The sequence below is a fragment of the Pseudomonas silesiensis genome, from assembly GCF_001661075.1.
Taxonomy (GTDB): domain Bacteria; phylum Pseudomonadota; class Gammaproteobacteria; order Pseudomonadales; family Pseudomonadaceae; genus Aquipseudomonas; species Aquipseudomonas silesiensis.
The window spans coordinates 1,632,501-2,544,739 of the sequence record NZ_CP014870.1; the positions used below are offsets into that span (position 1 = coordinate 1,632,501).

Consider the following 912,239-nt stretch of genomic DNA (forward strand, 5'->3'; position numbering starts at 1 on the left):
GGTGAAGTCGTAACAAGGTAGCCGTAGGGGAACCTGCGGCTGGATCACCTCCTTAATCGACGACATCAGCTGCTCCATAAGTTCCCACACGAATTGCTTGATTCATTGAAGAAGACGATTTAAAGCAGCCCGAAATTGGGTCTGTAGCTCAGTTGGTTAGAGCGCACCCCTGATAAGGGTGAGGTCGGCAGTTCGAATCTGCCCAGACCCACCAATTTTGTTGTGTGGGAAACGCCTGTAGAAATATGGGGCCATAGCTCAGCTGGGAGAGCGCCTGCCTTGCACGCAGGAGGTCAACGGTTCGATCCCGTTTGGCTCCACCACTACTGCTTCTGTTTGTTGAAAGCTTAAAATGAGCATTTCCTTCGCATGAAGGCTAAATGTTGATTTCTAGTCTTTGATTAGATCGTTCTTTAAAAATTTGGGTATGTGATAGAAAGATAGACTGAACAACACTTTCACTGGTGTTGGATCAGGCTAAGGTAAAATTTGTGAGTAGCTCTTAATTGAGCAATGCATGCGAATTTTCGGCGAATGTCGTCTTCACAGTATAACCAGATTGCTTGGGGTTATATGGTCAAGTGAAGAAGCGCATACGGTGGATGCCTTGGCAGTCAGAGGCGATGAAAGACGTGGTAGCCTGCGAAAAGCTTCGGGGAGTCGGCAAACAGACTTTGATCCGGAGATGTCTGAATGGGGGAACCCACCTAACATAAGTTAGGTATCTTAAGCTGAATACATAGGCTTAAGAAGCGAACCAGGGGAACTGAAACATCTAAGTACCCTGAGGAAAAGAAATCAACCGAGATTCCCTTAGTAGTGGCGAGCGAACGGGGACTAGCCCTTAAGTGGCTTTGAGATTAGCGGAACGCTCTGGAAAGTGCGGCCATAGTGGGTGATAGCCCTGTACGCGAAAATCTCTTAGTCATGAAATCGAGTAGGACGGAGCACGAGAAACTTTGTCTGAATATGGGGGGACCATCCTCCAAGGCTAAATACTACTGACTGACCGATAGTGAACTAGTACCGTGAGGGAAAGGCGAAAAGAACCCCGGAGAGGGGAGTGAAATAGATCCTGAAACCGTATGCGTACAAGCAGTGGGAGCCTACTTTGTTAGGTGACTGCGTACCTTTTGTATAATGGGTCAGCGACTTATTTTCAGTGGCGAGCTTAACCGAATAGGGGAGGCGTAGCGAAAGCGAGTCTTAATAGGGCGTCTAGTCGCTGGGAATAGACCCGAAACCGGGCGATCTATCCATGGGCAGGTTGAAGGTTGGGTAACACTAACTGGAGGACCGAACCGACTACCGTTGAAAAGTTAGCGGATGACCTGTGGATCGGAGTGAAAGGCTAATCAAGCTCGGAGATAGCTGGTTCTCCTCGAAAGCTATTTAGGTAGCGCCTCATGTATCACTGTAGGGGGTAGAGCACTGTTTCGGCTAGGGGGTCATCCCGACTTACCAAACCGATGCAAACTCCGAATACCTACAAGTGCCGAGCATGGGAGACACACGGCGGGTGCTAACGTCCGTCGTGAAAAGGGAAACAACCCAGACCGTCAGCTAAGGTCCCAAAGTTATGGTTAAGTGGGAAACGATGTGGGAAGGCTTAGACAGCTAGGAGGTTGGCTTAGAAGCAGCCACCCTTTAAAGAAAGCGTAATAGCTCACTAGTCGAGTCGGCCTGCGCGGAAGATGTAACGGGGCTCAAACCATACACCGAAGCTACGGGTATCACTTAGGTGATGCGGTAGAGGAGCGTTCTGTAAGCCTGTGAAGGTGAGTTGAGAAGCTTGCTGGAGGTATCAGAAGTGCGAATGCTGACATGAGTAACGACAATGGGTGTGAAAAACACCCACGCCGAAAGACCAAGGTTTCCTGCGCAACGTTAATCGACGCAGGGTTAGTCGGTCCCTAAGGCGAGGCTGAAAAGCGTAGTCGATGGAAAACAGGTTAATATTCCTGTACTTCTGGTTATTGCGATGGAGGGACGGAGAAGGCTAGGCCAGCTTGGCGTTGGTTGTCCAAGTTTAAGGTGGTAGGCTGGAATCTTAGGTAAATCCGGGATTCTAAGGCCGAGAGCTGATGACGAGTGTTCTTTTAGAACACGAAGTGGTTGATGCCATGCTTCCAAGAAAAGCTTCTAAGCTTCAGGTAACCAGGAACCGTACCCCAAACCGACACAGGTGGTTGGGTAGAGAATACCAAGGCGCTTGAGAGAACTCGGGTGAAGGAACTAGGCAAAATGGCACCGTAACTTCGGGAGAAGGTGCGCCGGTGAGGGTGAAGCATTTACTGCGTAAGCCCATGCCGGTCGAAGATACCAGGCCGCTGCGACTGTTTATTAAAAACACAGCACTCTGCAAACACGAAAGTGGACGTATAGGGTGTGACGCCTGCCCGGTGCCGGAAGGTTAATTGATGGGGTTAGCTAACGCGAAGCTCTTGATCGAAGCCCCGGTAAACGGCGGCCGTAACTATAACGGTCCTAAGGTAGCGAAATTCCTTGTCGGGTAAGTTCCGACCTGCACGAATGGCGTAACGATGGCGGCGCTGTCTCCACCCGAGACTCAGTGAAATTGAAATCGCTGTGAAGATGCAGTGTATCCGCGGCTAGACGGAAAGACCCCGTGAACCTTTACTATAGCTTTGCACTGGACTTTGAATTTGCTTGTGTAGGATAGGTGGGAGGCTTTGAAGCGTGGACGCCAGTTCGCGTGGAGCCAACCTTGAAATACCACCCTGGCAACTTTGAGGTTCTAACTCAGGTCCGTTATCCGGATCGAGGACAGTGTATGGTGGGTAGTTTGACTGGGGCGGTCTCCTCCTAAAGAGTAACGGAGGAGTACGAAGGTGCGCTCAGACCGGTCGGAAATCGGTCGTAGAGTATAAAGGCAAAAGCGCGCTTGACTGCGAGACAGACACGTCGAGCAGGTACGAAAGTAGGTCTTAGTGATCCGGTGGTTCTGTATGGAAGGGCCATCGCTCAACGGATAAAAGGTACTCCGGGGATAACAGGCTGATACCGCCCAAGAGTTCATATCGACGGCGGTGTTTGGCACCTCGATGTCGGCTCATCACATCCTGGGGCTGAAGCCGGTCCCAAGGGTATGGCTGTTCGCCATTTAAAGTGGTACGCGAGCTGGGTTTAGAACGTCGTGAGACAGTTCGGTCCCTATCTGCCGTGGACGTTTGAGATTTGAGAGGGGCTGCTCCTAGTACGAGAGGACCGGAGTGGACGAACCTCTGGTGTTCCGGTTGTCACGCCAGTGGCATTGCCGGGTAGCTATGTTCGGAATAGATAACCGCTGAAAGCATCTAAGCGGGAAACTAGCCTCAAGATGAGATCTCACTGGGACCTTGAGTCCCCTGAAGGGCCGTCGAAGACTACGACGTTGATAGGTTGGGTGTGTAAGCGCTGTGAGGCGTTGAGCTAACCAATACTAATTGCCCGTGAGGCTTGACCATATAACACCCAAGCAATTTGCTTGCTCGTAAGAGCACCAGATTGCGGTGTGTGAAGACGCAATGAACCGAAAGTTCGCCAGCAACACACAAATCTATTACATACCCAATTTGCTGAAGCGAGGCCATCAGGTCACGACTCAGTACCCGAATTTCTTGACGACCATAGAGCATTGGAACCACCTGATCCCATCCCGAACTCAGCAGTGAAACGATGCATCGCCGATGGTAGTGTGGGGTTTCCCCATGTGAGAGTAGGTCATCGTCAAGATTAAATTCCGAAACCCCTATCTGCGTATGCAGGTAGGGGTTTTGTTTTTGTCCGCTGTTTGTAGGATGCTGCACACATGCCCGAGCCGATACCGATCAAGGACCACGAGCAGGAAACGCGCCTGGTCAACAAGCGACTGATGGCCTGCGCCTTGTTAGTCGCCGCCATTACCTGCGCCTTGGTCGTGCGCCTGTACGTCCTGCAGGTACTCGAATTCGACTACAACTCGACGATCTCCGAAAACAACCGCGTGCACGTACTGCCGATCACCCCCTCCAGAGGGCTGATCTACGATCGCAACGGCGTGGTCCTGGCAGACAACCGCCCCAGCTTCAACCTCACCATCACTCGCGAACGGGCCTCCGATATCAAAGGGGAGCTGGACGAAGTGGTCAACCTCCTGCATTTGCCCGCCGAAGACCGAACCCTGTTCGACAAGGCCATGAAGCAGGCCCGCCATCCGTTCGTTCCCGTCACGCTGTTCTACGAACTCAGCGAAGAACAGATCGCGGTACTGGCCGTGAACGAGTTCCGTCTGCCAGGGATCGACGTCGAGCCGCAGTTCGTTCGTCACTACCCGATGGGCGCGCACTTCGCCCATTCGATCGGCTATGTCGGCCGTATCAACGAGAAAGAATCCAAAGTCCTGGACTCGGTGGAATACCGCGGCACCCAGTCCATCGGCAAGACCGGCATAGAGAAATTCTACGAGTCGCAATTGCACGGCCACGTCGGTTACGAAGAAGTCGAAACCAACGCCCAGGGCCGGGTGCTGCGCGTGCTCAAGCACACCGATCCGATCCCCGGCAAAAACATCGTCCTGAGCCTCGACGTCAAACTCCAGGAAGCCGCCGAGGCAGCGTTGGGTGATCGTCGCGGTTCAGTGGTCGCGCTCGACCCGTCGACCGGCGACGTGTTGGCCATGGTCAGCAAGCCAAGCTTCGACCCGAATTTGTTTGTGACGGGCATCAGCTTCAAGGAATACGCGGCGCTGCACGATTCCATCGACCGGCCGCTGTTCAACCGCGTGCTGCGCGGCCTCTATGCCCCCGGCTCGACCATCAAGCCGGAAGTGGCGATCGCCGGTCTCGATGCCGGTGTGGTCACCCCGCAGACCCGCGTCTACGATCCGGGTTATTACCAGTTGCCGGACTTCGATCACAAATACCGCAACTGGAACCACAGCGGCGATGGCTGGGTGGACATGGACGCGGCGATCATGCGCTCCAACGACACCTACTTCTATGACCTGGCCCACAAGCTGGGCATCGATCGCCTGCACGACTACATGGCCATGTTCGGCCTGGGCGAGAAGGTCTCGCTGGACATGTTCGAAGAGTCTGCCGGGCTGATGCCTTCCCAGGCCTGGAAGCGCGCCACACGTCGACAACCCTGGTTCCCCGGCGAAACGGTGATCCTCGGCATCGGCCAGGGCTACATGCAGGTCACGCCACTGCAACTGGCCCAGGCCACTGCGTTGATCGCCAACAAGGGCGTCTGGAACCGGCCGCACCTGGCCATGACGGTGGATGGCATCGCCCCGGTGGATGAGCATCCGATGCCGAACATCCTGCTCAAGGACCCCCGTGACTGGGAGCAGGTCAACCACGGCATGCAGATGGTGATGCACGACGCGCGCGGGATTGCCCGGGCGGCAGCGGCGGGCGCGCAATACCGCATCGCCGGCAAGAGTGGCACTGCGCAGGTGGTGGCGATCAAGCAGGGCGAGCGCTACAACCGCGCGAAAACCCTGGAACGTAACCGCGATAACGCCTTGTTCGTCGGCTTCGCGCCGGCCGAGCATCCAAAGATCGTCATCTCGGTGATGATCGAAAACGGCGAGGCCGGTGGTCGCGTTGCCGGTCCCGTGGTGCGGCAGATCATGGACGCCTGGCTGCTCGATCAGGACGGTCACCTGAAGCCGCAATACGCCACGCCGAGCAAAAAGCCCGGCGACCCGCACGTCTGAATGATAGTTGAGACACAAGCGCCATAAGGCACTTGCCATCGCCCTGACGTTAACGTAAAGATTGCGCCAGGGCGCTGAACTTGAAGATGCGCAAAGCGGACCGCTCCGGAGCGCTTGATGACGCTGATAAAAACCACTCCACCCAAGCTGCACCGCGAAGCCCGGCTGGCCCGGGAAAAACTCCATCTCGAGGGCGAAGTCCCGGATGGAGTGTTGCGGGCGGAAATCGATGCCTCGTGGCGACGCAGCCTCAGCCACGGTGTGCATTTCAATGCCAAGCACGAACTGGCGCTGGGGTCGGGCGCGAGTCTCGACGTGCTGTTGGCGAGCAACCGCCTGCTGATCGACGCCGCGTTGCCGGCGATCGATTACCTGGCCGAGCGCCAGGGCAAGGAAGGGCTGATCATCCTCGCCAACTCCGATGCCACCATCCTGGCCGTCGAAGGGCGCGCCGATCGCCTCAAGGGCAGCGGCCTGCAAGACATCACCCTCGGCGCCTGCTGGAGCGAAGCCGTCCGCGGCACCAATGCCCTGGGCACCGCGCTGGTGGAAGCCCGGCCAACAATGATCGATTGCGGCGAACATTACCTCGATCGCCTGAGCGATTTCTCCTGCACTTCGGTGCCGATCCATTGCCCCCAAGGGGACATCCTCGGCGTGCTCGACCTGACCCGCGAAGGCCCGCTCGGCCGGGTCCATGACAGCACCGCGCTGCTGGCCATGGCCGTCAGCCAGATCGAAAGCCGCATCTTCAACTCAAGCTATCCGGACGAAATCGTCCTGGCATTCCACAGCCGTCGGCAATACCTCGAATCCCCCTGGCAAGGCCTGCTGGCGGTGAGCCTTGGCGGGCAGATTCTCGCGGTCAGTGCCCAGGCCTGCCAGTTGCTGCGTGCCGAACGTTCGGTGCTGGTCGGTCGACGCTGCGAAGAGTTTCTGGGCGTCGACGGCTTGCAATTGCTATCGCGCCTGCACCAGGGCGGGGTCGGCAGTCTGCAGACCGCCAAAGGCGAATTCTTCTACAAGACCCTGCGCGCGCCGCAGCGCTCGATCAACGTCAGCACGCCCCCGCGCACCACCGCCAAGACCGCCAAACCGCAACCGGACCTCGAATCCCTGGCCGGCAGTAACGTCCGTTATGCCCGGGCCTTGCGCATGGCCCGCCAGGGCCTGGCGAATGAACTGCCGGTGTTGCTGCTGGGCGAAACCGGTACCGGCAAGGAAGTCATTGCCCGTGCCTTGCACATGGCCGGCACCCGCTGCGATAAACCCTTCGTCGCGGTGAACTGCGCGGCGATCCCCGAAGGCCTGATCGAGTCCGAACTGTTTGGCTACCGTGAAGGCGCGTTCACCGGCTCCCGGCGTGGCGGCATGATCGGGCGTCTGCAACAGGCCCACGGCGGCACCTTGTTCCTCGACGAAATCGGCGACATGCCATTGGCCCTGCAAGCACGTCTGTTGCGCGTGCTACAGGACCGCAAAGTCGCCCCGCTGGGGGCTGGCGAAGAGCAAGACATCGACGTCGCACTGATCTGCGCCACCCACCGCGACCTCAAGCGCCTTGTGGAAGAAAAGCACTTCCGTGAAGATCTGTTCTACCGGGTCAACGGCATCAGCGTGATGCTTCCTGCCCTGCGCGAACGCGACGACTTCAGCGGCCTGGTCGCGCGCTTGCTGACCAAACTCGACGCGCCGACGGTGCTTCTGCATGACGACCTGAACCGCTTGCTCGGCGCCTATCACTGGCCGGGCAACATCCGCCAGCTGGAGATGGTCCTGCGCACCGCGTTGGCCATGCGTGAACCGGGCGATATGGTGCTTACCCTCGATCACTTGCCCGACAGCATGCTCGACGAGCTGACCGCCACCGAACGCCCTCAGTCGGGGAGCATTCGCGAAAATGAACTGGAGCTGATTCGCCAGTCCCTGGACACTCATCAAGGCAACGTCTCGGCCGCCGCCGACGCCCTGGGCATCAGCCGCGCGACCCTGTATCGCAAGCTCAAACAGTTGCGCTCGTGATGCAGCGCCTGATCGTTCGGCTGATCGACAGCCAGAACCCCGCAGCGCTGCAAGCGGCGTTGCGCTGGCTCTACAGCTTTGTGCGCCCCCATCGGCTGGCGATTGCCGGGCTGCTCGGCCTGTCGGCCTGTGCCTCGGCGCTGGTGCTGGTGCAACCCTGGCTGACCAAGTTGCTGATCGACGATGGCCTGTTGGCGCGCAACTTTCCCATGCTGGTGCTGATCGCCGGGCTGATGATCGTGGCCGGGCTACTCGGCACGCTGCTGTCGGGCATCAATCGATACCTGCACACGCGGCTGTCCGGGCGAATACTGTTTGCCCTGCGCGACGATCTTTATCGGCATTTGCAAACCCTGTCGCCGAACTTCTACGGCCAGCGCCGCATCGGTGACCTGATGTCCCGCCTCGATGGCGACGTCGCGGAGATCCAGCGCTTTGCCGTGGACTCGCTGTTTTCGGCGGTGTCGAGCGTGATCGGCCTGGTGGTCGCGGTGGCGATGCTGGTGACCCTGTCGTGGGAACTCTCGTTGCTGGCACTGGTGCTGATTCCTCTGGACGTGCTCTGGCTGCGCTGGATGCGGCGCAAGGTCGAACGGGATGTGCGGCAGTTGCGCGAGCGCTCTGCGGACATGTCCTCGTTCATGGTCGAGACCTTGCCGGTGATGAAATTCATCCAGTCCGCCGGTCAGCAGCAGCGTGAAGCGCGACGGCTGGAAACCCTGGGCCAGGGCTATATGAGCCAATTGCTGCGACTGCAAGTCACCGAGTTTTTCACTCAGGCGGTGCCGGGCACCCTGACTTCATTGTCGCGAGCCTGTGCGTTTTTGATTGGCGGCTACTGGGTGGTGCAGGGGACCTGGCAACTGGGGGCGCTGATCGCGTTTTCCACCTACCTGGGCATGGCGGTGGGCCCGGTGCAGAGTCTGCTGGGCCTGTATGTCGCGATTCAACGGATGACCGTCAGCCTCGGGCGGGTCATGGAGTTGCGCGGTGAAGAGCCGACGGTGCTGACACCCGTTACGCCACAGCCGATGCCGAGCTCCGGCGAGCTGCGTTTCGACGACGTGCACTTCAGCCATCCTGGTCGCCCCTCGACCTTGCGCGGCATCGATGCGCGTATCCCCTATGGCTTGAAAGTCGCCCTGAGCGGTGGCTCCGGGGTCGGTAAATCGACCCTGATCGACCTGCTGCAACGGCATCACGATCCGCAATCGGGCCGGGTGTTGCTGGGGGAGGTCGACTTGCGGGAACTGGACCTGTTCCAGCTGCGGCGGCGAATTGCCGTGGTCAGTCAGGACATCGTGCTATTTCGCGGCAGCCTCGCCGACAACCTGGCCTACGCCGTACCGGATGCCAGTCGCGAAGCGATCGCCGAAGTGGCGCGGCTGGCGCAACTCGACAGCCTGATCGCATCCTTGCCCGAAGGCCTCGACAGTCCATTGGGCGAGCGCGGCCAACAATTGTCCGGCGGGCAGAAACAACGTATCGCCATTGCCCGGGCGTTGTTGCAGGATCCGCTGATCCTGGTGCTGGACGAGGCCACCTCGGCGGTGGATGAAGCCACCGAGCGTGAAGTGATCGAGGCCATCGACCGTCTGTTTGCCGGTCGTACGCGCATCCTGATCAGCCATCGCCCCTCGACCCTGGCCGATGCCGACCTGCGCTTTGAATTGCTTGACGGCGTACTGACGTCGAAAACGGTGCTGCATGAAACCTGAGTTGCGCATTGGCGTGGTGGACAGTGGGCACTCGGCGGCGCAGCGGGTGCAGGTGGTCGCCGGACGGCGATTCTCGTTACTTGAGGACGGCCTGGCGGAAAGTGACCTGCGCGACGATCCGCTCGGCCACGGCAGCGCCGTGATCGAGGCCATCGGTCGGCGGGCGCCGGCGGCGGTGTTTTGCGTGGCCCAGGTGTTCGACCAGCGGGGTGTCACCAGCGCCTTGCAGATCGCCTCGGCCATTGATTGGCTGGTGGCGCAGGACGTGCGCCTGATCAATCTCAGCCTGGGCCTGCGCCAGGATCGCAGCCTGTTGCGCGAAGCCTGCGCCGCGGCGGTGGCGCGGGGCATTCTGCTGTGTGCGTCCAGTCCGGCCCAAGGCGAGGGGGTGTTCCCGGCGAATTATCCACAGGTGCTGCGGGTCACCGGCGATGCGCGGTGCGCCGAGTCGGAATGGTCGTGGCTCGACAGCGCCCAGGCGGATTTTGCGGCCTGTGTGCATGGGACGTATCCGGGGCAGTCCGGCGCCAGCCTGGGGTGTGCAGCCTTGAGCGGGCACATTGCCAGTTTTTTGGTGGCGCATCCCGAAGCGAACAACCCTCAGGTCATCGAATGGTTGCGCGAAAACGCCCGATATCGCGGCCCTGAACGGCGAAGCGGCCCATGACGGCGATTGTCATTCTCGGCGCCGGCCCGGCGGGAGCGGCCGTTGCGCTGGGGCTGCGGCGGCTCGGTTATCCGGTAACACTGGTCAGCGAGTGGCGCCGCTTTGCCGCGCTGGAAGGCGTGTCCGTGCGGGTGCTCGAGGCATTGCGGGGGGCGGGGCTCAATCAGGCGTTGGCGGATGCGGCCATGCCTTCCCAGCGCCAGGTGTCGTGGAACGGCCAGCAGCATGCGCAAAACATCGAATATCTGGTGGATCGCCCGAGCTTTGATCGAGGCTTGCGCGAGGACCTGCGCCTGGCGGGTGTCGAACTCATCGAGGCCCGGGTGTTGACGGTGCACCCGTCGTCGGCGGGACATCGGATCGAGCTCGAAGGGCGTCCGACGTTGCTGGCGGATTTTCTGGTGGAGGCCCGGGGCCGTCAGGCGCCCGCGCTTGGCAAAGGCCTGCGCGGGCCGGAGACGGTCAGCCTGCTCAATCGCTGGCAAGGCGCACCCGGCACCACCGCCAGCGCGGTGGAAAGTCTGGAGGACGGCTGGGCCTGGATGGCGCGGCGGGCCGACGGCCAGTGCTACTGGCAATGGACGGTTGACGTCGCCAGCGCCGGGTTGCCAGGCAAGGCGCAACTGCTCGATTACTGTCGTCAGCGGCGCCAGGCTTCGGCGTTGGCTCGGGCGTTTTTTGCGGCGGGGCCCGAGAACGATCTACAGCTGCATGCCCGCAGCAGCACGGCGATTCTGAGCCCACAGGTTTGTGACGCTCACTGGATTCGCGTCGGTGATGCGGCAATGGCGGTGGATCCACTGTCTGGCAACGGGATTTTTCAGTCGCTGTCGTCGGCGTTACAGGCGCCGACGGTGATCAACACGCTGTTGCGAAAACCTGAACGAGCGGCGCTGGCGCAACGATTTCATCAGCAGCGGGTCGAGCAATTGTTTTTGCGATTTGCGCGAATCGGGCGCGATTTTTATGCGGATGAGCAGCGTTGGTCCGGGCGACCGTTCTGGCAGGCGCGGCGACAGTGGCCGGATACCGTGGTCGCTCATGCCGAGGCGGATTTTCAAGCGCTGAGGATCGAGCGCGCGCCGGTACTCAGGGATGGCTTTGTCGATGAGGCCGAGGTGGTGATCACAGCCGATCAGCCATTGGGCATCTGGCATGTGCAAGGGATCGAGTTGGCGCCATTGGTGCGGCGGTTGCGAACAGAGCCGGCGGAGCAGGCGTTGGCGGGGTTGACGGCGGACCAGGGGCGGGTGGTACGCAGTTGGTTGCTGGCTCAGGGATTCAAACCCTGACCTTTGCATGCGCATTGGAGGCGTCACGTCCTGGACTGCCTGTAAAGGGTGAACGATCCGGGCCAGGCAGAAACATCGAACCCGGCACCGCCACGACTGTCTGCTCCCTATATCATCGAATTCTTCGTACAAGGAGACGCTCGCATGCCCGAAGCATTGACCCTCAACCAACGTATCGTCCTGGCATCGCGCCCGACAGGCGCGCCGACGCCGGAAAATTTCCGCCTGGAAAGGCAAGCGCTGCCGGACCTGGCCGACGGTCAGGTGCTGCTCAAGACCCTTTATCTGTCGCTGGACCCCTACATGCGCGGGCGCATGAGTGATGCGCCATCCTACGCCGCACCTGTGGAAATCGGCGAAGTGATGACCGGTGGGGCCGTCAGCCGGGTCGAGCACTCGCTGAATCCGAAATTCCACGCAGGTGATCTGGTGGTCGGCGCCACCGGCTGGCAGAGCCACAGCATCAGCGACGGTCGTAACATCATGCCGGTACCTTCCGGGCTGCCGAGTCCGTCGATGGCGCTGGGTGTGCTGGGCATGCCGGGTATGACCGCTTACATGGGCCTGATGGACATCGGCCAGCCCAAGGCCGGCGAAACCCTGGTGGTCGCGGCGGCATCCGGTGCGGTGGGATCGGTGGTTGGCCAGGTGGCGAAGATCAAAGGCCTGCGCGTGGTCGGCGTGGCCGGCGGTGAGAAAAAGTGCCGTTATGTGGTTGACGAACTGGGCTTCGATGCCTGTATCGATCACAAGAGCGCCCGTTTCGCCGAGGAGCTGGCCAACGCCTGCCCCGACGGCATCGACATCTACTACGAGAACGTCGGCGGCAAGGTGTTCGATGCGGTATTGCCGCTGCTCAACCCCAAGGCGCGGATTCCGCTCTGCGGCCTGATTGCTTCGTACAACGCTCACGAGGCACCCACCGGCCCGGATCAACTGCCGCTACTGCAGCGCACCGTGCTGACCAAACGGGTGCGGATTCAGGGCTTCATCGTGTTCGACGATTACGGCGACCGTCAGCCGGAGTTCGTCAGTGCCATGGCGCCCTGGGTGCGCGACGGCAAGGTGAAATTCCGCGAGGATGTGGTCGATGGCCTGGAGAATGCGCCCGAGGCCTTCATCGGTCTGCTGGAAGGGCGCAACTTCGGCAAACTGGTGGTTCGGGTCGCGCAGGCCGAGTAATTGACCCTGCCATTTGACGCTGCTATTTGACGCTCAAGGGGAGGCGCGGGTATAAACCGCGTCTCGTTGTTTTGTCGGACTTTTCCCCATGAGCTTCAGCCCACTGATTCGCCAACTGATCGATGCCCTGCGAATTTTGCCCGGTGTCGGTCAGAAAACTGCCCAACGCATGGCGTTGCAGCTGCTCGAGCGGGATCGCAGCGGTGGCTCGCGCCTGGCCCTGGCACTGAGCCAGGCCATGGAAGGCGTTGGCCACTGCCGGCTGTGCCGCACGCTGACTGAAGACGATCTGTGCCCGCAATGCGCCGATACCCGTCGCGACGACACCTTGCTCTGCGTGGTGGAAGGACCGATGGATGTCTATGCAGTGGAACAGACGGGCTTTCGTGGGCGCTACTTCGTGCTCAAGGGCCACCTGTCGCCTCTCGACGGCCTGGGCCCGGAAGCCATCGGTATTCCGCAACTGCTGGCGCGAATTGAAGAAGCGGGCACGTTCACTGAGGTTATCCTCGCCACCAACCCGACGGTTGAAGGTGAAGCCACGGCGCACTACATCGCCCAGTTGCTCAGCAACAAGGGCCTGATCGCCTCGCGCATCGCCCATGGCGTGCCCTTGGGGGGCGAGCTGGAACTGGTCGATGGCGGGACGTTGGCGCATTCGTTTGCGGGGCGTAAGCCCATTACTCTGTAGCGTTCGCACGGACGCCTTCGCGGGCAAGCCCGCTCCCACAGAGTCCATTGGTGTACGCAAAATCTGCGAACACCCTTGATCCCTGTGGGAGCGGGCTTGCTCGCGAAGGCGTCGGCGCAGGCAACGCGCTACTTATCGTCCAGCGCAAACTGCGTCAGGCAAAAAGTAGGAATCCCCATATCTTCCAGCCGCTGCGACCCACCCAGCTCCGGCAGATCAATAATCGCTGCCGCCTCATGCACCCGCGCACCCATGCGCCGAATCAGGTTCGCCGCCGCAATCAGCGTACCGCCAGTGGCAATCAGGTCATCGAACATCACCACCGCATCGCCTTCACACAGGCTGTCGGCGTGGACCTCGAGGAAGGCTTCGCCGTATTCGGTCGCATACCCCTCGGCCAGCACGTCGGCGGGCAGCTTGCCTTGCTTGCGGAACAACACCAGCGGCTTGTTCAACTGATAGGCCAGCACCGAACCGATCAGGAAGCCACGGGCGTCCATCGCCCCGATGTGGGTGAAATCCGCTTCGACATAACGGTGGGCGAAGCTGTCCATCACCAGGCGCAGGGCCGTGGGTGACTGGAACAACGGGGTGATGTCGCGAAAGATCACGCCTGGCTTGGGGAAGTCGATCACGGGGCGGATCAGGGATTTGATGTCGAAAGAATCGAAGGCCATTGTCGGAGAATCCTGGCAGGCTGCAAACATCGCAGTATAACGGCGGCTGAGCCCTTTCGCTCAGCCGCAAATGTCACCGTCAGCCTTCGAGCGAGCCGCCGGCCAAGGCGCACAGCTGGATCGGGTCGAGGATATGAATTTCCTTGCCTTCGGCGGCGATCAGTTCGTTTTGCTGAAAGCGCGTGAACACCCGGGAAACGGTTTCCACCGCCAGCCCCAGATAGTTGCCGATTTCGTTGCGCGACATGCTCAGGCGGAACTGATTGGCCGAAAAACCCCGGGCGCGAAAGCGTGCCGAGAGGTTGACCAGGAACGTCGCGATACGCTCATCGGCGGTTTTCTTCGACAACAGCAACATCATTTGCTGATCGTCACGGATCTCGCGGCTCATGACGCGCATCAATTGTCGGCGCAGTTGCGGCAGTTGCAGCGCCAGCTCGTCGAGGCGCTCGAACGGAATTTCACAGACCGAGGTGGTTTCCAGCGCTTGCGCCGAGACCGGGTGTTTTTCGGTGTCCATGCCCGACAAGCCGACCAGTTCACTCGGCAAATGGAAACCGGTGAGCTGCTCTTCGCCGCCATCGCTCAGGCTGAAGGTCTTCAAGGCGCCGGCGCGAACTGCATAAACGGAATCGAATGTGTCGCCCTGACGGAACAGGAACTCGCCCTTTTTCAGCGGGCGGCCACGTTTGACGATTTCGTCCAGCGCCTCCATGTCTTCCAGATTCAGAGAAAGTGGCAGGCAGAGGGGGGCCAGGCTGCAATCCTTGCAATGGGCCTGGCTTTGAGCGCGCAGTTTTACTGGCTCGGACATTTCTTCAATCCTTGTGGGAAAAAACACACATAAGCCGTAAGGGTAACTCACGGGAGGACATTCAAGCCAGCGCCTGGCGATTTTGTCGCAGCGTTTAAATTACCCGTGAAAATCGCTGGCGATTCTGCTCGCCCAGATAGGCGTCGAACACCATGCACACTGAACGCACCAGCAACCGCCCCGCGGGCAGCACGCTGATTTTTTCGTTATCGATTTCGATCAGGCCATCACCGGCCATTATCTGCAGTTGGGGCCACAGATCGGCAAAGTAACCTTGAAAGTCGATATTGAAGTCGTGTTCGATCCTGGCGAATTCCAGGCTGAAGTGGCAAATCAATTGCTGGATGACGGCCCGACGCAGGCGATCGTCGGCGTTGCACAGCAGACCGCGATTGGTGGCCGGTTGCACGCAGGCCAGCGCGTTCTGATACTGATTCAGGTCGCTGCTGTTCTGGCAGTACAGGTCGCCGATCTGGCTGATGGCCGAAACGCCGAGGCCGATCAGGTCGCAGTGACCGTGGGTGGTGTAGCCCTGGAAATTGCGTTGCAGGGTCGATTCTTCCTGGGCTATCGCCAGTTCATCGTCGGGGAGCGCGAAGTGATCCATGCCGATGTAGCGGTAACCGGCGGCGGTCAGTTGTTGGATAGTGCCCTGCAGCATCTCCAGTTTCTGCGCCGGTGTCGGCAGTTCGTCGCTGTTGATGCGACGCTGGGGCATGAAGCGTTCCGGCAGGTGGGCATAGTTGAACACCGAGAGCCGGTCGGGTTGCAGCGCGATGACTTCGTCGACCGTGCGCGCGAAGTTCTCGGGTGTCTGTCTCGGCAATCCATAGATGAGGTCAATGTTGATCGAGCGAAATTGCAGGGTGCGGGCGGCGTCGATCACCGCGCGGGTCTGTTCCAGGCTTTGCAAGCGATTCACCGCCCGTTGCACCGCCGGATCGAGGTCCTGCAGGCCGATGCTGACACGATTGAACCCCAGCTCACGCAACAGGCCCATGGTCGACCAATCGGCTTCGCGAGGGTCGATCTCGATGCCGTAGTCGCCGGAATCATCGTCCAGCAAGTTGAAGCTTTTGCGCAACCGGGCCATCAACTGGCGCAGTTCGTCGTGACTGAGAAAAGTCGGCGTGCCACCACCGAAATGCAGCTGCTCGACTTTCTGCGCCGGGTCCAGGTGGCAGGCGATCAGCTGGATTTCCTGTTCCAGACGCTGCAAATAAGGCAGGGCCCGGCCGCGGTCCTTGGTGATGACTTTGTTACAGGCGCAGTAGTAGCAAATGTTCGCGCAGAAGGGCACATGCACATAGAGCGACAACGGACGCTGGGCCTTGCGGCTGTCACGCAGGGCATGGAACAGGTCGAAGCTGCCGACATGACCGTCGAACTGCAGGGCGGTGGGATAGGAGGTGTAGCGCGGTCCCGCCAGGTCATAGCGGCGGATCAGATCGGTGTCCCAACGAATGGCGTCGAGCATCATGCGGGCATTCCCCCGGATAGGCTGGCTGTGGTGGCGAGTCTAGGGGCGGCGGAGTGGGGGCATCTTGATTTGTATCAAAGGTAGAGATCTGTGGTGTCAGTGAGGGCCTCTTCGCGGGCAAGCCCGCTCCCACAGGATTTTGGATTGCCTCAGTTCTGTGTTCCAAACAAAGATCCTGTGGGAGCGGGCTTGCCCGCGATGGGGCCACCGCCGATCTAATGCCCCATGAGCCAATGCTGATGCGGCCCAGGCAAGGTCCAGATACCAAACAGCATCACCAGCAACCCACCGGCCACACGTACGCTGCGCTTGCGCAACAACGCTGTGACCCGCTCGGCCGCCAGCCCCGTGGCCAGCAGCACCGGCCAGGTGCCCAGCCCGAACGCGAGCATCAGCAGTGCACTGTCCAGCGCATTGCCCTGACTCGCCGACCACAGCAGCGTGCTGTAGACCAGACCGCAGGGCAGCCAGCCCCAGAGCGCGCCCAGCAGCAATGCGCGGGGCAGGCTCGACACCGGCAGCAATTTGTTGGCAACCGGCTGGATGTGCCGCCACAAGCCGCGACCGAGGCTTTCGATGCGGGTCAGGCCGCTCCACCACCCGGCCAGGTACAGGCCCATGGCGATCAGCAATAACCCGGCGATGACGCGCATGAACATCGCGGCCGGGCTGTTGGCCACCGCCCAGCCGGCCAGTCCGATCAGCAGGCCGGCGGCGGCATAGCTGAGAATTCGTCCCAGGTTATAGGCCAGCAGCAACCGAAAGCGTCGGCTGCGCTGCTCCTGGGGAATCGCCAGGGTCAGCGCGCCCATCAAGCCGCCGCACATCCCCAGGCAATGACCACCACCGAGCAGGCCAAGAATCACCGCAGACACCAGCAGGGGCGCCAACTCAAGCATGCGGAGGCGCCTTGTCGTCCGGTTTGGCCGGATGGCCGCCGGCCTCGTCGACCGCCGCCTGGTGATTGGGGTCCTGATCGTCGAACAGGATGCTGTGGGCCGGGCCGTCCAGATCGTCGTACTGACCGCTGTCGACCGCCCAGAAGAAAATGTAGATCGCAATGGCCACGATCAGCAGCGCGGCCGGGATCATCACGTAGAGAGCTGGCATGGGTCACTCCATGCCCGCGCGGCTCAGGCCGGCAGCGGGCGGGTTTGTGGCGTGGCGCTGGCGGCGGGCGCGCTCGGCAGGCGAGTCAGGCGCAGGGCGTTCAGCACCACGGTCAACGAACTGATGGACATGCCGACCGCGGCCCATACCGGGGTGATCCAGCCGAGGGCGGCGAAGGGCAACATGAGGCCATTGTACAGCCCGGCCCACAGCAGGTTCTCGATGATTACCCGACGGGTGCGCCGGGCCAGGCTGAAAGCTTGCACCAGTGCATCGAGCCGGTTGGACAGCAACACCGCATCGGCACTGGTCTTGGCCAGGTCCGTCGCCGACCCCATCGCCACGCTGATGTCGGCGGCGGCCAGCACCGGCACGTCGTTGACCCCGTCACCGAGCATCAACACCTTGCGACCTTCCTTGTGCAGTTGTTGCAAGACCTGCAATTTATCGTCCGGACGCAAACCGCCACGGGCTTCGTCGATGCCCAGTTCAGCCGCGACGCTGGCCACCATCGGCGAACTGTCGCCGGACAGCAGCAACGTGCGCCAGCCCCGGGCCTTGCACGCGGCGAGCAGCGCGGGGGCGTCGCTGCGCAAACGGTCGTCGAGGACAAACCATGCCAGCGGCCCCTGGTGGTTGCCGAGCAGCAACCATTGGCCGGCTTCGTCCGGCATGGCGGGCACGGCGGCACCACTGAGTTCGCAGACAAATCCCGGTTGGCCGATACGCAAACGTTGTTCACCGACCATTCCCTGGAGGCCGAGGCCCGGCGTACTGTGGACTTCTTCAGCGGCCAGCGGCGCCCGGCCGAAAGCGCGGGCGATCGGGTGTTCGGAACGGTTTTCCAGGGCGGCGGCGAGGCTCAGGCATTCATCGCTGTCGAGCGCGCCGAGCGGGCGGATCGAGCGCAGCGCCAGGCGGCCTTCTGTGAGGGTGCCGGTCTTGTCGAAAATCACCGTGTCGATCTGGTTCAGGCCTTCCAGCACATGACCGCGCGTCAGCAACAGGCCAAGTCTATGCAGCGTTCCGGTGGCGGCGGTGAGGGCGGTCGGCGTGGCCAGGGACAAGGCGCAAGGGCAAGTCGCAACCAGCATCGCCAGCACGATCCAGAACGCCCGTGACGAATCCAGTTCCCACCACACCAGACCGATGACGGCCGCGGCAATCAGCGACAGCAGCAGGAACCACTGCGCGGCGCGGTCGGCAATTTCCGCCAGGCGCGGCTTTTCGGCCTGGGCACGGTCCAGCAGGCGGACGATGGCGGACAATCGGGTGTCCTGGCCGAGGGCCAGCACTTGCACGGTCAATGCGCCCTCGACGTTCAGGGTGCCAGCGGTGACCGCATCGCCCGGCAGCCGTGACTGCGGCAGGTATTCTCCGGTGAGCAGGGATTCGTCGATGCTCGACTGGCCGTCGAGGATTTTGCCATCCGCCGGGAGGATCGCACCGGGATGCACCAGCACCTGATCGCCCACGCGCAATTCGCTGAGCAGGATGCGCTCGCTCTGGCCGTCAGCACTCAGGCGCAGGCAAGATGCGGGCAACAGATTGACCAGCTGCGCGGTGGCAGCGGCGGTACGTTCCCGGGCGCGGCGTTCCAGGTAGCGTCCGGCCAGCAGGAACAGCGCGAACATGCCGACGGCATCGAAGTACAGTTCGCCGACCCCGGTGATCGAGGTCCAGATCCCGGCGATGTAGGCGCTGCCGATCGCCAGCGATACCGAAACGTCCATGGTCAGGTGCCGGGTGCGCAGGTCGCGCAGGGCGCCCTTGAAGAAGGGCGCGCAACTGTAGAACACGATCGGCGTGGTGAGGAACAGTGCGACCCAGCGCAGGATGGTGTGCAGCTCGGGGCTGAGGTCGATATTGAATTCCGGCCAGGTGGCCATGGTCGCCATCATCGCCTGGAACCACAGCAGGCCGGCGACCCCGAGCTGGCGCAGGGCCAGGCGGTTTTCACTGGCCAGTTGTTCGCTGGCACGGTCGGCTTGATAAGGGTGTGCGGCGTAACCGATGTGGCGCAATTCGCTCAGTACCCGGCTCAGCGGCAATTGCCCGTCGGCCCAGCGTACGTGCAGGCGATGATTGGACAGGTTCAGGCGCGCTTCGGCCACCGCCGGCAAGCCACGCAGGTGTTTCTCGATCAGCCAGCCGCAGGCGGCGCAGCTGATGCCTTCCATCAATAACGTGGTTTCGGCGAGCTCGCCTTCGTGGCGAACGAAGGGTTTCTGCACGTCGGCGCGGTCGTACAACGCCAGCTCGTCCACCAGTTGCACGGGCAAGGCTTCGGGGTTGGCCGAGGCTTCGCTGCGATGCTGGTAATAGCTTTCAAGGCCCCCGGCGACAATCGCCTCGGCCACGGCCTGGCAACCCGGGCAACAGAACTCGCGGGTTTCACCGAGGACGGCAGCGGTGAAGCGGCTGCCGGCCGGGACGGGCAGGGCGCAGTGGTAGCAGGGGAGTGGCGTGGTGGTCATGGAATTATCACTAGTACCGCAGATCTCTATCGTTGGATAGGGCCTCTTCGCGGGCAAGCCCGCTCCCACATTTGATCGGTGTCGTACACAACATTTGTGTCCACCGCAGATCCACTGTGGGAGCGGGCTTGCCCGCGAATGCGCAAAGCGCAGGTTTTTACTTCTTCAGGTCTTCCGCGCCCTGCAGCGGCTCGTCACCCAGCAGCAGATCCTTGTCATGACTGACCTGTTCTTCCTCGAACATGCGCCAGGTTTTCCCATCCTGCACACCCAGCAACTCCACGAAGCGGCGGCCGTCGACCTTGTCGCTCACCTGGCCGATGTAGCGGCCCTGTTCGGTTTCGCTGCGGGCGAGGGTGATCTTGCGATCCTTCTCCGGCTGGGTCGGCGAGATCAGGTTCAGCTCCAGGGTGTCCGGTGCGCTGTTGCCGTCCAGGCGTACATCGACTTCGCCGGTCACGCCATCCAGGTGGACGCTGGCGCGCAACAGCAGGGTCTGGGCCAGCAGTTCACGGTCCAGCGAACGGTTGATGCCCTTGCCGGCCTCGTAGTAGTTATCGTTGACCAGGTTGTCCGGGTTGTTCACCGCGATGGTCACCATGGACAAGGTCAGCGCTACCGAGCAGGCGAGGATGGCGATGATGATCCACGGCCAAAGGTGCTTGTACCAGGGACTTGTGGCATTTGCTGCGGGCATGGTCACTTCTCTCAACGAATTTGTGGGCCGATGAACCGGCTCTTGGCTTCAACGTGGATGCTGGCGTCATCGGCGTCCTTGAGGATGAACTTCACCTCGTTGGTACTCGACGGCAGTTGTTCCGGTGCGCTGGACAACTCCACCGGCTGGCTGAAAATCTCCCCGGCGGCGACTTTGATTTCACGCTTGCCTTGCAGCTTGAGGTCCGGCAGGCCAGAGGCTTCCAGCAGGTAGGTGTGGTCGCGCTGGTCCTTGTTCATGATCTTCAGGCTGTAGACGTTTTCGATCCGGCCTTCGGCGTTCTCGCGGTACAGCACCCGATCCTTGCTGACATCGAAGCCGACCAGCGAACGCATGAAGAACGCGGTCACCAGCAAGGCGATCATCGCCAGCAGCACCGTGGCATAGCCGATCAGGCGGGGACGCAGTTTATTGGTTTTTTGCCCGGACAGGTTGTGCTCGGTGGTGTAGCTGATCAGGCCCCGGGGATAATCCATCTTGTCCATGATGCTGTCGCAGGCATCGATGCAGGCTGCACAGCCAATGCATTCGACCTGCAGGCCATCGCGGATATCGATACCGGTCGGGCAGACCTGGACGCACATGGTGCAGTCGATGCAATCGCCCAGGCCCATGGCTTTGTAGTCGACGCCTTTCTTGCGCGGGCCACGGGATTCGCCACGGCGCGGGTCGTAGGAAACGATCAGGGTGTCCTTGTCGAACATCACGCTCTGGAAGCGTGCGTACGGGCACATGTAGATGCACACCTGTTCACGCAGCCAGCCGGCGTTGCCATAGGTGGCGAGGGTGAAGAAACCGACCCAGAAGTAGGACCAGCCATCGGCTGCGCCAGTGAAGAAGTCGATGGTCAATTCGCGGATCGGCGAGAAGTAGCCGACGAAGGTCATGCCCGTCACGAAGCCGATCAACAGCCACATTGCGTGTTTGCTGAACTTGCGCAGGAACTTGTTGGCGCTCATCGGCGCCTTGTCGAGCTTGATGCGCTGGTTGCGGTCGCCTTCGGTAACCTTCTCGCACCACATGAAAATCCAGGTCCAGACACTCTGCGGGCAGGTATAGCCACACCAGACCCGTCCGGCATATACGGTGATGAAAAACAGGCCGAAGGCGCTGACGATCAGAATCCCCGAGAGCAGGATGAAGTCCTGGGGCCAGAAGGTCGCACCAAAAATGAAGAACTTGCGCTCCGGCAGGTTCCACCAGACGGCCTGGTGGCCACCCCAATTGAGCCAGACCGTACCGAAATACAGCAGGAACAGCCCGGCACCGCCCATCATCCGCAGGTTGCGGAACAGCCCGGTGAAGGCGCGGGTGTAGATCTTTTCCCGAGAGGCGTAGAGGTCGACGGTGCTGTTGGTGTTTTTGGCAGGCGGGGTAACGTCGTGTACCGGAATCTGGTTGCTCATCATTGCATCCCACGGCAGTGGAAAAATGCCCCGGTCAGTACATGCCGACCGCGGTCAAAAAGGGTGTAGCAGTGGCGCAATGATACGCCTGTCGCTCTGGGTCAAGGGTGCGACCTTTGGTCGCGTTGGGGGAAGGGCGAGGATGGTGTAGCAGATGTAACAAATCATGATCCAGATCAATTGACTATAGACGATCCATGAAACACCTCTCCCGAGATGCTGCCTGGATCGCAGAGACTCTTTGACGCTGCAAAGCGTCAGAGCACCATTCCTCCTCCCAGGCTATCCAGCCCGCTTTCTCTTTTTCTATCGACAGCTTCGACGGATTCGACAGCGTCGACAGTTTCAGTGGCGGGTTTTGTGTTTTCGCTGCCAGGGGGCGTACCGTCAACATCGTCGTCAGCGTAAATGAAATCCTCGTAGGATTGCCCACAGTCGTGATCAGACTCTCGCATATAGTTCTTCCTTGAAATATATCTTCGAATGGTGGCCCTCACGTTTTGCTTGTCAGGGTGAAAAGAGAAGCTACAGCTCGCTGAAATTCGCGTCTATCGAGCATTCGTCTCAAATCATTAATGCCTCGAAATGCAAACGGCCCCGCCAACTCTCATTGGCGGGGCCGTTCTTTTACATCAAACGTTACTGGGCATCTTCCGCCGGAGCCTTCTCACCGTGAGACAGGCTGTAGACGTAAGCGGCCAGCAGGTGGACCTTGTCGTTGCCTTGCAGCTGTTCTTGCGCAGGCATCTGGCCCTGACGGCCGTAACGGATGGTCTGCTGCAGCTGAGCGAAGCTCGAGCCGTAGATGAACGCACCCGGGTGGGTCAGGTCAGGGGCGCCCATGGCCGGGGTCCCTTTGCCTGCCGGACCGTGGCAGGCCACGCAGTTGGCGGCGAACAGTTTCTGCCCGGCAACCGGGTCGGCCTTGGTGCCTTCCGGCAGTTTGCGGCCATCGAGGTTGGTCAGCACGAACGCGGCCACGTCGGCCACGCCTTGCTCGCCAATCACTTCGGACCAGGCCGGCATCACGGCGTGACGACCGCCCATGATGGTGGTCTTGATGGTTTCCGCTTCGCCGCCCCAGCGCCAGTCGGCGTCGGTCAGGTTAGGGAAGCCATAGGCGCCCTTGGCGTCGGAACCGTGGCAGACCGAGCAGTTGGAGGCGAACAGGCGGCCACCCATCTTCAGGGCTTGCGGGTCCTTGGCCACTTCTTCGATAGGCATGGACGAGAACTTGGCGAAGATCGGGCCGAACCTGGCGTCCGACTTGGCCATTTCCTTTTCCCACTCGTGAACGCCGGTCCAGCCGGTCTGGCCGTTGGCGAACGCGGTCTGCTTCTCGTTATCCAGGTAGTTGTAACCCGGCAGCAGGCCTTTCCAGTTGCCCAGGCCCGGATACAGCACCAGATACCCCAGGGCGAAGATGATGGTGCCCACGAACAGCATGAACCACCATTTTGGCAGCGGATTGTCGTACTCCTCGATCCCGTCGAAGGAGTGGCCAACCGTTTCTTCGGTGGCTTCGCTGCGCTGGCCCTTGCGGGTCGACAGCAGCAGCCAGGTCAGGGCGAAGATGGTGCCGAGACTGAGGACTGTGACGTACAGACTCCAGAACGTAGTCATTCTTTGTTACTCCTAGAAGCTTGCTCGACGTGCTTGATGGCTTCGGGATCATCCGCGAAAGGCAGCAAGGTCGCGTCTTCAAACTCCGACTTGCGCTTGGGGCTGAATACCCACAACGCCAGACCGATGAAGGCCACCATCACGACAACGGTGCCCAGGCCACGAATCATCCCGATATCCATCTAAATCACCGTTTGCTTTTGATGATGGTGCCCAGGCCTTGCAGATAGGCCACCAGCGCGTCCATTTCGGTTTTGCCCTTCACGGCATCCTGTGCACCGGCGATGTCTTCGTCGGTGTAAGGGACGCCGAGCGTGCGCAAGACTTCCATTTTCTTGGCGGTGTCTTTGCCGTCGAGCTTGTTTTCCACGAGGAACGGGTAGGCCGGCATTTTCGACTCGGGCACTACGTTGCGCGGGTTGTACAAATGCGCACGCTGCCAGTCATCGGAGTAACGACCGCCGACACGGGCCAGGTCCGGACCGGTACGCTTGGAACCCCACAGGAACGGGTGGTCCCAGACGCTTTCACCGGCGACCGAGTAGTGGCCGTAACGTTCGGTTTCAGCACGGAACGGGCGGATCATCTGCGAGTGGCAGCCGACACAACCGTTGGCGATGTAGATGTCGCGACCTTCCAGTTCAAGGGCGGTACGGGGCTTCATGCCTTCGACCGGCTTGTTGGTGACGTCCTGGAAAAACAGCGGAACGATCTGTGTCAGGCCGCCGATGCTGACGGCGATAACCATGAAGAAGGCCAGCAGGCCAATATTCTTCTCGACTGCTTCATGCTTCATCAGTGAGCTCCAACTACAGCAATCTGTTCAGCAGCTTTGGCTTCAACCGGGTTCGAGGCACGTACGGTACGCCATACGTTGTAGGCCATGAACAGCATGCCGCTGGCAAAGAACGCACCGCCCAGGGCGCGAACGATGAAACCGGGGTGGCTGGCTTGCAGCGCTTCGACGAACGAGTAGGTGAGGGTGCCGTCGTCGTTGATTGCACGCCACATCAGGCCCTGGGTGATGCCGTTGACCCACATCGAAGCGATGTACAGCACGGTACCGATGGTCGCGAGCCAGAAGTGGGCGTTGATCAAGCCGATGCTGTGCATCTGCGCGCGACCGAACAGTTTCGGGATCATGTGGTAGATCGCGCCGATCGAGATCATGGCTACCCAACCAAGAGCGCCGGCGTGTACGTGGCCGATGGTCCAGTCGGTGTAGTGCGACAGCGAGTTGACGGTCTTGATGGCCATCATCGGGCCTTCGAAGGTCGACATGCCGTAGAACGCCAGCGATACCACGAGGAAGCGCAGGATCGGGTCGGTGCGCAGCTTATGCCAGGCGCCCGAGAGGGTCATCATGCCGTTGATCATGCCGCCCCAGCTGGGTGCCAGCAGGATGATCGACATGGCCATGCCCAGGGACTGAGCCCAGTCCGGCAATGCGGTGTAGTGCAGGTGGTGCGGACCGGCCCAGATGTACAAGGTGATCAGCGCCCAGAAGTGCACGATCGACAGGCGATAGGAGTAGATCGGACGCTCGGCCTGCTTCGGAACGAAGTAGTACATCATCCCCAGGAAGCCGGTGGTCAGGAAGAAACCGACCGCGTTGTGACCGTACCACCACTGGATCATCGCATCCGTCGCACCCGAATAGGCCGAGTAGGACTTGAAGAAGCTGACCGGCAGCGACGCGTGGTTGACGATGTGCAGCATCGCCGTCACGACGATGAAGGCACCGTAGAACCAGTTACCCACGTAGATATGCTTGGTATTGCGCTTGGTGATGGTGCCGAAGAACACCAGACCGTAGGTGACCCAGACAATGGCCAGCAGAATAGCCAGGGGCCATTCCAGTTCCGCGTATTCCTTGGTGGTGGTGTAACCCAGCGGCAAGGTAATGATCGCGCCGACGATCACCGCCTGCCATCCCCAGAAGGTGAAGGCGGCGAGGCTGTCGGAAATCAGTCGCGTTTGGCAGGTTCGCTGCACGACGTAATAAGAAGTGGCAAACAGTGCACAACCACCGAAGGCGAAAATCACCAGGTTGGTGTGCAACGGGCGCAGGCGTCCAAAGCTCGTCCATGGCAGACCGAAGTTCAACTCCGGCCAGACCAGTTGCGAGGCGATGAAGACACCGAGCCCCATGCCAAGGATCCCCCAGACCACCGTCATGATGGCGAACTGGCGGACTACCTTATAGTTATAAGCAGTCGGACTGATTGCTGTGCTCATTCTAAGGTTCCACGGTTTGGGTGTTTTATTAGGAGTAAAAATCGGCCGCAAGTATGTAGAAAGCGGGGGGTCATTGCAACGCGCCATGACCAGGGTCAATGCTTTCAAAAGCTGATTCTGCGGCCTTTCCATGCGCCACGTAAGGACAAAATTGCCCCCGGACAAAATACCCCTGTACAGGAATGGGATGAGGGGATCAGGTCAGTTGTAACGGGGCGTGTTCAAAATGACGATGCGGCGGCTGATGGCATTTGGCACGACAGCCGGTATCTACCAGCCTTTGCGGCCTGTCATCGAGCAAATTCGTCGAACACATCGGGTAAGGTCGACCTGGAGCCGGCTTATGCCAGTCCGCATCGGGGGAAGCTTAGACCCGAATCCGGGGAACCGAAAGGAGGACTTAGGGAGGGTGCGACAATGGGTCGCAAAGGGGGCAGGGAACTGCCGCATCCGGGAGAATGCGGCAGTGTCGGGTTCAAGAATTATTCGCTTTTGCCTTTAGCCTGCAAACGCTCTGTATTCAGTCCGTGTGACAGGCTGTACACATAGGCCGCCAGCAATTGCACTTTATCGTTGCCAAGCAGCTCGTTCTGCGCGGGCATATGCCCCTGGCGGCCATGACGAATCGTTTGTCCAAGCTGTGCCAGGCTGGTGCCATAGATGTACCCGGCCGGCTGCGTCAGATTAGGCGCACCCATGGCTTCAGTGCCCTGGCCCTTTGCCCCGTGACAGGCGACACAGGTCGTGTTGAAAGCTTGCTGCCCGGCTTGCAGGTCGAACGTGCTGTCGTCCGGCAAAGGCAGGCCCGCCAGATCATGACGCACATAAGCCGCAACGTTCTTCACGCCGGCTTCACCGAGGATTTCACCCCAGGCTGGCATCGCCGCCATGCGCCCGCCCAGGATGGTGGTCTTGATCGTCTGGGCATCGCCACCCCAGCGCCAGTGACTGTCGGCCAGGTTGGGGAAGCCGAAAGCGCCCTTGGCATCCGAGCCGTGGCACACCGCGCAATTGGAGGCGAACAAGCGACCGCCCATGGTCAGTGCTTGCGGATCGTTGGCCACGTCTTCCACGGGCATTGCCGCAAATTTGGCGAAGATCGGCCCGAACTTCGCCTCGGCCTTGTTCATCTCCTTTTCCCACTCGTGGACGCCAGTCCAGCCGTTCTCATAACCGGGGAGGATGCCTTTCCAGTTGCCCAGGCCCGGGTACAGCACCAGATAACCCACGGCGAACACCAGCGTGCCGGCGAACAGCATGAACCACCACTGCGGCAGCGGGTTGTCATACTCCTCGATGCCGTCGAAGCTGTGGCCCATGGTCTGGTCGACGCTGCCCTTGGTTTCGCCCTTGCGGGTGCCGATCAGCAGCCAGGTCAGGCCGATCAGGCTGCCGATGGTCAGTACGCAAATCCACGTACTCCAGAAGGTGGTCATGGCCGGGTACTCCTTGTTTCAGGTTCTTGGGTGGCGTCGTCGGGTAGCGGTTCATCGGCGAACGGTAGCAAGCGCGCTTCGGCGAACTCCGGATTGCGTTTGCTGTTGAACACCCACAGCGTCAGGCCGACGAAGGCCACAAACACCACGACCGTGCCTAGGCCGCGGATCATTCCACTGCTCAATTCGCTCACTATTTCAAAGGGCATGGCCATGGCTTACCTCTTGCTCTTGATGGATGTGCCAAGCACTTGCAGGTAAGCGACCAATGCGTCCATCTCGGTCTTGCCTTTGAGCGAGGCCACTGAGCCGGCGATGTCGTCGTCGCTGTAGGGCACGCCGAGGGTGCGCATCGCCTTGATCTTGCTTTCGGTGTGGCTGCTGTCGAGTGGATTGGCCACCAGCCACGGATACCCGGGCATTTTCGATTCGGGCACCACGTTGCGCGGGTTGTACAAGTGCGCGCGGTGCCAGTCCTCGGAATAGCGACCGCCGACCCGGGCCAGGTCCGGACCGGTACGTTTCGAACCCCACAGGAACGGGTGATCCCAGACGCTTTCACCGGCGACCGAATAGTGACCGTAACGCTCGGTCTCGGCGCGGAACGGCCGGATCATCTGCGAGTGGCAACCGACGCAGCCTTCGCGGATGTAAATGTCGCGACCTTCCAGTTGCAGCGCGGTATAGGGCTTCATGCCTTCCACCGGTTTATTGGTGACGTCCTGGAAGAACAGCGGGACGATCTGGGTCAGGCCGCCAATGCTCACGGCCAGCACCATCAGCAACATCAGCAAGCCGACGTTTTTCTCGATTGTTTCGTGTTTCATGGCGGCCTCCTCAGGCGATCTGCGCGGCAGCGGCGGCTTCGGCAGGCTGCGAAGCCCGTACGGTGCGCCAGGTGTTGTAGGCCATCAGCAGCATGCCGCTGAAGAAAATCGCACCGCCTACCAGGCGCACGACGAAGCCTGGGTGGCTTGCCACCAGGGTCTCGACGAAGGAGTAGGTCAGCGTGCCGTCTTCATTGATGGCGCGCCACATCAGGCCCTGGGCGATGCCGTTGACCCACATCGAGGCGATGTAGAGCACGGTGCCGATGGTGGCGAGCCAGAAGTGCGCGTTGATCAGGCCGATGCTGTGCATCTGCGTGCGGCCGAAGATTTTCGGGATCATGTGGTACAGCGCGCCGATCGAAATCATCGCCACCCAGCCGAGGGCGCCGGCGTGCACGTGGCCGATGGTCCAGTCGGTGTAGTGGGAGAGGGCGTTCACCGTTTTGATCGCCATCATCGGCCCTTCGAAGGTCGACATGCCGTAGAACGCCAGCGACACCACGAGGAAACGCAGGATCGGGTCGCTGCGCAACTTATGCCAGGCACCCGAGAGGGTCATCATGCCGTTGATCATGCCGCCCCAGCTCGGTGCCAGCAGGATCAGCGACATCACCATGCCCAGCGACTGCGCCCAGTCCGGCAGCGCGGTGTAGTGCAAGTGGTGGGGGCCGGCCCAGATGTACAGGGTGATCAGCGCCCAGAAGTGCACGATCGACAGGCGATAGGAGTACACCGGACGCTCGGCTTGTTTCGGCACGAAGTAATACATCATCCCGAGGAAGCCGGCGGTGAGGAAAAAGCCTACGGCGTTGTGCCCGTACCACCACTGCACCATGGCATCGGTGGCACCGGCGTAGACCGAGTAGGACTTGGTGAAACTCACCGGCAGTTCAACGTTGTTGACGATGTGCAGAATCGCCACGGTGATGATGAATGCGCCGAAGAACCAGTTGCCGACATAAATGTGCCGGGTCTTGCGTTGCATGATCGTGCCGAAGAACACCACGGCGTACGCGACCCAGACGATGGTGATCAGGATGTCGATCGGCCATTCGAGTTCGGCGTATTCCTTGGAACTGGTGTAACCCAGCGGCAGGCTGATGGCCGCCAGGAGAATCACCAGCTGCCAGCCCCAGAAGCAGAACGCGGCGATTTTCGGGGCGAACAGCTGTGTCTGGCAGGTGCGCTGCACCGAATAGAACGAACTGGCAAACAGGGCGCAACCGCCAAAGGCGAAGATCACCGCGTTGGTGTGCAGCGGGCGCAACCGGCCGAAACTGGTCCATGGCAGATCGAAGTTGAGTTCGGGCCATACCAATTGGGCTGCGAGAAAAACCCCGAGGCCCATGCCGACGATGCCCCACACCACCGTCATAATGGCGAATTGGCGGACCACCTTGTAGTTGTAGGCGGTACTGATAGAAGTGTTCATGGTTCCCCATCCACGGTTCAGCCGAAGTGCCGGCGTATGCGCAAGGCAACGCTCACTTCGCCTGGAGTTATAGGCAGACTAAAAGCGAGGCAAGCATGGACAAAGAGCACAAGGCCAGTATTGACGGGGATCAATGGGCGCAGTGTGTGCGCGACCACGGCTGGCTGTGGAATGAGGCTGCCGCAAAGGGGTCCACCGAGCCTGTGACGCTGATTCTCGCCCATGGCGCCGGTGCGCCGATGGACAGTGTCTGGATGGACGACATCGCCGCACGCCTTGCTGCGCATGGCGTCAACGTGCTGCGCTTCGAGTTTCCCTATATGGCGCAGCGACGCCTTGATGGTGGCAAACGTCCACCGAACCCGGCACCCAGACTGTTGGAGTGCTGGCGTGAGGTCTATGCCGTGGTGCGACGCCATGTCGCTGGGCGTCTGGCCATCGGCGGCAAGTCCATGGGCGGGCGCATGGCCAGTCTACTGGCGGATGAACTGGGGGCGGATGCGCTGGTGTGTCTGGGGTATCCGTTTTATGCGGTCGGCAAACCGCAAAAGCCGCGGGTCGAGCATTTGGCCGGATTGAAGACCCGGACGCTGATTGTTCAGGGGGAGCGGGATGCGCTGGGCAATCGCGAGGCGGTTGAGGCTTACACTTTGGCGCCGGGTATCGAGGTGTTCTGGCTGGTGGCGGGGGATCATGATTTGAAGCCGTTGAAGGCTTCGGGGTTTACCCATGAACAGCATTTGGCGGCAGCGGCGGGCAAGGTTGCTGCGTTTCTTGTGTGAGGTTTCGCTGCCGCTCGGGCGCCTTATCGTCGAAACCCCGTCCTCGCCCTGCACCTATCCCCTTGTAGGAGCGAGCTCGCTCGCGATGGTCGTTAACGATTATGCGTTTGTTCAGGAAGAACGCGTTATCGTTAACGACCATCGCGAGCAAGCTCGCTCCCACAGGGGGACAGGGGGTGAGCCGCTGGCTAGACCTTATCCAGCTTCTTCTCTTGAGCCGTCACCTGCTGGCACAGTTCGATCATCTGCTCGCGCATCCAGCGGTTGGCCGGGTCCTGGTCGGTGCTTTCGTGCCAGTAGAGGTGGGTTTCCACCGGCGGCACGTCATTGACCGGCAAGTTCACCGAGTACAAGTCATGGCGGCGGGCGAAGCGCTCCGGCACGGTCATCACCATGTCCGTCTGCTGCAACACTTGCGAGGCCATCAGGTAATGCTGGGAGCGCAGGGCGATCTTGCGCTGGATGCCCATCTTGCCCAGTGCCAGATCAACATGACCCAGGCCGCTGCGACGGCTGGAGATATGGATGTGGGTCAGGGAGAGGTAGTCATCGAGGGTGAATTTTTCCTTGCCGGCCAGCGGATGCCCCTTGCGCATGGCGCACACGTAGCGGTCTTCCATCAGCTTGACGTGGCGCACCTGCGGGTCGGTGTTGAGCGGCGCGTCGACGGCGAAGTCGAGGCGCCCGGCCGCCAGTTCCTTGGTGGTTTCGCGGCGCTTGGACAGGAAGCTCTCGATGATCACCGTGGGTGCCAGGCGACGCAGGCGCTGGAACAGCGCTGGCAGGATCACCGCTTCGGTGAGGTCGGTCATGCTGATGCGATAGGTCTTGACCGCCTGCAGCGGATTGAAGATGCGGCTTTCCTGCACCGAGACCCTCAGCAGGGACAGGGCGTTGCGTACCGGGCCGATGATGTTCTGGGCCATCGGCGTCGGGACCATGCCCTGGGCGGTGCGCACGAACAACGGATCGTTGAAGGTCTCGCGCAGACGGGCCAGCGCGTTGGATACCGCCGGCTGGGTGATCCCGACTATCTGCCCGGCCCGTGTCAGATTGGCTTCGGTGTAGATCGCGTCAAAGACGATGAAAAGATTGAGATCGACCTTGCTCAGATTCATTGCGCTGCACTCTTGTTATAGGGGCTGGTGTTATATCGGCTGGCGTTATGTGGGGTTGGGTGGCCTTGACGATCAGTCGATCATATATCGGTGATGAATGTTAATACACGCCGAGAATAGGCTAGGTAAATTTTAGTAGCTGTTCTAGCATCGATTGCATGACTTGAACAACTCATCAAAACCCCCTGTCAAAAGGTAGAGCTGCCCATGGATTTCGCTTATTCGCCCAAGGTGCAAGAACTGCGTGAGCGCGTGACCGCGTTCATGGACACCTACGTTTATCCGGCCGAAACCGTATTCGAGCGCCAGGTCGCCGAGGGCGATCGCTGGCAGCCGACGGCAATCATGGAGGAGCTCAAACTCAAGGCCAAGGCTGAAGGGCTGTGGAATTTGTTTCTTCCCGAGTCCGAACTCGGCGCCGGCCTGAGTAACCTGGAGTACGCGCCGCTGGCGGAAATCATGGGCCGTTCGCTGTTGGGACCGGAACCGTTCAACTGCTCCGCGCCGGACACCGGCAACATGGAAGTGCTGGTGCGTTATGCCAATGAAGAGCAGAAGCAACGCTGGCTCGAACCCTTGTTGCGCGGCGATATTCGATCGGCGTTTGCCATGACCGAACCGGACGTGGCGTCCTCCGACGCCACCAACATGGCTGCCCGCGCCGTGCGCGATGGCGACGAGTGGGTGATCAATGGCAAGAAATGGTGGACCTCGGGTGCCTGCGATCCGCGCTGCAAGATCCTGATCTTCATGGGCCTGAGCAATCCGGACGCACCGCGCCATGCCCAGCACTCGATGATTCTGGTGCCGGTGGATGCCCCTGGGGTGAAAATCGTGCGGCCGCTACCCGTGTTCGGTTACGACGATGCGCCTCACGGTCATGCCGAAGTGCTGTTTGAAAATGTCCGGGTGCCGTACGAAAACGTCCTGTTGGGTGAAGGACGCGGCTTCGAAATCGCCCAGGGTCGCCTTGGCCCTGGCCGGATTCACCACTGCATGCGTTCGATCGGCATGGCCGAGCGCGCGCTGGAGCTGATGTGCAAGCGCGCGGTGAACCGTACAGCGTTTGGCAAGCCCCTGGCACGTCTTGGCGGTAACATCGACAAGATCGCCGACTCGCGGATGGAGATCGACATGGCGCGCCTGCTGACATTGAAGGCTGCGTACATGATGGACACTGTCGGCAATAAAATTGCGAAAAGCGAAATCGCACAGATCAAGGTGGTGGCGCCGAACGTGGCGTTGCGGGTGATCGATCGGGCGATCCAGATCCATGGCGGAGCCGGGGTGTCCAACGATTTTCCGCTGGCCTACATGTATGCGATGCAACGCACCCTGCGCCTGGCCGATGGCCCGGACGAAGTGCACCGCGCGGCGATCGGCAAGTTCGAGATCGGCAAGTACGTCCGGTAGGAGCAAGGCGGCGATACCTCAGTCGACCGTTGGCAGCCCATAGAACGCCCGCGCACACGCCGTACTGTGGGCCGCCAGCTCTTCCTCGCTTTCCCCTCGATGCAGCGCCACTTCGCGCAACACTTCGGTGAGGTACGCAGGTTCGTTGCGCCCGTTTTTCGGCTTGGGCCGCAGACTGCGCGGTAACAGGTACGGCGCATCGCTCTCCAGCATCAACCGCCCGCGCTTGATTTCCTTTACCAACGGATGCAGGTGGGTGCCCCGGCGCTCGTCGCAAATCCAGCCGGTGATGCCGATGTGCAAATCCAGATCCAGATAGCTGAACAGGGCCTTTTTTTCGCCGGTGAAGCAATGCACCACCGCCGCGGGCAACTGATCACGGTAGTCACGCAGGATCTCCAGCAAACGCTGGCTGGCATCGCGCTCGTGGAGGAACACCGGCATTTGCAGCTCGACCGCCATCGCCAAGTGCTCTTCGAGGACTTTTTCCTGCTGTGGGCGCGGCGAAAAATCGCGATTGAAATCCAGTCCGCATTCACCCACGGCCACCACATTCGGCTCCTTGAGCAAACTGCGCAGTTGGCGGTCGCTGTCGGCGTTCCAGTCGCTGGCCGAGTGAGGATGAATACCGGCGGTGGCGAACAGGCGTTGCGCCGTTTCATCCAGCTGGCGGCACAGCTCCAGTGCCTGTTCGCTGCCCTCGACACTGGTACCGGTGAGCACCAATTGGCAGACCCCGGCAGCGTAGGCACGGTCGAGTACCGCCTGATGCTTGTCGGCAAAACAAGGGTTGGTCAGGTTGACGCCGATATCGATGAGTTGCATGGTGCTACCTCGGACCAAAGGCCGGAAAGCATATCAGAGCTGCAAATTTATAAGAAAAACCAAGAACTACAACGGGTTATTACTGTCTTTTGAGGCCGAGAGACAGGTCCGGCTGGCCAATGTGCCATCACTGTGCCGGTTTTCGGCACCTTGTCAGCGCTCAGTGCGCTCTGTTTCTGTCGCTCGATCTCATCAAAACGATCGGCCCGGTATTCTTCGCGGAGAGCGGATGATTCGTCCCTCGGTTTTGCTACTGCTGTGTTGTTCGTTGCTGCTGCCGATGCCCGCGGATGCGCGCCTGGCCGGGCCGCTGCAAGCCGTGCCGGCAGCCAAGGTCCGCGATCTGGCGGACATCCGCAGCAGCCGGGTGCTCAGAGTGCTGGTCAATCAGAGCCGCAATAGCTCCGGCGAAGTCCAGGGCCAGTCCATCGGCGTCGAATACCATCGCCTGCGCGCCTTCGAGCAATACCTCAACGGTCACGCCCGAGACGGGCAGGAAATCACCCTCAAGATCATTCCCAAGGCCAAGGATCAACTACTCGGAGCGCTGCAGCGCGGCGAAGGGGATCTGGTGGCGCCCGGGGAACTGCTCGACCTGAGACCCGGCTACGCCGTCAGCACCAGTGCGCCGGTTTCGAGCAACGTACCGTTGCTGCTGGTCGGTATCAAGGGCGAGCGACGCTACACCCGTGTTGAGCAACTCTCGGGCAAAACCCTGGCGCTGCCCACCGGCAGTGCCGCCGGCGATGCGGTCAGCCAGATCAATCAAAAGCTGGCGTTGCGCAAACTGGCGCCGGTGAAGATCGAGTGGGTCGATCCGAGCCTGGCGGTCGAGGATGTGCTGGAGATGGTCCAGGGCGGGATTTTTCACCTGACCATCGTCGAGCAACCGATTGCCGAGCGCTGGGGCAAGATCCTGCCCAAGTTGCGATTTGATCGGCAGGTGCTCATCAGCGAGCCGGGCGAAGAGTTCTGGTTCGTGCGCCGCGATGCTTCGATGTTGCGCGCGAGCATCGACCGCTTCCTGGTCGGCTACAAGAAACCGTCGGACCAGGACGTCGCGTTCCTGCGAACCTATCGACGCTCGTATCGAGTGCATTATCCCTTGGCCAAGGCCAATCGACAGCGCCTGGAAAAACTTCGACCGGTGCTGCAGAAACACGCTGAAGCCCAGGGCATGGACTGGCTGAACCTGGCGGCGCTGGCGTTCAAGGAGTCGTCCCTGCAACCCAATGCCCGCAGCGGCAGCGGCCCCACCGGCCTGATGCAGATCACCCCCTCCGCGGCCCAGCGGGTAGGGGTCGACAATATTCAGAACCTCGATGCCAATGTGCAGGCCGGGGCCAAGTACCTGGCCTTGATCCGTCGCAAGTTCTTTTCCAGCCCCAAACTCAACGAACGTGAGCGCATGGCGTTTGTGCTGGCGGCCTACAACATGGGACCGGAGCGCGTGCAAGGCATGCGTGCCGAGGCGCGTCGCCGGGGCTTGAATCCCAATCAGTGGTTCTTCCAGGTGGAACGCATCGCCATGGAGCAGGTGGGAATGGGCGCCGTCAGCTATGTTAATAGCGTGAACAAGTATTACCTGGCGTTCGATCGGGAACGGGAGTCGTTGGAGCCCGGGGGGCAGAAGGTTGTCTCGCGTAAATGATCGAATAAACTGATTGTTATGGCGGATTTATTGCGCTTTTAACATGATATTTACTGATTAATATAGCGGCCAAGCCAACACTCAACTCCAGAATGGATGACACAGCATGAGCACACTGATCAACAAGGTACTGTTTACCCGCGCCGGCTATGGCTTGACTGTCCTGCGGATTTTCGTCGGCATCATCTTCGCGGCCCACGGTGCGCAGAAACTGTTCGGCGCGTTCGGTGGTTATGGTCTGGCGGGCACGGCGCAGTACATGGAGAGCATCGGCCTGACCCCAGGCTACGTGATGGCGACGCTGGCGGGTGGGACCGAGTTCTTTGGCGGCCTGGCATTGATCATTGGCTTGCTGGCACGCCCGGCTGCACTGGGGCTGACCTTTCTTTCGCTGGTGGCGATTTTCACTGTGCATATCGGCAATGGGCTGTTCATGGCCAACAACGGGTATGAATTTGCCTTGGCGTTGTTGGGTGGCAGTATTGCGGTGTTGATTGAGGGTGCGGGCAAGCTGTCGGTTGATCGGGCCATTGCTGGTTGATAGAAGGCGGCCTGGTAGCCGACCGGGGGGTTTGATGGTGTACATATCCGTTGCTGCGGTAACGGCTACTTAGGGTTTCGCCCTTACGGCGAGGCACTTTTTTCAAACGCCAAAAAAGTACCCAAAAAGGCTCGCCCCGGCGTCCGGCCCCTCGCTAAGGCTCGGCGTTCCTTCGCTCCGGTATTCATCCGGGGACACAGCCCGCAGGTTGGCTTCGCGACGACCTACATGCAGCGTGTTCGACTGCGTCGAACGGCGCTGCGCGCCACTCCCCGGATGAACACCTCCACTCAGCCTCCCGATATAGGGGCGGGTGGATCAAGATCAAGCGCTGCAGGCGAGCTAACGCTCGGCCTGATGAGTGGTGAAGGGCGCTGGTGTACACCGATCCATTGTAGGAGCTGGCTTGCCAGCGAAGGCGGCCTGCCAGCCAACCAATCTCTCTCGGATGTACACTGACCCACTGTAGGAGGGGCCGAAGGCTGCGATCTCTTGATCTTGATCTTGGCCGCCTGACAGCGACCTGTTTCTGCGGATGTACCCGGTCCAATTGTGGGAGCGGGCTTGCTCGCGAAGGCGGACTGACATTCGGCACCGATGTCGACTGATCCGCCGTCTTCGCTGCGGTGCGGCGATCCGACAAGCCAACCACTTTCCCCATTGCGCAGCCGTTTTTTGTTGCGCGTCATTCTTGACACCATCCGGTCAGCTTCTCTAGGATGCTGCTCATGCGCCGATTTAAACAGCTACTTGCGGGGCGCCAGGTGACTCATCCAGTTGCCGACAGAAGCTTGCAGCAAGCTTCGAAATACCGCTAAAGCGCTGGTTCGGTGTTGCCTCTCACCTGCCATGCAGACTTTTTGAGGCTGAGACACGACACGATGAATGCACTAAGCCCCGTTATACGCCCCGCGCCGATCACGGCCCATCTGACCCAGCGCAATCCAAAAATCCTGCTTGGCGGCAAACATCAACCAACGCTCCTGCGCTATCTCGATGGCTGGCCACGTCGCACCGGCGGACCTGCAGCCTTCCTGATCCAGTTTGTCGAAGACGGCGAGTCCCTGGCCCGATTTGCCAGCGACAGCTTTGATCTGGCGGTGATTCAATCGCCCAGCGTTGAAGACGCCCCCGAAGTGATCAGGCAACTGGTCCGTGTTGCCCGGCAAGGGCTGATCACCCGCCGCTGAGGTTCAGCGCGCTGCGACTCAGGGATAGTCGATCGCCACGATATACACACACTGCTCGCCGGTAGGCGTCTGGACCCGAACTTCCGCGTCCAGGGCCTTGCCGATCAGCGCGCGGGCCAGCGGTGAGTCGATGCTGATCAACCCCAGCTTCAAATCAAGCTCATCCGGCCCGACGATGCGATAGCGCGATTCTTTGCCAGCCTCGTCTTCAATGGTGACCCAGGCGCCAAAATAAACCTTGTTCGGGTCGCTCGGCTTCTCGCTGACTACCTTGAGCGCTTCCAGCCGCTTGGTGAGAAAGCGCACGCGACTGTCGATCTCGCGCAGCATCTTCTTGCCATAGGTGTACTCGGCGTTCTCCGAGCGATCGCCCTGGGCCGCGGCCTCGCTGACCGACTGCGTGACCTGCGGGCGGCGCACATGCCAGAGCTCATGGAACTCGGCCCGCATCCGCGCTTCACCCTCGGGGGTGATCAGCGCGGTGCCAGCGGTGCGGGGAGGGCGATAACGGCTCATGGCAACTTCTTGTGGTGGAGAGGGCTTGAGTCTATCAACCCTCGCGCAAGACTGTCAGGGGGCTGGCGTTCAAGGCGCGACGAGTCCCGAAGACACCGGCGCCACCGATCAGCACGGCGCCGATCAGCGGCAGCACCAGCAACCACGGATGCGGCTGCCAGGGCAGGTCGAAGGCGTAGCGGTAAAGCACCAGGCTCACCAGTTCCGAACCCAATGCCGCCAACAAGCCGCTGACCGCGCCAAGCAGACCGAACTCGATGCGTCGGGCCTTGACCAGCAACTGTCGCTCCGCCCCCAGCGCTCGCAGCAAGGCACCCTGGCGAATGCGTTCATCCAGCGTCGCTTGCAGGCCGGAGAACAACACCGCCATGCCCGCCGCCAACACGAACAACAGCACGTATTCCACCGCCAGGGTGACCTGGGCGAGGATGCTGCGCAACTGCGCGAGCAAGGCCTCGACTTGCAGAATCGTCACCGCCGGGAAGGATCGGGACAGGTCGACGATCTGCTGATCATGACCGGCCGCCAGGTAGAAACTGGTCAGGTAGGTCGCAGGCAAGTCCTTCAACGTGCCAGGCTGGAAGATCATGAAGAAGTTCGGCTGGAAGTTGTCCCAGTTGATGTCTCGCAGGCTGGTGACTTTCGCTTCGCGATTCATCCCGCCGACGGTAAACACCATGTGATCGCCGAGCTTGAGCTTCAGGCTCTCGGCGACCTTGCCTTCCACCGATACGCCGGGAATCTCGTCCGGCGCCTGTTCGGGCCACCAGTTGCCGGCGGTGAGCGTGTTGCCCGCCGGCAGGTCCGCCGCCCAGGTCAGGCTCAGGTCGCGCTGGATCGCCCGGTCACCGGCTGAGTCCTTGCTGACGATTTCCTGCACCGGCTCGCCATTGATGCTGATCAGTCGCCCCGGCACCACCGGGTACAACGGCGCCGATTGTGCCGACAGTTCGATCAACCGATCGGTGAAGGCCTGCTTGTCCGCCGGCAGAATGTTCAGTGCGAAATAGTTCGGTGCGTTTTTCGGCAGCTGGTTCTGCCAGGTGTCCAGCAACTCGCCACGCAACAGGGCGATCAATGCCATGGACAGCAGAATCAGACCGAAGGCCAGGGCTTGACCCGCGGCCGCCAGGGGATGGCGCAACAACTGGCCCAACCCGAGCCGCCACGGCAAGGACGCTCGCGCGAGCATTCGGCGCAGGCTCTTGAGCAGTAGCAACAGCAAGCCGCCCAGCACCAGCGCGGCGATCACGCCTCCGCCGAGCAGGGCGAAGGTCAGCAGCAGGTCCAGGCTCAGGCGCCACATGATCAGGCCTAGGGCACCCAATGCCGCGCCATAGATCATCCAGGTGCTGGTGGGAATCGGCAGCATGTCACGACGCAACACCCGCAAGGGTGGCACCCGACCCAGTGCAGCCAGTGGCGGCAAGGCAAAACCGGCCAGCGCCACCAGTCCGGTGCCAATTCCGGCGATGCCCGGCAACAGGCCGCCTGGGGGTACATCGGTCGGCACCAGATCATGCAACAAGGCGAACAGGCCGAGCTGTGCCAGCCAGCCGATAAAGGCGCCGCTGATACTCGCGAGCAGTCCGAGCACCGTCAGCTGCAAACTGAACAGCACCATGGTTTCCCGACGGGATAGCCCCAGGCAACGCAACAAGGCGCTGGCGTCGAATCGGCGGGTTGCGAAGCGTGTCGCCGACAACGCCACCGCCACTCCGGCCAGCAGCACCGCCACCAGACTGGCCATGTTCAGGTAACGTTCGGCCTTGCCCAGGGCGCCACCGATCTGCCGATTGCCATCGCGGGCATCCTGTATGCGCTGGTTGGGGGCCAGCCCGGGCTTGATCAGTTGTCGATAGGTTTCCAGGGCCTCGGCTGTGCCGCGCCAGAGTTCGCGATAGCTGACCCGGCTGCCGGGTTGCACCACGCCGGTCGCCGCGAGGTCGCCGAGGTTGATCAGCACCCGTGGCGTGAGGCTGTAGAAATTGCCGGCACGGTCGGGCTCGTAGGTCAGCACGCGTGCCAGTTTCAGGGTTTTCATGCCGACGTCGATGCTGTCGCCGATCTTCAGGTCCAGCGCGGTCAGCAGTCGCCCCTCGACCCAGGCTTCGCCGGGTTTCGGGCCGCCACCGGATACCTCCGCGGCGAAGGGCGCGGGGGTGCTTTTCAGCTCGCCCCGCAGCGGATAGACGTCATCGGCGGCCTTGATACTGGACAGCTGGATGCCGCTGTCGGTGGCGATGACGCTGGAAAACTCCACCACTTGCGCGTGTTCCAGGCCCAACTCCACGCCACTGCTGATCTGTTCGGGGCGCGCCGGCGAGCTGCCTTCGAGCAGCAGATCGGCGCCGAGAAATTCCGTGGCGCGCAGCATCATGGCGCCGTTCAGGCGGGCACCGAAGTAGCCGATGGCGGTACTCGACGCCACGGCCACCAGCAAGGCGAAGAACAACACCCGCAGTTCACCGGCGCGGGCGTCGCGCAGCAGTTGGCGGATGGCGAGGCTGAACAGGCGCAACAGCGGCAGGCGTGCCATCAAGGCTCCAGAGGGGCGACCAGCAGGCCGGCTTCAAGGCGGATCAGGCGCCGGCAGCGATGTGCCAGGCGTTCGTCGTGGGTCACCAGCACCAGGGTCGTACCGCTTTCCTGGTTGAGTTCGAACAGCAGGTCGCTGATGCGTTCGCCGGTGTGGCTGTCGAGGTTGCCGGTGGGTTCGTCGGCGAACAACACATCCGGTTCGGCGGCAAAGGCGCGGGCGATGGCCACGCGCTGCTGTTCCCCGCCGGAGAGCTGGCGCGGCGAGTGGCTCAGGCGTTGGCCAAGGCCGACCCGTTGCAGCAATTCGGTGGCGCGCTCACGGGCGTCTTTGCGACCGTCGAGTTCCAGCGGCAGCATGACGTTCTCCAGAGCGTTGAGACTGTCGAGCAACTGGAAGGATTGAAAAACAAAACCGACATGTTCGGCGCGGATGCGGGCGCGCTGGTCTTCATCGAGTTGGCTCAGGCCTTGCCCCGCCAGGGTGACTTCTCCGCTGCTCGGCAGGTCGAGGCCCGCCAACAGGCCGAGGAGGGTGGATTTGCCGGAACCGGAGGCGCCGACGATGGCCAGGCTGTCGCCCTTGTTCAGTTCCAGGCTGAGTTCGTGCAGGATAGTCAGTTCACCTTCCGCGCTGGATACCACTTTGCTGAGGTTCTTCGCGGTGAGAATGCTTGCGCCCATGGAGAATCCGATGCGAGTGTGGTTTTTGAGTGCCGGCCTGGCCTTGATGTGCATGGCCCAGAACGCAGCGGCGGGTACAGTCCTGATCGTTGGCGATAGTATCAGCGCCGGTTTCGGCCTGGATACCCGTTTGGGGTGGGTGTCGCTGCTCGAGCAACGGCTCAAGCGCGAAGGTTTCGACGATAAGGTGATCAATGCGTCCATCAGCGGCGACACCAGTGCCGGAGGCCAGGCGCGCCTGCCGGCGCTGCTTGCAGAGCATAAGCCGGAACTGGTGATCCTCGAGTTGGGCGGCAATGACGGGCTGCGTGGAATGCCCCCAGCTAATTTGCAACAAAACCTTGCGTCGATGATTGACAGCTCCAGGGACAGTGGCGCCAAGGTGCTGTTGCTCGGCATGCAATTGCCACCCAACTACGGTGAGCGTTACACCAAGGCCTTCGCCGAGGTTTACACCAAGGTGGCCGATGAGAAGAAAATCCCGCTGGTACCGTTTTTTCTCGACGGCGTGGGCGGTCATCCGGACTTGATGCAGGCCGACGGCTTGCACCCGGCCGCAGGGGCGCAGGACAAGTTGCTGGAAAATGTCTGGCCGACACTGAAACCGCTGCTTTGACGCTTTTCTAGCGGTCGCGTTTCGGCTAAGGTGGCGCCCCCGATTTGGAGCCCCCGATGCCGCGTCCCGCCTGGTCACTTTTTGCCTACCAACTGATCGAGCCTGACGAACAGCTGGATCTGTTTGCCTGCCAGGAAGTGCGGGTGCATCTGGTGACCCGTCAGCTGGAACTGGGTGGCTCGGCCGACCGCACCTTGTGCGGCAGCCTACTGCCGGCGCAGCCACGCTGGTCGAGCGTCGACCGTCGGGTGTTCCAGGACCAGCGCCTGTGCTCGCTGTGCCGGGCCATCCTGGAATCGCAGAAACGCGGCACATCACCGATCTGGCCGGAATTGCGCTTCGAGCTCTAGGGCCCTGTGGCAAGTCCGACAACTGCCTTGCATCGCCTGTAACAGTCGCGCCTCCCCGAAATAACGGGCGCCAGTGTACAATCCGGTTTTTATACCCTTGTCGATCATGCGAAGGATTTTCCGGATGTTGCCGCGTTTTCCTGCCGTCACCCGCTGCCTGACCCTTGCCGCCCTGTGCGTCGCGGGTCCGGTTGCAGCATTGGAGCTGCCCCTGCCACCGCCCGGTGAAGACATCGTCGGCCAGGTGCAAGTGATCAAGGCCAAGTACGAAGACACCTTCGCCGACCTTGGTACCACCTACGATCTGGGCTATTCGGAAATGGTCGCGGCCAACCCGGGGGTCGATCCATGGTTGCCGGGCGCCGGCACCGAGATCGTGCTGCCGACACGCTTCATCCTGCCCCCGGGCCCGCGTGAAGGCATCGTCATCAACCTGGCCGAATACCGCCTGTATTACTACCCGAAAGGCCGGGACGTGGTTTATACCTTCCCGCTGGGTATCGGCCGTGAAGGCTGGGGCTCGCCGATTGCCCACACCAGCATCATCGCCAAGACGCCGAACCCGACCTGGACGCCTCCAGCGTCGATCAAGGCCGAGCACGCCGCCGATGGCGATCCCTTGCCGAACGTGGTGCCGGCCGGTCCGGACAACCCGCTGGGGCCGTTCAAGTTCACCCTGGGCACCCCGGGCTACCTGATCCATGGTTCGAACAAGAAGTTCGGCATCGGCATGCGCACCAGCCATGGCTGCTTCCGCATGTTCAACAACAACGTGCTGGAAATGGCCGACATGGTGCCGGTCGGCACATCGGTACGCATCATCAGCGATCCGTACAAATTCGGTGTCAGTGGCGGCAAGGTTTACCTGGAAGCGCACACGCCACTGGACGACCAGGGCAACCCGTCGGTGGTGGACAAGCACACCGGAGTGATCAATGCGATGCTCAAGCGTGAGGACATCACCAACAACCTGCGCATGAACTGGGATGTGGTCCGCGACGTGGTGGCTGCCGAAGACGGCCTGCCGGTGGAAATCGGCGTGCCGGATGCGTCGGTGCCGATGGTGACGAGTACACCGATCGACCCACTGCAGTAAGGCTTGAAACGAACCCGCCGACGCGCTGACCGCGTCGGCGGTTTTTTTTGCCTGCACGAAACAGCGGGCAAAAAAAAGCCGACCCATGAATGGATCGGCTTGATAACAATCCCGAAGGACTATTACTTGCGGCTAGCTTTTTCCAGCATGCGCAGAGCACGCTCGTTAGCTTCGTCAGCAGTCTGTTGTGCTTTTTGAGCAGCAGCCAGAGCTTCATCAGCTTTGCGGTAAGCTTCGTCTGCACGAGCCTGGGAGCGAGCTGCTGCGTCTTCAGTAGCAGTCAGACGTGCTTCGGTTTCTTTCGATACACTGCTGCAACCGGTAGCCAGAACTGCGGCCAGCGCCAGAGCAGAGAATTTCAGAACGTTGTTCATCGTGTTCCCCTTCAAGGACTTTCTAGTAAGTAGCTGTCTCCTCAGAGTGAGGAAATGGCCGGCGTACATACTACCCATTACTTCTAGTAAGTAAACTGACGTGTAGCAAGAAGCAAAAAAAATTGTAGGCGTTGATTCTTTTTCGAGCAACTTTTAACTGCATTGTTTAAAAAATATCCAGCTACGAGGCCCGAAGTGAGCGAGCCCAAGGAAAAATGTTCCTCGTGCTCACCGCTGTTTTACCGGTCTTGGCCAAAGTCTGTCTATATGGATTCGTCTACACTTTTGTTCAGCATGTGTGCGGCACCTCTCATATCTTTCCTAGTTGAGGTGACTTTAACGAGGGGCGTTCGTCTAAAGTCTCAATATCCGGCAATGTTCGGGCACCGACCTGGTGGAACACCCGGTCGAGCCATCCTGCGCAGCCCGGAGCAGCACCCGCCGACCGGCGTGATGACGAGCGTACCTTGAGCATTTTTGCCAATGGTGCCTACTATTTGTTCGTGCCCGGTTGCGCGAGATCGTGCAGCTCTTCTCGATGTCCATTCAGGCACGGGGTGGCGTAGATGTTCCTTCGCCGGAAAAACATCGGTAAGGTAGGGGTCAGAATCCAAGACCCGCGAGGAGTAGTGATGAGCGAGGCGTTGTCCATCCACCATGACCAGGCTGGTCATCAATTCGAGACCACCGTGGACGGTCATCGTGCCTACCTGACCTATATGGATCTGGGGAAACAGACCCTGGATATTTATCGTACGTTCGTACCCAACGCGTTGCGTGGGCAGGGCATTGCTGCGGCATTGACCGAGCAGGCACTGCAATACGCCGAGGAGATGGGCTATACCGTGATTCCGTCGTGCTCCTACGTGGAGCGCTACATGGAGCGTCATCAGCGGCATGCGGCCAAGCTGGACCAGTAAAACGAGCGCATAAAAAAACGCCGGGCTCAGCCCGGCGTTTTTTTGTCTGGCGGTTTTTTCCGCAGAAGCGATCAGGTGCGAGCGCGTTTCGGCAGCACATCCTTGAGCTTGGCATGCATGCTGCGCAAGGTGGTTTCGGTGGCGGTCCAGTCGATGCAGGCATCGGTGATCGACACGCCGTATTGCAGGTCGGCGAGGTCTTTAGGGATCGCCTGGCAGCCCCAGTTCAGATGGCTTTCGACCATCAGCCCGATGATCGACTGGTTGCCTTCGAGGATCTGGTTGGCGACGTTTTCCATCACCAGCGGTTGCAGGGCCGGGTCCTTGTTGGAGTTGGCGTGGCTGCAGTCGACCATGATGTTCGGCTTGATCTTCGCCTTGTTCAGCGCCTGCTCGCAGAGCGCAACACTGACCGAGTCGTAGTTTGGCTTGCCGTTGCCACCGCGCAACACCACGTGACCGTAGGCGTTACCCTTGGTGGTGACGATCGACACGCCACCTTCCTGGTTGATGCCCAGGAAGCGGTGGGGGCTGGAAACCGATTGCAGGGCGTTGATCGCCACGGTCAGGCCACCATCGGTACCGTTCTTGAAACCGACAGCCGAGGACAGGCCGGAAGCCATTTCACGGTGAGTCTGGGATTCGGTGGTACGTGCGCCAATGGCCGACCAGCTGATCAGGTCCTGCAGGTACTGCGGGGAGATCGGGTCAAGGGCTTCGGTCGCGGTCGGCAGGCCCATTTCGGCCAGATCCAGCAGCAACTGGCGACCGATGTGCAAGCCGTCCTGAATCTTGAAGGAGTCGTCCAGGTACGGGTCGTTGATCAAGCCTTTCCAGCCGACGGTGGTGCGTGGCTTCTCGAAATACACGCGCATGACCAGATACAAGGTATCGGACACTTCGGCCGCGAGTGCCTTCAGGCGTTCGGCGTATTCGTGGGCCGCCTTGATGTCGTGGATCGAGCAGGGCCCGATGACGACAAACAGGCGGTGATCGGTGCCATCCAGGATGTTGCGAATGACTTCGCGACCCTTGGTGACGGTGCGCAGGGCAGCGTCGCTCAGAGGGATATCACGCTTGAGCTGGTCAGGAGTGATCAGCGTCTCGTTGGAGGCGACGTTTAGGTCGTTGATCGGTAAATCAGCCATCGTTTACTCGTCAGGTCACGGGTGCCGGCCGCCAGCGAACCCGCGCGGCGGAGCACAGCAAATTAAGCGCGTCGGGGAGCGGAACCTTAGCGCGTTACACCGTGGCTCGACAATGGGCAGACAGCGGTTTGCGGCGACAATCCGGCGGGAATCCCGCCGAAAACGCTCGCTAATCCGGAACTGGCTGTGCAAATGCCCGGCGAACCGTGTCGTGGGAGAACTCGTCGGCATGCTCCTGGACCCATTCCAGGGCCAGTGCCTGGTTGTCGTGCAAGTCGCTGTGGCTGTCATGCATGCGGCAGTAGCGTTCGATCTGACACACCTGTTCACCCATCCGCGCAGTAAATAGCGTCTGCTCGTCCACGAACGCAATGCCCACCAGATAGCCATGCTTTCGTCGCAGGCACCAGGCCACATAGCCCAGGTAGCGCAAGTCCGGGTTCACGCTCGGCATGCGCACTTGCAGCGCCGTCCCGTGGCGCCACGCTCGGTGGTAATTGCAAGCCATGCCCCCGAGGCTGATAGAGTGCAGCTGTTGCCGCGAAATGCACTCAGGTGTGAGCAACGTCAATTCAACGGGTACATCGTCAGGATGAGGAAGAAAACGTCCCATGAGCACGGACTCCATGTGTCGGCCATCTGACATCGTTCCCACCAGTATAGTGGTCGAATTGGAACTGACGGATTTCGACGCCGACCAACGGCTGCTGGCGATGGGCGGTATTTCACTGCTGATTTTCACCAGTGTCGGATGCGCCGGTTGCCGTTTTGCCCGTGAGCGATTGCCGCGCTTCGACCTGGAGGTGGATCGGCTGTGCTGGATCGATGCCGGGAACAATGGCGGGCTGGTCGAGCGTTATCAGGTTTTTCATTTGCCGGCGCTGTTTGTCGTGCGCGACGGCGAGTTTTTCGGGGGGCTTGAATCGCGCCTGACGGCTACCGGACTTAATGAGGCGGTGGAGCGGGCGCTGGGTCGAACGGCAGAGGAGTTGCCGTGATGAGTGCAGTTGCCAGGCCGCACGTCTTGTATCGCAGCTTGAGATTTATCGATCGACGTAGCGCTTGAGTCGATCGACCAAAGGGGAAGGGGCATGGCCAAGACTATCGATGACAAACTGGTGCTGGCGATTTCCTCGCGAGCGCTGTTCGACCTGAGCGAAAGCCACAAGGTCTACCTGTCGAGCGGCGTTGAAGCCTATCGCCAGTATCAGATCGAACATGAAGACGAAATCCTCGAGCCCGGCGATGCATTCCCGCTGGTGCAGAAACTCCTCAACCTCAATGCCCATCTGGGGCGCGCCCGGGTCGAGGTGATCCTGGTGTCGCGCAACAGTGCCGACACCGGCCTGCGGGTGTTCAATTCGATCCATCACTATGGCCTGGCGATTTCCCGGGCGGCATTTGTCGGTGGGCGCAGCCCTTATCCTTACCTCAAGGCCTTTGGCTGCGACCTGTTTCTCTCGACCCATGCCGAAGACGTGCGCAGTGCGCTGGAGGCCGGGTTCGCCGCGGCGACCATTTTGTCCGGCGGCGCCAGTCGTGCCGCCAGCGATGAATTGCGGATTGCCTTCGACGGTGACGCGGTGCTGTTTTCCGACGAATCGGAGCGTGTCTATCAGGCCGGTGGCCTGGAAGCCTTTCAGGCCAGCGAACGTGAAGCGGCTCGCGAGCCTCTGCGCGGCGGTCCCTTCAAAGGCTTCCTGGCCGCCCTCAACCTGTTGCAGCGCGAGTTCCCCGACGACGCCTGTCCGATTCGTACGGCCCTGGTGACCGCGCGTTCGGCACCGGCCCATGAACGGGTGATCCGCACCTTGCGCGAATGGGACATTCGCCTGGACGAGTCGTTGTTCCTCGGTGGCCTGACCAAGTCGGCCTTTCTCGAAGCCTTTGCCGCCGACGTGTTTTTCGACGATCAGGCTGGCCACTGCGAACTGGCGAGGGAGGTGGTTGCCACCGGTCATGTGCCCCATGGCATAAGCAACGAGCAAAAGGTTTAAGCCGTTGCTTCAAGGTGTTGCACGGCACGTCGAACTCGCCAAGGCACTGCTAAGCTGAATCAATCTGCGCCATGTTGGCACTCGAGGAGGTCATATGATTCATTCGATGCTATATGCCACTGACCTCGGCCTGTACGCACCTTTGGTGATGCAGCATGCCTTGGCGCTGGCGAAAACATTCAACGCCGACCTCTACGTGGTTCACGCTGTCGAGCCAATGGGGTTGTTCGCCGAGTCGGTGCTTCAGAGTTACCTCGATGAGCAGGCGCTGAACGAGTTTCACAGCCAGGGCATGAATACGGTGATTGCCAATATCGAGCGGCGGGTACTCGACAGCTTTCGTGAAGAACTGGGGGAGGACGGTGAGCAGGACCTGGAACGGATCAAGGCGGTGCGGGTGCTGCAGGGCGATCCGTCGCAGGTGATTCTCGACCAGGCGCAGAAACTCTCCGTGGATTTGTTGATCGTAGGTAGTCATAGCCATGGAGCTGGCGCGGAAACGCCGTTGGGCAGGACCGCGGCGCGGGTCCTGCAATTATCCCGGGTGCCGGTCTATCTGGTGCCGCGGGTAGAGCGTCGGCGCCAGGAACGCTAGAACACGAATAATGGCCATTTGACAAAAAGTTCTAGATTTATTCTTCAAACCATTAATATAGTTATATACCGTCGCTGATGCCCGTGGCGTCTACCTGCTTTGAGGGATTGATATGAAGCTTCAACAACTGCGCTACATCTGGGAAGTGGCGCACCACGACCTCAACGTTTCCGCTACAGCCCAAAGTCTCTACACCTCGCAGCCGGGCATCAGCAAGCAGATCCGTCTATTGGAAGACGAGCTGGGCGTCGAGGTCTTCGCTCGCAGCGGCAAGCACCTGACCCGGGTCACACCGGCCGGCGAGCGCATCATCACAACCGCCGGCGAGATCCTGCGCAAGGTTGAAAGCATCAAGCAGATCGCCCAGGAATTCTCCAACGAGAAGAAGGGCACCCTGTCGATCGCCACCACCCACACCCAGGCACGTTATGCATTGCCGCCGGTGATCAGCAATTTCATCAAGCAATACCCGGACGTTGCCTTGCACATGCATCAGGGTTCGCCGATGCAGATCGCCGAAATGGCCGCTGACGGCACCGTGGATTTTGCCATCGCCACCGAAGCGCTCGAGCTGTTCGGCGACCTGGTGATGATGCCGTGCTATCGCTGGAACCGTTGCGTGGTCGTGCCCCACGGCCACCCGCTGACCAAGCTGTCGAAGCTGACCCTCGAAGCATTGGCTGAATACCCGATCGTGACGTACGTGTTCGGGTTTACCGGTCGTTCAAAGCTCGACGAAGCCTTCAGCCATCGCGGCCTGACGCCGAAAGTGGTATTCACCGCGGCCGACGCCGACGTGATCAAGACCTACGTGCGCCTGGGCCTGGGCGTGGGCATCGTGGCGAAGATGGCGGTCGATACCAAGCTCGACAGTGACCTGGTGGTGCTCGATGCCAGCGAACTGTTCGAATCGAGCATCACCAAGATCGGTTTCCGACGCGGCACCTTCCTGCGTGGCTTCATGTGCGACTTCATCGAGAAATTCGCCCCGCACCTGACCCGCGAAGTCATGGCCAAGGCCATTCAGTGCCACAACAAGCAGGAACTGGAAGAATTGTTCGACGGGGTCGAACTGCCGGTCCATTGATGCCCTTCAGATCACCTCGGTGACAGCAAATTGTTGCCGGGTGCCCGCCACCAGAATCTCCACCTCGTCCCCGTCGAACTTGCCCAGCAGGCTTTTGCCCAGTGGCGAGCGCGGGGTGATGACGGTGATCAATTGCCCCACCAGATCGATCTTCAAGCCGGCCGCGTCAGGGGCCAGGAACAGCCATTGCTCGCGACCCTTCTCGTCCTCCAGGCCGAGCAGGGCGCCGACTTCGATGCCGCGCTGGTTGTCGTAAGGACGCAGGGTCAGGTTCTGACACAGCGTCAGTGACTGTCTGATTTCTTCTACCCGTTTAGCCTGGCCGGCCGCCAGGTAAGACGCCTCCAGGCCCAGGGTGTCGTACTTGTTTTCGGCGATGTTTTCTTCGTGGGTCGCGGTTTCGTAAGCGGTTTGCGCGGCACGCTCGGCGATGTCGAGATCGATCCGCAGTTTGTCGAGAATCAGTTGGTGAACGGTTTGCTTATTCATGGTCAGTCGCAAAATTGCATGACATTGGCCCGGCTTTTTTCGCTGGGGGCGGTGCGGTCCTGTTGCAGCCAGAACTGGCATTTCGGATTGGCCAGATTGCGCTGGCTGCCGCGGGCCTGATCCAGCCGTTGCTGTTGCTCGTTGCGGCGCAGGTTCTCTTCGTATTGGTCGAACAACGGACTTTGAAGGGGAATATCCGGCACGGGTTGCGCCACCATCGGCGGTTTGGCCAGTTGCTCGACCGCTGCTGCGACGGGCGCCAGTTGCTCGCTGAACAACAGGCGAGAGGCGAGCCAGGCGGTCAGCGCGATAGCAATGAAGCCCAGCCACAGCCCGAAAGCAATGCTGGCACTCAGTTGCACAGCGCTGAGCTGGATCGGCAACGGCCGGCGCGGGTCGGAACGGTAGGACATGGCTGCCTCCTGGCGGGTGATCGCGGGCAAGGGGCGATTGTCGCATGAAGATTAATCGCCGGCGGGTCTTCTGTACGGGGTAATTTATGCGGACAATCGGCGCCTTTGCCAACGGGAGCCTGCAATGCCTGAACTGAACACCCGCTGGGATATTTTTTGCACCGTGGTCGACAACTTCGGCGACATCGGGGTGACCTGGCGCCTGGCCCGCCAACTGGTGGCCGAACATTCGCTGAAGGTACGTTTGTGGATTGACGATCTACACGCCTTCGAACGCTTGTGCCCCGATATCGACATTGAGGCTTCGCAGCAGTGGCAGCAGGGCGTCGAGGTTTGTAAGTGGCCAACAGACTGGCCACCCACCGAAGCCGCCGATGTGGTGATCGCCGCGTTTGCCTGTCAATTGCCGAGTGCCTACATGGACGCCATGGCCGAGCGGGAAAAACCGCCGCTCTGGATGAATCTCGACTACCTGAGTGCCGAGGACTGGATCGTTGGCTGCCATGGCCTGCCGTCGGTGAAGTACAAACACGTGCAGAAATATTTTTTCTTTCCCGGGTTCCAAGAGGGCACCGGTGGCTTGCTGCGTGAAAAAGGATTGCTGGAGCGGCGTTGGCAGTTTCAGCAAAGTCCCCAGGCTCAGCGCGAATTCCTGCAAGGCCTTGGGATTGATCGCGCCGAAGACGCGCTGCTGATCTCGCTGTTTGCCTATGAAAATAGCGGCCTGGCGAGCTGGCTCGAGACGATGGCCAGTGATTCGACACCCACGCATCTGCTGGTGCCCGAAGGGCGGATTCTCGCCGATCTCGAACGCTGGCTGGGGGTGGACGGGCTGGCGGCTGGCGCCGTGCATGTGCGCGACGCCTTGACCGTGCAAATCCTGCCGTTCGTCCGGCAGGACCAGTATGACCTGCTGCTGTGGAGTTGCGATTTCAATGCCGTGCGCGGCGAAGATTCCTTTGTCCGTGCCCAATGGGCGGCGCGGCCGCTGCTCTGGCACATCTATCAGCAGGAAGAAGATGTCCACCTGGACAAGCTCGACGCTTTCCTCGAACGCTACGTGCAAGGCCTTACGCCAGCCGCCAGCGAGGCGATCAGCGGTCTCTGGCGGGCGTGGAACGCGGGTGAGACAATGGGCGATCACTGGCAATCGACCCGCAAACATTGGCCCGAACTGCAAAAACATGCCGATGCGTGGTGTCTGGAACAGGCCTTGCAGGCTGATCTTGCCGCGGCGCTGGTACAGTTTTATGTAAATTGGATATGATACGCGGCCTAGATTTTTGTAAATCCCATCCAAATTCGGATATTCGCAATGAAAACTGGTAAAGAACTGAAACCCGGGACCGTGATCCGTCTCGAAAACGATCCTTGGCTGGTTCAGAAAGCTGAATTCACCAAGTCCGGTCGTAACAGCGCGATCATGAAGACCAAGCTGAAAAACCTGCTGACCGGTTACAAGACCGAGATCGTTTACAGCGCCGACGACAAACTGGACGACGTAATCCTCGACCGCAAAGAAGCGACCCTGTCCTTCATCAGCGGCGACACCTACACGTTCATGGACACCACCGACTACACCATGTACGAGCTGAACGCTGAAGACATCGAAGCCGTTCTGCCTTTCGTTGAAGAAGGCATGACCGACGTCTGCGAAGCGATCTTCTTCGAAGAGCGTCTGGTTTCCGTAGAACTGCCGACCACCATCGTGCGTCAGGTCGACTACACCGAAGGCTCCGCTCGCGGCGACACTTCCGGCAAGGTGATGAAGCCTGCCAAACTGAAGAACGGTACCGAACTGTCGGTAGCTGACTTCATCGAAATCGGCGACATGATCGAGATCGATACCCGCGAAGGCGGTTCCTATAAAGGCCGTGCCAAATAAGCACCGCTTCAGGAACGAAAAAGCCCGACCGTTGAGTCGGGCTTTTTTGTGGCTGCCAGAAACACACGTCCCCCTGTAGAAGCGAGCGGGCGGCGATCCGACTTGCCCGCGAAGGCGCAGTGTCATTCGACATTAATGTCGAGTTTCCCTGTCAGGGCCGACTGCGTAGGATGCACGGACTGACGTGAGGGGAATGGGCAAGTGATCGAGTTTTTGACGTATCTGGTGTTTGGCGCTGCCCTGGGGACCCTCGGTGGATTGTTCGGCATCGGCGGCGGTCTGGTTGCGATCCCGCTGCTGGGCGTGCTGTTCGGTCTCGATCAACAGATAGCCCAGGGCACGGCGCTGGTGATGGTGGTGCCGAATGTCATGCTGGCGCTGTGGCGTTATCACCAGCGCAACCGTATCGAGATGCGCCATGCCTTGCCGCTGGCTTCGATGGGCTTCTGTTTCGCCTGGATCGGTTCGATCTGGGCAGTGGGCATTGATGCGCAAACCATGCGTCTCGCTTTTGTCGCTTTCCTGATTGCCCTGACGGCCTACAACATCGTGCGAATGTTCACCACCCCCACGCCGCCTTCTACGCAGATGAAACATTCGCCACGGTGGCTGGGTGTGCTCGGTGCCGCGTCGGGCAGCATCGGCGGACTGTTTGGCGTGGGCGGGGCGGTGGTGGCGACGCCGGTGCTGACCAGCGTCTTTGGCACCAGCCAGGTGGTTGCGCAGGGGCTGTCACTGGCCCTGGCATTGCCCAGTACCGGCGTCACCCTGGTGACTTACGCGGTGCACCGAGAGGTCGACTGGACGATCGGCGTGCCCTTGGCAGTCGGCGGACTGATGAGCATCAGTTGGGGCGTGAAGGTCGCCCACGCCTTGCCGGAGCGGCTGTTGCGCGGGCTGTTCTGCGGTTTCCTGGTGCTGTGCGCGGTGATGCTCGCCTTTAAAGTTTGAAGCCTTCGACAATGTGCTCGGCCAGGCACTCGGTGATCGGCGACGGGTTGTGCAGGTTGCGCAGCAGCATGATGCTCGCCTCAGGCAGCACCGGTAAGTCCTCGGCGTCCCCCAGGATACGCATGTCGGGTGTAATCAGGCTTTCCAGTTGCGCGGTAATGGCCAGGCCCGCGCTGACCACCGCCATGATCGCCGACAGGCTGGAGCTGTTGTAGGCGACGCGGTAATCGCGGCCCATGGCGTCCAGCGCATTGCAGGCCCACAGCCTGCAGAAACAGTCGCTGTTGAACATCGCCAGCGGCAACGGCGTCTGCTCATGAACGTTGTAGCACTGCGCTTCGGCCCAGACGAAACGCTCCTTGCGCAGCAACTGGCCGATCTCGTTGCCCGGTTCCCGGGTGACGATGGACAAGTCCAGGTCCTGGCGCAGCAGCAGCTGTTTTGATGATTCGCAATGCACCTCGATCTGGATCAGCGGATAGGACTGGGCAAATCGCCGCAGGATCCCCGGCAGAAAACGCATGACGTAATCGTCCGGGGTGCCTATGCGTACCGTGCCGACCATGTGCGGTTCGCGCAAGGTATTGAACACCTCGCTGTGCAGCTTGAGGATGCGCCGGGCGTAACCCAGCAGCACCTGGCCTTCAGCCGTCAGCCGCACCTGCCGTCCATCGCGCTGGAACAGCTGGCGCTGCAGCACGTCCTCTTCCAGTCGCTTCATCTGCATGCTCACGGCGGACTGGGTGCGGTTGACCTGCTCGCCGGCGCGGGTAAAGCCGCCCTGGTCGGCGATGGCGACAAAGGTGCGCAGCACATCAGTGTCGATACTCGGGTAGGCGGACATTCATCAATCTCCGAGATGTATTGCATCAGAAACATTCGTTGGATTGATCTTAGCCCCGGCGCGACACTTGAGCCATCCAAACGGAGGGCAACACGATGAAAGGTCAAAAAGGTTTTATCTCGGTTGAAAAACACTCCATCCACCTGGTGACCGACCTGCTGCACAAGATCAATCGCTGGTACGAACTGCACCGCGAACGTGAAATGTTGGCGGGTATGAGCGATGAAGCGCTGAAGGATATCGGCCTGACCCGCGCGGACGTCGCGCAGGAAGCCGAACGGCACTTCTGGCAAGACCCGCTGAGCAATGGCAAATAAGCTGAACGCTTTGGGGGACATCCCCGGTCACAACCCCATGATGGCGGCGCAAGCCCCTGAAATGGGGTTCGTGGCGACCCGAAACAGATCGTCATAGACATTCGCTGGAGCCTGCCTGACACCTGACCAAGACTGCTGCCTCGACGCTTAGGAGCATCATCATGGAACGATCGATTATTGCAGGGCGCAGCACGTTACAGGCATTCGGCCATGGATTGGGCAGGGTCGGCCTGCCGCTCTCCAGGGCAACGGCACAACTGAGGCGCTGGCGACAATTGAGCAGGGATCGCGCTGAACTGGCGCGCTTGAGTGATGCCTGTCTGCGGGATATCGGCTTGAGTCGGGCTGACGTCATGTTGGAGTCGTCCCGGCCGTTCTGGGACGATCCGCTCAAGCGATGAAGCGGCAGCGCTGGCGTTTTATGCGCAGGTCGCTAAGGTGGAGGGAGACCTCGCCATGAGCTGTTGAATGTCCACTTCCTCGAGCTTTTCCTTGAAACAGGCCAGGCGCCTGGCGCTGACTGCCCAAGGTTTCACCGGGCGTCAGTCGCCAACGCCGGTCAAGTCGGCCCGGATCAATCGATTGATCGAGCGTCTGGGGTCGGTGCAGATCGACTCGGTCAACGCGTTGGTGCGCTCGCACTACCTGCCGCTGTTTTCCCGCCTCGGCCAATACACTCATGATTTGCTCGACAAGGCGGCCTGGGGTGAGGGTCGGCAGCGCACGCTGTTCGAATATTGGGGGCATGAAGCCTCGCTGCTGCCGTTGTCGATGTACCCGCTGATGCGCTGGCGCATGCTGCGCGCGAGCCGTGGCGAGGACATCTATCAGCAACTGGCGCGTTTCGGCCGCGAGCAGCAGGACACGGTACGCCGGGTGCTGGCCTCGGTTCAGGCGCTTGGCGCACTGGGGGCCGGGAGCCTGTCGACGCGTCAGGAGCGGGCAGGGCCCTGGTGGGACTGGAGCGCGGAAAAGCATGCACTGGAATGGTTGTTCGCCACCGGTGAGGTGACCGTGGCCGGCCGGCGGGGGTTCGAGCGGCTGTATGATTTGCCGGAACGGGTGATTCCTTCGGCGATTCTCCAGCAGCCTCTGCTGTCGGAAGCCGAGGCGCAGCGGGGTTTGTTGCTGCACGCCGCCACAGCATTAGGCGTAGGTACGGAAAAAGACCTGCGCGACTATTTTCGCCTGGGGCCGGCAGACAGTCGACCGCGGCTGGCGGAGTTGGTCGAGTCCGGTGACTTGATGGTCTGCGAAGTTCAGGGCTGGCGGCAACCGGCGTTCTGCCTGCCCGCGCCAAAGGTGCCGCGCAAGGTCGAGACCAGCGCGCTGCTGTCACCCTTCGACTCGCTGATCTGGGAGCGTAGCCGCACCGAGCGGCTGTTCGATTTTCGCTACCGGCTGGAGATTTATACGCCGCAACACAAGCGTGTCTATGGCTATTACGTGTTGCCGTTCTTGCACAACGAGCGGATAGCCGCACGGGTGGACCTGCGCGCCGAGCGAGCGCTGGGCAGGCTGGCGGTGCACGCCGTGCATGAGGAAGAGCCGGGGCTGGATGAGGAGGGGATGCTGGCGTTGGCGGTCAACCTGCGGCGCATGGCGGATTGGTTGGGGTTGGAGCGGGTTCAGTTGAATTGTCCGCGGGTGAGTGCGGCGCGGTTGCGGGTGGCATTGGCTCAGTTCGATGGTGATTGAACCGACGCCTTCGCGGGCAAGCCTCGCTCCTACGGGGTTTGTGTCGCCCACATTGCCGATGGACGACACAAATCCCGTAGGAGCGAGGCTTGCCCGCGAAGGCAGCGACGCGATTTAACGCCGAACCTGCTTCAGGGTCTCGGCAATCAAAAACGCCAATTCCAGCGATTGATCGGCATTCATCCGCGGGTCGCAATGGGTGTGATACCGATCCGACAGCCCATCCTCGGTAATCGGCCGTGCCCCGCCGATGCACTCGGTCACATTCTGCCCGGTCATCTCGATGTGAATCCCGCCGGCATAACTGCCCTGCGCTTCGTGTACCTGGAAGAACTGCTTCACTTCGCCAAGAATCTGCGCAAAATCGCGGGTCTTGTAGCCGCTGCTGGCCTTGATAGTGTTGCCGTGCATCGGGTCGCAACTCCAGAGCACCTGCTTGCCTTCGCGCTGCACTGCCTGGATCAGCTGCGGCAAATGATCGCCGACCTTGTTCGCGCCCATCCGCGCAATCAGATTCAGGCGTCCCGGGTCGTTGTCCGGGTTGAGCACGTCGATCAGGCGGATCAGGTCGTCAGGGTGCATGCTTGGGCCGACCTTGACCCCGATCGGATTGTTCACCCCGCGCAGGAACTCGACATGAGCACCATCGAGCTGACGGGTGCGATCGCCGATCCACAGCATGTGCGCCGAGCAATCGTAGTAATCATTGGTCAGGCTGTCGCGACGGACGAAGGCCTCTTCATAGTTCAGCAGCAACGCTTCGTGGGCCGTGAAGAAACTGGTTTCGCGCAATTGCGGCGAACTGTCCATGCCACAGGCGCGCATGAACGCCAGGGTTTCATCGATGCGATCGGCCAGGTGGCTGTACTTTTCCGCCAGCGCCGAATTGGCGATAAAGTCCAGGTTCCACTTGTGCACCTGGTGCAGGTCGGCAAAGCCGCCCTGGGCAAAGGCGCGCAGCAGGTTCAGGGTCGCGGTGGACTGGTGGTAGGACTGCAGCAGGCGCTCCGGGTCCGGCACGCGGCTTTTTTCGTCGAAACCGATGCCGTTGACGATGTCGCCACGGTAGGCGGGCAGGGTCACGCCATCGATGGTTTCATCATTGGCCGACCGCGGTTTGGCGAACTGCCCGGCCATGCGCCCGACCTTGACCACCGGGACACCGGCGGCAAAGGTCATGACGATCGCCATTTGCAGCAGCACCTTGAAGGTGTCGCGGATTTTCGCGGCGGAGAACTCGGCGAAGCTTTCGGCGCAGTCGCCGCCCTGCAACAGAAACGCGCGACCCTGGGTCACTTCGGCAAACTGACGGCGCAACTCCCGGGCTTCACCGGCAAACACCAGCGGCGGATAGCTGGCCAGGGTTTGCTCGACGTGCTGCAAATGTGCGGCGTCGGGGTAACGGGGTTGTTGCTGGATCGGCAGGGCGCGCCAGCTGTCAGGGCTCCAGGATTGGCTCATCACGGTCTCTAGTGTTTTACGCTCGGACTGACATGTTATCAGCAATTAGTGCGTGACCTGTTCCCGTCGCTTCGCGGACAATCGCCCCTTTGCCGCGCCCCGCCGCGGTTTCAATGGGTTGCCTGCCGGGCGACGATCGGAGACGAAATGACTGAGGAGCGCGTCGAGCATCTGCTCGCCGAGGTACAGGATGAATTTGGCGTGATTCGCGTGCTGGAAGTGGCCGATTACCGTTTTCTCGAGTTCGGTGATGCCATCGAGCAAAGCTGTGTGTTCACCGCCGACCCCAGCTGGCTCGAATACGATTACACCCGCGCGATGCTGATTGGCGCGTTGTGCCACGAGCAGCCAGAAAGCGCGCTGTTCCTCGGTCTCGGGGCTGGCACCCTGACCCAGGCCTGCCTCAAGTTCCTGCCGCTGGAAGACGTCGAAGCCATCGAACTGCGCCCCGACGTGCCGCGTCTGGCCATCGAATACCTTGGGCTGGATGACGATCCGCGCCTGTATATCCGTGTCGGCGATGCGCTGGAGTTGCTGGATACGGCGGAGCCGGCGGACCTGATTTTCGTCGATCTCTATACCGATCTCGGGCCGGGTGTCGGGCATCTGGCGTGGAATTTCCTGGAAAACTGTCAAAAACGCCTGAACCCGGGTGGCTGGTTGGTGATCAATCAGTGGGCCACCGACGATGGCAAACCGTTGGGCGCCGCATTGTTTCGCGGGCTCTATCACCGGCATTACTGGGAACTGCCGGTGAAAGAGGGCAATGTGATTCTGCTGGTGCCTTCGGAGCTGGATCAGGCGCTGGACATGGACGGCTTGATCGCCCGCGCCGAAGAGTTGGCGCCGCGGTTGGGGTATTCGTTGCAGTCGTTGATCAAGGCCATCCGTCCCGCAACCTGAGTTGTCTGTAAGGGCCCCATCGCGGGCAAGCCCGCTCCCACAGGTTATGTGTTGAAGCTGCAATCTTTGGTTTCACACAAACCCTGTGGGAGCGGGCTTGCCCGCGATGGGGCCCTCGAAGCCAGCACGAAACTAAACCCCTTTGAAGATGCCGGGCCGCTTTTCGACCATCGACCGCACACCTTCTTTGGCATCCTCACTGGCCAACAACTTCTTCACCAACGCCGGCAACCCCTGGGCCGCCGCCGTTTCCCCTTCATAACGCGCCTGCCGCGCCGACATCAACGTCGCCTGAACCCCAAGCGGCGCCTGCCGGGCGATCCGCTCGGCCAGCTCCAGTGCCCGCGGCAGCAAATCCTCGCTGGCCATGATTTCCTGCACCAACCCCAGATGCAAGGCGTCATGGGCGTCAAATTCATCGCCGGTCAGCAGCCAGCGCATGGCATTGCCCCAGCCCGCGACTTGATGCAGGCGCAAGGTCGCGCCGCCGAACGGGAAAATCCCGCGCTGCACTTCTTTTTGGGCGAATCGGGTGTTGCTCGCACACAGGTTGATATCAGCGGCCAGCATCAGCTCGATACCGATGGTCAGGCAATAGCCTTGCGCGGCGACGATCACCGGTTTGCTCACCCTGGGCCCGGCGAATACCCCCCACGGGTCACAGCCGCCTGGCGGTGCCTGCCAGCCTTCGGCCAGGGCCGCGCTGGCATCGATCAGATCGAGCCCGGCGGTGAAATGCTCGCCATGGCCGAACACCACCGCCACCCGTGCCGCGCTGTCGGCCTCGAATTCGCCGTAGGCCAGGCTCAATTCATTGAGCAGGTCGAGATCGAAGGCATTGCGCTTGGCCACCCGATCCAGACCGAGCAACAGGACATGACCGCGGCGTTCACGGGTGACACGACTGCGGCCGGGCTGATTCATGGGGTATTTCCTCGGGCGGGAAGGGGTTGTCGGACTGCCGGTCTGCGCCGCCGCGGTGAACCGTTTTAGCGCAATCCCCAGCAGGGCCGGGGCCTTTGAAAAATAGACCCTTGCACGATTATCCGCAAAGCCTGTGACACAACGGTGTATACGTCAGATTTCCGACAAATAATGCTCCCTTTTTGGCCGATTTCCGGTATAGTGCGCGCCGGCCTTTAACCGGGCCGCGTTTAGGTAGCGCAATTCCCCGAAGCCAGCTTCGGCTGCATGTCCGCACAGCGGACTCTCCCTTGACGAATCTTTTTCATTCATTCGTTTTCGCAAATCCCCGCCGACAAAGCAGCCAGGGCGACTCTTGAGTCTTACACGGCATGCGCAGCTTTGGAGCATGGGTCTTTGCGGATGCACTTAGAGGCAGACCCATGACCCAGGAAACCGGCGGCTTCGCCGCTTTTAATCTTAATCCGAATATCCTTGCAGCCGTCATCGCGACTGGCTACGAAGAGCCTTCGGCTATTCAGCAGCAATCGATCCCGATCATCATGGCCGGCCAAGACATGATTGGCCAGGCGCAAACCGGTACCGGTAAAACCGCCGCGTTCGCCCTGCCTATCCTGCACTGCATCGATCCTGCCAAGCGCGAGCCGCAAGCCCTGATCCTGGCGCCAACCCGTGAGTTGGCGCTGCAAGTAGCAACCGCTTTCGAAACCTACGCCAAGCAAATGCCGGGCGTTACCGTTGTGGCCGTTTACGGCGGCGCCCCTATGGGTCCACAACTGAAAGCAATCCGTAATGGCGCACAGATCGTTGTCGCCACGCCGGGCCGTCTGTGCGACCACCTGCGTCGCGACGAAAAAGTATTGTCGACCGTGAACCACCTGGTTCTCGACGAAGCTGACGAAATGCTCAAGCTGGGCTTCATGGACGACCTGGAAGTCATCTTCAAGGCCTTGCCAGCAACCCGTCAGACCGTATTGTTCTCGGCCACCCTGCCGCAGTCGATCCGTGCCATTGCCGAACGCCATCTGCGCGATCCGCAACACGTGAAGATCCAGACCAAGACTCAGACCGTTACCGCGATCGAACAGGCTCACCTGTTGGTTCACGCTGACCAGAAGACCTCGGCTGTATTGAGCCTGCTGGAAGTGGAAGATTTCGACGCCCTGATCATGTTCGTGCGCACCAAGCAAGCGACCCTGGACCTGGCCAGCGCCCTGGAAGCCAAAGGCTACAAAGCCGCTGCGCTGAACGGTGACATTGCCCAGAACCAGCGTGAGCGCGTGATCGAATCCCTCAAGGATGGCCGTCTGGACATCGTTGTGGCGACCGACGTTGCCGCTCGTGGCCTGGACGTTCCGCGCATCACTCACGTGTTCAACGTTGACATGCCGTACGATCCAGAGTCCTACGTTCACCGTATCGGCCGTACCGGCCGTGCCGGTCGCGAAGGTCGTGCACTGCTGCTGGTGACGCCACGTGAGCGCCGCATGCTGCAAGTGATCGAGCGTGTAACCGGTCAGAAGGTTGCCGAAGTTCGCCTGCCGGACGCCCAGGCCGTTCTCGATGCCCGCATCAAGAAACTGACCAACAGCCTGTCGCCGCTGGTGGCCGATGCCGAATCGACCCACGGTGATCTGCTGGATCGCCTGACTGCCGACATCGGTTGCACCCCGCGTGCACTGGCCGCTGCTCTGTTGCGCAAGGCAACCAATGCTCAAGCGTTGACCCTGGCCGCAATCGAGAAAGAACGTCCACTGGTGCCGAACAACGCACCCCGTGGCGATCGTCCAGAGCGCACCGGTGATCGTCCGGACCGTGGTGATCGTGAGCGTCGTGCTCCGGTTCCATTGGCCGAAGGTCGTGCCCGTTGCCGTACCGCGCTGGGCGCGCGTGACGGTATCGCGGCCAAGAACCTGCTGGGCGCCATCCTCAACGAAGGCGGCCTGGCCCGCGAAGCGATCGGTCGCATCCAGGTGCGTGACAGCTTCAGCCTCGTCGAGCTGCCGGAAGATGGTCTGGAGCGTCTGCTGACCAAGCTGAAGGACACTCGCGTTGCCGGCAAGCAGTTGAAGCTGCGTCGCTATCGCGAAGATTGATCCGCTCTCGGGCTGATTGATCGAACATAAAAAATCCCCGACTGGTTCGGGGATTTTTTTATGCCCGGGTTTTGACTCAGGGCTTGGCGTTGCCGTAGAGATAGTCCGTGGCCAATGACGCCAGCGTCCGCACGCCCACGACCAGCGCCGCCTCATCCACGAAGAACCCCGGATTATGATTCGGCGCCGCCTTGCTCATGTCCTGGTCCTTGGGCGTGATCCCCAAAAATACGAACAATCCAGGTGCCTCCTTGGCGTAGAAGGAAAAGTCTTCGGCGCCACCCACCAAAGGCCCCTGCACCACGTCGTCCTTGGCCGCCCAGCGCAAGGTCGGCAGCATTTTCTCGGTCAGCGCCGGGTCATTGATCGTCGGGTCATACTTCTCGATGATCGTCACTTCAGCCTTGGCACCGCCGCTTTCGGCGATTTTCTCCACGGTCTGGCGCACGTCGGCGTGCAGCTTCTGGCGGATCCCGTAGTCATAGGAGCGGATGGTGCCGCTCATGTCCACGGACTCGGGGATGATGTTGTAGCGGGTGCCGCCGTTGATCGTGCCGATGCTGACCACCGACGGATACGACGAGATGTCGGTACGGCGGCTGACCACGGTTTGCAGGCCGACGATGGTCTGCGCACCGACAGTGATCGGGTCGATGCCGTCCCACGGGCGTCCGGCGTGGGTCTGCTTGCCGAGAATCTTGATGCGCAGGTCATCGGAGCTGGCCAGGTTCGGGCCTGCGCGATAGGCGATCCGGCCTGCGGGAACGCCGGCCCAGACGTGCAGGCCAAACACCGCGTCCGGTTTCGGCGACTTCATCACGCCTTCTTCGATCATCATTTTTGCGCCCCAGGTGTTTTTACCGTCGGGGATGAAATCGCTCGGGCCTTCTTCTGCCGGCTGGAAATAGAACACCACCGTGCCGGGCAAGGTGTCGCGCATGCCGGTGAGGATTTTCGCCGCGCTCAGCAGGATCGCGGTGTGCGCGTCGTGGCCGCAAGCGTGCATCACGTCGACTTCTTTGCCGAGGTAGGTGCCCTTGGCTTTCGAGGCGAAAGGCAGGTCCGAGACTTCCTTGACCGGCAGCGCATCCATGTCGGCGCGCAACGCGACGGTCGGGCCGGGCAGGGCGCCTTTGAGGATGGCTACCACGCCAGTGCGGGCGACGCCGGTTTTCACCTCCAGGCCCATGGCCCGCAGTTGTTTGGCGACCAATTCCGAGGTGCGCTTTTCGGTGTTGCCCAGTTCCGGGTGGGCGTGGAGGTCGCGGCGGGTTTCCAGCAGCTCGGGCTCCAGGGCCTTGGCCTGCTCGGCAATGTGCGTGCGCGCGCCTTCCAGTGTATCGGCGCCGGCGTGGCCGGCCAGTGCGCCGAACAGGGTCAGCATGCAAGTTTGGGCAATGCGGGTCAGTTGCATGGGTAATCTCCATGATTGTTGTTTTTCTGGCTTCAGTGCCTATGACTCGATAACCGCTCTCAAGTGCTATTCCTGAACCTGGCCGCCACCGGCCGTGATCACTTGCACGCTCATGCGTGGCGTTGCCAGATCGAGCCCGGCCTCATCCAGATGGCGCTTGAGGGACAGGTTGAACGCCCGGGAAACCTCCCACTGCTTGATCGGTGCGGTCTTGAAGCGGGCGCGCAGGATCGCGTTGCCCGACTCGAAGCTCTCGACGCCCTGGATCTCCAGGGGCGACCATATATTGCGCCGTTGCAGCGGATCGTTGCGCATCTTCTGCCCGACGTCGCGCATCAGTTTGATCGCGTTATCGATGTCCATGTTGGACGGCACCGCCACCCGGAAGATCGCGTAGCCGAACTCCCGGGAGTAGTTCTTGATGCTTTTGATTTCGCTGAACGGAATGGTGTGGACGATGCCGTCGATGTCCCGCAGGCGCACGGTGCGGATGGTCAGGCCTTCGACGGTGCCCAGGTGGCCGCCGACGTCCACGTAGTCGTCGATGGCCAGGGAGTCTTCGATGATGATGAACAGCCCGGTGATCAGGTCGGCGACCAGCGACTGGGCACCGAAACCGATGGCCAGGCCGATCACCCCGGCACCGGCCAGCAGCGGTGTGACGTTCATGCCCATGTTGGCCAGGGCGACGATCAGCGCGATGATGAAAATGGCCACGAACAGCACGTTGCGGATCAGCGGCATCATCGTCTGCGCGCGGGCATTGGCCAGGCCTTTGCGCGAGCGGGTGAGGGCGTGGTGCACGGCGGTGTCGCTGAGAATCCAGATCAGCCAGGCAAAAATCAGCGTGCCGCCGAGGCTGAACAGTTTGACGCTGATTTCATGGCCTTCGCCCTCAGTGAAGGCGATGAACGACAGCCCCCAGACCCGCAGGCCGAGCTCGATGAATACCAGCCACACCAGCAGATGGGCGAGGGTGTAGAAGAAGCTTTTCAGGCGATCGGAGTACAGCGCATGACGCTTGGCGCTGCGCTGGGGCTTGAGGGAATGGCGGCGCACCAGCCCGTTGATGACCATGCACAACACCAGCAGCACGGTGCAGATCAGCGACTGACGCAATGCCGTGCTGGTGTCGCCGGCCGAGACGAACGTGGCGAACAGGGAGATGGCGACCAGCACCAGCGCCGGCACGTACCAGAAGGTGCCGAGAATATCGATGGTGTCGCTCAGGGCGCGTCGGGTCAGGCGTCGGGACAGCGGTTGGTTGCGGATCAGATGAGCGATCGGGCGGCGGAACCGCAGGATGAACAAGCCGGTGGACAGCGCCGCCAGCACGTTGGCGATCGTCGCGGCGGTATGCGCCAGGTGAGTGCCGAGGCTGGCGACCAGTCGCGGGTCACTCAGGGCTTCACCGAAGGCGGCGAAGCTGCCGATCAGCCACAGCGGCCGAAAGGCCTGATGGCGCAGGATGTACAAGGCGCGGTGGCGGTGCGGGCCGTCGAGCACGGAAAACGCGATCACGCAGATCGCCGAGAAACAAGTACCGACCACCAGCGCATAGGCCAGCACCATGGCCAGGCTTTTGCCCAGCGACGAGGGCAGCGCGTAGCTCATGTACACCGTGATCACCAAGGCAATCAGCCACGGCCCGAGTTTGCGCAGGGCAAAGCGCAGCATGTCCAGGGCCCTGGGGTGTTGCGGCAGTTCTTCGGTCAGGCCGAAGCGCATCCGCACCCGGTGCCCGAGCCAGATCAGCGCGGCGGCCAGCAGGCTCCAGATCATCAGGATCATGGCGAAGGCAAAGATGATCGGCAGCCATTCATTGGCCGGCAACAGCAGCGCCGCCAGTTCATCCTCGGCCAGTTCGAACTCTTGGGTCCAGCGCGTGAGCGGACTGTCGGCGCCGGAGAACTGTTTTTCGAAGTTGGCCAGGGTGCCGCCGATCAGGCCCAGAACGCCTTCTTCAGTAGCGGGCTGGGCTTTGAGGGTAGCATCGCGCAGCTTTTTCAGGTCGGTCAGCAACTGGGTCCGTTGCTGATCGTTCTCCAGCGACTTGATGACTTCGTCCAGGGACTGGCCCAGGGGTTCTTGCGCCTCGGGCTGGGCTTTCGCCGAGCCGCCGAGCAAGCCCGGCAAGCCGACCGCCTGGGCAGGGACCAGCGGCAGCAGCGTCATCAGGCAGACGAGTAAAAGGGAAGGCAGAGCAAAAAGACGAGCGAACACTAGGCGGTCAACCTCGGATGAGCGGATCGACCGAGTGTACGAGCCCGTCAAAATCAATGCGAGCCGGGTGAGGATTTATTCGTTGAGTTTGGCGAGGATCTTGAACACCACGGTGGCGAGGATCGTCAGCATGCCGATCCACATCGCGAACACGCCGAGGTTCTTGTCGCGGAAATTGAAGCCGATTGCCAGCATGATCATCCCGGCAAGAATCGGGATCAGCATGGCGTGGAACGAAGACATCGTGATCATGGGCGACGGCCTTGTCGGGAAGGATGATTGAAGTCTAGGTGGCTTTTCAACTGTAGGAGCGAGCTTGCTCCTGCAGGTTTACGCAAATCCCTGTAGGAGCGAGCTTGCTCGCGATGGACGTGAACGATAACGCTTGAAACCTGACACCCCGTGGCGCTCTCAGGTTCTTCGTCGGAACACCGCCCGGAGCAAGCTCGCTCCTACAAGGGTCATGGGCGGTTACGGCAACTCGCGGCAGGCGTAGAACGCGCCCAGCACCTTGACCAGGTGCGCCAGGTCATGGCTGCCGCACAGCTCGCGGATCGAGTGCATGGCGAACGTCGGCAAGCCGATGTCGACGGTGCGCACGCCCAGGTGGCTGGCGGTGATCGGGCCGATGGTCGAGCCGCAGCCCATGTCGCTGCGCACCACGAAGCTCTGCACCGGCACTTCTTCGGCCATGCACAAGTGGCGGAAGAACCCGGCGGTTTCGCTGTTGGTGGCGTAGCGCTGGTTGCTGTTGACCTTGATCACCGGGCCGGCATTGAGTTTCGGGCCGTGGTTGGCGTCGTGCTTGTCGGCGTAGTTGGGGTGCACGCCGTGGGCATTGTCGGCCGAGACCAGCAGGGATTTCTGAATGGTCCGTACGAATTCATCACCCTCGGGCAACAGGCGACGCAGGGTTTGCTCGAGCATCGGGCCATCGGCACCGCAAGCGGAGCTGGAGCCCACTTCTTCGTGATCATTGCACACCAGCACGCAGGTTTCGTCGGTCTCGGTCGTCAGCAAGGCTTGCAGGCCGGCGTAGCATGACAGCAGGTTGTCCAGGCGCGCACCGGCGATGAAGTCGCCATGCAGGCCAATGATCGCGGCGCTCTGGGTGTCGTAGAAGCTCAGCTCGTAATCCAGCACCACGTCGGCGTTCAGCCCGTGTTCCCGGGCAAGCTGGTCGGTGAGCACGGCGCGGAAGTCGACCCGTTCGTCACCGGCAAATTGCGCGAGGATCGGTGGCAGCTCGGTCTGGGCGTTGATGGCCCAACCCATATTGGCTTCGCGATTGAGGTGAATGGCCAGGTTCGGGATCGTGGCGATCGGAGCCTTGAAGTCGACCAGCTGACTCTCGACCTTGCCGTCGCGGCGAAAGGTCACGCGACCGGCCAGCGACAGATCGCGATCGAACCACGGCGCCAGCAGTGCGCCGCCATACACTTCCACGCCCAGTTGCCAGAAGCCCTGGCGTTGCAGTTCCGGCTGGGGCTTGACCCGCAGGCATGGGCTGTCGGTGTGGGCGCCGACCAGGCGAATCCCGCCGTGCAGCGGCGAGTGACGGCCCATCTTGATCGCAACGATCGAAGAGTCGTTACGGGTGACGTAGTAACGCCCATGGGCTTCGGTGGTCCAGGGCTCGCGCTCGTCCAGGCGTTGGAAGCCGGCCGCTTCCAGGCGTTGAACAAGGCTGGCGGTGGCATGAAAGGGGGTAGGGGAGGCCTTGAGGAAGTCGATCAGGCCTTGGTTCAACTCTTCGCGCATAAATAGCTCCAGACAGCAGTGGAGCCAGTTTAACGTATTGGTCGGGGGCTTTGGGCATGACGTGAACCGCTCACGTCAGCTCGCCGCCTCGAGCCGATTTATCAGGTACTTCATGATGATCCGCTCATCCTCGGGCTTTTCCGGCCGGGGCAGTTGCGCAGGCCAGCCCTGCTTCGTCTCCAGCAGCTTTTTCTGACGGCTGCGGTCCCAACGAAGAACCTCCCGCGAGGCACTTTCCCACCACTCGTGGCGGCAAGCCGTGTAGTACGGGTGATCGGGTGCCGCGCTGCCGTACAGCAGATCGCGCCCGACCTTTCTCAGCGGGCCGCGCTGGTGGCGCAACTTCCATTTTATTTTCAGCCGCTGCCAGGCCGAAGGAAAGGGTTTCGCCCGCGGTACACCACGGCACAGTTCGACCAGGTTCTGACTGAATGCCTCGCCATGCCGAGTGAAGAAAAGCGCCTGCATCGCGTGGAAAAAGCGTTTATCGGCAAAGTAGTGATAGATGTGCTTTTTGGTTTCACGTACAGGTTTGCCGTGCAGGGCGAACGACAGGGCGATCTGCTCGATGGTGTGAATGTCGAAGCCGTCGCGGGTCCATTCGTCGATGGACTGGATGGACGCTTCAAACATCGCCGTGTCGTGATCAGTCACGCCGCACACGCCGCTGTTGAATAGCTTGAAACCGTTATCCGCGGTGACGCCCCGGGCGCGCAGGCAACCGCCGAGCTTCCTGTAGTCGGGGCGTTCGTGGACGTTTTTCCAGTGGTATTCGAACCGGTCCATCAGGTAGTGCCCCGGTTCAATCCGATCAAGGATCTGCATCGGGTCGCGCAGGAACAAGGTGTCGGTGTCGATGAACAAGGTCTTTTGCGCCAGCGTCAGCCCATAGGCAATCGCGCAGGCCTTGCGGCGATGGTGGTAGCCGTTTGCGCCTTGCCACAGGGTCAGGGTTTCCTGGGTCAGGGTGACGGTTTCCACTGGCCAGCCGGCATAGTCCTGCGGACGATCCGTGAGGATTCTGATGCTCGGCAACTTGCCGTTCCTGGCGTGGGACAGCGCGGTCAAAATGCTGAACTTGGCTTCCCGCCGATACACCTCATGGTCGCCGTAGATCAGGTAAAGCAACTGGTGTCGGGTTTTTTCGACGGGTATCGCCAGGAAATCGGTACAACTCATCCGGATAACTATCCTTTCTCTGAAGCGGTGTGCTTAAAACGGTGCCGGGCATTCGAAGCGCAAGCGTTCGCCGGTTTGCGGATGGGTGAAGCTGAGCATGCTGGCGTGCAGGCACAGGCGCGGCCAGGCGGCCAGGGCCTGTTCATGCGCATAGAGCCCGTCACCCAACAGCGGATGACCGATGGACAGCATGTGCACGCGCAGTTGATGGGAGCGGCCGGTGATCGGTGTCAGTTCGACGCGGCACCAGTCGCCGCAACGTTCCAGCACGCGCCAGAAGGTCAGGGCATGCTTGCCGAACTCATGGTCCACCACGTGGCGTGGTTTGGTCGGCGGGTCGTAACGCAGGGGCAGATCGATGCTGCCGCTGTCGAGTGCCGGTTGGCCCCAGCACAATGCGGTGTAGGCTTTTTCGGTTTCGCGGTCGTGAAATTGCCGAGACAGCTCGCGATGAGTGTCCGGATCACGGGCCAGCAGAATAATGCCGGACGTTTCCCAATCCAGTCGATGGACGATTCGCGCTTCCGGGTAGCCGTTTTCTTGCAGGCGGGTAATCAGGCAGTCCTTGTTGTCGTCGGCCCGGCCAGGGACGGAAAGCAGCAGGGTCGGTTTATCCACCACCAATACGGCGGCGTCCTGATGGATGATGCGGATGTTGGACAGCGGCATTAAAACAGCCTCGTAACAAACGCCAACGGCGGCTCAGACCCCTTGGCACCCCGTAGGAGCGAAGCTTGCTCGCGAAAGCATCACCTCGGTCTATCAGGTAGACCGGGTTGCCGGCTTCGCGAGCAAGCTTCGCTCCTACGGAATGCGGGAAAGTCTGAGCCGCCGTGGCTCCTTTCGGATCGACTCAGCGATCCGGCAGGGTGATATTGAGTTCCAGGATCGAGCAGCTGCCCTGGTTTTCCAGAGCGACGTGCACGTCATCGGACCCGATATTGACGTACTTGCGGATCACTTCCACCAGTTCCTTCTGCAAGGCTGGCAAGTAATCCGGCGTACTGCGCTGGCCGCGTTCATGCGCCACGATGATCTGTAGACGCTCTTTCGCTACCGAGGCGGTACTTGGCTTCTTGTTGGCACGAAAGAAGTCAAAAATGTTCATTTACCTACCTCCAAACAAGCGCTCGAAGAATCCCTTCTTCGTGACATCGAGGAAGCGATGTTCCACGGTTTTACCCAGCAGGCGATCGACCGCATCGCTGTACGCCTGGCCGGCGTCGCTCTGATCGTCGAGAATCACCGGCACGCCGGAGTTGGAAGCCTTGAGTACCGCCTGGGATTCCGGAATGACACCCAGCAGGGCGACCGCCAGGATTTCCTTGACGTCTTCGACGCCGAGCATTTCGCCGTCACTGACCCGTTGTGGGTTGTAACGGGTCAACAACAAGTGTTCCTTGATCGGCTCTTCGCCGTTTTCAGCGCGTCGCGACTTGCTGGCCAGCAGGCCAAGCATGCGGTCCGAGTCACGTACCGAGGACACTTCCGGGTTGGTCACGATGATCGCTTCATCGGCGAAATACATCGCCAGGTGAGCACCTTTCTCGATGCCGGCCGGGGAATCGCAGACGACGAATTCGAAGTCTGCCTTGAGCGCCATCAGGACTTTTTCCACGCCTTCGACAGTCAGCGCGTCTTTGTCGCGGGTCTGACTGGCGGCCAGGACGTAGAGGTTCTCAAGGCGCTTGTCCTTGATCAGGGCTTGCTGCAGGTTGGCTTCGCCGTTCACCACGTTGACGAAGTCATACACCACGCGACGCTCGCAACCCATGATCAGGTCGAGGTTACGCAGGCCGACGTCGAAGTCGACGATGACTGTTTTGTGACCACGCAGAGCGAGGCCGGTACCGATAGCGGCGCTGGTGGTGGTCTTACCCACACCACCCTTGCCGGATGTAACCACGAGAATCTTGGCCAAGGTGTTTCACCCCTAAGGAAAAAGGACATTTAGCCCCTGAAAAACATCTCTTGAAAAACTACTGCAGTCGGACAGCCTTGGCTGGAATCCGGTTCAGAGCGGCACTTACTTGCGGTAAACACTACTTGTAGCCTTTTTCCTACTTCGTTTGAGCCGTTTTCGCTGCGTTTTAGAGATGCTTGGAAAATGCGGCAGTATCCGTTAAAGCCGAATGATGTTCAACACATCGCCCGACAGGCTGACCTGCACGCCCGATCCCCACAAAGGGTCGCGACGCAGATCCTCCGAAACTTTGTAGTGACCTGCAATGGAGACTAGTTCAGCGCTCATCTGCTGGCAGAAAATCCTGGCTTTGGTGTCGCCTTTGACCCCGGCCAATACACGACCACGCATCGGGCCGTATACATGGATGTTCCCATCGGCGAGAAGTTCCGCCCCGGGACTGACCGACGAGACCACTACCAGATCGCAACCCTGGGCATAAATCTGCTGGCCACCGCGTACGGGCGACGTGATGATCTTGGTCGGCTTGATCGTTGGCTCCGGCGGTTTTTCCGGTTTTTTCTTTACCTCGCCTTCGTGCGGGTCCAGCGCACGTTCCCGGGCACCGGACGGTGGCAGCACCGGGAGGTCGACCGCGATGGCGGCGGCGATGTCCTCGATTCGGCTGGCGCGGATCGCCAGGGTGCGCAGGCCGTGCTGGCGGCAAATGCGCATCAGGCCTGGCAGATCGACGGCGCCTTCGTGGGGCGGCAGTTTGTCCAGGGCCAGCACCAACGGCGCGTTACTGAAGAAGTTGGGCGCCTGGGCCACCTTGGCGGCCAGTTGCCGATCGAGGTTCTCGAGGTCGTTACGGGCCAGTTCCAGCACCGTGATGGCAAGCATGCTGCCCTTCAACTGGAACACGGGATCTTGGTCTAGCGGATCGATTTTGCTCATGTCGGCATACAACGGCTTGTCACTAAAAGTGCCGAGACTTATAACGAGAACGCCCGCGGGCCGCAAGCCGGGTCGAACGATGTAGAATGCGCGGCCACTGTCTTGACGGAAGCTTTAATGGATCGTCCGCGTTTTCGAACAGCATTTATTTCTCCGCGTTTCTGGCCGCTGTGGTGCGGGCTGGGGCTGTTGTGGCTGATTGTCCAGTTGCCGTACCCGGCATTGCTGGCAATCGGTCGCGCCCTGGGTGCATTGATGTATCGAGTGGCCGGCGACAGACGGCGCATTGCCAAGCGCAATCTGGAGCTGTGTTTCCCAGAAAAAACCGCCGCCGAGCGCAAGCGCCTGCTCAAGGATAACTTCGCCTCCACCGGCATCGCCTTCTTCGAGATGGCCATGAGCTGGTGGTGGTCGCGGGAACGCCTGGCGAAACTGGCCCATGTCGAAGGGCTGGAGCACTTGCAAAAGGCCCAGCGCGAAGGCAAGGGCGTGATCCTGATGGCCGTGCATTTCACCACGCTGGAAATCGGCGCGGCGTTGCTCGGCCAGCAACACACCATCGACGGCATGTACCGCGAGCACAAGAATCCGTTGTTCGACTATATCCAGCGTCGTGGTCGCGAGCGGCACAACCTCGACTCGCTGGCGGTGGAGCGCGACGACGTGCGGGGCATGCTCAAACTGCTGCGGGCCGGCCGGGCCATCTGGTACGCACCGGACCAGGACTACGGCGCCAAACAAAGTATCTTCGTGCCGCTGTTCGGCATTCAGGCCGCGACCGTCACCGCCACCAGCAAGTTTGCCCGGCTGGGCAAGTCGCTGGTGGTGCCGTTCACCCAGGAGCGCCTGGCGGACGGCAGCGGTTATCGACTGGTGATCCATGCGCCGCTCGAGGGTTTCCCCGGCGAGAGCGAAGAAGCCGATTGCATTCGCATCAATCAGTGGGTCGAAGGCGTGTTGCGCGAATGTCCGCAGCAATACCTGTGGGCCCATCGCCGCTTCAAGAGCCGACCGCCGGGCGAGCCCAAGCTGTACGCGAAACGCGGTTGATCGACCCCTGTAGGAGCAGCCGGTCGACGCTCGATTGCTCGCGAAAAACTTGAGAGCACCGCGGGGTGTCAGGCTGCGAACGTCATCGTTGACGACCTTCGCGAGCAAGCTCGCTCCTACAGGTATTGTATTAGGCAGGATTGGAGCAATGACATCCGATCCAGCACGATGGAGATTGCCATGAGTCCTGCTGAACCGGTCACAGGCTTGATTCTTTCCGGTGGCGGGGCCCGGGCGGCCTATCAGGTCGGTGTGCTGGCGGCGATTGCCGAACTGCTGCCGGTGGGTGCCAGCAATCCGTTTCCGGTAATCGTCGGCACGTCGGCCGGGGCGATCAACGCGGTCAGCCTGGCCAGTGGGGCGATGGATTTTCGCGGCGCCATCGAAGCGCTTACCGCGTTCTGGCAGGGCTTTCGCAGTCACCTGGTATTGCGCAGTGACTGGCCCGGTGTGATCCATCAGGCCAGCCGTTTTGTCAGTCACAACCTGATGGGCATCGGCGCCCAGGTTCCGGTGGCCCTGCTCAACAGTTCTCCGCTGCGCGGGTTGCTTAACGACAAATTGAACATGACCGGGATTGACCAAGCCATTGCGCAGAAGCAGCTGCAGGCAGTGGCGGTGACCGCGTTCGGTTACGAGTCCGGTCAGGCCGTCACGTTTTATCAGGGCGGCGGCACCATCGACGCCTGGTTGCGCCATCGACGAATCGGCGTGCCGACCCAATTGACGGTCGAACATCTGCTGGCGAGTTCCGCCATTCCCTTGCTCTTCGCTCCGGTAAAAATCGGCGAAGAGTATTTCGGCGATGGCGCGGTACGCCAGTCGGCACCGATCAGCCCGGCCCTGCACCTGGGTGCCAGCCGGGTGCTGGTGGTGGGCGTCAGCGGCAACCCCCGCGGTGTCGACCCGCAGCAGCCGCTGCAACGCGCCTACACCGGTCAGCAGCCGACCCTGGCGCAGATTGGCGGGCACATGCTCAACAGCACGTTCATCGACAGTCTGGAAAGCGACATCGAGTTGCTGCAGCGTCTGAATCAGTTCGGTCATCTGTTGCCCGACGGCACACCGACCCGTGCGCTCGGCGTGGCGCCGGTGGAGGTGCTGGTGATTTCACCGAGCCAGCCGATCGATGAAATTGCCGCGCGCCATCGCCAGGAATTGCCGGCGGCACTGCGCCTGTTTCTGCGCGGGCCGGGGGCGACCAAGACCAGCGGGGCGGGGGTGTTGAGTTATCTGCTGTTCGAGGCGGGGTATTGCAGCGAGTTGATTGAACTGGGGCGGCGGGATGCGTTGGCCAAGCGGGGTGAGTTGTCCCGGTTTCTCGGGTTGGCGGAATCTGTGGTTCCCGCTTGAAATCGGCAGTGCGGCCATCGTCGGAACGCCGCCCGGAGCAAGCCCGCTCCCACAGGTGTTGTGTCGTTCGCCAATCAGGTGAACGACTCAAAACCCTGTGGGAGCGGGCTTGCCCGCGATGGCGTCCTCACTAACGCCACTGAATCAGAAGTGGAGCTTCACCAAAAAGCTCGTGGTGCTCTGATCGGTCTTGAACACCTGGCTATCCTTGATCCCATACTTATCCGACCAATAGTCATACTCCACACCCACATACAACTGCTTCTCACCAAAATTCAGCGCCTTGCCCAAGTCATATTTAACCTGCGGGTTGAAGTGCAGGTTGGCGTGGTAGTCGCCTTTGGAATTCGAGTCGTTATCCACCACCCAGTCCATGAAACCATCGATCAGGATGTTCGAATCGCCGACCGGAATGGTGTAGGACCACACCGGCGTGATCTGCCAGACGTTGTCGCCCGCACGGCTGCCTTCGGTGTGGCGCTGATAGAAGTTCAGCTGGAAGTAATCGAAGCCCGGGATGGCCAGGTCGAAACCCGGACCGATCAGGTACGACTCGGTATCGCCTTCACCGAACTCGTAGGTCATGGCCAGCAGGACGTCTTTGATCGGGCCGAATTCGATTTTCTGGTCGAGGACCTTGCCCAGGGAAATGCGCGGCTGGAACTCACCGTAATAGGTGTTCGGGCCGGCGTTGAAGTCTTTTTCACCGTTGTAGAAGATCTTGTCGACGAAGAAAAAGTTATCCCCATAGGTCCAGGCGTCGGCATGTTCGAAGGTGACGGTCTGCTGGATGCGCGGGTTGACCTGGAAGTCCTTGCCATACAGATAGGTCAGGCTGTTGTTCTGCCATTGCAGCAGGTCGGCGGCCATGGCCTGGCCACCGGCCAGCAAGGATCCCGCGAGCATCAGGCTAGTGCACGTACGTTTCATTCGGTTGCTCCCAAAAAGTTGGTGTTCCACGTTATTTTTCTAAGGTCGGCGCTCTGGTTTGGCGCCTTTTTCTTTAACTGTAAAAATTCATCCAATCGGTCAGCTTCGGTGCTGTTGCACAGCGCTGGGCCAAGGCGTTCGACAAGCAAAAAAACTCCCGCTCGGCTGTTCGAGAACAGTCGATTGAGAGGGGGGGTGGAATGCCTTGATACCGTCCAGAGCCGGGATAAGTTGGCTTTCTGGTCAGGAATTAAATCCGGGCTTTTTTTTAAAGCGGATTCGGGCGGCGGCGGAGAATACTGACTCCTTGGCCAGGTCTCAAGTGCCCCGCAACAGCGCACCGATGACAGGACGGGGGCACGGTTGCGGGTCATCTTAAAAGTGCACCTTCACCAGCAGGCTGGTGGTGTTCTCATTGGTGTCGAAGTTGCCGTTGTTTTCGATGCCGTATTTGTCTTTCCAATAGCTGTATTCGACGCCGACGTACACCTGTTTCTCCCGCCAGCCCATGGCCTTGCCCAGGTCGTACTTGATCTGCGGGTTGAAGTGCAGGTTGGCGTGATAAGTGCCATGTGAGTTCTGGTCGTTATCCACGACCCAGTCGATGTAGCCGTCGATCAACAGGTTCGAGTTGCCCAATGGCAGGGAGTAGGACCAGGCCGGCGTGATCTGCCAGACATCGTCGCCGGGACGCGAGCCTTCGGTCTGGCGATAGTAGAAGTTCAAGGTGAAAAAGTTGAAGCCCGGTACCGCGAGGTCGAAACCGGGGCCGATCAGATAGGCCTCGGTGTCGTCTTCGCCATTCTCGTAGGTCATGGCCAGCAACACGTCCTTGATCGGGCCGAATTCGACGCGGCGGTCAAGGATTTTGCCGAAGGAGAGGCGCGGACTGAACTCGCCGTAATAGGCGTGAACGCCTTTGTTTCGATCCTTCTCGCCGTTGTAATACGTGCTGTCGACGAACAGGAAATTGTCGCCGTACTTCCAGCGGTCGGCATGCTCGAACGTCACCGTTTGCTGGATCGACGGATTGACCGCGAAGTCCTTGCCATACAGGTAGCTCAGGCTGTTGGTTTGCCACAGCAGTAAATCGCCGGCCATGGCCTGACTGGCGACCAGAAGACCGCCGCACAACACCATGTTTGTCTGTGTCCGAATCATCTGTTGCTCCCTCTTGTTTTTATTGTTTGAGGCGCAGGCAGCCACTGACCTCTGTAGGAGCTGGCGTGCCAGCGAAGAGGCCGCAACTTTCACCATCTATGTTGTCTGACACACCGCCTTCGCCGGCAAGCCGGCTCCCACAGGGGGGGGCGGCGTTACCGGGTCAATGCGGGTGCGCGTGGCAATCGTTGATGGCCGCGCGTTCGGCGCCGCCGAGGATGTTGAACAGCAGGTTCAGCGCCAGCGCACTCAAGGTCGCCATCGCGATGCCGCTGTGGGTAATCGGGCTCATCCACAACGGCAGGTGCGCGAAGAATTCCGGGCGCACCACCGGGATCAACCCCATGCCGATGCTGACCGCCACCAGCAACTGGTTGCGACGGTCACCGATGTCGGCTTCCTGAAGAATCTTGATGCCGGTGGCGGCGACCATGCCGAACATCGCGATGGCTGCACCGCCCAATACCGCCGGTGGAATCGACGCCACCAGGAAGGCCGCTTTCGGCAGCAGGCTCAGCACCACCAGCAAACCGCCGGCAACGATCGTCACCGAGCGGCAACGCACGCCCGTCATCTGCACCAGGCCGATATTCTGGGCGAAGGAGGAGTGGGTGAAGGTGTTGAAGAACCCGGCGAAGAACGAGGCGCCGGCATCGCAGAGCAAACCGCGACGCAGCATACGCGGGCAGACTTCCTGGCCGGTGATCTTGCCCAGCGCAAGGAACATCCCGGTGGACTCGACGAAGATGATCACCACCACCAGGCACATGGAAAGAATCGGCGCGAGCTCGAACTTCGGCATGCCGAAATGCAGGGGGGTGACGATTTGCAGCCACGGCGCCTGGGCCATGCCGCTGAGGTCGACCATGCCGATCAAGCCGCAGATCACGTAGCCCAGGCACATGCCGATCAGCACGGAAATGTTGACCCAGAAACCGCGCATGAAGCGATGAACCAGCAGAATGGTGGCCAGCACCAGGGCGGCGATGGCGAGGTAAATCGGCGAGCCGAATTGTGCGGCGCCAGCGCCGCCACCGGCCCAGTTCACCGCCACGGGGAACAGCGACAAACCGATCGAGGTAATGACCGTGCCGGTCACCAGCGGCGGGAAGAAGCGGACGACCTTGGACATGAACGGCGCGATGAGCATGCCGAAGAACCCGGCGGCGATGGTCGCGCCGAAGATCCCCTGCATGCCGATGCCCGGCATGCCGGCCATCGCCACCATGCTGCCGACAGCCGCGAAACTGGCGCCCATCATCACCGGCATGCGGATGCCCATTGGGCCGATGCCCAGCGATTGGACGATGGTGGCGATCCCGGCGACCAGCAGGTCGGCGTTGATCAGGAAGGCGATTTCTTCACGACTCAGGCCAGCGGCCTGTCCGATGATCAGCGGCACGGCGATGGCTCCGCCGTACATCAGCAAGACGTGTTGCAGGCCGACCAGGATCAGTTGCAAAAGGGGCAAACGCTGAATGGCGGGTGCGTCGGGGATGCGGGCTTCGGATAGCTCGGACATGCAACACCTCGGATCTTTTTTATTCTTGTGATTATTTGCAACAGGTAGACCGCGTTGCGGCCGTTCGCGGGCAAGCCTCGCTCCTACAGGGACACTGCATATCCGTAGGAGCGAGGCTTGCCCGCGAAGCTTTCAGCGATTATTGAGTCGGAGCACCCTGCACAATCCACGCACCAATCAGGTCACGTTCCTGCTGGGTCATCTGGGTGATGTTGCCCAGCGGCATGATCTGACTGGTGACGGCTTGCGCCTGGATCCGCGCAGCGTTCTGACGGATCTGCTCGGGGGTATCGAACATCACGCCCGCCGGTGCCGCACTGAACAGCGGGCTGGTCGGTTTGGCCGAATGACAGACCGTGCAGCGTTCCTGAATCACGTTGTGCACCTTGTCAAAGCCAGGACCTGCGTTGGACGCTTGCGCCGGTGCGGTGGCAGGCGCTTCTGCGGGTTTTGCTTCTGCCGGTTTCAAACCACCGCCCACTGCTGTTTCCGGCAGAGGCTGGTATTGGATCTTCGCTGGGGCGTTGGCCACTTCAGGCGCGCTGGACATCGGCTTCGGACCGGACACATAAGCCAGGCAAATCATGCCCACCGCTGCCACGGGCAGGGTCCAGGCATATTTGTGGCTGTCGTGACGGGTGTTGAAGTAGTGACGCACCAACACCGCCAGCACCGCGATCCCGGCCAGGATCAGCCAGTTGTACTGGCTGCCATAGGTGCTCGGGAAGTGGTTGCTGATCATGATGAACAGCACCGGCAAGGTGAAGTAGTTGTTGTGACGCGAACGCAGCAGGCCTTTGGCCGGCAGCGCCGGATCGGGCGTGCGGTTCTCGGCGATCGCCGCCACCAGTGCCCGTTGCGCCGGCATGATGATGCGGAACACGTTGCCGACCATGATGGTGCCGATGATCGCGCCGACGTGCAGGTAGGCACCACGACCGCTGAACACCTTGCTGAAGCCGTAGGCGGCGCCAATGATCAGCACGAACAGGATGAAACCGAGCAGGGCAGGGCGTTTACCCAGGGCCGAGTCGCAGAGGAAGGAGTAGACGAACCAGCCGACGAACAACGAACCGATGCCCAGCAGAACACCTTCAGGGCCGGTCAGGCTGCTGCCCGGAGCGAGCAGGTACAGGGTCGGGTTGGAGTAGAACACCACGCACAGCAGCGCGATCCCCGACAGCCAGGTGAAGTAGGCTTCCCATTTGAACCAGTGCAGGTTGTCCGGCATGGTGGGTGGGGCCAGCTTGTATTTTTCCAGGTGATAGATACCGCCGCCATGGATCGCCCACAAATCGCCGGCCAGGCCGCTTTTCGGGTTGACCCGGTTGAGGTTGTTCTCCAGCCAGACGAAATAGAACGACGCACCGATCCAGGCCACGCCAGTAATCATGTGAACCCAGCGCACGCTCAGGTTCAGCCATTCCAACAGATGTGCTTCCACAGTCTTTACCTCTCGCCTGTCACTCTGTTGTCGAGTGATCAGACCTTCTCTTATTGGTGGGGGGCAAGGATCAAACGCTCATCCTCTTTGAAAAAATGCTCATCGCAGTTATTGCCTGTGCCACTGCGATCAACCACCAGGAAGTCATCCCGCTTTTCGATCGTCAGCACCGGGTGGTGCCAGACGCCGCGATGGTAATTAATGCCCTGCCTGCCGTTGGTGACGAAGGCGCGGACCAAGCCTGATACAGGTTCATCGCCAAGTGGCGCGACCACGATCAGAAAAGGGTTGCCGAGCAGCGGAATGAAAGCCTGGCTGCCCAGCGGGTGACGCTCCAGCATGCAGACGGTCAGCGGCATGTCCTGCACGTCGGCGCGGAAGATGCTGATGATCGCGTTGTCCTCTGGCGTGGCGGTTTCCACCGTCGCCAGTTTGTGAAAGCGCATCGTCGAACCGTTGTTGATCATGAAGTGATCGCTGCCGTCGGTTTCGATCACGTCACCGAAAGGGGCGAAGGCTTCTTTGGTCAGCGGTTCAATCGTCAATGTGCGCATGCTGGTCTTCTTTTCCGAATTCAATGTTGTTTGTTCTGGCGTCTTCGCGGGCAAGCCTCGCTCCTACGGTCGGTGATACCTGTAGGAGCGAGGCTTGCCCGCGAGCGGCGCGCTTATTTAGCGACCTTACCCAATACGCGCAGGCGGCTCACACCACCATCCGGGAATACATTCAGGCGGATGTGGGTGATCGGCCCCAGTGCCTTGATCTGCTCGGCGAAGGTGTGTTCGGCGTGCATTTCCAGTTTCTGCGCCGGCAGCAGTTCGCGCCAGAACAGCGATTGGGTTTCGATCTGGCTGTCGGTGCCGCCCTTGACGAACGCGCCTTGGATCGAGCAGGTGTCCGGGTAGTTGCCCTTGAAGTGCAGGGTGTCGACGATGACTTTCTCGATCTCGCCGGCATGCCCCAGCGCGACGATCACCCAGTCATTGCCAGGGGTACGGCGACGTGCGGTTTCCCAGCCGTCGCCCATGTTGATGCCGCGGCCCGGGTTGAGGATGTTGCTCATGCGGCCGAAGTGTTCGTCGGAGCAGGCGAGGGCGCGGCCACCGTTGAGGGCTGCAGCCAGGTCGACTTGCTCGTTGTCGCCGACAGCGGACCAGTCGCGGAACGGAATGCCGTACACACGCAGACGGGCCACGCCGCCATCCGGGTAGATGTTGAAACGCAGGTGGCTGAAGGCCTGGTCGTTGCTGATTTCGTGGTAGTGGTGGCTGTTGCCCTGCAACTCGACCGCGGGCAGCACTTCAGTCCACTGGGTGTTGTCGTCCGGCTCGCCCGAAGCGAGGAAGCAGGCTTCCAGTGAGGCCGATGGCGGGAAGTTGCCGGTGAAGAATGAAGTGTCGATGTCCACGCCTTTGATCGAGCCCGGTACGCCCAGGCGGATCACTGCGCTGTCGTAACCTTCGAAGCGCTTGCGGCGCGACTCCCAGCCGTCCATCCACTTGCCGTTGTCATCGAACACGCCCTCCTTCCACACGGCCGGGGTCGGCTGGAACAGACGGTTTGCATCAGCGAACCAGTCATCGGTGACCGAGATGATCTTGGTGCCCAGGCGGGCGTCGGCCAGGTTGACGAACTTCTCGAAAGGTACGGCGTAAGCTTTCATTCTTCTTGTCTGCCTTTAATAAGTTGGCTTGGGATGCTTGCAGGGCCCGGGGCGTCATTTGCGTTCATCAACGTCGGGCCAGGCTTGCTATAGGGTCAGTAATCGGAACAGGGCGATCTTGTTGATCTCCGCCAGCGCGCATTTGAACTCGGTGTCGACCGGGTTGTGGATGCGCGTTTCGAACGCTGCGAGGATCTGATGCCGGTTGCTGCCTTTTACCGCCATGATGAAGGGAAACTTGAACTTGGCTTTGTAGGCTTCGTTCAGCTCGGTGAAGCGAGAAAACTCTTCGGCCGTGCATTGGTGAATACCCGCGCCAGACTGTTCTTCAGTGCTGGCCGCGGTCAGCTGGCCCTGGACGGCCGCACGGCCTGCCAGGTCCGGGTGAGCGTTGATCAGTGCCAGCTGACTGGCGTGATCGGCGCTCAACAGGATGTCGCTCATGCGCTGGTGCAGGGTTTCGATCTCATCGATCGAAGCGTCCTGGCCCAGGTCGAAGGCCTTCTCGGCCACCCATGGCGAATGTTCGTAGATGTCGGCGAAAGCAGCGACAAAGGCGTCGCGGCTCAGGGTCGAGGGCTTCAGGGTTTGGAACTGGCTCATTTCGCGGCCCCTTGATACGGGTGGGTTTCATGCCAGTGGCGAGCGATGTCGACGCGCCGGCTGAACCACACCTGTTCATGACTTTTAGCGTATTCGATAAAACGCTTGAGCGCGGCCAGGCGCGCCGGACGGCCGATCAGACGGCAGTGCAGGCCGATCGACAGCATTTTCGGTGCTTCGGCGCCTTCGGCGTACAGCACGTCGAACGCATCTTTCAGGTACTCGAAGAAATCGTCGCCCTTGTTGAAACCCTGGACCTGGGTGAAGCGCATGTCATTGGTGTCCAGGGTGTACGGGATCACCAGGTGCGGTTTGCCGGTCGGGTTGTTCGGTTCCCAGTAGGGCAGGTCGTCGTCGTAGGTGTCGCAGTCGTAGAGGAAACCGCCTTCTTCCATCACCAGTCGACGGGTATTGGGCCCGGTGCGGCCGGTGTACCAGCCCAGTGGCCGCTCGCCAGTGATTTCGGTGAGCACGCGGATCGCCTCGAGCATGTGCTCGCGTTCCTGGGCTTCGTCCATGTACTGGTAGTCGATCCAGCGATAGCCGTGGCTGCAGATCTCGTGGCCGGCATCGACCATGGCACGGATCACATCCGGGTGGCGCTGCGCGGCCATGGCCACGGCGAAGATGGTCAGCGGGATGTCGAATTCCTTGAACAGTTTCAAAATCCGCCAGACGCCGGCACGGCTGCCATACTCGTACAGGGATTCCATGCTCATGTTGCGAGCGCCTTGCAGGGGCTGCGCCGAGACCATTTCCGACAGGAAGGCTTCGGATTCCTTGTCGCCGTGCAGGATATTGCGCTCGCCACCTTCCTCGTAATTGAGCACGAAGGACAGGGCGATACGGGCGTTGCCCGGCCAGTGTGGGTGAGGAGGGTTACTGCCGTAACCGATCAGGTCGCGTGGATAGTCAGCGCTCACTGCAGTCTTCCTTCTTGTTCGTGTTGACAGGTTGTGTGACAGCCCTGGTGTTGGGGTGACAGGCTGGTGTCACAGCGATGGACTGATTGTATACAACTTTATGTCCATATTGTAAGCCTGTTTTTTCGCATTTTTCGCTAACGGTCATCCTGGCTCCTTCCAGCAAGAAACTAGCAAGAAACCTGCCTGATCGGTCAGCTAATGGATAGGAGGTCCTTTTGATTCATGGTGCGCGGACTAATTCGTCGGGAATCCCCGGATGGCGGGGGTGGCGGGAAAAATGTCGTTTTTATTGTGTACAATTTTTTTGAAAAGTGTCTTAATCAATCCCTCGCCGCAGCGTTTCGTGCTCCGAACCGGTGCGGTCTCCTTTTCAACTGACTTCGGGAGGCGCGAGGCCTGACTGCCCTGGGCGGCCAGGCGCGCAGAATCAATGGGACGTTTGACTACACACGTTTTGGACGCTGCACACGGTTGCCCGGGCAGCTCGATCAAGGTCGAGCTGTACCGCGTTGAAGGCTCGCAGCTGGAACTGGTCGCCAGCGCGATTACCAACAGCGATGGCCGTGTCGATGCACCGCTGCTGCAAGGCGATGACTACCGCTCCGGGGTCTATCAGGTTCAGTTTCATGCGGGCGATTACTACCGCGCCCGTGGCGTGCAGCTTCCGGAGCCGGCGTTTCTGGATGTAGTGGTGCTGCGGTTTGGCATCTCTGCCGAGCAGGATCACTACCATGTGCCGCTGCTGATCTCGCCCTACAGCTATTCCACGTACCGCGGCAGCTGATCCCCAAGCAGCTGCCTCAACCTGGAAGCGACTGCGCATATAGCTTCTTTGGTCTTTCGCCCGCTCACACTGCGGGCTTTTTTTTGCCACGCAAGGCGCAGGGGGTGTCGTTCTCACGGGGATCCATGAGAACGTCAAGCGGGCCTGCCAGCCTTCACAGGCAAGGGGCGCCGGGGACGCGGCGTCAACTTTCCCTGACAATGAAGAGGGTGGTTTGATCTGGGCCCCTTGGTTGAGTGCCGCCCAGCAAGTAGATGACTTTGTCCAGGTCAAGATGCCTGGCCAGTTCCTGCCACTGCGTTTCGCCAATTCTGGCCCTGTACGCCGGATCGCTCAGTTCGGAGCCGGGCACAACGGGGCGTTTCATGTTTCCCAGGAGTGAAGTGGCGGGGAACCTCAACACGAATACAGCATCAAGACCTTCCCGGTGAAACAGCAACGCGTCCTCGCTGAGCAGGCGTGTCGTACGATTCACGCTATAGCCGTTATCTTCCAAAACAGTGCTGAACAGGCTTCGAAGACTGGTGCCGGGCGCATTCGCCAAATAATCACCCCATGCTTGAGGGATACGTGCTGGATCAAAGTCGAGTCGCTGCAATGCAGCCGATGGCGTGGGCAGTGAAATGATGGCGTCGGTGCCGCTGAGGGTCGTGGGCAGCACTGGGAGCATCATCAACGGGTCGGCCAACTCTCGACGGGGCGCATCGACGCTGGTTCTATCTACCCAGTGGTGAAATGTCCGACCCATCAGCGCGAGCCCATGCGCGTCGATGGCTGCGAACTGACTGGATTGATCGAACACTGCTCTTGCGACCGTGCTTGCTGAATGATCCGACAAATACCTGAAGGTGCTGCCGACGTATTGCGACAGGGACATTTCAAACGGAAGGCGTTTTTCCACAACCTTCCACTGGTCATCCTTTTTAATGACCCATTTTGGTTGAAGCGATGGATTGTCCAACAGCATCCGTTCGAAAGCGTCATATCGCGCCGGCGAGAATCCCGGATGTTCCAGATAGACCAGACGAGTCTCTGGCTGCATGACTTGAGGCACAATGGGATAGTGAAGCCCGTCTATTTCTATGGATTGACCTGATTGAGGCTGAGTGCTTTTCCCCCAGTTTCTCCACTGGCCGTAGGAAAGATCCAGCGCGATCGATTCATTCGAAAGAAGGTCGTCGGCAATGATGTCTGTATCGGCGGAGCGGCTGCTTTCTTCATCCGGGTGCGGACGTTTGCTCGGGCCGGGAGCAGCCTCACCAGGCTCGGCGACAGTCTTTATTACAGGTCGCCAAAGTTTCGTTCCGGGAATCCGTTCGAGCAGTGCACCGGACGGGATCAACTCACTGAGAGAACTCACCTGATAGTGGCCGTCTCCGTTCTTGCGAACCAGGACGGTGCCTTCTTGCATATCGACATAGGATCTTTTGTGCTTGTCGTAACGGATTCCATCCTCGGAGCTTTCCGCTTTTGTCAGCAGGCTGGCAAGGTGTGGAGGAACGAATGTGGGCGGTGATGGCCTCCCGGCTACAGCACCCGCCTGAGCTTGGGTATTTGCACCAAGTCCTACCGAGAGCCAGTAAGGAAGTTCGATGCGCCAAAGCGTTTGACCTTCGACTTTCGTCAGAAACGGGCCTGGCACACCTGATGCGTCGGGCAAGGGAACCTGGTACCTGGGCACGACCAGCACATGGCCTTCTTCTCCAAGGTTGGCGTAGGTCTTGCCGTCCGAACTTGCGAAAAGCCCGGTATCGTTTCCGATGGGACGCAACAGATGAGTCTGATCCGCAGGCCAGGTAATCGATCTGAGGTAGGCTCCCACCGAACTGGGCCCTGTGCCCGGTATATCGCTCACCAGGACGGATGGCTGATGAGTGCCTGCGCCTGGCGAAACAGCTGATAAATGCGTGCCCGTTGCCATATCGGCGCCTTGCACATGCGTGCCAGGGATACCGATATTGAACAGGTCTGCGAGGGTCGAGTTATCCGCCGTCGCCGGTCTTGCAGGGGTAGAGGGCAGACCGGTGGAATTGGAACCAGGAACTATTTTGGGGGGCTTGGCCATTGATTTCACTCTGAAGAAGTACTGATTTAACGCTTTGACCCTGGCAAACAGGCCAAAGAGCGACGTGGTCAGCATTGCAAGTCGTGTAATCGCACGATGCTTGCTTCTGAAAGTGAATGTTGATGAAGTAAGTTCACTGGCGTGCGGTATATATGTCTAGCTGCGATTAAATTGATATGAGGCCCTCCTGAGTGATTCGGATCAGGAGGGCTGCAGGGCAGGGGGAACTGGAGTTACGGATACAATAAGTGTCAGTGGCTACTGAGCAAGGAAGCGGCCCCCGCACCGCCGAACAACCCGGCACTGATCCGGTTGAACCAGCTTTGCCCCTTGCCGCTGCGCAGATACCGCGCCGCGCCCTGTGCCCCCAGTCCATAAGCCAGCTTGCACAGCAGATCCAGTACGGTCCAGGTTGCAATCATCACCAGCAACTGCGGCAGGAACGGCTGCTCGGCACTCAAGAACTGCGGCAGGAACGCGGCGAAGAAGAGGATGTCTTTCGGATTGCTGGCACCTAACATAAACGCGCGCCCGAACAGCGCACGGAAACGCGGCACGGGTGCAGCCTGGGGAACTTCCGCGCCCACCGAGGGCAGGCGCGATTGCTGCCAGCTCTGCCAGGCAAGGTAGAACAGGTACAGCGCGCCGACGATCTTCAGGGCGCTGAACAGCTGTTCCGAGGCGAGCAACAACGCACCCAGGCCCAGCGCCGAAGCACTGAGCAAGCAGATCGACGCCAGCACGCCCCCCAGGAACGCCGGGTACGAACGGCGCAAACCGTAATTCAGACTGTTGCTGATCATCAGCAAAGACAGTGGCCCCGGGATCAGGATTACCACCAGCGCAGCGCCGCTGAACAGCAGCCAGGTTTCCAGACTCATCACTTTCCTCCATTTGCACAAAAGCCTCACCCGACGGGGTGAGGCTGGTTCAATGCGTTTGCCCTTTACAAGAAAACGAACTTGGCGATGAAGATCGCGCAGAGCACCCACAGACTGATGGAAATTTCCTTGTGCTTACCGGTACAGGCTTTCAGTACCACATAGGTGATAAAACCCAGCGCGATGCCGTCGGCGACCGAGAAGGTCAAAGGCATCATGATGGCGGTCACGATCGCCGGAATGCTGTCGGTCGCCTCGTCCCATTCGATGTGCGCCATGCCGCCCATCATCAACATGGCCACATAGATCAGGGCACCGGCGGTGGCATAAGCGGGGATCATGCCCGCCAACGGGGCGAAAAACATGGCTGCAATAAATAACACACCTACGGTCACGGCGGTAAGACCAGTCCGACCACCTGCCGCTACACCCGCGGCACTTTCCACGTAGCTGGTAACGGGTGGAACACCCACCACCGCACCGAATACGCTGGAAGCACTGTCGGCTTTCAGGGCGCGGGAGAGGTTTTCGATCTTGCCGTCGGCGTTCACCAGGCCGGCGCGCTGGGCCACGCCCATCAAGGTGCCGGCGGTATCGAACATGTGCACGAACAGGAACGCCAGCACCACGCTGATCATGCTGATGTTAAACACGCCGGCGACGTCCATGGCCATCCAGGTCGGTGCCAGGCTCGGCGGGGCCGACATGATGCCCTCGTAGTGCACCAGCCCAAGGCCCCAACCGGCCAGGGTCACGGTGATGATGCTGATGAGGATCGCGCCGAACACCTTGTGGTAGCTGAGCACGGCAATCATCAGGAAGCAGATGGCAGCCAGCAACGGACCGGGTTCGCGCAGGGAGCCGAGCTTGATCAGGGTGGCCGGGCTGTCAACGACAATGCCGGCGGTTTTCAGACCGATCAGCCCCAAAAACAAGCCCACACCGGCGCCCATGGCATAGCGCAAGCTCACCGGGATGCTGTTGAGCAGCCATTCGCGAATCCGCGAAAAGGTCAGGAACATGAACAGCACGCCGGAAACGAACACCGCGCCAAGGGCGGTTTCCCAGTTGTAGCCCATGGTGCCGACCACGGTGTAAGTGAAGAATGCGTTCAGGCCCATCCCCGGCGCCAGGCCGACCGGCCAGTTGGCGTACAGGCCCATCAACAGGCAGCCCAGCGCCGCGGCGATACAGGTGGCGACGAACGCCGCCCCGTGATCGATCCCGGCATCGGCCATGATGTTGGGGTTGACGAAGATTATGTAGGCCATGGTAATGAAGGTCGTCAGACCGGCGATCAGCTCGGTCTTCACCGTGGTGCCATGCAAGCTGAGTTTGAAGATGCGCTCCAGCCAGCCATTGCGTATCGGCGGCGAGAGTTCCAGGGTCGGGGCTTCGGATTTGCGGCTTTCCACAGCGAGTACTCCTCAAGAGTTTTATTGTTATTTCCAGGGCAGGACCCATGAGGGTGGCAGCGGCCCTTTGAGGTGCTTGCAAAATTGTTGACCGTCTGGTCAAGATCTCGCACGAAGTGGATTATGCTTTTGTATACAAATAATGCAAATAATGTTTTTGATTTTGTAGACGAAAAGTTTGGTGATTGGGATATATGGCCGTTCGGCAGGGTTCGCCGGCAAGCCGGTGTCGCTCCTACAGGATGTTCGTGGGGGGAAGGAGATTTTGGGCGGCGGGGCGTCAGGTTCAGGCGGCGAGCGCGGCCTGAGGGGAGGGCAGAAGCGAATAAACCGGCGCATGGGCCGGTTTATTTTTGTTTGGAATGTGTGGTGGCTACTCGGGCCTCATCGCGGGCAAGCCCGCTCCCACAGGTTTTGTGAGCGCCGCAAATTACTGTGGGAGCGAGCTTGCTCGCGATGAGGCCAGTCAACTCACCGCAAAACCATCAGGCAGCAGCGAAACGCTTATCCAGATAATCAATAATCACCTTGGACTCATACATCCAGGTGGTCTGCCCATTCTCTTCAATACGCAGGCACGGCACCTTGATCTTGCCGCCTTGCTCCAGCAGCGCCCGGCGATCCTGTTCGTTGTTCTTCGCGTCGCGCAACGCCACCGGCACATTCAGGCGGCGCAAGGTGCGGCGGGTTTTCACGCAGAACGGGCAGGCATGGAACTGATACAGGGTCAGGCCCTTGGCGGCCGAGTTGACCTTGGCCTGAACCTCCGCCGGGCGTTGTTTCTTGCCGGGACGGGTGATGAAGTCGATGAAAATGATCAGTTGGCCAAGGCCGACACGAAGCGCTTTTACGAACACGGGATAAGCCTCACAGGGCGAACGGAAGGCGCGCAGCTTACCTGATTTTTCGCAGGCGAAAAAAAACCAGCGATGAACGCCGGTTTTCTTCGTGTCGCAAATTACTTGATCAGGCTGAGAAACTCGCTGCGGGTCGCCGCGTTTTCACGGAACTCACCGAGCATCACCGAGGTGATCATCGTCGAATTCTGCTTCTCCACACCGCGCATCATCATGCACATGTGCTTGGCCTCGATCACCACGGCAACGCCGATGGCGCCGGTGACTTCCTGGACCGCATCGGCGATCTGGCGGCTGAGGTTTTCCTGGATCTGCAGGCGGCGAGCGTACATATCGACGATCCGCGCGACTTTCGACAGCCCCAGCACCTTGCCGCTCGGGATGTAGGCGACGTGGGCCTTGCCGATGAACGGCAGCAGGTGGTGTTCGCACAACGAGTAGAGCTCGATGTCCTTGACCAGCACCATTTCGCTGTTGTCGGAGCTGAACAAGGCACCGTTGGTGACCTCTTCCAGTGTCTGTTCATAACCGCGGCAGAGGTACTGCATGGCTTTGGCGGCACGTTTTGGCGTGTCGAGCAGGCCCTCGCGGGAGGCGTCCTCGCCCAATTGGCCGAGAATCTCGGTGTAATTCTGTTCCAGGGACATGAAACTACCTGTGGGATTTTTACGCAAAGACCAAGGGTACGGTGGCGGACACGGCGCTGCAAGCACGAAGCGACAGCCTCACTCGTCGCGACCTTCCATCATGGTCCGTTTGAGCATCACATAAACCGCTCCGGCACCGCCATGTCTGGGCTGGCACGAGGTGAAGCCGAGTACCTGGGAATGCTGGCGCAGCCAGGTGTTGACGTGGCTTTTGATCATCGGGCGCTTGCCGTCCAGGCGCACGGCCTTGCCGTGGGTGACGCGCACGCAGCGGATTTCGAATTTGGTCGCTTCGGCGAGGAAGGCCCAGAGGGTTTCCCGGGCCTTTTCGACATTCATGCCGTGCAGGTCGAGGCTGCCTTCGAACGGAATCTGGCCGACCTTGAGCTTGCGCATCTGGCTTTCCTGCACCCCATCGCGCGCCCACATCAGCTCGTCTTCCGGGCCAACGTCGATCACGAACTGATCGGACAGCCCGTCGACCGTGGTGGCATCGGTGCGCACAGTCGCGGCCTGACGCAGCTTGGCGATCTGCGCGCGGTCAGCTTTGGGTTTGCCGGTTTCGGCGCGATCGTGCTTGATCGGCTTGACGCCTTGGATCGCGCTTTTGAACAGGGAAAAATCGTCGTCTTGCATGTCAGCCTCCGCGAAGGGCGGCCAGTTTACCCAACTCGGGACGAATGGGGCGCGACAAAACGCCTGCGGGTTCGGCTCAGTCGTGTTTTTTCATCAGGTGCGGAGCGATGTTCAGCTCCCGCGACTGGCGCGCACGTCGACGGCAACGGCGCCACAGCCACACGCCGAGGTACAGCACGAACAGGCCGACCGCCAGAATGATGGCCGAGCCCAGCGGGCTGGCATTCAATTCGCCGAGTGCCGGTGGGCGGCCCAGCAGGCTGGCCGCACCGGCCATCGCCAACAGCACGCCACAGGTCGCCAGCAAGGCAGCAAAAGCTGCGCCGAAGCGAAAACGCCAGTTGCTCCGGCCTTTGGGCCGCAAGCGGCGAGCGTCAAAACCATCGGATAACTTCATTCCGACCTTCCTCAATGGGTATCGGCCCTTCGACCGGGAGTTGACCGGGATGTTCCTGAGGCTAAGACAATTACAGCACACCAGAGGCATTTGCGGATGAGCGGCGGCATGCACCGCTCATCGAGCGTCGATCAAATCAGCTCGCGGGTCACGGCGAGGGTGGCGAAGTTGTCCGCCATGATCGCCATTTCGGTTTGCTGCACGTGCTCGGCACTCAGGACGCCACCTTTGTACGGCAGGTCGCGAGTGGCACAGGCATCTTCCACCAGGGTACAGCGAAAGCCCAGGTTCTTGGCGGCGCGCACGGTGGTGCTGACGCTGGAATGGCTCATGAAACCGCAGACGATCAAATCCAGCGAGCCGAGATTTTGCAGGTGTTCCAGCAGTTTGGTGCCGTGAAACGCACTCGGCAGCAATTTGCCGATGATGGTTTCGTCACGCAGCGGTTCGAGCCCCGGAATGAACTCGCCGCGCTCGCCTTGTGGATCGAACAGCCCACCGACGGTGCCAAGGTGATGCACATGCACGATCGGCCGACCGGCTGCGCGGGCAGCGGCCACCAGTTGCTTGATGTTCGCGACGGCAGCATCCATGCCGATCAGGGCCAGCGGACCACTGAGGTATTCTTTCTGGGCATCGATGATGACAACGGTCGCATTGCTCAGATTGGCTGCAGCGTAACCGCGGCCGCTGAGTTGAAACATCGTTTTTGGAACGGACATTCTGGGGCTCCTTCGGATGGGGCTTTTGCGACATTGTCCTCTGGCTGAGCGCTTCTGTGAATCGCTACTATCGCAGGTGCCGTCGTTGCTGGCTCGCAGCCTTGTCAAGATGTCTGTTTTGTTCAATAGCCGAGCTAAAAAACAGAATAGTCCTACAAGTGCTCCGGTGCTTTTCCTGCGTCGTCGTGGCGCGGTTTGGCTGTTAGAATCGCCAGTCGTTTTTTCTGGAGTCTGCCGCCGTGATCACTTCCCGCCTTCGTACCCTGCGCGACCATATCCGTTGGGCCGTCAGTCGCTTCCATGGGGAGGATCTGTTTTTTGGCCATGGGACCGATAATGCCTGGGACGAAGCCCGGCAACTGGTGCTGGGTGCCTTGCACCTGCCATGGGAAATGGCCGACAGCTACCTTGACTGCAGTCTGGAAGACGATGAACTGGTCAGGGTGCAGCGCTTGCTCAAGCGGCGCATCGAAGAACGCATTCCGACCGCGTACCTGTTGGGTGAAGCCTGGTTCTGTGGCATGTCATTCATCGTCGATGAGCGCGTGCTGATCCCGCGTTCGCCGATTGGCGAGCTGATCGAAAAACGCTTCGAACCCTGGCTGGGCAGCGAGCCTGCGCGGATCCTCGACCTGTGCACCGGTTCCGGCTGCATCGGTATTGCCTGTGCCTATGAATTTCAGAAGGCCGAAGTGGTGTTGGCCGATCTCTCGTTCGAAGCACTGGAGGTGGCTAACCAGAATATCGAGCGCCACGGTGTCGACGAACGGGTGTACACGGTGCAGGGCGATGGTTTCGATGGTTTGCCGGGTCAGCGTTTCGACCTGATCGTGTCGAACCCGCCTTATGTCGATGCCGAAGACTTTGCCGACATGCCGGACGAATACCAGCACGAACCGGAACTGGGCCTGGCCTGTGGTGACGATGGTTTGAACCTGGTACGGCGCATGCTCGCCGAAGCGGCGGATCACCTGACCGAGAAAGGCTTGCTGATCGTCGAAGTGGGCAACAGCCAGGTTCACGTCGAGGCGCTGTACCCGGAAGTCGACTTCGCCTGGCTCGATTTCGAGCGCGGCGGGCATGGGGTGTTCATGTTGACGGCGGAGCAGTGCCGGGATCATCAGGCACTGTTCGCGTCCCGCGTCTGACCCTGTAGGAGCGAGCTTGCTCGCGATGGATTCAAAAGCGCCGCGTTTAATCAGTAAACACGCGTAATCGTTGACGTCCATTGCGGGCAAGCCTCGCTCCTACAGGTTTTGCGTGTGCTGCATCATTTGGTTACGACACAAAACCTGTAGGAGCGAGGCGTGCCCGCGAAGGCCGCGCCTCGGTCTCAAGCCCTCACCGCTGCGTAGCAATCCAGATCAACAACCCCGCCTGAAACACCGCAAACGCCACCAGGCAAGTAATGGTAAACCGCAGCCCGGCGTCTTCGCGCCTGTACTGGCTGACCCGTTCCTCGTGCTGCTTGAGCTTCACTTCCTGCTCGGCCAGCTTCTGCTCGGCCTGTTGCAGCATCTGCGCCGCTTCGATGATGTCCACCCGTTGCACTTTCTCGGCGTTCCAGTCCCCCAGCAGATCGCCGACCCGCACCTCTTTGACGCTGCCCTTCAAATGCTGGGCGTCGGCGTAGACCACATCGAAACCCTGCATCCGCAGAAAATGATCGCGGCGCAGACGGGTGTCTTCATTCAACGCATCTTTGTTATTCAGGTCGGTGCCGTCGACGGTGTAGCCGGGCCAGCGCTGCTTCGCCCAGTTGATGCCTTGAGCCGCCAAGAAGCGGCCGAGACCGCGGTTCATCGGCTCGATCTGCAAGCCACTGTCCGGGCCGAAATGCACACGTTGGGTGCCGTGATCGACCCACACGTCCAGATGATTCTGTTCCTTGTGCACGCGCTGGCCGGGCAGGGTGATGCTCATGCGCATCAGGCTGTGTTCCTTGCCAAGGCGATGCGCGTAACCGAATTCGACAAAGCGCAGCGGACGGGCACCGGTCGTGCGGTCGGTTTGCAGCGGCGCCAGGCGCAGCAACCGGCGATGCTCGACGTGGACGTCCGCCCACGGCAGCTCGACCACTGGCGCAGCCTCTGTTTCAGCGGTGGTGTCGGGTGAAGCCGGGGTATCGGTCATAACGGCGAGATCCTGTCCAAGCCCTGCCTGGCGCCAGCGATAGCGCTGGCGCCAAGGGTTTATCGGCCGTTTTGGTCAGGACTGGAGGGCAAACATTGCTTAGCGGGTGCGAAGCCCGTCAATAAATCCGATGATCCGCGCGCCCAGCTCGGCCGCCAGCGGCAATTGCGGATCCCTATAGGACGCCAATTGCCGTTTCACGTCGTTGGGCACGATGCGCATGACATGGTTCATGCCCTCGATCAGTGCCAGTTCCGCGTCCGGCTTGGCAGCCTTGAGCAGCCGCGCGTCATTGACGCCGACCTGGATATCGTTGCTGCCCTGGATGATCAGCGCCGGCATCTTCAGTTTGCCGAAGGCCGCCGCCGGATCCTGGCGGAACAGCGAAATCAGGTACGGCTGCACGCTCGGACGGAAAATCACCTGCAGTTGCGGCGGCACGTTGTCGTCGGTGCGGCCGGCCTTGAGGCTGTCGAGCAGCTCATTGCTGCGCAGCATCAGGGGCGGCGGCAAGCGATTGCTCAGTTGCTGGCGCAACACCTGGTCGACCGGCCGCGCGCTGCCGGACAGGGAAATCACCGCGGCGGCATCCAGGCTCGGTGCCGCGAGGGTGGCGATCAGGGCGCCCTCGCTATGGCCGAGCAGGATCAGCGGGCCAAAGCGCGAGTCGGCTTTCAACTTCCGGCCCCAGGCCTCGGCGTCGGCCACATAGGCTTCCACCGACAGGTTGCGTTCGTCCGGGGTCGCCGCCAGGCTCGCCGCCACGCCGCGCTTGTCGTAACGCACGCTGGCGATGTTGTGTTTGGCCAGGACCCAGGCCAGACGCTTGAGGCTGTCATTGCGTCCGCCCTCGGGATTGTTGCCGTCGCGATCCGTCGGGCCGGAGCCGGAAATGATCAGCACGACCGGCACGGGTTGCTCGGATTTTGGCAGCAGCAACGAGCCGAAAAGCTCGCCGGTACCGGTATCCAGAGTGATCGGTCGTTGCAGGACAGTGGCCTGTACAAAGCCGGTAAACAGGGTAAGGCTCAAGGCTAGAACTCGCAGCATCATCACGCCATCATGAACAAGGTGCCGGTTGGACTCGCGAGCACCCGTAAGGTTCGAGGATGAACTACTTGGGTAGCCTGCGTATACTGGCGCGCATTACGTATTCAGGTTCGATTTCACGGAGCGTCCCGCATGTCCGGCAATACCTACGGCAAGCTGTTCACTGTCACCACCGCTGGCGAAAGCCATGGGCCGGCGTTGGTCGCCATTGTCGACGGCTGCCCGCCGGGGCTGGAGATCTCCCTCGACGATTTGCAGCGCGACCTCGATCGCCGCAAACCCGGCACCAGCCGCCATACCACTCAGCGCCAGGAAGCCGACGAAGTCGAGATCCTGTCCGGCGTGTTCGAAGGTCGCACCACCGGTTGCGCCATCGGCCTGTTGATCCGCAATACCGACCAGAAGTCCAAGGACTACTCGGCGATCAAGGACCTGTTCCGCCCGGCCCATGCCGACTACACCTATCACCACAAATACGGCGAGCGCGATTACCGCGGCGGCGGTCGCAGCTCGGCGCGGGAAACCGCAATGCGCGTGGCGGCCGGCGCTATCGCCAAGAAATACCTGGCCACCCAGGGCATCGTCATTCGCGGCTACATGAGTCAGCTGGGCCCGATCGAGATCCCGTTCAAGACCTGGGATTCGGTGGAAGAGAACGCCTTCTTCAGCCCCGACCCGGACAAAGTGCCGGAGCTGGAAGCCTATATGGACCAGTTGCGCCGCGACCAGGATTCGGTGGGTGCGAAGATCACCGTGGTCGCCGAGGGCGTGATGCCAGGGCTGGGCGAGCCGATTTTCGACCGTCTCGATGCCGAACTGGCCCATGCGCTGATGAGCATCAATGCGGTCAAGGGCGTGGAAATCGGCGCCGGTTTCGCCAGCGTTGCCCAACGCGGCACCGAACACCGCGATGAAATGACCCCGCAAGGTTTCCTCAGCAACAATGCCGGCGGCATTCTGGGCGGGATTTCCTCCGGTCAGCCGATCGTCGCGCACCTGGCACTGAAGCCGACCTCGAGCATCACCACGCCGGGCCGTTCCATCGACATCCACGGCAACCCGGTGGACGTCATCACCAAGGGCCGTCACGACCCCTGCGTCGGCATCCGCGCCACGCCGATTGCCGAAGCGATGATGGCCATCGTGCTGATGGATCACCTGCTGCGTCATCGCGGGCAGAACGCCAATGTGCGGGTGAGCACCCCGGTGCTGGGTCAGCTTTAATGGCTGATCTCAAAGCCGCTGCAGTCTGACGACGGTGGCGGCGCTCCCGTACTGGCGGCTCTCCAGTTTCTATCTGTTCTATTTCGCCTTGCTCGGTTCGACGGCGCCGTTCCTGGCGCTGTACTTCGATCACCTGGGTTTTTCCAGCGCACGCATCGGCGAGCTGGTGGCGATCCCGATGTTGATGCGCTGCGTGGCACCGAACATCTGGGGCTGGCTCGGTGACTACACCGGCCAGCGCCTGGCCATCGTGCGCTTCGGCGCGGTCTGCACCTTGCTGACGTTTTCCTTGATCTTCGTCAGCAAGTCCTACGCCTGGCTGGCGATGGTCATGGCTTTGCACGCCTTCTTCTGGCACGCGGTGCTGCCGCAGTTCGAAGTCATCACCCTGGCGCATTTGAAGGGACAGACGTCCCGCTACAGCCAGATCCGGTTGTGGGGTTCCATCGGCTTCATCATCACCGTGGTTGCGCTGGGCCGGCTGTTCGAATGGCTCAGCCTCGACATCTATCCGGTGGCGCTGCTGCTGATCCTGGCCGGGATCGTGGTCAGCAGCCTGTGGGTGCCGAACGCACAACCGCTTCAAGGGGAGCGATTGGCGGGGGACGGTTTTCTCCAGCAATTACGCAGCCCCGGGGTGTTGGCGTTTTACGCGTGCGTGGCACTGATGCAACTGAGCCACGGGCCGTATTACACCTTCCTGACCTTGCACCTCGAGCGACTCGGTTACAGCCGTGGCTTGATCGGCATGCTCTGGGCTGTCGGCGTGGTGGCTGAAGTCCTGATGTTCCTGGCCATGAGCAAGATCCTCGCGCGCTTCTCGGTGCGACGGGTGCTGCTGGCGAGTTTCCTGCTGGCGGCGCTGCGTTGGTTGCTGCTTGGTTCCTTCGCCGAGTACCTGTGGGTATTGCTGTTCGCCCAGGTCTTGCACGCGGCCACCTTCGGCAGCTTCCACGCGGCAGCCATCCAGTTCGTGCAACGCAGTTTCGGCGCACGCCAGCAAGGGCAGGGGCAGGCGTTGTACGCGGCGCTGGCCGGCACCGGCGGCGCACTGGGGGCTTTGTACGCAGGCTATAGCTGGAACGCCCTCGGGGCCACATTGACCTTTAGTATTGCCAGTCTCGCCGCGTTCGCGGCAGCCGTTATGATTGCCACATGCATGCAAGAGGACAGGCCATGAGCCTGTCCTGTGAACAACCGAGGAAGTCACCATGAGCAGCCTGTCCGTTTACCCTGTCAGCAGTCCGGAACTGCCGAACAAGGTGCTGACCCACTTCGACGATATCGCGTCGACCCTGGCCGAGCAGGGGGTGCGCTTTGACCGCTGGCAAGCTGCGACGAAACTCCAGCCCGGCGCCAGCCCGGAAGACATCATCGGCGCGTACCAGGCGCCGATCGACGCGCTGATGACCGAACAGGGGTATATCAACGTTGATGTGGTCAGCCAGACCAGCGATCACCCGCAAACGGCCGAGCTTCTCAAGGAGTACCGCGGTGATGAAGACGTCGTGCGGTTTTTCGTTGCCGGTCGTGGCTTGTTCAGCCTGCATATCGGCGATTACGTCTACGCGGTGCTTTGCGAGAAAAACGACCTGATCTCGATCCCGGCCGGCACCCCCCACTGGTTCGATATGGGTGAACATCCGCATTTCGTCGCGATTTGTCTGTTCAATCAAGCGGAAGGCGGGAAGACCGATTTCACCGGCGAGAACATTGCCAGCCGTTTTGCACGGCTTGAGGATTGAGCACCGCCTTTGCGCGGCTTGAAGATTGGAGCACCGCCCTGATTGAACACCGCCTTTGCGCTGCTTGAGGATTGGAGCACCGCCCTTATTGAACACCGCCTTTGCGCTGCTTGAGGATTGGAGCACCGCCCTGTAGGAGCGAGGCTTGCCCGCGAAGGCGGCCTCAAGCCCTGCACCGCCCTGTAGGAGCGAGGCTTGCCCGCGAAGGCGGCCTCAAGCCTTGCACCGCCCATGAAGACGCCTTCGCCGGCAAGCCTGGCTCCTACGACGGCCTGTGTGTTTACAGCCCGCAGACGGTTTACGCCGAATGATAAGTCGGCAGAGCAAACCGTTGCTGGCTTTGCAACATGGAGATCTGCGGCAGTTCGCTGGCCTGTTCCGCGAGGTCGCGGCGGATCGCGCTGATCACCCACGACAGCTGATCGCCAGCATGCAATTGCTGGTAGGAAATCGAGCGTTTGAACACTTTACCTTCGGTGCTGCGCAAGGTCAGCAGGATGCCACCGTCAGGACGAGGCTGGGTGGTCACTTCGAAGTTGGAGAACAGGGACGAAAATTTTTCTTGAATCAGGCTCATGTCTATCGGCTCCGTTAGCACTTGATTGGCAAGCATGGAGAGGTAGCTGCAGCCTTTGTGCCAGTCTTTGTGTTTTTAAAAATCATTATAAATCAATGGCTTAGTTACATTGCATTTTTAGCCTTTCGTGCAATCTGCATGAACGGCCGTCGTGCATCCTGCATTTTGCGTGGTCGTCGCCGTTTCAATGGAACCAATTGCCTGGCGCAGGCTCGTCCTTTCTCGTGCAGCGGATCGTGGATACAAAACATTTCAAAAACCGCGTGTACAGCCCGGGAAGCGCTGACGTATTTTCGGCCTTGATCAAACGCCGCCCGACAATAAAAAACATCGAACGGGAGCCTGCATGAGCACGCCGCACGACACGATTACCTGGGGCATGATGCTCCGCAAGCTGCCTTCCATTGCCAAAGCCATCCCCAGGGTGGTGAAAGGCATGAAAGCTGCCAACGTCAAGGACCCGACCCAAGCCTGTGGCCTGGGCTGGAGTTTCGAGCAGGCGACCTTGCGCAATCCGGATGGCCCGGCATTGCTGCAGGGCGAAGTGGCGCTGACTTATGCACAGGTCAACCAATGGGCGAATCGCATCGCCCATCACCTGATCGCCCAAGGCATCCGCAAGGGCGATGGGGTGGCGGTGTTTATCGAGAACCGCCCGGAACTGCTGGTGACGATCCTGGCGGTGGCCAAGGTCGGCGCGATCAGCGCCTTGCTCAATACGTCGCAAACCCGCGACACCCTGGTCCACAGCCTGAACCTGGTGGCGCCCGCGGCAATCATTGTCGGCGAGGAACTGGTTCCGGCGTTTTCGGCGGTGCGCGAACGGGTGTCGATCACGCCGGCGCGCACCTGGTTTGTCGCCGATCAAGGCACCTATACCCATCCGGGCATTGCGCCCGACGGCTTCATCAACCTGATGGCGGCCAGCGTCGATGCGTGCAGTGACAACCCCGCCAGCAGCCAGCAGGTTTTTTTCGACGACCCCTGTTTCTACATCTACACCTCGGGCACCACCGGATTGCCCAAGGCCGGGGTCTTCAAGCACGGTCGCTGGATGCGCAGTTCCGCCAGCTTCGGCATGATCGCGCTGGATATGCGCCCCGAGGACGTCGTCTATTGCACCTTGCCGCTCTATCACGCCACCGGACTTTGCGTGTGCTGGGGTTCGGCGATCAGTGGCGCCTCGGGCTTTGCGATCCGCCGCAAGTTCAGCGCCAGCCAGTTCTGGAACGACGTGCGCCAGTACCGCGCGACCACCCTCGGCTACGTCGGGGAATTGTGCCGCTACCTGGTGGACCAACCGCCCGCTGTCGACGACAACCAGCACAGCGTGACGAAGATGATCGGCAACGGCCTGCGCCCCGGTGCGTGGCGCGAATTCAAGACGCGATTCGGGGTAAGGCATATTTGCGAGCTGTACGCCGCCAGTGACGGCAACATCGGCTTCACCAACGTGCTGAACTTCGACAACACCGTGGGTTTCTCCCTGATGTCATGGGAACTGGCGGCATACGACCACGACACCGGGTTGCCGACTCGCAACGCCAAAGGCTTCATGCGCAAGGTGGCCAAAGGCGAGCAGGGCCTGTTGCTGGCGAAGATCGACGACAAGGCACCGCTGGATGGCTACACCGATCCGCAGAAGACTGCAAAGGTCGTGCTCCAGGATGTATTCGAGAAAGGCGACCGTTACTTCAACACCGGCGACCTGATGCGCAACATCGGCTTCGGCCACGCCCAATTCGTCGATCGCCTGGGTGACACCTATCGCTGGAAGGGTGAAAACGTCTCGACCACCGAGGTCGAGAACATCCTCCTGCAGCATCCGAACATCTGCGAAGCCGTGGCTTATGGCGTGGAAATCCGCAACACCAACGGCCGCGCCGGGATGGCTGCGATCACCCCCGCCGAATCCCTGGCGACCCTGGATTTCAGCGAGCTGCTGGCCTTCGCCCGGGAGCAGATGCCGGCCTATGCCGTGCCCTTGTTCCTGCGGGTCAAAGTGAAAATGGAGACCACCGGGACCTTCAAATACCAGAAGACCCGGCTCAAGGATGAAGCCTTCGACCCCGGCAGAACCGGTGACGATCCGATTTACGCCTGGCTGCCGGGGACAGGGACCTACGTGCAGGTCACCGAGCAGTTGCTTGGGGAGATCCATGACGGCAAGTACCGTTATTGAATGTGGCTATGGCCGTCCATGAGAAAAAACAAGTGACAGCTTCGGGGCTCATCGGGAAACTGTCGGCTTTGCGAATAACCGAAAGTGGAGTCCCCGATGTCAGACCAAAGCCGCCAGATGACCCCCGAAGAAGCCGCTGAATTTGCCGAACAGGTATTCAACAAGGCGCGCGAGGGCGATGCGGCCATGATGGCTGCGCTGCTGACCAAGGGCCTGCCGCCGAACCTGCGTAACCACAAGGGCGATACCTTGTTGATGCTGGCCGCTTACCACGGACATGTGGAGACGGTAAAAGTCCTGCTCGAGCACAAGGCCGACCCGGAAATCCGCAACGACAACGGCCAGAGCCCGATTGCCGGCGCGGCGTTCAAGGGGGACCTGGCGACGGTCACGGCGTTGGTCGAAGGCGGCGCGCAGGTTGAAGGTTCGTCCTTTGACGGGCGTACGGCGCTGATGATGGCGGCGATGTTCAATCGCGTCGAAATCGTCGACTACCTGATCGGCAAGGGCGCCGATCCGAAGGCCAAGGACGCCAATGGCGTCACCGCGCTGGATGCGGCCAAGACCATGGGCGCGGTGGATACCACGGCGCAGCTGGAGAAATTGCTGGGCTGATACCCGTGTGGGTAACGACCTGACTTTGCTTCCCTGAAAAGTCAGGTCTTCAATACACCCACACCTCAACCCGCCGATTCCTGATCCGCCCCTCGTCCGCGCTATTGGCCGCCACCGGCATCTCGGCGCCAAAGCCGCGAACCTCGCGCAGCACCACACCGCTTTTCACCAGCTCCCGGCGCACCGCCATGGCGCGCAGTTTCGACAGCAGATCGGCCCGCGCCGGATCACTCTTGGCGTCGCCAAACCCCACCAGCGTCACCTGCCGGTGGGTCTTGTCCTGCTGCCTTATATAGTCGAGCACCCTTGAGAGATCCTGTCGGGCCTTGTTGTCCAGGGTCGCACTGCCTTCTTCAAATCGAAAATTGACCGACAGCCGCTGGGCATGGCGGCTGAGCGCCTGATAACCCTCGGGCATCAGCGCATTGGGCGTGACGGCCATGGCCTGGACGGTCTGGGCGACAAACCCGTTGGCGGCGACAATGGCCTGGCCCTGGCGGCCTTGGGCGAAGGCGACCAACGCGTGGGCCCAGGGATTGTTGCCGGTGGGGGGCAGGTAAAAGAACAGTCGACGGGACAGTGGATAGTCTTCCGTGGCGATCAGGCGGTCGAGCGGCAGCATGGCCTGGGATTGGCCGTCGGCGATGGCCACGGCTTTGGCCTGGCGCACGTAGGGCAGGCCGATGACGCCGATGCCCTGGGGATCCAGGCTCACCGCGTCGGATAATTGCTCGCTGGATTCGAAACGCTTCGCAGTGCGGCTCAGTGTTTTCCCACGACCGGCGAGGACCAGTTCGTTGAACGTGTCATGCGTGCCCGAGTGGTCATCCCGCGCATACAGATGAATCGGCCCACCGCGACCGCCGACTGCTTCCCAGGTGCTGGCCTCGCCGCTGAAAATCTGCGCCAGTTGTTCGGTATCGAGTTGATTCAACGGGTTTTGCGGATGAAGAATGATCGCCAGGCCATCGATGGCGATCACCTGCTCGGCGCCGGGTTGTTTCAGATCGCCCAGGGATTGCAGGACTCGCCGTTCGCTGTCCTTGATCGGGCGCGAGGACGCGGCGAGATCGGTGGTGGCGGTTCTCAGGGCGGTGAAGCCGGTGCTGGACCCGTGGGCCGCGATGTCCACCACCACTCGACGCCCTTGCACGGTTTCGCCGACCACCCGCAGTTCGTTGGCGGTGTCCCGGGCTTCGCGGTGAACCTTGAGCAGACCCTGCTCGCGCATCAAGCCTTCGACCAGTGCCGGGCCCAGTGCGGCGCCAATCGTATTGGAACCCTGGATGCGCAGCACCGGACCCTGTTCGGGTGTCGGTAGATCACCGGCCGACACCGCCAGCGGCAGGCTCGCGCAGAGCACCCACAGGAACAACACGCGCAGCGTCATGCCGGCACCTTATAAGATCAGGAAAGTACCGGGAGAATAAGACAGGCAGGTGACCGAAAGATGACAGATCAATAGCTCGTCTAACGCGTAGAATTGCGCTCTGAAGCAAATCTGAGGTTGCAGTGGTGGATTTACAGCGGGGCTTCGTCCTGACCCGGCATTGGCGCGACACACCGGCCGGTACGGAAGTTGAATTCTGGTTGGCGACCGATACCGGTCCACAGCGCATCCGCCTGCCTTGGCAGCCCTCGGTGGCGTTCATCCCGCAAGCTCAACGCGAGCAGGCCGAGGCGCTGTTGCAGGGTGAAAAAAACCTCGAACTGCGACCGCTGGCCCTGCAGGATTTCGAGCATCGTCCGGTGCTCGGCCTGTATTGCCAGCAGCATGGGCAACTGATGCGCCTGGAAACCGCGCTGCGCAAGGCCGGTGTCGATATGTTCGAAGCTGACGTACGTCCGCCGGAGCGCTACATGATGGAGCGCTTCATCACGGCGCCGGTGGTCTTTGGCGGCACGCCCGGTGCCGAAGGCCTGCTGCTGGACGCGCAGATGAAACCCGACCCGGACTACCGACCCACGCTCCGGCTGGTGTCCCTGGACATCGAAACCACCGCCCGGGGCGAGTTGTATTCCATCGCCCTGGAAGGCTGCGGCGAGCGTCAGGTCTATATGCTGGGCCCGCCCAACGGTGACCCCGGCGAGGTGGATTTCCAGCTTGAATACTGTGACTCGCGCACCCTGCTGCTGAAAAAACTCAATGAATGGTTCGCCCGCCATGATCCCGACGCGATCATCGGCTGGAACGTCGTGCAGTTCGACCTGCGCGTACTGCACGAGCACGCCCGGCGCCTGGCGGTGCCATTGAAACTGGGGCGTGGCGGCGAGGAAATGCAGTGGCGCGAACACGGCAGCCGCAACCATTACTTCGCCTCGGCCGCCGGACGATTGATCATCGACGGCATCGAGTCCCTGCGCTCGGCGACCTGGAGCTTCCCCTCGTTCAGCCTGGAAAACGTCGCGCAAACCCTGCTCGGCGAGGGCAAGGCGATCGACAACCCTTACCAGCGCATGGACGAAATCAACCGCATGTTCGCCGAGGACAAACCCGCCCTGGCCCGGTACAACCTCAAGGACTGCGAACTAGTGACGCGGATATTCGCCAAGACCGAGTTGCTGACCTTCCTCCTGGAACGGGCCAGCGTCACCGGTTTGCCGGCGGACCGCAGCGGTGGTTCGGTGGCGGCTTTCACCCACCTGTACATGCCGCTGATGCACCGCCAGGGGTTCGTCGCGCCCAATCTCGGCAGCAAGCCCGCGCAAGCCAGCCCCGGCGGATTTGTCATGGACTCGCAACCGGGGCTGTATGAATCGGTGCTGGTGCTGGACTACAAAAGCCTCTACCCGTCGATCATCCGCACCTTCCTCATCGACCCGGTGGGGCTGATCGAGGGCCTCAAGCATCCCGCAGACAGCGAATCGGTGCCGGGCTTTCGCGGCGCGCGTTTTTCCAGGAACCGGCATTGCCTGCCGGCGATCGTCGCCCGCGTCGCCGAAGGCCGGGAAACCGCCAAGCGCGAGCACAACGCGCCGCTGTCCCAGGCCTTGAAGATCATCATGAACGCCTTCTACGGCGTGCTCGGCTCCAGTGGCTGCCGCTTCTTCGATACGCGCCTGGCGTCGTCCATCACCCTGCGCGGTCACGAAATCATGCTGCGCACCCGCCAGTTGATCGAAGCCCAGGGCCACACGGTGATCTACGGCGACACCGACTCGACCTTCGTCTGGCTGCGTCGCGCCCACGGCCAGCAGGAAGCGGCGCAGATCGGCCACGCCCTGGTGGACCACGTCAACCAGTGGTGGCGCGAACATGTGCGGCAGGAATATGGCCTGGAAAGTGCCCTGGAGCTGCAGTTCGAAACCCACTACAAGCGCTTCCTGATGCCGACCATCCGCGGCGCGGAGGAGGGCAGCAAGAAACGCTATGCCGGGCTGGTGACCCGCGCCGACGGCAGCGATGAAATGGTCTACAAGGGCCTGGAAACCGTGCGCACCGACTGGTCGCCGCTGGCCCGGCAATTCCAGCAGGAGCTGTACCTGCGCATCTTCAATCGCCGGCCTTATCAGGATTACGTGCGCGACTACGTGCGCAAGACCCTGGCCGGCGAGTTCGATGACCGGCTGATCTACCGCAAGCGCCTGCGCCGCACCCTCGACGACTACCAACGCAACGTGCCGCCCCATGTCCGCGCGGCGCGGATCGCCGACGACTACAACGACCGTCAGGGCCGGCCGCGGCAGTACCAGAACGGGGGCTGGATCAGCTACGTGATCACTGTCGCCGGGCCCGAGCCGCTGGAGATCCGCAGCGCACCCATCGATTACGACCACTACGTCAGCCGGCAATTGCAACCGGTGGCGGATGCGATCCTGCCCTTCGTCGACGATGACTTCTCAACCTTGATCGGTGGTCAATTAGGCCTGTTTTGAGTCCATCAACGTCAACGTCCAGGCGTCAGGAATGCCGTGAAAATACTGATCCAGTGCCTGGCTGAAGAGAGAGTCTTCGGCATCGACCTGGGCGAACAGTGTCATTGAGGAGTGAAACTTGAGCTCGTCGGGATGGCCGAAAATCGCCGCAATCGGGCGCTGCTTGATGTCCAGGACCAGTTGAGTGCAGGTACGCAGTCGAGTGCTCAGCACGGGGTGCTCGAGGAAAGCCACGGCTTCTGCTGTGGATCGAATCGCGAAGTGACGGGACTTCTCACTGTCGCCAAGTCCGGTGAATTGCGGAAAGATGAACCACATCCAGTGGCTGCGCTTGTGGCCATCACTGAGCTCATCCTGAACCTGGTCGAACACCGGGTCCTGCGCCTGAATGAAGCGTTTGAGGTCGAACCTGTCGAGTGGATCGGTGCTTCTCATGCGCAAACCCTCTGACAAAACCGCGATGGCTCAGACCATGGCCAACCGTTGCTTTCGTTGTGGCGCGTGAAACGCATGGTCCAGCGCCTCCAGATCCCCGGCTTCAAGCTGCAATCGCGCGGCTTGCGCATTCAATTGCACGTGTTCGGGGCTGACCGCCTTGGGGATGGCGATCACACCGTCCTGCCGCAGAATCCATGCCAGCGCGACCTGGGCCGGCGTCGCGTCGTGACGGGCGGCAACGTGCATGAGCGCCGGGTGGGCCAGCATCTCCCCACCCTGGCCGATTGGACAGTAGGCCATGACTGGCAGGCGATGCTGCTGGCACCAGGGCAGCAGATCGAATTCTATGCCGCGTTCTTCCAGATTGTAGAGCACCTGGTTAGTGGCGCAGGCCGGCGCGGACAATTCGTGCAGGTCATCCAGGTCGAAATTGGACACGCCCCAGCGGCCGATCTTGCCGGCTTCGCGCAGGCGCTCGAACGCTGCGACGGTTTCCTCCAGGGGATACTGGCCACGCCAGTGCAACAGGTACACATCAATGTAGTCGGTACCCAGCCGTTGCAGACTGCGCTCGCACGCCTGGGGGATGCCGTCGCGGCTGGCGTTGTGCGGGTACACCTTGCTGACCAGAAACACCTGGTCGCGCCTGCCCGCGATGGCTTCACCCACCACTTGCTCGGCACCGCCTTCGCCGTACATTTCAGCGGTGTCGATCAGGGTCATGCCCAACTCGATACCCTGGCGCAACGCCGCCACCTCCTGGCTGCGCCGTGAAGGATCCTCCCCCATGCGCCAGGTGCCCTGGCCGATGACCGGTACGTTGATGCCTGCCAGATCAAGGGTGCGCATGCACATCTCCTTTTTTCGATCGATGGGTACTCTTCGGTTGGCAGCACAATACCCCAGTGGTTCCATCCAAAACCCAAATATCCGGTCACACCGCCGCCCCCTGTAGGAGCTAGCTTGCTAGCGAAAAACGTAAACGATAACGCGCCCTGTCAGAAAAAACGCCTTCAACATGGGCGCCACCCAACCCTGCAATCTCTTGCTCCACCCAGCACTTACAGACCACCGGTACTGCACTTTTCCCCGTTTCCCGGTTCTATCCCATGGCCAGCCTGCGGCGATCCCCACCGCAAGCCCATGTCCAAGTTCAAACACCCATGGTTCGAGTGTTACCCCTCATCACGATGCACACCCGCCGTTACAGCCTGCTGCTGGCCTGTTTGTCGACGCTCTGCTTCACCGGATGCACCCAGCAACAGGGCGGCGACATCATCGACCAGTTCCGCCAAGGCAAACCCCAGGAATTCCTCCAGACCAGTGTCGACCGCATGGCCACCCTGGCGATGCGCGACAACCTCGACAGTCTCTACTTGCTCATGAGCAAGCTCTACCTGCGCAACCCCGAGGAGTTGAAAAAGTCCGGCTTCCTCGACGCCCGCACCGCCGGGCAGCAAGTGCGCATGGCCATCGAAATGCAACAGCCGCTGCCGACCCTGGGCGGCAAAAAAGACCTGGCGGCCCTGAGCTTCGCCATGAGCCCGGAATTCCTCGGCGACCGGGTCGGCGCCTTCATCTACGCCATCGGCAGCATGCTGGTCACCGCCCACGGCAATCGTCTCGAGTTCTACATGACCGATGCGATCAACCCGACCTTCGTCAACAACGCCGCGCGCAACATCGAGAAAGCCACCTGGATCCTCAGCCAGCGGCAGACCAAGCAGGGCGAGCCCTTGCTGTTTTCCAACGAGATCTCGGAGGAGGGCAGCAACCTGAGTTTTGCCGTGGAATTCGGCAAGATCGTCGCGCGCCTTGACCTGCTGACGCAGATGCTCGATGAGCGCTACCGGCGGATCGGCCTGAATTACGCCCAGAGCCTGCTGTTCCTCAATTTCCTGCCCGTGCAATAAATCTGGCGACCTGCACCCGATCCCACAAACGCCTCATCCCCCTGTAGGAGCGAGCTTGCTCCGGGCGGCGTTCCGACGATGGACGTCAACGATAACGCGTCCTTTCAGGGTGCACGCGCTGTCCTTGCGTTTTTCGCGAGCGAGCTCGCTCCTACATACGATGGACGTCAACGGTAACGCGCTACTCCTGAATGAACGCATATCCCTTCAGACCTACCCCGCGGTGTGCGGCGATCCGGAGAAGGGGATAAGCGTACTAAGGCATAACGATAGACCGCATCGATATAACTGGTTATAAGAAAAATCGCTATGCTGCGGACCAGTTTTCTAATGCGATTTTTGTGGGCGTGTTAATGGAATTCGTTAACTTCGGGTTGGTGGTCGCGGGTTTGGTGGTGGGTTTCATCGTCGGCATGACCGGCGTGGGCGGCGGCTCATTGATGACGCCGATCCTGCTGTGGTTCGGCGTCAATCCGGCGACGGCGGTGGGCACGGATCTCCTGTACGCCGCCATCACCAAATCCAGCGGCGTTCTGGTTCATAAAAAGAACAACAACATCGACTGGTCAATCACCGGCTGGCTGACCCTCGGCAGTGTGCCGGCGGTGCTGATGACGTTGTGGTTCCTGAGCACCCTGCAGACATCCCCCGATGCCATGAACGCCGTGATCAAACAGGCCTTGGGCTTTGTCCTGTTTGCCACCGCGCTGGCGATTTTCTTCAAGAAACGCTTGCTCGATTTCGCCCACAAACGCGCGGGCGGCAACTACAACCCCAGTGGCCCACGCCTGAACGGGCTGACCGTGCTGACTGGCCTGGTGCTCGGCACCATGGTCGCCCTGACCTCCATCGGTGCTGGCGCCCTGGGAACCGTGGCCCTGTTCATTCTTTATCCAATGCTGCCAACCCGCCGCCTGGTGGGCACGGAAATCGCCCACGCCGTACCCCTGACCCTGGTCGCCGGCCTCGGTCACGCGAGCATGGGCAACATGGATTGGCACGTACTGGGCTACTTGCTGGTCGGTTCGCTGCCGGGCATTTACCTGGGCAGTCACCTGACTGGCCGCATCTCCGACGAAATGTTGCGTCCTTGCCTGGCCACGATGCTGGCGCTGATCGGCTACAAACTGGCGTTCTGATCTGCGCCGCAGGGCTCAATCACTCACGGGTGAAAATCTCCAGCAGGTGCCCGTCCGGGTCATCGAAGTAGACCCGCCGGCCACCACCGTAGTCATTGATTTCGTCCAGTCGCTGCTTGCCGGGATCAGCCCACCAGGGTTGCTTTCGCGCTTGCAGACGGGCGAAGGCCGCATCGAACTCATCGTCCCCAAGCAAAAACGCATAGTGCTGAGAGGCGATCGGCGGGTCGTTGTTATAGAAATCCAGCGACACGCCGTTGTCGAGCTTGACGACCAGCATCGGCCCGAAGGGCTCGGGGCCGGGCAGACCGAGGATGTCTGTGAGGTAATTGGCCGAGGTCTGCTTGTCACGGCACCAGACGATGGTGTGGTTCAGCTGAGCGCTCATGGCAGGGGGCCTCCTTCAATCTCTACCATGAGTTAAGCACTGTTGCTTTAAACCTTCGACGTATCGCGTGCCATCACTGTGACCTCGAGCCCGTCGTCGTCCAGTTGCTCCACGATCTCCCAGCCCAGTCTGGCGTAAAGCGACTGGGCCGAGTCGGTGTATAGAAAGAGCCTGGGGATTGAGAGTGCCGCCGCCTCCTCGACGATACGCGACACCAGCCCGGAGGCGATGCCCCGACCACGATGCTCGGCCTTGACGTAAACGCCTGCCAGCCAGGGAGTCAGTTCGGGCCGTGATTCCAGATCGCTCTCGATCAGCAGGGCTCCGCCGAGCAGTTGCGTACCATCAAGGGCGACCAGGACGGTGGGCACAGCACCTTTGCCGCATGCAGCACGCATACGTTCGGTTCTTGCCTGGAGGGTATCGCCGGGTTTGAATTGACCCCATTCCTTGAAATTCAGCTCGGCCAACTCCGGGATCAGAGCGGGGTGGTTGCAGAGGTAATCGATTTCCATGTTGAATTGAAGCTCCTTTGCCTTGCGCGGACGATTCAGTCGTCGCGATGGTGAACCACAATAAAGCGCCCAGAACAGCGGATCAAATCCACGTTCGATCCTCATTGGTCTGTTGCGCAATGACTGCCCTGACCTAAGCTTGGGGCAGGGCGAAACATAATTGCGAAGCGTCCCCGGAACGAACGCCGCGATGCGCAATCATTAGAGCGTGGATATCAAAAGGAGATGCGCATGCTCATCAGGTCATTGACCCTGGCTACCCTGCTGGCTTTCGCCGGCACCTTGTTCGCCGCCGATGGCGACTCACCGCTGGACATGGACAAGGGCAGGGCCCGGCCGCTGATCGTCATCGCTCCGAGTACGGTCGATCCCACATGGGTCAGCTTGAAAAAGGCACTGGATGACCCGGCCAACCGCAAGGGTTTCGACGATCGCAACATGGTCCTGTACAGCGTGCTCAATCTGATGGGCCAGCGCGAAGGCAAAGACCTGGGGCCACAAGACACGGCGGCATTGATCCGGTCGCTCAAATTGGGCGCCGGTCCGAAGACCAAGGTGATTCTGGTCGGCAAGGATGGCGAGAAGAAACTGGAGCAGTCGGATGCGGTCGACCTGCAGGCGATTTTCAAAACCATCGACGAATTGCCGGCGACAGAGAAAGAAGCCACGGCACCGACGCCACCGCCGGTGACCGAACCCGTCCCGGCCAAGGGTGCCAAGGCGACAAAACCGGCCAAACCAACCAAGCCCGCCAAGCCGCCAGAAATGCCGGACGATTGATTTCGCGCAGAATCTTTATGGCAAATGAATTCCCTGTGGGAGCGAGCCTGCCCGCGAAAGCGGCGTATCAGTCAGCATCGATGTTGAAGGTTCAATTGCCTTCGCGGGCAAATCGAATCGTCGCAACGCCGCTCCTACGGTTGGGCCAGAAAATTGCTGATTACGTTGACCAGGACAGGTGAAAAAGGCTGCAGACATTGCGCTGCATCCGGTGTTTTCAGATCCTCCAGGAGCAAACCCAGGAGCAGTTCATCTTCAAACTGCAAATCTTCGGGATGCACGCTATGGCTATAAATCAGCGCATCGACCAACTGTTTGCGTGCACCGACAAGGCCTCGATTGCTTTCTTCGGTATGACCCAGATTCAATGCCTCGATTGAAACCCTAGCCCGTTCAGTACAACCGGTTACCAGACCGGACAAGTAGAACTTGAGTTCGGTTTCGCATTCAGCCATCAACGGCGTCAGTGGCAACAGCCGTGTACCTCGACCATGACCGCATTGATTGGGGCGCTGGCAACTGGCGACGATGTTGAAGAAATCCAAAGTCCGATTCGGTGCACGATCCTGAGATTCAAGATGTTCGTTATGGGCTTCATCAATCGTGATGGACTGACAGCAATACGCACATAAACCGTATTGTTCCGAGATACACGATGAACGAATGGACCGGCTCTCTTCCCGAGGTAGGTCCCGGTAACGTAGCGCGTTGTTGGAGCGTTTCCAGCGAGTCAGCGATTGCGGCTCCATGCCTTTATCGATCTTACGCACGGCGCAACTCCAGCTTGCGGATCAACAATGCAGCCTTCGCCAGCTCCAGGTGACCTTCTGGAAGCTCAAGTGAAAGCTCGGAAAAAAGCTTCTTCGCGGCGTCCAGATCACCGTCCTGCAATCGCTCCAGCAATCGATTCAATCGTTGCTGCACGTCGCTGTTGCGAATATCGGTGTCCATGACTTCCAATAGAACCTGATTGGCATCCAGCCCATAAAGGCCATTGCGTTCCTGTAGTTCCCCGTCATCCAGCACGTACACCAACACATCTTTTGCGTCGCTGATGACCAGCGGCGAATGGGTTGTCAGCACAAATTGGCAATTGGGAAAGGTCTCGGTCAACTGCCGAATCAAGCTGCGCTGCCATTTGGGGTGCAGGTGCAAATCGACTTCGTCAATCAGCACGATGCCGTCACCCATTAGTGGATTGTCCAAAGGCTGGTTCATCATCGCTAATCGGCGAGCGATGTCGCCGACTAACGCCATCATCGACTTTTCACCCTGCGAGAGCTGGGAGACATTGAGGGTCACGCCGTCCTTGTCGATGGCCATGTGCAGGCGCGGTTTACGCTGTACCCGCAGGTTGCTGAAACCCGGCATGAACGCTGCGATAGCAGAGCGAACCGCCGTCAGCTGACGATCACGGGATGAGGCCTTCAACTGGAAAAGGGTTTTCCAGATGTCGCTGTCGTTGCCAAATTTTTCAGAAATCTCGGCCAGCGCGGTATCGGATACGCCGGTTTCATTTTCGCTGTCTTCGCGTTCGCGAAACCATTCAAAGAAACGGCGGAAATCCACGCCACGATTCAATGAGTTGTCGTAGCCGTCCAGTTGGTCGAATGTATGTTTGGTTCTGATTTTTAGGGGGATTTCCAGAACCGAGCGTTCAACCGGATAGTAGGCGATCAATGGGAGCGAAGCTTTATCATCTGCGGTTAGTTCGTTGCGATAGTGATCCGCAAGGAGACTGACATCGCCTAAGGAACTATGAATATGAGCCTTTCGCCCTTGTCTGCCGCGAGCAATGCCCCACGTAAACAGAGCATCCTCAGGATTTGCATCGGAACGACTTGAGCGTGCATGTGACTCGTCTACTACGCCAATCAAAATTAATGCAGACGAAGCGCCGTTCCGAATGTCCTCTTCCGCAAGATAATTGCCATTGCCTTTCTCGGTACGAATCCTGGCAACCAACCAGCTCAACGAGGTGGCCAGTGACTTCAAAAGGGTGGTTTTACCGGCGCCGTTATTCCCCACCAGCACCGTCACGTTTGAGGGGTGTTTGGCCGTGGGGGCCAATTGAATGTCCAATTCGGTGAATCGACCGACATCCGTGACCTTGAATCTGTTGATTTCCATTACAACGCCCTTTGGCGGTCAGTCAGGTTGCAGGTTTTAGCGCGCATTATGTCATTCCCGGCCACGGATTGATCCGCTGCCGTTTCGGAGCCGAGGACGACCATTAGATACAGCGGTTTCGGCTGTATCACAACGATCATAAGTAAAAAGATATTTGTAACGTACGCCGCAAAATGAGCGTAGGCAAAAGCCTTCACCTGCTTCGGAGATTTCCTGCAAAACGTGGCGGTGTTGGTGAACTGGTGCTCTGGGAACCGTGCCGATAACCTTGTTCCGCCGCTGCAAAATCAGTGGTCGGATGTGGAAGTCCGGTGATTACCGAGATCGCATGTGCGCCTGTAAACACATGTTGGCGTTTTTTATGCCAACATTGTTGCTTATGGCGGCTGTGCGCAGGAGCACTCTTGAGTGCACTGGGTTTCTTCTCGGTTCCCCGGACTTCCACACCTGCGTACAGCTGCCACCCTCCCGTGGAAGTGAGTTCGGCAGTTTCCATAAATTACCGAGGCTTTTCACTTATGAAGAAAGTTAGTCCCAATCCTCCCGAAACCTCATCCGATTCCGATCCCCTCGACCCCGTTCCACTTTCCAGCATCACCGAACCCGCCATCAGCGCTCGTCTGCGTAACCCCAACCATGCCGACCCGGTCAGCCACATCTTCACCATCGTCCCCGGTGTCGACACGGCAACCCTGCTATGCCACGCCTGCGAAACCCTCGCGTCGCTGAACGTCCTCGTCACGGACCTGGCCTGCAAACTGGAAAGCTCCAACCGCAACGTGGCGCTGTCGATTCAGCAGTTGGCCGTCGTGGGCGAGCTACTGGTGAACCGGGCACTGGACAATATCGATCCACCCGAAGGCGCGCCGGCTGTTTAGTCAGCAGGCGCACCAATGAAAATGGGCGACCTCAAGGGGCGCCCATTTCTATTGACCACAGGACCCAGGCCACCCATGCATGCTCAGCGCCGAATGAACTGCCCACTGCGCGCCTCAGTGCTTTGGCCCTGAATATAAGACAACACCCCGTTGACCCAAACCGCTTCAATGCCTTGCGGTGGCAGCGTCGGTTGGTCGAACGTGGCGCGATCGCGGATATCCCCGGCGTCGAATAGCACGAGGTCGGCGCATGCCCCCACCTCGAGCCGCCCGCGATCACGCAGGCCGAACCGTTCAGCCGGCAGCCCGGTCATTTTGCGCACGGCTTCCTCCAGCGGGAACAGACCCTGATCACGGCTGTAATGGCCGAGCACGCGAGGAAAAGTACCCCACAGTCTGGGATGTGGACGCGGGTCGTTGGGCAAGCCGTCCGAGCCTATCATGGTGTGCGGGTAAGCCAGGATGCGCGACACATCGGCTTCATCCATTTCGTGATAAATCGCACCCCCCGGTTCCAGCCGGCGCGCGGCGTCGACTTGTGACAGGTTCCAGAGCGCGGCAATGTCCTTGAGGTTTTTTCCGGCCATTTCCGGATGCGGCGTAGACCAGGTGATCTGGATCCTGAAGCCTTCGTCGACGATGCGCGGATCGATGGTGGTCGAACTGGCGGCATAGGGATAGCAATCACAACCCACCGGATGCTGCTGCCGGGCATTGTCGATCCGGCCGATGATCGCCTCGCTGCGCCCCCAGTTCCCGCGCCCGGCGCATTTGAGGTGCGAGATGATCACGGGCACGCCTGCATGACGACCAATGTCGATGGCCTCGTCTATGGCTTCGATGATTTCGTCGTCTTCGGAGCGAATATGACTCACGTAGATCCCGCCGACGTCTTGCAAAATGGCCGCCAGGAAATCGACTTCCGTGGTGGGGGCTTGCAATGCGTTGCGGTAGGCCAGTCCTGTGCTCAATCCCAAGGCGCCTTGTTCCAGCGCCGCCTTGAGATCTTCACGCATGGCCTCAAGCTCATGGGTCGTTGCCGGACGATCGAACTGCTGCATGTGGTTGGCGCGCAATGCGGTATGACCCACCAGCGCCGCAACATTCACCGCCGGTCGAACCGCTTCGATGGCCGCTACATAGGCCGAGAAACTCGGGTATTTGAAATCGGCGGCCTCGCCGAGGAGGTTCATCGGGTCCGGTGGCTCACCGCGAAGGCGTACGCCGGCCGCGCTGATGCCGCAGTTGCCGACGATCACCGTGGTCACGCCCTGGCTGATTTTCGGCAGCATGGCCGGCTGCTTGAGTAGCGCCAGGTCATCATGGGTGTGGACGTCGATGAAACCCGGGCTGAGGATTTTGCCGCGCGCATCGATCACGTTGCGCGCGTCCTGCTCAGGGAAGCTGCCAATCCCGTGGATCCTGCCATCCACCACCGCGACATCCCCGACAAAGGGCGGTGCGCCGGTGCCATCGATCAGTGTGGCGTTGCGGATCAGGGTGTCGATGACTGTCATGCAAGTTGCTCCAGCTGGCCGGGGCTCAATCGCCATAGATGTTGTAATCGAAATATTTCTTCTCGACCTGCTGGTAGGTCCCGTCGGCGCGCAGGGCCTTGATCGCGGTATTGAACCGTTGTGCGAGTTCAGTGTTGCCCTTGCTTACCGCGATGCCGGTGCCTTCACCAAAGTACTCCTTGTTGCGCAGCTCCGGCCCGACGAAGGCGAAACCCTGGCCCTGCGGCGTCTTCAGGAAGCCCTCTTGCAGCGGAGCGGCATTGGCGATGGTGCCGTCGAGTCGGTCGGACTGCATGTCCAGGTAGATTTCCGATTGGGAACCGTAGCGAACAATCTCGGTACCCAGCGGTTGCAGCTTGTCGGTGGCGTAGCGATCCTGGGAGGTGCCGCGCTGCACACCGATGCGTTTGCCCTTGAGCTGGTTGAAATCGTCATCGACTGACGTACCGGCCTTCATCACCAGTCTTGCCGGGCTCGCATAGTATTTGTCGGTGAACATGACCGAACGCTTGCGCTCCTCGGTGATTAGCATCGAGGAAATCACCGCATCGATTTTGCGCACCTTCAACGAAGGGATCAGGCCATCGAACTCCTGTTCGACCCAGACGCATTTCGTCTGCATTTGCGCGCACAAAGCATTGCCGATGTCGTAGTCGAACCCGCCGATACTGCCGTCGGAGGTCTTGAAGGCGAACGGTGGATAGGCGGCTTCGATGCCGATGCGCAGCGGTTTGTCTTCCGCCAGAGCACTGGTGACACACACTGCCAATGCGAGGCCCAGGCACAGTGTTTTTTTCATTGTTGAACTCCTGATTCACAAAGGGGTAGGTCGTCAGTGAAGCGATTGGATGTATTTGTCTATAGTGGACATATTTGTCTATTATCGTCAATAACGTCGCACCAATGAAAATGGGCGACCTCAAGGGGTCGCCCATTTTGATGCCTGCCACAGATCGGGGGGGGGGGTTACTGGCTAAGTGCGCTCAAAACTGTATGCGCCACTTTCACCCGCTCAGCATTCGGATAGTTTTTGTTGGCCAGGATCACGATGCCGATATCTTTCGAGGGCACATACGCGACATAGGCACCGAAGCCGCCCGTTGAGCCGGTTTTATTGACCAGCACAACGTCCGGTAGAGGTTGCAGCGGGTTCAGCAACTGGACTTCGTGAGCGTCCATCGTCATCTGCGTCGAGTTGCCGTCGAGCAACTGATCAAGCGTGACCGGATAGCCGTAGAGTTCCCAGCCCAATCCCTGGGTCATGTCACCGACTTTGTAATAACCCGTGTGCGTGGTGGCGATGGCCCGTTGCAGCGGTGCTTCAAGCCCTGCCGGGTTCATGTTTACCTGAACATAGCGAAGCAGGTCCGCCGCGCTGGTTTTCACCCCATACGCCTCCGAATCCAGCGCCCCGGGCCCGACCCGCACCGGCTTGTTTCCCTTGTCGTACCCCTGGGCATAAAGCCCCATCTGGTCCTGCGGTACCTTGAGGAAGGTGTGCTTCAACCCGAGTTTCGGCAGCAGGGTTTTTTCCATCACCTCATCGAACGGCGCGCCCATGCTTTCGGCCGCCAGATAGCCAAACAGCCCCAGGCTTGGGTTCGAATATTGCCGATGGCTGCCAGCGGTGTAGGTCGGTTTCCACTGTTTGAAATAGCCGAGCATCTTGTCCGGCGAATCGGCCTCATCGGGGAATTGCAGTGGCAGTCCACCGGCTGAGTAGGTGCCCAGTTGCAATACGCTGATGTCATCGAACGCACTGCCGCGCAGCGCTGGCAGGACGTTGCTGGCCTTGTCTGACAGGGACAGTTTGCCTGTCGCCTGGGCATAGGCGGCGAGGGTGGCAGTGAAGGTCTTGCTCACCGAACCGATCTCGAACAGGGTGTTTTCGGTGACGGCGTTGCCGTTTTCCTTCGAGGCCACGCCGTAGTTAAAGTAATGCGCCTGGCCGTTGACGGTGATCGCGACCGCGACGCCGGGGATCTGATGTTGCTGCATGACCGGTTCGATGGCGGTGTTGACGATGGATTCGATATTGTCGTCAGCTGCGCAGTGACCGGCGCCGAGGAAAAGTACGAAAGCACTGTAGGACGCGAATTTTTTCAGGTTGTATTCAGGCATGACGGAGCCACTTTCCATGAGTTTCCAAAGATATTAACCGCTTCTCTCCCAGCGGTTTTTGAATCCGGGCCGCAGGCGCCCGATGATCGCCATCAAGCGATCGATCTCTCGCGGCGATAGGTTGCAGGTCGGTTCATCGAACGCGGGCTCGCATAGACTGAAAATGCGGAGTATCAGGTGACCCGAACATTCAGCGCATGTCTCGACACTCCATGACAACCACAGGCCAATCGATGACCGTGCAGTACCACGGGGATGCCATTCATGCGCCGACGCGGATGCCCCTCGACGAAGGCGAATTCGCCCAAGTGCAATGGGCAGGTCGCCTTGTCGCCCAACACTGCAGGGATTTTTCCGTTAATACGGTGCGTACCCGACAGTTGGCAGGACACGACCGTGCCACCGCTGCTGGTGGAATCGCCCAGACAGATGGGATGGGTCATGGTTATCGCGCCGGCATGCGAAATCGGAAGGGGTCGATGCCGTGGGTCTGCTGGTTTTTCGCTTTGCGGGCTTCATCGGGCGGGCGGATCATTTGTACCGTGGTGCTGCCATCCTTGCCGGAGTACACCACTGCGCTGACACCGCCCTCCAGGTAGCTGGCAATCGTGGCGAGGTTGATTTCGACCAGGGCGCCACTGACGCCGGTATTGCCCAGGCGCCGACCGATGTCGTAGCCCTCGTCGACATTGCCCAACTCGATGCCGGTGCCGTCGGTGTTGAGGCTGTGCAGCGCGTTCGTCAGGGCGATTTCGCCATTGATGTTATCAGTGCTGTCGTAGAATACGCGCACTGGTTTGTCGCCTTCGGGCAGGGTTTCCAAGGCTTGTTGCCAGCCTGCTTGAAGGGCTTTTGCCTGTAACGCGGGGTTAAGCAGCTTGCCGCTTTCGTCATGCATCGGGACTTTGATAGGGCGGTGCAGATAGCCCAGAATGGGCGCCCTGTCGAATTCCTGGACTTGATGATTGGCCCAGCGTACCGGGAGCCATGGGGACGGTTCGAAGTGGCCGGGGCCTCGGTTGCTCAGGGTTTGCCAGAGGGTTGGGAGTTGGGATTGCCAGTAGGTGGAGGACATGGTGGTGATGGGACGAACATAACCGTTCTTACCTTTGGCACGCTCACCCTCTTTATACCAATTTAGAAATGCATCGTCACGACTCCAGTATAACGCCCATAATTTGCCCATATCGGTGTTTGTGTTTTGGTTGTCTTCCGAGATATTGGTGGCGAACGGACGGATATAGCTGTCAACGCGATCGGAACGGGTAACCAGCAGCCCCGTCATACTTTCGAATATCGTTGGTACGGCGTGGACATTCTGAAGACCTGGAGTGCCGGCCCTGCGATAGCCGTTTCGAGTGACGTCACCATCGCGACTTACGATCAATGCCTGCGGCACTTTTGGATTGTCATCAAAAAACTGAAACAGGCGCTCAATCATGTTCTGCGCGTGAGTGGTGTTGTCTGCGTATTGCCAAAGGAACAGGGTGACACCCAGAGTCGCGGCATTGCGACCACTGAGAATAGTATTTGGCGCACCCGCATCTTCAGGTTGCTTGGGAGGCGCAATCGCAAACACCGGTATTGGCCAGTAGGCCACTGAATCGCTGGCCGAATGCTTGAATGCAACGCGTATATTGATACTCCGGGTGATCTCTCGGTAGCTCAATGAAGCGTCGTAGTCCTTAGGGTTCTGCGAATAGATCGAGGTGAAATTGCTATTTTTATTATTTATTTCTCGCCAAATTGAAGATTGATGCCAATCATCAATGGCAAGCCCTACACCTCGTATTTCCAGCGCATAGGTACGCTCACGGGTGGTAATTTGCTCGTTTACGTCAGCGATGACTTTCGTTTTGTACTCCGCAAGTTCTGCCTTTTCATACGCTACCGCCTTGGCAAACCAGTGGCCGCTGTAGGTCAGCACCAACGCCCCAAAAATACTCGCGATTCCCCAGCGCATAACAGTACCCATTTCCTTTGGTTTCAAATCTTCAGCGGGTGTTATGTAAATGACCAACATCTGCAGCGCATAAGGCGGGTGCGGTTGTTCGGCGTTGATGTTGCGCTCCAGGCCTTTCTGGATCGGTGCTCGCGAGGCCACCGCCGCGGCTGATTAACCACCGGGGCAACGCGGTCCCCTTTGAAAGCCAAAAACAGCCCGCATCAACCTACCCGCACATTCGGCGCATGACTCGACACTCCATGACAACCACAAGCTAATCGATGACCGTGCAGGACCACGGGTATGCCATTCATGCGCCGACGCGGATGCCCCTCGACGAAGGCGAATTCGCCCAAGTGCAATGGGCAGGTCGCCTTGTCGCCCAACACTGCAGGGATTTTTCCGTTAATACGGTGCGTACCCGAAAGTTGGCAGGACACGACCGTGCCGCCGCTGCTGGTGGAATCGCCCAGGCAGATGGGATGGGTCATGGTTATCGCCCCGGCATGCGAAATCGGAAGGGATCGATGCCATGGGTCTGCTGGTTTTTCGCTTTGCGGGCTTCGTCAGGCGGGCGGATCATTTGTACCGTGGTGCTGCCATCCTTGCCGGAGTACACCACTGCGCTGACACCACCCTCCAGGTAGCTGGCAATCGTGGCGAGGTTGATTTCGACCAGTGCGCCACTGACGCCGGTATTGCCCAGGCGCCGACCGATGTCGTAGCCCTCGTCGACATTGCCCAATTCGATGCCGGTGCCGTCGGTGTTGAGGCCGTGCAGCGCGTGGGTGAGGGCGATTTCGCCATTGATGTTGTCAGTGCTGTCGTAGAACACGCGCACTGGTTTGTCACCGTCAGGCAAGGTTTCCAAAGCTTGTTGCCAGCCCGCTTGCAAGGCCTTGGCCTGGAGTGCAGGCTTGAGCAATTTGCGGTTTTCGTCGTGCATCGGGACTTTGATCGGGCGGTGCAAGTAACCCAGGATCGGTGCCCTGTCGAACTCCTGGACTTGATGGTTGGCCCAGCGAACCGGGAGCCATGGGGAGGGTTCGAAGTGGCCCGGGCCTCGGTTGCTCAGGGTTTGCCAGAGGGTGGGGAGTTGGGATTGCCAGTAGGTGGAGGACATGGTGCCGGGACCAGTCGGATTCTTGATTCCTTCGGCACGTTTGGCGTCTTCATATACATGTCTGAACAGCGGTGAATGCTTCCAATAAAAAGCCCACAACTTACCCATGTCGGTATTCTTGTTTTGGTTGTCTTCGGATTCCTTGGTGGCAAACGGACGGATATAACGGTCTACACGATCTGAACGCGTGACCAGCAGGCCAGTCACGCTGGTGTACACCGTCGGTACGACCTGAACGGACTGCAACCCTGGTGTGCCCGCTACTCGATAGCCATTTCGAGTGATGTCACCGTCCTCGCTCACGATCAATGCCTGCGGCACCATGGGATTGTCATCGAAGAATTGGAATAATCGTTCAACCATGCTTTGGGCATGGGTGGTGTTGTCCGCGTCTTGCCACAGGAACAGTGTGACTCCCAAGGTGGCGGCGTTGCGTCCGTCCAGAATGTTTGCGGCGGCCCCCGTATCTTCAGGCTGTTTTGGCGGTGCAATCGCGAACACCGGGATCGGCCAATAGGCGACCGAGTCGCTGGCCGAATTTGTGAATGCAACTCGAACATTAATATCGTAGGTAATGCCTCGCGAGGTCACTGAGGCGTCGTAATCCTTGGGATCTTGCGAATATATAGATGTAAAATTGTTGTTTGTTTTTTTGATTTCTCGCCATATCGAAGATTGATGCCAATCATCCACTGCCAGCCCTACTCCCCGTATTTCCACCGAATAGGTGCGCTCACGCGTGGCAGTTTGCTCGGCTGAGTCAGCGGTGACTATAGTTCTGTAGGCTGAGAGTTGTTCCTTTTCATAGACTACCTGCTTGGCAAACCAATGCCCGCTGTAGGCCAATACCAAGCCACTCAAAACACTCACGACTCCCCAGCGCATAAAAGTACCCATTTCCTTTGGTTTCAGATCTTCAGCTGGCGTTATGTAAATGACGAACAGCAAAAAACCCAACAAAACGGCTATCAGTATCGTTATTCCCCAGAGGTAGCCTTTCAGGTTAGGTCGCTGTGACTTGTTCTGTTGACGATCCCTCATTGGCCTGTTCCTATTTCCAGGTTGCCGGAGATCAGGTTCGGCGGCGTCAACGACACCAGATCGGTGGAAGGGAATGTGCCTTCTTGGTAATACAAATAGCAGGCCTTCACCAACGTCCGTGTCTGCGCAGTCAGGCGCGACCATCCCTTCATCTTTTCAACCTCATAGAAGTATCTTTTTTTGTCCATTTTCCAATCCGCAATCGCCACCAACACCTCACGCATCACCGGATCATCCAGACACTTCGCCTGCCCAATCGCAATATCCATCGCCGTCACCCAACGATGGTTTTCCGGACTGCGCAATACCGCGGAGTGATAGCTGTTTTCACTCAACTCATCAGGGTCGACGTCCATGCGGGCACGGATTTCGTTGGGCGTTTCCTCGCGTTCGTAGCGGTAGTGATCTTTGGTTTCGAGCAACGCAATACCGGACACTGCTGTGCGGCGGAAAGCGTGGGTCTGGTCGTCCGGTTCTTTGCCCTGGTTCCAGCGGGCGCGTACGACTTCCACGTCGATTCGATCGGAAAGGTTCTGCACAAATACCCATTTGAAGGTCGCGCTGGGGTTGCCCAAAGCGGCGTTTTGCGAGACCGCGTCGGCGCGGTCCTTTCCTGATTTGTGAGTTGAACCGGTCACGGCTTCGCCGCCGAACATCTGTGGCGCATGAGGCGGGTGCAGTTGTTCGGCATTGATGTTGCGTGCCTCGCCTTGGCGGATCGGTGCTTGCGAAGCCATCGCTGCCGCTGACCAGCCACCGGGATAGCGGGGTTCCCCCTTGACTCGGGTGAAGTCCGGTTGCGGAACCTTGCCAACGAGCACGGGCTCGCCGTCGCGCTGGCGCTTGGTCCACAGGCGTTGATAGAAACGCATGGATTGCAACGCGGTCATGGCCGGCTCGCCATTGCGCAGCACATCCGGTACACCGTATGTCCCGATGCCTTGCACATCATCCAGCGCTACGGTGGTGTCGTCCGGGCAGAAGTACAGATAAACCTTGCCGCGATTGTCGCGCTCGGGAAATACCACGGTTTTCCCCTCAGGCCCCAAACGTTGCCCCTGTTCAGGTGACCATCGCGGGCCGGTACGACCGCCATATCCCGGTACGCCACAACGCGCGGCGCTCAGGGGCGGTTGCGCATGGGGTGATTGGGTGATCTGCTGCACAAGGTTAATTAGCACTTGCAGCGTCTTGGAATCTTTCGGCGTCGTACCTGGCAGCACCGAATAGGGCGAGGCCACCATGATTACGCAGTCGGCGCAGCGCTCGCCCCGATCCACCAGCATAGCTTGAGCGAGCAAGGTGATCAGCGTGCCCTGGCTGTGCCCCATGATGGTGATGGTTTCATCAGGTGAGACGCGGCGGATCTCACTGACCAGCATCGCCAACCGGGTCGCGGCCAGCACGAAATAACGCCGGTTCGGTCCCTTACCCATGTACAGGGGGTTAGGCATCGTGGGTTGGACCAGATGGCGCACCCATTTGGCAAAGCCCTCTTCGTACATCTCCAGCAGGTTGTTGGTGGCGTTGGCAAAAAAACCGCCGCCTTTGGCGAAATGACGATCAAGGCGATTGCCAAATTTGTCTTGAAATTGATCTCGCAGCCTGGCTGGATCGCCATTTTCATCGCGCATTATCTCGCCGGGTTCGGCCCTGTAACCCCAGTAAAAAGGGATGAACAGACTGCGGACTTCAGAGGAATCCGAATCGCGTTGATAAAGGTAGGTATCGGGATCGTCGAGTAGTTGCCTTTCCTGATCTTTCCACGCTTCCCTAGGCGTACTGTTAGCCTGATTGTACTTGGCCCCATACCGCCCAGCCCTAAGATCCGGCCGATCCAACCGCTCATTCACCCCCTGACACAACCCCGTCTCCACCGACTCATACGCCGCCCCCGGATCATTAACGCCATGCAGGAAAATCACCACTCCAGGCAGGTCGCCTGGGACTTCCAGCTTGCGCTCGGTGGTGCAGTTCGGAATCAAGCGGAAGATGCTCTGTGCCACGGTGTGAAAGCTCGACTCGCTCATTGATTCTCTCCCTCCGGGCCGTTTTTTCGCTCGGCATTAACCCGGCCCTGATGCATCACCTCTCGCTCCACCCTCTGCGTCAAACCTGTTGCATCCGTAAGCCCCTGCACCACGCTGCCATCTCCCAGCTCGATCTGATACGCGTGGTCTGCTGCCATTCGGGGGCTATCATCGGCGTGTCCCGGATAGTGAAAGGCCAGGCGTTGCGCCGCTGGATCACGGCTGAAGGAAGGGATGGAAACGCTGTCGGTTTTCGGCCCGACCCAGTCATGGTCGCTGGCATGCACCATGACCTTGTCCTGGGTGCCAATCTCGATGCCGCCACCAATCTTGATGTAGCTGCCGTCGTCGGCCACCAAACGAATGGTGGGGGCGGTGACGACGACTTCACCTTCGGTGGCCGACAGGTGCAGGTTCTTTTGCGCATTGAGCGCAATGTCATTCTCCTGGGCTTGCACGAGCACCTTGCCCCGATTGGCGATGGCGCTGATGCCTTCATCTTGCGCAAACGCCGAAATCCCCTGGCCCGCGTTCAATCGCATGGCCGCACCGCTGGTCAATTGCAGGTGGTCCTGAGCCGTTGTGTCGTGGTTCTCACCGGCGTAGTGCACTTGTGATCGCGGTGTTGCGCTGGCGATGCCAGCCTCGGCCGTCATGGCGAGCAGCGGGTCGCCCGAACTGTTGCTCTCGGGTGCAGGCCATTGAGTCAACGACTGGCGCAGCGTGTCGATGCCTTGGCTGTCGACCCGTTGGCTACCACGGGCGGCGGCGGTCTGGCCGAGCGACTGGAACAGTTCGCCGCACTCGCTCAGCAGCTTGAGCAATTCTTCGCGGTCCAACTGCGAACCCTGCGCGCCATGACGGGCATAGGTGGTCAATAACATGCCTTGGGCCGCTCGAAGCGCGATGGCCGCGTCGGTGCGCAGTTCGGCGCCATTGCCACGGGGCCGGGCTTGTCCATCGGTTCTGGGCGTGGTGAGTTTGCCCAGATTGAGCGCGGTGGCGTGATGGGTCGTGCCCAGGCGGGCGCGCAATGCGCCGGGAGTATCGTCGAAGAGTAACTCGTTGAAGCCGTTACCCTTGTGTTCCCGGGTCTGGATGCCCGAGAGCGTTCGATTGCCCGGTAAACCCGTGGCGTTACTGAAGCGCGGCGGTAAATGGTCAGCGTTATAGAGCACCGAAGTGACCAGGGGACGGTCGATATCGCCGCCGAGGAAAGTCACCAGGACTTCCTGGCCGATGCGCGGCAAAAACTGATGACCGAAACCGGCGCCCGCACTGGGCATGGCAACCCTTAGCCAGGTGGTGCCGGGTGCAGGATCTTGCCCGCGCTGCCAGTGAAAGCGTACTTGTACCCGCGCCAGCGCATCAGTGAAAACTTCCTCTCCTTCAGGACCCACCACGATGGCGGTGAGCGGCCCCGAAATCGTCGGGCGAGGAGTGCTGATCGCAGGGCGATACGGAATTTTATGGCGCACGCACACGAAGCTATTATTGTAGCCCGCCGGCTGATTCGACAGGTAGTTGTTACTGCCTAGGTGTTCGACGCTCAGCAACAGGAAATGGCGATCTGCAATAGGGTCACGGTCATGATCGAAGTGCTGGGTCAACTCGAAGGTGTAACCCGGCAGCATGGCGCGACAGTTGCTGCTGCCCCGAAACGTCTTGCCCTGTACTTCCATGGCCTCCAGTCGATGACGCACCAGCGTCTCGCCATCCGCGGGAACCGCGTGGCTGTAATGGCCGGGAAAGTCGTAGATTTCGTAAGGCGGGACCTCGCCCTGGACGTTGATGCTGGGCATGCTGACCGGCAGTGGATTTCGCGGTTGCCTGTAGTCGAATGTCTGGATGGCCATACGCCCGGACTGCAAGACCCGGTTGCTGCTCCATTGCGTGATGGCATCGGCTGTCTCGGTGACCGAAGCGCTGTGGTAGCGGATCTTCGGTTGCTGCGGTAACGGCTCGAGGTTGCGGGAATGGTCGGTGATGATCAGTTGATGACCTTCCTTCGAGTGATCGAAGTAGAAGAACAGTCCTTCACCTTCCAGCAGGCGCAAGACGAAATCCAGATCGCTTTCGCGGTACTGCGTGATGTAGCTGTGGGTCTTGAGCGCCTGGTCCAGACGGAACTCGAAACTGGGCAGCGCCTCAGAGTGGGCAAACACCGTGCGAATGATGTCTTCGATGGTTTGCTCTTGGAATATCCGTGAGTCATAGCGTCGCGACAACATCCACAGCCAGGGACTTAATGTCGCGCTATAACGCGCCAGCCCACCGTCACTGCCTTGCAGGCTGAAACGGCTGATGTAGCCATGAATATAGCGGGCCCCACCGGTCGCCAGTTCAATGGCCAGCAACGCGGGTTGTCCTATCAGCGACTTGAGTTCCAGCTGCGCATCCTGACTGATCAGCGACAACTCGAAACTGAACAGGGTCGACAATCCTTCAGTCCCGGAAAATCGCTCCAGTAGCAGTTCATGCTCACCCCTGGCTGGGGTAGTCAGTGTGATCAAGCGCCGGTTCTGTGGCGCAAATAGTGTTGTTAGTTCCATTAACAAGTGTCCTACGGCATAAGCAACCGGTGTCGATCCATGAGTGGTGCACGTTGAGCTCACGGCGAAATACAAACACGGGAATTAAGACGCTTATGAAATAGCTTGTATGTAGGACGCTTCCTTTTTTAACAAACTGAGCAGCGAGGGCGATTGATACATCGCTGCCGCGAGCCGTCGCACACAGGGGATAGGCAGCAAACACAGCGTTCCGGGTGACGCAAGTCAACGGTGGGAGCCTGCTCGCGAAAGTAGCCGCGACCGGCTTCCGGCGGATCGCGGATCACCGTCCGTCTACCCGATAGCACCTCGTTCACGGCGTTGTTTCCAACCAGTACGGCCCAGATTTGCTGGACCTCACCTGTGAGGTGCGTCATGGCTAACGAATCAACGTTCCAGGGTGGAACACCCAATACCGACCCCACCAGGCCCATGCCCGGTACCGATGAGACAAACATGGATCAGGATGCACCGCCCGGCATGGACCCGACCCGGGACCCAACCGGCGCGGACGCTGATCGACCGGAAGACTGGATGGACCCGACAGCGGATGAGGACGTGCCACCGGCGGATGAGCCTACTCCGCTTTCCGATGACAGGCGATAAACAGAACCCGGCCAGTGTGCCGGGTTTTTTGTTTCCGGCAGTTTCACCGCGTCATCGTTCATCGCTGGCAAGCCATCACAAGTTTCGGGTTGATCCAAATGGTGTGCTCGACACAAATCCTGTGGGAGCTGGCTTGCCAGCGAAGGCGCCAGACGCATCACCGCCAATAAACGATCAGATACGCGCCCCCTGAATCACCACCACCCGCCGCTCCAGATTCAACGCCAGCACACTGATCAGCACAATCGCCGACCCCATGAACACCATCAACGTGGGCTGCTCTGCCAACGCAAAAGAAGCAATCCCCATGGCAGTGGGTGGAATCAGGTACAGCGTCATCGTCGCCCGGCTCAAATCCACATGCGCCAGCACATACGCCCAGGCCAGGTACGCCAGGGCGCTCGGAAACACGCCCAGTCCGATCACCGCCATTTGCACATCGACCGGCGCTGCGGCCACCTTGCTTGCCAGACCCGGTAGATAAACCAACAGCAACAGCGTCCCGAACCAAACCGTGTAACACACCAGGGTCAACCCGTCGTAGCGCCGGGCATGCTGTTTCTGCAGCGCAAAGTAAAAGCTCCAGGACAGCGCCGCCAGCAGAATCAGCCCGCCGTGGCCGTTTATGCCGCCCAGTCCGTGATCGCCAGCCACCACTATCACCACGCCAAGTAAACCCAGGACAACACAGCCCCAGCGCCAGGCCGTCACCCGGTCCTTGAACACGAAGCGCGCCAGCAGCGTGCTGAACAGGGGCGTTGATTGCGCCAGCACACTGGACGCTCCGGCGCTGACACCCTGCTGGCCGAAATTCAACGCCACGTGGTGCAGGCTGACCGCAAAGAAACCCAGGGCCAGCAGCAGCGGCAGATCGCCAAGGCTCGGCAGGCGGATACCGCGGATCAGGGCGACGACGCCCATGAATACCGAGGCCAGCAGAAACCGCAGCAACGCCAGATGGCCCGGATCATAGGCTTGCAAACCGATATGAATCCCGGTCGGGGAATAGCCCCAGCAAGCGACGACGAACGCCATCGCCAGCACGATCTTGATGGGGGAGGGGGAGACGGCGGTGAACGCTTGCATGGTCGGATACCTGTGGGCCTGTGCACCGAGTATCGGAATTCGAACCGTTCACCACAACTGACTTATACTGCGTTAATTGTTCACTTTGGGTGATGTATGGAGCTGGCGCAGATTCGTATGTTCAAGACCGTCGCCGACGTCGGCAGCATTGCCCGCGCCGCCGAGTTGTTGCATTGCGTGCCGTCGAATATCACGGCACGGATCAAGGCGCTGGAGGCGGAGCTGGGGGTTGCGCTGTTCCTGCGCGAGGGCAGGGGGTTGCGAATCAGCCCGGCGGGGCAGACCTTTCTCGCCTACGCCGCGAAGATGCTTGCCCTCGCGGCTGAGGCCAAGCGGGCGCTCGATCCCGCCGCGGAGCCGTCCGGTCCCTTGCGCATCGGCGCCATCGAGTCCTCGGCCACGGGGCGCTTGCCGCGCTTGCTGGCCAAGTTCCACAAGCGGTTCCCCAAGGTGGCGCTGGAACTGACCACGGGCCCCTGGAGCCAGCTGCTCGATGACACTTTCAACCACCGGCTCGACGGCGCCATAGTCGCGGTGGATGTCGAACGCTCGCAACTCAAGCGCACGCCGATGTACCGCGAGGAGCTGCTGCTGATTGCCTCGACGTCCCTGGGGCCGGTGCGTGATATCGCCGATTTGCAAGACAAGACCGTGTTCATGTGGCCACAGGGCTGCCCCTATCGGGCGGCGCTGGAGCATTGGTTGTTGCGCCAGGGGCAGGCGTTGCCGATTGTCAGCCTGGCCAGTTACGGCGCGATCGTCGGCTGCGTCAGCGCCGGGGCCGGTGTGGCGCTGGTGCCGAAAGGGGTTTTCGACCAATTCGCCAAGGGGGCCGGCTGCGCGGGCTATGAATTCCCCGACCTGACCGCCATCGACAACCTGTTCTACTGGCATGAAAACGCCGGGGTTCACCCGGCGCGAGAGGCGTTTGTGGCGATGTTGCGCGAGGAGTTCGCTTGACCTCCCACAGGGATGTGTGCGTTTTGATGATTACATCGTACTCACATCCCGCATCAATAACCCGAACCGCAACTCCACCGCATCCGGAATCGGCACATACACCGTATGCCCATCCCCCGGCGCCACGTCGATCGGTTCGCCCCTGATGTTCTGCAGCTGATGCAGATCGAAGTGGAAGTTGCCCTTGGGCGTCATCAGTTCCATGTGATCACCCAGGCCGAACCGGTTCTTCACCTTGACTTCGGCCAGCCGGTCGCGCCGCTCGCCGGTCAATTCGCCGACAAACTGTTGCCGTTCCGACACCGAACTGCCGTGCTGGTAGTTCTGATATTCGTCATGCACATGCCGTCGCAAAAAACCTTCGGTGTAGCCGCGTTGCGCGAGGGATTCCAGATCCGTCATCAGGCTGCGGTCGAATGCGCGACCGGCCACCGCATCGTCGATGGCCCGGCGATACACCTGGGTGGTCCGCGCGCAATAGAAATGGGATTTGGTCCGGCCTTCGATTTTCAGCGAATGCACGCCCATCCGGGTCAGGCGCTCGACATGCTGCACGGCGCGCAAGTCCTTGGCGTTCATGATGTAGGTGCCGTGCTCGTCCTCGAAGGCCGGCATCAGTTCGTCCGGTCGATTGGCTTCCTGCAGCAGGAACACCTGATCGGTCGGGGCGCCGATGCCCAGGGTCGGTTCAGGCTGGAAGCTCTGGACGATCTCGCCAAGTTGATTTTCCGTGGCCGGCTGTGCCGAATATTTCCAGCGACAGGCATTGGTGCAACTGCCCTGATTGGCGTCGCGCCTGTTCATGTAGCCGGACAGCAGGCAACGGCCGGAGTAGGCCATGCACAGCGCGCCATGGACAAACACCTCCAGCTCCATGGCCGGGACCTGCTCGCGGATTTCGGCGATTTCTTCCAAGGATAGTTCCCGGGACAGGATGATCCGGCTCAAGCCTTGTTGCTGCCAGAACTCGACACTCGCCCAGTTCACCGTATTGGCCTGCACCGACAGATGGATCGGCATCTGCGGGAAATGTCGGCGTACCAGCATGATCAGACCCGGATCGGACATGATCAGCGCGTCCGGCGCCATGGCGATCACCGGTTGCAGATCCGTGAGAAAGGTTTTCAGCTTGGCGTTGTGCGGGGCGATGTTCACCACCACATAAAAGCGCTTGCCCTGGGCCTGGGCCTCGCGAATGCCGAGGGCCAGGTTGGCGTGATCGAATTCGTTGTTGCGCACCCGCAGGCTGTAGCGCGGCTGGCCGGCGTACACCGCGTCGGCGCCGTAGGCGAAGGCATACCGCATGTTTTTCAGGGTGCCGGCGGGGGCGAGCAGTTCAGGGGGTACAAGGTTCATTGAGGTGTCGATCGCAAAAGTCGACGAGGGTAATCGGCTTGCCCGCGGGTTTCATTGATCTGGATCTATGCTTGATGAACAAACGGATGGCACTCGCGCGAACCGTGGCGGACTAAGCATCAGGATGGCTCTTGAGTGTAAGAGCAGGCACCCTTGCGGACTGACATGGATCGGACATGAACGAAGAGAAACTGCAAAACAAGTCACTGGTGATCCTGTTGGGACTGGTCACCGCCGCGTTCATCTGGATTTTGCTGCCGTTCTACGGTGCGGTGTTCTGGGCTGTGATCCTCGGCATCCTCTTCGCCCCCCTGCAGCGCCGCCTGCAAGCGAAGTTCGGCTGGCAACGCAACCTGACGTCGCTGCTCACCTTGGGCATCTGCCTGGTGATCGCGATTCTGCCGGTGATCATCCTTGGCTTTCTGCTGGTCCAGGAAGGGGCCTCGGTTTACCAGAGAATAGAAAGTGGCGAACTGGATATCGCCGGGTATGTGACACATTTCAAACACAGCCTGCCGCCGTACTTCCAGCACTTGCTCGATCGGTTCGGGGTCGGTGAATTGGACGGTCTGCGAGAGAAAATCATCAAGAGTGCGGTGACAGGCAATGAGTTTATCGCCACCCAGGCCTTCAGTTTCGGTCAGGGCACGTTCGATTTTCTGGTGAGCTTTTTCATCATGCTCTACCTGCTGTTCTTTTTTTTGCGCGACGGCGCCGAACTGGCACGTAAAGTTCGTTCTGCCGTACCGCTGCAGGAGCACCAGAAACGGCGTTTGCAACTCAAGTTCAACCGCGTGGTGCGGGCGACAGTCAAAGGCAACCTGCTGGTGGCAATTACGCAGGGTGCACTGGGTGGTTTGATTTTCTGGTTCCTGGGTATTCCGAGCGCATTGCTGTGGGCGGTGCTGATGGCGTTTCTATCGCTGTTGCCGGCGGTGGGGGCGGGGATCGTCTGGGCGCCGGTGGCGGCGTTTTTCCTGTTTGCCGGAGCGATCTGGAAGGGTGTGGTGCTGGTGTTGTTCGGGATTTTTGTGATCGGCCTGGTGGATAACGTGCTGCGCCCCATTCTGGTGGGCAAGGACACGAAGATGCCGGATTACCTGATTCTGATCTCGACCCTTGGCGGCCTGGCGATCTTCGGCTTGAATGGCTTTGTCATCGGGCCGCTGATCGCCGCGCTGTTCATGTCGAGCTGGGGCATCTTCATCGAAACCAAGCCGCGGGTGCAGTTGCCTTAAGCGCTGAGTTGCCCCTGGCCGATGCGTTGCGACAGTGCCAGGGCGTCCGGCAACGAGGTCAGTGGGCCACTGATCGCTTCGCCGTCCTGCACCAGGTACCAGCAGGCGAGCAAGCCAAGCGCTCTGAGCGGTGCGGGAACGGCGCTGCCGATAACGGACATGATCTGAACCTGTGACATAAGTACCTCCATCAATCTGTGGAGTTACCTTACGGACCCGATGGCGGAACGGACAATCAACGCTTTCGATAGTGGTCATTGACGCCAATGAGTCTTGGCTTCAGTCGACCACCAGATCCAGCATATGGACCACTTCCTGCTCGTTGAGCAGGCCTTTGCGCACCAGGTTTTCCGCCAGCAGCGAGAGGAACTTGGCGCTGCGATGGCCTTCCAGGTGCTTGAGTTCGGTCAGTGCGTTGTACACCTTGCTGGAAGTGCACAAGCCGACGATGCGGTGCGGGTTTTGCGTGGGCATGAGGTCGTCCTTGTTATTATCAACCTGTTGTTTTTGGACAGATTCAGCGTGTGAACCTGACATGAATATGACCGTTTTCCCCAAGCGGGGGGAAGGGTGGCGAGTCAATCTTGCCAACTTGCACCGCAAACACTGTCCCGACAGCGACCTTGAGGCGATTTATCCAGACCTGTACCGACAAACGGCCACGAAAAAGGCCTGTAGGAGCAAGCTCGTTCCTGCATTACCAGCGGCCATAACCATGGGGAGGGCCGTAGTAGCCGCGCGGTGGGTAGTAACCACGGGGCGGGCCGTAGTAAACCGGTGGCGGGGCATAGTAGACCGGTTGCTGAATGTAGACCGGTGCCGGCTGGTAATAAACCGGAGGCGGTTGTTGCACGTACACCGGTTGCGGCTGCACGTAAACCGGCTGCTGCACATAAACCGGCCGGTTGCTGTTGATGATGGCCGAACCGACGATGGCCGAGCCGACGATCGCACCGAATACCGCCGGACCCTGCCAACCGTGGCCGTGGCCGCCGCCTGCCTCTGCCTGCCCTGTGATAGCAAAAGCACCGATCAGCAAGGCCACTATGGGGATTTTACGGATCATGATAATTCCTCGGCTCTTCGACCCGGCGCCTGGCTCTGCGATAGACCCAGGGATTGTCGCGGGGATACTTCTAAGACAGCGTTTTTTTGTAAATCAGCACAGCTTTTGGGTAAATTTTGTGTAAGGTCTGTACGGCTTTTTACCGTCGTGCGCTGTCACCGGCAGGTACGCGAATATGATCGATCAGACCGGGTGGAATGGCTAATCCCGTCCATCCGATAGTGCCATCGAAGGAGATTCACATGCAGATGAACCCCAACAAAGACACCCAGCTGTGCATGTCCCTCTCAGGGCGCCCTGGAAACTTTGGCTTGCGATTTCACAATCATCTGTACGAACAACTGGGCCTGAATTTTTATTACAAGGCCTTTAGCAGTCAGGACCTGCCCGGTGCCATCGCGGGCATTCGCGCCCTGGGGATTCGTGGCTGCGGCGTGTCGATGCCGTTCAAGGAGGCCTGCATCGAGCTGGTCGATGAGCTGGACGCATCGGCCGCGGCCATTCAATCGATCAACACCATCGTCAACAGCAATGGTCATCTCAAGGCCTACAACACCGACTACATCGCCATCGCCCAGTTGCTGGAAACCCACCAGGTGCCCACGGCGTCGACCTTCGCCCTGCGCGGCAGCGGTGGCATGGCCAAGGCCGTGGCCAGCGCCTTGCGTGATGGCGGCTACACGAAGGGTCTGATCGTCGCCCGTAACGAACGCGCCGGACGTACCCTGGCCGAGTCGCTGGGCTTTGAATGGCAGGCTGAACTCGGCGCGCAGCGTCCGCAAATGCTGATCAATGTCACGCCGATCGGCATGACCGGCGGGCCGGAAGCCGATCAACTGGCGTTCGACGCTGACGCCATTGCCGCCGCCGAGACGGTCTTCGATGTGGTGGCGATTCCTTCGGAAACACCGCTGATCGTGCGCGCTCGCGCTGAAGGCAAGCGGGTGATCACCGGGCTGGAGGTGATTGCGATCCAGGCGCTGGAGCAGTTTGTGCTTTACACCGGTGTGCGGCCGACGGTTGAGCAGTTTCAGAAAGCGGTGGAGTTTGCCCGCAGCTGAGCCTTCAATTCATCTCGTTGGCTGTGCCGGCCTCATCGCGAGCAAGCCCGCTCCCACAGGGATCAGCGTCGTCCATACCTTCAGTCATCGACGCATAACCCTGTGGGAGCGGGCTTGCCCGCGAAGAGGGCGGCACATTCAACGTCGATGTGACTGACAGACCGCTTTGCCGAGCCGGCTTCGCACCCACAATTTGATCTTCGTTCTCAGGCTACTCGAGGCGTGCCAGACGCTCTTCGAGTGCGGCGATCCGTGCCTCCAGCTCTTCGATTCGCTCGACAGACACACCGCCGGCAGCACCACGCTCCACCGGATTGCTCCGCGCCGCCAGAATCACCTCGATATCCGCCGGATCCCCCAGCGCATGCATGTAGCGATCTTCACGCTGCCCCGCCTGGCGCGGAATCAACAGCGCCAGACCGCGGGCGATCAACCGTTCCAGCTGATGCACCACCTGCTCGGTGTCTTCGAATTCATGCATGCGGCCGCTGCGGGTCAGCAGTTCATTGACCGTTTGCGGGCCGCGCAAAAACAGCAAGCCGCTCAGGATGACCTGGGCCGGCACCAGTTCCAGCGCCTTGTCGACCCGGTGCTCCCAGCGATCGGCCCGGCTGCCCATCACCAGCCGGGTAAAACCGCGGCCTTCAAGGGCGCGCAGGCTCTGGCCGACCTGGCCCTGGGTAAGGTTCATCACCGGTTCGCGGCTGGTTTTCTGGTTGCAGGCGATCACCAGGGCATTGAGGGTCAGCGGATAGGTTTCCGGGCTGGTGGCCTGTTTCTCGATCAGCGAACCCAGAATGCGGATTTCCGTGCTGCTGAGGCGCGGCTCGTCGATAGTGGTTTCTTGCTCAGTGCTCATCGCGCTTTCCCTATGCAGTCGAAGCATGCAGTCGAAGGCGCCTAGCGTAATCCTTGCTGGATAAAAGACAAGTCGCAGGAGCGTCGCGCATGGCTATAATCGGCCCACATTTACCTCCTGTCACAACATGAGACTGCCATGACCATTTCCCTGTACGACGCTTCCGTTCCAGTATTCAAGCAAATGCTCAACGCCCTGAGCGATGTGCTGAACAAGGCCGAAGCCCACGCCACCGCGAAAAACATCGATCCGAACGCGTTGCTGCAAGCCCGCCTGTACCCGGACATGTTCCCGCTGGTACGCCAGGTGCAGATCGCCGTTGATTTCGCCAAGGGTGTTTCCTCGCGCCTGGCCGAGATCGAAGTGCCGAAGTACGACGACACCGAAACCACCTTCGCCGAACTGCAAGCGCTGATCGCCAAGGTCCTGGCCTACATCGGCGAGATCAAGCCTGAGCAGATCGCCGGCAAGGAAGGCATCGAGATCGTCACCCGTCCGGGCACGCCTAAAGAGAAGCGTTTCACCGGCCAGGCTTACCTGCTGAGCTACGGTCTGCCGCAATTCTTCTTCCACGTCACCACCACCTACGCCTTGTTGCGTCATAACGGTGTGGAAGTGGGCAAGCGCGATTACATGGGCGCGTTCTAAACCCCCCCGAATACAAAAAAGCCCCCGCAGCCTTAAGCTGCGGGGGCTTTTTAATAGGTGCGCATTATTCAGCTTCACCTCAGATCCTGTGGGAGCGAGCTTGCTCGCGATGGCGGACTGTCAGCCAACATCAATGTTGAATGTCCTGTCCCCATCGCGAGCAAGCTCGCTCCCACAGGGGATAGGGGGGTTACGCCAACCGCTGGGCCTTCTCTTCTTCACCCAGGCATGCAGCAGCGGTAAACAGCACATCCGTAGACGAGTTCAGCGCCGTTTCCGCCGAATCCTGCAACACCCCGATGATGAAACCGACCGCCACCACCTGCATCGCGATTTCACTCGGGATGCCAAACAAACTGCACGCCAGTGGAATCAGCAGCAACGACCCCCCGGCCACGCCCGAAGCGCCACAGGCACAGATCGCCGCGACCACGCTGAGCAGAATGGCCGTCGGAATATCGACTGCAATACCCAGGGTATGCACGGCCGCCAGGGTCAGTACGGTAATGGTGATCGCCGCGCCAGCCATGTTGATGGTGGCGCCCAGCGGGATCGAGACCGAGTACGTGTCTTCATGCAGGCCCAGGCGCTTGCTCAACTCCAGATTGACCGGAATGTTCGCCGCCGAACTGCGAGTGAAAAACGCGGTGATCCCGCTTTCCCGCAGGCACATCAGCACCAGCGGATAAGGGTTGCGACGCAGTTTCCAGAACACGATCATCGGGTTCATCACCAGTGCCACGAACAGCATGCAGCCCAGCAGCACGGCCAGCAGATGCATGTAGCCGAGCAAGGCGCCGAAACCGGACGTCGCGAGGGTCGAGGCCACCAGGCCAAAAATCCCCAGCGGTGCAAAACGAATCACCAGGCGCACGATCAGGGTCACGCCGTTGGACAAATCGCCGAGCACCTCGCGGGTGGTGTCACCGGCATGGCGAATGGCAACGCCCATGCCGATCGCCCAGGCCAGGATGCCGATGAAGTTGGCGTTCATCAGGGCGCTGACCGGGTTATCGACCACGCTCAGCAACAGGCTTTGCAGCACTTCACTGATGCCACCCGGGGCGGTCACCGCGACGTCGTGAGTGGCGAGCACCAGACTTGAAGGGAACATCATGCTGGCAACGACCGCGACCACCGCGGCGGCGAAGGTGCCCAGCAGATACAAAAACAGAATCGGCCGGATGTGGGTTTCCTGACCGTGCTTATGGTTGGCGATCGACGCCATGACCAGCACGAACACCAGGATCGGTGCGACGGCTTTCAGGGCCGAGACGAAGACTTTGCCGATGAACGCGGTGGACTTGGCCACTTCAGGCGCGACCAGCGCGAGGACAATCCCGGCGATCAGGCCGATGATGATTTGCGTGACCAGGCTCAAGCGTTTCAAACGATAGACTAGCGAAGGGGATGAAGCGGTCATAAAACGACATCTCTGATTTTATTAGGTGCGCGATAGCGCGACATCAATGCCAATCGATGGCCGATGAACAGGTATCGCAGGGCGCGGACTTTATCACAGCGTCGTCCCGATCCTTCAGACCTGTGACGATCTGCCACCCGCGTGTTAAACGAGAAAGGCAGGTTCGTGCAACCGCGCGCGGAATCACTCTGTTAAGATGGCCCATCCTCATTTTCATGTTCTGCCAGCGGGCCTTCGGGCTGTCGCTGGTGTCGTCGTTTTCTGGAGTTCTGCATGCTGTTGCCCATCCTTCTGTTGTCCGCCGCCGGTTTCACGGTGCTGACCACGGAATTCGTCATCGTCGGCCTGTTGCCGGCCATCGCCCGCGACCTTGAGGTCAGCATCCCCCAGGCGGGTTTGCTGGTGACCCTGTTCGCCTTTACCGTCGCCGCCTTCGGACCCTTCCTGACCGCGTACTTCGCCAGGTTCGAGCGACGCAAGCTGTTCATTTCGGTGCTGATCATGTTCGGCCTGGCGAACACCCTGGCGGCGTTCGCCCCGAACATCTGGGTGATGGCCATCGCCCGCCTGATTCCGGCGCTCGGGCTGCCGGTGTTCTGGGCCCTGGCCAGCGAGACGGCGGTGGACATCGTCGGCCCGGACTTCGCCGGTCGCGCCATCTCCAAGATCGGTTTCGGCATTGTCTGCGCCACGGTGTTCGGCATTCCGGTGGGCACGCTGATTTCCGATGCGTTCGGTTGGCGCAGTGCCTTCGGCATCCTGGCGGTGATCGCCTTTGCCAAGGCGCTGCTGCTGTTCATCTACCTGCCGTCAACCAACCTGCATCAGCACCAGGTGAGTTTTCGCTCCCAGTTCAAGATTCTGCGCAGCCCGCTGATGATCGGCCATGTGCTGCTGTCGATCCTGGTGTTCAGCGGCATGTTCACCGCTTACACCTACCTGGCGGACATCCTTGAGCGCCTGGCCGGTTTCAACGGCACGGTGGTCGGCTGGTGCCTGATGGGCTTCGGCGCGGTGGGGCTGATCGGCAACTCCCTGGGCGGCCGTGCGGTGGATCGTCACCCGCTGATCGCGTCGGTGACCTTCTGCGCGTTCATGATTGCCGGCATGGTGGCGTTGGTGCCGAACATTCACTCGCCGCTGGGCCTGGCGGCGGCGATGGGGATCTGGGGCGTGACCCAGGCGGCCTTGTTCCTGGTCAGCCATGTGCGCTTGATGAAGGCGGCACCCGAGGCGCCGGCCTTTGCCGCGTCGCTGAACATTGCCGGGGCCAACCTCGGGATCGGCCTGGGCGCCATGGTCGGTGGCCGGGTGATCGACAGCGTGGGCCTGCAAGGCCTGGGTTTTGCCGCGGCCGCTTTTATCCTGGTCTCGATCCTGCTGGCCATGGCGCTGATGACCTTCAAACCCCGGGAAGTCTGCGCCTGAGGCTTCACAGCGCGGTGAACAGTTCGCGCCTCGCACCTTCGGTAATGGCGACAATGCCGGGGTGCTTGACCTTGCGTTCAACGGAAATGGCGTAGAACGACTCGGTGACCGCATTGGTCTGGCCGATGGATTGCACGCCACACTGGCGTTTGACCTCGTCGGCAATCACGCTCGGACCGATGAAAATCCCGCTGCCGGATTGACCGAAGGCTTGCATCAAGGCGCTGTCGTCGAACTCGCCGACGATGCGTGGCTGGATCTGCTGTTCGGCAAACCAGCGTTGCAAACGACTGCGCACTACGGTTTCCGGCCCGGGAATCAGCAGGGGGGCGCCGTGCAGGCTGCGGGGAAAATCCTGGCCGTACTGCGCCGCCAGTGAAGGGGTGGCAAAGAAGCTGATTCCGCATTCACCGAGTTTCTGGCTGTAGCCCTTGATGTCCAGGTGCGAGGGCATCGGGCTGTCGGAGATCACCAGGTCCAGGCGCTGGATCGCCAGGTCGGCGAGCAAACGTTCAAGCTTGTCTTCGCGACAGGTGATGCGCAGCGGTTCGCTCAACTCCATGGTCGGCGCGATCAGTCGATAGACGATGGATTTGGGCACCACGTCCGCCACGCCGACCCGAAACAGAATCTGCTGCTCGTTGGGCTGCGCCCGCAGCATCAATTCCAGTTCACCGCCCAGCTGGAACATCTGCTCGGCGTAAGGCAGGGTCTGCCGTCCGGCCTCCGTCAGCTCAAGCTGGCGCCCAACCCGGCGAAACAACTCGATGCCATAGGTTTGCTCGAGCAGGGAGATCTGCCCGCTGATGGTCTGCGGGGTCAGGTTCAACTGCTCACAGGCGCGCACGATGCTGCCGGTCTTGGCCACCACCCAGAAGTAATGCAGCTGTCGGTAATTCAACATTCTGTTTATTTCCCCTAATCACACAACCCCCCGTAGGAGCGAGGCTTGCCCGCGAAGAACGATAACGCGGTCTTTCAGGACAACCGCGTTATCGTTCTTCGCGGGCAAGCCTCGCTCCTACAAGTACAACCCACACACACACACACACACACATTTATTCGGTATTGCGTTTCTGGATTCGTAAAAACCGAAGTATAGCAGCCAAAAATACGAATTTTCCTGAAGTGTTCATCTCCCTAGAATGCCCCGCTATCGACGAGAGGCCTTTTCGGCTCTGTCTGTTCTATCGAGGAAACATCATGAAGCTTAAAACCACGGCGTTGCTGATCACGTCTTTACTGGTACTGGCCGGTTGCGACCAGGCCGAGAAAAGCGCTCAACAACTGATGGGCAAGGCTGCCGAAAGCGCGAAACAAGCGATCGACGACACCCACAAAGCCGCCGAACAAGCGATAAGCGACGCCACCGGCGGCCTGATCAGCAAAAAAGAACCATCGGCCGAAGACAAGCGCAAAACCGAGTCTTCGTCCCAGGAAATCTAAACCGCCTCAAACGAGTCAGGACTGACCCATGGAATACCTTTTAGAACTTGCTGCAAGCCCCACCGCCTGGGTCGCCCTGGCCACGTTGATCGTGATGGAAATCGTGCTCGGCATCGATAACCTTATCTTCATCTCGATCCTGACCAACAAACTGCCCGAGCAGCATCGGCAGAAGGCGCGGCGCATCGGTATCGGCATGGCGTTGATCCTGCGACTGGGGCTGTTGAGCACCATCGCGTTCATCGTCCAGTTGACCGAGCCGGTGATCGATATTCTCGGCCACGCGTTCTCTTGGAAAGACATGATCCTGGTCGCCGGTGGCCTGTTCCTGTTGTGGAAGGCGACCACCGAAATCCATCACAGCATGGACCCGGCGCCAGAGGATCCGAAATCGGCAACCTCCACCGTGACCCTGGGCTTTGCTGCGGCGATCGGTCAGATCCTGATGCTGGACATGGTGTTCTCCATCGACAGCATCATCACCGCTGTCGGCATGACCGAGCATTTGCCGATCATGATCATTGCGGTGGTGGTGTCGGTACTGGTGATGTTGCTGGCGGCTGACCCGTTGGCTAAGTTCATCAACGACAATCCGACCGTGGTGATGCTGGCGTTGGGCTTCTTGATCATGATCGGCATGACCCTGATCGCCGAAGGCTTCGGCGCCCACGTACCGAAAGGCTATGTCTACGCGGCAATGGCGTTCTCGGCCACGATCGAGGGCCTGAACATGATGTCCCGACGGGCGAAGCAGAGGAAGGTTGCCGCTCAAGCGTAACCTGCACTGAACGAAACGGCCGCCCGGACTCGCAAGAATCCGGGCGGCCGTTTTTGTTTGCAGGACCCAAAAGCGCCAATCAGTGCGCGGTCGCGTGGTGGTTGGCCGGTTTGTCGGGGGCTGTCGGCGATGCCGGTTGCACGGGAGCGTGGTGATGCCGGCGGGTAATGCGCAGGACGCCCCACAACATGGCAGTAGCCACCGCCAGCCAACCGGCTACCAGCATTATTATGGTCATTGTCAGGCTCATCAGTGCCTCCTCCTTGCCCCTGTCGCGGGCGTACACTCTCTGCAAATGACAGTTTAGCCGCTACCTTGTTTCAGACTATTGACCAAAGGTCGGCTGGCTTCAACGAGTTTGCTCTATCGAACGCAATCAACTGCCGCTGAAGGCTATACCGCTGCGGTCTGGCGTCCTATGATCGTCGGCCAAGCCGGGAGCACGTACGCCTGGCGTCTGAACAAGTGAGCGAAGATGGTGCGGGTATTTTCTCGAATTCTTTCGGTGGCAGTGCTGATTGGCAGTGTGGCGGGTCTGGCGGGGTGTGCGGGAAGCGTTGCACCTGAAATCAAGCGGCTGCCGGAGCGGGTCGAACTCAGCGGTACCTTCTACCGTGGGCAGGACAATCAGAGCGGGCCCCAGGTCCTGGCCAGCCTGTTGTCCCAGCAGGGCATCGTGATCACCCCGGGGCTGCTCGACAAGCCCCTGCAATTGCCGGGTGCCGAAGCCCGTTTGCAGCAGAACATGCTGAACCTCGCCCGCGAATACGGCATGGTGGTCTATCCCCTGGACGCCAACCTGCCTGCGCTGTTGGCCCAGGTCGCGGCCGGAAATCCTGTGATGGTGCGCTTCACCGAAGGCTCGGCGTTCTGGGCGGGACCGCGTTACGCCATTCTCGCCGGCTACAACCGTGACAAACAGACCGTGCTGCTGCGGGCCGGGATGAACCGGCGGACGCTGATGAGCTTCAGTTCATTCGAGTCGGCGTTCAAGGACGCCGGGGGATGGGCGGTGCTGATCCAGAAACCGGACCAGCTTCCGGCCAACGTCGATCAGCAGCGCTGGCTGAAGGCGGCCGGCGATCTGGCCCAGGCAGGTCAGGAGCAGGCGGCTGCCCGGGCGAAGAGGGCGTTGTCCGCGCAGTAGTGTTCCGTTCGTCATCTGCAGGGCACTGTCACCTGCAATTGGCCTCTCAGGTATAAGGACCCGGAATTTTTTCCGGGTCAGTCCTTATAGTTCAGGACATACCCAGGAGGCGCCGATGGCACATTCCAATACCCCCGATGGCCCACACTCGTCCGAGCATTCATCCGGCGATGAGCTGGGCTTCGACCCCGACTCGCCGGACCTCGCCGATCCCCAGGTCGATCCCATCGGACCGGCCAAGGCCCCCAGGGACGTGAAGCCGGGCGATGACGACAAGGCGCCGGCGAAGCCTTATGACCCTCTCGCCAACCTGAAACCCTGACCCCAAGTGAGGTGCGTATGTCTACCGATTCGAGTTTCAACGACAAACGTCCGGACAGCGTCCCAACCACCCCCGAAGCGGACACCGATCCGGTGATGGATCCGAATAGCCCGCTGAGGGATCCGTTGGCCAGGCCGTTGGTGACTCCAACCGAGCATCAGGGTCACAGAGACCCGAGCAAGGGCGATGGCATCCCGGACGACGACCAGATGCCGCTGCCGAATGATTAACCGTCAACTAACGATAACGCGCTTATCCTGAATAAACGCATGACCTGTAGGAGCGAGCTTGCTCGCGATGGTTTCAAGGGCAACGCGTTTATTCAGGATAAACGCGTTATCGTTGACGTCCATCGCGAGCAAGCTCGCTCCTACAGAAGAAGGACGCGGGCAAGCGCGGCTTTCGTCCTACTTCGACGCCTCCACCACACCACTTTGCCGGCTCTTGAGATCCTTGTCGGATTTGTACTGCAGCGCCACCGACGGCACATCAGCACCCCTGCCGGTCTCGACCCAGCTGCGAATACGGCTGGCATCGGCAAAGTGGGTGTATTTACCGTAGGCATCGAGAATGACCAGCGCCATCTGGCGGTTACCCATGTGGGTGACCAGCACCAGGCAATGGCCGGCGGCGTTGGTGAAACCGGTTTTCGTCAGTTTGATGTCCCAGTTCGGCTTCCTGACCAAATGGTCGGTGTTACGAAAACCCAGGCTGTAGTTGGGTTTACGGAACGAGACGGTCTTTTCCTTGGTGGTGCTCAATTCGGTCAGCAACGGATACTTGTGTGCGGCCACCAGTAGCTTGCTCAAGTCGCGGGCGGTGGACACGTTACGTGGGGACAGGCCCGTCGGCTCGACGAAATGGGTGCTGGTCATGCCCAGCGCCCGGGCCTTGGCGTTCATCGCAGCAATAAACGCGACATAGCCGCCCCGATAATGATGGGCGAGGCTCGCGGCCGCGCGGTTCTCCGAGGACATCAGGGCAATCAGCAGCATTTCCCGACGTGGCAATTCGCTCTTGAGCTTGACCCGGGAAAACACACCTTTCATTTCCGGCGTGTCGCTGATGTTGATGGAAAGGTATTCGTCCATGTTCTGCCGGGCTTCGACCACAATCAGACCGGTCATCAATTTGGTGACGGAAGCGATCGGTACCACCACGTCAGGATTGGTGGCATAGATGATCTTGTTGGTCTGCATATCCATCAGCAAGGCGCTGCCGGACGCGATCTTCAGTTGTTTCGTATCGCGGGGGGCCGAGGTGGTGTCGGCAGCGATGGCAATTGGCGTGATGAAAGCCCCTGTAACAGCAAAAAACAGGCTCAGGATGGAAAGACGGATTTTCACGCTGGCAGACTCATGAAGTGTTGATAAGCCGTTATGTAACGGGCTGTTTCGTAAAAAGCGCGACATTCTGGAGTATGGCTGAATAACTGTCGATGGTTGTTCAAGGATGGGGTCAAAGTCCTTGGAAACATGAAAAAAAAGCTAATTTCCGGCGGGTGGTCGAGCTATTGACTGATGGCCAAAAGAACCCTGGCGTTGGGCGCAATTACTGTTCACTTCAGGAGATGGCTGGCGGCCGGATGGATTTCTTTTGGAGGGGGCATTTCTTCTGTCAGGCAATTGCTTGATGAGCGGTGTAAAGCGCAGAGATACGCCGACCCCCTGTAGGAGCGAGCTTGCTCCTACAGGGGGATCAGGTGATCAGGGGGATCGAAGACGGTTGAAATGGAAGGGGCGGCGGTCAGGGCGCCTTCGCCGGCAAGCCGGCTCCTGCATTTGAATTGCATGCGGACCAGAGAGCCAGGTCGGCCAGTAGGCCGCCCAGGCTTTACCGCAATCAACCGTGCAGCGTTTCCGCCGCATACAACGTATTTTCCAACAGGCAAGCACGGGTCATCGGCCCAACGCCACCCGGAACCGGCGTAATCCAGCCAGCGCGGGGCAGGGCGGTGTCGTAGGTCACGTCACCCACCAGCTTGCCGTCTGCCTGGCGGTTGATGCCGACGTCGATCACGATCGCGCCTTCCTTGATCCACTCGCCCTTCACCAGCCCCGGCTTGCCAGCCGCCACCACGACCAGGTCGGCACGACCGACATGGCCCGCCAGGTCCTTGGTGAAGCGGTGGGTGACGGTCACGGTGCAGCCGGCCAGCAACAATTCCATCGCCATCGGGCGGCCGACAATATTGGAGGCGCCGACAATCACCGCGTCCATCCCGTAAAGATCGGCACCGGTGCTTTCCAGCAGCGTCATGATGCCTTTAGGAGTGCACGGACGAAGCAGAGGAATACGCTGGGCCAGGCGGCCGACGTTATAAGGGTGGAAACCGTCGACGTCCTTGTCCGGCCGAATGCGTTCCAGCAACCGGGAGGCGTCCAGGTGTTCAGGTAAAGGAAGCTGCAGCAGAACGCCGTCGATTGCCGGGTCGTCGTTCAGGCGATCGATCAGATCGGTCAGCGCTTCTTGAGTGGTTTCAGCAGGCAGGTCATAGGCTTGGGATAGAAAGCCGACCTCTTCACAGTCTTTACGCTTGTGCGAGACATAAACCTGAGAGGCAGGATCGCTGCCGACCAGGATCACCGCGAGGCCGGGCGTGCGCAGGCCTTGCTGGCGACGCTCGGTGACGCGTTTGGCGATCTGCTGGCGCAGGCTGGCGGCGATCGATTTGCCGTCGATTAGTTGTGCAGTCATTGCGCGTGATTAACCATCGAGAGGTGAAAAAAAGAGAGCGCATTCTCGCATGTCAGGAGGTGAGGGCAAAGGCGCTTGGTCTGCAAATTCCCCTAACCCCTTTAATTAAATGAATTTTTTTTAAAAAAGAGTTGACGACCTTCAGGGTCACCTATAACATTCGTCGCACTTGTCGGGCACAGCCTAGCACTGGTTAAGAAGGTTGAGCGGAGTTGATGTTTGATTCGGCGAGACTGAAAGCACTTAGTTTGTAATCGTCCAAGAATACAGATTAATAAGGCGCCCGTAGCTCAGCTGGATAGAGCATCCGCCTTCTAAGCGGATGGTCGCAGGTTCGAGTCCTGCCGGGTGCGCCATTAGGCAGCTTTGGCACAAGTAACGCAACATGGCAATATGGTGGGCGTAGCTCAGTTGGTAGAGCACGGGATTGTGACTCCCGTTGTCGAGGGTTCGATCCCCTTCGTCCACCCCATATTTAGAAAGGCGCCAGATTAACAGTCTGGCGCCTTTGCTTTAAAAGCTTGATACGCGGATGTGGTGGAATTGGTAGACACACTGGATTTAGGTTCCAGCGCCGCAAGGTGTGAGAGTTCGAGTCTCTCCGTCCGCACCATACAAGTCGCTATTTAATAGCAGAAAACGGCGCAGCACCTGAAAAGGGCTGCGCCGTTTTTGTTTTAAAGGTCGCAATTTTCAAGGCAACCGCGGGTTCCGGGTTGAGAGGGCAGGTCGTCTCGTCGCATTTTTGTTTCTCGATGATGCCGATTCGCCCGCTGTCAGGGGGACATGGCCGCTCCTTCCTATATATAGAAGGACTGCTGCAGAGCCTTGGCCTGATTGACCGTATTTGCTAACAGGGCGAGGCATAACCGTTTGTCCCCGCCTATAAATTGCCTGCTGCTTTTTTACCCGTTTTCAGTAGGGTGACTTCTTGAGTTTGACCCACTAGAATGCATGCCCTTGATTCTGGGGTCGGAAACGGCCGGCTAACGTCTGTGCAACGAGGAATATCCATGCAAGTTTCTGTTGAAAATACTTCTGCTCTTGAGCGCCGCATGAGCATCACCGTGCCGGCTGAGCGCATCGAGACTCAGGTCAACAAGCGTCTGCAGCAGACTGCCCAAAAGGCCAAGATCGCTGGTTTCCGTCCAGGCAAAGTGCCAATGAGCGAAATCAAGCGTCGTTTCGGTGCCGATGCGCGCCAGGAAGCGGTAGGCGACGTGATCCAGTCTTCGTTCTACGAAGCGGTCGTCGAGCAAAAGCTGAACCCGGCCGGCGCGCCGTCGATCGAGCCTAAATCGATCGAAGCGGGCAAGGACCTGGAATACGTCGCGGTTTTCGAAGTGTTCCCTGAGTTCACCGTTGCCGGTTTCGAAGGTATCGCTGTCGAGCGCCTGAGCGCTGACGTGGCCGATGCCGACCTGGACAAAATGCTGGACGTGCTGCGCAAGCAGAACACCCGTTTTGAAGTGGCCGATCGCGCTGCCCAGAACGAAGACCAGCTGAACATCGATTTCGTCGGCAAGGTCGACGGTGAAGTGTTCGCTGGCGGTTCCGCCAAGGGCACTCAGCTGGTGCTGGGTTCCGGCCGCATGATCCCTGGCTTCGAAGACGGTCTGGTTGGCGCTAAAGCCGGCGAAGAGCGCGTTCTGAACCTGACCTTCCCCGAGGACTATCAGAACCTCGAGCTGGCTGGCAAAGCCGCTGAGTTCACCGTGACCGTGAACACTGTTTCCGAGCCGAAACTGCCAGAACTGAACGAAGAGTTCTTCGCTCAATTCGGCATCAAGGAAACCGGCCTGGAAGGCTTCCGCACCGAAGTTCGCAAGAACATGGAGCGCGAGCTGCGTCAGGCGATCAAGTCCAAGGTCAAGAACCAGGTCATGGACGGTCTGCTGGAGACCAACCCGATCGAAGTGCCAAAGGCGCTGCTGTCCAACGAAGTCGACCGTCTGCGCGTGCAGGCTGTTCAACAGTTCGGCGGCAACATCAAGCCTGACCAACTGCCGGCCGAGCTGTTCGAAGAACAAGCCAAGCGCCGCGTAGTCCTGGGCCTGATCGTGGCTGAAGTGGTCAAGCAATTCGACCTCAAGCCTGACGACGCCCGCGTTCGCGAAATGATCCAGGAAATGGCTTCGGCCTACCAGGAGCCAGAGCAGGTTGTGTCCTGGTACTACAAGAACGACCAGCAGCTGAACGAAGTCCGTTCGGTTGTGCTGGAAGAACAAGTTGTGGATACTGTTCTGCAGAAAGCTAGCGTGACCGATAAATCGGTCTCTTACGAAGAAGCGGTCAAGCCGGTAGAAGCTCCACAAGCCGACTGATTGATTTTGCGTTAGAAGTACACACCATAAGCCAGCTCTCGAGCTGGCTTATGCGTATTCAAGACAAAACTATTTGGGAGCGACTGCAGAGCATGTTCCGTAATTCTTATATTCAGCAGAACTCTGATATCCAGGCCGCAGGCGGCCTGGTCCCGATGGTTGTCGAGCAGTCTGCTCGTGGCGAGCGCGCCTACGACATCTACTCGCGCCTCCTCAAGGAGCGAGTGATCTTTCTGGTGGGGCCGGTAGAGGACTACATGGCCAACCTGATCTGTGCGCAGCTGCTGTTCCTTGAAGCGGAAAACCCGGACAAGGACATCCATCTCTACATCAACTCCCCGGGCGGTTCGGTGACGGCGGGCATGTCGATCTACGACACCATGCAGTTCATCAAGCCGAACGTGTCGACCACCTGTATCGGTCAGGCGTGCAGCATGGGCGCGTTTTTGCTGACGGCCGGTGCCGCCGGCAAGCGTTACTGCCTGCCGAACTCGCGCGTGATGATTCACCAGCCACTGGGCGGTTTCCAGGGCCAGGCGTCGGACATCGAAATCCATGCCAAGGAAATCCTCTTCATTCGTGAGCGTCTCAACACGCTGATGGCCAAGCACAGTGGACACACGCTTGAAGAAATCGAGCGCGACACCAACCGCGACAACTTCATGAGTGCAGAAGCCGCCCGTGAATACGGGTTGATCGATCAAGTGATCGACCAGCGCCCCGCTTAATAAGCAGCTCAAAATAAGGTCGGTCGGCTTGTCTGACCACCCGCGGGCTTGAAAAAGCCCGCAATAGCCTTCATCTTGTGTTGCAAGCCTATCGGATTTGGATCGAACGAATGACTGACACCCGCAACGGCGAGGACAACGGCAAATTGCTCTATTGCTCCTTCTGCGGCAAAAGCCAGCATGAAGTGCGCAAATTGATTGCCGGCCCCTCGGTCTTCATTTGCGACGAATGCGTCGACCTGTGCAATGACATCATCCGTGAGGAGGTGCAGGAAGCCCAGGCCGAGAGCAGCGCGCATAAATTGCCTTCGCCTAAAGAAATCAGCGGCATCCTTGATCAGTACGTGATTGGTCAGGAGCGTGCGAAAAAGGTTCTGGCCGTAGCGGTGTACAACCACTACAAGCGCTTGAACCAGCGTGACAAGAAGAATGACGACGTCGAACTCGGCAAAAGCAACATCTTGCTGATCGGCCCGACAGGCTCGGGTAAAACCCTGCTTGCCGAAACCCTGGCCCGCTTGCTGAACGTTCCGTTCACCATCGCCGACGCAACCACCCTCACCGAGGCGGGTTACGTGGGTGAAGATGTCGAGAACATCATTCAGAAGCTGCTGCAGAAGTGCGATTACGACGTGGAAAAAGCCCAGATGGGCATTGTCTACATCGATGAGATCGACAAGATCTCGCGCAAGTCTGACAACCCGTCGATCACCCGGGACGTTTCCGGTGAAGGCGTGCAGCAGGCCCTGCTCAAGTTGATCGAAGGCACGGTCGCTTCCGTTCCGCCCCAAGGCGGTCGCAAGCATCCGCAGCAGGAATTCCTTCAGGTCGACACCCGTAACATCCTGTTCATCTGCGGTGGTGCGTTCTCCGGTCTGGAAAAGGTTATTCAAAACCGTTCCACCAAGGGCGGCATCGGTTTCAACGCAGAAGTGCGCAGCAAGGAAGAAGGCAAGAAAGTCGGTGAATCCCTGCGTGAAGTCGAGCCTGACGATCTGGTCAAGTTCGGTCTGATCCCGGAGTTCGTCGGTCGTCTGCCGGTCCTGGCCACGCTGGACGAGCTTGATGAAGCTGCGCTGATGCAGATTCTCACCGAGCCGAAAAATGCGCTGACCAAGCAGTATGCCAAGCTGTTCGAGATGGAAGGCGTAGACCTGGAATTCCGCGCCGACGCGCTGAAATCGGTCGCCAAACGTGCCCTGGAACGCAAGACCGGTGCCCGTGGACTGCGTTCGATCCTCGAAGGCGTCCTGCTCGACACCATGTACGAAATCCCCTCGCAGTCCGAGGTGAGTAAAGTGGTGATCGACGAAAGCGTCATAGAAGGCAAGTCCAAGCCACTGTATATCTACGAAAACAGTGAGCCGGCTGCCAAGGCAGCGCCAGACGCCTAAGCGTCACGCCGCCGTAACAAAGAAGGGGCCTTCGGGCCCCTTTGCTATTGTGGCCAGGCCATAATCTTTTAAGCCGCTCTTTTATCTGCTTGTTTTTTTCCAAACCAGCCCCCATCTTGGTTTCAAGCTTACTTCCATCTGTTTACGGCCTTATGGCCGCCGTAGAGGCGAAATCATGAAGACGACCATCGAATTGCCTCTCCTGCCATTGCGTGATGTTGTGGTTTATCCGCACATGGTTATCCCGCTGTTCGTGGGGCGCGAGAAATCCATCGAAGCCCTCGAGGCAGCGATGACCGGCGACAAGCAGATCCTTCTGCTGGCTCAGAGAAACCCTGCTGACGACGATCCCGGTGAAGATGCGCTTTATCGCGTAGGTACGATTGCGACCGTCCTGCAGCTGCTCAAGCTGCCTGACGGCACGGTCAAGGTTCTGGTCGAAGGTGAGCAGCGGGGCGCCGTGGAGCGCTTCAGCGAAGTGGACGGCCACTGCCGCGCCGAAGTCTCGCTGATCGACGAAACCGAGGCGCCCGAGCGCGAGTCGGAAGTGTTTGTCCGCAGCCTGCTGGCGCAGTTCGAACAATATGTGCAGTTGGGCAAGAAAGTCCCGGCTGAAGTCCTGTCGTCGCTCAACAGCATCGACGAGCCAGGCCGCCTGGTCGACACCATGGCCGCGCACATGGCCCTGAAGATCGAGCAGAAGCAGGAAATCCTCGAAATCATCGATTTGTCGGCCCGGGTCGAGCACGTCCTGGCGCTGCTGGATGCCGAGATCGACCTGCTGCAAGTCGAAAAACGCATTCGCGGTCGCGTCAAGAAACAAATGGAGCGCAGCCAGCGTGAGTACTACCTGAATGAGCAGATGAAGGCCATTCAGAAAGAGCTCGGCGACAGCGAGGAAGGCCACAATGAAATCGAAGAGCTGAAAAAGCGCATCGATGCCGCCGGTCTGCCGAAAGATGCCTTGGCCAAGGCCCAGGGCGAGCTGAACAAGCTGAAACAAATGTCGCCAATGTCCGCCGAAGCGACCGTGGTCCGGTCGTACATCGACTGGCTGGTCCAGGTGCCGTGGAAGGCCCAGAGCAAGGTGCGTCTGGACCTGGCCCGGGCCGAAGACATTCTCGACGCCGACCACTACGGCCTGGAAGAAGTCAAAGAGCGGATCCTCGAATACCTCGCCGTGCAAAAGCGCGTGAAGAAGATTCGCGGCCCGGTGTTGTGCCTGGTCGGCCCTCCAGGCGTGGGTAAAACCTCGCTGGCGGAATCGATTGCCCACGCCACCAACCGCAAATTCGTGCGCATGGCCCTCGGCGGTGTGCGCGATGAAGCGGAAATTCGTGGTCATCGCCGGACTTATATCGGTTCGATGCCAGGAAGATTGATTCAAAAGATGACGAAGGTAGGGGTGCGCAACCCGCTGTTCCTGCTCGACGAAATCGACAAGATGGGCAGCGACATGCGTGGCGATCCGGCCTCGGCGTTGCTGGAAGTGCTCGATCCCGAGCAGAACCACAACTTCAACGATCACTATCTGGAAGTCGACTACGACCTGTCCGATGTGATGTTCCTGTGCACCTCCAACTCCATGAACATTCCGCCGGCGCTGCTGGACCGGATGGAAGTGATTCGTCTGCCGGGTTACACCGAAGACGAGAAGATCAACATCGCCGTCAAATACCTTTCGCCCAAGCAGATCACCGCCAACGGCTTGAAGAAAGGCGAGCTGGAATTCGACGCCGAAGCGATCCGCGACATCATCCGCTACTACACCCGCGAAGCCGGTGTACGTGGGCTGGAGCGCCAGATTGCCAAGGTCTGCCGCAAGGCGGTCAAAGAGCACGCGCTGGAAAAACGCTTCTCGGTGAAGGTCACGGCCGACATGCTCGAGCATTTCCTCGGCGTGCGTAAATTCCGTTACGGCCTGGCCGAATCCCAGGACCAGATCGGTCAAGTCACCGGCCTGGCGTGGACTCAGGTGGGCGGCGAATTGCTGACCATCGAAGCCGCTGTCGTTCCCGGCAAGGGCCAGTTGATCAAGACCGGTTCCCTGGGTGACGTGATGGTCGAATCGATCACCGCAGCCCTGACCGTGGTGCGCAGCCGCGCGAAAAGCCTGGGCATCCCCCTGGACTTCCACGAGAAGCGCGACACCCACATCCATATGCCGGAAGGGGCGACCCCGAAGGATGGCCCTAGCGCCGGTGTAGGCATGTGCACGGCCCTGGTGTCGGCATTGACCGGGATCCCGGTACGCGCGGACGTCGCCATGACCGGCGAAATCACCCTGCGTGGCCAGGTGCTGGCAATTGGCGGTCTGAAGGAAAAACTGCTCGCGGCTCACCGTGGTGGTATCAAGACGGTGATCATTCCTGAAGAGAACGTACGCGATCTGAAGGAAATTCCGGACAATATCAAAGCAGATCTTCAGATTAAACCGGTTAAATGGATTGACGAGGTCCTGCAAATTGCGCTGCAATACGCGCCGGAGCCCTTACCTGATGTGGCTCCGGAGATTGTTGCAAAGGATGAAAAACGCGAGTCTGACTCTAAGGAAAGAATTAGCACGCATTAGTACGTATTTGCCTGGGGGGCGTGTTGACGCTTTTTAGGGCCCTTGTTATAAAGCGGCTCTTAAGTGTCTGCAGGCCATTCAGCACTCGTTTTTTTGCTTTCACCAAAAAACTTAGAATCATACTCAAATAGATATAAGGGGACTTAGAGTGAACAAGTCGGAACTGATTGATGCTATCGCTGCATCCGCTGATATCCCGAAAGCTGCTGCTGGCCGTGCGCTGGACGCTGTAATCGAATCCGTCACTGGCGCTCTCAAGGCTGGCGACTCTGTTGTTCTGGTAGGTTTCGGTACGTTCTCCGTCACCGATCGTCCAGCTCGCATTGGTCGTAACCCGCAGACCGGTAAGACGCTGGAAATCGCAGCCGCCAAAAAACCAGGTTTCAAAGCCGGCAAAGCACTGAAAGAAGCTGTCAACTAAGTTCGATTCAGGTTTTTGCCTATCCGGGTCGGGGTCATGCCTGACCTGGCAGCGGAGCGGTGGTCCAGTCGGCAAGTCGCCGTACCGAGACACCGAGGGTCGCACGTTCGAGCCCTCGATCCGCTCCGCCAGTTACGAGAAGGCGCATCCTCGGATGCGCCTTTCTTCTATCCGGATTCTACCCACGCTCCACGGTTGCCTAATTTTGAAGTTCAACCGTTTCTGGGGGACGCATGCTGCAGAATATCAGGGACAATTCACAAGGCTGGATTGCCAAGACCATCATCGGGATCATCGTTGTACTGATGGCGTTCACCGGTGTCGAAGCCATTTTCCAGGCCACGACCAACAGTCAGAACGCGGCCAAGGTCAATGGTGAAGAAATCAGTCAGGGCGAGCTGAGCCAGGCGGTCGATATGCAACGCCGTCAGCTCATGCAACAGCTGGGCAAGGACTTCGATGCTTCCTTGCTCGACGAAAAAATGTTGCGCGAATCGGCCCTCAAAGGCTTGATCGATCGCAAGCTGCTGCTCCAGGGCGCAGAAAAATCCGATTTCGCTTTTTCCGAAGCAGCGTTGGACCAAGTGATCCTGCAAACGCCTGAATTCCAGGTGGACGGTGCGTTCAGCGCCGAGCGTTTCGACCAGGTCATCCGTCAACTCGGTTACAGCCGCCTGCAATTCCGCCAGATGCTGGCTCAGGAAATGCTGATCGGTCAGCTGCGCGCCGGCCTGGCGGGCAGCGGTTTCGTCACCGACGCACAGGTGCTGGCCTTCGCCCGTCTGGAAAAACAGACCCGCGATTTCGCCTCCCTGAACGTCAAGGCCGACCCGGCGGCTGTGAAGCTGACCGACGAAGAAGTCAAAGCCTACTACGACGAGCACGCCAAGGAATTCATGACGCCGGATCAGGTGGTCATCGATTACCTCGAGTTGAAGAAGTCGTCCTTCTTCGATCAGGTCAGCGTCAAGGACGAAGACCTGCAAACGGCGTATCAGAAAGAAACCGCGAACCTGTCCGAACAGCGTCGGGCTGCGCACATTCTGATCGAAGTGAACGACAAGGTGACCGAGGCGCAAGCCAAGGCCAGGATCGAAGAGGTCCAGGCACGTCTGGCCAAGGGCGAGCAGTTCGAGGCACTGGCCAAGGAATTCTCCCAGGACCCGGGTTCGGCCAATAACGGCGGTGACCTCGGTTTCGCAGGTCCTGGCGTCTACGATCCAGCCTTCGAAACAGCGCTGTATGCGTTGGCCAAGGATCAGGTCTCGGAGCCGGTTCGCACCGACTTCGGTTTCCACCTGATCAAGCTGCTGGGCGTCGAAGCGCCGCAGGTTCCAACGTTCGCCAGCCTGAAAGACAAGCTGACCCGCGAGCTGAAAACCCAACAGGTCGAACAGCGTTTCGTCGAGGCCACCAAGCAACTGGAAGACTCGGCGTTCGAGTCCTCCGACCTGGCTCAGCCGGCGCAAGACTTGAAGCTGACCGTGCACACGTCCAAGCCGTTCGGCCGTGAAGGCGGCGAAGGTGTGGCGGCCAACCGCGCCGTGATCACCGCTGCATTCAGTCCTGAAGTGCTGGATGAGGGTGCCAACAGCACCGCCATCGAACTCGATCCGGAAACCGTGATCGTGCTGCGCGCCAAGGAGCACCTGAAACCGGCGCAACTGCCGATTGAAAGCGTGTCTGCCGCGATCCGCGGGCAATTGACCAAGGAGCACGCCAGCGCTGCCGCCAAGACCAAGGCCGATGAGTTGATCGTCAGCCTGCGCGAGGGCAAGACCCCAGCGGACCAGGCAATCGATGGCCAGAACTGGACAGTCACCACCGCCGCCACTCGCACCCAGGAAGGCATCGACCCGACTGTGCTGCAAGCGCTGTTCCGCATGCCAAAACCGGCCGCGAAGGACAAACCGACCTTCAACAGCGTGACCCTGGCCGATGGCAGCCTGGTGATCGTGCGTCTCAATGCCGTGAACGAAGCAGTGGCACCGACCGACGAAGAGAAGGCCCAGTACCGTCGCTTCCTCGCCTCGCGCATTGGCCAGCAAGACTTTGCGGCTTACCGCAAGCAGCTGGAAGCCGAAGCGGACATCGAGCGGTTCTGATGCCTGCTTGAGCTCTGCGCAACACAAAGACCCCGGCCCAAAAGGCCGGGGTTTTTTTTCCCCTGCCATCGGGAATCCGCAATCCCGCGCGACTTTCCTGGATATAAACGGTCAGTAGTCGTGTAACCGTTTTAAGACACCAATCGGTGCGACGCTAAGCATCGATCTGTTGCACAATAAGCCCCAGACCGTTTCTTCAGGATGTTCAATGTCTAAATCAATTCCCATGCATGTCGTCGGGCTGGCTCTGGTATTGGCCGCCGCTGCCGGCTGCTCGTCGGAGAAGACCGCCATTTATGAGCATGAGAACTTCGATGACTCCGGTACCTTTTCCCGCAATTACCCGGTGACCGATGCGCAGAGCTGCGAGGCCGCCCGTCGGGCGTTGCTCAGCCAAGGCTACATCATCACCAGCAGCGACCCGAAACTGGTCAGCGGCCACAAGAGCTTCCAGCAGACCGGCGATACCCATATGGAGATCAGCTTCAGCGTGGTCTGCGCCGATGACGGCACCGAGGGGCACCATGCGACCATGTTCGCCAACGCCCTGCAGGACCGCTATGCGCTGAAGAAGACCAACAACTCCGCCAGCCTTGGCGTCGGTGTGTTGGGCTCGGTATCGATGCCGATCGGCTCGTCAGACGACTCGATGGTCAAGGTCGCCAGCGAAACCGTGTCCTCGGCCAAGTTCTACGAGCGTTTCTTCACCCTGGTCGAGTTGTTCCTGCCACCGGAAGCGAAGAAGGCTGCACACATCAAGGAAAAGCCGAAAACCGACCTGGGCATGCCTGAAGCCAAGGCCGCACCGGCTCAATTGGTGCCGACGCCGGCACCGGCAGCAGAACCTGCGCCTGCACCGGCTCAGGACCCGGTAGAGCAACCTGCGCCGGCACCGGCTGCCTCGGAGCCGATGGCCCCGCCGCCAGAAACTGCACCGATTACCCCGGCCGACAACAGCGAACCGGCAACATCCACCGAAACGGGCACCGCTCCGGCGGACTCCAGTTTGCCACCCCCGACCGAGCCGATTTCGGCCATGCCGGTCACCGCCCAGTAAGCATGTGACGGGATCGGGTCAGACGGCACCGATCCCGCAATTGGCTTCATCATTGACTCGCGTCAACCCCGGTCACAGTTCTGCGGCCGGTACCGAAAAAAATCTGTGATAAATCCCCGATCGCCTGCTACGTTTTATCAAGTAGCCGCGTAGTGTCTTGCCTGCGTCATTTTTCTTTCACGTGGGCACTTTATGCTCAATGCGCAGGTCACTTATTCAGGCATTTTTTTAAACAAACCGTGGGGGATCAAAAATGGACGAATATCAAGAAGAACTGCTCGAGTATCAGGCGTTCGAACTCGACCCGCTGGAACCTGCCGAAGACGCCACCGAACTGTAGGCGTCAGGCGGATTGGCGATGGCTGCGGCGAAACTCGCCGGGGGTCTGGCCATTCCAGCGTTTAAAGGCCCGTTGAAAGGCTTCGGCAGAGGCAAAACCTAGCAGGTAGGCGATTTCTCCGAACGCCAGTTCGGTATCGCGGATGTAGGTCATGGCCAAGTCGCGGCGGGTGTCGTTGAGGATCGCGCGAAACTGCGTGCCTTCCTCGGCCAGTTTGCGACGCAAGGTCCAGGTCGGCAGCTTCAGGCGTGCCGCCACTTCTTCCAGGTCGGGCTCCCGGCCACCATTGAGCAATGGCCCCAGCAACTGAGTGATGCGTTCACGCAGGCTGCGGGTGCGTGTCAATTGCTCCAGTTCCCGTTCGCACAGTTGCAGCAAGTGCCGCCAGGTGCTCGGGCAGTGCAGCGGATTGCGCTGAGCGAGACTGGCCAGGCTCAGGCGCAGTTGATTGTGTTCGGCACCGAACTGGATCGCACAGTCGCCCAGCACGGCATAGGCCTCACGGTAATCAGGCGCCGGGAACTCGATCTCGATGCGTTCGGCACGCAGCGGGGCAGGGCTGACGCTGGACAGTTGCTGCAACCAGCCGGCGATGATCGAATCCACCACGAAGCGGTTATAGGCGTTGTAAGGGCTGATGGAATAAAAGCGCAGCCAGGCGCCCTGGGCGTCCTCATGAAAGCTTGATTGCCCGCGATAGTTGGAGCCGTACAAGGCTTCGAAACGAATCAGGCAGCGCGCCGCTTCTCGCACCGTTGGCGCCTGGGCCGCGGTCACTCCAGCCAGGCCGGCCTGGCTCAGGCGACTGAGCTGGCCCATGCGCAAACCCAACGCCGGGTCGCCGGTCAGTTGAATGGCACTGTGGCCCAGGCGCATGTAGCGCGGGATCGAGAGCCGGGCACCGGCTTCACTCAGGCGCGCCGCATCGAGACCGTACTGCTCAAGTAGCGGTTGAGGATCTGCATCGTGACTGCGCACCGCATCGGCCAGGCTGTGCACGAAGCCCACCGACAGATCGCCCAGCCGCATGGGCAAGGGTTTCATGGGTTATAACCACAGGTTCAGCAAACGCGCGCCACGGGCATTGCCGTCGGCAAAATGCTGGCCGTTGCTGCTGAGAAAGCTTTGCCCGGCGCTGCCCTGATCCCAGAACTGTCCGCGCAGGAACACGCTCATGCCGGCGATCGCCTGGCTGCTGGGCGGTTGAGCGGTCAGGGTCAAGTGATGCCAGGCCTGGCCTTCGCTGAGTTCTTCGGCCTTGAGGCTGACGGAGCCGGGCGTCGACAACCCCTTGTAGCCGCGCCACGGTTTATCCCAGGTGCCGCGTCCGGTCACGAAGGCCGGCACCGCGACGAACTTCGCGCCCTGGGCGTCAAGCTTGCGGTAGGCGTCCGGGTACCAGCTGTCGCTGCCGATCAGCACCCCCAGGCGTCCGGCCGGGGTGTCGACGACGCTGGGCGTGCGCTCGCCATTGGCGGCGATGACCTCATGCTCATCGAACACCGGGTGCATCTGGCGCTGGGGCTGGCCGATCGGCAGACCATCGCGGCCAAACACCACGCTGCTGTTATACAGCGCACCGCCGCCGATTTTCAGCCTGCCGTCGATGATGCTGGGTTCGGGCAACACGATGGAGCCCGCCACCAGGGTCACCTGGAATTCTTTGGCCAGGCCACCGAACAAGGCCTGGTAATCCTTGGCCATGCCTTTGGCTTTCATCCGCAGGTGAGCGTCGTCCAGGCGACTGTCGCCTTGGGCTCCAATCAGGGCGCGGATAAACTTCAAGGGATTGCTCGCCGCCAGCCAGTTCATGGCTTCCTTGAGGGTGGTGGCCTGGTACAGCTCATCTTTCTCGCCGCTGACCATCAGCCAGGTGCCGATGTGTTCCGGCAGCACGACGATGGTTTTTTCATTCAGCAGGCCTTGGTCCCGGGCCTTCTGCAGATAGGCCGCGAGCTTGCGGTGCAGGCGCTCGGAGCTTTGGTAGTCGGAGGGGAACAGTTCGGGCTGAATGCCCAGCAGGTTACCGCGATCGGCAGGGGTGCCTTGATCGACGGCGAGATCGATGCGCAGGTCCGACAGGTAGTGACCCACCGGACGGTCAGCGGCCCACATCGCGTAGGTCGTCAGGGCGGCAATCAATGCCATGGAAAAAGTCAGGTACAGAAGTTTGCGCATGGAAAACAGTCAACAGCCGTGTGCAGGATTCGCTGACTAGGGTAGGGCCCATGCCCGCGCTTGCCAAGGGGCGCTGCGCATTTGGATCAATAAGTTGTCAGTTACGGTCATTGAGCGACCGGTGGCGTGCTCATAGTCTGTGGCACATGACAGAGGGGTGCCAAAGAGCACCCTCACTTTTTCCGTGATCGCTCGTTGTGGAGTTACCGATGGCCGCCGCTCATTACCCGCACCTGTTGGCCCCGCTGGACCTGGGTTTTACCACGTTGCGCAACCGCACCCTGATGGGCTCGATGCACACGGGTCTTGAGGAGAAGCCCGGCGGTTTCGAACGCATGGCCGCGTACTTCGCCGAGCGTGCCCGGGGTGGTGTGGGCTTGATGGTCACCGGCGGTATCGGTCCGAATGACGAGGGCGGGGTGTATTCCGGTGCGGCCAAGCTGACCACCGAGGAAGAAGCGCTCAAACACCGGATCGTGACCCGTGCGGTGCACGAGGCGGGCGGCAAGATCTGCATGCAGATCCTGCACGCCGGTCGTTATGCCTATAGCCCGAAACAGGTCGCGCCGAGTGCGATCCAGGCGCCGATCAACCCGTTCAAGCCCAAGGAACTGGACGAGGAGGGCATCGAGAAACAGATCAGCGATTTCGTCACCTGTTCGACCCTGGCACAAACCGCCGAGTACGACGGCGTCGAGATCATGGGCTCGGAAGGTTATTTCATTAACCAGTTCCTCGCCGCCCACACCAACCACCGCACCGACCGTTGGGGCGGCAGCTACGAAAACCGCATGCGCCTGCCGGTCGAGATCGTGCGCCGGGTGCGCGAAGCGGTCGGCCCGAACTTCATCATTATCTTCCGCCTGTCGATGCTCGACCTGGTGGAAGGCGGCAGCAGCTGGGAAGAAATCGTGCAATTGGCCCAGGCCATCGAGCAGGCGGGCGCGACCATCATCAACACCGGCATCGGCTGGCACGAGGCGCGAATCCCGACCATCGCCACCAAGGTGCCGCGCGGTGCGTTCAGCAAAGTCACGGCCAAGCTGCGCGGCTCGGTGAGCATTCCGCTGATCACCACCAACCGCATCAACACCCCGGAAGTCGCCGAGCAGATTCTGGCCGAAGGCGATGCCGACATGGTCTCCATGGCGCGCCCCTTCCTCGCCGACCCGGACTTCGTCAACAAGGCCGCCGCCGGCCGTGCCGATGAAATCAACACCTGCATCGGCTGCAATCAGGCCTGCCTCGATCACACCTTCGGCGGCAAGTTAACCAGCTGCCTGGTGAACCCGCGGGCCTGCCACGAGACCGAGCTGAATTACCTGCCGGTGCAGCAGATCAAGAAAATCGCCGTGGTCGGTGCCGGCCCCGCCGGGTTGTCCGCGGCGACCGTGGCCGCCGAACGTGGCCATCAGGTGACGCTGTTCGATTCGGCCAGTGAAATCGGTGGCCAGTTCAACATCGCCAAGCGAGTGCCGGGCAAGGAAGAGTTCTTCGAAACCCTGCGCTATTTCAATCGCAAGCTGCAGACCACGAATGTCGAGGTGTGCCTGAACACCCGGGTCGATGTGGCGCAGTTGCTGGCAGGCGGCTACGACGAGATCATCCTCGCCACCGGCATCGCCCCGCGGACCCCGGCGATTCCGGGCGTGGAGCACGTCAAGGTGCTGAGCTACCTGGACGTGATCCTCGAGCGCAAACCGGTGGGCAAGCGTGTCGCGGTGATCGGCGCTGGGGGGATCGGTTTCGACGTGTCGGAGTTTCTGGTGCACCAGGGCGTGGCCACCAGCCAGGACCGTGAAGCGTTCTGGAAGGAGTGGGGCATCGATACCCACCTTCAAGCCCGCGGCGGTGTGGCCGGCATCCAGGCCGAGCCCCATGCCCCGGCCCGTGACGTGTTCCTGCTGCAACGCAAGAAATCCAAGGTCGGCGACGGCTTGGGCAAGACGACGGGCTGGATTCACCGCACCGGTTTGAAAAACAAACAGGTGCAGATGCTCAACAGCGTCGAATACCTGAAGATCGACGACCAGGGCCTGCACATCCGCGTCGGCGAAACCGGCGAACCGCAAGTGCTGCCGGTGGATAACATCGTGATCTGCGCCGGGCAGGATCCGTTGCGTGAATTGCATGATGGTCTGGTGGCGGCGGGGCAGAACGTGCATTTGATTGGCGGCGCGGATGTGGCGGCTGAGCTGGATGCGAAGCGGGCGATTAATCAGGGGTCGCGGTTGGCGGCGCAGTTATAACAGCAGGTCCAACGTGCCAATGCCAATCGCGGGCAAGCCCGCGATGGCGTCCTCAAGGCTGCTAATATGCCGGCTCTTCACCCAGAGCCGGCATCAATGCTTCTCCCTTCCAGTATCTGGCTCCCCCGAGCCCCCCTCGAACACCTAAACCTCGACTGGCTAACCCAGGCCCACATCGAAGTCGCCATCCTGCGCCTGGACCAGATCGACCCGCTGATCAGCGGCAACAAATGGTTCAAGTTCACCGAACACCTCAAGGCCGCTGACCTCGCCGGGGCCAAGGGCATCATCAGCCTCGGCGGCGCCCACTCCAATCACCTGCATGCCCTGGCCGCTGCCGGCAAACGCTTCGGTTTCCCCACGGTCGGTCTGCTGCGCGGCCATCCGCAAGACACCCCCACGGTGCAGGACCTGCAGGCGTTCGGTATGGCGTTGCACTGGTTGGGTTATGGCGGTTATCGCGCGCGGCACGAACCCGGTTTCTGGCAGCCATGGCAGGCACGGTATCCCGATCTGCAGCCGGTGCCGGAAGGTGGCGGCGGGTTGCCGGGAGCCACGGGGTGCATGCCGCTGAAAACCATGGTCAGCGAGCAGTTGAACGCTCTGGGCTGGAACGACTACCACGGTTGGTGGCTGGCCTGCGGCACGGGCACGACGTTGGCCGGCCTGGTGCTGGCCGAGGCGGGTGAGCATCCGGTTTATGGCGCGTTGGCGGTACCCGACGATCATGGTGTGGCGCAGCAGGTGCAGAGGATTGTGCAGGAAGCGGGGTTGGTCGGCGCCACCTATGAACTGATCGACGCCAGCCGTGGCGGCTTCGCCAAAGTCGATCCGCTGCTACTCGAATTCATTGAACGTAGCGAACAGGCCAGCGGCATTCCCCTCGAACCGCTGTACACCGGCAAGGCGCTGCTGGCGCTCAAGCAGCAGGTCGAGGCAGGCAGATTTGCCCGGGGCACGCGCCTGATCTTCATCCACACCGGCGGCTTACAGGGCCGCCGGGGGTTCACGTCACAGCACGGATAGACACCGCACCCCCTGTAGGAGCGAGGCTTGCCCGCGAAGGCGGTGTGTCAGACAACAATCACGTGACTGACACACCGCCTTCGCGGGCAAGCCTCGCTCCTACAGGGGGTGCGTGGTGATCAGCTGGATTGTGGCATTTCACCTTTGGCCAGACGCTGGTTGATGTCGGCGATCACTTGCGGCAAGTCGGTGATGGTGTCGATCATGTAGTGCGGGCGCGAGCCTTCGAACATCCCGTGGATACGCTTGCGTTCGCTGGCCAGCTTGTCGCTGCCGAGGGCGCGATAACCTTCGTAGTCCAGGCCCAGGGCGTTGCCCGAGCAGATCAGCGCGACGGTCCACATGCCGGCGCGACGGCCTTCGAGAATGCCCGGCACCGTGTCGTCGATCTTCACGCAGGCCGCGACATCATCGATCCCGAGGGCGATCACATTGGCCAGGGCCTGGGCTGGCCATGGGCGGCCGTTGGGGACTTCGTCGGTGGCGACCACGTGATCGGCCACGTAACCGTTGGTGGCGGCCAGTTCCACCACCTTGTCCATGACCTGCTTGGGGTAGCCGGAGCAGGAGCCGATCTTGATGCCTTGCTGGCGCAGGTTGGCGATGGTGTCCAGGGCGCCGGGAATCAGCGCCGAGTGCTCGGCGATTTTCTCGATCTGCAGGGGCATGAAGCGTTTGTAGATAGCGGTGACGTCATCATCGGTCGGCGTGCGGCCGAACACGGCGCGATAACGCTCGGCCACTGGCGGCTGATCGCACAGGGTCCGGATGTGGTCCCACTTGCCCATGCCCATCGGCCCGCGGGCTTCTTCGATGGAGACCTGAACGTCGAACTCGGCGAAGGCCTCGACGAAAATCTGGGTGGGGGCGAAGGAGCCGAAATCGACCACGGTGCCGGCCCAGTCGAGGATGGCGGCCTGGAGTTTGGTTGGGTTTGTGTAGTTCATGGTGATCAGATCCTGTGAGAACGAGATATTTGGGAGTTCGATGTACCTGTGGGAGCGAGCTTGCTCCGGGCGGCGTTCCGACGATAGCGGTCTTTCATTCAACATTGATGTCGACTGATCGGGCCTCATCGCGAGCAAGCTCGCTCCCACAGGGAAGTGCGGTGTTGCTTAGATTTCGAGCACTTCCATCTCGCGCAGTACCTCGGCGACCGCCGCTACCGCCGCGTGCATCTCGGCCTGGTTGACGTGGCCGATGCAGCCGACGCGGAAGGTTTCGACCTGGGTCAATTTGCCGGGGTACAGAATGAAACCCTTGGCCTTGACCCGTTCGTAGAATTCCTTGAACTGATAGCGCGGGTCTTTCGGCGCGTGGAAGGTGACGATGATCGGCGCCTGGATCGCGGCGGGCAGGAAGCTGCGCAGCCCTAGTGCGGCCATGTCCTCGAGCAATACCTGGCAGTTGTTGGCGTAGCGCTGATGCCGGGCCGGCAACCCCCCTTCTTCGTTGTATTGCAGCAGGGCTTCGTGCAGCGCGGCGACCACGTGGGTCGGCGGGGTGAAGCGCCACTGGCCGGTCTTGGCCATGTAGCTGTGCTGGTCGAACAAGTCCATCGCCAGGGAGTGCGAGTTGCCGGCGGCACTGGCCAGGGCTTCCTTGCGAGCGAAGACGAAGCCCATGCCCGGCACGCCTTCCAGGCATTTGCCCGACGCGGCGATGAGCGCGTCGAACGGCACCTGTTGCGCATCGATCGGCAGCGCGCCAAAGGAGCTCATGGCGTCGATGATCAGGCGTTTGCCGTGTTGGGCGATGACATGCGCAATCTCCGGCAGCGGGTTGAGGATGCCGGTGCTGGTTTCGCAGTGAATCAGTGCGATGTGGGTGATGGCGGGGTCGGCGTGCAGCAGGCGGTCGACGTCGGCGGCGGTCGTCGGTTCGTCCTCGGCAGTTTCAAAGGTGCTGAAGGAGCGGCCGAGCACTTCGCAGATTTTCGCCAGGCGTTTGCCGTAGGCGCCGTTGATCAACACCAGGACTTTGCCGTCCCGGGGCACCAGGGTGCCGATCGCCGCTTCGACCGCGAAGGTGCCGCTGCCTTGCAGGGGGACGCAGTGGTGGCTGGCGCCGCCGTTGATGATCGCCAGCAGTTGTTCGCAGAGGCTGGCGGTCAGTTGATTGAAGCGGTCATCCCATGAACCCCAATCGACCATCATCGCCTGGCGGGTGCGGGCCGAAGTCGTCAACGGGCCGGGGGTGAGCAGGATAGGTTCGGCAGTACTCATTCTCGTGTCCTCGCAATCGATGGGATGAAGCTACGGGGCCTAAATTGCAATTTGCCGAGCTATCAATCAAATTGTTTGTTGTTATGCCAGCCATCAGTGAGAGTTATTCATGAACCTGTTCCAGCTCCGCGCATTCGATGCCGTCGCCCGCGAAGGCAGCTTCACCCGGGCCGCCGCGCGGCTGTTCATCAGTCAGCCGGCGGTCACCGGGCACATCAAGGCGCTGGAGGAGCACTACCAGATCACCTTGTTGCGTCGCACCGCGCGACGGGTGGAGTTGACGGAGGAGGGCACCAAGCTGGCGGCGATCACCCGGGCCATGTTCGGCCTGGCGGAAGAAGCCCAGGTGATGCTCGAAGCCAACCGGCAGTTGCTCACCGGGCGCCTGGAAGTGGCGGCGGACGGGCCGCACATGGTCATGCCGATGCTGGCCAGCCTGCGTACGCGTTATCCGGGGATTACCGTGAACCTGCGGCTGGGCAATGCCCAGGAAACCCTGGCGGCGTTGCTCTCGGAACATGCCGATGTGGCGGTCCTGACCGAGGTCGCGCCGCGCAAGGGCTTGCACCTGCAGGCTCTGAACGAATCACGGATCTGCGCGCTGGTGCCTGCCGGTCACCCTTGGGCGCAGCAGCTCAGGGGCGTGCAGCTCAAGGTGCTGGACCAGGTGATCATGGTGTTGCGTGAGCCGAGTTCGATTACCCGGCGTACGTTCGATGAGGCTTGCGCCCAGGCGAAGGTCAATCCACGGGTGTTGCTGGAGCTGGACAGTCGTGAAGCGGTGACCGAAGCCGTGGCGGCGGAACTGGGTGTGGGGGTGGTGTCGTCGGTGGAAGTCAGCCATGACCCGCGGGTGGTGGCGGTGCCGATTATCGGCGAGGGGTTGGTGAATCGGCACATGATGGGGTGCATGGAGCGGCGGCGGGATTTGCGCTTGATCCAGGCGTTTTTCGAGTTGGCACCCATTAGATAAACCGCGGTGTCTGCATCGCGGGCAAGCCTCGCTCCTACAGGATCCAGGGTGGCCGCAGATCCTGTGCACGACGCAAAACCTGTAGGAGCGAGGCTTGCCCGCGAAGAGGCCGGGCCTGCCTACACCAGACTCCCACGCACCATCTCCAGAAACGTCGCCACCACCCGCCGCGAACTCTGCTCGCGCAAGCACACCAATGTCTCGGTCAATCGCCGTGTGCAATCGGTAATCGGCAGCGCGCACACCCGCGAATCCGCGCCGAACTCGGCAGCCGATACCACCCCGACGCCAATCCCCACCACCACCGCCTCGCGCGCCGCTTCCCGGCCTTCGACCTGGATCGCCGGGCGGATGCGAAACCCTGCCCGAGCCATTTCCTCCTCCAGGGTCTGGCGCGTCACCGAGCCGATTTCCCGCAGCACCAACGGCGTGTCATCCAGGTCCGCCAGGCAGATGGACTCGCGGTCAGCCCACGGATGACTACGTGAAACGAACGCCACCATCGGGTCATTGCGCAGCGGCAACGAGATCAGCCGCTCGTCGCTGACATCCCGTCCCAACAACGCCAGGTCGGCCTGATAGTTGAACAGGCGAAACAGCGATTCATCGGTATTGCCCGTCTCGATCTTCACGCTGATGCCGGGGTAGCGCTCGCAGAAACGGGCGATCTGGGGCAGCACATGCACCGGCGCATCCACCGCCAGAATCAGGCTGCCGGTCTGCAGCGCCTGGGAGGCCTGCAGCAACTCCTGGGCCTCGGCCTCGATGACAAACAAGCGCTGAGTGACACTCAACAGTCGCTCACCCAGATCGGTCAGGCGCACCGAGCGCTTGTTGCGATGGAACAGCAACACCCCAAAGCGCTCTTCGAGTTTGCGCACTTGGTCGGAAATCGCCGGTTGCGTGAGAAATAGCCGCTCGGCGGCACGGGTGAAGCTTCCGTGAACGGCCACAGCGTGGAAGGCTTTGAGCTGGGCGTGGGAAACCGACATCGAAACCTCCAGTAACAAGCTGAGCTTGTATTGGAAATACGATAAATCGATTTCACTTATTAATCAGTAATTGTTTTTATCGACCTCAGCCCGGTGACTGGTCAGTCGAACAGCTCCGTGGCCATGAGCCTGTGCGTGGGATTGCAGGACTCATCTGACCGGTATCGCCAGAGGGACGCAGCGATATCGCAGTGCTCAACAATAAAAATACAGGCGTTTTCTTTCAATTCTGCCGGCACACTCACACCCTGAGGTCAGAACCACAATGAACAACCCTATCGGCACTATAAAACGTTGGCGCGTGCAAATCTTCGCGATCACCTGGCTCGCTTACGCTGCGTTCTATTTCACCCGTAAAGCCTTTTCCGTGGCCAAACTGGGGATCGCCGAAGACCCCGGCTTCACCCTCGACAAAATGGCCATGGCCAACCTCGACGCCCTCTACCTGGCCGCATACGCCATCGGCCAATTCACCTGGGGCATCCTCGCCGACCGCTTTGGTCCAAGGGTCGTGGTGCTGGGTGGCTTGGTGATTTCCGCCGCCGCGGCACTGGTGATGGGCAGCTTCGCCACCTTGCCGATCTTCGCCACCTGCATGTTGATCCAGGGTCTGGCGCAGTCCACGGGATGGTCGGGGTTGTGCAAGAACATCGGCAGCTTTTTCCCCGCCGAGCAGCGCGGGCGGGTGCTGGGGCTGTGGAGCTCCTGCTACGCCTTCGGCGGCCTGGTGGCCTCGCCGTTCGCCGGCTGGTGGGCCTACACGCTGATTGGTACCTGGCACGCGGCGTTCTTTTCCAGCGCGGCGGTGGTCGGCCTGGTGGCGTTGCTGTTCTTCATTTTCCAGCGCAACAAACCCGAGGACGTCGGCCTGCCGGCGGTGGAGCCCGAGCCCGAATTGACCGCCGACGAGGCTTGCGCGCAAAGCAGGATCAGCGTTCTGGAACCGCTACGGGAAATCCTGCGCAACCGCACGGTGCTGGTGTTGGGGCTGGCCTACTTTCTGCTGAAACCGGCGCGCTATGCGATCCTGCTCTGGGGGCCGGTGATCGTCTTCGAGCAGATGCCCTCGGTGGGCAAGGTCGGCGCGGCGATCATTCCGACCGCGTTCGAACTGGCCGGGTTGCTCGGGCCGATCCTGCTGGGCCTGGCCTCGGACAAACTGTTCGGCGCCCGGCGCATGCCGGCCTGCGTGATCAGTCTACTCGCACTGACCGTGTCCCTGGCGCTGTTCATGGGCGCCTTGCACACCGGTAGTGTGATGCTGGTGGTCGCCCTGTTATTCGTCATGGGCCTGACCTTGTACGGACCGGACTCCATGATCAGCGGCGCGGCCGCCATCGATTTCGGCACCGCCAAGGCGGGCGCGACGGCCGCCGGATTCGTCAACGGCTGCGGCTCGGTCGGGGCGATTCTCGGTGGGTTGCTGCCGGGCTACTTCGATTCCGTGACCGTATTCATTGTATTCGCCGGCTGCGCGATGTTCTCCGCGCTGGTGTTGATCCCGCACTGGAACAGCCGCCCGGTTGTCCTGATGGCCGAAAGCGTAACCGTGCCAAATCGGCCGCTGAGCGTAAAACCCCTGCGTACATAAGGATTGTTCCATGAGACCTTTCTGGCTGAAATCAGGGCGTGAGGTCCGAGCGATTCACCAGCCAGTCAAGCAGCAAGCGGGCGTCGTTGCGTGGTTCACGGCGGCGGGCAGGTTCAGGCGCGTGGACCTGACCCAGGCCGACACACAGCACCGGCCGATCCGGATCGCTGTCGAGAAAACTGATGAACACCTCGCTGCCGGCCTTTGGCAGTCTGCCGGGATCGATCCAGCCGTGGGGCGTTGTCACGGCGAGCGGCAGCCAGAGGCCGACGGATTCCTCCGGATCGGCCTGCGTCGTTGGCCACAGCCTGACCTGGATCCGGCCGCGATCGTCCAGTTCGGGCGGTTGCCCGGTCGGGCCCAGTACTTGGGCTGGTTGATAGCCCGGAATGCCGGGCCTGGGGTGTTTGAACGCCGGGCGAAATTCCGTTGACCAGGGAATGGCGCTGAATTGATTGCTATACATCAGGGCGCCGTCGTTGCCGGCCGCGTTCGACGGCGGTCGCCCCTGGTGGCGGGTCTCGGTGAGCAGCCATTGATCGTTGAAACAGGCGAGCGGATGCTCCGTCACCTGGACGATCCGCGCGCTGTGCAAGGCACCTTGATTGCTGTGGCCATGGATCTGCTGCTGCAGGCATCGCAGGCGCTGCAACTGTCGGCGGCTGCGTTGATCCTCCCCGGCATCAGGCCTGGCCATCCTCGGCGATGGCTTGCCGAAGGCATGGTTGGCCGCGCCATCGCCGGTATCCGGCGCGCCACGGTTGCCGGCATCCCTTGACGGATGCGAGGGCAGGGCGTCGTGGCGCTGATACAACTCACGGATCGCCGGCCGCGCAGTGTCCAGCGGGGCGTCCGCCTGGAAAGGCGTCAGCAGCGGCTCCTGGGGAAAGCTCAGGCTGTCGTCGGCCAACACCAGCACATGCCCCTCACGCTGATGTTCGAAGTGATAGTGAATGCCTTCTTCCTCGCACAGGCGTTGCAGCAACGCCAGGTCGCTCTCCTCGTACTGAATGCAGAACGGCCGCAGGGGATAGTGCCCGCTCGCCAGCTCCAGGCGATAGCTGTCAGCGGGCAGATCATGTTCCTCCAGGAGCTGGCACAGGATCATCGGCACGCTGAGGTCATGGAACACCCGGCGGCGGCAATTGCGATCCAGTGCCTGCAGGTAGGGCACCATCACCATGGTGTAACCGACCCGGTGCGCGCCGCGGTATTCGCGACTGACGCTGTGGAGGATGCCGTGAAAGCCCTGGCCATGCCCCAGGCTGAGAAACAGCGGCTGCTGCAACAACTGGTCGAAGGGCATGGCCGGCGGCAAGCCGATCACCTCGACCTCGAATCGATAGGGCTGGTTGAGGGCTTCATGTCCGCTGAACTGCACCACCAGAAAACTCAAATCGTCCTCGAGCAGTGTCAGGGTGAAGGGGCTTTCGTTGTCGTTGAGCATCGAATGCGCTTCCGCCATGGAATACAGGCGCAGAGGGTACGAAACCACGACCCCTCTTAGTCACCGCAAATCGACGATTCAGAAACGCCCTACAACCAGCGGTGAAGATGTCGATTCATGGCGCCATCGAAGCGGTGGATTTTTTGGTCGATTGCCAACTTTAGGCCGTATAAACTTGCGCAAAGCGTCGGCCAATAGATGTCTCGGCGCCACAGATAAGAGAGTGAGTAATGGGCGCACAGTGGAAGGTTAAACACAAAGAAGCGGCATCCAACGCCAAGGGCAAGATCTTCGGCAAACTGGTGAAAGAAATCACCATTGCCGCGCGTAACGGTGCCGATGTGGCGACCAATGCGCACCTGCGACTGGTGGTCGAGCAGGCGAAAAAGGCGTCGATGCCCCGGGAAACCCTGGAGCGTGCGATCAAGAAAGGTTCGGGCCAGCTGGGCGAAACCGTGCAATACCATCGCGTGACCTACGAAGGGTTCGCCCCGCACCAGGTGCCGCTGATCGTTGAATGCGTGACCGACAACATCAACCGCACCGTCGCTGAAATCCGCGTCGCCTTCCGCAAGGGCCAGCTTGGCGCTTCCGGTTCGGTGGCCTGGGACTTCAACCACGTCGGCATGATCGAGGCGTCCCCGGACAGCCCGGACGCCGATCCGGAAATGGCCGCCATCGAAGCCGGCGCCCAGGATTTCGAGCCGGGTGAAGACGGCGCGACCCTGTTCCTGACCGAGCCTGCGGACCTGGACGCGGTTCAGAAAGCACTGCCGGAACAAGGCTTCACCGTGTTGTCGGCCAAGCTGGGCTACCAGCCGAAGAACCCGGTCAGCGGCCTGAGCGACGAGCAGATGGCCGAAGTCGAGGCGTTCCTCGAAGGCCTGGACAACCATGACGATGTGCAGGATATGTTTGTCGGGTTGGCGGGTTAAACATCAAAAAATCGCAGCCAGCGACAACTCCTACAGGTGTTCACCGAACCCTGTAGGAGCGAGCTTGCTCGCGAAGGACTAAAGAGCGCCGCGTTCAACAGGAACGGCGCGTTTAGCCAGTAAACACGTGTCATCGTTAACGACCATCGTCGGAACGCCGCCCGCAATCACACCGAAAAATACAGATCAGTCCACACCCCTCAGTTCCACCAACTGCCCCGACCGACTCCGCGTTCGCGTCACCAGCTTTTCAACTCCCGCACAATCTCGTCGAACCCAGGTCGCGCCAGCACCTGCGGCTCACAGCAACGCCGCTGCAAATCCCCCAACCGCCCACGCCCCTCATCACTCAACCCGGACTCGATCCGCACCAGCAATTCCCCCAGCAGAATGCCGAACGCCCGCACCTCGATCCGTTGCAATGCACGGCTTTCAACGGTGTCCGCAGTGGCATGAAACGACGCCGCACCAAAATCCCCCAACAGCGAGCCACCTTGCTCATCCCACAGAATATTGTGGCCATACAGGTCACCGTGAGTGATGCCCTGGCGGTGCAGATGTTCCGCCGCCGACGCGATCCCGCTGGCGATCCGCAACGCCACACCCGCGCTGAACCGGGTATCGCTGGCGTAGACGTCCCGGCTGCAGGATTCCAGGCTCGGCAGTCCGGCCAGGTTGCGGTAGACCGGATCGATCAGCTCCATCACCAGCCCGGCCCGCGCTTGCGGATGCCCGACGATCCGCCCTTCGATCCGGATCAGGTTGGGGTGCAGACCTGCGGTGATACAGGCGTTCATCTCATGCAACGGCGAGCCATCGCTGGTCATTTCGCCTTTGTAGAGCTTGACCGCGACCTGGGTCGCGGGTTGGCCCGACCGTTCCCGAGTGGCGCGATGAATCACCCCCGAAGCGCCTTCGCCCAGTTGCTGCTCCAGGCGCAGTGCCGACCAGGGGATGCTCTCGACCGATTCAAGGGCGGCCGCATCGGCTTCGGTCTCCAGCGGGTTACCGGCGTAGGCCAACCAGGCCAGGCTCGGCAGGGTCAGCAACCACTCGGGCAGTTCGGTCAGCCGGTTGGCGGCGATGCGGATCAGCTCGAGTCGATGACACTGACGCAGGCTGTCGGGCAAACGCTGCAAGCGATTGCCGGCCAGCATCAGTTTCTGCAGGTGCGGGCGTTCACCCAACTCCGTCGGCAGTTCGCTGATGTGGTTATCGGTCAGGATCAGCCAACGCAACAGCGGTGGCAGCGCGGCACCTGGCACTGTTGCGATGCGATTGGCCTTGAAGCCGACCATGGTCAGCGCGGCACATTGACCGAGGCAGGCGGGGAGTTCGGTGAACCGGTTGTCCGAGCAGAACAGCACCCGCAAACGGCGGAGCCGGTGCAAGTCGTCCGGCAGCCGGGTCAAGGCGTTGCCGCTGAGGTTGAGCACCTCCAGGGTGTCCGCCAGATCGAAGATCTCCCGGGGAAACTCCGTCAGGCCACAGGCAAGATCGAGGCGGGTGATGCCTGACAGTTGGCCGGCGCGCAATTGGGCAAGGGTGTCCATGAACAGATTCGCTATTGATCGAGGGGGAGGGCGCGGTGCCCTGGGAATGGGCGACATGATAACGGCAAAGGTGTGGTGACTGTCAGGCCGCCATCGCTGCGGTGCGGCGATCCGACAAGCCCGCTTGTATGCTAGGACTTGAAGGGAGGAGAAGGGACAAAGCCCGATTCTGACTGTTGACGCAGTACAGATCCGTGGGAGATTTCGCCCCTCCTCCTTTCACTCAAGCGCCGATAAAGAATGCATCAGGCTAAGACCGACGATAGGAACAAGCCTGCGCCCCTGGGTGAGCCCTTCAAGTGTTCAAAACCATATCTCGGGGGAATTTCAATGGCAATGCCAGTTTCTGTCCTGATGCCAATCGTTGGCGTCGATGTCGCCAAGAATGAGTTGGTGATCTTTCAAGCTGAGCTGGATCTGCTTGAGACGATTCCCAACAACAAGACGGCGATCAAGCAATGGCTGAAGGGCTTGCCAGGGGCTGTCGAAGTCGCCATTGAGTCCACCAATATCTATCACTTAGAGTTTGCCGATCTGGCCCATGAGGCCGGCTGCACGATCTACATGGTGGATGGCTATGAGCTGAGCCATTACCGCAAAGGCGTGAAAATTCGTGCGAAGACCGATGCGCTGGATGCCAAATTGCTCGCTCGCTACCTGAAGAACGAACACGAAGAGTTGCATCCATGGATCCCGCCTTCCCCCCTGTATCGCAGGCTTTTGAGTCTTTTTCGCCGTCGTTCTGCATTGGTTCAGGCCCGAGTTGGCTTGGTGCAAAGCTGGTCGAATGAACCGCTCCTCAAAACAGCCTTTGCCGCGCAAGTAGCATCAATGCAGAAGCTTGAGGTGCTGGTTGAAAAGATGATCAATGATCACTTGAAAGAGGCTGGCTTACTCGCTCAGTTAAAGCGCTGCATGAAAGTTGAAGGGATCGGATTTCTGACGGGCGCTCGCCTGATCGCGGCATTTCAACGAGGCGACTTCAGAAACGCGGACGCATTCATCGCTTTTCTAGGAATGGATTTGCGAGTCTCGAAATCAGGACAGAAAGACGGTCGAAGGAGCTTGACCAAACGTGGAGATCCCGAGGCACGCCGACTTCTGCACAACGCGGCCATGTCGGCCAGCCGTACGTCAACCTGGAACGGGTTTTACCAGGAGCAAAGGGATCGAGGATTCAGTACCACGCAAGCGCTGGTGATACTGGCTCGCAAACTCGCTCGAATCGTATTCGCCCTGCTGAAAGGGCAGAGCGAATACCAACCGAAAGCAGGTTGAGGCTTCCCCTCAACCATAGAATCTCCCACAGTGATGGGAGGTGGCACACAGATAGGTGAACGACGACGCCCACTGTGGGAGCGGGCTTGCCCGCGAAGAGGCCGGCAGCCACACCGCAAAACACTGATCAGCCCACCCCCCTGACTTCCACCAACTGCCCCAACCGGCTCCGCGTCCGCGCCAGGTCAATCGCATCGCCCCCCAGGCTTTCCCGCAACGACCGCTGTCCCAGCAGCACCAGATGCTTGTCCTGATCGTACAAAACATCGACCAGATTGATAAACCGCTGCTGGGCCGCAATTGAACACTCAGCCAGACTGGGCAGTTCATCGATGACCCAGTGATCGAATCGCCGGCACAGCTCCAGGTAATCCATGACCGCCGTGGGGTGGTCGCACAGGTCGCCAAAGGTAAAACCAATGATTCGCCCTTCACAGTATCGGGCCGGCAGATGCCGTGTGCCGACGGGCAGCGCGATGGCCGGAGCGTCCGGCTCGGGCAGGTTCAAGGCCTGGCGTTGCGCCAGCGTGGCCGGCCAGACGTAATGGCCCTGGGTAAACAGTTGCTGGGCGTGGGTTCGCGCCTGACTTCGATAGTCGTGCGGGCCGCCGACCTCCATGACCTGCATCCGCGCGTTGATCAGGTCGATCACCGGTTTGAAGCGCGCATGGTACAGCGGGTTGGGCAGCAAGCCCTCGGGTGGGTAATTGGAGGTGACCATCAGCAGGATGCCCCGGCGGAACAGCGCCTTGAACAGCCGCGCGATGAGCATCGCATCGCCGATGTCGTGAACGTGAAATTCGTCGAAACACAGCACCCGGCAGTCGAGCAACAGCTCATCGAGCGTGGCCGCCAGGGCATCGGGCTGATCGCGATGACTGAACATGCCTTGATGCAGTTGCGCAAAGAACTGATGGAAGTGCAGACGCTGTTTTTCCGCGATCGGCAGGGCCTGGAAAAACCCGTCGAGCAACCAGCTCTTGCCGCGCCCCACAGCACCATGCAGGTACAGCCCGGGCAGGGTGTGCGCCGAGGAACCGAGCAACGTCGTGGCGTGCTGCGCCATGCAGTCGATCACCCGCTGCTGGCTGTGGCTGAGGGTGTAGCCCTGGGCATGCGCCTTGTGGTGAAAGTAGTCGTGGATGACGCGACCGTTCGCGGTTCCGCCGGCAGGCGATGCCTTGCCAAAGAAGCGGCGCAGCGCAGGCCAGCCTGGTTTGAGTCGCGAACGGTTGGGCGGTCGAACGGCCACTGTAATGTCACCCCGTAATGGTCAGGCCAGCTCCCAGAGTTGATGGGGGCGGGCCACAATTTTTGTGCTCGACACACATCCCTTTGTGGGGGCGAGACCGGCTTGCCGGCGAAGTGGCCGGTACATTCAACAAATCGGTCGGCAGTTCTCCTGTAGCAGCTGGCGGAGCCTGCGATCTTTTGATTGTTGGCAATTCGAGTGACCCTCGAAAAATCCGGATCAAAAGAGCGCAGCCTGCGCCAGCTCCTACAGGGACGGTGTCTACCGCTCGATACTGCGATTCCACCGCGCATTCCACGCCGGACGCTGTTCGTTGACCTGATCCCAATCGATCGCAATGGCGGTCGTCAGGTACTGCTTCATGGCCTCGACCTGACCCCGGGTCTTGTCGGTGGTCGGCGTGTTCGGGTTGGACGGAATCTGGTCGCCGTCTTCAAGCGCGGCGGCTTGTGCCTCGGGCGTCAACAGGAACGCTGCAAGCTTCTGCGCCAGTTCCGGCTGGGTGTTATTGGCGATCGCGCATTCGGCGACGTTGAGCACCACCGCGCCTTCCTTGGGTTGCGCATATTCCACCGGCATGCCCTTGAGTTTCAGCGCGGTGACCTGGGTCGGCGTCAGCGGGAACAGCGCCGCTTCGTCGGTCTGGAGCATTTCGGAAATCTTCGCCGAACTTGGAATGTATTCCAGCACGTTGCGCCCGACGGTATTGGGCCAGGCCTTGAAGCCCGGTTCGACGTCGGTTTCGCTGCCGCCCTGGATCCGGTTGAACATCAGGAAGCCATGCAAGCCGAAGGTCGACGACGCCATCGATTGGAATACCAGTTTGTCCTTGAAGCGCGGGTCGGCCATGTCCATCCACGAGGTCGGCGCGTTCCAGCCTTTTTCCTTGAACAACCGCGTGTTGTAGGCCAGCCCGGTAACGCCGAGGCTGACCGCCACGGCCTGCTCCTTGATGCGGCCCTTGGCCGGGATCTGTGCCAGGGTCGGGCTGTCCTCGAGTTTGTCGCACAGGCCCATGGCGATGGCGCGGTACATGATGCCATCGTCGAGGAACATCACGTGCATCTGCGGGTTGCCTTTGCTGGCCTGGACCTTGGCCAGAATATCGGCGGATGTCCCGGGCACGATCACCACTTTGACGTTGTTGGCTTTCTCGAAAACCGGCAGCACCTTGTCGGCGTAAAGCCGCTCCATGGTCCCGCCGTTCATGCCCAGGTAAAGCGTCGGTTCGGCCTGGGCCTGACTGACCGTGAGCAGGGCGCTCATGCAGGACAAACCGAGCAGTGCAGTGCGTTTGAGGTTATTCATTGGCGCGACCTTCCTCTATCAAGCTACGGAGATGGAGTGAAACCGGGTGATGGAAAACGCATCCAGCGACGACTTCGACGCGCCGCTGCAGATGATCTCGGCGAGCGCCTGGCCCACCGCGGGCCCGATCTGGAAGCCCGCACCGGCAAAGCCGAACGCGTGCAACAAACCGGGTTGAGTGCCACTGTGGCCGATCACCGGTTGGCGATCGGGCAGGTAACCTTCAGTGCCGCTCCAGGTGCGAATCGCCTGGGCGCCTTCAAGAAAGGGGTAAAGCTCGACGGCCTGGCGCAGGATCTCGATCACCGCGTTCTGGCCCGGTCGGGCGCGGGCGTGGTCGAGGGCAAAACCCTGGCCGCCGCCCAACACGCAATTGCCCCGCGCGACCTGACGGGCATAGATGCCGCCACCCTCGACCCCGGTGCTGGCATTCATCACCAGCGGCAGCGGCTCGGTGACCAGCATCGCCGGGTGACCCGCCTGCATCGGTACCGCCTCACCGAATTGTTCGGCCAGGCTGCCGGCCCACGCGCCGGCGCAGTTCAGCAGCCAGGGCGCCTGCAGTTCGAGACCGGTGGCGGTGCGGATGCGAAAGCGCCGACCGTCGTGCTCTACGCCAGACACCGCGCATTGTTCAAGGACCTGCGCGCCATGCTGGCGCGCCGCCCGGGCAAACGCCGGGGAAACCAGGCGCGGGTTGGCATGACCGTCATCCGGGCAAAACGAGGCGCCGACAGCCACCTCGCCGACCCACGGAAAACGGGCGTGCAGTTGATCGCGGTCGAGCAGCTGCAAGTCGAGGCCGAAGCCCTGGCTGCTGGCGGCATAGTCGTGCAAGGCCTGCAGGTCGTTGAGGCTGCGGGCCAGTTTCAAGTGGCCGCTGCGTTGATACTCACCGTCGATGCCGATCAGTTGCGGCAGCCGTCCCCATATCTCGTGGGCCCGTTGCGACAGCGGCAGTTGCGACAGCGGCCGACCCTGACGCCGCACGCCGCCGTAGTTCACTCCGCTGGAATGCGAACCGCAAAAATCCCGTTCCAGCAGGGCGACACGACGGCCCGCCTGACTGAGAAAGAGTGCGGCGGAAGCACCGACGATACCGCCACCAATGATCAGCGCATCGACCTCGATCATGATTCCAGCTCCAGGCCGAACGGCAGCGGCTTGATCGGCGCCTGCGCGCGTAATCGGCCGATATCCGGCAGCGCACGCCGGCTCTCACAGGCGATGATTTCCGCGGCGGCGGTGCCACACATGCGGCCCTGGCAGCGGCCCATACCGACCCGGCAGTGCGCCTTGACCCGGTTGATTTCCCAATGCCCTTCGCGCACCACTTCACGGATATCACCGGCGCACACTTCTTCGCAGCGACAAATCATCACGTCATCGGCGACCTCCGCCGCCCAGTGCTCGGGAAACGTGAACGCTCGCTCCAGGCCCTGACGAAAATCACCGATGCGCCTGAGGGCATGTTCCAGTTCAGCGGCCCGCTGGGGCGGGATCAGGTAGCCGATGTCTTCGAGCAAGGCGAGTGCGGCTCGTTCGCCCGCCATTTCCGCCGCGTCGGCGCCCATGATGCCGACGCCGTCACCGGCCAGGTACACCTGGGCGACACTGCTGCGCCCGGCGCTGTCACGCTGGGGCAGCCAGGCGCGATTGAGCGGGTTCCAGGCGAACTCGCAACCAAGCAGATCGGCCAGTTGGGTTTCGCTGCGCAGGCCATGGGCGAAGGCGACGGCGTCGCAATCCAGCGAATGTTCGCCTTTGGCGTCGGACCATTTAAGTGCCTGCACGCGGTGTTCGCCCTCGATGTGTTGCAAGGTGGCGCCCTGATGCACCGGGATGCCATGGGCGGTCAGCCAGGCGCGGTAGTAGATGCCTTTGGCCAGCGTCGACGGTTGCGCCAGCAGGCCCGGCAGGGCACGGGCCTGGGCGCTGAAGGGTGAACTGTCGAGCACCGCGACCACCTTGGCGCCGGCCTTGGCGTATTGATACGCCACCAGGTACAACAACGGGCCGCTGCCGGCGAACACCACCCGTTCACCGATGGCGCAACCCTGGTACTTCAGGGCAATCTGCGCTGCGCCGAGGCTGTACACCCCGGGCAAGGTCCAGCCCGGCACCGGCAGGATCCGGTCGGTGGCACCGGTAGCGACGATGACGCGGGAAAACTCAACCCGCGCAGCCCGGCCTTCATGCAAAGTATCGAGCGCACCGTCCTCGGCGTTCCACACCAGGGTGTCGGGCCGGTAATCGAGCTGCTGGCGCAGCGCATCGATGGTCTGATGCAACGCACTGGCCTTGCGCGCTTCGAAGCCATACAGCTTGACCGGCGAACGCTTGAAATTCACCGGCTGCCGCCGATAAATCTGCCCGCCACCGCGCGCGGCTTCATCCAGCAGCACCGGGCAAACCCCATGGGCCACCAGCGTCTGCGCCGCACGAATCCCGGCCGGCCCGGCACCGACTATGACGACGGCGTTCATACCCACCTCGGCTGTGTTTTCTTGCGGGCCCCATCGCGGGCAAGCCCGCTCCCACATTGGATTAGGGATGACCCCGGTTTTTGTGCACGACACGGAACCCCTGTGGGAGCTGGCTTGTCGGATCGCCGCACCGCAGCGAAAGCGGCCTCCCAGTCGAAACAGACGTTGACTGACCCACCGCCTTCGCTGCGGTGCGGCGATCCGACAAGCCAGCTCCTACAGGGGATACGGTTTCTGCTGGTAGAAAATGTGTTCATAGGGATCGCCCTGGTTCACGGCAAACCTGCTGCCCGGCTTCAAGCAACGTCGAACACGCACGCACCCTTCGGCCATCGCCCAGGCGCACCCAACAGTCCTGGCACGCCCCCATCAGGCAAAAGCCGGCCCGGGGCTCGGCGCTGAAATCGCTGCCGCGCAGGTGCTCGCTGCAGGTCAGCACGGCGGTCAGCACGGTGTCGCCGAGCAGGCCACTGGCCGGTGCGCCGTCGAGGGTAAAGTCCAGGGCCGGGCGGTCGCCTTCGGCCAGTCGTTTCAGCAGAGCCATGGCGCCCTCATTGTTTACCCACCAGGACCCGATCCAGGCCATACACCCGATCGAGCAAAATCATGGTCAACGCAGTCAGCGCGATCACCAGGGCCGACACCGCCGCCATCATCGGATCGATGGATTCGGTGGCGTACACATACATCCGCACCGGCAGGGTTTGCGTGGCCGGCGAGGTGACGAAGATCGACAGGGTGACTTCGTCGAAGCTGTTGATAAACGCCAGCAACCAGCCACCGGCGACCCCCGGCAGAATCATCGGCAAAGTGATTTGCCGAAACAGCGTGAAGCGTCCGGCCCCCAGGGATTGCGCGGCGTGTTCGGCGCTGCGATCCAGGCCGATGGCCGACGCCAGCACCAATCTCAACACGTACGGCGTGATCACCAGCACATGGGCGAAGATCAGCCAGGCGAAGCTGCCGTTGACACCCATCAGGGCAAACAGGCGCAGCAACGCCACCCCCAGCACCAGGTGCGGAATGATGATCGGCGACAGGAACAGACCGTTTAAAAAGTCCCGTCCGGGGAACTCGAAGCGAGTGATCGCCAGCGCCGCCGGCACCGCAATCAGCGTCGCCAGCGTGGCGGCGCTGAAGGCCAGGATCAGGCTGTTGTAGAACGCATCGACAAAGTCGGCGCGCTCGAACACCGCGCGAAACCAGCGCAGGGAAAACTCGGTGGTCGGCAGGCTCAGGGTGTTTTCCGGGGTAAAGGCAACGAGGCACACCACCACCAGCGGCGCCAGCATGAACAGCACCACCAGGGCATGGAACAGCAGGGCGAAAGGACCGTTCTTGGACATGACGAGTTACCCCAATGATTTCTTGTAGCGGCCTTCGATCATCCGGTTCCACGACAGCATGATCAGCAGGTTGAGCAACAGCAGCGCCACCGCGATGGCTGCACCCATCGGCCAGTTGAGTTCCGACAGGTACTGGTCGTAGATCAACGTGGCGACCATCTTCAGCCGGCGTCCGCCGAGCAATCCGGGAATCGCGAATGAGCTGGCCGCCAGACCGAACACGATCAAGGTGCCGGAAAGCACGCCGGGCATGATCTGTGGCAGCACCACTTTGCGGATTACCGTCAGTTGGCTGGCACCGAGGGACAGCGCGGCCTGCTCGGCGGCCGGGTCAAGTTTCTGCAGCGAGGTCCAGACCGGAATGATCATGAACGGCAGCATCACGTGGACCAGCGCGATCACCACTGCGAACGGCGTGTAGAGCAACTTCATCGGCGAGCCACCGAAGGCTTGCAACGTCTGGTTGACCAGGCCGTCGGCACCGAGCAGCAGGCTCCAGCCAAAGGCGCGCACCACCACCGAAATCAGCAGCGGGGTGAGGATCAGGATAAGGAAGATCGAGCGCCACGGTGCGCCCATGCGGCTGAGGATGTAGGCCTCGGGCACGCCGATCACCACGCACAGCAGGGTGGTCAGGGCACTGATCCAGAACGTGCGCAGGAAGATTTCGTAGAAGTACGAGTCGCCCAGCAGGCTGCTGTAGTGGTCGAGGGTGTAGGCGTCACCGTCGATCCCCGAGCTGTAGTCAAAGACGTTGAACGACAGCACCAAAGTCAACAGTAGCGGGATCACCAGCAGGCCGAGGTACAAGGCCAGGGCCGGTGTCGATAGCCAATAACCCTGGCGTCCCTGGCGAATGGCGGTCAGCGTACTCATGCCGGCACCTCGTCGACACTCAGCACCCGCAACAACGCCGCGTCCCAGTCGAGGCCGACCGGCGTGCCCTCGTTCATCGGTGCCGAGCCGTCGTTGCGGCGCACCACGCAGAGTTCGCCGAGGGTCGTCGATACGCCGTACAACCATTGGCTGCCGAGAAAGAAACGGCTAACGATCTGCCCTTGCAGGCGGCCCTGGCCTTTTTCCCGCAGATCGATTTTTTCCGGGCGCAGGCTCAGCGTCAGCTCGCCATCGCCGCGGTTGCAGACTTGAACCACGCCGGTGCTGTCCCGTTCACCCGGCAACAGGTTGGCCTTGCCGACGAAGCCGGAAATGAACTCGGTGCGCGGGTGTTCATAAAGGGTGTAGGGCGCGTCGATCTGGGTGATGCGCCCGGCCTGCATCACCACCACCCGGTCGCTGATGGACAGCGCTTCGGACTGATCGTGGGTGACCATCAGCGTGGTGATCCCGACCTCGCGCTGGATGCGGCGGATCTCGAATTGCATCTCTTCGCGCAGGTTGGCGTCCAGGTTGGACAACGGCTCATCGAGCAGCAGCACCGGCGGCTCGATCACCAGGGCGCGGGCCAGGGCCACACGCTGGCGCTGGCCACCGGACAATTCCCGTGGATAACGCTCGGCGTGCTGGTTCAGCCGCACCAGTTTCAGCACCCGATCCACCCGTTGCTGCAGCTCGGAGTTGGCGACTTTGCGCATGCGCAGGCCGAAGGCGACGTTGTCCTTGACCGTCATGTGCGGGAACAGTGCGTAACTCTGGAACACCACCCCCAGACCCCGGCTGGCGGGTTTGGCATGGGTGATGTCGCGACCGTCCAGCACGATGCGTCCACTGGTGACTTCGACGAAGCCGGCGATCATTTGCAAGGTCGTGGTCTTGCCGCAGCCGGAGGGGCCGAGCAGCGAGACGAACTCGCCTTTCTCGACCGAGAGGTGGGTGGCGACGACGGCGTCGATCTCACCGTAACGTTTGCCGAGTCCTTCAAGTTGCACAAAAGCCATGACTGCGCTCCACCTGAGATTGTTATGCGTCGCCCGAAGGCGCGCTTTTTTGTATGGGCAGATACGAAAAGGTGTTGCTGGGTGCGTTGGCGCTCGACGGGTGTCGGCTGCCGCTGTTGTTCGAATCGCCCCTGTATGGACGCAGAGTAGGACGAAGACTAGGATGGGCTCAATGGCCTATTTCACTGAAGCGATGACTATTTTCAGTTTCATTCGGTGAGCAAATAAATACTCGAGAAAACACATGTCAGATTTCATTGAGCGGAATGAAAGTAAAAATGAAGTCGGCGTCGGCGCGGTGTCTCGCCTGTTTGCCGTGCTGCGCAGCCTGGGCGACACGGTCGAGGGCGGGGAGCGGGTCACGCAACTGGCCCAGCGCGTGGGATTGTCACAACCGACCACGCACCGTTTGCTGCGCAGCCTGATGGAGGAGGGCATGGTCGAGCAGGACGCGCGCAGCAAGCGTTATCGCCTGAGCCTGGAGTTTTTCGCCCTGGCCGCCCGTGCCGGCAACACCGGTAACCTGCGCGAACTGGTGCGTCCGGCATTGCTGCGGTTGTCGGCGTCCCTGGGTGATTCCTTGTTTTTGCTGGCGCGCAGCGGCTTCGATGCGATCTGCCTGGATCGCAGTGAAGGGCCGTTTCCGATCCGCACCTTTACCGGTGACATCGGCGGGCGGGTGGCGCTCGGGGTGGGGCAGGGCAGCCTGGCGATCCTGGCGTTCCTGCCGGAAGAGGAACGCGACACGGTGATTCACTACAACCTGCCGCGGCTCAAGGATTTCCACCTGTATGACGAGGTGTTCCTGCGCGCCGAAGTGGAGAACGTGCGCAAGCTCGGTTACGCCGGGCGCAACACCGGCGTGTTGCAAGGCATGGCCGGGGTCGCCGTGCCGATTCTCGACCGCGAAGGCCGGGCCGTCGCGGCATTGAGCGTGGCCACGGTCAGTGATCGCCTGGGCCCGGATCGCTTGCCCACGGTGGTGGACATGCTCAAGCGCGAAGCAGCGCTGATCGGACCGCGAATCAACCCCTTCGACCCGCTGCTGCGCCGGCCCTCGCAAGTGTTCGGACAGGGCTGAGCCCGGTCCACAATCCACCACATACCCTGTGGGAGGTGACCACACTTTTTGTGCCCGGCGCAGATCCCCTGTGGGAGCGAGCTTGCTCGCGATAGCGGTGGATCAGTCACCATCAATGTTGGATGTACCACCGCCATCGCGGGCAAGCCCGCTCCCACAGTGATAGGGGTTGGCCATAATTGTTGTGCTCGGCGCAGATCCTTTTGTGGGGGTCAGAATTGCACGGTCTGCCTGAGCATCTGCGCCGCCGGCGTATCGCTCGGGCTGACCATCGCATAGTTATACCCACCCCCCGACCAATACTCCGCCTGCAGCTCGCCATCGCTGCGACTGCCTCGAGGCAGCAAGAAGTTTTTCGGCCCCGGTGGCCGCACGTAAAAGCTGATCTTGTGCCCGCCCCGATCCTCATACACCACCATCGCCGCCGGCCCTTGCTCGGTGCTGAGCAAGCGCCCGCTGGCGGGTTTGAAGCCCGCGGCCGAGAGGTCAGGCAAGCGATGGGCCCGGGTGAAATAGCGGTCGAGCCAGCCCTGCATATCGCCGTCGTCACCGGCTTTGTAGTCAGCCGGCAAAATGCCCTGCTGGGCAATCAGGCGATAGGCTTGCAGGGCATCGGTCATCGGCAGCGGGGCGCCGACCAGGGTCATCTCCCGCGCCTGCCAACCGCTGAACCCGCCGACACTGACCGCGATCAGCAACACTGCGGCGCTTGCCAGGTGACGACGGGATTGCCGGGTGCGGCGCTGGCGAAGCAGCGCCGGGTCGAGGTCCGGGTTGGCCGGCTGCTGCAAGGCACCGCTCAGAGCGGCGCGCAATTGTTGGGCGTCCTGCTGCCAGGCCCGTACCCGGGCCGCCACTTCAGGGTTACTGGCCAGAAAGGCCTCCACCTGACGTCGCTCGTCATCGCTCAATTGGTGGTCGACATAGGCGTGCAGGTCCCGCTCGCTTGGGGGCATGCTGATCATTTGAGTCTCCGCAGGGAAGGACGGGCGATTTCGCCATCGCTGAGTTGGCGCAAGGCCTGGCGCGCTCGGGACAGGCGCGACATCACGGTCCCGACGGGGACATCGAGGATCTCGGCGACCTCCTTGTAGCTCAGGCCCTCGACCGAGACCCAGAGCAGCAGCGCGCGTTGTTCGGTGTTGAGCTGATCGAAGGCCTGCAGGGTCGATTGCGCGATCACCGTGCGCTCGACCGAGGGCTGCGCATCATCGCGTCCGGTGAAGAATTCGAGCATTCGCGCGTAACGCCGGGAGCGCCGGTGCGCATCGAGAAACTGCCGGTACAGAATCGAAAACAACCAGGCACGCAGGTCGCCCTCGGGACGTTTGTCGCCCCAACTCGACAGCGCACGCTCCAGGCACGCCTGCACCAGATCGTCCGCGCTGCTGGGATTGCGCGTCAACGACACGGCAAACCGGCGCAATCTGGGGATGATTTCTCTGAGCTGTTCGTCGATATCGTTCATGAAGTTCGCACTAGTCACTACGCTGTGGCTAGGAAGACGCCCGGCACCCGAGGTTATTCCACGTCTGAAAAAATAAACACCGGGCCATGGAATAAACCCGCACCGGGTGCGTCTGCCTGATTCTTCTCACTTGTGGCCGATGGCCCAGGAGTCCTTCATGGTAGATCGCTCATCACCGCCCACCCGGCCCCCCTTGAGTGCCGCGAGCCTGACGTTGCGCCTGGCCGGTATTGCCGTGGTGGTCGCCGCAGTGGCCGGGGCATTTGCCTACGTCAACGGCACCCTCGACCCACAACGGCTGACGCCGAAAAAACTGATCAATGTGCTGGAGACCAACAACGGCGTGCACCCGGGTTTCCGGCGTAACCACTCCAAAGGCGTGTGCGTGATCGGGCACTTCGAGAGCAGCGGCGAGGCGCGTACCTACTCCAGCGCCCAGGTGTTCAATGAGCCGCGAACCCCGGTGGTCGGACGTTTCGCCTTGCCGGCCGGTAACCCCTATGCGCCGGACAACAGCGTGCCGATCCGCAGCCTGGCATTGCGCTTCACCCAGGCCAACGGCCAGCAGTGGCGCACCGGGATGAACAGCATGCCGGTGTTTCCGGTGGGCACGCCCGAGGCGTTCTATCAGCTGCAACAGGCGCAATCGCCGGACCCTGCCACCGGCAAACCCAATCCTGCCGCCGTGCCGGCGTTCTTCGGAGCGCACCCCGAAGCGGCCCCTTTCCTGGCCTGGATCAAAACCGCCAAGCCGTCCGCCAGCTACGTGACCGAAACCTACAACAGCGTCAACGCGTTTTACCTGGTGAACGCCTCCGGACAGCGGCAGGCGGTGCGCTGGAGCATGGTGCCGGTGGCTCAGGATGCGCCAGGCGCCACGGCACCGGAGGGCGGCGATTTCCTCGAGAAAGACCTGGTCCAGCGGATCGCCGCCGGGCCGCTGCGCTGGCAGTTGAACATCACCCTGGCCAACCCCGGCGACCCGGTCAACGACGCCAGCAAGGCCTGGCCCGACGGCCGCAAAGTCGTCAACGCCGGCACCCTGGTGCTCGAAAGCACCCAGCCGCAACTCAATGGCGAATGCCGTGACATCAACTATGACCCGCTGGTATTGCCCGCCGGCATCGAAGGTTCCGACGACCCGCTGCTCGCTGCGCGTTCAGCCGGTTACGCCAAATCCTACCTGCGTCGCACCAGCGAAGTCAGCCAATTGCCCGCCGCCAAACAGGAGGCGCAACAATGAGCGCTCAACCGAACCATTTCGCACCGCTGGCGCGACTGCTGCACTGGCTGATGGCGCTGATGGTCATTGCCATGCTGTTTATCGGCGCAGGCATGGCCGCCTCGGTGTCCGAACGACATGAGTGGCTGATCAATCTGCACAAACCCCTGGGCGTCGCCATTCTGTTGCTGGTGATCGTGCGCATCGGCGTGCGTTTTTCCACGCGACAACCACCGCTGCCGGCGGACCTGCCCGGCTGGCAAGTACTGGCGGCCAAGGCCTCGCACTTGTTGCTGTACGCCTTGATGCTGATCTTGCCGCTGCTGGGCTGGGCGATGATCTCGGCAGCGGGGGATCCGGTGATGCTCAGCAGCTCGGTGCAATTGCCATCGATCGTACCGGCCAATGCGCAGCTGTTTGCGTTCCTGCGCAAGGCGCACGGGTACCTGGCGTATCTGCTGTTTCTGACGGTGTTGTTGCACCTGGCCGCAGCTTTGTTCCACGCCTGGGTACGTCGCGATGATGTGCTGGACAGCATGTTGCGCGGCAAGGATCGCGGCTAAACCCTCACTTTCAGCGCTACGCAGGTGATCCCTGTAGGAGCCAGGCTTGCCGGCGAAGGCGTATGCATGGGCGGTGCAAGGCTCAAGGCCGCCTTCGCCGGCAAGCCTGGCTCCTACAGGGTTTGGCGCAGGCTGCGATCTGTTGATCTTGATCTTCGAACCAACGATCAGCGCAGGCTATCGACCATATCAGCCACGGTCACCAGCACATCCTTCCCCAACTGCTTCGACCGCTTGCCCGACCACCCCGTCAACGCATTCGGCGAATCATTGTTGTCCTTGAACGGCATTTCCAGCGTCAACGACAAACAATCGAATTTCTCGCCGACGGCGTTACACGCCAACGTCATATTGGCCTTGCCCGGCAAATCGCGGGTGTAGCCATGCTTGGTCTGAAAATCCTTGGTCTGATGCTTCAGATGGCTGCGGAAATGTTCTTCGAGTTTCTCGATCCGTGGCGTGTACCCCGGGTTGCCCTCGCAACCGGCGGTGAACACATAAGGAATCTCTTCATCGCCATGAATGTCGAGAAACAGGTCGACCCCGTATTGCTCCATCTGCTGTTGCACGAACAACACCTCCGGGCTCAGCTCCTGGCTGGCGCTCTGCCAGGCGCGGTTCAGGTCCTGGCCCATGGCGTTGGTGCGCAAGTGGCCGTGGAAGGCGCCGTCCGGGTTCATGTTGGGCACCAGGTACAGGTCGGCGCTGGCCAGCAATTTCTGCAGCACCGGATCGTCATGCTGTTCGAGGCGTTCGATCACACCTTCCATGAACCACTCGGCCATGTGTTCGCCGGGGTGTTGCTGGGCAATGATCCACACCTTGCGCCGGCCTTCGGCGCCCGTGCCTTTGCGCAGCAGCGGGATGTCCCGGCCTTCGACGCTCTTGCCGGTGGCCAGCAGCTCGGTGCCGGCCTTGCTCAGTGCCTGCTCGATCAGCCAGTCATGGCGACCGCGGCTGTAGGGTTCGAAGTAGGCAAACCAGGCGTGGGTGGCGGTGGTTTCGAGGCTGAAACGCAGGCAATCGCCCTCGAAGATGGTCGGCACGCGGAACCAGTTGACGTGGTCATAGGACGCCACCGCCTGGTAACCGTCCCAGGCCTTGTTATAGGAGGATTTGCTGGCGTTGTTCAGGCGGAACCAGTGCTCCTGGCCGACATGCAGACCGCTGGCCTTGAAGTGAAACCACTGGAAGTGCTTGCTGCGAGTGTCCGGGCGGATGGCCAGCAACGCCTGGAGCGGATTGCTGATATCGAGCACTTCAATGTTGCCGCTGTCGAAGTTGGCGCTGATGTCGAGCGAGGATTTGGCCACGGTCATAGTCGATTCCTGAATATGATTTTTATGGCTGGTACTTTACACGTTGGGAGGGGAAAAACCGGGGGAAATTGCGGGCTGGAAGGGGGGCGTCGTCCTTGACGCCGAGGCAGCTTAGAGACTGTGCAAATGATTCTCAAGCGCTATTTTTGATTAGTTTGGGCCAATGATGCCGGGCTTCTCTTGCCAACGGATATTCTTTTGATATCATCCGCGCCATTCGGATTTGTAACACTAAAAGACTTCATTAGCCTGAAGATAAAGCCAGAAAAACTGGCAAAAAAAGACCCGGCAAAAAGCCGGGTCAAAAACCGTGATTAGCCTGATGAGGAGAGTGTCCAGGAGACCGACCTAAGGTCACTTGGACAATCGACTGATCTCGCGACCAGCTGCATGCAATAATAATCATTCTCGTTTGCAAGTCAAACGATTTCACCTGCGCGATTGGAAAATTCTTTCCGGTCCTTCTCGAAACCTCCCCGTTTTCAACCGTTCTGAGCACTCTCCAGGGACCGATCCACCAGCGCCCTGGCCATGTCGATCATGTGCACCGTCGAAAAGGCCAGATGCCGATTGGGGCCCTGAATGTTGTTGCCCGACTCGTATGCGGTGGCGGCGGCACAACGCAGCAGGTCCGATGCATGGATCAGGGCCTCTTCGCGGCTGACATTGCGGTTCACGTCAAAGAAGCGTGTTTCGACCACTTCCTCTGAAACAGCAGGTTTCAAGTAATAGTCCAGCGCTCGCTGCGCGGCCGCAAAGCCTTCAGGCGATTTGAGGGTGGTGTCGATCGGCATCTCTGGCAGGTCATTGCAGGGGATGGTCATGGTCATGGCAAGCTCCGTGATGGGGTTCATATCCGTGAAACAATCCTAGTACAAAGTGTATTTGTGACGAGAATTTAAATACTACAATTTGTGTTTTGATGACCGGAGGCGCCCACGTATCGTTTCGCCTATGGATAAATGGATTGAATTGGTCAAGGCCAAGATGAGTGAACTCAAAATCACTCAAGAGATACTCGCCGAGCGAGTCGGAATGTCCCAGGGCGGTATCGGCCATTGGCTGAACAAACGTCGCCAGCCCGGCATCGATGACATGAACCGGGTGCTGCAGGCGCTGGGCCTGGACTTTCTCGAGGTGGCGCTGGTGATCCGCGAGCCGGACGCCTCGCAGGCAGGCGGCCAGGACCTGGCGAAAAAGTACAACCCGTACTTCCGTTATCCGGTCAGTGGCTGGCGAGCCCCCACAGAGCTGCGCGAAGACGAGCCGGCGGCCTACGCCCGGGAGCGTTTCGAAGTGTCCGATTACCCGGCCCAGGGCGCGGCGTTCTGGCTGGAGGTGACAGGCGATGCGATGACGGCACCCACCGGCATCAGCATTGCCGAGGGCATGTTGATCCTGGTGGACCCGGCCGTGGAAGCGCTGCCTGGCAAACTGGTGATCGCCCAGTGGCCCGACAGCGCCGAAGCCACCTTTCGCAAGCTGATCGAGGAGGGCGGGCAGCGTTACCTGGTCCCGCTCAATCCGACCTACCCCAAAGCCCTGTACACCCCGGAGTGCCAAATCATCGGCGTCGTGGTGCAGGCGACAATCAGGTTCTGATCAGATCGGTCCGCGCCAGGCGCGCGGACCGATCCTCTGGTCACGCTTCTTCCAGTTCGACCAGCGCACTGCCTTCGCTGACCATCTCGCCTTCCTGGCAATACAGCGCCTTGATCACCCCGGCATGGGGCGCACGGATGCTGTGCTCCATCTTCATCGCTTCCAGCACCACCAGTTGCGCCCCGGCTTCGACCGATTGCCCGGCCTCCACCAGCACGCGCACGATGCTGCCATTCATGGGTGCGGCGAGGCCGCCCTGATGGCTGTGGCTGGCTTCGACGGCACTGATCGGGTCGTAGGACTCGATGCGGCGCAATTCACCGCCCCATTGCAAATAAACGCTGTCACCCCGACGGATCGCCCGGTGCTGGCGGCGCACGCCGTCGTGCTCGGTCAGCAGCTGCTCGCCCTTGAGCTGCGCCGTGTGGGCATCGGCGCGGCCCAGGGTCAGGGCGCGGTCCTGGCCTTCGCAGCTCAGGTGCAGGGTGATCTCGGACGGCAAGCCGAAACGCAAACCGCTGTTGATCGCCCAGGGCGAAGCCGGGTCATCGGCGCGCGGCGCACCCGGCTGGCTTTGGGCGACGGCCTGGGCGGCGGCTTGCCAGAACTCCTCGCCAAGGTCCGCAGGGGCCGGCAGCAGTTGCTCCTGATAACGCGGAATGAACCCGGTATCCAGTTCCGCCGCGGCAAACGCCGGATGGCCGACGATCCGGCGCAGGAAGTTGATGTTGGTCTTGAGCCCGCCGATCGCAAACTCATCGAGCATGCTCAACAACCGCAGACGCGCCTGTTCACGGTCCTCGCCCCAGGCAATCAGCTTGCCGAGCATCGGATCATAGAAGGGCGATATCTCGTCACCTTCTTCCACACCGCTGTCCACCCGACGACCCGGACCGGGCGCGGATTCGCGGTACAGCTCCAGGCGCCCGGTGGCCGGCAGAAAATCATGGCCCGGGTCTTCGGCGTACAGCCGCACTTCAATCGCATGACCGAGCAGCGGCACTTGTTCCTGAGTCATCGGCAGCGCTTCACCACGCGCCACGCGAATCTGCCAGGCCACCAGGTCGAGGCCGGTGATGGCTTCGGTGACCGGGTGTTCGACTTGCAAGCGGGTGTTCATCTCCATGAAGAAGAACTCGCCGCGGGCATCCAGCAGAAACTCCACGGTGCCGGCACCGACATAACCGATGGCCTGGGCCGAACGCACCGCGGCTTCGCCCATGGCGCGCCGCAGTTCCGGGCTCAGGCCCGGGGCGGGGGCTTCCTCGACGACTTTCTGGTGCCGACGTTGAATCGAGCAGTCCCGTTCATTGAGGTACAGGCAGTGACCCTGTTGGTCGGCGAACACCTGGATTTCCACATGGCGTGGTTTGAGCAGGTATTTCTCCACCAGCATCCGCGAATCGCCGAACGACGATTGCGCTTCACGCTGGGCCGAGGCCAACGCTTCGGCGAGCTGGCTGACGTCCTCGACCACTTTCATGCCTTTGCCGCCGCCGCCCGCCGTGGCCTTGAGCAGCACCGGGTAACCGATGCGTTCGCAGGCATCGCGGAAGGTCTCGAGGTCTTGGGCTTCGCCGTGATAGCCCGGCACCAGCGGCACGCCCGCGGTTTCCATCAAGGCTTTGGCCGCGGATTTACTGCCCATGGCGTCGATGGCCGAGGCGGGTGGGCCGAGGAAGATCAAGCCGGCGGCTTCGATGGCGCGGGCGAACCCGGCGTTCTCGGACAGGAAGCCATACCCCGGATGGATCGCCTGGGCGCCACTGGCCTTGGCCGCGGCGATGAGTTTGTCGATCTGCAGGTAGCTGTCGGCGGCTTTGCTGCCACCGAGGTCGACGCGGATATCCGCTTCGCGACTATGGCGCGCGTCGCGGTCAGTGGCGCTGTGCACGGCCACGGTGGTCAGGCCCAGGGCCTTGGCGGTACGCATCACCCGGCAAGCGATCTCGCCGCGGTTGGCCACCAGCAGGGTGGTGAGGACAGGTGCGCTCATCAACGCGACTCCTTGGTGGTGGTGGCGGCTTTCCAGTTTGGCGCACGCTTTTGCAGAAAGGCTCGCAAGCCCTCCTGGCCTTCAGGGCTGACGCGGATGCGCGCAATGGCATTTTCGGTGTAGCGCCGCAGCGCCGGGGTCAGGGCGCCGTTGCCGACTTCGCGCAGCAAGTCCTTGCTGACGCGCATGGCCGCCGGGCTGTTGAGCAACAGATTGTCGATCCACTCTTCGACTTTTTGCTCCAGCTCATTGCCTGGATAACTCTCCGACAACAAACCGATGTCCTGCGCCCGCTGCCCACCGAAGCGCTCGGCGGTCAGCGCATAACGGCGTGCCGCCCGTTCGCCGATGGCTTGCACCACGAACGGGCTGATCACCGCCGGGGCCAGGCCGATGCGCACTTCCGACAGGCAGAATTGCGCGTCATCGGCACCGATCGCCATGTCGCAGCAACTGATCAGGCCCAACGCGCCGCCAAAGGCCGCACCTTGCACCACCGCCAGGGTCGGGATTTTCAGCTTGGCCAGGTTGTACATCAACTCCGCCAGTTCCCGGGCGTCGTCGAGGTTGGTGTGGTAATCGAGCTCGGCCGATTGCTGCATCCAGGCCAGGTCGGCGCCGGCACTGAAATGCTTGCCGCGACCGCGCACCAGCAAGAAGCGCAGGCTGGCATCGCCCGACACCTTGTCCAGGGCGAGGATCAACTCGCGGATCATCTCGGCGTTGAACGCGTTGTTCTTTTCTTCACGGCTGAGCCACAGGGTCGCGAAACCCCGCGGGTCGGTCAGCAGTTCCAGCGTATTGAAGTCGCTCATATTCGTCCGTCTCCACAACTCTTCCCCCTGTAGGAGCGAGGCTTGCCCGCGAAGCAAACACCGAGGTGTACCTGTTGCACCGCGTCATGTTTGTTCGCGGGCAAGTCGGATCGCCGCCCGCTCGCTCCTACAGGATCAGATCAGATTCACATCAGGATCACATCCGGAACACGCCGAAGCGGCTCGGTTCGATTGGCGCGTTCAACGACGCCGACAAGGCCAGGGCCAACACATCCCGGGTCTGCGCCGGGTCGATGACACCGTCATCCCACAGTCGCGCGCTGGAATAGTAGGGGTGCCCCTGTTCCTCATACTGATCGAGAATCGGCTGCTTGATCTCCGCTTCCTGCTCGGCACTGAAACCCTGGCCACTGCGCTCGGCCTGTTCGCGTTTCACTTGCACCAAAACCCCCGCAGCTTGCTCGGCACCCATCACCCCGATCCGCGCATTCGGCCACATCCACAAAAAGCGCGGATCATAAGCCCGGCCGCACATGCCGTAGTTACCGGCACCAAAACTGCCACCAATGATCACCGTAAACTTCGGCACCTTGGCGCAAGCGACCGCGGTCACCAGTTTCGCGCCGTGCTTGGCAATGCCGCCGGCTTCATATTTCTGCCCGACCATGAACCCGGTGATGTTCTGCAGGAACAGCAACGGAATCCCGCGCTGGCACGCCAGCTCGATAAAGTGCGCGCCTTTCTGCGCGGCTTCGGCGAACAGGATGCCGTTGTTGGCGAGGATCGCGATCGGGTAACCGTGCAAGTGGGCAAAGCCACAGACCAGGGTCGTACCGAACAGCGCCTTGAATTCATCGAACACCGAACCGTCGACCAACCGCGCAATCACTTCACGCACATCGAACGGCTGCTTGGCGTCCGCCGACACCACGCCATACAACTCGTCGCTGGCGTAGAGCGGAGCGATCGGCGTGCGTTGCTGCACTTCACCGAGCTTGCGCCAGTTGAGGTTGGCGATGCTGCGCCGGGCGATGGCCAGGGCGTGTTCGTCGCTCTCGGCGTAATGGTCGGCCACCCCGGAAATCTTGCAGTGCACATCGGCCCCGCCCAGGTCCTCGGCGCTGACCACTTCACCGGTCGCGGCTTTCACCAGCGGCGGGCCGGCGAGGAAAATCGTCGCCTGCTGACGCACCATGATCGCTTCGTCGGCCATCGCCGGCACATACGCACCACCGGCGGTGCACGAGCCCATCACCACCGCGATCTGCGGAATGCCCATGGCGCTCATGTTCGCCTGGTTGAAGAAGATCCGGCCGAAGTGCTCACGGTCGGGGAACACTTCATCCTGACGCGGCAGGTTGGCGCCACCGGAGTCCACCAGGTAGATGCACGGCAGGCGGTTCTGCTGGGCGATGGTCTGGGCGCGCAGGTGTTTTTTCACGGTCAGCGGGTAATACGAGCCACCTTTCACCGTGGCATCGTTGGCGACGATCATGCATTCGACGCCTTCGACCCGACCGATCCCGGCAATCACGCCCGCGGCCGGCACGTCTTCGCCGTACACCGCGTAGGCCGCCAGTTGGCTGATCTCCAGGAACGGCGAGCCCGGATCGAGCAGGCGATTGATCCGCTCACGGGGCAGCAATTTGCCCCGGGAGGTGTGGCGTTCTTGCGCCTTCGGGCCGCCACCTTGCTGCACCTGGGCGAGCAGGGTGTGCAGGGCGTCGACCTGTTTGAGCATCGCCGCGCTGTTGGCGGCGAACTCCGCCGAACGAGGGTTGAGCTGGGTATGCAAAATCATCGGGCTACTCCGTAGCAGCTTCAAGTTGCAAGCTGCAAGTTAGAAGCAAGCGCGCAGTCTTCTTGCCGCTTGAAACTTGCCGCTTGCCGCTAACGAAATTCATTTCGTTTCGTTGAACAGTTCGCGACCGATCAGCATGCGCCGGATCTCACTGGTGCCCGCGCCGATTTCGTACAGCTTGGCGTCGCGCAGCAGGCGACCGGCAGGAAATTCGTTGATGTAGCCGTTGCCACCGAGAATCTGGATCGCATCCAGGGCCATTTGCGTGGCGCGTTCGGCGCTGTACAGGATCACCCCGGCGGCGTCCTTGCGCGTGGTTTCGCCACGCTCGCAGGCCTGGGCCACCGCATACAGGTAGGCGCGGCTGGCGTTGAGCTGGGTGTACATGTCGGCGACCTTGCCCTGGATCAGCTGGAATTCGCCGATGCTCTGGCCGAACTGCTTGCGGTCGTGGATGTACGGCACGATCAGGTCCATGCAAGCCTGCATGATCCCGGTCGGGCCGCCGGACAGGACCACGCGCTCGTAGTCGAGGCCGCTCATCAACACTTTCACGCCGCCGTTGAGCACGCCGAGAATGTTCTCTTGCGGCACTTCCACGTCATCGAAGAACAGCTCGCAGGTGTTGGAACCGCGCATGCCGAGCTTGTCGAATTTGTTGCTGCGGCTGAAGCCTTTGGAGTCGCGCTCGACGATGAACGCGGTGATGCCGTGCGGGCCCTTTTCCAGGTCGGTCTTGGCGTAGATCACGTAGGTGTTGGCGTCCGGACCGTTGGTTATCCAGGTCTTGCTGCCGTTAAGAACGTAGTGATCGCCACGCTTGTCGGCGCGCAGCTTCATCGACACCACGTCGGAGCCGGCATTCGGCTCGCTCATGGCCAGGGCGCCGATGTGCTCGCCGCTGATCAGCTTCGGCAGGTACTTGGTCTTCTGCTCGTGATTGCCGTTGCGGTTGATCTGATTCACGCACAGGTTGGAATGCGCGCCGTAGGACAGCGCCACCGACGCCGAGCCGCGGCTGATTTCTTCCATGATCACCACGTGCGCCAGGTAACCCAGGCCAGCGCCGCCGTACTCTTCCGGCACGGTGACCCCCAACAGGCCCATGTCGCCGAACTTGCGCCACAGGTCCGCCGGGAACAGGTTGTCGATGTCGATCTGAGCGGCGCGCGGGGCGACCTCTTTGGCAACGAAGGCCTGAACCTGATCGCGCAGCATGTCGATGGTTTCACCGAGGGCAAAATTCAGGGATGGATAGCTCATGGGGCACCTTTTGGCTTTTTTGTAGGGTAGGGGAGGGCCGTGATCGGGTTCTCACCTTTACGTTAACGTAAACCTGAGACGAATGGCTGTCAATCACCCTTTACGTTAACGTCAACTTGAGCGACATTAGAGCCAGTTCAAGATGTAACCACGGCCCCCCCCGTAAGAGCGAGGCTTGCCCGCGAAGGCGTCGGCTCAGTCGACATTGATACTGAACATGCTGGCCTCTTCGCGGGCAAGCCTCGCTCCTACGGGGGACCGTAGCCAACCCATTAATAAAGACAATAGGGGTCGTCATGGATCAACCCACCGCAAGCCCGCAGCGCAGCTACACCCGCGGTTCACAGGACAAAGCCTTGCTGGCGATGACCATCGGCCAGGCGTTCGACAACACCGTCGCGCACTACCCGACCGGGGAGGCGCTGGTCGTGCGTCACCAGCAACTGCGCTACACCTGGCAGCAACTGGCCGACGCCGTAGACCTGCACGCCCGGGCGCTATTGGCCCTGGGCCTGCAGACCGGCGATCGCCTCGGCATCTGGGCCCCCAACTGCGCCCAATGGTGCATCAGCCAGTTCGCCAGCGCGAAAATCGGCGTGATCCTGGTCAACATCAACCCGGCCTACCGCAGCTCCGAACTGGAATACGTCCTCAAGCAATCCGGCTGCCAATGGCTGGTCTGCGCCGGCGCCTTCAAAACCTCCAACTACCACGGCATGCTGCAAGGCCTGGTACCGGAACTGGCGGAGCACACCCTCGGCCAATTGCACAGCGAACGCCTGCCGGACCTGCGCGGGGTGATCAGCCTCGACGCCCAGCCGCCGTCGGGTTTCCTGCCCTGGTCGCAACTGACCGAACTTGCCGGCAACGTGTCCGCCGAGCAACTGCACCAACGCCAGGACAGCCTGCATTTCGACCAGGCGGTAAACATCCAGTACACCTCCGGCACCACCGGCTTCCCCAAGGGCGCGACCCTCAGCCACTACAACATTCTCAACAACGGCTACATGGTCGGCGAAAGCCTCGGCCTGACCCACGAAGATCGCCTGGTGATCCCGGTGCCGCTGTATCACTGCTTCGGCATGGTCATGGGTAACCTGGGCTGCATGACCCACGGCAGCACCATGATCTACCCCAACGACGCCTTCGATCCGCTGCTGACCCTGACCACCGTCGCCGAAGAAAAAGCCACCGCGCTCTACGGCGTCCCGACCATGTTCATCGCCCTGCTGGACCAACCCCAGCGCGCGGAATTCGACCTGTCGAGCCTGCGCACCGGAATCATGGCCGGGGCCACCTGCCCGATCGAAGTGATGCGCCGGGTCATCACCGACATGCACATGAGTGAAGTACAGATCGCCTACGGCATGACAGAAACCAGCCCGGTGTCGCTACAGACCGGCCCCTCGGACGACCTGGAACTGCGCGTCACCACCGTCGGCCGCACCCAGCCGCAACTGGAAAGCAAAATCATCGACGAGGCCGGCAACCTGGTGCCCCGCGGCACCATCGGCGAACTCTGCACCCGCGGCTACAGCGTGATGCTCGGCTACTGGAACAACCCGCAAGGCACCGCAGAAGCCATCGACCAGGCCGGCTGGATGCACACCGGCGACCTGGCGAGCATGAACGACGAGGGTTACGTGAACATCGCCGGCCGCAACAAGGACATGATCATCCGCGGCGGTGAAAACATTTATCCGCGGGAACTGGAAGAATTCTTCTTCACCCACCCGGCCGTGGCCGACGTGCAAGTGATCGGCATCCCGTGCTCGCGCTACGGCGAAGAAATCGTCGCCTGGATCAAATTCCACCCCGGCCACAGCGCCACCGAGCAAGAACTGCAAACCTGGTGCAAAGAGCGCATCGCCCACTTCAAGACGCCACGCTACTTCAAATTCGTCGACGAGTTCCCGATGACCGTCACCGGCAAAATCCAGAAATTCCGCATGCGCGAAATCAGCATCGAAGAACTAAGCCTCAACAAAACCTGACCACAACCCCTGGTGGACCTGGTGGACCTGGTGGATCTGTTGGACCTGGTGAACCTGGTGAACCTGGTGGATCTGTTGGACCTGGTGAACCTGGTGAACCTGGTGAACCTGGTGGATCTGTTGGACCTGGTGAACCTGGTGGATCTGGTGGATCTGGTGGACTTGGTGGACCTGGTGAACCTGGTGAACCCGGTGGATCTGTTGGACCTGGTGAACCTGGTGGATCTGGTGAACCCGGTGAACCCGGTGGATCTGTTGGACCTGGTGAACCTGGTGGATCTGGTGAACCCGGTGAACCCGGTGAACCCGGTGGATCTGTTGGACCTGTAGGAGCGAGGCTTGCCCGCGAAGAACGATGACGCGGTTTCCCTGTGCAATCGCGGCGTTCCCTTCGCGGGCAAGCCTCGCTCCTACAGGTACCGGAACCGGTACAGGTACAGGTATAGGTATAGGTACAGGTATAGGTATAAGTACAGGTATAGGTATAGGTATAGGTACAGGTATAGGTACAGGTATAGGTACAGGTATTGGGATGGGTGAGCGGGAGAAATACCGGCACAATTTGGCGAAACGCAGAAAGCACAAAGGGGAGCCGAAGCTCCCCTTTAATTTTGTCGTTACGTGCTCTTTTTTTATTATTGAGGGGCGGTCTGTTTTTGTTTTTAGCAACCGTGACCCTTTACCGCTGTTTTTATCGACCCCCATCCGGGATCAAGAGCAAACGTATTTTTTTGAGCGCTGATCTACTTTCTCGCCAAGCGATCCAACCAGTTCGGGAGCTACCTGAAGGTAGTTTTATTATTCTCTGCCCGGTTGCGGGTCACTCCGAAAAGCACCCTGAAAAGCACATCCTCTCCAAAAAAATCTGTTAGCTGCGTCTCTGCCGTGTTGTTTTTGTTATGTCAGAGTCGTTACGTCTTATTTTTATTAGGGGTGGAGCGTTTTTTTTTATTCTTGTTATGCCATAGAGATAGCAGGAGCCGTGCCAACTTTTAAAAACCCTTTAAAATCAACAAGTTGAGTTTTTCAGGGGTTTTTCTCACTGCCAGATTCCCCACATTTGTTTCCGTGTTACTCGCTTGCCCCCCACATTTTCGTCCCCGCGGTAACACCCCGACACATCCGCCCACTCACTGTGCGCTACGCGCCTTGGCCACCCGCGAACCACTGGCGCGTCCCAGCACCGTGCTGATCTGCTGACCCGCCACAATCAACGCCTCAAGGTCGATTCCAGTGTCGATCCCCAGGCCATTGAGCAGGTAAATCACATCCTCAGTGGCCACGTTACCGCTGGCGCCCTTGGCATACGGGCAGCCACCAAGGCCGGCGATCGAGCTATCAAACACCGACACCCCTTCCAACAGACTGGCGTAGATATTGGCCATGGCCTGGCCATAGGTGTCGTGATAGTGCCCGGCGAGTTTCTCCCGCGGCACATCGGCCGCGACCACCTCAATCAACTTGCGCGTCGCACCGGCCGTCCCGGTGCCGATGGTGTCGCCGAGGGACACTTCATAGCAGCCCATGGCATACAGCTCGCGCGCGACCAGCGCCACCTGCTCCGGCGCGACGTTACCCTCATAAGGGCAACCCAGCACACAGGACACATACCCCCGCACACTCACCCCATGCTGCTTCGCCGCCTCCATGATCGGCACGAAACGCGCCAGGCTCTCACTGATCGAGCAATTGATATTGCGCTGGGAAAACGCCTCGGACGCCGCAGCAAACACCGCCACCTCCTTGACCCCGGCAGCCACCGCATCCTCAAACCCGCGAAGATTCGGCGCGAGCGCCGCATAAGTCACCCCGGGCTTGCGCTGAATCTGCGCAAACACCTCGGCGGAACCGGCCATCTGCGGCACCCACTTGGGCGAAACAAAACTGCCAACCTCGATATAGCTCACCCCGGCGGCAGTCAGTGCGTCGACCAACCGCACCTTGTCCGCGACACTGATGGGCTGGGCTTCATTTTGCAGACCGTCGCGAGGACCGACTTCGACCAGGCGTACGTGAGAGGGTAGGGACATGGGAATCGACCTGTGCTGAATAATCTGAATGCTCAGAAAACCCTGTATGGGGGAACTGTGGAAAAAACCTGTGGGAGCGGGCTTGCCCGCGATGGACGTTAACGATAACGAGTACCGCCTGGATAAACGCGGTGCCCTGACGTCCATCGCGAGCAAGCTCGCTCCTACAGTGGAATGTATTGACCTGCTAAACCACCTGCTGACTCTTGATCGTAAACTCCAACGCCTGCATACACCGCTCCTGCGCCGTATCCAACTCCAGCTTCATCTGCTCGATATCCAGCATCTGCTGCTCCAGCTGCTCCCGACGCTCAGCGATTTTGTTCAGCATCGTCTGCAACTGCTTCTGATTGCCACCGGTAGGATCGTAAAGCTCAATCAGCTCACGGCATTCCGCCAGTGAAAAACCAATACGCTTGCCCCGCAAAATCAGCTTCAGACTGACCTTGTCCCGGGGCGAATAGATACGTTCCTGCCCACGCCGCTCAGGGCTGAGCAGCCCTTGCTCTTCATAAAAGCGAATGGCCCGGGTGGTGATGTCGAGCTCGCGGGCGAGGTCGGAGATGCTATAGGTCTGGCTGCTCATGGAAGCGCTCGAAAAAGGTCATGGCGCTAAGCTAATGGCAGGTTGACGTTTACGTCAAGGGGCGTAAGTCTTTCGACGCATCGCAGGCCCCATCACAAACAAAACCGGGCGCATCAGCGCCCGGGTTTTTTACTTGAAGTCAGCAATCACCGATTAAACCGCTCCACCAACGAATACTGCGTATTCGCCGTCTTCGTCAGCTCTTCACTCAACAACGCCGAGTGTTGCGCCTGCACCGAAGTCTGATCCGCCAGATGCGAGATATTGCTGATGTTGCGGCTGATCTCCTCAGCCACCGCACTTTGCTCTTCCGTCGCCGCCGCAATCTGAGCAGTCATGTCGGTGATGTTCGCCACCGCCTCACTGATCCCCACCAGTGCCTGGTCCGCTTCCAGCACCCGCGCCACACCTTCCTCTGCCTGACGATGCCCGGCCTCCATGGTTTGCACCGCAGTACTCGCGGTCTGCTGCAACTTGGCGATCAGCGCATGAATCTGCCCGGTAGACTCGCTGGTGCGTTGCGCCAATTGCCGCACTTCATCGGCCACCACCGCAAACCCGCGACCCATCTCACCGGCACGCGCCGCTTCGATAGCCGCGTTCAACGCCAGCAGGTTGGTCTGGTCGGCAATGCCTTTGATCACATCCACCACGCCACCAATTTCGTTACTGTCCTTGGCCAGCTGGGTCACGGTCATACCCGTTTCACCCACCACCACAGACAAGCGCTGAATGGCCTCGCGGGTTTCCCCGGCAATATCCCGCCCGCGACCGGTCAGGCGATTGGCCTCCTGAGTCGCGTCCGCCGTGCGCTGCACATGGCTGGCAACTTCCTGAGTCGTCGCCGCCATCTGGTTAACGGCCGTCGCCACCTGCTCGGTCTCCACGCGCTGACGCTCCAGCCCGGTGGAGCTGTTGTGCGCCAGGGTGTCGGACTGTTTCGCTTGCTCGGTCAGATGCTCGGCAGTGTCCTGCAGACGGGTCAGGCAGGTTTTCAGACGCGCTTCCTGACTCAGAATCGACATCTCCACCCGCGCCTGCGCACCGCGACTGTCGGTGTACATCTGCGCAATCAACGGGTCCGACGTGGTCTGCTCGGCCAAACGCAACAGACGCTTGACCCCGCGCTGCTGCCAACGCAACCCCATCAGCCCCAGCGGCACCGACAGCCCGGCGGCGAGGGCAAAGCCCCATTGCGAATTCAGCGACGCGCCAATCATGAAACTCAACTGGCTGACCAGAATGAACGGCAACCAATCCTGCAGCACCGGCAGCCATTTATCCGTGGAAGGCACCGCCGACTTGCCCTGATTAATACGCTGGTAAAGCGCTTCGGCACGACGAATCTGCTCGGCCGTGGGCTTGACCCGCACCGACTCGTAACCCACCACCTGCTGACCTTCGAACACCGGCGTCACATAGGCGTTCACCCAGTAATGGTCGCCGCTCTTGCAGCGATTCTTGACAATGCCCATCCATGGCAAACCCTGTTTCAGCGTGCCCCACATGTGCGCGAACACCGCAGAAGGCACGTCGGGGTGACGCACCTGATTGTGCGGCGCTCGGATCAGCTCCTCACGGGAAAACCCGCTGATCTCGACGAAGGCATCGTTGCAGTAGGTAATCACGCCCTTGGCATCGGTGGTGGAAATCAACCGTTGCTGAGCCGGGAAGGTCCGTTCGCGTTGGGTAACAGGCTGGTTGTTGCGCATGGCTATATTCAGTCCGTGAGGCTTTGACAGGGTGTCGGCGTGGTCATGGATTTGTTGAGTTTTTATTTTTAATGAGAAGTGAATCACACCAAAAACCGCAGCCTGTAGCGAGGGAGCTTGTTCCCGCTGGACTGCGCAGCAGGCCCATCCTCGGCCCTTGGCCCGCATACCATTCAAAGCGAATGCGGCCCACTGTAGGAGCGAGCTTGCTCCGGGCGGCGTTCCGACGATGGTCGTTAACGATTACGCGTGTTGACTGGTTCAACGCGGCGCTCTTGAGTCCATCGTCGGAACGCCGCCCGGAGCAGGCTCGTTCCTACATTAATTTCCTCAACGAACTGCTCTACGCCTCAGGACGGCTCTTTTCAGGGGCATGCTTCAAGCGCGAGCACCAGCCATGACGCCTACAGGCTCCATGTCCCTGCCTTTTAGCGCTGCGGCTTTCATAAAGCGTCGCTGATTGGCGGATGTCGGTGTAGCAAGTAGGAAAATTCGCTCCCGTTGAAAACCGACACTTCCTACGCACTCATCAGAACCGTCTTATTTCCAACTAAGTCAACTTCACCAAAGCTTCCACCCCCCAGGACCAGGGTGGAAGCAAAGCCCTTCCTCTCGTCAACATTCAGACCAGGAAGGCCTGACCATGCCCAACCCCATACGCACCTTCTTCGACCACAGCCGGCACAAACTCAGCGTCCATAACTTCGACGCGACCCTCGACGTCCTGGCCTTCCACGGCGAAGAACAACTCAGCCAGCCCTTCCACTACGTCATCGAATTCACCTGCACCGAACAGGACATCGCCGCCGACCAGTTGCTCAACCGCGACGCCCGCTTCAGCCTGCACGCCCCGCCGCGCAAGCCCAGCTTCCTGACCCGGGACCTGCCGATCAAACCGCTGCGCACCCTGCACGGCGTGGTCACCGGCTTCAAACGCCTGTCCGGCTCCGTTGACGAAGCCCGCTACGAAATCACCCTGCAATCGCGCCTGGCCTTGCTCGCCCGCGGCCAGCAGTTCCGCCTCTATCAACACCAGTCCGTGCCGGAAATCGTCGAACACATCCTGCGCAGCCGCCACGATTTTCGCGGCGAGGATTTTTTCTTCAAGCTCACCCGCAAGTACCCCAGGCGCCTGCAAGTCATGCAATACGGCGAAAGCGACCTGGCCTTCATCGCCCGCCTGCTGGCCGAAGTCGGCATCTGGTACCGCTTCACCGGCGACGAACGCCTGCACCTCGACGTCGTCGAATTCCACGACGACCAGCTGCATTACCAGTCCGGCATCGAACTGCCGCACCACTCGCCGGCCGGCCTGAGCAGCAGCGAGCAGGACGGCGTCTGGGCCCTGCAAACCCAACACCAGGTAGTGGAACGCCAGGTCAACATCCGCACCTACCAGCACCGCGACGCCTACGCCCACCTCGACGGCGAGATCGACCACACCCGCGGCGCGACCACCACCTACGGCGAGGCCTATCACTACGCCGAACCCTACACCGCCCTCGGCGACCGCTACCAATTCTACGAAGACCTGCCACCGGAAACCGGCTACTTCTACGCCCGCCTGCAACACGAACGCTACCTCAACGACCAGACCCGCCTCAGCGGCACCAGCAGCAGCGCGACCCTGGCCCCGGGCCAGGTGCTGAAAATCACCGGCGGCGCGCCCCAGGCCTTCGCCCGCGGCACGGTCATCACCCACCTCAGCACCCGCGCCGCCCGCGACGCCAGCTTCGAAGCCCGGTTCCAGGCCATCCCCTATTCGGAAAGCGTGTGCTTTCGTCCACCGCTGCAGCCCAAACCGCAAATCGCCGGCACCCTCCCGGCCCGGGTCAGCAACCCGCAAAAACACGACCCCTACGCCGAAATCGACGTCGAAGGGCGCTACTGCGTGCACTTCCTGTTCGACCGCGACACCTGGAAACCCGGCGAGGAAAGCATGTGGCTGCGCCTGGCCCGGCCCTACGCCGGCGACACCCACGGCCTGCACCTGCCGCTGATCGCCGGCACCGAAGTCGCGGTGGCGTTCGAACAGGGCGACCCGGACCGCCCCTACATCGCCCACGCCCTGCACGACAGCGAACACCGCGACCACGTGACCCTGCGTGCGCGCAATTACAAACGCAACGTGCTGCGCACGCCGGCCAACAACAAGCTGCGGATGGAGGACACAAGGGGCAAAGAGCACGTCAAGCTCAGTACCGAACACAGCGGCAAGAGCCAGTTGAACCTCGGGCATCTGGTCGATGCCGAGCAGCAGAGGCGGGGGGAAGGGTTTGAGTTGCGCACTGATGGGTGGGGGGCGATTCGGGCGGGGAAGGGGCTGTTGATCAGTGCTGATGAGCAGCCGAAAGCTCAGGGCGAAACGCTCGGCATGAATGAAGCTCTGGCGCAACTGGAAGAGGCATTACAACGTGTGCAAGGGTTAGCCCGTAACGCCGTAGTGGCAGGGGGGCTGGAGGCGGACGAGACCGTGCCCAAGCAGCTGAAGGCCGCGTTGGGGCAATTGAAAGAGGCCGGCTTGCTCGTCTCGGCACCTGCCGGCGTGGCGCTGGTAACGCCAGCGCATATGCAGTTGGCGGCTGGTCAGACCCTTGGCGCAGTGAGCAACAACACTGACTTTAGTGCGCTCAAGCGTTTTACGGTGACGGCGGGTCAAGCCATTGGCCTGTTCGCACAAAGGCTAGGGTTGAAGTTAATTGCTAACCAAGGCGCTGTGTCGATCCAGGCACAGAACGACCGCCTTGAACTGTTGGCCAAGCAAGGTCTGGACATCAGCAGCACCGAAGACGAAATCCGCATCACTGCGAAAAAGAAAATCACCCTTAACGTCGGCAGCAACTACATCACCCTCGATCCCTATCGCATTGAGATTGGCTCACCCGGTGAAGTCGAGATCAAGTCTCCACACTTCGATTACGTCCCGTCGGCGGGCAGATTGAAAACTGCGCTCTCACCATTGGCCGATCCGTTGGCCGATATGCCCAACAGGCTGCTGTTGAACTTCTACGATGCTGCGGCCAAGCCCATTGCAGACGTGCCTTATACCCTGACGTTCGACAATGGCCTGGTGCTGCAAGGGATGCTGGACGAACAAGGTCACGCTCTGCACAGCCCGGTTCCGGATAAGCCGGCGCGTGTGCAGTACCAACTTCCCGAGCCTGAACCGGATCAGCCTTGGCCTTCTTATGACTTGTTACTGCAACAGTATCCGATTGGAGAGCATGACGAACAACTTCGTTTGGTCGGTCCGGATGGTGAATTGGCAGGTCATCTTAAGTACTCGGCCACCTTGGCAGATGGCAGCATTGTTGAGGGTACGACTGATGATCGAGGGTATACACAGCGTTTTGTGACCCGTTACCCAATTCGATTCACCTCCTTGACGCTCATTCCGCCGACGGGTGCCGAGGCCTTCTGTTGCGCCGCAAAGAATGCGCAAGCCCCACTAGTGATTGATCTGACGTCCAGCAATATCACCACTACCACCACCGATGTGGGCACATCATCTCAAACTGTTTCGCTTCCCAAAGGAAAAAAGCGTTCCTTGACCGCTGACGAAATATCAATGGCCAGAACTGTATTTAAAAACGCTGTCGATTATAGCAAGGTAAAAGTGCATCACGGCGGCTGGTGGTTATTCTTTGGTCAACAGAATACGGCCGTCACGCCTAATGGTGAAATGTATTATCCAGAAAGCACAAAGTACTACAGGAACGATTTTGCCAATACTAACGATGATCGGGATAAAGCCTTGTTTATGCATGAGATGACCCATGTATGGCAACACCAGCTTGGCTATCCAGTAAAAAAGTTTGGACTAACGGTCAGTGCTCAGGGGGCGGCGGCATACGAATACACCTTGAAGAGTAATGGGCAATTGTCCGATTATAATATGGAGCAGCAAGGTGAAATTGTTTCGGATTACTTTATTATTTGTGTGATCGGAAATCCTCGTGGGGTGTGGAATCAACGTAACTATACCAAAAGCCCTCAGCTTCTGGTCTCGACACTTCAGGGCTTTCTGGAGAATCCTGCCAGCAAAGCAAATCTTCCTGCTTGAAGGAAAAGTCTATGAAGATCTTGGCTTTTTTATTGATTGGGTTGAATTTTATATTTTTGGAGTCTGCTGAGGCGACGTCATTTGGACGCAGGGAAAGTGCGACTATCTCTTCGGTTAATAGTAGGCCGGCCATTTGTCTGCCAAATGATACAGGGGAAGTATTTTTGGTCGGCTGGATATCATTGATGCAAAGTTATGTGCGAAATGCCGGCGCTTGGGGGGTTGCACTTAAATCGGGTGCTAAACCATTAGAGCTGCAGCCGGGTGGATGTGTAGTGTTTGGCGTCGTGCCAGAGGGGTACGAACTGGATGACTATAAAGTAAAGACTCATCCATTGAAGCTTGAAGTAAATAACACCTATATATTTAGTTTGATTGACGCTTCTCGACCAAGGGATAGCTATACAGCTGTTTTTTGTATCGGTAACACTGCAAGTGGAGCTGTGGAGTACCTTCAATATACTCGTTTGGCAGATGGTAGTGAACTTGTTCCCCCTTGCGATGGTAGGCGTAATGGAAATGCTGCGAAACATTTTTCACCTGATAATTAACAACGAGTGGTACATGCAAGATGTGTAGTTTGAGTCGTGCTGGAAAGCATGTGCCATCCCGGAACAGTTACGTACACCTTGTATTGGTATTTTTCTTATCGTTAAACATGGAAACCGCATGAATCAGGAACTGCAAAACGCCATGGCGTTCTACGAGCCTGCTCCACAGGACGCTTACCCAGGCGTCGAGGGGAAATGTCTCTGGCTATGGGAAGTGCTACAGGGGGATTTCCACGAAAGTCCTACCACGGCACAAACTGTCACTGGAACGTTGATTTTCATGATTCCCTTGGTGGACCAGATAGGCGATGTGCGTGACCTGGTTGCCAATTGCCGAAAAATCAACAAGGACACAGACGATACTTGGGCGTGGGTCGCATTGATTCTGACGCTCATTGGATTATTTCCGACGTTAGGCTCACTGGCGAAAGGGTGTGTCAAGGTTGTGATTTTCCAAGTGCGGAGGGATATCTTTAAAGCGACAGCAGTTATGTCGAAAGTAGAAGCGCCAGTAATTGATAAGGCTGTGTCGTCTTTGAAACGCTATTTGGATGATCCAAAAGTTAGAAGATTTTTGGCCGCGATGAAGATCCATAATCCATTTCTGTATTTGGCAGGAAAACTGGATGACGTGAAGAGTAGGCTTACAATCAAGGGGTTGCTGGAAAAATTCGATGAACTGATGCAGGTGACGCGTCAGCTTTTCGATTCAGTCATAACGTTTGGTCCAGAAGCATTACGTGGTCGGGTAGAGCGATTGTGGACAGTTTTAGTAAGCGTCAGGAACAAGGCTGATGAAGGAATGGCAAAGACCCTGCGGCCAGCTCAGGACTGTCTGGACCAGATCATTAACCGCCTGCGGGTGGAGGGTGACAACGCTTATCGTGCTCGGTTGGGAAATAATAATCATGTGTTAGGAAACCGCGAGAATGCCGAGCTGGAGTTAATCCAACGGAAAAAGCCGGATTGGGTGGATGAAGTTGATGATCCGAGTTATCCGGCCTTGAAAAATTTTCCATCAAAAGCATTGGAAAGTATTGCTGAGGGCTGGCCAGATATTAGCGCAACCTCCAAAAGCCCAGTGAGAAATAAGTTCAATACCTTCGATGAGTCTATGAGAGCTGCTGAAGTATCGCCAGGGGAGCGTCTCTATCGGGTCGTGGAGCCCGGGGCGAAATCTTTCGACAATGGCGGCTTTTGGATACGCAAAGTTGAATTTCAACGGCTTACTTCGAAAAGTGAATGGCGACGCAATTTTGCGGTATGGAAAAGCTGGAATGAGAACGGCGAGTACTTGGTTTACACCGTACCGCCTGGGCAACCCCTGAAAGTTTGGGAAGGGCGTGCGGCCACACAAAAATTTGAATCAATGGATACTTATAAATTGGAGGGAGGGCGGGAACAGATTTTATTAGATCCAAATAACCTCAAGCCGGGCTTTACAAGTCCTCGAAAGAGCACCGGTTGGGGCTATGACGACGGTACCGGCAACCCCGACTTAGACCCGCTTAAACCCTACCTGGGCCTGCCCGATTTGACCCACAACTGGTATGAATAAAAGGACTTGAACATGGCCGTACTCCACCCTCTTGAATGCTACTTGTTGGAAAGATTCAGTTCAGCTGAGCACATCGCCGCCACTCGTGATGCGGTGATCGAATTAATAGACGCGCATGAGGCTGCTTATGCAAGGCTCCAGCGTGAATCTGATCCGCGGCAGCGCAGCAAGCCGGTATGGCAACAGGGCGATGTGATCTGGGGGACTCGAGTATTGCCCAACATACGCCCCGCTCGAGAGCGTTATATCAAGGCCTATATTTTGCGCTGCCATAACGATCCGCAGACATTCCAAGGCGTTGGTAACACTTTAATCAACTGGAATCGGGGTATTGACGAATTCTGGGACGGCTGGATGACTGAAGAGGAGCGACAGTGCATTTCGCTAGCACGAGATCGTGCTAGCGAACTCGATCAACGGCTAGGTACGACTGCTGGGGGGGAGTGGGATGAAGGTGATTTGACCTATAACGGACAAGACAGGGTTTATCGACTTGATGAGTTGCCTCAGCGTATTCCGAGATATGTGCTAGATCCAAGCGTGCGGATAGAAAAGAACGAGCGCCCCCAACAGATGGGTATTTACCTGCCAGATGCAGATTCCGCAGCTGCACATTTGCTGTACCCCACCCAGTGGGTTGAGGGAGGGAAACAAGTTCGACGGGGTGTAAGACGTAGCACTTGGGTCAATCCTGATACCGGCAAGCGTGACTACGACTGGGAAGGGTACGAACGCATTAAAACCGGTTGGACATTGATCCGCCGGGTAGAAGACGAATTCGTCGACGTACCTGAACGAGGCTTCTTCCCCAAGGGTGAACCGGACGAACTGTACACCTGGCTCGAGCGCGAAGCGCAGTTCATCAGACGGGATGGTGTCTTTATCACGGCTCTGTCGGGAGAGCCCGCAAGTCACACCGGCAAATGGTCGATCTTCGGCCGCAAGGGCTTTGAATACCTCGACCTGCAAAAGGGCCAGCGCTTGCCGCATAAGGACGAGCAATCGGTGAAGTGGACTCTGATCGCACGGGCTGATGGTGGGTCTTGTACCGAACCTAAGGGGAAGTCTTGAAATGGCCGTTTTGCATCCGCTTGAATGCTATCTGCTGGAAAGCTTCAGTTCCCCCGAGCACTTCGCTGTTACTCGCGATGCGATTATCGAGTGGGTTGACGCCCACGAGGCGGCTTTTTCACGCTTGCAAGCGATTCTCGATCCGCATGAGCGTAGTAAACCGCATTGGCAACAAGGCGATATAGTCTGGGGTCACCGTTTATTGCCAGAAATCCGTCTTAAGCGGGATGACTATATCAACGCTTATATCCAGCGCGTGAATAATGATCCATCGGCGCTCAACGCCGTTGGCACCATAAATTTTAATGACCAATGCTTCAGCGAGTTCAGGAATGGCTGGATGCTTGAGGAGGAACGACAGCTTATTTCGGAAAAGCGCGAACGGGCTTCAACATTGGATAAGCGATTATCAAAAACGTCCAGCGGAAACTGGGATGAGGGTGAATTTACCTATAATGGACAAGACAGAATCTATCGACTCAATGAGCTTCCTCAGCGTATTCCCCGCTATGAGCTGGATCCCAGCGTACGTATAAAGAGTGATGAGCGCCCAAAACAAATGGGTGTTTATCTACCGGACGTGAGTTTTGCAGCTGCGCAATGGCTGTATCCCACCGAGCGATTTAGGGGTGGCAAGCAAGTCCGGCGTGGGCTCAGACGTAGAACGTGGTTTGCTACCGATGCTGATAAACGCGATTTCGATTGGCGTGAGGGTGAGTTGGTTGAAACCGGTTGGACGCTGATCCGCCGGGTGGAAGGCGAATTCATCGATGTCCCGGAGCGAGGCTTCTTTCCCAAGGGTGAACCGGACGAGCTGTACACCTGGCCCGAGCGCGAAGCGCAATTCATCGTTACAGGTGCCCACCGTCAGGGAAGCGAACCTCATCTCACGAAATGATGATGGATCGTAAAATTGATCTATGAACAGGTATTGTTATTTAAAATGAAAAAGATTATCCATGGATCTGTCGTTTTTCTTCTCTGGATTGCCGGGCTTTTAAGTCGGGTTGCGTACTTTATCTTGCTCGCGTCATGGCATATTTTCTTGTTTGTGGCGAATTGTTTGATCGCAGCTGTGTGCTTGGGTGTTTACAGTATCTTGCGAAAAACAGGATTTACTTTGTCAGTAACAGAAAGACGCAACCTAATCAGGGTGTTGCGCCGCGTACCGTTGAGGAAAACTTGGCGAGAGATAAAGTGGGCAAGGCAACCTGTGTCTGCCAAGCCTTTCGCAATCAATCTTCGTGAAACAGATCCATATTGTTTTATTGGTATGAAACTGTCTGAAGTAAGCACGATATTACGAGTTGGTGACTATGAGGAATGGGGTGGGGATCGTGGTGAAAGATATATAACGTGGAGGCGGGTGGGGTTTGAAGTTCAATGTAGTTTTTATAGTGAGGTTTGTGCTTGTTGTAGTTTCTATATTAGAAGCGAGCAGGGTGGTTTAACTGAGATTTCCAGAACGATATAGCCATGCAGCGTGTTTCTCCTCAGAAATAGCAGTGCATATTATAAATATTGATCATGTTTCAAAAAGGGGAAGAGATGAAAGGAATTATCCGAATCGGCGACAGCACCACCAACGGCGGTGCTGTGCTATCAGGCGCCACGGGGATGCGCTTTGGCGGTATCGGCGTGGCCCGTCAAGGTGATCCGGTCCGGTGTGGTAAACACGGTCCGACAATAATTAGCGAGGGGCATCCTACCTTTCGTAACAACGGCATCCCCATCGCCTTTCATGGGCATGTGTGCGCCTGTGGCTGTGCCTTGGTTTCGTCCTTGCCCAACGCGACGGCGAGCTGATTTTATGCCGGTCAAATTGTACGAGGTACCCCCTGAACTGACCCCGCCACCGGCCCCGCGTGCATGGCGTTGGCTGGTTTTGCTGCCGGTGTTACTGCTGCTGAGTCTCGGGCTGACGTTGTGGTTGGGAGGTGACGCCTTGACTCAGCATCCGCGCCTGCTTTGGCAGATCGGGCTTGGGGCACCCATGGCGATCTGGTTTTTCCTGAGCTTGATCCGTGCCTTGGTGTATCTCGGCCAATTGAGCGTGGCTGACGGCTGGAACGATGAGCGTGAAGCGGACCTGGTTCAGAAGATGCGTCAGGGGCGTCGCTCGCAGCAAGTGCTGGCGGTGAGTTTGCATACCGCATTGCGGGAAACGGGAGCGCACGATGGCGAGGCGCAGCGGGACGCTTTGCTCGACGCGCACAAGGCCTTACGTGTCCAGGCTGCCTGGCAACCCTGTGAAGAGGGCATTCGACACAGTCGCTTGGCGGTCGAACAGGGCGGTATGCCTGAGGCGGTGCTGCGCAGGGTATTGCGGCAAGTATTAAGTGATCTCGCCCGGGTGCTGCAAGCGCTGCCCGAGGACAAGCCGCTGGCTCTGTTGCTGGAAATGGACACCAGCGTTTCCGAGGAAAACCTCAACGGACTGTGGCAGGACGTCTGGTCCGAGTCCGGTATACGCCAGACGGTCACACGACTTGAAGGCCGCGGGCTGGCAGCGGTGGATGACTGGCTGGATCAGCGTATCCGCGAACAGACGCTGTTGCTGGTGGTGGCGTTTCAGGTTGCGCCGGCGCAAGCGGAGGATACAGCCGAAGCGGTGGTGGGTTTGCTCTTGGGTAACCGCCTGACGCAAACCACGCTGGAGCCGCTGGCTTATCTGCATCGTCCTGAACCGGTGCGCACGCCGACCTCTGAAGGTGTGCTCTATGCCACTCACCAAGCCCTCGACTGGGTCCCGGTGGAGGCGGCGTCGATTCGGCATGCCTAGTGCGTCGGAACCGATGCCCAGCGTGCTTCGGCGATCACCACGGCGATCAGCGACGTCGGGATGCCGTTGAAGGTTGAACAGGGGTTGCACGACCTCGACGCCATTCTGGGCAATCCAGGTTGCGCGACACCCTGGGTAGCGATTGCTGCTGCAGTGGAGTCGATCCGCGACGAGGGAGAGCCACATCTCATTTTCAGTAGGGATAGCACCGCCGACGCATGGTTGTGGTGCTCGGCCGTCATGCCCCCCTCTCCGAATCAGGAATAAATAGCTGATGCGCAATAGTCGTTCGATAGGGTTGTGGATAGCGCTCGTGGTCATTGTGTTCGGAGTGAGCCTGTGTCTGCTGATCGGGTGGCGACCCGAGTGGCTGGGGATCCACCCGGAGACGCCAGAGCAAACGATGGGGTGGTGGGGCACGATCAGTATGATCTTGGTAGTGTTGGCACTGGCCGGTGGTTACTTGTTGATGGGCCTGAAGATGGGGCGCGTCTCTTTTCGGCAGCAGAGAGGAGACGACCGCGCCATTTCGGCTCCTGCGCCTGCCGCTGAAAACAAGGCGGACTCCTTTTCTGAATCGGTGCTGCGAGATCATCTCTACCGCAATCACGGTCCCTTCTGGCGCCGCAAAATCCGCCTGCTACTGGTCGTCGGCGAACCCGAACAAATCCACGCCATCGCCCCGCAACTCACTCAAAAAAACTGGGTGGAAGGCCAGGACACCGTCCTGATCTGGGGCGGTAGTGTCCAAGGCAATGTGGAGGACGCGCCCTTCAAACAGTACCTCAGCCTCAACCGCTGGCGCGCACTCGACGGCGTGATCTGGGCCCTGAACAAAGAGCAGTCCAGCGATGCCGCCGCAATGGGCGCCGGCGTGCGCTACCTGCAAACCCTGGCCCGCCACCTGCAGTGGCAGTTGCCGCTGTACCTGTGGCAAGTTTGCGCCAGTGAGTGGCCGCAGCCCCAGCGCACAACCCAAGCGGTCGGTTGCCTGCTGCCCGCCCGCGCCACCGCCGTAGACCTGGAAACCTCCCTGGACCAGCTGATCCTGCCCTTGCGCGAATCAGGCTGGGCGCAAATATTCGGCGACATGAAACACGACTTCCTGCTGCGCCTGTCGCGCGATCTGCAGGCCGAGGGCATTGCCCGCTGGCGCCAGGCGCTCGCGCCGCTGTTCGGCGAATTTGCCCGTGGTCTGCCGTTGCGCGGGCTGTGGTTCAGCCTGCCATTGCCCGAACACAAGGATCACGCGGCACACCATTGGCCCATCGACCCGGCCTGGCAGGGCGTGCTCGAGGACAAGTACGTGCACAGTCGCCGTTTGGGCCGACACCCCGTGCGCATCGGCTCGGCAGTGGTCATGGGCCTGGCGCTGGTGTGGGGCGCCGGCATGCTGCTGTCCTTCGCCACCCAGCGCGTGCAGATTGCCCAGGTGCAGACGTCGCTGGTCGCCTTGGAGCAGTCGCAAACGGGCGACGCCCAACTGCTGGCCCTGAACGACCTGATGCGCGAACTGGCGCGCCTGGATTACCGCGCCGAACACGGCGCGCCCTGGTACCAGCGCTTCGGCCTGAACCAGAACCAGAACCTGCTGGAAAAAATCCAACCGATCTATGTCGAAGCCAACCAGCGCCTGCTGCGCGACCCGGCCGTCGCCAACCTGAAAGCCAAACTCAACGCGCTGATCAAGCTGCCCCCGGGCAGTGCCGAACGCGCGCAACGGGCCCGGGAGGCCTACGACCAGCTCAAGGCCTACCTGATGCTGGCGCACCCGGAAAAAACCGACGCGGCGTTCCTGACCAAGGTCCTCCAAGAAGCCGAACCCACCCGCGCCGGAATATCCCCGGGTCTCTGGCAAGGCCTGTCACCAAGCCTGTGGCAGTTCTACGCCGAGCACCTGGCGGCGCACCCCGAGTGGCGCATCGAGGCCGACCCGAAACTGGTCGCCCAGGCCCGGCAGGTGCTGCTCGGCCAACTGGGCCAGCGCAATGCCGAAACCAGCCTCTATCAACAGGTGTTAGAGGGCGCGGCCAACCACGCCCCGGCCTTGAGCCTGGCGCAAATGGTCGGCGACACCGAGGCCGGCGCGCTGTTCACCAGCAAGGCCAGCGTGCCCGGCGTGTTCACCCGCCAGGCCTGGGAAGGCCAGGTGCGCCAGGCCATCGATGCCATCGCCGAAGCACGCCGCGAGGAAATCGACTGGGTGCTCAGCGACCACCCCGCCGAGCTCGATGCCGCCCTGACCCCGGACGTGCTGCGGGCGCGCCTCACGCAACGCTACTTCGAGGACTACGCCAGCGCCTGGCTGGATTTTCTCAACCGTCTGCGCTGGCAGCCGGCCGCTAGCCTGGGCGAGGTGATCGACCAGTTGACGCTGATGAGCGACGTGCGCCAGTCGCCGTTGATCGCACTGATGAACACCCTGGCCTACCAGGGTCAGGCCGGCGTGCGCGGCCAGGCGTTGGCCGAGTCGCTGATGCAGTCCGCGCAGAAACTGGTCGGCCAGGCCCCGGTGCCAGCGATCGACCAGACGTTGCAGGGCCCGAGCGGTCCGCTGGACGCCACCTTCGGCCCGTTGCTGGCGCTGCTGGGCAAAGACGCTGAAGGTGGCGACAGCGACCGCTTGAGCCTGCAAGCCTTCCTCAACCGCGTCACCCGGGTGCGCCTGAAACTGCAGCAAGTGCACAACGCGCCCGATCCGCAGGCCATGACCCAGGCCCTGGCGCAAAGCGTGTTCCAGGGCAAGAACGTCGAACTCACCGACACCCAGGCCTACGGCAGCCTGCTCGCCGCCAGCCTCGGCGCCGAGTGGGGCCAGGTGGGCGAAACGCTGTTGGTGCAGCCGCTGGACCAGGCCTGGCAACGGGTGCTGCAACCCTCGGCGGCGGGCCTCAACCGCCAGTGGCAGCGCGCAATCGTCAGCGACTGGCACAGCGCCTTTGCCGGCCGTTTCCCCTTCGCCGCCACCAGCAGCGACGCCTCCTTGCCGATGCTGGGGCAGATGATCCGCGCCGATTCCGGGCGCATCGACCAGTTCCTGCAGCAGCAACTGGGCGGCGTATTGCGCCGGGAAGGCAGCCGCTGGGTCGCCGATCCGCGGCACAGCCAGGGCTTGCGGTTCAACCCGCAATTTCTCAGTGCCATCAACCAGCTCAGCCACCTGGCCGACGTGCTCTACACCGACGGCGGCATGGGCCTGAGTTTCGAACTGCGCGGCAAAGCGGTGCGCGACGTGGTGCAAACCACCTTCGTGCTCAATGGCGAGAAACACGAATACTTCAACCAGAAGGAAAGCTGGCAGCGCTTCAGCTGGCCCGGCTTCAGCAGCCACCCGGGCACCAGTTTGACCTGGACCAGCGTGCAGGCCAGTGAACGGCTGTTCGGTGATTATGAAGGCACCTGGGGCTTGATCCGCCTGCTGGAAAAAGCCCGGCTCACCCCGCTGAACGACAGCGACAGCCTGCATCGCCTGCAGCTCAAGGCCCCGGACGGCCTGGAACTGACCTGGAACCTGCGCACGGAACTGGGGGCGGGGCCGTTGGCGTTGCTGAAGTTGCGGGGGTTCACCTTGCCCCAGCAGATTTTTCTCAGTGAAAACGATGAGGCGGTGCTCAAGGGGCAAAAGAGGAGGAGCAAATGAATGTCCGCCAGAAAACCTGCAAGTCGCCGCGAAGTATGAGTGCTGAGCGCTGAGTTGAAATGAAAAATGCCCGTGTCGTGAGATGCAGGCATTTTCTCGCTCACGTTGAAAACCGACACTTCCTACGCACTCATCAGAACCGTCTTATTTCCAACTAAGTCAACTTCACCAAAGCTTCCAACCCCCAGGACCAGGGCGGAAGCAAAGCCCTTCCTCTCGTCAACATTCAGACCAGGAAGGCCTGATCATGCCCAACCCCATACGTACCTTCTTCGACCACAGCCGGCACAAACTCAGCGTCCACAAATTCGACGCCACCCTCGACGTCCTGGCCTTCCACGGCGAAGAACAACTCAGCCAGCCCTTCCACTACGTCATCGAATTCACCTGCACCGAGCAGGACATCGCCGCCGACCAGCTGCTCAACCGCGACGCCCGCTTCAGCCTGCACGCCCCACCGCGCAAGCCCACCTTCCTGACCCGGGACCTCCCAATCAAACCGCTGCGCACCCTGCACGGCGTGGTCACCGGCTTCAAACGCCTGTCCGGCTCCGTCGACGAAGCCCGCTACGAAATCACCCTGCAATCGCGCCTGGCCTTGCTCGCCCGCGGCCAGCAATTCCGCCTCTATCAACACCAGTCCGTGCCGGAAATCGTCGAACACATCCTGCGCAGCCGCCACGATTTTCGCGGCGAGGATTTTTTCTTCAAGCTCACCCGCAAGTACCCCAGGCGCCTGCAAGTCATGCAATACGGCGAAAGCGACCTGGCCTTCATCGCCCGCCTGCTGGCCGAAGTCGGCATCTGGTACCGCTTCACCAGCGACGAACGCCTGCACCTCGACGTCGTCGAATTCCACGACGACCAGCTGCATTACCAGTCCGGCATCGAGCTGCCTTGCCACTCGCCGGCCGGCCTGAGCAGCAGCGAGCAGGACGGCGTCTGGGCCTTGCAAACCCAACACCAGGTGGTGGAACGCCAGGTCAATATCCGCACCTACCAGCACCGCGACGCCTACGCCCACCTGGACGGCGAGATCGACCACACCCGCGGCGCGACCACCACCTACGGCGAGGCCTACCACTACGCCGAACCCTACACCGCCCTCGGCGACCGCTATCAATTCTACGAAGACCTGCCACCGGAAACCGGCTACTTCTACGCCCGCCTGCAACACGAACGTTACCTCAACGACCAGACCCGCCTCAGCGGCACCAGCAGCAGCGCCACCCTGGCCCCGGGCCAGGTGCTGAAAATCACCGGCGGCGCGCCCCAGGCCTTCGCCCGCGGCACGGTCATCACCCACCTCAGCACCCGCGCCGCCCGCGACGCCAGCTTCGAAGCCCGGTTCCAGGCCATCCCCTATTCGGAAAGCGTGTGCTTCCGCCCACCGCTGCAGCCCAAACCGCAAATCGCCGGCACCCTCCCGGCCCGGGTCAGCAACCCGCAAAAACACGACCCCTACGCCGAAATCGACGTTGAAGGGCGCTACTGCGTGCAGTTCCTGTTCGACCGCGACACCTGGAAACCCGGCGAGGAAAGCATGTGGCTGCGCCTGGCCCGGCCCTACGCCGGCGACACCCACGGCCTGCATTTGCCGCTGATCGCCGGCACCGAAGTCGCGGTGGCCTTCGAGCAGGGCGACCCGGACCGCCCCTACATCGCCCACGCCCTGCACGACAGCGAGCACCGCGACCACGTGACCCTGCGCGCACGCAATTACAAACGCAACGTGCTGCGCACGCCGGCCAACAACAAGCTGCGGATGGAGGACACAAGGGGGAAAGAGCACGTCAAGCTGAGTACCGAGCACAGTGGCAAGAGCCAGCTGAATCTGGGGCATCTGGTCGATGCCGAGCAGCAGCGGCGGGGTGAAGGGTTTGAGTTGCGCACCGATGGGTGGGGGGCGATTCGGGCGGGGAAGGGGCTGTTTATCAGTGCCGATGAACAGGCCAAGGCCGAGGGGCCGGTCCTGGAAATGAGCGCGGCCATCGGCCGCCTGCAACAGGCGGGGGAGCAACTGCAACACCTCTCCGTCGATGCCCAGGCCGCCAACGCAGATCCCGCCGACGTAACCGCGCAACTGAACCTGCTCCAGCAAGACCTTGAGCAACTCAAGTCGTCCGTGCTGCTGCTCAGCGCCCCCCAAGGCATCGCCCTCACCAGCGGCAAACACCTGCAATTGGCGGCGCAAAACAACCTGATGCTCAACGCCGGCGGCGAAGCCGACCTCAGCGTGGTCAAGCGCCTGTTCATCGGCGTGGGGCGGGGGCTCAGCCTGTTCGTGCGCAAGCTGGGCATCAAGCTGATCGCCAACCACGGGCCAGTAAGCGTGCAAGCGCAAAACGACACGCTCGAGGTGATGGCACGCCACGGCCTGGCGATCACCAGTACCGAAGACGAAATCCACATCACCGCCAAGAAGAAAATCACCCTCAACGCCGGCGGCAGCTACATCACCCTGGATGCGTACAGCATCGAATCGGGCACGGCGGGTGATTACAACGTCAAGTCGGCGGATTTCAATTACAGCGGCCCCGCCAGCATGAAGGCGACGCATCCGGAATATCCGCAAAGCCTGGCCAAACAGATTTTGCGCCTAAGCGTCCCGCAAGCCCCCAACGCTCCCGACCAAGGCTGGGCGGGAATGCCCTACACGCTATACGCCGACAACGCTTTGCTCCAGCGAGGCGTGCTGGACAAGACCGGTCAGCTATCGATCGAGCATCAAGTCGTGACCCGCGGTTACCGCCTGGACCTGGCCAACGGTCTGCGGTTCCAGATCCCGGTTCCCACCGACTACCGCAACGCCGAGCAAGCGCATCTGGCCAACAAAGGCCTGCAAAACCACCCCTCGCAAACCGACCCCGAGGTGAGCCAACCCACCTCGCACACGGACCACCGCGCGCTGTACGCGGCGGTGTTGGAAGGCATCACTGACCAGGAAGGGAAAACACAATGAATCACCCCGACATCGTATCGCCAGCCGCGCTGCAGCACACCAGCGAGGTCACCTGCATCTCGCCCTGGTTTGTGCAGAACACCGAATACCATCCAGTGAAGGCCACCTATCGTCCCTTGATCAATGGCGAAGAAACCTTCAAGGCCGTGCACCTGGCCATCGCGGCGGCCACGAAATCCATCGACATCATCTGCTGGGGATTTCAGCCGTCGATGTATTTCATCCGCGATGGCAAGGCGCCGAGCATCGGCGATCTGCTCAAAGCCAAGGCCAAGCAAGGCGTGCGTGTCCGCATGCTGGGGTGGGAAATGTTGTTCAACTCCGCCGGGGCGGCGGGTGAAGCCAACCTGCCCGGTAAAGGTCCGCTCCGAATCCGCAACCGGGCGCTGCAGCCCTCCACGGATGACCAATATGCCTCTGACCGCCAATGGTTTGCCGATTGCGCCGTGGCAGATGATCAAGCGATCGAGCAGGGCGCACGTGCGTTGCCGGTGTTCGTCAGTCGCGGTTTCGATCTGGATGAACGGGCGGAAATAGCCTATCAGGTGAAATACCACAGCCTCGATCCGCAGATCAGTTTCGGCACGCGCTTTGCCCTGAGGTGGGCCGCGACCCATCACCAGAAAAGCGTACTCGTCGATTACGAACTGGCGGATCGCGCCGTCGGTTTTGTCATGGGCCATAACATGCTCGACGAGTACTGGGACACCGATTCCCATACGGCATTGAATCGGGCCAAGGACCGCAAGCCCAGACCCGACCGTGGCCCGCGCGGCGATACACCCCGCCAGGACATCTCCAGCCAGGTCAGCGGGCCGATTCTGGAACACCTGCACCACAACTTCGCCACCGCCTGGCGCAAGGAAACCGGCGAGGACTTGCTCGCTTCCCGCCAAGCCATGCAGGTGGGACCGAAACTCCAGTGCACGGCGGGTGAAATCCGCCAGCTGGCGCAGCTCGTGCGGACCCAGCCCCAGGAAGGCAAACGCGATATCGAGCGGCTCTACCTGCAAGCCATCAACAACGCGACCCAGTTCATCTACATCGAGAATCAGTATTTTCGCTGGCCACATCTGGCCGAGTTCATCAAGGCGGTCGCCGCCGGCCAGACCCTGGCCGGGCGCGATCCGGGTATCCATGGTTCGTTGCACCTGTTCGTGATCACCAATGCGACCGCCGACGGTGTGGGGCCGGGCACCGTCAACACCCAGCGCATGCTCGAAAGCCTCGGGCGCGCCGACACCATTCCACAGGTGACGAAGCTGCGGCGTATTGAACAGCTGAAACGAGAGGCTCCACCACGGCCACGTCCCGAGGTGCGGGATCGCGCCGGGCAGAGGGAACTTGCGCAATGGCAGGACGAGCTTGATCGGCAAATCCGGGAGGTCAACGAAAGCACCATCATGGCGGATCTGAATATTCCGAACCTGAAAGTCCACATATGTTCACTGGTCGCCCCCGATTCGCCGCCAGGAGAGAAATGGATGCCGGTGTACATCCATTCAAAGTTGATGATCGTCAATGACGTGTTCACCACGCATGGCTCGGCCAACATCAACACCCGCAGCATGCAGGTCGACAGCGAGCTGAATATTGCGCACGAGTGGGCGAGTGTGACGCAGGCGTTGCGGCGGCGGTTGTGGGGGATGCATACGAAGGGATTGGGCGCGCAGGATGATGCGGAACAGGCATTCGATGCTTGGAAAGAAATTATCAAGGAAAACAAAAATCGCCAAAAAGACAAGGATGTGCCCCATGCCCCTCTTGTCGAATTTTTTTACGAGCAAGCGAAGTTGAGGAACAAGGACTAATGCGCCCCATTTTCTTGCTGTCATGCCTGCTGCTAGCCGCTTGCGGCAGCGTCGGCGCTCATAATTTAAAGACGAAGGATATTCCCGTGAATCCGTTAACCGAGATCAAGGCCAAGCTGGTTTTCGACTGCGTACACGAGCAGATTCCTGCGCCGACGGCCGAAGCCGACGTGCTATTTCAATATGCACGCTGGTTGCAGAAGAACAACCAGCTCAAACCGAACAAGACTGTTGATGTCGAGATCGAACGCCTATACCGCATCGCCGCAGAAAACAACCATTACAAGGCCAACATTAATCTGCAAAACGGTGCCATGCGCGGGCAATTTGCGCTTCGTAGTACGGAGCATTTGCGGCTGAGCCAGCAACTGATCGATGCTGGAGTAGCGACCGGATTTTACTTCATCGGCATTTTTCTGCAGCAGGGTTCAGCAGGGCTGCAAAAGGATGCGGAAATGTCACTGCGCTACTTTCGCAAGGCTGCCGATCGAGGCAATGCCCAGGCCCAATACTTTGTTGGTGACAAGCTAGCACCCATCGACCTTGCGCCAGACATCGCCCGGCAAATGCGCCGCTGTGCGGCCGAACAGGGAAATGGGGAGGCAGCTGTCGAACTGGGTGTTTATCTTAAGAGAAAGGGACACTACAACGATGCACTCGAAGCATTTCAATTTGGAGTCGCTGCTGGTGACAGCACCTCGGCGTCTTTTTTGTACAAATCCTTCCGCAACCCGCCACCCTCAAATGAATTGCATTACCTGGGTCAAACGGAAGATAACGAACGCGCCGAACGTTACGAAAAAATCTGGAGAGTTCTCGCGAGATACTCCTACGCCAACCCCACCGTCCCCGAAATCAACGAAATCCTCCCCTTACCTCCAGCCAAACTACCCGCCTGGGACGGCAAACTCCAATGGCTCGAAGCCCGCCTGGCCAACGTCCCGCCAGAAAAACCCAGCGCAGCCCTGATCGACCAACTAGCCAAGGCCATGGTGCTCGATCCCGCCACAGGCAAGCCCATGCCGGGTTCACCTTCGTTCAGCGAAACTCAGTTCCTGGAACCAACCTGCCCCAGCAACTCCGCCTGCCCGGAGAGCGGCTACTGGAAGATCATGTGGTCCGGTGAGGGGCGTCATGTATTGCTGGATCGCAACGTCCCTCGCTATTTCAAGCAAGGCGAGATCATGCCCGAGGCGCGGTTCGGATTTTATGGCAAGCGGCTCTGGCCCCTGTCGGATAAACCCATGGAAACTCAGCTAGGGGTGACATGGGGGCTGCTCGGATGACGATACAAACCCGTCTCCGGAAGATCCGAAGGGCCTGTCCAAGCACCCCGAACGTCCGGAGTCGCCGCATCCGCTTCTATTTCTTGATCTATTTCTTAGGTGCGGCCTTGGCCGGTTGTAATGACCCCTACCTCAGTCCCCCTGGGCCGGATGATGAGGGCAGTCCGGGCCAAAAGGTATGTTACGAATTCACGGATGGATCGCGGGGTAAATGCACTCCCGATCTGCGTCCTGTCTTTAGCAATTACGTTGTTAAACGGGGACAGGTTTATTGGATGGAAACAAACACGGGTTACGATACAAGCTGCTATTTAGGTGCGCTGACGTTCTTTTTTGAAGTTGACTTGTGGAGGTGTCTGAAATCAGAAACAGGCGGCATTGAATTAATCGAAACGCGAAAACTCGTTAACGTTGCAGCGTACTCACCCGCATTTCAATCCCTGCAAGCTACTGAGCCCACACATGTCAAGTGGCAGCAGGAGCAATTTGCGAATTATGCAAAAGACAATAACGCAGTTTACTTCAAAGACGAAAAAATCGATGGCGCTGATCCCAGTGAGTTCTCGATCATTTTCCCGTTTGGGGATGATGAGATGTGGAAGGATTTTAGCGTGGCGCAAAGCGGGAAATCTTTGTTTTTTAAATGGAACTTAATTGAGGATTTTGAGCTAAGCAAGTTTCGCGTGCTTAGTCCCGTTCGGTGTCCGGAACACGGGCTCAGTTGTGTTGAAAATTTCGACGATTTAAAAAATTATAGAACTCACCATGGAGTGCTAGGGCGGGTAGGGGATGATGTTGTTCTGCTGCAAAGTCACGACATTGTGCGGTTTCCTGACATGGCATCGCCAGATATGTTCATGTTTATGACTCGCTATAAAGCTTACCTATACACCCACAAAAAATTTTATGAGTTGAGTGGTGATTACAAAAAAGAATTGCGTGAAATGAATGTTGTGTTTTATGAGAATTATTAATGCATTTCCTGACTAGGTGTTAAATATTGAACGCATTTCAAGAGTTTTCATTGCTGCCTAGGCTGCGATGGAGTTATAGCCATGAGCTGGCATTCAACTTCATGGAGAGGGTTGTTGGCGTTGGGCAAAAGACTGCAATCTCATTAGTACTATTTCTTTGCTTCGGGAGCTCGTTAGCATTAGGCAGCCCGGGTAGTCGTGATGAGACAGATATGTCCACCCTAGCTGCGACCCATACGTTTTACTCAACAATATATCCATCTGAGTGGACTTCCGATTTTTCGTCGGGCTTGTCCGCAGATCGAGATTATAAAATTATAATTCAAGCGCGGGATGACGCTGCTGCCTTTGCCGCCAGTGAGGGTGCATATAGAGGCGCGTTTCTAGAGGCGGCGATTGCGGTGCTGAACATTCGTGGTAAGGAGCAAAGTGATATGGAACTGGCAACTTGGATTCTATCGAAGACTTCATTTATCGAATAAGTGAAAAGCTGTAATTGGAGGCTGTTCGACGAAGGATGGTAACGGCCTGGTCGAATAGGTGGATGCTGGAAAATGCCCGTATCACGAGAGGCGGGCGTTCTGGGGCGATGGACTTATATTGACTGCCAGGCAGCCTTCGCGGGCAAGTCGGGTCGCCGCACCGCTCGCTCCTACAAGGTTTTCGTGTAACCACGATTAAAACATTGGCCGAGGCCAGCGACTCACAGGCATGGACAAGCAGGGTTTCATTATCGAACTCGGGATTGACGATGAACATGGCGCCGGGTTTGCGCGGCGTGGCCATGATGTGGGCGGCCGCTCAGCTTTACAGCCTGGTCGAGACAGTCAAAGGCCAACGGCCAAGAGCCTCATGCATGGCTGTCCCATGCACTCGAGCGTCTGCCAGCGGCCGCTTCGGTTGAAGATTACGAAGCTTTGTTACCATGGAACTGCTCGCCAATATCGCTTAGCTGAGCGCACTACTCAAATGGAAGTCGATGGGGAGACTGAGTGCCCACCACAAACTCGACGTTACCTGTTGAATATGAGCGGAGCAACGATCATGAAATACGACGACAAACTGATTGAAGACGCCGTGCTTGCCCTGTTGACAACCTTCAGTTCCGACAAAGGCAATGCCTGGAAAGGGTTCGACTTCGAGGTCATGAACCGATTGCATGAGCATGGTTTCATCAGTGATCCGGTGAACAAGAGCAAATCGATCTGGTTGACGGAGGAAGGACTGGAGCAAGGTCGGCAAATTGCCGACCGGTTATTCGGGGTGCGAACTCAAGTGGGGCATGCATCCGACTCTGAGACCTGACTTCATACCACGACCACGCTGGGTGCATCTGAGTATCGTCTAGCTGAGCGCATCCACTTCAGAGTCGGTGGGGTGTATGGAGCGCTAACGTTCAACCGCCGGATGCGCAAAACCGCACATCCGGTGGTGGGGGAGGGGTAACGAGCGTGAGCCAGTTGCCTCCACCCAATCAGGGTATTGATCGCTCAAATTGCTCAACTGACCGGCATTGGCACCGGCGAGTCAAAAACCAACCGTCAGCGGTCGTTCTTGCTGCTTGAGTCGCCCGCATTACGCAGGCCTTTGGTATTGTTAGCGCCTGGCGTGGTGCGAGAGATCGCACTCGCCTTGGACAACCCCCGGGTATCTCTGTCATGCGCCACGTCGGATGTCACCGAACCATGGCCATTGGCATCATTGCGCGTACCGCCGTAATGCTTGCCGCTGTCGCCTCTATCCCGAACGGCTTTCCCGGCGTGATCGCTGCTTAGCCCCTTGCCATTCCCAACCGAGCCACCGGAATGACCGGCGCCACCGCCAGTACCGCCACCGTGACCACCGCCGTTGCCGCCACCATTACCGCCGCCGTTGCCGCCACCACCTCCGCCGCCGTTGCCGCCGCCACCACCGCCACCGTTGCCACCACCACCACCACCGCCTGCGGCTTCAGCAGAGGAGACGAGCGATAGCTCACCCGGCAACAGGGTTGTCCCCGCAAGCATCAGGGCGCAAACAGCAACAACCATCAAATTTTTCTTTTTTATAAACATGATGCCTCCAGGCGATTGAATTGCACCCTCGTCAGACACGGACCTTGAATTTAGGTTCTCGCCCCCGATACAAAGGTTTCGCGGCGGCTTCAATCCTGAGCGCCCATAAAAAAGCCACCCGCAAAGGTGGCTTTTCAATACAACCCAGTCAGGCTATCAGTAAGCCTTGCCCGTCTTGTAGAAGTTCTCGAAGCAGAAGTTGGTCGCATCGATGTAGCCTTCAGCGCCACCGCAGTCAAAACGCTTGCCCTTGAACTTGTAGGCCATCACGCAGCCGTTTTGTGCCTGCTTCATCAGGGCGTCGGTGATCTGGATTTCACCACCCTTGCCTGGTTCGGTATCTTCGAGCAGGTCGAAGATGTCCGGGGTCAGGATGTAGCGACCGATGATCGCCAGGTTCGACGGTGCATCTTCAGGCTTTGGCTTCTCGACCATGCTGTGCACGCGGTAGATGTCGTCGCGGATCATTTCGCCGGCAATCACGCCGTACTTGTGGGTTTCCTGCGGATCGACTTCCTGGATGGCGACGATCGAGCAGCGGAACTGCTTGTACAGCTTGACCATCTGGGTCAGTACGCCGTCACCGTCGAGGTTGACGCACAAGTCATCCGCCAGGACCACGGCGAAGGGTTCGTCGCCGATCAGTGGGCGGCCGGTCAGGATCGCGTGGCCCAGGCCTTTCATTTCGGTCTGGCGCGTGTAGGAGAACGAGCAGTTGTCGAGCAGCTTGCGGATGCCGACCAGGTACTTTTCCTTGTCGGTGCCCTTGATCTGGTTTTCCAGCTCGTAGCTGATGTCGAAGTGGTCTTCCAGGGCGCGTTTACCACGACCGGTGACGATGGAGATTTCGGTCAAACCGGCGTCCAGTGCTTCTTCGACGCCGTACTGGATCAGTGGCTTGTTTACCACCGGCAGCATTTCTTTGGGCATGGCTTTGGTCGCTGGGAGGAAGCGAGTGCCGTAACCGGCTGCTGGGAACAGGCATTTTTTGATCATGTGAATCCTTGATTAATTGGTGCATCCATGTTTTCGGCGCAGTCGAAATCAGGCAGAAGACTTCTTACAACACCCGATGCTGACTAACTGACTGCTTAGAGTTGCCCAGAGGGACCAAGCCCAAGGAGAGCGTTGGCCTAACTAATCAGCTAACGTCCGGCGACGTCATTCCAGAAGAAGCTTTCTTAAGCCTCATACCCTGATATCCACGCCACGCCAGAATAACCACCAGCCCGCACAAAACCCCCAGCGCATTAGCCATCATGTCGCCCAAGGACGCAGTACGCAGCGGCAGTAAACTTTGCTCCAGCTCGATCAACATTGAACCCACCAGCGGCAAAACTACCAACCAGCCCAACCGAGTCCGGGGGAACGCCAAAAAGGCGCTCACCGTCAGACAAAAGAACCCCGCCCAGTGATGCAGCTTGTCCTGATTTTCGAACATTTGTGGCACTGGCTCGCCGCGCATACCGGCGAAACACAGCACCAGCAGGATCACGAAAAACGCCAGCTTGGGCAGGACACGCAGAATCCGCTGCTTCATTCGGTGACCTTGTAGAAGTTGTTGTGGAAGAGGTCGATGTTGCGACGCTCCGTCAGTGAGTACAGCGAGTAGCTGCGAGCCAGGGCAGCGCCACCGTCTCGAGTCAGCGGTGACCAAGCCAGTGAGGCCCTGCGGGTGGTGGAGCTGGACATCAATTCATCGAACGGAATCGAGAAGTAAATGCCCTTGCCGAAACTACCCTCGCCATATTCTTCCTTGGTCGCGTTGGTGACCGTCACCCAGCCACCGAACCGTACGCCATTGCTGAACTCACGGGACAGGTCCAGGGTGACCCCTATATCTCTAGCTAGGTAGCGCCCGACACTGAGCGCGCCGAGGATGTCCTGGAACGAACTGCGGTAGTAAAGCGTGGCATTCCCGGTGACCGTACTATAGTCACGCAGGCCGAAGCCTTGATTGAAATCGCGCTGCTTGACCCAGTTCATGTCCACACCTACGGCCCAGCGCTCGCCCATCGGACGGTACAACGCCTCACCGCCGACGCCGGCGTACATCGACTCTAGATAACCACCGTAGAGCATGCCATAGAGGTCCTGGTCCAGCTGCTTGACCTTGTTCATCTGGAAGGTCGGCATCGTGATGTCCGAGGTCGTCATGTACTGACGCAGGTCGGTTCGCACTCGCGGCAGGCCGCTGGGGGCGTCGTACTTGAACTTGTCATAGTTGTTCAGCAGGTTGGCGCTCAGGGTACCGCTCCACCACAAATCAGGCTGGAAGCGATACTCGGCGGTCAGGTCGGCACTGAACTGATACAGCAGGAACCCATCGGGACCGCCGATGTTCTGTTTGTAGCCCAGGCCTAGGCCATAGGTGAACGGATCCGGCTTCTGCGCGAACAGGGTCTTTTCCTGATGCGGCACAGGGACGTTCTGTTCGGTGACCCGGCGCAGATCTTCCAGCGGTCGGTCTTCCTGCACCACTTCGCGGAAAGTGTCCCTCGGCAGGCTGACTTCCTGGACCGGCAAGCTGTAGCGCGTATCGACCAGGGTAAACCAGTCGATCTTGTCGTTGACGCTGTTGTCGAGAATGCGTGAGGCGCGGCCGACGGCTTTCGGGGTATGGAAATAGCGGCCTTGTTCGCCGTAGACGATCAGCTCGGAATCGCGCTGGGTGATGCGCGAAACGGTATAACCTGCGTTGTTCTGCAAACGCTTGGCGACACCGGCCCATTGAACGTCGGTAGGCGCGGTGGCTGGTTTGACATCCGGAACCGGTTCGGGCTTCGGGTCGAAGCTTTTGGTCGGTGCTTTGCGGGTGGCAAAGTTGGTGTGCAGTGTGATGCCGAACATCGCGGTATTGCCGCGTTCCCAGGCTGCGTGCAGGTCGACCGTATCGTTAGCTTTGAATACCAAACCGAGGTTAATTGGGGAATCCTGGATCTGATTGTTGTTCTGAGGCTCGTGCTGGTAGTCGTTGCCTTCGTATTCGAGTTTCAGCGACAGCGGATCCCAAGGGGTTTGGTAGGTCACGCCGCCGAAGAAGGAAGGGGAGCCGCGGAAATAGGTGTTTCCGTTAAAGTTACCTTGGTTGCTGGTAGCTGGGCGTTCATCAAACTTGTCATCCAGCCAGCCCAATGGGTTGTCGATATCACCACGATTGCCGATATAGCCCCAAGCCAAGCCTAAGCTCAGGTCGAAGTTGCCAACGCGTTTGTTGCCAACAAAATATTCGCTGGAGAAAAGACCGGTACCACCAATGTCACGTCCGCCTAGTGCAACTTCGGGTATCCAGTGACTTTCCTCAAGCAAGCGTACTTTGGCGTCAATCGCCTTGTCCTTATAGCTTTGGCTACCACTCAGGGATTCCGGGCCATAATCGCGGTTACTGATCGAGGTGTAACGGAACGACCCTTCCAGCCAATCGAAGGGCTGAAAAGACACGCTGTAGCGACTGTAGGGATCGGTACGGCTGGCAGTCAACGACAATTCACCAGCAGGTGCCATGCGCGCGCTCGGCGTTTGCAACAAACCTACACCACCGAAATCACTCTGTGTATAGCGCGGCTCGGCCACCGCCCATGTGCAGCAACCGAGCAACAGGCAAGGGATCAAGTGATACTTCATGGCGTCACCTCCAGCAGTGGCTGGGTGGCGATGAAAGCAGCCAGTTCGGTGTTCAGGTCAGGCGTAGGATCGCCCTTGGCGCTACTGCGCAGCGGCACATAAATACGTGCTCCCGGCGCGGGCGGGACGGATTTTGTTTCGTTCCAGAGTGCAATGCCTTGCTGGAAAACGCGCCCATCCGGCTGGACGATAAAGAGCTGATCAGCGTCGGCACCAGGATCACGAGGACAGCTTTTTAAATAGTCAGTGGCCGGCTGCAAAGGCTTGTACGCCAACTCGCATTCACCCAGCACTGCACCCAAAACCTTCACTGTGATAGGGCGGGCAGGGTAGAGCAGCACATCACCATTGCTCAGGTACGGGTTATCACCACGATTCAGTTCGACCCGCACCGGATCAAGCTGAGCCACCCTCCGGCCTGTCACCGGCATGGCTTGCACTTTGTCGCTGAGGCGCGCGGCGAGCTCGGCCAACTCGGTTTGATCGTCCTGCAATGCGTTGCTACGCACAGTTGCGAGATCGAACAGTACGCCCAACTTTAGGCGCTCCTGCGCATTGCGCAGCGGGACATGCAACCACGCAGCACCGAGCAAGTACGCCTTTGGATTAACCTGGGCTGGCAACAAAACGTCATGCAGGCGCATGCCTTCCTGGAACGAGTAACGCCCGGGTTTGGCGGCATCGCCCTGCACAGTGACCAGCGAGTCAGCATTTACGGCAAACGTCATGAACAGGCTGCAGCAAAGCAGCCAGGAGGAACGAAGAATCATTGAACTACCGGCTTATTCGGGCGCACTTGAACAATGCGTAGGGGCAATTCGGGGGTCAGGTGCTGCACACTGGCCATGATGAAGCCGTCGGCAGGGTCGACCCAGTACTGGTTCCGCGCGGTAAAGTCCAGGCCGTCCATTGCGATCTCTTCGTCCACGCGCAATAGCTCCACGTCGCGGTCGAGGATTTGTACGGTTTCGAGGCCTTTCTTCTCAAAGCGGCTGGTGAGGATCACACCCATCCGATAACCGTCGGTGAAGTCCACATGGCGACGGGTTTGCAGGCCATCGGCTATGCGGTGCAGACCGATCTTGAAGGGGGATTCGCCATCAAAGCGAGTGCCGTCGAGGTTGTCGTTGAAACCGACACTGCGGATGGCCAGGCCATCCTCGAGCATCAGGATCTGGCGAGTCGAGGCCATCCAGAAACCTACACCGTCTTGCTGACGTACCAACGCCATCACGGCTTCACCCGTAGGGGCGGCAATGGTGATCTGGTAGTACGGCGTCGCATCCACCTGTTGGCGGGTAAGTTCCAGGGGCTCAGGACCTTCGAAAGCGGCCTTAAGCGTGTCCAGGGAGGCGGTCATCAACGGGTTGCAGGCGCTCACCAGCAAGGAGGCCACCGATAGGGTGGCCAGTCGCAGAAATTTCACAAGAATTCCAATTCTTAGTTGGTGCTACCCAAGTCTTCTTGAATGCTGACACCGGTGCGCAGCAAATTTGCAGAGGGGAAAACTTGACTGATAAAACGGTTCCAACGAGTAACATCGGCCGGACCGACATAAACTACATCTTGGGGCTGCAGTTTGAAGTGCTGAGCCAGTGCGAACGCTGAAGGTGACTTCAGATCGATTTGAAATACTTTCACGGGCTCATCTGCCAGATTCTCTACTCCGCGAATCACATATACCTCTTTACCGCTTGAGGTTTCTTGGCGCAGACCGCCTACAGTACCCAGGGCATCAGTGAGGTTCATGTTGCTGCCCTTGAAATTAATGGCTCGCGATGCAGTAACCTCACCCAACACATAAACCTTTTTCTGATCGTTGTAGGGAAGGTGCAGTTGGTCACCATCCTTCAGGTAAAGATTGTGTAGGTTAGAATTCTTGCGATTGAGCGCATCGAGATCGATCAGATATTCACGACCATCGCGCTTGAGAACCAGACCGGAGATGTCAGCAGATTCTGTCACCACTGAGCCTTGTCCTATAGCATCCAATAGCCTTAGGGGAGTATTGGTGATTGGAACCTGACCGGTTTTAAGGAATGCACCGGAGAGGATGATCTTCTGGCTTACAAAGCGCAGGATGCTGACATCCACCTGCGGTTCGGCGACAACCTTTGCCAGACGCGAAGCGATGGCCGAGCGCAGTTCCTCGATGGTTTTACCAGCCGCTTCAATGGTGCCTACATAGGGGTAGAACAGTGAACCATCGGGACGAACCAAGCGTCCGTTCGCTTCAATCTGCTGCTGCGAGCCGGAGGGCGCGGTCAGCTCCGGGTGGTCCCATACTGTGATGAAGATCAGGTCACCTGCACCAATCCGGTATTCCACAGGCTGATAGCTCAGCAATTCAGGGGCAACAACGTTCGATCGGTCAGCCGCTGCTTCGATGGCTACCAGTTTGGGGGTAATGGGCAACAGTTCGATCCGGCTGCTTTCTGGTGAACCTTCACGTACCAAGTTGCCTGTGTCCATGTGCTGACCAGGGGAAAATATGCAGCCTTGCAGGGTCAGGCCAACCAACATGGCCAAGGGAAGCGCGCGATTCATTGTCGAAATTGCTCGAAGGAATAGGCAAAACAAAACCTCCCAGCGTGCTGGGAGGTTAGCGTATCGAACTTTAAGCGGGGGGAGGCTGTTACCGGGTGGTGCCAGTAGTGCCAGTGGTGCCGGAAGGGCCAGTGGTACCAGGGGTGCCGTCGTTACCACCACCGCCGCCGCTGTTGGAGGCCGCGACGCCGATAGCGATGAGACCCGCGCCAACCGCCAGACCGGTGCCAACTGTTACGCCACCTGCGATCGGGGTATTCAGACCCAGTTTTGATTCTGCCCCTGGTTTTGCAGCGGTGGTTGCAGGAACGGTTTCAGCAGCCATCAATGGCAGGCTGATAGAGGTAACGAGGGCCAAGGCGAGTAGCTTTTTCATGTTCATGCTCCTTGAAAGGATGATCCTTGAGGGTATAGGACCAAGAGTATTTCAGTAAGTATCGGTATTGCAAGCTAGAGCTGCTGGTTTAGGGGTTTTTTAGACATTTTAAGTTCAAAACCTCGGTTGCTGGGTTGGTGGACCTATGAGGATGAGCCGAAAGACCATGCCTCGTTGAGCTCAAGAGGTTGACTTGGGAAGAAAGCTATAACGAGTTCAATTCCTCAGGAGTGTCGGCGCTGTAGTCCTGAGATTTGCGAAACCACCAGCACAATTCAACTTGGCGTCAAGGGGGGGGCGATCTCGCTCAAGCCAAATTTTTCCGAGCCAGTTCTACCTATAAGTCTGCCAACTCTCGATGCCCGTCCGATTGCGTTGAACCCTACGTTTCCCACAACTTCGAGCGATCCAGCACTGACTAGGTGGCAACTACATTTTATGCTGGTGGATTTTCACGATTAGCCATTGTTTTTGCTGATCTGCTCATCCAACATTTGTTTAAAATTAGCAGCAAATGCTTCTTCAGAGAAATTGCTCGAGTGAAGATAAATTTCCGAGTGATCAAACATCGGCTCCTTTATTAGGAACGAATCAATAGCGTTATTTAAACTTTCCGATGTCTGTTCGAAGAAATGAATGCCGGTTTTTTGATGGATTACCGTTTCTGCGGTGCCCCCTAGGCCAAGACAGATTACAGGGCATCCTGTCGCTTGTGCTTCTAGAGGGGCTATTCCAAAGTCCTCTATGCCGGCATATACAAATGCCCTGGCATCCCCAAGCAGGGTATTAATTTCTGAAGTTTGAAGAAAGCCAGTGAAGGTAATGTTTTTATTAGCTGTTATTTCTAGTTTTTTTCTATCGCTTCCGTCACCAACTATCATGAGGTTGAGGCCGTTTTTGTTGAAGGCGTCTACAATCATATCAAATTTTTTGTAGGGTTCAATTCGGCCGACTGTTATGAAGTAGTCTTTTTTGTGCGTTCCCAGAGAGAAACGAGCCAGATCAATAGGTGGATAGATTACGCTAGCTTCAACTCCATATACTTCTGAGATCCAGTTTTTTACGAAATGGGAGTTAGCTACAATACAATCTGGGTTGGACGCAGATTTTTTGTCTATGTACCTTAGCAAGGGGATGAGGGGCATAAATACTCGCTTCCACCCACTAAAATATAATTTGTACTCTTCCCAAATGTATTTAGCGTTTCTTGCTTGAAAATAGCAAATGTGAAGCGCTCCTTTGGGAGTCTTTACAGATTTCGCTATGCAGTGAGAAGAACTGATTACGAGTTTTGTGTCGGAAGTTATTTTTATGCTTCGGATGAAAACAGGAAATAACGGTAGAAGGTATCTAAAATGCTTACCGAAAATATTTAACCAAGTCGATTTGATGTTTGTACTGCTGCCAAAAGTTTTTTTTATGTCGTCATCGGACATTATATTTATAAGTGCGTGACGCTCATCAATTCGATTGTTTTTGTTGATGGAAGCAATAACTCGCTCAGCTCCCGCAAATTTATCTAGCCAGTCGACAACAAGTGCAGTTTTCACTTAGCTCCTCCTAGGTATAAGTTTTATGAGCGCTGGGGAAATAATATAGCTGTGTCTAAGTGCGGAGCCGAAGTCCGGTTCAAATAGTCCTTGGACATAGAAAAACGAAAGAATCAGTATGAAAAGCGTAAGGCTTTCTGTCTTCTCTCTCTTTATTAGGCAGTATAAAAAAATGATGCTCAGCATCATTTTGGGTACTGCGATTAGCCAGTGTCTTAATTCAAGGAAGAAGAGTTCAAATGGAAAAAAAAGTCGTATAGAATTGATCGTTCCGTTTAGGAAGAAAACGGCCATATTTGAATCAGGGAAAAAGTTAACAATTCCGGTGTTGGCGGTTAAAAATGCGGCTGGCTTAGATAAACCTACCGGCATGGGGATGAAAAATAAAACTGGGAATACGACCGCGGTTATGAGCAAAGTTTTTTTGAGGGTGAACTTTGTCACGATAATATGAATGAGGAATGACATTAATAGGAAGGGGCGGAACAGTGAATAAGTGTAAACAAAATAACGAAATTTGAAGCTAACGAAAATAGTTATATAGGCAAGGACGAAAATGAAGAAATCTTTGCTCGGTACTAGTAGGTACAGAGCAGAAAATAGCATATAAACAAATACTAGAAGTGATATGTAGAGGTTTCTACGGTATGCATAAGAAAACGCTCTTGCGCATATGTAAAGCATCGTTAGAAACTGGAATATGAAAACGAAGGATATTATGTTGAAATCGCCATGTCTGAAGCTAGTCAGCATGTTCGAGTTGAGATTTTGCGAGAAGGTCAGTATTTTATAGAGATAGGCTGAAAGTGTATATGAGTCAAAAAAACTAAGGCTCTGATCTTCCTCGTAATTATAACTAAGGCGGTCAAGTATCTTTTCTGAGTCGAAGTAGAGGTTGTCGGTGCCAATGGTTAATAATAAATATGCCATTGCACAGTATAAAAATGTAAAGGCGAGGATAGAAGTCGCCTTTAGGTATGCTTTATTACGCATGTGAATATTCTTCAGTTTCTACTTGTGGGAATAAGTAGTTGCAGATATAGGCGGTAGAGCTGCTGCAGTGATAAATTTTTTTAATGGAGTCTAAGTTTCTTATCAGAAAAAATTCAGGTGGGCAACCTAATTGATCTACTCCACCTATAAGATTGGGGTGGTCTTTAAGTAGGAATTCGATAGAATCATCGTTTGTAGAGAAAAGGTCGTCTTTGATCTTCTGAGCTGGAACGTTTGTAGATCCTAAGATTATTATGATCTTTCTGCCGCTCTTTGTGAATTTTGAATTTTGAGTGAATGCGTTTAAAATTGAATTTGGACAGATGGTGTTCCGCTGATTTATTTGATGCGCGGCTAAAAAATCTTCAGAGGGATTTGGGAAGATTGAATAGTGCGTATCAAGATCAATGCTGTTGTTTAGTTTTTTTAATAGTGATAGAGAGGTTCTTCCTAAGTCCTTTTGGATAGATGACTTATAATTCTCGTTAATCGTGGCGAAGCCGTCATCAATTAAGTGTATTGTTTTTGAATTTTTAATAGTAAGGTAAAAAGGAATTATTCGTTTGTGCCAGGGGTTGCTTAGAAATACTCTATTGTATTTCCCTTTGAGTATTACTTGCAATGGTGGAACGAATTTTGAGTACGGAATTATTTTTGTATTGGTCAGGGTTAAATCTTTCTGTATGGATTTTATTATGTCATCGGATTTTTTATGTGCGAAAATTATGGTGTTTTTGTCGTTGGTGTGCGAAGAGATTAAGCTAATCGATAATAATAGTGAGAACGCGTTGTGTACAATGTAGAGGTCTTCGGACATATTATAATTTAACTCTATGGTGATTTCGTAGGTTGAGTAATAATTTTAAGTTAAGTGCCCTTGGCAACTTGAGGAGGGCTCGTAGTTGCCTTTATTTGTGTTAGTGTTGGGAAATGGCACTGGAAGTGTAAGTGTTTTGTGAAATCACATTAGAGATGTGCTGGCTATGTCCTGAATGTTTAGTCGCATATCAGGTCAAATGCTGTGGCGGTGTTGCATAAGATTTTAGTTGCGGCGCGTTTCCCTATTATTTCCTCAAAGTATTTAGGCTCTAGTCCATGGCCGGGACGAACGCTGCGAACTGCGTCGTGGGTTATGATTTCTCCGGCCTCTAGATTTTTTACAAAATATAATGAGCGGCGAAATTTAACATTTGCAAGCTCGCTAGATTTTCGGCCGTAATCCACCTTGCCCAAAGCTGACCATGCTGTTTTACTATCCTGACACAAAGCAGCTAATTCGACTGGCTCCAATGAAAAGCTGTCATCCGGGCCGCCGCCATTTCGGTCAAGTGTAAAGTGCTTCTCAATAATAGAGGCCCCGAGCACTACGCTGGTGATCGCTGTAGTGTTATCTAAGGTGTGGTCAGATAGGCCGGTTACTAGGCCAAAGCGTTGCATCATATTCGGGATGGTACGCAGGTTGTAGTCTTCAGCAGGTGCGGGATAGCCGCTTACGCAATGAAGAATAGCTAACTCTTTGCAACCGCCTTCATATGCTGCATTGATGGCTTCTTGAATCTCATCAGCATCGGCCATTCCGGTTGAGATAATCATCGGTTTGCCTGTGCTGGCTACATACTTGATCAGCGGTAAATCGACCGCTTCGAAAGATGCAATCTTGTAGGCCGGAGCGTTGAGGTCTTCCAGTAAGTCGACAGCCGTATTATCGAAAGGTGAGCTGAATATTGTAATTCCTAGCTTGCGTGCATGCTCAAATAACACTGGATGCCAAGACCAAGGCATGTGTGCTTCCTGATAGAGCTGATACAGAGTTTTGCCATCCCAAAGCCCGCCGTGAATTTGAAACTCTTCGGAGTCACAATCGAGGGTGATAGTGTCAGCAGTGTAAGTCTGCAACTTAATTGCGTCAGCACCTGCCTTTTTAGCTTCTTCAATAATCTTCAATGCAGTCTCTAACCTTCCATTATGGTTGGCAGAGAGCTCGGCTATAATATAGGGAGGCGCATCCGCTGCAATACGGCGACCGGCAATGTTGATGCTTGGGATAGTTGACATAGTATGATCTCTTAATTATTTGCTTGCCAGTCTGTGGCTAAAAGCCCGAAACACACGACATCCTGATAACGCTGACCGTCGAAGTGTTGTTCACGCAGGGAGCCTTCCTGTTGGAAGCCAAGTTTCAAGTGAAACTTGATGGAGCGCTCATTATACGAAAGTGCTTGGCCGCAGATCTTGTGCAGTGCCGCGTGGCTGAAGGCGTATTGCAGTGCGGCTTCGCCTAACCGGCGACCTGTACCTCGTGGTGCCTCGGGGGCCGCGTAAAACCCCCAATCAGCTATGCCGCCGGGAGCGATTTTATGAATATTGATAAAACCAAGAGGAACGCCATCGTCTTCGAAAATCAGCAGGTGACGGCTGGCGTCCTGAGAGGCCTTTTCGAACCAGCGAGTGTGATCGGCGAGGCTGATTTCATCCTGGGTGTACATATAGCGACGTACCTCGTCATGATTGCGCCATCCCAGTACTAATTCGAGATCCTCGCGGGTCATCGACCGTACCCGCGATCCTGTCGGTACGTTTGCAGTCAATTTAGAACCTAATTGTTGGATAATGCTTGCCACTCCGTGACCGTCCGCAATTTCTGTGGCTGCCCTGCTCATGCGTTCTCGCAGGCACGGCGATGATACAAGTTCGTTCAGCAGATGAGGAAGACGGGTCGATATTTCTTCGGGGCCTTGAAGTACCTGAACTGCTCCCGCATGCTCAAGGCCGTGAGCAACTTTGCGTTGATTGGCTGCCAGTACCAACATCAGGGTTGGCAAGCCCAGGCAACAGCGCTCCCAAGAAGTGGCGCCGGCAGCACCGATCGCCAGGTCGCTGTCGGCCATCAGTTGCGCCATATCGCTGATGCCGGCCTTGACGGTTGTGGGCCAAGGCATTTGCAAGGCTTGCAGACGAACGTCTTCCAGCCAGGGAGCTGTGGCCCCCATGACCACGGTTATATGGCAATTGTCGGGCAATTTAGTGGATTTGAGCGCTTCCAGAATTTGCCCGGTGGCGTTGTCCTTGTCCACGCCGCCCATGGTGATGAGCAGGTGTTCGAGTTTCCAATCTCTCCGACGCTGCAAGCTGTAGCAACGCAAGGCCGCAAACTCGGGCCGAAGCAAGGAGTATTCTGAGCCGCAGAGCAGGGTACAAGTGTCAGGGACCCAAGGTGTGTAGTCGTTGGAATCCCGACCGAAAGTTTGATCCAGCAGAAGATCGCACTGATGAGGGCGGTCGGCTAGATCGTCAATTACCATCAATTTTTGGTAATGCGCCTTCAGTGCAGTTTCCCAGCGAGCATCAAGCGCATAGTGGTCAACGATCAGCCAGTCAAATATCTGCTCACTTAAAATAGCGGTGCATTTGTCAGCGTCTTCTTCTTGAGTGGAGCCCAGCCAGGTGGCATGGGCCGGTTGCGGTTCTGCAGGTGACACAGAAACGTCACTCAAGTTCGCTGTTGTCGGCCCCTTGAGAGGTAAGACATGAACTTGAAAGCCTTTGCTGAGGATGTGATCGATCAAGTTGCCCGGATGTTCGCGGCAAATGAACTGGCATTCACTGCCTTGCAACTTGAGCGCATCGGCCAACGTCAGGCAACGCATGACATGCCCCGTGCCTATTTGCAGTGAGGCATCGACGCGGAAAGCGACCTTTAACGGCTGCATCTTCACTGCGTTTCCGCCTGCATGGCCTTGAACAACCACTCGGCGCGTACCCAATCCTCCGGAGTATCTATGTCCTGTACGCGATGCCGCGGTAGTACCACAGGAGTCGAGCCCGGATTAAAGATCATACGGCCTTGCAGCCAGGCATCACTTCGGCCCCAGTAAAACTGTCCTGCATCGTGATAGGCCTCCTCAAGATCTTGGGAGCGGGTGTTGAAATGCTCAGTGTTGAACATTTCGACACGTCCCTCGGCGTTGAGACGAATCGCTCTCTGGATCGGGAAGGCGTAACTGGTGACCGAAAAGGCGTAATCGCAGCCCACCTCCGCTAGGGTGTCAAAACCACGGCGGATATCTTCGGGACTGACGAAAGGCGCGGTGGCATATAGGCAGCAAGTGTGTTCAACGGATTGACCTTGGGCATGGAACCATTCAATGCCGTGTCGAATGACCGGAATGGTACCGGTATGATCGTCGGACAGTTCCGCGGGGCGCATGAAGGGCACAGTAGCCCCATAGCAACGAGCCACCTCGGCTATCTCTTCATCATCGGTGGAAACAATCACCTGATCAAAGCACCCGCTTTGCAATGCGGCCTCAATGGACCACGCGATCATCGGCTTGCCGCAGAACAGTTTGATGTTCTTGCGCGGGATGCGCTTGCTGCCTCCGCGGGCAGGGATGATCGCGAGATTCATTCCAGCACCGCTTTACGTAACGCAGCTACGACTTCGTCCTGCTGCTCATCAGTCATGGTCTGGAACATTGGGATGCTGATCGCTTCACGGTAGTAGGTTTGCGCCTGCGGGAAATCATCAGCCTTGAAGCCCATGCGTTCATAGTGAGGCTGGGTGTGCACCGGAATGTAGTGAAGATTCACACCGATACCCAGCTCTCGCAGAGCTTCAAAGACTTCGCGGTGAGTCTTCTGGATTTGATCCAGTTGCAAGCGAATAACGTAAAGGTGCAGGCCGGAGTAGCTGTCCGGGTGCTGCCAGGGTGTGTTGATCGGCAGGCTGCTCAGCAGGTCGTCGTAGCGGCGGGCCAATTGATGCCGGCGAGCCACATAGCTATCCAGGCGTTCCATCTGAGTAACACCCAGTGCGGCCTGCAACTCGGTCATCCGATAGTTGAAACCCAGATCAATCTGCTGGTAGTACCACGGGCCATCGGCCTCGTGAGTCATCTGAGATGGATCACGAGTAATACCGTGACTGCGTAGCAGGGCCAATTTGTTCGCAAGTTCGCCATCGTTGGTCAGTGCCATGCCACCTTCGGCAGTGGTAATGATCTTCACAGGATGGAAACTGAATACAGTGATATCGCTGTAGCGACAATTCCCGATGAACTCCCCTTGGTACTTGCCACCGATGGCGTGGGAGGCATCTTCAATGATCTTGAAGCCATAGCGTTGGGACAGTGCATGAATGGCCTGCATGTCGCAAGGCTGGCCACACAAATGCACCGGCACTAAAACTTTGGGTAACGTGCCCTCTTGTTCGGCCTGTTCAAGCTTAAGCGCGAGGGCTTGCGTGCAGAGGTTGTAGGTGCGCGGGTCGATATCGACAAAGTCGACCTCGGCGCCGCAGTACAACGCACAGTTAGCCGAGGCCACGAAAGTAATCGGCGTTGTCCACAACCGGTCGCCCGGGCCAAGCCCGAGGGCGAGGCAGGCAATGTGCAGAGCCGAGGTGGCGCTGTTCACTGCCAAGGCATGGCTGGCACCGACGTGCTGCGCGACACTTTGTTCGAAGCGGGGAACCATCGGTCCTTGGGTCAGGAAGTCAGATTGCAGTACACCCACGACCGCATCGATATCGGTTTGGGTGATTTCTTGGCGGCCGTAGGGAATCATGAATCAGATGCTCCCGATTTTTTCGTAGTTGCGGTCGATCCAGGTTGCCAGCATTTCATCACTCATCCATTCGCTGTTGTTGTCGCTGGCGTAGACGAAACCTTCAGGCACTTTTTGGCCATCTTTGATGCGTTTGGCACAAGTAGCCCAACCGTTGATGGTCGGCAGAATTTTGAAGTGTTCTGGGTATTCGTAGGTGTAATAGGCGTCTTCGGCGCTGATCATCTGCTCGTGCAGCTTCTCGCCTGGACGGATGCCGACCACTTCCTGTTTTGCTTCTGGTGCAACCACACGAGCCAGGTCTGTGACCTTCATCGAAGGGATTTTCTTAACGTAGATTTCGCCGCCTTCCATATCTTCAAAGGCATGCCAAACCAGTTCTACGCCTTCTTCAAGGGAGATCATGAAGCGGGTCATGCGATCGTCGGTGATTGGCAACACACCCTTGTCCTTGATTGACATGAAGAACGGAATTACCGAACCGCGCGAACCCATAACGTTGCCATAGCGGACTACGGAAAAACGCGTGTCATGACCACCAGCGTAGGAGTTACCGGCAACGAACAGTTTGTCCGATGCCAGCTTCGTCGCCCCGTACAGATTGATCGGGCTGCTCGCTTTGTCGGTAGAAAGCGCAACCACACCTTTGACGCCTTTGTCGATGCACACATCGATCAGGTTCATGGCGCCGTTGATGTTGGTTTTTACACATTCAAATGGGTTGTATTCCGCGGTTGGAACAATTTTGGTCGCGGCAGCATGAACGACATAATCGACGCCATCCAGAGCGCGGTACAGACGGTCCTTGTCACGCACGTCACCGATGAAGAAACGAACGCGGGAGTCGCCTTCGAACTTCTTCGCCATGTCCCACTGCTTCATCTCATCGCGGGAGAAGATGATGATCTTCTTTGGATTATATTTGGCCAAGGTCATCGGCACGAAAGTGTTGCCAAAGGAGCCAGTGCCGCCAGTGATGAGGATGGTTTTGTTGGTGAACATTCAACGATTTCCTTGGTTGATGCCTGGTGTAATTCGGGATTGAAACAGGCGGTATTGTTTAGGTGTCAGGACGACGTACGCCCAAGACTTCCAGAGCAGGATTAGAGCGAAAGCTGCGCACAGTCCAAGCGGTATTGCGAGATAGGGCCAATGGGCGGAAAGCAGCCAGGTTGTTGGGATAAAGCATATTAGACTGGCGATGTGACTGTAAATAATTGGACGGTCCTGGCCTTGGGCATAAAGTGCGAAATGCGGAACCATGCCAACCGCATATAACAATGTGGCTAATAAAAGCCACGGAAATATATTTTGATGCTCAAGATAAAGAGGCTTGTTTAACCAGCTCAGCAGAGGGTCAAACAATACGATCGCAATGCCAGCAAAGACTACCGTCAATACCAGGGTTTGGATCAGCATTTTTCGTAAACCGTGGCGAAAAGCGTCGGAATCCTTTTTGTTGAAAGCGCTGATTAAACTCGGATAGAGAAAGGCAAACACGCCCGCATCGAGAAACGACATGAGTGCATTGCAGACCCCCATGAAGAGTACATAGGCGCCAAGAATGTCGAGTCCTGCCAAGTTTCCAAACCAGTAGCGATCCAGCGTGAACACGCCTCGAATCGCAAGGGTTGCTACCAGCAGAGGGATGGCGACTTTCAGGCCCTGACGGATCCACTTCCAGTCAACTTTTCTATGCCATCCCGCGATGCCGAGTTGATTGAGCCGGTAGACCCCTAACAGTAATGCCGCTATTCCACCGATGGTCCAGGCACCTAATACAAGGTCTAGTGAGCGCGTTTCTGGTGCAACGAACATCAATGCAGTGGCAGCCACCGCCCAGATCCCCGATCGAAGAAACAACACGACACTTGCTAAAAGCTGTTCCGATATGGCAATTAGCAAGCGACCCAGTTCTTGGGTTAGATGTTCGAGTACCAGAAGGGCGAAAAACCATCCTGCGACATGCCAAGGCAGCAAGCCTTTTATGAATACCAAGCTGAGCAGCGGTAGAAAGATTGCATAGAGCACCAACGAAAGTGCGCCTTGATCTTTCAGTAGACCACCCCATTCGCTACGGTCACGCTTCAGGATCTCACGGGTGGTAAATGTGTAGAAATCGAAGCCCAACAGGTAGAGCGCGTAGCTAATGGTGGCCGCGAGTAAACCAAACAGTCCTAGCTCGGCAGGTTCAAGAAACCTTGCAAGAAAAAAGATCAACAGGAACTTGCTGGCTAGTGTCATACCGCGCAGAGCTATGTTGATCAAGCGGGTGATGTTTTTGGCTGGCATTAGGGGCTAATGTCTGGTTCGATTCGTTAATGGCGCGATAGCGGGGGCGCTCTTGCAGCCGCGCTTTTGAGCTCAGTAGATGTTCTTCGACAACAGGGTGAATGGGGTTTTGATCAGTATTTTGATATCCAGCCACAATGACCAGTTGTTGATATACGCAAGATCGAGCTCTACACGTTTCTCCATCTTGTCGATGGTTTCGGTTTCGCCTCGAAAACCGCTTATCTGTGCGAGACCGGTAATCCCCGGTTTGATTCGATGGCGAGCCATATAGGCATCGATTTTGCCCGTGTAGTAGTCGTTATGGGCTATTGCGTGAGGACGAGGGCCCACCAGCGACATCTTTCCTTGAAGAGCATTGAATAGTTGTGGCAGTTCATCGAGGGAGGTGCGGCGGATGAATTGGCCGACGCGGGTGATGCGAGGGTCGCCACGACTGGCCTGTTTGACTTCCTGATCATCGTGCATGCGCATGGAGCGGAACTTCCAGACCTTGATGATCTTGCCGTTCCAGCCATGACGTTTTTGTTTGAACAGCACGGGCCCAGGCGATGACAGCTTTACGGCAATGGCGGTGCCCAGCAGAACTGGACTGAGCAGGATGATGGCGATCAGCGCGACTGTGCGATCCAACACGGCCTTGGAAAGCGCCGCGGTAGGATAGGACGTTAACGGGCTTTCATTAAGGTGTATCGCAGGCAGTCCTTCGATTTCGGATACCGAGTGGTTGAGCAGGATCAGGCTTTGAAGGTCGGGAATCCAGATTACATCGACACTGGAGTCCAACAGATCGATATAGAGCTCTTCGATCTTTTCGGCTTCTGTAAGTGGTAGTGCAATGTAGAGGCGACGAATCCGATGAGTCGCAATCAGGTCGCGCAGGTGGGCGAGGCTGCCCAGAATTGGGTACGTGCTGTCGCTCGGCAACGGCAGGTCGTCCGCAGCCACTAGACCCATTAATGGTTCTTTTTTCTGCCGAGCCAGTTTGTCCGCGAGGTCGAATGCGAGTTCGCCGGTGCCAACAATCAGCGAGGTGCGAGCGGCCTGAAGTTTCTGTTGGTAGCGCCGGGCAAGATTGTGAAGCGGCACGTACAGGCAGGCCTGCAATACGAAGCCGGACAAAGCCAGGGTGATAATCACTTCTCGGGAGAACAGCTCGCTGGTCTTAGTGATGAACGCCATGAACATCAAACCTGAGAGCAAAACCAGCCAACCGGCGACCAAGCCCGGCGAGGTAGCCGTGATGCTTGTGATAAACCTGCATCATGGAGTAGGCAGGCACTGAGCCAAGCAACATAAACGCTGCAAGCATGCGGTACTGAGTATCGACTTCCCCTGTCTTTATCACAGCCAGTGCGCAAAGCAGGAGGATGAGAAGGGAAATTGCGGCCAGCCATTGGGCCCAGAACGTAAGGCTGCGGCCTGCTGGCATCATAGTGCTGCGCTTGCGAATCAAGATAAAGTCCCTCGCGTTGGAATGGGCATAGTCTTCCAGGCTGTGCCCGCTGGTAGGAGGAATAATCTCCATGCAGCTGGTGTTACTGTTTGGGCCTCATGCACAAACGGTAGTTGTCGTGGCGTTCCCCGTATCCGTGACAGGGGACGCACTTGCCTTGGCCAATATCAAGGTTTTGGGCACGCTACCGCCCCAGGATTGACCGTTGGTTTCCTGAGAACGTGCGCCGTGGGTGCGACGTGAGCCGTATGCACAAGCGCTGGCAATTTTTTAGGGAGAAAGGATCAATCAGGCAGGGCCGAGTCTTTGCTCGGTTAATGGCGCGCAGAGGAGATAAGTCTTTCCTTGACTGCTGCACAACAGGAAGTCTGTGCAATGGCATCCCGCCGAAATGAGTTGTTTTCTCAGCCGACGACGCATTTTACTGATTTGGTAGGAAAAGTGAAGGCAAATACAGTCTTCACTGAAAGATCCTACATACGGGACTGTGTGTTTTGAGTAGTGGATCACGGATTTAGGGAGAGGAATGACTGGGGAGTTTGGGGTTTTTTATTGGTATTTGAGGTTTCTAGCGGTACAGACGTGGGTTTTTGCTTGAGGTAGTGCAACTGTGGTGGCAGTTGGCTATGACGCTTGCGCTAATGGTTAGCTGAGGGGAAGGGAAGTATTAGGCGGGTCATTTTTTTGGGGCGGCGCGGGATATGGCCTAAGGTCGATCGCTATCGCGAGCAAACTCAGCTCCTACAGGTGGGGCGGGTGTAGCGGCGAGGCGGGTAGTGACGGGGGTGGTTGATGGGGATTGTATTGTTTTTGTTTTAGAGGTCGGGACGTGGGATCAGGATTTTTCAATGGCACTGATTGGGATGCTGAGTGTGTGTTCGCGATGCAATAGCTGTAGAAGGATCACGATGCGTTCGGCGCCGTCACGGGAGAGGAACATGGCCTCGACTTCTTTGTAGCTGCCGCTATTGATTCGCACGCGGTCTCCGGGCTCAAGCTTTACGGATTCTGATGGTTTTTCGTTGAGTCGTTGTTTGAGTTGGTCGATGAGTTCGTCTGCTACAGCAATTGGCTGTTTGCCGAACGTCACCAGTTGGTTCACTCCGCGGGTTGAGCGGATGGGGTGCCAGTTGTCGTTAAGTTGATCGAGCTGGATGAATAGGTAGCCAGGGAACAATGACTCTGCAGAAGCTACGCGACGGCCGCGCTGGACGCGTTCGACGTGATGGGTGGGGCGGTAGCACTTGAAGGCTTGGCGCGTCAGATTTTCCTCGGCGCGTGAGTCTTGCCGTGGTTTGCACTGGATCAGGTACCAGCGGGGCGGCGAGTGCTGGGGTGGCATGCAGAGGCTCTCATGGGTCGATCAGGGCAGCGGCGCTGCCCTGATATTCCGGTGTTATTTATCTGAAGCGTATTCGTACTGGTAGTAGCTGTAGTTGCCATAACCATAGGCGGACGCTTTGCGTTCCACAGCGTTGAAGATCGCGCCTTTGACGACAATGCCGTTCTGCTCGAAGCGGCGTTTGGTCACCAGGATTTCTTTGGCGGCATTCACACCGAAACGGGTCACGATCAGGCTTGTACCCGCTTGGCGACCGACCAGGGCGGCATCGGTGACGGCGAGGATCGGCGGGGTGTCGATGATGACGACGTCGTACTGGCTGCTGACGTTGTCCAAAAATTGAGTGAAGTTGCTGTGCATCAGCAATTCTGACGGATTCGGTGGGATCTGCCCGCGGGTGATGACGTGCAAGTTGTCCACTTCTGTCGCGTGGGTCGCAGTGTTCAAGTCGATTTTGCCGGCAAGCAGGTCAGACAAGCCATTGCTCACATCCAGGCGGAACAGTTTGTTTAAATAGCCCTTGCGCATGTCGGCGTCGACCAGCAATACCTTCTGCCCGGTCTGAGCGATGATGGCAGCTAAGTTGCACGAGACGAAAGATTTACCTACGGCTGGGCTCGGGCCGGAGATCATCAAGATGTTGTTCTTGGCTTCTAGTGTCGCGAAGTGCAGGCTGGTACGCAGACTGCGCAACGACTCCACGGCGAGGTCAGCGGGGTTGTTCACCGCCAACAGCAGAGAGCCAGTAATGTTGCGGCCATTACCTTTAACATTACTTTCAATAAGGGACTGTCCCTTGCTGAGCGGGATGGAGGCGTAAACCGGGATGCCTAATTGTTCAATGGCCTCTGGGTCTTCGATGCCGCGGTTCAATGCTTTGCGGATCAGTACGTAAGCCACTGCAATCAATCCACCGAGCAGGGTGGCGATCAGCACTATCAGCGGTTTTTTCGGTTTGACCGGTTTTTCAATATTCGCATCCGCGGAGTCGATAATCCGCACGTTGCCCACCGTGCCTGCGCGGACGATGTCCAGTTCCTGGGTTTTGTTCAGCAGTTGGGTGTAAATCTCGGTGGTGACCTGCATGTCGCGGGCAAGGCGCAGCAGTTCCTGCTGGGTTTCTGGCAGGTTTTTAACTTTCTTTTCCAGTGCGCGTTTCTGTTGGTCGAGTTGGCCCATCTGGGTCATCAAAGCCTGGTAGGCCGGGTGCTCGCGCGTGAATCGGTGCTCCATTTCCGCTTGCTTGAGCTTCAGCTCGGAAATAAGCGTTTCCAAGGCGACGATCTGATCAAGCACGGCTTTGGTTTCGATGGTGATGTCCACCGATCGAGCGCTTGTCTGGTAGGCGTTGAGCTGGCCTTCGGCTTTTTCCAGCTGCTTGCGCACATCCGGTAGTTGCGTGCGCAGGAACTCGAGGCTTTGCGCGGCCTCGGCGGAGTTGCGCTGGACATTCTGCAGTACATAAAGACGGTTGATCTCATCCAGCACTTTTTTGGCCAGCGCGGGATTTTCGTTTTCCAGCGACAGACCGATGATGCCGGATTCTTTGCCGCGCTCACTTGCCGACACATCTTCCTGGTACTGCAGAATTGTGTTTAGGCGGCGCTGTTTGGTAACGCTGAAAAGCGAACCTGCATTGGCATTAAGAGTGGCAATTTGCACCTTGAAACCATCTTGCTCGAGTTTTTCGCCAGCCTGTCCCTTGATGAGTACTTCGTCATCATCATTGAGCAATGTGAAAGCGCCAGCGCCTTCCGCGCGTAGTGTTAGCTCTGTACCCAGGTAATCATCCGGCACCTCCAGCTGAAAGATATCGAGTTTTTCTCCACCCCATGTATAGCTATTCAAGCCAAGCGATGGTGGGGCCAGCTCATTTAGGCTGGTTGGCTGAAAGCGCCGGCTCAGGAAGTGGCCGATCAAAGGAAAGTAGTTAGGCTCTATGATTATGTCGAGCTTGAGGTTCTCCACAGCCCTGCCCAGAACTGCACGGGATTTGAGCAGCTCGATTTCGGTCACCGCCGGGGAGGTGCCGCCAAACATTTCGCCCATTTCACCCATGCCGCCTAGCGCAGACATGCCGCCTTTCTTTTCTTCGACCTGGACGAGTGCATTAGCCTGATAGATCGGCGTTGACAGCAGAGCGACTGCAACACCGATTGCGCAAAACAACGCGGTGATACCGATGATGATCCACTTGCTATCGATCAAGGTGCCGAGTAACGCGAGCAGATCGATATTATCATCGTCGTCGCGGTGTTCTTGAATGGGTGCGCTGTTTGGGCTCGTCATGCGGGGTACTTTTACAAGAGGTGATTATAATTTTTTCGACCAGCTGTCGACGCCTTGCGTCATCAGTCGGTAAACGTGTTCGAAGGCGACTTTCTGCTGGCGGTAGGGGTCGGGAATTTCCTGGTCTTTCTGCCACTTGCCCAGCAGGAACGTCTTACCACGCACTTCCGGCGCCATTCGCGCGATGCTCTCCACGTGGCGTTTTTCCATGGTCAGGACTATATCGGCCTGTTGCAGCATTTCTCGAGTCAGTTGCCGGCCTTTGTGGTCGGGGAGATCGCCGCCATGTTCGCGCAAGACTTCCAGCGCGGTGCTGTCCATGGGTTTGTCTACAAGCGCGCCGAGGCCCGCCGAACTGACGTCGATGCCGCGATGGGCCAGTCTGCTTTTAAGCAGGGCTTCGACGGTGGGGCTGCGGCAGATGTTGCCGATGCAAACGACAAGGATTTTATTGAACATAGGAGGCTGCGCAGGTTGCGGTACGAGTGTGGTGACCGCACAGGCAGCAGGAGGAGGGGGATGGAATTCCTTTCCAGCGCAACAGTACGGCTTTCTCCGGTGCATTGCTGCTGCCGGGGCCATTTCAAAAGCGTGCACTGTAGTGGCGTAGGGGGGGAGGGTCAAGGCTCGGCCGTTACTTTCTCTCATACAAGCGTTTGCCTTTGTCGGCAATACTATTATGCCAGCATTGGGTAGGTGAATAGGCCAAAGTGCAGCAGATTCAAGCCGAAGTGCGTGGCGACTGCGGCGGCCAATCCGCCGAAGCGGTAGGCCAGGCCGTAGCCGATGCCGGCCAGGGTCGCCAGGAAGACCCATTGCCAGCCGGCGCCCCAGTGGGCCAGGCCGAACAATAGCGCGGCGAATAGCAGGGCGAAGTGTTCGCCGTAGGGCAGGTGTTTGAGTCGTTGGGTGAGGCCGCCTTGTATATAGCCGCGGAACAGGGCTTCTTCGACCAGGGTGACCAGCAGGAGGTTGTTGAGGAGCCAGAGTCGGGCGACGTCGGGCCATTTGGGTGACCATTCGATGATGCCGAGCAGGCAGGCGCTGGCGAGGGTGAGCAGGGCGGTGAGGCTGAGGGTGATGGTGCTGGTTTTGAGGGTTTGGTTGAGTGAGCGTTGGGCGATGATCCAGGGGCAGGCGAGGATGAGCCAGAAGCCGATCAGGGGTTTGTCGAGGTTGAGGTACATCGAGAAGGGGATGGCGTTTTCGCTGAGGTGTTGTGGGGGGATGACTTGGGCGTTGTGGAAGCCTGGCAGGTAGTGGAGGGCCAGGGTTAGGGCCAGGAGGATGAATAGGGTGTGGCCGAGGTAGCGGGCGTAGGGGTGGTTTTGTGGTTGGACGGCGATGCCGGCGAGCAGGAGCAGGGTGAGGGGGAGGGCTGCCTGGAGGGAGAGTTGGCCGTGGGTGAGTGCTAGGACGTAGCCGGCGGTGAGTAGCGTGAGGTACGGCCAGGGCAGTCGGAGCATGGGTCTTCCTTGAGGGGGGCTTGGTTTTATGTGGGCATTTAGGCAGATGTTGGGGTGGGTGGGCAATGGAGGTGGAGGGGGATTTGTTGGGGAGGGTTGAGGTTGGTGTTTTTGGGTGGGTGAGCTAGAGCGGGGTGTGTCGATATTGGGGTGGTGAGTTTGGGATTGATGGTGTTTGGTAGGACGCCATCGCGAGCAAGCTCGCTCCCACAGGTACTGAAGTTGGATGTTAGATGATGGTCGGCATATAAACTCTGCGTGCGGCATTTTTGAAGCTTAATTCTCGCATTAAACACTCCAAGGCGGCGCGTGTTTAAAAGGCCTGTAGGTTACTTCTCACAGGCTACAACGTCTTGCTCCATTGCCTACGGTTACGTCAGAATCCGCCGGCTTGTGCGCCTTGGATCGGGGCTCTATCGTTTGCCGGTCGCTGAAAACCAGCGATCGGGTTTGGTAGCCCGGGTCATACAAGGTGTACTGCACCGCCAGTTGAGGCATTTTTTGTCTTTGCTTTATGGTGGTCATGCACAGGGCACCTTCGGGCGCGCCGGTTTCCTTGTACCCGGTCTACCAACCTGCGTATGGCCACCACCCTTCGTTTGGTAGCGAGGTTGATGGCTCCCTGTTTTGTAGTACAAGGAGTTGTATCCATGTTCAAAGTAACGCCCAACCCGCCGGACACCGATCCGACATCGCTGCACCAGCCCCCCGATTCAGAAAATCACGACGAGCTTGTCAAACGCGCCCTCGATTTCTACGCCAACCCTGCCGCCCACGCCGCTGTTATCAAAGCCACCCCGAGGCAACTCGACAGCATGTTCATCGTTAACCCGCAAGTCGATGTCGAAACCCTGCTGGGCCACGCTTGCGAATCCCTGGCGTCGGCCAATGTCATGGCCATGGACCTGGCGGATCATCTGGATGGGACTAGCCGTAATTCGCTGTTGGGTATTGCGCAGGTCATCATGTTGGGCGAGTTGGCGGTGAATCGGGCGCTGGATCGGATAGATGCATCCGAGTAGCAACGATCAGCCGTGGTGAGGGAGTGTGCTCCCGCTGGGTTCCGCAGTGGCCTCGATAGGACGACTGCGGTCTTTTAGAAATGCCCAACTGCTGGAGGCGGCATTTATGGACGCTTTGAATGCCGCCGATAAGAGAAAAGAAAAATCAACCTACGTGGGTTGAGCATGGATTGCCGGATCTGCGTAGCCTTGAGCGTGAGTTGCGTTCGGCTGCGATAGAAGAAATTGATGCAGCGACTGATCATCAGGCGGCGATTGAGCTGATGGAACAACACTTGGGGTTCATCGATCCTGCCGTCATTTCAATTGATGTCGTTACCCCCATGGGACTGGTGACAATCCATAGGGGCAGCATCTATCACATCGTAGAAAAACGCTTTGACGCGCGTGAGCGCTGCTTTATGACAGCCAAAGAAAAAGGGCGGTTCTTTCGAACTGCCCTTAAAAATCTGCTTGATATTCATATGCACACCCTCAAGCAGGGGTGTGGAGGTCTCACCCTACGCTGATGTCCAGCCATCGACGGGGTTCCTACGCCAGTTATTGCCGCTGGAGGCAACTGGTTTCGCGCTCATGGCCATTTTTAACGACCCATCTAAAAAGAGCAACCGCCTGGCAATCATTACGCGGCCCGAAGCCTTTCCTTGGCCTGCGCATCCGCCAGGATGCATTCCCCTTTATCGAGCATTAATCCTTTCACTCAATCGCAACTTCAGCGCAAGCCGTGGCAATCACCCGCCCCGCATTGGCAGCGCTGCACACCACATCACAGTACTTGCCGTTGTCATCCATGGAAGAAAGGCGGGCATGGAACTGCAGTTGCCTGGCCGCCGGCACCAGTTCGGCTGCGTCTAACGTCACATGCGAAAGCCTGTAGGAAACGGCTCGCCTCATCTTGTGATCCAGTAGCCGGGACAGGGCCTGACTCATTCCGTACATAATGACGGCGACCGGCCACGTGGCGTATTGCGGAAAATGTCCTTCGCACCGTGCGGCGCAGAATCCAACGCTGCAGGCGGTGATCTCCTGTTTGCTGCGCTCAAGCACCGACAATTGGAGCGCTTCGGCATAGGGAGACTGGCCGGAGGGTAAAGACGCTGGCGTTCGATAACTGGCGAAGAGTTTCTCAAAGGTCTTTTCTGCCAGGACGTGGTAGCTCACGACCAATTCTGCGAACAGGTGCCCGCGCAGAAGAAGTTGAGTTTTGGCGGTGACGGTTTTGCGCGTCTGTTCGACGATTTTCGCCCTGGCGGTCATCGAGGGTGTGTGGCCGAGCCCGGTGGGGTAGTAACGCAGGTCCCATTGGGCGCGTGATGCCAGGTAGTACACGCGCGTTCCTTCAGGCTGGGTCAGGGCCGCGGCGCAGGATCCCAGAATGGCCAGATGACGGCCTGCCTCGGCGGTTGCCAATGGCCCTTGTTCATTGCCTCGCGGTTGTTCGGGGGTGAATTCACCGTAGATGTCCCATTCGTCAGGCAGCGTATACAGCGAGGTGAAAGCGAAATACGGCGGCTGTACCGCGATGCTTGTGGCCATCTGCGCGATGTCGATTGCAATCCGGGCATGTTGATCAGGGTTTTTTGAGGCAAGTGTCATGACTGACGATCTCCATGTCGGTAATGATCGTAGTAGGGGGCTGCACGGCGGTGATGCAACTTCAAGCTAGGGGAAAAACTTCATAAAGAAACCTGTCAACAATGACAGGCTGATCGTTGAAGTGACGGACGGTATTGCCTGCTATCAACTCGCAGGAGTCGTTGGTCGAACTTGTCAGTGTCAAAGCATTAACGGTTCGCACCTGTCAAAGTTGACAGTAGACAGCGGGTGTTGATGTGAGGAGGCTGCAGGAGAGGGTGTTTAACTTTCTTCTCCTGGTGAGGGGTACTCCGTCATGGACGAACTTAATAGCGTTGCCAGTGACAGTGTCGATAAAGCCAATGAACTAGTGGACTTGCTCATTCAGTACGGGTCTGCTTTTGGCTTGAAGATTATTTTTGCGGTGCTGTTCTGGATAGTGGGCCGATGGATGATCAGTTTTATTGTCCGGTTTGTTCAGCGCTCGATGACCCGGCAAAAGATTGATCCGACGGTGTTGCGGTATGTCGGGTCATTTATCACGGTCACGCTGAATATCATTCTGGTGATTGCCATTCTTGGGTATTGCGGGATTGAGACGACCAGTTTTGCCGCGATTCTGGCGGCGGTTGGGTTGGCGATTGGTATGGCTTGGTCGGGGTTGTTGGCGAATCTGGCGGCGGGTGGGTTCATCATTGTGTTGCGGCCGTTCAAGGTGGGGGATGAGATTGGGGCGGGCGGGGTGGTGGGGACGGTGACTGAGATCGGGTTGTTTGTGACGACTGTTAATACGGCGGATAACGTGTTGACGCTGGTGGGTAATAACAAGATTTTTTCGGACACTATTCAGAACTTTTCCAGTAATGATTTTCGGCGGGTGGAGTTGTCGTTTTCGTTGCCGTTCGAGACGGATGAGCGGGTGGTGGTGGGGTTGCTGCAGCAGCGGTTGGGGAAGGTGGCTAATGTGTTGTCGGCGCCGGCGGTTGATGTTCGGTTGGTGGGGGTGAATTCGGAGTCGGTGGTGTTGATGGTGCGGTTGTGTTGTCACAGTGAGCATTATGGGGCGGTGCGGTTTGATGCGAATGGGGTGATTCGGGAGGTGTTGAAGAATAGGGGGGATGGGCAGGTTGAGATTGATTTGGTGAGTGGGGTGGTTGGTGAGAGTCAGCGGAGTTTGGGAGGGGTTGGTCGGGAGGTTGGGTGAGCGGTTATTGAGGGCGGTACATTCAAATATCTGACATCGCCATCGCGGTGTGTCAGGCGATGGGGTGGTGGCTGATCGGCCGCTTTCGCTGGCAAGCCAGCTCCCACAGGTGTTGGGGGGGATGTGAGGTTTGGGTCTGGCTATCAGACCTTTTGGGGGTTGGTGTTGGGCACCAACCCCGGTTTGTGGTCAGGAAGCGATTAGTTGTCGCAGGACGTAGTGGAGGATGCCGCCTGATTTGAAGTATTCCACTTCGTTCAGGGTGTCGATCCGGCACAGGACTTCGACTTTTTCGCGGCTGCCGTCGGGGCGGGTGATGACGAGGGTCAGGTTCATTCGCGGTGTGAGTTCGACGTTGGTCAGGCCGAGGATGTCGAGGGTTTCTTTGCCGGTGAGGTTGAGGCTTTTGCGGTTTTGGTCGAGTTTGAATTGCAGGGGCAGGACGCCCATGCCGACCAGGTTGGAGCGGTGGATGCGTTCGAAGCTTTCGGCGATGACGGCTTTGACGCCGAGCAGGTTGGTGCCTTTGGCGGCCCAGTCGCGGCTGGAGCCGGTGCCGTATTCCTGGCCGGCGATGACCACCAGTGGGGTGCCGGCGGCCTGGTAGCGCATGGCGGCGTCGTAGATCGGGATTTTTTCGCCGGTGGGGATGTAGATCGTGTTGCCGCCTTCTTCGCCGCCGAGCATTTCGTTGCGGATGCGGATGTTGGCGAAGGTGCCGCGCATCATCACTTCGTGGTTGCCGCGACGGGAGCCGTAGGAGTTGAAGTCGCGCGGTTCCACGCCTTTGTCGCGCAGGTAGTGGCCGGCGGGGCTGTCGGCCTTGATGTTGCCGGCCGGGGAGATGTGGTCGGTGGTGACCGAGTCGCCGAGCAGGGCGAGGACCCGGGCGCCGGCGACGTCCTTGACCACCGGGGGCGGGCCGCCGATGTCGTCGAAGAACGGTGGGTGCTGGATGTAGGTCGAGTCGTCCTGCCAGACGTAGGTCGCGGCCTGGGGCACTTCGATCGCTTGCCATTGTTCGTCGCCGGCGAAGACTTCGGCGTATTCCTTGTGGAACATGGCGGTGTTGACCTGGTTCACGGCGTCGGCGATTTCCTGGGTGCTCGGCCAGATGTCGCGCAGGTACACCAGGTTGCCGTCCTGGTCGGTGCCCAGGGGTTCGCTGCTGATGTCCATCCGCACGGTGCCGGCCAGGGCATAGGCGACGACCAGGGGCGGGGAGGCCAGCCAGTTGGTTTTCACCAGCGGGTGTACGCGGCCTTCGAAGTTGCGGTTGCCTGAGAGTACGGAGGCGACGGTGAGGTCGGCTTGCTGGATGGCTTTTTCGATCGGCTCCGCCAAGGGGCCGGAGTTGCCGATGCAGGTGGTGCAGCCATAACCGACCAGGTCGAAGCCGAGTGCATCGAGGTACTGGGTCAGGCCGGCGGCCTTGTAGTAGTCGGTGACCACTTTCGAGCCGGGCGCCAGGGAGCTCTTGACCCAGGGTTTGCGCTTGAGGCCTTTTTCCACGGCTTTTTTCGCCACCAGGCCGGCGGCCATCATCACGCTCGGGTTGGAGGTGTTGGTGCAGGAGGTGATGGCGGCGATGACCACGGCGCCGTTTTTCAGGCGGTAGGTCTGGCCTTCGTAGTCGTAGTCCGCTTCGCCGGCCAGGTCGGCGTTACCGACGGCGACGCCACCGCCGCCTTCGCTTTCCAGGCGGCCTTCTTCCTTGCTGGTGGGTTTGAATTGCAGGTCGGTGAAGTCACTGAAGGCCTGCGGGACGTTGGGCAGGGAGACGCGGTCTTGCGGGCGTTTCGGCCCGGCGAGGCTGGCTTCGACGCTGCCCATGTCCAGGGCCAGGCTGTCGGTGAAGATCGGTTCTTTGCCGGGCAGGCGCCACAGGCCCTGGGCCTTGCAGTAGGCTTCGACCAGTTTTACCGTGGCCAGCGGCCGGCCGGAGAGGCGCAGGTAGTCGAGGGTGATGTCGTCCACCGGGAAGAAGCCGCAGGTGGCGCCGTATTCCGGAGCCATGTTGGCGATGGTCGCGCGGTCGGCCAGGGGCAGGTCGGCGAGGCCGTCACCGTAGAACTCGACGAATTTGCCGACCACGCCTTTTTTGCGCAGCATCTGGGTGACGGTGAGCACCAGGTCGGTGGCGGTGATGCCTTCCTTGAGCTTGCCGGTGAGTTTGAAGCCGATCACTTCGGGGATCAGCATCGACACCGGTTGGCCGAGCATCGCCGCTTCCGCTTCGATCCCGCCGACGCCCCAGCCGAGTACGCCGAGGCCGTTGATCATGGTGGTGTGGGAGTCGGTGCCGACCAGGGTGTCGGGGAAGGCGTAGGTGCGGCCGTCCTCGTCCTTGGTCCAGACGGTGCGCCCGAGGTATTCCAGGTTGACCTGGTGGCAGATGCCGGTGCCCGGTGGCACCACGCTGAAGTTGTCGAAGGCGCTCTGGCCCCAGCGCAGGAAGGCGTAGCGTTCACCGTTGCGCTGCATTTCGATGTCGACGTTTTGTTCGAAGGCGCTGGCGCTGCCGAATTTGTCGACCATCACTGAGTGGTCGATCACCAGGTCCACCGGTGACAGCGGGTTGATCCGCTGCGGGTCGCCACCGGCCTTGGCCATGGCGGCGCGCATGGCGGCCAGGTCGACCACGGCGGGCACGCCGGTGAAGTCTTGCATCAGGACCCGCGCCGGGCGGTACTGGATTTCGCGATCGCTGCGCCGCTCCTTGAGCCAGGCGGCGATGGCCTTGAGGTCGGCGCTGGTGACGGTTTTGTCGTCTTCCCAGCGCAGCAGGTTTTCCAGCAGGACTTTCAGCGACATCGGCAGCTGGTCCAGGTCGCCGAGGCTTTTAGCGGCGTCGGGGAGGCTGAAATAGTGGTAGGTCTTGTCGTCGACTTGCAGGGTTTTAAGGGTGTTCAGGCTATCGAGGGACGGCATTACGATCACTCCTTGAAGTCCGCACGGCTACGGACTGAGGGGACGGACAGAGCATTAAAGCTAGCCCTGTTTTCAGTAGCTGGCTAATAACTGGACTCTATGGACAAGTCCAAGGTTCCGAACTCGGCTATCATGCGCCGGTTTTCGTGACAGGCTTTGCTTCAACGCAAGTCTGGGCATCGCGCAGTGGTTGAATGTCTCGCCATCTGCCCAGGAGTAAGAATGAACACCCTCTTTATGCATTGCCGGCCGGGCTTCGAAGGCGAAGTCTGTTCCGAGATTTCCGAACACGCCGCACGGCTGAACGTGGCCGGTTATGCCAAGGCCAAGACCGCCAGTGCCTGCGCCGAATTCATCTGCACCGAGGAAGACGGCGCCGAGCGGTTGATGCGCGGTCAGCGTTTTGCTGATCTGATTTTTCCGCGGCAGTGGGCCCGGGGGATTTTTATCGATCTGCCGGAGACTGACCGGATCAGTGTGATCCTTGCGCACATGGCGGATTTTCCGCTGTGCGGTAGCTTGTGGTTGGAGATGGTCGACACCAATGATGGCAAGGAGCTGTCGAACTTCTGCAAGAAGTTTGAGGGGCATCTGCGTAAAGCGCTGATGGCGGCTGGCAAGTTGGTGGAGGATCCTTTTAAACCGCGGTTGCTGCTGACGTTTAAAAGCGGGCGCGAAGTGTTTATGGGGCTGGCGGAGTCGAATAACTCGGCGATGTGGCCGATGGGCATTCCGCGCCTGAAGTTTCCGCGCGAGGCGCCGAGCCGCTCGACGTTGAAGCTGGAGGAGGCGTGGCACCACTTTATTCCGCGGGATCAGTGGGATGAGCGGTTGCACAGTGATATGACTGGCGTTGACCTTGGCGCTGCGCCGGGTGGCTGGACCTGGCAGCTGGTTAATCGTGGGATGTTGGTGACGGCTATCGACAATGGGCCGATGGCGGAGAGCCTGATGGAGACCGGGCTGGTGCAGCATTTGATGGCTGACGGGTTTACCTTCAAGCCGCGGCAGCCGGTGGACTGGATGGTGTGCGACATCGTCGAGAAACCGGCGCGTAATGCGGCGATGCTGGAGGAGTGGATTGGCGAGGGGCATTGCCGGGAAGCGGTGGTTAACCTGAAGTTGCCGATGAAGCAGCGGTATGCTGAGGTGAAGCGGTTGCTGGAACGGATTGCCGACGGGTTCAAGGAGCGGGGGATTCGGGTGGAGATTGGTTGCAAGCAGCTGTATCACGATCGGGAAGAAGTGACGTGCCATTTGCGGCGGCTGGATGTGAAGAAACCGAAATCCCGGTGATACACGCGGAGCCCCTGTGGAGCTGCCAGCGAAAGCGGTGGGTCAGTCGACATAGATGTTGAATGTGACGCCCTCATCGCGAGCAAGCTCGCTCCCACAGTGAACTGGCGTCGTGCCTGGGTCCTGTGATCGACACAGCCCCCCCTGTGGGAGCTGGCTTGCCAGCGAAAGCGGTGGGTCAGGCGACATCGATGTTGAATGTGAGTCCGCCATCGCGGGCAAGCCCGCTCCCACAGGGTGTGGCGTGATGCCATAGATGACGTTAAACCCGGCAATGCGCGACAATGCCGGCAAGTTTCAGGAGTGAACCATGAGTGAAATGATCGAAACGCCGGTAGACGGCACCCTCGACGCCACCGGCCTCAACTGTCCGGAGCCGGTGATGATGTTGCACCAGCACATCCGTGACCTGGTGCCCGGCGGCCTGCTGAAGGTGATCGCCACCGATCCGTCGACCCGTCGCGACATTCCCAAGTTTTGTGTGTTTCTTGACCATGAATTGGTGGGGCAGCATGAAGCGGCAGGCACCTACCTTTACTGGATCCGCAAGAAGTCCGGTTAAAAACCTGAGTGGGCGTTATGGCCCCCTGTTGGCGCTGGCGAAAACGCCTTCGCCTGTAGGAGCGAGGCTTGCCCGCGAAGGCGGCCTCGAGCCTTGTACCGCCCATGAAGACGCTTTCGCCGGCAAGCCTGGCTCCTACGGTGAAGGCGGCCTCAAGCCTTGCACCGCCCATGAAGACGCTTTCGCCGGCAAGCCTGGCTCCTACGGTGAAGGCGGCCTCGAGCCTTGCACCGCCCATGAAGACGCCTTCGCCTGTAGGAGCGAGGCTTGCCCGCGAAGGCGGCCTCAAGCCTTGCACCGCCCATAAAGACGCCTTCGCCGGCAAGCCTGGCTCCTACGGTGAAGGCGGCCTCGAGCCTTGCTGCGCCCATGACGACGCCCTCGGCTGTAGGAGCGAGGCTTGCCCGCGAAGGCGGCCTCGAGCCTTGCACCGCCCATAAAGACGCTTTCGCCTGTAGGAGCGAGGCTTGCCCGCGAAGGCGGCCTCGAGCCTTGCACCGCCCATAAAGACGCTTTCGCCGGCAAGCCTGGCTCCTACGGTGAAGGCGGCCTCGAGCCTTGCACCGTCCCTGAAAACGCCTTCGCCTGTAGGAGCGAGGCTTGCCCGCGAAGGCGGCCTCAAGCCTTGCACCGCCCATAAAGACGCTTTCGCCGGCAAGCCTGGCTCCTACGGTGAAGGCGGCCTCGAGCCTTGCACCGCCCATGAAGACGCTTTCGCCGGCAAGCCTGGCTCCTACGGGGGTTCAGCGTTTCCCACCATTCAGCGGTATGCATCCCCTACACGAATCTGCCTGCGGGCACTGCGCGTCAGGCGGATCGACAGCATCAGCGCCGCGCAACTCAGGCCGACGATCAAGCCCTGCCACAGCCCGCTGGGGCCGCTCGGGGGGCCGAACCAGTCGGTCAGGCCCAGGATGTAACCCACGGGCAAACCGATGCCCCAGTAGGCGAACAGGGTCAGGATCATCGTTACCCGGGTGTCCTGGTAGCCCCGCAACGCGCCGGCCGCGGTGACCTGGATCGCGTCGGAGAACTGGAACAGCGCCGAATACACGATCAGCATCGCCGCCACCTGGATCACCGTCGGGTCGGCGGTGTAGATGGTTGCGATCTGTTCGCGCAGCAACAGCATCATGCTCGCCGAAATGCACGCATACGCCAGCGCCGTGCCCATGCCGACCCCGGCGGCGAAGCGCGCTTCACGGGGTTGCTGGCGCCCGAGGGCCTGGCCGACGCGCACGGTCACGGCCATGCCGAGGGAGTAGGGGATCATGAACACCAGCGAGCTGAAGTTCAGCGCGATCTGGTGCCCGGCGACCACCGTTGCGCCAAGGCTGCCGATCAGCAGGGCGATCACGGCGAAGATGCTCGATTCGGCGAACACCGCAATCCCGATCGGCATGCCGATGCCCAGCAGGCGTTTGATAACCGACCATTGCGGCCAGTCGAAACGGCTGAACAGCTTGCTCGATTGGTAGGCTGGCGCCCAGCGTTCCCAGCCGGCCATGCCCAGGGCCATGACCCACATCACGATCGCCGTGGCCCAGCCACAACCGACGCCGCCCATGGCCGGCACCCCGAAGTGGCCATAGATGAACACGTAGTTCAGCGGAATGTTCAGCGCCAGCCCGCACAAGCCGAGGACCATGGCCGGGCGCGTGCGGCCCAGGCCGTCACTGAAGCAGCGCAGTACATGGTAGACGGCGACGGCGGGCAGGCCGCTGGCGATGCCGTGCAGGTATTGCATGCAGGGGCCGATCAGTTCGGGATCGACCTTCATCAGGTGCAGGATCGGTTCGGCGCTGAATAGCATGATGGTTGCAATCAAACCAACCACCAGGGCCAGCCACAGGGCCTGACGCACGATCGGGCCGATTTCGCTGTGGGTGCCGGCGCCGAAACGCTGGGCGACTTTCGGGGTGGTGGCCAGCAGGGTGCCCGTCATCAACAGGAACACCGGGACCCAGATCGAGTTGCCCAGCGCCACCGCCGCCAGATCCCGCGGCCCGACCCGGCCGGCCATCACCGCATCGACGAAGCCCATGGCGGTGGTGGCCAGCTGCGCGACCATGATTGGCAGGGCCAGGGCGAGCAGGGTTTTCAGCTCCAGGCGAACCCGGGCGGGGCGGGTGAGGGCGGGAGCGGCGGGGCGGTCGGTTACGGAATTCAAGGGCGGAACGTCCAGAGGTGTTTGATGCGCGTGGCGGGGCATTCTACCTGTTGACGTATCGGTCAGGAAAATCGCTGTGTTGGGATTTTGTAATGGTGACTCGCAAGGTTCGACAATCCCCTGTGGGAGCGAGCTTGCTCGCGATAGCGGTGGGGCAGTGGAGTTGATGGCGGCTGACACACCGCCATCGCGAGCAAGCTCGCTCCCACAGGGGGGGGCACAGGAGTGTATTCCACAGGGGGCCACAGGAGGATCTTCCACCGGGGGATCAGACCCCAAAAGTCAGGATTGGCGGCTCGGTCTTTTCGTATAACGGCGAGCAATGCCCGCTGGCCCACCACAGCCATCTCCGCCTACACTGCCAACCCGCCAAAGGAGCCTGCCATGCTGATTGTTGCCGACGAAAATATCCCGCTGCTCGACGCCTTTTTCGAAGGTTTCGGCGAAATCCGCCGGGTGCCGGGACGTTCCATCGACCGCGCCACCGTCGAGCAGGCCGATGTGCTGCTGGTGCGTTCGGTGACCAACGTCAATCGCGCGCTGCTCGAGGGCAGCAAGGTGCGGTTTGTCGGCACCTGCACCATCGGCACCGATCACCTGGACCTGGATTATTTTCAGCGGGCCGGCATCACCTGGTCCAGCGCCCCCGGTTGCAACGCCCGGGGCGTGGTCGACTACGTGCTGGGCAGTCTGCTGACCCTGGCCGAGATCGAAGGCGCCGACCTGACGCAGCGCACCTACGGGGTGGTGGGGGCCGGCGAGGTGGGGGGCCGGTTGGTCAAGGTGCTCAAAGGACTGGGCTGGAAGGTGCTGGTCTGCGATCCACCCCGGCAAGCCGCCGAAGGGGGCGATTACGTCAGCCTCGAGCAGATCATCGAGCAGTGCGACGTCATCAGCCTGCACACGCCGTTGAAGAAGCACGGAGCGCAGTCGACCTGGCACCTGTTTGATAAAAACCGCTTGAATCAACTCAAGCCCGGCGCCTGGCTGATCAACGCCAGTCGTGGCCCGGTGGTGGATAACACCGCGTTGCGCCAGGTGCTGTTGCAGCGTGAAGACCTGCAGGCGGTGCTGGATGTCTGGGAAGGCGAGCCTGAAGTCGATGTGGCGCTGGCCGAGCTCTGCGTTCTGGCGACGCCGCACATTGCCGGGTACAGCCTGGACGGCAAGCAGCGCGGGACGGCGCAGATCTATCAGGCGTATTGCCGGTTCCTCGGGCAACCGGAGCAGGTCAGCTTGAGCGATCTGCTGCCGGCGCCCTGGTTGTCGCAGGTGACCTTGAACGGGCAAAGCGACCCGGCGTGGGCGTTGGCGATGGTGTGCCGGGCGGTGTACGACCCGCGCCGGGACGATGCGGATTTTCGCCGTAGTCTGGTGGGCAATGTGAGCGAGCAGCGGGCGGCGTTTGATACGTTGCGCAAGCATTATCCGTTGCGGCGGGAGATTGATGGGTTGCAGGTGCGGGTTGAGGGGGATTCGCCGGTATTGCACAAGATGGTGGCGGCGTTGGGGGCGGTGGCGGTTTAGGGACCGGGTCGGCACCTTCGCGGGCAAGCCTCGCTCCTACGGGGCATGCGTCCATTTCGGCATCGCATCAATCTTGTAGGAGCGAGGCTTGCCCGCGAATGACGCACCGCATTTGCCGGATCAGCACCCCATAAAAAACCCGGCCACCAGGGCCGGGTCAAGAAGACGGTGGCTATATCACTTTTCTTCGGCAGGCTTGACCAATCGCTTTTCCAGTTCGCGGCAAGCGTCCTGGACCATGTCTTCAGTGATCGGTACTTCTTGCCCTTTCTCATCAATAATCGAGCAACCCAGAGACTGGTCTGGCTGTGTGCGGATCACTTGAATTTTGTCTTCGCTGCTGTTTTGCAAGGACATGGCCTGTCTCCTCATCAGGTTGTGTGCTTACTGTAGAGCCGCCAGGTGACCGGGCCATGACAACTCCCTGCGATCCTCCGGGCAGCCATATCAGTCCACCAGAAATACTGCGGTCTCGCCACCCGAACTTTAGACCAATAGCGTCTAGGGGCTAGGCATTGCGGTCATAATTAAACCGACTCATTGTGATTTACACAAATGCCGCCCTGTTGAGCGGTGTAGGCTCCCGATTAATGGCTCTATCGCGTACAGGGAAGATCCTGATGCTTTCTGCTCGTCAACGCCGCGCGTTTCGCCTGGCCAGTCGTTTTCTCGCGCCGTATCGTTGGCCGGCCTTCGGTGCCTTGATTGCCCTGGTCGTCACGGCCGGCATCACCTTGTCCATGGGGCAGGGCATTCGCCTGTTGGTGGACCAGGGGTTCATGACCCAGTCGCCGCACTTGCTCAACCAGTCCATCGGCCTGTTCCTGCTGCTGGTGCTCGGCCTGGCGATCGGCACGTTCACGCGGTTTTACCTGGTGTCGTGGATCGGCGAACGCGCGGTCGCGGACATCCGCCGCCAGGTGTTCAACCACCTGATTTACCTGCACCCGGGGTTCTACGAAGACAACCGCAGCTCCGAGATCCAGTCGCGCCTGACCGCCGATACCACCTTGTTGCAATCGGTGATCGGCTCTTCGCTGTCGTTGTTCCTGCGTAATTTGCTGATGGTGATCGGCGGGATCGTCCTGTTGTTCGTTACCAACCCCAAGCTGACCAGCATCGTGGTGATTGCCTTGCCCCTGGTGATCGCGCCGATCCTGATTTTCGGCCGGCGCGTACGCAGCCTGTCGCGCCTGAGTCAGGACCGGATTGCCGACATCGGCAGCTACGTTGTCGAAACCCTGGGCCAGATCAAGACCGTGCAGGCGTACAACCATCAGGCGCAGGACGAGCAGCGCTTTGCCGTGACCGTGGAGGAGGCATTCGACACTGCCCGCAAACGCATCTTTCAGCGCGCCTGGCTGATTACCCTGGTGATCGTGCTGGTGCTGGGCGCGGTCGGGGTGATGTTGTGGGTCGGGGGCATGGATGTAATTGCCGGGCGGATCACCGAGGGTGAGCTGGCTGCCTTTGTCTTTTACAGCCTGATCGTCGGCAGTGCATTCGGTACCTTGAGCGAAGTGATCGGCGAATTGCAGCGCGCTGCTGGCGCTGCGGAGCGGATTGCCGAGTTGTTGCGTTCGGAAAACATCATTCAGCCGCCGACCACGGGCCTGGTGACCTTGCCGGAGCGGGTCAAGGGCGAACTGGTGCTGCAGGACCTGCGTTTTTCCTACCCGTCGCGTCCGGAAAGCTACGCCGTCGATGGCCTTAACCTGACCATCAACGCCGGCGAAACCCTGGCGCTGGTGGGGCCGTCCGGGGCCGGCAAGTCGACGGTGTATGACTTGCTACTGCGCTTTTACGATCCCGCCGAAGGCCGCATCCTGCTCGACGGCATTCCCCTGACCCAACTCGACCCGCTGGACCTGCGCCGCTGCTTCGCCCTGGTCTCGCAAAACCCGGCGCTGTTCTATGGCAGCATCGAAGAGAACATCCGCTACGGCAACCCGACGGCGACCCTGGCCCAGGTCAAGGAAGCGGCAACCATTGCCTACGCCCATGACTTTATCGAGGCCATGCCCAACGGTTACCAGACCCACCTGGGGGACGCCGGCCTCGGCCTGTCCGGCGGCCAGCGCCAACGCCTGGCCATCGCCCGGGCGCTGCTGGTGGATGCGCCGATCCTGCTGCTCGACGAAGCCACCAGCGCCCTCGATGCCCAGAGCGAACACCTGATCCAGCAAGCCCTGCCCAGCCTGATGAAAAACCGCACCACCCTGGTCATCGCCCACCGCCTGGCCACGGTGAAAAACGCCGACCGGATTGCGGTGATGGATCAAGGGAAGCTGGTGGCGGTGGGCACGCATCAGGCGTTGATTGCGAGCAATGCGTTGTATGCGCGGTTGGCGGCGTTGCAGTTTAGTGATGGGAAGGCTGAATCCGAGCTTCACCTATAGGTAATCGCGCGTACTCAATCCAAGTCCGGCAAAGAACCCCTGTGGGAGCGAGACCGGCTTGCCGGCGAAGACGGCGGCACATTCACTGGAGGTGTTGGCTGATAGACCCCATTCGCTACGGTGCGGCGATCCGACAAGCCAGCTCCAGCAGGGATCTTCATTGAAAGTTCGCCGCAGAGCGTCACCGATCCCGGCTCAGAGCGACCCAGTAACCGACCCAGTACCGACCCAGTACCGACCAAGTAACCGACCAAGTAACCGACCAAGTAGCGAGGCTGCTTTTGATTTTGATTTTGATTTAAAAAATGCCCGCTTCAATTGAAGCGGGCATTTTTGTTTGAGTTCCTGTAGGAGCGAGCTTGCTCCTACAGGTGATGTACCGCATCACTGATCATCAAAATACCGCTCATGCCAATCCACCAGGGGCTGTGGCGAGTTGAGTTTCTGGCCGTAGATCACCGAGTACGACAACACGTTCTGCACGTATTGGCGGGTTTCGTCGAAGGGGATGCTTTCCACCCACACGTCGAAACTCAGGTGGTCGGCGCCGCGCAGCCACTGGCGCACGCGGCCGGGGCCGGCGTTGTAGGCGGCGGAGGCGAGGACGCGGTTGCCGTTGAATTGGGCGTGGACCTGGCTCAGGTACGCGGCGCCGAGCTGGATGTTCTTGTCCGGATTGAACACCTGCTGCGGCGAGGCCAGTGGAATGCTGAACTTGCGCGCGGTTTCCTTGGCGGTGCCGGGCATCAGCTGCATCAGGCCGCTGGCGCCGACGCTGGAGCGGGCGTCGTCCATGAAGGCGCTTTCCTGGCGGGTGATGGCGAACACCCAGCTCGAATGCAGCCCGCGGACCTTGGCTTCACGCACCAGGGTTTCGCGGTGGGCCATCGGGAAGCGGATGTTCAGGTCGTCCCAGTATTGCGCCTGACTGATGGTGCGGATCGCCGGGAAATACCATTTCAGGTCATAGGCCAGTTTGGCCTGGGCGACCATTTCGTCACGGTTGAAATGGCGGCTGACGTGATACCACTCGCGGCGGCCGTCGACGATTTGCCCGCGGGCGTGGAATTCCAGTGCCCGACGGATGCCCGGGGTGTTGCGCACCTTGTTGATCAGTGCCTGGCTGAGCACCAGCGGTTTGTTGTTCAGCGAGTAGGGCGACTGGGAGCGGTCGGCGGCCAGGAAGCCATAGAAATCACGCTCGCGGGCCAGGCCCTTGTAGAGCGTCTGCACTTCCGGGCTCTGGGGCTGCGCCAGTTCCAGGCTGCGCGCCTGCCAGTAGCGCCAGCGGTTGGTCGTCGCCAGGTCCTGGGGCAGGCGGCGGCTCAACTGGTAGGCGTCGTCCCAGCGGGCCAGGCGCAACAGCAGGCGCATGCGCCATTCCGACACGGTGTTGTCGCGCAGTTCCGGGTCGTATTTGGTCATCATGTCCAACGCGCGAGGGTCGAACCGCTTGGCCAGGGACAGGCCGATTTCCCGGGCGATCGCCACTTTTTCATCGCGGGAGAAGTGCATGCTGCTGGCGTAGCCGTCGAGCATCTGCATCGCCCGGTCCGGATCCTGCCGCGCCAGGCGGCGCAGGCCCAGGCTGACCACGTCGGACATCGGCTCGTCGGCCGGAATGAAGCGTGACGGCGTGTTGAGCAGTTCAGGTTTCTGCGCCACTTCCACCAACAGGCGACCGCGCGGGGCGAGGGTGGTCAAGCCGTTGACCAGGCTGTTGGCCAGCGGATAGTTGCGCGCCTGGGCCGCGAGCTTGGTGCGCTCCCAGCGGCGTTGCTCGGTCAGCTGGCCTTCGGCGGCCCAGATGCCGAACAGCGTGTCGCAAGCCTCGGGTTGGGATTTGCCGGTCAGCCAGAGTTTTTGCGCGTTGGCGTAACCTTCGGCTTTCTGGTTATGGGTGATCTGGTATTGCGCGTTCAGGCAGTCCAGCTCGGTGAAGTTCATCTTCGGGTCGTAATACTTGACGAAGGTCGCCCAGTCGCCGCGTTCGGACAGCCAGCGCAACCAGCGCAACTTCATCCAGTTGGCCTGGGGCAGGTCGCCGTGCTCGGCGAGGAATTGCTCGATTTCGGCATTGCTTGCGTATTTCAGGCGCGCGGTCAGTTCGTCATACGCCAGGTACGGTTCCAGCGGATAATCGCTCAGGGCCTGGCGATAGCGGAAATACGGGCCGCTGTCGCCTTTGGCCAGGGCGCGCTTGGCTTCATCGTAATACTGGCGTTGGGTGGACAAATCCACGGCCTGCGCGGTGTGGACGACGGTGGCAGTAAGAAGAAAACAGGACAAAAGACTAAAAAGGCGACTGCGCATGAGACGTCCGGGCAGAGAAATCATGACAAGCGCAAGCGATGCCCGCGCTTAATTAACTGTAGCTTAGCCTTTTGCCAGCAACGGGCGAAAGCTTTGCGGGCGTGTCGGCATCAACTCGCAACATTTGTGGTGCAGAGTGTCGCCAAGGTGAAATTGCCGGCCTTCTGCAGCCTCAAGTCAGGTAGAATGCGCGCCCGGTTTTTGGAGAAGCTCATGACCCTGCTCAAATTCAGCGATGTGTCCCTTGCTTTCGGCGCTATGCCGTTGTTGGACAAGGTGTCCTGGCAGATCGCCCGTGGTGAGCGGGTGTGCATCATCGGCCGCAACGGCACTGGCAAGTCCAGCATGATGAAGCTCGTCAAGGGCGACCAGAAGCCTGACGAGGGCTCCGTTTGGCGCGCGCCCGGTCTCAAGATCGGCGAATTGCCGCAAGAATTGCCGGTAGCCGACGAGCGGACCGTGTTCGACGTGGTGGCCGAAGGCCTGGACGGTGTCGGCGAGCTGCTCGCGCAGTATCACCACCTGAGCCAGAACATCGTCACCGACGCCGACCTGGACAAGCTGATGCACGTCCAGCACGACCTCGAAGCCCGTGACGGCTGGCGTTTGCAGCAACTGGTCGACAGCACCTTGAGCCGTCTGCAGTTGCCGGCCGACAAGACCCTCGCCGAATTGTCCGGCGGCTGGCGTCGCCGCGTCCTGCTGGCCCAGGCCCTGGTGTCCGAACCGGACCTGCTGCTGCTCGACGAACCGACCAACCACCTGGACATCGGTGCCATTGCCTGGCTCGAAGAAGCGCTGAAGGATTTCCAGGGCGCCGTGCTGTTCATCACGCACGACCGGTCCTTCCTGCAGAACCTCGCTACCCGCATCCTCGAACTGGATCGCGGCGGCCTGATCGACTGGAACGGCGACTACGCCAGCTTCCTGGTGCACAAGGAAGCCTCCCTGGCCGCTGAAGAAACCGCCAACGCGCTGTTCGACAAGAAGCTGGCCCAGGAAGAAGTCTGGATCCGCCAGGGCATCAAGGCGCGCCGCACCCGTAACGAAGGCCGCGTCCGCGCCCTGAAAGCCCTGCGCGTCGAGCGCAGCGAGCGTCGTGAGCGCACCGGCAAAGCCAACATTCAGCTGGATACCGCCGACAAGTCCGGCAAGCAGGTGATGGTGCTCGAGAACGTGAGTTTTGCTCACCCGGGCGGCCCGTTCCTGATCAAGGATTTCTCGATGGTCCTGACGCGCGGCGACCGTATCGGCCTGCTCGGTGCCAACGGTACCGGCAAGACCACCCTGCTGAAACTGATGCTCAGCGGCCTGCAGCCTACCAGCGGCACCGTGGAGGAGGGGACGCGCATCGACGTGGCTTACTTCGACCAGTTGCGCCATCAGCTGGACCTGGAAAAGACCGTGATCGACAACGTGGCCGAAGGTCGCGACTTCATCGATATCGATGGCCAGAGCCGTCACGTGTTGAGCTACCTCGGCGACTTCCTGTTCAGCCCGCAGCGTGCCCGCACGCCGGTCAAGGCGCTGTCCGGCGGTGAGCGTGCCCGTCTGTTGCTGGCCAAACTGTTCAGCAAGCCGGCGAACCTGCTGGTGCTCGACGAACCGACCAACGACCTCGACGTTGAAACCCTGGAGCTGCTGGAAGAGGTCTTGCTGACCTTCAACGGCACCGTGCTGATGGTCAGCCACGACCGGGCATTCCTCGACAACGTGGTCACCAGCACCCTGGTCTTCGAAGGTGAAGGCAAGGTTCGCGAATACGTCGGTGGTTACCAGGACTGGCTGCGCCAGGGCGGCTCGCCGCGTTTGTTGGGCGTGACCGAGAGCAAATCGGGCAAGGCCGACCTGACTTCTGCGGTGGTCACGGCTGAGCCGGCGCCAGTCGCTGCGGTAGAAGCGCCAGTGGCCAAGAAAAAGCTCAGCTACAAGGTGCAGCGTGAGCTGGAAGCCTTGCCAGGGCAGATCGAAGCCATGGAGCAGCAGATCGCTGCCGTTGAAGCGCAGATGGCGGATGCCGGGTTTTACCAGCGCCCAGCGGCCGAAACCGCTGCGGTGATTGCCCAGCTGGAGCAGTTGAATGCTGAGCTGGACATCATGGTCGAGCGCTGGGCCGAGCTGGATGCCTGATTGATCCCGCAATAAAAAAGCCCGGCGTTTCAGTGATGAGCGCCGGGCTTTTCGTATGCAACCCGATCACCAGGTCGACATCGATTCACTGTAGGAGCGAGCTTGCTCGCGAAAACCCTGAGAACGCCGCAGGGTACCAGGCTTCACGCATTATCGTTGACGACCACCCTGTAGGAGCGAGCTTGCTCGCGAAAAACCTGAGAGCGCACGGGTTGCCAGGTTTCAAGCGTTATCGTTGACGACCATCGCGAGCAAGCTCGCTCCCACAGGGGCAGGCTGTGTGTCAGCTTTTGTTTTGCAGGCGCACCGCGAGCACGTCGCACGGCGCGCCGTGCAGTACGTCATTGGCGGTGGAGCCCAGCAGCAGCGCCAGACCGTGGCGGCCATGGCTGCCCACCACGATCAGGTCGCAGGTCTGCTCCTTGGCCAGGTGGTGAATCTCCTGTCGGGGCTGGCCGTAGGTCAGGTGGCTGTATTCCTTGGACAGTTCCGGATACTTGATGATAAGTCGGTCCAGACGGTCCCGGGCCTGATCGAACTGCTGTTGTTGCAGTTGTGACAGGTCCATCGGCACGTCGCCGCCAAAGGCCATGGCCATCGGCTCGACGATATGCACCAGGGACAGCTTGGCACCGTTGCTCACCGACAGCTCGCGAGCGCGGTGGATGACAGGGTCGCACTCTTCGGTCAGGTCTACAGCGACCAGGATGTGGTTGTAGGGCATGAGGTGCTCCTCCTGAGGATTGCAATAGTGGTAAGTATGGCTGGTTTCACGCGCATTGGTTTCAAAGTGACCCGGCGCGCACATTTAAAATCGATGCATTCAAAAACGATGCAAAAACGATGCAATTAAAAACGGTGCATGTAAAAACGGTGCATGTAAAAAAGATGCCTGTAAAAAAGATGCCTGTAAAAAAGAGAGTACAGATATGACGGTCTGGATAGTGGTGTCAATCCTGTTAGTGGTCCTGAGCCCGCTGGCATGGTTGCGGCCGTCACGTGGCCAGAGCGGGCGCATGGCCCTGCGCATGGAGGCGCGACGCATCGGCCTGGCCATGCAGCTGGCGCCTCAGGACTGGCCGCACTGGCTCAGCCCGGAGCCGCCGAGCCCGTGCGCGCAGTACCATAGGCCAAGGCGTGGCAATCAGCCAGCGTGCTGGAGCTATTGGCAAAAATCCCCGGGGGAATGGGTGAATCAGTGGCAGGAGGCCTGTGAGGATCCTGTGCTGCTCAATCATTTCGAAAAATTGCCGGGCAATGTGTACAAGGTCGAGGCGGACAAGCAGATGATCACCTTGTATTGGGGCGAGAAGGGCGAAGCCGACGTGCTGCAGCAAATCGACGCCACCCTCAAAGCCCTGGCCTGAACCCCGATCCCCTGTAGGAGCCAGGCTTGCCGGCGAAGGCGTTTTCCGGGGCGCTGCCAGGCGTGAGGCCGCCTTCGCGGGCAAGCCTCGCTCCTACAGGGGCTCCTGCGAAGAGTCGCGCCATGCGCCTGGCAAGCAGGCAATAAAAAGCCCGACATCATCATCGGGCGGAAGTTGGCCAGGCAGGCCGGTAATTCTTTGTCACATTGATCTTGCGGCGGGTATTCACCCAAAGCGTTGAAAAATATCTCATCTCCCCGCCAGCGTAGCCTGTTAAACGCAGCCTGCCGCGTTTTAGGGCGACTTTTCTAACAATTGATCCTATGAATGGCCGCACATGCATCCGCGTGTTGCAGGTCTTCGTGGTACGGAAATGACCGTAAAGTCGCGTTTCAACCCGTATTTTGGGCGATTGACAATTGTCGGAAATTCCGTGAAGGTGGCGTACCCAAATCAAACGGGCGTATGAATTGAGCGTTTGTATTACAGAATGCTCCTACAGAATCCCGACTATCGCGTTGGCGGGTGTGCCGGGTGGATGGGCGTAGCATTGACGATAACCGTCCCTGCCAAGCCATTTGCCTGCGTCCGACGTGTACTGTTCAGCTTCCATATCGTGGAGATCAGTTGATGATTTACGAAGGTAAAGCCATCACGGTTAAGGCTCTTGAAAGTGGCATCGTCGAATTGAAATTCGACCTCAAGGGTGAGTCCGTCAACAAGTTCAACCGTCTAACCCTGAATGAATTGCGTCAGGCCGTAGACACCATCAAGGCAGATAATTCGATCAAGGGTGTGATCGTCAGCAGTGGCAAGGACGTGTTCATCGTTGGCGCCGACATCACCGAATTTGTCGAGAACTTCAAGCTGCCCGATGCAGAGCTTGTGGCAGGCAACCTCGAAGCCAACAGGATCTTCAGCGATTTCGAAGACCTGAATGTCCCGACTGTCGCCGCGATCAACGGCATTGCCCTGGGCGGCGGTCTGGAAATGTGCCTGGCGGCGGACTACCGCGTCATGGCCAACACCGCCAAGATCGGTCTGCCGGAAGTCAAGCTGGGCATCTATCCGGGCTTCGGCGGCACTGTGCGCCTGCCGCGCATCATCGGTGCCGACAACGCCATCGAGTGGATTGCCGCCGGTAAGGAAAACCGCGCCGAAGACGCACTGAAAGTCGGTGCCGTCGACGCCGTGGTCGCCCCGGAGAAACTGCTGGAAGCCGCACTGAACCTGGTCAAGGGCGCCATCTCCGGCGAATTCGATTACAAGGCCAAGCGTCAGCCGAAGCTGGAAAAACTCAAGCTCAACGCCATCGAACAAATGATGTCGTTCGAGACCGCCAAAGGTTTCGTCGCCGGTCAAGCGGGCCCGAACTACCCGGCGCCGGTCGAAGCGATCAAGACCATCCAGAAAGCCGCGAACTTCGGTCGTGACAAGGCGCTGGAAGTCGAAGCCGCCGGTTTCGTCAAACTGGCCAAGACCTCTGCCGCGCAGAGCTTGATCGGTCTGTTCCTGAACGATCAGGAACTGAAGAAAAAGGCCAAGGCCTACGACGAAATCGCCAAGGACGTGAAGCAGGCCGCCGTGTTGGGCGCCGGCATCATGGGGGGCGGTATCGCTTATCAGTCGGCCTCCAAAGGCACGCCGATCCTGATGAAGGACATCAACGAGCACGGCATCGAGCAAGGCCTGGCTGAAGCCGCCAAGCTGCTGGTGAGCCGCGTTGATAAAGGTCGCATGACCGCGGCGAAAATGGCCGAAGTACTCAACGGCATTCGTCCGACCCTGTCCTACGGTGACTTCGGTCACGTCGACCTGGTCGTCGAAGCGGTCGTCGAGAACCCCAAGGTCAAGCAAGCCGTGTTGGCTGAAGTGGAAGGCCAGGTCAAGGAGGACACCATCCTCGCGTCCAACACCTCGACCATTTCCATCACCTTGCTGGCCAAGGCCCTCAAGCGTCCGGAAAACTTCGTCGGCATGCACTTCTTCAACCCGGTGCACATGATGCCGCTGGTGGAAGTGATCCGTGGCGAGAAGTCCAGCGAGCTGGCCATCGCCACCACCGTGGCCTACGCCAAGAAAATGGGCAAGAACCCGATCGTCGTCAACGATTGCCCGGGCTTTCTGGTCAACCGCGTGCTGTTCCCGTACTTCGGCGGTTTCGCCAAGCTGGTCAGCGCCGGTGTGGACTTCGTGCGCATCGACAAGGTCATGGAAAAATTCGGCTGGCCGATGGGCCCGGCGTACCTGATGGACGTGGTCGGCATCGACACCGGCCACCACGGTCGCGACGTGATGGCTGAAGGTTTCCCGGACCGCATGAAAGACGACCGTCGTTCGGCCGTCGACGCGCTCTACGAAGCCAAGCGCCTGGGCCAGAAGAACGGCAAGGGCTTCTACGCCTACGAGACCGACAAGAACGGCAAGCAGAAGAAAGTCGCCGACCCGTCGGTGGCGGACGTGCTCAAGCCGATCGTGTTCGAACAGCGTGAAGTCACTGACGAAGACATCGTCAACTGGCTGATGATCCCGCTGTGCCTGGAGACCGTGCGCTGCTTGGAAGACGGCATCGTCGAGACCGCTGCCGAAGCCGACATGGGTCTGGTCTACGGTATTGGTTTCCCTCCATTCCGCGGCGGTGCGCTGCGCTACATCGACTCGATCGGTGTGGCCGAGTTCGTTGCCCTGGCTGACCAGTACGCTGATTTGGGCGCGCTGTACCACCCGACCGCAAAACTGCGTGAAATGGCCAAAACCGGCCAACGGTTCTTCGGTTAAGCGCCCACACTAGAGCGAGAGTGAAATTTTATGAGCTTGAATCCTAGAGACGTCGTGATTGTCGACTTCGGTCGTACGCCGATGGGCCGCTCCAAGGGCGGCATGCACCGCAACACCCGCGCCGAAGACATGTCGGCGCACTTGATCAGCAAACTGCTGGAACGCAACGTCAAGGTCGACCCGAACGAAGTCGAAGATGTGATCTGGGGCTGTGTGAACCAGACCCTGGAGCAGGGCTGGAACATCGCCCGCATGGCATCCCTGATGACGCAGATTCCGCACACCGCTGCCGGCCAGACCGTCAGCCGTCTGTGTGGCTCGTCGATGAGTGCTCTGCACACCGCTGCGCAAGCGATCATGACCGGTAACGGTGACGTGTTCGTGGTGGGTGGCGTCGAGCATATGGGTCACGTGAGCATGATGCACGGTGTCGATCCGAACCCGCACATGTCGCTGCATGCGGCGAAAGCCTCGGGCATGATGGGCCTGACCGCGGAAATGCTGGGCAAGATGCACGGTATTACTCGCGAGCAGCAGGATGCTTTCGGGCTGCGCTCCCACCAGCTCGCCCAAAAGGCGACTGTGGAAGGCAAGTTCAAGGACGAAATCATCCCGATGCAGGGCTACGACGAGAACGGTTTCCTGAAACTGTTCGACTACGACGAAACCATTCGTCCGGAAACCACCCTGGAAAGCCTGGCGGCTTTGAAGCCAGCGTTCAACCCGAAAGGTGGCACCGTGACAGCGGGCACTTCGTCGCAGATCACTGATGGTGCTTCGTGCATGATCGTGATGTCGGCGCAACGTGCCCAGGACCTGGGCATCCAGCCGCTGGCGGTGATCCGCTCGATGGCGGTGGCGGGTGTGGACCCGGCGATCATGGGCTATGGTCCAGTACCGGCGACGCACAAAGCACTGAAGCGCGCAGGTCTTGGCATCAACGATATCGACTTCTTCGAGCTCAACGAAGCGTTCGCCGCACAGGCCCTGCCGGTGCTGAAAGATTTGAAAGTGCTCGACAAGATGAACGAGAAGGTTAACCTGCACGGCGGCGCCATTGCCCTGGGTCATCCGTTTGGTTGCTCCGGTGCACGTATCTCCGGCACCCTGTTGAACGTGATGAAGCAGAATGGCGGCACCTTCGGGGTAGCCACCATGTGCATTGGTCTCGGCCAAGGCATCTCCACCGTCTTCGAACGCGTTTAAGCGTTTCGTTGATGGAAGCCGGGGCCAAGTGCCCCGGTTTTTGTTTTTCCGGATTTTTTTGTTTTTTTTTTGAAAAGATTTGAGCGAGGGCCAAACCATGCCGTTACAACCTGGTCTGTACGAGCATTACAAAGGTCCGCAGTACCGCGTATTCAGCACCGCGCGGCATTCGGAAACCGAGGAAGAAGTGGTCTTCTACCAAGCCCTGTATGGCGATTACGGCTTTTGGGTGCGCCCCTTGAGCATGTTCCTGGAGTCGGTCGAAGTTGACGGCGAACAGGTGCCACGCTTTGCTTTGGTGCACGCCGAAGAGAGCCTTTTTACCAAGCCATAAGCTGAGTGCGCGCAGGACCCTGCGCTTGACCTCACCTTGTAGCCACTATATATAGCGGTGCCGCGTCAGGCGCCAACCGCCTTTCACTTCTAGAATTCAGGAATTTTCTGATCCATGGGCAAATCGCTGGTCATTGTGGAATCCCCGGCTAAGGCCAAGACCATCAACAAGTATCTGGGTAACCAATACGTGGTGAAGTCGAGTATCGGCCATATCCGAGACCTGCCCACCAGCGGTTCGGCTAGCGCCAGCAAAGAGCCTGCCGCCAAGCGCGGCAAGGCCGCCGCGGGTGAAGGTCCGGTGCTAACGCCGAAAGAAAAAGCGCGCAAGCAGCTGGTCTCGCGCATGGGCGTCGATCCCGATCATGGCTGGAAAGCCAAGTACGAGATCCTTCCGGGCAAAGAGAAAGTCATCGAAGAGCTGCGCCGGCTCGCCAAGGATGCTGACACCATCTATCTCGCAACCGACTTGGATCGCGAGGGGGAAGCCATTGCCTGGCACCTGCGCGAAGCCATCGGGGGTGACGACACCCGCTACAAGCGCGTGGTGTTCAACGAAATTACCAAGAAGGCGATTCAGGAAGCCTTCTCCAAGCCGGGCGAGCTGGACATCGACCGTGTCAACGCCCAGCAGGCGCGTCGTTTCCTTGACCGCGTGGTCGGTTACATGGTGTCGCCGCTGCTGTGGGCCAAGGTCGCCCGTGGCCTGTCCGCCGGTCGCGTGCAATCGGTGGCGGTAAAACTGGTCGTTGAGCGTGAGCGCGAAATCCGTGCGTTCAACCCGGAAGAGTACTGGGAAGTCCACGCAGATCTCGGCACCGCCAAGGGCGCCACCGTGCGCTTCGACGTGGCCCGCGAGAAAGGCGAGGCCTTCAAGCCGCTCAACGAAGCCCAGGCCATGGCCGCGCTGGAGAAGCTCAAGGCTTCCAGCTACAGCATCGTCAAGCGCGAAGACAAGCCGACCAGCAGCAAGCCGTCGGCGCCGTTCATCACCTCCACCCTGCAACAGGCCGCGAGCAACCGCCTGGGCTTCGGGGTGAAGAAGACCATGATGATGGCCCAGCGTTTGTACGAAGCGGGCTACATCACGTACATGCGTACCGACTCCACCAACCTCTCGGCCGATGCCGTGACGATGGCGCGCACTTATATTGAAGGGGAGTTCGGCAAGAAGTACCTGCCGGAAAACCCGAACGTCTACAGCAGCAAGGAAGGCGCACAAGAGGCTCACGAAGCGATTCGTCCCTCCGATGCCAATACCGAGCCAAGCAAGCTGACGGGCATGGAGCGTGACGCTGAGCGGCTCTACGAGCTGATCTGGCGCCAGTTCCTCGCTTGCCAGATGCTGCCGGCGCAATACCTGTCGACCACGGTCACCGTCGGTGCCGGCGACTTCGAGCTGCGCGCCAAGGGCCGCATCCTCAAGTTCGACGGCTACACCCGCGTGATGCCGCAGATCGCCAAGCCTGGCGATGACGACGTGCTGCCGGACATGGCCCAGGGCGACGCGATGAAGCTGATCAAGCTTGATCCGACCCAGCACTTCACCAAGCCGCCGGCGCGTTACTCGGAAGCGAGCCTGGTCAAGGAAATGGAAAAACGTGGCATCGGTCGTCCTTCGACCTACGCGGCGATCATTTCGACCATCCAGGACCGCGGCTACGTGGCGCTGCACAACCGTCGTTTCTATTCGGAAAAGATGGGCGACATCGTCACCGAGCGCCTGGCCGAGAGCTTCTCCAATCTCATGGACTACGGCTTCACCGCCGGCATGGAAGAGAACCTCGATGACGTGGCCCAGGGCGAACGCGACTGGAAAAACGTGCTCGACGAGTTCTACGGCGACTTCAAGAAGAAGCTCGAAGTAGCCGAAAGCGCCGAAGGCGGCATGCGTGCCAACCAGCCGGTGATGACGGATATTCCGTGCGTGGTATGCGGTCGTCCGATGCAGATTCGTACCGCGTCGACTGGCGTGTTCCTCGGTTGCTCGGGCTACAGTCTGCCGCCGAAAGAACGCTGCAAGGCCACCGTCAACCTGGTGCCGGGCGATGAAATCGCCGCGGACGACGAGGGTGAGTCGGAGTCGCTGGTGCTGCGTGGCAAGCACCGTTGCCCGATCTGCAGCACGGCGATGGACGCTTACCTGCTGGATGAGAAGCGCAAGTTGCACATCTGCGGCAACAACCCGGATTGCGACGGCTACGAAATCGAAGAGGGCAGTTATCGCATCAAGGGCTATGAAGGTCCGAGCCTGGAATGCGACAAGTGCGGCAGCGAGATGCAGCTCAAGACCGGCCGTTTCGGCAAATTCTTCGGCTGCACCAACGCGACCTGCAAGAACACCCGCAAACTGCTGAAAAGCGGTGACGCGGCGCCGCCGAAGATGGACCCGGTGAAGATGCCTGAGCTGAAATGCGAAAAGGTCAACGACACCTACATCCTGCGCGACGGTGCTTCCGGGCTGTTCCTGGCGGCGAGCCAGTTCCCGAAAAACCGCGAGACCCGTGCGCCGTTGGTCATGGAGATCGTGCCGCACAAGGACGAGATCGATCCGAAGTACCACTTCCTGTGCGAAGCACCGAAGAAAGACCCGGACGGCCTGCCAGCGGTGATCCGTTACAGCCGCAAGACCAAGGAGCAGTACGTGCAGACTGAAGTGGACGGTAAGCCGACGGGCTGGAAGGCGTACTACGACGGCGGCAAGTGGACAGTCGAAGACAAGCGCCCGGCAAAAACCGCCAAGGCCTGATCCCGTAGGATCCAGGCTTGCCGGCGAACCAGACGCCGCGGTGTAACTGTAATACCGCGTCGTCGTTCTTCGCCCGTAGGAGCCAGGCTTGCCGGCGAACCAGGCGCCGCGGTGTAACAGTAATACCGCGTTATCGTTCTTCGCCCGTAGGAGCCAGGCTTGCCGGCGAACCAGGCGCCGCGGTGTAACAGTAATACCGCGTTATCGTTCTTCGCCCGTAGGAGCCAGGCTTGCCGGCGAACCAGGCGCCGCGGTGTAACAGTAATACCGCGTTATCGTTCTTCGCCCGTAGGAGCCAGGCTTGTTCTTCGCCCGTAGGAGCCAGGCTTGCCGGCGAACCAGGCGCCGCGGTGTAACAGTAATACCGCGTTATCGTTCTTCGCGGGCAAGCCTCGCTCCTACAGGCGAACCAGGCGCTGCGGTGTAACTGTCATACCGCGTCGTCGTTCTTCGCCCGTAGGAGCCAGGCTTGCCGGCGAACCAGGCGCCGCGGTGTAACTGTAATACCGCGTTATCGTTCTTCGCGGGCAAGCCTCGCTCCTACAGGCGAACCAGGCGCTGCGGTGTAACTGTAATGCCGCGTTATCGTTCTTCGCGGGCAAGCCTCGCTCCTACAGGCGAACCAGGCGCCGCGGTGTAACTGTAATGCCGCGTTATCGTTCTTCGCCCGTAGGAGCCAGGCTTGCCGGCGAACCAGGCGCCGCGGTGTAACAGTAATACCGCGTTATCGTTCTTCGCGGGCAAGCCTCGCTCCTACAGGCGAACCAGGCGCTGCGGTGTAACTGTAATACCGCGTTATCGTTCTTCGCGGGCAAGCCTCGCTCCTACAGGCGAACCAGGCGCTGCGGTGTAACTGTAATACCGCGTTATCGTTCTTCGCCGGCAAGCCTGGCTCCTACAGGGCGGGGCGGAGCTCCCTTGGCCTTTTTGTTTTTTGCTTGCGGGAGGCGCAGGTGATCCACGACACTGTCTGACCTGCGTGAAGCAATTATTTCGTTGTGGAGGCTGCCGTCATGGCCCACGAACTCTATACCCGTACCAACCAGAAGATTTATTTCGCCGGCCTGTCGCTGGAAGCGCTGGCCAAGGCCGAAGAGGGGCGGGCGATGAACTCGCTGGCGCTGATTCAGGCCGGGCGCGAATCGGCGTTGTTTCACCTGTACGGCGCGCTGCTGGGCTTGTGTCATGAAATCGCCGGCTTCTATCGCTTGCCCCAGGCCAATGCGCCGCGGGCAGAGATGCTGCTGACCCGGGAAGTGCTGGAAGCCATCGCCATTCCTGAAATGGCTGAAATGGTCGAGCTGGCACAAAACCCGGAAACCTGGCTGGCCAAGCTGCTGGCCGCCCATGCGGCGCTGTTCCAGCCGCCACGGGCCCCGCACAAGCCAAAAGGCGATGTAACCCAGCCTCTGATCCTGGCCGTTAACCTGGATGAAGAAGAGGCGCCTCAGGAATTGAGCCGGGAAGAGCTGGAAAGCTGGCGTCAGAACCTCAAGGGCCTGGCGATCCGCTTTCGCGAAGGTTTGAACGAGTGCTGAAAAACAGAGTGTCTGGCCAGGTTTCGCTCAGGGAAGTGTGCTGTGGGAAATTTCCCTGAGTGAAGACATCTGGTCAAGATCCCGAGCGAAGCCGGGAAGATGCCTATATAATCCCCGCCTTTCTTGGAGAACTCATCCTTATGCCAACGTCCTTTCTAGAAATTGTCGAGTTACCAGACGGCCGTATCGAGCTGCGCAGGGCCGAGGACGAGGGTTCTCTGGTTACGTTGGATTTCTCCGAGGATGCCAAGGCGTTCCTGCAAGGCCAGCATGTGGAAGTCGCCAAGGCGATGTTGAGCGTCGGCGTTCAGATGGCCGGTCGCCTGGTTGAAGGCGAATTCGAATCGGATCAGGGGAATCGGGTTCTCCATTGATCCCGTCCGTCGATTTATTGCGGATACTTTCACAGATCGGCTTCTCAATCCCTGGAGAAGCCCCGCGCTGCTCAGCGCATCCCCGGTTTTCCAGTTAACCCAGTCGAATATTCAGACTTTGCGCATCCCCGATCCGGGCGGCGCTGATCAACTGTTGCCGTGAGGCTGAGTTCAGCGGGTTGAGCCAGCTGACCACCGTATGGCTGCGGCCCAGGCGCAGGGCTTCACAGGTCAGTTGCTGGGCGCTCTGGGTGCCACGGGGCTGCAGCAGCAGGATGCGTTCGCGATTGAGGCCTGCATCGCGCAGCCAGGCCTGGGTCAGGCTGGCGGGCGGGGCGATCAGGGTCAGCCAGCGAGCGTCCTGGTCCTCGCTCAGTTCCCTGAGGATCGGTGCCAGAAGGTTCAGGCAGTTCCCGGCCGCACCACGCAGCGACAGCTCGCTGAAGACATCCGGTTCGGCACTCCAGGGCGACTCGACTACCTCTTTCAGTGTCGGCGCCAACGGCTGCATCATGAACGCCTCGAACAACGGCAACTGGGCTTGCTGTGGTGTATGTGGGAACTGCATAAAGCCTCCTTTAGCGGCGAATGACGCCGACACTCAAGCCTTCGATCACCAGTTCCTGATCTTTCAGGTTCACTTCGATTGGGGCGAATTCAGGGTTTTCGGCCAGCAGCCAGACTTTGTTGCCGTCGCGCTTGAAGCGCTTCACGGTCACTTCGTCGCCGATCCGCGCGACCACGATCTGGCCGTTGCGGGCTTCACGGGTGGTATGGACGGCCAGCAGGTCGCCATCGAATATGCCCACGTCCTTCATGCTCATGCCATGGACCCGCAGCAGATAGTCGGCGCGGGGATGGAAGAAGGTCGGGTTGATGTTGCAGGACTCTTCGATGTGCTGCTGGGCGAGGATGGGCGCGCCCGCCGCCACGCGTCCGATGATCGGCAGGGTGGATTCGTCGGCCTTGGCTTCGAAACCGGGAATGCGAATGCCGCGGGAAGCGCCGGGCGTCATCTCGATAGCGCCCTTGCGGGCCAGTGCCTTGAGGTGTTCTTCCGCCGCGTTGGGCGACTTGAAACCCAGTTCCTGAGCGATTTCCGCGCGGGTCGGCGGGTAGCCGTTGTCATCCAGGCACCGTTTGATGAAGGCCAGAATTTCTGCTTGGCGTGGCGTCAGCTTTAGCATATTGATCGCTCTGTCTTTTTATACAGTGACTGGGATTATATACAGTAGAACGGTCTTGGCAATGCCCCTTTTTTTGCCCGCCGCCAGACGGTCGATCAACCGGCTGATTAAAGCTTCGCCGATGTATGGTTAAATAGCTGACCGACCATTCCCGAAACGAACCGCCAGGCTTGACAAGGCCGGGGCTGAAACGTATGTTTCAAACAAGTGTTTGTCAGGCGGAGTAGCCATGGCCCAGTCGGAAACCGTTGAACGCATTCTCGATGCTGCCGAGCAATTGTTCGCGGAAAAAGGTTTCGCCGAAACCTCGTTGCGCCTGATCACCAGCAAGGCCGGGGTCAATCTGGCGGCGGTGAATTATCACTTCGGTTCCAAGAAGGCGCTGATCCAGGCGGTCTTCTCGCGCTTTCTCGGCCCGTTCTGCATCAGCCTCGACAAAGAGCTGGAGCGGCGTCAGGCCAAGCCGGAAAACAAGCCGAGCCTCGAAGAACTGCTGGAAATCCTCGTCGAACAAGCCCTGGTGGTGCAGCCCCGCAGTGGCAATGACCTGTCGATCTTCATGCGCTTGCTGGGCCTTGCCTTCAGTCAGAGCCAGGGCCATTTGCGGCGTTACCTGGAAGACATGTACGGCAAGGTGTTTCGCCGCTATATGACCCTGGTCAACGAGGCCGCCCCGCGAATTCCACCGATCGAGCTGTTCTGGCGGGTGCACTTCATGCTCGGTGCCGCGGCGTTCAGCATGTCGGGGATCAAGGCCTTGCGCGCGATCGCCGAGACCGACTTCGGTGTCAACACCTCCATTGAGCAAGTCATGCGGCTGATGGTGCCGTTCCTGGCGGCCGGCATGCGGGCCGAAACCGGCGTGACCGACACGGCCATGGCCACCGCGCAGCTGCGTCCGCGTAGCAAATCGATACCCTTTGCCGCCAAGGTTTGACCCCGCACGGGTGGGCGCGGCAGCGGACATCCGCTAAGCTGGGCGCCCATGCCGACTCTCGTTTTGAACCTGCACCCCATTGTTTTCGCCAACCGGGCTATCACCCGGGGTGACCAATGCGTGCGAGCCGGGTTCATCGTTCTCAAGGAATTTCTATGACTGCTGGCCTGCAAGGCTCGTTGATGGTGGACGTCGCCGGTACCTGGCTGACGGCCGAAGATCGCCAATTGTTGCGTCAACCCGAAGTGGGTGGCCTGATCATTTTTGCGCGCAACATCGAACACCCGCGCCAGGTGCGTGAATTGAGTGCCGCGATCCGCGCCATTCGTCCCGACCTGCTGCTGGCCGTGGACCAGGAGGGCGGTCGGGTGCAACGCCTGCGCCAGGGCTTCGTGCGGCTGCCGGCGATGCGTGCCATTGCCGACAACCCGAATGCCGAATACCTGGCCGAGCAGTGCGGCTGGATCATGGCCACCGAAGTGCTGGCGGTCGGCCTCGACCTGAGCTTCGCCCCGGTGCTGGACCTGGATCACCAGCGCAGCGCCGTGGTCGGCACCCGTTCGTTCGAAGGTGACCCGGAGCGCGCGGCCTTGCTGGCCGGTGCCTTCATCCGTGGCATGAACAGCGCCGGCATGGCGGCCACCGGCAAGCACTTCCCCGGCCACGGCTGGGCCGAGGCCGATTCCCACGTTGCCATCCCCAACGATGAGCGTAGCCTCGATGACATTCGCGCCAATGACCTGGTGCCGTTCGCCCGCTTGAGCAAGCAGCTGGCCGCCGTCATGCCGGCCCACGTCATTTACCCGCAGGTCGATGCCCAGCCTGCCGGTTTCTCCCGCCGCTGGTTGCAGGACATCCTGCGCGGCGAGTTGCAATTCGACGGTGTGATCTTCAGTGACGACCTGTCGATGGCGGGGGCCCATGTGGTCGGCGATGCCGCCAGTCGTATCGAAGCGGCGCTGACGGCCGGTTGCGACATGGGCCTGGTGTGCAACGACCGCGCCGCCGCCGAGCTCGCGCTGAGCGCCGCCCAGCGCCTGAAAGTCAAACCGTCGCCACGCATTGCGCGCATGCGCGGCCAAGCCTTCGCCAACATTGAATACCGTCAGGACCCGCGCTGGCTGGCAGCTGTCGGCGCGCTCAAAGAAGCTCAACTGATTGATTGAGGACTAGCCATGACGGTTTACGCGATTATCGGTGGCAGCGGCCTGACCCGGCTCGAAGGCCTGGACATTCGCCAGTCACTGGCGGTGGATACGCCCTACGGTGCGCCGTCGGCCGAGGTACAGATCGGTGAGTATGCCGGCAAGGAAGTGCTGTTCCTCGCGCGCCATGGTCATCCGCACCGTATCCCGCCGCATCGGGTGAACTATCGCGCCAATCTCTGGGCGCTGAAGCAGGCCGGAGCCGAGGCGATTCTCGCGGTCAATGCCGTGGGCGGGATTCATCCGGCGATGGTGACCGGTCATTTCTGCGTCCCGCATCAATTGATCGACTACACCAGTGGTCGCGAACACACCTGTTTCGCCGATAACCTGGAGCAGGTGACCCATATCGACTTCAGCAACCCCTACAGCGAGCCGCTGCGTCAGCAGTTGATTGCGGCGTTGGCGGCGGAAGGCGTTGGTTATAGCGGTCAGGGCGTGTACGCCTGCACCCAGGGGCCACGCCTGGAAACCGCCGCGGAAATCGCCAGGCTGGAGCGCGACGGCTGCGACATCGTCGGCATGACCGGCATGCCGGAAGCGGCACTGGCCCGGGAGCTGGAGCTGGATTACGCCTGCCTGGCGCTGGTGGTGAACCCGGCGGCGGGCAAGTCGGCGGCGGTGATCAGCATGGCCGAGATCGAGCAGGCGTTGCGGGACGGGATGGGCAAGGTTACATCGACGCTGGCGCGGGTGCTCAAGGGCTGAGCCTGGCGCTAGACCCGGTTGACCCCATCGCGGGCAAGCCCGCTCCCACAGGATTCGGCGGTGTTCACACAAATGGTGATAACACCGCACCTCCCTGTGGGAGCGGGCTTGCCCGCGAAAGCAATCTGACTGGCGCCGCCGACCTCAGCGCTTCTCCAGCTTCTCCGGCAACGGCGCAAACAGCGCTTCAATATCATCACTCTGCAACTTCCAGTCCCCGGCCTTGCGCCCATCCAGCACGCCGGCCGCGAGGTCGGATTTTTCTTTTTGCAGGTGCTGAATCTTCTCCTCCACCGTGCCCCGGGCAATCAGCTTGTAGACGAATACCGGTTTCTCCTGGCCAATGCGGTACGCACGGTCGGTCGCTTGGTTTTCCGTGGCCGGGTTCCACCAGGGATCGTAGTGGATCACGGTGTCCGCTTCGGTCAGGTTCAGGCCAACGCCGCCGGCCTTCAGGCTGATCAGAAAGATCTGACGCTTGCCGCTCTGGAAGTCCTTCACCGGCGTGCGGCGGTCGCGGGTCTGGCCGGTCAGCAGGGCGTAGGCGACACCGCGTTTGGTCAGCTCGTCCTCGATCAGCGACAGCATTGAAGTGAACTGCGAAAACAGCAACACCCGCCGTCCTTCCTCGAACAGCTCCTCGAGCATTTCCATCAGGCTGTCGAGCTTGCCTGAGGTGCTGCCGCGCGCGGGCAGGGTCGCTTCGTTGACCAGGCGCAGATCGCAGCATACCTGGCGCAGCTTGAGCAGCGCCTCGAGGATGATGATCTGGCTGCGGGCCACCCCCTTGCGGGTAATCTCGTCGCGGACTTTCTTGTCCATCGCCAGGCGCATGGCTTCATACACATCGCGCTGGGCTTCGTTGAGCTCAACCCAGTGGATGATCTCGGTTTTCGGCGGCAACTCGGTGGCCACCTGTTCCTTGGTCCTGCGCAACAGGAAGGGTTTGATCCGGCCATTGAGATGCTGCAGCCTGACTTCGCTGCCGCGCTTTTCAATCGGTACGCGGTAATCGCGGTTGAAGCTTTTCACGTCGCCGAGCCAGCCCGGCAACAGGAAGTGAAACAGTGACCACAGCTCGCCCAGGTGATTTTCCAGGGGCGTGCCACTCAGGCACAGGCGCTGGCGCGCATTCAGCTCGCGCGCGGCCTGGGCGGCCTTGCTGTTGGGGTTCTTGATGTACTGCGCCTCATCCAGCACCAGTACGTGCAACGGCTGCGCCGCCAGCCGCTCGACGTCCTTGGGCAGCAGTGCGTAGGTGGTGAGGATCAGGTCGTAATCGGCCAACTGGTCGAAGTGCTTTTTGCGACTGGCGCCGTACAGCGCCAGCACCTTGAGTTGCGGCGTGAAGTGCGCCGCTTCATCGAGCCAGTTGGGAATCAGGCTGGTGGGCATCACCACCATGCACGGCCGATCCAGGCGCCCGGCGTTCTTCTCGCTGAGAATGTGCGCCAGGGTCTGCAGGGTTTTGCCCAGCCCCATGTCGTCCGCGAGAATTCCGCCGACTTCCAGCTGGCGCAACGACTGCATCCAGCTCAGGCCTTCCAGCTGGTACGGCCGCAAGGTGGCGTTCAGGTCTTCGGGGGCGGTCGCGGTGTGATCCTTGATGTCCCGCAGGCGCTGGGCAAAGGTGCGGATCTGTTCGCCGCCTTCCCACAGCAGCGGCAGGTCTTCCAGCGGATTCAGGCGCGTGGCGTCAGCCTTGCTCAGGCGCAGGGTGGTCTCGCCGGGCTCTTGCAGGTAGAACTCGCCGAGGGTCGCCAGCACCGGTTTCAAGCGGCCGAAGGGCAGGGCGACTTGCAACGGCCCATGTTCGGAGTTGGGGCGATTGGGGATGTTCACCAGGATCAACTCGTCGTCGCGCCGTCGCGCCAGGCGCTCGGGGTTGAGGATCTCGGTGTGGGAGCGCATCAGGTTCAACAGGATCGGCAGCAGGCTCAGGCGTTCACCGTTGACGATGATCCCCAGTTCCAGGTCGAACCAGTCACGTTCCGGTGCCTGTTCGACCGTGGCGTACCAGTCGTCCACCGCGGTCAGGTCGAAACCGAAGTCCTCGTCGATCTGCAACTCCCAGCCCTGGGTGCGCAGCTTCGGCAGCTCATTGAGGGTGAAAGTCAGCCAGGCGCTGTCGTTGACCATCTCGAACAGCTCGCCGGCGCTTTCCGGCAAGGCCTTGCTTTGCCGGGTGGCGACCTTGAAGCCGAGGATTCGCAACTGTTCCCTGTAGGATTGTTCGATTTCCGGGTGACGTTTTATCCGCAGTGTCTGGGTTTCCTGGCGAATCAGCACGTCGGCGTTCTTCTGCCCGCTGACGTATTCATCCAGGTAGCCGAACGACAGGGCGGCGCGATGCTGGATGTAGCGCTGCATCTTGCCGTTGCGCGGTTCGAAGGCGCTGAACTCGACGCTCGCCAGCCACAGGCGCGGCACCGGTTGCACGTTGTCCACCAGCACTTGCGGCGCTTTCGGGCTGCGGTTTTCCAGCACCGCCTGGAGTTTTTCCAGCAGTTCGGCGTCTTTGGCGGCGGCCGGGTAGGCGAGGGTTTCCTGCACTTGCAACAGCACCGCTGCGCAGTGTTTGCAGTTGCTGTGGACCGGGCACGAGCAGTGCGCGTCGATCATCAGCAAGGTGCCTTTGGCCGACTCGCGCAGGCGAATGGTCTGACGGTAAACGTTACCGCCAGAGCCTTCGCAGGCGGCAACGATGGTGGCGTCGCCGGCCTCGACTATCCTGACGCGATTTTCCAGTGCGTAGCGGCGGCCACGCTCCAGGCTCTGTTCCTTGAATCGGCTGACCCAGGAAGGTGCCAGGGGTTTGCTCAGGGTCGGGGACATAAGGACGTCGATCAGTCCGGAATTTCATCGGGGACTGGCCGAGGCGCAGGGGCGGTCAGCGAGGTGATCTTGATCAGCAGGCCGAGGTGGCCGTTGTCGAGGAAATTCAGCTGGCCGTTTTTTGTGTGGCTTTCCTGCTTCAGGCGTTCGCTGGCGGTGACCATGCCGTTGGCGTCGATCTGGTTGACCCAGAAATCTGCGTCGACGTCGGTAAAGCGGCCCAGTTTCAGGCTCAGCGTGCCCTCGATCGGGAACTGGCCGAACTGTTCCGCCCCGTCGCTGATCGCGACTTTGGTGGCTTCTTCGCCGAGGTTTTGCTGCCACGCCTTGTGCAGCAACACCGTGTAGTCGTTGCTGGCGGTGAGCTTGTCCACTTCGGGATTGAGGCTCGGCGTGCGAAAGCTCTCGGGGTCGATGCGCTGGGCGCCGGCCGCCCAGTCTTCCGGCGCGGCTTTGCTGACAATGGCAGGCACGGCGTTTTGCCGCACCAGGATCATTTCGACCTGATACAGATCATCGGCAAATGCCGTCGGGATGACCAGGGTCATCAGCAAGGTCAGTGTGTAGAACAGGCGCATGCGGCGTCCTTCAAGCAGTTTTCGGAATGAGGCGCTCGAACAGCGCCTCTACAGTATTAAAGCGCTCTTCCGGGCGCTCCATCGGCACCTGGAATTTAAACATCGTCGCGCCTTCGAATTTGTAGCGTTTGGGCTGGCTCTGGATCAGCTTGATCAGGGTCAGCGGGTCGACCGGGGTTTGGGTGGCAAACTCGATCCGGCCGCCTTGCGGGCCGCCGTCGACTTTCTTGATGCCCAGCAACTCGGCCTGCAATTTCAGCGCGGTGATGCGCATCAGGTTCTTGGTCGGTTCCGGCAACAGGCCGAAACGGTCGATCATCTCCACTTGCAGGTCCTTGAGGCCATCCTCATCGGTGGCCGAGGCGATGCGTTTGTACAGGATCAGTCGCGCGTGCACGTCCGGCAGATAGTCTTCGGGAATCAACGCCGGTACCCGCAGATTGACTTCCGGACCACCGCCCAGCGGCTGATCGAGGTTGGGTTGTTCGCCCTTGCGGATCGACTTCACCGCGCGCTCGAGCATTTCCATGTACAGGGTGAAGCCGACGGCCTGGATCTGCCCGCTCTGCCCGTCGCCAAGCAGTTCGCCGGCGCCCCGGATTTCCAGGTCGTTGGTGGCGAGCACGAAGCCCGCGCCCAGGTCCTGGGTGTTGGCGATCGCCTCCAGGCGCTTTTCCGCGTCGGGAGTGATCTGCTGGCGCGGCGGGGTCAGCAGGTAGGCGTAGGCCTGGTGGTGACTGCGACCGACCCGGCCGCGCAACTGGTGCAGCTGCGCCAGGCCGAACTTGTCGGCCCGCTCGATGATGATGGTGTTGGCGCTCGGCACGTCGATGCCGGTCTCGATGATGGTCGAGGCGATCAGCACGTTGAAGCGCTTGTGGTAGAAGTCGCTCATTACCTGTTCGAGATCGCGTTCGCGCATCTGCCCGTGGCCGATGCCGATCCGCGCTTCCGGCACCAGTTCGGCGAGGTCGGCGGCGCATTTCTCGATGGTCTTCACGTCGTTGTGCAGGTAATAGACCTGGCCGCCACGCAGCAACTCACGCAGCAGGGCCTCCTTGACCGTGCTTTTGTTCTGCTCCATGACGAAGGTCCGCACCGACAGGCGACGGGCCGGCGGCGTGGCGATGATCGACAGGTCGCGCATGCCCGACACCGCCATGTTCAGCGTGCGCGGAATCGGCGTGGCGGTCAGGGTAAGGATGTCGACTTCACTGCGCAGGGCCTTGAGCTGTTCCTTCTGGCGCACACCGAAGCGGTGCTCTTCGTCGATGATCACCAGCCCGAGGTTTTTGATCTTCACATCGTCGGACAGCAGTTTGTGGGTGCCGATGACGATGTCGATCTTGCCTTCGGCCAGGTCGGCAACCGCGGCGTTGACTTCCTTGGTCGACTTGAAGCGGCTCATCACTTCCACGGTCACCGGCCAGTCGGCGAAGCGGTCGCGGAAGCTGTTGTAGTGTTGCTGGGCGAGCAGGGTGGTGGGCACCAGGATCGCCACCTGACGACCGCCGTGCACCGCGATGAAGGCGGCGCGCATCGCCACTTCGGTCTTGCCGAAACCGACGTCGCCGCAGACCAGGCGATCCATCGGCTTGGGCGCGAGCATGTCGCTGCGCACCGCCTCGATGGTGGTTTGCTGGTCCGGAGTTTCTTCGAACGGGAAGCCGGCGCTGAAGGTCGCGTAATCGGCTTTCGGGTCTTCGAAGGCATACCCTTCGCGGGCGGCGCGGCGGGCATAGATGTCGAGCAGTTCGGCGGCCACGTCGCGCACCTGTTCGGCGGCTTTGCGCTTGGCTTTCTGCCAGGTTTCGGAACCGAGGCGGTGCAGCGGGGCCAGGGCATCGTCGCTGCCAGTGTAGCGGGCGATCAGGTGCAGGTTGGCCACCGGCACGTACAGCTTGGCGTTTTCGGCGTATTCGAGGGTCAGGAATTCCGCGGCCTGGCTGTCGATCTCGAGAATGGTCAGGCCCAGGTAACGTCCGACGCCGTGGTCGATGTGCACCACCGGTGCGCCTTCGCGCAGTTCGGTGAGGTTCTTGATCACCGCATCGTTGTTGGCATCGGCGCGTTTTTCGCGACGCCGGCGCTGCATCACGCGCTGGCCGAACAACGGGCTTTCGGCGACCAGGGCCAGGGCCGGGTCGTCGAGCACCAGGCCTTCGTCGAGTGGCGCGATGGTGATCGCCAGGCGCTCTTTGCTGGCGACAAAGTCCGGCCAGCTGTCGACGGTTTTCGGGCGAAGCTTCAGGCGCTCGAGCAATTCCAGCAGCACTTCGCGACGGCCCGCGGACTCGGCGGTGAACAGCACGCGCCCGGGGAACTCGTCGAGGAAACCCGCCAGGGCCGCCAGCGGTTGGCTAGCCTTGGCTTCGATGGCCAGGTTCGGCAGTTCGCGAGCGGGGAAGCGTTCGCGGCCGACGCCGGTTTCCACGTCCTGTTGGCTGGCGACCACCCGCGGCCAGGCCTTCAGGCGCGCAAAGCAGTCTTCCACCGGCAGGAACAGCTCGGCGGGGGGCAATAAAGGACGTGCCGGATCGACGCGACGCTCTTCGTAACGATTGCGCACGTCGTTCCAGAAGTTTTCCGCCGCCTGCTCGATGCCCGGCAGGGAGAACACTTGCGTGTCCTGGGGCAGGTAATCGAACAGCGTCGAGGTTTCGTCGAAGAACAACGGCAGGTAATACTCGATACCGGCCGGGGTGATCCCGCTGCTCAGGTCCTGAAAGATCGGGCAGCGCCGGAAGTCGACATCGAAGCGCTCGCGGAACCGCGCCTTGAAGCGCGTGACCGCATCCTTTTGCAGCGGAAACTCTCGCGCCGGCAACAGACGAACGGTGTCCACCTTGTCGATGGAGCGCTGGTTTTCCGGATCGAAGGTGCGCAGGGTCTCGATTTCGTCGTCGAACAGGTCGATGCGATAGGGCAGTTTGCTGCCCATCGGGAACAGGTCGATCAGCGAGCCGCGCACGGTGAATTCGCCGTGCTCGTACACCGTGTCGACGTAGCGATAGCCGCTGGCCTCGAGCCGGGTACGCATCTGCTCGACGTCGAGTTTCTGGCCGATGTCCAGCACCAGGCTGCTGCCGAGCAGGAATCGCGTCGGCGCCAGGCGATGCAGGGCCGTGGTGATCGGCACCACCAGCACGCCATGACTCAGCTCCGGCAGCCGGTACAGGGCGGCGATGCGCTGGGAAATGATGTCCTGGTGTGGCGAGAACAGGTCGTAGGGCAGGGTTTCCCAGTCCGGGAAATGCAGCACGGGCAAATCCGGGGCGAAGAAGCCCAGCTCCTGTTCCAGCCGTTCGGCACTTTGGCTGTCGGCGGTCACGAGCAGGGTAAAGCGCTTGGCTGCGCTGGCAGCCTCGGCAATGGCCAGGCTCAGGGCGGCACCGGGCAGGTTGCCCCAGTGCTGTTTACCTGCCGCGGCAGGGAGAAGCGGTAGACGCAGAACGGGCACGGAAGGTTGAGCTCCAAGCGTTGCGACAAAGTCGGTAATTGTAACGGTCCCGGGTGCCGCCTGTCAGTTGCAGACTGTGTCTATTCCTCAACAGGGACAAATGTAGTGGTAAAGACAAAATCGGGCCGTTTTTGAGGAAAAATGACGGATTATGTAGTGGCAAAACGAACCAGTGTTACGGATGGTTACGGATAAGGCAGCGCTGTCTCCAAAATTTTGACTCGGCTGCAGGCCACGGTTTTACTGGGTTTCGGCGCGACGTGATTTTTTTGATGGGAAAGTTGTTACTGGTTGCGCGACAGGCGCGCATTGCTACGGGGGCCACTCGGCGGCATAATGTAGCCCCTTTTTTCTGCCCCTACATGTGGAAGGTTACCGTGACTCAGAAGCCCGACCAGTGTCTTGGTGAATGGATCGACCGTGAAGCACTCGCAGAAGCGATGATTCCGCTTATCGGTCAGCTCTACCGCAATAACAACGTGGTGAGCTCGATCTATGGCCGCAGTCTGATCAACCAGTCTGTCATCGCGATTCTCAAAGCTCACCGCTTTGCTCGCCATCGCCAGTCCGATGACAGCGAATTGTCCGTCCACGAAACATTCCCGCTGATCAAGGCGATGAGCGAGCTCAAGCTGGGCGCCGCATCGGTCGACCTGGGCAAGCTTGCAGTCAAGTTCAAGGCCGAAGGCAATGGCCGCAGCGCCGAAGACTTCGTCCGTGACGAGCTGGCCGATGTGGTCGGCAAGCAAAATGGTTCCGGCCGCACCGGTACCGACGTTGTCCTGTACGGCTTCGGTCGTATCGGCCGTCTGCTGGCGCGTATCCTGATCGAGAAAACCGGTGGTGGCGACGGCCTGCGTCTGCGCGCCATCGTGGTCCGCAAGGGCGCCGAGAACGATCTGGTCAAGCGTGCCAGCCTGCTGCGTCGCGACTCGGTGCACGGTTCGTTCAATGGCACCATCACCATTGATGAAGCCAACAACACCATCACCGCCAACGGCAACCTGATCCAGGTTATCTACGCGAAAAACCCGACTGAAGTGGATTACACCCAGTACGGCATCAAAAATGCGCTGCTGGTGGACAACACCGGTGTATGGCGTGACGCCGATGGCCTGGGCCAGCATCTGACTTGCCCGGGTATCGACCGCGTTGTTCTGACCGCGCCTGGCAAAGGCAAGCTGAAGAACATCGTTCACGGTATCAACCACGGTGAAATCACCGCTGACGACAAGATCGTGTCCGCCGCTTCCTGCACCACCAACGCCATCGTGCCGGTGCTGAAGGCTGTGAACGACAAGTTCGGCATCATCAACGGTCACGTCGAAACGGTTCACTCGTACACCAACGACCAGAACCTGATCGACAACTTCCACAAGGGCGATCGCCGTGGCCGTAGCGCCGCGCTGAACATGGTAATCACCGAGACCGGTGCTGCCACCGCTGCCGCCAAGGCCCTGCCTGAGCTGGCCGGCAAGCTGACCGGTAACGCGATCCGCGTTCCGACGCCAAACGTGTCGATGGCCATTCTCAACCTGAACCTTGAGAAAGGCGCCACCCGTGAAGAGATGAACGAGTACCTGCGCTACATGGCGCTGCACTCCGATCTGCACAAGCAAATCGACTACGTCAATTCGCAGGAAGTGGTGTCCACCGACTTCGTTGGCTCGCGCCACGCAGGCGTGGTGGACGCTGAAGCGACCATCGTTCAGGATAACCGCGTTGTGCTGTACGTCTGGTACGACAACGAGTTCGGTTACAGCTGCCAGGTGGTGCGTGTGATGGAAGACATGGCCGGGGTTAACCCGCCAGCGTTTCCACGCTAAGCACTAGCTGCACATGAAAACGCCCCGGCTTTGGTCGGGGCGTTTTTGTTTGTGGGGTTTAAGCGGGTGCAGATGTGGTGCGTGCGCGGGCCTCTTCGCGAGCAAGCCCGCTCCCACAGGGTTTTGTGGTGTAAATGCGATAGTGTTCACACCAAACATCCACTCTGGGAGCGAGCTTGCTCGCGATGAGGGACTGTCCGCTTTCGCCGGCAAGCCGGTCTCGCTCCCACAGTTTCTATCGCATAATGGCTGGCCTTGGCGTTGTGTCAGGGGATTTTTCAGGGGATGCAGATTTGTTGAAGTGGCGGATTTGCGGTCTTGTGGTCCTGACTGGCGCGTTATCCGGCTGCGGCAACAGCGATTCCATGGAAAGCATCAGCGGCCCGACCATGGGCAGCACTTACTCGATCACCTATCTGCGCCAAACCGGTCTACCGGCGCCGGCTGAAGTCCGGGTCGAGGTGGAAAAGATCCTCGCGCAAGTCGATCAGCAAATGTCGACCTACCGCAGCGACTCCGCCATCGAGCGCTTCAACGCGCTCCCCGCCAACCGCTGTCAGACAATGCCCGCGCCGATCCTCAAGCTGGTCCGTGTCGCCGAGCAACTGTCGGAACAAAGCGAAGGGTCCTACGACCTGACGGTAGAACCCTTGCTCAATCTCTGGGGTTTCGGCCCGCAAGGCCGTGGGGAAAAAGTCCCTTCCGCCCAGGCGCTGGCCGAGGTGCGTCAACGCGTCGGTTACCAGCATCTGCGCGTCGAAAGCGATCAGCTGTGCAAGGACGCGGCGGTCGAAGTCGACTTCAACAGCCTCGCCGCCGGCTATGCCGTCGACACCATTGCCGCCCGGCTCGAGGCGATGGGGATCCACAATTACCTCGCCGAGGCCACCGGCGAGCTCAAGGCGGCCGGCAGGAAACTCGATGGCTCGCCCTGGCGCATCGCGCTTGAAGAGCCGCGGGATGATCGGCAAGTCGCGCAACGCATCCTGGCGGTCGACGGCTACAGCGTTTCCACGTCCGGTGATTACCGCAATTATTTCCAGCAGGACGGCCAGCGCTATTCCCACACCTTCGACGCCCGCACGGGGGCACCGGTCTCACACACCCTGGCGTCGGTCACGGTGATTCATCCTTCAGCGTTGATGGCCGATGGCTTGTCCACCCTGTTGCTGATTCTCGGCCCGGTACGGGGTTGGGACTACGCCGAACAACAGGATATCGGCGCATTCTTTGTGATTCGTGCCGATAACGGTTTCGTCATACGAACCAATCAGGCTTTCGAACGCCTGAGCGGTGCCAAGGCCGAGTGATGACGGCGCTTGAGCCATTGAAAACTGGCGTTGTAGTGCAGGCAAAAGTAGCCTACGACGCGACCAAGGGTTAATGTGCCCGGCGTTGACGCTTCTATAGACTGTGTCCCGGGTTCTGCACTGGCCCCAAATTGTTCCTTCACGCCACAGATCGGCGTGATTTAGCCGCAGGTGCCGAGGGCGCCGCGGCCTGTTCTGAGGAGTACGCATGGCTGTCTACAACTACGACGTGGTGGTACTGGGTTCCGGCCCGGCGGGAGAAGGCGCGGCAATGAATGCCGCCAAGGCAGGGCGCAAGGTGGCGATGGTCGATAGCCGTCGCCAGGTCGGCGGCAACTGCACCCACCTGGGTACCATCCCGTCCAAGGCACTGCGTCACTCGGTCCGGCAGATCATGCAGTTCAACACCAACCCGATGTTCCGGGCCATTGGTGAACCGCGCTGGTTCTCGTTCCCGGACGTGTTGAAAAGCGCCGAGAAAGTCATTTCCAAACAAGTCGCTTCGCGCACCGGCTACTACGCCCGTAACCGCGTCGACGTGTTCTTCGGCACCGGCAGCTTCGCCGACGAGCAAACCATCGAAGTGGTCTGCGCCAACGGCGTGGTCGAGAAACTGGTGGCCAAGCACATCATCATCGCCACCGGCTCGCGTCCGTATCGTCCGGCGGACATCGATTTCCACCACCCGCGCATCTACGATAGCGACACCATCCTCAGCCTCGGCCACACCCCGCGCAAACTCATCGTTTACGGCGCCGGCGTGATCGGTTGCGAATACGCCTCGATCTTCAGCGGCCTTGGGGTACTGGTCGAGCTGGTGGACAACCGCGGTCAATTGCTGAGCTTCCTCGACTCGGAAATCTCCCAGGCCCTGAGCTACCACTTCAGCAACAACAACATCACCGTTCGCCACAACGAAGAATACGACCGCGTCGAAGGCGTGGACAGCGGCGTGATCCTGCACCTCAAGTCCGGCAAGAAGATCAAGGCCGACGCCTTGCTCTGGTGCAACGGCCGTACCGGCAACACCGATCAGTTGGGTCTGGAAAATGTTGGCGTGAAGGTCAACAGCCGTGGCCAGATCGAAGTCGACGAGGCCTACCGCACCTGCAAGCCGAACATCTACGGCGCCGGTGACGTGATCGGTTGGCCGAGCCTGGCCAGTGCCGCGCACGACCAGGGTCGTTCGGCCGCGGGCAGCATCGTCGACAACCATAGCTGGCGCTTCGTCAACGACGTGCCGACCGGGATCTACACCATTCCGGAGATCAGCTCGATCGGCAAGAACGAGCAGGAGCTGACCCAGGCCAAGGTGCCGTACGAAGTGGGCAAGGCGTTCTTCAAGGGCATGGCGCGGGCACAGATCGCCGGCGAGCCCCAGGGCATGCTGAAGATCCTGTTCCACCGCGAGACCCTGGAAGTACTGGGCGTGCACTGCTTCGGTTATCAGGCGTCGGAGATCGTGCACATCGGCCAGGCGATCATGAACCAGCCGGGCGATCTCAATACCCTGAAGTACTTCGTCAACACCACGTTCAACTACCCGACCATGGCCGAAGCCTATCGGGTAGCCGCCTACGATGGCCTCAACCGGCTTTTTTGAGCGGCTCCGGCCGGTGGCCTGAGCCGGCCGGGGAGACCGATTTCAGCAATTCTCGAGCGTGGCGCTGGCCAAACCGGGAAAGTCTGTAATCAGGCTGTCAACGCCGAAGTCGGCGAGCCTGCGCATCAGCGCGGGTTCGTTGACTGTCCACACCGACACATGCAGCCCCTGACGCTGCGCCCGCTGCAGGCGTTCCGGCGTACACAGGGTCCAGTTCAGCGCCAGAATCTCACAGCCATAGCTTTGCGCGACCTTCAACGGGTCGAGCCAGGCGTACTCGGCCACCAGTCCGCGGGACACGTCCGGCACCAGGTCCAGCGCGGCTTTGAGCACTTCCCGTGAGCTCGAAGTGATCGTCACCTTGTCCAGCAGACCATGGCGCTGCGCCATTTCACGAATCGCCAGCACGGTGCTCGCGGCGCGGGTACGTGACGCGCTTTTGACTTCCAGTTGCCAATGCTCGAAATCGCATTTTTCGAACAGTTCTTCCAGGGTCGGGATCGGGCACGGTTTGATCCAGCCCGGGCCGCCCTTGCGCGCGTCGTAGGTCACCAGCTCCTTTGCAGTGTGCTCGACCACCTTGCCGCGCCGGTCGGTGGTGCGCTTGAGGGTCGGGTCATGGATGACCATCAACTCGCCATCCATGGACAGGTGCAGGTCCAGTTCGCAGCGGCGCACGCCGTGCTTGAGACATTCCTGAAAACCGGTCAGGGTGTTTTCCGGTGCTTCGCCCTTGGCGCCGCGGTGGCCGTAGATGAGGGTCACGGTGCTTCCTTAAATTAAATGCCTGATTCGGATTGGTCGCGGGCCAGGCGTCGTTCCTGGGCCTGCTTCTGCAAGATGTAGCGGGCCAGCAACTGCCGCTGGGCATCGGTCGGGTATTGGAACTCGGTGCCGACGTCGTAGCCGTCGCCCTTGGGGTCGCAATGGGTGACGCGAGCCCGCAGCAACAGGCCGAGGGCTTGCGGCATCAGCACCAGCTTGATCGACAGGTGCGCGCCGGCGGCAAAGGGTGTCGGGTGCTGGAAGTCGATGCCGCCTTCGGAAATGATCACCGGCTGCGGTTCGCCGATTTGCCCGAGCACGGTGAGGGCGATCACCTGGCTGAGCAGATCGATGCGTTTGTTCTGGGATTTGAGGAACGCCGCGAGATTACGGTCGCGCTCGCTGATCTGGCGCAACAGGTGTTGCGATTCGAATTCGCTGAGGTGCAGTTCGCTGAGCAAGTTGAAGAGTGGAGAAGCATCCTGCAACACTTCCTGGCCCGCGGCTTCGGAAGCGGACAGAGGCCGAATTTCCAGTGCGATCGTGTCCTCGATACGGTAGTATTCGCGGCGATCTTCTTCATCTAATGTCGACATGGCGAACCCATGGTAGCGGCGGTGGTCTGAGTGTAAAGCTGGTTATCGACCCCCGCCACAAGGACGTTCCTTTTCCCTCCGAACAAGCCCCGACATGTTCAGACCTCTCTTCGTATTTATTGGCACGCGTTATACCCGTGCAAAGCGTCGCAACCATTTCGTGTCCTTCATTTCCCTGACCTCGATCATTGGACTCGCCCTCGGCGTGGTCGTGATGATCGTGGTGCTGTCGGTCATGAACGGCTTCGATCATGAGATGCGCACCCGCGTGCTGGGCATGGTGCCCCACGCGACCATCGAGTCCGGTGAACCGATCAACGACTGGCCGGGCCTGGCCGCCAAGGTCAAGCAGAACCCGCAGGTGACGGCCGTGGCGCCGTTCACCCAGATGCAGGGGTTGCTGACCAACAAGGGCAAGGTCTCCAAGGTCCTGCTCAATGGCATCGATCCGGCGCTGGAGCGGCAGGTGTCGATCATCGACAAGTTCATGCTGCAGGGTCAGCTCGACGCCCTGGCGCCGGGCAGTTTCGGCATCGTCATCGGCGACAAGGCCGCGGCCAAACTCGGTGCGGCGATCGGCGACAAGCTGACGTTCGTGGCACCGGAAGTCACCGTGACCCCGGCCGGCATGTTCCCGCGCATGAAGCGCTTTACCGTGGTCGGCATCTTCCATGTCGGCGCCGGTGAGATCGACGGCTACCTGGGCGTGACCAACCTGCAGGACCTGGGGAAGCTGCATCGCTGGAAGCCGGAGCAGGTGCAGGGCATCCGCTTGAAGTTCGACGACCTGTTCCAGGCGCCGCGCACCGCGTGGAACATCGCCCAGCAGCTCGGCGAAGATCATTACTACGCCCGGGACTGGACCCGCACCCACGGCAATCTGTATCAGGCGATCCGCATGGAAAAAGCCATGATCGGCCTGCTGTTGCTGCTGATCGTCGCCGTGGCGGCGTTCAACATCATTTCCACGCTGGTGATGGTGGTGAACGACAAGAAGGGCGACATCGCGATCCTGCGGACCCTCGGCGCCACGCCGGGGTCGATCATGGCGATCTTCATGGTGCAGGGCACGGTGATCGGTGTGGTCGGGACGCTGATCGGCGCCGTGGTCGGGATCTTCGCCGCGCTGAACGTCAGCGCCGCGATCGCGGCCCTCGAAGGCCTGATCGGCCACAAGTTCCTCAACGCCGACGTGTACTTCATCGATTACCTGCCGTCGCAAGTGCAGAGCGAAGACGTGTTGCTGGTCAGTGCCGCCGCGTTGATCCTGAGTTTCCTCGCCACCCTGTATCCAGCCTGGCGTGCCGCGCGCACCCAGCCTGCGGAGGCGCTACGTTATGAGTGAGTCGGGCATGAGTGATAAAGCAATCTTGAGCTGCCGCGACCTGGGCAAATCCTACGAGGAAGGCCCGGAGTCGGTAGAGGTCCTGGCCGGCCTGCAACTGGAGTTGCATCCGGGTGAGCGGGTGGCGATTGTCGGCACCTCGGGTTCGGGCAAGAGTACCTTGCTCAACCTGTTGGGCGGCCTCGACACGCCGACCAAGGGCAGCGTCTGGCTGGATGGCGAAGAGCTGTCGGCCTTGAGCGAGAAAAATCGCGGTCTGTTGCGCAATCGGTCGCTGGGTTTCGTTTACCAGTTCCACCATTTGCTGCCGGAATTCACCGCGCTGGAAAACGTCTGCATGCCGCTGTTGATCGGCAAGACGTCGATTCCAGAAGCGCGTCAACGCGCCACGGCGTTGCTGGAGCGGGTAGGGCTGGGCCATCGCCTGGAACACAAGCCGGCCGAACTGTCCGGTGGCGAGCGTCAGCGCGTGGCCATCGCCCGGGCCCTGGTGAACCGGCCAGGCCTGGTGATGCTCGACGAGCCGACCGGCAACCTCGACTCCCACACTGCCCAGGGCATTCAGGATCTGATGCTGGAACTCAGCGTCTCGATGCGCACCGCGTTCCTGGTGGTAACCCATGACATGAACCTGGCTCGCCAGATGGATCGCGTCCTGCACTTGCAGGAAGGTTGCCTGACGCCCATCTGATTGGCCGAAACCCGATGCTTGAGAAGGCGTCGGGTCTTTTATTTTTATACGGTGCCCCAGCGAATGTTCAGACCGTTATCGATCTTTATCGGCATGCGCTATACCCGCGCCAAGCGCCGCAATCGCTTCGTTTCTTTCATCTCGATGACCTCGATGATCGGCCTCGCCCTGGGCGTGTTGGCGATGATCGTGGTGCTGTCGGTGATGAACGGCTTCCAGCGCGAAATGAGTTCGCGCATCCTCGGCATGGTGCCCCACGCGACCATCGTCGGCGTCAATCCGATTGATGACTGGCAACCGGTGGCCGCGGCCGCGATGAAAAACCCTGAAGTGACCGCCGCCGTGCCGTTCACCGAGATGGAAGGCATGCTGTCCTACAAGGGCACGATGCAGCCGATCCAGGTCAGCGGGGTCGATCCGGCGCTGGAAGGCAAGGTCTCGATCGTCGCCAAGCACATCGTCCAGGGGCGCCTCGACGCCTTGAAACCGGGTGAGTTCGGCGTGGTGATCGGCGAGATCACGGCGCGGCGGTTCCGCTTGAACGTCGGTGACAAGATCACCCTGATCGTGCCGGAAGTCAGCACCGCGCCGGGCGGAATCACCCCGCGCATGCAGCGGCTGAACGTGGTCGGTGTGTTCAAGGTCGGTGCCGAGCTGGATGGCTCGATGGCCCTGATCCACCTGGCCGATGCCGCGCAGATGCAGCACTGGGAACCAAACCAGGTGCAAAGCGTGCGCCTGGCGGTGAAGGATTTGTACGCGGCGCCCCAGGTCTCCGGCGATGTGGCTGCGGGTCTCGGCAGCGCCTACCGGGCTGACGACTGGACCCACACCCAGGGCAGCCTGTTCAGCGCGATGAAGATGGAAAAAACCATGATCGGCCTGCTGTTGCTGATGATCGTCGCCGTGGCGGCCTTCAACATCATCGCGACCCTGATCATGGTGGTGAACGACAAGGGCGCGGACATCGCGATCCTGCGCACCATCGGCGCCACTCCCCGGCAGATCATGGCGATCTTCATGGTCCAGGGCACGGTGATCGGGGTCGTCGGGACCTTGATCGGCGGTGTGCTCGGGGTGATTGCCGCGTTGAATGTCAGTGAGCTGGTGGGCTGGGTGGAGCGGGTGAGCGGGCAGCACATCTTCAGTTCCGATGTGTATTTTGTCAGTAACTTGCCGTCGGAGTTGCAGGGGGCGGATGTGTTGTTGATCTGCTCCGCCGGGTTCATCTTGAGCTTTCTGGCCACGGTTTACCCGGCCTGGCGTGCGGCGAAGACTGAGCCGGCTACTGCGTTGCGTTATTCGTAAGTCGTTACACCGCCATCGCGAGCAAGCTCGCTCCCACAGTGACCGAGTTGACCACACGTTTGTGAACGACTCCAAACCCTGTGGGAGCGGGCTTGCCCGCGAAGGGGCCGGCCCTGCTGGCCTCAATCCCCCCTTGGCAACTCGATTACAAACCGCGTCCACCCCCGATCCGACTCACACCGAATCTGCCCCCCATGGGCCCGAATGATCGACCGGGTAATCGCCAACCCTAACCCCGCATGCTCATTGCTGCCTTCATGGCGCGCCGGATCGGCCCGATAAAACCGGTCAAACAATCGCGGTAGCAAATCTTCCGAAATCCCGCCTCCGGTGTTCTCCACCGTCAGGCTCAAAACCTTTGGCTGTTCGACTATCAACACCCGAACCTCACCCTGGGCCGGCGTAAACCGCAACGCATTATCCAGCAGGTTCGACAGCGCCCGCCGCAACATGCTGCGATCACCCTCCATCTGCGCGCTGCCGTCACGACTCAACCTGACCTGCGCGTCCTCCGCCAACGGCGCAAAGAACTCCAGCAACGCATCCACTTCCTCCGCCAGATCCAGCGGCTCGCGCCTGGGCATCAACAACCCGTGGTCTGCCTTGGCCAGGTACAACATGTCGTTGACCAGTTGCGCCATCCATTGCAGCTCTTCGAGGTTGCTGTGCAGCGCTTCGCGATAATCCTCGATCGGCCGCGGGCGGGTGAGGGTGACCTGGGTGTGGGTCAGCAGGTTCGACAGCGGCGTACGCAGTTCGTGGGCGATGTCGGCGGAAAACGCCGAGAGGCGCTGGAAAGAGTCGTCGAGGCGACCGAGCATGGCGTTGAAGTGGTGGGCCATTTCCGCGAGTTCCGGCGGCATGTCTGTTTCGGGCAGGCGCGCATTGAGCGATTGCGCCGACACGCCGCGGGCCACTGCACTCATGCGGCGCAAGGGACGCAAGCCGCTGCGCGCCGCCCAGGCGCCGAGCAGGGCAGTGGCCAGGGCTGACAGGCCCACGGTCAGCCAGATCAGGTGCTGCATGCGTTGCAGAAAGTGCTGGTGATGGGTGATGTCCAGCAGCAGTGTCAGCTGTGGCGAATCGGGTCGATCGGGGAACAGCGGCGCCTGCAGCACGCGATAGTCGGTGCCGGCGTCGTTGAGGGTCGACAGGCCTGGTTGCTGTGGCAGCGTGGCGGGCAGGCGCGGCGAACTGTCGTACCAGCGCCGGCCATCGCTGCCGGTGATCCGCAGCGACAAATCGGCCTGTCGGCTCAACTCGTCCGCCAGTTTGACTTCGCTGGCGCTCGATTGAAGATCCTGAAGCGCTCGGCGCAGACCGATCAACTTGCCGTCGAGCAATTGCTGGTCCAGTTCCACAAAGTGCGCCTCGCTGGCGCGACTGAACAGCACCCCGGCGAACAGAGAAACCACGGCGGTGCAGGCGGCAAACAACAGCGCCAGGCGACTGCTCAACGAAAGTCGACGCATCAGGCCGGGCGCTCTTCAAGCACATAACCCATGCCGCGCACGGTGTGGATCAGCTTGTTCGGGAACTCATCGTCGATCTTCAGGCGCAAGCGGCGGATCGCCACTTCGATGACGTTGGTGTCGCTGTCGAAATTCATGTCCCAGACCTGGGAGGCGATCAGCGACTTGGGCAGGACTTCGCCTTGACGGCGCAGGAGCATTTCCAGCAAGGCAAATTCCTTGGCGGTCAGGTCGATGCGCTGGCCGTTGCGTTCGACCCGGCGGCGGATCAGGTCCAGGCGCAAGTCGGCCAGTTGCAGGCTGGTTTCCTGGGGGGTGGCGCTGCCGCGACGCAACAGGCTGCGGACCCGGGCCAGCAGTTCGGAGAAGGCGAAGGGTTTGACCAGGTAATCGTCGGCACCCAGCTCCAGGCCGTGGACCCTGTCCTCCACCGCGTCACGGGCGGTCAGAAACAGTACCGGGGTGTCGAGGCCGGCGCCGCGCACTGCCTGCAGAATCTGCCAGCCATCGCGGCCGGGCAGCATCACATCGAGGATCAACAGCGCGTAATCGCCGCTCAGCGCCAGTTGCTGGCCGGTACTGCCGTCGGCCACCAGTTCGGTGTTGAATCCAGCCTCGGTGAGGCCCTGGCGCAGGTAGTGGCCGGTTTTCGGTTGGTCTTCGACGATCAGCAGTTTCATGGGCAACTCGGGGCAGATGGAACGAACGCTTTATACCTTGGCCAGCATCAGTACAGGCCAACCTGACAAAGTTGTAATCCGGGTGTCAGGTTGTCGGCAGCGGTAGCAGTTTAAAGTTTTCCACAGGCTGAACCTCATCTTGTTGGAGTACGACCATGTTTTTGCGCAAACCTCTGTTGCTGGCCGCATGTTTGCTGGCGCTGGGCTCGCCGGCGTGGGCATCGCCGACGCATACCTTCGATTTCGGTCAACCCGCCCCGGCCGCCAAGGCGACCCGCAGCGTTGAAGTGGTGATGGGCGACATGTCGTTCACGCCGAAGGCGATCGGGATCAAGGCCGGTGAGACCGTGCGTTTCGTGCTGGTGAATAAAGGCCAGTTGCTGCATGAATTCAACCTTGGCGATGTGGCGATGCATGCCCGGCATCAGCAGGAAATGCTGAAGATGCAGCAAAGCGGGATGCTCACGCCGACTGGCATGAAGGAAATGGACCACGGCGCAATGCCCGGTATGGATCATGGCATGAAGCATGATGACCCCAATAGCGTGCTGGTAGAACCGGGTAAAACTGCCGAGCTGACCTGGACCTTCACTAAAGGGACTGAGCTGGAATTTGGCTGCAATGTTCCTGGCCACTACCAGGCGGGGATGGTCGGTAAGCTGACGGTGGGGCCGTAGGAGTGCCGTGTAGGAGCGAGCTTGCTCCGGGCGGCGTTCCGACGATGGACTACAGAGCGCCGCGTTTAACCTGGAAGCACGCGTTATCGTTGACGACTATCGCGAGCAGGCTCGCTCCCACAGGGGGGGCGCGTTTAACCAGTAAGCACGCGTTATCGTTAACGACCATCGCGAGCAGGCTCGCTCCTACAGGGGGCTGTGTTTAACCAGTAGGCACGGGTTATCGTTGACGACCATCGCGAGCAAGCTTGCTCCTACAGGGGGCGCAAAGACTGGTAGAATCCTCTGATTCTTCAGTCAGGTTTCCGCCATGCATCCCGCAGCCGAACACTCGCCGCTGGGCAAATCCAGCGAATACATCGCCACCTACACGCCGTCCTTGCTGTTCCCGATCCCGCGCGCCGCGAAATGGGCCGAACTGGGCCTGACGGCTGAAACCTTGCCCTACAAGGGCGTGGACTTCTGGAACTGCTTCGAGCTGTCGTGGTTGTTGCCGTCCGGCAAGCCGGTGGTGGCGATTGGCGAGTTCAGCATCCCGGCGGATTCGCCAAACATCATTGAGTCCAAGTCGTTCAAGTTGTACCTGAACTCCCTGAACCAGACCCCGTTTGCCGATAACGCCGGCCTGGAAGCCACGCTGGTCAAGGACCTGTCTGCCGCCGCCGGCAAACCGGTCGGGGTGCGCATTCGCCGTCTGCAAGAGGTTGAAGCCGAAGGCGTCGTGGCGTTGCCGGGCGTGTGCATCGATGAGCTGGATATCAGCGTGAGCAACTATGAACATCCGCGTCCGGAGCTGTTGCGCTGCGACGAGTCGCGCATCGTCGAGGAGAGCGTGCACAGCCATTTGCTCAAATCCAACTGCCCGGTCACCAGCCAGCCGGACTGGGGCAGCGTGGCGGTGGAGTACCGTGGCGCGGCGCTGGATCATGCGAGTCTGCTGGAGTACATCGTCAGCTTCCGCCAGCATTCGGACTTCCATGAGCAGTGCGTGGAGCGGATTTTCCTCGACCTGCAGCGGCTGTTGAAGCCGGAGAAACTGACGGTGTATGCACGGTATGTGCGCCGCGGTGGACTAGACATCAACCCCTATCGCAGCACCGAAGAAGTGCAACTGCCGAACCACCGCCTGGTCCGTCAATAAAGAACCTCTGTGGCTTAATGCCAGTCAGTTAAGGAAATTGTAGGAGCGAGCTGGCTCCGGGCGGCGTTCCGACGATGGACTCAAGAGCGCCGCGTTTAACCAGCAAACATGCGTTATCGTTAACGACCATCGCGAGCAAGCTCGCTCCTACAGGGGGGGTCGCATTTCAAGTAGCCGATATGAAAAAGCCCCGCCATCGCTGGCAGGGCTTTTTTGTATCCGGCGGGATCAGATCCCCATATTGCCCAACGCCTGCACAATGTTGCGCAAGGTGCCAGCCAGGGTAGGGTGTTCGAGTTCGAAGCGTTCGACAGCCAGATTCACATTATCGGAAAGGCTGGAGTCCTGGGTTTTGGTTTCAAGTTCAAGCTCAAGTTCGATCTGCTGCATCAGCTCGTGCAGGTCTGCGCGCTCGGCTTCGGTCAGCGGTGGATTCTGTTCCAATTGCTCGCGCAGTGTATTGAGCTGTTCTTGCAGGTCGCGGGCAGGCATGGCGTTCTTCCTTTTATCGTTAGGCACTGGCATAGACCTCAGCAGCATGCCAAAGGTCTACGGCTTACCCTTAGATTAATCCACTCCCGCGCAACCTGCATGCGTTCATCGGTGCGGGGCGGCGATCAGGGCTTTTCGCCCTTGAGCCGGCGCAGGCTGATGTCGGCCAGGCAGGTGTCCAGTTCGCCGAGGTGATCGATCACCGAATGCACACCCAGGCCGAACAGTTGCACGGTGGCCTTGCCGCGTTTCATGTCCCGTTCCTGGTGGGTCAAGGCCTGCCACTCGTGGGGCGCCAGTCCGCAGAGCGAGCCGCAGGACGCCAGGCCAATTGTCCACAAACCGGCATTCAACCCCGATTGCAGCAAGCGCGGTTCGCCGCTGACCAGCACGCAACCTTCCAGGCGCTCCACCTTCAAGCGCATCAAGGCTTGCCAGCAGGCATCGGGGGCCGGCCACGGATTGATTGTTGCAAGTTGTTGCGACGGCAGGATCCATTCCGGCAGGGCGGCGGCCAGGGAATCGCAGAGGGCTGGGGGGAGTTCATCGAGCCAGGCGCAAGGAATCTGTTGGCGCTGCAAATCGTGCAGGCTCTCCAAGGCTCCGGGCGTGACCTCGGCCTGTGCGTTGGCGTGGCTGCCGTGGCGGTGGGTGCGGGCGCCGAAGTCCACCAGGCAACCGCTGAGGCCAAACAGGACGGCGGTCAGGCTGGGGGCGGCAAGGGGCTTGGGTTCGGCGAGCGGCATAGTAACGTCCCTGAAATAGTTTCGAGGCTAGGGGCCGACGGTGACAGTTGCATGACACTGCGCTTAATCGCCGAACATCATCGCCAATCTGCAGCCTGGAACGCACGATGCTGCCTAAAGCGGTTATTCCGTCTTATACTAGCCAGCTTATCGCTTGGGCCCCTGTGCCCGCGCCAGTAACAATCCAAGGAGTTTTCTATGCGCTGGAGCAATCATCTAGCTCAGCTTTGTGTGTGCGCCAGTGTGCTGGTGGTTCCGTTCGTTGCCCAGGCCGCCACGGAAGAAGATCCTTGGGAAAGCATCAACCGCCCGATCTACACATTCAACGACGTGCTGGACACCTATGCCCTGAAGCCCTTGGCTCAAGGCTACCAGTACGTGACGCCGCAGTTCCTCGAAGACGGCATCCACAACATGTTCCGCAACGTCGGTGACGTCACCAACCTGGCCAACAACATCCTGCAGGCCAAACCGGCCAGCGCGGGTGTCGATACCGCGCGCCTGATCTTCAACACCACCTTCGGCGTGCTGGGCTTCTTCGATGTGGGCACCAAGATGGGCCTGCAGCGCAACGACGAAGACTTCGGCCAGACCCTCGGTTACTGGGGCATGGGCAGCGGGCCTTACGTGATGCTGCCGTTGTTGGGCCCAAGCACCCTGCGTGACGCGCCGTCCAAGTATGTCGACGGCTACACCGGCCCCTACCGCTACATGGATGACGTTTCGGTGCGTAACTCGGTGATGGGCCTGAACATCATCGACACCCGCGCCAACCTGCTGTCGGCCGAGAAGCTGATCCGTGGCGACAAATACACCTTCATCCGTAACGCGTACCTGCAGAATCGCGAATTCAAGGTCAAGGACGGCCAGGTCGAAGACGATTTCTGATCCGGCTGTAGGAGCAAGCTTGCTCCGGGCGGCGTTCCGACGATGGACGTCAACGATAACGCGTAGTCCCTGAACAAACGCAACCCCCTGTAGGAGCGAGCTTGCTCCGGGCGGCGTTCCGACGATGGACGTTAACGGTAACGCGTATTTCCTGAATGAACGCGTTGTCCTCGGGTTCTTCGCGAGCAAGCTCGCTCCTACAGGTGTTAATCCGGTTAGATACGAAATACCTGTTAAATCGGCAGGTTACGACCTTCGATCCAGTTACGTTTCAACGGGTTTTTATAACTCCCGATCATTTGGCGCTCAAAGACGTCAAGCGACCATCGGCGTGAGCTTGAAACGCCCCGCGGATGGGAGTACCGTCTGCGCCTTAGAAGGGCACCTCTGGTGTACCCGTGTGCAGGGCAAATGCCCGAAAACGGTGCGTCGGAGAGGCTAGAAAGCGAATCCAGTAGTGTGAGCCGGGCCACAACCCCTGCCTGCTACGCCAACCTAATTCTGGCGCCGTTTGCCCACATGCCAAAAACCAGTGCCACGCTGCTGATAATCGATGATGACGAAGTAGTGCGAGCGAGCCTCGCCGCCTACTTGGAAGACAGTGGTTTCAGCGTCTTGCAGGCCAGCAATGGCCAGCAAGGTCTTCAGGTATTCGAGCAAGACAAGCCCGACTTGGTCATCTGCGATCTGCGCATGCCGCAGATGGGCGGGCTCGAACTCATCCGCCAGGTCACCGAGCGGTCGCCACAGACCCCGGTCATCGTGGTGTCTGGCGCCGGCGTGATGAACGATGCGGTCGAGGCCCTGCGCCTGGGCGCGGCGGACTACCTGATCAAGCCTCTCGAAGATCTGGCCGTGCTCGAGCACTCCGTGCGCCGGGCCCTGGATCGCGCGCGCCTGCTGCTGGAAAACCAGCGCTACCGCGAGAAGCTGGAAAAGGCCAACCGTGAGCTCGAAGCCAGCCTGAACCTGCTCCAGGAAGACCAGAATGCCGGTCGCCAGGTGCAGATGAACATGTTGCCGGTCAGTCCGTGGACCATCGACGAGTTCCAGTTTGCGCACCAGATCATTCCGTCGCTGTACCTGTCGGGTGATTTCGTCGACTATTTTCGGGTCGATGAGCGCCGGGTCGCGTTCTACCTGGCGGACGTTTCCGGGCATGGCGCTTCTTCAGCCTTCGTGACCGTGCTGTTGAAGTTCATGACCACGCGCCTGCTGTTCGAGTCCAAGCGCAGCGGTACATTGCCGGAATTCAAGCCTTCAGAGGTCCTTGGTCATATCAACCGAGGCCTGATCAGTTGTAAGCTGGGTAAACACGTCACAATGGTCGGTGGAGTCATCGACGAGGAGACAGGTTTGTTGACCTATAGCATCGGCGGTCATTTGCCGTTGCCTGTGTTGTACACGCCAGACAGTGTCAGTTATCTGGAAGGGCGCGGTCTGCCGGTAGGCCTCTTCAACGAAGCCACCTACGAAGACCACGTGCTGGAGTTGCCGCCGACATTCAGCCTGACGCTGATGTCCGATGGCATCCTGGACCTTTTGCCAGAACCGACACTCAAAGAAAAAGAAGCGGCTTTGCCCCAACGGGTCAAGGCAGCGGGCGGCAGCCTGGATGGTCTGCGGCAGGTTTTTGGATTGGCCACGCTGGGGGAGATGCCGGATGATATCGCCCTGTTGGTGTTGAGCAGGAATCTTTGATGAGTACCGGTAGAATCCAGTTCGCCGAGCAGGACGGCACCTTCGTCCTCAAGTTCGTCGGTGAAGTTCGCCTGACCCTGTGTTCGGCGTTGGATGCGACTATTGAGCGGATCTTCACGTCGTTGAATTTCAACGCGATCGTGATCGATCTGACCGAAACCCGCAGCATCGACAGCACCACCCTTGGCCTGCTGGCCAAATTGTCGATCCTGTCGCGGCAAAAGGTCGGCCTGCTGCCGACCGTCGTCACGACCCACGAAGACATCACCCGGCTGCTGCAGTCCATGGGCTTCGAGCAGGTGTTCAACATCGTTGACCGCCCGATCCCGTGCCCTGAGTGCCTGACCGACCTGCCAGACCAGGACCAGTCCGAAGAAGTGGTGCGGATCAAAGTGCTCGAAGCGCACAAGATCCTCATGGGCCTGAACGACTCCAACCGGGAAGCCTTCCACGACCTGGTGAATGCGCTCGAGCGCCACTGATCCCCAATCAATGGCCAGCCCCCCTTGTGGGAGCGAGACCGAACCAGTCACCACGTAGTTGAATATGCCGCCCCATCGCGGGCTTGCCCGCGAAGGCGCCATAACAAACACCACATCCCCCGCCGCGAAGCCACCCAACACCCAAATTCAACGCAAAAAAAAGGGCGAACCCAAGGTCCGCCCTTTCTGCATTGCCCCGAACTAAATCACAGCTTCGCCTGCAACAACGCCTCAAGCTTCTCCTGATCCCGGGCAAACTGACGAATACCCTCAGCCAGCTTCTCGGTCGCCATCGCATCCTCGTTGGACAACCAACGGAACTGCGCTTCATTCAGGCTCAAACGCGCCTCACCGGCATTGCCCGGCGCCAGCTTGCGCTCCAGCTTGCCGTTATCCGCCGCCAGCTTCTCCAGCAGTTCCGGGCTGATGGTCAAACGGTCACAACCGGCCAACTGCTCGATCTGGTTCAGATTACGGAAGCTCGCGCCCATCACCACAGTCTTGTAGTCATTGGCCTTGTAATAGTTGTAGATCCGCGTCACCGACTGCACACCTGGATCATCCGCACCGGTGTAGTCGTTGCCGTTGGCTTTTTTGTACCAGTCGTAGATACGGCCCACGAACGGCGAAATCAGGAACACCCCGGCATCGGCACAAGCGGCGGCCTGAGCGAAGGAGAACAGCAGGGTCAGGTTGGTCTGGATGCCTTCTTTTTCCAGTTGCTCGGCAGCGCGGATACCTTCCCAGGTGGACGCGATCTTGATCAGCACCCGGTCACGGCCGATGCCGGCCTTGTCATACAGCTCGATCAGACGGTGCGCGCGCTTCAATACGGCGTCAGTGTCGAACGACAGCCGCGCATCCACCTCAGTGGAAATACGGCCCGGCACAACCTTCAAAATCTCTTGCCCTACCGCAACGCCAAACCGGTCGCTGGCCAGGCCTACATCGCCCTTGCAGTCGTGAACGCACGCATTCAGCAACTCGGCATAACCGGAAATGGCCGCCGCCTTGAGCAGCAACGAAGGGTTGGTGGTAGCGTCCACGGGTTTAACGCGAGCGATAGCTTCGAAGTCGCCGGTGTCGGCAACCACGGTGGTCATTTGTTTGAGTTGATCCAGCTTGGAAGTCATGGGCGTGCTCTGTCCTATGGGTCTGTTGACATTACCCGAGCGCTGACAGCCACTCAAGGGCGCGTGCGTGTATCGATGGCCCCAGCGGCAACAACCTGAAAACGGGTGTTTGAAAGGCGGGGCGCGGTATCGATAGGTACGATGCCAAATCCGGGCACAGGTTCAACCGGGGCGACCGTTAACGCCCCTCCAACAACTCCGCCGCCTGATCCAGCAACACCAAAGGCTCTTTCGCCTTATGAATATCCACCGACAACAACTGCCGAAACTTGCGTGCCCCCGGAAACCCGGTGCCCAGCCCCAACACATGCCTAGTGATGTGGTGCATCGAACCACCCGCATCGATATGCGCCGCGATATAAGGCCGCAATTGCGCCAGCGCCTCGGCCCGGCTGATCACCGGCGCCGTGCTGCCGAACAGCTGCTGATCCACCTCGGCCATCACATAAGGGTTGTGATAAGCCTCACGACCCAGCATCACACCATCAAACGTCTGCAAGTGCTCGCGACAAGCCTCCAGCGTCTTGATCCCGCCATTGAGAATGATCTCCAGCTCCGGAAAATCCGTCTTCAACCGCGCCGCCACGTCATACCGCAGGGGCGGAATGTCGCGGTTCTCCTTCGGCGACAACCCCTCCAGAATCGCAATCCGCGCATGCACCGTAAAACTCGTGCACCCGGCATCCCGCACCGTGCCGACGAAATCGCACAACTGCTCGTAACTGTCCCGGCCATTGATCCCGATCCGGTGTTTCACCGTCACCGGGATCGACACCGCATCACGCATCGCCTTCACACAATCGGCCACCAACTGCGGATGCCCCATAAGGCAGGCGCCGATCATATTATTCTGCACCCGATCACTCGGGCAGCCGACATTCAGATTCACCTCGTCGTAACCATGGTCCTGCGCCATGCGCGCGCACATGGCCAAGTCCAGCGGCACACTGCCACCGAGTTGCAGGGCGAGAGGGTGTTCGGCTTCGTTGTGGCGCAGGAAGCGCTCGTGATCGCCGTTGAGCAGCGCGCCGGTGGTGACCATCTCGGTGTAGAGGAGGGCGTGCTTGGAGAGCAGGCGCAAGAAGAAGCGGCAGTGGCGGTCGGTCCAATCCATCATCGGTGCGACGGAGAAGCGGCGGGCGAGCAGGGCGGTTTTTAAGGACATTGGGGATCTGAATCGGAGAGGCGAAAGGTCGCAGTTTATCAGGGATGCGTAGGTGGTGTTGGGGATAGGGATGCCGTTCAAGTGTGGTGTGTTCTTTGGGCCTGAATCAGCTGGCTGAATATCTGTTTGACAGATATCTGTATTCGAGATAATTTTGCTCGCATGGAAGAACGCCGGAGAAGGTATGCGGGTAATAGCGAAAGCGGCGGTCACGCAAGCCATGCAGAAATACAGTCAGTGGCACGCAGCGCTGAGTCTATGGCTAACGACGTTTGATAAGCCAGGCCTGCGCTTCGAGTCGTTTGAGCAGACTCGAAACCTTTGGTCCGCCACGTCTGGATGGAACGTTGATCGAGTCCCTCGCTCAAAACTTCGGGAGTCGAGCAGGAAGGGGCCCCTTGATATTTATATTTTTGATATCAAGAAGAATGAGTGCCGGATTATTTGTTGGATAAATACGATGAATGGCACCATTTATATTAAAAACATCCTGCCTCACGCCGGATACGACAAGTGGTGTAAAAGTGAGGTCGAGTAGTTCTGATTGGATGATCTACTTTTATGTACTGAAAAAATACAGGTGATAAAATGAAGCGTGATAAAATCGAAGCCACTGGACTAGATGCCTTCATAGCTAATATTTCACCGATGCTTGATGGTCTTAGCGATCAGATGGCGACCATGTCCCGGTTATTGTCTGCCTGTCATGAAAAAATCAAGGATGATAAAGACTTACAGGGGCGCATGGCGCTAATCGATGAGCTTTACTCTCATGCTGATAGTGAAGGGCATGTAGCAGCACGCTTCGCGGAGTTGGTGGCTGATCGTGTTTATGAGTACGAGACTGAGACGGTTTTGATCCCTTACTCCTCTCAATCGGAAGCGTTGGCGTTTCTTATTGCCGATAGGGGAGTTAAACAAAAGGACTTGTCCGAAATTGCTTCTCAAAGTGCCATTTCAGAAATGCTGAACAATAAAAGAAAAATGACTGTTTCTCAGATAAAAGGCTTTTCTGATTACTTTAAGGTTCCTGTCGAGTTTTTTATGCACGGTGTAGTTTGATCACTATTTTTTAGCGATCCAGTGAAAAAGGCGCGCTCCGGAGGGCGCGCCTTGCTTTATCCCGGCAGGATACATTTCGATCCCGCAAGTCCTTCAGACTATCTTCAACCCTTCAAACGGGTTCCACCCCTGCGAGCCTTTTTCCTGTTTCAGGTAATACGCATAGTTGGCGCTCAACCCATACATCAGTGCAAAGACGACGTTCAGGCCGCTGCCCAAGGCGTAGGGCAATTCACGGCCCAGGATTGTGAAGATCAACGACAGGCTGAAGCTGACGACGACGATGATCGCTATCAGCGCCAGGTTCTTTTTCCACAGGCCAAGCACGAAAAGATAAACCGGGCCGAAGAAAATCGCGATGAAGTTCATATTGATCAGCATGCGCTTGCGGGTCGTTAGCTGCTTGAGCGCGGAGCTGAAGGTGGGGTTTTTGGGGCTGCCGTGCTGATTGAAAAAAGCGAATCGCTCTTTCCATTTCGGGCTGGCATCGTGGTTTTGCAATTCGTCCGTGCTGCTCATGTTCTGTCCTTTTTTTGGGGCGCTGCTCGGTCGAGACATCGACCAGCTTTTTGCAGGCTGCAGGTCAGTGACCAATGTGGCGACTTGAGTCTCGGGCAGCGCAGGAATTTTCACAAGCCATTATGTTCAGCCCCGATGAAGCTTGGAATCAGAAGGGGGACGCATGAAATAAATCTGTCGCCGTTTCCGCACAATCAGAGCGCAAAACCTGCCAGCCATTGGTGATGGTGCTGCTTTGACGTCGACTGCCTGGCAACAATGGATCGCCGACCGTCACCAACAGCGCAAATAAGCGTGAATTGTTAACGGCGGCCTGCTATTACCCTGTAACCACCTGAACGAAGGAGCGCTGACATGTCGACCACCAAGAAGCTGGCCCTGATGATCGCTGCGCTGTACTTCTCGAGCTTTGCCCAGGCCCGCGAGCTTGAGGTTGCCACGGGCGGCGCGACCGTGACCATCAATGGCATTACCTACACCGGGAAAAACATCAGCGTTGACGGCAACCGGGTGGTGGTCGATGGCGTCGAGCAGGCTGTGCCAGTGACAGGTCCGGTCAGCGTCGTCGTGAACGGTAACCCCGCCTCGGTTGAAACGGCCGCTGGCAGGGTTCAGGTCACCGGCAATGTCGGCAGCGTCCGCACCATGAGCGGCCATGTCGACAGTGGTGATATCAATGGCGATGTCACCACCATGTCGGGCGATGTGAGTTGCAAGGTTCATACGGGCGACACTAAAACAGTCTCCGGCAACATCAGGTAATCAGCGCCGATGGCCGATAGTCCTGGAGATGTTCCCGGGTGGCACCTGTGTCCAGGTGCCTTGAACCCTGCAGTTACAGCCAGGCTTTGATTTGCGTGCAAACCGCTTGAGTTGAAATACCGTAGCGATCATGGAGTGTTGGCAGCGCGCCGGCATCGAGGAAGGCGTCCGGTAAGGCTATTTGCCTGAAAGTAGGTGTTACGCCGTTCCGCAGCAGGACCGTGGCAACCGCCTCACCCAGTCCACCGATGATGGAGCTGTTTTCCGCGGTAATGACCAGTCGACCGGGTTTTCTGGCTTCAGCCAGAATGGTTTGTTCATCCAGGGGCTTGATCGTCGGTACATGTAGCACGGCCACATCAACGCCATCAGCTTGAAGTTCTTTGGCCGCTTCCAACGCGCGCATCGTCATTAAACCGGTGGAGATGATTAAAACATCATTGCCGGTACGCAGGGTTTTGGCTTTGCCGATCTCGAATTTGTAGCCGTATTCGTCCAGCACCAGCGGCACATTTCCGCGTAGCAGACGCATGTAGACGGGCCCTTGGTGAGCGGCGATGGCAGGCACTGCCTGTTCGATCTCGAGCGCGTCGCACGGGTCGACGATCATCAGGTTGGGCATGGCACGGAAGATCGCCAGGTCGTCCGTGGCCTGGTGGCTTGGGCCGTAACCGGTGGTGAGACCGGGCAAGCCGCAGACGATTTTGACGTTGAGGTTTTCCTCGGCAATCGCCATGCAGATGAAGTCATAGGCGCGGCGGGAGGCGAATACGGCATAGGTCGTGGCGAAGGGTACGAAGCCTTCCCGGGCCATCCCCGCTGCCGCGCTCATCAACAACTGCTCGGCCATGCCCATTTGATAGAAACGATCTGGGTGGGCCTTGGCGAAAATGTGCAGGTCGGTGTACTTGGACAAGTCGGCGGACATGCCCACGATGTCTGAACGCTGATCCGCCAGCGCGGCTAACGCATGGCCAAAAGGTGCTGAGCGGGTGGCCTGGCCTTCAGAGGCAATCGACGCGATCATCGCCGAGGTGGTCAGGCGTTTTTTAGGCGGCTCGATCATTGAAGTCGGGGTATTGGTTGCGTTGTTCATTGGTTTTTTCCTTCTTCAAGATTGCTCAGTGCCAGATCCCATTCGTGCTCTTCCACACGGATGAAGTGGGTCTTCTCGCGGTTTTCCAGGAAGGGCACGCCTTTACCCATTTTGGTGTCGCAGATGATGACTCGCGGTTGCGTGCCGGGATGGTTGCGCGCGGCATCGAATGCGGCGACCAGTGCCTCCAGGTCATTGCCATCGACCCGTTGGGTGAACCAGCCAAATGCCTGCCAGCGATCAACGATCGGTTCGAACGAGAGGATTTCGCTGGAGTAGCCATCGGCTTGCTGGTTGTTGACATCGACTATGGCAATCAGGTTGTCGAGCTTCCAGTGCGAGGCCGACATCACCGCTTCCCAGGTCGAGCCTTCATTCAGTTCGCCGTCCGACAGCAAGTTGTAGACGAAGGAAGACGAACCTTTGCGCTTGAGGCCCAGGCAGGCCCCGACCGCGATGCCCAGGCCCTGACCCAGCGAACCGCCGGTGATTTCCATGCCTGGGGTGTAGGTCGCCATGCCCGACATCGGCAGCCGGCTGTCATCCGATCCGTAGGTTTGCAGCTCATCGAGCGGGATGATTTCGGCTTCGATCAATGCGGCGTACAGCGCAATCGCGTAGTGACCGATGGAGAGGTAGAAGCGGTCTCGCTCCTCCCACTGCGGGTTTTCCGGCCGATAGTTCAGGGCGTGAAAGTAAGACACTGCCAGCAGGTCGGCGGCACCGAGGGCCTGGCCGACATAGCCCTGGCCCTGGACTTGACCCATTTGCAGCGCGTGCCGACGAATATTGTGGGCGCGCTGCACCAGGGTTTTGGATGACGCGTATGAAGGATGGGTAGTCATGCTAAAAACTCCGTTAAATCAACGATTGACCAGGGCGGCGGGAATGCGCAGTACCAACAGGGCACCGGCCACCAGTACACCGGTGATCAGGTACATGCCGATGGCGCTGGAGCCGGTGAGGGTGGTGATCCAGCCGATCAGGTAAGGCGAGCAGAAGCCGGCGAGGTTGGCGAAGCTGTTGACCGCCGCGATGCCCGCGGCGGCAGACACTCCACCGAGCAACGTGGTGGGTAACATCCAGAACATCGACGTCGCGGACAGAATTCCGGAAGCGGCCAGGCATAGACTCAGAATCGAGAGCGTCACATTTCCCCCCATCATTGCCGCCAGGGTCAGTCCGATGGCACCCGCGAACATCGGTATGATGAGGTGCCAGCGGCGCTCGCGATGTTTGTCGCCGCTGCGTCCGGCATACAGCATGGCCACGATTGCGCAGAGGTAGGGCAGGCTGGTCAGCACGCCGATTTGCATCGGGTCGGACACCCCTGCGTTACGCACCAGGGTCGGCAGCCAGAAGGTGATTGCGTACTGGCCCATCACGACACAGAAGTAGATGGCGGCCAATAACCAGAGACGACGGTCGCGGATGAACTCGCCCACAGAGGCATGGGTGACTTTGTGCTGGTCATCCTCGGCCAGCTCGCGGGCGATCAGCGCTTTTTCGTCGTCGTTGAGCCAGCTGGCTTGATGCACGCCGTCCTTGAGATAGCTCAATACCAGAAGTCCAACCACGACCGTGGGCACCGCCTCCAGCACGAACATCCACTGCCATCCCGCCCAGCCATGCATCCCTGCGAAGTGGGTCATGATCCAGCCGGAGAGGGGGCCACCCACCATGCCTGACAGCGGAATGGCGATGAACCACAACACGGTCATGCGGGCACGACGGTAGGATGGAAACCAGTAGGTCAGATACAGCAACAGACCCGGCGCCAGGCCGGCTTCGGCAATGCCCAGCAGAAAGCGCAACGCATAGAACTGCCAAGCGGTTTCGACGAAGGCGAACAGAGCGGAAACGATGCCCCAGGTGATCATGATGCGCGCGATCCAGACCCGCGCACCGACCTTGTGCAGGATGATGTTGCTGGGGACTTCGCAGAGGAAGTAGCCGATGAAGAACATGCCAGCGCCCAGCCCGTAGACCGTTTCGCTGAGCGCCAGATCGTTCATCATTTGCAGTTTGGCAAAGCCGACATTGACTCGATCCAGATAGGCGCACAGGTAGCACAGCATCAGGAACGGCATCAGGCGCCACGCGGTTTTCCGGTAGGCGTTGGAGCGCACGGTCGAAACCGCTTCGAGCGACAGGGTTGTCATGATGGTCCGATCTCTTGTTTTTATTGACCGCCAGGCTATAAAGCCTGGCTGCGTCGTCGATCCAGAACCGCACGGGCCGCGCAGGCCCGCCAGGTATCATCAGTGAATCAGCATGCCGCCGTTCACATCCAGCGTGATGCCAGTCAGGTAGGAGGAAAGGTCACTGGCCAGGAACAGGGCCGCGTTGGCGACGTCCTGCGCTTCACCAAGGCGGCCTAACGGAATGCCGTCGATGATCGCGTGGCGGCGTTCGTCCTGCATCAGGCCGCCGGTGATGTCGGTGTGAATCAAACCAGGTGCGATGGAGTTGACGCGAATCTTGTCCGGCCCCAGTTCTCGTGCCATGGCTTTGCCCAGACCCAACACGCCCGCTTTGGCGGCACTGTAATGCGGGCCACCGAAAATGCCGCCACCGCGCTGGGCCGAAACGGAAGACATGCACACGATGCTGCCGGAAGACTGTTGACGCATGGTCGGAATCACCGCCTGCGACATCAGCAAGGTACCGCGCAAGCTGACGTCCAGTACCTTGTCGTAATCGCAAGGGCGAATGTCCAATGTCTTGAGGGGCTGGGTGATGCCGGCGTTGTTGACGAGAATGTCGATGCGGCCAAAGTGCTCGATGATTTTGGCGACGGCCGACTGAACCTGCGATTCGTCAGCAACGTTGGCTGCAAGACCGAGATGTCCTTCACCCAGGGAAGCAGCGGCATCACGGGCGGCGGATTCATCCAGATCGAGGATCACGACGTGTGCACCCTGTTGCGCAAAGGTGGTCGCTGTAGCGCGGCCAATGCCTCGTGCGGAAGCTGCACCGGTGATGATCGCGACTTTGCCTTGAAGAAGCATGGAAGAGTACCTCTGATTGTTTTTATTGGGTCGACCCACAATGAATCGATGACTCAGCTTGGTCCCCAGGCATGCCTTGAGCAATAACGTGAATGTCACTCGATGCTGAAAAAAATTCAGCACTCGTCAATCGGGTTATCGGGTGTTTGAATAGGAAGAACCCCGGTTCATGTCACTTGCAGCGGAATAACATAATGATGCGTTCACCCGGCGACGCGCCTCCGATACTGCCACCCCTGAAAGCCATTCAGGCCTTCGAGCAGACGGCCCGATTCGGCAACGTTGCCCGCGCCGCGGAACTGCTCGACCTGACGCCCTCGGCGGTCAGTCACCAATTGGCCAAACTGGAGGCGATGATCGGCCGGCAGTTGTTCTTGCGAACGGCGCGGGGCGTGACACTCACACCGGTCGGCGAGCAATACCTCAAGGAAGTGTCTGGCATCCTCCACAGTCTCGCGATAGCGACCGAACGTGCCGCCAGTGATGTCAGCCTGGACTGCCTGCGGTTGCACTCGTCGCCCAGTTTCGGCCTGTTGTGGCTGATGCCGCGCCTGGAGCAGTTCCGGGAAAGTCATCCGGATATCCAGCTCAACCTGTCGTGCTCCTACGAGTCGCTGCACTTCAGTCGGGACAAGATCGATGTCGATATTCGCCATGGTTTGCCCAACTGGCCAAGCTTCGAAGTGCGGACAGTGAGAGACGAAAAAATTGCGGTGATGGCGTCACCGAAACTGCTGGAAAAGCGCCCTGTGCACAGTGTTGTCGATTTGCTGGACAGCAACCTGATCATGTCGGAGGCGACGCTGATCAAGTGGCCGCAGTTGTTCGCGCAGCATGGCGTCTCACGCCCGGATAAACCCTATACCCTGAGCTTCGACCGTTCGTATATGACACTGGAAGCTGCAAGCCATGGGCTTGGTTTTGCCCTCGAAAGTACCTTGCTCGCCCAGGACTACCTCGCTCGGGGCGTATTGGTCGAAGTGGCGCCGGAGCTGAGCGCGCCTATTACGGCGCACCATCTGGTATTTCCCCGGGCCCATTCCAATTTTCCAAGGGTGCGGCGGTTCCTGGAATGGATGCAAAAGGAATTGGGACATGATTTTGCGTACTGATTGCAACATCAAGTCCGATGTACCGAGGCGCCCGTAGCGCATCACGATGACCAAGGGGTTGGTCGCTGCATGAACAGGGTAAGGCGAGCAGTTGAACTAAAAACTGACCGGTTAGTCAGGATGGTTGGCTGCTCTTCTCCCATTACGAGGATCCCCCCATGCACAACTACACCGTGAAATACCTGTTCAACGGCGAGCCCCGCACTCACAGTTTCGAACTCAGCCAGGCTCGGCTACCCGTGCATGAGGCGGCAATGCATCTGCTACAGCTGCATTTGGGGGATGCCGAGAACAGCCTGGTCATGCCCACGGCGGATTCGACGCCGGAGGAGATTTTAGAGCAGGCGGAGCGGGTAGGGCTGACGCGGATCGAGGTTGTTGGTCTTGCTGGTTGAGGTCAGGCGCAATCACATTAAGGGCGCTTCCTTGGGGAGGCGCACTTTTTGCTGTTCGAACTTATAAAAAATGGATCCGCTATTTAGCCACAGGCACCGCCAACCACTGCTCCAAAACCTTCTGATAATTCCCCGTCACCTTCGCCAGATGCAGCCACTGATCGACATACAACTTCCAGCTGATGTCGTCCCGCGGCAGCAGATAGGCCTTCTCCCCATATTGCATGAACCGGGTTGGATTGACCGCGCACAAACCGGGTTTGAGTTTCTGCTGGTACAGCGCTTCCGAAGCATCAGTGATCATCACGTCGGCCTTCTTGTCCAGCAGCTCCTGGAAGATGGTCACGTTGTCATGCAGGCGCAATTGCGCCTTGGGCAGGAAGGCGTGGACAAAGGCTTCGTTGGTGCCGCCGGCCGGTTCGACCAGGCGCACCGAAGGCTGGTTGATTTGCTCGATGGTCTGGTACGACGCCTGCTCTTCGCAGCGCACCAGCGGGATCTTGCCGTCGACATCCAGGGTGGTGCTGAAGAAGGCTTTTTTCTGGCGCTCCAGCGTGACCGAGATGCCGCCGACGCCGATGTCGCATTTGCCTGCCAGCATGTCGGGCATCAGGGTTTTCCAGGTGGTCTGCACCCATTCGACCTTGACGCCAAGGCTGTCGGCCAGCGAGCGGGCCATGGCGATGTCGATCCCCGAGTATTCGCCGTCATCGGCTTTGGAGGTATAGGGTTTGTAGTCGCCCGTGGTGCAGACGCGCAGCTGGCCTTGTTGAATGACGGTGTCCAGGTGCGATGGGCTTTGCTGGGCCTGAACGCCGAAGGATAGGACGAGCAGGCCTCCGAGCGTCATCGCGGTTTTGATTTTTTTCATTGTTATTGGGCTTTTGAATTGGAATGTCGGCCGAGTGTAGTGAATTGGTTCCTCAACTTGAAGAACTGGCGACCCAACTCGTAAAGCGCGTACAGCTAACATGAGCGCAGTGAGGCGCATGCAGCTTTCCATTCAGGACAAAAACCGGTCGTGATTACGGGAGCATTGTCGCTGCCGAAGTTCTTATTGGCGGGTCGTGGACTTTGAAGACGACGCAACCGTGGCGCCACCACAATTGATGTACGAAGAAGACTTCAGCCACCGCTGGTCGGGATAGTAAGAGAACAGCAACTGCCCATCTTTCATCGAGTCGATCAGCTTGTGCGCAATGGCCGGTCGTACTGCCGGGCAACCCAGGCTTCGACCGATTCGCCCATTCGCCCGTGCAAGTACCGGGCTGACATAAGGTGCGCCGTGGATAACGATCGCCCGGTCAAACGCATTGTCGTTGAAACCCGGCTCCAGTCCTTCCATGCGAAGCGAGTAACCGTTCTGCCCGACATAACTCGCCTGGGTGCGGTACAGGCCGAGGCTGGTGGCAAAACTTTCGTTCTGATTGGAGAATTTGACCGCCATGTTCTCGCCGCTGTTGCGACCGTGGGCCACCAGTTCGTGGAACAGCAACTTGCGTTTCTTCAGATCGAAAACCCATAGCCGCTGTTCGGTGGAGGGCAGTGAGTAATCGATCACTGCTAGCCTTTGCACCGGGGCTTTGCCCTGGGCGATGCTACATTGGGAAGCGCGTACCGCCAGTCCAATGACTTTGGCGTTGGCATGGGGAGCCGCTTTGATCAGCGCGGCTTCAAGCGAATCGGCGTACGCTGCCGGTATTGAGAGGGAGGTCAGCAGCAGGGCCGTGATTGCCATGCCAATGCGGTCTAGCGCCATAGTCGTGTCTCATTAGATGGTGTCAAGTCTAGCAGTCTGTAGGATGCTAGTTGTTGAATGCAGGAGATTAAGGATTATCCATGGTGCAGTTAACAAGGTTATTCGTCATAAGCCGCGTCTTTTTTATGGTCTTTCTGATCAGCGGTGCAGCGCAGGGGCAAACGTCGCCGATCATGCTGTCATCTCCAGCGGATGCGATGAACGAGACGGCACCTGATGACATCGTCGCTCAGGCGATTCAGGCCGAACTGGCGCCACTGGCAACTGCGTTCCCGCCGTTGCTCACCTCGCCGCGTCATCAGCGGGTGGATGTGAACCGGGTGGTGATGGATTTTTACAGCCATCGCGGTTATCGCGCCGCCTGGTCCCATGACAGCGACGTTGCACAGTTGCTGAAAAGCCTGGGCGAAACCCAGGTCGACGGGCTCGACCCCGCGGATTTTCGCATTGCCGAGCTGGCCGGGGCGCAAACATTGATGCAGTCCATGGTGCCCACCCCGGCGCAACGCGCTGCGTTCGATATGGCGGCCACCCATACCTTCATCACGGCATTGCTGCAGCTACGACGCGGCAAGGTCGACCCATCGCGACTGGACATGCATTGGAACTTCGACCCTGTCGGCGTCGATCCTCGTGCAGACGTAAACAATTTCTTCGCCGCGCTCGACAACCACGATGTGGCGCGGGCGTTCGCCCAAGCGCCACCACAAGAAGCGATTTATGGCAGCTTGCGGATGGGCCTGGCGCAATTGCGCACGGTGCGGGACAGGGGGGGCTGGCCGAAGGTTGCCGAAGGTGAGTCGCTCAAGCCCGGCATGGATAACGCTGCGGTCGGGCAGTTGCGGACCCGTTTGGTGGCGGGGGGCTATCTGGCTCCACAACGAACGCCGCGCACGATTTACGACGACGCCGTCATCGCTGCGGTGAAGAAGTATCAATCCGAGCAATACCTGGGCGCGGACGGTGTGGCGGGGGCGGCGACGCTGGCGGCCCTGAACGTACCCGTCGAGGCGCGGATCGACCAGGTCCGGGTGAACATGGAGCGCGCGCGCTGGTTGCTGTACAAGCTGCAGGGCACGTTCGTCATCGTCGATATCGCCGGCTACAAGGTGGCGCTCTACCGCGACGGCAAGGCGATATGGCGTTCACGGGTACAGGTCGGCAAGCCGTACCGCAGTACGCCGGTGTTCCAGTCCGAGATCACCTACGTCACGTTCAACCCGACCTGGACCGTGCCGCCGACGATCCTGGTCCAGGATATGCTGCCCAAGATCCGCAGTAATCCAGGCTACCTGGCCGCGAACCGCATCAGGGTCCTGGATCGCGAAGGCAATGTGCTCGATCCGGCGGGCGTTGATTGGGATCACCCGCGCGGCCTGACCTTGCGTCAGGATGCCGGTGCGGAGAACTCGCTGGGTCAGGTGGTGATCCGGTTTCCTAACGACTATGCGATCTATCTTCACGACACCCCCCACCGCGAGTTGTTTGCCAAACCCTTCCGTGCCACCAGTTCCGGTTGCATACGGGTGGAAAACCCGTTGCAATTGGTGGAGCTTTTGTTTAACGATCCGGTTCGGTGGAATGCCGCCGGGATCCAGGCCCAATTGGCAAACGGCAAAACTGAAAACATCAAGCTTCCCGTGAAAGTGCCGGTGTTGCTGGCGTATTGGACGGTAGACTTGAGCAACGATGGCCGGGTGATTTTCAAACCCGACATTTACGGGTATGACACGGCTGTGCTTCGAGGGTTGAACAAGCCGTTGAAACTACCCATCCTGGATTGGCAGCGCGCAGGTAGTCCCGCGGTCGTGGCGGGGCAGAACCAACAGTAGCCAGGACGGGCGCTGGATCTAATATCGTTAAAGGAGGGAATCTGAAGATGGATGTTGCGCAAAAAAAACCGTCATTGACTACGCGTCAGCTTGCGGTGCATGACTTCGATGAGTGTCGCAACATTCAAAAGGGTCCGGTGTTTATCATTGCCTCGGGCGCGTCCGCGAAAGATTTTCCGCTGGAGAAGTATGCCGACGTTCCGATGATTACCATGAACGGGGCTATTTCGATGTTCGTCGAGCCTGATATCAAACCGTTCTTTTACGCCTGTACGGACGACGATTTTTGCCGACAACAGCCTTATCTTTTTGCTGAAGCCATGCGCCGCAGTCAGCGGATAGCCTTGTGGAAAGACCTCGTCAGGTATGAAGCGCTGGCGCCCGAGGGCGAACTTTATTTGCTGACGCAGGCGCCCAAACTCTCCTGGGGCGAGTTGCTGTTCCGGCGGGATAAAGAGCTTGTCCGAAGACGAAAGTTAGGGACTGGCCGCAATCGAAGCCTGGGTTTCAGCAAGAACCTCAAACGAGGCTTTTTCGATGCCCGCACAGTGGCCTACCTGGCGTTGCAAATCGCCTATCACGCGGGGTTCACCAAGGTGTTTCTGGTGGGCGTCGACCTGGATCAGTCGGCAGGTCGCTTTTATGAAAAGGCCGGCGCCGTTGTTTCGCCGTGCAACCTCGACGATCACTTTCATACGAGAATCCTGCCGTCGTTCGAGATCATGGCGAAGTACGTCATGGATGATGATTTTCAGGTCTACAACCTCTCCGGTTCATCGCGGATTCCCGGTGAACTCGTGCCCCAGGTGACGCTGGATCAAATCGACAGGATGATTTGAAGAGATGAGCGTCATCAGGACATCGGTCAAAGGAACCGTCAACATGCCTTGCCAACTTCTTCGCGCAAAAAATCCACCAGCGCCCGCTGCAACCCGGTCAGCGCGCCATCCCGGCTGATCAGTGCCAGCTCCGTCGGCGACAGTTCGGGCAGGTCATTGCACACGCTGTGCTCAGGCAATACCGCCGAAACCGGCAGTATTGACACGCCCAGGCCGCAAGCGACCGCAGCCTGAATGCCTGTCAGGCTATGACTGCCAAAGGCAACCCGCCATGGCCGCTGTGCCACGTCCAGCAGACGGATGGCCCGCTGCCGATAAATGCAGCCTTGGGGAAACAGCGCCAACGGGACCACTGCGTTGGCTGTATCCACATCCACATCGCCTGGAGCAGATCCCGCCCCATCGTTCGTTTCGTCAGTTGGGCACCCTCGGCCTGCACCTCGCCCTGGAAGACTTGGGGCTGTCCAGCGCTCCCGAAGACAGTCAGCGCCTGGCCGCCGAGATCCCGCGCATGCCGCCGTTTCCCGAAGTGATCGAGACCCTGGCGCAACTCAAGGCAATGGGGTTCAAGTTGTGCATCGTGTCCAATACGGATGACGACATCATCGCCGGCAATGTCGCGCAGCTCGGCGGGTCTATCGATCGTGTCATCACCGCCCAGCAGGCTGGCGCCTACAAGCCGACCCCGCGATTGTTTGACTACGCTCATGAACAGCTCGGCGTCAGTCGCGAGCAGGTGGTGCACATTTGCGCCAGCCCGATGCTGGATCACGCCGCTGCCCGGGACATGCATTTTCGGTGCGTGTGGATCGATCGCGGCACCGGTCGGCAATTGCTGCCGGATTATCGACCTGATGCCATATTGAGCACGCTGGATCAGGTCGTCCCCTTATTTAAATCTCTTGGCTGGTAGCACACGGAGTCGTCGTCATGGCACATACGCTTGCAGGCAGTTCCCGTCCTTCGCGTTACGCTGATCTGCAGCTCGACTCGCCAGCCGCCATCACCGCGCGCACGGAGTTGGCGGCATGCTTTCAATTGGCGGCGCTGCACGGATTGGAAGAGGGCATCTGTAACCATTTTTCCGCCATGGTCCCAGGCCGCGATGACCTGTTTTTCGTCAATCCCTACGGCTATGCGTTCGCTGAAGTGACCGCTGAAAACCTGTTGGTCTGCGATTTTCACGGCCATGTCGTGGACGGCGAAGGCCTGCCGGAAGCAACGGCGTTTTACATCCATGCTCGCCTGCACAAACAGTTACCGCGGGTGAAAGTGGCGTTTCACACGCATATGCCGCACGCCACGGCGTTGTGTCTGCTGCAAGGCCCGCCGCTGTTGTGGCTGGGTCAGACGGCGCTGAAGTTTTACGGCCGTACCGCGGTGGATGAGCACTACAACGGCCTGGCCCTCGATGAATCCGAAGGCGACCGGATCGCCAGCGTCATGGGCAATGCCGACATTGTTTTTTTGAAGAACCACGGGGTGATCATCGCTGCGCCGACCATCGCCGAGGCCTGGGACGATCTGTATTACCTGGAGCGCGCCGCCCAGGTGCAGCTGATGGCGATGGCGACCCAGCGCGAACTCAAACCGGTGCCTCACGAGATCGCCCAGCGAGCTTACGAACAAATGCGCCTGGGCGATGCCGAGAGTGCCCGGGCGCATTTGCACAGTGCGATGCGACGGCTGGCCAAAGGTGATCTCCGTCCCACCACGGCGTAGCCCGGATGAAAAGCAGCCGACGTTCATCGGCTGCGTTTATTCGTTCAACTGCCCGTGCCGCCGCCCGCACCACCCGTTCCGCCCCCTGCGGCCCCCGTGCCGCCGCCCGCACCGGAGCCAGAACCGCTGGCCCCGCCGGTGGTGCCGGTGTCCGAGCCGCCCGAGTCGGTCTGATTGCCGCTCGAGGGCTCGCCGGGGGTGTTATCCGGTGGCGTGGTCGGACCGCTGGTGGCGCCGGATTGGGTCCCGGTCGCATCGGCACCATCGCTCGACCCTGCGAATGTGGCCGCTGACGCCACCGATAACAATCCGGCCAACAACAACGAAGTGATTTTGCTGTTCATCATGGTGGGTCTCCAAAAGAAGAATCGTTACCTGAAGTTGGTGTGAGAGGGCGGGGAGTTGGTGCCGGTTGGATGACGAGTGGTGGGGGGCGCCATTCATCATCAACGCGGGGCTGGCGACGCAACCACCAAAACCTGCAGATGTCACACGCTAGGCACCCCGCCATCAGGAGCGTTGGCCTCATGAAGAATTTGCGAATCGCGACCTTCAACATCAACGGCATGCGCGCCCGGCTGCCGAACCTGCTGGCCTGGCTGGAGCGAGAAAAACCGGACATTGCCTGCTTGCAGGAACTCAAGTCGGTGGACACTGCGTTCCCCGCCGCAGAACTTGAGGCCGCTGGCTACGGCGCGATCTGGCAAGGTCAGTCGTCATGGAACGGGGTGGCGATCCTGGCGCGGGATGCACAACCGCTGGAGAGTCGGCGCGGTTTGCCGGGCGATGACAGCGATACCCACAGTCGTTATCTGGAAGCCGCCGTGCACGGCATCCTGGTGGGTTGCCTGTACCTGCCCAACGGCAATCCGCAACCGGGGCCGAAGTTCGATTACAAACTGGCATGGTTCGAACGGTTGATCGCCTATGCCAAGAACCTGCAAAGCAGCGAACACCCGGTGGTGCTGGCGGGCGACTACAACGTGGTGCCGACCGACCTGGACATCTACAACCCGCGGTCCTGGCTCAAGGATGCGTTGCTGCAACCGCAAAGCCGCGAGTGTTATCAGCGGTTGCTGGATCAGGGCTGGACCGATTCCCTGCGTCACCTGTATCCGGAGGATCGCCTTTACACCTTCTGGGATTACTTCCGGCAGCACTGGCAGAAAAACTCGGGGCTGCGCATCGATCACCTGTTGCTCAACCCGGCATTGAGTCCTTACTTGCAAGAGGCGGGTGTCGACGCCTGGGTGCGCAACGAACCCCATGCCAGCGATCATGCGCCGACCTGGATTCGACTGGGTTCGCGCAAGCGGCGCTGATTTTACCTGGGTGGCGATTGGCTAAATCAATTGTCGGCCGGACCGGTTTTTCCCTTATACATGGCGGCCAATAGCGCAGAAATCTGCGGCCCCTGCATAAGGATCGAGCAATGAGCGAGCCACGCCTGACCCACCTGGCGGTGTACCTGCAACGCCTGGGCTACGATGCCCCTCCGGCACCGACCCTGGAAACCCTGCGCCTGTTGCAACGGCGCCACACCGGTGCCTTTGCGTTCGAAAATCTCACCACCCTGTCGGGCGAGCCGGTGCTCATCGATTTACCGTCCGTGGAGCAAAAAGTCCTGCTCGAGGGTCGCGGCGGGTACTGCTATGAGCTCAACAGCCTGTACCTGGCCTTGCTCAAGGAGCTGGGCTTTGACGCGCGCGGTATCTCCGGGCGGGTAGTCATGGGCCAGCCCGAAGGCGCCTGGACCGCGCGAACGCACCGCTTGAGCCTGGTGACCCTGGGCGGTGTGCGCTACATCACCGACGTCGGCTTCGGCGGCATGGTGCCCACCGCGCCGCTCATACTCGATTCGACGACCGAACAGCTCACCCCCCACGAACCCTATCGCATCGAGCAGCATGACGACGGCTACACCCTGCGCGCCAACGTCGCCGGGGAGTGGAAAGCGATGTACATCTTCGATCTGCAACGCCAGGAAGACATCGATTATGCCGTCGGCAACTGGTACGTCTCGACCCATCCTGAATCGTCGTTCAGAAAACAGCTGATGGTGGCGCGAACGGGGGAGGGATGGCGACGTACGTTGAATAACGGCAGCTTTGCGATTCATCGGGTCGGCAGCGAGAGCGAGCGGCGGCAGGTGGCGGACGTAGACGAACTGGTGGCGTTGCTGGCGCGCGAGTTTGGGATTCGGGTGCCGGAGCATGCAGGGTTGAAAAGCGTGCTGGGGCGGTTGATCGAGCCTGCACAGGAGGCAAGCCAAATGTCGTGAGGGAAATATTTCAAGGTTTTTTGATGGCCGCTTGCGGCGAGCCTGTAAGGCGGAAATGGACATATGTCCATAATCTGACCGACGAGTTGTATACAACTCTATAGACATTTGTCCTGAGTCTTGCATACAGTGTGCGCACAACAAAAACCAGGGAACCCCCCAAACCATGAAAACGCCCTCTGTTTCACACCAACGGCCCGAGGACGAGAATCTCGGGGTCGGCGCGAATATGGCTTATGGCCTGCAACATGTTCTGACCATGTACGGCGGCATCGTCGCGGTGCCCTTGATCATCGGCCAGGCGGCCGGGCTCTCGCCGGCGGACATCGGATTGTTGATTGCTGCTTCATTGTTTGCGGGGGGCTTGGCGACATTACTGCAAACACTGGGTTTACCGTTTTTCGGTTGTCAGTTGCCGCTGGTCCAGGGCGTGTCGTTCTCCGGCGTCGCGACCATGGTGGCGATTGTCAGCAGTGGCGGGGAGGGTGGCTTCCAGTCGATTCTCGGGGCGGTGATTGCCGCGTCCCTGATCGGTTTGCTGATCACGCCGGTGTTCTCGCGCATCACCAAGTTCTTCCCGCCGTTGGTGACGGGCATCGTCATCACCACCATCGGCCTGACGCTGATGCCGGTGGCGGCGCGCTGGGCTATGGGTGGCAACAGTCACGCGCCGGACTTCGGCAGCATGGCGAACATCGGGCTGGCGGCGGTGACGCTGGTGCTGGTCCTGTTGTTGAGCAAGGTCGGCAGCGCGACCATCTCCCGTTTGTCGATTCTACTGGCCATGGTGATCGGTACGGTGCTCGCGGTGTTCCTCGGCATGGCGGACTTCTCGTCGGTGACTCAGGGCCCGATGTTCGGCTTCCCGACCCCCTTCCACTTCGGCATGCCGACCTTTCACTTCGCGGCGATTCTGTCGATGTGCATCGTGGTCATGGTGACCCTGGTGGAAACGTCGGCGGACATCCTGGCAGTGGGTGAAATCATCGATACCAAGGTGGATTCCAAACGCCTGGGCAATGGCCTGCGGGCCGACATGCTGTCGAGCATGATCGCGCCGATCTTCGGCTCCTTCACCCAAAGCGCCTTTGCCCAGAACGTCGGGCTGGTGGCCGTGACCGGGATCAAGAGCCGCTTCGTGGTCGCCACCGGCGGCTTGTTCCTGGTGATTCTCGGCTTGCTGCCGTTCATGGGCCGGGTCATCGCCGCGGTACCGACCTCGGTACTCGGCGGTGCCGGCATCGTGTTGTTCGGCACTGTGGCCGCCAGCGGCATTCGGACGCTGTCCAAGGTCGACTACCGCAACAACGTCAACCTGATCATCGTTGCCACCTCCATCGGCTTCGGCATGATCCCCATTGCCGCACCGAACTTCTACGACCACTTCCCCAGCTGGTTCGCCACGATCTTCCACTCGGGCATCAGCTCCTCGGCGATCATGGCCATCGTGCTGAACCTGGCCTTCAACCACCTCACTGCCGGTAACTCCGACCAGCAATCGGTGTTTGCGGCGGGTACCGAGCGGGTGCTGCGTTACCAGGACCTGGCGGCATTGCGCGAAGGGGATTATTTCAGCGAAGGCAAGTTGCATGACTGTGATGGCAAGGAGATTCCGGTGATAGAGGCGGAGCATGAGCATGAGCATGAGCATGAGCATGAGCATGAGCATGGGCATGCCGAGCCGCGGGCGGGGCATGCGAAAAGCGGTGAGCATGTGTGATTGAAAGAGGCGTCCTACGGGGCGCCTCTTTTGCAACTGACAAGCGCCGGCCCCTGTGGTTTACACCTGTTTCACCCCAACGCCCGATGCACCGCATCGGGCGTTTTGTATTTTAAGGACAGGTGCGGGCGCTCCTGGTTGTAGATCAGGATCGCTTCCCGCACCATTTGCTCCGCTTGCGCCCAGTTGTCGTGCCTTGGACGTTTGTGCGGAGAAATGCTCGGGCAATTCCACACGGGGTTCTGAGTAGTCGGGGCCCACTGCGCAACCTGCAACCATACCCAAACACAGTAAGACGGCGAAACGAGGAGGAGGGTGCATGCGATGCCTGCGAAAGGGTCGGTTTGTGACGATATTACAATTTGGTCACAAGTTGTCAACCACCTTTGGGATGAGTAAGCTGCTCGCATGAATCAGCCATCAGTTTCTTCGCCCAGCGCCCGTGGCCCAGCCGATCACGACATTCGAGACCAGATTGTCGCGGCGGCCAACGAACATTTCAGTCAATATGGTTATGGCAAAACAACGGTTTCTGACCTAGCCAAGGCCATCGGCTTTTCCAAGGCTTACATCTACAAATTCTTTGAATCCAAGCAGGCGATTGGTGAAGCAATCTGTACAAATTGCCTGACTGAAATCGTTGCGGCAGTGGAGCAAGCCATCAATGTAGACGGCATCTCCCCGACTGAACGTTTTCGGCGCCTGGTCAAAACCTTAATCGCTACAGGTGTGAGCCTGTTCTTTAACGACCGTAAACTCTACGACATCGCAGCGTTCGCCGCGTCGGAGCGATGGCCCAGCTCACAAGTCTATGACGCTCGGATCAAGAGCTTCGTGTTGCAAATCGTGCGTGAGGGGCGAGAGCTCGGCGAGTTTGAACGCAAGACTCCGCTGGACGAGACGGTAGAGTCGATTCATCTCGCTCTGCGGCCTTTCATGAATCCTCTGCTATTGCAGTACAACCTCGATTTTGTTGAAGAAGCCCCTTCTCTCATCTCCAATCTTGTTCTGCGCAGCCTGATGCCTTAAACCTCTGCTGACGGATGCGCTGTGCATCCGTATCAGCGTGTGCGCCTGAAAAAACCAGATATCAAGCCTCTCTGCTTTGCTCTGATCAAGTGGGCGATGTTCATTCATCTCGGTAGTGACTATTGACAGAAATGGTCACTTGAATAAGCATGGTGCATCCGCTACCGAGAGGTCTTTATGATCCAGCGCCACCGCATGTCAGCCATTTTCATTGTCTTGTTGCCGTTTGCGCTGGCGGCCTGCAACGAGGCCACGCCTGCCGATCCTCGCCTTCAAGTGCCCTTGGTGCGCATCGGCGTGGTTCAACCCTCCGCGCCTGCGGCACGGGTATTCACTGGTATCGTCGCGGCCCGGGTTCAGAGCGATCTCGGTTTTCGGGTACCTGGGAAGGTCTTGGAGCGTTTGGTGGATGCTGGACAGAGTGTCAAGCGCGGGCAGCCCCTTATGCGAATCGATGCCAACGACCTGACGCTGACCGCGCGGGCACAGCAGGAAGCGGTACTGGCCGCCATGGCCCGAGCTCGGCAGGCCTCCGATGACGAGCTTCGCTACCGTGATCTGGTGTCCGTCGGAGCGGTATCTGCTTCAGCTTACGCAGGGTTCAAAGCAGCTGCCGACTCGGCGAAAGCCCAACTCAACGCTGCCCGGGCCCAGGCTGATGTGGCGAAAAACGCGACCGGTTATTCGACGTTGCTGGCGGATGCTGACGGGGTGGTAGTGGATACCTTGGCGGAGCCGGGGCAGGTAGTTGGCGCTGGGCAGGTGGTGGTACGCGTTGCCCATTCGGGGCAGCGCGAGGCCGTGATCCAGTTACCCGAGACGCTACGTCCTGCGCTGGGCTCGGCGGCGACGGTTGAGCTATACGGCCAGCACCAGACTGCAGGTAAAGCGCGTTTACGCCAGTTGTCCGACTCTGCCGACCGACAGACCCGAACGTTTGAAGCGCGTTATGTGCTGGAGGGGGCACTCTCCAACGCCACCCTGGGTTCGACGATCTCAGTGGTTATCGCTGACACGGATGTTGCTGATGCCAAGGAATTACAGGTGCCCATGGGGGCCCTCTACGACGCCGGTAAAGGTCCGGGGGTCTGGGTGGTGGGCGGGGAACCTGAGCAGGTGGCATGGCGCCCGATCAAGGTTCGCGGCCTGAATAATGAGGCCATCGCGCGCGTGACGGGGGATCTGCAGGTGGGTGATCGTGTTGTCGCATTGGGTGCTCACTTGCTGAGCGAGGGAGAGAAGGTCAGGACTGAACTCGCCGATGCTCCGCAAAATTCAGTGGTTGAGGTAAGTCGATGAGCGGCTTCAATCTTTCGGCGCTGGCCGTACGCGAGCGCTCAATCACCCTGTTTTTGATCCTGCTGATTTCTGTGGGTGGGTTGTACGCCTTCTTCAAACTGGGGCGTGCGGAAGATCCCGCATTCACCATTAAACAAATGACGGTGGTCACTGCCTGGCCTGGGGCGACGGCCCAGGAGATGCAAGACCAGGTGGTAGAAAAGCTGGAAAAACGCATGCAGGAGCTGCGTTGGTACGATCGGACCGAGACCTTTACCCGGCCCGGCTTGGCATTCACTACAGTGTACCTGCTCGACAGCACGCCGCCCTCAGCGGTCCAGGAGGAGTTTTACCAGGCGCGCAAGAAAATTCTGGATGAGCAGAAGGGGTTGCCGTCTGGGGTGATCGGCCCGATGGTCAATGATGAGTATTCCGATGTCACCTTCGCGCTCTATGCGCTCAAGGCCAAGGGCGAGCCGCAACGTCTGTTGGTGCGCGAAGCCGAGAGCTTGCGCCAGCGTCTGCTGCATGTGGCGGGTGTGAAGAAGGTCAACATCATTGGTGAACAGGCCGAGCGCGTTTTTGTCGAGCTGTCCTACGAGCGTCTGGCGACACTGGGCATTTCTGCACGAGACATCTTCAGTGCGCTGAACACGCAAAACATGATAACCCCGGCCGGTTCGGTAGAAGCGAAGGGGCCCCAGGTTTTCATCCGCCTGGATGGCGCGTTTGATGACCTGCAGAAGATTCGTAATACCCCACTGACGGTGCAGGGCAGAACCCTCAAGTTGTCCGATGTGGCTGAGGTCAAGCGCGGTTATGAGGACCCCGCGACATTCCTGGTACGCAACAACAGCGAGCCGGCACTGTTGCTCGGCGTGGTCATGCGCGATGGCTGGAACGGCCTGGATTTGGGGAAGTCGCTGGATGCTGAGGCAACAGCGACCAATGAGCAGATGCCTTTGGGCATGAGCCTGACCAAGGTCACGGATCAGGCGGTGAATATTGGCGCCTCCGTCAACGAGTTCATGGTGAAGTTTTTTGCTGCCTTGGGCGTGGTGCTGCTGGTGTGTTTTCTCAGCATGGGCTGGCGTGTCGGCGTTGTGGTTGCCGCAGCGGTGCCGCTGACTCTGGCGGCCGTGTTCATTGTCATGGCGGCCACGGGCAAAGACTTCGATCGAATTACCCTGGGCTCGTTGATTCTGGCGCTGGGGCTGCTGGTGGACGATGCAATCATTGCCATTGAAATGATGGTGGTGAAGATGGAGGAGGGCTACGACCGAATCAAGGCCTCCGCTTATGCCTGGAGCCACACGGCCGCGCCGATGTTGTCGGGGACGTTGGTGACGGCGATCGGCTTTATGCCCAACGGTTTTGCCAAGTCGACCGCTGGTGAGTACACCGCGAACATGTTCTGGATCGTTGGCATTGCGCTGATCACTTCCTGGGTGGTGGCCGTGGTGTTTACCCCTTACCTGGGCGTCAAACTGCTGCCGCAGATCAAGGTGCCTGAAGGCGGGCATACGGCGATTTACGGTACACCGAACTACCAGCGTTTCAGGCGCCTTCTGGGCAGTGTGATCCGCCGCAAAGGCCTGGTGGCGACATCCGTCGTGGGCTTGTTTGTTGTTGCGATTCTGGGCATGGGCGTGGTCAACAAGCAGTTCTTCCCAACGTCCGACCGGCCTGAGGTGCTGGTTGAGGTGCAGATGCCTTACGGCACCTCTATCGAACAGACTGATGTGGCGGCGGCCAAGGTCGAGGCGTGGTTGGCTCAGCAGCCGGAGGCCAGGATCGTCACCGCTTACATTGGCCAGGGCGCGCCGCGCTTCTACTTGGCGATGGCCCCTGAACTACCCGATCCATCCTTCGCAAAAATCGTCGTCCTGACCGCGAATCAGCAAGAGCGTGAGGCGCTCAAGCTCCGCCTCAGACAAGCCGCGGCCGATGGCTTGGCACCTGAAGCTCGGGTGCGGGTGACGCAGTTGGTATTTGGTCCTTATTCACCGTATCCGGTGGCCTTTCGGGTGATGGGCGCCGACCCCGCAGTGTTGCGGGATATCGCCGCGCAGGTGCGTGAGGTCATGACCGCCAGCCCCATGATGAGAACCGTCAACACCGACTTGGGCGAGCGCGTGCCGGCACTTCATCTCACGCTGGATCAGGATCGCCTGCAAGCATTCGGCTTGACCTCGACCGATGTCGCGCAACAGCTGCAATTTCTGCTCACGGGGGTGCCTGTCACCGAGGTGCGTGAGGACATTCGTTCGGTTCAGGTGGTCGCTCGCTCCGCTGGTGAGACGCGTCTGGATCCATCGAAAATTGCCGCCTTCACGCTGAACGGCGTCCAAGGCCAGCGCGTTTCGCTGTCCCAGGTAGGGGCAGTGGATGTGCGCATGGAAGAGCCCATCCTGCGACGTCGTGATCGTACGCCGACAATAACCGTGCGCGGTGACGTGGCTGAAGGTCTTCAGCCTCCCGATGTCTCCAACGCCTTGAAAACGCAGTTGCAACCTATCATCGAAAAGCTGCCGGCGGGCTACCGCATTGAGTTTGCTGGCGCGATCGAGGAGTCGGGTAAAGCAAACAAGGCATTGCTGCCGTTGTTCCCGATCATGATCGCGCTGATGTTGCTGACCATCATCATTCAGGTGCGCTCGATGTCGGCAATGATGATGGTGTTTGCCACCGCGCCTTTGGGCCTGATTGGTGTGGTGCCAATTCTGCTGCTGTTCCAGCAGCCGTTCGGGATCAACGCCTTGGTGGGATTGATTGCCTTGTCAGGGATTCTGATGCGCAACACGCTGATCCTCATTGGCCAGATTCACTCTAATAAACAAGCCGGCCTGTCGCCTTACAACGCCGTGGTCGAAGCCACTGTGCAGCGTGCACGGCCAGTGATTCTCACGGCGTTGGCGGCGATGCTGGCGTTCATTCCGCTGACCCATTCTGTGTTCTGGGGAACGCTGGCCTACACCCTGATTGGCGGTACGTTTGCTGGCACCGTGCTGACCCTGGTGTTCCTGCCAGCGATGTACGCCCTCTGGTTCAAGATCAAGCCCGAGCCCGCGCATGAGCTTGCAGCGAACACTCATGTTGCTTGATACCTGCGTGCCTGGATCGTTTCAAAAAGCCTGTTTGGATGGGCTCGCAAACTCTGCCCTTAAAACGGCTGGTACCCACCGGAATCCGACAGAACGCCAAAACGAAAAAACCCGCCAGAAGGCGGGTTTTTCGGGGGGGGGGTCAGAGATTTTGAAAGCCTTCTCTGGAACCTTGTCTGGCTCCACGACCTGGACTCGAACCAGGGACCCAGTGATTAACAGTCACTTGCTCTACCAACTGAGCTATCGCGGAATGCCGTGTATGTTACTGATTCAAAAAGAGAAGTCAAGCATCTGTTGGCGATGGGACGGTTTCGATGAGACGGACGGTGGTTTATCGATCATTGACGGTTACCAGAACGGGCTCAGGGGTCTACCATGGCCGCCCGGAAGTGGTTACACGCGCTGCCGGCCATTCGCCGAAAAGGTACGCGCCATGAATCACCCAATCCTCACGCCTCGCCACCACGAGGTGCTTGCATGAGCATCGCTCAGATCAGCCTGCCCAAAGGCGTCGGCCCTCACGCCGAGAAATTGTTCGACGCGATCACTCAGGCCAGCACCGCCGACGAGTTGAACCGCGCCGGTGGCAAGGCCGAAGGCTTCGTCCTCGGCCTGGAAAGCACCAAGGCGATCAAGAGTCAGGTCGCCGAATCGCTGTATGTGGCCTATGACGATGCCGCCAGCCAGCGTGCAACCGAACTGGCCTAACCGCCGAAGGTGATAGTGCCGAGCATCAGTTTGGCGTACAGCATCGTCGCGGCCAGTTGCACCAGCCACAAGGCCAGGCCGCCGAGGAAGACGCCGGTGGCCACTTGCATCACCAGGTTGTTCCCGCGTTTGGCCGGGGTGCGCGGGACGAAGGCATCCAGGTCGTCCAGGTCATCGCGCTCGGCGCGTAGGTCATCGTTTTTCATGTGCATTCTCATCAGAATTCTCGGGTGTACATGAACCTGTAGGAGCCGGCTTGTCGGATCGCCGCACCGCGGCGAAGGCGTCTTCATGGGCGATGTAAGTCTTGAGGCCGCCTTCGCTGGCAAGCCAGCTCCTACAGGGGGGACAGATGTGTGCAGTCTAGAGCGCTTGCCTGGCGGGTTGAAAATTATCTGGGACAAATAAAAACGGGAAGCCCGAAGGCTTCCCGTTTCACATCGCAAAGTTGAATCAAATCACCTGAACGATCGCATCCGTCACAACCTTGATGTTGCTCTGGTTCAACGCCGCAACGCAGATTCGGCCAGTATCCAGCGCGTAGATACCGAACTCGTTGCGCAGACGGGTCACCTGCTCAACCGTCAGGCCGGAGTAGGAGAACATGCCGCGCTGACGACCGACGAAGCTGAAATCACGCTGGGGCGCGTTTTTCGCCAGCAGGTCGACCATCTGGGTGCGCATGTCGCGAATCCGCAGGCGCATTTCGGCCAGTTCTTCTTCCCACTGGGCGCGCAATTGCGGGCTGTTCAGCACCGCGGCGACGATGCTGGCACCGTGGGTCGGCGGGTTGGAGTAGTTGGTGCGGATCACGCGCTTGACTTGCGACAGTACGCGCGCGCTTTCTTCTTTCGATTCGCTGACGATCGACAGGGCGCCTACGCGCTCGCCGTACAACGAGAAGGATTTGGAGAACGAGCTGGAGACGAAGAACGTCAGGCCCGACTCGGCGAACAGGCGCACGGCAGCCGCGTCTTCGTCGATACCGTCGCCAAAGCCCTGGTAGGCCATGTCGAGGAACGGCACGTGACCTTTGGCTTTCACCACTTCCAGGACGTTGTTCCAGTCCTCCGGGCTCAGGTCGACGCCGGTCGGGTTGTGGCAGCAGGCGTGCAGCACCACGATCGAACCGGACGGCAGGGCGTTCAGGTCTTCCAGCAGGCCGGTACGGTTTACGTCGTGGGTCGCGGCGTCGTAGTAGCGGTAGTTCTGCACCGGGAAGCCGGCGGTTTCGAACAGTGCGCGGTGGTTTTCCCAGCTCGGGTCGCTGATCGCCACGACGGCGTTCGGCAGCAGTTGCTTGAGGAAGTCGGCGCCGATTTTCAGGGCGCCAGTACCGCCGACGGCCTGGGTGGTGATGACGCGGCCGGCAGCGATCAGCGGCGAGTCATTGCCAAACAGCAGTTTCTGTACGGCCTGGTCATAGGCCGCGATGCCGTCGATCGGCAAGTAGCCCCGGGACGCGTGTTGAGCGACGCGAATCGTCTCGGCTTCGACAACGGCGCGCAGGAGTGGAATTCGCCCCTCCTCGTTGCAATAAACACCGACCCCCAGGTTGACCTTGTTGGTACGGGTATCGGCGTTGAATGCTTCGTTGAGGCCCAGGATTGGATCGCGTGGTGCCATTTCGACAGCGGAGAACAGGCTCATTTTTGCGGCGGCTCTGAATGGAGAGTGGAGGGACGTGTCGCGCTCCAGCCGAATGCACTAGAGCGGTGCACAAACGGGGAGCTAGTATAGAGGCCATCACTGATCCAAGGCGACAGGCATTTCGACTTTTAACGTAGGTTTTCAGGATTATTTTTCGATCGATCGTCGATTGATTGCGTCAAAGACTTCAAGGGTTGTAGGACGTTTGCCTTGAAAGCGCAGGCAATCGGCGCCACATTGAGCATAATCCCAGTTTTTTCCTCGGGCGACATCGGTCGTTTGCGGTCTTTTTCGTTGCTGTCCAGTTGCCCGGCCAGGCGCGAACCCAGAGGTTTTGTATGTCTGAATTCCAGCTAGTGACCCGCTTCGAGCCCGCCGGCGATCAGCCGGAAGCCATCCGCCTGATGGTCGAGGGTATCGAAGCCGGGCTGGCGCACCAGACGTTGCTCGGTGTGACCGGCTCGGGCAAGACCTTCAGCATCGCCAACGTCATCGCCCAGGTGCAGCGCCCGACCCTGGTGCTGGCGCCGAACAAGACCCTGGCCGCCCAGTTGTACGGTGAGTTCAAGGCGTTCTTCCCGAACAACGCAGTGGAGTACTTCGTTTCCTACTACGACTACTACCAGCCGGAAGCTTACGTACCGTCTTCGGACACCTTCATCGAGAAGGATGCGTCGATCAACGACCACATCGAGCAGATGCGTTTGTCCGCCACCAAGGCGCTGCTGGAGCGCAAGGACGCGATCATTGTCACCACGGTGTCATGCATCTACGGTCTGGGTAGCCCGGAAACCTATTTGAAGATGGTGCTGCACGTGGATCGTGGCGACAAACTCGATCAGCGTGCGTTGCTGCGCCGGCTCGCCGACCTGCAATACACCCGCAACGATATGGAGTTCGCCCGCGCGACCTTCCGGGTGCGTGGCGATGTGATTGATATCCACCCGGCAGAATCCGATTTCGAAGCGATCCGCATCGAGCTGTTCGATGACGAGGTCGAGAGCCTGTCCGCCTTCGATCCGCTGACCGGGGAAGTGATCCGCAAGCTGCCGCGTTTCACCTTCTACCCGAAAAGCCACTACGTGACGCCGCGGGAGACCCTGCTTGGCGCCGTGGAAGGGATCAAGGTCGAGCTGCAGGAGCGCCTGGACTACCTGCGGTCCAACAACAAACTGGTGGAAGCCCAGCGTCTGGAGCAGCGTACCCGGTTCGACCTGGAGATGATCCTCGAGCTGGGTTATTGCAACGGTATCGAAAACTACTCGCGCTACCTGTCCGGCCGCGAATCCGGCCAGGCGCCGCCCACCCTGTTCGACTACCTGCCGGCCGATGCCTTGCTGGTGATCGACGAATCCCACGTCAGCGTGCCGCAGGTCGGCGCGATGTACAAAGGGGACCGCTCGCGCAAGGAAACGCTGGTGGAATACGGTTTCCGCCTGCCGTCGGCGCTGGATAACCGGCCGATGCGGTTCGACGAATTCGAACACATCAGCCCGCAGACGATTTTCGTCTCGGCGACGCCGGGCAATTACGAGGCGGAGCACGCCGGTCGCGTGGTCGAGCAACTGGTCCGTCCGACGGGCCTGGTGGACCCGCAAATCGAAATCCGTCCGGCGCTGACCCAGGTCGACGATCTGCTTTCGGAAATCTCCAAGCGCGTGGCATTGGAGGAGCGGGTGCTGGTGACCACGCTGACCAAGCGCATGTCCGAAGACCTGACCGATTACCTGGCCGACCACGGCGTGCGTGTGCGTTACCTGCACTCGGACATCGACACGGTGGAGCGGGTCGAGATCATCCGCGACCTGCGCCTCGGAACCTTCGATGTGCTGGTGGGGATCAACCTGCTGCGTGAAGGCCTGGACATGCCGGAAGTCTCGCTGGTGGCGATTCTCGATGCGGACAAGGAAGGTTTCCTGCGTTCCGAGCGCTCACTGATCCAGACCATCGGCCGCGCGGCACGTAACCTCAATGGCCGGGCGATTCTGTATGCGGACCGGATCACCGGCTCGATGGAGCGGGCGATCGGCGAGACCGAGCGGCGTCGCGACAAGCAGATCGCCTTCAACCTGGCCAACGGCATCACGCCCAAGGGGGTGTTCAAGGACGTGGCCGACATCATGGAAGGCGCCACCGTACCGGGTTCGCGCAGCAAGAAGCGCAAAGGCATGGCCAAGGCCGCCGAGGAAAGCGCCAAATACGAAGCCGAACTGCGCTCGCCGGGTGAAATCGCCAAACGCATTAAAGCCCTGGAAGAGAAGATGTACGCGCTGGCCCGTGACCTGGAATTCGAAGCGGCAGCGCAGATGCGCGATGAAATTAGCAAGTTGCGGGAGCGGTTGATTACGGTTTGAGATGTTCAGTGAATGGGCAGGCCTCATCGCGGGCAAGCCCGCTCCCACAGGGTATGTGGGTGAACACATAGTGTGTGGACACCTTCAATCCTTGTGGGAGCGGGCTTGCCCGCGATGAGGCCCGTCAGTGCGCTACACATATCAATCAGTTCGCTTGCCCAACCTTCACCCTTACCGGCAATCCCCTGGTAGACAACACCGCCACAAAGCTGATCCCCCAACGCAATATTGGCTTAAATGCCCCACCGACTAGAGCCGGGCAGCCTGCGCCTGTTACCATTCGCCCCCTGTTTTATCTTCGCTTTTCATTCTTTTCGAGACATGCCATGACCACCGTCCGCACTCGCATCGCGCCATCGCCTACCGGGGATCCCCACGTAGGTACCGCTTACATCGCTTTGTTCAACTACTGCTTTGCCAAGCAGCACGGCGGTGAGTTCATCCTGCGGATCGAGGACACCGATCAACTGCGTTCGACCCGCGAGTCCGAACAGCAGATTTTCGACGCCCTGCGCTGGCTGGGGATCGACTGGAGCGAAGGCCCGGACGTCGGCGGCCCGCATGGTCCTTACCGGCAGAGCGAGCGCGGCGATATCTATCAGAAGTATTGCCAGCAGCTGGTCGAGATGGGCCACGCCTTCCCGTGCTTCTGCACCGCCGAAGAGCTGGATCAGATGCGCGCCGAGCAAATGGCCCGTGGCGAAACCCCGCGCTACGACGGCCGTGCGCTGTTGCTGTCCAAGGAAGAAGTGGCGCGCCGCCTGGCCGCCGGCGAGCCCCATGTGATCCGCATGAAGGTGCCAAGCGAAGGCGTCTGTGTGGTGCCGGACATGTTGCGTGGCGACGTCGAGATCCCGTGGGATCGCATGGACATGCAGGTGTTGATGAAGACCGACGGCTTGCCGACGTACTTCCTGGCCAACGTGGTCGACGACCACCTGATGGGCATCACCCACGTCCTGCGCGGCGAAGAATGGCTGCCCTCGGCACCGAAGCTGATTCTGCTGTACGAATACTTTGGCTGGGAACAGCCGGAGCTGTGCTACATGCCGCTGCTGCGCAACCCGGACAAGAGCAAGCTGTCCAAGCGCAAGAACCCGACCTCGGTCACGTTCTACGAGCGCATGGGCTTCATGCCGGAAGCCATGCTCAACTACCTCGGCCGCATGGGCTGGTCGATGCCGGACGAGCGCGAGAAGTTCTCGCTGCAGGAAATGGTCGACCACTTCGACCTGAAACGCGTGTCCCTCGGCGGGCCGATTTTCGACATCGAGAAACTGTCGTGGCTCAATGGCCAGTGGCTGCGTGACCTGCCGGTGGAAGAATTCGCTTCGCGCCTGCAGACCTGGGCGCTGAACCCTGAATACATGATGAAGATCGCGCCGCACGTGCAAGGCCGGGTTGAAACCTTCAGCCAGGTGGCACCGCTGGCTGGTTTCTTCTTCGCTGGTGGCGTTAACCCGGACGCCAAACTGTTCGAATCGAAAAAGCTCTCGGGTGATCAGGTTCGCCAGTTGATGCAGTTGATCCTGTGGAAGCTCGAAAGCCTGCGCCAGTGGGAGAAGGACAGCATCACCGCGACGATCCAGGCGGTGGTCGAGTCCCTGGAACTGAAGTTGCGAGACGCCATGCCACTAATGTTCGCCGCAATCACCGGCCAGGCCAGTTCGGTGTCGGTGCTCGATGCGATGGAGATCCTCGGTCCGGACCTGACCCGATTCCGTCTGCGCCAGGCCATCGACCTGCTGGGCGGCGTGTCGAAGAAAGAAAACAAGGAGTGGGAAAAGCTGTTGGGCAATATCGCCTGACTCCGTTTGCCCCTGTGTAGGAGCGAGCTTGCTCCGGGCGGCGTTCCGACGAAGGTCTCAAGGGCAACGCGTTCATTCAGAAAGCACGCGTTATCGTTAACGTCCATCGCGAGCAGGCTCGCTCCTACACTCTCCGAGTCGCCGCAAGCTGCGATCGCTTGATCCTGACTTTCGGCACCCACACTCCCGGTTTTCCGGGGGGAGGGCGGTAAGTGGTTGTTATGCCGACAAAAAATTTTGAAATATTTCAAAAATAAATTTGACAGGCTTTCGATACGCCCTTAAGATTCGCCCCGTCCTCAGCGATGACATCAACGATGAGGGGCTATAGCTCAGCTGGGAGAGCGCTTGCATGGCATGCAAGAGGTCGACGGTTCGATCCCGTCTAGCTCCACCAATTTACACTTCAGGGCCTGGCCACACCGGCCTTGAAGCGATCAACACTCAGCGTTGATCTGTTGTATAGAAGGGTTTGCGTCCCCTTCGTCTAGTGGCCTAGGACACCGCCCTTTCACGGCGGTAACAGGGGTTAGAGTCCCCTAGGGGACGCCAGTTTTACAGAAGCGATGTTGCAAGATGTCGCTCCGCCGCGAGGCGAAAAATCCGGGGCTTTAGCTCAGCTGGGAGAGCGCCTGCATGGCATGCAGGAGGTCAGCGGTTCGATCCCGCTAAGCTCCACCAATTTTACAGTTCAAGGTCTGGCCACACCGGCCTTGAATCGATCAGCACTCAGCACTGATCAGTTGTATAGAAGGTTTTGCGTCCCCTTCGTCTAGTGGCCTAGGACACCGCCCTTTCACGGCGGTAACAGGGGTTCGAGTCCCCTAGGGGACGCCACGATTACCCGCTCTGCGGGATTTATAGGGGTCATTCAATCATTGAATGGCCCTTTTGTTTGTCTGGCGTTTGGCCAAATCCCCCCACTTCTCTCAAACTGTTCTTCAGACCAGCGGTCACATCCACGACTTGCGGAAAATTATTATGAGAATAATATTCTAGTCGTAATATTCGGAGGCAACGATGAACGATAAAAAAGCTCAAACCCGCGAACGCATTCTCAAGGCCGCCAGCGCAGCGCTGATCCAGCGCGGTCCGGCCGAACCGAGCGTGGGCGAAGTGATGGGCGCAGCCGGCCTGACCGTCGGTGGTTTCTACGCCCACTTCGACAGCAAGGACGCGATGATGCTGGAAGCGTTCAAGCAACTGCTCACTCATCGCCGTGGCTTGATTGCCGACATGGATGCCGGGTTGACCGGCGAAGAGCGTCGCGCCCTGGTCGCTGCGTTCTACTTGTCGCGCAAGCACCGTGATTCCTCTGAATCAGCGTGCCCGATCCCGGCGTCTGTCGGCGAGCTGGGCCGGCTGCCGGACGAATTTCGCGTGGCCTTGAATGAGCACGTGGAAATGATGGTCGCGCAATTGGCGGCCAGCCCCGAAGAGACCGACAAAGCCTTGGCCGACATGGCCTTGATGGTCGGTGGCCTGGCCCTGGCACGCGCGCTGGGGCCGGGAGAGTTGTCCGATCGATTGCTGCGCGCCGCCAAGTCGGCGGTGCTGTGACCTGAAGGCATTAGCCTGGGGAGTGAGAGCGATGAGCACGTTGAAGTGGGTTCGTGGCGTAAATGGCACCTTGGGCTGGTTCGCACCGAAACTGGTGGCGAGCAAAATGCGACTGGCGTTCATGACGCCGCGGGAGCTGCCGCCCCGTGACTGGGAGTTGCCGCTGTTGGCCAATTCCGAACGGATCACCTTGCGCTTCGGCCTCTCGGCCCTGCGTTGGGGGCAGGGGCCGGCGGTGTTGCTGATGCACGGTTGGGAAGGGCGGCCGACGCAGTTTGCCAGCCTGATCACCGCGCTGGTCGATGCCGGTTATACCGTGGTGGCCCTGGACGGCCCCGCCCACGGTCGCTCGCCCGGCAATGAAGCAAATGTCGTGCTGTTTGCCCGGGCCATGCTCGAGGCGGCTGCCGAGTTGCCGCCACTGCAGGCGGTCATCGGCCACTCCATGGGCGGCGCCAGTGCCATGCTCGCCGTTCAGTTCGGGCTGCGTACTGAAACCCTGGTGTCCATCGCCGCCCCCGCTCGAATCCTCGGGGTGCTGCGCGGGTTTGCGCGGTATGTGCGGCTGCCGCCCAAAGCCCGTTCGGCGTTCATTCGTCAGGTCGAGAAAGACGTCGGCATGCGCGCCGCGACGCTGGACGTCGCGCATTATCAGCTCGACATGCCCGGCCTGATCGTGCATGCCGAAGACGACAACTTTGTCTCGGTCAAGGAATCCCAGCTGATCCACGAAGCCTGGTTCGACAGCCGTCTGTTGCGCCTGGAGGAGGGCGGTCATCAACGGGTGCTGGCCGATCCCCGGGTGATTGATGGCGTGCTGGCACTGTTGTCCGGTCGGAGCCTGCAATCGCGCCAATCGGCTTGAGCATCCGTTACACTGCGCCGGTCGACATCATTTGACCGGGAGTGAGGCATGGGTTGGGATCGGGCAACGCCGTTTATCATTGATCTGCAAGTGGGCGCCGAGGACATCGACGGGCTGGGTCACGCCAATAACGCGGTGTACGTGACCTGGCTCGAACGCTGCGCCTGGCGCCACTCCCAGCGACTCGGCCTGGACCTGGTCGAGTACCGGCGGCTGGACCGGGCGATGGCGGTGGTGCGGCACGAGATCGATTACCTGGCGGCCGCCTACGAAGAGGATGAGTTGCAATTGGCGACCTGGATCGTCGATTGGGACCAGCGCCTGAAAATGACCCGGCACTTCCAGTTGAAGCGCCCTAGCGACAACACCACGCTGCTGCGGGCGCAGACCACTTTCGTCTGTATCGAACTGTCCACTGGCAAGCCCAAGCGCATGCCGGCGGAGTTTATCGAAGGCTATGGCCCGGCGTTGCAAGTGTTGACCTGATTGAAGCTTTCGCGGGCAAGCCTCGCTCCTACAGGACCGTGATGACCGTAGGAGCGAGGCTTGCCCGCGAAGGCGTCCTATCTGACGAAATACCTTCCGCACGCCGAAACCAGTAAACTGCCCCACGTTTTTCGTCGAGTGTGTTTTTCATGCAAATTGCTTTGGCGCCCATGGAGGGGTTGGTCGACAACATCCTGCGGGACGTGCTGACCCGTGTGGGCGGTATCGACTGGTGCGTGACCGAGTTCATCCGGATCAACGATCAGCTGCTCACCCCTGCCTATTACCACAAGTTCGGTCCGGAACTGCTGACCGGCGCCCGGACGGCGTCCGGCGTGCCGTTGCGGGTGCAGCTGCTCGGTTCCGACCCGGTGTGCCTGGCTGAAAACGCCGCCCTGGCCTGCGAGCTCGGTTCCGAGGTCATCGACCTGAACTTCGGCTGCCCGGCCAAGACCGTCAACAAGTCTCGCGGCGGTGCGGTATTGCTCAAGGAGCCTGAACTGCTCAACGAAATCGTCGAGCACGTGCGTCGCGCGGTACCGGCGCACATCCCGGTGACCGCCAAGATGCGCCTCGGTTTCGACAGCCCCGACGGTGCCCTGGTCTGTGCCACGGCCCTGGCCGAAGGCGGCGCGGCGCACATCGTGGTGCATGCGCGGACCAAGACCGATGGCTACAAGCCGCCGGCCCATTGGGAGTGGATCCCGCGGGTGCAGGAGGTGGTCAAGGTGCCGGTGTTTGCCAATGGCGATATCTGGAGCGTCGAGGACTGGCGCCGTTGCCGTGAAATCAGCGGCGTGGAAGACATCATGCTTGGTCGCGGCCTGGTTTCGCGCCCGGACCTGGCTCGGCAAATCGCTGCTGCGCGCGCCGGCGAGGACGTGGTCGAGATGACCTGGGCCGAGCTGCTGCCGCTGATCCAGGACTTCTGGTTGCAGGCCAAGGCGCAGATGACCGCGCGGCAATCGCCGGGTCGCTTGAAGCAGTGGCTGGCGATGCTGACCCGCAATTATCCCGAAGCGGTGGAGCTGTTCACCGTCCTGCGTCGAGAAACCGAACTGGATCAGGTCTCGCGTTTACTGGGGCTGCAGGTGGCCGAAGCGGCCTGAAAAAAATTTGAAAATACCCTCTTGAAAACCAGTCAGCGGTCCCTATTTTTGAATTACGCGATGCCGAATCCGGGTCGCGGAGACAAAAAAACTTGCTGATCTGTTTTCAGGAGATTTGAATCATGAGTACTGCATTTTCCATGGCACCCCTGTTCCGTTCCTCGGTGGGCTTCGACCGCTTCAACGACCTGTTCGAAACCGCCCTGCGCAACGAGCCAGGCAGCACCTATCCACCTTACAACGTGGAAAAACACGGCGACGACCAATACCGCATCGTCGTAGCGGCCGCCGGCTTCCAGGAAGACGACCTGGAGCTGCAAGTGGAAAAAGGTGTGCTGACCATCAGTGGCGGCGGTAAACGTGACGTGAACGAAGGCGTCACTTATCTGTACCAGGGCATCGCCCAGCGGGCCTTCAAACTGTCCTTCCGCCTGGCGGACCACATCCAGATCCAGGCCGCCGACCTGAGCAACGGTTTGTTGAGCATCGACCTGTTGCGGGTGGTTCCGGAAGAGGCGAAAGCCAAGCGCATCCCGATCAACAACGGGACGCAGAAACCGGCTCTGCAGCATTGAGCCGGACCCCGGGCAGGGTTGTCTGAGTACGACCCGACCGGCTGAAGCAAAAAGACCCCGACTTGTCGGGGTCTTTTTTTTGCAGGGCCGGTTTATGAAATCAGGTCCACCCATACCGGACCAGGTGAAAGAAGATCGGCGCCGCAAAGCACACCGAGTCCAGGCGGTCGAGCATGCCGCCGTGGCCTTCGATCATGTGCCCCCAATCCTTCACCCCGCGGTCGCGCTTGATGGCCGACATCACAATGCCGCCGGCGAACCCCAGCAGGTTGATCAGCAGGGCGATGAGCAGTGACTGCCAGGGACTGAACGGTGTGATCCACCACAAGGCACAACCGATCAACGAGGCCAGGAGGATGCCACCGACAAAGCCTTCCACTGTCTTGGACGGCGACAGGTTGGGGGCGATCTTGCGTTTGCCGAACAGTTTTCCACAGACGTACTGCAGCACATCCGACATCTGCACCACGATCACCAGGTAGGCGATCAACAGCAGGTTTCGTCCCTCGTAACCGGTGATGTCGAGGGTCAACAGGGCGGGCACGTGGGACACACAGAACACCGCGATCATCAGGCCCCACTGGACTTTGGAGGCGCGTTCGAGAAAGTGCGTGCTGTCGCCGCCCAGGGACGCGAGGATTGGCAGCAGCAGGAACACGTACACCGGGATGAAGATCGAGAATAGCCCGTACCAGTCGTAGTAGATGAGCAGGTACTGCAGCGGCAGTGCCAGGTAGAACGCCGCCACCAGTGCCGGGTAATCGCTGCGACGGGTCGGTGTGAGGGTCATGAATTCGCGCAGGGCGTAGAAGGACACGGTGTAGAACAGCAGGATCACCGCCGTGGTGCCGAGCCAGAAGGCGATTCCGATCACCAGCACCATGACCCACCAGGCGTTGATCCGGGCGTTGAGGTTGTCGACCACCGGGTTCGCCGTGCCGCCCGCGCGCCGCTTGAGAATGAAACCGATCACCGAGGCCAGCAGCAGAAACGCGCCAATCCCGCCAAACAACATCAGGGTTTGTCTGTCCATGTCAGGCATGCTCCTCGGCCAGGCTCAACAGCGCGTCGCGGCTGCGTTCGAGAAATTGCGCCTTGGTTTCGTCTTCGCCAAGGGCCAGGATGGCGCCAAAGCTGATGGTGCATAACAGTGGCAGCGGCAGGACGCGGCCTTTGGGCATCACGCGGTTGAGGTTGGCGATCCACACCGGGATCAATTGAGCCTGGGGATAGGCTTTTGCCAGGTGATACAGCCCGCTTTTGAACGGCAGCAGGCCGTCCTCTGGGTTGCGTGTGCCTTCAGGGAAAATGATCAGCGAATCGCCGCTTTCCAGGGCGTCGAGCATCGGCTGCAAGGGATTGTCGCCGGTCTCCTTGCGTTCGCGGTCGATCATTACGCCATTGAACACCCGGTTGATGATGTAGCGGCGCAGGGGACTTTTGAGCCAGTAATCGGCACCGGCCACCGGCCGGGTGATGCTGCGCAAGGTGGGTGGCAAGGAAGCCCACAACAACACGAAGTCGCCATGGCTGCTGTGGTTGGCGAAGTAGATGCGCTGCACCGCCTGCGGTGCACAGCCGAGCCACAGGCTGCGGGCTCCCGTGAGCAGGCGGGCGCCCGAGATGATGAGGGTGGCAATCGCGGGTGCGAGCATGAAAACTCCTTATCCAGCAAAGGTCAGCCAGGGGCCGGCCACAATGAAAACCAGGGTCAGCAGCACTTGTGCCGCCACCAGCAATGCCTGGCGACGTAACAGCTTCAGAGCGCCAGAGATACGTTCGTTCCAGGGACGTCCGCCACGGTCGGCGGGCTGCAGGCCCAGCGCTGTCAGCGCATGGTCCAGGGCCTGGGTGCGTTCGGGGAGGTCTTGTGCACTGGCGGCCAGGTGCTGGAACAGATCGGCATCGAAGGCGACCCGCAGTGCCCAGTATTTTTGCCACAGGCCCAGTACCAGCAGCGCGACGCTGCAGGTCAGCCCCCAGGTTCCCGGGCTGGTCATGACAAATTGGCTCAGTCCGAGCAAGGCCCCCAGCAGCGTGAGCCCGGTGGACAGTCGGTCCAGCGAACCACCACGGCGCAACAGGCTCGCGGTCGCTTGCAGCTGCATATCAGTGGACACAGACGTGCTCCGTGCTCATGGGTAACTGCTGCAGCACCTGTCGGTGCGCAGGGCCCAGGACGATCCCCGGACGTGCTCGCTGAATCAGCAGGATGGCGTCATCGACACTGGCGGCCCTGCCGCTGTGCAACAGCCACGCGGCTACGGCGATGGCGCTGCGTGAATAGCCCAGGGCGCAGCAGACCAGCAGCGGACCTTGCTGACGCAGGCTTTCGATCGCCTCGGCCGCTGCCTGGCATTGCGCGGCGGTGGGTACCGTAAGGTCCAGTACCGGCAGCGAGCGGTAACTGACCGAAACCGGATTCAGCGACAGCTCGGAACACAGGTCGAGTACCGCCCGAAACGGCGAGTGCTGCAATTCCCGTCGACCTGGCAGGCGTCCGAGCCAGACGTCATCGGTCACCCGGTCGGGCTGCGGATGGTGGCGAGTCCACAGGCGCGAGTTGAGCCAGGCCGCTGCCAGGTAGGGGGCCAGTAGCCAACGTACCGCGGGGGACAGGCGCCCATCGACGCGTTTCTGGAAACCGCGAGCGTCCAGCAGGGCGTAATTGAGCGCTACCAGCAGCAAGGCCACCGCTGGCCAGATCAACCACAGCCACGCGCCCCTCAAAGTAAAGGCCGGAATCGTGAAGGCTGCGGCACCCAAGCTGTAATACAACGCCAGTTGCCAGCGTTTTCTATCCTTTGGCAGATGAGCACCGTGCAGAGGGCCAGCTCCCTCCAGTGGCCACAGCCAGACGCACAGCCAACCGAGCAGCGCACCGGTGGGCAGGTCGACGAAATGGTGTTGGTAAGTGGTCAGCACCGACACTCCGATCAGGATGAACCAGCCATGCATCAACCCGCGCCACAGGCCCCGCAAGTGCCGCTGGTAGCAGCTCCATAACACCACCAGCAGAGCGATGTGCAGGGAGGGCGCCTGATTGAACGGCTTGTCGAAACCTGCCAGGACATCGAACAGCCAGCCGAATACCCCATCCAGTTCGGGCCGGGCAAAGGTAAAGCGCAACGGCCAGATCAGAAAACAACTGACGGCGACCAACTGGGCGGTTATCAGGCGCAGGGCGTGGCGCCTGAGTTCCAGGCGACTGGTCGGCAGCAACAGCGACAGGCCGTAGAGCAGGTCTATGGACCAGTACGGGACGATGCTCCAGGCCCAGAACGGCATTTGGGTTTCCCAGTCGAACACCAGGCTGGCGACATCGTCCCGTTGAGTGGTGACCCAGGTGGCGAAGCCGTAGGTGGCGAAGAACAGCGGGGCCAGCAGCAACAGCCAGAGCAGTGCCGGTTTGAACAGGCCGGGTTCGCGTCCGGGCGTGGCAGTCAGGGGCATCATTGCACCCGTTGCGCCAGGGATACGCTGAAAATGCCCCATTGATCGACCCGCATGCCGATCTTGCGAAAGCCGGCGGCGGCTACGAGTTGGTCCATTTCCGCCTGGGTACGCCGGCGCATGACCCAGGCCAGGCCTTCACGGTGACTGGTCAAGGCGCGGGCGATCAGTTCCAGTTGCGGGTGCCAGGGCTGGCCGGTGTAGACCAGATATCCACCGGGTTCCACGGCGTCGGCCAGTCCGGCGAGTGAGCCACTGACCATCTGGTTGTCGGCGAACAGCTCATACAGGCCGGACACCACCGCCAGCGTCGGCTTGGGATCGAGTGCGGCGAGGTCGGCACGGTCGAACGCATCGCCTTTGACGAATCGTGCGATAGCCTCCAGGCCTTTGTCGCGGATCAGTGCACCGCCGTCGCGCACGTTGATGTCGCTGTAGTCGCGCAACAGGATCGACTCGGGAAGCGGGTCGATGCCCTGTAAGGCTTCAAGAATGTAGCGCCCATGCCCGGCGGCAATGTCGACGATGCGCACTTCGCGACCCTGGTCACGCAGTTGTGCCATGGCCAGGCGCAGCAGTTCTTCGACATGCAGCTTGCGTTGGCGAATGCCGCGCCAGCCGATGGAGTCCAGGTAGTTACGGTCGATCAGGCGGCCAACGGCAGACGTGCCGGTGGGTGTGTTGCGGTAGACGTAGTCCAGGGTACTGCCGGAGTCGAAGCCGGTGTCGAAACCCAGCTTGAGCCCGGACGACAGCCGGCTGCCGAAGCCCATGCCGGTGCGGGTCATGCGCCAGTACAGTTCGCGCAGGGAGTTGCGGGGCAATGGCGCGGCCAATGATTCTGATTCGGCGCAGGTCAGGCCCAGACGGTCGGCGGCCAGCAGGGAAGGGCGGGCAGCCGGTTGTTGAAAGTTGTGCAGGATAAAACGACGAACGCTGGCAACGACGCTCTCGCGACGCTGTTCACCCAGGGTGTCATGGAAGAATCCCGGCAGGACATGTTTCTCCTTGTGCAGGCTGCCGAGGCGCTCGAAGAACTGTTCCTGTGGCTGGCGATGCACCACGAAATCGGCACCGGAGATCAACAACTGCGTCGGCACCTGGATGGCCTGGGCATCGGCCACCACTCGCTCGGCAGCGTCGTAAAGACCGAGCAGGACATTGACCGAAATCGCCTTGGTGATCAGCGGGTCGTCGTCGTAGCTGGCGACCCGTTGCGGGTCGTGGCTGAGAAACCGCGCTTTAACGTAGCTGTTGACGAAAAAGTTGCCGCGCCACCGGCGCATCAGCGCCAGCCCCTGGCGCGCGAAGGGCACGTAGAGTTTGACCTTGAACGCCGGTGACGCCAGCACCAGCGAGCGTATGCGTGGCGCGTAATCGTGGACCCAGGTGGCCACGATCACTGCACCGACGCTCTGGGCGATCACCGCGATATTTTCTTCATCGATACCGTATGCCGCGCCCAGGTGATCGCAGAAGGTCTGCACGTCACGCACGCTGGTGGCAAAACCCGGGCTGTCGCCACGGGCACCGGGCGAGAGGCCATGACCCCGGGCGTCCCAGGCAAAGAAATCATGGTCGGGCAGGTTCAGTTCATCCACCAGATGAGCAATGCGCCCGGAGTGTTCATGGCCGCGGTGAAACAACAGCACGGCCTGTCGTGCTTCGCCCGGGGCCGTGGTGCCTGGCCAGTAGCGGTAAAACAATTCCACGCCGTCATGGGTGGTGAACGTCTGATGTTGAGCTTCGCGCATTGCGCTGTCCTTATGCTGAAGGGGTGTCTTCGTGTACTTCCTTGAGGCCCTGGCGGACCCGATTGATCAGCGTGTAAACCAATAACACGGCGATGACTGCGAACACGCCGTTGATCCAAATGGCGCTGATCCAGCCCAGTGCGATAGCGACCGCCACGACACCCAGCACAAAAGCCCGATCACTTTTGCCCATGGGCCCGTCATAGCGTCGCGAGGCGCCAACCATGGGCCCCAGCACGCCGCCGTATTCGCTGAACAAGGCGAGCAGGGCGACCAGCAACACCAACCACAGGCTGACGCCCGGGAGCAGGGCGAACGGCAATATCAGGGCACAGTCGGCGGCGATATCGCACAGCTCATTGAGATAGGCCCCCAGGTGCGACTGCTGGTTGAACTCCCGGGCGAGCATGCCATCGATGGCGTTGAGCGCCATGCGCAGGATCATCCATGCCGGCACCAGTAAAAATACCCATGGGTGCTGCGCGAAACCGGCGATCACCGCGCCCACCAGCACCGAGCCGATGCCTGCAATCAGGGTGATCTGGTTGGCGGTGGTGCCTTGGTTGAACAGTCGTTGCACCAATGGTCGCAGGAGGTTTTGAAACGCCGGTTTGATCTGGTAGATGCTGGGCACGTCAGTAGGATCTCAGGGGAAAACAGTGTGTGGGCGAGTTTCGGTGGAGGCGATTTTTCAGTGTAGATGGGTTCGTGTGGGGACACGTTTAGTTGGCTGAGGAGATGTCGGGGGACGTCATTAATGATTGGGGTCATGGCTTCACCCAGGGCGTGGCAAGCTGCAGAGCGCAGGGTCATGGTCTTCCCCACGGAGAGGCCAGCTGCAAGGTGATGAGATAGCGTTCCTCGGTAGGACGTTTAACGTCCCTGAAGCGATTCACCACCAGCATCACTTGGAATTTGTCCTCCGCGCGCCAGTAAGTCGAACCGCCTTTGTTTACGTCTCGTAAGCGGGCACGCCATTGCGGTGTGTCAGCGAAGGATGGAAAGTCCTGGAGCCGGATTGGCGTCCATCCGCCTTGGTGCCATTGCTCCTGCAAATCCAGGACGACCTTGAGCGTGTGGTCGAGCAATAGCGGCTCGATTTGGGGAGACATCCGAACACTGCTTACAGACTCATCGCTATTGAAACTGACAGAGAAAAAGCGGGCCAGTGGTGTCACGAATCCGTATTTGGGATCTAAAAAACGAAGGCGAGCATCCGACCCTGGTAATCTCCCCCAAAAATGCCCGGGAATCGCTGGATCAATGGCCGCGCTGGAGCGCTGGCGCATGTCCTCCCAAGGTTCACCAATTATCAGTGCAATTTCTGGATCATCCGAGAACGTTTGAATCGCCGTCAGCGTAATAACGGCAGCGACTGCCAGTGCCAGGCCCCGTCGCCAGTCCACACGTAAGCGCAAGCTCATAGCACGCCCCGACCTGCGGCAATGTCCTTAATCGACTTTTCGATCAGCTGGCGATCGGGGCCCCGTAGCAGGTCATCAAACTGAGTTGCAGCCTTTAGCACGAAAAGCATGCGTTGCTGGATATCGGCCAAATTCGCGCGGCGATCATTGCTGAAGCCAATGGTGCGTCCGTCATCGACTGGGCGGCACTGGCTGGCCAAGGTTAGTTCGATAGCCTCAGCGGCGCCGGACGGGACGCCGGTGATATAGGAAACATGGTTGCTACGCAGCAGCCATACCAGTCCTTGGTCGCTGTACATCACCGGTTGCAGAATGTTGCGCTGTTCGTGCAAAGCAAGATGCTCAACACTTTCAGCAATCTTGCCGTCCTCAATAGCCTTGAAAGCTCGCAGGATTTCCTTGTAATCAGTTCCAAATTTCAGCGTTTCCTGCGCGACCGGCCACAGGACCGGATGCTGATCATGTCCATAAATATTTTGGCGTGCCTCCAGGCAGGTTTCGAGCGACCACAAACCCCGCTCCTTGTAGAAAGCATGCAGCGCAAACACATCCAGAAACAGCGTGGTATTACCCATGGCCAGCATCTCGTACACGAATTTGTACATCCGCTGTGCGTACGGCAGTGCGTGGTCGCCGCCTCCGATGCCACTACCCGGCACCGGATTGTTGCGGTCGGCTTGCTCGTAGTCGCGCTGCGCCTGCTCGAACTCCCGCAGTTTCGCCTGCCGTTCACGCTCACTGGGGCCGAACAAGCCAAAGAATCCTTTCCTGGCGCTGTTCTTCAAACGTTGTGCCGCTTCATATTCCGCCTGCATCTTGTCGATCGAATTGGCGGCATGCAGCAGGCCACACCCAACTTGCTTTGAGGCGAAAGCCGCAAGTCCCGCCCATTGAAAACGCCGATCGTCCAGCCACAACTGCGCGTAAGCGGCATTGATCGCACGATTGCGCGCCTTGGGATCGGCAATCAGTACGCCGCCCGGCGCCACGATGGCTTCGGCGCGTTGTTGATACCCGCGCCAGAGGTTCTGACAGACCAGCCCCGGCAGTTCGCTGAAAGACGGTGAGGGTGCCGTTCGCGCCGGCGAATAGCTGGATGGGCGTGGTGCTGCCGGATCGCTGCGGAAAGTAGTAGTGGCTGGCTGAGCTGCGGCACGGGTGCCTTGCGGCGCAACGGCCTCCCTGGAGGAGTAAGTGGCCGTTTTTAGCGAGGGGATCAACTCGGCTCTGCAAGGGCAAGAGCTGACGCTGTCCAGCGTCCCTGCCAAGAGCCGGCCGTTGCTTCGCATGTGCGAAATCCCGCCGGCGATCGCGTAAGTCTTACCGGTTATTCCGCAGGAAACTCCATCCCCGTCGCGGGCATGGTTTTCGCCAAACATCGTAATGCAGGGTTCGGCATCCAGCACAGTGCCGCCGCAGGTGGTCTTGTCGCCTTGGCGAATGTAGTACCCGACTGCCATTGATTGAGGTCCTTGTCTGCTGGCGACTTGAGCGAGGCGCTTTGGCGCGCCTGCTGGCGATCAACTTGCTCTGGGGCCCGAAGGAATTGGGGCAAGGCAAGGTGCAGCGCAAAGGGTCGGCGAAGGGGTTTTCAAGGTAAATCGGATGTTTCTCGGAAGCGTGTAGGAAATGGCGATTCGAATCTTGATGAGGGCGACGGTTTGGTCGGTATAGAGGGATTACGGTTAGGAGGTGGGATGGCTGCCAGGGGCGGTGGCCTCAAGTTTTGCAGCGCACGTGAAGACGCATTCGCCAGCAAGCCGGCTCCTACAGTGACCGTGGTATATCTGTAGGAACAGGTTGTGGGGACGTCTTCGCCGGCAAGCCGGTCTCGCTCCCACAGGCAAACGCGCCCGTACGGTAGACGGGGGGCCTTACAGCGACCGCGTTATTTCAGGAGTTTTTGAAATTCCTCCACCGGCAACGGCCGGCTGTGCAAATACCCCTGATAGAAATGACAGCCCAACCCCTGCAGGAAATCCAGCTGGTCCTGGGTTTCCACCCCTTCGGCGATCACCTTCAACTCCAGGCTGCGGGCCATGGCGACGATGGCGCGGATGATCTCGGCGTCGTTGGGGTCGGTGGTGGCGTCACGTATGAAGGACTGGTCGATTTTCAGGGTGTCGACCGGCAGGCGCTTGAGGTAGGTCAGCGAGGAGTAGCCGGTGCCGAAGTCGTCCATGGCGAAGCTCACGCCGAGTTTTTTCAGGCGGCGCATTTTGCTGATGGTGTCTTCCAGGTTCTGGATGACGATGCCTTCGGTGATTTCCAGCTTCAGCAGCGAGCAGGGCAGGCCGTGGCTGGCGAGGCTCCGTTCGATGCGTTCGACGAAGTCGGTCTGGCGGAATTGCCGCGGGCTGATGTTTACGCACAGGCTGAAGTCGAGCGGGTCGATCAGGTTTTTGGTGGCTAGTTGTTTGAAGGCGGCGCAGACCTCGTCGATGATCCAGGTGCCCACTTCGAGGATCAGCCCGCTGTCCTCCAGCACCTTGATGAACTCCGTGGGCGACTGCGCGCCGAATTCCGGGTGGTCCCAGCGCACCAGCGCCTCGGCGCCGACGATGCGGCCGTTGCGCGCGTCCACCTGCGGTTGGTAATTCACGCGAAATTCGCCGCGGGACAGGGCCTGGCGCAGGTCGGTCTCCAGGCGCAGGCGTTGGCTCGCGGCCTTCTGCATGGTGTTGTGATACATCTGCGTGGTGTTGCGCCCCGAATCCTTGGCCCGATACAGCGCGATGTCGGCGCGCTTGAGCAGGTCGGTCGGGGTCGAGCCGTGATCGGGAATCAGTGCGATGCCGATGCTCGGGGTCACTTGCAGGCGCTGGCCGTCGAGGAACATCGGTTCGGACAACAGTTCACGCAAGGTGTCGGCCAGATCCAGGACCTGATCGCTGACGTCGTTGCGCGAGCCTTCCAGGCCGCTGAGCAGCACCACGAACTCATCACCCCCCAGCCGCGCAACGGTGTCCTCCATGCGCACGCTGGCTTCAAGGCGCGCGGTGATGATTTTCAGCACCGTATCGCCCACCGGATGGCCGAGCGAATCGTTGATGTGCTTGAAGTGGTCGAGGTCGAGAAACATCAGGGCGCCGCGCAGGTTGTGGCGCTTGAGCAGGGCGATCTGCTGGCTCAGGCGATCCATCAGCAGCGCGCGGTTGGGCAGGTTGGTCAAAGGGTCGTGGTAGGCCAAGTGGCGGATCTGCGCTTCGGCGTTTTTCAGCAGGCTGACGTCTCGCGCTGTCAGCAGCAGGCAGGCGGTTTCGTTCAGGGTGATGGGTTCCACCGAGACTTCGACGGTCAGCAGTTCGCCGCGTTTGTTGCGCCCGAGCATTTCCAGGTGATGCACCCGGCCCTTGAGCTGTAGCTCGGCCAGGAGGATCGAACGTTGTTTTTCTTCGGCCCAGATGCCGACCTGGTACACCGTGCGGCCGATCACTTCGTCGGCGCGATAGCCGGTCAGGCGGCAGAAGCCATCGTTGACTTCTAGATAGCGTCCGGTGTCGCGCTCGGTGATGGTGATGGCATCGGGACTGGAGTGGAAGGCTTTGGCGAACTTCTCTTCGCTGGCCTTGAGCGCCGCTTCCGAGCGTTGCTGCTGGGTGATGTCGCGCAGGGTGGTGACGATGCACGGCTGGTCGCCGACGCTGATCTGGCGGCTGGAAATCACGCAGGTCAGGGTCTGTCCGTCTTTGTGCTGAACCAGGATCGCCACATTGTTCAGGCCTTGTTCGCGGATGACGCGTTCGATCCGCCGCAGGCTTTTCTCCGAAGCGTCCCACATGCCGATTTCGTCGGCAGTGCGACCGATCACCTCGGCGGTGCTCCAGCCGAAGGTCTGGGTGAAGCTGGAGTTGATCTCGATGAACAGGCCGGTGTCCTGGTGGGTCACGCAGATCGGGTCCGGGCTGACCTGGAACAGGGTGGCGAATTTCTCTTCGGAGGCCAACAGGCGTTGTTCGCGCTCCACCTGATCGGTGATGTCGAGCAGCGTGCCGGCCATGCGCAGCGGCGCACCGTCTTCATCGCGGTACAGCCGGGCGCGGCTTTCCAGGTAGCGCGAACTGCCGTCCGGCAACTGCACGCGGTAGGTCAACTGGTAATTGCCGGCGGGGCCTTCGCGCAAGCTGCGGTAGGCGTCGCGCATGCTGTTGCGTTCTTCGTCGGGCACGCCTTCGAAAAAATCGTCGAAGGCTTCATGGAAAGGCTTGGCTTCCAGCCCGTGCAGTTGGGCGGCTCGCGCCGAACCGTAGAGCATGCCGCTGGGAATGTGCCAGTCCCAGGTGCCCAGTTGCGCCGAATCCAGGGCCAGGTCGAGGCGTTCCTGGCTGTCTTTGAGGGCGTGTTCGGCGGCTTTGCGTTCGGTGGTATCAAGGAAGGTGCTCAGCAGGTAGGGCTGGCCTTCGAGCTCGACTTTCTGCGCGCTGAGGATGCCGTCGTGGACCTGGCCATTGCTGGCGCGAAGCTGCACTTCCATGTTGATCAATTCGCCCTTGGCCTTGGTGGCCTTGACCAGTTGCGCCCGTTGTTCCGGGTGCACCCACAGGCCCAGTTCGAGGGTGGTGCGGCCAATCGCATCCTGGACCGGCCAGCCGAACAGGCTTTCGAAATACTGGTTGGCTTCGCTGATCAGGCCGTCTTCCTGGCGGGTCAGCAACACCATGTTCGGACACAGGTGAAACAGCGTGGCGAAGCGTTTTTCCGAACTGCTCAGGGCTTGTTCACGCTGACGCTGGTGGGTGATCTCGCGGATGACACCGATCATCCGTGGCCGGCCGTGCTTGTCCGGCAGCAGGCTGCCGTTGATCTCCAGCCAGTGCAGGCTGCCGTCGGGCCAGCGGATGCGGTGGTGCATCGCCTGTTCCAATGGGGCGCCGGCAATCACCGCGTGGAAGGCGCGAATGGTTTTCGCCCGGTCCTCGGGTGGCAGCAAGTCAAGGTATTCCAGATCGGCCGGCAGCGGTTGCCGGGGATCGAAGCCGAACAATGCCTGGGTGCCCCGGGACCAACTGATCTGCCCGCGCTCGATGTCCCAGTACCAGGCGCCCAGGCGCGCGCCGTTGAGGGCGGCCAGCAATTGCGGGGCGCTTTCCCAACTCTGCTCGGACCGTTTCGGGTCGAGCGCCTGAATGCGCGGCATCGGCGGAATTCGGTCAACAGATTTCGGCATTTTCAAGCCTTGGGCTGAATTGGGCGTTAGGCACAGGAATTCACGGCATATTGACGCTATGGACGTAGCACAGCTTAGCCTTGAATCCCTGGCCCATCGATTTGTGCATCCAGCAGGGCCATAAAGGCCCGTGCCGCGTTCGAGAGCGTCCGTTCGGTGTGCAAGATATAGCCTAGCTGGCGAGTCAGTTGTATGCCCGGTAAAGGTATCCGTGCAACTTGCTCGTCAAGCATGGTGCGCGGCAACACGCTCCAGGCCAGGCCGATCGAGACCATCATCTTGATCGTTTCCAGATAATTGGTGCTCATGGCGATGTTCGGCGTCAGGCCCCGGGCTTCGAACAGGCGCTGGACGATGTGGTGGGTAAAGGTGTTGCCGCCGGGGAATACCGCCGGGTGCAGGGCGATGTCCGCCAGGCTGACCGGGCCGTTGCTGATCAGCGAATGCTCCGGGGCGACCACGAAATCCAGCGGGTCGTCCCATACGGGCGTGGCCTTGACCAGGGCGTGGGGCTCCGGCGCCAGGGTGATGACCGCCAGTTCGGCGCGGCCATGGAGGATTTCTTCGTAGGCCACTTCCGAGTCGAGGAACTGGATATCCAGCGCCACCTGTGGGTAACGGCGGGTGAACTCCCTCAATAAAGGCGGCAGGCGGTGCAGGCCGATGTGGTGACTGGTGGCCAGAGTCAGGCGGCCGCTCACTTCGCCGGTCAGGTTGGTCAGGGCGCGGCGGGTGTCATCCAGCACGTTCAGGATCTGATAGGCCCGCGGCAGCAAGGCGCGGCCGGCCTCGGTAAGCCCGACTTCCCGCCCCAGGCGATCGAACAGGCGCACCTTCAATTGCTGCTCCAGCCCGGCGATACGCTTGCTGATGGCCGGTTGCGTGAGGTGCAGCCTTTCACCGGCACCGGAGAAGCTGCCGGTCTCGGCAATGGCTATGAAAGCATTGAGGTTGGCCAGATCCATTGTCGTATTCCAGTTGGTTATCCAAAGCATAAAAAATATGAATTTGAGTTATTTAATGTAACCCCCTAGGATCGACCTCACAAGCCAAAGGGTTATTGAACCATTCGATGCCCGGGGCATAGAAACACGCTGATGAGGAAACCGTCTGATGGCCGGCAAAACGCTCTACGACAAGCTCTGGGATTCGCACTTGGTCAAGCAGCGCGACGATGGCTCTGCGCTGATCTACATCGATCGTCACATCATCCATGAAGTGACCTCGCCGCAAGCCTTCGAAGGCCTGCGCCTGGCCGGGCGCAAGCCTTGGCGCATCGATGCCAACATCGCGACCCCGGACCACAACGTACCGACCACACCGGAGCGCAAGGGCGGCATCGAAGCCATTGCCGACGAAGTCTCGCGCCTGCAGGTTCAGACCCTCGACGATAACTGTGACGAATACGGCATCGTCGAATTCAAGATGAATGACGTGCGCCAGGGCATCGTCCACGTCATCGGCCCGGAGCAGGGCGCGACCTTGCCGGGCATGACCGTGGTCTGCGGCGACTCCCATACCTCGACCCATGGCGCATTCGGCGCATTGGCTCACGGTATCGGCACTTCCGAGGTCGAGCATGTGCTCGCCACCCAGTGCCTGGTCGCCAAGAAAATGAAGAACATGCTGGTGTCGGTCGAAGGCAAGTTGCCGTTCGGCGTGACCGCCAAGGACATCGTCCTCGCCGTGATCGGCAAGATCGGCACCGCCGGCGGTAACGGCCATGCCATCGAGTTCGCCGGTAGCGCGATTCGCGACTTGTCCGTCGAAGGCCGCATGACCATCTGCAACATGTCGATCGAGGCCGGTGCCCGCGTCGGCCTGGTGGCGGCGGACGAAAAGACCGTGGAATACGTCAAGGGCCGTCCATTTGCGCCGAAAGGCGCGGAATGGGACCTGGCTGTCGAAGCCTGGAAAGACCTGGTGACTGACAAGGACGCGAAGTTCGACACCGTCGTCGAACTCGACGCGACCCAGATCAAACCGCAAGTCAGCTGGGGCACCTCGCCGGAGATGGTGCTGGCCGTTGATCAGAACGTGCCGGACCCGGCCAAGGAAATGGACCTGGTCAAGCGTGGTTCCATCGAACGCGCCTTGAAGTACATGGGCTTGACCGCCAACCAGGCGATCACCGACATCCAGCTGGACCGGGTATTCATCGGTTCCTGCACCAACTCGCGGATCGAAGACCTGCGTGCGGCGGCCGTGATCGCCAAGGGCCGCAAAGTGGCGTCGACCATCAAGCAGGCCATCGTGGTGCCGGGCTCGGGCCTGGTCAAGGCGCAGGCCGAATCGGAAGGCCTGGACAAGATCTTCCTCGATGCCGGTTTCGAATGGCGTGAGCCGGGCTGCTCGATGTGCCTGGCGATGAACCCGGACCGTTTGGAAAGTGGCGAGCATTGCGCCTCGACCTCCAACCGTAACTTCGAAGGCCGTCAGGGTGCCGGTGGTCGTACTCACCTGGTGAGCCCGGCCATGGCCGCCGCCGCCGCTGTGAACGGTCGTTTCGTCGACGTCCGTGAATTGATCTAAAGGAGCGCAGCATGAAAGCTTTTACCCAGCACACTGGACTTGTCGCGCCTCTGGATCGTGCCAACGTCGACACCGACCAGATCATCCCGAAGCAATTCTTGAAGTCGATCAAGCGCACGGGTTTCGGCCCGAACCTGTTCGATGAATGGCGCTACCTGGATGTGGGGCAGCCGTATCAGGACAACTCCAAGCGTCCGTTGAACAAGGACTTCGTGCTCAACGCCGAGCGTTACCAAGGCGCCAGCGTGTTGCTGGCCCGTGAGAACTTCGGTTGCGGCTCCAGCCGCGAACACGCGCCGTGGGCGCTGGAAGAGTACGGTTTTCGCAGCATCATCGCGCCGAGCTATGCCGACATCTTCTTCAACAACAGCTTCAAGAACGGCTTGCTGCCGATCATCTTGAGCGACGCTGAGGTGGATGAGCTGTTCCAGCAGGTTGAAGCGAATCCTGGGTACCAGTTGCAGGTCGATCTGGAAGCCCAGACCGTGACCCGTCCGGATGGCAAGGTGCTGAAATTTGAAATCGACGCGTTCCGTAAGCATTGCCTGCTCAATGGGCTGGACGATATCGGGCTGACGTTGATGGACCATGAGGCGATTGCGACGTTTGAAGCCAGGCATCGGGCTAGCCAGCCTTGGTTGTTTCGTGACGCTTGATTGATCTGAAATCGTTGTAGTCAGGGCCGGCCTCATCGCGGGCAAGCCCGCTCCCACAGGGATTTGCGGCGTTCACAAAACCCTGTAGGAGCTGGCTTGCCAGCGAAGAGGCCCGGACAGACACCACAAGACTAAACCCTGAAAAAGGAAGTCCAATGATCAGCACCCCCCAGCACACCCAGGTTGTCCAAAAGCAATTCGGTGAACAGGCCGCCGCCTACCTGAGCAGCGCCGTGCATGCTCAAGGCACCGAATTCGCCCTGCTGCAGGCTGAACTGGCAGGGCAGGGCGACGCCCGGGTGCTGGACCTGGGTTGCGGCGCCGGTCACGTGAGTTTCCACGTGGCCTCGCTGGTCAAGGAAGTAGTGGCCTACGACCTGTCCCAACAGATGCTCGACGTGGTCGCCGCCGCTGCGGTCGACCGTGGCCTGGGCAACGTGACCACGGTCAACGGTGCCGCCGAGCGCCTGCCGTTCGCCGATGGCGAATTCGACTTCGTGTTCAGCCGTTATTCGGCGCACCATTGGAGCGACCTCGGGCTGGCCCTGCGGGAAGTTCGTCGGGTACTGAAGCCGGGCGGGGTGGCGGCGTTCGTCGACGTGTTGTCACCGGGCAGCCCGCTGTTCGACACTTACCTGCAAAGCGTCGAAGTGCTGCGCGACACCAGCCACGTGCGCGATTATTCTGCGGGTGAGTGGCTGCGCCAGGTCAGCGAAGCGGGGTTGCATACCCGCAGCACCACGCGCCAACGCTTGCGCCTGGAGTACACCAGCTGGGTCGAGCGCATGCGCACGCCGCCAGTGATGCGCGCCGCGATCCGCGAGTTGCAGCAGTCGATGGGCAATGAAGTGCGCGAATATTTTGAGATTGAGGCCGATGGTTCGTTCAGTACCGATGTGCTGGTGCTGATAGCTGAACGATAGCCGCTGAACGATAGAATTTTTCCCGGCTAACCCGTGACCCACGGGCGCACCGACTGATGACATGAGGAAAGCATGAGCAAGCAGATTCTGATTCTTCCAGGCGACGGTATTGGTCCGGAAATCATGGCCGAAGCGGTCAAGGTGCTGGAACTGGCCAACGCCAAGTACAGCCTGGGCTTCGAGCTGAGCTTTGACGTGATCGGTGGCGCGGCCATCGACAAGCACGGCGTGCCTTTGGCCGACGAAACCCTGGATCGTGCTCGCGCGGCGGACGCTGTGTTGCTGGGCGCCGTGGGCGGCCCGAAATGGGACGCTATCGAGCGTGACATTCGCCCGGAGCGCGGCCTGCTGAAAATCCGTGCGCAACTGGGCCTGTTCGGCAACCTGCGTCCGGCGATCCTCTACCCGCAACTGGCCGAGGCTTCGAGCCTGAAGCCGGAAATCGTCGCCGGCCTGGACATCCTGATCGTCCGCGAGCTGACCGGCGGCATCTACTTCGGCGCGCCCCGTGGCACCCGCACCCTGGAAAACGGCGAGCGTCAGTCCTACGACACCCTGCCGTACAGCGAAAGCGAAATCCGCCGTATCGCCCGTGTCGGTTTCGACATGGCCATGGTCCGCGGCAAGAAGCTGTGCTCGGTGGACAAGGCCAACGTATTGGCGTCCAGCCAGTTGTGGCGTGAAATCGTCGAAGAAGTGGCCAAGGATTACCCTGAAGTCGAACTGAGCCACATGTACGTCGACAACGCCGCCATGCAGCTGGTACGTGCACCGAAGCAATTCGACGTGATCGTCACCGACAACATGTTCGGCGACATTCTGTCCGACCAGGCTTCGATGCTCACCGGCTCCATCGGCATGCTGCCGTCGGCGTCGCTGGATACCAACAACAAGGGCATGTACGAGCCGTGCCATGGTTCGGCGCCGGACATCGCGGGCCAGGGCATTGCCAACCCGTTGGCGACCATTTTGTCGGTGTCGATGATGTTGCGTTACAGCTTCAACCAGTCGGGCGCGGCAGATGCGATCGAGAAGGCGGTGAGCCTGGTTCTGGATCAGGGCCTGCGCACCGGCGACATCTGGTCGGCCGGTTGCACTAAAGTCGGGACGCAGGAAATGGGCGACGCAGTAGTCGCCGCGCTGCGGAATCTGTAATCTCTCGGGCCCGCTGCCAAATTCAAGACAAGGTAGCGGCCCACATTTCAAGAAGGTGTAGTTGCGATGAAACGTGTAGGTCTGATCGGTTGGCGCGGTATGGTCGGTTCCGTGCTCATGCAGCGGATGCTGGAAGAGCAGGATTTCGATCTTATCGAGCCGGTGTTTTTCACCACTTCCAATGTCGGTGGCCAAGGCCCGTCCGTGGGCAAGGACATTGCTCCGCTCAAGGACGCTTACAGCATTGAAGAGCTGAAGACCCTCGACGTGATTCTGACGTGCCAGGGTGGCGACTACACCAGCGAAGTCTTCCCGAAACTGCGCGAAGCCGGCTGGCAGGGCTACTGGATCGACGCCGCTTCCAGCCTGCGCATGCAGGATGACGCGGTGATCGTGCTGGACCCGGTGAACCGCAAGGTCATCGACCAGCAGCTCGATGCGGGCACCAAGAACTACATCGGCGGCAACTGCACCGTCAGCCTGATGCTGATGGGTCTGGGCGGTCTGTTCGAAGCCGGTCTGGTGGAGTGGATGAGCGCCATGACCTATCAGGCGGCCTCCGGTGCCGGCGCGCAGAACATGCGTGAACTGATCAAGCAGATGGGCGCGACCCACGCCGCTGTCGCCGATCAACTGGCCGACCCGGCCAGCGCGATCCTCGACATCGACCGCCGTGTTGCCGAAGCCATGCGCAGCGACGCGTACCCGACCGAAAACTTCGGCGTACCGCTGGCCGGCAGCCTGATCCCGTGGATCGACAAGGAACTGCCGAACGGCCAGAGCCGCGAAGAGTGGAAGGCCCAGGCCGAGACCAACAAGATCCTCGGTCGCTTCAAGAGCCCGATCCCGGTGGACGGCATCTGCGTGCGCATCGGCGCCATGCGTTGCCACAGCCAGGCGCTGACCATCAAGCTGAACAAAGACGTGCCGATCGCCGACATCGAAGGGCTGATCAGCCAGCACAACCCTTGGGTCAAGCTGGTGCCGAACAGCCGCGAAGCCAGCATTCAGGAACTGAGCCCGACCAAGGTCACCGGCACCCTGAACGTTCCGGTGGGCCGTCTGCGCAAGCTGAACATGGGCACGCAGTACGTCGGCGCGTTCACCGTCGGCGACCAGCTGCTGTGGGGCGCGGCCGAACCGCTGCGTCGCATGCTGCGGATTCTGCTCGAGCGTTGATCGGTTGAAGCAATGAAAGAACCCGTGCCTTGAAAGAGGTGCGGGTTTTTTTGTTTTTGGCAGTCTGATGTTGATGGGTTGATTGACAGTGCGCTATCGCGAGCAAGCTCGCTCCCACAGATTTTTGAGCTGCCATCATAGTTTGTGTACGACACAAACCTTGTGGGAGCGAGCTTGCTCGCGATGAGGCCGGCACAGGCGCCGCATATCCCCCGCCCAATTGCCTGCACGCCACCCACCCGGTAAAGTGCCGCTCCCCCCGTTTCGCCAGAGGTAAAACCATGAGCCAGTCCTTTGATATTGCCGTGATCGGCGCCACCGGTACTGTCGGCGAAACCCTCGTGCAGATTCTCGAAGAACGCGACTTCCCGGTCGGCAACCTGCACCTGCTGGCCAGCAGCGAATCCGCCGGGCATTCGGTGCCGTATCGCGGCAAGAACGTGCGGGTGCGGGAGGTCGATGAGTTCGACTTCGGCAAAGTCCAGCTGGTGTTCTTCGCCGCCGGCCCGGCGGTCACCCTCAGTTTCGCCTCGCGCGCCACCGCCGCCGGTTGCTCGCTGATCGACCTGTCCGGCGCCTTGCCGGCCGATCAGGCGCCGCACGTGGTGCCGGAAGCCAATGCACAGGTGCTCGCCGGTTTAAAAAAACCCTTCCAGGTCAGCAGCCCAAGCCCGTCGGCCACCACGCTGGCCGTGGTGCTGGCGCCGTTGCTCGGTTTGCTCGACCTGCAACGCATCCACCTGACCGCTGCTTTGGCGGTCTCCGCCCAAGGTCGCGAAGCCGTGACCGAACTGGCCCGGCAAACCGCCGAACTGCTAAACGTGCGTCCGCTGGAACCGACGTTCTTCGATCGGCAGATGGCCTTCAACCTGCTGGCCCAAGTCGGCAAGCCGGATGAACAAGGTCATACGCTGCTGGAAAAACGCCTGGTGCGCGAACTGCGCCAGGTCATGGCCCTGCCTGCCTTGAAGATTTCGGTCACGTGCATTCAAGCCCCGGTGTTTTTTGGCGATAGCTTCAGTGTGGCCTTGCAGTCGGCGAGCGACATCGATCTGGCGAAAGTCAATGCCGCCCTGGAAGACGCCCCGGGCATCGAACTGGTGGAAGCCGGCGATTATCCGACCCCGGTCGGCGATGCGGTCGGGCAGGACGTGGTCTACGTTGGTCGGGTTCGCCATGGAATCGACGACCTGTCGGAACTAAATGTGTGGCTGACGTCAGATAACGTGCGCAAAGGCGCGGCGCTCAACGCTGTGCAGGTGGCCGAATTGTTGATAAAACAACTTGTGTAAAAGATACTTGGCAACAATTTTTCCAAGGGTTCCAGCCAACGCTATGCTTGGTCCGGACTGCTGAAGGCGAGCCACCCTGCGGGGGCTTTCCCCCGGCATGAATGAAACGACCGCGCGCGACGACTCCTCGTTGCCGCGCGCAATGCCTTGCGGCAGCGACTATCAACACCTTCTCGCTGGCCGAGGAATGTTCAAACAAAGGATGAGGCTATGGTTCAAGTTCGCAAACTGGTGTTAGCAATAGCGGCCGCCTCGGCGCTGTCCTCCGGTGTGGCGCATGCGCTCGGGCTTGGGGAGCTGACCCTGAAATCGACGCTGGACCAGCCGCTGGTGGCGGAAATCGAATTGCTCGACGTCAAGGAACTCACCGCTAGCGACGTGGTGCCGAGCCTGGCTTCGCCGGAAGATTTCGCCAAGGCCGGGGTCGACCGCCAGGCGTTTCTCGACGACCTGAGCTTTACCCCCGTGCTCAACCCCAGCGGTAAAAGCGTCCTGCGTGTGACGTCCAGCAAGCCCCTGTCCGAACCTATGGTGAAATTCCTGGTTCAGGTCATGTGGCCCAACGGCCGTCTGCTGCGCGATTACAGCGTGCTGCTCGACCCTTCCAGGTTCTCGCCGCAAACCGCCGATGCAGCTGCGCAGCCGGCGCCGACGTCTGCCGTCACCGCCCCCGTGGCCGGTGCCACCGAGCCTGGCCAATACACCACCACGCCACGGGATACCCTGTGGGAAATCGCGGCGAAGGCGCGTAACGGCGGCTCGGTCCAGCAAACCATGCTGGCCATCCAGGCGCTGAACCCGGATGCCTTTATCGACGGCAACATCAACCGACTGAAAACCGGTCAGGTCTTGCGGCTGCCGGATCAGGCCCAGAGCGCCAGCCTGCCGCAGCACAAAGCCATTGCCGAAGTGGCCGCGCAGAACTCGGCGTGGCGTCAGGGCCGGCGCTATGTGCCGAAGACCGGGGCAGGGCAGCAGCAACTCGATGCCACCAACCGTCCGCGTGGTGAAGGCGCAGCCGGGCAAGCCCCCAGGGACAATTTGAGCCTGGTGTCCGCCGAGACTGGCAAGGCCGGTGGCAAAGGTGCCGCAGGCGACGCCAAGGCCTTGAACAACAAGCTGGCCATGACTCAGGAAAGCCTCGACACGACCCGTCGTGACAACGAGGAACTGAAAAGCCGCATGACCGATCTGCAAAGCCAGCTGGACAAGCTGCAACGCCTGATCGAACTGAAGAACAATCAACTGGCCAAGCTGCAGGCCGAAGGCGCCGCGGACGCTCCGGCTGATGCGGCGGCCATTGCGGCAATCTCCGCCGATCCCGCGGCAGCGCCCGGGCAAGCGAATGCAGATACACCTGGCGCAGCGCCTGGGCAAGCGGATGCGGCCGCACCTGCGCCTGCATCCGAAGCTGCGCCGGCTGCTCCCGAGACCACAGCGGCACCGGCCGAAACGCCAGTGGAGCCGACGCCGGTAACGTCCGACGAGCAAAAATTCAACGAGCTGCTGACCAATCCGGTGTTGATGGGGCTGGTGGGTGGCGGGGCCGTGGTCCTGCTGCTGTTGCTGCTATTGCTGGCGCGTCGCCGCAAAGCGCAGCAAGAAGCCGAGAAACACGTGCGCATGGCCCGGGAACTGGCCGAAGAGCAGCAAAATCCTGCCGAACAGGATCAATTGGAAGACAGCTTCGAAGGCCTGGAAGTGCCACCGCCGAGCGTGAAGCTCGATACCGCGCAAGCGCCGACCCCGGCACCGGTGCCAACGCCAGTGCCAAAGCCTGCACCCGCTCCGCTGATTGTTCCGGTCGTGGTCACGCCGCCGATTGCCGCGCCGCTGGTATCGCCCGCCGTCGATCGCCACGATGACGATGTACTGCGCAAGGCGCATACGCATTATGCCGCCGGTCGCTTGAACCAGGCTGCCGCGCTGCTTGAAGACAGCATCAAGTTCGAACCGCAACGCAGTGACCTGCGCCTGAAGCTGATGGAAGTCTACGGCCAACAGGGCAACCGTACCGCCTTTGTCGCCCAGGAACGCAAGCTGGTGGCCAACGGCGAAAACTTTGCCCGGGTCGAACAGCTGAAGCACCGCTTCCCGGCCATGGCCGTCGGCGGTATCGCCGCTGCCTCCATGGCTGCCGAGCTGGACGCGCAATACGTCAGGGAGTTGCTGCTGGACGACCCGCAGGCGCCAGAAGTGCCCGATGACTTCGACAGTGCCTTCGACCTGAGTCTGGATGAGCCGCAAAGTCCTGTTGCGACGCCAGTGGTGTCCGATGACTTCGACAATGGCTTCGACCTGAGTCTGGATGAGCCGCAAAGTCCTGTTGCGACGCCAGCGGTGCCCGATGACTTTGACAGTGCCTTCGATCTGAGTCTGGATGAGCCACAAAGTCCCGTTGCGGCGCCAGCGGTGTCCGATGACGTCGACAGTGCCTTCGATCCGAGTCTGGATCAGCCACAAAGTCCTGTTGCGGCGCCAGCGGTGTCCGATGACTTCGACAGTGCTTTCGATCCAAGTCTGGATGAGCCACGAAGCCCTGCGACTTCGCCGGTTGCATTGACTCCGGCCGCGGCGGCCGAACTGGATGATTTTCCAGCGGATGACGACTTGAGCTTCGAGTCGGTATTGCAACAACAGACAGACGTCAGGGAAAACCTCGACGACCTGTCGGACTTCGATCTGGACATGGACCTCGGTGGCGAGGCGTCGCCGGCGATCCTGGCCGAAGACGATTTCCTGTTGAACCTGGATGACGAGGGCAAGGATCCCTCTGTTGCTGCAGCGCCGGCGGCTCCGGCAATGGCGCCGGACGATCTCGAACTGCCGGCCGACTTCGACCTGTCCCTGGCCGATGAAATGGACACTGCTGCCGCTCCGGACGCCTTTTCGACCGAGCTCACTGATGTCAATGCCGAGCTGGATCGTCTGTCGCAGAGCCTGGGCGAGCCGACGTTCACCGCCGAAGATGCCTTGGCCTCGGCGGATGACGAGCCGGAATTCGACTTCCTGTCCGGTACCGACGAAGTCGCCACCAAGCTCGATCTGGCCCAGGCCTACATCGACATGGGCGATGCCGATGGTGCGCGGGATATCCTCAATGAGGTGGTGAACGAGGGTGATGCGGAGCAGAAGGATGAGGCCAGGGAGCTGCTTTCGCGTTTGGCGTGATTGATTAATAAGGCTTGAACTGAGCGGCAGCCCATTGGGGCTGCCGTTTTTGTTTGCGGGTGATGAGATGGCGACTGTCAGGCCGCCATCGCGGGCAAGCCCGCTCCCACAGTGGTCGGTGTCGAGCCCAAAGTTTATGTACACCAATGAAACCTGTGGGAGCGGGCTTGCCCGCGATGGGGCCGGTACATTCAACACAGTATCGACAGTTACACTGGCATCCCGATCCAGCAGCCTTATAATGCCCGCCTTTGCGCACATCAGCAGGCTGTCACTCCTTGGCAAATATAGATAACCCGGCCGCCGAAATGGCGGCCGACGGCTTTTTCCGGATCGCGTTGGGTGTTGAATACAAGGGCTCGCGCTATCGCGGCTGGCAGCGCCAGGCCTCCGGCGTGCTCACCGTGCAGGAAACCCTCGAAAAGGCCCTGTCCAAAGTCGCCGATTCCCCGGTGTCGCTGCTCTGCGCCGGGCGCACCGATGCTGGCGTGCATGCCTGCGGTCAGGTCGTGCACTTCGACACGTCGGTCGAGCGCTCGATGAAAGCCTGGGTCATGGGCGCCAACATCAACTTGCCCCACGACGTCAGTGTCAGCTGGGCAAAAGTCATGCCGGCGCATTTTCATGCGCGCTTCAAGGCCATCGCCCGACGCTATCGCTACGTGATCTACAACGATCAGATCCGTCCGGCGCACATGAATGACGAGGTCACCTGGAACCACCGTCCGCTCGACGTCGAGCGCATGGCCGAGGCGGCGCAATACCTGGTCGGCACCCATGACTTCAGTGCCTTCCGCGCCGGTCAGTGCCAAGCCAAATCGCCGATCAAGGAACTGCATCACCTGCGCGTCACCCGTCACGGCAAGATGATCGTGCTGGACATCCGCGCCAGTGCCTTCCTGCACCATATGGTGCGCAACATCGCCGGCGTGCTGATGACCATCGGTGCCGGCGAGCGCCCGGTCGAGTGGATGAAAGAAGTCCTGGAAAGCCGCATTCGCCGCTCCGGCGGGGTCACGGCGCACCCGTTCGGCTTGTACCTGGTACAGGTCGAGTACCGCGACGAGTTCCAGCTGCCCGAGCGTTACATCGGGCCGCACTTCCTGACCGGCTTCTCGGAACTTGACGGCTGACGCCTGCGAACGCTTTTGTTACCATCCGGGACTTTCTCGGATTTGCCGTGGGGTTGTCTCGAAATGTCGTCCGTTCGCAGCAAGATTTGCGGGATTACCCGCACGGAAGATGCGTTGGCCGCGGTCGAGGCCGGGGCCGACGCCCTCGGCTTTGTGTTCTACGCCAAAAGCCCGCGGGCGGTGACGTTCGAGCAGGCGCGCAGGATCATCAAGGCGCTGCCGCCGTTCGTGACCACCGTGGGTTTGTTCGTCAACGCCAGCCGCTGCGAGTTGGGGGAAATCCTCGACGCCGTGCCGCTGGATCTGTTGCAGTTCCATGGCGACGAAACCGCGGCCGATTGCGAAGGCTGGCACCGTCCGTATATCAAGGCGCTGCGGGTCAAGGCCGGGGATGACATCGCGGCGGCTTGCGAGGCGTTTCCAGGTGCCAGCGGGATTCTGCTGGATGCCTACGTCGAAGGCGTACCGGGCGGAACCGGGGAAGCGTTCGATTGGTCTCTGATACCGCAAGGCTTGAGCAAACCGATTATCCTGGCGGGCGGCTTGACGCCGGACAACGTCGCCGAGGCCATTGCCCGGGTTCGGCCTTATGCCGTGGATGTCAGTGGCGGGGTAGAGGCGAGCAAGGGAATCAAGGATCACGCAAAGATCCGGGCGTTCATCAAGGCGGTACATACGATGATGTGACGGCTGGCAGGCTGCCGCCGTCCACAGGCATGGCTGAGGGGTTTTTGGGTTGTACGCAGGTCGCATCTCGCTGATCCGGCAACCCATCGATCATCGCCGCACACATGAATTTAGCTCAAGGGCATACGCGGGGCTGCGAACCAGAGCGTTCGGGCCGCCGGTACTGGAGAAAGAAAGCATGAGCAACTGGTTAGTAGACAAACTGATCCCTTCGATCATGCGTTCCGAGGTCAAGAAGAGCTCGGTGCCTGAAGGTCTGTGGCACAAATGCCCGTCTTGCGAGGCTGTGCTGTATCGTCCGGAGCTGGAAAAGACCCTGGACGTTTGCCCCAAGTGCAACCACCACATGCGTATCAGCGCCCGCGCGCGCATCGACATCTTCCTCGACGTTGAAGGCCGTGCCGAACTGGGTGCGGACCTGGAACCGGTCGACCGTCTGAAATTCCGCGACGGCAAGAAGTACAAGGATCGCCTGACCGCTGCCCAGAAGCAGACCGGCGAAAAAGACGCCCTGATCTCCATGAGCGGCACCCTGCTGGGCATGCCGGTGGTGGTGTCGGCCTTCGAATTCTCCTTCATGGGCGGTTCGATGGGCGCGATCGTCGGCGAGCGCTTCGTTCGCGCCGCCAACTACGCCCTGGAACACCGTTGCCCGATGATCTGCTTCGCCGCCTCCGGTGGTGCGCGGATGCAGGAAGCCCTGATCTCGCTGATGCAAATGGCCAAGACCTCCGCGGTACTGGCGCGTCTGCGTGAAGAAGGCATTCCGTTCATTTCCGTACTGACTGACCCGGTCTACGGCGGTGTTTCCGCCAGCCTGGCGATGCTTGGCGACGTGATCGTCGGCGAGCCGAAGGCCCTGATCGGCTTTGCCGGCCCACGCGTGATCGAGCAGACCGTGCGTGAAAAACTGCCGGAAGGCTTCCAGCGCAGCGAGTTCCTGCTGGAGCACGGCGCGATCGACATGATCATCCACCGTCAGGAGCTGCGTCCGCGCCTGGGCAACCTGCTGGCACAAATGATGGGCCTGCCGACGCCTCAATTCGTCGCCGCCCCCATCGAACCGATCGTTGTTCCACCGGTGCCTGCCAACATATGACCCAACGTACCCTTGGCGAATGGCTCGCCTACCTCGAGCAGTTGCACCCTTCGGCCATCGACATGGGCCTTGCGCGTTCGCAACAGGTAGCGTCCCGCATGGGACTGGGCAAGCCGGCGCCTCGGGTGATCACGGTTACCGGCACCAACGGCAAGGGTTCCACCTGTGCGTTCGTGGCCTCGCTGCTGCGGGCGCAAGGCCTGAAAGTCGGGGTCTACAGTTCTCCGCACCTGCTGCGCTACAACGAGCGGGTGCAGGTCAATGGCGTCGAAGCCACTGACGCCGAGCTGTGCCAGGCCTTCGTGGCCGTCGAGGCCGGTCGTGGCGACACGACCCTGACGTACTTCGAAATGGGCACCCTGGCGGCATTCTGGCTGTTTCAACAGGCCGGTCTCGATGCGGTGGTGCTGGAAGTCGGCCTGGGCGGGCGTCTGGACACGGTCAACGTGGTGGATGCCGACATGGCGCTGGTGACCAGCATCGGCGTCGACCATGCGGACTATCTGGGGGATACCCGTGAGTCCGTGGCCTTCGAGAAGGCCGGTATCTTCCGCCAGGGCGCGCCTGCGCTCTGTGGCGACCTGAATCCTCCGCAAATCCTGCTGGACAAGGCGCGGGAGCTCGGTTGCCCGTTTTTCCTGCGGGGCCGCGATTTTGACCTGGGCGTGACCGATCACGCCTGGCAATGGCGCGGCCTGGACGCGCAAGGGCGGGTGGTCGAACTGCGTGATCTGCCGCTGCTCGATCTGCCGATGGAAAACGCCGCGCTGGCACTGCAAGCCTATCTGCTGCTCGGCCTGCCTTGGGTGGATGCGCAGATCAAGGCTGCCCTGAAAGCGACGCGGGTGGTCGGTCGTCTCGATCGCCGCCAGTTCGACTGGCAGGGCAAGCGCCTGAACTTGTTGCTGGATGTGGGGCACAATCCGCATGCGGCCGAGTATCTGGCCCGGCGCCTGGCCAGCCAGCCACCGGCCGGCAAGCGCCTGGCGGTGTTCGGCTTGCTGGCGGACAAGGATCTGGAGGGTGTTGTCGGCGAATTGAATGCCAGTGTCGGGCATTGGGCCGTCGCGCCACTGGATTCGCCCCGGGCACGACCGGTCGGCGATTTGCACCAGGCGTTACAGAACCTCGGTGCATCGGTAACGTCTTATGACAGTGTGACCGCCGCCCTGGAAGGGCAGTGCGCACTGGCATCGAGCGACGACGAGATTCTGTTGTTCGGATCATTTTATTGTGTCGCCGAGGCCCTGCAATGGCTGGCCCGGCGCTCCACGGAGGACGCGGCAAATGGCATTGCTGGATAAGGCATACAAACAGCGCATGGTCGGCGCCCTGGTCCTGGTGGCGCTGGCGGTGATTTTCCTGCCGATGCTGTTTTCCCGCCAGGACGAACAGCGTCAGGTGACGGTCGAAGCGCCGGCGGCCCCGCAAGCCCCTGCAGTGCCGCAAGTGCAGGTCGAGCCGGTGGTGGTACCCGAGCCGCAAGCCTTGCCGCAGGAGCCGGTGCCGAGCGACGAAGAAATCGCCCGTCAGGAACAGCCGTCGACGCCGATTGCACCGACTGCGCCCGTAGCGCCGGCACCGGCCGCCAAGCCGGTCACGCCGCCTCCAGCCCCTGTGCCGATGACCCGGCCGACCACTGCGCCGTCCCAGCCGATCACAGCCGGGCCGGGTGCATCGGGCAAACCCGATACCACCCAGAGCCGGGTCGATGCCAATGGCCTGTCGGTCAGCTGGTCGGTGCAAGTGGCCAGCCTGGCGAACCGGGCCAGTGCGGAAAGCCTGCAGAAAAAACTGCGCAGCCAGGGCTACAACGCCTATATCCGCACGGCCGACGGCAAGAATCGGGTGTTCGTCGGGCCGCTGATCGAGCGCGCGGAAGCCGATCGCCTGCGTGACTTGTTGGGTCGCCAGCAGAACCTCAAGGGCTTTGTGGTGCGTTTCCAGCCGGAACGGGGTTAAAACTATCGCCCCGATTTGAAATGCACGGACAATCGCAGCTTACCGATAAGCATGGGCTCTGCTAAAATGCGCCGCCTTATCCGTCTGTAGGCTGCACTGTGCCATTTACCTGGGTTGATTGGGCGATCGTTGCAATCGTCGCCATCTCCGCATTGATCAGTCTGAGCCGCGGCTTCGTCAAGGAAGCATTATCGCTGGTGACCTGGATCATCGCAGGAGTCGTCGCCTGGTTGTTCGGTGGTGCATTGTCCGAATATCTCGTCGGGTACATCGAAACGCCATCGGCTCGTGTGATCACGGGCTGTGCCATCATGTTTGTCGCCACGCTGATCGTAGGCGCAATGATCAATTATCTTATCGGCGAGTTGGTTCGCGTCACCGGGTTGTCCGGGACCGATCGATTCCTCGGCATGGCCTTCGGCGCCGCGCGTGGCGTGTTGCTGGTGGTCGTGGCGGTCGGGCTGTTGAGCCTGGGCCCGGTACAGCAGGACGAGTGGTGGAAACAATCGCAACTCGTGCCAAAGTTTTTATTGGTCGCAGACTGGTCCAAAAACCTGATTCTCGGGTGGAGCAGTCAGTGGCTTGCCAGCGGTATCAGCGTACCCGCTGAGATACCGTTCAAGGAGCACCTCTTGCCGACGGCCAAAACGCCTCAGTGAGTTGTGTTCAGTTCAGATCCATTAAGTAGGGGTTGCGTCGCATGTGTGGCATCGTCGGTATCGTCGGTAAGTCGAACGTCAATCAGGCGCTGTATGACGCGCTAACCGTCCTCCAGCACCGCGGCCAGGACGCTGCCGGTATCGTGACCAGCCATGATGGCCGGTTATTCCTGCGCAAGGACAATGGCCTGGTACGTGACGTGTTCCATCAGCGTCACATGCAGCGCCTGGTCGGCCACATGGGCATTGGCCATGTGCGTTACCCGACCGCGGGCAGCTCGACTTCGGCCGAAGCCCAACCGTTTTACGTCAACTCGCCTTACGGCATCACCCTGGCGCACAACGGTAACCTGACCAACGTTGAACAGCTGGCCAAGGAGATTTACGAATCTGACCTGCGCCACGTCAACACCAATTCCGATTCGGAAGTGCTGCTCAACGTGTTCGCCCACGAGCTGGCCCAACGCGGCAAGTTGCAGCCGACCGAAGAAGACGTGTTCGCCGCGGTCACTGACGTGCACAACCGTTGCGTCGGCGGCTACGCGGTCGTGGCGATGATCACCGGCTACGGCATCGTCGGTTTCCGCGACCCGCACGGCATCCGCCCGATCGTCTTCGGCCAGCGTCACACCGACGAAGGCGTCGAGTACATGATCGCCTCCGAAAGCGTGTCCCTGGACGTGCTCGGTTTCACCCTGATTCGCGACCTGGCGCCGGGCGAAGCGGTCTACATCACTGAAGACGGCAAGCTGCACACCCGCCAGTGCGCGACCAACCCGTCCCTGACCCCGTGCATCTTCGAACACGTCTACCTGGCGCGTCCGGACTCGATCATCGACGGCGTCTCGGTGTACAAGGCGCGCCTGCGCATGGGCGAGAAGCTCGCCGACAAGATCCTGCGCGAGCGTCCGGATCACGACATCGACGTGGTCATCCCGATCCCGGACACCAGCCGCACCGCGGCCCTGGAACTGGCGAACCACCTGGGCGTGAAGTTCCGCGAAGGCTTCGTGAAGAACCGCTACATCGGTCGGACCTTCATCATGCCGGGCCAGGCCGCACGGAAAAAATCCGTACGCCAGAAGCTCAACGCCATCGAACTGGAATTCCGCGGCAAGAACGTGATGCTGGTGGATGACTCGATCGTTCGCGGTACCACCTGCAAGCAGATCATCCAGATGGCGCGCGAAGCCGGCGCCAAGAACGTCTACTTCTGCTCCGCGGCACCGGCCGTGCGCTACCCGAACGTCTACGGCATCGACATGCCGAGCGCCCACGAACTGATCGCCCACAACCGTTCGACCCAGGACGTGGCCGACCTGATCGGCGCCGACTGGTTGATCTATCAGGACCTGCCTGACTTGATCGAAGCGGTCGGCGGCGGCAAGATCAAGATCGAGAAGTTCGATTGCGCGGTGTTCGACGGCCAGTACGTGACCGGCGACGTCGACGAGGCTTACCTGAACAAGATCGAGCAGGCCCGTAACGACGCCTCCAAGGTCAAGACCCAGGCGGTCAGTGCGATCATCGATCTGTACAACAACTAAGCTTCTACCGGCCTGCACCTGTAGGAGCGAGGCTTGCCCGCGAAGGCGGCATCACAGGCAACAATGATGTTGAATGTGATACCGCCTTCGCGGGCAAGCCTCGCTCCTACAGTAACGGGTGTGCCCCTCCAGGCCGGTTTTGTATCTACTACCGAGCAAGGCAAGGAGTGACAGCATGAGTCAGGATTGGGATGCCGGTCGGCTGGACAGCGACCTCGAAGGCGTAGCGTTCGATACCCTGGCCGTCCGCGCCGGTCAGCACCGCACGCCGGAAGCGGAACACGGTGATCCGATGTTCTTCACCTCCAGCTACGTGTTCCGTACCGCTGCCGACGCGGCGGCACGCTTTGCCGGGGAAGTGCCGGGCAACGTCTACTCGCGCTACACCAACCCGACCGTGCGTGCGTTCGAAGAGCGTATCGCCGCGCTGGAAAGCGCCGAGCAAGCGGTGGCCACGGCGACCGGCATGGCCGCGATCATGGCCGTGGTGATGAGCCTGTGCAGCGCCGGCGATCATGTGCTGGTGTCGCGCAGCGTCTTCGGCTCGACCATCAGCCTGTTCGAAAAGTACTTCAAGCGTTTTGGCATCGAAGTCGACTACGTGCCCCTGGCGGACCTGTCCGGCTGGGATGCGGCAATCAAGGCTAATACTAAATTGCTGTTCGTCGAGTCGCCGTCCAACCCGCTGGCGGAATTGGTGGACATCGCCGAACTGTCGAACATCGCTCACGCCAAAGGCGCGATGCTGGTGGTCGACAACTGCTTCTGCACCCCGGCATTGCAGCAGCCACTGAAGCTGGGCGCGGACATCGTCGTGCACTCGGCGACCAAGTTCATCGACGGCCAGGGCCGTTGCATGGGCGGTGTGGTAGCCGGTCGCAGCGAGCAGATGAAAGAAGTGGTCGGTTTCCTGCGCACCGCCGGGCCGACCCTGAGCCCGTTCAACGCCTGGATCTTCCTCAAGGGCCTGGAAACCCTGGGCCTGCGGATGAAGGCCCATTGTGCCAACGCCCAGCAACTGGCCGAATGGCTGGAGCAGCAGGACGGCATCGAGAAAGTCCATTACGCCGGCCTCCAGAGCCATCCGCAGCACGAACTGGCCTTGCGCCAGCAGAAGGGCTTCGGCGCGGTAGTGAGCTTTGAAGTCAAGGGCGGCAAAGAGGGCGCCTGGCGCTTTATCGATGCGACCCGGCTGATTTCCATCACCGCCAACCTCGGCGACACCAAGACCACCATCACTCACCCGAGCACCACCTCCCACGGCCGTCTGGCGCCGCAGGAACGTGAAGCCGCGGGCATTCGTGACAGCCTGATCCGCATCGCGGTCGGCCTGGAAGACGTGGCAGACCTGCAAGCCGATCTGGCGCGCGGCCTGGCGGCGCTGTGATCGAACTGTCGAGGCCGGGCACGGGCACCAACGGCCGCGTCGCCCTGGTCACCGGTGCCGCCCGCGGCATCGGGCTGGGCATTGCGGCCTGGCTGATCAGCGAAGGCTGGCAAGTGGTGTTGACCGACCTGGACCGGGTGCGCGGCTCGAAAGTGGCGAAGGTGCTGGGCGACAACGCCTGGTTCATCGCCATGGATGTTTCCAACGAAGGGCAGGTGGCGCTGGGCGTTGCCGAGGTGCTGGGGCAATTCGGGCGCCTGGATGCGCTGGTGTGCAACGCGGCGGTGGCCGATCCGCACAACATCACCCTGGAAAGCCTCGATCTGGCGTACTGGAACCGAGTGCTGGCGGTGAACCTCAGCGGGCCGATGCTGTTGGCCAAGCACTGTGCGCCGTACCTGCGCGCTCACAGCGGTGCGATCGTCAACCTGGCCTCGACCCGCGCCGGGCAGTCGGAACCCGACACCGAGGCCTACGCGGCGAGCAAGGGCGGTCTGCTGGCCCTGACGCACGCGTTGGCGATCAGCCTCGGGCCGGAAATCCGCGTCAACGCGGTCAGCCCGGGCTGGATCGATGCGCGGGACCCGTCGGTGCGCCGTGCCGAGCCGCTGACCGATGCCGACCATGCCCAGCATCCCGCGGGCAGGGTGGGGACGGTGGAGGATGTGGCGGCGATGGTGGCCTGGTTGCTGTCGAGGAATGCCGGGTTTGTCACGGGGCAGGAGTTCGTGGTGGATGGTGGCATGACCAAGAAGATGATTTACAGCGAATAAATCCCCATCGACCTGGCCAGCATTTGTGTTGACTGTGCCGCCGCCATCGCGGGCAAGCCCGCTCCCACAGGGTTCTCCTGGGTGTGAAAAAAAGTGTGCACACCGGAGATCCCTGTGGGAGCGGGCTTGCCCGCGAAGGCGATCTGACTGCAAAAGGATGATTGTGGGTAATGCCATCATCTTGCGAAATGACACGATTTTGTCTTTTTCAGAAAAACTTCAAGCAGGCTATTGACTTAGCTTCGTTAGGTGCGTAAATTTCGCGGCCTCAGAGAAGCAAAGGGTGATTAGCTCAGCTGGGAGAGCGTCTGCCTTACAAGCAGAATGTCGGCGGTTCGATCCCGTCATCACCCACCACTTCTTGAGAGTCTTGCGTAAGCAAGAAGGAAGCTGAAAAGCCTCCACCGACGCGCAGCGGTAGTTCAGTCGGTTAGAATACCGGCCTGTCACGCCGGGGGTCGCGGGTTCGAGTCCCGTCCGCTGCGCCATATTTGCGAGTCAGGTATTACCTGGCCCGAGATTGAAAAGCCTCGAAGCTTTCCAGTCACACGAGTTACTTGGGCGAAAGTCCAAAGCGATACGCAGCGGTAGTTCAGTCGGTTAGAATACCGGCCTGTCACGCCGGGGGTCGCGGGTTCGAGTCCCGTCCGCTGCGCCATATCTGCATCAAGGCCCACTGAACGCCTTGACGCTACGAAAAAGATTGCTGGCAAGCCAGTATCTGATTCGAGTCGATAGCAAAGACCCTGGTCGAAAGGCCGGGGTTTTTTGTGTCTGCGATTTGGCTTTTTCCTGCATTTCCCTCCTGCCGCCTAACCGCTTGATGCCCGTCGATCCGTTAGGCGCGATGATCCTGTCTTTCTCAATGCGGCTTCTCCAGCGTGCACAGACCTGACCAGTCGGGGCCTGTGAGCCCAATGGGCCTGTCTTTCCTTCACGTCAGCCACTGTTTCCCCGCGCTAAACCGTATAAAAGGCTTGGTTTGCAGCAACAACACTAATTAGAATGAGTCGCATTTAAAATATTTCCTGCGCAGGGTTCCTTGACATGAGTGAAGCAGCGATGCCGGCGGCGCAACATTTCCACGACTTGTACCGCGACCATCGTGGCTGGCTCGAAAGCTGGTTGAGGCGACGCATGAGCAACGGCAGCGACGCGGCGGACCTGAGCCAGGATACCTTCCTGCGGGTGCTTGCCAGTTCCCAGCGCATTGCCGAGCTGCAGGAACCCCGCGCCTATCTGGCGACCGTCGGCAAGCGGCTGCTCGCCAACTTCTACAAGCGTCGCAGTCTCGAGCAGGCCTACCTCGATGCCCTGATGCTGTTGCCGGAAGAGTGTGTGCCGTCCCCCGAGCAACGCTGGTTGCTGCTGGAAGCGCTGCAAGCCCTGGACGAACTGCTCGATGGCTTGCCGGTCGCGGTGCGACGGGCTTTTCTCTGGAGCCAGCTGGAAGGCCTGGGTTACGCCGAGATAGCCGAGCGCCTGCAAGTCTCCGAGCGCACGATCAAGCGCTATATGGCCCAAGCCTACGAACATTGCCTGCTGGTGGAATGGTGACAGGTTCGCCCCCTTCGGCCGAAGCTCGCCAGGTGGTGCGAGCCGCCGCTCAATGGCTTGCACTCATGGAATCGGGGGCCGCCAGTGACCGTGACCGGGCCAATCTGCAGCACTGGCGTGACAGCCACCCCAGTCACGAACACGCCTGGCAGAAGGCCCAGCTGTTGCGCCAACGCTTTGCCGACCTCCCGTCGACACTGGCCATGGCCAGTCTCGATCGGCCTCAGGCCAGTCGGCGCAAGGTGCTCAAGCGTGCTGTGGGGGCGGTGGCGCTGGTGCCGGCCGCCTGGCTGATCAGTCGACAGCTTCCGGTGGATGTGTGGCGCGCCGACCTGCGAACCGCAACCGGGGAGGGCAAGAAGGTCCAGTTGGCCGATGGCAGCTCGCTGCAACTGAACACGGCGAGTGCCGTCGACATCGACTTGCAGAACCGGCGACTGACCCTGGTGGAAGGCGAAATCGCGCTGAACGTGCCCGGGATCTCGCCGCTGACGGTTCAGACGCAGTTCGGGCAAGTGGTCGTCAGTCAGGGGCAGGTATGCGTTCGTCAGCGACAGACGGGTTGCCGGGTCTCAGTGCTCAAAGGCGCGGTGCAGTTGCAGCCGTTGCGCGGTCCGGTTTTTTCGTTGGGCGCCGGCCAGCAAGTCAGCCTGCTGGCGGCGGGTGCAGATGCGGTGGAGCCCTTCGACGTGCTCGCCCCAGGCTGGCGTGACGGCGTGCTGATGGCGCAGAACCAGCCCCTGGGGGATTTTTTGCGCGAACTCAGCAGCTATCGCCCGGGCGTGTTGCGCTGGGAGCCGGCGCTCGAATCCCTGCGCGTCACCGGCAGTTTCCGTCTGGAAGACACCGATCGCATCCTGTCGTTGCTGGCCGCCAGCTTGCCGCTGGAGGTGCATAGGCGCACCCGGTACTGGGTGACTTTATTGCCGCGCAAAAATATGGCATGAGGCGTGTCCCCTTTTTTCGCTCCGCTTGTCATTCAAGGCATGTGAAACGAAATCAGAGAGATTCTCAATGCTTCCAGTGATGGCCTGCAGTACGCGTCTGGCTTCTTCCAGGCTGCGCCCGTTGTTGCACCTGAGTCTGCTGTTGAGTCTGGGTGCCTGTCCTTTATTCGTCGCGGTCAGCTATGCCGAAGATTCTCCTCGTCGCAGTTATCAGGTGCCCGCCGGCAGCCTCAGCGCCGCGTTGACCCGCTTCGCCGGATTGGCCGGAGTCAACCTGTCGGTGGACCCGGCGCTGGTAAGCGGTCGCAACAGTCCCGGGTTGTCGGGGGACTACGCAGTGGAGGAGGGCTTTGCCCGGTTGCTGCAGGGTTCCGGCCTGCAATTGCAGCCGGTGGGCGAACAAGCTTACATCCTGACCCCGGCGCCGGAAGGCGGTAGCCTGCAACTGGCCCCCACCTCGATTCTCGGCGCCACGGGCGGCGAGGGCGGCGATGTCTATGCCGGCGGCCAGGTCGCGCGCCGCAGTTCCCAAGGCTTGCTCGGCTCCAGGGACTTCATGGAAACGCCCTTCAGCGTGACCACCTACACCAGTGAAGCGGTCAAGAACCAGCAGGCTCGAACCCTGGGCGAGCTGATCGCCAGCGATCCCTCGGTCCGCGCCACCAACCCGGCGGGCGGGCGCTATGAGCAGTTCACCATTCGCGGGTTGAGCCTGTTCAACAGCGATGTCGCCTACAACGGTCTGTACGGCATCCTGCCGACCTATTCGATCGACATGGAGATGGCGGACCGCGTCGACGTCATCAAAGGCCCGAGCCAGCTGATCAACGGCATCTCGCCACGGGGCAGCGTGGGGGGCGGGATCAACGTGGAGCCCAAGCGCGCGACCGACAAGCCCATCACCTCGTTTACCGGCATGTACGCGTCCGACAGCCAGGTCGGTGGTGCCGTGGATGTCGGCCGGCGCTTTGGTGAAGACAACAAGTTCGGCCTGCGTTTCAACGGCGTGAAGCAGTCCGGCGATACCGAATGGGATCACCAGAATGTCGACCGCGAGATGGCCGTGCTGGGCCTGGATTTTCGCGGTGAGCGCCTGCGACTGTCGACGGACATCGGGCGCACCGAGCGTGACACCGACGCCCCCCAGGAACGGGTGCAGGTCGGCCCCAACGCGCAGGTCCCCCGGGCCGGCGATGTGCGCCGCAACTATGCGCAGCCCTGGAGCCAGGCGAGCACCAACGACACCTTCGGCACTGTGAACGCCGAGTACGATGTCAACGATTCCGTCATGCTGTACGGCGGTGCGGGTGCGCGCAAAAGTAATCATGACTTCCTGCGCCATGCCGTTGCGGTCACCAACGACGCCGGCGATTTCAGCGTGCAACCCCGTGATTTTACCCGGGACGAAAATGTGCGGACGGCCACGGCAGGGGTGCGCAACTGGTTCCATACCGGCCCGGTGAGCCACGAAGTCAACCTGGCCGCCAGCTACTTCTACATGGACTTTGAAAACGGTGGTGCCCGTTATGGCGCGGCCCCGAGCAACATCTACAACCCGGTGGAAACACCCACCCCGAACACCCCGACCCGACAGGATTCGAAGGTCTACACCGAGAACCGCTTCAGCGGCGTGGCGTTGTCCGACACCCTCGGCTTCTTCGATGACCGGCTGCTGCTGACCCTCGGCGCCCGTTGGCAGCGGGTCAAGGTTGACGACTGGGCGGATAACGTCAAAGGCGACACCGCCTACGATGAGGAAAAGGTCTCGCCGTCGGGCGGCATCCTGTTCAAGGCGACCGACAAGCTGTCGCTGTATGCCAACTACATGGAAGGCCTGAGCCAGGGCAAGATCGCGCCATCGACCTCGGTGAACGAGGACGAGATCTTCCCGCCGTTCATCAGCCGCCAGGTCGAGGTCGGTGCCAAGTATGACGCCGGTGCATTCGCCGTGACCGCCGCAGTGTTCCGGATCAAGCAGCCGGCCTACGAGACCAACGCCACCACGCGGGTCTTCGGGCCCAACGGCAAGCGCGAGAACACGGGTGTGGAGCTGAGCGTGTTCGGCGAACCGCTCGACGGTTTCCGCCTGCTCGGCGGTGTCATGTACATCGACAGCAAGTTGAAGGAAACCACCAATGGCACCTTCGACGGCAACCGGGCACCGGCCACGCCGAAATATAACGTCAACCTCGGCGCCGAATGGGACGTGCCGAACGTCCAGGGCCTGACCCTGACCAGCCGCGGCATCTATTCCAGCTCGCAGTACCTGGACCAGTCCAACAACAAGGAAATCGATTCCTGGGAGCGTTTCGACGTGGGCGCACGCTATGCGTTCAAGGTCGAGCAGAAGAACGTCACCCTGCGGGCCAACATCGAGAACGTGGCGGACAAGCGCTACTGGAGTTCGGCCGGCGCCTCGGATGACAGCGAGCCAGGCTTGACGCTGTCGACCCCCCGCACCTACCTGCTTTCGGCCACTGTCGACTTCTGATTGGCCCGATACATGCGCCCCAGGGAGCGGGGCGTCTTCGTTGGATGGATTCGTATAGAGGAAGAATCTATGCACATCGTCAGTTAAATAACGATCAAGACACTTGCGGATAAGTTGCTGTCTGTCGGCGACCTCTATCGCAGCTGTTATTGCATTACAAGGTCATGGCTGGATCATGGCACTTTTCGGAGTTCATACCAGGTTCATTAACTTGGTCTTTGGCGTGTCTGATCGTTTTTAAAAGTAGTTCCAGTCGCTATAGATCAATATCCAAATAATGACCAAGAATGAGTTGCAACAACTTGTTAATGAGAATAAGTTGCATATCGAATTTAACGAGGGTGAACCGATGTTGAATGATGGCGTATTGCACTCTAAACCACTGCAAAAAACCAATGCCGACTATCTGGCTCGACAAAGCAAGTTCGAATCCAATGTGCGCAGTTACCCACGCAAGTTGCCGCTGGCCATCGCCAAGGCACACGGGCTCTGGGTCACTGATGTCGAGGGCCACACTTACCTCGATTGCCTGGCCGGTGCCGGCACTTTGGCCCTGGGCCACAATCACCCGGCCGTCATGGCCAGCCTCGACAGCTTCCTCGCTTCAGGCCTGCCGATGCACACGCTGGACCTGACCACCGCGGTCAAGGACGCTTTCAGCGAAACCCTGCTCAGCCTGTTGCCGAACCAGGGCCGTGATTACTGCCTGCAATTTTGCGGGCCGTCCGGGGCGGATGCGGTGGAGGCTGCGCTGAAACTGGCCAAGACCTATACCCGTCGCAGCAACGTCATCAGCTTCTCCGGGGCCTACCATGGCATGACCCACGGCGCCCTGGCCCTGACCGGCAACACCGCGCCGAAAAACGCCATCGCCAGCCTGATGCCGGGGGTGCAGTTCATGCCGTATCCCCACGAATATCGTTGCCCGCTGGGCATCGGCGGTGAGGCCGGGGTCGAGGCCCTGACCCACTATTTCACCCAGTTCATCGAAGACGTCGAAAGCGGCGTGTCACTGCCGGCGGCGGTCATCCTGGAAGCGGTGCAGGGCGAGGGCGGGGTCAACTGCGCCCCGGCGAGCTGGCTGCGGGCGATCCGCGAGGTGACACGCAAGCACGGGATCCTGCTGATCCTCGACGAAGTGCAGACCGGCTTCGGCCGCACCGGCAAGATGTTTGCCTTCGAGCACGCCGACATCGAGCCGGACCTGATCGTCATGTCCAAGGCGGTCGGTGGCGGTTTGCCCATGGCGGTGCTGGGTATCCGTCGGCAATTCGACGCCTGGGAGCCAGGCAATCACGCCGGCACCTTCCGCGGCAACCAGATGGCCATGGCCGCCGGGCTGGCGACGTTGCAGGTGCTGCAACAGCAAAACCTCGCCGCCCGGGCCGAGCGTCAAGGTCAGTGGCTCACGGACCGCTTGGTCGAGTTGCAGGCGCATTACCCGGCCCTGGGCCAGGTGCGCGGGCGTGGCCTGATGCTGGGCATCGAGATCGTCGACGAGCGCCAGCCGGCCGATCGCCTCGGGCATTTTCCGATGGACCCGGCGCTGGCCGCGGCCATCCAGCAACAGTGCTTCAAACAAGGCCTGTTGCTGGAACGCGGCGGGCGCAAGGGCAATGTCATCCGCTTGTTGCCGCCGTTGATTATCGACGATGAACAATGCCGGCAAGTGATTCAGCGTTTTGATAACGCCGTGGCTGCAGCGGTGGTGCAGTTGCGCACTTGAATGAACTAATCGGAGTTGCATTAGTCGCCAGTCATATTGAAGGTTAATGACAGTGGCGCCAGCTACTTTGGTCGTCTGATTATATGAAAGGTTCAGTGAAGTGATTTCGTTACGTGGGGTTTTGTCGACTGTTTAATCTGTCGATCATTCACTCATCTATTCGCCCTATAACGTATCCAGTGACCTCACAGGGCTACTGTGGAGCACCCATGAATCATCCAGATCGCACTGTTTTATCGAACATGGTCAGTGAATTGGCGACGACCTGCGCGTTGCTTAATTGTTTGATCAAAGAGTTCGCCTTGCCGGAAAACTGCCTCAGTTACAGTTGGCCGACGCAGATGCAAGGCATTGCCCCGGGCAGTTATCTCGAGGGCCTGGAATGGAAGGGCATTCCCCTGACCATCAAGCTGCCCAACCGGCAGCAGTTCTTCGTGATGGTGGACCGCCGTGACGGTCTGGGCAGCCATCGTTACCTGTCGGATGTCTACGCCCGGCGCGGTGAGGGCGACTGGTCGAGCCTGAGGTTCGCCGAATTCGTCGAGCAGATGCTCGCGGCGTGCGAACACATGACCCGCGCCAGCAACGACGAGTTGCTGGACCAGGTGTTGCAGAGCCAGTTGCTGACCGCGGCCATCGTCGGTCACAACTCACCGATGGACCCGGACCCGCTCAGCGGCTACCTGGCCAGCGAGCAGGGCTTGTGGTTCGGCCACCCGAATCACCCGGCACCCAAGGCGCGCCTGTGGCCGGCGCATCTGGCCCAGGAAACCTACGCGCCGGAATTCCAGGCCCGCACGCCCTTGCACCTGTTCGAGGTGCCGCTGGAAGGGCTGAGCGTCGGCGCCAACGGCCTGAGCAAAGCCCAGGTGCTGGCCGGTTTTGCCGATCAGGCCCAGGCGCGGCCCGGGCACGCCGTGATCTGCATGCACCCGGTCCAGGCGCAGTTGTTCATGCAGGACGCCCGGGTGCAGCGCTTGCTGAAATCCGCGGCGATCGTCGATCTGGGCGCCACGGGCTTGATGGCCAATCCCACCGCGTCCATCCGCACTTGGTACATCGAGGGCCATGATTTTTTCATCAAGGGTTCGCTGAACGTACGCATCACCAATTGCGTCAGGAAAAACGCCTGGTACGAACTGGAAAGCGCGCTGCTGATCGACCGGATCTTCCGCAACCTGCAACTGACCCAACCCGAGACGCTCGGCGGGCTGTCGGTGGTGGCTGAACCGGGCCTGTTGAGCTGGGCACCGCACCAGGCCAGCGAAGCCGACAGCCACTGGTTCCGCGAACAGACCGGGGCGATCCTGCGGGAGAATTTCTGCCTCGACACCGGCACCGACTGCAGCATCATGGCCGGTACGCTGTTTGCCCGGGGCCTGCATCTGCGGCCGCTGGTGCACGAGTTTCTCAGCCGGTTCAACGGCGACGACCTCCTCGATCAACAGCTGTTGAGCTGGTTCGACGACTATCAGGCGCTGTTGCTGCGGCCGGTGCTGGCGCTGTTCTTCAACCACGGCATCGTGATGGAACCGCATCTGCAGAACAGCGTGCTGGTGCATGACAACGGTCGCCCGCAACGCCTGCTGCTGCGGGACTTCGAAGGGGTCAAGCTGACCGGTGAACTGGGTGCTTCGCGGATCGACGCCGAGGTTCATCCCCGGGTGCGTGAGTCGCTGCTCTATTCCCGGCAGCAGGGCTGGAATCGCATCGTTTACTGCCTGTTCGTCAACAACCTGTCCGAGGCGGTGCTGGCCCTGAGTTGGGAGCGGCCGCACCTGGCGCCGCTGATGTGGCAACGAGTCGAGCAGCAATTGATCAGCATCCGCGCCGAATTGACCCGTGCCGCACCGGAGCTGGATGCGCTGATCGCCGGTCAGCCGATCGCCTGCAAGACCAATCTGAGAGTGCGCCTGGCCGCCAAGGCCGATCGCCAGGCCGGCTACGTCAACCTGGTGTCCCCGTGGGGCAAGGAGGTCCAGCATGGATAAGCTGCCCGCAACGGTGGTGGCCGCCATCGATCAAGCCCATGCACGGCAGGAAGATCCCCTGGCCCTGTTCATCTATGACCTGGATGCGCTGCAGCGGCATGTGACGCAGGTGATGGCGGCACTGCCTGAAGGGGTGGAGCTTTACTACGCGATCAAGGCCAACAGCGAGCCGCAGATCCTCGCCACCTTGGCGCCCTTGGTACACGGGTTCGAGATTTCCTCCGGGGGCGAGATCGATCGCCTCCAGGCCTGCCCGACGCGCAAGCCGTTCATCTTCTCCGGCCCCGGCAAACTGGATTCCGATCTGCGTGCGGCGCTGCAGCATCAGGTCGAAGCGATCCACATCGAAAGCCTGAATGAAATCGTCCGCCTGCAACGGCTGGCACTGGAAGCGGGGCGCGTGCAGGACGTGTTGCTGCGGATCAATCCCGAGCTGCCGTCGCCGCTGTCCAGCAAACTGGCAATGGCCGGCACCGCCACGCCCTTCGGGATCGACGAGTCGGAACTGGCCCGGGCCGTGAGCGGGGTCGATAACGCCAGCCATCTGCGGCTCAAGGGTTTCCACGTGCATGCGATGTCTCATCAGTTGCAGGTGGAGCGCCACGAACAGCTGCTCGACCTGTTTCTGCAGCGCTGGCCGCAATGGAAGGCGTTGTCGGCCGACCCTGCAGCCATCACTCACCTCAATGTCGGCGGAGGCCTGGGGGTCAATTACCTCGGCCCGCAGCAATTCGACTGGCAGCGCCTGTGCGCACACCTGGGACGGAGCCTGGCAGCCTGTGCCGATGCGCCCGTCGTGCGCTTCGAACCCGGTCGTTTCATCAGCGCCTTCTGCGGCTATTACGCCATCGAAGTGCTGGACAGCAAAACCAGTCACGGCAAGCACTTCCTGGTCTGTCGCGGCGGCACCCATCAGTTCCGGCTGCCGGTGGCCCAGGGGCACGATCACCCGGTCATTCATCTGCCCCGACATCGCCTGACACCGGCGGCGACACGGCAGGACTGGACCGTCGTCGGGCAACTCTGTACGCCCAAGGACGTGCTCAGCCGTGACTGCCCGCTGACCGGGGTGGAGATCGGCGACATGCTGGTGCTGCCGCTGGCGGGCGCCTACGGCTACAACATCTCCCATGCCGATTTCCTCTGTCATCCGCGACCGCCCCAGGTGTTCGTGCAAGAGGCCGGAGTCGCATCGTGGGGTTGACCTTTGCCGTGCCGCGCTGGCTGGTGGTGGTCAATGTGCTGTTGGGTACGCTGACGGTCAGCCTGAACAACAGTTCGCTGAATCCGGCGCTGCCGGCGTTCATGGAGGCCTTCGACATCGGCCCGCTGTTGGCCACCTGGATCGTCGCCGCGTTCATGGTGAGCATGGGCATGACCATGCCCCTCACCAGCTTTCTCAGCCAGCGCATGGGCCGAAAATCCTTGTATTTGTGGGGTGTGGCGTTGTTTGTCTGCGGCTCGCTACTGGGAGCCCTGGCCAACTCCATCGCCCTGGTGATCACCGCGCGGGTGGTGCAAGGCATCGCCAGCGGGCTGATGATTCCACTGTCGCTGGCGATCATTTTTTCGGTGTACGCCAAGGGCGAGCGGGGCCGGGTCACTGGCCTGTGGGGCGCGGCGGTGATGTTCGCACCGGCGCTGGGGCCGTTGTGCGGCAGCCTGATGCTGGAGTGGTTCAGCTGGCGTTCGCTGTTCCTGATGAATGTGCCCATCGGTTTGCTGGCGTTGGTGCTTGGCGTCGGCGTGCTGCCGGCTTCTGCCCCGTCGGAACGCAAGCCCTTCGACCTGGCGGGTTACCTGCTGATCGCGACGGGTATCGGCCTGCTGATGGTCGCCGTGGGTCGCCTGCGTCACGCCGAGGCCCTGGCCGATCCTTTCAATCTCGGGCTGTTGCTGGTGGCGATCCTGTGCCTCGTTGCCTTTGTGCGCCTGGAGCTGAACCGCACCGCACCGCTGCTCAATCTGCGCATCTTTGCCCTGCGCGGTTATCGCCTGAGCGTGATCATCGCCGTGGTGCAGTCGGTCGGCATGTTCGAGTGCCTGGTGCTGCTGCCCCTGCTGGTGCAGATGGTGATGGGCTACAGCGCGATCTGGACCGGCCTGTCGCTGCTGTGCACGGCCCTGTTCGCCAGCCTGTTCGGCCATCTCGGCGGCAAGTGGCTGGACCGTCACGGCCCGCGTGGGGTGGTGTTCTGGGGGTTGCTGTTGACCGGTGGCGCCACGTTGGGCCTGGGCCTGCTGGATGCCAGCGCTTCAATCGCCGTGGTGTTCATTTTGATGATGGTCCGGGGCGCCGGGCTGGGCCTGTCCTATCTCCCCATCACCACTGCCGGACTCGATGCGCTGCCGGAACCGATGGTCACCCAGGGCGCGGCGATGAACAACATCTCGCGCCGCCTCGTGTCGTCACTGGCCATCGTGGTCGCTTCGCTGTGGCTGGAGTTCCGCCTGGCGGGCGAGGCCGGGGGCGGGGCGGTTTCGATGGCCAGCCCCGGGGCGATCAGCGAGGTGTTCATGGCCACCGGCATCCTCATCCTGCTGGCATTGCCCTGTGCCTGGCGGTTCCCGCTTCCCGTATCCGACGAGCCGGCCGAGGCACTGCCTTCGGCCCTCGAACACCGTTAATTCTTTTCACCGACAAGGTTCATGACTATGGCGATTTCTTCACAGGCAACAACAGGTTCTGCGCCAGGCGTCTGGCTGGCGACGGCCGATCCCCGCCACTATCAACAAGTGGAACAGCGCGTGGTCGGTCAACTGCTACAAACGCTGCTGTATGAAAACGTATTGCCCTATCGTCATTCGCCGCTGGAAAGCGGTCAGCAGCGTTTCGTCGTCAGCGGCCTCGATGCCCGGCAACAGCCGGTGGAATACCGCTGCAACGGATTACTCAGCGCCAGCTTCGAGCTGATCCGCCTCGACTATGCCAGCCTCGAGCGCGTGGATGCCGCGGGCGAGCACCACCGGCCGCATTTGCATCAAGCCTTGGCGGAGCTGCTGGGCGAACTTCAGGACAGCCCGCACCTGCCACGCTTCACCCATGAGCTGGAACAGACCCTGCTCAAGGACCTGCAATCGCGCAGCCAGGGTTATCAAGCGGCCCAACCCAGCCATCAGCTGGATGTCGATGCGCTGGAACAGCACTTCATGGACGCCCACAGCTATCACCCTTGCTACAAGTCGCGCATCGGTTTCTCGCTCCAGGACAACGCCAGTTTCGGTCCGGAATTTGCCGCGCCCATCGCCATTGTCTGGCTGGCGGTGGCCAAGACCTGCGGAGCGATGAACATCTCGCGGCACCTGGATTACGACGGGTTCATTCAGCAGGAATTCGGCCTTCAGCGCTGGCAGCAACTCGCGGCGAATCTGCGCGACCAGGGCAAGGCGCTGGACGATTACTGGCTGATGCCGGTGCACCCGTGGCAGTGGGAAAACATCATCGTGCCGGTGTTTTACCCCGAGCTGGTCAGCGGTGAAGTGATCCATCTGGGCACCACGGATGATCGCTATCAGGCGCAGCAATCGATCCGCACCCTGGCCAACGTCACGGAAAAACAGCGGCCTTACGTCAAGCTCGCCCTGAGCATGACCAACACCTCCAGCACTCGCATCCTGGCGCGGCACACGGTGATGAACGGCCCGATCATCACCGACTGGCTGCAGCGGTTGATCGGCAGCGACAGCACTGCCCGCGACCTTGGCTTTGTGATTCTCGGCGAGGTGGTCGGCGTCAGTTTTGACTACGACCACCTGCCCGCCACGCGGATGTCCCAGGCCTACGGCACCCTGGGCACCCTGTGGCGCGAGAGCATTCACCAGTACCTGCACGACGATGAGCAGGCGGTGCCGTTCAATGGCTTGAGCTCCGTGGACAATCGCTACGGCAGTGGAGAACAAACCCCGTTCATCGATGCCTGGATCAAGCAATACGGCCTCCAGGCCTGGACCCGCCAACTGTTGCAGGTGGCGGTGTCGCCGATCATTCACATGCTGTACGCCGAAGGCATCGGCATGGAGTCCCATGGGCAGAATATCGTCCTGATCGTCAAGCAGGGCTGGCCGCAACGCATTGCCCTGAAGGACTTCCACGACGGCGTGCGCTACTCGCCGCAGCACCTGGGCCGCCCGGAGCTGTGCCCGACCCTGGTGCCGCTGCCCGCCAGCCACGCCAAACTCAACCGCAACTCGTTCATCCTCACCGACGACCTGGATGCGGTGCGGGATTTCTCCTGTGATTCGTTCTTCTTCATCGCCCTGGCCGAGATGGCGATCTTCCTGCACCAGCACTACCGGCTGGAAGAAGCCCTGTTCTGGCAGATGACCGCCGAAGTCATCGGCGGCTACCAGGCCGACCATCCGCAACACCGTGCGCGTTATGCGGCGTTTGACGTGTTCGCGCCGTTCTATGAAGTCGAAGAGCTGACCAAGCGCCGCCTGCTGGGCGACGGCGAGCGTCGTTTCAAATCGGTGCCCAATCCGCTGCACGCCTTTGGGCCGCAATCATGCTGAGGACCAATCTGCTCAAGCAGAAGCTCGTTGCGAGGGAGCCGGTCTACGGCTTGATCAGCTCGATTCCGGCCCCGGCCGCCATCGAATTGATTGCCGAGGCCGGTTTCGATTTCGTGATCATCGACATGGAGCACGTGCTGATCAATCCCGAAACCGTGGAGAACATGATCCGCACCGCCGAGAGCTACGCGCTGACACCCCTGGTGCGCGTGGCGGACCTCAACCCGAAAACCTTGCTGCGCCTGCTCGATGGCGGCGCCCAGGGCATCGTGCTGCCGATGATCGAAAGCGCCGAATCCCTGGCCGACAGCATTCGGGCCTGCAAGTACCACCCCCAGGGCACTCGCAGCCTGAATGCCGGGCGCCCCGGTGCGTTCGGCAAGCACAGCCTGGCGGAGTACATCGGGCTGGCCAACCAGCAAATCATGGTGGTGGCGATGATCGAAAGCGCTGAAGGCGTGCGCCGGGCGGCGGAGATTGCCGCGGTGCCTGGCCTGGACATGATCCTCGAAGGCGCTGCCGACTTGTCGCAATCGCTGGGCACGCCCTGGCAGATCGACCGGCCCGAGGTGCAGCAGGCGCTGCTCGCCAGCTGGCAGGCCGCCACTGCCGCCGGCGTGCCGTATTGCGCGATTCCACGCCAACCGGGCGACCACGAACGCTGGTTGGCCCGCGGGGTAAACAGTTTTGTTTTGGGAGATGAGCGTGGCATCGCTTTTCGTGCCCTCCAGGCCAGATTGGCCGCCACTTCAGCAGAAGGAAAATAATCGGATGAATTTCACCGCAATGGCCGCCGACAAAGTGATGCAGGACCTGGTCGACTGTTTGCTGGCCGAACATTTTTTCGGCACCGAGCCGCTGAACCTGGTGGCGCCCTCGGCATCCGCCGACCAGCCATTTACCGGTCTGAGCGCCGGGCAACGGGTCTGGGAATGGCCCTGCGGTCCCCAGAGCTGCATCGTCATTGCCCTGCGTCCCGGCATCACCCAGCAATGGGAAAAAGTACCGGGCACGCCGGTATGGGCGCGCCAGTCAGAGCAACTGACCGAGCTGTCGCCCGAGGCCTTCACCACCCAGGTGCTGGGCGAGATGACCGAGCGCTACCCGGACAATGAAAAGGGCTTTGCCCTGTTCCTCGATGTGCTGCGCACCAGCGTGCGCCAAACCGAGTTATCCCTGAGCCATGGCGTCGACAGCGAACGCTTGCTGGAAAAAGGCAACGCGGACTTCTTCCTGACCATGGAGCAGTGGGCCTCGCTACGTGATCGTCCTTATCACCCGCTGGCCAAGGCCAAGCAGGGTTTGAGCGACCGTGAATACCAGCAGTATCAAGCCGAGTTCGCTCGCCCGGTGGCCTTGCACTGGGTGGCGGTCGATCGCACCTTGCTGCAATGCGGCGACGGTGTGACGGACCTGGCGCAGAGTTATCCCGCCCAGTACCTGTTGCCGGCGCTGTTGCAGGCCGACTTGCAACAAGAGTTGCAACAGCGGGGCATTGCCCAGAGCCATGTCGCGCTGCCGGTGCACCCGTGGCAGTTCGAGCATGTGTTGCAAGCGCAGCTTGGCGACGCGTTTGCCCGCGGCGACTGTCAGCGACTGGACTTCAAGGACGGCGATTTTTTCGCCACCTCATCCTTGCGCTCGATGACGCCGTGCTTCAACAGTGCCGATTACCTCAAGCTGCCGATGGCGATTTATTCCCTCGGCGCCTCGCGTTACCTGCCCGCGGTGAAAATGATCAATGGCGGCCTGAGTGAAGCCTTGCTGCGCCAGGCGCTGGGCAAGGATCAAACCCTGCAACAGTCCCTGCACCTGTGCGATGAAACCAAGTGGTGGGCGTTCATGCCGCCGGATGCCACCCTGTTCGACGAGGCGCCGCGGCACCTGTCGGCCATGGTCCGTGGTTATCCGCCGGCGCTGCTGGCAGATCCGGACACCCGACTGGTGCCCATGGCGGCGCTCGGTACGCCACTGCCCGGTAGCAACCGGCACTTTTTCGATGACTGGATGGCTTACCGCCAATTGCCGGCCAGCGCCGCATCGGTGATGACCCTGTTCCGCGAGCTGTGCCACAGCTTCTTCGACATCAACCTGCGGATGTTGCGCATCGGCATGCTCGGGGAAGTCCACGGGCAGAACGCGGTGCTGGTGTGGAAGGCCGGCCACGCCCAGGGCCTGCTGTTGCGCGATCACGATTCGTTGCGCATCTACGTGCCGTGGCTGGAACGCAACGGCCTGGCCGACCCGGCTTACCGGCTGAAGAAGGGCCACGCCAACACGCTGTACCACGATCGCCCCGAAGACTTGCTGTTCTGGTTGCAGACCCTGGGTATTCAGGTCAACCTCCGCGCCATCATCGATACGCTGGCTGAGGTCTACGCATTGCCCGCGACCCGGTTGTGGAAGGCAATGGGTGAGGTGCTCAACGAGCTCATCGACACCATCGAGTTTGATGCCGAGACGCGAACCATGATCAAGCACCAGTTGTTCGAAGCGCCGCACTGGCCACAGAAGTTGCTGCTGACCCCGATGATCGAGCGCGCGGGCGGCCCTGGCAGCATGCCGTTTGGCAAAGGCCAGGTGGTCAACCCGTTCCACAGGCTCGATCACGATGCCTGAACCGCGACATCATCCTTCCCGGCGCACACTGCTGCGCCTGTCCCTGGGGGCATTGGCCCTGAGGTGTTGCGCGCCGGCGTGGGCCGAGACCGGCGCCACGCCGTTGCGGGTGATCACCCTGTTTCAGGGCGCCACCGACTGCGCCGTGGTACTGGGCGTGACGCCCTGTGGCGTGGTGGATTCCTGGAGCGAAAAACCGACCTATCGCTATCTGCGCGAAGCCCTGGGCGCCGTGCCCCATGTCGGGCTGGAAACCCAGCCCAGCCTCGAGGACATCGCGCTGCTCAAGCCGGACCTGATCGTGGCCTCGCGCTTTCGCCATGAGCGCATCGCCCCCTTGCTCAGGCAGATCGCCCCGGTGCTGATGCTGGAGGAAGTGTTTGAATTCAAGAAGACCCTGGCCCTGATGGGCGCTGCATTGCAGCGGCAACAACAGGCCGACGACATGCTCGACCGCTGGCAGCAGCGTGTGGCGCAACTGCGTCAGCAATTGCAGCAGACCTTTGCCGGGCGCTGGCCGCCGACGGTGTCGATCCTGGATATCCGCGAAGACCACATCCGCAGCTATCTGCCCGCCAGCTTCCCCGGCTCTGTGCTCAGTGAACTGGGTTTCAACTGGAGTGACGGCAGCCGGGAGGCGAGCGGGGTGTCGATCAAACTCACCAGCAAGGAGAGCCTTGCGGTGGTGAATGCCGACATCTTTTTCGTCTTTCTGCGGGCGCAGAACGCGGCGGTGCAACGCAACTACGAAAGCCTGGTGCAACACCCGCTGTGGCAGCAGATGCGTGCCCCGCAGCAAGGGCAGGTGTGGCAGGTCGATGGCGTCGCCTGGAGCCTGTCGGGCGGCATGCTGGGGGCGAACCTGATGCTCGACGACGTGGCCCGCGTGGCTGCAGCGCAGGTGGCCTCATGAGTCCTGGTGCAAAGCTGTGTAGCGCCGGTGTCGTGTTGCTGCTGTGCTGCGTGTTGAGCCTGGCGGTCGGCGCTACCTGGATTCCGCTGCCGCAGATTGCCGCGGCGTTTGTCCAGCCCGACCCGCTGAGCATCGATCATGTGCTGGTGACCACCACGCGCCTGTCGCGAACCTTGATGGCGATCTCCGTCGGCGCCAGCCTGGCGGTCGCGGGCGCCCTGATGCAGGCCCTGACGCGCAATCCCCTGGCGTCCCCCGGCTTGTTCGGGATCAATGCCGGTGCGACCTTTTTCATCATCCTGTTTTCCTCGATCTTCTCCCTGGCCTCGCCGGATGCCTGGCTGTGGTGTGCCTTTCTTGGCGCCGCCGTGGCGGGGTGCCTGGTGTGGCTGATCGGCAACATGGGGCAGGGCAGTCTCAGTCCGCTGCGCATCGTGCTGGCGGGGGCGGCGATGGCCGCGCTGTTCTCCGCCTTCAGCCAGGCATTGCTGGTGGTCAATCAGGATGGCCTGGACACGGTGCTGTTCTGGATGGCCGGTTCCTTGACCGAACGCAGCCTGTCGACCGCCGCGCCCCTGTTACTGTGCACGGTGCTTGGCTTGTCGGGGGCGCTGTTGCTGGGCGGGCAGCTCAATGTACTGAACGCCGGGGAAGAAATTGCCACCGGTCTGGGGCAGCGTACCGGTCTGATCCGGCTGCTGATGAGCGTGCTGGTGATCTGCCTGGCGGGCAGCGCCGTGGCGTTGGCCGGCAGCATCGGCTTTATCGGCCTGCTGGTGCCGCACATGGTGCGCAAGGGACTGTCGATCGACCATCGCTGGCTGTTGCCCGGTTGTGCGCTGCTGGGGGCCATTCTGCTGCTGTTGGCCGATACCCTGTCGCGGGTGTTGATCCTGCCGCAGGAGGTGCCGGTAGGGGTCATGACGGCGCTGTTCGGCGCGCCGTTCTTCATCATGCTGGCGCGGCGTGGAGGTCGTTATGGATAAGGTGGTGACCTGGCGCCGGGGCGGGTATTCCCGGCAGGTCAACCTGGGTACCTGGTGGAGACTTGGGGCGTCGCTGCTGGTCACCTCGCTGGTGATGCTCGGCTCGTTGGCGCTGGGCAAGGTGATCCTCTCGCCCTTCGAGGTGCTGCGCATCCTGTTTTCCAGCCAGGACCCCAGCCTGACCCTGATCGTCGAGCAACTGCGTTTTCCGCGCATTGTCCTGGCGGCCTTGGTGGGGGCAGCGTTGTCGGTGTCCGGGCTGATCCTGCAAAGCATCATCCGCAACCCGCTGGCATCGCCCGATCTGCTGGGCATCACCAGCGGTGCCAGCGCCGCCGCCGTCCTCTACCTGTCGTTCCTGTCGGTGACCCTGGGACAACAATTCCTGCCCCTGGCGGCGATGCTTGGAGCGGCCCTGGCGACACTGGCCATTTATCTGCTGGCCTGGAAGCAGGGCGCCTCGCCGTTGCGCCTGGTGCTGATCGGCGTCGGCGTCTCGGCGATGTTGACGGCGGCGACCACCTTCATCCTGGTCTTCAGCCCGCTGACCACCACTCTGTCGGCCTATGTCTGGTTGACTGGCAGCGTCTACGGCGCCAGTTGGCCCGAACCCCTGGCGCTGGCGGGCTGGCTGTTGGGCATTTGCCCGTTGCTGGTGCTGCTGGCCCGGCAGGTGATGGTGCAACAGCTGGACGACCACCTGGCCCAGGGCATCGGCGTGCGCGTGCAGTGGTTGCGGGCCGGTCTGTTGCTGGTGAGTGTGGCCCTGGCCGGCGCGGCCGTTGCCTGGGGTGGCGCGATCGCCTTTGTCGGGCTGATTGCCCCACACATTGCCAAGCGCCTGGTGGCCCCCGGTTTCGCTGGCCAGGCGGTGATGGCGGCGCTGGTCGGGGCCAACCTGGTGATGCTGGCGGACCTGGCCGGACGCACGCTGTTCTTGCCCCTGGACCTGCCGGCCGGGATCTTTGTCGCGGTCCTGGGCACGCCTTTTTTTCTCTATTTGTTGATTAAACAACGTCATTAAGGAACTCAACGCATGACGTCGATTGCAAGTCGCGGCCTGACCCTGAGCTATCAGCGCCAGGTGATTATTGACGCGCTGGACATGCAACTGCCCAAGGGCAAGATCTCGGTGCTGATCGGCAGCAATGGCTGTGGCAAGAGCACCCTGCTCAAATCCTTCGCCCGGTTGCTCAAGCCGCAGCAGGGCTCGGTGATTCTCAACGGTGTGGATATCCAGCAAAAATCCACGGCGGCGGTGGCGCGTGAACTGGCCATCCTGCCCCAGACCCCGACCGCGCCGGAGGGCATTACCGTGCGCCAGCTCGTGGCGCTGGGTCGATACCCGTATCAGAGCTGGATGCAGCAGTGGTCGGTCGAAGATGAAGCCATGGTCAATCGCGCCCTGGATCAGACCAGCCTGCAGGCGCTGGCCGATCGACCGGTGGACGCCTTGTCCGGCGGGCAGCGCCAGCGGGCGTGGATCGCCATGACCCTGGCCCAGGACACCGGCATCGTGCTGCTGGACGAGCCGACCACCTTTCTCGATCTGGCGCACCAGATCGAAGTCCTGGACCTGCTGCGCGACCTCAACCGGCTCGAGAACAAAACCATCATCATGGTGCTGCACGATCTCAACCTGGCCTGTCGTTACGCCGATCACATGGTCGCGGTGCATGAGCGTACGGCGTTTGCCCAGGGCCGGCCCGAGGACGTCTTGACCCAGGCCCTGGTCAAGACCGTGTTCGACCTCAACTGTCGAATCATTCCTGACCCGTTCTTTGGTACGCCGATGTGCATCCCGTTCGGTCGGGAATTGCCGCAATGAGTCTGGCTGGTTATTTCACGGCGCCAGAGTGGGCGGCGTTGTCCGGTGGATTGCGGCTCAAAGACATTGAAGCGCGCGACCCGTTACGCTCGCTGATGGCCCGGGACTTGTTGCAGGAGGAGGTGTGCGAACAACTGCTGGACGCCTTGGGCCCGGTGATCGGCTCGCCAACCCGGGCGATCACTGCCTCATTGCTGGGCAAGCGTTTATCGTTTTTGGCGACCGGTGCCTGCCTGTATGCGATGTCGGTGTACGACAAGGGGCTGCTGCTGTCCCTGGACAACGTGGTGATCGAGTACGGCCACGATGACGGGCTGTGGACCTCGTCGCTGCCGCTGGCTCACTCTTTGCCCTCGACCTATGGACCCGGTGAGCGCGAGGCCTGGCGGGAAGCCGTGGTGCAGGCGCTGTTTGCCGGGCTGCTGAAACCGCTGTGGCAAACCTTCAACCGGGTCACGGGCGTTTCCCGCCGCATCCTCTGGGAGAACAGCGCCGTACGCGTGTATTCGCTGTATGAAAAACGCATGGCGAAAATCGACGAGCCGTCGGTGCGTGAACGCTGTGAAGCGGACTTCACATGGTTGCTGACCGAGGCACAACCTTCACTGTTCGGCCTCGACTACAACCCGCTGAGCCATTTCCGCCGACCGCCGACGCTGGTGGACGAAGGGCAACGGAGCATTCGCTTTCGCCGCACCTGCTGCTTCTACTACCTGGCCACCGAGCCGGCTGAATACTGCTCGACCTGCCCGTTGCTGCGCCCGGGGAAAAAATGCCGATGAGTGATCAGGTGACCCCTCGCCAACAGATCGTCAGCCGGGAGCTGCCAGACCCGTCCATTGCCACGCTCGGGGAAATGCCGATGAGCTATCAGATCAACCCTCGCCAGCCAGTCGTCAGCCAGGAATTGCTCGCCGCTTACCGGTCGATCCCGTCGTCCACCCTCGGCCATTTTTCCGACCGGGGCTTCCTGCGCGGGATCAAGCCGTTGTTCAACGACATCCGCATGCTCGGCCAGGTCATCACCGTCAAAGTCTTCCCGCCCGATGGCAGCATTCTGCGTGAGGCCCTGTTGTTGAGCGAGCCAGGCGACGTGCTGGTGATCGAATGCGTGGGCGACGAGGAGTGTGGTTGCTGGGGCGAGCTGCGCACCCTGGCGGGATTGATCAAAGGCCTGGCCGGGGTGGTGGTGTCGGGTGCCGTCACCGATGTCAGCGCCTTGCGTCGCCATGGCTTGCCGGTGTTTTGCCGGGATGTGAGTGCCTACACCACCCGTGGCATTGGCGCACAGGGTGAAGTCAATCACACGATCACTGTTGGCGGCGTTCGAGTACAGCCAGGCGACCTGGCCATCGGTGATGATGACGGTGTGTTCATTCTCGATCCCGGCCAGGCAGTCGAGCTTCTGCCCGAGCTATTAGTCAAAGAGGAAACGGACCAGAAGCGCAGGGATGAACTCCTGCAGCGGCTCCATGCCCGTCCTGCATACATCGGCGCAATCGCCGTTTGCCCTTGGCCCTTGTAGGAGCGAGCTTGCTCCGGGCGGCGTTCCGACGAAGGTCTCAAGGGTGACGCGTTCATTCAGGAAGAACGCGTTATCGTTAACGTCCTTCGTCGGAACGCCGCCCGGAGCAAGCTCGCTCCTACAGGGGAGGGCGCCCGCTCAGAACCCGAACCTGTCGCGCAACCCGTAATACCACGCCCCCAACGCCGCAAACGGAGTCCGCAGCATCTGCCCACCGGGAAACGGATAATGCGGCAGGTCGGCAAACGCATCGAACCGCTCCGCCTGGCCACGCAAGGCTTCTGCCAGGACCTTGCCCGCCAGGTGCGTATAGGTCACCCCATGACCGCTACAGCCCTGGGAATAGTAGATGTTGTCACCCAGGCGCCCGACCTGAGGCAGGCGCGACAACGTCAGCAGGAAATTGCCGGTCCAGGCGTAATCGATCTTCACGTCCTTGAGCTGCGGGAAAGCCTTGAGCATCTTCGGCCGGATGATCGCTTCAATGTTCGCCGGATCCCGCGCGCCATACACCACGCCACCGCCGAAAATCAGACGCTTGTCGCCACTCAGGCGGTAGTAGTCGAGCAGGTAGTTACAGTCTTCGACGCAATAATCCTGAGGCAGCAGGGCTCTCGCCAATTCCTCGCCCAGCGGCTCGGTGGTAATCACCTGAGTCCCGCAAGGCATCGACTTGGCGGCCAGCTCCGGCACCAGATTGCCCAGATAGGCATTGCCGGCAACGATGATGAACTTCGCCCTGACCTTGCCCTGTGGCGTATGCACCACCGGATTCGCCCCGCGCTCGATCCGCACCGCCGGCGACTGTTCATGGATGGTGCCACCCAGCGACTCGACGGCCGCGGCTTCGCCCAGCGCCAGGTTCAGCGGATGAATGTGACCGCCACTCATGTCGAGCATGCCGCCGATGTATTGATCGCAGGCCACCACTTCACGGATCCGGCGTTGATCCATCAGCTCCAGCTGGGTGTGACCGAAACGCTCCCACAGCCGCTTCTGGGCTTCCAGGTGCCCCATCTGCTTGGCGGTGATCGCCGCGAACACGCCGCCATCCTTCAGGTCGCACTGGATATTATATTTGGCAACCCGCTCGCGAATGATCCGCCCACCCTCGAACGCCATCTGCCCCAGCAACTGAGCCTGCTTGGGCCCGACACTGCGCTCGATCACATCGATGTCACGGCTATAGCTGTTGACGATCTGCCCGCCATTACGCCCGGACGCGCCAAAACCCACCTTGGCCGCTTCCAGGACCGTCACCCGAAAACCGTGCTCCAGCAGAAACAGGGCAGAGGACAGCCCGGTGTAACCGGCACCGATCACACAGACATCAGTCTCAATATCATCCTGCAGGGCCGGACGCGGCGGAACCGCGTTGGCCGAAGCGGCGTAATAAGACTCGGGGTAGGGTGTGTGCGCCATCCTGCAGCCTCTGTTTAATATATTTTACGAGTGCTTCGATCCTACCCGAGTTAAAAATCGACCGCCAGCCACCGCAAAGGCTTCTTTGCCGCAGCGAAATTAAATATTTTGCATATTCATAGGGTTAGCTCGAAAAAAGGTGTTGACACCCCTCCGGAATTCCGTAGAATGCCGCCACACAGCAGGCACGTAGCTCAGTTGGTTAGAGCACCACCTTGACATGGTGGGGGTCGTTGGTTCGAGTCCAATCGCGCCTACCAAACAAAATCCGCTCTGCTGGGCGGTCTAGAAGGGCTCACCGAAAGGTGGGCCCTTTTTTGTTGTCTTGGATTTCATAAAAATGTTCACCAAATATCAAGATGTTCACCAAATATCGGGCGTTCACGCTGGGTAATGGCTGTGTGTGGGTTGGCATGCTCCTCCTCGTCGGAAACAAATGCCCTAAACCTACCTACTTGGGCGGAAGAATCTTTTGTAGGCAGGGCTTAGGGAGGAGAGGGGGTGTAGGAGGATCCAGGACTCAGTTATTTAACGAAACTTGTCTGGCTTCGATTTTGAGATCGCTGAGGCGCTTGAGCATCGCAATGATGTTTACCCGAGCGGATCCCTCATTGGCCAGACGTAGACGTTTGATTGCAATAAAAGAATCGCCCACGCCCGCCGTGAAAGGGGTACGGATGATTTCACGCAAAACGACCTTGTTAGTACTTGACTCCATCAAGGTATATTCAACTTCGCTGGTCACTTCAAAATCCAGTCCGAATATAGGCTGGTCAACGCGCAGCAGGTTGGCGCGTAGTGCATAAGGGGCTGACTCGTCGCCGAGCAAGTTTGCATTGGCGAGCGATTGCTTAAGGGCCGCACCGAAGTCAGGGGCGTCGATTTCCGAAGTCCACAGAGGGTTGGTTGTATCTCCACCATTCACCTCGGAAAGCCGCACATTATTTCGCAGCTGGGAGTCATAGGTATTTGCTGTGGCCTGATCGGCTGTGACTGACATGCCGGAAATTTGAGCGGGGGAGGCACAGCCTGTGCAAAGAGCAATTAGGGCTGAAGCTAAAAGCAAGCGTAGGTACGTCATTCGACAAATCCTTATGATTGTAAAAGTACCGAGAAGATCGCGAATAGTAGCACTATGCCATTTATTTAGACAGTTATCGCAGCGACACATGTTACGGCGTGTCGATATTCTCTGGCTTAGTTCTCAATTCACTTCACACCCGATTTTTCATAATCGCGAGGGTGATCCCGACAGGGTGAAGAATGATGCGAGCTGAAGTCCGAGGTGCAGGGCAAGAGCATTGCCTGCGATTAGCGACTCACCAAGTAAATGTTGCGTTATCTAGTTGGCGTGATGTCAGTATGATATCATTGCGTCGCTCGTTTGAGCATAAATGGAATTTTGAGGGATTGGACGCATGAAGGTGCATCGTTTGGTTTTGGCACTTGGATTGGCTGCTGCTTGTACGGGCTGTGCAAGCGGCCTGAACTCTCAACAGAAAGCAGAGCTTCGCCACTATGAGGCGAACGGACTTGCAGTTCAGGAAAAGAGCCCTGGCACTGGTGCCGCTCTTGGATTGCTCCCTGGCGGCGGATCATTTTATGGCCGCGAATATGGTTTGGGTGTTGTAAATCTGCTTTTTTGGCCGTTATCAATTCTGTGGGATCCGGTCAGCGGTCATGACGCAGCTGAGTCGATCAATTACACCGCAACAAAGGAACATGTGAATCGCCTGCAGCGCAAAGATGTTGATGCTATTGACGAACGCCTGCAGTCGGGTCAAATCGACGTTGCGCAATACGCCCTTGAAAAACGCAAAGTAAACAAAAAATACGACTTTAACTAAGCACGCACTAAGTAAGTGTAAGAAGCCCGCCCGGTGCGGGCTTTTTTCATTTGGTTTTTTAATGGGGTGTAGCGTGGTGAAATGATATTCCCCTAATATCAAAATCCGCTCTGCTGGGCGGACTGGAAGGGCTCATCGAAAGGTGGGCCCTTTTTTGATTTTGATTGAAAAATATCAGAAACGCTGAGGCTCGATACGCGGTATCAGTCCGCGCCTTGCACCTCCAGGCTTTGCCTGGACGGTCCCTGATTGATGCATCCTGTGTTCTCAGCAATCGAGGACCGGCAAGTCACCGATCATTCAGTAGTTCGGCGACCCCGCGCGTGATGAATTCCAGGTTCTCATCGAGCTTGGTCAGAGAGTTGCGGATCCTGACGGCATGCTCGGCGGGGCCGTGCAGTTGCTCGATCCAGATGGAGAGCGCTTCGACAGACTCCGCAATAGCGAGCTGGTTTTCGTTGAGCTTGAATATCAGCGAAGGGACGAGGTCGTGGGTAGGCATGGCTGATTCCTCCTTTGAGTGAGGAAAGCGTAGCAGGCAAAAAAACCTGCTTGGGGGCGGGCTTCAAATGGGGGCGTGAAATGAACGCCCGAATGCTATCCGTTTGAATGAACAGGTCAAGTCAGAAACAAGAAAGCCCGCACAAGGCGGGCTCTCCATACACGTGGCCAAATCCGTTTGGCTGACCGCATTGTGCTTGGCGGGTGTGACAAGGTCGTGACAGGTTGCCAGTGAGGAGCCGGCGCCATCACTTCAGCTGGCTAGCGCGATTCTCAGTGCTACCGCGGCTTCAAGAAGCTTGTTCGCCTGGCTCGAGACAGCGGTTGCCAGGGCATCATTTCCCTCGTCTTTCAACATGGCTGCCAAATCGAGCAGCTTTCCCACCTCAATCTCGACTACGCGAACGGATTCGGTTATCTGGTATTGAAGTGAGTGCGCCATGCCATAAGCCCTCGTTCCAGATCGGCCAGGACTCCCGTATGCCAGGTAGTCCGCTGTGCCTCTTTCAATGAAGCGTCTTGACCCTGCGACTTTCGCCGATCCTGATCCGGTCCAGCGCCCGGTTTAGAGAATCCAGGGCATCGAGGAGGGCTTTCGCTTCGCTTTCCCGACCCTCTCCCCAAAGTCGTTCAGCCATTTTGTTCAGGGCCTGGATGGATCTCTCTATTTCAGCAGAGCTTGCTGTACTGGTGTCTGTCGGGCGTTTCTTGGTCATTTTCAGAATTTCTGCAGTGCCCGCGCGAATAAAGGTGACAGGATTATTTTCCTGAAAGGAACGAAAAAATAAATACCCCCCCTTTCTTGTTTCCCGAAAATCCGTAGAATGCCGCCACACAGCAGGCACGTAGCTCAGTTGGTTAGAGCACCACCTTGACATGGTGGGGGTCGTTGGTTCGAGTCCAATCGCGCCTACCAAACAAAATCCGCTCTGCTGGGCGGTCTGGAAGGGCTCACCGGGAGGTGGGCCCTTTTTTGTTGTTTTTGATTTATGCACAACGTTCACAGCCTATCGGAATCGTTCACACCTGGGGGTAATGTGAGCGCCTGGAGCCCGTTCCGGTCTGCGATTCTTCCCTATAGCCCGATCCTCGTCACCACCGGTCTTATCCCGCTATTGAATAATTGCAACTGCTCCTCCACCTCCGCCGGTTGATCCGCCTCCACCTCCGCCTTCCGATCCGCCTCCGCCTCCGCCTCCAGATCCGCCTCCACCTCCAGATCCGCCACCGGTTCCTGCTCCTGCTCCTGTTCCCGTTCCTCCTCCCGTTCCTGACTGGGATCCTCCTGATGTGGAGCCAGATGTCGATGTGCTGGCCCCGTCCCCATCAGAATCATCGTCATCACGGGTGCTGGCGTAACCGCCGGCAATAGCGAATTTTTTCAGCAGGAGGTCATAACTAACGATAGCCGCTGCATTTTTGCCTTGGTAGCCTACACCCACGGGGATCCCAAACACTGGGGTAACGGCAAAGGGATAGTAGCTAATGCCTGCCGACGCAATGGCGCTATTTTCGTCCCTGGTAGACGTTGCATGAAGGGTAAAACCTATGCCGGTATTTGCGCCGAAGGCGTAAGTCAAGCCAGCAAAAGCGCCTATGTCCGCGTGTGCGATTGGTGCCGCACAAGAGATAAGTGCAGCAGCTAAAATAATTTTTTTCATTTCTACTACCCCAATGAAGCTCTGGAAAAGTCCTCTTTCTCGCAGCCCACAAAAAGCAATAACTCATGAGTTATGAAGTTGTTATTTTTAGATCGGCTCCTCCGAACCGCATGGGGATTTTCCAGGGCCCCAAAGTCGTTGCGACATGAGGTGAGCTTAGGCTTGAAGGGGGGACTTTCAAGACCGTTCGTCGGCAGTTTTTTGCGGGAGCTACCACGTTTGATAGCCCCCCGTTTCTGGCGCTGGATCTGCTGGACCCTGATGAGCGCATGCTCCATGAGCTCCAGAAGCCAACCAGGCGGGCTTTTGATCTGGATTCGATTATCAGTGCTGCCAGAGGAGGCCGACCTGCGGGAGCGTCGGCGCTTTAAGTTGGAAACTGAAGTGGAAAACTTCACGCCCCCTGATTAATAAATATGCTTCCTTGCAATTCTTTTTAAAGCGTCTACCGATCGACTGTCGGCTGTTGGTCTCGAATGAGGCAGGCAGATTTCGCCGTTTCGATCATCCGGTTATATATTTTGTTTTTCCCTGTTTCGTCTTCTTTGTTCTTTTCTTGCATCTGCTCTAAGAGATCAGTGAAAAGCGCAAGATCAAGCGCGTCCTTCTTTCTGATCGCTGCGATCAGCGCAGTGATGATCTGGCTTTGAGCGATAACGGTTTCTTTGAGTGCATCGTTTGACACATTGACCTCCTGAGTCTTCAATCCGCGCCGAAAATGACGCAATCCCGGTCCTTGGGCTGTTAGGCAAAGGACCGAGGGTTATGCGCAGTGTTCTTCGTGCTCATAGGCGAGCTGGCCCGGTGCACGGGCGGCGCTGGCCAGCGTCTATCTGGCCAAGTGCTCCAGCTGGTCTGCATCCGCTCAGCGAGCGTTTTCTTGCTGATGCGTTGCAGCTTCATCGTCGCGGCTGGCTGCCAAGAGATGACGCGCTTGAGTGCGGTTGCACAGACCTCATCAGCAAGGTCTTGCTCGGCGAGGAAGTCGTCAAAGTCAGTGCCAATATGTGTATTCCATCCAAGGTAATTGATTGCATAACCCTGGCGGGTGGCGGGTTTTCGAGACATGGCCGAGCTCCTTTTCAGCAAAAACAAGGAGGGAGACAGTGGCGATGTTGGCGAAGTGTCGCAATCAGACGATTCTGAATGAGGTGTGGGAAATGTCTGGGAAGGAGCGCGTTGAACCGAACCGGCAGTTGTTGATGCTCCCCCCGGAGCAACTATTTCAGCTCTGCGCAAAAGGTGCTCGTGAGCTGCCTCCGGGTTCCTGTCCCGAGGCCTTGGTTCGGGCGTAAACTAGCGGGGCTACCTCATCAAAAGGAGCCGCATATGATCGCCGATCAAACCAACAAACAGGCCGCTGATACCCGAACTGTCTGGGATCAGTACTTCTGCGCTGCGTTGATTGCAGAAAGCAACCTGACGGCACCCGTTGTCGGAGGGGCTACGCACGAGGACAGGCAGAACCTGTTGATTGAAAGGGCCAAAACCCTCGCCGACAAGATGATGGAAAACAGAAAATAACCGGAGCCCGGCCATCGCGCCGGGCTCTTGCCGTCCGGCGTGTCCGGCTCAGGTTATCAAGTCCACGTTGCCGGTCGCCAGACGGTAGACGCCGCCCACTATCTTCAACGTGCCCTTGCCCAGCGCATCGGTCAGCAAGGGCGAGGCATGTTTCAGGCGCTCCACCGAGTCTTTGACGTTTTGCGCGGTGGCGTTTTCGATAAGGCTGCCGGGTTGTGTGAGCACTTTCTCGATAGAGGGCTTGAGTGCGTCGGTCAGTTTCGGGATATGGCCGGGGAATACGGTGCGATCCTTGACGGCTTTGATGCCTGCATCGATGGCGCCGCAGCTTTCGTGCCCGAGCACGAGGATCAAGGGTGCGCCGAGCACCGCGACGGCGTATTCGAGGCTGGCCAACCCCTCGTCCGTGACGAAGTTGCCCGCGACACGTATGGCGAAAAGATCGCCGCGGGCGGTGTCGAACGCGTACTCGGGGGCGATGCGGGAGTCGGAGCAACCCAATACCGCCACGAACGGGTTCTGGCCGGAGACCAGGGCTTCTCGTTCATCCTTGAAGTCATGGGTCGTGGAAGTGCCGGCAACATAGCGTTGATTGCCTTCCATCAGTCGTTGCAGGGCCTTGTCGGGGCTGATGGCGTTTTGCGGTTTGGGGGGAGGGGCGGTTTTTTCGGCAGCCCGGGCGATCTTGTCGGGCAGTGCACCGGCCAGTAACAGGGCGCCTGCGCCCAGTCCGGCAAGCCGGAGAAACCTGCGACGACCGCTCGCGTTTTGCATGGCGTTTGAATCACATGATTCACACATGATCTTGTGTACTCGGGTCAGATGGGGGGAACGACTTCGCATCAAGGACTGCTGCCGCGATGAGCTGTAGCGCTTGTGGGGTGGAGTCTAGCCGCGATCCGCCTGAAAATTGGCGCTTTAAGTGTTTGATGATTTTGCTGTGGGATGCGCTCCCTCGTTTCATGCGCTACTACTGAGAGGTTGATTCATTTCGTCCCGACAGGAGTATTTCGATGCTGGCTCACTGGACTCTGGCGGCGGTTCATCTCTTGGCGTTATCCCTGGGCTTCTGGGCGGTGCTCACTCGTGGCATGGCACTTCGGCGCCTGCTTGCCGGGGCGGGGGAGGCTCGCAGTGTATTGATCGCGGACAATCTGTGGGGCATCTCGGCCGCCATTCTGTTGGTCACCGGTTTGATGCGAGCCTTTGGCGGGTTCGAGAAGGGCACTGATTATTATCTTCACCAGCCCTTGTTCCACCTCAAAATGACACTTTTCGTGCTTATCCTGTTGCTGGAAATCGCACCGATGGTGACGCTGATCAAGTGGCGGAGGGCGCGGGCGCGGGGTGCGGCGATCGATACCGGCCGTGCGCAGCTGTTTGCGCGGATCAGTCATATCGAAGCGATGCTGGTGTTGCTGATGGTGGTGGCGGCCACGGGCATGGCGCGGGGGGTGACCTTTGGTTAGACGAGCGCCAGGGCGCTCTTGTTCGGGGGGAGCCCGACATGTCTGACATTCAGGGCATGAAGCCTGCCGGCAGCATCGGCTACACGTTCTCGACTGCATCGCCCGTAAGTGCCATGGCCATCGAGAAGGGGTGTGAGAAATGAAAGGCGATGCAATGCATGAATCTCTAGCCAGCCATGGTTCCGGGGGCGAACGGGCTGGCTACCGACTACAGCAGGATTCAGGACTGTGGCTTGTCCGGAGCGGTCAGGCCAGCCTGGATGCGCTGGTAAATTTCTTCGCGGTGCACGGCAACGTCTTTCGGAGCGTTGATGCCGATCCTGACTTGCTGGCCGCTAACGCCCAGGATGGTGATCGTAATGTCATCACCAATATTTATGCTTTCACCGACTTTGCGGGTGAGTATCAGCATGGTCTTCTCCTTGATTGCTTTGTGGGGCACCTGATTCGGACAGTGCAGAGGTCGGTGTTCTATATAGATTAGTGCGAAGTCTCATGGTTTGGGTGCCTCTTTCTGACGCGCAGATGCTGCATTAATTCCCAAGGTGTAACTATACAGAGCCCGCAACCATCATTCTCGTTGTTTTAAGTCGATTTTGCGGCACTCGGCAAGTATTGATGGATGTTAAAATCTGCGTTTTCGGCATTCAGAGGGACGCGTTGTGCGCAAAATGGTCTTGGTAATTGCGGTACTGGCACTGGCGGGATGCGGTGAGGGCAAGCGTCCTGACGTGCCAAAGCCGCAGACGACAGCGGCGACCGCACCGGTGGTGGCCTCTGCACCAAAATGGGATCTCGAGGTGCGCGGTGAAATAACCCAGGCTGTCAGCGACCTCAGCGGCTGGCTGATCGAGCACAGTTTCGTTTCCAGTGTCGTCAAGGAAAATGGCAAGACGCGGATTCTGCTCGGGCCATTCAATTCCAGAGCCGAGGCCGAGGCCAAACAGGCCGAAGTGGCTGCGGCGCTCACCCGGGCGAAAAAACAGAACATCGAACTGCTGGTCGTCGAACGCACGGCGCCTTTGTAGGAGCCAGCTTGCTGCGGGCGGCGTTCCGACGATGGTATCAAGGGCGACGCGTTCATTCAGACGATACGCGTCATCGTTGACGTCCATCGCAAGCAAGCTTGCTCCTACATCACGCTACAACGAAGATTTCAGCCATCGCTTAACCGCAGGCTTTCAAGTCGACCGGCCCGACAAACTCGTTGCCGCGCCCCATCACGCAGCCCACGCTCTGGTTGCGCTGACGCTCCCAGGCCTCGACCGGATAGGTTTTGTTCCAGGCTTCGTACAGCTTCCGATCCTGTTTCGACAGGCGCAAACCGTATTGCTTGCTCATGTAGAAGTACGTCCGGGCGATCATGCCGCGAATGGAAGGGCGGGGCATGACCTTCTTCGCCTTGAAATCGACCTGGGTCAGGCACGAACCGTACTGACCGGTTTGCACCGGCAGCCAGCCGAAACTGAAATTGCTGCGATCGCCATTCACCTCGCCGATGCTCGGCACCAGGTTATGCAGGTCGGCCTCGGCCTTCTGGTAGACCGGATCGTAGCGCGTGCAGTTCTTGCGCCCGCCTTCTTGCCAGCACTGACGCTGATGCCCGATCTGCCAGGCCGGAACAATGTGTTCCCACTCGATGCGGGACGCGCGCTTGGCGTTTTTGCGCGGGACATAACCGCAGGCCGCGAGATTGACCTTGTTGCCGGTGTATTTACAGCCGCAATAGAACTCGGTGGATTGCGGGGCATACAGCTTCCAGGCGACTTTCTTGGCTTCGCTGAAGGTGCGTGGGGCGCCCGCCTGGGCGCCAAGGGAGATCGATAGAAGCAGCAAAGCAAACCAGCGGACACTCATCGACTCAGTCTTCCTTCGGCACAACCCAGAAAATCTGCACGCCGCCATCGTCGCGATAGGCGAGGGTGACGTTGTCGTTCTCATCGATTTCTTCGAGCAATTGTTCCCACTCGTCCACGGGTTCGTCCGGCAGACGGAAGATCAATGCGGCTTTGGCTTTTTGCGCGGTGGGGGAGTTGATGATTTTCTGAATGCGAAGACCCATGCGTGCATAGGTGTCAGGAGAAACAGAGCTAGAGGCCACGGAATTATCCTTATTAAGCTGTACGTGCATACAGTATTTAACTGTAGGCAATTTCGCAACTACTTAAAATTCAAGAAAATCCTCTGACAGCTGTTTTTTCCGTTTGGTGTAGGAAGACGGGAAATTTTTATCGGAACATCGGAAGGTGGCGACAACCACTCACCAAGGCTGGCGAGTGGTCGATACAGTGCCCGACCGGAACCGGTCAGGCGAGGGCGAGGGCGAGGGCGAGGGCGAATCAGTATTCCCAGAACATCCGTTGCAGCTCTTTGCTGTCGTTGGTCTTGGTCAGCGCGACCATCGCCAGGATGCGAGCCTTTTGCGGGTTCAGGTCATGGGCCACGACCCAGTCGTACTTGTCGTCAGGCTGTTCGGCGTTGCGCAGCACGAAACCGCCGGCGTTGACGTGGGAGGAGCGGATGATCTGCACGCCGTCCTTGCGCAGGCCCTGCAGGGCTGGAACCACCCGCGAAGACACCGAGCCGTTGCCGGTGCCGGCGTGGATGATGGCTTTGGCACCCGACTGCGCCAGGGCTTTGTAGGCGGTATCGCTCACGTTGCCGTAGGAGTAGGCGATCTCGACGTTCGGCAGGCTTTCGATGGTTTTGATGTCGAATTCCGAATCCATGGTGTGGCGCTTGGCCGGCATACGGAACCAGTAGGATTTGCCTTCCACGACCATGCCCAGAGGGCCCCAGGCGCTCTTGAACGCTTCGGTCTTGATGTTGATCATCTTGCTGACGTCGCGACCCGACTGGATCTCATCGTTCATGGTCACCAGTACGCCTTTGCCCCGGGCTTCCTTGCTGCTGGCCACGGCCACGGCGTTGTACAGGTTGAGCATGCCGTCGGCGGACATTGCGGTGCCCGGGCGCATGGAGCCGACGACGATGATCGGCTTGTCGGTTTTTTCCACCAGGTTCAGGAAGTAGGCGGTTTCTTCCAGGGTGTCGGTGCCGTGGGTGATGACGATGCCATCGACGTCTTTGCTGTCGGCCAGTTCAGCCACGCGACGACCCAGTTGCAGCAGGTTGTCGTTGGTGATGCTTTCGGAGGCGATTTGCATGACCTGTTCGCCACGAACATTGGCCAGCTGGCTCAGTTCCGGAACCCCGGCGATCAACTGTTCGATGCCGACTTTTGCCGCCTGATAGGTCGCGCTATTGGCCGCGCTGGCACCGGCGCCGGCGATGGTGCCGCCGGTGGCCAGGATCACCACGTTGGCCAGTTTTTGCTGGGTTTCTGCTTCCTTGGCCTGAAGGGCGGTGGGCAGGAGTAGCAGGAGGGCCAAGGCGCCCGGAACGAAGGTCTTGAAAACAGATGTCATTATTTTTCTCTCTAGTAGTCAGACGGTGCTGATGCAGGTTCATCTAGATACGGCCCAAGGCGATCTGAACGCGTGGGGTGTAGAGAGGGAGCAGGATTCGTACCAGACATTCCCTGTATCGGAAATATCTCGTAACCTAATGATTTGTATCATTATTTTGTAAACAAATTTAAACGGGTCAGCGCTGGGTCGTCCGGATTTCCGAACAGCGGTGGGCATTCGTGTTCGGCTCTCCGAGCGCGTCGTTCTCTGCCAGCGTTTATCGGTTATCGGGAAAAGCCCCGTTTGTGAAAATCAAAAACACAAAACAACACTTTTCCATCGTTGACAATTGACGGCTGGATTCCCATAGTTCGATCTACGCAAACGTTTGCGCCACCCCGTCGATGGCATGTTCCAACGGCAAGCGCGATGAACCCTGTGCCAGTGCAAGCGTTGCTCACAATAATCATAAGATCGGAGTGAAACCATGAAGCTGCCATTCGCTGGACGTCTTCTTGCTGTCGCTATGCTGGCTGCCGCATCCGCCGCGCTGCCTGTCTCCTCGGCGTTCGCCGAAACCCCTGAAAAGCCCAAAGTCGCGCTGGTCATGAAATCCCTGGCCAACGAATTCTTCCTGACCATGGAAGATGGCGCCAAGGCCTACCAGAAAGACCACTCCGGCGACTTCGAGCTGATCTCCAATGGCATCAAGGACGAAACCGATACGGCGAACCAGATCCGTATCGTCGAGCAAATGATCGTGTCCAAGGTCAACGCGCTGGTCATCGCGCCAGCCGACTCCAAGGCCATGGTGCCGGTGATCAAGAAAGCGGTGGACGCCGGCATCACCGTGGTCAACATCGATAACCAGCTGGACCCGGCAGTGGTCAAGAGCAAAAACATCACGGTGCCGTTCGTGGGCCCGGACAACCGCAAAGGCGCGCGCCTGGTGGGCGAGTACCTGGCGAAACAGCTGAAGGCCGGTGACGAAGTCGGCATCATCGAAGGCGTCTCCACCACCACCAATGCCCAGGCCCGCACCGCAGGCTTCAAGGAGGCGATGGAAGCGGCGCAGATCAAGGTCGTGTCCCTGCAATCCGGCGATTGGGAAATCAACAAGGGCAACCAGGTTGCCGCCTCCATGCTCAGCGAATACCCGAACATCAAGGCCCTGCTGGCCGGCAACGACAGCATGGCCGTTGGCGCGGTGTCTGCCGTGCGTGCCGCCGGCAAGGCCGGCAAGGTACAAGTGGTCGGTTACGACAACATCAACGCCATCAAGCCCATGCTCAAGGATGGTCGCGTACTGGCCACCGCTGACCAGTTCGCGGCAAGGCAGGCCGTGTTCGGCATCGAGACCGCGCTGAAGATCATCAAGGGCGAGAAGGTCGATAGCGGCGTCAATGGCGTCATTGAAACTCCGGTCGAGCTGGTGACCCGGTAGTCCTGCTGGCGACACTAGGGCGCTCGCCCGTTCGGGCGAGCGCATGGAGATTTGTTTATGTCAGTTTTCGCCCCGAACGCTGTCCTCTCGGTCAGCGGCATCGGCAAGACCTACGCTCAACCGGTCCTGACCGGCATCGACCTGACGCTGATGCGCGGTGAAGTGCTGGCGCTGACCGGCGAGAACGGCGCGGGCAAAAGCACGCTGTCGAAAATCATTGGCGGGCTGGTCGCGCCGACCACCGGCCAGATGCAGTTCCAGGGCCAGGCGTATCGCCCCGGTAGCCGGACTCAGGCCGAAGACCTGGGCATCCGCATGGTCATGCAGGAACTCAATCTGCTGCCGACCCTGTCGGTGGCGGAAAACCTGTTTCTGCACAACCTGCCCAACCAGGGCGGCTGGATCAGTCGCAAGCAACTGCGCAAGGCGGCGATGGAGGCCATGGCTCAGGTCGGGCTCGACGCAATCGATCCGGATACCCTGGTCGGCGAACTCGGCATCGGCCATCAACAGATGGTGGAGATCGCGCGCAACCTGATCGGCGACTGCCATGTACTGATCCTCGACGAACCGACCGCAATGCTCACCGCCCGCGAAGTCGAGATGCTGTTCGAGCAGATCAGCCGCCTGCAGGCGCGCGGCGTATCGATCATCTACATCTCCCATCGCCTCGAAGAACTGGCACGGGTCGCCCAGCGCATCGCGGTGCTGCGTGACGGCAACCTGGTCTGCGTCGAGCCGATGGCCAATTACAACAGCGAGCAACTGGTCACCTTGATGGTCGGTCGCGAACTTGGCGAACACATCGACATGGGCCCGCGGCAGATCGGTGCTCCAGCGTTGACGGTCACAGGCCTGACACGTTCGGACAAGGTTCGCGACGTGTCCTTTGAAGTGCGCGCCGGGGAGATCTACGGGATTTCCGGTCTGATCGGGGCAGGGCGCACCGAGTTGCTGCGCCTGATCTTCGGCGCGGATACGGCAGACAGCGGCAGCGTTGCACTGGGTTCCCCGGCGCGGGTCGTCAGTATCCGTTCACCGGCGGATGCGGTCGGTCATGGCATCGCCCTGATCACCGAAGACCGCAAGGGCGAAGGCCTGCTGCTGACCCAATCGATCAGCGCCAATATCGCCCTGGGCAATATGTCGGTGATTTCCAGCGGTGGCTTCGTCAACAACGGTGATGAGATCGCCTTGGCCCAACGTCAGATCGACGCCATGCGCATCCGCAGTTCCAGCCCCACGCAATTGGTGTCGGAACTGTCCGGCGGCAACCAGCAGAAAGTCGTGATCGGCCGCTGGCTGGAGCGCGACTGCTCGGTGATGCTGTTCGATGAGCCGACCCGCGGCATCGACGTGGGCGCCAAGTTCGATATCTATGCCTTGCTCGGCGAGTTGACCCGTCAGGGCAAGGCGCTGGTGGTGGTGTCCAGCGACTTGCGCGAATTGATGTTGATCTGCGACCGCATCGGCGTGCTCTCGGCGGGGCGTCTGATTGACACCTTCGAGCGTGACAGCTGGACCCAGGATGACTTGCTTGCCGCCGCATTCGCCGGCTATCAACAACGTGATGCGTTGCTCAACGAAGCAGCGCCCAGGGATCTTTCATGACTACTGCAACGTCCGTCGTCAAACGTAGTGGCAACTTTTATGGCCTCGGTACTTATCTGGGCCTGGCCGGTGCCTTGCTGGCCATGGTCGCGCTGTTCTCGGTCCTGAGCAGCCATTTTCTGTCGTACGACACCTTCAGCACCCTGGCCAACCAGATCCCGGATCTGATGGTGCTGGCGGTCGGCATGACGTTCGTGTTGATCATCGGCGGCATCGACCTCTCGGTCGGTTCGGTGCTGGCCTTGGCGGCGTCTACGGTCAGCGTGGCGATTCTCGGCTGGGGCTGGAGCGTGCTGCCGGCGGCGTTGTTGGGAATGGGCGCTGCGGCGTTGGCCGGGACCATCACCGGCTCGATCACCGTCGCCTGGCGCATTCCGTCGTTCATCGTGTCCCTCGGCGTACTGGAAATGGCCCGGGGCGTGGCGTATCAGATGACCGGCTCGCGCACGGCCTACATCGGTGACGCCTTCGCCTGGCTGTCCAACCCGATCGTCTTTGGCATCTCGCCGTCGTTCATCATCGCCTTGCTGATCATCTTCATCGCCCAGGCCGTGCTGACCCGTACCGTGTTTGGTCGCTACCTGATCGGCATCGGCACCAACGAAGAGGCGGTACGCCTGGCCGGGATCAATCCAAAACCCTACAAGATCCTGGTGTTCAGCCTGATGGGGCTGCTGGCCGGTATCGCTGCGCTGTTCCAGATTTCCCGGCTGGAAGCGGCGGACCCGAATGCCGGCTCCGGCCTGGAGCTGCAAGTGATCGCCGCGGTGGTGATCGGCGGCACCAGCCTGATGGGCGGCCGCGGCTCAGTCATCAGTACCTTTTTCGGCGTGCTGATCATTTCGGTATTGGCCGCCGGTCTGGCGCAGATCGGCGCGACCGAACCCACCAAACGCATCATCACCGGCGCGGTCATCGTGGTGGCGGTGGTGCTCGATACTTATCGCAGTCAGCGCGCAAGCCGGCGGACCTGAGTCATGGCAACCATCAAGGATGTAGCAGCGCTGGCGGGAATTTCCTACACCACGGTGTCCCATGTGGTGAACAAGACCCGGCCGGTCAGCGAAGAAGTGCGGGTCAAGGTCGAGGCCGCGATCAAGACGCTCGACTACGTACCCAGTGCGGTGGCCCGATCGCTCAAGGCCAAGACCACGGCAACCATCGGCCTGTTGGTGCCCAATAGCCTCAACCCGTACTTCGCCGAACTGGCGCGGGGCATCGAGGACTACTGCGAGCGCAATGGCTATTGCGTGATCCTGTGCAATTCCGACGACAACCCGGACAAGCAGCGCAGCTACCTGCGGGTGCTGCTGGAAAAGCGTATCGACGGTTTGATCGTGGCGTCGGCCGGCGGCGACGCAGGTCTGGCGCAAGGCCTGGCTGGCGTGCGCACGCCGATGGTGATCGTCGACCGGGGGCTGGAGGGTGTCGATGCCGACCTGGTACGCATCGATCACGAGTACGGCGCCTATCTGGCGACCCGGCACTTGCTGGAGTTGGGGCATCGGGACATTGCCACCATCGGCGGTCCGGCGAACACCAGCGTGGCGCAGATGCGCCTGGCCGGTTATTGCCGCGCCTTGCAGGAGGCGGGTGTCACGGTGCCTCGCGAACGCATGCTGGAAAGCGACTTCACCAGCACCGGCGGCTACGACGCGGCGGCGATCCTGCTGGCGAAGAACCCGCCCAGCGCGATATTTGCCGGCAACGACATGATCGGCATCGGCGTGCTGCGAGCCGCCGCCGAGCGCAATATTCGAGTGCCGACCGAGCTGTCGGTGATCGGCTTCGACGATATCCAGATCAGCCGTTATGTCTACCCGGCGCTGACCACCGTCGGCCAGTCGATCCTGCAACTCGGGGAGATGGCCGCTGAAGTGCTGTTGCGCCGGATCGCCACACCGGCCATGGCTACCGATCAACGCATCGTGACACCCAGTATTGTCCTGCGCGAATCGACGGCGCCGCTGGCCGGGGTGTTCTCTGAATATCGCTGAGCCGTGAGCTCCATCAATCCGCAAAGCTCCAAACAAACGAATGCTCTAAAAAACGAATGCTTCGCTGAAACCGAATTGAGTGTGACATATGCCAGCAAAAGTAGTGGTGATAGGCAGCCTGAACATGGACCTGGTAACCCGGGCGCCGCGGCTGCCCCGTGGCGGCGAAACGCTGATCGGCCGGTCGTTTGCCACGGTGTCCGGTGGCAAGGGCGCGAATCAGGCGGTGGCCGCGGCTCGGCTGGGCGCTCAGGTGTCGATGGTCGGTTGTGTCGGCAACGATGCCTATGGCGAACAGCTGCGCGGGGCGTTGTTGGCCGAGCGGATCGATTGCCAGGCGGTCAGCGTGGTCGACGATTCCAGCGGCGTGGCGCTGATCGTGGTCGATGACGCCAGCCAGAATGCGATCGTGATTGTCGCCGGTGCCAACGGCGCGTTGACGCCGGAAGTGATCGACCGTTTCGACGCGGTGTTGCAGGCGGCGGATGTGATCATCTGCCAGCTGGAAGTGCCGGACGCCACGGTCGGCCATGCGCTCAAGCGCGGCCGGGCGTCGGGCAAGACCGTGATGTTGAATCCGGCGCCAGCCAGTCATCCGCTGCCGGCGGACTGGTATGCGGCCATCGATTACCTGATTCCCAACGAAAGCGAAGCCTCGGCCCTCAGCGGTTTGCCCGTGGATTCCCTGGACACCGCCAAAACGGCCGCCGCCCGCTTGATCGCCCTGGGTGCCGCCAAGGTGATCATCACCCTGGGGGCGCAGGGCGCGCTGTTTGCCAACGGCACAGGCATCGAACATTTTCCGGCGCTGCAGGTAAAGGCCGTCGATACCACTGCGGCCGGCGACACCTTCGTCGGTGGTTTCGCCGCGGCGCTGGCGGCCGGCAAAAGCGAAGCCGAGGCGATTCGATTCGGCCAGAGCGCTGCGGCGCTGTCGGTGACCCGTGCCGGTGCGCAACCCTCGATTCCCACCTTGTCCGACGTCCAGGCGTTCAAAGCACCATGAAGAAGACACCCTTGCTCAACATCGCGCTGTCGCGACTGATCGCCTCCCTGGGCCATGGCGACAGGGTGGTGATTGGCGACGCTGGCCTGCCGGTGCCACCGGGCGTCGAACTGATCGACCTGGCGCTGACCCACGGCATTCCGGATTTCGCCGGCACCTTGAAGGTCGTGCTCAGCGAAATGCAGGTCGAAAGCCACGTACTGGCGCAAGAGATTCTGGACAAGAAACCCTCGGCACTGGCGACACTGGATGAACTGGATGCCGAAGGTGCATTGGGTCGGCGTGAGTGGCTCAGCCATGAACAATTCAAAGTCCTCAGCCGTCAGGCGCGGGCGATTGTTCGCACGGGTGAGTGTCAGCCTTACTGCAACATCATTCTGGTGGCCGGGGTCACGTTTTAACTGTTGATTCTTCACGCACAAGGAGTGCGCCATGTACCGCTATGCTCAGAAACTGCATCACCTGCTACGGAGTCTGCTGCTTTTGTCCCTGATGACCGCAACAAGCGCCCAGGCGGCGCAACAGATCGACCTGATCATCGACACCGACCCGGGTGCCGACGACGTGGTGGCCTTGCTGTTTGCCCTGGCGTCGCCGCAAGAACTGAACATCCGCGCGCTGACCACCGTCGCCGGCAATGTTCGCCTGGACAAGACGTCGCGCAATGCGCGGCTGGCCCGCGAGTGGGCGGGGCGCGAAGAGGTGCCGGTGTATGCGGGCGCGTCGAAACCGCTGCTGCGCACGCCGATCTACGCCGAGGACATCCATGGCGCGGAAGGCATGTCGGGTGTCGCCGTCCACGAGCCGACGACGGGCCTGGCCGAAGGCAGCGCGGTCAATTACCTGATCGATACCTTGAAGAGCGCCAGGCCCCACAGCATCACCCTCGCCATGCTCGGTCCGCAGACCAACCTGGCGCTGGCCTTGATCCAGGAGCCCGGAATCGTTCAGGGCATCAAGGAGGTGGTAGTCATGGGCGGGGCGCACTTCAACGGCGGCAATATCACGCCGGTGGCCGAGTTCAACCTGTTCGCCGATCCGCAGGCCGCTGAGGTCGTACTCAAGAGTGGCGTGAAACTCACGTACCTGCCGCTGGATGTGACCCACAAGATTCTCACCAGCGAGGCACGCCTGAAGCAGATCGCGGCAATCGACAACACTGCCAGCAAACTGGTGGGCAATATTCTCAATGAGTACATCAAAGGCGACATGGAACATTACGGCCTTGCGGGTGGCCCGGTGCATGACGCCACGGTCATCGCCTACCTGCTAAAGCCGGAGCTGTTCACCGGTCGTTCAGTGAACGTGGTGGTCGACAGCCGCGAAGGCCCGACCTTTGGCCAGACCATCGTCGACTGGTATGACGGCCTGAAGGCCCCGAAGAATGCCTTCTGGGTTGAAAGCGGCGACGCTCAGGGCTTCTTCGACCTGCTGACGGAACGTCTGGCACGGCTGAAATAAGCCGCCGGCCCGCAGGTGCCAGCCTGCAGGGCTCAGTTCCTGGCTGTCTGCTCTATACCCTTGTAAGTTTCCGGGTACTTGGTGAACACCTGCGTGATGAATGAGCGGGCGGCTTCGGTGCCCAGCTCCTTGACCAACAGATCGATCGCGATGATTGCCAACTCTTCCGGGCTGCCGGGGCTGTAGGAACTATGGCCCTGCGACCACTTGGCATTGATGTTGGCGTCGATACTTACGGTGGTCATGATGATGCTCGTGAAGTCGGGAAAGTCTGAGTGTGAAGTTAACCATTTTGCGCGACGTTTGGCACTGCGACTTAGGCATCAGGGGAGGGCTATGCGACACTTGGCCTTTGATGGATTTTTCAAGGACCGTGCTGTGCAGATCGATTTGAACACCCCTGACGGCTTGACCCTTGAAGCGGTGCGCCAGTTGCTGGCTTCTGCCAGCGATGATGAGCACACGCAGGTGCGGGTGACCAAGGGCGGCATCGCCTATATTTCGTCGGGCGTCGTGGGTGGCACCGACATCGACGGACTCTCGTTTCGCCTCGAAACCTGGGCCAAGGGCTCAGGTTATGTCGGGCGTGTCGCAGCCAGTGACGAGGTCTGGGTCATGCAGATCTTCAACGCGCTGAAAGAGAACTGGCCGAATCCGCCTTTCGATTACATCGACGTCTATTGAGACTTGTTCATATTCAGTCATGATTACGCGGTGGACAGCCGCGAATGCTCAGGCAAACTCGCCGCTTTTCATGATCGAGGGCAGGGTGCTAGCACGCCCCGGGAAACCAAACGCCAGATTGGCGGTCGCACGATCTCAGCTCAACTATTGAAAAAAGGAGGCTTCATGCCTTGGAAGCTCGCGTCATTGGGTACTTTGCTGGCCGCAGCGATGTTGGCCGGTTGCAGCACTACCTCCACCGAGTCGACAACAGACCCTGTCACCACCTCTGACACGGGACACAGCCGTTGTGAGGCAAAAGCTGCCGAATTCACCATAGGCAAAAAGGCTTCGCCCGAACTGCTGGAACAGGCACGCACCCGTGCAGGCGCACAGAATGCCCGGTTCCTCCTGCCCACCGACATGGTGACCCTGGAGTACCGCTCCGATCGCCTGAACCTGAACACCGACGCCAGCCGGGTGGTCACCCGCGTCAACTGCGGCTGATCGCTTCAGGTTTTTGTTTCGCCCATAAAAAACCCCGTCACATGGACGGGGTTTTTTTAGTGCGCCAGAAACTTACTCTGGGCGGACTTGTGCAGCTTGCATACCCTTTTGGCCTTTCTCAGCCACGAAGGAAACGGTCTGGCCTTCTTTCAGGCTTTTGAAACCGTCGCTTTCGATAGCTTTGAAGTGTACGAACAGGTCGTCACCGCCACCTTGAGGAGTGATGAAGCCGAAGCCTTTTTCATCGTTGAACCATTTAACGGTGCCGGTTTGGCGATTAGACATGGTGTATCTCCAAGAAACATATATTTTCAGTAGTACTGTGCTGCTCAGGCCAACTGGGCACACCGGGGTATCATAGTCGAAATGTTCGCTTTGGGAGCCCCCCGGACGCACTGTTTGCCGACCAGTCGTGTTTTCTTTGTGCCCTTTAGCGGCTGAAAGCCCCGTGTTATAAGGCTTGCGGCCGAACGTCAAGGCGATAAAAAAAGCTGAAAAACCTGAATAAATTGTACGAAAGGAGCTGTTTCAGCCGCTTTTTAACAGTATTTCAGGGGCTGAGAGCGCGGTAGCGAGCTTGTTTTCACTCTTTTTTGGTGGCCTTGCAGGCTGCAATTTTGCCCAGTGCCTCCCGCTTCAATGTGTCGTTGGCCGTGTTGTTCATCAGGGCCTGAATATCGGCGGCAGGGTACGATTTGATGGCATCGGCACCGCAGGCACAGTGGGATTTCGCGGCTGGCGTACCAATCTTCTCGGCAGCGGCAGGAACGCATTGAGCCATGTATTTCTCTCGTTCGCCTTTCGGCCATTCTGCGTGGGCCGCCAGTGGCAGCAGGAGAATGACGGGGGCGACGACTGCGAATAAACGATTCAGACGCATGCTGGGATACTCCTTGTGGGTCAACTATCTTGTTATCTGAGGGGTAGAGTACGCTTCAAGTTCAGCACCCTGGCATAAAAACAGCCAATTTACCCTGCTGCAAAACCTGCGCACCGTAGCAACCGTTCATCTGTGCTAGCATGCGTGGCTCGGGCGTTTGCAGGCTCCGACGGACCTTCAGTCCCGGTGGCGGCAAATGCACGATTAACCCTGATTTGAATCCCAGTCACTCTGGTTCGGTTTCCCGGTTGGCCGCAAGGCTCCTGCCGCTGTAAGGCAGGCGTTCGTCATTGAATGGCCTGGACCGGATCTTGTACTGGCTCATCCCAACCCACGTGACCTTTGGTAGGGGTCACCACTAGGAGAGGAGGCGCCATGCCAACTATTACTCTTCCCGACGGCAGTCAACGTTCATTCGATCACCCGGTTTCCGTAGCCGAGGTCGCCGCATCCATTGGTGCCGGCCTGGCCAAGGCCACCGTGGCCGGCAAGGTCAATGGCAAGCTGGTCGACGCCAGCGACCTCATCGACAGCGATTCCACGCTGCAAATCATTACGCCAAAGGATGAAGAGGGGCTGGAGATCATTCGCCACTCTTGCGCCCACCTGGTTGGCCATGCGGTCAAGCAGCTGTACCCGACGGCCAAAATGGTCATCGGCCCGGTCATCGACGAAGGCTTCTATTACGACATCGCCTTCGAACGTCCCTTCACCCCGGACGACCTGGCCGCCATCGAACAGCGCATGCAACAGCTGATCGAAAAAGATTACGACGTGATCAAGAAAGTCACTCCGCGCGCCGAAGTGATCGAAGTGTTCACGGCCCGCGGCGAAGACTACAAGCTGCGCCTGGTCGAGGACATGCCGAACGAGCAGGCCATGGGCCTGTACTATCACGAAGAATACGTCGACATGTGCCGCGGTCCGCACGTGCCGAACACGCGCTTCCTGAAGTCCTTCAAGCTGACCAAGCTGTCCGGCGCCTACTGGCGTGGCGATGCCAAGAACGAGCAATTGCAGCGCGTCTACGGCACCGCCTGGGCCGACAAGAAGCAGCTGGCGGCTTACATCCAGCGCATCGAAGAAGCCGAGAAGCGCGATCACCGCAAGATCGGCAAGCGCCTGGGCCTGTTCCACACCCAGGAAGAGTCGCCGGGCATGGTGTTCTGGCACCCGAACGGCTGGACCCTGTACCAGGTGCTCGAGCAGTACATGCGCAAGGTTCAGCGCGACAACGGTTACCTGGAGATCAAGACGCCGCAAGTCGTTGACCGCAGCCTGTGGGAGAAATCCGGGCACTGGGCCAACTACGGCGACAACATGTTCACCACCCAGTCGGAAAACCGCGATTACGCGATCAAGCCGATGAACTGCCCGTGCCACGTGCAGGTGTTCAACCAGGGCCTGAAAAGCTACCGCGAGTTGCCGATGCGCCTGGCCGAATTCGGTGCCTGTCACCGTAACGAGCCATCGGGTGCGCTGCACGGCATCATGCGCGTGCGTGCCTTCACCCAGGACGACGCCCACATCTTCTGCACCGAAGAGCAGATGCAGGCCGAATCCGCCGCGTTCATCAAGCTGACCATGGACGTTTACGCCGACTTCGGCTTCAAAGACGTCGAGATGAAGCTGTCCACTCGTCCGGAAAAACGCGTCGGTTCCGACGAGCTGTGGGATCGCGCCGAAGCGGCCTTGGCTGCAGCCCTTGATAGTGCTGGGCTGCCGTACGATCTGCAGCCGGGCGAGGGTGCGTTCTATGGTCCGAAGATCGAATTTTCGCTGAAAGATTGCCTTGGCCGTGTCTGGCAATGTGGTACCCTTCAGCTCGATTTTAACCTGCCTATCCGTCTGGGAGCCGAATACGTCTCCGAAGACAACAGTCGCAAGCACCCGGTGATGTTGCACCGGGCGATCCTGGGCTCCTTCGAACGTTTCGTCGGAATCCTGATCGAGCACTACGAGGGTGCGTTCCCCGCGTGGCTGGCTCCGACCCAGGCAGTGATCATGAATATCACTGATAAACAGGCCGATTTTGCCGCCGAGGTTGAAAAAACCCTCAACGAAAGCGGATTTCGTGCCAAGTCTGACTTGAGAAATGAAAAGATCGGCTTTAAAATCCGCGAGCATACCTTGCTCAAGGTTCCCTATCTCTTGGTTATCGGAGATCGGGAAGTCGAGATGCAGACTGTCGCTGTGCGTACTCGTGAAGGTGCTGACCTGGGCTCGATGCCCGTCGCCCAGTTCGCTGAGTTTCTCGCGCAAGCGGTTTCCCGGCGTGGTCGCCCAGATTCGGAGTAATTACTATTAAGCGTGAAATGAGACAAGATAAACGAGCTGCACCGAAAGCCCCGATCAACGAGAATATCTCGGCACGCGAGGTTCGGTTAATTGGAGCTGAGGGTGAACAGCTTGGGATTGTGTCAATTGAAGACGCGCTTCTTAAGGCTGAAGAGGCCAAACTGGATCTGGTGGAAATTTCCGCCGATGCAGTACCCCCTGTTTGCAAACTGATGGACTACGGCAAATCGATCTTCGAAAAGAAGAAGCAGATTGCCGCGGCCAAGAAAAACCAGAAGCAGATTCAGGTTAAAGAAATCAAGTTTCGTCCAGGGACGGAGGAAGGGGATTACCAGGTAAAACTGCGCAACCTGGTACGTTTCCTGAGTGATGGGGACAGGGCCAAGGTATCCTTGCGATTCCGCGGCCGTGAGATGGCCCACCAGGAGCTGGGGATGGAACTCCTCAAGCGAGTTGAAGGTGACTTGCTCGAGTACGGTTCGGTCGAACAGCATCCTAAGATGGAAGGACGCCAGCTGATCATGGTCATCGCCCCGAAAAAGAAGAAGTAATCAATAGGGCACGGCAGGCCTTCTGATTATGTTTATCAACTGAATGCGGAGTATCCGAACATGCCAAAAATGAAAACTAAAAGTGGTGCTGCTAAGCGGTTTCTGAAAACTGCTAACGGTATCAAGCACAAGCACGCTTTCAAGAGCCACATCCTGACTAAAATGTCGACCAAGCGTAAGCGTCAACTGCGCGGTAGCAGCTTGCTGCATCCGTCTGACGTGGCAAAAGTCGAGCGCATGCTGCGCCTTCGTTAATTTTAGTCAAGAATAGAGGAAGTAACTCATGGCTCGTGTAAAGCGTGGCGTCATTGCCCGTAAACGTCACAAAAAAATTCTGAAACTTGCTAAAGGCTACTACGGCGCTCGTTCGCGCGTATTCCGTGTTGCCAAGCAAGCGGTAATCAAGGCAGGCCAATACGCCTACCGTGACCGTCGTCAGAAAAAACGTCAGTTCCGCGCTCTGTGGATCGCTCGTATCAACGCTGGTGCACGTATCAACGGTCTGTCCTACAGCCGTTTCATCGCCGGCCTGAAAAAAGCGTCCATCGAGATCGACCGTAAGGTTCTGGCTGATCTGGCAGTGAACGAAAAAGCGGCGTTTGCTGCGATTGTCGAGAAAGCTAAAGCCACCTTGGCTTAAGTACCCCCGACAGTCACCCGGCCTCACCTCTGTGGGGCCAGGTGTTAAACGTCATAAATAGGGGAAGAGCCTTCAAGCTCTTCCCCTATTTTGTATCTGGAGTCTGTACATGGAAAACCTGGATGCGCTCGTCTCTCAAGCACTAGAGGCTGTGCAAAGCGCTGAAGATATCAATGCCCTGGAGCAAATCCGGGTTCACTACCTTGGCAAGAAGGGCGAATTGACTCAGGTGATGAAGACCCTGGGGAATCTGCCGGCAGAAGAGCGTCCGCAAGTCGGCGCCCTGATCAACGTTGCCAAGGAGCGTGTCACAGAGGTTCTCAATGCGCGCAAGGCACTGTTTGAAGAGGCCGACCTGGCCGCCAAACTGTCCGCCGAGTCCATTGACGTGACCCTGCCTGGCCGCGGCCAGACCTCGGGTGGTCTGCATCCGGTTACCCGCACTCTGGAACGTATCGAACAGTTCTTCACCCACATCGGCTACGGCATTGCCGAAGGCCCTGAGGTCGAAGACGACTACCACAACTTCGAAGCGCTCAACATCCCAGGCCATCACCCGGCCCGGTCGATGCATGACACCTTCTATTTCAATGCCAACATGTTGCTGCGCACCCATACCTCGCCGGTACAGGTCCGCACCATGGAAGCGAAACAGCCGCCGATCCGCATCGTCTGCCCAGGCCGTGTGTACCGCAGCGACTCCGATATCACCCACTCGCCGATGTTCCACCAGGTCGAAGGCCTGCTGATCGATCGCGACATCAATTTCGCCGACCTCAAAGGCACCATCGAAGAGTTCCTGCGTGTGTTCTTCGAAAAAGAGCTGGCTGTGCGTTTCCGTCCTTCGTACTTCCCGTTCACCGAGCCATCCGCTGAAGTCGACATGGAATGCGTGATGTGCAGCGGTAAAGGCTGCCGTGTCTGCAAACAGACCGGCTGGCTGGAAGTGATGGGCTGCGGCATGGTTCACCCCAACGTGCTGCGCATGTCCGGGATCGACCCGGAAGAGTTTTCGGGCTTCGCCTTCGGCATGGGCGTCGAGCGTCTGGCCATGCTGCGTTACGGCGTGAACGACTTGCGTCTGTTCTTCGACAACGACTTGCGGTTCCTCGCGCAATTTCGCTAGTCGTAACGAATTCTTAGGAGAGCAGGATGAAATTCAGTGAAAAATGGCTGCGTGCTTGGGTTAGCCCGCAGGTAAGTCGCGACGAGCTGGTTGCCCGTCTGTCGATGGCCGGTCTTGAGGTCGATAGCGTTACGCCGGCCGCCGGTGAATTCACCGGTGTGATCGTGGGCGAGGTGCTGAGCACCGAGCCGCACCCGGACGCCGACAAGCTGCGCGTGTGCCAGGTAAGCAATGGTTCGCAGACCTTCCAGGTGGTATGCGGTGCACCCAACGTGCGCCCGGGCCTGAAGATCCCGTTCGCCATGATCGGCGCCGAGCTGCCAGGCGACTTCAAGATCAAGAAAGCCAAGCTGCGGGGCGTCGAGTCCAACGGCATGCTGTGCTCCCAAGCCGAGCTGCAAGTCGGTGAAGGCAACGACGGCCTGATGGAATTGCCGGCCGATGCGCCGGTTGGCGAAGACATCCGTGAATACCTGGGCCTGGACGACTCGAGCATCGAAGTCGACCTGACCCCGAACCGCGGCGACTGCCTGTCCCTGGCCGGCCTGGCCCGTGAAGTCGGCGCGCTGTACGCCACCGAAGTCACCCGTCCGGTCACCGCCACCGTGCCGGCCGTGCACGACGAAGTGCGCTCGGTTGAAGTGCTGGCGCCCGCCGCCTGCCCGCGTTACCTGGGTCGCGTGATCCGTAACGTCGACCTGTCCAAGGCTACGCCGCTGTGGATGGTCGAGCGTCTGCGCCGCGCCGACGTGCGCAGCATCGACGCCGCCGTCGACATCACCAACTACGTGATGCTGGAACTGGGTCAACCGCTGCACGCGTTCGACCTCGCCGAAATCAATGGCGGCATCCGCGTGCGCATGGCCGAAGAAGGCGAGAAGCTGGTACTGCTCGACGGTCAGGAAGTCAGCCTGCGTAGCGATACCCTGGTGATCGCCGACCACACCCGCGCCTTGGCCATCGCCGGCGTCATGGGCGGCGAACACAGCGGCGTCAACACCGCCACCACCCGCGACATATTCCTCGAAAGCGCGTTCTTCGACCAGATCGCCGTCGCCGGCAAGGCCCGTTCCTACGGCCTGCACACCGACGCCTCGCACCGCTACGAGCGTGGCGTGGACTGGCAGCTGGCCCGTGAAGCCATGGAGCGCGCCACCGGCCTGCTGCTGGAAATCACCGGCGGCGAAGCCGGCCCGATCATCGAAACCGTCAGCGAACAGCACCTGCCGAAGATCGCCCCGGTCACCCTGCGTGCCCAGCGCATCACCCAGATGCTCGGCATGGAAATGAACCCGGCCGAAGTCGAGCGCCTGCTCAACGCCCTCGGCCTGACCGTTGCCGCCGACGGGGCAGGGCAGTGGCGCGTAGAAGTGCCAAGCCATCGCTTCGACATCAGCCTGGAAGTCGACCTGATCGAAGAACTGGCCCGCCTGTACGGCTACAACCGCCTGCCGGTGCGCTACCCGCAAGCCCGCCTGGCACCGCAAGCCAAGGCCGAAGCCCGTAGCGACCTGCCTGAGCTGCGCCGCCTGCTGGTGGCCCGTGGCTACCAGGAAGCGATCACCTACAGCTTCATCGATCCGAAACAATTCGAGTTGTTTAATCCGGGTGTCGAACCGCTGCTGCTGGCCAACCCGATCTCCAACGACATGGCCGCCATGCGCTCTTCGCTGTGGCCAGGCCTGGTCAAGGCGCTGCAGCACAACCTCAACCGCCAACAGGATCGCGTCCGCCTGTTCGAAAGCGGCCTGCGTTTCGTCGGCCAGCTGGAAGGCTTGAAGCAAGAGCCAATGCTCGCGGGCGTAGTCTGCGGCAGCCGCCTGCCGGAAGGCTGGGCACAAGGTCGCGATGTCGTCGACTTCTTCGACGTCAAGGCTGATGTGGAAGCGGTACTCGGCTTCGCCGGTGCCCTGGATTCGTTCACCTTCGTGCCGGGCAAACACCCTGCCTTGCACCCGGGTCAAACCGCGCGCATCGAACGTGAAGGTCGCCTGGTCGGCTTCGTCGGCGCGATCCATCCCGAACTGTCGAAAACCCTCGGTCTCGACCGTCCGGTCTTCGTCTTCGAGCTGGTTCTGGCCGAAGTGGCTTTGGGTAAAATGCCTAAATTCCAGGAGTTATCGCGCTTTCCTGAAGTGCGACGTGACCTGGCGCTGATCGCGCACAAAGACGTCGCGGCCAGCGCCGTACTGGACGTAATCCGTGAAAATGCAGGCGAGTGGCTGACAGACCTCAGGCTATTTGACGTGTATCAGGGTAAAGGCATTGATCCTGATAGAAAAAGCCTTGCAGTCGGCTTGACCTGGCAGCATCCATCGCGCACTCTTAATGACGATGAGGTGAATACCACGACGCAAAACATCCTCACCTCGCTCGAACAAAGGTTGGACGCCACGTTAAGGAAGTGACGTATGGGGGCTTTGACGAAAGCTGAGATGGCGGAACGTCTGTATGAAGAGCTGGGCCTGAACAAACGGGAAGCCAAGGAATTGGTCGAACTGTTTTTTGAAGAAATCAGGCACGCTCTTGAAGACAACGAACAGGTCAAATTGTCCGGTTTCGGCAATTTCGACCTGCGGGACAAACGCCAGCGGCCTGGCCGCAATCCGAAAACGGGGGAAGAAATCCCGATCACGGCTCGCCGTGTGGTCACCTTTCGTCCAGGGCAGAAGTTGAAGGCCCGAGTTGAGGCTTATGCTGGAACCAAGTCATAACGACGAGCTACCCGTCATCCCCGGCAAACGCTACTTCACCATCGGTGAAGTCAGCGAGCTGTGCGCCGTAAAGCCGCACGTGCTGCGCTACTGGGAGCAGGAGTTTCCTCAACTCAACCCCGTCAAACGCCGCGGAAACCGCCGGTATTATCAGCGCCAGGACGTGCTGATGATCCGGCAGATCCGCGCGCTTCTTTACGATCAGGGGTTCACCATCGGCGGCGCACGCTTGCGTTTGTCCGGCGATGAAGCCAAAGATGACACCACCCAGTACAAACAGATGATCCGGCAGATGATTGCCGAGTTGGAAGATGTGCTGGTTGTGCTCAAGAAATAAATTTCTGCTTTTAAATACTTCCAGTTTTCAAAAGCTTGCGATATATTCTTGAGCGTCCCTCGAGATGAGGGATGAGTTTCACGCCTAGTCGGGGCGTAGCGCAGTCCGGTAGCGCACTAGCATGGGGTGCTAGGGGTCGAGTGTTCGAATCACTCCGTCCCGACCATGTAATTCAATGGGTTGCGAGATTTTATCTCGCGACCCCTTTTTGTTTTATAGCGTTTTTACCCCTACAAAACGACTGGCTCTCGGTGGAATCTTGACCAACACCATATGGGGGTTACACCCTAGATTGTTGGCTTTCTCGGGCAGTTGGTTGCCTTCACGGTACAGCTTTTAGCCCTAGGAGAGGCGCAATCGCAGAGTGTTGACGTGTGCATAGATATGCACATATAGTCAGTTGCATGACCAATCGAATCCTTAACCGATCCCGCGCAATTGACGCTGCAATCGAGTCTCTCGATGGCGCTTTCTTCAAGGCGCTTTGCGAGCCTTCGCGTGTGGCTGTGCTCAAGCGCGTGATGCAACTGGGGCGCGCCGACATCGGAGAGATTGCGGAAGCACTGCCCCAGGAACGCTCAGTTGTTTCCCGGCACCTGCAAGTACTGTTAGAGGCAGGTATCGTCCGCGGTACCAAGGTCAGCAGGCAGATGTTCTACGAGGTGGATGGTCCGGCAGTGGTGACACGCCTCGAAGCCATTCTTCAGCATATGAAAAGCCTCGCCCCATTCTGCTGCCCAGGTACGTCCGGATAGTTTTTTTTGCTCTGTAGTGTGCATGAGTGTGCATATATGAATGTAATAAATGAAATCTTGGATGTCATTGTGATCGGTGCAGGCCAGGCAGGATTAGCGTGCGGTTGGCACTTACAGCAGCAAAACCTTAGGTTCCTGATTTTGGATGCTGAGCGGTCGCCGGGAGGGAATTGGCGCAATTACTACGACAGTCTGAAGCTTTTTTCTCCAGCTGCTTACTCGTCATTGCCAGGCATGCGCTTCCCGGCAGAACCTGATCATTACCCGCTTCGTGACGATGTCGTACGCTATCTGGAAGACTATGCAAAGGCATTCAGATTGCCAGTTCGTCAGTACACCCGTGTGCAGCATGTACGAAGAGTGCGCGGGCTGTTTCAGCTTCAAACGGACGATGGAGAAATTTTCTGCTCCAGGGCGCTGGTCGTGTGTACGGGGGGATTCAATCAGCCGTTCATTCCAGATATTCAAGGGCTTCAGGGCTTTCTCGGGCGCAGTTTGCACAGCGCGGAATATCGAAATGCCGAAGGCTTTGGTGATCAACGAGTGGTTGTGGTCGGTGCTGCGAACTCGGCTGTTCAAATTGCTTATGAACTGGCCCATGTGAGCAAAGTCGTGCTGGCAAGCAGGGAGCCAATTCGGTTTTTTCCACAAAAGATACTGGGTCTGGATTTTCATGCGTGGCTGAAATGGTCGGGGTTGGAAAAAACCCGTTGGCTGAATGACCAAAGTACGCCGGTGCTTGATGACGGGATCTATCGTCGAGCCCTTAAGAAAAAGTTGTTCGAGCGTAAGCCGATGTTCGAGGCGATAACACCAACCGGCGTGATCTGGGCTGATGGGCAGCACACTGAAGTCGATAGCCTGGTGTTTGCTACCGGATTTCGCCCGAACTTGGAATTTTTGAGCGGGTTGGAATGCCCAGGCGATGAATATTGGGCTCATCGTAACGGGCAGGTCGAGCACCTACCTGGGCTGTATTTTGTCGGTCTGCCGAAGCAACGGAACTTTGCTTCAGCGACCCTCAGAGGTGTCGGCCAGGATGCGTCTTACATCATGCCCAGCTTGATGCGATTTGTCCGCGATATGCCTGTTTAGAAGACAACTTGGCAGTTGACGAATCTCAACCGCAGCAACGTTTAGTCAGTGCGTCGAGTCGTTGGAAGGCGCCAGCTGGCGATGAAGCACAGCAAAACCAAACCGCACATAACGACAAGTAGTGCCGAGGCTCCAAAGTTCTGCAAAACAAATGCGGCGGCTATAGGGCCGCAGGCCTGGGCCACGAGTACCGGCCTGGCGAGAAGCCCCATTCTCGCTCCGTAGCCTTGCGGGCCAAACAGCGCCAAGGGGAGGGTGCCGCGAGCGATCGTTAGGATGCCGTTGCCTGCGCCGTAGAATGCGATCGCCACGAAGGCCATCCAGGGCATCCCTGAGATCAATAATCCCAACCCGACCAGGCATAGAAACACACCAACCCGCGCTGACCAGGTCGGGTGGAGATTTCTGCCTATGGAAAACTCTGCCACCCGTGCCAAGACTTGCGAAGGACCAATCACCATGCCGATGGCCAAGGCCACAGCGGTCGCGACTCCCAGTTGCTTGAGGACATTAAGCAGGTGTACTGAGATACCTGATACGACCAGCGCTAGAACCGTCAGCATGGCGCCAATCAATAAGAATAGATAATTGGTGGTCTTGGGGTGAAGCTCGGACGCGCGGGGTGATTCTGTTATGACGGGGTGGGGTGGTTGTTTTGTGCTTCCAGGAATCAACAGCGAGTGAATGGGTAGCCCAATCAAGAGATGAGCAGCCGCGAGAACAAAGCAGGCGTTTCTCCAGCCGATCCAACTTTCCAGTCCAGCGATCACCGGCCAACCTATGGTACTGGCGAACCCACCTAACAAGGTCAGACCGGTAATTGACGTTCGAGCCCCTTCGCCGAACAGTCGTCCCAGGGTCGAGAAGGCTGCGTCGTATAAACCCGCCGCCATGGCAACACCGATCAACGTCCAGGCGACATAGTAAGTGGCAACGTTGCCCGCCAGTCCCATTAGTAGCATGCCGAGAGCCAGCAGCAGTGAACTGGCCGCTAGGACAGAGCGTCCGCCGTGGCGGTCAATCTGACGACCAACGGCCGGCGAGGAAGCTCCCGCTACCAAAAGTCCCCAGGACAGGCCGCCCACCACATTGGTGATGGACCATCCCGTCTCTTTGGCTATCGGAGACGCAAGCACTGCGGGCAAGTAGTAGGTCGAACCCCAGGCGAGAATTTGAGTGAAACCCATCGCCCATACGAGTCTGGAGCGATTGATCGGGGGATGGATCTGTTCTGGAAGTGTCATGACCGACGTGCTCATTTTTTTGTTGTCAGTAACAACAAGCTATCGCCTTCCTTTGGTTATCGTCAATCGAGAGATCGGTGTTGACGATTCCGAAATACCAGGATTATTGTTGCAGCTAACAACTAATTTGTGACGGTTATGACGAAGCGTAAAAACGATCAGCTGACACAGGATTCCGAGGAATTGTATGAGGCGCTGAACCAGCTGGTTCGCGTCCATCAGTTCCGTGATCGTGACCGAATCTGCTGTTACGACGTGTCTGTAACCCAATGCTATGCCGTTGAGACGTTGGTCAAAAGGGGCGCATTGCGCCTTCAGGTCTTGGCGGAAGAGATGTTCTTGGACAAGAGTACGGCGAGTCGAGTGATCGATACCCTGGAACGCAAAGGGTATGTGTCCCGCGTTGAGGATGATGAAGATCGGCGCGCAGTGCGAATCCAGGCAACGGATGCCGGGCGTGAGTTATACGAGAAAATCAGGGCAGGCCTGATTGCTGAAGAACGAGCGATGATCGAGAACCTCTCGGCCGAGGCCAGACAGGGAGCGTTGAGTTTGCTCAGGCAGATTACGCGGGCCACAGAGATTCGCTGCGGGCTCGCGAGCGAGTGCTGCCCTGCCGTGAAGAACAAGGATTGAAAAGGGAAGAACTTCCCTTTTTTTTGCCAATAATGTTGTTACTACCAACGTAATGGGGCTCCAACAATGCGAGTTCGTTTAGCTGAACCCAAGGATACCGTTTCAATAGCAGCCATCTACAACCAGCGGATCGAGGAACGTAGCTCTACGTTTGAAACTGCCCCTCGAAGCCCGGCGGACATGCTGGATCGCATCAACGCAATGGAGCGTTATCCAGTGTTGGTCATGGTCGATGAGGCGGATCAGGTTTTTGGCTGGGCTGGACTCAGTAGTTATCGCGGCCGTGCCTGTTACGACGGTATTGCGGATTTTTCCATCTACCTGGATCGCAGTGTTCGCGGCCAGGGGCTTGGCAAGCAGTTGCTTCAGACACTGCTGACGGAAGCCGAAGCTCGCGGATTCTGGAAAGTCCTTTCACGCATTTTTACCTTCAATCACGCCAGTCTCGCCTTGTGCGAAGCCTGCGGTTTCCGCCAAGTGGGGGTATATGAAAAACACGCCTGCCTGGAAGGACGCTGGCTCGACTGCGCGATTGTCGAGCGCCTGTTTCCGGTCAATCAGCCAGTCTGAAGAGGGAATCGATCATGGAAAACAATCACCTTCCGATCGCCATCATTGGAGCAGGTCCAGTGGGCCTCGCCGCAGCCGCTCACCTGCTGGCCCGAGGTCTCACGCCCCTGATTCTGGAAGCTGGTCCGGAAGCAGGGTCCGGCATTGAAGAATGGGCGCATGTGAAGATGTTCTCTCCATGGGAGTTCAATGTGGACAAGGAGGCGGCCAAACTTCTGCTGGCCGATGGTTGGACTCCACCACCGGAGAACGAGTATCCAACGGGTCGTGAACTGCTGGACCGGTTTGTTCGACCTCTCGCGGACCTCGAACAGATCAAGCGTCGTTTGCAGCTCAATACCCGTGTTCTAGCAGTCACTCGCGCCGGTCAGGATGTGATGAAGACCCAAGGCAGATCGGCAGCTCCTTTTTTACTGCGTGTCGCAGGGCCAACGGGTAAGCAGGACGTGCTGGCCAGCGCTGTCATTGATGCCTCGGGCACCTACCTGACACCAAACTGGATGGGCGCCCATGGCATACCTGCCTTGGGTGAGATCGAGCATGCAGCGCACATTGCGTACGGCATTCCGGAGGTGCTGGGTCGTGCGCGGAATCGCTATGCCAACAAAAGAGTGCTGGTAGTGGGCGGTGGTCACTCCGCGTTTAACGCCCTACAGGAGCTGGTGCGTCTGATTCAGGAGGCACCGCAAACCAAAGTGCTCTGGGCAATCCGGGGTAATTCTCTTGAGCGCATTCTGGGTGGTGGTGCGAATGATCAATTGGAAGAGCGCGGAAAGCTCGGCCTGAAGATTCGCCAGTTGCTGGATGACGGTGTTATCGAGCTGTTCAAAAACGTTGCTATCGATCAGGTTGCAGGCAATGGCCAAGGGCTGGTCGTGAAGGCGGGAGAGCAGATACTTCCACCTGTGGACGAAATTATTGTGGCGACAGGATTCCGACCTGACATGAGCCTGCTCACGGAGCTGCGTGTCGCACTCGATCCTGCTACCCAAAGCGCAGTGTTGCTTGCTCCAATGATTGATCCCAACGAGCACAGCTGCGGCACGGTTAGACCCCATGGCGCGGTAGAACTGGCCCATCCTGAGGAAGGTTTGTTCATTGTTGGGATGAAGAGCTATGGTCGGGCGCCTACGTTCTTGTTGATGACTGGGTATGAGCAAGTTCGCTCTGTCGTCGCGGCGCTGGCGGGTGATTGGGATGCGGCCAAAAGGGTTGAGCTGATCCTCCCGGAAACGGGCATTTGCAACTCGGATTTCGATGAAGTCGATGATCGCTTGAAGGCTTCGGCAAGTCAGACGTCTTGTTGTGGCACCGGAGAGATAATCCTTGAGGCCGCGCCTCGTACCTCGCCGGGTTGTTGCAAAGGGTAGTACGCAGCAACCGAACCCGCCCTCGATGACTGGGGCGGGTTAGGGGTGACCTTCTTATATTCTTTTGCACGTCCAGGTAGTCCTTGAACCAAGGAGCGACCTATTTCTGCGTGAGTGACAGATTCATTACAGAAACCATATATACACCACCGCAGATATTTGAAGAGACACAGAAGGCTGGCTAGCGCCGTAATACACAGCTTTCATTAAAGGTGCTCGGCGAAGTCCAATTGTTTTGATGGATTAATGGGTCGTTGGCTCTTTACCTTGTATGCGGAAAAACATATATTCGATAAACCGCATATGAGCTGAGACTTCACAATGACCAGCAAAGCCCGTGTCCTGTTCGTCTGTACTGCCAACGCTGCACGCTCCCAGTTGGCCCAAGCGTTGCTGAGGCATACCGATTCGGAGCATTTCGAGGCGTTCAGCGCCGGCACAACTCCAACTCAGGTAGATCCGCGTACCTTCGAGGCGCTTTCACACATCGGTGTGAGCACTGAAGGGTTACGTAGCAAGTCGATAGACGAGTTCCGTGGTGAGCGTTTCGATTACGTCATCACCTTGTGTGATAAAGCCGCAGCGGAATGCCTGTCTTTACCTGGAGCGGGTGAGGCATTGGCCTGGAGTTTTGAAGACCCGGTCACCAGCATCAAACCCGATGCCTTCCGTCACACCCTTCACGAAATTCATGAGCGCATCAAGATGTTCGTCTTGGTCAAAAACAAACACTGAGAAAACGATATGGCTGACCATCTGACACCGACCACAGTTTTCAAATGCCTTGCTGACGACACTCGGGTCCGCACGATGATGCTCATCACCCGTGAAGGAGAGCTTTGTGTTTGCGAGCTGACCTGCGCGTTGAACGAGAGTCAGCCAAAAATCTCCAGGCACCTAGCGCAACTGCGTACTTGCGGCCTGTTGTCGGACCGTCGGCAAGGCCAATGGGTGTATTACCGACTGCACCCGAATCTTCCTGATTGGGTTCATCAAGTGCTGACCACCGTGCTGGAAAGCAACAAGCACTGGTTGAGCCCTGATGCCAAACGCCTTGATGAAATGGGTGACCGTCCTGAACGGGCAGCGGTGTGCTGTGAAAGCAAAATCGCCTGATTCCGCCTTCGACTACGAGATCGCTCGATGAAAATCCTGTTCCTCTGCACTGCCAATAGCTGTCGCAGCATCCATTGTGAGGCGGTTTTCAATCACTTGGCACCGGAAGGCATGAAAGCCTACAGCGCGGGCAGTCAGCCCAAAGGTGAAGTGCATCCGCTGAGTCTTTATACGTTGGAAAACGCTGGCATGTCGACGCTCGGGCTGTTCAGTAAGTCCAGCGATGTCCAAGTGAACTTGGCACCTGATTTCGTCATCACGGTGTGCGACAAGGCTGACGGTGAGGCCTGTCCGGTATTTTTTGGGTCGGCCACCAAGGCCCACTGGGGGCTGGCTGACCCTTCGGAATACTACGGAACTCAAGAAGAGATCGAGGCGGCTTTTGAAGCCACTTTGGAGCAGATCAAAACCCGCATTGAAGCCTTCCTGGCTATACCGCTTTCCCAACTGAGTGCCGAACAGCTCAAGGCAGATCGTGGCCATGTTCAGTCTCAAGGGCGACGTGGTGCTGCAATTGCCGTTCGACGTATTGCGCATTGCGATCCCTCTGACGATCTACTTCGTGGTGATGTTTTTCATTAGCTTCTGGATGGGCAAGCTGCTCAAGGCTGACTATCCGCGCACCGCCGCACTGGCTTTCACAGCCGCAAGCAACATTTTCGAACTGGCGATTGCCGTGGCCATTGCCACCTTCGGTCTGGCTTCCCCGGTCGCCTTCGCCACGGTGATTGGCCCATTGGTGGAAGTGCCGGTGCTGATTTCCCTGGTCGGTGTGGCCCTTTGGTTGAAACGCCGTTGGTTAGATAAATCCAAGAGCGCCATTGCGCAGGACAAAGACTATGTTTGATGACCATATCCCTCAACTCGATACCGAACTGGTTGATCTCCCATCGGCTGACAAGCTAGGCATTGAGAAGACCTCCATCCACAAGCCGCGCATTTTGCTGCTGTATGGATCGACCCGTGAGCGCTCCTTCAGTCGCCTGATGGTCGAGGAGGCCGCTCGGCTGCTGGAACACTTCGGCGCCGAAGCGCGGATTTTCAATCCGTCAGGCTTGCCGCTTCCAGATGACGCCCCCGCCGATCATCCACGTGTGAAGGAGCTGCGCGAGCTGATGCTGTGGTCCGAGGGGCAGGTCTGGTGCTCTCCAGAACGTCACGGTTCCATGAGCGCGGTCTTCAAAGCTCAGATCGACTGGGTGCCGCTGGCCATGGGCGCTGTACGCCCGACCCAGGGTAAAACCCTTGCAGTCATGCAGGTGTGCGGTGGCTCGCAGTCGTTCAACGTGGTCAATCAGCTGCGAGTGTTGGGACGTTGGATGCGCATGTTCACCATCCCCAACCAATCCTCTGTGCCGAAGGCCTATATGGAATTCGACGGTAACGGCCGGATGAAACCTTCTTCGTTCTACGACCGCGTCGTTGATGTGATGGAAGAGTTGGTGAAATTCACGCTGCTGCTTCGCGACCGCCAGGACTATCTGGTCGATCGTTATTCCGAGCGCAAAGAGTCAGCGGAAGAACTCATGAAACGTGTCAATCAGCGCTCCATCTGAGGATTTTTCACCGTGCAACAACACCCTTATTCCGTACTGCCTTTGGCACAGTTCAATGGCCAATTGATCTTCACCCCGTGCCCAGGCACGAAGGGCACCCGACCTTTCGAGGCGTTACAAACACTTAAGGATGCAGGTGCATCGGCGTTGCTGACGCTGATGTCGACAGAAGAGTTGCTTCAGAACGAGATCGACCTGCTGCCCGAAGAGTGCCAAATGCTCGGCATCGAGTGGTTTCACCTGCCAGTAGAGGATGATCAAGCTCCTGGCGAAGCATTTAAAGCCGCATGGGAGCAGCACCATCCGCGACTCCAGCAGCTGCTGACCGAAGGGAAAACCATCGCCATCCATTGCAAGGGCGGCTCGGGCCGTACCGGTTTGGTCGCCGCTCAACTGTTGATCGAGAGCGGTGTGCCATTCAGCGATGCCATTCGCGATGTTCAGTCGTTGCGTCCACGCGCCATTCAACATCCTGCCCATATCGAATACATCGGCCAGTTCGACACCCAGTCGAACGCCCACTGACTACAGATACAGAGCACAACAACATGACTATCAAAGTTGGCATCAATGGTTTTGGTCGGATCGGTCGACTCGCTTTGCGAGCAGCCTGGAGTTGGCCAGAGTTTGAATTCGTGCAGATCAACGATCCGGCAGGCGATGCGGCGACCCATGCGCACCTGCTGAACTTCGACTCGGTGCATGGCCGCTGGCATGACCAGGCCGATTCCGAAGGCGACAACATTGTCATCGACGGCAAACGAATCAAGGTCACGGCCAAAAAGGCGATTGCCGACACCGATTGGTCGGGCTGCGACCTGGTGATTGAGGCCAGCGGCAAGATGAAGACCGTCGCCGTGCTTCAGGCTTATCTCGACCAAGGCGTGAAGCGCGTAGTGGTCAGCGCCCCCGTGAAGGAAAAAGGTGCGCTGAACGTCGTCATGGGCGTCAACCATCAGCTGTTCAAACCTGCTGAACATCGCATCGTCACGGCGGCGTCATGCACCACCAACTGTCTGGCGCCAGTGGTGAAAGTCATCCACGAGAAACTGGGCATTCGTCACGGCTCAATCACCACCATCCACGACCTGACCAACACCCAAAGCATTCTCGATCAGCCGCAAAAGGATCTGCGCCGGGCGCGTGCCTCGGGCATGAGCCTGATTCCCACCAGTACCGGCTCGGCCACCGCGATTGCGGAAATCTTCCCAGAGCTGCGCGGACGCCTGAATGGTCACGCCGTTCGCGTGCCGCTGGCCAACGCGTCGCTGACCGACTGTGTCTTCGAGGTCGAGCGGGCCACCACTGTCGAAGAGGTCAATCGGTTTCTCAAGGAGGCCTCCGAGAACGAGCTCAAAGACATCCTCGGTTTTGAAGAGCGTCCCCTGGTGTCCATCGACTACCGTACCGATCCGCGCTCATCGATCATCGATGCGCTGTCGACCATGGTCATCAACGGCACCCAGGTCAAAATCTATGCCTGGTACGACAACGAGTGGGGTTATGCCAACCGCACCGTCGAACTGGCCAGGATGGTCGGTCTGGCAGTCTGAGGAGCGGTCATGAAAGCGTTGTCAGCCCTCGCTCCGGAAGTGCGGCAGTACTTGCTCGTCACGGGCAACTACTGGGCCTTCACCCTCACCGATGGCGCTTTGCGCATGTTGGTGGTGTTGCACTTTCACGCGTTGGGCTACAGCCCACTGCAAATCGCGGCGTTGTTTCTGTTCTATGAACTCTTTGGCGTGATCACCAATCTTGTGGGTGGCTACCTCGGCGCCCGGCTGGGTCTGAACCGCACCATGAACATCGGGCTGGGCATCCAGGTCGCGGCGCTGTTGATGCTGACCGTGCCGGTCGCCTGGTTGACCATCCCATGGGTGATGGGCGCTCAGGCGCTGTCGGGCATTGCCAAAGACCTGAACAAGATGAGTGCCAAAAGCTCCATCAAGCTTCTGGTCCCTGACGGGCAACAGGGCAAGCTCTACCAGTGGGTGGCGATCCTCACCGGCTCGAAGAACGCACTCAAGGGGGTCGGCTTCTTTCTTGGCGGAGCCTTGTTGGCCTTGATTGGTTTCAAAGGCGCGTTGCTGGCCATGGCGGGTGTCCTGGCGCTGATCTGGATCAGCAGCCTGATCCTGTTGAAGAAGGACCTGGGCAAAGCGAAAGCCAAGCCCAAATTTCGCGACATCCTATCCAAGAGCCGGGCGATCAATATCCTCTCGGCAGCGCGAATGTTCCTATTCGGTGCCCGCGACGTCTGGTTCGTGGTGGCCTTGCCGGTCTACCTTAGCAGCGTGTTCGGTTGGGACTTCTGGAAGGTTGGCGGTTTCCTGGCGGCCTGGGTGATTGGCTACGGCATCGTGCAGTCCTTCGCACCCAATATCACCGGAAAGAAACGAGGGCACGTACCGGATGGTCGAGCGGCGTTTCTGTGGGCACTTGCATTGGCGGGTCTGCCTGCGGCAATCGCTCTCGGGCTGAACACCGGGCTGACGCAACAGACGGTGCTGTTGGGTGGACTAATGGTCTTTGGCGCGTTGTTCGCGGTGAATTCGTCGCTGCACAGCTACCTGATCGTGTCCTACGCCAAGGAAGATGGCGTGTCGCTGGATGTGGGTTTTTATTACATGTCCAACGCCATGGGACGGCTGCTCGGCACGGTGCTCTCCGGCTGGGTTTATCAGGTGCATGGGCTGGGCGCGTGCTTGTGGATATCGAGCGCATTCGTTCTGCTCGCAGCACTGATTTCTATCGGGTTGCCGAGGCATGCCGAGGCGATATGAAACCGTCAGACAGGATGCGGTGAACGTCATCGCGCCACTCGCGTGTGGGGAGAGTTGGCAATGCCTGAACCAGCACATATCGGAGGCGCGTCATGAGCAAGTATAGCGACCTACCTACACTGGCTTTTGTGGTGCTTACAGCGGTTGTATTGACCGCTTGTGATCAAGGCAGAGACATCCGCCAAGCGTCCGTCCGGTATGGACAAGACGATTGCAGGGAGATGGTTTACAGGAGAGTGGCGCAGTAACCAGGGAGATGCTTCAGCGCTACCGTCATTTCGACTTTCCCCCGACAGGTTGCAATGGGGGATTGAACGGCGGAGTTTGGCAGCCTGATTAGCCGCGATGAGAAGCGAGCATCCTTGGTGGTGAAAGAGGGCAGCAGCTGTCCAGCCAACAACCAAGGACTGCTGAAGGACATCCTGCTTCAGCGCATAAACGACTGCATGGTCAGTGTCCAACTTCGCTTCTGAGGAAGATGTCAGGCAAGGCTCTCTGCAACAGTCAGCGGTATACACCAAGGCCGATTGCAGTCCACCTCAGGCGGACTGACCGGCGAGAAAGGCCACGATCTCATTGACAGTGCTTCGTGCTGTTCGTGTCACACCGATCAGTGTGGCGGACGCCGAACCTGTCCACTCACCGTAACCAACCAACCACAACCTTGGCTCTTCGGTCGAGTGGGTGCCTTCGACCTCAACGCGGCCCTCGGCGTTGACCAGCCCCAGTGATTCAAGATGCTGTACGGCTGACCTGAATCCGGTGCACCAAATCACCGCGTCCACCGCCGATTCGGAACCATCACCCCAAATAACCCCGTTGCGAGTGAAACTTTCGAAAGGTCGTACAGACTTGAGAACATTGCGCTCTCGGGCTTCGACAACTGGCGGCACCATGACGATATCGCCCAGCCCACCCACTGGCTGCTCGATGACGCGCCCCTCCAGTTGGGCTTTCCAGCGCTCAGTTGCACGCTCGAACAGTACTCGCCCATCCACATCGTCAGGCAAGAACATCGGTTCAACGGGGGTTACCCACGTGGTCTCAGCCACCTTTGATACTTCGGCCAGAATCTGTGCCCCTGAATTACCGCAACCTACCACCAACACCTTCTTGCCCGCGAATGCTTGTGCTTCGACATAGTTAGCGGAATGCAATTGCCGACCGGCGAATAGCTCGGCATTGGGGTAGTGAGGGACGTAGGGATTGCTCCAGGTGCCTGTAGCGCTGACAACAACCTTGGCATCCCAAAGCTTGTCTTCAGAACGTACACGCAGGCCAGATTCCGTTCGCTCAACAGAAGTGACCCGAACCGGGCGCTCGACCGGGAAATGGTAGCGCTGTTCGTATTGGTTGAGGTATTCGATCACATGATTTCGTGAAGGATAGCCATCTTGCGTGGGGGGCATCATCCAGCCAGGTATCGAACTCCAGGTGGCGGGCGAGAATAGACGCAGCGAGTTCCAGCCATGTCGCCAGGCACCACCGGGCTCTTCCTCTGCGTCGAGGATGACGAACGAAAGAGGTGTGCGGCGCAGGAAATACGCTACAGCCAAGGCTGATTGGCCCCCGCCGATAATGACTACGTCTAGTTGAGCGCTGAGCGAATCAGTCATCGGACGAACCTTAGATCGATGCAAGACGGTCCAGTATAGCGATTCAATTTTGACTCCAACTGATCCAGCTCATATGGAGGGAATGCTTCGAATTTTCTGTTTTTTTTACGTTATCTGCCGATGCGAAAAAAAGGGGAGGTAGCAGCAGGAACCCTAAGACTATATGTCCGAGAGCAGCACTGAGTCGTATATGACGATTAGTTGAACATCAGATTTTTTTGAGTAGCCATACAGGCGAGATGCTGGAACCGGATCGCCGTCTTCCGCCAACTTCGGCGTCGAGGCGCACGCGGAAAGTGAGGCAAGCACCATAAGGAAAATGAATTTTTCCATCCTGTTTCCTTACTTATTTCCATCATTACCGTCAGGGTGAACCGAGGGTGAAAATTTTTAATTTTTTTTCGGTCGTTTTATCAAAATGCTCGGAAAGTACCTCTCGCTGGTCAGCCGTGATACCCCCACTGACCAATCCCTGCACGAAGGTAAGCCTGCGCGCCGCTCTTGATGGCAAAAACCCTTGATCCAGCGCTTTCAATTTCTGGAAGAGCTTTCTCAGCCTGCTGACGGATGGTTTCGGGCAAATCGCTCATCGGACGCAAGCTTGGGTCGAGGTCTTGCGCAGGAGATTGGTGATGGAGGGAGGGGATGGAACTAATTGACGACTCGTCAGGCAGTCTTCTCCTACTTCTAGGTCCGATTCGATGTCGATGATGTCCTGGAAATGGCGGAACAGGCGGAAGTCTGCTCATCCGTAGTGACGGTCGATGCTAGATCGTCGCTATCCGGCCCATTCGCGATTGCAGCCTGTCGCGGTGGGCTGGCCCCAGCTCTGGCCGAGAAAAACTTAACGTCGTGTCCGGGATCAGTTGACCACTACAAACCCATCGAATCGCTTCTGGGCCATCGCTAGCGTGGATAGTCAACGCTAGCGATGGCCGAGTGCAATTTATACAATTCAAAGCTTCCGAAATTGAGTTATTGGCTGGCTAGGGCGTGGAGCGCGACTCGCGAAGCGGCCAGGTCCCAAGCCGCAGTACCGACGCTTTTAAATACAGCGGGTCGTGACGAATCGATTGGGCCGCGAATGGCTGCGGCCAGCGATCTGACTTGAGACCAATCCACACCTGCCCGCAGCAGGTCGCCTGCTTCGTGCTGCGCACCGGCAGTATCGTCAGCATAGAGAACGCTACCGTCCAGAGTGACTTTGCCAAGCTCCGCCATCTCTGGCTTGAAAGCACCTACACCAATAATCAATCGACCAGGTTTGGCTGGCTCGTTATAGACCGGCTCTGTGCTGGTGGTTACGGTGATTACCACATCCACGTCGGGAATACTGTCGCCGCACGGTTGCAAATGCTCGTGCAGGTCTCGATTGTTGTTGCAGAAGTCTGCCGTCGCTTGCGCGTCAATTCCTCGAACCCACAGCTTGCACTGTGGGTAAAGGGCATTGATAGCTTGTATGTGATGACGTGCTTGTGCGCCGGTCCCGAACAGTAAGATCTGTTTCGGTTCACGCTGCAACAGCGTTCGAATCGCCAGGAGGGTTACTGCCGCAGTACGACGCCCTGTGACTTCTGGGCCGTCGAGCAAGCACTTTATTTGTCCGGTTACGGCATCACATACGGTTACCGTGCCGTTGATCGTGGGCAGCTGACGCTGCACATTCCCCGGCTGGACGTTTACCAGTTTGTGGATGCCGATGTCCTGGGCGGTGGCGGGCATGCTCAGCAAAACACCGCCGTCACCCAAGGGTACAACCAAGCGCTCAGGGCTCAGAATTGAACCAGCTTCCAGTTCGGTTGCGGCTTGGGCAATAGCGTCGACAAGTTTTTTGAAATCTAGCAGTGCCGCTGTCTGCGCTTGATCACAGACGGTAACCGCAAGGTTTTTCGGGGCGGCATTATTCGCCAGCATATTAGTCATTGAATATTCCTTTTGCTGAGATCAGTAGTGGCGGATGTCGGAAAGAAACTGCTGTGCGCGCAAGTGCGTTGATAAACGGCCTACGCCTGGCGTATGGACGGCACAGCCATCGCAGGCAAGCCGTGCTCTTATGTGGCCTCAGTGTAAAATTTGCGCAAGAAAGGCCTTGGCCCGCTCGCTGTTCGGGGCGCTGAAGAAGTCCTGAGGCGGTGCGTCCTCAATGATCCGGCCGCCGTCGAGAAACAGCACGCGCTCGGCCACTTGCCGGGCAAAGCCCATTTCGTGGGTCACGCAGAGCATGGTCATACCGCTGCCGGCCAGGTTAACCATCACATCCAGCACTTCGCTTACCATCTCCGGGTCGAGCGCCGAGGTGGGTTCGTCGAACAGCATGATTTTGGGTTCCATGCACAATGCCCGGGCGATGGCCACGCGCTGTTGCTGGCCCCCCGAGAGCTGGCTGGGGTACTTGCTGGCCTGGCTGGCGATACCGACTTTTTGCAGGAAGTGCTGGGCCAGTTCCTCGGCCTTCTTGCGGCTCAGGCCACGCACCGAAATCGGGGCAAGGGTGCAGTTATCGAGCACGCTCATGTGCGGGAACAGATTGAAATGCTGGAACACCATGCCAATTTCACTGCGGACCTTGGCGGCCTCGCGGTTGGTCTGGGCCAAGTCGGTGTCGTTGACCAGAATGCGGCCTTTTTCGGCGATTTCCAGGCGGTTGATGCAGCGGATCAGCGTCGATTTTCCGGAGCCGGAAGGCCCACAGAGCACGATGCGCTCGCCTTCGCGCACTTTCAGATCGATGTTGTGCAGCACATGGAAGGCGCCATAGAACTTGTTCAAGCCGGCGATATCAACCACCACCTTACGGGTGTCCGGGCTTGCGGCGAGCGGAGTGTCTACACGGGCAGAGAGGGCATGCATGGTCTTGTCTCCGGCAATTAGTTAAAGCGCTCGGCGCTGTACGGGGCAGGGTTGGTAAAGGGGGCGGCACCGGTCATCAACTCGGCCAGCAGACGGCCGCAGACCGGGCCGAGGGTCAGGCCATGGTGGGCATGCCCGAAGTTGAACCACAAACCTTTGTGTCGTGGCGCCGGGCCGATCACCGGGCACATGTCCGGCAAGCATGGACGGCGTCCCAGCCAAGGCTCGGCATCCAGGCGTTCGCCCAGCGGGTAGAAGGCGCGCGCCAGCGCTTCGCAGCGACGTAGCTGGATTTCGTTGACCGGGTCCTGGCTGTCGGCGAACTCGATCCCGGTGGTCAGGCGAATGCCGCCAACCATCGGTGCCAGGACATAACCGCCCACCGGGTCAAGCAGCGGTTGTTGCAAGCGCGTGCCAGGCAGGGCGGCATAGTGCATGTGATAACCGCGCTTGATCGCCAGTGGAATGTCATACCCTAGTGGCTCGAAAATGCCCCGGGCTTGCGGGCCGAGGGCGACCACGGCTTCGTCTGCAATCACAAGGCCCTGTTCGCTCTGCACTTCCCATTTACCCACGCGCTGGCGCAAGGACAGGGCGTCACCCAGGACGAACATGCCGCCGCGTTTGATGAACAGTTCGGCATAGCCGCGTGTCAGGCCGCCGGGGTCGCTGACAGTCTTGGGGTCCAGCCAGTGAATGCCGCCGACCACGCTGCTGTGCAAGCCCGGTTGACGGGCATGCATCTGGTCGCGGTCGAGGATTTCATAATTCAGGCCATAGTCCATGAGCGCAGCAGCGTCGCGTTGGGCCTTGGCAAACGCCGGTGGAGAGTTGTAGGCCTCGACCCAGCCACTGGCCTGGATCAGGTGATCCATGCCAGCCGGTGCAGAGAGCAGGTCGTGTTCGCTGACGCAGTGCTCCACCAACGGCAGCATGGCCCGGGTTGCGGCGGCCAAGCCCTTGGTCCCGGAGTATCGCCAGTACTGCAGCAGCCATGGACTGGCCTTGGGCAGGTACTTCAGGCTGTAGCGCACGTCCGACTGCTGGTTGCCCGCGTAGCGCAACAGGCTCGACAGCTGGCGCGGGAACGCGTAGGGAATTACGCTGGCGCGCTCGATCAGCCCGGCATTGCCGTGGCTGGTGCCGTTACCTGGCTGCTGGCGGTCGATGAGCACGACCTTACGGCCACGGGCCTGTAACTGAAGTGCGGTACTGACGCCGACAATCCCTGCGCCCAGAACGATGGTTTCGCAATGCATGGTATATCCCTGATGCAGGGCGCGCACGGCAGCCCGAGAAAAATGGGTTTACTGCAGGTGACGGCCGAGGCGGCCCTCGAGCGCTTTCAGGCTGCGGCGCACGACTTCCACAATCAGCAGATAGAGCACGGCGGCCCAGAGGTAGATCTGGAAGTCGAAACTGCGCGAGAAGGCCAGCTTGGTCACTCCCATCAAGTCGTAGATGGTCACCAGCGAGGCAATGGCGCTGGCCTTGATCATCAGAATCAGTTCATTGCCCAGCGGGCCAATGGCGACCAGCAGCGACTGCGGCAGGATGACTTTGCGAAAGGTGGTCCAGCGCGACAGACTGAGGGCTTTCGAGGCCTCGCGCTGGCCTTGGGTCACGGCCAGGATGCTGCCGCGCAAGATCTCGGCCTGATAAGCCGCGGTGTTCAGGGTGAAGGCCAGCAGCGTGCAGAACCAGGCGTCACGGAAGAACCACCACATACCCACGTCCTGCCAGAAGCCTTTGAACGATCCCAGGCCGTAATAGAGCATGAACAGCTGTGCCAGTAGCGGCGAACCGCGGAAGAAATACACGTAGACGCCGGTAAAACGGCTGATAAAGCGGTTACTCGACAACCGGCCCAAGGCGATCAGCAGACCAAGCAGGGCGCCAAGGGTGAAGGAAATGGCCACCAGCTTGGCAGTCACCAACAGACCGTCGATGAAGCGGGGACCGTAACGCTCCAACAAGTCAGGGCTGAGGAACAGATTTTGCAATTCATCGAAGCTCATGGGCGAACGCTCCGTTGATGGCGGCTGAAATACTGCTCCAGGAACTGGAACAGGCGGCCGGAAATGGCCGAGAAAAACAGGTAGCCAAAGCAAGCCACGGTGTAGAACAGCATCGGTTCCTTGGTGACGCTGACCGCCAGGTTGGTCTGGCGCATCAGGTCGACCAGGGAGATGGTCGACACCAGCGAGGTGTCCTTGAGCAGCGACAGCCAGTTATTCGACAGGCCCGGCAACGCAATGCGTACCAATTGCGGCAGTACCACCTTGGTAAAGGTTGTGCGTCGGGACAGGCCCAGGGCGGCTGCAGCTTCGAACTGTCCCTTGGGCACGGTTTTGAAGGCGCCCAGCCAGATCTGGCTGGAAAACGCGGCGAACACCAGACTGAAGGCGATCATCGCGGCGACGAAGGGGTTGATCGCGACTTCGGCCTCGTAGCCCATCGCGGCCAACAGTTTCTGCGCACCGATCTGGCAGCCGTAATAGATTATCAGCAGGGTCAGCAGCTCGGGCAGTCCGCGGAACACAGTGGCAAACACCGTGCTCAGGGAGCGCAACCAGCGACGTCGTGAGCGGGCGGCCAAGGCCACGCCCAAGCCCAGCGGCAGACCAATCGGCAGGCAGCTCAGGGCCAGGACAATGGTCACCAGTGCACCGGCCAGCAAGGCCGAACCCCAGCCGCCACTGGCGAAGGACAGCAATGACAGGTTTTCGAACATGCTCGAACCCTCTCGGTAAATTAAGCTCGCACGGCCTCGCCGCACCCGTGTATGAGGGCGGTTCAACCTGTCGGCAAGTAACGACCCTCAGGCGCGCCTGAGGGCTCGGGAGATCAATAGATATCGAAGGCGAAGTAGCGACTGGAGATCTTCTTATAGGTGCCGTCGGCAACGATCTCATCCAGCGCCTTGTTGAAGCGCTCGCGCAGGACATCGTCACCTTTGCGCACCGCGATCGAGGCATCTGCGGTGGTGCCGTTGACGTCGCCGATGATCTTGCAGCAGTCTTTGCCAGTGCTGTCGACCCAGGCCAGCAGCGGGAATTTGTCGGCAATCACCCCGTCGATCCGGCCAGTCGCCAAGTCGCTGTTGGCTTCATCGAGGGTAGGGTAGAGCTTCACGTCGGCGCCGGCTGGGCCGTAATGATCTTCGGCATAGATGGCCTGGGTCGAGGATGACTGGGCACCGATCGTGCGGCCCTTGAAGTTGGTCTGGGCGTCGGTGATGTCCGAGTCCTTGGATACCGCCACGGATAGGGGGGTTCGGTAGTAGTGCCGGGTGAAATCGATTTTCTGCTTGCGCTCATCGGTGGCGATCATCGAAGCCACGACCGCATCGTATTTCTTCGCCATTAGCGCCGGGATAATCCCTTCCCAGTCCTGGGCGACGATGCTGCACTGCACTTTCATGCGTTCGCACAATGCATTGGCGATATCCACATCGAAACCGTGCAACTTGTTGTCCGAGTCAACGTAGTTGAACGGCGGGTAAGCGCCTTCGGTAGCAATCTTCAGTACTTCAGCCTGCGCACTGGTGGCCCCGGCCAGGACCATTGCGCATACACCGGCAAAGCGAATGACGTGTTTCATCCAGCACCTCGTTTTATTGTTTTGAGTTTGGTGATGATGTGTATCCAACGAACTCGTTATGTAAGGCCGCGATGGCTTCAAGACGCTTTTCGACCTCGGGACCCAGCTGTTTGCAGACGTCGTTGACCAGCAGGTGGACCAGCGACAGCATCGCCGCTGTCGATTCCCAGAACAGGTTGAACTCGGTGGGCACGCGGAACACTTCATCGGCGTTCTGTTCGGCCCAGTCGCAAAAGGTGTCGGTGATCAGCGTCACAGGGATTCCGGCATCGCGGGCCTTGCGGCACAGGGTCAAGGCGTGGCGGGAATAGCGGCGGGCTTCGAACACCACCAGCGCACTGTCTTCGGGGGCACTGAGCAACACGTCGGCGTAATGCCCGGCGGCACCGTCGACCCAGTGTGTGTCATCGCGCAGGTACTGCAACAGATGCACCATGGATGCGGCGATGCCACGCTCTGTCTGGAACCCGGCGACGAACACCTTGCGCCGGGTGGCCAGGCGCAGGCTGACGCTGTGCCAGGTCGGGGTGAGGCTATATTCGTAAACCTTAACCAGGGCCGCGACTTCCAACTCGAAGCTGCGCGGCAGGCCTTGAGGACCCTGGCTGGCTTGATGGCGAAACTCCTGCAAGCGATCGCCCACCAGCCATGGTCCATCGCCCAGGTCGACCTTGAGGTCGTTTTTCAGATCTTTGAAGTGGCTGTATCCGAGGGAGCGACAGAAGCGCCCCACACTGGACTCACTGACGTTCAATTTCGCGGCAATATCAGCGGCAGTCTGGAACGGCAGTTCATAGAGGTTGGCCAGCATGTAATTGGCAATCGCCCGACCGGAAGCGGCGGCGGTTGAAAGACTGCTTTCAAGGCGTTGTTTGATCGGCTGGCTCAAGGCTGCTTCCTGTTGTTTTTCAGCGCTCACGAAAGAAAATGCGTGTTTTCTGGCATAAAGTCAATACATGACAGATAGCTGTCATGACGGATGGTCGTCACTCTGGTATGCACCATCGACAACTCGGTTGGAGGTTCAGGATGCCCCAAGCAAGAGATTGCACAGTGAGAAGCCAAGAAATCCCATGTGCGCCATCCTCTTGGTCACCTGGCACGACATCAGTCATTTTCTAATGCATCGTCGGCAGGACGCCTGAGGAGGGAGAAACGCAAAGTTCTGGAAAGTCATGAAGCCGAAATCAAGCTGAAGAATCGGCGTTAAGCGGCTTGAAGCAGTTAATGCCCTGCGCGAATAGTTATTTCTAGCATTATGCAGGAAACCCTCTATTCAGTTTTAAGTGCTGATACAAATGTTGCCAGCGAAGGATCTTTTTCAGCATTTTGCTTGTGCCTGCCGATGAAAATCCACTCGTCCTCTGTCCAAAGAATTCGTGTTGTCTTAGGTGCTTTGCAGTCAAAAACAACCTGATAGATTTTTGTTTCTCTCTGCTGGACGACGACGCATTGCTCAAGGCAAACCAACAATCGCTGCCCGGGCGCCAGTGTTGGCGCATTGAGCGGGACACACAGCTTAATTTCTGTTTTTCGCATGATGACTTTCGTCCCTAAAATTCAGAAACCGTACGCGGTAAATCAAAAGACGGTGGTTCTGCTAATGACTAGCCTCCGAGGGTGCATATGTGCATAATATTATCATGCAGTGATAATAGAAAGGCAATCTGCTCGACCTTGCCTCAGGCAGGCGACGTCTTTTGCTCAGCTGCCGGGAGGCAAAATCACGCATGAGAACAGCAAGATTTGAGCGCTTGGAGAGCTGCATGAAACGTGAGGACGTAAAAATCAAACACGCTGAAGGCATTCAGTTTGACACCCATTTGATTGCCAATCCGGCCAACACCCAGGAGTGGATCGCCTTCTTTAAAAAGGAAGCAGGAAGAAGCTTTTTCCTGGTCAATGACAACGAAGAAATTGAACCCTTCCGACACCTTGATGATTTGATTCATGAGCTGCGTGAAATCGGCATCAAGGTGGCTGAAATTCATTTGTGAATTATTTTTCCTTGGAGTGTCGTCATGTCTGTCAGGGTCGAACATCTGTCTAGTCAGAGTGAAGATCTATGGTCCGTGTGTGTAGGAACCCGGCGAATTCAGTTCCGCAATGAGCAGGGTGCAAAGGACTACGCGGCAAAGCTGAAACAGCGTATAGAAGCTCCACATATGTACCCGTATGCAGTGCCGGCAACCGGTAACGGAAACTGCAGTAAGTAATTAATGTGTTGCCCTTGTTTTGGCTGGACGGTGATCACCATGGACCTTTTGCTCTCGGCCCAGTGGGAACAGATATAAAACGCCAGCTCTGACTGAGCTGGCGAATACGTCTATCTAGTCACGCAAGTAGGCCACCAGGGCGTCAGCGAAGGACTCGGTCGTTCCGGTTCCCCCCATATCCGGTGTTACCTGATCGCGGGCGGTTTCCAAAACAACGCGGATAGCGGTACGAATGCGTGTCCCCTTGTCCACCATGCCCAGATAATCAAGCATGTCCGCGGCAGCCAACAACAACGCACAAGGGTTCGCGATGTTCTTGCCAGCGATGTCCGGTGCCGAGCCGTGGACCGCTTCAAAGATGGCCGCATCGGCGCCGATGTTAGACCCGGGCGCCAAGCCCAATCCACCCACCAGGCCTGCGCACAAGTCTGAAAGGATGTCGCCAAACAGGTTGGTGGTGACAATGACATCGAATTGATGGGGATTCATTACCAACTGCATACAGGCGTTATCGACGATCATTTCGTGGAATTCGATTTCCGGAAAGTCCGCAGCGACCTCACGCGCAACCTCAAGAAACAAACCGGAGCAAGACTTGATGATATTGGCCTTGTGCACCGCGGTAACTTTCTTGCGTCCTTTGCTACGAGCCAGCTCGAACGCGTATCGCACGATGCGTTCGGAGGCTGTGCGTGTTACGCGAATGCTCGCCAAAGCGACTTCGCCGTCTTCTGAAATACTCTGTCCTTCGGGTAAGTAAGCTCCCTCGGTATTTTCGCGCACCGTGATGATGTCGATATCTTCGAAGCGCGAACGGGTCCCCGGGAAACTGATCGCTGGTCGGACATTGGCGTAGAGATCGAAATGGCGGCGAAGGTGAACGTTGATCGATGAGAACCCACGGCCAATCGGTGTCGTCAGAGGGCCTTTAAGTGCGATGCCATGTTTGGCGATCGTATCGATAGAGGCGGGTGGCATCAGCTGTCCATGTTGCTGCAACGCCTCCAGGCCGGCCTCAACGAAGTCGTAGCGAAGATTGCAGTCAAGGGCGTCGAGTACGCGTAGCGTCGCTTGCATGATCTCGGGGCCGATGCCGTCGCCCTTGATGATTGCGATTGTTCTGCTCATGGTCTCTTCCTTAACAGAGCTTTGTCAGCCTGCTGTATTGATTGGGTGATTGAGACTGGTGTCACGAATATGCGCATGACATTAACATACAATGTTAATGTTTGCGGCAGGCGCGCTCAGCAAAAGTCATTGGCTCACTTTCGCATGACGCGGCGGACAAAAAGCCTGACGTCATCAAAGGCAGGCACGATTGCCAGCGTCACCAGTACCATCGCGAGCGGTACGGTTGAGATGTAACCAATGTGCTTGAACCCAAATGCCCCCATCACGCCGCCGAAGAAAAAATTTAGCGCCAGCAGTATCAGTATTTTGAGCCGGGTCCGATTGGCGAGAACTTTTGGGTGTGTCGATGTGCTGGCGGCATTCCAGTAAAAGAGTTTTCCCAACTCAATTCCGATGTCCGTGATGATGCCGGTGATGTGTGTCGTGCGGATTTCGGCTTTTGAGATTTTGGTGATCACCGCGTTTTGTAGCCCCATGATGAAACACAGGAGCATCACGGTGACTGATACGAACAAACCATCCACTGTGGATAGTTGGGCGCCCAGAAAGCCAAAGCAGATAAGCAGAAAGGCCTCGACCAAAAGTGGCACTGCAAACTCACTGTGCATCCGTCTGCGTCGGGAGTAATTGACCATGGCCGCAGAGCACGCAGCCCCGACCAGAAAAGACAACAAGGCGCCGGCGCCACCAAGCATCAGGTCGTAGGCGCCCAGCACACTGTTGTCTGCCATCGAAGAGACGATGCCCGTCATGTGTGAGGTGTACTGATGCACTGCCAGGAAACCGCCAGCGTTGGTTGCTCCCGCGACGAAGGCCAAGGCAAACCCAAGATGTCGGTTTGCGGTGGTGGTACGCCTTCGCCCGGTGAGACTCCTGACATATTTGATCGGCATTTATTCACCTTTGTCTCAAGCATATGAGGAGCAAAAGCTTAAAGCGGGTAGTGCGCCGGGTAATGCAGCTTCGCAACGCCGGTGTCGATAGCCGCCTTGGCCACTGCGCCGGCTATTGCTCCGAGCAGGCGAGCATCGAGCGCTTTGGGTAGGATGTAATCGCGCCCAAACTCAAGCTTATCGACGTTGAACGCTTGCAGCACTTCCACAGGCGTCGGCTCTTTGGCCAATTGGCGCAGTGCTTCCACCGCCGCAATTTTCATCGCTTCGTTGATCCGGGTTGCGCGAACATCCAGCGTCCCGCGGAAAATGAACGGAAAGCCCAGAACGTTATTGACCTGGTTCGGGTAATCAGAGCGACCGGTCGCCATGATCAGGTCATCACGTGTGGCCATGGCCAGCTCGTAGCTGATTTCAGGGTCCGGGTTCGAGCAGGCAAACACGATCGGGTCAGGTGCCATCGCTGCCAATGCTTCTGCCGGGAGGAGATTGGCTCCAGACAGGCCGACAAACACGTCAGCACCGGTCATGGCTTCCATCAGCGTACGAGGGCCACCGTCGTTGACGAACTGTGCTTTGTATTGATTGAGGCCTTCCCGAGCGGAGTGGATAACACCGACACGATCGACCATGTACAGGTTGCTTTTCTGAGCGCCGAGACTAAGCAGCAGGCGCATGCAAGCAGTGGCGGCGGCACCGGCGCCGAGGCAAACAATTCTCGCATTCCCCAGGGTTTTGCCCTGGATCTCAAGTGCATTGAGCATGCCGGCGGCCGTGACGATGGCCGTACCGTGTTGGTCGTCGTGGAAGACCGGGATGCTGCACTGTTCGATCAGTGCTGCTTCGATTTCAAAGCACTCAGGCGCTTTGATGTCTTCCAGGTTGATGCCGCCAAAGGTGTCGGCAATGCGCACGACAGTCTCGATAAAGGCCTGGGAGCTCTCGGCATTGACTTCGATATCGATCGAATCGATTCCGGCGAAACGCTTGAACAGCAATGCTTTGCCTTCCATGACCGGCTTGCTGGCCAAGGGGCCTAGATTGCCGAGGCCCAGGATGGCCGTGCCGTTGGTGATCACGGCCACCAGATTTCCTTTACCGGTGAAGCGGTAGGCATTCTCTGGATTCTTCGCAATTTCGCGTACGGGCTCCGCTACGCCTGGGCTGTAGGCCAGTGCGAGTTGGGCGGCTGTGTCGGCGGGCTTGGTCAGCGCGATGCTGATTTTTCCTGGGGTTGGGAATTCGTGGTAATCCAGTGCAGCCTTCTTGAAGTCGGTAGTCATGCGATCACCTGATTAGACATTGATTACAATCGCATGTTAACACTATTATAATGCGAGGCAACGAGGTCCTGACCCACAGACCAGGATCAAATTGCCGGCTGAACGCTGCTGATGAAGGGGTTTGTCAGCCAGCGGACCCATTCTATTGGCCCTGAGACTTCAGGGTGGGCCTGTATCTGTTGGTCAATAGAGATCCTCCTATGCTTGAACCCGTCTTAGGCCACCTCGTGTGGCCATTTTTTTGCGCGCTCGAATGTCCCCAGCGTCAAGACGCTGAAGTGATGGACGTGGCTCAAATGAAGGCGGTGATCGAAATAGCGGGGAGCGAAAGGGGAGCAGGCAATGACAAAGGCGCTGAGAGAGGTACCCGGCAATGCTGTTCGAGAGCCCTGGATGAAAGGTTTTCTGGCTTTGCCCTGGACACCTTTGTGCTCCAGCACCGAGCGCGATAAAACCTGGTCAGCCGGGCATCAACCAACAGGCAACAGTTCAGGTGTTGGAAGTGGAACAATCAGAAATGAACTTCGGCGGACTTGATACCCAGCTCTCGAAGCTCGCGGATCAGTTCATCGAGGTGTCCAAATGACTCAATTTCCTCGTTGTCATTGACCAGGAAATAGCTTCTCCCAGCCTCCTTTTTGAAAAGAATGATCCACTCGTGCGTATTGGCCGGGTTGGCTATCACATGCGTGTCGAAGTGCATGCCTTCACCGTGTTTGGTTTTGACGTCTGCGCGTTTCATTCGGGGGCTCCGGGCATATGTTTATGCGCTCTCGACACTGAATCTACAGTGTCGCTGGTGTCGTATGAGGCTAGGCCAATTGCTTTACTATTATCACTATGTGTGAATAGTATGCACATGTCACCAAGGCGAGGCTAGTCATGATTGCCATACGAGAAGCATGGAAAGCGGGCTTGTTAGGGCGCGAGCATTGGCTTCGAAATATCGTCTCGGGGGTCATCGTCGGCGTCGTGGCGCTACCCTTGGCCATGGCATTTGCCATCGCCTCGGGCGTCAAACCTGAGCAAGGGATTTACACCGCCATTATCGCTGGTCTCTTGGTTTCGCTCTTCGGAGGGAGCCGTCTTCAGATAGCTGGCCCGACAGGGGCATTCATTGTCATTTTGGCGGGTGTGACCGCTAAATACGGTGTTGATGGCTTGCAGATCGCGACGATGATGGCCGGTGCAATATTGTTACTGCTCGGCATCACCAAGCTTGGCGCACTTATCAAGTTCATTCCCGATCCCGTGATCGCTGGGTTCACCGCCGGCATTGGTGTGATCATTTGGGTCGGGCAGTGGAAAGACTTTTTGGGCTTGCCGAAAATCAGTGGCGACCATTTTCATGAGCGGCTTTGGCACCTCATCCAGGCTCTGCCCGGCCTCCATGTGCCCACGACCCTATTAGCCCTTTTGAGCCTGCTGTTGGTGATACTCGCGCCTAAAGTACCAGGCGTAAGGCGTGTTCCTGGTCCTCTGATTGCCATGGTCGTTGTGACAGCGTTGCATTCCTGTTTTCAATTCGATGGAGTGGCAACGATCGGGAGTGCATTCGGGGGAATTCCTCAAGGACTGCCCAGCATTGGCCTTCCTGAAATAACGCTGCCGCAGATCATTGAATTGATTGGTCCTGCGTTCGCGATCGCGATGCTGGGGGCGATCGAGTCGCTGTTGTCTGCTGTTGTCGCCGACGGGATGGCCGGCACCAAACATGACTCCAATCAGGAGTTAATCGGACAAGGTATTGCCAACCTGGTCACTCCTCTGTTTGGTGGCTTTGCTGCGACAGGCGCGATCGCTCGAACAGCGACCAACATCCGCAACGGTGGCAACAGCCCCATTGCGGGTTTTGCGCACGCCGTCACGTTGATCTTATTGATCCTCTTCCTGGCACCTCTGGCTTCGGATATCCCGCTGTGCGCGTTGGCTGCGATCTTATTCGTGGTCGCTTACAACATGAGCGAACTGAAGCACTTCAAACGCATGGTCAAACGAGCCCCAAAAGCGGACGTTGCGATCCTTTTAATCACTTTCAGCCTGACCGTTTTCAGCGATCTGGCGATTGCAGTGAATATCGGGGTCATTCTCGCCATGCTGCAGTTCATGCGTCGGATGGCTGCATCTGTAGGGGTGCAGTTAATGGTCGAAAAAGAGCTGGAGGCAGAGTTGCGCATGAATGGGCATGTACATCTTCCACCTGGTGTTTTGGTTTACACCATTGAGGGACCCCTCTTCTTTGGCGCAGCAGAAACCTTTGAGCGCGTTTTGGCTCAGACGCACACCGATCCCGGAACGTTGATAATTCGTCTGAAGCGGGTGCCGTTCATGGATATCACGGGCTTACAAACGCTGCTCGAAGTGATTGAGCAGCTGCGTAAACGCAGCATCGTCGTGAAGTTGTGTGAAGCCAACGAAAAAGTCCTTGGCAAGCTCGACAAGGCAGGGGTTCTTCAGGCACTCGGCTCACAGCATTATCATGCTGACTTCAGTGGTGCACTGGGCAGCTACGCCGAGATCGACAAGCCCCAAGGCTAGAGATTAGGTGCAAGAGAGTAGAAGGAGCGATGAGCAGGCATTCGACGTGCCCGCTCATGCGCAGATGAATCACTTACCATTGGCCGCAGTTTTGCTTTTGGTGGCGTAGGACACGCCATGCGTCTCCAGATAGTCCCGAATAAGCTGACGAACGACCTGAGAGGGCGTCAGATCCTGAGACGCGCACAGCTCTTCAAGCGCTTTTTTCTTGACGGGATCAATGAGCACCGTTAATCGTGCAGTCTTGTTTTCCATGGAATTGCCAGTACCCTAAAACGGTCGATGTTAATCAAATTGTAATGGTCGGGGATTTGTTTGTCACCGATTAGGTTCGTTACAGTTGCTTCATTTATCCGCCGAGCCCTGACGTCCAGGGCCTTTTTCCTTTTCCAGTATCGAAAATGACTATCTCGATTTTCCACTCGCAACCTGATGCTTGACATGCCGGGGCCGGAACTGTCACCGGCAACCTTCGTGGTACTGCTGGAAAACTCAAAAGACCTGGAGAGGAATGGATCTAACCTGGATCAACAGTAAGTGACTGTTCTAAAGCAAATTTTTTGTTTTTGGTCTTCCCAGGCGAAGCGAAAGTTGATAAATTCCCGCGCATCTTGCAGAGGCCCTTACAGGGCTTATAGCGTAAGGCAGCAACATCTCGATGTTGCTCGCAAGCTGCAAAATCAAGAAGAGAGTGCCGGGCACTCGTCGCAACAGATACAGGGGCGTCGCCAAGCGGTAAGGCAGCAGGTTTTGATCCTGCCATGCGTTGGTTCGAATCCAGCCGCCCCTGCCATTTTCCTTATACCCACTCAGCTCAGCCGGCATGCTCGAACGTATGCCCGGATGCACCACGGTCAACATCTGGCCGTTGTCGGAAGCCTTCCATCGATTAACAGATTCTGTCCGGTCAGATAGCCAGCGTGACTGCTGCAGACAAAGGCGCAAAGCGCACCTGATTCCTCGAGAGAGCCGAATTGCTTTGCAGGGATTTCGCTACGGCATTCGGCGACGAATCAAGTACCACTGTCGAACAAGCGCGGAAAAACCTCGAGCTAATGATTGACCGGATCAAGGCTGCCAAGTCATCGACGGAGATCATTTTAACGGTGACGAATCCAGTGATTGGAGTCTCTGCAGTGCAGAGACCGCAGTTAAGGGATTTCGCTGGATAAGCTTGTGTATTTGTTGAATATTTCCTCACCTGGTCGCTATGGTCGGGCTCAATGCTCGCGTCGATCACGGGTTGGCAATGCCAAGCTTCTGCGCCACTTTCAGGCACTGTCTTGCACTGAGCTTTTGAAGCCGTGACCCCAAGCGACGATTAGTTCAGCATGTTGTCAATTCTGGCGTTAGGAATACTCTTTATGGTCAGTTCCAGTTCATCCCAGTCGATGCAAGACTTCAGTCAAAACTTGCGCCTTCTCTGCGGATATTATAAGTCGGTGGCGAAGGTGTGCCGCTCCCTTGATATCAACCGCCAGCAGTTCAACAAATACTTGGGGGCGCAAGCGACGCCCTCGTCCTTTACCCTGCGCAAGATCTGCACTTTTTTTGGGGTGGATGAGGAGGAAATATTCTCCGAGCATGAATCCTTCCGCGCTCTGCTCAACAGGCAACGCACGGCGCGAGAGTCGGACAGTGCGGTACCAGCCGATTTTTTCCCGAGCTCCGCGCAGGCGTTGTCGAAGTACCAGGGTTATTACTTTGTCTATTTGATGTCGCCTTCCGCGCCGGGGGAGGTGATCAAGTCGATTACCCGCTTGACCCGCTCCGGCGAAAAGATCCTGAGTAAAACCTACGAGCGGATGAGGTTGGGCGATGACCAGCTGAAGAGTTTCGGCATCAATAAATATCGTGGGTTCTGCTTTGCCTCATCGGATCTGATTTACATCGTCGAGCGCGAGTACCTCTCGTCCCGGGGGTATATCTGGTCAGCGATTTATCCCTCCTACCGCAGTCGTTTCCGTTTTCTAAACGGCTTGGTACTCGGCGTTTCGGGTGACAATTTCCGCCGTCCTTTTGGTGCCCATATTGTATTTGAGTACCTGGGCGAGTCGATCGACATGCGTAACGCTCTCACCAGTTGCAGCTGTTTTCCGATTGATGCCCCTGAGATTCCCAATGAGGTGAGGGCGCGGCTGCTGGTGCATCCACCAGAAGGCGAGTTCAACCTTGTCCCTCCGCTGTTTTAGTCTTTTTTAAAAATAGACGCTAGGTGACGCTTCTGGGCGTCACCTGGCGTTTTTTTCTTCGTGCTCGCGAAATTGAGCTGGCCGTGCGTCAGATCAATAATGTCATACCCCACTCAATAGTCAGTTTCGTTAACGGCCAATCACATCATTCATTCCAGTTGAATGAGTGCCTGTTTCTACAAGTGATCCGCTGCGCCCACCATAAAAATAAGAGGAACACCGATGAAGTTAAAAAGAACCTTGATGGCGGGGTTGATGGCGCTGTCCGTTACCGCGCCGTTGACCAGTGGTTTGGTGTATGCGGCAAACAATACCTTGGTTGTCGCTGATCGAGCCTCTTTCAAGGATTGGGATCCAGCCTCGGCTTTTTCGGAGGAAGTGCGGGTGCTGGGCAATATCTACGAGACACTAGTGGTATATAACGCGCCAGGCAGTGCTGAGGAGTTTTCCCCCGGGCTTGCCACGTCCTGGGAAAGCAGCGACAACGGCAAGACCTGGACCTTCAAGCTGCGGCACGGCGTTAAATTTCATGACGGTTCGGCCTTCAATGCCGCAGCGGTCAAAAAGTCCATTGATTACGTCAAGCAGCTGAAACAGGGCGCTGCATTTGTATGGAACGGTCTGGATACCGTCGAGGCCCTCGCTGACGATACGGTAGTGCTCAAGTTCAAGAGTCCCACTCCGGCCAATCTGATCGCGGCAGGTCAGTATGCCGCTTACATCATTGCCCCGGCGGCGGTGGAGAAAGGGCATGACTGGATGATGGCTCCCAACGCCATCGGTACCGGTCCCTACAAACTTGGGCAGGTCGAACAGGGCCAGCAAGTGGTGCTTGAGCGATTCGATGGCTACTGGGGAGGTTGGAAAGAAGGGCAGTTTGATCGGGTCATCGTCAAGGTCGTGTCCGAAGCCGCCACTCGTACCCAGATGATCAAAAATGGCGAGGCCGGTGTCGCTTGGGATATCCCTCTTGATCAGCTCAAGGTGTTGGGAGAGGACCCCTCCATCAAGGTGAGCACCGCACCTTCGTGGAAGAACTTCCAGTTTTTGATCAATACCCAGAAGTACCCTACGAACAACCTGGCATTTCGTCAGGCGCTGCAGTACCTCTGGGACTATGAAAGTGTCACCAAAGATATTTTGCATGGCTACGGCAGCGTTCCCAAGGGGCCTTTGCCCACCAGTATCTGGGGGCATGCCAGCGTGCCTATGGCCTCTTACGATCTGGATAAAGCCCGACAATTGTTGGAAGCCTCCGGTGTACCCAAGCAGGACTGGAAGGTCTCGATGCAGTACATCAGTGGCGTCTATTCGCACGCTGCTGAACTGTTCCAGGCGACGGCGTCTCAGGTGGGCGTTGAGGTGGAGTTACGCCCCGGCGAGTGGGGTGTGATCTGGGATAAGGCCAAGAAGCTGGATACCGCTCCCAACCTGCAATCCATGGCTTGGTGGCCGACGTATCCGACACCCAGCGATTGGCTTTTCGGTGAGTTCCATACCGAGAAAACCACGCTATTCAATCTGTCTCACTACAGCAACCCAAGCTTTGATCGGTTGATCGAAGAGGCGGTGGCGCTAGAAGGCAGTGATCGGGCCCGGTCCGCTGAAAAGTACATGCAGGCCCAGCAGCAACTGGTCAAGGACGCCCCTGCGATCTGGTACGCCGACATGCAGCAGACCCGCGTCTCCCGCAAAGACATCAAGGGTATGGAAAGGAGCCTGAATCCTGCTTATGAGGCGATTCTCTACTACAACCTGAATCGCTGATTGCTGAGTCGTCCTTGATGAAGTGGTACGCGTAATACCTGATTTGCCATGTAAATCGATTACCGGGCAGTTAGTTAATTTGCCAGGTCATTGCCTCAAGGGTTAATCCGCTTTTGGGGTTTTTATGTAGAGCGTAAGAAGTCAGGGTCAAGTTTTTTAGCCACAAGGGGTATTCCAAATGGCGAAGTATATAGCTCAGCGATTGATAGTGATGTTCTTCATTCTTTTGGGAGTGTTGACCATCACCTTCGTCCTGAGCCGAGCTCTTCCGGGTTCCCCGGTAGAAATGATGCTGGGGAACCACCCCACGGTGGAACAGATTGCCGTCGCACGGGAAAAACTGGGGTTGGATAAGCCTCTGCCGATCCAATACTTCAATTACATCGGCGATCTTCTGCGAGGTGATTTTGGCACTAGTCTGCGCACCGGGCGGCCGGTGGTGGAGGAAGTGGTCAGGCGGGTTGGTGCGACGTTTGAACTGACATTCCTGGCGATGTTCTGGGTGGTGCTGCTGGGGGTGCCGATCGGTGTCATCTCAGCGGCGCGGCAGAACTCAGTGGTCGACAATACGGCTCGAGCGGGGTCCATCGCCGGGACGGCGTTTCCAGTTTTCATCCTGGCCATGGGCTTGCAGTTGCTGTTCTACGGCAAGCTCAACTGGCTGCCCCTGCAAGGACGTATCGATGCTTCCATTCTTCTCGATACCCCCTTTGAGCGTGTGACAGGCTTTTACCTGATCGACACTCTGCTGGCCGGTAATTTCGTAGCACTGTGGAGCGCCATCAAACACCTGACGCTACCCGTGCTCACCCTGGTCATCGTGACCTTGGCCACTGTCACCCGGATCACCCGCAACATGATGGTGGAGGTGCTATCCGAGGAGTACATCCGTACGGCCGTTTCTTACGGTGTACCCAAGTGGCGTATCCATTACGCCTATGCCCTGAAGGCGACAATGATTCCGCTCCTGACAGTGGTGGGCCTGACCTTCGGTTACCTGCTCGGTGGTGCGGTAGTCGTTGAGTTCATTTTCGATTGGCCTGGCCTGGGCGGCTTTGTGGTGTTTTCGATTGCCCAGAATGATTTCCCCGCTGTGATGGGCGCCACCCTGGTGCTGGCCACGACGTATCTGTCGATCAACCTGATCGTTGATCTCTTGTATCACCTTGTTGATCCGAGGTTGCGAGTCCAATGAGTATCCAAGACGTATCCCTGTCCATGCCCCCGCGAGCTCCATCATGGCGTATCAAGGCCCTGGCGTTTGCCAGTGATAACAAGTTGTTTGTATTCGGCGCGCTGTTATTGCTGCTGATCATCCTGGCGGCAGTCTTCGCCCCCTGGCTTGCACCTTATGAACCGAACAAGATTGTCTTTTCCCAGAAATTGCTGGCACCCAACTGGGCACACTGGATGGGCACCGACGAGTTTGGTCGCGACATTCTTTCACGGGTGCTTTATGGCGCACGCACCTCGCTGATCATCGGAGTGAGCGTGACTCTGATTGCGATGCTGATCGGGATTCCGATCGGGCTTGTTTCCGGTTACTTCGGTGGTCGAGTTGATACGCTGCTGATGCGTTTCTCAGATGTGTTCCTGGCCTTTCCGCCGCTGTTGTTGCCGATCGCTATCACCGCTGCGCTGGGATCGGGATTGGCTAACGCGATGTTAGCGCTCGCTGTCTCCTGGTTTCCCTGGTACGCGAGGATCATGCGCGGTGCGGTAGTGCGGGTTCGGTCAGAAACCTATATCCATGCCGCGCGTTCGATGGGCGTCAGTCACTGCCGTATCTTGCTTCGCCATGTACTGCCCAATGCGACCACGCCTGTGATCGTGCAGGGCTCCATGGACTTTGGTTACACCATTCTCGCCGCTGCCTCGCTGAGCTTTATCGGGCTGGGGGCCAAGCCGCCCATGATCGAATGGGGGCTGATGGCCGCGGCGTCGCGCTCGCAGTTACTTGAGAATCCCTGGACGGTGTTGTTTCCCGGAGTGGCGATTTTTGTTCTGGTGCTGGCTGTCAACCTGGTAGGTGACGGGCTGCGCGATGTGCTTGATCCAAAGAAGGGGACACGCTGATGATCGACGAATCCTTGCAATATTCGACTATTGAGCGTCTCGCCGCTGCGAATAACGACGCAGCTCAAGACCTGGTGCTGGAAGTGGAAGGGCTGACGGTGTCCTTCCCTGGTTTGTTCAAGACCGTAAAGGCCGTACGCGGCATCGACCTTCAGGTAAGGCGCGGCGAGATCCTCGGATTGGTGGGGGAGTCGGGCTCGGGCAAGTCACTGACGGCCATGTCCTGCCTTGGATTGATGCCCGAGGCCGCTCGGCTGGAAGGCAGTGTCAGGGTCGCCGGACAGCAGGTCAACGGCGCGTCGGCGTCGCAGCTGGCGGTTTTGCGTGGCGGTGGCGCGGCGATGATCTTTCAGAATCCGATGAAGGCGCTCAACCCGTTCTTCACCGTCGGGCGGCAGATGTTCGATGTCATCGGCTGCCATCGGCAACTGAGTAAGGCACAAATCCGCGCCGAGGCGCTGAGCTCGCTGGAAGCGGTGAGCATGCCCGACCCCCCTCTGGCGCTAGCCAAGTACCCGCACCAGATGTCTGGCGGTCAGTTGCAGCGAGTGGTGATTGCCATGGCGCTGGCCTGTCGGCCGAAACTGCTGATCGCCGATGAGCCGACCACGGCGCTGGACGTCACAGTGCAGGCGCAGATCATCGCCCTGCTGCGCAAGCTGGCACGGGAGCAGGACCTGGCGATTCTGTTTATCACCCACAACCTGGGGGTAGTGGCTTCGCTCTGCGACCGGGTGGCGGTGATGTATGCCGGCGAAGTGGTGGAGAGCGGTCCGGTAGGCCAGGTGTTCAAGCGGCCTGCACACCCCTACACCCTGAAGTTGATGGGCACCGTGCCAAAGTTGGGGCAGGGACCCCAGCCCCTGGGCTTCATCCCGGGGCAGGTGCCGAACATGGCGGCTCCGCCGGCAGGCTGCGCCTTCAACCCGCGCTGTGAGCGGGCCACCGGACGCTGCCATCAGGCTGCGCCGAGGGTGGCCATCGGCAAGGAACACTGGGCAGCTTGCCACAACATGATAGTCAAGGTGTGAGGCTTCTTTGAAAGGTAAACGGCTATGAATAACGACAAACAGCCCGCACTGCTAAGCGTCAATCAGCTGCACAAGACCTTCGCCACCCGCGACGGCCCGGTGACCGCCATCGACCACATCAGCCTGGAGGTGCAGGTCGGTGAGACGGTCGCGCTGGTGGGGGAATCCGGTTGTGGAAAAAGTACGGTGGCCGCGACCTTGCTCAGTCTGCTACCAGCCGATAGTGGGCAAATTCTGGTCGAAGGTCGGCCGCTGCCCACTGATGCCAGGGCGCGGGGCAGGAGCTTGAGCATGGTGTTCCAGAATCCCTACGCCTCGCTGAACCCGAAAATGACGATTAAGGCGATTGTTGCCGAGCCGCTGAAGGTTGCCTTTGGTTTGCGCGGTAGCGCCTTGCACGCGCGCATTCTCACGCTGCTGGCAAATGTGGGGATGGGCGAGGAGCACATGGAGCGCTATCCCCATGAATTCTCCGGTGGCCAGTTGCAGCGCATCGCTATCGCCCGGGCCCTGGCGCTGGAGTCAAAACTGCTGATCCTCGATGAGCCTACGGCGGCGCTCGACGTGTCGGTCCAGGCCCAGGTGCTGCAATTGCTCAAGACGCTTCAGGCCGACAATGGCCTGAGCTACCTGTTTATCAGCCACGACCTTGCGACGGTCGAGTATCTGGCGCAGCAGGTGCTGGTGATGTACTTGGGGCGCATCGTCGAGGCCGGGCCTGTAGAGCAGGTGTTTGGCCGACCGCGTCATCCCTACACGCGTGCGCTGCTCAATTCAGTGCCCTCCATCGACCCGGAACGTCGTGACCAGTTGCAAGTTCTGAGTGGCGAGATCCCCAGCCCCTTGAACCGGCCTGCCGGGTGCCACTTCGCGCCCCGGTGTCCGCGGGCCAGTGAGCGTTGTCGCCGAGAGGTGCCAGTCGAGACCCAGGATCACGGCCACCGCTTTTCTTGCCACCACCCTCTGAACGATGAGAGCTGAACCCCTATGTACAATAAAAAAGACATGACCGCCCCGGGCATTGGTTATCAGGACTTAAGGCTGATGCAGGGCTATCCGCCGCCCCGGGAAAAGCAAGTCGCCCAGCATAACTGGGACAGTCCGCCCTATAACCGCTGGTCGTTCCAGCACATGAGCCAGCTGTTTCCGGTGGCCGCTATTCATCGCAGTCCCGGGCCGGTCACCGAACTCGAGCGCAACGAACGCTCACTGGACGACGTACGTTTCCAGCGAGTCGACGGCGGGCAGACCGATCTGGCGACCTTCTTGACCGATAGCTACACCGATGGTTTTTTGGTGCTTCATCAAGGCAAGGTGGTTTCGGAGCAGTATTTCAACGGTATGCAGCCGCACACGTTGCATCTGTTGCAATCGGTGTCCAAGACCGTCGTCGGTAGCCTGGTCGGCAGGTTGATCGGCCAGGGCAGAATCGATCCCCAGGCGCGTGTCAGCCACTATGTGCCCGAGCTTTCGGCAAGCGGTTATGGCGACGCCCGGGTACAGGATCTGCTGGATATGCGCACGGGAGTGAGATTCAGGGAGGACTACACGGATCCGGATGCTGAATTCATCCAGTTGGATATCGCCTCGGGTTGGCGTGAACGGGGAGAGCTAAAGTCGCCTGACAGCATTTATGGTTTGTTGAAGTCGCTGAGTAAAGACCGTGAACATGGCCAGTTCTTTGAGTATCGCTCAGTGGATACCGACGTGTTGGCCTGGGTCTGTGAGCGGGCCTGCGGCGAGCGGCTCCCCGTATTACTGAGCCGGGAGATCTGGTCAAGACTGGGGGCAGAACAAGACGCGAATATCACCCTCGATTGCGTTGGAACCGCATTGGCCGATGGCGGGATGAGCGCCACGCTGCGTGATCTGGGGCGCTTTGCCCAGATGTATCTGCAGGGGGGACGTTTCAACGGCCAACAGATTGTTCCAGAGGAATTTGTGCGCGCATGCGGCCGTGGTTCCACACCGGCTTTTGAAGTCCTCTATGGCTTTTATGTCAAACACTTTCCTGACGCCGCCTATAGCAATCAGTGCTGGGTGCTGGACAGTGAACAGGGTACCTATTCGGCGCGCGGAGTATTTGGGCAGAGTATCTATTGGGATCCGGCTTCTGAAGTGGCAATCGTAAAACTTTCCAGTTGGCCGGACTTTATCAATGCAGAGTGGACGTTGAATACCTTCCGTGCTTGTGCCGCTGTGGTTGAAGAACTTCAACGCAGCTGACGCGGGAGTGTGAATGACTGCGGCTTGTCAGGCACCTCCCAGCCTTGGTGAAGAGGTGCCGTGTGCAGGCTCGGCATAGTTACACCCAGACCCGGCTGGCCGCCGGCGGCTGACCCTCCCGGCCCTCACTTGGACGCTGTTCGCAGCCTTCGTCCTGGCGGGCCCTACCCCTTTCATCCAGACCGCGCTTTTGCCGTGGCCGGGATAGCTGTTGCCAAAAATAAGACCTAGAGAAGAGACGGAGCGACCATGAACTTGAATACTACCCGGGCCTTGCGCTCATTGACCCCGCTGGCGCTGTTGGGGGCCCTTTCCACCCCCGCGATGGCGATCCAGGTCACCGACAACCTCGATCTCGGGGGTGCCGTCCGGGCGCGTTGGGACTATGACCCGGATCGCGACATCCAGAAGTTCAACTTCGACACCGCGATCCTCAGCGCCAATTACAACTCCGACACCTGGATCGGCGAAGCCAAGTACCGTTTCTACGGTCGAGCCTACCCTTACAACTACACAAAGCATGTCGGTGACGTCCAGTTCGCCGAATTGGCGTGGATCGGCTACAAGTTCAACCCCGACCAGCAGGTCCAGGTCGGCCTGAACCAGCTGCCGTTCGGTTTGCAGCCGTACTTCGGCAGCACGTTCTACCAAACCATGGGCAGCGTCGTGGGACTGGAAGACGTGGAAGAAGTCGGCGCCAAGTACATCCAGCAAAGCGGCGACTGGAATATTCAGGCCGGTTACTACCTGCGCCCGGCCTGGCAGGGCAAAGGCACCAGCAACGGTGAAACCTACTCGAGCGTGGTCTCCGAAGCGGACAGCTATGTCACCGACGGCAGCAACAACCAGGAACGCAACACCGTGGTCCTGCGGGTGGCCAAGGCGCTGGACCTGGGGCCGTGGAAGTCCGAAGTCGGGATCTCCGGCCTGACCTCGTCCCTGGAGAACCGCGACACCAACAACGATGGCCGGCGCAATGCCATGGCGGTGCACTACATCGGCAAAAACGGCCCGTGGGGCGTGCAACTGCAAGCCGCGCGACAGCAGATGTCCCCGCGCAACCCCGGCACTGATGAACTGGTGACTTTCGGCGGTTACGACGCCACCTACAACGTCGCCAGTCGCGGCAACTTGTACGTGGCGGATGTGAGCTACGACGTCAGCGGCAAGTACCTGTTCGATCAGATCAGCGGTGTGAAGCTGTACGCCAACTACAGCGCCTTCGATAAATCCGCGGACGATTTCAAGACCTCGCAACGGATGATTTTCGGCACCTCGTTCTCCCTCAGCAAACTGTGGATCGCCACGGAATGGTTGTACGGCAAGAATGATCCGGTCATCGGTGGCGGCAGCCTCACCCAGAGTCTGGGGGCTGGTGGTAGTAACCAGTGGGAAAACCAGTTGTACATGAACATCGGTTATTACTTCTGATCCGGATTTTTTGGTAACAGCCCTAAAGTCCTCTTTGCGAGCCTGAACTGGTCAAGTAAGTCCGGACACCGATTACGGTGTTCATGCCGCTTTTTTCTCCATGGCTATTGGCGACAGGTAGTTGTTGTAGCTGTGGAGCCTGGTGCGGTTGCCTGGGTATTTAATTGGGCTTCTATACGGCCCTTGGTTTAACGAATCCTCTCTCACTTCGAGGCATTAATCATGACGGATTTGCTTGCACAAAAAGATGTTGTAAATCACCTCCATCCATATACGGATGCTCGACTTCATGAGGCGGATGGCCCCCTCATTATCGAGCGTGGAGAAGGCGTTCATGTTTATGATAATCAAAATAAGCGATACATTGAGGCGATGTCAGGGCTATGGAGTGTAGCGCTTGGTTTCAGCAACCAGCGGCTGATCGAGGCTGCCGAAAAGCAGCTACGTACACTGCCGTTCTATCATGTGTTTTCCAGCAAGGCACACCGCCCCAGCATCGAGCTCGCCGAAAAATTGGTGGAGATGGCTCCGGTGCCGATGAGCAAAGTGTTTTTCACCAACTCCGGCTCTGAGGCAAACGACACAGTAGTTAAGCTTTTGTGGTACCGGAACAATGCTCTGGGGAAGCCCGCCAAGAAAAAGTTCATCAGTCGGCAGAACGCCTATCACGGTATCACTACCGTAAGTGCGAGCCTCACTGGGCTGCCGGCAAATCAGCGCGGTTTTGACGTTCCCCTGCCGGGCTTCCTGCATGTCAGCTGCCCGCACTTTTACCGATATGGTCGAGCAGGTGAAACAGAAGAACAGTTCGCCGATCGCCTCGCCCGAGAACTGGATGATCTGATCATCAAGGAAGGCCCAGAGACGGTCGCAGCGTTTTATGGGGAGCCGCTGATGGGAGCGGGGGGGGTGATCATTCCGCCGAAGACCTACTGGGAAAAGATCCAGAAGGTGTGCCGCAAGCATGACGTCTTGATTGTCGCGGACGAGGTCATCTGCGGTTTCGGTCGAACCGGCAATATGTTCGGTTGCGAGACCTTTGATATCGAACCAGACGTCATGGTGGTATCCAAACAGCTGTCGTCCTCCTATCAGCCCATTGCAGCCATATTGATTAACGACGCTGTTTACCAAGACATTGCCGACCAGAGCCAATCCATCGGCACGTTAGGGCATGGCTTCACTTGTAGCGGGCACCCGGTAGCTACTGCAGTCGCCCTGGAAAATCTTAAAATTATCGAAGAGGAGGGCCTGGTTCAGCATGCTGCTGAAATGGGGATTATCCTTCGCAAAGGGCTTCAGCAGTTTGCTGATCATCCAATGGTTGGCGAGGTTCGTGGTGTGGGGTTGATTGCTGCCGTTGAGTTGGTAGCCGACCGGCACACAAAAGAGCCTTTTGAGGCTGTTGGCAGACTCGGACGGTATCTGTCCTCTCAGGCCCAGGAGCGTGGCATGATCAACCGAGTCATAGGAGATGCATTGGCATTCTGTCCTCCGTTGATCTCAACGGAGAAGGATATCAATGAAATCCTTGGAGTTTTTGCGGCTTCTCTGGATGCGACACAACACTGGTACCTCAAACACACGGCACAGTAGTTAACGCCACTCACTACAGGCAGAGCCGGAATGCGGAGTCGTCCGGCCTGCCGCTTCGTACTCGCTTTGTCCTTCAAATGAGGCTAAAGAAGGCAGCCTTGGTCAGGATGTAGTCTCATCAGGACAAAGCATTTTTTACATGTTCGGTTCGCATCTCGTATCCCCAAGCTGTTCCGGAGAATCGCTCCGTAACCAAGCAACATAATCGAACTCACCACTCACCGCACATAGCTGTTCGATCTGCGCCATTGAGTTCAGTCGCCTCAACTGCCCTCGCTCAGCATGCTGCGAGTCTTTGAAGAAGTCGCACGGCATCGCCGTTTCAGCCAGACGGCGCTGGGTCTTGACGTTACCCAAGGCGCGGTCAAGTGGCTTACACAATCAATAGACTCTACATGCATAAACAGCCCAGACCCGGGCTAGGAGTGGGAGAACATCAGCTTTACTCCAGCCGCTCCGAAAACTAGCGCAAGGGTGCCTTCGATCCATCGGCGTGCTCGGCGATATCCCCGAATCATGGGCGCGGTGGAGAAGACGATCGCATAGCCACAGAAGATAGTGACGCTAAGCACGGCGCAACCGGCCAGAATAATCCCGACCGTTTTTGGCGAAGCTTGCGGCCCCAAGCCAAGGGTCATGGTAGCGATCCAACCCAGCAGTGCCTTGGGGTTTGTGAGATGCATAAGCAGGCCGCGCTGATAAAGACTGAAGCCCGACACTTTTGGCGCGGCCGCTATCTCTTTCTCGAGCCGCTCATTGGACGTTAGAGCAGAGCGGCCTGCTTTGATGGCAAGGAAGAGCAGGTAAGCACCGCCAACCGTTTTTAAGACACCCAGCGCCTGCGCATACTGTGCCAGGACGGCTGAGACGCCCGTGGCTGCCATCGATCCCCAGAAAATCGAACCACTGATCACACCTGCCGCTAGCAGGAGCGCAGGCTGCCTGCCTTGGTTCATCGCGACGCCCATTATTCGCATGTTGCTGGGTCCAGGACTCGCCGCTCCAACAATATAGGCCGTAAATACGAGGAAGAGATGGTGGTAATCAAATGACATTAAAAGCCCCTTAACGAAGTTCTATGCCAGTCAGCGGCTCTGTTATCAGGAGCCCTATGACGGGGCGATGATGGCCGACCACAAGAGCCAACCCGGCGGACTCCTCTGCAAGCTTCAGCGCGATGCTGTCTGAACGTTAAATTTCACGCCCGGATTGGTGGATCTCCGTTACAGACATGGTGAATATCAGTTTTGATTTGCCTTTATTCGAGTAGGCATGAGGTACATCTGTTTTTGCTACGGCTGAGCAACCCGCAGAAATGCTCAGTTCGGTATCTCCTACTATGAAGTGGAGTGTCCCTTTCTCCACGTGAAATAGCTCAGTTGTGCCGTGAGGGTGCCCTGAGGAGGCAAAAGTTTCGCCGGGAAACATTTCCCAGCGCCAAAGCTCAAGCATGTTCGGACCACTGGTTCCAGCCAGGAGCCTAGCCGTCCCTCCCATGTTACCTGTCCAGAGTGTGGGAATATCCTTGCTCTCGATGAGGTGGGCAGATGGGGCGTCGGACACGTTTACGACATCAGCAACTGAAAGGCCCAAAGCAGCAGCGATTTTGCACAGGATCGCGATGCTTGGGTTAGCCGTGCATTTCTCTATCTCGACCACCATGCCCTTGCTGACACCGGAGCGACGGGAAAGCTCGTCGAGAGTGATTTTCCGCTTCTTCCGTTCCTGTTTGAGCCTGCGGGAAACTGCCTCGCTAACGGTTTGAACGTCGGCCCCTGTGTTGGTCGGTATATTGACTATTTTGGTCATTGATCGCTAGTATGAAGTGAAATTTAGGATTAAAGGGATTCTCTGATGCTGTCCGTACTGCCGTCAATCGACCAAGACGTAATCAATTTGGCACCTGAGTTCAGAGCGCTCAGCATTGTGGTCGAAGCTGCACCAATAGCCAATCCAGATATTGGCAAGGACGCTTTGGCTCGAGCCTGTCAATCAGTCACGGCGGGTGGTGCACTGTGGGCAGACGCTCACCTGACCGCTTGGGCGGATCTCTTCCGAAAATTCGGTGCCAAGCCGCAGCGCACCCCTTGCTCAGCTGAAGCTCTTCGCAAACGGGTCCTGCGTGACGGCAGTCTGCCGAGTATCGATCCAGTGGTTGATCTCTATAACGCCATCAGCATTGAATACGCGGTTCCTGTCGGCGGTGAGAACGTCGAAGCCTATGTGGGCTCGCCGCGACTCGCTGTTGCAGATGGATCGGAACCTTTCGACACCATGAAAGAAGGTGCTCCAGCCCACGAATATCCTGATGCCGGTGAAGTTGTTTGGCGGGACGATCAAGGGGTGACTTGCCGTCGTTGGAATTGGCGTCAGGGTGTTAGAACACGGCTCAGTGCAGATGCGAAGCACATGTGGTTCATTCTGGAAAGTCTGCCGGAAATGCCGCTTGAAGCGTTGACTGAAGCGGGTGACAAGCTGATCGAAGGTCTGCAACTGATGATGCCAGGTGCCCAGATTGAGAGTGCACTAATCGGCCCTGGCGCCAATTAGTAAATAAGCGAGACGGTACAGGCTGCTTGTGGGGATGCGTACGGGGTTATGCCCAATCTCGCCTCGCATGCAGCCTTTTTTATAGGTGGCAATCATGCTCAACCACATTACCTTGGAAAGCCTGCTGCTGAATCGAAGAAATCTCCACGGCGCATGGAGTCGATTATTAAGCGATGAGTGCTTCGGAGTCAGTCCGTCCTGTGGTGATCTAATTGCAGAATCACACAATGGAGTCCTGAACTATGTTTACCGGTCTTAGTGCATTTCCTTTGACGCCAATGAATGAGCAGGGTGTGGATGAAGGAGCATTTACTCGCCTTGTGGAGCAACTGGTGGCTGCGAAAGTGGATTCTATCGGTGCGCTCGGGTCTACAGGAAGCTATGCGTACCTTTCTCGGATTGAACGTTCACGAGTTACGCAGTTGGCAGTAGAGGCAGCCGGGAATGTTCCCGTCATGGTAAGCATAGGATCGCTGCGTACACGTGATGTGCTGTTGCTGGCAGAGGATGCGCAAAAAGCAGGAGTCAAAGCATTGTTGCTGCCGCCCGTTTCCTATCAGAAGCTATCAGCTGAAGATGTTTTTTCCCTGTACGAAACGGTCACCGCCAATATCTCCGTCCCGCTATGCGTCTATGACAACCCCGGCACCACCCATTTCGAATTTACTGATGAGCTTCACGGGCGCATTGCCCGCCTGCCGAATGTGCACTCGATCAAGATCCCTGGCGTTCCCGAAGCACCAGATCAGGCCAGGGCACGAGTCGATCGCCTTCGGGCACTGATTCCGGAGCACGTAACGATCGGGGTAAGCGGGGATGCATTTGCTGCTACTGGATTGAATGCAGGCTGTGAGGTCTGGTACTCGGTCATTGGGGGCTTGTTCCCAAAAACGGCCCTGGCAATCACGCGTGCTGCGTTGTCGGGTAACGCCGAAGAAGCGGCTCGCCTTTCCGAATCTTTGAAGCCTCTATGGGCCCTCTTCACACAATTTGGGGGAAGCTTGCGCGTTGTTGCAACGGCGGCCGAGCTTCGTGGATTCACCCACTCTCCGAGCTTGCCATTGCCGCTCAGAGCCATAAGTGGATCAGGGCGTCAGCAAATTGCTGCGGCGATCGACGAGCTCGAATTGAGCTGAGCAGTAAGTGCTGCGAACGCATCCGAAACGCCGAGCTGCATCTTTACAATGATACAGCTCAGCAGGTGCGGTAGGGCGGATGTTGAGTCGGTTTTGACCGGCGCAGTGGGCCTAATGTTGGGCGAGCAGATCAGTTATAGGAGCAAAGTGAATGTACATCCCCCCTCAGTTCGAAGAGTCTCGTGTTGGCGTTTTGCAAGAAGTCATTATGCGAAATCCGCTTGGGTCACTTGTCACTTGTTCGGGTGATGGGATTGACGCCAATCACCTCCCTTTTGAACTTGTACTCCGCAGCGGTGCGCTTGGGGTGCTGCAAGCGCATGTGGCGCGGAATAATCCCCTATGGCATGAAGTCGCCCAGGGCAGCGAGGTGTTGGTGATATTTCGAGCTCAAGATGCGTATATATCGCCACAATGGTATCCGAGCAAACAGGATTTCCATCAGCAAGTCCCCACTTGGAACTACCGGGTCGTGCACGCATTTGGTCGTGTGACGTTTCACGATGATGCTCAGTACGTGCGTCGTGTCGTGGCAAAGCTGACCAAGTCTAATGAAGCAACTCAGCCCACACCTTGGAAAATGACCGATAGTCCCAAGGAGTACATAGATGCCATGCTGAAAAAAATTGTAGGGGTCGAGATCGAAATCACGAGGCTAGTGGGGAAATTCAAGCTCGGTCAGGATGAGGAAGCTCGTGATATCCGAGGTGCTGGCGATGCTTTGGTCTCACGTAATGAGCGAGAAATTGGATTAGCCATGCTTGAGTGCGCTGATAATAAAGACATTTAGCATCTTCCTTCCCACGTACAAAAAGGCGCCTACTGAAATAAAGGAGCACTTCTATTCGTGACGCTCCTCATAAAAATCGTCGGCACTTATGAATTGTCTTTGCAGTGAGGGCGCCTCAGCAGAAGGTGGCTTGCTGAGGCATTTTTTTGAGATCGCTGCTTCGGGCCGGCGGGTCGGCTTACTCAGTTTGAATCACACCGAAGCCTCGTTCGACATTTGAGCGGAATTGTCTCAGGTTCCTTTTATGCATCCAGCGCTCGTCATATTGGGGGCAACTGATGCTTGATCGGGTATGCGGATCATCGAAAGATTTCCTATTACGTATCATTGCCATACATGGGCCGGCCCATCAGTGCCTAGAGCTTCAAAAACGTTGTGAAATGGTCCTTGTGATCCAGCAGGAGCTCACGAGGCAAGATAGTCGCCACACTTCCGCGATGCTGCAATCCGTGTGATAGCACGTGTGCAAGAACCTGCTCTTTCGTCATGTTGCCTGGTTTTCCATCCTTGAAAATAAACGCAACCGGATCAGACAGTTCGATTGCAGTGATCGACTGGGTGTAGTTCACAAACCATTGATTCGCTGAAGAAAAGGACTCTTCCAGTCGACTGGGGTCTTGTTTCTGTTTGGTCAGGATGGAGTCAAATTCATCCGGTTTTCCCTGCAGTCTGGCAATGAACAGCTGGTCAACAATATTGATATGGGCTAACCAGTAGAGTGCTTCCTCCATTTCCGTTGGATATTTTTTTGCCGCGGGAGCTTTCAAGCACTTGAACAGCTCCTCCTCAGACCATGCCTTGTATTTGTAAAGCGAATGAAGAAGGTTCGTGGCACTCATGGCGTTCTCCTGGATTTCTAATTTTCTGGCTGCCCTGGACCTTCTGATGCGAATGCGGATAGGGCTCCTTCCCGCAGGGGGATAGCCATGCACGGTCGGACAGATGGGATGGTCACTATATTGACTTTTTTAGTCAATAGTTGGTAGCTTGAACGGCAAGCGACGAAAGTGGCCATGTGGTAGCTGAGTGATGGGTGATTGGCCTGGCGCGGGCGATGTGCGACCCCTCACCATTTGCGTTTGCAGATGACGATGATCTCGCTCAACGCTTCAGAAGAAGGCCTCACATTGCATAGGAAAGGCTCACTGCAGCACTGAATTTCAGCAGGGCGCCGCCTTACGGGTGGAAGGCTCAGAAAAGGCGAGAGGGTGTCTCAAATCATGAAGTACGTCAGCACACGGACGCCTGGTAAAGAATTCGAGTTCAGCGAGGTCCTCATGGGGGCGTACGCACCGGATGGTGGGCTTTTCGTTCCTAGCAAGGTCCCTCGCTTCAAAAGCGATGATCTCCTGAAGCTTGAATGGCTACCATTTCACGAACTGGCACGTCATGTGATCGAGCCGTTCCTTGGTGACTATATCCCTCAAAATGAACTGTCTCGAATTCTTGAGGAGACATTTGACCGCTTTAAAAGTAACGCTGTTGCGCCGCTCTACCAGACGGCTACCAATGAGTGGGTATTAGAACTATTCCACGGTCCGGCAGGGGTCTATCAAGACTTCGGTCTCCAATTGATGTCTCGCCTGGTTGAATACTCCTTACTAAAGTCCGGAAAGAAAGCGCTTGTCGTTGGCTGCACTGGTGGAGACACCGGTGCCGCAGCCATCAAAGCCTTCAATGGCATGGAAAGTGTGACTGTGATTGTTCTGCACCCTTCCAGAGGAATAACAGAGGAACATCGGCGTCGCTTATTAGGCGCTGCCGAAGAAAATGTTGTAAATATTTTGGTTGAGGGTGATTACGCCGATTGTCATCAGTTGTGCGAAAAATTTCACAGAGGCATTAACGAAACAGGTCAACAATTAATATCTTTCAATTCGGTGAATTGGGTGAGGGTGCTGGCGCATCTGTCCTTCTACTTCTACTCGTCGCTTCAATTAGGTGCGCCTGAAAGAGAGGTTGCATTCAGTGTGCCTACCGGAAATTTTGGTGCTCTCTATGCAGGCTATATTGCAAGGGAAATGGGGTTGCCCATCAGGCAGCTAATTGTAGCAACGAATACCAACGCGGGTTTACATAATTTTCTTCAGTCTAACCTCTATAGGCGTAATGAGATCCGTACTACCAACACGCCTTGCATGAATGTGTCGTTAGCCTCAAATTTCGAGCGGCTGCAATGGAGTATTCTCAATAGGTGCAGTGATAAAGTGGCTAGAAATATGGAGTTACTAGAGACAGATGGCCAAATTCAACTGGAACAGGACGAGTGGTTGGAGGCGCGAAAGCTATTTGATTCTTTGGCGGTAGAGGATGCAGAGGCGTTTTCCTGTATTCATGAAGTCTTTGTTAAGAGTGGTTACTTGATCAGTCCTAATACCGCGATTGGATTACGAGCTGCGCGAATTAACAGGCGTAGCTTACTGACACCAATGATCTGCTTGGCCACGACGCATCCTTCAAGCTCTGCCTCAGTTCTGGCTGAAGCCGATGTTAAATCTCCAATGAGTGTGGTGAGTGCTCACCCCTTCTCTAATGTCGAATGCATTTCAATTTCCAATGATGTTGGCATCCTTACGGAACTCATCAAGGCGATATCCCAAGACACGAAGTCTCGCTCGCTATAATCCTGGAGTTAGAGATGAAACGCGCTTTAGATAAGACGGATGAAAAAATACTGGAAGAGCTTACTCGTAATGCTCGACTTGCGCATAATGACATTGCCATGAAAGTTAATTTGTCCAGGAATGCTGTCAGGCTCAGGATTGAACGGTTGGAGCGGGACGGATATATCCGGGGTTATACCATAATCAAAGGTGCGCCACCTTCCGAGGTTGCGCCAATTAATGCCCTTATTTTTGTGTATCGAAAAGACCGAATGCGCGGTGCTGAAGTAGTGCGTTCAATTGTCTCAATGCCTGAGATCGTGTCCTGCAATGTGATGAGTGGTGACCTGGATATTGTAGTGACAGTTGAAGCGGCAAGTTCGGATTGTATTCATCGGGTCTGGAGCGACATATCCACGTTGCCAGGAGTTTTGAATACGGTTACGTCATTTGTATTGTCTTGCACGAAGTAGGTTGCTAGGAAATCAAAATGCTCTCTCCTGCGAGCATTCTGCTCGCAACAATGATCGGTTTGCCATGTTCGTATGAGCACTGCTGCAGTTTAGTATTTCAGTACCGAAAACATAACAATGAGGCCCATGTCGTGACTGAATATAAAATTGCTTTGCTTGGTTTTGGTGGTGTAAACCGTGCGTTGACGCAGCTCATTGCAGATAAGAACGAGCACTGGGCTAATGAATTTGGTTTTAAGCTAAAAATTGTTGGTGTCAGTGACCTTTACTTTGGCTCCATTATCAATAAGAACGGGTTGGATGCCCACGAATTGGCCGCAGTTCCTGCTGTAAAAGGGGGGTTTAGAACATTGCCAGCGGGCAGTGCTGAGCCTGCCAATGAGACGGTTATCCGTTTCTCGGGGGCCGATCTTATCGCCGAGGCTACGTTCACCAACCCTGTAGACGGAGAGCCAGCTACAACTTTCTGTCGCTGGGCTCTGGAAAAAGGTATCAGTGTGGTCACCACCAACAAAGGGCCGGTGGCGTTGCACGCTGAAAGCCTGAAAGCATTGGCCAGAAGCACCGGTGCCCAATTCGAGTTTGAAGGCTCGGTAATGAGCGGCACTCCCGTCATTCGTCTGGCTAAAGAGTCGCTGGCCGGCTCGGAAATCAGCGGGTTTAAGGGCATCTTGAATGGTACGTCCAATTTCGTACTTTCCAGCATGGAAGAAGGTCTCGACTTCTCTGATGCAGTCGCCAAGGCTCAGGAACTCGGTTACGCAGAAGCTGACCCCACCGCAGATGTGGAAGGGCATGATGTTCGTCTTAAAGTAGTCATTTTGGCGAATGAGCTTCTGGGAGCGAAGTTGACGCCGAGCGATATCCTTTGCAAAGGCATCTCGGGGATCACGTCAACAGATATCGCCGAAGCAACGAAGGCCAATGCCCGGTGGAAACTAATTGGCAGCGCGGAAAAAATGAGCAATGGCTCCATCACTGCATCTGTTAGTCCTCAATTGTTGCCTCAGGGGGACGCACTGGCCGGTGTGAGTGGTGCAACGAATGCAATTACCTTTACTACAAATGTCCTGGGTCCGGTAACGGTTGTCGGAGCGGGTGCAGGTCGGTTTGAAACAGCATTCGCCTTACTCTCGGATATCGTCAGCATTCACAAGAACAAAACTAAGATAGGCAAATGATCATGAATAGCTTGAGTCTTTCGCTCGCTGTTGATTATAAAACCATAACAGTTTTGAGCCCGTATGATGGCGCTGCAGTTGGAGAGGTGACGGACATGCCCGCTTCATTTGCCACTGCGATCATTGATACGGCGAAGCTTGGTGCGCTGATCGCCAAAGAACTACCAAGGCACGAACGTGCTCGCATACTGGAAAAAACCGCTGCTTTGGTCGAGAGCGACAAGGAGGCGTTTGCCAGTCTGATTGTTGCCGAGTCGGGAAAAACGATCAAGCAGGCGAGAAAGGAGGTTTTACGCTGCGTCAATACGCTGAAACTGTCCGCTGAGGAGGCCAAACGTAATGCTGGCGAAGTGATTCCGTTTGACTCCTATGTAGGATCCGAGTCCCGTCAGGGATGGTTTACTCGGGAGCCTTTGGGTGTAATTGTTGCAATTACCCCATACAACGACCCACTCAACTTGGTCGCTCACAAGTTGGGGCCTGCGATCGCTGGCGGTAATGCTGTTGTACTCAAACCTTCTGAGCTCTCTCCGTTATCTGCCATTAAGCTGGTGGCCTGCCTGAACGCTGCGGGTCTTCCTCCTGCGGTCGCGTCCATTGCAACTGGAGGGGCCGCGCTGGGCAAGGCACTGGTCGCTCATCGAGCGGTACGTATGGTTTCCTTCACGGGCGGTTTTGTTACCGGTGAGCAGATCTCTCGCAATGCAGGCCTTAAAAAACTGGCGATGGATTTAGGGGGCAATGCCCCGGTTATCGTCATGGGCGATTGTGATCTGAATGAAGCCGTTGAGTCCTGTGTATCAGGCGCTTTTTGGGCTGCCGGGCAAAATTGTATCGGTACCCAACGAATTCTTGTTGAAGAGACAATATATGAAGAGTTCAAAAATAAATTCGTTGTGAAGACAAGTGCTTTAGTCGTGGGAAATCCTGCTGATGAAAGCACGGATGTTGGGCCAATGATTACTGAAGCTGCTGCAAAACGCACTGAAGAAGTAGTTATCGAGGCAATGGATAAAGGGGCTAACCTGTTATTCGGTAATGTACGCCAAGGCTCGCTTTACTCTCCGACGGTCCTGGAGAATGTTAGCCAAAGCTGTAAAGTTTGGTGTGAGGAAGTATTTAGTCCGGTTGTCATTCTTCAACGCGTGGGCTCGCTGGATGAGGCGCTGACACTGGCTAATGAACCAGAATACAGTTTGCATGCGGGTATTTTCACCAGCAATTTGAATGTCGCCATGAAAGCAGCTAAACGACTCGAAGCCGGCGGCGTCATGATTAATGACTCATCTGACTATCGTTTTGATGCAATGCCATTTGGTGGTTCAAAATACGGCAGCATGGGGCGTGAAGGTGTGCGTTTTGCGTATGAAGATATGACGCAACCCAAAGTGATCTGCTTAAACGGTGTTGGCGGAAGTTGATTAAAGGATCGATGTGAATCCCTAGGATTAAATCGGGTCCTCGGCAAGGCTCTTCTGGTCGATAGAGCCTTGCCCAATACAACAATAAAAGGTAACAAAATGAGTGTGAATGATCTTAATCCCACACGCGTGCCATCGTCTGGTGCAACTCGAAAGAGAGACTTCAGCGCAGAAGATGCGGGCTACCAAAAGGTGCTCAAGCCTCGCCAGGTTCAGATGATTGCCATAGGGGGGGCAATCGGAAGTGGTCTATTCATGGGCGCAGGCGCACGACTCGCTGAAGCCGGACCCGCGCTTGTGTTTGTCTATGCAATCTGTGGCTTTTTTGCGTGGTTCATCATTCGGGCTATGGGCGAACTGGTGATGTATCGCCCATCCTCGGGCTCGTTCGTCTCCTATGCTCGAGAGTTCTACGGTGAGAAATGGGCTTTTGCCGTGGGATGGATGTACTGGACTGACTGGGTAATGGTTGCCATTGCAGATCTCACAGCGACAGCGCTCTACCTGAATTTCTTCAAAGCCTATGTCCCTTTCATGGGCGACATTCCTCAATGGTCCTTGGCACTGGGAGCATTGGGTTTTGTTACTGCGATTAACCTTGTCTCGGTAAAAATTTTTGGTGAACTTGAATTCTGGTTTGCCCTGATCAAGGTGGCTGCATTAACGACCTTCCTTGGGATCGGCATTTACATGGTGTTGTTCGGCACTCCGCTGCCAGGCTATGAGGTCGGGTTCAAACTGATTTCTGACAATGGCGGTTGGTTCCCATCAGGCCTTTTGCCCGCCGTAATCATGATCCAGGGGGTGATATTTGCGTATGGCAGTGTGGAGTTGGTTGGTACTGCAGCTGGCGAAGCCCAAGACGTCGCTACAGTCATGCCGAAAGCAATTCGGGCAGTTGTTTTCCGCATTATTGTTTTTTACGTTGGTTCTGTATTGCTGTTGGCAATGCTGCTCCCCCACACAGCGTACTCGGCGGGGGTAAGCCCGTTTGTGACGTTCTTCGGCTCGCTGGGGATCAAGGGGGCAGACGCGATTATGAACATGGTCTTGATTACCGCGGCCGTGTCTTCTCTGAACGCTGGCATTTACTCCACTGGCCGGGTGCTTCGCTCGCTGGCAATCAACGGATCAGCCCCTAGCTTCCTGGCCAAGATGAACCGTCAAGGTGTTCCGTTCGCTGGCATCATGCTGACGACCGTTGCTTCACTAATTGGTGTCGTACTTAACGCCATTGTTCCGGGTGAAGCCTTTGAAATTGCGCTGACACTCACTGCCGTTATGTTGATCGGTTCGTGGTCAACAATCGTCCTGTGTCAGATCAAGCTCTTCAAATACTCCCAACAGGGTGATCTGGAGCGTCCGGGGTTTCGAATGCCGTTTGCGCCTTACAGTGGTTACGCGACCTTGGTGTTCTTCGGTTTGGTTCTGGTTCTTATCGCATTCGATTATCCCGTAGGTACGTACTCGATTGCTTCGCTGCCGTTTTATGCCGCCGCTCTTGTTGCTGGTTGGTACATGGTTCGTGGCCGTGTTCGTGCAATTGAGAGTGGTGAATTAGTCTTTGACAAAAATCAAGAATTGGTCCGGGCAGATCAGACCAATCATCCTTCTTTCACTCGCCTTCAGAATCAATGACACCCAACAAAAAAATAACTTTGGAGGAAATAGACATGCGTCCTGATAAAAAGAATCTGTCCACACTTTCGGCGGCTACACTCGCAGTTCATGGTGGTAACGTAACCGACACCACTACCGGTGCTGTTCGCACTCCGCTGGTGATGGCTAACTCTTATCTCTTGCCTGAAGATCCGGCCACGATGGACTGGTCTAGCCCAGACGGCCTTGTGTACACGCGGAACCAGGGGCATAACCAGGTATGCCTTGAAAAGAAACTTGCTGCACTCGAAGGCTGCGAAGCTGCGGTTGTATTTGCTACCGGCGTAGCCGCTCTGCATTCAGTGTTTTTCTCTTTCTTGAAAAGCGGTGACCACGTCATTGTCAGTGATATTACGTATCAGGCTGTATGGCGTCTTTTCGCGGAGCTTTTGCCTGAGCGTTATGGCATTGAAGCCACATTTGTCGACGTAGGTGACCTAGAGGCTGTTCGCCAAGCGATCCGCCCTAATACCAAACTGATCCATACTGAGACGATTGCTAATCCAACTACTAAGGTTGCAGATATCGCTGCGCTGGCTGAAATTGCCCATGCACACGGGGCACTGATTTCCGTCGATGCTACTTTCACTCCACCTCCGTTTTTCCGTGCCAGTCAGCACGGGGTCGACCTGGTCGTCCACTCTCTGACGAAGTATATCAATGGCCATGGTGATGCCATGGGCGGGGTGGTTATCGGTTCCACTCAGATGATTACCAAGATCAAGAATGACGCTCTTGTTGACCTCGGCGCGACCATCTCTCCATTTAACGCCTGGATGATAATGCGCGGTTCAGTCACGCTGCCTCTGCGACTGAAACAACTTCTAAATACGGCTGAAAAATTGGCTGAGTTTCTCAATTCGGATGATCGTATAGCCTATATCTACTATCCGGGGCTTCCGTCCCACCCGCAGCATGAACTAGCCCGTCGGCAATTTGCAGGCAAGGGATATGGGGCGATGATGGCTTTTGCAGTAAAGGGCGATCCAGATACTCAGAATCGGTTCGTTTCGAATCTGCGCATCATCACTTCTGCAGTATCCCTCGGGCACGATGAGTCCCTCATCGTTCATGTGGGTGCGGAAGGCCGAGGCGGCTTTGACAAGTACCCTGAAGAGTTCCGTACCTACGGTCACCTTCGGTTTTCGGTGGGGCTCGAAGAACCGGACGATTTGATCAAAGATATTTCCCTGGCCTTGGACGAGACATTCAAATGATCTGAACGCTAAAAAATTGGTGGCACCTTTAGCGTTGGATGTACGGCACTGCTCAAAATATGGTCTGGTCGGTAACCCTCCTTTGCCCCCGTACCAGCGGGGGCTTTTTTAAGAGCCCGATCCATTATTTTTATTTTCAGGGGCGCGGCCCCAATACATATAGGTTGTATTCGTCTTGGTCGTGACGGATCTTTCAATGGAGGCTTATCATGGCTTGGATATGTTTAATATTTGCAGGGGTACTTGAAGTTGTTTGGGCTTTCTCCATGAAGCAATCTGAAGGTATGACCAAGCTTGGGCCGACTGTTGTTACCTTGGTAATGCTAATGGCAAGTTTTGCTCTCCTGTCATTTTCCATGAAAAGTCTACCGCTTGGTACTGCTTATACAATTTGGACTGGCATTGGTGCTGTTGGCGCGTTTGCAGTGGGTATCATCTTTCTAGGCGAACCTGCCAGCCTTATGCGAGTTGTCGCAGCTGTCTTAATTGTCAGCGGTCTTGTAATGATGAAGCTGGCTTCAGCTTGATTTTTTCTGTTTTGGTTAGAAAATAAATTATAAGGATTGGAGTGACGCCTCAGCATTTCCTGAGGGAATTCATGCGCTGATTTTTTGTTTACCTTTGCAAAACAGGTTTTCAGTCAAGCAGATTGCTCTCTGTTACGAGCGGTTTGCTCATAATTTTGATCTGTTTGCCATATTTGGATGTGCGAGCCATCGGCGTACCATCAGTGTCCTGTACAAGGATTAAAGTCGTAAAATCGTTAACTGCCCTTAATCAAACTACAACATCTAGGGATTCTCATATGATTTCGCTTCGAAAGCTCTTCGTGTTAGCACTTTTCCCACTTTGCGCGAATGTCGCTCTGGCCAAGGAGTACAAAGAACTGCGTTTTGGCGTTGATGCTTCTTACGCCCCATTCGAGTCTAAAGCCGCAGATGGTAGTCTGACGGGGTTTGACATCGACCTGGGTAATGCAATCTGTGCCAAATTGAAGGTCAAGTGTACATGGGTCGAGAGCGATTTCGACGGCACGATTCCTGGCCTGAAGGCCAACAAGTTCGATGGCATTCTCTCTTCCATGACGGTGACCCCAGCCCGCGAGAAAGTCATCGACTTCTCTAATGAGCTGTTCTCCGGCGCAACCTCTTACGTGTTCAAGAAAAATTCTGGTCTGAGCGTAGAGGTTACTTCCCTTAAGGGCAAGACCGTAGGCTATTTGCAAGGAAGTATCCAGGAAGCCTATGCCAAAGCGGTTCTGGATAAGGCTGGTGTCAAAACTCAGGCCTATCAGAATCAGGATCAGGTTTATTACGACCTGGTTTCCGGTCGCCTCGATGCGGCGATCCAGGACATGCTGCAAGCTCAGCTGGGTTTTTTGAATTCCCCCCAAGGCACTGGTTATGAAGTCAGCAAGCCTGTTGACAGCGAGTTACTGCCAGCCAAAACAGCTATTGGTATATCTAAAGGTAACAAAGACCTCAAGGCCTTTTTGGATAAGGGCATCCAAGCGTTACACGATGACGGTACCTATGACTTAATCCAGAAAAAACACTTCGGTGATCTGAATCTCTATAGCGGCAAGTAAGGCCCCGGTGCCCGTCCTTGGGGCGGGCGCTTTATTATCGCGATAGGTTCCTGAATTATGTTCGAAATACTGTTGCAGGCCCTCGGGCTCTCCACATACAGCATGAAAGGGTTCGGTCCTCTGTTGCTGGAGGGCGCCTGGATGACCGTCAAGTTGTCAATACTCTCGCTGCTGTTGAGCGTGCTGCTTGGTCTTATCGGGGCCAGTGCCAAACTTTCCAGTGTCAAACTCCTGCGAATCCCGGCACAGCTCTACACAACCCTGATTCGCGGGGTGCCGGACCTCGTGCTGATGCTACTGATCTTTTACAGCCTGCAAACCTGGTTGACCGGGATTACGCAAGCACTGGATTGGGAATACATAGAGATCAATCCGTTTGTTGCCGGGATCATCACGCTGGGGTTTATCTACGGTGCCTACTTCACTGAGACCTTTCGCGGGGCGATGCTAGCTGTGCCCCGTGGACAGGTGGAAGCGGCCACCGCCTATGGCTTAAGTCGCACTCAGCGCTTTCGCTTTGTGGTCTTCCCGCAAATGATGCGTTTTGCTTTACCGGGTATTGGTAACAACTGGATGGTCATCCTCAAAGCCACTGCACTGGTTTCGATCATAGGCCTTGCTGACTTGGTAAAGGCAGCCCAGGACGCTGGTAAAAGCACCTATCAATTGTTCTATTTTCTGGTCTTGGCAGCGCTTATTTATTTGGTGATTACCAGTACTTCAAACTATGTCTTGCGTTGGTTGGAACGGCGTTATGCGGCAGGTTCCCGGGAGGCTGTACGATGATCGAACTCTTGCAGGATTACTGGAAACCTTTTCTCTATAGCGACGGCCACCAGATCACGGGGCTGGCCATGACCTTGTGGTTACTCAGTGCCTCAATCTTCATCGGCTTTTTGGTGTCGGTCCCGTTGTCCATTGCCCGGGTTTCATCCAAGTGTTACCTGCGCTGGCCCGTACAGTTCTACACCTACCTGTTTCGGGGAACGCCGCTCTATATCCAGTTGCTGATTTGCTACACCGGGATCTACAGCCTGGCTGCAGTTCGTGCACAACCGGTGCTCGATGCATTTTTTCGCGACGCGATGAACTGCACCATCCTTGCGTTTGCGCTGAACACCTGCGCTTACACCACGGAGATTTTCGCCGGAGCAATTCGCAACATGGCCCATGGCGAAGTCGAAGCTGCGAAGGCCTATGGCCTGACGGGGTGGAAGCTCTATGCCTACGTGATCATGCCATCGGCGCTACGTCGCTCGTTGCCGTACTACAGCAACGAAGTAATTCTGATGCTGCATTCGACCACCGTGGCCTTCACTGCAACCGTCCCGGACATTCTGAAAGTTGCTCGCGACGCCAACTCGGCGACCTTTCTGACCTTTCATTCGTTCGGTATTACTGCGCTGATTTACCTGATGGTTACCTTCGCGCTTGTCGGACTATTCCGCATCGCCGAGCGCCGTTGGCTGGCTTTCCTTGGTCCGGCTCATTAGGGCTTGGTACTCCATATGGCCGCTCATTAGGCCTCGGGCTTTGTCGCCGGCTGTCACAGCTGCACAGCGACGCCACATTTTCCCTTAGAGGATGATTGCGCACATGTACAAATTGACTGTTGAAGAACTGCACAAGAGTTACGGTAACCACGAAGTACTCAAGGGCGTATCTCTGAAAGCCAAAACCGGTGATGTGATCAGTTTGATCGGCGCCAGTGGGTCAGGCAAAAGTACCTTCCTGCGCTGCATCAACTTTCTCGAAACACCCAATGACGGAGCCATGAGCCTGGACGGCAAGCAGATTCGCATGGTCAAGAACCATCATGGCATGCAGGTGGCCGATGCCGCTGAGTTGCAAAGGCTGCGCACCCGTCTAGCCATGGTCTTCCAGCACTTCAATCTGTGGGGCCACATGACCGTTCTGGAAAACATCACGATGGCCCCGCGCCGGGTGCTGGGTGTCAGCAAAAAAGATGCCGAAGATCGTGCCCGACGTTATCTGGACAAGGTGGGGCTGCCAGCGCGTGTTGCGGAGCAGTTTCCAGCATTTCTCTCTGGCGGTCAGCAACAGCGAGTGGCGATTGCACGAGCATTAGCGATGGAGCCGGAAGTTCTGCTGTTCGACGAACCGACGTCGGCGCTGGATCCGGAACTGGTGGGCGAAGTACTAAAGGTGATTCAGGGCCTGGCCGAAGAAGGCCGGACCATGATCATGGTGACCCACGAAATGAGCTTTGCCCGCAAGGTGTCGAGCCAGTTACTGTTTCTGCATCAAGGCCGAGTCGAGGAGCAGGGTGGGGCAGAGATTCTGGATAATCCGCACAGCGAGCGCCTTCAACAATTTCTGTCTAATGGACTGAAGTGAATAGAGTCAACAATGAAAAGGAAGGAAAAAAATCCCGATTTTTCACGAACATTGGGGCGTATTGATGAGGCTATCATTGACGTATTACGCCATGACGGGCGCATCACGTACCAGAAACTGGCAACACTTGTGCACCTGACCGCAAGCCCTTGCCAGGAACGTGTACGCAAGTTGGAGAGGCTAGGGGTGATTCGCGGTTATGGTGCGTTCATCGATGTGCAAAAGGTCTCACCGGGATTGTCACTACAGGTATTGGTCGCTATATCGAGCCAGAATCGGCGCACTGCACAAAAAGCCTTCGAAGCATGTGTAGATAGCTGTTCTCAGGTCTTGGAATGCCATCTTATCAGTGGTCCGTTCGACTACAGCCTGCGTATGCACTGTACAGATATGAAGCACTATCGTGCGCTTACGGAAGTTTGGTTGGAGAATGAGGACCTGTGTATCGACAAACTGGTTGCCTACCCTGAATTGGCTGTTGTTAAACATTCGTCCACACACCACGACTAGTGGTGTAGGTTAAATGATACGGGCTACGCATGAGATGAGCTGGCGCAGGTCTTAAAGGCCTGCGGTTGGAGTTAAATAATAAAAGCAGAAATTTTTAATCTCGGGTAAATTTCCAATGACTGTCCACTTAAGGTTCAGCCACAAAGTTCTGCTCGCCGCATCGCTCGTAGTCATTGCAGCATTCTCATTATTCACACTGTACAACGATTATTTTCAGCGCGACGCTATACGTACAAACCTCGAAAGCCACCTTGAGGGGATGAGCAAAATTGCTGCAAGCAATGTGCAGGCTTGGCTGTCTGGACGTGTTCTGCTGATAGACACCATCGCTCAGACTGTTGCCAGCGACAATACGCCGGACAGTGTGGTGCGCCTACTGGAACAGAAGACGCTGCTTTCAACATTTAACTTCACCTATCTTGGGGGTATCGACGGCAGCTTTGCGATGCGACCAAAAGACGAATTGCCCGCCGATTATGACCCGCGTACACGGCCTTGGTACAAGGATGCGATGGCCGCTGGTGGTACGACTTTGACTGAGCCGTACCTGGATGCATCCACTGGCCAGTTGATGATGACCATCGCTACTCCGGTTAACCATGGAAACCAACCTCTCGGTGTGGTCGGTGGTGACCTGACCTTGGATACCCTGGCGAAAATTGTCAGTTCGCTCGATCTGGGCGGCATCGGTTATGCCTTCCTGGTCAGTGCCGACGGCAAGATACTTGCTCACCCGGATAAAGACTTGGTGATGAAAAATCTTATCGATATCTATCCGCAAGACACACCCGCTATCAGCACCCATTTCAGTGAGACCGGGCAGGCGGGTGTTCCTTATATTCTGATGTTCTCGCCGGTCAAGGGGCTGCCCTCGGTCAACTGGTATATCGGTTTGTCCATCGACAAGAAAAAAGCCTACCAGGCGTTAGGCGATTTCCGCGTTTCAGCTATTTTCGCCACTCTGATTGCCGTGCTAATCACGTTGCTTCTACTGGGCATGCTAATCCGCGTACTGATGCAACCTCTGAGGTTAATGGGTAAAGCCATGCGCGATATAGTCCAGGGGGAGGGGGACCTGACCCGACGTTTGGCCGTGCATTCTCAAGATGAGTTTGGAGAATTGGCCTGCGACTTCAACCTTTTCGTGGAGCGAATCCAACATTCAATACGCGAAGTCTCATCAGCGACCGAACAAGTCAACGAAGTGGCAAAGCGAGTGATGCTTGCCTCCAGCTCATCCATAGCAAACTCCGACGAACAGGCCAATCGCACCAACAGCATTGCAGCGGCGATCAACGAGCTGGGTGCAGCCGCTCAGGAAATCGCGTGTAATGCCGGTGATGCCTCACTTCAGGCGTCAGATGCACGCCTTCAGGCTGAGGGTGGCCGGCAAGTGGTAGCTCAGACGATCAACGCCATGAACGAGTTGTCAGGAAAAATTCGTGCATCTTGCAGCAACATAGAGACGCTGAATGGTAAGACGGTGAGCATTGGTCGGATCCTTGAAGTGATCAAGGGCATTTCCGAACAGACCAACCTACTAGCGCTCAACGCCGCTATCGAGGCTGCGCGGGCGGGCGAGGCAGGTCGCGGTTTCGCTGTGGTGGCGGATGAAGTACGCAGTCTTGCCTACCGCACTCAGACATCGGCACAAGAAATTCATACGATGATTGAGGAGCTTCAGGTCGGCGCTCGTGAGGCGGTTTGCACTATGAGCGAAAGCGAGCGCTATAGCCATGAAGGTGTGGTTATCGCCAACCAGGCTGGCGAGCGACTAGGGAGCGTTACTCAGCGTATTGGCGAAATTGATGGCATAAATCAGTCTGTAGCCACTGCTACTGAAGAGCAGACCGCTGTAATCGACTCGCTGAATATGGACATCACCGAGATCAAATCCCTCAACCAAGAAGGCGTGGAGAATCTCCAGGCCACCTTGCTCGCCTGTGATGACCTTGAGCAACAAGCCAGCCGACTCAAGCATCTGGTGGATAGCTTCCGTACTTAAGTTGAATACGTCGAACGCTGCTGATTATTAATAGTTTTTCCTGCTCAGTGGGAACCCTGAGTTCTTGATACTGAACTAAGTGTTCATGCGCGTGGATTTCTGCGTAATAGACTTCAGCGTCAACCAAGTGAAATCGAGGACTTGCTACAAGAAACATTCTTGGCCGTGTATAGCAGGCGCGAAACGTACCTCCCAGATCAACCAGCGACGGCGTGGGTATTTGCCACTGCGCGCTACAAACTCGCTCGAGGTGGGCGCGTCATGATGCGTTTCACGACTCGCTAGACAATACAGCTGCCTGCCTGTGATTGAGCAGAGTTTGCAGCACTTAACGCTGATGAGCTTTATATCCTCGCACTTTGCAGGCGAGCCTCCCTTACATGAAACAGGTGAAGTCCATGACCGTTCGACCCATGCTGCCGGGTATCCGTGCCATTGAAGCTGAAATGATTGAGTTGCGCCGTCAGCTTCATGCTTATCCGGAGCTCAGCCTTAAGGAGTTCAAAACCTCAGATCTGGTTGCTGCCAAGCTCGAGTCGTGGGGGTTTGAGGTGCATCGTGGCTTTGGGGGGACTGGTGTTGTAGGGCGTTTGCAGCAAGGTTGTGGAGGTAAGGTCATTGGTATTCGGGCAGATATGGATGCGCTGCCGATTCAGGAGCAGACCGGATTGCCGTATGCGAGCCAGCATCCAGGCGCCATGCATGCCTGTGGTCATGACGGCCATACGGCAATGCTGCTGGCTGCCGCGCAGCACCTAGCCAACAGCCGGCAGTTCGACGGTACGCTGGTGGTCATCTTTCAGCCCGCCGAAGAAAGCGATGGGGGTGCGCAGAAAATGCTGGATGATGGTCTCCTGGAGCGATTTCCCTGTAATGCGTTGTTCGGTATGCACAACATGCCTGGGTTGCCAGTAGGGAAGTTGGGTTTTCGGGCCGGGCCGTTCATGGCATCCACCGATACTGTTGTAATTCGAATTGATGGTACGGGCGGGCATGGCGGAATGCCACATAAAGCCATTGACCCCATACTTACTGGAGGGGCAATTGTCATGGCGCTGCAGAGTATTGTGTCGCGCAATACGGATCCTCTGGAGACGGCGGTGATCACTGTGGGCTCCTTTCACTCTGGTGAGGCGCCCAATGTCATTCCGGGGCATGCAGTACTTCAATTATGTGTTCGTGCCTTGAAGCCTAACGTTCGTGCCGACCTTCTCAAGCGGATTGTCCAGGTTGCCCAAGCTCAGGCGCTTAGCTTCGGCGCCAGTGTCAGTGTGGAGGTTGATAGGGAAGAATCATTGCCACCCTTGATCAATGATCCTCAGCTTACTGCGTTTGCCCGACAGGTCGCTGTTGATTGGTTGGGTGAAGAGGGGGTGATTCAAGACCTGGCACCTATTGCTGCCAGTGAAGATTTTGCAGTGATGCTTGAGCATTGTCCTGGCAGCTATCTCTTTATCGGTAATGGTGATGGGAAAGGGGGGTGCATGGTGCATAACCCCGGGTACGACTTCAACGATGACTGCCTGGGGACGGGGGCTAGTTACTGGGTTCGGTTAGTTGAACAGTTTCTGGTTTGAGCTGGTTGAGATCAGGTGCAGTACTTACCCGATCCAGTGGCATTTGTGAGTGAGAGACAGGAGCCGCACAGTCACCAGCGCGATGATTGTGGCACTGGCGAAAACCAGGGATTACCTCCCCGGCAAGACCCCCATGAATAAAGAAGGTAACTGTCCGGAAAAAATCGCAATTGAACGGTACGCAAGGTTACGTTCCATCTGAAGTACGTCACTCTGCTCAACGGTCATGCGGTTGTCGGTCCAGGCCAGGAACGTTGAAGTGCTTCATTCAAAAAGCGGGTGAAGGCCTGCACCCGAGCGGTATGTCTAAGGTCCTGATGGGTGAGGACCCAAAGTCCTGTTTTGAGGGCGTTGAGTTCTACGAACGGGACCCGCTCTAGCCCGGGGGTTGAATCGCCCAAATAGCAGGGAAGTGCGGCTATTCCCAAGCCCCCCAGCGCTGCTTGCCTAAGGGTGACCAAAGAGTCGGCCTTGAAAACAATGGACGTTGCAGGAACGCTGGCACGCAGCCATTTTGCAATATCCATTTGACCAAGCGCGAGATCCGGGGCAAGCCATCGATTGAAGTGCGCCGGATCAACGCTCCCATGACGCTCAGAAAATCCCCTGGCAGCGTAAACGGCAAACCTGACATCGGCGATACGCCTACCGATCAATGTGTCGGGAGGACTGTCACTGGTTCGTATTGCTACATCTGCATGCCGTTGGGCCAGATCGCTGATGAAATTGCCGGTGGTGACTTCAAGTGATATCTCGGGATGGAGTTCACTGAACCCTCCAAGTGCCTTCGGTAAAATGGATGCCATTAAAGTATCGCAGGTGGTAATGCGGAGTATGCCCTCTAATCGCAGATCCTTGCCTTCGAGTTTGCGGGACAGTTCGCTGACGGCGATATTCATGATTTGTGCTGTCTGCAGTAATTCTTCTCCGGCGTCAGTCATTGTGTAGCCGGTCGAGAGGCGATCAAATAGTCGAATTGCATGCAGTTTTTCGAACGCATTGATGCGCCGCAGCACGGTGGTGTGATTAAGATGAAGTGCGCGTCCGGCAGCGGCAAAAGACTTGTGTTCGGCAACGGCAAGTATCAGGCGCAGATCGTCCCAGTCCCAAGTGTGCATATATGCAGTCCGTAATGGCTAAATTGCAGATTGTAGGGTTGCTGATTACTCGCAACACTATATTCGGAAGGCAGCGCAACGTGCGCTGTCAGTGTTATTTTGGAAGTTATATGGACGATTTTAAAGGTATCTCCTATGGTGTTTTATTGCTTCGCCTGACAGCTGGTATTGCGTTGCTGGCGCACTCTCTGTATCTAAAGATTTTCGTTTTTACAATGTCAGGTACTTCAAGTTTTTTTGAGTCGATTGGCTTGCCGGGTGTGTTGGCGTGGCTGGTTCTCGGCGTTGAGGTCACCACGGGTGCAATGCTGGTGCTGGGCTTTAAAACTCGCTATGCGGCCTTGGCGGCCATTCCTGTTTTGTTGGGGGCGACCTGGGCGCACTCGGGTAATGGCTGGCTGTTCAGCAGCACCGGCGGGGGCTGGGAGTACCCGGTATTCTGGACGGCGGTGCTGATTGCTATCGCGCTGTGTGGCGATGGTGCTTATGCCCTAACGCCGCAGCGTGCATCGGATAAAAATGCCGCGAGCTGAAAGACGGAACAGACGTCCTGAAAAAACCATGACCGCTGCCCAGGCCGAAGCTCCGTTGCCAACTGAACTCTGGTGCGGTTTTTGGCCAACTGGCGGATCAGTGCAACTGCGCAATGAAAAGCCACCCTGATGAGGTGGCTTTTCATCACATGTTACGGCCTCTTGCTTTAGTCGACCAGTATTCGAATGTTTGAGGTGCCCCACATGGTGTAAACATCGGCGAGCAGTGCACCGTTATTGATGTCTTCCAATTCAGCTTGTGTAATCTCGGCATCGCCTTGTTTGCCATAGAGCGTTACGGTATCGCCGGGCTTGACGTTTTTTACGTCGGTCACATCTACCATAGCCGTGTTCATCGAAATTTTTCCGACTGTGGGCACTTTCACGCCATTGATGACGACAAAAGACTTGTTGGTAAACACTCGGCGGTAGCCATCTGAGTAACCTACCGGGATGTTGGCGAGCCTGGAGTCTCGAGTCAGTGTGAGGGTGCGGTCATAACCCACTGTGTTTCCGGCAGGATAGGTGTTGACCGCAGCAACCTTGCTTTTGAGTGACATGACGCGTTTCAGCTCGGCGCGGCCGATCAAATCACCGTAAAGCGCTCCTCCTACACGCACCATGTCCAAGTGCGTTGCCGGGACGTCAAGCGTTGCGAACGAGTTGGCACAATGAACGGTGATTTCGTCACGGTTCAAGTGGGCTGTCTTGATGATCCAGTCCTGCTCCGACATGAACTTGTCATAGGCCTCCATGACGAAGGCCTTATCCTCGACGGCGAAGTGCGTCATGATCCCGGTGACCTTCAGTCCCTTCATTGAGGTGATTTCCAGTACGTCTTTTTTGCCCTGCTCGGTGGCAAGCTCCAAGCCATTCCTGCTCATGGCGCCCGCATTGGTAACGAGATGAATTTTGATGGGCTTGCCATTGTGTTCTGCCAGCGTGCTGATGGCTAGGGCTGCCTGTACATTGCCGATAAGCTCTTCAATGTCATAAGGCAATGCGCTGACGATTTCTCCCTCCGTGGCTTGCCGAACGCGAATTATTTTTCCTGTGTAGCCCTCTTTTCTGGCAATTCGCGCTTCTTCATTACTCGCAATGCCGATGCAATTAATGCCCGCTTCCATGATCGTCGGAATCAATAATGCGATACCGTGGCCATAAGCATCTGCTTTCATCACGGCGCACAAGCTACTGCCTTTCGATAATCCGTTTTTTACGAATTCGATATTTTGCTTGAAAGCAGATTTACTGATCTCTAACCAGGCGTTTGTTTGGGATATTGTTGCATTTACGTCCTGCTTGAAGTTGTACTCCTGTAGCAGCGGTGCAGCGACAGCCTGAGTGCCAAGTGCAATGAAACCTACTGCGGCAAAGTGAGAAAATGTTGTTTTCATTATTTCATCCTTTGAATGCTTTTTTGTAGGGGAAGTTGGTTTCGTGTTATTCGCTCAATGCTACACCTTCAATGCACAGGTGCCAGTTGGCAAACGGCTTGTTGCATTGAGCGTTTTGCTTGTTGTAGCAAGCTAACTGCTCGTACGGGTTGTTCTGAAGTTAGTGTCTTTGCTGTTTCTTCCAGGTGGGCGGGGCGGTGTGGGAGCAGTTCGTGAGAGGGCTCTCCATCCCTCAACACAACGTTTACACTTGACTGCTCCGCACCCTCGAAGGAATCTCCCCGGTGAACGTCAACGACGCCAGTTTCGAAGAACTGCTCAACGCTTTGCATGATGGCGTCTACATCACTGATGGCAACGGCAAGACGCTGAAGGTCAATCAAGCCTATGAGCGCCAGACCGGGCTCAGTGGTGCTGATCTCATCGGCCGATCCATGCAGGAGCTGGTGAAGGAGGGCGTCCTATCGCAATCGGCCACACTGCGTGTATTGCATGAAGGTCGGCCGGTGTCGGTGATGCAGAGCCTGAGTCAGGGCAAGAAATTGTTAGTCAGCGCCACGCCGATTCTCGACGCTGAAAACCGGATTTCATATGTTGTCAGTACCGTACGCGACATGACTGAACTGCTGCGCATGAAACACGAGCGCGATGAGTTGCAACAGCTTAAACAACTGCGCAACAGCACCGCCAAACTTCATGCTGGTCAACGAGACAGCCTCCTGCGTTCTCCGCTTATGGCCGATCAGGAGGTTTCAGGCCGCGTCTTCTCGCTGGCCCGGCAGGTTGCCAGTAGCTCGGTGAAGGTTTTGCTTCAGGGAGAAACCGGCGTCGGAAAGACTCTCGTAGCGCAATTCATCCACAACGCCAGTCCGCGTGCCAGTGAACCATTTCTCGCGCTCAACTGCGGTGCGCTGCCCGAGAATCTGATCGAAGCCGAGCTGTTTGGCTATGCGCCTGGAGCGTTCACAGGCGCAGGCCCCAAAGGCAAGCGTGGCCTGCTGGAGCTGGCGCATCACGGAACATTGTTTCTCGATGAAATTGGTGATTTGCCACTGCCGGTGCAGGTCAAGTTACTCAAGGTGATCGAAGAAAATCGCTTCATTCCGGTCGGTGGCCTGGAGTTGAAGGAAGTCGATGTGCGCATCATCAGCGCCACCCACCATGACCTCAAGCGTCTGGTGGCAGAAGGTCGTTTTCGGGCTGATCTGTATTACCGGCTCAACGTGGTGCCGATCAACATTCCGGCACTGCGCGAGCGTCGTGAGGAGATTGCGCCGCTGCTGCATTACTACCTCGATAGATTCAATGTCCGTTATGAACGTCAGGTTCAATGGAGTCTCGAAGCAATCGACCTGATGTGCGACTACACCTGGCCAGGCAACATCCGCGAGTTGATCAACATCGTCGAACGGCTGGTGGTGACCAATCAGACCGGGACTATTGAGGCGCTGGACATGCCTGAGGAGATCCTCGACCTCAACCCGCTGAATACCGATGACAGCCGCTTACCGCTGCGCAAGGTATTGGAAAACGCCGAGCGCAGTGCAATTCGTGCCGCGCTGCGTGTACACAAGACCACGCGCCTGGCGGCCAAGGCGTTGGGCGTGAGTCAGGCGACCGTGGTGCAGAAGATGAAACGCTGGGAACATTCTGATTAGGATTTTAATCAGCCCCGAATAAATCGATCAGAAAACTAATCGGGACTGACCGCTAAAAACCCCTCTTACTTTCGTGTGACCAGCGTAAAGGCCCACGCCACAGGGCTTTGCGGGTATTGGCACGTCTTTCGCTAACTCATTTGGCACGTCTTCCAATAAAACAACATCCCTGGACGAGCACAATGAACATCTCTGCTTTCAAAATCGCGAACAAATTGATCACTGGACAAGGCGCTATCGAGCAGCTTGCCACTGAACTGACTCGCCTCAATGTCAAAAACCCGCTGATCGTCACTGACGCTGTTCTGTTGAAATCCGGCACTGTCGATCTGGCGCTGGCGCAACTGGGTGGTCGCTGTTACGGCATTTTCGATCAGGTCAAACCGGAGCCTGAAATTGCCATCGTTGAGGAATGTACCCGCACCTATCGCGAGGGCAGCCACGACGGGTTGATTGCTGTGGGCGGCGGCAGCGCAATCGACATCGCCAAGGGCGTCGCGGCGTTTGCCGGACATGAAGGTCCGCTGGCCGAACTGTTCGGTGTCGATCAAGTGAAACGCAAAGGCCCCGTGCTGATTGCCATTCCGACTACCGCGGGCACCGGTTCGGAAGTGACCAACGTGGCAATCTTTTCTGACAAGCAAGCGAAGCTGAAGAAAGGCATTGTCAGCGACTACCTGCTGCCTGACGTAGCACTGGTCAGCCCGATCATGACCCTGACTTGTCCACGCAGTGTGACGGCGGCCAGCGGTGTCGACGCGCTGGTGCATGCGGTCGAGTCCTATCTTTCGGTGAATGCTTCGCCCATCACTGATGCCATTGCGCTGGGTGCGATCAAGCTGATCGCCAAGGCGCTGCCCAAGACTTATGCCAATCCGTCCAACCTCCAGGCCCGCGAAGACATGGCCACCGCCAGCCTGATGGCCGGCATGGCATTTGGCAACGCAGGGGTAGGCGCGGTGCATGCGCTGGCGTACCCGTTGGGCGGACGTTTCAACATAGCCCACGGTGTCAGTAATGCGCTGCTGCTGCCGTACGTGATGGAGTGGAACAAGATGGCCTGCGTCGAGCGCTTCCGTGACATCTCCGAAGCCATGGGCGTGCGTGTCGCCGACCTGAACGACAAGGATGCGGCGGATCAGGCTGTCAAAGCCATGGCGGATCTATGCGCCGCGGTGGATATCCCAACCGGTCTGCGCAGTTTCAACGTGCCTGAGGATGCCATCCCGGCGATGGCCGAAGAGGCCAGTAAGATCGACCGCTTGATGCGCAACAACCCGCGAAAGTTGACCGCTACTGATATTGAGAAAATCTACCGCGCAGCCTACTGATCCCGAAAAACGCGACGCCCCAGTCTGCCGGTTCGGGCGTCTGCCATTACAAGACCAATAAAACAGGTGCACTCAATGTCCAACACTACTGCGCAGCGGAGCGAAAGCCCGTACATCCCGCTGGGTCCTTTCAAGGTTCGGTTGCCGTTTATTCACTACAAAATCGAGCTTCCGGACTACCTCCAAGGCTTGCTGATGTGTGCCGTGGATCTGGCCGCCATTCCGCTGATGACCGAACTGCTCGGCATGCCATTTGAGGTCGCGCTGGCCGTCGTGATGCTCAACGGCTTGCTTTACCTCGTGCACCATTTGCTCGGTGACCCGACCGTACCTGGCTGGATCACCCCGGCGGTACCCCTGTTGATGGCTTACTGTGCTCAATTTCCAGAGGGCCCGGAGCGTGTCCACGCCTTGATTGCCTTCCAGTTGATGCTGGGGGTTTTTTCAATTGCCCTAGGGGCGACCGGGATGGCGAAGAAGGTTGTGGAGTATGTGCCCTCGGCGATCAAATCCGGGATTATCGTCGGTGCCGGCTTGAGTGCGGTGATCGCGGTGTTCCAGGTTGGCGGTAAATTCAATGTGCTGCCCTGGACGATTTCCATTGCGGTCGGCATCGCCTTCTATCTGATCTTCTCCCAGCACTTCAACGAACTGAAGCAGCGTAACCGCTTCTGGTGGAACTTCGCCAAACTGGGGATCTTGCCGATCATTCTGTTGGCGGTGGTGATTGCGCCGCTGTTCGGTGAGGCGCCTTGGCCAACCATTCAGTGGGGCATCAGCAAACCGGATTTCGCCGGGCTGTGGAGCAACTACACCGTGTTCGGTCTGGGCATGCCGCCACTGTCTATGTTCATCTCCGCGCTGCCGACCATGCTGGCGGTGTACATCATTGTCTTCGGCGATGTGCTTAGTGCGAAATCGCTCCTCGATGAGGCAGAAACTGTCCGCACTGATGAAGTCGTCGACTACAACGCCGATCGCTCTCACCTGATCTTCGGCGCGCGTAATGCGTTCATGAGTATCTTTGGCCCGGATGTCGCCATGTGCGGCCCAAAATGGGCGGCGATGCTGGTGGTGGTGATCGAGCGTTTTAAAGGTGGGCCGAAGGCGATGAAGTCGATCATCGGCGGTGTGGGGTCGTTCCGTTGGGGGACCAACACCGGTCTGCTGTTGTTGCCGGTAGTGACTCTGGTACAGCCGATTCTCGGTGTTGCCCTGTCGCTGACGTTGCTGATCCAGGGGTATGTGAGTGTGCGTCTGGGCATTCTTGAAGCTCGTAGCCAGCGCGACTTGGGTATCGCGGGCGTGATCGGCGCGGTACTGGCGATCAAGGGTGCGAGCTGGGCATTCGGGATTGGCGTTGTGTTGTGTTTGCTGATCTACGGCAAAAACTTCTTCAAGGGCGAGGTGGATGGGACATTTGCCAAGGATCTGAAGGCGGCGGATACCCAGCCAGCCAAAGGTGCTGAGTCGCCCACGGCTACTAAGCGGGTAGCAGAAGAGGCTATGGCTGACTGACAGGTCTGAGTCGCTCAGTCTGACACTATTGCGGTGAGCTTCCTCCCACAGGTTTTATATTGATCACGCCCTCTGTGATCAACACTCATCCATTTGTGGGAGGAACCACGGGCTAACTCCAGCCACGCCTTAGCCATGAAAGAAAGTTCGCCTTGCCTTCGCCATGCGAGCGATACCTTCCAGGTTAGCGATAGTGGTCGGGTTTCTGCGATCGTGAAGCTGTTAGCGTCAAGTGTGTCGCAGAATATGCGGGGAGGAGGGTATCTCCGACAATTCGCAGTCTGGGAAAAGCCCCAGCAAAAAGAGGACCGGGAACAGTCCCGTAAAGACAAGCAACGCATCCAGAAACTCGAGCGCGAACTGCGCCGCAAAGACAAGGCGCTCCTCTGGTGAAGGCTTCTTCCGGGTCAGTCTGCACTTTGGCTTTATCGAGGAGCCTGATGTCCCCTTGGCGCTGAGTCTCTGTCACTTGACCGAGCTGGACTTCAGTCCGATGCGCACGACCTATTCCTCAGTCGGGAAACGGTGATCCCGACCAAGCGCACCGGTATGGCTCGTTGGCGAGAAAGCCTGTTCGCCTTTTTGCTGAAGAATGCCAATAGCAATCTGAAGCACTTCAAGTTGCCATTGAACCGGGTGATAGAACTGGGCACACAGTTTGAGATGTAAAGAGTCATCGAGTATCCGAGGGGGCAGGGGGGGGCGGCGGTGCGAGAAGTTAGAAGCCGCCGCGTTCAATGCGGACCATTCATGCTGGATGAACCCCGTGTCAGACGCTTGAGCGCGAGGACCATCAGGCCCCCTGCAACCAGCATTCCCGTGAGCAAAAGCGGATAGGCAACCCACCAGGGGACGGCGGACGTCATCATGCTGAACTCGGACATGCCACCAATGCTGGCGATCAGGTTCAGAGGCAGGAAGACCACATTGATCAACGTCAGTTTGCGTAGCAGGTTGTTCATGGTGTTGTTCATCAAATTGCCGCGTGCATCGATCAAGCCGGCAAACACCCTGGAGTAGATTTCCGCCTGTTTGTTGCACTGGGTGTTCTCGATGATCAGATCGTCGATCAGCGCGATCGCCTCGATGCTGAAGTGCTCTTTTTCCGCGTGGTTGCGCAGCCGGGTCAGGACAGCACCATTGCTGTGAATCGCGTTGATGTAATAGATCAGGCTCTCGCTGAGGTTGAACATCTGGATCAGATGCCGATTCTCCATCGAGGCATTGAATTTCTGCTGTAACTCGCGAGCCACCATCTTGATCACTTTGAGGTGACCCAGGTAGTGGTGGAGGTTGTTGAACAGTATGTCCAGCAGCACATCCTGCGGTGTGTGCAAGGGGTGCCGTTGCCCCAGGCCACTCAACTGGGAATCGTCAGTCGCGATGATCAGCAAGCGTGTTTTAGAGAACAGCAAGCCGAACGACGAGACCTCAAAGGTCAGGCTCTCTCCGCCCGAGTAACTTTCCGGACGCTTCCAGATCAAGAACAGGTTATCCGGATGGAATTCGATGCGTGAGACTTCGTCTGGATCCAGTGCCGAAGCCAGCGCGTGATCGTCCAGTTTGAAATCGCTGCGCAACAGATCCCGTTCTGCCGCATCGGGATTACTGAACAACATTACATCGGCATTGAACTGTTCAACCGGTACCAGTGCCCCATTGGCGAGCTGAAAACTCTTGATCACGTCTGACCTATGGCGTTGATGACGGAGGAAGTCAGTGTCTTGCAGGCTGTGTACCGGATCAAGTGTTCACCAGGCCTGACCGCGACGTTTCAGCTCAAGGCGGCGAATGAACTCTTCCAGAACCAGGGAATACAGGTCGTCCTGCAAGTAAGCGTCTTCGATGCCCGCGTCCATGTTGGGGTTGTCGTTAACCTCGATGACCACCACCTTGTCCCCCGCCTGTTTCAGGTCGACCCCGTACAAACCATCACCAATGAGGTTGGCGGTCTTCACCGCGAGTTCAACCACGGCTCTTGGGGCCTCGTGGACCGCCAGTGTGCGGCATTCGCCGTTGATGTCATGGCCCTTGGCTTTGTGGTTGTAGATCTGCCAGTGACCTTTGGACATGAAGTACTGGCAGGCGAAAATCGGTTTGCGGTTGAGCACGCCAATGCGCCAGTCGTACTCGGTGTAAAAGAATTCCTGAGCCAGTAGCAGCACTGAGTGTTCGAATAGCTCAGCGGTGGCTTCCAGCAGTGCCTGTTGGCTTTCGACCTTGATTACGCCCCGGGAAAAGCAGCCATCGGGAATCTTCAGCACTAACGGAAAGCCCAGGCGTTCACCCACTCGCTCGAAGTCTTCCGGTCGTTCCTTGTAGAGAATCTCGGTTGCCGGCATACCCAATTGATGGCTTTTGAGTAGATCAGTCAGGTACACCTTGTTGGTACAGCGCAGGATTGAAGCCGGATCGTCCATCACTACCAGACCTTCGCTTTCCGCCTTTTTGGCGAAGCGGTAGGTATGGTTATCCACGCTGGTGGTTTCGCGAATCAGCAGGGCGTCATACTCGGCGATCCGTGAATAGTCTTTCTTTTCGATCAGATCGACATCAATGCCCAGACCTTTGCCGACCCGGATAAAATTCTCCAGCGCCTTGGCATTGGAAGGTGGCAGCGCTTCTTGCGGGTCATGCAATATGGCCAGGTCGTAGCGGGCCACACGTGGTGAGCGAGGCATTCGCCAGATCTTGCGGCTGAAACTGTCCAGCGAGTTGGCAAACTGATCCTCCTGGTCTTCGCGTAGCTTTTGCAAGACGCCGGACTTTATTCCGTCGATGCGCCAACTATTGCTTTTACGGAACTCTACCAAGAGGATTGGACAGGGGAAGATTTCGAAAATTTGCCGTGCCAGTTCCTGCAGGGGTTCAAGATTGGTTTTACCAAAGTACAGGGTCAGCGTGAATCCTTCGGTATTACTATAAAGATGGTTGTTCAGTGCTTTGTCGAGCGCTTTGTCCAGATCATCCAGTGCCAGTCCATACAGTGACTTTCGGGTCAGCTCGCTGATCGTTCGCACGGACGGAATAACTTTATGGCCGCGTGCTTCTGCCAGCAGTGAACAGTAATACCCGTGCCCCAGATACTTGTAGCTTCGGCACAGATTAATAACCTGGACGCGCTTGCCGGCTTCGATTTCAAGAGGCTGTTCCAGGTACTCCTGCGCACTCATCACATCCTCCGAGGGGAAGTAAGAGACCCAGTCTTCTTTTCGTTCAACAATAATAATCACCTGGCTGGATCTTCCCGGTGTCTCCGGTAAATAAGTCAGGTTTGATATTGCCGTTAACCGATTTTGCTCTGATACTTCACGCAAGCCGCCCTGTACCGCTGACATATGAAAAGGTCCGTTGGAGAACAAGTCCTTATCTATTAAGCACGATACTTTTAAAAAGTCTCGTTTCGTTACGCAAATTTTACGGTGGGGCTATGAGTCTGTTATTTCGCAATGCTACACAGGATGATCTGAAGTCTCTGCTGGAACTGGAGAACCAATGCTTTACCTCTGATCGACTGACGACCCGCAGTTTTCAGTGGATGATCAGCCGAGCCCATGCCAGCCTGATCGTTGCGCAAGATGGGAGTCAACTGATGGGCTACTGTCTGGTCCTGTTTCACCGTGGCACCTCTCTGGCGCGACTGTATTCAATCGCAATCGCCACCCACAGCCGCGGCCTCGGTCTTGGAAAACAGCTATTGGATCAGGCGGAAGATTGCGCTCGCGCGCACGACTGCGCTTACCTGCGACTGGAGGTGCGGCCGGATAATCCCGTCGCTATCAGTCTTTATGAGCGTAACGGTTACCGACGCTTCGCTGTATTTCATGACTACTACGAAGACCATGCGCATGCGTTGCGTTTGGAGAAGCGCATTCTGCAGCATCGGGAAAGCCGTGAATTCCAGGTGCCCTACTACCAACAAACCACTGAGTTTACCTGTGGTCCGGCTTGCCTCTTGATGGCCATGAGGGCCTTGCAACCCGATCGCTTGATCGAGCGCCGGGACGAACTGCAAATCTGGCGTGAAGCCACGACGGTGTTCATGACTTCAGGACACGGCGGGTGCAGTCCCCAAGGTTTGGCATTGGCGGCCTGGCGCCGAGGGTTTCGAGTACGCCTGCAAGTCAGTATCGCCGGCCCGCTATTTCTCGACGGAGTGCGCAACGAACACAAAAAGGAGGTCATTCGCTTGGTACACGAAGAGTTCTGTACGGAACTTCGGCACAGTGATGTGGAGCATGTCAGCAGCAACCAGCTGGATCTGGCGCTCACGCTGAAGGCCGGCGGTCAGCCCTTGGTGCTGATCAGCAGCTACCGTCTGACCCGCTCCAAAGCCCCGCACTGGGTCATTGTCACTGACTACGATGAAGACTTCGTCTACCTGCATGATCCGGACATTGATCACAGTCAGCACCGTCAGGCACTCGACTGCCAGCATCTTCCCGTCAGTCACAAGGCGTTCGACAAGATGTGTGCTTTCGGCGGCAACAAGCTGCGCGCTTCAGTGACGCTTTACGCACGAGAGCGGTCCAGCAACGCAGTGCCATGTACCTCCAGCACAGAAGCTTTGTACTAATGGAACCGCGTATTTAAAAGTTTTACTCCCGTAAATACAGGCTCAAGGTATGAAGCGTGGACTTGCCCCTACCAAACCGGACACCAATTCCCCGTTAAATTGATGCTGCCGCTAAGCGCCTGAACTCCCTCGGAGAGCGATAGTTCAAGGCGCTGTGTGGATGCTGCTCGTTGTAGTGTTCGAAGGCAATTGCCAAATTACGCAGTGCGGTTTCCCGATCCGGTTTGGGCATGTGTGCCACATAGTCACGCTTGATCGTCTTCACGAAGCTCTCAGCCATGCCGTTGCTCTGCGGGCTGCGCACCGGTGTGGTCACCGGCTGCAAACCGATCTGCCGAGCAAACAGGCGTGTCTGTTCGGCGGTGTACGCCGAGCCGTTGTCGCTCAGCCATTGCACCGGCGTAGTGGGCAGTTGATCACCAAAACGCTTCTCCACGCTTTCCAGCATCAAGTCGCGGATATCATCGCCGCTGTACCCGGTCGGGCTCGCGACCCAGCCGATGGCTTCGCGGTCGCAGCAGTCCAGGGCGAAGGTCACGCTCAGTTTGGCACCGTCCTCACAACGGAACTCAAAGCCATCCGAGCACCAACGTGTATCACTGGTCTTCACGGCAATACGGCCTTCGTGCCGACGCGGCACACCGGGCTGTTTGATCCGCCGCTCAAGCAGCAAGTTGTGATCACGCATGACCCGGTAAACCCGCTTCACGTTGATCGCCGGCAGCGACCGCTTTTCACGTGCACGACGCAGCAGTCCCCAGACGCGACGGTATCCATAGCTGGGCAGTTCGCTGACCTCTTGCTGGATTTCAGCGACCAGCTCTACATCGTTCACAGGCCTGCTTCGCCGCACTTTGGGCGATACCGATTGCTTGATTCGAACCGTTAATTGCGAGCGCGCCACACCGAGACATTCGCTGACCAGCTTCACTGGTCGTCCCCCGGCAACAAGGGTGAGTGCGCAATCCATTTTCGCGACCGGGCGATCTCCACGGCCTCTTTGAGGATTTCGGCTTCCATCGTTTTCTTGCCCAGCATCCGTTGCAGTTCACGGATCTGCTTAAGCGCATCGCTCAGCTCGGAGGCAGGCACCACGGCTTCGCCAGCACTGACCGCCGACAGGCTGCCGTCCTGATACAACTTGCGCCACAGGAACAGTTGGTTGGCATTGATGCCGTTGCGCCGAGCGACGACCGACACACTTTGTCCTGGCTCAAGGCTCTCGCGAACCATGGCCAGTTTTTGCTCCGGGCTCCAGCGGCGCCGCCGCTCCTGGCCCAAAAGCTCCCCACTCTTATCGTTGCTGTTAGTCATAAACATAACCGTTTGCCTATCCCTTATCGTAAGGGGGAAACGGTGTCCTGTCTTTCACGGGGCTCGTTCAAAGCGATACCCAACCCCCGTTTCGGTGATGAGGTGTCGCGGCAGGGAAGGGTCTGCCTCGACTTTTTTACGCAGGCCCCCCCATGAATACTCGAAGGTAAGGCGTATCGGTGGTGTGCGATGGGCCCCACACAGCCTTGAGCAGTTGCTGAGCCGCCATGCCAGCCTCTCCCAAGGCGAGCGTGATGTCATTAATCTGGTAGTGACCGGGCTGCTGAATAAACAGATCGCCGCAAGGCTGAAGGTCAGCGAAGTCACGGTGAAGGTTCGGCGCGGCGCCTTCCCTCCATGAATGTGATGAGGGATCGAATGACAGCTATCATCTCAATTAGAGTGAACATTCACTGACGAATTGCCTCGTCGAATGGAGTGGATATGCAGAAGAAGACTGTCGTTGGGATGCTTGCAATGTTCAGCTTTTGCACCTCTGTGCAAGCTCATAATTTCTCGAACATCGAGATATGCAAAGCAGCGATTGCGGTAGAGATGGGACGAGATGCGAAAACAATGAAAACTCGTCAATCCGACCCTATGCCTGAGATCTCGTACCAGCGTGACGACGGAAATACGTTCCTTTACCGATGCAACATCACCGAGAGGCAGGTCGTTTGGTCAACATTTCTTACCAATACAAACGAATGGGGCCGGTGGCGAAACTCTTACGAGGCGGGAGATGCTACGACAACCTTTTTCGTGACCAAAGGCGTCCTGAGAATAGTTAATGATCAAGCGGGCGAAGAGCCCTTTTCGAAAAAAGATTTCTGAGTACAAATAGCGACGTACACACAACCAAGCTGGAACTGGTCACCCTCGCGAGCCGCCGTAACGCGCATCTTGGTGGCGTTAGAAAGAATGGCGTGCAGTTTACTGTGGTTTGTTTTTACAACGGCTCAATCAGTTCGGCCCCTTGGTTCCGCACGTTTCCTACAGCGAAGTCGACCTTGAACCATTCGAAAGCCTCGGTCGGCTCGCCTTGAAGCAACACCATCTGCTCGGCGCGCTCCTTGGGCGTGGCGGGGTCCAGCCATTCCCGGGCCAGTTCCGGTGATAGCACCACGGGCCTGCGGTCGTGGATATCCACCATGCCCCCGGCGCTGTCGGCGGTGATGATGACGAAACCGTCATGCTCTCCTGGTTCATGTTCGCCGATCGGGTATTGGCCAATTGCAGCGCAGAAGATTGGCGACCGGTCACGATGGCGAATCAGGTAGGGCTGTTTTTTAGGGCCGCCTTCGTAAACCCATTCAAACCAATTGTCGATTGCAATGATCGCCCGATGGGGCCAGATGGCTTTAAAGAAGGGTCCGTGGGCGACCTTCTCAACCCGGGCGTTGATCGGCGCTACGACAGAAAAGGTGACCAGAAAAGGTGACGGATTTATTTTTTGCTGCTTTTCCATTCGAAAATTACTGCTGAAAATAAATTTGTCCCCTTTCCCGAGCGAACACGACAACTATCCTGACATCTGGTGGGGGTGAGAACCAATGCCACCCGCCCAAATCTGTTGGACGCCTCAAGCTCACAGGTTCATCCTTCCCACCTGTGAAAAGATCGGGACAGTTGAATGAATTATTTGTGGGCCAAGGCTCTGTTTGCCGGAATGTTACTGTCGTTGAGCGCGGCCAGCTTTGCTGGTCAGCCAAGCGCTCTCTATTCAAACCTGGATGCAGGCAAGGCGCAGAACGTCGTAGCTTATGGCACGAGCTTGACGGCCTCTGGCGCCTGGGTGCAGCAGCTTGGGGATGATTTGAATCAGCGTTACCCTGGACGTGCCACGGTTATAAACAGTGGCAAGGGTTCGATGTGGTCGGGATGGGGTGTTGAAAATCTCGACAGCCGAGTTATTTCCAAAAGCCCGGATACGGTGTTTATCGAATTCGCGGTCAACGACGCTTTCCTTCCCAACAACACCACTGTCGAACAAGCACGGAAAAACCTTGAGCTAATGATTGACCGGATCAAGGCTGCCAAGTCATCGACGGAGGTCATTTTAATGGTGATGAATCCCGTGATTGGACCCTCAGCGGTGCAGAGACCGCAGTTAAGGGATTACTTCCAGATGTACCGGGATGTCGCAACAGCCAGGGGACTTCGTCTGATCGACAATTATCCAAGGTGGGAGGCGGTCTTGAAATCAAATCCCGACTTGTTTAATCAGTATGTTGCGGATGGATTGCACCCCAATGCCGATGGATATCGCGCAGTGGTGACCCCGTCATTGATTGAAAATTTGAGTGGCGCCTCGCCAGATTGACCTGAACACAGGGTTGTCGAAGTGGCGAAACTCGGTACGCAGGATGCCGGGGTCGACCTGAAATCGCATTTGGGGCACAGAAAGTTCTGTTTGTAGAAGTCAGAAATTTTGCCCCGACTCCAGGACAGCAAACCCAACCGAACGGCCAATCTGATACGGTTTTTTATCCTGTATCTGAGCCTTTTTGTACCCAGGTCGGTGCTTTATAAAGTGCGCGATCGGAGTGCGAGCGGACTGTGCCCGGCCGCCCACTTTTCCAGACTCTTTGAGATCGGATGGTCTCGGCAGTCTTCAGGAACCACCATGAATACCCCCCGCACGAGTTTTCACGGCGTGGCTCTTCCCGAGTCGCAACGTGACATTCTCGGCATGATCGCGACCAATCATCCACTGGACGACATTCTTGCCGCCATCTGTTTGATGCTCGACGCGCAAGATCCTGACACGCGTTGTTCGATTCTGCTCACCGATGCGCAGGGCAAGCATTTGCTCAACGGTGCGGCACCAGGTCTACCGCCTGAATACAGTCGGGCGATCCATGGCATGCTCATTGGCCCTCAGGAAGGGACCTGCGGCACCGCAGCGTTCCGGCGCGAGCTGGTTGTCACCGAAGACATCGCCCGGGACCCAAGCTGGGAGCGTTTTCGCGGCCTGGCGCTGGGGCACAATCTGCGCTCCTGCTGGTCATTGCCGTTATTCTCGCATCAGGGCTGCGTGTTAGGGACGTTTGCGCTGTACCAGAATCGGGCAAACAGGCCGAGTGAGGCGCAGCTTCAACGGCTGACCTGCGCGGCGCAGCTGGCGGCCATTGCGATCCGCCATGAGCGTGACGGCCAATGTCTGGAGGCAAGCGAACAACGTTTTCGTTCATTGTTCACCTACAATCCCAACCCGGTGTTCGCCCTCGATCTGGCCGGCAACATCCAGAGTGTGAATCCAGCGGGCTTGAAGCTGAAACCGCACACTGCAATCGATTTCATTGGTCATCACTTTTCCCATCTGGTGCTTGAAGAAGACCTGGAACGGGTCAGTCAGCATTTTTCCGCAGCCCGCGCCGGAGCGCCTCAACGCTTCGAGGCACGGGTTCTCGACGAGAGCGGCAAACTGTTGACCATGGACATCTCCAACCTGCCGATCATGGTCAATGGCGAGATCGTCGGGGTATTTGGCATCGCCCGGGACATCAGCGAGCAGAAGCATTACGAGCGCCAATTGAGTTTCAACGCCAGCCATGACCGGCTGACCGGTTTGCTTAACCGTGTTTCGCTTGAAGACCGGCTTATTCTGGATTGTCACATCAGTCGTCGGCGTAAGCGTCGTCTGGCGGTGATGTGCATTGATCTGGATGGATTCAAATCCATCAACGATTCGATCGGGCACTACTTCGGCGATCAGGTGCTGATCGAGGTGGCACAGCGTATGACCCGGCAGGTTCGTCCCGGCGATACCATCGTGCGCATGGGCGGTGACGAATTTATCGTGCTGCTGCCGGACCTGCTTCGTGATGAGGACGTGGTACCGGTGGCCGAGCGCTTGATGGCCAGCATTGCCAGACCCTACTGCATCCAGGGCATTGACCTGCACGTGAGTGCAAGTGTCGGCATCACCCTGAGCGATGGTCACATCGAGCAGCCGATGCAGCTGATCCAGCAGGCTGACATGGCCATGTACAAAGCCAAGCAGCAAGGGCGCAATAACTTTCAGTGGTACACCAGCGATCTTAATCAGCGCGTTTGCGAGCACGCGAGCCTGCGCAATGACCTGCAGAAGGCTATCGAAACCCAGTCGTTCAAGTTGCATTATCAACCGCAGATAGAAGCGCGCACGGGCCGAGTGGTCGGGATCGAAGCGTTGCTACGGTGGGCGCATCCGGAAAAAGGATTTATCTCACCCGCGGTGTTTATACCGGTGGCAGAGGACAGCGGTCAGATCATCCCGCTGAGCCTTTGGGTACTCGATACGGCCTGTGCGCAGCTGCGCCAGCTAGGCGAGCAGGGCATCACGGGTATCTCGATGGCCGTGAATATTTCGCCGATGCATTTCCAGCGTGGCCAGTTCGTCCAGTGTGTCCAGGCCGCCCTGGAGAAACATGGTCTGCGTGGTGAGCAGTTGGAGCTGGAGATCACCGAGTCGCTTCTGTTGCATAACGCTGAACAGGCCATCGACACGTTGCACCGGCTCAAGGCCCTGGGTGTACGCATTGCGCTCGATGATTTCGGCACCGGTTTTTCCAGCCTCAGCTACCTCAAGCGGTTGCCCATCGACAAGATCAAGATCGACCGCTCGTTCATCCAGGAAATCGCCACCGACCATCATGATGCAGCGATCACCCAAGGCATTATTTCCATGGCCCATCACCTCAGCCTGACGGTGGTCGCCGAAGGCGTGGAAACTGCGTCCCAGGTGGATTTCCTGAGGGGCAGTCGCTGCGATATTTTTCAGGGGTATTACTTTGCCAAACCGATGCCCTACGCAGAAATCGAAGCGTTCCTGAGCCAGCCCGCATCCCATCCCTGACCGGCAATTCTGTCTGGTCCCAGCCCTGAAAATCAGACGCTAAGGCAAATTTTCAGACCCCAGCGCAGAACTCCATCTGCCCAGGCAAGGCGCTCCCTGCGCCTTTCTCACACACTCGGCTCTAACGCTATCGCGCTGCAAAACAACAAGAGCCGCGAAAAAAATGACCAGTTTCCAACCTGCTACCGAAAGCCAGACCGGCCACATCGGCGCCCGTCAGGCCCGTGTCGAGGACGCCGCATTGTTGCGCGGCCTCGGCTGTTATGCCGATGACGCTGCGATTCCTCCGGGTACGCTACATGCGGCGATCATCCGTTCACCCCACGCTCATGCGCGGATCACTTCGGTGGACTTTGCCAAAGCGCTGCTGATGAAAGGCGTGCACGGCGTGCTGGTCGGCGAAGACGTCAAACGCTGGGCGCTGCCGTTTCCGGTGGGTGTGCGCCAGCCGATGGAGCACTGGTGCGTCGCCGTCGACAAGGTGCGTTACGTCGGAGAGCCGGTGGCCGTGGTGATCGCCGAGAGCCGCTATCTGGCCGAGGACGCCATCGAAGGTGTGCGCGTTGAATACGAGCCGCTGCCCCCGATCATTGATCCCGAACTGGCCACTGCCGAGCAGGCGCCGATCCTGCACGAAGCAGTCGGAAGCAACGTGGTCAACGAACGGCGCTTTCGTTATGGCGAGCCGGAGCAGGCGTTCGAGCAGGCGCCGCACAAGGTCTCGCTCAAAGTGAAGTTTCCGCGCAGTTCCTGCACACCCATTGAATGCTATGTGGTGCTGGCTCAGTACGAGCGCGCCACCGGCATCTATGACGTGCTGGCCAATTTCCAGGGCCCCTATGCGTTGCACACGGTCATGGCCCGGGCACTGAATGTGCCCGGCAACCGCTTGCGTTTGCGCACTCCGAAAGATTCCGGCGGCAGCTTTGGCATCAAGCAAGGGGTGTTCCCTTACGTGGTGATGATGGGGCTGGCGTCACGCAAGGTCGGCGCACCGGTGAAGTGGGTCGAGGACCGTCTGGAGCATCTTCAGGGGGCTTCTTCGGCGACCAATCGGGTGACCGAAATTGAAGCGGCGGTCGAAGCGGATGGCCGCATCACCGCGTTGCGTTATGACCAGATCGACGATTGCGGGGCCTACCTGAGAGCGCCTGAACCGGCGACGTTCTACCGCATGCACGGCAACCTGACGGGGGCCTACGCAATCCGTAATTTGCTTGTGCGCAACCGCGTGGTGCTGACCAACAAAACCCCTTCCGGCCTGAACCGTGGTTTTGGTGGCCCGCAGGTGTATTTCGCCCTGGAGCGACTGTTGCAGCATATCGCCGTGCAGTTAAAGCTCGACCCGTTGGATGTGATCCGCCGCAACCTGGTGCCGGCCGATGCCTTCCCTTATCGCGCGGCCGCCGGTGCGTTGCTCGACTCCGGCAATTATCAGGCAGGCATTGCCATGGCGGCGGCTGACGGTGGACTCGATGAGTTGCTCAAACGTCGTGATCAGGCGCGGGCCGAAGGCCGAATCTATGGCATTGGTTATGCCGCAGTCATCGAACCATCGATTTCCAACATGGGTTACATCACCACCGCGATGACGCCCGAAGAGCGGCGCAAGGCCGGTCCGAAAAACGGCGCTGTCGCCACCGCAACCATCAACGTCGGCCCGCTGGGTGACGTCAGTGTGCACGTGTCCTCGGCTCCGCAAGGGCAGGGCCATCAAACCACCGTCGCTCAGGTCGTCGCCGAAGTGCTTGGGGTTGCGCTGGAATCCATCGTGGTCAACGTCGAGCTGGACACCCAGAAGGACGCCTGGTCGATTGCCTCTGGCAACTATTCCAGCCGCTTCGCTGGTGCTGTGGCCGGTGCCGTCTACAAGGCGGCGCTGAAGATCCGCGATCGCCTCGCCGTGATTGCCGCCGAGCAATTGCAGGCCAGTCCCGAAGATATACGTTTCGCGGGCGGCAAGATTTTTGTCGTCGATGGCGGGGCGGTGGCGCCATTCCACCGGATTGCCGGTGCGACCCACTGGTCGCCGGGCCTGCTGCCGGAAGGTGAAAGCGGCGGTCTGCGCGAAACCGCCTTCTGGAGCCCGCCGCAATTGGTGGCACCGGACGACAAGGATCAGGTCAACAGCTCGCTGTGCTACGGCTTTGTCTTCGACATCTGTGGTCTGGAAATCGACCGCATGACCGGCGAGATCCACATCGATCGCTACGTCACCTGCCATGACGCCGGCCGCCTGCTCAACCCGGCGCTGGTCGACGGCCAGATTCGTGGTGGCTTCACCCAAGGCCTCGGCGCGGCGCTGATGGAAGAGTTTGCCTATGGCGAGGACGGCAGCTTCCTCTCCGGGACCTTCGCCGACTATCTGGTGCCGACCGCACCGGAAGTGATCGAACCGGTGATCCTGCACATGGAAACGCCATCGCCATTCACCCCGCTGGGCGCCAAGGGTGTGGGCGAGGGCAACAACATGAGCACGCCGGTGTGCATCGCCAACGCGGTGGCCGACGCCCTCGGTCGCTCGGACATCCGTCTGCCACTGACGCCGTCGAAAGTACGCACGCTCATCGGGATCGACGAGCCGCCACGGCCCGCCGGTATGGAACCCGATGAAAACCTGGACGCAGCAACTGCCGGTGGACCGGCACTGCGGGCCAACGACTCGGTGGTGATTCCTGCTTCGCCGCAACAGGTCTTCGACACCTTGCTCGACCCGCAGACGCTGGCGGCGATCATTCCCGGTTGCCACGACCTCGTGCTTGAAGGCGAAAACCGTTACCGCGCAGACGTCACCGTCGGCGTCGGCATGATCCGCGCGCGCTTCGAGGCCAAGGTTGCCCTGAGTGATCTGGACCCGCCGCATTCATTGCGTCTGTCCGGCTCCGGCAGCAGTTCGATGGGCTCGGCCCAAGGCCAGGCCAAGGTGCGTTTCGTCGAACTGGAAAATGGCCACACGCGTCTGGAATACCAATACCAGGTGGCGGTCAGCGGCAAGGTTGCCGCGGTCGGCGGCCGAATGTTGCAAGGGGCCTCGAAAGTGATCATCGGACAAATCTTTACTCGCCTGTCGCAACGGGTCAGCGGCCAAGCCATCTCCACCGGCTGGTGGGCGCGACTGCGGGCCTCGCTTGGCGCGCTGTTTGGCAAGGGAGGTGCGCAATGAAACCGGCTGCTTTCGATTACGTTCGGGCTGACACCCGGCGTCAGGTGGTTGAGCTGCTGGCCGAGTACGGCCAGGAAGCTCGCATCATCGCCGGTGGCCAATCGCTGATGGCGGTGCTGAACATGCGCCTGGCTCAACCCAAGTTGCTGATCGATATCAATCATGTGGCCGAGCTGGCCTATATCGAGCTGCGCAAGGATTGCCTGGCGGTAGGTGCCGGGGTACGACAGGCGCAGTTGCTGGCGCGTTCGACCCTGATGGACGAGGTGCCTTTATTGGCACTGGCGATGCCCTGGATCGGCCACTTCCAGACGCGTAATCGCGGTACGGTCTGCGGTTCGGTGGCTCACGCCGACCCCAGCGCCGAGTTGCCGCTGTGCCTGGTGACACTGGGCGGCGAGATCGTTCTCGAGTCGAAAAAAGGCAAGCGCATCGTCAAGGCCGCCGACTTCTTCCAAGGCATTCTCACCACCGACAAGCGTGCGGATGAACTCGTCGTCGAGGTGCGTTTTCCGCTCAAGCGCGAAGGCATCACCTATCGCTTCCGCGAAATCGCCATGCGCCACGGCGACTTTGCAATTGTTTCCCTGGCCGCGGCCATCGGCACGGACCAGGTCGAACTCGGCATCGGCGGGGTCGCCGACCGTCCGCAACGTCGCAGCCTGCCACGGGGTGCGGCGCTGCCTGACGCGCTCAATCAAACCGCCTGGTCGCTCGATGCACAAGACGACGTGCACGCCAGCGCCGCCTATCGCCGCCAACTGGTTCGCGAGCTGGGTCATCAGCTGATCGAAGGAGTCTGAACATGCGTGTAACTGCCGACCAAACCTTTCCGATTCGCCTGGAACTCAATGGCCGCTCCCGCGAAGCACTGGCCGAACCGCGAACCCAACTCTGCGACTTCCTGCGCCACGACCTCGGTGCCACCGGTGTCCATGTCGGTTGCGAACACGGTGTCTGCGGCGCCTGCACGGTGCTGGTGGACGGGGTCGCCATGCGGTCCTGCCTGATGCTCGCGGTACAGGGGCACGAGCGGCGTATCGAGACCGTCGAGTCCCTGGCCGACGACGACACACTGAGCGACCTGCAACAAGCCTTTCGCCGTCATCACGCCTTGCAGTGCGGCTTTTGCACTGCGGGCATTCTCATGTCCTGCGTGGATTTTCTCGAACGGGTACCCAACCCGGACGAGACCCAGGTACGCGACATGCTTTCGGGGCATCTATGTCGCTGCACGGGCTACACCGGCATCGTCCAGGCCGTGCTCGAAGTCGCTGCCCAGCGCCAAACGAACAAAGGGGTATAACAATAATGTTCGATCTCGGACGCAGTTTCCTCGCTGCCGTTGAACGCCGACCGCACGCCGTGGCGGTCAGTGACGGTGCGTTGAAGAAAACCTATGAAGACTGGTTCGTCGATATCCAGAGCGCAGCGCGGGGCTTGCAACGCCTTGGGCTGCAACGGGGTGACCGACTGCTGGTAGTGATGCAGAACCGCTGGCAGATGGCGACCCTGCATTGGGCCTGTCAGTTTGCGGGCATCGTCATGACGCCGTTGAACTGGCGTTCGACTGCCGAGGAACTGGGCTACTGCATCGAAGATGCGCAAATCCGTGCAGTGGCTTACGACGACGCTACCGTGACCGCCGTGGCCGGTTGCAGCGCCGCCACCAGGCTGCCACGGATCGCCGCGGGACTCCGTGCCGCCAACACCGACCTGAGTTTCGAGGAACTGTGTTCGCAGACCCCCTCCGGCATCATTTTGCAGGCCGATGCCGAAGACTTTTCACTGCTGCTGTACACCTCCGGGACCACCAGCAAGCCCAAGGGCGTGCCCCGTCGGCACCGTAGTGAACGCGCCGCGGCGGTGGCCCACGTCGCGCAAAACCTCTACCGCCAGAGCGAGTGCACGCTGGGTGTCATGCCGCTTTACCACACCATGGGCGTGCGTTCGTTGCTGTCCATGGCGCTGATCGACGGGCATTTCGTCTGTGTGCCGAAGTTCGACGTGGAAGCCACGCTGCAGGCCATCGAGCGGGAAAAGGTCAGCAATCTGTACCTGGTGCCGACGCTCTACCACATGCTCATCGAACACCCGGCTTTTGCCCGCGAGCGAGTAGCCAGTGTCGAGAAAATCGGCTTTGCCGGCGCGCCGATGAGCGATGGCTTGATGCGTCGCGTCGAGCAGGCATTCCAGCCGCAATTGTTCGTCAACCATTACGGCAGCTCGGAAATCTACACCTTCACCATCGACCAGCAGGCCAGTCGCAAACCCGGCTCCTCAGGGCGCAGTGCAATGAACCAGCGAGTGCGCGTGGTGCCGATCGATGCTGAAACGGCGGACAAGCAGGTCAACCCGTTGGAGGAGGGCCAGATCATCGCCGACCTGGCGAGCGACGAGGCGTTCGAAGGCTACCTGAACCGCCCCGAAGCGAACGCCAAGGCGTTGCGTGACGGATGGTATTTCACCGGTGACATCGGCTACTTCGATCTGGAGGGCGATCTGTTCGTCACGGGCCGCGTCGATGACTTGATCATCACCGGCGGCGAAAACGTCAGCCCGGCGGAAATCGAAAACATGCTGTCGCTGCACCCGGCGGTGGAAGAAGTGGTGGTGGTCGGTCTGCCGGACGAGCAGTGGGGCAAGATCATTGCCGCATTTATCAAGCTGCGTGCCGAGGTCTCGGAAGACGACCTTGATGCCCATTGCATCGCTTCGGGCCTGGCCAAATTCAAGCGGCCACGGCGTTACCAGTTCATCGACCAGATTCCCAAATCTCCAGTGGGCAAGGTGCTGCGGCGCGTACTGCTGGCCCAATTCCAGGAACAGGCCTTGAAGGCCATCAGCTAATCATCCAGAGGACACTCCCATGCAACAACAAGCGATCCAGCAATTTCTCGACACTCGGTTCGATGGCTTCCAGGTTGAAGTCGATGTGTCCCGCGAGCGCGCCGACATCATCCTCGACCGGGCGCCATTGAACGTCATTTCCATGGGTCAGCGCGATCAACTGCGCCTGGTCTTCGAAGCCCTCGATGCACACAAGGGGGTGCGCGTCATCGTGCTGCGCTCGGTGGGTGAACACTTCTCCAGCGGCGGCGACATCAAGGGCTTCCTCGAAGCGTCGCCGGAGCACGTTTCGAAGCTGGCCTGGAACGTCGCGGCACCGGCACGTTGCGAAAAACCGGTGATCGTTGCCAACCGCGGCTACACCTTCGGCGTCGGTTTCGAACTGTCCCTGGCCTGCGATTTCCGCATTGCTTCGCAAACCACCCGCTACGCCTTGCCTGAGCAGAACCTGGGGCAGATCCCGGGCTCGGGTGGCTCTGCACGCCTGCAGAAAATCATCGGTATCACCCGCACCAAGCACATGGTGATGCGCGCCAAACGCATCACCGGCGACCAGGCCTATGCCTGGGGTATCGCGACCGAGGTCGTGCCGGATACCGAACTGGAAAGCACCGTCGATGCGCTGGTCGATGAACTGCGGCGCTTCTCGCCGCTGGCCCAGCGCACGGCGAAAAAACTGATCAATGACAACGAAGACGCGCCGCTGACCGTCGCGATCGAAATGGAAGGTCACTGCTACAGCCGTCTGCGCAGTTCCAAGGACTTCAAGGAAGGCGTCGAAGCGTTTCACAGCAAGCGTGTGGCAGTGTTCACCGGCGAGTAAATGCGTACCGGCGAGCAGGCCCGGGAGCATGTCGGAAACGGCGTGCGCCCTTACGGAGCAGGGCCTGCCGCCCCTTCACTGAGACTGATAGGACGCATCAATATTCGTTAATGGAAAACCTGTTGCGGGGCTCTTAGGGTGAGATCGGCTGCACCGAAATCCGTCCAATAAATATAAAAATCGGAGTTCCACTTATGGCTTCTAGCTGGCTGGTATTAACCATCGTGGCCGCCTACATGGTGGTCTTGGCGTTGATCAGTTTCTGGGTTCGACGCTCTACACAAAGCGCGAAAAACTTCACCACCGGAGGCAAGGACTTCCCGGCGGTGCTGATCGGTTTTCTGATGATGTCCGAGTTCATCGGCACTACCGCGAGCATTGGTACGGCCCAGGCGGGTTACACCTATGGCATTTCCGCTGCCTGGAACATCGCCGCCCTGGGCGTCGGTTTCGTGATCTTCTCCATGCTGTTGGCGAAGAAGTACAAGGACCTCGGCGAGAACACCATTTCCGGGGCGCTGGCCCGCACTTACGGCGAGCCGGTACGCTTCGCCACGTCAGTGATCATGATCTGCGCGCTGTCGATCGTTGCGGTCTCGATCTATGCCAGCGGCGGGGCCGTGCTCGCGACCTTGCTGGGCATCGAGCGGACGTCGGCGATCATCATCGTCGGTATTGTTTCGGTGCTGTACGTCGGCATCGGCGGCATGCGTTCGGTGATCTATACCAACGTCTTGCACGCGATAATGATGTACGCCGGGATCATCCTCGCCTTGGGTTTTGCCTTGAGCAAGGTTGGCGGCATGGGCGAGTTGGTGGCGCGACTGCCAGCGCCGATGTTCGAAGTCGACAACGTCGGTTGGCCGAAGATTTTCGCCTGGCTGGTGGCCGGTATCGGCGCGACGTTCGCCACCCAGTACGTGGTGCAGGCAGTGAATACCGTCAGTGACGGGCGCAAGGCCCAACATGCGAGTTTCTACTGCGCGTTGATGTTGATTCCCTACGGCCTGATCGCTGCGATGGTGGGGATGTGCAGCGCGGTGTTGTTTCCGCAGATTCCTTCGTTGCAGGCCTTTCCGCAAATCCTCGGGCACATGCACGAATGGATGGCCGGGATCGTCGTCGCAGGACTGGCCGGGGCGCTGTTCGGCACCATGGCCGCGCTCACCATGGGCATCGCCACATTGTTGCTCAAGGACTTCTATCAGCCGTTCTTCAACCCCCGAGGGGATGATCGCAAGAATCTCAACTTTGCCCGGACCGCGACCATCGTCGCCGGCCTGCTGCCCATCACACTGGCGCTGTACGCCTCCGACGTGCTGGTGGTGACCTTCCTCGCCAAAGCCTTGCGCGCTTCACTCGCGGTGCTGGTGCTGATGGTGTTTTACGCGCCGACATTCGGCACGCGGCAGGGTGCGTTCATCAGCATCATCGCGTCACTGATCATCACCATCGGCTGGTTCCTGATGGGCAATCCCTATGGCATCGACAATGCCTACATCGCACTGGCCACGCCGCTCGTGATCATGACCCTGAGCCATTTGCTGCGCGGTGGCAAACCCGAACATGCCGACAGCACCAGGCCCGTCGGTGCGAGCACTACCGGAAACTGAATCCCGACGATTCAAACGGGCATGCCATCGGGGTGACCGGGCATGCCACCAAAACAATAATGACGAGGTAAGGCCATGCAGCCTGTGACTCTTTCCACCCCCGAAGCCGACAGGGCCGGGGACCTGCCAGCAGGCGCCAGCCTGCGTGGCTGGCTCGACCATTTGCAGCGCCGGCAGCGTTTGACAATGATACGTCCCGGCGTGGACCTGCGTTTCGGCGTTGCAGCGATTGCCAATCGTCTGGACGGCAAGAGCGCTTCACTGTTTCCCCAGCCGGGCGGCCATTCGATCGCGGTGGTGTCCGGTCTGTTGTCCGACCGGCAGTGGATGGCCGAGGCCATGGGCGTGGAGTCCGCTGAAGTGTTGGCGCGTTTCGAGGCGGCCAGCCTCAATCCCCTGCCGTGGCGCGAAGTCAGTGATGCAGTTTGTCAGCAAGTGGTGCATCGCGAGATCGACCTGAATCGACTGCTGCCAATTCCCACCCACAACGAGCACGACAGCGGCCCTTACATCACTGCCGGCCTGTTGATTACCCGCAACCCGCGCACCGGGGTGCAGAACGTTTCGATTCACCGCTTGCAGGTGAGCAGCCCAAATCGCCTGGGCGCGCTGCTGCTGCCACGCCATGCGCTGGCCTTCTTTCAGGAAGTCGAGGCGCTGGGTGAGGATCTGGAGGTGGCGGTGGTCATTGGGGCTGATCCACTGACCTTGCTGGCATCCCAGGCCATCGTGCCCATCGATCACGACGAACTGGAAATTGCCGGTGCGCTGCATGGCCGTCCGCTGGCAGTAACGCGTTGTGTGACCAACCAGATTCGCGTACCTGCCGACGCCGAGATCGTCATCGAGGGCCGGCTGCTGGCCAAGGCGCGGGAGATGGAGGGCCCGTTCGGCGAGTTTCCGCAGTACTACGGCGAGCGCGCCGAACGCCATGTGATCGAAGTCGACGCCGTAACCCATCGTCACGACCCGATCTTTCACACCATCGTCGGCGGCGGCCTGGAACACTTGCTGCTCGGCGGCATCCCGCGCGAAGCGACCATGCTTGCGCACTTGCGCCGCAGCTTTCCGTGCGTGCGTGACGTGCACCTGAGCAAGGGCGGAGTGTGTCGTTATCACCTTTATGTGCAGATCGACAAACGCTCCGAAGGCGAGGGCAAGAACGTCATCCTCGGCGCGCTGGGCGGTCACTACGACATCAAGCACGTCACCGTGGTGGATATGGATGTGGACATTCATGACCCCATGGAAGTCGAGTGGGCTATTGCCACCCGGTTCCAGGCCGACCGCGACCTGGTGCTGATCCACGAATCCCAGGGCTCGAAACTCGATCCGTCCACCCGCGACGGTGTCGGCTCGAAGATGGGCTACGACGCCACGGTGCCGCTGTCGGCACCGACCATGCGCTTCAAGCGAATCCAGGTGCCGGGCCAACAGGAAGTCGAGCTCGACAAGGTGGCGCACGCGGCACCGCAGGACTGGCAGTGCGTGCTCCAGAAGCACGATTGAACCCGGAGGCCGCTGGTGTTCAGCGGCCTGTTCCCGATAGTTCCAACCAGCTCAAGACACGTCTTGTGTGAGGCAACCATGACCACGACAACAACAACTGCACCGCCAACCAGCGCCGCTACCGATACACCGCAGATTCCACCGGGCAAGGCCTTGCTTGCGGCATTTGCTTCGACATTCGGCTGGGCGCTGGATTTGTTTGACCTGTTCATTCTGCTCTACGTGGCGCCGATCATCGGCCGTATGTTCTTCCCCTCGGACACCCCGACACTGTCGCTGGCCGCGGTGTATGCCTCGTTCGCCGTGGCCTTGCTGGTACGTCCGCTGGGCTCGGCGATCTTCGGCGCGTATGCCGACAAACACGGCCGCAAGCGTGCGTTGATGGTGTCGATGGTCGGCGTCGGTATTTCCACGGCACTGTTCGGCGCCTTGCCGACCATTCACCAGGTCGGGGTGTTGGCCCCGATACTGTTTTTGATCTTGCGGATCATTCAGGGCGTTTTCGTTGGCGGCATCGTCGCCTCCACGCACACCATCGGCACCGAATCCATCTCGCCGCGCTATCGCGGCTTGATGTCCGGGTTGATCGGTGGCGCCGGTGCCGGCATGGGCGCGCTGTTGGCGTCATTCACTTATCTGGTGTTGTCGGAGATCTTTCCCGGGGAGGAATTTGACGTCTGGGGCTGGCGCTTCATGTTCTTCTGCGGCTTGCTCAGCACGTTCTTCGGTCTGGTGATGTTCCGTTACCTGGAAGAAACCCCGGTCTGGCAGCAACTGCAACAAGCGCGCAAAACCAAGGGGCCGGCGGTGGTGGCCGTGTCGCCACTCAAGCGTCTGTTCGGTCGCGAGTACCGCGGCGTGATGCTGGTCAACCTGCTGATTACGTTCGGCGGCGGGGCTACGTATTACCTGGCCTGCGGTTATCTGCCGACCTTGCTCAACGTGGTCGCCAAAGTTCCCCATACGCAGACTTCGCAGCTGCTCATGTACGGGTCGGTGGCAACCATTGTCGGAGCACTGGCCTTCGGTTACCTGAGTGACCTGATCGGCCGCAAGAAGACCTTCATGCTGCTGGGCGTGCTCAACCTGGTGAGCTTGCCGATGATGTTCCTCGGTGTCGCCGAGCCGGGTTCGCTGGCCCGCACTGCGCTGTATTGCGTGGGCATTGCCTTCATGGGCGGGGCGATCATCGCGCCGATCCTGATCTTCCTCAACGAACGCTTTGCCACCGAGTTGCGCGCCAGCGGCACCGGGTTGTCCTGGAACATCGGCTTCGCCCTCGGCGGAACCATGCCGACCTTTGTGTCCCTGTTCAGCAGCAGCCCGGCTCAAATCCCCGTGGTGCTGGCGATGTTCGCTGTCGGCCTGTCGGTGATCTACCTGATCGGCAGCGTGGTGATTCCGGAAACCCAAGGCAACTTCAAGTAAAGGAAAACGCAATGAGCAGATTGAAGGGAAAAGTCGCGATCATTACCGGTGCCGCGCAAGGCATCGGTGCCACGTATGCCCAGGCCCTGGCGGCCGAGGGCGCGAAGGTGGTGCTTTGCGATTTGAAGGCGCCTGACGAAACCGCCGCCGCGATCCGTAACAAGGGCGGTACGGCCCTGGCAATCGCTTGTGACGTGACCGACGGTGCCGCGGTTCAAGCCATGGTCGAGGAAGCCGTGGCGCAGTTCAGCGGTGTGCATGTGCTGATCAACAACGCTGCGTTGTTCGCCACCCTGGAACTCAAACCGTTCGAGCAGACCAGCTCGGCGGAATGGGACCGGATCATGGCGGTCAACGTGCGCGGTTCCTTCGAGTGCGCGAAGGCGGTAATGCCGGTGATGCGCCGTCAGGGCTACGGCAAGATCGTCAACATTGCCTCGGCAACGGTTTTCAAAGGCGCACCGATGATGGCGGCGTATGTCGCGTCGAAGGGCGCGGTGATTGCCCTGACTCGCTCCATAGCGCGCGAAGTCGGCGACGCCGGCATCCGCTGCAACTGCCTGGCGCCCGGCCTGACCATGAGCGCCAACGTCCAGGCCAATGCCGCCTGGGCCGGGGATATCGTGCGCAACAACATTGCCAGCCGCTGCATCAAGCGCGAAGCGGTGCCGCAGGATCTGATCGGCGCGCTGCTGTTTTTGTCCAGCACCGACAGCGATTTCATGAGCGGCCAGACCATTGTGGTCGACGGCGGTTCGGTGACCCATTGATTCAAGGAGGACTCATGCAAAGCCAACACTTCATCGATGGACAATGGACCGCTACGGATCGTTGGACCGACAGTCTCGACCCGGCAAACGGTGAGCTGATCGGATGCTTTGCCGACGGCGGCGAGGCCGAAGCTGAAGCGGCGGTGGCCGCCGCCGCCCGAGCCTTCAACGACCCGCAGTGGGCGCAGAATCCACGCCTGCGTCAGCAGCTATTGCTGGAGTGGGCTGCCGGCCTGACAGCGCGTCAGGAACAGCTCGCGCAGTTGCTGACCCGCGAGAACGGCAAGGCATTGGCGCAGTCCCGAGGAGAGATCGGCGGGGCGATTTCCGAGATTCTTTATTACGCCGGCCTGGCCCGGCACAACCCGGGGCACATGCTCGAAGTGGCGCCCGGTGAGTTCTCCAGCATGCTGCGCGAACCCGCCGGAGTGGCGGGGCTGATCATTCCGTGGAATGCCCCGGCGGTGCTGCTGGTGCGTGCTCTGGCGCCGGCGATCGCGGCGGGTTGCACGGTGGTGATCAAACCCGCGCCACAAACGGCGCTGTTCAACGCGGCGATGCTCGAACCGCTGTTCGCGTTGCCGGGCCTGCCGGCAGGGGCGGTCAATCTGTTCACCGAGAGCGGGCATGCCGGGGCAGCACATCTGGTGGCTTCGCCGCGGGTGGATGTGCTCAGCTTCACGGGCTCGACCGCTACCGGCCAGCGCATCATGCGCGACTGCGCGGCGACCATGAAAAAGCTCTCTCTGGAACTGGGTGGGAAGTCCTGCTGCCTGGTCTTTGAAGATGCCGATATTGCCGCCATCGCGCCGAAACTGGCCGCGGCAGCCACCATTATCTCTGGCCAGCAATGCACTGCCGCCCGACGCGTGCTGGTGCATGCCAGCCGCTTCGCCGAAATGAAAACCGCGCTGAGCGCCGCACTGGGGCGGATCCGCCTGGGCAATGGCCTCGATCCAGCGACGAACATGGGACCGCTGATCGACTGGCAATCCCGGGACAACGTCGAGCGACGCATCGGCGAGGCACTGGACAGCTGTGACGAAGTGCTGCTGGCCGGTGGTCGCCCGCAGGGTGAACTGGGCAATGGTGCATTCCTCGCGCCGTCGCTGATCGCCCATCGCGATAGCAGCGCGTTCTTTTGTCAGGAAGAAATTTTCGGCCCGTTGCTGGTGCTGGAGTCCTTCGAAGATGAAGCCGAGGCAGTAGCGCGCGCCAACCATACCGAGTTCGGTCTGTCCGCGAGTGTCTGGACCGGGCAGGGCGCTCGCGCCTGGCGTGTCGCTCGGGCACTGCGCAACGGTACGGTGTGGCTCAACGACCACAACAAATTGTTCGCCGAGGCGGAAACCGGTGGCTACCGCAAGAGCGGCCTGGGGCGCTTGCATGGCGTCGATGCGCTGCTGGATTTCAGCGAGCTCAAACACATTTATCAGAACGTCGGCACGCTCGGTTGAGCGCGCACGCGAGGGTGACTATGGAGCTGCGCCATCTGAAGTATTTCACCTGCCTCTATGAAGAGGGCTCCGTCACCCGGGCTGCACAGCGCTTGAATATCGTGCAACCGGCGTTGTCGATGCAGATCGCCAGGCTTGAGGAAGAACTCGGGCAGACGTTGTTCGAGCGCAGCTCCAAGGGCATGGCGCCGACCGAGGCCGCAGATCAGGCTTATCGCTTGTTCATGCCGATTCTTGGCCAGCTGCTGGCGGCGCGTCAGGCCCTGATCGACCGTAGCGGCCAGATTGGCGGACGCATCAGCGCCGGGCTGATCGCGTCTGCCGCCAACAACGCGTTGGCGAGCACGCTGGCGCATTTCGTCGAGCATCAGCCACAGGTTGAATTGAGCGTCACCTCGGGCTACAGCCAGGAATTGATCGCGAAGGTCCTGACCGGCGTGCTGGATTTCGCGGTCATCAACCAAAGCTTTCAGCATGAGCACCTGATCGGCCACGACATCTTCGATGAGGAGCTACTGGTCGCCACCGGTGCAGCCAATCGCCTCAACGGAGCGTTGCCCTTGCCGTTGGCCAGTCTGGCGGGATTCAAACTGGTGCTGCCCTCGCGTCGTCACGGGTTGCGCAGGGTGATCGACCAGCACCTTGCTGCCCAGGGCATTGAAGTCACCCCGCAGTTGGAGGTGGACGATCTGGCGGTCATCGAGGACTTCTTGCGTCGCAGCGACTGGGTCAGCGTGCTGCCGGCAACCATCCTGCATCGCGGATTGCACGAAGGCGCTTTGCGCGCCTATCCGCTGGCCGCGCCAGGAATCAGCCGGCGCATGGTCTGTGTGCACGACGCCCGTCGACCATTGACCCCGGCGGCAATGCTGTTCATCGAGATGATCGGCAAAACCATGACCACCGCACTCGACACCATCCATTTCTACAAAGAAGGTCCGATAGAGGAAGGCAACCATGGGCACTCCCGGTAATAGCCGGCCGCAGCGGCTGATCGTAGGAATTTCCGGTGCCTCCGGCGCCGTCTATGGCGTGCGTCTGTTGGAGCTGTTGCGCGACACGCCGATTGAAACTCATCTGGTGGTCAGCAAATCGGCGCTGATTACTTTGGCCCATGAAACCGATATGTCCTGGTCCCGGATCAAGACCCTTGCGGACGTCAGCTACGTCAATCAGGACATTGGCGCGGCAATCGCCAGTGGCTCGTTCAAAACCATGGGCATGATCATCGCGCCGTGTTCGATACGCAGCTTGTCGGAGATTGCCAGCGGCGTGACGTCAACACTGCTGACCCGCGCCGCCGACGTGGTGCTCAAGGAACGCCGGCGCCTGGTGCTGATGGTTCGCGAGACGCCACTGCACCGCAATCACCTGCGCAGCATGACCGAGTTGGCCGAACTCGGTGCAGTGATCGCGCCGCCAGTGCCAGCGTTCTATGCCAAGCCGACCAGCCTGGAAGACATGATCGATCACTCCGTTGGCAGGGTGCTGGATATGTTCGATATCGAACTGGGTGTCGTCCGTCGCTGGCGTGAACGGCCGGAGCGCGTAGCAACGCTGGATGAGGTGGTCGATGGTTGAGTCACGTTCGGTACATTCAGGCGGGGAGGCGCTCCAGGAATTCGCAGACCAGCTCCAAGGTCCGCTCGGTCGCTTCGGTCTGGGGAAAGTGCCGGCAGTCATCCAGCAACACACAGCGGCACGGCCCAGGCACCTGTCGTTCGATGACCACCAGTTGCTCGGGCGTGGCGTAGTGGTCTTCGCGACCCTGAATGACCAGCAGCGGCTTTTCGATATAAGCCAACTGCGCTTCAAGATCGTCCAGGGAAAAGTCCGGGTGCAACCAGCTGTCGCTCCAACCGTGAAAAGCGCTGTCGACATTGGTCCCATGGTGGCGTGCCAGGCGTTCGCGCAATTCGCCCTGATGCCAAACCTCGGTGGTATGGCGAATGCCATCGAGGCTCTCGGTCTCGACAATCACATGAGGCGCCAGAGCAATGCTGCCCAACACCCGTGGATCGTTGGCGGCGGCATAGGCGAGGACGATGGATGCACCGTCACTGTGACCGAGCAAGACCACGTGCGGCAGTTGCAAGGCATCGAGCAATTGCCGCAGTTCACGAGGGCCGTCGCTGCTCAGGTAGTTCAGCGGACGCGGCAGGGTTACCGGGCTCGATTGCCCGTAACCCTGCCGGCTGTAAGTGACCACACCGCAACCGCTGGCCTGGGCCAGGCGCAGGGGGAAGTCTTTCCATTGGTCGGCGCTGCCGAGGCCTTCGTGCAGCAGCACAAGCGTCGGTCGCGATGGGTCAGCCGCAGGGATTTGGCGATATTCCAGGCGCAGCGGCCCAAGTTGCAAAAATTGTTGTGGCGACATGTTGAATCAACGATTGAACAAGGTTGCTCGCAGGTTACCGTAAACGTAACCCCGCATGCAGTACCACGCTTTGCTTGAGGTATAGAAAACATGCGCCATCTCGATGTTCAGGTGATCGACCAGGCACTGCAATGGGCTCGCGTCGGGCAGGCACAGTGGCTGTGCACGGTGCTCTCCACCTATGGCTCGGCGCCGCGTGCGCCGGGTGCGATGCTGGTGACCAATGGTGCGGGGGAACACGTCGGCTCGCTGTCCGGTGGCTGCGTCGAGGAGGAGTTCCTCGAAAGCCTGACACGCGGTGAATTACGCGAACCGGCGCAGATCGTCAGTTATGGCGACAGCGTCGAGCAACGCCACCGTCTGCGATTGCCCTGTGGTGGTGTGCTGATCGTGCTGGTCGAGCACCGCGCTGCCAGTCTCGAATGGATCGCGCACCTGGAGAGTCTGCAAGCGGCGTTGCTCGGCCAGCGACGTCTGCAGCGTCATATCGAGCTGAGCAGCGGTGCCTTGCGCCTGGACCCGGACACCGGTCACGGCAGCGAGCGGGTGCAAGTCGTCGACGAAAGTGTGCGCATCAGTGTTGGCCCGGCACTGCGACTGATTCTGGCAGGGCTCTCGCCGGTCGCGGAAGTCTGCGCCAGTTTCGCCCGCGCCATCGGTTGCGAAGTCATCGCCTGCGACCCCCGGGAAGAAATGCTGCATGTACATCTTGAGGGCGTGGAAATGCAGCGTGTGCTGCCCTCGATGTTTATCGCCGCCGGAGGTTGTCACGCAGCGACCGCGGTGGTGGCGTTGACTCACGATCCGCGAATCGATGATCTGGCGCTGATGGAAGCGGTTCACACCCCGGCGTTTTACATCGGCGCCATGGGCTCTCAGGCCACTTCGGCCAAGCGCGCCGAGCGGCTCAAACGCATCGGTGGTCTGACGGATGAACAGATCGCCCGTTTACACATGCCCATCGGCCTCGATCTGGGCAGCAAGGCCCCGGCGGAAATCGCTCTGGCGGTGGTGGCGGATATCCTGCGCGTTTATCACGGGAAAGAGCGCCATGCCTTGTAAAACGGCTTTTCCGACGAACGTGGGGGCTGCGAAAGTCGAGGTAGACGCTCGGTCATTCGCGCGCGATAGTGGTCAGCCAAGTGTTGCTGAACCATGGACCGATCGACGGGCTTGAGAAATAGATAGACGCCCCGATGATATGCATTGAGGCCGATAACGATATCGCTTCAAGCGAGCGGAGGAATCTGATGTCGATTGCTCAACGGGTTTTCCACGGCAGGTTTGGCCGGGTCGCCTTGCTGAACATGGATCGTTCGCTGGTCACCCATACCCATTCCGAATGCCATGTGCTGGTCAAAGTGTCCGGCGAGGACACTTACTTCAACGTCAACGGTCGGCGGGTACCGCTCAGCGATCGCACGGCGGTGCTGGTCAACGCCTGGGAGCCGCATTTCTACGATCCGCAGCCGGGTGCCGGTGCCACCGTCATCTTGGCGCTCTACATCGAGCCCGCCTGGCTGGCCACTGCCCAGCAGTCGCTGGCGCTCAGCGGTCGGCCGGACTTTTTTGCCCAGCCGTGCATCGAGCTGTCGAGCCGTAATCGCACCTTGGCCGACATCCTGGTCGCCGAAGCGCATGGCTGCGGGATCGTGCCGAAAGAACGCATGGAGTTCATGCTGTTCGACTTCCTGATCGAACTGATCGAGGACTTTTCCAGCTGGCGGCATTTGTCGCTATTGGGGGCGCCGAGTTCAGGTGAGTTCCGGGACGCGCGCGTGCGCCGTGGCACCGCCTGGTTGCTTGAGCACCTCGATGATCCGAACCCGATCGACAACGCCGCGCGGGCTTGTGGTCTGTCCCGGGCGCACTTCTTTGCGCTGTTCAAGAAAGATACCGGCATGACGCCGACCCTGTTGCTTAACGACGCGCGGATGCGCCGGGCTTTTGCCTGGCTGGAGCGTGAGCGCAGTGGAACCTTGGGCCTGTTATCGGAGAACCTCGGCTTCTCCGAGCAAGGTCATTTCACGCGGTTCTTTCAGCAACACATCGGCGCCTCTCCCAGCCAGTACCGGAGGGTAGTGGATAGCTATGCGGGGGTTTGAATATCGCCTCAGCTGAATCCTGGTCTGCAAAGGTTCTTTCCTGAAATTCAGACTCCAAGGCAAACGTGCAGACGGCAGCGCAAAACTCCATCGCTCAAGGCAAGGTATTCCCCGTGCCTTTCTCCCACACTCGGCTCTAATGCCAGGGGCCGGGTGTGGTTGGCAAAAGCGTTGGCTATGTCTATAGCCGCTTAACCATCCCCGGTCACAATACTGAAAAATGGCTGGACTCTAGAAAATAAAGACTTTTTACGTATAAATAGTTGCTTAAAATAATATTGGACCAGTATTAGTCGACGACTTAGATTCACATTACAAGAAAAGCAAGAACGTGAGTTGAAAATAATATGGCTAATGATGCGATTCTGGAAACTGTTGGTTTGACCAAAGAGTTCAAAGGATTTACCGCTGTTGAAAATATCAACTTGCGTGTGAAGCAACATGAAGGTTGTGGAGGGGATTTGCGACACTATCACGGTACTTGCCCGCGGCAGTGTGCTCGCCGAGGGTAGTGTCGAACTGCGTGAACATGCCTTGCGGCTGGCTTCGAAAGATGCGGCCACCCCGATCGATTGAAGAAAGTTTGAGATTGAAGTTCTGGTTTTCGTAGGCCTGTTCGGGCTTGCGCGATGTTGTGCAAAAAAAAATCAACTGGATACCTCATCCGCAGATGCTGATGCCTGTCGGTTTGCCGGGTATCTCGACTTAGTGCCGTTTGGGATCGCCGATTTACCACCTAACAAGAAGAGAGAGCTATGCACGTACTTCGTCCCACCCAAGCTTTTCTGTTGTCCGGCCTTACTGGGGCTTTCGGCGTTTGTTCATCCGCTTCGGCTGAGTTCCTTGCGGACAGCAAGGCCAGTCTGGACATGCGCAATTTCTATATGAACCGAGACTTCCGCCAGCCAGCGGCCCCACAAAACAAGGGCGAGGAGTGGGCGCAAGGCTTTCTGTTGCGCTACGAATCCGGCTACACCGAAGGACCGGTGGGCGTCGGGGTCGATGCGCTTGGTCTGCTCGGCATCAAGCTGGATTCGAGCCCGGATCGCGCGGGAGCCACCGGTCTGCTACCGCGTGGCGCCGAGTCGAGGAGGGCACCCGATGACAACAGCGAGCTTGGCCTGACTGCCAAGCTCCGGGTTTCCAAGTCCACCCTTAAGGCGGGGACCCTGATTCCCAAGCTGCCGGTATTGCAGCCCAACGATACACGGCTGCTGCCGCAGACCTTCCAGGGTGGCTGGCTGAACTCGACGGACCTCGCGGGCCTGACCTTCGACGCCGGTCGCCTCACCCAGGTGAGCCAGCGCGACTCGACCAACCGCGAAGACATGACAGTCATGAAAGGCCCCAGGCGCAACATCGTGACCGGGGCGAGGGCCACCACCGACCAGTTCGACTTTCTCGGTGGCAATTACATGTGGAGCAAGACGCTGAGTACTGGCTACCACTACGCGCAGTTGGACGACCTGTACAAGCAGCACTTTCTGACGGTGATGCATGTGTTGCCCATTGCCGAGGGGCAGGCGCTGAAATCCGATCTGCGTTGGGCCCGTTCGACCGATGACGGCAGCAGCAATGTCGACAACCAAATGCTCGGCGCCATGTTCACCTATTCACTGGGCGCGCACGCCTTCGGTCTCAGCTACCAGAAAATGAGCGGCGACACTGGTTTCGCCAACGTTCAGGGCACCGATCCGTACCTGGTCAACCTCCTGCAAATCAACGACTTTGGCAATCAGGACGAGCGCTCCCTGCAAGCCCGTTACGACTTCAACTTCGCCGGCCTCGGCATTCCCGGCCTGACCTTTATGACCCGTTATGCAAAAGGCGACCAGGTCGACCTGGGAGTAGCTTCGGGAACCGGCAAGGAGTGGGAGCGTAATACCGACATCGGCTATGTGATCCAGAGTGGTGCGCTGAAAAACGTCGGCATCAAATGGCGCAACGCGACGTATCGCTCGAGCTTTGCCAGTGAAATCGACGAGAATCGCCTGATCCTCAGCTACAGCCTGCCGCTCTGGTAAGGCTGTTGCGTCGATGTCCATGCCGGGTGCCGTTCTGGCATCCGGTATTCAGGGGGGGCGCAACGCGCTTGGCAACTGGCAGGAAGATTTCTGAGTAAAAATGACTAATCGCAATCCCGCATCAATGGCGCAGTCAGTGTGGCGGGGATAGCCCTGTAATCACCTTGTGTGCTTTTGTTTTTTCAACGGTTCGATCAGTTCGGCCCCTTGGTTCCGCACGTTTCCTACGGCGAAGTCGACCTTGAACCATTCGAAAGCCTCGGTCGGCTCGCCTTGAAGCAACACCATCTGCTCGGCGCGCTCCTTGGGCGTGGCGGGGTCCAGCCATTCCCGGGCCAGTTCCGGCGATAGCACCACGGGCCTGCGGTCGTGGATATCCACCATGCCCCCGGCGCTGTCGGCGGTGATGATGACGAAACCGTCATGCTCTCCTGGTTCATGTTCGCCGATCGGGTATTGGCCAATTGCAGCGCAGAAGATTGGCGACCGGTCACGATGGCGAATCAGGTAGGGCTGTTTTTTAGGGCCGCCTTCGTAAACCCATTCAAACCAATTGTCGATTGCGATGATCGCCCGATGGGGCCAGATGGCTTTAAAGAAGGGTCCGTGGGCGACCTTCTCAACCCGGGCGTTGATCGGCGATACGCGATCTTTGGCCCAGTGTGGCCGCCATCCCCAGCGAACCCTGTCAGCGCGCAGGTATTCCCCATCCCGGTGAAAGAGGGCGAGCTGCGTGGTCGGCGCGGCGTTATAGCACGCCAAAGGCTGGTCGCCGGCATAGTTGATCAGTGCGTTGGGAATGCTGAGCGCCGCGACAAAGTCGTGAATGCCGTGGTACTGGGAAAGGCGTCCGCACATGGTCAGGTTCTCCTGGTGTGCCTTCAGAATAGACCTGTGGTGTTCCAGCGTAGCTCCCGACGGACCGATTCCCGATCCTGAACCGGTGGTGCGCTGAAGCAGCCTCCCTGCAAAGGGAGGCTTTGATCGTTAGAAGTCGAAGAACACTGTTTCCGATTCGCCTTGAAGATGAATGTCGAACCGGTAGGCCAGCTTCCCGTCAACCCTGCAGCGCTTGGCAATCAGGGATTCGCGCCGATGGGGCTGTTCAATCAGATTCAATACGGGATCCGCTGCATTCGCCTCGGTTTCGTCGTCGAAATACAGCCGGGTCTGCAAGTGAATGTTGATGCCTCGAGCGAACACAGACACATTGATATGCGCCGCCATGGGGAGACCCAAGGCGTTTTTCACCACGCCAGGCTTGACGGTGTGGATTGTCCACTCACCGACATCCGTAGTGGCGGTGCGGCCAAAACAGTTGAATGATTTTTCCAGAGCGTAACCGGTGTCGTAGGCGCCTTCATGATTCGCCTGCCAGAACTCTAGAAACGCATCGCGAATCAGCTGGCCATTACCGTCATAAAGGTGACCCATCAGTAAAATATGCTCACCCGGCGCACCAGGTCCAGCCATTACATTGCCGATTTCCTGCTCACGCGACGGGTTGCCGGCCGCCTCCAGTGCCAAGCCGATATGCACATAGGGGCCGGCTGTTTGCGATGGGGTTTCAGGCAGCAGTTGAACGGGCATTCGCGGTCCTCCTCAGCAGTTTTCGAAGTGGGTCTTGCGCTGGCCGCGCAGGACGATATCAAAACGATAAGCCAGGCAATCCATGGGATTGGCCATGCTCATATCGAGCTTGGCGATCAAACTCTGCACCGCTTCCTGGTTCGAGATCGACTTGACTATCGGGCACATGGGGATCAGCGGATCACCTTCGAAATACAGCTGGGTAATCAAGCGCGTGGCAATTGACGGGCCACTGATGGAGACGTGGATATGGGCCGGTCGCCAATCATTGGGACCATTGCGCCAGGGGTATGGGCCGGGTTTGACGGTGCGAAAGCTGTAGTTGCCATCGCGGTCAGTCAGCGTGCGGCCGACTCCGCCGAAATTCGGGTCAAGGGGCGCCAGGTAGCTGTCTTTTTTATGCCGGTAACGACCACCGGCGTTGGCCTGCCACATCTCCACCAGGGTGTGGGGAATCGGCTTGCCGTACTGATCGCACACTCGACCCGCGACAATGATGCGTTCGCCGATAGGCAAGCCGCCCTGATTGAAATTCAACAGCAGGTCGTTATCGTGCCGACCCATCTTCAGATGGGAAAAATCCGGGCCGCTGGTTTCGGATAAAGACTGGGGAATGCTCACCAGTGCCTGGCGCGGGGATCGCAGGACCGAAGTCTTGTAGTCGGGTGTCAGGGCTTTGGGATGCCAATTACGGTCACGAATGACGAAGCGGCTTTCATGCGCATCAGACATGTCGATCTTCCTGTTGTTATGGTTAGTCAGAGGCAGCGCTGCATTGGCGGCTACCTGTGGCTCAGTCTCCCTTGTTGCGCCCTGACCGAAAATTGAAAAAACCGACTTTATCCATATCCAGATGGTTATGGTTATGGATATGTTCCCTCGCGATATTCTTGCCCAACCTCGCGCAGTGCCTCCACGCACCACTGCGCTGCGGGTGTCACAGGCCTCGTAGGGTTGGTGCATAGCCCTACAGAACCGCCAGGTTCACGCATCCCCAGGTCCAATTCGACCAACTCACCTTGCCTCAAGTCCTGTCGGACAGCGTCGAAAGGGGCGACCCAGATGGCCTGGCTGCATTGCACGTAGCGCCGGCTCAGGGTCACCGACAGGGTTTCCAGACGTTGGCTTGACGGGGTCATTCCATGTTGCACAAACAGGCCGTCGGCGAATTTGCGGATCGTGGTCCCCGCCAAGGGTAATACCACGGGATAGTTTTCGAGGTTTTTATGCCCCGGCGGATCAGTCAGCAGCGGGTGGCCTTTGCGTACCACCAGGGTCATGGACTCGCTGTACAGGTGCTCGAACGTCAACCCGTGGATCGAGGGGCTATCGGTCATTCTGCCCACCACCAGGTCCAGCTCACCGACACGCAGTTGGGCCAGCAGGTAGGCGCTTGGCCCGGTCACGACACTGACCGCCAGCCCGGGATGTCGGTCGTGTAGACGGCAGACCACTTCAGGAACCAGCAGGCTTTCAACGGTGGACAGGACGCCCAGTCGAACGGTAATTGGCTCGTGTACACCGGAGCGCAAACTGTTGACCCCTTCGCGCAGGGATTGCACGCTGGGTCCCGCATATCGCAAAAAGGCCACGCCAGCCTCGGTCAGCGTCGAGCCCTTTTTGCTGCGATCAAACAGCTTGGCAGCGAGCAGTACTTCCAATTCCTTCAGCGTCTTGGACAGGGCTGGCTGGCTGATTGCCAATTTGTCGCAAGCCTGTGCCAGGCTCCCCTGGCGCGCCACCTCGAGAAAACACACCAGATGACGGAATTTGATTCGGGTATCGATGTTCAATCGGTCTTTCCTGGGTTGTGCGGTTCATTGAAAACAAGTTCAAGATCGCTTCATTGAAGCCGATGGAGTAGGGGACTGACTGACTGGCTGCAAGCATTTCATCAGTTTGGGGCAAAGTGCTAGCATCGGCTGCCGCGCAATGCACCCCGTCTTTTCCCACTGTTTTTTTTATTCTTTCGGACTTTATGCGATTTTTCCTGGATCCCGAGCGAGATATCGATGCAGCGCTGCTACGTTATCGTCGGCTTTTCGGCGTATTGGCCCTGTTCAGCGGGGTGATCAACCTGCTGATGCTAGTCCCTTCCATCTACATGATGCAGGTCTTCGACCGCGTTCTGACCAGCCGCAATGAAACCACGCTGTTGATGCTCAGCCTGATCCTGGTCGGGTTCTTTGCGCTTGGCTGTGTGCTGGAATGGGTGCGCGGCCAGGTCATGATCAAGATGAGCGCCGGCCTGGACACCCAATTGGGCGAGCGGGTATTCGATGCCGCGTTCGAGCGTAGCCTGAAGGAGCGCAGCGCCAACCCGGCGCAGGTGCTGAGCGATCTGAACAGCATCCGGCAGTTCGTGACCGGTCCGGCACTGATTGCCATCTTCGATGCCCCGTGGCTGCCGATCTACGTCATCGCAACGTTCCTGTTCCATCCCTGGCTTGGGGTGTTCACCGTCATCGGCTCGCTGATTCTGGCCGGGCTGGCCGTCTGGAACGAGCTGACCACCCGCAAAAGCATGAGCGAAGCCAACCGCTTGTCCGTCGCGTCATCCAGCTACGTGAACAGTACCTTGCACAATGCCGAAGTGATTCAGGCGATGGGCATGCTCACGCCTTTGCGCCGGCGCTGGTTCAACGTGCAGCAGCGGGTCATTACCGAGCAGGGCGAAGCCAGTGACCGCAGCTCGCGGATCGCTGCGTTGTCACGCTTTGTGCGCATGACCTGGCAATCACTGGCCCTTGGCCTGGGCGCCATCCTGGTGATCGAGAACCAGATTTCCGCCGGGGTGATGATCGCCGTGTCCGTTTTGCTGGGGCGCGCAATGGCGCCAGCCGAAGCGCTGATCGGTTCGTGGAAGCAAATGGGTAACGCCAAGAGCAGCTACGAACGCTTGAACCGCCTGCTCACCGAATTCCCCAAGGCCGCGCCAGGCATGCCTCTGCCACCGCCGACCGGAGCCTTGAGCATCGACCGCCTGGTGATCATCCCGCCGGGCATGCAAAAGCCCGCGGTCAACGGTGTGACCATCAGCCTGGCCAAGGGCGAGGTACTGGCGATCATCGGCCCGAGCGCGTCGGGCAAGTCCTCCCTGGCGCGCGCCATGGTCGGCATCTGGACCGCCAGGCAGGGCTCCGTACGCCTGGACAGCGCTGAGGTCGGCCAGTGGTCGCGTGAAGCCCTCGGTCCTTATTTGGGTTACCTGCCCCAGGACATCGAACTGTTCGATGGCACCATCGCCGAAAACATCGCGCGCTTCGGCGAGGTGGACGCCAGCAAGGTCATCGAAGCGGCGCAACTGGCCGGTATCAACGAGATGATCCTGCACTTCCCCAAAGGCTATGACACCTTGCTCGGGACCGGCGGGCTGGGGTTGTCTGGTGGTCAGAAGCAACGCATCGGCCTGGCCCGCGCGTTGTATGGCCACCCGGCGCTGGTGGTGCTCGACGAGCCCAACTCCAACCTCGACGATGCCGGTGAAGCGGCGCTGGTGCAGGCCGTGCGCAAGCTCAAGGCCAATGGCTGCACCGTTGTGCTGGTCACCCACAGGCCGAGCATTCTCGGCGCAGTCGACAAACTGCTATTCCTCAAAGACGGCGTGCAAACCCTGTTCGGGCCGCGTGACCAGGTGCTCAAGACCCTGGTGCCACCGACGCCGCCAAAAGCCGTCGAACCCCGCAATCAAGAAGCCTGAGGCGTCAATGCAAGCCAGTCCGAGCGACATTTCGCCCCCCGAGAACCAGCCCGATGCGGATGCTACGGGCGTGGCCAGGATCGGTGTCTGGTTTTTGCTCCTGGGCCTGGGCGGGTTCCTGCTTTGGGCCTGCCTGGCACCGCTTGATCGCGGCGTGGTCGGTAGCGGCACCGTGGTGGTTTCCGGCGAGCGCAAGACCGTCCAGTCGCGCACCGGCGGCATGATCGACAGCATCCTGGTACGCGAAGGCGACCGGGTGCTGCAAGGTCAGGTCGTGGTGCAGCTCAATACCGTCCAGGCGAAGTCGCAACTGGATGTCGCCCTGGGCCAATGGCTCGGCGCACGCGCCGTCGAGGATCGGTTGAGAGCCGAACGCCTGAACCGCGACAGTGTGCAGTGGTCCGAGGCGTTGCTGGCCCGCGCCAGCGACCCGCGCGCCGTCGCGGCGATGGAGCTGCAAGGCTATCTGTTTGCCACCCGCCGTGCCGAGCTGGCCAGCCGCATGCAGATCAGCCGGCACGAAATAGCCTCGCTCAACGAACAGCTCAAGGGCTTCGCCGAGATCAAGCGCAACCACGCCGTACAGCTGCAATTCCAGCAGCAGGAGCTCAAGGGTCTGCGTGAACTGGCCCGTGAAGGTTACCTGCCACGCAACCGGCTGTTCGAAGCGGAAAGCAATGCGGCGCAGTTGGGCGCTCAATTGGCGTCGAGCATTTCCGATATCGGCCGCACGCGCCAGGCGATCAATGAGAGCGAGCTCAAGACCCTGCAACAAGGGCAGATCTTTCGCAGCGATGCCGAGTCGCAACTGACCCAGGTCGTGGCCCAGACCTCAAGCCTGATCGACCAGATCAAGTCACTGGAATTCGAAGTCAACAGCGGCGCCATCGTCGCCCCCGTCGCCGGCCAAGTGATGGGCATGACCGTGCATACCGTCGGCGGCATCGCACCGGCGGGCCAGCGCCTGATGGACATTGTGCCGCAAGGCTCCAGCTGGGTGGTCAAGGCGCAATTCCCGCCGATGATGGCCGACCGGCTCAAGCCGGAGCTGCCGGTCGACCTGCGTTTCGGTTCGCTGCAGCGGGTACACACCCCGGTGATCGTCGGCAAGGTGGCCACGGTATCGGCCGACCAGTTGATCGACGAGCACACCGGTTCGCCTTACTTCTCGGTGGAGGTCTCGGTCAGCCCCGAGGCGATCATCCATCTGCGCGAGCTGGGCCTGGATATCAAGCCGGGCATGCAAGCCGAAGTGCTGGTCAAAACCGGCGAGCGGACCCTCGCCAACTACTTGATGCAGCCGGTGACCGAGCGTATGGCCGGTGCTTTCAAGGAAGAATGATCGTGTCCATGCGTATAGCCTTGCTGCTCTCTGTGTTCTGCTCGTGCCGGCTGCTGGCGGCCGAGCCGCCGTTGTCGCTGGTGGCCCTCTACGACGCCTCGCGACTCTTTGACGCGACCTACAAGGTCGCCGGCCACGACTACGAAGCCTCGCGCCAGGAAGAGGCGATCGGCCGCAGCGCCTTGCTGCCGCAGGTGGCCATCAACTCTCGCTACGGCCATGGCGGCCAGTTTGAAAACCAGCCCTCGACCAACAGCCAGGACGATCAGTTCGCTTCCGACAGTATTGCCCTGTCGGTTATCCAGCCGCTGTTCGACAAAGGCCGCTGGGCGTCCTACGAACAGGCCAAAGCCCGTGGGCAACTGGGTGAAGTCCAGCACGAGGGTGCGGACCAGGCGCTGTTCGACCGCGTGGTGCAGGCCTATTTCGACCTCGCCCAAGTGGAAAACGAACTCGAGCTGACGACCCAGCAGAAAGCCTCGATCGAAGCCTTGGCCAAGCAATCCAGGCGTCTGTTCGAAGCCGGGGAAGGCACCATCACCGACCTTGAAGAGGCGCAAGCCCGGCTCGATTCGATTCGCGCCCTGGAAATCCAGTTGCAGGCCCGGCATCGTGCGGCCCTGCGCAAGCTGGCGGGGCGCGCCGGCATCGCCGTCAGCGAGATCCCGCAGATGCAGGAGCAGGCACCGGCCGCCGCCTTGCTTGCCCCCGAACAGGACCTCGACTACTGGCTAATCAAGGCTGACCAGGCCGCGTCCACACTGGGCATCAGTCGTGCTTCGATCAAAGTGGCCGAAGCCAACCTCAAGCAGCAGAAGGCCGGGCACTACCCGACCGTGGCGCTGAGCAGCCGGCTGGCGCGGGTCGGCCAGAGCGACATCAACGAAACGACCCAGCGCCAGTCGACCTATTATGTGGGCGTGGTGATCGATATCCCGCTGTACCAGGGCGGCGGGGTCAGCGCTTCTTCCGAAAAAGCCCGCGCTGCCCTGGAGAGTGCCCGGTCCGGCTACGATGCCCAGCTCCAGCAGATGAACGAGGACCTCGAACTCAACTACCTGGGTGTGGTGGCAGGCTTCGAGAAGATCAAGGCCCTGGTGACCTCCGTGCGATCCAGCCAGACCGCCTTGAAATCCGCGGAAAAAGGCTATGAGGCAGGCGTGCGCTCGACGGTCGACATCCTCGACGCCCAGCAGCGCCTGTTCTCCGCCAAGCGTGACCTGCTCGATACCAAGCTGGCGATGCTGCAAAGCTATGTCAACCTGCACACCCGCACCGGTCAGATGACCCGCAGCCAGCTGGAAAAGGTCCAGGAGTTATTCTGATAGCTGACACACCGCGTTATCGTCGTGCCTGTAGGAGCGAGGCTTGCCCGCGAACCAGACGCTGTGGTGTATCTGTAAAACCGCGTTATCGTTCTTCGCCCGTAGGAGCGAGGCTTGCCCGCGAACCAGGCGCTGCGGTGTATCTGTAAAACCGCGTCATCGTTTTTCGCCGGCAAGCCTGGCTCCTACGGGAACCAGGCGCTGTGGTGTATCTGTAAAACCGCGTCATCGTTTTTCGCCGGCAAGCCTGGCTCCTACAGGCACCAGGCGCTGTGGTGTATTTGTTGCACTGCGTCATCGTTCTTCGCCTGTAGGAGCGAGGCTTGCCCGCGAACCAGACGCTGTGGTGTATCTGTAAAACCGCGTTATCGTTCTTCGCCGGCAAGCCTGGCTCCTACAGGCACCAGGCGCTGTGGTGTATTTGTTGCACTGCGTCATCGTTCTTCGCCTGTAGGAGCGAGGCTTGCCCGCGAACCAGGCGCTGTGGTGTATCTATAAAACCGCGTTATCGTTCTTCGCCGGCAAGCCTGGCTCCTACAGGAACCAGACGCTGTGGTGTATTTGTTGCACTGCGTCATCGTTCTTCGCCTGTAGGAGCGAGGCTTGCCCGCGAACCAGACGCTGTGGTGTATCTGTAAAACCGCGTTATCGTTCTTCGCCCGTAGGAGCGAGGCTTGCCCGCGAACCAGGCGCTGCGGTGTATCTGTAAAACCGCGTCATCGTTTTTCGCCGGCAAGCCTGGCTCCTACGGGAACCAGGCGCTGTGGTGTATCTGTAAAACCGCGTCATGGTTCTTCGCCGGCAAGCCTGGCTCCTACAGGAACCAGACGCTGTGGTGTATCTGTAAAACCGCGTTATCGTTCTTCGCCGGCAAGCCTGGCTCCTACGGGAATCAGGTGCGGCGTTACGGCTGAGCCCTGCCAGGCGCCACACTGCTGATCGCGTCCTCGAAATCCCTGACGAAGCGCGGCGTGTCGAACAGCGCAGAATGCTCTCGGCCCTGGTGTAGACGCTTACGCAAGCCGGGCAGCAGATCCGCCTGCGTCGCCAGTTCTACGGCGCGCTCTTCGTACTCGGTCAGCGTGGTGGTGATCAGCTCCGGCAGGTCCAGCGCAGTCAGCAGGCTGCCCGCCATGCGCGAGGCAAAGGTGCGTCCCGATCGGGTCAGCACCGGCAAGCCCATCCACAAGGCATCGTTGGCCGTGGTCCCGGCGTTGAACGGATAGGCGTCGAGGAACAGGTCCGCGGCACTGTAGCGGGCCAGGTATTGCGCCGGTGCGACCCGCGGGGCGAACAGCAAGCGTGCCGGATCCACGCCATTTGCCCGGGCTCTGGCGCAGAGGTTTTCCTGTGCCCAGGGGTTATCGGCCAGCAGCCACAATACACTCTCGGGGGCGCGCTGCAGGATACGCATCCAGCAGTCGAACACTGCTTCGTTGAACTTGTAGTTGTTGTTGAACGAGCAAAACACGAAGCGGTCTTGCGGCAAGCCGCACTCGGCGCGGGTCGGCAACGCCGCAACGGGTCGCTGGCGGTCACTGCACTGGTAGATCTGTGCCAGATACAGCGGTGTTTCGCTGTAGTACGCCTTCTCGCTATCGGGGATCAGGTAGCGGTCGGCGATCACATAATCGATGCCCGGCAGGCCGGTCGACCCGGGAAAGCCCAGGTAGGTCATTTGCACCACAGCCGGGCGGTAGGCCGGAATGTCCGGACGTGCCCCCGACGTCAGCCCGTGAAGGTCGATGAGGATGTCGATCTCATGATTGCGAATGCATTGCGCGGCGGCGGCATCATCCATGGCATCGATGCGTACGAAGTGATCCATGGCCTGCCTGACCCGCTCGCGCAGTGCCGAGCCATCTTCGCGGCTCCAGCAAAAACCATACACCTCGAAGCGCTCCCGATCGATCAGCTCGAACAGCTCTACGGTCAGCAACGACACCGCATGCAGGCAGAAGTCCGATGACAGAAAGCCGATGCGCAGCTTTTGGTGGCCGTAGCCCTGGGCCGAAGCGAGGGCGGGGACCCGGACATTGACTCGCTCTTTGACAAAGTGCACCGCGGCGGCCAATTGCAGGCCAGGGTCATCGCTGGCGGCGAGCAGCGCCAGGGGCGAGGAGGCCTTGAGCAGGTCGCCCCGGGTCAGGCCCGCCGGCGGCTCGTAGACCGGCCAGACACATTGTTTCTGGCGCAGATGCACCCAGTGCTGGATCACCTTGGGTTGAACCGGGTCGGCTTCCAGGCTGGTGCGCAGGATGGCTTCGGATTGCTTTAGCTGACGGGTTTCTTCCAGCAGGCGACCCAGGTTATTGCAGGTCATCAGGTACAGCTCGCGGCTTTGCGCGGCGTCGACCAGGTTGTCATCGAGCATCGATTGCCAGATGGCCAGGGCCTCCTGGGGTTTTTGCTGACGCTCCAGCAGTGTCCCCAGGTTGAACCAGGCCTGGGCGAATTCCGGGTTCTGGGCAATGGCGGCGCGATAGGCACGCTCGGCGGCCGGTATCTGTCCCAGTTGAGTCAGGGTGGCCCCCAGGTTGAACTGGATAATGTAATTGACCGACGAGTGACAGTGCTGCAGCCAGCGCTGGTAGAGCGCCGCGACATCGGTGATGCGCTGCGCGCCATTGAGCCGTTCTGCGGTTTCGAGCAACTTCATCGGTTCCAGCGTGACACCCTCGGCCAGCTGCAGGGCTGCGGCCAGCACGACATCGAGGTTCGGGCTTTCAAGATTCTCTCTAGGCATTTGCGCGAAGGTCTCTTCCAATAAAAAAATACCGAGCTCTTTCGAGCCCGGTATCGGATCAGTCAAGGTTTACCACTGAAGATCAGTGAATCCAAGTCTGCACATCGGTTGCGACCAACAACTGGACGTCACCATCGTTGAACACGTTGTAGCTGGCGCCTTCGACCGTGGTGGTACCGGCCGCTTGCCACTCGCCACTGTCGCCGGTGATGTTGACCGTGTCGTTGTGGTCACCGTCGATGATCATCTGCACCGGTGCCGCGGCGCCAGTCGCCACATCCACCTGGCCGGCCTGGCCAAGCTTGCCGACTGCCTCGGCATCGACGGTCAGTACGCTGGCCTTGCCGCCGTCCGCCGCCAGATCGATGGCACCCAGGGAGTGGGCATCGACTGCGTGCGAATCCAGCTTGGTCAGGTCGAACGACTGATTGCCATTGGCATCGGTGCGGAACCAGACGTCGGCGATCGTATGGCTCTGGCCATCGCTGGTTTCGTAGCTGCTATCGAGGCCGATCAGGTTGCCGTGGTTGAGCTCGGCGGTCTTGGCCACATCCAGGTTGAACTGGGTGATGCCCAGCTCGTTGAGGGTGTGCATCTCGCCCTTGTCACTGACGCCATCGTTGTTGGCATCGACCCAGACTTGCAGCGACGCGAACAGCTGGTCAGCGCCGTTGACCGCGCCGTCATGGTTACTGTCCAGGCTGACGAGTGCCTCGAAGCCGTCTTTGGCTAACGAACCGTCCGGCAGGCGGAACGAGGAACCGAACAGCTCGGAGCCATCGTTGACCTGGCCATCGCCATTGAGGTCGAGCGCCAGCAGGCCGTCACCGCCAGTGGCCCAGCCGGTGGTTTCCTTGTGGCCGTCGGCATTGAGGTCGAACTTGACGCCGGTGCTCAGGTGCGTGGTCTGCACGCCATCACCGTTGAGGTCCAGGACCAGTGGCGTGGACAGGGCCAGCGCATCGATCTGGGCGGCAGTCATCGCTTGCAGTTGTGCCGTGGTGAACGAATCAACCTGGGTCATCGACAGGTGCGACAGTTGCGCCGTGGTCAGGACTGCGGCTTGCGCCGTGGTCAGGGCCGCGACTTGCGCGGTGGTCAACGCCGCCATGTCCGTGGTTTCGATCGCCACGATCTGGGCGGTGGTCAGGGCCGCTACATCGGCGGTTTCCAGGGCGCTGATCTGGGTTGGCTTGAGGGCCGCGATCTGCGCCGTGGTCAGGGCCGCGACCTGGGCAGTGGTCAACGCTGCCAGTTGGGCAGAGGTCAGGGCACCGATATCGGCCGTTTCGATGGCCGCCACTTGCGTGGTGGTCAGGGCTGCGATCTGGGTCACCTTCAGCGCCGCCACTTGGGCGGTGGTCAGGGCAACCACTTGGGCGGTGGTCAGTGCAGCCGTCTGCGCGGTGGTCAGGCTTGAAGCGTTGGCCACTGTCAGCGCGGCGATGTCTGCGGTTTCAAGGGCCGCCACTTGAGTGGTGGTCAATGCCGCCGCTTGGGCAGTGGTCAATGCCGCCACTTGAGCAGTGGTCAAGGCGACCACTTGCGCCGTGGTCAGCGCTGCCACATCGGCGATTTCCAGTGCGCTGATCTGGGCAGGCTTGAGCGCCACGACTTGTGCGGTGGTCAGGGCGGCAACCTGTGCGGTGGTCAAGGCTGTCAATTGCGTATTGGTCAATACACTCAGGTCAGCGGTTTCCAGGGCCGCCACCTGGGTGGTGGTCAGGGCTGCAATCTGGGTCGGCTTCAGCGCGGCGACCTGGGCCGTGGTCAGTGCCACCACCTGAGCGGTAGTGAGTGCCGCCACGTCGGCGGTTTCCATGGCACTGATCTGGGTCGGCTTCAGCGCCGCCACCTGTGCCGTGGTCAGCGCCGCGACCTGGGCGGTGGTCAGGGCCGCGACGCTGGCAGTGGTCAGCGCGCCGATATCCGCGGTTTCCATGGCCGCCACTTGCGTGGTGGTCAGGGCAGCCACTTGGGCCGGTTTCAGCGCGGCCACCTGGGCGGTGGACAGCGCCACCACCTGAGCGGTGGTCAGGGCTGCGGTCTGCGCAGTGGTCAGTGCCGCGACGCTGGTCATTGGCAAAGCGGCGATGTCAGCGGTTTCGATGGCCGCCACTTGCGTGGTGGTCAGGGCGGCCACTTGGGCGGTGGTCAGGGCCGCCACCTGGGCGGTGGTCAATGCCACGACCTGGGCGGTAGTCAGTGCCGCGACATCGACAGTCTGCAGGGCGCTGATCTGGGTCGGTTTCAGTGCCGCGACTTGTGCCGTGGTCAGTGCCGCGACCTGGGCAGTGGTCAAGGCGACGACGCTGGCGGTGGTCAGCGCGCCGATATCCGTGGTTTCGATGGCCGCCACCTGCGTGGTGGTCAGGGCGGCCACTTGGGCGGTGGTCAGTGCCGCGACTTGTGCGGTGGTCAACGCCACCACCTGAGCGGTAGTGAGTGCCGCCACGTCAGCGGTTTCCAGAGCAGCGACCTGTGCCGGAGTCAGTGCCGCGACTTGTGCCGTGGTCAGCGCTGCGACTTGGGCGGTGGTCAGCGCCACCACGCTGGCGGTGGTCAGTGCCGCGACATCGGCGGCCTGCAGTGCCGCCACTTGCGTGGTGGTCAGCGCCGCCACCTGGGCAGGTTTCAGCGCGGCCATTTGGGCGGTGGTCAGCGCCACCACCTGGGCGGTGGTCAGGGCAGCGGCCTGCGCGGTGGTCAGGGCCGCGATGCTGGTCACTGGCAAGGCAGCGATGTCAGCGGTTTCGATGGCCGCCACCTGGGTGGTGGTCAAGGCCGCTAGCTGGGTGGTTTTCAGCGCGGCGACCTGGGCGGTGGTCAACGCCACCACCTGAGCGGTAGTGAGTGCCGCCACGTCGGCGGTTTCCAGAGCAGCAACCTGGGCCGGGGTCAGCGCCGCAACTTGGGCCGTGGTCAGCGCTGCGACCTGAGCGGTGGTCAGGGCCACTACGCTGGCGGTGGTCAGTGCAGCGACATCGGCGGCCTGCAGGGCCGCCACTTGTGTGGTGGTCAGCGCCGCCACTTGGGCCGGTTTCAGACCGGCTACCTGGGCAGTGGTCAGGGCGACCACCTGAGCGGTGGTCAGCGCAGCGGTCTGCGCGGTAGTCAGGGCCGCAACGCTGGCCACTGTCAAGGCGGCGATGTCAGCGGTTTCGATGGCCGCCACTTGCGTAGTGGTCAGCGCGGCCACTTGGGCGGTGGTCAGTACCGCCACCTGGGCGGTCGTCAGGGCCACCACCTGAGCAGTGGTCAAGGCGGCCATGTCAGCGGTTTCCATGGCACTGATCTGGGTCGGCTTCAGGGCCGCCACTTGGGCCGTGGTCAGCGCCGCAACTTGGGCGGTGGTCAACGCTACCAGTTGGGCGGAGGTCAGGGCGCCGACGTCGGCAGTTTCCATGGCTGCCACTTGCGTGGTGGTCAAGGCCGCCACTTGGGCTGGTTTCAGCGCTGCGACTTGTGCCGTGGTCAACGCCACCACCTGAGCGGTAGTGAGTGCCGCCACGTCAGCGGTTTCCAGAGCAGCAACCTGGGCCGGAGTCAGTGCCGCGACTTGTGCCGTGGTCAGCGCTGCGACCTGAGCGGTGGTCAGGGCCACCACGCTGGCGGTGGTCAGTGCAGCGACATCGGCGGCCTGCAGGGCCACCACTTGCGTGGTGGTCAGCGCCGCTACCTGGGCCGGTTTCAGCCCGGCTACTTGGGCGGTAGTCAGGGCGACCACCTGGGCGGTGGTCAGGGCAGCGGTCTGCGCGGTGGTCAGGGCTGCGACGCTGGTTACTGGCAAGGCAGCGATGTCAGCGGTTTCGATGGCCGCCACTTGCGTGGTGGTCAGCGCGGCCACTTGGGCGGTGGTCAGGGCCGCCACCTGGGCGGTGGTCAATGCCACGACCTGGGCGGTAGTCAGTGCCGCGACATCGACAGTCTGCAGGGCGCTGATCTGGGTCGGTTTCAGGGCTGCGACTTGTGCCGTGGTCAGTGCCGCGACCTGGGCAGTGGTCAAGGCGACGACGCCTGCGGTGGTCAGCGCGCCGATATCCGCGGTTTCCATGGCCGCCACTTGCGTGGTGGTCAGGGCGCCCACTTGGGCGGTGGTCAGTGCCGCGACTTGTGCCGTGGTCAACGCCACCACCTGAGCGGTGGTGAGTGCCGCCACGTCGGCGGTTTCCAGGGCAGCGACCTGGGCCGGAGTCAGCGCCGCGACTTGTGCCGTGGTCAGTGCTGCGACCTGAGCGGTGGTCAGGGCCACCACGCTGGCGGTGCTCAGTGCGGCGACATCGGCGGCCTGCAGGGCCACCACTTGCGTGGTGGTCAGCGCAGCCACTTGGGCCGGTTTCAGCCCGGCTACTTGGGCGGTGGTCAGCGCCACCACTTGGGCGGTGGTCAGGGCTGCGGTCTGCGCAGTAGTCAGGGCCGCAACGCTAGTCACTGGCAAGGCTGCGATGTCAGCAGTTTCGATCGCCGCCACTTGCGTGGTGGTCAGGGCGGCCACTTGTGCGGTGGTCAGGGCCGCCACCTGGGCGGTGGTCAATGCCACGACCTGGGCGGTAGTCAGTGCCGCGACATCGACAGTCTGCAGGGCGCTGATCTGGGTCGGTTTCAGTGCCGCGACTTGTGCCGTGGTCAGTGCCGCGACCTGGGCAGTGGTCAAGGCGACGACGCCGGCGGTGGTCAGCGCGCCGATATCCGCGGTTTCGATGGCCGCCACCTGCGTGGTGGTCAGGGCGGCCACTTGTGCGGTGGTCAGTGCCGCCACCTGGGCGGTGGTCAACGCCACCACCTGAGCGGTGGTCAAGGCGGCCACGTCGGCGGTTTCCAGAGCAGCGACCTGTGCCGGAGTCAGTGCCGCGACTTGTGCCGTGGTCAGCGCTGCGACTTGGGCGGTGGTCAGCGCCACCACGCTGGCGGTGGTCAGTGCAGCGACATCGGCGGCTTGCAGGGCTGCCACTTGCGTGGTGGTCAACGCCGCCACCTGGGCCGGTTTCAGACCGGCTACTTGGGCGGTAGTCAGGGCGACCACTTGGGCGGTGGTCAAGGCTGCGGTCTGCGCGGTAGTCAGGGCGGCAACGCTGGTTACAGGCAAGGCGGCGATGTCAGCGGTTTCGATGGCCGCCACTTGCGTGGTGGTCAGGGCGGCCACTTGGGCGGTGGTCAGTGCCGCGACTTGTGCCGTGGTCAACGCCACCACCTGAGCGGTGGTGAGTGCCGCCACGTCGGCGGTTTCCATGGCGCTGATCTGGGTCGGCTTCAGCGCCGCCACCTGTGCCGTGGTCAGCGCCGCTACCTGGGCGGTGGTCAGGGCCGCGACGCTGGCGGTGGTCAGCGCGCCGATATCCGCCGTTTCCATGGCCGCCACTTGCGTGGTGGTCAGGGCAGCCACTTGCGCCGGTTTCAGCGCGGCCACCTGGGCGGTGGACAGCGCCACCACCTGAGCGGTGGTCAGGGCTGCGGTCTGCGCGGTGGTCAGTGCCGCGACGCTGGTTACTGGCAAGGCGGCGATGTCAGCAGTTTCGATGGCCGCCACTTGCGTGGTGGTCAGCGCGGCCACTTGGGCGGTGGTCAGGGCCGCCACCTGGGCGGTGGTCAATGCCACGACCTGGGCGGTAGTCAGTGCAGCGACATCGACAGTCTGCAGGGCACTGATCTGGGTCGGCTTCAGGGCCGCGACTTGTGCCGTGGTCAGTGCCGCGACCTGGGCAGTGGTCAAGGCGACGACGCCTGCGGTGGTCAGCGCGCCGATATCCGTGGTTTCGATGGCCGCCACTTGCGTGGTGGTCAGGGCGGCCACTTGTGCGGTGGTCAGGGCCGCGACTTGTGCCGTGGTCAACGCCACCACCTGAGCGGTGGTGAGTGCCGCCACGTCGGCGGTTTCCATGGCAGCGACCTGGGCCGGAGTCAGCGCCGCGACTTGTGCCGTGGTCAGTGCCGCGACTTGGGCGGTGGTCAGCGCCACCACGCTGGCGGTGGTCAGTGCGGCGACATCGGCGGCCTGCAGGGCCGCCACTTGTGTGGTGGTCAACGCCGCTACCTGGGCCGGTTTCAGCCCGGCTACTTGGGCGGTAGTCAGGGCGACCACCTGGGCGGTGGTCAGGGCAGCGGTCTGCGCGGTGGTCAGGGCCGCAACGCTGGTCACTGGCAAGGCGGCGATGTCAGCGGTTTCGATCGCCGCCACTTGCGTGGTGGTCAGGGCGGCCACTTGTGCGGTGGTCAGGGCCGCCACCTGGGCGGTGGTCAATGCCACGACCTGGGCGGTAGTCAGTGCCGCGACATCGACAGTCTGCAGGGCGCTGATCTGGGTCGGTTTTAGGGCTGCGACTTGTGCCGTGGTCAGTGCCGCGACCTGGGCAGTGGTCAAGGCGACGACGCCTGCGGTGGTCAGCGCGCCGATATCCGCGGTTTCCATGGCCGCCACTTGCGTGGTGGTCAGCGCGGCCACTTGGGCTGTGGTCAGGGCCGCCACCTGGGCGGTGGTCAACGCCACCACCTGAGCGGTAGTGAGTGCCGCTACGTCAGCGGTTTCCAGAGCAGCGACCTGGGCCGGAGTCAGCGCCGCGACTTGTGCCGTGGTCAGTGCCGCCACCTGGGCGGTGGTCAGCGCAACCACGCTGGCGGTGGTCAGTGCAGCGACATCGGCGGCTTGCAGGGCTGCCACTTGCGTGGTGGTCAGCGCCGCCACTTGGGCCGGTTTCAGACCGGCTACCTGGGCAGTGGTCAGCGCCACCACCTGGGCGGTGGTCAAGGCTGCGGTCTGCGCGGTGGTCAGGGCCGCAACGCTGGCCACTGTCAAGGCGGCGATGTCAGCGGTTTCGATGGCCGCCACTTGCGTGGTGGTCAGGGCAGCCACTTGGGCAGTGGTCAGGGCCGCCACCTGGGAGGTGGTCAGGGCGACAACCTGAGCAGTGGTCAAGGCGGCCACGTCGGCGGTTTCCAAGGCACTGATCTGGGTCGGCTTCAAAGCCGCGACTTGTGCCGTGGTCAGTGCCGCGACCTGGGCGGTGGTCAACGCTACCAGTTGGGTAGAGGTCAGGGCGCCGATATCGGCAGTTTCCATGGCCGCCACTTGCGTGGTGGTCAGCGCAGCGACTTGCGTGGTTTTCAGCCCGGCCACCTGGGCGGTGGTCAATGCCACGACCTGAGCGGTGGTCAGGGCTGCGGTCTGCGCGGTAGTCAGGGCTGCAACGCTGGCCACTGTCAAGGCGGCGATGTCAGCGGTTTCGATGGCCGCCACTTGCGTAGTGGTCAGCGCGGCCACTTGGGCGGTGGTCAGTGCCGCGACTTGTGCCGTGGTCAACGCTACCACCTGAGCGGTGGTCAAGGCGGCCACGTCGGCGGTTTCCATGGCACTGATCTGGGTCGGCTTCAGGGCCGCCACCTGTGCCGTGGTCAGCGCCGCGACCTGGGCGGTGGTCAGTGCCGCGACGCTGGCGGTGGTCAGCGCGCCGATATCCGCGGTTTCCATGGCCGCCACTTGCGTGGTGGTCAGGGCCGCCACTTGGGCCGGTTTCAGCGCGGCCACCTGGGCGGTGGTCAGCGCCACCACCTGGGCGGTGGTCAGGGCAGCGGTCTGCGCAGTGGTCAGTGCCGCGAGGCTGCTCACTGGCAAGGCGGCGATGTCAGCAGTTTCGATCGCCGCCACTTGCGTGGTGGTCAGGGCGGCCACTTGGGCGGTGGTCAGGGCCGCGACCTGGGCGGTGGTCAATGCCACGACCTGGGCGGTAGTCAGTGCCGCGACATCGACAGTCTGCAAGGCGCTGATCTGGGTCGGTTTCAGGGCCGCGACTTGTGCCGTGGTCAGTGCCGCGACCTGGGCAGTGCTCAAGGCGACGACGCCGGCGGTGGTCAGCGCGCCGATATCCGCGGTTTCCATGGCCGCCACCTGCGTGGTGGTCAGGGCGGCCACTTGGGCGGTGGTCAATGCCGCCACCTGGGCGGTGGTCAACGCCACCACCTGAGCGGTGGTGAGTGCCGCCACGTCAGCGGTTTCCAGAGCAGCGACCTGTGCCGGAGTCAGCGCCGCGACTTGTGCCGTGGTCAGTGCCGCCACCTGGGCGGTGGTCAGCGCCACCACGCTGGCGGTGGTCAGTGCCGCGACATCGGCGGCCTGCAGGGCCACCACTTGCGTGGTAGTCAGCGCAGCGACTTGCGTGGTTTTCAGCCCGGCCACTTGGGCAGTGGTCAAGGCGACAACCTGTGCGGTGGTCAGGGCGGCGGTCTGGGCCGTGGTCAGGCTGGCGAGCGAGGCGACGGGCAGCACAGCGATATCCGCCGTTTCGATGGCAGCGACTTGCGTAGTCGTCAGCGCGGCGATCTGCGTGGTTTTCAGTGCGGTGACCTGAGCGGTGGTCAGGGCCACGACTTGTGCGGTGGTCAGCGCCGGTACTTGCGCGGCCGAGAACGCGCCGATGTTGGGCATGGTGATGACCGCGATCTGCGCAGTGGTCATCAGGGCGATCTGAGCGGTGCTCAAGGCTGCGATATCCTGGGTTGCGAGCCCAGCAATGGTGGTTGTACTCAAGGCAGCGACTTGCGCTGGGGTCAACGAAGAAATAAAGCTCATGAACGCATCCTGTGTAGGGGTCATTTACTGCGCTGCCAGCGTTGTCGCCGTAGCCTTGGGTGAGAATTTGGTAGCCCACCTGTCGTTAGCGACACAATCGGTAGAAACATTAAGAATCTTTTTTGATGGCGTTTTGCCTTTTTCGGCTTTTTGGTTATAAAAAAACGCAGCGTTATAGGCTCGCACAGTAAAAATTAATATCACATGGCCACTGTTCGAGGGTTTACGCCATTCTTGGCGAGCTGACGAAACGGTGCGACGTTGTACCGCCATGACCTTGACCCTTACCCGGCACTTCCCCTAGTGTGCGCGGGACATGTCGTCCGTCGGCAAGCACTGGTCAGCGGAACATGCCCCCATTCCCCCTTTTGCCATCCGGCAAGGGCCTCGATCGAGTAACTGATTGTGAAAACCTTCCTCCATGTAGGTTGCGGTCCAAAGAGCAAGAACAACACGACCAAGGGCTTCGCCTCGGAACAATGGCAAGAGTTGCGCTTCGATATCGATGAGAGTGTCAACCCGGACATCGTCGGCACCATGACCGACATGTCCCAGGTCAAGGACGCTTCGGTGGATGCGCTGTTCTCCAGCCACAACATCGAGCATCTCTATCCCCATGAGGTGCCGGTAGCCCTGGCGGAGTTCAAGCGCGTGCTCAAGCCTGGCGGTTTCGTGATCATCACCTGCCCGGACCTGCAATCGGTGTGCGCCCTGGTCGCCGAGGACAAGCTGACCGACGAAGCCTACCTTTCGCCCGCCGGCCCGATCGCGCCCATCGACATCCTCTATGGCCATCGCCCGGCCATGGCCAACGGCAACGTGTTCATGGCGCACCGTTGCGGTTTCACCAAGAAGGTTCTGACCGGCTCCCTGCAAGCGGCCGGCTTTGACATGGTGCTGCCGATACAGCGTGCCCATCCGGCCTACGACCTCTGGGCGGTGGCGGCACTTGCTCCGATCTCCGAGCAGGAAGTGGTGGCGATCGCCAACCAGCATTTCCCTGGCTAAGCCATGCTGAACCGCGAGCCCGGCATGCAGCATTGGCGGCCGGGCTGTAGCCGTCCGGTCAGCACCCACTCCTGACCGTTCTGCACATTAGCCAAGATAGTGGACACCATACTTAGTGGACACTACTTTGGGTCCGATCAAGGGTTGCGCCGGGTCTCCAGCGCCGTAAACAACAACATGCCGGTCAGCATGGCCAACATGAACACGATCACTTGCCAGCGCCCCGTCAGCAGAATTGCCACAGCGGGGCCAGGACAGATGCCCGCGATTCCCCAGCCGATGCCGAACAACAGGCTCCCCCCGATCAAGCGCGGGTCCAACTCACGTTTGATCGGTAGCTGCATTGGCCTTCCCAACAGCGAACTGGACTGTTGGCGCGCCCAGGTTAAAGGGCCAACGGCTATGCCTATGGCCCCGACCATGACCAACGCCAGGGAAGGGTCCCAAGCACCGGTCAAATCCAGGAAAGCCACTACTTTTTTCGGGTTGGCCATGCCTGCCAAAAGAAGACCGAAGCCGAACAGCAAACCGGCAATGAATGCACTCAGTTTGATCATGTCCAACCCCCCGGCAGATGACGCAAGACAAACACCGTGGCGAATCCACTGAACATGAAACACGCAGTGGCGACCATCGATCGCGGAGAAAGGCGCGATATGCCGCACACGCCATGTCCACTTGTGCAACCGGAGCCGTAGCGGGTGCCGATGCCCACCAGTAAGCCGGCAGCAGCAAGTCCGAGCCAGCCGCTCTGGAACTCGATTTGGGGCAGGGTGGCAAACAGTCCCCATAACAGCGGCGCGATGAGCAGGCCCAGAAGAAACAGCGCTTTCTCAACTGCTCCTTCGCTGCGGCGCTGTAAAAGACTGCCAATCAGACCGCTGATGCCTGCGATACGCCCGTTGGCGACGACGAATAGACTGGCAGCCAGGCCAATCAATGCGCCCCCTGCAAGGGAGGACCAGGGAGTGAAATTGAGCCAGTCGACATTCATGGGGCTTTTCCGGAGCGATTTACAGTCGAGGAAATGTCCAAAGCGTGGAAACTGTGCTTGAACAGCATCTGCGATGAGTTGCTGGCACCCTCTGAATGTTTGTCGGATGCCCGCTTATTCTCCCATCACCTGTTTTTTGATACGGCTCTGTCCATCGTTCAGATTTTTTCCGGGGACACCGCCCAAACGCTGCAGGGCAGCTTGTACAGCAGATGTTCCACCGTGCTGCCAACCAACCGCTCCATACCGCGATGACCAACGCGCCCCATGACAATCACATCGGTGTCGTAGGCCTGCGCGTAGCTGGACAGCACCTTGGCCGGATTGCCCATGATCATGTGCTGGCGCTCCGGCGGGATACCGTTGCGCTCAGAAAGGTCGCGAAAGGCATCAGCCTGCGCGTCGAACAGCGTCTTGGCTTTTCCTGAGGAGAAAAACGCCGATCCATTGCTGAAACCGAATTCGTCCGCACTGATGCTGGAAAGATCATGGGCGTAGATCACGTCCAGTTCTGCATTACAGGTGCTTGCCAGTTTGGAGGCTTCACGCAGAATTCTGTCGTTGAAGTCTTCGTATTGCTCATCAGAATGAAAGGGGTCAACGGCGGCAACGATCTTGCGCGGCAAAGCGTTGTGCAAATGACTGACAAAATGCAGGGGCACCGGGCATTCACGCAGCAGGTGGATATCTAGCGGCGTAAACATCAGGCGTGACAGCAGCGATTCGTGCTCCAGCGCCTTGATCAATACGGCCATCGGCTGTTCTTTGAGATGAATGAGGATTTCCTGCAAAGGCCTTTCGACCCAGACGACTTCCGTGGTGACGTGCACACCGATCTTGCGCAAGGGGCGGGCCTGGTCCTCGAGCCACTGACGATGGCGTTCGACATAGCCCAGGCGCATCTGCTCCAGCGCTTGTTCGTTGACCATGGCGGCAGTCGCCAGCCCTTCAAGATAATCAAACGCCACGATGTGCAGGTCTGCACCTGAAGCCTTGGCCAAGGCCGCGGCCCGGTCGAAGGCGGGGCTGTTTTCCATCAACGGCGAGACGACCAGCATGAAGCGTGATTGATCAGGCATGACAGATCTCCGGTAGGTAATCGCGCAATCGCGTGCCCCAATGACAGCCGTGTTACTGGGCTTTGAAGCCTTGCCCTTATCCTGCCGCTGTTAAGGGGGGGCCGGTTTGATCTTTGTCAAATGGAGGGGCATGCAGGGTGTTGCCCGACGTGCGGTTGTCCGGGCGTCGTCCAGTGACGAAATTGTTGATCATTATCAAGCTTTCCCCCGATTCCCCGGCGCAGTCTTTGGGCTCGTGCAGAAGGGATCGCGATTGCGCCGTGAGGCTGTGCGCGTGGATTCTTGTAGCAGTACGGAGGTATCTATGATCATTGATATCACGGAGAAACCGGCAAGCCATTGCTGGGTCGTGTGCATGGATGCCTTGCAAGTGAACTTCAACAGTCTGGGAGAGGCACAGGCGTTCGTTGGCCAACTCATGGCACGTATCCAGGCGCCCCATGTCTGGCCAAGCGGCGCTGACCCGGCAGGCCACACAAGAGGGATACCTGACCGTCAAACGGTTTACCCCAATGGCGAACGGGTTTGCGCCGACCGCGTGGGGTCAACGTGGACCAGCGCAGGGCGCAGTTCGAGCAGATGACGATTCCATGAACGGAGCCATTGGGCTGACTGGAGCAGCCGCGGCGCTGGGGATTGGCATGCTCATCGGTCTTGAACGCGAACGGCACATGGGTCAGGGCGAGAGCCGTGCTTGTGCCGGTTTACGGACGTTCGCCATTACGGCGTTGCTGGGTTACGGGGCGATGCAGGTCGGTGGCGGTTTGCTGGTGGGCATCGTGGCCATCGCTCTGGGATTGCTCGTCACCGTGGCTTATTGGCGAAGCCTGAGCGACGACCCCGGGGTGACCAGCGAAGTGGCGTTACTTACGGTGTTGGTGCTGGGGGCGTTGTGTGCCACCAACCCCGAGCTGGCGATTGCTGTCGGGGTGGTGGTGGCAGGGCTGCTGGCCTATCGAGAGAAGCTTCACCACTTTGCCCGCAGTCAATTGACTGATGCGGAATTAGGCGACGGCCTTATCCTCCTGACGGCTGCGCTGGTCGTGTTGCCCTTGGCCCCGGACCGCTTTATCGGCCCCTACGCAGCCATCAATCTGCGCACCATTTGCAGCCTGACGGTATTGCTGATGGCGGTGGGGGCCATTGGGCATATTGCCGTCCGTACCTTGGGAACCCGTTACGGATATGCCATTAGCGCCATTGCCTCCGGGTTCGCTTCCAGCACAGTGACGATCGCTGCCATGGGCCATCTCGTCGCCCGGCAGCCCGACAACATCAAGGTCCTGAGCGCGGCCGCGATCCTGTCCAATATGGCCACCGTTATGCAGGTTGGCCTGATCCTGGGGGCGGTCGACCCCGGTTTGCTGCGCCATATGTGGGGGCCTTTGATGTCCGGAGCCGCCGCCACTGCGTTGTATGGTGTGTGTCTGATGTTTCCTAAGACTGCGACCGGGGCCAACCAGCCGATCAAGGTTGGCGGTGCGTTCAACCTCAAGCTGGCCCTGATCGTCACACTGACGATGACCGGCATCACCTTTGTTTCGTCTGTGATGCTCAGCCACTTCGGCCAGGTGGGGGTGATGCTGACGGCCACGTTAAGCGGTTTTGCCGATGCGCACGCCTCCACGGCGTCGATTGCCACGCTGGCCAAGTCCGGTCAGTTGCCCTTCGATGCCGTTGTCGGGCCTGTGCTGATTGCGGTCAGCAGCAACTCCGTCAGCAAATGCGTGGTGGCGTGGGTCAGCGGCGGGCGCCGCTTCGCCGCTTACGTGATCCCGGGCCAGGTGTTGCTGACCCTGGCGCTGTGGGCGGGGATGGTGCTGTTCTGAAGGATATCGTGCGCGCAACTGATAAAAATCAAGTGGGCGGAACAAGGAGCAATCAATCTGTGGTTCTACTCCTGGATTGAAATGGCCGTATGCCGAGGTGCCCATGTCACAGTCCCAGCGTTTACTCTTGATCGCTCCCTCCGCCATGACTCGGACACCGGCATTCGACCGGGCCGCGGCGTTAGCGCTGGCGATGCAATTGCCATTGCACATCGTGGCGTTCGACTATTCACAAGCACTGGCTGTGGCCGGGCTGTTCGCCCCGGAGCAATTCGGCCTGGCCCGGGACGGCTATCTGCAAACCCATCGGCAATGGCTCGTCGATCAGGCCGGTTTGATGAGCAAGCATGGCGTCGAGGTCACCAGCGAAGTGGTGTGGGTACAGCATCCATACGAGGAGATCCTGACCTTCATCAATGAGATGCCGCTGACGCTGATCATCAAGGACGCCCAGGAAGAGTCGGCGTACAAGCGCGTGTTCTTCACGCCGCTGGATTGGCAGCTGCTGCGCGACTGTCCTGTGCCGGTGCATCTGGTGACTACTGCGCTGAACGCCCGGCCACGTAACGTTCTGGCCATCATTGATGTGTTGCGCGATGAAGATCAGGACCGCGTGTTCAACGACCAGATTATCGACGCCGCGACCAAACTGGCCGCGGTCTGTGAGGCCAGTCTTGAGCTGTTGCATGTGTATGACTGGACGGCTGTATACGTGCAGGACATGGGCTTTGCCGCATTGCCGCTAGCCACCGGGATTCATGAAATGCTGGGAGCGGCTCAGCATGAGGCCTTTGCGGCCATTGCTGAACGCCACGGCGTGCCACCGGAACGTCGTCACTTCATCGAGGGGGCACCTGTGCCGAGTATTTGTGAATTTGTCTGCGAGTACCGCACCGATGTCATCGTCATGGGCACGGTGCAGCATAAGGGCTTGAGTAAATTACTCGGAACCACGGCCGAGCAACTCTTGCATCGGGCTCCGTGCAGTGTGCTGGCGATAAAGCCGGGAAGACTGCTGCAATCCTGAGGGCTTGACCGCCCCGCGATGGGGGGCTGTTGGCCGGAGCATCGCGGGGCGACGTTCTACAGGTAAAGACGATGGATGACCTGATGGCTGTCGTCTGGATCATTGTGCGTCTCGAATCCTAGCGCCTTGGCCAGGTCGCGCATGGGGGCATTGCTGGACGAGTCCACTGAATACATTTGGCGAAAGCCGTTTTTGCGGGCTGCCGTGATCAGGTGCTCCATCAGTAATGTGCCCAGACCCAAGTGCGTCCATTCATCGGCGACCGTTACGGCACATTCACACTGATGCTCGCGGGTGGCCGCGTATCGGCTGACGCCTATCTCGACCAGTTGCCCTTTGTCATGGACCAGGGCGATATAGGCCACACGCTGATTATTATCCGTGTCCATCAACTGATTGAGCATTGCAGCATCGGGTTCGTTGATCTGTGCGAGAAAACGCATGTGGCGGGACGCGGGAGACAGCCGTTTGATGAAAGCGTATTCACGGTCGCGATCCTTTTCCGCCAGTGGCCGGATCAGCACGTGTCGACCATCCTTGAGCGCTTCGATCCAGTATTGGCCGTCGACCGCGGCGTAGGTGGCCGCGGCCCGATCATTGTGGTCTTTGACGGTAAGCATGGGGTGTTCCTCCAGTGCGGTTTTAAAGGTTGGCATGCGGCAAAAGAACCGCGGTTCAATCCTTTTCTACACCGCTGTCGATGCTTGAATCTGATCTGGATCAGACAGCGGTGCCGGCGGCACTGGTTTGCGTGTGCTTGATGTATATCAAACCGCACCAGGTGATAGAGCGCAGTCTTGAAAACATGCCGGCACTGTATGACCGGAGTCGAACGGAGGTGTGTGATGGGGCAATATCAACGTTTTCTGCTGATCGCTGACCAGACCCTGCATCAGTCTCCTGCCCAGTTGCGTGCCGTCGCATTGGCCAAGGCAGCCGGGGCCGTACTGGATGTGCGAGCCTTTGTCGAACCGGCGCCGGTGGTTCATGTATGGCAAGAAAAAGTCGATGACGCAGAACATCAGCGCTATTTGCGTCGCTACCGCCGCTGGGAGGCCGAGGAGCTAGACCGGCTCAGCGACATGGGGCTGGAGGTGACGGTCAAAGCCGTCTTCACCACTCATCCGCTGCTGGACACTTTGAAGACTGTCGAAGATTTGAAGCCTGACCTGTTAATCAAGGATGTAACCCTTGAACCTGTGCTCAAGCGGGTGTTCATTACCCCCCTTGATTGTCACTTATTGCGTGAATGCCCGATCCCCGTACATCTGGTCAACCACGTCCGCTACAGCTTGCCGCACAGGATCGTAGCGGCAGTGGACCCGTTCGATCCGTCGACACAAATCAGCGGTTTGAACGACACCATCATTCAGACTGCCAACGCCCTGGCCCTGCAATGCGATGCGCCGTTACACGTGCTTTACGCCTATGACTTATCGCCCGCTTTCAACAGCGACGCGCCACTGTCCGGGGGTGGTTGGGGCGTGGACTTCAGCGAAGAGCAGCGTCAATCCTTGCACCAGGCGTTCATTGCACTGGCGGAGCGTTACGGGGTGCCACCTGAGCGACGGCATTTCGTCATGGGATTACCGGTGCCGGTGATCAGTGAGTTCGTCGAGCAATACCTGGCCGACGTAGTGGTGATGGGCACGGTGCATCGGGAGGGGATCGACCGGCTGATCGGCAGCAATACAGAACGGGCGCTGTACTCTGTGCCGGGCAGCATTCTGGCGGTCCGCTCGTGTGTAAGGGGCTGAGCACTATCGCGCCGTTGAACAGTCCTGGCCGCGACAGCGCCAGCCGGAACCATGACATGCATGAAGATTCTCCAGATGCCAGATGCCAGCTGAGGTGGTGATTGCAGCCCACGATCAGTTGCTTGAGCCCGTCCATGTTCTGGATGTTGACTGCTGCAATGAAGGCAACGGCTTTGAGAGTTGATGTAAATCAAGTCATCTGTGCTTCAGACTCTCAGAATCGAGGAAGAAACCACGGGTTGCCTGGTCCTTTGGCGGAGAAGTTCATGAGCAATTTTCTGAGTGTCGAGCAACGCCAGGGGCACGACGTCCATGCTGAACCGGCAATAGACATGGGTGGCGAATCGCTGACGTCTACACAGAGGCGGCTTGCGTCGAATATCCACCTCACTGGAGATTTATCATGAGCCAGTATCGAAGCCTGTTGCTGATCACCAACCCGGCCCTGCGCCAATCCCTAGCCATGAATCATGCGGCAGCGCTGGCCAAGGCCAGCGGCGCGAGTTTGCATATCGCTGCGCTTATCCCCTCATTCAAATGGTTATCATTGCTCGAAGAAGGCGATCGAGAACTGGCTCGGGAGCGTTACTTGCAGGACCATCGCGACTTGCTCAAGGCTCAGGCCGAGAATTTGCGTGGTAGAGGGATTGAGGTAACCACCGAGGTGGCTTGGGCCGAGGACTTGAAGCAAGACATCATTGATCACGTCACGGAGATGCAGCCCGACTTGTTGATCAAAGAGGTTCAGCATGAGTCCGTGCTCAAACGGGCCTTCTTCACCCCGTTGGACTGGCACTTGTTACGTCACTGTTCGGTACCGGTTTATCTGGTGGGCGGGAGCGGCTTCGTTTTACCCCGCAAAGTTGTAGCAGCGGTCGAGGTATCGGACAACGAGTCAGCCGACAACGAGCTGAATGAGCGAATCATCAAGCAGGCTTGCAGTCTTGCCATGCAGTGCAATGCCGAGCTGCATTTGCTGTATGCCTGCGATATTTCGGCTGCCTATCTTGCGGACATGGATGGCCTGACGCTTGCTGATCTTACCAAAGCGCTTCGCAGAGACCTCGAGAAGTCATTCTTCAGGTTGGCAGGTCAGTTCGGAGTGCCCTCGGATCGTCGACATTTCATAAAGGGACATCCGGTCACGGCGTTGAGTGAGTTTGCTAATGAACACAACGTGGATGTGATCGTGATGGGTAGAGTCCAGTCCCAAGGTGTGGAAAAGCTTCTGGGCAGCACGACCGAGCATATTTTGTATCAGGTGCCATGCTGCGTTCTGGCGGTTTAGATCGAATCCGTACCGGGCTTGACGGCACAACATCAGTTCGACAGTTAGTCGATGACCTGTAGTTAGCGGCCGACAGTCGAGACCGTCGACGGGCGAGGTATGCGATGCTCAAACTCAAACGTATTCTATTGATAGCCCCCAGCGAAATGACCTTGACCCCGGCGTTTGCGCGTGCGCGTGCCTTGGCGTGTGCAACCGGTGCCTTATTGCACATTGTCGCGTTCGATTATGTCCAGGCCCTGGCGGTAGCCGGTCTGCTTGACCATGATGCGATGGCTCAGGCACGGGAAGGTTATCTGCAGGTGCACCGTCAATGGCTGGAACAGCAGGCCCGGTTTCAACGAAGCGGTGGCATGCAGGTGACCACTGAAGTGGTCTGGGCCAAGTCGAGCCTGACAAACCTGCTTGAGTACGTGAATGACTTTCATCCGGACCTGGTCATCAAGGACACCCATTATGTGCCGGCACTAGACCGTGCCTTTCACCGGCCTCTGGACTGGCGACTGCTGCGCGAGTGTCCGACTCACCTGCACCTGGTGACCAGTGCCAGAAACCCCAAGCCATTGAACATTCTTGCCGCGATCGATTTGTCCCATCTGGAGGAGCTGACTCAAGGTTTGAATGAGCGAATACTCGATCTGGCCTCTACTCTGGCAGCCAGCTGCGGTGCCGCGTTGCACTTACTTAATGTCTGTCGTTGGTCAGAGATTAGCGATGCGCCGATGAGTGTGCCGACAGGCAGTCTCGATAACAGTTTGAGGGACGCAATTCAGGATGCCCAGCAGGAGGCTTTCGATGTGCTTGCCGAACGCTATTGCATCAAGAATACCCACCGACACTCACTGACGGGCGTCCCCCACAAGGTCATCGGCCTTTTCGCTCAACAAAATGCCTTCGACATCGTGGTGCTGGGTACGGTTTATCACCATAGGCCTGACCGGTTTATCGGGGATACCGCCGAAAGCGTGTTAAACCGGGCACCGTGCAGTTTGATGATCGTTAAGCCATTACCTCCACCCGGTTGAACAACCCGCCATCGAGCCTGCAGTTGATAAAATCAACACTTAGGACTTCAGGGACTACTGAGCTGATATCTCCATCTCGGGGCTGAGGGTGCCGAGCCATGCAACCAAGGCCATAATGACCACTGCGACCGAGAACTCTAGAATCATGCTGCGCCGTAAGGCGTTGATAGCGATTTTGTGAGTACCTGTCTTGATGGAGCGTTGGAGCAGCGGGCTCAGATGAAAGCGGTTCACTGCTGCAAACATCAGCATCCCCGCAAACAAGAAGACTTTCAAAGACAGCAGGGCGCCGTAAGTGCTGGTTGTCAATGTCTCGAATGCGGGCCCGACAACCAGCAAATAGTTGGCGATTCCGGTGATGGCCAGGGTTGCGACAATGAGCGCCCCCGCTGATTCGAAACCAGTCAACGTTCGAGCCAGCAAATGAATCTGCAGTTCACCTGCGAGGTTGTTTGTACGCAATAAAAGTGCGAACGCGGCGATAGCGCCCAACCAGCTGCCCGCACTCAGAAGATGAACGATATCGCTGATAAAGTGCAGGTAGCGCCGGCTGCCTTCATTCATGGCGCCATGTCCTGTCCAGGCCAGCGTCGCCAGGGCGATGGCCCCGCACAGTGTGACCAGCCAGAGGCTCGTCGAGGGGGCCCGTCGATTGAGGAGCGCGGCGATGATCGCCACCGTCAACGAGGCTATTCGAACCATCCAGGTCAGCCCGACGTCAGTGTCCATCAGCATCATCTGCAGGATGTGGTGATGCAGCTCCATGACGCTCGATACGCCGCTCATCGTCTTGGCCATGTGGAGCATAGCCGCCATCGATAGCAGTATGCCGATAACGGCAGCTCCCACCAGCAACGACCCAAAGTTCAATACGGCACCGTCTGTGCGCTCCTTGCCTTTGAGGCTGTACAGGCCAAACAGTGCCAGTCCGAAGAGCAGCATCAAGTCGATATAGAGCGCAAAGCGGAGACTAATGTAGATTGAGTCGTCCATGGTTCATTTGACTTTAAAGGTCACGGTGCCTGTGATCGGATGGGTATCGGAAGAAACGGCCCTCCACTCAACCTTGTAGGTGCCAGGCGTCAGTGGTGCTGTCGGGGTGATGACCATCATTTTTGGATCGGCAGCGCCCACGACACTCGCTTTGACACCCATGGGGGAGTGCGCAGCCATGCCCGGCATCTCTGTCATGATCAGTTTCGCGCCGGAAAACTGGGTGGTGAGCTTTTCCGAGAAGTTAAGTTCGATTTTTGCCGGTGCGGTCACCGTAGCGCCTTCCGCCGGGGTAGAGGACAACAGTTTTGGATGTGCATGGGCGCCAGCGCTCAACAGCAGACTGGCGCTGAGTGCTGCAACAGTGATGAGGGTTTTCAGAGGTGACATGCAAAACTCCTGACGGCCTGAGCCGTGGATGGGGATTTATTGTTTGAATGGCGTTTGAATGCACGTATCTCTCAGGTTCAGAACCACATCCGCACACCGGCGACAAAACGCGTATCGCTGCGGTCTTCGCCTTCTTCAAGGATGTAATCTGCTGTATTGCCGTATGCGCGGTTCCAGGTTACGCCAATGTAGGGTGCGAACTCGGGGCGTATTTCATAACGCAGTCTCAGGCCAACCTCGGTGTCCGACAGCCCGGAGCCTGTTGCACGTTGTGGGTCATTTTTGCCATGGAAATTCATTTCGGCCGTGGGCTGCAGAATCAAACGGTTGGTCAGCAAAATGTCGTATTCGCCCTTGAGCCGCAGCGCAGTCTGGCCAGCCTCGCCCAAATAGGCGGTGGCTTGCGTTTCGAAGTTGTAGAGCGCCATTCCTTGCAACCCAAGCGCCGCCCAGGTCTGGGGTGAGCCAGGTTTGAAGTCTTGTCGCACTCCACTGACCACATCCCACCAAGGGCTGATGGCGTGGCCCCACAGTGCCTGAAGCTCAGCGCTTTCGGTCACACCGTTGGTTCGCTCGCCTTCGCTGCGTAGCCAGAGACGATCGGTGTCGCCGCCAATCCAACCGTTGGCTTCCCAGCGCAGTGCGCTGCCCTCATTGGCGTCTTGCCATTCGAGTTGATCGATCAGGAAAAACGAGTTGATCGAGCGGTCGTGCATCTGATGGCCGGCATGGCTTTCAAACACCGCTGCGCGATCGGCATCGGTGAGCGCCGGGACCGGCGTACGGCTTTGCTGGGGCGTGGCGGGTTCCATACCCTGCATCCGGGAGTGATCCATACCCTGCATTTGTTTGCCGTCCATACCTTGCATCGGCTCGGTCTGCCCATACGCATGCGGTATGGCAATCATCCCCAGGAGGGTCAGACCGGTGAGTATCGGTTTAGCGGTTCGTTGGAAGTTCATGTCAGGCTCCTACTCTTGCACACGGACTTCACGGAACATGCCCATTTCCATGTGGTACATCAGGTGGCAGTGATACGCCCATCGCCCCAGGGCATCGGCGGTCACGCGGTAACTGCGTTTGCTGCCTGGCGGCATGTCGATGGTGTGCTTGCGAACCATGAAGTCCCCGTTTTCATCCTCCAGGTCACTCCACATGCCATGCAGATGGATGGGGTGCATCATCATGGTGTCGTTCACGAGTACCACTCGGAGGCGCTCTCCATATTTGAGATGAATAGGCTCGGCATCCGCGAATTTGAGGCCGTCAAAAGACCACGAGAACTTTTCCATGTGTCCGGTCAGGTGCAGGGTGATGGTGCGGCCAGGCTCCCGGCCATCGGGATCCTGGAAGGTGCTCTTGAGGTCTGCATAGGTCAGTACCCGGCGACCGTTGTTTCTCAGTCCCATGCCAGGGTCGTTGAGTTTCGGCGTGGGGCTCATCGCCTGCATGTCGATCAGTGGGTTATTCGCTTCCGAGGCCGGGTGCGGCTCCATCGAGGCCATGCCGCTCATGCCGTGCATCGAGTGGCCAGACATGCTTGTCGAGCCGGGCATCTGGCTGTGATCCGTGCTCTGCATCGATCCACCGGCCATGCTTGTCATACCCTGCATGTCGCTAGCGGGCGCCATCTGGCTGTGATCCATACCCTCCATACCTTGCATCGAGTCCTGGGTCATGCCTGTCATATCGCCGTGATCCATGCCGGCCATATCACCCATGCCCATGTCGCTCATTGTGATCAACGGACGTGGATCCAGGGGCGGAACCGGGGCCGAGAGCCCCTCATGTACAGCCAGCGTGCCTCTCGCGAATCCTGTGCGATCCACCGACTGGGCGAACAGGGTGTAGGCGTTTTCGGTGGGTTCGACGATGACATCGAAGGTTTCGGCCACGGCAATGCGGAACTCATCGACGCTCACCGGCTTGACGTACTGCCCGTCTGCTGCGACGACAGTCATCTTCAGGCCAGGAATGCGCACGTCGAAGTAGCTCATCGCCGAACCATTGATGAACCTCAGGCGCAGCCGTTCTCCGGGTCTGAAAATGCCTGTCCAGTGACTGTCGGGAGCCTGCCCGTTGAGCAAGTAGGTGTAGGTGGCGCCGCTGACATCGGCAAGATCCGTGGGATTCATCTTCATTTCAGCCCACATTTTCCGATCCGCGATGGTGTCAGACCAACCGTTCTTGCTGACGTCATCGATGAAGTCGCCGACGGTGCGTTTGTGTTGGTTGTAGTAACTGGATTGTTTCTTGAGCTTTTTCATGACTCGCTCAGGGTTTTCATCCGTCCAGTCGGACAACATCACCACGTAGTCGCGGTCATAGCGGAACGGTTCGGGATCTTTGGCATCGATGACCAGGGGGCCGTAGACGCCGACTTGCTCCTGGAACCCGGAATGGCTGTGATACCAGTAGGTACCGTTCTGCTTGACCTTGAATGAGTAAACGTACAGGCCTCCCGGTTCGATGCCGTGGAAACTCAGGCCCGGCACACCGTCCATGTTCACTGGCAGAATGATTCCATGCCAATGGATCGACGTGGTTTCCTTGAGCCGGTTCCTGACACGCAACGTCACCGTATTACCTTCGCGCCAGCGCAATAACGGGCCAGGAAGGCTGCCGTTGACGGTCATGGCGGTGCGAGGTGTGCCCGTGAAGTTCACTCCCATCTCACCAATTGAAAGATCGAAATCGGTGCCGGCGAGCACATTCGGCTGGCCCTGGCTGGTAATGGCCCACACCGGGCTGCGCCACAGTCCACAGCCCGCAAGTACTCCGCCTGCCGCCAGGGCTTTCACGAAAGTACGTCTCGATGTTCTGGAATGCATGGAGGGGTATCCAATAAGTCAGAATCCAGGCAGAGACGGATCCGCTGCCACAGTGCGGCCAGGATTCGCTTCAGGAATTCGGTGCCAGCCGCTATATAGGGGGAAGATGCCACATGAGCGGGACGCGGGTGATTACATTTCCGTAAGGTCGGCGCAGGTGACCTGGTTAGGTGCACCAGCGCCGCGATCATGGGTGAGCAGCAATCGTCACTTCTTCATTGGCATGTCCATCATCGATGACTGCTGATCCATCATTTTCATCATCATGCCCATCATTCCTTTACCCATGCCGTCCTTGGCGCCAGACATCCCCATGCCGGAGCCCATGCCCATACACCCCGCAGCATCATGCTGCTTACTCATCATGGCCATGCTTTCCTTCATCGTCTTCATGCCCTCCTGCATGGCTGCTTGCCGCTCCTCTGGGGTTTTCGCAGCAACGGCTTTGTCATGAGCCGCTTGCATTTTCTGCATTTGCTCGCTCATCGCTTTGTTCATTGCCGACTCGGACGGTGCACTGGCAGCCGTTGTGCTGGCAGGTACATCGACAGGGTGATGCTCATCTTCGGCATTCGCCATGGAGAGGCTGCTGGCCAAAATTGCGGCAAGAACTAATTTCAGTTGTGTTTGCATGTTGAACTCCAGGTACTCATTGATAAGCAGGAATGACCAAGCCGCGCCAAATCGACGCAATGAAGCAGAACGGCCACGGCGTGGCCGCGCTGAGAGGCGAATTAATCGTTGAAGCGGACGAATATCAGGCGGGCTGGAGGCCCCGGGGGGGCGGGGCGCTTCAGTGCAAGTGCAGCGAAGGCGATGGGTTGAGTGAGGGTAAACAGCAGAATCGCGGGTAGCAGCAAGGCAAGCGCCAAACTGGCGAGGTCTACTGTCGGGATCTTCGATGCGGGATTGATGGCCTTCGCTGCATCTTCACAATGCTTAAGGCAGCCACTGGCGTGCTGGGCATGGTCATCTAATTGTTGCAGTGAGGAGAGCGTCGCGTGCGTTGCATTCAGATCGTGCTCCGGCTGCACCAGGCAGCCGTGAAATGCCGTCACGATCACTGCCAACACCCACACCCCGAGGGTGAGTCGCAATAAAGTGCGATAGTGATGACGGAACCAGTACATGACGTGCTCCACAGGCTTGTGAGTCCCAGTTGTTCCAGTTTAGACCGCCAAGCAGCCGATGATTTGATTTTGATCAAACAAGTGGGGTCTCCATGGCGAGCTAAAAATCTGCAAAACCTTTGGTTATGTAGTCAACGAATAACTGCTTTTTGCTGTGCAGTCCGGTTGCCATGGGGCGCAGGGGAGGGTGCTGACGGATAAAGGTGGGGAAGGGGGCATCGTTAATTCGGGCCGGGATTTGGTTTGGTGTGTTTTCGCCAATGAATCATTGAGTTACCTCATGGTCATAGCACTGACTTTTTCCATCAGGACTTTTAAATGAAGCGCGCAGTAATGATTTTGTTAGCTGTATCAGGCTCTATCCTGCTTGTAGGCTGCGGGCATCACCGTGATGGTGGAGACAGGCATTATCGGGGCCACCAGGATCGTGGCTACGAACGGGGTCATGATGATCATGGGCATGATCGATACGATCGTCGTGATTATAATCAGCGGCATGATCGGGATCGGGATCGGGATCGGGATCGTGATCGTAGAGACGACTAAGCCCTTAACCCTGACTGAAGGATTGCAGAGCTGGAAAAGGTGACAAGCTGGAAAAGGTGACTGGAAAATGGCGGAAAAGGTGACAGATCTATTTATCGCTTTTTGCCTGAAATAGATCAGTCTCCTTTTTGCATCGACCGAGGCCAGCGTTTCGACCAGATAAACCACGAGGGTTCGGTCGTAGTCTCTGGGTCGACGGTAAACCGGGTGCTGGGTGTACGCGGCGTGGCTTCAGCAGGGACTGGTTGATCGATTCAACCACTGGAAACCCGCTTCCCAAACCCCTGCCGAGCGACAAAATCACTGATGTTATCCACCGCACTGTCCATCAACTGCTGCATGGCATCTTCACTGCTCCAGGCGATATGTGGATTGAGCAGGAAATCATCCCGGTCAATCAGCGCGAAGAGAGGATTGCTCGGATGCAACGGCTCATGCTCGACCACATCCAGCGCTACGCCGCCCAGTCGACCGTTCTGCAGGGCATCGATCAGCGCCGCTTCATTGATCACCCCGCCACGACCGGTGTTCACCACCACCGCATCCGGCTTCATCAAGGCCAATTGTTCGACATCAATGAGGTTGTGCGTTTCCGGTGTCAACGGACAATTGATCGACAACACATCGCAGCTCTTGAGCAGTTCAGCCAGCGGCCGGCAGTCTGGTCCAGGGCGCTTGCCACCCCGGTCCTCGAACAGTACCTGCATGCCAAAGGCGCGCGCCAGGTGCGCCAGTCGCATGGCAATCGGCCCGCTACCGATAATCGCCAGCTGCTTGTCACGTACATCCCGAATGCGATGGTTGAAGTAGATGTTCTGGTACGGCGCCTCGCCGGTGCTCACCTGACGCATCAACCGGGTGAACGCCGCCGGGCGCCGGAACAGTTCCAGGATCATCGCCAGGCTGTGCTCGGCCACGGTATTGGCGGCGTAACCGGGCACGCTGGTGACCTCGATGCCATGGGCGTGGCAGTAATCGAGATCGACGATGTCTCGCCCGGTCAGCGCCAGCGAAATCATTTTCAGTTTCGGCAAGTGCCGCAGGTGCTCCTCGCGCAGCGGTACGCTGCAGGTCAGGGCGATGGTTGCATTCTGGAGATGGTCGATGACCTGCTCTGGCCGTGTGTAGGCAAACTGCTGCCAGCTGTGCTTGCAAGCCGGGCGTTTCAGACGGGTGGAGGGCGCCAGGCCCTCGTCGTCGAGAAAGACGATCTGTTCAGTCACGATCAAATCCTTATTTCTTCTGCGCCGGCACGTAGCCGGCCGGGGCCATGGCGACCAGTTGGCGGGTCACGAACCCAGCGTCCTGGTCGTGGTCTTCCAGGGATTCCTTGCGCACCAGGGCATCTCGCACCATGTGTGCGCCAAAGAAGCGAAACGGCTCGGGCGGCAACAGTTTCATGCGCTGGTTGACCAGGCCGCAGTTGGCCCACTCGTCATTGGCATGTTCGACCAACGACTTGATGATGCGGCTGGCGAACACGGTGGTTGCCACGCCATTGCCGGAGAAGCCGATGCCGTAGGCGATGTTCTGGTGATGGTCGAGGTAGCCGAAGTTTGGCAGGCCTTTCATGGCCCGGTCGATCGGGCCGGTCCAACTGCTGACGATCGGGACATCGCAGAGTTGCGGGTACAGGCGGCGCATCTCGGCGCAGACCTTGTCCGCTGCCGGCGAAGGCTTCTCGTAGAGGTTGCCGATTCGCCCGGCAAAGCCGAACTGACCCAGCGGTTTGCCGAAGACGATACGGCCGTCCGGGGTGTTGCGCCAGTAGTTGAGCACGGTGCGCGAGTCGGTCATGCACTCGCCGCCGCTGAAGCCGATGGCGTCCAGCCTGGCTTTCACCGGTGCCGTGGCAACCATGTCGCTGGACATGATCGCGATCATCCGGCGCAGTTCAGGGAAGCGCGCGCCCCAGGCGTTCATCGCCAGTACCACGCGGTGGGCTCGCACGGTGCCGCGCTCGGTGTGTACCACCGGGTTGGCGCCTTGTTCCAGGCGGGTCAGCGGAGATTTCTCGTAGATCTTAACCCCCAGCTTCAGCGCGACACGGCGCAGGCCCCGGGCGAGCATCGCCGGCTGTACGGTGGCGGCGTTGGGGTCGTAGATACCGCCCAGCACCAATGGCGAGCCGACGCGGCTCTGGATTGTGTGCCGGTCCATGTCCTGGAACGGGTTGACGCCCAGGTTCTGCAACCCTTCGGTCAGTACCCGCCAGGAATTCATCTGGCGCGGGTTGGTGGCCGTCCACAGCCAGCCGTCCTTGCGGTACTGGGCGTCGATGCCGTGTTCCTGGCAGAAGCTGCCGATCTCGTTGATCGCCGACTCCGCCGCTTCGCAAATCCGCCGCGCCTCGACGTCACCGCAGATGGTCCGCAATGACAGGTACTTGCCCCACCAGTTCGTCGCGATGCCGCCGTTGCGGCCGCTGGCGCCGGCCCCGCAACGGTCGCGTTCGACGATGACGATGGTTTTTTCCGGGTTGGCCTGTTTCAGGCGGATGGCCGACCACAAGCCAAGGTAGCCGCCGCCGACAATGCACACATCGGCTTGAATCGATTCCTGCAGGGCAGGGGCCAGGTCGCTGTCGAGGTCCAGCGCCTGGGCATACCAGAGTCCACGGTACATAAGGGGTGCCTTCGAGCCTGTTGTTTTGTGATCGTATAATGCGCAGCGGCGGCGATTGTTCACTATGACGCGGGGGACAATTGATAGAAGAACGCTGACGCGGGAGCTGATAATGAAAAAGCTGCCGGGGACCGATTGGCCCGCAGCAGCTTGAGGGATGCACATCGGTCTGTCAGAGCTGGCCGAACGCCTGGATCTCGATGCGGTATTGCGGCGTAGCGAGCGCCGCCCCGACACACGCGCGCACCGGTGGCTGGTCGCCAACCCAGGCGTCATACACTTCGTTCATCGCCGCAAACTCGCTCATGTCTGCCAGCCATATCTGCAGGCGGGTGAGGTTTGCCTTGCTCGCGCCTGCCTGCGCCAACCACTGCTCCAGCTGTGCCAGAACACAGCGTGTCTGCTCGGCGATATCGTGTCGGGGCGTCAGGGCGACGATGCCGGAGGTCTCGATGCGGCCGTCCACCAGCACCAGCTGGCTGGCTCTCGGGCCCACGTTGATACGTTCGATCATCATCGGCTCCCTAGAACAGTACGTAGGTCTTGCGCAGGGCTTCGCGGATGTCCCAAACACCTTCGCAGTTCTCCGGAAACAGCACCGCATCGCCCGCGCGCAGTTCCACCGGTTCGCCGCCGTCGGGAGTGAAAATGCACCAGCCGCTGACGATATGACTGAACTCGCGGTTCTTGAGATGACGGCGGAACACGCCCGGGCTGCTTTCCCAGACACCGACACTGGCGCCGACGGCGTCATCGGTCTGGGCCTGGCCAGTGGCGGCGAGGGCAATGGGTTCACCGATCGGCAACCGCGCCGGTGCGGTTTCGCCCAGGGGCGAAGCGGCGGCGTTGCGCACGACAGTCAGGACTTGGCTCATGAGTGTTTCCTTCAGAAACTTTTTCGGGATTAAAGGCGTACGCATGTGATGCGTGACAGCCGACTCGATTGCAGGCGGCTGTCGGTACTTTTGCACCGGTGTTGGCCGGGTGCATATAACAGGAAGGACCAGTCATCGGGCGCAACGCAGCGGGGCACGTTATTTCGGTGCCGGGATAATACAAATTGACCCTCCCATACAATTCAGCGGGGAGTGACCGGGATAGAGTTCAGCTCGTTCGGTTAAAAATATAAAAACGAGGGGCGTATGAACCATACCGATGACATTCTTTCGGTGAAGAACATCTACAAGGTATTTGGTCCCAACTCGGACATTGCCATGAAGATGTTGAGCGACGGGGCTGACAAGGAGGAGATCTTCAAAAAGACCGGTCACGTGGTCGGCGTGTTCAATGCCAGTTTCTCCGTCAAGCGTGGTGAGATCTTCGTGATCATGGGCCTGTCGGGTTCGGGCAAATCGACCATGGTCCGGCTGTTCAACCGCTTGATCGAACCCACCTCCGGAAGCATTCATCTCAATGGCCGGGAAATCACCGGATTGAGTGATAAGGCACTGCTCGATGTGCGCCGCAAGGACATGAGCATGGTCTTCCAGTCATTCGCGTTGATGCCCCACATGAGCGTGCTGGAAAACACTGCGTTCGGCCTGGAAATCTCCGGTGTCAGTGAAAGCGAACGGCACGCTCGGGCCAGGGAAGCCCTGGCCCAGGTAGGCCTCGCCGGCCAGGAACATAGCTACCCTCATCAGCTTTCAGGCGGCATGCAGCAGCGGGTGGGTCTGGCTCGCGCATTGGCGAACGACCCGACCATCCTGCTGATGGACGAAGCCTTTTCGGCCCTCGATCCCCTGATCCGGCAAGAGATGCAGGGCGAGCTGATCCGCCTGCAGGCCGAACAGCAACGCACCATCATTTTTATTTCCCACGACATCGAGGAAGCCGTCCGTATCGGCCATCGCATCGCGATCATGGAGGGCGGCCGTGTCGTCCAGATTGGCACCCCGCTGGAGTTGATCAACCAGCCGGCCAACGACTACGTGCGCGCCTTCTTCAAGGGTTTCGATGTATCCCGGGTGCTCAAGGCCAGTGACGTCGCCCAGCTGGATCCGGCTGCGGTCTGCCGTGTCTGTCAGAAAGAGCTGGACCACACCCTGAGCCACCACTGAGCGCCCTGACAAAAAGAGGTAAGCCACGATGTCTGATTTCAGTTTTCTCGATCCCTTCCAGTCCGCCACGATCCCCTTGGGCACCTGGGTGGAAAGTGTCTTGAACTACATGGTGCACAATTTCCGTGATGTATTCCGTGCCATCCGCTGGCCGATTGACCAGGTGCTCAATGGCATCGAATTCGCCTTGCAGAGCATTCCGCCGAGCATTGGCATCCTGCTGTCATCGCTGCTCGGCTGGCAGCTCGCGGGTAAGCGCATGGCGCTGCTGTGCTTCGTGACGCTGACGCTGCTTGGGCTGATCGGTGTCTGGTCGGAATCCATGACCACCCTGGCGTTGGTGCTCACCTCGGTATTTTTCTGCGCACTGATCGGGATCCCGCTGGGCATCGTCTGCGCCCGCAGCGACAGCCTGGAGAGGATCATCCGGCCACTGCTGGACGCCATGCAGACGTTGCCGGCATTCGTTTACCTGGTGCCGGTGGTGATGCTGTTCGGCATTGGCAATGTGCCGGGCGTGTTGGTGACCATTGTCTTCGCCCTGCCACCGCTGGTGCGCTTGACCAACCTGGGCATCCGCCAGGTGCCTGAGGACAAGATCGAAGCGGCCCGGGCCTTCGGTTGCACGCCGCGGCAAATGCTCACCCGTGTGCAGTTGCCGCTGGCCAGCTCGACCATCATGGCCGGCCTCAACCAGACCCTGATGCTGTCTCTGTCGATGGTGGTGATCGCGTCGATGATCTCCGTTGGCGGCCTGGGCCAGATGGTCCTGCGCGGTATCGGCCGGCTAGACATGGGACTCGCCACCGTTGGCGGTGTCGGCCTGGTGCTGTTGGCGATCTTTCTCGATCGCCTGACCCAGGCCATGGGCGCCAGGACAAACGCCGACCCGAGCCGGCGCTGGTTCAACACCGGTCCGGTGGGCGCGCTGCTGCGCCTGGTCGGGGCCGGGCAACCGAAAGTGCAGCGCGAGACCGCCTGAAATTTTCCGTTCTATCTGCCGCAATCCAGACAACAACCAGAAAAAGGTACGCGAAGATGCACGAGTCCACATTCACCCGTCGTTTCCTGCAATGCGCCTCGGCGCTCGCGCTGAGCGTGGTCTGTCTCGGCGCCAGCGCTTCGGCGGACAAACCGGGGGAGGGCGTGAAGATCACGCCGGCGTTCCCTTCTGTCGATGAGGAGCGGTTCCGTGGCGAGATCGCCCTGGCCGGTTTGCGCGAGCTGGGCTACAAGGTGCAGCCACCGAAGGAGACGGAATACGCCACGATGGTGCTGGCGGTCGGTTTCGGCGATGCCGACTTCACCGTCAACTTCTGGGACAAGCTGCACGCCAGCTTCTTCCAGAAGGCCGGTGGCGACGAGAACATGGTCAAGGCTGGCGACATTATGCCGGGCGTGCTGCAGGGCTACGTGATCGACAAGAAAACGGCCGATCAATACCACATCAAGTACATCACCGACCTGAAGAAGCCGGAGATCGCCAAACTGTTCGACACCGATGGTGACGGCAAGGCCGACATGACCGGCTGCAATCCGGGCTGGGGCTGTGAGCTGGTGATCGAACATCAGATGAAGGCCTACGACCTGGGGAAATCGATTCATGTGAACCAGGGCTCGTACTTCGCCTTGATGGCCGACACCATCACCCGCTTCAAGGAAGGCAAGCCGGTGTTCTATTACACCTGGGCGCCGCAATGGGTCGCGGGTGTACTGGTCGACGGACGTGACGTGGTTTGGCTGGAGGTGCCCAAGACCGACCTGCCGGGCGGCGACAACACGGTCAACACGACGTACCAGGGCAAGAATCTGGGTTTTGCAGTGGACAAGGTCCAGGCGCTGATCAACCGCAAATTTGCCGAGAAGAACCCGGCGGCGGTGAAGTACCTGTCGCTGGTGCAGATTCCTGCGGCGGATGAGAGTGCGCAGAACCTGAAGATGCAGCAAGGCGAGAAATCCCTGGCGGATATCCAGCGGCATGCGCGGGAGTGGATCGCTGCACATCAGGAACAGTTCGATGGCTGGATCAAGGCTTCGCGGGCGACGGCTACCCAGGCCAGTAACTGAACCACAACCCTTGTGACAGCACTGTTTGACAGGGAATCTCCCGTCCCTGCGGGAGAGGTGTTGCCAGTGTAAAGGCGGTCGCGTGGGTGCGACCACCGGCCTCATCGCTGGCTGCGCCGGCTCCTGCTGAATCACCGGCAGGAGCCTGTCCCGGACAAATCCAATAAAATCAGGATGACCGGACCGCCATGATGACCTCTTCATTCTCCATCCCCGCCGACACCCGGCGCATTGACCCTGCCCGACGCCGAGCCTTCAAGGCCGACGGTTCGGTGGACGACAACGATCGCACCGAAATCGGTCCGACCCCATTGGCCTTCGCCGAATGGGCCCGATCGGGGCTCGAAGCCCCCCATTTGGCGACGATGCGCGAATACCGTTTGCAGCGCCTCAAAGACCAATTGGTCGCCCGTGACCTCGCAGGCATCCTGCTATTCGACCCATTGAACATCCGCTATGCCACCGACACCACCAACATGCAGTTGTGGACCACGCACAACCCGGCACGCGCCTGTTTTGTCGCGGCCAGCGGACATGTGGTGCTGTGGGACTTCCATGGCTGCAACCACCTTTCCGCGCATCTGCCCCTGGTCAGCGAACTGCGCAGCGGCGCCTCGTTCTTCTACTTTGAAACCGGCGACCGCACAGAGCAGCACGCCCAAGGCTTCGCTGCACAGATCGACGATCTGTTGCGAACCCATGGTGGCAGCAACCGCAGGCTGGCCGTGGACCGCATTGAAGTCGCCGGACTGCGCGCGCTCGACGCCTTGGGCGTGCAGGTCCATAGCGGCCAGGAAGTCACCGAGTTCGCCCGAGTGATCAAGGGCCCGGACGAGATCAAGGCCATGCGTTGCGCCGTGGCTTCCTGCGAGGGGTCGATCGCCGAAATGCGCCAGGCCATGCGGGCCGGTGCTACCGAAAACGATGTCTGGGCCGCGCTGCATAGTGGCAATATCCGCCGCGGCGGCGAGTGGATCGAAACGCGCATCCTGAGTTCCGGCCCGCGAACCAATCCCTGGTATCAAGAGTCCGGCCCGCGGGTACTCAGCGACGGCGACCTGTTGTCGTTCGACACTGACCTGATCGGCGTTTACGGCATGTGCGTGGACATGTCGCGCAGCTGGATCTGCGGCGGGCTGGAGCCAAGCGCCGAACAGAAGCGCCTGTACCGCATCGCCCGCGAACACATCAGTTTCAACACCGACCTGGTCCGTCCCGGCATGGGCTTCACCGAGCTCACCGCCCTCGGCCATCGGCTACCGCCATCCTGCCGCGAACAGCGCTATGGCGTGATGTTCCACGGCGTCGGGCTGTGCGACGAGTATCCGTGCATCCGCTACCCGGAAGATGTCGGCTCGTACGGCTACGAGGGCGTGCTGCAACCGGGCATGGCGCTGTGCGTCGAGGCTTATATCGGCGAAGTGGGCGGTCGCGACGGGATCAAGCTGGAGAACCAGTTGCTGGTGACCGAGAACGGTTGCGAGGTGCTGACGCGCTATCCGTTCGAGAGCAGTTTCCTGCAGGACTGAGCACGTATTTGCCGCGGCTGGCCGCGTTGAGGCGCGGTCGCTTCGACTGCGATCGGTCTGCCGCAATGGGTGATGCCCTGTAGGAGCGAGCTCGCTCGCGATGGTCGTTAACGATAACGCGTGTTTGCTGGTTAAACGCGGCGCTTGTAGGAGCAAGCTTGCTCGCGATGGTCGTTAACGAAAACGCGCGTTTACTGGTTAAACGCGGCGCTCTTGAGCCCATCGTCGGAACGCCGCCCGGAGCAAGCTCGCTCCTACATGATTGGCATTGGCGCCCGAAGGCGCCTTTTCAGAGATCGATCACCAGATCTGAAGTCGGGCGACTGCAGCACAGTAAACGCAGGCCCTTGTCTATTTCGCGCTGGCGGATACCGCCGTTGTGTTTCATCTCCACACTGCCTTCGAGCACCGCGGTCTTGCAGGTGCCGCATACACCCTGGCTGCAGGAAGAGGGGACCACGGCACCCGCTTTTTTCGCTGCAGACAAAACGGTCTGGTCGGCGGTCATGGTGAACTCCTTGCCCGACCGGGCCAGGCGCACGGTGAACGTATCCTGGGCCTTTCCGGGTTCGGAGGACGGAACCGGCTCGACGACGACCTCGGCAGAGATGTCGAAGCTTTCCTGGTGGTAGCGCGCCAGGTCGAAACCGGCACTACCTAGCAATCCCTTGGTCGCATCCATGTAGCCTTTCGGGCCGCAGGTAAATACCGCGCGTTCCAGGAAGTCGGGGATGCGCTGCTGCAGTTCATCGATCGACAAGCGCCCGATCGGGCCGTCCCAGTCCGGCTCGTCACCCAGGCCTTCACAGAAGAACAGGGTGCGCAGGCGCGGCATGGAACGCTCGAGTCGGGTCAGCTCTTCGCGAAAGATGATGTCTTTCGGCGTGCGTGCGCTGTGCACGAAGACGATGTCCAGGTCCGCATGCAGGTCGGCAGCGGCGCGGGTCATCGCCATCAGCGGGGTGATCCCGGAGCCGGCCGACAGGTACAGCAACTTGCGCGCCGGGCCTGCCACCGGGGTGAAGACACCCGCCGGGCCCGAGGCGGCCATTGCATCGCCGGCCTTGAGATTGTCGTGCAACCAGTTGGAAACAGCGCCGCCCGGTACTCGCTTGACCGTGATCGAGAAGGTGAACGGGCGGGTCGGGGTCGATGACAGCGTGTAGCAGCGCGAGATGCTCTGGCCGTCAATGACCGGTGATACGGTCAGGAACTGGCCCGGTTCGTAGGCCAGGGCAGGGTAATCGGGTGAGTGGAAAACGAACGTCTTCACGTCGTGGGTCTCGGCCACGACGCTCAGGCATTCGATGCGTTTGCTGTCGCCGCTGGCCCACTGGGCGCCGTGGGCGGCCCAGTGATCGGTGTCGACGAAGCGCTGGTCAGCGCGCAGGCTGGCGATGTTCTCGAACAGGCTCATCACTGTTAAACACCATGTGCAGCGAGGCGTGCATCGTACCAGCGGACAAACTGGTCAACGTACGGCTCGGTGAAGTCGGAATAGGGGCCCGGAATATAAGCAGGATCCTGGGTACCGCTGTGGGTGATGGCGACCAGGTTGGCATCCTGTCGGGTGGTGGCGACCCAGACTTCGGTCAGGCGCTGCAGGTCATAGTCGACACCCTCCACGGCATCCTGGTGCACCAGCCACTTGGTGCGCACAAGGGTGCGATCCGGCGCCAGCGGGATGATCCAACTGATCATCGCGTGGTCGCTCATGACGTGGGTCCAGCCGTTATTGCCCCACAGATGCGTGTCGCCGAGGTCGCGACGGGTCAGGTTGCCCAGCAGCCTGGTGCAGGCGACCTTGGTGTCGAGGGTCTGGGATTCGCCGCTGCCGGCGATGATCATGCGCTGGGTGCGGAACTGGGTGGCGGCGTTTTCTTCAAGGTGTTCCACCGTGGCATAGAGATGGCCCTCACTTTCCCAGTTGGCTTCGATCCCGGCTTTGCGGATCTGATAAGCATCATAGGAAGCGCGCGCCTCTTCGCTCATTTCTTCGTAACTTACGCCGAGGTCTTCGGACTGGTAGGAGACGATCAACTCCGGGTGAGTCGCCGCGCAGTGATAGCACTCGCGGTTGTTTTCCATCACCAGCTTCCAGTTTCCGTTCTCGATATAATCAAGTTCGTAGGCAATGCGGGTCTTGGTCAGCTCATAGGGTGCGAAACGCGCGCCCATGACTTCTTCCTGAATGGCAATATCTTGCGGTGCCTCCTCGCTCAAGCATACAAACACATGAGTCCCGATAACCTTGCAGTGCACCGGAATCAGGCTGCGGCATTTCGGATCGAAGTCCTTGCCCATATGCGCTGCATGCTTGAGGCTGCCATCCAGGTCGTAAGTCCACTGGTGATAGGGGCAAACCAGCATGCCGACCGTTGATTTGCCCGGCTCTTTGAGACGAGCGCCGCGGTGGCGGCAAACGTTGCGGTAGGCGCGAACCTGCTCATCGTCATCGCGCAGCACCAGGATCGACGACTTGCCGATATCGGTGGTGAAAACATCGCCCGGCTCAGGGATGTCAGCGGTCACTGCAACCAGGATCCAATGTTTAGTGAAAAATATATCGACGTCAGTTTCGAATATATCCTGCCGACTGAAAACTTCGCCTGAAAGACCACAGCCAAGTTCCCGGGAAGTTATGACTTCACGGTGAGTTTTAATAGGCGCAATGTTCATTTGTATCCCTCAGGCACTTTTATTTTAAGTATTACCAAAACGTGTGCAGGGATTATCTGAGGGGGCTAAAAACCCGTCAATGCGCCTATTTTTACCGTTCGCATTACATTAAGTTATGGCTTGCCGTTGATAATGACGACAGGGGGGCGCGGTCCTGTAACCAGCGTATGACTGCCCAGGCTTCGACCGTTGCGCTGCGTCCGTCGGGGATAATGGCGTAATAGGCATCTGTTGGCCGAATAAAGAAAGGTTCGAGTCGAACCAGTTCGCCTGTGGCCAGCAGGTGTTCAACGACACGTCCCCATCCAAGGCCGATGCCGTGACCATGCAATGCGGCGTGTACGACATCGGAATGCTGGTTGCCGCGCAGGATGTAATTCAACTTCTGTGTGCTCAGCCCCAGTTCCTTGAACCAGCCTTGCCAGGTCATCCAGCCTTCCGACGTCGAGTCGGAGTCCAGCAGACCCGCGCTGGCCAGCTCCTCCAAAGTGGTTGGAACGGGATTCTTCGCCAGCCAACCGGGGGAGCAGACGGGGAAGATTTCTTCCTCGTACAGCCGGATGACCTCGCCGTCTTCCCAGTGCCCATTGCCATAGCGCACATAAAGATCGGACTCCTGCGTGCGCAGGTCGCCGGTGAACATCTGCGTTGCCAGGCGTAGCTGGATGTCGGGTAGCGCATCGCGCAGACGGGCCAGCCGAGGCATGATCTGAAACTGCGAGAACGAGGCGGTGACGCCGAGCTTGATTTCGTGCCGGCCGGCTCCCTGGTTGATCTGATCGAAGACGGTGGCGATTTTTTGCAAGGATTCGGAAATGATCGCGAACAGCGCCTGCCCTTCGTTGGTCAGGTCGATGCTGCGGTGCAGGCGGTGGAACAGTTGCGCGCCGACGTTTTCTTCGAGCACCTTGATCTGCTTGCTGACGGCGGCCTGGGTTACGCCAAGTTCCATGGCGGCCTGGGTGAAGCTTTCAAGGCGGGCGACGGATTCGAACTGGAGGAGGGCGGTCATGGAGGGGATGATCCGCCTGTAACCCTTGTGTTTGCTGCCGGCTTCTTGAGTTTTCATTGTTGTTTTACTCGGTCTTGAGGCAACACCATCGGGGGGCGAGCGCTGTTAGCGGCACGCAGGCCCCGCAACAGGATCATCAAGCCAGCTGATAAGTCGTCTTGACCCGGGTGAAGAACTGCCGGGCGTGCGTGCCTTGCTCACGCGACCCAAGGCTCGATGCACCATTGCCGCCAAACGGTACGTGGTAGTCGACCCCGGCGGTCGGCAGGTTGACCATGACCATCCCCGCCGAACTGTGGTGCTTGAAGTGCTCGGCATGACGCAGCGAGGTGGTGACGATACCGGCGGACAACCCGAACTCGGTGTCCTCGGCAGCCGCGTAGGCAGCCTCGTAATCGCGCACCTTGAGCACACACAACACTGGCCCGAAAATCTCTTCACGGTAAATCCGCATGTCCGGGCGGACGTCGGTAAACAGCGCGGGTGTGAACAAATGCGCGCCCGCCGCGTTTTCGATGCGCTCGCCACCGCACACCAGCGTCGCACCTTGCTCCACGCCGCTGGCCACATACGACAGGTTCTGTTCCAGCTGTCGCGCATCCACCACCGGGCCGATATCGGTCGAAGCCTGCATGGCATCCCCAACCTTCAGCGCGCGGGTACGCTGCGCCAGCCGCGCAACGAAAGCGTCATGGATGCCCTCGGTGACGATCACCCGCGAACTGGCGGTGCAGCGCTGGCCGGTGCTGTAGAACGACCCATTGAGCGCCACTTCGACCGCCTGTTCCAGGTCGGCATCGTCGAGGACGATCAGCGGGTTCTTGCCGCCCATCTCCAGTTGCACCTTCTTCATGCCCTCCGCCGCGAGTCGGGCAATCTGCCGACCGGTGTGCTCGGAACCCGTGAAGCTGATGCCATCGATCTGTGGCGAGCGAATGAGGGTATCGCCGACGCTGCGGCCCGGACCGATCAGCAGGTTGAAAACCCCGGCCGGCAGGCCGGCGCGGGCGATAATTTCGGTCAGCGCCCAGGCCGAGGAAGGAACCAGCTCCGCCGGCTTGAACACCACGCAGTTGCCGAAGCACAGCGCCGGGGCGATCTTCCAGGCAGGAATGGCCATCGGAAAGTTCCACGGCGCGATGATGCCGATCACGCCCAGGGGTTGGGTGATGACGTCGATGCCCACATCCTGGCGCACCGACTGGTATTTCTCGCCCGAGGCCCGCAGCGCCTCCTGGGCGTAGAACTTGAACGAGCGAGCGGCGCGGTCCACTTCGCCGAGTGCCTCGCGCACCACCTTGCCTTCCTCACGGGCGAGCAGGGCGGCCAGCTCTTCGCGGCGGGCGAGGATTTCGCTGCCGATGAAATCCAGCGCGTCGGCACGCTGTTGCGGATTGCTCCGTGCCCATTGCGGCTGCGCGCGGCGGGCAGCCGCGATGGCCCGTTCGGTGAGGGCCTGGTCGGCACGCACAAACCGCTCGATCACTTCCTCCGGGTTGGAAGGATTGCGGTTTTCCAGCAGGTCGCTGGCGCTGTCCAGGGAAATGAAGGCGCCATCGACGTAGCTGCTCTTGGTGACGGGGTTCATGCGGTACGCATCCTTTTATGATCGGGTGTGTCGGCATGATGCTCAGCGCACCCCGGTGCACGCTATTACGGGCATGACAATTGATAGGACGCTGAAGTCGGTCAGCGCCTGGCTTGTCCGGAATATAGGATTTAGCGGTCTTTGTATGATATTACGGACGCATCTCCCCCCTTATACTGAGCGTGCCGAACATTCCCGGCTGCGTTGGAGAGCGACCATGAACACCCAGCCCGCTGAGGTTAAACCGGACTTGCGCGTCGGTTTCGTGCTGATGAACCAGTTCACGCTGGTGCCGGTCGCGGGTCTGGTCGACTCCCTGCGTTTTGCCGCCGACAAGTCGTTCCGCAGTCACCAGGTGTACTGTCAGTGGGACTGGATGACCTGCAATGATCAGCCGGTCATTGCCAGTTGCGGCATGCCGATTTCACCCACCCGGCCATTGAATCTGTTTGCCCGGTACGACTACATCGTGATCGCCGGAGGCTTGCTCGGCGAAACGCGTAATCCGCCGGCCTGGCTGCTCGACGCGTTGCGCGATGTGCATGCGGCCAACATCCCGATAATCGCCCTGTGCTCGGCGTCCTTCGTGCTCGGCAAGGCCGGGCTGCTCGACGGCCGGCGCTGTGCCGTGCATTTCACTATCCGCGAGGAGTTCCAGACGCTGTTCCCTCAAGCCCACTCGGTGATCGACAAGAGTTACGTGGAGGACCGCGGCATCATCACCTGTCCCGGAGGCACGGCCATTGACCTGGCCGCCAGCTTGATCCGGCGTCATTGCGGTGAGGTGCGGGCGCAGAAAGGCCTGGAATACCTGTTGGTGGAAGAGCGGGCCGAAGATGAACAGCAGACCAACCGGGTCTACCAGAACGATCGGGTGGAGCGTGCCATTGCCTTCATGCGTGACAACCTGGACGTCTCGCTGTCGCTCAAGGCGGTGGCGGATGCGGTCGGTACGCACCCACGCCAATTGCACCGCGAGTTCGTCGCCAATACCCAGGAGCCACCCGCCAACTATTGGCGCAAGCTGCGCCTGGACCATGCCCGGCGACTGCTGGTCAACACCAGCCAAAACGTCACCACCATCGCCTTGGCCAGCGGGTTCTCCGATGCTTCACATTTCATCCTGTGGTTCCGCAAGCAGTACGGCGAAACCCCCTACAGCTTCCGCAAGCACCGGCATGAAGTGGAACGCTTCAACACTGACCGCCTCAGCGAGCGGGTCGGAATGGACCCTGAACTCTAATTCGAGGGTGGCGGCGGGCGATTCAGCAGGGCATCGAACACCACTTCGCACGCCGCGCCCCAAGTGGCGCTTCCTGGCTGATGATTGAGCACATCCAGGCCGGCCGCCGTGTACGTACCCGGCGTGGCAATCGCCTGACCCAGGGCTTTGAGACTGCGATCCGGATGGGCACGTGCGCTGGCCAGGCAATCCTCGAGGTTACCCAGGACTAACGTGCGGGCCTGCTCGACGGGCAGGCCCTTGTCCACCAGCCATTGCTGCAGGTCGTCAAACAGGAAATAGAACCAGCCATTCATGCAGGCTGCCACGGTGGCCAGTTCGAACGCCGGTTCGTCGTCCATGACCACCATTGAGCCCAGCGGGCCGAGGCAGATCCGGGCCGTTTCATCGGGCGGGTAGATGACGACGGTCGATTGGTTGAACTGGGCGGTGTATGACAGCATCACCCGTACGCACACGGCACCGGGAAAGGTGGCCTGGAGCGTCTGCAGGTCCAGCCCGGCGATCAACGACAGCAGATGCTGGCCGGGTTTGGGCGTGATCTCGGCGGCCAACTGCGCAACGCTGTCGGGCCGTACCCCGAGCAGCAGCATGGCGGCATTGTCCACCACTGCCTGATTGCTCGACATGACCTCGCAGTTGCACGCCTGCGCCAGCGCCCGGGCGCGTTCGGCGTTGCGGGGAGACAGCAGGATCGCTCCGTCGAAGCCACTGCGGCGTAGCCCCCGCACGACTTTCTCGGTGAGTTCACCAACACCCAATATGCCCAGACTTTGCATGATGTCTCCTTCAGGCTTCCAGGCCGGCGCGGCGCTGGCCCCAGTTAAGGTTCAGATTAACTCCCAGGCTCAACAGCGGCTCCGGCGGATTGCGGTTGGGGCCGGGCGAGGCGAGCAGGAAGTCGGTCAGTTCGTCCTTTTCGCCCGCCAGCCAGTTGGCCAGCAAGGTGCCGGTGGCGGTGCCGCGGGTGATGCCCAGTCCGTTGCAGCACAGCGCCCCGTGGACCCTCGGCGCCAGGCTGCCGAAGTAGGACGAGTGATTGCGCGACAGGCACATCGAACCGCCCCAAGTGTAGTCGAATGGCATGTCCGGGAGCATCGGGAAGCGTCGGTCGAACGAGGTACGGTGTTGGCGAGCGGCGCGCTCCAGGTATCGCTGTTGAGCCTGCCCGCTGGCGTTGAAACTGAAACTGTTACGCACCAGCAGACGCTGGTCTGGTGTGCGCCGCAGGGTGCTGCCGAAAGGGTCGGCAGGGATGATGCCCCAGGTCTCTTTGCCACCCAGACGCGCCTGTTCTTCTACAGACAACGGTCGGGTCATGCTGGCGTACGTGAAGATCGGCAGCAGGCGGCCGGGCAAGAAGCCGAAATGCGAAGCGAAGGCGTTATTGCACAGCAGCAACTCGTGGGCAATAAATTCGCCGTTGGCGTGACGCAGGGTGATCTTGTCGCCCTGTTCCAGGTGGGTGATGACGGTGTTTTCGTACAGGCTGACGTTGGCCGGCAGGTTGTTGGCGAGGCCCATGGCCAGCGCCGCCGGTTGCAACAGCAGGGTGCCCGGGGTGTAGAGCGCCTGGCGATAGAACGAAGTGCCAAGGTGTTCCGGCAAGTCGCGGGCCTCGATCATCTCGTAGGCCTGGCCGAGTTTGTCCAGGCCGCTGCGATAGGCCTGCAGCACCGCCAGGCCCTTTTCTTCGACGGCGGCCTGGTATTTGCCGTCCGCGCGGATCTGGCAGTCGATACCGTATTGCTCGACCAGTGTGCGGATCATCGATTGCGCGAAATGATTGAGCTTGAGGTTCATCCGCGCCGTGGCCGGGTCGCCGATGTAGTCATGGGCGCCGATGTCGTGGGGCAGGTCAATGGCGAAGCCGGAATTACGTCCCGAGGCACCGAAGCCCACCTGTTGCCCCTCGATCACCACGATCTCGTCCTGGGGGAATTTCAGTGCCAGCTGGCGTGCGGCGGCGAGGCCCGTGAAGCCTGCGCCTAGAACGACCCAGCGCGCCTCGGTACGACCGCTGTGGCCAGGGCGAACGTCACGCGGCGGGCTGAGGTGAAACCAGCCGCAGCCATTGTCGTCGGCTGGGGTGGAAGTATTTCTGTACATGGAAGCCAGTCCCTTCTTTTTTTGCACTATCGCACTGGCAGAAGGGTGGGCCCTATAACGATCGGGACAACTCATGGGAGGTTTGGCTGTTGCGTGTTCCAACAGCGCCGGGTTTCGATTTTGGCTTCCAGATCCGAGCACCCTATGGAAGCTCCTTCATGACAAACAGAGCTGCCACTCCATCACACCTTGAGTGCCAATAGCGCAGCTTTCAGATCCTCCATTTCCGATACGTGCAGGAAGTCGACCAGCCGATCACCTTGGGCGTGGTCGACACCGAGTAACCGGTACAGGTCTGCTTTGCGCATGTCCCGCTTTACTATCTCGTTCCACAACTCAATCTTCGCCACAGTGACCGCCGGCAGCCGGACAACGTGTTCATTCTCCAGTGCGGAGGATGCCTGCGGGATAGAGCGACGTTCGTCAACGTACAGCGAGAGCGTCGTTTCGATTGCGTCCACAGCTTCACTGATTGCGTGCTCGCGGTTATCGCCGAAACTATTGAGCTGTGGTAAATCCCGACAGAACACGGCCACACCGGTGGCGTCCTGATCAAAGCGTATTGCGAAGTCGTACATGATCACTCCTTCTGGGGGTGGTGAGTTTCAATTCTGACCGAAAGATATAGACCGAAAAGATAGACCGAAAAGGAGATGTGTGGACGGTTCTGCTTCTCACCTGAAATGGTTTATTTTTTGATCCTGAATCACCCTTATTGGTATTTTTTTCTTATTTTTTTAAACCCGTTTGACCCCTTTGTTGCGCATACGGCGCTCACCGACGAACACGCCGGGCGTGTAGTCGAGCTTTTCGCTGACGTCTTCGCCAATACGCTTAAAGTTGAAGTTCTTTATCGGGACGCTCGAGGCCTGAAGCAACAGCGCAGCCAGGCTGCGCCGTTGTGCTGAGTCGAGCAATTGCGACCCCTGTTGCTGGCCCGGCCAGACTAATCGGCCTTGGTACAGGCAGCGTGCCGCCGACCAGATACATCCGGCCTCAGTCAGCCGCACTTACTTGAGCGGATCGATCTGATCCAGCACCCGGTTTGCCGTGATTTCGGCCAGCATGATGCTGTTGGATATGCCCAACAGGGCATTGCGCGATCCGCCGTCCAGATGATCCACCAGGTGATGAACCATCACATCAACCGAGGCCAGCGTTTCGACCAGATAAACCACGAGGGTTTCGGTCGTAGCCTCTGGGTCGACGGTAAACAGAGTGCTGGGTGTACGCGGGGTGGCTTTGATGTCGGCAACTGAGGGGATTGGAAAGTCGAAGGACTGTTCGGCGGACTCGCCGAGTTTGTTTAAATCAGATTCATGCGTGGAGACTGGATCGGTTTCTGGCGGGTTTGGAGAGGGCTTCTTCATGTTCTGAGTTTTCCTGATGGTTGCCAATCCTCCTGCTGCTAAACGAGGAGGGTGGCAGCTGCACGCAGGTTAGCAGACCGGGAAACTCAGAAATCCGGCGCGCCCGAGGACGCCCTACGTACAGCCACCATCAAGTACAGGCGATTAAATACCTGCATGACAGATGCACGCACATCCGAGTTGTCGCGGGCTGCTAAACCCGATCACTGATGGGCAGTGACGGGAATCAAGTTACCGGGCGGCTCGGGGGCGTACAAGCCGGCGGATTCTGGCGTACCTGTAGGCAATGACGCAAGATCTTGTAGCTTTCAGGAGGTAAGCAGTAGGACGCTTAAACGCGCGCCTTGCATGGATGTTTAATTCGCGAGCGAACAAGACAAATCCCCTGATTTCTGCACTCGCTCCGCCGATACAGCGCCAGGATCATTACTTTGTCGGCGTGCAGTCGGGATGGAATATTGTAGCTTTCAGGAAGTAAGCGGTAGGACGCTCAAACACTCGTCTTGCGGGGAAGTTTCATGTTTCGAACAAACCACGACGGCTTGCGAACTACTAGATGCAAATGGCCGTAACGGAGACGGATTTTCGTATGAGCGGGTAGGGGAAGCCGTGGTTAACGTACTCAACCTCCAATTACGCCTTCACCCTCGCCAGGCATTTTCAGTTCACAAGCTCTTCATTCCCTCGCCTGAACGAAGAGCCTGGTGATCATCAGCGCACAAACTACGCGCCTGAGTATCGGGCAGCTTCACCTTTTGCCGGCCACTCGTCCTCGTCGGCTTTTTCGCCACCTTCAGCCTGCCGCGTGGGTTCGTCTGAGCCGCTTTCCCATTCGCCAGAGACGGGGTCAACAGTGCCCGCAGCAGACGGCTGCTCTTCTTCCTGAAGCTGTTCTCGGGCGAGCAGCCAATAATGTACTTCAGCGCCATCAGGACGAGCATCCCTTTCCCACAATTCATAAGCTCGTTGCCGGATTTTCGATTCGTCAATCATGGTCATTCCTCCTGTGATCGAGCGTTTCCATTGCTCGGAATGCGTGGCAATGTTCCATAGATTAGGGGCTGCCCTGGGTCGTAAAGGTTCAAAAAAAACCCGCCGGAGATTGGCGGGTTTCAGATGGAGGCGTTTCACGCAGGCTCAAAGGTCCCGAAGCAACACCGTCTTGCCGAGGTTTTTGAATACTTGTACATATTGCCTGCGCCAGTTGTCCCGCCAATACGCCGCATCAGGAAAGGTGCCGTCCGACGACCTGGCCGCCAGGACGTCGCTTGCAACGACTTCTTCGGGCTGTTGCTGGCTCAGCATGGGGAAGGCCATGTAGGCTTTGAAATGCTTTGAATAAATCTTGTCGATGGCGATCCCGGTGTAGGGGGCATGTGCCAGCAGTTGTTCGCACGCGCTATTGGACAGAATGTAGGCATGGGTGCCCTTGGCACGTACCCGGGCTATTCCCCTGTGCCAGGTCAACCAGACTTTCCCCAGGTTTGCTCCCAGGTAGAACAGTCCAGGGTCTTTCCGGTTCATGAAGGCATTCATTTGACGCAGCTGGTCCGGTTTGAATGCAACAAGGGTCGCGTCGTCTTCGAGGACCAGAATACGTCGATAATTACGCTCCAGGGCCATCCTCGCGCATTTGATGTGGGAGTCGAAACAGCCTCGTTCGGGGCTCTCGTTGTCGCGGTCCACTATCAGAAACTCGATGTTCAGCCCACTGCCTTCGAACTCACGGGCCAAGAGCTCCCGGCGATCGGTCCGACCCCGGAGACTGATGCAGAAAACGCCATCGATCTGTAGTTGACTCATATCCTTTTTCTTTGACAACTCATTCTCCACAGCTTCATCGAACGGAACCAGCCGCCAAGCATATCGCTATCCATCGTCGGGCACTGATAAAGCAGCTCAATGGTAGCGAGCCAAAAATTATTTGACATATGTTATTTGTGATCACATATTGGGCCCACAAGAACGTCCAATGTGAGCCATTACTCATGACAGATCGCCCAACCCTCCTGCCCACTCTGCGTCAGGTTTCCCGCGATACCCTGCAGGATCAGGTCTACCGTCAGATCCGCGAAGCGCTGATGAGCGGCCGTTTCCAGCCAGGTCAGAAGCTGACCATCCGCGGTCTCGCCGAGGCGCTGGGTTCCAGCCCGATGCCCGTGCGCGAAGCGCTGAACCGCCTCAGTGCCGAAAACGCCTTCGAAGTCACCGAAACCTCCCGTTTGCGTGTGCGCATGATGACCCCCGATCGCCTGCGGGAAATCCGCGACGCCCGGGTGGCGCTCGAAGGTCTGCTGGCCGAGAAGGCCGTTCTGCTGCTCAACGACGCCGACCTTAAAGACATCAGCCACCTGTGTGACCAGATGCAGCAAGCCGCCGACAGTGTCGATGTGGCCCGTTATCTGTGGACCAACTTTGCCTTCCACCGGCGCATCTATGCGGTGGCCAAAGCTGAGCTGACCATCGCGGCGGTGGAAAATTTCTGGCTGCACATGGGCCCCTGTTTTGCGCTTGTCGCACCGGACAGGGCGCACCTGCAGCGCTCGATGGAAGCGCACAACCGGATCGTCGAGGCCCTGGCCGCGCGCGATGGGGCTGCGGCCCGGGCGGCGGTCACCGACGACATCATGCAGGCGGCCGACTCCCTGGCACGCCTGATCGTCAAGGGCGACCGTTCGAAGTCGCCAGTTTCTGGAGTGAAGAAAGCATGAGCGTTCTCAATCGACTGATTCCCTACACCGGCCTGCGGGTGTTGATCTCTGGTGGCGCAGCCGGGATCGGCGAAGTGCTGGCAGCGGCTTACATGGAGGCGGGTGCGAAAGTGCATGTGTGTGACGTCAGCGAGGCCGCCCTTGCTGCGTTTCGCGACCGTTATCCGCACAGCGTCGCCACCCGTGCCGACGTGGGTGACCCGGCGCAGATCGAAGCGGTGTTCAAGGTTCAGCGCGAACAGTTCGGTGGCCTTGATGTCCTGGTCAACAACGCCGGGATCGCCGGGCCGACCGCCGGGATCGATGCGATCACCGACGAGGAATGGCAGCGCACCATCGACATCAACCTCACCGGGCAATACCGCTTTGCCCATCACGCGGTGCCACTGCTCAAGGCGTCACCCAACGCGCATCTGATCCACATCGCGTCGGTGGCCGGTCGCCTGGGTTACGCCTGGCGTACACCCTATGCCGCGACCAAGTGGGCCATCATCGGCCTGATGAAATCCCTGGCGTCCGAGTTGGGTGAAAGCGACATCCGCGTCAACGCCTTGCTGCCCGGCATCGTCGAAGGCCCGCGCATGGACGGGGTGATTCGCGCCCGCGCCGAGCAGATGAACGTGCCTGAAGCCGAGATGCGTGAGGAGTACCTGAAGAAGATCTCGCTCAAACGCATGGTCACCGCCGAGGACGTCGCCGCCATGGCGCTGTTCCTGTGTTCCCCCGCCGCACGCAACGTGACCGGCCAGGCCATCAGTGTGGATGGCAACGTCGAGTACCTCTAAGCGTCTCGACTTCAGTGACACCAACGGCCGGACATAATCCGCGTCGAGTGACCCCAACAACTTTCTCGCCAAGAACAAGAACGGAGAACACTCATGTCCAAAAATCGCCCGATCATCATCACCTGCGCCGTCACTGGCGCCATTCATACGCCGTCGATGTCGCCGCACTTGCCGATCACGCCGCAGGAAATCGCCGACGCCGCGATCGGTGCCGCCGAGGCCGGCGCATCGATTGTGCACCTGCATGCCCGCGATCCAATCGATGGGCGGCCGAGTCAGGATGTCGACCTGTTCCGTCAGTTCCTGCCGCAGATCAAGGCCAAGAGTGATGTGGTGATCAACATCACCACCGGCGGCGCGCCGACCATGGGCGTGGAAGAACGCCTGCAGCCTGTGGCACAACTCAAGCCGGAACTGGCATCGCTGAACATGGGGTCGATGAACTTCGGGCTTTACGAAATGCTCGATCGTTTCACCGAGTTCAAGCACGACTGGGAGCGGCCATACCTGGCCGAGAGTGACGACCGGATCTTCCGTAATACCTTCCGCGACATCGCCCATATTCTCAACGCCTGCGCCGAGAATCGCACCCGCTTTGAAATTGAGTGCTACGACATCGGCCATCTGTATACCGCCGCGCACTTCCTGCAGCGCGGGTTGCTCAAGGCGCCGATTTTCATTCAGTCGGTGTTCGGACTGCGCGGAGGCATTGGCGGGCATCCTGAAGACCTGGCGCACATGCGCCGTACGGCCGACCGCCTGTTCGGAGACGCTTACCAATGGTCGATTCTGGGCGCCGGCCGCAATCAGATTCCGCTGGGTACCATGGGCCTGTCGATGGGCAGCCATGTGCGCGTCGGCCTTGAGGATTCGCTGTGGGACGGGCCTGGCAAACTGGCCGCGTCCAACGCCGATCAGGTCAAGCGTATTCGCACGGTGATCGAAGCCCTGGGCGGGCGCGTGGCGACCCCGGATGAGGCGCGGGAAATGCTCGATCTCAAGGGCAAGGACCAGGTCGATTTTTAACAGCGTTTACATGAGGGCGCAGGCCTTGGTGGCCGGCGCCTGCTGTTGACGGCGAAGCCTGTCCTCTCCATAAAAACAGTCAGCTCAGTTTTTTTGCTCACGGCGGCCAGCGTTGCCGTGACTTCTCTACAGCTGTAGCTGCAAGAGGTTTGCGCGATGACAATAACAAGAAACATCGAAATACCTGATGCCCCCCGCGACGCGGCGACGTTGAACAAGTTGATGTTCGTCAAGCTGATGCCGTTGCTGATTGCGGCCTACGTGCTGAGCTTTCTTGACCGGACCAACATCGCGTTGGCCAAGCATCAACTGGATATCGACCTGGGCATTTCCGCTGCCGCCTACGGGTTGGGCGCCGGGCTGTTCTTTCTCACCTACGCACTGTCGGAAGTGCCCAGCAACCTGATCATGCACAAGGTCGGCGCGCGCTTCTGGATTGCGCGGATCATGGTCACCTGGGGTCTGATTTCTGCGGCGATGGCGTTTGTCCAGGGCGAAACGTCGTTCTACGTGTTGCGCCTGCTGCTGGGCATTGCCGAAGCGGGTCTGTTCCCTGGCGTCATGCTGTACCTGACGTACTGGTTCGGCCGCGAACAACGGGCCAGGGCCACCGGTTATTTTCTGTTGGGCGTGTGTTTTGCCAACATCATTGGCGGGCCGCTGGGGGCCGCGCTCATGCAGCTGGACGGTGTGTGGGGCTGGCGTGGCTGGCAGTGGATGTTCATGCTCGAAGGCCTGCCTGCGGTGTTCTTCGCCATGGTGGTCTGGAAAAAATTGCCGGACCGTCCAAGCAAGGCGCCTTGGCTGAGCGCCGCCGAAGCCGAGCAGATCGAGCGGCGGTTGGCCGCTGAAGCGGAGGAGGGCGCAGGCGCCGGCGGTCACTCGTTCAAACAATGCCTGACCCCGCAGATCCTGTTGGCGATCCTGGTCTATTTCTGCCACCAGATCACGATCTACACGGTGATCTTTTTCCTGCCCGGCATCATCGGCAAATACGGCGAGCTGAGTACCTTGCAGATCGGCTTGCTGACCTCCCTGCCTTGGCTGGCGGCGGCAGCGGGCGCGATCGCATTGCCTCGATTTGCCACCACCCCGGCGCGTGCCCGGCACATGCTGGTAGCGGGGTTGCTGACCATGGCCGCAGGCCTGGGAATCGCCTCGCTGGCGGGACCGGTGATCAGTCTGCTGGGCTTCTGTATATCGGCGGTGATGTTCTTCGTCGTGCAGTCGATCATCTTTCTCTACCCCGCTTCGCGACTCAAGGGCGCCGCGCTCGCGGGAGGGTTGGGATTCGTCAACTCGTGCGGCCTGCTGGGCGGTTTTGTCGGCCCCTCCGTGATGGGGTTGATCGAACAAAGCACCGGCAATGCCATGAACGGCATGAAAATCGTGGCGATTATCCTGGTGCTCGCGGCGATTGCGGCATTGCGTTTGCGCCAGGGCCATGAGCAGAAGGTGGGTAAACAACGGCTGCAAAGTCGGCGACAGCCTGTATGAGTGCGCGGTGACAACGATGCTGCCCGCGTCAAATGAAGCGTAAAAAACTGCCCCGGATGACTCCGGGGCAGTTTTTTTGTGCCTGCGTACTTACCGAGGATTAAAGAGCCGCCTGCGGATTACGCCCGAATACCCGGCTGTATTCGGCTTTGGCGGTCTGCTCGGTAAACTCTCCCGACCATTTGGACACCACCACTGTCGCCACGCTGTTGCCGATGGTGTTGCAGGTGGCGATGGCCATGGACATGAAGCGGTAGACGCCGAACAGCAAGGCCAGCCCCTCCACCGGCAGCACCCCGATGGCCGTGACCGTCGCGGCAAACACCACGAAGCTGCCACCGGACACCGCCGCTGCACCTTTGGACGTCACCAGCATGATGGCGATGGTGCCCAGTTGTTGCTCCCAGCTCATCGGCACGCCATAGGCATTGGCGATGAACAGCACGCACAGCGACATGTAGATCGACGTGCCATCGAGGTTGAAAGCGTACCCCGTTGGCAGCACCAGCCCGACGCTCTGCTTGGAGCAGCCGAACTTTTCGAGTTTTTGCAGCAGTCGTGGCAGGGCGCTTTCCGACGAAGCCGTGCCCAGCACGATGAAAATCTCATCCTTGATGTACTTCAGGAATCGCCACAGGCTGAAACCTGAAATACGGCAGACCACGCCCAATACCACGAAGATGAAGAACGCTATGCAGACGTAGAACATCAGCACCAGGTTGGCCAATGACATCAGCACGGCAGTGCCATTGGCACCTACGGCATAGGCCACGGAACCAAAGGCACCAAGCGGGGCGAACTTCATGATCAGGTTGATGAACTCGAAGAAGCACTCGGAGATCCGGCTCAAGCCGTCTTCGATGACGCTGCGACGCTCGGGTTTCAGCGCGAGCAAGGCGAAACCGAACAGCACCGAAATCACCAGCACTTGCAGCAGTTGGCCACCGGCAAACGCACCGACGAAATTGTCCGGGAAAATCCCATAGATGAAGTCCATGGTCGACGCCGGCGCGTGGCCCTTGGAAACGGCAGCGCTGGCCGCTGCGGCGGCGGCACTGCTGGGGTGCGCGTCATGCATGCCGGAGCCGATGTTCAGCAGGTTGCCCCACAGCAGGCCGAGGGCCAGGGCAATAGTGGACACGACTTCAAAATAGATCAGCGCCCGCAAACCGACCTTGCCGACACGCTTGATATCGCCCGCCGAGGCAATGCCGTGGACGACGGTGAAAAACACCAGGGGCGCGACGGCGGTCTTGATCAGCTTGAGAAAGATATCGCCGAGGATCTTGAACTTGGCGGCCAGTTCCGGGGCCAGGAAGCCGAAGGCAATCCCCAGCACCATGGCGGCGATGACCTGAAAGGTCAGATCCTTGTAGAACGGCTTTTTGTTAACGGTGGTCATGTCTGCGATCTCGTTGTTGTTTTTGGCGAGCTGCGGGCAGAAGGGCTCGATTTTTTCGAGCCCCATGAGGATCAGCGTTTAACCGAGCCCTCTCGCGCCAGGGCGATGTCGACCATCTGCGGGGCAAGACCCAGGTAATTGGCCGGATCGGTCAGGCGCTTGAGTTCCTTGATATCCAGTTGCGCCGTGGCTTCGCCTTGAGCGAGCAAGGCGTCGAGCAGGCTGGTGCCTTCGTCATTGGCCATGCGGCAGGCGGCATACACCACGTCATGGGCCACCTGGCGGCCCAGCGCCGGTGCGAGTCCCATCATCACGGCTTCAGCGACGATCAGGCCCTGGGTCATGTCGAGGTTCTTGCGCATGCGTTCGGTGCGCACTTCCAGCCCGGCGAGCATGAACTTCGCCTGACCGAGAGACGCCGCGCTCAATGCGAAGGCTTCGGGAATGGCGATCCACTCGGCCTGCCAGGGGCCGGTGGAACGCTCGAAGTCCTGGATCATGGCGTCGAGCATCAGACCGGCGTGCTGGCGGACACCCTTGGCCGCGGCGTACATCAATTCGCAGGAAATCGGATTGCGTTTCTGCGGCATGGTGCTGCTGGCACCCCGACCCTTGACGAAGGGTTCGTACACTTCGCCCAACTCGCTGGTCATCATCATCATAACGTCCAGGGCGACTTTGCCCAGGGAGCCGGTGACCAGCCCGAGGAAGTTCAGGGTTTCGGCAAGCCCGTCCCGGGCCACGTGCCACGTGGCCTGCGGTATGCCCAGGCCGAGCTCGGCCATCAAGGCTTCCTGGACTTCCAGGCCTTTGTCGCCCAGCGAAGCCAGTGTGCCCGCCGCACCGGCGAACTGGCCGATTTCCACCCGTGGACGCAGCTCCACCAGGCGTTCGGCATGACGGTCGAACATGCTCAGCCAGACCGCGCATTTGTAGCCGAAGGTGATCGGCAGCGCGTGTTGCAGATGGGTGCGGCCGGCCATCGGCGTATCGCGGTAGCGCCGGGCAAGGTCGGCGAGCAGACCGCGGACGGCCTGGATATCGCGCTCGACGATCGCCAGCGCAGCGCGTACCTGCAGCACGACGGCGGTGTCCATGATGTCCTGAGTGGTAGCGCCCCAGTGCACGTAGCGCCCGGCTTCACCACAGGTTTTCGACAGTTGTTCCACCAGCGGCAGAATCGGGTAGCCGACGATCTCCGTCTCGTGCTGCATGAGGGCCATGTCGAGCGAGGCGTAGGTCGCGAGTTCTGCGATTTGCTCGGCAGCTTCGCTGGGGATCACGCCGCAACGTGCTTCGGCCCGGGCCAGGGCCACTTCCACTTCGATGTAGCGTTCAATCAAAGCCTTGTCGGAAAACACGCCACGCATCTCGGCAGTGCCGAACATGTCGCGGAAGAGGACGGAGTCGAAAACGGTGCTGGACATGAGGTCATCCCGAATATGTTTGTTATTGATCGGACATATTCAATATGTCCGTACATAATTCTTACGTGCTCGCTGATACACTGTCAACTCGGTAAATCCTCGGGACTGATGAAAGGTATGAACCAGACGCGCTATGCGGTCGTTGCAAAAGACTTGCTGGAGGGGATTTCCAGCGGGCGCTACCCGGTCGGGACGCTATTGCCCACCGAGTTCGAGCTGTGCGAACTCTATGACGTGAGCCGACACACGGTCCGCGCGGCCATTACTCAATTGCAGAATCAGGGACTGGTTTCCCGGCGCAAAAGGGTCGGTACCCGCGTTGAAGCGTCCACACCCAAGGGCGGTTATTCACAATCGCTGGCCTCGGTCTCCGACCTGGTGCACCTGGCCGAAACCCAGGTCCGCAGCATCCAGAGCGTGCATCACTTCGTGGCCGATATTGCCTTGGCCAAGCGCTTGGGGCTGGAACCCGGCGAGCATTACTTTTGCGTGTCGAGCATTCGGGTCGACCAGGAAAACCTGCACGCGCCGCTGTGCTGGACTGATGTCTACGCCCAGGACATTTATTCAGAGGTGATCGAATTGGCCGAGCAGCATCCGGACGAGTTGATTGCCGCGCTGATCGAGCAACACTACGGCCGGCACATCGAGGTGGTGGATCAGCAGGTACGCGCGGTGTTGCTGACACCGGGCATTGCCAAGAGCCTGAACGCCGAAACCGGCTCTCCAGGGTTGAACATCATTCGCCAGTACCGTGACGAGGAGGGGGGTTTGATGGTCGTGTCGGAAACGGTCCATCCCGAGGACAGGTTTACGTTGGTCACTCAGATGAAGCGAGAAAAAAGCACGAGCGCCTGAACCGTTCTTCCGGCCAGCGCTTTACCTCGCATACGGAAAATCATATATTCGTTAAACCGTATATTAGCCAGGCACAGAGCACAACGATATGACTATCAAAGTTGGCATCAATGGTTTTGGCCGGATCGGTCGACTTGCTCTGCGCGCCGCCTGGCGTTGGCCAGCGTTCGAGTTCGTGCAGATCAACGATCCGGCAGGTGACGCGGCGACCCATGCGCACCTGCTGAACTTCGACTCGGTGCATGGCCGCTGGCATGGCCAGGCCGATTCCGAAGGCGACAACATTGTCATCGACGGCAAACGAATCAAGGTCACGGCCAACAAGGCGATTGCCGACACCGATTGGTCGGGCTGCGACCTGGTGATTGAGGCCAGCGGCAAGATGAAGACCGTCGCCGTGCTTCAGGCTTATCTCGACCAGGGCGTAAAGCACGTGGTGGTCAGCGCCCCGGTGAAGGAAGAAGGCGCGCTGAACATCGTCATGGGCGTCAATCATCAGCTGTTCAATGCGGCGGAACATCGCATTGTCACGGCGGCGTCATGCACCACCAACTGCCTGGCGCCAGTTGTCAAAGTCATCCACGAGAAGCTGGGCATTCGCCACGGTTCGATCACCACCATCCACGACCTGACCAATACGCAGAGCATCCTCGATCAGCCGCACAAGGATCTGCGCCGTGCACGTGCTTCAGGGATGAGCCTGATTCCAACCAGTACCGGCTCGGCCACCGCCATCGCCGAAATTTTCCCGGAGCTGCGCGGGCGCCTCAATGGTCACGCCGTACGCGTGCCGCTGGCCAACGCTTCGCTGACGGACTGCGTCTTCGAGGTCGAGCGGGCCACCACTGTCGAAGAGGTCAATTGGTTTCTCAAGGAGGCCTCCGAGAACGAGCTCAAAGACATCCTCGGTTTTGAAGAGCGTCCACTGGTGTCCATCGACTACCGTACCGATCCGCGCTCATCGATCATCGATGCGCTGTCGACCATGGTCATCAACGGCACCCAGGTCAAACTCTATGCCTGGTACGACAACGAGTGGGGTTATGCCAACCGCACCGTCGAACTGGCCAGGATGGTCGGTCTGGCAGTCTGAGGAGCGGTCATGAAAGCGTTGTCCGCCCTTGCTCCGGAAGTGCGGCAGTACTTGCTCGTCACGGGCAACTACTGGGCCTTCACCCTCACCGATGGCGCTTTGCGCATGTTGGTGGTGTTGCACTTTCACGCGTTGGGCTACAGCCCACTGCAAATCGCGGCGTTGTTTCTGTTCTATGAACTCTTTGGCGTGATCACCAATCTTGTGGGTGGCTACCTCGGCGCTCGGCTGGGTCTGAACCGAACCATGAACATCGGGCTGGGCATCCAGGTCGCGGCGCTGTTGATGCTGACCGTGCCGGTCGCCTGGTTGACCATCCCGTGGGTGATGGGCGCTCAGGCGCTGTCGGGCATTGCCAAAGACCTGAACAAGATGAGTGCCAAAAGCTCCATCAAGCTTCTGGTTCCTGACGGGCAGCAGGGCAAGCTTTACCAGTGGGTAGCGATCCTCACCGGCTCGAAGAACGCACTCAAGGGTGTCGGCTTTTTTCTCGGTGGAGCCTTGCTGGCATTGCTCGGCTTCAAAGGTGCCTTGCTGGTCATGGCGGGTGTCCTGGCGTTGATCTGGATCGGCAGCCTGATCCTGTTGAGCAAGGACCTGGGCAAAGCGAAAGCCAAGCCAAGGTTTCGCGACATCCTGTCCAAGAGCCGGGCGATCAATATCCTCTCGGCAGCGCGAATGTTCCTCTTCGGCGCCCGCGATGTCTGGTTTGTCGTGGCCTTGCCGGTGTACTTGAGCAGTGTGTTCGGCTGGGACTTCTGGGAGGTTGGCGGCTTTCTTGCAGCCTGGGTGATCGGCTACGGCATCGTGCAGTCCGTGGCGCCTGGCATCACGGGAAAGAAACGTGGTCATGTACCGGATGGTCGCGCGGCATTTCTGTGGGCACTTGCACTGGCGGGTCTCCCGGCGGCGATCGCTCTCGGGCTGAACACCGAACTGTCGCCACAGGTGGTGCTGCTCGGCGGGTTGATGGCTTTTGGTGCATTGTTCGCAGTGAACTCGTCGCTGCACAGCTACCTGATAGTGTCCTACGCCAAGGAAGATGGCGTGTCGCTGGATGTGGGTTTTTACTACATGTCCAACGCCATGGGCCGCCTGATCGGCACGGTGCTCTCCGGCTGGGTTTATCAGGTGCATGGGCTGGGCGCGTGCTTATGGATATCGAGCGCATTCGTGCTGGTCGCTGCGTTGATTTCCATCGGGCTGCCGAGACATGCCGTGTAGCGCTGGCGGGTGTTTTATTGCCGCCCAATCCGCGGGCAAGAGCCTGAACCAGTGGGCTGACGAAGTGTTCGAACGTGCCTCGCACGCGTGATGCCAGACAGAAAAAAGCCCGCAAGGGCGGGCTCTTTATTGGGGTCAAATCCTTTTGTACGCTCAATGTGCGCCTTGAGTTGTGAATGCCTTGTGAAAAGGGTGTCGCGAAAACGGAAAAACCCGGCATCAGGCCGGGTTTTCTCAACAAGTGAGCATTATTGCCCTGGCATTGTCCAGGATCCCAGCGTGTAGCCCTCCTGGTTCAACTTGGCGCGCACCTCTTCCAACACGCTTTCCAGCTGCGCCGGGTCGGAATAGGCACTGCTTGGAATCTGCTTGCGACAAATACGCGTGCTGGCCCGGTCGACGACGGTCAGGCTCAGTTCGCCATTACCGTCTTGCGGAGCCCAGGCGATACATTGAAAAGGTTCGAATGCGTGACCCGCAATCAAAAGTGCTTCGTTGATGCGGAGCGGGGTGCTCATGGGGTCGTCTCTCCTTGTACCCAAACAAATGATGTGCATACGGTTGGGTGCTGATTTCTGCTTATTTTTTTTGTGCTGCAGGAAAGTAGATTGTTCGGTATCGAAGGGCCGCGCGGAAGTGTTTGAAGGTGACGTTCCCCTGTCCATCGGTGCCAGTTTGAGCCGGGCACGATCAACGGTCCGTCGACCAAAGCGTTGTTGCTGAAAACATCGAAGAATTGACTGCGTATCGCTGCTGGCATGCACGAAAAGGTGACCACGAAAAGGTGACGGATCTATTTTCGAAAAGGTGACGGATCTATTTTTTCGCAGAGGTGACAACCACAGGCAGCCGCACCCATCCCGGACCTGCCTATTGCGACAAGCGTTCCATGACCACTTGCAGCCGACCATCCCGATCGAGATGGTAGCGTTGTAGATCCTGCGCGAGGATCAACTGGCCCGTGAAACAGGCCGCTGCTTCCTCGTGGATATCGCCAATGAACGGGCTTTGCCCGGGATTGGATTGATAGCGCGCACTGAAGTGGGTAAGCACCAGGTTCGGTATACCCGCCGACTCGGCAAAGCGCGCGACGGCGGCGGCGCTGCTGTGGCCGTAACTCTCGCGGGTGCGATCAATCAATGACTGGCAGAAGGTGGCCTCGTGCACGAGCACGTCCGCGCCTGGAACCACCTTGGCCAGCAGGTCGGGGGTGTCGTTATCGCCACAGATAATGAAGCGTTGTCCGGGTCGCGCCGGGCATAAATAGTCCTGCGCACGCAGCAGGCGTCCGGCATGCTCGACCTCACGTCCATGCGCCAGCTCACCCCAGATCGGGCCGCGAGGTATGCCTTCGGCTTCCAGGCGTTGCACATCCAGGCGCGGGTCAGGATTGGATTCGGCAAATAGGTAGCCATGAGAGGGAACACGATGAGACAGGGCAACGGTGTCGACCTGGACATGGCCGTTTCGCCAGCCATTCAAGGTTTCGCTTGCATGCAAGCGCACCTCGAAGGACAGGCACGACCTGCTGGCGCTCAGGCTGAGGCGCACCCAGTCATGCAGCGCAACCGGCAACACGATATCGAGCGGTTCCAGGCGCCCCGACATGCCGGCCGTGGCGAGCAGCCCGGGTAAGCCGAAGCAATGATCGCCGTGTACATGGGTTATGAAGCACCCGCGAAGGTTTTTTAACGTCAAGGGTGTGCGTAGCAGTTGATGCTGGGTGGCTTCGCCGCAATCCACCAGGTACCAGCCCTTGCCTGAGGACTCGATGAGCGCGGTGCCACTCACATTTCGATTTCGGGTAGGGGCGCCTGCTGAAGTACCAAGAAATATGAGATCCATGGCCGATCCTTCCTTCAGGCAGTTGATCTGACAAACAGCCAGAGGCACTGAAAAAAATCACGATTTCTACCTCCGGCATGCGTTCGACACCAGTGATATGAGTTTGGCTCTAAGTGACTTTCCGTCACTTTTTTTTCGCGTCTGCAGGCGGCGGGCCTGTTCCGTTTGTCGTATCGACGAGACGAAAACTTAGGGTGACGATCCAAAGTAAGTCACTATTTTTTGTCTCAGGAGATTGGCCATGACCAAACGACAAGAAACCCATCACGGCTTTTCCGACGACCCGCAAAAAGTCAAAGAGGCGGGACGCAAAGGCGAGCCAAAGGCCAATGTAGCCATCGATAAGGCAGAGAAAGCCCGGATCGGTGGACAGCACAGTCATGGAGGGACACGCGGAGAAAAATGATCTCTGCTCGACCTGCTGACAGGCTCCAGTCAGCAGGTCGGTGGCCTCAAGACACGGCTCAGCCTTGCAGATACACCGCATGGGTATGGGTGTATTCATACAGCCCGTGCTTGCCATCCGCGCCGCCGATGCCTGACTTGCGCACGCCAGCGTGGAATCCTTGCATCGCTTCGAAGTTCTCGCGATTGACGTAGGTTTCGCCAAAATCCAGCTCGCGCATCGCTTGCAGGGTTTTGTTCAGGTCGCGGGTGTAGATCGACGAGGTCAGGCCATAGTCGCAGTCGTTGGCCAGGGCGATGGCTTCGTCGAGGTCGTCGATGATCTGGATCGGCAGCACCGGGCCGAAAATCTCTTCGCGCATGATCTCCATGTCGGCACGGCAGCCGGCCAGCACCGTGGGCTGGAAGTGAAAGCCATTGGGCAGATCGGCAATCTCCCCGCCACTGATCAGACTCGCGCCCTGACTCAACGCGGTGCGGACTTTACGATCGACGCTGTCCAGCCCCTGACGGTTGATCAGCGGGCCCATTTCGATATCCGGCTGGGCGATCGGATCACCGTAGCGGGTCGCGCTCATCGCCGCCGCGATGCGCTCGATAAACTGATCGGCGACCTTACGCTCGACGTACACCCGCTCGGCGCAATTGCACACTTGACCACTGTTGATGATCCGCGAATCGCGGATGGCTTTTACCGCCAGGTCGAGGTCGGCATCCGCCAATACGATGGCCGGCGCCTTGCCGCCCAATTCCAGATTGAGCTTGGTGATGTTCGGCGCCGCGGCGGCCATGATCCGCGAGCCGGTAGCGACACTGCCGGTAAAGCTGATCATGTCCACGCCCTTGTGCGCACTCAATGCCGCGCCGACTCGGCCGTCACCGCAGACCACGTTGAACACGCCGGCCGGCAGGTCGGTTTCGGCGACCAGTCGGGCGAATTCGAAGCAGTTGTTTGGCGTTTCTTCGCTGGGCTTGATCACGATGGTGTTGCCGGTCAGCAGTGCCGGGGCCATCTTGCGGGCGATCAGGAAGAACGGGAAATTCCACGGCAGAATCCCGGCGACCACGCCCAGGGGTTTGCGCAGCAGAAAGATGTTTTCGTTCTGGCGGTCGCTGGTGATGATTTCGCCTTCGATGCGCCGGGCCCATTCGGCCATGTAGTCGAGGTAGTCGGCGGTAAAGTTGACTTCGACTTCTGCAAGGCCACTGACCTTGCCTTGTTCCAGGGTGATGGTGCGCGCCAGGTGGGCGACGTTTTCCCGCAGCTTGGCGGCGATCCGCCGCAGATGCCCGGCGCGTTCGATCGCCGGTTTGCGCGACCAGTCTTTTTGCGCAGCGCGGGCGGCGGCGAGGGCGCGGTCGACGTCGTCGGCCGTCGACGCCGGGACCTTGGACAACAGGGCGCCAGTGGCCGGGTTGATCACGTCGAGATGGGCGGCGCTGGCCACGAATTGGCCGTTGATGAAGTTTTCGTAAACAGGCACGGACGACATTGGGACAACTCCTGGGCTGATCAGTAGGTGCGCGAGGGCGCTTGCTCGGTGGCGGGTGTGCGGTAGCGCGCGAGGGTGGCCGTGGCGCTTTGGCGCAGCAGGCTGATGTCGATGGCCACCGCAATGAACTGGCAGCCCCAGCCCTGATAGCGCCGCGCATCTTCTTCGTTGGGCGCGAGGATTCCACAGGCCTTGCCGGCCGCGAGGGTCGCTTTCACTGCATGTTGGATGCGCTCTTGAACCTCGGGATGACCCGGATTGCCGGCATGGCCCAGGCCAATGGACAAATCCGCCGGCCCGATGAATACCGCGTCGACGCCTTCGACGGCGGCAATCGCTTCGACGTTTTCAACACCCAAGCGCGATTCCACCTGAACGATCAGGCACAACTGCTCATGGGCAGTGTTGAGGTAGTCGGGCACCGCATCCCAGCGCGTGGCGCGGGTCAGACCGCCGCCGACGCCGCGAATACCGTGGGGCGGGTAGCGCATGGCGCGCACCAGGGTGGCGGCTTGTTCGGCGGTTTCGACCATCGGGATCATCAGCGTCTGCGCGCCGATGTCCAGCAGTTGCTTGATCAGGTTGGCGTCGCCGGTCACCGCCCGCACCACCGGGGTGGTGGAGTAGGGCGCCACCGCCTGCAATTGGGCGAGCACGCCGGGCACGGTGTTCGGCGCGTGTTCGCCGTCGATCAGCATCCAGTCGTAACCGGTGGTGGCGACGATCTCGGCGGCGTAGCCGGTGGCGAATCCGGCCCAGATACCATACTGGGTTGCGCGGTTGTTCAGCGCGGCTTTGAAAGCGTTGTGCGGCATGTTCATGACGGGGTCCTTTCTCAGCGGTTGTACGGCCGATGCAGTTGGCATTCCGGGTTCAGGGTCACGCCGAAGCCGGGCTGATCGAGCGCCGACAGGCGCATGCGGCCGTTCACCGGCACCGGTTCGCCGAGCAGTTGCGGGTGGAACATCGGCACCACTTCATCGGCCTTGGGCGCCATCATCAGGAATTCGGCGAACGGGCTGTTATGCCGGGTGGCGACAAAGTGATAGCTGTACACCGAAGAACCGTGGGGAATGACCAGTGCGTTATGGGCGTCGGCCAGCGCCGAAATCTTCACCAGTTCGGTGATCCCGCCGCACCAGCCGACGTCCGGCTGGATGATGTCGCAGCAGCCCATCTCCAGCAGCATGCGGAAGCCCCAACGGGTCGCTTCGTGTTCGCCGGTGGTGACCAGCATGCCTTTGGGCACGTTGTTGCGCAGCGCCGCGTAGCCCCAGTAATCGTCCGGCGGCAGCGCCTCTTCGATCCACTTCAAGCCATGTTCGTGAGCACCGACCGCCAATTTGGTGGCGTAGTTGAGGTCCAGGCTCATCCAGCAATCGAGCATCAGCCAGAAGTCCGGGCCGACCCGCTCGCGCATGGTCGCCAGTTCTTCGAGGTTCTTGCGCAGGCCTTCTTCACCTTCGGCCGGGCCATGGTGCAACGGCATCTTGCCACCGATGAAACCCATTTTCTGTGCCAGGTCCGGACGGGCGCCGGTGGCATAGAACTGCAATTCGTCGCGCACCGCACCGCCGAGCAGCTGATGCACGGGCTCCTGGCGGATCTTCCCGAGCAAGTCCCAGAGCGCCAGGTCGACGCCGGAGATCGTGTTGATGACGATGCCTTTGCGCCCGTAATACAGGGTCGACTGGTACATCTGATCCCAGATGCGCTCGATGTCGGTGACTTTGGCGCCTTCCAGGAAACGCGCCAGGTGCTTCTCGACGATGTAGGCAGCCGGTTCGCCACCGGTGGTCACGGCAAAACCGACGGTGCCATCGCTGGCTTCGATCTCGACCACCAGGGTCCCGAGCACGTTGATGCCGAAGGTGCGGCGGCTCTGGCGGTACTCGGGGTATTTGCTCATCGGCGTGGCGATGTGATCGTCGATCCAGTGGCCGTCCGCCTGATCGTGATAATCCGCGCCGCCGCCTCGCAGAGTGAAGGCGCGGACGTGCTTAATGGTTGGAATGCCCATGGTGTGACTCCTCAGGTATTAAATGGTGGCCGGTTTTTTGGCAGCGCTCGGAATGGGCGAGCGGATGCCCAGGACCAGCAACGCGGCGATGACGGTGGTAGCGGAAAGCAGGTAGAGACCGGCGGCCGGTGAATGGAAGGCGCCTTCGGCCCAGTTCTTCAGCACCGGGGCGATGAAACCGCCAAGGGCACCGAACGAGTTGATCAGGGCGATCCCGGCCGCCGCGGCGCTGCCGGCGAGGTAGCTGGAGGGGAATGTCCAGAACACCGGTTGCACGGCGATGAAGCCGGAGGCGGCGAAGCACAGGGCGATGATGCCCAGGAACGGGCTGCTGAAGGTCACCGAGCAGGCGATCCCGGCCGCCGACATCAGCAAAGTCAGGCACGCCGTGCGGCGTCGTTCGCCGGTGCGGTCGCTGTAGCCGGGGATCAGGTAGGCGGCGACGATCGCGCAGATCCATGGAATCGCCGTGACCAGTCCGACCATCAACCCGACCTTGGTGCCGAGCAAGCCGCCGACCTGGGTAGGCAGGTAAAACACCACGCCGTAGACGCTGGCCTGGATCAGCAGGTAGATCAGGCACAGGTACAGCACCGAGGGTTGGCACAACACGTTGAGCAGGCTGCGGCCGTGATTTTGTTTATGGCTGTCTTCCTGGTCGAGCAGGGTCTTGATCTGCAAGCGTTCTTCAGCGGTCAGCCACTTGGCGTCAGCCGGGCGATTGTCCAGGTACCAATAGGCCCAGATGCCCACGGCCGTCGCCATCAGACCTTCCACTGCAAACAGCCATTGCCAGCCATGGAAACCGGCGAAGCCATCCATTTCCAGGAGCAGGCCCGACAGCGGGCTGCCGAAAATGAACGCCAGTGGCGCGCCGAAGTAGAAGAACCCCATGGCCTTGCCGCGCACCGCGTTGGGGAACCAGTAGGTGAGGTAAAGGATGACGCCCGGGAAGAAGCCGGCTTCGGCCACGCCCAGCAAGAAGCGCAGGACGTAGAAAGTGGTTTCGTTGTGGGCGAAAACCATGGCCGCGGACACCAGGCCCCAGGTGACCATGATGCGGCACATCCACAGGCGGGCGCCGACGCGGTGCAGGATCAGGTTGCTCGGCACTTCGAGCAGCGCATAGCCGACGAAGAACACCCCGGCGCCGAAGGCGAAGGCGGCGTCACTGATGCCGGTGTCGGCTTGAAAGGCTTGCTTGGCGAACCCGACGTTGGCGCGGTCGAGGAAGGCCATGATGTACATCAGCAGGAGAAACGGGAGGAGCCGCCAGGAAATTTTGGCGAGCAGAGGCGCGGGTAGAGTCTTCATCGCAGTTTTCCTTTGGTAGGGCATTTGTTCTTATGGGAAAGACTGTACGACCGCGGATCTATGCGTTACAAATCGAATTTAGCTTACAACTGATACCCTGAAGGTATCGATAAAGAAGGCTCGCCAATGCCCACGCCGACCATCTCCCGCAGCCTGCTCAACCGCCTGCGCTACAAGCATTTGCATATGCTGGTGGCACTGAGCACCAGTCAGAACCTGCACCGCGCCTCCCAGACCCTGAGCATGTCGCAGCCGGCGGCAACCCGCATGCTGCATGAGATCGAGGACATGTTCGGCTGCGATCTGTTCGAACGCCTGCCGCGCGGGATGCGGCCAACGGCGCTGGGCAGTGAGTTGATCCGTTTCGCCGAGTCAGCGATCAGTGGTCTCGATCGTTGCGCCGAAGACCTGATCGCACGGCAGCAGGGTGGTTTCGGCTACCTTTCCATCGGCACCATCATGGGCGCCGCGCCGGACCTGGTGATGGACTCGATTGCCGAAATCAAGGCGCTCAATCCGCAACTGCGCATTCGCATCATGGGCGACACCAGCGATCAGGTGATCCAGTTGCTGGAGCAGGGCCGCATCGATCTGGCCATCGCCCGGCGCAATGCCGCCACCGACAGCGAACATTACGATTTCGAACAGCTGGGCAACGAACGCCTGCTGGTCGTGGTGCACGCCGGTCATCCCCTGGCCCGCCGCAAAAAACTGGAACTGTCGGAACTGGTCAGCGGCTGGCCGTGGATCCTGCAACCGGAAACCAGCCCGGCGCGGATTGGTCTGGACCAGGCGTTGCAGCGCCTGGCCCTGCCGTTGCCGGCGGACATCATTGAATGCAGCTCGGTGTATTCGATGCAGCAGTTGATTCAACTGACCGACGCGATCATGGTGCTCTCGGAAACCGCGTTGCGCGACTACCTGAAAATGGGCCTGGTAGTGGCGCTCCCGGTAGAACTCGACGTACAACTGGCGCCGTTCGGATTGCTGCTACGCAAGGGCGAGCACATCAGTCGAGAGTTGGGTCTGTTCATCGATTTGCTGCGCAAGCGGCGTTAGCTCGTCGTACTCCGCGACCCGCCCCCGCGACGGTTGGACTGTTCCTCGAGCTCGATGGCGAAATCCGTGGCCTCCTGGTAGTGATGGAAGATCCAGGTTTTGCCTGTGTGCCGCTCGATGACATGGAAGAGGCCGAGCTTCTTGGTCACCACCTGGAAGCGAGCACCGCGGCGCGACTTGAATCGATTGCGCCGGAAGAACTCCAAGGATGCTTCATTGGAGTGGACGAGCAGGGCGCCGAGCTCATCGATGTGCTGCTGAAAGGATGGATGCATGTCTGATCCTCTTAGTGGAGAACATGTATTCGCAAGCACTGTGTTGCCAGTTGCTTGCCTATGCAGGCAGAGGTGTGTTCCGAACTAAAGGTGACTGATCCATTCAGGCGAGCACAAACGAACCTGCCTGAAAGAGATAAGTCCATTTTTGGCCACCGGGTTTTATGATCACATACCGTTCGTCCAAAGTTGCGCACTTGCAGTGTCTCGCGCTTCTAATGTTAAAGCGGATACATCACGCACATCAGAACGGAGAGCCGGCATGGACATTGATAAAAACGCGCCAGGAAACATATCTCAGCAGGGTGTAACGAGCGGTACGGATAACGAAGTCGGCCCTGATCCCAGTCGCAACCCCGAGGTGCCGCTGCCACCGGACGACGAAGCACCTGTCGAGGAAGAGCTGGCCAATGTGGATGCCAGCAACTCAGTGTCGAGTGAGCATCCCGACCCCCTGTAGGCGCGGAGCAAGCTCCTGCCGAACTTACCCCGCCACCAATAGGGCCCACTTTGCACACTGCGATCTGCAGTATCAGTGTCCTTTAACTTTCTTGATACGCAGCACAATGAGCGCAAGGATGCCGATCGCCAGGGGCGTCATGGCCAGCATGGCTTCCCGTGGGGCCACGTCGACGCCGAGCAGGTGCAACCCCGAATAGCCCAGCTTGAGCAGGCTCAGCAGGTAGTAGGTGATGGCGATGATCGACAGGCCCTCCACCGCGCGCTGGATCTTGATCTGGGCATCGGCGCGGGCGTTCAGGCTTTTGAGGATCTCCGAGTTCTGCTCTTCCATTTCCACCTGGACCCGGGCCTGCAACAGATCGCCCAGGTTGGCCACGCTTTTGGCCAGGTGCTCCAGCCGTTGTTCGGTGGCGGTGCAGTACCTGACGGTGGGCTTGAAGCGGCGATCGATGAACACCCCCAACCGCTGGCAATCCCCCACATGACTTTCCCGCAGTTCGCCCAGGCGCTCGAATACCAATTGGGCGTACGCCTGGGTGGCGCTGAAGCGATGGCGGGTTTTCGCAGTACAGCTGACCACCTGCGCCGAAAGGCTGGAGATGTCCGCCAGCAGCGCCTTCGCGTTGCCACTGTCGGCGTCGGCATTGCGTCCGGACAGCGTGACCAGGGTCTGGTCAAAGACGTTGAGTTGCGCGCTCAAGGTCTTGGCCGTGGTCAAGGACAGCGAGGCCATCATCCGGTACGTCTCGATTTCCAGCAGGCGGCGGATCATCCGTCCCTGGCGGTAGGCGTTGAGGCGCCGGTTGACGAACAGCAGCCGGTTGCTGCCGTCCTCGCTGAGGCGAAAATCGCTCCAGACCACCGCGTCGCCGCCGCCCACGCAGGAACCGCATGGATCCTTGAAACCGTAGCTGGCGAGGTCCAGGCCGGCTTCGCCACGCACGACGATCTGCACCGAATTGATCAGCTGCGGCAGATGCCCTTCGACCTTTTGCGCCAGCACCTCGGGCAGCGATGTCCAGGACAAGTCATCGCAGGACGAAGTGACCACCAGGGTCAGGGTGAAGAATTCGGCGTGGCGTTCCCATTTCAGCGCGTGGCCATCGAGCCGAGTGATGCCCTGGGCGGCATGCGGATCGATCGGCCCCGGGCAGCAGCGATCCAGCAGCGCATTGCACTGCGGTTCCGTGCCGAGAAAGGCCATGTGAAACACATGGGCCGGCTCGTCGAAATACAGTGAAGGGCGTGCGTGCAGTTCGTTGTGCAGGGTTTGTCTGTGCGGATGCATGCTGTTCAGGCCATGTGGGTCGACTGCTGGTGTTAGTGGGACTGGTGGGGGAACTCACGAGTCACTTGCAGGAATCGATACTTTTTCTGGCCTGATGCCAATGGCTCTTTTTGCTTGATAAATTTTATTCAGAACCGGTCTTTACCTGGTCACTGATAAGTTGGGCCAACGTTCTTACAGGCTCAGTCAAACTCTGCCGAGCCCGATGCACGAGCCCGATATCACGATGGAAGGTGTACTGCCCCAGGTCCAGCACGCGTACACCAGCGGGCCATTCCTGATGGGTGGCTATCTGCGGCACCAGCGCTACCCCCACACCATTTTCAACCAGCTTGACGATGGCTTCCAGTTCATCCAGCTCGCAAACCTCACGCAAGGTGAAATGCATCTGCCGAAGGAAGCGATCCACCTGTCTGCCCCCGAATGATGATCGGTCATAGCGAATGAACGGTTGGCTGGAAAGCAGTTCCGACCAATCTTCTCCCGGCAGGTCACACGGCACGATCAAGCGGTAGGGCTCAAGCGCCAAGGTCGTCCAGCGCAGATCGCTTTGAAGTGAGAAGGGCGGGCGAATGATTGCCGCCATGTCGATTTCGCCGGCATCCACGAGGTTGACCAACTCCATCGATAGCCCTGGGACTACCCGGGTGCGGCATTGCGGGCATTGTTGGTGAAACCTGGCTAATGCGTCCGGTAAAAAGGATCGCTGCACGGAAGCGATAGCACCGATATTCACCAGCACGCTCGCAGGCAGTCCGACCGTGGTCGAACCCAGGTTTTCATAAAGGCGAAGCAGCTCTTGCGCTTGCAGGAGTATTTGGTGGCCCATTCTGTTGAGGTGGGCCGAGCGCCCCTTTCGGTCGAAGATTTCGAAGCCGAGCTCAGCCTCCAGACGCTGAATCTGGGCGCTCACCGCTGCTTGGGTGAGGCCGATTTTATTCCCGGCAGCGGCAAATGTTCCTTCCCGTGCAACGGCGATGAGTGTTTTGAGTTCTTTGATCATTCACAAATATTAATTGTGTTTCTAAGAAAATTATATTGATTTTTTTGTTTTTAGGGCCGCTCTACGATGTGTCCATCCCCCGGCAACAGCCCGAACCTCCAGGCCGATGTCGGTGGACCGCGGAACTTGAAGCGTCGTGAAAAATTAACGGCCAGCATTTTTATGCTCCGTCCTTCACCAACAAAAAAATGTACTGGAGTTCTGATGAGCCTCTCGCCTTTCCACCTCGCAATCCCTGTTTACAACCTTGCTGGCGCACGCACCTTTTACGGCGAAGTGTTCGGCCTGGAAGAAGGTCGTTCCAGCGACCAATGGGTCGATTTCAATTTTTATGGTCACCAGCTGGTTATTCACGAACACCCAAAAACCGCTTCCCAGGAAAGCGTCCATAGCAACCCCGTCGACGGCCACAACGTACCTGTTCCGCACTTCGGCATCATTTTGGGCTGGGAACAATGGGAAGCGCTGGCCGAGCGCCTCAAGTCCTTTGGCATTGAGTTTGTAATCGAACCCTACATTCGCTTCAAAGGACAGGTTGGCGAGCAAGCCACCATGTTTCTGTTCGACCCTTGCGGTAACGCGCTTGAATTCAAGGCCTTCAAGGATATGAGCCAGCTCTTCGCAAAATAAGAAACGGGTGGCACAACAGCGTTGTGCCATTTGAACTCAAGTGAGCTGGAAGCTCATGACTCTAGCAACTGCCAATTAACGCAGTCCTTTAATTCCAACAAAAAGGCTAGACATGAAACGTATTCCCCTGGTGTGGCAAATCATTGCCGGGCTGTTGCTTGGCGTGCTCGTCGGTTGGTATTTCAATACCCATCCGCAATATCAATCGTGGGTCAGTGCAGAAATCCTGAAACCGCTTGGCGATATCTTTATCAAGATGATGAAGATGGTCGTTGTACCGATCGTGTTCTGTTGCATGATCCTGGGCATCGCAGGAGGCGGCGATAACAAATCATTTGGTCGTATGGGCATAAAGTCGTTGGGCTATTTCTTTGCGATCACCGGCCTGGCGATTGTGATGGGACTGTGTTTCGCAAACATCTTCGAGCCTGGCACGGGCACCGATATTTCGGGCATTACGCATAGCTCTGCATCCATCACCATGGAACCTTCGAAGGGGGCATTGGTGATTGTGCAGAACATCGTCCCGGATAACGTTTTCGTGGCGATGTCGGAAGCGAAGCTGCTGTCGGTGTTGTTCTTTGCAGTGTTATTCGGCATGGCGCTGAACTCGCTGCCCAGGGAGAAGAGCGCGCCAGTGGTCGCGGTGGTTCAGGGTATTTCCGATGCGATGTTCAAAGTCGTTTCAATCGTCATGGCGTACGCACCGATAGGTGTATTTGGAATGATCGGCGCTACCGTTGCGACCTTTGGCTTTGCCTCGCTATTGCCTTTGCTCAAGCTGATTGGTGTGGTTTACCTGGCACTGATTGTCTTTGCGTTGGTGGTACTCGGCGGTATTTGCTATTTGATCGGCGAGAACATCTTCAAGCTGATCAAGTACTTCCGAAATGAGCTGATTCTTGCGTTCTCGAGTGCCGCGTCGGCAGCGGTCATGCCACAGCTGATGAGCAAGCTGGAGAGCTATGGCGTTCCGCGCCGTATCGTCAGTTTTGTGGTGCCGGTGGGGTATGCGTTCAATCTGGATGGTGCGTCGATCTTTCTTGGCGTAGCGACGATTTTTGTCGCACAACTCTATGGTATCGATCTGTCGCTGTCGCAGCAGATTTTGCTGGTGGTCACGATGGTGCTGACCTCCAAAGGCGCTGCCGGGGTACCTGGATTTGCCATCATTATCCTGTCCGCCACATTGGCGTCTGCCGGTCTTCCATTGGAAGGGGTAGCGCTTATCGCGGGGATCTTCAGGATTATCGATAGCGGAACCACCACGCTGAACGTGCTGGGTAATGCCATCGCACCCTTGGTAATCGCCAAGTGGGAGAGGGCGGACCTTGAGCCGTCACGAGTCAATCAGGCAGTACAAAAAGCATAGCTATGCGCGCCTGCGTCTTGGTGCGGAACTTACCATCGCGCCACGTGAAAGTTACTACGGCGGAGGCGCCAAGGGCTATACCGATTGGCCAACGGCCAACTTCAACTAATGAGAGATTCTCCTACATAAGGAATACATCATGAGCAATCCAACTTACGTCCAGGAATACAACGCGATCGTCGACGTACTTAGCCAGTACAACGAAGGTGGCGCCAAGGCTGACAGCACCTTGATGAAACCCGCGTTCAACGAACAGGCCACACTGTTTGGGGTCGACGGCGACAAGCTCGTCGGCGGCGCGATCCAGAACCTGTACGACGTCATCGACAACTCTTTCCGACCCTCTCCGGAGGCCAGAGCCGCGATCGTTAGCATCGACATCGTGGGCACTGCCGCCAGTGCGCGGGTCGATACTGACAACGTTTCGGGTTTTCGCTTTACCGACTTCTTCAACCTGCTGAAGGTAGATGGCCAGTGGACGATCGTCAGCAAGATTTATCACACCCACCCGAGCGCTTGAACCCTCGAGGTGCCTGGAAGGTCATCGCCAAGGGTTATCACCAATTTCAAGGTTGAGCATCCTTCGATCCCTGTTAAATGAATGTTGGGATCGGAGCATGGCTCCGATGCCAACGAGTCCTGGCATTACCCGCAGGGGCCTTTTTAACCATTGGCTGACGTTGATTCTAGAGTTGGATTACACCGTTCGTTTCGTGAGCTGCTTGTGGGTATTTTTAAGCCATTTTTGCCAATGCAGAAGACTCCCGCATTGCTACTCGTGCCGCCAGGAAGGCTAGAACCGCTGCCACGCCCAGCAATGCTGCGCTCAACTCGAAGGTCGCTCGGTAACCGCTTGAGTCAAAGACCAGCCCACCCACGGTCGCCCCAAACGCGATAGCGAGTTGGATGATCGCCACCATTAAGCCGCCTCCTGCTTCGGCCTCGTCAGGCAAGGTTCTAGCCAGCCATGTCCACCATCCCACGGGCGCTGCCGTAGCAACCAGTCCCCATAGGGCAAGCAAGACAGTCGTGGTAGCCGCCGAGCTTCCGAATGAAACGAGCGCCAGCGCAATGACCGCCATCAGGATCGGGATGACGATGAGGGTTCGATACAGGCCATTTTTCAAGAACGCTTCAATCAGGAAGGTTCCGGCAAGTCCCGCCAGGCCCAGAACGAGCAACATCAATGACAGCATGGAGACACTGACGTGCGTGACCGTTTCAAGGAATGGGCGCAAATAGGTAAACAGCATGAACTGGCCCATGAAAAACACACTGACCGCCACCATGCCTAACGCGATCGGCGTGCTTTTCATCAACTTGAAGACGTTGCCGGTGCCTGAACGGCTTTGCGTTGCCATCCGTGGAAGGCTAAACAATAGCCATATACAAGCGACGATCGCGACTGGGATGACGCACAGGAATGCACCGCGCCAGCCAATCAGGGCGCCAAGAAAACTGCCCAATGGTGCTGCAATCACAGTCGCCAAAGCGTTGCCGCCGTTGACGATTGCCATGGCGCGTGTGACCTGGTCATCAGGCACAAGGCGCATGGCGGTTGCCGCCGACAGTGACCAGAAGCCACCAATCGCAACACCGATCAGTGCGCGCCCGATCATGAATACAACGTAGTTCGGTGCGAACGCGACCACTGTTCCGGAAAGGATCATCAACAGCGTCAGTGAAAGAAGTAGCGGTTTACGGTCTACCCGCGCCGCCACCAGAGGGATAAGAAGGCTGGTGAATAAGGCAAACAGCCCCGAAACGGAAATGCCCTGGCCGGCTTGTCCTTCGGTGATATGCAGATCGGCGGCAATGGGGGTCAGCAGGCTGACGGGCATGAACTCCGATGCCACCAGCACAAAGGCGGCGAGCGACATGGCGAATACGGCACCCCATGATTTATGGGGCGCGGGGAGGGAAAGATCAGTCATTGCTTGAATCCTTTATTGCGCGAAGCGTCGTAGCCCCGAGGACGAGGCTACGAGAGAGGAGATGCCCGGCCAGGGCACCGAAAAGTCGGGAAGTTGTAGGTGCCGACCATCTCGTCGCAGTAGTTTTCCAGGCCTGTCTCACAGTCGTTACAGTGTTTACAGCTGTCGACGACGCAGCCGACACCGACCAGATCGCCGACTTTGAAATCTGCTACATGTGCGCCCACCGCCGATACGCGACCGACAATTTCGTGCCCAGGAACACAAGGAAATTGCGTGCCTGCCCACTCGGCGCGCACTTGGTGCAAATCCGAATGGCAGATGCCACAGAAGGCGATATCGATCTGAACATCATGGGCTGCCGGCGTGCGGCGATTGATCTGCATCGGCTCAAGGGGTTTGTCGCCAGCGTGAGCGCCATAGGCTTGTACCAGCATGGGAGAGACCTCAAAGGATTTGTAGGATGGACATTTTCCCGGTCGGCCAAGGCTTCCTGTAGTGCATTCCACTGGATTACTTGCCTGATTCTATGAGTCTCTGCTTTTTTGCAGGACGCTCGGGAGCTGGCGAGTTAGAGTTCAGCGAAGAGGTACCAGACGAATATGACGAACACTCCCAACACCGATTCTGAACAGACATCGCCACAGGAAAAGCTTGCGCAGATCATCGGCGCGCAGGTCTCGAAACCCGGTGATTACGGGACGGCCATTACAGGTCTCGGCTTCTTCAGGCGCGAACATCCAGCACCGCCCACTGTCTGCATGGTCGAGCCAAGCATCATCCTCGTCGCCCGGGGTGAGAAGCAGCTCTGGGTAGGTGGCGAAGGCTACCCGTATGACAGGTCGCGATTTCTGATCACCTCGTTGGACTTGCCTGCCAATTCAGAAGTGCTGGCGGCAAGCCCGGAACAGCCATGCGTGGGGCTGACGTTGAAACTCGATCTGCGCATGCTGGCTGAGCTGATAGCGCAAAGTGACTTGCCGCCAACCCGTGATCGATCCGTTGCAAAGGGGGTAGGGATTGGTTCAGTGACTCCTGCGATGCTGGCGTCATTCGAGCGTTTATTGGCACTGCTCGATGAGCCGGAGTCCATCCCTGTTCTGGCCCCCTTGATCCAGCGCGAGATTCACTACCGTCTCTTGCAGAGTGATCAGGCGAGCCGGCTTCGACAAATAACATCCGTCGATGGCCAAGGTTATCGGATCGCGAAAGCCATCGATTGGCTGAAGTTGAATTACACCTCGGCACTTCGCATCGATGAACTTGCAGCCCGTGTGCAGATGAGCACGCCGACCTTTCACCACCACTTTCGCCAACTCACCGCAATGAGCCCGTTGCAGTACCAGAAATGGCTGCGTCTGAACGAGGCAAGGCGATTGATGCTCAATGAGCACCAGGACGTATCCAGTGCGGCTTTCAAGGTCGGATATGAAAGCCCGTCTCAGTTCAGTCGTGAATACAGCCGTCTGTTCGGCGTCGCTCCCAAGCGAGACATTGCGGCGTTGCGAGGGCATGGCTAGATATCATAACGAGCCTCTCTTGGAATTTACGCTGAAGTTGGAATACGAGAGTCCTCGCTGGACGTAATCAGGCTCGATAGGTGACGCTTGGCGCCGCCGCCAAGCGTAAGGCTGTGAACTTAAAAGGACGCCACCGGTTCACCGAAAATGCCCTCTTCAGGCACAACGCCCAAGCCGACTCCTTGTGGGCGTTTGATGTAACCGTCTTCCACCCGTATTCCATTTTTTTGGTCGTAGTTCCCGTCGATCATTGGCGCCGCGATCCAGACGCCTTCCAGCAGTTCAGGAGCGACGGTCGCGCCGATGTGAGTGCAGGCGGCCGCAATGAGATCTCCGCCCCATGCGTCATCACAGGTGTGGGGTAAGTTTCGTGCTGCACAAATGTCACGGAACGCCCGCATTGGATGCAAGCCACCCAGCGCTGTGACCTTCATTCCGAAACCATCGACCAGGCCGGTTCCCGCTACAGTGATTGCAGTATTTATTGTGGTGCAACTCTCGTCCATGTACATCGCATGGCTAATCTGCGATCGGATTTTCTGGAAGTCTTCGATGGTGTTGCAGGGTTGTTCAAGGATAAAAGGAACGTTTGTACATTCGCGGCAGAGCCTTAAGGCGTCGCGTGTATTCAGGCCTCGATTTGCATCTACGGCGAGCTTGGTACGTGAGCCGCCTACCGCTTCCCACACCTTTTGAACGGCCGCGATATCTTCCTCGATTGGTCTGCCACCTACCTTTATCTGTAGTCGGGGATAACCTTGGTTGCGCTTATCGACAGCAAGGCGGGCTGATTCGTCGGGATCACTGATTCCAACAACAGAGTAGGAGGGGATACGATCTGCCAGGGCACCGCCCAGGAGATCCGAAACGCTGAGACCCAGATGCTTCCCTAACAGGTCATGCAAGGCGATATCGATCGCTGCTTTGGCGTAGTTGTGGCCTTTGAGTAATCCATCCATGCGTCGATGCAGAGGAACAGGCAGCACTTCAGTGCCAACGAGCCCTTTGGCCATTGCAGCCAAAGCCGCCACCGCACCTCCTGAATGTGACTCGGAGAAGGTCGGGCCAACAGGGCACGTCTCGCCCCACCCAAACAGTCCGTTATCCGCTACGAGTTTTACCAACGTGGTTGTCAATGAATATACGACTTGATTGGCCATGGTATATGGACCGTCAAGGACGGGTAATTCGTAGGTATAGATATGAACGCTAGCAATTTTCATTGATTTACCTCTGGAATGATTAAAACCAATTTGCCCAGGTGCGCCTTGCTCAAGAAGTCCTCTTGTGCTTGATGAATCTCATTTAGCGGATAGGTTTTAGCCACAACGGGACGTATTTCACCCGACTCTACATATGAGATGACATTGGTTAAAACCTCGTCCTCTTGAAAAGTGCAGCCATAAAGAGTGAGGTCTTTGAGGTAGAGTGTTCGAAGATCAATCTCTGCCATAGGGCCCGCAATTGCACCCGCAATGGCATACCGGCCCCCGAGACGAAGTACCCGTAAAAGATCTGGCCAGTCCTCACCCCCGACGATGTCGACCACCACGTCCACAGAGTTTTCGCCCAGGATCGAGACAAAATCGGCTTTGCGATCAAGGATGCGATCGGCGCCCAGCGCTTGCACCTCTGATGCTTTGGCGGCAGAACACTGCGCGATGACCGTCGCGCCCCTTCGCTTGGCAAGTTGCACGGCGGCAGATCCCACGCCTCCCGAAGCGCCGGTGATTAACACCACCTCGACACCCAATTTCGTTCTGTGCAACATGTTTTCTGCAGTTGAGTATGCGCAAGGTATCGATGCCAGCTCTGCATCTGTCCAATCGCATTCAACCTTGAGTGTTTCTTTCGAGGGTGCAACGGCAAACTGTGCAAAGCCGCCGTCACATTCGCTACCAAATGTCCAACATTCATAGGGCCTATGGTCGACGTAAGTACGTAGCAGATTGCTTACTATCACGCGTTCGCCGATGCGTGAAGCTGCAACACCTTTGCCAACGGCAACGATGTAACCACAGCAATCCGCACCTTGAATGCGTGGGAATTTCAACGAGGCGCCTGACCAGGAGGCATCATCGCCGTTCACGCTGTCGAATCCGCCTGCACCACCGGAGCCGGTATCGCTGCTAATCGACTTGGAGTACCAACCAATCCTCGTGTTGATATCCGTATTATTGACAGCAGAGGCACGTACCTGAATCAGCACTTCACCGTCCTTGGGTTGGGGGACGGCTACATCAGTCCGGTATTCAAGTTGCTCTAGTCCACCGAGTCCATTTAGTAGCACTGCATGCATCGTTGCGGGTATTGAATGTGACATTATGTCCCCCTAATGTGGCGGTCGAAATTCGATGCGTCGCTTATTGAGTATTTTTTTTGTGAGAAAGCTAGACGTCATAACGAGCTTCCTTTGAAGGCGGATGACCGAAGAGGGTGCTGTAGCATCTGCTGAAATGACCAGATGAGACGAACCCACAGGCAATGGCAACATCGATGATGGCTAGTCTCGAGTTTTGTATCAGTCGCCGGGCCGCTGTCAGTCTTAGCTCCAAATAGTATTTTTGAGGAGGGGTGCCTAATTGCTTTTGGAAAAAACGTTGAATTTGACGCCTGGAAAGTTGAACGCAGCTTGCAAGTTGATCGAGGTCCAATGGTTCTTCAAGATTAGACTCCATTAGCTTGATGATGTCTCGCATTGGCGCGGTGACTTTTTGGTCTCGCGTGATACTTGTAGTACGAAAACGAGATTGGTCATAGTCCAGCAGATCAAACACAGCGTCTGCTACTTTCGGATCGAGAACCTTGTAAAGCCATTTAATCATGACTTGAAAAGCGCCTGCGGGCGTGGAAGCGGTGAGCCGGTCTCGATCAAATACCACGGTGTCCAGCGTCACGCTGGTAGTTGGGGAGTACTCCGCCAACGCTATTCTCTGCTCTGCATGAATTGCGCAGCGGTAACCATCTAAAAGCCCGGCCTTGCCAAGATACCAGGCGCCGTTCCAAAGCCCTCCGAGCGCGACAGGTAGGCTTGCGAGTTTTCGCAGCAGGTTTACCAGCCAATTCGGAACCGTTCTCGGTGTACGTAGACCACCGCATATCACCATTAAGTCCAAATCGGAAATCCTGATGTCGGTCAATGGTGTATCGGGTCTGATTGGTATTGCCAAGTCGCTTATGACTTCAGAGTTGTTTCGACTGAAAGTATGTACTTTTACAGCGCCTGGATGAATCTGATTTGCTGTCACAAGAACGTCTAAGCACTGGGTGAAACAAGTAAGAGAGAAGTTCTCGAGCAGCAGAAACCCTATAGTTGACACTTTGCGAGTTTTTGGTCGCGATTCAATTGACTGAGCGCCAGGGATCTGGGAGGTCACACTCGAGTCCTCTTGATATTTTTCATATCAAACCGTCCTGCTAGCTAGTGCTGCGGAATCAACATCGATTTTGGTCAGGGTGGTCCGTGTAACAGCGAACACCCTGTGTTTATTCTTATCAAATCGCCTGAGACGCGGTCTCAGTTTCAGCCAGGCGCCTTGTCATCAACTCGCAGTACCAATCGACGAATTGGCAGACGCCATTCTCGACCAACTGCGAGTAGGGGCCGGGCTGGTAAGCTGGCGAGGTCACGCCGACTTGGGCGCCTTCCACTAAACGACGATCCTGATCGTTAGTTGCCATCCACACCTTGGTGAGGCGTTCGAGATCGTAATCCACCCCTTCTTGGGCATCCTTAGGCACCAACCACTTGGTAGTGACCACCGTTTCACCTGGGCCTCGGGGCAAAACACGAAAGCTCAGAGCGTGATCGCCGAGAAAGTGGTTCCAGGTCGATGGATAATTGAAGTACAGCAGAGCACCGATATTCTCCACGCCGCTGCGATCCAAACGACGGTTAACGGCAGGTTGACCGTCCATGGTGTAACTGCTGGCTCCATGGTCGAGCGGAATTCGTGTCATACGGAACTGTCCGGCTGGATCCATAACGAGCCGACTGGCCAAGCCGCCAGCTTCACAAGTGTTCCAATAGGCGGTTAACTCAGGGTCTTCCTCGCCGGAGATGCCCTGTACAGAGGCGATCTCGGTATAAGACTGGAGCAATTCCGGGTGCGTACCGTCACAGTGGTAGCACTCGCGGTTATTCTCGAACACCAGTTTCCAATTGCCTTTCTCAACCAGATTAGCTTCGAAGGCTACCTTGCAATCCTCCAGATGGTGAGGGCCAATAAATGGCGATACGGCGCTTCGGAACTTTTCGAAATCAGGAGCAACCTTTGCCACACAAACGTAAATGTAGCTATGCACTACCTCACAATGAGCAGGCAGCAGATCATGGTCCGCTGTGTTGAATTCAGGGCCCATATTGCCGGCGTACAGTAGTTTGCCGTCCAACTCGAATGTCCATTTGTGGTAAGGGCATACCAGTTTCGCTACCTTCCCCTTATCTTCCGTACAGATCTTTGATCCACGATGGCGGCATGCGTTATGGAACGCACGGATGTTGCCGTCTTTTCCACGCACGATTGCGATCGGGTAATCGCCAATCTGTAGTGTCAAATATTGCCCCGGCTTTTCCAGCTCAAAGGTGTGACCCGCAAAGATCCACTCTCGATGCCAAATTTGCTCGCATTCTTGACGGTACACATCAGGATCATTATATGCAGCGCCCGGAAGCCCGTGCTGTGTTTTACGTTGCTTGATCAGGTCTAATACGGCGGTGTGTTGTTGCATTTTTTTATGCACTCCTAAGTAGGGGCTTTTTTGCACTGACCGCATCGCTGAAGGCTTGGTTTTCGACCCGCTTTAAGCGCGAATGGGCTACTACGCTGTAGCCAATTCGGATAACCTGCCGCTATGCATGCTTCTCGATATGGGGCGCTGGTGCCTTGCAAATAGTCTATGGCGAGGTCGTCAACGTTAAGAATCGACATTTTTTATAGGCTAATGATGACCTACTGTTATGGTTAAGCAGACTGAACCCGATCAGACCTTGATCAAGATGCCTTCGCTACGCGCTGTGAAAGCGTTTATCGCGGCAGCCAAGTATCAAAATTTCACGCGCGCTGCCGAGGCGCTGTGCGTCACCCAGGCTGCAATCAGTCGCCAGATACGGGAGTTGGAAGACCATCTGGGGACGGAGCTTTTTGACCGGGCAGGGCGGGCGGTCAAGCTCACTGATGCGGGTTCCAATTTCTATGATGTAGTGCAGCTATCATTCAGCAGTATCGCTCAAGCGGCTGAGCGTATGCGCAGCAATACCAGCGCCAAACACGTGGTCACGCTGTGTTGCTCGCCCGCATTCACCAGTTTTTGGCTGGGGCCCCGACTTCCCGCGTTCTTTGCGGCCCACCCTGAGATTGACCTCAACCTGGTCGTAACCCAGAATTTCCTGTCAATGGAGACTGGTGTTCATCCAGATATCATCATTTGTAAAATGATGAAGAGTCATGATGGGTATCACAGCCAACCTTTGGTATGCGACGTGATTTACCCAGTGTGCACACCTCAATATCTGGAGCAGCATCCCGAGCTGCAATCCATCCAGGGCATTCGTGATAGCGCGTTGCTGAACCTGAGTCCTTATGGCCGCTCGCAGGTAGCGGAGCATGTGGACTGGAGCGGATGGTTTGCCCATCACGATATTGACCTGAAAGCCCGACCTCGTACGGCGCCGCATTTTTTTAACGCTAACGACTACAACCTGCTTATCCAGCTCGCATTAAATCACCAGGGCGTTGCTCTTGGCTGGCACTACCTCGTGGCTCCTTTGGTCGAGAAAGGGCTGCTGGTTCGCCCAGTCAAAGAGAAGCTGGTGCACCGAGAAACCCTGCACTATCTGAACGTCAACGAAGACAAAGCCCGAGACCCCAGTTGCTGCAAGCTGCGGGATTGGCTTATCGCGCAGTTCGAGAGCGGGTTGCTCGAGGATCCCGACGCCCAGGAAGCATAACCCCAGATCATCAATTGCTCAGCGTAAAAGTCGCTGTGTCCCAATCTCGCTTGTCATTATTCTTTCACCATGAAATCTGAATGCGAAATGAACGCTTCAAGGTGATTGGATGAACATTATTTCCTGATTGTTTGGTTCCTATTCCAGAGGCAGGACGCTTGTACCCACTGGCATTGGAAATTGCCTTGGAATAAAGAAGATGAATCTACGACTTATTGAGCGCTCAACGAGTGCCAGGTAGATACTCGCATTTTATTTATTAATTAATGCCGGCATTTATCTGTCGAGTAAGTATCGGAAAGGGTTTCGGTGGCGGTAATAACTCGCCTCGTGCTCACGAATCACTACCCCCCGGCTGAGAACTATCTGGCTGAATGTTTCCAGCTAAAACAAGATGAGGTTTGAATCAATGTCCGCATTCGCTTTTTCCGGTGTCAATCTTGCAATCACTACTCCGTTTGATGCGCAGGGCAAAATCGATTACCCGCGTTTTGAAGGTTTGATTGAGCGCTACATCTCCGCTGGCGTGCAAGGGTTTGTCCTGAGCTCTGGCACGGGCATGCATGTTTACCTGAGCAAAGAGGAATCCAGGCAACTCGTAGCTTTCGGTTCCAAAGTCATCAATGGTCGCGCACGAATAATTGTGCAAACGTCTGCTTTGCTTGCGGACGAAGTAGTAGAACGCACCCGTCATGCGGTCGATTGCGGGGCGGATGGCGTCATGGTGCTGCCGCCGTTTTTCGAAGGCCCGACCGATGACCAGGGGATCATCGACTTCTATTCCACAGTGTCTGAAGCCGGGCTGCCAATCATCGGCTACAACGTGCCTCAGGCTGTCGGCGTAGAAGTTACGCCGTCCCTGTTCCGTCAATTGAGTGAAATTCCAAATTTTGTATCGGTCAAAGACAGCAGCGGTGATCTTGCGGCGCAGGCGTCGCTGATCCGTACGGGCTTGCCGACGATGAATGGCGCCGACCCGCTGGTGCCATACGCTCTCTTTGCTGGTGCTGCCGGCCTGATTTGGGGTGGGGCAAATATGGCCCCCCGCTCTTGCGTAGCAGTGGTAAATGCCGCCTTGGAGCAGGATTGGATTCGTGCTCGTGAGATCTGGCGCTCGCTTGAGCCCGTTATGTCGTTGATCTGGCAGGGTGACTATGTCCAATCAGTTTATGCAGGTTCGGAGATCACCGGCTACGGAGCTGGAAATCCTCGTCGACCATTGGCGCGTTTATCCGCTGACAAAATTGATGCGCTCAAGGCCGCCCTTGAACCACTGATCGCTCTCGAGTCCAACCTCGCCTGACGACTTGGAGTAGAAATCATGTACGTGGCCACCAAGTTTCCAAAAAACAGTAGTCGTTCAGCTTGGGTTGAGATGCTTCCTCCGCGAAAGCCTGGATTGTCCCTTAATGGGGCCGTGATCGCTGACGTTGCAATCATTGGCGCTGGCTTTGCTGGATTGTCTGCTGCACGACGGTTATCGCAGCTGGATCCAACACTGCGAGTTGCCGTGCTGGAAGCGGGTGTCGTCGGAGAAGGTGCCACCGGGCGTAATTCGGGGTTCATTATCGATTTACCCCACGAAGTCAGCTCGGAGGATTTCGGTGACACGTCAACAGAGCGTGCTCGGCGGGATATCACTCTCTATCGCACCGCAATTAGCCTGGCCACGGACATGGCGAAAGAATATGGCTGGGGGCGTGAAATCATAGATCCCTGCGGTCGCTTCAGCGTAGCGATTAGCCAGAAAGGCGATTCCCACATCGTTAACTACGCTCGCCAGCTACAGGGTTTAGGTGAGTCCCACCAGTTACTTGATGCCAAGGGTATCTACGACGTGACGGGCAGCCGCATATACACCTCCGGGCTTTACATGCCTGGAACAGTGATGGTGCAACCAGCAGCCTACATTCGAGCTGTTGCGGATAGCCTGCGAAGCCCTGTGACGTTGTACGAGAACTCCCCAGTCCAGTCGTTCGAGAAGCAGTCTGGCAATTGGTTATTGAAGACAGCCAACGGCTCCGTCACGGCCAAGCGGGTCATCTTGGCCAACAATGGTCATGCTCAGAGCTTCGGCCTGTTTCGCGGGAAGATGTTGCACGTCTTTACATATGCCTCCATGACCGAGTCTTTTGATCCAAATCGACTCAGCGGAAAACGCGACTGGGCGGCGACACCAGCATTACCAATGGGAACTACGGTGCGTCGTGTAAGTGGCGTTGACGGTGACCGCATCTTGATTCGCTCACGGTATTCATACCACGCGGGATTGGAAATCAACGAGGGTCATGTACGAAGCGCAGGTCGGGTGCATGACAGTAAGTTTGCAGATCGTTTCCCTGATCTTGCTGGAGTGAAAATGCAGTATCGCTGGGGCGGCCCTATGGCATTGACCTGGAACAGCGTGCCGATTTTCGGGGAAATTGAACAAGGTCTGTTTGCTGCTTGCGCTTGCAATGGCCTGGGTGCTTCGAAGTCGACGGCAGCTGGCATCGCTGCCGCAGAAGCGGCTCTAGGGGTGAAGTCTCAGTTGGTTGAGATTTTCTCCAACTATGACTCACCGAAAAATCTGCCGCCTCAACCGTTTCTAAGCATTGGTGCGAAGGCTGACTTAAAGCTACGGGAATGGCGCGCAGGTCGTGAGTGAGCCCCTTAAAAATTAAGTGAATTATTGCACCTATCATGAAGGAGACGAGCCATGAGTGATCTTTTGACGGCAACTGAATACGCTGCCATTGCAGAAAACCTGACTTTCCCTAACGGCACATTTATCAATGGAGCCTTCCGTTCAGCTGCATCTGGAAAGACGCTCGAAACCAAAAACCCTGCGACTGGTGAAAAGCTGACCGACTTGGCGGCGTGCGGCGCGCAGGATGTTAATGATGCAGTCGCTGCGGCGAAAGAGGCTTTTGAAGATGGCCGCTGGCGTCTTCAGCATCCTGCTGAGCGCAAGGCCGTGCTGTTGAAGCTTGCCCAGCTTATGGAAAGCCATGCACATGAATTGGCAGTGTTGGAAAGTCTCGACAGCGGCAAACCGATTCGTGAATGCCAAACTGTAGACGTGCCAGACACTATCAATACGCTTCGTTGGCACGCCGAGCTGATCGACAAGATCTACGACAATACTGCGCCCGTCGGTAGCAACGCATTGACAATAGTAGTACGTGAACCCATCGGGGTAGTTGGCTGTGTACTACCGTGGAACTTCCCCCTTTTAATGCTGGCATGGAAAATCGGCCCAGCGTTGGCCGCAGGCTGTTCTGTGATTGTCAAACCAGCTGAGCAAACGTCACTGACTACTTTGCGTGTAGCCGAGTTAGCCCATGAGGCGGGAATTCCACCTGGTGTGTTCAGCATCGTCACCGGCACGGGTAAAGATGTGGGTGAGCCCATAGGTCTCCATCCGGATGTGGATATGGTGTCTTTTACCGGGTCTACGGCCACTGGACGGCGCTTTTTGCATTATTCGGCCGACTCCAACCTCAAGCGCATTGTTCTGGAATGTGGCGGCAAGAACCCTGCCGTGGTCATGAATGATGCTGAAGATCTGGAACTCGTCGCTGAACAAGTTGTGAACGGTGCGTTCTGGAATATGGGAGAAAATTGTTCTGCTACCTCCCGACTGATCGTCCATGCCGATGTGAAGGATGATTTGCTGGGGCGCATCGCTGCTCATATCGGCGAGTGGAAAATGGGTAACCCTTTAGATCCGCAGAACCGTCTGGGTTCGCTGATCAGTTCCGCGCACTTCGAGAAGGTCAGCTCCTACCTCGAGAAGGCAAAAGATGAAGGACTTCATGTGGTCGTCGGCGGCAATACAGAAGCGGGCATTTATGTAGAGCCGACAGTCATCGATGGCGTAGGTCGCGACAGCAGCCTGTTTCAGGAAGAAATCTTTGGCCCGATTCTGGCGGTGACTTCATTTACGTCAGTGCAGGAGGCTATTTCGATTGCTAACGATACCGTCTACGGACTGGCAGCGTCCGTGTACACCGGCAACCTGCGTACAGCGGTCAAACTATCACGTGAGATTCGAGCAGGCGTGGTGACTGTCAACTGCTTCGGCGAAGGTGACGCCAGCACACCTTTCGGTGGCTACAAACAATCCGGGTTCGGAGGCCGGGACAAATCTGTGCACGCGCACGACCAATACACTGAACTTAAGACGGTGTGGATGGATGTGTCGGATCGCTCCGTGGAATAGACCGAAATTGAGGTTGTCAGGCTCTCTCCTAAGTTGGCTGGCAACCACTTTAGCTAAGTGAAAAAAGGCTACATGTCACTCACGCAGTACGCCTGAGAAGGCGATTATGAAAACCTCTGTAGGGGATACACCATGAAGACGATCTGGAAGGCGATGTTCGTGTTACTGATGGTGATCGGCTCTATTTTGCCGGTGCAGGCCGAAGAAAAAAGTATCACGATGGGCACGATGGCATGGGAAGACATGTCGCCAATGGCTTTGATTACTAAAAAAGTTTTGGAAGATCAAGGTTATACCGTAAAGCTTACGGAGTTCTCGGAGTGGGGTATTGCCTATGCAGCTCTGGGAAAAGGTGACATCCAGCTGTTGGTTTCTCAAATTAACTATCTTGCTCAGGACTATTGGAACAAGAGCAAAAATCGCCTTGAAAGAATCTCGCCTGTTTCTGATGGACTTTATCAAGGCATCGCAGTTCCAAAATACGTAACCATCGACTCCATTGACCAGCTCAACGATAACGCTGATAAATTTGGAGGCAGGATTATTGGCATCGAACCGGGCGCTGGTCTAATGCGTTCTGCCAGCGAAGCCGTCAAGAATTACAACTTGAAGCTTCAGTTGGTTGAAGGCAGCTCCGCTGCCATGACCGCAGCACTGAAGTCAGCAGTCGATCGCAAAGAGTGGATTGCTGTAACCCTCTGGGATCCGTCCTGGATGTCCATGAAGTTTGACGTCAAATACCTTAAGGATCCAAAAGGGGTATTTCAGCCGTCACAGACCTATTACTGGATTGCACAAAAAGGCTTTTCCGAGAAGTACCCCCAAGCCCGGGAAGTCGTCGCCAGTATTTTCATCCCTATTACTGATATCCGGGCCATTAACGGTGAAATCAACGAAGGAAAATCGGTTGATGAGGCAGTCAAATCCTGGATTGCAAAAAATAGTGATTTGATTGGGCGTTGGGAAAATAACAAAAAATACTAATGCGCTATTTATTCAGCTGCCGAACTTGAAACAACAATACCTGATAACAGGTTCGATAGGATTGCCATGATGACTCCAAAGTTAGACGTTAATGATGTGCTGGTAAGCTGCCAGTCGGTCTGGAAAATTTTCGGTGAGAATTCTGCAGCGGCGATGAAAGCCGTCGTCGAAAGAGGCCTGACCAAGAAGCAGATTCTTCAGGACTATAGCTGCGTCGTCGGCGTGTCTGATGTCAACCTGGAGGTTCGCCGTGGTGAGATTTTCTGCATCATGGGCCTGTCCGGCAGCGGTAAATCCACGCTGATTCGCTTGCTTAATAAACTGATCACACCCAGTTCTGGCAAGGTGCTGGTCAATGGCCGCGAGCTGTCATCGCTGAGCGCTGCTGAATTGCGAGCGGTACGAGCGCGGCAAATTGGCATGGTGTTTCAGAGCGTAGCGTTGTTGCCTCATCGTACCGTGCTGGAGAACACCGCCTTTGGGCTGGAAGTACAGGGCGTTGCCAAAGCTGAGCGATTGAAGATAGCCGAGGCAGCGTTGACCAAGGTCGGTCTGGCTGACTGGATTCAGCGATACCCTGACGAGCTGTCCGGCGGAATGCAGCAGCGCGTGGGCCTGGCCCGTGCGCTTGCGGCTGACCCGGAAGTGATCCTGATGGATGAACCTTTCAGTGCACTTGATCCGCTGATACGTCGTCAACTGCAGGACGAGTTCCGCCAGCTGACAAAAGAGTTGGGCAAGTCAGCGGTCTTTATTACCCACGACCTGGATGAGGCAATCCGAATCGGTGATCGTATCGCGATCATGAAAGACGGGATGATAATACAGGTGGGGACGGCTGAAGAAATCGTGCTGAATCCAGCCGATGACTACGTAGCTGAGTTCGTTGCGGGCATATCGAGGCTTCACCTGGTCAAAGCCAATTCGGTGATGTCGCCCGTTTCGCTCTACAAGGCGGCACATCCCAACGTTGATGTCAGTCGACTGCCCACTACACATCCAGACGCCGATCTTGATCATGTCATCGGTCTTGCTGTGGCTAATGATCGCGATGCGATTGCCGTCATTGATGCCGGTATTGTTGCAGGTGTAATCACCCTGCGCGATTTGCTTAGAGGCGTACAGGGGACTGCTAACGAGTATGCACTTTCGGCCGGTCAACCGCTGGCGGAGGTCTCGTCATGAACCTGGAAAATTTTCCCGGCAGCTTTGATTCGACCGTAGACACTGGACTGCAATGGCTTTCCGACAACGGGTCGGGGCTGTTCGACGCAGTAAACGACGTTCTGAAAAGTATCTACGAAAGCCTCCTATGGGTATTCAATCTACCGCCTTATTATGTTGTTGCAGCGCTTATCGCGTTGCTGGGCTGGCGGCTTGCCGGACCACGCTTCGCCGTTGCGGCATTGTTGGGAATGCTGTTCTGCGCCTTTATCGGCTTGTGGCCAGAAACCATGGGCACTTTGGCACTGGTCGTCGTAGCGACGTTGATGGCACTCGTGGTAGCCATTCCACTGGGTGTGGTAGCTGGACTGCTTCCGGCGATGGATCGCATGATCGAGCCCACTCTCGATCTGATCCAGACCATGCCGCCGTACATCTACCTGCTACCCGCCATCGCGCTTTTAGGCTACGGCACAGGTACGGCTTTGATCGCGACGTTCATTGTGGCGTTGCCGCCGGCGTTTCGCCTTACATCACTGGGCATCCGGATGACGCCGAATGAGTTCATCGAACTTGGCAATGCAAGTGGCGTTACTGGCTGGCAGATGTTCTTGAAGATTCGCCTGCCATTTGCAATGCCGAGCATCATGGCCGGCATCAATCAAAGTCTCATGATGGCTTTTGGCATGGTGGTCATCGCTGGCATCGTTGGCTCCGGCGGTCTGGGTGAGACCATCTACGGGGCAATCCGCACGCTCAATATCGCTCAATCGATCAACGCTGCTATCGCAATTGTGATTCTGACTATGGTGCTTGACCGTCTGGCGCAGAGCGCTGCGGCTTCGCAAGAGGGCAAACGATCATGAGCGAACCGCTAATTCAATTTTCCCCCGGGAAATACATTGCCCCGTTCGTGGACTGGTTCAATACCAATCTGCATGTTGTGTCTAAAGCTATAAGTGTGGCAGTAGAAGCCAGCTTGCGAGCAATTGAAGGTGCACTACTGGCATTGCCGCCATTGGCAGTTATCGCCATCGTTGCCATCGCTGTCGCGCTGATTGCACGTGTGCGCGTCGCGGTGCTGGCGGCGGTGATGTTGGGATATTGCCTGATTTCCGGCCTTTGGATCGCTTCCATGCAAACCATAGCGCTGGTATCTGTGGCTGTACTCATCTCAGTATCAATCGCGTTTCCACTTGGCATTCTCGCTTCCCGGGTCAAGCGTTTCGATGAAGCCGTACGGCCGGTGCTCGACGTAATGCAGACCGTTCCACCATGGGTCTACCTGATCCCGGCGGTAATGATTTTCAGCCTCGGCCGCGTCCCCGCCATCATCGCCACTGTGGTTTACGGAATTCCTCCTATGCTGCGGTTAACCACACTGGCGCTTAAACAAGTGCCAAGGGAAATGATCGAGCTGGGGAACGCCATGGGGGCAACAAAAAGGGCGATTCTTTTCAAGATCGAGATTCCATTGGCCACCCCTACGTTAATGGTGGGATTGAACCAATGCATTTTGTTGTCATTAGCAATGGTTGTTCTCGCGGGTCTGGTAGGCGCTGGAGGTTTGGGCGCTGAGGTAACGCGAGGACTCACTCGTATGGAAATGGGCCTTGGCCTGAGGGCAGGGCTGGCGATCGTAGCTGTAGCGTTACTTTTAGATCGTGTAAGCCGTGGGTTGCTAAACCGCAATAATCGACCCTTGGCGGCACGTTGACTTGACCTGCAGGGTTGTGCCTTAGCGCTGAATCAGCCCACGCCCATGCGCGGGCACGCGCTATTCATCGGATCCGCAAAAACGTTCCTTGCTGTAGTTGTTCATAGCCGCTAATAGTTAGTAGTAGTTAGAGTGGTTCGACGGTGAATTCGAAGAGGACGTGATGATGGCCTTGAGATTCGGTGTTGTTCCTGCATTACCCACGGATTCTGAATCCGTGCACAACGGAACGCGCTCTTATTGTAAAAACGCGAGTGTAGGTTTTAACCTCTACGACAACGAAAAAAAGCTGCGGCTGCCGACCACCTATGAGACCCGGGCAGAAGCCGAGTATGAGTGCCAGCGGCGCAACATGGAGCGGCTTCAAATCGTCCATTCGGAACGGGACGCGCAGCTCGGTCAATAAACGCTCAACGGGCCGGAAGAATCTTGATTTCCCTGGCCTCGAGCGATTGTTGACAGGCTCGATACTGACCGGGCGTCATGCCGAACCAGCGCAGGCAAGCCTTGTGAAAACTGCTGTGGTCGTGGAAGCCGAGCAGGTAAGTCACGTGCTACACGCAGCGTCGCCAGCCGAGGCCGCTCCTACTGCTCCTACCGCCGGTGCTTCCCCCCGTTGCACCACAGACCTCGACCCCGACGGCTGCGATCAGTGAAGTCGACGTCGCCTCGAAACTGGAAGCCTTGGCCAGTCAGCAAGGCGAGCAGCTCAATTGGCGCACCTCGATTGTAGATTTGCTCAAACTGTTGAACATCGACAGTAGCCTGGCTGCGCGTAAAGAACTTGCTACAGAGATGCCTTACACAGGCTCTACTGACGATTCGGCAGCGATGAACATCTGGCTCCATTCAGCGGTTATGGAAAAGCTGGCTGAAAATGGCGGGAAGGTTCCTGGGGATCCATTGAATAAGAATCATTTTACCTGGGTACAAATCCTGCGCTGGTGCCTACCGTGTTTACGGGCTGATAACCTACGGACGACGGTACGCACCTATCGACGCTGTAAGGTCAAAAAAAACACTGCCCCATCATTGAGTCGCTCATCATCGGAGCACTAACGATTTCGTCCTCGTTATTTCGTTGAATAGAGATTCGCATCAGCCGACTTTAACAAAGGGGCTGGCGTCGCTTCTTCGATGCTCGGCGGGCTTATAGTAATGAATGCAATCGCAGTTACCTTTCCCAACGGCGACTCGGGACGCCGGGTCTCAGCTTGTTTATAGCTTTTGCGATCACACTTTTTACGCTTTCTTTACGGTAGTTTTTTTTACCCGCAACGATACTGGTCGCGTTTATTAGATCGTCCAGAAGCCCTTCATCTCCACGGGCCCTGGAAAATCGTATTGTCCAGGGATGGCATGCACTTTCTCCCCAGCAACCTGAGAGAAGCGACCCTTGAGTGAAACAGCGACCGTTGTACATGAAGACTCCCAATCCAAATCCTCAGGTGTGGGCTTGCTTGTTGCTGCTGTCGGAGTGGTCTACGGGGACATAGGTACCAGCCCTTTGTACACGCTCAAAGAAGTATTTTCCGGCCACTATGGAGTCCAGGTAAATCACGACGGGGTGCTGGGCATTTTGTCGCTGATTTTTTGGTCACTGATCTGGGTTGTCTCGATCAAATACGTGCTGTTCATCCTTCGCGCCAATAACCAAGGGGAAGGCGGCATTATGGCGTTGACGGCGTTAGCCCGCCGAGCGGCAGCACCTTATCCGCACATGAGCAAGGTGCTGGTATTGCTCGGCCTGTTCGGTGCAGCACTTTTTTACGGGGATAGCATGATCACCCCAGCTATTTCGGTGCTGTCTGCGGTTGAAGGATTACAGCTGGCATTTGACGGGATCGAGCACTGGGTCGTGCCGATTTCAGTAATCGTGCTGGTGGGACTGTTCCTTATTCAAAAACATGGCACGGCTCGCATCGGCATCCTGTTTGGCCCGGTCATGGTGCTGTGGTTTGTGGTGCTGGGTGCGCTCGGGATCTACGGTATTTTGCAGCGTCCCGAAGTGCTGCAAGCGCTCAACCCTGCTTGGGCAGTGCAGTTCTTTGTGGTTCATCCGGGAATGGGTGTGGCGATTTTGGGAGCTGTCGTGTTGGCATTGACTGGTGCAGAAGCACTGTATGCCGACATGGGCCACTTTGGTCGCAAACCGATTTCTCGTGCATGGTTCATTTTGGTGTTGCCGGGGCTGGTACTCAATTATTTTGGCCAAGGTGCCTTGATCCTGGAGAACCCGGAGGCTGTGCGCAATCCGTTTTATCTTCTTGCGCCTAACTGGGCACTGTTGCCGATGGTCGCGCTCTCCACCCTGGCCACCATCATTGCTTCTCAAGCCGTAATCTCCGGGGCTTTCTCACTGACGCGCCAGGCCATCCAGCTTGGGTACGTCCCTCGTATGTTTATCCAGCACACCTCCAGCCAGGAGCAGGGGCAGATTTACATCGGCACAGTTAACTGGGCACTGATGGTTGGCGTTGTGTTGCTTGTTATTGGCTTCGAGTCTTCCAGCGCCTTGGCGGCTGCTTATGGGGTTGCCGTGACAGGCACCATGTTGATCACAACCATCCTGTCTTCGGCTGTCGTCCTGCTCCTTTGGAAAATACCGCGCTGGTTGGCCATCCCGATGCTGCTCGGTTTTCTGCTGGTAGACAGCCTGTACTTTGCGGCCAATGCACCGAAGATTTTTCAGGGCGGTGCGTTCCCGGTCATTGCCGGGATTGCCCTGTTCATTTTGATGACGACCTGGAAGCGGGGTAGGAAGATCATTGTTGAGCGTTTGGATGAAACCGCGCTTCCTCTGCCATTGTTTATCAGCAGTCTCCGCTCACAGCCTCCGCATCGGGTGCAAGGCACGGCGGTTTTTCTGACGGCCAGGACTGATGCTGTACCTCATGCACTTCTGCACAACTTACTGCATAACCAAGTCTTGCATGAACAGGTGGTGCTGCTCACCGTGGTGTCTGAAGACAGCCCTCGCGTAAGTGCTGGCCAAAGGTTTGAGGTTGAAGCCTATGGTGAAGGCTTCTTCCGAGTCAGCCTCCACTTTGGCTTTATCGAAGAGCCAGATGTCCCTCTGGCGTTGAGTCTCTGTCATTTGGTTGAGCTGGATTTCAGTCCAATGCGCACAACCTATTTCTTGAGCCGAGAGACGGTCATCCCGACCAAACGCATTGGTATGGCGCGGTGGCGAGAGAGTTTGTTTGCGTTTCTGCTGAAGAACGCCAACAGCAACCTTAAGTATTTCAAATTGCCGCTGAACAGGGTGATTGAGCTAGGTACTCAGGTGGAGATGTAAAAAGCCCGGCTTTCAACTGCCGCATAAAAGCGATTGGCGTCGTACAACCGGCAAAGCTGTCGCGCTCTGACTTTCGATTCAGCGGTTGGCATCGACCAGACCAGCCTCAATGAAGCCTACTGAACTCTCCATCGCCTGTGTTCAAGGTTTGCCCACGCAGCAAAAAGTGTTTAGCACAAATTTGAGCTATTCATCGGATCGCCAAGAGCGCTTCTTGCTGTAATGGTCCTTAGCCGCTAATAGTTAATTGTGCAAATGGCTCGACGGTGAATTCGAAGAGGACGTGACGGTGGCCATGAGATTCGGAGTTGTTCCTGCATTACCTACGGATGCGGAATCCATGCGCAACGGAACGCGCTCTTACTGTAAATCCGCGACCGTAGGTTTCAACCTCTACGACAATGAGAAAAAGTTGCGGCTGCAGACCACCTATCAGACCCGAGCAGAGGCCGAGTACGTGTGCCAGCGGCACAACATGGAACGGCTTCAAATTGTCCATTCAGAAAGGGAGGCGCGGCTCGGTCGATTGGCTCCCAATCTGATAAATTCTGTGGTTTAACGCCTCCCTTAGTGGGCTAGAAGAATCTTTTATTCCCTGGCCTCGAGCGATTCTTGACAGGCTCGATACTGACCGGGCGTCATGCCGAACCAGCGCAGGCAAGCCTTGTGAAAACTGCTGTGGTCGTGGAAGCCGAGCAGGTAAGTCACGTGCTGCATATTGAAATGGGAATGGCGCAGATAGAAGTCGGCCAGTTGCTGACGCATATGGTTCAGGATATTCGAGAACTGCGTGCCTGCCTTCTCCAGTGCCCGTTGCAATGTTCGCTTGCTGATACTCAGCGCGGCTGCAATCGATTCCATATTACATTGGCCCTGTCGTTGCGCCTGGCTCAGGCGTTCGGTGATCAGGGCACGAATCCTGCACACCACGGTGGAGTCATTCAGCAGGTCAAGCTGACCGTTGGCATAGCTTTCATGGAGCTTGGCCAATGGTTCGTTGGCCATGCTCGACGGACGCAGTAGCTCCTCGCCGTCGAACAGGATGCTGTCATAGGCGGCCCCGAAACGCAGCTCGCAGCCAAACAGCTGTTGATGCTCATGGATGTCTTTGGGTTGGGGATAGCTGAATTCCACACTCAGCGGTTTCAGCGATTTGCTATCACTCAGCCAGCGGTAGGCACCTAGTAGGGCTGCGAGGCTGGCATCGGTGTACTGGCGGGGTTTGATCGAGCCGCGTTGATGGTGATCGAACGTGGCCAGGCGGTAATCCTGTTGTTCCTGGACAACGAACAGGGTGAAACCTGTGCCGATCAACGGGCTGAAATGAGCCAGTCGTTCGAATGCATTTTTCAGGTTCGAACTGGACATCATGGTATAGCCGACGATCTGGAACATGCCTGGATGGAAGTGCTCGGCCGTTTTCAAACCGATGTCTGGATCGCCGCAAGCCTGAGCAGCCAGATCCAACAGGCGGTAGATAGCGCTTCGTTCACAGAATGATCCCGAGATATCCGCGAGATTCCTGTCAAGTCCGGATTCCAGGCACAGACGATCGACATCCAATCCTTGCGCCGAAAGCATTTTCACCAGCACGCAGGCATAACCTGCACTCATTTTATACATGACGATTCATCTCCCTGTTGAATCAGACATCCATGGCCCACTCAAGGCGCCAACGAGGAGTTGATGGCTGAGGTTCATGAGCTCGGTGCACCCGCAGCTCCACTCATTTGCAAGAGCAAAGGGACAGGGCTCTCATGTTCTTCCATCATCAATCGTAGCTGAAAATGCGCTGCTGGCAGGCCGTCGGGCACTCATAGAATGTCAAAACATTACGAGCTGTTTTGCTGGGCCTCCATCTCTGCGCTGAGCATTCGAGTCCGGGTATGTTCGTGCTTTTGGACAAGGGAGAGGTACTCATCGACGTCTTCCTGCGTCCGATGCTCCTGCCCCAGGAGCGACTCGCTCAAAAAGTTGAATCGCATGGATTCCTCGAGCGTCAGGCCAGCAAAGACTTCGTTGCCCTGATGGTCTTCACTGAGGGCGCGTATTTTCCTGAGGTACGTGCGCTGCATGTCCGTGAGCACAAGCATTTGGATCTCCTGTCAATTGCCACTGCGAAGCTGTGCCGCAATGCGCAGAGGTGGTCGCCCAATTTTTTAGGGCTGCTTGTATGGGGGCAGCAGCGCTTGAAAGTTCCATCCCGGATTTCATCGGTGAAGAAGCGCCTGTCCGAACGGATTTGCCAGGACCAATGGCTTGTTTCCGTCTGCCTCTGTCGGGCATTCACGCACAATCCTAGACAATTATTAGAAACTTTACAGAACGTAGGAGGGGGCGCAGACCCTTGATAGACGACGCATCCCCTTCTCAAGATGCTGCCTGCCTCTGAAGACGGCGGTCTCTGTTTGCCTATGCGCTTCGTACGCCAGGCACATCCATGTTGATTTTGCGCCAGGCAGCTTCGGAAAAGCTGTAAACCGAAAAGGCGATCATCCCCAAGGCCATCACCATCAAAATCAAACCACCCGCCGGCAGGTTCTGTAGAGCATCGAGGGCCTCCTTCATGCCTGGCGGATCCATGGCCTGGTAAGTCGAGCCACTGATCATCAGCAGCACGGCGATCTCGATAAAGACGACACCACGGGCTATCAGGCCAAATCGAGACACCGGTCGGACGTACTGCATAACGTCTTCGTCAGCTTCGAAATACTTCTCGAACGTCGCCTTCCAGCCCTTGATGATGTGCGCAATGCCTACGCCGAGCGGTACGAGCGCGATGAGGTACACCAGTAAATTCGAGTGTTCCCAGGACAACAGATGGGCCAGTAGATCCTTGGTTTGCCCACCTCCGGAATTGCCCGAGCTTTTGATGCCGCTGACGAGCAGGCCCATGGCAAAAAACGCCAGCGCGCCGTTGGCTACACCCCCCGCGAGCAAACCTGCACGGATGACCCACCCCTTCATGTCTTTACCGTGATGATCGACGTCGCGTATTGCCTGCAACACTCGCCAAGCGGCGAAGGCCAACAGGCCAGCTACCACCAACCCGACCAGAACATAACCGAACGGCTGGCTTAGCAATGCTTCCAGGCTCCTGTGACTGTCTTTCGCTCTGGTCGAGTCGAGAGCCGCCAGCAGCGCGAAAATACCGATGATCAGATACAGAACGCCTCGAGCGGCGTATCCACCCCGTGCGACTACGATGAGGCTCTGTTGCGTGGACATGGGGGGCGGATTCCAGAGAGGTTATAAAGAAGCAGACCCATCTGGTCGGGAGGGGTTCGATTTTCACGCATTAGCAGCGGTTGTTCAGCCACCACCTCCAACGTGTGGGTGAAAGAGTTTGGCAAAGTCGTCCATGTCGAAAATTTCGGTGCCAGCCATGCTGCCAATGCATTTTTTTGCAATAGTGATAGGCCGTAGGATTTCTGCCTCCAGTCCTGCATGCAGCACCGTAGTCCCGTCATCGCGGGTAGATGAAAGCGCGGCCATCTCAACGCCAGCCTCTTGCGCAGTGCCCTGAGGGTTTCAGAATCCGCTTGTCGACGGTAGAGTAAAAAAGCGTTTTGCAATTGAGAAACGCGTATCCAGTAAGCCCGCGACGAATCACTCAGATGGAAGTAAGGCTTTGGAACTTAGACAACTGCGTTATTTCGTGAAAATCGTCGAGCATAAAAGTCTGGGGCGTGCAGCGTTGGAACTTGAGGTCGGTGTGTCTGCCCTCAGCCAACAGATCGGTAAGCTGGAGAGTGAACTGCAAACCCGCTTGTTGAACCGCAGCAGTGTGGGTGTAACCCCCACCAATGCAGGCATCGCTTTTCTGCACCACGCCCAGTTAACCCTTCGGCAAGCCGATTATGCGGTTCAAGCGGCGCAGCGTGGACGTATGAGTGGTTATGTCAGTGTCGGCCTGGCGCCTACCACTGCAAGAGTGCTGGCGCTACCGTTGATCAAGGCTATGAGAGAACGATATCCGGATATCCAATTGCATCTGGTCGAAATGCTCTCCGGCCATCTGGCGAGCCAATTGAATGCGCGGCAGCTCGACCTGGCTATTCTGTTCCAGGTTGATGCCGGTAAACACTGGACGGTGACGCCACTGGTCGACGAGAAGCTCTTCGTCATCTGCGCTCCAACGCTGCCTGATGCCCCCACAGGTGACAGCGTTCGATTAGCCGATCTAGGGCAACTGCCATTGGTGATGCCTAGCCTTCAACATGGGCTGCGGACAGCGCTGATGACCGCGTTCGAGCGTTCAGGGATAGAACCCCATGTTGTCATGGAAGTTGATGGCTTGGCGGTGCTCATGGACACTGTACGTGCCGGTCTCGCGGCAACCATTCAGCCGGGGGCCGCCGCCTCTCATTCAGGTGAATGTGGGTTGTCAATGGTTCAAATTTCCGATCCGCATGTAGGGCGGCGCAATTTACTGACCACCCTGTCTGAGGACGAGCTTTCACCCGCAGCCCTGGCGGCGCGTTTGGTGATCGTCGATGTAGCTCGCGAACTGGTTGTTCAGCGGCGCTGGCCGGGGGCCAGGCTTTTGGAAGAGGCAACGAAAGCTTACTAATACCGTGCCAGCGCCTTTAGTAGAACTAAACACCCCACGTCGAAAACCGGCTTTCGAGCCCAAAGCCCTTAATCTATTGTCCGTTCATTCGTGAGGAGCGGCTTTGGTCAAGGCTCCTCGCAACTGAGGAGAGAATATGATCGACGTTTTAGTCATCGGCGGGGGTAATGCTGCGCTATGCGCAGCCCTGATGGCCCGCGAAGCGGGTGCCAACGTTATGTTGTTGGAGGCATCCCCAAAAGAGTGGCGTGGGGGGAACTCGCAGCACACGCGGAACCTGCGCTGTATGCATGACGACCCGCAGGATGTACTCATCGAGTCGTATCCTGAAGACGAATACTGGCAAGATTTGCTCAAGGTTACTGGGGGGATGACCGACGAGAAGCTCGCACGTATCACCATCCGTGCTTCGTCATCCTGCCGTGACTGGATGCGCAAACATGGCGTGCACTTTCAACCGTCGCTTTCAGGTGCTCTGCATGTAGCCCGTACTAATGCGTTCTTTATGGGTGGCGGCAAGGCATTGGTGAATGCCTATTTCCGCAGCGCCGAGCGCCTGGGTATTCAGGTGCGTTACAACGCCGAAGTCACAGACATCGAGCTGGATAATGGACGTTTCGTGGCTGCTCAAGTCGCAGGCCCAGAGGTCGAGGGACGGCCAGGGCCTGTCGAGCGCATTGAAGCACGTGCCTGCGTGCTTGCCGCCGGGGGGTTTGAATCCAACCGTGAATGGTTACGCGAAGCTTGGGGGCAGAACGAGAACGGCGAGTGGCCATCGGACAATTTCCTGATCCGTGGGACGCGGTTTAATCAAGGAGTATTGCTGCGTCAAATGATCGACAAAGGTGTCGATGTAATTGGCGACCCTACTCAGGCCCATATGGTGGCCATCGATGCACGTGCTCCGCTCTACGACGGTGGTATCTGTACACGCATCGATTGCGTTTCACTTGGCGTCGTAGTTAATCGAGACGGCCAGCGCTTCTACGACGAAGGTGAAGATTTCTGGCCCAAACGATATGCCATTTGGGGCCGACTGGTTGCCCAGCAACCTGGCCAAGTTGGGTTCTCGATCATTGATCAGACGTCGATCGGGAGGTTCATGCCGCCGGTATTTCCCGGGACGAAGGCCAACACACTGGACGAGTTGGCGGGCAAGCTCCAGTTGCCGCGCGAGGCGTTTGTAAAAACCATCGAAGATTACAACCGTGCCTGCCGCGTGGGGACGTTCGATCACACCGCGCTAGACGACTGCTACACCGAAGGTGTTATGCCGATAAAAAGCCATTGGGCCCGGCCAATTAGCACCCCGCCTTTTCACGCTTATCCCCTCCGGCCTGGAGTGACATTCACCTATCTGGGTCTCAAGACCGACGAGACTGCCGCCGTCCATTTTGCCGGTAAACCTTCTCCCAACCTTTTTGTTGCGGGAGAAATGATGGCTGGCAATGTTCTGGGTAAAGGCTACACAGCTGGAATAGGTATGGCGATTGGCACTGCTTTTGGCCGCATCGCTGGCGTGCAAGCTGCTGCCGCTCTTGGCTTACAACACCCCTCGGCATCGACAGGAAATGACCATGGAACTGTTTGACCCACAGGCACAGGCTCCCGGTGGCCTGATTCCGGTACTTAATCTGAACGAAAGCGAAGTCGAGCGGCAGATGACCATCTGTAACTCATGTCGTTACTGCGAAGGCTTCTGTGCTGTATTTCCGGCAATGACGCGTCGCTTGGATTTCGCTCAAGCGGACATTCATTACCTGGCTAATCTTTGCCACAACTGTGGCGCATGTTTGCATTCATGCCAGTACGCCTCGCCCCATGAGTTCGCCATCAACGTGCCTCAGGCCATGGCAAAAGTGCGCCTGGAGACCTACGCCGAATATGCATGGCCAGCGGCCTTTGGCAAACTCTATCAGCGTAACGGCTTGACCCTGGCAATTGCCTCGGGCGCAGGGCTGGCGCTGTTTTTGATCTTGACGCTTGTTGTCGCGGGCAATTTGTTTACGCCTGTCACGGGAGGAAATTTCTACGCGATTTTTTCCCACAACACTCTGGTGTGGATGTTTGGTGCTGTATTCGGGTTTGCTGTACTGGCGCTCACGCTGGGCGTCAGGAGGTTCTGGCGTGAGGTCTCTCCCCCCGAATCGCCCGCCAAGCTGAAAACGGCTGCCGGGCTGGAAGCTACTAAAAACGTTCTAACGCTTAAGTACCTGGACGGTGGTCATACTCAAGGCTGCAATAATACTGACGACGAGTTCACGCTTTGGCGTCGGCGCTTTCACCACCTTACGTTCTATGGGTTCTTGCTGTGCCTTGCCGCAACAAGTGTTGCGACGCTGTATCACTACTTGGCTGGATGGTCGGCACCTTATCCCGTGCTCAGCCTGCCGGTGTTGTTAGGAATAGCGGGTGGTATCGGTTTGCTGATCGGGCCAGCCGGGCTTTTTTGGTTGAATTTCCGCCGGCACCGCGATCATGGTGATGATAACCAAAAGCCAATGGATCGTGGATTCATCGCGCTATTGTTCTTGGTGAGCCTGAGCGGCCTGGCCTTGCTTGCGGGGCGTGAAACCAGTGCGATGGCCCTCTTGTTAAGTATCCATCTTGGACTGGTGATGGCGTTCTTTTTAACGATGCCTTACAGCAAATTTGCCCACGGTATTTTCAGAAGTGCCGCTTTGCTTAAATTTTCCATCGAAAAAAGGCAACCTGGCACGCTGAAGCTAGGTGACGATTAAGGTGAGAACTATTTATTGAAAGTAGAAATGAACGTGGTGTTGAAGGTCAATGTTTGGAGCGATCGCAGCACAGACGGTCAACATACGGCAAGATTTTTGCGAGCGATAAGTGGAAAATTTCGGGAGGAGTGGTAATGCGTTTCGGTTTGGAGTTGCGCGATTTTTAACAAAAATCTTTTACTTAATCACTATCGAAGTTGCATCAAACCTTCGAAGCCACTGCCGACCAGGACTCCACGCACAATCTATCACTGTATCCCCGCCCGGCATCATGGAGCGCACCACGTGGCGGGTGGGGGGCATTTGCCCGAGTTCGAGCCATCATACTGATAACAACAAGAGAATAGACTTATGCTCGCTTTCCTTGGCTTGGCCATGGTCATGGTCTTCACGTTTCTGATAATGACCAAACGTTTGTCGCCAATTGTTGCTCTGACAGTTGTGCCGATCGTTTTCGCCATAATTGGCGGTTTCGGCGGCACTACCGGTGTAATGATGCTCGACGGCCTGAAGATGGTCGCTCCCTCCGCCGCGTTATTGTTGTTCGCGATTTTGTTTTTCGGTCTGATGATCGATTCCGGCTTATTCGATCCGCTGATCCGCAAAATTCTAAAGCGGGTCAACGGCGACCCGATGAAGATTGCTGTTGGCACGGCGCTGCTGTCATTGACCGTTGCTCTGGATGGTGACGGCACTACGACTTACATGATCACCTGCGCGGCGATGTTGCCGCTGTACAAACGTATTGGCATGAACCCGATGATCCTCGGCATTGTGGCGATGCTGTCCTTGAGCGTGATGAGTGGCATGACTCCCTGGGGGGGGCCAGCGACACGGGCCATTGCAGCGCTGGGGCTAGATGCCGGGGAATACTTTATTCCGTTACTGCCCACAATGATCGGGGGGGCGGCCTGGGTGGTATTTACCGCTTTTGTGCTGGGCCGAGCCGAGCGCAAGCGTATTGGTAATGTCCTTCTGCATAGCGGTGGTGGTGATTGCTACATTAAGGCAATCCTAAGCGATTCTCCGCATAAACGGCCGAAGCTTGCATATGTCAATTTGATGCTTGTGAGCGCAGTGATGCTTGCGCTGGTAATGGGCCTGATGCACTCGGCGATTCTGTTTCTGATTGGCTTCGTGCTGGCGCTGATGATTAATTATCCGCAACTTGATATTCAGAAAGAACGGATTCTCGCCCATTCCGGCAACGCCATGACCGTAGTGCTGCTGGTGTTTGCTGCCGGTATTTTTGCCGGAATATTCTCCGGTACCAAGATGGTTGACGCGTTGGCGCAAACGTTAGTGGACTGGATTCCACCCGAGTGGGGACATCTGTTCCCACTGGTCGTGGCCATCACCAGCATGCCGTTGACCTTTGTGTTGTCGAACGATGCCTATTACTTTGGCGTTGTCCCGATACTTGCCAATGCCGCCGCTGCTTACGGTATCAGTCCTCTGGAAATTGCACGGGCTTCGGTTATGGGCCAGCCAGTGCATCTGATGAGTCCTTTAGTAGCGTCTACCCTACTGCTAGTGGGCATGATCGACCGCGACATCGGTGACTTCCAGAAAGGCGCCGTTAAGTGGGCGGTAATGACATCCCTTGTGGTCACGGCCCTGGCCTTGTTGACAGGTGGCTTGACGCTTTTCGTTTAACCTGAGGGATTTTTCTCGCAGGTACTGTTCGCGCATTGGTATTTACTACGTGCATCGAAAGTGTGAACAAGAGCCGACGGGAGACTGTCACGTACGGTTCTGTGAGCAGCCGAGGGGTGAAATTCCCTTCGGCTGACTCGACTCGCCGGGTCGCTACGCAGCGGAAAACGGGCGGCGGCGATCATGAGTTTGATCCAGTCAGCACGCCTCAACGGGGATGATCCGTATGCGTACCTGAAAGATGTACTGACGCGATTGCCTACGCAGAAGGCTAGTAAGGTCAGTTCGTTGGATGTCCGGTAGGGCGCAGCCCCTATTCAGCAAGGGTATTTCCAACAGCGTCGGGCCGGCATAGGGCCTGAAAAAAAGTATCAGTGCGCATGACCCCACGCGTTAGCCACGACCCGCCTTCGATGGGATTCTTGCCTCGGCGCTCGCCGATCCTGTCGGCTGCTGCTGTACCTACAAATACAAAAAAAGGAACAACCATGGTCACTCGCGAATCGTCTCGAGGATTGCTGCTGGGCATGCCTGTGTGTCTGATATGGGGTTACGTTGCCATTGCTCTATTCATGACAGGGGACGGCATTGAGCTGGCTTTCCTGTCGCGCTACATCGTCGACCTCGGTTTCACCCCGACCCAGGCTTCCTTGCTGTTCACCGTGTACGGCCTGCTCGCAGCCTTGTCCAGCTGGAGCTCCGGTGTGCTGGCCGAGACGTTCGGCCCGCGGCGGATCATGTTGGTCGGCGTCGTGGCCTGGCTGGTCTTCCATGCATTGTTTCTGACGTTCGGCCTGAGCGCGCAGAACTACCCCTTGATGGTGCTGTTCTACGGCATTCGCGGGCTTGCCTACCCTTTGTTCATCTATGCGTTCCTGGTCTGGATTGCCCAGGTGACGCCCGGTGCGCGCCTGGCTTCGGCGATGGGCTGGTACTGGACAATGTACTCCATTGGTATCGGTTTTCTCGGGACGTACCTGCCGAGCCTGAGCATCTCGCGGATCGGTTTTATCGGCACGCTGTGGATGGCGACTTTCTGGGTCGCGCTGGCGGCGGTGCTGATTGTGTTCATGGTCAAGGATCGCGGCGCGCCACGGGAGGACACGCCTGCACTGCTCGTCGAACGTTTGCGCGAGTTGAGCCGAGGGGTCACGATCCTGTTCGATCAACGCAGCATTCTGATCACCGCCATCGTGCGCATCATCTGCAACCTGACGCTGTTCGGTTTCCCGGTCATCATGCCGCTGTACCTGACGTCGGCCGAGATCGGGTTCACCATGGAGCAATGGTTGCACCTGTGGGGGGTGATGTTCATCGTGACCATTTTCACCAATGTGATCTGGGGCTGGGTCGGTGACCGGATCGGCTGGCTGCGGCAGATGCGCTGGTTCGGTTGTGTCGGCTGCGCGCTGGCGACCCTGGCGTTTTATTACTTGCCGCTGATGTATGGCGCCCACTTCGAACTGGCCATCGTCGCCGCGGTGGCACTGGGGATTTGCGTCTCGGCGTTCGTGCCCATGGGCGCGGTCTTTCTCGCGATTTCCCCGGAGCGACAGGGAGCGGCCATTTCCGCCCACAACCTGGCCGCCGGGCTGTCGAATTTCATGGGGCCGGCGATTGCGACCCTGACGATTTCCTGGCTGGGGGTGCAAGGGGTGGTGTGGGTCTATGCATCGCTGTACCTGTTGGGCGCGGTGTTGACCTGTTTCATTCGGGTCGAGCAACCGAAACTCGGGGCCGAGGCCGAACCCGTTCCGCATTTTCCGACCCGGCCCGATGCTGGACAAGCCATCTGAACCAAGGTATTCGAGATACGCGGCGTTCAGCTTATGCAGCATTCGATACACCTGGTTTGGGAACTAATACCCCCTGGAGCATCTACATGCCAGGGGATACCCCCTTTCTGAGAGTACGGATATGTTCAGATCTCGCTCGTTGATTACCGCTATCACCTGTCTTGCACTGGTGTCCGCTTCAGTGCCCGCATTGGCCGATCCTGATAACGGGAAGGGGCAAGGGAATGGCAAGGGAAAGCCGCAAAACAGCCAGGACCATGGCAACCAGGGTGGACACGCCAATACGGGTAAACATTCAGGGGGGGGCGATCACGGCCCAGGTATCAATCGTTCGAGCATCCTCGGCATTATTGGCGAGCATCGCGACTACTGGAGCCCCGGGCCGGCCTTGCCACCCGGTATTCAAAAAAACCTGGCCCGAGGCAAGCAGCTTCCGCCGGGCATCGCCAAGAAACTCGATGGCCGGCTGGTCGGCAGGCTGCCTCACTATGATGGTTACGAATGGCAGCAGGCGGGTACGGACCTGATATTGGTCGCGCTGGCCACCGGGCTCATTTATGAAATACTCGATGGCGCTTTCGATTGAGGTTTGGCGGTGCATCGTAGCGATGCCATGTTCTGCGCCCGGTTCTCGTTTCAGCGGGGCCCGGGTCTGATTTTGCGTCCCATAAAATGTCATTGTAGGAGCGAGCTCGCTCGCGATGGTCGTTAACGATAACGCGTGTTTACCTGTTTAAACGCGGCGCACTTAAGTCCATCGCGAGCAGGCTCGCTCCTACAATTTTTTATTGTGTTGCCAACACGACTCAAGCCTGCGCCGCGCTAACCGCACCGCTTGCCGTGGATTTATTGCGCACGCTCCTGTACAGCAGGCTGGACACCATGAATCCGACAATGGCCAACAGGCTCATCAGGCTGAAAACGTAGTTGTAGCCTTGCTGCCCCGGGAAATGGTCGAGGATGGCGCCGTAGATGACGTAAGCGAACATCCCCGGTGCATAGCCAATCAGGCAGCCGATGCCGAAGGCGGAACCGGTGATGTGTTGAGGGATGCCGACTTCACCCATGGGCGCCCAGAACACGCCGCGCATGGAAAACACGATCAGCGCGAAGGACAGCGTGGCGGCCATGCCCGCATAGATGAACCCCGGGTTTTTCGGGATCAGCAGGATCACGCCCATCAGCGGCAGCAAGGCCAGGAATGCCCACTTCAAATAGCGACTGGTGCTCTTGAACTGCTTGTCGGCAATGAAGCCGCCAGCCGGCCCGCCCAGGATCTTCAGGAAGTACTGGTTGATGATGCCGTAGGCGCCCACCAGTGCCACGGGCAGCCCGTACATTTCCTTGAGGTAGGGAATGAAATAAGTCAGGCCACAGTAGACGATGTAGACCATGAACACGTTGAGGCTGACCAGCCAGATACCCGGCACCTTGATGGCTTCCAGCAGATTCGCCAGACCGTTCTTCGGCTTGGCGATCGACTGCGCGCTGCCGCCCTTGAGCAGGAACCAGGTCAGGGTGCCGGCTAGAATGTCGATGACCGAGTAAAACAGGATCGCCGATTTCAGCCCGGTCTCGCCGGAGCCCATGGCCACGAAGACGCCCAGCGCCGAAAAAGCCACCAGCGTGTCGATCACACCACGCCCACCTTCCAGCAGTCCAAACAACCGACCCTGTTCCTGGTCGTCGCCCAGGTTGCGGATGGCCTTGAGCAGCGATGGCCAGAAGAAGCAATCGGCACAGACGGCCAACAGGCTGAACACGACCAGCAGATTGCTGAACGGCGGAAAGGTCGCCAGATACAGGCCCAGGCCACCGGTACCGATCAGGCCGATGGGAATCAGTTTGCGCGTGTCGTAGCGGTCCGCCAGCAGACCGCCGACGACAAACAGCGCGGTGGCGACAATGGCGTTGGCGCTCAACAGCAAGCCGATTTCAGTATGGGTTAATCCCATGAACTCTTGCATGGGCACATAGAAGGCGTCCTTGAGGCTCGACAGCTTGTAGATGGTGCCACCACCGAGGATGAGGATCAGGAATCTGAGCCATTTGGCCTTGTCACGAGTTGTCATTATTGTTCTCCACGTCAGGTTCAGGCGTTTTCGCAGTGGTCCAGCGTCAGTTCGGCCAGGGTTCGGAACTCGGCCAGCAGGCCTCGCACATAGGCCACCTGGTTGTTCGCCCAGCGGTGTTCATCGGCCAGCATTCGTTCCAGCGAATAGCCGGCTGGCAGTGCGGTTTCACTCATCTCCCGGTACGTAATGAAGGGGTCGGCCGCCTCGAGGGTCTGGCGGAATGCCGGGGCGACGTAGTGATTTTCCTGCTCGAGGATGAACGCGATCACTTGCGGGGTTGAGTCGCCGAGCATCAACAGTTCGAACAGCATGCGGGCGTTGGGCAGATCGTCTTCGTCACTGCCCTGCAGCACGCCGTAGTGGCCGAAGCCGTTGTGCTCGGGGACGATGCGCACACCCTTGAGGTGGGTCTGGCGGATGTGCGGTGCCAGGGTCCGTAGCGCCTGCAGCGGCTGTTCGCAGGCATTGATCATGTTGCCGAAGTCGAACAAGGCATGCAGCCGTGGATGGTCGAGCCGGGTCAGCAGTTGCGCGATCTCGCCGCTCTTGAGTTCTTCATGCTGCTCGAAGTCGAAGAACAGGTCGTGCTCGTCGGCCTGCTGCGCGAGGTAATGCAGGTCCGACTCGATCACGTCCATGACCCGGGACAGCGTGCCCTCGTAGCGTGAGTAAACGCGGATGTTGCGGGTGCCCAGGGCCTTGGCGATGGCGATCACCTGATCGACATCTTTTTTCAGCGTGCTGCTGATTTCCAGGTGCACCGCCAGCCCGAGCGCATTGGCCTTGTCGGCAAACGCCTGCAACTGTGCGGGTGTCATCTGGCTCAGGCTGTTTTCCTCGCCGTCCAGCAAATGCAGGCTCAGACCCTGCAATTCGTGGCGATAGGCGAAGTCCAGCAGGTCGGCAGGCGTGACGCGGCCATGGGTGAGGTTGGTCAGCAAGGGATAGGCATGGGCAAACAGGCGCAGTTGCCCGAGCCGGTCGAGCAGTTGCCGGGCCAGTGCCTGCGTCAGCGGGGGAGGTGTTCCGGCCCCGACAGCCTTGTGGCGGAGCAAGGCATTGAATCGCTCTTGGATCTTATTGTTCATTCGAGTCGTTCCTGGTTCAGACGCCGGGTCTACCGGCGTAGCCTTTATCGCGCCAGTCAGGAACTCTCGATAGATCCACTATCAGTTAAATCATAAGACCACTTGCCTTCAGGTGGCCTGCTGCAGGTAGCCCATCTTGCCCAAGGCCCGGGCCAGTGCCGCGACGCGCTCTTGCGCCTGGCCCTCAGGCGTACCGGCAAAACCGATGAGCAGGGCCGGTGGCAGCACATGCTCGAGGCAGTAGTCGCTCAGGGCATAGGTGTGGATGTTGTGCCGGGCCAGTTCCCTGGCGATGGCGTCGTCATCGAGGGTGGGTGGCAGCCATGCGATCAGGTGCATGCCGGCTTCCACCGGGGTGAGGGTGAAGAAGCCGCCCAACTGTTGCTGGAGTTGCTCGACCAGTGCTTGCTGGCGCGCCTGGTACAGCGCACGCATGCGGCGAATATGGCCGATGAAGTGGCCTTCGCGCATGAAGTCCGCCGTGGTCGCCTGCAGCAGCGTGGGCGGGCTGCGATCCATGACCGCGCGCAGGGTGCAGAAGGGTTCGACCAGGGCTTGCGGGAGGATCACATAGCCCAGCCTCAGCGAAGGGAAGAGCACTTTGCTGAAGGTGCCGACGTAGATCACTCGTGCCATCCGGTCCATGGCGTAGAGCGCGGGGAGGAGGCGGCCGCTGTAGCGAAACTCACTGTCGCAATCGTCCTCGATGATCCAGCTCTGCCGGTGCGCAGCCCAGTCGATGAGCGCCTGGCGTCGCGCATAACTCAGGGTGACGCCCAGGGGATGCTGGCGAGACGGCGTGGTGAACACCAGGCGCGCGTCCGGGCACTCGGCCAGGCCCTGCTGGACATCGATCCCCTGATCATCGATACGTAACGGCACCACTTTGGCCCCTTGGGCTTGCAGGGCAATTCTCGCCGCGATATGCCCCGGGTCTTCCATCCACACGCTGTCCTGCGGATTGAGCAACAGCATGCCCAACAGGTTGAAAGCTTGCTGGGCCCCTGAAACGATCACCACCTGTTCGGCACTGCAGTCGATGCCACGGGCATCAAACACGTACTCGGCAATCGCCGCGCGCAAGGCCTGCAGCCCTTGCAGTTCACCGTAGCCGAGCAGGGCCTTGGTTGGCTTGAGCAGGTGCCGGTTCATCAAGCGCCGCCACACCGCCAGCGGGAACGCGTCGTAGGAACTGTGGCTGGGCAGGAAGGAGGTGGGGGCCGCCGGATCCCAACCGGTATAGGAAACGCCGCGAAAGTGACTGCTGCGCAACGACAGCATGGACTGGCTCAGGTCGGACAGGCGTGGTGGCTGGCGCGGCTGCTCGTCGTCGGCAATCCCGCGACGCTCCCACTCACCGCCGACATAGGTGCCCGCCCCGGTGCGCGAGGCCAGGAAGCCTTCGGCAATCAGCTGATCGAACGCATTGAGAATGGTGATCCGTGACAGCGCCAGTTCCTTGCTCAGGGTTCGGGTCGACGGCAGGCGCACGCCCCCTTGCATTTTTCCGCTGAGGATCTGTTTGCGGATCTGCAAATAGAGTTGGCGGTACAGCGGGATGGCGCTGGCACGGTCCAGCTCGATAGCCGACAGCAGCAAACCTGCAGGGGATTTCATGACATGCTCGTCTTGACAAGGGGTGGCTTGATTTGGAACACCATCAGGTACCCAGATGCGCAGGGTATCGAGAGGCCGCGGATAAGTCATCCACCACAGGCATCGATGCCGGCGGCCAGCTGTCATGAAATGAAAAGCCATTGTCGTCTGATGTAAAGCGGCTCGCCAGGCTGCGTCCTACAGTCCAATCAGCGCAAATCGACGCTGTACAGACTGGAGAACAAGAAAAAATGGCCAACGCCGTACGCTTCTACGAAACCGGTGGTCCCGACGTCCTACGCTATGAAGAGGTCGATGTCGGCGAACCCGGTCCAGGCCAGGTCCGTCTTCGTCATGTGGCGGTCGGCCTGAACTATGCCGACACCTATTTTCGCAATGGCACCTACCCGATACCGATGCCCAATGGCATGGGCGTTGAAGCGTCCGGTGTGGTCCAGGCCATCGGCGAAGGGGTGACCAACGTACAAGTCGGGGATCGGGTCACCTACACCGGTTTTCTCAACACCCTGGGGGCCTACAGTACCGAACGCCTGATCGCGGCCGCGCCGCTGATCAAGCTGCCGGAAACCATCAGCTTCGAGACAGCCGCCGCCATGACCATGCGCGGTCTGACTTCGTCGTACCTGATGCGACGCATCTACGACTTCAAGCCCGGCGACAGCATTCTGCTGCACGCGGCTGCCGGTGGCGTGGGCCTGATCGTTTCGCAGTGGGCCAAGCTGTTGGGCCTGAACGTTATCGGCACCGTGTCCACCGAGGTCAAGGGTGAAATTGCCCTGGCCCACGGCTGCGACCATGTCATCAATTACAGCCACGAAGATGTCGCCCAGCGCGTGCGCGAGTTGACGGACGGCGTGGGGGTCAACGTGGTGTTCGACAGCGTCGGCAAGAACACCTTCATGGGCTCGCTGGATTCCCTCAAGCGCCGTGGCCTGATGGTCTGCGTCGGTACCGCCTCCGGCCCGATTCCTGATTTCAATCCGGCGCTGCTGGCGATGAAAGGCTCGCTGTACATGACCCGCCCGGCGCTGGCGGATTACATCGCCGATCCGGCGGAAAAAACCGCCCTGGCCGGTGAATTGTTCGACCATGTCGGCAGTGGTCGGATCAAGATCGAGATCAACCAGCACTATGCCTTGCAGGACGCCGTCCAGGCCCATCGCGACCTGGAATCACGCAAGACCACCGGCTCGTCGATTTTCGTCATTTAAGGAGTCGCCAGCCATGAAAGTCGAACAATTGACCTGCAGCATTGGCGCCGAACTGATCGGCGTCAACCTCGCCGATGCGGTGCATGACGACGGTCTTTTCGCCGAGATTCGTGCCCGGTTGCTCAAGCATCGGGTGCTGTTCTTGCGCGATCAGGAGATCAGTCGCGCCGATCACGTGGCTTTCGCTCGTCGCTTCGGTGAGCTGGAAGATCATCCGGTGGCCGGCAGCGATCCGGATCATCCCGGGCTGGTGCGCATCTACAAAAATCCGGACCAGCCGATGGACCGCTACGAAAACGCATGGCACACCGATGCGACCTGGCGCGAGGCGCCGCCGATGGGCTGCGTGCTGCGCTGTGTAGAGTGCCCACCGGTGGGCGGCGATACCATGTGGACCAACATGGTCGAGGCCTATGCGCGATTGCCGGAAGACGTGAAGCTGAAGATCGCCGACCTGCGTGCCCGCCACAGCATCGAAGCCAGCTTTGGCGCCGCCATGCCGATCGAAAAGCGCCTGGCGCTCAAGGCGATGTACCCGGACGCCGAGCACCCGGTGGTGCGCACCCACCCGGAAACAGGGGAGAAGGTGCTGTTCGTCAACGCCTTCACCACGCACTTGAGCAACTACCACACCCCCGAGCGGGTGCGCTTCGGCCAGGACGCCAACCCCGGCGCGAGCGAGCTGTTGCGTTACCTGATCAGCCAGGCCTACATCCCCGAGTTTCAGGTGCGCTGGCGCTGGAAGCCCAACAGCGTCGCGATCTGGGACAACCGCAGCACCCAGCACTACGCCGTCATGGACTACCCGCCGTGCCATCGCAAGATGGAGCGTGCCGGGATCATCGGCGACAAGACTTACTGATCTACCCCTCTGCATTCGCACTCGTATACACGTCTGCCCGGCACGATCCCGGGTGGGCGCGACAATCATAAGAACAGGAGTAACCCATGCAATTCTTCGACGATTCCCTGCACCCGGAAAACATGGAAAAGGTGGTCATCACCGTGGCCCCGTACGGCCCGGAGTGGATGCCGGAAGACTTCCCCGAAGACATCCCGCTGACCATGGACGAACAGGTGCAAAAAGCGGTCGAATGTTATGAGGCCGGTGCCACAGTCCTGCATTTGCATGTGCGCGAACTGGACGGCAAGGGTTCCAAGCGCCTGTCGAAGTTCAATGAGCTGATCGCCGGTGTGCGTGAAGCCGTGCCGGACATGATCATCCAGGTCGGCGGTTCGATTTCCTTCGCCCCGGAAAGCGATGGCGAAGCCGCCCTGTGGCTGTCGGACGATACGCGCCACATGCTGGCCGAGCTGACGCCAAAGCCGGATCAGGTCACGGTGGCCATCAACACCACCCAGATGAACATCATGGAATTGCTGTATCCGGAGTACCTGGAAGGCACGTCCCTGGCCAACCCCCTGTATCAGGCGGCCTACAGCGAGATGACCGTACCGGCTGGCCCGGCCTGGGTCGCCGAACACCTCAAGCGCCTGATGGCCAACGGCATCCAGCCGCACTTCCAGCTGACCGGCATGCATGCCCTGGAAACCCTTGAGCGTCTGGTGCGCAGGGGCGTCTACAAGGGCCCGTTGAACCTTACCTGGATCGGTATCGGTGGCGGTTTCGATGGCCCCAACCCGTTCAACTTTTTCAACTTCATCCACCGCGCGCCGGACGGTTGCACCCTGACCTCCGAGTCGCTGCTCAAGAACGTCATGCCGTTCAACACCATGTCGATGGCCATGGGCATGCACCCGCGCGTGGGCAATGAAGACACTATCATTGATCACAAGGGCGATCGTTTCGGCTCGGTTGCGCAGATCAAGCAAACCGTGCGCATCGCCCATGAGCTGGGTCGCGACATCGCCACCGGCAAAGAAGCCCGTGAGATCTACCGCATCGGCGTGCAGTACCAGAGCATCGAGGAGACGCTGCTGGCCAACGGCATGGCCCCCAACCGCAAGGCTGGGCAGAAAGGTGTGCCGCAACGCGGCTGATCGGCAGGCGCAGCGGGAGCGTAACGGCTTCCCGCTCGCTGCCCTGCAACACGCTTGATAACAACAATAAAACAAAGCTTTGAGGAGGCTGCATGGCCTTTCACCCAATCGCCGCAGACGATGACGACTGTGCTGTCGGCGTTTCGCGCCCGTATGCCTGGATCGTCTTCGCACTGACGTTCGGGCTGTTGATTTCCGATTACATGTCGCGCCAGGTGCTGAACGCGGTGTTCCCGATGCTCAAGGGCGAATGGGCCCTGAGCGACGGCCAGCTCGGCCTGCTCAGTGGCATCGTCGCGCTGATGGTGGGTTTGCTGACGTTCCCACTGTCGTTGATGGCCGACCGCTTCGGCCGGGTCAAGAGCCTGGCGTTGATGGCCTTGCTCTGGAGTCTGGCGACCCTGGGCTGCGCCGTGGCGCAGGACTATCAGCAGATGTTCATTGCCCGCTTCATGGTCGGCGTCGGCGAAGCGGCGTATGGCAGCGTCGGCATCGCGGTGGTGATTTCGGTGTTTCCCAAACACCTGCGTGCCACCCTGGCCAGTGCCTTCATGGCGGGCGGCATGTTCGGTTCGGTATTGGGCATGGCGCTGGGCGGTGCGATCGCCGCCAAGCTGGGCTGGCGCTGGTCGTTTGCCGGCATGGCGCTGTTCGGCCTGCTGCTGGCCGTGCTTTACCCGATCATCGTGAAGGAAGCACGCATTGCGCCGCGACGCGCCGCCCTGGCGGCGAACAAGGCGGCTGCCGCGGTCAAGCGGCCGTTGCGTACGCTGTTTTCCAGCCGATCGGTGATCGCGGCCTATATCGGCAGTGGCTTGCAATTGTTCGTCGGCGGCACCGTGATCGTGTGGATGCCCAGTTACCTCAATCGCTATTACGACATGCCCACGGACAAGGCGGGCGGCGTCGCGGCGATCATCGTGCTGTGCAGCGGTGCGGGGATGATCCTGTGCGGCATGCTCAGCGATCGACTGAGTCGCCATTGCCCGGAGCGCAAGGTCACCCTGGCCATCGCCTATTGCCTGGGCAGTTGCCTGCTGTTGTCGGCGGCGTTCGCCCTGCCGGCAGGTCCTGTGCAATTGGCGCTGATTTGCCTGGGCATGTTGATTGCCGCCGGCACGACCGGGCCTTGTGGGGCGATGGTTGCCAACCTGACCCATTACTCGGTCCACGGCACGGCGTTCGCCACGCTGACCCTGGCCAACAACATGCTGGGGCTGGCCCCCGGGCCGTTCATCACCGGCAGGGTGTCCGACCTCATCGGCTTGCACGCGGCATTCCAGTTGGTACCTCTGGTCAGCCTCGCCGCAGGGGCCGTGTTCTTTTATGCCAAGTGTCACTACCACAAGGACATTGCCCGGCTCAAAGGCGAGCAAGTCCACGATTCGATGAGCAAAGCGGTGTTAGAGGTGAAGGTGTGAGTGGTCGTCTACGTGTTGATGTGTTCTTCGATTTCATCTGTCCCTGGTGCCTGATCGGCAAGCGCCAACTGGAGCATGCGCAGGTACAGTTTCGCAGTCGCCACCCGGGTGTGCAGATCACCACGCAGTGGCATGGCGTGCAGTTGCTGCCTCAATTGCCGGCACAAGGTGAGCCCTTCGCCGACTTCTATCGCAAGCGTCTGGGCAGTGCCGACGCTGTGGTGTCGCGCCAGGCCCAGGTACAGCAGGCGGCTGCGGCGGTCGGATTGACCATCGACTTGGGCCGCATCGCGACAATGCCCAATACCGCAGACGCCCATCGTTTGTTCGAGCGCGCAAGCGAACTGGGCAATGTGGCCCAACGGGACCTCTTGCTCGAGCGCCTGTTCGCCGCTTACTTCCAGAAGGGCGAAGACTTGGGTTGCCGTGAGACCTTGCTCGCGATTGCCCGCTCCTGCGGCATTGATGCACAAGCCGTGGCCGACTGCCTGCTGGGCGACGCCACGCCATTTGCCGGATCACCCGGGGCGAGCGGTGGCGTGCCGAGTTTTCAACTCGACCGCCGCATGACGGTGGTGGGCGCACAACCGGCAGTGGCGTTGCTTGGGGCCATGAGCCAGGCACTGAAAGACAGTGATCAAGAGCGCCACTCTGCATGAACCGGCGCATCCCCGTGCCTGTCGGCAAACACCCGCCAGTGGGTGGGCGTGCACTGTTCGAATTCGATGACACAAGCCTGGCGCTGTTCAACGTCGAAGGGGACCTGTACGCCATCGACGACAGTTGCCCGCACCAGGGAGCCTCGCTGTGTGGCGGGCGCCTTCAAGGACGGGTGATTCAGTGCTGCGCCCATGGCCTGCGTTTCGATCTGCGCAGCGGTTACTTGCTCAATTCCACGGCCGTCAAAGTCGCCAGCTACCCCGTCGAGATCATCGACGGCCAGGCATTTATCGTCATCGTTTCCGAGGAGTCCGCGCCATGAGCGCCATCGCTCTTACCCGTATCCACAGCCGAACGCGCGAATTGGCGCCCGGTTTTATCGTCAGCCTGATCGTGGCGGCCGCGGCGTCCTTTCTGTCCGAACATTACGGCGCGCCGGTGATGCTGTTCGCGTTGTTGTTGGGCATGGCACTGAACTTCCTGGCCGGCGACGGTGCCTGCAAGGCCGGCATCGAGTTCACCGCACGCACCGTATTGCGCATCGGCGTGGCGCTGCTGGGCATGCGCATCACCCTCGAACAGATGGTTGCGTTGGGCTGGAAGCCTGTGGCGCTGGTGGTGATTGTGGTGGTGGTGACCATCGGCGTTTCGGTGGTCGCCGCCAAGGCCCTGGGCTTCCAGCGCTTGTTCGGCATGCTCACCGGCGGGGCCACCGCGATTTGTGGTGCCTCGGCCGCGTTGGCCCTGGCGGCGGCATTGCCCAACCATCCGCAGAAAGAACGGGCGACCTTATTCACGGTGATCGGGGTGTCGGCGCTGTCGACCCTGGCGATGATTGTGTACCCGATGATCGCCAACTGGCTGTCTTTGTCGCCGCAAATGGCGGGCGTGTTTCTCGGGGCGACCATCCACGATGTCGCCCAGGTCGTCGGGGCCGGCTACAGCATGTCGACCGAGACCGGCGATACGGCCACGGTGGTCAAGCTGATGCGGGTCGCCATGCTGCTGCCGGTGATCGTCTGCGCCGCGATGATTACCCGCCTGCAGGGCGCCGACCCGGCCGGCAAGCGACCGCCGCTGCTGCCATGGTTCGCCGTCGGGTTCCTGATGCTGGCCTGTATCAACAGCACCGGATGGATTGCCCCGGTGGTGCAGGGATCGGTCAATGAACTGTCGCGTTGGTGCCTGGTGGTCTCTATCAGTGCCCTGGGCATGAAGACCCAACTCAAGGAGCTGGCGGCGGTGGGCATCAAACCCATCCTGCTGATGCTGGGGGAGACGGTGTTTCTCGTCGTGCTGGTGCTGTTGTTGCTGCGCTGGGGAATGTAGGCAAACAACACAGTGGCGAGGGCGCTTGCTCCCGCTGGGGTGCGAAGCGCCCCCACAAAGACGACCGCGTATTTCTCAAGGGCAAATCGGACCTGTAGGAGCCAGGCTTGCCGGCGAAGGCGTCCCTGAAAGCGCCTTCGCCGGCAAGCCTGGCTCCTACGAAACCACCATGGCGCGGTGTCATAAACACCGGCTCGTTTGCGGCGACTGTACCAGCAGTCGCCGCTTTTTTTTGTGCCGCCTCTTTCAGTCGTCCGGGTGATGCGCAGGGTGGTGCAGGGGGCCGGGTTCACCGTGCGCCTTGGGTTGTTTTTGCGCGCTGCGCCACGCTGCCGGCGGCATGCCGAACTGGGCGATGAACCAGCGTGTGAAGGAGCTCGCCATGGAGTAGCCGAGCATGTCGGCGATCCGGCCCAACGAGTAATTCGGGTTGTCCAGGTAGCGCAACACCAGGTCGCGGCGCACGTCATTGATCAAGTCGTTGAAGGCGCAACCGTCGTCTTTGAGACGGCGCTGCAGCGTGCGCACGTTCATGCCCTGGGTCTGGGCGATCTGCTCGATGGTGGCGCGTCCCATCGGCAGCAACAGGTAGATGGCCTTGCGCACCTCGAACAGCATCGAAGGGCCGTCGTGACCCAGCAGCGAGTCGAGGTAACTCTGGGCATAACGCGCCATGGCCGGGTCGGCATGGGGGTTGGTCATGTCGAGGCTGGCATTGGGACAGACAATGCCATTGAACTCGCTGCCGAACTCCAGTTTGCAGCCGAACAGGCGGCGATGCAGTTGCAGGTTGTCGGGGGGCTGGTGCGTGAAGTTGACGCTGTAGGGTTGCCAGTGCGCGCCAAGCAGGGCGGCACAGAGGCGGAACATCACCCCGATCGCCAGTTCGTTGGCTTGTCGGCAGGACATGGGCGAGTCGGCGATCACCTCTTCGCGAATGATCACCAACTTGCCGGCCTCTTCAATGAACAGGGCCAGCGAGTCGTTCATCAGATGCCGGTAATGCACCAACACCTGCAACGCATCACGCAGCGTTCGCTGGTGGCTGAGCAGCAGGCTGACCACGCCGAAGTGCGAGAGCTGGCGCGACTCGGCCATGCTCAAGCCGAAGCTCTGGCAGCCGCTGGCGGCGGCCGAATCCTCCAGCAGGCGCACGGCGGCATCGATGGGAATGCGATGCTCAGGGGCTTGCAGCTGGGCTTTGCTCAAGCCGACGCCGGCCAGTACATCCCGTGGGTTGAACCCCAGGTACTGGGTGACTTCCAGGTAGTTGGTCAAGACGGCGGCGCGAACAAGCTTGGGCATGCGAAGGTCTTTCCTGGGCCGGTTGCGAATCGAATAAGCGTGGCGACTATAGCCAGCACATCAGCAATTGAACAGTTGTGACGTCGTCGAGGGCGCTGCGCCGATTCTGTCCGCAAACACCACCGTTGTCGTGGCGCAATTGCCGCCTCACCCAGTGATTACAGTGCGCTTCAGACAAGTCGTGGGGGCTTTCGACCAATGGTCGCCGCGGGCTGACACCCAGGAATTTGTCATGAAAAGAAAAGTGCCTGACGTCCAATGAAAAGCGCCCGGGGCGGGCGCTCTTTAATGTCAGTCCTACAAAAAGCCCCTGGCCAATGAGCCAGTCGAGTCATCGAGAAAGCGAAGGTGTTGAAGTGGACAAACTGCAAACTGCCGCAACCGTTCTGATCGTACCGGGTCTGCGCGACCACGTTGCCGAGCATTGGCAAACGCTGCTGGAAGCCAGGCTCTCCAAGGTGCGCAGTGTGCCGCCGCTGGAAACCGCCAGGCTCGACTGCGCCAAGCGGGTCGAAGCGATTCAACACGCACTGGAACAGATCGACGGGCCGGTGATTCTGGTCGCCCACAGCGCCGGTGTGCTGATGGTCGCGCACTGGGCTGCCCGGCACAATCGGCCGATCAAGGGCGCACTGCTGGCCACTCCGCCGGACCTTGACGCCCAATGGCCGCAAGGTTACCCATCCGCCGAAACCCTGCGTACCCAGGGTTGGGACCCTCTACCCAAAGGCCGGCTGCCGTTCCGCAGCCTGGTGGCCGCCAGCACCGACGACCACCTTGCCAGCCTGGACGCGGTCACGCGCATGGCCGAAAGCTGGGGCAGCGAATTGCTCAACCTGGGCCAAGTCGGTCATCTCAATCCTGCTGCCGGGTACGGGCGCTGGCCACAAGCCGAAGCACTCATTCTCGAACTGGATCGCTAGTTCAGGCGCCGTTTGGCCCGCGCCATCCGGCACATGCCCTCACTCCTGAACAACGTAGACCCCATAAGGGGTTGCGCGAGGGCGGCTGCGCTTAAAACAAATACAAAAAGGCGAGAAAACGCAATGCACAACACTAAGCGTCACGGGTTCGCACCCTCGCGGTACACCTTGTTGGCCTCGGCCATTCTGGCCGCCGCCGTACCGGTCGCGCAGGCGGTCGAGTTCGACACAGGTAATCCCGACTGGACCGTGCGTCTTGATAACACCGTGAAGTACAACTACGGCGTACGCACCGAAAGCGCAGACAAGCGCATGCTGGCAACGCCGAACAACAACGACGGCGACTACAACTTTCGCAAGGCCGGGACCAACATCACCAACCGTGTCGACCTGTTGACCGAGATGGATGTGGTCTACCAGAACCACATGGGTTTTCGCGTCAGCGCCGCCAGTTGGTACGACAAGGCCTACGAAAACACCGGTTCCAATTCCAACCCGTTCGTCAACGGCAATGGCGGGACGTCGGGCCTGGTCGCCAATGACCCGCGCCTTGCCGCGGTCACCGGCGACAACGTCGGCAACGGCAGCCCGCACCTGAGCAACTATGCCCGGCGTTACTACACCGGTCCTTCCGGCGAGATCCTCGATGCCTTCGTGTTCTACAGCACCGAAATCGGCGAGGAGTCGCTGCTGAGCGCCAAGGCCGGTCAGCACAACGTGTTCTGGGGCGAGACCATTCTCAGTCCGGTGCACTCGATCAGCTACGGCCAGTCCGGCCTGGACCTGGCCAAGCTGGCCGCCTCGCCCGGTACCGAAGCCAAGGAACTGTTCGTTCCGCGCAACCAGTTGTCGATGTCGTTCACCGTCAATCCCGAGTTGACCGTGGGCGCCCAGTATTTCCTCGATTGGGATGCCGCCCGCCTGCCTGAAGCCGGCACTTACTATGGCGGTTCCGATCTGGTGGGCTTCGGTGCGCAGTCGTTCCTGCTGGGCAACACCAATGGCGTGGTGCCGGGCAGCCCGCTGGGGTGTGGCCTGGCGCCCTGCAACGGGCTGACCAATGTGCGTCGCGGTCACGACCTGACGCCGGACAAGCGCGGAGACTGGGGGATCATGGCCAAGTGGTCGCCGGCCTGGCTGGATGGCACCCTCGGCGTTTACTACCGCGAGACCTCGGAAATCCTGCCGCAAGCCTGGCTGGATGCCAGAGGCCTGAGTTCGGCCAACCCCAACGGCACCCCGCCGGCCGGGCAAGTGCCTGCGGTGGTCAATACGCTCAACTCGCTGAGCACCGCCACCTATCAAATGGCCTATGCCGACAACATCAAGATCGTTGGCCTGAGCCTGTCCAAGGACGTCGGCGGGGTGAGCGTCGGTTCGGACCTGAACGTGCGTCATAACATGCCGCTGGCCAGTATTCCGGCGATTGTCAGCACCAACAGTCCGCTGGGCCTGGGCGCGGGTCTTGGCCTGTTGCCGGCGCGTACGGCTGCTACCGGTGTGGTGTATGACACCCCGCAGAAGGGCGACAGCATGGCCGCCACCGGCGACACCTTGCACTGGACGCTCAACGGCCTGATGACCTTCCCGAAAACCCCGGTGTTCGATTCGGCCACCCTGCTCGCCGAGCTGTACTACAGCAACCTGCTCAAGCTCGATAGCAAGAACGAAGCGCTCTACAAGGGCAAGGACAGCTACCGCGGCATCGACGCGGCGACCCGGGACAACTGGGGCATCGCGGTCAACTTCACACCGACCTGGTACCAGGTCTTCCCGGGGGTCGATCTGAACGCACCGATGTCGATCAACGTCGGCCTCGACGGGGTGTCACCGGTGTCCGGTGGCGGTGCCAAAGACACCGGTAACTATGCCGTGGGCGTGGGTGCCGTTGTGTACAACAAATACTTCATCGACCTGAAGTATGTCGACGCGTTCGGCAAGACCGACAAGTGCGACACCAGCGGTCTGAGCACCGGCGCGGCCAATGCCGGCAGCGGCGACGGCTCTACACCCAATGCCTTTAGCGGCAACGAAAACTACGCCTGTTACGGCGGTGGCTACTCGGCCTTCTCCGGTGGAGGGGCCACGACTGAGGACCGTGGCGCCGTTTACCTGACGATGAAAACCACTTTTTGATTCACCACTGGCTTACTCGAAGTAAGCAGGAGAATAACAAGATGAAGTTCGCACAAACCGTGTTGGCCGCCTCCCTGGCCATGGTCATTGCCGCCCAGGCGCACGCCGCTGTATCGGCCCAGGAAGCTGCCAAACTGGGCACCAGCCTGACCCTGGTCGGGGCCGAAAAAGCCGGGAATGCCGATGGTTCGATTCCCGCGTATGCCGGTGGCCTGACCACGCCGCCGGCCAGTTTCAAAGCCGGTGACAGCATGCGCCCGGATCCCTTTGCCAATGAAAAGCCGGTGCTGGTGATCGATGGCAAGAACGTCGATCAGTTCAAGGGCGCGCTCACGGCGACTACCGTGGAACTGGCCAAGCGTTTCCCGACCTTCCACATCAATGTCTACCCGACCCATCGCACCGTCTCGTTGCCAAAAGCGGTGCTGGAGAACGGGGTAAAAAATGCCACTGGCGCCAAGTCCCTCGAGGGCGGGTTGGCTGTCGATAACGTACTGCCCGGCGTGCCGTTCCCGATTCCGCAGACGGGCAACGAGGCCATGTGGAATTTCCTGTTGCGCTTTCAGGGGGTCAGCATCAACTCCAAGTACGACTCCTGGAACGTCGACTCCGCCGGCGTACCAAGCCTGGCAACCACCGGACAGGCATTCATTTCCTATCCGATCTACGAGAACCTGGCGCAGCCGATCAGCAGCGCCGACGTGTACTACCAGATGAAGCTGTCCTACACCGGCCCTGCGCGCCGGGCCGGTGAAGCGGTGATGCTCAAGGACGCCGCCAACCCGCTGCAGCAACCACGTCGCGCCTGGCAGTATTTGCCGGGTCAGCGTCGGGTCAAGCTGGCGCCGAACCTGGCCTACGACACGCCGAACCCGGGCACCGCCGGCGCGGGCACCTACGACGATGTGTTCGTGTTCAACGGTGCGCTGGACCGCTACGACTGGAAGCTGGTGGGCAAGCAGGAAATGATCGTGCCCTACAACACCTACAAGCTGACCTACGCCCAGGACCCCAAGGCGCTGACCACCGCCAATCACCTGGCTCCCGACTATGTGCGTTGGGAAAAACACCGGGTCTGGGTGGTGGAGGGCACGCTCAAGTCCGGCGCCCGACACATCTACGCCAAGCGCCGCTTCTACCTCGATGAAGACAGCTGGACCGCTCTGGCCTCCGACCAATACGACGCCCGTGGTCAGCTGTACCGTGGCTCCTTCGCGTTCTTGAGCCAGAGCTACGACAAGCAGACCCCGGATTCCACGCCCTTCATGATCTACGACCTGGTGGGTGGCTCCTACAACATCAACGGCGTGGTCGGGCCTTACGGCGGCATCAAGTACATCGATCCGCTTTCCAAGGCGCAATGGTCGTCGGAGTCCCTGGCCGGCGCCGGTATTCGCTGAGCCAACCGCAAGCAGACGCTCGCACGATCCACTGTGGGAGCGAGCTTGCTCGCGATGGACGTTAACGATTACGCGGGTTTTCTGAATGCCCGCGTCGCCCTCAGGTCCATCGCGAGCAAGCTCGCTCCTACAACGGCATGAGCTGTACTGCGCGAGGTATGGCGCGGTTTTCCGAAGAGGACGCGGTATGTGTTCGTATAAAAATAATATGTTGCAGCTGGCCTTTGGCGTTGTGCTCTGCCTGTCGCAGGGCCTCAGCCACGCGTCCGTTTACGTCGACGTGCTGGATCTGCCGGCCAAGGTCAGTCCCCTGGCCGTTACCAGCCCGTTATCCGGCATGGCCCGCGCCGGCGACCGTCTGGTCGCCGTCGGGCAGCGTGGCCACATTCTGTATTCCGATGATGTCGGTAAACACTGGCAACAGGCCGCGGTGCCGGTCAGTGCCGACCTTAATGCGGTGAGTTTTCCTTCCGCTACCCAAGGCTGGGCGGTGGGCGGTGACGGCGTGATCTTGCACAGCGACGACGCGGGTGCGACCTGGCGCAAACAACTGGACGGCCGCCAGATCGGTGCCTTGCTGGTCGAGCATTACCAGGCGTTGGCCAGTGCAGAACCCGGCAACGAACAATGGCCGTTGCTGGTCGCCGAAGGTGAGCGCCTGGTGGCGCAGGGTGCCGACAAACCCTTGCTCGATGTCTGGTTTGCCAATGACCGGCTCGGCTATGTGGTCGGGGTATTCAACCTGATCCTGCGCACCGAGGATGGCGGGCAGAGCTGGACGCCGTTCCAGGATCGCACCGACAACCCCCAGGGCTTTCACCTCAACGCCATCGCCTCCACCGGCGATGCGCTGTACATCGCCGGCGAGCAGGGCTTGTTGCTGAAATGGGATGACGCGGGGCAGCGCTTCGCCGCCGTGCAGACCCCCTATCAAGGCAGTTTCTTCGGCGTGGTCGGCAAGCCGGGGGAAGCGCTCGTCTACGGCTTGCGCGGCAATGTGCTGCGCAGCACCGATGGCGGTCTCAGCTGGACCCCGCTGGACACCGGCCTGCATATCAGCCTCACCGCCGGCATCGTCGATGCCCGGGGTGACTACCGCTTGTTCACCCAGGGCGGACAGATGCTGGTGAGCCAGGGCGTCGGTGCGCAAATGCACTGGACGCGGCAAGGCGAGCCGGTCCCGGTGACGGGCGTCACCCGCGCCGCCAACGGTGCACTGGTGGTGGTCGGCAGCCGTGGTGCACGGACGCTGTCCGTTGAATAAGCCCTCGAACCCTTAAAGCGAGAACCCAGACATGGGCAATATCAAACAAGACAGCATGCCGGTCATCCGCGAGCTGCGGGACTTCGATCGCCAGTCCGGCAATCGGCTGGAGCGGCTGGTGTTCAACTACCGCCCGCTGTTCATGCTGCTGATGGCGCTGGCCACGGTGGTGTTGGGCTACATGGCCGCGACTCGCCTGGAGCTGCGCCCCAGCTTCGAGAAAATGATTCCGCAGAGTCAGCCGTACATCCAGAACTTCCTGGAAAACCGTCAGTCGCTGCGCGGCCTGGGCAACTCGGTGCGGGTGGTGGTGGAGACCACCCAGGGCGATATTTTCGACCCCGGCTACCTGGACGTGCTCAAGCAGGTCAATGACAAACTGTTCCTCACCGAAGGCGTCGACCGCGCCTGGATGAAGTCGTTGTGGAGCCCGGCGGTGCGCTGGACCGAAGTCACCGAGGAAGGTTTCCAGGGTGGCCCGGTGATGCCGGATACCTACCAGGGCAAGCCTGAAGAAATAGAACAGCTGCGCCAGAATATTTCCCGTGCCGGTATCGTCGGCAGCCTGGTGGCCAGCGACTACAAATCGAGCATGCTGATCGTGCCGCTGCTGGACAAGGCCACGGCCAGCGGTCAGCGCATCGACTACCACGCCTTTTCGCAGATGCTCGAAGAGCAGTTGCGCGACCAGATCGAGTTCGCCGGCGACAGCGCGGCGCGCCAGGCCGGGGAGGAGGGCAAGGGTCAGTATAAGGTGCGGGTGATCGGGTTCGCCAAACTGATGGGCGACCTGATCGACGGGCTGATTCAGGTGATGATGTTCTTCGGTCTGGCCGTGGTCACTTCGCTGATCATCATCTATATCTACACCCGCTGCGTGCGCAGCACCTTGCTGGTGGTCGGCTGTTCGCTGATCGCGGTGGTCTGGCAGCTGGGCATCGTCGCCTGGCTGGGTTACGCCATCGACCCCTACTCGGTGCTGGTGCCGTTCCTGATCTTCGCCATCGGCGTGTCCCACGCGGCGCAGAAGATGAACGGCATCATGCAGGACATCGCCCGCGGCACCCACAAACTGATTGCCGCACGTTATACCTTCCGCCGCCTGTTCATTGCCGGCGTCACCGCGCTGCTGGCCGATGCCGTGGGGTTCGCGGTGTTGATGCTGATCGATATCCCGGTGATCCGCGACCTGGCGATCACCGCCAGTATTGGTGTGGCGGTGCTGATCTTCACCTCGCTGTTGCTGATGCCGGTGGCGCTGTCCTATGTCGGCGTCGGCGCGAAGGCGGCCGAGCGCGCGCTGAAAATCGACACCCGCGCCGAAGGGCACAAAGGTTTCGGCAAACTGTGGGACTTGCTTGACCGCTTCACTACCCGCCGGTGGGCCACCGGGGCGGTATTGGTCGCGCTGCTGATGGGCATCGGCGGCTTCATGGTCAGCCTGCAACTGAAGATCGGCGACCTGGAAAGTGGCGCACCGGAGTTGCGTGCCGACTCGCGCTATAACCGTGACAACGCCTACATCACCAGCCACTACGCGCTGTCCAGCGACCTGTTCGCGGTGATGATCAAGACCGCGCCGGAAGGTTGCCTGAACTATAAGACGCTGATCCTCGCCGACCGCCTGGCCTGGGAGCTGCAGCAGTCCCCGGGGGTTCAGGCGACGGCTTCGCTGGTCAACGCTGTACGGCAGATTACCGCTGGCACCTATGAGGGCAACCCCAAGCTCAACAGCATCCAGCGCAACCAGGACGTGCTGAACTATGCCGCGCAGCAAGCCTCGGTCAACTCTCCGGAGTTGTTCAACAACGACTGCTCGCTGATGCCGGTGATCGCCTTCCTCAAGGACCACAAGGCCGAGACCCTGGATGCCGTGGTGGCCATCGCCGAAAAATTCGCCCGGGAGAACAACAGCGAAGATCGTCAGTTTCTGTTGGCCGCCGGCAGCGCCGGCATCGAGGCGGCGACCAACATCGTCGTGCGTGAGGCCAACCGCACCATGCTGCTGTATGTCTACGCGGCGGTGACCTTGTTCTGCCTGATCACCTTCCGCAGCTGGCGCGCCACCCTGGTGGCCTTGCTGCCGCTGGTGCTGACCTCGATCCTTTGCGAGGCCTTGATGGTGGTCATGGGCATCGGCGTGAAGGTGGCAACGCTGCCGGTGATCGCCCTCGGGGTCGGCATTGGCGTGGACTACGCCTTGTACCTGCTCAGCGTGCAGCTGCATTACCAGCGTCAGGGCCTGCCGTTGTCCCAGGCTTATCGCAACGCCGTGTCGTTCACTGGCCGGGTCGTGGGCCTGGTGGGCATCACCCTGGCCGCCGGTGTGGTGTGCTGGGTCTGGTCGCCGATCAAGTTCCAGGCCGACATGGGCATCCTCCTGACCTTCATGTTCCTGTGGAACATGCTCGGTGCGCTGATCCTGATCCCGGCCCTGTCGTACTTCCTGCTGCGTCACCCCGTTGCGCAAGCCTATGTGGCGCAAACGGATAAAACTGGTACATCCCAACGTCAGGACATGCCGCATGCCCTGACCACTTCCGAGTAAGCACAATGGCTGACTACAAAGCTCCCCTGCGCGACATGCGCTTCGTCCTCAACGAGGTCTTCGAGGTGTCCCGGCTTTGGGCCCGGTTGCCAGGCCTGGCCGAGGTGATCGATGAAGAAACGGCTGCCGCGATCCTTGAAGAGGCCGGCAAGATCAGCGCCGCTGTCGTCGCGCCGCTCAACCGCAGCAGCGACGAGCAGGGCTGCACCTGGAACAACGGCGCGGTCCAGGCGCCGGACGGTTTTGGCGCCGCCTACCAGGCATTCGCCGAAGGCGGTTGGGTGGGTGTTGGCGGCGATCCGCAGTTCGGCGGCATGGGCATGCCCAAGGCCATTTCGGCGCAAGTCGAAGAGATGGTCAACTCGGCCAGCCTGTCGTTCGGCCTGTACCCGATGCTGACTGCCGGTGCGTGCCTGTCGATCAATGCCCACGCCAGTGAGGAACTCAAGGCGCGCTATCTGCCGAACCTGTACGCCGGCACCTGGACCGGTTCGATGTGCCTGACCGAAGCCCATGCCGGCACAGACCTGGGCCTGATTCGCACCCGGGCCGAACCCCAGGCCGACGGCAGTTTCAAGATCAGCGGCAGCAAGATTTTCATCACCGGCGGCGAGCACGACCTGACCGACAATATCATTCATCTGGTGCTGGCCCGATTGCCGGATGCGCCGGCGGGTCCCAAAGGCATTTCCCTGTTCCTGGTGCCCAAGGTGCTGGTCAATGACGATGGCTCGCTGGGCGAGCGCAATGCGCTGTCCTGCGGTTCGATCGAACACAAGATGGGCATCAAGGCCTCGGCCACCTGCGTGATGAACTTCGACGGGGCCACCGGCTGGATCATCGATGCGCCGAACAAGGGCCTGGCGGCGATGTTCACTATGATGAACTACGAACGCCTGGGCGTGGGCATCCAGGGCCTGGCGCTGGGTGAGCGCTCCTACCAGAACGCCGTCGAATACGCTCGGGACCGCCTGCAAAGCCGTGCACCGACCGGGGCGCAGCACCAGGACAAGGCAGCCGACCCGATCATCGTGCACCCGGACGTGCGGCGGATGCTGTTGACCATGAAGGCCCTGAACGAAGGCGGGCGGGCGTTCTCCAGCTACGTGGCCCTGCAACTGGATACCGCCAAGTACAGCGATGACGCGGCAACCTGCAGCCGCGCCCAACAACTGGTGTCGCTGCTGACCCCGGTGGCCAAGGCGTTCCTCACCGACATGGGGCTGGAAACCACGGTGCATGGCCAGCAGATCTTTGGCGGCCATGGCTACATTCGTGAGTGGGGCCAGGAGCAGTTGGTGCGCGACGTGCGCATCACCCAGATCTACGAAGGCACCAACGGTATCCAGTCACTGGACCTGGCCGGGCGCAAGATCGTTGGCAGCGGTGGCGCGCTCTACCGGTTGTTCGCCGACGAAATCCGCCACTTCACCGCTAACGCCAGCGCTGAACTTGGCGAGTTCACCCAGCCGTTGAATGCCGCCGTGGACACCCTCGACGAACTGACCGCGTGGTTGCTCGATCGAGCCCAGGGCAACCCGAACGAAATCGGCGCCGCCTCGGTCGAGTACCTGCAGGTATTCGGCTACACCGCCTATGCCTACATATGGGCATTGATGGCCAAGGTGGCCATGGGCAAACAGGCCGAGGATGACTTCTACATCAGCAAGCTGGGCACCGCACGTTTCTACTTCGCCCGCCTGCTGCCGCGCATCCACTCGTTGAGCGCGTCGGCCAAGGCCGGCAGCGAATCCCTCTACGAGCTGGACGCAGCGCACTTCTGATCGAAAGAACTCTGATCCAAAGAACTCTGATCGAAAGAACTAGGACCCCAACCATGATGGCGACAAAAATAATTCCGCCCGCCGACGGCGCCTACGCCTATCCCTTGCTGATCAAGCAATTGTTGCTGTCCGGCGAGCGCTATGAGCCTGGACGGGAAATCGTCTACGCCGACAAGCTGCGCTACAGCTATAAGACTCTTAACCAACGGATCCGCCGGCTGGCCAACGCGCTGACCGCGGCCGGCGTCAAGGCCGGGGATACGGTGGCCCTGCTCGACTGGGACAGCCATCGCTACCTGGAATGCTTCTTTGCCGTGCCGATGATCGGCGCGGTGCTGCATACCGTGAACATCCGTCTTTCGCCGGACCAGGTGCTCTACACCATGAACCACGCCGAGGACGACCTGGTGCTGGTGCATGACGATTTCTTGCCGCTGGTCGAACAGATTCACGGACAGCTGAAGACCGTCAAAGGCTACCTGCAGCTCACGGACGACAGGGCAACCGGTACGTCGTTACCGGTGCTGGGGGAATATGAAAAGCTGTTGGCCGGTGCGGCAGAGCAGTACGACTTTCCCGATTTCGATGAAAACTCCGTGGCGACGCTGTTCTACACCACGGGCACCACCGGCGACCCGAAGGGCGTGTATTTCACCCACCGCCAATTGGTTTTGCACACCTTGAATGCCGTGGGCACGCTGGGCGTTTATCAAGGCCTGCCGCTGCTGCGTTCCGATGACGTGTACATGCCGATCACGCCGATGTTCCACGTGCATGCCTGGGGCGTGCCCTATGTCGCGACCCTGATGGGGATAAAGCAGGTGTACCCCGGCCGCTACGAACCCAACAGCCTGGTTCGGCTTTTTCGAGAAGAGCAGGTCACCTTTTCCCATTGCGTGCCCACGATTCTGCAAATGATTTTGAACTGCGAGGAAGCGCAACGGACTCGTTTCGAGGGCTGGAAAATGCTCCTCGGCGGCAGCGCGCTGACCTTGGGCATTGCCAGCGAAGCGAGTGCCAAGGGCATTCAGGTGCACAGCGGCTACGGCATGTCGGAAACCTGCCCGTTGCTGTGCCTGACCTACCTGCGTGACGCGGACCTCGCTCAATCCACCCAAGCTCAACTGGCCACCCGCATCAAGACCGGTACGCCGGTGCCGATGGTCGACCTGAAAATCATCGATGCCAGTGGCAATGACGTTGTCCATGACGGCGAGTCGCTGGGCGAGATCGTGGTGCGCGCGCCCTGGCTGACCCAAGGCTATTTGAAGGAGCCCGAAAAAGGTGCAGAGCTGTGGCTCGACGGTTGGCTGCACACCGGCGACCTGGCCTCCATCGATCCCTTGGGCGGGGTGGAAATCAAGGACCGCATCAAGGATGTGATCAAGACGGGCGGGGAGTGGATCAGCTCCCTGGCGCTGGAGAGCCTGATCAGCGAACACGCGGCGGTGATGTCGGTCGCGGTCGTGGGCATTGCCGATGAGCAATGGGGGGAGCGGCCCATGGCACTGGTCGTGTGCGAGCCTGGGCAGTATCTCGACCGCAAGATCCTCGAGACGCACCTGCAGGGATTTGTCGAGCGTGGCCGCATCAACAAATGGGCGATCCCCAAGCAGTTCAAGTTCGTCGCCGAGATTCCCAAGACCAGTGTCGGCAAGATCGACAAGAAGCTCATCCGGCAAAGCGAATCAAGCTGAAAAAGCTGCGCCAACCTGACACTCACCGCAGATTAACTGTGGGAGCGAGACCGGCTTGCCGGCGAAAGCGGTCGATCAGTCACCATCAATGTTGATTTTGATGGCCCCTTCGCGAGCAGGCCCGCTCCCACAGATCAGCGTCGCAGACGAATTTTCTGCCAATTGTCCTGGCTGGTGCAGGATCCGGTGTCGCCGCGCATCCAATAGAGGGTCGCCCGGTAAAGCGCCGTTGTCCGGGAGCAGTGTAATCCACGAAGTTTTTCGTAGGCCCATTTCCAACCGTGCTTAGCTGAGCTGCTCATCCCAAGTACCTATCGAGGCCATCCCTTCTCGAATGGTAGCAGCTAAATAAAAAGTGGGATCCAATTGATTTCAGGCGTCAAATATTTGTCAAGCTCCGCTGCGACGGCTCTGGGTTGGGCGTCCTGCGCCGGTCAGCTCGATTCGGCGACATCATCGTCAAGGGTCTCGGTCGGCGATTCCTCTTGCCCTGGCAGTTCGGTAATCACACTGAAGTCACTGACTTCGACCGCGCCCGATCCATACCCCAGCAGATGGAAAGAAAAGGCCTTGCGCGACTGCGGATTGGAGAAGCTGAAATCCATCTCCAATGGCTGGTCGACCGTGACGAGCATTTCGCTGGGCAGGCCCAGTTGCACATCCTGTTCCAGTTCCTTGGTCTTGAGCTGGATGTAGGCGTTCTGGTGGGGATCGACCGAGCGCACGGTCAAACGCACGCGGGTGTGTGAGCCTTTGGGCATCTCGAGGTACTGCGCGCCGATCAGGTTGTCGGCCCAGTCATCCTTTATCTGCGCCTGGAGAGGAATGATGGTCGTGCTACCGAACTGGTAGTGCAGGTTCAGCGGTGTCTGCAGCAATGTGTGATCCAGGGCGGCGGCCCGTGCCGCGATCTGGCGCGCGCGCTTGCCCCCATATTGACCGCCCAAGGTGGCACGTTCGGCGATGAAGCCTTCGCTGGCGTAATACCGGCAGCGCTGTTGGAAGTCGCACTCGGTCAAGGTGCCCTGGCCATCGTGGTAGCGCAGCCTGCCGTTGGTGAACGACATGATCTCGCGGCCGGTATCGTACTGGCGAAACAGCGAACGACCGCTCAGGGTCGGGGGAACCGGCAGGGCGAAATAGTCGAGGATCGAGGTGCTCAGGTCGACATGGCCGTAGACCCCGGTCTTGATCTGCGGGAGCTGCGCTTGCTCGGGTGCCAGTGTCAGGTTGAAGCCCCAGGAGGACGCGAGGCGCACGCCGTCGATGCCATGGGATTCGTCGGATGTGATCACCACCAGGGTGTCCTTGAGGATGCCTTGGCGTTCCAGGCCGTCGAGGAATTGCCCAAGGGCATCGTCCAGGTAGCCCACGGCGGCTTGCTTGGCGGTGTCATAACGCTGCAAATAGTCGTCCGGGGCAGAGTAGGGCTGGTGGGTGCCGACGGTCAGCAGCGTCAGCATCCACGGCTTTTTGTTTTTCTTCAGCTGGCCGACGTAGTCCAGCGCGCCTTCGAAGAAAGCCTTGTCGTCCTTGCCCCACGGGAAGTCGAGGTAGGACGCATTGGTGAACCATTCCAGGCCATGGGTCGCGTCGAAACCGATGTGCGGCATGATCTTGTCTTTGGCCATGAAGCGCAGCCCGGCGCCTTGGAGGTAGTGGGTGGAGAAGCCGTTCTTGCGCAATTGTGCCGGCAGGCAGGCCTGGTTGCGTTCACTCTGGGTCAGCATCTCGACGCCTTTTGGCGTGCCATTGTCGAGCTTGTCGTAGTCGCCGCAGAGCATCGCGTACAGGCCACGAATGGTCTGGTGGCTGTGCAGCACGTAGTCCGGCGTGTTCATGCCCCGTTCCGCCCATTGGCTGAGATGGGGCATCAGGTTCTCTTGATAGCTGCTGTGCAGTGCCTGGCGGTTGACCCCGACATAGGCGCCGGGAATGCCTTCCAGGGCAATGATCAAGACGTTGCGTGCACGTCCCGGGGCTGCCAGCAGGCGTTGGCCGGTCAGGTCGAGCTCGGTGAGGCCTGCCATCTGCGGGGCGACATCGATCTCGTCACCTTCCAGCCAGTCTTCCGCGCGCGCTTGAACATCACCCACGCTGGCGGCCAGCACCTGGTGCGGCAAGTTGAACACGTGCCACTGGTCCGCATCGGTAGGTTGCAGGTGTTGCGCCCCCCAGTGAGCGGTCAACAGCGACAGCGGCACCGACCAGGCATGACGGGGCAAGCGCGGTGCAGGTGTCGCAGCGCCCAGCCAGTGGGTGCACAGCCACGCCATCAGTCCCAGCAGCAAGGTGGTCGCCAACCAGGGTTGGGCGAACCCGCCGCCGGTGGAGTTTTCCAGAAACTGCGGATCGATCAGGTAGTGCAAGTCCGAGACGTTGGGCAGCCGGCCGACCGCACTGACCAGTTCGGCGCTCGCCACGGTCATGAGGCCCCAGGCCAGCAATATCGGCAGGGCCAGCCACCAGGGACGACGGTGCAGGAGCACGATGAGCAGGGTCCCGATGCACAGGTCCGACAGGTAGCCATGAGGATTCGACCAACCCAGCGCGGCGCGCAGGCACAGGGGCAGGATCAGAACCAGGCCGGTGAGGGCGATGAGACGTGCATGGGGGTGTCGTAACCACTGACGGATGATGTTCACAAAAAGTTCTTCCAGACATTAAAGCGTCATATCAATGTGCTGGATGGTATCAACTGGCGACAAAACTGGCCCGGGTATCAAGGGGTGGAGGCGCTGTTGGGCGGGTAACGGGCCAGAGTATTGTTTGACATTAAGTGTCAGAGCGCGCTCAAAGACAATTGCAAGCCACGCTGACCGCCTTCGCGGCGCGTTTCAGTTCCTGTCTGACGTCGGCCGGTATCCGCCGTTTCATGGGGCGCTGGTCAAGGAATATCTGCTCGCCTCGAGCATTGATCTCCGCATCGATACCCGCTGCCTGGGCTTCGATGGAGGCCGCGTGAGCTTCTATCACCCGGTTGACCTCGGCTTCATTGGTCGCCGCGTCGAGGGCATCGATCAAGGCTGCCACTTTGGCTTCCTCATCCTTGGCATACTCTTCTACCGACAATCCGGCGGCCAACGCCCGTGCGCGGATTTCCACGCTTTTGAGCGCCTGCTTGGCTTCGCTGCACCGCGCGTCCACTTTGCGGTGTTCGACGGTGTTCCACTGGATGAGTCCATAGGTCATCGCTCCGATCACGACGACGGCTATGCCACCCATCAGGGTTCGCTTCATCGTTGCACCGGCAAGCGGCTGGGGAGTGGGGGTTCTTTTTGCATCGCTTCAACTCACTCGAGAAGATCAAAGCGTAGCATCGGAACCGGCCGCCCCCCGGTTGACCGTCGGGTATTGGCAAAGCAAAAAGTTGAGTGTTTCAGCGGTGTTACGACTGTAACGTTATTGTCTTCAGCAAGTCGTTCACATCGGCCAGGGTCGGTGCATGGGCACCGGCATGGCGGCACGAAAGGGAGGCGCAGGCTGCTGCAAATCGCAGGCGGTCGCGCACCTCGCCAATGCCGAGCAATTGCGATGCAAGCCAGCCGGCCATGCACGCGTCGCCTGCACCGACCGTATCGCCCACGGTCACCGGGATCGCCGGTTGCTCGTATTGGCTGTCGGGGGTGTGGAGCAGCATGCCGTGTTCCCCTCGGGTGAACAGGATCTCGGCCATGGGGTTGAGCGCGCGCAGCTCATCCAGTGCCTGGTGTTCGCTCAGGCCTGGGTAAATGTGTCGAAGGTCTTCGTCCGACAGCTTGATCATATCGGCGAGGGCGGTCATCGTCGGGAAGGTCTGTTCGCGATAATGGCTGTCCATCAAATTGCGCCAGTTCGGGTCAAAGCTGATTCGTTTGCCGGCATCCCTGGCTTGCTCGGCGAGTTTTACCAGGCGCTCTCCCAGCGGCTGACGAGCCAGGCTGATGCAACTGAAATGACACACTTCAACCGGCTCGATCCATCCTGGCGGCAGCAAGGCCGGATCAAAAAACAGATCGGCCTCCCCGGCAAAAAAATAGCGTGGAGGGCGGCTCGACGGGACGATGGCGACCAAGGGGTCGCGGTCTACCCGTTGTAAAAATCCCATGTCCAGGCCCGCCGCTTGCGACTGTCGGGCGATCTCGTCGCCCAGGGAATCGGTGCTGACGGATCCGGCGAAGGCGCTGGCCACGCCCAGGCGACTCAGTGCCCGTGCCACGTTCCAGGGCGCACCGCCCGGATAGCCTTGCCACTGTCCGGGCGCACCCTGGACAAGGTCGGTCAGGGCTTCGCCAAATACGACTGCGCGAGGCAATACCATGGTCATTTCCTCAATTTTTTCCTGGAGTGATGGCTGTGGGCTGATCAGCGTCGAGCACCTGGCATCACTCAATCAATGGGCTGTGGTGAAGGGAAGGGCGGGATGAACAGCATTGCGATTGAACAGCGTCATGGCCATTGCGCGACGATATTCGCTCGGAGTCTGGTCCATTTCGATCCGGAAGTGCCGGTTGAAGTTGGAGAGGTTGGCGTAGCCCACCTCAAAACAGATGTCCGCCACCGACATCTCGGTCTGCAACAACAGCCTGCAGGCGCGTTGCACCCTGAGCTTGCGCATGAGATCGATGAAGCCGTGGCCGGTAATCCTTTTGAAGAAGCGCGAAAACCCCGGCTCGCTCATGTCCAGCTGTTGGGCGATGACTGACAGTCGCAGGTCGCCCGTCAGCTCGGTCAGCAGATAGTCGAAGGCCTTGTTGATTCGCTCGGAACTGCGCTCATCCAGGGTCGGCGCATAGCAGGCACTGGCCAACAAGTGCGCCTCCTGGGTGGGCGCTTTCAACAGCGTGTTGATCAACTGCAGGAAGAGGATCAAGCGCTCCAGCCCCTGCGCGGAACCTATGTCTTCGAGCAGTCGAGCGGCCTGGACGGCCGTTGCCCCGGTAAACTCCAGGCCGCGACGGGCGTTTGCAAACAGGTGCTGCAACTCACCCAGCTCAGGCAGGGTGCCGCGCAAGGCCAGCAGGGCTGCACCGTCAAACTGCAACACCACATCGCGCCCGCTCAGGTATTCACCGGGCGCCAGGTCGCCTATCCAGTCATGGGGCAGGTCGGGGCCGATCAGCGCGACATGCCCCGCGCCAAACGCACCTATGTAGTCGCCGGCGACCAGCTTGCCGCTGCCTTGGCGGATCAGATGAATCTCGAATTCAGGATGATGATTCCAGCGAGCCAGGGCGTAGGGGTAGTCATGTTCGTACCAGCGAAAGCATTGATCGGGCTCAGGCAGGATGACTTCCAGCTCGGCGGGTCGCTGCTTGAACAGAGCGGCTCGGCTATCAGGCATGGCATGCCCCTTTTATTGTTATTTGATCTTCGTGTGCGACCAACATACCCGCTCCTGGCGGGGCCCTGCTAGCACCGTAATTACCTGCGACTGATACTTTTTTGCCTTAGGGACTGTTTTGCAGTGTGCGGTTAAAAAAGTATCGGTCGAGCATCCGCCATGGGTTTGTCCGGGGCTTTTCAAGCTGCTGTAATCGAATCGTCAAACAAACGGATAAACAACCAATGAAACGACTGCTGGGTAAAAGTGCACTGGTGACCGGATCGGCCCGCGGCATAGGACGATCCTTCGCCCAGGCTTATATCAACGAAGGCGCAACGGTCGCCATTGCCGACATTAACCTGGAGCGAGCCCAGGCCACTGCCGACGAATTGGGGCCAAACGCCTACGCCGTGGCAATGGACGTGACCGATCAGGCGTCCATCGATAAGGCCATTGCCGCCGTCATCGAGCAGACAGGCAAGCTGGATATCCTGATCAACAACGCGGCGTTGTTCGACCTGGCACCTATTGTCGACATCACCCGCGACAGCTTCGAGCGGCTGTTTTCGATCAACGTCGCTGGAACCCTGTTCACCCTGCAGGCTGCGGCGCGCCAGATGATCCGCCAGGGGCATGGCGGCAAGATCATCAACATGGCCAGTCAGGCGGGGCGCAGGGGAGAGGCGCTGGTGGGGGTTTACTGCGCAACCAAGGCTGCCGTTATCAGCCTGACGCAATCAGCTGGTCTGGACCTGATCAAGCACGGGATCAACGTCAACGCCATCGCCCCGGGCGTGGTGGATGGCGAGCATTGGGATGGCGTCGATGCCATGTTCGCCAAATTCGAAAACCGGCCACTGGGTGAGAAGAAAAGGCTCGTGGGGCAGGAGGTGCCTTTTGGCCGAATGGGCACGGCTGAGGACCTGACGGGGATGGCGATTTTCCTGGCATCGTCCGAGAGCGAGTATGTGGTGGCGCAGACCTACAACGTTGATGGTGGTAACTGGATGAGCTGAAAACTGTCAAAAATCCACTGTGGGAGTGAGCCTGCTCGCGAAGGCGGCAACACATTCAACATCGATGCAAGCTGACCCACCGCTTTCGCGAGCAAGCCCGCTCACACAGTTTGATCGCTGGCGTGCGCGAATTCCGTGTTCACCACAAAGCCCCTGTGGGAGCTGGCTTGCCAGCGAAGGCGCCGGAACATTCAACGCGGCAGTGCGCGTCTGAGTTCTTCTATGGTTTCGATCAGCGCTTCATAAGAGACCGGCTTGCTCAGATGACGATCGAACCCCGATTTGCGGGATTCCTCTATATCGCTGTCAGCGCCATACCCGGTCAATGCGATGGCCGGGACTTGCTTGATATGCGGGAGCTCGCGCAATGCGCGCATCAGTTCGTGGCCGCTCATGACCGGCATGCCGACATCGGAGATCACCAGGTCGTATCGGCCTGTCTGTGCCGCTTTCAACGCCTCCACCGGTTCAGAGAAGGCAACGACCCTGGCATCTTCCATCTCCAGCAGCATTTTCAGGGTTTCCAGGACCTCTGCGGAGTCGTCCACCAGCAGCACCGTGACGCCGGCAAGGCGTCCGGCCAGTTCCTCGGGTTGTGCGGGTCGCGTCGTGTCCTGGGCAGCCTGGCTTAGCGGCAGCAGGACCGTGAACGTGCAGCCCTGGCCCAGGCCGGCGGAGGTAACCTCCACACTGCCGCCATGGGCTTCAGCCAGTTGCCGCACCAACGACAGCCCGATCCCCAGCCCATCCCGTTGATGGGTCGCATGCTGGTTCGCTGCCTGACCAAACAGTTCAAACACATCGCTGATGCTCTCCGCGCTCAAGCCGACGCCACTGTCCTTGACGTCGAGCCTGGCCATGCCGCCATCACGACTGGCAATCAACTGGATCTGGCCGCCCGCCGGGGTGAATTTCAGCGCATTGTTCACCAGGTTCCAGATGATCTGTTCCACTCGGGTCGGATCGGCATTGATCATCAGCGGTTGCCCCGCGTCCGGCAGGCGCAGGGTGACGTTGATGCCTGCAGCGTCATTGCTGACGACGGTATGGATGTCTTGCAACACCTGGCACAGGTTCATGGCGGCAAGCTTGAGTTTGAGTTTGCCCGTGCGTATGCGCGCCACATCCAGCAGGTCGTTGATGATGCGTGCCTGACTGTTGACGGCGTCACAGATGGTGTCGACCGCCTTGGCCGCGGGGGCCAGGGATTTGGTAATGGGCAGGCGTCGCAACAGTTCCGCGTTGAGCTGGATCAGGTTCAACGGATGCTTGAGCTCGTGGGACATGACGGCGAAGAACTCGTCTTTGAGATGGCTGCTGATCTGTGTTTCAGCCAACTGCTGGTTTTGCTCTTCGTGCAAGCGTTTGTGGCCGGTCAGGTCCCGGGCAATTTTCACATAGCCCTTGAGATTCTCTCCCTTGAGCAGCGTCACTTCGCCGCTGCAGAAGAAGCGGCTGCCATCTTTATGCCGGTGCCAGCGTTCATCCTGGCTGCGGCCATGGGTACGCACGGCCAGCAGTTCGTTTTCAGGCACCCCCGAGGCGCGATCCTCGGCGGAGAAAATGAAGTCGTAATAGGCGCCTTCGGCCTCGGCCTTGCTGTAGCCGAATATCAATTCGGCGCCTTTGTTCCAGCTGGTGATGATGCCCTGTTCGTCGAGGGTGATGATCGCGTAGTCGCGGGTGCTTTCGGCGACCAGGCGCATGCGTTCTTCGCCCAGGCGCAGCTCTTCTTCGGCGGCGCGACGTTTGCTGATGTCGATGAAGGTCAGCACGGTGCCGTCGATGTGGTCTTCGCTGGAGCGATAGGGCAGCAGGCGTGCGATGTACCAGCGATTGTCGGTGCTGCTGACTTCGCGCTCGATCATGTTCAGCGACTCGAACACCTGCGCCGCATCGGCGGCCAGGTTGTCGTAGTGCAGGCGATGGGTGATGTCGAGCAACGAGCGCCCGGTATCCACCGGCAACATATTGAAGATGTCGGTGGCGCGCGGGGTGAACCACTTGATGCGCATGCTGCGGTCGACGAACACCGTGGCAATGTCGGTGGAGGCGATGAGGTTGGTCAGGTAGTCGTTGATCTTGTCGGTCTCTTCGACCTTGGTTTTCAGCTCGAAATTGACGGTCAGCAATTCCTCGTTGATCGACTGCAGTTCTTCCTTGCTGGTTTCCAGTTCTTCGGTGGCCGAGCGCAGTTCTTCGTTGATCGACTGCATTTCTTCGTTGGACGTCTTGAGCTCTTCGCTGGAGATTTCCGATTGTTCGATGGTGTCCTGCAATTGCAGCCTGGTGCTTTGCAGGTCGCGCTCAAGACTGGACAGCACCTGATCTTCCCTGCGCAGGGCGCTGTCAGCCGATGCTTGTGCAGGGTCGACTTCGACCTCCTCGAAAATCACCAGCACGCACTCGTCGTCTGACGCTCCATCCTTGTAGGGGTGGGCCACCAGACTGACCAGGAAGCTTTTGTCTTCGCGCTGGACCGGTACCGTGCGGGATCGGACCACCTGGCCGCTCTGCTGGACTTCGAACAGCGTGGTACGCAGCTCCAGACGCAGTTCCGCCAGAATGAGGGTCAACAGATTACGCGACAGCTCTCCACCTCCATGGCGCAGAAAGCGTCCGGCACTCTCACTCATGTGCAGGATATCGGCACTGCCATCAATGATGATGCTCGGCGGCGCCGATTGTTGAAGGGCACGCTGGTGAATGTCGGCGACCGACGATTTGCGCGATTTGGTGTTTTGCGGCGCCAGCTGGGCAAGCCGGGTGCGCACGTATCCGCCGCGTGGCAGGCTGAGGGGGCGCCCGCTATTGGCGGGACCCGTTTTGGTGCGGAAGATCCGGTTGCGTTTGTCGACTGGAGCAAACAGCTCATCACACACGTCCGCGCTTTCCGAGGAGCCGAGAAACAGGAAACCGCCGGGGCGCAGGGCAAAGTGGAACATCTGCAGGATTTCCCTCTGCACTTCGCGATCCAGATAGATCAGCAGGTTGCGACAGACGATCAGGTCGATGTGCGAAAAGGGCGGATCGGATAACAGGTTGTGCTTGGCAAACAACACCTTTTCGCGGATTTCCTTGCGGATCCGATATTGCCTGCCTTCTTTCGAAAAATAGTGCCGCAGCCGCGTGGGCGGCACATCGGTAATGATCGCTTGCGGGTACAGCCCGGCCCGGCCGACGCTGATGGCGCGCTCGTCGATGTCGGTGGCGAACAGCTGGAACGAGGCCGCGCTTCTGTCCAGTTGCAATTGATCGTTCAACAGCATCGCCAGGCTGTAGGCTTCCTCGCCAGAGGCGCAGCCAGCGGACCAGACCCGGATCTCTTCAGTCTCGGGCTGCGCCGAGACGGCGGCACTGACCAGTTGCGGCACCACATCCCGTTCCAAGGCTTCGAACGCTTCGCGGTCGCGGAAAAAGTTCGTTACGCCAATCAGCATGTCAGCCAGCAGTGCGCTGACTTCATCCGGGTTATTCAGCAGGTAGCGGTAGTAACCGGCCAGATCGGGTTGAGCGGTGACCTGCATCCGGCGCTCGATCCGGCGCAATACGGTGGCGCGTTTGTAGTGTTTGAAATCATGGCCGGTACCGGCGCGCAACTGGATCAGAATATCCTGCACCAACTGTTCGGCCGCCATCGTTTCGCGCTCGGCCACCGAGGGCGTGGGTTGCAGTTGCGCATCGTTGGCGCTGGGCAGGGTGATTTTCTTCGCGTTGTGCCACAGCTCCAGCAGTTTCTGGGGCATTTCCACCACCGGCAGCACCAGATCCACCATGTGCGTTTCGATGGCCGCGCGGGGCATGCCATCGAACTCGGCATCCTCGGGGGCCTGGGCCAGGGTGACGCCCCCTTGTTCCTTGATTCGCGACAGTCCCACTGCGCCATCGGAACCGGTGCCCGACAGTACGACGCAAAAGGCCCGCTCGCGGTGTGCCAGGGCGAGGTCGCGGAAAAACAAATCGATAGAAGCATGACGGCCAGTGAGGGCGTCGCTGGGACTGACCTCAAGATAGCCGTCATTCATCGTCAGTCGCTGGGCCGGTGAAATGACATACACCCGGTTCTTCTCGATAGGCACTGTTTCGGTCACTTGCAGCACCGGCATCCGGGTGGATTCCTGGATGATTTTGTCGGCGACGCTTTCATGATCGGGCGACAGATGAAGAATGATGACAAATGCCAGCCCATTGTCCTGCGGCATGTTCTCGAAAAACAGTTTGATCGCTTGCAGCCCGCCGGCTGACGCGCCGATGCCCACCACGGCGAAGTCCGGTCGGCGAGAGCGGTTTGGCGTGGTCTGGAGCGTCTTTTTCGATCTGTCAGATGAGGTTGTCATGGAAGTGTGCCCGTAAAGGCGACGTCCTGACGCCGCGAAAATACAGTGTGCGCAGGGCTGGTTGAATGTCAGCCTGGCGATTGCTGCGGCCTCGCACAGTCTTTGCGCAATGAATCGCTCCGAGCGTGAGGCTGGCGGACTGGCGGGTCACTCAAGGAGTTTCGTCGGGGACTGAAGCGGTGATGCAGCAGCGCTATACCTGTCCGACAGGACCGCTCAGTGTGTTAAGCGTAGTCCATTTGTCGATGAGCCGATCCTTCCGGGGAGAATCCCGGGACGACTGGCGCTTATCCATGATCGAACCCGTTCGACTTACCCCGGAGTATGAAGCCGCGCCGGGGCCAGACATTCTTTAAACCTTCCGAAGTAGCCAAGGGTCGATAGGTGAAGACCATTGGCTTCGCTGAATCGAGGGAACATCAATGATTGGTGTCGTGATACCCGCCCATAACGAAGAAAAACATATTGCCATCTGCCTTTCGTCCGTCTTGCTTGCCGCGAAACATCCGGGACTCGGAGGTCGCCAGGTGGCTGTGCTGGTGGTGCTGGACGATTGTTCGGATGACACGCACAGGTTGGTCGCCGCCATGGAAGTCACAGCATTGATGGTCTCTTTCCAGAATGTGGGTAAAGCCAGGGCGACCGGTGCGGAAGAACTGCTCAGCGCGGGCGCGCAGTGGCTCGCCTTTACCGATGCCGATACGGTGGTGCCTCCCGATTGGCTGTCACGCCAACTTGCATTCATGGTCGATGCGGTGTGCGGCACTGTCGAGGTCGACAGTTGGGACGATCATGACGAGTGGGTTCGCGCCAGGTATCTGGAGCGCTACCGGTTCATGGAGAATCATCGTCACATCCACGGCGCCAATCTGGGCCTGAGTGCCACGGCATATCGCGACGCTGGCGGGTTCCAGCATCTGGTGGCCCACGAAGACGTTCACCTGGTCGCCGAACTTGAAAAAATCAATGCCCGGATCATGTGGACGGCGACCAACCCGGTGGTGACCAGCGCACGCAAGGATTACAAATGTTGCGGCGGTTTTGGTGAGTACCTGGTGTCCCTCGGCGCGGAGTTGCACGGGTGACGGTGCGTGGCCGTCAGCGATCCTGGTGTCGGTCTCGATGACGATTCATCGCCAACAGACAACCGCCAAACAACAGCGCGGCGCCTGCCGCAAGCATCAGCGAGGGGCGGGGGGAGGCGCTGAACGCATGGGTTGCGGCTCGACCGGTACCGTCCGATGCCCGGTTGATCACCCCCGGTTTGTCGTGGAATGCCCGGGTCAGTTGAGGGCGCGAATCGTCGGTAGCCTCCTCGGTATTTTGCGTGAGCGGATTGCCCTGCACACGGTAGGGCACCCGGTTCACTTTCAGCCGTGCGCCGTCGGCCAGGGTCAATGTCAGGTCTTCGATAATGCCGGCGACCCGATCGGGGTACACCGGCTCTCCGGCGGGATCCAGCTCGTCATAAAGAAACCGTTGACCTTCCAGCCAACCGATCGCCGTCTGTAATTCCGGCTCCAGGTAATACTTTCCATCGAGGAAGAAGCCGGGGAACAGTCGCGTGCGTTCACCGTTATCGATGGCATAACGCTCGCCAGGTTTCATACCGGTTGATTGATCGATCATGGTCAAGTCCTCCTGGGCTGGTGAGCGATAGAGGGCGGGGTGAATACAGGGTTCCATCGAGATGACTGAATGTCGTATTTCTCACTCATAACGCATCGCTCATCATTCATTTGGAACTCCCGACAACTGCGCTCCGTCCTTTGAAATGAGGGGGGCTGCGGGCAATTCGTGGCGAACCCTATAACGCTTTTTTTATATGGAAGGCGAGGAACGTCATGAATACTTCAGACACCAGAGCTGGGACTCAGCCAGATAACCAGGACGACACCGCAAGACCTGGGCAAGACTTTCAACATTTAAAGGAGGACGTTACAGAGGTGCTCGGCGGCGCGAGGGAACAGGTGGATGCGCAGTTCGGGCAATACCGCGATACCGCGGCGGACCAGATCGAGGCACTGGCCAAGGGCGCGAAGTCTTTCGTGTCCGAGCTGGAAGCCAAGGACACGCTCGGCATGTCCGACTACCTCTCGGACATGGCGCAATCCATGAGCGGCCTGGCAGGGAGTCTGCGGGGTAAAAGTGCCGAACAGTTGCTGCACGACAGCGCCGACCTGGCACGTAACAATCCGGCGCTGTTCATTGCCGGCAGCATCGCGCTGGGCTTCGGTCTGTCGCGCTTCCTCAAAGCCGGCAGCAGCCCCGCGGCGACGTTTGACGATGCCGGTAAAACGGCCACCGACAACTCGATGCCTGCCGCGGATGGTTATGGTGCGCAACGCCCCTATGAAACGTCCGTCGCACCGCGCACTGAATCAGGGGCGGGCCTGGCCACCGGTATCACACCGGCTTCGCCGAATGAACAAGACCATCCTTCGGACTTTGCCACGACGTCGACCCCTGGTTCGACATCCTTCAAAGGAGCGCTGTGATGAACAGAAAAGATTCGGATTTGCCGAACGCAAGACCGCTGTCCGTGCCTGAGCAGGACGCTTCGGTCATCGGTTTGTTGCGGCAGTTGTCTCGCGAAGTGCCCGATCTCTTCACCAAGGAGCTGGCGCTGGCCAAGGCTGAGTTGCAAGCCAGCCTCACCACGCTCAAGGCCGGCATTGCCGGTGTGGCGGGAGGGGCGATCGTGCTGCTGGCGGGGTTCATCATCTTGTTGATGTCCGCGGTCTACGGCCTGAGCCTGTTCATGGCGCCGTGGTTGGCCGCCCTGATCGTCGGCGTCGTGGTGATGATCGTCGGCTTCGCCATGTTGCAGTCAGGCAAAAAACAATTCGAGCCGTCCAACTTCAAACCCGATCGTACGCTGGACGCCTTGAGTAAAGACCAGGAAGCGCTGCGGAGGAAAGTCTCATGAACCGTGAATTTGAAGCCGAAGCAGACAAAAGCCCCGAAGCCATCGAACGTGAAATCGATGCGCAACGGGCCAGTATCGGCAATATCGTCGATGCCCTGGAAAGCAAATTCACGCCGGGTCAGGTATTCGATCAGGCGTTGAGCATGATGCAAAGCAACGGCACGACGTTCCTGACCAACCTGGGGACCAGCGTGCGCAATAATCCGATGCCCGTGGTCCTGACCTCCGTCGGGCTACTGTGGATGATGATGAGTCAGAACCGTCCACCGACGCCACGTCCGGCCTATCGCACCGGGCCAAGTGTGGTGGACAAGGCAGGGGAGTGGGTCGATGGCGTGTCCGACGGTATCGACAGCGCGCGCGACCATTTGCACCAGAGTGCCGATACCTTCAAGGAAGGCTATCAATCGGTCAAAGGCAAGGCGGCGCACCTGGGCGACAATTTGGGGGCTGCCAAGGAAAACATCAGCCATGCCGTTCATGACGCCAGTGACCGTCTTGTTCGCAGCACCCAGGTGGTCAGTGATCAATTCCGGCATTTGCTGCAGGAGCAACCGATGATGGTCGCCGCTGCTGGAATTGCGCTGGGTGCCATGCTGGGCGCGGCATTGCCGTCGACGGCAACCGAGCAACGCTACCTGGGCAAGACCAGCGCGGGGCTGGCCGACAAGGTCAAACAACAGGCACGGGAGGGCTTTGAAGCGGTACGCGATACCGTGACAAAGACGACGGATCATCCGGCCATGGACGTCAAGCCGGATGGGGAGCAGCGCCCGGCATCGACGGGCGAAGCGAGCACAGGGAATGCCGCCGACCTGTCGCGAGGACTGGGTACCTAATGATCGGGGGTGGGACGGGAGGTTCGTAATGGACCTCCCGTTTTATCCGGGCCATCGAAAATGCCGGGCAAACCGGTTTACAGAGAGTTCCAGACCCCGCCATCCGCGACCGGGACATCGTCCAGGTCGTAAGGGTTGACCCCCTCCAGGCAGCCGATGTTGAAGCCGAACTCTTCCGGATTGTTACTGCGTCGGTGGTGCGTGTAGGTGCCGCAGTTTTTACAGAAGTAATGCTCGGCGACATGCTTGCCGAACTGATACCTCGACAGCGCGGACTTGCCCCTGATCACCTTCAGATCCGCCCAGGCGACTGCCGCGACCACGGCGCCTTTGCGTTTACAGAATGAGCAGTCGCAGCGGTGTGGATCGGGAACACCCTCCGGCAGGTGGATCTCCAGAATGACGGCGCCGCAATGACAACTGGCCCTGTGTTGCGTGCGGATAGCGGTATTGCCGATTTTCTTCAGCCTCACACTGCCTGGAACATTGAAATCGGTGATCACGAATTGCTGCGGGTTTTGGGTCATGACGTTGAAACCTCTGTCCAATCCAATTTTGCGGATTCGCGCCATTTAACGTCAGTCACTCCATACTTCTCCGCTTGAGGCTTGGAGATGATTTTAAGCGGCGGTCTGCCTGGTTTAGGTATGGGAGCTATTCCTGCATCACAGCTTGCCCAAAGCCATGCGTCGGCGTTGCGCATTATTTTTGCCCGGATGATGAACGACTTCGGCTCCCCGTGAAGCTTGTACTCGATGATGTAAAGACAGGTATTCATGAGGCCCCTCCATTTGCTCATAGTCAAAGGAGTGGCCGCGTCAAAAAAAATTCAAAAGGTTTGCATGGCCGCGATTACTGGTTGATTTGGATCAACATACTGCGCAATCGGGCAAAACTCACTCTAGCTGATAGTGACGGATTTGCTGCGTTCACTCGACCAGTGACATGCCCTCTGTCGACGCCGGAGGCGCGGGCGAGTCCCAGGGACACCGCGCCCTGCGGTGACAATTTCCTTAACTGACTGGCATTAGGGTGATGGCGTCCCTTTAGTTTTACGGGGCGGTCAACTCCAGCGAGATGGCATTTGCAGCAGTTGGCGTAGACATTCGTTTCTATTTGACGGACTCGACTCCAAGGCTCGTTCAAATGCATACCGCGTGCCGACACTGCGGCTGGTCAATGCTGCGATGGCGGTGGCCCGGGTAAAATCCCCGGCCACCGTGCGAACGCCTGCGCAAGTTGACTGCGAGCGCTAGCGGGCTCAGCCCTTGGCGGCCATCGCGGTGACTTCGACCCGCATGCCTTCCACTGCCAGTGAGGCCACGCCAACGGCGGCGCGCACTGGCCACGGCTTGGCGAAGAAGCGCTGGTAGACCTCGTTGAAGGCGGCGCGGTCGGCCATGTCGGTGAGGTAGATGGTCAGGTGCAGGACCCGGTCCATGGAACTGCCGGCGCGCTCCAGCGCGACCTTGAGTGCCTGCAGTGTGCATTCGCTTTGCTCGATGATGCCGCCGAGTTCCAGGCTGCCGTCGGCACGGGTGGGGATCTGGGTGGAGACCAGGATTCCGCCGAAACCGGCGACGTCGGAGGAGATGGAGTCCGCGTCGGGATCGGGTACGAAGGTGATGTCTTGGTTTGCCATGAGGATCTCTTGTTGAAGGGTGATGAGCTGGGGGGCTTGCGCCTTTTAGCAGGGTGATACGGGGTTGATTCTACATCGACCGCTCAAACAGAACGAAACCGCAGAATAGGCGCGCCGTCAAAAGGGTCGGTCAGATAATGCGCGTGCACGCCAAACGTATCCTGCAAGCGCTGCGGGGTCAGCACCTCAAGCGGCTTTCCGAGGGCCACCAGTCGCCCCCGTTCCAGTACCGCCAGACGATCGCAGCTCAGCGCCTGATTCAGGTCATGCAGGGCGATCAATGTTGTCACTGGCAGCGCCTGCACCACGTTCAGGATCGCGAGTTGGTGTTGGATGTCCAGGTGATTGGTCGGTTCGTCCAGCAACAGTATCTGCGGGCGTTGGGCCAGGGCGCGGGCGATGTGGACACGCTGGCGTTCGCCGCCGGACAGGCTGTGCCAGGTCCGGTCTTTCAGGTGCGCCGCATCGACGTCGCACAGTGCCTGCTGGACGATGGCGGCATCCTCGTTCGACCACGGACTCAAGGCCGACAGCCAGGGCGTCCGGCCCAGCGCCACGGCATCGAACACATTGATGGCATCCAGCGTGTCAGCCTGTTGCTCGACCACCGCCAGGGTTTGCGCAACGGTTCGCCGCGCCAGCGTCTTGAGGCGCTGGCCGTTGAGGTGGATGTCCCCCTGGCTGGGGGCGCGCACGCCAGCCAGCAGTTTGAGCAGCGTGGATTTGCCCGAGCCGTTGGGCCCGACGAGGCCCAGGGTCTCGCCTCGGCGCACGTCCAAGTAGATATCGTGCAGCAATTGGGCGTCGCGAACCTGGAACCCGAGGCCGGAACAACTCAGCACGCAATCGCCGATAACCGGGTGGGCGGCATTCATCGGGCATTCCTCCGGCCGATCAGGATCAACGCGAACACCGGCGCGCCGACCAATGCCGTGATGACCCCGACCGGGATCACCTGGCCTTTGATCAGGGTTCGCGACAGCACATCGGCGGCGATCAGAAACAGCGCACCGCCCAGCGCACTGGCCGGCAGCAGGCGCGCATGGCGGGTGCCCAGCAGCAGTCGCACGGCATGGGGAATGACCAGCCCGACGAAGCCGATGGAGCCGACAATCGAGACCATCACGGCCGTCACCAGGGCGGCGCAGCTGATCAGCAGCAATTGCACCCGGCGTACCGGGATGCCGAGCGAAGCGGCGGAGTCGGCACCAAAGGTGAAGGCGTCCAGCGCCCGCCGATGCCACAGGCAAACGGCAAGACCGGCCACTGCCACCGGGACGGCCAGCCACACCGACGGCCAGCGCACCCCGCTGAGATTGCCCAGCAACCAGAACATGATGCCCCGGGCCTGCTCGGAACTGGCCGACTTGGTGATCAGGAACGCCGTGAGCGCATTGAATAGCTGCGAACCGGCAATCCCCGCGAGGATGATTTGCCCGGTGCCGCCGGGTGAGCCGCTGGCACGGGCCAGCAATACCACCAGGGCGAAGGCGGCAACAGCCCCGGCAAACGCCCCGACCGACAGCGAAATCAGGCCCGCCCCCAGCCCCAGCAACGCCACCAGTACCGCGCCCGTCGAGGCGCCGGCGGAGATACCCAGCAGGTAAGGATCGGCCAACGGATTGCGCAACAGCGATTGCAGGACCACCCCGCACGTGGCCAGGCCCGCCCCGCAGGCCGCCGCCACCAGCGCGCGGGTCAGGCGATAATTCCAGACGATGCCTTCGTCGATCGGGTCGAGGACATGGCCGGCAGCCCACAGTTTGTTGGCCAGCACCTGGAATACCACAGCCGGATCGATGGGCGTTTCACCGATGGCCACGCCGGCAATGATGGCCAGCAGCAGCGTCATGGCGGCCAGCAATGTGCGAATCAACGTCCTGATCATTTCGGCAGGTCATAGCCGTCGATGGCGGATGCCAGGGTGGCCAGACCGTCGAACATTCTGACGCTGGCCTGCATGGCCATGGCGTCGAGGATGATGATGCGGTTGTTTTTCACCGCGTCCATGTTGCGGGTCACCGGGTCGCTGCGCAGGAAGGCCAGTTTCTTGAGGTGGTCGTCAGCGGGGAAGCGTCGGCGATCCATGCGCGCGATGACCAGAAACGTCGGGTTAGCCTTGGCGATGGTTTCCCAGCCGACGGTCGGCCATTCTTCGTCCGATTGCACCACGTTACGCACACCCAGGGTGTTGAGCATGAAGTCGGGAATGCCCTTGTGCCCGGCGACATAAGGGTCGATATCCAGGCTGGCACTGGAGAACCAGAACAGCGCGCTGGTGTGCTTCAGGTCCTTGTCCTGCACCGTGGCGACAGACCTCGCCAGGCTGGCCTTGAGTTCGTCGTTCAACTGCCGGCCACGTTCCTGCACATCGAAAATCTCCGCCAGTTGGCTGATGCTTTTGTAAATGCTGTCGATGCGAAACGCCTCCAGCCGCGTGCCGTCGGCACCGACCAGGTTGTCTTTGGCTTCGCAGTCGGAGGGCATCAGGTAGGTCGGGATCTGCAGCTCGTGAAACTGCTCGCGGGTACCGACCACGCCTTGCGGGCCGACCATCCACTCCAGTTCTACCGCCACCAGTTGCGGGCGTTTGCCGATGACCGCCTCGAAGCTCGGCTCGTTATCGGCCAGGCGCGGGATCGGGTCGTTCGCTGTCTTGTATTGGGCCAGCACCTCGTTGAACCACAGCGACGTGCCGACCAGCGTGTTGCCAAGCCCCAGGGCGAAGAGCATTTCGGTGCCGGCCTGGCCGATGGTCACGGCGCGGCTCGGTGCCTGCTCGAAGGTCAGGGTGCTGCCGCAGTTCTCGACCGTCAGGGGGTAGTGGGTCGGGGCCGCGTGGGCGAGGGTGGACAGACCCAGCGCCGTGACGAGGGTGGCAAGGCGTGACAGCAGCATGACGCAATCTCCAGTGGACCGTACTCGGGGCAGGGGTACGGACTGGAAACACATCATCGAACGCTGCCAATAAAGCACTGACGTGGCGCTCACTGAACGTGACGCACGGCGCAAGGATGTCCTTCCCGGACACCCCGCCGGTTAGTGATTTGCTTGGCCGGCAGGTCTCCTGACTGATGCGTCGACGCCTGGCTCCAGCCTTCCCGGGAGTGATCCCAGTGGTCATTTCAGGAGCAGGCTCAGCACCTACAGTTGCGGGGGCAGTTCCGATTGATGCCGTGTCGGGCATCTCGGATTCCCTATTAATCCCATGTGGAAACCGGCGGCCGGCATGGTAGTCGATCATGCCGTTCAATGGTCCAGTATTTTTTCTCGGGTGCCGAGGGGGACGCTCGACTGTTCGCCAGGCATCCTCCTCAGTCCGGGTTCCATACCGTCCCCAACGCCGGGCACCTGCTCGATATGGCTCCTGGAACGATAGGTGGCGCAATCATCAGAAGTTAATGGAGGCGCTCAACCGGGCCGTCAGCGGCGCACCCTGGAACAGGTAGCCGTCGCCCAGGTATTCGCCGGCGTCACGCCAGTAGCGCTTGTCGAACAGGTTGTCCACGGTCAGGCGGAACACCGTGTCGTAACCGTCGATGCGGGTGCTGTAGCGGCTGCCGACGTTGAAAATGGCGTAGGCGCCGGTCTCTACTCCGCCTTGGCGATTGGCGTATTTGCTGGCGCTGTATTGCACCCCGCCGAGCAGGGCCAGGCCATCGATCCCGGGCAGGGCGTAGTCGCCCTGGAGGTTTGCACGCAGCGTCGGCACATTGATTGCCTGATGACCTTCATAGGCCGGCGTGCCGCTGTCGCTGACCCGGGCGCGGATCGCCGCGACACTGGCGGCGATCTGCAGGCGCTGGCTGGCCCAGCCGTTGGCAGAAAGTTCCAGGCCGGTGTTCTTCTGTTCGCCCTGCTGGGTGAAGGTGAACGTGCCGTCGTCATTGGGTCGGGAGTACTGGTACGCCTGGCGGATCTGGAACAGCGCCGCGGCCAGGCTGATGCGCTGCCAGTCGTACTTGATGCCCGCCTCGATCTGCCGGGACACGGTTGGCGCGAGGATTTCAAAGGCGTTGGTGGTGAACCACGCCGCTTCGCCGCCCAGGGACAAACCCTTGCTGTAGCGGGTGTACAGCGCCAGGTTGTGCAGCGGCTTGTAGATCAGCGCGGCCTGGGGCAGGAACACATAGCGTTGGGTGTGCCGGGTAGTCTCGCCCTGGCTGTCGAAGGTCTCTTCATCCAGGCGCACCTCACGCCCGCCGAGCACGGTCTGCCATTGTTCGTTGAAGCTGATCCGGTCATTGAAGAACAGCCCGTACTGGCGGCTGTCCAGGCGACGGTAGGAATCGTTGAGCGGACCGTCGTAGCGTGCGAAATCCGCTGGTTCGCTATCGATATTGGCGCTGCCGATCATCACGTTGATGGTGTCGCGTTTATCCACCACGCGGCGAAACGCGCTGGCGCCTACGCTCAGTTCGTGACCGAGGCCAACGGTGTCGAAGGCGCCAGTGAAGGCAGCCTGGACCTCGTCATTGCGACGGGTATCGTCCGGGCTGCGGAAGTCGTAGAGGTCGTAGTCGCCCTCGGGGCTGAAGTAGTTGGGCACCGCGGCGCTGGCGCAACTGGCGGAACCGTAGCAACCCCAGGCGAACGCGCTGTAGTCATCGATCACCACCCGGCTGCGCGAGGCGCTGATAGTGCCTTTCCAGGTATCGCTGAAGCGATATTCGAAGTTGCCGTTGAGGTTCAGCGCATCAGTGGTGACGGGGTTCGAGCCGCTCTGGTGTGCCAGCAGTTTTTTCGGCGAGGTATGGTGTGGCAGGCGGGTGCCGCCAAGCAATTGATAGCCCGGCGCCGAGCGTTGTTCCCTGGTCTGGTACTCGGCATCCAGTTGCAGCAGGGCATCGGGGCTGATGTTCCAGTCGAAGGCCAGGGAGGCGAAGTCGCGCTGGCCATTAGTGTGCTCGACATAGGAATGCAGCTCTTCATGGGCCACGTTGGCGCGTAACCCGAATTGCTGTTCATTGCCGAAGAATCCGCCCACATCCGTGGCCAGGTAACCGCTGCCACGGTCGTCCGTGGAGACAGTGACCGAGCGCACGTTGGCCGGCCGCTTGGTCACGTAGTTGACCAGCCCGCCGGGCTCGCTGACGCCGCTCTGCAAACCGGAAAGCCCCTTGAGCAATTCCACCTGCTGTTTGTTTTCCAGGCCGACGTTCTGCTCGCCGGTGATGGTGCGGCCGTTGATCTTGTAGCTGCTGGCGGAGTTGAGCGAGAAGCCACGCACGACGAAGTTTTCGTAGTAGCCGACCGGCGCGTAGCTCTCACCCACCGAGGCATCGTTCTGCAGGACTTCGCTGAGCAGACGGGCCTGCCGATCCTTGATCAAGGCTTCGGTGACCACTGAAATCGAGGCTGGCGTATCGAGCAATGGCGTCGCGTCGAAACCGCCGACCGAGGCGCTGTGGGCCTGGTAGCCGGAGGTGTCTTCGCCCGTCACGGTCACCGCCGGCAGTTCGGTGTCGGCAGCCTGCGCGGTGGGGGCCAGCAGCAGGCCCAGGGCCAGAAGATTGTGCGTGAACCGTGGTGCGGACGCTCCCTCGCGGGATGTCCGGTGAAGCCTATCCATGAAAACTCCTCGACGATTGCGAGCACGGGCCAGGCGAACACCGGGCACAGGCACCCAGGCGCGCTCCGGGGCAGAGCCGTGCTGTTGAAACAGGAAAAAGCGATGTGTGCCCGGAGGGCGTCAGGCCGGAGTTGCTCCGGTGGTTATTGGCAAGTCTGAATCCGCGGCCATTCTTGAAGCGAGGCATCATACAAGAGGACGTTGTCGCGTCCGACGATTATCAGCGCCAGGGCCACCACAGCTGCAGAAATGCAGAGCACCAGCGGCTCGTGCGTATGGGGCAGGTCCCAATCCAGCAGCGGCTTCAGATGCGCTGTCGGCAGGTACAGACACTAAGGGGCCATCAGGTTGCGGGCCGGCAGAGTGAGGCTGTCGGGAATATGTCCGCGTCGGGGCGGCCAAGGCGAACAACCCTGATGTGCAGGTGCAGGTGCAGGTGCAGGTGCAGCTGCAGGCGGACAATGGGGTGAATTATGGCGAGGTGGCGCGAGCCATGGCATCGATTGAGCGGGCGGGGATTAGCAAGTTGTCGGTGATTACGGCGAAGTAGGAAATGTTACGGCAAGACCATGCTTGTTTCTTCTGGCCGCTCTCGAGCGGCTTTTTATTGCTGTATGTTGCGGTTTGTAGGCTGTTTCTGTAAATGCGTCGGAAACGTCCTAATGATGCTCTGAGATATGGAATAGCGGCCTGAGATGATTCAGTATGTTTGTAGGTTGCTGAACTACAGCTGTACCGCACCCGCTTTACTCGTGGTATCAAAAGGGAATTTACAGGCTGCTGGCGGAAACTATCGAATCGGCTAATGGCGTGGATTCCAGTCGTTATTATTTTGGGTGATGGCGCATGCTGTTACTTGAAGTGTCTGGAGGGATTATGGCTTCAAGCAGTTTTCAAAACGAAGTACCCAAGGCTCGGGTCAATATCAAGCTCGATCTGCACACCGGTGGTGCACAGAAGAAAGTCGAATTGCCGCTGAAGTTGATGGTGATGGGGGATTACAGCAACGGTCGGGAGCAGCGCTCTTTGTCGGAAAGAAGCAAGGTTGATGTCAACAAGAACAACTTCGACAGCGTGCTGGCCGAGTTCTCGCCACGCCTGACACTGGCCGTGGAAAATACCTTGGTCAACGATGGCTCCGATGCCAGCGTCAAGCTGCAATTCCAGAGCATGAAGGATTTTGAACCGGAGCAAGTGGCGCGGCAAATACCGCAACTACGTGCGCTGTTGGCGATGCGTAACCTGTTGCGCGACCTCAAGTCGAACCTGTTGGACAACGTCACCTTTCGCCACGAACTGGAGCGCATTCTCAAGGATGACGCGCTGAGTGAAGAGTTGAGAGCCGAATTGGCCGCTCTGGCGCCAGAACAAGATCGTTAATTCACCTCGGTTGGTTTAAAGGGAAGTTTGCACAATGTCCGTAGAAAACTCTTCCGCGCAATCGCGTGGCGCTGCAGTGTTGTCTGAAGAAAATCAAACTGTATACAGTAGCTTGTTTAGCAAGATCAACCTCAGTCCGGTTAAAGAGCTGGGTGCAATAGACGTTTTTCAGAATACTGAAGCATTGTCCGAGGCGTCCACCGATGAACGAGTGACGGCGGCCGTCAGTGTGTTCCTGAAGTTGCTCAAGCAATCGTCGAAGAAAGTCGAGCGCCTGGACAAGACACTGTTGGATGAACACATTGCGTCGCTGGATGCACAGATCAGTCGTCAACTGGATGCGGTCATGCACCATCCGGATTTTCAGCGCGTCGAGTCGACCTGGCGCGGCGTCAAATCGTTGATCGATCAGACCGACTTCCGCCAGAACGTGCGCATTGAACTGCTGGATCTGAGCAAGGATCACTTGATCCAGGATTTCGAAGATGCACCGGAGATCGCCCAGAGCGGGCTGTATGTGCATACCTACACACAGGAGTACGACACCCCCGGTGGTGAACCGATCGCGGCGGCCGTTTCCAACTATGAGTTCGATCGCAGCCCGCAGGACATCACCCTGCTGCGCAATATTTCCAAAGTTGCAGCAGCGGCGCACATGCCTTTCATTGGTGCTGTCGGCCCGGCGTTTTTCGGCAAGGAGTCGATGGAGGAGGTGGCTGCGATCAAAGACATCGGCAACTATTTCGACCGCGCCGAATACCTCAAGTGGAAGTCATTCCGCGACAGCGACGATGCCCGTTACATCGGCCTGACCATGCCGCGGGTGCTGGGGCGCTTGCCCTACGGCCCGGACACGGTGCCGGTGCGCAGTTTCAACTATATCGAAAGCGTCAAGGGACCTGATCACCACAAGTACCTGTGGACCAACGCCTCGTTCGCTTTCGCGGCAAACATGGTCAAGAGCTTCATCGCCAACGGCTGGTGCGTGCAGATTCGCGGACCGCAGTCGGGCGGTGCGGTCACCGAGCTGCCGATACACTTGTACGATCTGGGCACGGGCAGCCAGGTGAAGATCCCTTCGGAAGTGATGATTCCCGAGACCCGTGAATTCGAATTCGCCAACCTCGGATTCATTCCATTGTCGTACTACAAGAACCGCGACTACGCCTGCTTTTTCTCGGCCAACTCGGCTCAGAAACCGGCGTTGTATGACACCGCCGATGCCACCGCCAACAGCCGCATCAATTCTCGGTTGCCCTACATCTTCCTGCTTTCGCGCATTGCGCATTATCTGAAAATGATCCAGCGCGAGAACATCGGAACGACCAAGGACCGTCGTTTGCTGGAGCTGGAGTTGAACAAGTGGGTCGGTGGGCTGGTGACCGAAATGACCGATCCGGGCGACGATCTGCAGGCGTCGCATCCCTTGCGTGAGGCGAAGGTGACAGTGGAAGACATCGAGGACAACCCGGGTTTCTTCCGCGTCAAGCTGTATGCCGTGCCGCACTTCCAGGTGGAAGGCATGGACGTCAACCTGTCGCTGGTGTCGCAGATGCCCAAAGCGAAAGCCTGAATCAACCCCTAGGGAAACAACGTCATGAAAATCGACCGCCCCCTGTGGGCCGCGGGAGCCTTGCTGTGCCCGCAGCAATTCCAACAGCAGGCACGCTGGGAGGCGTGGGCCAACGAGAGTCTGGCCCGCCTGTCCATGGTGCACCCTTGGGGTGTCCAGGGGGTGGGGTTTGACCCGCAAGCCCTGCGGCTGGGCAAGCTCAAGGCCACCCAGCTGCGCCTGCGCATGCCCGACGGCACCTTGATCGATACCGATCAGGTGGATCGACTGCCCTCTGCCCTGGAGTTGACCCGCCTGTTGGCGGATGACGTCCAGGGCGCCACCTTGCTCCTGGCCTTGCCGCTGGAACAGGCCAATGGCAACAACTGCCTGTTCGACGCCGCCAAGGCTGAACGGCCGACCCGCTATCGCCAGGATTGGCGTGACGTCCAGGACGTCTACGCCGACGAGGTGCAATCGATCGGCGTGCTCGAGCACATGCTGAGTCTGCGTTTTGATCACGACGAAAACGGCGATTACCTGACCTGCCCGATTGCGCGCCTGGTGCGTGACGGGCAGGGCGGCTGGAACCTCGACCCCGATTACGTGCCACCGCTGCTCGACTTCGCGGCTCATCCCGGCCTGCTGGCACAGCTTGATAACCTGCTGACCCAGTTGTCCGCCAAACGGCAACGGCTGATGGGCATGCGCCGCGAGAGCAACCAGCGCATGGCCGACTTCGCCGTGGCCGATGTCTCGCTGTTCTGGCTGCTCAATGCCTTGAACACTTACCAGCCGGTGTTGGCTGATCTCAAGGCCTATCCTGCGCGGCATCCCGAACAGATCTACCTGGAACTGGCCAAGTTGGCCGGCAGCCTGCTGACCTTTTCGCTGGAACACGATATCGATCAGATTCCGGCGTATCGACACGAACAGCTGGAGACCGTGTTCCCGCCGTTGATGCGCCTGATTTCCACCTTGCTCGAGGCCAGCCTGCCGTCGCGGGTCATTGCCCTGGAACTGCAGGAGATCAGTACCAATCGCTGGCAGGTCACGATCAATGATGCGCGCCTGCGTGAGGATGACGGTGCCGACTTCTATCTGTCGGTGCGTTGCCGGATGCCGGCTGCCCAGTTGCAAAGCCAGTTCCCGCGCCTGTGCAAGGTCGGTACACCGGATGATGTCGATCACCTGGTCAACGCCGCGCTGGACGGTGTGCCGTTGCAGTCGCTCAGCCATGTGCCGGCAGCCATTCCGCTACGTCTGGAAAACCAGTATTTCGCCCTCGATCTCAGGCATGCCAAGGGCCAGGCCGTGTTGGCCCAAGGGGTCTGTGCCTTCTACGTTCCGAGCACGCTGGCCGATGTGAAGCTGGAACTGTTCGCGGTGCTGCGCACATGAGCCGGGTTATCGCCAACACACCGACCGCGACTGCCACGGATATCGACGCGCTGTTGCAGGACAGCTTCCTGCTGGTGGTAGAGCTGCGCCAAGGGGCCTCGGCGCAGAACGCCGAGCAACTGTGGGATCGTTGCGCCGGGCAGATCGAGTTCGTTCGCCAGATGCTCGAGCAGGCCGGCCTGGGCCAGCGCAGCATCGATCACATCAGCCACGCCCAATGTGCCTTGCTCGACGAGACCGTGCTCAGCTGCGCCGACCCCGATGCCCATGCCAAATGGGCCCGAGAGCCGCTGCAGGCCAAGTTCTTCAATCGTCACCAGGCCGGTGAGTTTTTATACGAAGACATGCGCGAAGTGCTGCGCGAACCGGCGCCCGATCCGCAGGTGCTGACGGCCTTCCATCGGGTGCTGATGCTGGGCTTCAAAGGTCGATATCGCGAACTGAATGATCCCGAGCGCGAGCAACTGCTGACAGTCCTGAATGGGCACGTCGCGCCGATGGAGCTGCGCCTTGGCATCAAGACCCAAGCCAGTGGCGCTCACCGGATCGGCCGCCTGCGCTGGCTGCGATCACCGCTGCCGCATGTGCTGGCGGTGGGCTTGTTGCTCGTCGCTGTCTGGTGGGGGATGGACCGTCTGTTGGGCGGTCTGATCACTACGCTCTTGCCCGGTGCAGCCTGAGATGAGGCCGATGGCGCTCAAGCTGACACGGGGTCTTTGGCTGTGGGCGGGTTCGCTCGCTCTCGCGCTGCTGGCGGTTTTTCCGTTGACCGCCGCGACCCGTGCAATCGCGGTCCTTACCCTCCTGGGTCTTGTCGCCCTTGCCTGGCGTCGGGCGGGACGACGTGCGGCGGCGCTGGGCGAATCACTGACGCTGGCCGGCCATACTTCCTTGCCGCCTGCGGCCTACCCTAAGCCGGTGGTCCTGGTGTGTGGTGATGGTCTGGCGAGTCTGTTTGGCGTAACGGCCGTCGAACAATTGACCCTGCACCTCACTAAAGACGGTTGCTATGTGCGGGTACCCGAGCTGGAACAGCTGCCGTCGGTGACCGCGGGCTTGATGGCCCTGCGTCCGGAATGGGGCGCGCAGCTCAGCGTCATGTTCGTCGTCAACCCCGCCGAGCATACCGACACTGCCGTGCTGGCTGGGCAGATACGTGCCTTCAGTTATCAGGTCGGGCTGGTTCGCAAGCGCGGCGTGGTGTTGCCGCTACTGCTGGCGAGCTACCTGCAAGCCTCGCGGGGCGAGGGTCCCTGGTTCAGCTGGCAGGCCGGCGAGGGCAGCCCCAGTGTGCGCGCGGCGGGAGCGTGCGTCAGCCTGGCGGATTGGCAGCGGCAGTCCGCCGACAGCGCAACGCGTGCTGGTCGGTTGCACACCAGCGTCCAGCTGAACAGCGTTGCAGCCTGGCTGAATGAAGCGGTACTGCCCCATTTCGCCCGCGGTGAAACCCGTCATTGCGGCAGCCTGCCGTGGGTCTGCGCCATGACGCTGGTACCGGTACTGCCTCAGGCAGTCGCGGGCAACCTGTGGCAACAATGGCTGCGTAACAAATTGGCGCTGGTGGACGCCAGGCAGGCGGAGCCTGGGGAGGGCGCACGCTTGCCGTTCCCTGATCCCTTGCTGCATCTGCTGCCGGTCCAGGGACGGCTTTCCCCCTTACGCCGTGCCAGTGTCATCGCGTCCTGGTTGTTCGCACTGGCCGGCGTCGTCGCCCTGTCCAGCTCGGCCTGGCAGAACACCTTGCTGGTGCGCCAGATCACCGATGACCTGCGGCGGTACACCTCGATTCCCCCGACAGGGCAACGTGACCGGCCCGAATTCGCCCTGCGCGAGGAAGCATTTGCGCAACTGCGCCAGGACGCCCTGCGACTGGATCACTACTACCGACAAGGCGCACCGCTGGCATTGGGCCTGGGCCTGTATCGGGGAGAGCCGTTGCGCACGCAGGTGCTGGCGACGATTGCCGGTCACCGTCATCCGGCGACGGCGCCGATCCCCGCGGGGAGCCCCAGGCCGGTGCGCCTGGACAGCCTGTCGCTGTTCGGTACCGGAAGCGCCCGGCTCAAGCCGGGTTCGACCAAGGTGCTGGTCAATGCCCTGGTCGGCATCAAGGCCCAGCCCGGCTGGCTGATCGTCATTGCCGGGCATACCGATGCCACGGGCAATGCCGGGCACAACCTGCAGTTGTCCCGAGCCCGGGCGGCCGCGGTGCATGACTGGATGAAGCACATGGGCGACATCCCTGACAGCTGTTTTGCGGTGCAGGGTTTCGGCGCCAGCCAGCCGATTGCCAGTAATGACACCGAGGCCGGTCGCGCGGCCAACCGTCGCGTCGATATCCGTCTGGTGCCGGAAGTGGGGGCCTGCGTGCTTCCCATGCCGGGGCCGGACGTACAACCCCCTGTCGCATTCCGCGACATTCATGTTCTGAGAGAAGGAGCTTTACATGGCAATTCCGATTTATCTGTGGCTGCAAGATGACGGCGGTGCAGACATCAAAGGGTCGGTGGACGTACAAAAACGCGAGGGCAGCATTGAGGTGTTGGCGCAAGATCACAGTCTGTACAGCCCCACCGACAACAACACCGGCAAGTTGACTGGCCCACGGGTGCATACCCCGTTCCAGTTCACCAAGGAAATCGATGCTTCCAGCCCCTACCTGTACAAGGCGGTATCCAAGGGGCAGACCCTCAAGAGCGCCGAGTTCAAATGGTACCGCATCAACGAGGCTGGCGAGGAAGTCGAGTACTACAACACCTTGTTGGAAAACGTCAAGGTGGTGAAAGTCGCGTCGAAAATGCACGACATCAAGGACCCGACCAAGGAGAAGCACAACCACCTGGAGTTGATTGAGCTGCGTTACGAGAAAATCACCTGGACCTACAAGGACGGCAACATCAGCTGGTCCGACGCCTGGGCCGATCGTTAAAGCACAGTCGTAAAAGCCGGCAGACGAACTCGTGTCTGCCGGTTCCCGGTGTGTCGGGCAGAGCGTCCGTTAACGGGCGCTCCACCCTGCACATCGAATTTCATCCCCGCCACCTGCACAACCGGCTACGCGCCGAGAACCCGAACAAGGACGCGCCCCCATGGCCCCCAATCCCACCCGTTTGCTCCGCCGCCTCAACCCCTATTGCGCCCAGGCGCTGAGCGCGGCGGCTTCGTTGTGCCAAAGCCGCGGCCATGGACAGATCAGCATCGAGCACTGGCTGCTCAAGCTGCTGGAGCAGGGCGAGGGCGACCTGACCCTCATCGCCCGCCGCTACGAATGGGATATGGACGCGCTCTGGCGTGGGCTGCTCGACCATCTCGACAGCCTGCCACGCAGCGTGCAGGGCAAGCCGCAGCTGTGCGGCAAGTTGCAGCAACTGATCAGTAACGCGTGGCTGCGCGCCTCCCTGGACGACGACCACGAGCGCCTGCGTTCCGCGCATCTGCTCGGTGCGTTGCTGGACACTCCAGGCCTGCTCGCGTGCGACGCCGCCTGGCCGCTGCTCAGCCTCAGTGATGTTCAATTGCAGCGTTTGTCTGCGCTGCTCGATCAACACTCCGAAGAGCGTCCGCAAGTACAGCAAGAAGTTGCCTTGGGCCAGATGGACGTGTCTGCTGGCCAACCGATTACCCCGCCATCCGGTGCCGACATGCAGGATGTCCTGCAGGCGGTGCTGGACAAATTCACCCAGGACATCACCGCCAAGGCCAGGGCAGGGCGGATCGACCCGGTGTTCGGCCGTGACGATGAGATCCGCCAGGTCATCGACATCCTCAGTCGCCGACGCAAGAACAATCCGATGCTGGTCGGCGAACCCGGGGTCGGCAAGACCGCCCTGGTCGAAGGCCTGGCCTTGCGCATTGCCCAGGGCAATGTCCCGGACAGTCTCAAGCCAGTCAGCTTGCGCACCCTCGACCTGGGGCTGTTGCAAGCGGGCGCCGGGGTCAAAGGCGAATTCGAACAGCGCCTGAAAAACATCATCGACGCCGTGCAGCAATCAGCCAGCCCGGTGCTGCTGTTTATCGACGAAGCCCACACCCTGATCGGCGCCGGCAACCAGGCGGGCGGCGCCGACGCGGCGAATCTGCTCAAGCCTGCCCTGGCCCGTGGGGAACTGCGCACCATCGCTGCCACCACCTGGAGCGAGTACAAACAATACTTCGAGCGCGATGCCGCCCTCGAGCGGCGCTTCCAGACCGTCAAGGTGGACGAGCCGGACGATGCCGGCGCCTGCCTCATGCTGCGGGGCCTCAAGGCGCGCTACGCCAGTCACCATGGCGTGCACATCCAGGACGCGGCGGTACAGGCCGCGGTCAGCTTGTCGCGGCGCTACCTGACCGGCCGGCAACTGCCGGACAAAGCCGTCGACCTGCTCGACACCGCCAGCGCGCGAGTGCGCATGAGCCTCGACTGTGAACCCCAGGAACTGGTCCGGCTCAAGGCCCGGCAGGCCGCCCTGGAACTGGAGAGCCAGGCCCTCGAAGAGGATCGGCAAGTCATGGGCGGCAACGCCGGCGAGCGTCTGGCGACGATCGCTGCGCAACAGGCGGATTTGCAAGATGAACACACCGAGCTCGACCAGCAATACCGGCATGAACTCGCCCTGTCACGACAATTGCTCGACGCACGCCAGGCCGAACCACCGCGGCCGGATGTCTGCGAACAGTTGCAACGACGACTGACCGACGCCCAGGGCAACCAACCCTTGCTGGCCCTCGACGTCAGCGCCCGCAGCGTCGCCGAAGTGATCGCCGACTGGACCGGGGTGCCACTGGGCAGTCTGCTCAAGGACGAACACGCCAACCTGCTGGCACTAGAGCAGCAATTGAGCGAACGGGTCATCGGCCAGGAGCCGGCGTTGAATGCCCTTGCCCAGCGGCTGCGGGCCGCCAGGACCGGCCTGACCGAAGAACAGGCGCCGCTGGGGGTGTTCCTGCTGGTGGGCACCAGTGGCGTCGGCAAGACCGAGACCGCACTGGCCCTGGCCGACTGCCTGTTTGGAGGCGAGAAATCGCTGATCACCCTCAACCTCTCCGAGTACCAGGAAGCCCACACCGTCAGCCAACTCAAAGGCTCGCCGCCGGGCTACGTCGGTTACGGCCAGGGGGGCGTACTCACCGAAGCCGTGCGTCAACGGCCCTACAGCGTGGTGCTGCTCGACGAAGTGGAGAAGGCCCACCGCGATGTCATCAACCTGTTTTACCAGGTGTTCGACCGTGGCTTCATGCGCGATGGCGAAGGGCGTGAAATCGACTTCCGTAACACCGTCATTCTGATGACTTCCAACCTCGGCAGCGACCCACTGCAGGCCTGCCTGCAGCAACAGCCTGACGCGCCGGACAGCACCCTGCAGGAACTGCTGCGGCCGATCCTGCGCGAGCACTTCCAGCCGGCCCTGCTGGCGCGTTTCCAGACCCTGATCTACCGCCCGCTGCAAGCCGACGCCCTCAAGGGCATCGTCGTCCTCAAGCTGGCCCGGGTGGCCCGGCGTCTGCAGCGTCACTACGGCCTGGCCTGCCAGATTGACGAGGCCCTCAACGACGCCCTGGTTGCCGCCTGCCTGCTGCCCGACTCCGGCGCGCGCAACATCGACAGCCTGCTCAACCAGCAGATCCTGCCGGTGCTCAGCCAGCAACTGCTGCAACGCCAGGCGGCCGGGCAGACAACCGACGGCGTGAACCTGGGCTACAGCGACGATTACGGCGTAACCCTGCATTTCACCAACGCCCACGACGCCGCGCACCTTGCCGCGATGGAGGGGTGAACGTGTCCAGCCAACTGCCCACCTTCTTCGACCACAGCCGGCACACACTCAGCGTCCACAACTTCGACGCCACCCTCGACGTCCTGGCCTTCCACGGCGAAGAACAACTCAGCCAGCCGTTCCACTACGTCATCGAATTCACCTGCACCGAACAGGACATCGCCGCCGACCAGTTGCTCAACCGCGACGCCCGCTTCAGCCTGCACGCCCCACCGCGCAAGCCCACCTTCCTGACCCGGGACCTGCCGATCAAACCGCTGCGCACCCTGCACGGCGTGGTCACCGGCTTCAAGCGCCTGTCCGGCTCCGTCGACGAAGCCCGCTACGAAATCACCCTGCAACCGCGCCTGGCACTGCTCGCCCGCGGCCAGCAGTTCCGCCTCTATCAACACCAGTCGGTGCCGGAAATCGTCGAACACATCCTGCGCAGCCGCCACGATTTTCGCGGCGAGGATTTTTACTTCAAGCTCACCCGCAAGTACCCCAGGCGCCTGCAAGTCATGCAATACGGCGAAAGCGACTTGGCCTTCATCGCCCGCCTGCTGGCCGAAGTCGGCATCTGGTACCGCTTCACCAGCGACGAACGCCTGCACCTCGACGTCGTCGAATTCCACGACGACCAGCTGCATTACCAGTCCGGCATCGAGCTGCCTTGCCACTCGCCGGCCGGCCTGAGCAGCAGCGAGCAGGACGGCGTCTGGGCCTTGCAAACCCAACACCAGGTGGTGGAACGCCAGGTCAATATCCGCACCTACCAGCACCGCGACGCCTACGCCCACCTGGACGGCGAGATCGACCACACCCGCGGCGCGACCACCACCTACGGCGAGGCCTACCACTACGCCGAACCCTACACCGCCCTCGGCGACCGCTATCAATTCTACGAAGACCTGCCACCGGAAACCGGCTACTTCTACGCCCGCCTGCAACACGAACGTTACCTCAACGACCAGACCCGCCTCAGCGGCACCAGCAGCAGCGCCACCCTGGCCCCGGGCCAGGTGCTGAAAATCACCGGCGGCGCGCCCCAGGCCTTCGCCCGCGGCACGGTCATCACCCACCTCAGCACCCGCGCCGCCCGCGACGCCAGCTTCGAAGCCCGGTTCCAGGCCATCCCCTATTCGGAAAGCGTGTGCTTCCGCCCACCGCTGCAGCCCAAACCGCAAATCGCCGGCACCCTCCCGGCCCGGGTCAGCAACCCGCAAAAACACGACCCCTACGCCGAAATCGACGTTGAAGGGCGCTACTGCGTGCAGTTCCTGTTCGACCGCGACACCTGGAAACCCGGCGAGGAAAGCATGTGGCTGCGCCTGGCCCGGCCCTACGCCGGCGACACCCACGGCCTGCACCTGCCGCTGATCGCCGGCACCGAAGTGGCGGTGGCCTTCGAACAGGGCGACCCCGACCGCCCCTACATCGCCCACGCCCTGCACGACAGCGAGCACCGCGACCACGTGACCCTGCGCGCGCGCAATTACAAACGCAACGTGCTGCGCACGCCGGCCAACAACAAGCTGCGGATGGAGGACACAAGGGGCAAAGAGCACGTCAAGCTGAGTACCGAGCACAGTGGCAAGAGCCAGCTGAATCTTGGGCATTTGGTCGATGCCGAGCAGCAGCGGCGGGGTGAAGGGTTTGAGTTGCGCACCGATGGCTGGGGGTCGATTCGGGCGGGGAAGGGGGTGTTTATCAGTGCCGATGAACAGGCCAAGGCGCAGGGGCCGGTCCTGGAAATGAGCGCGGCCATCGGCCGCCTGCAACAGGCGGGGGAGCAGCTGCAGCAACTTTCTGAAAATGCCCAGGCCGCCAACGCAGATCCCGCGGATGTGCAGGCACAACTGGCATTCGTGCGCCAACAACTCGAAGAGCTCAAAGCCGCCGTAGTACTCCTCAGCGCGCCCCAGGGCATCGCCCTCACCAGCGGCAAGCATCTGCAATTGGCCGCGCAAAACAACCTGATGCTCAACGCCGGCGGCGAAGCCGACCTCAGCGTGGTCAAGCGCCTGTTCATCGGCGTGGGGCAGGGGCTCAGCCTGTTCGTGCGCAAGCTGGGCATCAAGCTGATCGCCAATCACGGGCCAGTAAGCGTGCAAGCGCAAAACGACACGCTCGAACTGATGGCCCGTCACGGCCTGGCAATCACCAGTACCGAAGACGAAATCCACATCACCGCCAAGAAGAAAATCACCCTCAACGCCGGCGGCAGCTACATCACCCTCGACCCCTCCAGTATCGAATCGGGAACGGCAGGTGATTACAAGGTCAAGTCGGCGCATTTCGCCTACAGCGGTGCAGCCAAGCAATCGCTGGAAATACCGCCCCTGGCTCAATTAACCGAGCATAACTCCACGTCTCTGGGGCGTACGGATTTCTCCGGCTGATCCCTTTTTCGCAAAACAAGGAGCGACATTCGACATGGCCAACTTGCTTGCCCGACTTTTTGGTTTTCACGACACCCGCAGTGACTCGCGGGTGGATCGGCCGGCACCGCCGGTCTTGCCGACGCCTGACACCCGGCCTGTTCCATTGTCTCCAGCACCCAGTAGCGACACTCTGCCACCGCTGAAAAACTGGAGCCATCCGTTCAAGTGCAAAGATCCGCTCGGGGACAAACGCAACCCGCTGTCGCAGCTCACCCACATGGCCAAGGCCAAAGCCGGCTATTTTCCCTTGGGACGCAGCGGCCTCTGGCACGGCGGCGTGCACTTCGACAGCGGCACCGCCGGCGACCTGAATCAATCCAGCGTGCACTGCCTGGCCGACGGCGAAGTAGTGGCGTATCGCATCGACACGCAGGCGCCGACCACGACCTATTTCGTCAATAAACAAACCGTAGAAAAGCCGTTCTCGCGTAACTTCGTACTGGTCCGCCATCGGCTTCAGCCACCGAAGATCGAAGGCCGCCCGGACATGCCGCGCAGCCTGATCTTCTACAGCCTGTACATGCACCTGCGGGATTGGTCGGTGTACCGGAAGGACGCCGCCATCGTTCGTCCAGCGTGTTGGCCCGAGAGCCCGATCCTTCGCGTTAAACAGACGGTGAACGACGTCCGCCCCGGAAACCTTGAAGAGCGTGGCCTGAACGTGCGTATCAAGGCCTGGCCGGGCCAAGTGATCGACCTCCTGCCACCGGGTGCCGAGGTGACCGTCAGTGGAGAGGGCAGCTATCGCAAGCTGGAGAACAGCCTCGGCCCCGCCAAACTGATCAACGCCGATGGCTCGATAGCCGGCTACCTCGCCGCCAGCCTTCTGCAACCGGTTGCCGGCAACGAGTACCGCATCACGTCAACGCAAGAGAGGGTCAATGTTCGCGCTGAACCAAGCGCTTCTAGCCAGGTACTTGTAGAACTGCCGGTGGGAACGTTAGTCAGGGTCAGCGGTGAAGGCGAGTTTCGTAAGCTGGAACGCGTGAATCAGTATGTGCATTTCGACTCGCTGGAAGGTGCGCAGGAACCGCTGGCGTTAGATCGCGTGGTGGTGCTCGACACGCCTGTTCCCATCAAGGCCGGCGCGTTGATCGGTCACCTCGGCGAGTACCAGGACGGCGGCGCTGATCAGCCAGAGGAAAAGCTGCACCTGGAAGTGTTCAGTAACGATGACGTCGATTTATTCATCAAGGACAGTCGCGACTGGGCCCAGCGCCTACCGGATAAGGACAGAACCTGGCTGAAGCTAGCCAAAGGCACCGCTGTGGTGCCTCATCAAGAGAATGCCACCGCAGCCCAACTGAAGGTATGGAGCGCCGACAGCCCAATCAGTGCTGCCGACTTATTGGTCCCCAAGAGTGTGCTGGAGGCTTTGCCGGCCGACAGAAAAATCCAGGTGGCCGCGAGCGACAGCCGCAAAGCCAGCAACTGGTATCGCCTGGATGGGCTGCTCCACGACGCCGACAACCACCTGCTCGACGGTTGGGTGCGCGAAGAAGTCGGCATCACGCCTTGGCTCAGTCCCTGGTCGTGGGAGGGCTATGACCTTATTTTCGACTACAGCACCCCCAAACACTTGATGGCCTCCTTTCTCAGTGCCGTCGACGGTTTCACCGAAGAGCAACGCGAGCGCTTCCGGCCCTTGGCTGATAAAGACGACAAGGGGCCGATGAAAAGCCGGCTGTACGAGATCATCGACCGTAACCGCGACGGTAAGATGACCGCCGAAGAACTGCAAGCGGTCCTCCACCTGCCGGCCCATGCGCAAGCGATCTCGCAGTTGATCATCCGCAAGGAAAGCGAGTGGTTTCACCAGGCGAGGAAGTGGGACGCGCTGGATGAATTGCTCGGCCATAGCGGCTCGACTCCGCATCTGAACTGGTTGGCGGAGAAGCAGCGGATCCAGCAGATGTGTTGGTGGGGTGAGGTGGCGGAGAAAGTGGGGTTGCCGTCGTGGGGCAAGGTCTTTCACTTTCATCCAGTTGGCTTGGCAATGAGGTTTAATGTTGCATGCCCTGAAGAGTGCATTGTTGAAACATACAGGCTGGAGAGTGCCGGTGGCCCACTTGTTGTTTCTAAAGAGTCATTTGAATTGATCCTGGAAAAGGAAGGATATAGTAAATATCCCTATGTGCCAGCTGGAGCGAGCGGAGTTACTGTTGGATACGGGTATGACTTGGGGCAGCAAACGATAGCGCAAGTTCGTCAGGATTTTGCCCAGATCTATAGTCAGTCAGATATTGAAACTCTGATAGTTTCGGTTGGAAAACAAGGCGATCAAGCGAGAAGCGTCTTGAGCTCTGTCAATCATGTGTCTATAAGCAAAGAAGACTCCATCGCCCTTGCTATAAAAATGAAAAAACGCTATGCGCAGTTGGTAATCAATGCTTACCCCGGGGTTATGGGCTTGCACCCGCATTGCCAAGGAGCACTTCTATCTCTTGTGGTTAACAGAGGCAACTCTTTTACGCAACCAAATACCGAATCTCGGTTGGAGATGAAACAAATAAACGATGACTTATTAAATTTTAGTCCGGAAAAAATTCCATCTAGGCTTCGCTCGATGAAAAGACTCTGGGAAGGGAAAGCGGGGCTCGGGGGGTTGATAATCCGCCGAGAAGATGAGGCCAAACTTTTTGAGAAGGGTATAAAATGCGACTGTTGGGATTGATGGTATGTTTTTCTAACTTTTTTTGGGTTTCGTTAGTTGTTGCTGGTAATGATTGTAATCCAAATAGCCCGGTCACTAAGGATATTCTTGAGTGCGCAAATTCAGCGTATAAGCGAGTTGACAAAAAACTAAATGAGCAATACCGAATATTGGTGTCTAGCTCTAAGTTTCCTAATAAAAACTTACTTCTGGAAGGAGAGCGGGCGTGGATTAAATACAGAGATGCGCACTGCAATAATATTTACGAGTCTGTATACCCCGGTGAAGAAGCTGGAATTGAGAAAGTAGGGTGTCTTACTTCCTTGACGTCATCAAGACTGGTGGAGTTGGTTTACTTGGAGACAGGTGCGAGCGGCGATGGTTTCTACAACTCACTTTCAATAATGAGCAAAATTTCTTCAAAAGCAAGGGAGGAAATCCTATCGTACATTGAGAGCTTGGACCAGGACCCTGAAGAGTCTGAATATTATAAAAAAAATTGTGAGTTGACAGTTCTTGCTCATGCGGAAGTAGAAAGGCTCTGTCGAGTTCGAATGAAATTTCAGGGTGTGTAGGTAGAAGGCGCAGCATTAGAAATACTTAATAGGAGAAATAGGATGATAGCGAGAGTTTTATTTTTGTTGTTGATATCGCTGTGTGGGCTGAGCTATGCAGAACTATCTCCGTCTTCTTCAGGCTTTTGCGAAACTTTGGATGAACAGGCCGTAAGCCACTGCTTGCAGAGAAGAGTGGGAGATGGTGACAAACTACTGGGTCAGGTTTATACAGATCTGTATTCAAATGCATCAATGATAAATTCGGGTAGAAGTGGAGGTGTACTTGCTCGCTACATAAAAACCTTCGAAAACGACTGTTTAGCAATAGAAATTATAAGCGTTCAAGGGAAGCTGGAAGTATTGGAGAGCATGAATTTATGCAGCTTTGAAGGTAAGCCTTTTTCAACGGGATTTGCTCAGGCTGGATTCCAAGATATTACCTTTGAAGAAGATGGGATTCACTTAGTTTTAAGCATTGCGCCATTAGAGCCTACGGGAGAGCAGTTACGTAAATGCTCCATACCAATCGATAACGGGAAAATGAGCCGCTTGTACTGTTCCGAGCCTTTAGAATGATAATGAGTTAGCGCGGGGTGCTCGAGGAATGGTGAGCTAATTGGTATGTTCATGCAGAAGAAGGAAAACCCTACTGAGCTCGAATGATATTTTTTTAAGCGCGTGGGGCTGTGTAGTTAAACACGGAGTTGAGTTTCTTGAGTAGGGAAAAAGCATGAAAGGCATCATCCATGTTGGTGGCATAACAACTAGAGGTCGAACCGTACTGTCAGGTTCAGTTGTGGTGAAGTTTGCAATTGTTCGCGCAGCTCGTGAGGAAGACCCGGTGCTGTACCCGATTCCTGAGCATCGCCGCACGGTGACAGCCAAGAGGCTATCCAATGTTTAGAGACAAACATTTTTCAGTCGCATCTGACGGTCAATCATACGCTTGCGGCTGCGCATTGATTATCTCCCCGATTGAAGCGAGGGCGAGTTAGTCATGCCCATCAGACTGGATAAAGTACCTGCTCCCGCGCTACGTCCTGCCCGCCCTCGCTTCTGGCTTTGGTTCATCTTGCTGTTGCTGTGTTCATTGCTCAGTGTGGGAGGGACTTTATTGCTAGGCGATGAACCCTTGCGCCAAAAGCCTGTTGATTTCTGGAGTTTGGCCTTGGGCCTGCCGATCTTGGGGTGGTGTGTGGTGGGTTTCGGGCGAGTGCTATTTCACATCGGCGAACAGTCCGCTGCCGACGGCTGGGATGAGGCCCGCGAAAAGGCCTTGATCCGCAAGATTCGTCAGGGGCGACGCTCGCAGCAGGTATTGGGAGTGAGTCTGCATACCGCCCTGCTAGATTCCGCGGACGAGCCAACAGCCCAACTCGACGCTTTGTTGAGTGGCACCGAGGCACTGAAGACGCAGCCGTCGAGGATGGACGATGCACCTGTAAGTCACAGCCGCTTTGTCGAAGGCTCAGGTGAGGACCTGGAAGCGGTACTGACGAGTGTATTAGAGAAGAGGCTGGCTGACCTGGCGCCGATCCTGGCGCAATTGCCTGACGATAAACCTTTGGCCCTGTTACTGGAGATCGACTGCAGGTTACCCGAGGACCAGTGGCGCCTTGTGTGGCGAAAGATATGGCAGGAGTCCGGCATCCGCCAATCGACTGTCTCTGTCGAGGGCAGTGGGCTGGCCGCGCTGGACCAATGGCTTGACCAGCGCATCGGCGACCAGGCCTTGCTGCTGGTGCTGGCCGTGCAGCTTGCACCGGAACAGCCCGAGGGCACGGCAGAAGTCGCCGTCGGTGTGTTGTTCGGCAATCGCCTGACGCAAACCACCTTGGCGCCGATCGCCTACTTGCACCGTCCTGAGCAGGAGCGCCAGCCTACCGACGCCGATCTGCTCTATGCCACGCGTCAAGCCCTCGATTGGGTGCCGCTTGAAGCGAAGTCAATCGAGAAGACCTGGCGGGTGGGTATCGACCCACAACGTCATGCGGGCATCGCGACCGTGTTGGCTAAAGAACCCCTGTTGGGCAAGCAGGCGCCTTGCAACCTCGATGCGTTGCTGGGCCATCCCGGGAAAGCATCCCCTTGGCTGGCCATCGCGGCCGCGACGCAGACGATTGAGCGCGGCGCTGGAGCGCAATTGATTTTCAGTGGTGGTGGCCCTGCCACGGCCGGACTCTGGGGCACGGTCTTGATGCCGGTGTCAGCACTTTCTAAATAGGAATCTCGCATGCAGTTTCGCCACTCTGTAGGAATGGGGGTGCTGGTTGGCTTGTTGTTGCTGACCGGTGTGATCTTGGGTGTGCTGGTTTGGCATGATCCCGAGTCGCTGGGTCTTGCGGCCGGCAGTGACCAGCAAACGGTCTGGCTTTGGGTGATATCGGCCGCGACGTTGGTCGTCGCGGGGGTTCTGGCTGGGTATCGACTGCTGGGACTTCAGCTAGGGAATTCGGCTTTTAATCGGCTCGACGCGGATGATGCTGTGCAGCCGGCGCAACCCGCCTCCACTGAATCCCCTGATACTCGGGCGCAACCGACCGCCCTCGTTCCAGCGTATTTGCGCGAGCGCCACGGTCCCTTCTGGCGCCGCAAAATCCGCCTCCTGCTGGTCGTCGGCGAACCCGAACAAATCCACGCCATCGCCCCGCAACTCACTCAAAAAAACTGGGTGGAAGGCCAGGACACCGTCCTGATCTGGGGCGGCAGCGTCCAAGGCAATGTAGAGGATGCGCCTTTTAAACAGTACCTCAGCCTCAACCGCTGGCGCGCACTCGACGGCGTGATCTGGGCCCTGAACAAAGAGCAGTCCAGCGATGCCGCCGCAATGGGCGCCGGCGTGCGCTACCTGCAAACCCTGGCCCGCCACCTGCAGTGGCAGTTGCCGTTGTACCTGTGGCAGGTTTGCTACAGCGAGTGGCCGCAGCCCCAGCGCACGACCCAACCGGTAGGCTGCCTGCTGCCCGCGCGCGCCACCGCCGTAGACCTGGAAACCTCCCTGGACCAGCTGATCCTGCCCTTGCGCGAATCCGGCTGGGCGCAAATATTCGGCGACATGAAACACGACTTCCTGCTGCGCCTGTCGCGCGATCTGCAGGCCGAAGGCATTGCCCGCTGGCGCCAGGCGCTCGCGCCGCTGTTCGGCGAATTCGCCCGGGGTCTGCCGTTACGCGGGCTCTGGTTCAGCCTGCCGTTGCCTGCACACAAGGATCACGCGGCACACCATTGGCCCATCGACCCGGCCTGGCAGGGCGTGCTCGAGGACAAGGCCGTGCACAGTCGCCGTTTGGGCCGACACCCGGTGCGCATCGGCTCGGCGCTGCTGATGGGCCTGGCGCTGGTGTGGGGCGCCGGCATGCTGCTGTCCTTCGCCACCCAGCGCGTGCAGATCGCCCAGGTGCAGACGTCGCTGGTCGCCTTGGAGCAGTCGCAAACGGGCGACGCCCAACTGCTGGCCCTGAACGACCTGATGCGCGAACTGGCGCGCCTGGATTACCGCGCCGAACACGGCGCCCCCTGGTACCAGCGCTTCGGCCTGAACCAGAACCAGAACCTGCTGGAAAAAATCCAACCGATCTATGTCGAAGCCAACCAGCGCCTGCTGCGCGACCCGGCCGTCGCCAACCTGCAGGCCAAACTCACCGCCCTGATCAAGCTGCCCCCCGGCAGTGCCGAACGCGCGCACCGCGCCCGGGAGGCCTACGACCAGCTCAAGGCCTACCTGATGCTGGCGCACCCGGAAAAAACCGACGCGGCGTTCCTGACCAAGGTCCTCCGAGAAGCCGAACCGACCCGCGCCGGAATATCCCCGGGTGTGTGGCAAGGCCTCACGCCAAGCCTGTGGCAGTTCTACGCCGAGCACCTGGCGGCGCACCCCGAGTGGCGCATCGAGGCCAACCCGAAGCTGGTCGCCCAGGCCCGGCAAGTCCTGCTCGGCCAACTAGGCCAGCGCAATGCCGAAACCAGCCTCTATCAACAGGTGTTGGAGGGGGCGGCCAACCACGCCCCGGCCTTGAGCCTGGCGCAAATGGTCGGCGACACCCAGGCCGGCGCGCTGTTCACCAGCAAGGCCAGCGTCCCCGGCGTGTTCACCCGCCAGGCCTGGGAAGGGCAGGTGCGTCAGGCCATCGAGGCCATCGCCGAAGCGCGCCGCGAGGAAATCGACTGGGTGCTCAGCGACCACCCCGCCGAACTCGATGCCAACCTGACCCCGGACGTGCTGCGGGCGCGCCTCACGCAACGCTACTTCGAAGACTACGCCAGCGCCTGGCTGGATTTTCTCAACCGTCTGCGCTGGCAGCCGGCCGCTAGCCTGGGCGAGGTGATCGACCAGTTGACGCTGATGAGCGACGTGCGCCAGTCGCCGTTGATCGCACTGATGAACACCCTGGCCTACCAGGGTCAGGCCGGCGTGCGCGGCCAGGCGTTGGCCGAGTCGCTGATGCAGTCCGCGCAGAAACTGGTCGGCCAGGCCCCGGTGCCAGCGATCGACCAGACGTTGCAGGGCCCGAGCGGTCCGCTGGACGCCACCTTCGGCCCGTTGCTGGCGCTGCTGGGCAAAGACGCTGAAGGTGGCGACAGCGACCGCTTGAGCCTGCAAGCCTTCCTCAACCGCGTCACCCGGGTGCGCCTGAAACTGCAGCAAGTGCACAACGCGCCCGACCCGCAGGCCATGACCCAGGCCCTGGCGCAAAGCGTGTTCCAAGGCAAGAACGTCGAGCTCACCGACACCCAGGCCTACGGCAGCCTGCTCGCCGCCAGCCTCGGCGCCGAGTGGGGCCAGGTGGGCGAGACGCTGTTGGTGCAGCCGCTGGACCAGGCCTGGCAGCGGGTGCTGCAACCCTCGGCGGCGGGGCTCAACCGCCAATGGCAGCGCGCGATCGTCAGCGACTGGCACAGCGCTTTCGCCGGCCGTTTCCCCTTCGCCGCCACCAGCAGCGACGCGTCCTTGCCGATGCTGGGGCAGATGATCCGCGCCGATTCCGGGCGCATCGACCAGTTCCTGCAGCAGCAACTGGGCGGCGTATTACGCCGAGAAGGCAGCCGCTGGGTGGCCGATCCGCGGCACAGCCAGGGCTTGCGTTTCAACCCGCAATTTCTCACGGCGATCAACCAGCTCAGCCACCTGGCCGACGTGCTCTACACCGACGGCGGCATGGGCCTGAGTTTCGAACTGCGCGGCAAAGCGGTGCGCGACGTGGTGCAAACCACCTTCGTGCTCAATGGCGAGAAACACGAATACTTCAACCAGAAAGAAAGCTGGCAGCGCTTCAGTTGGCCCGGCTTTAGCAGCCACCCGGGCACCAGCCTGACCTGGACCAGCGTGCAGGCCAGTGAACGGCTGTTCGGTGACTACGAAGGCACCTGGGGCTTGATCCGCCTGCTGGAAAAAGCCCGGGTCACCCCGCTGAACGACAGCGACAGCCTGCACCGCCTGCAGCTCAAGGCCCCGGACGGCCTGGAACTGACCTGGAACCTGCGCACGGAACTGGGGGCGGGGCCGTTGGCGTTGCTCAAGTTGCGGGGGTTCACCTTGCCCCAGCAGATTTTTCTCAGTGAAAACGATGAGACCGTCCCCGAAGCGCAAAAGAGGAGGCTCAAATGAGCCTGCGTACACTAATCGCCCGATGCCTGGGTGAACGCGATGCCCACTCCCTGACCCACCTGCAAGCCGAGCGTTGGCAACCCTGGTTGCAGCCGATCAGCACGGACTTGCCCGTGGGTGAGGATCCGGGCTACGACGATGACTTCCAGCGCATGCGTGAAGAGGTCAACAAACTGTCTGGCGCCGATGTCGATCAGGTGGTGCAACTGGCGGAGAAACTCATCACCCAACGCTGCAAGGACCTGCGCGTCGCCACCTACTACTTGTGGGCGCGTTTGCACAAAGATGGTGAAAGCGGCTTGGCTGACGGTCTCGGCCTGCTGGCGGCCCTGGTGGAACGCTACGCCGACGAGGTACTGCCCGCGCGTCCCAATAGCCGCAAGGCGGCGTTGGAGTGGCTGACCAGCGGCAAAGTGCTGGACAGCCTTTCGCTGTTTCCGGAAGTGGTCAAGGACGAGGCTGAGCGCACCGTGGCGGCGCTGGCCTGGCTGGAGCGGGGGCTTGAGGCGTGGCCGCCGGAGCAACGACCCGCGTTGGGCGCACTGTATGGCGCCTTGTCGGCGCGCCTGGCGCAGTCCGGTGGCGTGGACGCACTGGTGCCGCAGAACAGCGCCAGTCATGAGTCCAGTGCGCAAACGGCTGCGCCCGACGCGCCAACGATCAAATCCGGCCGCGACCTGTTGGACAGCGGCAGAGCCCTGGCTGTTTACCTGCGCGAGCAACCCTTGGGCTGGCTGGCGGCTCATCACCTGATGAAAAGCCTGCGCTGGGACACCGTGCATCAGGCGCCGCCCCAGGACGCCAATGGCATTACGCGCCTGACGGCGCCTCGTGGCGAATATCGGGCACAACTCAAGCGTCTGTATCTGCAACAGAGCTGGGCTGAATTGCTCGATCAGGTTGAACGGATGTATGCCGAGGGCGTGAACCATTTCTGGCTGGACCTGCAGTGGTATGCCTGTCAGGCGCTGAGTAAACAGCCCGCACCACAGGACAGTTGGGCCGATGTGGTCAAGCGTGATCTGGGCATGTTCATCGAGCGTCTGCCGGGCGTTGAAGCGTTGTGCTGGAGCGACGGCTCACCGTTCGCCGATGAGACCACCCGCGAGTGGATTGCCCGGCACGTCAGCGGCAATCGCCCCCAGCAATGGTTACCGGCACCGACCGTCGCGGCGCCAGGCGCAGATACCGAGATCCTGTCACTGGAAGCTGAGGCCCTGGCTCAAGCCGACAGCGACGGCATCGAGCAGGCGTTGGCCTGGCTGGCGGCGCGCCCCGGCATACAGACCGGACGGCAACGCTGGTTGCTGCGCCTGCTGATGGCGCGGGTGGCCGAGCAATATGGCAAGAGCGATCTGGCGATCCACCTGCTGGGCGAACTGGACGCCACCGCCCAGCGCCAGGCGTTGGCCGAGTGGGAGCCCGAGCTGAACTTCGAGGTCAAGGCACGCCTGCTCAAATTGTTGCGCTTGAAAGCACAACGCAACGATGCCGACAAACCCACCCTGGCCCGGCGCATGGAGGCGCTGCTGGCGGCGCTGGTGGCCATCGATCCGGTACGTGCCGCAGTGCTCTGCGGCTAACCTCATTCATCAGGATTTTTTCTTTGAGTATGGACAATCTGACACTGCGTTATTTCGACGCCGAGATGCGTTATCTGCGCGAGGCCGGCAAGGAGTTCGCCGAGGCTTTTCCGGACCGGGCGGCGCTGCTCAACCTGGACAAGGCGGGCGCCCACGACCCCTACGTGGAGCGTCTGTTCGAGGGCTTTGCGTTCCTGATGGGACGGCTGCGCGAGAAGCTCGACGATGACTTGCCGGAGCTCACCGAGGGCCTGGTCAGCCTGCTGTGGCCGCATTACCTGCGCACCATTCCATCGCTGTCGATCGTGGAACTGGCGCCCGATCTCAAGGAGATGAAGCGCAGCGAACGGATCGCCAGCGGCTTCGAAGTATTGTCGCAGCCCATCGGCCCGCACCGCACCCAATGCCGCTACACCACCACCCAGGACCTGACACTGCGACCGCTGGCCGTGGAGTCCGTGCGCCTGGCGCATGAGCCCGACGGACGCTCGGTACTGCGGCTGCGTTTTGCTTGCGGCGCGATGACCGATTGGAACGAGACCGACCTCAGTCGCCTGCCGCTGTACCTGAATGCCGATGCGCCCTTGGCGAGTGCGCTGCATCAGGCACTGACCCTCAATACCCAGGCGATGTATGTACGAATGCCGGGACAAACGGACCGTCAGTTGCTGCGGGGCCATTTTATGCCCAAGGGCTTCGCCGACGAGGACCGTCTGTGGCCAAAAGGTGACAGCGCCTTCAGCGGGTATCAGTTGCTGCTGGAGTATTTCACCTTCCGCGAGAAGTTCATGTTCGTCACCCTCTGCGGACTGGAGCAGTTGCACATCAGCCAGGGGACACCCTGGTTCGAACTGGAGGTGGTGCTGGGCCAGTCATGGCCTCAAGCGTTCAACCTGAGCGCCGGGCATATTCGCCTGCATGCGGTGCCGGTGATCAATCTATTCATCCTGGAGTCCGACCCGCTGGACCTGGCACCTTTGCAAAGCGACTACCTGCTGCGCCCCATGCGCTTGCAGGACGGTCATACCGAAATCTATTCGGTGGATCAGGTCACCTCTTCGAGGAACACCGAGCGCCAGGACTATGTGCCATTCACCAGCTTTCGCCATAAGGGCGGCATGCTGCGGGACGAGGCGCCCGAGCGCTACTTCCATACGCGCTTGAAGCGTGGCGCCAATGGTCTGCATGACACCTGGCTGATCCTGGGAGGGGAGGGTTTTGACAAGGATCTGCTACTCAACGATGCCAGCCTGTCATTGCGCCTGACCGGTACCCACGGCCAACTCCCGCGCAAGGCCCTGCAAAGCACCTTGCTCGATACCCTGGTGCAATCCACCCGGGCCGGCTTGCGGGTGCGCAACCTGTGCGCGCCGACCTTGCCGTGCTACCCGCCGAACCGCGATCGTTTTCACTGGCGCGTGCTCAGCCACCTGGGCTCGAACTTCCTGCCGATGCTCGACAACGCCGAAGTGTTGCGCGGCACCCTGGCGCTGTACGACTGGACGGGCAGCGAGCTGAACCGACGTCGGCTGGCGGCGATCGTCGAGGTGCGTCACCACCTGATCCAGCGTTTCGAAAAAGGCTTCCTGCTGCGCGGCGTGGATATCGAAGTCACCCTGGACGCCAATGGCTTTTCCGGCGAGGGCGACATCAGCCTGTTCGGCGAAATGCTCCATCGCTTCTTCGGCCTGTACGCCGACATTCATTTGTTCAACCAGCTCACGCTGATCCTGCAACCTACCGGAAAGTGCCTGCGATGGAACGAGAACCACAGTCAACGTATTCCCGGCTGAAAGCCAATGGATTACTGGAAGTACTGCAGGGGCGGGTGGCCGAGGCCAATCTGTATCGCTTCTGCCAATTGCTGGAACAGGCCTTGCCGGATCATCCGCCACTGGGCAGCACGGCGCACCCGGCGGATGACCCGGTACGCTTTCGGCCCGACCCTGGCATGGGCTTTCCGGCCGGGGAATTGAAGGCGATCGAAACCAGCGACGGTCATCCGCAGCGCCCGGCGACGGTGCGCACACGCCTGCTCGGGTTGTACGGGGTCGACTCACCGATGCCGACGGCGTTTCTCGACGATATCGCCCAGCGACGGGAAGGGCATGAGGCGGTGGAAGCCTTCCTCGATATCTTCAACCACCGGATCTTCACCCAGTTCTACCGCATCTGGCGCAAGTACTCCTATCCGGCCACCTTCGAGGCGGGCGGCACCGATGCGACTTCGCAGTGCCTGCTGGGGTTGATCGGCCTGGGCATTCCCGGCACCGCCCGGCAGATCGCCACGCCGGTATCGCGCTTCCTCGCGCTGCTGAGCGTGATGCGCCTGCCCACCCGCAACGCCGAAGGCATCATCGCGCTGGTCAAGCTGCTGGCTCCCGAAACCCGGGCACGGGTGACGCCCCATTGGCCGCAGAAAATCCCCTTGGCGCAGCCGGCGAGCCTGTGCAGCCGGCGCCCGGTGAGTCTGTCCCAGGGCACGCCCCTGGGCAGTGTCGGGCATGACGCCAATAGCCAGTTGCACCTGGCGCTGTTCACCGAGGATGAAGACGAGGCCCGTGGCTGGCTGCCGGCTGGCCAGTTGCACAACGACCTGCGAGTGCTGCTGCGTGTGTACCTGGGCTGGCGTTGCACCGCGAAGCTGCAATTGTCGCTACCGCTGCGCAGCCTGCCGGCGCCGGTGCTGGGGCGAGCGCCGGTACGGCTGGGCATGACCGCTGTGCTGGGCCCGGGCAGTGACGCCTGGCAGGTCGGGGCGCACGACACCATCACCCTCAATCTGGGCCGATACCAGGGCCTTTCGAAAAATTTCCGGGACAGGGAGATAGAACATGTCACGTACGGTTTTTAAATCATCGATGGTCGTTGCACTGTGTGCATGGCTCGCCGGCTGTGGGGTGACCCAGTCAGTGACGGACAGCACCACCTCTGCCGCCAGCTCGATTTTCTACAAGCAGGTGAAAACCTTGCACCTGGACTTCAGTGGGCGGGCATCGCTGAACGTCGATGGCGCGGACATGAATGCATTGTCGGTCGCCACGCTGGTTCGGGTGTACCAACTCAGCGACAACAAGGTGCTGGAGAAGGCCACCTATGACAGTTTGCTGAGCCAGGACGACCGGCTGCTGAGCGCGGATCTGCTGGACAAGCGAACCCTGGTGGTCAAGCCGGGCGAGGGGGCGCAACTGAGCGTGCCCCTGGACAACAACGCGCGCTCCGTCGCCGTGGTCGCGCTGTTCCGCCAACCCGACAGCCAACTGAAAACGTGGCGCCTGACGTTGACCCGTGATGACCTGGATCCGGACCGGGCCCGGGTCATCGAACTGGCGGACAACCTGCTGACCTTGCGACCTTTGGCCAAGGACTGATCGATGACCGACTTCAATCCTTCGCTCTACGAAATGCTGCTGCAGAATTTCGACGGCGAGCTGGACCTGTATCGCGTCGCCGAAGCGGACCAGCACACCCTGTCGGTGCTGGACAACCTGCAACGCATCCTCAACAGCCGGGCGGGCACGCTCGGTCATCTGCCGGATTACGGTCTGCCGGATATGGGCCTGATCCTCCAGGGTTTGCCCGCGGCGGCACATGAGCTGATGAAAAGCATGGGCGAGACCTTGCTTAAGTACGAACCGCGCCTGGCGGCGGTGAACATCGAACTGCTGCCGCAGGTGCAACCGGGTCATCTGGAATACGCCCTCGACGTGCAGCTCAAGGCGGGGCAGCGGCTAACGTTCGGTACCACCCTGGCGCCCGAGGGCCGAGTGCTGGTGCGTCACCTGAAGCGGCAGCACTACCTGTCGGCCATGAACCTGTAACGGAAGGGAAGCGCGATGACGGCGTTGTTTGAAATGCGTATACGCGCGGGCGGTGATCCGCGCGGCTTCGGCGAGTTCATGGCGTTGCGTGATGAACTGGCCAAATTGAGCCACCCGGCCTGTCCGGACGTGAACTGGGTCAAGGTCGAGCAGTTGTGCCTGACCTTGTTCCAGAGCAATGGGGCGGATCTGCAAACCGCGGTCGCTTACGGGCTGGCGCGCAGCCAGCGCCATGGCCTGTCAGGCATGGTGGAAGGGGTGGCCTTGATCGAGGCGCTGAGCTGCGAATGGCCGCACCTGTGGCCGCCCGTGGAATCCATGCGCCTGGAGAGCCTGAACGGGCTGTTCGCTCAATTGCAGCCCTTGCTGCGCAGCCTGGCGCTGGATACGCGCAGCTTGCCGGCACTGGTTCATCTGGACACCGGGTTGAGCCGTTTGCACCAGCGACTGGGCGCTCAGGCTCAAGTGCCGATGGTCACGCTGCAGGCTCTGCGGCAGCAGGTCGATAGCCTGATGCGGCGCCTGCAGCAAAGCCCGGCTGCGGAGGCAACCGTGCTGTTGTCGACGAGAGGCCCAGAACCGGCATTCGTGATGCCGGTGGTGATCCTGCCGCCCCCTCGCATGCCCGAAGCGGCAACTGCAGACCCGACGACAAAGAGACGTCAAATGGCCCTGTGGCTGTTCGCTTTGGCGACGGCCATCGCCTTGGCCGGCTGGTTTGTGTGGAAGCACTGGCTGGCAGGCCAGGACGGCGATCATCTGCCTGCCGAGCCCGTGCAGCTGGACAGTCTGATGCTGTTCGATGCCGGCAGCGCCGAGCTCGGATCCGGCTCGACCAAAGTGCTGATCGATGCCCTGGCCGGCATCAAAGCTCGGCCAGGCTGGCTGATCGTCATCGTCGGGCATTCCGATGCCACGGGCGATGCCGGACAGAACCTTGCCCTGTCACGCGCCCGCGCCTCTGCGGTGCGTGACTGGATGCAGCGCATGGGCGACCTCCCGGACAGTTGTTTTGCTGTCCAGGGGCTCGCGGCCAGCCAGCCGGTCACCGGCAATGACACCGAGTCCGGACGCGCGGCCAACCGCCGTGTCGATATCCGCCTGGTGCCGCAAGAGGGGGCCTGTGGCAGCTGAAAAAGGGGCGGGGATTTCAAGACCGGGCTTGATGCCAACCCCCGTCAGACCGACAATCCATGAGACGACCTTGATGTGAACCCACTGGCGCGATCGCCTGAGGAGGCATTCAAATGAGTCCCTCATCGCCACTCCTCCTGCAAGACCGCGCGGCCGCGGGGCGCCGCCTGGTGGAGCCGCTGCGCCAATACGCGCACAGACCCGATGTCATCGTCCTCGCCTTGCCTCGGGGCGGGGTACCGGTAGCCTATGAAGTGGCCACGGCCCTGGAGGTTCGCCTGGACCTGATGCTGGTGCGCAAGCTGGGCGCGCCCTCCAACGAGGAGTTCGCCCTGGGCGCCATTGCCAGCGGCGGCATTCAGATCCTCAATGACCATGCGCTGCGGGCGCACCCGATTGATCAGGCCACGTTCGACGCAGTGGTCGCGCGGGAAAAACGGGAACTGTTACGGCGCGAGCAGGCTTATCGGGGAACGCGCGAGCCGGTGCCGCTCAAGGACCAGGTGGTGATCCTGATCGACGACGGCCTGGCGACAGGCGCCTCGATGATGGCAGCGATCCAGGCGGTGCGTTTGCAGGCACCGTCGCGCATCGTCGTCGCCGTGCCGGTAGCGCCGATCGAGACGGTGGAGGCGTTGCGCAGTGAAGTGGATGAGCTGATCTGTCCGGTCGTCCCGGACTGGTTCATGTCGCTCGGCCATTGGTACATGGATTTCTCCCAGACTTCGGATGAAGAGGTGATCAAGCTGCTACAACGGGCCTGGCACAGAGAGGCCGATATCGAGTAACCACGGTACCCGCTTGGTTTGGGGAAGCGTCATCGTACAACTTTGCTTGAATTTCCCTTGGCATCACAGTGGCAAAGCACAGGGTGTCAGCCCATACAGCGCCGCCGCGCTCTGCACTAAATTGCCCTTTAAACGGGGAACCTTTGAGACGAGCGGTGTTTTATTCAGATTGACAGCCGGGGCCTGATCTCGATATAAAAAGCACAGTTGTACGACGACAGACGATCAGTCGGCTGTCCATCTTCTAAAAATAAAAAGTGTCGACCCGCTCATGAATCCAGCCCGCTTGCCCACCTCCCTGAATTTCACCTCCAATGGTTCGAACCCTGGCTGCTTCCCTCGCCACGCAGCCGGCCTGTTGCATCGTTCTGGCAATGCTCCACGACCCCATTGATCTCGCTTGAAACCGAGCAATCATCAGCATAATCCAACAATAAAGTGATGCTATGAATCTGAACGAGCCCCTCATTCCGCAACGAGTCGGCCAGGCCGTCGGCAAATACCGCTGGACCATTTGCGCGCTGTTGTTCTTTGCCACCACGGTCAATTACCTGGATCGCCAGGTACTGAGTCTGTTGGCGCCGGATCTGTCGACGCAATTTGGCTGGAGCAATACCGACTACGCCAACATCGCCTCCGTCTTTCAGTTCGTGTACGCGATCTCCATGCTGTTCGCCGGCCGCGTGGTCGACAAGATCGGCACCAAGACCGCCTATATCGTAGCCATCGGCATCTGGTCGACCGGCGCGATCATGCATGCCTTCGCGGTACCTATGGGTGAGGGGATCGGCGCCCTGAGCAGCGCATTGGGCCTTGCCGTCATCCCGGTCTCGATTGCCGGCTTCATGCTGTCGCGCGCGGTGCTGGCGATCGGCGAGGCGGGCAACTTCCCGATCGCGATCAAGGCCACCGCCGAATACTTCCCGAAGAAGGAGCGTTCCTTCGCCACCGGTATCTTCAATTCCGGGGCCAACGTGGGCGCGATCCTGGCACCGATCTGCGTGCCGCTGATTGCCGCCCTGTGGGGCTGGGAAGCGGCGTTCATCGTGATCGGCGCGCTGGGCTTCGTCTGGGTGGCGGTCTGGATTGCGCTGTACGAAAAACCGGATCAGCAAAAACGCCTGTCGGCGCAGGAACTGGCCTACATCCGCAGCGACCAGGGCGCGCAGGCCGTCGAGAGCACGGACTCGGGTGCCACTGCTAAAAAAGTATCCTGGTTCAAGCTGCTGACCTACCGCCAGACCTGGGCCTTTGCCTTCGGCAAATTCATGACCGACGGCGTGTGGTGGTTCTTCCTGTTCTGGCTGCCGACCTACCTGTCGGCGCAATACGGCATGAAGGGCCAGGCCATCGTGCTGCCGCTGGCGGTGTTGTACACCATGACCATGGTGGGCAGCATCGGCGGTGGCTGGTTCCCGAGCTATTTCATGGCCCGCGGCGACGCGCCCTATGACGGTCGCATGAAAGCCATGCTGGTGATCGCACTCTTGCCGCTGCTGGTGTTGCTGGCGCAGCCATTGGGTTACATCAGTTTCTGGGTGCCGGTGCTGCTGATCGGCGTGGGCGCCTCGGCGCACCAGGCGTGGTCGTGCAATATCTTCACCACCGTGTCCGATATGTTCCCGCAAAAATCCATCGCCTCCGTGGTCGGCATTGGTGGTATGGCGGGCGGCCTGGGCGGCGTAGCGATGACCAAGTTAGGCGGTTGGGTGTTCGACTATTACAAGACGGTCAACGATATCCATACCGGCTACATGATCATGTTTGCCATCTGTGCGCTGGCCTACCTGGTGGCGTGGAGCGTGATGAAGGTGCTGGTGCCGCGCCATAAGGAAATCACCGATCTGTAGAAGAGCGGTTTGCTTGGCACTGATGGGGCGCAGTGAAAACGACGCCCCATTTTACCGCCTGTCGACTTTCCACGGGCAAGGTGGGACCGCTCGATGGGGCTCGCCACCGAGCCTGGATGAATAACCAAAAAAGCCCTTTACGAGCCAGCGCAGGCACCGGATGATCTTGCACCAACGGCCGCATCAGCCCGAAAAAAAACAAGATCAGGTGCCTCTATGCTTCTCGAGCAGGCGTTGTTAACTGATGTCAGCGGCAAGCCGATTCAGCAGCATCACAAGAATTTTTCTACCGAATGGGATGAAATCAGCGACTGGTCGGATCGCGTCTACATGCCCTATCGGGTGTGTCCCGTAGGGCAGGCCATCAAGCCGTGCGCCAGCATGCACTCATCGAGGATCGGCGAGCTGACGCTGACGCGTTTTGCCTATGGCGTGGCGGTAAGCATCGACGATTTTTCCCCCGATGCCGGGAACGCGCTGCTGCTCACGACCGTTCGCGGCAATGCCCGGCACTGGGCGCAGTGTTCGGTCACTGAAGATACCGCGGTGGGCGAGTCCTTCATTGCCGATTGCAGCCGGGTCGATTACCGGATCGATCTGGACCCGGATCACCTGCAGCTGAATCTGACCATTCCCCATGCAGTGCTGGAGCGAATGGCGCAGCAGTGGTTCGGGTTCGTCCCCGATGACCGGTTCTGGCGATACAAGTGCGTCCTCGGCGGGGTCGGTTCGAGCTGGTTGAGTCTGCTCGAGTACACCGTTCGCTGTGTGGCCGAGGCCCCCGGGCACATGGCCGAAGGGCGCATGGGCGCGCACCTGGAGCACAATCTTTGCGTGCACTTGCTCCAGGAATGGGCTAGCCGCGCCGGGCGGGCGGGGCTGGATCTGAGCAGTCCGATGAACCGGATCGCTCCGCGTTTTGTGAGGGCTGCCGAAGAGTTCATGAGTGCCAATGCCGCGAACCTGCCCACGCTGGCAGAGGTGGCCGGCGCGGTCGGGACCAGTGTGCGGTCATTGAGTGGTGCCTTTTCGCGTTTTCGCGGCATGACCCCCGGTGCATTCTTGCGCGAGCAGCGGTTGCAGGGGGCGCACCGGGATTTGTTGGCGACTGATCCGCAATCGGGTACGACGGTGGCGGTCATCGCCTCTCGATGGGGGTATCTGAACCTGGGGGAATTTGCCGGGATCTATCGCAGGCGGTTCGGTGAACTGCCTTCGCACACCTTGCATCGCCGTCTGCGCTAGCGTGTGACGCAAAAAAAAGGGCACCGCAAGTGGCGTCCATCCCACCCTCTCGGTGCCCCAAAAAAAGTCGGTTATTCGTCTCGGGTCAGAACAACCACAGCAACCGCAGGTTGACCCGCTGCTGTTCCTTGAAGCCGTTGTCGACCGATACGTCCTGGCCGTAATTGAGCAGGGCCTGGAAGGTGGGGGTTATCCAGTAGGACGAGCCGACACGGTACTTGGCAGTGTCGGGTTCATCGTTCTGGTCCTGGCCGTCGATGCGGGTCTCTCCACCCCAGAGTCGTGAGGCTCCCACGTGCACCGACAGCTTTGGCGTCACTGCGTATCTGAGGTAGGTCTGGGCTTGCCATAGTGGCTTCTGGCGCAACGTCAGGCCCTGGCTGGTGAGGTCGTCATTCTTGTCGAACAGCGTCACGTCCGCGGTAAGGTCCAGGGACAACCTTTCAGTGAGGCCGGTGACATAGCCCGTTTGCAACGTCAGCTTCCAGCGGTTTTCCCCCAGGTTCAGCGCATCGTTGCGGTCATAGTGGCCGGTCGGCACGTACAGGTAGGGAGCAATGCCCCAGTAACGGTTTTTCGCCGGGTCATTCACCAGCCACAGGGTGCTCGCCAGGACCAGATCGCCGACGCCATTGGCTTGTCCCAGGGCGTCGTTGTCGCGTTTGCCTTCCATGCGGCCGAAGGGCAACAGGAACTGGGTGTTGATCGTATAGTCACCCAAGGTCTGGTAATGCGCGACGCGCAAGATGCCGATCTCGGAGTCGAGCCCGGCCTTGATCGGCACCTTGTGCCCGTCACTGTACAGCGAGCGCCGCTGCGTATCCTGCAGGTACAGCAGGCCGATAGTGCTCCCGGCTGGCAGCGCCGCGGTGTATTCCCCGGCGTCCACATCGATGGCGTGGGCGTTGCCCGCCAGAGTGGCCAGCACAAGGCCGGCGCCGAGGGATGAAGTGCCAGGCGCGCGTGCCAAGGGCCGAACGCGCGCAGGGGTACCTGTGGAGATCTCCATGAGTCACCTGTTTTGTTTTTGTTGTTTTTGCGGAGGGAGAGTGTTCGTGCGCCATCGCCTGGAGCCAAGGGCTCACATGGGAACTGAACGGCGTCAGTGAATGGCTCAGCGGGTCAGATAGCGGTAGGCCGCCGTTTCGAAACCCAGATAGCCAGAGACCGAGATGGGGTCGGCGAACGGCAGTATCTGGGTGGCCCAAAAACCACCGATGCCGTTCTTGCGATCGATCCAATAGAACAGATTGGCCAGGCCAGCCCAGGCCAGAGAGCCCGCCGGGCGACCGGTGTGCGCATCCTCGTCATTGATCATGAAACTCAGCCCCCAGGACTTGGGCATGCCCGGGAAGAATTCTGCGGTGTTGGTGAGGCTCGGGATAACGCCGGGCAGGGCTTTGATCTTCAGGTTGTCGAGGCCGTTTTTTTCCGCCACGCGAATCGTCTCCGGCCTCAGGATCCGCCCATGATCGCCTTGTCCATCGTTCAGCCAGGCACGGATAAACCGACAATAATCCTGCACGGTTGAATACAGGCCATGGCCTCCCATATGCACTTCGGGATCCTGCGGCAGGATGAAATCCTCGAGTACGCTCAGCGATCCATCCACTTCACGCTGGTGCAGGCAAGCTCGCCGCTGGAGCATCGACGGGGTCATGGTAAAGGCGGTATCGGTCATGCCCAGCGGCTCGAAGATACGCTGCTGCATGACTTCGCCCAGGCGCTGTCCGGTAATGGCCTCCACCACCAGGCCGGCCCAATCCAGGTTGGAGCCGTATTCCCACTGTTCTCCGGGCTCGAACAGCAAGGGTGTTTGCAGCGCTGCCAAAGACCCGCTGATGATGCCGGGCAGTCCCTGTTCCCGGGCAAGTCCGTTGTAGTGTTCGTTGAAGAACTCATAACCAAAGCCTGCGGTATGAAGCAGCAGCATGCGGGTGGTGATGGGTTTTTTCGGCGGGCGCAGGCGAGGGCTGCCGTCACTGTCGAAGCCCTCGAGCACCTGCTGTTCGCCGATCATCGGCAGGTAGTCCCTGGCGGGCGCATCGAGATCCAGTCGACCTTCCTCGACCAACTGCAGCACTGCCGTGGCGGTGATCGCTTTCGTCGCGGAAAACAGGGCAAAGACGCTGTCGGTGGTCATTTCCCCGGCTTGACCGAGTGTGCGTTGGCCCGAAGCGCCTTCATAGATCAGGCCGTCACGCCCGGTGATGGCGGCGACCACGCCAGGCACGCGCAGCGGTCCGGCGGTGACGGTATCGAACAAGTGGTTGAGTGACGAAGTAAGACCTGTATTCATTGTTCTTATTCTCCCTACACCCCTCCATGGACCGGCTGGCGCTCATGGCGAGGTGTGCAGTGGTAGGACTGTCTGGCCCGACCGTGAAGCGCTGAACGTCGGGGCCAGTGGAGAGTAAGAACATGCAATCAGGGCGTCTGTCGGTTGCCGGCAGAGGGTGTCGGAATCAGGCAGTTAATGTATATGCCGGGCAGGTGAGGCGATGCAAAAATCGGTTCAGGCAAAGATCCGGCAGCAGGAATCGGTGCGGGTCAGCGGGCCCTTGTCCTCCAACAATGGCGAGATCGTGCTGGAGTGGGCGTTGAGCGGCGGCGGGGTGTTATTGCGCTCGATGTGGGACGTCAAACCGATGCTGGGGCAGGGGCGCCTGGTGCAAGTGCTGCACGAATACACCCTGAGCGCCAACGTCTGGGCGGTGTACCCGACCCGACTCAGCCAGTCGGCGAAGTTGCGGGTGTGCGTGGAGTTTCTGGAGGAGTACTTTCGCGAGATGTCGGTTGAGTGAGGCTCTGGCGATGCAGAACTTGCCTCGGGACTTGAGTTCGCACCGATTACCTGTAGGAGCTGGCTTGCCTGCGATGAACCGGAGAGCGCCGCGGAGTGTCAGGTTTCCAGCGCTATCGTTGACGACCATCGCGAGCAAGCTTGCTCCTACAAGTTATCGTAACCAGGGATTTTCGGCCAGGTGCCTGGATTCGAAACTGCGGATCTGCCCGGCACGCTGCAGCGTGGTGCCGATGGCGTCCAGGCCGAGCAGCAGCGATTGCTTGCGCAGTTCATCGATCTCGAACGGGATCACCGAACCGTCGGCCAAGCGGATGTTTTGCTCGGGCAGATTCACGCTGATCGTTGCTGACTGAGCATCGCTGATAACGCTTGCGATTTGATTCAGTTGATCCTCGGACAGCTGAATCGCCAACACCCCGTTTCGCTGACAGTTGTCATAGAAAATCCCGGCAAAGCTCGTGCCGATCAGCGCCCTGATCCCCACTTGCTTCAAGCCCCAGACCGCATGCTCGCGACTCGAACCACAACCAAAGTTGGGCCCGACCACCAGGAACGCGGCGTCGCTCCAGGCAGGTGTAGACCAGGGTTTGCGACGCCAGCAAGTGTTCGATTTCAGAGGTGCCGATACCGAAACCGAAGGCGCCCAACGCCCCGTAAGTCGTGGTGTGACTAAAACGACAGAATATTCATCGCGGAATCTGCATCAAGAGCCGTTAAGTGAAGGCGTTGCGCACGTATTGTGAATAATGAGTTGCACGCAGAAGGAGAGGCGAGCGCTAATCTGTGGCGAGGGAGCTTGCAGTGGGAGTAACGGTCTTGATGGCCTTTATTTTTGAGGCTTATTTGATAGACCGCAGTGCTCCCACAGGGGGATGCGCCCAATCAGCCATGCGTGGCGTTCTTGAGCCAGCTTTCAAAACTCGTCGTGCCCAGGATCGTATTGTCGCCCGGCGTCAGCGACTGGTCGTCGATCGGCGCTCCGAAGTACGGAACGGTACCGTCCGAAACCGCCTGGCGCGGATCCTTGATGTGTTTCAGGTACTCACTGACGAACTCCACCAGCGGTCGGCGCTCGGGGCCGGCCACTTCCACGGTCTGGTTGCTCGGCATTTTCAAGGCGATATCGGTCAGTGCCGCCGCCACATCGATCGAGGCCACCGGTTGCAACGCGGCGCAATTCAGGTGGATGGTGTCGCCGTCCTCGCGGCCCGAGAAGGCAATGGCGCTGATGAACTCGAAGAATTGCGTGGCCCGCAGGATGGAGTAGGGAATGCCCGAGGCCTTGATCAGTTTTTCCTGGGCCATTTTTGCCCGGAAGTAGCCGCTGTCGAGCATCCGTTCGGTACCGACAACGCCCAGCGCAACATGGTGTCTGATACCGTTGACTTTCTCCGCCGCCAACAGGTTTTTCCCCGCCGTTTCGAAAAAATGCAAGGCCGCGTGGTCTTCGAATGAGGGCGAGTTGGCCACGTCGACCACCACGTCGGCATTGTTCAACGCATCGAGCAACCCTTCACCACTGATGACGTTGACGCCGGTACTGGGTGACGCCGCCAGGGTTTCATGCCCCAGTGCCTGCAGGTTTTTGCACAGTTGGCTGCCGATCAGGCCGGTGCCGCCGATGACGACGATTTTCATGGTCGGTTGTCCGTTGCGGTGAGTGCTGCATTCATTAAACACCCGCTGAACGGGAACGTCGGGCGCACCCATGCGTGGACCGACAGGTGGTCGGAAGTCCGCGCGCCAAGTGGAATAAACCGCGTTTCTTTGCTTTAGTCCACCTGTGGCTGGCCGGTGCGCCCAGCACCCCGACGCAGCAGTAAGCCCTGACGGAAGAATCCCATGAGCCCTCGATTTTCACCTTCCGCCGCCTGGGTTGCCGCACTCGCATTCGCAGCCTTGCCCTGCATCGAGGCGGCCGAATACACCCAGGTCAATACGACTGCCAGCACCATTGCCTTCACCTATAAGCAGTTCACCTCGCGGGCCTATGGCACCTTTGGCAAATTCGCCGCCACCCTCGATTTCGACACGGAAAATCCCGCCGCCGCCCACGCTGCCCTCAGCATCGACCTCGACAGCATCGACGCCGGCAGCAGCGATGCCAACGAAGAACTGCAGAAACCCGCCTGGTTCGACACGGCGAATCATCCAGTGGCGAGGTTTGAATCGAGTGGCGTGCAAGCGCTGGGCAACGATCGCTACCTGATCACCGGCCAACTCACGCTCAGGGGGATGACGCGCGTGGTGGAGGTACCGGTGCAGCTCAAGGCCGACGACGCCATCGGCATATTCGATGGTCAGCTGACGGTAAAACGCAGCGACTTCGACATCGGCGAAGGCGAATGGGCCGATGGCGTGGTGTCCAACGATATCCACATCCGGTTTCGCATGGTTGCGCCACAGCAGTAGCGTCAGGACGTCCATGGAGCCCATGTCCTGGCGTTGTGGAATCCGATCGCCCTAGACAAAGACTTCCTGCTGGTCTGTCTTGCGTTTTCTGAGTGCGGCCAGCATATCCCTCTCGGTCATCCCGCTGGCCCAGGAAGGGCGCAGTTGATAGTGGGGCTCATCCTTGAAGGTTTTCCAGTTTCCGCCCCACTCCAGACCCAGGTCCATCGCCAATACCCCGACGGCTTTGTACTTGGGCGAATTGCCCAGGTACTTGCCCCCTTCGAAGATACCGATATCGAACGCGATGCCGAAGTTATGGTTGGACTGGCCACCTTTGGCATTGGTGACCGTCGGGCCATTGTCAGGGCGACCTCTGGCGTAAAGCGCATCTTGTTCCTCGTAAGTTCTTAGTCCACTGATGATCTTGATGGTGATGCCGTTAAGTCTGGCTTTCTGTATGAGTGCAATGGCATAGGGGCGCACTGGCGGCAGCAAGGTGTCGATGGTCTTTTTACTTTTGGGGTCCAGGTCGGCGCTGGAGTTATCTGCCAACGTTGCGGCTTGATCGGGTATCAGGCGTTGGGCAATGGCGGTCCAGGTTTGTGGCCCGGGTTTACCGTCGACTTCTACGCCGACAGCGGCTTGAACGGCACAGATCAGTTGTTGGATATCCATTGCTCTGTACTCTTTGTGTTAATTGAATTTTACAGCGGTTGTTAATGTAGGTTTACAGTCCTGCTGTGGATTTTTATAAGGGATTAGTTAAACGTTAGATGCTGTGGCGGAATTGATCAACTTGTCTGGGGTGATATAAGCTGTATCATTGTTATTACATATCTGTAACGCTGACTTATCAGGTTTGGTGAGTTTGGTGGTTTATCGTTAATGTTTGTTGCTGATACCAGGCGTCTCATCTAAGTTATCTTGGGAGCCGTTTACAAGTGCAGGCTATTGATAGACGGCACGTTCACTTTCTATGTCCGGCAGGCTGTCGGAAAGGAAGGTCACGATGGCCAAACCCACCCGCAGGCCGCAACCCCTGATATTGATCCGCGGGTTCGGCGGGCTCAACGTCGAAGACGAGAAAAAGACCGCCTATCAAGGCTTCAACGACGGCACGGTCTACCCCCAGAAGCGTGGCGAAAACTACATTTATGAAGGGTTTATCCTCAGATTCTTGAAGTCTTCCTGGCAATACCAGGATGCAACTAATGTCGTCGGCTATTACGGTGAAAATGTCAGTCTGATCGCGCCGGCCATTCCTGCTGAACTGAAGACACTGGATTTGGACTTTTTCAGCAAAGGCAAGTTGATCATCGATCCGGCCATGGCGTTGCACCTGGTACGCACGGCGAATGACCCTAATCGGACATTGTGGGTATTTCGCTACTACGATCTCAATGATCGCAAAATGGTCGCCTACGGCGCTGCACTGCTGCGTCTGATCGACTTTATCCGGGCCCTGGCCAAGCTCAAGAACCCTGGGCAACCTGAGCCGATGGTCAATATCATCGCTCACTCCATGGGCGGTCTATTGGTCCGGCAGGCGATTCAACAGACGATTCCGGATGCTAAACGCAAGCCAGCCGATCTGATCAACAAAGTGGTGACTCTCGGTACGCCCCATCAAGGCATTGCTTTTCAAGTGTTGAAAAAATGGGTCGGGACCGAGGCGCAAAACGAGATCGAGCATTTCAATCCCGACATTCAAAAAAGCACGGACAACACAACGTCATTCACTAAATTTGGCGAGTGCTTCCCGCTGGATCGCCTGTTGACCGTGGTGGGTACCAACTACAAATCCTACGATGTCGGTTCTGCCTCCCTGGGTAACCGGCTGTTTTCCGTGGCCGACGAATTCGGCATGAACTACAACCGCAGCGACGGCCTGGTCAAACAGAGCTACGCGCAGATTCCGGGTGCGCCACGAACCTTCGTGCACAAGTGTCATGGCGGTTTCGACTCGCTGGTAACGGCCCGGGAGTCGTTCGAGATCGCCACGCGATTCTTCTTTGGCAACGTCAAAGTGCGGTTGCGGCTGGTGGAAGGTGAAGTGCTGCGCGGCATGGATATGTTCGGCAAGAGCGAGTTCTTTTTCGGCGTCTCGATCAAACCGCGCGGGGTCGATTTCGAACTGTTCCATCAGGGCGCCGATTCGGAAAACTGCTATGGCCCTTTTACCAAGACCAGCCTGACCGACCCGGCTGTGGAGTTCGGCTGGGCCGGCCCCGACCGGCTGATTTGGGAAGGGTATCTCAACACCACGCCCATTCTGGAAGATGCCAGCATCAGCAAAAAAGACATGGTCATGCGCCTGGACTTTTATGTCGGCGAGCGCGATCTGTTTGGGGTGGGTTTTTCCGATAATGTGATTTTCAGAAAGCAGTACTACGTCCGCGGATTGCTGTTGCCGCCTTACACCATGTTTATCCATGACGGAGAGCAGTTCGCGGCACCCGGTTATGTCGACGATCCCAAGACGCTGATGACAAAAGTGGCCAAGGGATGGGAATTCGATGTGACGGGGACAGGCTTCAAGGGGCGTTTCAGGATAGAGATTGACCAGGTGCCTGAGTGATAAACCTGAATTTGCCGGAGTGGGCGAGGGGGCCAAGGCTTTGGTTTAGCGGTGTTGCTAAGGGCCCCATCGCGGGCAATCCCGCTCCCACAGTGATCAAGGCTGTTGCACAAATAGAGTGAATAGCACAATACCCTGTGGGAGCGGGCTTGCCCGCGATGGGGCCGGCACAGTCAACACTTCAATCACCTGACCCACCGGCATCAGCCCCGATGCAGCCTCGCATTGTGAAACCTGACCGGGCACTCGTGACGCAGGGCGTGGGGAGCAATCATGCCAACGCAGAGTACTTTTGCGAGTAACCCGCCTCGACACGTTATGATAGGCAGCCCCGCGATCAACGCTTCACATCCGCCCCACGGAGTCAGCCCCTGCAATGCCCCAGATCACCCATTACCAATCCCCCTGCCCAGAGCCCGTCAACAGCCAGATCCTGCAAATGGTCGTCGACTACCTCACCGACATCAGCATGGTCGCGATCCCGCCGAGCAACCTGCTGTACAACATCTACCAGTACGCGATCGGCTATGAGGTTCATCTCTATCTGGAGGCCTTGAACGGGACGAAGGGGATTGCCGTGGAGTTGCTGGTCGCGACCGACGATGACGACCCGGAAAAGGTAGTCGGCTTTTTGCTGTACCTGCCGGTCAAGGATGATCCTGACGCGTGCGGCGTGGCGTATATGGCGGTGCATGCAAGTCATCGGCGCCAGGGCATTGCCCGGCGGATGCTGCGGGAGATGGTCGGCCGCTACCCCCATGCCGAATTGAACTGCGCCGTGGCCAAGGTGCCGTATTTCGAGTCGATGGGCTTTCAGGTGGTGGGCGTGCGTGGGACTCAGGTGCTGATGAACACTCGCGACCATGGCAGTGAAGGTTTGATGGGGCTGTTGGATGTAGCGTCGATCTACAGCTCGCTGGAGGTGCGGCAGATCCATACGTATCTGCTGCAGAAACACGGCAAGCGGGCGATGCTCGATGCGGAAAAGCAGCGGGATCGGCATCTGGACCAGATGACGCGCAAGGCGCAAGAGTTTGTGCGCGAGCGGCTGGGGTAACCCGGTTAACGGTGGGAGCGGGCTTGCTCGCGAAGGCGGCGGCTCGGTCTCACTGCCTGAACACCAACGCCTTCAACCCGCATTCAACATCCGCATCCGGAAATTCCGGCGGGTTCTCCAGCCGTTGCTCGAAGCGCAGGCTCGGCGCTTCACGCATGACGCCCTCGATCAGGAAGTCCGCGCCGAATGCCGGGTCGTTCATGCAGGCCAGCACCATACCTTGGGGGCTGAGCAACTCCGGCAGGCGACGCAACACTCGCTGGTAGTCCTTGGTCAGCAGAAAACTGCCTTTCTGAAAGGACGGCGGGTCAATGATCACCAGGTCGTACGGGCCCTTGCCGATGACTTTGCCCCAGGACTTGAACAGGTCGTGGCCCAGAAACGTCACCCTGCCCAGGTCATGTCCGTTCAGTCGGTGATTGTCACGGCCTCGGCTCAGCGCCGGGCTGGACATGTCCAGGTTGACCACATGGGTCGCGCCGCCTTCGATGGCGGCCACCGAAAAGCCGCAGGTGTAGGCAAACAGATTCAACACGCGTTTGCCCTGGGCATTGGCCCGCACCCAGTCGCGGCCGTAGCGCATGTCGAGGAACAGGCCGGTATTCTGTTTGCGCCCAAGGTCGACCCGATAACGCAGGCCGCCCTCGGTGATGGTCATGTCCTCGATCGCCTCCCCGAGCAGCCACTCGGTGGTGCTTTGCAGCAGATAACGATGTTGCAACGCCAAGGTATGAGCACCGGATGTTGCCCACTCAGATGATTGAGTGAGTTGCAGCAGCCGCTGTTTCAACGCCTCCAGTTGCGCCGCTTCGGGTTCCTTGAACAGCGACACCAGCACCACGCCCTGCAACCAGTCCACCGTCAATTGCTCCAGCCCCGGCCAGCAGCGACCGCGGCCGTGGAACAGCCGGCGGGTTTCTGCCGGGGCGGCGGCCAGGGCTTTGAGCAAATGATCGTGGAGGATGGAGAGCGCGTCAGAGTTCATCGGGCAGGGTCGGCAACAGGTTGGGGCGGCATTTTAAACACAAATGCTCCCCAACGAACCAACGGCGCACGGGTTTACCCGTCCACCGAATAGCTGACCGCCAATCGACGATCAAGTCTGATGATGGCGATGCCGGGGGCAAACAGGCGACGCCTGCCTTGGCAATTATCACGATTAATTTAACTTTTCGTGAGGATTTGGCGATTGGCCGGCCCCCATACTCGGCTCCAACGACCAACCGCCGGGAACGCATCATGTCCTCGCTACCTGCTTCATCCCATCCTCGCTGGCTACGCCTGACCCATTGGCTCAATGCGCTGGCGGTGCTGGTCATGGTCACCAGCGGCTGGCGGATCTATAACGCGTCGCCGCTTTACGAGTTCAGTTTTCCCGCTTCGATCACCCTGGGCGGCTGGCTCGGCGGTGCATTGCAATGGCACTTCGCAGCAATGTGGTTGCTCGCCTTCAACGGTCTCGTCTACCTGATCCTCAACCTCTTCAGTGGTCGCCTGAAACGACGCTTTTTCCCCGTCTCGCCCCGTGGTGTCCTGCATGACCTGTGGGCCGCATTGCGCGGGCGGTTGGGGCATGCCGACCCGAGTCATTACAACCAGGTGCAACGGGTGGCGTACCTGTTCGTGATGGTCGACATCGCGCTGTTGGTGATCTCCGGGCTGGTGCTGTGGAAGTCCGTGCAATTCCCGCTCCTGCGTGAGTTGCTGGGCGGATACGAAGGCGCGCGGCATGTGCATTTCATTGCGATGGCGTTGTTGGTGGCATTCGTCGCGGTGCATCTGTTGATGGTCGCGCTGGTACCCAAAACGTTGTGGGCCATGATCGTCGGTCGCAAGGAACCCGTATGAAAAAGCACATCGAAGGCTCGGCGCTGGACGAGTCGTCCATCCTGACCGACGCCCGGAAAATCATTGCACCGCAGATCGAGGATCGTTCCCGTCGCAACTTCCTGATGCGCGGCCTGACCCTCGGCGGCGTGGCCATGTTGTCCGGCTGCAACCTGACCGACAACGACAGCGTCGAGACGGCCTTGTCCGCCATGTCCCGGTTCAACGATCGGGTGCAGGGCTGGCTGTTCAACCCCAACGCGATGGCGCCCACCTATCCTGAGTCGATGATCACCCGGCCGTTTCCCTTCAATGCCTTCTACGGCATCGATGAGGCACCGACGGTGGAGGAAGAGGCTTATCGCCTGGAAGTGACCGGGCTGGTCGCCGACAAGCGCAGCTGGCGCCTTGAAGAGCTGCGCGCCATGGCGCAGACCGAGCAGATCACCCGCCACATTTGCGTCGAAGGCTGGAGCGCGATCGGGCGCTGGGGCGGCGTGCGGTTCAGCGATTTCCTGAAACGGATCGGTGCCGACACCGATGCCAGATATGTCGGCTTCAAATGCGCGGACGACTATTACACCAGCATCGACATGGCCACCGCGCTGCATGCGCAAACCCTGATGGCGCTGACTTATGACGGCGCGGTGCTGCCTCGCGAGTACGGCTTCCCGATGAAGCTGCGCATGCCCACCAAGCTGGGCTACAAGAACCCCAAACACATACAGGCGATATTCGTCAGCAACACCTACAGCGGGGGCTACTGGGAAGACCAGGGGTACAACTGGTTCGGTGGCAGCTGACGACGTCTGGCAATTTTATTGCGCAGCTCACGCTGCGTTCATTCGCAACCTGTGATTCAAAGGAGTTTCATCATGAAAGTGTTAACGACCGCAGTACTGTCGATGTGCCTGGCAATGGGTGCCGCCTCCGTGTTCGCTACCGATGCCATGAGCAACGACAGCATGAGCAAGGATTCGATGTCCAGGGACGCCATGAAAAAGGACGCCATGTCCAAGGATTCCATGGCCAAGGACTCGATGAAGAAAGACGAGATGTCCAAGGATTCCATGGGCAAAGACGCCATGAAAAAAGATGCCATGTCCAAGGACGCCATGAAGAAGGACGCCATGGCGCAGTAATTCGAACACTGTCAGTCGTGAGCTACCGCTTTCAGGACTCTCGATTTTTGTCATTGCCTGTATCAAAAATGAATTTCCTCGGAGTCCGCTGCTCATACCTGTAAGCAGCGGAATTCAGACCGCGAAGTCATTTACGTAATCAGGGAGTGACACAGTCATGAGTCCAGTATCGACGACAGGTGAGTCGCGCCTTGACGGATTGATTCTTGTGGTTGAGGACGACCCGTTGATCCTGGAGTTTCTCTGCGAAATTCTTCAAGAGGAAGGGTTTGCGGTTGAGCCGCAGGCCAGTGCAGACGCCGCATCAGTCTATCTGGAGCGGCACTCCAATAAAGTTCGTCTATTGCTCACGGACATCACCATGCCTGGCAAACTCAATGGCGCGGATCTGGCCAACCAGTTCGGCGATCGCTGGCCGGACAAGCCGATCATGATCATGTCCGGCTTCGAAACCCCGAAATCCTCCGGGGTGCGGCATCAGGTTTCGTTCATCAAGAAGCCTTGGGCGCTCGGGCAACTGCTCGATTGTGTGCAAAATGCCTTGGATTCACACAAGACACTGTAGGAGCACGGTGGTGTACATTGCATGAAATACCCGCCTGGCTCTTGCAAAAGGAAGTGCCCTTTGCCTGCTCACCACTCCATCTTCAACACCCCATACCGCGCCTTTCTATTCGACATGGATGGCACCGTCCTCAATTCCATCGCCGCCGCCGAACGGATCTGGACCGCCTGGGCCGTGCGCCATAAGGTCGATGTCGAGTCTTTCCTACCGACTATCCATGGTGCCCGTGCCATCGACACGATCAATCGTCTGGCGCTGTCCGGGGTGAATGCCGAGGCTGAAGCGGCATTTATCACTGAGGCGGAAATCGAAGATGTCGAGGGGATAGTCGAGGTGGCGAGCGCCGCTCGCTTCCTCAAATCGTTGCCAGCCAATCAATGGGCCATCGTCACCTCCGCGCCCAGGGCGTTGGCACGGAGGCGGATGGCCGCGGCGGGGATTCCGCAACCCGAGGTGATGGTCACTGCCGAAGACGTCAGCGCCGGCAAACCCGATCCTGCAGGTTATCGACTGGCGGCCAGGCGGCTGGGTGTCGAGGTGACCAAGTGCCTGGTTTTCGAAGATGCGGCGGTGGGGATTCTCGCGGCTGAGGCGGCGGGGGCGGGCCTTGTGGTGATGACATCGACCCATGTTCATCCGATCGAGACGCCACATGCGACGCTGGTCAGCTATGACAGGGTGACCGCAGTAGTGGATTCCGACGGCCAGCTTCGTCTTCACACCCTCTAACTGTGGGAGCGAGACCGACTTGCCAGCGAAAGCGGTCTTTCAGACACATCAATGCTGAATGTACCGACGCTTTCGCTGCGGGCGGCGATCCGACAAGCCAGCTCCTGCAGGGGGGTTATGGTGTTTCAGTAAATCCCGGGAATCAACCGCCAGCTTCGGCTGCAATAAGCCTCGTATTCATTACCAAACTGCGCCCTCAACAGCGCTTCTTCTGCATGGATGCGCGCTACCAGCGGAATCATTGTCAGCGCGACCAGCAACAGGCCGACGCCCGAGCGAAACGCCAGCGCCCAACCCACGGCAGTGATCAACATCCCGAGGTAGCTGGGGTTGCGCAACTTGCGATAGATCCCGTCGGTGACCAGGCGATGCCCCGGTTGAATCGCCACCAGTCCACTGAAGCGATTGCCCAGCACAAACACCGGCCACAGCCGCAGTGCACCGCCGATGATGAACAGCAGGACACCGAGCCAGCGCACGCCCTCGCCACCGAAGGTCCAGAAATCGATTCGGTCCGTGTAGGCCGGCAAAAAACCGCTCAATAGTCCAATCACCCCGAACGCCGGAAGCACCCAACGATTGGCCCGGTCCTCACGTTCGCCGGAGCTCAGGTTGACCTCGGTGAACAGCGAGGCGATTGCCATCACCAGGGTTGCCAGCACCACGACCACCAGCGGCGCATGGGAAAAAAACGCTGCAAACCCGCCCATCCCCCACACCGCGAGCCCCAGGTAGGCGAGGGTGACAACGATGGCGAAAAGCGCCAGCCTGGCGGAGATTTTCATGATCGAACTCCCAAGGGGCATATCACAAAGTGTAGGAGCTGCCGCAGGCTGCCCACGCAGCGCCTACGCCGCGTAGTCAGTCCGGGCATTGCGCCGAATCACCTGTGGCGGCTGGCCGAACGCCCGAAGGAACGCTTCTCGCATGCGCCGACGGTCGCTGAAGCCGGTCTCGACGGCAATCTGATCAAGATTCAACCGTCCGCGTTCCAGCAACTGTCGGGCTGCTTCCAGGCGCAGGTTCTCGATGGCCTTGGCCGGCGACTGGCCGGTTTCGGCGCGAAAGGCCCGGCTGAATTGCCGAGGGCTGAGGCGCGCCACGTCCGCCAGGTGCTCCACCGACAAGGCCTCGGCGAGGTGTTCCCGGGCATAGCCCAGCACGGTCTGGATGCGGTCGGATTTCGGTTCCAGGTCCAGCAGTGCCGAGTGCTGCGACTGACCGCCTGCACGGCGGTGGTACATCACCAGCTTCTGTGCCACGGAACGGGCCAGTTCGGCGCCGTGATCCTTTTCCACCATGGCCAGCGCCAGGTCGATGCCGGCGGTCATTCCGGCGGACGTCCAGATCGAACCGTCGATGACGTAGATGCGGTCTTCTTCGACCTTGATCGACGGGAACCGCGCTTGCAGGTCCCGAGCGTACGCCCAATGGGTGGTCGCCCGTCGACCGTCCAGCAAACCGGCCTGGGCCAGGACAAAGGCGCCGGAGCAGATCGATGCCGTGCGGCGAGCAGTCTTGACGCTGGCGCGCAGGTAATTCAGCACCCCCTCGGGCGCCTGCTGGAGGATGGCATCGCCGCCGACCACGATCACCGTATCGAACACCCGCTCATCGAACTCCTCGGTGCCGACACTCAGGCCACCGGAGGCGCGTAGCGGGCGGCCGTGCTCGGACAACACGCTGACGTCATACAGCGCTTCGCCGGCGCTGAAGTTGGCGTATTCGAACACTGGCATGGCCGCCAGCGCCATGGACTGGAAACCTTCAAAAACGACAAACGCCACGCAAGTCATCGCCAGTTCCTCAAAGGGTCATGTCCTGAAAACGTACTTTAAACGTCATTTGCCAAGCGCGTCAGCCCATTTATAACGGATCACTCCCCGGCGAATCTATCGTCTCACTGTGAAGGAAAATCGACATGGCCCTCTCATCCAAAGGCACCGCACTGATCACTGGCGCATCTTCGGGCATCGGCGCGGTCTACGCCGAGCGTCTCGCCCGGCAAGGTTTCGACTTGATTCTGGTCGCCCGCAGCCGGAGCAAGTTGAACGGCCTGGCCAATCAGCTCAGCAACCAGACCGGCCGCGCGGTGGAAGTGGTCGCCGCCGACCTGAAAGACAAAGCCGACCTGCTGCGAGTCGAAGAGATACTGCGCCACGACGCGAGCATCACCTTGCTGGTCAACAATGCCGGGGTCGGCGGCGTCATGCCATTGCTGGGCAGCCCGGTGGACGACATGGAAGACATGATCACCCTCAACGTCACGGCGTTGATGCGCCTGGCTTACGCGGTGGTACCCGGCTTCGTCGCCCGCGGCACCGGAACCGTGATCAACATCGCTTCGATCGTGGCCATCGCTCCGCAAATTCTCAACGGCGTGTACGGCGGGACCAAGGCCTTCGTCCTGGGCTTGAGCCAGTCGATGCATCACGAGCTGGCCGACAAAGGCGTGCGCATCCAGGCCGTATTGCCCGGTGCCACTGCCACGGACTTCTGGAGCGAGGCCGGCAACCCGGTAGAAAACCTGCCGCAGGAGATCGTAATGTCCGCCGAGGACATGGTCGACGCCGCCCTGGCGGGCTTGGCCCAAGGCGAAGTGGTGACCATTCCCGGCCTGCACGACGGCGAGCAGTGGGACCGCTATGAAAGCCAGCGCATAACGCTGGCCGGGTTGTTCGGCAACTCCACGGCGGCACCGCGTTATCGCTGACACGACAAGTCCGGGGGCCGGGGTGAACTAAGCTAGGGTAATGAGCGTTCACCCTTGGCTCGTTGAAACGATCGAGGAGCCGGTGGCGTGCCAAAGGGGAGCCACCATGCTTCACATCAGAACACCATTGATTCTGCACCCAGGCCTGTCGACCCCGACCCGACGCATCTGGCTCAAACTGGAAAACCTGCAACCCAGCGGTTCGTTCAAACTGCGCGGCATGGGGCTGTTGTGTACCCAGGCAAAGGCGCAGGGCAAACGCAAAGTGGTTTGCCCCTCTGCTGGCAACGCCGGTTTCGCCACGGCCGTGGCCGCCGCCAGTCTGGGCCTGAAAGCCTGCATCGTGGTGCCGCATACCACCCCGGAAACCACCCGCGCCAGAATCCGCAAGACCGGTGCCGAGGTGATCGTGCATGGCAAGGTCTGGGACGATGCCAATCAGAAGGCCATGGAGCTGGCACAGGGTGCCCACACCGAATATGTGCCGGCCTTCGATCATCCGGTGTTGTGGGAGGGGCACAGCAGCATGGTCGATGAAATTCTCGAGGACTGTCCTCAGGTCGATACCCTGGTGACGTCGGTCGGGGGCGGTGGCTTGCTGGCGGGGATCCTCACCGGCTTGATCCGCCATGGCCGCATGGACTGCCGGATCGTCGCCTGCGAAACCCAGGGCGCCGCTTCTTTCTCGGCGGCGCTTGCTGCCGGGCATCCAGTCCGATTGCCGCGTATCGACACGGTCGCCACCTCTCTCGGCGCGGCTCAAGTGGCCGCCTGGCCGGTGCAGCACATCCACGATTTTGCTCACCAATGCGTGGTGCTCAGCGATGACGAGGCGATCATGGGCGTGGTGCGTTATGCCAACGACCTGCGACAGTTGGTCGAACCGGCGTGCGGGGTTTCATTGGCGATCGGCTACCTGGACCATCCGGCGATTGCCGATGCCCGGGACGTAGTGATCGTGGTGTGTGGCGGGGTGAATATCAGTGCGCAGAAGGTTGCCGGGTGGGCGCGTTTGTCCACCGCGAGCGAAAAATAGAGAGAAAGCGAAGGCAGGGCCGGAAACCCTCTCCGGGTGTCACAAGCCCCACCGCTCATTTTTCAGTGATCATTGCCCGGCAGGCGTGCCTTCCTGAACCAGAATGGCTCGGGCCAGCTCTTCATCGCTTGCCTTCAGGCCAGGATTGTTCTGGCGAACCTGCTGTAATACCGACTCCAGGTACACCCCACGAATCGTGCCGCCACTGGCCACGAAGCTGGAAGCGTCATCCCGGGCGGGAATCATCATTTTGTCATCCTTGAAGGTCGAATACAGGGACGCGGAAAGACCCGCCGAGGTGGCGACATCGCTTGCATCCACATCGGCCAGGGCCGAACCGACGGGCAAGCAAAGCACTAGCGAAGAGATGAGAAACAGGCGGCGCATGACGGAGTCCTCCGAAAGCATGAAGCGTAAAGGAAGTGCTACATACCTTAAGATGCCTGATGGCACTCAGTAGTTCCTTGCCGCACAAACTATCACTTCAACCAATAACCGCGATCCCTGTAGGAGCTGGCTTGCCCGGTGAGGTTCAAGACGGTATCTACAGGGCCACTCGTGCCAATCCAGAACAATTGTATTGCCCCTACCTGTCTGTTTCCCCACCGCGGGGCTGCGTACCTTGGGTTCATTGCAACCAGACAAGGATCTCCCCATGCTGCACCGATTGGTACTGCCGTTTGCCCTGTTGTTCTCCCTCAATGCCGCCCACGCCGCGGAAGCCGAAAAATGGTACCCGTCGAAATACGGCGCCAAGGATGAGATCGGCGCGCTCAATCTATTGAACGCCGAGTCGGTGCTCAACGCCGCGACACTGATCAAGACGGGCAAAACCTACCCCTTGGCCGTGCCCATCGATAAAAACCTGCCGGCCTTCCGCCATCGCAGTTTTCACCTGACCAACATCCAGCCCGGCGAAGCCGGCGGCACCACCATGGGGCCGAACAAGTTCACCTTCAACGATGAGCTGGTGGTGGGCTGGACCGGCGTCGGCACCCAACTCAACGGCATCGGCCACATCGGCATCGACAATGTCTATTACAACGGCAACCGCGCCGCGGACTTCGTGACCGTGGAAGGGGTGCAGAAACTCGGCATCGAAAAAGTCCCGCCCATCGTCACCCGAGGCGTGGTGCTGGACATGACAGCGGTGTACGGCAGCGCCATCGTGCCGGAGAAAACCGAGTTCAGCGTCGCCGACATCCAGAAAGCCCTGGACCTGCAAGGCATTACCATCCAGAAGGGCGATGTGGTGCTGTTCAACACCGGTTGGCTGGAATTGCTGGGCAAGGACAACGAGAAATTTCTCGCCGTGGAGCCGGGTATCGGCATGGCGGCGGCCAAGTGGCTGGCGGACAAGCAGATCGTCGCATTCGGTGGCGATACCTGGGCGTCGGAAATCTACCCAGGCACAGACGGCCAGGAGTTCCCGGTCAATCAATTCATGCTGGCCAAAAACGGGATCTATAACCTCGAGCTGATCGACAGCCGCGCGCTGGTCCGGGACAAGGCCTGGGCGTTCATGTTCGTGCTGGGGCAACCGCTGTACAAGGGTTCGACCCAGGTCAACATCAATCCGGTGGCCATTCGCTGACACCCATCTTTAACTCGCAACGGGCCCGGGGATGACTTTATCGCCTGGCCCGTTTTTGTCGTTGGATTGTCCTTTGAATAGAGAACATATGGATAAGGTTCCTTCCCTTTGCAGCATCGCGGCACGTCTGCGCCTCAAACAATTGCGCCTGCTGATCGCCCTGGATGATCGCGGGTCACTGCACAAGGCCGCCGAGCACATTTCGATTTCCCAGTCCGGCGCCACCAAGGCCTTGCATGAGGTCGAATCGATGATCGGCATGCCGCTGTTCGAACGCCAGCCCAAAGGCCTGGTGGCCAATGAAATGGGCCGGTGCATGATTCGTTATGCGCGGCTGATCTACAGCGACGTCGCGCACCTGCGCGAAGAAATGATCAGCATCATGCAGGGCCAGGGCGGGCGGCTGTCGGTGGGGGTGATCATGGGGGCCGTGCCGCTGCTGACTCGGGCCTTGACCGAGTTGCGGCTCAAGCAGCCGCAGCTGTCGGTCGAACTGGTGGAAAACACCAGCGCCACCTTGCTCGGCTTGCTGGATCAGGGACGGCTGGACCTGGCCATTTGCCGCGCCAGCGTCGGCCAGCGCTCGGCCACTTACGACTGCATCGAATTGACCGAGGAGCCCTTGGCGGTGGTCGCCAGCAAGCAGCATCCGCTGGCCGCCGCCGACGCCTTGCAGCTATCGCAGTTGAGCGACTACCGCTGGGTGGTCTATCCCAAGGACATGCCGATGCGCCAGGCCCTGGAGCGTGAACTCAACGAGGCGGGCCTGCAGGTGCCGCGTTATCCCCTGGAAACCTCGTCGACCTTCGCCACCATCTTGCTGGTGCAGCAGGATCCGACCCTGTTGGCGGTGATCCCGGTGGAAGTCGCCCGATTCTGCGAGCAGTTCGACCTGCTGGTGAAACTGCCGGTGTCGATGCGGGCCTTGATCGAACCTTACGGGGTGATCAGCCGGGCCGGCGCCGACCTGTCGCCGGCGGCGGCCCTGTTGATCAACGAATTGCAGCAGGACCTGACTACTTGATCACGATCGGATTCACTGGCACCCCGGTGCCGCCGACGATCTTCAATGGCGCGGCTGTCTTACGTCTGGATCTGACTGTGTAGGAGCAGCCAGCGGCAGCTCCGACAGGGGATTGATGTTGACCCGGGGGGATTATTTGATCGGTGAGAAATCAGCGGGGATCAGCAATTTCGACTCCATCTTCTCCAGCATCGCAAACGCGATCGGCACAAAGCCCTCAAGCCAATCCGGGTCCTGATACAACGCGGCGCGTTTCCTGATCCGGTCATCCAGGCTCTCGTAGGCCCAGATATGAATCACCTGGTTCAGCTCGCCGATTTCGGTGTACCACCAGCCCACCAGGGTGGCGTAGCGGGAGATCACCGGCAGGCCGTTTTCCTCGAAGTGCTTGAGGTAGGTCTGCATTTTTCCGATGTGGAGGGTGTAGGTGCGCATTTCGTAAAACATGGGATGTGTTCTCTCAGGAATGAATGCCGTGGAAAGCGTTGCTGATGATCCGTTCGATGTCGGCGGCGGTGGTCAGGCGCGGGTTGACCAGCACGTTGCCGCTGCGCATCGAGTCGCTGAGCATCTGCGGCATGTAGTCCAGATCCACGCCCAGGTCCTTGATGTTGCCGGGGATGCCGATGGCCTGGTTCAGCGCCACCACGTGTTCCATGACTTTGTGCCCGGCGCGGGCCGGGCTCAGGCCGTCGACGTTCTCGCCCATGGCGATGGCGATCTCGCGAAAAAGCTCCGGGCAGGCCGCCAGGTTGTATTCGATGACGTAGGGCAGCAGCGTGGCGTTGGCGATGCCATGGGGAATGTTGAACACCCCGCCGAAGGTGTGGGAGATCGCATGCACGTTGCCCAGCTTCGATTGAGCGAACGCCACCCCGGCCAGGAACGAACCGAGCAGCATCTGTTCCCGGGCGTGCAAGTCCGAGCCGCTGAAAAACGCTTTTGGCAGATGCGTGCAGATCATCTTGATCGCTTGCAGGGCCAGGGCCTGGCTGACCGGGTTGGCTTGCTTGGAGACGTAGGATTCGATGGCATGGGTCAAGGCGTCCATGCCCGTGGCGGCGGTGATCGACGGCGGCAACTTCAGGGTCAGTTCGGCATCGAGAATCGCCAGTGTTGGAAACAGCGCCGGGCTGATGATCACCGTCTTGAACAGGGTCTTGGTGTTGGTGAACACCGTAGAGGCGGTGCATTCGCTGCCAGTGCCGGAGGTGGTCGGTATCGCGAAGATCGGCAACGGTGGCTGCAGCAGCTTGTCGTAGCCTTCGTAGTCGAGGATGTTGCCGGGGTTGGTGGCCATGGCCGCGACCCCCTTGGCGGTGTCGATGCTGCTGCCGCCGCCGACACCGATCACCGAATCGCAGTCATGGTTTTTCAGGAACGCCACGGCGCGCTCCAGCACATCGGTGGTGGGGTTGGGCTCGACCCCGGAAAACACTTCGTAGCTGACTTCGCTTTCGGCCAGCGAGGCAAAAAAGCCTTCCAGCACGCCCGATGCGATCAGCCCCTGATCGGTGACTACCAGCAGTTTTCTGCGCACATGGGGCTTGAGCAATGCACCGGCCTGACGCACCAGGCCGTTACCGCTCTTCAAGGTCGTGGGGAAGTAAAACTGAAAGGGGTTCATGGGTTTCTCCGGTACTTATTGGTGCGCAAACACTAATAAGCGCCGCAGACGCCCGATAATGAAAAGGTCTGATCCGGTGATCACCCTTTGTCATCCCCCGTCTAGCCTGGACGGCGGGCCGTTACCCCGGAACATTCCGATCTTTTGGGGGGATGACATTCAGTGATCCCCCAATCAGATCCCCTCATTATTCAGCTGTCGGGCGCGTAACTAGAGTGGGGCCGCTTGCATCCACAACAACAAGAGCGCCCTTCATGAACAATCCGAGTGCCGAAACACTGCGGCTGACAGCCGCGTCCGCAACCGAGCGTCCCACCAGCGTGCGCTGGCGAATCTTCCTCATCATGCTGCTGCTGACCGCCATCAACTACATCGACCGCGCCTCGCTGTCGGTGGCCTTGCCGCTGATTTCCGCCGAGTTCCAGATCCCGCCGGCGCTGGAAGGGCTGATGCTCAGTGCGTTTTTCTGGTCCTACGCCTTGATGCAGATTCCCGGCGGCATGCTGCTGGATCGCTTTCAGACGCGGCGGGTGATTGTCATCGCGACGGTGGCCTGGGGTGCGTTCCAGGCCCTGGCCGCCGGTGCGCACAACTGGATCACCCTGCTGATCACGCGCATGGGCCTGGGCATCGCCGAATCGCCGATCATGCCCGCCGGGGCCAAGCTCAATGGCGCCTGGCTGACCCCCAACGAACGCGGACGCGGCGCGGTGCTGGTGGACGGCGGCGCACCGCTGGGCAGTGCTTTTGGCGCGATCATCATCGCGGGCCTGATCGGCTGGTTCGACTCCTGGCGCATCGCCTTCGTGATCGCCGGTGTCGGCACCATGCTCGCCGGTGTGCTGGCCTGGAAATACATTCGCAATCACCCCAGTGAACACCCCGGCGTCAATGCCGCGGAACTGGCGCACATCACCGCGGGCAACAGCACCGTCAGTCAACCCGGCGCCGTGACCAGCATCCCGCTCAAGGAGCTGCTCAAAGATCGCTCGGTGCTGGCGATGTTCGCCGGCTACTGCTGCATCCTCAGCGTGTTCTATGGTCTGCTGACCTGGATGCCGAGCTACCTGCACCAGACCCACGGCCTGAACATTTCGAGCATGGGCGGTGCGACCTTCCTGATCTTCATGTGCGGCTTCGTCGGTGAACTGGTCGGCGGTTACCTGGGGGACAAATGGAAGTCCAGCGGCGCCTCGCCCAACCTGGTGATGCGCAGCATGTTCAGCGGCTCGGCACTGGTGGCGGCGGTGTGCATGCTGGCGGTGGCTTATGCCAGCGAGGCGAGCAAGGCGATCGGCCTGCTCTGTGTGGCGATGTTTTTCATTCGCTGGTGCGGCATGTACTGGTGCATTCCGTCGATCCTCGGCGGCACCTCGAAAACCGGCGTGCTCGCCGGCACCATGAACTTTTGCGGGAACATGGCCGGGGTCATCGTGCCGATCATGATCGGGTTGATCGTGCAGTTCACCGGTTCGTATTTCCTGGTGCTGATTTTCTTCGTGGTCATGGCCCTGTTGCTGGCGATATTCTCCAGCCTGATCGATTACCGGGAGCGGGGGCTGACCTGATATGAGCAGGGTTTTGACAGGGATAAAGCGCCGGTGAGCGTCGATATCGAATGCGTGGTGGTCGGGGCCGGGGTGGTCGGGCTGGCGGTGGCCAGGGCCCTGGCCCGCAGCGGACGGGAAGTGGTCCTGGTCGAGGCGGGCGAGGGCATTGGGGTGGGCATCAGTTCGCGCAATTCCGAGGTGATCCACGCCGGGATCTATTACCCCAGCGGCAGCCTCAAGGCGCAGTTGTGCGTGGAGGGCAAGCAACGCCTGTACGCCTTTTGCGATGAGCGAGGTGTCGATTATCGGCGGCTCGGCAAGCTGATCGTGGCCACCGATGATAGCCAGTGCGCAGCCTTGCAGAGGTTGCTGGAGCAGGGGCGGCGCAATGGCGTCCAGGATCTGCAATGGCTGGACGCCGGTCAGGCGCGGGCGCTTGAGCCGGCGGTGTCTTGCGTCGCCGCGCTCTGGTCGCCTTCCACCGGGATTGTCGACTCTCACGCCCTGATGCTGGCGCTGCAGGCCGATGCCGAGGCCAGCGGAGCATCGGTGGCCTTTCACACGCCGTTGGCATCGGCCCGTTGCACCGGGCAAGGTTTCGAGTTGCACATGGGCGGCGCCGAGCCGATGACCTTGAGCTGCCGGGAGCTGATCAATTGCGCCGGATTGTCCGCGCCCGAGGTGGCGAGCCGGATCGAAGGTTTGCCATTGCAACACGTTCCTCAAGCGCGCCTGTGCAAGGGCAGCTACTTCAGTTTCAGCGGCCGGGCGCCGTTCCGGCACCTGGTCTATCCGGCCCCGGAAAGTGCGGGGCTGGGTGTGCACATGACCCTGGACCTGGGTGGACAGGCGCGCTTCGGGCCGGACGTCGAGTGGGTCGATCAGGTCGATTACCGCGTCGACCCGAACCGGGTGCATGGCTTCTACGAGGCCATCCGGCGTTACTGGCCGGCCTTGCCCGATGACAGCCTGCAACCGGCCTACAGCGGCATCCGTCCGAAAATCTGTGGCCCAACCGAACCGGCCGCCGACTTCGTCATCAGTGGCCCGCTCGAACATGGCGTGCCGGGGCTGGTGAACCTGTTCGGGATCGAATCGCCGGGCCTGACCAGTTGCCTGGCACTGGCCGAGCGGGTGCAGGCGATACTGGCGCGGTAACGGGTGTACCGATGATCAGCGTTTGCGCTGCCGTTCGTCGATGAGGGCTATGCTTTGCAATGCGCCCATTGAAGTGGGAGACCTCTGATGATCAACGCACGCACTGCCCGCATGCTTGCCGATTACAAACGCTGGGCCGATCAACGCCTCTTCGACAGCCTGGCCTCCCTGCCGCCAGGTGAGGTCAATAAAGATCGGGTCTCGGTATTCAAGAACATGATCGGCACCCTGAACCACATCTACGTCGTGGACTGCATCTGGCAGGCCCACCTCGAGGGCCGAGGGCACGGCTTCAAGACCTCACACGATCTGCTGCACCCCGATCTGGCCGAGCTGCGCGTGGCGCAGAAGGACATCGATCACTGGTACTGCGACTGGAGCGAACGCCAGACCGATGAATCGCTGGACCAACCCGTCGAGTTCAGCTTTGTCTCGGGCGAAAGCGGCACCATGAGCGCCGGCGCGATGCTGCTGCATGTGGTCAATCACGCCAGCTATCACCGCGGCTGGGTGGTGCAGATGTATTTCGAGATTCCAGCCATGCCACCGGTCACGGACATGCCGGTGTATTTGCGCGAGTACGAACCGGTGCCCTTGCGATCGTTTACTGCGCCGGCGATGGCGCGGCCATGTGCTGTACAATTTTCGAGCGCAACCAGCGTTCTGCCGGATCGTTATCGTTGACCCCGTTCCAGACCATGGACAGTTCGGACAGGTTGATTTCAAACGGCGGGTCGTCGGCCCGCAACTGGCTGCTGCCCTCGATCAACGCGCACGCGGCGTAGTCCGGCACTGTGGCGAGCATATCGGTGCCTGCGAGCAACGCACGCAGGCCGGCAAACTGCGGCACCGCCAGCACCACCCGGCGCGAACGGCCGATACGGGCCAGGTCGTTGTCGATGGCACCGGTCAGATCCCCGGAGAACGACACCAGCGCATGGGGGCGTTCGCAATAGTCATCCAGGGTCAAGGTGCCGGGACGGCTGTCGCCGCGCAGGATCTTGACGCTCAGGTCCCGCAGCTTCTTGCGCTTGGCGTTGGCCGGCAGTTCCGTGGTGTAGCTGATGCCGACGGAAATTTCCCCGGAGGCGAGCATCGACGACATCAGCAGGTAATTCACCCGACGCACCACCACCACCACGTTCTGCGCCTCCTCGCGCATCTGCTTGAGCAACGGTGGAAACAGGCCGAACTCGGCGTCGTCGGACAGGCCAATGCGAAACACATCGCGGCTGGTGGACGGGTCGAAATCCTTGGCCCGGCTGACCGCCCCGGAGATGGTGTCCATTGCCGGCTGCAGCTCCTTGAGAATCTGCAACGCGCGCTGGGTCGGTTCCAGTATGCGGCCGTTACGCACCAGCAGCGGGTCGTCGAACAGATCGCGCAGCTTGGCCAGCGAGGCACTGACGGCGGGCTGGCCGAGGAACAGCTTTTCCCCGGCGCGGGTCAGGTTTTTTTCGAACATCAGGGTTTCGAAAATCACCAGCAGGTTCATGTCCACGCGGCGCAGGTCGTTGCGGTTCATGGTGGGGGGCTCGCTGGGGCTTGTATCTTTTAGTAAAGCACCAATCCCCTGTGAGGGCTTACTGTGGCGAGGAGGGGGCTGTGGGAGCGAGACCGGCTTGCCGGCGAAAACGGTGTGTCAGGCAATGGCGATGCCAACTGACATTCCCTCTTCGCCGGCAAGCTGGCTCCTACAGGGGCTGCGTTTACTCGGGTGGATCGAGTTGATCCAGTGCCCGGTTCACCGCCAGCTCGCCCAGCATGATGACTTGCGCTATGCCCAACAGGGAGTTGCGGCTCGGTCCATCCATATGGTCCGCCAGGTCCATGGCCATGACGTTGGCCGAGGCCAGCGATTCGCAGGCATGGGCCAGCAGGGTTTCAGTATCAAGCTGCGGATTGACGATGAACATGGTGCCGGGTGTGCGCGGGGTGGCGTTGATGTCGGCGGCTGTGTTGTAGGGGAAATCGAGGCCTTCGTCGGTCGCTTCGTGGAGTTTTGAATCGAGGTTTTCGTTGGGGGATGCTGGATCGGTGTCCGGGGGATTTGGGGTGACCTTGAACATGGTGGAACTCCTAGAGAATTGGAGCTGCCACCAGTCGCTGCGAAACGAAAAAAAGGTGGCAACTGTACGCGGGTTCGCAGACCAGGACTCTAGGAACCCGGCAGACCCGAAAGTCTCCCACGCACAGCCGCCATGACATGAGTGACAGACCTGATAAAGCGTCTGCTCACGGACGGTAGACGTTGTGCGTCTAGAGTTTACCCAGGCTGCGAAACCCGATCACTGATGGGCAGTGACGGGCATCAAGTTACCGAGCGGCCCCAAGGCGCACAAGCCGGCGGATTCTGGCGTAACTGTAGGCAACGGCGCAAGAAGCTGTAGCTTTCGTGAAGTAACCTGAAGGGCGTTTAAACAAGTGCCGCTGGTCGGTGTTTAATTCACGGATTTCGCGGCACAAATACATCTGCCGGATACCACGGACCTGTGGGAGCGAGCCTGCTCGCGAATGCGGAGTGTCAGGCGACATCAATGTTGTCTGGCACATCGCAATCGCGAGCAGGCTCGCTCCCACAGGTCCGTGTCCGACACAACATTGTTGTCGCCTGACACTCCCTCTTCGCGGGCAAGCCCGCTCCCACAGGGATTGTGCTGACCTGACAGGTATCAGGTGGATAATCCATCCGTTTTTATGTTGCAGGACCCGGTTCTGTCAGCACCTTCCTGAACGTCTCGACCAAGGGCCGCAGGTTGATCCGGTGCCACGCCGCCCACAGTGGTGTGGTGAAGGAAATCCACGGCACTTCCCGCAGCACCACCCCCGGTGGCGCATTGCGGCTCAGGCCTTTCTGGATCATCGCGATCCCCAGCCCCGATGCCACCAGCCCCAGCGCGGTGAAAGGTTCGGTGGCTTCCATGCGGATGTCCGGGGTGAACCCGGCGCGGATGCAGGCGCTGACGAAGTCTTCGCGGCTGGCGCAGTTCTGGCGGTGTTGCACGCCGATCCATTCCTGATCGGCCAGGTCGGCCGGGGTCAAGGTTGTCTGCTGCGCCAAAGGATGATGCTCGGGCAACGCCAGCAGCATCGGGTCGTCCAGCACCTGAAAACCCAGCAGGTCCGGATCATCGGCGACGGGCGGCTCACTGACCAGGGCGATATCGAGACTACGCTGTCGCAGGCCTTCGAGTTGTTCGGCGGAACTCAGGTTGTACAGCGCGACGTGCACGTTCGGCCGGTCGACCCGCAACACCCGCAAAGCGTTTGGCAGCACCCCGGCATGCATGGCGTTTTCGATGTAGCCGATGCACAGGCCGCCTTCTTCGCCGCGCCCCAGGCGTTTGCCGAGGGATTCCAGGCGGTTGGCGTGGGTCAGCAGGGCGCGGGTTTCGGCGAGGAAGGTCTGGCCGTCGCGGGTCAGGCGGATGCGCTGCTGACTGCGTTCGAACAGGGTCAACCCCAGGCGTTCCTCAAGCTGGGCGATCTGCCGACTCAGGGGCGACTGGGAAATGTGCAGGCGTTCGGCGGCGCGACCGACGTGTTCTTCTTCGGCGACGGCGACGAAGTAGCGCAATTGGCGGATGTCGATCATTTCAGACCTCTGGGGACTCAAGTGCTGCACATTATGTCTTGGACGGTCCGATGCTCGCAATCTAGGATTTGCTCATCGGCAACGCAACACAAACCGTTTTGCGGGAGTCGGCTTGCTGGAGATAGCGGATCGTCCAGTAGTCATTGTTGCGACTGTTCCAGCGTTTTCGCCAGGCCGGCTCCTGCATATCCAAGAGGATTCACTTATGAGCTTGAAAGACAAACTGCCCGGCACCCTGGGTTTTGGTACCGCACCCTTGGGCAACATGTTCCGCGCCATTCCTGAAGAAGAGGCGATGGCCACCGTGCACGCCGCCTGGGATGTCGGCGTGCGTTATTTCGACACCGCGCCGTTTTACGGTTCTGGCCTGTCGGAGATTCGCCTGGGCGCCGCGCTGGCCCAGTACAACCGCGACGACTATGTTCTGAGCAGCAAGGTCGGTCGGGTGATTCTCGATGAAGTCGAAGACGCCTCGGCCCGGGATCTAGGCGAGAAGAGCGGGGTGTTCGAACACGGTCGCCCGAACAAGATCGTCAACGACTACAGCGCCGACGCGACCCTGCGTTCGATCGAAGACAGCCTCAAGCGCCTGCAAACCGATCGCCTGGACATCGTCTGGGTGCATGACATCGCCCAGGACTTCTACGGCGATCAATGGCTCGAATATTTCAATCAGGCCCGAACCGGCGCGTTCAAGGTGCTGACCCGTTTGCGCGAAGAAGGGGTGATCAAGGGCTGGGGCCTGGGCGTGAACAAGGTCGAACCGTGCGAGCTGACCCTTGATCTGACCGAAGCGCAACCGGACGGTTTTCTGCTGGCGGGGCGCTACACGTTGCTCGATCATGACCGTGCGTTGCAGCGTTTGATGGACGCGGCGCTGGCGCAGAACGTCGAGATCGTGGTCGGTGGACCGTACAGCTCGGGCATTTTGGCGGGCGGCGCGCACTTCGAGTACCAGAAGGCCAGCCCGGCGATCGTCAATAAAGTCGAGCAGATCAAACGCATCGCTGCGGCCCACGGTGTCGACATCAAGGCGGCGGCGTTGCAGTTCTCCCTGGCGAACCCGGCGGTGGCGGCGGTGATTCCAGGTTCCAGTCGCCCGGACCGGATTGCCGAAGATGTCGCCGCGTTGTCAGCGGTGATCCCTGCAGCGTTCTGGCAGGCGATGCGCGAGGCGAAGCTGGTCTCCGAGCGCGCACCCTTGCCCATTACAGGAGCTTGAGCATGAAAATCGATCTGACTGGAAAACTGGCCATCGTCAGCGGCAGCACCGCCGGCATTGGCCTGGGCATCAGCAAGGCACTGGCCGAGTCCGGTGCCACGGTGGTGGTGATCGGCCGCGACACGGCCAAGGTCGAGCAGGCGCTGGCGAGCATTCGCCAGCAGGTGCCCGGTGCGCAGCTGCGCGGGCTGACGGCCGACCTCGGTACGGCTGAAGGCGCGGAAAAACTGTTCGCCGCCGAACCACGGGCAGACATTCTGGTGAACAACCTGGGGATCTACGACGCGGTGGATTTCTTCGACACGCCCGATAGCGAGTGGACGCGCTTCTATGAGGTCAACGTGATCTCCGGGGTACGCCTGTCCCGGCATTACGTGCCGGACATGGTCAAACAGGGCTGGGGGCGGGTGATATTCCTGTCTTCGGAATCCGGGATCGCGATCCCCGCGGACATGCTCAACTATGGGGTGACCAAAAGCGCCAACCTGGCGGTGTCCCACGGACTGGCCAAACGGCTGGCCGGCACTGGGGTGACGGTCAATGCAATCCTGCCGGGCCCGACGTTGACCGACGGCGTGGAGCTGATGCTCAAGGATGCCATTGCCGCGTCCGGTCGCAGTGTTCAGGAAGAAGCCGACGCCTTTGTGCAAAAGTCGCGGCCGACATCGATCATCCAGCGCGTGGCGAATGTCGAGGAAGTGGCGAACCTGGTGGCCTATATCGCTTCGCCGCTATCCTCGGCCACCACTGGCGCGGCCCTTCGAGTCGACGGTGGTGTCGTCGACAGCATGGCGATCTGAACCTTACTGATTAAGAGAGAACAGTACATGGCAACTGCATCAGCATTTATCGATATCCCGGCTTCGGCCGATCAGGTCTGGCAATTGATCGGCGGCTTCAACTCGCTGCCGGATTGGCTGCCATTCATTCCCCAAAGCGAGCTAAGTGACGGCGGGCGGGTGCGCAGTCTGCAAACGGCGGATGGGGCGGTGGTGGTGGAGCGGCTTCAGGCGTTTGATGACGCGGCGAAGACGTACAGCTACTCGATTTTACAGGCGCCGTTTCCGGCGACTGACTATCTGGCGACTATCCGTGTTGAAGCGCAAGGGCAGGGGGCGCGGGTGACCTGGTCCGGGCAGTTTGCGCCGGTGGGTGTGAGTGATGAGGAAGTGGTGGCGTTGTTTACCGGGATTTATCAGGGTGGGCTGGAGGCATTAAGGGCTAACTACCCAGCCTGACAACACCACAAATCCCCTGTGGGAGCGGGCTTGCTCGCGAAGGCGTCGTGTCAGTCGATATCATTTTTATTGACACACCGCCTTCGCGAGCAAGCCCGCTCCCACAAGGGACGCCTGGTTGTCAGGGAGATTGGGTCATGCCTGGGGGATCAGGCTCTGTCGGCAATCGACTACCAACCGTGCACCACCCGATTCACTGCTCCCCACCTCCAGCGTAAACCCATGCAGGCTGACAATCGCCGCCACGATCGATAGCCCCAGCCCGAAGCCGTTTTGCTGATTGCCGCCCTCGGCACGATAAAAGCGCTGAAACACCGCTTCGCGTTCGCTCTCGGGAATTCCGGGCCCCGAGTCGAGTACCTCGATCCGTGTATGCCCACCTTCATTGACCCCGCGCAAAATCACCTGGCCACCGGGTGGTGTGAATTTGATCGAGTTGCTCAGCAGGTTCGCCACCGCTTCAAACAGCAACGCCCGATCCCCATTCAATGGCGGCAATGACTCAGGTAATTGCAGCTGGAAACCCAGCTCGCCTTCTTCCGCCAACGGCAGGTAAAACTCGTGCAGTTCCTGCAACAACGGCAGCGGATCCAGCTGCACGAAACCGGAACGCCGTTGCCGGTCTTCCAGCTCGGAAATGCGTAGCAATCCGCGAAAACGCGCCATCAAGGTGTCGGCCTCGGCCAGCACTGATTCCAGTTGCGTCGCCTCCCGGGACCCTTCGCCCGCCTCTTGCTGCATGCGGTACAACTGCGCGCGCAAGCGGGTCAGCGGCGTGCGCAGGTCATGGGCAATGTTGTCGCACACGCCCTTGACCTCGTTCATCAAGCGCTCGATACGCTCGAGCATGGCGTTGACGATGGCCGCCAGCATGTCCAGTTCATCGCGGCGACTGGACAGCGGCAAGCGTCGGGTCAGGTCGCCGGCGACTATCGCTTCGGCGCTGGCCTGGATCCCGCGAATACGCCGCAGAGGCCGGCGGCGCAACAGGTGCCAACCGACGATGCCCGGGACAATGGTCAGGGTCATGCCCCAGAACAAGGCATGGAGAATGATCCGGGTCACGGCAAACAGCGAGCCGTTATCCCGCAGCAGTACCAGCCAGCGACCGTCCACGGCCTGGGTCGCGACGGCGTCGCAACTGTCGTTGGGCAGGGTCGGGTCGTCGGAGTCGGCGCAGTCGCCGAGCATGTGAATCTTGCCGTCCAGCGGCAATCCCTTGGGGATATGGCGCAGGGCACCGCTGAGGTAACGGTGCTGTTCATCGAACAGGCCATAAGCGTCGAGGCCGGGAATGTCGAAGGTCATGCTGACGGTGAGGGCGTCGACCAGTTGTTCACCGGAAAAACGCGAAAACAAATGCTGACGCTGCATCAGCGAGTGCTTGGCCAGGTTGTCCAGGTAAGCGGACACCTCGTAGTACATGACCCCCATGAGCATCCCGCTCCAGAGCACGAACAGCGAACTGTAGAGCGCCAGCAACCGGCTGCTGGAAGAGCGCCAGCCTTTAGAGGGGTTCGGCAATGACATAGCCCGAGCCTCGCACGGTCCGAATCAGTGGGACATTGCCGGGCGGGTCGATCTTCTTGCGCAGACGGCCGATATGCACGTCGATCAGGTTGGTGCCGGGATCGAAGTGGTAACCCCAGACCTCTTCGAAAATCATCATCCGCGACAGGATCTGCCCGGTGTTGCGCATCAGGAATTCCAGCAGCTTGTACTCGGTGGGCAACAAGGTCAGCAACTGGCCGTCGCGGCTGGCTTCGTGGCTGATCAGGTTCAGTTCCAGGTCCGCGACCCGCAGTGTGGTGGCCTGGGCGGTCACGGTGTTCTGTCGGCGCAGCAGCACTTCGACCCGGGCGGCCATCTCATCGGTGGCGAAGGGTTTGGTCAGGTAATCGTCCCCCCCGGCGCGCAAACCGCGCACCCGCTCGTCGACATCGGAGAGGGCGCTGATCATCAGGATAGGCGTGGCCACACCCATGGTCCGCAGGGTGGTGACTATCGCCAGCCCATCGAGCTCGGGCAGCATGCGGTCGAGGGTGATCAGGTCGTAGTCGCCGCTGACCGCGCGCGCCAGACCTTCGCGGCCATTGTCGACCCAATCCACGTCGAGGCCGTGGCTGCTCAATTCAGCGACGATTTCCCGGGCGGTCACGGCGTCGTCTTCGATGGTCAGGATGCGGGTCATAGGGCGGGCCTGATAATGGGTTCATGGCAAATGTGTGAGCATTTTGCCAAGAAATGCCGCCGACTTTTTAAATTAACTTTCATGTTGCTTTATGGGCTTGGCTGGAGCCTGCAGAGCGACGAAGGTTGCACATGTGGCACCGGCTCATTTTGTACGGGCCCTCGAGGCGGGATCTAATGCCTGACGCCCAGCGGCAACAAGCGTTACAAACGCAAATAGGCAATGCATAAAACCCGCTGCTATTACCGTTTCCTTGCAAATTGCATGGCCATTGGAAGTTCAATCTTTATAATTCTTTGAAATTAAACGACTTTTTTAGAATTCGCGACTGGCACGGTGGCTGCACTTCTTCATTCGAAGAGTTGTAACACCATCTTTCTGCCTGGAGCGATAAAACAATGAATAGATCCCCTGATGGTTTCTATCCTGGCGAATACGAATCGAGCTCGCGCTCGGGCGTGTCCTGGGGTGCCATTTTCGCCGGTGCCGCGGCGGCGGCCGCATTGTCGCTGATTCTGGTGCTTCTGGGCTTCGGCCTGGGTTTTTCCGCGGTGTCGCCCTGGGCCAATGAAGGCATGAGTGCCAAGGGCCTGGGCATCTCCACGATCGTCTGGCTTGCCGTCACACAAATCATTGCCTCGGGACTGGGTGGTTATATTGCCGGTCGTTTGCGGGTGAAGTGGGCGAACATGCACGGTGACGAGGTTTACTTCCGGGACACGGCCCATGGCTTCCTGGCCTGGTGCGTGGCAACCCTGGTGACCGCGACACTGCTGGTCGGTTCGGTCAGCGGTATTGTCAGTGGCGGGGTGCAGGCCGGGGCGAGTGTAGCCGGTGGTGCCGTCAATGCCGCTACGCAAGCGGCCGGCACGGCTGCCGGCAATACCGACAGTGATCAGTACGGCTACTTCATCGACAGTCTGTTCCGCGCCGATACCCCGGCCGCCACCAGCGATGAGGCAGTCCGCGGCACCGTGACCCGCATCTTCGTGCGCAGCCTGAGCGACGGTCAACTGTCTGCTGAAGACCGCACCTATCTGGCGCAACTCGTTGCCCAGCGGACAAACCTCACTCAAGCGGATGCTGAGCGTCGTGTCGATGAGGTTTATGCCCGCACCCAGAAAGCCGTCGCCGACGCCAAACTGGCTGCCCAGCAAGCTGCCGATACGGCTGCGAAGGTGGCCGCGATGACCTCGCTGTGGATGTTCATTGCCCTGTTGATCGGCGCGTTTTTCGCCAGCTTTTGTGCAACGTTCGGTGGTCGTCGTCGGGATGCAGTCGAGTATCTTGAAACCGACGCCTACGTCACCACCACTTCAGTCCCTGTTCGTTAACCCAGGAGAACTTCCATGCGCTCATTACTGCTGTTCTTTCTCGGCATACCTATTCCGATCATCATCCTGATCGCTCTGTTTACCTGATATTTCTGAGGCTTGTGCCTCTGCCGCTTCTGCCTCTGGTGGAAGCGGCGTTTTTATTTGAACCGGCTGTTAGTTACATTGAGGTGACTAGTAGTCCGTCATCGCGAGCAAGCTCGCTCCTACAGTGGATCTGTGGTGAACATGAGTTTGTGCACGCCACAGATCAAATGTGGGAGCGAGCTTGCTCCGGGCGGCGTTCCGACGAAGGCGCCAGACCAGACACAACAGATCTGCCTACTCGATCGGCGTATCGGCAAACACCCGCAGCCCCTCGGCATATTCGGTAAATTCACTGATCCGTGGAAACCGCCCGACCTCCACCTGTTCCGGCACCACCAGGTTGGTAAAACTCCAGGCCACCGCCAGGGTAATCCCGTCCTGAGCAATCGAGCCGTCGGTTTTCAGCGGCTGCTTCTCCAGCTCCCGCTCCAGTACCGAATAGGCCGCCGCCAATTGTTCTTCGACCCGTTCCACCCAGGGTTCGAATTGAACATGAGCCGGCCGCAGCGTGCGTTCGTAGTAAATCTGCACGGATTTCTCGCAGGCCACCAACCCCAGACCGATCAGGCGCAACGCGCGCAGTCGTTGATCGAGGCCGCCCGGCATCAAACTCTTCCCAGGGGCGGCCAAGGCTTCGAGGTATTCGATGATCAGCGTCGAATCCATCAACACTTCACCGTCATCCAGCACCAGCGTCGGCGCCTTGACCACCGGGTTGATCTGGCGGAATTGCTCGAAGTGCCGAAACACCGAGACCGCCTGATGTTCCAGGTCTATTCCCAGGCATTTGGCAGAAATGGCGACGCGCCGCACATAGGGCGAATCCAGCATGCCGATCAATTTCATTGAACCTCTCCTTCGATGGCCATTGCGCGATGGACATCCTTAGCTTAGCGTCAGCGCACTGCAACCGTAGGGTGTGAAGGCGGCCCGCGTAAATTCAAGCTCTCAAACGCATGCAAACCGCATAAATGTGCCACGCCTGACTCGCGTGGCGCAGCCGTTTGTCTTCTCTATACAGCCGCTCGATGGAATTTCTTGCTATAAACGCACTCCGATAACCACCGCATAGCCTGCCATATAGCACTTTCGGGGCTTTGTCGGACGAATTCGCTGTCTTTTCAGTTGCTGAGGCCTCAAGTCGGCCTTAGACTGCCGCCCCTCGTAAATTGAGTGCCGGGTGGCGCTTGGAACAATTGGCGCCTTTCCGAGGACCGACCGAGGTCCGCCGGAACGCTCCCTAATTCGCCTTAATGCACGTTTTTTTATAGAGATATCAATGACAAAGGACAAGTTGCTGGCCATGCCGGCGGATGACTACATGAATGCCGAGCAACATGCTTTTTTCTCCGAGCTGTTGCAGAACATGAAAGTCGAAACCCATGAGCGCATTGAACAGAACCGCATCGCCATCGAGAGCCTGGACACCCCGGCCGACCCGGCTGACGCTGCTTCTGTCGAAGAAGAGCGCACCTGGCTGGTGAACGCGATCGATCGCGACCAGCGCATGCTGCCTCAGTTGGAACAGGCGCTGGAACGCATCAAGGAAGACAGCTTCGGCTGGTGCGACGACAGCGGCGAGGCCATTGGCCTCAAGCGCCTGCTGATCAGCCCGACCACCAAGTACTGCATCGAAGCTCAAGAGCGTCACGAGCAGATCGACAAGCACCAGCGTCAGGCCTGATTCAGTAGCGCGATTCAGTAGCGCCCCCATCGCGGGCAAGCCCGCTCCCACAGGTTCAATGCAACCTTGTGGGAGCGGGCTTGCCCGCGATGCTTTTCGACGTCTTCGAAAAACCCCGCGCACTTCTATTGATCTGCTGCAACGCCCACTACTAATGGACCATGGATAATGGCCCAGTGGTGGCGTTTAATGCGGACACAACAATCAGAAGACACCTGGGGTGACAACGATGACGCGAGACGGGTCTCTGGCCGCGGCGGTGCCTGCAGCCGTACTTCTGCCGAAAAACCAGTGGCTGACGCCCACCCTGCAAAGCATCGCCCTGATGCTCCTCTTGTGTGGCATGGCCCTGGGCGGCTGGTCGCTCTACCTCGGCCTGCCATTGGCCGTGCTGATTATCTGGCTGCCGCGCCTGCGCTCGCGCCCGATCCCTCAAGCCCCTGCCGACAACGGCGACGCCATCGCCGGGTTGACTCGCGACCTGTCCTATACCACCAGCCATAACGCACTGTCCGCCGCCGGCGTGGCCTATTCGGTCAAGCAACTGGCCGAGAAACTGCAGTCGCAGCTCAGTGCCGCGGCGCAGATTGTCAGCAGCGCCGAAGTGATGATCGTCACCGAACAAGCCACCTCGACCCTCAGCCGGCAGGCCCTCAGCGCTGCCAGCGAGGCTCACCGAAGCAGTGCGGCAGGGCGTACGGAGCTGATCGAGTCCATCGCCCGCATGCACCAACTCAGTCAGCGCGCCAACAATAGCCGGGAGCTGATCGAAGCCCTGAGCCTGCGCAGCGACGATATCCAGCGGGTGACCCTGGTGATCCAGTCCATCGCCAGCCAGACCAATCTGCTGGCCTTGAATGCTGCCATCGAAGCGGCGCGGGCCGGGGAGCACGGTCGTGGTTTTGCGGTGGTGGCCGATGAGGTTCGCGGTCTGGCGGCGCGCACGGCGACGGCGACCGGCGAAGTCGGGGAGATGGTCGCCGATATCCAGCAACGTACCGCGCAAGTGGTGGAGCAGATCCGCCAACTGTCCATCGATCTCGACAGTGGCGTCGAACAGGTCGAGCATACGGGGCAGCATCTGCAAAATATCGCGCGTCTGGCGGCGGGCGTCGAAAGCCAGGTCGGGGATATCGCCAAGGGCACGGACACCAACCGCGAGCAACTGGACAGCCTGTTCCATGCCATCGAGCAGATGCGCAGCGACCTGGCGATGAGCGACGAGCAGACCCAGCGCCTGGCCAAGGCGGCCGTGCAAATGGAAGGTCAGGCCGAAAGCATCAGCGAGCGCCTCGCCGAAGTCGGGCTGGATGACTATCACCAGCGCATTTATGACCTGGCCCGTGAAGGCGCGAAACAGATTGCGCTGCGTTTCGAAGCGGATATCGACGAGGGCCGGATCAGCCTCGACGACCTGTTCGATCGCAACTACCAGACGATTCCCGGCACCCGCCCGGCCAAGTTCCAGACCCGCTTCGATCGCTACACCGATCAGGTGTTGCCGGCCATACAGGAACCGTTGTTGAAAGGCCATGAGGGGCTGGTATTCGCCATAGCCTGCACGCAGCAGGGCTACGTGCCGACCCATAACAACGTATTCAGCCAGGCGCTTACCGGGGATGCCCAGGTCGACAGCCTGCAAAACCGTACCAAGCGCAAGTTCGCCGACCGCACCGGGATCCGCTGTGGCAGCCATCAACAGGCCGTGCTGCTGCAGACCTATACCCGCGACACCGGTGAGCTGATGCATGATCTTTCGGTACCGATCATGCTCAAGGGCCGGCATTGGGGTGGACTGCGTCTGGGCTACAAGCCGCAGAGCCCTCGCTGAGAACACGTATGCTGCCTTTGTAGGAGCAAGCTCGCTCCTACAAGTGTTTATTGTTACAGTTTGAGTAACGAAGCTGTACGACAGCGTTGCTGTTTCCCCGGAAATGAACTCGTTAACATGCCTACATAGTTAGGTTGCTAATGAAATTCGAGGGGTCAGCAATGCAGTGCAGAGTCGATGTGGCTGTCATGATTGGCAGCGGTGTGCCCGCCAGCTTGCGTGCGATGGGCCAAAGTGTCTGCTGGGTGGTACTGCTCGATGGTGAACGCCGCGGGACGGCATTCTCCAGTCGCGAAGAGGCGCAGGCGTGCAGGGCTGTCTGGCTGGCGCAATTGAACGCCGGAACACCCGACAGCCTGCATTGAACCGGCGGCTAGTGTACCTGGTGCATGCGCAGGTTGAGGTCGTCGACCACCCGCGCCCAATCCGCGTCTTCGCGCAATTGCTCTTTCAGGAAGCCGGCTTGCTGCGGCGTCCAGAACTCGGCATCGATGAGTTTCTTATCATCGGCCAGCGGCGAATGGCTGGCGATGAAATCGTCGATGGCCTTCTCGGTGGAGTCCAGGCCGAGCTGGTCGAACAAGCCTTTCAAGTCATGCGTAGGTGAATCCATCTTCATCTCCTTGCTGGTCACGCGGATGCGAGATCTGAGGTGCGGCTTCATTGCATCTGAGGGAGCCGCGCTTCAGGAGTTCGATAGCGATGTTCGAAAGCAGGAATGAGCATAGACTGCAAACCGGCGATCAGGCTTTCAAGGCGCCTTCATCGACGGCAAGCTTCAGGGCCTTGGCGGCATCCTGGGCTGCGATCGCGGCGACGTCGGAGGTCTTGAACCAGCGATCTTTCTCGACCTGGTGATAGGTCACGGTGGTCAGTGGTGGTTTGGCGCGCATGATAATGACTGCCTGGAATTCGCCTTCGACTTCTCTGGCTTCGCCCCGGATAAAAAATTCACCGATATCAAATTCCGTCACGTAGCCGCCTTCCCTTGGAAATATTATGGTGTGTCGAACGCCGCCCGCCCTGGGGATGCGGTTCGTCTGGTCGGCCAGTATGGCAGTAGTTGCCTGCCGGCGGCTGAGTTAAGTCGCCGGCATGACGAAACGTCTATAGGGCTGAAGGTCGCAGACGTCAACTACGCGACTCAAGGGAGCGGGCGAGGGCGCAGGCTTCGTTATGGTCGCCGCGGAAACCTCTTACATGGCCCGTTGAGATTTCCTTGATATGGAAGAAGGCGTTACCCGCCAGAACCACTTGGAACCGCGGCGCGACAAGGTCTGGCGCGGGGAAGCCGTGGGGCTGGAACACAGCCGGGTGTCGGGGTTTGAGCCCGCTTTTGCAGGATGGCTGAGGTTGGGCGAAGTGAGTCAGTGTGCACATGGGAAGTCCTTTTCGTTGTTTTGCCGACGTGTGTACTGCGTTTTGAGTAGTCTGGATGAGCATCGCTGCTCTAGAATCACCATCATTGGTGAGTGATTGATGGTTATCTAAAGCAATTTTTTGCTGGTGATATGTAAGAAAAGTGCTTTTTTTTTAGCGTTTTTTCCCTAAAGTTAGTAATCCGGTTTTTCTGGCCGTCAGCAGGGCGTTTTCCTTCAACCTCTGACGAACGACAGGCAGGGCGGCGCGAGTGACATTCCAGTAGTCTTCTCTCGCCTCGCCGAAGACGAGCGCTTCGCTCGTCCTCAGGATTTCAACCGGGCCATTTGGCTAAACCCTCGGCATTGCCGCTTTTTTTTCTGCTGTGCGCTTTTTCCGTGTGCGGCATCATTTTCAGATGTGGGGATGTTTCCTTGGCAGTAAGTAATCTCGATATGCATGCCTTGTTCGTGTTGGGTGATTTGCGCGCAAAACTGGTTAAACAGTTTCAGTCACGTTTCGTTTACATCACCGAACAGAACGCTGAAGGCATTTACATTGCCGAAATCGATACCGAGTCAGCGCTGGTGGTGGACGACAAGCCAGGGCTCAAACTCAAGGTCGGCGATCATTTCAGCGCCGCCGTACTGCCCAGTCGCGAAGGCGGCAAGCTGGACATCAAGTTCCGCGAAATCAAACTGACGGTGTATGGGTTGGGCGATTACGCCTACGTGACCAGCGCCGATGGCCACGGGATCCTGTTCAAGGAAGGTCACAGCGTGGTGATGGTGTTCGCTGCCCATCAACAGTTGCAGGAAGGCCTGACCAAGACCCTCAAGGCCGTTACCCGCAAGGCTGCCACGTGGCGCAAGGGTGAACTGGTGACCTTCAAGGCCAGCGAGTAAGGCTCTCGAAAGCAGGAACCTCTACTACAGTCAGTTGACTGAGTATTCAGAGGCTTTGCGGTCTTCTGCCAGGCCATCCTGCCATTGCTGTGAACAGCGCGAGGTGCAAAACCATGAACGGATTTCGACGGCTGCTGGCCGCCACCCTGGTCGCGTTCGGTGTGTTGGCTTCACCCGTTCCGGTGATCGCTGCCCAGGCGCCGATCCATTTTGCCGACCTGAACTGGGAAAGCGGCAGCCTGATCACCGACATCCTGCGGATCATCGTCGAGAAGGGCTATGGTTTGCCGACCGATACCTTGCCGGGGACGACCATCACCCTGGAAACCGCCCTGGCCAATAATGATATCCAGGTGATTGGTGAGGAATGGGCCGGTCGCAGTCCGGTGTGGGTCAAGGCCGAGGCCGAAGGCAAAGTGGTGAGTCTGGGCGACACGGTCAAGGGCGCCACCGAAGGCTGGTGGGTGCCGGAGTATGTGATCAAGGGCGACCCGGCCAAAGGCATCAAGCCGCTGGCGCCGGACCTGCGCAGTGTCAGCGACCTGCCCAAATACAAGGGCGTGTTCAGCGACCCGGAAACCCCGGGCAAGGGGCGATTCCTCAACAGCCCGATCGGCTGGACCTCGGAAGTGGTCAACAAACAGAAGCTCAAGGCGTACGGCCTGGATGACAGCTATGTGAATTTTCGCAGCGGCTCGGGGGCGGCACTGGATGCGGAGATCAGTTCATCGATTCGCCGCGGCAAGCCGGTCCTGTTCTATTACTGGTCGCCGACGCCATTGCTTGGGCGCTTCAAGCTGATTCAACTGCAAGAGCCGCCATTCGATGCCGAAGCCTGGAAAACCCTGACCGACGCCGATCATCCGAACCCGAAACCGACGCGCTCGCTGGCCTCGAAGCTGTCCATCGGCGTGTCCACGCCCTTCCAGAAACAGTATCCGCAGATTGCCGAGTTTTTCAGCAAGGTTGATTTCCCGATCGATCCGTTGAACAAGGCGTTGGCCGAGATGAGTGAAAAACACACCCCGCCACGGCAGGCGGCGGAGGCGTTCATGAAGGCGTATCCGGAGGTGTGGCGGGCGTGGGTGCCCGAGGATGTGGCGGATAAAGTGGCTGCAGAGTTGAAATGATGGGGTGAGGCTCAGAGCAGCTTTACCGCCGTCGATCTCGAATGCCCTTACAAAATCGTTCAAGGAAGTTCATCCTGCTGCGACATTTTACGCTGGACGTCTGAACATGAGCCTGATTATTGCGCAATGGATGGCTGCCATCTTCCTGTTGATCAGCCTGATCCACCTGTACTGGGCGGCGGGGGGCAAGTTGGGCAGCGAGGCCGCAGTGCCCCGAGTGCCCGGGGAGGGCGGCGGGGAATCCAGGCCGGCGTTCAAGCCTTCTGGCTTTGCCACGCTGCTGGTGGCGGTCGGCTTGCTGCTGATCGCGATGCTGGTGTGCCTGCGGGTCGGGCTGTATCTGCCCCGGGTGCATCATTGGTCGCTGCAATGGGTGATCAGCGCCATCGCGATGCTGGTGTTCGCTCGGGCCATCGGCGATTCGAATCTGCTGGGGTTCTTCAAGCAGGTCAAGGATTCGCGGTTTGCCCGGTTGGATACCTGGGCTTATTCGCCGTTGTGCGTGGTGTTGGGGGCCGGATTGTTGGCAGTGGCCTGGATCTGAGTTGCCCCGACTTGCTCGCGAAGAGGCCAGACCAATCAACACAAACCTTGAATTCAACCCCCGCTTTCCGTACGCCGGCTGCTCACCTCAGCCGGCACATCATCCCCCGCCATGCGCTTGCGGAACAACGCCGCCCGGGCCAGCAGCAAGGTGGTCACCGGTACCGTGATCGCCAGCAGGACCGGGATCAGCCAGGCATGCAGCACCGGCGCGGACTTGAGCGCGGAAAAGTAAATGATCGAGGCCAATGCCGCGCACCACGCGCCGAGTGTCGAGGCCAGGGCCGGCGGGTGCATGCGCTGGAAGTAATCCTTCATCCGCAGCAGGCCGACGGCGCCGATCAGCGCGAACAGGCTGCCGAGCACCAGCAGGATCGCCACCGGAATCTCCACCCACAGCGATAACTCCATATTCATTCGATCACCTCGCCACGCAGCAGGAATTTGGCCAGGGCAAACGAGCCGACGAAGCCGAACAGGGCGATCAGCAACGCCGCCTCGAAGTAGGTGTCACTGGCATAACGAATGCCCAGGGTCAGCATCATCAGCATGGCGACGATGTACAGGTAATCCAGGGCCAGGACCCGGTCCTGGGCAGACGGCCCCTTGAACAGCCGGATCAGGGTCAGCACCATCGCCAGGGAAAAGATGAACAGGCTCAGCAGGATCGCGTTCGACAGCAGCGGGCTCATTCGAAGATCTCCATCAAGGGGCGCTCGTAGGTCGCCTTGAAGTGCTGGATGAACAGCGCTTCGTCATCCAGATCGAACACGTGCAACAACAGGATGCTGCGATCCAGCGCCAGTTCCGACCAGACGGTGCCCGGGACCACGGTGCAGATCATCGACAGGGCCGCCAGGCCGTTGGCATCGCGCAGGTCCAGGGGCACCTTGATGAAGCGCGAGCGCGGTGGGCGGCGCCCGGCGTTGAGCACGCCCCAGGCCACGACGAGGTTGGACACCAGCACGTCGCGCCCGACCAGCAGGAACAGGCGCAGGATCACCCCGGGGCGACGAGTGCGGATCGGTAGCGGACGCAGTTTGCGCATCATCAACGGCGCACAGAACCCCAGTGCCGCGCCCAACAGCAGATTGCCGGGACTCATCGACAGGTTCAGCACCAGCCACAACACCCACAGTGCCAGGGACAACCACGGCGCGGGAAACAGACGCTTCATGGTTGCACCTCCGCGAGCGCGGTCTTGGCTTCGGGACCTGGAGTCGCACGCGTTCCAAGCACCGCCATCACGTATTGTTCCGGGTTGTTCAGGGCATCAGCGGCAGCCTGGGTGTAGCGCAGCAGTGGCTCGGCCTTGAACGTGAGCGCGATGCTCAGGCCCAGCAGCGCGATGATCGGCACGCATTCGAAGCGACGCAGCAAGGGTGAGGGCCGTTCTTCAGGGGTCCAGAAACGCTGGATGCCCAGGCGCGAAAAGGCAATCAAGGAGGCCAGCCCGGAGATAATCAGCAGCGCCAGCAAGCCCCACGCCGCGTTCGACACCGGTACTTCGCCGGAATGACCCAGGCCCAACGGGTTGAGCAGGGCACTGAGCAGGCCGAGTTTGCCGATGAAACCGGAGAGCGGCGGCATGCCGATGATCAGTAGCGAGCAGGCAATGAAACTCAAGCCCAGGAACGCCATGGTCCAGGGGATCACCTGGCCGACCACGGCTTTCTGTTCATCGTCGAGGTTGATGCCTTTGGGTGGCTGCAGGGATTCCAGCGGCCGTGGCAGCAGTTCACCGTCATCGAACAACGGCATTTCATTGGCTGAACGCGAACGCTCGATCAGCTCGGCCAGCAGGAACAATGCGCTCAAGGCCAGGGTCGAGCTGACCAGGTAGAACAGTGCCGCACCGATCAGGTTGGGCTGGGCGAACCCTGTGGCCGACAGCAGGATCCCCGCCGACACCAGAATGCTCAGGCTGGCCAGGCGCTCCAGGCGTTGCGCGGCGAGGATTGCCACCGCCGCACAGACGATGGTCGCCATACCGCCGTAGATCAGCCAGTCGCCGCCAAAGTACGCCGACGCGCCGGCCTGGCCGGAGAACAGCAGGGTCCACAAGCGTAGCAGGGTGTAGACGCCGACCTTGGTCATGATCGCGAACATTGCCGCCACCGGTGCGCTGGCAGCGGAGTAGGCCGGGACCAGCCAGAAGTTCAGCGGCCACATCCCGGCCTTGGCCAGGAACGCCACGGCGAGAATCGCCGCGCCGGCATGCAGCAGGCCGCGATCGGCTTCGGGCACCAGGGGGATTTTCAGCGCCAGGTCGGCCATGTTCAGGGTGCCGGTGACGCCGTAGATCAGTGCCGCGCCGATCAGGAACAGCGACGAAGCCAGCAGGTTGATCGAAATGTAATGCAGCCCCGCCGACACCCGCGACCGGCCCGAACCGTGGAGCATCAGGCCGTAGGAGGCGGCCAGCAGCACTTCGAAGAACACGAACAGGTTGAACAGGTCCGCCGTCAGGAACGCGCCATACAGGCCCATCATCTGGATCTGGAACAGCGCGTGGAAGCTCGAGCCGGCGCCGTCCCAGCGGGCCATCGCGAACAGCAAGGCGCTGACGCCGATGATCCCGGTCAGCACCAGCATCAGCGCCGACAGGCGATCGACCACCAGCACGATGCCGAACGGCGCCTGCCAGTTGCCCGGCAGGTACACGCCGATGGAGCCGGGCACGCCGGTGTCCTGGGTCCATTGCAGCAACAGCACGGCGATGCCCAGGCCCACCAGGCTGGAGAACAGGTTGATCTTGGCTTTCAGCGGCCGGTGTTTCTCGCCCAGCATCAGCATCACCGCGGCGGTCAGCAGCGGCAGCAGAATCGGGGCGGCGATCAGGTGCGGCATCAGGTTCATTCTTTAGGCTCCCGGCCATCCACATGGTCGGTACCGGTCAGGCCTCGGGACGCGAGCAGCACCACCAAAAACAGCGCGGTCATGGCGAAACTGATCACGATCGCCGTCAGCACCAGCGCTTGCGGCAAAGGGTCGGTGTAGTGCAGCAGGTCCTGCGGCACGCCGTCCTTGATGATCGGCTCCTTGCCTATGAACAGGCTGCCCATGCTGAAGATGAACAGGTTGACGCCGTAGGACAGCAGGCACAGGCCCATGACCACCTGGAACGTCCGTGGGCGCAGGATCAGCCAGACGCCGGACGCGGCCAGTACGCCGATGGCGATTGCGATGACTTCTTCCATCAGACGGCTCCTTCGGTGGCGACGGCTCGGGGCAAGGCAGCGGTCTTGTGACCCCGTACCGATTGGTGGGCGAGGGCGGTGAGGATCAACAGGGTCGAACCGACCACCACGGCGTACACGCCAATATCGAAGAACAGCGCGCTGGCGATGTGAATGTCGCCGAACACCGGCAACGCGAAATGCCAGGTGTGGGTGGTCAGGAACGGATACCCGACCGCCATCGCCCCGAGCCCGGTCACGGTGGCAAACAGCAGCCCGGTGCCCATCCAGCGCAGGGGACGCAGGCTCATTTGCGCCTCGACCCACTGGGTGCCGGCGACCATGTACTGCAGGATGAACGCCACCGACATCACCAGGCCCGCCACGAAGCCGCCGCCCGGTTGATTGTGGCCGCGCATGAACAGGTAGACCGACACCACGAAGGCAATCGGCAACAGCAGGCGCACGAGCACCGCCGGCACCATCATGAAACCGAGCGCGGTGTCGCTGGCATGACGCGGGTTGACCAGGTCGGTGACCACGTCAGACGCAAGCAGGCGCTGCTGGGCCGGCAACTGCAGGCTTTCCTTCGGTGGGCGGAAGCGTCGCAACAGGGCGAACACGGTCAGGGCCACGGCCGCCAGCACGGTGATTTCGCCAAGGGTGTCGAAACCTCGGAAGTCCACCAGCATCACGTTGACCACGTTGCTGCCGCCGCCTTCGGGCAGGGCGCGACTGAGGTAGAACGAAGAAATATCGTTCGGGGTCTGGCGCGTCAGCATGGCGTAGGACAGCAGCGCCATGCCGCCACCGACCGCGATCGACAGCAGCAAGTCGCGCAAACGGCGAATGCGTGCCTTGCGCAGCGTGCTCGGCAGCGGTGACACCTCTTCGATCCGCCGTGGCAGCCAGCGCAGGCCCAGCAGGATCAGCACTGTGGTCACCACTTCGACCACCAGTTGCGTCAGCGCCAGGTCCGGCGCCGAGAACCAGACGAACGTGATGCACGTCATCAGGCCGCAGACGCTGACCATGGTCAGGGCCGCGAGCCGGTGATACTTGGCCTGCCACGCCGCGCCGAGGGCGCAGGCAATCGCCAGCAGCCACAGGGTCACGAACACGATCGAACCCGCAATCTTCGGGCGGTCGCCCCAGCTCAGGCTGCTGTGGAGCATCGGGATCAGCCCGGCCAGCACGGCGACGAACACCATCAGGAACAGTTGGGTCTGCAGGCGCTTGGTACTGATCCGCCGCTCCAGGCGCCGGGTCAGGCGCATCATGGTCACCAGGCTGCGCTCGAACAGGCGCTTGCCGTTGAACCGGCCAATCAGCGGCGGGTACTTGAAGCGCCCGCGCTTGAGTTGATTGCGCAGCAACAGGTAGAGGACGATGCCGCCGGACATGGCGACCAGGCTCATGATCATCGGCGCGTTCCAGCCGTGCCAGATCGCCAGGCTGTATTGCGGCAAGACGCCGCCCACGACGGGCTGCGCGGCGGCGGCCAGCAACGGACCGACCACTTGCGCCGGGAAAATCCCTACGATCAGGCAGGCAAACACCAGCAACTCCACCGGCGCGCGCATCCAGCGTGGCGGTTCGTGCGGGGTGTGGGGCAGGTCGGTGGCGGTCGGGCCGAAGAACACATCGACCGTGAAGCGCAGGGAATAGGCGACGCTGAACGTGCCGGCGATGGTCGCGACGATCGGCAGGGTCAGCTCGATCCAGGCCGTGGCGTTGATGAACACGGTTTCGGCGAAGAACATCTCCTTGGAGAGGAAGCCATTGAGCAACGGTACACCGGCCATCGAGGCACTGGCGACCATGGCCAGGGTGGCGGTGAACGGAATCAGCTTGACCAGGCCGCTGAGCCGGCGAATGTCGCGGGTGCCGCTTTCGTGGTCGATGATCCCGGCGGCCATGAACAGCGAGGCCTTGAACGTGGCGTGGTTGAAAATGTGGAACACCGCGGCCACGGCGGCCAGCGGACTGTTCAGCCCCAACAGCAGGGTAATCAGGCCCAGGTGGCTGATGGTCGAATAGGCCAGCAGGCCCTTGAGGTCGTTCTGGAACATCGCGCAGTACGCGCCGAGCAGCAGGGTGCAGGCCCCGGCGCCGCTGACGATGTAGAACCATTCTTCGCTGCCGGACAGCGATGGCCATAGCCGTGCAAGCAGAAACACCCCGGCCTTGACCATGGTCGCCGAGTGCAGGTAGGCCGAGACCGGGGTCGGTGCTGCCATGGCATGGGGCAGCCAGAAGTGGAAGGGGAATTGCGCGCTTTTGCTCAAGGCGCCGATCAGGATCAGGGGCAGCAGGACAGGGTAGAGGGCATGTGCGCGAATCAGCTCGCCGGCGGCCAGGACCTTGTCCAGGTCATAGCTGCCGACCACATGGCCAAGCAGCATGACCCCCGCCAGCAGGCACAGACCGCCGGCGCCGGTGACCATCAGCGCCATGTAGGCGCCGCGCCGTGCATCGGCGCGGTGGTGCCAGTAACCGATCAGCAGGAATGAAAAGAGGCTGGTCAGCTCCCAGAAAAACACGATCTGGATCAGGTTGCCGGAGATCACCAACCCGAGCATCGCGCCCATGAACGCCAGGAAAAACGCGAAGAACCGCGGCACCGGATCGTCCGGCGACATGTAGTAGCGGGCGTACAAAGAGACCAGGGTGCCGATCCCCAGCACCAGCATCGAGAACAGCCAGGCGAAACCGTCCATGCGCAGCACGAAGTTCAGGCCCAGGCTGGGCAACCAGAAGAATTCTTCGCGAATCACACCGCCATCGGCGATTTGCGGGAACAGCAAGGCCACCTGGATGGTGCCGATGAGGGCAACCAGGCCAGCCAGCAAGGATTCGGTGTTACGCGCGTTGTGTGGCAGCACGGCTGCCAGACAGCTGCCGACGAAGGGCAGAAGCAGTAGAACTATCAGGGACATAGGCTTCTAATCTGCGGAAGTTTGTGAAGCATCATACGTGCCAGTCCCCGGATCGCCAAACACCAAGCTGTCGCAGAATCCTACAAGGTTGACGGATAAATCCTGTCTTTCATTGTTTCGCAGGTCTGTATTCAGCGGGTCTGGCCCCTTCGCGAGCAAGCTCGCTCCCACAGGTTCCGCCTGTGTTCACGCCATTGTGTGACAACACAGAATCCATGTGGGAGCGAGCTTGCTCGCGAAGACTTTCTACCAGACGCTACAAATCCAGAAACTTAACCCTGGATTTCCTGCTCCATCTCTTTCTCAGCCGCAACAACCTTCCCCTTGGTCTTCAACTCACTGACAATCACCGCCGCCACAATCAACCCCGCCCCCAGCAACGCAATCGCGGGCAAGCGCTCCCCGGCAATCCGCCCGACAATCCCGGCCCACACCGGCTCACCGGCATAGATCAAGGTAGCCCGGGTGGGCGAAACGCTTTTCTGCGCCCAGTTCATCGCCACCTGGATTGCCGCGCTGGCCGCACCCAAACCCAGCGCGCTGCACAACAGCAACCAGGAAAAATCCGGAATCATTTCCTGGGTCGGCACCACCATCAGGAACGCCAGTACCGACGTCACCGCCAGTTGCACCACCGTCACCCGGCGCACATCGACTTGGCCGGCATAGGTGCTGATCAAGATGATCTCTGCCGCAATCGCCACGGCGCTGATCAACGTGGCGATTTCACCCGGGCTGAAATTGAACGAAGCGCCGGCAGGCCCGGACAGCAACATCAACCCGGTAAACGCCAGCATGATCCCGATGCTTGGCATCAACCCCGGACGCCGTCCCAGCACCAGCCATTGCAGCAACGGCACAAAGGGCACGTACAGCGCGGTAATGAAAGCCGACTGACTGCTGGGAATACTCTGCAAGCCCACGGTCTGCAAGCCATAACCGAGCATGATCGCCACGCCGATGAAGGCCCCGGCCTTGAGTTCGAACAGGGTCAGGTGCCGCAGGTGCCGCCAGGAGAACAACGCGACAATGATCGCCGCCGCGGCAAAGCGCAGGCCGACGAAGAACATCGGCCCGCTGACGGTCATCGCATGCTGGACCAGCAAAAAAGTACCGCCCCAGACCATGGTGATCAGCACCAGCACGCACTCGGCTTTGCTGAACCGTGAGAAACGGGAAGAAACCTGGGAGGAGTTCACCGACGTCATGACCTTGCGCGCTACCTGAGGGCGACGCACAATGCGTCGAATGTTGCGCAGTATACTGCCCAACCCCACCAAGTGAGCAATATAGTGCACAAAGATTCAACGCAGCGGGCTTCGGTCCTTCAGCATGTCAGCCTGAATGTTCGGCGACTGCGCCATGCCGCCGACATGAGCCAGACCGCGCTGGCCGAAAAGTCAGGGGTCAGCCGGCGGATGCTGGTGGCCATCGAGGCTGGCGAGAAAAATGTCAGCCTGACCACCCTCGACCGCGTAGCCGAAGCCCTGGACGTTGCATTCAGCGACCTGATCCAGGCCCCGGACGCCCGCGACCCCAGTCGCATCAACGAAGTGGCCTGGGCCGGGACGATTCCCGGCAGCAAAGCCGTTTTGCTGTCCAAGGCCACCGCCACTCGCGAGGTGGAGCAATGGGAATGGTGCCTGCAACCGGGCGAAATTTACCCGTCGCAACCGGATGCCGATGGCTGGAGCGAACAGATCTACGTATTCGAAGGCTGCCTGACGTTGATGCTCGGCGACACCCCTCACGAGATTGCCGCCGGTGAGTTCTATATGTTTGCCAGCAACCAGCCCCATGCCTATCGCAACGACGGGGCGGTGGCTGCGCGGTTCATCCGGAACGTGGTGATCTGATCGTTTGCCGATCAACACCTGATACACAGCCGATAGCACACACGTCCCCCTGTAGGAGCGAGCTTGCTCGCGATAAACCCGAGAGCGCGGCGCAGTGTCAGGCACCCAGCGTTATCGTTGACGACCATCGTCGGAACGCCGCCCGGAGCAAGCTCGCTCCTACAGGTAGTCGGCGTTGTGCGTCCTACTTTGGTACTGCTTGATGAACCTTCCATGGGTTTGGCGCCTATTATCGTCCAGGAGATTTCGACATAGTCATGCAGCTCGTCAGCAGCGATGGGTTGTTGGCTCGGGGCGACTTGTACGATTCAATTCAGGCAAACACTGACCAGCGAGAACGGCATGAGCGAACCCCAAAGCGGACCGGTAACCGACGCCCTCCGCAATGCAGACATCCTGATCGTCGGCGGCGGCCTCAGCGGCGCGATGCTGGCGGCGCAATTGTTACGCCTGCCCGGGAAACGATCGGTGCTGGTGATCGAACCCCGTGCCGAACTGGGCCGGGGCGAGGCGTATAGCGCGGTCGAGTTGGGCCATACCCTCAACGGCAACGCGGCGCGCATGAGCGTCGACCCGGACAACGCCGACGACCTGACCCAATGGTTGACCGAATTCATCGCGGCAGGTGGCTGGCCGGAGTCTGACGAGCAGCATGTGCCGGTCAGCGAATTGTTCCCGCCCCGGGGGCTTTTCGGGATTTATGTGCAGCAACGCCTGGCGCAAGCGCAAGCGGTGGGGGCCTTGAACGGTTCGACGGTCGAGCATGTGCGGGCCGAGGTGGTCGACTTGCAGATGCTGGACGATTCGGTGCGGCTGACCCTGAGTGACGGGCAACGCTTGCAGGGGACTTATGCGGTGTTGGCGACGGGCATGTTCCCCGCCGCGCGTACACCGCAGACCGAATCCAGCGGCTTGAACGCTGCGGCACTCGACCCGTGGGATGTTGCTGCCATGCGTCAGCTCGATCCGCAGTCGACGGTGCTGATCATCGGCTCGGGCCTGACCATGGTCGATGCCGTGGTGTCGCTGGAGCAGGCCGGGCATCGCGGGCCGATCGAAGTGTTTTCGCGCCATGGGCTACTGCCGCATGTGCGTCGACAGCCGCCGGCCTGGGCAGACTTTCTTGCCGAGGACCCGAGCATTCGCACGCCGCGACAGCTGGTGCGCGAATTGCGTCGGCATTGCCGGGACGCCATCGCCCAGGGCATCGACTGGCAGGCGCCGCTGGATACGGTGCGGGCGCACATCGGCCGGCTGTGGAATCAGGCGACGGACGTGCAGCGTCGGCAGTTCGTGCGGCATGTGCGGCCCTGGTGGGAGAGTCATCATCACCGTTCACCGCCGTTGAGTGCCGAACTGGTGGCGCGGCTGCACGGGGAAGGGCGGTTGCGGATTCAGGCGGCGTCGTTCAAGGGGCTGGAGCCGTCTTCGGGCAGTGAAGTGAGCATTCGCATTCGTCGTCGTGGTGAAGCTGAAACTGTGGTGTTCAGTGGTGCGGCGTTGATCAACTCCAGTGGTATCGAATACGACTGGCGACGGGTGGCGCGGCCGCTGCCCCAACAGTTGCTGGCTCGCGGGCTGGTACGGCCGGGGCCGTTGGCGTTGGGGATTTCGGCCGAGGTTGATGGTGCGGTGGTGGGCGTTGATGGTCAGGTTGCCAGTCGACTGTTTGCCATGGGGCCGCCGTTGCGTGGGATGTGGTGGGAGAGTACGGCGGTGACGGATGTGGCGAGTCAGGCCAAGGCTCTCGCCGCTCGACTGGTGACTGGCGGGTAGAGGCCCGGTTTTTGGGCAAGACACAGATCACCCTGTAGGAGCGAGCTTGCTCCGGGCGGCGTTCCGACGATGGGCGTCAACGATGACGCGGGCTGTCTGAATGCCCGCGTTTGCCCGCGTTGTCTGGAAGTCCATCGTCGGAACGCCGCCCGGAGCAAGCTCGCTCCTACAGGGGGGCTGTATCAGGCAGCACAACGCCGTTGATCAATAACGCTGATACTTCGAACCAAACTCGGGACGGTTTTCCGCGACGTAGAGTTTGCCCTGTTGGCTGCCTTTATGGTCAATACCAACGGTGTTCATATTCAACAATGCCGGCTGGCTGACTTTAGCGGCCGCAGCGACTGTTGAAGCGGCATGCGGAGCCGCAATGGCGGACGTAGCGCCAAGAACCGACAAGGCGAAACCAAGGCTGATGATGCTTTTCATGATGTGCTCCAGAAGTGTGGGGAGAAGATGTCGCCACTTTAGAGTTGAAGCACTGCGATGAAAAAACACCCTGACGCATAGTCTCTATCGAGAACATTGATCCGTCGGTAACCAGGCTCAGGACTCTGCGCCGAGCATCTCCACCGGGTAAGAGAATACATAACCCTCGCTGCGCACGGTCTTGATGTAGGTCGATTCCCGGGAGTCATCCTTCAGCCGCTGGCGCAAACGGCTGACCAGCAGATCGATGGAACGGTCGAACAGGTCGGCGTCGCGGCCCTGGGTCAGGTTAAGCAACTGGTCACGGCTGAGCACCCTTTGCGGGTGGTCGAGGAAGACGCGCAGCAGGCGGTATTCGGCACCGCTTAAGGCGACCAGGGTGCCATCTTCGTCCAGCAGGTGGCGGGCGGTGGTGTCCAGGCGCCAGCGGCCGAAGCCCAGCTGCCGGCCGCTTTCGGTGATCAGCAGATTGGGCGGCAGCATCCGCGTGCGGCGCAGCACGGCATTGATCCGCGCCAGCAGTTCGCGGGCGGCGAAGGGTTTGGTCAGGTAGTCGTCGGCGCCCATTTCCAGGCCGAGGATCCGGTCGGTTTCATCATTGCGGGCAGTGAGCATCAGGATCGGCGTGGCCTTGTGCTTGCCCGAGCGCAACTCGCGGCACAGCTGCAGGCCATCATCGCCGGGCATCATGATGTCGAGCACGATCAGGTCCACGGTGTTGGCTTCGAGAAAGCTGCGCATCTGCCGGCCATCGGCGACTACGGTGGTGCGCAGGCCGTTTTTCTTCAGGTAATTGCCGACCAGTTCGCGGATCTCGCGATCGTCGTCGACGATCAGGATGTGGTTCACATGTTCCATTGCCCGACCCTCTTGTCATTCGCACGGATTACCGCACATTTGCCAAGTGCGGGAATCAGGGCGGTTGATCGTGGCGGCCTTTCGCCCGACCTGCCTCGGCGGATGTCCCCGGACCCCTTGTGGGAGCGAGCCTGCTCGCGAAAGCGGTGTGTCAGGCAACTTCAGTATTGACTGTGTCGCCGCCTTCGCGAGCAGGCTCGCTCCCACAGGAAGGGTGGTGTCAGGTAACGAGCGTAGTCGGCCCGGTAGGTTTCCGTGGCGGGGAAACCAGTTCCTCGCCACAGAATTTACTTGAGTAATGTCACGCAACCACTTGATAACACGGCACATACGCCGCGCCACCGGGCAATTTCATCCGGTGCTGGGCGACAAACGCCTTGAGCAGTTGATCGAGCGGTTGCATGACCGCCGCATCGCCACGGATCTGGTACGGCCCGTGTTCTTCGATCAGGCGGATGCCATTGTCCTTGACGTTGCCGGCGACGATGCCAGAGAACGCCCGGCGCAGGTTCGCGGCGAGTTCGTGGGCGGGCAGGTCGCGGCTCAGTTGCAGGTTGGCCATGTTTTCGTGGGTCGGATCGAACGGACGCTGGAAGCCTTCGTCGATTTTCAGCAGCCAGTTGAAATGGAAGGCGTCGTTGCGTTCGCGGCGGAACTGCTTCACCGCCTTGAGGCCCTGGGTCATCTGGCGCGCCACTTCGGCCGGGTCGTCGATGATGATCTCGTAATGTTGCTTGGCGCCTTCACCCAGCGTGGCGCCAACAAACGCATCAAGCTGTTCCAGGTACGGCGCCGCGTGTTTCGGGCCGGTGAGGATGACCGGGAAGGGCAGGTCTTGATTGTCCGGGTGCATCAGGATGCCAAGCAGGTACAGGAACTCTTCGGCGGTGCCGGCGCCGCCGGGGAAGATGATGATGCCGTGGCCGACACGGACGAAGGCTTCCAGGCGTTTTTCGATGTCCGGCAGGATCACCAGTTCGTTGACGATCGGGTTCGGCGCTTCCGCGGCGATGATGCCGGGTTCGGTCAGGCCCAGGTAACGTCCGCCATGGATGCGTTGCTTGGCGTGGGCGATGGTCGCGCCCTTCATCGGGCCTTTCATCACGCCGGGGCCGCAACCGGTGCAGATGTCCAGGCTGCGCAGGCCCAGTTCGTGACCGACCTCCTTGGTGTATTTGTATTCTTCGGTGTTGATCGAGTGACCGCCCCAGCACACCACGATCTTCGGCTCGATGCCGGGGCGCAGGGTGCGGGCGTTGCGCAGCAGGTGGAATACGTAGTCGCTGATGCCCTGGGAACTGCTCAGGTCGATGCGCTGGGCGTCGAGTTCATTTTCGGTGTAGACGATGTCGCGCAGGGCGCTGAACAGCATTTCCCGGGTGCTGGCGATCATTTCGCCGTCGACGAAGGCGTTGGCAGGCGCATTCAGCAGTTCGAGGCGAACGCCACGGTCCTGCTGGTGAATGCGGATTTCGAAGTCCTTGTAGGCTTCGAGGATGGTCTTGGCGTTATCAACATGGGCGCCGGTATTGAGGATGGCCAGGGCGCACTGGCGGAAGAGGGTGTAGGTGCTGCCGGATCCGGCTTCGCTCAGTTGCTGTACTTCACGTTGAGAGAGGGTTTCCAGGCTGCCTTTGGGGCTGACCGAAGCGTTGATTACATGTCGTTGGGTCATTCAATGATCCTTAAAACGATGTCATTCATCCCCGGAGGGGCAAAAGGCATCTGAATAGTATGCATCCATAAAAGAAGATGGCACGAACTGCGCTGGATCGCCATTTCCCGTGTGACGATAAACAGATGAAAAGAAGCCCCAGCATAGCTAAATCCCTCGCAGAGGCGATAATGCCCCGCAGACTTTTTGCCCATGCCCGAAGGAAACCCGACGCAATGTTCGAAATCCAGCCGAAGAATGCCGCCGCCTATCGGCAGCAGACACGCCGCAGCACCCTCATCATCGCCCTGATTTTCCTGGCGCTGGCGATGGTATTGTCCACCGCAGCGGTGGCGCTGTTCGGCGAGCCCGGCGGGGACAACTTGCGTTTCAACGTCGGTGGCGTGTTCGTGGCGGTGCTGCTGATGGTCGCGTTGATGCGCAGCACCTTCTGGACCCAGGAGTGGATGGCGCCTGCCGTCTATGGCTGGCAGCTCAAGCGCAGCCTGATGAGCATCACCAACGTCATGCACCAGGTCACGGCAGCCGTGGAGAAGGAGGATCCGAGCGCGATGAAGCTGTTGCGCTTCTACCATCTCGGGTTGACCCAGATGCACGAGCTGGACGGCAATTCCAGTGATCACAGCCAGTTGACGGGTGAGATGGATCAACACAAGGCGCGAATGGAAGCCCTGGGCATCGCCACCGAACAGACCCGGTTGGATCCGGCCTGGATCGAGGCGGTGAAGCAGGCCTCGCGGTAGGATCCATGGGGTGGGCAGGGCAGCCTGGGATCCAGAGTTGCAGGCAGGTGAGGACCAGGCTGCACTGATCAGGCATAGTGAACGCAGCAATGGATAGAAAACAACGGCGACCGGGATGGGTCGCCGGTTCATCAGGATTCAGGGAGCGTCATGGGTCATCCGTCCGTTAAAGATCGAATCGAACAATCGCGCCACGGCGTGGCACTTTTTGCCGAGCAGTCAGTGACTCGCCTCAAGGTTCGCTCGGTGGTGTTTCTGCTGCTCGCGGTGTGCCTGTCCATGACCGCCATCGTGATCTGGGAAGCCTGGAACTCGCGCCAGTACCATCTGCGCGACAAGGAAGTGGCCATGTCCAACCTTGCGCAGACCCTGGCCTCGCAAGCACAGGCTTCGATCAAGCAGGCCGATACCCTGTTGTTCACGCTGGTCGACCGGCTTGAAAACGACGGCATCACCCAGGGCCAGGTGGCAAGGCTCGAGCGGTTGCTCACGGCCCAGCGCAGTGAGTTGAGCCAGATTCATGGTTTGTTCGTTTACGACGAACAAGGGCGCTGGATCGCCAATTCCAATGGCGCCGTCATGCCCGGCGCGAACAATGCCGACCGCGAGTATTTCATCTTCCACCGTGATCACCCCGATCGTGGCCCGCACATTGGCCCGTCGATCAAGAGCCGTTCCACCGGTGAATGGATCATGACGGTGTCGCGTCGCGTCAATCATCCCGATGGCAGTTTCGCCGGCGTGGCGCTGGTCACCCTCTATCTCAGTCACTTCCTTGCGCTCTACGACAGTATCGACATGGGCCATAACGGTGTGATCAACCTGATCGCCGACGACGCCAGCATTGTCGTGCGCCGGCCGTTCAAGGAGGTCGAGGTTGGCAGCAGCGTCGCCAAGGGGCCGCTGTTCACGCAATTGCTGCCCAAGGGCGATTCAGGCACCGCAACGGTCCGCTCCTATGTCGATGGTATCGAGCGGGTGGTCGGATTTCGCAGGGTCGAAGGTTATCCGCTGATCATCTTTGCCGCGCTGGAAAAAGAAGAAGTGTTGGCCGGCTGGCGTGAGCAGGCGCTGCTGAGTGCGGGCATCGTTTCGTTATTCCTCGGGTTTCTGCTGGTATTCGGCTATCGCCTGATACGCCTCATGAAGCAGCAGAATCACGTGCAGAGCGTCTTGCTCGATGCCCGGGAAAAGCTGATCGAGGTCAATCGCAGCCTCGAGTTGCTGGCGCTGGAGGATGCACTGACCGGGTTGTCCAACCGGCGTCAATTCGATCTGTTCATCCTTGCCGAAATGGGCCGGGCCAGGCGGAGCCAGACCCACCTCGCATTGCTGATGATCGATGTCGATCACTTCAAGAGCTTCAACGACCTTTACGGTCATGTGGCCGGCGATGAAAGTTTGCGCAGCATCAGCGCGATCATCAGTGACCACATCAAGCGTCCCGGTGACCTGGCAGCGCGTTATGGCGGTGAAGAGTTTACGGTGGTGCTGCCCGGCACCGACTATGTGGGCGCGTTCCTGGTGGCGGAAAAAATCCGTCGCGCGGTGCAGCAGGCCGGCATCGCCCACAGCGGGGGTGTAGAGGGTACGGTCACCGTCAGCCTGGGAGTCTGCGCCTACAACCCGGCGTCTCAAGACCGGCCCAATGATCTGGTCGCTGCTGCGGACAAGGCGCTCTATGTCGCCAAGGCCAGCGGCCGGAACATGAGCGTGATTGCCAATTGAGTGTCGTCACACCCGACGCAACTTCCACACCCTGACCAGCCGGAAATAGATCAGTACGTTGATCACCAGCACTACACTGCCCAGCCCCAGTTGAATCGCCGGCGTCAGGCCGGCCGGGTAAATGACAGGCAACAGGTAATGTTCGATGAAGCCGCCACCATAGCCGGTCTGCCCGGCTCCGTGGCGCATGAGGTTTTCCCAGTCAGTGAGCGGGCAGGGCAAGTGGAAGACTTCCACCAGAACGCCCCAGACGGCCGCGGGCAGATGCCACCAGATCAACGTATGCCATTTGAGCACCAGCAAGCCGCCGAACAGTACGAACACAATGAACAACAGGTGAAACAGCACCAGCCCGTCGGCGGCGATTCGGTACAGCATGTCGACACCCTGAAGTGTTATGCCAATGACTCCATGGTACTCGGGCAGGTGTCGCAGGCGAACAATCGGCGCCGGTTGCGTGCAAGTGCGCAAGATTGTTCAAGCCACCCGGCCCGAGTGCTGGCACAGTCTGGAGTCTTCCCCTGGTTGTAGAGCGTTATGTCCAACTCACTCATGCCGCGCAGTGCCTTTCTTCGCGGCGCCGTGGCGATCATGCCATTGTCCCTGGCGACCGCGCCCTGGGGGCTGCTCGCCGGTTCCATGGCCATCGAAGCCAATCTCACGCCCCTGCAAGGCCAGGGCTTGTCGAGCATCGTGTTTGCCGGAGCGGCGCAACTGGTGGCCATCGGCATGCTCAAGGGTGGCGCCGGGATATTTTCGATTCTGCTGACCACCGTGCTCCTGACTTCCCAGCATTTGCTGTACGGGATGAGCCTGCGTTCGGTGATTTCGCCGCTGCCGGGTCGCTGGCGGGCAGGGCTGGGCTTTTTGCTCACCGACGAACTGTTCGCCTTGACCAGTGCCCATGACAAACAGCAGTTCAACCGCTGGTACGCCCTGGGCGTCGGCCTGACGTTTTACATCGCCTGGAACCTCTTCACCCTGGCCGGCATCGTGCTGGGCAGCAGTATTCCAGGCCTGGAACATCTGGGACTGGACTTCTCCATCGCGGCGACCTTTATCGCCCTGATCACGCCAGTGGTGCGCAGCGTGCCAACCGTGGTGTGCGTGGCGGTTTCGCTGTTCTGTTCGGTACTGTTCAGTTATTGGCAATGGGGCTCGGCGCTGGTGCTGTCGGGGCTGGCGGGCATGACGGCCGGCTTTGTCTGCAACAAATTCTACGGTGCTCGCACATGATGGTCTGGGCGGTGATTGTCGGCATGGGCATCCTGGTGTTCCTCAACCGCTACGTGTTTCTCGAACCCCGGTTGCCGCTGCGCCTGAGCAGCAATGCCCGGCAGTTCCTCGGTTTCGCAGTGCCGGGCATGCTGACCGCGATCTGCGGGCCGATCGTGTTCATGCCGGACAAACAGTTGAACCTGCAGTGGGACAATCCCTATCTGATCAGTTCGCTGGTGGCGGTGGGGCTGGTGCTTTACACGCGCAACACCCTGCTCAGCATGCTGTTGAGCATGGGCTTTTTCTTTTTGCTGCGCGGGTGGCTGTGACCCGGGTGCTCGAAACTGTTCTACGCTTAAAGCTGATGACCGATCCCTTCAGGAAGAGAGGTGAGCATGGCAACTGATCCAAAGCGTCCGGAACCGGATGATGAAGACATGGATGAACCGACGGAAGAAGAACTCGAGGAGCAGCGGCGTTCGTCCCAGACCTGGAAGCATGATGACAGCAGAGAGTTGTCAGATCGCGATGTGGAGATTCCGTTGAAACCCTGATCGATCTGCACTGATGCCATTGCAGGAGCAAGCTTGCTTCGGGCGGCGTTCCGACGATTGACCCTGGAGCGCCGCGTTTCGCCAGGAAGCACGCGTTATCGTTGTCGACCTTCGCTAGCAAGCTAGCTCCTACAATGAATGCCGCCTTAGCCCTTCACGCATTTGCGGTTGAGCGTCAGGTTCTATAAGCCTCGGAACCAAACCCGGTGTACCTTGTTCCAACCTGCGCCCGCACACGTGTGTGGGCGCAACAGTCTGGCCCAAGGCAAAACATGAAACAGCTGGTCAAGGTTTTATCGGCGTTCGCCATCGCAGTCGGTCTGCTGGGGTGCATCGCTTCTCCCATCGAGATGACGCCGCAGACCGAGCAACGTCTGCGTGCGCAACCCCCGATCCGATTCCTGCTGACCTTCGACGATGGTCCCAGCGCATCGAGTTGGTGGAACCCGACCGTGACCGTGCTCGACAGCCTGGCACGCAACCCGCTGCAGGCGGATATCAAGGCGGTGTTCTTCGTGCAGACCCGTGCTTCACGGGCCGGCGGCAGCGAACTGGGGCGCGAGATCATGCGGCGTGAACAGGCCGAAGGTCACATTCTGGGCTTGCACACCGCCACACCCGGGCACAGCAATCATCGCGCCCTGGACGCGGAAGAACTGGAGCAGTCGCTGAGCAACGGCAGCGCCGACATTGCCGCGATTACCGGCGTACCACCGACCTTGTTACGTCCGCCATTCTGGAGCTACGACAAACGCACCTTTGCCGCTTATCAGCGACACGGTTTGCATCTGCTGCTCACCGACCTGAGCGCCAATGACGGCAAGATCTGGGGTTTCAACGCCAGTCCCCGTCGAAGAGCGCATATGCTGCGGCAACTTTCCGAAATTCGCGAACGGATCGCGCAGGGCGAGCTGCCGACGGTGGATGGCGTGATTCCGGTGGTGGTGACCTTTCACGATCTCAATCGCTACACCGCCCGGCATACCCGTGAGTACCTGCAGATCCTCCTCGACAGCGCCGGTGCAACCGGGGTGAAGGTGGCGCAGAAGCCGTTTTACGACGATACCGCCGCGCTGCAATGGGCCGCCATGGCGCGCACCGTTCAAGACAGTTCACAGGCGGTCAAACTGCCGGGCATCTGGAATTGGCTTTGGAATGGCAATGACCATTGAAGCGGGGACCTGCACAGGACGCATGCGCCTGTCGCATCGCCGCTTCATGCCGTTGGCAACAGCTCCTCGATCATCCCCAGGCAATGATTCAACCCCGGCGAAACATCGCCGACACGCCGGCTGAGGATGATCGGCGAGGTGGCGTTGTCTTCCAGCAGCGGGGTGAAGCCGATGTCGTCGCGGTGCAGCAATTGCACCGAGGCCGGCACCAGCGTGACCCCGATGCCGGCGCCCACCAGGCCGATGGCGGTTTGCAGTTCATTGGTCCATTGCGCCACATGGATGCTCACGCCATAGGACTCGAACAAGGCAATCACATGGTCGGCATAGCTCGGCCGCGGGTTGCCGGGGTACAGCACAAAGGGCTCCTTCGCCAGTTCGCGCAGGCTGATCGGCCCGGCCAGCAACGGATGGCCGGCGGGCAGGGCAGCGACCAGCCGGTCTTCGGTCAACACGGTCTGGATGATGGCCGGGTCGTCGATACGGATCCGCCCGAAGCCGATATCGATGCGCCCGGCCTTGAGCGCCTGCACCTGTTGCAGCGTGGTCATTTCCGAGAGCCCGAGCTCAAGTTCCAGGGGCTCGCCGCTGCGCAAGCGGCGAATCAGCTCGGGCAGGACGCCGTAGAGGGTCGATGGCGCAAAGCCGATGCCCAGCCAGGTCTTTTCGCCCAGGCCGATGCGCCGCGTGTTGTCGCACACCTTGGCCAGCTGTTCGAGCAGGGCGCTGGAGTGCTCATGGAAAAACCGCCCGGCGTCGGTCAGCTTCAGCGGCCGCCCGCGCTCCAGCAACATGACCCCCAGCTCGTCTTCCAGTTGCTGGATCTGTCGACTCAGCGGCGGCTGGGCAATGTGCAGCAGCTCGGCGGCGCGGGTGAAATTGAGCGATTTGGCCAGCACCTGAAAATAACGCAGGTGACGCAGTTCCATGGAACCTCCGGATATTGAGTGACTGAATACCTTTAAGGTATCAAGCCAGACTAATTCTATATTGGCCGCCCGGAAAAAGCCGTACGAGAATCCAGATCAGAACTTCAAGAACCTGACGGGTATCGACATGCTTGCAACAGCCATTGAATCGATCGAGACGATCATCGTCGATCTGCCAACCATCCGCCCGCACAAGCTGGCGATGCACACCATGCAGAACCAGACCCTGGTGATCATTCGTGTGCGCTGTGCCGACGGCATCGAAGGCATTGGCGAGTCCACCACCATCGGCGGCCTGGCCTACGGCAACGAAAGCCCTGAAAGCATCAAGACCAATATCGATAAACACTTCACGCCGCTGTTGCTGGGCCAGGACGCCAGCAACGTGAACGCCGCGATGTTGCGTCTGGAACGCAGCATCCGTGGCAACACGTTCGCCAAATCCGGCATCGAGACCGCTTTGCTCGACGCCCAGGGCAAGCGCCTCGGCCTGCCGGTCAGCGAATTGCTCGGCGGCCGGGTGCGTGATGCCCTGCCAGTGGCCTGGACCCTGGCCAGTGGCGACACCGCCAAGGACATCGCCGAAGCCGAACAAATGCTCGACCTGCGCCGTCACCGGATCTTCAAGCTGAAGATCGGCGCCGGTGAAGTCAACCGCGATCTGGGCCACGTTATCGCCATCAAGAAAGCCCTGGGTGATCGCGCCAGCGTGCGGGTCGATGTCAATCAGGCCTGGGATGAAGCAGTCGCCTTGCGTGCCTGCCGGATCCTGGGCACCAACGGCATCGACCTGATCGAACAACCGATCTCGCGCAACAACCGCTCCGGCATGGCGCGTCTGAACGCCGTGAGCCCGGCGCCGATCATGGCCGATGAGTCCATCGAATGCGTGGAGGATGCCTTCAACCTGGCGCGGGAAGGCGCGGCGTCGGTGTTCGCCTTGAAGATCGCCAAGAATGGCGGCCCTCGCGCCGTATTGCGCACCGCGGCCATCGCCGAAGCGGCCGGTATCGGCCTGTATGGCGGCACGATGCTTGAAGGTGGCGTCGGCACCCTGGCCTCGGCCCATGCCTTTGTCACCCTGAACAAACTGGCCTGGGACACCGAGCTGTTCGGTCCATTGCTGCTGACCGAGGACATTCTCAGCGAGCCGCTGGTCTATCGCGACTTCGAACTGCACGTGCCGAAAACACCGGGCCTGGGCCTGAGCCTGGATGAAGAGCGCCTGGCGTTTTTCCGTCGCGACAAATCATCCACTGTCCTTCATCACGCCTGAGGAGTGCATCATGCTGTTCCACGTAAAAATGACCGTGAACCTGCCGGTCGACATGAATCCCGAAGTCGCCGCCAGGCTCAAGGCTGACGAAAAAGCCCTGGCCCAGCGCCTGCAAGAGCAGGGCAAGTGGCGTCACCTGTGGCGCATCGCCGGCCTGTATGCCAATTACAGCGTGTTCGATGTCGATAGCGTCCAGGAATTGCACGATCTGCTGATGCAGCTGCCGTTGTACCCGTATATGGCGATCGAAGTCACCGCGATGTGCCGGCATCCTTCGTCGATTCGCGAAGATGACCGCTGAACCCAGCCTGTTCAGTTCGCTACGCTAATAACTACAAGATGAGGAACCCACCAAAATGAACGTCAAGATTTCCCATACTGCCGAAGTACAAAAGTTTCTCGAAGAGGCCAGCGGCCTGCTCAACGATGCAGGCAACCCGCGCACCAAGGCCCTGGTCTACCGCATCCTGCGTGACTCGGTGAATATCATCGAAGACCTGGCCGTAACCCCGGAAGAGTTCTGGAAAGCCGTCAACTACCTCAACGTGCTGGGTGCGCGTCAGGAGGCAGGGTTGCTGGTGGCCGGTATCGGTCTGGAGCATTATCTCGACCTGTTGATGGACGCCGAAGACGAGCAGGCCGGCAAGGCTGGCGGCACGCCGCGGACCATCGAAGGCCCGCTGTACGTGGCCGGTGCGCCGCTGTCGGAAGGCCAGGCACGTCTGGACGACGGCGTCGATCCGGGTGTGGTGCTGTTTATGCAAGGCCAGGTCAAGAACACCGACGGCGAGCCCCTGGCCGGTGCGGTGGTGGATGTCTGGCACGCCAATACCGGCGGCACCTACTCCTACTTCGATACCACCCAGTCGGAATTCAACCTGCGTCGGCGCATCGTTACCGATGCCGAAGGTCGCTATCGTTTCCGCAGCATCGTGCCATCGGGCTACGGTTGCCCGCCGGATGGTCCAACCCAGCAGCTGCTCGATCAACTGGGCCGTCATGGCCAGCGTCCGGCGCATATCCACTTCTTCATCTCGGCGCCGGATCATCGCCACCTGACCACCCAGATCAACCTGGATGGCGATCAGTACCTGCATGACGATTTTGCCTATGCCACCCGTGACGAGCTGATCGCCAAAATCACCTTCAGCGAGGATCAGGCGCGGGCAGCGGCCCACGGCGTGAGCGGTCGTTTTGCCGAAATCGACTTCGATTTCACCTTGCAGACCTCCGCACAACCCGATGAACAGCAGCGTCACGAGCGGGTTCGCGCGCTCGAGGACTGATATCCTCAAGCAATGGTCCCGGGCGATGAAATAACCTGTGGGAGCGACCTGTGGAGTAACCTGTAGGAGCGATACCGGCTTGCCGGCGAAAGGGCCATCAGCTTCAACATCAACGTTGACTGACACGCCGCCTTCGCGAGCAAGCTCGCTCCCACAGGTTGAGCCCGCAGGTTACTCCCACAAGTCGCTTCACTGACATGCCCTTGCAAGCAGTGCCCGCAAGACCGCAGCACCCTATAACAACAACGAGAGTGACCCGATGATGCAAGCGCAATTGTTGAGTCAGCGCAGCACCGTATTCGACCACGCCGATCCTTACGCGGTGTCGGGCTACGTCAATCAGCACGTCGGTAACCATTGCATCCTGATGCCACGGGCCGGGCGACCGCTGGCCAGCCTCAATCACCGCAAATTTGCCAGCCTCGACCTCTGTCGCATCAGCTATGGCGGCAGCGTACGGGTCACCTCCGGCGCCCTCGAAAGCATCTATCACCTGCAGGTATTGCTGCAAGGCAACTGCCTGTGGCGCGGCCACGGCCAGGAACACTACTTTGCCCCCGGCGAATTGCTGTTGATCAACCCCGACGACCCGGTGGACCTGACTTACTCCGACGATTGCGAGAAATTCATCCTCAAGGTCCCCACGACATTGCTCGAGTCCGTGTGCGATGAGCAGCGCTGGCGGTATCCGGGGCAGGGCGTGCGGTTCCTGGAGAACCGCTATCAGCTCGACGAACTTGAAGGCTTTGTCGGCCTGCTGGCGATGATTTGCCAGGAAGCCGAAGCTACCGAGCAAATCCCCAAGGTGCAGGAGCACTACGCGCAGATCATCGTCAGCAAGATGCTCAGCCTGATGAAGACCAATGTCAGCCGTATCAGTCTCGGCTCTCAGACGGCCACCTTCGAGGTGATCGCCGACTACATCGAGCGTAACCTCAAGCAGGACATCGACAGCGAAGAGCTGGCCCGCCAGGCGCGGATGAGCCTGCGCTCGCTGTACGGCTTGTTCGAACGCAACGCCGGCACCACGCCGAAAAATTACATCCGGCACAAGCGCCTCGAGCGCATCAATGCCTGCCTGAGCGACCCGACCTGCAACGTGCGCAACGTCACGGAGGTGGCGATGGATTACGGCTTCCTGCACCTGGGGCGGTTCTCGGACAACTACCGCAAGCAGTTCGGCGAATTGCCTTCCGATACCCTCAAGCGCCGGCATTGACCCGTCGCGACACAGATCAACTGTAGGAGCGAGCTTGCTCCGGGCGGCGTTCCGACGATGGACTCGAGGGCGCCGGGTATCTCCAGGCAGCCCGCGTCATCGTTAACGTCCATCGCGAGCAAGCTCGCTCCTACAGTTAACCGCCACATGAGCCTGTAGGAGCGAGACCGGCTTGCCTGCGATGGACTCCAGGGCGCCGCGTACCTCCAGGCAGTCCGCGTCATCGTTAACGCCCATCGCCAGCAGGCTGGCTCCTACCCTTTCCCTATTGACCTTTGCACAAAACGGATACAGGTCTGCACCCAGCGGATAGTCCGCCCCATCCCCCCGTCCTAGCATGGCCCTGCCTGACAATAACAATGGAGGCGGTGGCCATGACCCTGCGACCCGAATACCTGCATTCCCTGCTTGAAGACGATCCAGAGCAGGGCATCTATCGCTGCAAACGCGAGATGTTCACCGATCCACGGCTGTTCGACCTGGAGATGAAACACATCTTCGAAGGCAACTGGCTGTACCTCGCCCACGAAAGCCAGATCCCGAACAAAAACGATTTCTACACCACCACCATGGGGCGCCAGTCGATCTTTATCGCGCGCAACAAGGACGGTGTGCTCAATGCATTCCTCAACGCCTGCAGTCACCGCGGCGCGACGCTGTGCCGCCATAAGTCCGGCAACAAGAGCTCCTACACCTGCCCGTTCCACGGTTGGACCTTCAACAACTCCGGCAAGCTGCTCAAGGTCAAGGATCCGGCCGAAGCGGGCTACCCGGCCAGCTTCAACTGCGAAGGCTCCCACGATCTGACCAAGGTGGCGCGCTTCGAATCCTATCGCGGCTTCCTGTTCGGCAGCCTCAACGCTGATGTGTTGCCGCTGGTCGAGCACCTGGGCGAGTCGGCGAAGATCATCGACATGATCGTCGACCAGTCCGCCGATGGCCTGGAAGTGCTGCGCGGTTCCTCCAGCTACATCTACGAAGGCAACTGGAAACTCACCGCCGAAAACGGCGCCGACGGCTATCACGTCAGCTCTGTGCACTGGAACTACGCCGCGACCCAGAACCAGCGCAAGCAGCGCGAGGCCGGCGATGACAACCCGACCATGAGCGCCGGCAGCTGGGCCAAGCAGGGTGGGGGGTTCTACTCCTTCGACAAGGGCCACATGCTGCTCTGGACCCGCTGGGCCAACCCTGAGGACCGCCCGTTGTACGAGCGCCGTGACGAGCTGGCCCAGGACTTCGGCAAGGCCCGGGCGGACTGGATGATCGAGAACTCGCGCAACCTGTGCCTGTACCCGAACGTGTACCTGATGGACCAGTTCAGCTCGCAGATCCGCATCGCCCGGCCGATCTCGGTCAACCGCACGGAAATCACCATTTACTGCATCGCCCCCAAAGGCGAAAGCGACCACGCCCGTTCGAGCCGGATTCGCCAGTACGAGGATTTCTTCAACGTCAGCGGCATGGCCACCCCGGACGACCTGGAAGAGTTCCGCTCCTGCCAGACCAGTTATGAGGGCAGCGCGACGGCCTGGAACGACATGTCCCGTGGTGCCGAGCACTGGGTCGAAGGCGCCGATGAGGCCGCGAAGGAAATCGATCTGCATCCGCTGCTCAGCGGCGTGCGCACCGAAGACGAAGGCCTGTTCGTGCTGCAGCACAAATATTGGCAGCAGACCATGCTCAAGGCCCTGGCCGCCGAGCAGTCCGACCTGATTGCAGTGGAGGCCGTGCAATGACTATCACCTATGAAGCCGTGCGCGACTTCCTCTATCGCGAAGCCCGCTACCTCGATGACCGGCAATGGGATGAATGGCTGGAGTTGTATGCGCCGGACGCCACCTTCTGGATGCCTTCCTGGGACGACAACGACGAGCTGACCGAAGACCCGCAGCGGGAAATCTCGCTGATCTGGTACGGCAACCGCACTGGCCTGGAAGATCGCGTGTTCCGGATCAAGACCGAGCGGTCCAGCGCCACCATGCCGGACACCCGTACCTCCCACAACATCAGCAACATCGAGCTGCTCGAACAAGCCGACGGGCTGTGCAAGGTGCGCTTCAACTGGCACACCCTGAGCTTCCGCTACAAGACCGTCGACAGCTATTTCGGCAGCAGCTTCTACACCCTGGATGTGCGCGGTGAGAACCCGCTGATCAAGGCCAAGAAAGTGATCCTGAAGAACGACTACGTTCGCCAGGTCATCGATGTTTACCATTTGTGAGGCTGCCGTCATGACCCATTCCATTGCGTTCAACTTCGAAGACGGCGTCACCCGCTTTATCGACGCCAATGCCGGTGAAACCGTGGCCGATGCCGCGTACCGCCAGGGCATCAACATTCCGCTGGACTGCCGTGACGGCGCCTGCGGCACTTGCAAATGTTTCGCCGAAGCCGGTCGCTATGACCTGGGCGAGGAATACATCGAAGACGCCCTCAGCAGCGATGAGGCCGAGCAAGGTTTTGTCCTCACCTGCCAGATGCGTGCCCTGAGCGATTGCGTGGTCCGTGTGCCGACCTCTTCGGAAGTCTGCCGCACCCGCCAGTCCAGCTACGACGCCACCATCAGCGCCGTGCGCCAGTTGTCCGACAGCACCATCGCGCTGTCGATCAAGGGTGAAGCCCTGAGCAAACTGGCGTTCCTGCCGGGGCAGTACGTGAACCTCGGGATTCCCGGCAGCGAACAGACCCGCGCCTACTCGTTCAGCTCGTTGCAGCGTGATGGCGAGGTCAGCTTCCTGATTCGCAACGTGCCTGGCGGCCTGATGAGCAGCTTCCTCACCGGTATGGCAAAGGCGGGCGACAGCATGAGCCTGGCCGGGCCGTTGGGCAGTTTTTACCTGCGCGACATCCGCCGTCCGTTGTTGCTGCTGGCTGGCGGCACCGGTCTTGCGCCGTTTACCGCCATGCTGGAGAAAATCGCCGAGCAGGGCAGTGAGCATCCGTTGCACCTGATCTACGGCGTAACGAACGATTTCGACCTGGTGGAAATGGATCGACTGGAAGCTTTCGCCGCCCGCATCCCGAACTTCAGCTTCAGCGCTTGCGTGGCCAGCCCAGACAGCCAGCACCCGCTCAAGGGCTACGTGACCCAGCACATCGAACCCAAGCATTTGAACGATGGCGACGTCGATGTCTACCTGTGCGGCCCGCCGCCGATGGTCGAGGCCGTCAGTCAGTTCATCCGCGAACAAGGCATCGCCCCGGCGAACTTCTACTACGAAAAATTTGCCGCCAGCGCAGCGTGAATCACCCGCAAGCCCGGCAAAGAACCCATGTGGGAGCGGGCTTGCTCGCGAAGAGGCCAGTACATTCAACATCGATGTCGCCCGCCAGACCGCTTTCGCCGGCAAGCCGGTCTCGCTCCCACAGGATGCAATCCTTCGTCACGAGGTACACATGAACAGATTTCACGGAAAAGTCGCGCTGATTACCGGTGCCGCCCAGGGTATCGGTCGCCGGGTGGCCGAACGCATGGCGGCGGAAGGGGCGCAGTTGATCCTGGTCGACCGCTCCGAGCTGGTGTTCGAGGTGCAGAAGGAATTGGCGCAGGGCAGCCAGGTGCTCGCCCTGACCGCCGATCTTGAGCAATACGACGAATGCAGCCGGGTGATGCAAGCCGCCGTGGAGCACTTCGGTCGCCTGGATATTTTGATCAACAACGTCGGCGGCACGATCTGGGCCAAACCGTTCGAGCACTACGAAGCACAGCAGATCGAAGCCGAAGTGCGTCGCTCGCTGTTCCCGACGTTGTGGTGCTGCCATGCCGCGCTACCGTTCATGCTTGAACAGGGCAGTGGCGCCATCGTCAACGTGTCGTCCATCGCCACCCGCAGCGTCAATCGCGTGCCCTACGGCGCGGCGAAAGGCGGGGTGAATGCACTGACCGCGTGCCTGGCGTTCGAAACCGCCGGTCGCGGGATTCGGGTCAACGCCACGGCACCCGGTGGTACCGAAGCGCCGCCGCGGGCCATTCCGCGCAATACCGCGCAGCAAAGTGCCGAGGAGAAGGTGTGGTATCAGCAGATCGTCGACCAGACCCTCGACAGCAGTCTGATGAAACGCTACGGCACACTGGATGAACAGGCCGGCGCCATCCTGTTCCTGGCCAGCGACGAAGCCTCCTACATCACCGGCATGACCCTGCCTGTCGGTGGTGGCGACCAAGGCTGACCGCTATCGACGGTTAAAAGCGACGCTGAAACGCTGTGACGATTTTAAGCGTGGCGTCGCTTGTGTCCAGATTCTGGATCGCCTCCAGCGGATACCAGATGCAATCGAAGATTTCGTTTAGCGGCCGAGCCGCACCCGGGTTCAACACCGACGCCTCATAGACGTGGTGTCGCGTGTTGCCGGTTTGCAGCTCCATCAGATACAGCAACCCATCGACCCCTAGCCCGGTTTCCTCCAGAAGTTCGCGCATGGCCGCGCCCGCGATGGTTTCACCGCGCTCGACTTTGCCACCCGGCAGCGTCCAGCGACTCTTTGGCTTGCGTACCAGCAGGATATGTCGGTCCTGCTCGCAAATGACGGTTGCGCGTACTTTCATCTGTCACTTGATCGCCTGTTGTCATGAATCAAACCTGCAAATGCAATATTCCAGCCTGAACCGGTCAGATCGGTGCTTGAAAGGTTGGAGTGACGGGACGCAGGGAAAGTGCAATCCAACTGCAACCACCGGCGCGACGTCTGGTCTGCATTTAAGTAAGGGTCAGGTGTAAGGTAATCAAGTCAAAGGCGGCTGATCACTGCCGAACAGGAGGTAACCATGAGTGTCCCCATGCTCAACAAGATGCACATGAACGGTTATGACGTACTCAGCGTAAACAACGGCCCGTGGCGGGTCTGCACCGAGGGTGACCGGCTCGGTGCTTTTGCCAGCAGGGAAGAGGCACTGGCCTTTGCAGCCTCTCTCCCCGGTTACAAGCCTCGGGCTAAAAAGCCCGCCAGCAGCCAGACAACGGATAAATAGTGCACTTAAGCCCCGGTTCGCCGGGGCTTGTCATTTTCCGGCGGATCGTGCGGTTTTCGACTGATGGCCTTGGCCTTCACCTCTTCGGCATAGCCCGCCAATCGCTGTTCATCGCCCTGGAACAGGTCGCACAAGCGCAGGGCTGCGTGTGCATCCACATCATTGCCCGCCAGGCGCAACTGTTCCGCTATGCGTAACAGCTCTACCGCCGACCATCGTAAATCCGAGGCAACGCTTTGCAGATCACGTCGAAGTTCGTTTTCCGATTCGTTAAGCCACATAATGACCTCCTGATAAGCTCCGCTACGAAATCTTAGTCCTATTTCGACGGGGAAGCGTTATGTTCGTCCGATCCCGAGTGGACACGCAGTCATGCAAGTAACTACCTGGCAATTGCTGGAAGTACGCGACGGCAAGCCGATCAAGCTCTGGACCGAGGGCGTCCCGGTCGAAAGCGAAGCCCGACAGCAACTGATCAACACTGCGAAGATGCCGTTCATCTTCAAACACCTGGCGGTCATGCCCGATGTGCACCTGGGCAAAGGCTCGACCATTGGCAGCGTGATCCCCACCGTGGGCGCGATCATTCCGGCCGCCGTCGGGGTCGACATCGGTTGCGGCATGATCGCCGCGCGCACCACGCTGACCGCCGCCGACTTGCCCGACAACCTGCACGCGCTCCGTAGCGCCATCGAAAAGGCCGTACCCCACGGGCGTACATTGAGCCGAGGTCGCCGCGACGAAGGCGCGTGGCACAGCGTGCCAAAGCAGGCGGACCAGGCCTGGGCGGCGCTCGATCAACGGTTCAAGGCGATTACCGCCAAGTACCCGAAACTGGCCAGCACCAACAACCGCCACCATTTGGGCACCCTGGGCAGCGGCAACCATTTCATCGAGGTCTGCCTGGACGAAGCCGACAGGGTCTGGTTGATGCTGCACAGCGGCTCGCGCGGCGTCGGTAACGCCATTGGCAACCTGTTCATTCAATTGGCCCAGGCGGACATGCGCCAGCACCTGGCCAATCTGCCGGACCGCGACCTGGCTTATTTCAAAGAAGGCAGTCGGCATTTCGCGGACTACGTCGAAGCAGTGGGCTGGGCCCAGGATTTCGCCCGGCAAAACCGGGCCTTGATGATGCAGGCGGTAATCGGAGCCGCGCGGCAGGTGATACGCAAGCCATTCGAAGTGGCGCTGGAGGCCGTCAACTGTCATCACAACTATGTGCAGAAGGAGCAGCATTTCGGCGAGGACGTGTGGGTCACCCGCAAGGGCGCGGTGTCGGCGAAAAAAGGCGAGCTTGGGATCATTCCCGGCTCCATGGGGGCGAAAAGCTTCATCGTCCGCGGCTTGGGCAATGAGCAATCGTTCTGCTCCTGCAGCCACGGCGCCGGCCGCACCATGAGCCGTACCAAAGCGAAAAACACCTTCACCGTCGACGATCAGATCCGCGCAACGGCCCATGTGGAGTGCCGCAAGGATGCGTCGGTGATCGATGAAATTCCGATGGCCTACAAGGATATCGACAAGGTCATGCAGGCGCAGCGCGAGCTGGTGGAAGTGGTGCATACCCTGCGTCAGGTGGTCTGTGTTAAAGGTTAGGGATGAAAGGCGCTTCCTTCTGTCGGGAAAATAACGCGAATTTGCCAGGTGGGTGTCGTACTGAAGTAGCCACTTTTTTGCTGTGACGAGGCCCTTTCAAATGACGACTACCGATGATTTCCGATTTCACGCCCATGAACTGATAGTCGATCTCGACGCGGCCACGACGGAAATGATGAAGCTCATTTCTGCTCATCAGCTGAGCGGCCCGGAATGGGAGCGGGTCACTCAATGGCAGCATGATGCCTACGAACGGTGGATGACCTATTTGAACGCCAGGTCGTATCCAGAGTCGGGCGATACAAATGCCCCTCACTGAGTTCTGTTCAATGGATGGATGTCTGGTCGGCGACGCGCTACATTGCCCCCTTTTCAGGAAAGGGAAGTGTCATGCGAATGTTGATCGGGGGCTTGGGGGCGGCGTTGCTGGCGGGCTGTTCGTTGCCCGCTTCAGTGGTGCCGGGTGAACCGAATGTCAGCAAGTACAGCGAAAAGCCGCCAAAAGAATACGCTGCCTGCGTTCTGCCGGCCTGGCAGCAAGTGGTGCCCAACTCGACTCAGGCGGGGATTTCCAATGGTTACCGGATCACGGCACCGAGCATCATCACGGCCGACGAGATCCTCGATATCGTGAAATCGAAAGACGGTAGTCGGGTATCGCTTTATCAGGGGCCGCCCTGGGCCAAATCCGGGGCGCTGCGCCAGGCCGTACGAGACTGTTTGTAGGATTCAGTCGCGGATCTCGCTCACCTGGATGAGGGTGTCGTCGCTTGCCTGAGCGTTTGCAGCGCTTTTCTTTTCCCGACGATCGTTCATCCAGTGCTCCACTTGCACGCCGAATTCCGGCGGGGCCTTGCGCCCGACCCTGCGCGCCAGATCCAGGATGGTCTGCTGGGCGAGGGCTTCTTCCATGCGTTTCTGCGCCGTCAGCATCACCCCATGGACCGCGCAGGGACCGGCCACCGCCCAGTCGGGCGTGGCGCCTTCGAACAACGCGCACCGCCCGCGAATCTCGCGGCAATCAAAGATCAGCTTCTGGCCGTCGATGGCATTGACGATATCGAGCACGCTGATTTCGTCCGCAGGCCTGGCCAGCTTGAACCCGCCGCGCACGCCCTCGGTGGCCACCACCAGTTTTGCCTTGGCCAGCCGGGTGAAGATTTTTGCCAGGTAGTCCAGAGGCACGCCTTGCAGCTCGGCGAGGTCACGCACGCTCGCCTCACGGGTGTCCCCGTGGTTCCCCACCAGAAAAATCAGGCAATGAATGCCGTACTCGACGCCAGCGCTGTAAAGAGACATTGGTATCTCCGACTAATGTTGTCGTAAATATTAACAGCTGGTCCAGCGTCAGGCAACGCGCCTCATGCGCGCTGAATGGCACAGCACTTATTGGGGGTTGAGGGTGTTGAGCAATCGAGCGCGTCGATAGCAACCATCAAAAAAAAACTATTGCGCAATCTAACTCGGATCAATAGAGTCGTAGTTGTTCGGTCGGCACTGGCAAGCGTACGACCGCTGGCGAACTCATCATTTGGTCTTCCCCCGGAGTTGAAAATGAAACAGCACATTCTGGTAATCGGCGCAGGTTTCGGTGGCATGTGGACGGCGTTGAGCGCGACCCGCCTGTTCGATATCCATGCTCACAACGACGTTGAAGTCACCGTGTTGGCCCCGCAAGCCGAGCTGCGTGTTCGTCCGCGCTTCTATGAACCGAATGCGCACCAACTGGCGGCACCGATCGGCGAGCTGTTCGATGCGGTCGGCGTCAAGTTCATCAAGGGCGCTGCAGAATCCATCGATGTGGAGCAAAAGCGCGTGGGCTACATCGATGCCTCGGGCTCCCGACAGGTGTGCAGCTACGACAAACTCGTTCTGGCCACCGGCAGCCGCCTGGCGCAGTCCAGCACCCCGGGTGTGACCGAACATGCGTTCGACGTCGACCAGATCGAACAGGCCATGCGCCTGGAAAACCACCTCAAATCCCTGGCCAACCTGCCGCACAGCAAAGCCCGCAACACAGTGGTGGTCGCCGGCGGCGGCTTCACCGGGATTGAAACGGCGACTGAAATGCCGGCGCGCCTGCGGGCGATCCTGGGTGACGAGGCTGATATCGAAGTGATCATCGTCGATCGCGGCGAGAAAATCGGCGGATCCATGGGGCCCGAGATCGCCAGGTCGATCGAAGAAGCCAGCCTCGAGACGGGGGTGAAATGGCACTTGCGAGCCTCGGTGGTCGCCATCGACGCCAGCGGCGTCAACCTGAGCGACGGCCAGCGTATCGACGCCAGCACCGTGATCTGGACCACCGGCGTGCGGGCCAGCTCGCTGACCGAGCAGATCCCCGGCGAACGCGATCACCTGGGCCGGCTGCACGTGGACAGCCACCTGAAAGTCATCGGCCAGGACGACATCTTCGCCACCGGCGATGTCGCCTACGCCGCCACTGACGACATCGGCAACTACGCCTTGATGACGTGCCAGCACGCCATCGTGTTGGGCCGCCATGCCGGCAACAACGTCGCCGCGCAGATGCTGGGCGTGGACCCGACGCCGTACCGCCAGCCCAAATACGTGACCTGTCTGGACCTGGGGGCCTGGGGCGCGGTGTACACCGAAGGCTGGGATCGCCAGGTCAAGCTGGTCAGGCAGGAAGGCAAGGCGCTCAAGACGCAGATCAACACCCAGTGGATCTACCCACCGGCAGCCAATCGCGAAACGGCATGGGCCGCTGCTGATCCGCTGATCCCTATCGCATGACAGGCCCTGTAGGAGCTGGCTTGCCAGCGAAGGCGGTGTCACAGGCGCGTTCCATCTGGCTGAATGCGGCGCCCTGTAGGAGCGAGCTTGCTCGCGATGGACGTCAACGATAACGCGTTCCATCTGGCTCCATCGCCAGCAAGCTGGCTCCTACAGTTATCGGTATTTCCCGGAATGGGGTGAATAGCTTTTTTCCGGCTGAAAGGTTGCGGCTGTGAAATTTAACCTGTATTTTTTCATGAAATTATAAATATAAAATTTCATGAGGCCCGCATGTTTCAACAATCCACCCGGCATGTCGACAGTTACTACGCCCACAGCTGCGCGGATCGTTTAGTCGATCGAGCGGCCCTGGAAGGGGAGCAGGACACCGACGTGTTGGTCATCGGCGCCGGCTTCAGCGGCCTGCATACCGCGCTGCGACTGGCCCTGGCCGGCAAGCGCGTGACCGTGCTGGAAGCCAGCCGGGTGGCGTGGGCGGCGTCGGGACGCAATGGCGGCCAGGCCATTCTCGGTTGGTCGTGCGACATGCCTCCATTGGAGGCAGCGCTGGGTCATGAACGAGCGCGGCGCCTGTGGGACGGCATGCGCTGGGCGGCGCGGGAGTTGCGCGCATTACCGGCACGGCACGATTTCGAGTGTGATTATCGGCCCGGTCATCTCTGGACCTCGGTGATGCCGCGACGGGTCAATCTGCTCACCGAGTGGCAGCATGAGGCCAGCCACAAATGGGGCCACGACGGGTTGCAGTTCATACCCCGTGCGCAATTACCGCAATGGGTCGCCAGTGAGCGCTATCAGGCGGGCCTGTTCGACCCGGAAGGCGGGCACCTGAACCCGCTGAAACTGGCACTCGGCCTGGCCGCCGCCATCGAGCGTGCCGGTGGGCGCATCCATGAGCAGAGTCAGGCACTGAGTTACCGCGAAGAGGGCAATGGGTACGTGGTCAACACCGGGCGCGGTCGCGTTCGTGCCGATGTGTTGGTGCTGGCGTGCAACGCTTATCTCGATCGGCTTGATCCGAAGCTGTCCAGTTGCGTGTTGCCGGTCGGCACCTATCAGGTGGCCACGGCGCCACTCACGGAACAACAGGCGACCGCGCTGTTACCGGGCAATGTGTGCGTCACCGACAATCAGTTCGTACTCGATTATTTCCGCCGCACCCCGGACAACCGCCTGCTGTTCGGCGGTGGCTGCACCTACCTGGGTGGAATGCCCCGGGACATCGCCGCCGCGACCCGGCCCTGCCTGGAGCGGGTGTTTCCCCAGCTCAAGGGCGTCGAACTGGAATTCGCCTGGGGCGGCCACATCGACCTCACCCTCAAGCGCACACCGGACATCGGTCGACGGGGTGACCTTTACTGGCTGCAGGGGTATTCCGGGCACGGTGTACTGCCGACCTTGGCCGGTGCCCGTGCAGTGTCGGACGCGATACTGGGGCAGCCGGATGAACTGGCGCTGTACCAGGGCTTGATCAACGGCAGTTTTCCCGGCGGCAAATACATGGCAGCGCCACTGGAAGCCATGGGCAAGGCCTGGTACCGACTGCGCGACAGCGTTTGAATTGCACCCTTTCTGGAAGCCTTTGGATGGACATGCAAGAAGAAATCTCGGCGCTGGCGATCCTGATCCAGGACCTGCGCAAACACAAAAAATATACGCTCAAGGAGTTGGCGGACAAGATCGGTCGTTCCGTGGGCTTTCTCTCGCAAGTCGAGCGCGGCCTGTCACGGCCGACGGTGGCTGACTTGACCGCCATCAGCGAAACCCTCGGCGTGCCGACCACTTATTTCTACAGTCTGCCCAAACCCATGGCCCTGCCGTGGGTGACCCGTCCGGACGAGCGCCGCACCCTGTACTACGCCGACGGCATTACCGACATCCTGGTTTCACCAAAAATGCGCGCCTCGTTCTCGATGCTGGAAAGCCAGCTCGAGCCCGGCGCCAGCAGCGGCGACCGGCACATGAATGACAGCTCGGAGCAGGGCGGCTATGTCCTGGAGGGCGAGCTGACGTTGTGGCTGGCTGACGACGAGCCGGTCACCCTGCATGCCGGCGACAGTTTTCAGCTGGCCAGTCATGCCCACTGCCGCTACGGCAACCTCTCGGACCGACTCACCCGCGTGCTGTGGGTCTACACCTGATGACACAAAAGGACTATCAACGATGGATGCTGTCTGCTCCGATCTGCTCGCCGAAGTTCGTACCTTCCGTCAGCGTTACCCGGATGTACGTTATGTGGACTTGATCTCCCTGGACATCCCCGGGCATTTCTACGGCAAGCGCTACCCGATCGACATGCTGGAAAAGGTCGCTGCCGGCAGCGCCCTCAAGTTGCCGCAGAACTGTGTGTTGCTGGGGACTCAAGGGGGGCTGTTCAAGATCGGCGACTACTGTTTCAACGACGGCGATCCGGATGCGCCCCGGCGCCTGGTGCCTGGCACATTGAAACTGGTGGGTTGGGAAAAGCAGGCGCTGGGGCAGATGCTGATCACCTCCAGCGGCACCGGACAACCGATCGTCTTCGAACCCCGGGAAGTCTTGGCGCAGGTGCTGGAGCGGCTCGGCCGCAAGGGCATTTTCCCGGTGGTCGCATTCGAACTGGAGTTCTATCTGTTCGATCGGCAACTGCAGGATGGCTTGCCCCAGTTCCCGCGCGATCCGCTGACCGGCGATGCGGACGACCAGCCGAACATGCATATCGAGCGGCTGTCGCGATTTTCAGCGGTGCTCGATGACATGGTCGAGACTGCGCAGGCGCAAGGCATCGATGCCACGGTAATCACCGCCGAGCTGGGCCCTGGCCAGTTCGAAATCAACTTCGGTCACCTCGATGACGGCCTGCGCGCCGCTGACTGGGCCGCCTTGTTCTGCCGCAGCACCCGGGGCGTGGCGCTCAAGCACGACTACCGCGCCAGCTTCATCGCCAAACCCTACTTGCACCATCCGGGTAGCGGCATGCATGTGCATGTCAGCCTCTACGACGAAGCCGGGAATAACCTGTTGGCCAGCGATGGGCAGCGCACCCTGCGCCATGCAGTGGCCGGCTGCCTGGAAGTACTGCCCCATTGCATGCCGATCTTTGCCCCGAATCACAACGCCATGCGACGCCTGAGCGGCACGGTGAACGTCGCGACCCGCGCCAGCTGGGGTTTCGAAGACCGCGACGCGTGCCTGCGGGTACCCGAATCGGATGACCGCAACCTGCGGATCGAACATCGCCTGTCAGGTGCCGATGCCAACCCTTACCTGGTGCTGGCGGCGATTCTGGTGGGTCTGGAGCAGGGGCTGCAAGCCGGACGCGAACCGATCGCATCACTCAACGAGGACCGCAATAGCGGAATCGATTTCCCGTTGGAGATGCTCGACGCGGTGCAATCGATGCAAAGCCATGCGCCATTGCGCGAGGGGTTGGGCGCGGAGTTCGTGGATGTCTACTGCGAGAACAAACGTCAGGATCACCTGGCGTTCATGCAGGAAATCAGTGCACGGGAATACCGTTGGTTTTTGTAGGTCGCCTTAAAAATAGTGTGGATATTTAAGGGCTTGGAGATATTAGTAACTGGATGGTGAGTCAAAATATCTTGTTACAGAGCGAAATATTCCGTAATATTCGCCCCGCGTTCACCACCACGGTTTATGCATTTTTAAGTCCCGGGCGTCCATCAGCTGCCCGGGATTTTTTTTGCCTGGATTTAATGGCGCGCTTTGAACTCTTCCATCGCGTCCAGCAGGGCCTCCTGAAAATACGCCTGCGACGCCCGATCGCAAAGGATGTGCAGGCTCGTTTGCCGCGCACTGCCGGCGTTGATCACGATCACGTTGATGCGGGCCGCCGACGTCTGCGCCACAGCCCCGGGGCCGAACGCCTGGGGGCTCAGGTCAACGCCGCAGAGCTTGGCCATCACCTCGCTCGGGTTGTCCCCCGTCAGCTGAAACCAGGCATGGCTGTCCTGGCGTGGCAGCAGGTAATTGGCCTGATGATCGAGCTCCCAGCGGGCTTCTTCATCCGCCAGGCGCTGGCCCTGATCTTCGGGGCTGCCCAGCAGCAGGTATTCGCTCTGCGACAGCCGCGCCACCAGGCTGCCATCGGCTTGAGTCACGGCGCGGTTCGGTGCATCGGGCAGGGCGAAACCGCGGCTGCGCAGGTATTCGGCACTGTGGGCGCCGCGGAAACCGACCCGCGGCAGGTCGGTCAGGTCCGTCAAGCTGCAGCCTGGCAACGGCGCCAGGGTTTGCCGGCCAACACGGGGTTGTTCTTTCAGACTGGTCATCACTCAAAGCTCCTGGCGTTGGTTGGCGGGATCGAAGAAGGGCAACTTGACCACCTCGGCCTGGACCACGATGCCGCCTTCGACGCGGATCGGAATCCGTTGGCCCGGGGTGCTCTGGTCGATGCCGGCATAGGCCAGGCCAATGATCTTGCCCAGGCTGGCGGAATACTCGCAGGAGGTGACATTGCCGCTGATGTCCGGACCCTTGAGCACCAGATGGCCCTCGAGGGGTTGCAGACTGCCCTTGGGCAACGCGAAGCCCACCAGTTTGCGTTTCAGCGGCTGGGCTTCGAGGATGTCCACCGAGCGCCGGCCGACGAAGAACGGCTTGTTGCGGCTGACCGCCCAGCCCATGTCGATTTCTGCCGGGTGGGTCATGCCGTCGGTGTCCTGGCTGATGATCACGTGGCCTTTTTCCAGGCGCAGCAGGCGCTGGGTTTCCACGCCGAAGGGGCGGATGTCATGGGCCTTGCCGGCGTGCATCAATGCGTCCCACAGCTTGAGCCCGTGGCGTGCCGGGACGTGGATCTCATAGCCCAGTTCGCCGACGAAGCCGACCCGCAGCAGTCGTGCCTTGATGCCCGCGACCGTGCCCTGACGCACGCCCAGGTAAGGGAAGCCTTCGGCGCTCAGGTCGAGGTCAGTGCAGACCTGTTCCAGCACCTTGCGCGAATCGGGCCCGGCGACGTTGATCGCGCAAATGGCCGCGGTGACGTTGGCGACGTCCACATCCAGGCGCCATTGGGCGTTCCACTTGAGCATTTGCTGGTAGATCCGGTCGACGCCGCTGGTGGTGGCGGTGACGTAGAAATGGTTCTCGGCAAACCGCGCGCAGACGCCGTCGTCGATCACCACCCCGTGCTCGTTGGTCATCAGCGCATAGCGCGAGCGACCGATCGGCTGCTTGAGAAAGGCGAAGGTGTACATCCGGTTGAGCAGCTCGGCGGCGTCCGGGCCGCGCACATCCAGACCGCCCAGGGTCGAGACGTCGATCAGGCCGACCTTGTTGCGCACGTGCAGGGCTTCGGCCTGCATGCAGGCCTCGCGATCCTTGGCGTTGCCATAGTAGGCCGGACGTTGCCAGATGCCGGCGGGCATCATTTTCGCCCCGGCTTGCAGGTGGCGGGCATGCATCGGTGTTTGCCGGTACGGGTCGAACGCGCGACCGGCGACATGCGCCAGCTTTTCGGCCACGAACGGCGGACGCGCGGTGGTGACGCCGGTTTCGCTGATGTTGCGCTGGGTCGCCCAGGCCACCAGCCGCGCGGTCGGCAGCGCCGAGTGGCGGCCCTGGGACGGACCCATGCCGACGGTGGAGTAGCGCTTGACCAGTTGCACGTCGCGATAGCCGATGCGGGTGGCGTTGACGATATCGGCCACTTGCAAGTCTTCGTCGAAGTCGACGAAGTCCTTGCCCTTGGGGTGGGGGAAGATCGGCCAATTGAAGTTGACCCGGGCTTCGCCGTTGAAGGGAACGCGTTGGGCACCCACTGCCAGACCCAGGGCGAGGGCGGCCTCGGTGCCGGCATTCACGCCATCGGCGATGACGTTGTCCAGCCGGTGACGCGCATTGACCGAGCCTGCGACATTCAGGTGCTGTGGCAGGCCGCTGATGGTGAACTCCGCACGCTGGTCGTCGTAGGCCAGTTTGCCGCCGGCCTGGCACAGCAATTGATAGACCGGCATGTAACCGGCAGACATGCACAATAAATCGCAATCCAGGCGCTGCCCGCTCTCGGCGACCTGGCCTTGCGCGGTGATCTTGCGCACGTCGACGCCGTTGATATGGCGCATGCCTTTCTCGTGCAGGGCTTCATAGACGGTGCTGTTGCCCTGACGGTAAATCTTGCGTTGCGCCAGGGCGCCCAGCAGGGATTCGTCCGAAGGCCCCTGGCGCATGTCTACCACGGCGACCACTTCCACCCCTTGGTCGTGCAAGTCCAGCGCGGCAAGGTAACCGTCGTCGTTGCCCGTCAGCACCACGGCGCGATTGCCCGGCTTGACCGCGTACAGTTTCATCAGCCGTTGCGCGGCACTGGTTAGCATCACCCCCGGCAGGTCGTTATTGCGAAAGACCACCGGCTGATCGAAGGCGCCGCTGCACACCAGGCACTGCCGGGCACGCACTTTGTACAAGCGTTTGCCCTGGATCACCGGCAGGTAGTTGTCGGTGAACCAGGCGTTGCAGGTGGCTTCGGTGAGGATGTGGATATTGGCGTGCTGCTCCACCGCAGCGAGCAGTTCGCGGCGCAGGGTCTCGGCCCGGTTGCCTTCGATATCGAAGCGGGCATAGGTCAGCGAACCGCCGAGCACCGTCTGTTGCTCGATCAGCAACACCTTGGCCCCTGCGTTGGCCGCCGTCAGCGCCGCATGCAGCCCGGCTGGCCCGGCGCCGATCACCGCGACATCGGTGAACAGGTAGGCCTTGTCGTAGTACTCGGGCTGGAATTTCAGATCGAGCACACCGAGGCCGGCTTTCTTGCGAATGATCGGTTCCCAGATTTTCCACATGCCCTTGGGCTTGTAGAACGAGCGGTAGTAGAAGCCCACCGGCATGAATTTCGAGAATTTGCCGAGGTAGGCGTCCTTGTCGTTGTCCAGCGAGCCGTTGACGTTCTGCGCCGTGACCTGCAAACCGGCGGACAGGGCGTGGGCATCGGCCAGCACGTTCGGCTCCTGGGGCAACTGCACCAGGCTGTTGGCGTCCTGGCCGGCCATGGTCAGCGGGCCGCGGGGGCGATGGTATTTGAACGAACGGGAGATCAGGAAGCGCCCGTTGGCCAACAGGGCGCTGGCGATGCTGTCGCCTTGCAAGCCCTGGTAGCGGTGGCCGTCGAAGCTGAAATCCAATGGCTGATCGCGGTCGATCAGCAAGCCCATGGGGGCGGGTAGGCGATTCATCCGGCGATCTCCTTGGCGGCGCTGAAGTCGACGCGGGTGGTGAACAGTTCTTTAGGGTCGAAGGTGCGCAGGATCTCGTCGCTGACAGTGTGGCGTTCCGCCAGGAACCAGTAGCTCGATGGCGTATGCATCCACCACTCGCGCACCACGCCGGCGAGGTTGTCGGTGTTGAACACGTAGTCGGCCCATTCGGCGTCGCTGCAGGTCAGAGGATCGGGCATGGGTTTGAATTCACCGCCGTAGGTGAACTCGCTGATATTGCGCGGCCCGTTGAGCGGGCAGGTCATGATTTTCATAGTCCGCTCTCCGTCAGTGACTGGCCGCCGTGGCGCCCATTTCGTTGACTTGCTGGAAGGTCGAGAAACGTTCCAGGCCAAAGGGTTTGATCAGCTCCGGCACCTTGCCGCCGCTGGCCACCAGCTCGGCCATGGTCTTGCCGCAGATGGGCGTGGCCTTGAAGCCCCAGGTGCCCCAACCGGCGTCGAGGTAGTAATTCTTCACCGGTGACAGGCCCATGATCGGGCTGTAGTCCGGGGTCATGTCGGTGATCCCGGCCCATTGGCGCATCAGCTTGGCGTTGGCCAGGAACGGGAACATCTCGATCGCGTGGGCCAGCAGGCTTTCCTTCAAGTCGAGGGTGGAGCGGGTATTGAACAGTGGATAGGGATCGGAACCGCCGCCGAACACCACCTCGCCCCGACTGGTCTGTTGCACGTAGCAGTGCAGGGCGGAGGAACTCACCAGCGGATCGAGAAACGGCTTGAACGGCTGGGTGACCATGGCTTGCAGGGGGAAGGTCTGGATCGGCGAACGGATCCCGGCCTTGGCCATCAGCAACGAACTGTGACCGGCAATCGCCTGGACCGCGCAACCGCACTTGATGGTGCCGCGATTGGTTTTCACCGCGGTGATGGCGCCGTTCTCGATGATCAGGTCCTGGACTTCGGTGAGCTGGTGGATTTCCACGCCACGCTTGGCGGCCTGCTTGGCATAGCCCCAAGCCACGGCGTCGTGGCGCGCGGTGGCGCCGTCGATGTGCCAGAGCCCGGCGATCACCGGCAAATGGCCGGGATCGAGGTTGAGGCTGGGCACCAGCTCGCGGATCTGCTGGCGGTCGATCATCTCGGTGCGCCCGCCGAAGTGCTTGTTGACCTCGGCCCGCTGACGGAACGAACGTACCGTGGCGTCGGTGTGGGCCAGGGTCAGCTGGCCGCGCTCGGAGTACATGATGTTGAAATCGAATTCGTTGGACAGCGACTGGAACATCCGCACCGACTCGGCATAAAACCGCACGCCTTCGCTGGTCAGGTAGTTGGAGCGGATCACCGCGGTGTTGCGCGCGGTATTGCCGCCGCCCAGGTAGGACTTCTCCAGTACTGCGATGTTGGTGATGCCGTGGTACCTGGCCAGGTAATAAGCGGTGGCCAGGCCGTGGCCGCCGGCACCGATGATCACCACGTCATAGCTCGCCTTGAGTTCCTTCGGTGGCGGCAGATCCACGTCCACCGGGTACTCCGAACTCAGCCCGTATTTCAATAGATTGAATGGCATGGGGCCTCCGATTGGCTGCGTTGAGCCTGGTGTTGCGCAAGGGCCGCGGTTACGGTGTTTTTCATCAGGAAGGCGATGGTCATCGGGCCGACTCCCCCCGGTACCGGCGTGATCGCCGCGACATGGGGCAGGGCGCTGTCGAAGTCGACATCCCCCACCAGGCGGCTGCGACCGGCGTCGTCGATGCGGTTGATGCCGACGTCGATCACCACCGCGCCGGGCTTGAGCCAGCTGGCATTGATCAGTCGCGGCCGACCCACGGCGGCGATGACGATATCGGCCTGACGGCACAGGGCCTGCGCATCGCGACTGCGCGAATGCAGCACAGTCACCGAGCAGTCAGCCTTGAGCAGCAGGGCGGCCATGGGCTTGCCGACAATGTTCGAGCGGCCGATCACCACCGCGTGCTTGCCCCTCAAATCACCGCAGGTCTGCTCCAGCAAATACAGGCAACCGCTGGGGGTGCAAGGGGCGAGTACCGTGCGACCTTGACTGAGACCGCCGACGTTCTGACTGTGGAAACCGTCGACATCCTTGTCCGGGGCGATGGCCTCCAGGGCGCGCAATTCATCCATGTGCGCCGGCAACGGCAACTGCAGGAGAATGCCGTTGATCGAGCGGTCGGCATTCAATGTGGCGATCAGGTTCAGCAATTGTGCGGTGCTGGTGTCCGGGGACAGCCGATGCTCCACGGAGCGGATGCCCACCTCTTCGGCACGCAGGATCTTGTTGCGCACGTAGACCTGGCTGGCCGGGTCGCAGCCCACCAGAATCACAGCCAGCGCCGGTTGAATGTCTTGCTCGCGCAGGCTGTCCACGTCCTTGCGAACTTGAACCAGCACCCGGGCAGCCGCGGCCTTGCCGTCGATCAATGTGTAGGCGTTCACCGGAAGATCACCGTTCTGTCCTGGTTGAGGAAGACCCGGTGTTCGAGGTGGTACTTGACCGCCTTGGACAGGGCCACGGTTTCGGTGTCGCGGCCGGTGGCGACCAGGTCGTCGGGCAGGTAGACATGATCGACACGCTGGACTTCCTGCTCGATGATCGGTCCCTCGTCGAGGTCGCTGGTGACGTAATGGGCGGTGGCGCCGATCAGTTTCACCCCGCGCTGGTAGGCCTGGTGATAGGGCTTGGCGCCCTTGAAGCCGGGCAGGAACGAGTGGTGAATGTTGATCGCCCGGCCCGAGAGTTGCTTGCACAGGTCGTCGGAGAGGATCTGCATATAGCGCGCCAGCACCACCAGTTCGGTGCCGGTGTCGTCGACGATCTTCATCAGCTCGGCTTCCTGCCGGGCCTTGGTGTCCTTGGTCACGGGCAGGTAGATGAAGCGAATGCCTTCGCGTTCGGCCATGGGCCGCAGGTCGAGGTGGTTGGAGACGATGGCGGTGATGGTCATGTCCATCTCGCCCTTGTGGTAGCGGTAGAGCAGGTCGGTGAGGCAGTGGTCGAACTTGCTGACCATCAGTAGCACGCGCATCGGTTCGCGGGTGTCGTGCAGTTCCCAGGTCATGTCGAACGCCTGTGCGACGTCGGTGAAACCGTCCTTGATCTGCTGGATGTCGCCCGGATGGCCGTCGTTGAAGCGGAAGACTGCACGCATGAAGAAGCGGCCGCTGAAGTCGTCGTCGAATTGCGCCATCTCCCCGATGTAGCAACCGTTGTCCGCCAGGTAGGTGGTGACGGCGGCGACGATGCCGGACACCGCGGGACAGGTGATCTTGATGATGAAATGGTTTTTTTCGTGTTGCATGACACGTCCTCGGGATGATGGCGGCAGCTCATCGCATAGCGAAAAAAATGTCAGCGGACAGCAGGGCTCATCCTTGAGCGCGGTTTCTTGTAGGGAATAAATTATTCCTGTTGGTGGCTTTATACGGGGGAAGAGGAGGTGGCGTCTAGGGGGTTTTGGAAAGTTTTTTAACTGGCAGGAATTTTTTAGGACGTTTTCAGGCGGGAGACTAGAGGCTTGGGTGCCCCTGTAGGAGCGAGCTTGGTCCGGGCGGCGTTCCGACGATGGACTTCCAGACAATGCGGGCATTCAGACTGCCCGCGTCGACGATGGACTTCCAGACAATGCGGGCATTCAGACTGCCCGCGTCATCGTTGACGTCCATCGTCGGAACGCCGCCCGGACCAAGCTCGCTCCTACAAGGGAATGCTCAATCTTATTCCTTGTCACTCCCGTAATTCATGATCGACAACATCCGGATCGGCACCTGCACCAACTCCTCGGGCCCATGGGGAATTTCCCCCTCGAACGTCAGGCTGTCCCCGGCCTCCATCCGATACAGCTGATTGCCATGCCGATAAATCAGCTCGCCTTCAAGCAGATGAAGAAACTCGGTCCCCGGATGCGAGAAGGTCGGAAACTCCTCGCTCGCGTCATCCATGCTGACCATATAGGCCTCGAAACTCTTCTTCGGCCCACGGGTGTGATTGAGCAGATGATAGGTATGACCTTTCTCAGTGCCACGGCGCACGACTTCCATACCCTGATCGGCCTTGACCAATAATGCACTGCCATCCTGCTGGTCGTATTCGCTGAACAACTTCGACAACGGCAGCCCCAGCACATCGCACAGCCGGCTCAGAGTCTCGAGGCTGGTAGACACCTGGGCGTTCTCGATCTTGCTCAACATGCCCTGGCTGATATCGGCAATCTTCGCCACATCGGACAATTTGAGGTCTTGCGCCTGGCGCTGGCGCTTGATCTGCAACCCCAGGTATTGCTCAAGCTTGAGACGCGGTGCGGTTTCGGTCGGCATAGTCATCAGTCCTGCACACTTTCCGTTCAGTAATATTAGTTTCGCACTGAGAAAGTGCAAATCATTGGCCCTCGGCGGCCATTCCGCTGGGCGTATTCCCACGGGGAAAAGAATTTTCCCATATATACAGTACAAAAGCGCCTTTCTCGACGTTTCAACGGCGCACTCGCGAATCTGGCAAGGGCCTTGCATTCCTATTGGGAAACTAACTTTCTTTTTAGGAATAAAAAGACAGTCAAGGCCAATCCACAATGTTTTGCCTTTCGCGAGGAGTGACGAGCAATGTTGCCAGCAGAAACCCAGCGCATCATCGACAAGCACGGAATCAAGTACGTGCTTGCGCAGTTTGTGGATATTCATGGTGCGGCCAAGACCAAATCGGTGCCGATTTGCGGGCTCAAGACCGTCGCCGAAGAAGGGGCGGGTTTTGCCGGGTTCGCGATCAGCGGCATGGGCATGGAGCCTCACGGTCCGGACTTCATGGCCCGCGGCGACTTGTCCACCCTGACCCCGGTGCCCTGGCAGCCGGGTTACGGGCGGGTGGTGTGCGTGGGCCATGTCGACGGCCAACCCCATCCCTATGACAGCCGTTATGTATTGCAGCAACAAGTGCAACGCCTGGCAGAAAAGGGCTGGACCCTCAACACCGGCCTGGAGCCCGAGTTCAACCTGATGCGCCGCGATGAACTGGGCAAGCTGCAACTGGTCGACCCCAGCGACAACCTGGACAAGCCTTGCTACGACTACAAAGGCCTGTCGCGCTCCCGGGTGTTCCTCGAGCGGCTGACCGAAGCCCTGCAGGCGGTGGATTTCGAGGTCTATCAAATCGACCACGAGGACGCCAACGGCCAATTCGAGATCAACTACACCTACAGCGACGCCATGACCTCGGCGGATCGCTTCACCTTCTTTCGCATGGCCGCCGGTGAGATCGCCAATGACCTGGGCATGATCTGCTCGTTCATGCCCAAGCCCGATCCGAAACGCGCCGGCAACGGCATGCACTTCCACCTGTCGATCAGCAGTGCCGACAACAAGAACCTGTTCCATGACGCCAGCGATCCGAGCGGCATGGGGCTGTCGAAAATGGCCTATCACTTCGCCGCCGGTTTGCTTGCCCACGGCCCGGCGCTCTGTGCCTTTGCCGCGCCGACGGTCAACTCCTACAAGCGTCTGGTGGTGGGCAACTCGTTGTCCGGCGCGACCTGGGCCCCGGCCTTCATTGCCTTCGGCGCCAACAATCGTTCGGCGATGGTGCGGGTGCCTTATGGCCGCCTGGAGTTCCGCCTGCCGGACGCCGGTTGCAATCCCTATCTGGTCAGCGCCGCGATCATCGCCGCCGGCCTGGACGGCATCGACCGTCAGCTGGAAATCGACCACGTCTGCAATGAAAACCTCTACAGCCTGAGCCTGGAGCAGATCGCCGCGCGCGGCATCAAGACCTTGCCGCAATCGCTCAAGGAAGCGTGCGACGCCCTGGAAGCCGACCCGCTGTTCGCCGAAGTGCTGGGCCCGCAGATCGTGGGCGAGTTCATCAAGCTCAAGCGCATGGAGTGGGTGGAATACAGCCGCCACGTCTCCGACTGGGAGATCCAGCGCTACACCGAATTTTTTTGACTCTGTGTTTTGACAACCATTCGGGCACCCGGCACGGCGTCGGGCGTTCACTGCCTCCGAAGGAGCGTTGATATGTGTGGAATCGTAGGTCTGTACCTGAAAAATCCGCAGCTGGAATCCCAGCTCGGCAAGCTCTTTGAACCGATGTTGCAGGCCATGACCGATCGTGGCCCGGACAGTGCCGGTTTCGCCATCTACGGCGATGAAGTGGCCGATGGCTGGGTCAAGCTGACCCTGCAGGCAACCACCGAAGGCTTCGATTGGAAAATCCTGATGGGCGAACTGGAAGGGCGTCTCGGCTGTTCCCTGGACTGGTTCCAGAACGCCAGCGCCGCAGTGCTGAAGATCCATGCCGAAGAGGCGCCGGTGCGTCGGGCCCTCGCTGAGCTGGCGCCGAGCGTGCGCATCATGAGCGCCGGGCAGAGCATCGAAATCCTCAAGGGCATGGGCTTGCCCCAGGAGATTTCCCAGCGCTTCGGCCTGGCCGGGATGAAGGGCAGCCACATCATCGGCCACACCCGCATGGCCACCGAGAGCGCGGTGACCATGGAAGGCAGCCACCCGTTTTCCACCGGTGCCGACCTGTGCCTGGTACACAACGGTTCGCTGTCCAACCACTACCGCCTGCGCCAGGAACTCAAGCGCGAAGGCATTCATTTCGAGACCGACAACGACACCGAAGTGGCCGCCGGCTACCTGACCTGGCGCCTGCAGCAGGGCGATTCGCTGAAGGAAGCGCTGGATCATGCCCTGGAGGACCTCGACGGTTTCTTCACCTTCGCCATCGGCACCCGTAACGGTTTTGCGGTGATCCGCGACCCGATCGCCTGCAAGCCGGCGATCCTCGCCGAGACCGACGACTACGTCGCCATGGCCTCGGAATATCAGGCGCTGTCGAGCCTGCCGGGCATCGAACACGCCAGGATCTGGGAGCCGGCACCGGCCACCCTGTACATCTGGGAACGCGAGTCAGCTTAAGGAGCGCACACATGAAAACCATCGATCTTTCCACTGCCACCGTGCGTGAACTCAACCAGGCGCTGCACGACCAGGCCACCACCGTCGAAGACCGCGAGTGGGTGGTGACCCATTCGAACGGCAAGCACAACCTCGCGGTCGGGGTGAACCAGGCCGTGTCCATCGATATCCAGGGCCATGCCGGCTACTACTGCGCGGGGATGAACCAGAAGGCTTCGATCACCGTTCACGGCAATGTCGGCGTCGGTTGTGCCGAGAACATGATGTCCGGTTACGTCCGGGTCAAAGGCAGCGCCTCCCAGGCGGCCGGGGCCACGGCCCATGGCGGACTGCTGGTGATCGAAGGCGATGCCGGCGCCCGTTGCGGGATTTCCATGAAGGGCATCGACATCGTGGTCGGCGGCAGCATCGGCCACATGAGCTGCTTCATGGGCCAGGCCGGGCGCCTGGTGGTCTGTGGTGATGCCGGCGATGCCCTGGGCGATTCGTTGTACGAGACCCACATCTATGTCAAAGGCACGGTCGAGTCCCTGGGTTCCGATTGCGTCGAGAAAGAGATGCGCGCCGAGCACCTGGAAGAACTGCAAGTGCTGCTCAACCGTGCCGGTTTCGAGCACAAGGCGGCGGACTTCAAGCGCTATGGCTCGGCCCGTCAGTTGTACAACTTCAAAGTCGATAACGCGTCCGCGTACTGATCCGCGCGAGGAGAACAGATATGAACGACCCCATCAGTCAAAAAGCAGCCACTCCAGTACTGCGCGAGTCCGCCACCTTCGACCGCCTGACCATCCAGGAAATCCAGCGTGCCGCCGAGACCGGCATCTACGACATTCGCGGCGGCGGCACCAAGCGCAAGCTGCCGCACTTCGATGACTTGCTGCTGCTCGGTGCCAGCGTTTCGCGCTACCCGCTGGAAGGCTATCGGGAGAAGTGCGGCACCGATGTCATCCTCGGCAACCGCTTCGCCAAGAAGCCAATCCACCTGAAGATTCCGGTGACCATCGCCGGCATGAGTTTCGGTGCACTGTCAGCCAATGCCAAGGAAGCCCTGGGCCGTGGCGCGACCATCGCCGGCACCAGCACCACCACCGGTGACGGCGGCATGACCCCGGAAGAGCGCGGCCAGTCCCAGCACCTGGTCTATCAGTACCTGCCGTCGCGCTACGGCATGAACCCGGACGACCTGCGCAAGGCGGACGCCATCGAGATCGTCCTGGGCCAGGGCGCCAAACCCGGTGGCGGAGGCATGCTGCTGGGGATGAAAGTGACCGAACGTGTGGCGGGCATGCGTACGCTGCCGATCGGTGTCGACCAGCGCAGCGCCTGCCGTCATCCGGACTGGACCGGGCCGGATGACCTGGCGATCAAGATTGCCGAATTGCGGGAAATCACCGATTGGGAAAAACCGATCTACGTGAAGATCGGCGCGAGCCGGCCTTACTACGACGTCAAGCTGGCGGTGAAGGCCGGGGCCGATGTGATCGTGCTCGACGGCATGCAAGGCGGGACGGCGGCGACCCAGGAAGTGTTCATCGAACACGTCGGCATCCCGATTTTGTCGGCCATCCCGCAAGCGGTACAGGCTTTGCAAGAGATGGGCATGCATCGCAAGGTTCAGCTGATCGTCTCCGGGGGTATTCGCAACGGTGCCGACGTGGCCAAGGCCATGGCACTGGGGGCGGATGCGGTGGCCATCGGCACGGCGGCGCTGATCGCCCTGGGCGATAACCATCCACGTCTGGATGAGGAGCTGCAGAAGATCGGCTCGGCGGCGGGCTTTTATGACGACTGGCAGAACGGCCGCGACCCGGCCGGGATCACCACCCAGGACCCAGAACTGTCCAAGCGCCTGGACCCGGTCGAAGGCGGCCGCCGCCTGGCCAATTACCTGCGGGTGATGGTGCTGGAAGCCCAGACCATGGCCCGGGCGTGCGGCAAGTCGCATCTGCATAACCTGGATCCGGAGGATCTGGTGGCGTTGACGGTGGAATCGGCGGCCATGGCCCGGGTTCCGCTGGCGGGGACCAGCTGGATTCCGGGTTCCGGTTACTGAGACCTGCGCCTGTAGGAGCCAGGCTTGCCGGCGAAGGCGCCCTCAAGATCGCCTTCGCCGGCAAGCCTGGCTCCTACAGACGATGATGTTCAACTATTCGAAGAGACCACAACGGTCCGTCGCTTTGCCACTTGCTCACTGCCCGGCACTTCCCATTTCCTTTGCAGGAGCGTTGAACATGGTCAATCGTCCTTTGGGCAAATCCCTTCTCGGCGTGTTGATGGCCGGTGCACTCGTACCGCTCGCGCAGGCGGCCGATGCACCAACTTTGAACACCGGCAGCACCGCATGGATGGTCACCGCCACTGTGCTGGTGCTGTTCATGTGCCTGCCAGGCCTCGCGTTGTTCTACGGCGGCCTGGTGCGGGCGAAAAACATGCTCTCGCTGTTCACCCAGTGCTTCGGCATCGCCGGGCTGGTGGGGGTGCTGTGGGTGATGTATGGCTACAGCATGGTGGTCGACAGCTCCGGCATGGTCGAGGGGCAGGTGACATTCAATAGTTTTGTCGGTGGCTTGAGTCGGGCCTTCCTGGCCGGCATGACCCCGGACAGCCTGGTCGGCGAAATACCGGAAGGGGTGTTCGTGACCTTCCAGATGACCTTCGCCATCATCACCCCGGCACTGATTGCGGGTGCGTTCGCCGAGCGCATGAAATTCTCGGCAGCGCTGCTGTTCATGGCGCTGTGGTTCACCCTGGTGTATGCCCCGGTGGCGCACATGGTCTGGGGAGGAGCGGGGGCCTTGATGCATAACTGGGGCGTGCTCGATTTTGCCGGGGGCACCGCGGTGCATATCAACGCCGGTGTCGCTGCGCTGGCCGCCTGCCTGATCCTGGGCAAGCGCAAGGGTTATGAAAATACGCCAATGCCGGCGCACAACCTGAGCCTGACCATGGCCGGTGCCGCCATGCTCTGGGTCGGTTGGTTCGGCTTCAATATCGGTTCCGGTGGCGGCCTCAGCGGCACCTCTGGCGTCGTCATGCTCAATACCCAGCTGGGTGCTTGCGCCGGGATTCTCGGCTGGATGTTCACCGAGTGGTTCAAGGTCGGCAAGCCGAGTGCGCTCGGTCTCGCTAGCGGTGCCCTGGCCGGTCTGGTAGGGATTACCCCGGCATGCGCCTATGTGGGCGTCGGGGGTGCATTGGCCATCGGTCTGTTGTGCGGGGTGTTCTGCTACCTGAGCGTCACGGTGCTCAAGCGCCGCTTCGGTTATGACGACAGCCTGGATGTATTCGGCTTGCACGGCATCGGCGGGATGATCGGCGCGGTGCTGACCGGGGTCTTCTGCGTGCCGTCCCTGGGCGGCCTGGTGGAAGGCGTGACCATGGGCGCCCAGGTCGTGGCGCAAATCAAGGGGGTGCTGATGACAACGGTGTATTGCTTTGTCATCAGCTGGATCATTCTCAAAGTGGTCAATGCGCTGGTCGGCTTGCGGGCCCATGAGTCGGTGGAGGACATGGGGCTGGACCTGGCTGAGCACAATGAGCGTGCTTACAACCATTGAGGATGATGGTTGATCGATATCACTCTTGAGCTTGCAAAAAAACCCTGTCGTTGCCGGCAGGGTTTTTTTTTAATGTAGAGCGTCCAGCTCACCCCGACACCGGCACACTCACCACCTGCGGTCCGCCAAGCTGCACGGCACGCTGCAACTGGCTGGCGATCAAGGTGTTCTTCAGCAGATACGCAATCGTCATCGGCCCGACGCCGCCCGGCACCGGCGTGATTGCACTGGCGACGGTGCGGGCGCTGGCGTAATCGACATCGCCCACCAGACGAGGGCCGGATTCGCCGGCAATCCGATTGATCCCGACATCGATCACCACAGCCCCGGGCTTGAGCCAACTGGCATCGATCAAATGCGGCCGACCCACCGCAGCAACCACGATGTCCGCCATACGGCACAGCGTCGGCGCATCGACGCTGCGCGAGTGCACCACGCTGACCGAGCAGTCGGCCTGCAGCAGCAGGGTGGCCATTGGCTTGCCGACGATGTTCGAGCGGCCGATGACCACCGCGTGCAAGCCGCTCAAGTCACCGCAGGTTTCACGCAGCAGCCGCATGCAGCCGCTGGGCGTGCAGGGCGTCAGGACTTCGATGCCTTGCACCAGGCCGCCGACGTTTTCCCGATGAAAACCGTCGACGTCCTTGATCGGGTGAATGGCATGGATCACCGCCTGCTCGTCGATATGCGCCGGCAAGGGCAACTGCACCAGGATGCCGTTCACCGAGGCGTCGGCGTTCAACTGCGCAATCAATTCCAGCACCTCGTTCTGGCTGGCATTTTCCGCCAGGCGGTGCTCCAGGGATCGGATGCCGACCTCCTTGGCCCGTAGCAGTTTGTTGCGCACATAGACTTCGCTGGCCGGGTCTTCACCGACGAGCAGTACGGCCAGGGCCGGATAAATCTGTTCTTCGGCCAGGGCCAGGACTTCTTCCCGAACCTCGTCGAGAACCCGCGCGGAGATGGCTTTGCCGTCGATATCGCGGGCGAGTGCAGGGGGGGGGCTGATCAAAAGTGTCACCGTCGTCTTGATTGAAAAAGGGGCGAAATGATCATCGGGGCGTCGTTGCGCCCCGATGATCCATCAGAGACCTGCAGGCAAGTGCGTTCAGGCTACCAGTTGATGGCAGCCGTACACCACCAGAACACCCGCGATCAGTGTGGCATATGGCAACCAGCCGGCGCGTTTCCGACCGGCATCGGCCTGGATATACAGGTCGCTGAGCATCGCTTCGGGGAAGCGTCCGCGGTCCTGCACATAGTGGCGGTAGCAGAATACCGGCAGGATCAACAGCGCCAGCAGCAGGCCGGTCATCAGGGTTCCGGCGCCCCAGATATCGGCGCCCAGGCCCATGCAGGCCAGGTTGACGAAACTCAGTACACCGCCGGCCACCAGCAGCACGGTGGGGGCCTTGTACGGGCGTACCCAGTCCGGACGGTCCAGGCGATGGATCCAGCCGGCGTTGAGGTTGAGGAAGTTGAAGATGATGTAGCTGACGTTGGAGGCCGCGAGCACGAACACGTAGTCGGACATCAGTAACAGCAGCAGGTTGAACGACAGGTCGGTCCACATGGCGGCGGTCGGTGCGCCGTGTTCGTTGGTGCGGCCCAGGTATTTGGGCAGCCAGCCGTCCACCGACGCTTGGTACAGGGTGCGGGACGAGCCGGACATCGAGGTCATAATCGCCAGCAAGGTGGCAAGCACCAGCATGATCAGCACGATATTCGCCACCAGCTTGCCGCCGCCGATGCTGTCCGCCATGACCTGGCCGACACCCATGCCGCTGTAGATCGCCGGCGACAACAGGCCGCTGTAGACCGCCGGTGTGACCACCGCGCCGCTGGCGTCGAGCACCGCCGGTGTCACCAATTGGCCAAGACCGAGACTGCCCTGAAAGGCCAGGGGCACCAGGGTGAACACCAGGATGCACAACAGGCCGGCATAGAAGATCGCCTTGAAGGTGTCGCGCTTGGGGTCCTTGAATTCCCGGGTGTAGCACACCGCCGTTTCGAACCCGTAAGTCGACCACGCGGCCATGAACAGCCCGCCGGCCATCAGCGACCAGCCGGAAATGTCCCAGGTGCCGTCGATGACTTGCCCGGCCGCGTCATGGGCCAGGGGGTACAACGGCAGGAAGTTGGCCTGGGCCGCATCCCCGGTGAACAAGGGCACTACGCCCACCAGCAGCAAGGGAATCAGCGAGGTCACGCCGAGCACCAGGGTCAGGCGTGCCGAGCGTAGGATGCCGCCATGCTGCACGGCGAACACGGTCAGCAGGATCAGCAGGCCGATGGCGAACGTCGCGTTGATCCGCAGCGACAGGCCGCTCTTGATCCAGCCCAGGTCGAGCAAGGTCAGTTGCCAGGTGTTGATCAGTGCATCGGCGGGAAACAGCGCGGTGAGGATGTAACCGGCCGCCAGCCCTGAACCGATCGACAGCACGGGCGACCAGGCCAGCCAGTTGCACCACACCGACACCGGTGCGATCAACTTGCTGTAGCGCACCCAGGCGACGGCACCATAGACCGAGGCTCCGCCGGACTTGTGCGGGAACAGCCCGGCGATTTCGGCGTAGGTGAAAGCCTGGATAAAACCGAACAGGATCGACACGATCCAGACGATCCAGGCCGGTTTGCCGACCGTGGCGGCAATCGCGCCGATAGAGAACAGCACCAGGGCGGGCACGCCACTGGCGACCCAGAACGCCCCGCGCCAGTCGATCTTGCGCTGCAGGCTGCCCATTGAACCGGCGGCCTGGGGTACGGCCTCGAACGTAGTCGCTTCCATCTTCGTATTCCCATGTTTGAGTCGAACGAGTCCTGTAGGAAGCTTGCTCGCGATGAACATAAAAACACCGCGATTAGCCAGAAAAACGGGGTAATCGTTAACGTTTTTCGCGAGCAAGCTCGCTCCTACAGGTGTGGGTATGGGCAGGAAACAGTGAGTGTGAAGCCGATCAACTGCGTACCCGGCTCTTGTCCGGGTCGTAGAAAATCGGGGCGGTGACCGTGGCGCTGATGCGCTTCTGCAGGCCGTCGACTTTGCCGATATCCAACACCGTGCCGACGTCGGCACAGGCCACGTCGACCCGGCACAACGCGATGTTGCTGGCCAGCAGTGGCGAGCGGCAGGCACTGGTGATGACCCCGACCTGGGCCCGGCCGCGGTACACCGGGTCACCGTGGTGGGCGCCTTCATTGCCACTCAATTGCAGGCCCACCAGCTTGTGGGCCGGATGAGCGCTGCGCCGCAGCAGGGCCTCGCGACCGATGAAATCATCGGTCTTGCTCTTCAGCGGTACGCTGAAACCGATACCGGCCTCGAACGGATCGGTCTGGTCGCTGAACTCGTAGCCGGCAAAGATCAGCCCGGCTTCGATGCGCAGCATGTCCAGCGCTTCCAGGCCCAGCGGCACCAGGCCCAAGGGTTGGCCCAGGGCCCAGATCCGGTCCCAGACTCGCCCGGCATCCTCGGGCTGGCACCAGACTTCGTAACCCAGCTCGCCGGTGTAGCCGGTGCGCGAGATCATCAGCGGGCAACCGTCGTAACCGTCCAGGCGACCCACCAGAAAACGGAACCAGCCCAGGCTTTCCAGGCTCGGCTGATCAGGCGCGGTCCAGACCATCTGCTTGAGCAGCTCACGACTCATCGGGCCTTGCACCGCGAGGTTGTGGATCTGTTCGCTGGCGGACTTGACCCAGACTTTCATGCCGAGCTTGTGCGCCTGCTCGCGCAGCCAGACCCCGGCGTAGTCTTCGCCGCAGATCCAGCGAAAATTGTCCGCGCCCAGGCGCAGCAAAGTGCCGTCGTCGAGCATGCCGCCGTGCTCGTGGCACATCGCCGAGTACACCACTTGCCCCACTGCCAGGCGCCGCACATCGCGGGTCAGGCAGTACTGCAACAAGGCTTCGGCGTCGGGGCCGATGATTTCGAATTTGCGCAGGGCGGTCAGGTCCATCACCGCCACCCGTTCGCGGCAACCCAGGTATTCCTCGATCGCGCCATAGCCGTCATAACGCAGTGGCAGCCACCAGTTGCGGTAGTCGACGAAGGTGCCGGTCAAGGCGCGGGTGCGTGAGTGGAACGCGGACTCACGGGTAAGGATCGGGTCGGCATCGGCCGTGGTTCGAGTGCTCATGGCGATGGAAAAACGCTCCTTTTCGCTGTAGATGCGGACATGGATATCGCTCGGGTTCCAGCCATTGGCCGGGTCGATGTCATCCGGGCACGAGGTGCTGGCGCACAGCAGGTCGGTCATGGCCCGCAGCAGCACGTAATCGCCTGGACGCGACCAGGGTTCATCCAGGGTCATCTGCTGGTGCGCGTCGATCCCGGTATTGAAGAAGAAGTTGATCGCCGGCCAGCCATTGCGGGCCTTCACCCCATGGGGCGAAAGCACCTGGCTGAGGTTGTCGCTGCAGTTGTCGTGCCCGAAGTAGCCATGGCTCTCGTAGTAGCGTGCGGCGCAGGCCAGGGCGAAGGAATCGTGGCGGCCGACGGTGTCACGCACCACCTCGAGCATCGGTTGCATCCGCCGGTCGAAAAACTTCGAAAACAGACCCGGTGCCGGGTAGGCGCTGCCGTTCAGCGTGCGGGTGACGGTCTGGTCCAGGTCCAGCTCCAGGCCGCGATCCAGTGCCCGTCGATCCAGGGCGACGAAGTCGGAGCACTGGCGCCCGGCGACATCCAGCACCTGTACATACTGACCTTTGCCGACGGCGTAACTGTGGGCGGTGCCGGCACCGAGGGTGAACTCGTCGAGTAGCTCGCCCAAGGGTTCGGGCAACACGGGGAGCAGCAGCGGCGAGGGATTGGCCCGAGTCACCCATAACCTGAGTTCGCTGGGCCGGTATTGCCGGTCGACGGCGGTCAATCCGGCGGGTGCCGCGACGATCACGAGTAGCTCATCGCTGGCGACGAAGCGGCGACTGAAATCGGCGGGGCTGTCCTCGTCCCAGAGTGAGGCGGCGCTGGGTAGGTGTCGTGGATCAATCGCGCGTCGGATCAGCGCATCGCCAATGCGGCGCGACTGCAAGGTCGGTTCGGCGAGCCGTGCGCCGATAAACCCGCAGGCCGTCGAACCGCTTAGCGCCCAGGCGGCCAGGGCGCTGCGCCCGAGCCTGTCCATGGCCAGCAAATGGCAAGGTTGGCGGCCTTCGAGGTCGATCACTTGCAGGCTGTCGCCGGGCTGCAGCTCGACAAGGGTCAGGCCGCCGGCGGCCACCTGATAGCGCTCCAGGGCCGGGGGCCGGGCAAAGAGTCCGGGCTCCCGCGGGCGGGAAACACGAGGTGCGTTCATGGCGAGGCTCCCGGGTCAACCGATCGACTTGACGGACATCGGCGGTCCGGCGAGGTACGCCGCCATGGAGTCGTCAAGGGCATGCAGCCAAGGCGTGTGGTGGGGCGGCGACTGGGTGCCGGTCATCAGCGAGCGATAGGACTTGTCGCGGTAACCCATGATGTCGTGGGCCTTGTCGTGCTTCCAGTGCAGGAAGGTGTCGTTGACCGCGGCGATATCGAAGTTCGGGTAATCGGTGGCGTCCACCAGCTGCTGGATGTAGGCGCCCTGGAATTCAAACATTTGCTGGTTGGTTTCCAGTGTCTGTTCCCGTGTGTGCCATTGCAGGCTGTCGGCGATCATCTCGGCCTGGCTCGGCAGCTGGATGCGTCCGAGGATCACGTCGCGGGCGTACCAGGCCTGGGCGTCGAACATGTTGAACGAGTACCACTGGTCCTGCATGCCGAGGTAGATCAGTTGCGGGTTGGGCTCCCAGAAAATGCCCTTGTACAGGTTCATCGGCCATAGCCGGTTGTCAGTCTTGAGGCACAGTTCGTCCGGCAGGAAGGGGAAGTGGTGTTTGTAGCCGGTGCACAGGATCACCGCATCGATGTGCTTGTGGGTGCCGTCGATAAAGTACGCGCGGTTTTTTTCCAGGCGCTGCAACAGCGGTTTTTCTTCCCAGTTGGCGGGCCAGTCATAGCCCATGGGGGCGGTGCGGTAGCAGCTGGTGATGCTGCGGGCGCCATACTTGTAGCACTGCGAGCCGATGTCTTCGGCGGAATAGCTGCTGCCGACGATCAGCAGGTCCTTGCCCTTGAACTCCAGCGCCTCGCGGAAATCATGGGCGTGCAGGATGCGCCCGCCGAACTGCTCGAATCCGGGGAAGTACGGCAACTTCGGTGTCGAAAAGTGCCCGCAGGCGTTGATCACATAGTCGAACTCTTCCGAGGTCCGGGTATCGCTGCCGTGGTCGTGGGCGACCACCGTGAAGCGGCGAGTCTCTTCGTCAAAGGTCACCTGGCGCACCACATTGTTGAAACGGATGTAGTCGCGAACCCCGGCTTTTTCGACGCGGCCCTTGATGTAGTCCCACAGCACCTCCCGGGGCGGGTAGGAGCCGATGGGGCGACCGAAATGTTCTTCGAAGGTGTAGTCGGCGAACTCCAGGCATTCCTTCGGGCCGTTCGACCACAAATAGCGGTACATGCTGCCGTGCACCGGTTCGCCGTGTTCATCCAGGCCGGTGCGCCAGGTGTAATTCCACATGCCACCCCAGTCTTGCTGTTTTTCATAGCAGACCAGTTCCGGGATGGGCGTTCCCTGGTCCCTGGTCGATTGAAATGCCCGCAGTTGAGCCATGCCGCAAGGGCCGGCGCCGATGATTGCTACACGTGTGGTCATGGTCGTTTCTCGTGGCTGTGAATCGGAAAAAAGGCTCGCTCAGCGAAAAATCACCGTCTTGTCCTGGTTGATGAATACCCGGTGTTCCAAGTGGTATTTCAGGGCTTTGGAAAGCGCCACGGTTTCGGTGTCACGGCCGATGGCAACCAGCGAATCGGGCAGGTGGGTGTGGTCGACGCGCTGGATTTCCTGCTCGATGATCGGCCCCTCGTCGAGGTCCGAGGTGACGTAGTGGGCGGTGGCGCCGATCAGCTTCACGCCACGGTCGTAGGCTTGGTGATAGGGCTTGGCCCCCTTGAAACCGGGCAGGAACGAGTGATGGATGTTGATCGCCCGCCCGGACAACTGCTGGCACAAGCCATCGGAGAGAATCTGCATATAGCGGGCGAGTACCACCAGGTCGGTCCGGGTGTCCTCGACGATGCGCATCAATTCGGCTTCCTGGCCGGCCTTGCTGTCCTTGGTGATCGGCAGGTAGATGAAGCGGATACCTTCGCGTTCGGCCATGGCGCGCAGGTCCAGGTGGTTGGAGACCACGGCGGTGATGTGCATGTCCATCTCGCCCTTGCGATGGCGGTACAGCAGGTCGGTCAGGCAATGGTCGAACTTGCTGACCATCAGCAGCACCCGGGTCGGCTGGCTGCTGCAGAACAGTTGCCACTGCATGTCGAAGCCGCCGGCCAGGTCGCCCAGATCCTCGCGCAGGGCACCGATATCGCCGGTCACGCCGGTGTTGAAGCGGAACACCGCGCGCATGAAAAACTGCCCGGTGAACTCGTCGTCGAATTGCGCCAGTTCGCTGATGTAGCACTGCTGCCGGGCCAGGCATGTGGTGATCGCGGCGACGATGCCGGACGCTGCCGGGCAGTTGATCTTGAGGATGTAATGTTCGTTGGAGGTGTCCATTGAAGGTTCCCTGATTGCAAGTGAAGGGGCGGCTCAGCCCTTGGCTGTGCGCTTGGTTTTTTCCGGGTCGTCGAAGGGCAGGGCGTGGGTCACGGCGGCGCTTTCCAGGCTGCCGCGCACCTGCAGGGCTATGCCGGGAAGCGCGCAGGCAAGGCTCATCCGGGCGATGGCCATGGAGCGTTTGCTCAGGCGCGAATACATGCCGCAGGTGATCACCCCGACTTGCCGGTCGCCCTGCCACAGGGTGTCGCCGGCTTCGGCGGCGCGTACGCCGTCGAGCAACACGCCGGTGATCCTGAAGCGCTCCTGGCCGCGCAGGCGAAAGTGCTCCTCGGCGCCGCGGAATTCGCGCTTGTCCGGGGAGACGGTGAAATCCAGGCCCATTTCCCACAGGGTGTCGCCGGCCTTCTGGTCGGCGAAGGGGTACATCTGCGAATTGTCGTAGGGGAAAAACATCAGCGAACTTTCCACCCGCAACCAGTCCAGGGCGGTGAAGGCGCAGGGGATGATGCCCAGGCTCGCGCCCTGTTCGAGAATGCTGTCCCACAGCGCCGGCGCATCGGCGGCCTTGCAGAAAATCTCGTAGCCGCGTTCGCCGGTGTAGCCGGTGCGCGAGATCATCACCGGGCGGTCGAACAGGCGGGTTTGCAGGTGATGGAAATAGGGCAGCTGACGGATCCCGGGGACGTGCTCGGCGAGAAAATCCACCGCCAGCGGGCCTTGCAGCGACAGGTCGTGCAGGTCGTCATCGAACAGCACGGCCACTTGGCGTCCCTGGGCTGAACGCACCAGCATTTCGTGACCGCTGCCGGCCCCGTGCACCACCATGAACGCGTTGGGCCCGGTGCGATAGACGATGCAGTCATCGACGAACTTGCCGTCCTCGTCGAGCATCGAGGCGTACACCGACTTGCCGGGGTAAAGCTTGGCGATGTCGCGGGTGGTGGCCCATTGCAGCAGGCTCTCGGCATGGGGGCCGACGTAGTGGACTTTCTTCAGCCCGGACACATCCATCAGCCCGGCGCGGGTGCGGATCGCCTGATGGTGATCGGCCAGGTCGCTGCTGTAGGTCCAGGCCGTGCCCATGCCGTTCCAGTCTTCGAGGTTCGAGCCGAGTGCGCGGTGCCGTTCGGCCAGCGCAGAAATACGCCATGAATGGGTCATGTGAAGATCCTTGTCGGGGGAAAGTGGGTAGGGGTCAGGCTTGCGGATCGAAGCGGCTCAGCCACTCGACCAGGGTCTGTCGGTAACGGCTCATACCCTTGTAGTCGGCGATCGGCCCGGGCAGGTCGCGCAGCACTCGGTGCAGGCGGCAGCCCCAGCCGGGCTGGGTGACCAGCTCGTCCATGCTGATCAGGTAGGTGCGGATGCTGAACATCACCGCATTGCTGCGCGGCAGGCGGGCCATCACTTGCAACTCGACCCGCAGATGCACCTGTTGCCCGACGTTGTCGGCGGTGATGCGGCCGCGGTCGGCGCCCCATTCATGGAAGGTCTCGGGGGAAGAATCCAGGCGCGGGTTGATGGTCAGCGTCCAGTTCAGGCGCCGTACCGGCTGCCCCGCCTGCAGGTTGAGCAGGTACTTCAGCGCGCGGTCGAACACACCCATCTGGTGGGCCATCGGCACCGGCGAATGCCACTGCTTGAAACTCATGCCGGCGTCGAAGGCCAGTGACCAGTCGGCCGGGCAGGTGACCAGGCCGGCGTCCATGTACAGATCGCCGTCGCGTTGATCGAGCAGGGCGAAATCCCCCTGCACCTGGCGACCGATGAACTCCAGCGGCTCGCAGGGCAGGCTCGTGGCATCACCAAACACGAAGCGCTGATCGATATCCAGCAGCTGGTTGCGCCAGTGCCAGTCGTCACCCACACGCTCAAGGCTGAACCACTGCGGATAGTCGGCGGCGAGGTGTTCCATGAGCATCTGCAGTGCATCCCAGGCGGCTACCTGCATATGCGGCATCACCAGGTAGCGGCGCGGGTCCTTGTCCAGCACCAGGGCGCGCTCGGCCATTTCCGAACGGTAATGTTCGTCGATGTCGAACCCGTGCTGGTAAATCGAGCCGGGATCCCGGGACCTTGCCGGTTCGATGTTCACCGAATACAGGTAGCTGTCCTCGGTGAAGGGGAATGGGAAACGGCGGATGGCCGTGGGGCTGTTGCGAAAACTGAAGTCGTCTCGATAGCTCTGCACGGGGTTTGCTTGAATGGTCATGGTCGACTCCTAAAGATCCAGCGAAACGCATTGGCCGCGGCCGCGAGAGACACAGGGCATGAGAAAGCCGTCCTGTTCGGCGGGGCTGAGGAAGTTGTCGCGGTGTTCGATGTCGCCGCCCCGGTGGCGGGTCATGCATTGGCCGCAGACGCCGCCACGGCACAGGTTGGGGATCTGCAGGCCGGCCGATTCCAGGGTTTCGAGCAGGCTTTGTTCGGCCCCGACCCGCAGGCGGCGGCCGCTGCGCAGCAGTTCGACGTCGAAGGCCTGGCCCGGTTGTGCGCCATTGAAGGCTTCCCAATGCACCCTCCCGGGTGGCCAGCCGAGGGCCGTGGCCTGTTGCCGTACCGCGTCGAGCAACGGTGGCGGGCCGCAGGTGTACACATGGCTGCCCAGCGGCCGGTCGCGCAGGATCCGGCCCAGGTCCGGGCGACTGCCGTAGGTGTGCAATCGCGAACCCAGTCGCTGTTGCAACTCATCGACGTAGGCATCGCTCAGCCCCGGGCGAAACAGGTAGTGCAATTCGAAGTGGGCCAGGCGTTGTTCCAGGGCCGCGATGTAGGCCATGAACGGTGTGATGCCAATGCCCCCGGCGATCAGGATGTGCAGGCTGGCGGTCGAGTGCAGGGCAAACAGATTGGCCGGCGGCGAGATCTGCAGCCTGTCGCCGACCCGGACCTGGCGATGCAGGTAGTGCGAGCCGCCGCGGGAGACGTCCTGCAGGCGGACGGCAATGCGGTAGTGCTGGCTGTGCGCCGGGTCGCCGGTCAGTGAATAGGCATTGCGCACCTTGCCCGTCGCCAGCGGCAGGTGAACCTGCACATGACTGCCGGGGGAAAAACCTGGCAAGGGTCCGGCGCATGATTGCAGGGTGAATTCGCGTACCACCGGGCTGAGCATTCTCGCCGCGCTGACCTGCACCTCAAGGACTGCGCTCATGGCCGGGCTCCGGCGTAAGGCTGGTCGGGGTTGGTGCAGACGCCCAGGTATGCCCCCAGGCGCCTGGAAAAGTGCTCGCGGACTTCCAGCCCGACCGCGCAACCGATGCAGGTCACCAGCGGCTCCGGCACGGCAGCCTGGGTCAGGCCGCAGTGCACGCAATACACCAGGCGCGGGCCGGCAAGCGTGCGGATGATGTCGATCTCATCATCTTCCAGCCCGGCGCTGCGGGCCTCGCCATGGATCCGCCAGATAAAGGCCTCGTCGCCCATGATGTAGAGCTGGCTGCCGACGGTGGCACTGCCCAGCATCTGATGCAGGCGCGGGGTGAAGTCGGCGTTCTCGCCATTGAGCACCAGGGGCTGTTCAAGGGCGCCGACAACGGGGGCGCAGGCCGCCGCCGATTGCATGACCACAAGGTGCCGGGTGGCGGTATCGCGGGGTAGTGGCTGGCGATAGCGCGGGAGGCTGTGAAGTCGGTCCGGGGCGGCGCTGTGTTTATCCGTCATGTGGGCTTTCCTGGCTGATCCGCGCCTGTCGAAAGGCGAGAAGGTGGCGTTGGACAGAGAATTTGTTTCCTGTTGGGGAAGATACTTTCCTATGGGGAAAATCTTCACAATCCGGAAAAAGGGCTATGTCTTTGGAGATAAGCCGTGCGCGACACCGGTTCGGGGCATGGAAGTTGCTGCTCTCCCGGTTCAGGGCTGAGCAGCCGGACGGGGGAGTTATCGAGAGTGCGAACACGACCGCAGTGGTGGCCGCTCTGGTGGGGGCGTATCCGCCCCGATCAGGCACGCAGCGTGCGCAGGTTGTTGGCCGGGTTGCCCCTGAGCCAAATGCACGCTGACGGTGCCTTGGCGACTTTTCTGGACCGTTTCGACGCACTGCTGCCCGGCTGCAGGCTGAATCTGATCCTGGGCGGCGAAGACCTGGGGCCGGCACGGCGTGCATCGCTTGAGGGCTGCAAGGGCGTGGAACGCTGTCCCTGGCGTGACGGGGCACTGACGGATACGGCTCAAGTCTGTGGCCCTTGCCGGCAGCGGGGCGTGCATCGCCTGCTGTGTGCCTTATCGCCCGGTGACGATCCGGGCAAGGGGGTATTGTTGCTCGATAGCCCACGACCGATTCACGCCAGCTGGCGTCCATTGCTGGAGGAGGCGGCGCAGGCGGTCGGCGTCACCGTACGCTTGCGCTGCCACAACCGGGAGCAACAGCGCAAACAGGCCACATTCCAGCACGGTGCCCTGGCCCGTGAACTGCACGATTCGGTGGCGCAGCAGTTGGGTTACCTGGCGTTCCAGGCGCACTTGCTACGCACGCAACCGGGCACGCCTGCGCACGCTACTGCCGTGTTGCAGGAATTGTGCGGCGGCCTGAGCCAGCTGCAACGCCAGGTGCGCGAGCTGATCACCAGCGCGCGCCTGACCATGGACGGGCGCTCGCTGCGTCAGGCCCTGGCCGACTCCGTCGCCGAGTTCTCGCGGCGCTGCATCATCGTTTTCGAACTGGACAATCGCCTCGCCGACGATGCCTTGGGCCCGGAAACCGAACTGCAGATCCTGCAGATCATTCGCGAGGCACTGGCCAATGCGGTGCGCCATTCCCATGCGAGGCATGTGCGCATCGAATTGCGGCAAAGCCAGGACGGCGATATCGCGGTATCCGTGGAGGATGACGGCATCGGCCTGAGCCCGGCGTCGGGGGAGGACAACCATTTCGGCCTGGCGATTATCCGCGAGCGCGCCGCGAGCATCGGCGCCCGGCTGACCATTGAAGCGATCCGCCCGCACGGGGTTCGCGTACACCTTGGCCTTTGCCACCACCAGGACCAGCCACAGGGGAGTTTCGATGGACTGCACGACCTTATTACTGATCGATGATCACCCGCTGTTTCGCAAGGGCCTGGCGCAGCTGTTCGGCGCCAGCGATGACTTCGAAGTGGTGGGGCAGGCCGCCAGTGGCCGCGAAGGCATCAACCTGGCCGTGAGCCTGGCGCCGCAGCAGGTGCTGCTGGATCTGCACATGCCTGGCTTGAGCGGCTTGCAGGTGCTCGATGAACTGCGGCAGTTGCGCCTCGATTGCCAGGTGGTGGTGCTCACCGCGTCGATGGATCGCGCCGAGCTGTTGACGGCCCTGCGCCTGGGGGCCAGCGGCTATGTGCTCAAGGAAACCGAGCCCGATGCGTTGTTGGCCTACATGCGCAACTGCCACAAGGGCGCGATCGTCCTGGATTCGACCCTGGTGGCCCTGCTGGCCGATCAACGGGAGTCGGCGCACCGGCCGCCACAGGATCCGGATCCGCTGGACACCGGCAACCTGACCGAACGCGAGGGCCAGACCCTGGCCCTGATCGCAGCCGGCATGAGCAATAAACAGATCGCCCGGGAACTGGGGATCAGCGATGGCACGGTCAAGATCTATGTGCGCAATCTGTTGCAGAAGCTTGGCCTGCACTCGCGCCTGGAGCTGGCAGCGTGGGTCCACAACGGCGCGTCCGTGCGACACGAGGAGCGGCATTAGATGATGGATCGGCCTGAGGCATGTGTGCGGGCATCGTCCTTGCACCTGATGGATCGCTTTCCGGCGGCGCTGCTGGAACTGCGGGATAACGGGCAGATCGCCCACTTCAACCTGGCCTGGGTCGAGCTGATGGATCGGCCGGGGCCGGAGCGTAATCTCGTCGATTACGTGCACCACGAAGACCGTTCATTGTGGCGCCAGGCCCTGCATGAACTGCGCCGGCGCCCCGAGACCTGCTTCAACCAGCGGCTGCGTTTCGTCCACCCTTCGGGGGAACTGCGCTGGTTCGACGTCAGCCTCAGGCGCGGCGCTCAAGGTTTCTATCTGGTGGCCGGGGACATTACCGCGCACAAACGCCGCGAGATCGCCTTGCAGGCCAGCCAGCGCAGCAGCATGAGCCTGTTGGACAGCATGCCCGGGCTGATCTATCGCGGTCGCAACAACCGCGACTGGACCATGGAATTCGTCAGTGCCGGCTGCCTGCAACTGACCGGTTATCCCCCGGAACGGCTGGTGGACAACCATGAGTTCACCTACAACAGCCTGATCCTGGCGCAGGATGCCGATTACGTCTGGCGCGAGGTGCAATATGCCTTGTCGCGACAGGAACCGTTCGAACTCGATTACCGGATTCGTTGCGCCGATCAGTCGATCAAGCATGTCTGGGAAAAAGGCGTCGGGATCTATGCCGACACTCGGGAAGTGCTGGGTATCGAAGGCGCGATTTTCGAACGCAGCCCCCGCCGCTAGTGACGGGGGCGGCTTGCCCCCTGGTGACAGGGGGGGCGCGGGCCTCAGGTTGCATTGTGGGCATTGCACCCGGTGTAGTAGAGGTTCAGGCGGTGATCACGACAGTTCGCCAACCCCCTGGGCGCGCTTGCCGAGCTTCATCAGCCCGTAGTAACTGATAGCCGGCACCAGCAGCCCGACCAGCCAGGCCAGGTCCACGCCGTCCAGCGCAGTAGCGATGGGGCCGACATAAAATGTAGTGTTCATGAACGGAATTTCCACGGCGATCGCCAGCAGGAAACTGCCGCAGGCAATCCAGTTGACGCGCCCGTAGATCCCGTCCAGGTCGAAGATATCGGCGATCCGGTACTGGCCTTTGCGCAGGCAGTAGTAGTCCACCAGATTGATCGCCGTCCAGGGGATCAGGAAGTAGCTCATGAAGAAAATGAAATTGAGGAAAAAGCTGATGAAGTCGTCCTGGCTGATGGTGCACAGCGCTGTGGCCACCAGGCTGATCACCAGCATGAACAGGCCGCGCACCCGCGGCGTCACCTTGAGCCGGGCAAAGGGTTCGATCACGGTGATGGTCGACATGAAGGCGCCATACAGGTTGAAGACGTTGATCGACACCTGGCCGTAAAGGATGAAGAAGAACAGCAAGACCGCGCCACTGCCGAACAACCCGGCGACATGACTGCCGACGTTACTGGAGAAATCGGCGATGCCGACGCTGAGCATCGCCCCCAGAATCATCATCCATGCACCGCCGCTGACGGTGCCGGCATAGCTGTACCAGAACACCTTGGCGGTCGGCGTGCTGCTCGGCAGATAGCGCGAATAGTCGGCCACATAAGGCGCATAGGACAGTTGCCAGGTCACGGCAATGCTCACCGCCACCAGGAACTTCGATAACGAGAAGCCCGTTGGCAGCCATTGCTCGGCGGGGATCGGCAGTTGCAACGCGAGCAGCGTGGCGGCGACGAACACCAACAGCGAAAGCAGCGACAACAGCTTCTGCAGGCGATGGATCAGGCGATAACCGAAGAGCGCGACGACGAAGCACAGCGCACCGATCAGGTAGATATTACCGGTGGCCGGCAGCGGGCTGACGGACTCCATGGCCTGGGCGGCGAGCAAGGTATTGCTGACGAAGAATCCCAGGTAGATCAGCATGACGAACAGCAGCGGCAACACCGCCCCCAGCACACCGAATTGCGCCCGGCTCTGGATCATTTGCGGAATGCCGAGCTTCGGTCCCTGGGCGGAGTGGGAGGCCATGAAAATCGCCCCCACGAGCGAGCCGATGATAATCGCCAGCGCACTCCAGAACAGGTTCAGCCCCATGACCACCGGCAGTACGCCGGAGGCGATGGTGGTGATGTTCATGTTGGCGCCGAACCAGATGAAGAACAGCGAACCGGGTTGGCCGTGGCGCTCGGCCTCGGGAATGAAATCGATGCTGCGTTTTTCGACTTGCATGGCGATCACTCCTGAGTCCGGACGAGGCGGGTTTGCAAACGGGCGATGGTGCTTTCCAGTTCGTGGGGCTGGTAGGCGAATTCGTCCGGCTGCCCGGGGATCAGGCTCAGGTAGTCTTCACCTTCGAGGGCGCGCAGGCATTGCACGCCGGTGAGGATCTCCAGGGCGTAGACCCAGTTGGTCATGATCAACAGCGCCGAGTAGTGCCCGGCCTGTGTGGTCGTGGTGCAGGCGTCGCTGACCAGGCGAATGCGATAACCCAGGGCGAAGGCATCGAACACCGTGCCGAGTACGCAGACATCGGTCAACACGCCGCAGACGATCAGGGTCTCGACCCCGAGCGCCTTGAGTTGATTGTCCAGGTCGGTGCGGTGGAAGGCGCTGTAACGGCCCTTGTCGACGACGAGCTCATCGGGTCGCGGTGCCAGGCGCTCGATGATTTCCACTTGTCGGGTGCCGGCGCGATAGCTGCTCGGGCTGCCATCGGCCGCGCGCGGTTCGCCGCGGGGCAAATCACTGCCGTCGGCCTGATTGATGTGGCGGGTGTAGACGACAGGGATCTGCCGGAGGCGGGCGGACTCGAGCAGGGCGGCGGTATGAGTCACCACCGTGTCGAGATTTTCCAGGACGAAGCCGTCCTCTTGCTGCATGTCGATGATCAACAGCGCGTTGTTATTGTTCATTGAGCAAACCTGATCATGGGTCGAAGCACAATGCACCGGGCACGCCTCGTGATGACGAGGCGCGGGTGCGTCAATTCCAGTTCGGGTGAGCTCAGTGAACTATTTGCCAGAAACCGTTCTGTTTGGCAGAGACGCTGGCGCGCAGGCGCTTGAGGTGGATATGCGAAGCGGTCCATTCGCCGCGCAGGTAAGCCTGCTCGGCGCCGGGGGAAAGGGTGAGTGATGGGAGACGACCATTGAGCATCGGAATCGACCCTGCACGTCAATCAACCCCCTGGCTTCGCGTCCAGGGGGCCGGTAGGTGGACTTAGCGGAACGCCGGGACCACGTGTTTGATGAACAGCTCCAGGGATTTTTTCTTTTCCGCGTGGGGCAGGCTGTTATCGCACCAGAAGCTGAACTCGTCGACCCCCAGTTCCTGGTAGTACTTGATGCGCGGGATGATTTCTTCCGGGGTGCCGATCATCGCGGTCCTGTGCAGGCTGTCCAGCTGGAACTCCGGACGCTCGGCGAACTTCTCTTCCGGGCTCGGTTCCAGGAAGCCGTTGACGGGCGTCGTCTTGTTGCCGAACCAGGCGTCGAAGGTGCGGTAGAAACGGGAGATGGCCTTGGCCCCGACTTTCCAGCCCTCGGGATCGTCGACCGCGTGGACGTGGGTGTGACGCAGCACCATCAATTGCGGGCGCGGCACGTCCGGGTTGTTGTCCAGGGCGGTCTGGAACTTGTTCTTCAGGTCGAGGACTTCTTCGTCGCCTTTCATCAGCGGCGTGACCATGACGTTGCAGCCGTTGGCTACCGCGAAGTTGTGGGAATCCGGGTCGCGGGCGGCGATCCACATCGGCGGGTTGGGCTTCTGGATCGGCTTGGGTACGCTGGTGGACGTCGGGAATTTCCAGATATCGCCGTCGTGGGCGTAATCGCCTTGCCACAACGCGCGAACCACCGGAACCATTTCCCGCAGGGCCTGACCACCGGAGGACGCCGGCATGCCACCGGCCATGCGGTCGAACTCCACCTGGTAGGCGCCGCGGGCCAGGCCGACTTCCATGCGACCGTTACTGATCACGTCGAGCAGGGCACATTCGCCGGCGACCCGCAGCGGGTGCCAGAACGGCGCGATGATGGTGCCGGCGCCCAGGTGAATGGTGGTGGTCTTGGCGGCCAGGTAGGCCAGCAGCGGCATCGGGCTCGGCGAAATGGTGTATTCCATGGCGTGGTGTTCGCCGATCCAGACGGTGCTGAAACCACCGGCCTCGGCCATCAGGGTCAGTTCGGTCAAGTCTTCGAACAGCTGACGGTGGCTGACGCTTTCGTCCCAACGTTCCATGTGCACGAACAGGGAAAACTTCATGACGCTTACCTCGGATCTTTTGTTGTCGGCCGGTCGACTGCGGGCCTGTTGGTTATTGGTATACCATAATACGAAGAGACGGCAAAATGTTTCTTGGCTAGACGGTTCTGGTGTCAGTAAGTCAAAAATAGAACCTGTGGCGAGAGGGCTTGCGACAGGCAAGCCCTCTCATCACAGTCAGGCCAGAACGGGCAGGGCGCCCATCTTGCCGTGGCAGTACACCAGCGGGCCGGCGTTGTGCCGGGGCACTATCAGGTTCTTCACCGCGCCGACCATGATCGCGTGGTCGCCGCCTTCATATTCGCGCCACAGTTCGCACTCGATGACCGCCGTGGCGTTAGCCAGGATCGGGTTGCCCAACTCGCTCAAGGTCCATTCGATGCCCTGGGCCTTGTCCTTGCCTTTGCGCGCGAAGGCATAGGCCTCGCTCTGCTGGCCGCCGGACAGGACGTGGATGGCAAAGCGTTTGTTCTTGATCAATACGGGGTAGGAGTCGGAACTGTAGTTGGGGCAGAACAGCACCAGGGCCGGGTCCATCGACAGCGAACTGAAGGCGCTGGCGGTCAGGCCGACGATCTGGCCGTCGTCATCGAGCGTGGTGATCACGGTCACGCCGGACGGAAACGAACCCATCACTTGTTTGTAGATGGCGGCATCGATCATGGGACGGTCCTCTGGCGGTGTGGTGCGGGTTTTTATGTGCTTGTAGGTCTGATGGTATACCGTAATACATAGTTTGCAAGGGCTTTTTCCACGAGCCGATAAACGTGAGCGTCATGTGCTAAAGCCAGCAATTACGGGGCTTTACGCCAGAAAGCGCTTGCGGTCATCCAGCAGAATTGCACATCAGATGCCCGATTAAAGTGCGGATCAGCCTTGTGCAAAGTTTGGAATACCATAATATGGTCGGCATCTGAGGGGTTGCCGTAGAGCTCCCCCGGTTTGGCTTCGTACAACTATAAGATCAGACAAACTCGAGTTCATTCATATGTCCCAGACGTCCCGGCAAGACCCCCTGATCGAGAATCACACGGTCGATTACGTCCCACTCGCAGAGCGCCACGGGAAGGCCCGCGATCTATTCACGCTATGGTTCAGCACCAACATTGCACCGCTGCCCATCGTCACCGGCGCCATGGTGGTTCAGGTGTTCCACCTTGATCTGTTCTGGGGGCTGCTGGCGATTGCGCTCGGCCATATGATCGGCGGCCTGGTGATCGCCCTGGCGTCGGCCCAGGGCCCGCGGATGGGGATTCCGCAGATGGTGCAGAGCCGCGGTCAGTTCGGCCGTTATGGCGCGCTGCTGATCGTGTTCTTTGCCGCGCTGATCTATATCGGTTTTTTCATCTCCAACATCGTCCTCGCTGGTAAATCGATCGTCGGCATCGCGCCGTCGGTGCCGGTACCGGCGAGCATCCTCATCGGCGCCTTGAGCGCTACGGCGATCGGGGTGATCGGCTACCGCTTCATCCACATCCTCAACCGCATCGGCACCTGGGTCATGGGCAGCGCCTTGCTCGCCGGGTTCTTCTACATCTTCGCCCATGACTTGCCGGCGGACTTCTTCAGTCGCGGCGGTTTCAACCTGTCCGGCTGGCTGGCGACGGTGTCGTTGGGGATCATCTGGCAGATCAGTTTCTCGCCCTATGTGTCGGACTACTCGCGCTACCTGCCGGCGGATATCGGCATTGCCAAGCCGTTCTGGGCCACTTACCTGGGCGCGACCCTGGGCACCATCCTGTCGTTTACCTTCGGCGCGGTGGCGGTGCTGGCGACCCCGGAAGGCACCGAGGCGATGGCTGCGGTCAAGCAGTCCACCGGCTGGCTGGGGCCGATTCTGATGGTGCTGTTCCTGCTCAATATCATCAGCCACAACGCCTTGAATCTGTATGGCGCGGTGCTGTCGATCATCACCTCGATCCAGACCTTCGCCAGCCAGTGGACGCCGAGCATCAAGGTGCGGGTGGTGTTGTCGAGCGTGGTGCTGGCGGGCTGCTGCGTGGTGGCGCTGGGCGCTTCGGCGGACTTCATTTCGCAGTTCATCGGTTTGATTCTGGCGCTGCTGTTGGTGCTGGTGCCTTGGGCTTCGATCAACCTGATTGATTTCTACCTGATCAAGCGCGGCAGCTATGACATTGCCTCGATCTTTCGTGCGGATGGGGGGATTTACGGGCGGTTCAATCTGCATGCGATCGTGGCGTATTTCATTGGGATTATCGTGCAGTTGCCGTTTGCCAATACGTCGTTGTATGTCGGGCCCTATGCCAATTTGATCGAAGGGGCTGACTTGTCGTGGCTGGTGGGGTTGGTTGTGACTTGTCCGCTTTACTACTGCCTGGCGACGCGTGGGCAGGCTCAAGATCTCAAGGCCGCCAGACTCGGTTATACCGACTGATCGAACCTTGGCTGTTTTGCTGACCGAGTACATATCCGTTTTTGCGGTCATGGCGACTTAGGGTTCCGCCCTTACGGCGGGTCACTTGGAAAAGCGCCAAGTAACCAAGCGCTCTTGCCCCTTTCGTTCGGTGCCTCGCTAGTGCTCGGCATGCCCTCGCTCCGGTCCTGCTCCGTGGGCCCGCCGCGATCGGCCATCCATGGCCGTGCGCGGCTAACCCGGCATCCATGCCGGGTTGCCCACTGCGCAGAACCTGCGCTCGGCCTCTCGAGGGGGCGTACACCGCAAAAGCAAAAGCAAAAGCAAAAGCAAAATCGAAGCGGCCTGCGGGCCGACCTGGTTCTCTGAACCGCATGCCGCTCCTACAGGGTTTGCGTTTGCCTTGAGGGTTTTTAAACCTTGGCAGAATCCATTTTATAACCCGCCCCCGGCGCCCCTTCATGCAGCGCCGACTGAACTTTTGCATACAAGGCATTGGCCTCGGCCGTTGTAATTGATCGCGAACAATCACGCAGTACAACACGCAGAAGTGCATTTTCCTGGCCCGGCAGCAGTCCCAGGCGTTCAATGGCTTGCTCGGGTACTTCCGAGAACTCCCAGCGTCCTTTGACTTGCATTTCCTCGATCCAGTCAGCGCAGTCGCCAGCTGCTTGTAACATTTTCTCGGTCAACACTTCCTCGCTCAGCCCTGGCGTGACCGCCAACGAGATGTCACGAGTAATCGAAGGCAAGCGTGAGACGGCGTTCCACGGATTCAAATCATGCATCTGCGCCTGAACCCGTACGTTCTGATCGCGCAGCAAACGGATATCCGGGATGCCTTTACGCAGCATGGTCAGGCGATCCAGACCCATTCCGAGCGCCAGCCCTCCATGTTGTAACGGATCAATATCAAGTCGCTCCAGCAAAGACCGGGCAATACGACCGCACTCCAGGACTTCCACCGGTGTGCCGTCTTTCAACACATTCACTTCAATTCCGCCTTCGGTGTAGTGGTGCGGGCTATTGCTGTAGACCCAGGGCTTGTCGGGAACGGCTGTTTCGAGGATATCGCTGACCAGACGCAACAAGTGTTCATGCGTCGACAGCTCAGGATCACCGAGCACCCAGACGTCCATTTGATGTGGTTCCGCACAATGCCAGCGATCCCGGCTATCCCGGCGAAAAGTGATGCCAGGCGCCGCCAGCAAAATCATCTCGCCCGGCTGCCGCACACCCGCCGCGCGCTGCAGCGCTGCCGGAATTTGACTGGTGGTTTGCGTTCGCAACAAAGAGTGCTCGTCAACCCAACGGGTATGTTCACTGCCGAGGGTGATTTCTTTCGGGTTATAACCGAGCAAACCATAGTTCTCTTCAGCGGAAACTATCCGCGGCCCTGTCTGGATGTTTGCCTGGGGCCAGCCTTGTTCAAAAAGTCCAAGGAGGATTTCATTCAGCAACAGTCGGATGGCGTGATCGGGAGCGCTTTGCTCGGTGAGGTCTTGCAGTGACAGGGCTTGATGGAGGGCTGTCTCCGTCAGATATTTCTTTGGTGTTTGCACACACTAATCCTCTATTGGAAGTTCGCTTTCGTTTAATTAATGAATAAACGTAGCGATAACTGGCCAATAGCTACAACTCAAAATTGAGAAGTTCTGGATTTTCAGAAAGGTATTACAGATATGACTTACACACGTTCAAAAGATCGCAGCCTCGCTTTATTAAATGACCCGCTGTCAGGGTGATACCACCAGCAGCCATAACCAAAAAAACGGATATGCGTGCTAGTCAAAAAACAAAAAAAGGCCGCCGCAACCCGACGTTGCGGCGACCCGAGGGTGACACGTAACCGCTGGCCCACTGGCATGGGCCAACGCTGAATCAATGAGCCCCGGCAGCCTTGTTCAAATCGCTCTCAGCCCACTCGGTATACACACAAGCATCCGCAGTAGCCCAGCGCACACGCACCGGATCACCCGCCTTGAGTGGCATGCCCGCCGCCGACAGCGCCTTGACCGTCATCGAAGTGCCGCCCGACGTCACCACGCTGCACGTCTGGCTTTCACCCAGGAACAACACTTCCACGACCTTGGCCGAGACTTCATTCCAGCCGGCCGCCAAGGGTTCGACAGCCGCTTGCTCAACACTCAATGCCACGGCTTTTTCCGGACGCACCATCAGCAGCACATCCTGATCGGTTTGCAGCCCGGCAGTCAGGCGAATCGACAACGACTGGCCTTCAAACGTAGCCACCGCATTGCCCTGGGCCTTGAGCTTGAGAAAGTTCGAGTTCCCCAGGAACGAAGCCACAAACGCATTCGGCGGATTCTGGTACAGGTCGAAGCCGCTGCCCAAACCGACGATCTTGCCATGGCTGAAAATCGCAATGCGCTGGGACAGGCGCATGGCTTCTTCCTGGTCGTGGGTCACGTAGACGATGGTGATGCCCAGGCGCCGATGCAGCTGGCGCAGTTCATCCTGCAGGTCTTCACGCAGTTTTTTGTCCAGCGCGCCGAGGGGTTCGTCCATCAGCAGGATGCGTGGCTCATAGACCAAGGCCCGGGCGATGGCGACCCGTTGCTGCTGGCCACCGGAAAGCTGAGAAGGGCGGCGATGGGCAAATTGTTCCAGCTGCACCAGCTTGAGCATGGCGTCGACCCTGCGTTCGCGCTCGGCGGTGGCGAGTTTGCGAATCGCCAACGGGAACGCAATGTTGTCGCGTACCGACAGGTGCGGGAACAGCGAGTAACGCTGGAACACCATGCCGATGTCGCGCTTGTGCGGCGGTACGTTGACCAGTGACTGGCCGTTGACCAGGATCTCGCCGCTGCTCGGGGTTTCGAAGCCGGCGAGCATCGACAGGGTGGTGCTTTTGCCGGAGCCGCTGGAGCCCAGGAAGGTGAGGAATTCACCGTCCTTGATGTCCAGCGAGATGTCATCCACGGCGGCAAAGTCGCCGTAGTATTTGTTCAGGTTACGCAGGCTGACCAGGGGCTTGTCGTTTTGCTGCGCGGCATCTTTGATCACTGCACTCATGTCGTACTCCTGGCGCTCAGGCGCTGATTGGGTTGCGCCGGCGAACGGCGGTGGCGATGACCATGACCAATATCGAGAGGCCGATCAGCAGCGTCGAAGCGACGGCGATCACAGGCGTCAGGTCCTGGCGCAGGGTGGTCCACATTTTCACGGGAAGGGTTTGCAGGGTCGGGCTGGCCATCATCACGCTCAGCACCACTTCATCCCAGGACACGAGGAAGGCGAACAGGGCGCCGGCGACCATGCCCGGGCGAATCGCCGGGAAGGTCACCTTGAACACCGCTTGCAGGCGCGAGGCTCCGCAGATCACCGCGGCATCCTCGATCGACTGATCGAACAGCTTCAGCGAGTTGATGATCGAGATGATGGTGAACGGCAGCGCAACGATCACGTGGCTGACCACGAAGGCGAACATGGTCCCGGTGTAACCCAGTTTCAGGAACAGCGCGTAGACCGCCACGGCGATGATCACCAGGGGCACGATCATCGGCAGGGTGAACAGGCCGTAGAGCATTTCCCGGCCCGGAAAGCGCCCGCGCACCAGGGCGAAAGCGGTCGGCAAGCCCAGGGCGACGGCGCAGATCGTGGTCAGTACCGCGACCTTGAGGCTGGCCACCGCCGCGTTCATCCAGTCGGGGTTGGAGAAGAACTGGCCGTACCATTTCAGGGTCCAGCCCGGTGGCGGGAACACCAGCCACTGGGATGAGCCGAAGGACAGCAGCACGATGAACACGATCGGCAACAGCAGGAACAGCGCGATCAGCCCGGTGGTGAAGTACAGGCCGAAGCGCATGCGCCGGCTCATGGCATTGGGGGTCAGGAGCATGACGGCTTACCTCGCGTTGCTGGCGCCAACCGGGGATTCCGGCTGGAGCTTCAGGTAGAAGTAGAACAACACCAGCGTAATGACGATCAGCAACGCGGCGCCGGCGCTGGCCAGGCCCCAGTTGAGGAACGACTGCACCTGCTGAATGATGAACTCGGGCAGCATCATGTTCTGCGCACCGCCCAGCAGGGCCGGGGTGACGTAGTAACCGAGGGACATCACGAACACCATCAGGCCACCGGAGAACAGCCCCGGCCGGCACAGCGGCAGGAACACCCGGAAGAAGTTGGTCCAGGGGCTGGCGCCGCAGATCGAGCCGGCCTGCAGGATCATCGGGTCGATGGCCTGCATGGTCGCCTGCAGCGGCAGCACGATGAACGGGATCATGATGTAGCTCATGCCGATCACCACGCCGGTGAGGTTATGCACCATCTCCAGCGGCTGATCGATGATGCCCATCGCCATCAGCGCCTTGTTGATCACCCCGGACGCCTGCAACAGCACCAGCCAGGAGTAGGTCCGGGCGAGGAGGCTGGTCCACATCGACAGCAGCACGATGTTGAGGATCCAGCGCCCCCAGCCCTTTGGCACCAGGGTGATGGCCCAGGCCAGCGGGAACCCCAGCAGCAGGCTGAACAGCGTCACCAGGCCCGCCACCGAGAAGGTGTTGAGCAAGACCCGGGCATAGGCCGAGTTGGCGAACAGTTGTTCGTAGTTGCCCAGCCCCGGCACCGGTTCCAGCACGCCTCGCAGCAACAGGCCGATCAACGGCGCGAGAAAGAACAGGCCGAGGAACAGCAGGGCGGGGATCAGGTTGCTCGAACCGCGCCAGCGCTGTGCCAGGGAAGGGGATTGGTTCATCACAGCCGCCTTGCCGGAAGCCGGGCCGGCGGCGCCCAGGGCGCCCCCGGTCTGGGTGGATGGACGGGACGTGGTTGCCGTCATTTTCATTTGACCAGCCATTCGTTCCACCGTGTCGCGATGGCCGGACCGTTTTTGGCCCAGTACGCGAAGTCAAGAGTGATCTGATCCTTGGCGTAGGCAGTCGGCAGGTTGGGGGCCAGCACCGAGTCCAGGCGCGCCACGCTGTCGACGTTGACCGGCGCATAGGCGGTCAGGTTGGAGAAGTCGGCCTGTCCCTTGGCGCTGCTGGCGTTGGCCAGGAACTTCATCGCCGCGTCCTTGTTCTTCGTGCCCTTGGGGATGACCAGGATGTCGGCCATGACCAGGTTCTGCTTCCAGCTCACGCCGACCGGCGCGCCGTCTTCTTGCAGGGCGTGGATCCGGCCGTTCCAGAACTGACCCATGCTCGCTTCACCCGAGGCCAGCAGCTGTTGCGACTGCGCACCGCCGCCCCACCAGACAATGTCTTTCTTGATGGTGTCGAGTTTCTTGAAGGCGCGATCCAGGTCCAGCGGGTAGAGCTTGTCGGCGGCTACGCCATCGGCCAGCAGTGCCAGTTCGAGCACGCCAGGGCTTGGCCATTTGTAGAGGGCGCGTTTGCCGGGGTAGGTCTTGGTGTCGAACAGCGCGGACCAGTCCTGGGGTTTTTTGGCGCCCAGCTTGCCCTCGTTGTAGCCGAGGACGAAGGAGAAGAAGAACGAGCCGACGCCGTGATCGGTGACGAATCGCGGGTCGATCTTGTCGCGCTGGATGACCGAGAAATCGAGGGGTTCGAGCAAGCCTTCGGCGGCGGCGCGCAAGGCGAAATCGGCTTCGACATCGACCACGTCCCACTGCACGTTGCCGCTTTCGACCATGGCCTTGAGTTTGCCGTAGTCGGTAGGGCCATCCTGGACCACGGTGATGCCGGTGGCCTTGCTGAACGGGTCGGCCCAGGCCTGCTTCTGCGCATCCTGGGTGCTGCCGCCCCAGCTGACGAAGTTGACGCTTTGAGCCGCCATAGCCACGTGGCTGACCGTGGCCAGCAACCCGGCGAACAGTACAGCGGTTGCACCTTTGTTCAACACCATTTTCACGCCCTCATTTGTTGTGTTTTTGAGCGGGCTTGGTAATGCCCGCCTATCGGGAGCAGTAGGTCCATCTGGCCTCTAACGGCGACCGTGCCAAGGGCTGTTATTGGTGCTTTCCCTGTCGGGGGCACTTGGCTGAAGCGATCGGTCTATGGAATATCATATTATGGTATTCCAAACTTTGTGCAAGCACTTTGCCTTACCGGCTATCAGCCAAAACAGGTTTTCTTGCGGTGCAACGCTTGCATTGATGCAGGACTTGTAGGAGCCAGGCTTGCCGGCGAAGGCGTTCTTGCGGATGCCTTCGCTTGTAGGAGCCAGGCTTGCCGGCGAAGGCGTTCTTGCGGATGCCTTCGCTTGTAGGAGCCAGGCTTGCCGGCGAAGGCGTTCTTGCGGATGCCTTCGCTTGTAGGAGCCAGGCTCGCCGGCGAAGGCGTTCTTGCGGATGCCTTCGCCGGCAAGCCTGGCTCCTACACGAAAGGAATGGTCTCCACGACTTCCAGGTCGTACCCGGTCAATCCCGCATATTTCAACGGCGGGCCGAGGTGACGCAGCTTGCCGACGCCCAGGTCTTGCAGAATCTGTGCGCCGGTACCCACTTCAGAATAGATGCGCGATTGCGATCGACTGAACTGCCGTGGCGGCTGGGTCAGTTGGGGCACCCGTTCGAGCAGCGCCTGGGACGATTCATGGTTGGCCAGCACCACCACGACGCCGCGACCTTCCGCCGCCACTCGCTGCAAGGCCGCCCACAATGTCCAGTTGGAAGGACCGCTGTATTCGGCACCCACCAGATCGCGCAACGGGTCGATCACGTGCACGCGCACCAGCGTCGGTTCGTCCCGGCGCAATTCACCCATCACCATTGCCATGTGGACACCGCCTTCGATGCGATCCTCAAAGGTAATCAGACGAAAGGTGCCATGCACCGTGGGCAATTCACGTTCACCGATACGCACGACGGTGTGTTCGGTGCTGAGGCGGTAGTGGATCAGGTCGGCGATGGTCCCGATCTTGATCCCGTGCTGGCGGGCGAACACTTCCAGGTCCGGGCGACGGGCCATGGTGCCGTCATCGTTCATCACTTCGACGATCACCGAGGCGGGCGTGAAACCGGCCAGGCGGGCCAGGTCGCAACCCGCTTCGGTATGCCCGGCCCGGGTCAGCACACCGCCTTCCCTGGCGCGCAAGGGGAAGATGTGGCCGGGTTGTACGATATCCGCGGGACCCGCCCCCTGGGCGACGGCGGCGGCGACTGTACGTGCCCGGTCCGCGGCGGAGATGCCGGTGGTCACGCCGACGGCGGCCTCGATGGACACGGTGAACGCGGTGCTGAACACGCTGCCGTTGCTCGGCACCATCTGCTCGAGACCGAGGCGCTGGCAGTGGTCGTCGGTAAGGGTCAGGCAGATCAGCCCGCGGGCTTCCCGGGCCATGAAGCTGATGGCCTCGGCGGTGCAACGGTCGGCGGCCAGCAGCAGGTCGCCCTCGTTTTCCCGGTCTTCGTCGTCGACCAGCAGCACCATTTTGCCTTGGCGGTAGTCTTCGATGATTTCTTCGATGCTGTTGAAGGCCATATGAGGATTCTCGGTGTTTGATGGAAATACTTTGTGGTATACCATAATACAAAATTAACCGAGAGGTCACTATGAAGGCGTACTGGATTGCTCATGTAGATGTCACCGACCCCGACCAATACAGCCAATACACCCAGCGCGCGCCGAAGGCGTTTGCGTTGTATGGCGGTCGGCTGTTGGCCCGGGGCGGGCGTTGTGAAGGGCTGGAAGGTGGGCCTGCGGCGCAGCGTAATGTGGTGATCGAGTTCGACTCGTATGAGCAGGCGCTGGCTTGCTATAGATCAGACGAATATCAGGAGGCGAAACGGCACCGCGAAGGCGTGGCCCGGGCGCAGATCGTGATTGTTGAGGGTGTGGCGCCGGCGTGATTCATGGCGCCGAATACCTGTAGGAGCCAGGCTTGCCGGCGAAGGCGTCCATGAAATCGCCATCGCCGGCAAGCCTGGCTCCTACAGGGGGGCGGTGTACGACGGAAATCGTCAGCGAATGAAGTGAATCTTGCCGGTATCGTCGTTGCCGATGTAGATGCCATACACCCCGGCCTGGCGTTCTTCGATATAGCGCTCGAGGATCTGCCGGATCGCCGGGTAGTAGATGCTGTCCCAGGGAATATCCTCGGGCGCGAAGAATTTGTAGTCGAGGGTTTCCGGCCCGTACTGGCCGGTAATCTCCAGGGCGATGGCGCGGAAGATGATGTACACCTCGCTGATGGTCGGCACGCTGAAGATCGAGTAGGGCGAGAGAATTTCCGCGCGTACGCCGCTCTCTTCCCAGACTTCGCGCAACGCGGCCTGTTCGGTGGTCTCGCCGCCTTCCATGAAGCCCGCCGGCAGGGTCCAGGTGCCGGGCCGTGGCGGGATGGCGCGCTGGCACAGCAAATACTTGCCGTCTTGCTCGATGATGCAGCCGGCGATGATTTTCGGATTGATGTAATGGATGTAGCCGCAACCGCGGCACATCAGGCGCTCGTGCGTATCGCCCGGCGGCAGCTGGGACTTGAGGTCATTGCCGCCGCACTTTGGACAAAAGCTCGGGCTGAACATGATCAGCGACCTATGCGCGGTTCTTTCAGCGCGATCGGCAGGGTGATCTCTGGGATCGCCCCGGTCTCTTCCTGCTTGCGCTTGAGGTAGTCCAGGGCCACGGAGGCGGCGGCGCGTACGTGGTCGACGCACGCCTGGTGGGCGGCCAGCGGATCGCCGCTCTTGATCGCCTCGACCATGCGCTCCATCTCCTGGTTGCTCGAGCCGCGACGGTTTTCCTGGGACACGGAAGTGGCGCGCAAGTAGCTGATGCGCGCCTGCAACTGACGCAATTGCAACGCCGCGACATGGTTGCCGGAGCCTTCGAGCAGCACGTCATAAAAGCCTTGCACCGAATCGATGACCTGTTGCAGCTCGCCCTCCTTGAGGGCCTGGCGGTTTTCCTCGAGGGCTTTTTCCAGGGCCTTGATGTCCTTGGCCTTGGCGCGCAGGGTGAACAGCTGGACGATCAGGCCTTCGAGCACGCAACGCAGCTCATAGATATCGACGGCGTCGGCCAGGGTGATGATCGCGACCCGCGGGCCCTTGGCGTCGGCGAACTCCACCAGGCCTTCGGATTCCAGGTGACGCAAGGCTTCGCGTACGGACGTGCGGCTGACGCCCAGGCGATCGCACAGATCGCGCTCGACCAGACGGTCTCCCGGCAGAAGCTGGAAGTTCATGATGGCGCTTCGCAGTTTATCCAGCACGATTTCGCGCAGGGTAACGGGGTTGCGATTGACCTTGAAGCTGTCGTCGAGTGGCAGGCGTTTCATGGGGTCCGCTCTGAGTGTGGCTGTCCATGCAAAAAGAGCACTGCGATCCGTGGACCAGCGGTGCTCGATCACAACAGCCAAGGGTTAACTGGAGGCCTCGGCATCGGCTTCTGCGAAGGCTTCACGGGCGAGCCGGAAACTGTCCACGGCTGCGGGGACACCGCAATAAATACCGACCTGAAGCAGAATTTCGCGTATTTGTTCACGACTCAGCCCGTTACGCAAGGCGCCGCGTACATGCAGCTTGAGTTCGTGCGGCCGGTTGAGGGCCGAAATCATCGCCAAGTTTATCATGCTGCGTTCTTTAAGCGACAAACCCTCACGGCCCCAGACGTGGCCCCAGCAGTACTCGGTGACCATTTCCTGGAGCGGGCGGGTGAAATCGTCGGCGTTCTCGATGGAGCGCTTCACGTAGGCCTCGCCCAGCACCTGGGTGCGGATTTTCAGGCCTTGTTCGTACTTGTCGTTGCTCATGTTCGTCCTCTCACCGCAGATCCCTTGTAGGAGCGAGCTTGCTCGCGATGGACTCAAGAGCGCCGCGTTTATCCAGTAAACACGCGTTATCGTTAATGACCATCGCGAGCAAGCTCGCTCCTACAGGGGGTTGTGTAGACCCATCAGGCCAGTGTGGGCAGCGGGCCCAGCTTGCCTTTGTGGTAGATCATCGGCGTCACCGGCTGCTCGGGCAGGATCAGGTTCTTCACCGCGCCGACGATGATCGCGTGGTCACCGCCGTCGTATTCGCGCCACAGTTCGCACTCGATGATCGCCGTCGCCTTGCCCAGCAACGGGTTGCCCAGGGCGCTGAGGTGCCATTCGATGGCCTTGGCCTTGTCCTTGCCTTTACTGGCAAAGGCATAGGCCTCGGCGGTCTGGTCGGCGGACAGCAGGTGGATCGCGAACTGCTTGCTGTCGCGCAGGATCGGGTACGTGTCAGAGGCGTAGTTGGGGCAGAACAGCACCAGTGCCGGGTCGATCGACAGTGCACTGAAGGCGCTGGCGGTGATGCCGACGATGCCGCCGTCCGGGTCCAGGGTGGTGACCACCGTGACCCCGGAAGGGAACGAGCTCATGACGTCTTTGTAAATGCCGGGTTCGATCATTTCGCAAATCTCCTAGCGCATCACAAACGGATCAGGCATGGGAGCCTGGGAAAGGTTGATCCACACCGTCTTGAGCTCGGTGTAGGCCAGCACCGAATCGATGCCGCTTTCGCGTCCATAGCCGCTGTTCTTGAAACCGCCGATCGGCGCCATGGCCGATACCGCGCGGTAGGTGTTGACCCAGATGATCCCGGAGCGCACGTCCCGGGCCAGGCGATGGGCGCGGCCCAGGTCGCGGGTCCAGATGCCGGCGGCGAGGCCGAACTGCGAGTCGTTGGCGATCGCCAGGGCTTCGGCCTCGTCTTTGAAGCGAATGACCGAGGCCACCGGACCGAAGACTTCTTCCTGCATGATCTTCATCGAGTTGCTATCGCATTCGAACAGGGTCGGCTCGTAGAACCAGCCTTCGCCCAGATGCTCCGGACGCTTGCCGCCCAGGCGCAGGTGCGCACCTTCGGCGATGGCATCGGCGACCAGGCCTTCGACCACGGCCAGTTGCTGCGCGGTGGCCATCGGCCCCATTTCGCTGCTGTCTTCCTGGGGGTTGCCGATGCGGATGCGCTTGGCGCGTTCGACCAGGCGCTCGACGAATTCATCGTAGATCGCGTCCTGCACCAGCAGCCGCGAGCCGGACACGCAGCTCTGGCCGGAGGCCGCATAGATCCCGGCGATCGCGCCGTTGATCGCGCTGTCGAGGTCGGCGTCGGCGAAAATGATGTTTGGCGATTTGCCGCCCAGCTCCAGCGACAGTTTGGCGAAGTTCTCCGCGCTGCTGCGCACTACGTGCCGTGCCGTCGCAGCGCCGCCGGTGAAAGCGATCTTGCGCACCAGCGGGTGGCGGGTGAGGGCCGCGCCGGTGCTTGGGCCGTAACCGGTGACCACGTTGACCACGCCCGGCGGAATGCCGGCTTCCAGTGCCAGGCGCGCCAGCTCGAGAATGGTCGCCGAGGCATGCTCGGACGGTTTTATCACGATGGTATTGCCCGCCGCCAGGGCCGGGGCCAGTTTGATCGCGGTCAGGTACAGCGGGCTGTTCCAGGGAATGATCGCCGCCACCACGCCCATGGCTTCGTGCACGGTGTAGGCAAACAGGTCCGGCTTGTCCAGGGGCAGGGTGCCGCCTTCGAGCTTGTCGGCCAGGCCCGCGGTGTAGTGGAAAAACTCCGGCAGGTAGCCGACCTGGCCGCGGGTTTCGCGGATCAGCTTGCCGTTGTCGCGGCTTTCCAGCTGCGCCAGTTGTTCCTTGTTTTCGGCGATCAGGTCGCCCAGGCGTCGCAGCAGCTTGCCGCGGGCGGTGGCGGTCAGGCCGCGCCAGGCCGGGCTGTCGAAGGCGGTCTGCGCAGCCTGTACGGCGCGTTCGACATCGGCTTCGTCGGCATCGGGCAGTTGCGCCCAGGGTTCGGCCAGGGCCGGGTTCAGGCTTTCAAAGGTCTTGCCGGACAGGGCATCGACCCATTCACCGCCGATGCACATCTGGAAGGAGGCGAGAGTCATGCAACGATCCCCTTTATCTGGTTTTGTCGGGCGTGCGCGTTGTCGAGGAATTCCAGCAACAGCTGGTTGACCAGGCGCGGCGATTCTACCGGCATCATATGCCGCTGCTCGGCGAGCACGGCAACCGTGGCGCCGGGAATTCGCTCGGCCAGTTGCCGGGCCATTTCCGGTGTCGAGCCCGGGTCCAGTTCGCCGGTGGCGACCAGGGTCGGTACCTGGATGCTCGCCAGGTCCTCGGCGCGGTACATGTCCTGGGTCGCGAACAGCTCGTAGGTGGTCAGGTAACCCTGGGGGTCATTCTCGGCCAGGGTTTGGCGCAACGCGGCGATCTGCGCCGGGTTGGCTGCCTGGTATTCGCGGCTGAACCAGCGTGACAGCGCGGCTTCGGCGTTGGCATCCGGGCCGTGCTCGGCCGCCTGGGCGGTGCGGGCGATGACGCCGGCACGCTGTTCGGCGCTGCGATTGAACACGCTGTTGAGCACCACCAGGCCTTGCAGGCGTTGCGGGTAGTGCAGGGCAAACGCCCGCGCTACCAGCCCGCCCATGGAAAAGCCGATCACCGTCGCCTGGGGCAACTGCAGGTGGTCGAGCAGCTCCAGCAGCTGGTCGGCATAGCCGAGCAGGGGCGTGCCGCTGGCCGGACGCGGGCTGGCGCCATGGCCGAGCATGTCGTAGGCGATCACGCGGTATTTCGTGGCCAGGCCAACGACCTGGCCGCCCCACATTTCTTTGTTCAGGCCCACGCCGTGGATCAAGACCACGGGCTGGCCTTGGCCGGTCGCCAGGTAACTGGTGCCAGCCGGGGTACGTTCAGCGGTGAGCCGAATCATGGAGCGCTCCTGCATGCCTTTTTGTTGTAGTTAGGCTGACCGGGATTACTGGGCCTTTTCGGCCGCCAGTTCTTCCAGGTCGATGTAACGGTTGCCGATGCGAGGGTGCAGGCGGCCGCCGTCGGCGCAACCCAGGACCACGACGATTTCGTCGGCGCGCGGTGCATCTTCGATTTTCATTTCCAGGGTGATGTAGTGCGAACGCAGGCCTTCGTCGTCCTTGTGCATCATCGGAATCTGGATCGAAGTGCCCGGGCCGCCGCGCTTGTTGGTGAAGCTCAGGTAGCTCTTGGCTTTCACCGCTTCGCGGTAATGGTTGCCGAAGCGCAGGGTGTGGATGACCGCCGAGGCGTGCTCGATTTCACCCTCGGCGCCGACCACGGCCGCCTTGCCATAGGCTTCGATCTTCTCGGCGCCGCCGATGATGCCGACCAGACGCTCGACCATCATGGCGCCGAGGTCGGAGCAGTTCTCGCGGATCTGTGGTTTCAGGTCTTCGACAAAACCGTTGCCCACCCAAGGGTTCTTCATGACGACGGCCAGGCCGACCATGGTCACGGGTCTGTCAGCGGCCTTGCCGCCTTCGATGAACGTTTCTTCGACGTAGCTGACGATCTTGCGGATTTCGAAACTCATGAGCTGCTCCGTAGGAGGTTTTGGGTGTCTGTGCGTCTGATGGTATACCATAATACCGGAAGCACAAGTCCCTCGGATGAGTTTCTGGTCGGACGGTTTGAAAAAGGGAGATTTTCAGCGACCCCGGAATCGGTTGACGACACCGGATACTGTGGGAGCGGGCTTGCCCGCGATGGCGGCGGCACATTAATAGAGGTGTTGGCTGGCAGACTGCTATCGCGAGCAAGCCCGCTCCCACAAGGATCTTCGGCGAACATGAGATCGAGGGTGTTGCGGTCAGGACTTCGCGTCCTTGGTCCCCAGCACATCACGAATGCTGTCCACCACATTGCTGTCCTTGATCACATCGTTCAGCCAGCCCTCGAGCGGCATGTTGCCCCATTTGATCGCGCGTTCGATCAGGTAGGGGACGGGGCTCTGGGGTTCGGTCTGTTTGAAGAACCGGGCGATGCCCGCCAGCTGGGTGAAGGCCTCGTCGCGGGTCAGCGGTGTGATGCGCAGCGGCGTGGCTGAAAGGTCTTGGGGCTGGGTCATGGCAGGACCTGCAGGTTGTTCAACAGCGTGTTCAGGGGCCGTAGCGGACGCGACCGGGGCCGGGTGCAGTTCAATGCCCCGATCCTTGAGCAGCTTCTCGGCCAGTTGCCCGGCGCGGAACAAGATGTCATTGAGCCCGGCAAAACTGGGTGCTTCGGCGCCGAAGTGGCGATCAGCGGCGCTCTGTAGCTGCTGACAGGCTTTCAGGCTGGCGGCGATTTCGGCGGCTTTGAGACGCAGATAGTCCGAGTCGGTCAATACCACCGAACGCTGGAATATCTCCGCATTGATCTTGCCTTCATCGAGGGCGACCCGCATGGCCTGGGGATTCTGCAACGCCAGGTTTTCCACGTGCCTGGACTCGTCATACCGCAGCAAACCGTATTGCTGCCCCTGGGTGATCGGCAGCGCGCCGACGATGTCCGCCAGCGAGGTTTTCATCCACGCCAGCCGTGCGGCGCGCTCATCGACGCCGTCCTCAAGGGACGGGAACAAGTCCGCCCAGAAGGCCTCCAGAATGCGCTCGGCCAGGGTCAGGCCGAAGGTGATGCCGACGAAATGGTAGCGGTGCGCCAGGCCTTCGCTGAGCCAGGCGACCAGCATCAAGTCCTTGCTCTGTCGAGCCAGGCCTTGTGCAGCCAGAGTGATGGTCAGGTCCCAATCCGAGGATTTCAGATCGGTCTGCCAATCACCCTGGGTCAGGTAATCGGGGTCTGCTCGACGCGCTTCCTTCACCTGATCGAACAAGGTGGAAAAGCTCAAGTCTTCGCCGCTTCCCTCATTGATGGGCGCTGTCAGTTCGGCCAGCGAAAGGTCGTTGAGAAATTCAGACATAGGCAACTCTGTTCAAGATAAAAGAACACCGTGCCTGATCGCCAGGCACGGTGTCGGACACGGACCGCTTGCGCGGCCCGCCATCGCTACAGACTCAAGCGAAAACCTTGTTGGCCGTGCGATCCCAACCGCCGGTCACGTTGCCGCCGCCCTGGCCATCGGCCCGGCTCTGCTGGGTGTAGGTGGTTTTGATGCGGGCGAAGTTGAAGCTGATTTCTTCGATCGGCAGGTCGCTGACCGATTTGTCTTCACCGCCTTGACTGCCACCGGCAACGGCCTTGACCGAGGAAACCACGACTTCTTCCAGATTGATGGTCAGGTAGGTGACCTTGTCGCCGCCGGCGCGGTTGACGTTCAGCTGGATCTTGGCGATGTGCGTGCCTTTGCAGCAGGCTTCGAACAGTTTGGCAGAAGCCTTGTCCACGGCCTTGCGGATGCTGAAGTCGCTCAACGCCACACGCTCCGACGAAGCGCCGCCCGAGGAGCTGGCCGTCGCAGAGGTCGCCTGGGTTGCGCTGAACTCGTAGCCCAGCACTTCGATCCAGTCCTTGTGCTTGTCGTCCAGTACTTCGCCTGGAATGCCTTCGATCTGGATGTATGCGTCAAATGCCATTTTTAATTTCTCCTTACCTTCATTTAAGGACTGACCTGCGCACAGGTCACGAACCCTTCGTTTTAACCTCTTTGAAACGATCAAGAGAGGTGTGTGACCGGCCAGGGCCAATACGTCGAAACGACCCGGGCACCGGTGTTTCTGCCAGTGGGGACGCTCTCAGTTGAGCGCCCGCACCTCGATTTCTACCCGCCGATTCGGCTCCAGGCACTGGATCAACCGGGCCCTGGGTTGCTGCATGTTGCATTTGACCAGGGGCCGGGTGCTGCCTTCGCCGATGGCTTCGACCAACTCGCCGGGCACGCCTTTGCCCACCAGGTAGGTCTTGATGGTCTGTGCGCGCTGTTTGGACACCTGCATATTGCCCTGGGGGTCGCCCAGTTGATCGGCATGCCCGGCGATGATGATCTTGCCGATGTCAGGGGTGCTCAAGAGCTTGCCGGCGATGGCACTGAGCTGGCCCTGGCCTTCGGTTTTCAGGCTCTGGAAATCGGCGCGGCCAAAGGCGAACAAGGTGTCCGACTCCAGGGTGATGGTCTCGATCGAGCGCAACGACTGGGTCAACAGGCTGTTGATGTAGTTGCGCGAACTGGACGTCAGGAACGCGTTGTCGAGGATCCGCGGCACGTCTTCCTCGTGGATCTGGTCGCTGTAGAAATTGATCTGCCGGCTGGCGAACTCGTAATCCAGGTTCGCGCCCGAGCCGTCATGGGCAGCGCCGATGGTCTTGCCGGTCTGGCGGGCGATCGCCGGGTACCAGTAGTCCGGGATCTTTGCCTTCAGGAACCCAGGGTCAGCCTTTTCGCGCCGGGCACGGGAGAGCATGACGTAGGTGTCCAGCGTCGTCTTGCCAAAGGCCGCGATCGACTGGGCCCGGTTGTCGCTCGGCAACGCCTTGGGCTCGACGCTGTCGATGCCGGTCACGGGCAACAATTCCTTGCTGTTGCGCTGATACACCTTGAGGGTGGTGAGCAGGTACAGCGAGCGGGTCAGGTTGTCGGCCGTCGGCTTGAGCATCACGCTTTCCAGCCGATCGAAATACCGGCTGCGCAGCAGGGGCTCGACCTTGTAGCCTTGGTACAGCCCCAGACGCAGGCGCAGCGGCACGCCCTGGTCATGGTGCTGCGCGTAGTAATGGGCGGTCCAGAAGCGCATGCGATCCAGGGTTTGCCACTCGGTGTATTGACCCGACGCCGACGCGTCAGTGGCGGCCGCCCGGGCCAGTTCCGTCGAGATCGCCTGCACGGTGTTTTTGTTGTTTACATAGGACCAGCCCAACAGTCCGCACAGCAGCAGCGCCACCAGGCCAGCGCCGCCAATCCAGGCCGCCTTGCGCCGACGTTCGCGATGGTTGGTGGTGTACAACGCCACCAGGTGCTGGTCAGGAATGATGACCTTTCTGAACAGGCTGCTGATGAACAGCGGGCGCGCTTGCGCCGTGCCGCTGGCGAGCGCTTGATCACTGTCCAGGGAGAAGCGCTCTGTGACCTGGCGGGTGTGCCCGCCCAGTTCCGGCTGGTCGGCATCCAGGGCGCTGGTGAAATAGAAGCCGCGCAGCAGTTCGGCCTTTTGATACGGGTTGGCGCGCAACAGGGCATCGACGAACAGCTGGAGCCTGGGTTTGAGCGCTGCCAGTTCCAGCGGGAAGCGATACACCGCCGAGTCCTGGCGGGTGATCTGAATGTCCTGCAGGACCAGTTGCTGGCTCGCCACCTGTTGCCAATAGCTGACCAACTCATCCATTGCCACGCCGAATTGCCGGCCCCAGTCGGCTTGCTCGTAGCCTTTATGGGCAAAGGTCTTGCCCATGACTTCGCCCCGGGCAACGTCATCCAGTTGGCGGTAGAAGGGGGCAAAACCCGGCACCAGGTCGCACTTGGTGAACACCAGGTAGACCGGCAGGCGCACTTCCAGCAGCGCATGGGTTTCCTGGATGCGCTCGCGCAGGCGCTTGGCAATCCGCTCCTGGTCCTCGAGCGAGGCTTGCAGGATGTCGTGGATGCTGACGGTGACGATCAAGCCATTGAGCGGCCGGCGCTGGCGGTGCTGGCGCAGCAGCTGGAGGAAGGCCCGCCATTTGCCGGCTTCCTCCTGGTTGTTCATGTAGCGCCCGGCGGTATCCAGCAGCACCGCCTCGGAGCTGAAAAACCAGTCGCAATTGCGTGTGCCGCCCAGGCCGGCGACGCGCGCACCTTCGCGCTCGGCATAAGGGAAGTTGAGACCCGATTGATAGAGCATCGTGCTTTTACCGGCAGCCGGCTGGCCGATCACCAGGTACCAGGGCAAGGCATACAAGGCATCCTTGGGATTGCCGCCCCGGGGCTTGTTGCTGTGCAGGCGCTCGATGCTCTGCAACAGGCGCTCGCGCAACAGGCTGACTTCCTCGCGATCCGCCGGGCTGGCGTTCAATACCGCCTGGTCGGCATCGTCGCGCAACAGCCCTTCGAGGTTGTGGTGCCGCGACACCCCACGATACAGCAGCAGCACGTAGCCGCAGGCGAGCAGCAGGAACACGCCGATGCCCGTCAGCAGGCTGTTCAGCGAGCTGAAGCCAAACCCACGCCCGATGCCCCACACGAGGAAGATCGTGAGGAAAAACACCACCCCGAGAATGTAGGGTTGGTAGCGCAAGAAGTAATACTTGATCTTGTTCATACGGACTTCGAATCCAGGGCAGCGACAAAACGGTCGATGACGTCGTCAAGAGGGCGATCGATTTCGGGAAAAACGTACGCAGGGTGGTGCTCGTCAAACGCCTCGAACGACCCCAGCACGTCAAAGCTTTGCGCACGCTCGCCAGTACCGGTCAGCACGCGATAGGCGTCGCTGGTGGTGCGCGAGGCAAAGCAGATCAGCCGGGGGCGCATGAAGTCGTCCGCCAGCAGGCTGATCTGCGGCACGGCGTTGCCGGGTGTCATGCGCGTCAACCAGGTGACCCACAAATCCGCCGTCGGGTTTTTCAACCCGCGTTCCGCCGGCAAGGGCAGGGCGATACCGATCGGCGTCCCGTGGCGCAGATGCCGGTTCAAGGCCTGCAAGCGGGTGAGCACGGCGTTGGTGACGAATTCCGGGTAGGCGCCTTCGAGGGCGGTGGCGATGTCGCGCAGGTTGAAGTTCACCAGGAACTTGTCGTGCACGCGCCGGAACAACTCGAAGTCCTGGCCCTGCAAGGGGCGCAAGGCCTTGATGCGATCGAACAGCACCGAGGTGCTTTCGCCCTGGGCGGCCATGTGCAGCAAGGGTCTGATCTGCCCGCTGAACAGCTCGCCCAGGGTGAACGGGTTGACCAAGGGCCCGGCTTCGCTGGCTTTCAGGCACTGGAAAATGAAGAACGGATAGCGGCGCTGGCTTGAATCCCTCGAACTGATCAGCCCGCCCAGCAACCAGTTGCCGCTGCGGGCGCGATAGCAGAAAAAGCACAGCGGCAACGCGTCGAACAATTCACGCCAGTCCTCACGAGGCTGCAGGGCGGCCAATGCGCCTTGCAGCCAGGCATCGAACTCACAGACGTCGTCGGCTGCACCGTGCAGGCTGACGAAGTCCGGGCTCGCGGGGACTTTGCCGAAACAGCCGATCATCGGCCGGGGCCCTGATTGAAAACGAGCGTGCTCACTGGGACCGTCCGCCTGTCGAGTTGAGTGCGCTCAGTGCCTTGACGTTGGCCAGGTCGGTCAGCTTGACGCCGCCATAGTTGCGCACGGCGAGGCTGACCTGGCCACTGGCGGTGTTCCAGCTGAAACGTTGCTGGATACCGTCCAGGTCGCTGACCCGGGCACTGTCATTCATGCGCAACAGGCCCCAGCGACCCGGGTAATCGAACACGGTGATGCGCTCGCCGGTCAGGGTCACCACGTCCATGCGCGCGCCGGGAGCGGTGGTGGTGCCCGGCCAGGAGAAGCGGCTCCAACTGGTCTTGCCGTTGCGGTAATGCTGCACCTGGCCATCGAGGGTGAAGATGATGTCGGTGAAGTGGGCCGAAGGCTCGAGCATGATCTCGAAGCCGTTTTCCCGGTCCGACAGGCTGGCGATCACCTGGCCCAGGGAGCTGGCCTTGTCGATGCTGTTGACCATGCCCGGATTGACCAGCGGCGTGGCCTTGCTGGCGCTGCTCATGCCCAGGCCTTCGCCGCCGGACAGGTTGCCGATTTCGTTGCGCTTGAAGTTCGGCAACAGGCCGGACTCCGGGTCGACGAAACGCTGCAGGTCCTTGACCGAGGCTTCGTTGCGACTGCCCGCCGCGATCGGGTAACGGTGCGCCATGACCTGTTCCCAGGGCTTGGCGATCTGTTGCGCCCAGGCCTTGGCGATCTGCTCGCCGGCCGGATCGCGCAGGGTTTCCCAGGCAAACTGGATCGGCAGACTGAACAGGCCTTGCAGCGAGGTCGACAGGCCGCCCTGGCTGGTGTCGACGGTGGTCTCGACGTAGTTGCGCACGCTGGTGATTTCGCTCGGCTGGCCTTCCAGGGTCTCGCTGATCAGTTGCTTGCTGCTTTTGCCGACGTCTTGGGAGCGCTGGATGTTGTTCATCCGCACCTTGAGCTTGCGCAACGCCGCCAGGTAGCGATCCATGATGGTGCTGTCGGCACCCTCGGCGTTCTGCACCGCGAACACCCGCGACACCGGCTCGAAGCGCTTGGCCAGGCTGCCGTCATCCACGGCGGGCAATGGCGAAATCAGCGCGTTCGGCGAGGTGTCCTGGCCATCGAAGATACCGGTGACCTTGCCCCAGAAACCGTCATCGCGCTTGATCCCCGGTTGTAGTGTTTCACGGGGTGCGGGCACATCCCATCGGGTGTTGTCGTTGACCGCCGCCAGCAGGTTTTTCACCGGCGAGTTCTGCACGTCGCTGAGCAGCGACAGTTGTCGGGTCGCGTTGGCCATGTCGGTGAAGTGGCGCACACCGACACTGTCGATGAAACCGTACCAGGCCTGGGTGTAGTCGCGCTTGTAGCGGGTCATGAACTCACGGATGAAGTTGGCTTTCTGCACCAGGCTGTCGCCGCCTTCGCCATCGAGCACCCAGTCCGATTCGTTGCGCAGGTTGCCCGACACCAGCTTGATCAGCTCAGGCTTGACGAACTGTTCCCAGCCCTGGCGGGTGAAAATCGCCGGCACCGCTTCGGTACCGTACAACAGCTGACGCCCCGGCAATGGCACCAGATCGCTCAGGCCCAGGGCCGGAAACTGGCGGCTGGACTCCAATTGCAGGCGCAAATATTCGCGATCCACCAGCGAGCTGGAAATCATGAACGACTTCAGGCTATTGCGGGTTTCGCTGATCAGTTGCTCGTTGCGAGGCAAGGAAGGCGCATGGCCATTTTTGAGCAGCTGCACGTACACCGGCACGTTGTCTTGAATGACTTCCAGGCTGACCGGGTGTTGCGCACTGGCGGTATTGGCCCAGGCCACCGGCAACGCCGCCCCGACGAATTCCGGCTCGGGATGGGTAGCGGGTTGGGTCAACATCAGGTAGAGCTTCAGCGCATTGTAGGATTCGATGATGGACTCGACCTGGCGCTCGTCCAGCCGGCCGAGCATTTCCTCGGACAACGAGAGCCCACCGGTGGTCGCCGACAGATCGGCGGCGTCGCTCGCCGTGGCCGGATTGCGCAGCGCGGTCATGGCCTCTGCGCGAACAGTGCTGGCGGCACCCTTGGCAGCACCGCTCAAACGGTTGCCGACATCACCAGCGCTGCGCGGAACGCTGCTCAAGCGGGTCGGCAATTTCAGCCCTTGGGCACGGGCCTTGGCGGAAGGATTGCCGGCCTTGGCGGACGCAGGCGCAAAGTTGTTCTGCGGGTCCATGGTTTTGGCGAACTCGTTGAACGCGCGCATCTGCAATTGCAGTTGCAGGGCCACCGGTTCCAGCGCCTGGGTACGCAGCTGCTGCAAATAGGCATTCTGGGCGAGGAGGTAGATGTCGTCACCACGATACAGGCCGGCGCCGAGTTGCAGCGGCACGCCTTGGGCACGGTATTTTTCGATGGCGGCGAGTTGATCGCGCAGCAATTCCAGGCCTTGGCCCGAGGCGAGCAACTGGGCGCGGTCCGGTGATTGCTGCAGCGCGGTCAGTTGCTCGCGCAACCCGTCCAGCCACTGGCGGTTGTTCTGGAATGACAGGGTTTGCCAGCCAATGAACACCAGCCCGGCCAGCACCGCCACACCCAGCAGGGCGGGGCTGAAGGACTTGTTCTGGCCGAAACGCGACTGATAGAGCGTCAGGTCGCGGTCCGGGAAAATCACCCGGCGGAAGGTGTCGGTAATGAAATAGCTGCGATCGCTGGTTTTCTGGCCGCTGCCCGGCGCGTGCTCGGGTTGTGGCTGCAGCGCGAACGACTCGGCGAGGTCATCTTCATAGACCTGGCTCAGCTGCTGATCGGTCTGCAGGGCGCTGGTGAAATACAGGCCGCGCAACAACAGCGGCGTGCCCGCCTGCCCGGTGTGGGCGAAGTGCTGGAGGAACTGCTCCAGCACCACCGACAGTTCGGAAAAGTAGTTCGGGAAGTTCAGCAGCGCACTGTTGGCATCGGCTCCCAGCGCAATCATCTGCGCGTCGACATGCCGACGGATATGACTGTGCAGGTTGGCCAGTTTGGCATCCAGCACCGGGCGCAGACCCTGGTTGCGGATTTCCGACAGACCGAAGGTCATGCCCAGCGGTTGCTGCCGTTCGTTCAGGTCCAGGCCTTCGAATGCCTGGCTGAAGCCCGGCAGTTGGTCGGTCTTGCTCAACATCAGGTAGATCGGCGGGTTGGCGTCCAGGCAGTCGGTGTATTCCTCGATGCGCGAAACCAGTTGCGCGGCGAGTTCGTTGCGCTCGGCTGCGCTGGCCGCCAGCAACTCGGGTAGGCTGACCACCAGCACCAGGCCGTTGACCGCCGCCTTGCTGCGTTGCTTTTTCAGCATCCGCAGGAACGCGGCGAATTCGCTGGCGGACTGGTCGTCGCGCAGGTAACGCCCGGCCGTGTCGATCATCACGGCCTCGGGGCTGAAGTACCAGTCGCAGTGTTGAGTGCCGCTGTGGGTGTCATTGGCGCTGTTGGCGATACTCGCGGATAGGCCGGAACGGGTCAGCAACGAGGTCTTGCCGGCGCCGGACATGCCGATGACCAGGTACCACGGCAGGTCATACAGCGCCGACGAGCCACCGCCACCGGCCGAGCGGTCGGTGCGCAGCATCGCGATGGCGTGCTTGAGGCGTTCGCGCAGCACTTGCTGGTCGCGGAACTCACCGGTGGACTTGAGCGATCGATCGACTTCGATCTGCACCAGGTTCTCAAGGTTGTGTTCCGCGCGGATCCGCTTGTACTGACGCAGCACAATGAGCAGCAGGTAGAAGGCGCTGATGATCGCCATCGCCTCCAGCGCATAGCCTTGCAGCCAGCTGACGTGCGGCGCGACGAACCAGCACACTGCCAGGCTCGCCAGCCACAACACGGGGATGACGAACCAAAAACTTTTCAACAAACGCAATAATGTCTTCATGTCTTCCTGACTCGATTACCTGACCTGTGCTCAGGCACTGAACAGCTGGCTGATTTGTTCGGACAACGCGGCGACGTCCTTGGCCAACAGCCAGTCCAGCGTCAGGTAAACACCCACGCAGACCAGCGCGATCAGCGCCAGGTAGAGCCAGACGGGCACTTCATGGCGCAGCATCTGCGAGACCTGGTCGGGCAGGGCCCAGTCCGGCGACAGCGCCTTGGGCGTCTTGCGGTAACGCGCGATGTCCTGGCCCAAGGTGTTGGCCAGGTAGCGCAACTGGTCTTTCTGGCCGAGGCTGAACTTGCCTTCGAAACCCAGCGCCAGGCACAGGTGGTACACCTCGAGCACATCCAGGTTCTGCTTGACGTCGCTGCGCAACGAATCGATTTTCTCGAAGAAGCCTTCGCCGGCCAGGTGCACGCCGAAGTAGCGGAACTGCAATGGCTGCAGTTCGAAGTGACTGCGCAACGGGTTATCGACCGCCCCCGGGACGCCGGAGCGCAACACGCTTTCGTCGAGGAACGCACACAGGGCGTATTGCGTGTCCTTCACTTGTTCGACGCTGTAGTTGGCGCTGCGGGCTTCGCGTTCCAGGGTCGAAAAGAAGGCATCGATGCTCGCCTCGAAAGCGGTGACCGAGGTCACTTGCCGGCCCTTGCGCACGATCAGCGCCATGCTGATGAAGTCTTGCACCAGGTCTTTCAGCAGCGGTTTTTCGCTGGCGGTCGCCATGGCGCCTTGCATTACGGCTTCAGTCATTTGAGTACCGCCATCAGTTCAAGCTTGAGATTGGTAAAGGCGCTGGGCGCGTAGAACGAGATGGCCTGGGCACTCATCATGCGTTCGTACACCCGGCCATGGGGCTCGATAGAGAAGTAGTGATTGTCCAGGCGCACCGGAATCGCATTGGGCAAGCGGCTCGCGTGATTGAGCGTGACCCCGGGCATGGCGCTGTTGACCACCACTTCGATGTCTTCGGGCGAACCGACCTTGAACGCGCGCGGCACCAGTTCCAGCAGGCTGGAACCCGGCATGTCGGCGTGCACGGAAATATAGAAATCGGCCTCGGCCAGGCGCGGGTCGAGCAACTGGCCCTGCCAGTACGACGGCTTGGTCTGGGTCAGGTTGATCACCACGCACTGGTTAGGCACCACGTTGTCGAGCAGGACGCGGATCATCTCGTCGAGCTTGACCAGCGAGGCCGCCGGGTCGTGATGGTCATACTCGGGGATGTCGTTGAGCTGGGTGTCCAGGGAAAACGTCAACAGGCCGCCCGCCAGCTCCGCGAGAAACAGATACAGGCGCTCGGGGTGCAGGCGCGGGTGGGCGAGCAGGTGCGCCAGGCCCGGGTGCGCACGGTTCACCGTGTTCAGCAGCCAGAACAGGGTCACGTCGCTGGAGCCGAACTCGGCAATCTGGTCCGCGCGTTCGCGACGACGGCCCGACAGCGCCTTGCTCTTGGATTGCAAGGCGCCGAGCAAGCGTTTGCCCAGCCCGATCAGGGTTTCGTGGGTGCCGACATGCAGGGTCGGGTGCACAAAGTGCGCGTCGAGGTTGAACCCCCCGATGTTGTTGCGCGACAGCCGGGCGATCGGGCACCAGCTGTAGCCATCCAGGTTGTCGCCGTCGATCAGCATCACCACGTTCAGGCGCAGGCTGGTGATTTCGTTCTCGAGGTCGCCTTCATTCAGGTCCGGCAAGGTGTCGAACTGCTTGCGAAAACGCCGTGCGCTTCTTTGCTCCTGGCCGTCTTCGATATAATTCATGCCGAAGGGCTCAGGCAGTTTCAGCGCGGCGTAGACCTTCAGGTCGTTGCCCTTGAGCAGGTCTTTCAAGTCACGGGCCGCTGGCAGCGGGTCATGCTGCGGCGCGTCATACAAGCTGCCGTCGGGAAACACCAGTTTCAGCCGTTTGAGCTGCAAGGAGCCGGTGGCGAGGGCTTCTTCATCGACCTGCAGCATCTGCACGCCCCAATGGAAGGGCGTGCTGCGCAGCGTCGATTCCGCCAGCTGATGCTGGTGGAACTCATCCTGGTATTGGAAATGTTGTGGCAAAAGGAACATGCCTTCCGACCACATCACCCGGCTTTGCTTACTCATGAACGCCTTCCAATAGAGAGTTTAATTTCGACTCCGTCGCCTTTTGCGCGGAGCTGGTGGCCGTGTCTTCGGCCTGCTGCACGACCGCGTCCTGGACACGCTGGGTGAGGCTGCCTTCAGTTGGCTGGTCGGTCTGCGCAGACGCCTTGGCAAGCTGCGCTTCGGTCTTGGGTTTGTTCAGTACGTCGACGCCGCCCATGGCGGAGACGGTGTTGTTGTCCACCAGCACCCGCAGGCCATCGGAGGAAAACCAGATGCCATCCTTGCGCAGCGAGTTGGCGTCAAAGGCGACCTTCCAGCGGCTGTTTTCTTCCGAGCGGAAAAAAGCGGCGACGCCGACATAGCCCGCGGCCTTGTTCAAAGGCCACTTGTCGACCTGTCCCATGCCCGGCAGCAGGGTGATTTCGCGGTTTTCCAGCAGCGTATTGCCCAGGGCCTTTTGCGGGTCGTCCCACAGGGTGTCGGCGTCGATCGAGGAAAAGCGCTCCAGCGAAGTCAGCTGGTACACGCGAATCACCACCGACAGCGGTTTGCCGGACTCGTCGGGATTGAGCTGATTGCCGCCGTCGGAGGTCAGGATGACCTTCTCGTTGTCGTCGAACAGCATGTCGCCGGCCCAGGTGTCGTCGACCCGCTTGCCGACTCGGTCGGTGACGCCACAGGCGGTCAGTGCCATCATCATAGCCACCGCGACCAGGCACTTTGCCAATGCTGGCTGCGCTGCACGCTTCCCTGTCTGTCTGTTATCCATCACGGTTACCTGTAAGTGCTCGATCAGCTCAGGCGACAGGCGAAATCGCCGTCGCTGTCCATCTCGATGTGCAAACTCTGAATCGGTGTGTCCTGCGCCATTCGCTCCAGCACCTGCTGGGCCAGTTCCGGCATCAGGGTCTTGGACAGAATGTTGTCGATGTTGCGCGCGCCGCTGTCGACTTCGGTGCAGCGTGCGGCAATGGCCTTGACCAGCGCGGCGTCGTAGCTCAGCACGGCTTGATGGTTGCGCTCGAAGCGCTGGCGGATGCGTTCGAGCTTGAGCGCGACGATGCGCTCCAGGATCGCGTCCTTGACCGGGTAGTAGGGGACGATGGTCAGGCGGCCGAGGAACGCCGGCTTGAACACCTGGTTCAACTCCTCGCGCAAGCCTTCGACGATTTCATCCGGCGTCGGCTGCTGCCCGGCATTCAGGCACGCCTGCATGATGTGCTCGGTGCCGGTGTTGGACGTGAGGATGATCACGGTGTTGCGGAAATTGATCTCGCGGCCTTCGCCGTCATCCAGCACGCCTTTATCGAACACCTGGAAGAACAGTTCGAGCACGTCCGGGTGGGCTTTTTCCACTTCATCCAGCAGCACCACGCTATACGGTTTGCGCCGCACGGCTTCGGTCAGCACGCCGCCTTCGCCGTAACCGACGTAACCCGGTGGCGAGCCCTTGAGGCTCGATACCGTGTGGGCTTCCTGGTACTCGGACATATTGATGGTGATCAGGTTGCGCTCGCCGCCGTACAGGGTGTCGGCCAGGGCCAGGGCGGTTTCGGTCTTGCCGACGCCGCTCGGGCCGAGCAACAGGAACACGCCGATCGGTTTGTTCGGGTCTTCCATGCGCGCGCGGGACACCTTGATGCGCTTGCCGATTTCCTGCAGCGCGTGATCCTGTCCGAGCACGCGTTCACCCAGCAGTGCGGGCAGGCGCTGGACGGTGTCGATCTCGTCGCGCAGCATCTTGCCCAGGGGGATGCCGGTCCAGCCGGAGATCACTTCGCCGATGGTGCCGCCATCCACCAGGGCGTGCACCAGCGGTTGTTCGCCCTGGACGCTGGCCAGTTCGGCGCGTACGGCGGCAATCTCGCGCACATCGGGCGCCTGGTTGTCCGGATGGCTGAGCGCGCCGAGTTTTTCCACCAGTTGCAGTTCGCGCTGCCACTGTTGCTCCAGGGTTTCGCGGGTGTGCTGCCCGGCCTGCAATTCGGTCTGCAGGGTGGCCAGGCGCCGGGCATGGTCGCTGCCTTTGGCCGCTTCCTGCTGCAGCACCGCGATTTCTGCCTGGAGGTTGTCGAGGGTTTTTTTGCAGTCTTCCAGCGGCCCCGGCTGCGCCGATTGACCCAGGGCGACCCGGGCGCAGGCGGTGTCCAGCACGCTGACGGCCTTGTCCGGCAACTGGCGCCCGGTGATGTAGCGACTGGACAGGCGCACGGCCTGCACCAGCGCTTCGTCCATCACCGTGACCTTGTGGTGATCCTGCATCTTGCCCAGCAGGCCGCGCAGCATGTGGATCGCCTTGTCTTCGTCCGGCTCCTCGACCTTGACCACCTGGAAGCGCCGGGCCAACGCGGCGTCTTTCTCGAAGTACTTCTTGTACTCGGCCCAGGTAGTCGCGGCGATGGTGCGCAGTTCGCCCCGGGCCAGGGCCGGCTTGAGCAGGTTGGCGGCATCGTTCTGCCCGGCCTGGCCACCCGAGCCGATCAAGGTGTGCGCTTCGTCGATGAACAGAATGATCGGGTGCAGGCTGCGCTTGGTTTCCTCGATGACCGACTTGAGGCGGTTTTCAAACTCGCCCTTGACCCCGGCACCGGCCTGCAGCAAGCCCAGGTCGAGGGTGTGGATGGCGACGTCTTTAAGCACCGACGGCACGTCACCCTGGATGATGCGCAGCGCCAGGCCTTCGACGACGGCAGTTTTACCCACGCCGGCTTCACCGGTCAGGATCGGATTGTTCTGGCGACGACGGGTCAGGATGTCGACCATCTGCCGCACCTCGAACTCGCGACCCAGCACCGGATCGATCCGGCCTTCGCGAGCGCTTTGCGTCAGGTTGATGGTGTACTGATCGAGGGCCGGGGTCTTGCCGTTGCCTTTTACCGTGCCGCGGGCCGTGACGTCCGCACCGGCCAATGGCTTGGCCTGTTGCGATTCGGCGCTGCCTTCGACCAGCGCGCCGAGGTTGACCCGCAGGTCGTCGGCATTGATTTTTTCCAGCTCGGGGGCGGAGGCGATCACCACCCGGCGCAGCTCGTTGTCATCCAGCAACGCCTGCAACAGATAACCGGTGCGAATCTGCCCCTGGCCGAATTCGATGGAGGCCAGCACCCAAGCCTGCTCGATCATCCGCGTGATGTGCGGCGACAGTGCCGGGGTGCGGGTATTGCCTTTCTTGAACGTGCCCAGCGCCGTCACCAATTGCGCCTGCAGGCGCTCGGGCACTACGTCGTAGTGCCGCAGGATGGCCGGCAGGTCGTTGTCGTGGCTGTCGAGCAACTGCAACAACAGGTGCTCGATCTCGACGTCGTAGTGTTGTTCCGACAGGCACAAGGCCGCGGCACTTTCGGTGGCGGTGCGGCTGGTGTCGTTCAACTTGGCAAACAGGGACTTCAGGTTCACAGGGAGACCCCATCGAATGGAATGTGGAAGAGGGCGCAACGGGACGGTTCCACGTCGACGCCCGGGCGTTTGAGCCAGCCCAGCCAGCCCAGTGACACATTGCCCTGGCGACCGAGGCGGGCCACGGGGACGGCTGCGGGCTTGAGCCTGGGCGCCAACTGGAAGTCCAGTTCGGCGCCGACGTAGAAGCGCACCAGTTCCACCAGTTTCTGGTAGTCCACGGTGCCGGGCTGGAAGCGTTGATAGTCGACCAGGTCCAGCGGGCCGATCTCGATGCGCACGCAGGATTGATAGTCCCAGACCCGGTTGCCGGCCACGGCGCTTTGCCCGAGCACGGCGTTCTTGCGACCCAACTGTGTGCACTGGCCGGCATCGAGTTTCAGCCAGCGGCCGGCAAACGGCTTGACCTTGAACGGCAGCGAAAAATAGAAGCCCAGCATCGCTTCGAGGTTCATCGCGTTGCGTGGCTTCTGGGCGAACAGGCCGGAGAAATAGCTGAACAATTCGCGCCGCAGCGGTGAGCCTTGCCTGTCGAATTTCTGCTTCTGCGCCTCGGGGCCGAAACCCACCAGGTTGAGCAGGTAGCGATCGAAATCCGAGGTGCCGTTGCGTTCGTACTCGATGTAGAACTTGTATTTCTGCCAGGCCTCGTAAAACAGCGTGGTCATGCGGTGCGAGAAAATATCGAGGAACGCATGGGCCGCGTCATCCCGGTACTGGATGTGCCGCTCGATCAACAGCTCGGTGTAGGGGCGCGGCAACACACCCGAGGGCCCGACCAGGCCCATGAACGTGACTTGCACTTCCGACAGCGGCAAACCGGCCGCGGACACCTTGCCCTCGCGCTCGAACTGCAGGTCGCTGACTTCACTGGCGGGGAAGTTGAGCGACAGCTGCGAGCGAAAACGCAAAGGGTCTTCGTGGGGTCGAGTGTCCAGGTCCATGCGCCCGGTTCTGCTGTAATGCAGGCGGAGCAAGCGCACCAATTGGAAAAATTCGAATCGGTGCGGCTCAGCCCGTGCCTGGTCGATCAGACCAGGGGTTGATCGCCGGTTCGCGGTGGCCATTGGACGACTCTCTTTTCGCGCTGCAAGGTGCGAAGGGTTAATTGGGTAAAACTGTTCATGCTGCAGTACTGGCCAAAGAAGTGGTCCAGCACCATGCCGAACAAAAACACACCGCTGCCGGTGTACTGGCTTTCATCGAAATTCAGGGTGATGCCGACGCCGCGCACGAAGTTCGGCCGCGGGTGGCCGATACGCGCCACCACCGGTTCGCTGCTCACCGAAACGATGCCGTTGATCTGCTTGCGGATCGCCGAGACGTTGCGGTAGTTGTAGAGCGACAACAGCTCCAGCAGCACGTCGCGCCCCCGGGACACCAGGGACATATGGTTGAGCGACAGGTGCGAGATCAGGCGCCAGATCACGCCATTGCCCAAGGGTACGCGGGCCGTTGCGGTGGGTTTGCGCAAGCAGCGGATGTCGTTGATCACCGAGTTGCCGGGAATATTGAAATCGCCGCGCTCGCCACCGAACGGCAGCATCAACGGCAGGTCGCGGTTGCTGCAGGTCAGGCGGATGCTCAACGTATCGTTGCTGGAATCGAGCAGCTCCAGCTCGCGATCCACCACCCGGATGACCATGTTCGAGCCATCCCGTTGTCGGGTCTGCACGGGGCGACGCCGGGCAATCCAGAAGCTTTGGCCGGGTCCCTGGTCGCCGCGCGGTTCGAAAAACGGGTGGCAGGTGTCGACCTGATCGAGGCCGCCGACCTTGCGCACCCGGCGTACGCGATCGATGGACACCACTTCGGCCGAGCTTTGCAGGCGCACATCCGGCGTCACCGCGTACTCATGCTGGGCATGGGTCAACTTGATCGGCTCGGCCTGCTGGCGGAACAGGTTGATGATCGGCGTGCAGTTGAGCTTGAAGTTATTGCGCCCGATGTTCTGCGTCAGGCGCGCCAGGCGATCGCTCAGGTCGTAATCCGAGAAATAGAAGTTGATCTCGATGTTCTCGAGGTTCTGGCCCGCCAATAGCCGCGAAAACCCCGACAGGTCGAAGAACATGAACTTGTCCGGGAAGGTGAAGTACTCGTGGAGCAAGCGATAACCCAGGAACGAGCGCTCCGAGTAATCCACCAAGCCTTCGTCCACACCATAACCGACGGCTTTCAAGGCGTTGGCCGGCAATGCGACCTCGCGAGTGCGGCCCTGGTCTTCAAAGCTCACCGTAGCCTTGGCCAGGTTGTTGAACAGCAACTCGTAGAGCTGCAGCATCAGGGTGCTTTCGCCGTCGAGGAAAAAGCGCAGGCGGTCCAGCTCCATCTTGCCGAACATCACATCGGACGTTGCCCTCAGGCCGATGCGCAGGCGCGCGACCAGGTCGGCGCTGTGACCGTTGAACGCCGAGCGCTCCATTTCGATGAACGAGGCTTGATGCACCGCCACCGGCCAGAGTTCGACCGGGTAGCAGGTGCGGAATTTGCACACCACGCCATCGATCGGGTTGGCACTGAGTTCGGTGTGGCGGGCGACATGGAAGGCTTCGGTGACTTTTTCCTGCTTGCCCAGGTTGAACTCGACAATCGACATCGACGGAGTAGGGCGCAGGTAATGCGGGTACAGCACTTCGAGAAACGACTCGACGATTTCCGGCAGTTCATCGTCGAGCTTCTTGTGCACCCGGGCCGACAGGAACGAGAAGGCCTCGATCAAGCGCTCGGTATGCGGGTCTTCGCAGTTATCGCCCTCGATGAGCAACCGCGAAGCGATCTTCGGGTACTGGCTGGCGAACTCCTGGCCCAAAAAGCGCAGGTGCGACAGTTCCTTTTCGTAGTAAGGGAGCAGATCGTCGAGCATCAGTTGAGGTTCTGCACTTTGTATTCCTGGGTATTGACCTGCAGCACCGCGTCGAAGGACACCTGACGGGTAATGTCTTGCAGACGCAGTACGGCGTCGACGCGGAAGGTCAGCATGCGTTGGCCGGTCTGTTGCGCGAGCAGCTGGACTTTGACGTTGCGAAACCGCCGGTCGCCGACGCTGATAGCTTTTTCCAGCTGGCGTTGAATCAACAGGCGGTCCTGGGGATCCAGCACGCTGCGGCTGGTGAAGTCCGGCATGCCGTAGTCGAGGATGGTTCCGCCCAGATTGGCGAAACCCTCCAGCTCGTTGGCGACCAGCGACTGGCGCGTGTTGACCAGCACCTCGAGGTCGCGAACGATGCTGGCCTTGTAATCGGCCAGCGAACACAAGCGTTGCGATGACGCTTCCATGGACTGATGGGGAAGATCGTCCAGCAAGCGATCCAGCAGCGATGGCAACAGCCTGTGTTGACTACTCATGTTGCCTCCCTGGCAGTGGTGTTGATCAGCCGCGGGTCGATTGCGGCAGTTCGGCGACCAGGCGCAACGAAGCGGTCAGTTCGTCCAGTTGATAGTGCGGTCGCAGATAGGTCACGGCCTTGTACACCCCTGGCTTGCCCGGAACTTCGAACACTTCGGCCCGCGCTTCACGCAACGGGAACTTGGCCTTGGCTTCCTGGCTGGCGGTGTCGTCCAGCAGCACGTAGCTCGACAGCCATTTGTTGAGGAACAGTTCGACGTCCTTGCGCGAGGCAAAGCTGCCGATCTTGTCGCGCATGATCGCCTTCATGTAGTGCGCGATGCGCGAGGTGGCGAAGATGTACTGCAACTGCGCGGACAACCGCGCGTTGGCATTGGCGATGTCGGTGTTGTAGTGCTTCTGCTTCTGCGTCGACTGGGTGCCGAAGAACGCGGCGTAGTCGGTGCCCTTGCAGTGCACCAGCGGAATGAAGCCCAGGTCCGACAGCTCTTTTTCCCTGCGATCGGTGATGGCGATCTCGGTCGGGCACTTGAGGGCGATTTCGCCGTCATCGGTCTTGAAGGTGTGGGTCGGCAGGCCTTCGACCAGACCGCCACCTTCGACCCCGCGAATCGCCACGCACCAGCCGTAGCGCGAGAACGCGTCAGTGACCCGGGTGCCCAGGGCATAGGCGGCGTTCATCCACAGGTACTTGTTGTGATCGCGACCATCGACGCTTTCAACGAAGTTGAACTCCTCGACCGGCGTGGTATCCGGCCCGTAAGGCAGGCGACCCAGCACGTGGGGCAGGGTCAGGCCGACATAACGCGAGTCTTCGGAGGCGCGGAACGACTTCCACTTGGCGTATTCGACGGTGTCGAAAATCTTCGCCAGGTCCCGGGGGCCGGACATGTCGGTAAACGAATCCCAGCCGAACAGCTCAGGCGAGGCCGCCGAGATGAACGGCGCGTGGGCCGCTGCGGCGACATGGGAAATCTCTTCGAGCAGGTACATGTCTTCCGGGCTGCGGTTGAACTCGTAGTCACCCAGCAACATGCCGAACGGAGCACCACCGAAGGTGCCGTATTCTTCTTCGTAGATCTTCTTGAACAGCGCGCTCTGGTCGAATTCGGACGCCGACTTGAGGTCGCGCACCAGGTCTTTCTTCGAGGCATTGAGCAACTGGATCTTCAGGGTGGTGCTGGTCTCGGTCTGGTCGACCTGATACTTCAGGCCGCGCCAGGACGCTTCCAGCTGCTGGAACTCCCGGGCATGCATGATTTCGTTCATCTGCTCGGAGAGCATCGCGTCGATTTCGGCGATGCGCGCATCGAGCACGGCAATCAGATCCTTGCTCGGCGTCATCTCGCCTTCCAGCACCTGGCTGACCAGCTCGCCGATCAGGTCGCGGGTACGGGTGCGCTCGGTCTCGGAGCGGGCCACGCGGCTCTGGGAAATGATGCTGTCGAGCAGCGAGGAGGGCGGGGCGAAGTTTTCCACTTCAACCAGATCGCTGTCCTGTTGAGTCACGGTTTGCTTGTCGTTCATCGTCAGGCTCCTACTCTTTACCATCGGTGGCTGGAACGGCGGCTTCGCGGCCGAATTCCTTGCCCAGCGTTTTCAACTTTTCAGTGTTCTGCAACACGTCCATGAGCAGCTCTTCGAGCTTGTCGTTGCCGCCCATCTTGTTGCGCAGGTCCGCCAGCTTGTTGCGCACTTCCAGCAGCTTGCGCAGCGGCTCGACCTGCTTCACCACGTTCTGCGGTTCGAAGTCTTCGAGGGTGTTGAAGTTGAGCTCCACACCCAGCTGCGTGCCATTGCTGACCAGCGTGTTGTCGACGCGATAGCTCAGGCGCGGCTTGATGCCCTTGAGCACGCCGTTGAAGTTGTCGCGGTCGATGAAGATGAACTTGCGGTCCTTGAGCTTCGGCAGCGGCTCCAGCGGGTTGCCGGAGAAATCGCCCAGCACACCGACGACAAAGGGCAGCTCTTTCTTTTCCTGAGCGTCACCGATATCCACGTCATAGGTGATATGGACCCGAGGCGCGCGAACGCGGTCGAGTTTGTGCTGGGTACTTTCCTTCTTCGCCATCGTGATCTCCTGGTGCGAACACATTCGCTGCAAGTCGTTTGCGTGTCGGCTCAACTGTTGGCCTGGCGCGTTACATTCCTTCGATCGTCAGCAGAAGGCGCTGACGGATCTCATCGTTCATTTCCACAATATTCTCGTGGCCTACCAGCTCTTCGAAGCTGGTGTTGCCGGCGATCTGGGTGCTGCTGCGGATCACCGATTCATCAGGCAATTGGGCGCGTACCGGTGAGCCGATCACGCAAAAGGGCAGGTCGCCAAAGTACTTGAGCCGCTCGAAACTCAGGGGAAAACGCAGGCCTTCAAGCACCCGGCCCACGCCCGGCGATTGGCTCAGGCAGTAGAACAACACCAGGTAGTGCACGACAAAGCGGTGCAGTTCGGCGCTGCTGCGATTGGGGTCCTTGATGACTGTGCGAAAGCGGGCCAGGTCAAACGAACTGAAACCCACCACCCAGCGCACGGGGCTGGTGATGCGAATGGATTGCCCGCTTTGGGACAGCACCTTGTCGTACTCCAGCGGGAACAATTCCGGCGTCGTACTGATCAGGGTGAGGGGGACTTCAAGCTCATTGACCAGCTGGAACGGCGAGGCCGAACCGATGCGGTCGTACAGTTCCTTGAGTTCCTTGAAATGGTGTTGGGTCTCGCGGCCGCTGCTGCGCTGCGCGCCTTGCAGGTACTCACCGAAAAACGTCTGCGGACGAATCAGCAATGCCAGGGTCGCCAGATAGTCCGAAGCCTGCGCCTTGAGCGCATCGGAAATGGCCCGGGTCTGGCTACGCAATCTGATCAGTGCTTCAACGTCAAACGTCTGAGTCATTGGTACATCGTCCTTGAATCTTCACGTCAACTCCCCCGAACAAATACGGGGAAACGGGAAGAACGAATTTCTCGGCATAACACCTGTATGCGCAGTGCGTTTTGCCGATGTTTCTCCATCGCTAATTCGCACTGCCAGGATTAATTGGAAGCAGTGTGGTGGCATATGGGTATCGAATAGCCACCAGCGTCGTATAGGGCAACGTTTTGTATGGAAAAGTTCACACAGAAGCGGATTTTTTCTCGTTTTTGATACATGTCGCAATGATGTCTGCAGGCCACTACATGCAGTAAATAGCTGTAGGAATGGTCCGAAGACCAGTGAATACAGTGGTTTCAGACGGGAAATGGATCCAATTGTTGCTTTAAAATAAATTGAAAAAGGTGAACCGGTTCACCAAACAGGCAACGAATGGAAAGGAAAAATAAAAAGAGCATGGGCAGGATCGATTTATATGTCGGAGTCATGACAAAAGCAGAGGGGGCACGAAAAGCTGGATTTGCTCCGGCGCTGAATAAAACACCGGGGTCTTTTGAGGTTACATATTGCTGCCATCGCGGTATAACGCGCCTTGTACAACGGCGCCTCAGGACCGTTTCAGGGGTGGGTTGTACAAGTGCACAAGGGCCTTCGGGCGTTTGTTAAATGGAATTTGTGCTCGCCAGGGACAGTAAGAGCGACGCAGCTATCGAGCCCATCGCGGGGAGAATGTCCTCCGGCGAATTCAAGCTGGTGGGCATCGCGTTGGTGGTGATGCTGGGATGCCTGTATTCGATCTGGCAGATGGGCAAGCAGCTGCGCGTGATGCTGCACATGTTTGAATCGACGCCAATGCCGGTTCTCGGCCAGGTCGTCACCCCCGAACAAGCGCCGGTGCTGTGGGCCTATGTTCGCGACCTGGCCGATCAACTCGGCGCCCTGGCGCCCGAACACATCGTGCTGGGCATGACCGAAGGCTTTTACGTCACCTCCAGCGACATCAACCTGCTGCCCTCGGACACCGCGCTCCAAGGTCGAACCCTGCACGTGCCGATGCTGTACCTGAGATTGCTCGACCGGGCGGAAACCAGCGCGGTGATCGGTCACGAACTGGCGCACTTCGCGGGCGCCGATACCGAGTACAGCCAGCGCTTCCTGCCGATCTACGACGGCATCGGCCGCAGCCTGGGGGTGATCGGCGAAACCATGCAGCAAAGCGACCTGCTGCAACGCTCGATCCTGCGCCCGGCCTTCATGCTCGGGATCTACTTCATGGAGCGTTTCGATCATGCGGTGAACCACTGGAGCCGCGTGCGGGAACTGGCCGCCGACGCCGCGGGCGCCCGGTTGGCGGGAAATATCGCCGCGGCGTCGGCCTTGCTGCGCATCTCCGCCATCGACCCGCTGCTGCAAGAATGTGTGGGCACCCATGTCGGCCACGCGACCAACCCCACGGAACACGCCCTGACCCGCGACCTGCCGACCAGCGTGTTGCATGAACTGGCGGCCCAGCCGCTGACCTTGCCCGAGGAAGAGCTGGCCACCCGCTTGCCGCACCCGACGGACACACACCCGTCCAACGGTGAGCGCGTGGCCTCGTTGCAGGTATCACTCGAGGAAGCCGTGAGCCGCGGCACCCGCCCCATAGTCGCAGCACAGGCCTGCGCCGCACTGGATCAGTATTTTGCCGATCCCCAGGCCTTGCGCCGCCGCGTCACCGAGGACTTCCTCAATCACTACGTGACGCAGGATGTGGCGCTGGTCGAGGAGTTGCGCACCCATGCCAGCCAGGCCACCGAGGAAGTGCGGCTGCACGAAGGTGCGCGCGTTCGCGGCTGGATCAGCCTGGTGTTCTTCGGCACGCTGATGGTGGTGGGCCTCGGTTTGCTGGTGTGGTCGCTTCTGTTCCCCGAAGCGGCAGGCAGCAAGAAGGGCGTGTTGCTGGCAGCGGGCGGCGTGCTCACCTTCATGATGGCCTGCATGCTACCGATGTCGCTGCGCCTGCTCATGCGCGCGGATAAGACCGCATTGCTGCTCACCCCCGAGCACTTCGTGTTCGCCAACCTCAAGGCGCCACTGCCCATTCAACACGTCGCGGATTTCGGCCTGCGGGTGGGGCAGGGCGTGCATTTGAATCTGTTGCTCGAAGATGACGCGCCCATGCCAGAGCTGAGCTCACGCTCGTTCTTTGCCCCTGATGTGAAGCTCGACAAGAAAAAACGCTGGGTGCAGTTGCAGCTGATGCAGTTTTGCCGGGACGACAGGAAACTCAAGGAGAAGGAGCTGGCGGAGCTGATTGGTACGTATCTGAACGCGGGGACCGCGCGGCATTTGTTGCAGCAGCGGTTTGAGCAAGTGGATTAATGGCTACCCACGCAAACGTCATAGAGCTCTGCTAGCAACGCATGCAATTCGTTGTTCTCATCCAACAAGGGTTTTGCCTGGTCGTACAGAACGATGTCGTTGATCGAGCCTGATCCACCGTACAGCAACGAACGGCGCCCTATTTTTCAAAAGCAGCAACGCTGACGGTGCCATTGTGCAAATCGACCGAGTAGCTGAGGCCATTCCAGTTACCGGCAATCACCACCCCATTTTTGTCGCAGTGGAGATTCATGTAGGGCTTGTCGACTTCCGTGCCATGGGGGCTTTCTTCGATTTGCCAGAGTAGTTCGCCGTGCATCGACAGTGCAAAGATGTTTCTGTTGAAAATCACATCGGGCGCGGGCTCGACCAGAATCAAGAGCCTGTCGTTGTGGTGAAGGGCCTCTTTGACGGGTTGAGGCAGGGAAATGGGTTGACCTGCTATCCATAGGATTCCGTCGTCAATACGGTGCCACGTTTCGGTCATCTATTTACCCCGGCGTTATCAGTGAAGTCGCAGCAATGCTATGTGCGAGGAAGACTTTCTGGTGGCAGTCCATTAGGCAGCTGAATCTTTAAGCCCTGTGCGATCTGATCGCCAATGTAGAAGGCAATTCCCAGTGCGCTAGCTAGTTCGGGATCGTTGACTTCAAACTCTTTGCCGGCCCAAGCGCCGATAGTCAATTGGTGCAGCCTCGCGTTATCTTTTTCAACGCCTAGCAATACGTTTTTTATGAATTGCAGTTGGATTAACGAGCTTGAATAAATCTGGAATTCCGGGCGCCTGTTGTATCTGAGTGCGGTGATTGCTATTGCATTGTCGATGTAATCGAGGGCAGTTATTGGCGTTTTCAGGAGGTGGTCCTCCCCGGCTACGGTGGTGTGATAGCTACGCGACGCCACATAATCATCAAACAATTGAACCTGCTCTCTGGTCAGGTCGGAGTTCCGATAATAATCAACGTGTTTTCTATAGGTAAGAAATTGTTCCGATTGTGGTCCATGAGTCAGTAGAGAAACAATGGCTGCACATTGCATTAGCCAGTAGATTTCAAACGAGGATTCAGTGCCTCGACCATAGCCAAGATTTTCACCTTGCTTGTACAACTCAGTGGCCAGTTGGCCGGGATTGTCGCAGTTTATCGTTGCCTCTGATGTCAAACCGGCCGGGTCATTCGCTATGACGAATACTCGATAGCGCTGCAATAGAAGGGCATCCACAAGCGTCAGGTCCGGGCAGGCGGGGGGTATTAGCGGTTCAAAAACCTCCGCTTCACGATTGATCGGTAGCCAAGACAAGTTCCTCTCCACTTGGGAAGGTGCCTTGGCCAACTCGGTCAAGGGGGCTTCATCAACAACCTGCCCGGTGGGGGCGGGTGGAAGACCAGTCTTTGGCCTGAAAAGAGCTTTCAAATGATGCAGTAGTTTTGACATGGGAAAGCCTTCAGCGGTCCAATCAACGTTATTTATCCATATCTGCTTCTATCTACATATCAAACAGCCGACCCTCTGTTGGTTCCAGGCTTCTCAATTAGCAACTCGTCCAGTTCTCTGCGACGGCATTTCATAACGAAATCCACTGCGGCATCAATGTTTTTTTGAAAAAGTTCGAAGCTTGCGCGATCTATTTCGTAATATTCCTCGTAGTCAACCATGCCGTTGCTAACTGGAAATGAAGCGTAGAACCTCCCGGAAGTTTTCTCGATTCCTAACGAGAAAAGTTCCTCGCGATTTACGTAAATGTCTTGAAGTTTCATAGTGTTCTCCACTTTAAAGGAGTTGTCTGAAATAGCTCCGAGGAGATCTTTCCGGCATCAATTACTGCTTCAAAGTTACCATCTGGCAATTTTCCGCCCGGAAGCCAAAACTGGTTGGCACCCGTTTCGTTGCCAGATGGGATGCGCAGACCTAGTTTGTCAGGAGTAGGAATATCAATACGCACATCCATGATTCGCAGGAGCGTTCAGCGGCCCCCATAAATAACATCGTCCATGTCGTCGTGGAGTGGGGCGCGTTCGAATAATTTTTGGGCCAAGCCTTGAATGCGTTCAGACCAGACAACCTGGCTGACCCATTCTTTCGGCATACCCGAAACCCCGTATAATGCCCCTGCTATCTGGCCGGTGGTGGCTGCCACGCTATCCGCGTCATCTGCCAGATTGGCCGCCAGCAGGATTGCATCCTTGAAGTTATCCGTGTTCCACACCGCCCATAACGCCGCTTCCAGCGTATCGATGACGTAACCTGAGGATCGGATTTGATCGCGGGTTTTTTGTTTGTACTCGCCAGCATTGATGATCAAGGGGCGGGGATACAAGGCCCGAACCATTGACGACAAGGTTTCTTCTTTGTCTGCGCCATTGAGCGCCAAATGTAGTTGGGCACCGAGCAGTTCACAGCAATTTACGGCTTCAGCAGCCTTGTGGGTGACGCGGCTTTGTGCCGCGCTTTCCCGCAAGGTTGCGGATAATGAATGACGACGATAAATAGCAGTCGGTGCCAGTCGGATAATCGTCCCATTGCCGGCAGTGGAAGGATCATCGTTGCCGTACCAATCGCGCCCCTGCGTCAGTCGTCCCTCAAGCGCGGTACGAGTCGCATTGCCAATGTCGAAACATTTACCGTTATGGCTGTTTTCTCCGTTTTTGTACCAGCGACAGAGTCTCTCGGCATAATCGTAAAAGTCGAAATCGCTCCTTTCGAGATAGGTATCTGCCAGACAAAGCGCCATGCTTGTATCGTCGGTCCACTCCCCGGGATTCAGTTTGAATGGGCCGCCGCCTACCATGTCCATGACGGCTTCACGATCGCGGGGCAAGAACTCCAGTGTTGTACCCACCGCATCGCCGATTGCGAGCCCGAGCAGGCATCCTTTTGAACGGTCCAGCGCTTGCTCTTCAGTAATTGAGCAAGGTCTCGAAGTCAGCCAGTCAGGCTTATTGTTCGGTAATCTGGGTGCGTCGGGCTGCAACGTATAATCCATGCGCTGGCGCAATTGCAGAGAGGGGGGCGGAAGGAGGTGGTCATAGCGCTCGATATATTTGGCGAGCACTTCGTTCGAACTTCTTAAATCAATCATGGGATCTCTTGGTAAAGAAGGTGGGTCACTGACCCGGATTCAATTTTATTAAGCACATTGAATTGTGTTCCCGGAGGGTAGAGAACCTCCGCCTCGCGGTGCCCGGATAGAAAGCTGATGTCCCTTCCAGATGTGCCACGAGTCACGATTCGAACGTTGCCACTGAAAGCCTTGCCTGTCTCAGCAGAGGTGCTAAAGAATGCGCCATCGCTAGTAGGATGTCCCATTCGTATTTCGGTGAGTACATCTGCTGGCAAGCTTGTTCCCCGGTAGGTTTCACCTTCTACATAGCGAGGAAGCTTGGCTAAGCCATCTTTTGCATGCGTTGCGAAGGCCTCCATTTGCTCAGTAATTGGCGTCTTTCCGCGTAAGGCCGGATTGATCCAAGTGTACCCCTCATTCGTTGTGTACCCGTGAAGAGCCCCAATCTGGTCATCGGTTAGCAACCGTGAACGATCAGGGTCAGCTTTGTCGGCAATTTTTCTACCGTTTGCAATCCATCTTTCTGCAGTTTGCTGGCCCACCGCATCTCTGAGCGACATCAGCGGTGGCGGCGCCGGTGGACGCTTTGCCTCAACGGGTCGCTCCGTTATTTTTTTGACTTCAGGTAATTCCACCTTCGCCAAAGGCGCCGGTTCCTTCACATGTAACTCAGCCTGAGCCAACAACTTCTGCTCATTACGCGCCAACCAGCCCGCCAACTGCTTGTTCGATATCTGGGCCTGTAGCTTCGCACTGCGTGTTGCGATGCTTTCCATGCTGCCCACTACGCCCGCCTTCATCTGGCCGCGCGTCAGGTAGGTGACGATGGCAGTGAGTAGCAGCAACACCAGTTGCTCCTGGCCGCGAGCCAATTGGCGCGCCGAGCGTTCGATGCGTTCCTGCACCAGCGCCGCGGAGCCGCCGGTTGGGTCCAGGCCGGAAGGTTTGACGCCTTCTTCGGCGTGCCAGGCGGTGGCAATGCCTTCCTGCAATGAAGAGAGGCAGGCGGGCAGGCCTTGGTAAAAATACTCGGCGATGGCGGATAAGCCCAAGCCCATCAGAATAAGATTGCCGACTTGCAAGCCGATACCTGCCCCGGCGGCAGCGCCGGGCGCTGCGCCAATACCAAATGCAAATGCACCCGCTGCGCCGCCAGCCACGGTGCCGATCGCGACGCTACCGCCCAGAATCATCGAGACTTCTTTGACCAGCTGCAGCAGCACAGGAAGGATCTGCTCGATTTCGATCGAGGCCCACTTGCGCTTGAGGTCCATCTGGATGATCGGGTAGGAGAGGGTCATCGCCCGATTCACTGCATCGATCCGGTGACCGCCCATGTAGCCATAGGCCTGGCTAGCACCGTTACCTACTCGTCGGGTGAAGCCGTTCCAGTTGTCGTGAACGCTCTGCAAGCCTTCGTTGACGCCCTGGTTCAGTTCGCTGAATTTCTGATCGAGGTTTCGTTCGACGTCGGCCCAGCTGGGCACATTCGCTAAAAGATCCATTTACACATCACTGTCCTTGGGTGGAAGAAGCTTCCCTGTCGCCACGTTTGAAGTGTCGGATATCCGACTTTATGCCCAGGATAAAGTACTGGCCATTAGCCGCACTCTAGACTGCATCAGGCGCAATAAAATTCAATGTGGATCCCATTTTTTATTGTTCAGGTAGGCTAGGCAATGATGTCAATGAGGCACTAGTTGCTTTTTAATGGCGCGTAATGCCCCATTCCTCCTTGATATACCGGCGTTTGTGGCGCGCCAGAGCGGCCGATAATTATTTTTCAGACTTCAGCGGGGCATGAATCCCTATCTGAGTAGCAACCGGGAAATGCCGTTTCCGGGTTGACACAGTGGATGGCGAAGGTGTTTCCTTTGCCGCTTTCGGAGGACTGTAACGCCTTTGATAACGTGACGTCCCTCGCATTTTTGCTTGAGTGATGGCACTTTCGCATTGGTCTGCGGTCGCATTATCAGTCTTCGAATTCCGTTTGCGAAATGTCATTGATTTCGAAAGCTGACGGCACAAGTTTGTAGGCGGATTCATACAAAGTCCGAGCTGTTTCGCTCCGCCAGTTTACGGAGCAGCGGATTGTTTCCCCAATCCACGATGTTGTAATCGGGTTTCGACCCTTCTGTCAGATTCGTTATGCGCAGTGGTAGGCGAGGGCGGTAGCGTTCCCCACTGCTTTCAAGGAGATACACATGTTGATGGACCTAGCCGCAATGCTTTCCCCGCAGAATCGGCGTCTGTTCAAGTTCACGAACCTTGCCAATCCCGACCAGCAGCTATTGCTTGAGTCCTTCAAGGGAACTGATGGTCTGTCACGTGCCTATAACTTCGAATTGATGCTGGTGTGCCAGGATTCGGGGGTGGAGCTCAAGTCAATGATGGGCCAGCACGTGGTGCTGGAGATCGAGTTGGCCGAGGCGGGCCCGCGGTACATGGCGGGTTATCTGACCCGCTTCGCCAGTATCGGCAGCGACGGCGGCATGGCCCGCTACACCGCGACGCTGAATCCCTGGTTCTCGATGCTGAAAAACCGTTTCGACACGCGCATCTTCCAGGGCTGCACTGTGGAAGAAGTGGTGACTCAGGTGTTCGCCTTATGCTCCGCGTTTTCCCGTCACGAATTCCGCCTGAGCAAGCCGCTCAAACGCTACACGTACATCACCCAATACCGCGAAACCGACTTCAACTTCGTCCAGCGCCTGCTGGAGGAAGAGGGGATGTTCTATTACTTCGAACACACCGCCGACACCCACACCATGATCATCTGCGACGACTCCAGCACGCTGCTGCCGTTGCCTGAGCAACCACAGATCCGCTTCCATACCGCCTCGGTCACCGAGACTGCCGACTCCATCACCCAATGGAGCGGCAACCGCCAGCTGCAGTCCGGAAAAATCGCGGTCCAGACCTTCGATTATCGCCAGCCGACCAACCGCCTGCCGGTGGCCATGAAGAGCCTGAACAAGCAGGGCGATGTCGACGATTTCGAGATCTACGACTTCCCCGGCCAATACACCCATGGCACCTACGACGAAGGTGAAGCGCTGGTCAGGCTGCGCGTGGAAGCCCTGGAGCTGAAAGGCAAAAGCTTTCATGGCGCCAGTAACTGCCGCGCGATGAAACCCGGGTACACCTTCGAACTGCTGCAGCATTACGACCACGATCAGGGCTCGGCCGACGATCGCCAGTTCCTGTTGATGAGCGTCGAAAGCGAAGGCCACAACAACTACCTCAATGGTCATCAGGCGAGCTACTACAACACCTTCTCCTGCGTGCGCAAAAAGATCGTCTTCCGCCCGCAACTCACCACCCCGCGCCCAACCATCTCCGGCCCGCAAACCGCCATCGTCGTCGGCCCGCCGGGCGAGGAAATATTCACCGATGAACTCGGTCGCGTGAAGGTGCAGTTCCACTGGGACCGCAAGGGCGAGCACAACGACAAGAGTTCGTGCTGGGTGCGCGTTGCCCAATCCGGCGCCAGCGGCGGGTTTGGCAGCATCCTGATTCCGCGGGTTGGCGATGAAGTGGTGGTGGTGTTCCTCGACGGCAATCCTGATCGGCCGTTGATCATGGGCAGTTTGTACAACAGCAAGAACACTCCGCCCTGGTCGTTGCCGGCGAACAAGACGCAAAGTGGGTTTTTGACCCGGTCGATGAAAGGCGACGGCGGCACAGCGAACTTCTTCCGCTTTGAAGACAAGGCCGGCGCCGAGCAAGTGATCATGCACGCCGAACGCAACATGGACACCGAGATCGAGGTCGACGAGACCCACAGTGTCGGCAGCAATCGCACGATCACGGTGGGTGGCACGCACACCGAAACGATCAAGAAAGACACGGTGATGAATGTCCAGGAAGGCTCGCTGACGATTCAGGTCGATAACCAGTTCATTCAGGTGAATGCCAAAGAGCACATTATTTTGCAGGTGGGAGATAGCAGTATCACGCTGACTCCTGCCGGGATCGAGATTAAAGGTGACGTCATCAATATTCTTGGCAAAAACACCTATGTTCAAGGTGACCGTGTCGATATCAACAAGTGAGAACGCAGACCATGGTCAGGACCAGTATTTACGACCGAATCTCTGAGAAGCGCCTGGCGGCCGAGGCGCTTGCGCGGCAGCTACAGCAGCAAGCAGCCGACGCGCCACCGGCTGTTATCGAGCCCGAGCCCATTGTCAAAGTGCCGCTGCAGCTCGCCCGTAATGGATTGACAGTCGCGGGCCTCAATTTGCTGATCCCGGATGGATTCAACTTCCGCGACATTGACACCACGCTGGAAAAGTATGGACATCCCGTCACGTTTGGTGCGAAGCGCCGTCCTGCGCCCGAAGGTCTGACGTTGAGGCGCGCCGTCGAGCTGTATGTGGAAAAATTGCGTCAAGACCACCCCGACGTCACCATTGTGCGGCAGAGCGATGGTGTGCTCGCGGGCCACCGGGCGATTGCACTGGATTACATATTCACTGCCGGTCAGGAACGCCGCCATGGCAGAGCAATGAGTGCTGTGATCGAATCTGATAACGGTAACGAGCGTCAGTGTTTCAGCATCTCCACCATGATAAATCCGGCACACGCAGAGCTTGCCGATTGGCTGATCGAGTTCGACGCCATGCTGGAAAGTGTCTCTGCTGACTGAACATTTCCCTTTTACGCATTCACGGAATACACCTCCAATGGACTATCAGCTTCAGGAAGGATCTATCGTACTGCCGGAAGGTTTTCAGGACCGTACGGTAAATATGTTTGTACTCGGTAACAGCATCCCGGCTCCGCTCAACATTACGATATCGCGTGACAATATGCTGCCCGCCGAGTACCTGAAAACTTACATCGAGCGTCAGGTGAAGCTTATAGCTGCCAAGCTGCGCGGCTACACATTGCTCAGCAAGAAACCTGCGACGTTATCGAGCGAGCAACCGCGCTCAGGCATCCAAGTGGATGCTTACTACATGAACGATGGTCGTCCTGTTTATCAGCGTCAGGCGGCTTTTGAGATCGAGCAAGGTCGTATTCTAGTGTTCTCAACGACCAGTCAAGCTGATTTTAGCGCCACTCAAAATGAGAACTGGCTGCAACTGCTGACCAGCTTCCAACCGCGCCAGGACACCGTGCCCACTGACGTCGAACAGGAGTAACTCATGTTCGAAGCAGCTCGTTGGGGTGATGAAATTGAGCACACCAGTGCTCTTGGCGGGTTCCTCGTTGGTGCAGTGATTGGGCTTGCGATAGCAACTGCTGCCGCATTCACGATTTGTACGGCTGGTTTGGGTGGAATCCTGCTGAGTATTGCAGCAGGCGTGGGTGCCAGCTTCATTCCGGCGATTGGGGAGAGCATGGGAGCGGCACGAAGTTCTCCAGCCGGAGGAATAAAGCTGGAAGGGTGCTCTGCGGATGTGTTCATCAACAACCGTAATGCTGCCCATGCAACTCTGAGTCAAGGCGCGTGTGATAAACACCCGGCGCCGGTGCTAGTTGCGGAAGGTTCGTCCAACGTATTCATCAACAACGTGGCGGCTGCGCGCAAGGGTGACAAACTTACCTGTGGTGCGAAAATATCCAGTGGCTCGAATAACGTGTTCATTGGTGGCGGAACAGAACGCTATCTCGACGTAGACGAAGAGGTACCGGCCTGGCTACGCGTTACCGTCGATGTGTTGATGATCGTCGCTTCCATGGGGCGCGCGGTAGGTCCGATCTTCCGGCTCGGACTGACACAGGGGCTGAAAGCTGCCGGTCCGTGCGCATTGAAGTTTGGGGCAACAATCGCAGGTAGCTATCTGGCCGGTCGTTTCATAATCGGACCGGCCGTAGAGCGCGCGATCGGCGGCTTAAGCGGCAATCCGGTTGATCTTACAACGGGGCGCAAAGTGTTGTTCGAGTCGGGTGAAACCGACTTTGCGCTCCCTGGGCTAATGCCCATTGAATGGTCTCGTTTCTACGCAAGTGATTTGAACGTTGAAAGCGTGCTGGGTAGAGGGTGGGTGCTGCCGTGGGAACAAAGTCTGCGCAGAAGTGGCAGCTTCGTCTACCTCACTGATAACCAGGGGCGCAGTGTGCCTTTTGTTGACGTTGAACCTGGCGATCGCACCTACAACCCTTATGAGCAAATCCACTTGGTTCGCACTGAGGGCGGTCACTACCTCCTACAGACACTCGACAACACTTTCTTCTATTTCGGCGAAGTGCCGGACGACGATACTGCTGTTCAGTTGCAGCGCATTGAAAATGCCCTGGGGCATTACCTGCACTTCAGCTATTCGGCCGACAATACGCTTACCGACATCAGCGCCCCGGGCGGTGTCCGTGTTCACCTGCATTACGACAATCCTCTGGGTCGCCTGACCGACGTCAAGCGTGTGGTCGACAACCTCGCCGTCGAAACCCTGGTGCAGTACCGTTACGACGAAAATGGTCAACTGATCGAAGTGATCAATCGCAACAACGATTCCGTTCGACGTTTCAGCTACGCCGATGGCGTCATGGCCAGTCACAGTAACGCCCTCGGCCTGACCTGCAATTACCGCTGGCAGACCCTCGGCGATCAGCCTCGCGTGGTGGAGCACTGGACCAGCGATGGCGAACATTTTCACTACCGCTACGACTTCAACCAGCGCGTTTCCTGGGCTACTGACGTGCTGGGGCGTGAGTTGGAAATTCAGTACAACGAGGACCGTCGCGTGATTGCCAGTCGTGATTACGGCGGCGAATGCTACGGTATTGCCCTGGACGAAGCCGGCAACATGACGGGTTTGAATCTGCCCGATGGCAACAAGCTCGCGTTCAAATACGACGACTTTTCACGCCTGATGGAAGAGACCGATCCACTGGGTCGCAAAATCAAATACAAATATCACCTCAGTACCACGCTGGTCACTGAGACGACTTTCATGGACGGCAGCACCTGGAAAGCCCGCTACGACGCCAAGGGCAACCTCATCGCCGAAGTCGACGCGCTGGGCCACAAAACCGAATACCTGAACAGCGACGACGGCTTGCCGCACACCATCATCGACGCCACGCACAAGTCCAAATACCTGTGGTGGAACACCCTGGCCCAGGTCGAGCGCTTCCAGGACTGCTCGGGCAAAAGCACCCACTACCGCTTCGACGAGCGCCACCACCTGATCGCCGTCACCGACGCCCTGAACCAGACCACCACCCTGGAACGCAAACCCGACGGCGAAGTGCTGCGCATCCAGCACCCGGACGGCAGCGCCGAATCCTTCACCTACAACGCCCTCGGCCAGGTCCTGACCCACACCGACGGCAAAGGCCAGACCACGCGCCTGCTGCGCACCGCCCGCGGCCTGCCGAGCAGCCGCCAGGACGCCAAGGGCCAGCGCATCCGCTATGAATACGACCAGGCCATCCGCCTGACCGCGCTGGTCAACGAAAACAATGCGGCCTACCAGTTCGCCTACGACGCGTCCGACCGGTTGGTTGAAGAGAAGCGCATCGACAACCTGACCCGCCAGTTCAGCTACAACCTCGGCGGGCACCTGACACGGGTGGATGAAATCGGCTACGGCGAGCGCGGCGAACGACCACAACGGCATACCGAATTCGAGCGTGACCCAATCGGCCGACTACTGGCCAAACTCAATGCCGATGCGCGGCAGGACTACACCTACGACGACGCAGACCGTTTGCTCACCATCGAGCGCCTGCCCACCGCCAACGGCAAAAAACTCGGCGTCAGCGCAGAGAAGCTCGATTTCTCCTATGACCTGCTGGGCCGTCTCATCAAGGAGACCACACCCCAAGGCGAGCTGGCCTACGACTACGACCCACTAAGCAACCTGACCACGCTGACTCTGCCTACCGGCCAGCACCTGAACCACCTGTACTACGGCAGCGGCCACCTGCACCAGCTCAACCTCGACGGCCAGTTGATCAGCGACATGGAGCGCGACGACCTGCACCGCGAAGTGCTGCGCACTCAAGGCACGCTCACCAGTTGTTTTGGCTATGACGCGATGGGCCGCAAGGCTTGGCAATTCGCCTCGACTTTGCCGGCAGAAAAACTCTCGCAGATTCTTAACCCGGGCATCCAGCCTGAACTATTGGTAGAACACGCCTATAACCCGATCCACCGCCGTCACCAATACGATCCCGCCGGCGAACTGACCCGCACCCTCGACAAGCTGCGGGGTGAGATCAAGTACGACTATGAAGCCAATGGTCAACTGCGCAGCCGTGACACCGGCAAGCTGGTGGACAGCGAAGAGTTCAGGTACGACGCAGCGGCGAACCGGCTGAACTTCAACACCAGTCAGTTTGATCACGTGAAGAACAACCGGATCAAGCAGTGGCGCGATCAGGAATATGCCTACGATGCGTGGGGTAACCTGATTGAAAAGCGCAGCGGGTTGAGCCGGCTGCAAACGTTCAGTTATGACGGCGAAAATCGGCTGGTCAAGGCCGAGACCTTGGTGAATGGCAAGCTGGAAAGCAGCGGTGCCTATCGTTATGACAGCTTGGGACGGCGGGTGGCCAAGGTGTCAGCGGTCAACGGCGTCACCGAGCAGAAGCACTTTTTGTGGCAAGGCCTGCGCCTTTTGCGCGAGGAAACCCCGGGGCAGAGCAGTCTGTACCTCTACGAGCCGGGCAGTTATGCGCCGTTGGCGCGGGTGGATCAGGTTGAGGGTGGGGAACAACAGCTCTATTACTTCCATACCGACCAGATTGGTACGCCGCTGGAGATGACGGACCGAGAGGGGCGGATTGTCTGGCAGGCGACGTACAAGGCGTGGGGCTCGGTTGAAAAGCTCGAAGTGAACGAGGTCGAGCAGAACCTGCGGTTTCAGGGGCAATATTTCGACGACGAGACGGGGCTGCACTACAATACGTTTCGGTATTATGATCCGGAGGTTGGGCGATTTATTACGCAGGATCCTATCGGGTTATTGGGCGGAGGCAATCTTTATTTTTACGTTCCCAACTCGATGGGCTGGATTGACCCTCAGGGATTGTCGAGTGCCGACTTACGTGTTGAATTGGGTATGCGGCCTGGAGATATGCACGCAGCTCATCACATTATTCCCGAAGAAGTGATGAAGAAGTATCCACAAATGTTCGACAAAGCGAAAACGTTCGGATTTATGCCTGATGGAGCGTCCAACGGTATCGAGTTACCTCGAACTAAAGACTTGGCTAAAACCCTTGATCTCCCTGGCCATTGGAGCAATCACGTAGACTATACTGCTCTAGTTGAAAGCGATGTGAGTAAGCTCAATACCGCCTTCAGGGCAGGGCGATTAACCGATATGGACCTAGCGTTAGGGTTGAAATCTATTCAGAATAAATGGCGATCAAATATTTTAGCTAAAAACGTACCAACTAACGCTAAAGGTCGGCTTTGTTAAATTTGAGGAGGGTGTGATGTACATAATCGGTTATAAGGGTGGTGAAGATGGCTGTCCCGAAAATAGTATCTACGGGGAATTGGTTGGGTATAATTGGAATTCCAATGATTTTGCAGACAAAAAATTTCCGTCAGTCGGAACAATTTTAGATTTTTATGCGCAGCATCGAATCGTAGATTCGGATTTTTTTTATTTTGGTAGCGAGTTTATTTGCTCCGAATTTTTGCTGCGTTTGATAATTGATAGTAGTTTCGGGAGTGTAGATATTAGAGATGTTCGGCTGCATCAACAAAACAAAGCATTTCCGCTAGCTTCAAAAAAATACTATCTGTTGCGGAGCCGAGAGGTCCACAAAATTTTAGATATGGCGAAATCTACATATGAATTTCGATTCGATCCAGTTACCAAGACTCCGGAAGAAGATGCTTATCACTCGGGTAGGTTGATATTCGACTTGATATCAGATTTCCAACTTAGTGAAAATTTATGTCCGCTAGATATCTTTGTTGCATCGGAGATGCTGAAGGATGAGTACGTGATTTCAGATGCACTTGCAGAAAGGATCACTGAATGTCGACTCAAAGGTGTTAATTTAACGCCGCTATCAAAGTATATATATGACGCTAAGCTGGAATTCTGATCCAAGTCAGCTTGTCGGTAGGGGGCAAGTTAGGGCGCCATATGCATCTATTTAAATATTGCTCGATCGAAGCGGATTGCTTCAGAAAAATTAATCTTAGTACTGCTTCAACGATATCCATCCCAAACTCAACTCCGGCGCCCGCCAAGACTACACCTACGACGACGCAGGCCGCTTGCTCACCATCGAGCGTCTGCCCACCGCCAACGGCAAAAAACTCGGCGTCAGCGCGGAGAAACTCGATTTCACCTAGGACCTTCTGGGCCGCCTGATCAAGGAGACCACGCCCCAAGGCGCGCTAGCCTACGACTACGACCCACTGAGCAACCTGACAACACCGACACTGCCTACCGGCCAGCACCTGAACCACCTGTACTACGGCAGCGGCCACCTGCACCAGCTCAACCTCGACGGCCAGTTGATCAGCGACATGGAACGCGACGACCTGCACCGCGAAGTGCTGCGCACTCAAGGCACGCTCACCAGTTGTTTTGGCTATGACGCGATGGGCCGCAAGGCCTGGCAATTCGCCTCGACTTTGCCGGCAGAAAAACTCTCGCAGATTCTTAACCCGGGCATCCAGCCTGAACTATTGGTAGAACACGCCTATAACCCGATCCACCGCCGTCACCAATACGATCCCGCCGGCGAACTGACCCGCACCCTCGACAAGCTGCGCGGCGAGATCAAGTACGACTATGAAGCCAATGGTCAACTGCGCAGCCGCGACACCGGGAAGTTGGTGGACAGCGAAGAGTTTCGCTATGACGCGGCGGCGAACCGGCTGAACTTCAACACCAGTCAGTTTGATCACGTGAAGAACAACCGGATCAAGCAGTGGCGGGATCAGGAATATACCTACGATGCCTGGGGCAACCTGATTGAAAAGCGTAGTGGGGTGAGCCGGCTGCAGACGTTCAGTTACGACTGTGAGAATCGGTTGGTTAAAGCTGAGACGTTGGTGGGCGGCAAGCTGGAAAGTACCGGGGCTTATCGTTATGACAGCTTGGGGCGTCGTGTCGCCAAGGTGTCGGAGGTCAACGGCGTAACGGAGCAGAAGCATTTTCTGTGGCAGGGCTTGCGCATGCTGCGTGAGGAAACGCCGGGGCAGAGTAGCCTCTACGTTTACGAGCCAGGAAGTTACGCGCCGTTGGCGCGGGTGGATCAGGAAGAGGGCGGGGAGCAGACGCTTTACTACTTCCATACCGACCAGATTGGTACGCCGCTAGAAATGACGGACCGCGAGGGGCAGATTGTCTGGCAGGCGACGTACAAGGCGTGGGGGGCGGTGGAGCGTCTGGACGTCAATGTAGTCGAGCAGAATCTGCGGTTCCAGGGGCAGTATTTCGATGATGAGACGGGGCTGCACTACAACACGTTTCGGTATTATGATCCGGAGGTGGGGCGGTTTATTACGCAGGATCCGATTGGCTTGAATGGTGGAGACAATCTCTACCGGTACGTACCTAATCCTACCGGTTGGATTGACCCATGGGGATGGGAGTGCTGGAGCACCGCGAGAAGAAAATATTGGAAAGCTGAAGCGCAGGCACCGAGCCAAGTATACTCACCTGCAAATTTAGCCAATATGGCGGAAGGTAAAGCTCCTAGAATGACAGTAGAGGTTGTAAATCGCAAAACGTTAGAATTGTCACGAAAAGACATCGCGTTGGAGTTGCATCATAATGACATACCGCAGCGCATAGGAGGTTCTGGTGTGCATGAGACTTCTAACTTGCTATCGTTAACGCCGTGGGAGCATGAGGCTGTCGATTCATTTAGGCACGTAGGCTCAGACTTAATCAGAGTAGTGAAAGGGGTAGACGTTTGGTGACTGTAAATTCAGAAACTGCAAAAGAAATAATCAATTCAGAAGCTTATAGGACGTTGGTCGCTGAGTTGAAAAGCCACTTGAGGATTTCTGTAATAGAAAGCTATGAGGATGTGTTTGCAAGATTAGATGCAGCTTCGATAATAAGATCTGAATTGGAAGTGGATGAAATAAAATCTCTATTTGGTTTGCGTTCTAATGAGCTAAAAAGATACTCGATCAAAAAATATACAGCACTACACGGTAATCCTGATGAACAAGAGTATCCAGTTGGTGAAGAGCCAAGCACTGAGGATAAAGATTCAAATATAGTTAGCCAAGGCTATGCTCCTGGTTTTTTGCTAATAAATGCTATAGAGTTATTACTTTCCTGCAAAGGCGTAGATTCCCTGAATAAATATTTGAAAGCGTCCAGGATTCCCAAGGCCCATTCGTATTCAAAGCAAGTAATTAAATTTAGTAATATGAATTAGTCGATCAGAATTGATCTAAATCGTAGTGAGTGTTTTTGCGCGAGCGTGTGTTCTTTAGGTATGATAGCGTTTGGAAGTTCTTTAAAAGCCTACTTGTAGTAGTGGCTGGTGTTTCGGTCATATTCCGTAAGTAAAGTTTATGGGTGCACTAGCTCGGCTGATTGTTTTCGCCTTCATATCCAAATACCTGTGGTGGAACTCCCCGGCCCAGGTCGAACGCTTTTAGGACTGCTCGGGCAAAAGCACCCATTACCGCTTCGACGAGCGCCACCACCTTATCGCCGTCACCGACGCCCTGAACCAGACCACCACCCTGGAACGCAAACCCGCCGGCGAAGTGCTGCGCATCCAGCACCCGGACGGCAGCGCCGAGCCCTTCACCTACAACGCCCTCGGTCAGGTGCTGACGCACACCGACGGCAAAGGCCAGACCACACGCCTGCTGCGCACCGCCCGCGGTCTGCCGAGCAGCCGCCAGGACGCCAAGGGCCAGCGCATCCGCTATGAATACGATCAGGCCATTCGCCTGACCGCGCTGGTCAACGAAAACAATGCGGCTTACCAGTTTGCCTATGATGCGTCCGACCGCCTGGTCGAAGAAAAACGCATCGACAACCTGACCCGCCAGTTCAGCTACAACCTGGGCGGACACCTGACACGGGTCAACGAAATCGGCTACGGCGAGCGCGGCGAACGGCCACAGCGTCATACCGAATTTGAGCGCGATGCGATTGGCCGCCTGCTGGCCAAACTCAACGCCGATGCGCGTCAGGGCTACACCTACGACGACGCAGACCGCTTGCTGACCATCGAGCGTCTGCCCACCGCCAACGGCAAGAAACTCGGCGTCAGCGAAGAGAAACTCGATTTTGCCTACGACCTGCTCGGGCGCCTGATCAAGGAGACCACACCCCAAGGTGCTCTGGCCTACGACTACGATCCGCTGAGCAACCTGACCACGCTGACCCTGCCTACTGGTCAGCACCTGAACCACCTGTACTACGGCAGCGGCCACCTGCACCAACTCAACCTCGACGGCCAGCTGATCAGCGATATGGAGCGCGATGACCTGCACCGCGAAGTCCTGCGCACCCAGGGGCACCTCACCAGCTGCTACGGCTACGACGCCATGGGCCGCAAGGCCTGGCAGTTCGCCTCGACCCTGCCGGCGGAAAAGCTCTCGCAACTCCACAACCCCGGCATCCAGCCGCAACTGCTGGTAGAGCACGCCTACAACCCGATCCACCGCCGTCACCAGTACGACCCGGCCGGCGAACTGACCCGCACCCTCGACAAGCTGCGCGGCGAGATCAAGTACGCGTATGAAGCCAACGGCCAACTGCACAGCCGCGACACCGGCAAGTTGGTGGACAGCGAAGAGTTTCGCTATGACGCGGCGGCGAACCGGCTGAACTTCAACACCAGTCAGTTTGATCACGTGAAGGACAACCGGATCAAGCAGTGGCGAGATCAGGAATATACCTACGATGCGTGGGGTAACCTGGTTGAAAAACGCAGCGGGTTGAGCCGGCTGCAGACGTTCAGCTATGACGGCGAAAATCGGCTGGTCAAGGCCGAGACCTTGGTGAATGGCAAGCTGGAAAGCAGCGGTGCCTATCGTTATGACAGCCTGGGACGGCGCGTGGCCAAGGTGTCAGTGGTCAACGGGGTCACGGAACAGAAGCATTTCCTGTGGCAAGGCTTGCGGATGTTGCGCGAGGAGACGCCGGGGCAGAGCAGCCTGTACCTCTACGAGCCGGGCAGTTATGCGCCCTTGGCGCGGGTGGACCAGACGGAAGGTGGGGAGCAGAAGCTCTATTACTTCCATACCGACCAGATCGGTACGCCGCTGGAGATGACGGACCGCGAGGGGCGGATTGTCTGGCAGGCGACATACAAGGCGTGGGGAGCGCTGGAGCGGTTGGAGGTCGATGACGTCGAACAGAACCTGCGGTTTCAAGGGCAGTATTTCGACGACGAGACGGGGCTGCACTACAATACGTTTCGGTATTACGATCCGGGGGTGGGGCGGTTTATTACGCAGGATCCGATAGCGCTTTCTGGAGGGATGAATTTCTACTCGTACGCACCGAGCCCTAACAATTGGGTCGATCCGTTAGGCTGGTGCTCTACGAAGTTAGGTAACAACATGGGGGCGCGTCCCGGCGATGGAATGGCGAACCACCATTTAGTACCTGAAGAATTGATAAAAAGTGCTCAATTCAAAAGTATGTTTGGTAGGCTGAAAAAGATTGGATGGGATCCCGATGGGGCTTCAAATGGCATTTTCCTCCCGGGCTCCAAAGACTTGGCTAAATCTACCGGTATGCCCGGACACTGGTCAAGCCACGGTCAGTACACTGAAGCTGTAAAAAACAAACTTGTTAAACTAAATAATAATTTAGGTAGTTTGACAGATATGGACCTTGCGCTCGGCGTCAAAAATATTCAAGCCTGGGCCGGTGAGGAGCTTGAGGGCGGGTTGTTCAAGCTTGACGCGATAACTGGTCGACTATTGTGAGGCGAAAAAATGAAAAATTTATACATTGTTAGTTATGAGCCTGATGGTGAAGGGGCACCATATTTTTTTGATTTTAAATGGATTCCGGAGTTGCCAGAATTCCATTATCCTACCGAAAACCCTGAGTCGGGTGAATTAATTGCTAAGTATCGAGCTGTGGCCGACGTGCCGCAGCTAAATGCAGACTGGTTGCCCGATCACTTTTTAGCAAGCGAAAAGTTTTTGGCTATCTGTGATTTTTGTGAATGTAGCTACGTTAGTCGGCCGGTTGAAATTCTTATAGAAGGAAAGCTTGCGCCGAACAAAAAATATCATTTCTTCGCTGCGACTGAAAGGCTCAGAGCGATGGATTTGGAGAAGTCTTCGTTTGTATTAGATAGCAATCTCAAGATAGAAGTGACCGACTCAAAAAACCAGAATTATGAACGAATTGATAAGCTCGTAATTTCCTCAGGTATAAACTCAAATTTCTTTTATTTTGAAGAGATTCATGAAGTTGTGTGCTCTGAGCAATTTTTGATCGAGTGCGTTAATAGACAAATTTATGGACTCGCCTTCAAAAAAATTGATGGTGATTACCGATATGCTCCGTGGGATGATTTTTAGTGGATGTAATATCGATTGTTTCTGCGTGTAACTTGTGATCCCCTGATGTAAATCTCCTGAAGGGGGGCGATGGTATGCAATTCTGTCTCTCCCCATCCGGAATAGTTGTCCTCTACGAAGAGTGTGTAGACCCTTCAGCGGATGTGACCACTTCCATTTCCGCTACGACATAAGCGCTCGCACCACCTGGGTCACCGACGTGCTCAGGCGCGAAGCCGAGATCCACTACAACAGCGATCACCGCGTCACCTCCAGCCGCGACTTCGGTGGCGAGCACTACGTCATCGAGATCGACGACACCGGCAACATGACCGGCCTCACATTGCCCGACGGCAATATCGTCACGCTCAAGTACGACGAATACGCTCGACTGCTGGAAGAAACCGACCCGCTCGGGCGCAAGATCAAGTACCAGTACCATCACCTGACAACCCTGGTTACCCAGGTCGACTACTCCGACGGCAGCACCTGGAAAGCCCGCTACGACGCCAAGGGCAACCTCATCGCCGAAGTCGACGCGCTGGGCCACAAAACCGAATACCTCAACAGCGATGACGGCCTGCCGCACACCATCATCGACGCCACGCAAAAATCCAAATACCTGTGGTGGAACACCCTGGCCCAGGTCGAACGCTTCCAGGACTGCTCGGGCAAAAACACCCTTTACCGCTTCGACGAGCGCCATCACCTGATCGCCGTCACCGACGCGCTGAACCAGACCACCACCCTGGAACGCAAACCCGACGGCGAAGTCCTGCGCATCCAGCACCCGGACGGCAGCACCGAATCCTTCACCTACAACGCCCTCGGCCAGGTGTTGACGCACACCGGGAATAAGAACCCGGCTAGTGAATGTACGGAGCGGGCTTGCTCGCGAAAGCAATTTTATAGTCAACATTGGTTTTGACTGGTGCACCGCCTTCGCGGGCAGGCCCGCTCCCACAGGGAGTTATGTCGATCACAACATAGTGGACAGACGCATTGCCCTGTAGGAGACCACCCAGCCTGCGAAGAGGCTGCGCTTTCGCGCAGAGAACATGCCGCTAAATCGGCAAGTAATTTATCTAAAAAATCAATGAGATAAACTTTGTTCCATAAGAGCCGGCTTGCTGGCGATGGCGGCCGAGAGATCATCGTTAGACTTCCCGCCGCCTTTGCGGGCAAGCCCGCTCCTACAAGTTTTGTGCGTCGAGCCGGATTTTGCGGCGAGATCTTCTAGCGCGAAATGATTCCGTGATCGATCGCGTACTTGACCAGCGCCGCCGGTTTATCGATGTTGAGTTTGCGCCGGATGCTCAGGCGATGGGTTTCCACGGTGCGCACACTGATATCCAGTTCCCGGGCCATTTCCTTGTTGTTCAGCCCTTGGACCATTTTGTACAACACCTGGCTCTCACGGGGCGTCAGTTCGTTGTCGGCGCTTTTGTCGGCGATCAGCCGCTGGGCGATTTCGGCGCTGTAGAAGGTGCCGCCGCTGGCGATGGCTTCGATTGCCGCGATGATCTCCCTGGACGGCGAGTTCTTCAGCACGTAACCGCTGGCTCCGGCTCGCACGGACTCGCTCACGTATTCGTTATTGTCGTACATGCTCAGCATCAGCACCTTGAGCGACGGGTACTGGCTGCGCAGCACCCGGGTCAGTTCCAGCCCGTTCATGTCCTTGAGGCTGATGTCGACCAGCAGCAGGTCCGGCTGGCAGCGGCCGACCATCTCGATCGCATCGGCGCCGTTCTCGGCTTCGCCCACCACTTCCAGGGGAGCCATCACCGCCAGCAGCGCCTTGATTCCATCGCGGACCAGGGCGTGATCGTCGACCAGGGCGACGCGGATCGGGTAGGGCAGGTTCATTGCAGGCATTCACTCTTGTTGTGGGCACGACTCAGCGTTGGGTGCCGGGCATTTGCATCGGTAGCAGGACGTCCAGTTCGCTTCTTCCCGGCGTCGAGGTCAGGGCGAACTGGCCGCCAAAATGTTCGACGCGTTCGCGGATATTACGCAGGCCGATGCCGGCGTGGCGACGTTCGACCTTGGCGACGTTGAAGCCGATACCGTCATCGACCACCGTCAGTCGCACGCCGTCTTCCGAGCCGTGCAGGGTAATGGATACGTTGCGGGCCCGGGCGTGGCGTTCGATGTTGGTCAGGCCTTCCTGGACGATGCGAAACAGCGAGACCGCGGCGCCGTCGACCAGGTCGCAGGCGAATTCGTTGTCGTCGTAGGTCACCACCAGGCCGCTGCGCTGCTCGAATTCGGCGGCGAGCTGGCCGATCGCCGCCGGCAGGCCCAGGGTGTCGAGCAAGGATGAGCGCAGGTCGTGGGACAGACTGCGAACTTCGCCGATCGCATCCCCCAGGCGTTGCGTGGCTTCCCTCAGGATGCCCAGGCCCTTGTCTCGTCCCTGGTCATTCTCCAGTACATGGCTGGCCAGTTCGAACTGGAACTTGATGGAGACCAGGACCTGGCTGATGCCGTCGTGCAGTTCACGGGACACCCGGGATCGCTCTTCTTCCTGCAGGCTGACGATGCGTTGGGTCAGGCGCTGCAGTTTTTTGTCGGCCAGGCGGTGTTCGCTGACGTTGAGGGTCATGCCGCTGGCGAACACCAACAGCACCGCCACCAGGGCCACGGCGGCTATCGCCAGCATGGTCTTGCGGATGCCCATGGCCACTTCGTCACGGGCCTGCTGGGTGGCGCGTTCGACGTCTTCCAGGTAGATGCCGGTGCCGAGCATCCAGCCCCAGCGATCCAGCATGACCACGTAGGCGAGCTTGTCGGTGACCTGGCCGGAGGAGGGTTTGTTCCAGGCGTAGCGCTGGAAGCCTTCGCCGGATTGCGCAGTGTTGAGCAAGGCCTGGATCACCGGCAGGCCGTGGGGGTCTTTCATGTCCCACAGGTCTTTGCCGACCAGATCGGACTGGCGCGCGTGCATCAGGCTGCGACCTTCGCGGTCGTAGACGAAGAAATAGCCGTTGACGCCGAAGCTGAGCTTGCGCAGCTCTTCCAGCACTTGCTGCTGGGCGCGCGCGTCACCGTGGCCGTCGTCGTACAGCGGTTCGATCAGGCTCTGCGCCATTTCGACGTAGTTTTTCAGTTCGGCGCGCTTGCTGGCCAGGATGCTGTCTTCGATCAGTTGCGCCTGTTGATCGCCCAGTTGACGGTTCAGGGAGATGACCAGGGCGCAGATGACGGCGATCGCCAGTACCAGCGGCAGGATGCCGAGCGCGACGATTTTGTGTTTGAGCTGCATCTGGGCTCCTGACCGGGCCGAAGGCGGGCGATGACGCTAATACTGTAGGAGCGAGCTTGCTCGCGATGGTCGTCAACGAAAACGCGTGTTTACCGGGTATACGCGGTGTTCTGAAGTCCATCGCGAGCAAGCTCGCTCCTACAGTTCCTGGGCGGGCATCATATGCCAAGGAGTGCGGGTCCAGTAGCGGTGGTGGACGGAATGACCTGCTGCCGGGATCTGTCGGTTGAATGTAAAACCCCCCTGTAGGAGCTGGCTTGCCAGCGAAGGCGGCGGCACATTCAATATCAATGGCGACTGACACACCGCTTTCGCTGGCAAGCCAGCTCCTACAGGGGATTTGTGTTTCAACCGATAGATAGGGGCGATCTACGTAGAACTACGTAGAGGTCGCGTACGTAGTAACGCGGATTTATTTGTGGACGGCATGCGCGGATATTGGGCCAGCTCCGCTCAGCGGACACAATTATAAAAATTACCGCCGCAGTCCACTGGCTGTCGGCAGGAGACACGCTATGCCCCGTCTGGCTAAACACCTCGCCTGGTTTGCCGTGGCTGTCCTGGGAGCGTTCGCGCTGAGTGTCGTGGCCCTGCGCCGCGGCGAAGCCATCAACGCCCTCTGGATCGTAGTCGCTGCAGTCGCCATCTACCTCGTTGCATACCGCTACTACAGCCTGTTCATCGCCAATAAAGTGATGCAGCTCGATCCCAATCGCGCTACGCCCGCCGTGCTCAACAATGACGGCCTGGACTTCGTGCCGACCAACAAACACGTGCTATTCGGTCACCACTTCGCGGCGATTGCCGGCGCGGGGCCCCTGGTCGGACCGGTCCTGGCGGCACAGATGGGCTACCTGCCCGGTACGCTGTGGCTGATTGCCGGGGTGGTGCTGGCTGGCGCGGTCCAGGACTTCATGGTCCTGTTCCTGTCCACCCGCCGCAACGGTCGTTCCCTGGGTGACATGGTCCGCGAAGAAATGGGCCGCATCCCCGGCACCATCGCCTTGTTCGGCTGCTTCCTGATCATGATCATCATCCTCGCGGTGCTGGCGCTGATCGTGGTCAAGGCCCTGGCCGAAAGCCCGTGGGGCATGTTCACGGTGATGGCGACCATCCCGATCGCGATGTTCATGGGCATCTACATGCGCTACATCCGCCCGGGCCGCATCGGTGAAATCTCGGTAATCGGTGTCGCGCTACTGCTCGGTTCGATCTGGCTCGGTGGGCAGATTGCCGCCGACCCGGTCTGGGCCAAGGCGTTCAGCTTCACCGGCGTGCAGATCACCTGGATGTTGATCGGCTACGGTTTCGTTGCGGCAGTGTTGCCGGTGTGGCTGATCCTGGCACCCCGTGACTATCTGTCGACCTTCCTCAAGATCGGTACCATCGTCGCTCTGGCGATCGGCATCCTGGTCACCATGCCCGAGCTGAAAATGCCGGCCCTGACCCAGTTCATCGACGGCACCGGCCCGGTGTGGAAGGGCGGTCTGTTCCCGTTCCTGTTCATCACCATTGCCTGCGGTGCGGTCTCGGGTTTCCACGCGCTGATCGCTTCGGGCACCACGCCCAAGTTGCTGGCCAGTGAAGGCCATGCCCGTTACATCGGGTACGGCGGCATGCTGATGGAGTCCTTTGTGGCGATCATGGCGATGGTGGCCGCTTCGGTGATCGAGCCGGGTGTGTACTTCGCCATGAACAGCCCGGCAGCGATCGTTGGCTCCGATGCCGTTACGGTGGCACAGACCGTCAGCAGCTGGGGTTTTGCGATTACTCCGGAAGCGCTGGAAGCGGTGGCCAAGGACATCGGTGAAACCACCATCCTGGCTCGCGCCGGCGGTGCGCCGACCCTGGCGGTCGGTATCGCGCAGATCCTGCACAGTCTCCTGCCGGGTGAAAACACCATGGCGTTCTGGTACCACTTTGCGATCCTGTTCGAAGCATTGTTCATCCTCACCGCGGTAGACGCCGGTACCCGTGCCGGCCGCTTCATGCTCCAGGACTTGCTCGGCTCCTTCGTACCGGCGCTGAAACGCACCGAGTCCTGGACCGCCAACCTGATCGCCACCGCCGGTTGCGTGGCGATGTGGGGTTATCTGCTGTACCAAGGGGTGATCGACCCGCTGGGCGGCATCAACACCTTGTGGCCGCTGTTCGGTATCTCCAACCAGATGCTGGCGGGGATCGCGCTGATGCTGGCGACCGTGGTGCTGATCAAGATGAAGCGTCAACGCTACGTCTGGGTCACCATGCTGCCCGCGGTCTGGCTGCTGATCTGCACCACCACCGCCGGCTTCATCAAGCTGTTCGACGCCAACCCGGCGATCGGCTTCCTGGCGCTGGCGAAGAAATACAGCGATGCCCTGGCCAACGGTCAGGTGCTGGCACCGGCCAAGAACATCGACCAGATGCAGCACGTGATCTACAACGCCTACACCAATGCCACGCTGACGGCGCTGTTCTTGTTGGTGGTGTTCAGCATCCTGTTCTTTGCGCTCAAGGTCGGTATTGCTGCCTGGGGCACCAAGGAACGTACGGATAAAGAAGCACCGTTCCAGGCCGTGCCGGATGCTTGATCGAGGAGTGCAGCATGTTCAATGACCTGAGTCGCCTGGGTAAATACCTCGGTCAGGCCGCACGCCTGATGGTTGGCATGCCCGACTACGACAACTACGTCGAGCACATGCAGAACAAACACCCGGACAAACCGGTGATGGACTACGAAATGTTTTTTCGCGAACGGCAGGAAGCCCGTTACGGCAGCAAGAGCGGGCCGAAGTGTTGTTGATTGTCGACAAGGTTCTTTATTGAACTTGTTTTAATACGCTATATCGAAAACGCCGCTCATTGAGCGGCGTTTTTCGTTTGCGCGGGATAAAAAAAGTTCGCAACTAAACATATAGCCGCTCTATTTCTCTCCTGATGATCGACATCATGTTGACGCCAAATATTTGTACTGTGCGATTGCATCTAAAAGCGATTGAGCATAGTGCAAAACAGTTGTGCACGTGATTGAAGTGTCAGCCATAAATAACAGCGAGTTCAGTCAAATCAATCGCTAAGCGGTTCTGTGAGCCAGCGGATAAGGAAGCGACAGAAAACTGACAATCAATAAGACAGTCCTATCCCCCTATAAGTCGGTGATACATCATGATCAAGATCATGGCGTGCTTTCTCATAGGAGCTCTAACTGCAGGATGCAACGGCATCGTTAAGCCCGACCTTTCAAGGGCTACCAGCGATTCATACTTTCTAGTCTTCTCAGGCTTCCCTCTGCCCTATGTCTATATGGCTTCGGCGGTGCAGTGGAACGAGGATTACGCCGTCACCACCCGCCACACGCCGTTGATCCCCAACGTGAAGTACAGCTGCAGCACTGGTTGCGATCTGGTGTTCTTCCAGCACAAGGCTAACGGCCGCTACCCGTCCTGGCGCGCACCGCGTGTGGGCGAGCGCATCACGGCCGTGGGGGGCAGCCCTTATCTGATGACCACCATTGGTAAGGGCAAGGTGTATCCAACGCCTTTCATCAATACCAATGAACGCAGCGGCGATCTGTACGCTATCCATGATGCCCCGTTGATCAAGGGCATGTCGGGTGGGCCGGTGGTCGCCAGTGACGGCAGTGTCGTCGGCATCAATATCGGTTTCTATTCCACCACATTGAACGATGTGAGCGCCCACCCCGGGGTCAATACCGCCGAGAGGATGAGTATCTTCGTGCCTTACTCGATCATTCTGCGCGAGTGGGGGATGTTGCAGGCGAAGCTTGATGATCCGCACGGGACGAAATACGTCTCGAAGTAGGGGGTAACGCTGTTCATTGTAGGAGCAAGCTCGCTCCTACAAAGGCCACCTGTCACCAGTGTCGGCTGAGGCCTGGTCGCATCGGGGGGATGAATTCGAGCGTTTGCAGATTCAGCAGGGTGAAGTGACCGCGCTCCGGCAGCCAGCCACCGGTGTCGATGTGGTAGACATTGCCCAGGATGACCGGCTGGGGCAGGGGGGTGTGTCCCACAACCACGGCGCGCACACCGGACACGCCGCCAGGATCGCTGTCGGTGATGCGCCGGCGTGACCACTGGAGGGTCGTGGCGATCTGTTCAACCTCCATCGCCAAGCCGGATAGCGCTTCAGTCATGTCTTGCCAACTGCCCGGTGGGACATCCGCGTGCACGATGCCGATCAGGCCTTGCGGCGTCTGAACCTCGATCACTAAAGGCAACTCGGCGAGGATGCCCGCGTAATAGGCTTGCTCGGTCCCCGACAGTCCGTAGAACCAGGCGCCACCATTGGCAAAGTGCAGGCCGCGTTCAACGCTGGCGCGGCCGGCGGCGTGGGATTTGACGGTCATCTGCTCATGGTTGCCCCGCACCGCATGGAACCAGGGCTTGTGCAGCAGCCATTCATCGACGTCCAGTGTTTGCGGCCCGCGGTCGACCAGATCGCCTACGCTGAACAGGCGGTCGATAGACGGGTTGAATCCGGCAGCATCGAGTGCCGTCTGCAGTCGGGCGAAGTGGCCGTGAATGTCGCCCACGGCCAAGTCGCGGCCGACAGGATTGGCGGCGAAGCGCCGCACTTCTCGGGTTTCGAACATGGGAATGCCTTGCCCACCACACACCGGCGGGCTGGTAGTCCGTTGAGTTTAGGCCAGGAAGTGCGGGTTGATAGATACGGTGTCGGTGTCGGTGCCGGATTGGCTGGCGAACAGCACGCCATCAAGCGACCCGACACCGATCAGGCGGCGTCAGAAGCCGATAGCTTGTCCGGGATTGTTGTCCTGCGCGCCAGCGATGAGGTGCAGGGGAATGTGTTGCTGTTCATCGATGGATGAGACTTCAAAACCTCCCACCACCTGGGGCTGTCGCTCGCACACTTCGGTCGACTCTCCTGCCAGTATTTTAGCCATTCTTGCGTGATTCGCGGCGATTTCATTGAGAGTTGACATGGTACATCCCCCGGGTGACTGACCAAGCGTATCGCTGGAGTCCTTGAACATTGAGTTGAGTGCTGCCGCGTCAGAATTACGTCGATCTGGGGCTGCTACGACCGGCCTTTGCAATCCTTGAGCCAGAGAGGGTTGGGTAATTGACGCTACCCCTAGCATAGGCGACGAATGGTGGGTTTGCGTTAAAAAGACGGGTGAATTGTGGTCAACGCCATCCCCCTGTAGGAGTCTGCTTGCTGGCGAAGGCCTCTGCATGGGCGCTGCATGGGCTCCAGGCCGCCAGCGACCATTCGGGCCAATTCGCCAGAAGTAATGCGATTTCGATATCTACGGCAAGCAATCAGCGGGCGTCGTTACGGCACGCATGCTCGTACATGCGCCGTTGTTTTAGTTGCGGGAAGTCGAGCTGCACACCAGGGGCGGATCATGTGTAGCCGTCACCCTCGATCTCGCCCGCAGGGTCGATCACCTGGGCGCTCTGGTTGCGAACGTTGCCAATTGCGCGGTCCACCTTGAACCACTCGAAGGCCTCGGTCGGCTTGCCTTGAAACAGCGCCATGTGCTCGGCGCGCTCCATGGGCGTAGCGGGCTCCAGCCATTCCCGGGCCAGTTCCGGCGATAAGGTCACTGGCCGCCGGTCGTGGATGTCCACCATGCCGCCGGCGCTGTCGGCGGTGATGATGACGAAGCCGTCGTGTTCGCCCGGCTCGTGCTCGGCGTTGGGGTACTGGCCGATCGCGGCGCAGAGTATTGGCGTCCGGTCACGGTGACGGATCAGGTAAGGCTGCTTCTTCGGTCCGCCTTCGTCGACCCATTCAAACCAGTTGTCGATGGCGATGATCGCCCGGCGCGGCCAGATCGCTTTGAAGAACGGACCATGGGCCACTTTCTCGACCCGGGCGTTGATCGGCGCGGCGCGGTCCTTGGCCCAGTGCGGACGCCAGCCCCAGCGCACCAGATCGGCGCGCAAAAACTGGCCTTCCTGGTGAAAGAGGGCGAGTTGAGTGGTCGGCGCGGCGTTATAACGCGCCAACGGCTGGTCGCCGACATAGTTGATCAGGGCGTTAGGAATGGCGAGCGCCGCGACGAAATCGTGAATGCCCCGGTACTGGGAAAGGCGTCCGCACATGATGTGTTCTCCGGCTGTGTCTTCAGCGTAGCCGAGGCGAGAGACTTCGAGGCGTGACGATCGGGCGAGGGTGGGGCGGCGGGCTGAAGATTCAGGAAATGAAGCTTCGCCCGCCGCTGAAGCTGTCAGGCCGCAGCATCCACCGCTACGCCACCCTTCCTCATCGGCACATCATGCAGGGAAATCCTCGAAGTCTCCGGCAACGCCAAACCACCGGCCAGCGCGAGCAACGCAACCGCCATCAGATAGAACGCTGGCGACAGATTGCTGCCGGTGGTGCTGATCAGCCACGTCGCCACCAGCGGCGCGGTGCCACCGAACAGGGTGTAGGCCATGTTGTAGGTGATCGCCGATGCCGTATAGCGAGTACGGGTGGGGAAGGTTTCCGAGAGCAGGGCTGCAGTGACCACGCCACACAACACCGCGCCGATCGCCAATAGCATGACGCCGACGATGGACGCGGCGAACGATCCGGAACTGGCCATCAGGAACGAGGGATACACCACCACGATCAACAGGGCGCAAGCGGTCATCACCGTCGCCCGACGCCCGACGCGGTCCGAATACAGCCCGGCCAGCGGGCAGATCGCCGCGGCGAAGATCAAGGCAATCAGCGACACCAGCAACGCCGTTGCGCGACTCAGGCCGCCTGCGACTTGCAGGTAGGTCGCGAAGTAGGTGGTGAACATATAGAACGACAGCGCCGTCAGCGACACGAAGGCACCCAGGCAGCAGATCGCCGCGCCGTGGTTGCGCAAGGTCTCCTTCAACGGGGAGTGTGCCACCGCATGCTCCTCGGTCACTGCCTGGAATGCCGGGGTTTCATCCAGCTTCCAGCGCAGGTAAAGCCCCACCAGGCCCAGCGGTGCGGCAATCAGGAACGGCAGGCGCCAGCCCCAGCTACCCATGGCTTCGGCCGATAATGAGGCCTCGAGTGCGTAGGCCACCACGGCGGCCGCGGCGAAGGCGGAAAAGGTCGAGACCGGAATGAAGCTGCCATACCAGGCTCTTTTATCGTTGGGTGCATGCTCCATCAAGTAGGCGCACGCCCCTGCGTATTCGCCCCCGGCGGAAAAGCCCTGGGCGCAACGGATGACGGTCAGAAGGATCGGCGCCATGACCCCGATGGCGGCATAAGTGGGCAACACCCCGATCAAGGTCGTCGCACCCGCCATCAGCAGGATGGTCATGGCCAGGGTTCTCTTGCGGCCGATCCTGTCACCGAGCATGCCGAAGAAAATCCCGCCCAGAGGCCTGAACGCAAAGGCCACGGCGAACACCGCGAAGGTTTTCAGCAAGGCGACACTGGCATCGCCGCTGGGGAAAAATTGCTGGGCGATGGTGGTCGCCAGAAAACCGTAGACGGCGAAGTCGAACCACTCGACGAAATTGCCGATGCCGGCGGCCACAATGACTTTTCTCAGTGTTTGCGGGCTGACCTGAGCTGCGCTTGTCATGCTGGACCCTCGACATTCCATTAGTAGGCTTTCGATTATCGGGGCAGCGACTGGAACGGCTCACTTCAAAAGTGTCATCCGCATAGTCAGGACCGACCCATAGCGATTGGGGTACGCATGATTCGTGCCGAAGGGCTTGGATCAAGGCTTGATATGAAACTACCGATGAGCCTTGCCCGACTTTAATAATGAGAGGTTATTAGCGTTACAGTAAAACAATCATTGAGCGTTTAAAGTTATTTGTTGTTGTATTTCGAAATTTTATAACTATCGGGTATTTCCCTTTGGCAACAATGCTTTAAGTTCAGGTATTTGCCGCTCGGATTATGTCATGGGGCCATTATCGGGTTGCAGAATGCTTTATTTGCATAATAAAAAATACGATCTATAGCTATCCATACCTTTCGGATCGTGGGCACGTCAATTTCCCCCCGGGAATTTGAACCGCGTCCAGGTCATCAACGATTTCCGGGCAGTGAACGGGTCCGGATGCAGTTGTGTTGGTTGTGAGGCGAAGTTTTATCTGCCTCTGAAGGGATTAGGGCCATCAACCTCCTGCATCCTGTACGGAAAGGATCCCCCATGCCTGTCCAACTCAGCTATCCAGGCGTCTATATCGAAGAGCTTCCCAGCGGCGTGCGAACCATTACCGGGGTCGCGACCTCGGTGGCGGCCTTTGCCGGTTCGGCGCCTCGCGGGCCGATCAATAATGCCCAGCACCTGTTCAGTTTCGCCGATTACGAGCGGCGTTTCGGCGGCCTGGCGGTGGATTCCGAGATGGGTTATGCGGTCCGCCAGTTTTTCCAGAACGGCGGCACCGAGGCTTACGTGGTGCGTATCGTCAAGGACGCCAGCACCGCGAGCAAAACCTTGCAGAACGCGACGCCGATCGACGTGCTCAAGGTCCAGGCGCTGGACGAAGGCGCTGCTGGCAACGGTATCGAAGTGCGGGTTGATCACCTGACCATCAACCCCGGTAGCTCATTCAACATCACGTTCATCCGCGCCTCGGATGGACGCGCCGAACGCTATGAAAATCTGTCGATGAACTCGATGGACGCCCGCTACGCGCTGGATCAGGTCAATGCTGTTTCACAGTTGGTAAAACTGAGTCGGATGGTCGGTCAGTCGGCGCTGGACGGGTTGGCCGCCGGCACTTCGCGCAGCGCCAACCTGGCCGATGTGACGACCCTGCTGGACGCCAACCACAACGAGTTTCGGGTCAGCGTGAACAATCTGCCGCCGGTCAAGGTGCTGATCGCACTGCCGGCGGATATCGCCGGCGGCACGGCGACCCAGCGTCTGGATTCACTGTGCGGCGCGATCCAGACCAAGGTCCGGGCGCAGGCGAACAGCCAACTGGCCTACCAGAACTTTACCTGTGGGCGGCCGGCCACTACGCAAACGATCCTGATGACGTCCGGTGTCGGCGGCGAATTCTCCAGTGTGCGGGTGCTGCCCGGGCAGAAGAGCAATGCCAGTGCCGCGCTCAAACTGGGCAGTGAGGCCGGTGGCGTCGAGGTCGACGCGGTCGGGGCGATCCGTCCGGTGCCCGTGCCTGATCCGGCGACCCTGACCAGCGATACCTTCGGTGCCAACGACCTGGATGCACTGCCGGATGCGACCCACACCGGCTTGCGCATCAGTCTCGATGGCAATTCCGACGTGATCGATATCGGTGACGCGCTGGCGGTTGGCGGCAACCTGGCTGACAAACTGAGCGACATGGCCGCGCGGATCCAGGCGGCGGTGCGTGCGCGCAAGCCGGGCGATCCGGCCTACCGCAACTTTACCTGCGCAGTGGCCGGCAGCACCTTGGTCCTTGCCACCGGCACCCGGGGCGCGGCCTCGAGTATCGCGGTCTCGGCTTCGCCGCTGAACAGCATCGCCAGCCAACTGCACTTGCTGGCGGGCTCGCTCACCACCCAGCCGGTGAACGTCACGCTGCAGGGTGGCAGTGAAACAGCCTATGCCGCTGCGGATATCTATGCCGCCTTCATTGCTGACCGTGACACGCGCAAAGGGTTGTATGCCCTGGAAGCAGTGGACCTGTTCAACATCCTCTGTCTGCCGGGCATCACCGACGCCGGCGTGCTGATGGATGCGGCCGCCTACTGTGAGGAGCGTCGGGCATTCTTTGTGATCGACTCGCCGCCAATGGCTGTCGATCCGCAGCAGATGGTGGCGACGGTATCCGGCACCGCGTTGCCAAAGTCCGATCATGCCGCGGTCTACTACCCCTGGATCTACATTGCCGATCCCCTGAAAAACGGCAAGCTGCGTCTGAGCGCACCTTGCGGCACCGTGGCCGGGCTTTACGCCCGCACCGATGGCGACCGTGGTGTGTGGAAGGCGCCGGCCGGCACTGAAGCCAGCCTGATCGGGGTGCAGGCGCTGAACTATCAATTGAACGACCGCGAGAATGGCAGTCTCAACCCGTTGGGGGTCAACTGCCTGCGCAGTTTTCCGGTCTACGGCGCGGTGTCCTGGGGTGCCCGGACCTTGCGCGGGGCCGACCAGATGACCTCGGAATACAAGTACGTGCCGGTGCGCCGACTGGCCCTGTTTCTCGAAGAAAGCCTGTATCGCGGCACTCAGTGGGTGGTGTTCGAGCCCAATGATGAGCCGCTCTGGGCGCAGATCCGGCTCAACCTCGGCGCCTTCATGAACAGTCTGTTCCGCCAGGGCGCCTTCCAGGGTAAAACGCCGCGCGAGGCCTATCTGGTCAAGTGCGATCGCGAAACCACCACCCAGGACGACATCAATCGCGGCGTGGTGAATATCCTGGTGGCGTTCGCACCGCTGAAACCGGCGGAGTTCGTGGTGATCAGGATCCAGCAGCTGGCTGGGCAGATTCAGGTGTGATCAAGGCGGCGGTCACCCGGGTGGGTGACTGCTGAACCGCTGCATCGGGGAGATATGCCATGGCTCAGTTCACGGTCAACGCCCAGCGTTTCGATCCGTACAAGAACTTCAAATTCCGCGTCAAGTGGGACGGTCGCTATGTCGCGGGCATCAGCAAGGTGTCGGCGCTCAAGCGCACCACGGAAGTGGTCAAGCACCGCGAGGGCGGTGATCCCAGCAGCAGCCGCAAATCGCCGGGGCGCACCGAGTTCGAGGCGATCACCCTGGAGCGCGGGGTGACCCACGATGCCGATTTCGAGCGCTGGGCGAACAAGGTCTGGAACTTCGCTTCCGGCCTGGGCGCGGAGGTGTCGCTCAAGGATTTTCGCAAGGACATCATCATCGAGCTGTACAACGAGGCCGGCCAATTGGCCCTGGCGTACAAGGTGTTCCGCTGTTGGGTCAGCGAGTTCCAGTCGCTGCCGGACCTGGACGCCAATGCCAACGCCGTGGCCATCGCCCGTCTGAAGCTGGAAAACGAAGGCTGGGAGCGCGATTACGAGGTGGCCGAACCGAGCGAGCCAAGCTTCAACGAGCCGAACTGACGAGGCATCGTGCCTGCTGGTGTTTCCATGACGGAGATCCCTGACTGTGTCCAAGCTTGATTGCGCTGACTGGCTGGCGATCTGGGACCATAGCCAGACGCTGCCCCCCGCCCTGCAAACCTGCGCGCTCTTGGCGCCCTTGCTGGCCGATGGCCTGGCGGGTGCCGAACGGTTGCCAGTGGGGCGGCGCGATGCCCATCTGCTGGATCTGTATGACGCACTGCTCGGTCCGCAATTGACCGCCATGGCCTGCTGCGGGCACTGCGCCGAGCGCCTGGAGCTGAACCTGAACACGGCCGACCTGCGCCTGGATGATCCAGCCCCCGCCGCGCCGGAACTGCAGTTGGAATGGCAAGATTACCACCTGCGCTTTCGCCTGCCGGACAGCCGCGACCTGGCGGTCCTGGCCCAATGGTTGAACAATGAGCCGGCAACGGACATCGAGCAGGCCCGGCTGCTGTTGGTCCGGCGCTGCGTGCTGGAGGCGGCGCAGGGCGCTCGGCCGGTGTCGCCCGAGGCATTGCCCCAGGGTCTGCTGCAGGCCTTGAGCGAGGCCATGACACAGGCCGATCCACAGGCGCTGATCGAGTTGGACATGTGCTGCCCGGCGTGCGAGGAACGCTGGAACGAGGCCTTCGATATCGGCAGCTATCTGCTGGAAAGTCTTGATCATTGGGCGCGCCGGACACTCGATCAAGTGCATCTGCTGGCGACGGCCTACGGCTGGAGCGAGGCGCAGATCCTCGCCTTGAGCCCGCAACGTCGTGCCCGCTATCTGGAACGCGTGCAGTCATGAGTGACTTGCTGCTGGTCCTGGCCCGTCGCGCCTTGCAGCCGTCGGCGATTCGCCCGCGAATCGGCTCGCGCTTTGAAAACGACGCGATCATGCTGCGCGATGTCGAGCAGGCGCCGCCATCGCCGCTGGCGTCTCCCCGCGAACCGACAACTCCGATTACCCCGAAACCCGGAGTGGTACAGCCCGACTCCGAGTCATCCACACCGATACCGATACCGCTGCCCGTTACGCCGGTGTTGCGCCGGGCGACCTCGCTGCTGCAGCAGCCGCCGCCGGTGACGTCCACCCCGCCACCGACGCGTGGACCCTTGCCAAATCGGGTGTCATCGGTGTTTGTATCGCCGAAGGACGCCGGGTTGCCGCGGATCCCGCTGCCGTTGCCACCGGTGGTCGATACGGCGCAAGGGCAGTCACCGTTGCGCCTGGAAACCCGATTGATCGAACGCACCCACAGTGAACAGCGCGTCGAGCGCCACGAGCTGAGTCGGGAGCTGATCGAGCGCCGTGTCGAACGTCTGCACGAGCAACCGCCAACCGCCACCGCTGCCCCGGGGCCACTTCATGCCCGGCAGGAACCGCGCCCGCCGCAGCTCGATGGGCAGGTCGCCGCGCCACGGGTTGAAATCACCATCGGCCGGATCGAAATTCTCCCGCACGAGGCTGCGCCCGCAGCGCGTCGGGAAGAGCCGCTCCGGCGCCTGCCGGCCAAGTCCCTGGATGACTACCTGAGGGAGCGTGACGCTGGTGCAGGGCCGCGATCATGAGTTCGCCACTCGGGCTGGCAGCCGCGCTCGCGACGCTCCAGCAGATGCTCGAAAGCGGTCTGGCCGACTTGAAAATCAGTGACGTGTTGGGCGGCGCGCCGAGCGTCACCTGTGTCGGCCCGGACCGCATAGATCCCGACGGCGGCGACCAGCTGAACCTCTTTCTCTACAACCAGACGCGCAATCCCGGCTGGGCCAATCTCGGCCTGCCGAGCCGCGATAGCCTGGGTGAGCGCATCGGCAACCCACCCCTCGCACTGGACTTGCACATTCTGATCACCGCCTATGGCGCCGCTGACTTTCACGCCGAAATCCTGCTCGGCGCCGCCATGCAGATCCTTCACGACACGCCGGGAATGGGCCGTGATGCCATCCGCGCGGCACTCAAGCCGGCGCCGAACAAACCCAATGTGCCCAAGGCCCTGGAACGTGCCGGGCTGGCCGACCAGCTGGAGCAACTGCGGATCACACCGCTCAATCACAGCACCGACGAACTCTCGCGCATCTGGTCCGCGATCCAGGTGCCGGCGCGGCCCAGTGCGGCGTACCTGATCAGCGTGCTGCTGCAATCAACGACCAGGAGCCAGCGCACGCCGCTGCCGGTTCGGGAGCGCAACCTCTATGTGGTGCCGCTGCGTACGCCACGGGTGGACCGGGTCGAATCGGTGGCCGGTGCGGCCATGCCGATTCTGCCGGACGGCAGCGTGCGGGTCAGCGGCGCCAATTTCAAGGCCACGGCGGTGCAATTGCTGGTCAACGGACTGGACCTGAGCACCGGTCTGAGCAAAGTCGAAAACGACACCCTGGAGTTCGGCTTCCTGTCGCCGGCGCTGCCTTCATCCTTGCGGGCGGGCGTCTGCACAGTGCAGGTGGTCCATGGGCAATGGTTGGGTACGCCGCCAGTGGCGCACGGGGCGGTGCAATCGAACCCGGGTGTGTTCATCCTCAATCCCCAGGCAACTTTTGTCGTACAGTCCGGCGCCACCAGCTCGGTGGTCGACGGCGTGACCTATCGGTCCGGTGGCATAAAGGTGACCTGTACGCCACCGGTGGGCGCGCGCCAGCGGGTACGCCTGCTGCTCAACGAAAAGGACCCGCCGGACGATCGGCCGGCACGGGCCTACAGTTTCAACGCAATTGACGGTAACGGCATTCTCCCGCCGGCCGAGCAGAGCGCAGCCGTCACCGTCGAATACCAGGGCGTCGTCCAGGGTGCCTATCTGGCACGGGTGCAGGTGGATGCCGGAACCAGCGCGCTGGTCATGGGCGCGGATGGGCAATTCAGCGCACCGCAGGTGCTGCCATGAGCCATCGCCGGGATTTCGCCAACAACCGCCGCGTGCTGACCCAGGCGTTGAATGCGTTTGTCGCCTATCTGACGGCGCGGTTGGCAGGCGACCCTGCGCCCCTGGGCGCTTATCTGGAAACCCCGCCGGCCCTGGCGCTGTTGAGCGAGCGGCTGGGACTGAGCCGATTCGAGCAGGACCTGTTGCTGCTGGCCGCCGCGGTAGACCTTGACCCACGCTTTCGCGATCTGCTGGCCCAGGCTCACGGCGACGTGAACCAACCCTGGTTGAGTTTCGAATTGGCCCTGCGCCTGCTACCGGATCCGCAGTGGAGTGCGACCACCCCGGTCGGCCGTCTGCGGCGCTGGCAATTGCTCGAGCCGTGCGGCAGCGGCGGGGCGCTGCAAGCGCGGTTGGTGGTGGATGAAATGATCCTGCACCGGATTGCCGGCCTTAGCTTTCCCGACCCGCGCCTGGAACCGTGGTTTCGTCAGGAAAACCTGCCGGATGCCGCGTCGGTCGTTATCGACAGGCACCAGGCCAGGGCCAGCATCCTCGAGATCGCCGCTCAGTGGCAGGCGGCGCCCAGCCTGGCCCTGGCGCCGATCGCGCGGCTGCTGGACGGCGACGGTGAAGCCTACGCCCAGGCCCTGGCGGCAGAACTGGGGCTCAAGCTTTACCGGATGGCTGAGCATGACCTGCCAGCCGGGCCAGTCGAGCGCGAGCAGCTGGCGCACCTGTGGGCGCGTGAAGCGCTGTTGCAGGGCGTGCTGCTCTGGTTGCAACCGCGCAGCCTGAACCCGGAGCAGGCGCAACGCTTGGGCGAGTTCCTCGATCACTTGCAGTGCCTGTTGCTGCTCAGTGGCGACAGCGCACCCAACTTGCGTCGCCGTCAATGCCGGGTCACGGTCCAGGACAATGATGCGTCGGCGCGGCTCAAGCTCTGGCAGCAACAATTGGGTGACTCAGTCGCCGACGTCAATGGCCGTCTCGGTCTGTTGGCGGAACAGTTTCAGCTTGGCAGCAGCACCATCCTGCGTCTCGCCGAGGGTTTCAAGGCCAGGCCCGAAGGCGGTGCCGATCACCTCTGGCAGGTGTGTCGAGAAGAAGCTCGACGCGGCCTGGAGCACTTGGCGGAACGGGTGGATGCCCGCGCCGGCTGGGACGATCTGGTATTGCCGGACGCGGCCCTGACCAGCCTGCGTACATTGGCGGCCCAGGTCCGCCAGCGCACCCGGGTGTATCGCGACTGGGGCTTTGCCGCACGCAGCGACCGTGGCCTGGGTATCAGCGCCTTGTTCGCCGGCGGCAGCGGCACCGGCAAGACCCTGGCCGCCGAAGTGCTGGCCAATGAACTGGGGCTGGACCTCTACCGCATCGATCTGGCGGCGCTGGTCAGCAAGTACATCGGCGAGACCGAGAAAAACCTGTCGCGGGTATTCGCCGCGGCCGAAAGCAGCGGCGCGATCCTGCTGTTCGACGAGGCCGACGCCTTGTTCGGTAAACGCAGTGAGGTGCGCGACAGTCATGACCGCTACGCGAACCTGGAGGTCAGCTACCTGCTGCAACGGATCGAGACTTACCGGGGGCTGGCGATTCTCACCACCAACCTGAAGCAGGCCATCGACCCGGCGTTCCAGCGCCGCATCCGTTTCATCGTGCATTTTCCCTTCCCCGATGTGGAGGCCCGCAGTGCCATCTGGCAGCGGGCGTTTCCGTCCGTGGCGCCGTGCAGCGCGCTGGACATTGGCAAGTTGGCGAGGCTTTCGCTGTCGGGCGGGCATATCCGCAACCTGGCCTTGAACGCGGCCTTCCTCGCGGCGGACAGGGACATGGCCATCGGCATGCAGCATCTGCGCGCCGCGGCCGAAGCGGAGTTCGCCAAACTGGAGAAACCGCTGCCGGCGGCGGAAGTGGGGGACTGGGAATGACCCGCACCCTGGCACCCGCCGCCCCGACCATCAGCCTGACGATAGGGACCCTGGCGCTGCCCGGCTATTCGTTGCGCAATGGCCAGCGCCTGGCCGGCGCCCTGGAGCGCGAGTTGGGGCGGTTGCTGATCCAGGGAGCGCTGCCAGGGCCAGGCTTTGCGCTCGAGCAGGTGCAAATTCCCCGGTTCGCCACGCCCGCCGGTGAACGCCCGGAGCGCACCGGACGGCGCCTGGCACGGCTGATCGCCGAACAGTTGCAGGGGCCGGGACAATGACCGAACACGCACTCGCCCCCAACGCCGAACGCGACGCCGCGCCGCCGAAGACCGCCGTGCGCGGGCTGCTGTTGCAGCGCAAGTGCGCCTGTGGCGCGGGCGCCGGCAGCAGCGGCGAATGCGAAAGCTGCGCCGCCGGCCGCGCGCAGAACCTGCAACGCAAAAGCACCGGTGTCGAGAGCGGACAGGGCGTGCCGGCCTCGGTCAACGAGACCCTGGCGCGTCCCGGTCGACCCTTGGATGCCGATACCCGCGACTTCATGGAGGGCCGCTTCGGCAGCGACTTCGCTGCCGTACGCATCCACGACGACAGCGCCGCCGGGGCCAGCGCCCGGGATGTGGATGCGCATGCTTTCACGGTCGGCCAGGACATCGTGTTCGGTGACGGTCAATACCAGCCCCACAGCGACAGCGGTCGACACCTGTTGGCCCACGAACTGGCCCACACCGTGCAGCAACAAGGCCTGCAACGCTCCGGTACCGGCAACCTGGCCGATCAGGGGCCGCACTACCAGCGGCTGGAGCGCGAGGCCGATTTCGTCGCCGACAGCGTGATGCGCGGCCAGCCCCTGGCCAGCGGCGTGCTCAGCCAGGGCGGGCCACGCCTGTCGCGCAAGGCAGGCAAGGGCAAGTCGCAAGACTATGAGGTGGACAGCCGTTACAGGGACCTGGAAATGACCACCGGGCACAAGGTCACGCCGGAGAAGAAAACCACCGCCAAAGTGAAAGGCAAGGACAAGGAACTGGCTTCGTTCGACGTCGATTTCCTTGAGTTGCATGAGGTCAAGGGCCCGGTGCTCAAAGACTGGCAAAGCAAGGCCAAGGCCAAGGCGCTGCGGGCAATCATCACATTGCAGGGGGCCAAGGCCCAGGAAGCGGGCCTGTGGCAAATGCGCGTCAGCTCCGACGAGCTGCGTTCGCGTTGGGTCAACCTTCGCGGCTGGAAGATGGGCGATGCGCTGGACGCCGCCTGGCAAAAGGCCGGTGGCGATGCCGAGTTCCCCAAGGTTGGCGGCGGCACCTGCGAGATGGATCACATCATCGAATTGCAGGTGGGCGGCGATAACACCCAGGAAAATATCCAGGTGCTCGACCGCCTTGATAACGGCATGAGCGGCAGCCTGATCAAGCAGCAGGTGTTCGGCCTGGCACAAGCCATCGCGGAAAAGATCGAGGAGGGCGGCGAGGAGCCGCCGGCGCAGATCCGCCTGGTGTTCGCCGATTCCAAAATGAAGAGTACCGGCAAGTGCGGGCCCTGCTGTGAAACCGGCAAGAAGCTCGGCAAGCCCGGCAAGGACGGGCGTGCCGACAAATCCACGCAAATCCTGATCGACTACCCGGTCATGGCCGGCGGCAGCACGCGGATGCTGCGGGTCAGCGACAAGACCAAGACGCCGCCGATCTTCGAGTCCGGTATCCCGGAAAACGTCGCGGGCGCCGAAATCCTTCCCGGACTGTTGTTGATGACCCTGCGCCGGGTCGGCAAGGGCAAGGACACCATCAGCGCCGTGATCGACACCCGCGATCGTACGCGCCTGCCCATCACCCTGCCGGCCAAGGGCACGGGCGTGGTGCTGGATGTCGCCGAAGATGGCGGCCTGACCCTCTCCGAGGCGGCAAAAAAGAACGCCGGTATCGCGTTCACCTACGACTACCTGAGCCCCGGGCGTTTCACCAAACTGGATCTGGTACCCGGTGGGGTTGCCGGCGAGGGCTACATCACGCCCACCAAAGTGCCCTTGCTGCAGCGCCTCGAGGTGGCCTTTTCACCCGAGTATTTCCGGCTCAAGGCGCCGCTGGACAAGAACAAGCTGAAGCCACCGTTTGCCGGGGTGAAAATCACCGAGGCCTCCCTGGCCATCGACCTGGCGCCCAAGCTGAAGCCGGTCGGCAGTGTGGCGTTCGAGTTCGGCACCACGAAGAAAATCGCCGCGAGCAAAGTCGAGGTCAGTGCCGACGAGAACGGCCTGGTGTTGACCGGGGTCCTTTTCGTCTACTTGCCCGGGGTCGATGAAGCCAAAGGCGAGATCAAGTACCAGGCCGGCGAGTGGAGTGGCGGCGCACATATCGAGTCGGGGCAGATGGCCGGCAAGATTCCCTATGTGAAGAGCGGCGCGGTCGATGTGTACCTCAAGGCCGGCAAGATCGACGCCAGTGGCAAGGTCAACCTGGAACTGCCTGGCGGCAACGAGGCCTCGCTGGAGCTTAATTACACCCGCAGCAAGTGGGTGTTCCAGGGACACGGCAAGATCAAAGTCAAGAACCCCTACCTCAAGCCGATCCAGGCCAGCCTCTGGTACGACGGCGAACTGTTCATCGCCAAGGGCCAGGCCGGATTCGCCTTCTCGGGCCTCGACGGCATCGTAGATGCCACCTACGAAAACAAGGCCGGCAACGAGAAGGTCTACGGCAAGGGCGATATCAAGATCGACAAGGGCCGGGCCAAGGGCAATATCGTCGTCGAGTTGCTGCCCAACGGAAAAATCGCCGGCAAGGGCAGGCTGTCCTACGAAATCAAGAAGGATATGGTGGCCACGGCCGGCATCACGGTGGACGAACAGCAAAAAATCACCTTCGACGGCGAGCTGAGCTTTCCCGACGTCACTTTGTTCAAGCGCTTCCCGGAGAAAGACGAAAATCAACCGATTTTCTCGGCCTCGGGCAGCATCCCGATCCCTGGCGCCTCCATCGGCCCGATCGGGCTCAAGGTCAAGCTCTGGGGCAGCCTGGGGTATTACTACTACGTCGGCCCCGGCGTGCTCACCGGGGTCAAGGCCACGGTCAAGTTCAGCCCCTTCGAAGCCGACCCGGACTTCAGTTTCAACCTCAAGGCCATCGCCCGCATCCCGGCGGGAGGGGGGATCAGTGGCAAAGTCGGCGCGGATGTGGTCATCGATCTGTACCTCGCCGAGGTCGGTGGCGGCCTCAGCGTCGAGGCCTCGGTCGGCCTTGAAGGCAAGGCCGAACTGGACGGCGAGATCGCCTACAGCAAGGACAAATTCAGCGTCGATGCCAAGGCCTTCATCGGCGGCGCGGTGGTGCTGGACGCGGCGCTGAAGGCCCGGGTCTACGCCGAAGCCGGGGTCTGGCGGTTCAAGATACGTACCGAAAAGACCTGGAAGCTACTCGGTGGCAAAGTCGACACCGACATGAAACTCGGCGTGCGCGTGCCGCTGCACTACGACAGCATCGACGGCTTTCGCATGCCCAGGCTCTCCGATATCAAGCCCGAACCCGCGCAGCTCAACCTCGATCCGACGAAGATGCTTTCCAACCTGTTCGGCAACGCTAAGAGTGAGGAGCACGAGGTATGACCGGGTTTTCCAATTCGCCGAAAGTGCTCAAGGGCGGGCTGATCCTGATCGACCCCGCCAGCGGTGCCGTGCTGCGGGTGATTGCGCTGCAGTACAACCCCGACCTGCTGACCCGCAGCCTGCAACCCCAGAGCACCGGCGGCAGTGCGGCGATCAGCGAGCCGCTTCGGCTGAAGGGGCCGCCAGTGGAAACCATCAAACTCGACGCCGACATCGACGCCACCGACCAGCTGGAGTTCTCCGACCAGCACCCTGGCGCGATCGAGGTCGGTATCCACCCGCAGCTCGCGGCACTGGAAACCATCGTCTACCCGGACAGCAACGCCTTGATCCGCAACAACCAGATGGCGAACGCCGGCACCCTGGAAATCGTTCCGGTGCAGGCGCCGCTGCCCTTGTTCGTGTGGAGCAAGGAGCGGGTGGTGCCGGTGCGCATCACCGATTTTTCGATCGTCGAGGAGGCGTTCGACGTCAACCTCAACCCGATTCGCGCGCGCATCACCCTCGGCATGCGCGTGCTCAACATCAATGACCTGGGCTTCGGCGACAAAGGCGGGCACCTCTACATGGTTTACCACCAGGGCCGCGAACGCCTGGCGCGCAAGGCCAGCAGCGCGACCCTGGCCAGCCTGGGTTTGAGCGCGCTTTTTTAAAACAACGGCTAGCTGAGAACAAAAGGACAGTCACGATGAGCGACCGCTTCCCACCTAACAGCCGCTACTACCCGACCGAAACCGCCGAGCTGGTCAATACCGACGGTCGACGCCTGGTCTACCTGCGTCGGCGTTTCGTCCCCGATCCGGCGAACTTTGTCACCTTGCAGATCTACACCGTGATCGAGGGCGACCGTATCGATCGCATGGCCGCTGCGGTGCTCGGCGATCCGGAACAGTTCTGGCGCCTGCCGGATGCCAATGGCAGCCTCCACCCGCTGGAGCTGGAAGAATTGGGTCGGCACATCCGCCTGACGTTGCCCGAAGGCATGCAGGGGCCAAGCGATGCTTAAAGGTATGCATGTCTCGTTGCTGATCGGCCCGGCGATCCCGCTACCCGTGCCCAAGCCGCTGATCGATGCCTTGCAGAGCATCCAGGTGACGTCGGCGGCGGGCGCGCGCAGCGGCTTCCAGATCAGCTTCGCCCTGCACAACAACTCCCCGCTGCACACCCTGTTGTTGCTCGCCGGCGGGCGAGTGCCGTGGCTGCGGGTGCTGATCGTGATCACCGTCAACAGCCTGCCGATGGTGTTGATGGACGGCCTGATCACCCGCCAGGAAGTCAGTGGCTCCAACGACCCGGGGCAGAGCACCCTGACCATCACCGGCGAGGACCTGTCGGTGGCCATGGACCAGCAGGAATTCAACGGCATTCCCTATCCGGCCATGTCGGCCGAGGCGCGGGTGGCGCTGATCGTCGCCAAGTACGCGATCTTTGGCATGGTGCCGCTGGTGATCCCGCAAATCTTCAGCGATGTGCCGATCCCGGTGGAAAAAATCCCCACCCACGACGGCACCGACCTGGCCTATGTGCAGAAGCTGGCCAAGGATGCCGGCTACGTGTTCTATGTCGAGCCCGGTCCGCTGCCGGGGATGAATACCGCCTATTGGGGCCCGGAGATCAAGCTCGGGATACCGCAACCGGCGCTGAACCTGGGGATGGATGCCCACAGCAATGTCGAGGCGCTGTCGTTCAGCGTAGACAACACCAAGGCCAGCCTGCCCATCGTGTTCATCCAGAACCCGCTGACCAAATTCCCGATTCCATTGCCGATCCCCGACATCAGTCTGCTCAATCCGCCGCTGGGTGCGCTGCCGCCCATTCCCAAGTCGATCCATCTGCTCAAGGACACCGCCAAGCTCTCGCCGATGGCGGCCCTGTCCAAGGGGTTGGCAGAGGCGGCGGGTTCTGCCGATGCAGTGACCGCCACCGGATCGGTCGATGTGTTGCGTTACGGCTCGGTGCTGAAGGCGCGTCAGCTGGTCGGCGTGCGCGGCGCGGGCAGCGCCTTCGACGGTTTGTATTACGTGAAAAGCGTGACCAGCAACTTCAAGCCGGGGGAGTTCAAGCAGAACTTCACGCTGACGCGCAACGGCTTGATCTCGACGCTGCCGAGGGTACCGGTATGAACGCTGAGCAAGGCAAATACTACGGCAAGTTCCGCGGTGTGGTGTTGAACAACATCGACCCGATGCAGATGGCCCGCGTCCAGGTCCAGGTCCCGGATGTGCTGGGGCTCGGCATCTCCAGCTGGGCCATGCCCTGTGTGCCGTTCGCCGGGCAGCAGAGCGGGATGTTCGTGCTGCCGCAGATCGGCGCCGGGGTCTGGGTCGAGTTCGAGCAGGGCAACCAGGATTACCCGATCTGGGTCGGCGGCTTCTGGGGCAGCGCGGCAGAGGTGCCAGCCCTGGCGCTGGCGGGGCTGCCGGTGTCGCCAAGCATCGTGTTGCAGACCGGCAACCAGAACGGCCTGACGATCTCCGACCTGCCGGGGCCCACGGGCGGCATCCTGCTCAAGACCCTGACCGGGGCGATGATTTCGATCAACGAAATCGGGATCACCATCAGCAACGGCCAGGGCGCGACGATCATGCTCAACGGCCCGGCGGTGAACATCAATCAAGGCGCATTGACGGTGATTTGACATGAACATTTCTCGAAATCGGCATCTGGGTATGCGGCTGGACCTGCCCCTGACAGGGGAGGACCGCTGATGCCCGGTTTTCTCCTGCACCTGGGCGCCACCGTGATGTGCAGCCACGGCGGGCAGGCGACGCCGACTGCGCCTTTTGCCCGGGTGACAGTCTCCGGCCAGCCCGTGACGACCCTGGCCGCGCCCTATGTGATTGCCGGCTGCGGCATGCCACCGCCACCCGCCGGCAATGGCCCCTGCGTGACCGGTCAATGGCTGGTTGGCGCGACCCGGGTATTCGCCGGCGGGCTGCCGGTGCTGCTGCAATCGAGCACCTCGATCTGCGTGCCCACCGGCACGCCGATGCAGGTCGTCGTCACCCAGCTACGGGTCTCGGGAGTCTGATATGGCCTTGGACTTTCCCTTTAGCATCGACTCGCGCGGGCGCAGTGCCGAGGTCTACGCCGATCTGCAGGTGCGGGACATGATCGAGCAGGTGCTGTTCACCGTGCCGGGCGAGCGGGTGAACCGTCCGGACTTCGGCTGCGGCCTGCTGCAATTGGTGTTTGCGCCCAACAGTGATGCCCTCGCTGCCGCCGTGCAGATGACCGTGCAAGGCTCGCTGCAACAGTGGCTGGGGGAGCTGATCGAGGTCGAGGCGGTGACGGTCGAAAACCTTGATGCACGCCTCGGCGTGACGGTGCAGTACGTCATGCGCCGGGATCGCCAGCGGCACCTGGCAACCTTCAGCCGAGGGCTTGGGCCATGAAACGCCAGTTTTTGTCCGACAACCGCCATCGCCTGCAATTGCTGCGTGACCTTGAGCCGCCAAGCCTCAATGGTATCGACTACCTGGAAGTGGTGTCCCTGGATCAGCGCAAGCTGCGCGTGGTGTTCGTCAATCCGTTGGCCGGCATCACCGTGGCCCACTGCCGGATCGAGGGTGGCGTGCGCATCACGCCTGTGCGCGTCGAGAGCCTGAGCATCACCGGCAATCAGCTCGATATGACCGTGGACCAGGCCGGGGATTTCTCCTGGTATCGCTTTGTCTTGATCAACCCCTCGGCTCCCGAGGACCCGCCGCCGGGCTTCGACCCTTGCCTGTCGAGCATCCGCTTCAGTTTCAAGGCGCAGTGCCCGTCCGAGTTCGATTGTGCCGAGGAGCAACTGTGCCCGCCGCAGGTGCCGGCGGAGCCGCTGCTGGATTACCTGGCCAAGGATTACGCGAGCTTTCGCCGGTTGATGCTGGACCGGATGGGGCAGCTGATTCCTGGCTTTCACGAGCGCAATCCGGCGGATTTTTCCGTGGCCCTGGTGGAAATGCTGGCGCATATCGGCGATCAGCTCAGCTATTACCAGGATGCAGTCGCCACCGAAGCGTACCTGGGCACCGCCCGCCGCCGCGTCTCCCTGCGCCGGCATGCACGGCTGCTGGACTACCCCATCCACGACGGCTGCAACAGTCGGGTCTTCGTCAGCCTGAGCGTCACCGCCCAGGCCGACGGCCAGGCGTTGGCCGCGGGTACGCGACTGTTGACCCGCACCGCCATGCCCGGGGTCGTATTGACGGAAAGCGAGTTCAACGCCCTGCCTGACGGCGCCACCCAGGTCTTCGAAACGATGCACCCGTTGCCCTTGCAATCCGCCCATAACCGCATTGATATCCATCATTGGGGCGAGCCGGATTTCTGTCTGGGCAAAGGCGCGCAGGAGGCCGCCCTGATTGACGATCCGCCGCTGAGCTTGCAGGCGGGCATGCTGCTGATCCTCGAAGAAGTGCTGAGCCCCGTGACCGGTCGTGCGCCGGATGCCGACCGCTCCCACCGGCATGCGGTGCGCCTGATCGAGGTCAAGCCGGGGTACGACGCGCTGACCGACACGCCGTTGCAGCTGATCCGCTGGCATGCCGAGGACGCGTTGCCGTTCCCGTTGTGCATCAGCACGCGGATCCAGCGGTCCGGTGTCAGCGAGACCTTCAGGGTCGCCCGGGCTTGCGCCAATGTGGTCTTGGCCGATCACGGCCTGACCCGCGACGATGAGTCGTTGCTGCCGGACGCAGTGCCGACTGCCGGTCACTACCGCCCACGCCTGCGCGAGCCTGGCATCGTCTATGCCCAGCCTTATGAACCCGACCCGACGCGCTCCGCCAGCGGCACTTTGCATCAGGACCCCCGGCAAGCCCGTCCGTCCGGCATGCTGCTGCGCGAAGACGATCCCGGACAGTATGGCGACCAACCCAAAGCCGGTGCCAGCCACTGGCTGCCGCGGCGCGATCTGCTGGGCAGTGACCGCTTCGCCCAGGCGTTCGTGGTGGAGACTGAAGCCGATGGCCTTGCCCACCTGCGCTTTGGCGACAACCGCTTCGGCATGCAACCGCAACCTCATACCCGCCTGTTGGCCAGCTACCGCCAAGGCGGTGGCAGCGTCGGCAACGTCGGCGCCGAGAGCATCACCCAGGTGGTCTGCACCGACCCGCTGGTCAAGGACTTCATCGAAACCCTGCGCAACCCGTTGCCGGCACGCGGCGGCGCGGAACCGGAGAGCGTCGATGCGATCAAGCTGTTTGCCCCGCAGGCATTTCGCACCCAGGAACGGGCGGTCACCGAAGCCGATTACGCCCGGGTCGCCGAGCGTCATGCGCAGGTGCAACGGGCCGCGGCCCGGCTGCGCTGGACCGGCAGTTGGTACACCCTGTTCATCAGCCTCGACCGCAAGGGCGGCAAGCCGCTGGATGCGCCGTTTCGCGAGGAAATGCTGCGCCACCTGGAACGCTACCGGCTGGCCGGCTATGACCTGGACCTCAGCGAGCCGATCTATGCCCCGCTGGATATTCAGCTGGACGTCTGCGTAGTGCCGGGCCACTTTGCCGCGACGGTCAAGCTCGGCCTGCTCAAGCGCCTGGGCAGCGGCGAAGACGGGCTGGGCCGGCCCGGCTTCTTTCATCCCGATCACTTCAGCTTCGGCCAGGGCCTGGCACTCTCCGCCCTGATGGAGGCGGCGCATTCGGTGACCGGCGTGGCCTCGCTCCAGGTCAAGGTGTTCCAGCGCTGGGGCAAAACCCCTGATCAGGAAATAGCGCAGGGCTTGATCAGTGCCGCGCCGCTGGAAGTGCTGCGTCTGGATAACGATCCCAATTTCCCTGAAAACGGCCGGCTGCTGCTGACGATGCAAGGTGGCTTATGAGCAATGGCGAACAATGCGGCTGCTGCGCCGGGATCAAGGTGCTGACGCCGGTCGACGAACTGACCCCCCCAGGGCAGACGACGTTGCACTATCGGGTCGGCACCCATGGGCGCTTTCGCGAGAGCCAGCTGGCGCGCCTGTCCGGCCAGCCGCAGCTGCTCGGGCTGAGCACCCGCGATGCCGATGATCCGGCACTGGCGTTGCTCGATGCCTGGGCCGGCGTGCTCGATGTGCTGAGTTTTTATCAGGAGCGCATCGCCAACGAGGGCTTTCTGCGCACCGCCACGGAGCGGCGTTCGGTATTGGAACTGGGACGCTCGATCGGCTACGAGCTGCACCCCGGCGTGGCGGCCTCGACGTTCCTGGCTTTTTCCCTGGAGACCGCGCCGGGCGCGCCCTTGGTCGCGCGGATCGACGCCGGGAACAAGAGCCAGAGCATTCCCGGGCAAGACGAACAGGCCCAGGTTTTCGAAACACTCGAGCCGTTGAACGCGCGCGCCGCCTGGAATGCCTTGCGCCTGCAGGCCCAGGAAGAGGTGCCGCCCTACTGGGGCGCACGCACCCTGTATCTGAAGGGGCAGAACACCCGTTTGCAAGCGGGCGACCCGCTGCTGGTCGTCGGCGACGAACGCCTGAAAAATCCCGGCAGCGAAAACTGGGACCTGCGCCGCGTTGCACGCCTGCAAGTGATTGCGCCGGTGGAGCCGAGCGCCGACCCGCTGGCCGGCTACACGGTCGTGACACTCGACCGGCCACTGGGTGAGGCCGTGCCCCACGTCGAGCCGGCCAAGGCCAACCCACGCTGTTTTGCCCTGCGAACCAAAGCCGCGCTGTTCGGCCAGGCGGCGCCGGACTGGCGGGCGATGCCGCGCAGTCTGCGGGCAAGCTACCTGGGCCTGGACGATGAGGAACAGGCGAACATCAGCCTGCACGGCCAGTGGCCAGGCTTTACCCTGGCCGATGTGTCCGATCCACCGACCCGCCAGGCCACTGGCAGCGGTCTGTATGGCGAGTATTTCGAAGGCATCGACCTCAAGACACGCAAGCTCAGCCGCACCGACGCCACGGTGGATTTCGACTGGGGCAGCGCCAGCCCCGACCCGACGTTGACCGTCGATACCTTCTCGGTGCGCTGGAGCGGCTGGCTGCAAATTCCCGAGAGCGGCACCTACAGCTTTTTCGTCACCGCCGACGATGGCGTGCGGCTGTGGCTCGGCGGCCAGTTGCTGATCAATCAATGGCAGGTGCAGGGCGCCACTGAATTCAGCGCGACCCTGCGCGAACTCAAGGCCGGGCAAAAGCTCGACCTGCGCCTGGAATACTTCGAGAACACCGGTGCCGCCGTGGTCCAGTTGCGCTGGCAGGGCCCGGGCATCGCCAGACAGATCATCCCCCAGAGTCGGCTCTACCCCCGGGACGTACACAGCGTGCACCTGGATGCCAGCTATCCGCGGCTGGTCACGGGCAGTTGGCTGGTGTTGGCGCTGCCCGATTATCAAGAGCTGTACCAGATCCTCGACAGCCGCGAGGATGCCCGCGCCGCCTTCACCCTCAGCAGCAAGACCACCCGCCTGAGCCTGCGTGGCGAACAGCTGCGCGAGCTGTTCGATCAACGTCTGCGCGAGACCACGGCCTACGGCGAATCCATCGAGCTGCCGTGGGCGACCCGGCCCAGGTCCGGGTTGCTCGGCGGTCATGTGCTGACCCTGGATGAGCTGCAACCGGAGCTGGAAGCGGGTCGCTGGCTGTCGGTCAGCGGCTACACCTTGCCGGACGTGGCGCAAAATGCGGCGGCGCGTCAGCGGCTGTTGGCCAAGGACCCGCTGGTGGCGGTGGAGATCGCCAGGGACGGCCGGGTCGCCAGCCTGTCCTTCACCGATGGCGCACGCCATGAAGTGCTGCTGGGCTTCGCCAGCGAAGTGCGACGCCTGCAACGCAATGACAGCAGCGGCCCGCGCTCGCGCCTGGAGCTTGAGAGCGATCTGCAGCATGCCTATCTGCCGCTGAGTGTGCGGATCAATGCCAATGTGGCGCCGGCCAGTCACGGCGACAGCCAGCAGATGCAGGTTCAGCCGCAAATCCTCGGTAGCGGCGACGCCAGCCAGGCCTTCCAACGCTTCCTGCTGCTGCAGAAACCACTGACCTATATTTCCTCACCGACCCCGTCGGGCATCCAGAGCACGCTGCAAGTGCGTGTCGAGGGTGTGCGCTGGCGCGAGGCGCCGCACCTGGGTGAGCTTGGCCCGCAAGACCGTGCCTATCTGTTGCGCCGGGGCGATGATGGTCGGGTCACCGTGCAATTCGGTGACGGCGTGCACGGCAGCCGCCTGCCCACGGGGCAGATGAATGTGCAGGCGTTCTATCGCGTCGGCATCGGTGCGGCCGGCAACCTTGGCAGCGGGCGGATCAGCCTGCTGATGTCCCGTCCGCTGGGGGTCAAGGATGTGATCAACCCGGTACCGGCGGCAGGCGGCGTCGACCCCGAAGATCGCGACAGGGCTCGGCAGAGCGCACCACTGAGCGTACGAACCCTGGACCGCATCGTTTCGCTGCGGGATTTCGAAGACTTTGCCGCAGCCTTCGTCGGCGTCGGCAAGGCCCAGGCGGTGTGGTTGTGGGATGGCGAGCGGCGACTGGTGCACCTGACGGTGAGTGGGGCAGGGGGCGTCGGCATCGATCCCGGCACGGCGCTTTACCGCAACCTGGCAGCGGCCATCGACGCGGTGCGCCCGGCCCACCAGCCGCTCAGGCTGGCGTCCGGTGCGGTGCTGCGTTTCGGTGTGACGGCCAAGGTCCGGATCCACCCGGACTATCAGAGCGCGGCGGTCCTGAGCGCCGTGCGCAGCGCCCTGGAACAGGCTTTCGGGTTTGCGGCACGGTCCTATGGGCAACCCGTCAGCGGCAGCGAAGTACTGGCGGTGATGCAGCGGGTGCCGGGTGTGGAGCGGGTGGATCTGGATAGCCTGCAGTCCGACGACGGCCTGTCCAGCAGTCATGTGGCAGGGCCGGATGGCCGGCTGCGCGCCCGCGGTGCCCGGTGGCAGAGCCAGCAGATACTGGCGGCACAACTGCTGTTGCTGGACCCGACCGCCGTCACGTTGACGGAGCTTGGCCCATGAGCATTGACGCCGAATTCCTGATGGCACGGTTGCCGGCCTTCTACCGTGAGCGCGATGCCGAAATGGGCGGGCCGCTGCGGGCGCTGCTGGAAGTCATCGCCGAGCAGGGCGCAGTGCTGGAGGAGGACATCACCCGGCTCTACGACAACTGGTTTATCGAAACCTGTGACGACTGGCTGGTGCCCTATATCGGCGACCTGCTGGGTGTGCGCGGTCTGTACCCGGTCAGCGGCACCCCGGCGTTCGGCCTGCGCGCCTATGTGGCCAACAGCCTGCGCCTGCGACGTCGCAAGGGGACGCTGCCGGTGCTGGAACAACTGGCATTCGACACCACCGGCTGGCGCGCACGGGCGGTGGAATTTTTCGAACTGCTGGGCACCACCCAATACCTCGATCACCGCCGCCCGCACAGCGTGCGCACGCCGAACCTGCGTGAGGCCGCGCAACTGGAGCGGGTCGACGGCCCCTTCGACCGCAGCGCCCATACGGTGGAGGTGCGCTCGCTTCCGGCCGGGCGCTACAACATTGCCAACGTCGGTCTCTATCTCTGGCGCTTGCAGGCCTATGCGCTGCAACGCGCCAGGGCCCGGGCCATGACCAGCCTGGAGGGCTTTTACAGTTTCGATGCCCTGGGACGCGACGTCGCCGAGCCGCTGTTGCGCGGCGAGGGCCTGCTGTTCAACCGGCCGCGCACCGAGCAGGAAATCACTCACCTGGCGCAACCGGAAAACGTGCCGGAGCCGCTCTCGCGGCGCTTGCTGCACGACGAACTGACGGCGCTGCGTCAGGCGCTGACCGATGGCGAGACCCCCAGCCCGGTGTACTTTCCCCTCGATCGGGAGGAGGAAGGTGGCCCGGTACTGCGGATCTGGCTGGACGGTGTAGAAGTGCCGCCGGAACACCTGCTGGTGTGCAACCTGTCGCCCTTGCCCGGTGTGGTGCCGGAGGAATGGCGGCGACCACCGGCCAGCGTGACGGTGAAATCGAGCAAGACCGGTCAGCCGGACCACACCTTTCCCGGTGCTGCCCAGCAGTTTCTGGTGGGCTTCGACCCGGTCCTGGGACGTATCGCCTTGCCGGCCGGCACGAGCGCGACCCGGGTGGAAGTCGCCTACAGTTATGGCTTTCCCGGCGATGTCGGCGCCGGCCCCTACGACCGGCGCCCGGTGCGGCGCGACGATGAGCCGTTGCAGGGCCTGCTCGACCCGGCGGATTTCGAGGTACGGCTGCGAGTCCCCGGCGACCACGCGACCCTGGCCGATGCGCTGGCGGCGGTCATTGCCGGGACCCGTACACTGATCTATCTGCTGGACGACGGGACCCAGGAACTGACCCCTGATCTCGACCTGCCCGATACGCACCTGGCCATTGAAGCCGCCAACCAGCGGCGGCCGGTTTTGCTCGGCGACTGGCGTTTAGGCGGCAACCTCAACACCCGGCTCAGCCTGTCCGGGCTGCTGCTGGACGGGCAGCTGCGCCTGCACGGCGCGCTGGGCGAGGCGAATCTGCGCTATTGCAGCCTGACGCCGGGCAAGGGCGGTATTCGCCACACCGGCAGCGGCAGCCAGCTCTGGCTGCGCCTGACCCATTGCCTGTGCGGGCCGTTGCGGGTGAGCAAGGCCATCGCCGGGGTCGAAGGGCGCAACAGTGTGTTCGATAACGGCGATGCCATGGCGTTCGAATTGCCGGACACGCGCCTGCAACTCGATCGCTGCACCATCTTCGGCGCCAGCGCGGCCGGGGAACTGGAAGCCAGCAACAGTCTGTTCAGCGCCGAATTGAAGATCGCCCGACGCCAGGAAGGCTGCGTGCGCTTTTGCTATGTGCCGCCGGGCTCGCAGACGCCACGTCGCTATCGCTGCCTGCCGGACCTGGTGACCCAGGGGCTGCCGACCGCCGAGGCGAAGAGCGAACGGGTGCGGGTAACGCCAGCCTTCACCTCGGTGAGTTTCAACCATTGGGCTTATGCCCAGCTGCGCCTTTCAAGTGCTCAAGAACTGCGCACCGGCGCCGAGGATGGCGCCGAAATGGGCGTCTGGAATCTGCTGCAACAACCACAGCGCGAGGCCAACCTGCGTCAGGCCTTGGACGAATACCTGCGCTTCGGCCTGGAGGCCGGGGTGATCTTCGTCAACTGACTGGACGCGCATAACGGGCCAGGAATACCAATATGAAAGCCGATCTCACACGCAGCACCGACAAACAGGACCAGCACTACCGCGCGGTACGCATGCAGCAGGGGCGGGTGCAGCTGGATGCGGACTGGAACGAGCAGCAGGACATTCTCAATCGCCGGATCGAAAGTGAAACCGTCGATACCGTCGGCCATAGCGGCGGTCCTTTGGCCAACCCGGGTTTTCTGCTGACCGGCAACGGCAAGAACATCGGTATCGGTGTCGGCCGCTACTACGTCGAAGGCTTGCTTTGCGAAAACGCCAACCCGGTGACGGCGACCAGCCAGCCGCACTTGCCGGGCAACGCCTCACCGGTGCTGCCGGCCAATGCCACCCTGTTGCCACTGCCGCCAGCGAACGCGCCACCGCTTGGCGAGATCAAGGTCTACGACAACAACGCAACGCCCATCGACCCCCCGGACGGGCTCTACCTTGGCTATCTCGAAGCCTGGCTGCGGCATGTCACAGCCCTGGAAGACCCGCTGATTCGCGAAGTCGCCCTCGGCGGGCCCGACAGCGCGACCCGTGACCAACTGCTGTGGCAGGTCAAGCTACTGCGTGCCGGTGACATCGGCGCCAACCTCGACTGCCTGAGCGCGTTGCCGGCCTGGACCGCCCTGACCACGGCAACCGATGGCAAGCTGGCGGCCCGCGCCGAACCCGGCACGCCGCCCAAGGACCCCTGCCTGCTGGCGCCGGAAGCAGGCTACCGGCGCCTGGAAAACCAGTTGTATCGCGTCGAGATCCACGACGACGGCAGTCTTTCAGCCGACCGGCGCTATAAATGGTCGCGTGACAACGGCAGTATCGTGACCCGCGTAACCCGTTGGCTGGGCGAGCCGATGGCGGACGAGTTCGAGGTCGCCAGCATCGGCCGGGATGCCTATCTTGCGATCACGGTCGGTTGCTGGCTGGAATTCTTCGACGACACCTTCGAGCTGCTCGGCCGGCCCGGAACCCTGGTCCAGGTGCTCAAGACCGAAGGCAACCTGGTCACCCTGGATCTGGCCAGCGCCACCGGGCCGCTGGACAAGGCACTCTACCTGAACAACCCACGCGTACGGCGCTGGGAGGGGTGGGCGAAACTGTCCCCGGTGGCCGCCAACCTCAACAGCGGCTGGGTCGAGCTCGAGGATGGCGTCGAGATCAAATTCATCCCCGGCACCTACCGCGTCGGGGATTTCTGGACCATTCCCGCACGTACCGCTACCGCGGACATCGAGTGGCCGATGGCGGCCAACAAACCCGCCTTCCAGGCACCCCAAGGCGTGTTGCGCGCCTTCACCCGACTGGCGTTGCTCAACTGTCAGGCCGGGGTCTGGAGCACCTTGTCCGACTGTCGCCAGCTGTTTCCGGCGTTGACCGAGCTGACCAACCTTTATTACGTCGGTGGCGACGGCCAGGAGGTGATGCCCAACCCGTTGGCCCTGCAAAACCTGCCGTTGCCCAGCCCTCTGGAAGTCGCGGTGTTCAACGGCAAGTTCCCGGTCGCCGGGGCCGAGGTCAGCTTCAGCGTCAGTCACGGCACGCTGCCCAACGGCACCGATACCCAGATCATCGCCACTGGCGCGGACGGTATCGCCGGCGCCACCTGGAGCCTGGCACCCGGCGTGCTGAACCAGACCTGCACGGCGCAATTGCTCGAAGCCGGCCAGGCAGCGACCGGCAAGTACAACGTCCTGCATTTCTCCGCCAGCCTGTCCGTGGCGGCACAGGTCGCCTATGACCCGGCGAAGTGTGCCGACATGGCCGCCCAGGGCATTCATACCGTACAGGACGCCCTCGACGCGCTCTGTCAAAAATCTCACGGTGGTGGTTGCTGCTCCAGTGTCGGTATCGGTGGCGAGTTCGAGACCCTCGACGTCGCGCTCAAAGTGTTGCTCGAACAGGGCAAGCGCGACATCTGCCTGTGCCTGCTCACAGGCGAACACCGCCTGGCCGACAGCATCGACCTGGTCGCGCCGGATGGCACCCATCTCTTCATCCACGGCAGCGGCCCCGCCAGCCGGCTGGTGCTGCGCAATCAGGAATTCAACTTCTTCGATTTCGCTTCCCTGACGTTTGTGGATTTCGACATCATCGCGTCAGGCGACAACCCGGGCTTGCGTTTCCAAGGCTGTCAGCAATTAAGCATGCAGCGGATGCGCCTGTCGGGGCTGACGGTGCCCGGCATCAGCCTGGTTCAGATCGCAGACGCTCAGCGCATCGACCTGAGCGCTTGCCTGATCAATGCCTACTCGTCGAGTGGGCCGCAACACGCCCGGGAGCTGCTGGATGCCATCCCCTTGCTCGTCCCCCTGGAGAATGCGTTGAATACCGACGAGGGCGAACTTTTTGCGGCGATCCCGAGCAAGGTGCTCGACGTCCTGGCAGCGTACAGCGCGGCTCAGCGCAAGGCTTTCGGGCAACAGGTGGACCGCCTTCAATTGGTCCTCAACACCCATGAACTGTTGGCATTGTCGACGCTGCGCGGGGACATCCAGACCGGAGCGAGCCAACGCCGGCTCGCACTCTCACTGGATCGGTTGCGCACTGAGTTGCTGCTCAACCGCACCGGCTTCGCCCTGGCCCTCGCCGATGCCGATGCCGACACCTTGCTGGCGGACAACCAGATCAACGGCCGCGTGTCCCTGTACGGCGAGGCCAAGAGTGACGAAGCGCTGGACCTCGATCTGCTGAAGAACCTGGGCGTCGCGTTGCGCCGGGGCCGCGTCCGACTCGACCCCGGCAATGGCGACCTACGCCTGCGCAATAACCGCTTACGCGAGTTGCGCCTGGGCGATGAGAGGCTGGAGCGTTTGCGACAACTGGCCGGCGCACCCGACGGAGGCGTAATTGAAGGCTGCTATCGCAGCCTGCTGGCGGACGCCAACACACTGGTGCGCACGGAAAACCTGCTGCTGGCGATGAATCTGGCCCTGAGCCAGAACCCGCTGAGCGACAGCGGTCCGATCGCTGCGTGTATCGCCTCCCAAGGCAAGTACATCGGCAACTTCACCCGAGAATCTACCCTGTATCTGCTGGGTCACGATGCGGGCCAACAAATTGCCAATGCAGGGTTGCATTTTATCGAGCTGTAGTGGCCATCGCCATGGGCATTGACCCGCACAGCGAGGATCTGATGACGCGCAGCTGCGGGTGTGCATTGCGCGCGCCATCGCAAATTTTTTCCCACACGTCCAGTGCCATCCAGATACCCATGCTTGCGCAAATCAGGCCTCGCAGGGGTTACGAGACTGTCGCGGCGTGACGATAGGCCGTTCTGGACGCATGGTGCGCGGTGCGTACCAGCAACAGCACAGCGCCAATCACCGGCAGGCTCACCAGCATCAGTGCGTAACGCAACGACTCCTGGCCAAACAGCGGCAGTAGCATGTCGCTGAACAAGCCGGTTATCAGTGGCCCGATGCCGACCCCGAGCAGGGTACTGACGATGGTCTGCAGGGCCATGGCGGTGCCGCGTCGATTGGCCGGCACCAGTTGGGTGACGAGGTTGTAGGACGGGGCGAGCCACCAGACGGCAAAGAAGGAATAGAGCGCGGCCCAGAGCATTGCGGTCGGAACAGGTACATCGCCCAAGCGCACCAGCAGGGCATCGGACCAGAGCAGATAAGGGGTCAGCGCGGCGAGGGCCGCCAGATGGCCCAACATGGGAATGGAAATCTGCCAGTGTGGGTGACGGCGGCACAGGCGGTCACTTAACCAACCGCTCAACAGGCCACCGATCCCGGCCGAGATACCGCAGATCACCCCGACCAGTAGCCCGGCGTGTTGCAGTGACAGGCCGTGGGAGCGCACCAGGAAGCTGGTGTTCCACATGCCGATGGCGTAGGAGCTGAGCGTGGCCAGGCCGCCCGCGAGGATCAGGCACCGGTAGGCCGGCAACGCCCACAGCTTGCGGGCTTCGGCACCCATACCCAGCAGTGGAGAGGGCGAGTGGGCGTGGGGCGCGAGGTCCCAACGGCCACGCTGCGGTTCGCGCACGAAAAAGGTCAGGACCGCGCAAAACACCAGGGCCGGCATGCCAATGGCGATAAACCCGCTGCGCCAGCCATAGTGTTCCACCACCCAGGCCCCGAGACTCAAACCGATGATCGAGGAAAACGTCGGTGCCGCGGTAAAACAACTGATTGCGAATGAGCGTCGCTGTGGGGGATACAGGTCAGCGATCAACGACAGCGAGGCCGAGGTCGTCGGCGATTCACTGACCGCCACCAGCATTCGCGCGATGGCCAGCGCAATGAAGCTGCCGGCCAGTCCGCAGGCCATTGTCGCCACGGCCCAGAGCAGACACGACATGGCCAGCAGACGGGTGCGCGGCATGCGGTCCACCAGCCTTCCCGCCGGCAGGCCCAAGAGGGCGTACACCGCCGCGAACGCCAGGCCGGAGATCAACCCGATGGCGGTATCGCTGACCCCGAATTCGGCTTTGATCGGTTCGATCATCACCGCGAGTATCTGTCGTCCGACGAAGTTGTCGGCAAACACCATGGCCAGCAGCATCAGCAAACCGTGGCTCCCCCAACCAACCCTGGCGGGGGGCAGCATGCCCGAGGCCACGTTCATCGCGGGGCCCACAGATCCGGCAAGCCGGGATCACTCACGACAATCAGGCGCTTGAGCAATACCTTCAAGGCTTGTGCATCGGCGGTGCCGAGCTTGGCCGAGAGGTCCTCTTCCACCGCCTTGGCCAGCGCCAGTTGATGCAACGAAACCTCGCGGCCCTGGGCGGTGAGGACGAAACGCAGTGACGCTGCCGAGCCCTCGAACGCCACCAGGCGCTGGTTTTCGAGAAAACGCATGCTGGCCAGCGTGACTTCACGACCGGTGTAGGTCACGAAGGTATTGATTTCCTCAAGGTTCAGGTTGTCGCGGATACACAAAATCGACAGGATAAAAAACGCCTGTTCGTCCAGGTGCTGATTACTCAGCATCTGCCGCAGGGCATTGAGGACCTGGTAGTGTCCGCGCCCCAAAAGGTAACCGAGCAGATCCTCGGTGTAACTGCACTCGGGGGGCGGCGGCGTGGTGGCCAGGCGCAGTTCGCTGCGTGGCTTGCGGGTCGCCAATGCATATTGGCCACTCTGGAACGCCAGCGGCGCGCGGTCGCTGTGATCGAAGGCGAGGACTTCACCGACAAAAATCACGTGGTCGCCGCCTTCATACTGGAATGCGGTGCGGCATTGAAAACGTGCCGTGCAATCTTGCAGCAGCGGCGCCCCGCTGACGCCGTTGTCCAGCTTGATTTCAGAGAACTTGTCCTCGCCCTGGGTGGCGAAACGTCCCGACAGTGCTTCCTGTTCGGTGGACAACACGTGGACGTTCCAGTGTTTGCCGCTGGTGAAGACCGGCAAGCTGCGGGCCTGCTTGGACAGGCTCCAGAGCACCATCGGCGGATTGAGCGACACCGAGTTGAAACTGTTGGCCGTGATACCCACGGGTGAGCCGTCTTCGGTCTGGGTGGTGATGATGGTGACCCCGGTGGTAAAGGTGCCGAGTGCGGCACGAAAAGCCTGGGGATCGAAACTGACGTTTTGCGTTGCCATGACTGGCCTCATGGGGTGGGATTTTCGTAGGGCCAGTATTGGTCGCATCAC

Annotated in this window: 815 protein-coding genes, 17 tRNA genes, 3 rRNA genes, 23 pseudogenes and 1 riboswitch (1 of these 859 only partly in view); of the genes and pseudogenes, 469 read left to right on the top strand and 389 right to left on the bottom strand. The window is 59.7% G+C overall.

The features are described 5' to 3' along the window. The 12 genes from PMA3_RS07425 to recR all read left to right on the top strand — a co-directional run. Positions 1-55: ribosomal RNA gene (locus PMA3_RS07425) — 16S ribosomal RNA — on the top strand; it begins 1,484 nt to the left of the window's first position. 82 nt (positions 56-137) lie between these two features. After that, positions 138-214 (top strand) — tRNA-Ile (locus PMA3_RS07430). 33 nt (positions 215-247) lie between these two features. Continuing rightward, positions 248-323 (top strand) — tRNA-Ala (locus PMA3_RS07435). Between the two features lie 252 nt (positions 324-575). After that, positions 576-3,467, top strand: a 23S ribosomal RNA gene (locus PMA3_RS07440). A 152-nt stretch (positions 3,468-3,619) separates the two neighbouring features. Beyond that, positions 3,620-3,735: ribosomal RNA gene (rrf, locus tag PMA3_RS07445) — 5S ribosomal RNA — on the top strand. The 16S, 23S and 5S rRNA genes sit together here with 2 tRNA genes alongside, the layout of an rRNA operon. A gap of 76 nt (positions 3,736-3,811) precedes the next feature. After that, entirely contained in the window at positions 3,812-5,704 is a 1,893-nt protein-coding gene (gene mrdA / locus PMA3_RS07450) for a penicillin-binding protein 2 (RefSeq protein ID WP_064676553.1), read from the top strand. Between the two features lie 117 nt (positions 5,705-5,821). Continuing rightward, positions 5,822-7,726, top strand: coding sequence for a sigma-54-dependent Fis family transcriptional regulator (locus tag PMA3_RS07455; RefSeq protein WP_064676554.1), 1,905 nt, complete (start codon positions 5,822-5,824; stop codon positions 7,724-7,726). Next, complete coding sequence (locus PMA3_RS07460; protein WP_064676555.1) at positions 7,726-9,444, top strand: ABC transporter ATP-binding protein; 1,719 nt, start codon at positions 7,726-7,728, stop codon at positions 9,442-9,444. Before PMA3_RS07455 ends, PMA3_RS07460 begins: the two co-directional genes overlap by 1 nt. Beyond that, complete coding sequence (gene qhpE / locus PMA3_RS07465; protein WP_064676556.1) at positions 9,434-10,111, top strand: subtilisin-like serine protease QhpE; 678 nt, start codon at positions 9,434-9,436, stop codon at positions 10,109-10,111. The genes PMA3_RS07460 and qhpE overlap by 11 nt, the downstream gene beginning before the upstream one ends. Beyond that, the gene (gene qhpG / locus PMA3_RS07470; protein WP_064676557.1) at positions 10,108-11,403 is read left to right on the top strand and encodes a flavin-dependent monooxygenase QhpG; all 1,296 of its coding nucleotides are present in this window, start codon (positions 10,108-10,110) and stop codon (positions 11,401-11,403) included. Before qhpE ends, qhpG begins: the two co-directional genes overlap by 4 nt. A gap of 144 nt (positions 11,404-11,547) precedes the next feature. Continuing rightward, entirely contained in the window at positions 11,548-12,585 is a 1,038-nt protein-coding gene (locus tag PMA3_RS07475; protein WP_064676558.1) for an NADP-dependent oxidoreductase, read from the top strand. Between the two features lie 88 nt (positions 12,586-12,673). After that, the gene (recR, locus tag PMA3_RS07480; protein WP_064676559.1) at positions 12,674-13,276 is read left to right on the top strand and encodes a recombination mediator RecR; all 603 of its coding nucleotides are present in this window, start codon (positions 12,674-12,676) and stop codon (positions 13,274-13,276) included. A 128-nt stretch (positions 13,277-13,404) separates the two neighbouring features. On the opposite strand, the gene PMA3_RS07485 is transcribed toward recR, so the two are convergent. The 16 genes from PMA3_RS07485 to ccoN (PMA3_RS07565) form a co-directional block, all read right to left on the bottom strand. Next, complete coding sequence (locus tag PMA3_RS07485) at positions 13,405-13,953, bottom strand: adenine phosphoribosyltransferase (RefSeq protein ID WP_064676560.1); 549 nt, start codon at positions 13,951-13,953, stop codon at positions 13,405-13,407. Positions 13,954-14,032: 79 nt separating this feature from the next. Next, positions 14,033-14,767 carry a fumarate/nitrate reduction transcriptional regulator Fnr gene (gene fnr, locus PMA3_RS07490; protein WP_064676561.1) on the bottom strand — a complete coding sequence of 245 codons (735 nt, stop codon included), beginning with the start codon at positions 14,765-14,767 and terminating at the stop codon, positions 14,033-14,035. 94 nt (positions 14,768-14,861) lie between these two features. Continuing rightward, positions 14,862-16,244, bottom strand: a complete 1,383-nt coding sequence (gene hemN, locus PMA3_RS07495) for an oxygen-independent coproporphyrinogen III oxidase (protein ID WP_064680631.1) — start codon at positions 16,242-16,244, stop codon at positions 14,862-14,864. A 218-nt stretch (positions 16,245-16,462) separates the two neighbouring features. Then, a complete protein-coding gene (locus PMA3_RS07500) occupies positions 16,463-17,146 on the bottom strand; it encodes a sulfite exporter TauE/SafE family protein (protein ID WP_064676562.1) in 684 nt (227 codons plus the stop codon). Beyond that, positions 17,139-17,357, bottom strand: coding sequence for a cbb3-type cytochrome oxidase assembly protein CcoS (gene ccoS / locus PMA3_RS07505; RefSeq protein WP_064676563.1), 219 nt, complete (start codon positions 17,355-17,357; stop codon positions 17,139-17,141). The genes PMA3_RS07500 and ccoS overlap by 8 nt, the downstream gene beginning before the upstream one ends. A 23-nt stretch (positions 17,358-17,380) precedes the next feature. After that, positions 17,381-19,834 carry a heavy metal translocating P-type ATPase gene (locus tag PMA3_RS07510; protein WP_064676564.1) on the bottom strand — a complete coding sequence of 818 codons (2,454 nt, stop codon included), beginning with the start codon at positions 19,832-19,834 and terminating at the stop codon, positions 17,381-17,383. A 157-nt stretch (positions 19,835-19,991) separates the two neighbouring features. After that, the gene (locus tag PMA3_RS07515; protein WP_064676565.1) at positions 19,992-20,531 is read right to left on the bottom strand and encodes a FixH family protein; all 540 of its coding nucleotides are present in this window, start codon (positions 20,529-20,531) and stop codon (positions 19,992-19,994) included. Between the two features lie 11 nt (positions 20,532-20,542). Next, positions 20,543-21,958: a cytochrome c oxidase accessory protein CcoG gene (gene ccoG / locus PMA3_RS07520; RefSeq protein WP_064676566.1), complete on the bottom strand. Its 1,416-nt coding sequence runs from the start codon at positions 21,956-21,958 to the stop codon at positions 20,543-20,545. Between the two features lie 639 nt (positions 21,959-22,597). Next, positions 22,598-23,581, bottom strand: a complete 984-nt coding sequence (gene ccoP, locus PMA3_RS07530) for a cytochrome-c oxidase, cbb3-type subunit III (protein WP_064676568.1) — start codon at positions 23,579-23,581, stop codon at positions 22,598-22,600. Further along, entirely contained in the window at positions 23,578-23,763 is a 186-nt protein-coding gene (locus tag PMA3_RS07535) for a CcoQ/FixQ family Cbb3-type cytochrome c oxidase assembly chaperone (RefSeq protein ID WP_003175465.1), read from the bottom strand. The genes ccoP (PMA3_RS07530) and PMA3_RS07535 overlap by 4 nt, the downstream gene beginning before the upstream one ends. A gap of 5 nt (positions 23,764-23,768) precedes the next feature. Then, positions 23,769-24,377, bottom strand: a complete 609-nt coding sequence (gene ccoO / locus PMA3_RS07540) for a cytochrome-c oxidase, cbb3-type subunit II (protein ID WP_017337535.1) — start codon at positions 24,375-24,377, stop codon at positions 23,769-23,771. Further along, positions 24,377-25,819: a cytochrome-c oxidase, cbb3-type subunit I gene (ccoN, locus tag PMA3_RS07545; RefSeq protein WP_064676569.1), complete on the bottom strand. Its 1,443-nt coding sequence runs from the start codon at positions 25,817-25,819 to the stop codon at positions 24,377-24,379. Before ccoN (PMA3_RS07545) ends, ccoO (PMA3_RS07540) begins: the two co-directional genes overlap by 1 nt. Before the next feature lie 482 nt (positions 25,820-26,301). Then, on the bottom strand, positions 26,302-27,255 hold the full coding sequence (ccoP, locus tag PMA3_RS07550; RefSeq protein ID WP_064676570.1) for a cytochrome-c oxidase, cbb3-type subunit III: 954 nt from the start codon (positions 27,253-27,255) through the stop codon (positions 26,302-26,304). Beyond that, complete coding sequence (locus PMA3_RS07555) at positions 27,252-27,452, bottom strand: cbb3-type cytochrome oxidase subunit 3 (RefSeq protein WP_338923491.1); 201 nt, start codon at positions 27,450-27,452, stop codon at positions 27,252-27,254. Before PMA3_RS07555 ends, ccoP (PMA3_RS07550) begins: the two co-directional genes overlap by 4 nt. A 21-nt stretch (positions 27,453-27,473) precedes the next feature. After that, the gene (gene ccoO / locus PMA3_RS07560) at positions 27,474-28,082 is read right to left on the bottom strand and encodes a cytochrome-c oxidase, cbb3-type subunit II (protein WP_064676572.1); all 609 of its coding nucleotides are present in this window, start codon (positions 28,080-28,082) and stop codon (positions 27,474-27,476) included. A gap of 10 nt (positions 28,083-28,092) precedes the next feature. After that, the gene (gene ccoN / locus PMA3_RS07565) at positions 28,093-29,517 is read right to left on the bottom strand and encodes a cytochrome-c oxidase, cbb3-type subunit I (RefSeq protein WP_064676573.1); all 1,425 of its coding nucleotides are present in this window, start codon (positions 29,515-29,517) and stop codon (positions 28,093-28,095) included. 95 nt (positions 29,518-29,612) lie between these two features. Here ccoN (PMA3_RS07565) and PMA3_RS07570 point away from each other — a divergent pair, with 95 nt between their 5' ends. Beyond that, on the top strand, positions 29,613-30,299 hold the full coding sequence (locus PMA3_RS07570) for an alpha/beta family hydrolase (RefSeq protein ID WP_064676574.1): 687 nt from the start codon (positions 29,613-29,615) through the stop codon (positions 30,297-30,299). Between the two features lie 188 nt (positions 30,300-30,487). Here PMA3_RS07570 and PMA3_RS07575 read toward each other — a convergent pair whose 3' ends face one another. Next, positions 30,488-31,417: a LysR family transcriptional regulator gene (locus PMA3_RS07575; protein WP_064676575.1), complete on the bottom strand. Its 930-nt coding sequence runs from the start codon at positions 31,415-31,417 to the stop codon at positions 30,488-30,490. A gap of 207 nt (positions 31,418-31,624) precedes the next feature. Here PMA3_RS07575 and PMA3_RS07580 point away from each other — a divergent pair, with 207 nt between their 5' ends. After that, the gene (locus PMA3_RS07580; RefSeq protein ID WP_064676576.1) at positions 31,625-32,830 is read left to right on the top strand and encodes an acyl-CoA dehydrogenase; all 1,206 of its coding nucleotides are present in this window, start codon (positions 31,625-31,627) and stop codon (positions 32,828-32,830) included. 18 nt (positions 32,831-32,848) lie between these two features. Here PMA3_RS07580 and PMA3_RS07585 read toward each other — a convergent pair whose 3' ends face one another. Then, complete coding sequence (locus tag PMA3_RS07585; RefSeq protein ID WP_064676577.1) at positions 32,849-33,655, bottom strand: TatD family hydrolase; 807 nt, start codon at positions 33,653-33,655, stop codon at positions 32,849-32,851. Positions 33,656-33,884: 229 nt separating this feature from the next. Here PMA3_RS07585 and PMA3_RS07590 point away from each other — a divergent pair, with 229 nt between their 5' ends. The 3 genes from PMA3_RS07590 to PMA3_RS07600 all read left to right on the top strand — a co-directional run bounded on the left by PMA3_RS07590 (position 33,885) and on the right by PMA3_RS07600 (position 37,037). After that, on the top strand, positions 33,885-35,306 hold the full coding sequence (locus PMA3_RS07590) for an MltF family protein (protein WP_064676578.1): 1,422 nt from the start codon (positions 33,885-33,887) through the stop codon (positions 35,304-35,306). Between the two features lie 106 nt (positions 35,307-35,412). Next, positions 35,413-35,847 carry a DoxX family protein gene (locus PMA3_RS07595; RefSeq protein ID WP_064676579.1) on the top strand — a complete coding sequence of 145 codons (435 nt, stop codon included), beginning with the start codon at positions 35,413-35,415 and terminating at the stop codon, positions 35,845-35,847. Between the two features lie 881 nt (positions 35,848-36,728). Next, positions 36,729-37,037 (top strand): hypothetical protein, encoded by a 309-nt coding sequence (locus PMA3_RS07600; protein ID WP_064676580.1) that lies wholly within the window; start codon positions 36,729-36,731, stop codon positions 37,035-37,037. An 18-nt stretch (positions 37,038-37,055) separates the two neighbouring features. Here the strand turns inward: PMA3_RS07600 and greB are convergent, their stop codons facing one another. Genes greB through PMA3_RS07615 form a run of 3 tightly spaced genes read right to left on the bottom strand, consistent with a single transcriptional unit; the run spans position 37,056 to position 40,775 of the window. Next, positions 37,056-37,553 (bottom strand): transcription elongation factor GreB, encoded by a 498-nt coding sequence (greB, locus tag PMA3_RS07605; protein WP_064676581.1) that lies wholly within the window; start codon positions 37,551-37,553, stop codon positions 37,056-37,058. Positions 37,554-37,587: 34 nt separating this feature from the next. Continuing rightward, complete coding sequence (locus tag PMA3_RS07610) at positions 37,588-40,092, bottom strand: ABC transporter permease (RefSeq protein WP_064676582.1); 2,505 nt, start codon at positions 40,090-40,092, stop codon at positions 37,588-37,590. Continuing rightward, positions 40,092-40,775 (bottom strand): ABC transporter ATP-binding protein, encoded by a 684-nt coding sequence (locus PMA3_RS07615; protein ID WP_064676583.1) that lies wholly within the window; start codon positions 40,773-40,775, stop codon positions 40,092-40,094. Before PMA3_RS07615 ends, PMA3_RS07610 begins: the two co-directional genes overlap by 1 nt. A 10-nt stretch (positions 40,776-40,785) precedes the next feature. Between PMA3_RS07615 and PMA3_RS07620 the strand changes: the two genes are divergently transcribed. The 3 genes from PMA3_RS07620 to PMA3_RS07630 all read left to right on the top strand — a co-directional run bounded on the left by PMA3_RS07620 (position 40,786) and on the right by PMA3_RS07630 (position 42,837). Next, a complete protein-coding gene (locus PMA3_RS07620) occupies positions 40,786-41,391 on the top strand; it encodes an arylesterase (protein ID WP_064676584.1) in 606 nt (201 codons plus the stop codon). Between the two features lie 56 nt (positions 41,392-41,447). After that, positions 41,448-41,741: a hypothetical protein gene (locus PMA3_RS07625; protein WP_003226812.1), complete on the top strand. Its 294-nt coding sequence runs from the start codon at positions 41,448-41,450 to the stop codon at positions 41,739-41,741. A 124-nt stretch (positions 41,742-41,865) separates the two neighbouring features. Further along, on the top strand, positions 41,866-42,837 hold the full coding sequence (locus tag PMA3_RS07630; RefSeq protein WP_064676585.1) for a L,D-transpeptidase family protein: 972 nt from the start codon (positions 41,866-41,868) through the stop codon (positions 42,835-42,837). 122 nt (positions 42,838-42,959) lie between these two features. Here the strand turns inward: PMA3_RS07630 and oprI are convergent, their stop codons facing one another. Continuing rightward, positions 42,960-43,211: an outer membrane lipoprotei OprI gene (gene oprI / locus PMA3_RS07635; RefSeq protein ID WP_003172710.1), complete on the bottom strand. Its 252-nt coding sequence runs from the start codon at positions 43,209-43,211 to the stop codon at positions 42,960-42,962. A gap of 632 nt (positions 43,212-43,843) precedes the next feature. On the opposite strand from oprI, the gene PMA3_RS07640 reads away from it, so the two are divergent. After that, positions 43,844-44,131 (top strand): GNAT family N-acetyltransferase, encoded by a 288-nt coding sequence (locus tag PMA3_RS07640; RefSeq protein ID WP_064676586.1) that lies wholly within the window; start codon positions 43,844-43,846, stop codon positions 44,129-44,131. 71 nt (positions 44,132-44,202) lie between these two features. Here the strand turns inward: PMA3_RS07640 and PMA3_RS07645 are convergent, their stop codons facing one another. Both PMA3_RS07645 and PMA3_RS30535 read right to left on the bottom strand, forming a co-directional pair. Further along, entirely contained in the window at positions 44,203-45,279 is a 1,077-nt protein-coding gene (locus PMA3_RS07645; protein WP_064676587.1) for a 3-deoxy-7-phosphoheptulonate synthase, read from the bottom strand. Positions 45,280-45,448: 169 nt separating this feature from the next. Further along, positions 45,449-45,892 (bottom strand): PilZ domain-containing protein, encoded by a 444-nt coding sequence (locus tag PMA3_RS30535; RefSeq protein ID WP_082930268.1) that lies wholly within the window; start codon positions 45,890-45,892, stop codon positions 45,449-45,451. Here PMA3_RS30535 and PMA3_RS07655 point away from each other — a divergent pair. From PMA3_RS07655 to cysB, 4 genes are all read left to right on the top strand, one after another. Continuing rightward, positions 45,891-46,277 (top strand): thioredoxin family protein, encoded by a 387-nt coding sequence (locus tag PMA3_RS07655; RefSeq protein WP_064676588.1) that lies wholly within the window; start codon positions 45,891-45,893, stop codon positions 46,275-46,277. The genes PMA3_RS30535 and PMA3_RS07655 overlap by 2 nt on opposite strands. 93 nt (positions 46,278-46,370) lie before the next feature. Further along, positions 46,371-47,276, top strand: coding sequence for a 5'-nucleotidase (locus tag PMA3_RS07660; RefSeq protein ID WP_064676589.1), 906 nt, complete (start codon positions 46,371-46,373; stop codon positions 47,274-47,276). A 94-nt stretch (positions 47,277-47,370) separates the two neighbouring features. After that, on the top strand, positions 47,371-47,871 hold the full coding sequence (locus PMA3_RS07665) for a universal stress protein (protein ID WP_064676590.1): 501 nt from the start codon (positions 47,371-47,373) through the stop codon (positions 47,869-47,871). A 112-nt stretch (positions 47,872-47,983) separates the two neighbouring features. Next, the gene (cysB, locus tag PMA3_RS07670) at positions 47,984-48,958 is read left to right on the top strand and encodes an HTH-type transcriptional regulator CysB (RefSeq protein WP_064676591.1); all 975 of its coding nucleotides are present in this window, start codon (positions 47,984-47,986) and stop codon (positions 48,956-48,958) included. 6 nt (positions 48,959-48,964) lie between these two features. On the opposite strand, the gene PMA3_RS07675 is transcribed toward cysB, so the two are convergent. Further along, positions 48,965-49,447, bottom strand: a complete 483-nt coding sequence (locus PMA3_RS07675; RefSeq protein WP_064676592.1) for a GreA/GreB family elongation factor — start codon at positions 49,445-49,447, stop codon at positions 48,965-48,967. A gap of 2 nt (positions 49,448-49,449) precedes the next feature. Then, a complete protein-coding gene (locus PMA3_RS07680) occupies positions 49,450-49,860 on the bottom strand; it encodes a hypothetical protein (RefSeq protein ID WP_064676593.1) in 411 nt (136 codons plus the stop codon). A gap of 124 nt (positions 49,861-49,984) precedes the next feature. Between PMA3_RS07680 and earP the strand changes: the two genes are divergently transcribed. The 3 genes from earP to PMA3_RS07695 all read left to right on the top strand — a co-directional run bounded on the left by earP (position 49,985) and on the right by PMA3_RS07695 (position 52,696). After that, positions 49,985-51,127 carry an elongation factor P maturation arginine rhamnosyltransferase EarP gene (gene earP, locus PMA3_RS07685; protein WP_064676594.1) on the top strand — a complete coding sequence of 381 codons (1,143 nt, stop codon included), beginning with the start codon at positions 49,985-49,987 and terminating at the stop codon, positions 51,125-51,127. Positions 51,128-51,175: 48 nt separating this feature from the next. Further along, positions 51,176-51,745 (top strand): elongation factor P, encoded by a 570-nt coding sequence (locus tag PMA3_RS07690; RefSeq protein ID WP_007943632.1) that lies wholly within the window; start codon positions 51,176-51,178, stop codon positions 51,743-51,745. Positions 51,746-51,946: 201 nt separating this feature from the next. Continuing rightward, positions 51,947-52,696: a sulfite exporter TauE/SafE family protein gene (locus PMA3_RS07695; protein ID WP_064676595.1), complete on the top strand. Its 750-nt coding sequence runs from the start codon at positions 51,947-51,949 to the stop codon at positions 52,694-52,696. On the opposite strand, the gene PMA3_RS07700 is transcribed toward PMA3_RS07695, so the two are convergent. Beyond that, the gene (locus PMA3_RS07700) at positions 52,686-53,540 is read right to left on the bottom strand and encodes a LysR substrate-binding domain-containing protein (RefSeq protein WP_064676596.1); all 855 of its coding nucleotides are present in this window, start codon (positions 53,538-53,540) and stop codon (positions 52,686-52,688) included. The two genes, PMA3_RS07695 and PMA3_RS07700, sit on opposite strands and share 11 nt — an antisense overlap. Before the next feature lie 95 nt (positions 53,541-53,635). On the opposite strand from PMA3_RS07700, the gene PMA3_RS07705 reads away from it, so the two are divergent. From PMA3_RS07705 to PMA3_RS07715, 3 genes are all read left to right on the top strand, one after another. After that, positions 53,636-53,857, top strand: a complete 222-nt coding sequence (locus PMA3_RS07705; RefSeq protein WP_064676597.1) for a DUF1127 domain-containing protein — start codon at positions 53,636-53,638, stop codon at positions 53,855-53,857. 161 nt (positions 53,858-54,018) lie between these two features. Then, complete coding sequence (locus PMA3_RS07710) at positions 54,019-54,258, top strand: DUF1127 domain-containing protein (protein WP_082930269.1); 240 nt, start codon at positions 54,019-54,021, stop codon at positions 54,256-54,258. A 67-nt stretch (positions 54,259-54,325) separates the two neighbouring features. Next, a complete protein-coding gene (locus PMA3_RS07715) occupies positions 54,326-55,555 on the top strand; it encodes a winged helix-turn-helix domain-containing protein (RefSeq protein WP_064676598.1) in 1,230 nt (409 codons plus the stop codon). Positions 55,556-55,669: 114 nt separating this feature from the next. On the opposite strand, the gene PMA3_RS07720 is transcribed toward PMA3_RS07715, so the two are convergent. After that, entirely contained in the window at positions 55,670-57,016 is a 1,347-nt protein-coding gene (locus tag PMA3_RS07720; RefSeq protein WP_064676599.1) for a class II 3-deoxy-7-phosphoheptulonate synthase, read from the bottom strand. A gap of 147 nt (positions 57,017-57,163) precedes the next feature. Here PMA3_RS07720 and PMA3_RS07725 point away from each other — a divergent pair, with 147 nt between their 5' ends. Beyond that, a complete protein-coding gene (locus tag PMA3_RS07725; RefSeq protein WP_064676600.1) occupies positions 57,164-57,919 on the top strand; it encodes a spermidine synthase in 756 nt (251 codons plus the stop codon). Between the two features lie 132 nt (positions 57,920-58,051). Here PMA3_RS07725 and PMA3_RS07730 read toward each other — a convergent pair whose 3' ends face one another. After that, complete coding sequence (locus PMA3_RS07730) at positions 58,052-58,843, bottom strand: crotonase/enoyl-CoA hydratase family protein (RefSeq protein ID WP_064676601.1); 792 nt, start codon at positions 58,841-58,843, stop codon at positions 58,052-58,054. 422 nt (positions 58,844-59,265) lie between these two features. Here PMA3_RS07730 and PMA3_RS07735 point away from each other — a divergent pair, with 422 nt between their 5' ends. Next, positions 59,266-60,939: a DEAD/DEAH box helicase gene (locus PMA3_RS07735; RefSeq protein WP_064676602.1), complete on the top strand. Its 1,674-nt coding sequence runs from the start codon at positions 59,266-59,268 to the stop codon at positions 60,937-60,939. Between the two features lie 76 nt (positions 60,940-61,015). Here the strand turns inward: PMA3_RS07735 and PMA3_RS07740 are convergent, their stop codons facing one another. The 9 genes from PMA3_RS07740 to minC all read right to left on the bottom strand — a co-directional run bounded on the left by PMA3_RS07740 (position 61,016) and on the right by minC (position 70,376). Beyond that, the gene (locus tag PMA3_RS07740) at positions 61,016-62,353 is read right to left on the bottom strand and encodes an amidohydrolase (RefSeq protein ID WP_064676603.1); all 1,338 of its coding nucleotides are present in this window, start codon (positions 62,351-62,353) and stop codon (positions 61,016-61,018) included. Between the two features lie 66 nt (positions 62,354-62,419). Beyond that, on the bottom strand, positions 62,420-64,576 hold the full coding sequence (locus PMA3_RS07745) for a mechanosensitive ion channel family protein (RefSeq protein WP_064676604.1): 2,157 nt from the start codon (positions 64,574-64,576) through the stop codon (positions 62,420-62,422). A 75-nt stretch (positions 64,577-64,651) separates the two neighbouring features. Beyond that, positions 64,652-64,828: a hypothetical protein gene (locus PMA3_RS32785; RefSeq protein ID WP_167355113.1), complete on the bottom strand. Its 177-nt coding sequence runs from the start codon at positions 64,826-64,828 to the stop codon at positions 64,652-64,654. A gap of 219 nt (positions 64,829-65,047) precedes the next feature. Then, a complete protein-coding gene (locus tag PMA3_RS07750; RefSeq protein WP_064676605.1) occupies positions 65,048-66,337 on the bottom strand; it encodes a M18 family aminopeptidase in 1,290 nt (429 codons plus the stop codon). A 75-nt stretch (positions 66,338-66,412) separates the two neighbouring features. Then, positions 66,413-67,516, bottom strand: a complete 1,104-nt coding sequence (locus PMA3_RS07755; RefSeq protein ID WP_064676606.1) for a hypothetical protein — start codon at positions 67,514-67,516, stop codon at positions 66,413-66,415. 33 nt (positions 67,517-67,549) lie between these two features. After that, a complete protein-coding gene (locus PMA3_RS07760) occupies positions 67,550-68,185 on the bottom strand; it encodes an RluA family pseudouridine synthase (protein ID WP_064676607.1) in 636 nt (211 codons plus the stop codon). Between the two features lie 184 nt (positions 68,186-68,369). After that, positions 68,370-68,624 carry a cell division topological specificity factor MinE gene (gene minE / locus PMA3_RS07765; protein ID WP_007944431.1) on the bottom strand — a complete coding sequence of 85 codons (255 nt, stop codon included), beginning with the start codon at positions 68,622-68,624 and terminating at the stop codon, positions 68,370-68,372. Continuing rightward, complete coding sequence (minD, locus tag PMA3_RS07770) at positions 68,625-69,437, bottom strand: septum site-determining protein MinD (protein WP_064676608.1); 813 nt, start codon at positions 69,435-69,437, stop codon at positions 68,625-68,627. Between the two features lie 201 nt (positions 69,438-69,638). Then, positions 69,639-70,376: a septum site-determining protein MinC gene (minC, locus tag PMA3_RS07775; RefSeq protein ID WP_064676609.1), complete on the bottom strand. Its 738-nt coding sequence runs from the start codon at positions 70,374-70,376 to the stop codon at positions 69,639-69,641. A gap of 117 nt (positions 70,377-70,493) precedes the next feature. On the opposite strand from minC, the gene PMA3_RS07780 reads away from it, so the two are divergent. Together PMA3_RS07780 and PMA3_RS07785 are read left to right on the top strand one after the other, a co-directional pair. Next, entirely contained in the window at positions 70,494-71,426 is a 933-nt protein-coding gene (locus PMA3_RS07780; RefSeq protein ID WP_064676610.1) for a lipid A biosynthesis lauroyl acyltransferase, read from the top strand. Positions 71,427-71,606: 180 nt separating this feature from the next. After that, a complete protein-coding gene (locus PMA3_RS07785) occupies positions 71,607-72,779 on the top strand; it encodes a patatin-like phospholipase family protein (protein WP_064676611.1) in 1,173 nt (390 codons plus the stop codon). A 144-nt stretch (positions 72,780-72,923) separates the two neighbouring features. Here the strand turns inward: PMA3_RS07785 and PMA3_RS07790 are convergent, their stop codons facing one another. The 9 genes from PMA3_RS07790 to puuE all read right to left on the bottom strand — a co-directional run bounded on the left by PMA3_RS07790 (position 72,924) and on the right by puuE (position 81,025). Continuing rightward, positions 72,924-73,709, bottom strand: a complete 786-nt coding sequence (locus PMA3_RS07790) for an outer membrane protein OmpK (protein ID WP_064676612.1) — start codon at positions 73,707-73,709, stop codon at positions 72,924-72,926. Further along, positions 73,706-74,083 carry a hypothetical protein gene (locus PMA3_RS32405; protein WP_152032241.1) on the bottom strand — a complete coding sequence of 126 codons (378 nt, stop codon included), beginning with the start codon at positions 74,081-74,083 and terminating at the stop codon, positions 73,706-73,708. Before PMA3_RS32405 ends, PMA3_RS07790 begins: the two co-directional genes overlap by 4 nt. A gap of 1 nt (position 74,084) precedes the next feature. Next, positions 74,085-74,870, bottom strand: a complete 786-nt coding sequence (locus PMA3_RS07795; protein ID WP_064676613.1) for an outer membrane protein OmpK — start codon at positions 74,868-74,870, stop codon at positions 74,085-74,087. Positions 74,871-75,033: 163 nt separating this feature from the next. Beyond that, positions 75,034-76,392, bottom strand: a complete 1,359-nt coding sequence (locus PMA3_RS07800; protein WP_064676614.1) for a nucleobase:cation symporter-2 family protein — start codon at positions 76,390-76,392, stop codon at positions 75,034-75,036. Positions 76,393-76,531: 139 nt separating this feature from the next. Then, on the bottom strand, positions 76,532-77,836 hold the full coding sequence (locus PMA3_RS07805) for a urate hydroxylase PuuD (RefSeq protein ID WP_064676615.1): 1,305 nt from the start codon (positions 77,834-77,836) through the stop codon (positions 76,532-76,534). Positions 77,837-77,886: 50 nt separating this feature from the next. After that, positions 77,887-78,390, bottom strand: coding sequence for an ureidoglycolate lyase (locus tag PMA3_RS07810; RefSeq protein WP_064676616.1), 504 nt, complete (start codon positions 78,388-78,390; stop codon positions 77,887-77,889). A gap of 113 nt (positions 78,391-78,503) precedes the next feature. Beyond that, positions 78,504-79,499, bottom strand: coding sequence for an allantoicase (alc, locus tag PMA3_RS07815; protein ID WP_064676617.1), 996 nt, complete (start codon positions 79,497-79,499; stop codon positions 78,504-78,506). A gap of 87 nt (positions 79,500-79,586) precedes the next feature. Continuing rightward, positions 79,587-80,102 (bottom strand): 2-oxo-4-hydroxy-4-carboxy-5-ureidoimidazoline decarboxylase, encoded by a 516-nt coding sequence (uraD, locus tag PMA3_RS07820; protein ID WP_064676618.1) that lies wholly within the window; start codon positions 80,100-80,102, stop codon positions 79,587-79,589. Then, positions 80,099-81,025 carry an allantoinase PuuE gene (gene puuE / locus PMA3_RS07825; RefSeq protein ID WP_064676619.1) on the bottom strand — a complete coding sequence of 309 codons (927 nt, stop codon included), beginning with the start codon at positions 81,023-81,025 and terminating at the stop codon, positions 80,099-80,101. Before puuE ends, uraD begins: the two co-directional genes overlap by 4 nt. A gap of 433 nt (positions 81,026-81,458) precedes the next feature. On the opposite strand from puuE, the gene uraH reads away from it, so the two are divergent. Next, positions 81,459-81,812 carry a hydroxyisourate hydrolase gene (gene uraH, locus PMA3_RS07830; RefSeq protein WP_010456673.1) on the top strand — a complete coding sequence of 118 codons (354 nt, stop codon included), beginning with the start codon at positions 81,459-81,461 and terminating at the stop codon, positions 81,810-81,812. A 184-nt stretch (positions 81,813-81,996) separates the two neighbouring features. Here the strand turns inward: uraH and PMA3_RS07835 are convergent, their stop codons facing one another. The 8 genes from PMA3_RS07835 to PMA3_RS07870 all read right to left on the bottom strand — a co-directional run bounded on the left by PMA3_RS07835 (position 81,997) and on the right by PMA3_RS07870 (position 89,432). Continuing rightward, a complete protein-coding gene (locus tag PMA3_RS07835) occupies positions 81,997-83,952 on the bottom strand; it encodes a hypothetical protein (protein WP_064676620.1) in 1,956 nt (651 codons plus the stop codon). 176 nt (positions 83,953-84,128) lie between these two features. Then, positions 84,129-84,758, bottom strand: coding sequence for a LysE family translocator (locus PMA3_RS07840; RefSeq protein WP_064676621.1), 630 nt, complete (start codon positions 84,756-84,758; stop codon positions 84,129-84,131). Positions 84,759-84,823: 65 nt separating this feature from the next. Next, positions 84,824-86,173: an NCS2 family permease gene (locus tag PMA3_RS07845; RefSeq protein ID WP_064676622.1), complete on the bottom strand. Its 1,350-nt coding sequence runs from the start codon at positions 86,171-86,173 to the stop codon at positions 84,824-84,826. A gap of 485 nt (positions 86,174-86,658) precedes the next feature. Next, positions 86,659-87,030, bottom strand: coding sequence for a glutathione S-transferase N-terminal domain-containing protein (locus PMA3_RS07850; protein ID WP_064676623.1), 372 nt, complete (start codon positions 87,028-87,030; stop codon positions 86,659-86,661). 101 nt (positions 87,031-87,131) lie between these two features. Next, positions 87,132-87,677, bottom strand: a complete 546-nt coding sequence (gene folE, locus PMA3_RS07855) for a GTP cyclohydrolase I FolE (protein ID WP_064676624.1) — start codon at positions 87,675-87,677, stop codon at positions 87,132-87,134. A gap of 78 nt (positions 87,678-87,755) precedes the next feature. Then, entirely contained in the window at positions 87,756-88,313 is a 558-nt protein-coding gene (locus PMA3_RS07860; RefSeq protein ID WP_064676625.1) for a Smr/MutS family protein, read from the bottom strand. Between the two features lie 76 nt (positions 88,314-88,389). Next, positions 88,390-88,710, bottom strand: coding sequence for a hypothetical protein (locus PMA3_RS07865; RefSeq protein WP_064676626.1), 321 nt, complete (start codon positions 88,708-88,710; stop codon positions 88,390-88,392). A 131-nt stretch (positions 88,711-88,841) separates the two neighbouring features. After that, positions 88,842-89,432, bottom strand: coding sequence for a cysteine hydrolase family protein (locus PMA3_RS07870; protein ID WP_064676627.1), 591 nt, complete (start codon positions 89,430-89,432; stop codon positions 88,842-88,844). Between the two features lie 239 nt (positions 89,433-89,671). On the opposite strand from PMA3_RS07870, the gene prmB reads away from it, so the two are divergent. Beyond that, positions 89,672-90,580 (top strand): 50S ribosomal protein L3 N(5)-glutamine methyltransferase, encoded by a 909-nt coding sequence (gene prmB / locus PMA3_RS07875; RefSeq protein WP_064676628.1) that lies wholly within the window; start codon positions 89,672-89,674, stop codon positions 90,578-90,580. A gap of 193 nt (positions 90,581-90,773) precedes the next feature. Here prmB and PMA3_RS07880 read toward each other — a convergent pair whose 3' ends face one another. Both PMA3_RS07880 and PMA3_RS07885 read right to left on the bottom strand, forming a co-directional pair. Further along, positions 90,774-91,565, bottom strand: a complete 792-nt coding sequence (locus tag PMA3_RS07880) for a hypothetical protein (protein ID WP_064676629.1) — start codon at positions 91,563-91,565, stop codon at positions 90,774-90,776. 99 nt (positions 91,566-91,664) lie between these two features. Further along, complete coding sequence (locus PMA3_RS07885) at positions 91,665-92,618, bottom strand: alpha/beta hydrolase (RefSeq protein ID WP_064676630.1); 954 nt, start codon at positions 92,616-92,618, stop codon at positions 91,665-91,667. A 129-nt stretch (positions 92,619-92,747) separates the two neighbouring features. On the opposite strand from PMA3_RS07885, the gene aroC reads away from it, so the two are divergent. Genes aroC through PMA3_RS07900 form a run of 3 tightly spaced genes read left to right on the top strand, consistent with a single transcriptional unit; the run spans position 92,748 to position 95,584 of the window. Then, positions 92,748-93,839 (top strand): chorismate synthase, encoded by a 1,092-nt coding sequence (gene aroC, locus PMA3_RS07890; RefSeq protein WP_064676631.1) that lies wholly within the window; start codon positions 92,748-92,750, stop codon positions 93,837-93,839. A 34-nt stretch (positions 93,840-93,873) separates the two neighbouring features. Beyond that, positions 93,874-95,019 carry an MFS transporter gene (locus tag PMA3_RS07895; protein WP_064676632.1) on the top strand — a complete coding sequence of 382 codons (1,146 nt, stop codon included), beginning with the start codon at positions 93,874-93,876 and terminating at the stop codon, positions 95,017-95,019. A 31-nt stretch (positions 95,020-95,050) separates the two neighbouring features. Further along, a complete protein-coding gene (locus tag PMA3_RS07900) occupies positions 95,051-95,584 on the top strand; it encodes a 1,2-dihydroxy-3-keto-5-methylthiopentene dioxygenase (RefSeq protein WP_064676633.1) in 534 nt (177 codons plus the stop codon). A gap of 298 nt (positions 95,585-95,882) precedes the next feature. On the opposite strand, the gene PMA3_RS07905 is transcribed toward PMA3_RS07900, so the two are convergent. Further along, on the bottom strand, positions 95,883-96,161 hold the full coding sequence (locus PMA3_RS07905; RefSeq protein ID WP_064676634.1) for a DUF3509 domain-containing protein: 279 nt from the start codon (positions 96,159-96,161) through the stop codon (positions 95,883-95,885). Positions 96,162-96,507: 346 nt separating this feature from the next. On the opposite strand from PMA3_RS07905, the gene PMA3_RS07910 reads away from it, so the two are divergent. Then, on the top strand, positions 96,508-98,343 hold the full coding sequence (locus PMA3_RS07910; RefSeq protein ID WP_064676635.1) for a long-chain-acyl-CoA synthetase: 1,836 nt from the start codon (positions 96,508-96,510) through the stop codon (positions 98,341-98,343). Between the two features lie 96 nt (positions 98,344-98,439). After that, positions 98,440-98,958, top strand: coding sequence for an ankyrin repeat domain-containing protein (locus tag PMA3_RS07915; RefSeq protein ID WP_064676636.1), 519 nt, complete (start codon positions 98,440-98,442; stop codon positions 98,956-98,958). A gap of 49 nt (positions 98,959-99,007) precedes the next feature. Here PMA3_RS07915 and PMA3_RS07920 read toward each other — a convergent pair whose 3' ends face one another. Then, positions 99,008-100,348, bottom strand: a complete 1,341-nt coding sequence (locus PMA3_RS07920; protein ID WP_064676637.1) for a substrate-binding domain-containing protein — start codon at positions 100,346-100,348, stop codon at positions 99,008-99,010. Between the two features lie 125 nt (positions 100,349-100,473). Between PMA3_RS07920 and PMA3_RS07925 the strand changes: the two genes are divergently transcribed. After that, the gene (locus PMA3_RS07925) at positions 100,474-102,834 is read left to right on the top strand and encodes a DNA polymerase II (protein ID WP_162493644.1); all 2,361 of its coding nucleotides are present in this window, start codon (positions 100,474-100,476) and stop codon (positions 102,832-102,834) included. Here the strand turns inward: PMA3_RS07925 and PMA3_RS07930 are convergent. Next, positions 102,820-103,269, bottom strand: coding sequence for a DUF1810 domain-containing protein (locus tag PMA3_RS07930; protein WP_064676639.1), 450 nt, complete (start codon positions 103,267-103,269; stop codon positions 102,820-102,822). The genes PMA3_RS07925 and PMA3_RS07930 overlap by 15 nt on opposite strands. Before the next feature lie 30 nt (positions 103,270-103,299). Beyond that, positions 103,300-104,121: an aldo/keto reductase gene (locus PMA3_RS07935; protein ID WP_064676640.1), complete on the bottom strand. Its 822-nt coding sequence runs from the start codon at positions 104,119-104,121 to the stop codon at positions 103,300-103,302. A 314-nt stretch (positions 104,122-104,435) separates the two neighbouring features. Here PMA3_RS07935 and PMA3_RS07940 point away from each other — a divergent pair, with 314 nt between their 5' ends. Then, entirely contained in the window at positions 104,436-105,185 is a 750-nt protein-coding gene (locus tag PMA3_RS07940) for a hypothetical protein (RefSeq protein WP_064676641.1), read from the top strand. A gap of 353 nt (positions 105,186-105,538) precedes the next feature. Next, the gene (locus PMA3_RS07945) at positions 105,539-106,324 is read left to right on the top strand and encodes a sulfite exporter TauE/SafE family protein (protein WP_064676642.1); all 786 of its coding nucleotides are present in this window, start codon (positions 105,539-105,541) and stop codon (positions 106,322-106,324) included. A gap of 19 nt (positions 106,325-106,343) precedes the next feature. Here PMA3_RS07945 and PMA3_RS07950 read toward each other — a convergent pair whose 3' ends face one another. Further along, a complete protein-coding gene (locus PMA3_RS07950; protein WP_064676643.1) occupies positions 106,344-106,712 on the bottom strand; it encodes a VOC family protein in 369 nt (122 codons plus the stop codon). A gap of 47 nt (positions 106,713-106,759) precedes the next feature. Then, complete coding sequence (locus tag PMA3_RS07955) at positions 106,760-107,227, bottom strand: GNAT family N-acetyltransferase (protein ID WP_064676644.1); 468 nt, start codon at positions 107,225-107,227, stop codon at positions 106,760-106,762. A gap of 231 nt (positions 107,228-107,458) precedes the next feature. Here PMA3_RS07955 and PMA3_RS07960 point away from each other — a divergent pair, with 231 nt between their 5' ends. Continuing rightward, on the top strand, positions 107,459-108,007 hold the full coding sequence (locus tag PMA3_RS07960; RefSeq protein WP_064676645.1) for a DUF4174 domain-containing protein: 549 nt from the start codon (positions 107,459-107,461) through the stop codon (positions 108,005-108,007). 134 nt (positions 108,008-108,141) lie between these two features. Here PMA3_RS07960 and PMA3_RS07965 read toward each other — a convergent pair whose 3' ends face one another. Next, positions 108,142-108,777 (bottom strand): HNH endonuclease family protein, encoded by a 636-nt coding sequence (locus PMA3_RS07965; protein ID WP_064676646.1) that lies wholly within the window; start codon positions 108,775-108,777, stop codon positions 108,142-108,144. Continuing rightward, complete coding sequence (locus PMA3_RS07970; protein ID WP_064676647.1) at positions 108,770-110,137, bottom strand: AAA family ATPase; 1,368 nt, start codon at positions 110,135-110,137, stop codon at positions 108,770-108,772. Before PMA3_RS07970 ends, PMA3_RS07965 begins: the two co-directional genes overlap by 8 nt. A 518-nt stretch (positions 110,138-110,655) precedes the next feature. Between PMA3_RS07970 and PMA3_RS07980 the strand changes: the two genes are divergently transcribed. Beyond that, positions 110,656-111,015 (top strand): DUF6124 family protein, encoded by a 360-nt coding sequence (locus PMA3_RS07980; RefSeq protein ID WP_064676649.1) that lies wholly within the window; start codon positions 110,656-110,658, stop codon positions 111,013-111,015. A gap of 83 nt (positions 111,016-111,098) precedes the next feature. On the opposite strand, the gene PMA3_RS07985 is transcribed toward PMA3_RS07980, so the two are convergent. From PMA3_RS07985 to PMA3_RS08015, 9 genes are all read right to left on the bottom strand, one after another. Beyond that, positions 111,099-112,532 (bottom strand): N-acyl-D-amino-acid deacylase family protein, encoded by a 1,434-nt coding sequence (locus tag PMA3_RS07985; protein WP_064676650.1) that lies wholly within the window; start codon positions 112,530-112,532, stop codon positions 111,099-111,101. A gap of 25 nt (positions 112,533-112,557) precedes the next feature. Beyond that, positions 112,558-113,331, bottom strand: coding sequence for an ABC transporter substrate-binding protein (locus PMA3_RS07990; protein ID WP_064676651.1), 774 nt, complete (start codon positions 113,329-113,331; stop codon positions 112,558-112,560). A 167-nt stretch (positions 113,332-113,498) separates the two neighbouring features. Then, positions 113,499-114,653 (bottom strand): class C beta-lactamase, encoded by a 1,155-nt coding sequence (gene ampC / locus PMA3_RS07995; RefSeq protein ID WP_064680634.1) that lies wholly within the window; start codon positions 114,651-114,653, stop codon positions 113,499-113,501. Positions 114,654-114,826: 173 nt separating this feature from the next. Then, positions 114,827-115,096, bottom strand: coding sequence for a PAAR domain-containing protein (locus PMA3_RS30550; protein WP_082930272.1), 270 nt, complete (start codon positions 115,094-115,096; stop codon positions 114,827-114,829). Between the two features lie 2 nt (positions 115,097-115,098). After that, entirely contained in the window at positions 115,099-116,757 is a 1,659-nt protein-coding gene (locus PMA3_RS08000) for a type VI lipase adapter Tla3 domain-containing protein (protein ID WP_420848658.1), read from the bottom strand. 62 nt (positions 116,758-116,819) lie between these two features. Then, complete coding sequence (locus PMA3_RS30555; protein WP_082930273.1) at positions 116,820-117,089, bottom strand: PAAR domain-containing protein; 270 nt, start codon at positions 117,087-117,089, stop codon at positions 116,820-116,822. Between the two features lie 2 nt (positions 117,090-117,091). Further along, complete coding sequence (locus PMA3_RS08005; protein WP_064676652.1) at positions 117,092-118,762, bottom strand: type VI lipase adapter Tla3 domain-containing protein; 1,671 nt, start codon at positions 118,760-118,762, stop codon at positions 117,092-117,094. Continuing rightward, positions 118,759-120,792 (bottom strand): T6SS effector phospholipase Tle3 domain-containing protein, encoded by a 2,034-nt coding sequence (locus tag PMA3_RS08010; protein ID WP_064676653.1) that lies wholly within the window; start codon positions 120,790-120,792, stop codon positions 118,759-118,761. The genes PMA3_RS08005 and PMA3_RS08010 overlap by 4 nt, the downstream gene beginning before the upstream one ends. After that, positions 120,789-123,350, bottom strand: coding sequence for a type VI secretion system Vgr family protein (locus PMA3_RS08015; protein ID WP_064676654.1), 2,562 nt, complete (start codon positions 123,348-123,350; stop codon positions 120,789-120,791). The genes PMA3_RS08010 and PMA3_RS08015 overlap by 4 nt, the downstream gene beginning before the upstream one ends. A 369-nt stretch (positions 123,351-123,719) precedes the next feature. On the opposite strand from PMA3_RS08015, the gene PMA3_RS08020 reads away from it, so the two are divergent. Further along, a complete protein-coding gene (locus PMA3_RS08020; RefSeq protein ID WP_064676655.1) occupies positions 123,720-123,950 on the top strand; it encodes a hypothetical protein in 231 nt (76 codons plus the stop codon). Positions 123,951-124,124: 174 nt separating this feature from the next. On the opposite strand, the gene PMA3_RS08025 is transcribed toward PMA3_RS08020, so the two are convergent. Next, positions 124,125-125,036, bottom strand: a complete 912-nt coding sequence (locus tag PMA3_RS08025; protein ID WP_064676656.1) for a DMT family transporter — start codon at positions 125,034-125,036, stop codon at positions 124,125-124,127. Between the two features lie 96 nt (positions 125,037-125,132). Here PMA3_RS08025 and PMA3_RS08030 point away from each other — a divergent pair, with 96 nt between their 5' ends. Further along, positions 125,133-125,996 (top strand): LysR substrate-binding domain-containing protein, encoded by an 864-nt coding sequence (locus PMA3_RS08030; RefSeq protein WP_064676657.1) that lies wholly within the window; start codon positions 125,133-125,135, stop codon positions 125,994-125,996. A 30-nt stretch (positions 125,997-126,026) separates the two neighbouring features. Here PMA3_RS08030 and trhP read toward each other — a convergent pair whose 3' ends face one another. Beyond that, complete coding sequence (trhP, locus tag PMA3_RS08035; RefSeq protein WP_064676658.1) at positions 126,027-127,352, bottom strand: prephenate-dependent tRNA uridine(34) hydroxylase TrhP; 1,326 nt, start codon at positions 127,350-127,352, stop codon at positions 126,027-126,029. 176 nt (positions 127,353-127,528) lie between these two features. Between trhP and PMA3_RS08040 the strand changes: the two genes are divergently transcribed. Beyond that, positions 127,529-128,590 carry an AI-2E family transporter gene (locus tag PMA3_RS08040; protein WP_064676659.1) on the top strand — a complete coding sequence of 354 codons (1,062 nt, stop codon included), beginning with the start codon at positions 127,529-127,531 and terminating at the stop codon, positions 128,588-128,590. Here PMA3_RS08040 and PMA3_RS08045 read toward each other — a convergent pair. The 3 genes from PMA3_RS08045 to PMA3_RS08055 all read right to left on the bottom strand — a co-directional run bounded on the left by PMA3_RS08045 (position 128,587) and on the right by PMA3_RS08055 (position 129,656). Further along, positions 128,587-128,769, bottom strand: coding sequence for a hypothetical protein (locus PMA3_RS08045; RefSeq protein WP_064676660.1), 183 nt, complete (start codon positions 128,767-128,769; stop codon positions 128,587-128,589). The genes PMA3_RS08040 and PMA3_RS08045 overlap by 4 nt on opposite strands. Before the next feature lie 100 nt (positions 128,770-128,869). Then, on the bottom strand, positions 128,870-129,064 hold the full coding sequence (locus PMA3_RS08050) for a hypothetical protein (protein WP_003179723.1): 195 nt from the start codon (positions 129,062-129,064) through the stop codon (positions 128,870-128,872). 223 nt (positions 129,065-129,287) lie between these two features. After that, the gene (locus PMA3_RS08055) at positions 129,288-129,656 is read right to left on the bottom strand and encodes a hypothetical protein (RefSeq protein ID WP_064676661.1); all 369 of its coding nucleotides are present in this window, start codon (positions 129,654-129,656) and stop codon (positions 129,288-129,290) included. A 242-nt stretch (positions 129,657-129,898) separates the two neighbouring features. Here PMA3_RS08055 and PMA3_RS08060 point away from each other — a divergent pair, with 242 nt between their 5' ends. Further along, on the top strand, positions 129,899-130,717 hold the full coding sequence (locus PMA3_RS08060) for a shikimate 5-dehydrogenase (RefSeq protein WP_064676662.1): 819 nt from the start codon (positions 129,899-129,901) through the stop codon (positions 130,715-130,717). A 211-nt stretch (positions 130,718-130,928) separates the two neighbouring features. Here the strand turns inward: PMA3_RS08060 and PMA3_RS08065 are convergent, their stop codons facing one another. After that, positions 130,929-131,576, bottom strand: a complete 648-nt coding sequence (locus PMA3_RS08065; RefSeq protein ID WP_064676663.1) for a YceH family protein — start codon at positions 131,574-131,576, stop codon at positions 130,929-130,931. 138 nt (positions 131,577-131,714) lie between these two features. Between PMA3_RS08065 and PMA3_RS08070 the strand changes: the two genes are divergently transcribed. Further along, a complete protein-coding gene (locus PMA3_RS08070; protein WP_064676664.1) occupies positions 131,715-132,224 on the top strand; it encodes a DUF1993 domain-containing protein in 510 nt (169 codons plus the stop codon). Between the two features lie 190 nt (positions 132,225-132,414). Here the strand turns inward: PMA3_RS08070 and sstT are convergent, their stop codons facing one another. Next, on the bottom strand, positions 132,415-133,647 hold the full coding sequence (gene sstT / locus PMA3_RS08075; RefSeq protein WP_064676665.1) for a serine/threonine transporter SstT: 1,233 nt from the start codon (positions 133,645-133,647) through the stop codon (positions 132,415-132,417). A 273-nt stretch (positions 133,648-133,920) separates the two neighbouring features. Between sstT and PMA3_RS08080 the strand changes: the two genes are divergently transcribed. Continuing rightward, a complete protein-coding gene (locus tag PMA3_RS08080; protein ID WP_064676666.1) occupies positions 133,921-135,075 on the top strand; it encodes an MFS transporter in 1,155 nt (384 codons plus the stop codon). A 4-nt stretch (positions 135,076-135,079) separates the two neighbouring features. Here the strand turns inward: PMA3_RS08080 and nhaR are convergent, their stop codons facing one another. Beyond that, positions 135,080-135,979: a transcriptional activator NhaR gene (nhaR, locus tag PMA3_RS08085; RefSeq protein WP_064676667.1), complete on the bottom strand. Its 900-nt coding sequence runs from the start codon at positions 135,977-135,979 to the stop codon at positions 135,080-135,082. A 299-nt stretch (positions 135,980-136,278) separates the two neighbouring features. Between nhaR and PMA3_RS08090 the strand changes: the two genes are divergently transcribed. Beyond that, entirely contained in the window at positions 136,279-136,521 is a 243-nt protein-coding gene (locus PMA3_RS08090; protein WP_064676668.1) for a hypothetical protein, read from the top strand. Between the two features lie 28 nt (positions 136,522-136,549). Continuing rightward, positions 136,550-137,299: a TerC family protein gene (locus PMA3_RS08095; RefSeq protein WP_064676669.1), complete on the top strand. Its 750-nt coding sequence runs from the start codon at positions 136,550-136,552 to the stop codon at positions 137,297-137,299. Positions 137,300-137,378: 79 nt separating this feature from the next. Here the strand turns inward: PMA3_RS08095 and PMA3_RS32760 are convergent, their stop codons facing one another. Then, a complete protein-coding gene (locus PMA3_RS32760) occupies positions 137,379-137,537 on the bottom strand; it encodes a hypothetical protein (protein ID WP_162493637.1) in 159 nt (52 codons plus the stop codon). Positions 137,538-137,774: 237 nt separating this feature from the next. On the opposite strand from PMA3_RS32760, the gene PMA3_RS08100 reads away from it, so the two are divergent. The 3 genes from PMA3_RS08100 to PMA3_RS08110 all read left to right on the top strand — a co-directional run bounded on the left by PMA3_RS08100 (position 137,775) and on the right by PMA3_RS08110 (position 138,998). Then, entirely contained in the window at positions 137,775-138,446 is a 672-nt protein-coding gene (locus PMA3_RS08100; RefSeq protein ID WP_064676670.1) for a peptidase C39 family protein, read from the top strand. Positions 138,447-138,561: 115 nt separating this feature from the next. Further along, entirely contained in the window at positions 138,562-138,768 is a 207-nt protein-coding gene (locus PMA3_RS08105; protein ID WP_064676671.1) for a DUF6021 family protein, read from the top strand. 17 nt (positions 138,769-138,785) lie between these two features. Beyond that, the gene (locus tag PMA3_RS08110) at positions 138,786-138,998 is read left to right on the top strand and encodes a hypothetical protein (RefSeq protein ID WP_064676672.1); all 213 of its coding nucleotides are present in this window, start codon (positions 138,786-138,788) and stop codon (positions 138,996-138,998) included. A 177-nt stretch (positions 138,999-139,175) separates the two neighbouring features. On the opposite strand, the gene pbpG is transcribed toward PMA3_RS08110, so the two are convergent. Beyond that, complete coding sequence (gene pbpG, locus PMA3_RS08115; RefSeq protein WP_064676673.1) at positions 139,176-140,114, bottom strand: D-alanyl-D-alanine endopeptidase; 939 nt, start codon at positions 140,112-140,114, stop codon at positions 139,176-139,178. 496 nt (positions 140,115-140,610) lie between these two features. After that, positions 140,611-141,465, bottom strand: a complete 855-nt coding sequence (gene folD / locus PMA3_RS08120; RefSeq protein ID WP_064676674.1) for a bifunctional methylenetetrahydrofolate dehydrogenase/methenyltetrahydrofolate cyclohydrolase FolD — start codon at positions 141,463-141,465, stop codon at positions 140,611-140,613. A 279-nt stretch (positions 141,466-141,744) separates the two neighbouring features. Between folD (PMA3_RS08120) and PMA3_RS08125 the strand changes: the two genes are divergently transcribed. The 10 genes from PMA3_RS08125 (at position 141,745) to PMA3_RS08170 (ending at position 152,066) form a co-directional block, all read left to right on the top strand. Continuing rightward, a tRNA-Arg gene (locus tag PMA3_RS08125) sits at positions 141,745-141,821 on the top strand. Between the two features lie 40 nt (positions 141,822-141,861). Next, positions 141,862-141,937 (top strand) — tRNA-His (locus PMA3_RS08130). 56 nt (positions 141,938-141,993) lie between these two features. Beyond that, positions 141,994-142,078: transfer RNA gene (locus PMA3_RS08135), tRNA-Leu, on the top strand. A 400-nt stretch (positions 142,079-142,478) separates the two neighbouring features. Beyond that, on the top strand, positions 142,479-143,789 hold the full coding sequence (tig, locus tag PMA3_RS08140) for a trigger factor (RefSeq protein ID WP_064676675.1): 1,311 nt from the start codon (positions 142,479-142,481) through the stop codon (positions 143,787-143,789). A 92-nt stretch (positions 143,790-143,881) separates the two neighbouring features. Beyond that, complete coding sequence (gene clpP, locus PMA3_RS08145; protein ID WP_064680636.1) at positions 143,882-144,517, top strand: ATP-dependent Clp endopeptidase proteolytic subunit ClpP; 636 nt, start codon at positions 143,882-143,884, stop codon at positions 144,515-144,517. A 110-nt stretch (positions 144,518-144,627) separates the two neighbouring features. Further along, positions 144,628-145,911, top strand: coding sequence for an ATP-dependent Clp protease ATP-binding subunit ClpX (clpX, locus tag PMA3_RS08150; RefSeq protein ID WP_007946893.1), 1,284 nt, complete (start codon positions 144,628-144,630; stop codon positions 145,909-145,911). A gap of 175 nt (positions 145,912-146,086) precedes the next feature. After that, on the top strand, positions 146,087-148,483 hold the full coding sequence (lon, locus tag PMA3_RS08155; RefSeq protein WP_064676676.1) for an endopeptidase La: 2,397 nt from the start codon (positions 146,087-146,089) through the stop codon (positions 148,481-148,483). A gap of 148 nt (positions 148,484-148,631) precedes the next feature. Continuing rightward, complete coding sequence (locus PMA3_RS08160) at positions 148,632-148,904, top strand: HU family DNA-binding protein (protein ID WP_002552737.1); 273 nt, start codon at positions 148,632-148,634, stop codon at positions 148,902-148,904. A 233-nt stretch (positions 148,905-149,137) separates the two neighbouring features. Next, positions 149,138-151,009 (top strand): SurA N-terminal domain-containing protein, encoded by a 1,872-nt coding sequence (locus tag PMA3_RS08165; RefSeq protein ID WP_064676677.1) that lies wholly within the window; start codon positions 149,138-149,140, stop codon positions 151,007-151,009. A gap of 208 nt (positions 151,010-151,217) precedes the next feature. Beyond that, the gene (locus PMA3_RS08170) at positions 151,218-152,066 is read left to right on the top strand and encodes a DUF2242 domain-containing protein (protein ID WP_064676678.1); all 849 of its coding nucleotides are present in this window, start codon (positions 151,218-151,220) and stop codon (positions 152,064-152,066) included. Positions 152,067-152,409: 343 nt separating this feature from the next. Here the strand turns inward: PMA3_RS08170 and PMA3_RS08175 are convergent, their stop codons facing one another. Next, positions 152,410-153,450, bottom strand: coding sequence for an AraC family transcriptional regulator (locus PMA3_RS08175; protein WP_064676679.1), 1,041 nt, complete (start codon positions 153,448-153,450; stop codon positions 152,410-152,412). Between the two features lie 3 nt (positions 153,451-153,453). Next, on the bottom strand, positions 153,454-154,584 hold the full coding sequence (locus PMA3_RS08180) for a carbon-nitrogen hydrolase family protein (protein ID WP_064676680.1): 1,131 nt from the start codon (positions 154,582-154,584) through the stop codon (positions 153,454-153,456). 209 nt (positions 154,585-154,793) lie between these two features. Here PMA3_RS08180 and PMA3_RS08185 point away from each other — a divergent pair, with 209 nt between their 5' ends. Beyond that, positions 154,794-156,833, top strand: a complete 2,040-nt coding sequence (locus PMA3_RS08185) for an NADPH-dependent 2,4-dienoyl-CoA reductase (protein WP_064676681.1) — start codon at positions 154,794-154,796, stop codon at positions 156,831-156,833. Positions 156,834-156,929: 96 nt separating this feature from the next. Next, complete coding sequence (locus PMA3_RS08190; RefSeq protein ID WP_064676682.1) at positions 156,930-157,859, top strand: 1-aminocyclopropane-1-carboxylate deaminase/D-cysteine desulfhydrase; 930 nt, start codon at positions 156,930-156,932, stop codon at positions 157,857-157,859. A 119-nt stretch (positions 157,860-157,978) separates the two neighbouring features. Here PMA3_RS08190 and phnX read toward each other — a convergent pair whose 3' ends face one another. Together phnX and PMA3_RS08200 are read right to left on the bottom strand one after the other, a co-directional pair. Beyond that, positions 157,979-158,806 (bottom strand): phosphonoacetaldehyde hydrolase, encoded by an 828-nt coding sequence (gene phnX, locus PMA3_RS08195; protein WP_064676683.1) that lies wholly within the window; start codon positions 158,804-158,806, stop codon positions 157,979-157,981. A gap of 168 nt (positions 158,807-158,974) precedes the next feature. Next, positions 158,975-160,084, bottom strand: coding sequence for a 2-aminoethylphosphonate--pyruvate transaminase (locus tag PMA3_RS08200; RefSeq protein ID WP_064676684.1), 1,110 nt, complete (start codon positions 160,082-160,084; stop codon positions 158,975-158,977). A gap of 109 nt (positions 160,085-160,193) precedes the next feature. Between PMA3_RS08200 and PMA3_RS08205 the strand changes: the two genes are divergently transcribed. Then, the gene (locus tag PMA3_RS08205; RefSeq protein ID WP_064676685.1) at positions 160,194-161,057 is read left to right on the top strand and encodes a LysR substrate-binding domain-containing protein; all 864 of its coding nucleotides are present in this window, start codon (positions 160,194-160,196) and stop codon (positions 161,055-161,057) included. Positions 161,058-161,176: 119 nt separating this feature from the next. Here PMA3_RS08205 and PMA3_RS08210 read toward each other — a convergent pair whose 3' ends face one another. Beyond that, entirely contained in the window at positions 161,177-162,049 is an 873-nt protein-coding gene (locus tag PMA3_RS08210; protein ID WP_064676686.1) for a LysR family transcriptional regulator, read from the bottom strand. A gap of 265 nt (positions 162,050-162,314) precedes the next feature. Here PMA3_RS08210 and PMA3_RS08215 point away from each other — a divergent pair, with 265 nt between their 5' ends. After that, positions 162,315-163,640 carry an MFS transporter gene (locus tag PMA3_RS08215; RefSeq protein WP_064676687.1) on the top strand — a complete coding sequence of 442 codons (1,326 nt, stop codon included), beginning with the start codon at positions 162,315-162,317 and terminating at the stop codon, positions 163,638-163,640. A gap of 31 nt (positions 163,641-163,671) precedes the next feature. Here the strand turns inward: PMA3_RS08215 and PMA3_RS08220 are convergent, their stop codons facing one another. Further along, a complete protein-coding gene (locus PMA3_RS08220) occupies positions 163,672-165,087 on the bottom strand; it encodes a type VI secretion system Vgr family protein (protein WP_064680637.1) in 1,416 nt (471 codons plus the stop codon). Positions 165,088-165,317: 230 nt separating this feature from the next. Between PMA3_RS08220 and PMA3_RS08225 the strand changes: the two genes are divergently transcribed. Next, entirely contained in the window at positions 165,318-166,022 is a 705-nt protein-coding gene (locus tag PMA3_RS08225; RefSeq protein WP_064676688.1) for a YebC/PmpR family DNA-binding transcriptional regulator, read from the top strand. Positions 166,023-166,261: 239 nt separating this feature from the next. On the opposite strand, the gene PMA3_RS08230 is transcribed toward PMA3_RS08225, so the two are convergent. After that, positions 166,262-167,575 (bottom strand): leucine-rich repeat-containing protein kinase family protein, encoded by a 1,314-nt coding sequence (locus PMA3_RS08230; RefSeq protein WP_064676689.1) that lies wholly within the window; start codon positions 167,573-167,575, stop codon positions 166,262-166,264. 330 nt (positions 167,576-167,905) lie between these two features. Here PMA3_RS08230 and PMA3_RS08235 point away from each other — a divergent pair, with 330 nt between their 5' ends. Then, positions 167,906-168,853: an IS110 family RNA-guided transposase gene (locus tag PMA3_RS08235; protein ID WP_064680598.1), complete on the top strand. Its 948-nt coding sequence runs from the start codon at positions 167,906-167,908 to the stop codon at positions 168,851-168,853. 127 nt (positions 168,854-168,980) lie between these two features. Here PMA3_RS08235 and zapE read toward each other — a convergent pair whose 3' ends face one another. From zapE to PMA3_RS08275, 8 genes are all read right to left on the bottom strand, one after another. Further along, positions 168,981-170,105, bottom strand: coding sequence for a cell division protein ZapE (gene zapE, locus PMA3_RS08240; protein WP_064676690.1), 1,125 nt, complete (start codon positions 170,103-170,105; stop codon positions 168,981-168,983). A gap of 261 nt (positions 170,106-170,366) precedes the next feature. Then, positions 170,367-171,413, bottom strand: a complete 1,047-nt coding sequence (locus PMA3_RS08245) for an ABC transporter substrate-binding protein (RefSeq protein WP_064676691.1) — start codon at positions 171,411-171,413, stop codon at positions 170,367-170,369. Between the two features lie 18 nt (positions 171,414-171,431). After that, positions 171,432-172,547, bottom strand: coding sequence for an NAD(P)/FAD-dependent oxidoreductase (locus PMA3_RS08250; RefSeq protein ID WP_064676692.1), 1,116 nt, complete (start codon positions 172,545-172,547; stop codon positions 171,432-171,434). Then, positions 172,544-173,899 carry an FAD/NAD(P)-dependent oxidoreductase gene (locus PMA3_RS08255; protein ID WP_064676693.1) on the bottom strand — a complete coding sequence of 452 codons (1,356 nt, stop codon included), beginning with the start codon at positions 173,897-173,899 and terminating at the stop codon, positions 172,544-172,546. The genes PMA3_RS08250 and PMA3_RS08255 overlap by 4 nt, the downstream gene beginning before the upstream one ends. A 253-nt stretch (positions 173,900-174,152) precedes the next feature. Continuing rightward, complete coding sequence (locus tag PMA3_RS08260; protein ID WP_064676694.1) at positions 174,153-174,443, bottom strand: (2Fe-2S)-binding protein; 291 nt, start codon at positions 174,441-174,443, stop codon at positions 174,153-174,155. Between the two features lie 7 nt (positions 174,444-174,450). Continuing rightward, a complete protein-coding gene (locus tag PMA3_RS08265; RefSeq protein ID WP_064676695.1) occupies positions 174,451-175,245 on the bottom strand; it encodes an ABC transporter permease in 795 nt (264 codons plus the stop codon). A 6-nt stretch (positions 175,246-175,251) separates the two neighbouring features. Beyond that, positions 175,252-176,121 carry an ABC transporter permease gene (locus tag PMA3_RS08270; RefSeq protein WP_064676696.1) on the bottom strand — a complete coding sequence of 290 codons (870 nt, stop codon included), beginning with the start codon at positions 176,119-176,121 and terminating at the stop codon, positions 175,252-175,254. Further along, positions 176,118-177,143 carry an ABC transporter ATP-binding protein gene (locus PMA3_RS08275; RefSeq protein WP_064676697.1) on the bottom strand — a complete coding sequence of 342 codons (1,026 nt, stop codon included), beginning with the start codon at positions 177,141-177,143 and terminating at the stop codon, positions 176,118-176,120. Before PMA3_RS08275 ends, PMA3_RS08270 begins: the two co-directional genes overlap by 4 nt. A gap of 244 nt (positions 177,144-177,387) precedes the next feature. Here PMA3_RS08275 and PMA3_RS08280 point away from each other — a divergent pair, with 244 nt between their 5' ends. Further along, the gene (locus tag PMA3_RS08280; protein WP_064676698.1) at positions 177,388-178,224 is read left to right on the top strand and encodes an IclR family transcriptional regulator; all 837 of its coding nucleotides are present in this window, start codon (positions 177,388-177,390) and stop codon (positions 178,222-178,224) included. A 212-nt stretch (positions 178,225-178,436) separates the two neighbouring features. Here PMA3_RS08280 and PMA3_RS08285 read toward each other — a convergent pair whose 3' ends face one another. Then, a complete protein-coding gene (locus PMA3_RS08285; RefSeq protein WP_064676699.1) occupies positions 178,437-179,189 on the bottom strand; it encodes an anti-sigma factor family protein in 753 nt (250 codons plus the stop codon). Then, positions 179,186-179,692 (bottom strand): RNA polymerase sigma factor, encoded by a 507-nt coding sequence (locus tag PMA3_RS08290; protein ID WP_064676700.1) that lies wholly within the window; start codon positions 179,690-179,692, stop codon positions 179,186-179,188. Before PMA3_RS08290 ends, PMA3_RS08285 begins: the two co-directional genes overlap by 4 nt. Positions 179,693-179,849: 157 nt before the next feature. On the opposite strand from PMA3_RS08290, the gene PMA3_RS08295 reads away from it, so the two are divergent. Both PMA3_RS08295 and PMA3_RS08300 read left to right on the top strand, forming a co-directional pair. Then, positions 179,850-180,935, top strand: a complete 1,086-nt coding sequence (locus PMA3_RS08295) for a catalase family peroxidase (protein ID WP_064676701.1) — start codon at positions 179,850-179,852, stop codon at positions 180,933-180,935. Next, positions 180,932-181,477 carry a cytochrome b gene (locus tag PMA3_RS08300; RefSeq protein ID WP_064676702.1) on the top strand — a complete coding sequence of 182 codons (546 nt, stop codon included), beginning with the start codon at positions 180,932-180,934 and terminating at the stop codon, positions 181,475-181,477. The genes PMA3_RS08295 and PMA3_RS08300 overlap by 4 nt, the downstream gene beginning before the upstream one ends. Before the next feature lie 167 nt (positions 181,478-181,644). Here the strand turns inward: PMA3_RS08300 and PMA3_RS08305 are convergent, their stop codons facing one another. Continuing rightward, on the bottom strand, positions 181,645-182,796 hold the full coding sequence (locus PMA3_RS08305; RefSeq protein ID WP_064676703.1) for a M14 family metallopeptidase: 1,152 nt from the start codon (positions 182,794-182,796) through the stop codon (positions 181,645-181,647). A 482-nt stretch (positions 182,797-183,278) separates the two neighbouring features. Continuing rightward, the gene (locus PMA3_RS08310) at positions 183,279-183,620 is read right to left on the bottom strand and encodes a DUF6124 family protein (protein ID WP_064680638.1); all 342 of its coding nucleotides are present in this window, start codon (positions 183,618-183,620) and stop codon (positions 183,279-183,281) included. Between the two features lie 130 nt (positions 183,621-183,750). Here PMA3_RS08310 and PMA3_RS08315 point away from each other — a divergent pair, with 130 nt between their 5' ends. After that, positions 183,751-184,398 carry a LexA family protein gene (locus PMA3_RS08315; RefSeq protein WP_064676704.1) on the top strand — a complete coding sequence of 216 codons (648 nt, stop codon included), beginning with the start codon at positions 183,751-183,753 and terminating at the stop codon, positions 184,396-184,398. Positions 184,399-184,438: 40 nt separating this feature from the next. On the opposite strand, the gene PMA3_RS08320 is transcribed toward PMA3_RS08315, so the two are convergent. The 4 genes from PMA3_RS08320 to PMA3_RS08335 all read right to left on the bottom strand — a co-directional run bounded on the left by PMA3_RS08320 (position 184,439) and on the right by PMA3_RS08335 (position 190,234). Further along, a complete protein-coding gene (locus tag PMA3_RS08320; protein WP_064676705.1) occupies positions 184,439-186,394 on the bottom strand; it encodes an acetyl/propionyl/methylcrotonyl-CoA carboxylase subunit alpha in 1,956 nt (651 codons plus the stop codon). Beyond that, the gene (locus tag PMA3_RS08325) at positions 186,394-187,209 is read right to left on the bottom strand and encodes a gamma-carboxygeranoyl-CoA hydratase (protein ID WP_064676706.1); all 816 of its coding nucleotides are present in this window, start codon (positions 187,207-187,209) and stop codon (positions 186,394-186,396) included. The genes PMA3_RS08320 and PMA3_RS08325 overlap by 1 nt, the downstream gene beginning before the upstream one ends. A 157-nt stretch (positions 187,210-187,366) precedes the next feature. Then, positions 187,367-188,971, bottom strand: a complete 1,605-nt coding sequence (locus PMA3_RS08330; RefSeq protein WP_064676707.1) for a carboxyl transferase domain-containing protein — start codon at positions 188,969-188,971, stop codon at positions 187,367-187,369. A 99-nt stretch (positions 188,972-189,070) separates the two neighbouring features. Continuing rightward, the gene (locus PMA3_RS08335) at positions 189,071-190,234 is read right to left on the bottom strand and encodes an isovaleryl-CoA dehydrogenase (protein WP_064676708.1); all 1,164 of its coding nucleotides are present in this window, start codon (positions 190,232-190,234) and stop codon (positions 189,071-189,073) included. 296 nt (positions 190,235-190,530) lie between these two features. On the opposite strand from PMA3_RS08335, the gene PMA3_RS08340 reads away from it, so the two are divergent. Together PMA3_RS08340 and PMA3_RS08345 are read left to right on the top strand one after the other, a co-directional pair. Continuing rightward, entirely contained in the window at positions 190,531-192,228 is a 1,698-nt protein-coding gene (locus PMA3_RS08340; protein WP_064676709.1) for an AMP-binding protein, read from the top strand. 30 nt (positions 192,229-192,258) lie between these two features. Beyond that, positions 192,259-192,558, top strand: coding sequence for a hypothetical protein (locus PMA3_RS08345; RefSeq protein ID WP_152032242.1), 300 nt, complete (start codon positions 192,259-192,261; stop codon positions 192,556-192,558). 800 nt (positions 192,559-193,358) lie between these two features. Here PMA3_RS08345 and PMA3_RS08350 read toward each other — a convergent pair. From PMA3_RS08350 to PMA3_RS08360, 3 genes are all read right to left on the bottom strand, one after another. After that, positions 193,359-194,258, bottom strand: a complete 900-nt coding sequence (locus PMA3_RS08350) for a hydroxymethylglutaryl-CoA lyase (RefSeq protein WP_064676711.1) — start codon at positions 194,256-194,258, stop codon at positions 193,359-193,361. A 187-nt stretch (positions 194,259-194,445) separates the two neighbouring features. After that, positions 194,446-194,844 carry a MerR family transcriptional regulator gene (locus PMA3_RS08355; RefSeq protein WP_064676712.1) on the bottom strand — a complete coding sequence of 133 codons (399 nt, stop codon included), beginning with the start codon at positions 194,842-194,844 and terminating at the stop codon, positions 194,446-194,448. 146 nt (positions 194,845-194,990) lie between these two features. Then, positions 194,991-196,556, bottom strand: a complete 1,566-nt coding sequence (locus PMA3_RS08360; RefSeq protein ID WP_064676713.1) for a methyl-accepting chemotaxis protein — start codon at positions 196,554-196,556, stop codon at positions 194,991-194,993. A gap of 643 nt (positions 196,557-197,199) precedes the next feature. Between PMA3_RS08360 and PMA3_RS08365 the strand changes: the two genes are divergently transcribed. The 14 genes from PMA3_RS08365 to PMA3_RS08420 all read left to right on the top strand — a co-directional run bounded on the left by PMA3_RS08365 (position 197,200) and on the right by PMA3_RS08420 (position 217,736). Beyond that, entirely contained in the window at positions 197,200-200,619 is a 3,420-nt protein-coding gene (locus PMA3_RS08365) for a type VI secretion system Vgr family protein (RefSeq protein ID WP_064676714.1), read from the top strand. An 11-nt stretch (positions 200,620-200,630) separates the two neighbouring features. Continuing rightward, positions 200,631-201,170, top strand: a complete 540-nt coding sequence (locus PMA3_RS32415; RefSeq protein ID WP_152032244.1) for a hypothetical protein — start codon at positions 200,631-200,633, stop codon at positions 201,168-201,170. 118 nt (positions 201,171-201,288) lie between these two features. After that, complete coding sequence (locus PMA3_RS08375; protein WP_064676716.1) at positions 201,289-202,728, top strand: hypothetical protein; 1,440 nt, start codon at positions 201,289-201,291, stop codon at positions 202,726-202,728. A gap of 12 nt (positions 202,729-202,740) precedes the next feature. After that, positions 202,741-203,799: a hypothetical protein gene (locus PMA3_RS08380; RefSeq protein WP_064676717.1), complete on the top strand. Its 1,059-nt coding sequence runs from the start codon at positions 202,741-202,743 to the stop codon at positions 203,797-203,799. A gap of 1 nt (position 203,800) precedes the next feature. Next, positions 203,801-204,697 carry a hypothetical protein gene (locus PMA3_RS08385; protein WP_064676718.1) on the top strand — a complete coding sequence of 299 codons (897 nt, stop codon included), beginning with the start codon at positions 203,801-203,803 and terminating at the stop codon, positions 204,695-204,697. Positions 204,698-204,712: 15 nt separating this feature from the next. Further along, a complete protein-coding gene (locus PMA3_RS32420) occupies positions 204,713-205,273 on the top strand; it encodes a hypothetical protein (protein WP_152032245.1) in 561 nt (186 codons plus the stop codon). Positions 205,274-205,347: 74 nt separating this feature from the next. Continuing rightward, positions 205,348-205,605: a PAAR domain-containing protein gene (locus tag PMA3_RS30570; protein ID WP_082930463.1), complete on the top strand. Its 258-nt coding sequence runs from the start codon at positions 205,348-205,350 to the stop codon at positions 205,603-205,605. A 4-nt stretch (positions 205,606-205,609) separates the two neighbouring features. Then, positions 205,610-206,581, top strand: coding sequence for a hypothetical protein (locus tag PMA3_RS08390; protein ID WP_237140697.1), 972 nt, complete (start codon positions 205,610-205,612; stop codon positions 206,579-206,581). A 469-nt stretch (positions 206,582-207,050) separates the two neighbouring features. Next, the gene (locus PMA3_RS08395; RefSeq protein ID WP_420848686.1) at positions 207,051-210,221 is read left to right on the top strand and encodes an ImcF-related family protein; all 3,171 of its coding nucleotides are present in this window, start codon (positions 207,051-207,053) and stop codon (positions 210,219-210,221) included. Positions 210,222-210,468: 247 nt separating this feature from the next. Beyond that, complete coding sequence (locus PMA3_RS08400) at positions 210,469-213,183, top strand: type VI secretion system Vgr family protein (RefSeq protein ID WP_064676720.1); 2,715 nt, start codon at positions 210,469-210,471, stop codon at positions 213,181-213,183. Then, a complete protein-coding gene (locus PMA3_RS08405) occupies positions 213,180-214,994 on the top strand; it encodes a phospholipase D-like domain-containing protein (RefSeq protein WP_064676721.1) in 1,815 nt (604 codons plus the stop codon). The genes PMA3_RS08400 and PMA3_RS08405 overlap by 4 nt, the downstream gene beginning before the upstream one ends. Continuing rightward, positions 214,994-216,280: an SEL1-like repeat protein gene (locus tag PMA3_RS08410; protein WP_064676722.1), complete on the top strand. Its 1,287-nt coding sequence runs from the start codon at positions 214,994-214,996 to the stop codon at positions 216,278-216,280. Before PMA3_RS08405 ends, PMA3_RS08410 begins: the two co-directional genes overlap by 1 nt. Positions 216,281-216,555: 275 nt before the next feature. Beyond that, entirely contained in the window at positions 216,556-217,254 is a 699-nt protein-coding gene (locus PMA3_RS30575) for a DKNYY domain-containing protein (RefSeq protein WP_161491136.1), read from the top strand. Between the two features lie 212 nt (positions 217,255-217,466). Next, complete coding sequence (locus PMA3_RS08420; RefSeq protein WP_102136396.1) at positions 217,467-217,736, top strand: DUF2388 domain-containing protein; 270 nt, start codon at positions 217,467-217,469, stop codon at positions 217,734-217,736. 196 nt (positions 217,737-217,932) lie between these two features. Here the strand turns inward: PMA3_RS08420 and PMA3_RS33545 are convergent. Further along, positions 217,933-218,043, bottom strand: a pseudogene (locus PMA3_RS33545) (DUF6124 family protein); the annotation flags it as partial. Positions 218,044-218,047: 4 nt separating this feature from the next. Between PMA3_RS33545 and PMA3_RS30585 the strand changes: the two are divergent. Together PMA3_RS30585 and PMA3_RS08425 are read left to right on the top strand one after the other, a co-directional pair. Beyond that, positions 218,048-218,210, top strand: a pseudogene (locus PMA3_RS30585) (transposase domain-containing protein); the annotation flags it as partial. Positions 218,211-218,298: 88 nt separating this feature from the next. Further along, positions 218,299-218,559 carry a DUF6429 family protein gene (locus PMA3_RS08425; RefSeq protein WP_064676724.1) on the top strand — a complete coding sequence of 87 codons (261 nt, stop codon included), beginning with the start codon at positions 218,299-218,301 and terminating at the stop codon, positions 218,557-218,559. Between the two features lie 236 nt (positions 218,560-218,795). Here the strand turns inward: PMA3_RS08425 and PMA3_RS32890 are convergent, their stop codons facing one another. The 9 genes from PMA3_RS32890 to PMA3_RS08465 form a co-directional block, all read right to left on the bottom strand. Beyond that, the gene (locus PMA3_RS32890) at positions 218,796-219,308 is read right to left on the bottom strand and encodes a hypothetical protein (RefSeq protein WP_193408121.1); all 513 of its coding nucleotides are present in this window, start codon (positions 219,306-219,308) and stop codon (positions 218,796-218,798) included. 156 nt (positions 219,309-219,464) lie between these two features. Next, positions 219,465-220,304 (bottom strand): UTP--glucose-1-phosphate uridylyltransferase GalU, encoded by an 840-nt coding sequence (gene galU / locus PMA3_RS08430; RefSeq protein ID WP_064676725.1) that lies wholly within the window; start codon positions 220,302-220,304, stop codon positions 219,465-219,467. Between the two features lie 145 nt (positions 220,305-220,449). Then, on the bottom strand, positions 220,450-220,848 hold the full coding sequence (locus PMA3_RS08435; protein ID WP_064676726.1) for a VanZ family protein: 399 nt from the start codon (positions 220,846-220,848) through the stop codon (positions 220,450-220,452). Next, positions 220,845-222,932 (bottom strand): YjbH domain-containing protein, encoded by a 2,088-nt coding sequence (locus PMA3_RS08440; protein ID WP_064676727.1) that lies wholly within the window; start codon positions 222,930-222,932, stop codon positions 220,845-220,847. Before PMA3_RS08440 ends, PMA3_RS08435 begins: the two co-directional genes overlap by 4 nt. Next, entirely contained in the window at positions 222,929-223,702 is a 774-nt protein-coding gene (locus PMA3_RS08445) for a capsule biosynthesis GfcC family protein (RefSeq protein WP_082930277.1), read from the bottom strand. Before PMA3_RS08445 ends, PMA3_RS08440 begins: the two co-directional genes overlap by 4 nt. Next, positions 223,699-224,358 (bottom strand): YjbF family lipoprotein, encoded by a 660-nt coding sequence (locus tag PMA3_RS08450; RefSeq protein WP_064676728.1) that lies wholly within the window; start codon positions 224,356-224,358, stop codon positions 223,699-223,701. The genes PMA3_RS08445 and PMA3_RS08450 overlap by 4 nt, the downstream gene beginning before the upstream one ends. A 14-nt stretch (positions 224,359-224,372) precedes the next feature. Beyond that, positions 224,373-225,479, bottom strand: a complete 1,107-nt coding sequence (locus PMA3_RS08455; RefSeq protein WP_064676729.1) for a polysaccharide biosynthesis/export family protein — start codon at positions 225,477-225,479, stop codon at positions 224,373-224,375. An 88-nt stretch (positions 225,480-225,567) separates the two neighbouring features. After that, entirely contained in the window at positions 225,568-225,855 is a 288-nt protein-coding gene (locus PMA3_RS08460) for a hypothetical protein (RefSeq protein ID WP_064676730.1), read from the bottom strand. A 458-nt stretch (positions 225,856-226,313) separates the two neighbouring features. Then, on the bottom strand, positions 226,314-227,405 hold the full coding sequence (locus tag PMA3_RS08465) for a glycosyltransferase (RefSeq protein WP_064676731.1): 1,092 nt from the start codon (positions 227,403-227,405) through the stop codon (positions 226,314-226,316). Positions 227,406-227,523: 118 nt separating this feature from the next. Here PMA3_RS08465 and PMA3_RS32430 point away from each other — a divergent pair, with 118 nt between their 5' ends. Next, positions 227,524-227,859, top strand: a complete 336-nt coding sequence (locus PMA3_RS32430) for a hypothetical protein (RefSeq protein ID WP_152032246.1) — start codon at positions 227,524-227,526, stop codon at positions 227,857-227,859. Positions 227,860-228,390: 531 nt separating this feature from the next. Here the strand turns inward: PMA3_RS32430 and PMA3_RS32435 are convergent. The 12 genes and pseudogenes from PMA3_RS32435 to PMA3_RS08525 form a co-directional block, all read right to left on the bottom strand. Then, positions 228,391-229,215, bottom strand: a complete 825-nt coding sequence (locus PMA3_RS32435; RefSeq protein ID WP_152032247.1) for a hypothetical protein — start codon at positions 229,213-229,215, stop codon at positions 228,391-228,393. Positions 229,216-229,394: 179 nt separating this feature from the next. Beyond that, the gene (gene pseI / locus PMA3_RS08475) at positions 229,395-230,453 is read right to left on the bottom strand and encodes a pseudaminic acid synthase (protein WP_064676733.1); all 1,059 of its coding nucleotides are present in this window, start codon (positions 230,451-230,453) and stop codon (positions 229,395-229,397) included. A gap of 11 nt (positions 230,454-230,464) precedes the next feature. Further along, complete coding sequence (pseG, locus tag PMA3_RS08480) at positions 230,465-232,108, bottom strand: UDP-2,4-diacetamido-2,4,6-trideoxy-beta-L-altropyranose hydrolase (RefSeq protein ID WP_420848687.1); 1,644 nt, start codon at positions 232,106-232,108, stop codon at positions 230,465-230,467. Positions 232,109-232,110: 2 nt separating this feature from the next. Next, complete coding sequence (pseF, locus tag PMA3_RS08485; protein WP_064676734.1) at positions 232,111-232,806, bottom strand: pseudaminic acid cytidylyltransferase; 696 nt, start codon at positions 232,804-232,806, stop codon at positions 232,111-232,113. Further along, positions 232,803-233,963, bottom strand: coding sequence for a UDP-4-amino-4,6-dideoxy-N-acetyl-beta-L-altrosamine transaminase (gene pseC, locus PMA3_RS08490; protein ID WP_064676735.1), 1,161 nt, complete (start codon positions 233,961-233,963; stop codon positions 232,803-232,805). The genes pseF and pseC overlap by 4 nt, the downstream gene beginning before the upstream one ends. A gap of 3 nt (positions 233,964-233,966) precedes the next feature. Next, positions 233,967-234,965, bottom strand: coding sequence for a UDP-N-acetylglucosamine 4,6-dehydratase (inverting) (gene pseB / locus PMA3_RS08495; RefSeq protein ID WP_064676736.1), 999 nt, complete (start codon positions 234,963-234,965; stop codon positions 233,967-233,969). Continuing rightward, positions 234,966-236,255, bottom strand: coding sequence for a lipopolysaccharide biosynthesis protein (locus PMA3_RS08500; protein ID WP_064676737.1), 1,290 nt, complete (start codon positions 236,253-236,255; stop codon positions 234,966-234,968). Between the two features lie 72 nt (positions 236,256-236,327). After that, positions 236,328-237,690, bottom strand: a pseudogene (locus PMA3_RS08505) (undecaprenyl-phosphate glucose phosphotransferase). Positions 237,691-238,546: 856 nt separating this feature from the next. Continuing rightward, positions 238,547-239,053 carry a transcription/translation regulatory transformer protein RfaH gene (gene rfaH, locus PMA3_RS08510; RefSeq protein ID WP_064676738.1) on the bottom strand — a complete coding sequence of 169 codons (507 nt, stop codon included), beginning with the start codon at positions 239,051-239,053 and terminating at the stop codon, positions 238,547-238,549. Positions 239,054-239,107: 54 nt separating this feature from the next. Continuing rightward, complete coding sequence (locus tag PMA3_RS08515) at positions 239,108-241,342, bottom strand: polysaccharide biosynthesis tyrosine autokinase (protein WP_064676739.1); 2,235 nt, start codon at positions 241,340-241,342, stop codon at positions 239,108-239,110. Between the two features lie 24 nt (positions 241,343-241,366). After that, on the bottom strand, positions 241,367-241,801 hold the full coding sequence (locus PMA3_RS08520) for a low molecular weight protein-tyrosine-phosphatase (RefSeq protein WP_064676740.1): 435 nt from the start codon (positions 241,799-241,801) through the stop codon (positions 241,367-241,369). A 218-nt stretch (positions 241,802-242,019) separates the two neighbouring features. Beyond that, on the bottom strand, positions 242,020-242,808 hold the full coding sequence (locus tag PMA3_RS08525) for a CPBP family intramembrane glutamic endopeptidase (protein ID WP_064676741.1): 789 nt from the start codon (positions 242,806-242,808) through the stop codon (positions 242,020-242,022). Positions 242,809-243,458: 650 nt separating this feature from the next. Here PMA3_RS08525 and PMA3_RS08530 point away from each other — a divergent pair. Both PMA3_RS08530 and PMA3_RS08535 read left to right on the top strand, forming a co-directional pair. Continuing rightward, the gene (locus tag PMA3_RS08530) at positions 243,459-243,830 is read left to right on the top strand and encodes a DUF6124 family protein (RefSeq protein ID WP_064676742.1); all 372 of its coding nucleotides are present in this window, start codon (positions 243,459-243,461) and stop codon (positions 243,828-243,830) included. Positions 243,831-243,949: 119 nt separating this feature from the next. Next, positions 243,950-244,339: a hypothetical protein gene (locus PMA3_RS08535; protein WP_064676743.1), complete on the top strand. Its 390-nt coding sequence runs from the start codon at positions 243,950-243,952 to the stop codon at positions 244,337-244,339. 187 nt (positions 244,340-244,526) lie between these two features. Here the strand turns inward: PMA3_RS08535 and PMA3_RS08540 are convergent, their stop codons facing one another. Continuing rightward, complete coding sequence (locus tag PMA3_RS08540) at positions 244,527-245,426, bottom strand: hypothetical protein (protein WP_064676744.1); 900 nt, start codon at positions 245,424-245,426, stop codon at positions 244,527-244,529. A 295-nt stretch (positions 245,427-245,721) separates the two neighbouring features. Here PMA3_RS08540 and PMA3_RS08545 point away from each other — a divergent pair, with 295 nt between their 5' ends. Beyond that, the gene (locus PMA3_RS08545) at positions 245,722-246,609 is read left to right on the top strand and encodes a mechanosensitive ion channel family protein (RefSeq protein ID WP_064676745.1); all 888 of its coding nucleotides are present in this window, start codon (positions 245,722-245,724) and stop codon (positions 246,607-246,609) included. 189 nt (positions 246,610-246,798) lie between these two features. Here PMA3_RS08545 and acnA read toward each other — a convergent pair whose 3' ends face one another. Next, positions 246,799-249,540 carry an aconitate hydratase AcnA gene (gene acnA, locus PMA3_RS08550; protein WP_064676746.1) on the bottom strand — a complete coding sequence of 914 codons (2,742 nt, stop codon included), beginning with the start codon at positions 249,538-249,540 and terminating at the stop codon, positions 246,799-246,801. 222 nt (positions 249,541-249,762) lie between these two features. Between acnA and rlmM the strand changes: the two genes are divergently transcribed. Next, positions 249,763-250,836, top strand: a complete 1,074-nt coding sequence (gene rlmM / locus PMA3_RS08555) for a 23S rRNA (cytidine(2498)-2'-O)-methyltransferase RlmM (RefSeq protein WP_064676747.1) — start codon at positions 249,763-249,765, stop codon at positions 250,834-250,836. Between the two features lie 310 nt (positions 250,837-251,146). Continuing rightward, positions 251,147-251,398 (top strand): sulfurtransferase TusA, encoded by a 252-nt coding sequence (tusA, locus tag PMA3_RS08560; protein WP_064676748.1) that lies wholly within the window; start codon positions 251,147-251,149, stop codon positions 251,396-251,398. A 760-nt stretch (positions 251,399-252,158) separates the two neighbouring features. Here tusA and PMA3_RS08565 read toward each other — a convergent pair. Then, on the bottom strand, positions 252,159-253,568 hold the full coding sequence (locus PMA3_RS08565) for an MATE family efflux transporter (protein ID WP_064676749.1): 1,410 nt from the start codon (positions 253,566-253,568) through the stop codon (positions 252,159-252,161). Between the two features lie 384 nt (positions 253,569-253,952). On the opposite strand from PMA3_RS08565, the gene pdxB reads away from it, so the two are divergent. Then, complete coding sequence (gene pdxB / locus PMA3_RS08570; protein WP_064676750.1) at positions 253,953-255,095, top strand: 4-phosphoerythronate dehydrogenase PdxB; 1,143 nt, start codon at positions 253,953-253,955, stop codon at positions 255,093-255,095. A 177-nt stretch (positions 255,096-255,272) separates the two neighbouring features. On the opposite strand, the gene PMA3_RS08575 is transcribed toward pdxB, so the two are convergent. After that, positions 255,273-255,452: a PA1571 family protein gene (locus PMA3_RS08575; RefSeq protein ID WP_064676751.1), complete on the bottom strand. Its 180-nt coding sequence runs from the start codon at positions 255,450-255,452 to the stop codon at positions 255,273-255,275. Between the two features lie 263 nt (positions 255,453-255,715). Here PMA3_RS08575 and PMA3_RS08580 point away from each other — a divergent pair, with 263 nt between their 5' ends. Continuing rightward, positions 255,716-257,494 carry an ABC transporter transmembrane domain-containing protein gene (locus PMA3_RS08580; RefSeq protein ID WP_064676752.1) on the top strand — a complete coding sequence of 593 codons (1,779 nt, stop codon included), beginning with the start codon at positions 255,716-255,718 and terminating at the stop codon, positions 257,492-257,494. A 384-nt stretch (positions 257,495-257,878) separates the two neighbouring features. Here the strand turns inward: PMA3_RS08580 and PMA3_RS08585 are convergent, their stop codons facing one another. After that, a complete protein-coding gene (locus PMA3_RS08585) occupies positions 257,879-259,807 on the bottom strand; it encodes a transglycosylase SLT domain-containing protein (RefSeq protein ID WP_064676753.1) in 1,929 nt (642 codons plus the stop codon). A gap of 213 nt (positions 259,808-260,020) precedes the next feature. On the opposite strand from PMA3_RS08585, the gene PMA3_RS08590 reads away from it, so the two are divergent. Next, on the top strand, positions 260,021-261,937 hold the full coding sequence (locus tag PMA3_RS08590) for an ATP-binding cassette domain-containing protein (protein WP_064676754.1): 1,917 nt from the start codon (positions 260,021-260,023) through the stop codon (positions 261,935-261,937). Positions 261,938-262,220: 283 nt separating this feature from the next. Here PMA3_RS08590 and PMA3_RS08595 read toward each other — a convergent pair whose 3' ends face one another. Then, positions 262,221-262,661 carry a universal stress protein gene (locus PMA3_RS08595; protein ID WP_064676755.1) on the bottom strand — a complete coding sequence of 147 codons (441 nt, stop codon included), beginning with the start codon at positions 262,659-262,661 and terminating at the stop codon, positions 262,221-262,223. A gap of 205 nt (positions 262,662-262,866) precedes the next feature. On the opposite strand from PMA3_RS08595, the gene PMA3_RS08600 reads away from it, so the two are divergent. The 7 genes from PMA3_RS08600 to PMA3_RS08630 all read left to right on the top strand — a co-directional run bounded on the left by PMA3_RS08600 (position 262,867) and on the right by PMA3_RS08630 (position 272,282). Beyond that, positions 262,867-263,304, top strand: coding sequence for a hypothetical protein (locus PMA3_RS08600; RefSeq protein ID WP_064676756.1), 438 nt, complete (start codon positions 262,867-262,869; stop codon positions 263,302-263,304). A gap of 630 nt (positions 263,305-263,934) precedes the next feature. Continuing rightward, positions 263,935-266,082, top strand: a complete 2,148-nt coding sequence (gene fadB, locus PMA3_RS08605) for a fatty acid oxidation complex subunit alpha FadB (RefSeq protein ID WP_064676757.1) — start codon at positions 263,935-263,937, stop codon at positions 266,080-266,082. Between the two features lie 30 nt (positions 266,083-266,112). Then, positions 266,113-267,288, top strand: coding sequence for an acetyl-CoA C-acyltransferase FadA (gene fadA / locus PMA3_RS08610; RefSeq protein WP_064676758.1), 1,176 nt, complete (start codon positions 266,113-266,115; stop codon positions 267,286-267,288). 97 nt (positions 267,289-267,385) lie between these two features. Then, on the top strand, positions 267,386-267,622 hold the full coding sequence (locus PMA3_RS08615) for a DUF1653 domain-containing protein (RefSeq protein ID WP_064676759.1): 237 nt from the start codon (positions 267,386-267,388) through the stop codon (positions 267,620-267,622). 114 nt (positions 267,623-267,736) lie between these two features. Beyond that, positions 267,737-270,370, top strand: a complete 2,634-nt coding sequence (topA, locus tag PMA3_RS08620) for a type I DNA topoisomerase (protein ID WP_064676760.1) — start codon at positions 267,737-267,739, stop codon at positions 270,368-270,370. Between the two features lie 1,013 nt (positions 270,371-271,383). Next, on the top strand, positions 271,384-271,908 hold the full coding sequence (locus PMA3_RS08625; protein WP_064676761.1) for a DUF6586 family protein: 525 nt from the start codon (positions 271,384-271,386) through the stop codon (positions 271,906-271,908). Positions 271,909-272,048: 140 nt separating this feature from the next. Then, the gene (locus tag PMA3_RS08630) at positions 272,049-272,282 is read left to right on the top strand and encodes a hypothetical protein (RefSeq protein ID WP_064676762.1); all 234 of its coding nucleotides are present in this window, start codon (positions 272,049-272,051) and stop codon (positions 272,280-272,282) included. A gap of 94 nt (positions 272,283-272,376) precedes the next feature. On the opposite strand, the gene sulA is transcribed toward PMA3_RS08630, so the two are convergent. Further along, positions 272,377-272,850: an SOS-induced cell division inhibitor SulA gene (gene sulA / locus PMA3_RS08635; RefSeq protein WP_064676763.1), complete on the bottom strand. Its 474-nt coding sequence runs from the start codon at positions 272,848-272,850 to the stop codon at positions 272,377-272,379. Between the two features lie 10 nt (positions 272,851-272,860). Beyond that, positions 272,861-273,469 (bottom strand): transcriptional repressor LexA, encoded by a 609-nt coding sequence (lexA, locus tag PMA3_RS08640; protein WP_064676764.1) that lies wholly within the window; start codon positions 273,467-273,469, stop codon positions 272,861-272,863. Between the two features lie 229 nt (positions 273,470-273,698). Between lexA and psrA the strand changes: the two genes are divergently transcribed. The 3 genes from psrA (at position 273,699) to PMA3_RS08655 (ending at position 276,319) form a co-directional block, all read left to right on the top strand. After that, positions 273,699-274,406, top strand: a complete 708-nt coding sequence (gene psrA, locus PMA3_RS08645) for a transcriptional regulator PsrA (RefSeq protein ID WP_064676765.1) — start codon at positions 273,699-273,701, stop codon at positions 274,404-274,406. A gap of 167 nt (positions 274,407-274,573) precedes the next feature. Further along, on the top strand, positions 274,574-275,572 hold the full coding sequence (gene nagZ, locus PMA3_RS08650) for a beta-N-acetylhexosaminidase (protein ID WP_191637803.1): 999 nt from the start codon (positions 274,574-274,576) through the stop codon (positions 275,570-275,572). Between the two features lie 9 nt (positions 275,573-275,581). After that, positions 275,582-276,319 carry an S-methyl-5'-thioinosine phosphorylase gene (locus tag PMA3_RS08655; protein WP_064676767.1) on the top strand — a complete coding sequence of 246 codons (738 nt, stop codon included), beginning with the start codon at positions 275,582-275,584 and terminating at the stop codon, positions 276,317-276,319. 144 nt (positions 276,320-276,463) lie between these two features. Here the strand turns inward: PMA3_RS08655 and PMA3_RS08660 are convergent, their stop codons facing one another. Genes PMA3_RS08660 through mfd form a run of 3 tightly spaced genes read right to left on the bottom strand, consistent with a single transcriptional unit; the run spans position 276,464 to position 283,192 of the window. Next, entirely contained in the window at positions 276,464-279,154 is a 2,691-nt protein-coding gene (locus PMA3_RS08660; protein ID WP_064676768.1) for a DEAD/DEAH box helicase, read from the bottom strand. A gap of 11 nt (positions 279,155-279,165) precedes the next feature. Next, positions 279,166-279,732: a CsiV family protein gene (locus PMA3_RS08665; protein ID WP_064676769.1), complete on the bottom strand. Its 567-nt coding sequence runs from the start codon at positions 279,730-279,732 to the stop codon at positions 279,166-279,168. A 10-nt stretch (positions 279,733-279,742) separates the two neighbouring features. Then, positions 279,743-283,192: a transcription-repair coupling factor gene (gene mfd, locus PMA3_RS08670; protein ID WP_064676770.1), complete on the bottom strand. Its 3,450-nt coding sequence runs from the start codon at positions 283,190-283,192 to the stop codon at positions 279,743-279,745. Positions 283,193-283,554: 362 nt separating this feature from the next. On the opposite strand from mfd, the gene PMA3_RS08675 reads away from it, so the two are divergent. The 3 genes from PMA3_RS08675 (at position 283,555) to sthA (ending at position 287,931) form a co-directional block, all read left to right on the top strand. Further along, entirely contained in the window at positions 283,555-285,018 is a 1,464-nt protein-coding gene (locus PMA3_RS08675) for a glyceraldehyde-3-phosphate dehydrogenase (protein WP_064676771.1), read from the top strand. A 365-nt stretch (positions 285,019-285,383) separates the two neighbouring features. Next, positions 285,384-286,328: an FAD:protein FMN transferase gene (locus tag PMA3_RS08680; RefSeq protein WP_064680641.1), complete on the top strand. Its 945-nt coding sequence runs from the start codon at positions 285,384-285,386 to the stop codon at positions 286,326-286,328. A gap of 208 nt (positions 286,329-286,536) precedes the next feature. Next, positions 286,537-287,931 (top strand): Si-specific NAD(P)(+) transhydrogenase, encoded by a 1,395-nt coding sequence (gene sthA / locus PMA3_RS08685; protein ID WP_064676772.1) that lies wholly within the window; start codon positions 286,537-286,539, stop codon positions 287,929-287,931. Between the two features lie 42 nt (positions 287,932-287,973). On the opposite strand, the gene PMA3_RS08690 is transcribed toward sthA, so the two are convergent. Continuing rightward, positions 287,974-288,696: a glycerophosphodiester phosphodiesterase gene (locus PMA3_RS08690; RefSeq protein WP_064676773.1), complete on the bottom strand. Its 723-nt coding sequence runs from the start codon at positions 288,694-288,696 to the stop codon at positions 287,974-287,976. 14 nt (positions 288,697-288,710) lie between these two features. Then, positions 288,711-289,292 (bottom strand): PilZ domain-containing protein, encoded by a 582-nt coding sequence (locus PMA3_RS08695; RefSeq protein ID WP_064676774.1) that lies wholly within the window; start codon positions 289,290-289,292, stop codon positions 288,711-288,713. A gap of 94 nt (positions 289,293-289,386) precedes the next feature. On the opposite strand from PMA3_RS08695, the gene PMA3_RS08700 reads away from it, so the two are divergent. The 3 genes from PMA3_RS08700 (at position 289,387) to PMA3_RS08710 (ending at position 292,636) form a co-directional block, all read left to right on the top strand. Then, the gene (locus tag PMA3_RS08700; protein WP_064676775.1) at positions 289,387-290,637 is read left to right on the top strand and encodes a lipoprotein-releasing ABC transporter permease subunit; all 1,251 of its coding nucleotides are present in this window, start codon (positions 289,387-289,389) and stop codon (positions 290,635-290,637) included. 7 nt (positions 290,638-290,644) lie between these two features. Further along, positions 290,645-291,328, top strand: coding sequence for a lipoprotein-releasing ABC transporter ATP-binding protein LolD (gene lolD / locus PMA3_RS08705; protein ID WP_167355116.1), 684 nt, complete (start codon positions 290,645-290,647; stop codon positions 291,326-291,328). 63 nt (positions 291,329-291,391) lie between these two features. Beyond that, positions 291,392-292,636, top strand: coding sequence for a lipoprotein-releasing ABC transporter permease subunit (locus tag PMA3_RS08710; protein ID WP_064676777.1), 1,245 nt, complete (start codon positions 291,392-291,394; stop codon positions 292,634-292,636). 122 nt (positions 292,637-292,758) lie between these two features. On the opposite strand, the gene PMA3_RS08715 is transcribed toward PMA3_RS08710, so the two are convergent. Both PMA3_RS08715 and PMA3_RS08720 read right to left on the bottom strand, forming a co-directional pair. Then, entirely contained in the window at positions 292,759-294,108 is a 1,350-nt protein-coding gene (locus tag PMA3_RS08715; RefSeq protein ID WP_064676778.1) for a heavy metal sensor histidine kinase, read from the bottom strand. Further along, positions 294,108-294,788 (bottom strand): heavy metal response regulator transcription factor, encoded by a 681-nt coding sequence (locus PMA3_RS08720; protein WP_064676779.1) that lies wholly within the window; start codon positions 294,786-294,788, stop codon positions 294,108-294,110. The genes PMA3_RS08715 and PMA3_RS08720 overlap by 1 nt, the downstream gene beginning before the upstream one ends. A 155-nt stretch (positions 294,789-294,943) precedes the next feature. Here PMA3_RS08720 and copI point away from each other — a divergent pair, with 155 nt between their 5' ends. Both copI and queF read left to right on the top strand, forming a co-directional pair. Then, complete coding sequence (gene copI, locus PMA3_RS08725; RefSeq protein WP_064676780.1) at positions 294,944-295,465, top strand: copper-resistant cuproprotein CopI; 522 nt, start codon at positions 294,944-294,946, stop codon at positions 295,463-295,465. 310 nt (positions 295,466-295,775) lie between these two features. Further along, the gene (gene queF / locus PMA3_RS08730; protein ID WP_064676781.1) at positions 295,776-296,606 is read left to right on the top strand and encodes an NADPH-dependent 7-cyano-7-deazaguanine reductase QueF; all 831 of its coding nucleotides are present in this window, start codon (positions 295,776-295,778) and stop codon (positions 296,604-296,606) included. Between the two features lie 228 nt (positions 296,607-296,834). Here the strand turns inward: queF and PMA3_RS08735 are convergent, their stop codons facing one another. Together PMA3_RS08735 and PMA3_RS08740 are read right to left on the bottom strand one after the other, a co-directional pair. Further along, the gene (locus tag PMA3_RS08735; RefSeq protein WP_064676782.1) at positions 296,835-297,098 is read right to left on the bottom strand and encodes a DUF4404 family protein; all 264 of its coding nucleotides are present in this window, start codon (positions 297,096-297,098) and stop codon (positions 296,835-296,837) included. Positions 297,099-297,223: 125 nt separating this feature from the next. Next, positions 297,224-297,844: an HAD superfamily inactivated hydrolase PcrP gene (locus PMA3_RS08740; protein ID WP_064676783.1), complete on the bottom strand. Its 621-nt coding sequence runs from the start codon at positions 297,842-297,844 to the stop codon at positions 297,224-297,226. A 198-nt stretch (positions 297,845-298,042) separates the two neighbouring features. Here PMA3_RS08740 and PMA3_RS08745 point away from each other — a divergent pair, with 198 nt between their 5' ends. The 3 genes from PMA3_RS08745 to rssC all read left to right on the top strand — a co-directional run bounded on the left by PMA3_RS08745 (position 298,043) and on the right by rssC (position 300,915). Continuing rightward, positions 298,043-298,732, top strand: coding sequence for an MlaA family lipoprotein (locus tag PMA3_RS08745; RefSeq protein ID WP_064676784.1), 690 nt, complete (start codon positions 298,043-298,045; stop codon positions 298,730-298,732). A 519-nt stretch (positions 298,733-299,251) separates the two neighbouring features. Continuing rightward, on the top strand, positions 299,252-300,433 hold the full coding sequence (gene rssB, locus PMA3_RS08750) for a two-component system response regulator RssB (RefSeq protein WP_064676785.1): 1,182 nt from the start codon (positions 299,252-299,254) through the stop codon (positions 300,431-300,433). After that, on the top strand, positions 300,433-300,915 hold the full coding sequence (gene rssC, locus PMA3_RS08755) for an anti-sigma factor antagonist RssC (RefSeq protein WP_064676786.1): 483 nt from the start codon (positions 300,433-300,435) through the stop codon (positions 300,913-300,915). The genes rssB and rssC overlap by 1 nt, the downstream gene beginning before the upstream one ends. A gap of 206 nt (positions 300,916-301,121) precedes the next feature. On the opposite strand, the gene tal is transcribed toward rssC, so the two are convergent. Together tal and dusA are read right to left on the bottom strand one after the other, a co-directional pair. Next, entirely contained in the window at positions 301,122-302,048 is a 927-nt protein-coding gene (tal, locus tag PMA3_RS08760; protein WP_064676787.1) for a transaldolase, read from the bottom strand. A 178-nt stretch (positions 302,049-302,226) separates the two neighbouring features. Next, positions 302,227-303,213 (bottom strand): tRNA dihydrouridine(20/20a) synthase DusA, encoded by a 987-nt coding sequence (gene dusA / locus PMA3_RS08765; protein ID WP_064676788.1) that lies wholly within the window; start codon positions 303,211-303,213, stop codon positions 302,227-302,229. 220 nt (positions 303,214-303,433) lie between these two features. On the opposite strand from dusA, the gene PMA3_RS08770 reads away from it, so the two are divergent. Then, positions 303,434-303,751 carry a type II toxin-antitoxin system HigB family toxin gene (locus PMA3_RS08770; RefSeq protein ID WP_237140726.1) on the top strand — a complete coding sequence of 106 codons (318 nt, stop codon included), beginning with the start codon at positions 303,434-303,436 and terminating at the stop codon, positions 303,749-303,751. A 50-nt stretch (positions 303,752-303,801) separates the two neighbouring features. Beyond that, positions 303,802-304,275 carry a helix-turn-helix domain-containing protein gene (locus tag PMA3_RS08775; protein ID WP_064676790.1) on the top strand — a complete coding sequence of 158 codons (474 nt, stop codon included), beginning with the start codon at positions 303,802-303,804 and terminating at the stop codon, positions 304,273-304,275. 93 nt (positions 304,276-304,368) lie between these two features. On the opposite strand, the gene PMA3_RS08780 is transcribed toward PMA3_RS08775, so the two are convergent. Continuing rightward, positions 304,369-304,794: a DUF2628 domain-containing protein gene (locus PMA3_RS08780; protein WP_064676791.1), complete on the bottom strand. Its 426-nt coding sequence runs from the start codon at positions 304,792-304,794 to the stop codon at positions 304,369-304,371. Positions 304,795-305,148: 354 nt separating this feature from the next. Between PMA3_RS08780 and PMA3_RS08785 the strand changes: the two genes are divergently transcribed. Beyond that, a complete protein-coding gene (locus tag PMA3_RS08785) occupies positions 305,149-305,556 on the top strand; it encodes a hypothetical protein (RefSeq protein WP_082930279.1) in 408 nt (135 codons plus the stop codon). Between the two features lie 73 nt (positions 305,557-305,629). Here the strand turns inward: PMA3_RS08785 and PMA3_RS08790 are convergent, their stop codons facing one another. The 4 genes from PMA3_RS08790 to PMA3_RS08805 form a co-directional block, all read right to left on the bottom strand. Continuing rightward, on the bottom strand, positions 305,630-306,652 hold the full coding sequence (locus tag PMA3_RS08790) for a transketolase family protein (RefSeq protein ID WP_064676792.1): 1,023 nt from the start codon (positions 306,650-306,652) through the stop codon (positions 305,630-305,632). Continuing rightward, complete coding sequence (locus PMA3_RS08795) at positions 306,649-307,497, bottom strand: transketolase (RefSeq protein WP_064676793.1); 849 nt, start codon at positions 307,495-307,497, stop codon at positions 306,649-306,651. The genes PMA3_RS08790 and PMA3_RS08795 overlap by 4 nt, the downstream gene beginning before the upstream one ends. Positions 307,498-307,515: 18 nt before the next feature. After that, positions 307,516-308,814 (bottom strand): MFS transporter, encoded by a 1,299-nt coding sequence (locus PMA3_RS08800; RefSeq protein ID WP_064676794.1) that lies wholly within the window; start codon positions 308,812-308,814, stop codon positions 307,516-307,518. A gap of 99 nt (positions 308,815-308,913) precedes the next feature. Next, entirely contained in the window at positions 308,914-309,663 is a 750-nt protein-coding gene (locus PMA3_RS08805) for an SDR family NAD(P)-dependent oxidoreductase (RefSeq protein WP_064676795.1), read from the bottom strand. A gap of 197 nt (positions 309,664-309,860) precedes the next feature. Here PMA3_RS08805 and PMA3_RS08810 point away from each other — a divergent pair, with 197 nt between their 5' ends. Further along, on the top strand, positions 309,861-310,775 hold the full coding sequence (locus PMA3_RS08810) for a LysR substrate-binding domain-containing protein (RefSeq protein WP_064680643.1): 915 nt from the start codon (positions 309,861-309,863) through the stop codon (positions 310,773-310,775). A 158-nt stretch (positions 310,776-310,933) separates the two neighbouring features. After that, the gene (locus PMA3_RS08815; protein ID WP_064676796.1) at positions 310,934-311,170 is read left to right on the top strand and encodes a hypothetical protein; all 237 of its coding nucleotides are present in this window, start codon (positions 310,934-310,936) and stop codon (positions 311,168-311,170) included. Positions 311,171-311,249: 79 nt separating this feature from the next. On the opposite strand, the gene PMA3_RS08820 is transcribed toward PMA3_RS08815, so the two are convergent. Beyond that, positions 311,250-312,041, bottom strand: a complete 792-nt coding sequence (locus tag PMA3_RS08820) for a transporter substrate-binding domain-containing protein (protein ID WP_064676797.1) — start codon at positions 312,039-312,041, stop codon at positions 311,250-311,252. A gap of 183 nt (positions 312,042-312,224) precedes the next feature. Continuing rightward, positions 312,225-312,929: a murein L,D-transpeptidase catalytic domain family protein gene (locus PMA3_RS08825; RefSeq protein ID WP_064676798.1), complete on the bottom strand. Its 705-nt coding sequence runs from the start codon at positions 312,927-312,929 to the stop codon at positions 312,225-312,227. An 80-nt stretch (positions 312,930-313,009) separates the two neighbouring features. Between PMA3_RS08825 and PMA3_RS08830 the strand changes: the two genes are divergently transcribed. Beyond that, positions 313,010-314,761, top strand: coding sequence for a L,D-transpeptidase family protein (locus PMA3_RS08830; RefSeq protein ID WP_064676799.1), 1,752 nt, complete (start codon positions 313,010-313,012; stop codon positions 314,759-314,761). A 47-nt stretch (positions 314,762-314,808) separates the two neighbouring features. Next, positions 314,809-315,600, top strand: coding sequence for a hypothetical protein (locus PMA3_RS08835; protein WP_064676800.1), 792 nt, complete (start codon positions 314,809-314,811; stop codon positions 315,598-315,600). A 38-nt stretch (positions 315,601-315,638) separates the two neighbouring features. On the opposite strand, the pseudogene PMA3_RS08840 reads toward PMA3_RS08835, so the two are convergent. Next, positions 315,639-315,971: pseudogene (locus tag PMA3_RS08840) on the bottom strand (LysR substrate-binding domain-containing protein); the annotation flags it as partial. Between PMA3_RS08840 and PMA3_RS08845 the strand changes: the two are divergent. Together PMA3_RS08845 and PMA3_RS08850 are read left to right on the top strand one after the other, a co-directional pair. Next, positions 315,872-316,513, top strand: a complete 642-nt coding sequence (locus PMA3_RS08845; protein ID WP_082930280.1) for an HAD-IA family hydrolase — start codon at positions 315,872-315,874, stop codon at positions 316,511-316,513. The pseudogene PMA3_RS08840 and the gene PMA3_RS08845 overlap by 100 nt on opposite strands. Before the next feature lie 17 nt (positions 316,514-316,530). Next, positions 316,531-317,322: an aldolase gene (locus PMA3_RS08850; protein WP_064676801.1), complete on the top strand. Its 792-nt coding sequence runs from the start codon at positions 316,531-316,533 to the stop codon at positions 317,320-317,322. 44 nt (positions 317,323-317,366) lie between these two features. On the opposite strand, the gene PMA3_RS30600 is transcribed toward PMA3_RS08850, so the two are convergent. Beyond that, entirely contained in the window at positions 317,367-317,669 is a 303-nt protein-coding gene (locus tag PMA3_RS30600) for a hypothetical protein (RefSeq protein ID WP_082930281.1), read from the bottom strand. A 180-nt stretch (positions 317,670-317,849) separates the two neighbouring features. Here PMA3_RS30600 and PMA3_RS08860 point away from each other — a divergent pair, with 180 nt between their 5' ends. The 3 genes from PMA3_RS08860 to PMA3_RS08870 all read left to right on the top strand — a co-directional run bounded on the left by PMA3_RS08860 (position 317,850) and on the right by PMA3_RS08870 (position 321,323). Continuing rightward, on the top strand, positions 317,850-318,644 hold the full coding sequence (locus PMA3_RS08860) for an exodeoxyribonuclease III (RefSeq protein ID WP_064676803.1): 795 nt from the start codon (positions 317,850-317,852) through the stop codon (positions 318,642-318,644). Between the two features lie 110 nt (positions 318,645-318,754). Next, the gene (locus PMA3_RS08865) at positions 318,755-319,603 is read left to right on the top strand and encodes an arylamine N-acetyltransferase family protein (RefSeq protein WP_064676804.1); all 849 of its coding nucleotides are present in this window, start codon (positions 318,755-318,757) and stop codon (positions 319,601-319,603) included. Between the two features lie 166 nt (positions 319,604-319,769). Then, positions 319,770-321,323 carry a nucleobase:cation symporter-2 family protein gene (locus PMA3_RS08870; RefSeq protein WP_064676805.1) on the top strand — a complete coding sequence of 518 codons (1,554 nt, stop codon included), beginning with the start codon at positions 319,770-319,772 and terminating at the stop codon, positions 321,321-321,323. Between the two features lie 71 nt (positions 321,324-321,394). Here PMA3_RS08870 and PMA3_RS30605 read toward each other — a convergent pair. Further along, positions 321,395-321,502, bottom strand: a pseudogene (locus tag PMA3_RS30605) (integrase core domain-containing protein); the annotation flags it as partial. Between the two features lie 229 nt (positions 321,503-321,731). Here PMA3_RS30605 and PMA3_RS08875 point away from each other — a divergent pair. The 3 genes from PMA3_RS08875 (at position 321,732) to PMA3_RS08885 (ending at position 326,734) form a co-directional block, all read left to right on the top strand. Next, positions 321,732-322,352 carry a TetR/AcrR family transcriptional regulator gene (locus PMA3_RS08875; RefSeq protein WP_064676806.1) on the top strand — a complete coding sequence of 207 codons (621 nt, stop codon included), beginning with the start codon at positions 321,732-321,734 and terminating at the stop codon, positions 322,350-322,352. 177 nt (positions 322,353-322,529) lie between these two features. Beyond that, entirely contained in the window at positions 322,530-323,651 is a 1,122-nt protein-coding gene (locus tag PMA3_RS08880; protein ID WP_064676807.1) for an efflux RND transporter periplasmic adaptor subunit, read from the top strand. Next, a complete protein-coding gene (locus tag PMA3_RS08885; protein ID WP_064676808.1) occupies positions 323,648-326,734 on the top strand; it encodes an efflux RND transporter permease subunit in 3,087 nt (1,028 codons plus the stop codon). Before PMA3_RS08880 ends, PMA3_RS08885 begins: the two co-directional genes overlap by 4 nt. Before the next feature lie 177 nt (positions 326,735-326,911). Here the strand turns inward: PMA3_RS08885 and PMA3_RS08890 are convergent. Continuing rightward, positions 326,912-326,987, bottom strand: a tRNA-Asn gene (locus PMA3_RS08890). A 227-nt stretch (positions 326,988-327,214) separates the two neighbouring features. On the opposite strand from PMA3_RS08890, the gene PMA3_RS08895 reads away from it, so the two are divergent. Next, positions 327,215-327,445 (top strand): hypothetical protein, encoded by a 231-nt coding sequence (locus PMA3_RS08895; RefSeq protein ID WP_008007186.1) that lies wholly within the window; start codon positions 327,215-327,217, stop codon positions 327,443-327,445. On the opposite strand, the gene PMA3_RS08900 is transcribed toward PMA3_RS08895, so the two are convergent. Beyond that, on the bottom strand, positions 327,442-327,651 hold the full coding sequence (locus tag PMA3_RS08900; protein ID WP_064676809.1) for a hypothetical protein: 210 nt from the start codon (positions 327,649-327,651) through the stop codon (positions 327,442-327,444). The two genes, PMA3_RS08895 and PMA3_RS08900, sit on opposite strands and share 4 nt — an antisense overlap. A 247-nt stretch (positions 327,652-327,898) precedes the next feature. After that, complete coding sequence (locus tag PMA3_RS08905) at positions 327,899-329,095, bottom strand: amino acid aminotransferase (protein WP_064676810.1); 1,197 nt, start codon at positions 329,093-329,095, stop codon at positions 327,899-327,901. 338 nt (positions 329,096-329,433) lie between these two features. On the opposite strand from PMA3_RS08905, the gene uvrB reads away from it, so the two are divergent. From uvrB to PMA3_RS08960, 11 genes are all read left to right on the top strand, one after another. Further along, the gene (gene uvrB, locus PMA3_RS08910; RefSeq protein ID WP_064676811.1) at positions 329,434-331,449 is read left to right on the top strand and encodes an excinuclease ABC subunit UvrB; all 2,016 of its coding nucleotides are present in this window, start codon (positions 329,434-329,436) and stop codon (positions 331,447-331,449) included. Between the two features lie 326 nt (positions 331,450-331,775). Continuing rightward, the gene (gene gltX, locus PMA3_RS08915; protein WP_064676812.1) at positions 331,776-333,257 is read left to right on the top strand and encodes a glutamate--tRNA ligase; all 1,482 of its coding nucleotides are present in this window, start codon (positions 331,776-331,778) and stop codon (positions 333,255-333,257) included. Positions 333,258-333,578: 321 nt separating this feature from the next. Then, positions 333,579-333,654, top strand: a tRNA-Ala gene (locus PMA3_RS08920). 79 nt (positions 333,655-333,733) lie between these two features. Beyond that, a tRNA-Glu gene (locus PMA3_RS08925) sits at positions 333,734-333,809 on the top strand. A gap of 53 nt (positions 333,810-333,862) precedes the next feature. Then, a tRNA-Ala gene (locus tag PMA3_RS08930) sits at positions 333,863-333,938 on the top strand. 80 nt (positions 333,939-334,018) lie between these two features. Beyond that, positions 334,019-334,094, top strand: a tRNA-Glu gene (locus PMA3_RS08935). A gap of 183 nt (positions 334,095-334,277) precedes the next feature. Next, a complete protein-coding gene (locus PMA3_RS08940; RefSeq protein WP_064676813.1) occupies positions 334,278-334,817 on the top strand; it encodes a TetR/AcrR family transcriptional regulator in 540 nt (179 codons plus the stop codon). Between the two features lie 31 nt (positions 334,818-334,848). Then, the gene (locus PMA3_RS08945) at positions 334,849-335,682 is read left to right on the top strand and encodes an alpha/beta fold hydrolase (RefSeq protein ID WP_064676814.1); all 834 of its coding nucleotides are present in this window, start codon (positions 334,849-334,851) and stop codon (positions 335,680-335,682) included. Between the two features lie 48 nt (positions 335,683-335,730). After that, positions 335,731-336,168 carry an acyl-CoA thioesterase gene (locus tag PMA3_RS08950; protein WP_064676815.1) on the top strand — a complete coding sequence of 146 codons (438 nt, stop codon included), beginning with the start codon at positions 335,731-335,733 and terminating at the stop codon, positions 336,166-336,168. A gap of 149 nt (positions 336,169-336,317) precedes the next feature. Then, positions 336,318-337,277, top strand: a complete 960-nt coding sequence (locus PMA3_RS08955) for a tRNA dihydrouridine synthase (protein ID WP_064676816.1) — start codon at positions 336,318-336,320, stop codon at positions 337,275-337,277. A gap of 122 nt (positions 337,278-337,399) precedes the next feature. Beyond that, positions 337,400-337,852, top strand: a complete 453-nt coding sequence (locus PMA3_RS08960; protein WP_064676817.1) for an Hsp20 family protein — start codon at positions 337,400-337,402, stop codon at positions 337,850-337,852. Positions 337,853-337,952: 100 nt separating this feature from the next. Here PMA3_RS08960 and PMA3_RS08965 read toward each other — a convergent pair whose 3' ends face one another. The 10 genes from PMA3_RS08965 to PMA3_RS09010 all read right to left on the bottom strand — a co-directional run bounded on the left by PMA3_RS08965 (position 337,953) and on the right by PMA3_RS09010 (position 350,615). Beyond that, positions 337,953-338,885, bottom strand: coding sequence for a phosphatidate cytidylyltransferase (locus tag PMA3_RS08965; RefSeq protein WP_064676818.1), 933 nt, complete (start codon positions 338,883-338,885; stop codon positions 337,953-337,955). A gap of 1 nt (position 338,886) precedes the next feature. Beyond that, the gene (locus PMA3_RS08970) at positions 338,887-339,507 is read right to left on the bottom strand and encodes a lysophospholipid acyltransferase family protein (protein WP_064676819.1); all 621 of its coding nucleotides are present in this window, start codon (positions 339,505-339,507) and stop codon (positions 338,887-338,889) included. Positions 339,508-339,516: 9 nt separating this feature from the next. Beyond that, a complete protein-coding gene (locus PMA3_RS08975; protein WP_064676820.1) occupies positions 339,517-339,972 on the bottom strand; it encodes a hypothetical protein in 456 nt (151 codons plus the stop codon). Then, a complete protein-coding gene (locus PMA3_RS08980) occupies positions 339,962-341,305 on the bottom strand; it encodes a phosphatase PAP2/dual specificity phosphatase family protein (RefSeq protein WP_064680644.1) in 1,344 nt (447 codons plus the stop codon). Before PMA3_RS08980 ends, PMA3_RS08975 begins: the two co-directional genes overlap by 11 nt. Beyond that, a complete protein-coding gene (locus PMA3_RS08985) occupies positions 341,305-343,059 on the bottom strand; it encodes a bifunctional alpha/beta hydrolase/class I SAM-dependent methyltransferase (protein WP_064676821.1) in 1,755 nt (584 codons plus the stop codon). Before PMA3_RS08985 ends, PMA3_RS08980 begins: the two co-directional genes overlap by 1 nt. Positions 343,060-343,069: 10 nt before the next feature. Beyond that, positions 343,070-343,693: a CDP-alcohol phosphatidyltransferase family protein gene (locus PMA3_RS08990; RefSeq protein WP_064676822.1), complete on the bottom strand. Its 624-nt coding sequence runs from the start codon at positions 343,691-343,693 to the stop codon at positions 343,070-343,072. A gap of 175 nt (positions 343,694-343,868) precedes the next feature. Next, positions 343,869-344,483 (bottom strand): hypothetical protein, encoded by a 615-nt coding sequence (locus tag PMA3_RS08995; RefSeq protein WP_064676823.1) that lies wholly within the window; start codon positions 344,481-344,483, stop codon positions 343,869-343,871. After that, entirely contained in the window at positions 344,480-345,943 is a 1,464-nt protein-coding gene (locus PMA3_RS32895) for a PAAR domain-containing protein (RefSeq protein ID WP_191637794.1), read from the bottom strand. Before PMA3_RS32895 ends, PMA3_RS08995 begins: the two co-directional genes overlap by 4 nt. Positions 345,944-346,371: 428 nt before the next feature. Further along, complete coding sequence (locus tag PMA3_RS09005; protein ID WP_064676824.1) at positions 346,372-349,650, bottom strand: EAL domain-containing protein; 3,279 nt, start codon at positions 349,648-349,650, stop codon at positions 346,372-346,374. 74 nt (positions 349,651-349,724) lie between these two features. Beyond that, positions 349,725-350,615 carry a LysR family transcriptional regulator gene (locus PMA3_RS09010; RefSeq protein WP_064676825.1) on the bottom strand — a complete coding sequence of 297 codons (891 nt, stop codon included), beginning with the start codon at positions 350,613-350,615 and terminating at the stop codon, positions 349,725-349,727. Between the two features lie 148 nt (positions 350,616-350,763). On the opposite strand from PMA3_RS09010, the gene leuC reads away from it, so the two are divergent. The 35 genes from leuC (at position 350,764) to PMA3_RS09185 (ending at position 390,900) form a co-directional block, all read left to right on the top strand. Then, a complete protein-coding gene (gene leuC, locus PMA3_RS09015) occupies positions 350,764-352,182 on the top strand; it encodes a 3-isopropylmalate dehydratase large subunit (protein WP_064676826.1) in 1,419 nt (472 codons plus the stop codon). A gap of 11 nt (positions 352,183-352,193) precedes the next feature. Continuing rightward, positions 352,194-352,838 carry a 3-isopropylmalate dehydratase small subunit gene (gene leuD, locus PMA3_RS09020; protein ID WP_064676827.1) on the top strand — a complete coding sequence of 215 codons (645 nt, stop codon included), beginning with the start codon at positions 352,194-352,196 and terminating at the stop codon, positions 352,836-352,838. Between the two features lie 155 nt (positions 352,839-352,993). Further along, positions 352,994-353,761, top strand: coding sequence for a class I SAM-dependent methyltransferase (locus PMA3_RS09025; RefSeq protein WP_064676828.1), 768 nt, complete (start codon positions 352,994-352,996; stop codon positions 353,759-353,761). A 72-nt stretch (positions 353,762-353,833) separates the two neighbouring features. Beyond that, positions 353,834-354,916 (top strand): 3-isopropylmalate dehydrogenase, encoded by a 1,083-nt coding sequence (gene leuB, locus PMA3_RS09030; RefSeq protein WP_064676829.1) that lies wholly within the window; start codon positions 353,834-353,836, stop codon positions 354,914-354,916. 66 nt (positions 354,917-354,982) lie between these two features. Continuing rightward, positions 354,983-356,095 (top strand): aspartate-semialdehyde dehydrogenase, encoded by a 1,113-nt coding sequence (gene asd, locus PMA3_RS09035; protein ID WP_064676830.1) that lies wholly within the window; start codon positions 354,983-354,985, stop codon positions 356,093-356,095. 281 nt (positions 356,096-356,376) lie between these two features. Then, positions 356,377-357,387 carry an aspartate-semialdehyde dehydrogenase gene (locus PMA3_RS09040; protein ID WP_064676831.1) on the top strand — a complete coding sequence of 337 codons (1,011 nt, stop codon included), beginning with the start codon at positions 356,377-356,379 and terminating at the stop codon, positions 357,385-357,387. Between the two features lie 210 nt (positions 357,388-357,597). Beyond that, complete coding sequence (locus PMA3_RS09045; RefSeq protein WP_064676832.1) at positions 357,598-360,558, top strand: FimV/HubP family polar landmark protein; 2,961 nt, start codon at positions 357,598-357,600, stop codon at positions 360,556-360,558. A 308-nt stretch (positions 360,559-360,866) separates the two neighbouring features. After that, a complete protein-coding gene (gene truA, locus PMA3_RS09050; protein ID WP_064676833.1) occupies positions 360,867-361,691 on the top strand; it encodes a tRNA pseudouridine(38-40) synthase TruA in 825 nt (274 codons plus the stop codon). Between the two features lie 63 nt (positions 361,692-361,754). After that, a complete protein-coding gene (locus PMA3_RS09055; RefSeq protein WP_064676834.1) occupies positions 361,755-362,378 on the top strand; it encodes a phosphoribosylanthranilate isomerase in 624 nt (207 codons plus the stop codon). A gap of 178 nt (positions 362,379-362,556) precedes the next feature. Continuing rightward, entirely contained in the window at positions 362,557-363,477 is a 921-nt protein-coding gene (gene accD, locus PMA3_RS09060) for an acetyl-CoA carboxylase, carboxyltransferase subunit beta (protein WP_064676835.1), read from the top strand. Further along, positions 363,474-364,781 carry a bifunctional tetrahydrofolate synthase/dihydrofolate synthase gene (gene folC, locus PMA3_RS09065; protein ID WP_064676836.1) on the top strand — a complete coding sequence of 436 codons (1,308 nt, stop codon included), beginning with the start codon at positions 363,474-363,476 and terminating at the stop codon, positions 364,779-364,781. The genes accD and folC overlap by 4 nt, the downstream gene beginning before the upstream one ends. Further along, positions 364,765-365,439 (top strand): SPOR domain-containing protein, encoded by a 675-nt coding sequence (locus PMA3_RS09070; protein WP_064676837.1) that lies wholly within the window; start codon positions 364,765-364,767, stop codon positions 365,437-365,439. The genes folC and PMA3_RS09070 overlap by 17 nt, the downstream gene beginning before the upstream one ends. A gap of 98 nt (positions 365,440-365,537) precedes the next feature. Next, positions 365,538-366,098, top strand: a complete 561-nt coding sequence (locus PMA3_RS09075) for a CvpA family protein (RefSeq protein WP_064676838.1) — start codon at positions 365,538-365,540, stop codon at positions 366,096-366,098. Positions 366,099-366,139: 41 nt separating this feature from the next. Continuing rightward, entirely contained in the window at positions 366,140-367,645 is a 1,506-nt protein-coding gene (gene purF, locus PMA3_RS09080; RefSeq protein WP_064676839.1) for an amidophosphoribosyltransferase, read from the top strand. 175 nt (positions 367,646-367,820) lie between these two features. Further along, positions 367,821-369,032 carry an O-succinylhomoserine sulfhydrylase gene (locus PMA3_RS09085; protein WP_064676840.1) on the top strand — a complete coding sequence of 404 codons (1,212 nt, stop codon included), beginning with the start codon at positions 367,821-367,823 and terminating at the stop codon, positions 369,030-369,032. After that, on the top strand, positions 369,029-369,805 hold the full coding sequence (locus PMA3_RS09090) for an SDR family oxidoreductase (RefSeq protein ID WP_064676841.1): 777 nt from the start codon (positions 369,029-369,031) through the stop codon (positions 369,803-369,805). Before PMA3_RS09085 ends, PMA3_RS09090 begins: the two co-directional genes overlap by 4 nt. 281 nt (positions 369,806-370,086) lie before the next feature. Next, positions 370,087-370,162, top strand: a tRNA-Val gene (locus tag PMA3_RS09095). A gap of 54 nt (positions 370,163-370,216) precedes the next feature. Further along, positions 370,217-370,293 (top strand) — tRNA-Asp (locus PMA3_RS09100). A 93-nt stretch (positions 370,294-370,386) separates the two neighbouring features. Continuing rightward, positions 370,387-370,463: transfer RNA gene (locus PMA3_RS09105), tRNA-Asp, on the top strand. Positions 370,464-370,852: 389 nt separating this feature from the next. Continuing rightward, positions 370,853-371,362, top strand: coding sequence for a sigma-70 family RNA polymerase sigma factor (locus tag PMA3_RS09110; protein WP_064676842.1), 510 nt, complete (start codon positions 370,853-370,855; stop codon positions 371,360-371,362). Beyond that, positions 371,356-372,309 carry a FecR domain-containing protein gene (locus PMA3_RS09115; RefSeq protein WP_064676843.1) on the top strand — a complete coding sequence of 318 codons (954 nt, stop codon included), beginning with the start codon at positions 371,356-371,358 and terminating at the stop codon, positions 372,307-372,309. Before PMA3_RS09110 ends, PMA3_RS09115 begins: the two co-directional genes overlap by 7 nt. 67 nt (positions 372,310-372,376) lie before the next feature. Continuing rightward, a complete protein-coding gene (locus PMA3_RS09120; RefSeq protein ID WP_064676844.1) occupies positions 372,377-374,800 on the top strand; it encodes a TonB-dependent receptor in 2,424 nt (807 codons plus the stop codon). A 349-nt stretch (positions 374,801-375,149) separates the two neighbouring features. Beyond that, complete coding sequence (locus tag PMA3_RS09125) at positions 375,150-376,526, top strand: diaminobutyrate--2-oxoglutarate transaminase (RefSeq protein ID WP_064680646.1); 1,377 nt, start codon at positions 375,150-375,152, stop codon at positions 376,524-376,526. 209 nt (positions 376,527-376,735) lie between these two features. Then, complete coding sequence (locus tag PMA3_RS09130) at positions 376,736-378,517, top strand: IucA/IucC family protein (RefSeq protein ID WP_064676845.1); 1,782 nt, start codon at positions 376,736-376,738, stop codon at positions 378,515-378,517. Further along, on the top strand, positions 378,510-379,721 hold the full coding sequence (locus tag PMA3_RS09135) for a type III PLP-dependent enzyme (protein ID WP_064676846.1): 1,212 nt from the start codon (positions 378,510-378,512) through the stop codon (positions 379,719-379,721). The genes PMA3_RS09130 and PMA3_RS09135 overlap by 8 nt, the downstream gene beginning before the upstream one ends. Next, positions 379,718-381,145, top strand: coding sequence for a DHA2 family efflux MFS transporter permease subunit (locus tag PMA3_RS09140; protein WP_064680647.1), 1,428 nt, complete (start codon positions 379,718-379,720; stop codon positions 381,143-381,145). Before PMA3_RS09135 ends, PMA3_RS09140 begins: the two co-directional genes overlap by 4 nt. A gap of 21 nt (positions 381,146-381,166) precedes the next feature. Beyond that, complete coding sequence (locus tag PMA3_RS09145) at positions 381,167-383,029, top strand: IucA/IucC family protein (protein WP_064676847.1); 1,863 nt, start codon at positions 381,167-381,169, stop codon at positions 383,027-383,029. Next, positions 383,023-383,796, top strand: coding sequence for an HpcH/HpaI aldolase family protein (locus PMA3_RS09150; RefSeq protein ID WP_064676848.1), 774 nt, complete (start codon positions 383,023-383,025; stop codon positions 383,794-383,796). The genes PMA3_RS09145 and PMA3_RS09150 overlap by 7 nt, the downstream gene beginning before the upstream one ends. A 4-nt stretch (positions 383,797-383,800) precedes the next feature. Next, positions 383,801-385,648: an IucA/IucC family protein gene (locus PMA3_RS09155; RefSeq protein ID WP_064676849.1), complete on the top strand. Its 1,848-nt coding sequence runs from the start codon at positions 383,801-383,803 to the stop codon at positions 385,646-385,648. Next, positions 385,641-386,561 (top strand): ABC transporter substrate-binding protein, encoded by a 921-nt coding sequence (locus PMA3_RS09160; RefSeq protein ID WP_064676850.1) that lies wholly within the window; start codon positions 385,641-385,643, stop codon positions 386,559-386,561. Before PMA3_RS09155 ends, PMA3_RS09160 begins: the two co-directional genes overlap by 8 nt. Beyond that, positions 386,558-387,547 (top strand): FecCD family ABC transporter permease, encoded by a 990-nt coding sequence (locus PMA3_RS09165; RefSeq protein WP_064676851.1) that lies wholly within the window; start codon positions 386,558-386,560, stop codon positions 387,545-387,547. Before PMA3_RS09160 ends, PMA3_RS09165 begins: the two co-directional genes overlap by 4 nt. After that, entirely contained in the window at positions 387,540-388,571 is a 1,032-nt protein-coding gene (locus PMA3_RS09170; RefSeq protein ID WP_064676852.1) for a FecCD family ABC transporter permease, read from the top strand. Before PMA3_RS09165 ends, PMA3_RS09170 begins: the two co-directional genes overlap by 8 nt. Before the next feature lie 12 nt (positions 388,572-388,583). Beyond that, the gene (locus PMA3_RS09175; protein ID WP_064676853.1) at positions 388,584-389,375 is read left to right on the top strand and encodes an ABC transporter ATP-binding protein; all 792 of its coding nucleotides are present in this window, start codon (positions 388,584-388,586) and stop codon (positions 389,373-389,375) included. Beyond that, a complete protein-coding gene (locus PMA3_RS09180) occupies positions 389,372-390,157 on the top strand; it encodes an IucA/IucC family C-terminal-domain containing protein (protein WP_064676854.1) in 786 nt (261 codons plus the stop codon). Before PMA3_RS09175 ends, PMA3_RS09180 begins: the two co-directional genes overlap by 4 nt. 80 nt (positions 390,158-390,237) lie before the next feature. Further along, positions 390,238-390,900, top strand: a complete 663-nt coding sequence (locus PMA3_RS09185; RefSeq protein ID WP_082930465.1) for an RraA family protein — start codon at positions 390,238-390,240, stop codon at positions 390,898-390,900. Between the two features lie 138 nt (positions 390,901-391,038). On the opposite strand, the gene PMA3_RS09190 is transcribed toward PMA3_RS09185, so the two are convergent. Next, positions 391,039-392,322 carry an NAD(P)/FAD-dependent oxidoreductase gene (locus PMA3_RS09190; RefSeq protein ID WP_064676855.1) on the bottom strand — a complete coding sequence of 428 codons (1,284 nt, stop codon included), beginning with the start codon at positions 392,320-392,322 and terminating at the stop codon, positions 391,039-391,041. 183 nt (positions 392,323-392,505) lie between these two features. On the opposite strand from PMA3_RS09190, the gene PMA3_RS09195 reads away from it, so the two are divergent. Further along, positions 392,506-392,582, top strand: a tRNA-Val gene (locus PMA3_RS09195). 260 nt (positions 392,583-392,842) lie between these two features. On the opposite strand, the gene PMA3_RS09200 is transcribed toward PMA3_RS09195, so the two are convergent. After that, a complete protein-coding gene (locus tag PMA3_RS09200) occupies positions 392,843-393,403 on the bottom strand; it encodes a hypothetical protein (RefSeq protein ID WP_237140700.1) in 561 nt (186 codons plus the stop codon). A 337-nt stretch (positions 393,404-393,740) separates the two neighbouring features. On the opposite strand from PMA3_RS09200, the gene PMA3_RS09205 reads away from it, so the two are divergent. Continuing rightward, on the top strand, positions 393,741-394,169 hold the full coding sequence (locus PMA3_RS09205) for a hypothetical protein (RefSeq protein ID WP_064676856.1): 429 nt from the start codon (positions 393,741-393,743) through the stop codon (positions 394,167-394,169). A gap of 289 nt (positions 394,170-394,458) precedes the next feature. On the opposite strand, the gene PMA3_RS09210 is transcribed toward PMA3_RS09205, so the two are convergent. The 3 genes from PMA3_RS09210 to PMA3_RS32625 all read right to left on the bottom strand — a co-directional run bounded on the left by PMA3_RS09210 (position 394,459) and on the right by PMA3_RS32625 (position 395,386). Beyond that, positions 394,459-394,671 (bottom strand): hypothetical protein, encoded by a 213-nt coding sequence (locus PMA3_RS09210; RefSeq protein ID WP_064676857.1) that lies wholly within the window; start codon positions 394,669-394,671, stop codon positions 394,459-394,461. Between the two features lie 252 nt (positions 394,672-394,923). Beyond that, the gene (locus PMA3_RS09215; RefSeq protein ID WP_064676858.1) at positions 394,924-395,112 is read right to left on the bottom strand and encodes a hypothetical protein; all 189 of its coding nucleotides are present in this window, start codon (positions 395,110-395,112) and stop codon (positions 394,924-394,926) included. Positions 395,113-395,176: 64 nt separating this feature from the next. Then, positions 395,177-395,386 (bottom strand): hypothetical protein, encoded by a 210-nt coding sequence (locus PMA3_RS32625; protein ID WP_064676859.1) that lies wholly within the window; start codon positions 395,384-395,386, stop codon positions 395,177-395,179. 123 nt (positions 395,387-395,509) lie between these two features. Here PMA3_RS32625 and PMA3_RS09225 point away from each other — a divergent pair. Beyond that, a tRNA-Val gene (locus PMA3_RS09225) sits at positions 395,510-395,586 on the top strand. A 159-nt stretch (positions 395,587-395,745) separates the two neighbouring features. Here PMA3_RS09225 and PMA3_RS32630 read toward each other — a convergent pair. The 3 genes from PMA3_RS32630 to PMA3_RS09245 all read right to left on the bottom strand — a co-directional run bounded on the left by PMA3_RS32630 (position 395,746) and on the right by PMA3_RS09245 (position 397,399). Beyond that, entirely contained in the window at positions 395,746-396,012 is a 267-nt protein-coding gene (locus PMA3_RS32630) for a hypothetical protein (RefSeq protein WP_064676860.1), read from the bottom strand. Between the two features lie 764 nt (positions 396,013-396,776). Next, on the bottom strand, positions 396,777-397,016 hold the full coding sequence (locus PMA3_RS09240) for a hypothetical protein (protein ID WP_064676862.1): 240 nt from the start codon (positions 397,014-397,016) through the stop codon (positions 396,777-396,779). 59 nt (positions 397,017-397,075) lie between these two features. After that, positions 397,076-397,399, bottom strand: a complete 324-nt coding sequence (locus tag PMA3_RS09245; protein ID WP_237140701.1) for a hypothetical protein — start codon at positions 397,397-397,399, stop codon at positions 397,076-397,078. Positions 397,400-397,660: 261 nt separating this feature from the next. On the opposite strand from PMA3_RS09245, the gene PMA3_RS09255 reads away from it, so the two are divergent. Beyond that, positions 397,661-397,855 (top strand): hypothetical protein, encoded by a 195-nt coding sequence (locus PMA3_RS09255; protein WP_064676864.1) that lies wholly within the window; start codon positions 397,661-397,663, stop codon positions 397,853-397,855. 48 nt (positions 397,856-397,903) lie between these two features. Here PMA3_RS09255 and PMA3_RS09260 read toward each other — a convergent pair whose 3' ends face one another. Next, entirely contained in the window at positions 397,904-398,656 is a 753-nt protein-coding gene (locus PMA3_RS09260; RefSeq protein WP_064676865.1) for a carbonic anhydrase, read from the bottom strand. Positions 398,657-398,868: 212 nt separating this feature from the next. Here PMA3_RS09260 and PMA3_RS09265 point away from each other — a divergent pair, with 212 nt between their 5' ends. Next, positions 398,869-399,324, top strand: coding sequence for a DUF2214 family protein (locus PMA3_RS09265; RefSeq protein WP_064676866.1), 456 nt, complete (start codon positions 398,869-398,871; stop codon positions 399,322-399,324). A 220-nt stretch (positions 399,325-399,544) separates the two neighbouring features. On the opposite strand, the gene csrA is transcribed toward PMA3_RS09265, so the two are convergent. Continuing rightward, positions 399,545-399,736, bottom strand: coding sequence for a carbon storage regulator CsrA (csrA, locus tag PMA3_RS09270; RefSeq protein WP_008028241.1), 192 nt, complete (start codon positions 399,734-399,736; stop codon positions 399,545-399,547). Between the two features lie 250 nt (positions 399,737-399,986). Here csrA and PMA3_RS09275 point away from each other — a divergent pair, with 250 nt between their 5' ends. Beyond that, positions 399,987-400,352: an SPOR domain-containing protein gene (locus tag PMA3_RS09275; RefSeq protein ID WP_064676867.1), complete on the top strand. Its 366-nt coding sequence runs from the start codon at positions 399,987-399,989 to the stop codon at positions 400,350-400,352. Positions 400,353-400,491: 139 nt separating this feature from the next. On the opposite strand, the gene PMA3_RS09280 is transcribed toward PMA3_RS09275, so the two are convergent. The 3 genes from PMA3_RS09280 to PMA3_RS09290 all read right to left on the bottom strand — a co-directional run bounded on the left by PMA3_RS09280 (position 400,492) and on the right by PMA3_RS09290 (position 402,752). Next, a complete protein-coding gene (locus tag PMA3_RS09280) occupies positions 400,492-401,181 on the bottom strand; it encodes an endonuclease (RefSeq protein ID WP_064676868.1) in 690 nt (229 codons plus the stop codon). Positions 401,182-401,185: 4 nt separating this feature from the next. Continuing rightward, complete coding sequence (locus PMA3_RS09285) at positions 401,186-401,455, bottom strand: DUF1654 domain-containing protein (protein WP_191626248.1); 270 nt, start codon at positions 401,453-401,455, stop codon at positions 401,186-401,188. A 208-nt stretch (positions 401,456-401,663) separates the two neighbouring features. Then, entirely contained in the window at positions 401,664-402,752 is a 1,089-nt protein-coding gene (locus tag PMA3_RS09290) for an asparaginase (protein WP_064676870.1), read from the bottom strand. A gap of 469 nt (positions 402,753-403,221) precedes the next feature. Between PMA3_RS09290 and PMA3_RS09295 the strand changes: the two genes are divergently transcribed. The 7 genes from PMA3_RS09295 (at position 403,222) to PMA3_RS09325 (ending at position 410,253) form a co-directional block, all read left to right on the top strand. Continuing rightward, on the top strand, positions 403,222-404,178 hold the full coding sequence (locus tag PMA3_RS09295; RefSeq protein WP_064676871.1) for a sugar ABC transporter substrate-binding protein: 957 nt from the start codon (positions 403,222-403,224) through the stop codon (positions 404,176-404,178). A 57-nt stretch (positions 404,179-404,235) separates the two neighbouring features. Further along, on the top strand, positions 404,236-405,789 hold the full coding sequence (locus PMA3_RS09300) for a sugar ABC transporter ATP-binding protein (protein ID WP_064676872.1): 1,554 nt from the start codon (positions 404,236-404,238) through the stop codon (positions 405,787-405,789). Further along, entirely contained in the window at positions 405,786-406,763 is a 978-nt protein-coding gene (locus PMA3_RS09305) for an ABC transporter permease (protein ID WP_064676873.1), read from the top strand. Before PMA3_RS09300 ends, PMA3_RS09305 begins: the two co-directional genes overlap by 4 nt. A gap of 3 nt (positions 406,764-406,766) precedes the next feature. After that, positions 406,767-407,786: a LacI family DNA-binding transcriptional regulator gene (locus PMA3_RS09310; protein WP_064676874.1), complete on the top strand. Its 1,020-nt coding sequence runs from the start codon at positions 406,767-406,769 to the stop codon at positions 407,784-407,786. Between the two features lie 88 nt (positions 407,787-407,874). After that, complete coding sequence (gene rbsK / locus PMA3_RS09315) at positions 407,875-408,792, top strand: ribokinase (RefSeq protein ID WP_064676875.1); 918 nt, start codon at positions 407,875-407,877, stop codon at positions 408,790-408,792. Continuing rightward, a complete protein-coding gene (rbsD, locus tag PMA3_RS09320; RefSeq protein ID WP_064676876.1) occupies positions 408,789-409,193 on the top strand; it encodes a D-ribose pyranase in 405 nt (134 codons plus the stop codon). Before rbsK ends, rbsD begins: the two co-directional genes overlap by 4 nt. 31 nt (positions 409,194-409,224) lie before the next feature. Beyond that, entirely contained in the window at positions 409,225-410,253 is a 1,029-nt protein-coding gene (locus PMA3_RS09325; protein WP_064676877.1) for a nucleoside hydrolase, read from the top strand. Between the two features lie 32 nt (positions 410,254-410,285). On the opposite strand, the gene PMA3_RS09330 is transcribed toward PMA3_RS09325, so the two are convergent. Further along, a complete protein-coding gene (locus PMA3_RS09330; protein WP_064676878.1) occupies positions 410,286-410,498 on the bottom strand; it encodes a hypothetical protein in 213 nt (70 codons plus the stop codon). A gap of 133 nt (positions 410,499-410,631) precedes the next feature. Here PMA3_RS09330 and PMA3_RS09335 point away from each other — a divergent pair, with 133 nt between their 5' ends. Together PMA3_RS09335 and PMA3_RS09340 are read left to right on the top strand one after the other, a co-directional pair. Then, entirely contained in the window at positions 410,632-410,937 is a 306-nt protein-coding gene (locus PMA3_RS09335; RefSeq protein WP_064680650.1) for a hypothetical protein, read from the top strand. A 165-nt stretch (positions 410,938-411,102) separates the two neighbouring features. Next, a complete protein-coding gene (locus tag PMA3_RS09340; RefSeq protein ID WP_064676879.1) occupies positions 411,103-411,423 on the top strand; it encodes an I78 family peptidase inhibitor in 321 nt (106 codons plus the stop codon). A gap of 72 nt (positions 411,424-411,495) precedes the next feature. Here PMA3_RS09340 and PMA3_RS09345 read toward each other — a convergent pair whose 3' ends face one another. Beyond that, positions 411,496-411,708 (bottom strand): cold-shock protein, encoded by a 213-nt coding sequence (locus tag PMA3_RS09345; protein WP_003179963.1) that lies wholly within the window; start codon positions 411,706-411,708, stop codon positions 411,496-411,498. 298 nt (positions 411,709-412,006) lie between these two features. Then, entirely contained in the window at positions 412,007-412,303 is a 297-nt protein-coding gene (locus PMA3_RS09350; protein WP_064676880.1) for a hypothetical protein, read from the bottom strand. Between the two features lie 375 nt (positions 412,304-412,678). On the opposite strand from PMA3_RS09350, the gene thrS reads away from it, so the two are divergent. The 11 genes from thrS to PMA3_RS09405 all read left to right on the top strand — a co-directional run bounded on the left by thrS (position 412,679) and on the right by PMA3_RS09405 (position 421,819). Beyond that, positions 412,679-414,601, top strand: coding sequence for a threonine--tRNA ligase (thrS, locus tag PMA3_RS09355; protein ID WP_064676881.1), 1,923 nt, complete (start codon positions 412,679-412,681; stop codon positions 414,599-414,601). Continuing rightward, entirely contained in the window at positions 414,601-415,152 is a 552-nt protein-coding gene (gene infC, locus PMA3_RS09360; protein WP_169857083.1) for a translation initiation factor IF-3, read from the top strand. Before thrS ends, infC begins: the two co-directional genes overlap by 1 nt. A 60-nt stretch (positions 415,153-415,212) precedes the next feature. Next, positions 415,213-415,407, top strand: coding sequence for a 50S ribosomal protein L35 (gene rpmI, locus PMA3_RS09365; protein WP_002553160.1), 195 nt, complete (start codon positions 415,213-415,215; stop codon positions 415,405-415,407). A gap of 28 nt (positions 415,408-415,435) precedes the next feature. After that, a complete protein-coding gene (gene rplT / locus PMA3_RS09370; RefSeq protein WP_007905879.1) occupies positions 415,436-415,792 on the top strand; it encodes a 50S ribosomal protein L20 in 357 nt (118 codons plus the stop codon). 109 nt (positions 415,793-415,901) lie between these two features. Then, a complete protein-coding gene (pheS, locus tag PMA3_RS09375) occupies positions 415,902-416,918 on the top strand; it encodes a phenylalanine--tRNA ligase subunit alpha (protein ID WP_064676882.1) in 1,017 nt (338 codons plus the stop codon). A gap of 26 nt (positions 416,919-416,944) precedes the next feature. After that, positions 416,945-419,326: a phenylalanine--tRNA ligase subunit beta gene (pheT, locus tag PMA3_RS09380; RefSeq protein WP_064676883.1), complete on the top strand. Its 2,382-nt coding sequence runs from the start codon at positions 416,945-416,947 to the stop codon at positions 419,324-419,326. Between the two features lie 3 nt (positions 419,327-419,329). Continuing rightward, positions 419,330-419,632 carry an integration host factor subunit alpha gene (gene ihfA / locus PMA3_RS09385; protein WP_002553164.1) on the top strand — a complete coding sequence of 101 codons (303 nt, stop codon included), beginning with the start codon at positions 419,330-419,332 and terminating at the stop codon, positions 419,630-419,632. Next, positions 419,613-419,969: a MerR family transcriptional regulator gene (locus tag PMA3_RS09390; protein WP_003179985.1), complete on the top strand. Its 357-nt coding sequence runs from the start codon at positions 419,613-419,615 to the stop codon at positions 419,967-419,969. Before ihfA ends, PMA3_RS09390 begins: the two co-directional genes overlap by 20 nt. Before the next feature lie 89 nt (positions 419,970-420,058). Continuing rightward, positions 420,059-420,135: transfer RNA gene (locus tag PMA3_RS09395), tRNA-Pro, on the top strand. 238 nt (positions 420,136-420,373) lie between these two features. After that, positions 420,374-420,724: an ArsR/SmtB family transcription factor gene (locus PMA3_RS09400; protein WP_064676884.1), complete on the top strand. Its 351-nt coding sequence runs from the start codon at positions 420,374-420,376 to the stop codon at positions 420,722-420,724. A 36-nt stretch (positions 420,725-420,760) separates the two neighbouring features. Beyond that, positions 420,761-421,819, top strand: coding sequence for a flavin-containing monooxygenase (locus PMA3_RS09405; RefSeq protein ID WP_064676885.1), 1,059 nt, complete (start codon positions 420,761-420,763; stop codon positions 421,817-421,819). 41 nt (positions 421,820-421,860) lie between these two features. Here PMA3_RS09405 and PMA3_RS09410 read toward each other — a convergent pair whose 3' ends face one another. Next, positions 421,861-423,063, bottom strand: coding sequence for an MFS transporter (locus PMA3_RS09410; protein WP_064680651.1), 1,203 nt, complete (start codon positions 423,061-423,063; stop codon positions 421,861-421,863). Here PMA3_RS09410 and PMA3_RS33405 point away from each other — a divergent pair. The 12 genes and pseudogenes from PMA3_RS33405 (at position 423,062) to arsJ (PMA3_RS09465) (ending at position 431,094) form a co-directional block, all read left to right on the top strand. Next, positions 423,062-423,196: a hypothetical protein gene (locus PMA3_RS33405; RefSeq protein ID WP_256557700.1), complete on the top strand. Its 135-nt coding sequence runs from the start codon at positions 423,062-423,064 to the stop codon at positions 423,194-423,196. The genes PMA3_RS09410 and PMA3_RS33405 overlap by 2 nt on opposite strands. Positions 423,197-423,201: 5 nt before the next feature. Next, a complete protein-coding gene (locus PMA3_RS09415; protein ID WP_064676886.1) occupies positions 423,202-423,699 on the top strand; it encodes a MarR family winged helix-turn-helix transcriptional regulator in 498 nt (165 codons plus the stop codon). A 66-nt stretch (positions 423,700-423,765) separates the two neighbouring features. Next, positions 423,766-424,269: an arsinothricin resistance N-acetyltransferase ArsN1 family A gene (locus tag PMA3_RS09420; RefSeq protein WP_064676887.1), complete on the top strand. Its 504-nt coding sequence runs from the start codon at positions 423,766-423,768 to the stop codon at positions 424,267-424,269. Between the two features lie 14 nt (positions 424,270-424,283). Then, the gene (locus tag PMA3_RS09425) at positions 424,284-425,639 is read left to right on the top strand and encodes an FAD-dependent oxidoreductase (protein WP_064676888.1); all 1,356 of its coding nucleotides are present in this window, start codon (positions 424,284-424,286) and stop codon (positions 425,637-425,639) included. Positions 425,640-425,960: 321 nt separating this feature from the next. Then, entirely contained in the window at positions 425,961-426,374 is a 414-nt protein-coding gene (locus PMA3_RS09430; protein ID WP_064676889.1) for an arsenate reductase ArsC, read from the top strand. A gap of 9 nt (positions 426,375-426,383) precedes the next feature. Beyond that, the gene (locus PMA3_RS09435; protein WP_010455862.1) at positions 426,384-426,755 is read left to right on the top strand and encodes a metalloregulator ArsR/SmtB family transcription factor; all 372 of its coding nucleotides are present in this window, start codon (positions 426,384-426,386) and stop codon (positions 426,753-426,755) included. A gap of 27 nt (positions 426,756-426,782) precedes the next feature. Beyond that, positions 426,783-427,241, top strand: a pseudogene (locus tag PMA3_RS30615) (arsenate reductase ArsC); the annotation flags it as partial. Beyond that, a pseudogene (locus PMA3_RS09445) lies at positions 427,228-427,602 on the top strand (arsenic resistance protein); the annotation flags it as partial. The pseudogenes PMA3_RS30615 and PMA3_RS09445, both read left to right, overlap by 14 nt. Then, positions 427,595-428,311 carry an arsenical resistance protein ArsH gene (arsH, locus tag PMA3_RS09450; protein WP_064676892.1) on the top strand — a complete coding sequence of 239 codons (717 nt, stop codon included), beginning with the start codon at positions 427,595-427,597 and terminating at the stop codon, positions 428,309-428,311. The pseudogene PMA3_RS09445 and the gene arsH, both read left to right, overlap by 8 nt. A gap of 12 nt (positions 428,312-428,323) precedes the next feature. Then, positions 428,324-428,836 carry a phosphatase domain-containing putative toxin gene (locus PMA3_RS09455; RefSeq protein ID WP_064676893.1) on the top strand — a complete coding sequence of 171 codons (513 nt, stop codon included), beginning with the start codon at positions 428,324-428,326 and terminating at the stop codon, positions 428,834-428,836. Between the two features lie 23 nt (positions 428,837-428,859). Continuing rightward, the gene (locus tag PMA3_RS09460) at positions 428,860-429,864 is read left to right on the top strand and encodes an ArsJ-associated glyceraldehyde-3-phosphate dehydrogenase (protein WP_064676894.1); all 1,005 of its coding nucleotides are present in this window, start codon (positions 428,860-428,862) and stop codon (positions 429,862-429,864) included. A gap of 9 nt (positions 429,865-429,873) precedes the next feature. Then, complete coding sequence (gene arsJ, locus PMA3_RS09465) at positions 429,874-431,094, top strand: organoarsenical effux MFS transporter ArsJ (protein WP_064676895.1); 1,221 nt, start codon at positions 429,874-429,876, stop codon at positions 431,092-431,094. A gap of 539 nt (positions 431,095-431,633) precedes the next feature. Here the strand turns inward: arsJ (PMA3_RS09465) and PMA3_RS09470 are convergent. The 11 genes from PMA3_RS09470 to PMA3_RS32445 all read right to left on the bottom strand — a co-directional run bounded on the left by PMA3_RS09470 (position 431,634) and on the right by PMA3_RS32445 (position 440,702). Next, positions 431,634-432,710 (bottom strand): ArsO family NAD(P)H-dependent flavin-containing monooxygenase, encoded by a 1,077-nt coding sequence (locus tag PMA3_RS09470; RefSeq protein ID WP_064676896.1) that lies wholly within the window; start codon positions 432,708-432,710, stop codon positions 431,634-431,636. A gap of 159 nt (positions 432,711-432,869) precedes the next feature. After that, a complete protein-coding gene (locus PMA3_RS32635) occupies positions 432,870-433,043 on the bottom strand; it encodes a hypothetical protein (protein WP_161491137.1) in 174 nt (57 codons plus the stop codon). A gap of 110 nt (positions 433,044-433,153) precedes the next feature. Further along, on the bottom strand, positions 433,154-433,300 hold the full coding sequence (locus PMA3_RS32640; RefSeq protein WP_161491138.1) for a hypothetical protein: 147 nt from the start codon (positions 433,298-433,300) through the stop codon (positions 433,154-433,156). A gap of 385 nt (positions 433,301-433,685) precedes the next feature. Beyond that, positions 433,686-434,633, bottom strand: coding sequence for a bifunctional Delta(1)-pyrroline-2-carboxylate/Delta(1)-piperideine-2-carboxylate reductase (lhpI, locus tag PMA3_RS09475; RefSeq protein WP_064676897.1), 948 nt, complete (start codon positions 434,631-434,633; stop codon positions 433,686-433,688). Between the two features lie 138 nt (positions 434,634-434,771). Further along, the gene (locus PMA3_RS09480) at positions 434,772-435,560 is read right to left on the bottom strand and encodes an amino acid ABC transporter ATP-binding protein (RefSeq protein ID WP_064676898.1); all 789 of its coding nucleotides are present in this window, start codon (positions 435,558-435,560) and stop codon (positions 434,772-434,774) included. A gap of 17 nt (positions 435,561-435,577) precedes the next feature. Continuing rightward, positions 435,578-436,819, bottom strand: coding sequence for an NAD(P)/FAD-dependent oxidoreductase (locus PMA3_RS09485; protein WP_064676899.1), 1,242 nt, complete (start codon positions 436,817-436,819; stop codon positions 435,578-435,580). Between the two features lie 48 nt (positions 436,820-436,867). After that, positions 436,868-437,578, bottom strand: coding sequence for an ABC transporter permease (locus tag PMA3_RS09490; protein ID WP_064676900.1), 711 nt, complete (start codon positions 437,576-437,578; stop codon positions 436,868-436,870). Continuing rightward, complete coding sequence (locus tag PMA3_RS09495) at positions 437,575-438,294, bottom strand: ABC transporter permease (protein WP_064676901.1); 720 nt, start codon at positions 438,292-438,294, stop codon at positions 437,575-437,577. The genes PMA3_RS09490 and PMA3_RS09495 overlap by 4 nt, the downstream gene beginning before the upstream one ends. Before the next feature lie 113 nt (positions 438,295-438,407). After that, a complete protein-coding gene (locus tag PMA3_RS09500; protein ID WP_064676902.1) occupies positions 438,408-439,163 on the bottom strand; it encodes a transporter substrate-binding domain-containing protein in 756 nt (251 codons plus the stop codon). Positions 439,164-439,176: 13 nt separating this feature from the next. Continuing rightward, positions 439,177-440,052: a MurR/RpiR family transcriptional regulator gene (locus PMA3_RS09505; protein WP_064676903.1), complete on the bottom strand. Its 876-nt coding sequence runs from the start codon at positions 440,050-440,052 to the stop codon at positions 439,177-439,179. 383 nt (positions 440,053-440,435) lie between these two features. After that, positions 440,436-440,702, bottom strand: coding sequence for a hypothetical protein (locus PMA3_RS32445; RefSeq protein WP_152032249.1), 267 nt, complete (start codon positions 440,700-440,702; stop codon positions 440,436-440,438). A gap of 227 nt (positions 440,703-440,929) precedes the next feature. Here PMA3_RS32445 and PMA3_RS09510 point away from each other — a divergent pair, with 227 nt between their 5' ends. Continuing rightward, the gene (locus tag PMA3_RS09510; RefSeq protein WP_064676904.1) at positions 440,930-441,160 is read left to right on the top strand and encodes a hypothetical protein; all 231 of its coding nucleotides are present in this window, start codon (positions 440,930-440,932) and stop codon (positions 441,158-441,160) included. 333 nt (positions 441,161-441,493) lie between these two features. On the opposite strand, the gene PMA3_RS09515 is transcribed toward PMA3_RS09510, so the two are convergent. The 4 genes from PMA3_RS09515 to PMA3_RS09535 all read right to left on the bottom strand — a co-directional run bounded on the left by PMA3_RS09515 (position 441,494) and on the right by PMA3_RS09535 (position 445,428). Further along, positions 441,494-442,507: an isocitrate dehydrogenase gene (locus PMA3_RS09515; RefSeq protein WP_064676905.1), complete on the bottom strand. Its 1,014-nt coding sequence runs from the start codon at positions 442,505-442,507 to the stop codon at positions 441,494-441,496. Between the two features lie 134 nt (positions 442,508-442,641). Next, positions 442,642-443,403, bottom strand: coding sequence for a YoaK family protein (locus tag PMA3_RS09520; RefSeq protein ID WP_064676906.1), 762 nt, complete (start codon positions 443,401-443,403; stop codon positions 442,642-442,644). A 38-nt stretch (positions 443,404-443,441) separates the two neighbouring features. Beyond that, entirely contained in the window at positions 443,442-444,686 is a 1,245-nt protein-coding gene (locus PMA3_RS09525) for a malic enzyme-like NAD(P)-binding protein (RefSeq protein ID WP_064676907.1), read from the bottom strand. A 511-nt stretch (positions 444,687-445,197) separates the two neighbouring features. Further along, complete coding sequence (locus PMA3_RS09535) at positions 445,198-445,428, bottom strand: hypothetical protein (RefSeq protein ID WP_064676909.1); 231 nt, start codon at positions 445,426-445,428, stop codon at positions 445,198-445,200. Positions 445,429-445,568: 140 nt separating this feature from the next. Between PMA3_RS09535 and PMA3_RS09540 the strand changes: the two genes are divergently transcribed. After that, on the top strand, positions 445,569-447,224 hold the full coding sequence (locus tag PMA3_RS09540; RefSeq protein ID WP_064676910.1) for a SulP family inorganic anion transporter: 1,656 nt from the start codon (positions 445,569-445,571) through the stop codon (positions 447,222-447,224). A 69-nt stretch (positions 447,225-447,293) separates the two neighbouring features. On the opposite strand, the gene PMA3_RS09545 is transcribed toward PMA3_RS09540, so the two are convergent. Then, a complete protein-coding gene (locus PMA3_RS09545) occupies positions 447,294-447,479 on the bottom strand; it encodes a ribbon-helix-helix protein, CopG family (protein ID WP_045060687.1) in 186 nt (61 codons plus the stop codon). A gap of 463 nt (positions 447,480-447,942) precedes the next feature. Here PMA3_RS09545 and PMA3_RS09550 point away from each other — a divergent pair. Further along, positions 447,943-448,017: transfer RNA gene (locus PMA3_RS09550), tRNA-Gln, on the top strand. A gap of 61 nt (positions 448,018-448,078) precedes the next feature. Here PMA3_RS09550 and PMA3_RS32325 read toward each other — a convergent pair. Then, positions 448,079-448,237, bottom strand: a pseudogene (locus PMA3_RS32325) (SDR family oxidoreductase); the annotation flags it as partial. Between the two features lie 351 nt (positions 448,238-448,588). Here PMA3_RS32325 and PMA3_RS09555 point away from each other — a divergent pair. The 9 genes from PMA3_RS09555 (at position 448,589) to PMA3_RS09595 (ending at position 459,543) form a co-directional block, all read left to right on the top strand. Beyond that, a complete protein-coding gene (locus PMA3_RS09555; RefSeq protein ID WP_064676911.1) occupies positions 448,589-449,416 on the top strand; it encodes a helix-turn-helix domain-containing protein in 828 nt (275 codons plus the stop codon). A gap of 255 nt (positions 449,417-449,671) precedes the next feature. Then, on the top strand, positions 449,672-451,183 hold the full coding sequence (locus PMA3_RS09560; RefSeq protein WP_237140727.1) for an ABC transporter substrate-binding protein: 1,512 nt from the start codon (positions 449,672-449,674) through the stop codon (positions 451,181-451,183). A gap of 178 nt (positions 451,184-451,361) precedes the next feature. Beyond that, positions 451,362-452,378, top strand: a complete 1,017-nt coding sequence (locus PMA3_RS09565) for an ABC transporter permease (protein WP_064676913.1) — start codon at positions 451,362-451,364, stop codon at positions 452,376-452,378. Then, positions 452,375-453,259 (top strand): ABC transporter permease, encoded by an 885-nt coding sequence (locus PMA3_RS09570; RefSeq protein WP_064676914.1) that lies wholly within the window; start codon positions 452,375-452,377, stop codon positions 453,257-453,259. The genes PMA3_RS09565 and PMA3_RS09570 overlap by 4 nt, the downstream gene beginning before the upstream one ends. Beyond that, positions 453,259-454,290: an ABC transporter ATP-binding protein gene (locus tag PMA3_RS09575; RefSeq protein WP_064676915.1), complete on the top strand. Its 1,032-nt coding sequence runs from the start codon at positions 453,259-453,261 to the stop codon at positions 454,288-454,290. Before PMA3_RS09570 ends, PMA3_RS09575 begins: the two co-directional genes overlap by 1 nt. Before the next feature lie 24 nt (positions 454,291-454,314). Continuing rightward, entirely contained in the window at positions 454,315-455,271 is a 957-nt protein-coding gene (locus tag PMA3_RS09580; protein ID WP_064676916.1) for an ABC transporter ATP-binding protein, read from the top strand. A gap of 6 nt (positions 455,272-455,277) precedes the next feature. Then, entirely contained in the window at positions 455,278-456,516 is a 1,239-nt protein-coding gene (locus tag PMA3_RS09585) for a serine hydrolase domain-containing protein (protein WP_064676917.1), read from the top strand. Between the two features lie 249 nt (positions 456,517-456,765). Then, on the top strand, positions 456,766-457,947 hold the full coding sequence (locus tag PMA3_RS09590; RefSeq protein ID WP_064676918.1) for a hypothetical protein: 1,182 nt from the start codon (positions 456,766-456,768) through the stop codon (positions 457,945-457,947). 222 nt (positions 457,948-458,169) lie between these two features. After that, positions 458,170-459,543 (top strand): aspartate aminotransferase family protein, encoded by a 1,374-nt coding sequence (locus tag PMA3_RS09595; RefSeq protein WP_064676919.1) that lies wholly within the window; start codon positions 458,170-458,172, stop codon positions 459,541-459,543. Between the two features lie 165 nt (positions 459,544-459,708). On the opposite strand, the pseudogene PMA3_RS33025 reads toward PMA3_RS09595, so the two are convergent. The 3 genes and pseudogenes from PMA3_RS33025 to PMA3_RS09605 all read right to left on the bottom strand — a co-directional run. Further along, a pseudogene (locus PMA3_RS33025) lies at positions 459,709-459,810 on the bottom strand (AsnC family transcriptional regulator); the annotation flags it as partial. Positions 459,811-459,962: 152 nt separating this feature from the next. Continuing rightward, on the bottom strand, positions 459,963-460,598 hold the full coding sequence (locus PMA3_RS09600) for a LysE family translocator (RefSeq protein ID WP_064676920.1): 636 nt from the start codon (positions 460,596-460,598) through the stop codon (positions 459,963-459,965). Between the two features lie 136 nt (positions 460,599-460,734). Further along, positions 460,735-461,352 carry a helix-turn-helix domain-containing protein gene (locus PMA3_RS09605; protein WP_064676921.1) on the bottom strand — a complete coding sequence of 206 codons (618 nt, stop codon included), beginning with the start codon at positions 461,350-461,352 and terminating at the stop codon, positions 460,735-460,737. Between the two features lie 45 nt (positions 461,353-461,397). Between PMA3_RS09605 and PMA3_RS09610 the strand changes: the two genes are divergently transcribed. From PMA3_RS09610 to PMA3_RS09620, 3 genes are all read left to right on the top strand, one after another. Further along, a complete protein-coding gene (locus PMA3_RS09610; RefSeq protein WP_064676922.1) occupies positions 461,398-462,093 on the top strand; it encodes a B3/B4 domain-containing protein in 696 nt (231 codons plus the stop codon). Positions 462,094-462,335: 242 nt separating this feature from the next. Further along, positions 462,336-463,229: a dihydrodipicolinate synthase family protein gene (locus PMA3_RS09615; protein WP_064676923.1), complete on the top strand. Its 894-nt coding sequence runs from the start codon at positions 462,336-462,338 to the stop codon at positions 463,227-463,229. A 151-nt stretch (positions 463,230-463,380) separates the two neighbouring features. Further along, complete coding sequence (locus tag PMA3_RS09620; RefSeq protein WP_064676924.1) at positions 463,381-464,019, top strand: FMN-binding negative transcriptional regulator; 639 nt, start codon at positions 463,381-463,383, stop codon at positions 464,017-464,019. A gap of 356 nt (positions 464,020-464,375) precedes the next feature. Here the strand turns inward: PMA3_RS09620 and PMA3_RS09625 are convergent, their stop codons facing one another. Beyond that, the gene (locus PMA3_RS09625; RefSeq protein WP_064676925.1) at positions 464,376-464,858 is read right to left on the bottom strand and encodes a DinB family protein; all 483 of its coding nucleotides are present in this window, start codon (positions 464,856-464,858) and stop codon (positions 464,376-464,378) included. 381 nt (positions 464,859-465,239) lie between these two features. Here PMA3_RS09625 and thrC point away from each other — a divergent pair, with 381 nt between their 5' ends. The 16 genes and pseudogenes from thrC to PMA3_RS09695 all read left to right on the top strand — a co-directional run bounded on the left by thrC (position 465,240) and on the right by PMA3_RS09695 (position 480,611). Then, a complete protein-coding gene (gene thrC, locus PMA3_RS09630; protein WP_064676926.1) occupies positions 465,240-466,643 on the top strand; it encodes a threonine synthase in 1,404 nt (467 codons plus the stop codon). Positions 466,644-466,657: 14 nt separating this feature from the next. Continuing rightward, positions 466,658-467,095: an Lrp/AsnC family transcriptional regulator gene (locus tag PMA3_RS09635; protein ID WP_064676927.1), complete on the top strand. Its 438-nt coding sequence runs from the start codon at positions 466,658-466,660 to the stop codon at positions 467,093-467,095. Positions 467,096-467,226: 131 nt separating this feature from the next. Then, positions 467,227-468,276, top strand: coding sequence for a homoserine dehydrogenase (locus tag PMA3_RS09640; RefSeq protein WP_064680653.1), 1,050 nt, complete (start codon positions 467,227-467,229; stop codon positions 468,274-468,276). Positions 468,277-468,278: 2 nt separating this feature from the next. Next, positions 468,279-469,697: an aldehyde dehydrogenase family protein gene (locus tag PMA3_RS09645; protein WP_064680652.1), complete on the top strand. Its 1,419-nt coding sequence runs from the start codon at positions 468,279-468,281 to the stop codon at positions 469,695-469,697. A gap of 99 nt (positions 469,698-469,796) precedes the next feature. After that, a complete protein-coding gene (locus tag PMA3_RS09650; RefSeq protein WP_064676928.1) occupies positions 469,797-471,335 on the top strand; it encodes an amino acid permease in 1,539 nt (512 codons plus the stop codon). A 35-nt stretch (positions 471,336-471,370) separates the two neighbouring features. Continuing rightward, on the top strand, positions 471,371-472,573 hold the full coding sequence (locus PMA3_RS09655) for a trans-sulfuration enzyme family protein (protein ID WP_064676929.1): 1,203 nt from the start codon (positions 471,371-471,373) through the stop codon (positions 472,571-472,573). 209 nt (positions 472,574-472,782) lie between these two features. Then, on the top strand, positions 472,783-473,100 hold the full coding sequence (locus tag PMA3_RS09660; RefSeq protein WP_064676930.1) for a DMT family transporter: 318 nt from the start codon (positions 472,783-472,785) through the stop codon (positions 473,098-473,100). A 278-nt stretch (positions 473,101-473,378) separates the two neighbouring features. Then, the gene (locus PMA3_RS09665; RefSeq protein WP_064676931.1) at positions 473,379-474,161 is read left to right on the top strand and encodes a transporter substrate-binding domain-containing protein; all 783 of its coding nucleotides are present in this window, start codon (positions 473,379-473,381) and stop codon (positions 474,159-474,161) included. A gap of 57 nt (positions 474,162-474,218) precedes the next feature. Then, entirely contained in the window at positions 474,219-474,947 is a 729-nt protein-coding gene (locus PMA3_RS09670) for an ABC transporter permease (protein WP_064676932.1), read from the top strand. Then, complete coding sequence (locus PMA3_RS09675; protein ID WP_064676933.1) at positions 474,944-475,654, top strand: ABC transporter permease; 711 nt, start codon at positions 474,944-474,946, stop codon at positions 475,652-475,654. Before PMA3_RS09670 ends, PMA3_RS09675 begins: the two co-directional genes overlap by 4 nt. A 103-nt stretch (positions 475,655-475,757) precedes the next feature. Then, positions 475,758-476,519 carry an ABC transporter ATP-binding protein gene (locus tag PMA3_RS09680; protein ID WP_064676934.1) on the top strand — a complete coding sequence of 254 codons (762 nt, stop codon included), beginning with the start codon at positions 475,758-475,760 and terminating at the stop codon, positions 476,517-476,519. 12 nt (positions 476,520-476,531) lie between these two features. Further along, entirely contained in the window at positions 476,532-477,029 is a 498-nt protein-coding gene (locus PMA3_RS09685; protein ID WP_064676935.1) for an Lrp/AsnC family transcriptional regulator, read from the top strand. A 115-nt stretch (positions 477,030-477,144) separates the two neighbouring features. Further along, positions 477,145-478,176, top strand: a pseudogene (locus PMA3_RS33550) (HAMP domain-containing protein); the annotation flags it as partial. A 72-nt stretch (positions 478,177-478,248) separates the two neighbouring features. Next, positions 478,249-479,034: a methyl-accepting chemotaxis protein gene (locus PMA3_RS33555; RefSeq protein ID WP_371856325.1), complete on the top strand. Its 786-nt coding sequence runs from the start codon at positions 478,249-478,251 to the stop codon at positions 479,032-479,034. 141 nt (positions 479,035-479,175) lie between these two features. Next, positions 479,176-479,319: a hypothetical protein gene (locus tag PMA3_RS30625; protein WP_237140702.1), complete on the top strand. Its 144-nt coding sequence runs from the start codon at positions 479,176-479,178 to the stop codon at positions 479,317-479,319. Positions 479,320-479,432: 113 nt separating this feature from the next. Continuing rightward, a complete protein-coding gene (locus PMA3_RS09695) occupies positions 479,433-480,611 on the top strand; it encodes a M20 aminoacylase family protein (protein WP_064680654.1) in 1,179 nt (392 codons plus the stop codon). 224 nt (positions 480,612-480,835) lie between these two features. On the opposite strand, the gene PMA3_RS09700 is transcribed toward PMA3_RS09695, so the two are convergent. Continuing rightward, positions 480,836-481,729 (bottom strand): LysR family transcriptional regulator, encoded by an 894-nt coding sequence (locus PMA3_RS09700; RefSeq protein ID WP_064676937.1) that lies wholly within the window; start codon positions 481,727-481,729, stop codon positions 480,836-480,838. Positions 481,730-481,743: 14 nt separating this feature from the next. Here PMA3_RS09700 and PMA3_RS09705 point away from each other — a divergent pair, with 14 nt between their 5' ends. After that, positions 481,744-482,262: a DoxX family protein gene (locus tag PMA3_RS09705; protein WP_237140703.1), complete on the top strand. Its 519-nt coding sequence runs from the start codon at positions 481,744-481,746 to the stop codon at positions 482,260-482,262. 167 nt (positions 482,263-482,429) lie between these two features. Here PMA3_RS09705 and alr read toward each other — a convergent pair whose 3' ends face one another. Beyond that, positions 482,430-483,659 carry an alanine racemase gene (gene alr / locus PMA3_RS09710; RefSeq protein WP_064676938.1) on the bottom strand — a complete coding sequence of 410 codons (1,230 nt, stop codon included), beginning with the start codon at positions 483,657-483,659 and terminating at the stop codon, positions 482,430-482,432. Positions 483,660-483,943: 284 nt separating this feature from the next. Here alr and PMA3_RS09715 point away from each other — a divergent pair, with 284 nt between their 5' ends. The 4 genes and pseudogenes from PMA3_RS09715 to PMA3_RS30630 all read left to right on the top strand — a co-directional run. Continuing rightward, positions 483,944-485,317: a sigma-54 interaction domain-containing protein gene (locus tag PMA3_RS09715; protein WP_064676939.1), complete on the top strand. Its 1,374-nt coding sequence runs from the start codon at positions 483,944-483,946 to the stop codon at positions 485,315-485,317. A gap of 182 nt (positions 485,318-485,499) precedes the next feature. Then, positions 485,500-486,648, top strand: coding sequence for an iron-containing alcohol dehydrogenase (locus tag PMA3_RS09720; RefSeq protein WP_064676940.1), 1,149 nt, complete (start codon positions 485,500-485,502; stop codon positions 486,646-486,648). Positions 486,649-486,723: 75 nt separating this feature from the next. Next, the gene (locus tag PMA3_RS09725) at positions 486,724-488,166 is read left to right on the top strand and encodes a hypothetical protein (protein ID WP_064676941.1); all 1,443 of its coding nucleotides are present in this window, start codon (positions 486,724-486,726) and stop codon (positions 488,164-488,166) included. Between the two features lie 388 nt (positions 488,167-488,554). After that, positions 488,555-488,835, top strand: a pseudogene (locus PMA3_RS30630) (KUP/HAK/KT family potassium transporter); the annotation flags it as partial. 65 nt (positions 488,836-488,900) lie between these two features. Here the strand turns inward: PMA3_RS30630 and PMA3_RS09735 are convergent. Further along, positions 488,901-489,851 (bottom strand): magnesium transporter CorA family protein, encoded by a 951-nt coding sequence (locus PMA3_RS09735; protein ID WP_064676943.1) that lies wholly within the window; start codon positions 489,849-489,851, stop codon positions 488,901-488,903. Between the two features lie 66 nt (positions 489,852-489,917). Continuing rightward, a complete protein-coding gene (locus tag PMA3_RS09740; RefSeq protein WP_064676944.1) occupies positions 489,918-491,504 on the bottom strand; it encodes a RimK family protein in 1,587 nt (528 codons plus the stop codon). Positions 491,505-491,596: 92 nt separating this feature from the next. Between PMA3_RS09740 and rimI the strand changes: the two genes are divergently transcribed. Then, positions 491,597-492,742 carry a ribosomal protein S18-alanine N-acetyltransferase gene (gene rimI / locus PMA3_RS09745; RefSeq protein ID WP_064676945.1) on the top strand — a complete coding sequence of 382 codons (1,146 nt, stop codon included), beginning with the start codon at positions 491,597-491,599 and terminating at the stop codon, positions 492,740-492,742. Between the two features lie 94 nt (positions 492,743-492,836). On the opposite strand, the gene PMA3_RS30635 is transcribed toward rimI, so the two are convergent. After that, a protein-coding gene (locus PMA3_RS30635) for an IS3 family transposase (protein ID WP_405047541.1) occupies positions 492,837-494,056 on the bottom strand; the annotation gives its coding sequence in 2 pieces (ribosomal slippage) (positions 492,837-493,711 and positions 493,711-494,056; 1,221 coding nt in all). 54 nt (positions 494,057-494,110) lie between these two features. Next, positions 494,111-494,276, bottom strand: a pseudogene (locus PMA3_RS33030) (winged helix-turn-helix domain-containing protein); the annotation flags it as partial. Here PMA3_RS33030 and PMA3_RS33035 point away from each other — a divergent pair. Both PMA3_RS33035 and PMA3_RS09760 read left to right on the top strand, forming a co-directional pair. Further along, a pseudogene (locus tag PMA3_RS33035) lies at positions 494,271-494,405 on the top strand (LuxR C-terminal-related transcriptional regulator); the annotation flags it as partial. The pseudogenes PMA3_RS33030 and PMA3_RS33035 sit on opposite strands and share 6 nt — an antisense overlap. 95 nt (positions 494,406-494,500) lie before the next feature. Next, positions 494,501-494,890: a hypothetical protein gene (locus tag PMA3_RS09760; RefSeq protein ID WP_237140704.1), complete on the top strand. Its 390-nt coding sequence runs from the start codon at positions 494,501-494,503 to the stop codon at positions 494,888-494,890. A gap of 115 nt (positions 494,891-495,005) precedes the next feature. On the opposite strand, the pseudogene PMA3_RS09765 reads toward PMA3_RS09760, so the two are convergent. Next, a pseudogene (locus PMA3_RS09765) lies at positions 495,006-495,464 on the bottom strand (SOS response-associated peptidase family protein); the annotation flags it as partial. 225 nt (positions 495,465-495,689) lie between these two features. Here PMA3_RS09765 and PMA3_RS09770 point away from each other — a divergent pair. The 14 genes from PMA3_RS09770 (at position 495,690) to PMA3_RS09835 (ending at position 514,090) form a co-directional block, all read left to right on the top strand. Further along, positions 495,690-496,379, top strand: coding sequence for an SGNH/GDSL hydrolase family protein (locus PMA3_RS09770; RefSeq protein WP_082930284.1), 690 nt, complete (start codon positions 495,690-495,692; stop codon positions 496,377-496,379). A gap of 303 nt (positions 496,380-496,682) precedes the next feature. Then, complete coding sequence (locus tag PMA3_RS09775; protein WP_064676946.1) at positions 496,683-498,896, top strand: putative bifunctional diguanylate cyclase/phosphodiesterase; 2,214 nt, start codon at positions 496,683-496,685, stop codon at positions 498,894-498,896. A 163-nt stretch (positions 498,897-499,059) separates the two neighbouring features. Then, on the top strand, positions 499,060-502,059 hold the full coding sequence (locus PMA3_RS09780) for a xanthine dehydrogenase family protein molybdopterin-binding subunit (RefSeq protein WP_064676947.1): 3,000 nt from the start codon (positions 499,060-499,062) through the stop codon (positions 502,057-502,059). Continuing rightward, entirely contained in the window at positions 502,056-502,862 is an 807-nt protein-coding gene (locus PMA3_RS09785; RefSeq protein ID WP_010799162.1) for an FAD binding domain-containing protein, read from the top strand. Before PMA3_RS09780 ends, PMA3_RS09785 begins: the two co-directional genes overlap by 4 nt. A gap of 2 nt (positions 502,863-502,864) precedes the next feature. Next, entirely contained in the window at positions 502,865-503,365 is a 501-nt protein-coding gene (locus PMA3_RS09790) for a (2Fe-2S)-binding protein (RefSeq protein ID WP_008060977.1), read from the top strand. A gap of 5 nt (positions 503,366-503,370) precedes the next feature. Further along, positions 503,371-504,909: an AMP-binding protein gene (locus PMA3_RS09795; protein ID WP_064676948.1), complete on the top strand. Its 1,539-nt coding sequence runs from the start codon at positions 503,371-503,373 to the stop codon at positions 504,907-504,909. Between the two features lie 19 nt (positions 504,910-504,928). Next, positions 504,929-505,732 carry an enoyl-CoA hydratase/isomerase family protein gene (locus tag PMA3_RS09800; protein WP_064676949.1) on the top strand — a complete coding sequence of 268 codons (804 nt, stop codon included), beginning with the start codon at positions 504,929-504,931 and terminating at the stop codon, positions 505,730-505,732. A 194-nt stretch (positions 505,733-505,926) separates the two neighbouring features. Beyond that, complete coding sequence (locus PMA3_RS09805) at positions 505,927-507,345, top strand: sodium:solute symporter family protein (RefSeq protein WP_064676950.1); 1,419 nt, start codon at positions 505,927-505,929, stop codon at positions 507,343-507,345. Positions 507,346-507,420: 75 nt separating this feature from the next. Then, positions 507,421-508,854, top strand: a complete 1,434-nt coding sequence (locus PMA3_RS09810; protein WP_064676951.1) for a UbiD family decarboxylase — start codon at positions 507,421-507,423, stop codon at positions 508,852-508,854. Between the two features lie 78 nt (positions 508,855-508,932). Beyond that, complete coding sequence (locus PMA3_RS09815; protein ID WP_082930285.1) at positions 508,933-510,282, top strand: MFS transporter; 1,350 nt, start codon at positions 508,933-508,935, stop codon at positions 510,280-510,282. Between the two features lie 11 nt (positions 510,283-510,293). Then, positions 510,294-511,052 carry an SDR family NAD(P)-dependent oxidoreductase gene (locus PMA3_RS09820; RefSeq protein WP_064676952.1) on the top strand — a complete coding sequence of 253 codons (759 nt, stop codon included), beginning with the start codon at positions 510,294-510,296 and terminating at the stop codon, positions 511,050-511,052. Positions 511,053-511,066: 14 nt separating this feature from the next. Continuing rightward, complete coding sequence (locus tag PMA3_RS09825; RefSeq protein ID WP_064676953.1) at positions 511,067-512,509, top strand: aldehyde dehydrogenase family protein; 1,443 nt, start codon at positions 511,067-511,069, stop codon at positions 512,507-512,509. A gap of 20 nt (positions 512,510-512,529) precedes the next feature. Further along, positions 512,530-513,483, top strand: coding sequence for a LysR family transcriptional regulator (locus tag PMA3_RS09830; protein ID WP_064676954.1), 954 nt, complete (start codon positions 512,530-512,532; stop codon positions 513,481-513,483). Continuing rightward, complete coding sequence (locus tag PMA3_RS09835) at positions 513,467-514,090, top strand: UbiX family flavin prenyltransferase (protein ID WP_064676955.1); 624 nt, start codon at positions 513,467-513,469, stop codon at positions 514,088-514,090. The genes PMA3_RS09830 and PMA3_RS09835 overlap by 17 nt, the downstream gene beginning before the upstream one ends. A 16-nt stretch (positions 514,091-514,106) precedes the next feature. On the opposite strand, the gene PMA3_RS09840 is transcribed toward PMA3_RS09835, so the two are convergent. After that, positions 514,107-514,886, bottom strand: a complete 780-nt coding sequence (locus PMA3_RS09840) for an alpha/beta fold hydrolase (RefSeq protein WP_064676956.1) — start codon at positions 514,884-514,886, stop codon at positions 514,107-514,109. Positions 514,887-514,976: 90 nt separating this feature from the next. Between PMA3_RS09840 and PMA3_RS09845 the strand changes: the two genes are divergently transcribed. The 4 genes from PMA3_RS09845 (at position 514,977) to PMA3_RS09855 (ending at position 519,015) form a co-directional block, all read left to right on the top strand. Further along, the gene (locus tag PMA3_RS09845) at positions 514,977-515,948 is read left to right on the top strand and encodes an XdhC family protein (protein WP_064676957.1); all 972 of its coding nucleotides are present in this window, start codon (positions 514,977-514,979) and stop codon (positions 515,946-515,948) included. 188 nt (positions 515,949-516,136) lie between these two features. Next, complete coding sequence (locus PMA3_RS09850) at positions 516,137-516,991, top strand: helix-turn-helix transcriptional regulator (protein ID WP_064676958.1); 855 nt, start codon at positions 516,137-516,139, stop codon at positions 516,989-516,991. A 441-nt stretch (positions 516,992-517,432) separates the two neighbouring features. Continuing rightward, positions 517,433-517,567, top strand: a complete 135-nt coding sequence (locus PMA3_RS33410; RefSeq protein WP_257784582.1) for a hypothetical protein — start codon at positions 517,433-517,435, stop codon at positions 517,565-517,567. 179 nt (positions 517,568-517,746) lie between these two features. Continuing rightward, positions 517,747-519,015, top strand: coding sequence for an OprD family porin (locus tag PMA3_RS09855; RefSeq protein ID WP_064676959.1), 1,269 nt, complete (start codon positions 517,747-517,749; stop codon positions 519,013-519,015). Between the two features lie 159 nt (positions 519,016-519,174). Here PMA3_RS09855 and PMA3_RS09860 read toward each other — a convergent pair whose 3' ends face one another. From PMA3_RS09860 to pcaQ, 4 genes are all read right to left on the bottom strand, one after another. Next, positions 519,175-519,873, bottom strand: a complete 699-nt coding sequence (locus tag PMA3_RS09860) for an SOS response-associated peptidase family protein (RefSeq protein WP_064676960.1) — start codon at positions 519,871-519,873, stop codon at positions 519,175-519,177. Between the two features lie 129 nt (positions 519,874-520,002). Continuing rightward, entirely contained in the window at positions 520,003-520,605 is a 603-nt protein-coding gene (gene pcaG, locus PMA3_RS09865) for a protocatechuate 3,4-dioxygenase subunit alpha (protein ID WP_064676961.1), read from the bottom strand. 12 nt (positions 520,606-520,617) lie between these two features. Beyond that, complete coding sequence (pcaH, locus tag PMA3_RS09870) at positions 520,618-521,337, bottom strand: protocatechuate 3,4-dioxygenase subunit beta (protein ID WP_064676962.1); 720 nt, start codon at positions 521,335-521,337, stop codon at positions 520,618-520,620. Positions 521,338-521,468: 131 nt separating this feature from the next. Continuing rightward, entirely contained in the window at positions 521,469-522,398 is a 930-nt protein-coding gene (gene pcaQ, locus PMA3_RS09875; protein WP_064676963.1) for a pca operon transcription factor PcaQ, read from the bottom strand. A 185-nt stretch (positions 522,399-522,583) separates the two neighbouring features. On the opposite strand from pcaQ, the gene PMA3_RS09880 reads away from it, so the two are divergent. The 4 genes from PMA3_RS09880 (at position 522,584) to PMA3_RS32650 (ending at position 527,886) form a co-directional block, all read left to right on the top strand. Next, entirely contained in the window at positions 522,584-524,305 is a 1,722-nt protein-coding gene (locus tag PMA3_RS09880; protein ID WP_064676964.1) for a type I secretion system permease/ATPase, read from the top strand. A 7-nt stretch (positions 524,306-524,312) separates the two neighbouring features. Further along, positions 524,313-525,647: an HlyD family type I secretion periplasmic adaptor subunit gene (locus PMA3_RS09885; protein WP_064676965.1), complete on the top strand. Its 1,335-nt coding sequence runs from the start codon at positions 524,313-524,315 to the stop codon at positions 525,645-525,647. An 8-nt stretch (positions 525,648-525,655) separates the two neighbouring features. Continuing rightward, on the top strand, positions 525,656-526,972 hold the full coding sequence (locus tag PMA3_RS09890) for a TolC family outer membrane protein (protein ID WP_237140729.1): 1,317 nt from the start codon (positions 525,656-525,658) through the stop codon (positions 526,970-526,972). Positions 526,973-527,646: 674 nt separating this feature from the next. Further along, a complete protein-coding gene (locus PMA3_RS32650; RefSeq protein ID WP_161491140.1) occupies positions 527,647-527,886 on the top strand; it encodes a hypothetical protein in 240 nt (79 codons plus the stop codon). Here PMA3_RS32650 and PMA3_RS09895 read toward each other — a convergent pair. The 3 genes from PMA3_RS09895 to PMA3_RS32450 form a co-directional block, all read right to left on the bottom strand. Continuing rightward, on the bottom strand, positions 527,877-529,718 hold the full coding sequence (locus tag PMA3_RS09895) for an O-linked N-acetylglucosamine transferase, SPINDLY family protein (RefSeq protein WP_064680660.1): 1,842 nt from the start codon (positions 529,716-529,718) through the stop codon (positions 527,877-527,879). The genes PMA3_RS32650 and PMA3_RS09895 overlap by 10 nt on opposite strands. 82 nt (positions 529,719-529,800) lie before the next feature. Further along, entirely contained in the window at positions 529,801-538,278 is an 8,478-nt protein-coding gene (locus PMA3_RS32930) for a hypothetical protein (RefSeq protein ID WP_064676967.1), read from the bottom strand. A gap of 24 nt (positions 538,279-538,302) precedes the next feature. Continuing rightward, positions 538,303-538,551 (bottom strand): hypothetical protein, encoded by a 249-nt coding sequence (locus tag PMA3_RS32450; protein ID WP_152032250.1) that lies wholly within the window; start codon positions 538,549-538,551, stop codon positions 538,303-538,305. Positions 538,552-538,683: 132 nt separating this feature from the next. On the opposite strand from PMA3_RS32450, the gene PMA3_RS09905 reads away from it, so the two are divergent. Continuing rightward, on the top strand, positions 538,684-539,286 hold the full coding sequence (locus tag PMA3_RS09905) for a class I SAM-dependent methyltransferase (protein ID WP_064676968.1): 603 nt from the start codon (positions 538,684-538,686) through the stop codon (positions 539,284-539,286). A gap of 137 nt (positions 539,287-539,423) precedes the next feature. Here PMA3_RS09905 and PMA3_RS09910 read toward each other — a convergent pair whose 3' ends face one another. The 3 genes from PMA3_RS09910 to PMA3_RS09920 form a co-directional block, all read right to left on the bottom strand. After that, a complete protein-coding gene (locus PMA3_RS09910) occupies positions 539,424-539,843 on the bottom strand; it encodes a DUF6691 family protein (RefSeq protein ID WP_064676969.1) in 420 nt (139 codons plus the stop codon). After that, positions 539,840-540,280: a YeeE/YedE family protein gene (locus PMA3_RS09915; RefSeq protein ID WP_064676970.1), complete on the bottom strand. Its 441-nt coding sequence runs from the start codon at positions 540,278-540,280 to the stop codon at positions 539,840-539,842. Before PMA3_RS09915 ends, PMA3_RS09910 begins: the two co-directional genes overlap by 4 nt. A 158-nt stretch (positions 540,281-540,438) precedes the next feature. After that, positions 540,439-541,359 carry a universal stress protein gene (locus tag PMA3_RS09920; protein WP_064676971.1) on the bottom strand — a complete coding sequence of 307 codons (921 nt, stop codon included), beginning with the start codon at positions 541,357-541,359 and terminating at the stop codon, positions 540,439-540,441. A 304-nt stretch (positions 541,360-541,663) separates the two neighbouring features. Here PMA3_RS09920 and PMA3_RS09925 point away from each other — a divergent pair, with 304 nt between their 5' ends. The 3 genes from PMA3_RS09925 to PMA3_RS09935 all read left to right on the top strand — a co-directional run bounded on the left by PMA3_RS09925 (position 541,664) and on the right by PMA3_RS09935 (position 544,215). Further along, a complete protein-coding gene (locus PMA3_RS09925; RefSeq protein ID WP_064676972.1) occupies positions 541,664-541,942 on the top strand; it encodes a hypothetical protein in 279 nt (92 codons plus the stop codon). 7 nt (positions 541,943-541,949) lie between these two features. Beyond that, positions 541,950-543,188, top strand: a complete 1,239-nt coding sequence (locus tag PMA3_RS09930) for an MgtC/SapB family protein (protein WP_064676973.1) — start codon at positions 541,950-541,952, stop codon at positions 543,186-543,188. Between the two features lie 103 nt (positions 543,189-543,291). Further along, positions 543,292-544,215, top strand: coding sequence for a universal stress protein (locus PMA3_RS09935; protein ID WP_064680661.1), 924 nt, complete (start codon positions 543,292-543,294; stop codon positions 544,213-544,215). Positions 544,216-544,271: 56 nt separating this feature from the next. Here the strand turns inward: PMA3_RS09935 and PMA3_RS09940 are convergent, their stop codons facing one another. Next, entirely contained in the window at positions 544,272-544,835 is a 564-nt protein-coding gene (locus PMA3_RS09940; protein ID WP_064676974.1) for a GNAT family N-acetyltransferase, read from the bottom strand. Between the two features lie 225 nt (positions 544,836-545,060). On the opposite strand from PMA3_RS09940, the gene PMA3_RS09945 reads away from it, so the two are divergent. The 4 genes from PMA3_RS09945 to PMA3_RS09960 all read left to right on the top strand — a co-directional run bounded on the left by PMA3_RS09945 (position 545,061) and on the right by PMA3_RS09960 (position 548,285). Continuing rightward, the gene (locus tag PMA3_RS09945) at positions 545,061-545,972 is read left to right on the top strand and encodes a universal stress protein (protein ID WP_064676975.1); all 912 of its coding nucleotides are present in this window, start codon (positions 545,061-545,063) and stop codon (positions 545,970-545,972) included. A 134-nt stretch (positions 545,973-546,106) separates the two neighbouring features. Then, positions 546,107-546,379, top strand: a complete 273-nt coding sequence (locus PMA3_RS09950) for a hypothetical protein (protein ID WP_064676976.1) — start codon at positions 546,107-546,109, stop codon at positions 546,377-546,379. Then, a complete protein-coding gene (locus tag PMA3_RS09955) occupies positions 546,376-547,260 on the top strand; it encodes a universal stress protein (RefSeq protein ID WP_064676977.1) in 885 nt (294 codons plus the stop codon). Before PMA3_RS09950 ends, PMA3_RS09955 begins: the two co-directional genes overlap by 4 nt. A gap of 104 nt (positions 547,261-547,364) precedes the next feature. Further along, entirely contained in the window at positions 547,365-548,285 is a 921-nt protein-coding gene (locus PMA3_RS09960) for a universal stress protein (RefSeq protein WP_064676978.1), read from the top strand. Positions 548,286-548,339: 54 nt separating this feature from the next. Here PMA3_RS09960 and copD read toward each other — a convergent pair whose 3' ends face one another. From copD to PMA3_RS10015, 11 genes are all read right to left on the bottom strand, one after another. Continuing rightward, the gene (gene copD / locus PMA3_RS09965; protein WP_064676979.1) at positions 548,340-549,278 is read right to left on the bottom strand and encodes a copper homeostasis membrane protein CopD; all 939 of its coding nucleotides are present in this window, start codon (positions 549,276-549,278) and stop codon (positions 548,340-548,342) included. 3 nt (positions 549,279-549,281) lie between these two features. Then, the gene (gene copC / locus PMA3_RS09970; protein WP_064676980.1) at positions 549,282-549,668 is read right to left on the bottom strand and encodes a copper homeostasis periplasmic binding protein CopC; all 387 of its coding nucleotides are present in this window, start codon (positions 549,666-549,668) and stop codon (positions 549,282-549,284) included. 77 nt (positions 549,669-549,745) lie between these two features. Next, positions 549,746-550,576, bottom strand: a complete 831-nt coding sequence (locus tag PMA3_RS09975; protein ID WP_064680662.1) for a copper resistance protein B — start codon at positions 550,574-550,576, stop codon at positions 549,746-549,748. Between the two features lie 63 nt (positions 550,577-550,639). Beyond that, a complete protein-coding gene (locus tag PMA3_RS09980) occupies positions 550,640-552,499 on the bottom strand; it encodes a copper resistance system multicopper oxidase (protein WP_064676981.1) in 1,860 nt (619 codons plus the stop codon). Between the two features lie 207 nt (positions 552,500-552,706). Next, entirely contained in the window at positions 552,707-553,132 is a 426-nt protein-coding gene (locus PMA3_RS09985; protein WP_064676982.1) for a hypothetical protein, read from the bottom strand. A 101-nt stretch (positions 553,133-553,233) separates the two neighbouring features. After that, entirely contained in the window at positions 553,234-553,629 is a 396-nt protein-coding gene (locus PMA3_RS09990) for a hypothetical protein (RefSeq protein WP_064676983.1), read from the bottom strand. 351 nt (positions 553,630-553,980) lie between these two features. Next, positions 553,981-554,343 carry a hypothetical protein gene (locus PMA3_RS32655; RefSeq protein ID WP_161491141.1) on the bottom strand — a complete coding sequence of 121 codons (363 nt, stop codon included), beginning with the start codon at positions 554,341-554,343 and terminating at the stop codon, positions 553,981-553,983. 86 nt (positions 554,344-554,429) lie between these two features. Next, complete coding sequence (locus PMA3_RS10000; protein ID WP_064676985.1) at positions 554,430-555,398, bottom strand: NAD(P)-dependent oxidoreductase; 969 nt, start codon at positions 555,396-555,398, stop codon at positions 554,430-554,432. A gap of 10 nt (positions 555,399-555,408) precedes the next feature. Further along, positions 555,409-556,800, bottom strand: a complete 1,392-nt coding sequence (locus PMA3_RS10005) for an NAD(P)/FAD-dependent oxidoreductase (RefSeq protein ID WP_064676986.1) — start codon at positions 556,798-556,800, stop codon at positions 555,409-555,411. 172 nt (positions 556,801-556,972) lie between these two features. Continuing rightward, a complete protein-coding gene (locus PMA3_RS10010) occupies positions 556,973-557,314 on the bottom strand; it encodes a RidA family protein (RefSeq protein WP_064676987.1) in 342 nt (113 codons plus the stop codon). Between the two features lie 10 nt (positions 557,315-557,324). Beyond that, positions 557,325-557,675, bottom strand: a complete 351-nt coding sequence (locus PMA3_RS10015; protein WP_064676988.1) for a cupin domain-containing protein — start codon at positions 557,673-557,675, stop codon at positions 557,325-557,327. Between the two features lie 267 nt (positions 557,676-557,942). Between PMA3_RS10015 and PMA3_RS10020 the strand changes: the two genes are divergently transcribed. The 4 genes from PMA3_RS10020 to dddP all read left to right on the top strand — a co-directional run bounded on the left by PMA3_RS10020 (position 557,943) and on the right by dddP (position 562,456). Next, complete coding sequence (locus PMA3_RS10020; RefSeq protein WP_082930287.1) at positions 557,943-558,860, top strand: quaternary amine ABC transporter ATP-binding protein; 918 nt, start codon at positions 557,943-557,945, stop codon at positions 558,858-558,860. A gap of 28 nt (positions 558,861-558,888) precedes the next feature. Further along, positions 558,889-559,842, top strand: coding sequence for a glycine betaine/L-proline ABC transporter permease ProW (proW, locus tag PMA3_RS10025; protein WP_064676989.1), 954 nt, complete (start codon positions 558,889-558,891; stop codon positions 559,840-559,842). 56 nt (positions 559,843-559,898) lie between these two features. Beyond that, positions 559,899-560,927: a glycine betaine/L-proline ABC transporter substrate-binding protein ProX gene (proX, locus tag PMA3_RS10030; protein ID WP_064676990.1), complete on the top strand. Its 1,029-nt coding sequence runs from the start codon at positions 559,899-559,901 to the stop codon at positions 560,925-560,927. A 188-nt stretch (positions 560,928-561,115) separates the two neighbouring features. After that, on the top strand, positions 561,116-562,456 hold the full coding sequence (dddP, locus tag PMA3_RS10035) for a dimethylsulfonioproprionate lyase DddP (RefSeq protein WP_064676991.1): 1,341 nt from the start codon (positions 561,116-561,118) through the stop codon (positions 562,454-562,456). 289 nt (positions 562,457-562,745) lie between these two features. Here dddP and PMA3_RS10040 read toward each other — a convergent pair whose 3' ends face one another. The 4 genes from PMA3_RS10040 to PMA3_RS10055 form a co-directional block, all read right to left on the bottom strand. Beyond that, entirely contained in the window at positions 562,746-563,873 is a 1,128-nt protein-coding gene (locus PMA3_RS10040) for an FAD-binding oxidoreductase (RefSeq protein WP_064676992.1), read from the bottom strand. A gap of 5 nt (positions 563,874-563,878) precedes the next feature. Beyond that, entirely contained in the window at positions 563,879-565,135 is a 1,257-nt protein-coding gene (locus PMA3_RS10045; RefSeq protein ID WP_064676993.1) for an aromatic ring-hydroxylating oxygenase subunit alpha, read from the bottom strand. A 103-nt stretch (positions 565,136-565,238) separates the two neighbouring features. Next, positions 565,239-566,204 carry a LysR substrate-binding domain-containing protein gene (locus tag PMA3_RS10050; protein ID WP_064676994.1) on the bottom strand — a complete coding sequence of 322 codons (966 nt, stop codon included), beginning with the start codon at positions 566,202-566,204 and terminating at the stop codon, positions 565,239-565,241. Between the two features lie 79 nt (positions 566,205-566,283). After that, complete coding sequence (locus tag PMA3_RS10055) at positions 566,284-567,735, bottom strand: aldehyde dehydrogenase family protein (protein ID WP_064676995.1); 1,452 nt, start codon at positions 567,733-567,735, stop codon at positions 566,284-566,286. A 217-nt stretch (positions 567,736-567,952) separates the two neighbouring features. Between PMA3_RS10055 and PMA3_RS10060 the strand changes: the two genes are divergently transcribed. Further along, on the top strand, positions 567,953-568,978 hold the full coding sequence (locus tag PMA3_RS10060; RefSeq protein ID WP_064676996.1) for a GlxA family transcriptional regulator: 1,026 nt from the start codon (positions 567,953-567,955) through the stop codon (positions 568,976-568,978). Here the strand turns inward: PMA3_RS10060 and PMA3_RS10065 are convergent. The 7 genes from PMA3_RS10065 to PMA3_RS10095 all read right to left on the bottom strand — a co-directional run bounded on the left by PMA3_RS10065 (position 568,975) and on the right by PMA3_RS10095 (position 574,260). Then, positions 568,975-569,757, bottom strand: coding sequence for an NAD(P)-binding domain-containing protein (locus PMA3_RS10065; protein ID WP_064676997.1), 783 nt, complete (start codon positions 569,755-569,757; stop codon positions 568,975-568,977). The two genes, PMA3_RS10060 and PMA3_RS10065, sit on opposite strands and share 4 nt — an antisense overlap. A gap of 10 nt (positions 569,758-569,767) precedes the next feature. Beyond that, complete coding sequence (locus tag PMA3_RS10070; protein ID WP_064676998.1) at positions 569,768-571,087, bottom strand: NAD(P)/FAD-dependent oxidoreductase; 1,320 nt, start codon at positions 571,085-571,087, stop codon at positions 569,768-569,770. Between the two features lie 182 nt (positions 571,088-571,269). Continuing rightward, on the bottom strand, positions 571,270-571,665 hold the full coding sequence (locus tag PMA3_RS10075; RefSeq protein WP_064676999.1) for a type II toxin-antitoxin system HicB family antitoxin: 396 nt from the start codon (positions 571,663-571,665) through the stop codon (positions 571,270-571,272). A 159-nt stretch (positions 571,666-571,824) separates the two neighbouring features. Continuing rightward, positions 571,825-572,004, bottom strand: coding sequence for a hypothetical protein (locus PMA3_RS31675; protein ID WP_152032251.1), 180 nt, complete (start codon positions 572,002-572,004; stop codon positions 571,825-571,827). 93 nt (positions 572,005-572,097) lie between these two features. Continuing rightward, positions 572,098-572,457 (bottom strand): DUF6124 family protein, encoded by a 360-nt coding sequence (locus PMA3_RS10085; RefSeq protein WP_064677001.1) that lies wholly within the window; start codon positions 572,455-572,457, stop codon positions 572,098-572,100. 723 nt (positions 572,458-573,180) lie between these two features. Beyond that, positions 573,181-573,450: a DUF2934 domain-containing protein gene (locus tag PMA3_RS10090; protein WP_161491142.1), complete on the bottom strand. Its 270-nt coding sequence runs from the start codon at positions 573,448-573,450 to the stop codon at positions 573,181-573,183. A gap of 144 nt (positions 573,451-573,594) precedes the next feature. Then, complete coding sequence (locus PMA3_RS10095) at positions 573,595-574,260, bottom strand: glycosyltransferase family 25 protein (RefSeq protein ID WP_064677003.1); 666 nt, start codon at positions 574,258-574,260, stop codon at positions 573,595-573,597. Positions 574,261-574,445: 185 nt separating this feature from the next. Here PMA3_RS10095 and PMA3_RS10100 point away from each other — a divergent pair, with 185 nt between their 5' ends. From PMA3_RS10100 to PMA3_RS10115, 4 genes are all read left to right on the top strand, one after another. Next, on the top strand, positions 574,446-575,168 hold the full coding sequence (locus PMA3_RS10100; RefSeq protein WP_064677004.1) for a GntR family transcriptional regulator: 723 nt from the start codon (positions 574,446-574,448) through the stop codon (positions 575,166-575,168). After that, positions 575,165-575,953: an SDR family oxidoreductase gene (locus PMA3_RS10105; RefSeq protein ID WP_064677005.1), complete on the top strand. Its 789-nt coding sequence runs from the start codon at positions 575,165-575,167 to the stop codon at positions 575,951-575,953. Before PMA3_RS10100 ends, PMA3_RS10105 begins: the two co-directional genes overlap by 4 nt. Positions 575,954-576,046: 93 nt before the next feature. Then, positions 576,047-576,979 (top strand): 3,5-dioxohexanoate:acetyl-CoA acetone transferase, encoded by a 933-nt coding sequence (gene kce, locus PMA3_RS10110; RefSeq protein WP_064677006.1) that lies wholly within the window; start codon positions 576,047-576,049, stop codon positions 576,977-576,979. A 156-nt stretch (positions 576,980-577,135) separates the two neighbouring features. Further along, on the top strand, positions 577,136-578,476 hold the full coding sequence (locus PMA3_RS10115; protein ID WP_064677007.1) for an MFS transporter: 1,341 nt from the start codon (positions 577,136-577,138) through the stop codon (positions 578,474-578,476). 100 nt (positions 578,477-578,576) lie between these two features. Here the strand turns inward: PMA3_RS10115 and PMA3_RS10120 are convergent, their stop codons facing one another. Together PMA3_RS10120 and PMA3_RS10125 are read right to left on the bottom strand one after the other, a co-directional pair. After that, the gene (locus PMA3_RS10120; RefSeq protein WP_064680663.1) at positions 578,577-579,878 is read right to left on the bottom strand and encodes a cation:dicarboxylate symporter family transporter; all 1,302 of its coding nucleotides are present in this window, start codon (positions 579,876-579,878) and stop codon (positions 578,577-578,579) included. 71 nt (positions 579,879-579,949) lie between these two features. Next, a complete protein-coding gene (locus PMA3_RS10125) occupies positions 579,950-581,305 on the bottom strand; it encodes a class-II fumarase/aspartase family protein (protein WP_064677008.1) in 1,356 nt (451 codons plus the stop codon). 117 nt (positions 581,306-581,422) lie between these two features. On the opposite strand from PMA3_RS10125, the gene PMA3_RS10130 reads away from it, so the two are divergent. From PMA3_RS10130 to arsJ (PMA3_RS10140), 3 genes are all read left to right on the top strand, one after another. Beyond that, positions 581,423-582,163, top strand: a complete 741-nt coding sequence (locus PMA3_RS10130; RefSeq protein ID WP_064677009.1) for a GntR family transcriptional regulator — start codon at positions 581,423-581,425, stop codon at positions 582,161-582,163. Between the two features lie 88 nt (positions 582,164-582,251). After that, positions 582,252-583,256 (top strand): ArsJ-associated glyceraldehyde-3-phosphate dehydrogenase, encoded by a 1,005-nt coding sequence (locus PMA3_RS10135; protein WP_064677010.1) that lies wholly within the window; start codon positions 582,252-582,254, stop codon positions 583,254-583,256. A gap of 9 nt (positions 583,257-583,265) precedes the next feature. After that, a complete protein-coding gene (gene arsJ / locus PMA3_RS10140; protein ID WP_064677011.1) occupies positions 583,266-584,480 on the top strand; it encodes an organoarsenical effux MFS transporter ArsJ in 1,215 nt (404 codons plus the stop codon). Between the two features lie 248 nt (positions 584,481-584,728). On the opposite strand, the gene PMA3_RS10145 is transcribed toward arsJ (PMA3_RS10140), so the two are convergent. After that, positions 584,729-584,998, bottom strand: coding sequence for a hypothetical protein (locus PMA3_RS10145; protein WP_064677012.1), 270 nt, complete (start codon positions 584,996-584,998; stop codon positions 584,729-584,731). Between the two features lie 352 nt (positions 584,999-585,350). Continuing rightward, positions 585,351-586,325, bottom strand: coding sequence for an MBL fold metallo-hydrolase (locus PMA3_RS10150; RefSeq protein WP_064677013.1), 975 nt, complete (start codon positions 586,323-586,325; stop codon positions 585,351-585,353). 241 nt (positions 586,326-586,566) lie between these two features. On the opposite strand from PMA3_RS10150, the gene PMA3_RS31685 reads away from it, so the two are divergent. Next, on the top strand, positions 586,567-586,731 hold the full coding sequence (locus tag PMA3_RS31685; RefSeq protein ID WP_102136406.1) for a KGG domain-containing protein: 165 nt from the start codon (positions 586,567-586,569) through the stop codon (positions 586,729-586,731). A gap of 58 nt (positions 586,732-586,789) precedes the next feature. Here the strand turns inward: PMA3_RS31685 and aldA are convergent, their stop codons facing one another. From aldA to PMA3_RS10170, 4 genes are read right to left on the bottom strand one after another with little or no spacing between them, the layout of a single operon-like run. Beyond that, positions 586,790-588,223, bottom strand: a complete 1,434-nt coding sequence (gene aldA / locus PMA3_RS10155; protein ID WP_064677014.1) for an aldehyde dehydrogenase — start codon at positions 588,221-588,223, stop codon at positions 586,790-586,792. A gap of 20 nt (positions 588,224-588,243) precedes the next feature. After that, a complete protein-coding gene (locus PMA3_RS10160; protein ID WP_064677015.1) occupies positions 588,244-589,044 on the bottom strand; it encodes an aldolase/citrate lyase family protein in 801 nt (266 codons plus the stop codon). Between the two features lie 14 nt (positions 589,045-589,058). Then, on the bottom strand, positions 589,059-590,243 hold the full coding sequence (gene rhmD, locus PMA3_RS10165) for an L-rhamnonate dehydratase (RefSeq protein ID WP_064677016.1): 1,185 nt from the start codon (positions 590,241-590,243) through the stop codon (positions 589,059-589,061). An 18-nt stretch (positions 590,244-590,261) separates the two neighbouring features. Next, complete coding sequence (locus PMA3_RS10170) at positions 590,262-591,557, bottom strand: MFS transporter (RefSeq protein ID WP_064677017.1); 1,296 nt, start codon at positions 591,555-591,557, stop codon at positions 590,262-590,264. A 126-nt stretch (positions 591,558-591,683) separates the two neighbouring features. On the opposite strand from PMA3_RS10170, the gene PMA3_RS10175 reads away from it, so the two are divergent. Beyond that, positions 591,684-592,616 carry a LysR family transcriptional regulator gene (locus tag PMA3_RS10175; protein WP_064677018.1) on the top strand — a complete coding sequence of 311 codons (933 nt, stop codon included), beginning with the start codon at positions 591,684-591,686 and terminating at the stop codon, positions 592,614-592,616. Here PMA3_RS10175 and PMA3_RS10180 read toward each other — a convergent pair. Continuing rightward, complete coding sequence (locus PMA3_RS10180; RefSeq protein WP_064677019.1) at positions 592,613-592,891, bottom strand: hypothetical protein; 279 nt, start codon at positions 592,889-592,891, stop codon at positions 592,613-592,615. The two genes, PMA3_RS10175 and PMA3_RS10180, sit on opposite strands and share 4 nt — an antisense overlap. Positions 592,892-593,153: 262 nt before the next feature. On the opposite strand from PMA3_RS10180, the gene PMA3_RS10185 reads away from it, so the two are divergent. Further along, on the top strand, positions 593,154-593,351 hold the full coding sequence (locus PMA3_RS10185; RefSeq protein ID WP_064677020.1) for a hypothetical protein: 198 nt from the start codon (positions 593,154-593,156) through the stop codon (positions 593,349-593,351). Positions 593,352-593,423: 72 nt separating this feature from the next. On the opposite strand, the gene PMA3_RS10190 is transcribed toward PMA3_RS10185, so the two are convergent. Both PMA3_RS10190 and PMA3_RS10195 read right to left on the bottom strand, forming a co-directional pair. Beyond that, positions 593,424-594,641, bottom strand: coding sequence for a DUF3422 domain-containing protein (locus tag PMA3_RS10190; RefSeq protein WP_064677021.1), 1,218 nt, complete (start codon positions 594,639-594,641; stop codon positions 593,424-593,426). 124 nt (positions 594,642-594,765) lie between these two features. Beyond that, positions 594,766-595,644 carry a LysR family transcriptional regulator gene (locus tag PMA3_RS10195; protein ID WP_064677022.1) on the bottom strand — a complete coding sequence of 293 codons (879 nt, stop codon included), beginning with the start codon at positions 595,642-595,644 and terminating at the stop codon, positions 594,766-594,768. Between the two features lie 204 nt (positions 595,645-595,848). Here PMA3_RS10195 and PMA3_RS10200 point away from each other — a divergent pair, with 204 nt between their 5' ends. The 3 genes from PMA3_RS10200 to PMA3_RS10210 all read left to right on the top strand — a co-directional run bounded on the left by PMA3_RS10200 (position 595,849) and on the right by PMA3_RS10210 (position 598,166). Next, positions 595,849-596,274: a VOC family protein gene (locus PMA3_RS10200; protein WP_064677023.1), complete on the top strand. Its 426-nt coding sequence runs from the start codon at positions 595,849-595,851 to the stop codon at positions 596,272-596,274. 112 nt (positions 596,275-596,386) lie between these two features. Beyond that, positions 596,387-597,646: a cation:dicarboxylate symporter family transporter gene (locus PMA3_RS10205; protein WP_064677024.1), complete on the top strand. Its 1,260-nt coding sequence runs from the start codon at positions 596,387-596,389 to the stop codon at positions 597,644-597,646. A gap of 139 nt (positions 597,647-597,785) precedes the next feature. Next, complete coding sequence (locus PMA3_RS10210; protein ID WP_064677025.1) at positions 597,786-598,166, top strand: nuclear transport factor 2 family protein; 381 nt, start codon at positions 597,786-597,788, stop codon at positions 598,164-598,166. A 214-nt stretch (positions 598,167-598,380) separates the two neighbouring features. Here the strand turns inward: PMA3_RS10210 and PMA3_RS10215 are convergent, their stop codons facing one another. Next, complete coding sequence (locus tag PMA3_RS10215) at positions 598,381-599,580, bottom strand: MFS transporter (RefSeq protein WP_064677026.1); 1,200 nt, start codon at positions 599,578-599,580, stop codon at positions 598,381-598,383. Positions 599,581-599,648: 68 nt separating this feature from the next. Continuing rightward, positions 599,649-600,017: pseudogene (locus PMA3_RS10220) on the bottom strand (alcohol dehydrogenase catalytic domain-containing protein); the annotation flags it as partial. Between the two features lie 165 nt (positions 600,018-600,182). On the opposite strand from PMA3_RS10220, the gene PMA3_RS10225 reads away from it, so the two are divergent. Next, on the top strand, positions 600,183-601,100 hold the full coding sequence (locus PMA3_RS10225; protein WP_064677027.1) for an AraC family transcriptional regulator: 918 nt from the start codon (positions 600,183-600,185) through the stop codon (positions 601,098-601,100). Positions 601,101-601,219: 119 nt separating this feature from the next. Here the strand turns inward: PMA3_RS10225 and PMA3_RS10230 are convergent, their stop codons facing one another. From PMA3_RS10230 to PMA3_RS10245, 4 genes are all read right to left on the bottom strand, one after another. Beyond that, a complete protein-coding gene (locus tag PMA3_RS10230) occupies positions 601,220-602,323 on the bottom strand; it encodes a mandelate racemase/muconate lactonizing enzyme family protein (RefSeq protein ID WP_064677028.1) in 1,104 nt (367 codons plus the stop codon). Next, positions 602,320-603,309 carry an alcohol dehydrogenase family protein gene (locus PMA3_RS10235; protein WP_237140705.1) on the bottom strand — a complete coding sequence of 330 codons (990 nt, stop codon included), beginning with the start codon at positions 603,307-603,309 and terminating at the stop codon, positions 602,320-602,322. Before PMA3_RS10235 ends, PMA3_RS10230 begins: the two co-directional genes overlap by 4 nt. 181 nt (positions 603,310-603,490) lie before the next feature. Continuing rightward, positions 603,491-604,477 carry a GlxA family transcriptional regulator gene (locus tag PMA3_RS10240; protein WP_237140706.1) on the bottom strand — a complete coding sequence of 329 codons (987 nt, stop codon included), beginning with the start codon at positions 604,475-604,477 and terminating at the stop codon, positions 603,491-603,493. A gap of 118 nt (positions 604,478-604,595) precedes the next feature. Then, the gene (locus PMA3_RS10245) at positions 604,596-605,831 is read right to left on the bottom strand and encodes an aromatic ring-hydroxylating oxygenase subunit alpha (protein WP_064677030.1); all 1,236 of its coding nucleotides are present in this window, start codon (positions 605,829-605,831) and stop codon (positions 604,596-604,598) included. Positions 605,832-606,060: 229 nt separating this feature from the next. On the opposite strand from PMA3_RS10245, the gene PMA3_RS10250 reads away from it, so the two are divergent. The 11 genes from PMA3_RS10250 to PMA3_RS10295 all read left to right on the top strand — a co-directional run bounded on the left by PMA3_RS10250 (position 606,061) and on the right by PMA3_RS10295 (position 618,417). Then, positions 606,061-607,050, top strand: a complete 990-nt coding sequence (locus PMA3_RS10250) for a LysR family transcriptional regulator (RefSeq protein ID WP_064677031.1) — start codon at positions 606,061-606,063, stop codon at positions 607,048-607,050. Positions 607,051-607,459: 409 nt separating this feature from the next. Continuing rightward, positions 607,460-608,353: a dihydrodipicolinate synthase family protein gene (locus PMA3_RS10255; RefSeq protein WP_064677032.1), complete on the top strand. Its 894-nt coding sequence runs from the start codon at positions 607,460-607,462 to the stop codon at positions 608,351-608,353. An 18-nt stretch (positions 608,354-608,371) separates the two neighbouring features. After that, a complete protein-coding gene (locus PMA3_RS10260; protein WP_064677033.1) occupies positions 608,372-609,697 on the top strand; it encodes an NAD(P)/FAD-dependent oxidoreductase in 1,326 nt (441 codons plus the stop codon). A gap of 51 nt (positions 609,698-609,748) precedes the next feature. After that, a complete protein-coding gene (locus tag PMA3_RS10265; RefSeq protein ID WP_064677034.1) occupies positions 609,749-611,254 on the top strand; it encodes an aldehyde dehydrogenase in 1,506 nt (501 codons plus the stop codon). A 132-nt stretch (positions 611,255-611,386) separates the two neighbouring features. Continuing rightward, a complete protein-coding gene (locus PMA3_RS10270; RefSeq protein ID WP_064677035.1) occupies positions 611,387-612,238 on the top strand; it encodes a glycine betaine ABC transporter substrate-binding protein in 852 nt (283 codons plus the stop codon). A gap of 66 nt (positions 612,239-612,304) precedes the next feature. Next, positions 612,305-613,423 (top strand): quaternary amine ABC transporter ATP-binding protein, encoded by a 1,119-nt coding sequence (locus PMA3_RS10275; RefSeq protein WP_064677036.1) that lies wholly within the window; start codon positions 612,305-612,307, stop codon positions 613,421-613,423. Next, the gene (locus tag PMA3_RS10280) at positions 613,420-614,268 is read left to right on the top strand and encodes an ABC transporter permease (RefSeq protein ID WP_064677037.1); all 849 of its coding nucleotides are present in this window, start codon (positions 613,420-613,422) and stop codon (positions 614,266-614,268) included. The genes PMA3_RS10275 and PMA3_RS10280 overlap by 4 nt, the downstream gene beginning before the upstream one ends. After that, on the top strand, positions 614,265-615,119 hold the full coding sequence (locus PMA3_RS10285) for an ABC transporter permease (protein ID WP_064677038.1): 855 nt from the start codon (positions 614,265-614,267) through the stop codon (positions 615,117-615,119). Before PMA3_RS10280 ends, PMA3_RS10285 begins: the two co-directional genes overlap by 4 nt. A gap of 163 nt (positions 615,120-615,282) precedes the next feature. Continuing rightward, positions 615,283-615,525 carry a hypothetical protein gene (locus PMA3_RS10290; RefSeq protein ID WP_237140707.1) on the top strand — a complete coding sequence of 81 codons (243 nt, stop codon included), beginning with the start codon at positions 615,283-615,285 and terminating at the stop codon, positions 615,523-615,525. Positions 615,526-615,722: 197 nt separating this feature from the next. After that, a complete protein-coding gene (locus PMA3_RS33570) occupies positions 615,723-616,178 on the top strand; it encodes a DUF3597 domain-containing protein (protein ID WP_420848671.1) in 456 nt (151 codons plus the stop codon). A 337-nt stretch (positions 616,179-616,515) separates the two neighbouring features. Next, the gene (locus PMA3_RS10295) at positions 616,516-618,417 is read left to right on the top strand and encodes a potassium transporter Kup (protein ID WP_064677039.1); all 1,902 of its coding nucleotides are present in this window, start codon (positions 616,516-616,518) and stop codon (positions 618,415-618,417) included. Positions 618,418-619,005: 588 nt separating this feature from the next. Here the strand turns inward: PMA3_RS10295 and PMA3_RS10305 are convergent. Next, on the bottom strand, positions 619,006-620,040 hold the full coding sequence (locus PMA3_RS10305) for an AraC family transcriptional regulator (RefSeq protein ID WP_064677041.1): 1,035 nt from the start codon (positions 620,038-620,040) through the stop codon (positions 619,006-619,008). 263 nt (positions 620,041-620,303) lie between these two features. On the opposite strand from PMA3_RS10305, the gene PMA3_RS32455 reads away from it, so the two are divergent. Further along, on the top strand, positions 620,304-620,768 hold the full coding sequence (locus PMA3_RS32455; protein ID WP_152032252.1) for a hypothetical protein: 465 nt from the start codon (positions 620,304-620,306) through the stop codon (positions 620,766-620,768). 61 nt (positions 620,769-620,829) lie between these two features. On the opposite strand, the gene PMA3_RS10315 is transcribed toward PMA3_RS32455, so the two are convergent. Beyond that, on the bottom strand, positions 620,830-621,645 hold the full coding sequence (locus PMA3_RS10315) for a DUF1206 domain-containing protein (protein WP_064677043.1): 816 nt from the start codon (positions 621,643-621,645) through the stop codon (positions 620,830-620,832). A gap of 403 nt (positions 621,646-622,048) precedes the next feature. Between PMA3_RS10315 and PMA3_RS10325 the strand changes: the two genes are divergently transcribed. The 7 genes and pseudogenes from PMA3_RS10325 (at position 622,049) to PMA3_RS10350 (ending at position 629,769) form a co-directional block, all read left to right on the top strand. Further along, the gene (locus tag PMA3_RS10325; protein WP_064677045.1) at positions 622,049-622,990 is read left to right on the top strand and encodes a LysR family transcriptional regulator; all 942 of its coding nucleotides are present in this window, start codon (positions 622,049-622,051) and stop codon (positions 622,988-622,990) included. A 136-nt stretch (positions 622,991-623,126) separates the two neighbouring features. Then, positions 623,127-624,581, top strand: coding sequence for an FAD-dependent tricarballylate dehydrogenase TcuA (tcuA, locus tag PMA3_RS10330; protein ID WP_064677046.1), 1,455 nt, complete (start codon positions 623,127-623,129; stop codon positions 624,579-624,581). Next, on the top strand, positions 624,568-625,731 hold the full coding sequence (gene tcuB, locus PMA3_RS10335; protein ID WP_064677047.1) for a tricarballylate utilization 4Fe-4S protein TcuB: 1,164 nt from the start codon (positions 624,568-624,570) through the stop codon (positions 625,729-625,731). Before tcuA ends, tcuB begins: the two co-directional genes overlap by 14 nt. A gap of 351 nt (positions 625,732-626,082) precedes the next feature. Further along, positions 626,083-627,387 (top strand): CitMHS family transporter, encoded by a 1,305-nt coding sequence (locus PMA3_RS10340; RefSeq protein ID WP_064677048.1) that lies wholly within the window; start codon positions 626,083-626,085, stop codon positions 627,385-627,387. A gap of 144 nt (positions 627,388-627,531) precedes the next feature. Then, positions 627,532-627,690 (top strand): annotated as a pseudogene (locus PMA3_RS30660) (transposase domain-containing protein); the annotation flags it as partial. Positions 627,691-627,875: 185 nt separating this feature from the next. Further along, positions 627,876-629,183 (top strand): MFS transporter, encoded by a 1,308-nt coding sequence (locus PMA3_RS10345; RefSeq protein ID WP_064677049.1) that lies wholly within the window; start codon positions 627,876-627,878, stop codon positions 629,181-629,183. Between the two features lie 121 nt (positions 629,184-629,304). After that, positions 629,305-629,769 carry an anti-virulence regulator CigR family protein gene (locus PMA3_RS10350; RefSeq protein WP_064677050.1) on the top strand — a complete coding sequence of 155 codons (465 nt, stop codon included), beginning with the start codon at positions 629,305-629,307 and terminating at the stop codon, positions 629,767-629,769. Between the two features lie 220 nt (positions 629,770-629,989). On the opposite strand, the gene PMA3_RS10355 is transcribed toward PMA3_RS10350, so the two are convergent. The 3 genes from PMA3_RS10355 to pdxR all read right to left on the bottom strand — a co-directional run bounded on the left by PMA3_RS10355 (position 629,990) and on the right by pdxR (position 633,963). Further along, positions 629,990-631,255 carry an MFS transporter gene (locus PMA3_RS10355; RefSeq protein WP_064677051.1) on the bottom strand — a complete coding sequence of 422 codons (1,266 nt, stop codon included), beginning with the start codon at positions 631,253-631,255 and terminating at the stop codon, positions 629,990-629,992. A gap of 20 nt (positions 631,256-631,275) precedes the next feature. Next, positions 631,276-632,346 (bottom strand): sugar phosphate isomerase/epimerase family protein, encoded by a 1,071-nt coding sequence (locus PMA3_RS10360; RefSeq protein ID WP_064677052.1) that lies wholly within the window; start codon positions 632,344-632,346, stop codon positions 631,276-631,278. A gap of 108 nt (positions 632,347-632,454) precedes the next feature. Continuing rightward, positions 632,455-633,963: a MocR-like pyridoxine biosynthesis transcription factor PdxR gene (gene pdxR, locus PMA3_RS10365; RefSeq protein ID WP_064677053.1), complete on the bottom strand. Its 1,509-nt coding sequence runs from the start codon at positions 633,961-633,963 to the stop codon at positions 632,455-632,457. Between the two features lie 230 nt (positions 633,964-634,193). On the opposite strand from pdxR, the gene PMA3_RS10370 reads away from it, so the two are divergent. The 7 genes from PMA3_RS10370 to PMA3_RS10400 all read left to right on the top strand — a co-directional run bounded on the left by PMA3_RS10370 (position 634,194) and on the right by PMA3_RS10400 (position 640,585). Beyond that, on the top strand, positions 634,194-635,174 hold the full coding sequence (locus PMA3_RS10370; RefSeq protein ID WP_064677054.1) for a quinone oxidoreductase family protein: 981 nt from the start codon (positions 634,194-634,196) through the stop codon (positions 635,172-635,174). A gap of 13 nt (positions 635,175-635,187) precedes the next feature. Then, positions 635,188-636,036, top strand: a complete 849-nt coding sequence (locus PMA3_RS10375; RefSeq protein WP_064677055.1) for a TauD/TfdA dioxygenase family protein — start codon at positions 635,188-635,190, stop codon at positions 636,034-636,036. An 86-nt stretch (positions 636,037-636,122) separates the two neighbouring features. After that, a complete protein-coding gene (locus PMA3_RS10380) occupies positions 636,123-637,175 on the top strand; it encodes a beta-keto acid cleavage family enzyme (protein WP_064677056.1) in 1,053 nt (350 codons plus the stop codon). Positions 637,176-637,267: 92 nt separating this feature from the next. Then, complete coding sequence (locus PMA3_RS10385) at positions 637,268-638,596, top strand: MFS transporter (protein ID WP_064677057.1); 1,329 nt, start codon at positions 637,268-637,270, stop codon at positions 638,594-638,596. Further along, positions 638,593-639,255 carry a DsbA family oxidoreductase gene (locus PMA3_RS10390; RefSeq protein ID WP_064677058.1) on the top strand — a complete coding sequence of 221 codons (663 nt, stop codon included), beginning with the start codon at positions 638,593-638,595 and terminating at the stop codon, positions 639,253-639,255. The genes PMA3_RS10385 and PMA3_RS10390 overlap by 4 nt, the downstream gene beginning before the upstream one ends. Continuing rightward, on the top strand, positions 639,252-639,578 hold the full coding sequence (locus tag PMA3_RS10395; protein ID WP_064677059.1) for a Rieske (2Fe-2S) protein: 327 nt from the start codon (positions 639,252-639,254) through the stop codon (positions 639,576-639,578). Before PMA3_RS10390 ends, PMA3_RS10395 begins: the two co-directional genes overlap by 4 nt. After that, positions 639,575-640,585, top strand: coding sequence for a YeiH family protein (locus PMA3_RS10400; protein ID WP_064677060.1), 1,011 nt, complete (start codon positions 639,575-639,577; stop codon positions 640,583-640,585). Before PMA3_RS10395 ends, PMA3_RS10400 begins: the two co-directional genes overlap by 4 nt. Positions 640,586-640,831: 246 nt before the next feature. Here PMA3_RS10400 and PMA3_RS10405 read toward each other — a convergent pair whose 3' ends face one another. After that, positions 640,832-641,890 carry an AraC family transcriptional regulator gene (locus tag PMA3_RS10405; RefSeq protein ID WP_064677061.1) on the bottom strand — a complete coding sequence of 353 codons (1,059 nt, stop codon included), beginning with the start codon at positions 641,888-641,890 and terminating at the stop codon, positions 640,832-640,834. A 356-nt stretch (positions 641,891-642,246) separates the two neighbouring features. Here PMA3_RS10405 and PMA3_RS10410 point away from each other — a divergent pair, with 356 nt between their 5' ends. From PMA3_RS10410 to PMA3_RS10440, 7 genes are all read left to right on the top strand, one after another. Beyond that, on the top strand, positions 642,247-642,813 hold the full coding sequence (locus PMA3_RS10410; protein ID WP_064680666.1) for an RBBP9/YdeN family alpha/beta hydrolase: 567 nt from the start codon (positions 642,247-642,249) through the stop codon (positions 642,811-642,813). 123 nt (positions 642,814-642,936) lie between these two features. After that, positions 642,937-644,949, top strand: coding sequence for a DUF1302 domain-containing protein (locus PMA3_RS10415; protein ID WP_064677062.1), 2,013 nt, complete (start codon positions 642,937-642,939; stop codon positions 644,947-644,949). Positions 644,950-644,990: 41 nt separating this feature from the next. Continuing rightward, a complete protein-coding gene (locus PMA3_RS10420; protein WP_064677063.1) occupies positions 644,991-646,349 on the top strand; it encodes a DUF1329 domain-containing protein in 1,359 nt (452 codons plus the stop codon). Positions 646,350-646,536: 187 nt separating this feature from the next. Continuing rightward, positions 646,537-647,613, top strand: coding sequence for a WD40/YVTN/BNR-like repeat-containing protein (locus PMA3_RS10425; protein WP_064677064.1), 1,077 nt, complete (start codon positions 646,537-646,539; stop codon positions 647,611-647,613). A 31-nt stretch (positions 647,614-647,644) separates the two neighbouring features. Continuing rightward, positions 647,645-650,161: an efflux RND transporter permease subunit gene (locus PMA3_RS10430; RefSeq protein ID WP_064677065.1), complete on the top strand. Its 2,517-nt coding sequence runs from the start codon at positions 647,645-647,647 to the stop codon at positions 650,159-650,161. A gap of 5 nt (positions 650,162-650,166) precedes the next feature. Then, a complete protein-coding gene (locus PMA3_RS10435) occupies positions 650,167-651,945 on the top strand; it encodes an acyl-CoA dehydrogenase C-terminal domain-containing protein (protein ID WP_064677066.1) in 1,779 nt (592 codons plus the stop codon). A 53-nt stretch (positions 651,946-651,998) separates the two neighbouring features. After that, complete coding sequence (locus tag PMA3_RS10440) at positions 651,999-653,642, top strand: fatty acid--CoA ligase (RefSeq protein WP_064677067.1); 1,644 nt, start codon at positions 651,999-652,001, stop codon at positions 653,640-653,642. Positions 653,643-654,076: 434 nt separating this feature from the next. On the opposite strand, the gene PMA3_RS10445 is transcribed toward PMA3_RS10440, so the two are convergent. The 4 genes from PMA3_RS10445 to PMA3_RS10460 form a co-directional block, all read right to left on the bottom strand. After that, complete coding sequence (locus PMA3_RS10445; protein ID WP_064677068.1) at positions 654,077-656,287, bottom strand: LTA synthase family protein; 2,211 nt, start codon at positions 656,285-656,287, stop codon at positions 654,077-654,079. Positions 656,288-656,435: 148 nt separating this feature from the next. Then, positions 656,436-656,882 carry a hypothetical protein gene (locus tag PMA3_RS10450; protein WP_082930291.1) on the bottom strand — a complete coding sequence of 149 codons (447 nt, stop codon included), beginning with the start codon at positions 656,880-656,882 and terminating at the stop codon, positions 656,436-656,438. A gap of 148 nt (positions 656,883-657,030) precedes the next feature. Continuing rightward, the gene (locus PMA3_RS10455) at positions 657,031-657,942 is read right to left on the bottom strand and encodes a carbohydrate kinase family protein (protein ID WP_064680668.1); all 912 of its coding nucleotides are present in this window, start codon (positions 657,940-657,942) and stop codon (positions 657,031-657,033) included. A gap of 72 nt (positions 657,943-658,014) precedes the next feature. After that, positions 658,015-658,965 (bottom strand): AraC family transcriptional regulator, encoded by a 951-nt coding sequence (locus tag PMA3_RS10460; protein ID WP_064677069.1) that lies wholly within the window; start codon positions 658,963-658,965, stop codon positions 658,015-658,017. Between the two features lie 224 nt (positions 658,966-659,189). Here PMA3_RS10460 and PMA3_RS10465 point away from each other — a divergent pair, with 224 nt between their 5' ends. Further along, a complete protein-coding gene (locus PMA3_RS10465) occupies positions 659,190-659,963 on the top strand; it encodes an L-iditol 2-dehydrogenase (RefSeq protein WP_064677070.1) in 774 nt (257 codons plus the stop codon). Between the two features lie 191 nt (positions 659,964-660,154). Here the strand turns inward: PMA3_RS10465 and PMA3_RS10470 are convergent, their stop codons facing one another. Then, on the bottom strand, positions 660,155-664,300 hold the full coding sequence (locus PMA3_RS10470; protein ID WP_064677071.1) for a CheR family methyltransferase: 4,146 nt from the start codon (positions 664,298-664,300) through the stop codon (positions 660,155-660,157). Positions 664,301-664,722: 422 nt separating this feature from the next. Between PMA3_RS10470 and PMA3_RS10475 the strand changes: the two genes are divergently transcribed. Beyond that, positions 664,723-665,385 (top strand): glycosyltransferase family 2 protein, encoded by a 663-nt coding sequence (locus tag PMA3_RS10475; protein ID WP_064677072.1) that lies wholly within the window; start codon positions 664,723-664,725, stop codon positions 665,383-665,385. A gap of 13 nt (positions 665,386-665,398) precedes the next feature. On the opposite strand, the gene PMA3_RS10480 is transcribed toward PMA3_RS10475, so the two are convergent. Continuing rightward, on the bottom strand, positions 665,399-665,929 hold the full coding sequence (locus PMA3_RS10480) for a hypothetical protein (protein WP_064677073.1): 531 nt from the start codon (positions 665,927-665,929) through the stop codon (positions 665,399-665,401). Between the two features lie 215 nt (positions 665,930-666,144). Between PMA3_RS10480 and PMA3_RS10485 the strand changes: the two genes are divergently transcribed. Genes PMA3_RS10485 through PMA3_RS10495 form a run of 3 tightly spaced genes read left to right on the top strand, consistent with a single transcriptional unit; the run spans position 666,145 to position 668,068 of the window. After that, a complete protein-coding gene (locus PMA3_RS10485) occupies positions 666,145-666,798 on the top strand; it encodes a hypothetical protein (RefSeq protein WP_064677074.1) in 654 nt (217 codons plus the stop codon). After that, positions 666,798-667,229, top strand: a complete 432-nt coding sequence (locus tag PMA3_RS10490) for a phage holin family protein (protein ID WP_064677075.1) — start codon at positions 666,798-666,800, stop codon at positions 667,227-667,229. The genes PMA3_RS10485 and PMA3_RS10490 overlap by 1 nt, the downstream gene beginning before the upstream one ends. Further along, positions 667,226-668,068 (top strand): DUF3618 domain-containing protein, encoded by an 843-nt coding sequence (locus tag PMA3_RS10495; protein WP_064677076.1) that lies wholly within the window; start codon positions 667,226-667,228, stop codon positions 668,066-668,068. Before PMA3_RS10490 ends, PMA3_RS10495 begins: the two co-directional genes overlap by 4 nt. 77 nt (positions 668,069-668,145) lie before the next feature. Here PMA3_RS10495 and PMA3_RS10500 read toward each other — a convergent pair whose 3' ends face one another. The 7 genes from PMA3_RS10500 to PMA3_RS10530 form a co-directional block, all read right to left on the bottom strand. Further along, positions 668,146-668,595 (bottom strand): GFA family protein, encoded by a 450-nt coding sequence (locus PMA3_RS10500; RefSeq protein WP_064677077.1) that lies wholly within the window; start codon positions 668,593-668,595, stop codon positions 668,146-668,148. Continuing rightward, positions 668,592-668,846, bottom strand: coding sequence for a DUF6555 family protein (locus PMA3_RS10505; RefSeq protein ID WP_064677078.1), 255 nt, complete (start codon positions 668,844-668,846; stop codon positions 668,592-668,594). Before PMA3_RS10505 ends, PMA3_RS10500 begins: the two co-directional genes overlap by 4 nt. Positions 668,847-669,329: 483 nt before the next feature. Next, positions 669,330-669,710, bottom strand: a complete 381-nt coding sequence (locus PMA3_RS10510; protein ID WP_064677079.1) for a RidA family protein — start codon at positions 669,708-669,710, stop codon at positions 669,330-669,332. An 83-nt stretch (positions 669,711-669,793) separates the two neighbouring features. Beyond that, positions 669,794-670,585 (bottom strand): ABC transporter ATP-binding protein, encoded by a 792-nt coding sequence (locus PMA3_RS10515; RefSeq protein WP_064677080.1) that lies wholly within the window; start codon positions 670,583-670,585, stop codon positions 669,794-669,796. Beyond that, on the bottom strand, positions 670,582-671,598 hold the full coding sequence (locus tag PMA3_RS10520; RefSeq protein WP_064677081.1) for a FecCD family ABC transporter permease: 1,017 nt from the start codon (positions 671,596-671,598) through the stop codon (positions 670,582-670,584). Before PMA3_RS10520 ends, PMA3_RS10515 begins: the two co-directional genes overlap by 4 nt. Next, on the bottom strand, positions 671,595-672,608 hold the full coding sequence (locus tag PMA3_RS10525) for an ABC transporter substrate-binding protein (protein ID WP_064677082.1): 1,014 nt from the start codon (positions 672,606-672,608) through the stop codon (positions 671,595-671,597). The genes PMA3_RS10520 and PMA3_RS10525 overlap by 4 nt, the downstream gene beginning before the upstream one ends. A gap of 142 nt (positions 672,609-672,750) precedes the next feature. Further along, positions 672,751-672,947: riboswitch (cobalamin riboswitch) on the bottom strand. Between the two features lie 154 nt (positions 672,948-673,101). After that, positions 673,102-675,282 (bottom strand): TonB-dependent siderophore receptor, encoded by a 2,181-nt coding sequence (locus PMA3_RS10530; RefSeq protein WP_064677083.1) that lies wholly within the window; start codon positions 675,280-675,282, stop codon positions 673,102-673,104. 394 nt (positions 675,283-675,676) lie between these two features. Between PMA3_RS10530 and PMA3_RS31695 the strand changes: the two are divergent. The 24 genes and pseudogenes from PMA3_RS31695 to PMA3_RS10635 all read left to right on the top strand — a co-directional run. Then, a pseudogene (locus PMA3_RS31695) lies at positions 675,677-675,832 on the top strand (biopolymer transporter ExbD); the annotation flags it as partial. Positions 675,833-676,158: 326 nt separating this feature from the next. Further along, the gene (gene tssB / locus PMA3_RS10540; protein ID WP_064677084.1) at positions 676,159-676,662 is read left to right on the top strand and encodes a type VI secretion system contractile sheath small subunit; all 504 of its coding nucleotides are present in this window, start codon (positions 676,159-676,161) and stop codon (positions 676,660-676,662) included. Positions 676,663-676,696: 34 nt separating this feature from the next. Next, positions 676,697-678,235, top strand: a complete 1,539-nt coding sequence (gene tssC / locus PMA3_RS10545; RefSeq protein ID WP_064677085.1) for a type VI secretion system contractile sheath large subunit — start codon at positions 676,697-676,699, stop codon at positions 678,233-678,235. 24 nt (positions 678,236-678,259) lie between these two features. Next, positions 678,260-679,615, top strand: coding sequence for a type VI secretion system baseplate subunit TssK (gene tssK, locus PMA3_RS10550; protein WP_064677086.1), 1,356 nt, complete (start codon positions 678,260-678,262; stop codon positions 679,613-679,615). Further along, positions 679,612-680,295, top strand: coding sequence for a type VI secretion system protein TssL, short form (gene tssL, locus PMA3_RS10555; protein ID WP_064677087.1), 684 nt, complete (start codon positions 679,612-679,614; stop codon positions 680,293-680,295). Before tssK (PMA3_RS10550) ends, tssL begins: the two co-directional genes overlap by 4 nt. A gap of 10 nt (positions 680,296-680,305) precedes the next feature. Then, a complete protein-coding gene (locus PMA3_RS10560; protein WP_064677088.1) occupies positions 680,306-682,096 on the top strand; it encodes an OmpA family protein in 1,791 nt (596 codons plus the stop codon). Next, positions 682,062-682,544, top strand: coding sequence for an Hcp family type VI secretion system effector (locus tag PMA3_RS10565; RefSeq protein WP_064677089.1), 483 nt, complete (start codon positions 682,062-682,064; stop codon positions 682,542-682,544). The genes PMA3_RS10560 and PMA3_RS10565 overlap by 35 nt, the downstream gene beginning before the upstream one ends. Positions 682,545-682,704: 160 nt before the next feature. Next, positions 682,705-685,371 (top strand): type VI secretion system ATPase TssH, encoded by a 2,667-nt coding sequence (gene tssH / locus PMA3_RS10570; protein WP_064677090.1) that lies wholly within the window; start codon positions 682,705-682,707, stop codon positions 685,369-685,371. Between the two features lie 2 nt (positions 685,372-685,373). Next, positions 685,374-687,752, top strand: a complete 2,379-nt coding sequence (locus PMA3_RS10575; RefSeq protein ID WP_064677091.1) for a type VI secretion system Vgr family protein — start codon at positions 685,374-685,376, stop codon at positions 687,750-687,752. A gap of 34 nt (positions 687,753-687,786) precedes the next feature. Then, positions 687,787-690,468, top strand: coding sequence for a lysozyme family protein (locus PMA3_RS10580; RefSeq protein ID WP_064677092.1), 2,682 nt, complete (start codon positions 687,787-687,789; stop codon positions 690,466-690,468). After that, entirely contained in the window at positions 690,450-691,022 is a 573-nt protein-coding gene (locus tag PMA3_RS30665) for a lysozyme inhibitor LprI family protein (RefSeq protein WP_082930292.1), read from the top strand. Before PMA3_RS10580 ends, PMA3_RS30665 begins: the two co-directional genes overlap by 19 nt. A 42-nt stretch (positions 691,023-691,064) precedes the next feature. Then, on the top strand, positions 691,065-691,580 hold the full coding sequence (locus tag PMA3_RS32460) for a hypothetical protein (protein ID WP_152032253.1): 516 nt from the start codon (positions 691,065-691,067) through the stop codon (positions 691,578-691,580). Positions 691,581-691,734: 154 nt separating this feature from the next. Continuing rightward, a complete protein-coding gene (locus PMA3_RS31700) occupies positions 691,735-691,908 on the top strand; it encodes a hypothetical protein (protein WP_237140708.1) in 174 nt (57 codons plus the stop codon). 264 nt (positions 691,909-692,172) lie between these two features. After that, on the top strand, positions 692,173-693,228 hold the full coding sequence (locus PMA3_RS10585; RefSeq protein ID WP_420848672.1) for a hypothetical protein: 1,056 nt from the start codon (positions 692,173-692,175) through the stop codon (positions 693,226-693,228). A gap of 9 nt (positions 693,229-693,237) precedes the next feature. Next, on the top strand, positions 693,238-696,609 hold the full coding sequence (locus tag PMA3_RS10590; protein ID WP_064677094.1) for an ImcF-related family protein: 3,372 nt from the start codon (positions 693,238-693,240) through the stop codon (positions 696,607-696,609). Further along, positions 696,606-698,192 (top strand): type VI secretion system protein TssA, encoded by a 1,587-nt coding sequence (gene tssA / locus PMA3_RS10595; RefSeq protein WP_064677095.1) that lies wholly within the window; start codon positions 696,606-696,608, stop codon positions 698,190-698,192. The genes PMA3_RS10590 and tssA (PMA3_RS10595) overlap by 4 nt, the downstream gene beginning before the upstream one ends. A gap of 23 nt (positions 698,193-698,215) precedes the next feature. Continuing rightward, the gene (gene tssF, locus PMA3_RS10600) at positions 698,216-699,985 is read left to right on the top strand and encodes a type VI secretion system baseplate subunit TssF (protein ID WP_064677096.1); all 1,770 of its coding nucleotides are present in this window, start codon (positions 698,216-698,218) and stop codon (positions 699,983-699,985) included. Beyond that, positions 699,949-701,046: a type VI secretion system baseplate subunit TssG gene (tssG, locus tag PMA3_RS10605; protein ID WP_064677097.1), complete on the top strand. Its 1,098-nt coding sequence runs from the start codon at positions 699,949-699,951 to the stop codon at positions 701,044-701,046. The genes tssF (PMA3_RS10600) and tssG (PMA3_RS10605) overlap by 37 nt, the downstream gene beginning before the upstream one ends. Next, entirely contained in the window at positions 701,027-701,563 is a 537-nt protein-coding gene (tssJ, locus tag PMA3_RS10610) for a type VI secretion system lipoprotein TssJ (RefSeq protein WP_064677098.1), read from the top strand. The genes tssG (PMA3_RS10605) and tssJ (PMA3_RS10610) overlap by 20 nt, the downstream gene beginning before the upstream one ends. Positions 701,564-701,566: 3 nt before the next feature. Continuing rightward, positions 701,567-702,013 (top strand): type VI secretion system baseplate subunit TssE, encoded by a 447-nt coding sequence (gene tssE, locus PMA3_RS10615; RefSeq protein ID WP_064677099.1) that lies wholly within the window; start codon positions 701,567-701,569, stop codon positions 702,011-702,013. 15 nt (positions 702,014-702,028) lie between these two features. Next, positions 702,029-703,147 (top strand): OmpA family protein, encoded by a 1,119-nt coding sequence (locus tag PMA3_RS10620; protein WP_064677100.1) that lies wholly within the window; start codon positions 702,029-702,031, stop codon positions 703,145-703,147. 113 nt (positions 703,148-703,260) lie between these two features. Beyond that, positions 703,261-703,935 (top strand): phosphoribosyltransferase, encoded by a 675-nt coding sequence (locus PMA3_RS10625; protein ID WP_064677101.1) that lies wholly within the window; start codon positions 703,261-703,263, stop codon positions 703,933-703,935. Between the two features lie 446 nt (positions 703,936-704,381). Further along, a complete protein-coding gene (locus tag PMA3_RS10630) occupies positions 704,382-705,785 on the top strand; it encodes an MFS transporter (RefSeq protein ID WP_064677102.1) in 1,404 nt (467 codons plus the stop codon). A 216-nt stretch (positions 705,786-706,001) separates the two neighbouring features. Beyond that, positions 706,002-707,030 (top strand): AraC family transcriptional regulator, encoded by a 1,029-nt coding sequence (locus PMA3_RS10635; protein ID WP_064677103.1) that lies wholly within the window; start codon positions 706,002-706,004, stop codon positions 707,028-707,030. 85 nt (positions 707,031-707,115) lie between these two features. Here PMA3_RS10635 and PMA3_RS10640 read toward each other — a convergent pair whose 3' ends face one another. Both PMA3_RS10640 and acmB read right to left on the bottom strand, forming a co-directional pair. After that, the gene (locus PMA3_RS10640; protein ID WP_064677104.1) at positions 707,116-708,039 is read right to left on the bottom strand and encodes a transporter; all 924 of its coding nucleotides are present in this window, start codon (positions 708,037-708,039) and stop codon (positions 707,116-707,118) included. 105 nt (positions 708,040-708,144) lie between these two features. Beyond that, the gene (acmB, locus tag PMA3_RS10645) at positions 708,145-709,329 is read right to left on the bottom strand and encodes a methyl acetate hydrolase AcmB (protein WP_064677105.1); all 1,185 of its coding nucleotides are present in this window, start codon (positions 709,327-709,329) and stop codon (positions 708,145-708,147) included. A gap of 181 nt (positions 709,330-709,510) precedes the next feature. Between acmB and PMA3_RS10650 the strand changes: the two genes are divergently transcribed. Then, positions 709,511-709,834 (top strand): LysR substrate-binding domain-containing protein, encoded by a 324-nt coding sequence (locus tag PMA3_RS10650; protein ID WP_257784588.1) that lies wholly within the window; start codon positions 709,511-709,513, stop codon positions 709,832-709,834. Positions 709,835-709,987: 153 nt separating this feature from the next. Here PMA3_RS10650 and leuD (PMA3_RS10655) read toward each other — a convergent pair. The 3 genes and pseudogenes from leuD (PMA3_RS10655) to PMA3_RS10660 form a co-directional block, all read right to left on the bottom strand. After that, positions 709,988-710,410: pseudogene (gene leuD, locus PMA3_RS10655) on the bottom strand (3-isopropylmalate dehydratase small subunit); the annotation flags it as partial. Then, positions 710,388-710,507: pseudogene (locus tag PMA3_RS32330) on the bottom strand (aconitase family protein); the annotation flags it as partial. The pseudogenes leuD (PMA3_RS10655) and PMA3_RS32330, both read right to left, overlap by 23 nt. Positions 710,508-710,718: 211 nt before the next feature. Beyond that, on the bottom strand, positions 710,719-711,474 hold the full coding sequence (locus tag PMA3_RS10660) for an SDR family oxidoreductase (protein ID WP_064677107.1): 756 nt from the start codon (positions 711,472-711,474) through the stop codon (positions 710,719-710,721). Positions 711,475-711,678: 204 nt separating this feature from the next. Between PMA3_RS10660 and PMA3_RS10665 the strand changes: the two genes are divergently transcribed. Next, positions 711,679-712,248: a YceI family protein gene (locus tag PMA3_RS10665; RefSeq protein ID WP_064677108.1), complete on the top strand. Its 570-nt coding sequence runs from the start codon at positions 711,679-711,681 to the stop codon at positions 712,246-712,248. A gap of 51 nt (positions 712,249-712,299) precedes the next feature. On the opposite strand, the gene PMA3_RS10670 is transcribed toward PMA3_RS10665, so the two are convergent. Then, a complete protein-coding gene (locus tag PMA3_RS10670; RefSeq protein ID WP_064677109.1) occupies positions 712,300-712,905 on the bottom strand; it encodes a M15 family metallopeptidase in 606 nt (201 codons plus the stop codon). 334 nt (positions 712,906-713,239) lie between these two features. Here PMA3_RS10670 and PMA3_RS10675 point away from each other — a divergent pair, with 334 nt between their 5' ends. Next, the gene (locus PMA3_RS10675; RefSeq protein ID WP_064677110.1) at positions 713,240-714,808 is read left to right on the top strand and encodes an esterase/lipase family protein; all 1,569 of its coding nucleotides are present in this window, start codon (positions 713,240-713,242) and stop codon (positions 714,806-714,808) included. 376 nt (positions 714,809-715,184) lie between these two features. Beyond that, the gene (locus PMA3_RS10680; protein WP_064677111.1) at positions 715,185-715,865 is read left to right on the top strand and encodes a GNAT family N-acetyltransferase; all 681 of its coding nucleotides are present in this window, start codon (positions 715,185-715,187) and stop codon (positions 715,863-715,865) included. Positions 715,866-715,914: 49 nt separating this feature from the next. Here PMA3_RS10680 and PMA3_RS10685 read toward each other — a convergent pair whose 3' ends face one another. Continuing rightward, positions 715,915-716,850: a class I SAM-dependent methyltransferase gene (locus PMA3_RS10685; RefSeq protein WP_064677112.1), complete on the bottom strand. Its 936-nt coding sequence runs from the start codon at positions 716,848-716,850 to the stop codon at positions 715,915-715,917. Between the two features lie 254 nt (positions 716,851-717,104). Here PMA3_RS10685 and PMA3_RS10690 point away from each other — a divergent pair, with 254 nt between their 5' ends. The 5 genes from PMA3_RS10690 (at position 717,105) to PMA3_RS10710 (ending at position 720,128) form a co-directional block, all read left to right on the top strand. Next, positions 717,105-717,713, top strand: a complete 609-nt coding sequence (locus tag PMA3_RS10690; protein WP_064677113.1) for a cytochrome b/b6 domain-containing protein — start codon at positions 717,105-717,107, stop codon at positions 717,711-717,713. Further along, positions 717,710-718,495, top strand: coding sequence for a molybdopterin-dependent oxidoreductase (locus PMA3_RS10695; RefSeq protein ID WP_064677114.1), 786 nt, complete (start codon positions 717,710-717,712; stop codon positions 718,493-718,495). The genes PMA3_RS10690 and PMA3_RS10695 overlap by 4 nt, the downstream gene beginning before the upstream one ends. A 72-nt stretch (positions 718,496-718,567) precedes the next feature. Then, complete coding sequence (locus PMA3_RS10700; RefSeq protein WP_064677115.1) at positions 718,568-718,834, top strand: pentapeptide MXKDX repeat protein; 267 nt, start codon at positions 718,568-718,570, stop codon at positions 718,832-718,834. A 157-nt stretch (positions 718,835-718,991) separates the two neighbouring features. Beyond that, the gene (locus PMA3_RS10705) at positions 718,992-719,399 is read left to right on the top strand and encodes a response regulator (protein ID WP_064677116.1); all 408 of its coding nucleotides are present in this window, start codon (positions 718,992-718,994) and stop codon (positions 719,397-719,399) included. 21 nt (positions 719,400-719,420) lie between these two features. After that, complete coding sequence (locus PMA3_RS10710; RefSeq protein WP_064677117.1) at positions 719,421-720,128, top strand: HAD-IA family hydrolase; 708 nt, start codon at positions 719,421-719,423, stop codon at positions 720,126-720,128. Positions 720,129-720,253: 125 nt separating this feature from the next. Here PMA3_RS10710 and PMA3_RS10715 read toward each other — a convergent pair whose 3' ends face one another. Next, positions 720,254-720,913: a methyltransferase family protein gene (locus PMA3_RS10715; protein WP_064677118.1), complete on the bottom strand. Its 660-nt coding sequence runs from the start codon at positions 720,911-720,913 to the stop codon at positions 720,254-720,256. 63 nt (positions 720,914-720,976) lie between these two features. Continuing rightward, the gene (locus PMA3_RS10720) at positions 720,977-721,924 is read right to left on the bottom strand and encodes a GlxA family transcriptional regulator (protein ID WP_064677119.1); all 948 of its coding nucleotides are present in this window, start codon (positions 721,922-721,924) and stop codon (positions 720,977-720,979) included. Between the two features lie 125 nt (positions 721,925-722,049). Between PMA3_RS10720 and PMA3_RS10725 the strand changes: the two genes are divergently transcribed. Both PMA3_RS10725 and PMA3_RS10730 read left to right on the top strand, forming a co-directional pair. After that, positions 722,050-722,841, top strand: a complete 792-nt coding sequence (locus PMA3_RS10725) for an SDR family NAD(P)-dependent oxidoreductase (RefSeq protein ID WP_064677120.1) — start codon at positions 722,050-722,052, stop codon at positions 722,839-722,841. A gap of 106 nt (positions 722,842-722,947) precedes the next feature. Next, the gene (locus PMA3_RS10730; protein WP_064677121.1) at positions 722,948-723,877 is read left to right on the top strand and encodes a pyridoxal-phosphate dependent enzyme; all 930 of its coding nucleotides are present in this window, start codon (positions 722,948-722,950) and stop codon (positions 723,875-723,877) included. 69 nt (positions 723,878-723,946) lie between these two features. Here PMA3_RS10730 and PMA3_RS10735 read toward each other — a convergent pair whose 3' ends face one another. Further along, positions 723,947-724,264 (bottom strand): DUF2388 domain-containing protein, encoded by a 318-nt coding sequence (locus PMA3_RS10735; protein ID WP_064677122.1) that lies wholly within the window; start codon positions 724,262-724,264, stop codon positions 723,947-723,949. A gap of 268 nt (positions 724,265-724,532) precedes the next feature. Between PMA3_RS10735 and PMA3_RS10740 the strand changes: the two genes are divergently transcribed. Further along, positions 724,533-725,471: a cyclase family protein gene (locus tag PMA3_RS10740; RefSeq protein ID WP_064677123.1), complete on the top strand. Its 939-nt coding sequence runs from the start codon at positions 724,533-724,535 to the stop codon at positions 725,469-725,471. Positions 725,472-725,559: 88 nt separating this feature from the next. Beyond that, complete coding sequence (locus PMA3_RS10745; RefSeq protein ID WP_064677124.1) at positions 725,560-726,495, top strand: LysR family transcriptional regulator; 936 nt, start codon at positions 725,560-725,562, stop codon at positions 726,493-726,495. Between the two features lie 132 nt (positions 726,496-726,627). Here PMA3_RS10745 and PMA3_RS10750 read toward each other — a convergent pair whose 3' ends face one another. Next, positions 726,628-726,942 (bottom strand): NIPSNAP family protein, encoded by a 315-nt coding sequence (locus PMA3_RS10750; protein ID WP_064677125.1) that lies wholly within the window; start codon positions 726,940-726,942, stop codon positions 726,628-726,630. A gap of 13 nt (positions 726,943-726,955) precedes the next feature. After that, entirely contained in the window at positions 726,956-728,122 is a 1,167-nt protein-coding gene (locus PMA3_RS10755; protein ID WP_064677126.1) for an iron-containing alcohol dehydrogenase, read from the bottom strand. Between the two features lie 254 nt (positions 728,123-728,376). Between PMA3_RS10755 and PMA3_RS10760 the strand changes: the two genes are divergently transcribed. From PMA3_RS10760 to PMA3_RS10770, 3 genes are all read left to right on the top strand, one after another. Further along, positions 728,377-729,690: an MFS transporter gene (locus tag PMA3_RS10760; RefSeq protein ID WP_064677127.1), complete on the top strand. Its 1,314-nt coding sequence runs from the start codon at positions 728,377-728,379 to the stop codon at positions 729,688-729,690. Between the two features lie 33 nt (positions 729,691-729,723). Next, positions 729,724-730,830, top strand: coding sequence for an NAD(P)/FAD-dependent oxidoreductase (locus PMA3_RS10765; RefSeq protein ID WP_064677128.1), 1,107 nt, complete (start codon positions 729,724-729,726; stop codon positions 730,828-730,830). An 87-nt stretch (positions 730,831-730,917) separates the two neighbouring features. Continuing rightward, positions 730,918-731,514, top strand: a complete 597-nt coding sequence (locus PMA3_RS10770; protein WP_064677129.1) for a DinB family protein — start codon at positions 730,918-730,920, stop codon at positions 731,512-731,514. Here the strand turns inward: PMA3_RS10770 and PMA3_RS10775 are convergent. The 3 genes from PMA3_RS10775 to PMA3_RS10785 all read right to left on the bottom strand — a co-directional run bounded on the left by PMA3_RS10775 (position 731,435) and on the right by PMA3_RS10785 (position 734,425). Further along, a complete protein-coding gene (locus PMA3_RS10775) occupies positions 731,435-732,355 on the bottom strand; it encodes a LysR substrate-binding domain-containing protein (RefSeq protein ID WP_064677130.1) in 921 nt (306 codons plus the stop codon). The two genes, PMA3_RS10770 and PMA3_RS10775, sit on opposite strands and share 80 nt — an antisense overlap. 184 nt (positions 732,356-732,539) lie before the next feature. Next, a complete protein-coding gene (locus tag PMA3_RS10780) occupies positions 732,540-732,899 on the bottom strand; it encodes a DUF6124 family protein (RefSeq protein WP_064677131.1) in 360 nt (119 codons plus the stop codon). A gap of 626 nt (positions 732,900-733,525) precedes the next feature. Continuing rightward, entirely contained in the window at positions 733,526-734,425 is a 900-nt protein-coding gene (locus PMA3_RS10785) for a LysR substrate-binding domain-containing protein (protein WP_064677132.1), read from the bottom strand. 205 nt (positions 734,426-734,630) lie between these two features. On the opposite strand from PMA3_RS10785, the gene PMA3_RS10790 reads away from it, so the two are divergent. From PMA3_RS10790 to PMA3_RS10800, 3 genes are read left to right on the top strand one after another with little or no spacing between them, the layout of a single operon-like run. Further along, positions 734,631-735,647: an aldo/keto reductase gene (locus PMA3_RS10790; RefSeq protein ID WP_064677133.1), complete on the top strand. Its 1,017-nt coding sequence runs from the start codon at positions 734,631-734,633 to the stop codon at positions 735,645-735,647. 2 nt (positions 735,648-735,649) lie between these two features. Beyond that, positions 735,650-736,447: an SDR family NAD(P)-dependent oxidoreductase gene (locus PMA3_RS10795; RefSeq protein WP_064677134.1), complete on the top strand. Its 798-nt coding sequence runs from the start codon at positions 735,650-735,652 to the stop codon at positions 736,445-736,447. 27 nt (positions 736,448-736,474) lie between these two features. Further along, complete coding sequence (locus PMA3_RS10800) at positions 736,475-736,885, top strand: SRPBCC family protein (protein ID WP_064677135.1); 411 nt, start codon at positions 736,475-736,477, stop codon at positions 736,883-736,885. A 135-nt stretch (positions 736,886-737,020) separates the two neighbouring features. Here PMA3_RS10800 and PMA3_RS10805 read toward each other — a convergent pair whose 3' ends face one another. Beyond that, entirely contained in the window at positions 737,021-738,415 is a 1,395-nt protein-coding gene (locus tag PMA3_RS10805) for a sensor histidine kinase (RefSeq protein ID WP_064677136.1), read from the bottom strand. Further along, positions 738,393-739,076, bottom strand: coding sequence for a response regulator transcription factor (locus PMA3_RS10810; RefSeq protein WP_064677137.1), 684 nt, complete (start codon positions 739,074-739,076; stop codon positions 738,393-738,395). The genes PMA3_RS10805 and PMA3_RS10810 overlap by 23 nt, the downstream gene beginning before the upstream one ends. 398 nt (positions 739,077-739,474) lie before the next feature. On the opposite strand from PMA3_RS10810, the gene PMA3_RS10815 reads away from it, so the two are divergent. After that, the gene (locus PMA3_RS10815; RefSeq protein ID WP_064677138.1) at positions 739,475-740,410 is read left to right on the top strand and encodes a hypothetical protein; all 936 of its coding nucleotides are present in this window, start codon (positions 739,475-739,477) and stop codon (positions 740,408-740,410) included. A gap of 321 nt (positions 740,411-740,731) precedes the next feature. Here the strand turns inward: PMA3_RS10815 and PMA3_RS10820 are convergent, their stop codons facing one another. Then, a complete protein-coding gene (locus PMA3_RS10820) occupies positions 740,732-741,343 on the bottom strand; it encodes a glutathione S-transferase family protein (RefSeq protein ID WP_064677139.1) in 612 nt (203 codons plus the stop codon). Between the two features lie 433 nt (positions 741,344-741,776). On the opposite strand from PMA3_RS10820, the gene PMA3_RS10825 reads away from it, so the two are divergent. The 3 genes from PMA3_RS10825 to PMA3_RS10835 all read left to right on the top strand — a co-directional run bounded on the left by PMA3_RS10825 (position 741,777) and on the right by PMA3_RS10835 (position 744,377). After that, positions 741,777-742,181: a TraR/DksA family transcriptional regulator gene (locus PMA3_RS10825; protein ID WP_007907888.1), complete on the top strand. Its 405-nt coding sequence runs from the start codon at positions 741,777-741,779 to the stop codon at positions 742,179-742,181. Between the two features lie 607 nt (positions 742,182-742,788). Then, on the top strand, positions 742,789-744,012 hold the full coding sequence (locus PMA3_RS10830) for a methyl-accepting chemotaxis protein (protein WP_420848689.1): 1,224 nt from the start codon (positions 742,789-742,791) through the stop codon (positions 744,010-744,012). A gap of 161 nt (positions 744,013-744,173) precedes the next feature. Next, positions 744,174-744,377, top strand: a complete 204-nt coding sequence (locus PMA3_RS10835; protein WP_064677141.1) for a hypothetical protein — start codon at positions 744,174-744,176, stop codon at positions 744,375-744,377. An 8-nt stretch (positions 744,378-744,385) separates the two neighbouring features. Here the strand turns inward: PMA3_RS10835 and PMA3_RS10840 are convergent, their stop codons facing one another. The 3 genes from PMA3_RS10840 to PMA3_RS33050 form a co-directional block, all read right to left on the bottom strand. Continuing rightward, positions 744,386-744,625 carry a DUF2789 domain-containing protein gene (locus tag PMA3_RS10840; protein WP_064677142.1) on the bottom strand — a complete coding sequence of 80 codons (240 nt, stop codon included), beginning with the start codon at positions 744,623-744,625 and terminating at the stop codon, positions 744,386-744,388. A gap of 130 nt (positions 744,626-744,755) precedes the next feature. Further along, on the bottom strand, positions 744,756-744,986 hold the full coding sequence (locus PMA3_RS10845) for a hypothetical protein (protein WP_064677143.1): 231 nt from the start codon (positions 744,984-744,986) through the stop codon (positions 744,756-744,758). A 157-nt stretch (positions 744,987-745,143) separates the two neighbouring features. After that, positions 745,144-745,392, bottom strand: a complete 249-nt coding sequence (locus PMA3_RS33050; RefSeq protein WP_082930294.1) for a hypothetical protein — start codon at positions 745,390-745,392, stop codon at positions 745,144-745,146. 434 nt (positions 745,393-745,826) lie between these two features. Between PMA3_RS33050 and PMA3_RS10850 the strand changes: the two genes are divergently transcribed. The 3 genes from PMA3_RS10850 (at position 745,827) to PMA3_RS10860 (ending at position 747,950) form a co-directional block, all read left to right on the top strand. Continuing rightward, on the top strand, positions 745,827-746,276 hold the full coding sequence (locus tag PMA3_RS10850) for a hypothetical protein (RefSeq protein WP_191626326.1): 450 nt from the start codon (positions 745,827-745,829) through the stop codon (positions 746,274-746,276). 113 nt (positions 746,277-746,389) lie between these two features. After that, entirely contained in the window at positions 746,390-747,406 is a 1,017-nt protein-coding gene (locus PMA3_RS10855; RefSeq protein WP_064677144.1) for an ABC transporter substrate-binding protein, read from the top strand. A gap of 106 nt (positions 747,407-747,512) precedes the next feature. Then, positions 747,513-747,950: a DUF3995 domain-containing protein gene (locus PMA3_RS10860; RefSeq protein ID WP_064677145.1), complete on the top strand. Its 438-nt coding sequence runs from the start codon at positions 747,513-747,515 to the stop codon at positions 747,948-747,950. A 53-nt stretch (positions 747,951-748,003) separates the two neighbouring features. Here the strand turns inward: PMA3_RS10860 and PMA3_RS10865 are convergent, their stop codons facing one another. From PMA3_RS10865 to PMA3_RS10895, 7 genes are all read right to left on the bottom strand, one after another. Then, complete coding sequence (locus PMA3_RS10865) at positions 748,004-748,366, bottom strand: Na+/H+ antiporter subunit G (protein ID WP_064677146.1); 363 nt, start codon at positions 748,364-748,366, stop codon at positions 748,004-748,006. Beyond that, positions 748,363-748,641: a K+/H+ antiporter subunit F gene (locus PMA3_RS10870; protein ID WP_045060409.1), complete on the bottom strand. Its 279-nt coding sequence runs from the start codon at positions 748,639-748,641 to the stop codon at positions 748,363-748,365. The genes PMA3_RS10865 and PMA3_RS10870 overlap by 4 nt, the downstream gene beginning before the upstream one ends. Continuing rightward, positions 748,638-749,126, bottom strand: coding sequence for a Na+/H+ antiporter subunit E (locus tag PMA3_RS10875; protein ID WP_064677147.1), 489 nt, complete (start codon positions 749,124-749,126; stop codon positions 748,638-748,640). The genes PMA3_RS10870 and PMA3_RS10875 overlap by 4 nt, the downstream gene beginning before the upstream one ends. Then, the gene (locus tag PMA3_RS10880) at positions 749,123-750,808 is read right to left on the bottom strand and encodes a monovalent cation/H+ antiporter subunit D (RefSeq protein ID WP_064677148.1); all 1,686 of its coding nucleotides are present in this window, start codon (positions 750,806-750,808) and stop codon (positions 749,123-749,125) included. The genes PMA3_RS10875 and PMA3_RS10880 overlap by 4 nt, the downstream gene beginning before the upstream one ends. After that, positions 750,805-751,149, bottom strand: coding sequence for a Na+/H+ antiporter subunit C (locus tag PMA3_RS10885; RefSeq protein WP_007986256.1), 345 nt, complete (start codon positions 751,147-751,149; stop codon positions 750,805-750,807). The genes PMA3_RS10880 and PMA3_RS10885 overlap by 4 nt, the downstream gene beginning before the upstream one ends. Beyond that, the gene (locus PMA3_RS10890) at positions 751,149-754,067 is read right to left on the bottom strand and encodes a monovalent cation/H+ antiporter subunit A (RefSeq protein WP_064677149.1); all 2,919 of its coding nucleotides are present in this window, start codon (positions 754,065-754,067) and stop codon (positions 751,149-751,151) included. The genes PMA3_RS10885 and PMA3_RS10890 overlap by 1 nt, the downstream gene beginning before the upstream one ends. A gap of 272 nt (positions 754,068-754,339) precedes the next feature. Then, entirely contained in the window at positions 754,340-755,365 is a 1,026-nt protein-coding gene (locus PMA3_RS10895) for a DMT family transporter (protein ID WP_064677150.1), read from the bottom strand. Between PMA3_RS10895 and PMA3_RS10900 the strand changes: the two genes are divergently transcribed. Both PMA3_RS10900 and PMA3_RS10905 read left to right on the top strand, forming a co-directional pair. After that, on the top strand, positions 755,360-755,923 hold the full coding sequence (locus PMA3_RS10900) for a helix-turn-helix domain-containing protein (RefSeq protein ID WP_064677151.1): 564 nt from the start codon (positions 755,360-755,362) through the stop codon (positions 755,921-755,923). The genes PMA3_RS10895 and PMA3_RS10900 overlap by 6 nt on opposite strands. 342 nt (positions 755,924-756,265) lie before the next feature. Continuing rightward, positions 756,266-757,699 carry an FAD/NAD(P)-binding protein gene (locus PMA3_RS10905; RefSeq protein WP_064680670.1) on the top strand — a complete coding sequence of 478 codons (1,434 nt, stop codon included), beginning with the start codon at positions 756,266-756,268 and terminating at the stop codon, positions 757,697-757,699. Positions 757,700-757,903: 204 nt separating this feature from the next. On the opposite strand, the gene PMA3_RS10910 is transcribed toward PMA3_RS10905, so the two are convergent. The 3 genes from PMA3_RS10910 to ppnN form a co-directional block, all read right to left on the bottom strand. Continuing rightward, positions 757,904-758,128: a hypothetical protein gene (locus PMA3_RS10910; protein ID WP_064677152.1), complete on the bottom strand. Its 225-nt coding sequence runs from the start codon at positions 758,126-758,128 to the stop codon at positions 757,904-757,906. Positions 758,129-758,245: 117 nt separating this feature from the next. Further along, on the bottom strand, positions 758,246-758,986 hold the full coding sequence (locus tag PMA3_RS10915) for a response regulator (RefSeq protein ID WP_064677153.1): 741 nt from the start codon (positions 758,984-758,986) through the stop codon (positions 758,246-758,248). 301 nt (positions 758,987-759,287) lie between these two features. Further along, positions 759,288-760,661 carry a nucleotide 5'-monophosphate nucleosidase PpnN gene (gene ppnN, locus PMA3_RS10920; protein WP_064677154.1) on the bottom strand — a complete coding sequence of 458 codons (1,374 nt, stop codon included), beginning with the start codon at positions 760,659-760,661 and terminating at the stop codon, positions 759,288-759,290. Between the two features lie 215 nt (positions 760,662-760,876). Here ppnN and PMA3_RS10925 point away from each other — a divergent pair, with 215 nt between their 5' ends. Then, positions 760,877-761,404 carry a DUF3087 family protein gene (locus tag PMA3_RS10925; RefSeq protein WP_064677155.1) on the top strand — a complete coding sequence of 176 codons (528 nt, stop codon included), beginning with the start codon at positions 760,877-760,879 and terminating at the stop codon, positions 761,402-761,404. A gap of 150 nt (positions 761,405-761,554) precedes the next feature. Further along, entirely contained in the window at positions 761,555-763,132 is a 1,578-nt protein-coding gene (locus tag PMA3_RS10930) for a sensor domain-containing diguanylate cyclase (protein WP_064677156.1), read from the top strand. Positions 763,133-763,138: 6 nt separating this feature from the next. Here PMA3_RS10930 and PMA3_RS10935 read toward each other — a convergent pair whose 3' ends face one another. Beyond that, entirely contained in the window at positions 763,139-763,510 is a 372-nt protein-coding gene (locus PMA3_RS10935) for a DUF2784 domain-containing protein (protein WP_064677157.1), read from the bottom strand. A 159-nt stretch (positions 763,511-763,669) separates the two neighbouring features. Here PMA3_RS10935 and PMA3_RS10940 point away from each other — a divergent pair, with 159 nt between their 5' ends. The 4 genes from PMA3_RS10940 (at position 763,670) to PMA3_RS10950 (ending at position 766,076) form a co-directional block, all read left to right on the top strand. Continuing rightward, entirely contained in the window at positions 763,670-764,368 is a 699-nt protein-coding gene (locus tag PMA3_RS10940) for an AzlC family ABC transporter permease (protein ID WP_064677158.1), read from the top strand. Continuing rightward, positions 764,368-764,679, top strand: coding sequence for an AzlD domain-containing protein (locus PMA3_RS10945; protein WP_167355130.1), 312 nt, complete (start codon positions 764,368-764,370; stop codon positions 764,677-764,679). Before PMA3_RS10940 ends, PMA3_RS10945 begins: the two co-directional genes overlap by 1 nt. Positions 764,680-764,745: 66 nt before the next feature. Further along, positions 764,746-764,904, top strand: a complete 159-nt coding sequence (locus PMA3_RS32810) for a hypothetical protein (protein ID WP_167355117.1) — start codon at positions 764,746-764,748, stop codon at positions 764,902-764,904. A gap of 272 nt (positions 764,905-765,176) precedes the next feature. After that, positions 765,177-766,076 (top strand): polysaccharide deacetylase family protein, encoded by a 900-nt coding sequence (locus PMA3_RS10950; RefSeq protein WP_064677160.1) that lies wholly within the window; start codon positions 765,177-765,179, stop codon positions 766,074-766,076. A 44-nt stretch (positions 766,077-766,120) separates the two neighbouring features. Here the strand turns inward: PMA3_RS10950 and PMA3_RS10955 are convergent, their stop codons facing one another. After that, complete coding sequence (locus PMA3_RS10955; protein ID WP_064677161.1) at positions 766,121-767,005, bottom strand: LysR family transcriptional regulator; 885 nt, start codon at positions 767,003-767,005, stop codon at positions 766,121-766,123. A gap of 127 nt (positions 767,006-767,132) precedes the next feature. Here PMA3_RS10955 and PMA3_RS10960 point away from each other — a divergent pair, with 127 nt between their 5' ends. The 8 genes from PMA3_RS10960 to PMA3_RS11000 all read left to right on the top strand — a co-directional run bounded on the left by PMA3_RS10960 (position 767,133) and on the right by PMA3_RS11000 (position 774,959). Beyond that, a complete protein-coding gene (locus PMA3_RS10960; RefSeq protein ID WP_064680671.1) occupies positions 767,133-768,281 on the top strand; it encodes a muconate cycloisomerase family protein in 1,149 nt (382 codons plus the stop codon). Between the two features lie 10 nt (positions 768,282-768,291). Next, positions 768,292-768,582, top strand: coding sequence for a muconolactone Delta-isomerase (gene catC / locus PMA3_RS10965; RefSeq protein ID WP_064677162.1), 291 nt, complete (start codon positions 768,292-768,294; stop codon positions 768,580-768,582). A gap of 55 nt (positions 768,583-768,637) precedes the next feature. Then, the gene (catA, locus tag PMA3_RS10970) at positions 768,638-769,567 is read left to right on the top strand and encodes a catechol 1,2-dioxygenase (RefSeq protein ID WP_064677163.1); all 930 of its coding nucleotides are present in this window, start codon (positions 768,638-768,640) and stop codon (positions 769,565-769,567) included. A 259-nt stretch (positions 769,568-769,826) separates the two neighbouring features. Continuing rightward, entirely contained in the window at positions 769,827-770,786 is a 960-nt protein-coding gene (locus PMA3_RS10975; protein ID WP_064677164.1) for an AraC family transcriptional regulator, read from the top strand. A gap of 374 nt (positions 770,787-771,160) precedes the next feature. Further along, positions 771,161-772,525: a benzoate 1,2-dioxygenase large subunit gene (gene benA, locus PMA3_RS10985; RefSeq protein WP_064677166.1), complete on the top strand. Its 1,365-nt coding sequence runs from the start codon at positions 771,161-771,163 to the stop codon at positions 772,523-772,525. Further along, the gene (benB, locus tag PMA3_RS10990) at positions 772,522-773,010 is read left to right on the top strand and encodes a benzoate 1,2-dioxygenase small subunit (RefSeq protein WP_064677167.1); all 489 of its coding nucleotides are present in this window, start codon (positions 772,522-772,524) and stop codon (positions 773,008-773,010) included. Before benA ends, benB begins: the two co-directional genes overlap by 4 nt. 10 nt (positions 773,011-773,020) lie before the next feature. After that, on the top strand, positions 773,021-774,034 hold the full coding sequence (gene benC / locus PMA3_RS10995; RefSeq protein WP_064677168.1) for a benzoate 1,2-dioxygenase electron transfer component BenC: 1,014 nt from the start codon (positions 773,021-773,023) through the stop codon (positions 774,032-774,034). 151 nt (positions 774,035-774,185) lie between these two features. Further along, complete coding sequence (locus tag PMA3_RS11000; protein ID WP_064677169.1) at positions 774,186-774,959, top strand: 1,6-dihydroxycyclohexa-2,4-diene-1-carboxylate dehydrogenase; 774 nt, start codon at positions 774,186-774,188, stop codon at positions 774,957-774,959. Positions 774,960-774,972: 13 nt separating this feature from the next. Here the strand turns inward: PMA3_RS11000 and PMA3_RS11005 are convergent, their stop codons facing one another. Then, positions 774,973-775,335, bottom strand: coding sequence for an NUDIX hydrolase (locus PMA3_RS11005; protein ID WP_064677170.1), 363 nt, complete (start codon positions 775,333-775,335; stop codon positions 774,973-774,975). A 219-nt stretch (positions 775,336-775,554) separates the two neighbouring features. On the opposite strand from PMA3_RS11005, the gene PMA3_RS11010 reads away from it, so the two are divergent. Beyond that, on the top strand, positions 775,555-775,758 hold the full coding sequence (locus PMA3_RS11010) for an SPOR domain-containing protein (protein ID WP_064677171.1): 204 nt from the start codon (positions 775,555-775,557) through the stop codon (positions 775,756-775,758). A 5-nt stretch (positions 775,759-775,763) separates the two neighbouring features. Here PMA3_RS11010 and PMA3_RS11015 read toward each other — a convergent pair whose 3' ends face one another. Continuing rightward, positions 775,764-776,039, bottom strand: coding sequence for a hypothetical protein (locus tag PMA3_RS11015; RefSeq protein ID WP_064677172.1), 276 nt, complete (start codon positions 776,037-776,039; stop codon positions 775,764-775,766). Positions 776,040-776,130: 91 nt separating this feature from the next. Here PMA3_RS11015 and PMA3_RS11020 point away from each other — a divergent pair, with 91 nt between their 5' ends. The 3 genes from PMA3_RS11020 (at position 776,131) to PMA3_RS11030 (ending at position 778,083) form a co-directional block, all read left to right on the top strand. Next, a complete protein-coding gene (locus PMA3_RS11020; RefSeq protein WP_064677173.1) occupies positions 776,131-777,357 on the top strand; it encodes an RtcB family protein in 1,227 nt (408 codons plus the stop codon). Positions 777,358-777,457: 100 nt separating this feature from the next. Next, positions 777,458-777,676, top strand: coding sequence for a hypothetical protein (locus PMA3_RS11025; protein WP_064677174.1), 219 nt, complete (start codon positions 777,458-777,460; stop codon positions 777,674-777,676). 71 nt (positions 777,677-777,747) lie between these two features. Next, on the top strand, positions 777,748-778,083 hold the full coding sequence (locus PMA3_RS11030; protein ID WP_064677175.1) for a hypothetical protein: 336 nt from the start codon (positions 777,748-777,750) through the stop codon (positions 778,081-778,083). Positions 778,084-778,086: 3 nt separating this feature from the next. Here PMA3_RS11030 and PMA3_RS11035 read toward each other — a convergent pair whose 3' ends face one another. After that, the gene (locus tag PMA3_RS11035; RefSeq protein ID WP_064677176.1) at positions 778,087-778,656 is read right to left on the bottom strand and encodes an RrF2 family transcriptional regulator; all 570 of its coding nucleotides are present in this window, start codon (positions 778,654-778,656) and stop codon (positions 778,087-778,089) included. A 255-nt stretch (positions 778,657-778,911) separates the two neighbouring features. Here PMA3_RS11035 and PMA3_RS11040 point away from each other — a divergent pair, with 255 nt between their 5' ends. The 4 genes from PMA3_RS11040 (at position 778,912) to PMA3_RS11055 (ending at position 783,627) form a co-directional block, all read left to right on the top strand. Beyond that, a complete protein-coding gene (locus tag PMA3_RS11040; protein ID WP_064677177.1) occupies positions 778,912-780,114 on the top strand; it encodes an NAD(P)/FAD-dependent oxidoreductase in 1,203 nt (400 codons plus the stop codon). Positions 780,115-780,387: 273 nt separating this feature from the next. Further along, positions 780,388-781,677, top strand: coding sequence for an NAD(P)/FAD-dependent oxidoreductase (locus PMA3_RS11045; RefSeq protein ID WP_064677178.1), 1,290 nt, complete (start codon positions 780,388-780,390; stop codon positions 781,675-781,677). A 26-nt stretch (positions 781,678-781,703) separates the two neighbouring features. Then, the gene (locus PMA3_RS11050) at positions 781,704-782,258 is read left to right on the top strand and encodes a helix-turn-helix domain-containing protein (RefSeq protein WP_064677179.1); all 555 of its coding nucleotides are present in this window, start codon (positions 781,704-781,706) and stop codon (positions 782,256-782,258) included. 22 nt (positions 782,259-782,280) lie between these two features. Further along, positions 782,281-783,627 (top strand): glutamine synthetase family protein, encoded by a 1,347-nt coding sequence (locus tag PMA3_RS11055; protein ID WP_064677180.1) that lies wholly within the window; start codon positions 782,281-782,283, stop codon positions 783,625-783,627. 182 nt (positions 783,628-783,809) lie between these two features. Here PMA3_RS11055 and PMA3_RS11060 read toward each other — a convergent pair whose 3' ends face one another. From PMA3_RS11060 to PMA3_RS11090, 7 genes are all read right to left on the bottom strand, one after another. Further along, positions 783,810-784,388, bottom strand: coding sequence for a sarcosine oxidase subunit gamma (locus PMA3_RS11060; RefSeq protein ID WP_064677181.1), 579 nt, complete (start codon positions 784,386-784,388; stop codon positions 783,810-783,812). A gap of 3 nt (positions 784,389-784,391) precedes the next feature. After that, positions 784,392-787,289, bottom strand: coding sequence for a 2Fe-2S iron-sulfur cluster-binding protein (locus PMA3_RS11065; protein WP_064677182.1), 2,898 nt, complete (start codon positions 787,287-787,289; stop codon positions 784,392-784,394). After that, the gene (locus PMA3_RS11070) at positions 787,286-787,585 is read right to left on the bottom strand and encodes a sarcosine oxidase subunit delta (protein ID WP_064677183.1); all 300 of its coding nucleotides are present in this window, start codon (positions 787,583-787,585) and stop codon (positions 787,286-787,288) included. The genes PMA3_RS11065 and PMA3_RS11070 overlap by 4 nt, the downstream gene beginning before the upstream one ends. Before the next feature lie 13 nt (positions 787,586-787,598). Then, positions 787,599-788,840, bottom strand: coding sequence for an FAD-dependent oxidoreductase (locus PMA3_RS11075; RefSeq protein ID WP_064677184.1), 1,242 nt, complete (start codon positions 788,838-788,840; stop codon positions 787,599-787,601). Then, complete coding sequence (folD, locus tag PMA3_RS11080; RefSeq protein ID WP_064677185.1) at positions 788,822-789,727, bottom strand: bifunctional methylenetetrahydrofolate dehydrogenase/methenyltetrahydrofolate cyclohydrolase FolD; 906 nt, start codon at positions 789,725-789,727, stop codon at positions 788,822-788,824. Before folD (PMA3_RS11080) ends, PMA3_RS11075 begins: the two co-directional genes overlap by 19 nt. After that, positions 789,724-790,590, bottom strand: coding sequence for a formyltetrahydrofolate deformylase (gene purU, locus PMA3_RS11085; RefSeq protein ID WP_064677186.1), 867 nt, complete (start codon positions 790,588-790,590; stop codon positions 789,724-789,726). Before purU (PMA3_RS11085) ends, folD (PMA3_RS11080) begins: the two co-directional genes overlap by 4 nt. A gap of 415 nt (positions 790,591-791,005) precedes the next feature. Then, complete coding sequence (locus PMA3_RS11090; RefSeq protein ID WP_082930296.1) at positions 791,006-791,605, bottom strand: helix-turn-helix domain-containing protein; 600 nt, start codon at positions 791,603-791,605, stop codon at positions 791,006-791,008. A gap of 282 nt (positions 791,606-791,887) precedes the next feature. On the opposite strand from PMA3_RS11090, the gene glnT reads away from it, so the two are divergent. The 5 genes from glnT to PMA3_RS11115 all read left to right on the top strand — a co-directional run bounded on the left by glnT (position 791,888) and on the right by PMA3_RS11115 (position 797,757). Continuing rightward, on the top strand, positions 791,888-793,222 hold the full coding sequence (gene glnT, locus PMA3_RS11095) for a type III glutamate--ammonia ligase (protein ID WP_064677188.1): 1,335 nt from the start codon (positions 791,888-791,890) through the stop codon (positions 793,220-793,222). Positions 793,223-793,294: 72 nt separating this feature from the next. Next, positions 793,295-794,200, top strand: coding sequence for a class II glutamine amidotransferase (locus tag PMA3_RS11100; protein WP_064677189.1), 906 nt, complete (start codon positions 793,295-793,297; stop codon positions 794,198-794,200). Between the two features lie 11 nt (positions 794,201-794,211). Further along, a complete protein-coding gene (locus PMA3_RS11105) occupies positions 794,212-794,895 on the top strand; it encodes a GltB/FmdC/FwdC-like GXGXG domain-containing protein (protein WP_064677190.1) in 684 nt (227 codons plus the stop codon). A 20-nt stretch (positions 794,896-794,915) separates the two neighbouring features. Further along, complete coding sequence (locus PMA3_RS11110) at positions 794,916-796,253, top strand: FMN-binding glutamate synthase family protein (RefSeq protein WP_064677191.1); 1,338 nt, start codon at positions 794,916-794,918, stop codon at positions 796,251-796,253. A 178-nt stretch (positions 796,254-796,431) separates the two neighbouring features. Then, complete coding sequence (locus tag PMA3_RS11115) at positions 796,432-797,757, top strand: ammonium transporter (RefSeq protein ID WP_064677192.1); 1,326 nt, start codon at positions 796,432-796,434, stop codon at positions 797,755-797,757. An 88-nt stretch (positions 797,758-797,845) separates the two neighbouring features. On the opposite strand, the gene PMA3_RS11120 is transcribed toward PMA3_RS11115, so the two are convergent. The 9 genes from PMA3_RS11120 to PMA3_RS11160 all read right to left on the bottom strand — a co-directional run bounded on the left by PMA3_RS11120 (position 797,846) and on the right by PMA3_RS11160 (position 809,009). Further along, complete coding sequence (locus tag PMA3_RS11120; protein WP_064677193.1) at positions 797,846-798,778, bottom strand: bifunctional 5,10-methylenetetrahydrofolate dehydrogenase/5,10-methenyltetrahydrofolate cyclohydrolase; 933 nt, start codon at positions 798,776-798,778, stop codon at positions 797,846-797,848. 87 nt (positions 798,779-798,865) lie between these two features. Continuing rightward, positions 798,866-800,545, bottom strand: coding sequence for an APC family permease (locus PMA3_RS11125; protein ID WP_064677194.1), 1,680 nt, complete (start codon positions 800,543-800,545; stop codon positions 798,866-798,868). Positions 800,546-800,714: 169 nt separating this feature from the next. After that, positions 800,715-803,057, bottom strand: coding sequence for a trimethylamine N-oxide demethylase (locus tag PMA3_RS11130; protein ID WP_064677195.1), 2,343 nt, complete (start codon positions 803,055-803,057; stop codon positions 800,715-800,717). A gap of 15 nt (positions 803,058-803,072) precedes the next feature. After that, positions 803,073-804,440, bottom strand: coding sequence for an NAD(P)-binding domain-containing protein (locus tag PMA3_RS11135; protein WP_064677196.1), 1,368 nt, complete (start codon positions 804,438-804,440; stop codon positions 803,073-803,075). A gap of 39 nt (positions 804,441-804,479) precedes the next feature. Then, positions 804,480-805,346 (bottom strand): formyltetrahydrofolate deformylase, encoded by an 867-nt coding sequence (purU, locus tag PMA3_RS11140; protein ID WP_064677197.1) that lies wholly within the window; start codon positions 805,344-805,346, stop codon positions 804,480-804,482. A 33-nt stretch (positions 805,347-805,379) separates the two neighbouring features. Continuing rightward, entirely contained in the window at positions 805,380-806,510 is a 1,131-nt protein-coding gene (locus tag PMA3_RS11145) for an aminomethyl transferase family protein (RefSeq protein ID WP_064677198.1), read from the bottom strand. 34 nt (positions 806,511-806,544) lie between these two features. After that, complete coding sequence (locus PMA3_RS11150) at positions 806,545-807,561, bottom strand: heme-dependent oxidative N-demethylase family protein (RefSeq protein ID WP_064677199.1); 1,017 nt, start codon at positions 807,559-807,561, stop codon at positions 806,545-806,547. Positions 807,562-807,570: 9 nt separating this feature from the next. Continuing rightward, positions 807,571-808,500: a PDR/VanB family oxidoreductase gene (locus PMA3_RS11155; protein WP_064677200.1), complete on the bottom strand. Its 930-nt coding sequence runs from the start codon at positions 808,498-808,500 to the stop codon at positions 807,571-807,573. Beyond that, the gene (locus PMA3_RS11160; RefSeq protein WP_064677201.1) at positions 808,497-809,009 is read right to left on the bottom strand and encodes a dimethylamine monooxygenase subunit DmmA family protein; all 513 of its coding nucleotides are present in this window, start codon (positions 809,007-809,009) and stop codon (positions 808,497-808,499) included. The genes PMA3_RS11155 and PMA3_RS11160 overlap by 4 nt, the downstream gene beginning before the upstream one ends. Positions 809,010-809,234: 225 nt before the next feature. On the opposite strand from PMA3_RS11160, the gene PMA3_RS11165 reads away from it, so the two are divergent. The 3 genes from PMA3_RS11165 to PMA3_RS11175 are packed head-to-tail and all read left to right on the top strand — an operon-like array spanning position 809,235 to position 811,770. After that, complete coding sequence (locus PMA3_RS11165) at positions 809,235-810,380, top strand: ATP-binding protein (protein WP_237140709.1); 1,146 nt, start codon at positions 809,235-809,237, stop codon at positions 810,378-810,380. Next, the gene (locus PMA3_RS11170) at positions 810,349-811,020 is read left to right on the top strand and encodes a response regulator (RefSeq protein ID WP_064677203.1); all 672 of its coding nucleotides are present in this window, start codon (positions 810,349-810,351) and stop codon (positions 811,018-811,020) included. Before PMA3_RS11165 ends, PMA3_RS11170 begins: the two co-directional genes overlap by 32 nt. Beyond that, complete coding sequence (locus PMA3_RS11175) at positions 811,021-811,770, top strand: PAS domain-containing protein (protein WP_064677204.1); 750 nt, start codon at positions 811,021-811,023, stop codon at positions 811,768-811,770. A gap of 96 nt (positions 811,771-811,866) precedes the next feature. Here the strand turns inward: PMA3_RS11175 and PMA3_RS11180 are convergent, their stop codons facing one another. The 5 genes from PMA3_RS11180 to PMA3_RS11195 form a co-directional block, all read right to left on the bottom strand. After that, a complete protein-coding gene (locus PMA3_RS11180; RefSeq protein ID WP_064677205.1) occupies positions 811,867-813,228 on the bottom strand; it encodes a purine-cytosine permease family protein in 1,362 nt (453 codons plus the stop codon). Positions 813,229-813,233: 5 nt separating this feature from the next. Then, positions 813,234-813,911: a cysteine hydrolase family protein gene (locus tag PMA3_RS11185; RefSeq protein ID WP_064677206.1), complete on the bottom strand. Its 678-nt coding sequence runs from the start codon at positions 813,909-813,911 to the stop codon at positions 813,234-813,236. A gap of 91 nt (positions 813,912-814,002) precedes the next feature. Further along, complete coding sequence (locus PMA3_RS32815) at positions 814,003-814,155, bottom strand: hypothetical protein (protein ID WP_167355118.1); 153 nt, start codon at positions 814,153-814,155, stop codon at positions 814,003-814,005. A gap of 63 nt (positions 814,156-814,218) precedes the next feature. Continuing rightward, a complete protein-coding gene (locus tag PMA3_RS11190; RefSeq protein ID WP_064677207.1) occupies positions 814,219-815,262 on the bottom strand; it encodes an LLM class flavin-dependent oxidoreductase in 1,044 nt (347 codons plus the stop codon). 177 nt (positions 815,263-815,439) lie between these two features. After that, positions 815,440-815,925 (bottom strand): flavin reductase family protein, encoded by a 486-nt coding sequence (locus tag PMA3_RS11195; RefSeq protein ID WP_064677208.1) that lies wholly within the window; start codon positions 815,923-815,925, stop codon positions 815,440-815,442. Between the two features lie 325 nt (positions 815,926-816,250). Here PMA3_RS11195 and PMA3_RS11200 point away from each other — a divergent pair, with 325 nt between their 5' ends. Continuing rightward, positions 816,251-817,657 (top strand): purine-cytosine permease family protein, encoded by a 1,407-nt coding sequence (locus tag PMA3_RS11200; protein WP_064677209.1) that lies wholly within the window; start codon positions 816,251-816,253, stop codon positions 817,655-817,657. A 392-nt stretch (positions 817,658-818,049) separates the two neighbouring features. Here the strand turns inward: PMA3_RS11200 and srmL are convergent, their stop codons facing one another. The 6 genes from srmL to ribBA form a co-directional block, all read right to left on the bottom strand. Further along, complete coding sequence (gene srmL, locus PMA3_RS11205) at positions 818,050-819,198, bottom strand: PheS-related mystery ligase SrmL (protein ID WP_064677210.1); 1,149 nt, start codon at positions 819,196-819,198, stop codon at positions 818,050-818,052. 319 nt (positions 819,199-819,517) lie between these two features. Beyond that, positions 819,518-820,672, bottom strand: coding sequence for an ABC transporter ATP-binding protein (locus PMA3_RS11210; RefSeq protein ID WP_064677211.1), 1,155 nt, complete (start codon positions 820,670-820,672; stop codon positions 819,518-819,520). A 16-nt stretch (positions 820,673-820,688) separates the two neighbouring features. After that, a complete protein-coding gene (locus PMA3_RS11215; protein ID WP_064677212.1) occupies positions 820,689-821,498 on the bottom strand; it encodes an ABC transporter permease in 810 nt (269 codons plus the stop codon). A gap of 6 nt (positions 821,499-821,504) precedes the next feature. Further along, complete coding sequence (locus PMA3_RS11220) at positions 821,505-822,449, bottom strand: ABC transporter permease (RefSeq protein ID WP_064677213.1); 945 nt, start codon at positions 822,447-822,449, stop codon at positions 821,505-821,507. Continuing rightward, positions 822,446-823,471, bottom strand: a complete 1,026-nt coding sequence (locus PMA3_RS11225) for an ABC transporter substrate-binding protein (protein WP_064677214.1) — start codon at positions 823,469-823,471, stop codon at positions 822,446-822,448. Before PMA3_RS11225 ends, PMA3_RS11220 begins: the two co-directional genes overlap by 4 nt. A gap of 470 nt (positions 823,472-823,941) precedes the next feature. Then, positions 823,942-825,048: a bifunctional 3,4-dihydroxy-2-butanone-4-phosphate synthase/GTP cyclohydrolase II gene (ribBA, locus tag PMA3_RS11230; RefSeq protein ID WP_064677215.1), complete on the bottom strand. Its 1,107-nt coding sequence runs from the start codon at positions 825,046-825,048 to the stop codon at positions 823,942-823,944. 71 nt (positions 825,049-825,119) lie between these two features. On the opposite strand from ribBA, the gene PMA3_RS11235 reads away from it, so the two are divergent. Continuing rightward, positions 825,120-825,416: a DUF1330 domain-containing protein gene (locus PMA3_RS11235; RefSeq protein WP_064677216.1), complete on the top strand. Its 297-nt coding sequence runs from the start codon at positions 825,120-825,122 to the stop codon at positions 825,414-825,416. 111 nt (positions 825,417-825,527) lie between these two features. On the opposite strand, the gene PMA3_RS11240 is transcribed toward PMA3_RS11235, so the two are convergent. The 22 genes from PMA3_RS11240 to PMA3_RS11345 form a co-directional block, all read right to left on the bottom strand. Next, positions 825,528-826,091 carry an NUDIX hydrolase gene (locus PMA3_RS11240; protein WP_064677217.1) on the bottom strand — a complete coding sequence of 188 codons (564 nt, stop codon included), beginning with the start codon at positions 826,089-826,091 and terminating at the stop codon, positions 825,528-825,530. A gap of 2 nt (positions 826,092-826,093) precedes the next feature. Then, a complete protein-coding gene (locus PMA3_RS11245) occupies positions 826,094-826,846 on the bottom strand; it encodes a GntR family transcriptional regulator (protein WP_064677218.1) in 753 nt (250 codons plus the stop codon). 84 nt (positions 826,847-826,930) lie between these two features. Further along, positions 826,931-827,320 carry a carboxymuconolactone decarboxylase family protein gene (locus PMA3_RS11250; RefSeq protein ID WP_064677219.1) on the bottom strand — a complete coding sequence of 130 codons (390 nt, stop codon included), beginning with the start codon at positions 827,318-827,320 and terminating at the stop codon, positions 826,931-826,933. 143 nt (positions 827,321-827,463) lie between these two features. After that, positions 827,464-827,949 (bottom strand): flavin reductase family protein, encoded by a 486-nt coding sequence (locus PMA3_RS11255; RefSeq protein WP_064677220.1) that lies wholly within the window; start codon positions 827,947-827,949, stop codon positions 827,464-827,466. A 12-nt stretch (positions 827,950-827,961) separates the two neighbouring features. Then, the gene (locus tag PMA3_RS11260) at positions 827,962-829,443 is read right to left on the bottom strand and encodes an aldehyde dehydrogenase (protein ID WP_064677221.1); all 1,482 of its coding nucleotides are present in this window, start codon (positions 829,441-829,443) and stop codon (positions 827,962-827,964) included. Next, positions 829,440-830,273, bottom strand: a complete 834-nt coding sequence (locus PMA3_RS11265) for an alpha/beta fold hydrolase (protein WP_064677222.1) — start codon at positions 830,271-830,273, stop codon at positions 829,440-829,442. Before PMA3_RS11265 ends, PMA3_RS11260 begins: the two co-directional genes overlap by 4 nt. Before the next feature lie 45 nt (positions 830,274-830,318). Then, positions 830,319-830,909 (bottom strand): amino acid synthesis family protein, encoded by a 591-nt coding sequence (locus PMA3_RS11270; protein ID WP_064677223.1) that lies wholly within the window; start codon positions 830,907-830,909, stop codon positions 830,319-830,321. 276 nt (positions 830,910-831,185) lie between these two features. Next, entirely contained in the window at positions 831,186-832,277 is a 1,092-nt protein-coding gene (tssA, locus tag PMA3_RS11275) for a type VI secretion system protein TssA (RefSeq protein ID WP_064677224.1), read from the bottom strand. Positions 832,278-832,371: 94 nt separating this feature from the next. Then, complete coding sequence (locus tag PMA3_RS11280) at positions 832,372-832,890, bottom strand: Hcp family type VI secretion system effector (RefSeq protein ID WP_064677225.1); 519 nt, start codon at positions 832,888-832,890, stop codon at positions 832,372-832,374. 159 nt (positions 832,891-833,049) lie between these two features. Then, entirely contained in the window at positions 833,050-835,545 is a 2,496-nt protein-coding gene (gene tssM, locus PMA3_RS11285) for a type VI secretion system membrane subunit TssM (protein WP_064677226.1), read from the bottom strand. Continuing rightward, a complete protein-coding gene (tagF, locus tag PMA3_RS11290) occupies positions 835,542-836,468 on the bottom strand; it encodes a type VI secretion system-associated protein TagF (protein ID WP_064677227.1) in 927 nt (308 codons plus the stop codon). Before tagF ends, tssM begins: the two co-directional genes overlap by 4 nt. Positions 836,469-836,499: 31 nt before the next feature. Then, positions 836,500-840,375: a type VI secretion protein IcmF/TssM N-terminal domain-containing protein gene (locus PMA3_RS11295; protein ID WP_064677228.1), complete on the bottom strand. Its 3,876-nt coding sequence runs from the start codon at positions 840,373-840,375 to the stop codon at positions 836,500-836,502. Positions 840,376-840,405: 30 nt separating this feature from the next. Then, entirely contained in the window at positions 840,406-841,134 is a 729-nt protein-coding gene (icmH, locus tag PMA3_RS11300) for a type IVB secretion system protein IcmH/DotU (protein ID WP_064677229.1), read from the bottom strand. Beyond that, positions 841,131-842,474 carry a type VI secretion system baseplate subunit TssK gene (gene tssK, locus PMA3_RS11305; protein ID WP_064677230.1) on the bottom strand — a complete coding sequence of 448 codons (1,344 nt, stop codon included), beginning with the start codon at positions 842,472-842,474 and terminating at the stop codon, positions 841,131-841,133. The genes icmH and tssK (PMA3_RS11305) overlap by 4 nt, the downstream gene beginning before the upstream one ends. Continuing rightward, on the bottom strand, positions 842,467-843,225 hold the full coding sequence (gene tssJ, locus PMA3_RS11310; RefSeq protein ID WP_082930297.1) for a type VI secretion system lipoprotein TssJ: 759 nt from the start codon (positions 843,223-843,225) through the stop codon (positions 842,467-842,469). Before tssJ (PMA3_RS11310) ends, tssK (PMA3_RS11305) begins: the two co-directional genes overlap by 8 nt. A 23-nt stretch (positions 843,226-843,248) precedes the next feature. Then, positions 843,249-845,852 (bottom strand): type VI secretion system ATPase TssH, encoded by a 2,604-nt coding sequence (gene tssH / locus PMA3_RS11315; protein WP_064677232.1) that lies wholly within the window; start codon positions 845,850-845,852, stop codon positions 843,249-843,251. Continuing rightward, a complete protein-coding gene (gene tssG / locus PMA3_RS11320) occupies positions 845,849-846,919 on the bottom strand; it encodes a type VI secretion system baseplate subunit TssG (RefSeq protein WP_064677233.1) in 1,071 nt (356 codons plus the stop codon). Before tssG (PMA3_RS11320) ends, tssH (PMA3_RS11315) begins: the two co-directional genes overlap by 4 nt. Next, positions 846,883-848,715, bottom strand: coding sequence for a type VI secretion system baseplate subunit TssF (gene tssF, locus PMA3_RS11325; RefSeq protein ID WP_064677234.1), 1,833 nt, complete (start codon positions 848,713-848,715; stop codon positions 846,883-846,885). The genes tssG (PMA3_RS11320) and tssF (PMA3_RS11325) overlap by 37 nt, the downstream gene beginning before the upstream one ends. Then, on the bottom strand, positions 848,715-849,197 hold the full coding sequence (tssE, locus tag PMA3_RS11330; RefSeq protein WP_064677235.1) for a type VI secretion system baseplate subunit TssE: 483 nt from the start codon (positions 849,195-849,197) through the stop codon (positions 848,715-848,717). Before tssE (PMA3_RS11330) ends, tssF (PMA3_RS11325) begins: the two co-directional genes overlap by 1 nt. Positions 849,198-849,222: 25 nt before the next feature. Next, the gene (gene tssC, locus PMA3_RS11335) at positions 849,223-850,725 is read right to left on the bottom strand and encodes a type VI secretion system contractile sheath large subunit (protein ID WP_064677236.1); all 1,503 of its coding nucleotides are present in this window, start codon (positions 850,723-850,725) and stop codon (positions 849,223-849,225) included. A 10-nt stretch (positions 850,726-850,735) separates the two neighbouring features. Then, positions 850,736-851,269, bottom strand: coding sequence for a type VI secretion system contractile sheath small subunit (gene tssB / locus PMA3_RS11340; RefSeq protein WP_064677237.1), 534 nt, complete (start codon positions 851,267-851,269; stop codon positions 850,736-850,738). Between the two features lie 70 nt (positions 851,270-851,339). After that, positions 851,340-852,089, bottom strand: coding sequence for a hypothetical protein (locus PMA3_RS11345; protein ID WP_064677238.1), 750 nt, complete (start codon positions 852,087-852,089; stop codon positions 851,340-851,342). 702 nt (positions 852,090-852,791) lie between these two features. Here PMA3_RS11345 and PMA3_RS11350 point away from each other — a divergent pair. Further along, positions 852,792-854,432: pseudogene (locus tag PMA3_RS11350) on the top strand (M48 family metallopeptidase); the annotation flags it as partial. A gap of 139 nt (positions 854,433-854,571) precedes the next feature. Here PMA3_RS11350 and PMA3_RS11355 read toward each other — a convergent pair. The 6 genes from PMA3_RS11355 to PMA3_RS11375 are packed head-to-tail and all read right to left on the bottom strand — an operon-like array spanning position 854,572 to position 858,998. Then, positions 854,572-854,919, bottom strand: coding sequence for a DUF7957 family protein (locus tag PMA3_RS11355; protein ID WP_064677239.1), 348 nt, complete (start codon positions 854,917-854,919; stop codon positions 854,572-854,574). Between the two features lie 38 nt (positions 854,920-854,957). Beyond that, complete coding sequence (locus tag PMA3_RS33575; RefSeq protein ID WP_420848673.1) at positions 854,958-855,866, bottom strand: immunity protein Tsi6 family protein; 909 nt, start codon at positions 855,864-855,866, stop codon at positions 854,958-854,960. 59 nt (positions 855,867-855,925) lie between these two features. Then, the gene (locus PMA3_RS11365; protein ID WP_064677240.1) at positions 855,926-856,189 is read right to left on the bottom strand and encodes a hypothetical protein; all 264 of its coding nucleotides are present in this window, start codon (positions 856,187-856,189) and stop codon (positions 855,926-855,928) included. Further along, entirely contained in the window at positions 856,186-856,380 is a 195-nt protein-coding gene (locus tag PMA3_RS30675) for a hypothetical protein (protein WP_237140711.1), read from the bottom strand. Before PMA3_RS30675 ends, PMA3_RS11365 begins: the two co-directional genes overlap by 4 nt. A 15-nt stretch (positions 856,381-856,395) precedes the next feature. Next, the gene (tri1, locus tag PMA3_RS11370) at positions 856,396-857,511 is read right to left on the bottom strand and encodes an ADP-ribosylarginine hydrolase Tri1 (RefSeq protein WP_064677241.1); all 1,116 of its coding nucleotides are present in this window, start codon (positions 857,509-857,511) and stop codon (positions 856,396-856,398) included. After that, positions 857,508-858,998, bottom strand: a complete 1,491-nt coding sequence (locus PMA3_RS11375; RefSeq protein ID WP_064677242.1) for a DUF6861 domain-containing protein — start codon at positions 858,996-858,998, stop codon at positions 857,508-857,510. Before PMA3_RS11375 ends, tri1 begins: the two co-directional genes overlap by 4 nt. 699 nt (positions 858,999-859,697) lie before the next feature. Here PMA3_RS11375 and PMA3_RS11380 point away from each other — a divergent pair. The 11 genes and pseudogenes from PMA3_RS11380 to PMA3_RS11425 form a co-directional block, all read left to right on the top strand. After that, on the top strand, positions 859,698-861,548 hold the full coding sequence (locus tag PMA3_RS11380) for a type VI secretion system Vgr family protein (protein WP_064677243.1): 1,851 nt from the start codon (positions 859,698-859,700) through the stop codon (positions 861,546-861,548). Between the two features lie 11 nt (positions 861,549-861,559). After that, a complete protein-coding gene (locus PMA3_RS11385; RefSeq protein ID WP_064677244.1) occupies positions 861,560-862,144 on the top strand; it encodes a hypothetical protein in 585 nt (194 codons plus the stop codon). Between the two features lie 37 nt (positions 862,145-862,181). After that, the gene (locus tag PMA3_RS11390; protein WP_064677245.1) at positions 862,182-862,643 is read left to right on the top strand and encodes a DcrB-related protein; all 462 of its coding nucleotides are present in this window, start codon (positions 862,182-862,184) and stop codon (positions 862,641-862,643) included. A gap of 3 nt (positions 862,644-862,646) precedes the next feature. After that, positions 862,647-866,873, top strand: coding sequence for an RHS repeat-associated core domain-containing protein (locus tag PMA3_RS11395; RefSeq protein ID WP_064677246.1), 4,227 nt, complete (start codon positions 862,647-862,649; stop codon positions 866,871-866,873). Positions 866,874-866,889: 16 nt separating this feature from the next. Then, complete coding sequence (locus tag PMA3_RS11400; protein ID WP_064677247.1) at positions 866,890-867,513, top strand: hypothetical protein; 624 nt, start codon at positions 866,890-866,892, stop codon at positions 867,511-867,513. A gap of 124 nt (positions 867,514-867,637) precedes the next feature. Then, positions 867,638-869,347, top strand: a pseudogene (locus PMA3_RS11410) (RHS repeat domain-containing protein); the annotation flags it as partial. Further along, positions 869,344-869,817 (top strand): hypothetical protein, encoded by a 474-nt coding sequence (locus PMA3_RS30680; protein ID WP_237140712.1) that lies wholly within the window; start codon positions 869,344-869,346, stop codon positions 869,815-869,817. The pseudogene PMA3_RS11410 and the gene PMA3_RS30680, both read left to right, overlap by 4 nt. A 172-nt stretch (positions 869,818-869,989) precedes the next feature. Further along, positions 869,990-871,942 (top strand): annotated as a pseudogene (locus PMA3_RS11415) (RHS repeat-associated core domain-containing protein); the annotation flags it as partial. A 48-nt stretch (positions 871,943-871,990) separates the two neighbouring features. Next, the gene (locus tag PMA3_RS33580) at positions 871,991-872,338 is read left to right on the top strand and encodes an AHH domain-containing protein (protein ID WP_476748390.1); all 348 of its coding nucleotides are present in this window, start codon (positions 871,991-871,993) and stop codon (positions 872,336-872,338) included. Positions 872,339-872,347: 9 nt separating this feature from the next. Next, on the top strand, positions 872,348-872,944 hold the full coding sequence (locus tag PMA3_RS11420; RefSeq protein ID WP_064677249.1) for an imm11 family protein: 597 nt from the start codon (positions 872,348-872,350) through the stop codon (positions 872,942-872,944). 145 nt (positions 872,945-873,089) lie between these two features. Next, a pseudogene (locus tag PMA3_RS11425) lies at positions 873,090-873,812 on the top strand (type IV secretion protein Rhs); the annotation flags it as partial. A 347-nt stretch (positions 873,813-874,159) separates the two neighbouring features. On the opposite strand, the gene PMA3_RS11430 reads toward PMA3_RS11425, so the two are convergent. Beyond that, complete coding sequence (locus tag PMA3_RS11430; protein WP_064677250.1) at positions 874,160-874,792, bottom strand: response regulator; 633 nt, start codon at positions 874,790-874,792, stop codon at positions 874,160-874,162. Between the two features lie 31 nt (positions 874,793-874,823). Next, the gene (locus PMA3_RS11435) at positions 874,824-876,191 is read right to left on the bottom strand and encodes a cache domain-containing protein (RefSeq protein WP_064677251.1); all 1,368 of its coding nucleotides are present in this window, start codon (positions 876,189-876,191) and stop codon (positions 874,824-874,826) included. Between the two features lie 515 nt (positions 876,192-876,706). Between PMA3_RS11435 and PMA3_RS11440 the strand changes: the two genes are divergently transcribed. From PMA3_RS11440 to PMA3_RS11450, 3 genes are all read left to right on the top strand, one after another. Beyond that, positions 876,707-878,764, top strand: coding sequence for a carbon starvation CstA family protein (locus tag PMA3_RS11440; RefSeq protein WP_064677252.1), 2,058 nt, complete (start codon positions 876,707-876,709; stop codon positions 878,762-878,764). A 14-nt stretch (positions 878,765-878,778) separates the two neighbouring features. Continuing rightward, complete coding sequence (locus tag PMA3_RS11445; protein ID WP_064677253.1) at positions 878,779-878,976, top strand: YbdD/YjiX family protein; 198 nt, start codon at positions 878,779-878,781, stop codon at positions 878,974-878,976. Positions 878,977-879,338: 362 nt separating this feature from the next. Then, positions 879,339-879,995, top strand: a complete 657-nt coding sequence (locus PMA3_RS11450) for a S1 family peptidase (protein ID WP_064677254.1) — start codon at positions 879,339-879,341, stop codon at positions 879,993-879,995. Between the two features lie 52 nt (positions 879,996-880,047). On the opposite strand, the gene PMA3_RS11455 is transcribed toward PMA3_RS11450, so the two are convergent. The 4 genes from PMA3_RS11455 to PMA3_RS11465 form a co-directional block, all read right to left on the bottom strand. Continuing rightward, the gene (locus PMA3_RS11455) at positions 880,048-880,788 is read right to left on the bottom strand and encodes a metallophosphoesterase (RefSeq protein WP_064677255.1); all 741 of its coding nucleotides are present in this window, start codon (positions 880,786-880,788) and stop codon (positions 880,048-880,050) included. 150 nt (positions 880,789-880,938) lie between these two features. Continuing rightward, a complete protein-coding gene (locus tag PMA3_RS30685) occupies positions 880,939-881,139 on the bottom strand; it encodes a hypothetical protein (RefSeq protein ID WP_082930470.1) in 201 nt (66 codons plus the stop codon). Between the two features lie 424 nt (positions 881,140-881,563). Then, positions 881,564-882,268, bottom strand: a complete 705-nt coding sequence (locus tag PMA3_RS11460) for an SOS response-associated peptidase family protein (protein ID WP_064677256.1) — start codon at positions 882,266-882,268, stop codon at positions 881,564-881,566. Positions 882,269-882,393: 125 nt separating this feature from the next. Then, the gene (locus tag PMA3_RS11465; RefSeq protein ID WP_064677257.1) at positions 882,394-883,725 is read right to left on the bottom strand and encodes an MFS transporter; all 1,332 of its coding nucleotides are present in this window, start codon (positions 883,723-883,725) and stop codon (positions 882,394-882,396) included. A 582-nt stretch (positions 883,726-884,307) separates the two neighbouring features. On the opposite strand from PMA3_RS11465, the gene PMA3_RS11470 reads away from it, so the two are divergent. The 18 genes from PMA3_RS11470 to PMA3_RS11555 all read left to right on the top strand — a co-directional run bounded on the left by PMA3_RS11470 (position 884,308) and on the right by PMA3_RS11555 (position 909,722). Further along, positions 884,308-886,590 carry a phage tail sheath family protein gene (locus PMA3_RS11470; protein ID WP_064677258.1) on the top strand — a complete coding sequence of 761 codons (2,283 nt, stop codon included), beginning with the start codon at positions 884,308-884,310 and terminating at the stop codon, positions 886,588-886,590. A gap of 59 nt (positions 886,591-886,649) precedes the next feature. After that, positions 886,650-887,174 carry a phage tail protein gene (locus PMA3_RS11475; protein WP_057399652.1) on the top strand — a complete coding sequence of 175 codons (525 nt, stop codon included), beginning with the start codon at positions 886,650-886,652 and terminating at the stop codon, positions 887,172-887,174. A gap of 46 nt (positions 887,175-887,220) precedes the next feature. Beyond that, the gene (locus PMA3_RS11480) at positions 887,221-887,970 is read left to right on the top strand and encodes a T4 family baseplate hub assembly chaperone (protein WP_064677259.1); all 750 of its coding nucleotides are present in this window, start codon (positions 887,221-887,223) and stop codon (positions 887,968-887,970) included. Continuing rightward, the gene (locus PMA3_RS11485; protein ID WP_064677260.1) at positions 887,967-888,734 is read left to right on the top strand and encodes a hypothetical protein; all 768 of its coding nucleotides are present in this window, start codon (positions 887,967-887,969) and stop codon (positions 888,732-888,734) included. The genes PMA3_RS11480 and PMA3_RS11485 overlap by 4 nt, the downstream gene beginning before the upstream one ends. Then, a complete protein-coding gene (locus tag PMA3_RS11490) occupies positions 888,731-890,041 on the top strand; it encodes a Pvc16 family protein (protein WP_064677261.1) in 1,311 nt (436 codons plus the stop codon). Before PMA3_RS11485 ends, PMA3_RS11490 begins: the two co-directional genes overlap by 4 nt. Next, on the top strand, positions 890,038-891,951 hold the full coding sequence (locus PMA3_RS11495) for an ATP-binding protein (RefSeq protein ID WP_064677262.1): 1,914 nt from the start codon (positions 890,038-890,040) through the stop codon (positions 891,949-891,951). Before PMA3_RS11490 ends, PMA3_RS11495 begins: the two co-directional genes overlap by 4 nt. Then, complete coding sequence (locus PMA3_RS11500; RefSeq protein ID WP_064677263.1) at positions 891,948-892,226, top strand: hypothetical protein; 279 nt, start codon at positions 891,948-891,950, stop codon at positions 892,224-892,226. The genes PMA3_RS11495 and PMA3_RS11500 overlap by 4 nt, the downstream gene beginning before the upstream one ends. Next, the gene (locus tag PMA3_RS11505) at positions 892,223-895,540 is read left to right on the top strand and encodes an eCIS core domain-containing protein (protein ID WP_064677264.1); all 3,318 of its coding nucleotides are present in this window, start codon (positions 892,223-892,225) and stop codon (positions 895,538-895,540) included. Before PMA3_RS11500 ends, PMA3_RS11505 begins: the two co-directional genes overlap by 4 nt. Further along, complete coding sequence (locus PMA3_RS11510) at positions 895,537-896,193, top strand: hypothetical protein (RefSeq protein WP_064677265.1); 657 nt, start codon at positions 895,537-895,539, stop codon at positions 896,191-896,193. Before PMA3_RS11505 ends, PMA3_RS11510 begins: the two co-directional genes overlap by 4 nt. A 35-nt stretch (positions 896,194-896,228) precedes the next feature. Continuing rightward, the gene (locus tag PMA3_RS11515) at positions 896,229-896,546 is read left to right on the top strand and encodes a hypothetical protein (RefSeq protein ID WP_064677266.1); all 318 of its coding nucleotides are present in this window, start codon (positions 896,229-896,231) and stop codon (positions 896,544-896,546) included. Further along, positions 896,539-897,663: a hypothetical protein gene (locus tag PMA3_RS11520; RefSeq protein WP_064677267.1), complete on the top strand. Its 1,125-nt coding sequence runs from the start codon at positions 896,539-896,541 to the stop codon at positions 897,661-897,663. Before PMA3_RS11515 ends, PMA3_RS11520 begins: the two co-directional genes overlap by 8 nt. Next, entirely contained in the window at positions 897,660-898,178 is a 519-nt protein-coding gene (locus PMA3_RS11525; protein WP_064677268.1) for a phage baseplate assembly protein V, read from the top strand. The genes PMA3_RS11520 and PMA3_RS11525 overlap by 4 nt, the downstream gene beginning before the upstream one ends. Positions 898,179-898,247: 69 nt before the next feature. After that, positions 898,248-898,571, top strand: a complete 324-nt coding sequence (locus tag PMA3_RS11530; protein ID WP_064677269.1) for a hypothetical protein — start codon at positions 898,248-898,250, stop codon at positions 898,569-898,571. A gap of 1 nt (position 898,572) precedes the next feature. After that, a complete protein-coding gene (locus PMA3_RS11535; protein WP_064677270.1) occupies positions 898,573-898,935 on the top strand; it encodes a GPW/gp25 family protein in 363 nt (120 codons plus the stop codon). Further along, the gene (locus PMA3_RS11540; RefSeq protein ID WP_064677271.1) at positions 898,932-901,349 is read left to right on the top strand and encodes a baseplate J/gp47 family protein; all 2,418 of its coding nucleotides are present in this window, start codon (positions 898,932-898,934) and stop codon (positions 901,347-901,349) included. Before PMA3_RS11535 ends, PMA3_RS11540 begins: the two co-directional genes overlap by 4 nt. Continuing rightward, the gene (locus PMA3_RS11545) at positions 901,346-904,468 is read left to right on the top strand and encodes a putative baseplate assembly protein (protein WP_064677272.1); all 3,123 of its coding nucleotides are present in this window, start codon (positions 901,346-901,348) and stop codon (positions 904,466-904,468) included. The genes PMA3_RS11540 and PMA3_RS11545 overlap by 4 nt, the downstream gene beginning before the upstream one ends. Next, positions 904,465-906,606 (top strand): hypothetical protein, encoded by a 2,142-nt coding sequence (locus PMA3_RS11550; RefSeq protein ID WP_064677273.1) that lies wholly within the window; start codon positions 904,465-904,467, stop codon positions 906,604-906,606. The genes PMA3_RS11545 and PMA3_RS11550 overlap by 4 nt, the downstream gene beginning before the upstream one ends. A gap of 32 nt (positions 906,607-906,638) precedes the next feature. After that, positions 906,639-909,722, top strand: a complete 3,084-nt coding sequence (locus tag PMA3_RS11555; protein WP_064677274.1) for an Ig-like domain-containing protein — start codon at positions 906,639-906,641, stop codon at positions 909,720-909,722. Positions 909,723-909,870: 148 nt separating this feature from the next. Here PMA3_RS11555 and PMA3_RS11560 read toward each other — a convergent pair whose 3' ends face one another. Next, the gene (locus tag PMA3_RS11560; RefSeq protein ID WP_420848690.1) at positions 909,871-911,145 is read right to left on the bottom strand and encodes a spinster family MFS transporter; all 1,275 of its coding nucleotides are present in this window, start codon (positions 911,143-911,145) and stop codon (positions 909,871-909,873) included. A 59-nt stretch (positions 911,146-911,204) separates the two neighbouring features. Further along, positions 911,205-912,188, bottom strand: a complete 984-nt coding sequence (locus tag PMA3_RS11565; RefSeq protein ID WP_064677276.1) for a flavin reductase family protein — start codon at positions 912,186-912,188, stop codon at positions 911,205-911,207. Positions 912,189-912,239: the final 51 nt, after the last annotated feature.

Bases quoted from the DNA above. Each gene is read 5' to 3' on its own strand.
- PMA3_RS07690 (WP_007943632.1), top strand. From the start codon at position 51,176: ATGAAAACTGGTAAAGAACTGAAACCCGGGACCGTGATCCGTCTCGAA.
- PMA3_RS30575 (WP_161491136.1), top strand. From the start codon at position 216,556: ATGGAAACAAACACGGGTTACGATACAAGCTGCTATTTAGGTGCGCTG.
- PMA3_RS09040 (WP_064676831.1), top strand. From the start codon at position 356,377: ATGAGCCAGTCCTTTGATATTGCCGTGATCGGCGCCACCGGTACTGTC.
- PMA3_RS10660 (WP_064677107.1), bottom strand. From the start codon at position 711,474: ATGAAAATCGTCGTCATCGGCGGCACCGGCCTGATCGGCAGCCAACTG.
- PMA3_RS30600 (WP_082930281.1), bottom strand. From the start codon at position 317,669: ATGATGAACAGCAAAATCACTTCGTTGTTGTTGGCCGGATTGTTATCG.
- PMA3_RS08955 (WP_064676816.1), top strand. From the start codon at position 336,318: ATGCAAATTGCTTTGGCGCCCATGGAGGGGTTGGTCGACAACATCCTG.
- PMA3_RS08795 (WP_064676793.1), bottom strand. From the start codon at position 307,497: ATGACTACCCATCCTTCATACGCGTCATCCAAAACCCTGGTGCAGCGC.
- pheS (WP_064676882.1), top strand. From the start codon at position 415,902: ATGGAAAACCTGGATGCGCTCGTCTCTCAAGCACTAGAGGCTGTGCAA.
- PMA3_RS10675 (WP_064677110.1), top strand. From the start codon at position 713,240: ATGGCCAAACCCACCCGCAGGCCGCAACCCCTGATATTGATCCGCGGG.
- PMA3_RS10960 (WP_064680671.1), top strand. From the start codon at position 767,133: ATGCTTGCAACAGCCATTGAATCGATCGAGACGATCATCGTCGATCTG.
- PMA3_RS09570 (WP_064676914.1), top strand. From the start codon at position 452,375: ATGAGTATCCAAGACGTATCCCTGTCCATGCCCCCGCGAGCTCCATCA.
- PMA3_RS10925 (WP_064677155.1), top strand. From the start codon at position 760,877: ATGTTCGAAATCCAGCCGAAGAATGCCGCCGCCTATCGGCAGCAGACA.
- PMA3_RS10855 (WP_064677144.1), top strand. From the start codon at position 746,390: ATGAACGGATTTCGACGGCTGCTGGCCGCCACCCTGGTCGCGTTCGGT.
- PMA3_RS11035 (WP_064677176.1), bottom strand. From the start codon at position 778,656: ATGTCTCTTTACAGCGCTGGCGTCGAGTACGGCATTCATTGCCTGATT.
- PMA3_RS09285 (WP_191626248.1), bottom strand. From the start codon at position 401,455: ATGCACGTACAGCTTAATAAGGATAATTCCGTGGCCTCTAGCTCTGTT.
- PMA3_RS09210 (WP_064676857.1), bottom strand. From the start codon at position 394,671: ATGCCTACCCACGACCTCGTCCCTTCGCTGATATTCAAGCTCAACGAA.
- PMA3_RS10955 (WP_064677161.1), bottom strand. From the start codon at position 767,005: ATGGAACTGCGTCACCTGCGTTATTTTCAGGTGCTGGCCAAATCGCTC.
- PMA3_RS07790 (WP_064676612.1), bottom strand. From the start codon at position 73,709: ATGAAACGTACGTGCACTAGCCTGATGCTCGCGGGATCCTTGCTGGCC.
- fnr (WP_064676561.1), bottom strand. From the start codon at position 14,767: ATGTCCGAGCCAGTAAAACTGCGCGCTCAAAGCCAGGCCCATTGCAAG.
- PMA3_RS07885 (WP_064676630.1), bottom strand. From the start codon at position 92,618: ATGATGCTGCGAGTTCTAGCCTTGAGCCTTACCCTGTTTACCGGCTTT.
- PMA3_RS09540 (WP_064676910.1), top strand. From the start codon at position 445,569: ATGATTGCCATACGAGAAGCATGGAAAGCGGGCTTGTTAGGGCGCGAG.
- oprI (WP_003172710.1), bottom strand. From the start codon at position 43,211: ATGAACAACGTTCTGAAATTCTCTGCTCTGGCGCTGGCCGCAGTTCTG.
- PMA3_RS07810 (WP_064676616.1), bottom strand. From the start codon at position 78,390: ATGCGCACATTGACGATTGAACCGCTGACCAAAGAAGCCTTCGCCCCT.
- PMA3_RS07980 (WP_064676649.1), top strand. From the start codon at position 110,656: ATGAAGAAAGTTAGTCCCAATCCTCCCGAAACCTCATCCGATTCCGAT.
- PMA3_RS08995 (WP_064676823.1), bottom strand. From the start codon at position 344,483: ATGAGCTTGCGCTTACGTGTGGACTGGCGACGGGGCCTGGCACTGGCA.
- PMA3_RS10415 (WP_064677062.1), top strand. From the start codon at position 642,937: ATGCACAACACTAAGCGTCACGGGTTCGCACCCTCGCGGTACACCTTG.
- thrC (WP_064676926.1), top strand. From the start codon at position 465,240: ATGAAGTACGTCAGCACACGGACGCCTGGTAAAGAATTCGAGTTCAGC.
- PMA3_RS08105 (WP_064676671.1), top strand. From the start codon at position 138,562: ATGGCACATTCCAATACCCCCGATGGCCCACACTCGTCCGAGCATTCA.
- PMA3_RS10590 (WP_064677094.1), top strand. From the start codon at position 693,238: ATGCAGTTTCGCCACTCTGTAGGAATGGGGGTGCTGGTTGGCTTGTTG.
- PMA3_RS08340 (WP_064676709.1), top strand. From the start codon at position 190,531: ATGGATCAACCCACCGCAAGCCCGCAGCGCAGCTACACCCGCGGTTCA.
- PMA3_RS09150 (WP_064676848.1), top strand. From the start codon at position 383,023: ATGCTGAGGACCAATCTGCTCAAGCAGAAGCTCGTTGCGAGGGAGCCG.
- rimI (WP_064676945.1), top strand. From the start codon at position 491,597: ATGAGTCTGTTATTTCGCAATGCTACACAGGATGATCTGAAGTCTCTG.
- PMA3_RS07755 (WP_064676606.1), bottom strand. From the start codon at position 67,516: ATGAGTTGTACCGATTTCCTGGCGATACCCGTCGAAAAAACCCGACAC.
- PMA3_RS08020 (WP_064676655.1), top strand. From the start codon at position 123,720: ATGGCTAACGAATCAACGTTCCAGGGTGGAACACCCAATACCGACCCC.
- PMA3_RS11125 (WP_064677194.1), bottom strand. From the start codon at position 800,545: ATGGAAGCGACTACGTTCGAGGCCGTACCCCAGGCCGCCGGTTCAATG.
- PMA3_RS10455 (WP_064680668.1), bottom strand. From the start codon at position 657,942: ATGGTATTGCCTCGCGCAGTCGTATTTGGCGAAGCCCTGACCGACCTT.
- PMA3_RS11010 (WP_064677171.1), top strand. From the start codon at position 775,555: ATGAGTGTCCCCATGCTCAACAAGATGCACATGAACGGTTATGACGTA.
- PMA3_RS11495 (WP_064677262.1), top strand. From the start codon at position 890,038: ATGAGCCATCGCCGGGATTTCGCCAACAACCGCCGCGTGCTGACCCAG.
- PMA3_RS11500 (WP_064677263.1), top strand. From the start codon at position 891,948: ATGACCCGCACCCTGGCACCCGCCGCCCCGACCATCAGCCTGACGATA.
- PMA3_RS08205 (WP_064676685.1), top strand. From the start codon at position 160,194: ATGAACCTGTTCCAGCTCCGCGCATTCGATGCCGTCGCCCGCGAAGGC.
- PMA3_RS08030 (WP_064676657.1), top strand. From the start codon at position 125,133: ATGGAGCTGGCGCAGATTCGTATGTTCAAGACCGTCGCCGACGTCGGC.
- PMA3_RS07535 (WP_003175465.1), bottom strand. From the start codon at position 23,763: ATGGATATCGGGATGATTCGTGGCCTGGGCACCGTTGTCGTGATGGTG.
- PMA3_RS07860 (WP_064676625.1), bottom strand. From the start codon at position 88,313: ATGCAAGACGACGATTTTTCCCTGTTCAAAAGCGCGATCCAAGGCGTC.
- tssG (WP_064677097.1), top strand. From the start codon at position 699,949: ATGGAACGAGAACCACAGTCAACGTATTCCCGGCTGAAAGCCAATGGA.
- PMA3_RS09775 (WP_064676946.1), top strand. From the start codon at position 496,683: ATGAATACCCCCCGCACGAGTTTTCACGGCGTGGCTCTTCCCGAGTCG.
- rpmI (WP_002553160.1), top strand. From the start codon at position 415,213: ATGCCAAAAATGAAAACTAAAAGTGGTGCTGCTAAGCGGTTTCTGAAA.
- PMA3_RS10290 (WP_237140707.1), top strand. From the start codon at position 615,283: ATGATGGCCTTGAGATTCGGTGTTGTTCCTGCATTACCCACGGATTCT.
- PMA3_RS09760 (WP_237140704.1), top strand. From the start codon at position 494,501: ATGCAGAAGAAGACTGTCGTTGGGATGCTTGCAATGTTCAGCTTTTGC.
- tusA (WP_064676748.1), top strand. From the start codon at position 251,147: ATGAGTGAAATGATCGAAACGCCGGTAGACGGCACCCTCGACGCCACC.
- PMA3_RS08600 (WP_064676756.1), top strand. From the start codon at position 262,867: ATGACGGTCTGGATAGTGGTGTCAATCCTGTTAGTGGTCCTGAGCCCG.
- PMA3_RS09255 (WP_064676864.1), top strand. From the start codon at position 397,661: ATGATCGCCGATCAAACCAACAAACAGGCCGCTGATACCCGAACTGTC.
- PMA3_RS08170 (WP_064676678.1), top strand. From the start codon at position 151,218: ATGTCTAAATCAATTCCCATGCATGTCGTCGGGCTGGCTCTGGTATTG.
- PMA3_RS10785 (WP_064677132.1), bottom strand. From the start codon at position 734,425: ATGATCGACATCCGCCAATTGCGCTACTTCGTCGCCGTCGCCGAAGAA.
- pseB (WP_064676736.1), bottom strand. From the start codon at position 234,965: ATGTTCACCAACAAAACCATCCTCATCACTGGCGGCACTGGCTCCTTT.
- ampC (WP_064680634.1), bottom strand. From the start codon at position 114,653: ATGCCTGAATACAACCTGAAAAAATTCGCGTCCTACAGTGCTTTCGTA.
- PMA3_RS09605 (WP_064676921.1), bottom strand. From the start codon at position 461,352: ATGACCAAAATAGTCAATATACCGACCAACACAGGGGCCGACGTTCAA.
- PMA3_RS08360 (WP_064676713.1), bottom strand. From the start codon at position 196,556: ATGCGCAACAACCAGCCTGTTACCCAACGCGAACGGACCTTCCCGGCT.
- arsJ (WP_064677011.1), top strand. From the start codon at position 583,266: ATGAAAGCGTTGTCCGCCCTTGCTCCGGAAGTGCGGCAGTACTTGCTC.
- PMA3_RS09825 (WP_064676953.1), top strand. From the start codon at position 511,067: ATGCAAAGCCAACACTTCATCGATGGACAATGGACCGCTACGGATCGT.
- PMA3_RS07940 (WP_064676641.1), top strand. From the start codon at position 104,436: ATGGTTCGAGTGTTACCCCTCATCACGATGCACACCCGCCGTTACAGC.
- PMA3_RS08315 (WP_064676704.1), top strand. From the start codon at position 183,751: ATGGATAAATGGATTGAATTGGTCAAGGCCAAGATGAGTGAACTCAAA.
- PMA3_RS11180 (WP_064677205.1), bottom strand. From the start codon at position 813,228: ATGCAAGTCGAAAAACGCAGCATCGATTTCATTCCCGAGGCCGAGCGC.
- topA (WP_064676760.1), top strand. From the start codon at position 267,737: ATGGGCAAATCGCTGGTCATTGTGGAATCCCCGGCTAAGGCCAAGACC.
- uraD (WP_064676618.1), bottom strand. From the start codon at position 80,102: ATGAGCCAGTTCCAAACCCTGAAGCCCTCGACCCTGAGCCGCGACGCC.
- PMA3_RS10945 (WP_167355130.1), top strand. From the start codon at position 764,368: ATGGTCTGGGCGGTGATTGTCGGCATGGGCATCCTGGTGTTCCTCAAC.
- PMA3_RS11030 (WP_064677175.1), top strand. From the start codon at position 777,748: ATGCGAATGTTGATCGGGGGCTTGGGGGCGGCGTTGCTGGCGGGCTGT.
- PMA3_RS09945 (WP_064676975.1), top strand. From the start codon at position 545,061: ATGGGGCAATATCAACGTTTTCTGCTGATCGCTGACCAGACCCTGCAT.
- PMA3_RS10745 (WP_064677124.1), top strand. From the start codon at position 725,560: ATGGATAAGGTTCCTTCCCTTTGCAGCATCGCGGCACGTCTGCGCCTC.
- PMA3_RS08825 (WP_064676798.1), bottom strand. From the start codon at position 312,929: ATGGCGCTAGACCGCATTGGCATGGCAATCACGGCCCTGCTGCTGACC.
- PMA3_RS11550 (WP_064677273.1), top strand. From the start codon at position 904,465: ATGAGCATTGACGCCGAATTCCTGATGGCACGGTTGCCGGCCTTCTAC.
- PMA3_RS11045 (WP_064677178.1), top strand. From the start codon at position 780,388: ATGTTTCAACAATCCACCCGGCATGTCGACAGTTACTACGCCCACAGC.
- PMA3_RS11450 (WP_064677254.1), top strand. From the start codon at position 879,339: ATGATCAAGATCATGGCGTGCTTTCTCATAGGAGCTCTAACTGCAGGA.
- PMA3_RS10670 (WP_064677109.1), bottom strand. From the start codon at position 712,905: ATGGATATCCAACAACTGATCTGTGCCGTTCAAGCCGCTGTCGGCGTA.
- PMA3_RS09915 (WP_064676970.1), bottom strand. From the start codon at position 540,280: ATGAATGTCGACTGGCTCAATTTCACTCCCTGGTCCTCCCTTGCAGGG.
- PMA3_RS10385 (WP_064677057.1), top strand. From the start codon at position 637,268: ATGGCCTTTCACCCAATCGCCGCAGACGATGACGACTGTGCTGTCGGC.
- PMA3_RS09655 (WP_064676929.1), top strand. From the start codon at position 471,371: ATGCGTCCTGATAAAAAGAATCTGTCCACACTTTCGGCGGCTACACTC.
- PMA3_RS08595 (WP_064676755.1), bottom strand. From the start codon at position 262,661: ATGCCCTACAACCACATCCTGGTCGCTGTAGACCTGACCGAAGAGTGC.
- PMA3_RS07590 (WP_064676578.1), top strand. From the start codon at position 33,885: ATGATTCGTCCCTCGGTTTTGCTACTGCTGTGTTGTTCGTTGCTGCTG.
- arsJ (WP_064676895.1), top strand. From the start codon at position 429,874: ATGAAAGCGTTGTCAGCCCTCGCTCCGGAAGTGCGGCAGTACTTGCTC.
- PMA3_RS08895 (WP_008007186.1), top strand. From the start codon at position 327,215: ATGAGCATCGCTCAGATCAGCCTGCCCAAAGGCGTCGGCCCTCACGCC.
- PMA3_RS08770 (WP_237140726.1), top strand. From the start codon at position 303,434: ATGCAGAAATACAGTCAGTGGCACGCAGCGCTGAGTCTATGGCTAACG.
- galU (WP_064676725.1), bottom strand. From the start codon at position 220,304: ATGATCAAAAAATGCCTGTTCCCAGCAGCCGGTTACGGCACTCGCTTC.
- PMA3_RS07630 (WP_064676585.1), top strand. From the start codon at position 41,866: ATGTTGCCGCGTTTTCCTGCCGTCACCCGCTGCCTGACCCTTGCCGCC.
- PMA3_RS32635 (WP_161491137.1), bottom strand. From the start codon at position 433,043: ATGGAAAAATTCATTTTCCTTATGGTGCTTGCCTCACTTTCCGCGTGC.
- PMA3_RS10565 (WP_064677089.1), top strand. From the start codon at position 682,062: ATGGCAATTCCGATTTATCTGTGGCTGCAAGATGACGGCGGTGCAGAC.
- PMA3_RS11540 (WP_064677271.1), top strand. From the start codon at position 898,932: ATGAAACGCCAGTTTTTGTCCGACAACCGCCATCGCCTGCAATTGCTG.
- PMA3_RS09435 (WP_010455862.1), top strand. From the start codon at position 426,384: ATGGCTGACCATCTGACACCGACCACAGTTTTCAAATGCCTTGCTGAC.
- hemN (WP_064680631.1), bottom strand. From the start codon at position 16,244: ATGCTCGACGCCATTCGTTGGGACACCGATCTGATCCGCCGCTATGAC.
- PMA3_RS08010 (WP_064676653.1), bottom strand. From the start codon at position 120,792: ATGAGCGAGTCGAGCTTTCACACCGTGGCACAGAGCATCTTCCGCTTG.
- PMA3_RS11000 (WP_064677169.1), top strand. From the start codon at position 774,186: ATGAACAGATTTCACGGAAAAGTCGCGCTGATTACCGGTGCCGCCCAG.
- PMA3_RS07910 (WP_064676635.1), top strand. From the start codon at position 96,508: ATGAGCACGCCGCACGACACGATTACCTGGGGCATGATGCTCCGCAAG.
- PMA3_RS31700 (WP_237140708.1), top strand. From the start codon at position 691,735: ATGAAAGGCATCATCCATGTTGGTGGCATAACAACTAGAGGTCGAACC.
- PMA3_RS11505 (WP_064677264.1), top strand. From the start codon at position 892,223: ATGACCGAACACGCACTCGCCCCCAACGCCGAACGCGACGCCGCGCCG.
- sthA (WP_064676772.1), top strand. From the start codon at position 286,537: ATGGCTGTCTACAACTACGACGTGGTGGTACTGGGTTCCGGCCCGGCG.
- PMA3_RS10120 (WP_064680663.1), bottom strand. From the start codon at position 579,878: ATGACCACCGTTAACAAAAAGCCGTTCTACAAGGATCTGACCTTTCAG.
- PMA3_RS09545 (WP_045060687.1), bottom strand. From the start codon at position 447,479: ATGGAAAACAAGACTGCACGATTAACGGTGCTCATTGATCCCGTCAAG.
- PMA3_RS08275 (WP_064676697.1), bottom strand. From the start codon at position 177,143: ATGGCTTTTGTGCAACTTGAAGGACTCGGCAAACGTTACGGTGAGATC.
- PMA3_RS08375 (WP_064676716.1), top strand. From the start codon at position 201,289: ATGAATCAGGAACTGCAAAACGCCATGGCGTTCTACGAGCCTGCTCCA.
- PMA3_RS11220 (WP_064677213.1), bottom strand. From the start codon at position 822,449: ATGAAAATGACGGCAACCACGTCCCGTCCATCCACCCAGACCGGGGGC.
- PMA3_RS08070 (WP_064676664.1), top strand. From the start codon at position 131,715: ATGACCATTTCCCTGTACGACGCTTCCGTTCCAGTATTCAAGCAAATG.
- PMA3_RS08575 (WP_064676751.1), bottom strand. From the start codon at position 255,452: ATGTCCTTGCAAAACAGCAGCGAAGACAAAATTCAAGTGATCCGCACA.
- tssC (WP_064677236.1), bottom strand. From the start codon at position 850,725: ATGAACGACAAGCAAACCGTGACTCAACAGGACAGCGATCTGGTTGAA.
- PMA3_RS07800 (WP_064676614.1), bottom strand. From the start codon at position 76,392: ATGTCCGAGCTATCCGAAGCCCGCATCCCCGACGCACCCGCCATTCAG.
- PMA3_RS09200 (WP_237140700.1), bottom strand. From the start codon at position 393,403: ATGACGTACCTACGCTTGCTTTTAGCTTCAGCCCTAATTGCTCTTTGC.
- PMA3_RS11070 (WP_064677183.1), bottom strand. From the start codon at position 787,585: ATGAAAATCATGACCTGCCCGCTCAACGGGCCGCGCAATATCAGCGAG.
- PMA3_RS11375 (WP_064677242.1), bottom strand. From the start codon at position 858,998: ATGGATCTTTTAGCGAATGTGCCCAGCTGGGCCGACGTCGAACGAAAC.
- PMA3_RS10250 (WP_064677031.1), top strand. From the start codon at position 606,061: ATGGTTAAGCAGACTGAACCCGATCAGACCTTGATCAAGATGCCTTCG.
- pseG (WP_420848687.1), bottom strand. From the start codon at position 232,108: ATGCAGCCGTTAAAGGTCGCTTTCCGCGTCGATGCCTCACTGCAAATA.
- PMA3_RS09880 (WP_064676964.1), top strand. From the start codon at position 522,584: ATGCGATTTTTCCTGGATCCCGAGCGAGATATCGATGCAGCGCTGCTA.
- PMA3_RS09780 (WP_064676947.1), top strand. From the start codon at position 499,060: ATGACCAGTTTCCAACCTGCTACCGAAAGCCAGACCGGCCACATCGGC.
- PMA3_RS08580 (WP_064676752.1), top strand. From the start codon at position 255,716: ATGCTTTCTGCTCGTCAACGCCGCGCGTTTCGCCTGGCCAGTCGTTTT.
- PMA3_RS09005 (WP_064676824.1), bottom strand. From the start codon at position 349,650: ATGCCGAAATCTGTTGACCGAATTCCGCCGATGCCGCGCATTCAGGCG.
- PMA3_RS10265 (WP_064677034.1), top strand. From the start codon at position 609,749: ATGAGTGATCTTTTGACGGCAACTGAATACGCTGCCATTGCAGAAAAC.
- tssF (WP_064677234.1), bottom strand. From the start codon at position 848,715: ATGCTCGACGATCTGCTCCCTTACTACGAAAAGGAACTGTCGCACCTG.
- PMA3_RS07725 (WP_064676600.1), top strand. From the start codon at position 57,164: ATGACTGAGGAGCGCGTCGAGCATCTGCTCGCCGAGGTACAGGATGAA.
- ccoN (WP_064676573.1), bottom strand. From the start codon at position 29,517: ATGAACACTTCTATCAGTACCGCCTACAACTACAAGGTGGTCCGCCAA.
- pseI (WP_064676733.1), bottom strand. From the start codon at position 230,453: ATGTCAACTATCCCAAGCATCAACATTGCCGGTCGCCGTATTGCAGCG.
- tssM (WP_064677226.1), bottom strand. From the start codon at position 835,545: ATGAACAAGATCAAGTATTACTTCTTGCGCTACCAACCCTACATTCTC.
- PMA3_RS33555 (WP_371856325.1), top strand. From the start codon at position 478,249: ATGCTTGCCTCCAGCTCATCCATAGCAAACTCCGACGAACAGGCCAAT.
- PMA3_RS10160 (WP_064677015.1), bottom strand. From the start codon at position 589,044: ATGAACATGCCGCACAACGCTTTCAAAGCCGCGCTGAACAACCGCGCA.
- PMA3_RS07515 (WP_064676565.1), bottom strand. From the start codon at position 20,531: ATGCCCGCAGCAAATGCCACAAGTCCCTGGTACAAGCACCTTTGGCCG.
- PMA3_RS10345 (WP_064677049.1), top strand. From the start codon at position 627,876: ATGGTCACTCGCGAATCGTCTCGAGGATTGCTGCTGGGCATGCCTGTG.
- PMA3_RS10230 (WP_064677028.1), bottom strand. From the start codon at position 602,323: ATGAAAATTGCTAGCGTTCATATCTATACCTACGAATTACCCGTCCTT.
- nhaR (WP_064676667.1), bottom strand. From the start codon at position 135,979: ATGTTGAATTACCGACAGCTGCATTACTTCTGGGTGGTGGCCAAGACC.
- PMA3_RS09010 (WP_064676825.1), bottom strand. From the start codon at position 350,615: ATGGATCTGGCCAACCTCAATGCTTTCATAGCCATTGCCGAGACCGGC.
- PMA3_RS11460 (WP_064677256.1), bottom strand. From the start codon at position 882,268: ATGTGCGGACGCCTTTCCCAGTACCGGGGCATTCACGATTTCGTCGCG.
- PMA3_RS11565 (WP_064677276.1), bottom strand. From the start codon at position 912,188: ATGGCAACGCAAAACGTCAGTTTCGATCCCCAGGCTTTTCGTGCCGCA.
- PMA3_RS07500 (WP_064676562.1), bottom strand. From the start codon at position 17,146: ATGCTTGAGTTGGCGCCCCTGCTGGTGTCTGCGGTGATTCTTGGCCTG.
- PMA3_RS10515 (WP_064677080.1), bottom strand. From the start codon at position 670,585: ATGAATGCCGCCCACCCGGTTATCGGCGATTGCGTGCTGAGTTGTTCC.
- benB (WP_064677167.1), top strand. From the start codon at position 772,522: ATGACTATCACCTATGAAGCCGTGCGCGACTTCCTCTATCGCGAAGCC.
- PMA3_RS09495 (WP_064676901.1), bottom strand. From the start codon at position 438,294: ATGTTCGAAAACCTGTCATTGCTGTCCTTCGCCAGTGGCGGCTGGGGT.
- PMA3_RS11485 (WP_064677260.1), top strand. From the start codon at position 887,967: ATGAGTGACTTGCTGCTGGTCCTGGCCCGTCGCGCCTTGCAGCCGTCG.
- PMA3_RS07985 (WP_064676650.1), bottom strand. From the start codon at position 112,532: ATGACAGTCATCGACACCCTGATCCGCAACGCCACACTGATCGATGGC.
- proW (WP_064676989.1), top strand. From the start codon at position 558,889: ATGTCTGATTTCAGTTTTCTCGATCCCTTCCAGTCCGCCACGATCCCC.
- PMA3_RS08775 (WP_064676790.1), top strand. From the start codon at position 303,802: ATGAAGCGTGATAAAATCGAAGCCACTGGACTAGATGCCTTCATAGCT.
- PMA3_RS32455 (WP_152032252.1), top strand. From the start codon at position 620,304: ATGTTCGTGCTTTTGGACAAGGGAGAGGTACTCATCGACGTCTTCCTG.
- PMA3_RS08080 (WP_064676666.1), top strand. From the start codon at position 133,921: ATGCTGTTGCCCATCCTTCTGTTGTCCGCCGCCGGTTTCACGGTGCTG.
- PMA3_RS08190 (WP_064676682.1), top strand. From the start codon at position 156,930: ATGCTTCTCCCTTCCAGTATCTGGCTCCCCCGAGCCCCCCTCGAACAC.
- PMA3_RS10795 (WP_064677134.1), top strand. From the start codon at position 735,650: ATGAAAATCGATCTGACTGGAAAACTGGCCATCGTCAGCGGCAGCACC.
- glnT (WP_064677188.1), top strand. From the start codon at position 791,888: ATGTTGCCAGCAGAAACCCAGCGCATCATCGACAAGCACGGAATCAAG.
- PMA3_RS09565 (WP_064676913.1), top strand. From the start codon at position 451,362: ATGGCGAAGTATATAGCTCAGCGATTGATAGTGATGTTCTTCATTCTT.
- PMA3_RS08220 (WP_064680637.1), bottom strand. From the start codon at position 165,087: ATGCTCAACGACAACGAAAGCCCCTTCACCCTGACACTGCTCGAGGAC.
- PMA3_RS09070 (WP_064676837.1), top strand. From the start codon at position 364,765: ATGGCATTGCTGGATAAGGCATACAAACAGCGCATGGTCGGCGCCCTG.
- PMA3_RS10420 (WP_064677063.1), top strand. From the start codon at position 644,991: ATGAAGTTCGCACAAACCGTGTTGGCCGCCTCCCTGGCCATGGTCATT.
- tssB (WP_064677237.1), bottom strand. From the start codon at position 851,269: ATGGCGAAGAAGGAAAGTACCCAGCACAAACTCGACCGCGTTCGCGCG.
- PMA3_RS31685 (WP_102136406.1), top strand. From the start codon at position 586,567: ATGACCAAACGACAAGAAACCCATCACGGCTTTTCCGACGACCCGCAA.
- PMA3_RS08625 (WP_064676761.1), top strand. From the start codon at position 271,384: ATGGCCCACGAACTCTATACCCGTACCAACCAGAAGATTTATTTCGCC.
- PMA3_RS10735 (WP_064677122.1), bottom strand. From the start codon at position 724,264: ATGCGCCGCCTGTTTCTCATCTCTTCGCTAGTGCTTTGCTTGCCCGTC.
- PMA3_RS10425 (WP_064677064.1), top strand. From the start codon at position 646,537: ATGTGTTCGTATAAAAATAATATGTTGCAGCTGGCCTTTGGCGTTGTG.
- PMA3_RS10135 (WP_064677010.1), top strand. From the start codon at position 582,252: ATGACTATCAAAGTTGGCATCAATGGTTTTGGCCGGATCGGTCGACTT.
- PMA3_RS10205 (WP_064677024.1), top strand. From the start codon at position 596,387: ATGAAACGTATTCCCCTGGTGTGGCAAATCATTGCCGGGCTGTTGCTT.
- sstT (WP_064676665.1), bottom strand. From the start codon at position 133,647: ATGACCGCTTCATCCCCTTCGCTAGTCTATCGTTTGAAACGCTTGAGC.
- PMA3_RS08945 (WP_064676814.1), top strand. From the start codon at position 334,849: ATGAGCACGTTGAAGTGGGTTCGTGGCGTAAATGGCACCTTGGGCTGG.
- tssB (WP_064677084.1), top strand. From the start codon at position 676,159: ATGGCTTCAAGCAGTTTTCAAAACGAAGTACCCAAGGCTCGGGTCAAT.
- PMA3_RS08165 (WP_064676677.1), top strand. From the start codon at position 149,138: ATGCTGCAGAATATCAGGGACAATTCACAAGGCTGGATTGCCAAGACC.
- PMA3_RS09610 (WP_064676922.1), top strand. From the start codon at position 461,398: ATGCTGTCCGTACTGCCGTCAATCGACCAAGACGTAATCAATTTGGCA.
- PMA3_RS32810 (WP_167355117.1), top strand. From the start codon at position 764,746: ATGGCAACTGATCCAAAGCGTCCGGAACCGGATGATGAAGACATGGAT.
- PMA3_RS07705 (WP_064676597.1), top strand. From the start codon at position 53,636: ATGAAAGGTCAAAAAGGTTTTATCTCGGTTGAAAAACACTCCATCCAC.
- tssE (WP_064677235.1), bottom strand. From the start codon at position 849,197: ATGAGTAGTCAACACAGGCTGTTGCCATCGCTGCTGGATCGCTTGCTG.
- PMA3_RS10695 (WP_064677114.1), top strand. From the start codon at position 717,710: ATGAAAAAGCACATCGAAGGCTCGGCGCTGGACGAGTCGTCCATCCTG.
- PMA3_RS08905 (WP_064676810.1), bottom strand. From the start codon at position 329,095: ATGAGCCTGTTCTCCGCTGTCGAAATGGCACCACGCGATCCAATCCTG.
- catA (WP_064677163.1), top strand. From the start codon at position 768,638: ATGAACGTCAAGATTTCCCATACTGCCGAAGTACAAAAGTTTCTCGAA.
- PMA3_RS09490 (WP_064676900.1), bottom strand. From the start codon at position 437,578: ATGAGCTTCGATGAATTGCAAAATCTGTTCCTCAGCCCTGACTTGTTG.
- PMA3_RS09125 (WP_064680646.1), top strand. From the start codon at position 375,150: ATGTTGAATGATGGCGTATTGCACTCTAAACCACTGCAAAAAACCAAT.
- PMA3_RS07780 (WP_064676610.1), top strand. From the start codon at position 70,494: ATGGATCGTCCGCGTTTTCGAACAGCATTTATTTCTCCGCGTTTCTGG.
- clpX (WP_007946893.1), top strand. From the start codon at position 144,628: ATGACTGACACCCGCAACGGCGAGGACAACGGCAAATTGCTCTATTGC.
- PMA3_RS10360 (WP_064677052.1), bottom strand. From the start codon at position 632,346: ATGAACAATAAGATCCAAGAGCGATTCAATGCCTTGCTCCGCCACAAG.
- PMA3_RS10130 (WP_064677009.1), top strand. From the start codon at position 581,423: ATGAACCAGACGCGCTATGCGGTCGTTGCAAAAGACTTGCTGGAGGGG.
- PMA3_RS08250 (WP_064676692.1), bottom strand. From the start codon at position 172,547: ATGATCGAGGTCGATGCGCTGATCATTGGTGGCGGTATCGTCGGTGCT.
- PMA3_RS10870 (WP_045060409.1), bottom strand. From the start codon at position 748,641: ATGAGCCCGCTGCTGTCGAACGCGATCCTGCTGAGCCTGTTCATCTTT.
- PMA3_RS09410 (WP_064680651.1), bottom strand. From the start codon at position 423,063: ATGACACTTCCAGAACAGATCCATCCCCCGATCAATCGCTCCAGACTC.
- PMA3_RS07665 (WP_064676590.1), top strand. From the start codon at position 47,371: ATGATTCATTCGATGCTATATGCCACTGACCTCGGCCTGTACGCACCT.
- PMA3_RS10775 (WP_064677130.1), bottom strand. From the start codon at position 732,355: ATGAACCGCAACGACCTGCGCCGCGTGGACATGAACCTGCTGGTGATT.
- PMA3_RS32415 (WP_152032244.1), top strand. From the start codon at position 200,631: ATGAAGATCTTGGCTTTTTTATTGATTGGGTTGAATTTTATATTTTTG.
- PMA3_RS07990 (WP_064676651.1), bottom strand. From the start codon at position 113,331: ATGAAAAAAACACTGTGCCTGGGCCTCGCATTGGCAGTGTGTGTCACC.
- PMA3_RS09740 (WP_064676944.1), bottom strand. From the start codon at position 491,504: ATGTCAGCGGTACAGGGCGGCTTGCGTGAAGTATCAGAGCAAAATCGG.
- folE (WP_064676624.1), bottom strand. From the start codon at position 87,677: ATGTCCCTGGAACAGAATTACACCGAGATTCTCGGCCAATTGGGCGAG.
- PMA3_RS11060 (WP_064677181.1), bottom strand. From the start codon at position 784,388: ATGACCAGTCTGAAAGAACAACCCCGTGTTGGCCGGCAAACCCTGGCG.
- copC (WP_064676980.1), bottom strand. From the start codon at position 549,668: ATGTCACCTCTGAAAACCCTCATCACTGTTGCAGCACTCAGCGCCAGT.
- PMA3_RS11175 (WP_064677204.1), top strand. From the start codon at position 811,021: ATGATGGATCGGCCTGAGGCATGTGTGCGGGCATCGTCCTTGCACCTG.
- PMA3_RS08585 (WP_064676753.1), bottom strand. From the start codon at position 259,807: ATGCGCAGTCGCCTTTTTAGTCTTTTGTCCTGTTTTCTTCTTACTGCC.
- PMA3_RS11195 (WP_064677208.1), bottom strand. From the start codon at position 815,925: ATGATCGATGCCGCCATCTACAAACAAGTGATGGGTTCGTTTCCGTCC.
- PMA3_RS07920 (WP_064676637.1), bottom strand. From the start codon at position 100,348: ATGACGCTGCGCGTGTTGTTCCTGTGGGTGCTCTGCGCGAGCCTGCCG.
- sulA (WP_064676763.1), bottom strand. From the start codon at position 272,850: ATGCAGTTCCCACATACACCACAGCAAGCCCAGTTGCCGTTGTTCGAG.
- PMA3_RS08630 (WP_064676762.1), top strand. From the start codon at position 272,049: ATGCCAACGTCCTTTCTAGAAATTGTCGAGTTACCAGACGGCCGTATC.
- fadB (WP_064676757.1), top strand. From the start codon at position 263,935: ATGATTTACGAAGGTAAAGCCATCACGGTTAAGGCTCTTGAAAGTGGC.
- PMA3_RS08680 (WP_064680641.1), top strand. From the start codon at position 285,384: ATGGAAAGCATCAGCGGCCCGACCATGGGCAGCACTTACTCGATCACC.
- PMA3_RS10810 (WP_064677137.1), bottom strand. From the start codon at position 739,076: ATGACCCGCATCCTGACCATCGAAGACGACGCCGTGACCGCCCGGGAA.
- PMA3_RS11420 (WP_064677249.1), top strand. From the start codon at position 872,348: ATGAAAAATTTATACATTGTTAGTTATGAGCCTGATGGTGAAGGGGCA.
- PMA3_RS07715 (WP_064676598.1), top strand. From the start codon at position 54,326: ATGTCCACTTCCTCGAGCTTTTCCTTGAAACAGGCCAGGCGCCTGGCG.
- ccoG (WP_064676566.1), bottom strand. From the start codon at position 21,958: ATGAGCAACCAGATTCCGGTACACGACGTTACCCCGCCTGCCAAAAAC.
- PMA3_RS07760 (WP_064676607.1), bottom strand. From the start codon at position 68,185: ATGCCGCTGTCCAACATCCGCATCATCCATCAGGACGCCGCCGTATTG.
- PMA3_RS11050 (WP_064677179.1), top strand. From the start codon at position 781,704: ATGGACATGCAAGAAGAAATCTCGGCGCTGGCGATCCTGATCCAGGAC.
- ribBA (WP_064677215.1), bottom strand. From the start codon at position 825,048: ATGGCCTTCAACAGCATCGAAGAAATCATCGAAGACTACCGCCAAGGC.
- ccoP (WP_064676568.1), bottom strand. From the start codon at position 23,581: ATGACTACGTTCTGGAGTCTGTACGTCACAGTCCTCAGTCTCGGCACC.
- leuC (WP_064676826.1), top strand. From the start codon at position 350,764: ATGGCCGGCAAAACGCTCTACGACAAGCTCTGGGATTCGCACTTGGTC.
- PMA3_RS09850 (WP_064676958.1), top strand. From the start codon at position 516,137: ATGTCGATTGCTCAACGGGTTTTCCACGGCAGGTTTGGCCGGGTCGCC.
- PMA3_RS08200 (WP_064676684.1), bottom strand. From the start codon at position 160,084: ATGAGTACTGCCGAACCTATCCTGCTCACCCCCGGCCCGTTGACGACT.
- PMA3_RS08245 (WP_064676691.1), bottom strand. From the start codon at position 171,413: ATGAATAACCTCAAACGCACTGCACTGCTCGGTTTGTCCTGCATGAGC.
- PMA3_RS08390 (WP_237140697.1), top strand. From the start codon at position 205,610: ATGCCGGTCAAATTGTACGAGGTACCCCCTGAACTGACCCCGCCACCG.
- PMA3_RS08960 (WP_064676817.1), top strand. From the start codon at position 337,400: ATGAGTACTGCATTTTCCATGGCACCCCTGTTCCGTTCCTCGGTGGGC.
- PMA3_RS08355 (WP_064676712.1), bottom strand. From the start codon at position 194,844: ATGAGCAGCCAGACCTATAGCATCTCCGACCTCGCCCGCGAGCTCGAC.
- PMA3_RS10395 (WP_064677059.1), top strand. From the start codon at position 639,252: ATGAACCGGCGCATCCCCGTGCCTGTCGGCAAACACCCGCCAGTGGGT.
- PMA3_RS09895 (WP_064680660.1), bottom strand. From the start codon at position 529,718: ATGCCTAGAGAGAATCTTGAAAGCCCGAACCTCGATGTCGTGCTGGCC.
- PMA3_RS07880 (WP_064676629.1), bottom strand. From the start codon at position 91,565: ATGACCGATACCCCGGCTTCACCCGACACCACCGCTGAAACAGAGGCT.
- qhpG (WP_064676557.1), top strand. From the start codon at position 10,108: ATGACGGCGATTGTCATTCTCGGCGCCGGCCCGGCGGGAGCGGCCGTT.
- PMA3_RS10465 (WP_064677070.1), top strand. From the start codon at position 659,190: ATGAAACGACTGCTGGGTAAAAGTGCACTGGTGACCGGATCGGCCCGC.
- PMA3_RS09130 (WP_064676845.1), top strand. From the start codon at position 376,736: ATGAATCATCCAGATCGCACTGTTTTATCGAACATGGTCAGTGAATTG.
- PMA3_RS32430 (WP_152032246.1), top strand. From the start codon at position 227,524: ATGAAAAGCGTAAGGCTTTCTGTCTTCTCTCTCTTTATTAGGCAGTAT.
- PMA3_RS10800 (WP_064677135.1), top strand. From the start codon at position 736,475: ATGGCAACTGCATCAGCATTTATCGATATCCCGGCTTCGGCCGATCAG.
- PMA3_RS09615 (WP_064676923.1), top strand. From the start codon at position 462,336: ATGTTTACCGGTCTTAGTGCATTTCCTTTGACGCCAATGAATGAGCAG.
- PMA3_RS10930 (WP_064677156.1), top strand. From the start codon at position 761,555: ATGGGTCATCCGTCCGTTAAAGATCGAATCGAACAATCGCGCCACGGC.
- PMA3_RS11345 (WP_064677238.1), bottom strand. From the start codon at position 852,089: ATGACTCAGACGTTTGACGTTGAAGCACTGATCAGATTGCGTAGCCAG.
- PMA3_RS10020 (WP_082930287.1), top strand. From the start codon at position 557,943: ATGAACCATACCGATGACATTCTTTCGGTGAAGAACATCTACAAGGTA.
- PMA3_RS08805 (WP_064676795.1), bottom strand. From the start codon at position 309,663: ATGCTTCTTCAAGGCAAAGTCGCGATCATCACCGGTGCAGCTTCCGCA.
- PMA3_RS08405 (WP_064676721.1), top strand. From the start codon at position 213,180: ATGAATCACCCCGACATCGTATCGCCAGCCGCGCTGCAGCACACCAGC.
- PMA3_RS10815 (WP_064677138.1), top strand. From the start codon at position 739,475: ATGAATAGATCCCCTGATGGTTTCTATCCTGGCGAATACGAATCGAGC.
- PMA3_RS10175 (WP_064677018.1), top strand. From the start codon at position 591,684: ATGCCCACGCCGACCATCTCCCGCAGCCTGCTCAACCGCCTGCGCTAC.
- PMA3_RS11475 (WP_057399652.1), top strand. From the start codon at position 886,650: ATGGCTCAGTTCACGGTCAACGCCCAGCGTTTCGATCCGTACAAGAAC.
- PMA3_RS08235 (WP_064680598.1), top strand. From the start codon at position 167,906: ATGGCAATGCCAGTTTCTGTCCTGATGCCAATCGTTGGCGTCGATGTC.
- PMA3_RS10975 (WP_064677164.1), top strand. From the start codon at position 769,827: ATGATGCAAGCGCAATTGTTGAGTCAGCGCAGCACCGTATTCGACCAC.
- PMA3_RS11535 (WP_064677270.1), top strand. From the start codon at position 898,573: ATGGCCTTGGACTTTCCCTTTAGCATCGACTCGCGCGGGCGCAGTGCC.
- purU (WP_064677186.1), bottom strand. From the start codon at position 790,590: ATGCAACACGAAAAAAACCATTTCATCATCAAGATCACCTGTCCCGCG.
- PMA3_RS08290 (WP_064676700.1), bottom strand. From the start codon at position 179,692: ATGAACGATATCGACGAACAGCTCAGAGAAATCATCCCCAGATTGCGC.
- PMA3_RS11520 (WP_064677267.1), top strand. From the start codon at position 896,539: ATGCTTAAAGGTATGCATGTCTCGTTGCTGATCGGCCCGGCGATCCCG.
- PMA3_RS09205 (WP_064676856.1), top strand. From the start codon at position 393,741: ATGAAGGTGCATCGTTTGGTTTTGGCACTTGGATTGGCTGCTGCTTGT.
- PMA3_RS33580 (WP_476748390.1), top strand. From the start codon at position 871,991: ATGGCGAACCACCATTTAGTACCTGAAGAATTGATAAAAAGTGCTCAA.
- PMA3_RS09400 (WP_064676884.1), top strand. From the start codon at position 420,374: ATGACCAATCGAATCCTTAACCGATCCCGCGCAATTGACGCTGCAATC.
- PMA3_RS10715 (WP_064677118.1), bottom strand. From the start codon at position 720,913: ATGAAAATCTCCGCCAGGCTGGCGCTTTTCGCCATCGTTGTCACCCTC.
- PMA3_RS10180 (WP_064677019.1), bottom strand. From the start codon at position 592,891: ATGCATCCATCCTTTCAGCAGCACATCGATGAGCTCGGCGCCCTGCTC.
- PMA3_RS32890 (WP_193408121.1), bottom strand. From the start codon at position 219,308: ATGTTTATAAAAAAGAAAAATTTGATGGTTGTTGCTGTTTGCGCCCTG.
- PMA3_RS33050 (WP_082930294.1), bottom strand. From the start codon at position 745,392: ATGTGCACACTGACTCACTTCGCCCAACCTCAGCCATCCTGCAAAAGC.
- PMA3_RS11295 (WP_064677228.1), bottom strand. From the start codon at position 840,375: ATGAAGACATTATTGCGTTTGTTGAAAAGTTTTTGGTTCGTCATCCCC.
- PMA3_RS11355 (WP_064677239.1), bottom strand. From the start codon at position 854,919: ATGACCGAAACGTGGCACCGTATTGACGACGGAATCCTATGGATAGCA.
- ccoN (WP_064676569.1), bottom strand. From the start codon at position 25,819: ATGAGCACAGCAATCAGTCCGACTGCTTATAACTATAAGGTAGTCCGC.
- PMA3_RS10740 (WP_064677123.1), top strand. From the start codon at position 724,533: ATGCTGCACCGATTGGTACTGCCGTTTGCCCTGTTGTTCTCCCTCAAT.
- PMA3_RS08230 (WP_064676689.1), bottom strand. From the start codon at position 167,575: ATGGACACCCTTGCCCAATTGCGCGCCGGCCAACTGTCAGGCATCACC.
- PMA3_RS08815 (WP_064676796.1), top strand. From the start codon at position 310,934: ATGCACAACTACACCGTGAAATACCTGTTCAACGGCGAGCCCCGCACT.
- purU (WP_064677197.1), bottom strand. From the start codon at position 805,346: ATGGACACCTCCAACGAACATTACATCCTCAAGATCAACTGCCCGGCA.
- PMA3_RS10485 (WP_064677074.1), top strand. From the start codon at position 666,145: ATGAATACTTCAGACACCAGAGCTGGGACTCAGCCAGATAACCAGGAC.
- PMA3_RS09025 (WP_064676828.1), top strand. From the start codon at position 352,994: ATGATCAGCACCCCCCAGCACACCCAGGTTGTCCAAAAGCAATTCGGT.
- greB (WP_064676581.1), bottom strand. From the start codon at position 37,553: ATGAGCCGTTATCGCCCTCCCCGCACCGCTGGCACCGCGCTGATCACC.
- PMA3_RS08850 (WP_064676801.1), top strand. From the start codon at position 316,531: ATGGCACATACGCTTGCAGGCAGTTCCCGTCCTTCGCGTTACGCTGAT.
- uraH (WP_010456673.1), top strand. From the start codon at position 81,459: ATGGGACGTTTGACTACACACGTTTTGGACGCTGCACACGGTTGCCCG.
- tssG (WP_064677233.1), bottom strand. From the start codon at position 846,919: ATGGCCACCGCGAACCGGCGATCAACCCCTGGTCTGATCGACCAGGCA.
- PMA3_RS08695 (WP_064676774.1), bottom strand. From the start codon at position 289,292: ATGTCGACATTAGATGAAGAAGATCGCCGCGAATACTACCGTATCGAG.
- PMA3_RS09430 (WP_064676889.1), top strand. From the start codon at position 425,961: ATGACCAGCAAAGCCCGTGTCCTGTTCGTCTGTACTGCCAACGCTGCA.
- PMA3_RS09085 (WP_064676840.1), top strand. From the start codon at position 367,821: ATGAGTCAGGATTGGGATGCCGGTCGGCTGGACAGCGACCTCGAAGGC.
- PMA3_RS09955 (WP_064676977.1), top strand. From the start codon at position 546,376: ATGAGCCAGTATCGAAGCCTGTTGCTGATCACCAACCCGGCCCTGCGC.
- PMA3_RS08215 (WP_064676687.1), top strand. From the start codon at position 162,315: ATGAACAACCCTATCGGCACTATAAAACGTTGGCGCGTGCAAATCTTC.
- tssE (WP_064677099.1), top strand. From the start codon at position 701,567: ATGACCGACTTCAATCCTTCGCTCTACGAAATGCTGCTGCAGAATTTC.
- PMA3_RS10460 (WP_064677069.1), bottom strand. From the start codon at position 658,965: ATGCCTGATAGCCGAGCCGCTCTGTTCAAGCAGCGACCCGCCGAGCTG.
- PMA3_RS11005 (WP_064677170.1), bottom strand. From the start codon at position 775,335: ATGAAAGTACGCGCAACCGTCATTTGCGAGCAGGACCGACATATCCTG.
- PMA3_RS10200 (WP_064677023.1), top strand. From the start codon at position 595,849: ATGAGCCTCTCGCCTTTCCACCTCGCAATCCCTGTTTACAACCTTGCT.
- rplT (WP_007905879.1), top strand. From the start codon at position 415,436: ATGGCTCGTGTAAAGCGTGGCGTCATTGCCCGTAAACGTCACAAAAAA.
- PMA3_RS07510 (WP_064676564.1), bottom strand. From the start codon at position 19,834: ATGACCACCACGCCACTCCCCTGCTACCACTGCGCCCTGCCCGTCCCG.
- PMA3_RS09670 (WP_064676932.1), top strand. From the start codon at position 474,219: ATGTTCGAAATACTGTTGCAGGCCCTCGGGCTCTCCACATACAGCATG.
- benC (WP_064677168.1), top strand. From the start codon at position 773,021: ATGACCCATTCCATTGCGTTCAACTTCGAAGACGGCGTCACCCGCTTT.
- PMA3_RS11065 (WP_064677182.1), bottom strand. From the start codon at position 787,289: ATGAATCGCCTACCCGCCCCCATGGGCTTGCTGATCGACCGCGATCAG.
- PMA3_RS30535 (WP_082930268.1), bottom strand. From the start codon at position 45,892: ATGGGACGTTTTCTTCCTCATCCTGACGATGTACCCGTTGAATTGACG.
- PMA3_RS09055 (WP_064676834.1), top strand. From the start codon at position 361,755: ATGTCGTCCGTTCGCAGCAAGATTTGCGGGATTACCCGCACGGAAGAT.
- pcaH (WP_064676962.1), bottom strand. From the start codon at position 521,337: ATGTCTGATGCGCATGAAAGCCGCTTCGTCATTCGTGACCGTAATTGG.
- tssL (WP_064677087.1), top strand. From the start codon at position 679,612: ATGAGCCGGGTTATCGCCAACACACCGACCGCGACTGCCACGGATATC.
- PMA3_RS10090 (WP_161491142.1), bottom strand. From the start codon at position 573,450: ATGATTGACGAATCGAAAATCCGGCAACGAGCTTATGAATTGTGGGAA.
- PMA3_RS09525 (WP_064676907.1), bottom strand. From the start codon at position 444,686: ATGACTACCGACTTCAAGAAGGCTGCACTGGATTACCACGAATTCCCA.
- PMA3_RS08180 (WP_064676680.1), bottom strand. From the start codon at position 154,584: ATGCGCAAACTTCTGTACCTGACTTTTTCCATGGCATTGATTGCCGCC.
- PMA3_RS09350 (WP_064676880.1), bottom strand. From the start codon at position 412,303: ATGCGTCTGAATCGTTTATTCGCAGTCGTCGCCCCCGTCATTCTCCTG.
- pseF (WP_064676734.1), bottom strand. From the start codon at position 232,806: ATGAATCTCGCGATCATCCCTGCCCGCGGAGGCAGCAAGCGCATCCCG.
- PMA3_RS32405 (WP_152032241.1), bottom strand. From the start codon at position 74,083: ATGACCCGCAACCGTGCCCCCGTCCTGTCATCGGTGCGCTGTTGCGGG.
- PMA3_RS11135 (WP_064677196.1), bottom strand. From the start codon at position 804,440: ATGACCACACGTGTAGCAATCATCGGCGCCGGCCCTTGCGGCATGGCT.
- PMA3_RS32760 (WP_162493637.1), bottom strand. From the start codon at position 137,537: ATGACCATAATAATGCTGGTAGCCGGTTGGCTGGCGGTGGCTACTGCC.
- queF (WP_064676781.1), top strand. From the start codon at position 295,776: ATGCATCCCGCAGCCGAACACTCGCCGCTGGGCAAATCCAGCGAATAC.
- accD (WP_064676835.1), top strand. From the start codon at position 362,557: ATGAGCAACTGGTTAGTAGACAAACTGATCCCTTCGATCATGCGTTCC.
- PMA3_RS07795 (WP_064676613.1), bottom strand. From the start codon at position 74,870: ATGATTCGGACACAGACAAACATGGTGTTGTGCGGCGGTCTTCTGGTC.
- PMA3_RS08715 (WP_064676778.1), bottom strand. From the start codon at position 294,108: ATGCGTCGACTTTCGTTGAGCAGTCGCCTGGCGCTGTTGTTTGCCGCC.
- PMA3_RS07870 (WP_064676627.1), bottom strand. From the start codon at position 89,432: ATGTCCGTTCCAAAAACGATGTTTCAACTCAGCGGCCGCGGTTACGCT.
- PMA3_RS07945 (WP_064676642.1), top strand. From the start codon at position 105,539: ATGGAATTCGTTAACTTCGGGTTGGTGGTCGCGGGTTTGGTGGTGGGT.
- PMA3_RS09705 (WP_237140703.1), top strand. From the start codon at position 481,744: ATGGCTAAATTGCAGATTGTAGGGTTGCTGATTACTCGCAACACTATA.
- PMA3_RS09990 (WP_064676983.1), bottom strand. From the start codon at position 553,629: ATGTACTGGTTCCGTCATCACTATCGCACTTTATTGCGACTCACCCTC.
- PMA3_RS10405 (WP_064677061.1), bottom strand. From the start codon at position 641,890: ATGCCCAAGCTTGTTCGCGCCGCCGTCTTGACCAACTACCTGGAAGTC.
- asd (WP_064676830.1), top strand. From the start codon at position 354,983: ATGAAACGTGTAGGTCTGATCGGTTGGCGCGGTATGGTCGGTTCCGTG.
- PMA3_RS10400 (WP_064677060.1), top strand. From the start codon at position 639,575: ATGAGCGCCATCGCTCTTACCCGTATCCACAGCCGAACGCGCGAATTG.
- PMA3_RS10370 (WP_064677054.1), top strand. From the start codon at position 634,194: ATGGCCAACGCCGTACGCTTCTACGAAACCGGTGGTCCCGACGTCCTA.
- PMA3_RS09935 (WP_064680661.1), top strand. From the start codon at position 543,292: ATGTCACAGTCCCAGCGTTTACTCTTGATCGCTCCCTCCGCCATGACT.
- PMA3_RS09820 (WP_064676952.1), top strand. From the start codon at position 510,294: ATGAGCAGATTGAAGGGAAAAGTCGCGATCATTACCGGTGCCGCGCAA.
- PMA3_RS10950 (WP_064677160.1), top strand. From the start codon at position 765,177: ATGAAACAGCTGGTCAAGGTTTTATCGGCGTTCGCCATCGCAGTCGGT.
- PMA3_RS10340 (WP_064677048.1), top strand. From the start codon at position 626,083: ATGCTCGCTTTCCTTGGCTTGGCCATGGTCATGGTCTTCACGTTTCTG.
- PMA3_RS11225 (WP_064677214.1), bottom strand. From the start codon at position 823,471: ATGGTGTTGAACAAAGGTGCAACCGCTGTACTGTTCGCCGGGTTGCTG.
- PMA3_RS09280 (WP_064676868.1), bottom strand. From the start codon at position 401,181: ATGAGTGTCCGCTGGTTTGCTTTGCTGCTTCTATCGATCTCCCTTGGC.
- thrS (WP_064676881.1), top strand. From the start codon at position 412,679: ATGCCAACTATTACTCTTCCCGACGGCAGTCAACGTTCATTCGATCAC.
- PMA3_RS08660 (WP_064676768.1), bottom strand. From the start codon at position 279,154: ATGTCCCCGACCCTGAGCAAACCCCTGGCACCTTCCTGGGTCAGCCGA.
- rbsD (WP_064676876.1), top strand. From the start codon at position 408,789: ATGAAGAAGACACCCTTGCTCAACATCGCGCTGTCGCGACTGATCGCC.
- PMA3_RS11395 (WP_064677246.1), top strand. From the start codon at position 862,647: ATGTTCGAAGCAGCTCGTTGGGGTGATGAAATTGAGCACACCAGTGCT.
- rfaH (WP_064676738.1), bottom strand. From the start codon at position 239,053: ATGCCACCCCAGCACTCGCCGCCCCGCTGGTACCTGATCCAGTGCAAA.
- PMA3_RS09170 (WP_064676852.1), top strand. From the start codon at position 387,540: ATGGATAAGGTGGTGACCTGGCGCCGGGGCGGGTATTCCCGGCAGGTC.
- PMA3_RS08285 (WP_064676699.1), bottom strand. From the start codon at position 179,189: ATGATCAGCATGCCCCCAAGCGAGCGGGACCTGCACGCCTATGTCGAC.
- PMA3_RS08335 (WP_064676708.1), bottom strand. From the start codon at position 190,234: ATGAGCTATCCATCCCTGAATTTTGCCCTCGGTGAAACCATCGACATG.
- PMA3_RS08260 (WP_064676694.1), bottom strand. From the start codon at position 174,443: ATGGCTCTGCTGAAACGACTGGCCGAAGGCGACCGCCCGGCCCTGGAC.
- PMA3_RS11465 (WP_064677257.1), bottom strand. From the start codon at position 883,725: ATGACAAGCGCAGCTCAGGTCAGCCCGCAAACACTGAGAAAAGTCATT.
- PMA3_RS10285 (WP_064677038.1), top strand. From the start codon at position 614,265: ATGAGCGAACCGCTAATTCAATTTTCCCCCGGGAAATACATTGCCCCG.
- PMA3_RS08210 (WP_064676686.1), bottom strand. From the start codon at position 162,049: ATGTCGGTTTCCCACGCCCAGCTCAAAGCCTTCCACGCTGTGGCCGTT.
- PMA3_RS08305 (WP_064676703.1), bottom strand. From the start codon at position 182,796: ATGACCGTGGCCAAATCCTCGCTCGACATCAGCGCCAACTTCGACAGC.
- PMA3_RS10050 (WP_064676994.1), bottom strand. From the start codon at position 566,204: ATGAAAACTCAAGAAGCCGGCAGCAAACACAAGGGTTACAGGCGGATC.
- catC (WP_064677162.1), top strand. From the start codon at position 768,292: ATGCTGTTCCACGTAAAAATGACCGTGAACCTGCCGGTCGACATGAAT.
- folC (WP_064676836.1), top strand. From the start codon at position 363,474: ATGACCCAACGTACCCTTGGCGAATGGCTCGCCTACCTCGAGCAGTTG.
- PMA3_RS11470 (WP_064677258.1), top strand. From the start codon at position 884,308: ATGCCTGTCCAACTCAGCTATCCAGGCGTCTATATCGAAGAGCTTCCC.
- PMA3_RS08055 (WP_064676661.1), bottom strand. From the start codon at position 129,656: ATGATCCGTAAAATCCCCATAGTGGCCTTGCTGATCGGTGCTTTTGCT.
- PMA3_RS07485 (WP_064676560.1), bottom strand. From the start codon at position 13,953: ATGGCCTTCGATTCTTTCGACATCAAATCCCTGATCCGCCCCGTGATC.
- PMA3_RS09800 (WP_064676949.1), top strand. From the start codon at position 504,929: ATGCAACAACAAGCGATCCAGCAATTTCTCGACACTCGGTTCGATGGC.
- PMA3_RS08865 (WP_064676804.1), top strand. From the start codon at position 318,755: ATGAGCGAGCCACGCCTGACCCACCTGGCGGTGTACCTGCAACGCCTG.
- PMA3_RS07960 (WP_064676645.1), top strand. From the start codon at position 107,459: ATGCTCATCAGGTCATTGACCCTGGCTACCCTGCTGGCTTTCGCCGGC.
- PMA3_RS09950 (WP_064676976.1), top strand. From the start codon at position 546,107: ATGTTCTGGATGTTGACTGCTGCAATGAAGGCAACGGCTTTGAGAGTT.
- PMA3_RS11235 (WP_064677216.1), top strand. From the start codon at position 825,120: ATGAAGGCGTACTGGATTGCTCATGTAGATGTCACCGACCCCGACCAA.
- PMA3_RS09185 (WP_082930465.1), top strand. From the start codon at position 390,238: ATGAGCTATCAGATCAACCCTCGCCAGCCAGTCGTCAGCCAGGAATTG.
- lhpI (WP_064676897.1), bottom strand. From the start codon at position 434,633: ATGACTAATATGCTGGCGAATAATGCCGCCCCGAAAAACCTTGCGGTT.
- PMA3_RS09180 (WP_064676854.1), top strand. From the start codon at position 389,372: ATGAGTCTGGCTGGTTATTTCACGGCGCCAGAGTGGGCGGCGTTGTCC.
- truA (WP_064676833.1), top strand. From the start codon at position 360,867: ATGGCGGCCGACGGCTTTTTCCGGATCGCGTTGGGTGTTGAATACAAG.
- PMA3_RS08225 (WP_064676688.1), top strand. From the start codon at position 165,318: ATGGGCGCACAGTGGAAGGTTAAACACAAAGAAGCGGCATCCAACGCC.
- PMA3_RS10890 (WP_064677149.1), bottom strand. From the start codon at position 754,067: ATGTCCCTGATAGTTCTACTGCTTCTGCCCTTCGTCGGCAGCTGTCTG.
- PMA3_RS10260 (WP_064677033.1), top strand. From the start codon at position 608,372: ATGTACGTGGCCACCAAGTTTCCAAAAAACAGTAGTCGTTCAGCTTGG.
- PMA3_RS09625 (WP_064676925.1), bottom strand. From the start codon at position 464,858: ATGAGTGCCACGAACCTTCTTCATTCGCTTTACAAATACAAGGCATGG.
- PMA3_RS08860 (WP_064676803.1), top strand. From the start codon at position 317,850: ATGAAGAATTTGCGAATCGCGACCTTCAACATCAACGGCATGCGCGCC.
- PMA3_RS09890 (WP_237140729.1), top strand. From the start codon at position 525,656: ATGCGTATAGCCTTGCTGCTCTCTGTGTTCTGCTCGTGCCGGCTGCTG.
- PMA3_RS10910 (WP_064677152.1), bottom strand. From the start codon at position 758,128: ATGAAAAGCATCATCAGCCTTGGTTTCGCCTTGTCGGTTCTTGGCGCT.
- PMA3_RS09645 (WP_064680652.1), top strand. From the start codon at position 468,279: ATGAATAGCTTGAGTCTTTCGCTCGCTGTTGATTATAAAACCATAACA.
- PMA3_RS07750 (WP_064676605.1), bottom strand. From the start codon at position 66,337: ATGCGCGAAGAGTTGAACCAAGGCCTGATCGACTTCCTCAAGGCCTCC.
- PMA3_RS32450 (WP_152032250.1), bottom strand. From the start codon at position 538,551: ATGGCGGTACAACGTCGCACCGTTTCGTCAGCTCGCCAAGAATGGCGT.
- PMA3_RS32435 (WP_152032247.1), bottom strand. From the start codon at position 229,215: ATGTCCGAAGACCTCTACATTGTACACAACGCGTTCTCACTATTATTA.
- PMA3_RS11040 (WP_064677177.1), top strand. From the start codon at position 778,912: ATGAAACAGCACATTCTGGTAATCGGCGCAGGTTTCGGTGGCATGTGG.
- PMA3_RS07865 (WP_064676626.1), bottom strand. From the start codon at position 88,710: ATGAAGTTATCCGATGGTTTTGACGCTCGCCGCTTGCGGCCCAAAGGC.
- PMA3_RS10680 (WP_064677111.1), top strand. From the start codon at position 715,185: ATGCCCCAGATCACCCATTACCAATCCCCCTGCCCAGAGCCCGTCAAC.
- PMA3_RS10640 (WP_064677104.1), bottom strand. From the start codon at position 708,039: ATGGAGATCTCCACAGGTACCCCTGCGCGCGTTCGGCCCTTGGCACGC.
- tssH (WP_064677090.1), top strand. From the start codon at position 682,705: ATGGCCCCCAATCCCACCCGTTTGCTCCGCCGCCTCAACCCCTATTGC.
- ihfA (WP_002553164.1), top strand. From the start codon at position 419,330: ATGGGGGCTTTGACGAAAGCTGAGATGGCGGAACGTCTGTATGAAGAG.
- PMA3_RS33405 (WP_256557700.1), top strand. From the start codon at position 423,062: ATGACCGACGTGCTCATTTTTTTGTTGTCAGTAACAACAAGCTATCGC.
- ppnN (WP_064677154.1), bottom strand. From the start codon at position 760,661: ATGACCCAACGACATGTAATCAACGCTTCGGTCAGCCCCAAAGGCAGC.
- PMA3_RS09885 (WP_064676965.1), top strand. From the start codon at position 524,313: ATGCAAGCCAGTCCGAGCGACATTTCGCCCCCCGAGAACCAGCCCGAT.
- PMA3_RS09585 (WP_064676917.1), top strand. From the start codon at position 455,278: ATGTACAATAAAAAAGACATGACCGCCCCGGGCATTGGTTATCAGGAC.
- PMA3_RS07955 (WP_064676644.1), bottom strand. From the start codon at position 107,227: ATGGAAATCGATTACCTCTGCAACCACCCCGCTCTGATCCCGGAGTTG.
- PMA3_RS08790 (WP_064676792.1), bottom strand. From the start codon at position 306,652: ATGAACAACGCAACCAATACCCCGACTTCAATGATCGAGCCGCCTAAA.
- PMA3_RS10480 (WP_064677073.1), bottom strand. From the start codon at position 665,929: ATGATCGATCAATCAACCGGTATGAAACCTGGCGAGCGTTATGCCATC.
- PMA3_RS10940 (WP_064677158.1), top strand. From the start codon at position 763,670: ATGTCCAACTCACTCATGCCGCGCAGTGCCTTTCTTCGCGGCGCCGTG.
- PMA3_RS08545 (WP_064676745.1), top strand. From the start codon at position 245,722: ATGGACGAACTTAATAGCGTTGCCAGTGACAGTGTCGATAAAGCCAAT.
- benA (WP_064677166.1), top strand. From the start codon at position 771,161: ATGACCCTGCGACCCGAATACCTGCATTCCCTGCTTGAAGACGATCCA.
- leuD (WP_064676827.1), top strand. From the start codon at position 352,194: ATGAAAGCTTTTACCCAGCACACTGGACTTGTCGCGCCTCTGGATCGT.
- PMA3_RS08880 (WP_064676807.1), top strand. From the start codon at position 322,530: ATGATCCAGCGCCACCGCATGTCAGCCATTTTCATTGTCTTGTTGCCG.
- PMA3_RS10225 (WP_064677027.1), top strand. From the start codon at position 600,183: ATGACGAACACTCCCAACACCGATTCTGAACAGACATCGCCACAGGAA.
- PMA3_RS10055 (WP_064676995.1), bottom strand. From the start codon at position 567,735: ATGAACCCCGTCACCAAGAGCAGCTACGTCGATGGCGCCTTCATTTCC.
- PMA3_RS08500 (WP_064676737.1), bottom strand. From the start codon at position 236,255: ATGCCAGCCAAAAACATCACCCGCTTGATCAACATAGCTCTGCGCGGT.
- PMA3_RS09560 (WP_237140727.1), top strand. From the start codon at position 449,672: ATGGCGCTGTCCGTTACCGCGCCGTTGACCAGTGGTTTGGTGTATGCG.
- PMA3_RS10755 (WP_064677126.1), bottom strand. From the start codon at position 728,122: ATGAACCCCTTTCAGTTTTACTTCCCCACGACCTTGAAGAGCGGTAAC.
- PMA3_RS10530 (WP_064677083.1), bottom strand. From the start codon at position 675,282: ATGGATAGGCTTCACCGGACATCCCGCGAGGGAGCGTCCGCACCACGG.
- PMA3_RS11260 (WP_064677221.1), bottom strand. From the start codon at position 829,443: ATGACTCTCGCCTCCTTCCAGATGTGCATCGGCGGTGAATGGGTCGAT.
- PMA3_RS10850 (WP_191626326.1), top strand. From the start codon at position 745,827: ATGCATGCCTTGTTCGTGTTGGGTGATTTGCGCGCAAAACTGGTTAAA.
- PMA3_RS09330 (WP_064676878.1), bottom strand. From the start codon at position 410,498: ATGACCACCGTAAGTATCGACGCCAACATCAATGCCAAGTGGTCGCAG.
- PMA3_RS09680 (WP_064676934.1), top strand. From the start codon at position 475,758: ATGTACAAATTGACTGTTGAAGAACTGCACAAGAGTTACGGTAACCAC.
- PMA3_RS10105 (WP_064677005.1), top strand. From the start codon at position 575,165: ATGAGCGTTCTCAATCGACTGATTCCCTACACCGGCCTGCGGGTGTTG.
- PMA3_RS08530 (WP_064676742.1), top strand. From the start codon at position 243,459: ATGTTCAAAGTAACGCCCAACCCGCCGGACACCGATCCGACATCGCTG.
- PMA3_RS08800 (WP_064676794.1), bottom strand. From the start codon at position 308,814: ATGACAACCCTGTCGCTCGAAGCGGTTTCGACCGTGCGCTCCAACGCC.
- PMA3_RS32625 (WP_064676859.1), bottom strand. From the start codon at position 395,386: ATGACCAAGAAACGCCCGACAGACACCAGTACAGCAAGCTCTGCTGAA.
- PMA3_RS30685 (WP_082930470.1), bottom strand. From the start codon at position 881,139: ATGTCAACTCTCAATGAAATCGCCGCGAATCACGCAAGAATGGCTAAA.
- PMA3_RS08320 (WP_064676705.1), bottom strand. From the start codon at position 186,394: ATGAGCGCACCTGTCCTCACCACCCTGCTGGTGGCCAACCGCGGCGAG.
- PMA3_RS33575 (WP_420848673.1), bottom strand. From the start codon at position 855,866: ATGTCAAAACTACTGCATCATTTGAAAGCTCTTTTCAGGCCAAAGACT.
- PMA3_RS07615 (WP_064676583.1), bottom strand. From the start codon at position 40,775: ATGGGCGCAAGCATTCTCACCGCGAAGAACCTCAGCAAAGTGGTATCC.
- PMA3_RS30675 (WP_237140711.1), bottom strand. From the start codon at position 856,380: ATGGATGTGCGTATTGATATTCCTACTCCTGACAAACTAGGTCTGCGC.
- ccoP (WP_064676570.1), bottom strand. From the start codon at position 27,255: ATGACCACCTTCTGGAGTACGTGGATTTGCGTACTGACCATCGGCAGC.
- PMA3_RS08065 (WP_064676663.1), bottom strand. From the start codon at position 131,576: ATGAGCACTGAGCAAGAAACCACTATCGACGAGCCGCGCCTCAGCAGC.
- PMA3_RS08385 (WP_064676718.1), top strand. From the start codon at position 203,801: ATGGCCGTTTTGCATCCGCTTGAATGCTATCTGCTGGAAAGCTTCAGT.
- PMA3_RS10885 (WP_007986256.1), bottom strand. From the start codon at position 751,149: ATGGAAGAAGTCATCGCAATCGCCATCGGCGTACTGGCCGCGTCCGGC.
- PMA3_RS08980 (WP_064680644.1), bottom strand. From the start codon at position 341,305: ATGCCCCTGACTGCCACGCCCGGACGCGAACCCGGCCTGTTCAAACCG.
- PMA3_RS10835 (WP_064677141.1), top strand. From the start codon at position 744,174: ATGCAGTGCAGAGTCGATGTGGCTGTCATGATTGGCAGCGGTGTGCCC.
- PMA3_RS11430 (WP_064677250.1), bottom strand. From the start codon at position 874,792: ATGAACCTGCCCTACCCGATCCGCGTCGCCCTGGTCGACGATCACGCC.
- PMA3_RS07570 (WP_064676574.1), top strand. From the start codon at position 29,613: ATGGACAAAGAGCACAAGGCCAGTATTGACGGGGATCAATGGGCGCAG.
- PMA3_RS11190 (WP_064677207.1), bottom strand. From the start codon at position 815,262: ATGAAGTTTTCCCTGTTCGTGCACATGGAACGTTGGGACGAAAGCGTC.
- PMA3_RS11240 (WP_064677217.1), bottom strand. From the start codon at position 826,091: ATGTTCAGCCCGAGCTTTTGTCCAAAGTGCGGCGGCAATGACCTCAAG.
- PMA3_RS10780 (WP_064677131.1), bottom strand. From the start codon at position 732,899: ATGTTCAAGGTCACCCCAAATCCCCCGGACACCGATCCAGCATCCCCC.
- PMA3_RS07835 (WP_064676620.1), bottom strand. From the start codon at position 83,952: ATGCTGACCACGTCGCTCTTTGGCCTGTTTGCCAGGGTCAAAGCGTTA.
- mrdA (WP_064676553.1), top strand. From the start codon at position 3,812: ATGCCCGAGCCGATACCGATCAAGGACCACGAGCAGGAAACGCGCCTG.
- recR (WP_064676559.1), top strand. From the start codon at position 12,674: ATGAGCTTCAGCCCACTGATTCGCCAACTGATCGATGCCCTGCGAATT.
- PMA3_RS10065 (WP_064676997.1), bottom strand. From the start codon at position 569,757: ATGCAAAGTCTGGGCATATTGGGTGTTGGTGAACTCACCGAGAAAGTC.
- tssA (WP_064677095.1), top strand. From the start codon at position 696,606: ATGAGCCTGCGTACACTAATCGCCCGATGCCTGGGTGAACGCGATGCC.
- PMA3_RS08040 (WP_064676659.1), top strand. From the start codon at position 127,529: ATGAACGAAGAGAAACTGCAAAACAAGTCACTGGTGATCCTGTTGGGA.
- PMA3_RS11145 (WP_064677198.1), bottom strand. From the start codon at position 806,510: ATGACCCATTCATGGCGTATTTCTGCGCTGGCCGAACGGCACCGCGCA.
- PMA3_RS08460 (WP_064676730.1), bottom strand. From the start codon at position 225,855: ATGAAAAAGCTACTCGCCTTGGCCCTCGTTACCTCTATCAGCCTGCCA.
- PMA3_RS09855 (WP_064676959.1), top strand. From the start codon at position 517,747: ATGCACGTACTTCGTCCCACCCAAGCTTTTCTGTTGTCCGGCCTTACT.
- PMA3_RS09620 (WP_064676924.1), top strand. From the start codon at position 463,381: ATGTACATCCCCCCTCAGTTCGAAGAGTCTCGTGTTGGCGTTTTGCAA.
- PMA3_RS11020 (WP_064677173.1), top strand. From the start codon at position 776,131: ATGCAAGTAACTACCTGGCAATTGCTGGAAGTACGCGACGGCAAGCCG.
- PMA3_RS08300 (WP_064676702.1), top strand. From the start codon at position 180,932: ATGAGCGCTCAACCGAACCATTTCGCACCGCTGGCGCGACTGCTGCAC.
- fadA (WP_064676758.1), top strand. From the start codon at position 266,113: ATGAGCTTGAATCCTAGAGACGTCGTGATTGTCGACTTCGGTCGTACG.
- PMA3_RS07900 (WP_064676633.1), top strand. From the start codon at position 95,051: ATGAGCAGCCTGTCCGTTTACCCTGTCAGCAGTCCGGAACTGCCGAAC.
- PMA3_RS07935 (WP_064676640.1), bottom strand. From the start codon at position 104,121: ATGCGCACCCTTGATCTGGCAGGCATCAACGTACCGGTCATCGGCCAG.
- PMA3_RS07660 (WP_064676589.1), top strand. From the start codon at position 46,371: ATGGCCAAGACTATCGATGACAAACTGGTGCTGGCGATTTCCTCGCGA.
- PMA3_RS08110 (WP_064676672.1), top strand. From the start codon at position 138,786: ATGTCTACCGATTCGAGTTTCAACGACAAACGTCCGGACAGCGTCCCA.
- PMA3_RS09485 (WP_064676899.1), bottom strand. From the start codon at position 436,819: ATGCATTGCGAAACCATCGTTCTGGGCGCAGGGATTGTCGGCGTCAGT.
- PMA3_RS09685 (WP_064676935.1), top strand. From the start codon at position 476,532: ATGAAAAGGAAGGAAAAAAATCCCGATTTTTCACGAACATTGGGGCGT.
- PMA3_RS09190 (WP_064676855.1), bottom strand. From the start codon at position 392,322: ATGGCGCACACACCCTACCCCGAGTCTTATTACGCCGCTTCGGCCAAC.
- phnX (WP_064676683.1), bottom strand. From the start codon at position 158,806: ATGAACTACACAAACCCAACCAAACTCCAGGCCGCCATCCTCGACTGG.
- PMA3_RS08090 (WP_064676668.1), top strand. From the start codon at position 136,279: ATGAAGCTTAAAACCACGGCGTTGCTGATCACGTCTTTACTGGTACTG.
- PMA3_RS09115 (WP_064676843.1), top strand. From the start codon at position 371,356: ATGGTGACAGGTTCGCCCCCTTCGGCCGAAGCTCGCCAGGTGGTGCGA.
- PMA3_RS09595 (WP_064676919.1), top strand. From the start codon at position 458,170: ATGACGGATTTGCTTGCACAAAAAGATGTTGTAAATCACCTCCATCCA.
- PMA3_RS09500 (WP_064676902.1), bottom strand. From the start codon at position 439,163: ATGAAACACGTCATTCGCTTTGCCGGTGTATGCGCAATGGTCCTGGCC.
- PMA3_RS11445 (WP_064677253.1), top strand. From the start codon at position 878,779: ATGTTCAATGACCTGAGTCGCCTGGGTAAATACCTCGGTCAGGCCGCA.
- PMA3_RS10630 (WP_064677102.1), top strand. From the start codon at position 704,382: ATGAATCTGAACGAGCCCCTCATTCCGCAACGAGTCGGCCAGGCCGTC.
- PMA3_RS32930 (WP_064676967.1), bottom strand. From the start codon at position 538,278: ATGAGCTTTATTTCTTCGTTGACCCCAGCGCAAGTCGCTGCCTTGAGT.
- PMA3_RS08615 (WP_064676759.1), top strand. From the start codon at position 267,386: ATGCCGTTACAACCTGGTCTGTACGAGCATTACAAAGGTCCGCAGTAC.
- PMA3_RS08005 (WP_064676652.1), bottom strand. From the start codon at position 118,762: ATGAGGGATCGTCAACAGAACAAGTCACAGCGACCTAACCTGAAAGGC.
- PMA3_RS32815 (WP_167355118.1), bottom strand. From the start codon at position 814,155: ATGCTCAATGGTCGTCTCCCATCACTCACCCTTTCCCCCGGCGCCGAG.
- acmB (WP_064677105.1), bottom strand. From the start codon at position 709,329: ATGAATACAGGTCTTACTTCGTCACTCAACCACTTGTTCGATACCGTC.
- PMA3_RS11435 (WP_064677251.1), bottom strand. From the start codon at position 876,191: ATGCAGCTCAAACACAAAATCGTCGCGCTCGGCATCCTGCCGCTGGTA.
- PMA3_RS08410 (WP_064676722.1), top strand. From the start codon at position 214,994: ATGCGCCCCATTTTCTTGCTGTCATGCCTGCTGCTAGCCGCTTGCGGC.
- PMA3_RS10635 (WP_064677103.1), top strand. From the start codon at position 706,002: ATGCTTCTCGAGCAGGCGTTGTTAACTGATGTCAGCGGCAAGCCGATT.
- PMA3_RS09325 (WP_064676877.1), top strand. From the start codon at position 409,225: ATGTACCGCTATGCTCAGAAACTGCATCACCTGCTACGGAGTCTGCTG.
- PMA3_RS09425 (WP_064676888.1), top strand. From the start codon at position 424,284: ATGGAAAACAATCACCTTCCGATCGCCATCATTGGAGCAGGTCCAGTG.
- PMA3_RS11170 (WP_064677203.1), top strand. From the start codon at position 810,349: ATGGACTGCACGACCTTATTACTGATCGATGATCACCCGCTGTTTCGC.
- PMA3_RS11015 (WP_064677172.1), bottom strand. From the start codon at position 776,039: ATGTGGCTTAACGAATCGGAAAACGAACTTCGACGTGATCTGCAAAGC.
- rlmM (WP_064676747.1), top strand. From the start codon at position 249,763: ATGAACACCCTCTTTATGCATTGCCGGCCGGGCTTCGAAGGCGAAGTC.
- PMA3_RS32460 (WP_152032253.1), top strand. From the start codon at position 691,065: ATGATAGCGAGAGTTTTATTTTTGTTGTTGATATCGCTGTGTGGGCTG.
- PMA3_RS09310 (WP_064676874.1), top strand. From the start codon at position 406,767: ATGGCAACCATCAAGGATGTAGCAGCGCTGGCGGGAATTTCCTACACC.
- PMA3_RS09580 (WP_064676916.1), top strand. From the start codon at position 454,315: ATGAATAACGACAAACAGCCCGCACTGCTAAGCGTCAATCAGCTGCAC.
- PMA3_RS07840 (WP_064676621.1), bottom strand. From the start codon at position 84,758: ATGAGTCTGGAAACCTGGCTGCTGTTCAGCGGCGCTGCGCTGGTGGTA.
- PMA3_RS11490 (WP_064677261.1), top strand. From the start codon at position 888,731: ATGAGTTCGCCACTCGGGCTGGCAGCCGCGCTCGCGACGCTCCAGCAG.
- PMA3_RS08965 (WP_064676818.1), bottom strand. From the start codon at position 338,885: ATGGACAGACAAACCCTGATGTTGTTTGGCGGGATTGGCGCGTTTCTG.
- PMA3_RS07620 (WP_064676584.1), top strand. From the start codon at position 40,786: ATGCGAGTGTGGTTTTTGAGTGCCGGCCTGGCCTTGATGTGCATGGCC.
- PMA3_RS09460 (WP_064676894.1), top strand. From the start codon at position 428,860: ATGACTATCAAAGTTGGCATCAATGGTTTTGGTCGGATCGGTCGACTC.
- PMA3_RS10825 (WP_007907888.1), top strand. From the start codon at position 741,777: ATGACAAAGGACAAGTTGCTGGCCATGCCGGCGGATGACTACATGAAT.
- PMA3_RS08270 (WP_064676696.1), bottom strand. From the start codon at position 176,121: ATGAGTACGCTGACCGCCATTCGCCAGGGACGCCAGGGTTATTGGCTA.
- PMA3_RS10915 (WP_064677153.1), bottom strand. From the start codon at position 758,986: ATGGAACATGTGAACCACATCCTGATCGTCGACGACGATCGCGAGATC.
- earP (WP_064676594.1), top strand. From the start codon at position 49,985: ATGCCTGAACTGAACACCCGCTGGGATATTTTTTGCACCGTGGTCGAC.
- copI (WP_064676780.1), top strand. From the start codon at position 294,944: ATGTTTTTGCGCAAACCTCTGTTGCTGGCCGCATGTTTGCTGGCGCTG.
- PMA3_RS09345 (WP_003179963.1), bottom strand. From the start codon at position 411,708: ATGTCTAATCGCCAAACCGGCACCGTTAAATGGTTCAACGATGAAAAA.
- PMA3_RS08325 (WP_064676706.1), bottom strand. From the start codon at position 187,209: ATGAGCGACTTCAATACGCTGGAACTGCTGACCGACCCGCGGGGTTTC.
- PMA3_RS07930 (WP_064676639.1), bottom strand. From the start codon at position 103,269: ATGAGAAGCACCGATCCACTCGACAGGTTCGACCTCAAACGCTTCATT.
- PMA3_RS10150 (WP_064677013.1), bottom strand. From the start codon at position 586,325: ATGGATCTCATATTTCTTGGTACTTCAGCAGGCGCCCCTACCCGAAAT.
- PMA3_RS10435 (WP_064677066.1), top strand. From the start codon at position 650,167: ATGGCTGACTACAAAGCTCCCCTGCGCGACATGCGCTTCGTCCTCAAC.
- PMA3_RS08590 (WP_064676754.1), top strand. From the start codon at position 260,021: ATGACCCTGCTCAAATTCAGCGATGTGTCCCTTGCTTTCGGCGCTATG.
- PMA3_RS32630 (WP_064676860.1), bottom strand. From the start codon at position 396,012: ATGACGATGATTCTGATGGGGACGGGGCCAGCACATCGACATCTGGCT.
- PMA3_RS07640 (WP_064676586.1), top strand. From the start codon at position 43,844: ATGAGCGAGGCGTTGTCCATCCACCATGACCAGGCTGGTCATCAATTC.
- acnA (WP_064676746.1), bottom strand. From the start codon at position 249,540: ATGCCGTCCCTCGATAGCCTGAACACCCTTAAAACCCTGCAAGTCGAC.
- PMA3_RS11560 (WP_420848690.1), bottom strand. From the start codon at position 911,145: ATGCTGCTGGCCATGGTGTTTGCCGACAACTTCGTCGGACGACAGATA.
- PMA3_RS11210 (WP_064677211.1), bottom strand. From the start codon at position 820,672: ATGAGTGCAGTGATCAAAGATGCCGCGCAGCAAAACGACAAGCCCCTG.
- cysB (WP_064676591.1), top strand. From the start codon at position 47,984: ATGAAGCTTCAACAACTGCGCTACATCTGGGAAGTGGCGCACCACGAC.
- PMA3_RS09470 (WP_064676896.1), bottom strand. From the start codon at position 432,710: ATGACTGATTCGCTCAGCGCTCAACTAGACGTAGTCATTATCGGCGGG.
- PMA3_RS10170 (WP_064677017.1), bottom strand. From the start codon at position 591,557: ATGAAGACTCTACCCGCGCCTCTGCTCGCCAAAATTTCCTGGCGGCTC.
- PMA3_RS08435 (WP_064676726.1), bottom strand. From the start codon at position 220,848: ATGAAGCAGCGGATTCTGCGTGTCCTGCCCAAGCTGGCGTTTTTCGTG.
- PMA3_RS32640 (WP_161491138.1), bottom strand. From the start codon at position 433,300: ATGAGCGATTTGCCCGAAACCATCCGTCAGCAGGCTGAGAAAGCTCTT.
- pdxB (WP_064676750.1), top strand. From the start codon at position 253,953: ATGCTGATTGTTGCCGACGAAAATATCCCGCTGCTCGACGCCTTTTTC.
- PMA3_RS09910 (WP_064676969.1), bottom strand. From the start codon at position 539,843: ATGATCAAACTGAGTGCATTCATTGCCGGTTTGCTGTTCGGCTTCGGT.
- PMA3_RS11245 (WP_064677218.1), bottom strand. From the start codon at position 826,846: ATGAAACGCCTGCCACTCGACGACAGCTTCAAGGTCAATCGCAACCCC.
- PMA3_RS09135 (WP_064676846.1), top strand. From the start codon at position 378,510: ATGGATAAGCTGCCCGCAACGGTGGTGGCCGCCATCGATCAAGCCCAT.
- PMA3_RS09770 (WP_082930284.1), top strand. From the start codon at position 495,690: ATGAATTATTTGTGGGCCAAGGCTCTGTTTGCCGGAATGTTACTGTCG.
- PMA3_RS10350 (WP_064677050.1), top strand. From the start codon at position 629,305: ATGTTCAGATCTCGCTCGTTGATTACCGCTATCACCTGTCTTGCACTG.
- icmH (WP_064677229.1), bottom strand. From the start codon at position 841,134: ATGACTGAAGCCGTAATGCAAGGCGCCATGGCGACCGCCAGCGAAAAA.
- PMA3_RS11455 (WP_064677255.1), bottom strand. From the start codon at position 880,788: ATGTTCGAAACCCGAGAAGTGCGGCGCTTCGCCGCCAATCCTGTCGGC.
- PMA3_RS09650 (WP_064676928.1), top strand. From the start codon at position 469,797: ATGAGTGTGAATGATCTTAATCCCACACGCGTGCCATCGTCTGGTGCA.
- PMA3_RS09790 (WP_008060977.1), top strand. From the start codon at position 502,865: ATGCGTGTAACTGCCGACCAAACCTTTCCGATTCGCCTGGAACTCAAT.
- PMA3_RS09555 (WP_064676911.1), top strand. From the start codon at position 448,589: ATGGTCAGTTCCAGTTCATCCCAGTCGATGCAAGACTTCAGTCAAAAC.
- PMA3_RS10520 (WP_064677081.1), bottom strand. From the start codon at position 671,598: ATGATCAGGACGTTGATTCGCACATTGCTGGCCGCCATGACGCTGCTG.
- PMA3_RS10935 (WP_064677157.1), bottom strand. From the start codon at position 763,510: ATGCTGTACCGAATCGCCGCCGACGGGCTGGTGCTGTTTCACCTGTTG.
- PMA3_RS11185 (WP_064677206.1), bottom strand. From the start codon at position 813,911: ATGAACAATAACAACGCGCTGTTGATCATCGACATGCAGCAAGAGGAC.
- PMA3_RS09795 (WP_064676948.1), top strand. From the start codon at position 503,371: ATGTTCGATCTCGGACGCAGTTTCCTCGCTGCCGTTGAACGCCGACCG.
- PMA3_RS09120 (WP_064676844.1), top strand. From the start codon at position 372,377: ATGCTTCCAGTGATGGCCTGCAGTACGCGTCTGGCTTCTTCCAGGCTG.
- PMA3_RS09590 (WP_064676918.1), top strand. From the start codon at position 456,766: ATGAACTTGAATACTACCCGGGCCTTGCGCTCATTGACCCCGCTGGCG.
- kce (WP_064677006.1), top strand. From the start codon at position 576,047: ATGTCCAAAAATCGCCCGATCATCATCACCTGCGCCGTCACTGGCGCC.
- PMA3_RS11155 (WP_064677200.1), bottom strand. From the start codon at position 808,500: ATGAGCGCAGTCCTTGAGGTGCAGGTCAGCGCGGCGAGAATGCTCAGC.
- PMA3_RS07455 (WP_064676554.1), top strand. From the start codon at position 5,822: ATGACGCTGATAAAAACCACTCCACCCAAGCTGCACCGCGAAGCCCGG.
- folD (WP_064676674.1), bottom strand. From the start codon at position 141,465: ATGACTGCACAACTAATCGACGGCAAATCGATCGCCGCCAGCCTGCGC.
- PMA3_RS11025 (WP_064677174.1), top strand. From the start codon at position 777,458: ATGACGACTACCGATGATTTCCGATTTCACGCCCATGAACTGATAGTC.
- ccoO (WP_064676572.1), bottom strand. From the start codon at position 28,082: ATGAAACACGAAACAATCGAGAAAAACGTCGGCTTGCTGATGTTGCTG.
- PMA3_RS10750 (WP_064677125.1), bottom strand. From the start codon at position 726,942: ATGTTTTACGAAATGCGCACCTACACCCTCCACATCGGAAAAATGCAG.
- PMA3_RS09480 (WP_064676898.1), bottom strand. From the start codon at position 435,560: ATGCATGCCCTCTCTGCCCGTGTAGACACTCCGCTCGCCGCAAGCCCG.
- PMA3_RS07710 (WP_082930269.1), top strand. From the start codon at position 54,019: ATGGAACGATCGATTATTGCAGGGCGCAGCACGTTACAGGCATTCGGC.
- PMA3_RS08045 (WP_064676660.1), bottom strand. From the start codon at position 128,769: ATGTCACAGGTTCAGATCATGTCCGTTATCGGCAGCGCCGTTCCCGCA.
- PMA3_RS07680 (WP_064676593.1), bottom strand. From the start codon at position 49,860: ATGTCCTACCGTTCCGACCCGCGCCGGCCGTTGCCGATCCAGCTCAGC.
- PMA3_RS07905 (WP_064676634.1), bottom strand. From the start codon at position 96,161: ATGAGCCTGATTCAAGAAAAATTTTCGTCCCTGTTCTCCAACTTCGAA.
- PMA3_RS10440 (WP_064677067.1), top strand. From the start codon at position 651,999: ATGATGGCGACAAAAATAATTCCGCCCGCCGACGGCGCCTACGCCTAT.
- dddP (WP_064676991.1), top strand. From the start codon at position 561,116: ATGATGACCTCTTCATTCTCCATCCCCGCCGACACCCGGCGCATTGAC.
- PMA3_RS09510 (WP_064676904.1), top strand. From the start codon at position 440,930: ATGAAACGTGAGGACGTAAAAATCAAACACGCTGAAGGCATTCAGTTT.
- PMA3_RS07600 (WP_064676580.1), top strand. From the start codon at position 36,729: ATGAATGCACTAAGCCCCGTTATACGCCCCGCGCCGATCACGGCCCAT.
- PMA3_RS08515 (WP_064676739.1), bottom strand. From the start codon at position 241,342: ATGACGAGCCCAAACAGCGCACCCATTCAAGAACACCGCGACGACGAT.
- PMA3_RS10475 (WP_064677072.1), top strand. From the start codon at position 664,723: ATGATTGGTGTCGTGATACCCGCCCATAACGAAGAAAAACATATTGCC.
- PMA3_RS11160 (WP_064677201.1), bottom strand. From the start codon at position 809,009: ATGACGGATAAACACAGCGCCGCCCCGGACCGACTTCACAGCCTCCCG.
- psrA (WP_064676765.1), top strand. From the start codon at position 273,699: ATGGCCCAGTCGGAAACCGTTGAACGCATTCTCGATGCTGCCGAGCAA.
- PMA3_RS08100 (WP_064676670.1), top strand. From the start codon at position 137,775: ATGGTGCGGGTATTTTCTCGAATTCTTTCGGTGGCAGTGCTGATTGGC.
- PMA3_RS11390 (WP_064677245.1), top strand. From the start codon at position 862,182: ATGGACTATCAGCTTCAGGAAGGATCTATCGTACTGCCGGAAGGTTTT.
- pheT (WP_064676883.1), top strand. From the start codon at position 416,945: ATGAAATTCAGTGAAAAATGGCTGCGTGCTTGGGTTAGCCCGCAGGTA.
- PMA3_RS11075 (WP_064677184.1), bottom strand. From the start codon at position 788,840: ATGCCATTCAATCTATTGAAATACGGGCTGAGTTCGGAGTACCCGGTG.
- PMA3_RS10905 (WP_064680670.1), top strand. From the start codon at position 756,266: ATGAGCGAACCCCAAAGCGGACCGGTAACCGACGCCCTCCGCAATGCA.
- lon (WP_064676676.1), top strand. From the start codon at position 146,087: ATGAAGACGACCATCGAATTGCCTCTCCTGCCATTGCGTGATGTTGTG.
- PMA3_RS11055 (WP_064677180.1), top strand. From the start codon at position 782,281: ATGGATGCTGTCTGCTCCGATCTGCTCGCCGAAGTTCGTACCTTCCGT.
- PMA3_RS10490 (WP_064677075.1), top strand. From the start codon at position 666,798: ATGAACAGAAAAGATTCGGATTTGCCGAACGCAAGACCGCTGTCCGTG.
- PMA3_RS10280 (WP_064677037.1), top strand. From the start codon at position 613,420: ATGAACCTGGAAAATTTTCCCGGCAGCTTTGATTCGACCGTAGACACT.
- PMA3_RS08440 (WP_064676727.1), bottom strand. From the start codon at position 222,932: ATGAAGTATCACTTGATCCCTTGCCTGTTGCTCGGTTGCTGCACATGG.
- PMA3_RS09160 (WP_064676850.1), top strand. From the start codon at position 385,641: ATGCCTGAACCGCGACATCATCCTTCCCGGCGCACACTGCTGCGCCTG.
- PMA3_RS11115 (WP_064677192.1), top strand. From the start codon at position 796,432: ATGGTCAATCGTCCTTTGGGCAAATCCCTTCTCGGCGTGTTGATGGCC.
- PMA3_RS09390 (WP_003179985.1), top strand. From the start codon at position 419,613: ATGCTGGAACCAAGTCATAACGACGAGCTACCCGTCATCCCCGGCAAA.
- PMA3_RS11530 (WP_064677269.1), top strand. From the start codon at position 898,248: ATGCCCGGTTTTCTCCTGCACCTGGGCGCCACCGTGATGTGCAGCCAC.
- PMA3_RS30570 (WP_082930463.1), top strand. From the start codon at position 205,348: ATGAAAGGAATTATCCGAATCGGCGACAGCACCACCAACGGCGGTGCT.
- PMA3_RS10070 (WP_064676998.1), bottom strand. From the start codon at position 571,087: ATGTACAGAAATACTTCCACCCCAGCCGACGACAATGGCTGCGGCTGG.
- PMA3_RS08950 (WP_064676815.1), top strand. From the start codon at position 335,731: ATGGGTTGGGATCGGGCAACGCCGTTTATCATTGATCTGCAAGTGGGC.
- PMA3_RS07915 (WP_064676636.1), top strand. From the start codon at position 98,440: ATGTCAGACCAAAGCCGCCAGATGACCCCCGAAGAAGCCGCTGAATTT.
- PMA3_RS09960 (WP_064676978.1), top strand. From the start codon at position 547,365: ATGCTCAAACTCAAACGTATTCTATTGATAGCCCCCAGCGAAATGACC.
- PMA3_RS08400 (WP_064676720.1), top strand. From the start codon at position 210,469: ATGCCCAACCCCATACGTACCTTCTTCGACCACAGCCGGCACAAACTC.
- tssJ (WP_082930297.1), bottom strand. From the start codon at position 843,225: ATGGATAACAGACAGACAGGGAAGCGTGCAGCGCAGCCAGCATTGGCA.
- PMA3_RS08185 (WP_064676681.1), top strand. From the start codon at position 154,794: ATGGCCGCCGCTCATTACCCGCACCTGTTGGCCCCGCTGGACCTGGGT.
- PMA3_RS10075 (WP_064676999.1), bottom strand. From the start codon at position 571,665: ATGTACGACTTCGCAATACGCTTTGATCAGGACGCCACCGGTGTGGCC.
- ccoS (WP_064676563.1), bottom strand. From the start codon at position 17,357: ATGCCAGCTCTCTACGTGATGATCCCGGCCGCGCTGCTGATCGTGGCC.
- trhP (WP_064676658.1), bottom strand. From the start codon at position 127,352: ATGAACCTTGTACCCCCTGAACTGCTCGCCCCCGCCGGCACCCTGAAA.
- PMA3_RS08445 (WP_082930277.1), bottom strand. From the start codon at position 223,702: ATGATTCTTCGTTCCTCCTGGCTGCTTTGCTGCAGCCTGTTCATGACG.
- tcuA (WP_064677046.1), top strand. From the start codon at position 623,127: ATGATCGACGTTTTAGTCATCGGCGGGGGTAATGCTGCGCTATGCGCA.
- PMA3_RS10820 (WP_064677139.1), bottom strand. From the start codon at position 741,343: ATGAAATTGATCGGCATGCTGGATTCGCCCTATGTGCGGCGCGTCGCC.
- aldA (WP_064677014.1), bottom strand. From the start codon at position 588,223: ATGTCGTCCGTGCCTGTTTACGAAAACTTCATCAACGGCCAATTCGTG.
- PMA3_RS08740 (WP_064676783.1), bottom strand. From the start codon at position 297,844: ATGCCGCTCGCCGAACCCAAGCCCCTTGCCGCCCCCAGCCTGACCGCC.
- PMA3_RS07580 (WP_064676576.1), top strand. From the start codon at position 31,625: ATGGATTTCGCTTATTCGCCCAAGGTGCAAGAACTGCGTGAGCGCGTG.
- PMA3_RS08845 (WP_082930280.1), top strand. From the start codon at position 315,872: ATGGCCGCTGTGCCACGTCCAGCAGACGGATGGCCCGCTGCCGATAAA.
- minE (WP_007944431.1), bottom strand. From the start codon at position 68,624: ATGAACATTTTTGACTTCTTTCGTGCCAACAAGAAGCCAAGTACCGCC.
- PMA3_RS30550 (WP_082930272.1), bottom strand. From the start codon at position 115,096: ATGACCCATCCCATCTGTCTGGGCGATTCCACCAGCAGCGGTGGCACG.
- PMA3_RS09420 (WP_064676887.1), top strand. From the start codon at position 423,766: ATGCGAGTTCGTTTAGCTGAACCCAAGGATACCGTTTCAATAGCAGCC.
- PMA3_RS10840 (WP_064677142.1), bottom strand. From the start codon at position 744,625: ATGGATTCACCTACGCATGACTTGAAAGGCTTGTTCGACCAGCTCGGC.
- PMA3_RS09145 (WP_064676847.1), top strand. From the start codon at position 381,167: ATGACTATGGCGATTTCTTCACAGGCAACAACAGGTTCTGCGCCAGGC.
- PMA3_RS11380 (WP_064677243.1), top strand. From the start codon at position 859,698: ATGTTGATGGACCTAGCCGCAATGCTTTCCCCGCAGAATCGGCGTCTG.
- dusA (WP_064676788.1), bottom strand. From the start codon at position 303,213: ATGTCCTTAAAAACCGCCCTGCTCGCCCGCCGCTTCTCCGTCGCACCG.
- PMA3_RS10865 (WP_064677146.1), bottom strand. From the start codon at position 748,366: ATGAATATGGAGTTATCGCTGTGGGTGGAGATTCCGGTGGCGATCCTG.
- PMA3_RS33410 (WP_257784582.1), top strand. From the start codon at position 517,433: ATGAAGGTTGTGGAGGGGATTTGCGACACTATCACGGTACTTGCCCGC.
- PMA3_RS10125 (WP_064677008.1), bottom strand. From the start codon at position 581,305: ATGTCCAGCACCGTTTTCGACTCCGTCCTCTTCCGCGACATGTTCGGC.
- proX (WP_064676990.1), top strand. From the start codon at position 559,899: ATGCACGAGTCCACATTCACCCGTCGTTTCCTGCAATGCGCCTCGGCG.
- alc (WP_064676617.1), bottom strand. From the start codon at position 79,499: ATGAAAGCTTACGCCGTACCTTTCGAGAAGTTCGTCAACCTGGCCGAC.
- PMA3_RS10060 (WP_064676996.1), top strand. From the start codon at position 567,953: ATGAACACCCAGCCCGCTGAGGTTAAACCGGACTTGCGCGTCGGTTTC.
- PMA3_RS08380 (WP_064676717.1), top strand. From the start codon at position 202,741: ATGGCCGTACTCCACCCTCTTGAATGCTACTTGTTGGAAAGATTCAGT.
- PMA3_RS10875 (WP_064677147.1), bottom strand. From the start codon at position 749,126: ATGAAGCGTCTGTTTCCCGCGCCGTGGTTGTCCCTGGCACTGTGGGTG.
- tssA (WP_064677224.1), bottom strand. From the start codon at position 832,277: ATGTCTGAATTTCTCAACGACCTTTCGCTGGCCGAACTGACAGCGCCC.
- PMA3_RS10510 (WP_064677079.1), bottom strand. From the start codon at position 669,710: ATGGCAAACCAAGACATCACCTTCGTACCCGATCCCGACGCGGACTCC.
- PMA3_RS07475 (WP_064676558.1), top strand. From the start codon at position 11,548: ATGCCCGAAGCATTGACCCTCAACCAACGTATCGTCCTGGCATCGCGC.
- PMA3_RS09245 (WP_237140701.1), bottom strand. From the start codon at position 397,399: ATGTCTCGAAAACCCGCCACCCGCCAGGGTTATGCAATCAATTACCTT.
- PMA3_RS10355 (WP_064677051.1), bottom strand. From the start codon at position 631,255: ATGACAACTCGTGACAAGGCCAAATGGCTCAGATTCCTGATCCTCATC.
- PMA3_RS10690 (WP_064677113.1), top strand. From the start codon at position 717,105: ATGTCCTCGCTACCTGCTTCATCCCATCCTCGCTGGCTACGCCTGACC.
- PMA3_RS09175 (WP_064676853.1), top strand. From the start codon at position 388,584: ATGACGTCGATTGCAAGTCGCGGCCTGACCCTGAGCTATCAGCGCCAG.
- PMA3_RS09720 (WP_064676940.1), top strand. From the start codon at position 485,500: ATGAACATCTCTGCTTTCAAAATCGCGAACAAATTGATCACTGGACAA.
- PMA3_RS11555 (WP_064677274.1), top strand. From the start codon at position 906,639: ATGAAAGCCGATCTCACACGCAGCACCGACAAACAGGACCAGCACTAC.
- PMA3_RS11400 (WP_064677247.1), top strand. From the start codon at position 866,890: ATGTACATAATCGGTTATAAGGGTGGTGAAGATGGCTGTCCCGAAAAT.
- PMA3_RS08350 (WP_064676711.1), bottom strand. From the start codon at position 194,258: ATGTCCCTACCCTCTCACGTACGCCTGGTCGAAGTCGGTCCTCGCGAC.
- PMA3_RS09985 (WP_064676982.1), bottom strand. From the start codon at position 553,132: ATGCAAACACAACTGAAATTAGTTCTTGCCGCAATTTTGGCCAGCAGC.
- PMA3_RS10195 (WP_064677022.1), bottom strand. From the start codon at position 595,644: ATGATCAAAGAACTCAAAACACTCATCGCCGTTGCACGGGAAGGAACA.
- PMA3_RS08265 (WP_064676695.1), bottom strand. From the start codon at position 175,245: ATGTCCAAGAACGGTCCTTTCGCCCTGCTGTTCCATGCCCTGGTGGTG.
- PMA3_RS07950 (WP_064676643.1), bottom strand. From the start codon at position 106,712: ATGAGCGCTCAGCTGAACCACACCATCGTCTGGTGCCGTGACAAGCAG.
- PMA3_RS10505 (WP_064677078.1), bottom strand. From the start codon at position 668,846: ATGAATACCTGTCTTTACATCATCGAGTACAAGCTTCACGGGGAGCCG.
- PMA3_RS10665 (WP_064677108.1), top strand. From the start codon at position 711,679: ATGAGCCCTCGATTTTCACCTTCCGCCGCCTGGGTTGCCGCACTCGCA.
- PMA3_RS09600 (WP_064676920.1), bottom strand. From the start codon at position 460,598: ATGTCATTTGATTACCACCATCTCTTCCTCGTATTTACGGCCTATATT.
- PMA3_RS11110 (WP_064677191.1), top strand. From the start codon at position 794,916: ATGAACGACCCCATCAGTCAAAAAGCAGCCACTCCAGTACTGCGCGAG.
- ccoO (WP_017337535.1), bottom strand. From the start codon at position 24,377: ATGAAGCATGAAGCAGTCGAGAAGAATATTGGCCTGCTGGCCTTCTTC.
- PMA3_RS09295 (WP_064676871.1), top strand. From the start codon at position 403,222: ATGAAGCTGCCATTCGCTGGACGTCTTCTTGCTGTCGCTATGCTGGCT.
- PMA3_RS10210 (WP_064677025.1), top strand. From the start codon at position 597,786: ATGAGCAATCCAACTTACGTCCAGGAATACAACGCGATCGTCGACGTA.
- rssB (WP_064676785.1), top strand. From the start codon at position 299,252: ATGCCAAAAACCAGTGCCACGCTGCTGATAATCGATGATGACGAAGTA.
- PMA3_RS08520 (WP_064676740.1), bottom strand. From the start codon at position 241,801: ATGTTCAATAAAATCCTTGTCGTTTGCATCGGCAACATCTGCCGCAGC.
- tssJ (WP_064677098.1), top strand. From the start codon at position 701,027: ATGTCACGTACGGTTTTTAAATCATCGATGGTCGTTGCACTGTGTGCA.
- PMA3_RS09805 (WP_064676950.1), top strand. From the start codon at position 505,927: ATGGCTTCTAGCTGGCTGGTATTAACCATCGTGGCCGCCTACATGGTG.
- PMA3_RS09695 (WP_064680654.1), top strand. From the start codon at position 479,433: ATGACCGTTCGACCCATGCTGCCGGGTATCCGTGCCATTGAAGCTGAA.
- PMA3_RS08665 (WP_064676769.1), bottom strand. From the start codon at position 279,732: ATGCGCCTGTTCTACACACTGACCTTGCTGATGACCCTGGTCATCCCG.
- tssK (WP_064677230.1), bottom strand. From the start codon at position 842,474: ATGAGTAAGCAAAGCCGGGTGATGTGGTCGGAAGGCATGTTCCTTTTG.
- PMA3_RS10730 (WP_064677121.1), top strand. From the start codon at position 722,948: ATGCTTCACATCAGAACACCATTGATTCTGCACCCAGGCCTGTCGACC.
- PMA3_RS08535 (WP_064676743.1), top strand. From the start codon at position 243,950: ATGCCGCCGATAAGAGAAAAGAAAAATCAACCTACGTGGGTTGAGCAT.
- PMA3_RS10045 (WP_064676993.1), bottom strand. From the start codon at position 565,135: ATGAACATTGCGCCTATTAAAACTCACCGTGAAGTCATAACTTCCCGG.
- PMA3_RS09300 (WP_064676872.1), top strand. From the start codon at position 404,236: ATGTCAGTTTTCGCCCCGAACGCTGTCCTCTCGGTCAGCGGCATCGGC.
- PMA3_RS10375 (WP_064677055.1), top strand. From the start codon at position 635,188: ATGAAAGTCGAACAATTGACCTGCAGCATTGGCGCCGAACTGATCGGC.
- PMA3_RS32445 (WP_152032249.1), bottom strand. From the start codon at position 440,702: ATGCGAAAAACAGAAATTAAGCTGTGTGTCCCGCTCAATGCGCCAACA.
- PMA3_RS10625 (WP_064677101.1), top strand. From the start codon at position 703,261: ATGAGTCCCTCATCGCCACTCCTCCTGCAAGACCGCGCGGCCGCGGGG.
- clpP (WP_064680636.1), top strand. From the start codon at position 143,882: ATGTTCCGTAATTCTTATATTCAGCAGAACTCTGATATCCAGGCCGCA.
- PMA3_RS07645 (WP_064676587.1), bottom strand. From the start codon at position 45,279: ATGGCTGATTTACCGATCAACGACCTAAACGTCGCCTCCAACGAGACG.
- PMA3_RS11090 (WP_082930296.1), bottom strand. From the start codon at position 791,605: ATGCCGACCGAAACCGCACCGCGTCTCAAGCTTGAGCAATACCTGGGG.
- PMA3_RS09415 (WP_064676886.1), top strand. From the start codon at position 423,202: ATGACGAAGCGTAAAAACGATCAGCTGACACAGGATTCCGAGGAATTG.
- tssC (WP_064677085.1), top strand. From the start codon at position 676,697: ATGTCCGTAGAAAACTCTTCCGCGCAATCGCGTGGCGCTGCAGTGTTG.
- PMA3_RS08875 (WP_064676806.1), top strand. From the start codon at position 321,732: ATGAATCAGCCATCAGTTTCTTCGCCCAGCGCCCGTGGCCCAGCCGAT.
- PMA3_RS11515 (WP_064677266.1), top strand. From the start codon at position 896,229: ATGAGCGACCGCTTCCCACCTAACAGCCGCTACTACCCGACCGAAACC.
- PMA3_RS10770 (WP_064677129.1), top strand. From the start codon at position 730,918: ATGATCAACGCACGCACTGCCCGCATGCTTGCCGATTACAAACGCTGG.
- PMA3_RS08455 (WP_064676729.1), bottom strand. From the start codon at position 225,479: ATGAATCGCGCGCTTCCCTTGGCCATGTTGGTTGGCCTGACCCTGCAA.
- PMA3_RS08060 (WP_064676662.1), top strand. From the start codon at position 129,899: ATGCAGATGAACCCCAACAAAGACACCCAGCTGTGCATGTCCCTCTCA.
- PMA3_RS10270 (WP_064677035.1), top strand. From the start codon at position 611,387: ATGAAGACGATCTGGAAGGCGATGTTCGTGTTACTGATGGTGATCGGC.
- PMA3_RS10005 (WP_064676986.1), bottom strand. From the start codon at position 556,800: ATGTACCGTGGACTCTGGTATGCCCAGGCGCTGGACCTCGACAGCGAC.
- minC (WP_064676609.1), bottom strand. From the start codon at position 70,376: ATGAGCAAAATCGATCCGCTAGACCAAGATCCCGTGTTCCAGTTGAAG.
- tal (WP_064676787.1), bottom strand. From the start codon at position 302,048: ATGACTTCCAAGCTGGATCAACTCAAACAAATGACCACCGTGGTTGCC.
- PMA3_RS10015 (WP_064676988.1), bottom strand. From the start codon at position 557,675: ATGAGCCAAGTCCTGACTGTCGTGCGCAACGCCGCCGCTTCGCCCCTG.
- PMA3_RS10315 (WP_064677043.1), bottom strand. From the start codon at position 621,645: ATGTCCACGCAACAGAGCCTCATCGTAGTCGCACGGGGTGGATACGCC.
- PMA3_RS07700 (WP_064676596.1), bottom strand. From the start codon at position 53,540: ATGTCCGCCTACCCGAGTATCGACACTGATGTGCTGCGCACCTTTGTC.
- csrA (WP_008028241.1), bottom strand. From the start codon at position 399,736: ATGCTGATACTCACCCGCAAAGTCGGTGAAAGCATAAATATTGGTGAT.
- PMA3_RS10010 (WP_064676987.1), bottom strand. From the start codon at position 557,314: ATGATCGAACGTATCAACGTGGGCCCGAGAGCCAGCCAGCTGGTGCTG.
- PMA3_RS08940 (WP_064676813.1), top strand. From the start codon at position 334,278: ATGAACGATAAAAAAGCTCAAACCCGCGAACGCATTCTCAAGGCCGCC.
- arsH (WP_064676892.1), top strand. From the start codon at position 427,595: ATGTTTGATGACCATATCCCTCAACTCGATACCGAACTGGTTGATCTC.
- PMA3_RS10215 (WP_064677026.1), bottom strand. From the start codon at position 599,580: ATGACTGATCTTTCCCTCCCCGCGCCCCATAAATCATGGGGTGCCGTA.
- PMA3_RS07575 (WP_064676575.1), bottom strand. From the start codon at position 31,417: ATGAATCTGAGCAAGGTCGATCTCAATCTTTTCATCGTCTTTGACGCG.
- PMA3_RS10720 (WP_064677119.1), bottom strand. From the start codon at position 721,924: ATGACTTGCGTGGCGTTTGTCGTTTTTGAAGGTTTCCAGTCCATGGCG.
- PMA3_RS07675 (WP_064676592.1), bottom strand. From the start codon at position 49,447: ATGAATAAGCAAACCGTTCACCAACTGATTCTCGACAAACTGCGGATC.
- tagF (WP_064677227.1), bottom strand. From the start codon at position 836,468: ATGATCGGCTGTTTCGGCAAAGTCCCCGCGAGCCCGGACTTCGTCAGC.
- rhmD (WP_064677016.1), bottom strand. From the start codon at position 590,243: ATGGGCATTCCAACCATTAAGCACGTCCGCGCCTTCACTCTGCGAGGC.
- rbsK (WP_064676875.1), top strand. From the start codon at position 407,875: ATGCCAGCAAAAGTAGTGGTGATAGGCAGCCTGAACATGGACCTGGTA.
- PMA3_RS07785 (WP_064676611.1), top strand. From the start codon at position 71,607: ATGAGTCCTGCTGAACCGGTCACAGGCTTGATTCTTTCCGGTGGCGGG.
- PMA3_RS10245 (WP_064677030.1), bottom strand. From the start codon at position 605,831: ATGCAACAACACACCGCCGTATTAGACCTGATCAAGCAACGTAAAACA.
- PMA3_RS10190 (WP_064677021.1), bottom strand. From the start codon at position 594,641: ATGCATCCGCACAGACAAACCCTGCACAACGAACTGCACGCACGCCCT.
- PMA3_RS08745 (WP_064676784.1), top strand. From the start codon at position 298,043: ATGCGCTGGAGCAATCATCTAGCTCAGCTTTGTGTGTGCGCCAGTGTG.
- PMA3_RS09725 (WP_064676941.1), top strand. From the start codon at position 486,724: ATGTCCAACACTACTGCGCAGCGGAGCGAAAGCCCGTACATCCCGCTG.
- PMA3_RS07735 (WP_064676602.1), top strand. From the start codon at position 59,266: ATGACCCAGGAAACCGGCGGCTTCGCCGCTTTTAATCTTAATCCGAAT.
- pseC (WP_064676735.1), bottom strand. From the start codon at position 233,963: ATGATTCCCTACGGCCGCCAAGAAATCACCCAAACCGATATCGATGCG.
- PMA3_RS08785 (WP_082930279.1), top strand. From the start codon at position 305,149: ATGTCGACCACCAAGAAGCTGGCCCTGATGATCGCTGCGCTGTACTTC.
- PMA3_RS32785 (WP_167355113.1), bottom strand. From the start codon at position 64,828: ATGATCACGATGTCTTCGTTCCACGCCATGCTGATCCCGATTCTTGCC.
- PMA3_RS11385 (WP_064677244.1), top strand. From the start codon at position 861,560: ATGGTCAGGACCAGTATTTACGACCGAATCTCTGAGAAGCGCCTGGCG.
- aroC (WP_064676631.1), top strand. From the start codon at position 92,748: ATGTCCGGCAATACCTACGGCAAGCTGTTCACTGTCACCACCGCTGGC.
- copD (WP_064676979.1), bottom strand. From the start codon at position 549,278: ATGGACGACTCAATCTACATTAGTCTCCGCTTTGCGCTCTATATCGAC.
- PMA3_RS09260 (WP_064676865.1), bottom strand. From the start codon at position 398,656: ATGTGTGAATCATGTGATTCAAACGCCATGCAAAACGCGAGCGGTCGT.
- PMA3_RS08540 (WP_064676744.1), bottom strand. From the start codon at position 245,426: ATGACACTTGCCTCAAAAAACCCTGATCAACATGCCCGGATTGCAATC.
- PMA3_RS11510 (WP_064677265.1), top strand. From the start codon at position 895,537: ATGACCGGGTTTTCCAATTCGCCGAAAGTGCTCAAGGGCGGGCTGATC.
- tri1 (WP_064677241.1), bottom strand. From the start codon at position 857,511: ATGATTGATTTAAGAAGTTCGAACGAAGTGCTCGCCAAATATATCGAG.
- PMA3_RS07460 (WP_064676555.1), top strand. From the start codon at position 7,726: ATGCAGCGCCTGATCGTTCGGCTGATCGACAGCCAGAACCCCGCAGCG.
- PMA3_RS08720 (WP_064676779.1), bottom strand. From the start codon at position 294,788: ATGAAACTGCTGATCGTCGAAGACCAACCGAAAACCGGCCACTACCTG.
- PMA3_RS08675 (WP_064676771.1), top strand. From the start codon at position 283,555: ATGTGGAAGGTTACCGTGACTCAGAAGCCCGACCAGTGTCTTGGTGAA.
- PMA3_RS08420 (WP_102136396.1), top strand. From the start codon at position 217,467: ATGTCCACCCTAGCTGCGACCCATACGTTTTACTCAACAATATATCCA.
- PMA3_RS11365 (WP_064677240.1), bottom strand. From the start codon at position 856,189: ATGAAACTTCAAGACATTTACGTAAATCGCGAGGAACTTTTCTCGTTA.
- tssK (WP_064677086.1), top strand. From the start codon at position 678,260: ATGAAAATCGACCGCCCCCTGTGGGCCGCGGGAGCCTTGCTGTGCCCG.
- PMA3_RS09155 (WP_064676849.1), top strand. From the start codon at position 383,801: ATGAATTTCACCGCAATGGCCGCCGACAAAGTGATGCAGGACCTGGTC.
- PMA3_RS09520 (WP_064676906.1), bottom strand. From the start codon at position 443,403: ATGCCGATCAAATATGTCAGGAGTCTCACCGGGCGAAGGCGTACCACC.
- PMA3_RS11105 (WP_064677190.1), top strand. From the start codon at position 794,212: ATGAAAACCATCGATCTTTCCACTGCCACCGTGCGTGAACTCAACCAG.
- PMA3_RS11215 (WP_064677212.1), bottom strand. From the start codon at position 821,498: ATGCTCCTGACCCCCAATGCCATGAGCCGGCGCATGCGCTTCGGCCTG.
- PMA3_RS10040 (WP_064676992.1), bottom strand. From the start codon at position 563,873: ATGAGCCTGTTCGAGAACATCGCCAGCCTGCGCGCTGACCAGCGCTTC.
- PMA3_RS10760 (WP_064677127.1), top strand. From the start codon at position 728,377: ATGAACAATCCGAGTGCCGAAACACTGCGGCTGACAGCCGCGTCCGCA.
- PMA3_RS32895 (WP_191637794.1), bottom strand. From the start codon at position 345,943: ATGGCAGTCGGGTACTACATTCGCCAAGGCGACAAGACCACCTGCGGC.
- PMA3_RS07740 (WP_064676603.1), bottom strand. From the start codon at position 62,353: ATGCAACTGACCCGCATTGCCCAAACTTGCATGCTGACCCTGTTCGGC.
- tig (WP_064676675.1), top strand. From the start codon at position 142,479: ATGCAAGTTTCTGTTGAAAATACTTCTGCTCTTGAGCGCCGCATGAGC.
- PMA3_RS07970 (WP_064676647.1), bottom strand. From the start codon at position 110,137: ATGGAAATCAACAGATTCAAGGTCACGGATGTCGGTCGATTCACCGAA.
- PMA3_RS09165 (WP_064676851.1), top strand. From the start codon at position 386,558: ATGAGTCCTGGTGCAAAGCTGTGTAGCGCCGGTGTCGTGTTGCTGCTG.
- PMA3_RS11130 (WP_064677195.1), bottom strand. From the start codon at position 803,057: ATGAACGCACCTCGTGTTTCCCGCCCGCGGGAGCCCGGACTCTTTGCC.
- PMA3_RS10685 (WP_064677112.1), bottom strand. From the start codon at position 716,850: ATGAACTCTGACGCGCTCTCCATCCTCCACGATCATTTGCTCAAAGCC.
- PMA3_RS10085 (WP_064677001.1), bottom strand. From the start codon at position 572,457: ATGAAGAAGCCCTCTCCAAACCCGCCAGAAACCGATCCAGTCTCCACG.
- PMA3_RS08395 (WP_420848686.1), top strand. From the start codon at position 207,051: ATGGGCCTGAAGATGGGGCGCGTCTCTTTTCGGCAGCAGAGAGGAGAC.
- PMA3_RS10450 (WP_082930291.1), bottom strand. From the start codon at position 656,882: ATGAAGCGAACCCTGATGGGTGGCATAGCCGTCGTCGTGATCGGAGCG.
- alr (WP_064676938.1), bottom strand. From the start codon at position 483,659: ATGAAAACAACATTTTCTCACTTTGCCGCAGTAGGTTTCATTGCACTT.
- uvrB (WP_064676811.1), top strand. From the start codon at position 329,434: ATGTCTGAATTCCAGCTAGTGACCCGCTTCGAGCCCGCCGGCGATCAG.
- PMA3_RS08295 (WP_064676701.1), top strand. From the start codon at position 179,850: ATGGTAGATCGCTCATCACCGCCCACCCGGCCCCCCTTGAGTGCCGCG.
- PMA3_RS09845 (WP_064676957.1), top strand. From the start codon at position 514,977: ATGCGCCATCTCGATGTTCAGGTGATCGACCAGGCACTGCAATGGGCT.
- PMA3_RS09925 (WP_064676972.1), top strand. From the start codon at position 541,664: ATGATCATTGATATCACGGAGAAACCGGCAAGCCATTGCTGGGTCGTG.
- PMA3_RS08280 (WP_064676698.1), top strand. From the start codon at position 177,388: ATGTCAGATTTCATTGAGCGGAATGAAAGTAAAAATGAAGTCGGCGTC.
- PMA3_RS08365 (WP_064676714.1), top strand. From the start codon at position 197,200: ATGCCCAACCCCATACGCACCTTCTTCGACCACAGCCGGCACAAACTC.
- PMA3_RS11280 (WP_064677225.1), bottom strand. From the start codon at position 832,890: ATGGCATTTGACGCATACATCCAGATCGAAGGCATTCCAGGCGAAGTA.
- PMA3_RS11255 (WP_064677220.1), bottom strand. From the start codon at position 827,949: ATGATCGAACCCGGCATTTACAAAGACGTCATGAGCTCGTTCCCTTCC.
- PMA3_RS30555 (WP_082930273.1), bottom strand. From the start codon at position 117,089: ATGACCCATCCCATCTGCCTGGGCGATTCCACCAGCAGCGGCGGCACG.
- PMA3_RS10305 (WP_064677041.1), bottom strand. From the start codon at position 620,040: ATGTATAAAATGAGTGCAGGTTATGCCTGCGTGCTGGTGAAAATGCTT.
- PMA3_RS09535 (WP_064676909.1), bottom strand. From the start codon at position 445,428: ATGAAACGCGCAGACGTCAAAACCAAACACGGTGAAGGCATGCACTTC.
- PMA3_RS11440 (WP_064677252.1), top strand. From the start codon at position 876,707: ATGCCCCGTCTGGCTAAACACCTCGCCTGGTTTGCCGTGGCTGTCCTG.
- PMA3_RS09840 (WP_064676956.1), bottom strand. From the start codon at position 514,886: ATGTCGCCACAACAATTTTTGCAACTTGGGCCGCTGCGCCTGGAATAT.
- PMA3_RS08095 (WP_064676669.1), top strand. From the start codon at position 136,550: ATGGAATACCTTTTAGAACTTGCTGCAAGCCCCACCGCCTGGGTCGCC.
- tcuB (WP_064677047.1), top strand. From the start codon at position 624,568: ATGGAACTGTTTGACCCACAGGCACAGGCTCCCGGTGGCCTGATTCCG.
- PMA3_RS09405 (WP_064676885.1), top strand. From the start codon at position 420,761: ATGAATGTAATAAATGAAATCTTGGATGTCATTGTGATCGGTGCAGGC.
- pdxR (WP_064677053.1), bottom strand. From the start codon at position 633,963: ATGAAATCCCCTGCAGGTTTGCTGCTGTCGGCTATCGAGCTGGACCGT.
- PMA3_RS10880 (WP_064677148.1), bottom strand. From the start codon at position 750,808: ATGAACCTGATGCCGCACCTGATCGCCGCCCCGATTCTGCTGCCGCTG.
- PMA3_RS08900 (WP_064676809.1), bottom strand. From the start codon at position 327,651: ATGAAAAACGATGACCTACGCGCCGAGCGCGATGACCTGGACGACCTG.
- PMA3_RS10255 (WP_064677032.1), top strand. From the start codon at position 607,460: ATGTCCGCATTCGCTTTTTCCGGTGTCAATCTTGCAATCACTACTCCG.
- PMA3_RS08175 (WP_064676679.1), bottom strand. From the start codon at position 153,450: ATGAAACCCTTGCCCATGCGGCTGGGCGATCTGTCGGTGGGCTTCGTG.
- PMA3_RS08050 (WP_003179723.1), bottom strand. From the start codon at position 129,064: ATGCCCACGCAAAACCCGCACCGCATCGTCGGCTTGTGCACTTCCAGC.
- PMA3_RS08655 (WP_064676767.1), top strand. From the start codon at position 275,582: ATGACGGTTTACGCGATTATCGGTGGCAGCGGCCTGACCCGGCTCGAA.
- PMA3_RS09575 (WP_064676915.1), top strand. From the start codon at position 453,259: ATGATCGACGAATCCTTGCAATATTCGACTATTGAGCGTCTCGCCGCT.
- PMA3_RS11270 (WP_064677223.1), bottom strand. From the start codon at position 830,909: ATGAGTTTCGAAATCCGCAAGATCGTCAGCTACGTCGAAGAAACGTTC.
- PMA3_RS08700 (WP_064676775.1), top strand. From the start codon at position 289,387: ATGTTCAGACCTCTCTTCGTATTTATTGGCACGCGTTATACCCGTGCA.
- PMA3_RS10805 (WP_064677136.1), bottom strand. From the start codon at position 738,415: ATGTCATTGCCGAACCCCTCTAAAGGCTGGCGCTCTTCCAGCAGCCGG.
- PMA3_RS10580 (WP_064677092.1), top strand. From the start codon at position 687,787: ATGGCCAACTTGCTTGCCCGACTTTTTGGTTTTCACGACACCCGCAGT.
- PMA3_RS07655 (WP_064676588.1), top strand. From the start codon at position 45,891: ATGAGCACGGACTCCATGTGTCGGCCATCTGACATCGTTCCCACCAGT.
- PMA3_RS11200 (WP_064677209.1), top strand. From the start codon at position 816,251: ATGTCCCAGACGTCCCGGCAAGACCCCCTGATCGAGAATCACACGGTC.
- PMA3_RS08025 (WP_064676656.1), bottom strand. From the start codon at position 125,036: ATGCAAGCGTTCACCGCCGTCTCCCCCTCCCCCATCAAGATCGTGCTG.
- PMA3_RS10705 (WP_064677116.1), top strand. From the start codon at position 718,992: ATGAGTCCAGTATCGACGACAGGTGAGTCGCGCCTTGACGGATTGATT.
- PMA3_RS09700 (WP_064676937.1), bottom strand. From the start codon at position 481,729: ATGCACACTTGGGACTGGGACGATCTGCGCCTGATACTTGCCGTTGCC.
- PMA3_RS09930 (WP_064676973.1), top strand. From the start codon at position 541,950: ATGAACGGAGCCATTGGGCTGACTGGAGCAGCCGCGGCGCTGGGGATT.
- PMA3_RS08870 (WP_064676805.1), top strand. From the start codon at position 319,770: ATGAAAACGCCCTCTGTTTCACACCAACGGCCCGAGGACGAGAATCTC.
- PMA3_RS10525 (WP_064677082.1), bottom strand. From the start codon at position 672,608: ATGCTGCTGTCACGCCTTGCCACCCTCGTCACGGCGCTGGGTCTGTCC.
- PMA3_RS11150 (WP_064677199.1), bottom strand. From the start codon at position 807,561: ATGACCATTCAAGCAAACCCCGTGCAGAGCTATCGAGACGACTTCAGT.
- PMA3_RS10380 (WP_064677056.1), top strand. From the start codon at position 636,123: ATGCAATTCTTCGACGATTCCCTGCACCCGGAAAACATGGAAAAGGTG.
- PMA3_RS10095 (WP_064677003.1), bottom strand. From the start codon at position 574,260: ATGAGTCAACTACAGATCGATGGCGTTTTCTGCATCAGTCTCCGGGGT.
- PMA3_RS07595 (WP_064676579.1), top strand. From the start codon at position 35,413: ATGAGCACACTGATCAACAAGGTACTGTTTACCCGCGCCGGCTATGGC.
- PMA3_RS10430 (WP_064677065.1), top strand. From the start codon at position 647,645: ATGGGCAATATCAAACAAGACAGCATGCCGGTCATCCGCGAGCTGCGG.
- PMA3_RS11525 (WP_064677268.1), top strand. From the start codon at position 897,660: ATGAACGCTGAGCAAGGCAAATACTACGGCAAGTTCCGCGGTGTGGTG.
- PMA3_RS08425 (WP_064676724.1), top strand. From the start codon at position 218,299: ATGAAATACGACGACAAACTGATTGAAGACGCCGTGCTTGCCCTGTTG.
- PMA3_RS10710 (WP_064677117.1), top strand. From the start codon at position 719,421: ATGAAATACCCGCCTGGCTCTTGCAAAAGGAAGTGCCCTTTGCCTGCT.
- PMA3_RS08820 (WP_064676797.1), bottom strand. From the start codon at position 312,041: ATGAAAAAAATCAAAACCGCGATGACGCTCGGAGGCCTGCTCGTCCTA.
- PMA3_RS30665 (WP_082930292.1), top strand. From the start codon at position 690,450: ATGCGACTGTTGGGATTGATGGTATGTTTTTCTAACTTTTTTTGGGTT.
- PMA3_RS10860 (WP_064677145.1), top strand. From the start codon at position 747,513: ATGAGCCTGATTATTGCGCAATGGATGGCTGCCATCTTCCTGTTGATC.
- PMA3_RS08970 (WP_064676819.1), bottom strand. From the start codon at position 339,507: ATGCTCGCACCCGCGATTGCCACCCTCATCATCTCGGGCGCCCGCCTG.
- PMA3_RS10185 (WP_064677020.1), top strand. From the start codon at position 593,154: ATGGACATTGATAAAAACGCGCCAGGAAACATATCTCAGCAGGGTGTA.
- PMA3_RS09110 (WP_064676842.1), top strand. From the start codon at position 370,853: ATGAGTGAAGCAGCGATGCCGGCGGCGCAACATTTCCACGACTTGTAC.
- PMA3_RS09785 (WP_010799162.1), top strand. From the start codon at position 502,056: ATGAAACCGGCTGCTTTCGATTACGTTCGGGCTGACACCCGGCGTCAG.
- PMA3_RS07585 (WP_064676577.1), bottom strand. From the start codon at position 33,655: ATGCAACTCATCGATATCGGCGTCAACCTGACCAACCCTTGTTTTGCC.
- PMA3_RS09940 (WP_064676974.1), bottom strand. From the start codon at position 544,835: ATGCTTACCGTCAAAGACCACAATGATCGGGCCGCGGCCACCTACGCC.
- PMA3_RS09835 (WP_064676955.1), top strand. From the start codon at position 513,467: ATGGGCACTCCCGGTAATAGCCGGCCGCAGCGGCTGATCGTAGGAATT.
- PMA3_RS07610 (WP_064676582.1), bottom strand. From the start codon at position 40,092: ATGGCACGCCTGCCGCTGTTGCGCCTGTTCAGCCTCGCCATCCGCCAA.
- PMA3_RS09665 (WP_064676931.1), top strand. From the start codon at position 473,379: ATGATTTCGCTTCGAAAGCTCTTCGTGTTAGCACTTTTCCCACTTTGC.
- PMA3_RS07730 (WP_064676601.1), bottom strand. From the start codon at position 58,843: ATGAATCAGCCCGGCCGCAGTCGTGTCACCCGTGAACGCCGCGGTCAT.
- PMA3_RS10100 (WP_064677004.1), top strand. From the start codon at position 574,446: ATGACAGATCGCCCAACCCTCCTGCCCACTCTGCGTCAGGTTTCCCGC.
- PMA3_RS11265 (WP_064677222.1), bottom strand. From the start codon at position 830,273: ATGATTCGGCTCACCGCTGAACGTACCCCGGCTGGCACCAGTTACCTG.
- PMA3_RS09045 (WP_064676832.1), top strand. From the start codon at position 357,598: ATGGTTCAAGTTCGCAAACTGGTGTTAGCAATAGCGGCCGCCTCGGCG.
- PMA3_RS10115 (WP_064677007.1), top strand. From the start codon at position 577,136: ATGACAATAACAAGAAACATCGAAATACCTGATGCCCCCCGCGACGCG.
- PMA3_RS10620 (WP_064677100.1), top strand. From the start codon at position 702,029: ATGACGGCGTTGTTTGAAATGCGTATACGCGCGGGCGGTGATCCGCGC.
- PMA3_RS08830 (WP_064676799.1), top strand. From the start codon at position 313,010: ATGGTGCAGTTAACAAGGTTATTCGTCATAAGCCGCGTCTTTTTTATG.
- PMA3_RS09975 (WP_064680662.1), bottom strand. From the start codon at position 550,576: ATGATTGCCATACCGCATGCGTATGGGCAGACCGAGCCGATGCAAGGT.
- gltX (WP_064676812.1), top strand. From the start codon at position 331,776: ATGACCACCGTCCGCACTCGCATCGCGCCATCGCCTACCGGGGATCCC.
- qhpE (WP_064676556.1), top strand. From the start codon at position 9,434: ATGAAACCTGAGTTGCGCATTGGCGTGGTGGACAGTGGGCACTCGGCG.
- PMA3_RS09815 (WP_082930285.1), top strand. From the start codon at position 508,933: ATGACCACGACAACAACAACTGCACCGCCAACCAGCGCCGCTACCGAT.
- PMA3_RS10275 (WP_064677036.1), top strand. From the start codon at position 612,305: ATGATGACTCCAAAGTTAGACGTTAATGATGTGCTGGTAAGCTGCCAG.
- PMA3_RS10500 (WP_064677077.1), bottom strand. From the start codon at position 668,595: ATGACCCAAAACCCGCAGCAATTCGTGATCACCGATTTCAATGTTCCA.
- PMA3_RS08735 (WP_064676782.1), bottom strand. From the start codon at position 297,098: ATGCCTGCCCGCGACCTGCAAGAACAGCTCAATACACTGCGCGAGCAA.
- PMA3_RS07625 (WP_003226812.1), top strand. From the start codon at position 41,448: ATGCCGCGTCCCGCCTGGTCACTTTTTGCCTACCAACTGATCGAGCCT.
- PMA3_RS09290 (WP_064676870.1), bottom strand. From the start codon at position 402,752: ATGACATCTGTTTTCAAGACCTTCGTTCCGGGCGCCTTGGCCCTCCTG.
- PMA3_RS08330 (WP_064676707.1), bottom strand. From the start codon at position 188,971: ATGATTTTGCATACCCAGCTCAACCCTCGTTCGGCGGAGTTCGCCGCC.
- PMA3_RS09215 (WP_064676858.1), bottom strand. From the start codon at position 395,112: ATGGCGCACTCACTTCAATACCAGATAACCGAATCCGTTCGCGTAGTC.
- lexA (WP_064676764.1), bottom strand. From the start codon at position 273,469: ATGCTAAAGCTGACGCCACGCCAAGCAGAAATTCTGGCCTTCATCAAA.
- PMA3_RS09635 (WP_064676927.1), top strand. From the start codon at position 466,658: ATGAAACGCGCTTTAGATAAGACGGATGAAAAAATACTGGAAGAGCTT.
- PMA3_RS07720 (WP_064676599.1), bottom strand. From the start codon at position 57,016: ATGAGCCAATCCTGGAGCCCTGACAGCTGGCGCGCCCTGCCGATCCAG.
- rssC (WP_064676786.1), top strand. From the start codon at position 300,433: ATGAGTACCGGTAGAATCCAGTTCGCCGAGCAGGACGGCACCTTCGTC.
- PMA3_RS09675 (WP_064676933.1), top strand. From the start codon at position 474,944: ATGATCGAACTCTTGCAGGATTACTGGAAACCTTTTCTCTATAGCGAC.
- PMA3_RS09980 (WP_064676981.1), bottom strand. From the start codon at position 552,499: ATGCATTCCAGAACATCGAGACGTACTTTCGTGAAAGCCCTGGCGGCA.
- PMA3_RS09830 (WP_064676954.1), top strand. From the start codon at position 512,530: ATGGAGCTGCGCCATCTGAAGTATTTCACCTGCCTCTATGAAGAGGGC.
- purF (WP_064676839.1), top strand. From the start codon at position 366,140: ATGTGTGGCATCGTCGGTATCGTCGGTAAGTCGAACGTCAATCAGGCG.
- PMA3_RS08780 (WP_064676791.1), bottom strand. From the start codon at position 304,794: ATGAGCAGCACGGACGAATTGCAAAACCACGATGCCAGCCCGAAATGG.
- PMA3_RS09920 (WP_064676971.1), bottom strand. From the start codon at position 541,359: ATGCCTGATCAATCACGCTTCATGCTGGTCGTCTCGCCGTTGATGGAA.
- pcaG (WP_064676961.1), bottom strand. From the start codon at position 520,605: ATGCCCGTTCAACTGCTGCCTGAAACCCCATCGCAAACAGCCGGCCCC.
- PMA3_RS11100 (WP_064677189.1), top strand. From the start codon at position 793,295: ATGTGTGGAATCGTAGGTCTGTACCTGAAAAATCCGCAGCTGGAATCC.
- PMA3_RS08310 (WP_064680638.1), bottom strand. From the start codon at position 183,620: ATGACCATCCCCTGCAATGACCTGCCAGAGATGCCGATCGACACCACC.
- lolD (WP_167355116.1), top strand. From the start codon at position 290,645: ATGAGTGATAAAGCAATCTTGAGCTGCCGCGACCTGGGCAAATCCTAC.
- PMA3_RS09660 (WP_064676930.1), top strand. From the start codon at position 472,783: ATGGCTTGGATATGTTTAATATTTGCAGGGGTACTTGAAGTTGTTTGG.
- PMA3_RS08810 (WP_064680643.1), top strand. From the start codon at position 309,861: ATGCGTTCACCCGGCGACGCGCCTCCGATACTGCCACCCCTGAAAGCC.
- PMA3_RS10700 (WP_064677115.1), top strand. From the start codon at position 718,568: ATGAAAGTGTTAACGACCGCAGTACTGTCGATGTGCCTGGCAATGGGT.
- PMA3_RS11250 (WP_064677219.1), bottom strand. From the start codon at position 827,320: ATGAGCAACGACAAGTACGAACAAGGCCTGAAAATCCGCACCCAGGTG.
- PMA3_RS08885 (WP_064676808.1), top strand. From the start codon at position 323,648: ATGAGCGGCTTCAATCTTTCGGCGCTGGCCGTACGCGAGCGCTCAATC.
- PMA3_RS10560 (WP_064677088.1), top strand. From the start codon at position 680,306: ATGGCGCTCAAGCTGACACGGGGTCTTTGGCTGTGGGCGGGTTCGCTC.
- PMA3_RS10470 (WP_064677071.1), bottom strand. From the start codon at position 664,300: ATGACAACCTCATCTGACAGATCGAAAAAGACGCTCCAGACCACGCCA.
- PMA3_RS08255 (WP_064676693.1), bottom strand. From the start codon at position 173,899: ATGAACGCCGTCGTCATAGTCGGTGCCGGGCCGGCCGGGATTCGTGCG.
- PMA3_RS11545 (WP_064677272.1), top strand. From the start codon at position 901,346: ATGAGCAATGGCGAACAATGCGGCTGCTGCGCCGGGATCAAGGTGCTG.
- PMA3_RS10725 (WP_064677120.1), top strand. From the start codon at position 722,050: ATGGCCCTCTCATCCAAAGGCACCGCACTGATCACTGGCGCATCTTCG.
- PMA3_RS09305 (WP_064676873.1), top strand. From the start codon at position 405,786: ATGACTACTGCAACGTCCGTCGTCAAACGTAGTGGCAACTTTTATGGC.
- PMA3_RS08985 (WP_064676821.1), bottom strand. From the start codon at position 343,059: ATGCGCGAAGCTCAACATCAGACGTTCACCACCCATGACGGCGTGGAA.
- PMA3_RS08525 (WP_064676741.1), bottom strand. From the start codon at position 242,808: ATGCTCCGACTGCCCTGGCCGTACCTCACGCTACTCACCGCCGGCTAC.
- PMA3_RS10790 (WP_064677133.1), top strand. From the start codon at position 734,631: ATGAGCTTGAAAGACAAACTGCCCGGCACCCTGGGTTTTGGTACCGCA.
- PMA3_RS09810 (WP_064676951.1), top strand. From the start codon at position 507,421: ATGCAGCCTGTGACTCTTTCCACCCCCGAAGCCGACAGGGCCGGGGAC.
- PMA3_RS09265 (WP_064676866.1), top strand. From the start codon at position 398,869: ATGCTGGCTCACTGGACTCTGGCGGCGGTTCATCTCTTGGCGTTATCC.
- PMA3_RS08835 (WP_064676800.1), top strand. From the start codon at position 314,809: ATGGATGTTGCGCAAAAAAAACCGTCATTGACTACGCGTCAGCTTGCG.
- leuB (WP_064676829.1), top strand. From the start codon at position 353,834: ATGAGCAAGCAGATTCTGATTCTTCCAGGCGACGGTATTGGTCCGGAA.
- PMA3_RS09515 (WP_064676905.1), bottom strand. From the start codon at position 442,507: ATGAGCAGAACAATCGCAATCATCAAGGGCGACGGCATCGGCCCCGAG.
- PMA3_RS10495 (WP_064677076.1), top strand. From the start codon at position 667,226: ATGAACCGTGAATTTGAAGCCGAAGCAGACAAAAGCCCCGAAGCCATC.
- PMA3_RS09860 (WP_064676960.1), bottom strand. From the start codon at position 519,873: ATGTGCGGACGCCTTTCCCAGTACCACGGCATTCACGACTTTGTCGCG.
- PMA3_RS10145 (WP_064677012.1), bottom strand. From the start codon at position 584,998: ATGAGCACCCCGCTCCGCATCAACGAAGCACTTTTGATTGCGGGTCAC.
- PMA3_RS10830 (WP_420848689.1), top strand. From the start codon at position 742,789: ATGATCGTCACCGAACAAGCCACCTCGACCCTCAGCCGGCAGGCCCTC.
- PMA3_RS09340 (WP_064676879.1), top strand. From the start codon at position 411,103: ATGCCTTGGAAGCTCGCGTCATTGGGTACTTTGCTGGCCGCAGCGATG.
- PMA3_RS08710 (WP_064676777.1), top strand. From the start codon at position 291,392: ATGTTCAGACCGTTATCGATCTTTATCGGCATGCGCTATACCCGCGCC.